The organism is Streptosporangium sp. NBC_01469, from assembly GCF_036227305.1.
Classification (GTDB): domain Bacteria; phylum Actinomycetota; class Actinomycetes; order Streptosporangiales; family Streptosporangiaceae; genus Streptosporangium.
Map to the genome: position 1 here is coordinate 2,689,335 of NZ_CP109465.1, position 922,746 is coordinate 3,612,080.

General features: G+C 70.5%; 786 protein-coding genes, 3 tRNA genes, 1 other RNA gene, 11 pseudogenes and 2 riboswitches (2 of these 803 running past the window's edge). Of the genes and pseudogenes, 481 read left to right on the plus strand and 320 right to left on the minus strand.

Translation table 11 applies throughout. From position 1 onward, the window contains the following. A protein-coding gene (locus OG587_RS12345; protein ID WP_329089836.1) for a citrate synthase 2 crosses the window boundary here: on the minus strand, positions 1-567 show its 5' portion. Its footprint begins 540 nt before the window's first position; 567 of the gene's 1,107 nt are visible here — the first part of the coding sequence; its start codon is at positions 565-567; its stop codon lies off the left edge, out of view. A gap of 169 nt (positions 568-736) precedes the next feature. On the opposite strand from OG587_RS12345, the gene pdxH reads away from it, so the two are divergent. The 5 genes from pdxH to OG587_RS12370 all read left to right on the plus strand — a co-directional run bounded on the left by pdxH (position 737) and on the right by OG587_RS12370 (position 6,724). Beyond that, entirely contained in the window at positions 737-1,390 is a 654-nt protein-coding gene (pdxH, locus tag OG587_RS12350; RefSeq protein WP_329089838.1) for a pyridoxamine 5'-phosphate oxidase, read from the plus strand. 56 nt (positions 1,391-1,446) lie between these two features. Further along, entirely contained in the window at positions 1,447-2,694 is a 1,248-nt protein-coding gene (locus OG587_RS12355) for an MFS transporter (RefSeq protein WP_329089840.1), read from the plus strand. Positions 2,695-2,853: 159 nt separating this feature from the next. Beyond that, positions 2,854-3,558: a metal-dependent transcriptional regulator gene (locus tag OG587_RS12360; RefSeq protein ID WP_329089842.1), complete on the plus strand. Its 705-nt coding sequence runs from the start codon at positions 2,854-2,856 to the stop codon at positions 3,556-3,558. A gap of 117 nt (positions 3,559-3,675) precedes the next feature. After that, positions 3,676-5,898 (plus strand): ATP-binding SpoIIE family protein phosphatase, encoded by a 2,223-nt coding sequence (locus OG587_RS12365; protein WP_329089844.1) that lies wholly within the window; start codon positions 3,676-3,678, stop codon positions 5,896-5,898. 52 nt (positions 5,899-5,950) lie between these two features. Beyond that, a complete protein-coding gene (locus OG587_RS12370) occupies positions 5,951-6,724 on the plus strand; it encodes an alpha/beta fold hydrolase (RefSeq protein ID WP_329089847.1) in 774 nt (257 codons plus the stop codon). 92 nt (positions 6,725-6,816) lie between these two features. On the opposite strand, the gene OG587_RS12375 is transcribed toward OG587_RS12370, so the two are convergent. Then, positions 6,817-6,978, minus strand: coding sequence for a hypothetical protein (locus tag OG587_RS12375; protein ID WP_329089849.1), 162 nt, complete (start codon positions 6,976-6,978; stop codon positions 6,817-6,819). Positions 6,979-7,077: 99 nt separating this feature from the next. On the opposite strand from OG587_RS12375, the gene OG587_RS12380 reads away from it, so the two are divergent. Continuing rightward, positions 7,078-7,605: a hypothetical protein gene (locus OG587_RS12380; protein WP_329089851.1), complete on the plus strand. Its 528-nt coding sequence runs from the start codon at positions 7,078-7,080 to the stop codon at positions 7,603-7,605. Between the two features lie 179 nt (positions 7,606-7,784). On the opposite strand, the gene OG587_RS12385 is transcribed toward OG587_RS12380, so the two are convergent. Beyond that, a complete protein-coding gene (locus OG587_RS12385; protein WP_329089853.1) occupies positions 7,785-8,930 on the minus strand; it encodes an acyl-CoA dehydrogenase family protein in 1,146 nt (381 codons plus the stop codon). Between the two features lie 336 nt (positions 8,931-9,266). Here OG587_RS12385 and OG587_RS12390 point away from each other — a divergent pair, with 336 nt between their 5' ends. The 4 genes from OG587_RS12390 (at position 9,267) to OG587_RS12405 (ending at position 15,201) form a co-directional block, all read left to right on the plus strand. Continuing rightward, on the plus strand, positions 9,267-10,616 hold the full coding sequence (locus tag OG587_RS12390; RefSeq protein WP_329089855.1) for a hypothetical protein: 1,350 nt from the start codon (positions 9,267-9,269) through the stop codon (positions 10,614-10,616). A gap of 11 nt (positions 10,617-10,627) precedes the next feature. After that, the gene (locus tag OG587_RS12395; protein ID WP_329089857.1) at positions 10,628-11,461 is read left to right on the plus strand and encodes a class F sortase; all 834 of its coding nucleotides are present in this window, start codon (positions 10,628-10,630) and stop codon (positions 11,459-11,461) included. 1,568 nt (positions 11,462-13,029) lie between these two features. Beyond that, complete coding sequence (locus OG587_RS12400) at positions 13,030-14,256, plus strand: glycerophosphodiester phosphodiesterase family protein (protein WP_329089859.1); 1,227 nt, start codon at positions 13,030-13,032, stop codon at positions 14,254-14,256. 159 nt (positions 14,257-14,415) lie between these two features. Next, a complete protein-coding gene (locus OG587_RS12405; protein WP_329089860.1) occupies positions 14,416-15,201 on the plus strand; it encodes a class I SAM-dependent methyltransferase in 786 nt (261 codons plus the stop codon). 151 nt (positions 15,202-15,352) lie between these two features. On the opposite strand, the gene OG587_RS12410 is transcribed toward OG587_RS12405, so the two are convergent. The 6 genes from OG587_RS12410 to OG587_RS12435 all read right to left on the minus strand — a co-directional run bounded on the left by OG587_RS12410 (position 15,353) and on the right by OG587_RS12435 (position 22,617). Next, positions 15,353-17,458: a xanthine dehydrogenase family protein molybdopterin-binding subunit gene (locus OG587_RS12410; RefSeq protein WP_329089862.1), complete on the minus strand. Its 2,106-nt coding sequence runs from the start codon at positions 17,456-17,458 to the stop codon at positions 15,353-15,355. Next, positions 17,455-18,492, minus strand: coding sequence for an FAD binding domain-containing protein (locus tag OG587_RS12415; RefSeq protein WP_329089864.1), 1,038 nt, complete (start codon positions 18,490-18,492; stop codon positions 17,455-17,457). Before OG587_RS12415 ends, OG587_RS12410 begins: the two co-directional genes overlap by 4 nt. Beyond that, a complete protein-coding gene (locus OG587_RS12420; RefSeq protein WP_329089867.1) occupies positions 18,489-19,079 on the minus strand; it encodes a 2Fe-2S iron-sulfur cluster-binding protein in 591 nt (196 codons plus the stop codon). Before OG587_RS12420 ends, OG587_RS12415 begins: the two co-directional genes overlap by 4 nt. A gap of 207 nt (positions 19,080-19,286) precedes the next feature. Further along, entirely contained in the window at positions 19,287-20,399 is a 1,113-nt protein-coding gene (locus OG587_RS12425) for an ABC transporter permease (protein ID WP_329089869.1), read from the minus strand. After that, on the minus strand, positions 20,396-21,949 hold the full coding sequence (locus OG587_RS12430; protein WP_329089871.1) for a sugar ABC transporter ATP-binding protein: 1,554 nt from the start codon (positions 21,947-21,949) through the stop codon (positions 20,396-20,398). The genes OG587_RS12425 and OG587_RS12430 overlap by 4 nt, the downstream gene beginning before the upstream one ends. Further along, positions 21,946-22,617: a DUF2291 family protein gene (locus OG587_RS12435; protein WP_329089872.1), complete on the minus strand. Its 672-nt coding sequence runs from the start codon at positions 22,615-22,617 to the stop codon at positions 21,946-21,948. The genes OG587_RS12430 and OG587_RS12435 overlap by 4 nt, the downstream gene beginning before the upstream one ends. An 838-nt stretch (positions 22,618-23,455) precedes the next feature. Between OG587_RS12435 and OG587_RS12440 the strand changes: the two genes are divergently transcribed. From OG587_RS12440 to OG587_RS12450, 3 genes are all read left to right on the plus strand, one after another. After that, entirely contained in the window at positions 23,456-24,367 is a 912-nt protein-coding gene (locus OG587_RS12440) for a hypothetical protein (RefSeq protein ID WP_329089873.1), read from the plus strand. A gap of 13 nt (positions 24,368-24,380) precedes the next feature. Continuing rightward, positions 24,381-25,238, plus strand: coding sequence for a class F sortase (locus OG587_RS12445; protein WP_329089874.1), 858 nt, complete (start codon positions 24,381-24,383; stop codon positions 25,236-25,238). Positions 25,239-25,381: 143 nt separating this feature from the next. Beyond that, a complete protein-coding gene (locus OG587_RS12450) occupies positions 25,382-26,527 on the plus strand; it encodes an acetyl-CoA C-acetyltransferase (protein WP_329089875.1) in 1,146 nt (381 codons plus the stop codon). 204 nt (positions 26,528-26,731) lie between these two features. Here OG587_RS12450 and OG587_RS12455 read toward each other — a convergent pair whose 3' ends face one another. From OG587_RS12455 to OG587_RS12475, 5 genes are all read right to left on the minus strand, one after another. Next, positions 26,732-26,923, minus strand: a complete 192-nt coding sequence (locus OG587_RS12455; protein ID WP_329089876.1) for a hypothetical protein — start codon at positions 26,921-26,923, stop codon at positions 26,732-26,734. Positions 26,924-27,280: 357 nt separating this feature from the next. Further along, positions 27,281-28,690, minus strand: coding sequence for a sensor histidine kinase (locus tag OG587_RS12460; protein WP_329089878.1), 1,410 nt, complete (start codon positions 28,688-28,690; stop codon positions 27,281-27,283). Further along, positions 28,690-29,376 carry a response regulator transcription factor gene (locus tag OG587_RS12465; RefSeq protein ID WP_329089880.1) on the minus strand — a complete coding sequence of 229 codons (687 nt, stop codon included), beginning with the start codon at positions 29,374-29,376 and terminating at the stop codon, positions 28,690-28,692. The genes OG587_RS12460 and OG587_RS12465 overlap by 1 nt, the downstream gene beginning before the upstream one ends. Before the next feature lie 154 nt (positions 29,377-29,530). Next, positions 29,531-30,052, minus strand: coding sequence for a hypothetical protein (locus OG587_RS12470; protein ID WP_329089884.1), 522 nt, complete (start codon positions 30,050-30,052; stop codon positions 29,531-29,533). Between the two features lie 254 nt (positions 30,053-30,306). Further along, positions 30,307-31,038, minus strand: a complete 732-nt coding sequence (locus OG587_RS12475) for a class I SAM-dependent methyltransferase (RefSeq protein WP_329089885.1) — start codon at positions 31,036-31,038, stop codon at positions 30,307-30,309. Positions 31,039-31,438: 400 nt separating this feature from the next. Between OG587_RS12475 and OG587_RS12480 the strand changes: the two genes are divergently transcribed. From OG587_RS12480 to OG587_RS12490, 3 genes are all read left to right on the plus strand, one after another. Further along, complete coding sequence (locus tag OG587_RS12480; protein WP_329089887.1) at positions 31,439-33,511, plus strand: ATP-binding protein; 2,073 nt, start codon at positions 31,439-31,441, stop codon at positions 33,509-33,511. Positions 33,512-33,693: 182 nt separating this feature from the next. Then, a complete protein-coding gene (locus tag OG587_RS12485; RefSeq protein ID WP_329089889.1) occupies positions 33,694-34,266 on the plus strand; it encodes an RNA polymerase sigma factor in 573 nt (190 codons plus the stop codon). After that, the gene (locus OG587_RS12490) at positions 34,253-35,089 is read left to right on the plus strand and encodes a hypothetical protein (protein ID WP_329089891.1); all 837 of its coding nucleotides are present in this window, start codon (positions 34,253-34,255) and stop codon (positions 35,087-35,089) included. The genes OG587_RS12485 and OG587_RS12490 overlap by 14 nt, the downstream gene beginning before the upstream one ends. A 141-nt stretch (positions 35,090-35,230) precedes the next feature. Here the strand turns inward: OG587_RS12490 and OG587_RS12495 are convergent, their stop codons facing one another. After that, a complete protein-coding gene (locus OG587_RS12495) occupies positions 35,231-36,250 on the minus strand; it encodes an adenosine deaminase (protein WP_329089893.1) in 1,020 nt (339 codons plus the stop codon). Positions 36,251-36,359: 109 nt separating this feature from the next. Between OG587_RS12495 and OG587_RS12500 the strand changes: the two genes are divergently transcribed. From OG587_RS12500 to OG587_RS12515, 4 genes are all read left to right on the plus strand, one after another. After that, positions 36,360-36,860: a SigE family RNA polymerase sigma factor gene (locus OG587_RS12500; protein WP_329089896.1), complete on the plus strand. Its 501-nt coding sequence runs from the start codon at positions 36,360-36,362 to the stop codon at positions 36,858-36,860. Continuing rightward, entirely contained in the window at positions 36,857-37,837 is a 981-nt protein-coding gene (locus OG587_RS12505; protein WP_329089898.1) for a PASTA domain-containing protein, read from the plus strand. Before OG587_RS12500 ends, OG587_RS12505 begins: the two co-directional genes overlap by 4 nt. Positions 37,838-38,236: 399 nt before the next feature. Continuing rightward, complete coding sequence (locus OG587_RS12510) at positions 38,237-40,354, plus strand: ATP-binding protein (protein ID WP_329089900.1); 2,118 nt, start codon at positions 38,237-38,239, stop codon at positions 40,352-40,354. A gap of 26 nt (positions 40,355-40,380) precedes the next feature. Beyond that, the gene (locus tag OG587_RS12515) at positions 40,381-42,390 is read left to right on the plus strand and encodes an ATP-binding protein (RefSeq protein WP_329089902.1); all 2,010 of its coding nucleotides are present in this window, start codon (positions 40,381-40,383) and stop codon (positions 42,388-42,390) included. 230 nt (positions 42,391-42,620) lie between these two features. On the opposite strand, the gene OG587_RS12520 is transcribed toward OG587_RS12515, so the two are convergent. Further along, positions 42,621-43,826: a pyridoxal phosphate-dependent aminotransferase gene (locus OG587_RS12520; protein ID WP_329089904.1), complete on the minus strand. Its 1,206-nt coding sequence runs from the start codon at positions 43,824-43,826 to the stop codon at positions 42,621-42,623. A gap of 245 nt (positions 43,827-44,071) precedes the next feature. Here OG587_RS12520 and OG587_RS12525 point away from each other — a divergent pair. The 50 genes from OG587_RS12525 to truA all read left to right on the plus strand — a co-directional run bounded on the left by OG587_RS12525 (position 44,072) and on the right by truA (position 83,326). Further along, positions 44,072-44,144 (plus strand) — tRNA-Trp (locus tag OG587_RS12525). Between the two features lie 75 nt (positions 44,145-44,219). Further along, on the plus strand, positions 44,220-44,468 hold the full coding sequence (gene secE, locus OG587_RS12530) for a preprotein translocase subunit SecE (protein WP_329089906.1): 249 nt from the start codon (positions 44,220-44,222) through the stop codon (positions 44,466-44,468). Between the two features lie 72 nt (positions 44,469-44,540). Next, on the plus strand, positions 44,541-45,329 hold the full coding sequence (nusG, locus tag OG587_RS12535; protein ID WP_329089908.1) for a transcription termination/antitermination protein NusG: 789 nt from the start codon (positions 44,541-44,543) through the stop codon (positions 45,327-45,329). A gap of 146 nt (positions 45,330-45,475) precedes the next feature. Next, the gene (rplK, locus tag OG587_RS12540; protein ID WP_329089910.1) at positions 45,476-45,907 is read left to right on the plus strand and encodes a 50S ribosomal protein L11; all 432 of its coding nucleotides are present in this window, start codon (positions 45,476-45,478) and stop codon (positions 45,905-45,907) included. 174 nt (positions 45,908-46,081) lie between these two features. Next, positions 46,082-46,795 (plus strand): 50S ribosomal protein L1, encoded by a 714-nt coding sequence (rplA, locus tag OG587_RS12545; RefSeq protein WP_329089912.1) that lies wholly within the window; start codon positions 46,082-46,084, stop codon positions 46,793-46,795. Between the two features lie 143 nt (positions 46,796-46,938). After that, on the plus strand, positions 46,939-47,769 hold the full coding sequence (locus OG587_RS12550) for an LppX_LprAFG lipoprotein (RefSeq protein ID WP_329089914.1): 831 nt from the start codon (positions 46,939-46,941) through the stop codon (positions 47,767-47,769). Between the two features lie 333 nt (positions 47,770-48,102). Beyond that, positions 48,103-48,627 carry a 50S ribosomal protein L10 gene (rplJ, locus tag OG587_RS12555; protein WP_329089916.1) on the plus strand — a complete coding sequence of 175 codons (525 nt, stop codon included), beginning with the start codon at positions 48,103-48,105 and terminating at the stop codon, positions 48,625-48,627. Between the two features lie 84 nt (positions 48,628-48,711). Then, positions 48,712-49,098 (plus strand): 50S ribosomal protein L7/L12, encoded by a 387-nt coding sequence (rplL, locus tag OG587_RS12560; protein ID WP_329089918.1) that lies wholly within the window; start codon positions 48,712-48,714, stop codon positions 49,096-49,098. Between the two features lie 361 nt (positions 49,099-49,459). Continuing rightward, a complete protein-coding gene (locus tag OG587_RS12565; protein WP_329089920.1) occupies positions 49,460-49,987 on the plus strand; it encodes a hypothetical protein in 528 nt (175 codons plus the stop codon). After that, positions 49,984-50,508, plus strand: coding sequence for a hypothetical protein (locus OG587_RS12570; RefSeq protein WP_329089922.1), 525 nt, complete (start codon positions 49,984-49,986; stop codon positions 50,506-50,508). The genes OG587_RS12565 and OG587_RS12570 overlap by 4 nt, the downstream gene beginning before the upstream one ends. A 443-nt stretch (positions 50,509-50,951) precedes the next feature. Next, a complete protein-coding gene (rpoB, locus tag OG587_RS12575; protein ID WP_329089924.1) occupies positions 50,952-54,419 on the plus strand; it encodes a DNA-directed RNA polymerase subunit beta in 3,468 nt (1,155 codons plus the stop codon). Between the two features lie 27 nt (positions 54,420-54,446). After that, entirely contained in the window at positions 54,447-58,334 is a 3,888-nt protein-coding gene (locus tag OG587_RS12580; protein ID WP_329089926.1) for a DNA-directed RNA polymerase subunit beta', read from the plus strand. A gap of 603 nt (positions 58,335-58,937) precedes the next feature. Beyond that, positions 58,938-59,309 carry a 30S ribosomal protein S12 gene (rpsL, locus tag OG587_RS12585; RefSeq protein WP_012887826.1) on the plus strand — a complete coding sequence of 124 codons (372 nt, stop codon included), beginning with the start codon at positions 58,938-58,940 and terminating at the stop codon, positions 59,307-59,309. Positions 59,310-59,311: 2 nt separating this feature from the next. Continuing rightward, on the plus strand, positions 59,312-59,782 hold the full coding sequence (gene rpsG, locus OG587_RS12590) for a 30S ribosomal protein S7 (RefSeq protein WP_012887827.1): 471 nt from the start codon (positions 59,312-59,314) through the stop codon (positions 59,780-59,782). Positions 59,783-59,869: 87 nt separating this feature from the next. Next, positions 59,870-61,918 (plus strand): elongation factor G, encoded by a 2,049-nt coding sequence (gene fusA, locus OG587_RS12595; protein ID WP_443075614.1) that lies wholly within the window; start codon positions 59,870-59,872, stop codon positions 61,916-61,918. A gap of 230 nt (positions 61,919-62,148) precedes the next feature. Further along, the gene (gene tuf / locus OG587_RS12600) at positions 62,149-63,342 is read left to right on the plus strand and encodes an elongation factor Tu (RefSeq protein ID WP_329089935.1); all 1,194 of its coding nucleotides are present in this window, start codon (positions 62,149-62,151) and stop codon (positions 63,340-63,342) included. 334 nt (positions 63,343-63,676) lie between these two features. Further along, positions 63,677-63,985, plus strand: a complete 309-nt coding sequence (gene rpsJ, locus OG587_RS12605; RefSeq protein ID WP_030912931.1) for a 30S ribosomal protein S10 — start codon at positions 63,677-63,679, stop codon at positions 63,983-63,985. A 14-nt stretch (positions 63,986-63,999) separates the two neighbouring features. Beyond that, complete coding sequence (gene rplC / locus OG587_RS12610; RefSeq protein WP_329089937.1) at positions 64,000-64,653, plus strand: 50S ribosomal protein L3; 654 nt, start codon at positions 64,000-64,002, stop codon at positions 64,651-64,653. Beyond that, the gene (gene rplD / locus OG587_RS12615) at positions 64,650-65,297 is read left to right on the plus strand and encodes a 50S ribosomal protein L4 (RefSeq protein WP_329089939.1); all 648 of its coding nucleotides are present in this window, start codon (positions 64,650-64,652) and stop codon (positions 65,295-65,297) included. Before rplC ends, rplD begins: the two co-directional genes overlap by 4 nt. Then, positions 65,297-65,599, plus strand: coding sequence for a 50S ribosomal protein L23 (gene rplW, locus OG587_RS12620; protein WP_030912923.1), 303 nt, complete (start codon positions 65,297-65,299; stop codon positions 65,597-65,599). The genes rplD and rplW overlap by 1 nt, the downstream gene beginning before the upstream one ends. A gap of 91 nt (positions 65,600-65,690) precedes the next feature. Then, positions 65,691-66,527 carry a 50S ribosomal protein L2 gene (rplB, locus tag OG587_RS12625; RefSeq protein ID WP_329089941.1) on the plus strand — a complete coding sequence of 279 codons (837 nt, stop codon included), beginning with the start codon at positions 65,691-65,693 and terminating at the stop codon, positions 66,525-66,527. 11 nt (positions 66,528-66,538) lie between these two features. Continuing rightward, positions 66,539-66,817: a 30S ribosomal protein S19 gene (rpsS, locus tag OG587_RS12630; RefSeq protein ID WP_012887835.1), complete on the plus strand. Its 279-nt coding sequence runs from the start codon at positions 66,539-66,541 to the stop codon at positions 66,815-66,817. A 97-nt stretch (positions 66,818-66,914) separates the two neighbouring features. Beyond that, positions 66,915-67,268 (plus strand): 50S ribosomal protein L22, encoded by a 354-nt coding sequence (rplV, locus tag OG587_RS12635; protein WP_030912916.1) that lies wholly within the window; start codon positions 66,915-66,917, stop codon positions 67,266-67,268. Continuing rightward, complete coding sequence (rpsC, locus tag OG587_RS12640) at positions 67,268-68,152, plus strand: 30S ribosomal protein S3 (RefSeq protein WP_329089943.1); 885 nt, start codon at positions 67,268-67,270, stop codon at positions 68,150-68,152. The genes rplV and rpsC overlap by 1 nt, the downstream gene beginning before the upstream one ends. Before the next feature lie 2 nt (positions 68,153-68,154). Beyond that, positions 68,155-68,574 (plus strand): 50S ribosomal protein L16, encoded by a 420-nt coding sequence (gene rplP / locus OG587_RS12645; protein WP_030912912.1) that lies wholly within the window; start codon positions 68,155-68,157, stop codon positions 68,572-68,574. Beyond that, positions 68,574-68,810 carry a 50S ribosomal protein L29 gene (gene rpmC, locus OG587_RS12650; protein ID WP_030912909.1) on the plus strand — a complete coding sequence of 79 codons (237 nt, stop codon included), beginning with the start codon at positions 68,574-68,576 and terminating at the stop codon, positions 68,808-68,810. The genes rplP and rpmC overlap by 1 nt, the downstream gene beginning before the upstream one ends. Then, positions 68,803-69,084 carry a 30S ribosomal protein S17 gene (gene rpsQ, locus OG587_RS12655; protein WP_326635528.1) on the plus strand — a complete coding sequence of 94 codons (282 nt, stop codon included), beginning with the start codon at positions 68,803-68,805 and terminating at the stop codon, positions 69,082-69,084. The genes rpmC and rpsQ overlap by 8 nt, the downstream gene beginning before the upstream one ends. Positions 69,085-69,263: 179 nt before the next feature. Continuing rightward, positions 69,264-69,632: a 50S ribosomal protein L14 gene (rplN, locus tag OG587_RS12660; protein ID WP_012887841.1), complete on the plus strand. Its 369-nt coding sequence runs from the start codon at positions 69,264-69,266 to the stop codon at positions 69,630-69,632. Then, positions 69,632-69,952 carry a 50S ribosomal protein L24 gene (rplX, locus tag OG587_RS12665; protein WP_329089945.1) on the plus strand — a complete coding sequence of 107 codons (321 nt, stop codon included), beginning with the start codon at positions 69,632-69,634 and terminating at the stop codon, positions 69,950-69,952. Before rplN ends, rplX begins: the two co-directional genes overlap by 1 nt. Continuing rightward, the gene (gene rplE / locus OG587_RS12670) at positions 69,952-70,530 is read left to right on the plus strand and encodes a 50S ribosomal protein L5 (protein WP_329089947.1); all 579 of its coding nucleotides are present in this window, start codon (positions 69,952-69,954) and stop codon (positions 70,528-70,530) included. Before rplX ends, rplE begins: the two co-directional genes overlap by 1 nt. Positions 70,531-70,532: 2 nt before the next feature. Next, complete coding sequence (locus OG587_RS12675) at positions 70,533-70,718, plus strand: type Z 30S ribosomal protein S14 (RefSeq protein ID WP_012887844.1); 186 nt, start codon at positions 70,533-70,535, stop codon at positions 70,716-70,718. A 147-nt stretch (positions 70,719-70,865) separates the two neighbouring features. Continuing rightward, on the plus strand, positions 70,866-71,264 hold the full coding sequence (rpsH, locus tag OG587_RS12680; protein ID WP_329089949.1) for a 30S ribosomal protein S8: 399 nt from the start codon (positions 70,866-70,868) through the stop codon (positions 71,262-71,264). 17 nt (positions 71,265-71,281) lie between these two features. Then, positions 71,282-71,824, plus strand: coding sequence for a 50S ribosomal protein L6 (rplF, locus tag OG587_RS12685; RefSeq protein ID WP_329089952.1), 543 nt, complete (start codon positions 71,282-71,284; stop codon positions 71,822-71,824). A 2-nt stretch (positions 71,825-71,826) separates the two neighbouring features. Next, entirely contained in the window at positions 71,827-72,210 is a 384-nt protein-coding gene (gene rplR, locus OG587_RS12690; RefSeq protein WP_329089953.1) for a 50S ribosomal protein L18, read from the plus strand. Between the two features lie 73 nt (positions 72,211-72,283). Continuing rightward, a complete protein-coding gene (gene rpsE, locus OG587_RS12695) occupies positions 72,284-72,916 on the plus strand; it encodes a 30S ribosomal protein S5 (RefSeq protein ID WP_329089955.1) in 633 nt (210 codons plus the stop codon). Positions 72,917-72,919: 3 nt separating this feature from the next. Then, the gene (rpmD, locus tag OG587_RS12700; protein WP_012887849.1) at positions 72,920-73,102 is read left to right on the plus strand and encodes a 50S ribosomal protein L30; all 183 of its coding nucleotides are present in this window, start codon (positions 72,920-72,922) and stop codon (positions 73,100-73,102) included. Positions 73,103-73,104: 2 nt separating this feature from the next. Continuing rightward, entirely contained in the window at positions 73,105-73,560 is a 456-nt protein-coding gene (gene rplO, locus OG587_RS12705) for a 50S ribosomal protein L15 (RefSeq protein WP_329089958.1), read from the plus strand. Between the two features lie 179 nt (positions 73,561-73,739). Further along, positions 73,740-75,059, plus strand: coding sequence for a preprotein translocase subunit SecY (gene secY, locus OG587_RS12710; protein WP_329089959.1), 1,320 nt, complete (start codon positions 73,740-73,742; stop codon positions 75,057-75,059). Further along, positions 75,059-75,709, plus strand: a complete 651-nt coding sequence (locus OG587_RS12715) for an adenylate kinase (RefSeq protein ID WP_329089961.1) — start codon at positions 75,059-75,061, stop codon at positions 75,707-75,709. The genes secY and OG587_RS12715 overlap by 1 nt, the downstream gene beginning before the upstream one ends. Before the next feature lie 125 nt (positions 75,710-75,834). Next, positions 75,835-76,653, plus strand: coding sequence for a type I methionyl aminopeptidase (gene map, locus OG587_RS12720; protein WP_329089963.1), 819 nt, complete (start codon positions 75,835-75,837; stop codon positions 76,651-76,653). 50 nt (positions 76,654-76,703) lie between these two features. Continuing rightward, positions 76,704-77,135: a DUF1707 SHOCT-like domain-containing protein gene (locus OG587_RS12725; RefSeq protein ID WP_329089965.1), complete on the plus strand. Its 432-nt coding sequence runs from the start codon at positions 76,704-76,706 to the stop codon at positions 77,133-77,135. A 111-nt stretch (positions 77,136-77,246) separates the two neighbouring features. Further along, positions 77,247-77,729 (plus strand): hypothetical protein, encoded by a 483-nt coding sequence (locus OG587_RS12730; RefSeq protein ID WP_329089967.1) that lies wholly within the window; start codon positions 77,247-77,249, stop codon positions 77,727-77,729. A gap of 733 nt (positions 77,730-78,462) precedes the next feature. Beyond that, complete coding sequence (gene infA / locus OG587_RS12735; protein ID WP_012887858.1) at positions 78,463-78,684, plus strand: translation initiation factor IF-1; 222 nt, start codon at positions 78,463-78,465, stop codon at positions 78,682-78,684. A 25-nt stretch (positions 78,685-78,709) separates the two neighbouring features. Further along, a complete protein-coding gene (rpmJ, locus tag OG587_RS12740) occupies positions 78,710-78,823 on the plus strand; it encodes a 50S ribosomal protein L36 (protein ID WP_003956441.1) in 114 nt (37 codons plus the stop codon). Positions 78,824-79,033: 210 nt separating this feature from the next. Next, positions 79,034-79,414: a 30S ribosomal protein S13 gene (gene rpsM / locus OG587_RS12745; protein WP_329089969.1), complete on the plus strand. Its 381-nt coding sequence runs from the start codon at positions 79,034-79,036 to the stop codon at positions 79,412-79,414. A gap of 45 nt (positions 79,415-79,459) precedes the next feature. Continuing rightward, entirely contained in the window at positions 79,460-79,864 is a 405-nt protein-coding gene (rpsK, locus tag OG587_RS12750; RefSeq protein ID WP_012887860.1) for a 30S ribosomal protein S11, read from the plus strand. 20 nt (positions 79,865-79,884) lie between these two features. After that, positions 79,885-80,511, plus strand: coding sequence for a 30S ribosomal protein S4 (gene rpsD / locus OG587_RS12755; protein ID WP_030912875.1), 627 nt, complete (start codon positions 79,885-79,887; stop codon positions 80,509-80,511). Between the two features lie 99 nt (positions 80,512-80,610). Beyond that, positions 80,611-81,627: a DNA-directed RNA polymerase subunit alpha gene (locus OG587_RS12760; RefSeq protein ID WP_089210160.1), complete on the plus strand. Its 1,017-nt coding sequence runs from the start codon at positions 80,611-80,613 to the stop codon at positions 81,625-81,627. A gap of 152 nt (positions 81,628-81,779) precedes the next feature. Then, positions 81,780-82,301 carry a 50S ribosomal protein L17 gene (gene rplQ / locus OG587_RS12765; protein WP_329089973.1) on the plus strand — a complete coding sequence of 174 codons (522 nt, stop codon included), beginning with the start codon at positions 81,780-81,782 and terminating at the stop codon, positions 82,299-82,301. Between the two features lie 137 nt (positions 82,302-82,438). Continuing rightward, the gene (truA, locus tag OG587_RS12770) at positions 82,439-83,326 is read left to right on the plus strand and encodes a tRNA pseudouridine(38-40) synthase TruA (RefSeq protein WP_329089975.1); all 888 of its coding nucleotides are present in this window, start codon (positions 82,439-82,441) and stop codon (positions 83,324-83,326) included. On the opposite strand, the gene OG587_RS12775 is transcribed toward truA, so the two are convergent. The 3 genes from OG587_RS12775 to OG587_RS12785 all read right to left on the minus strand — a co-directional run bounded on the left by OG587_RS12775 (position 83,316) and on the right by OG587_RS12785 (position 87,485). Then, positions 83,316-85,700, minus strand: a complete 2,385-nt coding sequence (locus tag OG587_RS12775; protein ID WP_329089977.1) for a hypothetical protein — start codon at positions 85,698-85,700, stop codon at positions 83,316-83,318. The genes truA and OG587_RS12775 overlap by 11 nt on opposite strands. Before the next feature lie 94 nt (positions 85,701-85,794). Further along, complete coding sequence (locus OG587_RS12780) at positions 85,795-86,541, minus strand: hypothetical protein (RefSeq protein ID WP_329089979.1); 747 nt, start codon at positions 86,539-86,541, stop codon at positions 85,795-85,797. Between the two features lie 254 nt (positions 86,542-86,795). Further along, the gene (locus OG587_RS12785; RefSeq protein WP_329089981.1) at positions 86,796-87,485 is read right to left on the minus strand and encodes a CAP domain-containing protein; all 690 of its coding nucleotides are present in this window, start codon (positions 87,483-87,485) and stop codon (positions 86,796-86,798) included. 661 nt (positions 87,486-88,146) lie between these two features. Between OG587_RS12785 and rplM the strand changes: the two genes are divergently transcribed. The 5 genes from rplM to OG587_RS12810 all read left to right on the plus strand — a co-directional run bounded on the left by rplM (position 88,147) and on the right by OG587_RS12810 (position 103,498). Further along, on the plus strand, positions 88,147-88,590 hold the full coding sequence (gene rplM / locus OG587_RS12790) for a 50S ribosomal protein L13 (protein ID WP_329089982.1): 444 nt from the start codon (positions 88,147-88,149) through the stop codon (positions 88,588-88,590). Positions 88,591-88,659: 69 nt separating this feature from the next. Further along, positions 88,660-89,181: a 30S ribosomal protein S9 gene (rpsI, locus tag OG587_RS12795; protein ID WP_329089983.1), complete on the plus strand. Its 522-nt coding sequence runs from the start codon at positions 88,660-88,662 to the stop codon at positions 89,179-89,181. Positions 89,182-89,184: 3 nt separating this feature from the next. Further along, the gene (glmM, locus tag OG587_RS12800) at positions 89,185-90,540 is read left to right on the plus strand and encodes a phosphoglucosamine mutase (RefSeq protein WP_329089985.1); all 1,356 of its coding nucleotides are present in this window, start codon (positions 89,185-89,187) and stop codon (positions 90,538-90,540) included. 445 nt (positions 90,541-90,985) lie between these two features. Further along, the gene (locus OG587_RS12805) at positions 90,986-102,715 is read left to right on the plus strand and encodes a DUF7927 domain-containing protein (protein WP_329089987.1); all 11,730 of its coding nucleotides are present in this window, start codon (positions 90,986-90,988) and stop codon (positions 102,713-102,715) included. 90 nt (positions 102,716-102,805) lie between these two features. Next, a complete protein-coding gene (locus tag OG587_RS12810; RefSeq protein WP_329089989.1) occupies positions 102,806-103,498 on the plus strand; it encodes a hypothetical protein in 693 nt (230 codons plus the stop codon). 32 nt (positions 103,499-103,530) lie between these two features. On the opposite strand, the gene OG587_RS12815 is transcribed toward OG587_RS12810, so the two are convergent. The 6 genes from OG587_RS12815 to OG587_RS12840 form a co-directional block, all read right to left on the minus strand. After that, positions 103,531-104,247 (minus strand): ABC transporter permease, encoded by a 717-nt coding sequence (locus tag OG587_RS12815; protein ID WP_329089993.1) that lies wholly within the window; start codon positions 104,245-104,247, stop codon positions 103,531-103,533. 2 nt (positions 104,248-104,249) lie between these two features. After that, positions 104,250-105,164 (minus strand): ABC transporter ATP-binding protein, encoded by a 915-nt coding sequence (locus OG587_RS12820; protein WP_329089995.1) that lies wholly within the window; start codon positions 105,162-105,164, stop codon positions 104,250-104,252. Continuing rightward, positions 105,161-106,039 (minus strand): ABC transporter permease, encoded by an 879-nt coding sequence (locus OG587_RS12825; RefSeq protein WP_329089997.1) that lies wholly within the window; start codon positions 106,037-106,039, stop codon positions 105,161-105,163. Before OG587_RS12825 ends, OG587_RS12820 begins: the two co-directional genes overlap by 4 nt. Then, positions 106,032-106,937, minus strand: coding sequence for an ABC transporter ATP-binding protein (locus tag OG587_RS12830; protein WP_329089999.1), 906 nt, complete (start codon positions 106,935-106,937; stop codon positions 106,032-106,034). The genes OG587_RS12825 and OG587_RS12830 overlap by 8 nt, the downstream gene beginning before the upstream one ends. An 85-nt stretch (positions 106,938-107,022) precedes the next feature. After that, complete coding sequence (locus OG587_RS12835; RefSeq protein ID WP_329090000.1) at positions 107,023-107,973, minus strand: DUF389 domain-containing protein; 951 nt, start codon at positions 107,971-107,973, stop codon at positions 107,023-107,025. 181 nt (positions 107,974-108,154) lie between these two features. Beyond that, complete coding sequence (locus tag OG587_RS12840; RefSeq protein ID WP_329090002.1) at positions 108,155-108,745, minus strand: hypothetical protein; 591 nt, start codon at positions 108,743-108,745, stop codon at positions 108,155-108,157. A 552-nt stretch (positions 108,746-109,297) separates the two neighbouring features. Between OG587_RS12840 and OG587_RS12845 the strand changes: the two genes are divergently transcribed. Both OG587_RS12845 and OG587_RS12850 read left to right on the plus strand, forming a co-directional pair. After that, the gene (locus OG587_RS12845) at positions 109,298-110,509 is read left to right on the plus strand and encodes a cytochrome P450 (protein WP_329090005.1); all 1,212 of its coding nucleotides are present in this window, start codon (positions 109,298-109,300) and stop codon (positions 110,507-110,509) included. Positions 110,510-110,711: 202 nt separating this feature from the next. After that, positions 110,712-111,491: a class I SAM-dependent DNA methyltransferase gene (locus OG587_RS12850; RefSeq protein WP_329090006.1), complete on the plus strand. Its 780-nt coding sequence runs from the start codon at positions 110,712-110,714 to the stop codon at positions 111,489-111,491. Between the two features lie 111 nt (positions 111,492-111,602). Here OG587_RS12850 and OG587_RS12855 read toward each other — a convergent pair whose 3' ends face one another. Beyond that, complete coding sequence (locus tag OG587_RS12855) at positions 111,603-112,175, minus strand: TetR/AcrR family transcriptional regulator (protein ID WP_329090008.1); 573 nt, start codon at positions 112,173-112,175, stop codon at positions 111,603-111,605. 90 nt (positions 112,176-112,265) lie between these two features. Here OG587_RS12855 and OG587_RS12860 point away from each other — a divergent pair, with 90 nt between their 5' ends. After that, entirely contained in the window at positions 112,266-113,099 is an 834-nt protein-coding gene (locus OG587_RS12860; RefSeq protein ID WP_329090010.1) for an NAD(P)H-binding protein, read from the plus strand. A gap of 382 nt (positions 113,100-113,481) precedes the next feature. Further along, the gene (locus OG587_RS12865; protein WP_329090012.1) at positions 113,482-115,113 is read left to right on the plus strand and encodes a hypothetical protein; all 1,632 of its coding nucleotides are present in this window, start codon (positions 113,482-113,484) and stop codon (positions 115,111-115,113) included. On the opposite strand, the gene OG587_RS12870 is transcribed toward OG587_RS12865, so the two are convergent. Both OG587_RS12870 and OG587_RS12875 read right to left on the minus strand, forming a co-directional pair. Further along, positions 115,077-115,625, minus strand: a complete 549-nt coding sequence (locus tag OG587_RS12870) for a GNAT family N-acetyltransferase (RefSeq protein ID WP_329090014.1) — start codon at positions 115,623-115,625, stop codon at positions 115,077-115,079. The two genes, OG587_RS12865 and OG587_RS12870, sit on opposite strands and share 37 nt — an antisense overlap. A 143-nt stretch (positions 115,626-115,768) precedes the next feature. After that, positions 115,769-116,524: a GntR family transcriptional regulator gene (locus OG587_RS12875; protein WP_329090016.1), complete on the minus strand. Its 756-nt coding sequence runs from the start codon at positions 116,522-116,524 to the stop codon at positions 115,769-115,771. A gap of 153 nt (positions 116,525-116,677) precedes the next feature. Here OG587_RS12875 and OG587_RS12880 point away from each other — a divergent pair, with 153 nt between their 5' ends. After that, positions 116,678-117,934, plus strand: a complete 1,257-nt coding sequence (locus OG587_RS12880) for a helix-turn-helix domain-containing protein (RefSeq protein WP_329090018.1) — start codon at positions 116,678-116,680, stop codon at positions 117,932-117,934. 93 nt (positions 117,935-118,027) lie between these two features. After that, a complete protein-coding gene (locus OG587_RS12885; protein ID WP_329090019.1) occupies positions 118,028-118,378 on the plus strand; it encodes a hypothetical protein in 351 nt (116 codons plus the stop codon). Between the two features lie 52 nt (positions 118,379-118,430). On the opposite strand, the gene OG587_RS12890 is transcribed toward OG587_RS12885, so the two are convergent. From OG587_RS12890 to OG587_RS12900, 3 genes are all read right to left on the minus strand, one after another. Beyond that, complete coding sequence (locus OG587_RS12890; RefSeq protein WP_329090021.1) at positions 118,431-118,553, minus strand: hypothetical protein; 123 nt, start codon at positions 118,551-118,553, stop codon at positions 118,431-118,433. A gap of 453 nt (positions 118,554-119,006) precedes the next feature. Then, positions 119,007-119,333: a hypothetical protein gene (locus OG587_RS12895; RefSeq protein WP_329090023.1), complete on the minus strand. Its 327-nt coding sequence runs from the start codon at positions 119,331-119,333 to the stop codon at positions 119,007-119,009. Continuing rightward, positions 119,330-119,548, minus strand: coding sequence for a hypothetical protein (locus OG587_RS12900; RefSeq protein WP_329090025.1), 219 nt, complete (start codon positions 119,546-119,548; stop codon positions 119,330-119,332). The genes OG587_RS12895 and OG587_RS12900 overlap by 4 nt, the downstream gene beginning before the upstream one ends. Positions 119,549-119,813: 265 nt before the next feature. On the opposite strand from OG587_RS12900, the gene OG587_RS12905 reads away from it, so the two are divergent. After that, on the plus strand, positions 119,814-121,127 hold the full coding sequence (locus tag OG587_RS12905) for a helix-turn-helix domain-containing protein (protein ID WP_329090026.1): 1,314 nt from the start codon (positions 119,814-119,816) through the stop codon (positions 121,125-121,127). 16 nt (positions 121,128-121,143) lie between these two features. After that, positions 121,144-121,503: a hypothetical protein gene (locus OG587_RS12910; protein ID WP_329090028.1), complete on the plus strand. Its 360-nt coding sequence runs from the start codon at positions 121,144-121,146 to the stop codon at positions 121,501-121,503. A 114-nt stretch (positions 121,504-121,617) separates the two neighbouring features. Here OG587_RS12910 and coaA read toward each other — a convergent pair whose 3' ends face one another. Further along, a complete protein-coding gene (gene coaA / locus OG587_RS12915) occupies positions 121,618-122,553 on the minus strand; it encodes a type I pantothenate kinase (protein ID WP_329090029.1) in 936 nt (311 codons plus the stop codon). Positions 122,554-122,797: 244 nt separating this feature from the next. Between coaA and glmS the strand changes: the two genes are divergently transcribed. From glmS to tsaD, 12 genes are all read left to right on the plus strand, one after another. After that, positions 122,798-124,651 carry a glutamine--fructose-6-phosphate transaminase (isomerizing) gene (gene glmS, locus OG587_RS12920; RefSeq protein WP_443075544.1) on the plus strand — a complete coding sequence of 618 codons (1,854 nt, stop codon included), beginning with the start codon at positions 122,798-122,800 and terminating at the stop codon, positions 124,649-124,651. A gap of 177 nt (positions 124,652-124,828) precedes the next feature. Next, positions 124,829-126,244, plus strand: coding sequence for a PhoX family protein (locus OG587_RS12925; protein ID WP_329090030.1), 1,416 nt, complete (start codon positions 124,829-124,831; stop codon positions 126,242-126,244). A 115-nt stretch (positions 126,245-126,359) separates the two neighbouring features. Then, positions 126,360-126,710, plus strand: a complete 351-nt coding sequence (locus OG587_RS12930) for a holo-ACP synthase (protein ID WP_329090031.1) — start codon at positions 126,360-126,362, stop codon at positions 126,708-126,710. A 10-nt stretch (positions 126,711-126,720) separates the two neighbouring features. Then, entirely contained in the window at positions 126,721-128,346 is a 1,626-nt protein-coding gene (locus tag OG587_RS12935; protein ID WP_329090033.1) for an NAD(P)H-hydrate dehydratase, read from the plus strand. Beyond that, positions 128,343-129,470: an alanine racemase gene (gene alr, locus OG587_RS12940; protein ID WP_443075545.1), complete on the plus strand. Its 1,128-nt coding sequence runs from the start codon at positions 128,343-128,345 to the stop codon at positions 129,468-129,470. The genes OG587_RS12935 and alr overlap by 4 nt, the downstream gene beginning before the upstream one ends. 20 nt (positions 129,471-129,490) lie before the next feature. Next, positions 129,491-130,555, plus strand: coding sequence for an alpha/beta fold hydrolase (locus OG587_RS12945; protein WP_329090035.1), 1,065 nt, complete (start codon positions 129,491-129,493; stop codon positions 130,553-130,555). Between the two features lie 96 nt (positions 130,556-130,651). Continuing rightward, positions 130,652-131,104, plus strand: coding sequence for a tRNA (adenosine(37)-N6)-threonylcarbamoyltransferase complex ATPase subunit type 1 TsaE (tsaE, locus tag OG587_RS12950; RefSeq protein WP_443075546.1), 453 nt, complete (start codon positions 130,652-130,654; stop codon positions 131,102-131,104). Positions 131,105-131,273: 169 nt separating this feature from the next. Then, on the plus strand, positions 131,274-131,942 hold the full coding sequence (locus OG587_RS12955; RefSeq protein ID WP_329090036.1) for a hypothetical protein: 669 nt from the start codon (positions 131,274-131,276) through the stop codon (positions 131,940-131,942). A 6-nt stretch (positions 131,943-131,948) separates the two neighbouring features. Then, positions 131,949-132,509, plus strand: coding sequence for a class F sortase (locus tag OG587_RS12960; RefSeq protein WP_329090039.1), 561 nt, complete (start codon positions 131,949-131,951; stop codon positions 132,507-132,509). A gap of 211 nt (positions 132,510-132,720) precedes the next feature. Next, positions 132,721-133,404, plus strand: a complete 684-nt coding sequence (gene tsaB / locus OG587_RS12965; protein WP_329090040.1) for a tRNA (adenosine(37)-N6)-threonylcarbamoyltransferase complex dimerization subunit type 1 TsaB — start codon at positions 132,721-132,723, stop codon at positions 133,402-133,404. Further along, on the plus strand, positions 133,401-133,853 hold the full coding sequence (gene rimI, locus OG587_RS12970) for a ribosomal protein S18-alanine N-acetyltransferase (protein WP_329090042.1): 453 nt from the start codon (positions 133,401-133,403) through the stop codon (positions 133,851-133,853). The genes tsaB and rimI overlap by 4 nt, the downstream gene beginning before the upstream one ends. Next, a complete protein-coding gene (gene tsaD / locus OG587_RS12975; protein ID WP_329090044.1) occupies positions 133,846-134,877 on the plus strand; it encodes a tRNA (adenosine(37)-N6)-threonylcarbamoyltransferase complex transferase subunit TsaD in 1,032 nt (343 codons plus the stop codon). Before rimI ends, tsaD begins: the two co-directional genes overlap by 8 nt. 105 nt (positions 134,878-134,982) lie before the next feature. Here the strand turns inward: tsaD and OG587_RS12980 are convergent, their stop codons facing one another. After that, positions 134,983-136,041, minus strand: coding sequence for an alkene reductase (locus OG587_RS12980; protein ID WP_329090046.1), 1,059 nt, complete (start codon positions 136,039-136,041; stop codon positions 134,983-134,985). 109 nt (positions 136,042-136,150) lie between these two features. Here OG587_RS12980 and OG587_RS12985 point away from each other — a divergent pair, with 109 nt between their 5' ends. Continuing rightward, the gene (locus OG587_RS12985; protein WP_329090047.1) at positions 136,151-136,780 is read left to right on the plus strand and encodes a MarR family winged helix-turn-helix transcriptional regulator; all 630 of its coding nucleotides are present in this window, start codon (positions 136,151-136,153) and stop codon (positions 136,778-136,780) included. A 120-nt stretch (positions 136,781-136,900) separates the two neighbouring features. On the opposite strand, the gene OG587_RS12990 is transcribed toward OG587_RS12985, so the two are convergent. Continuing rightward, positions 136,901-138,190 (minus strand): hypothetical protein, encoded by a 1,290-nt coding sequence (locus tag OG587_RS12990; protein WP_329090048.1) that lies wholly within the window; start codon positions 138,188-138,190, stop codon positions 136,901-136,903. A 214-nt stretch (positions 138,191-138,404) separates the two neighbouring features. Further along, positions 138,405-139,571, minus strand: coding sequence for a class I SAM-dependent methyltransferase (locus OG587_RS12995; protein ID WP_329090050.1), 1,167 nt, complete (start codon positions 139,569-139,571; stop codon positions 138,405-138,407). Between the two features lie 243 nt (positions 139,572-139,814). Here OG587_RS12995 and groES point away from each other — a divergent pair, with 243 nt between their 5' ends. The 4 genes from groES to OG587_RS13015 all read left to right on the plus strand — a co-directional run bounded on the left by groES (position 139,815) and on the right by OG587_RS13015 (position 143,030). Beyond that, complete coding sequence (gene groES, locus OG587_RS13000) at positions 139,815-140,126, plus strand: co-chaperone GroES (protein WP_329090052.1); 312 nt, start codon at positions 139,815-139,817, stop codon at positions 140,124-140,126. A 90-nt stretch (positions 140,127-140,216) separates the two neighbouring features. Beyond that, positions 140,217-141,836, plus strand: coding sequence for a chaperonin GroEL (gene groL, locus OG587_RS13005; RefSeq protein ID WP_329090053.1), 1,620 nt, complete (start codon positions 140,217-140,219; stop codon positions 141,834-141,836). 269 nt (positions 141,837-142,105) lie between these two features. Next, complete coding sequence (locus OG587_RS13010) at positions 142,106-142,744, plus strand: sigma-70 family RNA polymerase sigma factor (protein ID WP_329090055.1); 639 nt, start codon at positions 142,106-142,108, stop codon at positions 142,742-142,744. A gap of 82 nt (positions 142,745-142,826) precedes the next feature. Then, the gene (locus OG587_RS13015) at positions 142,827-143,030 is read left to right on the plus strand and encodes an anti-sigma-D factor RsdA (protein ID WP_329090056.1); all 204 of its coding nucleotides are present in this window, start codon (positions 142,827-142,829) and stop codon (positions 143,028-143,030) included. Here the strand turns inward: OG587_RS13015 and OG587_RS13020 are convergent. Beyond that, positions 142,991-143,368, minus strand: a complete 378-nt coding sequence (locus OG587_RS13020) for a DUF5319 family protein (protein ID WP_329090058.1) — start codon at positions 143,366-143,368, stop codon at positions 142,991-142,993. The two genes, OG587_RS13015 and OG587_RS13020, sit on opposite strands and share 40 nt — an antisense overlap. Positions 143,369-143,468: 100 nt before the next feature. Beyond that, positions 143,469-144,479, minus strand: coding sequence for a helix-turn-helix transcriptional regulator (locus OG587_RS13025; RefSeq protein WP_329090061.1), 1,011 nt, complete (start codon positions 144,477-144,479; stop codon positions 143,469-143,471). 484 nt (positions 144,480-144,963) lie between these two features. On the opposite strand from OG587_RS13025, the gene guaB reads away from it, so the two are divergent. The 3 genes from guaB (at position 144,964) to OG587_RS13040 (ending at position 149,060) form a co-directional block, all read left to right on the plus strand. Further along, positions 144,964-146,445 (plus strand): IMP dehydrogenase, encoded by a 1,482-nt coding sequence (gene guaB / locus OG587_RS13030; protein ID WP_329090062.1) that lies wholly within the window; start codon positions 144,964-144,966, stop codon positions 146,443-146,445. A 154-nt stretch (positions 146,446-146,599) separates the two neighbouring features. Next, entirely contained in the window at positions 146,600-147,718 is a 1,119-nt protein-coding gene (locus tag OG587_RS13035) for a GuaB3 family IMP dehydrogenase-related protein (protein WP_329090064.1), read from the plus strand. A 409-nt stretch (positions 147,719-148,127) separates the two neighbouring features. Further along, on the plus strand, positions 148,128-149,060 hold the full coding sequence (locus OG587_RS13040; protein WP_329090066.1) for a hypothetical protein: 933 nt from the start codon (positions 148,128-148,130) through the stop codon (positions 149,058-149,060). Between the two features lie 288 nt (positions 149,061-149,348). Here OG587_RS13040 and nagA read toward each other — a convergent pair whose 3' ends face one another. The 3 genes from nagA to OG587_RS13055 all read right to left on the minus strand — a co-directional run bounded on the left by nagA (position 149,349) and on the right by OG587_RS13055 (position 151,862). Continuing rightward, positions 149,349-150,485, minus strand: a complete 1,137-nt coding sequence (gene nagA / locus OG587_RS13045) for an N-acetylglucosamine-6-phosphate deacetylase (protein WP_329090068.1) — start codon at positions 150,483-150,485, stop codon at positions 149,349-149,351. Between the two features lie 103 nt (positions 150,486-150,588). Further along, positions 150,589-151,218: a hypothetical protein gene (locus OG587_RS13050; protein WP_329090070.1), complete on the minus strand. Its 630-nt coding sequence runs from the start codon at positions 151,216-151,218 to the stop codon at positions 150,589-150,591. Positions 151,219-151,439: 221 nt separating this feature from the next. Beyond that, on the minus strand, positions 151,440-151,862 hold the full coding sequence (locus tag OG587_RS13055) for a DUF397 domain-containing protein (protein WP_329090072.1): 423 nt from the start codon (positions 151,860-151,862) through the stop codon (positions 151,440-151,442). A 277-nt stretch (positions 151,863-152,139) separates the two neighbouring features. On the opposite strand from OG587_RS13055, the gene OG587_RS13060 reads away from it, so the two are divergent. Beyond that, positions 152,140-153,882, plus strand: coding sequence for a glycerol-3-phosphate dehydrogenase/oxidase (locus OG587_RS13060; protein WP_329090075.1), 1,743 nt, complete (start codon positions 152,140-152,142; stop codon positions 153,880-153,882). A gap of 314 nt (positions 153,883-154,196) precedes the next feature. On the opposite strand, the gene OG587_RS13065 is transcribed toward OG587_RS13060, so the two are convergent. After that, positions 154,197-157,109, minus strand: coding sequence for a M36 family metallopeptidase (locus tag OG587_RS13065; RefSeq protein ID WP_329090076.1), 2,913 nt, complete (start codon positions 157,107-157,109; stop codon positions 154,197-154,199). A gap of 274 nt (positions 157,110-157,383) precedes the next feature. Beyond that, entirely contained in the window at positions 157,384-159,642 is a 2,259-nt protein-coding gene (locus tag OG587_RS13070) for a beta-propeller domain-containing protein (protein ID WP_329090078.1), read from the minus strand. 122 nt (positions 159,643-159,764) lie between these two features. Between OG587_RS13070 and OG587_RS13075 the strand changes: the two genes are divergently transcribed. After that, positions 159,765-161,312 carry a succinic semialdehyde dehydrogenase gene (locus OG587_RS13075; RefSeq protein WP_329090080.1) on the plus strand — a complete coding sequence of 516 codons (1,548 nt, stop codon included), beginning with the start codon at positions 159,765-159,767 and terminating at the stop codon, positions 161,310-161,312. 106 nt (positions 161,313-161,418) lie between these two features. Beyond that, positions 161,419-163,110: a GMC family oxidoreductase gene (locus tag OG587_RS13080; RefSeq protein ID WP_329090082.1), complete on the plus strand. Its 1,692-nt coding sequence runs from the start codon at positions 161,419-161,421 to the stop codon at positions 163,108-163,110. 108 nt (positions 163,111-163,218) lie between these two features. On the opposite strand, the gene OG587_RS13085 is transcribed toward OG587_RS13080, so the two are convergent. After that, the gene (locus OG587_RS13085) at positions 163,219-164,520 is read right to left on the minus strand and encodes a helix-turn-helix domain-containing protein (protein WP_329090084.1); all 1,302 of its coding nucleotides are present in this window, start codon (positions 164,518-164,520) and stop codon (positions 163,219-163,221) included. A gap of 636 nt (positions 164,521-165,156) precedes the next feature. Here OG587_RS13085 and OG587_RS13090 point away from each other — a divergent pair. Both OG587_RS13090 and OG587_RS13095 read left to right on the plus strand, forming a co-directional pair. Continuing rightward, the gene (locus OG587_RS13090) at positions 165,157-165,990 is read left to right on the plus strand and encodes an ATP-binding protein (RefSeq protein ID WP_329090086.1); all 834 of its coding nucleotides are present in this window, start codon (positions 165,157-165,159) and stop codon (positions 165,988-165,990) included. 116 nt (positions 165,991-166,106) lie between these two features. After that, positions 166,107-167,498 carry a pyridoxal phosphate-dependent decarboxylase family protein gene (locus OG587_RS13095; RefSeq protein WP_329093833.1) on the plus strand — a complete coding sequence of 464 codons (1,392 nt, stop codon included), beginning with the start codon at positions 166,107-166,109 and terminating at the stop codon, positions 167,496-167,498. Between the two features lie 172 nt (positions 167,499-167,670). On the opposite strand, the gene OG587_RS13100 is transcribed toward OG587_RS13095, so the two are convergent. Beyond that, positions 167,671-168,078 carry a winged helix-turn-helix transcriptional regulator gene (locus tag OG587_RS13100; RefSeq protein ID WP_329090088.1) on the minus strand — a complete coding sequence of 136 codons (408 nt, stop codon included), beginning with the start codon at positions 168,076-168,078 and terminating at the stop codon, positions 167,671-167,673. An 84-nt stretch (positions 168,079-168,162) separates the two neighbouring features. On the opposite strand from OG587_RS13100, the gene OG587_RS13105 reads away from it, so the two are divergent. Together OG587_RS13105 and OG587_RS13110 are read left to right on the plus strand one after the other, a co-directional pair. After that, the gene (locus OG587_RS13105) at positions 168,163-168,996 is read left to right on the plus strand and encodes an NAD(P)H-binding protein (RefSeq protein WP_329090090.1); all 834 of its coding nucleotides are present in this window, start codon (positions 168,163-168,165) and stop codon (positions 168,994-168,996) included. 45 nt (positions 168,997-169,041) lie between these two features. Continuing rightward, entirely contained in the window at positions 169,042-170,565 is a 1,524-nt protein-coding gene (locus OG587_RS13110) for a DUF885 family protein (protein ID WP_329090092.1), read from the plus strand. Positions 170,566-170,596: 31 nt separating this feature from the next. Here the strand turns inward: OG587_RS13110 and OG587_RS13115 are convergent, their stop codons facing one another. Then, positions 170,597-171,343 carry an SDR family NAD(P)-dependent oxidoreductase gene (locus OG587_RS13115; protein WP_329090094.1) on the minus strand — a complete coding sequence of 249 codons (747 nt, stop codon included), beginning with the start codon at positions 171,341-171,343 and terminating at the stop codon, positions 170,597-170,599. A 147-nt stretch (positions 171,344-171,490) separates the two neighbouring features. On the opposite strand from OG587_RS13115, the gene OG587_RS13120 reads away from it, so the two are divergent. The 3 genes from OG587_RS13120 (at position 171,491) to OG587_RS13130 (ending at position 175,268) form a co-directional block, all read left to right on the plus strand. After that, positions 171,491-172,384, plus strand: a complete 894-nt coding sequence (locus OG587_RS13120) for an SDR family NAD(P)-dependent oxidoreductase (protein ID WP_329090095.1) — start codon at positions 171,491-171,493, stop codon at positions 172,382-172,384. Positions 172,385-172,412: 28 nt separating this feature from the next. Continuing rightward, positions 172,413-173,984, plus strand: a complete 1,572-nt coding sequence (guaA, locus tag OG587_RS13125) for a glutamine-hydrolyzing GMP synthase (RefSeq protein ID WP_443075615.1) — start codon at positions 172,413-172,415, stop codon at positions 173,982-173,984. 78 nt (positions 173,985-174,062) lie between these two features. Beyond that, positions 174,063-175,268, plus strand: coding sequence for an acyltransferase family protein (locus OG587_RS13130; RefSeq protein ID WP_329090098.1), 1,206 nt, complete (start codon positions 174,063-174,065; stop codon positions 175,266-175,268). 19 nt (positions 175,269-175,287) lie between these two features. On the opposite strand, the gene OG587_RS13135 is transcribed toward OG587_RS13130, so the two are convergent. Continuing rightward, complete coding sequence (locus OG587_RS13135) at positions 175,288-176,148, minus strand: polysaccharide deacetylase family protein (RefSeq protein ID WP_329090100.1); 861 nt, start codon at positions 176,146-176,148, stop codon at positions 175,288-175,290. A gap of 293 nt (positions 176,149-176,441) precedes the next feature. Here OG587_RS13135 and OG587_RS13140 point away from each other — a divergent pair, with 293 nt between their 5' ends. The 3 genes from OG587_RS13140 (at position 176,442) to OG587_RS13150 (ending at position 180,427) form a co-directional block, all read left to right on the plus strand. After that, positions 176,442-178,025 (plus strand): hypothetical protein, encoded by a 1,584-nt coding sequence (locus tag OG587_RS13140; RefSeq protein WP_329090102.1) that lies wholly within the window; start codon positions 176,442-176,444, stop codon positions 178,023-178,025. Positions 178,026-178,145: 120 nt separating this feature from the next. Beyond that, positions 178,146-179,513, plus strand: a complete 1,368-nt coding sequence (locus OG587_RS13145; RefSeq protein WP_329090104.1) for a hypothetical protein — start codon at positions 178,146-178,148, stop codon at positions 179,511-179,513. Further along, on the plus strand, positions 179,495-180,427 hold the full coding sequence (locus OG587_RS13150; protein ID WP_329090106.1) for a hypothetical protein: 933 nt from the start codon (positions 179,495-179,497) through the stop codon (positions 180,425-180,427). Before OG587_RS13145 ends, OG587_RS13150 begins: the two co-directional genes overlap by 19 nt. Before the next feature lie 95 nt (positions 180,428-180,522). On the opposite strand, the gene OG587_RS13155 is transcribed toward OG587_RS13150, so the two are convergent. The 3 genes from OG587_RS13155 to OG587_RS13165 all read right to left on the minus strand — a co-directional run bounded on the left by OG587_RS13155 (position 180,523) and on the right by OG587_RS13165 (position 186,360). Further along, the gene (locus tag OG587_RS13155; protein ID WP_329090107.1) at positions 180,523-181,650 is read right to left on the minus strand and encodes a glycosyltransferase; all 1,128 of its coding nucleotides are present in this window, start codon (positions 181,648-181,650) and stop codon (positions 180,523-180,525) included. Continuing rightward, positions 181,647-184,529 carry a CDP-glycerol:glycerophosphate glycerophosphotransferase gene (locus OG587_RS13160; RefSeq protein WP_329090108.1) on the minus strand — a complete coding sequence of 961 codons (2,883 nt, stop codon included), beginning with the start codon at positions 184,527-184,529 and terminating at the stop codon, positions 181,647-181,649. Before OG587_RS13160 ends, OG587_RS13155 begins: the two co-directional genes overlap by 4 nt. A gap of 154 nt (positions 184,530-184,683) precedes the next feature. Beyond that, on the minus strand, positions 184,684-186,360 hold the full coding sequence (locus tag OG587_RS13165; RefSeq protein ID WP_329090110.1) for an NAD(P)/FAD-dependent oxidoreductase: 1,677 nt from the start codon (positions 186,358-186,360) through the stop codon (positions 184,684-184,686). Between the two features lie 490 nt (positions 186,361-186,850). Here OG587_RS13165 and OG587_RS13170 point away from each other — a divergent pair, with 490 nt between their 5' ends. From OG587_RS13170 to OG587_RS13185, 4 genes are all read left to right on the plus strand, one after another. Next, positions 186,851-190,273, plus strand: a complete 3,423-nt coding sequence (locus OG587_RS13170; RefSeq protein ID WP_329090111.1) for a bifunctional glycosyltransferase/CDP-glycerol:glycerophosphate glycerophosphotransferase — start codon at positions 186,851-186,853, stop codon at positions 190,271-190,273. A 412-nt stretch (positions 190,274-190,685) separates the two neighbouring features. Then, on the plus strand, positions 190,686-191,693 hold the full coding sequence (locus OG587_RS13175; protein WP_329093834.1) for a CDP-alcohol phosphatidyltransferase family protein: 1,008 nt from the start codon (positions 190,686-190,688) through the stop codon (positions 191,691-191,693). A 25-nt stretch (positions 191,694-191,718) separates the two neighbouring features. Then, positions 191,719-192,729: a sulfotransferase family protein gene (locus OG587_RS13180; RefSeq protein WP_329090113.1), complete on the plus strand. Its 1,011-nt coding sequence runs from the start codon at positions 191,719-191,721 to the stop codon at positions 192,727-192,729. 1 nt (position 192,730) lies between these two features. After that, the gene (locus OG587_RS13185; protein ID WP_329090114.1) at positions 192,731-193,774 is read left to right on the plus strand and encodes a sulfotransferase family protein; all 1,044 of its coding nucleotides are present in this window, start codon (positions 192,731-192,733) and stop codon (positions 193,772-193,774) included. 160 nt (positions 193,775-193,934) lie between these two features. Here OG587_RS13185 and OG587_RS13190 read toward each other — a convergent pair whose 3' ends face one another. The 3 genes from OG587_RS13190 to OG587_RS47145 are packed head-to-tail and all read right to left on the minus strand — an operon-like array spanning position 193,935 to position 198,279. Beyond that, on the minus strand, positions 193,935-195,092 hold the full coding sequence (locus OG587_RS13190; protein WP_329090116.1) for a glycosyltransferase: 1,158 nt from the start codon (positions 195,090-195,092) through the stop codon (positions 193,935-193,937). Next, positions 195,089-197,890: a bifunctional glycosyltransferase/CDP-glycerol:glycerophosphate glycerophosphotransferase gene (locus OG587_RS13195; RefSeq protein WP_329090117.1), complete on the minus strand. Its 2,802-nt coding sequence runs from the start codon at positions 197,888-197,890 to the stop codon at positions 195,089-195,091. The genes OG587_RS13190 and OG587_RS13195 overlap by 4 nt, the downstream gene beginning before the upstream one ends. After that, positions 197,887-198,279, minus strand: coding sequence for a hypothetical protein (locus tag OG587_RS47145; RefSeq protein ID WP_443075549.1), 393 nt, complete (start codon positions 198,277-198,279; stop codon positions 197,887-197,889). The genes OG587_RS13195 and OG587_RS47145 overlap by 4 nt, the downstream gene beginning before the upstream one ends. A gap of 305 nt (positions 198,280-198,584) precedes the next feature. On the opposite strand from OG587_RS47145, the gene OG587_RS13205 reads away from it, so the two are divergent. Together OG587_RS13205 and OG587_RS13210 are read left to right on the plus strand one after the other, a co-directional pair. Next, positions 198,585-205,310, plus strand: a complete 6,726-nt coding sequence (locus OG587_RS13205) for a DNRLRE domain-containing protein (protein WP_329093836.1) — start codon at positions 198,585-198,587, stop codon at positions 205,308-205,310. 65 nt (positions 205,311-205,375) lie between these two features. Beyond that, positions 205,376-205,987, plus strand: a complete 612-nt coding sequence (locus OG587_RS13210; RefSeq protein ID WP_329090118.1) for a hypothetical protein — start codon at positions 205,376-205,378, stop codon at positions 205,985-205,987. Positions 205,988-206,237: 250 nt separating this feature from the next. Here the strand turns inward: OG587_RS13210 and OG587_RS13215 are convergent, their stop codons facing one another. Further along, positions 206,238-206,564 carry a hypothetical protein gene (locus tag OG587_RS13215; protein ID WP_329090120.1) on the minus strand — a complete coding sequence of 109 codons (327 nt, stop codon included), beginning with the start codon at positions 206,562-206,564 and terminating at the stop codon, positions 206,238-206,240. A gap of 43 nt (positions 206,565-206,607) precedes the next feature. Beyond that, positions 206,608-207,591 carry a helix-turn-helix domain-containing protein gene (locus tag OG587_RS13220; RefSeq protein ID WP_329090121.1) on the minus strand — a complete coding sequence of 328 codons (984 nt, stop codon included), beginning with the start codon at positions 207,589-207,591 and terminating at the stop codon, positions 206,608-206,610. 488 nt (positions 207,592-208,079) lie between these two features. On the opposite strand from OG587_RS13220, the gene OG587_RS13225 reads away from it, so the two are divergent. From OG587_RS13225 to OG587_RS13235, 3 genes are read left to right on the plus strand one after another with little or no spacing between them, the layout of a single operon-like run. Further along, the gene (locus tag OG587_RS13225) at positions 208,080-208,403 is read left to right on the plus strand and encodes a hypothetical protein (protein WP_329090123.1); all 324 of its coding nucleotides are present in this window, start codon (positions 208,080-208,082) and stop codon (positions 208,401-208,403) included. Between the two features lie 13 nt (positions 208,404-208,416). Next, the gene (locus OG587_RS13230; protein WP_329090124.1) at positions 208,417-209,730 is read left to right on the plus strand and encodes a hypothetical protein; all 1,314 of its coding nucleotides are present in this window, start codon (positions 208,417-208,419) and stop codon (positions 209,728-209,730) included. Positions 209,731-209,777: 47 nt separating this feature from the next. Further along, positions 209,778-210,179: an RNA polymerase sigma factor gene (locus OG587_RS13235; protein WP_329093838.1), complete on the plus strand. Its 402-nt coding sequence runs from the start codon at positions 209,778-209,780 to the stop codon at positions 210,177-210,179. Positions 210,180-210,338: 159 nt separating this feature from the next. Here OG587_RS13235 and OG587_RS13240 read toward each other — a convergent pair whose 3' ends face one another. Both OG587_RS13240 and OG587_RS47150 read right to left on the minus strand, forming a co-directional pair. Beyond that, positions 210,339-210,623: a YbaB/EbfC family nucleoid-associated protein gene (locus tag OG587_RS13240; RefSeq protein ID WP_329090126.1), complete on the minus strand. Its 285-nt coding sequence runs from the start codon at positions 210,621-210,623 to the stop codon at positions 210,339-210,341. 96 nt (positions 210,624-210,719) lie between these two features. After that, on the minus strand, positions 210,720-211,115 hold the full coding sequence (locus OG587_RS47150; RefSeq protein WP_329425988.1) for a YbaB/EbfC family nucleoid-associated protein: 396 nt from the start codon (positions 211,113-211,115) through the stop codon (positions 210,720-210,722). Between the two features lie 120 nt (positions 211,116-211,235). Between OG587_RS47150 and OG587_RS13250 the strand changes: the two genes are divergently transcribed. The 5 genes from OG587_RS13250 (at position 211,236) to OG587_RS13270 (ending at position 214,928) form a co-directional block, all read left to right on the plus strand. Then, entirely contained in the window at positions 211,236-211,565 is a 330-nt protein-coding gene (locus tag OG587_RS13250; protein WP_329090129.1) for a hypothetical protein, read from the plus strand. Continuing rightward, a complete protein-coding gene (locus OG587_RS13255) occupies positions 211,562-212,476 on the plus strand; it encodes a hypothetical protein (RefSeq protein WP_329090131.1) in 915 nt (304 codons plus the stop codon). Before OG587_RS13250 ends, OG587_RS13255 begins: the two co-directional genes overlap by 4 nt. Before the next feature lie 428 nt (positions 212,477-212,904). Next, positions 212,905-213,231 (plus strand): hypothetical protein, encoded by a 327-nt coding sequence (locus OG587_RS13260; protein ID WP_329090132.1) that lies wholly within the window; start codon positions 212,905-212,907, stop codon positions 213,229-213,231. Positions 213,232-213,281: 50 nt separating this feature from the next. Beyond that, positions 213,282-213,818, plus strand: coding sequence for an RNA polymerase sigma factor (locus tag OG587_RS13265; protein WP_329090134.1), 537 nt, complete (start codon positions 213,282-213,284; stop codon positions 213,816-213,818). After that, positions 213,819-214,928 carry a CU044_5270 family protein gene (locus tag OG587_RS13270; protein WP_329090136.1) on the plus strand — a complete coding sequence of 370 codons (1,110 nt, stop codon included), beginning with the start codon at positions 213,819-213,821 and terminating at the stop codon, positions 214,926-214,928. 206 nt (positions 214,929-215,134) lie between these two features. Here the strand turns inward: OG587_RS13270 and OG587_RS13275 are convergent, their stop codons facing one another. From OG587_RS13275 to OG587_RS13285, 3 genes are all read right to left on the minus strand, one after another. Continuing rightward, complete coding sequence (locus OG587_RS13275; RefSeq protein ID WP_329090138.1) at positions 215,135-215,356, minus strand: hypothetical protein; 222 nt, start codon at positions 215,354-215,356, stop codon at positions 215,135-215,137. A 216-nt stretch (positions 215,357-215,572) separates the two neighbouring features. Then, entirely contained in the window at positions 215,573-215,794 is a 222-nt protein-coding gene (locus OG587_RS13280; RefSeq protein WP_329090139.1) for a DUF397 domain-containing protein, read from the minus strand. 2 nt (positions 215,795-215,796) lie between these two features. Then, entirely contained in the window at positions 215,797-216,648 is an 852-nt protein-coding gene (locus tag OG587_RS13285; protein WP_329090141.1) for a helix-turn-helix domain-containing protein, read from the minus strand. A 210-nt stretch (positions 216,649-216,858) separates the two neighbouring features. On the opposite strand from OG587_RS13285, the gene OG587_RS13290 reads away from it, so the two are divergent. The 3 genes from OG587_RS13290 (at position 216,859) to OG587_RS13300 (ending at position 217,937) form a co-directional block, all read left to right on the plus strand. Continuing rightward, on the plus strand, positions 216,859-217,125 hold the full coding sequence (locus OG587_RS13290; protein WP_329090143.1) for a hypothetical protein: 267 nt from the start codon (positions 216,859-216,861) through the stop codon (positions 217,123-217,125). After that, positions 217,122-217,550, plus strand: coding sequence for an ATP-binding protein (locus tag OG587_RS13295; RefSeq protein WP_329090146.1), 429 nt, complete (start codon positions 217,122-217,124; stop codon positions 217,548-217,550). Before OG587_RS13290 ends, OG587_RS13295 begins: the two co-directional genes overlap by 4 nt. A 105-nt stretch (positions 217,551-217,655) precedes the next feature. Further along, positions 217,656-217,937: a hypothetical protein gene (locus tag OG587_RS13300; protein ID WP_329090148.1), complete on the plus strand. Its 282-nt coding sequence runs from the start codon at positions 217,656-217,658 to the stop codon at positions 217,935-217,937. A 136-nt stretch (positions 217,938-218,073) separates the two neighbouring features. On the opposite strand, the gene OG587_RS13305 is transcribed toward OG587_RS13300, so the two are convergent. The 4 genes and pseudogenes from OG587_RS13305 to OG587_RS47155 form a co-directional block, all read right to left on the minus strand. Next, entirely contained in the window at positions 218,074-218,220 is a 147-nt protein-coding gene (locus tag OG587_RS13305) for a hypothetical protein (protein WP_329090150.1), read from the minus strand. A gap of 34 nt (positions 218,221-218,254) precedes the next feature. Next, positions 218,255-218,947, minus strand: a complete 693-nt coding sequence (locus OG587_RS13310) for a phosphotransferase (RefSeq protein WP_329090153.1) — start codon at positions 218,945-218,947, stop codon at positions 218,255-218,257. Positions 218,948-219,092: 145 nt separating this feature from the next. Then, positions 219,093-219,284: a hypothetical protein gene (locus tag OG587_RS13315; RefSeq protein ID WP_329090154.1), complete on the minus strand. Its 192-nt coding sequence runs from the start codon at positions 219,282-219,284 to the stop codon at positions 219,093-219,095. Between the two features lie 37 nt (positions 219,285-219,321). Continuing rightward, positions 219,322-219,645, minus strand: a pseudogene (locus OG587_RS47155) (transposase); the annotation flags it as partial. A gap of 76 nt (positions 219,646-219,721) precedes the next feature. On the opposite strand from OG587_RS47155, the gene OG587_RS13320 reads away from it, so the two are divergent. Beyond that, a complete protein-coding gene (locus OG587_RS13320) occupies positions 219,722-220,906 on the plus strand; it encodes an OmpA family protein (protein ID WP_329090155.1) in 1,185 nt (394 codons plus the stop codon). Positions 220,907-221,155: 249 nt separating this feature from the next. Here OG587_RS13320 and OG587_RS13325 read toward each other — a convergent pair whose 3' ends face one another. The 6 genes from OG587_RS13325 to OG587_RS13350 form a co-directional block, all read right to left on the minus strand. Next, positions 221,156-222,268, minus strand: a complete 1,113-nt coding sequence (locus tag OG587_RS13325) for an SRPBCC family protein (protein ID WP_329090156.1) — start codon at positions 222,266-222,268, stop codon at positions 221,156-221,158. A 184-nt stretch (positions 222,269-222,452) separates the two neighbouring features. Next, positions 222,453-223,409 (minus strand): pyridoxamine 5'-phosphate oxidase family protein, encoded by a 957-nt coding sequence (locus OG587_RS13330; RefSeq protein ID WP_329090158.1) that lies wholly within the window; start codon positions 223,407-223,409, stop codon positions 222,453-222,455. A 6-nt stretch (positions 223,410-223,415) separates the two neighbouring features. Further along, complete coding sequence (locus tag OG587_RS13335) at positions 223,416-223,859, minus strand: VOC family protein (RefSeq protein WP_329090160.1); 444 nt, start codon at positions 223,857-223,859, stop codon at positions 223,416-223,418. Between the two features lie 426 nt (positions 223,860-224,285). Further along, positions 224,286-224,861: a CGNR zinc finger domain-containing protein gene (locus tag OG587_RS13340; protein ID WP_329090162.1), complete on the minus strand. Its 576-nt coding sequence runs from the start codon at positions 224,859-224,861 to the stop codon at positions 224,286-224,288. A 135-nt stretch (positions 224,862-224,996) separates the two neighbouring features. Beyond that, positions 224,997-225,203: a hypothetical protein gene (locus OG587_RS13345; RefSeq protein ID WP_329090163.1), complete on the minus strand. Its 207-nt coding sequence runs from the start codon at positions 225,201-225,203 to the stop codon at positions 224,997-224,999. Then, a complete protein-coding gene (locus OG587_RS13350) occupies positions 225,193-226,845 on the minus strand; it encodes a PspC domain-containing protein (RefSeq protein WP_329090164.1) in 1,653 nt (550 codons plus the stop codon). The genes OG587_RS13345 and OG587_RS13350 overlap by 11 nt, the downstream gene beginning before the upstream one ends. Before the next feature lie 141 nt (positions 226,846-226,986). Here OG587_RS13350 and OG587_RS13355 point away from each other — a divergent pair, with 141 nt between their 5' ends. The 7 genes from OG587_RS13355 to OG587_RS13385 all read left to right on the plus strand — a co-directional run bounded on the left by OG587_RS13355 (position 226,987) and on the right by OG587_RS13385 (position 234,637). Further along, positions 226,987-228,201, plus strand: a complete 1,215-nt coding sequence (locus tag OG587_RS13355) for an ATP-binding protein (protein ID WP_329090165.1) — start codon at positions 226,987-226,989, stop codon at positions 228,199-228,201. A gap of 214 nt (positions 228,202-228,415) precedes the next feature. Continuing rightward, positions 228,416-229,054: a response regulator transcription factor gene (locus tag OG587_RS13360; RefSeq protein ID WP_329090166.1), complete on the plus strand. Its 639-nt coding sequence runs from the start codon at positions 228,416-228,418 to the stop codon at positions 229,052-229,054. Between the two features lie 63 nt (positions 229,055-229,117). Then, positions 229,118-230,587 carry a glutamate-cysteine ligase family protein gene (locus OG587_RS13365; protein ID WP_329090167.1) on the plus strand — a complete coding sequence of 490 codons (1,470 nt, stop codon included), beginning with the start codon at positions 229,118-229,120 and terminating at the stop codon, positions 230,585-230,587. 109 nt (positions 230,588-230,696) lie between these two features. After that, the gene (locus OG587_RS13370) at positions 230,697-231,371 is read left to right on the plus strand and encodes a neutral zinc metallopeptidase (RefSeq protein ID WP_329090168.1); all 675 of its coding nucleotides are present in this window, start codon (positions 230,697-230,699) and stop codon (positions 231,369-231,371) included. A 515-nt stretch (positions 231,372-231,886) separates the two neighbouring features. Then, positions 231,887-233,254, plus strand: a complete 1,368-nt coding sequence (tnpB, locus tag OG587_RS13375; protein WP_329090170.1) for an IS607 family element RNA-guided endonuclease TnpB — start codon at positions 231,887-231,889, stop codon at positions 233,252-233,254. Positions 233,255-233,274: 20 nt separating this feature from the next. Continuing rightward, a complete protein-coding gene (locus OG587_RS13380; RefSeq protein ID WP_329090172.1) occupies positions 233,275-233,553 on the plus strand; it encodes a WhiB family transcriptional regulator in 279 nt (92 codons plus the stop codon). 103 nt (positions 233,554-233,656) lie between these two features. Continuing rightward, a complete protein-coding gene (locus tag OG587_RS13385; RefSeq protein ID WP_329093840.1) occupies positions 233,657-234,637 on the plus strand; it encodes a CPBP family intramembrane glutamic endopeptidase in 981 nt (326 codons plus the stop codon). Here OG587_RS13385 and OG587_RS13390 read toward each other — a convergent pair. Together OG587_RS13390 and OG587_RS13395 are read right to left on the minus strand one after the other, a co-directional pair. Beyond that, positions 234,571-235,356 (minus strand): ABC transporter permease, encoded by a 786-nt coding sequence (locus tag OG587_RS13390; protein ID WP_329090173.1) that lies wholly within the window; start codon positions 235,354-235,356, stop codon positions 234,571-234,573. The genes OG587_RS13385 and OG587_RS13390 overlap by 67 nt on opposite strands. Positions 235,357-235,459: 103 nt before the next feature. Then, the gene (locus OG587_RS13395) at positions 235,460-236,179 is read right to left on the minus strand and encodes a PIG-L deacetylase family protein (RefSeq protein WP_329090174.1); all 720 of its coding nucleotides are present in this window, start codon (positions 236,177-236,179) and stop codon (positions 235,460-235,462) included. 125 nt (positions 236,180-236,304) lie between these two features. On the opposite strand from OG587_RS13395, the gene pcrA reads away from it, so the two are divergent. Then, positions 236,305-238,554, plus strand: a complete 2,250-nt coding sequence (gene pcrA / locus OG587_RS13400) for a DNA helicase PcrA (RefSeq protein ID WP_329093842.1) — start codon at positions 236,305-236,307, stop codon at positions 238,552-238,554. A gap of 156 nt (positions 238,555-238,710) precedes the next feature. On the opposite strand, the gene OG587_RS13405 is transcribed toward pcrA, so the two are convergent. Both OG587_RS13405 and OG587_RS13410 read right to left on the minus strand, forming a co-directional pair. After that, entirely contained in the window at positions 238,711-239,163 is a 453-nt protein-coding gene (locus tag OG587_RS13405) for a nuclear transport factor 2 family protein (protein ID WP_329090175.1), read from the minus strand. Between the two features lie 76 nt (positions 239,164-239,239). Beyond that, positions 239,240-239,827, minus strand: a complete 588-nt coding sequence (locus OG587_RS13410) for a TetR/AcrR family transcriptional regulator (RefSeq protein ID WP_329090176.1) — start codon at positions 239,825-239,827, stop codon at positions 239,240-239,242. Between the two features lie 107 nt (positions 239,828-239,934). Here OG587_RS13410 and OG587_RS13415 point away from each other — a divergent pair, with 107 nt between their 5' ends. The 3 genes and pseudogenes from OG587_RS13415 to OG587_RS13425 all read left to right on the plus strand — a co-directional run. Then, entirely contained in the window at positions 239,935-240,417 is a 483-nt protein-coding gene (locus OG587_RS13415) for an NAD(P)H-binding protein (protein ID WP_329090177.1), read from the plus strand. A 256-nt stretch (positions 240,418-240,673) separates the two neighbouring features. After that, positions 240,674-241,123 carry an SRPBCC family protein gene (locus tag OG587_RS13420; RefSeq protein ID WP_329090178.1) on the plus strand — a complete coding sequence of 150 codons (450 nt, stop codon included), beginning with the start codon at positions 240,674-240,676 and terminating at the stop codon, positions 241,121-241,123. A gap of 19 nt (positions 241,124-241,142) precedes the next feature. Then, positions 241,143-241,388, plus strand: a pseudogene (locus tag OG587_RS13425) (hypothetical protein); the annotation flags it as partial. Between the two features lie 149 nt (positions 241,389-241,537). Here the strand turns inward: OG587_RS13425 and OG587_RS13430 are convergent. Both OG587_RS13430 and OG587_RS13435 read right to left on the minus strand, forming a co-directional pair. After that, positions 241,538-242,446 carry a hypothetical protein gene (locus OG587_RS13430; RefSeq protein ID WP_329090180.1) on the minus strand — a complete coding sequence of 303 codons (909 nt, stop codon included), beginning with the start codon at positions 242,444-242,446 and terminating at the stop codon, positions 241,538-241,540. A 340-nt stretch (positions 242,447-242,786) separates the two neighbouring features. After that, positions 242,787-243,695, minus strand: coding sequence for a hypothetical protein (locus OG587_RS13435; RefSeq protein ID WP_329090182.1), 909 nt, complete (start codon positions 243,693-243,695; stop codon positions 242,787-242,789). A gap of 429 nt (positions 243,696-244,124) precedes the next feature. Here OG587_RS13435 and OG587_RS13440 point away from each other — a divergent pair, with 429 nt between their 5' ends. The 6 genes from OG587_RS13440 (at position 244,125) to OG587_RS13465 (ending at position 251,114) form a co-directional block, all read left to right on the plus strand. Then, positions 244,125-244,532 carry a cobalamin B12-binding domain-containing protein gene (locus OG587_RS13440; protein ID WP_329090183.1) on the plus strand — a complete coding sequence of 136 codons (408 nt, stop codon included), beginning with the start codon at positions 244,125-244,127 and terminating at the stop codon, positions 244,530-244,532. A 278-nt stretch (positions 244,533-244,810) separates the two neighbouring features. Then, on the plus strand, positions 244,811-245,992 hold the full coding sequence (sucC, locus tag OG587_RS13445; RefSeq protein WP_329090184.1) for an ADP-forming succinate--CoA ligase subunit beta: 1,182 nt from the start codon (positions 244,811-244,813) through the stop codon (positions 245,990-245,992). Next, positions 245,992-246,867 carry a succinate--CoA ligase subunit alpha gene (gene sucD / locus OG587_RS13450; protein WP_329090185.1) on the plus strand — a complete coding sequence of 292 codons (876 nt, stop codon included), beginning with the start codon at positions 245,992-245,994 and terminating at the stop codon, positions 246,865-246,867. The genes sucC and sucD overlap by 1 nt, the downstream gene beginning before the upstream one ends. 304 nt (positions 246,868-247,171) lie before the next feature. After that, a complete protein-coding gene (locus OG587_RS13455; RefSeq protein WP_329090186.1) occupies positions 247,172-248,833 on the plus strand; it encodes a cell division protein PerM in 1,662 nt (553 codons plus the stop codon). Positions 248,834-249,196: 363 nt separating this feature from the next. Then, on the plus strand, positions 249,197-249,715 hold the full coding sequence (locus OG587_RS13460) for a SigE family RNA polymerase sigma factor (protein WP_329090188.1): 519 nt from the start codon (positions 249,197-249,199) through the stop codon (positions 249,713-249,715). Next, positions 249,702-251,114: a hypothetical protein gene (locus OG587_RS13465; protein ID WP_329090190.1), complete on the plus strand. Its 1,413-nt coding sequence runs from the start codon at positions 249,702-249,704 to the stop codon at positions 251,112-251,114. The genes OG587_RS13460 and OG587_RS13465 overlap by 14 nt, the downstream gene beginning before the upstream one ends. A gap of 138 nt (positions 251,115-251,252) precedes the next feature. Here the strand turns inward: OG587_RS13465 and OG587_RS13470 are convergent, their stop codons facing one another. After that, the gene (locus OG587_RS13470; RefSeq protein WP_329090192.1) at positions 251,253-251,663 is read right to left on the minus strand and encodes a hypothetical protein; all 411 of its coding nucleotides are present in this window, start codon (positions 251,661-251,663) and stop codon (positions 251,253-251,255) included. A gap of 112 nt (positions 251,664-251,775) precedes the next feature. Between OG587_RS13470 and purN the strand changes: the two genes are divergently transcribed. From purN to OG587_RS13490, 4 genes are all read left to right on the plus strand, one after another. Continuing rightward, positions 251,776-252,363 carry a phosphoribosylglycinamide formyltransferase gene (purN, locus tag OG587_RS13475; RefSeq protein WP_443075553.1) on the plus strand — a complete coding sequence of 196 codons (588 nt, stop codon included), beginning with the start codon at positions 251,776-251,778 and terminating at the stop codon, positions 252,361-252,363. A 46-nt stretch (positions 252,364-252,409) separates the two neighbouring features. Continuing rightward, the gene (gene purH, locus OG587_RS13480) at positions 252,410-253,954 is read left to right on the plus strand and encodes a bifunctional phosphoribosylaminoimidazolecarboxamide formyltransferase/IMP cyclohydrolase (protein WP_329090196.1); all 1,545 of its coding nucleotides are present in this window, start codon (positions 252,410-252,412) and stop codon (positions 253,952-253,954) included. A 150-nt stretch (positions 253,955-254,104) separates the two neighbouring features. Continuing rightward, positions 254,105-254,287 carry a hypothetical protein gene (locus tag OG587_RS13485; RefSeq protein WP_329090197.1) on the plus strand — a complete coding sequence of 61 codons (183 nt, stop codon included), beginning with the start codon at positions 254,105-254,107 and terminating at the stop codon, positions 254,285-254,287. A 41-nt stretch (positions 254,288-254,328) separates the two neighbouring features. After that, positions 254,329-255,189 carry a bifunctional methylenetetrahydrofolate dehydrogenase/methenyltetrahydrofolate cyclohydrolase gene (locus OG587_RS13490; RefSeq protein ID WP_329090198.1) on the plus strand — a complete coding sequence of 287 codons (861 nt, stop codon included), beginning with the start codon at positions 254,329-254,331 and terminating at the stop codon, positions 255,187-255,189. A 275-nt stretch (positions 255,190-255,464) separates the two neighbouring features. Here the strand turns inward: OG587_RS13490 and OG587_RS13495 are convergent, their stop codons facing one another. After that, entirely contained in the window at positions 255,465-256,121 is a 657-nt protein-coding gene (locus tag OG587_RS13495; RefSeq protein WP_329090199.1) for an FHA domain-containing protein, read from the minus strand. 182 nt (positions 256,122-256,303) lie between these two features. Between OG587_RS13495 and OG587_RS13500 the strand changes: the two genes are divergently transcribed. From OG587_RS13500 to OG587_RS13510, 3 genes are all read left to right on the plus strand, one after another. After that, on the plus strand, positions 256,304-257,425 hold the full coding sequence (locus OG587_RS13500) for a citrate/2-methylcitrate synthase (protein WP_329090201.1): 1,122 nt from the start codon (positions 256,304-256,306) through the stop codon (positions 257,423-257,425). 117 nt (positions 257,426-257,542) lie between these two features. After that, positions 257,543-257,833: a DUF3017 domain-containing protein gene (locus OG587_RS13505; RefSeq protein ID WP_329090203.1), complete on the plus strand. Its 291-nt coding sequence runs from the start codon at positions 257,543-257,545 to the stop codon at positions 257,831-257,833. Positions 257,834-257,946: 113 nt separating this feature from the next. Beyond that, a complete protein-coding gene (locus OG587_RS13510; RefSeq protein ID WP_329090205.1) occupies positions 257,947-259,161 on the plus strand; it encodes an NADP-dependent isocitrate dehydrogenase in 1,215 nt (404 codons plus the stop codon). 311 nt (positions 259,162-259,472) lie between these two features. Here the strand turns inward: OG587_RS13510 and OG587_RS13515 are convergent, their stop codons facing one another. Next, positions 259,473-261,038, minus strand: coding sequence for a hypothetical protein (locus OG587_RS13515; RefSeq protein WP_329090207.1), 1,566 nt, complete (start codon positions 261,036-261,038; stop codon positions 259,473-259,475). Positions 261,039-261,284: 246 nt separating this feature from the next. Here OG587_RS13515 and OG587_RS13520 point away from each other — a divergent pair, with 246 nt between their 5' ends. Continuing rightward, complete coding sequence (locus OG587_RS13520) at positions 261,285-263,708, plus strand: bifunctional serine/threonine-protein kinase/glutamate ABC transporter substrate-binding protein (protein WP_329090209.1); 2,424 nt, start codon at positions 261,285-261,287, stop codon at positions 263,706-263,708. Positions 263,709-264,143: 435 nt separating this feature from the next. On the opposite strand, the gene OG587_RS13525 is transcribed toward OG587_RS13520, so the two are convergent. Continuing rightward, on the minus strand, positions 264,144-264,674 hold the full coding sequence (locus OG587_RS13525; protein WP_329090210.1) for a PadR family transcriptional regulator: 531 nt from the start codon (positions 264,672-264,674) through the stop codon (positions 264,144-264,146). Positions 264,675-264,729: 55 nt separating this feature from the next. Here OG587_RS13525 and OG587_RS13530 point away from each other — a divergent pair, with 55 nt between their 5' ends. From OG587_RS13530 to OG587_RS13540, 3 genes are all read left to right on the plus strand, one after another. Beyond that, entirely contained in the window at positions 264,730-266,187 is a 1,458-nt protein-coding gene (locus tag OG587_RS13530) for an MDR family MFS transporter (RefSeq protein WP_329090211.1), read from the plus strand. A 41-nt stretch (positions 266,188-266,228) separates the two neighbouring features. Beyond that, complete coding sequence (locus OG587_RS13535; protein WP_329090213.1) at positions 266,229-267,206, plus strand: malate dehydrogenase; 978 nt, start codon at positions 266,229-266,231, stop codon at positions 267,204-267,206. A gap of 347 nt (positions 267,207-267,553) precedes the next feature. Beyond that, complete coding sequence (locus OG587_RS13540; protein ID WP_329090214.1) at positions 267,554-268,393, plus strand: hypothetical protein; 840 nt, start codon at positions 267,554-267,556, stop codon at positions 268,391-268,393. An 83-nt stretch (positions 268,394-268,476) separates the two neighbouring features. Here the strand turns inward: OG587_RS13540 and galE are convergent, their stop codons facing one another. Continuing rightward, complete coding sequence (gene galE / locus OG587_RS13545) at positions 268,477-269,436, minus strand: UDP-glucose 4-epimerase GalE (RefSeq protein ID WP_329090216.1); 960 nt, start codon at positions 269,434-269,436, stop codon at positions 268,477-268,479. Between the two features lie 122 nt (positions 269,437-269,558). Here galE and OG587_RS13550 point away from each other — a divergent pair, with 122 nt between their 5' ends. The 4 genes from OG587_RS13550 (at position 269,559) to OG587_RS13565 (ending at position 273,230) form a co-directional block, all read left to right on the plus strand. Next, positions 269,559-270,872 (plus strand): hemolysin family protein, encoded by a 1,314-nt coding sequence (locus tag OG587_RS13550; protein WP_329090218.1) that lies wholly within the window; start codon positions 269,559-269,561, stop codon positions 270,870-270,872. 5 nt (positions 270,873-270,877) lie between these two features. After that, the gene (locus OG587_RS13555; protein WP_329090220.1) at positions 270,878-271,036 is read left to right on the plus strand and encodes a hypothetical protein; all 159 of its coding nucleotides are present in this window, start codon (positions 270,878-270,880) and stop codon (positions 271,034-271,036) included. 70 nt (positions 271,037-271,106) lie between these two features. Then, complete coding sequence (gene trpS, locus OG587_RS13560) at positions 271,107-272,111, plus strand: tryptophan--tRNA ligase (protein WP_329090222.1); 1,005 nt, start codon at positions 271,107-271,109, stop codon at positions 272,109-272,111. A 171-nt stretch (positions 272,112-272,282) separates the two neighbouring features. Beyond that, positions 272,283-273,230 carry a YihY/virulence factor BrkB family protein gene (locus OG587_RS13565; protein WP_329090224.1) on the plus strand — a complete coding sequence of 316 codons (948 nt, stop codon included), beginning with the start codon at positions 272,283-272,285 and terminating at the stop codon, positions 273,228-273,230. Between the two features lie 80 nt (positions 273,231-273,310). Here OG587_RS13565 and OG587_RS13570 read toward each other — a convergent pair whose 3' ends face one another. Beyond that, a complete protein-coding gene (locus OG587_RS13570) occupies positions 273,311-274,147 on the minus strand; it encodes a helix-turn-helix transcriptional regulator (RefSeq protein ID WP_329090226.1) in 837 nt (278 codons plus the stop codon). Between the two features lie 102 nt (positions 274,148-274,249). Between OG587_RS13570 and OG587_RS13575 the strand changes: the two genes are divergently transcribed. Next, positions 274,250-274,972, plus strand: coding sequence for an SDR family oxidoreductase (locus tag OG587_RS13575; protein WP_329090227.1), 723 nt, complete (start codon positions 274,250-274,252; stop codon positions 274,970-274,972). 8 nt (positions 274,973-274,980) lie between these two features. Beyond that, the gene (locus OG587_RS13580; RefSeq protein WP_329090229.1) at positions 274,981-275,349 is read left to right on the plus strand and encodes a hypothetical protein; all 369 of its coding nucleotides are present in this window, start codon (positions 274,981-274,983) and stop codon (positions 275,347-275,349) included. 46 nt (positions 275,350-275,395) lie between these two features. Here OG587_RS13580 and OG587_RS13585 read toward each other — a convergent pair whose 3' ends face one another. Then, the gene (locus OG587_RS13585) at positions 275,396-276,640 is read right to left on the minus strand and encodes a D-alanyl-D-alanine carboxypeptidase family protein (protein ID WP_329090231.1); all 1,245 of its coding nucleotides are present in this window, start codon (positions 276,638-276,640) and stop codon (positions 275,396-275,398) included. Between the two features lie 105 nt (positions 276,641-276,745). Here OG587_RS13585 and OG587_RS13590 point away from each other — a divergent pair, with 105 nt between their 5' ends. After that, positions 276,746-276,946, plus strand: a complete 201-nt coding sequence (locus OG587_RS13590; RefSeq protein ID WP_329090233.1) for an SCO4848 family membrane protein — start codon at positions 276,746-276,748, stop codon at positions 276,944-276,946. On the opposite strand, the gene OG587_RS13595 is transcribed toward OG587_RS13590, so the two are convergent. Further along, positions 276,905-278,320, minus strand: a complete 1,416-nt coding sequence (locus OG587_RS13595; RefSeq protein ID WP_329090234.1) for a peptide ligase PGM1-related protein — start codon at positions 278,318-278,320, stop codon at positions 276,905-276,907. The genes OG587_RS13590 and OG587_RS13595 overlap by 42 nt on opposite strands. A 536-nt stretch (positions 278,321-278,856) precedes the next feature. Between OG587_RS13595 and OG587_RS13600 the strand changes: the two genes are divergently transcribed. From OG587_RS13600 to OG587_RS13630, 7 genes are all read left to right on the plus strand, one after another. Then, entirely contained in the window at positions 278,857-280,098 is a 1,242-nt protein-coding gene (locus tag OG587_RS13600; RefSeq protein WP_329090236.1) for a M20 family metallopeptidase, read from the plus strand. 300 nt (positions 280,099-280,398) lie between these two features. After that, entirely contained in the window at positions 280,399-281,478 is a 1,080-nt protein-coding gene (locus OG587_RS13605; protein WP_329090237.1) for a BMP family lipoprotein, read from the plus strand. Between the two features lie 99 nt (positions 281,479-281,577). Continuing rightward, complete coding sequence (locus OG587_RS13610; RefSeq protein ID WP_329093844.1) at positions 281,578-283,101, plus strand: ABC transporter ATP-binding protein; 1,524 nt, start codon at positions 281,578-281,580, stop codon at positions 283,099-283,101. Positions 283,102-283,138: 37 nt separating this feature from the next. Continuing rightward, a complete protein-coding gene (locus tag OG587_RS13615; protein ID WP_329090238.1) occupies positions 283,139-284,287 on the plus strand; it encodes an ABC transporter permease in 1,149 nt (382 codons plus the stop codon). Further along, complete coding sequence (locus OG587_RS13620) at positions 284,284-285,564, plus strand: ABC transporter permease (RefSeq protein WP_329090239.1); 1,281 nt, start codon at positions 284,284-284,286, stop codon at positions 285,562-285,564. The genes OG587_RS13615 and OG587_RS13620 overlap by 4 nt, the downstream gene beginning before the upstream one ends. A 46-nt stretch (positions 285,565-285,610) precedes the next feature. Then, entirely contained in the window at positions 285,611-286,054 is a 444-nt protein-coding gene (locus OG587_RS13625) for a cytidine deaminase (protein ID WP_329090241.1), read from the plus strand. A gap of 2 nt (positions 286,055-286,056) precedes the next feature. Next, positions 286,057-287,337 (plus strand): thymidine phosphorylase, encoded by a 1,281-nt coding sequence (locus OG587_RS13630; protein WP_329090243.1) that lies wholly within the window; start codon positions 286,057-286,059, stop codon positions 287,335-287,337. A 1,159-nt stretch (positions 287,338-288,496) separates the two neighbouring features. Here OG587_RS13630 and OG587_RS13635 read toward each other — a convergent pair. The 7 genes from OG587_RS13635 to OG587_RS13665 all read right to left on the minus strand — a co-directional run bounded on the left by OG587_RS13635 (position 288,497) and on the right by OG587_RS13665 (position 292,703). Next, entirely contained in the window at positions 288,497-289,117 is a 621-nt protein-coding gene (locus tag OG587_RS13635) for a hypothetical protein (RefSeq protein ID WP_329090244.1), read from the minus strand. Continuing rightward, positions 289,114-289,299 (minus strand): hypothetical protein, encoded by a 186-nt coding sequence (locus tag OG587_RS13640; RefSeq protein WP_329090246.1) that lies wholly within the window; start codon positions 289,297-289,299, stop codon positions 289,114-289,116. Before OG587_RS13640 ends, OG587_RS13635 begins: the two co-directional genes overlap by 4 nt. Continuing rightward, positions 289,296-289,532, minus strand: coding sequence for a hypothetical protein (locus OG587_RS13645; RefSeq protein ID WP_329090248.1), 237 nt, complete (start codon positions 289,530-289,532; stop codon positions 289,296-289,298). Before OG587_RS13645 ends, OG587_RS13640 begins: the two co-directional genes overlap by 4 nt. A 220-nt stretch (positions 289,533-289,752) precedes the next feature. Further along, entirely contained in the window at positions 289,753-290,604 is an 852-nt protein-coding gene (locus OG587_RS13650) for a helix-turn-helix domain-containing protein (RefSeq protein WP_329090250.1), read from the minus strand. 24 nt (positions 290,605-290,628) lie between these two features. Further along, a complete protein-coding gene (locus OG587_RS13655; protein WP_329090251.1) occupies positions 290,629-291,147 on the minus strand; it encodes a DUF6879 family protein in 519 nt (172 codons plus the stop codon). Continuing rightward, positions 291,113-291,364 carry a hypothetical protein gene (locus OG587_RS13660; protein WP_329090253.1) on the minus strand — a complete coding sequence of 84 codons (252 nt, stop codon included), beginning with the start codon at positions 291,362-291,364 and terminating at the stop codon, positions 291,113-291,115. The genes OG587_RS13655 and OG587_RS13660 overlap by 35 nt, the downstream gene beginning before the upstream one ends. 847 nt (positions 291,365-292,211) lie before the next feature. Further along, complete coding sequence (locus OG587_RS13665; RefSeq protein ID WP_329090254.1) at positions 292,212-292,703, minus strand: MarR family winged helix-turn-helix transcriptional regulator; 492 nt, start codon at positions 292,701-292,703, stop codon at positions 292,212-292,214. A 171-nt stretch (positions 292,704-292,874) separates the two neighbouring features. Here OG587_RS13665 and OG587_RS13670 point away from each other — a divergent pair, with 171 nt between their 5' ends. The 5 genes from OG587_RS13670 to OG587_RS13690 all read left to right on the plus strand — a co-directional run bounded on the left by OG587_RS13670 (position 292,875) and on the right by OG587_RS13690 (position 298,116). After that, on the plus strand, positions 292,875-294,260 hold the full coding sequence (locus tag OG587_RS13670) for an MFS transporter (protein WP_329090256.1): 1,386 nt from the start codon (positions 292,875-292,877) through the stop codon (positions 294,258-294,260). A 365-nt stretch (positions 294,261-294,625) separates the two neighbouring features. Further along, positions 294,626-295,231, plus strand: a complete 606-nt coding sequence (locus tag OG587_RS13675) for an AMIN-like domain-containing (lipo)protein (RefSeq protein ID WP_329090257.1) — start codon at positions 294,626-294,628, stop codon at positions 295,229-295,231. Between the two features lie 179 nt (positions 295,232-295,410). After that, a complete protein-coding gene (locus OG587_RS13680) occupies positions 295,411-295,767 on the plus strand; it encodes a cupin domain-containing protein (RefSeq protein WP_329090259.1) in 357 nt (118 codons plus the stop codon). Positions 295,768-296,218: 451 nt separating this feature from the next. Further along, positions 296,219-297,298 (plus strand): adenosine deaminase, encoded by a 1,080-nt coding sequence (locus tag OG587_RS13685; protein WP_329090260.1) that lies wholly within the window; start codon positions 296,219-296,221, stop codon positions 297,296-297,298. A gap of 32 nt (positions 297,299-297,330) precedes the next feature. Next, entirely contained in the window at positions 297,331-298,116 is a 786-nt protein-coding gene (locus OG587_RS13690; protein ID WP_329090261.1) for a PH domain-containing protein, read from the plus strand. Between the two features lie 279 nt (positions 298,117-298,395). Here the strand turns inward: OG587_RS13690 and OG587_RS13695 are convergent, their stop codons facing one another. The 4 genes from OG587_RS13695 to OG587_RS13710 all read right to left on the minus strand — a co-directional run bounded on the left by OG587_RS13695 (position 298,396) and on the right by OG587_RS13710 (position 301,965). Continuing rightward, complete coding sequence (locus tag OG587_RS13695) at positions 298,396-300,042, minus strand: phospho-sugar mutase (protein ID WP_329090263.1); 1,647 nt, start codon at positions 300,040-300,042, stop codon at positions 298,396-298,398. Between the two features lie 135 nt (positions 300,043-300,177). Further along, positions 300,178-300,981, minus strand: a complete 804-nt coding sequence (locus tag OG587_RS13700) for a purine-nucleoside phosphorylase (RefSeq protein ID WP_329090266.1) — start codon at positions 300,979-300,981, stop codon at positions 300,178-300,180. 94 nt (positions 300,982-301,075) lie between these two features. Continuing rightward, positions 301,076-301,231, minus strand: a complete 156-nt coding sequence (locus OG587_RS13705; RefSeq protein ID WP_329090268.1) for a chromate transporter — start codon at positions 301,229-301,231, stop codon at positions 301,076-301,078. Positions 301,232-301,503: 272 nt separating this feature from the next. Next, entirely contained in the window at positions 301,504-301,965 is a 462-nt protein-coding gene (locus OG587_RS13710; protein ID WP_443075616.1) for a gamma-glutamylcyclotransferase, read from the minus strand. Positions 301,966-302,120: 155 nt separating this feature from the next. Between OG587_RS13710 and OG587_RS13715 the strand changes: the two genes are divergently transcribed. Beyond that, positions 302,121-303,515 carry an NAD(P)H-quinone dehydrogenase gene (locus OG587_RS13715; RefSeq protein ID WP_329090270.1) on the plus strand — a complete coding sequence of 465 codons (1,395 nt, stop codon included), beginning with the start codon at positions 302,121-302,123 and terminating at the stop codon, positions 303,513-303,515. A 147-nt stretch (positions 303,516-303,662) separates the two neighbouring features. Here the strand turns inward: OG587_RS13715 and OG587_RS13720 are convergent, their stop codons facing one another. The 3 genes from OG587_RS13720 to OG587_RS13730 form a co-directional block, all read right to left on the minus strand. Next, positions 303,663-305,696 (minus strand): primary-amine oxidase, encoded by a 2,034-nt coding sequence (locus OG587_RS13720; protein ID WP_329090272.1) that lies wholly within the window; start codon positions 305,694-305,696, stop codon positions 303,663-303,665. A 372-nt stretch (positions 305,697-306,068) separates the two neighbouring features. Continuing rightward, the gene (locus tag OG587_RS13725) at positions 306,069-307,265 is read right to left on the minus strand and encodes a pentapeptide repeat-containing protein (protein ID WP_329090273.1); all 1,197 of its coding nucleotides are present in this window, start codon (positions 307,263-307,265) and stop codon (positions 306,069-306,071) included. Between the two features lie 130 nt (positions 307,266-307,395). Next, positions 307,396-307,788, minus strand: coding sequence for a VOC family protein (locus OG587_RS13730; RefSeq protein ID WP_329090275.1), 393 nt, complete (start codon positions 307,786-307,788; stop codon positions 307,396-307,398). Positions 307,789-308,123: 335 nt separating this feature from the next. Here OG587_RS13730 and OG587_RS13735 point away from each other — a divergent pair, with 335 nt between their 5' ends. Both OG587_RS13735 and OG587_RS13740 read left to right on the plus strand, forming a co-directional pair. Further along, complete coding sequence (locus OG587_RS13735) at positions 308,124-308,669, plus strand: RNA polymerase sigma factor (RefSeq protein ID WP_329090276.1); 546 nt, start codon at positions 308,124-308,126, stop codon at positions 308,667-308,669. Further along, entirely contained in the window at positions 308,666-309,625 is a 960-nt protein-coding gene (locus tag OG587_RS13740; RefSeq protein ID WP_329090278.1) for a hypothetical protein, read from the plus strand. The genes OG587_RS13735 and OG587_RS13740 overlap by 4 nt, the downstream gene beginning before the upstream one ends. 292 nt (positions 309,626-309,917) lie before the next feature. On the opposite strand, the gene OG587_RS13745 is transcribed toward OG587_RS13740, so the two are convergent. After that, entirely contained in the window at positions 309,918-311,198 is a 1,281-nt protein-coding gene (locus tag OG587_RS13745) for an ATP-binding protein (protein ID WP_329090280.1), read from the minus strand. A gap of 224 nt (positions 311,199-311,422) precedes the next feature. Continuing rightward, positions 311,423-313,528, minus strand: coding sequence for a beta-galactosidase (locus OG587_RS13750; RefSeq protein WP_329090282.1), 2,106 nt, complete (start codon positions 313,526-313,528; stop codon positions 311,423-311,425). Between the two features lie 323 nt (positions 313,529-313,851). Here OG587_RS13750 and OG587_RS13755 point away from each other — a divergent pair, with 323 nt between their 5' ends. From OG587_RS13755 to OG587_RS13780, 6 genes are all read left to right on the plus strand, one after another. Next, the gene (locus tag OG587_RS13755; RefSeq protein WP_329090284.1) at positions 313,852-314,595 is read left to right on the plus strand and encodes an RNA polymerase sigma factor; all 744 of its coding nucleotides are present in this window, start codon (positions 313,852-313,854) and stop codon (positions 314,593-314,595) included. Then, complete coding sequence (locus OG587_RS13760) at positions 314,588-315,466, plus strand: permease-like cell division protein FtsX (RefSeq protein ID WP_329090285.1); 879 nt, start codon at positions 314,588-314,590, stop codon at positions 315,464-315,466. The genes OG587_RS13755 and OG587_RS13760 overlap by 8 nt, the downstream gene beginning before the upstream one ends. Positions 315,467-315,833: 367 nt before the next feature. Continuing rightward, the gene (locus OG587_RS13765; protein WP_329090288.1) at positions 315,834-318,131 is read left to right on the plus strand and encodes a TIM-barrel domain-containing protein; all 2,298 of its coding nucleotides are present in this window, start codon (positions 315,834-315,836) and stop codon (positions 318,129-318,131) included. Between the two features lie 29 nt (positions 318,132-318,160). Then, entirely contained in the window at positions 318,161-318,406 is a 246-nt protein-coding gene (locus tag OG587_RS13770) for a hypothetical protein (protein WP_329090290.1), read from the plus strand. Positions 318,407-318,413: 7 nt separating this feature from the next. After that, on the plus strand, positions 318,414-318,752 hold the full coding sequence (locus tag OG587_RS13775) for a PadR family transcriptional regulator (RefSeq protein ID WP_329090292.1): 339 nt from the start codon (positions 318,414-318,416) through the stop codon (positions 318,750-318,752). After that, complete coding sequence (locus tag OG587_RS13780; protein WP_329090294.1) at positions 318,749-319,684, plus strand: hypothetical protein; 936 nt, start codon at positions 318,749-318,751, stop codon at positions 319,682-319,684. The genes OG587_RS13775 and OG587_RS13780 overlap by 4 nt, the downstream gene beginning before the upstream one ends. 302 nt (positions 319,685-319,986) lie before the next feature. On the opposite strand, the gene OG587_RS13785 is transcribed toward OG587_RS13780, so the two are convergent. The 3 genes from OG587_RS13785 to OG587_RS13795 form a co-directional block, all read right to left on the minus strand. After that, entirely contained in the window at positions 319,987-320,457 is a 471-nt protein-coding gene (locus OG587_RS13785; protein WP_329090295.1) for a GNAT family N-acetyltransferase, read from the minus strand. A 237-nt stretch (positions 320,458-320,694) separates the two neighbouring features. Beyond that, positions 320,695-321,222 (minus strand): phosphatase domain-containing protein, encoded by a 528-nt coding sequence (locus tag OG587_RS13790; protein ID WP_329090296.1) that lies wholly within the window; start codon positions 321,220-321,222, stop codon positions 320,695-320,697. An 18-nt stretch (positions 321,223-321,240) separates the two neighbouring features. Beyond that, positions 321,241-321,828: a CGNR zinc finger domain-containing protein gene (locus OG587_RS13795; RefSeq protein ID WP_329090297.1), complete on the minus strand. Its 588-nt coding sequence runs from the start codon at positions 321,826-321,828 to the stop codon at positions 321,241-321,243. A gap of 403 nt (positions 321,829-322,231) precedes the next feature. Between OG587_RS13795 and OG587_RS13800 the strand changes: the two genes are divergently transcribed. After that, positions 322,232-322,687: an Hsp20/alpha crystallin family protein gene (locus OG587_RS13800; protein WP_329090298.1), complete on the plus strand. Its 456-nt coding sequence runs from the start codon at positions 322,232-322,234 to the stop codon at positions 322,685-322,687. 143 nt (positions 322,688-322,830) lie between these two features. Next, entirely contained in the window at positions 322,831-323,172 is a 342-nt protein-coding gene (locus tag OG587_RS13805) for a MerR family transcriptional regulator (protein ID WP_329090300.1), read from the plus strand. On the opposite strand, the gene OG587_RS13810 is transcribed toward OG587_RS13805, so the two are convergent. Continuing rightward, positions 323,162-324,049, minus strand: coding sequence for a carbohydrate ABC transporter permease (locus OG587_RS13810; RefSeq protein ID WP_329090302.1), 888 nt, complete (start codon positions 324,047-324,049; stop codon positions 323,162-323,164). The genes OG587_RS13805 and OG587_RS13810 overlap by 11 nt on opposite strands. 135 nt (positions 324,050-324,184) lie before the next feature. Next, positions 324,185-325,498, minus strand: coding sequence for an RNA-guided endonuclease InsQ/TnpB family protein (locus OG587_RS13815; protein ID WP_329090304.1), 1,314 nt, complete (start codon positions 325,496-325,498; stop codon positions 324,185-324,187). A gap of 24 nt (positions 325,499-325,522) precedes the next feature. Here OG587_RS13815 and tnpA point away from each other — a divergent pair, with 24 nt between their 5' ends. Beyond that, the gene (tnpA, locus tag OG587_RS13820) at positions 325,523-325,942 is read left to right on the plus strand and encodes an IS200/IS605 family transposase (protein ID WP_329080420.1); all 420 of its coding nucleotides are present in this window, start codon (positions 325,523-325,525) and stop codon (positions 325,940-325,942) included. A 20-nt stretch (positions 325,943-325,962) separates the two neighbouring features. Here tnpA and OG587_RS13825 read toward each other — a convergent pair whose 3' ends face one another. Both OG587_RS13825 and OG587_RS13830 read right to left on the minus strand, forming a co-directional pair. Next, positions 325,963-326,325 carry a hypothetical protein gene (locus tag OG587_RS13825; RefSeq protein WP_443075556.1) on the minus strand — a complete coding sequence of 121 codons (363 nt, stop codon included), beginning with the start codon at positions 326,323-326,325 and terminating at the stop codon, positions 325,963-325,965. Between the two features lie 262 nt (positions 326,326-326,587). Then, positions 326,588-326,977, minus strand: a complete 390-nt coding sequence (locus tag OG587_RS13830) for a hypothetical protein (protein ID WP_329090306.1) — start codon at positions 326,975-326,977, stop codon at positions 326,588-326,590. A 622-nt stretch (positions 326,978-327,599) separates the two neighbouring features. On the opposite strand from OG587_RS13830, the gene OG587_RS13835 reads away from it, so the two are divergent. Further along, complete coding sequence (locus tag OG587_RS13835; protein ID WP_329090307.1) at positions 327,600-328,805, plus strand: ROK family transcriptional regulator; 1,206 nt, start codon at positions 327,600-327,602, stop codon at positions 328,803-328,805. A 218-nt stretch (positions 328,806-329,023) separates the two neighbouring features. On the opposite strand, the gene OG587_RS13840 is transcribed toward OG587_RS13835, so the two are convergent. The 3 genes from OG587_RS13840 to OG587_RS13850 form a co-directional block, all read right to left on the minus strand. After that, a complete protein-coding gene (locus OG587_RS13840) occupies positions 329,024-330,109 on the minus strand; it encodes a CU044_5270 family protein (protein WP_329090308.1) in 1,086 nt (361 codons plus the stop codon). Then, positions 330,106-330,675, minus strand: a complete 570-nt coding sequence (locus OG587_RS13845; protein WP_329090309.1) for an RNA polymerase sigma factor — start codon at positions 330,673-330,675, stop codon at positions 330,106-330,108. Before OG587_RS13845 ends, OG587_RS13840 begins: the two co-directional genes overlap by 4 nt. A gap of 180 nt (positions 330,676-330,855) precedes the next feature. Further along, positions 330,856-331,239 carry a tyrosine-type recombinase/integrase gene (locus tag OG587_RS13850; RefSeq protein ID WP_329090310.1) on the minus strand — a complete coding sequence of 128 codons (384 nt, stop codon included), beginning with the start codon at positions 331,237-331,239 and terminating at the stop codon, positions 330,856-330,858. Between the two features lie 647 nt (positions 331,240-331,886). On the opposite strand from OG587_RS13850, the gene OG587_RS13855 reads away from it, so the two are divergent. Both OG587_RS13855 and OG587_RS13860 read left to right on the plus strand, forming a co-directional pair. Next, positions 331,887-334,670 (plus strand): glycoside hydrolase family 3 C-terminal domain-containing protein, encoded by a 2,784-nt coding sequence (locus OG587_RS13855; RefSeq protein WP_329090311.1) that lies wholly within the window; start codon positions 331,887-331,889, stop codon positions 334,668-334,670. A gap of 11 nt (positions 334,671-334,681) precedes the next feature. After that, positions 334,682-335,671 (plus strand): LacI family DNA-binding transcriptional regulator, encoded by a 990-nt coding sequence (locus OG587_RS13860; RefSeq protein WP_329090312.1) that lies wholly within the window; start codon positions 334,682-334,684, stop codon positions 335,669-335,671. Positions 335,672-336,017: 346 nt separating this feature from the next. Here the strand turns inward: OG587_RS13860 and OG587_RS13865 are convergent, their stop codons facing one another. Then, positions 336,018-337,355: a hypothetical protein gene (locus OG587_RS13865; RefSeq protein ID WP_329090313.1), complete on the minus strand. Its 1,338-nt coding sequence runs from the start codon at positions 337,353-337,355 to the stop codon at positions 336,018-336,020. Between the two features lie 223 nt (positions 337,356-337,578). Further along, complete coding sequence (locus OG587_RS13870; RefSeq protein ID WP_329090314.1) at positions 337,579-339,336, minus strand: acetyl/propionyl/methylcrotonyl-CoA carboxylase subunit alpha; 1,758 nt, start codon at positions 339,334-339,336, stop codon at positions 337,579-337,581. Positions 339,337-339,677: 341 nt separating this feature from the next. On the opposite strand from OG587_RS13870, the gene OG587_RS13875 reads away from it, so the two are divergent. After that, positions 339,678-339,950: a WXG100 family type VII secretion target gene (locus tag OG587_RS13875; protein ID WP_329090315.1), complete on the plus strand. Its 273-nt coding sequence runs from the start codon at positions 339,678-339,680 to the stop codon at positions 339,948-339,950. Between the two features lie 237 nt (positions 339,951-340,187). Here the strand turns inward: OG587_RS13875 and OG587_RS13880 are convergent, their stop codons facing one another. Then, a complete protein-coding gene (locus tag OG587_RS13880; RefSeq protein WP_329090316.1) occupies positions 340,188-344,819 on the minus strand; it encodes an FtsK/SpoIIIE domain-containing protein in 4,632 nt (1,543 codons plus the stop codon). 562 nt (positions 344,820-345,381) lie between these two features. Between OG587_RS13880 and OG587_RS13885 the strand changes: the two genes are divergently transcribed. From OG587_RS13885 to OG587_RS13940, 12 genes are all read left to right on the plus strand, one after another. Next, a complete protein-coding gene (locus tag OG587_RS13885; protein WP_329090317.1) occupies positions 345,382-346,083 on the plus strand; it encodes a hypothetical protein in 702 nt (233 codons plus the stop codon). 1 nt (position 346,084) lies between these two features. Continuing rightward, positions 346,085-346,906 carry a hypothetical protein gene (locus tag OG587_RS13890; RefSeq protein ID WP_329090318.1) on the plus strand — a complete coding sequence of 274 codons (822 nt, stop codon included), beginning with the start codon at positions 346,085-346,087 and terminating at the stop codon, positions 346,904-346,906. Then, positions 346,903-348,204, plus strand: coding sequence for a CpaF family protein (locus tag OG587_RS13895; protein ID WP_329090320.1), 1,302 nt, complete (start codon positions 346,903-346,905; stop codon positions 348,202-348,204). The genes OG587_RS13890 and OG587_RS13895 overlap by 4 nt, the downstream gene beginning before the upstream one ends. Continuing rightward, a complete protein-coding gene (locus OG587_RS13900) occupies positions 348,201-349,088 on the plus strand; it encodes a type II secretion system F family protein (RefSeq protein ID WP_329090322.1) in 888 nt (295 codons plus the stop codon). Before OG587_RS13895 ends, OG587_RS13900 begins: the two co-directional genes overlap by 4 nt. After that, complete coding sequence (locus tag OG587_RS13905) at positions 349,081-350,016, plus strand: type II secretion system F family protein (protein WP_329090324.1); 936 nt, start codon at positions 349,081-349,083, stop codon at positions 350,014-350,016. The genes OG587_RS13900 and OG587_RS13905 overlap by 8 nt, the downstream gene beginning before the upstream one ends. 2 nt (positions 350,017-350,018) lie before the next feature. Continuing rightward, the gene (locus tag OG587_RS13910; protein WP_329090326.1) at positions 350,019-350,270 is read left to right on the plus strand and encodes a hypothetical protein; all 252 of its coding nucleotides are present in this window, start codon (positions 350,019-350,021) and stop codon (positions 350,268-350,270) included. Then, the gene (locus OG587_RS13915; protein WP_329090327.1) at positions 350,257-350,772 is read left to right on the plus strand and encodes a TadE family protein; all 516 of its coding nucleotides are present in this window, start codon (positions 350,257-350,259) and stop codon (positions 350,770-350,772) included. Before OG587_RS13910 ends, OG587_RS13915 begins: the two co-directional genes overlap by 14 nt. Next, the gene (locus tag OG587_RS13920; protein ID WP_329090329.1) at positions 350,763-351,191 is read left to right on the plus strand and encodes a TadE/TadG family type IV pilus assembly protein; all 429 of its coding nucleotides are present in this window, start codon (positions 350,763-350,765) and stop codon (positions 351,189-351,191) included. Before OG587_RS13915 ends, OG587_RS13920 begins: the two co-directional genes overlap by 10 nt. Positions 351,192-351,346: 155 nt before the next feature. Then, on the plus strand, positions 351,347-351,754 hold the full coding sequence (locus OG587_RS13925) for a pilus assembly protein TadG-related protein (RefSeq protein ID WP_329090330.1): 408 nt from the start codon (positions 351,347-351,349) through the stop codon (positions 351,752-351,754). Between the two features lie 52 nt (positions 351,755-351,806). Next, the gene (locus OG587_RS13930) at positions 351,807-354,716 is read left to right on the plus strand and encodes a hypothetical protein (protein ID WP_329090332.1); all 2,910 of its coding nucleotides are present in this window, start codon (positions 351,807-351,809) and stop codon (positions 354,714-354,716) included. A gap of 184 nt (positions 354,717-354,900) precedes the next feature. Then, positions 354,901-355,569, plus strand: coding sequence for a hypothetical protein (locus OG587_RS13935; protein WP_329090334.1), 669 nt, complete (start codon positions 354,901-354,903; stop codon positions 355,567-355,569). Then, entirely contained in the window at positions 355,566-356,471 is a 906-nt protein-coding gene (locus tag OG587_RS13940; RefSeq protein WP_329090335.1) for a hypothetical protein, read from the plus strand. The genes OG587_RS13935 and OG587_RS13940 overlap by 4 nt, the downstream gene beginning before the upstream one ends. 121 nt (positions 356,472-356,592) lie before the next feature. On the opposite strand, the gene OG587_RS13945 is transcribed toward OG587_RS13940, so the two are convergent. The 5 genes from OG587_RS13945 to OG587_RS13965 all read right to left on the minus strand — a co-directional run bounded on the left by OG587_RS13945 (position 356,593) and on the right by OG587_RS13965 (position 361,710). Further along, positions 356,593-357,144 carry a methylated-DNA--[protein]-cysteine S-methyltransferase gene (locus OG587_RS13945; protein ID WP_329090336.1) on the minus strand — a complete coding sequence of 184 codons (552 nt, stop codon included), beginning with the start codon at positions 357,142-357,144 and terminating at the stop codon, positions 356,593-356,595. Then, positions 357,141-358,550 carry an AlkA N-terminal domain-containing protein gene (locus tag OG587_RS13950; RefSeq protein WP_329090338.1) on the minus strand — a complete coding sequence of 470 codons (1,410 nt, stop codon included), beginning with the start codon at positions 358,548-358,550 and terminating at the stop codon, positions 357,141-357,143. Before OG587_RS13950 ends, OG587_RS13945 begins: the two co-directional genes overlap by 4 nt. Before the next feature lie 309 nt (positions 358,551-358,859). Beyond that, entirely contained in the window at positions 358,860-359,801 is a 942-nt protein-coding gene (locus OG587_RS13955) for an NYN domain-containing protein (protein ID WP_329090340.1), read from the minus strand. Between the two features lie 101 nt (positions 359,802-359,902). Then, on the minus strand, positions 359,903-360,109 hold the full coding sequence (locus OG587_RS13960) for an acyl-CoA carboxylase subunit epsilon (protein ID WP_329090341.1): 207 nt from the start codon (positions 360,107-360,109) through the stop codon (positions 359,903-359,905). After that, a complete protein-coding gene (locus OG587_RS13965) occupies positions 360,106-361,710 on the minus strand; it encodes an acyl-CoA carboxylase subunit beta (RefSeq protein ID WP_329090342.1) in 1,605 nt (534 codons plus the stop codon). Before OG587_RS13965 ends, OG587_RS13960 begins: the two co-directional genes overlap by 4 nt. Before the next feature lie 101 nt (positions 361,711-361,811). Between OG587_RS13965 and OG587_RS13970 the strand changes: the two genes are divergently transcribed. The 3 genes from OG587_RS13970 (at position 361,812) to OG587_RS13980 (ending at position 367,105) form a co-directional block, all read left to right on the plus strand. After that, complete coding sequence (locus OG587_RS13970; RefSeq protein WP_329090344.1) at positions 361,812-362,597, plus strand: ABC transporter ATP-binding protein; 786 nt, start codon at positions 361,812-361,814, stop codon at positions 362,595-362,597. Positions 362,598-362,623: 26 nt separating this feature from the next. Then, the gene (locus OG587_RS13975; protein ID WP_329090347.1) at positions 362,624-364,348 is read left to right on the plus strand and encodes a hypothetical protein; all 1,725 of its coding nucleotides are present in this window, start codon (positions 362,624-362,626) and stop codon (positions 364,346-364,348) included. A gap of 120 nt (positions 364,349-364,468) precedes the next feature. Beyond that, a complete protein-coding gene (locus OG587_RS13980; protein ID WP_329090349.1) occupies positions 364,469-367,105 on the plus strand; it encodes a phosphoenolpyruvate carboxylase in 2,637 nt (878 codons plus the stop codon). A gap of 241 nt (positions 367,106-367,346) precedes the next feature. On the opposite strand, the gene fdhD is transcribed toward OG587_RS13980, so the two are convergent. After that, the gene (fdhD, locus tag OG587_RS13985; protein ID WP_329090351.1) at positions 367,347-368,402 is read right to left on the minus strand and encodes a formate dehydrogenase accessory sulfurtransferase FdhD; all 1,056 of its coding nucleotides are present in this window, start codon (positions 368,400-368,402) and stop codon (positions 367,347-367,349) included. Positions 368,403-368,555: 153 nt separating this feature from the next. Between fdhD and OG587_RS13990 the strand changes: the two genes are divergently transcribed. The 9 genes from OG587_RS13990 to OG587_RS14030 all read left to right on the plus strand — a co-directional run bounded on the left by OG587_RS13990 (position 368,556) and on the right by OG587_RS14030 (position 375,970). After that, complete coding sequence (locus OG587_RS13990) at positions 368,556-369,380, plus strand: biotin--[acetyl-CoA-carboxylase] ligase (protein WP_329090353.1); 825 nt, start codon at positions 368,556-368,558, stop codon at positions 369,378-369,380. Positions 369,381-369,413: 33 nt separating this feature from the next. Next, complete coding sequence (locus tag OG587_RS13995; RefSeq protein ID WP_329090354.1) at positions 369,414-369,932, plus strand: PH domain-containing protein; 519 nt, start codon at positions 369,414-369,416, stop codon at positions 369,930-369,932. Positions 369,933-369,935: 3 nt separating this feature from the next. Next, entirely contained in the window at positions 369,936-370,973 is a 1,038-nt protein-coding gene (locus OG587_RS14000) for an adenylate/guanylate cyclase domain-containing protein (protein WP_329090355.1), read from the plus strand. A gap of 73 nt (positions 370,974-371,046) precedes the next feature. After that, the gene (locus OG587_RS14005) at positions 371,047-372,132 is read left to right on the plus strand and encodes an S-(hydroxymethyl)mycothiol dehydrogenase (RefSeq protein WP_329093847.1); all 1,086 of its coding nucleotides are present in this window, start codon (positions 371,047-371,049) and stop codon (positions 372,130-372,132) included. Next, positions 372,129-372,746 carry an MBL fold metallo-hydrolase gene (locus OG587_RS14010; RefSeq protein WP_329090357.1) on the plus strand — a complete coding sequence of 206 codons (618 nt, stop codon included), beginning with the start codon at positions 372,129-372,131 and terminating at the stop codon, positions 372,744-372,746. The genes OG587_RS14005 and OG587_RS14010 overlap by 4 nt, the downstream gene beginning before the upstream one ends. Before the next feature lie 351 nt (positions 372,747-373,097). Next, positions 373,098-373,271, plus strand: coding sequence for a (2Fe-2S)-binding protein (locus tag OG587_RS14015; RefSeq protein WP_329093849.1), 174 nt, complete (start codon positions 373,098-373,100; stop codon positions 373,269-373,271). A gap of 15 nt (positions 373,272-373,286) precedes the next feature. Beyond that, positions 373,287-373,769 carry a bacterioferritin gene (gene bfr / locus OG587_RS14020; protein ID WP_329090359.1) on the plus strand — a complete coding sequence of 161 codons (483 nt, stop codon included), beginning with the start codon at positions 373,287-373,289 and terminating at the stop codon, positions 373,767-373,769. Between the two features lie 251 nt (positions 373,770-374,020). Further along, entirely contained in the window at positions 374,021-374,689 is a 669-nt protein-coding gene (locus OG587_RS14025) for a response regulator transcription factor (protein WP_012888073.1), read from the plus strand. 3 nt (positions 374,690-374,692) lie between these two features. Next, positions 374,693-375,970, plus strand: a complete 1,278-nt coding sequence (locus tag OG587_RS14030; RefSeq protein WP_329090375.1) for an ATP-binding protein — start codon at positions 374,693-374,695, stop codon at positions 375,968-375,970. Between the two features lie 31 nt (positions 375,971-376,001). On the opposite strand, the gene OG587_RS14035 is transcribed toward OG587_RS14030, so the two are convergent. Further along, on the minus strand, positions 376,002-376,559 hold the full coding sequence (locus OG587_RS14035) for a GtrA family protein (protein WP_329090377.1): 558 nt from the start codon (positions 376,557-376,559) through the stop codon (positions 376,002-376,004). Positions 376,560-376,852: 293 nt separating this feature from the next. Between OG587_RS14035 and OG587_RS14040 the strand changes: the two genes are divergently transcribed. From OG587_RS14040 to OG587_RS14055, 4 genes are all read left to right on the plus strand, one after another. Then, positions 376,853-377,797 carry a hypothetical protein gene (locus OG587_RS14040; protein WP_329090379.1) on the plus strand — a complete coding sequence of 315 codons (945 nt, stop codon included), beginning with the start codon at positions 376,853-376,855 and terminating at the stop codon, positions 377,795-377,797. A 295-nt stretch (positions 377,798-378,092) separates the two neighbouring features. Beyond that, positions 378,093-379,178, plus strand: a complete 1,086-nt coding sequence (locus OG587_RS14045; RefSeq protein WP_443075617.1) for a 5-(carboxyamino)imidazole ribonucleotide synthase — start codon at positions 378,093-378,095, stop codon at positions 379,176-379,178. A gap of 353 nt (positions 379,179-379,531) precedes the next feature. Then, a complete protein-coding gene (gene purE / locus OG587_RS14050; protein ID WP_329090384.1) occupies positions 379,532-380,035 on the plus strand; it encodes a 5-(carboxyamino)imidazole ribonucleotide mutase in 504 nt (167 codons plus the stop codon). Positions 380,036-380,131: 96 nt separating this feature from the next. Then, the gene (locus OG587_RS14055) at positions 380,132-380,257 is read left to right on the plus strand and encodes a hypothetical protein (protein WP_329090385.1); all 126 of its coding nucleotides are present in this window, start codon (positions 380,132-380,134) and stop codon (positions 380,255-380,257) included. A gap of 36 nt (positions 380,258-380,293) precedes the next feature. Here OG587_RS14055 and OG587_RS14060 read toward each other — a convergent pair whose 3' ends face one another. Beyond that, positions 380,294-380,932 (minus strand): HD domain-containing protein, encoded by a 639-nt coding sequence (locus OG587_RS14060; protein ID WP_329090386.1) that lies wholly within the window; start codon positions 380,930-380,932, stop codon positions 380,294-380,296. Between the two features lie 407 nt (positions 380,933-381,339). On the opposite strand from OG587_RS14060, the gene OG587_RS14065 reads away from it, so the two are divergent. Next, positions 381,340-381,576: a DUF397 domain-containing protein gene (locus tag OG587_RS14065; protein WP_329090387.1), complete on the plus strand. Its 237-nt coding sequence runs from the start codon at positions 381,340-381,342 to the stop codon at positions 381,574-381,576. A gap of 699 nt (positions 381,577-382,275) precedes the next feature. Here OG587_RS14065 and OG587_RS14070 read toward each other — a convergent pair. After that, positions 382,276-383,595, minus strand: a complete 1,320-nt coding sequence (locus OG587_RS14070) for a UDP-glucose dehydrogenase family protein (RefSeq protein WP_329090389.1) — start codon at positions 383,593-383,595, stop codon at positions 382,276-382,278. Positions 383,596-383,739: 144 nt separating this feature from the next. On the opposite strand from OG587_RS14070, the gene OG587_RS14075 reads away from it, so the two are divergent. Continuing rightward, entirely contained in the window at positions 383,740-384,903 is a 1,164-nt protein-coding gene (locus OG587_RS14075; protein WP_329090390.1) for an acyl-CoA dehydrogenase family protein, read from the plus strand. 354 nt (positions 384,904-385,257) lie between these two features. Here the strand turns inward: OG587_RS14075 and OG587_RS14080 are convergent, their stop codons facing one another. The 6 genes and pseudogenes from OG587_RS14080 to OG587_RS47160 form a co-directional block, all read right to left on the minus strand. Beyond that, positions 385,258-385,890: a hypothetical protein gene (locus OG587_RS14080; protein WP_329090392.1), complete on the minus strand. Its 633-nt coding sequence runs from the start codon at positions 385,888-385,890 to the stop codon at positions 385,258-385,260. A 272-nt stretch (positions 385,891-386,162) separates the two neighbouring features. Next, positions 386,163-386,618 (minus strand): hypothetical protein, encoded by a 456-nt coding sequence (locus OG587_RS14085; protein WP_329090394.1) that lies wholly within the window; start codon positions 386,616-386,618, stop codon positions 386,163-386,165. A 305-nt stretch (positions 386,619-386,923) separates the two neighbouring features. Continuing rightward, positions 386,924-387,514, minus strand: coding sequence for a M48 family metalloprotease (locus OG587_RS14090; protein ID WP_329090396.1), 591 nt, complete (start codon positions 387,512-387,514; stop codon positions 386,924-386,926). 233 nt (positions 387,515-387,747) lie between these two features. After that, positions 387,748-388,614 carry a hypothetical protein gene (locus OG587_RS14095; RefSeq protein ID WP_329090398.1) on the minus strand — a complete coding sequence of 289 codons (867 nt, stop codon included), beginning with the start codon at positions 388,612-388,614 and terminating at the stop codon, positions 387,748-387,750. A gap of 531 nt (positions 388,615-389,145) precedes the next feature. Continuing rightward, positions 389,146-389,475 carry a helix-turn-helix domain-containing protein gene (locus tag OG587_RS14100; protein ID WP_329090400.1) on the minus strand — a complete coding sequence of 110 codons (330 nt, stop codon included), beginning with the start codon at positions 389,473-389,475 and terminating at the stop codon, positions 389,146-389,148. 37 nt (positions 389,476-389,512) lie between these two features. Next, positions 389,513-389,668, minus strand: a pseudogene (locus OG587_RS47160) (helix-turn-helix domain-containing protein); the annotation flags it as partial. Between the two features lie 262 nt (positions 389,669-389,930). On the opposite strand from OG587_RS47160, the gene OG587_RS14105 reads away from it, so the two are divergent. Continuing rightward, positions 389,931-392,588 (plus strand): TrlF family AAA-like ATPase, encoded by a 2,658-nt coding sequence (locus tag OG587_RS14105; RefSeq protein ID WP_329090402.1) that lies wholly within the window; start codon positions 389,931-389,933, stop codon positions 392,586-392,588. A 347-nt stretch (positions 392,589-392,935) separates the two neighbouring features. Here the strand turns inward: OG587_RS14105 and OG587_RS14110 are convergent, their stop codons facing one another. From OG587_RS14110 to OG587_RS14120, 3 genes are all read right to left on the minus strand, one after another. Further along, on the minus strand, positions 392,936-393,142 hold the full coding sequence (locus OG587_RS14110; RefSeq protein ID WP_329090405.1) for a hypothetical protein: 207 nt from the start codon (positions 393,140-393,142) through the stop codon (positions 392,936-392,938). A gap of 637 nt (positions 393,143-393,779) precedes the next feature. Then, positions 393,780-394,247: a hypothetical protein gene (locus OG587_RS14115; RefSeq protein WP_329090407.1), complete on the minus strand. Its 468-nt coding sequence runs from the start codon at positions 394,245-394,247 to the stop codon at positions 393,780-393,782. Between the two features lie 475 nt (positions 394,248-394,722). Beyond that, complete coding sequence (locus tag OG587_RS14120) at positions 394,723-396,306, minus strand: hypothetical protein (RefSeq protein ID WP_329090409.1); 1,584 nt, start codon at positions 396,304-396,306, stop codon at positions 394,723-394,725. A gap of 214 nt (positions 396,307-396,520) precedes the next feature. On the opposite strand from OG587_RS14120, the gene OG587_RS14125 reads away from it, so the two are divergent. Both OG587_RS14125 and OG587_RS14130 read left to right on the plus strand, forming a co-directional pair. Continuing rightward, positions 396,521-396,757 (plus strand): hypothetical protein, encoded by a 237-nt coding sequence (locus OG587_RS14125; protein WP_329090411.1) that lies wholly within the window; start codon positions 396,521-396,523, stop codon positions 396,755-396,757. Positions 396,758-397,145: 388 nt separating this feature from the next. After that, positions 397,146-397,568: a YchJ family protein gene (locus OG587_RS14130; RefSeq protein ID WP_443075618.1), complete on the plus strand. Its 423-nt coding sequence runs from the start codon at positions 397,146-397,148 to the stop codon at positions 397,566-397,568. 103 nt (positions 397,569-397,671) lie between these two features. Here OG587_RS14130 and OG587_RS14135 read toward each other — a convergent pair. Next, positions 397,672-398,217: pseudogene (locus OG587_RS14135) on the minus strand (RNA-guided endonuclease InsQ/TnpB family protein); the annotation flags it as partial. 139 nt (positions 398,218-398,356) lie between these two features. Here OG587_RS14135 and OG587_RS14140 point away from each other — a divergent pair. Next, complete coding sequence (locus OG587_RS14140; protein ID WP_329090415.1) at positions 398,357-398,692, plus strand: glycosyltransferase; 336 nt, start codon at positions 398,357-398,359, stop codon at positions 398,690-398,692. A 99-nt stretch (positions 398,693-398,791) separates the two neighbouring features. Then, positions 398,792-399,583, plus strand: coding sequence for a hypothetical protein (locus tag OG587_RS14145; RefSeq protein ID WP_329090417.1), 792 nt, complete (start codon positions 398,792-398,794; stop codon positions 399,581-399,583). A 204-nt stretch (positions 399,584-399,787) separates the two neighbouring features. On the opposite strand, the gene OG587_RS14150 is transcribed toward OG587_RS14145, so the two are convergent. Beyond that, on the minus strand, positions 399,788-402,796 hold the full coding sequence (locus tag OG587_RS14150) for a galactose-binding domain-containing protein (protein ID WP_329090419.1): 3,009 nt from the start codon (positions 402,794-402,796) through the stop codon (positions 399,788-399,790). Positions 402,797-403,162: 366 nt separating this feature from the next. Between OG587_RS14150 and OG587_RS14155 the strand changes: the two genes are divergently transcribed. The 3 genes from OG587_RS14155 to OG587_RS14165 all read left to right on the plus strand — a co-directional run bounded on the left by OG587_RS14155 (position 403,163) and on the right by OG587_RS14165 (position 408,251). After that, positions 403,163-404,512, plus strand: coding sequence for a DUF1996 domain-containing protein (locus OG587_RS14155; protein WP_329090421.1), 1,350 nt, complete (start codon positions 403,163-403,165; stop codon positions 404,510-404,512). A 198-nt stretch (positions 404,513-404,710) separates the two neighbouring features. Beyond that, positions 404,711-407,194 (plus strand): glycoside hydrolase family 3 C-terminal domain-containing protein, encoded by a 2,484-nt coding sequence (locus OG587_RS14160; RefSeq protein WP_329090424.1) that lies wholly within the window; start codon positions 404,711-404,713, stop codon positions 407,192-407,194. 7 nt (positions 407,195-407,201) lie between these two features. Then, entirely contained in the window at positions 407,202-408,251 is a 1,050-nt protein-coding gene (locus OG587_RS14165; protein WP_329090426.1) for a LacI family DNA-binding transcriptional regulator, read from the plus strand. A 110-nt stretch (positions 408,252-408,361) separates the two neighbouring features. Here the strand turns inward: OG587_RS14165 and OG587_RS14170 are convergent, their stop codons facing one another. From OG587_RS14170 to OG587_RS14180, 3 genes are all read right to left on the minus strand, one after another. Continuing rightward, entirely contained in the window at positions 408,362-408,757 is a 396-nt protein-coding gene (locus OG587_RS14170) for an STAS domain-containing protein (RefSeq protein ID WP_329090428.1), read from the minus strand. Between the two features lie 342 nt (positions 408,758-409,099). Continuing rightward, positions 409,100-409,480, minus strand: coding sequence for an STAS domain-containing protein (locus tag OG587_RS14175; protein ID WP_329090430.1), 381 nt, complete (start codon positions 409,478-409,480; stop codon positions 409,100-409,102). 57 nt (positions 409,481-409,537) lie between these two features. Further along, the gene (locus OG587_RS14180) at positions 409,538-411,043 is read right to left on the minus strand and encodes an LCP family protein (protein WP_329090432.1); all 1,506 of its coding nucleotides are present in this window, start codon (positions 411,041-411,043) and stop codon (positions 409,538-409,540) included. Positions 411,044-411,109: 66 nt separating this feature from the next. On the opposite strand from OG587_RS14180, the gene OG587_RS14185 reads away from it, so the two are divergent. Beyond that, positions 411,110-412,141 carry a glycosyltransferase family 2 protein gene (locus OG587_RS14185; RefSeq protein WP_329093852.1) on the plus strand — a complete coding sequence of 344 codons (1,032 nt, stop codon included), beginning with the start codon at positions 411,110-411,112 and terminating at the stop codon, positions 412,139-412,141. Between the two features lie 22 nt (positions 412,142-412,163). Here OG587_RS14185 and OG587_RS14190 read toward each other — a convergent pair whose 3' ends face one another. Beyond that, positions 412,164-413,717, minus strand: a complete 1,554-nt coding sequence (locus OG587_RS14190; RefSeq protein ID WP_329090433.1) for an SDR family oxidoreductase — start codon at positions 413,715-413,717, stop codon at positions 412,164-412,166. A gap of 155 nt (positions 413,718-413,872) precedes the next feature. Between OG587_RS14190 and OG587_RS14195 the strand changes: the two genes are divergently transcribed. The 8 genes from OG587_RS14195 (at position 413,873) to OG587_RS14230 (ending at position 421,665) form a co-directional block, all read left to right on the plus strand. Beyond that, a complete protein-coding gene (locus OG587_RS14195) occupies positions 413,873-415,675 on the plus strand; it encodes a CDP-alcohol phosphatidyltransferase family protein (protein WP_329090435.1) in 1,803 nt (600 codons plus the stop codon). A 71-nt stretch (positions 415,676-415,746) separates the two neighbouring features. Then, positions 415,747-416,370, plus strand: coding sequence for a DUF5941 domain-containing protein (locus OG587_RS14200; protein WP_329090436.1), 624 nt, complete (start codon positions 415,747-415,749; stop codon positions 416,368-416,370). Positions 416,371-416,476: 106 nt separating this feature from the next. Beyond that, entirely contained in the window at positions 416,477-417,211 is a 735-nt protein-coding gene (locus OG587_RS14205) for a phosphocholine cytidylyltransferase family protein (protein ID WP_329090438.1), read from the plus strand. A 5-nt stretch (positions 417,212-417,216) separates the two neighbouring features. Beyond that, on the plus strand, positions 417,217-418,257 hold the full coding sequence (locus OG587_RS14210) for an iron-containing alcohol dehydrogenase family protein (RefSeq protein WP_329093854.1): 1,041 nt from the start codon (positions 417,217-417,219) through the stop codon (positions 418,255-418,257). Beyond that, on the plus strand, positions 418,235-419,002 hold the full coding sequence (locus OG587_RS14215) for a CDP-alcohol phosphatidyltransferase family protein (protein ID WP_329090440.1): 768 nt from the start codon (positions 418,235-418,237) through the stop codon (positions 419,000-419,002). Before OG587_RS14210 ends, OG587_RS14215 begins: the two co-directional genes overlap by 23 nt. A gap of 195 nt (positions 419,003-419,197) precedes the next feature. Further along, positions 419,198-420,079 (plus strand): glycosyltransferase family 2 protein, encoded by an 882-nt coding sequence (locus tag OG587_RS14220; protein WP_329093855.1) that lies wholly within the window; start codon positions 419,198-419,200, stop codon positions 420,077-420,079. A 13-nt stretch (positions 420,080-420,092) separates the two neighbouring features. After that, on the plus strand, positions 420,093-420,968 hold the full coding sequence (locus OG587_RS14225) for a sugar kinase (RefSeq protein ID WP_329090441.1): 876 nt from the start codon (positions 420,093-420,095) through the stop codon (positions 420,966-420,968). A gap of 193 nt (positions 420,969-421,161) precedes the next feature. Next, positions 421,162-421,665 carry a GNAT family N-acetyltransferase gene (locus tag OG587_RS14230; protein WP_329090443.1) on the plus strand — a complete coding sequence of 168 codons (504 nt, stop codon included), beginning with the start codon at positions 421,162-421,164 and terminating at the stop codon, positions 421,663-421,665. 66 nt (positions 421,666-421,731) lie between these two features. Here OG587_RS14230 and OG587_RS14235 read toward each other — a convergent pair. The 3 genes and pseudogenes from OG587_RS14235 to OG587_RS14245 all read right to left on the minus strand — a co-directional run. Beyond that, a pseudogene (locus OG587_RS14235) lies at positions 421,732-421,890 on the minus strand (IS5-like element ISMt1 family transposase); the annotation flags it as partial. A 153-nt stretch (positions 421,891-422,043) separates the two neighbouring features. Next, a pseudogene (locus OG587_RS14240) lies at positions 422,044-422,305 on the minus strand (transposase family protein); the annotation flags it as partial. A 177-nt stretch (positions 422,306-422,482) separates the two neighbouring features. Next, the gene (locus OG587_RS14245; RefSeq protein ID WP_329090445.1) at positions 422,483-423,127 is read right to left on the minus strand and encodes a dihydrofolate reductase family protein; all 645 of its coding nucleotides are present in this window, start codon (positions 423,125-423,127) and stop codon (positions 422,483-422,485) included. Between the two features lie 184 nt (positions 423,128-423,311). Between OG587_RS14245 and OG587_RS14250 the strand changes: the two genes are divergently transcribed. From OG587_RS14250 to OG587_RS14260, 3 genes are read left to right on the plus strand one after another with little or no spacing between them, the layout of a single operon-like run. Further along, positions 423,312-423,680 (plus strand): YciI family protein, encoded by a 369-nt coding sequence (locus tag OG587_RS14250; protein ID WP_329090447.1) that lies wholly within the window; start codon positions 423,312-423,314, stop codon positions 423,678-423,680. 7 nt (positions 423,681-423,687) lie between these two features. Next, entirely contained in the window at positions 423,688-424,026 is a 339-nt protein-coding gene (locus OG587_RS14255; protein ID WP_329090448.1) for a YciI family protein, read from the plus strand. 2 nt (positions 424,027-424,028) lie between these two features. Beyond that, positions 424,029-425,267 (plus strand): RNA polymerase sigma factor, encoded by a 1,239-nt coding sequence (locus OG587_RS14260; RefSeq protein ID WP_443075570.1) that lies wholly within the window; start codon positions 424,029-424,031, stop codon positions 425,265-425,267. A gap of 370 nt (positions 425,268-425,637) precedes the next feature. Here the strand turns inward: OG587_RS14260 and OG587_RS14265 are convergent, their stop codons facing one another. The 5 genes from OG587_RS14265 to OG587_RS14285 all read right to left on the minus strand — a co-directional run bounded on the left by OG587_RS14265 (position 425,638) and on the right by OG587_RS14285 (position 433,344). Next, positions 425,638-426,375 (minus strand): acetoacetate decarboxylase family protein, encoded by a 738-nt coding sequence (locus OG587_RS14265; RefSeq protein WP_329090452.1) that lies wholly within the window; start codon positions 426,373-426,375, stop codon positions 425,638-425,640. Beyond that, entirely contained in the window at positions 426,360-427,436 is a 1,077-nt protein-coding gene (locus OG587_RS14270; RefSeq protein WP_329090454.1) for a glycosyltransferase, read from the minus strand. The genes OG587_RS14265 and OG587_RS14270 overlap by 16 nt, the downstream gene beginning before the upstream one ends. Before the next feature lie 100 nt (positions 427,437-427,536). Then, positions 427,537-429,579 (minus strand): acyltransferase family protein, encoded by a 2,043-nt coding sequence (locus OG587_RS14275; RefSeq protein ID WP_329090456.1) that lies wholly within the window; start codon positions 429,577-429,579, stop codon positions 427,537-427,539. Positions 429,580-430,110: 531 nt separating this feature from the next. Further along, on the minus strand, positions 430,111-431,730 hold the full coding sequence (locus OG587_RS14280) for an LCP family protein (protein WP_329090458.1): 1,620 nt from the start codon (positions 431,728-431,730) through the stop codon (positions 430,111-430,113). A 156-nt stretch (positions 431,731-431,886) separates the two neighbouring features. Next, positions 431,887-433,344, minus strand: a complete 1,458-nt coding sequence (locus tag OG587_RS14285; RefSeq protein WP_329090459.1) for a hypothetical protein — start codon at positions 433,342-433,344, stop codon at positions 431,887-431,889. A 500-nt stretch (positions 433,345-433,844) separates the two neighbouring features. On the opposite strand from OG587_RS14285, the gene tnpB (OG587_RS14290) reads away from it, so the two are divergent. The 5 genes from tnpB (OG587_RS14290) (at position 433,845) to OG587_RS14310 (ending at position 440,579) form a co-directional block, all read left to right on the plus strand. Next, a complete protein-coding gene (tnpB, locus tag OG587_RS14290; protein WP_329090461.1) occupies positions 433,845-435,221 on the plus strand; it encodes an IS607 family element RNA-guided endonuclease TnpB in 1,377 nt (458 codons plus the stop codon). Between the two features lie 38 nt (positions 435,222-435,259). Then, complete coding sequence (locus OG587_RS14295; RefSeq protein WP_329090463.1) at positions 435,260-437,419, plus strand: hypothetical protein; 2,160 nt, start codon at positions 435,260-435,262, stop codon at positions 437,417-437,419. A gap of 156 nt (positions 437,420-437,575) precedes the next feature. Then, on the plus strand, positions 437,576-438,484 hold the full coding sequence (locus OG587_RS14300; RefSeq protein ID WP_329090465.1) for a permease-like cell division protein FtsX: 909 nt from the start codon (positions 437,576-437,578) through the stop codon (positions 438,482-438,484). Between the two features lie 94 nt (positions 438,485-438,578). After that, positions 438,579-439,463 (plus strand): glycosyltransferase family 2 protein, encoded by an 885-nt coding sequence (locus tag OG587_RS14305; RefSeq protein WP_329093857.1) that lies wholly within the window; start codon positions 438,579-438,581, stop codon positions 439,461-439,463. After that, positions 439,464-440,579 (plus strand): glycosyltransferase family 4 protein, encoded by a 1,116-nt coding sequence (locus OG587_RS14310; RefSeq protein WP_329090467.1) that lies wholly within the window; start codon positions 439,464-439,466, stop codon positions 440,577-440,579. Here the strand turns inward: OG587_RS14310 and OG587_RS14315 are convergent. Further along, positions 440,534-441,487, minus strand: a complete 954-nt coding sequence (locus tag OG587_RS14315; RefSeq protein ID WP_329090469.1) for a lysylphosphatidylglycerol synthase domain-containing protein — start codon at positions 441,485-441,487, stop codon at positions 440,534-440,536. The genes OG587_RS14310 and OG587_RS14315 overlap by 46 nt on opposite strands. Before the next feature lie 191 nt (positions 441,488-441,678). Here OG587_RS14315 and OG587_RS14320 point away from each other — a divergent pair, with 191 nt between their 5' ends. From OG587_RS14320 to OG587_RS14350, 7 genes are all read left to right on the plus strand, one after another. Further along, positions 441,679-442,518, plus strand: a complete 840-nt coding sequence (locus OG587_RS14320; protein ID WP_329090471.1) for a class I SAM-dependent methyltransferase — start codon at positions 441,679-441,681, stop codon at positions 442,516-442,518. Positions 442,519-442,642: 124 nt separating this feature from the next. After that, a complete protein-coding gene (locus tag OG587_RS14325; protein ID WP_329090474.1) occupies positions 442,643-443,602 on the plus strand; it encodes a lysylphosphatidylglycerol synthase transmembrane domain-containing protein in 960 nt (319 codons plus the stop codon). A gap of 91 nt (positions 443,603-443,693) precedes the next feature. Continuing rightward, entirely contained in the window at positions 443,694-444,815 is a 1,122-nt protein-coding gene (locus tag OG587_RS14330) for a glycosyltransferase family 4 protein (RefSeq protein WP_329090476.1), read from the plus strand. A 20-nt stretch (positions 444,816-444,835) separates the two neighbouring features. Then, positions 444,836-445,927 carry a sugar phosphate nucleotidyltransferase gene (locus OG587_RS14335; RefSeq protein ID WP_443075619.1) on the plus strand — a complete coding sequence of 364 codons (1,092 nt, stop codon included), beginning with the start codon at positions 444,836-444,838 and terminating at the stop codon, positions 445,925-445,927. Positions 445,928-445,955: 28 nt separating this feature from the next. Continuing rightward, complete coding sequence (locus tag OG587_RS14340; protein WP_329090480.1) at positions 445,956-446,897, plus strand: DNA-3-methyladenine glycosylase family protein; 942 nt, start codon at positions 445,956-445,958, stop codon at positions 446,895-446,897. Between the two features lie 544 nt (positions 446,898-447,441). Next, positions 447,442-450,051 (plus strand): bifunctional FO biosynthesis protein CofGH, encoded by a 2,610-nt coding sequence (locus OG587_RS14345; protein ID WP_329090482.1) that lies wholly within the window; start codon positions 447,442-447,444, stop codon positions 450,049-450,051. Positions 450,052-450,200: 149 nt separating this feature from the next. After that, a complete protein-coding gene (locus OG587_RS14350; protein ID WP_329090484.1) occupies positions 450,201-451,892 on the plus strand; it encodes a substrate-binding and VWA domain-containing protein in 1,692 nt (563 codons plus the stop codon). 363 nt (positions 451,893-452,255) lie between these two features. On the opposite strand, the gene OG587_RS14355 is transcribed toward OG587_RS14350, so the two are convergent. Further along, a complete protein-coding gene (locus OG587_RS14355) occupies positions 452,256-453,578 on the minus strand; it encodes a coenzyme F420-0:L-glutamate ligase (RefSeq protein ID WP_329090486.1) in 1,323 nt (440 codons plus the stop codon). Continuing rightward, positions 453,575-454,636, minus strand: coding sequence for a 2-phospho-L-lactate transferase (gene cofD, locus OG587_RS14360; RefSeq protein WP_329090488.1), 1,062 nt, complete (start codon positions 454,634-454,636; stop codon positions 453,575-453,577). The genes OG587_RS14355 and cofD overlap by 4 nt, the downstream gene beginning before the upstream one ends. A gap of 251 nt (positions 454,637-454,887) precedes the next feature. Between cofD and OG587_RS14365 the strand changes: the two genes are divergently transcribed. The 4 genes from OG587_RS14365 (at position 454,888) to OG587_RS14380 (ending at position 462,577) form a co-directional block, all read left to right on the plus strand. Beyond that, positions 454,888-457,482, plus strand: coding sequence for a hypothetical protein (locus tag OG587_RS14365; protein WP_329090490.1), 2,595 nt, complete (start codon positions 454,888-454,890; stop codon positions 457,480-457,482). Positions 457,483-457,710: 228 nt separating this feature from the next. After that, complete coding sequence (locus tag OG587_RS14370; RefSeq protein ID WP_037969494.1) at positions 457,711-457,971, plus strand: WhiB family transcriptional regulator; 261 nt, start codon at positions 457,711-457,713, stop codon at positions 457,969-457,971. Between the two features lie 311 nt (positions 457,972-458,282). Then, positions 458,283-461,165, plus strand: a complete 2,883-nt coding sequence (locus tag OG587_RS14375) for a glycosyltransferase family 2 protein (RefSeq protein ID WP_329090494.1) — start codon at positions 458,283-458,285, stop codon at positions 461,163-461,165. Then, positions 461,162-462,577, plus strand: coding sequence for a DUF5719 family protein (locus OG587_RS14380; RefSeq protein ID WP_329090495.1), 1,416 nt, complete (start codon positions 461,162-461,164; stop codon positions 462,575-462,577). Before OG587_RS14375 ends, OG587_RS14380 begins: the two co-directional genes overlap by 4 nt. 173 nt (positions 462,578-462,750) lie before the next feature. Here the strand turns inward: OG587_RS14380 and OG587_RS14385 are convergent, their stop codons facing one another. Continuing rightward, positions 462,751-463,206, minus strand: coding sequence for a metallopeptidase family protein (locus OG587_RS14385; protein WP_329090497.1), 456 nt, complete (start codon positions 463,204-463,206; stop codon positions 462,751-462,753). Between the two features lie 342 nt (positions 463,207-463,548). Here OG587_RS14385 and OG587_RS14390 point away from each other — a divergent pair, with 342 nt between their 5' ends. The 5 genes from OG587_RS14390 to OG587_RS14410 are packed head-to-tail and all read left to right on the plus strand — an operon-like array spanning position 463,549 to position 467,579. Next, entirely contained in the window at positions 463,549-463,917 is a 369-nt protein-coding gene (locus tag OG587_RS14390) for a DUF3499 domain-containing protein (RefSeq protein ID WP_329090499.1), read from the plus strand. 48 nt (positions 463,918-463,965) lie between these two features. Beyond that, positions 463,966-465,321, plus strand: coding sequence for a phosphomannomutase/phosphoglucomutase (locus tag OG587_RS14395; protein WP_329090500.1), 1,356 nt, complete (start codon positions 463,966-463,968; stop codon positions 465,319-465,321). Positions 465,322-465,325: 4 nt separating this feature from the next. Then, positions 465,326-465,499, plus strand: a complete 174-nt coding sequence (locus tag OG587_RS14400) for a Trm112 family protein (protein WP_012888128.1) — start codon at positions 465,326-465,328, stop codon at positions 465,497-465,499. After that, a complete protein-coding gene (locus OG587_RS14405; RefSeq protein ID WP_329090504.1) occupies positions 465,496-466,602 on the plus strand; it encodes an SIS domain-containing protein in 1,107 nt (368 codons plus the stop codon). The genes OG587_RS14400 and OG587_RS14405 overlap by 4 nt, the downstream gene beginning before the upstream one ends. Positions 466,603-466,649: 47 nt before the next feature. Then, entirely contained in the window at positions 466,650-467,579 is a 930-nt protein-coding gene (locus OG587_RS14410; protein WP_329090506.1) for a cation diffusion facilitator family transporter, read from the plus strand. Between the two features lie 166 nt (positions 467,580-467,745). On the opposite strand, the gene OG587_RS14415 is transcribed toward OG587_RS14410, so the two are convergent. Genes OG587_RS14415 through OG587_RS14425 form a run of 3 tightly spaced genes read right to left on the minus strand, consistent with a single transcriptional unit; the run spans position 467,746 to position 470,043 of the window. Next, positions 467,746-468,384, minus strand: coding sequence for a response regulator transcription factor (locus tag OG587_RS14415; protein ID WP_329093859.1), 639 nt, complete (start codon positions 468,382-468,384; stop codon positions 467,746-467,748). 26 nt (positions 468,385-468,410) lie between these two features. After that, positions 468,411-469,667, minus strand: a complete 1,257-nt coding sequence (locus OG587_RS14420; protein WP_329090507.1) for a sensor histidine kinase — start codon at positions 469,665-469,667, stop codon at positions 468,411-468,413. 34 nt (positions 469,668-469,701) lie between these two features. Continuing rightward, a complete protein-coding gene (locus tag OG587_RS14425; protein WP_329090509.1) occupies positions 469,702-470,043 on the minus strand; it encodes a MerR family DNA-binding transcriptional regulator in 342 nt (113 codons plus the stop codon). A 222-nt stretch (positions 470,044-470,265) separates the two neighbouring features. Between OG587_RS14425 and ahcY the strand changes: the two genes are divergently transcribed. Together ahcY and OG587_RS14435 are read left to right on the plus strand one after the other, a co-directional pair. Continuing rightward, on the plus strand, positions 470,266-471,693 hold the full coding sequence (ahcY, locus tag OG587_RS14430) for an adenosylhomocysteinase (RefSeq protein WP_329090511.1): 1,428 nt from the start codon (positions 470,266-470,268) through the stop codon (positions 471,691-471,693). 101 nt (positions 471,694-471,794) lie between these two features. Continuing rightward, entirely contained in the window at positions 471,795-473,054 is a 1,260-nt protein-coding gene (locus tag OG587_RS14435) for an adenosylhomocysteinase (RefSeq protein ID WP_329090513.1), read from the plus strand. 91 nt (positions 473,055-473,145) lie between these two features. On the opposite strand, the gene OG587_RS14440 is transcribed toward OG587_RS14435, so the two are convergent. Next, a complete protein-coding gene (locus OG587_RS14440) occupies positions 473,146-473,784 on the minus strand; it encodes a DUF305 domain-containing protein (protein WP_329090514.1) in 639 nt (212 codons plus the stop codon). 181 nt (positions 473,785-473,965) lie between these two features. Here OG587_RS14440 and OG587_RS14445 point away from each other — a divergent pair, with 181 nt between their 5' ends. Continuing rightward, a complete protein-coding gene (locus OG587_RS14445; protein ID WP_329090516.1) occupies positions 473,966-475,402 on the plus strand; it encodes an LVIVD repeat-containing protein in 1,437 nt (478 codons plus the stop codon). A 284-nt stretch (positions 475,403-475,686) separates the two neighbouring features. Then, positions 475,687-477,075 carry an LVIVD repeat-containing protein gene (locus OG587_RS14450; protein WP_443075577.1) on the plus strand — a complete coding sequence of 463 codons (1,389 nt, stop codon included), beginning with the start codon at positions 475,687-475,689 and terminating at the stop codon, positions 477,073-477,075. A gap of 200 nt (positions 477,076-477,275) precedes the next feature. Here the strand turns inward: OG587_RS14450 and OG587_RS14455 are convergent, their stop codons facing one another. Continuing rightward, entirely contained in the window at positions 477,276-478,457 is a 1,182-nt protein-coding gene (locus OG587_RS14455) for an RDD family protein (protein ID WP_329090518.1), read from the minus strand. Between the two features lie 37 nt (positions 478,458-478,494). Here OG587_RS14455 and OG587_RS14460 point away from each other — a divergent pair, with 37 nt between their 5' ends. Beyond that, positions 478,495-479,490: a stage II sporulation protein M gene (locus OG587_RS14460; RefSeq protein ID WP_329090520.1), complete on the plus strand. Its 996-nt coding sequence runs from the start codon at positions 478,495-478,497 to the stop codon at positions 479,488-479,490. A 238-nt stretch (positions 479,491-479,728) separates the two neighbouring features. On the opposite strand, the gene OG587_RS14465 is transcribed toward OG587_RS14460, so the two are convergent. From OG587_RS14465 to OG587_RS14485, 5 genes are all read right to left on the minus strand, one after another. Then, positions 479,729-481,102, minus strand: coding sequence for a DUF58 domain-containing protein (locus OG587_RS14465; RefSeq protein ID WP_329090521.1), 1,374 nt, complete (start codon positions 481,100-481,102; stop codon positions 479,729-479,731). Positions 481,103-481,104: 2 nt separating this feature from the next. After that, positions 481,105-482,028, minus strand: a complete 924-nt coding sequence (locus OG587_RS14470) for an AAA family ATPase (RefSeq protein WP_329093862.1) — start codon at positions 482,026-482,028, stop codon at positions 481,105-481,107. A 110-nt stretch (positions 482,029-482,138) separates the two neighbouring features. Continuing rightward, entirely contained in the window at positions 482,139-483,413 is a 1,275-nt protein-coding gene (locus OG587_RS14475) for a DUF4350 domain-containing protein (protein WP_329090522.1), read from the minus strand. Next, a complete protein-coding gene (locus OG587_RS14480) occupies positions 483,410-484,051 on the minus strand; it encodes a DUF4129 domain-containing protein (protein ID WP_329090524.1) in 642 nt (213 codons plus the stop codon). Before OG587_RS14480 ends, OG587_RS14475 begins: the two co-directional genes overlap by 4 nt. Further along, on the minus strand, positions 484,036-485,331 hold the full coding sequence (locus OG587_RS14485) for a hypothetical protein (RefSeq protein ID WP_329090525.1): 1,296 nt from the start codon (positions 485,329-485,331) through the stop codon (positions 484,036-484,038). The genes OG587_RS14480 and OG587_RS14485 overlap by 16 nt, the downstream gene beginning before the upstream one ends. A gap of 341 nt (positions 485,332-485,672) precedes the next feature. Between OG587_RS14485 and mtrA the strand changes: the two genes are divergently transcribed. The 6 genes from mtrA to OG587_RS14515 all read left to right on the plus strand — a co-directional run bounded on the left by mtrA (position 485,673) and on the right by OG587_RS14515 (position 492,847). Then, positions 485,673-486,350, plus strand: a complete 678-nt coding sequence (mtrA, locus tag OG587_RS14490) for an MtrAB system response regulator MtrA (protein WP_030907316.1) — start codon at positions 485,673-485,675, stop codon at positions 486,348-486,350. Between the two features lie 26 nt (positions 486,351-486,376). Next, positions 486,377-488,098, plus strand: coding sequence for an MtrAB system histidine kinase MtrB (gene mtrB / locus OG587_RS14495; protein WP_329090532.1), 1,722 nt, complete (start codon positions 486,377-486,379; stop codon positions 488,096-488,098). Positions 488,099-488,162: 64 nt separating this feature from the next. Further along, a complete protein-coding gene (locus OG587_RS14500) occupies positions 488,163-489,959 on the plus strand; it encodes an LpqB family beta-propeller domain-containing protein (RefSeq protein WP_329090534.1) in 1,797 nt (598 codons plus the stop codon). A gap of 203 nt (positions 489,960-490,162) precedes the next feature. Further along, positions 490,163-490,867, plus strand: a complete 705-nt coding sequence (locus OG587_RS14505) for a ComF family protein (protein ID WP_329090535.1) — start codon at positions 490,163-490,165, stop codon at positions 490,865-490,867. Between the two features lie 521 nt (positions 490,868-491,388). After that, on the plus strand, positions 491,389-492,048 hold the full coding sequence (hpf, locus tag OG587_RS14510) for a ribosome hibernation-promoting factor, HPF/YfiA family (protein WP_329090538.1): 660 nt from the start codon (positions 491,389-491,391) through the stop codon (positions 492,046-492,048). A 94-nt stretch (positions 492,049-492,142) separates the two neighbouring features. After that, complete coding sequence (locus tag OG587_RS14515; RefSeq protein WP_329090540.1) at positions 492,143-492,847, plus strand: response regulator transcription factor; 705 nt, start codon at positions 492,143-492,145, stop codon at positions 492,845-492,847. Between the two features lie 148 nt (positions 492,848-492,995). Here the strand turns inward: OG587_RS14515 and OG587_RS14520 are convergent, their stop codons facing one another. Together OG587_RS14520 and OG587_RS14525 are read right to left on the minus strand one after the other, a co-directional pair. Beyond that, positions 492,996-494,186 (minus strand): winged helix-turn-helix domain-containing protein, encoded by a 1,191-nt coding sequence (locus OG587_RS14520; RefSeq protein ID WP_329090542.1) that lies wholly within the window; start codon positions 494,184-494,186, stop codon positions 492,996-492,998. Positions 494,187-494,470: 284 nt separating this feature from the next. Continuing rightward, entirely contained in the window at positions 494,471-494,788 is a 318-nt protein-coding gene (locus OG587_RS14525; RefSeq protein ID WP_329093864.1) for an HGxxPAAW family protein, read from the minus strand. A 255-nt stretch (positions 494,789-495,043) separates the two neighbouring features. Between OG587_RS14525 and secA the strand changes: the two genes are divergently transcribed. After that, the gene (secA, locus tag OG587_RS14530; protein ID WP_329090544.1) at positions 495,044-497,857 is read left to right on the plus strand and encodes a preprotein translocase subunit SecA; all 2,814 of its coding nucleotides are present in this window, start codon (positions 495,044-495,046) and stop codon (positions 497,855-497,857) included. Positions 497,858-498,053: 196 nt separating this feature from the next. Here the strand turns inward: secA and OG587_RS14535 are convergent, their stop codons facing one another. The 3 genes from OG587_RS14535 to OG587_RS14545 form a co-directional block, all read right to left on the minus strand. Beyond that, the gene (locus OG587_RS14535) at positions 498,054-498,557 is read right to left on the minus strand and encodes an Rv3235 family protein (RefSeq protein WP_329090546.1); all 504 of its coding nucleotides are present in this window, start codon (positions 498,555-498,557) and stop codon (positions 498,054-498,056) included. A 221-nt stretch (positions 498,558-498,778) separates the two neighbouring features. Continuing rightward, positions 498,779-500,137: a PTS transporter subunit EIIC gene (locus OG587_RS14540; protein ID WP_329090548.1), complete on the minus strand. Its 1,359-nt coding sequence runs from the start codon at positions 500,135-500,137 to the stop codon at positions 498,779-498,781. 259 nt (positions 500,138-500,396) lie between these two features. Then, the gene (locus tag OG587_RS14545; protein ID WP_329090550.1) at positions 500,397-501,137 is read right to left on the minus strand and encodes a GntR family transcriptional regulator; all 741 of its coding nucleotides are present in this window, start codon (positions 501,135-501,137) and stop codon (positions 500,397-500,399) included. A 159-nt stretch (positions 501,138-501,296) separates the two neighbouring features. On the opposite strand from OG587_RS14545, the gene OG587_RS14550 reads away from it, so the two are divergent. The 7 genes from OG587_RS14550 (at position 501,297) to OG587_RS14580 (ending at position 507,515) form a co-directional block, all read left to right on the plus strand. Further along, positions 501,297-502,331 carry an SIS domain-containing protein gene (locus OG587_RS14550; RefSeq protein ID WP_329090551.1) on the plus strand — a complete coding sequence of 345 codons (1,035 nt, stop codon included), beginning with the start codon at positions 501,297-501,299 and terminating at the stop codon, positions 502,329-502,331. Positions 502,332-502,395: 64 nt separating this feature from the next. Then, positions 502,396-502,632 carry a PTS glucose/sucrose transporter subunit IIB gene (locus tag OG587_RS14555; protein ID WP_329090552.1) on the plus strand — a complete coding sequence of 79 codons (237 nt, stop codon included), beginning with the start codon at positions 502,396-502,398 and terminating at the stop codon, positions 502,630-502,632. Positions 502,633-502,769: 137 nt separating this feature from the next. Next, positions 502,770-503,225, plus strand: a complete 456-nt coding sequence (locus OG587_RS14560; RefSeq protein WP_329090554.1) for a PTS sugar transporter subunit IIA — start codon at positions 502,770-502,772, stop codon at positions 503,223-503,225. 152 nt (positions 503,226-503,377) lie between these two features. Next, complete coding sequence (locus OG587_RS14565; protein WP_329090556.1) at positions 503,378-504,028, plus strand: HAD family hydrolase; 651 nt, start codon at positions 503,378-503,380, stop codon at positions 504,026-504,028. A 28-nt stretch (positions 504,029-504,056) separates the two neighbouring features. After that, the gene (locus OG587_RS14570; protein ID WP_329090558.1) at positions 504,057-504,314 is read left to right on the plus strand and encodes an HPr family phosphocarrier protein; all 258 of its coding nucleotides are present in this window, start codon (positions 504,057-504,059) and stop codon (positions 504,312-504,314) included. Further along, positions 504,311-506,011: a phosphoenolpyruvate--protein phosphotransferase gene (gene ptsP, locus OG587_RS14575; RefSeq protein WP_329090559.1), complete on the plus strand. Its 1,701-nt coding sequence runs from the start codon at positions 504,311-504,313 to the stop codon at positions 506,009-506,011. Before OG587_RS14570 ends, ptsP begins: the two co-directional genes overlap by 4 nt. Before the next feature lie 145 nt (positions 506,012-506,156). Then, a complete protein-coding gene (locus OG587_RS14580; RefSeq protein WP_329090561.1) occupies positions 506,157-507,515 on the plus strand; it encodes a glycoside hydrolase family 3 protein in 1,359 nt (452 codons plus the stop codon). Between the two features lie 32 nt (positions 507,516-507,547). Here OG587_RS14580 and OG587_RS14585 read toward each other — a convergent pair whose 3' ends face one another. Beyond that, a complete protein-coding gene (locus tag OG587_RS14585) occupies positions 507,548-507,673 on the minus strand; it encodes a hypothetical protein (RefSeq protein WP_329090563.1) in 126 nt (41 codons plus the stop codon). Positions 507,674-507,739: 66 nt separating this feature from the next. Then, complete coding sequence (locus tag OG587_RS14590) at positions 507,740-512,377, minus strand: HAD-IC family P-type ATPase (RefSeq protein WP_329090565.1); 4,638 nt, start codon at positions 512,375-512,377, stop codon at positions 507,740-507,742. 82 nt (positions 512,378-512,459) lie between these two features. Between OG587_RS14590 and OG587_RS14595 the strand changes: the two genes are divergently transcribed. Further along, positions 512,460-513,635, plus strand: a complete 1,176-nt coding sequence (locus tag OG587_RS14595; protein ID WP_329090567.1) for a hypothetical protein — start codon at positions 512,460-512,462, stop codon at positions 513,633-513,635. 454 nt (positions 513,636-514,089) lie between these two features. Here OG587_RS14595 and OG587_RS14600 read toward each other — a convergent pair whose 3' ends face one another. Then, a complete protein-coding gene (locus tag OG587_RS14600; protein ID WP_329090568.1) occupies positions 514,090-515,292 on the minus strand; it encodes an acyl-CoA dehydrogenase family protein in 1,203 nt (400 codons plus the stop codon). Between the two features lie 82 nt (positions 515,293-515,374). Between OG587_RS14600 and OG587_RS14605 the strand changes: the two genes are divergently transcribed. The 5 genes from OG587_RS14605 (at position 515,375) to OG587_RS14625 (ending at position 520,681) form a co-directional block, all read left to right on the plus strand. Next, positions 515,375-516,019, plus strand: coding sequence for an HAD family hydrolase (locus OG587_RS14605; protein ID WP_329090570.1), 645 nt, complete (start codon positions 515,375-515,377; stop codon positions 516,017-516,019). 131 nt (positions 516,020-516,150) lie between these two features. Then, the gene (locus tag OG587_RS14610; RefSeq protein ID WP_329090571.1) at positions 516,151-516,657 is read left to right on the plus strand and encodes a DUF6912 family protein; all 507 of its coding nucleotides are present in this window, start codon (positions 516,151-516,153) and stop codon (positions 516,655-516,657) included. A gap of 173 nt (positions 516,658-516,830) precedes the next feature. Then, positions 516,831-517,463, plus strand: coding sequence for an HAD family hydrolase (locus tag OG587_RS14615; protein ID WP_329090572.1), 633 nt, complete (start codon positions 516,831-516,833; stop codon positions 517,461-517,463). 117 nt (positions 517,464-517,580) lie between these two features. Then, positions 517,581-518,315 carry an HAD family hydrolase gene (locus OG587_RS14620; RefSeq protein ID WP_329093866.1) on the plus strand — a complete coding sequence of 245 codons (735 nt, stop codon included), beginning with the start codon at positions 517,581-517,583 and terminating at the stop codon, positions 518,313-518,315. A 296-nt stretch (positions 518,316-518,611) separates the two neighbouring features. Beyond that, positions 518,612-520,681, plus strand: a complete 2,070-nt coding sequence (locus tag OG587_RS14625) for an acetoacetate--CoA ligase (RefSeq protein ID WP_329090573.1) — start codon at positions 518,612-518,614, stop codon at positions 520,679-520,681. Between the two features lie 95 nt (positions 520,682-520,776). On the opposite strand, the gene OG587_RS14630 is transcribed toward OG587_RS14625, so the two are convergent. The 6 genes from OG587_RS14630 to OG587_RS14655 form a co-directional block, all read right to left on the minus strand. Next, positions 520,777-522,303: an FAD-binding oxidoreductase gene (locus tag OG587_RS14630; RefSeq protein WP_329090574.1), complete on the minus strand. Its 1,527-nt coding sequence runs from the start codon at positions 522,301-522,303 to the stop codon at positions 520,777-520,779. Positions 522,304-522,425: 122 nt separating this feature from the next. Beyond that, the gene (locus OG587_RS14635; RefSeq protein WP_329090575.1) at positions 522,426-523,883 is read right to left on the minus strand and encodes an NADH-ubiquinone oxidoreductase-F iron-sulfur binding region domain-containing protein; all 1,458 of its coding nucleotides are present in this window, start codon (positions 523,881-523,883) and stop codon (positions 522,426-522,428) included. Then, a complete protein-coding gene (locus tag OG587_RS14640) occupies positions 523,880-524,719 on the minus strand; it encodes a ferric reductase-like transmembrane domain-containing protein (RefSeq protein WP_329090577.1) in 840 nt (279 codons plus the stop codon). The genes OG587_RS14635 and OG587_RS14640 overlap by 4 nt, the downstream gene beginning before the upstream one ends. A gap of 144 nt (positions 524,720-524,863) precedes the next feature. Beyond that, positions 524,864-526,342: a DUF1996 domain-containing protein gene (locus OG587_RS14645; RefSeq protein WP_329093868.1), complete on the minus strand. Its 1,479-nt coding sequence runs from the start codon at positions 526,340-526,342 to the stop codon at positions 524,864-524,866. 5 nt (positions 526,343-526,347) lie between these two features. After that, positions 526,348-527,022: a DUF4142 domain-containing protein gene (locus tag OG587_RS14650; RefSeq protein WP_329090579.1), complete on the minus strand. Its 675-nt coding sequence runs from the start codon at positions 527,020-527,022 to the stop codon at positions 526,348-526,350. 16 nt (positions 527,023-527,038) lie between these two features. Continuing rightward, on the minus strand, positions 527,039-527,170 hold the full coding sequence (locus OG587_RS14655) for a hypothetical protein (RefSeq protein ID WP_329090581.1): 132 nt from the start codon (positions 527,168-527,170) through the stop codon (positions 527,039-527,041). Positions 527,171-527,330: 160 nt separating this feature from the next. On the opposite strand from OG587_RS14655, the gene OG587_RS14660 reads away from it, so the two are divergent. The 3 genes from OG587_RS14660 (at position 527,331) to OG587_RS14670 (ending at position 533,514) form a co-directional block, all read left to right on the plus strand. Next, positions 527,331-527,870, plus strand: coding sequence for a sigma-70 family RNA polymerase sigma factor (locus tag OG587_RS14660; protein ID WP_329090583.1), 540 nt, complete (start codon positions 527,331-527,333; stop codon positions 527,868-527,870). A 23-nt stretch (positions 527,871-527,893) separates the two neighbouring features. Further along, entirely contained in the window at positions 527,894-528,073 is a 180-nt protein-coding gene (locus tag OG587_RS14665) for a zf-HC2 domain-containing protein (protein WP_329090585.1), read from the plus strand. 560 nt (positions 528,074-528,633) lie between these two features. Continuing rightward, a complete protein-coding gene (locus tag OG587_RS14670) occupies positions 528,634-533,514 on the plus strand; it encodes an NAD-glutamate dehydrogenase (protein ID WP_329090586.1) in 4,881 nt (1,626 codons plus the stop codon). 79 nt (positions 533,515-533,593) lie between these two features. Here OG587_RS14670 and OG587_RS14675 read toward each other — a convergent pair whose 3' ends face one another. Then, positions 533,594-534,673, minus strand: coding sequence for a hypothetical protein (locus OG587_RS14675; RefSeq protein WP_329090587.1), 1,080 nt, complete (start codon positions 534,671-534,673; stop codon positions 533,594-533,596). Between the two features lie 65 nt (positions 534,674-534,738). On the opposite strand from OG587_RS14675, the gene prfB reads away from it, so the two are divergent. After that, positions 534,739-535,857, plus strand: coding sequence for a peptide chain release factor 2 (prfB, locus tag OG587_RS14680; protein WP_329090590.1), 1,119 nt, complete (start codon positions 534,739-534,741; stop codon positions 535,855-535,857). Positions 535,858-536,005: 148 nt separating this feature from the next. Here the strand turns inward: prfB and OG587_RS14685 are convergent, their stop codons facing one another. Continuing rightward, positions 536,006-536,197, minus strand: coding sequence for a hypothetical protein (locus OG587_RS14685; protein WP_329090592.1), 192 nt, complete (start codon positions 536,195-536,197; stop codon positions 536,006-536,008). Between the two features lie 236 nt (positions 536,198-536,433). Here OG587_RS14685 and ftsE point away from each other — a divergent pair, with 236 nt between their 5' ends. From ftsE to ssrA, 5 genes are all read left to right on the plus strand, one after another. Continuing rightward, positions 536,434-537,123 carry a cell division ATP-binding protein FtsE gene (gene ftsE / locus OG587_RS14690; RefSeq protein ID WP_012888192.1) on the plus strand — a complete coding sequence of 230 codons (690 nt, stop codon included), beginning with the start codon at positions 536,434-536,436 and terminating at the stop codon, positions 537,121-537,123. A 31-nt stretch (positions 537,124-537,154) separates the two neighbouring features. Continuing rightward, positions 537,155-538,063, plus strand: coding sequence for a permease-like cell division protein FtsX (gene ftsX / locus OG587_RS14695; protein ID WP_329090597.1), 909 nt, complete (start codon positions 537,155-537,157; stop codon positions 538,061-538,063). Positions 538,064-538,184: 121 nt separating this feature from the next. Further along, a complete protein-coding gene (gene smpB / locus OG587_RS14700) occupies positions 538,185-538,652 on the plus strand; it encodes an SsrA-binding protein SmpB (RefSeq protein WP_329090599.1) in 468 nt (155 codons plus the stop codon). Positions 538,653-538,654: 2 nt separating this feature from the next. Beyond that, positions 538,655-540,550: a penicillin-binding transpeptidase domain-containing protein gene (locus OG587_RS14705; RefSeq protein WP_329090601.1), complete on the plus strand. Its 1,896-nt coding sequence runs from the start codon at positions 538,655-538,657 to the stop codon at positions 540,548-540,550. Positions 540,551-541,062: 512 nt separating this feature from the next. Next, positions 541,063-541,447, plus strand: a transfer-messenger RNA (tmRNA) gene (ssrA, locus tag OG587_RS14710). A gap of 127 nt (positions 541,448-541,574) precedes the next feature. Here the strand turns inward: ssrA and OG587_RS14715 are convergent. From OG587_RS14715 to OG587_RS14725, 3 genes are all read right to left on the minus strand, one after another. Next, positions 541,575-541,949 (minus strand): type II toxin-antitoxin system death-on-curing family toxin, encoded by a 375-nt coding sequence (locus OG587_RS14715; RefSeq protein WP_329090603.1) that lies wholly within the window; start codon positions 541,947-541,949, stop codon positions 541,575-541,577. Further along, positions 541,946-542,146, minus strand: a complete 201-nt coding sequence (locus OG587_RS14720) for an Arc family DNA-binding protein (protein ID WP_329090606.1) — start codon at positions 542,144-542,146, stop codon at positions 541,946-541,948. Before OG587_RS14720 ends, OG587_RS14715 begins: the two co-directional genes overlap by 4 nt. Positions 542,147-542,290: 144 nt before the next feature. After that, on the minus strand, positions 542,291-542,656 hold the full coding sequence (locus OG587_RS14725; protein ID WP_329090608.1) for a hypothetical protein: 366 nt from the start codon (positions 542,654-542,656) through the stop codon (positions 542,291-542,293). 470 nt (positions 542,657-543,126) lie between these two features. Between OG587_RS14725 and OG587_RS14730 the strand changes: the two genes are divergently transcribed. The 3 genes from OG587_RS14730 to OG587_RS14740 all read left to right on the plus strand — a co-directional run bounded on the left by OG587_RS14730 (position 543,127) and on the right by OG587_RS14740 (position 545,330). Beyond that, the gene (locus tag OG587_RS14730; RefSeq protein WP_329090610.1) at positions 543,127-544,041 is read left to right on the plus strand and encodes a hypothetical protein; all 915 of its coding nucleotides are present in this window, start codon (positions 543,127-543,129) and stop codon (positions 544,039-544,041) included. Positions 544,042-544,278: 237 nt separating this feature from the next. Further along, positions 544,279-544,647: a roadblock/LC7 domain-containing protein gene (locus tag OG587_RS14735; protein ID WP_329090612.1), complete on the plus strand. Its 369-nt coding sequence runs from the start codon at positions 544,279-544,281 to the stop codon at positions 544,645-544,647. A gap of 272 nt (positions 544,648-544,919) precedes the next feature. Then, positions 544,920-545,330 (plus strand): hypothetical protein, encoded by a 411-nt coding sequence (locus OG587_RS14740; RefSeq protein WP_329090613.1) that lies wholly within the window; start codon positions 544,920-544,922, stop codon positions 545,328-545,330. Positions 545,331-545,466: 136 nt separating this feature from the next. On the opposite strand, the gene glpK is transcribed toward OG587_RS14740, so the two are convergent. Both glpK and OG587_RS14750 read right to left on the minus strand, forming a co-directional pair. After that, entirely contained in the window at positions 545,467-546,984 is a 1,518-nt protein-coding gene (gene glpK, locus OG587_RS14745) for a glycerol kinase GlpK (protein ID WP_329090615.1), read from the minus strand. 87 nt (positions 546,985-547,071) lie between these two features. Then, positions 547,072-547,905: an MIP/aquaporin family protein gene (locus OG587_RS14750; protein WP_329090617.1), complete on the minus strand. Its 834-nt coding sequence runs from the start codon at positions 547,903-547,905 to the stop codon at positions 547,072-547,074. Positions 547,906-548,239: 334 nt separating this feature from the next. Here OG587_RS14750 and OG587_RS14755 point away from each other — a divergent pair, with 334 nt between their 5' ends. Then, positions 548,240-549,310, plus strand: coding sequence for a polysaccharide deacetylase family protein (locus OG587_RS14755; RefSeq protein WP_329090619.1), 1,071 nt, complete (start codon positions 548,240-548,242; stop codon positions 549,308-549,310). Positions 549,311-549,495: 185 nt separating this feature from the next. Here the strand turns inward: OG587_RS14755 and OG587_RS14760 are convergent, their stop codons facing one another. Together OG587_RS14760 and OG587_RS14765 are read right to left on the minus strand one after the other, a co-directional pair. Then, positions 549,496-550,602, minus strand: a complete 1,107-nt coding sequence (locus OG587_RS14760; RefSeq protein ID WP_329090621.1) for a S1C family serine protease — start codon at positions 550,600-550,602, stop codon at positions 549,496-549,498. Between the two features lie 19 nt (positions 550,603-550,621). Next, positions 550,622-552,100, minus strand: a complete 1,479-nt coding sequence (locus OG587_RS14765) for an AMP-binding protein (protein WP_329090623.1) — start codon at positions 552,098-552,100, stop codon at positions 550,622-550,624. A gap of 134 nt (positions 552,101-552,234) precedes the next feature. On the opposite strand from OG587_RS14765, the gene OG587_RS14770 reads away from it, so the two are divergent. The 8 genes from OG587_RS14770 to OG587_RS14805 all read left to right on the plus strand — a co-directional run bounded on the left by OG587_RS14770 (position 552,235) and on the right by OG587_RS14805 (position 565,736). Then, on the plus strand, positions 552,235-553,509 hold the full coding sequence (locus OG587_RS14770; protein ID WP_329090625.1) for a hypothetical protein: 1,275 nt from the start codon (positions 552,235-552,237) through the stop codon (positions 553,507-553,509). A 142-nt stretch (positions 553,510-553,651) separates the two neighbouring features. After that, positions 553,652-555,880 carry an acyl-CoA dehydrogenase gene (locus tag OG587_RS14775; RefSeq protein ID WP_329090627.1) on the plus strand — a complete coding sequence of 743 codons (2,229 nt, stop codon included), beginning with the start codon at positions 553,652-553,654 and terminating at the stop codon, positions 555,878-555,880. 122 nt (positions 555,881-556,002) lie between these two features. Then, the gene (locus OG587_RS14780) at positions 556,003-556,773 is read left to right on the plus strand and encodes an FkbM family methyltransferase (protein ID WP_329090628.1); all 771 of its coding nucleotides are present in this window, start codon (positions 556,003-556,005) and stop codon (positions 556,771-556,773) included. 163 nt (positions 556,774-556,936) lie between these two features. Continuing rightward, the gene (locus OG587_RS14785; RefSeq protein WP_329090631.1) at positions 556,937-558,463 is read left to right on the plus strand and encodes a hypothetical protein; all 1,527 of its coding nucleotides are present in this window, start codon (positions 556,937-556,939) and stop codon (positions 558,461-558,463) included. A 139-nt stretch (positions 558,464-558,602) separates the two neighbouring features. Next, a complete protein-coding gene (locus OG587_RS14790) occupies positions 558,603-558,734 on the plus strand; it encodes a hypothetical protein (RefSeq protein WP_329090633.1) in 132 nt (43 codons plus the stop codon). Positions 558,735-558,957: 223 nt separating this feature from the next. Continuing rightward, positions 558,958-560,229, plus strand: coding sequence for a glycosyltransferase family 4 protein (locus OG587_RS14795; protein WP_443075581.1), 1,272 nt, complete (start codon positions 558,958-558,960; stop codon positions 560,227-560,229). Continuing rightward, positions 560,230-564,642 (plus strand): alpha-(1->3)-arabinofuranosyltransferase, encoded by a 4,413-nt coding sequence (locus OG587_RS14800; RefSeq protein ID WP_329090636.1) that lies wholly within the window; start codon positions 560,230-560,232, stop codon positions 564,640-564,642. It abuts the gene before it with no gap. Next, complete coding sequence (locus OG587_RS14805) at positions 564,639-565,736, plus strand: DUF3068 domain-containing protein (RefSeq protein WP_329090637.1); 1,098 nt, start codon at positions 564,639-564,641, stop codon at positions 565,734-565,736. Before OG587_RS14800 ends, OG587_RS14805 begins: the two co-directional genes overlap by 4 nt. 55 nt (positions 565,737-565,791) lie before the next feature. Here OG587_RS14805 and OG587_RS14810 read toward each other — a convergent pair. Beyond that, positions 565,792-566,910: pseudogene (locus OG587_RS14810) on the minus strand (acyltransferase family protein); the annotation flags it as partial. A gap of 129 nt (positions 566,911-567,039) precedes the next feature. Between OG587_RS14810 and OG587_RS14815 the strand changes: the two are divergent. From OG587_RS14815 to OG587_RS14825, 3 genes are all read left to right on the plus strand, one after another. Further along, entirely contained in the window at positions 567,040-567,936 is an 897-nt protein-coding gene (locus OG587_RS14815) for a DUF3068 domain-containing protein (RefSeq protein ID WP_329090639.1), read from the plus strand. Between the two features lie 365 nt (positions 567,937-568,301). Then, complete coding sequence (locus OG587_RS14820; RefSeq protein WP_329090641.1) at positions 568,302-569,417, plus strand: NAD(P)H-dependent flavin oxidoreductase; 1,116 nt, start codon at positions 568,302-568,304, stop codon at positions 569,415-569,417. A 69-nt stretch (positions 569,418-569,486) separates the two neighbouring features. Then, entirely contained in the window at positions 569,487-571,355 is a 1,869-nt protein-coding gene (locus tag OG587_RS14825; RefSeq protein WP_329090643.1) for a hypothetical protein, read from the plus strand. A 14-nt stretch (positions 571,356-571,369) separates the two neighbouring features. Here the strand turns inward: OG587_RS14825 and OG587_RS14830 are convergent, their stop codons facing one another. Further along, positions 571,370-572,755 carry a helix-turn-helix domain-containing protein gene (locus tag OG587_RS14830; RefSeq protein WP_329090644.1) on the minus strand — a complete coding sequence of 462 codons (1,386 nt, stop codon included), beginning with the start codon at positions 572,753-572,755 and terminating at the stop codon, positions 571,370-571,372. Between the two features lie 293 nt (positions 572,756-573,048). On the opposite strand from OG587_RS14830, the gene amcB reads away from it, so the two are divergent. The 3 genes from amcB to OG587_RS14845 all read left to right on the plus strand — a co-directional run bounded on the left by amcB (position 573,049) and on the right by OG587_RS14845 (position 575,155). After that, the gene (gene amcB / locus OG587_RS14835; protein ID WP_329090646.1) at positions 573,049-574,203 is read left to right on the plus strand and encodes a cyclophane-forming radical SAM peptide maturase AmcB; all 1,155 of its coding nucleotides are present in this window, start codon (positions 573,049-573,051) and stop codon (positions 574,201-574,203) included. Then, positions 574,200-574,391, plus strand: a complete 192-nt coding sequence (amcA, locus tag OG587_RS14840) for a multiple cyclophane-containing RiPP AmcA (RefSeq protein WP_329090648.1) — start codon at positions 574,200-574,202, stop codon at positions 574,389-574,391. The genes amcB and amcA overlap by 4 nt, the downstream gene beginning before the upstream one ends. Positions 574,392-574,465: 74 nt before the next feature. Further along, positions 574,466-575,155, plus strand: coding sequence for a pentapeptide repeat-containing protein (locus OG587_RS14845; RefSeq protein ID WP_329090651.1), 690 nt, complete (start codon positions 574,466-574,468; stop codon positions 575,153-575,155). A 105-nt stretch (positions 575,156-575,260) separates the two neighbouring features. Here OG587_RS14845 and OG587_RS14850 read toward each other — a convergent pair whose 3' ends face one another. After that, positions 575,261-576,481, minus strand: coding sequence for a cysteine desulfurase-like protein (locus tag OG587_RS14850; protein ID WP_329090653.1), 1,221 nt, complete (start codon positions 576,479-576,481; stop codon positions 575,261-575,263). 189 nt (positions 576,482-576,670) lie between these two features. Between OG587_RS14850 and OG587_RS14855 the strand changes: the two genes are divergently transcribed. Then, a complete protein-coding gene (locus OG587_RS14855; protein WP_329090655.1) occupies positions 576,671-577,279 on the plus strand; it encodes a TetR/AcrR family transcriptional regulator in 609 nt (202 codons plus the stop codon). Between the two features lie 250 nt (positions 577,280-577,529). Continuing rightward, entirely contained in the window at positions 577,530-578,534 is a 1,005-nt protein-coding gene (locus tag OG587_RS14860; RefSeq protein WP_329090656.1) for an alpha/beta hydrolase family protein, read from the plus strand. Between the two features lie 161 nt (positions 578,535-578,695). On the opposite strand, the gene OG587_RS14865 is transcribed toward OG587_RS14860, so the two are convergent. Further along, a complete protein-coding gene (locus OG587_RS14865; protein ID WP_329090658.1) occupies positions 578,696-579,511 on the minus strand; it encodes a crotonase/enoyl-CoA hydratase family protein in 816 nt (271 codons plus the stop codon). A gap of 354 nt (positions 579,512-579,865) precedes the next feature. Between OG587_RS14865 and OG587_RS14870 the strand changes: the two genes are divergently transcribed. The 6 genes from OG587_RS14870 (at position 579,866) to OG587_RS14895 (ending at position 587,328) form a co-directional block, all read left to right on the plus strand. After that, positions 579,866-581,416, plus strand: coding sequence for an acyl-CoA synthetase (locus OG587_RS14870; protein WP_329090660.1), 1,551 nt, complete (start codon positions 579,866-579,868; stop codon positions 581,414-581,416). Then, complete coding sequence (locus OG587_RS14875; RefSeq protein ID WP_329090662.1) at positions 581,406-582,317, plus strand: Zn-ribbon domain-containing OB-fold protein; 912 nt, start codon at positions 581,406-581,408, stop codon at positions 582,315-582,317. Before OG587_RS14870 ends, OG587_RS14875 begins: the two co-directional genes overlap by 11 nt. Beyond that, positions 582,318-583,337, plus strand: a complete 1,020-nt coding sequence (locus tag OG587_RS14880) for a thiolase domain-containing protein (RefSeq protein WP_329090664.1) — start codon at positions 582,318-582,320, stop codon at positions 583,335-583,337. Between the two features lie 180 nt (positions 583,338-583,517). Next, positions 583,518-584,669, plus strand: a complete 1,152-nt coding sequence (locus OG587_RS14885) for a thiolase domain-containing protein (protein ID WP_329090666.1) — start codon at positions 583,518-583,520, stop codon at positions 584,667-584,669. A 19-nt stretch (positions 584,670-584,688) separates the two neighbouring features. Next, positions 584,689-586,284, plus strand: coding sequence for an acyl-CoA synthetase (locus OG587_RS14890; RefSeq protein ID WP_329090668.1), 1,596 nt, complete (start codon positions 584,689-584,691; stop codon positions 586,282-586,284). 273 nt (positions 586,285-586,557) lie between these two features. Further along, positions 586,558-587,328 (plus strand): hypothetical protein, encoded by a 771-nt coding sequence (locus OG587_RS14895; RefSeq protein WP_329090670.1) that lies wholly within the window; start codon positions 586,558-586,560, stop codon positions 587,326-587,328. A gap of 108 nt (positions 587,329-587,436) precedes the next feature. Here OG587_RS14895 and OG587_RS14900 read toward each other — a convergent pair whose 3' ends face one another. From OG587_RS14900 to OG587_RS14910, 3 genes are all read right to left on the minus strand, one after another. Then, positions 587,437-587,760, minus strand: a complete 324-nt coding sequence (locus tag OG587_RS14900) for a hypothetical protein (RefSeq protein WP_329090672.1) — start codon at positions 587,758-587,760, stop codon at positions 587,437-587,439. A 300-nt stretch (positions 587,761-588,060) separates the two neighbouring features. Beyond that, positions 588,061-588,243 (minus strand): hypothetical protein, encoded by a 183-nt coding sequence (locus OG587_RS14905; protein ID WP_329090674.1) that lies wholly within the window; start codon positions 588,241-588,243, stop codon positions 588,061-588,063. Positions 588,244-588,259: 16 nt separating this feature from the next. After that, entirely contained in the window at positions 588,260-588,694 is a 435-nt protein-coding gene (locus OG587_RS14910; protein WP_329090675.1) for a hypothetical protein, read from the minus strand. A 171-nt stretch (positions 588,695-588,865) separates the two neighbouring features. Between OG587_RS14910 and OG587_RS14915 the strand changes: the two genes are divergently transcribed. Then, the gene (locus OG587_RS14915) at positions 588,866-590,167 is read left to right on the plus strand and encodes a helix-turn-helix transcriptional regulator (RefSeq protein ID WP_329090677.1); all 1,302 of its coding nucleotides are present in this window, start codon (positions 588,866-588,868) and stop codon (positions 590,165-590,167) included. A gap of 532 nt (positions 590,168-590,699) precedes the next feature. On the opposite strand, the gene OG587_RS14920 is transcribed toward OG587_RS14915, so the two are convergent. Further along, positions 590,700-591,044: a DUF1801 domain-containing protein gene (locus tag OG587_RS14920; RefSeq protein ID WP_329090679.1), complete on the minus strand. Its 345-nt coding sequence runs from the start codon at positions 591,042-591,044 to the stop codon at positions 590,700-590,702. A gap of 335 nt (positions 591,045-591,379) precedes the next feature. Here OG587_RS14920 and OG587_RS14925 point away from each other — a divergent pair, with 335 nt between their 5' ends. The 3 genes and pseudogenes from OG587_RS14925 to OG587_RS14935 all read left to right on the plus strand — a co-directional run bounded on the left by OG587_RS14925 (position 591,380) and on the right by OG587_RS14935 (position 594,550). Next, positions 591,380-592,618 (plus strand): glycosyltransferase 87 family protein, encoded by a 1,239-nt coding sequence (locus tag OG587_RS14925; RefSeq protein ID WP_329090681.1) that lies wholly within the window; start codon positions 591,380-591,382, stop codon positions 592,616-592,618. A 79-nt stretch (positions 592,619-592,697) separates the two neighbouring features. Further along, positions 592,698-592,874 (plus strand): annotated as a pseudogene (locus OG587_RS14930) (helix-turn-helix domain-containing protein); the annotation flags it as partial. A 209-nt stretch (positions 592,875-593,083) separates the two neighbouring features. Continuing rightward, positions 593,084-594,550 carry an aldehyde dehydrogenase (NADP(+)) gene (locus tag OG587_RS14935; protein ID WP_329090685.1) on the plus strand — a complete coding sequence of 489 codons (1,467 nt, stop codon included), beginning with the start codon at positions 593,084-593,086 and terminating at the stop codon, positions 594,548-594,550. Positions 594,551-594,834: 284 nt separating this feature from the next. On the opposite strand, the gene OG587_RS14940 is transcribed toward OG587_RS14935, so the two are convergent. The 3 genes from OG587_RS14940 to OG587_RS14950 all read right to left on the minus strand — a co-directional run bounded on the left by OG587_RS14940 (position 594,835) and on the right by OG587_RS14950 (position 597,456). Continuing rightward, positions 594,835-595,749, minus strand: coding sequence for an LLM class flavin-dependent oxidoreductase (locus OG587_RS14940; RefSeq protein WP_329090687.1), 915 nt, complete (start codon positions 595,747-595,749; stop codon positions 594,835-594,837). Between the two features lie 34 nt (positions 595,750-595,783). Then, positions 595,784-596,875 (minus strand): NAD(P)/FAD-dependent oxidoreductase, encoded by a 1,092-nt coding sequence (locus OG587_RS14945; RefSeq protein ID WP_329090689.1) that lies wholly within the window; start codon positions 596,873-596,875, stop codon positions 595,784-595,786. Positions 596,876-596,973: 98 nt separating this feature from the next. Continuing rightward, positions 596,974-597,456 (minus strand): MarR family winged helix-turn-helix transcriptional regulator, encoded by a 483-nt coding sequence (locus OG587_RS14950; protein WP_329090691.1) that lies wholly within the window; start codon positions 597,454-597,456, stop codon positions 596,974-596,976. A gap of 251 nt (positions 597,457-597,707) precedes the next feature. On the opposite strand from OG587_RS14950, the gene OG587_RS14955 reads away from it, so the two are divergent. Continuing rightward, entirely contained in the window at positions 597,708-599,345 is a 1,638-nt protein-coding gene (locus tag OG587_RS14955; protein WP_329090692.1) for a YncE family protein, read from the plus strand. A 41-nt stretch (positions 599,346-599,386) separates the two neighbouring features. Here the strand turns inward: OG587_RS14955 and OG587_RS14960 are convergent, their stop codons facing one another. Beyond that, on the minus strand, positions 599,387-600,508 hold the full coding sequence (locus OG587_RS14960; RefSeq protein ID WP_329090693.1) for a Gfo/Idh/MocA family protein: 1,122 nt from the start codon (positions 600,506-600,508) through the stop codon (positions 599,387-599,389). 419 nt (positions 600,509-600,927) lie between these two features. Here OG587_RS14960 and OG587_RS14965 point away from each other — a divergent pair, with 419 nt between their 5' ends. Both OG587_RS14965 and OG587_RS14970 read left to right on the plus strand, forming a co-directional pair. Beyond that, positions 600,928-601,899, plus strand: coding sequence for a LacI family DNA-binding transcriptional regulator (locus tag OG587_RS14965; protein ID WP_329090694.1), 972 nt, complete (start codon positions 600,928-600,930; stop codon positions 601,897-601,899). Further along, a complete protein-coding gene (locus tag OG587_RS14970) occupies positions 601,896-602,849 on the plus strand; it encodes an aldose epimerase family protein (protein WP_329090696.1) in 954 nt (317 codons plus the stop codon). Before OG587_RS14965 ends, OG587_RS14970 begins: the two co-directional genes overlap by 4 nt. A gap of 49 nt (positions 602,850-602,898) precedes the next feature. Here the strand turns inward: OG587_RS14970 and OG587_RS14975 are convergent, their stop codons facing one another. The 4 genes from OG587_RS14975 to OG587_RS14990 all read right to left on the minus strand — a co-directional run bounded on the left by OG587_RS14975 (position 602,899) and on the right by OG587_RS14990 (position 606,755). Then, on the minus strand, positions 602,899-603,543 hold the full coding sequence (locus OG587_RS14975) for a LysE family translocator (protein WP_329090699.1): 645 nt from the start codon (positions 603,541-603,543) through the stop codon (positions 602,899-602,901). 43 nt (positions 603,544-603,586) lie between these two features. Further along, positions 603,587-605,083 carry a DUF6297 family protein gene (locus tag OG587_RS14980; protein WP_329090701.1) on the minus strand — a complete coding sequence of 499 codons (1,497 nt, stop codon included), beginning with the start codon at positions 605,081-605,083 and terminating at the stop codon, positions 603,587-603,589. Between the two features lie 68 nt (positions 605,084-605,151). Then, positions 605,152-605,793 (minus strand): ABC transporter ATP-binding protein, encoded by a 642-nt coding sequence (locus OG587_RS14985; RefSeq protein ID WP_329090703.1) that lies wholly within the window; start codon positions 605,791-605,793, stop codon positions 605,152-605,154. A 95-nt stretch (positions 605,794-605,888) separates the two neighbouring features. Continuing rightward, positions 605,889-606,755, minus strand: coding sequence for a LysR family transcriptional regulator (locus OG587_RS14990; protein WP_329090704.1), 867 nt, complete (start codon positions 606,753-606,755; stop codon positions 605,889-605,891). Positions 606,756-606,830: 75 nt separating this feature from the next. Here OG587_RS14990 and OG587_RS14995 point away from each other — a divergent pair, with 75 nt between their 5' ends. Continuing rightward, complete coding sequence (locus tag OG587_RS14995) at positions 606,831-607,355, plus strand: cysteine dioxygenase family protein (RefSeq protein WP_329090706.1); 525 nt, start codon at positions 606,831-606,833, stop codon at positions 607,353-607,355. A 310-nt stretch (positions 607,356-607,665) separates the two neighbouring features. On the opposite strand, the gene OG587_RS15000 is transcribed toward OG587_RS14995, so the two are convergent. From OG587_RS15000 to OG587_RS15015, 4 genes are all read right to left on the minus strand, one after another. Continuing rightward, a complete protein-coding gene (locus OG587_RS15000) occupies positions 607,666-608,412 on the minus strand; it encodes a PspA/IM30 family protein (protein ID WP_329090708.1) in 747 nt (248 codons plus the stop codon). Between the two features lie 9 nt (positions 608,413-608,421). After that, positions 608,422-609,153 (minus strand): hypothetical protein, encoded by a 732-nt coding sequence (locus tag OG587_RS15005; RefSeq protein WP_329090710.1) that lies wholly within the window; start codon positions 609,151-609,153, stop codon positions 608,422-608,424. After that, positions 609,153-610,967, minus strand: a complete 1,815-nt coding sequence (locus tag OG587_RS15010) for a substrate-binding and VWA domain-containing protein (RefSeq protein WP_329090712.1) — start codon at positions 610,965-610,967, stop codon at positions 609,153-609,155. Before OG587_RS15010 ends, OG587_RS15005 begins: the two co-directional genes overlap by 1 nt. 434 nt (positions 610,968-611,401) lie before the next feature. Continuing rightward, positions 611,402-612,748, minus strand: a complete 1,347-nt coding sequence (locus OG587_RS15015) for a M20/M25/M40 family metallo-hydrolase (RefSeq protein ID WP_329090714.1) — start codon at positions 612,746-612,748, stop codon at positions 611,402-611,404. Between the two features lie 281 nt (positions 612,749-613,029). Between OG587_RS15015 and OG587_RS15020 the strand changes: the two genes are divergently transcribed. Further along, positions 613,030-614,424, plus strand: coding sequence for an aspartate aminotransferase family protein (locus OG587_RS15020; RefSeq protein WP_329090716.1), 1,395 nt, complete (start codon positions 613,030-613,032; stop codon positions 614,422-614,424). Positions 614,425-614,737: 313 nt separating this feature from the next. Continuing rightward, entirely contained in the window at positions 614,738-615,853 is a 1,116-nt protein-coding gene (ald, locus tag OG587_RS15025; protein WP_329090718.1) for an alanine dehydrogenase, read from the plus strand. An 88-nt stretch (positions 615,854-615,941) separates the two neighbouring features. Here ald and OG587_RS15030 read toward each other — a convergent pair whose 3' ends face one another. From OG587_RS15030 to OG587_RS15065, 8 genes are all read right to left on the minus strand, one after another. Then, the gene (locus OG587_RS15030; RefSeq protein WP_329090719.1) at positions 615,942-617,354 is read right to left on the minus strand and encodes a tetratricopeptide repeat protein; all 1,413 of its coding nucleotides are present in this window, start codon (positions 617,352-617,354) and stop codon (positions 615,942-615,944) included. A gap of 127 nt (positions 617,355-617,481) precedes the next feature. Beyond that, positions 617,482-618,807 carry a sulfite exporter TauE/SafE family protein gene (locus OG587_RS15035; RefSeq protein WP_329090721.1) on the minus strand — a complete coding sequence of 442 codons (1,326 nt, stop codon included), beginning with the start codon at positions 618,805-618,807 and terminating at the stop codon, positions 617,482-617,484. 130 nt (positions 618,808-618,937) lie between these two features. After that, a complete protein-coding gene (locus tag OG587_RS15040) occupies positions 618,938-620,131 on the minus strand; it encodes a hypothetical protein (protein ID WP_329090723.1) in 1,194 nt (397 codons plus the stop codon). After that, the gene (locus OG587_RS15045; protein ID WP_329090725.1) at positions 620,128-620,646 is read right to left on the minus strand and encodes an RNA polymerase sigma factor; all 519 of its coding nucleotides are present in this window, start codon (positions 620,644-620,646) and stop codon (positions 620,128-620,130) included. The genes OG587_RS15040 and OG587_RS15045 overlap by 4 nt, the downstream gene beginning before the upstream one ends. 117 nt (positions 620,647-620,763) lie before the next feature. Next, entirely contained in the window at positions 620,764-621,045 is a 282-nt protein-coding gene (locus tag OG587_RS15050) for an SHOCT domain-containing protein (protein ID WP_329090727.1), read from the minus strand. A gap of 106 nt (positions 621,046-621,151) precedes the next feature. Then, a complete protein-coding gene (locus OG587_RS15055; RefSeq protein WP_329090729.1) occupies positions 621,152-621,787 on the minus strand; it encodes a Uma2 family endonuclease in 636 nt (211 codons plus the stop codon). An 83-nt stretch (positions 621,788-621,870) separates the two neighbouring features. Continuing rightward, positions 621,871-622,518, minus strand: a complete 648-nt coding sequence (locus OG587_RS15060) for a response regulator transcription factor (protein ID WP_329090731.1) — start codon at positions 622,516-622,518, stop codon at positions 621,871-621,873. Beyond that, positions 622,515-623,642 (minus strand): sensor histidine kinase, encoded by a 1,128-nt coding sequence (locus tag OG587_RS15065; protein WP_329090732.1) that lies wholly within the window; start codon positions 623,640-623,642, stop codon positions 622,515-622,517. The genes OG587_RS15060 and OG587_RS15065 overlap by 4 nt, the downstream gene beginning before the upstream one ends. 130 nt (positions 623,643-623,772) lie before the next feature. Between OG587_RS15065 and OG587_RS15070 the strand changes: the two genes are divergently transcribed. Further along, positions 623,773-625,557 (plus strand): gamma-glutamyltransferase family protein, encoded by a 1,785-nt coding sequence (locus tag OG587_RS15070; protein ID WP_329090734.1) that lies wholly within the window; start codon positions 623,773-623,775, stop codon positions 625,555-625,557. A gap of 166 nt (positions 625,558-625,723) precedes the next feature. On the opposite strand, the gene OG587_RS15075 is transcribed toward OG587_RS15070, so the two are convergent. Then, positions 625,724-625,900, minus strand: a complete 177-nt coding sequence (locus OG587_RS15075; protein ID WP_329090736.1) for a hypothetical protein — start codon at positions 625,898-625,900, stop codon at positions 625,724-625,726. 206 nt (positions 625,901-626,106) lie between these two features. Here OG587_RS15075 and OG587_RS15080 point away from each other — a divergent pair, with 206 nt between their 5' ends. Both OG587_RS15080 and OG587_RS15085 read left to right on the plus strand, forming a co-directional pair. Next, on the plus strand, positions 626,107-626,919 hold the full coding sequence (locus tag OG587_RS15080) for an SURF1 family protein (RefSeq protein ID WP_329090738.1): 813 nt from the start codon (positions 626,107-626,109) through the stop codon (positions 626,917-626,919). 29 nt (positions 626,920-626,948) lie between these two features. Beyond that, positions 626,949-627,260, plus strand: a complete 312-nt coding sequence (locus OG587_RS15085) for a DUF3817 domain-containing protein (RefSeq protein WP_329090740.1) — start codon at positions 626,949-626,951, stop codon at positions 627,258-627,260. 69 nt (positions 627,261-627,329) lie between these two features. Here OG587_RS15085 and OG587_RS15090 read toward each other — a convergent pair whose 3' ends face one another. The 4 genes from OG587_RS15090 to OG587_RS15105 form a co-directional block, all read right to left on the minus strand. Then, positions 627,330-627,521, minus strand: a complete 192-nt coding sequence (locus tag OG587_RS15090) for a hypothetical protein (protein WP_329090742.1) — start codon at positions 627,519-627,521, stop codon at positions 627,330-627,332. Between the two features lie 113 nt (positions 627,522-627,634). Continuing rightward, positions 627,635-628,714: an LLM class F420-dependent oxidoreductase gene (locus tag OG587_RS15095; RefSeq protein WP_329090744.1), complete on the minus strand. Its 1,080-nt coding sequence runs from the start codon at positions 628,712-628,714 to the stop codon at positions 627,635-627,637. After that, positions 628,711-629,877, minus strand: a complete 1,167-nt coding sequence (locus OG587_RS15100) for an acetyl-CoA C-acyltransferase (RefSeq protein ID WP_329090746.1) — start codon at positions 629,875-629,877, stop codon at positions 628,711-628,713. The genes OG587_RS15095 and OG587_RS15100 overlap by 4 nt, the downstream gene beginning before the upstream one ends. A gap of 85 nt (positions 629,878-629,962) precedes the next feature. After that, on the minus strand, positions 629,963-631,414 hold the full coding sequence (locus tag OG587_RS15105) for a carotenoid oxygenase family protein (protein WP_329090748.1): 1,452 nt from the start codon (positions 631,412-631,414) through the stop codon (positions 629,963-629,965). Between the two features lie 274 nt (positions 631,415-631,688). On the opposite strand from OG587_RS15105, the gene OG587_RS15110 reads away from it, so the two are divergent. Further along, positions 631,689-632,609: a winged helix-turn-helix transcriptional regulator gene (locus tag OG587_RS15110; protein WP_329090750.1), complete on the plus strand. Its 921-nt coding sequence runs from the start codon at positions 631,689-631,691 to the stop codon at positions 632,607-632,609. Between the two features lie 14 nt (positions 632,610-632,623). Here the strand turns inward: OG587_RS15110 and OG587_RS15115 are convergent, their stop codons facing one another. The 4 genes from OG587_RS15115 to OG587_RS15130 all read right to left on the minus strand — a co-directional run bounded on the left by OG587_RS15115 (position 632,624) and on the right by OG587_RS15130 (position 639,163). Continuing rightward, positions 632,624-633,952, minus strand: a complete 1,329-nt coding sequence (locus tag OG587_RS15115; RefSeq protein WP_329090751.1) for a hypothetical protein — start codon at positions 633,950-633,952, stop codon at positions 632,624-632,626. 171 nt (positions 633,953-634,123) lie between these two features. Beyond that, the gene (locus OG587_RS15120; RefSeq protein WP_329090754.1) at positions 634,124-635,674 is read right to left on the minus strand and encodes a protein kinase domain-containing protein; all 1,551 of its coding nucleotides are present in this window, start codon (positions 635,672-635,674) and stop codon (positions 634,124-634,126) included. Next, positions 635,667-637,592, minus strand: a complete 1,926-nt coding sequence (locus OG587_RS15125) for a hypothetical protein (RefSeq protein WP_329090756.1) — start codon at positions 637,590-637,592, stop codon at positions 635,667-635,669. Before OG587_RS15125 ends, OG587_RS15120 begins: the two co-directional genes overlap by 8 nt. After that, positions 637,589-639,163 (minus strand): serine/threonine-protein kinase, encoded by a 1,575-nt coding sequence (locus tag OG587_RS15130; protein ID WP_329090758.1) that lies wholly within the window; start codon positions 639,161-639,163, stop codon positions 637,589-637,591. Before OG587_RS15130 ends, OG587_RS15125 begins: the two co-directional genes overlap by 4 nt. Positions 639,164-639,308: 145 nt before the next feature. On the opposite strand from OG587_RS15130, the gene OG587_RS15135 reads away from it, so the two are divergent. Beyond that, on the plus strand, positions 639,309-640,952 hold the full coding sequence (locus tag OG587_RS15135) for a class I adenylate-forming enzyme family protein (RefSeq protein ID WP_329090760.1): 1,644 nt from the start codon (positions 639,309-639,311) through the stop codon (positions 640,950-640,952). Between the two features lie 210 nt (positions 640,953-641,162). Here the strand turns inward: OG587_RS15135 and OG587_RS15140 are convergent, their stop codons facing one another. The 3 genes and pseudogenes from OG587_RS15140 to OG587_RS15150 all read right to left on the minus strand — a co-directional run. Beyond that, a complete protein-coding gene (locus tag OG587_RS15140) occupies positions 641,163-642,011 on the minus strand; it encodes an arylamine N-acetyltransferase family protein (RefSeq protein WP_329090762.1) in 849 nt (282 codons plus the stop codon). Positions 642,012-642,229: 218 nt separating this feature from the next. Continuing rightward, positions 642,230-642,982 carry an ABC transporter permease gene (locus tag OG587_RS15145; protein WP_329090764.1) on the minus strand — a complete coding sequence of 251 codons (753 nt, stop codon included), beginning with the start codon at positions 642,980-642,982 and terminating at the stop codon, positions 642,230-642,232. A gap of 173 nt (positions 642,983-643,155) precedes the next feature. Beyond that, a pseudogene (locus OG587_RS15150) lies at positions 643,156-644,106 on the minus strand (ATP-binding cassette domain-containing protein); the annotation flags it as partial. 74 nt (positions 644,107-644,180) lie between these two features. Between OG587_RS15150 and OG587_RS15155 the strand changes: the two are divergent. The 4 genes from OG587_RS15155 to OG587_RS15170 all read left to right on the plus strand — a co-directional run bounded on the left by OG587_RS15155 (position 644,181) and on the right by OG587_RS15170 (position 651,507). Then, positions 644,181-645,233 (plus strand): helix-turn-helix transcriptional regulator, encoded by a 1,053-nt coding sequence (locus tag OG587_RS15155; protein WP_329090765.1) that lies wholly within the window; start codon positions 644,181-644,183, stop codon positions 645,231-645,233. A gap of 258 nt (positions 645,234-645,491) precedes the next feature. After that, positions 645,492-646,448, plus strand: a complete 957-nt coding sequence (locus OG587_RS15160) for a GNAT family N-acetyltransferase (protein ID WP_329090766.1) — start codon at positions 645,492-645,494, stop codon at positions 646,446-646,448. 254 nt (positions 646,449-646,702) lie between these two features. Next, positions 646,703-647,392, plus strand: coding sequence for a response regulator transcription factor (locus OG587_RS15165; protein ID WP_329090768.1), 690 nt, complete (start codon positions 646,703-646,705; stop codon positions 647,390-647,392). 275 nt (positions 647,393-647,667) lie between these two features. Continuing rightward, on the plus strand, positions 647,668-651,507 hold the full coding sequence (locus OG587_RS15170; protein WP_329090770.1) for a DUF4153 domain-containing protein: 3,840 nt from the start codon (positions 647,668-647,670) through the stop codon (positions 651,505-651,507). Between the two features lie 154 nt (positions 651,508-651,661). On the opposite strand, the gene OG587_RS15175 is transcribed toward OG587_RS15170, so the two are convergent. Together OG587_RS15175 and OG587_RS15180 are read right to left on the minus strand one after the other, a co-directional pair. Next, the gene (locus tag OG587_RS15175; protein WP_329090772.1) at positions 651,662-651,880 is read right to left on the minus strand and encodes a hypothetical protein; all 219 of its coding nucleotides are present in this window, start codon (positions 651,878-651,880) and stop codon (positions 651,662-651,664) included. Between the two features lie 103 nt (positions 651,881-651,983). Next, on the minus strand, positions 651,984-652,349 hold the full coding sequence (locus OG587_RS15180) for a hypothetical protein (protein WP_329090774.1): 366 nt from the start codon (positions 652,347-652,349) through the stop codon (positions 651,984-651,986). Positions 652,350-652,636: 287 nt separating this feature from the next. Between OG587_RS15180 and OG587_RS15185 the strand changes: the two genes are divergently transcribed. The 4 genes from OG587_RS15185 (at position 652,637) to OG587_RS15200 (ending at position 657,123) form a co-directional block, all read left to right on the plus strand. Beyond that, positions 652,637-654,160 carry an N-acyl-D-amino-acid deacylase family protein gene (locus OG587_RS15185; RefSeq protein WP_329090776.1) on the plus strand — a complete coding sequence of 508 codons (1,524 nt, stop codon included), beginning with the start codon at positions 652,637-652,639 and terminating at the stop codon, positions 654,158-654,160. A 190-nt stretch (positions 654,161-654,350) separates the two neighbouring features. Continuing rightward, positions 654,351-655,460: an alanine racemase gene (locus OG587_RS15190; RefSeq protein ID WP_329090778.1), complete on the plus strand. Its 1,110-nt coding sequence runs from the start codon at positions 654,351-654,353 to the stop codon at positions 655,458-655,460. Positions 655,461-655,493: 33 nt separating this feature from the next. After that, on the plus strand, positions 655,494-655,880 hold the full coding sequence (locus tag OG587_RS15195; RefSeq protein WP_329090779.1) for a Rid family detoxifying hydrolase: 387 nt from the start codon (positions 655,494-655,496) through the stop codon (positions 655,878-655,880). A 31-nt stretch (positions 655,881-655,911) separates the two neighbouring features. Next, a complete protein-coding gene (locus OG587_RS15200; RefSeq protein WP_329090780.1) occupies positions 655,912-657,123 on the plus strand; it encodes a hypothetical protein in 1,212 nt (403 codons plus the stop codon). Between the two features lie 147 nt (positions 657,124-657,270). Here the strand turns inward: OG587_RS15200 and OG587_RS15205 are convergent, their stop codons facing one another. Beyond that, positions 657,271-657,825: a TetR/AcrR family transcriptional regulator gene (locus tag OG587_RS15205; RefSeq protein ID WP_329090781.1), complete on the minus strand. Its 555-nt coding sequence runs from the start codon at positions 657,823-657,825 to the stop codon at positions 657,271-657,273. Positions 657,826-657,940: 115 nt separating this feature from the next. On the opposite strand from OG587_RS15205, the gene OG587_RS15210 reads away from it, so the two are divergent. Next, positions 657,941-658,681: an alpha/beta fold hydrolase gene (locus tag OG587_RS15210; RefSeq protein ID WP_329090783.1), complete on the plus strand. Its 741-nt coding sequence runs from the start codon at positions 657,941-657,943 to the stop codon at positions 658,679-658,681. Between the two features lie 57 nt (positions 658,682-658,738). On the opposite strand, the gene OG587_RS15215 is transcribed toward OG587_RS15210, so the two are convergent. Next, the gene (locus OG587_RS15215) at positions 658,739-659,359 is read right to left on the minus strand and encodes a LysE family translocator (protein WP_329090785.1); all 621 of its coding nucleotides are present in this window, start codon (positions 659,357-659,359) and stop codon (positions 658,739-658,741) included. Between the two features lie 118 nt (positions 659,360-659,477). On the opposite strand from OG587_RS15215, the gene OG587_RS15220 reads away from it, so the two are divergent. Then, a complete protein-coding gene (locus OG587_RS15220) occupies positions 659,478-662,339 on the plus strand; it encodes a helix-turn-helix transcriptional regulator (RefSeq protein ID WP_329090786.1) in 2,862 nt (953 codons plus the stop codon). Between the two features lie 127 nt (positions 662,340-662,466). Here OG587_RS15220 and OG587_RS15225 read toward each other — a convergent pair whose 3' ends face one another. From OG587_RS15225 to OG587_RS15245, 4 genes are all read right to left on the minus strand, one after another. After that, positions 662,467-662,847, minus strand: a complete 381-nt coding sequence (locus OG587_RS15225; RefSeq protein WP_329093872.1) for a response regulator transcription factor — start codon at positions 662,845-662,847, stop codon at positions 662,467-662,469. Between the two features lie 577 nt (positions 662,848-663,424). Further along, positions 663,425-663,625: a DUF397 domain-containing protein gene (locus OG587_RS15235; protein WP_329090789.1), complete on the minus strand. Its 201-nt coding sequence runs from the start codon at positions 663,623-663,625 to the stop codon at positions 663,425-663,427. Next, entirely contained in the window at positions 663,612-664,460 is an 849-nt protein-coding gene (locus OG587_RS15240; RefSeq protein ID WP_329090790.1) for a helix-turn-helix domain-containing protein, read from the minus strand. Before OG587_RS15240 ends, OG587_RS15235 begins: the two co-directional genes overlap by 14 nt. Before the next feature lie 353 nt (positions 664,461-664,813). Beyond that, positions 664,814-665,092, minus strand: coding sequence for a winged helix-turn-helix domain-containing protein (locus OG587_RS15245; RefSeq protein WP_329090792.1), 279 nt, complete (start codon positions 665,090-665,092; stop codon positions 664,814-664,816). Between the two features lie 850 nt (positions 665,093-665,942). Here OG587_RS15245 and OG587_RS15250 point away from each other — a divergent pair. Continuing rightward, positions 665,943-666,269, plus strand: a complete 327-nt coding sequence (locus tag OG587_RS15250) for a hypothetical protein (protein ID WP_329090794.1) — start codon at positions 665,943-665,945, stop codon at positions 666,267-666,269. Then, complete coding sequence (locus OG587_RS15255; protein WP_329090796.1) at positions 666,266-666,586, plus strand: hypothetical protein; 321 nt, start codon at positions 666,266-666,268, stop codon at positions 666,584-666,586. Before OG587_RS15250 ends, OG587_RS15255 begins: the two co-directional genes overlap by 4 nt. Positions 666,587-666,723: 137 nt before the next feature. Here the strand turns inward: OG587_RS15255 and OG587_RS15260 are convergent, their stop codons facing one another. From OG587_RS15260 to OG587_RS15275, 4 genes are all read right to left on the minus strand, one after another. Beyond that, positions 666,724-667,026: a hypothetical protein gene (locus OG587_RS15260; protein ID WP_329090798.1), complete on the minus strand. Its 303-nt coding sequence runs from the start codon at positions 667,024-667,026 to the stop codon at positions 666,724-666,726. A gap of 4 nt (positions 667,027-667,030) precedes the next feature. Further along, the gene (locus tag OG587_RS15265; protein WP_329090800.1) at positions 667,031-667,477 is read right to left on the minus strand and encodes a hypothetical protein; all 447 of its coding nucleotides are present in this window, start codon (positions 667,475-667,477) and stop codon (positions 667,031-667,033) included. Between the two features lie 149 nt (positions 667,478-667,626). Next, positions 667,627-668,376 (minus strand): hypothetical protein, encoded by a 750-nt coding sequence (locus tag OG587_RS15270; RefSeq protein WP_329090803.1) that lies wholly within the window; start codon positions 668,374-668,376, stop codon positions 667,627-667,629. Further along, on the minus strand, positions 668,376-669,584 hold the full coding sequence (locus OG587_RS15275) for a hypothetical protein (RefSeq protein WP_329090804.1): 1,209 nt from the start codon (positions 669,582-669,584) through the stop codon (positions 668,376-668,378). The genes OG587_RS15270 and OG587_RS15275 overlap by 1 nt, the downstream gene beginning before the upstream one ends. Before the next feature lie 1,284 nt (positions 669,585-670,868). On the opposite strand from OG587_RS15275, the gene OG587_RS15280 reads away from it, so the two are divergent. Beyond that, on the plus strand, positions 670,869-671,288 hold the full coding sequence (locus OG587_RS15280; RefSeq protein WP_329090806.1) for a C40 family peptidase: 420 nt from the start codon (positions 670,869-670,871) through the stop codon (positions 671,286-671,288). A 375-nt stretch (positions 671,289-671,663) separates the two neighbouring features. Beyond that, positions 671,664-671,735 (plus strand) — tRNA-Arg (locus tag OG587_RS15285). 259 nt (positions 671,736-671,994) lie between these two features. Here the strand turns inward: OG587_RS15285 and OG587_RS15290 are convergent. Both OG587_RS15290 and OG587_RS15295 read right to left on the minus strand, forming a co-directional pair. Further along, positions 671,995-673,143: an NAD(P)/FAD-dependent oxidoreductase gene (locus tag OG587_RS15290; RefSeq protein ID WP_329090807.1), complete on the minus strand. Its 1,149-nt coding sequence runs from the start codon at positions 673,141-673,143 to the stop codon at positions 671,995-671,997. Positions 673,144-673,287: 144 nt separating this feature from the next. Continuing rightward, positions 673,288-674,679: an NAD(P)/FAD-dependent oxidoreductase gene (locus OG587_RS15295; RefSeq protein ID WP_329090809.1), complete on the minus strand. Its 1,392-nt coding sequence runs from the start codon at positions 674,677-674,679 to the stop codon at positions 673,288-673,290. A gap of 376 nt (positions 674,680-675,055) precedes the next feature. Here OG587_RS15295 and ctaD point away from each other — a divergent pair, with 376 nt between their 5' ends. Continuing rightward, the gene (gene ctaD / locus OG587_RS15300) at positions 675,056-676,756 is read left to right on the plus strand and encodes an aa3-type cytochrome oxidase subunit I (RefSeq protein WP_443075582.1); all 1,701 of its coding nucleotides are present in this window, start codon (positions 675,056-675,058) and stop codon (positions 676,754-676,756) included. A 76-nt stretch (positions 676,757-676,832) separates the two neighbouring features. Here ctaD and mshB read toward each other — a convergent pair whose 3' ends face one another. Both mshB and OG587_RS15310 read right to left on the minus strand, forming a co-directional pair. Beyond that, entirely contained in the window at positions 676,833-677,684 is an 852-nt protein-coding gene (gene mshB, locus OG587_RS15305; protein ID WP_329090811.1) for an N-acetyl-1-D-myo-inositol-2-amino-2-deoxy-alpha-D-glucopyranoside deacetylase, read from the minus strand. Between the two features lie 140 nt (positions 677,685-677,824). Then, entirely contained in the window at positions 677,825-678,835 is a 1,011-nt protein-coding gene (locus OG587_RS15310) for a hypothetical protein (RefSeq protein ID WP_329090813.1), read from the minus strand. Positions 678,836-679,430: 595 nt separating this feature from the next. Between OG587_RS15310 and mshA the strand changes: the two genes are divergently transcribed. Beyond that, complete coding sequence (mshA, locus tag OG587_RS15315) at positions 679,431-680,765, plus strand: D-inositol-3-phosphate glycosyltransferase (protein WP_443075583.1); 1,335 nt, start codon at positions 679,431-679,433, stop codon at positions 680,763-680,765. Between the two features lie 150 nt (positions 680,766-680,915). Here the strand turns inward: mshA and OG587_RS15320 are convergent, their stop codons facing one another. Then, positions 680,916-681,701 (minus strand): tyrosine-protein phosphatase, encoded by a 786-nt coding sequence (locus tag OG587_RS15320; RefSeq protein ID WP_329090817.1) that lies wholly within the window; start codon positions 681,699-681,701, stop codon positions 680,916-680,918. Positions 681,702-681,955: 254 nt separating this feature from the next. Continuing rightward, positions 681,956-683,392 carry a hypothetical protein gene (locus OG587_RS15325; protein ID WP_329090819.1) on the minus strand — a complete coding sequence of 479 codons (1,437 nt, stop codon included), beginning with the start codon at positions 683,390-683,392 and terminating at the stop codon, positions 681,956-681,958. Positions 683,393-683,873: 481 nt separating this feature from the next. Here OG587_RS15325 and OG587_RS15330 point away from each other — a divergent pair, with 481 nt between their 5' ends. Further along, positions 683,874-690,983, plus strand: coding sequence for a non-ribosomal peptide synthetase (locus OG587_RS15330; RefSeq protein WP_329090821.1), 7,110 nt, complete (start codon positions 683,874-683,876; stop codon positions 690,981-690,983). A gap of 108 nt (positions 690,984-691,091) precedes the next feature. Next, complete coding sequence (locus OG587_RS15335) at positions 691,092-691,511, plus strand: acyl carrier protein (protein ID WP_329090822.1); 420 nt, start codon at positions 691,092-691,094, stop codon at positions 691,509-691,511. Positions 691,512-691,563: 52 nt separating this feature from the next. On the opposite strand, the gene OG587_RS15340 is transcribed toward OG587_RS15335, so the two are convergent. The 4 genes from OG587_RS15340 to OG587_RS15355 all read right to left on the minus strand — a co-directional run bounded on the left by OG587_RS15340 (position 691,564) and on the right by OG587_RS15355 (position 695,224). Then, positions 691,564-692,622, minus strand: a complete 1,059-nt coding sequence (locus OG587_RS15340; protein WP_329090824.1) for an MBL fold metallo-hydrolase — start codon at positions 692,620-692,622, stop codon at positions 691,564-691,566. A gap of 281 nt (positions 692,623-692,903) precedes the next feature. After that, a complete protein-coding gene (locus OG587_RS15345; protein WP_329090826.1) occupies positions 692,904-693,212 on the minus strand; it encodes a hypothetical protein in 309 nt (102 codons plus the stop codon). A gap of 102 nt (positions 693,213-693,314) precedes the next feature. Beyond that, a complete protein-coding gene (locus tag OG587_RS15350) occupies positions 693,315-693,974 on the minus strand; it encodes a response regulator transcription factor (protein WP_329090829.1) in 660 nt (219 codons plus the stop codon). Continuing rightward, a complete protein-coding gene (locus OG587_RS15355; protein ID WP_329090831.1) occupies positions 693,947-695,224 on the minus strand; it encodes a sensor histidine kinase in 1,278 nt (425 codons plus the stop codon). The genes OG587_RS15350 and OG587_RS15355 overlap by 28 nt, the downstream gene beginning before the upstream one ends. Positions 695,225-695,357: 133 nt before the next feature. Here OG587_RS15355 and OG587_RS15360 point away from each other — a divergent pair, with 133 nt between their 5' ends. Further along, complete coding sequence (locus OG587_RS15360) at positions 695,358-695,966, plus strand: class I SAM-dependent methyltransferase (RefSeq protein WP_329090833.1); 609 nt, start codon at positions 695,358-695,360, stop codon at positions 695,964-695,966. A gap of 93 nt (positions 695,967-696,059) precedes the next feature. Here OG587_RS15360 and OG587_RS15365 read toward each other — a convergent pair whose 3' ends face one another. Then, the gene (locus OG587_RS15365) at positions 696,060-697,385 is read right to left on the minus strand and encodes a carotenoid oxygenase family protein (RefSeq protein WP_329090834.1); all 1,326 of its coding nucleotides are present in this window, start codon (positions 697,383-697,385) and stop codon (positions 696,060-696,062) included. A gap of 85 nt (positions 697,386-697,470) precedes the next feature. Between OG587_RS15365 and OG587_RS15370 the strand changes: the two genes are divergently transcribed. Next, positions 697,471-698,193 (plus strand): PadR family transcriptional regulator, encoded by a 723-nt coding sequence (locus OG587_RS15370; protein ID WP_329090836.1) that lies wholly within the window; start codon positions 697,471-697,473, stop codon positions 698,191-698,193. A gap of 102 nt (positions 698,194-698,295) precedes the next feature. Here OG587_RS15370 and OG587_RS15375 read toward each other — a convergent pair whose 3' ends face one another. Continuing rightward, positions 698,296-699,189, minus strand: coding sequence for a serine/threonine-protein kinase (locus OG587_RS15375; RefSeq protein ID WP_329090838.1), 894 nt, complete (start codon positions 699,187-699,189; stop codon positions 698,296-698,298). Positions 699,190-699,214: 25 nt separating this feature from the next. Beyond that, positions 699,215-701,182: an HsdM family class I SAM-dependent methyltransferase gene (locus OG587_RS15380; protein WP_329090840.1), complete on the minus strand. Its 1,968-nt coding sequence runs from the start codon at positions 701,180-701,182 to the stop codon at positions 699,215-699,217. Between the two features lie 84 nt (positions 701,183-701,266). Between OG587_RS15380 and OG587_RS15385 the strand changes: the two genes are divergently transcribed. Then, positions 701,267-702,070, plus strand: coding sequence for a PP2C family protein-serine/threonine phosphatase (locus OG587_RS15385; RefSeq protein ID WP_329090841.1), 804 nt, complete (start codon positions 701,267-701,269; stop codon positions 702,068-702,070). A gap of 262 nt (positions 702,071-702,332) precedes the next feature. Here OG587_RS15385 and OG587_RS15390 read toward each other — a convergent pair whose 3' ends face one another. The 6 genes from OG587_RS15390 to OG587_RS15415 form a co-directional block, all read right to left on the minus strand. After that, positions 702,333-703,163 carry a phosphoribosylaminoimidazolesuccinocarboxamide synthase gene (locus OG587_RS15390; protein ID WP_329090843.1) on the minus strand — a complete coding sequence of 277 codons (831 nt, stop codon included), beginning with the start codon at positions 703,161-703,163 and terminating at the stop codon, positions 702,333-702,335. 209 nt (positions 703,164-703,372) lie between these two features. Continuing rightward, on the minus strand, positions 703,373-703,735 hold the full coding sequence (locus tag OG587_RS15395; protein ID WP_329090845.1) for a DUF488 domain-containing protein: 363 nt from the start codon (positions 703,733-703,735) through the stop codon (positions 703,373-703,375). 130 nt (positions 703,736-703,865) lie between these two features. Continuing rightward, positions 703,866-709,046: a DNA repair ATPase gene (locus tag OG587_RS15400; protein ID WP_329090847.1), complete on the minus strand. Its 5,181-nt coding sequence runs from the start codon at positions 709,044-709,046 to the stop codon at positions 703,866-703,868. Then, the gene (locus OG587_RS15405; RefSeq protein ID WP_329090849.1) at positions 709,043-711,178 is read right to left on the minus strand and encodes an SPFH domain-containing protein; all 2,136 of its coding nucleotides are present in this window, start codon (positions 711,176-711,178) and stop codon (positions 709,043-709,045) included. The genes OG587_RS15400 and OG587_RS15405 overlap by 4 nt, the downstream gene beginning before the upstream one ends. A 13-nt stretch (positions 711,179-711,191) precedes the next feature. Further along, on the minus strand, positions 711,192-711,803 hold the full coding sequence (locus tag OG587_RS15410; RefSeq protein ID WP_329090851.1) for a hypothetical protein: 612 nt from the start codon (positions 711,801-711,803) through the stop codon (positions 711,192-711,194). A gap of 719 nt (positions 711,804-712,522) precedes the next feature. Next, positions 712,523-713,284: a PP2C family protein-serine/threonine phosphatase gene (locus OG587_RS15415; protein WP_329093875.1), complete on the minus strand. Its 762-nt coding sequence runs from the start codon at positions 713,282-713,284 to the stop codon at positions 712,523-712,525. A gap of 262 nt (positions 713,285-713,546) precedes the next feature. On the opposite strand from OG587_RS15415, the gene OG587_RS15420 reads away from it, so the two are divergent. From OG587_RS15420 to OG587_RS15430, 3 genes are all read left to right on the plus strand, one after another. Next, the gene (locus tag OG587_RS15420) at positions 713,547-715,130 is read left to right on the plus strand and encodes a peptide chain release factor 3 (RefSeq protein ID WP_329090854.1); all 1,584 of its coding nucleotides are present in this window, start codon (positions 713,547-713,549) and stop codon (positions 715,128-715,130) included. 148 nt (positions 715,131-715,278) lie between these two features. Then, positions 715,279-716,259 (plus strand): Gfo/Idh/MocA family protein, encoded by a 981-nt coding sequence (locus OG587_RS15425; RefSeq protein ID WP_329090856.1) that lies wholly within the window; start codon positions 715,279-715,281, stop codon positions 716,257-716,259. A 788-nt stretch (positions 716,260-717,047) separates the two neighbouring features. Continuing rightward, positions 717,048-718,229, plus strand: coding sequence for an amidohydrolase family protein (locus tag OG587_RS15430; protein WP_329090858.1), 1,182 nt, complete (start codon positions 717,048-717,050; stop codon positions 718,227-718,229). 86 nt (positions 718,230-718,315) lie between these two features. On the opposite strand, the gene OG587_RS15435 is transcribed toward OG587_RS15430, so the two are convergent. The 4 genes from OG587_RS15435 to mscL all read right to left on the minus strand — a co-directional run bounded on the left by OG587_RS15435 (position 718,316) and on the right by mscL (position 724,684). Beyond that, positions 718,316-719,536 carry a S8 family serine peptidase gene (locus OG587_RS15435; RefSeq protein WP_329090859.1) on the minus strand — a complete coding sequence of 407 codons (1,221 nt, stop codon included), beginning with the start codon at positions 719,534-719,536 and terminating at the stop codon, positions 718,316-718,318. Between the two features lie 532 nt (positions 719,537-720,068). Then, the gene (locus OG587_RS15440; protein ID WP_329090861.1) at positions 720,069-720,743 is read right to left on the minus strand and encodes a hypothetical protein; all 675 of its coding nucleotides are present in this window, start codon (positions 720,741-720,743) and stop codon (positions 720,069-720,071) included. Between the two features lie 262 nt (positions 720,744-721,005). Next, positions 721,006-724,086: an AfsR/SARP family transcriptional regulator gene (locus OG587_RS15445; RefSeq protein ID WP_329090863.1), complete on the minus strand. Its 3,081-nt coding sequence runs from the start codon at positions 724,084-724,086 to the stop codon at positions 721,006-721,008. A gap of 169 nt (positions 724,087-724,255) precedes the next feature. Continuing rightward, positions 724,256-724,684 carry a large conductance mechanosensitive channel protein MscL gene (gene mscL / locus OG587_RS15450; RefSeq protein ID WP_329090864.1) on the minus strand — a complete coding sequence of 143 codons (429 nt, stop codon included), beginning with the start codon at positions 724,682-724,684 and terminating at the stop codon, positions 724,256-724,258. Between the two features lie 183 nt (positions 724,685-724,867). On the opposite strand from mscL, the gene OG587_RS15455 reads away from it, so the two are divergent. From OG587_RS15455 to treZ, 4 genes are all read left to right on the plus strand, one after another. After that, the gene (locus OG587_RS15455) at positions 724,868-728,224 is read left to right on the plus strand and encodes a BTAD domain-containing putative transcriptional regulator (protein ID WP_329090866.1); all 3,357 of its coding nucleotides are present in this window, start codon (positions 724,868-724,870) and stop codon (positions 728,222-728,224) included. A 113-nt stretch (positions 728,225-728,337) separates the two neighbouring features. Next, positions 728,338-730,443 (plus strand): glycogen debranching protein GlgX, encoded by a 2,106-nt coding sequence (gene glgX, locus OG587_RS15460; RefSeq protein ID WP_329090867.1) that lies wholly within the window; start codon positions 728,338-728,340, stop codon positions 730,441-730,443. After that, positions 730,436-732,982 carry a malto-oligosyltrehalose synthase gene (gene treY, locus OG587_RS15465; RefSeq protein ID WP_329090868.1) on the plus strand — a complete coding sequence of 849 codons (2,547 nt, stop codon included), beginning with the start codon at positions 730,436-730,438 and terminating at the stop codon, positions 732,980-732,982. Before glgX ends, treY begins: the two co-directional genes overlap by 8 nt. 3 nt (positions 732,983-732,985) lie before the next feature. Beyond that, entirely contained in the window at positions 732,986-734,713 is a 1,728-nt protein-coding gene (treZ, locus tag OG587_RS15470) for a malto-oligosyltrehalose trehalohydrolase (RefSeq protein WP_329090871.1), read from the plus strand. A 111-nt stretch (positions 734,714-734,824) separates the two neighbouring features. Here treZ and OG587_RS47165 read toward each other — a convergent pair whose 3' ends face one another. The 3 genes and pseudogenes from OG587_RS47165 to OG587_RS15480 form a co-directional block, all read right to left on the minus strand. Next, positions 734,825-735,829: a YbgA family protein gene (locus OG587_RS47165; protein ID WP_443075620.1), complete on the minus strand. Its 1,005-nt coding sequence runs from the start codon at positions 735,827-735,829 to the stop codon at positions 734,825-734,827. A gap of 132 nt (positions 735,830-735,961) precedes the next feature. Next, positions 735,962-736,447 (minus strand): annotated as a pseudogene (locus tag OG587_RS47170) (RNA polymerase sigma factor); the annotation flags it as partial. 357 nt (positions 736,448-736,804) lie between these two features. Continuing rightward, on the minus strand, positions 736,805-737,764 hold the full coding sequence (locus OG587_RS15480; protein WP_329090875.1) for a MerR family transcriptional regulator: 960 nt from the start codon (positions 737,762-737,764) through the stop codon (positions 736,805-736,807). 134 nt (positions 737,765-737,898) lie between these two features. On the opposite strand from OG587_RS15480, the gene OG587_RS15485 reads away from it, so the two are divergent. Beyond that, on the plus strand, positions 737,899-739,197 hold the full coding sequence (locus OG587_RS15485; protein ID WP_329090877.1) for a cryptochrome/photolyase family protein: 1,299 nt from the start codon (positions 737,899-737,901) through the stop codon (positions 739,195-739,197). Positions 739,198-739,348: 151 nt separating this feature from the next. Continuing rightward, positions 739,349-740,299, plus strand: coding sequence for a hypothetical protein (locus OG587_RS15490; protein ID WP_329090880.1), 951 nt, complete (start codon positions 739,349-739,351; stop codon positions 740,297-740,299). A 221-nt stretch (positions 740,300-740,520) separates the two neighbouring features. Here OG587_RS15490 and OG587_RS15495 read toward each other — a convergent pair whose 3' ends face one another. From OG587_RS15495 to OG587_RS15520, 6 genes are all read right to left on the minus strand, one after another. After that, complete coding sequence (locus OG587_RS15495) at positions 740,521-740,883, minus strand: hypothetical protein (protein WP_329090882.1); 363 nt, start codon at positions 740,881-740,883, stop codon at positions 740,521-740,523. A gap of 37 nt (positions 740,884-740,920) precedes the next feature. Next, positions 740,921-741,598, minus strand: a complete 678-nt coding sequence (locus OG587_RS15500; protein ID WP_329090884.1) for a uracil-DNA glycosylase — start codon at positions 741,596-741,598, stop codon at positions 740,921-740,923. A gap of 83 nt (positions 741,599-741,681) precedes the next feature. After that, positions 741,682-742,557 carry a carbohydrate ABC transporter permease gene (locus tag OG587_RS15505; RefSeq protein WP_329090887.1) on the minus strand — a complete coding sequence of 292 codons (876 nt, stop codon included), beginning with the start codon at positions 742,555-742,557 and terminating at the stop codon, positions 741,682-741,684. Then, a complete protein-coding gene (locus OG587_RS15510; protein ID WP_329090889.1) occupies positions 742,554-744,176 on the minus strand; it encodes an ABC transporter permease in 1,623 nt (540 codons plus the stop codon). Before OG587_RS15510 ends, OG587_RS15505 begins: the two co-directional genes overlap by 4 nt. A gap of 11 nt (positions 744,177-744,187) precedes the next feature. Beyond that, positions 744,188-745,516 (minus strand): ABC transporter substrate-binding protein, encoded by a 1,329-nt coding sequence (locus tag OG587_RS15515; protein WP_329090891.1) that lies wholly within the window; start codon positions 745,514-745,516, stop codon positions 744,188-744,190. 106 nt (positions 745,517-745,622) lie between these two features. Beyond that, positions 745,623-746,894 carry an ABC transporter substrate-binding protein gene (locus OG587_RS15520; protein ID WP_329090893.1) on the minus strand — a complete coding sequence of 424 codons (1,272 nt, stop codon included), beginning with the start codon at positions 746,892-746,894 and terminating at the stop codon, positions 745,623-745,625. Between the two features lie 128 nt (positions 746,895-747,022). Between OG587_RS15520 and OG587_RS15525 the strand changes: the two genes are divergently transcribed. The 3 genes from OG587_RS15525 (at position 747,023) to OG587_RS15535 (ending at position 750,691) form a co-directional block, all read left to right on the plus strand. Further along, a complete protein-coding gene (locus tag OG587_RS15525) occupies positions 747,023-747,529 on the plus strand; it encodes a PadR family transcriptional regulator (protein ID WP_329090894.1) in 507 nt (168 codons plus the stop codon). A gap of 17 nt (positions 747,530-747,546) precedes the next feature. Further along, positions 747,547-748,287 (plus strand): ABC transporter ATP-binding protein, encoded by a 741-nt coding sequence (locus tag OG587_RS15530; RefSeq protein ID WP_329090896.1) that lies wholly within the window; start codon positions 747,547-747,549, stop codon positions 748,285-748,287. Between the two features lie 124 nt (positions 748,288-748,411). After that, complete coding sequence (locus OG587_RS15535; protein WP_329090899.1) at positions 748,412-750,691, plus strand: ABC transporter permease; 2,280 nt, start codon at positions 748,412-748,414, stop codon at positions 750,689-750,691. A gap of 49 nt (positions 750,692-750,740) precedes the next feature. On the opposite strand, the gene treS is transcribed toward OG587_RS15535, so the two are convergent. Both treS and OG587_RS15545 read right to left on the minus strand, forming a co-directional pair. After that, a complete protein-coding gene (treS, locus tag OG587_RS15540; protein WP_329090902.1) occupies positions 750,741-752,462 on the minus strand; it encodes a maltose alpha-D-glucosyltransferase in 1,722 nt (573 codons plus the stop codon). A gap of 500 nt (positions 752,463-752,962) precedes the next feature. Next, positions 752,963-754,621 (minus strand): asparagine synthetase B family protein, encoded by a 1,659-nt coding sequence (locus tag OG587_RS15545; RefSeq protein ID WP_329090904.1) that lies wholly within the window; start codon positions 754,619-754,621, stop codon positions 752,963-752,965. A gap of 71 nt (positions 754,622-754,692) precedes the next feature. On the opposite strand from OG587_RS15545, the gene OG587_RS15550 reads away from it, so the two are divergent. The 16 genes from OG587_RS15550 to OG587_RS15625 all read left to right on the plus strand — a co-directional run bounded on the left by OG587_RS15550 (position 754,693) and on the right by OG587_RS15625 (position 775,568). Continuing rightward, positions 754,693-756,600 carry a hypothetical protein gene (locus OG587_RS15550; protein WP_329090906.1) on the plus strand — a complete coding sequence of 636 codons (1,908 nt, stop codon included), beginning with the start codon at positions 754,693-754,695 and terminating at the stop codon, positions 756,598-756,600. Between the two features lie 34 nt (positions 756,601-756,634). Then, complete coding sequence (locus tag OG587_RS15555) at positions 756,635-757,306, plus strand: DALR anticodon-binding domain-containing protein (RefSeq protein ID WP_329090907.1); 672 nt, start codon at positions 756,635-756,637, stop codon at positions 757,304-757,306. Between the two features lie 43 nt (positions 757,307-757,349). Then, positions 757,350-758,162, plus strand: a complete 813-nt coding sequence (locus tag OG587_RS15560) for a neutral zinc metallopeptidase (RefSeq protein WP_329090909.1) — start codon at positions 757,350-757,352, stop codon at positions 758,160-758,162. A gap of 141 nt (positions 758,163-758,303) precedes the next feature. Beyond that, on the plus strand, positions 758,304-761,198 hold the full coding sequence (locus tag OG587_RS15565; RefSeq protein ID WP_329090910.1) for a type 2 lanthipeptide synthetase LanM family protein: 2,895 nt from the start codon (positions 758,304-758,306) through the stop codon (positions 761,196-761,198). Continuing rightward, positions 761,188-761,433 (plus strand): hypothetical protein, encoded by a 246-nt coding sequence (locus OG587_RS15570; protein ID WP_329090912.1) that lies wholly within the window; start codon positions 761,188-761,190, stop codon positions 761,431-761,433. Before OG587_RS15565 ends, OG587_RS15570 begins: the two co-directional genes overlap by 11 nt. A gap of 39 nt (positions 761,434-761,472) precedes the next feature. Further along, positions 761,473-764,412: a helix-turn-helix transcriptional regulator gene (locus OG587_RS15575; protein ID WP_329090914.1), complete on the plus strand. Its 2,940-nt coding sequence runs from the start codon at positions 761,473-761,475 to the stop codon at positions 764,410-764,412. Between the two features lie 218 nt (positions 764,413-764,630). Then, positions 764,631-767,858 (plus strand): type 2 lanthipeptide synthetase LanM family protein, encoded by a 3,228-nt coding sequence (locus tag OG587_RS15580; RefSeq protein WP_329090916.1) that lies wholly within the window; start codon positions 764,631-764,633, stop codon positions 767,856-767,858. After that, positions 767,858-770,023, plus strand: coding sequence for a peptidase domain-containing ABC transporter (locus OG587_RS15585; RefSeq protein ID WP_329090918.1), 2,166 nt, complete (start codon positions 767,858-767,860; stop codon positions 770,021-770,023). Before OG587_RS15580 ends, OG587_RS15585 begins: the two co-directional genes overlap by 1 nt. An 82-nt stretch (positions 770,024-770,105) precedes the next feature. Beyond that, the gene (locus OG587_RS15590) at positions 770,106-770,291 is read left to right on the plus strand and encodes a hypothetical protein (RefSeq protein ID WP_329090919.1); all 186 of its coding nucleotides are present in this window, start codon (positions 770,106-770,108) and stop codon (positions 770,289-770,291) included. A 105-nt stretch (positions 770,292-770,396) separates the two neighbouring features. Further along, a complete protein-coding gene (locus OG587_RS15595; RefSeq protein WP_329090921.1) occupies positions 770,397-770,570 on the plus strand; it encodes a hypothetical protein in 174 nt (57 codons plus the stop codon). A gap of 31 nt (positions 770,571-770,601) precedes the next feature. Continuing rightward, positions 770,602-770,769 carry a hypothetical protein gene (locus tag OG587_RS15600; protein ID WP_329090923.1) on the plus strand — a complete coding sequence of 56 codons (168 nt, stop codon included), beginning with the start codon at positions 770,602-770,604 and terminating at the stop codon, positions 770,767-770,769. A gap of 31 nt (positions 770,770-770,800) precedes the next feature. Continuing rightward, positions 770,801-770,980, plus strand: coding sequence for a hypothetical protein (locus tag OG587_RS15605; RefSeq protein ID WP_329090925.1), 180 nt, complete (start codon positions 770,801-770,803; stop codon positions 770,978-770,980). Positions 770,981-771,161: 181 nt separating this feature from the next. Continuing rightward, entirely contained in the window at positions 771,162-771,338 is a 177-nt protein-coding gene (locus OG587_RS15610; protein ID WP_329090927.1) for a hypothetical protein, read from the plus strand. 260 nt (positions 771,339-771,598) lie between these two features. Beyond that, complete coding sequence (gene lysA / locus OG587_RS15615) at positions 771,599-772,981, plus strand: diaminopimelate decarboxylase (protein ID WP_329090929.1); 1,383 nt, start codon at positions 771,599-771,601, stop codon at positions 772,979-772,981. 60 nt (positions 772,982-773,041) lie between these two features. After that, positions 773,042-774,334: a homoserine dehydrogenase gene (locus tag OG587_RS15620; protein WP_329090930.1), complete on the plus strand. Its 1,293-nt coding sequence runs from the start codon at positions 773,042-773,044 to the stop codon at positions 774,332-774,334. Positions 774,335-774,722: 388 nt separating this feature from the next. Further along, positions 774,723-775,568, plus strand: coding sequence for a polysaccharide deacetylase family protein (locus OG587_RS15625; protein ID WP_329090932.1), 846 nt, complete (start codon positions 774,723-774,725; stop codon positions 775,566-775,568). A gap of 50 nt (positions 775,569-775,618) precedes the next feature. On the opposite strand, the gene OG587_RS15630 is transcribed toward OG587_RS15625, so the two are convergent. From OG587_RS15630 to OG587_RS15645, 4 genes are all read right to left on the minus strand, one after another. Continuing rightward, positions 775,619-777,352: a glycosyltransferase gene (locus OG587_RS15630; protein WP_329090933.1), complete on the minus strand. Its 1,734-nt coding sequence runs from the start codon at positions 777,350-777,352 to the stop codon at positions 775,619-775,621. A 152-nt stretch (positions 777,353-777,504) separates the two neighbouring features. Beyond that, positions 777,505-779,466 (minus strand): glycosyltransferase, encoded by a 1,962-nt coding sequence (locus OG587_RS15635; protein ID WP_329090934.1) that lies wholly within the window; start codon positions 779,464-779,466, stop codon positions 777,505-777,507. Further along, positions 779,466-781,220 (minus strand): glycosyltransferase, encoded by a 1,755-nt coding sequence (locus tag OG587_RS15640; protein ID WP_329090936.1) that lies wholly within the window; start codon positions 781,218-781,220, stop codon positions 779,466-779,468. Before OG587_RS15640 ends, OG587_RS15635 begins: the two co-directional genes overlap by 1 nt. Beyond that, positions 781,217-781,696 (minus strand): hypothetical protein, encoded by a 480-nt coding sequence (locus OG587_RS15645; RefSeq protein WP_329090938.1) that lies wholly within the window; start codon positions 781,694-781,696, stop codon positions 781,217-781,219. The genes OG587_RS15640 and OG587_RS15645 overlap by 4 nt, the downstream gene beginning before the upstream one ends. Positions 781,697-782,117: 421 nt before the next feature. Here OG587_RS15645 and OG587_RS15650 point away from each other — a divergent pair, with 421 nt between their 5' ends. Then, positions 782,118-783,833: a glycosyltransferase family 2 protein gene (locus OG587_RS15650; RefSeq protein WP_329090940.1), complete on the plus strand. Its 1,716-nt coding sequence runs from the start codon at positions 782,118-782,120 to the stop codon at positions 783,831-783,833. Here the strand turns inward: OG587_RS15650 and OG587_RS15655 are convergent. After that, positions 783,817-784,614, minus strand: coding sequence for an SAM-dependent methyltransferase (locus OG587_RS15655; RefSeq protein WP_329090942.1), 798 nt, complete (start codon positions 784,612-784,614; stop codon positions 783,817-783,819). The two genes, OG587_RS15650 and OG587_RS15655, sit on opposite strands and share 17 nt — an antisense overlap. A gap of 94 nt (positions 784,615-784,708) precedes the next feature. Between OG587_RS15655 and OG587_RS15660 the strand changes: the two genes are divergently transcribed. Continuing rightward, positions 784,709-786,046 (plus strand): MFS transporter, encoded by a 1,338-nt coding sequence (locus OG587_RS15660; RefSeq protein WP_329090944.1) that lies wholly within the window; start codon positions 784,709-784,711, stop codon positions 786,044-786,046. A gap of 22 nt (positions 786,047-786,068) precedes the next feature. Here OG587_RS15660 and OG587_RS15665 read toward each other — a convergent pair whose 3' ends face one another. Next, positions 786,069-787,631, minus strand: coding sequence for a glycosyltransferase (locus OG587_RS15665; protein ID WP_329090946.1), 1,563 nt, complete (start codon positions 787,629-787,631; stop codon positions 786,069-786,071). Between the two features lie 212 nt (positions 787,632-787,843). Between OG587_RS15665 and thrC the strand changes: the two genes are divergently transcribed. The 24 genes from thrC to OG587_RS15785 all read left to right on the plus strand — a co-directional run bounded on the left by thrC (position 787,844) and on the right by OG587_RS15785 (position 812,495). Further along, on the plus strand, positions 787,844-788,902 hold the full coding sequence (thrC, locus tag OG587_RS15670; protein WP_329090948.1) for a threonine synthase: 1,059 nt from the start codon (positions 787,844-787,846) through the stop codon (positions 788,900-788,902). 49 nt (positions 788,903-788,951) lie between these two features. After that, complete coding sequence (gene thrB, locus OG587_RS15675; RefSeq protein ID WP_329090950.1) at positions 788,952-789,902, plus strand: homoserine kinase; 951 nt, start codon at positions 788,952-788,954, stop codon at positions 789,900-789,902. Between the two features lie 467 nt (positions 789,903-790,369). Continuing rightward, positions 790,370-792,481 carry a transcription termination factor Rho gene (gene rho, locus OG587_RS15680; protein WP_329090951.1) on the plus strand — a complete coding sequence of 704 codons (2,112 nt, stop codon included), beginning with the start codon at positions 790,370-790,372 and terminating at the stop codon, positions 792,479-792,481. 292 nt (positions 792,482-792,773) lie between these two features. Continuing rightward, positions 792,774-794,093, plus strand: coding sequence for a sensor histidine kinase (locus tag OG587_RS15685; RefSeq protein WP_329090953.1), 1,320 nt, complete (start codon positions 792,774-792,776; stop codon positions 794,091-794,093). A gap of 13 nt (positions 794,094-794,106) precedes the next feature. Beyond that, on the plus strand, positions 794,107-794,751 hold the full coding sequence (locus tag OG587_RS15690; RefSeq protein WP_329093876.1) for a response regulator transcription factor: 645 nt from the start codon (positions 794,107-794,109) through the stop codon (positions 794,749-794,751). A 298-nt stretch (positions 794,752-795,049) separates the two neighbouring features. Further along, positions 795,050-795,268, plus strand: coding sequence for a 50S ribosomal protein L31 (rpmE, locus tag OG587_RS15695; RefSeq protein ID WP_329090954.1), 219 nt, complete (start codon positions 795,050-795,052; stop codon positions 795,266-795,268). A gap of 101 nt (positions 795,269-795,369) precedes the next feature. Continuing rightward, positions 795,370-796,422: a peptide chain release factor 1 gene (gene prfA, locus OG587_RS15700; RefSeq protein WP_329090957.1), complete on the plus strand. Its 1,053-nt coding sequence runs from the start codon at positions 795,370-795,372 to the stop codon at positions 796,420-796,422. Between the two features lie 9 nt (positions 796,423-796,431). Continuing rightward, positions 796,432-797,286: a peptide chain release factor N(5)-glutamine methyltransferase gene (prmC, locus tag OG587_RS15705; RefSeq protein WP_329090959.1), complete on the plus strand. Its 855-nt coding sequence runs from the start codon at positions 796,432-796,434 to the stop codon at positions 797,284-797,286. Positions 797,287-797,296: 10 nt separating this feature from the next. After that, positions 797,297-797,962 carry an L-threonylcarbamoyladenylate synthase gene (locus tag OG587_RS15710; protein ID WP_329090961.1) on the plus strand — a complete coding sequence of 222 codons (666 nt, stop codon included), beginning with the start codon at positions 797,297-797,299 and terminating at the stop codon, positions 797,960-797,962. A gap of 108 nt (positions 797,963-798,070) precedes the next feature. Then, complete coding sequence (locus tag OG587_RS15715) at positions 798,071-800,731, plus strand: hypothetical protein (RefSeq protein ID WP_329090962.1); 2,661 nt, start codon at positions 798,071-798,073, stop codon at positions 800,729-800,731. 172 nt (positions 800,732-800,903) lie between these two features. Next, entirely contained in the window at positions 800,904-801,284 is a 381-nt protein-coding gene (locus OG587_RS15720) for a hypothetical protein (RefSeq protein WP_329090965.1), read from the plus strand. Between the two features lie 126 nt (positions 801,285-801,410). Beyond that, positions 801,411-802,676: a serine hydroxymethyltransferase gene (gene glyA, locus OG587_RS15725; protein WP_329090967.1), complete on the plus strand. Its 1,266-nt coding sequence runs from the start codon at positions 801,411-801,413 to the stop codon at positions 802,674-802,676. Positions 802,677-802,733: 57 nt separating this feature from the next. Then, positions 802,734-804,092 (plus strand): glycosyltransferase family 4 protein, encoded by a 1,359-nt coding sequence (locus tag OG587_RS15730; RefSeq protein ID WP_329090969.1) that lies wholly within the window; start codon positions 802,734-802,736, stop codon positions 804,090-804,092. Positions 804,093-804,244: 152 nt separating this feature from the next. Continuing rightward, positions 804,245-804,670 carry a hypothetical protein gene (locus OG587_RS15735; RefSeq protein ID WP_329090971.1) on the plus strand — a complete coding sequence of 142 codons (426 nt, stop codon included), beginning with the start codon at positions 804,245-804,247 and terminating at the stop codon, positions 804,668-804,670. A gap of 78 nt (positions 804,671-804,748) precedes the next feature. Then, positions 804,749-804,964 carry an AtpZ/AtpI family protein gene (locus tag OG587_RS15740; protein WP_329090972.1) on the plus strand — a complete coding sequence of 72 codons (216 nt, stop codon included), beginning with the start codon at positions 804,749-804,751 and terminating at the stop codon, positions 804,962-804,964. A 67-nt stretch (positions 804,965-805,031) separates the two neighbouring features. Next, positions 805,032-805,823, plus strand: a complete 792-nt coding sequence (gene atpB, locus OG587_RS15745; RefSeq protein WP_329090974.1) for a F0F1 ATP synthase subunit A — start codon at positions 805,032-805,034, stop codon at positions 805,821-805,823. A 65-nt stretch (positions 805,824-805,888) separates the two neighbouring features. Next, complete coding sequence (atpE, locus tag OG587_RS15750) at positions 805,889-806,122, plus strand: ATP synthase F0 subunit C (RefSeq protein WP_329090975.1); 234 nt, start codon at positions 805,889-805,891, stop codon at positions 806,120-806,122. Between the two features lie 32 nt (positions 806,123-806,154). Further along, entirely contained in the window at positions 806,155-806,703 is a 549-nt protein-coding gene (locus tag OG587_RS15755; protein ID WP_329090976.1) for a F0F1 ATP synthase subunit B, read from the plus strand. Between the two features lie 46 nt (positions 806,704-806,749). Next, positions 806,750-807,559 (plus strand): F0F1 ATP synthase subunit delta, encoded by an 810-nt coding sequence (locus OG587_RS15760; RefSeq protein ID WP_329090977.1) that lies wholly within the window; start codon positions 806,750-806,752, stop codon positions 807,557-807,559. A gap of 23 nt (positions 807,560-807,582) precedes the next feature. After that, the gene (gene atpA / locus OG587_RS15765) at positions 807,583-809,232 is read left to right on the plus strand and encodes a F0F1 ATP synthase subunit alpha (RefSeq protein WP_329090978.1); all 1,650 of its coding nucleotides are present in this window, start codon (positions 807,583-807,585) and stop codon (positions 809,230-809,232) included. Between the two features lie 3 nt (positions 809,233-809,235). Beyond that, positions 809,236-810,135, plus strand: a complete 900-nt coding sequence (locus tag OG587_RS15770) for a F0F1 ATP synthase subunit gamma (protein ID WP_329090980.1) — start codon at positions 809,236-809,238, stop codon at positions 810,133-810,135. 1 nt (position 810,136) lies between these two features. After that, positions 810,137-811,564 (plus strand): F0F1 ATP synthase subunit beta, encoded by a 1,428-nt coding sequence (gene atpD, locus OG587_RS15775; protein WP_329090982.1) that lies wholly within the window; start codon positions 810,137-810,139, stop codon positions 811,562-811,564. Between the two features lie 68 nt (positions 811,565-811,632). Continuing rightward, positions 811,633-812,040: a F0F1 ATP synthase subunit epsilon gene (locus OG587_RS15780; RefSeq protein ID WP_329090984.1), complete on the plus strand. Its 408-nt coding sequence runs from the start codon at positions 811,633-811,635 to the stop codon at positions 812,038-812,040. Between the two features lie 44 nt (positions 812,041-812,084). Beyond that, a complete protein-coding gene (locus tag OG587_RS15785; protein ID WP_329090987.1) occupies positions 812,085-812,495 on the plus strand; it encodes a DUF2550 domain-containing protein in 411 nt (136 codons plus the stop codon). A gap of 15 nt (positions 812,496-812,510) precedes the next feature. On the opposite strand, the gene OG587_RS15790 is transcribed toward OG587_RS15785, so the two are convergent. Further along, positions 812,511-813,101: a cob(I)yrinic acid a,c-diamide adenosyltransferase gene (locus OG587_RS15790; RefSeq protein WP_329090989.1), complete on the minus strand. Its 591-nt coding sequence runs from the start codon at positions 813,099-813,101 to the stop codon at positions 812,511-812,513. Positions 813,102-813,167: 66 nt separating this feature from the next. Between OG587_RS15790 and OG587_RS15795 the strand changes: the two genes are divergently transcribed. From OG587_RS15795 to OG587_RS15820, 6 genes are all read left to right on the plus strand, one after another. Next, the gene (locus OG587_RS15795; RefSeq protein ID WP_329090990.1) at positions 813,168-816,326 is read left to right on the plus strand and encodes a S41 family peptidase; all 3,159 of its coding nucleotides are present in this window, start codon (positions 813,168-813,170) and stop codon (positions 816,324-816,326) included. Positions 816,327-816,420: 94 nt separating this feature from the next. Next, positions 816,421-817,512 (plus strand): ABC transporter ATP-binding protein, encoded by a 1,092-nt coding sequence (locus OG587_RS15800; protein WP_329090992.1) that lies wholly within the window; start codon positions 816,421-816,423, stop codon positions 817,510-817,512. A 2-nt stretch (positions 817,513-817,514) separates the two neighbouring features. Then, on the plus strand, positions 817,515-818,312 hold the full coding sequence (locus tag OG587_RS15805; RefSeq protein ID WP_329093878.1) for an ABC transporter permease: 798 nt from the start codon (positions 817,515-817,517) through the stop codon (positions 818,310-818,312). Positions 818,313-818,429: 117 nt separating this feature from the next. Then, positions 818,430-819,563 (plus strand): sensor histidine kinase, encoded by a 1,134-nt coding sequence (locus OG587_RS15810; RefSeq protein WP_329090994.1) that lies wholly within the window; start codon positions 818,430-818,432, stop codon positions 819,561-819,563. Positions 819,564-819,627: 64 nt separating this feature from the next. Then, entirely contained in the window at positions 819,628-820,221 is a 594-nt protein-coding gene (locus OG587_RS15815) for a response regulator transcription factor (RefSeq protein ID WP_329090996.1), read from the plus strand. A 194-nt stretch (positions 820,222-820,415) separates the two neighbouring features. Beyond that, complete coding sequence (locus tag OG587_RS15820) at positions 820,416-820,733, plus strand: STAS domain-containing protein (RefSeq protein ID WP_329090998.1); 318 nt, start codon at positions 820,416-820,418, stop codon at positions 820,731-820,733. A gap of 90 nt (positions 820,734-820,823) precedes the next feature. Here OG587_RS15820 and OG587_RS15825 read toward each other — a convergent pair whose 3' ends face one another. Beyond that, positions 820,824-821,429 carry a TetR/AcrR family transcriptional regulator gene (locus OG587_RS15825; protein WP_329091000.1) on the minus strand — a complete coding sequence of 202 codons (606 nt, stop codon included), beginning with the start codon at positions 821,427-821,429 and terminating at the stop codon, positions 820,824-820,826. A gap of 369 nt (positions 821,430-821,798) precedes the next feature. Further along, positions 821,799-822,188, minus strand: a complete 390-nt coding sequence (locus tag OG587_RS15830; RefSeq protein ID WP_329091002.1) for a MerR family transcriptional regulator — start codon at positions 822,186-822,188, stop codon at positions 821,799-821,801. A gap of 84 nt (positions 822,189-822,272) precedes the next feature. On the opposite strand from OG587_RS15830, the gene OG587_RS15835 reads away from it, so the two are divergent. Next, positions 822,273-822,929 (plus strand): SDR family NAD(P)-dependent oxidoreductase, encoded by a 657-nt coding sequence (locus OG587_RS15835; protein ID WP_329091004.1) that lies wholly within the window; start codon positions 822,273-822,275, stop codon positions 822,927-822,929. Here OG587_RS15835 and OG587_RS15840 read toward each other — a convergent pair. From OG587_RS15840 to OG587_RS15860, 5 genes are all read right to left on the minus strand, one after another. Then, complete coding sequence (locus OG587_RS15840) at positions 822,919-823,542, minus strand: response regulator transcription factor (protein ID WP_329091006.1); 624 nt, start codon at positions 823,540-823,542, stop codon at positions 822,919-822,921. The two genes, OG587_RS15835 and OG587_RS15840, sit on opposite strands and share 11 nt — an antisense overlap. Positions 823,543-823,545: 3 nt before the next feature. Next, a complete protein-coding gene (locus tag OG587_RS15845) occupies positions 823,546-824,919 on the minus strand; it encodes a sensor histidine kinase (protein ID WP_329091007.1) in 1,374 nt (457 codons plus the stop codon). Next, a complete protein-coding gene (locus OG587_RS15850; RefSeq protein ID WP_329091009.1) occupies positions 824,877-825,659 on the minus strand; it encodes an ABC transporter permease in 783 nt (260 codons plus the stop codon). The genes OG587_RS15845 and OG587_RS15850 overlap by 43 nt, the downstream gene beginning before the upstream one ends. 106 nt (positions 825,660-825,765) lie before the next feature. Further along, positions 825,766-826,611, minus strand: coding sequence for an ABC transporter ATP-binding protein (locus tag OG587_RS15855; RefSeq protein WP_329091010.1), 846 nt, complete (start codon positions 826,609-826,611; stop codon positions 825,766-825,768). 87 nt (positions 826,612-826,698) lie between these two features. Further along, complete coding sequence (locus OG587_RS15860; RefSeq protein WP_329091012.1) at positions 826,699-827,097, minus strand: ATP-binding protein; 399 nt, start codon at positions 827,095-827,097, stop codon at positions 826,699-826,701. Between the two features lie 394 nt (positions 827,098-827,491). On the opposite strand from OG587_RS15860, the gene OG587_RS15865 reads away from it, so the two are divergent. After that, the gene (locus OG587_RS15865; protein ID WP_329091014.1) at positions 827,492-828,361 is read left to right on the plus strand and encodes a DUF5753 domain-containing protein; all 870 of its coding nucleotides are present in this window, start codon (positions 827,492-827,494) and stop codon (positions 828,359-828,361) included. A 24-nt stretch (positions 828,362-828,385) separates the two neighbouring features. Then, entirely contained in the window at positions 828,386-828,610 is a 225-nt protein-coding gene (locus OG587_RS15870) for a DUF397 domain-containing protein (RefSeq protein ID WP_329091016.1), read from the plus strand. A gap of 275 nt (positions 828,611-828,885) precedes the next feature. Here OG587_RS15870 and nucS read toward each other — a convergent pair whose 3' ends face one another. The 5 genes from nucS to OG587_RS15895 all read right to left on the minus strand — a co-directional run bounded on the left by nucS (position 828,886) and on the right by OG587_RS15895 (position 832,594). After that, the gene (gene nucS, locus OG587_RS15875) at positions 828,886-829,545 is read right to left on the minus strand and encodes an endonuclease NucS (protein ID WP_329091017.1); all 660 of its coding nucleotides are present in this window, start codon (positions 829,543-829,545) and stop codon (positions 828,886-828,888) included. Between the two features lie 172 nt (positions 829,546-829,717). Then, positions 829,718-830,872, minus strand: a complete 1,155-nt coding sequence (locus OG587_RS15880; RefSeq protein WP_329091019.1) for an ABC transporter permease — start codon at positions 830,870-830,872, stop codon at positions 829,718-829,720. Continuing rightward, a complete protein-coding gene (locus OG587_RS15885) occupies positions 830,869-831,747 on the minus strand; it encodes an ABC transporter ATP-binding protein (protein ID WP_329091021.1) in 879 nt (292 codons plus the stop codon). Before OG587_RS15885 ends, OG587_RS15880 begins: the two co-directional genes overlap by 4 nt. Continuing rightward, positions 831,747-832,157 (minus strand): winged helix-turn-helix domain-containing protein, encoded by a 411-nt coding sequence (locus tag OG587_RS15890; protein ID WP_329091022.1) that lies wholly within the window; start codon positions 832,155-832,157, stop codon positions 831,747-831,749. The genes OG587_RS15885 and OG587_RS15890 overlap by 1 nt, the downstream gene beginning before the upstream one ends. Continuing rightward, positions 832,154-832,594 (minus strand): hypothetical protein, encoded by a 441-nt coding sequence (locus tag OG587_RS15895; protein ID WP_329091024.1) that lies wholly within the window; start codon positions 832,592-832,594, stop codon positions 832,154-832,156. The genes OG587_RS15890 and OG587_RS15895 overlap by 4 nt, the downstream gene beginning before the upstream one ends. A gap of 234 nt (positions 832,595-832,828) precedes the next feature. Here OG587_RS15895 and OG587_RS15900 point away from each other — a divergent pair, with 234 nt between their 5' ends. The 3 genes from OG587_RS15900 (at position 832,829) to OG587_RS15910 (ending at position 834,902) form a co-directional block, all read left to right on the plus strand. Then, positions 832,829-833,149 carry an ATP/GTP-binding protein gene (locus OG587_RS15900; protein ID WP_329091026.1) on the plus strand — a complete coding sequence of 107 codons (321 nt, stop codon included), beginning with the start codon at positions 832,829-832,831 and terminating at the stop codon, positions 833,147-833,149. 99 nt (positions 833,150-833,248) lie between these two features. Beyond that, the gene (locus OG587_RS15905) at positions 833,249-833,962 is read left to right on the plus strand and encodes an alpha/beta hydrolase (protein ID WP_329091028.1); all 714 of its coding nucleotides are present in this window, start codon (positions 833,249-833,251) and stop codon (positions 833,960-833,962) included. Between the two features lie 148 nt (positions 833,963-834,110). Then, on the plus strand, positions 834,111-834,902 hold the full coding sequence (locus OG587_RS15910; RefSeq protein WP_329091029.1) for an alpha/beta fold hydrolase: 792 nt from the start codon (positions 834,111-834,113) through the stop codon (positions 834,900-834,902). On the opposite strand, the gene OG587_RS15915 is transcribed toward OG587_RS15910, so the two are convergent. From OG587_RS15915 to mce, 3 genes are all read right to left on the minus strand, one after another. Beyond that, entirely contained in the window at positions 834,862-836,205 is a 1,344-nt protein-coding gene (locus tag OG587_RS15915; RefSeq protein WP_329091031.1) for an AI-2E family transporter, read from the minus strand. The genes OG587_RS15910 and OG587_RS15915 overlap by 41 nt on opposite strands. Before the next feature lie 149 nt (positions 836,206-836,354). Continuing rightward, a complete protein-coding gene (locus OG587_RS15920) occupies positions 836,355-837,638 on the minus strand; it encodes a DivIVA domain-containing protein (RefSeq protein ID WP_329091033.1) in 1,284 nt (427 codons plus the stop codon). Between the two features lie 157 nt (positions 837,639-837,795). After that, positions 837,796-838,257, minus strand: a complete 462-nt coding sequence (gene mce, locus OG587_RS15925; protein ID WP_329091035.1) for a methylmalonyl-CoA epimerase — start codon at positions 838,255-838,257, stop codon at positions 837,796-837,798. An 84-nt stretch (positions 838,258-838,341) separates the two neighbouring features. Here mce and OG587_RS15930 point away from each other — a divergent pair, with 84 nt between their 5' ends. Together OG587_RS15930 and meaB are read left to right on the plus strand one after the other, a co-directional pair. Further along, the gene (locus OG587_RS15930) at positions 838,342-839,529 is read left to right on the plus strand and encodes an acetyl-CoA C-acetyltransferase (RefSeq protein ID WP_329091037.1); all 1,188 of its coding nucleotides are present in this window, start codon (positions 838,342-838,344) and stop codon (positions 839,527-839,529) included. 2 nt (positions 839,530-839,531) lie between these two features. Further along, positions 839,532-840,470: a methylmalonyl Co-A mutase-associated GTPase MeaB gene (meaB, locus tag OG587_RS15935; protein WP_443075621.1), complete on the plus strand. Its 939-nt coding sequence runs from the start codon at positions 839,532-839,534 to the stop codon at positions 840,468-840,470. A 204-nt stretch (positions 840,471-840,674) separates the two neighbouring features. Here the strand turns inward: meaB and OG587_RS15940 are convergent, their stop codons facing one another. Both OG587_RS15940 and OG587_RS15945 read right to left on the minus strand, forming a co-directional pair. Then, positions 840,675-841,352 (minus strand): DUF4230 domain-containing protein, encoded by a 678-nt coding sequence (locus OG587_RS15940; protein ID WP_329091041.1) that lies wholly within the window; start codon positions 841,350-841,352, stop codon positions 840,675-840,677. A 55-nt stretch (positions 841,353-841,407) separates the two neighbouring features. Next, positions 841,408-842,823, minus strand: coding sequence for a hypothetical protein (locus OG587_RS15945; protein WP_329091043.1), 1,416 nt, complete (start codon positions 842,821-842,823; stop codon positions 841,408-841,410). Positions 842,824-843,114: 291 nt separating this feature from the next. Here OG587_RS15945 and OG587_RS15950 point away from each other — a divergent pair, with 291 nt between their 5' ends. The 5 genes from OG587_RS15950 to OG587_RS15970 all read left to right on the plus strand — a co-directional run bounded on the left by OG587_RS15950 (position 843,115) and on the right by OG587_RS15970 (position 848,801). Beyond that, positions 843,115-843,648, plus strand: coding sequence for a MarR family winged helix-turn-helix transcriptional regulator (locus OG587_RS15950; protein ID WP_329091045.1), 534 nt, complete (start codon positions 843,115-843,117; stop codon positions 843,646-843,648). Between the two features lie 151 nt (positions 843,649-843,799). Continuing rightward, complete coding sequence (locus tag OG587_RS15955; protein ID WP_329091047.1) at positions 843,800-845,467, plus strand: acyl-CoA mutase large subunit family protein; 1,668 nt, start codon at positions 843,800-843,802, stop codon at positions 845,465-845,467. Between the two features lie 46 nt (positions 845,468-845,513). Then, on the plus strand, positions 845,514-846,455 hold the full coding sequence (locus tag OG587_RS15960; protein WP_329091049.1) for a tetratricopeptide repeat protein: 942 nt from the start codon (positions 845,514-845,516) through the stop codon (positions 846,453-846,455). Positions 846,456-846,643: 188 nt separating this feature from the next. Continuing rightward, entirely contained in the window at positions 846,644-848,056 is a 1,413-nt protein-coding gene (locus tag OG587_RS15965; RefSeq protein ID WP_329091050.1) for an NAD-dependent malic enzyme, read from the plus strand. 166 nt (positions 848,057-848,222) lie between these two features. Then, positions 848,223-848,801, plus strand: a complete 579-nt coding sequence (locus OG587_RS15970) for a YqgE/AlgH family protein (protein WP_329091052.1) — start codon at positions 848,223-848,225, stop codon at positions 848,799-848,801. 83 nt (positions 848,802-848,884) lie between these two features. Here OG587_RS15970 and OG587_RS15975 read toward each other — a convergent pair whose 3' ends face one another. Continuing rightward, positions 848,885-849,520: a TetR family transcriptional regulator gene (locus OG587_RS15975; RefSeq protein WP_329093879.1), complete on the minus strand. Its 636-nt coding sequence runs from the start codon at positions 849,518-849,520 to the stop codon at positions 848,885-848,887. 153 nt (positions 849,521-849,673) lie between these two features. Between OG587_RS15975 and OG587_RS15980 the strand changes: the two genes are divergently transcribed. From OG587_RS15980 to OG587_RS16005, 6 genes are all read left to right on the plus strand, one after another. Continuing rightward, complete coding sequence (locus OG587_RS15980) at positions 849,674-851,260, plus strand: DHA2 family efflux MFS transporter permease subunit (protein ID WP_329091053.1); 1,587 nt, start codon at positions 849,674-849,676, stop codon at positions 851,258-851,260. A 138-nt stretch (positions 851,261-851,398) separates the two neighbouring features. Next, positions 851,399-851,650, plus strand: a complete 252-nt coding sequence (locus OG587_RS15985) for a DUF3039 domain-containing protein (RefSeq protein WP_329091055.1) — start codon at positions 851,399-851,401, stop codon at positions 851,648-851,650. A 279-nt stretch (positions 851,651-851,929) separates the two neighbouring features. Then, the gene (locus OG587_RS15990; protein WP_329091057.1) at positions 851,930-852,661 is read left to right on the plus strand and encodes a zinc metalloprotease; all 732 of its coding nucleotides are present in this window, start codon (positions 851,930-851,932) and stop codon (positions 852,659-852,661) included. Then, on the plus strand, positions 852,658-854,049 hold the full coding sequence (locus tag OG587_RS15995; protein WP_329091058.1) for an MFS transporter: 1,392 nt from the start codon (positions 852,658-852,660) through the stop codon (positions 854,047-854,049). Before OG587_RS15990 ends, OG587_RS15995 begins: the two co-directional genes overlap by 4 nt. A gap of 99 nt (positions 854,050-854,148) precedes the next feature. Continuing rightward, positions 854,149-855,015 carry a hypothetical protein gene (locus OG587_RS16000; RefSeq protein WP_329091059.1) on the plus strand — a complete coding sequence of 289 codons (867 nt, stop codon included), beginning with the start codon at positions 854,149-854,151 and terminating at the stop codon, positions 855,013-855,015. Between the two features lie 315 nt (positions 855,016-855,330). Next, complete coding sequence (locus OG587_RS16005; protein ID WP_329091061.1) at positions 855,331-857,079, plus strand: DEAD/DEAH box helicase; 1,749 nt, start codon at positions 855,331-855,333, stop codon at positions 857,077-857,079. A 309-nt stretch (positions 857,080-857,388) separates the two neighbouring features. On the opposite strand, the gene OG587_RS16010 is transcribed toward OG587_RS16005, so the two are convergent. The 3 genes from OG587_RS16010 to OG587_RS16020 all read right to left on the minus strand — a co-directional run bounded on the left by OG587_RS16010 (position 857,389) and on the right by OG587_RS16020 (position 860,097). Continuing rightward, positions 857,389-858,120, minus strand: coding sequence for a hypothetical protein (locus OG587_RS16010; protein WP_329091063.1), 732 nt, complete (start codon positions 858,118-858,120; stop codon positions 857,389-857,391). A 119-nt stretch (positions 858,121-858,239) separates the two neighbouring features. Beyond that, complete coding sequence (locus OG587_RS16015) at positions 858,240-858,815, minus strand: nicotinamidase (protein ID WP_329091065.1); 576 nt, start codon at positions 858,813-858,815, stop codon at positions 858,240-858,242. A 4-nt stretch (positions 858,816-858,819) separates the two neighbouring features. Continuing rightward, positions 858,820-860,097 carry a nicotinate phosphoribosyltransferase gene (locus tag OG587_RS16020; RefSeq protein ID WP_443075622.1) on the minus strand — a complete coding sequence of 426 codons (1,278 nt, stop codon included), beginning with the start codon at positions 860,095-860,097 and terminating at the stop codon, positions 858,820-858,822. 52 nt (positions 860,098-860,149) lie between these two features. Between OG587_RS16020 and clpS the strand changes: the two genes are divergently transcribed. The 6 genes from clpS to OG587_RS16050 all read left to right on the plus strand — a co-directional run bounded on the left by clpS (position 860,150) and on the right by OG587_RS16050 (position 863,414). After that, entirely contained in the window at positions 860,150-860,437 is a 288-nt protein-coding gene (gene clpS / locus OG587_RS16025) for an ATP-dependent Clp protease adapter ClpS (RefSeq protein WP_329091067.1), read from the plus strand. A gap of 136 nt (positions 860,438-860,573) precedes the next feature. After that, positions 860,574-861,098, plus strand: coding sequence for a DUF2017 domain-containing protein (locus OG587_RS16030; RefSeq protein WP_329091068.1), 525 nt, complete (start codon positions 860,574-860,576; stop codon positions 861,096-861,098). A gap of 9 nt (positions 861,099-861,107) precedes the next feature. Next, the gene (locus tag OG587_RS16035; protein WP_329091070.1) at positions 861,108-861,524 is read left to right on the plus strand and encodes a M67 family metallopeptidase; all 417 of its coding nucleotides are present in this window, start codon (positions 861,108-861,110) and stop codon (positions 861,522-861,524) included. 300 nt (positions 861,525-861,824) lie between these two features. Further along, the gene (locus OG587_RS16040) at positions 861,825-861,962 is read left to right on the plus strand and encodes a hypothetical protein (protein WP_329091073.1); all 138 of its coding nucleotides are present in this window, start codon (positions 861,825-861,827) and stop codon (positions 861,960-861,962) included. Between the two features lie 87 nt (positions 861,963-862,049). Then, positions 862,050-862,328: a MoaD/ThiS family protein gene (locus OG587_RS16045; RefSeq protein WP_329091075.1), complete on the plus strand. Its 279-nt coding sequence runs from the start codon at positions 862,050-862,052 to the stop codon at positions 862,326-862,328. Positions 862,329-862,466: 138 nt separating this feature from the next. Then, a complete protein-coding gene (locus tag OG587_RS16050; RefSeq protein WP_329091077.1) occupies positions 862,467-863,414 on the plus strand; it encodes a PLP-dependent cysteine synthase family protein in 948 nt (315 codons plus the stop codon). 232 nt (positions 863,415-863,646) lie between these two features. Here OG587_RS16050 and OG587_RS16055 read toward each other — a convergent pair whose 3' ends face one another. Next, positions 863,647-865,518, minus strand: a complete 1,872-nt coding sequence (locus OG587_RS16055) for a DUF3352 domain-containing protein (RefSeq protein WP_329091078.1) — start codon at positions 865,516-865,518, stop codon at positions 863,647-863,649. Between the two features lie 321 nt (positions 865,519-865,839). Here OG587_RS16055 and OG587_RS16060 point away from each other — a divergent pair, with 321 nt between their 5' ends. From OG587_RS16060 to OG587_RS16125, 14 genes are all read left to right on the plus strand, one after another. After that, on the plus strand, positions 865,840-866,631 hold the full coding sequence (locus tag OG587_RS16060) for a thioesterase family protein (protein ID WP_329091080.1): 792 nt from the start codon (positions 865,840-865,842) through the stop codon (positions 866,629-866,631). Positions 866,632-866,738: 107 nt separating this feature from the next. After that, positions 866,739-867,560, plus strand: coding sequence for a glutamate racemase (gene murI / locus OG587_RS16065; protein ID WP_329091081.1), 822 nt, complete (start codon positions 866,739-866,741; stop codon positions 867,558-867,560). Between the two features lie 120 nt (positions 867,561-867,680). Beyond that, complete coding sequence (locus tag OG587_RS16070) at positions 867,681-868,433, plus strand: MBL fold metallo-hydrolase (protein ID WP_329091083.1); 753 nt, start codon at positions 867,681-867,683, stop codon at positions 868,431-868,433. A gap of 5 nt (positions 868,434-868,438) precedes the next feature. Next, a complete protein-coding gene (gene rph, locus OG587_RS16075; RefSeq protein WP_329091085.1) occupies positions 868,439-869,155 on the plus strand; it encodes a ribonuclease PH in 717 nt (238 codons plus the stop codon). Beyond that, a complete protein-coding gene (gene rdgB, locus OG587_RS16080) occupies positions 869,152-869,760 on the plus strand; it encodes an RdgB/HAM1 family non-canonical purine NTP pyrophosphatase (protein WP_329091087.1) in 609 nt (202 codons plus the stop codon). The genes rph and rdgB overlap by 4 nt, the downstream gene beginning before the upstream one ends. Before the next feature lie 254 nt (positions 869,761-870,014). Next, positions 870,015-871,703: a molybdopterin-dependent oxidoreductase gene (locus OG587_RS16085; protein WP_329091088.1), complete on the plus strand. Its 1,689-nt coding sequence runs from the start codon at positions 870,015-870,017 to the stop codon at positions 871,701-871,703. Positions 871,704-871,764: 61 nt separating this feature from the next. Next, complete coding sequence (locus tag OG587_RS16090; RefSeq protein WP_329091090.1) at positions 871,765-872,529, plus strand: HAD family hydrolase; 765 nt, start codon at positions 871,765-871,767, stop codon at positions 872,527-872,529. 137 nt (positions 872,530-872,666) lie between these two features. Continuing rightward, complete coding sequence (locus OG587_RS16095) at positions 872,667-873,887, plus strand: helix-turn-helix domain-containing protein (protein WP_329091091.1); 1,221 nt, start codon at positions 872,667-872,669, stop codon at positions 873,885-873,887. 128 nt (positions 873,888-874,015) lie between these two features. Further along, positions 874,016-874,417, plus strand: a complete 402-nt coding sequence (locus tag OG587_RS16100) for a hypothetical protein (protein ID WP_329091092.1) — start codon at positions 874,016-874,018, stop codon at positions 874,415-874,417. Beyond that, on the plus strand, positions 874,414-874,794 hold the full coding sequence (locus OG587_RS16105; RefSeq protein ID WP_329091094.1) for a hypothetical protein: 381 nt from the start codon (positions 874,414-874,416) through the stop codon (positions 874,792-874,794). The genes OG587_RS16100 and OG587_RS16105 overlap by 4 nt, the downstream gene beginning before the upstream one ends. A 484-nt stretch (positions 874,795-875,278) precedes the next feature. Beyond that, positions 875,279-875,560 (plus strand): hypothetical protein, encoded by a 282-nt coding sequence (locus tag OG587_RS16110; RefSeq protein ID WP_329091096.1) that lies wholly within the window; start codon positions 875,279-875,281, stop codon positions 875,558-875,560. 207 nt (positions 875,561-875,767) lie between these two features. After that, positions 875,768-876,772, plus strand: coding sequence for a hypothetical protein (locus OG587_RS16115; RefSeq protein WP_329091098.1), 1,005 nt, complete (start codon positions 875,768-875,770; stop codon positions 876,770-876,772). A gap of 514 nt (positions 876,773-877,286) precedes the next feature. Continuing rightward, positions 877,287-878,042: a toxin glutamine deamidase domain-containing protein gene (locus OG587_RS16120; protein ID WP_329091100.1), complete on the plus strand. Its 756-nt coding sequence runs from the start codon at positions 877,287-877,289 to the stop codon at positions 878,040-878,042. Between the two features lie 127 nt (positions 878,043-878,169). Beyond that, positions 878,170-878,439 carry a hypothetical protein gene (locus OG587_RS16125; protein ID WP_329091101.1) on the plus strand — a complete coding sequence of 90 codons (270 nt, stop codon included), beginning with the start codon at positions 878,170-878,172 and terminating at the stop codon, positions 878,437-878,439. 22 nt (positions 878,440-878,461) lie between these two features. On the opposite strand, the gene OG587_RS16130 is transcribed toward OG587_RS16125, so the two are convergent. The 5 genes from OG587_RS16130 to OG587_RS16150 form a co-directional block, all read right to left on the minus strand. Next, entirely contained in the window at positions 878,462-880,978 is a 2,517-nt protein-coding gene (locus OG587_RS16130) for an ABC transporter permease (protein ID WP_329091103.1), read from the minus strand. Position 880,979: 1 nt separating this feature from the next. Then, positions 880,980-881,750: an ABC transporter ATP-binding protein gene (locus tag OG587_RS16135; RefSeq protein WP_329091105.1), complete on the minus strand. Its 771-nt coding sequence runs from the start codon at positions 881,748-881,750 to the stop codon at positions 880,980-880,982. Positions 881,751-882,165: 415 nt separating this feature from the next. Further along, the gene (locus OG587_RS16140; RefSeq protein WP_329091107.1) at positions 882,166-882,723 is read right to left on the minus strand and encodes a DUF1707 SHOCT-like domain-containing protein; all 558 of its coding nucleotides are present in this window, start codon (positions 882,721-882,723) and stop codon (positions 882,166-882,168) included. A gap of 9 nt (positions 882,724-882,732) precedes the next feature. Further along, complete coding sequence (locus OG587_RS16145) at positions 882,733-883,410, minus strand: response regulator transcription factor (protein ID WP_329091109.1); 678 nt, start codon at positions 883,408-883,410, stop codon at positions 882,733-882,735. An 11-nt stretch (positions 883,411-883,421) separates the two neighbouring features. Further along, positions 883,422-884,621: a sensor histidine kinase gene (locus OG587_RS16150; RefSeq protein ID WP_329091111.1), complete on the minus strand. Its 1,200-nt coding sequence runs from the start codon at positions 884,619-884,621 to the stop codon at positions 883,422-883,424. An 872-nt stretch (positions 884,622-885,493) separates the two neighbouring features. Between OG587_RS16150 and OG587_RS16155 the strand changes: the two genes are divergently transcribed. After that, the gene (locus tag OG587_RS16155; protein ID WP_329091113.1) at positions 885,494-886,201 is read left to right on the plus strand and encodes a response regulator transcription factor; all 708 of its coding nucleotides are present in this window, start codon (positions 885,494-885,496) and stop codon (positions 886,199-886,201) included. Positions 886,202-886,662: 461 nt separating this feature from the next. Then, positions 886,663-888,039 carry a sensor histidine kinase gene (locus OG587_RS16160; RefSeq protein WP_329091115.1) on the plus strand — a complete coding sequence of 459 codons (1,377 nt, stop codon included), beginning with the start codon at positions 886,663-886,665 and terminating at the stop codon, positions 888,037-888,039. Between the two features lie 145 nt (positions 888,040-888,184). Here the strand turns inward: OG587_RS16160 and OG587_RS16165 are convergent. The 3 genes and pseudogenes from OG587_RS16165 to bcp form a co-directional block, all read right to left on the minus strand. Next, positions 888,185-888,257: transfer RNA gene (locus OG587_RS16165), tRNA-Leu, on the minus strand. A 28-nt stretch (positions 888,258-888,285) separates the two neighbouring features. Next, a pseudogene (locus OG587_RS47175) lies at positions 888,286-888,693 on the minus strand (HNH endonuclease signature motif containing protein); the annotation flags it as partial. A 105-nt stretch (positions 888,694-888,798) separates the two neighbouring features. Next, complete coding sequence (bcp, locus tag OG587_RS16170; protein ID WP_329091116.1) at positions 888,799-889,263, minus strand: thioredoxin-dependent thiol peroxidase; 465 nt, start codon at positions 889,261-889,263, stop codon at positions 888,799-888,801. A 111-nt stretch (positions 889,264-889,374) separates the two neighbouring features. On the opposite strand from bcp, the gene OG587_RS16175 reads away from it, so the two are divergent. Then, positions 889,375-889,707, plus strand: a complete 333-nt coding sequence (locus OG587_RS16175) for a DUF3618 domain-containing protein (protein WP_329091119.1) — start codon at positions 889,375-889,377, stop codon at positions 889,705-889,707. Positions 889,708-889,784: 77 nt separating this feature from the next. On the opposite strand, the gene OG587_RS16180 is transcribed toward OG587_RS16175, so the two are convergent. Genes OG587_RS16180 through OG587_RS16195 form a run of 4 tightly spaced genes read right to left on the minus strand, consistent with a single transcriptional unit; the run spans position 889,785 to position 893,442 of the window. Continuing rightward, positions 889,785-890,495 (minus strand): hypothetical protein, encoded by a 711-nt coding sequence (locus OG587_RS16180; RefSeq protein WP_329091120.1) that lies wholly within the window; start codon positions 890,493-890,495, stop codon positions 889,785-889,787. A gap of 10 nt (positions 890,496-890,505) precedes the next feature. Beyond that, positions 890,506-891,324, minus strand: coding sequence for a hypothetical protein (locus tag OG587_RS16185; RefSeq protein WP_329091122.1), 819 nt, complete (start codon positions 891,322-891,324; stop codon positions 890,506-890,508). Beyond that, complete coding sequence (locus OG587_RS16190) at positions 891,314-892,498, minus strand: ATP-grasp domain-containing protein (protein WP_329091125.1); 1,185 nt, start codon at positions 892,496-892,498, stop codon at positions 891,314-891,316. The genes OG587_RS16185 and OG587_RS16190 overlap by 11 nt, the downstream gene beginning before the upstream one ends. Continuing rightward, the gene (locus OG587_RS16195; protein WP_329091127.1) at positions 892,495-893,442 is read right to left on the minus strand and encodes an NAD-dependent epimerase/dehydratase family protein; all 948 of its coding nucleotides are present in this window, start codon (positions 893,440-893,442) and stop codon (positions 892,495-892,497) included. The genes OG587_RS16190 and OG587_RS16195 overlap by 4 nt, the downstream gene beginning before the upstream one ends. Before the next feature lie 205 nt (positions 893,443-893,647). Here OG587_RS16195 and OG587_RS16200 point away from each other — a divergent pair, with 205 nt between their 5' ends. The 6 genes from OG587_RS16200 to OG587_RS16225 all read left to right on the plus strand — a co-directional run bounded on the left by OG587_RS16200 (position 893,648) and on the right by OG587_RS16225 (position 899,339). Beyond that, a complete protein-coding gene (locus tag OG587_RS16200) occupies positions 893,648-894,658 on the plus strand; it encodes a GNAT family N-acetyltransferase (RefSeq protein WP_329091128.1) in 1,011 nt (336 codons plus the stop codon). Beyond that, complete coding sequence (locus tag OG587_RS16205; protein WP_329091129.1) at positions 894,655-895,671, plus strand: hypothetical protein; 1,017 nt, start codon at positions 894,655-894,657, stop codon at positions 895,669-895,671. The genes OG587_RS16200 and OG587_RS16205 overlap by 4 nt, the downstream gene beginning before the upstream one ends. Further along, positions 895,668-896,435, plus strand: coding sequence for a hypothetical protein (locus OG587_RS16210; protein ID WP_329091132.1), 768 nt, complete (start codon positions 895,668-895,670; stop codon positions 896,433-896,435). The genes OG587_RS16205 and OG587_RS16210 overlap by 4 nt, the downstream gene beginning before the upstream one ends. Continuing rightward, positions 896,432-897,643: a hypothetical protein gene (locus tag OG587_RS16215; RefSeq protein ID WP_329091134.1), complete on the plus strand. Its 1,212-nt coding sequence runs from the start codon at positions 896,432-896,434 to the stop codon at positions 897,641-897,643. The genes OG587_RS16210 and OG587_RS16215 overlap by 4 nt, the downstream gene beginning before the upstream one ends. Next, positions 897,640-898,614 carry a glycosyltransferase family 2 protein gene (locus tag OG587_RS16220; protein ID WP_329091136.1) on the plus strand — a complete coding sequence of 325 codons (975 nt, stop codon included), beginning with the start codon at positions 897,640-897,642 and terminating at the stop codon, positions 898,612-898,614. The genes OG587_RS16215 and OG587_RS16220 overlap by 4 nt, the downstream gene beginning before the upstream one ends. 209 nt (positions 898,615-898,823) lie before the next feature. After that, positions 898,824-899,339: a hypothetical protein gene (locus OG587_RS16225; protein WP_329091138.1), complete on the plus strand. Its 516-nt coding sequence runs from the start codon at positions 898,824-898,826 to the stop codon at positions 899,337-899,339. A gap of 439 nt (positions 899,340-899,778) precedes the next feature. On the opposite strand, the gene OG587_RS16230 is transcribed toward OG587_RS16225, so the two are convergent. Then, complete coding sequence (locus OG587_RS16230) at positions 899,779-900,972, minus strand: amino acid deaminase/aldolase (protein ID WP_329091140.1); 1,194 nt, start codon at positions 900,970-900,972, stop codon at positions 899,779-899,781. Positions 900,973-901,121: 149 nt separating this feature from the next. On the opposite strand from OG587_RS16230, the gene OG587_RS16235 reads away from it, so the two are divergent. Then, the gene (locus OG587_RS16235; RefSeq protein WP_329091141.1) at positions 901,122-901,784 is read left to right on the plus strand and encodes a DUF6286 domain-containing protein; all 663 of its coding nucleotides are present in this window, start codon (positions 901,122-901,124) and stop codon (positions 901,782-901,784) included. 224 nt (positions 901,785-902,008) lie between these two features. Here the strand turns inward: OG587_RS16235 and OG587_RS16240 are convergent, their stop codons facing one another. The 8 genes from OG587_RS16240 to OG587_RS16275 form a co-directional block, all read right to left on the minus strand. Further along, on the minus strand, positions 902,009-903,907 hold the full coding sequence (locus OG587_RS16240; protein WP_329091142.1) for a hypothetical protein: 1,899 nt from the start codon (positions 903,905-903,907) through the stop codon (positions 902,009-902,011). Between the two features lie 518 nt (positions 903,908-904,425). Beyond that, positions 904,426-905,802, minus strand: coding sequence for an L-serine ammonia-lyase (locus OG587_RS16245; protein ID WP_329091143.1), 1,377 nt, complete (start codon positions 905,800-905,802; stop codon positions 904,426-904,428). Positions 905,803-905,874: 72 nt separating this feature from the next. Then, positions 905,875-906,264 (minus strand): glycine cleavage system protein GcvH, encoded by a 390-nt coding sequence (gene gcvH, locus OG587_RS16250; protein ID WP_329091144.1) that lies wholly within the window; start codon positions 906,262-906,264, stop codon positions 905,875-905,877. Further along, positions 906,261-907,352: a glycine cleavage system aminomethyltransferase GcvT gene (gene gcvT / locus OG587_RS16255; RefSeq protein WP_329091146.1), complete on the minus strand. Its 1,092-nt coding sequence runs from the start codon at positions 907,350-907,352 to the stop codon at positions 906,261-906,263. The genes gcvH and gcvT overlap by 4 nt, the downstream gene beginning before the upstream one ends. A 33-nt stretch (positions 907,353-907,385) precedes the next feature. Then, positions 907,386-907,480, minus strand: a riboswitch (glycine riboswitch). Then, positions 907,481-907,579: riboswitch (glycine riboswitch) on the minus strand. Positions 907,580-907,652: 73 nt separating this feature from the next. Further along, positions 907,653-908,348 (minus strand): gamma-glutamyl-gamma-aminobutyrate hydrolase family protein, encoded by a 696-nt coding sequence (locus OG587_RS16260; RefSeq protein WP_329091148.1) that lies wholly within the window; start codon positions 908,346-908,348, stop codon positions 907,653-907,655. Between the two features lie 220 nt (positions 908,349-908,568). Beyond that, positions 908,569-909,333, minus strand: coding sequence for a 3-oxoacyl-ACP reductase (locus OG587_RS16265; RefSeq protein WP_329091150.1), 765 nt, complete (start codon positions 909,331-909,333; stop codon positions 908,569-908,571). 5 nt (positions 909,334-909,338) lie between these two features. Then, entirely contained in the window at positions 909,339-910,685 is a 1,347-nt protein-coding gene (locus tag OG587_RS16270) for an aldehyde dehydrogenase family protein (protein ID WP_329091151.1), read from the minus strand. Positions 910,686-910,687: 2 nt separating this feature from the next. Further along, positions 910,688-912,031: a glutamine synthetase family protein gene (locus OG587_RS16275; RefSeq protein WP_329091153.1), complete on the minus strand. Its 1,344-nt coding sequence runs from the start codon at positions 912,029-912,031 to the stop codon at positions 910,688-910,690. Between the two features lie 88 nt (positions 912,032-912,119). Between OG587_RS16275 and OG587_RS16280 the strand changes: the two genes are divergently transcribed. From OG587_RS16280 to OG587_RS16310, 7 genes are all read left to right on the plus strand, one after another. Next, positions 912,120-912,839, plus strand: a complete 720-nt coding sequence (locus OG587_RS16280) for a FadR/GntR family transcriptional regulator (RefSeq protein WP_329091154.1) — start codon at positions 912,120-912,122, stop codon at positions 912,837-912,839. Positions 912,840-913,080: 241 nt separating this feature from the next. After that, positions 913,081-913,833, plus strand: a complete 753-nt coding sequence (locus OG587_RS16285) for a hypothetical protein (RefSeq protein WP_329091156.1) — start codon at positions 913,081-913,083, stop codon at positions 913,831-913,833. Positions 913,834-913,882: 49 nt separating this feature from the next. Beyond that, on the plus strand, positions 913,883-914,245 hold the full coding sequence (locus tag OG587_RS16290; RefSeq protein WP_329091158.1) for a hypothetical protein: 363 nt from the start codon (positions 913,883-913,885) through the stop codon (positions 914,243-914,245). Then, entirely contained in the window at positions 914,242-914,928 is a 687-nt protein-coding gene (locus OG587_RS16295; RefSeq protein WP_329091160.1) for a nucleotidyl transferase AbiEii/AbiGii toxin family protein, read from the plus strand. The genes OG587_RS16290 and OG587_RS16295 overlap by 4 nt, the downstream gene beginning before the upstream one ends. A gap of 52 nt (positions 914,929-914,980) precedes the next feature. Further along, positions 914,981-915,223 carry a hypothetical protein gene (locus OG587_RS16300; RefSeq protein WP_329091162.1) on the plus strand — a complete coding sequence of 81 codons (243 nt, stop codon included), beginning with the start codon at positions 914,981-914,983 and terminating at the stop codon, positions 915,221-915,223. Beyond that, positions 915,208-915,669 carry a hypothetical protein gene (locus tag OG587_RS16305; RefSeq protein ID WP_329091163.1) on the plus strand — a complete coding sequence of 154 codons (462 nt, stop codon included), beginning with the start codon at positions 915,208-915,210 and terminating at the stop codon, positions 915,667-915,669. The genes OG587_RS16300 and OG587_RS16305 overlap by 16 nt, the downstream gene beginning before the upstream one ends. A gap of 136 nt (positions 915,670-915,805) precedes the next feature. Beyond that, positions 915,806-916,003 (plus strand): hypothetical protein, encoded by a 198-nt coding sequence (locus OG587_RS16310; protein ID WP_329091165.1) that lies wholly within the window; start codon positions 915,806-915,808, stop codon positions 916,001-916,003. A gap of 214 nt (positions 916,004-916,217) precedes the next feature. Here the strand turns inward: OG587_RS16310 and OG587_RS16315 are convergent, their stop codons facing one another. The 3 genes from OG587_RS16315 to OG587_RS16325 form a co-directional block, all read right to left on the minus strand. Next, positions 916,218-917,918, minus strand: coding sequence for a High-affinity nickel-transporter (locus OG587_RS16315; protein WP_329091166.1), 1,701 nt, complete (start codon positions 917,916-917,918; stop codon positions 916,218-916,220). A 140-nt stretch (positions 917,919-918,058) separates the two neighbouring features. Next, on the minus strand, positions 918,059-919,354 hold the full coding sequence (locus OG587_RS16320) for a tetratricopeptide repeat protein (protein ID WP_329091168.1): 1,296 nt from the start codon (positions 919,352-919,354) through the stop codon (positions 918,059-918,061). A gap of 77 nt (positions 919,355-919,431) precedes the next feature. Further along, complete coding sequence (locus OG587_RS16325) at positions 919,432-920,814, minus strand: DUF4331 domain-containing protein (protein WP_329091171.1); 1,383 nt, start codon at positions 920,812-920,814, stop codon at positions 919,432-919,434. A 433-nt stretch (positions 920,815-921,247) separates the two neighbouring features. Here OG587_RS16325 and OG587_RS16330 point away from each other — a divergent pair, with 433 nt between their 5' ends. Next, positions 921,248-922,746: the 5' portion of an ABC transporter ATP-binding protein gene (locus OG587_RS16330; RefSeq protein WP_329091173.1), read on the plus strand. The gene runs 229 nt beyond the window's last position; the window shows 1,499 of its 1,728 coding nt (coding positions 1-1,499); its start codon is at positions 921,248-921,250; its stop codon lies beyond the right edge, outside the window.

The window sequence follows — 922,746 nt, forward strand, 5'->3', positions numbered from 1 at the left end:
ATCGGCTCCGGTGGAGGCGATGACCCTGGCGGTGAAGGTGGAGGCGTTCATGCCGTGCTCGGCGGCGGACGTCCAGTAGGCGTCGATGGCCTTGACGTGCTTGGGGTCGGGCTCACCCTGCCAGCGGATCATGAACCGCTCGACGATGCTCTCGCCCTTGTCGACCTCGCTCTGGGGAACCATCGGCTTCCCCAGGCCGCGCGAGGACTGCGCGACGAAACTCAGGGCGGTCACACTGGCCTGGGCCAGGTCGGCGCGGGCCTGCGCGTCGTCGATGTCGTGCAGCGGCTTGAAACCGTACGCGGGGGCCAGCATGGCCAGCGCGCTCTGCACGTCGACGCGGATGTCACCGGAATGGACAGGAATGGGGTAGGGCTCGGCCGGGGTCAGGCCCGGCTGGAACTTGTTGTCGACAAGCAGGCCCCACACGTGTCCGAAAGAGACGCGGCCGACCAGCTCTTCAATGTCGACGCCCCGGTAACGAAGGGCGCCCCCTTCTTTGTCCGGTTCCGCGATCTCCGTCTCGAAAGCTACAACGCCTTCGAGCCCGGGTTTGAAGTCGGACATTCTCGGCTGCCTCCCTTTCTTGAAGTCAAAGCCTTGATGTCGAGATACCGGCGGGTCATATTCAACCCCCTGGGTCGAGGCGGTGTGCCGCCGGACCCGCCGGAACGCGATCGCCCCAGGTGGGGGGCGCCGCGCGGGCTTCCTGTTCGGCACGGGAGAATACCTTCCCGTGGATGCCACATCGCGACCGCCTTCGATGGCGGGCCTTCGCCGCACGTACCAGGGGCTGCCCCTGATCGAGGCAGATCTCGCCCCCGACCCCTTCTCGCAGTTCGCCCTCTGGTTCGGCGACGCCGTGGACGCCGGGCTTCCCGAGCCGAACGCGACCGTGCTGGCGACCGCCTCGGCGGGTGGGCGGCCGACGGCCAGGACGGTTCTGCTCAAGGGTTACGACGAGAACGGGTTCGTCTTCTACACCAACTACGAGTCGCGCAAGGGACGGGACATGGCGGAGAACCCGCGTGCCGCCCTGCTGTTCCCCTGGCACTCCATCCGCCGCCAGGTGCGGGTGGAGGGTTCGGTGGTGCGGCTGCCGCGCGAGGAGTCGGCCGCCTACTTCAGATCCCGGCCCTACGGGTCGCGGATCGGCGCGTGGGCGTCGCGGCAGTCGGCGGTCGTGCACTCCAGGGACGAGCTGGACGCCCGGTACGCGGAGCTGTCGGAGCGCTGGCCCGAGGATCCGCCGATCCCCGATTTCTGGGGCGGGCTGCGCGTGGTGCCGTCCGAGGTGGAGTTCTGGCAGGGCCGCACCGACCGCATGCATGACCGCCTCCGTTACCGGCGCTCCGGCGCCACCTGGATCATCGAACGTCTGGCCCCCTGACACCTTGCCCTCTCTTTACTGATATATCCATGTATGTCAGGTAGAGAGGTAGCAGGGTGGGTTTCGGGGATTTCGTCCGTAGGCACGCGGCTGATACGCGCCCGCTCGCCATCCCCGCCTACCGGCGGCTCTGGGCCGGTCAGGGCGTGTCGTTCATCGGCTTCCAACTCACCTCCGTGGCCGTCAGCGCGCAGATCTACGACATCACGAAGTCGTCCTTCTGGGTCGGCATGCTCGGCCCGGCCAACCTGATCCCCCTGATCGTCTTCGGGCTCTGGGGCGGCGCGATCGCCGACGCGGTCGACCGGCGCAGGCTCCTCCTGGTCGGCGCGCTGATCGCCTGGGCGGGGACGCTCGCGCTCCTGGTCCAGGCCGCCCTGGGCTCGACGAGCGTCGAACTGCTGCTGGCCACCGTGGCCGTCCACGCCACCGGGTTCGCCATCACCGGGCCGACCAGAGGCGCGATCATCCCCAGGTTGGTCCCCGCCGACCTGATCCCCGCGGCCAACACCCTCAACTTCCTGGTGGGCGGCCTCGGCACCGTCATCGGACCCCTGCTCGGCGGGATCGTGCTCGCCCAGAGCGGCTTCGCCGCCGCCTACCTGATCGACGCGCTGCTGTTCGGCGCCGGTTTCTACGCCGCGGTGAGGCTGCCGAGGCTCGAACCGGTCGGCGAGGTGACCCGCCCGGGACTGCGATCGGTCGTGGACGGCCTGCGCTACGTCTCCGGACACCCGGTCGTGCTGATGTCGTTCGTCGTCGACCTCATCGCCATGGCGTTCGCGCTGCCCAGGGCGCTGTTCCCGGAGATCGTGGACGAACGGTTCGGCGGCTCCCTGGTCGCGTTCGGCTGGCTGTCGGCCAGCATCGCGATCGGCTCGGTGCTCGGCGGCCTGATGTCGGGCTGGGTGGGCCGGGTCCGGCGCCAGGGACTGGTGCTCACGTACGTGATCGCCGCGTGGGGGCTCACCGTCGCCGCGGCCGGGCTCGCCGACCAGTTGTGGCTGATGGTCGCCCTGCTCGCGTTCGGCGGGGCCGCCGACCTGGTCTCCGCGGTGTGGCGGCAGACGATCCTGCAGACCCACGCGCCCGACGACATGCGCGGGAGGATGCAGGGGGTCTTCATGGTGGTGGTCGCGGGAGGTCCCCGGCTGGGGGATCTGCGGGCCGGGGGCACCGCCTCGTGGTTCGGCGCCACGTGGGCCTGGGTGGGCGGCGGGATCGCCTGCGCGGTGGCCGTGGTCGCGGTGGGGCTGGCCGTCCCGGCCTTCAGAAAATATCGCCCGCTCGCGCGTAGCGTTTGAGCAGCTAGGGAAGGATTTGGCGTCCTCAGGTGTTGCGGTCCTTTGTCATCGTGGGCTGTTCTCCCAATAGGGTCGTCTTCTCAAACTTCCGAGGTCCCGCGCCGCCCTCCCGGGAACACCGCGCGACGGACGTAGCATCGAGAGAGGACGGGAGGAACCTTGACCGCACACGGCCTGATCGACACAACGGAGATGTACCTTCGTACGATCTTCGAGCTGGAGGAGGAGGGCATCGTCCCCCTGCGAGCGCGCATCGCCGAGCGCCTCCAGCAGAGCGGTCCCACCGTCAGCCAGACGGTCGCCCGGATGGAGCGCGACGGCCTGGTCCGCGTCGAGGGCGACCGCCACCTGACCATGACCGACCTGGGGCGCACGCTCGCGACCCGCGTCATGCGCAAGCACCGCCTCGCCGAGTGCCTGCTAACCCAGGTGATCGGTCTGCCCTGGGAGGAGGTGCACATCGAGGCGTGCCGCTGGGAGCACGTGATGTCCGAATCCGTGGAGGCCAGGCTCGTCAGCCTGCTCAACAATCCCACGGAGGATCCGCACGGCAATCCGATCCCCGGCCTTGAGGAACTCGGCGTCGTCGGCCTTCCCGCCGGGAAACTGGAGTCGCTGCCGTCGATGGCCGCGATGGCCGGACCCAGAGATATACCCGTTGTCGTGCGGCGAATTAGCGAACAAGTGCAAAGCGATCCGGCTGTGATGCTTAAACTCAAGCAAGTTGGGATACAACCCGGACGCGAGGTGACGCTCGCGGCGAGCGACGACGGTGTGCGGGTGACAGGTGACGACGAGGCGGACAATTTTCTTGCGGATCTCCCGCGAGAGGTTGCCGCGCACGTTTTCGTCTCCACACGCTGACCGAGGCCACTTAGCTCGGTTGGATCCCGTTCGGGAGTCCCTCCGCTCCCAGGCCGAGACTGCAGGAGCAACCGTGGTTCGCTTTGCACACACCCGCCCACGAGGGGTGGTCACCGGATGAAGCGGTGGGGGGATGTTTCCCAGGACGCCGCTGATCACCTTACGGCCGGTTCCGTCCTGGATCACGCCGAGATGGCGGTGGTGGTCACCGACAGATTCAGCAACCTTCTCTACTGGAATCCTTTCGCGGAAAGGCTGTTCGGGCGCCCCGGCACCTCGGGGCCCCGTGACCAGTCCCTCTCCCTGGGCATCATGGAGAAGGATCACCCGCTCGCCGTCGAGCTCTCCAAGCACGTCCTCAAGGGCGGCGTCTGGGAGGGCACGTTCGACGTCCGGCGCGGGGACGGGACGATCATCTACGTACGGGCACAGGCCGTGCCGCTGCGGCACCCCTCGGGAGCGGTGACGGGCATCGTCATCACCGCCCGAGAGGCGATGCGCAGCAACGAGCGGGAGAAGGACCGCTTCGGCCTGCTGGAACGGATCGGCGAGCGTCTCGCCGGATCGCTCTACGTCGAGGAGACGCTCAAGCGCGTCGCCGAGATGCTCGTCCCGCAGTTCGCCGACCACTGCTTCATCGAGCTGATGGAGGAGGGGCGGCTGACCCGCAGGGTCTCCACCCACGTCCAGGGCTGGAGCCCGCCGCCCAACACCTGGGCGCCGCTCGGGGCGGAGATCCGCTACCCGGTGGGGCACTACGCCGAGATCGCGCTGCGCCGCCAGGAGACGATCCTCGTCGAGGACTTCTCCCAGACCAACTATCCCAGCCCGGGTGAGGCCAACACCCGCCTCGCCGCGGAGATCGGCATGACCTCGGCCATCGTCGCGCCGCTGTGCGTGCGAGGCGAGACCCTCGGGCTGATGTACCTGGGACTGTCCAACCTGACCGACCGGCGCAGCCCGCACTACGACGCCTTCGACCGCGACTTCGTGGGGGCCATCGCCACCAGGGTCGCCCTCGCCGTCGACAACGCCCTGCTGTTCGAGGAGGAGCGGCACACCGCGGAGTCCTTCCAGAAGCACCTGCTGCCCCGCGCGCTGCCGCAGCTCGACGGGCTGGAGATCGCGGTCCGCTACTACCCGGCCGCCCCCCTGGCCAGCCACGGGCAGGGCATCCAGACCCAGGTCGGCGGCGACTGGTACGACGTCATCCCGCTGTCGGCGGGCCGGGTCGGTATCGTCATCGGCGACGTCGAGGGCAGGGGAGCCAAGGCCGCGGCGGTGATGGGGCAGCTGCGGGCGGCCCTGCGGGCCTTCGCCCAGGACGACAAGCCGCCCGCGGAGATCCTCGCCAGGCTCGACGAGTGGACGCGCATCATCGCCACCCCCGAGCAGGACGAGAGCGGCACCGACATCAGCGTCCCGCCCATCGTCACGTGCCAGTACCTGGTGTACGACGCCTGGTCGCGGCAGCTGTCGTTCGCCAACGCCGGTCACGCCCCTCCGCTGCTGCTGATCGGCAACACCTGTACCGAGCTGGACATCCGCGAGGTCGGCCAGCCGCTGGGGGTGCGGGCCAAGGGCATGCACGCCGACCTGGTCTACAAGGAGGAGACGCGGACGCTGCCCCCCGGGGCCGCCCTGCTCCTCTACACCGACGGGCTCGTCGACCGCCGCCCCGTCCGTGACGCCGACGGCAGGCCGCCCAACGTCGAGGAGACGCTGGCGCAGCTCTGCGGCAAGCTCATCGAGATCAGTGACGCCTCCGTCGAGCGCCTCGCCGACGCCGCCACCGTCGCGGTGCCCGGTGAGATCGACGACGACATGGCCATCCTCGTGCTCAGGTCCGCCTCCGAGGACCTCGCCGTCGAGGAGCGCACCTTCCCCGCTCAGCCGATCATGGTCGGGGAGGCGCGCCGGATGGCCTCGGAGGCGTTCGTCGGCTGGAACGTCCCCGAGGAGCGCGCCGAGCTCGCCTGCCTGCTGGTCTCCGAGGTCGTCACCAACGTCGTGCTGCACGCCGCCAGCGCCAGCATCCCGCGCAGGGAGCTGACGATGGACGGCCCTCCGCTGTTCGACGAGTCCTGGGACGTCCCCGGCTTCGAGGACGAGATCGTCAACGAGAAGGAGTTCACGCTCAGGCTCCGCCGGGGCGGGGAGTCCGTCTGGGTCGAGGTCTTCGACCAGGATCTCCGGCTGCCGCGCATCCGCAGCGCGGGGGAGAACGACGAGGGCGGACGGGGTCTCTACCTCGTCGACCAGCTCGCCAAGCGCTGGGGTTCCCGCCCCACCAAGGAGGGCAAGGCCGTCTGGTTCGAGATCCCCACCAGGTCGCGCTGAGCCACCCGCGACAGAGCTGGAACACATCCCCGATCGGTGATTGACTCGGGGTATGGAGTTGGCGTTCGAACGGCGCGGGACAGGCTCTCCCCTGGTCCTGCTGCACGGTATCGGGCATCACTGGCAGGCATGGCTGCCGGTGCTCGACCGGCTCGCCGCCGAGCGAGACGTGATCGCCGTCGATTTTCCCGGTTTCGGCGTCTCGCCGCCGCTGCCGTCCGGAACGCCTTACACGGCCGAAAGCCTGGCGGACGCGATCGAGGCCTTCTTCGGGGTGCTCGGCCTGCGCGACCCTCACGTGGCGGGCAGTTCCCTGGGCGGTTACGTCGCCCTCGAACTGGCCTCGCGCGGGGTGGTCCGCTCGGCCACCGCGCTCTCTCCCGTCGGGTTCTGGAACCGCAGCGAGCTCGCGTACACGCGAGCCGTCCTCCGCGCCACCAGGACCGCCGCCCGCCACCTTCCCCCCGGACGGGCCGCCGCCCTCGCGGAGGATCCGCTGGGCCGCGTCCTGTGCGCCGGTGTCATGGTCGCCCATCCGGGAAGGCTCTCGCCCGAGGCGCTGCTCGCCGCCCTCCAGTCGCTCGGGGACGCCTCCGGTTTCGACGAGACCCTCGCCTCGTTCGCGGGGCTGATGCCCCCCGCGCCGCCGAAGGCGCCCGTCACGATCGCCTGGGGTGAGCACGACCGGTTGCTCCCGCGCCGGCAGGCCATCCGCGCGGCCAGATGGTCGGGGCAGCGGGTGAAGCTGCTCAGGGGCTGCGGGCACCTGCCGATGACCGACGATCCCGAGCTGGTGGCAGGGGTGCTGCTGGAGGCGTCCCGGTAGGCGGAGGCGCTCGTGTCACCCGAACCGGGCCACTCGCGTCACTCGGGACGTTCAGGGCGCCCGGTGTCGGAACGTCCGGGGCCGACAGGGGGTCAGCGGACGGTCTGTCCCCAGATGGCGAGCATCGCGATGACGAACACGACCATGACGCCGACGTACGCGACCGGGCCGAGCCGGAAGGCGCGCCGCACCCGGTTCAGGCCCCAGGCGAACAGGAACGCCAGGAAGATCAGCAGAATCAGCCCGCTGTCCATCGTCACCACCTCGGAGAGTCTCCGTTGACCAGTATGCGTCGCCGGGGGCGTTCCCGCGGTTGGTAAAGGCAATCCCCAACCCATGGGATCGTACCTTTCGTGAACAGGACATCGAAGGTAACGCGTGCCCTGCTGGTGGCAGCTCTGGCCGCAGGCCTCTCCGCATGTTCGGGCGGGAGCGGCACGCCCGGGGCGTCCAGCGCGTCGGCGAGCGCCACAGCCACCGTTACCGTGACCGCCTCCGCCACTCCGTCCCCGGTGGCCTCCGCCACGCCCTCCCCGTCCGCCTCCGCGTCGGTGGACGTCGACGGCCTCGTCACGGCGTCGCCGTCCGTGAGCGTTCCCGGGGGCCGGGACGTCGACGCCACGATAAGGGGGAAGATCGCCCTGCGCGGGGTGGACGGGATCACCGTGACCTCCGAGAGCGACCAGGAGGTGAAAGCCCTCCTGCTGCCGTACACGGTCGTGCGTGACGCGCGGGGGTTGGTCTGCAAGGAGGGCGAGGCCCCGTACAGCTGCTCGACGGAGCAGCTGCAGACGACGATCAAGAAGGGCGGCGCCCTGTTCGCCAAGGTGACGATCAAGGACGGGGTGGCCGTCCAGATCGAGGACATCACCGAGGAGTGACGGCCCCGGCCGACCACGGGGAACCGCCGTCCGCGGGGCGCGGGCGGCGGTTCTCCGTGGGGTGTGCCGGAAGCCGGTCGTGGAAGGCCGGGCTCGGGAGATTGGAAGGCCGGTCGTGGAAGGCCGGTCTCGGAAGGCCTGTCGTGGAAGGCCGGTTCCAGAACGTCGGAAGGCCGGTCTCAGAAGCCGAAGGAGCGGCCGATGATCTCCTTCATGATCTCGGTGGTGCCGCCGTAGATGGTCTGGACGCGGCTGTCGACCCAGGCCTTGGCCACGGGGTACTCCATCATGTAGCCGTAGCCGCCGTGCAGCTGGAGACAGCGGTCGATGACCTTGGTCTGCAGCTCCGTGGTCCACCACTTCGCCTTGGCGGCGTCCACGGCGGTGAGCTCCTTGGCGTTGAGGGCCAGGATGCACTTGTCCACGTAGAGGCGGGCGATGTCCACCTCGGTGTCCAGCTCGGCCAGGACGAACCGGGTGTTCTGGAAGCTGCCGAGGTTCCTGCCGAAGGCCGTGCGGCTCTTGCAGTACTCGATGGTCGTCCGCAGGACCGTCTCCGCCGCCGCCACCGCCATCACCGCGATCGACAGGCGTTCCTGCGGCAGGTTGGCCATGAGCTGGAAGAAGCCCTGTCCGTCCTCGGGGCCCAGCAGATTGGCCGCGGGGACCCTGACGTTGTCGAAGAACAGCTCCGCCGTGTCCTGGGCGTGCATGCCGACCTTCTCCAGGTTGCGACCCCGGCTGAAGCCCTCCATACCCCGCTCGACGACCAGCAGGGAGATCCCCCGGGCACCCGCGCCCGGGTCGGTCTTCGCGACCACGACGACCAGGTCCGAGTTGATGCCGTTGGTGATGAAGGTCTTCTGGCCGTTGACCACGTAGTGGTCGCCGTCGCGTACGGCCGTCGTCCTGATGCCCTGCAGGTCGCTGCCCGCGTCGGGCTCGCTCATCGCGACCGCCGTGATCAGCTCACCGGAGGCGAATCCGGGCAGCCAGCGGGCCTTCTGCTCGTCGTTGGTGAGGTCCACGAAGTACGGCGCCATCACGTCGTTGTGCAGCGAGTAGCCCAGGCCGGTCGCGCCGATCGCCATGACCTCCTCGACGATCACGGCGTTGTAGCGGAAGTCCGTGATCCCGGCTCCGCCGAACTCCTCGGGCACCCCGAAGCCGAACATCCCGATCTCCCCGGCCTTCTTCCACACCTCGCGGGGGACGATGCCGTCCTTCTCCCAGCGGTCGTGGTGGGGCGCCACCTCGCGGGCCAGGAACTCGCGCACGGTCTCCCGGAAGAGCTGGTGCTCCTCCTCGAAGAGGTCTCGCCGCATAGTGTGCCTCCCAGGGACTCGTGACGACTCTCGCCGACTCGTGTACACAGAATACGATTCTGTTACTACCAGGTACAGCCGGTCTCGTGCCGTTGGTGTGACTTGCCGGGGTATGCAGAGGTACATCCAGATCACAAGTGCGCCACGGTCTTCGGATCCACCCGCGATCTCGCTGCGCCAAAGATGGTGAAACCGTACGATCTACCCTCGGTGTGCTATGGGTATGCCCGTTGACGGCAGCCTTCGTGATCGGAGTGTGTGGTGGTTCGGTGGCGATCTGGGCTCCGTAGGTCTCTCGCGGTTTCGGCCCTGTGCCTTCTCGGCGGTGCGCTGGTCGTGCTGCCCACCGGTGCGTCCGGTGCCAGCAATGCCGAACTCGTGGTCGACTACAGCTGTACGGGGGGGATCGCCCTCAACGGCAGCACGGTGAACCTCCGGACTACGGTGTCGATTCCCACGACGCTCACGGTCGGGGAGCCGCTCAACATCGGCTGGGCCCTCAACTACAAGAACGGCGACCCGGCCAGGTTCGGCTCGCCGGGCTTCTTCGGCCCCGGGGGCAAGGTCCTGGTCACCGGGAACGTGCAGCTCTCCGGGAGCTGGGTCGGTGTCCTCCAGCCGAAGGGCCTCGTCGACCAGCCCGGCAAGCTGCAGCCGGGGAAGATTCTGAAGCTCCCCGACGGGATCTCCGACGCCGCCCACACCGTCCAGGCGGGCACGGTCAAGGTCACCCCCCGGAAGCTGTTCGTGGACTTCACGCCTCCGGCCGGCGAGGTCATGGTCAACAATGACGACCCCCGGGTGGGTTACCACGCGGCGGCCGACTGGTACGAGCTGAACGACCAGCCGCTGAGCATCGGCGACCACGGTCGCGACCTGCACCGTACGGACAAGGTGAACTCCTTCTCCACCTTCACGTTCACCGGCACCGGGATCGAGTACATCGCCCGGCGCAGCACGGAGGCGGGGCAGGTCGGGTTCAAGATCGACGGCCAGGACGCCACGCCGTCCTCCATCGACGCCTCGAAGAACCCCGACGGCACGCCGACGAACGCCGCGCACCAGGGCGGGCTCACGCTGTGGAGGTTCAACGGCCTCAAGTACGGCGAGCACACCATCCAGGTCACGAACCTGGAGGCCGGCAAGTTCGCCCAGGTCGACGCCTTCCGGGTGATCACGAGGGAACTGGCGAACCCGCCGGCCGACTACCGGGCCACGTGCACGCTCGTCAGCGCGCCGGTCTCGGTGAACGTCACCATCTCCGAGCCGGGTGGGTCTTCTTCGCCCAGCCCGACGATTTCCGACCCGGACCCCTCCGTCGATCCCACCCTCCCCACTCCCACTCCCACGGTCACCCCCACGCCTACGCCCACCCCGAGTGGGACCGGCGGCCAGAACGACGACCAGTCGGTCGGGACGAAGAGCACCACCACCAGCACGACCACATCGACGCCCAAGCCCACCCTGACCGTGACCGCCACCGTCACCCCCACCAGGCCCACCCCCACCACGCCGCAGGTGATCATCACGCCCAGCGGCGGGGCGCAGACGGGTGAGGCTCCGGGGGAGGGCTCCGGGCTGGGGCTTCTCGGCGCGGGCACGGCGATGGTGACGGGAAGCGCACTTGGCGGTGTGGCCTTGATGAGGCGACGAGCGGCACACGCGCGCGGTCAGAGGGATAGCTGAGGAGGCGCCGGATGTATCAAGGACCCGCGCAGGGCGGTCCCGATCCCTACCACGGTCGCGGTCCGGCTCCCAAGCCCAAGGGGAGCATGCTGATGGCCGGGCTCCTCGTGGCCGGGTCGCTCGGCGGGGTGGCCGTGATCATGGCGGGGCTGCTCGCGTACCTGGCCCCGGCGGTCGAGGACGCGCCGTACGGGCCGCCCGTGCCGCAGGCGGCGGGCAGCAACGTCCAGATCCAGGAGGTTCCGGCCGCCGGACAGCAGCTCGCGGCGGGGCAGACGCCCGAGGTGGGGTCGGGCGGGCTGGACGCCCCGCTGACGGCCGCCGCGCCCACGGCGGCGCCGCCGCTGCCGGTGATCATGCCTCCGGAGCCGTTGAAGAGCGATGGTGTGACGCCCCGGCGGCTGGCCATCCCGAAGATCGGCGTGCTGGCCCCGCTGATGGCGCTCGGTGTCGACTCCAAGCGGGAGATCCAGACGCCTCCGCTGAGCAGGCCCAACCAGGCGGGCTGGTACAAGCACGGCCCGATCCCCGGGCAGCAGGGGCCCTCGGTGGTTCTCGGGCACGTGAACACCAAGGGCGGGGCCGCCGTCTTCAGCCGGTTGAAGGAGATCAAGCGCGGGGACAAGATCAAGGTCTCCCGGTCCGACGGAAGTCTCGCGGAGTTCACGGTCGACGGCGTGGAACAGGTCAGCAAGGCGGCCTTCCCGTCCAAGCGGGTCTACGGCAACACCGGTGAGGCGACCCTGCGGCTGATCACCTGCGGTGGTGTCTACAACAGCAAGACCCGTCACTACACCGACAACATCATCGTTTACGCGACCCTGTCGAAGACCCGTCGCGCCTGAGCGCGCTGCCCGGCCCGCGGGCCGGGCACGGCGCGCCGTACTTCCCGGATCGGGCGCGGTCCCCGGCGAATCGGCAGGTCACGGCCCCTCCGTTGCCCGTTTTTGATCGTTAGCCTCCCCGGCAATCCGGGTAGGAAGTTCTTCATAAGCGACAACCCCCCGAATGATCAGAAGGCGGGGGTGTGCCCAGGTGAGCATCGTGCGGGCCGGGGTGGTGGTCGTACTCATAGGGGTGGCCGCTCTCGGCGCGGTCCAGCACCCGAAGTCGGGACACGAGCGAGGCGCGGGCTGGGGTGCCAAGCGCCACACGCACTCGACGCCGAAGCACGCCGGGGGCTGGACGACCAAGAACTGGGGCAACGGGGGGCGGACGGCCGAGCGCTCGGAGACGACCATCGAGCGCAAGGGGAACTGGGGATCCGGGCGGCCGAGACACTCGGACGGCGGACGGCACAGGGCGAGGGAGGCCGGTCGGCGTGATCCGGGGTGGGGACGCCATGGGAATCGCGGGTTCTGGCGGCGTGATCCGGGGGCCGGGCGCGGTGAGGGGTGGGCGTTCGGACGCCACAGGGACCGGGGTTTCTGGCGGCCGGACTCGGACGCCGAGAGCGGTGACGACTGGGACCATGGGCGGCCGGAGGATCCGGCGTTCAAGCGGTACGGGGAGAACGGGCCCGGAGGGCGCGGTGACGGGTGGGGGTTCGGGCGTTCGAGGGACCGGGAGTCAGGGCGGCCGGAGGAGTCCGGGTTCGGGCGGTACGGGGTCGGACGGCGTGCCCCGGCCGGCGAGCGCGGTGAGAGGTGGAGGTTCGGGCGCGGTGAAGACCGGGAGTTCGGACGGCGAGGCCCGGAGGCCGGATGGCACGGGGGCCGCGGGTTCGGACGGCACGGGCCGGGTGCCTGGCGGAACAGGGACCGGGAGGTAGGGCGGCCGGCGTGGGCCAGGCACGGCATGCGGCACCACCGGCACAAGCACGGACACCGGCACGGACAGGGCCGGGGAGGCGGGCCACGGGGCGGGCGCGGGCGGTGATCCGGTGACACCCGCGACATCCAGGAGACCGGTCCGTCGCCGGGAGCCGCTGCGGCGCCGATTCGGCGCGTGAGACCGCTGCGAGGCCGGTTCGTCGTCTGGGGCGCATGCGGTGCGGGCTCGCCGCCTGGGGCCGGTTCGCTGTCCGCGGCACGTACGGTACCGGTTCGTCGTCCGAGGTGAGGGGTGGTGCCGGTCCTTCGTCTGGGACCGGTTCGCTGTCCGAGGTCGCGTGATGCCGGATCGTCGTCCGAGACCCGCGCGGCGGCCCGAGGATGAGAACGAGGGCGGAGAGCGCCCGGCCGTCGGTTGACTCGTGTTTCCCTTTCCTTCGCAGTGGAGTGAGCGATTAATCGCTCACTCTTTTTTTGTTGCCTACGACACCGGGACACATCTGGGGAAATACCCCGCAAGGCGGTCATATGGCGTTATCTCAGCGAGAATCGCTTCTGATCGTTAATCGCATGTCCGGTCCGGGTATAGCCGTTTATGCGAATGTGTCTCCCCCGCTGAACAGGAGCGAGGGGGTACGCAGGTGAGCAAGGCGCGGGCCGGTGTGCTGGCCGTACTCATAGGAATGGCCGCGATCGGGGCCCTCCACCACGCCGATTCGACGGGTACGCGATCCGCGAGCCCCGCGGACGAACGATCCGGTGATTCGGCGGCCCGGCGGCCCGCGAGCTCCGCGGCCGGACGGTCCGTGAGCTCCGCGGCCGGGCGTCCGGCGAACCCGGAGGCCAGGCATTTCGGCCGCCACGAGATCGCGCCGATCGTCATCGCGCATCGCGGAGCCAGCGCCTTCCGGCCCGAGCACACGCTTCTCGCCTACACGGTCGCCATCTCGATGGGCGCCGACTACATCGAGCCCGACCTCGTCTCGACCAAGGACCACGTGCTGGTCGCACGGCACGAGAACGAGCTCTCGGCGACCACCGACATCGCCAGGCATCCCGAGTTCGCCGACCGCATGACCTCCAAGGTCATCAACGGCATCCGGCACACGGGCTGGTTCACCGAGGACTTCACCCTGGAGGAGCTGCGCACCCTCCGCGCCAGGGAACGCTTCGCCAGGGAACGGCGAGACAACACCGCGTACGACGGGATAGAGCGCATCCCGACGCTCGACGAGGTGGTCCAGCTCGCGCAGAGGCACGGGGTGGGCGTCTACGCCGAGACGAAGTTCCCCACCTACTTCGCCTCGATCGGGCTGCCGCTGGAGGGGCCGCTGCTGGAGACCTTCGCGCGGTACGGCTGGGACGACGAGCGGGACCCGGCGTTCATCCAGTCCTTCGAGCCGGGGAACCTCAGGCGGCTGCGTCCCCTCACCCGGCTGCGGCTCGTCCAGTTCGTCGGCGCGACCGGCGCCCCGTACGACCTCGCGAGCGCCGGTGACCCGCTCACCTACGACGACATGGTCACCCCGGAGGGGCTGCGGGAGGTCGCCACGTACGCCGACGCCGTCGGTGTGGTCACCAAGCGGATCGGTCCCGGCGATCCCGGAGGTCTCGACGGGAGACCGGTGTCACCCGTCGCGCTCGTCAGGAACGCCCAGGAGGAAGGGCTCCTGGTCCACGCCACGACGGTCCGCAAGCTCGCCGCGCGGCTCCGGGCGGACCTCAGGGGCGACGCCTCCGGCGGACGCGCCACCGAAGAGGTGAAGAAGTGGCTGAAGCGTCTGTACAGGCTCAACGTGGACGGAGTCATCGCCGACGACCCCGGTCTGGCGTGTGCCATCCGGGACCGGCTGCGCGGCGGAGGCTGACGAGCCGACCGGGTGTCGCGTGGCGCGAACGCCGTCGGGTACCGCCGTGCCGGCCGTCGCCGCGGTGCGAACGCCGCCAGGCCACCGGGAACCGCGGCCGTGCCACACGGACGGTCCCCCGGTCCCGGCGGCCCGGCGATCCCGGACTACCGTGGGCCTGTGAACAGTTCATCTCCTTTCCAGGACGTCGATCCCGAGGTTCTCGCGATGCGGGCCTCCTCGTTCGGCAGCGAGGCGGAGGCGTACGCGCGGGAGCGGCCCGACTACCCCGACGCCGCCGTGCTGTGGGCCCTGGAGCCGGTCCGCGGGCGCGAGCCGCTGCGGGTCCTCGATCTGGCGGCGGGGACCGGGAAGCTGACCACCGTGCTGCTGCGGCACGTCGCCGACGTCGTCGCGGTGGAACCCGACCCGGCCATGCTCGGCGAGCTCCGCCGCCTGCTGCCCGGCGCCCGAGCGATGGCGGGTACGGCGGAGGAGATCCCGCTGCCGGACGGGTCGGTCGACGCTGTCCTCGTCGGGCAGGCACTGCACTGGTTCGACCTCGATCGGGCCCTGCCCGAGATAGCGCGGGTCCTGGCCCCGGGCGGGGTGCTGGCGGGCGTGTGGAACCTCGACGACGACGAGGTTCCCTGGGTGAACGGCCTGAAGGAGGTCTCGAAGAGCCCGGTGTCGTTCCGCCGGTGGCGGCCCGAGTCGATTCTCAGGGAGGGGCCGCTCTTTCCGGTGATCGAGCACACCCGGTTTCCGCACGGCCAGCGCCGTACCGTGGAGTCGATGGTGGCGACGATCTGCACGCACTCGCACGTGCTGACCCTCTCCGAGGCCGAGCGGACCAGGCTGACGGACCGGGTCACGGCCTACCTGCGCTCCACCCCCGAGACCGCGAGCGGCGAGTTCGACCTTCCGATCACCACCGCCACGGTCCGCGCCATCCGCCCGGCCTGAGCGGGGATCGGCTTGAGCGGGACTGGCTTGAGTGGGGATCGGTCTGAGCGGGACTGGCCTGAGCGGGGCCGGTCTGAGCGGGGCCGGTCTGAGCGGGACCGGCTTGAGCGGGACCGGTCTGAGTGGGACTGGCCTGAGCCAAGGCGTCCCGTCAACGGGCGCGCATGGCCGCCCGTACCCGGTCAAGGGTGATCGGCAGGTCGCGCTGCCGGAAGCCGGTCGCGTGGAAGACGGCGTTGGCGATCGCCGCGGCGGTGCCGACGATCCCCACCTCGCCGATGCCCTTGGCGCCGACCGGGTTGAGCTCGTCGTCCTGCTCGTCGATCCAGTGGGCCTCGATCCCGCGGACGTCGGCGTTCGCCGCGATGTGGTAGCCGGCCAGGTCGTGGTTGACGAAGTCGCCGAACCCGGGGTCCATCTCCAGGGCCTCGTGCAGGGCCATGGAGATCCCCATCGTCATGCCGCCGAGGAACTGCGAGCGCGCCGTCCTGGCGTTGATGATCCGGCCGGCCGCGAAGACCCCGAGCAGCCGCTCGACACGGACCTGCCCGCTGTCGACGTCCACCGTGACCTCGGCGAACTGGGCCCCGAACGAGTGGCGTGAGAAGCGCTTCCAGGCGGCGAGGTCCTCGGTGGTGTCCGCCCGCGCCCCCAGCCCCTCCGGGGGGACCACGCCGGACCGCTCGTCGAGTTCCTTGACCAGCGCACGGCACACCTTGCTCACCGCCCAGCTCCACGAGGAGGTGCCCATGGACCCCCCGGCGAACGGCGCGGGACCGAAGACGCTGCGGCCCACCCTGACCGTGACCCGGTCCATCGGCACCCCGAGCTCGTCGGCGGCCACCTGGGTCAGCGCGGTGCGGGCCCCGGTGCCGATGTCGACCGCGGCGATCTCGACCACGAACCTGCCCGTGGGCTCGGCGTAGGCGGCCGCGGTGGAGGCCATGGTGAAGACGGGGTAGGTCGACGAGGCGACACCGGTCCCGACGAGCCGACGGCCCTCCTCGCGGACACCCGGCGTGGGGTCGCGCCCGGCCCAGCCGAAGCGCGCCGCCCCCTCACGCAGGCAGGCGACCAGGTTGCGGCTGCTGAACGGGAGTCCCGACTCGGGATCGGCCGAGGGCTCGTTGACGATCCGCAGCTGGACGGGATCCATCCCGAGGGTGTACGCCAGCTCGTCCATCGCCGACTCCAGGGCGAACATTCCCGGAGCCTCGCCGGGGGCGCGCATCCACGAGGGGGTCGGCACGTCCAGTCGCAGCAGCCGGTGGGCGGTGTGGCTGTTGGGCGTCGCGTACATCATGCGGCTGGCCGCGACCGTCTGCTCGGTGTACTCGACGAGCTTCGAGCTCTGCTGGAGCGAGTCGTGCCACACCGCGGTCAGCTTGCCGTCCCGTTCGGCCCCCAGGCGTACGCGCTGCACGGTGGGCGTCCGGTAGCTGACGAGCGTGAACATCTGCTGCCGGGTCATCGCCACCTTGACCGGTCGTCTGACGGCGCGGGCGGCCAGCGCGGCGAGCACGGTCGGCGGGCGCGGCACCGCCTTCGATCCGAAACCACCGCCGACGTGGTCCGCGACGACGCTCACCGCGTTCTCGGGAAGGCCGAACAACTCGGCGATCGCGGTCGCCGACATCCACGGTGCCTGGTCGGAGTTGTAGAGCGTCAGGCTCTCGCCCTCCCAGAACGCGATCGTGGCGTGCGGCTCCATCGGGCTGGCGTGCTCGGTCGAGGTCGTGTAGACGGCGTCCACGCCGACCGGCGCCGACGCGAGGGCGCCCTCGACGTCACCCCAGTCGACCGTCCCCGCGAAGCCCGCGTTGGCCTTCCGCGGTGAGAGGATGCGCGGGTCATCGGGATTCAGCACGACGTCGTACTCCTCCTCTCCCTCGTACTCCACGCGTACCGCCGACGCCGCCTCGCAGGCCTCCTCCAGGGTGTTCGCGACCACGGCGGCGACGATCTGCCCTCGGTAGGAGACGTCGGCCGACTGCAGGACGGCCAGCTCGGCGTCCTGCACGGGGCGCAGCCGGGAGACGTTGCGGCTGTCCAGCACGGCGATCACCCCCGGCATGGCCAGCGCGGCGGCGGCGCGGACGGCGCGCACCCGACCCCGGACGATCGTGGACTGCACCGGCCAGGCGTAGACGGCATTCGGTACGGGGTACTCGTACGCGTAGCGGGCCGCGCCGGTGACCTTGTCGCGTCCCTCGATCCTGGCCGGTGCCCCGCCCACCACCTTGTCGAGCGTGGTCATCCCCGCTCCTCCCGTGTGAAATTCCCCGTGGACCCCGTGGACCCCGTCGGTTTTGTGAGATCGCGCACGCTCGCCGCGATCAGGTCGCCGGCGAGTCCGATCTTGAACTCGTTCCGCGGGAGAGGGCGCGCCGCCGCGAACTCCGCCTCCCCGGCCGCCAGCAGCAGCGCCCTGGTCGGCCTGTGGCCGGTCAGCATCCCCTCGGCCTGCCGGGCCCGCCACGGCACCGGGGCCACCCCGCCCAGCGCCAGCCGGATCTCCCGCAGCGAACCGCCGGCCTCGGTCGTGACCACCGCCGCGACCGAGACCACCGCGAACGCGTAGGACCAGCGGTCGCGGACCTTGCGGTACAGCATGGCCGCGCCGTCCGGGGGCGGGGGCAGCTCGACCCCGGTGATCAGGTCACCGGGTTTCAGCACCGTCTCCCGGTCCGGGGTGTCGCCGGGCAGCAGGTAGAAGCGGGAGAGCGGCACCGCCCGCTCGTCGCCTCCCGCGAGCCTGATGTGCACCACGGCGTCGAGGGCGGCCATCGCCACCGCCATGTCGGAGGGGTGGGTGGCCACGCACGTCACGGAGGTGCCGATCACCCCCAGGTCGCGGTGGTCGCCGTCGATCGCCGAGCAGCCGGTCCCCGGGGCGCGCTTGTTGCACGGCTTGGTGACGTCCTGGAAGTACGGGCAGCGGGTGCGCTGCAGCAGGTTCCCACCGGTGGTGGCCATCGACCGCAGCTGCCCGGAGGCCCCGGCCAGCACCGCCTGGGAGAGCGCGGGGAAACGCTCCCTGATGCCCCGGTCGCCGGACAGGTCACTGTTGCGGACCGTCGCGCCGATGAGCACGCTCCCGTCGGCCCGGTGCTCGATCCGGTCGTACGGCAGCCGCGTGACGTCCACCAGCTTCGCCGGCCTGGCCACGCCGAGCTTCATCAGGTCCACGAGGTTGGTGCCGCCGGCCAGGAACATCGCGTCGGTGCCGTCGAGGAGGGCGGTGGCGGCGGCCCCGGGGTCGGTGGCGCGCTCGTAGGTGAAGGGCCTCATCGCGTGCCTCCGCGATTTCGCCCGGCGAGAACCGGCTCCGGGCTTCCCCCGCCGGCCGCGTCGAGGACGGCTTCGACGATCCCGGCGTACGCCCCGCAGCGGCAGAGGTTGCCGCTCATCCGCTCGCGGACCTCCTCGGCGTCCAGGGCGCCGCTGGAGGCGACGCCCGCGGCGACGTCCTCGGTGACGTGGCTCGGCCAGCCCCGTTCCGCCTCGTCGAGCGCGCCGATGGCCGAGCAGATCTGGCCCGGCGTGCAGTAGCCGCACTGGAAGCCGTCGTGGTCGAGGAACGCCCGCTGTACGGGGTGCAGGTCGTCCGTGCGGGCCAGGCCTGCCACCCCCTCGATGGTGAGGATCTCCTGCCCGGCGGCCGTGACGGCGAGCGTCAGGCAACTGTTCACCCGGCGGCCGTCCAGCAGGACCGTGCACGCCCCGCACTGCCCGTGGTCGCATCCCTTCTTCGTCCCGGTCAGCCCGAGATGCTCCCGTAGCGCGTCCAGGAGGGTCACCCGGTTGTCCAGGGAGACGGAGTGGTCGGCACCGTTGATGCGCAGCGTGATATCGCTGCCGAACGCTTCGACTGCCATGCGTTTATCCTGTCAATTCCCTGATGAGGGGTGGATTTCCTATTAATCTGAAAATCCAAAAGAAGCGGCAATCCTGCCGCTTCGAGAATCACGGGGGAGCTAAAGGGGCGCCAAGACCGGCGCGATCCCGGTCCGAGTGGCCCGAGGTGGCTCGGAGCAGCCGGGGCGGCCGGGAGCGGCCCGATGTCAGCCGGCCGGCAGGGCGGGTCAGCCCGGCCGCCTGTCGGCGGCCATCGCCGACGCGGTGGCCCCGCGCCGCTGGAACCGTCGCTGCCCCTGGTCCAGCATCACGGCGAGAACGAGCAAGGCCCCCTTGATGGTGAGCTGCCAGGACGTCGACACGCCCACGAGCACCAGGCCGTCGGAGAGGAAGCCGATGACGAAGGCCCCGATGAGGGTGCCTCGCACCGTGCCGCGCCCTCCGCTCAGCGCGGCGCCGCCGAGGAGCACCGCGGTGATCGCGTTGAGCTCGTACATCTCACCGGCCATCGGCGTCGCCGAGGTCAGCTCCGAGGCGATGATGAGACCCGCGAGCGCGGCACAGGCGCCGGAGATCACATACACGGACATCTTGACGCGTTCGACCGGGACCCCGGAGAGCTCCGCGGCTCGCTCGTTGCCGCCCGCGGCGTACAGCCACCGCCCGAACGGCGTCCTGGTGAGCACCGGCGTGACGACGGCGGCGAGGAAGATCATGATCCAGATCGCCATCGGGAGGCCGAGCGGGCGCCCGTTGCCGAGGACCTCGAAGCCGGTGTTGGCGAGGTCGGGGTTGCCGTCCAGGTTGGGGTAGGTCGAGCCGCCGGAGATCAGCAGCGCGATTCCCCGCGCCACGTACAGCATGCCGAACGTCGCGATGAACGGCGCCACGTTGAAGCGGGTGATGACGATGCCGTTCACCAGGCCGGCGAGCATGCCGACCGCGACGCAGAGCACGATCACGCCCCACACGGGCGGGTAGGCGACCGCGTCGGCGAACCCGAGGTTGAGCCCTTCGAGCAACTCGCCGGCGACGACCCCGGAGAGCCCGATGATCGAGCCCACCGACAGGTCGATGCCGCCCTTGAGGATGACCAGCAGCATGCCGAGCGCGATCACCGCGTTGATCGCGACGTGTTTGGTCATCGTGATGAGGTTCGGCAGGGTGAGAAAGGACTCCGACAGCAGGCCGAAGACCACGACCACGACCACGAGCGCGATGAGCGCCCGCAGCTCGAACAGGCCGTTCACCAGCGACAGACGGCGTGCCTCGGCCGCGGACCTCTTCGGCGGGGAGTGGCCGGGCGAGGCCGGTGCGGGGGACGTTTCCCGAGGTATCACCCCGCTCCCTCCTCGTCCTCGTCCGTGTTGACGGTGGTGCCGTCCGACACCCTCATCAGCTTCTCCCGGGTTATCTCGCCGCGCCGGAACTCGCCGGCGAGGGCTCCGCAGGCGAGCACCAGCAGCCGGTCGGGGACGCGCAGGGCCTCCTCGGCGTCCGAGGTGGTGAAGACGACGGCCATGCCACGTTCCGCCCGTGCGGCCATGAGTTCGAAGATGTCCGCCCTGGCGTCGGTGTCGACGCCGCGGGAGGGCTCGTCCAGCAGGAGTACCCGGGGAGTGGTCAGCAACGCCCTGCCGATGACCACTTTCTGCTGGTCGCCGCCGCTCAGCGACGCGATGGGCGCCTCCGTGCCGTCCCTCCCGACGGCGATGCCGGTGATCATCTGGTTGACGGCGTCCCGCTCGCGGTCACGGGAGACGAGCAGCCGCCGGACGAACCTGCCCAGCCCGGCCAGGGAGAGGTTCTCCCCGACCGACATCGTCTGGACGAGGCCGTCGCGCCGCCGGTCCCCGGGGACCAGGACCATGCCCAGGCCGATGCGGTCGCGAATCCCCGCGCGCTCCAGCGGGACGCCGGAGAGCAGGATCTCGCCCGACTGCGAGGGGATCCGGCCGGCGAGCGCCTCCAGCAACTCGGTGCGGCCCGAGCCCGTCATGCCGTAGATCCCCACGATCTCGCCCTCCCTGACGGTCAGGGAGAGATCGTCGATCGCGAGCCGGCCGGGATTGGCCGGGTCGGCCACCACGAGGCCGCGCAGCGCCAGCACCTCCGCCCCGGTGGCCGGGGTGTGGTGCGGGAACAGGTCGCCCTGGTCGCGGTCGGTCGTCCGCTCCACGATCCACCGGACGTCGACGTTCTCGGCGTCCGCCGTGGCGATCAGCCGCCCGTCCCGCAGGACGGCGACGTCGTCGGCGATCTCCAGCGCCTCCTCCAGGTGCGCGGAGACGTAGACGATCGCCACCCCGTTCGCGGTCAGCTCCCTGATGACCCGGAACAGGACCTCGATCTCCGGGGCGGTGAGCGCCGAGGTGGGCTCGTCCATGATCAGCACTCGGGCCTCCTGGAGGAGCGCCCGCGCGATCTCGACGATCTGCTGCTCGCCCGGCGTCAGGTCACCGACCAGCAGGCCGGGATCCAGATACTCCTCCAGGCTGTGGAGGATCGCCGCGGTGGTGGCCCGCTGGGACGAGCGGTCGATCACCCAGGGACCCCCGCAGATCTCCCGGGCCAGGAACAGGTTGTCCTGGATGCTTAGGTTTGGGCAGAGGCTGAGCCCCTGGTGGACGATCGAGACACCCCGGTCGGCGGCGTCGCGGGGCGACACGAATCTGACGGGCTCGCCGTCGAGCTCGACATGGCCGGCGGTGGGGCGCTCGATCCCGGAGAGGATCCTCATCAGGGTCGACTTGCCGGCCCCGTTCTCGCCGAACAGCGCGGTCACCCGGCCGGCGGCGACGTCGAAGTCGACTCCCCTGAGCGTGGGCGTGTCCCCGTACACCTTGGTGACGTCACGGGCGCTCAGGACGTTGACGGCCGGGGTCCTCACGAAGTCTCCTTGATCGAGACCGGGGTGATGGTCACGACGGAGGGGGTGAGGAAGCTGAAGGCCCCGACGAAGGAGATCTTCTTGCCCTTCAGCCCCGGCGCGTCCAGGTGCTTCAGCAGCTTCTCCCGCATCTGGTCGTTCAGCGCGGTGGCGGCGTCGGCGTACTCCACCTGGTTGAGGAACTGCTCGAAGGTGATGAACCCGACCACGTCCCGCAGCGCCGTGCCGTTGATGACCGGACCGACCTGTAGCGACACCCGGGTGTGGGGAGGCAGCCCCCGTACGGCCACGGGCATCAGCCCCGACTCCACCGCCCCGGCCGTTCCGGTGCCCTTGACCGCGAAGTTGTAGGGGCCGTTGCCCTGCCGGACGCCGTACTGCTTTTCGGCCCCCTTCATGTCGTCGGTCATGGCCCTCACCAGTACGGGCAGCTCGACGGCCTTTCTCTCGACCACGGGCACGACCTTGTCCTCGTACGTCCGCGCTCCGTACACGGTCGGGTCGAACCGCCTGGGACCCGCCGCGACCGATTCCGCCGGACGGTACTGGGTGCTGAACCCGATGGCCGCCAGGAGGGCCGTCGCGAGGGCGACGGCGATCCATCTCGCCGGGATCCGCCGGCGGGGCAACTGCCCGCCGCGCGCCTGCGATGCAACCGGCGTGCTCATCTCAATCCTTCCGGTGGGGAAATCTCAGGGGAGACGCTGATTCGTCCGCTGGGAGCGAGTCCCGGGGAGGGGCTCGCGGCCGAGCGGGGGAGGGGGCTGCCGGGGGAGCCCGGGGATGGTCGTCACCGTGTCGTCACCGCACGGAGGGGGCGTTCGGCGGGCGCGCCGTGCCACCGGGGAGTCCTCGGCCCTTCGGCCCTTCGGCGCGGAGAGATCCACGCGGTTCGCCGGACCGAGGGCGCGGTGGATGCTCTTCATGACCCGTATATCCGCTCGTGTGCCCTTCATCGAATCCTCTCCGAACGGGAACCGGCCGAGTCGCCACCGCGACCCGCATCGCGTGGGGTGCGGGCGACCGGGCCGATGATCACCGTGTCCGTGTCGATGAAATATTTCAGCAACCCAGAGGGGTATTCGGAGCGTCCGAATTGGGCTCATCGCAGGTTCCAGCCTGCCCGATGATGCTCCGCGGATGGTGATCTCCAGGACTGGTATCACCAGTCTTGACCTGGTCTTTTCCATATATCCAGACACTGATTGCCGATACCGGACCGCCGGTCCATCGGACGGCCGGGTGCGCGGCGAGTCCCTCGGCCGGACTTCGGGAGACGTCTTCGCCCCGTCCGGGGTCCAACAGGGGCCCTACCCGACCCACCACTGAGGGCTTTACCGATGTACGGTGTCGTTTGCTGTGGGATAGATGGGAATTTGTGTCCGTTTAGCCGACTTGCTCGCGTGTCCCGGTCTCTGTTCGTAGGATCTATGCCGAACCTTGACCACAATCTGTAGGCCTCGGCGGCCGGTGCGCCGGTCGATCAATCTGGAACGAGGAGAAACTGTGCTGAAGTCCAAGACGCGGCTGCGCGTCGCGGTCAAGACAGCCGTGATCGCTGCGGCGGGCGCAGTCATCTTCGGTGCGTTCCCCGCGCTCGCCTCCATCTACGCCGCGCCCAAACCGGTCGCGTACAGCTGCACGGTCCCCGGCGCGGCGTCACCGTCGGCGACGCAGACGTTCCAGATGGAGCTCACCGGTCCGACGTCGGCGGTGACGAACTCCCCCGTCGTGGCGACCTGGAAGATTGCCCCGACCGGCACCGTCGTCGCGCCTACGGTCATCCCCGCGTCCCTGTCTCTCATTCTCGACGCCGACGTGCAGATCGACGCGACTCCCGCGGGGGTCCTCGCGGTTCCCTCCGAGCTTCGCCCGGTCGCCGTCACCGCTCCCGCCGCGGCGATGACGTCCGGCCAGCCGCTCACCCTGCCGACGCTGGTGGTCACGGCGACTCCCAGCGCGACCGGCGTCGTGGCCTTCAAGCCCGACTCCTTCAGCCTGCTCTTCGGCCCCGCGGCGGGAGCCACGGCCGCCGACGTCGAGGTGCTGGTGTGCAACCTTCTGGCCGACACCCAGGCGTCCGCCCAGGCCTCCGCCGCCGCGCTGCGGGTGACCGTGGGAACGGGCACTCCCAGCCAGTCGGCCAGCCCGACCCCCACCCCGACGCCGACCCCCACCCCGACCACCACGACCCCCAGGGCGACGCCGACGCTCACCGTCACCCAGACCAGGACCTCCTCCTCGAACCCCAACCCCGACGAGCAGATCGACGAGACCCCCAAGGGTGCGGCCTCCACGGGTGGCGGCGGCGACTCCGGGCCCGACGCTCGGATGATCATGCTCAGCGGCGTGCTGATGGTGGGGCTCGCCGGGATCGGCGGGCTTGTGCTGCGGCGTCGCACCGCCGGTCGCGGCTGATCGGGGTGGCCGGATGACCACCCCACCTCCGGGCGGCTGGCCGCCCCCCGGGCATCCCCAGGGTCCGGCGCCCCACTACCGGCCGGTCCCGGTCCAGCCGCCGTATCCGTCGCCGGGCCACCAGGGGTACGGCCCGCCGTACGAGGAGTGGCCGCCGGGGCGGGAGCCCCTCGGCGGCGGCCGGATGATGCGGTCGGTGCTCATCCTGGCCGGGATCGCCGGGGTGGTCACGGTGCTGGTGGGCCTGCTCTACATGCTGGCCGCGCCCGAGGAGTACGGCCTGGCCGACCAGCGCACCACCCTGCCGCCCCGGGACCTGGCGGCCGCGGCACCTGCGAACCCCTACTTCCAGGCGCCCCCGACCGTGCCGCCGCCGCTGCCCAGCCTGCCCGCGGCCCCGGCCATGCAGCCCTCCTCCCCGGTGCGCCTGGTCATCCCGCGGCTCGGGGTCAACGCGCCGGTCGAGTCCGTCGGGCTCGACAAGAAGGGTGCCATCGAGGTGCCGCCGATCGCCAACCCGAACCTGGTCGGCTGGTACCGCTCGGGCCCCACCCCCGGTGAGGCGGGCCCCGCGATCATGCTCGGGCACAAGGACACGCGCTCGGGAAGCGCGGTGTTCAGCCGCCTCCACGAGATCCGCAACGGCGACGTCATCGAGGTGCACCGCAAGGACGGGATCGTCGCCGTCTACACCGTCGGCGGCCTGGAGCAGGCGGAGAAGTCGGTGTTCCCGACACAGCGGGTGTACGGCCAGTCGCCGACCCCGCAGCTGCACCTGATCACGTGCGGCGGCGTCTACAACCGCGCGACCGGTCACTACACCGACAACGTCATCGCCTACGCGACCATGACGAGCACCAGGAAGGCCTGAGCGGCGCCGCTTAAGGCGCGACCGTCCCCGCCGCCGCGCGGACGGCTCCCGTCGGGGCGCGGACAAAGGTTCTGTTGTAACCTCCTAATAACCGAACATTGCTCGGTTTCGCAGGCAGCTCGGTCCCGCAAGCAGGAGGCACTGTGGCAGAGGCGTACATCGTCGGGGCGGTCCGCAGCCCCGTCGGCAAGAAGAAGGGCGGTCTGTCCACCGTCCACCCCACCGATCTGGCCGCGCACACCCTCGGCGCGCTCGTCGAGCGCACGGGCGTCGACCCGTCCGCGGTCGAAGACGTGATCATGGGCTGTGTCATGCAGTTCGGCCCGCAGAGCATGGACATCGCGCGCAACGCGTGGCTGTCGGCGGGCCTCCCGGAGAACGTCGCCGGTGTGACCATCGACCGCCAGTGCGGCTCCTCCCAGCAGTCGATCCACTTCGCGGCCCAGGGCGTGCTCTCCGGCACCCAGGACCTCGTCGTGGCCGCCGGAGTGGAATCCATGAGCATCGTCCCCATGGGGTCGAGCATCACCACCGCCCTGGAGAAGGGGATGCCCTTCCCCTTCGGGGAGAAGTGGGTGGAGCGGTACGGCAAGCAGGAGATCTCCCAGTTCCGCGGCGCGGAACTCATGTGCCAGAAGTGGGGCCTCAAGCGCGAGGAGCTGGAGCGGTTCGCGTACGAGAGCCACCAGCGGGCCTCGAAGGCCGTCGCGAACGGCTATTTCAGGGACCAGATCGCCCCGATCAACGGTGTCGAGGACGACGAGGGCCCGCGCCCGGACACCACGCTGGAGAAGATGGCGTCGCTGAGGACGCTGAAGGAGGACGGCATGATCACGGCCGCCACCTCCTCGCAGATCTCCGACGGCTCGGGAGCGCTCCTGATCGCCTCCGAGCAGGCCGTCCGCGACCACAACCTGACCCCCAGGGCGCGCATCGTCACCCTGGCGCTCACCGGCGACGACCCGGTCTACATGCTGACCGCGCCGATCCCGGCGACGCGGAAGGCGCTGAAGAGGGCGGGCCTGTCCATCGAGGACATCGACGTCACCGAGATCAACGAGGCGTTCGCCCCCGTCCCACTGGCGTGGATCAACGACCTGGGCGCCGACCCGGCCAAGGTCAACCCGAACGGCGGCGCGATCGCCCTGGGCCACCCACTGGGCGGCACCGGCGCGATCCTGATGACCAAACTCCTGCACGAGCTGGAGCGGACCGGTGGCCGGTACGGGCTGCAGACGATGTGCGAGGGCGGCGGCCAGGCCAACGTCACGATCATCGAGCGTCTGTGACGCCGGTGCCCGCGACGGCCTGAGCCGATGGGGCGTCCGAGGTGCTCTGGGTGTCCGTGAGGTGCCGGTGAGGGGTCCGCGAGGTGCGGAAAGCCCCGGTCCGGCGACGGCCTGAGCCGACGGGGTGCCCGTGAGGGGCCGTGAGGTGGGAAAGCCCCGGTCCTGGGAATCCAGGGCCGGGACTTTCCTCGAAGGGGCCGCGGGTCAGCGGCCACCCTTGCCGGGGATCCGGCGCGGCTGCTGCGTCGGCCTCATCGGCATCGGGGGCATCGGCATCTGCCGGGGCGCCGCGGGCACGACGTGCTCGGGGAGCGGGGTGCGGGGCTTGGCGGTTTTGGCGGTCCTGGACTTCCCGCCACGCTTCTGAGCGGACTTCTGGACAGGATGAATTCGCATATGGACTCCTTGGGAAATGTGACGACGCGGCGCGATCCCGGGTCGGACAACTCAGCTGCCGCGTCAGACGAACGGGGCCAGAGGGCTGAGTGCGGGCGGATCAGCGAGGGCTGATCGACGCCGGCTCTTAGGAGTTAATCCACATGCGGACGAACATATGACGCCCCCGCCGAGGCGCGCAACCCATTTGTTCGCCGCCTTCTCCGGAGCACGCCGGACCGGTGGGACCGGCGGTGATCACCTGGCGAAACCGGCCGGTCCCGCCGGGATCCCCACGGTGAAACGGCTGACCCCGGCCGACCCCGGACCGCGAAACCGGCCGGTCCCGCCGGAACTCCCACGGTGAAACGGCTGATCTCAGGCGGCGAAACCGGCCGGTCCCGCCGGGGCGGGACGCTCGGGAAGCTCGACGTGAACGCGGGTGCCCTCGCCGGGGACCGAGGTGATCCAGCAGCCGCCCCCGTGCGCGTCGGTGATCGCCTTGACGATCGACAGCCCCAGCCCGGCGCCGTCGGGCAGCCGCTCCCCGCCCCGGTGGAAGCGGTCGAAGGCCCTGTCCACCTGCTCGGCGGACATCCCGGGGCCGTCGTCGGAGACCTCGATCAGCGCGCCGCCGTGTGACCGCCGCTCGACCCGTACGGTGGCCGTGGTCCCCGCGGGCGTGTGCGCCCGCACGTTCGCCAGGAGGTTGACCAGGATCTGCCGGATCCTGGCCTCGTCGGCGATGACGGTCAGCGACTCCGGGGCGTCGACGACGATCAGCGACTCCGGCTCGATGGCCGTGCAGTCCGCGCTCACGTCACGCGCCACCGAGGCCAGATCGGTCTCCGTGGGCTGGAGCCCGGCGTTCCTGTCCAGCCGGGCGAGGTCGAGCATCTGGCTGACGAGATCACCCATCCGGGTGGCCTCGTCCTCGATCCTGCCCATGATCCTGGGCATGTCCTCGGCGCGCAGCGCCCCGGTCCGGTAGAGCTCGGCGTACCCCCGGATGGTGGACAGCGGGGTCCGCAGCTCGTGCGAGGCGTCCGCGGCGAAGCGGCGGACGCGCTCCTCCGACGCCCACCGATCTCTGAAGGCTCCCGCGATCCGGTCGAGCAGCAGGTTCACGGCCGTGCCGATCCGCCCGACCTCCGAGGGCCCCTCGGGCATGCGGACCGACAGGTCGCCCTCCCCGGCCATGTGGTACGCCGCCCCGGCGATCCTGGCCAGCGGCGAGAGACCCCTGGTGATCAGGGCGCGGCCCGCGAGCGCCAGCACCAGGATCAGCGCGCCGCCGGTGAGCAGCTCGGCGATGACGAGCCGGCGGATCGGGGCCTCGACGGACTCCAGCGGGACGGCGACGACCACCAGCCGGTTGCCCTGCCTGGCCTCGGCCACCCGTGCGATCATGCGCTGGTCGCCCACCGTGTCGAGGGTGAACGCCTCCCCGCTCTCGGCCTGGGCCCTCAGCCGGGCGACACCGAGCGCCTCCACCAGCTGCGGTACGGTCGCGGCGGCGGGCGCGTCCCCGTTGACGAGCCTGGCCCGGCCCGAGGTGAGGTTCATCGCGGCCACGGCGTAGGTGGACCCGGTCAGGGTCTGCGCGAGCTGGCCGCCGGGGGCGGCGACGATCCGCTTGGCGGCGGTCGCGGTGGCCGCCCGCAGCTGCCCGTCGAGCCTTTCCATCAGGTGCCCGCGCAGGACGAGGACGCTCACGATGGACAGCATCACCAGCAGGACCGTGCTCACCGCGAGCAGGCCGGCGAGCAGCCGTGCCCTGAGCGACATCAGGCGCTCTGGGGCGGGCGCAGCGCGTAACCGACCCCGCGCTGGGTGTGGATCAGCGGCGGGCCGAGCGGGTCGAGCTTGCGGCGCAGGTAGGAGATGTACGTCTCGACGACCTGCGACGAACCCCCGTAGCCCCAGACGTGCTCCAGCAGCTGGCGCTTCGTCAGGACCAGGCCGGGATGTTCCATCAGGAAGGCGAGCAGCCGGAACTCGGTGGGGGAGAGGTCCAGTGTGACTCCGGCCCGCCGCGCCTCCCAGCGCGCCTCGTCGAGCTCCAGGTCCGCCACCCGGAGCGTCCCGCCCGGGTCGTCGGAGACGGTCGTCCTGCGGAGCACCGCCCGCACGCGGGCGACGAGGGCCTCGACCGAGAAGGGCTTGGTGACGTAGTCGTCGCCGCCCAGGGTGAGGCCGCGCACGGTGTCGGTGGAGGTGTCCCTGGCCGTCAGGAAGATCACCGGGGTGTGCAGGCCCGCGGTCCTGATCCTCCGGCACACCTCGAAGCCGTCGACGTCGGGGAGCATCACGTCGAGCACGATCAGCGCGGGGGGAACGCCCTCCACCGCGGCGAGGGCCTCCCCGCCGGTCGCCACGCCCTTCACCCCGAAGCCGTGGAAGCGCAGGGCGACCTCGACGATGTCACGGATGTTGGGGTCGTCCTCGACGACGAGGATGGTGCGCTCATTCATGGAGGCCCCATTCTTGCCTACTGACCCGGGTTTCGTCCCAGTTCGTAGCTGTTAGTCCTTAATCGAAGGCCGCCGCGAAGCGGTGGAATCCCGGCGCATCTCGGTGACCCCACCGCTTCACGGTCAGCTTCCGCCAGGCCTCCGGGGTCCCCGGTCAGCTTCCCGGCGTGGGAGCGGGGGTGGTGGCCGGCGGGTCCAGGAGGGCGCGGTTACGCGGCACGAACACCGCGGCGGCCGTCGGGTCGGTCGAGGTGGGGACGCCGATCACGAAGACCCCGTCACCGACGACCAGCTTGGTCAGGTCGGCGCGGACGCCGATCCTGCGGATCCTCGTGGACGTGTCGAGGTTCCAGTTCCAGACGAGGCCGTCCTTGCTCTTGACGGTCAGCTTGTTCTCGCCCTTGGCGGTGATCACGCCTCGCTGCCAGGTGTACTCGATGAACTTCGCACCCTTGTCCCTGACGGTGGCCCGTCCGTGGATGCCGACCACCCACAGGTTGTAGTGGGAGCGCAGCCTCGGTCCGCGAAGCGTGGAGTCGGCCTTGAGCAGCTGGTCGGCGATGGCGGTCACGCCGGTCGGCACCGGGGGAGCCGTGTCGGTCGCCCAGGCGGTGGAGCCCGTCAGCATGATCGACGCCGTAATGGCCGCGGCGCCGAGTGCCAGTTTCCTCTTCATGGTGGTCCTTCCGGGAACGCCTCCCGACGGGGAGACGTCGATCAGGCAATCGTCCCGGGCTGTGATCTTTGAAGGAGGATCCTGGGAATTCCATGAGAGCCTTGAAAGTGAGGGCCTCGACCATGTTCGGCCATGCTCGACCGTGGGAGCCCCGACTGTGAAGGTCCCGACTGTGAAGGTCCCGGAAAAGCCGCGCGCGGTGCCGCCCCGGAGATCCGGGAGCCGCACCGCGCGGGTTGACGCGGGTGTGCGGGTTACTTGGGCACGCGGGCGACGCAGAAGACGGTCTGCCCGAACGGCGGGCGGACGAAGCGCTCGATGAGGCGGGTCAGCGGCACCACCGTACGGTCGTAGATCTTGACCAGGCGGGGATCGGGGTAGCCGACGCCCCCGCGGCGGACAGCGGCCCACCAGGCGATGCCGCCCAGGAAGTTGATCGGCTTGAGCACGTCGATGTCCAGGCCCGCCTTGGAGACCGTGCTGCGCAGGGTGGCGGGGGTGTAGCGGGTGACGTGGCCGACCTTGCGGTCGAAGTCTCCGTACAGCTGCATGTAGCCGGGCACCCAGATGACGATCCGGCCGCCGGGGAGGGTGACCCTGGCGAGCGAGCGCAGGGCCTCGACGTCGTCCTCGATGTGCTCCAGGACGTTCATCATCACGACGGTGTCGACCTTCTCACCGATCGGGATCTCGGTCGGCAGGCCGAACTGGAGCACGTCGATGTCGTCGCGGCCCTCGAAACGCTTCTCCAGCTGCTCCACGCAGTAGGGGTCGAAATCGCTGACCACCAGCCGGTCGAGGCGGGGCAGGAAGGCCTCGGCGAAGTGGCCCAGCCCGGAGCCGATCTCCAGCATGGACCGGCCCACGTGCGGGGCGACCATGTCGAGCTCGTACTGCCGGTAGTTCTTGGCCTCGTCCCCACCCAGGTGGTTCTCCAGGGCCTCGTCACCGGCCGCGGGTTGCACTACGCGGTCATACCCAGACATGCGGTTCCGTCCAGCTCGCTTACGGAAAGGCCGGGGCGAGGCCGCGGCCAGGGACAGCCAGAGTCTAGTGGCGCTTCCCTCACGGCGACCCCTCAAACGCCTCACGGCCGGTGCCGCCCCTCCGCGACGAGCGCTCTTACGGCGAGTTCACGACGAGCGCCGGCGGGACTCGGCGGGCGATACGCCCCCCGTCCCCGCCCCGATTACCGGCTCCGCCGAATCAGCCATAAAGCACCAGCATTTCCGCGCTTCACGCCGTACGGAGGAAGTTCGACCTCGACCCGGCGGTGAGATTTGCACCGGAGGACAAGGAAACCCCCCTCGGAAATGGCGGTCCGACCGGTTCGTGATTTGGAAAGGGTGCGATTCCCGGTGAGTGGAAAAAAAGGAGCGCGAATCGATGGAACAGACCCAGTGGTGGCGCGGGAACCTGCCCGCGGAGACGAACGGCCTCATCGGCAGGGAAGGCGAGGTGCGACGGCTGCTGAAGCTCCTGGCCGACACGCCGCTGACCACGGTCACCGGTGTCGGCGGCATCGGCAAGTCACGAATCGCGGTCAGGGCCGCGCGGGAGTGCCAGGAGCACCACCCGGACGGCACCTGGCTGGTGGAGCTCTCCGGCGAGCGCAACGGCGATCTGCTCGCCCACACGGTCGCGGCCGTCCTCGGGCTCCCGGAGCGGTCCGCGCGGTCGCAGACCGGGACGCTCGTCGAGTTCCTCGCGAGCAGGAGACTCCTGCTGATCCTCGACGCCTGCGAGTACCTCCTGCCCGCCTGCCGCGACCTCGTCGCGGAGATCCTGGCGGCGGCGCCCGGCGTACGGATCATCGCGACCTCCCACCGGCCGCTCGGGTTGCCGCAGGAGGCGCTGCTCCCCGTCGAGCCCCTCGAGGCACCCGCCCCGAGGGGCCGGCGGACGAGGGACGCGGCCCCGGAGGGTACGGGGACGCGAGACGCGGAGGAGAACGACGCGCTGCGGCTCTTCCTCGACCGGGCCGGGACCGTGGTGCCCGGCCTGGAGACGACCGAGGCCGGTATGGCGGCCGCGGCCAGGATCTGCCGTCGGCTGGACGGCGTACCGCTCGCCGTCGAGCTGGCCGCCGGATGGCTGGGGTCCCTGCCGCTGGAGCGGCTCGCCGACCACCTGGAGGACCGCTTCGAGGTCCCCTCCGGCTGGACACCGACTCCCCGCCACCGGATCGTGCGCGCCGCGATCGGCCGGAGCCACGAGCTGTGCGACCCGGGGGAGCGCCTGCTCTGGGCCAGGCTCTCGGTTTTCGCGGGAGGCTTCGACACGGCCGCCGCCGAGTGGGTGTGCGGCGACGAGCAGCTGGGCGACGTACCGGGCCTGCTGGCGAGCCTGGCGAAGAGGTTTCTCCTGATCCCCGTGCCCGGCGGCTACCGGCAGCCCGCCACGGTCAGGGACTACGGCAGGGAGCGGCTCGCCCTGCTCGGCGACGGGGCCCGGCTGGCGCAGCGGCACCGCTACCACTACCTCGACCTGGCACGCAGGGCCGAGGCCGACTGGTACGGCCCGGGGCAGGAGGAGTGGGCCGCCAGGCTCGCCTTCTCCATGACCGACCTCCGCCTCGCCCTCGACCCCGCCTCCCCGACGTCCGTCGAGCTCGCGGGAACGCTCTGGATCCTCTGGTTCTGCCTGGGCCGGCTGAACGAGGGCCGCTACCACATGGCGCGGGCGATCGAGGCGGCCCCCGTCACCGATCCCGGGCTGCCCAGGCTCCTGTGGGCCGACGGCTGCGTGGCGATCGCGCAGGGAGAGCTGGAGGTGGGCCGGCGCCGGGCGGAGGCGGCACTGTCCGCGGCCCTCGACTGGGGTGACTACGCGGCGGCCGGGCACGCCCAGCTCCGGCTGGCCTGCAGTTCCCTGCGCTCCGGCGCCCTGGAGGACGTCGAACCCTGCGTGGAGCTCGTACGCGAGTACTTCCGCCGCGCCGAGGCCGCCACCGTCAGCGAACCCCTCGCCCTGGTGACCGCGGCGACGGCGGTCACCTGGCGCGGCGAGTTCCACAGGGCCGTCTCCGTGCTCAAGGAGGTGCAGCGGCTCTGCGACGCGCGCGGCGAGCGCTGGGCCCGCGCCTGCGGCGACTACGTCCTGTCCATCGCCCAGCTGGGCCTCGGCCGGGTGGCCGAGGCCGCGGAGGCCGCCCGGCAGTCGCTCGACGTCAAGTGGCGCCTGCGCGACGCCACCGGCGTGGCACTGGCGGTCGACCAGCTCGCGGTGATCGCCGCGGTCGAGGGCGACGGTCGCCGCACGGCCAGGCTCCAGGGGGTGGGGGTACGGCTGTGGGCCACCTTCGGGCTCAAGGGCTTCGGCTCGGGGGGCATGTCCGAGCCGCGGACCGTCGCCGAGCGGACGGCCAGGCAGCTGCTCGGCGACGAGACCTACGACGCGGCCTTCGCCGAGGGCTACGAGGCCGACCCGGACGCGGCGGTCGCCTACGCCCTCCACTGACGGCTCCCGCCTCCCTTCTCCCGGGCGTCCTGCCCGCCTCCCTCACGTTGGGCGTCCCGCCCGCCGCCCTCTTCCGGACACCGCGTTCCGGGCACCGCGTCCACATCCTCCGGCGGGGACACCCCGGCGGGGGGTTCCGGTCACGCCCGCAGACGAGGGCTTCCGCAAAGGGCTCATATGCGGTGGAATCTCTCACGACATCCGCGAAGGAGCCCCCGACGGACGACGACGAGGCGATCACCCGATCGCTCGCCGGTGACCTGGACGCCTATGAGGTGCTGGTCGCCCGCTACAGCGTGCTCGCGCACCGCACCGCGGCCATGCTCGGGGCCGCCGACGAGGCCGAGGACGTGGTCCAGGAGGCGTTCGTCAAGGCGTACCGCCACCTGGGCTCCTTCCGCAGGGACGCGCACTTCCGCCCCTGGCTGCTGCGGATCGTGGCCAACGAGACGCACAACCTGACCCGCTCCCGTGGGCGCCGCGACAGGCTGACCGCGCGGCTCACCGAGGCCGTTCCCACACCGGGCGAGGGACCCGAGGAGGCGTCCGTCGCGACCGACCGGCGGGCGCGGCTCCTCGACGCGGTGCGTACGCTGCCCGAACGGGAACGCGAGACCGTGGTCTGCCGGTATTTCCTGCAGCTGTCGGAGGCCGAGACCGCCCAGGTGCTCGACCTTCCCGTCGGTACCGTCAAGTCGCGGACCTCCCGCGGCCTGGCCCGTCTGCGCGAGGAGGTGGCCCGTGACCTCATCTGACGACCTCGAAGCCCGGCTCCTCGCCCTCGGTGAGTCCCTCGACGTCCCGTCCCCGCCTCCCGCCGACGTCGCGCGGTCCGTACGGGCCCGCCTCGAACCACGACTCGCCCCCGAGGCCCCGGCGCCCGTGAGCCCCGCGCCCGTGAGCCCCGCGCCCGAGACCCGCGCCCCCGAGGCGCCCGCAGTCCCGGGCGGTCCCGGCGCGCTCCGGCGCGCGTGGGAGGCGCTGCGGGACGGCGGCCGGGCGCGGCGGCGGGCGGTGGTCGCCGCCGTCGCGATCCTCGTCGCCCTGTTCCTGGGGGCGACGCCCGCGGGAAGGGCGGCGGTCGCGGAGATCCTGCGCTTCGCGGGGGTCGAGCTCAGGATCGGCGATCCCGGGCCGCTGCCGTCGGGGGTTCCCCTGCCGCTGCCCGGCGAGCGGCGGGTCACCCTGGAGCAGGCACGGGAACAGGTGGCGTTCCCGATCTCGATCCCGGCCGCGCTCGGCGATCCCGCCGAGGTCAGGGTGAGTGACGGCGGCAGGGTGGTGTCGCTGTTCTGGCCCGGTCTCAGGCTGGACGAGTACGACGGCGGCCTCCAGCTCGTCTTCCGCAAGGACCTGGGCCCGCCCTGGCCGGAGGAGACCGGCGTGGGCGCCGCGAAGGCGCAGTGGATTCCGGCCCACCACGGCCTGACCTACCTGCCCAGGGGTGGCGGCGAGGCCGCGGTCCGCCCCCGCCCGGCCGGGCCCACCCTCATCTGGCAGCGGGGGCGGGTCGGCCTGCGCCTGGAGGGCGTCGAGGAACTCGGCCGCGCCCTGGAGATCGCCCGCTCGGTTCGCTGACGCAGGCCGGAGATCGCCCGCTGGATCCGACGCGGGCCGGACGTGCTGGAATCGCAGATCGCCCGCTCGGTCCGCCGATGCGGCCGGACACCTCGTCGGCCTGCATGTCGCGTGGCGTGCCAGGAGTTGGAGGTCGTCCGCTCAGCCCGCCGACGCCAGCCAGTCGTCGATCCCCTGGAGGAGCTCCTTGCGCACATCGTCCGGAGCCGCCGACGCCCGTACCGACTGGCGGGCCAGCTCGGCCAGCTCCGGGTCGGAGAAGCCGTACACCTGCCTGGCGAGCTCGTACTGGGGCAGCAGCCTGGCGCCGAAGAGCAGCGGGTCGTCGGCGCCCAGCGCGATCGGCACCCCCGCCTCGAACAGGCGCCGCAACGGTACGTCCTCGGCGCGCTCGGCCACCCCGAGGCCGACGTTGGACGTCGGGCAGACCTCGCATGTGATTCCCCGCGCCGCGAGGCGCTCCATGAGCCTCGGCGACTCGGCCGCCCGCACCCCGTGCCCGACCCGGTCGGCGTCCAGCACGTCGACGCACTCGGCCACGCTGGCCGCGCCCAGCAGCTCCCCGCCGTGCGGCACCGCCAGCAGCCCGGCACGCTTGGCCAGCCGGAAGGCCCCGTCGAAGTCGCGGGCCCGGCCGCGCCGCTCGTCGTTGGAGAGCCCGAACCCCACCACGCCCTGGTCCATGTAGTGCGTGGCGAGGCGGGCGAGCGTTTTGGCGTCGAGGGGGTGCCGGGTGCGGTTGGCGGCCACCACGACCGCGATCCCTATCCCCGCGTGGTCCGCCGCCCTGCGCGCCGCGTCGAGCATCAGCTCCATGGCCGAGGTGAGCCCGCCGAACTTCGACGCGTACCCGGACGGGTCGATCTGGATCTCCAGCCAGCCCGACCCCTCGGCGGCCTCGTCCTCGGCGGCCTCGCGCAGCAGCCGGTAGACGTCGCTCTCCCGCTGCAGCACCGAGCGCGCGATGTCGTACAGCCGCTGGAAGCGGAACCAGCCCCGCTCGTCGGTCGCGCGCAGCCGGGGCGGCCAGTCCTCCTCGAGCGCGTCGGGAAGGTGTAACCCGTGCTCGCGGGCGAGCTCGACGAGGGTCGAGTGCCGCATGGAGCCGGTGAAGTGCAGGTGCAGGTGAGCCTTGGGCAGTTCGCTGAGGGGACGTGGCATTTCAATATGGTGCCGTACCTTCGGTGGCACCGATCGGCGGCCCCGGTGTTTTTGGTCTCAACCTGACGGTCCGTTCGCGCGTTGGGGAGGGCGAAAGGGGACCTCGCTGATGACGGAAGAAGACGAGGCGGCCTTCGACGAGTTCCTGGCCGCACGAAGTACGGCGTTGCTGCGCACCGCGATCCTGGTCTGCGGCGCGTCGTCGCACGACGCCGAGGACCTGGTCCAGAACGCGCTGGAGAAGATCTACCGGCACTGGAGCCGTGTCCGGCACGACAATCCCGAGTCCTACGCCCGCAGGATCGTGGTCAACGCCGCGATCAGCGCCTCCCGGCGTCGCAGGGTGATCCAGGAGATCACCTTCGCCCGCCCTCCCGACACCCCGGTCGACGCGCCGGACGTGGACCTGCGGGACGCGCTGCTGGCGGAACTGCGCAGGCTGCCCGCGCGGATGCGCGCGGTGCTGGTGCTGCGCTACTGGGAGGACCTGTCGGAGACCGAGACCGCCGCGCTGATGGGCTGCTCGGCGGGGACCGTGAAGAGCCAGGCCGCACGGGGGCTGGCCAGGATTCGTGAGCGAATGGGCACGCTGGAAGGAGTGATGGGATGAGGCTGGAGCAGGAGCTGTCCGAGGCCATGGGGGAGCACGTCGCGAGCGTGCGGGCGCCCGCCACGATGGGTACGGCGATTCGCCGCCGCCACCGCGCCCGGCGGATCCGGGTCCGCACCGCGGGCGCCGCCCTGGTCACCGCCGCCGTCGCCGCGGCCGTGCCCTCGTACGTGGCGCTGAACGCGGGCTCGCAGCCCGCCACGGGTGGCCCGGCGGCATCGGCGGCACAGCAGGGCTCCGACGCCAGGGCCGGGGTCGTTCCGCGGGTGAAGGTGCCGTCCGTCCTCAAGCTGACCGTGGCCGAGGCCAGGGCGATCCTGGAGGAGGCGCGGTTCGCGGTGACCGTCGAGGGCGGTACGGACGGCGCTGAGGGCACTGAGGGCGAGAGCCTGGTGGTCACGCAGACGCCCCCCCCGGGGGAGAGCGCCGCCCAGGGATCCACGGTGAGGCTGGTGACGGCCGGCGAGTTCTCCCCGTCCCCGACGTCCTCGCCCGACAGCGGCCTCCGGAAGGCCCCCATGCCGCAGGACCTCGGCGACCTGGGAGACGGGCGCGCGTTCGGCGGTGTCAGGTTCGGCTACCTGCCCGAGGAACTGGTGTGGGGGAAATGGTCGGTGAAGAATGCTTTCGGAACGACCAGCTACTCCACCTCGTGGCGGCGGTCCGACGTGGAGGATGGGGCCTACGCCATCCAGGCCATGGTCTTCAGGGGCGACGCCGCCGCGCAGATGTCCAAGCGGATGAAGAACTACGGCAGGCAGGGCGCCGAGTTACTCAAGGTCGGCGGCCGGAACGCCTATCTCGCCCCCATGGAGGCCTTCCGGATCGAGGAGGGTCGTACGCTCACGCTCGTCTGGGCGGTGCGCAAGGGGCTCGTCGTCCAGGTCATGATGAGCCCGGGCTACGAGAAGGAACTCGGTGACAGGGCCAAGCCCGAGATCAGAAAGGTCGCCGAGGGAGTCGCCCCCACCGGGTGAGACCGGAGATCCTCGACGAGCGGCGCGTGAAGAGGCGGAGAGAACCGCCCCCACCGGGTGAGGCCGGAGGCGCCGCTCGCCGGGATCCGGAGGCGCCGCTCGCGGGATCCGGAGGCGCCGCTCGCCGGGATGCGGGAGAGTGGGGGAGCGGGAGAGGCCGTCCGAGCCGCCTCCGCAGCTGGAGCCCCCGCTCACCCTTCCCGGCGTTTTCCGCGACTTTTCCCAATTAGCTGTTTATAGGTTTTCAGGTGTTATTTCGGGCAGGCGACCTCGGGTTCACCGCACACCCGCCCATATCCCATCCCCCGTTATATCGAGGAAATTTAGGAAACGGGCTTTCAGCGGACCATGTCTCCGTGCGACCGTGGAGGCACACGTTGTCAGGACGCTGGGGCTGTCATGGAAGCAGACGTCTTCGTCGGCAGGGAAACAGAACTCGCCGACGTGTCCGCGCTGCTCGAAAGGGTCCGGCACGTCACGCTGACCGGCCCCGCCGGGGTCGGGAAGACCTGCCTCGCCCTGCGGCTGGCCCGCACCCTCGAACCCGCGTTCCCCGGCGGCGTCCACGTCGTGGAGCTGTCGGAGGCGCCCGCCGACCTCGACTCCCTGGCCGAGACGCTCGCCGGCGCGATCGGCGCCCACCACAGGCCGGGCACCCCCGCGCTGCGGACCCTGGTCGACGAATTCCTCACGCGCCGGACCCTGCTCGTCCTCGACACCTGCGACCGCGTCGTCGGCGCCACGGGCATTCTGGTCGGCCTGCTGCTGCGCTCGGTCGAGGGACTGCGCGTCCTGACCACCAGCAGGCAGCGGCTGGGCCTGCCCGGAGAGCACCTCTACCCGGTCGGCGGCCTGCCCGACACCGACGCCGTCCGTCTGATCACCGCCCTCGCCGGTGACAGGTTCGGCGACATCGACCCGGTCGAGCTCTGCAGGCGCCTCGACAACCTGCCGCTGGCGATCCGGCTCGCCGTGGCCGACGACACCCCCGGAGGCCCCGGCACCCTCGACGAACTCGCCGCCGCCCTCGACGGCCGCCCGATCTCCACCGCCGGGCTCGCCGCCTTCGACGGCCACGTGACCTCCCCCGACGAGCTCGCGGCCGCCCTCGAAGGCCGTACGATCCCCGCGGCCGAGCGCGAGATCCACGCAGAGAGGGCCGGCGCCACCCCGCGCGGGCAGGCCGCCGCTCCCCGGCGGCACAGCTCCATGCGCGTCGCCCTCGGCTGGAGCCACGAACTCTGCACCCCGCAGGAGCGCCTCCTGTGGGCGCGGGCCTCGGTCTTCGCCGGCACCTTCGACATCGAGGCCGCCGAGGAGGTCTGCGCCGGCGGCGCCCTCGCCGTCAAGGACGTCCTCGACGGGCTGCTCGGCCTGCTCGACAAGTCCGTCCTTGTCCGCGAGGAGGGCGAGGGCGGGGTCCGTTACCGCCTGCTCAACACCGTCCGCGAGTTCGGCGTGGTCTGGCTCGACCGGCTCGGCGAGACCGACGAGATCCAGCGCCGCCACCGCGACCACTTCCTCGCCCTGTCCGCCCGCGCCGAGATGAGCTGGCAGGGTCGCCAACTTGAGTGGTACCGCAGGCTGGTCCTCGAATGCGGCAACATGCGCGGCGCCATCGAATACTGCTACTCCCGGCCGCCCGAATACCGCAGGGGCCTCGACCTGGTCGGCAACCTGTGGTTCCTGTGGGCGTGCTGCGGCATGCAGGCACCCGGCGACGACCTCCTCCAGCGCGGCCTCGACCTCGATCACACCCCCAGCCCCGAGCGGGTCAAGGCCCTGTGGGTGCACGCCTGGGTCTCGATCCAGCGCGGCGACCTCGAACGCGCCGAGCGCATCCTCACCGAATGCGCCGCCGAGGACGCCGACGGCTACGCCACGGCCTACGTCAGCCAGTTCCAGGCCCACCTGGCCGTCGTCAGGGGCGACGTGGTCGAGGCCCTGCGGCTCATCAAGAACGCCCGGGTACGCCACCGCTCCACCGGCAACGTCTTCCCCGGCTTCCTGCCCACCTACACCGTGGTCGCCACCGCCATGATGCTCGCCGACCACCACGACCAGGCCGTCTCCGTCCTGCGCGAGGGACACGAGCTCTGCGAGTCCTGCGGCGACTACTGGACCCTCATCCGCCTCGACCTCCTCCTGGCCCAGGCCGAGCACTCCCTCGGCAACACCGCCGCCGCCATCGAGTCCGCCTGCGGCTCCCTGCGCGGGGCCCGCCTGTTCGGCGACAGCATCTCCCTCATGGAGGCGCTGGAGGTGTTCGTCGTGATCGCCGAGGCGCGCGCCGACGACACCTTCGCCGCCACCATGTTCGGGGCGTCCCGCGCCGCGTGGAGGAGCGCCGATGTCCCGCCCAGCCGCTCACCCATGATCGCGACCCAGCTCCGCGCGGCCGAGTTGAGGCTGCGCGGGCGCATGGGCAGGGCGGAGTTCGACCGGCTGGAGGCGCGAGGAGGTTCGATCAGCCTGCGCGACGCCGTGGAACACGCACTTCAGGGGGACCTTTCTTGACGCGCTGCGGCAACCTGCCGGCCGAGATGAACAGCTTCGTCGGCCGCGCCACCGAGCTCGACGAGATCGCGAAACTCCTCACCCGGACGCGCCTGCTCACCCTGCGCGGCCCCGGGGGCGTCGGCAAGACGCGCCTGGCCCTGCGGGCCGCGCGGAACGTCCGCGACGACTACCCCGACGGCGTCTGGGTGGCCGAGCTCTCCGCGGAGACCGACGGCGGCCTGCTCATCCACGGTGTCGCCGGGGTGTTCGGCCTGCACACCCCGGCCGAACGCCCCGCCCTGGAGTCCCTCGTCGAGCATCTCGCCGACCGGCGGCTCCTCATCGTCCTCGACACCTGCGAGCACCTGGTCGACTCCTGCGCCGCCATGGTCGTGGCCGTCCTGACCGGCGCGCCCGACGTCCAGATCATCGTGACCAGCCGCCAGGAGCTCGGCCTGCCGCTGGAGGTCGTCATGGTCGTCGATCCCTTCCCCGTCCCCCCGCCCGAGGCCGCCGACCTCGCGGAGCACGACGCGCCGAACCTCTTCCTCGACCGAGCCAGGGCCGTGGCCCCCGGGCTGCGTACGGACGATCGGGCCATGATGGCCGTCGCCAGGCTCTGCCGCAGGCTCGACGGCATGCCGCTCGCCATCGAGCTGGCCGCCAGCCACATGCGCGGCCTGTCGGCGACCCAGCTCGCCGACCAGCTCGACGTCCACTTCAAGCCGCCGGCCGACGGCGAGGGACTCCTCGTCCGCCACCACACGCTCCGCACCGCCGCCGGGTGGAGCCACGAGCTGTGCACACCAGCGGAACGCCTGCTCTGGGCACGCCTGTCGATCTTCCCCGCCTCCTTCGACACCGAGGCGGCGCGCGGGGTGTGCGAGGACGAGCGCCTGCCCGACGTCCCCGGCGTCCTCGCGGCACTCGCGTCCAAATCCGTCGTCGCCCGCGTGGGTGACCGCTACCGCCTGCTCGACACCATCAGGGACTACGGGCGGGACTGGCTCAACGAGCTGGGCGAGGCCGGCCTGATGATCCGCAGGCACCGTGACCACTACCTGTCCACCGCCCGGCGGATGGGCGCCGAATGGTGTGGCCCGTGCCAGCTCGAATGGGCCTGCTGGGCGCACAGGGAACTGCCCAACATCCGCGCGGCCCTCGACCGCTGCCTCACCACGGGCGACCACCGCGGCGCCCTGGAACTGGCCGGGGCCCTGTGGGTGCTCTGGTGCCATCTGGGGCTCGTCCGCGAGGGCCGCCACTATCTCGACCGGGCCCTGGCCGCCGCCCCCGCCCCCGACCGGGCCAGGTCCCAGCCGCTCTGGGTCGCCGCCCATCTCGCGCTCATCCAGGGAGACATGTCCCTGGCGCGCAGCCGGGCCGAGGAGGCCGTCGAGAGCGCCCAGCGGCACGGTGACGGCGACGCCGAGGCGCACGCCCTCCTCGCCCTCGCCGAAGCCCGCCTGTTCAGCGGCGACCTGACCCCGGAGGGCGCGCGGGCGTACGCGCTGCGCGTGGCCGCAGGGCTGAGACCCACCTCGCCCGGGACGTTCTTCCTGCCCTCCTTCCTCGCCCTGGCCGCCACGTTCGGCGGCGACTTCGACGAGGCGGTGAGGGTCCTGCGCGAGGCACGCCCGGGTCACGAGGCGCGAGGGGAGCTGTCACAGCGCGCCATGGACGACTACGTACTCTCCCTGGCCCTTTTCGGCCGGGGTGACCTCGCGGAGGCCTCCGCGGCGGCCAGGGCGGCGCTGGAGGTCAAACGGCTGCTGCGGGACACGCTCGGCGGCGTCCTCGCCATCGACCAGCTCGCCAGGATCGCCGCCGCCGAGGGCGACGGCCACCGCGCCGCCTGGCTCCTGGGCGCCGCGCAGCGCATCTGGACCACCTTCGGGCCGCCCGCCACCGAGGCCGACACCATGACCGCGCTCCGCGAGGCCGTCGGGGCCCGCGCCGCGTGCCTGATCGGCGAGATCGCCTACGCGCGGGCCTTCAACGAGGGCTCGGCCTCCCACTTCGAGGCCGCCGTCGCCTACGCCCTGCGAGGCTGAGCCTCACCCCGGCGCGTACGGAGGCCACGAAGACCACGGAGGCCCTGGCCCTGTGAGACCCCGAGCCTCGCCCGGCCCGTACGGAGGCCTACGCCCGCGAGAGCGGGTCCCGTCCGGTTCGCACGGCTTGAACGGCTCGTGCGGGGAGGGCCACGCCCTGTGAGGCCGGATCCCCGCCCGGCGTGTGCGGAGGCCGCGCTCGGCCGGGCGGGAGGCCGTCGTGCTCAGCCTCAGCCGGCCTGGCCGAGGAACTTGGCGAGGCGGCTCACACCCTCGGCGAGGTCGTCGTCGCCGAGCGCGTAGGACAGGCGGAAGTAGCCCGGGGTGCCGAAGGCCTCACCGGGGACGACCGCCACCTCGGCCTCCTCCAGGATGATCTCGGCCAGCTCGGCGGAGGTCGCCGGGCGCCTGCCGTCGAACTCCTTGCCCAGCAGCGCCTTGACCGACGGGTAGGCGTAGAACGCGCCCAGCGGCTCGGGGCAGAGCACGCCCGGGATCTCGTTGAGCATCCGGACCATGGTCCGGCGGCGCCGGTCGAAGGCGGCGCGCATCTCCGCCACGGCCGACAGGTCGCCGGTGACGGCGGCCAGCGCGGCGGCCTGGGCGACGTTGGAGACGTTGGAGGTGGCGTGCGACTGCAGGTTGGTCGCGGCCTTGACGACGTCCTTGGGGCCGATCAGCCAGCCCACGCGCCAGCCGGTCATCGCGTAGGTCTTGGCGACGCCGTTCAGGATCACGACCTTGTCGCCCAGCTCGGGGACCACGGTGGCGATGCTCGCGAACGTCGCGTCGCCGTACGTGAGGTGCTCGTAGATCTCGTCCGTGACGACCCACAGGTCGTGCTCGACGGCCCAGCGGCCGATCTCCGCGACCTGCTCGGGGGTGTACACCGCGCCGGTCGGGTTGGACGGGGAGACGAAGAGCAGCACCTTGGTGCGGTCGGTGCGCGCCGCCTCCAGCTGCGCCACGCTCGCCAGGTAGCCGGTGGTCTCGTCGGTCACCACGTCGACCTGGACGCCGCCGGCGAGCTTGATCGCCTCGGGGTAGGTCGTCCAGTACGGGGCGACGACCAGGACCTCGTCACCCGGGTCGAGCAGCGTGGCGAACGCCTGATAGACGGCCTGCTTGCCGCCGTTGGTGATCAGGACCTGGGCCGCGTCCACCCGGTAGCCGGAGTCGCGGAGCGTCTTGTCGGCGACGGCCTGCTTCAGCTCGGGAAGGCCACCGGCCGGGGTGTACTTGTGGAACCTGGGGTTCCCGCACGCCTCGACGGCCGCCTCGACGATGTAGCCGGGGGTCGCGAAGTCCGGCTCACCGGCGCCGAAGCCGATGACCGGGCGGCCCGCCGCCTTCATCGCCTTGGCCTTGGCGTCCACGGCGAGCGTGGCGGACTCGGAGATCGCTGAGATGCGCGCTGAGATGCGAGGACGGGTCATACCTCCATGGTTACAGACCTGTGCCGATGTTTCCGCCGGGTATCCACCATGCGCCCGCCATCCCCGCAAGCCGTGCGAACACCGGGGAAAAGCCTCTGAGCTGGACGATCGTCAACCGGTTCGACGTGGTGGCCATTCACACGTAGACTCCGGCATGGTCTTTCCGCCGCATGCGTGAACCGGCGGTCAAGACCGTGAGCCGCGGACAAACTTCGGTCCAACCGATGTATGGTGGTTCATGTCTTAGGGCACTAGCGCAATTGGTAGCGCACCGGTCTCCAAAACCGGCGGTTGGGGGTTCGAGTCCCTCGTGCCCTGCTAGGAGCGGTCCGCGCATCAGGCGTCCAGCGCGCCGCTTACATGCGTTGGACTCGATGGATTCAGGTGAGGACTGTGGCGATCGACACGCGCGGCGAAACCGCAGACAAGCCGAGCGGTGAGAAGAAGACTAAGCGCACTTCTCCCGCCCTTTTCTACCGGCAAGTGGTCGCTGAGCTGCGTAAGGTCATCTGGCCTACGCGCAAAGACCTCATTTCGTACACCATCATCGTCCTGGTCTTCGTTCTGATCATGGTCGGGATCGTGTCGGCTTTGGACGCGCTGTTCACCGAGGGCGTGCTGAGAATCTTCGGCGGAGCCTGAGCCGCGGTCTCCAGCGGGCGAGTAGTCCTGCGGACGAGTCCACAAGCCATCGACGAAAAGAGAAAGAGCACCGTGTCCGAGTCTGCACAGTCGGCCGGCGAGTCCCGCGAAGAGCGCGAGGACGAGCTGGAGAAGGCCGTCGACGTCACCGAGGATTCGCTTGACGAGTCCGACGGGCAGGATGTCGACGCCGAGACCGACGCCGACGCCGAAACCGAGGCCGAGCAGGCCCCGGCCGGCGCCGTCGACGAGGACGGTGACGTCCTTCCCGACGTCGACCCGGTCGAGGAGTTCAAGCGGCACCTGCGGAGCCTGTTCGGCGAGTGGTACGTCATCCACTCCTACGCGGGCTACGAGAACCGCGTGAAGTCGAACATCGAGACCCGCACGCAGTCCCTCAACATGGAGGACTACATCTTCCAGGTCGAGGTGCCCACCCACCACGTGACCGAGATCAAGAGCGGCAAGCGCCAGCTGGTCAAGGAGCGGGTGCTGCCCGGCTACGTGCTGGTCCGGATGGAGCTCACCGACGAGTCGTGGTCCGCGGTGCGTAACACGCCCGGCGTGACCGGTTTCGTCGGCCTTTCCAACAAGCCGAGCCCGCTGAGCCTCGAAGAGGTCGCCAAGCTGCTCGCGCCGGAGCCCTCGGAAGAGGTCAAGAAGTCCACCGCGAAGGCCTCCGCCGCGACGGTCGACTTCGAGGTCGGCGAGTCCGTCACCGTCATGGACGGCCCGTTCGCCACGCTGCCCGCCACGGTCAGCGAGATCAGCGCCGAGTCGCAGAAGCTCAAGGTGCTCGTGTCGATCTTCGGTCGCGAGACCCCGGTCGAGCTCTCGTTCAACCAGGTCTCGAAAATCTAAACCGGTCGCGTAGACTTCATCAGTCTGCCCCGCGGTCGCGGGGATGGTTCCAAGTTCGCGGCGTTGGTCAATGTCCAATTGCTGTGGGCCCCGCGGTCGCGGGGATCTGGAACATCGTTCAGAGAAGCAAGGACCCGGAGAGAAGCATGCCTCCTAAGAAGAAATTCGCCGCGCTGGTCAAGGTCCAGCTCCCCGCTGGCCAGGCCACGCCCGCGCCGCCGGTCGGTACCGCCCTCGGTCCGCACGGCGTCAACATCATGGAATTCGTGAAGCAGTACAACGCTGCCACCGAGGCCCAGCGCGGCAACATCATCCCCGTTGAGATCACCATCTACGAGGACCGCACCTTCACCTTCGTCACGAAGACGCCCCCGGCGCCTGAGCTGATCAAGAAGGCCGCCGGTGTCGCCAAGGGTTCGGCCGTCCCGCAGAAGGACAAGGTGGGCAAGCTCACCAAGGAGCAGCTGCGCCAGATCGCCGAGACCAAGATGCAGGACCTCAACGCCAACGACGTCGCGGCGGCCGAGAAGATCATCGCCGGCACCGCCCGGTCGATGGGCATCACGATCGTCGACTAGCCGAAACGGCTGACCTGGCCCCAGTGGTGCGAGCGCGGGACATGATCCGCGTGACCGCCGAGGGACCGACAGCGGGCGGAGCACGAGCGACGTCCGCCAGGACAATTTCGAAGTAAGTGGAGGGGCCAGGCGCTGGCCCGCACCACGAACACTCGGATCCACAGGAGTGATCACATGAAGCGCAGCAAGGGATACCGCGCCGCGACGGCGCAGTTCGACCGCGATGCCCTGTACAGCCCGGCCCAGGCGGCCAAGCTGGCCAAGGACACCAACGTGGCCAAGTTCGACGCCACCGTCGAGGTGGCCCTGCGGCTGGGTGTCGACCCCCGCAAGGCCGACCAGATGGTCCGCGGCACCGTCAACCTCCCGCACGGCACCGGCAAGACCGCCCGGGTCCTGGTCTTCGCGACCGGTGACCGCGCCGAGGAGGCCCGCGCCGCGGGTGCCGACATCGTCGGTGCGGACGAGCTGATCGACGAGGTCGCCAAGGGCCGCCTCGACTTCGACGCCGTCGTCGCCACCCCGGACCTCATGGGCAAGGTCGGCCGTCTGGGCCGCGTGCTCGGCCCCCGTGGCCTGATGCCGAACCCCAAGACCGGCACCGTGACCCCGGCCGTCGGCAAGGCCGTCACCGACATCAAGGGCGGCAAGATCGAGTTCCGTGTCGACCGGCACGCGAACCTGCACTTCATCATCGGCAAGGTGTCCTTCGGTGAGCGCCAGCTCATCGAGAACTACGCCGCCGCCCTCGACGAGGTGCTGCGTCTCAAGCCGTCCGCTGCCAAGGGACGTTACGTCAAGAAGGTCGTCTTCTCCACGTCCATGGGCCCCGGCATCCCGGTCGACCCCAACCTGACGCGGGCGCTGACCGCCGAGCTCGACGCCTGATACCAGACGTCCTCTGAGAAAGGCCTCAACCGAATGGCCATTCGGTTGAGGCCTTTCTTCGTTCTCCCGGACGACGCGCCCGGCTTTGCCGACGCGTAGTGTCTTAGTCAGGATCATCGGGGGAACGAAAGGGTGAAGACAAAATGCGCCGATTGGCTCCCGTAGTTGCACTGGGAGCGGCCGCGCTCGTCGCGGTCGCGGGATGCGGTGCGCAGGGCACCAGCTCCCTCGGAAACGTCAAACTCGCCGCGGCGGACGCGGTGCAGCAGAGCGCTCAGAAGGCCGAGGAGGTCACCTCCTACTCCGCGGACCTGGTTGTCGACGCCAGTGGCGACTCGAAGGGCGCGGGCAAGATCCAGGGCAGCATGCTCTACCAGAGCAAGCCCGAGCTGGCGACGGACATCAGGCTCGACACGATCACCTTCGGCGGCCAGAACGTGCCCGGTGGGGCGCGGGCCATCCTGTCGGGTGACACGGTCTACGTGAAGTCCGAGCTCATCAACAGGTTCGCGGGCACCGACAAGCCGTGGACCAAGGTGTCGCTCAGCGAGCTCGACGCCAAGGGGCAGTCCGAGATCAGGAAGTTCATGGACCAGGCCCAGCAGTTCGACCTGGCGGGCACCGTCAAGCTGCTGACCGCGTCGAAGGACGTCAAGGCGGTCGGCACCGAGACGGTCGGCGGGGTCGACACGACCCACTACAGCGGCACCTTCCCGGTCGCCGAGGCCGCCCAGCTGATCGACCCGGCCAAGCGTGAGCGGCTCCAGGAGCAACTCTCGCAGGCCAAGAACGTGAAGTTCGACCTTTGGGCCGACGCCCAGAGTTTGCCCCGCAAGGTTACGCTCAGCGGCTCCGAGAAGGACGCGACGTTCAACCTGACGGCGCTCTTCAAGGGTTTCAACGAGCCCGTGGAGATCACCGCCCCGCCCGCCGACCAGGTGGGCGACCTGCCCGAGCACCGCGGCGGAAACTGACGTTTCCCCGAGATCCGCGCCCCCGGCCCACCGGCCGGGGGCGCGAGCCTTTTTCGTGGCCCTCTGTTTTCGTGGCCCTCTGTCAGGGAGGGCTCCGGGCGCCGAGTTGGCATTCGTGGCGGCAGCACGTAAGCTGTCAACGCCGAAGACCGCCGGTCGTCGTCAAGTCGCATGGCTTGACGGCTTAAGGATCCACGTCAGTGGACGGCCCGCGTAGGTTGTGATGTGAGTTTTCATCTGGACTAACCTCCTCATGTGAGCCCCGCGCGCCTGCGCCGGGGCTTGTTCGCTTTTCTGGGCTCTTGCCCCGGCGGCACATCTGGAAGGAGGCCCATGGCGAAGGCAGAAAAGGCAACGGCTGTCGCTGAGCTGAAGAGCAGCTTCGACGGATCCAATGCTGCCGTTCTGACCGAATACCGCGGTCTCACCGTCGCCCAGCTCAAGCAGCTGCGCGTTTCCCTCGGTGAGAATGCGAAGTTCGCCGTGGTGAAGAACACGCTGACCAAGATCGCGGCCATCGAGGCCGGGTTCAACCAGCTCAACGACCTGCTCGCGGGTCCGTCGGCGATCGCGTTCGTCAACGGCGACGTGGTCGAGGCTGCCAAGAGTCTGCGTGACTTCGCCAAGGCCAATCCCCTTCTGATCATCAAGGGCGGTGTCGTCGACGGCAGGTCGATGACGCCGGACGAGATCAGCAAGCTTGCCGACCTTGAGTCGCGTGAGGTTCTCCTCGCGAAGCTGGCCGGTGCCATGAAGGCGAAGCAGGGCCACGCGGCCGCCGTCTTCAACGCGCTGCCCACCAACATGGCTCAGCTGGCCGAGGCCCTGCGCGCCAAGCGCGAAGGCGCCGGCGAGTAGGTCCGCGCAGGCGGTCACAGGGGATTAACGCAAACCGCGGTCCCATCTTTCTTTAGTAGTTCAGATCCGTATGGAGGAACCATCATGGCGAAGCTCAGCACCGACGAGCTGCTCGACGCTTTCAAGGAGATGACTCTTCTTGAGCTGTCCGACTTCGTGAAGCTCTTCGAGGAGACCTTCGACGTCAAGGCCGCTGCCCCCGTCGCCGTCGCCGCCGCCGCCCCCGGTGCGGCCGCTGTCGAAGAGGTCGAGGAGCAGGACGAGTTCGACGTCATCCTCGAGGGTGCCGGCGAGAAGAAGATCCAGGTCATCAAGGAGATCCGCGCCCTGACGAGCCTGGGCCTCAAGGAGGCCAAGGACCTCGTTGACGGCGCTCCCAAGTCCGTCTTCGACGGCAAGGTCAACAAGGAGCAGGCCGAGAAGGCCAAGGCCGCCCTTGAGGGCGCCGGCGCTTCGGTGACCGTCAAGTAGTTCGTCTCACCGGAAAGAGCGGGTCCACCTGGTGCCGGTGGCCCGCTCTTTTCGTGTTTCCGCCGTCGGGCCGGCTCGTACGCGGGTGAGACCGGCTCGTACCGGCCTGGGGGGCGGAAGCGGCTGGTCGGGGGGCGCGTCGGCGGCGAGGGGTGACCGCGGTCAGGTGGCCGGACGCCTCGCCGTTCCCGGAACGGGGTGAAGAGCCGGGCGAAATGGCCCGAGGCATGTGCGCGAAGGCCGTTATGCGGATCTGCGTGGCGGGTTATGATCCGGCGGTCGGGGAGCATGCCGGCCCGCGTGGCGAGGCGTCCGCGCTCGCCGGCCCGCGTTCCGCAGACCGTGCGATGGGAGAGAACGCATGGCAGTGCACGCCACTCGCTCCCGTCGCTCGCGCCGCTCCCGTCGCCCGCTCAGGATCGCGGGGCCGTTGCTGGGGGTGCTGATCGCGGTGCTGCTGGCCGCCGCCTTCTGGGTCGGCGCCACCCTGCGCGACGCTCAGACGGCCGCTGACGACCGGCAGGCCGCGCTGCGGGCGGCGGGGGCGCACGCCGTGCATCTGCTCTCCGTCGGCTACAGGAGCGTCGACGAGGACATCGGGCGCATCCTCGGCACCTCCACGGGCGTGGCCAGGGCCGAGTACGCGAGGACCGCCGCGGAGCTCAAGAGGAGCACGGTCAAGGACAAGATCCTCCAGACGGGCGCGCTGCGGGCCTCGGGGCTGGTCTCGCTGAGGGGGGGCACGGCCCAGGTGATGGTGGTGGGCGACGCGGTGATCCGGCAGGACGGGAGCAAGGACGCCCCGCGGGAGCGGTTCTACCGGTGGAACATGGAAGTGACCAAAGTGGGGGGAGCCTGGCTCGTGTCCAAGGCGGAGCTGGTGCTGTGAGACGTGCCTCCCGGTTGGCGATCGGGCTCATGGTCGCCGTCGCGCTCGCGCTCGCGGCGGCCGTCTGGATCATGTTCACCGACCTGAGCCGGTTGCGCGCGGACGAGACGGCGGGACGGGAGGCGCTCGCCGCGGCCCGTTCGGTCGCCCCCGACATGCTGTCGTACGACTATCGTACGATCGAACAGGATTTCGCAAGAGCGGGTGGATACACCACCGGGGCGCTCAGCCTGCACTACCGGCAGCTGGCCAGGAGCATGGCTCCGCAGGCCAGGAAGCAGAAGACGGTGCAGCAGGCCGCGGTGACCGGGGCCGGGGTCGAGTCGGTGGAGTCCGGGGATTCCGGCCGGGTCGAGGTGCTGCTCTTCATGAGCATGAGCACGGTCAGGACCCCCGAGGGGGAGAAGGAGCCCCGCCGGGTCGTCAGCCAGAACCGGGCCAGGTTCATCATGATCAAGAAGGACTCCCGCTGGCTGGTCTCGGAGCTCTCCACGCTGCTCGGAGATCCCCCACCACCTTGATCGGCGCGTCGCTTTATTCAATTGTTAGCAAAGCCTCGGTTTAGGCTGGGTTCGCGGTTGGGTACATCGGCCATGGCAGCGTCGATCGTCAGTCGATCCCCTGGCTGATGTTCGATCCGCCGCGTGACTCAGCGTCAGCCACACCAGGTGGGACATCGTCTCCGGCCTTGTGGTGTACGCAGGTCACCCGGTGGGAAAACTCCCAGGGTCTCGGCTATTTCCCGGCCGAAATGTCAGCTCCCGGGCTTGACGTTTCGGCTCTGACGGGCGATGCTGCGACCAACGTGGAGCTTGCAGCGAGACTGAAGTGGACAGGTGTATGCCGTTCGGCTACACTGCCCCTTTGCGCTGCCCTTTGACGACCCGCTTCTTTTGGTGCTCTGATGCATGGTCGTCTGGCGTGCGTGTAGTCAGTCCGCCGCGAGCCCTCGGAAGGACATCTGTTGGCAGCCTCGCGCAACGCCTTCGCCGTACCCGCCGGTCCCCGTCGTGTGTCTTTCGCACGAATTCAGGAGCCGCTAGAAGTTCCTGACCTTCTCGCTCTTCAGACCGAGTCCTTCGACTGGTTGCTCGGCAACGAGAAGTGGAAGGGGCGGGTCGAGGCGGCTCGCCAGGCCGGGCGCAAGGACGTTCCGGCCCAGTCGGGCCTCGAAGAGATCTTTGAGGAGATCAGTCCCATCGAGGACTTCTCCGGGACTATGTCCCTGTCGTTCCGCGATCACCGGTTCGAGCCGCCTAAGTACTCCGTCGATGAGTGCAAAGACAAGGACATGACCTACTCCGCCCCGATGTTCGTCACGGCGGAGTTCATCAATAACACCACTGGTGAGATCAAGAGCCAGACCGTGTTCATGGGCGACTTCCCGCTCATGACCGGCAAGGGTACGTTCATCATCAACGGCACCGAGCGTGTCGTCGTCTCCCAGCTGGTCCGGTCCCCGGGCGTCTACTTCGACCGCAGCGTCGACAAGACCTCCGACAAGGACCTCTACGGATGCAAGGTGATCCCCTCCAGGGGCGCCTGGCTAGAGTTCGAGATCGACAAGCGCGACAGCGTCGGTGTCCGCATCGACCGCAAGCGCAAGCAGGCCGTCACCGTCCTGCTCAAGGCGCTCGGCTGGACCAGCGAGCAGATCCTTGAGCGTTTCGGGCAGTACGAGTCCATGCGCGCCACCCTGGAGAAGGACCACACGGCCGGCCAGGACGACGCGCTGCTCGACATCTACCGCAAGCTGCGCCCCGGCGAGCCGCCGACCAAGGAGTCGGCGCAGACGCTGCTGGAGAACCTGTACTTCAACTCCAAGCGCTATGACCTCGCCAAGGTCGGCCGGTACAAGATCAACAAGAAGCTCGGGGTCGACAGCGAGATCACCCAGGGCACGCTCACCGAGGACGACATCGTCGCCACCATCGAGTACATCGTCCGGCTCCACGCCGGCGAGGTCGAGATGCCCGGCGCCAACGGTTCGATCGTCGTCGAGACCGACGACATCGACCACTTCGGCAACCGCCGTCTCCGCACGGTGGGTGAGCTCATCCAGAACCAGGTCCGCCTGGGCCTGGCCCGCATGGAGCGCGTCGTCCGCGAGCGGATGACGACCCAGGACGTCGAGGCGATCACGCCGCAGACCCTGATCAACATCCGCCCGGTCGTGGCGTCGATCAAGGAGTTCTTCGGCACCTCCCAGTTGTCGCAGTTCATGGACCAGACCAACCCCCTGGCCGGCCTGACGCACAAGCGTCGTCTGTCCGCGCTGGGTCCCGGTGGTCTGTCCCGTGAGCGGGCCGGCTTCGAGGTCCGTGACGTCCACCCGTCGCACTACGGCCGCATGTGCCCGATCGAGACGCCGGAAGGACCGAACATCGGTCTGATCGGCTCGCTGGCCTCCTTCGGCCGGGTCAACTCCTTCGGGTTCGTCGAGACCCCCTACCGCAAGGTCGTCGAGGGCCGGGTCACCGACCAGGTCGACTATCTGACCGCGGACGAGGAGGACCGGCACGTCATCGCCCAGGCGAACACGCCGATCGGTCCCGACGGAACGTTCCTCGAGCCGCGCGTGCTCGTCCGCAGGAAGGGCGGGGAGTTCGAGTCCCTGCGCGCCAACGAGGTCGACTACATGGACGTCTCGGCACGCCAGATGGTGTCCGTGGCGACCGCGATGATCCCGTTCCTGGAGCACGACGACGCCAACCGCGCGCTCATGGGTTCCAACATGCAGCGCCAGTCGGTGCCGCTGCTCAAGAGCGAGGCGCCGCTGGTCGGCACCGGCATGGAATACCGTGCCGCGACCGACGCCGGCGACGTCATCACCGCCGACAAGGCCGGCGTGGTCGAGGAGGTCTCCGCCGACTACGTCACGGTGATGAACGACGACGGCACCCGCACGACCTACCGGGTCGCCAAGTTCAAGCGCTCCAACCAGGGCACCTGCTTCAACCAGAAGCCGATCGTCAAGGAAGGCGACCGGATCGAGGTCAACCAGGTCGTCGCCGACGGTCCCTGCACCGACGACGGTGAGATGGCCCTGGGCAAGAACCTCCTCGTGGCGTTCATGCCGTGGGAGGGTCACAACTACGAGGACGCGATCATCCTCTCCCAGCGTCTGGTGCAGGACGACGTCCTCTCCTCGATCCACATCGAGGAGCACGAGGTCGACGCCCGCGACACCAAGCTGGGCCCCGAGGAGATCACCCGGGACATCCCGAACGTCTCCGAGGAGGTCCTGGCCGACCTCGACGAGCGCGGCATCATCCGCATCGGTGCCGAGGTCGTCCCCGGCGACATCCTCGTCGGCAAGGTCACGCCCAAGGGCGAGACCGAGCTGACCCCCGAGGAGCGCCTGCTCCGCGCGATCTTCGGTGAGAAGGCCCGCGAGGTCCGTGACACCTCCCTGAAGGTGCCGCACGGCGAGCAGGGCAAGGTCATCGGCGTCCGCGTGTTCAGCCGCGAGGAGGGCGACGAGCTCCCCCCCGGCGTCAACGAGCTGGTCCGCGTCTACGTGGCCCAGAAGCGTAAGATCACCGACGGCGACAAGCTGGCCGGCCGTCACGGCAACAAGGGCGTCATCTCCAAGATCCTCCCGGTCGAGGACATGCCGTTCCTCGAGGACGGCACCGCCGTCGACATCATCCTCAACCCCCTGGGCGTGCCCGGCCGAATGAACGTCGGCCAGGTCCTGGAGACCCACCTCGGGTGGATCGCCGCCAGAGGGTGGGACATCACCGGCATCCAGGAGGCGTGGGCCGAGCGGCTGCGCGACAAGGGCTTCACCGAGGTCGAGCCGCGCACCAACATGGCCACGCCGGTGTTCGACGGTGCCAACGAGGAAGAGATCATCGGTCTGCTCGACAACACCCTGCTCAACAGGGACGGCGGGCGCATGGTCGGCGCGAACGGAAAGGCCCAGCTGTTCGACGGCCGCTCCGGGGAGCCGTTCCCGCACCCGATCTCCGTCGGCTACATCTACATCCTGAAGCTGCTCCACCTGGTCGACGACAAGATCCACGCTCGGTCGACCGGCCCCTACTCCATGATCACCCAGCAGCCGCTCGGCGGTAAGGCCCAGTTCGGTGGCCAGCGCTTCGGTGAGATGGAGGTCTGGGCACTGGAGGCGTACGGCGCCGCCTACGCCCTGCAGGAGCTGCTCACCATCAAGTCCGACGACGTCCTCGGCCGCGTGAAGGTCTACGAGGCGATCGTCAAGGGCGAGAACATTCCCGAGCCGGGCATCCCGGAGTCGTTCAAGGTCCTCATCAAGGAAATGCAGTCGCTGTGCCTGAACGTCGAGGTGCTCTCCAGCGACGGCATGTCCATCGAGATGCGCGACACCGACGAAGACGTCTTCCGCGCCGCGGAAGAACTCGGCATCGACCTGTCCCGGCGCGAGCCGAGCAGTGTCGAAGAGGTCTGATCTAGAAGCTGAGGAGGGGATTACATAGTGCTCGACGTCAACTTCTTCGACGAGCTTCGGATCGGCCTCGCGACCGCCGACGACATCCGCCAGTGGTCGCACGGCGAGGTGAAGAAGCCCGAAACCATCAACTACCGGACGCTCAAGCCCGAGAAGGACGGACTCTTCTGCGAGAAGATCTTCGGTCCGACCCGCGACTGGGAGTGCTACTGCGGTAAGTACAAGCGCGTCCGCTTCAAGGGCATCATCTGTGAGCGCTGTGGCGTCGAGGTGACCCGCGCCAAGGTGCGTCGTGAGCGGATGGGCCACATCGAGCTGGCCGCGCCCGTCACGCACATCTGGTACTTCAAGGGTGTCCCGTCCCGTCTGGGATACCTGCTCGACCTGGCCCCGAAGGACCTTGAGAAGGTCATCTACTTCGCGGCCTACATGATCACGCACGTCGACAAGGAAATGCGTGAGCGTGACCTGCCGTCGCTCGAGGCGAAGATCTCCGTCGAGCGGCAGCACATCGAGCAGCGCCGTGACGCCGACATCGAGGCTCGCCAGCGCAAGCTGGAGACCGACCTGGCCGAGCTTGAGGCCGCGGGCGCCAAGGGCGACCAGCGCCGCAAGGTCCGCGAGGGCGCCGAGCGCGAGATGCGGCAGCTGCGCGACCGGGCCCAGCGCGAGCTGGACCGGCTGGACGAGGTCTGGAGCCGCTTCAAGAACCTCAAGGTCCAGGACCTTGAGGGCGACGAGCTGCTCTACCGCGAGATGCGCGACCGCTTCGGCCGCTACTTCCGCGGCGGCATGGGCGCCCAGGCGATCCAGGAGCGTCTGACCAACTTCGACCTCGCTCTCGAGGCCGAGAACCTGCGCGAGACGATCCGCAGCGGCAAGGGCCAGAAGAAGGCCCGCGCGCTCAAGCGTCTCAAGGTCGTGTCGGCGTTCCTGAACACCCGCAACTCGCCCAACGGGATGGTCCTCGACTGCATCCCGGTCATCCCGCCGGACCTGCGCCCGATGGTGCAGCTCGACGGTGGCCGGTTCGCGACCTCGGACCTGAACGACCTGTACCGCCGGGTGATCAACCGGAACAACCGCCTCAAGCGGCTTCTCGACCTCGGCGCCCCCGAGATCATCGTGAACAACGAGAAGCGGATGCTCCAGGAGGCCGTCGACGCGCTGTTCGACAACGGCCGCCGCGGCCGCCCGGTCACCGGTCCCGGCAACCGCCCCCTGAAGTCCCTCAGCGACATGCTGAAGGGCAAGCAGGGCCGGTTCCGCCAGAACCTGCTGGGCAAGCGAGTCGACTACTCCGGCCGTTCGGTCATCGTCGTCGGCCCGCAGCTGAAGCTGCACCAGTGTGGTCTGCCCAAGCAGATGGCGCTTGAGCTCTTCAAGCCGTTCGTGATGAAGCGCCTGGTCGACCTGAACCACGCGCAGAACATCAAGTCGGCCAAGCGGATGGTCGAGCGTGCCCGGCCGGTCGTGTGGGACGTCCTCGAAGAGGTCATCACCGAGCACCCCGTGCTGCTCAACCGTGCGCCGACCCTGCACCGCCTGGGCATCCAGGCCTTCGAGCCGCAGCTGGTCGAGGGCAAGGCCATCCAGATCCACCCGCTCGTCTGCACCGCGTTCAACGCGGACTTCGACGGTGACCAGATGGCCGTGCACCTGCCGCTGTCGGCCGAGGCGCAGGCCGAGGCCCGCATCCTGATGCTGTCGACGAACAACATCCTCAAGCCGGCCGACGGCAAGCCCGTGACCATGCCCACCCAGGACATGATCATCGGCCTCTACTCGCTGACCACGCTCAAGGACGAGGACGAGAACGGTGTCGGCAGGGGCCGGGTCTTCGGCTCGGTGTCGGAGGCGCTCATGGCCTTCGACCGCCGCGAGCTCGACATCCAGTCGCTGATCCAGATCCGGATGAAGGGCGACGTCCCGCCGCCCCGCGGCTGGGCCGGTCCCGAGGGCTGGGAGGCGGGTGACAGCTACCGCCTGGAGACCACCCTGGGCCGGTGCCTGTTCAACCAGACCCTGCCGGCGAACTACCCGTACGTGAACGCGCAGATCGGCAAGAAGCAACTGTCGGTCATCGTCAACGAGCTCGCCGAGAAGTACCCCAAGGTCGAGGTCGCCGCGGCGCTCGACGCCCTCAAGGACGCCGGGTTCTACTGGGCGACCAGGGCCGGTGTGACGATCTCCATCGAGGACGTCATCGCGCCGCCGAACAAGGCCGAGATCATGGAGACGTACGAGCGCAGGGCCGACAAGGTCCAGCGCGAGTACGAGCGCGGTCTGATCACGGACGAGGAGCGCCGCCAGGAGCTCATCGAGATCTGGACGCACGCGACCAGTGACGTGACCGACGACATGCAGAAGGCGTTCCCGAAGACCAACCCGGTCTGGATGATGGTCCAGTCGGGCGCCCGAGGAAACCTGATGCAGGTCCGGCAGATCTCCGGCATCCGCGGTCTGGTGTCCAACACCAAGGGTGAGACGATCCCGCGCCCGATCAAGGCCTCGTTCCGCGAGGGCCTGTCGGTGCTCGAGTACTTCATCTCCACCCACGGCCAGCGGAAGGGTCTGGCGGACACCGCGCTGCGGACCGCCGACTCGGGTTACCTGACCCGTCGTCTGGTGGACGTCGCGCAGGACGTCATCGTCCGCGAGATCGACTGCGGCACCGACCGTGGCGTCCCGCTGCACGTGGCCGACCGCGACGCCCAGGGCAACCTGGTCAAGGCGGAGAACGCCGAGAGCAACGTGCACGGCCGCATCCTCGCCGAGGACGTGGAGGTGGACGGCAAGATCATCGTGCCGGTGGGCGTCGACATCAACGACATCCACGTCACCGCGCTGGTCGAGGCCGGTGTGGAGACCGTCAGGACCCGCAGCGCCCTCGTCTGCGAGGCCAAGATCGGTGTCTGCGCCACCTGCTACGGCCGCTCACTCGCGACCGGCAAGCTCGTGGACGTCGGCGAGGCGGTCGGCATCATCGCCGCCCAGTCGATCGGCGAGCCCGGCACCCAGCTGACGATGCGTACCTTCCACACCGGTGGTGTGGCGGGCGCCGACATCACCCACGGTCTGCCCCGTGTCCAGGAGCTCTTCGAGGCGCGCGTCCCCAAGGGCGTCGCCCCGATCAGCGAGGCCGAGGGCCGGGTCCGCGTCGACGAGACCGACAAGACGCGGAAGATCGTGATCGTCCCGGACGACGGTTCCGAGGAGGTCGCGTACCCGGTGTCGATGCGGTCGCGCATGCTGGTCTCGGACGGGCAGCGGGTCACGGTCGGCCACCAGCTGATCGCCGGTGCGGTCAACCCCAACGAGGTGCTGCGCATCCTCGGCCCCCGGGCCGTGCAGCTGCACCTCGTGGCGGAGGTCCAGCAGGTCTACCGCTCGCAGGGTGTGTCGATCCACGACAAGCACATCGAGATCATCGTGCGGCAGATGCTCAAGCGCGTGAACGTGCTTGAGTCCGGCGACGCCGACATGCTGCCCGGCGAGCTCGTCGAGCGGCCGCGCTTCGAGCGGATCAACCGCGAGTGCGTGGCGGAGGGCGGCACGCCGGCTTCCGGACGCCCGGTGCTGATGGGCATCACCAAGGCCTCGCTCGCCACCGAGTCCTGGCTGTCCGCGGCGTCCTTCCAGGAGACGACCCGAGTGCTCACCGACGCGGCGATCCACGCCAAGTCGGACTCGCTGCTCGGCCTCAAGGAGAACGTCATCATCGGAAAGCTCATCCCGGCCGGTACGGGCATGCCCCAGTACCGCAACATCCGGGTCGAGCCGACCGAGGAGGCCAAGGCCGCCATGTACACCGTCGGCGGCTACGACGGCTCCGCGGCCGACTACACCTTCGGCTCGGGCTCCGGTGAGGCCGTGCCGCTGGAGGAGTACGACTTCGGTCAGTACAACCGCTGAGTGGTCACGAACGACTGAACGGTCACGAACGGCGCCCGGTCCCCGGAAGGGGACCGGGCGCCGTCGCCTTTTTCCGCCGTAGTCCCTCCCTCTCCCCGCGGTCGTCTCCCCGGTGCCGTCGCTTTTTCCCTCCTGCGCGGGCCCGGTAGCGGGGGATGTGGACCTTTCTTGACCGGAATGTTGCGGCGAAAGCCGTACGTTAATGCGGAGAACGGCCGGAGAAGTGCTCTGCGGCGGGTAAACTCGACACGGACCCAGAAGCGGTCGGTCGGAAACCGATCGCGGGAGTCATGACACGAACGCCGGCGCCTGGCGGGTGCAACCGTTTTGACGTGTTGCGTTGGGCTGGGTAGTCTTTTCCTTCGTGCCCATGTCTTCATGGGCCTTCATGCGTGCGCGTCGACAGGTTCCCGCTGTGGAGTCGACAGAGGCGCCGCGTGGCCTCCTCCACCGGACCGGCCTTAACCGGGATGTGGCGCGGAACGTGCGCGACACGCCCGACCGCGTGGGTCGGAGGGGCTGAAAGAACCGCAGGTCATGACACCGGCAGTACCTGCAAAATGCACCACATTCGAATTACCGGCTAGCACGAACGGAGACGCGGTGCCCACGATTCAGCAGCTGGTCCGCAAGGGCCGCCAGGACAAGGTCACCAAGACCAAGACCCCGGCGCTCAAGGCCAGCCCTCAGCGACGCGGCACCTGCATGCGCGTATACACCACGACCCCGAAGAAGCCGAACTCCGCCCTCCGCAAGGTCGCGCGTGTCCGGCTCACCAACGGCATCGAGGTCACGGCCTACATCCCCGGTGTCGGCCACAACCTCCAGGAGCACTCCATCGTGCTCGTCCGTGGTGGTCGTGTGAAGGACCTGCCGGGTGTTCGCTACAAGATCATCCGCGGCTCGCTCGACACCCAGGGTGTCCGTAACCGCAAGCAGGCCCGTAGCCGTTACGGCGCGAAGAAGGAGAAGTAGGAATGCCTCGCAAGGGTTCTCCTGGCCGTCGTCAGCTCATGGCTGACCCGGTTCACAACTCGCCCCTGGTCACCGCGCTTATCAACAAGGTGCTCCTGGACGGCAAGCGATCCATCGCCCAGTCCATCGTGTACGGCGCCCTCGAAGGCGCCAAGGAGAAGACCGGCAACGACCCGGTCGTCACCCTGAAGCGCGCGCTGGACAACGTCAAGCCCACCCTCGAGGTCCGCAGCCGCCGTGTCGGTGGCGCGACCTACCAGGTCCCGGTCGAGGTGCGCGCGGCGCGCAGCACCACCCTGGCCCTGCGCTGGCTGGTGCAGTACTCCCGCGCCCGCCGCGAGAAGACCATGACCGAGCGCCTCATGAACGAACTGCTCGACGCCAGCAACGGCCTCGGCGCAAGCGTCAAGAAGCGCGAGGACACCCACAAGATGGCCGAGTCCAACAAGGCCTTCGCCCACTACCGCTGGTAACAGCGGGTTCGACGAGACGACGAGGACGCGAGAGAAGTGGCCACCACGACCGCTCTTGACCTGGCCAAGGTCCGTAACATCGGGATCATGGCCCACATCGACGCGGGCAAGACCACGACGACCGAGCGCATCCTGTTCTACACCGGTATCAACTACAAGATCGGTGAGGTCCACGAGGGCGCAGCCACGATGGACTGGATGGAGCAGGAGCAGGAGCGTGGTATCACCATCACCTCCGCTGCCACGACCTGCGAATGGCTCGGCCACACGATCAACATCATCGACACGCCGGGCCACGTGGACTTCACGATCGAGGTGGAGCGCTCGCTCCGCGTCCTCGACGGTGCCGTCGCCGTGTTCGACGCCGTCGCCGGTGTCGAGCCGCAGTCCGAGACGGTCTGGCGTCAGGCCGACCGCTACGAAGTGCCCAGGATCTGCTTCGTCAACAAGATGGACCGGGTCGGCGCGGAGTTCCACCGCTGCGTCGAGATGATGGTCAGCCGCCTGAACGCGACCCCCGCCGTCATCCAGCTTCCCTGGGGCGTCGAGGCCGACTTCAAGGGCGTCATCGACCTGGTCACGATGAAGGGTCTGCTCTGGAGCGCCGAGGCGGCCAAGGGCGAGATGTACGAGGTCGTCGACATCCCGGCCGAGCACGTCGAGGTCGCCCGCGAGTGGCGTGACAAGCTGGTCGAGACGGTCTCCGAGAACGACGACGAGCTGATGGAGCTCTTCCTCGAGGGCGTCGAGCCTACCGAGGAGCAGCTGGTCGCGGCCATCCGCCGCGCCACGCTGGCCAGCGCCATCAACCCGGTCCTGACCGGCACCGCGTTCAAGAACAAGGGCGTGCAGCCCCTGCTCGACGCGATCGTCGCCTATCTCCCCGCACCGATCGACATCCCGGCCTTCAAGGGACACGCGGTCGGCAAGGAGGAGGAGGTCATCGAGCGTCACGCGGACGTGACCGAGCCCTTCTCCGCACTCGCGTTCAAGATCATGAGCGACCAGCACCTGGGCCGTCTCACCTACATCCGCATCTACTCGGGCACGCTCGAGACCGGCACCGCCGTGGTCAACTCGGTGAAGGGCCGCAAGGAGCGGATCGGCAAGATCTACCAGATGCACGCCAACAAGCGCGAAGAGCGCCCGTCGGCTGTCGCCGGTCAGATCGTCGCCGTCATGGGTCTGAAGGACACCACCACCGGTGACACCCTGTCGGACCCGGCTCACCCCGTGGTCCTGGAGTCGATGAACTTCCCGGCGCCGGTCATCAGCGTCGCCATCGAGCCCAAGACCAAGGGCGACCAGGAGAAGCTGGGCACCGCGATTCAGCGTCTGGCCGAGGAGGACCCGTCCTTCCAGGTCCGTCGTGACGACGAGACCGGGCAGACGGTCATCTGGGGTATGGGCGAGCTCCACCTGGAGATCCTCGTCGACCGGATGCGCCGCGAGTTCAAGGTCGAGGCCAACATCGGCCGGCCTCAGGTGGCCTACCGGGAGACCATCCGCCGCAAGGTGGAGAAGGTCGACTACGTCCACAAGAAGCAGACCGGTGGTTCCGGCCAGTTCGCCAAGGTCATCATTGACATTGAGCCGCTGGGCGAGGGCAACGACGGTTACGAGTTCTCGAACAAGGTCTCCGGCGGCCGCATCCCGAGGGAGTACATCCCCTCGGTCGACGCGGGCGCCCAGGAGGCGGCCGAGTTCGGTGTTCTCGCCGGATACCCCATGGTCGGGGTCAAGGTCACCCTGCGGGACGGTGCCTACCACGAGGTGGACTCGTCCGAAATGGCCTTCAAGATCGCTGGTTCGATGGCCTTCAAGGAGGCCGCGCGCCGGGCAGACGCCGTAATCCTGGAGCCGATGATGGCCGTCGAGGTCACCACGCCCGAGGACTACATGGGTGATGTCATCGGTGACCTCAACGGTCGCCGCGGGCAGATCCAGGCGATGGACGAGCGCTCCGGCGCCCGGATCATCAAGGCGCTCGTGCCGCTCTCTGAGATGTTCGGCTACGTGGGAGACCTCCGTAGCAAGACGCAGGGACGCGCGAGCTACAGCATGCAGTTCGACTCCTACGCGGAAGTGCCTGCGCACATCGCCAAGGAGATCGTCGCGAAGGTGCGGGGCGAGTAAGTCCGGCACTGTTCCGGGCGCGGGTGGACGAGGAGATCGTCACCCCGCCACCGGAGGGGTGCGGGGCGAGCAGCCCAGCACCGTTCCGGGCACGGGAGGCGAGAGATCGTCTTCCCGCACCGGAGGGGTGCGGGGCGAGAGCTTTCTCGTCGGCCGGTTCCGAGAGGGATCGGCCCCCCAAGCCCGAATATGAAGACGCAAGTCACGTCAGAATCTCTAAGGAGAGAGCAGTGGCCAAGGCCAAGTTCGAGCGGACCAAGCCGCACGTAAACATCGGCACCATTGGGCACATCGACCACGGCAAGACCACTCTGACCGCGGCGATCACCAAGGTGCTCCACGAGCGTTTCCCGACTCTCAACGAGGCGACCCCGTTCGACAAGATCGACAAGGCGCCCGAGGAGAAGGCTCGTGGTATCACGATCTCCATCGCGCACGTCGAGTACCAGACCGAGAAGCGCCACTACGCCCACGTGGACTGCCCCGGTCACGCCGACTACGTGAAGAACATGATCACCGGCGCGGCTCAGATGGACGGTGCGATCCTCGTGGTCGCCGCCACCGACGGCCCGATGCCGCAGACGAAGGAGCACGTCCTCCTGGCCCGCCAGGTCGGCGTCCCCTACATCGTCGTGGCCCTCAACAAGTCCGACATGGTGGACGACGAGGAGATCCTGGAGCTCGTCGAGCTCGAGGTCCGCGAGCTTCTCTCGGCCCAGGAGTTCCCCGGCGACGACCTGCCGGTCGTCCGCGTCTCGGCGCTGAAGGCGCTTGAGGGCGACGCCAAGTGGGGCGACTCGATCATCGAGCTCATGACCGCCGTGGACGAGAACGTCCCCGAGCCGGTTCGTGAGACCGAGAAGCCGTTCCTGATGCCGATCGAGGACGTCTTCTCGATCACCGGTCGCGGCACGGTCGTCACCGGCCGTATCGAGCGCGGTATCGTCAAGGTCAACGAGACCGTCGACATCATCGGCATCAAGGAGACCAAGACCACCACCACGGTCACCGGTGTCGAGATGTTCCGCAAGCTCCTCGACGAGGGCCAGGCGGGCGACAACGTCGGTCTGCTCCTGCGCGGCATCAAGCGCGAGGACGTCGAGCGCGGCCAGTGCATCATCAAGCCGGGCACGACCACCCCGCACACCGAGTTCGAGGCCCAGGTCTACATCCTGAGCAAGGACGAGGGCGGCCGCCACACCCCGTTCTTCAACAACTACCGCCCGCAGTTCTACTTCCGTACGACCGACGTGACCGGCGTGGTGAACCTCCCCGAGGGCACCGAGATGGTCATGCCCGGCGACAACACGGAGATGAACGTCGCGCTGATCCAGCCCATCGCGATGGAGGACGGTCTCAAGTTCGCCATCCGTGAGGGTGGCCGCACCGTCGGTGCGGGTCGAGTGACCAAGATCATCAAGTAGTACGATCGCGGAGTGGCGGCCGGCCCCCGAAAACAGGGTCGGCCGCCTCCCCACGAGGGGGCCGCGCCGCAGGGCGTGGACCTCGGCAGGACCCCACGAACCGTGATCTCGCAGTTGGTTCGGCCGAACGCCGGCCGAACTAATTGCCAGATCACGGAAGAAAGCGCGGACTCACAGCGTCTGCTACGTGGGGCATGTGCGGAGAACGCCGCCCCAGGGCGAGACGTGCTCCGGCACGACGTGGCGGGACCGTCCAGACGGGCCCGGCCATGACACAGCGGCAACAGGCCGCACGTAACTTTTTCAGACGACAGTGAAGGACACCGAGGCCATTATGGCGGGACAGAAGATCCGCATTCGGCTCAAGGCCTATGACCACGAGGTCATCGACGTCTCGGCCAAGAAGATCGTCGAGACGGTGACAAGGACTGGCGCCAAGGTCGCGGGCCCGGTGCCGCTGCCGACCGAGAAGAACGTGTACTGCGTCATCCGCTCGCCGCACAAGTACAAGGACAGCCGCGAGCACTTTGAGATGCGCACGCACAAGCGGCTGATTGACATCATCGATCCGACGCCGAAGACGGTCGACTCGCTCATGCGACTCGACCTTCCCGCCGGTGTTGACATCTCGATCAAGCTCTGAGGGAACGCACTGACATGGCTAACAAGATCAAGGGCGTCCTGGGCAAGAAGCTCGGCATGACCCAGGTCTTCGACGCGGACAACCGGATGGTCCCGGTGACCGTCGTCGAGGCTGGCCCGTGCGTCGTGACCCGCGTCCGCACCGCCGAGAAGGACGGCTACACCGCCGTCCAGCTGGGCTTCGGCCAGGTCGACCCGCGGAAGGTCAACAAGCCGCTCGGCGACTACCTGCGCAAGCACGACATCACCCCGCGCCGTTACTTCGCGGAGATCCGCACCGACGACGCGAGCGACTACACCCTGGGCCAGGAGCTCCTCGCCGACACCTTCGAGGCCGGCCAGTTCGTCGACGTGACGGGCAAGAGCAAGGGCAAGGGTTTCGCGGGTGTCATGAAGCGCCACGGCTTCAAGGGCCTCGGCGCCTCGCACGGTACGCAGCGCAAGCACCGCTCGCCCGGTTCCATCGGTGGCTGCGCCACCCCCGGCCGCGTCTTCAAGGGCGTGCGCATGGCGGGCCGGATGGGCAACGTCCGCACGACCGTCCAGAGCCTCAAGGTTCACGCCGTGGACGCCGAGAAGGGCCTCATCCTGATCAAGGGTGCGATCCCCGGCGCCAACGGCAGCCTGGTCCTGGTCCGCACCGCCGCCAAGAAGGGGGCTGCCAAGTGAGCACCATTGACGTCCTCGACGTGAGCGGCGAGAAGGCCGGCACCGTCGACCTGCCGGAGGACATCTTCGGTACGAAGGTCAACATCCCGCTGATCCACCAGGTCGTCGTGGCCCAGCTCGCCGCTCGCCGGCAGGGCACCCACAAGGCGAAGACCCGCGGTGAGGTCCGAGGCGGCGGCAAGAAGCCGTACCGCCAGAAGGGCACCGGCCGCGCCCGTCAGGGTTCGACCCGCGCCCCGCAGTTCACCGGCGGTGGCATCGTCCACGGCCCGGTTCCGCGGGACTACTCGCAGAAGACTCCCAAGAAGATGAAGGCCGCCGCCCTGCGCGCGGCCCTGTCCGACCGGGCGACCGGCGGCCGCGTTCACGTGGTCAGCGGTCTGGTCGCGGGGGAGACCCCGAAGACCAAGGCGGCTCTCGAGTCGCTTCGCAGGATCACCAAGGCGCGCAGCGTCCTGGTCGTCGTTGACGAGGGTGACGAGCTCAGCTGGCTGAGCCTGCGCAACGCCCCCGAGGTCCACCTTCTGGACGCCGGGCAGCTCAACACCTACGACGTGCTCTGCTACGACGACGTCATCTTCACTCAGGACGCGTACGACCAGATCGTGGCGCGTCTGAGCAAGAGCGGGAAGGAAGACGCCTGATGGAGAAGATCGCCGACCCGCGCGACATCATCATCAAGCCGGTTGTCTCCGAGAAGAGCTACGGCTTGATCGACGAGCACAACAAGTACACGTTCCTGGTGCGGAAGACGGCCAACAAGACGCAGGTCAAGATCGCCGTTGAGAAGATCTTCGGTGTCAAGGTCGCCAGCGTCAACACCATCAACCGCCAGGGCAAGCGGAAGCGGACCAGGTTCGGCTACGGCCAGCGCCCGGCCACCAAGCGAGCCATCGTCAGCCTGGTCGAGGGCGACCGGATTGACATCTTCGGCCAGATCGGCTGACGCGCTCGCTCAGTAAGTACAGGGAGAACGCCCCTCGCCACCTGGTGAGGGGCATTCGACCGGATTAACCGACGAAGGATGAACGAAAAAGATGGGCATCCGTAAACTCAAGCCGACGACCCCCGGTCGCCGCGGCGCCAGCGTCTCGGACTTTGCCGAGATCACGCGCAGCACGCCCGAGAAGTCGCTGCTTGCACCCCTGCACAGCAAGGGTGGCCGTAACGTCCACGGCCGAGTCACCACCCGTCACCAGGGCGGTGGCCACAAGCGCGCCTACCGGATCATCGATTTCCGGCGTCACGACAAGGACGGGATCCCGGCCAAGGTCGCTCACATCGAGTACGACCCGAACCGCACGTCCCGCATCGCGCTGCTGCACTACGCCGACGGGGAGAAGCGCTACATCCTCTGCCCGACCGGCCTGAAGCAGGGCGACAACATCGAGAACGGCCCCACGGCCGACATCAAGCCGGGTAACTGCCTCCCGCTGCGCAACATCCCGACCGGTACCTTCATCCACGCGGTGGAGCTCCGTCCGGGTGGTGGCGCCAAGCTGGGCCGGTCCGCCGGCGCGCAGATTCAGCTCCTCGCCAAGGAGGGCCAGTACGCCACGCTGCGTATGCCCTCCGGTGAGATGCGCCAGGTCGATGTTCGCTGCCGGGCCTCGATCGGCCAGGTCGGCAACGCCGAGCAGGCCAACATCAACTGGGGTAAGGCCGGCCGCATGCGGTGGAAGGGCAAGCGCCCCACCGTCCGCGGTGTCGCGATGAACCCGGTCGACCACCCGCACGGTGGTGGTGAGGGTAAGACCTCCGGCGGCCGTCACCCCGTCAACCCCAAGGGCAAGCCCGAGGGACGTACGCGTGCGGCGAACAAGGCCAGCGACCGGCTGATCATCCGCCGTCGTACCAAGCGGAAGAAGCGGTAGGAGCAGCCAAAATGCCACGTAGCCTTAAGAAGGGTCCCTTCGTGGACGACCACCTTCAGAAGAAGGTGGATGTCCAGAACGAGAAGGGCACCAAAAACGTCATCAAGACGTGGTCGCGGCGCTCCATGATCGTGCCCGACATGCTTGGTCACACGATCGCCGTTCACGACGGCCGTAAGCACGTCCCGGTGTTCGTCACCGAGTCGATGATCGGCCACAAGCTGGGTGAGTTCGCTCCGACGCGAACCTTCCGCAGCCACGTCAAGGAAGACCGCCGCAGCCGGCGATAAGCGCCTCAGGAAGAGGACGTCGAGCCGGGAACGATCGGAAGCGATCGTCTCAGGGTGAGACGGACTCGACCAAAACGAAGGGTAAGAGGAGTAAGCGATGGAAGCCAGGGCTCAGGCGCGGTTCGCGCGCCACACGCCCATGAAGGCCCGCCGTGTGGTGGACCTCATTCGCGGGCTGCCCGCTTCGGAGGCGCAGGCCGTGCTGCAGTTCGCTCCCCAGTCGGCGAGCGAGACCGTGTACAAGGTGCTCTCGAGCGCCATTGCCAACGCGGAGCACAACTTCAAGCTCGACCGTGACACGCTCTTCGTGAGCCGTGCCTGGGTCGACGAGGGCCCGACGCTGAAGCGGTTTCGTCCCCGTGCTCAGGGTCGTGCCTATCGGATCAACAAGCGGACCAGCCACATCACCGTGATCGTGGAGTCCCGCGAGCCGAAGGGGAGGACCCGCTAGTGGGTCAGAAGGTTAACCCGCACGGGTTCCGCCTCGGCATCACGACCGACTTCAAGAGCCGGTGGTATGCCGACAAGCTCTACAAGTCGTACGTTGCCGAGGATGTGGCGATCCGCCGCATGCTCAAAAAGGGCATGGAGCGGGCCGGCATCTCCAAGGTGGAGATCGAGCGGACCACCGACCGGGTTCAGGTCGACATTCACACCGCCCGTCCGGGCATCGTCATCGGCCGCCGCGGCGCCGAGGCGGACCGGATCCGCGGTGACCTCGAGAAGCTGACCAAGAAGCAGGTCCAGCTGAACATCCTCGAGGTCAAGAACCCTGAGATCGACGCTCAGCTCGTCGCCCAGGGTGTGGCCGAGCAGCTGTCCAGCCGTGTCTCGTTCCGCCGTGCCATGCGCAAGGCGATGCAGTCGGCGATGAAGAGCGGTGCCAAGGGCATCCGGGTGCAGTGCTCCGGTCGTCTCGGCGGCGCCGAGATGTCCCGTTCGGAGTTCTACCGCGAGGGCCGCGTGCCCCTGCACACCCTCCGCGCGGACATCGACTACGGCCTGTACGAGGCCCGCACCACCTTCGGCCGTATCGGCGTGAAGGTGTGGATCTACAAGGGTGAGGCTCCGAGCAGCCGCGCCGAGCGCGAGGCGGCTGCCGCCGGTGCTCGCGCCGGCCAGCGTCGTGACCGCGACGACCGTCGTGGCCCCGGTGCCGGTGGTGGCGGCGGCGACCGTCCCCGTCGTGGCGGCGGCGCCGGTGGCGCCCGTCGTGGCGCCGGTGCCGGCCGTGGCGACCGTGCCGGTGGCTCCGCCGCCCCCAGGAACGAGGCGGCCTCGCAGGCTGCCCCCGAGACCGGCCCGGCTGCGCAGCCGGGTGCTGAAGGGAGCTGACCATGCTGATCCCGCGCAGGGTCAAGCACCGCAAGCAGCACCGGCCCGACCGTCACGGCGCCGCCAAGGGTGGCACCAGGGTCGTGTTCGGCGAGTTCGGCATTCAGGCGATTGAGCACTCCTACGTGACCAACCGCCAGATCGAGTCGGCTCGTATCGCGATGACCCGTCACATCAAGCGTGGTGGAAAGGTCTGGATCAACATCTATCCGGACCGCCCCCTCACGAAGAAGCCGGCCGAGACCCGCATGGGTTCCGGTAAGGGTTCGCCGGAGTGGTGGATCGCCAACGTCAAGCCCGGCCGCATCATGTTCGAGCTGTCGGGTGTCGCCGAGCCGGTGGCTCGCGAAGCCCTGCGTCGTGCGATGCACAAGTTGCCGATGAAGTGCCGGTTCGTCAAGCGTGAAGTGGGTGAGGCGTGATGGCTAAGGGCCTGACCGCCGGTGAGCTGCGGGTGGAAGACCAGGACACCCTGGTCACGAAGCTGAAGGAAGCCAAGGAGGAGCTGTTCAACCTCCGCTTCCAGGCAGCGACCGGCCAGTTGGAGAGCCACGGGCGGTTGCGTGCCGTCCGCCGCGAGATCGCCCGTATCTACACCGTGATGCGCGAGCGGGAGCTCGGAATTGTCACGGTAGAGAAGGAGTCGATCGATGGCTGAGGCCACGGAAACCACGACCGAGACGCGGAACTACCGCAAGACCCGTGAGGGTCTGGTCGTCAGTGACAAGATGGACAAGACCGTCGTGGTCGCTGTCGAGGACCGCGTGAAGCACCCCCTGTACGGCAAGGTCATCCGCAGGACGACCAAGTACAAGGCGCACGACGAGGCCAACACCTGCGGTGTCGGCGACCGTGTCCTCCTGATGGAGACCCGGCCGCTGTCCGCCAGCAAGCGCTGGCGGGTCATCGAGATCCTCGAGAAGGCCAAGTAGGCAACGCGCCTCGTGGGGGGTGACACCGTCACCCCCCACGACGGCGTCCAAGGGGGCGAAGCGATCTTCGCCCCGCCTGCGGTGGCGGTCCTGAGGGGCTGTCGCCGGGGGAAAAAGACCCAGCAGGTTCCGCAAGGCTCACCCACGGGTGAGAACCAGCGAGACAAACAGGAGTTCAAGTGATCCAGCAGGAGTCGCGGCTCAAGGTCGCCGACAACACCGGTGCGAAGGAAGTCCTTTGCATCCGTGTGCTCGGTGGCTCGGGCCGGCGCTACGCGGGAATCGGTGACATCATCGTCGCCACGGTCAAGGACGCCATTCCCGGCGGCACCGTGAAGAAGGGCGATGTGGTCAAGGCCGTCATCGTCCGCACTGTCAAGGAGCGCCGTCGGCCCGACGGTTCCTACATCCGCTTCGACGAGAACGCCGCCGTCATCATCAAGGACAGCGGTGACCCCCGGGGCACCCGCATCTTCGGTCCCGTCGGACGTGAGCTGCGTGACAAGAAGTTCATGCGGATCATCTCGCTCGCGCCGGAGGTGTTGTAATGCCGAAGCTTCACGTGAAGAAGGGTGACCTCGTCCTGGTCATCGCCGGCAAGGACAAGGGTGCCAAGGGTCGTGTGATCGCCGCCCACCCGCGCGAGGAGCGCGTGGTGGTCGAGGGCGTCAACATGGTCAAGAAGCACTCCAAGGAGACCAACCAGGGTCCGCGCGGCGCCAAGGCCGGTGGCGTGCAGACCATGGAGGCTTCCATCCACGTGAGCAACGTCAAGAAGCTCAAGGATGAGAAGCCTGCCAAGGACGACAAGCCCGCCAAGAAGGAGTCGGCCGAGGCCGCTTCCGAGGAGACGGGTAAGGACAACTGATGACCGCGAACACCACCGAGACCGGACAGCGGGCCCTCCCGCGCCTCAAGCAGCGCTACCGCGAAGAGATCATCGCGAAGCTGAACGAGCAGTTCGAGTTCGAGAACATCATGCTGGTGCCCACCATCACCAAGATCAAGGTGAACATGGGCGTCGGCGAGGCCGCGCGCGACTCGAAGCTCATCGAAGGCGCCGTCCGCGACCTCACCGTGATCACCGGCCAGAAGCCGGCGGTCGTCCGCGCCCGCAAGTCCATCGCCCAGTTCAAGCTGCGCGAGGGCATGCCGATCGGCGCACACGTCACGCTGCGCGGTGACCGCATGTGGGAGTTCCTCGACCGGCTGCTCTCGCTGGCGCTGCCCCGCATCCGTGACTTCCGCGGTCTGTCGCCCAAGCAGTTCGACGGCAACGGGAACTACACCTTCGGTCTCACCGAGCAGGTCATGTTCCACGAGATCGACCAGGACAAGGTCGACCGCCAGCGTGGTATGGACATCACGGTCGTGACCACAGCTAAGACCGACGACCAGGGCCGGGCGCTGCTGAAGCAGCTCGGATTCCCCTTCAAGGAGGCCTGATCATGGCGAAGACGTCGCTCAAGGTCAAGGCTGCTCGTAAGGCCAAGTTCGAGGTCCGGGCGTACACTCGGTGCTCGCGCTGTGGTCGTCCCCGCGCCGTCTACAGGAAGTTCGGCCTGTGCCGCATCTGCTTCCGCGAGATGGCGCACCGGGGCGAGCTGCCCGGCATCACCAAGTCGAGCTGGTAGCCCTCCGCGCGGCCCCGTGAGCGATCACGGGCCCGCGCGCGGCACCGGCCGCACATAGAAAGTCGTATTCACCGGGCGCCGACTACAGGCGCCCATGACCGCACCGTAGGTCCCCTGTGGAAACCGCGGTGAGGAAGGCCACCGGCCATGACGATGACTGACCCGATCGCAGACATGCTGACGCGTCTGCGAAACGCGAACTCGGCGTACCACGACAGTGTGGCGATGCCGTACTCGAAGATCAAGGCGCACATCGCCGAGATCCTCCAGCAGGAGGGTTACATCCAGTCCTGGAGCGTCGAAGACGCCAAGGTCGGAAAGAACCTCGTGGTGGAGCTGAAGTTCGGGCCGACCCGTGAGCGGTCCCTCGCGGGCCTGCGCCGGGTCTCCAAGCCCGGCCTGCGGGTCTATGCAAAGAAGGACAACCTGCCCCGAGTCCTGGGTGGACTGGGCGTCGCGATCATCTCGACGTCCGGCGGTCTCATGACGGACAAGCAGGCCGGCAAGCGTGGAGTGGGCGGGGAAGTCCTCGCCTTCGTTTGGTAGAGGGGAGAACGAACAGCATGTCAAGAATCGGACGGCTGCCCATCCCCGTACCGAACGGAGTGGACGTCGCCATCGACGGCCGGGACGTCACGGTCAAGGGCCCCAAGGGCACGCTTTCACACACGGTCGCGGAACCCATCGCGATCGCCAAGGGTGACGACGGCAATCTGTCCGTCACCCGTCCCAACGACGAGAACAAGGTCCGTGCGCTGCACGGCCTGTCTCGCACCCTGGTCGCCAACATGGTGACCGGTGTGACCCAGGGTTACTCGAAGACCCTGGAGATCGTGGGCGTCGGTTACCGCGTGCAGGCCAAGAGCCCGACTCAGCTCGAGTTCGCTCTCGGCTTCAGCCACCCGGTGATCGTCGACGCCCCCGAGGGTGTCACCTTCCGCGTCGAGAGGCCGACGCTGTTCCACGTGGACGGCATCGACAAGCAGAAGGTCGGCGAGATCGCCGCGAACATCCGCAAGTTGCGCAAGCCCGACCCGTACAAGGGCAAGGGCGTGCGCTACCAGGGTGAAGTTATCCGCCGCAAGGTCGGAAAGGCTGGTAAGTAGGCATGGCTGGCAAGACTGCGTTCGGCAAGCACACGGCCGCCCGCGCCGTCTCGCGGGCCCGCCGCCACGGCCGAGTCCGCAAGAAGGTGGCCGGTACGGCCACGCGTCCGCGCCTGGTCGTCAACCGCTCCACGAGGCACCTCTTCGTGCAGATCGTCGACGACACCCAGGGCCACACGCTGGTGAGCGCGTCCACCATGGACGCCTCCCTGCGCACGGCGGAGGGCGCCAAGACCGACAAGGCCAAGCAGGTCGGCGAGCTTCTCGCTCAGCGGGCCAAGGCAGCCGGGATCACCGCGGTCGTGTTCGACCGGGGTGGCAACCGCTACGCGGGCCGCATCGCGGCGCTGGCAGACAGCGCACGCGAAGGCGGACTGGAGTTCTGATGACTCCGTCCCAGGATCGCAATCCAGGATCGCAACCGATGGCCCGTCTTACGAATGAGAAGAGGAACCACTAATGGCTGGAGCTCCGCGTCGCGGTGGCGCCGCCGGTGGCGAGCGGCGTGACGGTCGTCGTGACGATCGCCGCGGTGGAAACGCTGACAAGGGCGTCTCGTACATCGAGCGCGTTGTGAAGATCAACCGAGTGGCCAAGGTCGTGAAGGGTGGTCGTCGCTTCAGCTTCACCGCCCTCGTCATCGTCGGTGACGGCAACGGCATGGTCGGCGTCGGCTACGGCAAGGCCAAGGAAGTGCCCGCGGCGATCGCCAAGGGTGTCGAAGAGGCCAAGAAGCACTTCTTCAAGGTGCCCCGCATCCAGGGCACCATCCCGCACATCGTGCAGGGTGAAGAGGCCGCGGGCGTCGTCTTCCTGCGTCCGGCCTCGCCCGGTACCGGCGTCATCGCCGGTGGCCCGGTGCGCGCCGTGCTGGAGTGCGCCGGTATCCACGACGTGCTGTCCAAGTCGCTCGGCTCGGACAACCCGATCAACATCGTGCACGCCACCGTGGCGGCCCTGAAGGGCCTCAGCCGCCCCGAGGAGATCGCGGCCCGCCGTGGCCTCCCGATCGAGGACGTCGCCCCCAAGAGGATGCTCAAGGCTCGCGCCGAGGGCCTCGCGGAGGCCGCGGCCGCGAAGGCGGTGAGCTAGCTCATGGCGCGCCTGAAGATTACCCAGGTCCGTTCCAAGATCGGTGGCAAGCAGAACCAGCGTGACTCGCTGCGCTCGCTCGGTCTGAAGCGAATCGGCGACGTCGTCGTCAAGGAGGACCGCCCGGAGATCCGCGGCATGGTCACCGTGGTGACGCACCTCGTCACCGTGGAAGAGGTCGACTAGACATGGCAGAGAACACTCCGCTCCGCATCCACCACCTGCGTCCGGCCCCCGGCGCCAACAAGTCGAAGGTCCGCAAGGGCCGCGGCGAGGCGTCCAAGGGCAAGACCTCGGGTCGTGGCACCAAGGGCACGAGGGCCAGGAACAAGGTCCCGCTCGGCTTCGAGGGTGGTCAGGTTCCGCTGCAGCGGCGCCTGCCCAAGTTCAAGGGCTTCTCCAACGCCCTGTTCAAGACGACCTACCAGGTCGTCAACCTTGACAGGCTCGGCGAGCTGTTCCCCGACGGTGGCGACGTCACCGTCGACACGCTCGTCGCCAAGGGCGCGGTTCGCAAGAACCAACTCGTCAAGGTTCTGGGAACCGGTGACATCTCCGTGGCGTTGAACGTGGAGGCGCATGCCTTCTCGGCGAGCGCCAAGGATAAGATCGCCGCTGCCGGAGGCTCCGTCTCCGAGCTGTAGGCGCTATCATCACGCGGCGCGGGGGCTCGTAATGGGCTCCCGCGCCCGTAGTGCGTTAGAGTTCGCTGGACAGTGGGCCTCGACTCATTTCCATGGGCTCATTGACTGGATATGGCAAAGATGGAACACCCCCGCACCATCGCTGACCGACCTCGCCTTTCAGGCGCGCAGGAGGGACCGTGCTGACCGCATTTACCCGAGCGTTCCGTACGCCGGACCTGCGTAAGAAGCTGCTCTTCACTTTGAGCATCATCGCGCTGTTCCGACTTGGGTCGGTTATGCCGACCCCGGGTGTGCATACCGAGAACATCAGCCGTTGTCTCACCCAGGCGCAGGCGGGGGACGCGGGCAACATCTACGGAATGGTGCAGCTGTTCAGCGGCGGCGCCCTGCTGAAACTCTCAGTCTTCGCCCTCGGCATCATGCCGTACATCACCGCGAGCATCATTCTTCAGCTGCTCGTCGTGGTCATTCCGCGCCTGGAAGCCCTCAAGAAGGAGGGACAGGCCGGACAGACCAAGATCACACAGTACACCCGTTACCTGACGGTCGGCCTGGCGGTCCTGCAGTCGACCGCCTTCGTGGCCCTGGCTCGCAGTGGCCAGCTGTTCCCGCAGTGCCGCGAGGAGATCCTCCTCGACAAGGACAACGTCTTCGCCATCGTCACGATGGTGCTGACCATGACCGCCGGCACCGCCGTCGTCATGTGGCTGGGCGAGCTCGTCACCGATCGCGGCATCGGCAACGGCATGTCCATCCTGATCTTCACGCAGGTCATCGCGGTCTTCCCGTCCGAGCTGCTGAACATCGCCCGCCAGAAGGGTGGCTTCGTCTTCGCCGTGGTCATCGTCGTCGGTATCGCGATGATCGCCCTGGTCGTGATGGTGGAGCAGGCACAGCGCCGGATCCCGGTGCAGTACGCCAAGCGCATGGTCGGCCGCAGAATGTACGGCGGGACGTCGACCTACATCCCGCTGAAGGTCAACCAGGCCGGCATCATCCCGGTCATCTTCGCCTCCTCGCTGCTCTACCTTCCGCAGCTGATCACGACGCTCTTCACGAACACCCAGGAAGAGCCGCACCCGATCATCCAGTGGATCTCGCAGGAGTTCGGCGGCGGCGGGACCACCCCGACGTACATGATCACTTTCTTCCTGCTTATCGTCTTCTTCACGTACTTCTACGTGTCGATTACCTTCAACCCCGTTGAAGTCGCCGACAACATGAAGAAGTACGGTGGGTTCATCCCGGGCATCCGCCCGGGTCGCCCGACGGCTGAGTACTTGAACTACGTGCTCACGCGACTCACCGCTCCTGGCGCGCTGTATCTGGGCCTGATCTCCATGGTGCCGATCGTCGCGCTGGCGCTCGTCGGCGCGAGTCAGAACTTCCCGTTCGGAGGGACGAGCATTCTGATCATGGTTGGTGTCGGCCTTGACACCGTGAAGCAGATCGAGAGCCAGCTGCAGCAGCGCAACTATGAAGGCTTCCTGAAGTAGTGCGCCTCGTCCTGGTCGGGCCCCCCGGAGCGGGTAAGGGGACACAGGCCCAGTTCGTCGCATCGAACCTGTCGATCCCGAAGATTTCGACAGGGGACATCTTCCGCGCCAACGTCTCGGGCGGCACGGAGCTCGGCAAGCTTGCCAAGGAATACATGGACCGTGGCGACCTCGTGCCCGACGAGGTCACCATCGCGATGGTCCGCGACCGCCTCGCCGAGAACGACGCGCAGGACGGTTTCCTGCTCGACGGCTTCCCCAGGAACGTGCCCCAGGCCGAGATCCTGAAGAAGATCCTCGCCGAGTTCCAGGTCGGTCTGGACATTGTCCTGGAGCTCGTGGTCGACGACGAGGAGGTCGTCCGCAGGCTCGCGGGACGCCGGACCTGCAGCCAGTGCGGCCGCATCTGGCATGTCGACTTCGATGACAAGAAGGACGACGTCTGCGACGCCTGCAACGGCCGGCTGTACCAGCGGGACGACGACAAGGAGGCGACCGTCAGGCACCGCCTGGAGGTCTACCAGGAGCAGACGGCTCCCCTGGTCTCCTTCTACGCCGACGAGGGCATCCTGGTCGGCGTCGACGCCACGGGTCCGGTGGAAGAGGTCACCCAGCGCTCGATGGAGGCTCTGAACCCCTTCATCGGCTAGCGAGGCGACAGCACGCGATGCACGCCATCCATGGGTTTCCCATGGGTGGCGTGCTGTCATTTAGGGCAGAATCGGGGGAATTGGGGTCCCGGACCGCCCGTTGAACCACCCCAGGGGGTGTGCACGTGTTCAAGAAGAACAAGCACGGAATTCAGATGAAGACGCCCGAGCAGGTGGACAAGATGCGGGCGGCCGGCCTCGTGGTCGGCCGTACCCTGCAGCTCCTGCGGGAGAGCGTCCAGCCGGGCATGACGCCCCTGGACCTCGACGCGATCGCGGAGAAGGCGATCAGGGACGAGGGGGCGATCCCCTCCTTCAAGGGCTACCAGGGTTTCCCCGCGACGATCTGCGCCTCGGTCAACCACGAGGTCGTCCACGGCATCCCGAGTGACCGCCGTCCGCTGGAGGAGGGCGACATCATCTCGATCGACTGCGGCGCCATCCTGGACGGCTGGCACGGCGACTCGGCCGTCACGGTCCCGGTCGGCGAGGTGGATCCCAAGCTGACCGAGCTGATGAGGGTCACCGAGGAGGCCATGTGGCGGGGCATCGCCGCGCTCACCGTGGGCCGCCACCTGTCCGACATCGGGCACGAGGTGGAGAAGTACGTCCGCTCCCAGGGGCGCTACGGCATCCCGCAGGAGTACGGCGGCCACGGCATCGGCACCGAGATGCACATGGACCCGTGGGTGGCCAACCACGGCAAGCCGGGCCGGGGCCCGAAGTTCGAGCCGGGCATGTGCTTCGCCGTCGAGCCGATGGTCAACCTCGGGACGGACCGGACCAAGGTGCTGGCCGACGACTGGACCGTGGTGACGATCGACGGGAAGGTCTCCGCACACTTCGAACACAGCGTCGCCGTGACACATAATGGTCCTTGGGTATTGACCGCCCTTGACGGGGGGAAAGAGCGGCTTGCCGACCTGTTGGGAGACGCGGGCTAGTTCGGGCCCGCCGGCGAGCGGATGTGGTTGACATGGCGGCTGGTCCGGAGATGCGAGCCTCCGACGGAGATCGCGACAAGGTCGCCTCGGTCCTGAGGGAGCACTACGCGCAGGGCCGCCTGACCACGGAGGAGTTCGACGAGCGCCTCGAACAGCTCTACACCAGCAAGACGTACGGCGAGCTCGCCGTCCTGACCTCAGATCTTCCCGACGTCGACCTGGGCCGGCTCCCAGAGGTCCCTTCCCGCGCCCCTGAGCGTGCCAGGGCGGGCGCGGGGAAGGAGACGGGGAACAAGAAGCTGGCGGAGGCCTGGGGCGTCTGGGCGACGGCCAGCGGCATCAACTGGATGATCTGGCTCATCATCGGGTTGACCGGCGACCACTTCCCCTACCCGTGGCCGCTGTGGGTGATGGGCCCGTGGGGTGTGGTGTTGCTGGTGTCGACGATCGCCGGCGGCCAGAAGCGGGAGAAGAACCGGTAATAGTGCACTCTGGGCGTTGAGTGTGCATTCCTCCACAGAAGGGCGCGTTGAATCTTCCTAACGTGAGCGGTGTCCGAACAGCAGGACCCCGTTTCACAGGAGGAAGATTCCATGAGCAAGATCCGTACAGCCCTGGTCGGAGCGGCCCTGGCGGGTTCGCTGGCCGCGGGCGTGGTCGCCGCCCCGTCGGCGATGGCCTCGGCCTCGCAGGCCTCGGCCGGGTCCGCCGTCGCGGTCCAGGAGACCCAGGCGTCGAACAAGCACTTCTTCGGTCCGTACTACTCGGGCTTCGGCGGTGGCGAGAGCTTCGGCAACCGCTCCTACTTCAAGGGTTACTGGACCAGCAGCGGTGGCCGCTACTGGTTCTACGGCGACCTGTTCGACCGTGACCGTGACCGCCAGCGCAGCTACGTGTGGTTCAAGTGGCACGACAGGTTCGGCTCGCACACCAAGGTGTTCAACACCTTCGGCAACTCCGGTTTCAACAAGTTCGGCGGGTTCAAGAAGAGCGGCGGCTTCGACGACTTCAAGATCCGGGTCTGCGAGGGCCGCGACAAGTTCGACGACTGCGGCCGCTGGGGCGACGCCTTCTGAGGTCTTCCGACGCCTTCCGCGGAGACGGTCCGAGGAGTCAGGGTCACCCGGTGAGGGCGGGGGGGCCTTTCAGCGGGACGTGACCGAGGAGCGTCGATCGAGGAACGTCGACCGAGAAGTCTCGCTCGGGGAAAACCGATCGAGGAACGTTGATCGGTAAGGTTGGCCGAGCAAGCCCCCCGGCGCCGGGTCGCCGGGGGGTTTTTCCGTGTCGCGGGTGCGACGGAGGCGGAGGGCGTCGCGGGCCCGGTCCGGGCGCGGTCCGGGTGCTGCGGCACGCGAGGCCCGGCCGGGCCTGGAACGACGGCCCGGTCCAGGCAGGGAAAGAGGACCTGGTCCAGATCGGGAACGACGGCCCGGTCCGGCCGGCCGGGGGCCCGCCCGGGGCGGCGGGGACGGCGCCGGCCGCCCGGATACCGGCCTGATCTGCCGGGCCCGCCGCCGGGATGGTGGCCTGACCTGGCCGGACATGCCACAATGGGGGCACGAGTATTCGCGCGTCGAGCCGTGCCGTCCGTCCCGCTCGGGATCTGCGGTATCCTTTGTAGCGGTTGTGTCAAGGTACCGGCCGTGTGTTTAGCATTTCCTCGCCCGGTGCCGTACACTCCTTCTTCGGTTCACTATGACCATTGCGCATCGGCGGTGTCGCAACCGCCGCTCTCATCGAAGCGCTGGGTCGCGGCTGCTTAGTGTTCCGAAGCCTCAGACGACCGATCAGTGAAACGCGAGGGACATGGCCAAGAAAGACGGCGCCATCGAGATCGAGGGCACTGTGGTTGAGTCGCTCCCGAACGCGATGTTCCGGGTGCAACTCGACAACGGCCATAAGGTCCTGGCCCACATCAGCGGGCGGATGCGGATGCACTACATCCGGATCCTTCCTGACGACAGGGTTGTCGTCGAACTGAGCCCCTACGACCTCAGTCGTGGGCGGATCGTCTACCGATACAAGTAAGCGCGTCTGAGGGACGAATAGGACTATGAAGGTCAAGCCGAGCGTCAAGAAGATCTGTGACAAGTGCAAGGTGATTCGCCGGCACGGTCGCGTCATGGTGATCTGCGACAACCTGCGCCACAAGCAGCGTCAGGGCTAGTCGCTCCAAAAAAGGCCCCGTAAGAGTCCGCTCGAAGAGGCGGACTCGATCCATGTGGGGCTTTCACGTAATCGTGTCTCACACCTGCGCCGGCGGCTCGCGCCGTACCCCGCAGGAGACCCCCGGTCGGAGGCCGGGGCCCTCACCCCGGGCATGGGGAGGGGAAGTGAGGCGCAGGACCTCCGCCATAACGAAGGAGAATGCCCGACCATGGCTCGCCTGGTTGGTGTAGACCTCCCCCGCGACAAGCGGCTGGAGATCGCTCTCACCTACATTTTCGGAATCGGCCGCACTCGTGCGCTCGAAACCCTTCAGGCCACCGGCGTCAGCGGCGACCTGCGGGTTCACCAGCTGACCGACGAAGAGCTGGTGCCGCTGCGCGACTACATCGAGGCGAACTACAAGATCGAGGGTGACCTCCGTCGCGAAGTTCAGGCCGACATCCGTCGCAAGATCGAGATTCAGTGCTACCAGGGCATTCGGCACCGCCGTGGCCTTCCCGTGCACGGTCAGCGCACGCAGACCAACGCACGCACCCGTAAGGGCAAGAAGAAGACCGTGGCCGGCAAGAAGAAGCCCGGTAAGAAGTAGTCCGCGTAGCCGCAGGACCGAAGACCTCAGGAGTGAAGGCAAAGAATGCCTCCTAAGAGCCGCCAGGGTGCACCCAAGAAGGTGCGCCGCAAGGAAAAGAAGAACGTCGCTCATGGGCACGCCCACATCAAGAGCACGTTCAACAACACGATCGTTTCGATCACCGACCCGAGTGGGAACGTGATCTCCTGGGCCAGTGCCGGCCACGTCGGGTTCAAGGGCTCTCGTAAGTCCACCCCGTTCGCGGCGCAGATGGCCGCGGAGAACGCCGCCCGCCGCGCCATGGAGCACGGCATGCGCAAGGTCGACGTATTCGTCAAGGGCCCCGGCTCCGGCCGTGAGACCGCGATCCGGTCGCTTCAGGCGACCGGCCTCGAGGTCGGGTCCATCCAGGACGTCACCCCCGTGCCGCACAACGGCTGCCGTCCGCCCAAGCGCCGTCGCGTCTGACGCCCAGGAGAAGATAGAAAATGGCTCGTTATACGGGTGCGGACTGCAAGCTCTGCCGCAGGGAGAAGACCAAGCTCTTCCTCAAGGGCAAGAAGTGTGAGTCCGCGAAGTGCCCCATCGAGATCCGTCCTTACCCGCCGGGTGAGCACGGTCGCGGCCGTCCCAAGGAGTCTGAGTACCAGCTCCAGCTTCGTGAGAAGCAGAAGACCCGCCGCATCTACGGCGTCCTCGAGAAGCAGTTCCACAACTACTACGAGGAAGCCAACCGCAAGACCGGCAAGACCGGCGAGAACCTCCTCCAGATCCTGGAGAGCCGTCTCGACAACGTGGTCTACCGCGCCGGTTTCGCGGAGTCGCGCGACGCCGCCCGCCAGCAGGTCCGTCACGGACACATCCTGGTGAACGGCAAGAAGGTCGACATCCCGTCGTACCGCGTGCGCGAGCACGACATCGTCGAGGTCCGCGAGAAGTCGCGCAACCTCCTGCCCTACGAGGTGGCCCGCGCCACCGCCGGTGACAAGACGTACCCGGCGTGGCTGGGCGTCGTCCCGGACGCGCTGCGCGTCCTGGTCCACCAGCTCCCGGTCCGTCAGCAGATCGACACCCAGGTCCAGGAGCAGCTGATCGTCGAGCTCTACTCCAAGTAGCGGCTCCTCAGGTGCCGTGCGGCGATTCGCCGTACGGCACCTATGCTGTTGTTCGAGCGGCGTCAAATAGCGGGCGCCGCCATGCAAGGGAGATTTCACATGCTGATCGCTCAGCGTCCCTCCCTCCTTGAGGAATCCCTTGAGGAGACCCGGTCCAAGTTCATCATCGAGCCGCTGGAGCCGGGGTTCGGCTACACCATCGGCAACTCGCTGCGCCGCACGCTGCTGTCGTCCATCCCGGGCGCGGCCGTGACCAGCATCCGCATCGAGGGTGTGCTGCACGAGTTCACCACCGTGCCGGGCGTCAAGGAGGATGTCACCGACATCATCCTGAACCTCAAGGACCTGGTCGTCTCCTCCGAGCACGACGAGCCCGTGGTGATGTACCTGCGCAAGCAGGGCCCCGGTGACGTCACCGCCGCCGACATCGCGCCCCCGGCCGGTGTCGAGGTGCACAACCCCGAGCTGCGCATCGCCACCCTGAACGGCAAGGCGAAGCTGGAGATGGAGCTGACCGTCGAGCGCGGTCGCGGCTACGTCTCCGCCGCGCAGAACAAGCAGCCGGGCCAGGAGATCGGTCGCATCCCGATCGACTCCATCTACTCCCCGGTGCTCAAGGTCACCTACAAGGTCGAGGCGACCCGAGTCGAGCAGCGCACCGACTTCGACCGTCTGATCCTGGACGTCGAGACCAAGCCGTGCATGAAGCCCCGCGACGCGGTGGCCTCCGCCGGTAAGACCCTCGTCGAGCTGTTCGGTCTCGCCCGCGAGCTGAACGTCGAGGCCGAGGGCATCGACATCGGCCCGTCGCCGACGGACGCGGCCCTCGCCGCCGACCTGGCGCTGCCGATCGAGGAGCTGAACCTCACGGTCCGCTCCTACAACTGCCTCAAGCGCGAGGGCATCCACACCGTGGGTGAGCTCGTGGCCCGCAGTGAGCAGGACCTTCTCGACATAAGAAACTTCGGTGCCAAGTCCATCGAAGAGGTCAAGCAGAAGCTGCACGAGATGACGCTCGCGCTCAAGGACTCCCCGCCCGGGTTCGACCCGAGCGCGGTGGCCGGCGGCGGCTACGACGACGACGACAGCGCCTACGTCGAGACCGAGCAGTACTGAGTCTCGGGACGCCTCACGGCGTTCCGTGACACCGTGTGACTCTCCGTCACGTCAGGTGTCACCGAGTTTCACGATGACGGGGGCCCTCCGGCCCCCGGCCCGACCCCGGTACCTCGTACGGCCGGGGCGGGTTTACTCCCAAGGAGAACGTTATGCCTAGGCCCACCAAGGGTGCCCGTCTCGGCGGCAGCCCGGCCCACGAGCGGCTGATCCTGGCGAACCTCGCCACCCAGCTGTTCCAGCACGGCCGGATCAAGACCACCGAGGCCAAGGCGAAGCGTCTGCGTCCGGTGGCGGAGAAGCTGATCACCAAGGCGAAGAAGGGCGACATGCACAACCGTCGCCAGGTGCTGACGATCGTCAAGGACAAGAGCGTCGTCCACCACCTCTTCACCGAGATCGCCCCGACCTTCGCCGAGCGTCCCGGTGGCTACACCCGGATCACCAAGATCGGCCTCCGTAAGGGCGACGCCGCCCCCATGGCCGTGATCGAGCTGGTGTCCGAGCCGCTGAACACGGTCAAGGTCGGCCAGACCCCGGCCGCCGCCCAGGCCACCGCGCCCAAGGCGGAAGAGGTCAAGGAGGCCGAGGTCGAGGAGACCAAGGCCGAGACCACCGAGGAGACAACCGAGGCTCCCGCCGAGGAGACCGAGGCCAAGAAGGACAACGCCTGATCTCTCAGGCCCCGTGAACGGGCCCGGCACTCCCTCCACGGGGGCGCCGGGCCCGTTCCGTTCTCCGGAAGGTCTCCCGGAAGATCCCCGGGAGCCCCGGAGGCCACGAGAGCCCGTGATCTCCGAAAGGAACCATCGTGGTACGGCTGAGGCTGGATCTCGCCTATGACGGCACCGACTTCTCCGGCTGGGCCAAGCAGCCCGGACGGCGTACGGTCCAGGGGGAGATCGAGGAGGCGCTCGGCAGGATTCTGCGGCTTCCCGAATCTCCGGCGCTGACCGTGGCCGGGCGGACCGACGCGGGCGTGCACGCCCGCGGCCAGGTGGCCCACGTCGACCTGGATCCCGGGGCGCTCGGCGCGCTGGACGGTCGCGACCGCCGGGGAGGGGCCACGGGCGGGGGTCCGGAGCCCGGATCAGCGGGGGAGCTCGACGAGAGGCTCTCTGCCATGCGCAGGAGGCTCGCCGGAGTCCTGTCCCCAGATGTCCGTGTTCATCGCGTCACGGTGGCTCCTGAGGGCTTCGACGCGCGGTTCTCGGCGCTGTCGAGGCGGTACGCCTACCGGATCTCCGACGCCCCGGGCGGTGTCGATCCGCTCCGCCGCCGCGAGGTCGTCTGGTACAACAGGCCCCTCGACGTGGACAGGCTGAACGCGGCCGCCGCCGCCCTCCTCGGCGAGCACGACTTCGCCGCGTTCTGCAAGAGGCGGGAGGGCGCGACCACGATCCGCGAGCTCAAGCGGCTCGACTGGGCCCGCGAGGACGGGCTCGTCGTCGCGACGGTGATGGCCGACGCGTTCTGCCACTCCATGGTCCGGGCGCTCGTCGGATCGCTGCTGCCCGTCGGCGAGGGCCGGCTCCCGGTCGACTGGCCGGGAGGGGTGCTGGCACGGGCCGTACGGGACTCGGGGGTGCACGTCGCGCCCGCGCACGGGCTCTGCCTGGAGGAGGTGCGCTACCCCGGCGCCGAGGAGCTCGCCCGGCGGGCCGCGGAGACCCGCCGGGTGCGGACGCTCAGTTCGTGACGCGGCGCTCCACGACCTTCGCGGTCTGGTCGCGGAAGGCGCCGCTGACCTTGCCCAGGGACTTCTCCTTGGCGGTCGGCGTGTGGCCGTCGCTGAAGGTGGCGTAGCTGAACACGATGTAGCGGCCCCACACCATCCCGGCCGCGTAGCCGCCCGCGATGTGCACCCGCTCGCCTCCGGTGCCGGCGGCGGAGGGCAGGCCGCGGAACCAGAGGTTGCTGTCCAGATTCTTGGCCTTGTCGGCCGCCACCGCGGACTCGCGGGTGGGCAGCACGGCGATCCCGGTGGTCACGGCGTACTTCCGCTTGCTGTCCACGTACGTCGCCCGCAGCACGCGGCGGCACTCCTGGCTGCGCAGGGTGCCGGCGAACCTGCCGGACGCGGCCTTCTGGCACTGCTCGGTGACGTTGGTCTTGACCCGCCTGAACGTCGTCCCGGCCACGGACACCTTCTTGCCGAAGGCGTCGGCCACGGTCATCGTGCCCGGGTCGGTCTTCTCGGAGTTGAGCATCGTGGTGTTGATCGGCTCGGGCTCGCCGGTGATGTCCAGGTCGTCGGTGGGGTCGAGGGTTCCCGAGCTGGGGATCGGATCCGTCGCGTTCGCCGACTGCTTGGCGCTGAACGACTGGTAGGCGAAGAAGGCGCCGGTGCCGATGCCGACCACCACGACCGCGACCACGGCGGCGAGCAGTGTCGTACTGGCCTTGCTGCGGGCCGGCGCGGGGGGCGGGGGCGGGGGCTCGGGGACGAACTCCGAGAGCGGGGTGAACGCTCCACGGGTCGTCGCCGGTCCGCCTCCGGGGGGTGCCGGCGGCTCACCCGCCGGTGAGGAGGTCACCGGCGGGGGCGGGAGAACCGGGAACGACGGCGCGACGCCGGTGACGACGGGGATACCGCCGGGCGGGGTCGCCTGGTCCGAGGGGGGGAAGGGCTGCGCCGCCGGGCCTGGACCGGCCGTCTGGGGCGGTGTCCGGTCGCGGGTGTCCTGTTCGAAGGGAGGCGCGGGCACCTGCGAGATCAGCTCCGGTTCTGGTCGTGTGACGGGCTGGGTCACGGGCGCGGGCATGGGGGCCATCGGAGCGGGGCCGGAGAGGGCGGGAGGGCTCTCGTCCCGCGGACCGGCGGGCGGGGGCGGCGGGGCCTGCTGGGGGGCCTGCCCCGAAGAGGGCTGCGCGGGGGGCTGATGGGTGGGCGGGCCCTGCTGGGGCGGGGGGACGTGGTCGGGCTCCAGGAGGTCTCCCGGCCCAGGTCGCCCCGGTGCGCCGGGAACGGCGGCGCGGACGTCGACCGTGGTATCGCTGTTCTCGTCCGGCTCCTGTTGGGGGGCGGCGTCCGGCGGCCAGACGGCGACGTCGCCGGGCTCTCCCGGGCGGGCGGCGCTCTCCTCGGGGTCGGTCCACACCGGCTCACCGGTCGCGGCGGGCCAGGGGGCCTCCTGGCCGGACGAGGGCCAGACCTGCATGCCCGCGGCCGCGGCGGTGAAGGCGGGAGGCGGCTGCCAGGGCGGCGCCCCCGGCACGATGGGCGCGGTGGACAGCGACTGCTCGTCCCGCGGAGCGGAACCCCCGGGCTCGTGGCGCCCGCTCTCGCGGGTTCCGCCGGGCCGCGGGGGGACGGCCGGTTCCGCCGGCCAGGCAGGGGAGGTCGCGTCCGAGGTGGTGGGGGCACCGGGCCAGGGCGGGCCGGCCGGGTTCTGCGCGGCGGGCCAGGCGGGAGGGGCGGGCTCCGAGGGCGTGGGGGAGTTGATCCACGCCGGAGGGGCCGGCTCCGGCCGGGAGAACTCGGACCAGGTGGGGCCCGAGGGGCCGGGGGAGAACTCGGGCCGCGGAGCCGAGGGCTCGCGGGAGAGATCAGGTCGCGGGCCCGAGGGATCGCGCGAGAGATCCGGAGGGGCGGCCCCCAGGGGGCCGGGCGGGAACTCGGGCCGCGGGCCCGAAGGCTCGCGGGGAAGGTCCGGCCGGGCGGTCTGCGAGGGGCCGGGCGGGAACCCGGGTCTGGCGGGATCCGGGGGCCCGGGGGAGAACGCGGGCCGCGGGGGGCCGGAGGGCTCCGGGTACGGGAGCGGGCCCGGCTGGGGTGCGGAGTACGCGGGGCCGGGCCAGGGGACGGGCGGGTCGCCCTCCGGCTGGGCGTACCAGTCGTCCGGCTGGGCGTACCAGTCGTAGGGGGCCCCGTCGCCGGGGACCGTCCATGGCTGAGCCGCCCCCGGGGTCACCTCCGGCCACGCGGAGGGGCTGTGGGGCTGCTCGTCACCTGTGAGATCGGTCCGCAGCACGTGGGGCGAGGGCTGGCCGAAACTCGGCGGCGGCGTCGCCGGTGCTGCCGAACCCTCGGCTTCACGTTGGTGCTCGGACCCGGATTCCTGGCCACGCATACGACGCAGCCTAGCGACCGTCGGAGATCGTCATGCGGGTATGGCCGTATCGTCTGCCGGATTCGTGCCTCAAAGCGGCATTATGACCCCATGGTCAGGGGCGTTTTCCGGTCAGTGACCGTGACTCCAGGGCGGGGGTGATGGTCGCGTCCGCCGTGCCGAAGGCCGCCTGGTTCAGCTTCTTGACCTCGTTTTTTTTCGGTAGATGGCCGTCTTTGTATTGGAACCAGACCATTACCGCGTAGTGCCCGTGGCGCCATTCGCCGACGAAGGCCTCGCCGGTGCCGAGAAGTTTGGTGACCTTATCCTTACCGGGCAGCGGTTTGATGTATTCCTCCCGCTCCTTGCCGGAGCCGACCGCGACGACCTTGGACGCTCCCGCCGACGTCTTGAGATTGGCGACTCCCACGGTGCCGATGACCTTCCCCGAGGCGTCGCGGAAGCTGGCGCGCAGGAGCTGGTTGCACTTGGCCGCGGTGAGGGCCTTCTGGAGCTTGGCCCCGACCACCGCCTTGTCGCACTTCTTGTCGGTCCTGCGCGTGGTCATCAGGTAGGTCTGCCCGCCGATCTTCACCTTCTTGCGCTTGAACACCTCGTTCAGGGTGAGAAGGTGCGGATCGCCGGCGCGGGAGGAGGCGAAGCCGAACTTGCCCTCCGCGGTGTTGGCGGGCGGCAGGAGGGGGGCCTGGGCGGTGGGGCCCGTCGCGCCGGGCACCGGGGCGGGATCGGAGTTGGCCAGCACGGCCAGGCCGACGCCTGCGGCGACCAGTGCGGCGAACGCCCCGGCCGCGATGAAGATCGGGCGGCGTGAGCGGGGCCCCTCGTCGTACGGGCTCCACATCTCCTTGCGAGGCCGTTCCCCGGGCGGTTCCGAGGGCCGTCCCCGCGGCGGGGCGGGCTGGGAGGCCGGCTGCGATACCGGAGGGGGCTCGGGGGCCCCGGGGCCCCCGGGGGCACGGTTGTTCGGTGAGGCGTCGAACCAGTGCTGGCCCTGTGCGGGCGGCGACGCGTCAGGCCGGTTGTAAGGCTGGCGGCGCGGCGGCTCCACGGGAAAACCCATGCGCCGAGCGTAGCCCGGTATCGGGGCCGGTTGGCTCAGGAGTATCCGAAGTCCTGGGTCCACCAGGGCCCGTCGGCCCCCTGTACGGCTCCGACCCCGGTGGCCCTGAGCTCGCAGTTGAGGATGTTGCGCCGGTGGCCGCTGGTCCCCATCCAGCTGCGCACCGCGTCGTCGGGGGAGGTGTAGCCGCGCCCGATGTTCTCCGCGCCGCCGTCGCGGTAGCCGGTGGCCTCCATCCGCTCCCAGGGGGATGTGCCGTTGGCGGAGGTGTGGGAGAGGCGTCCGGCGGACGCCATCCCGGCCGAGTGCCTCCTGGCCGACACGGTCAGCCTCCTGTCGATCCGGAGCGGCGCGCACCCGGCCCGCCTGCGCTCGACGTTGACGAGCCGGACGACCTCGCGCTCCATCGCGCCGAGGGCGGAGGTGGCGCCGTCGCCGTCGCCGTTGAGGAGGTAGCGGGAGGGGCCGTCGTCGCCGGAGTCGCCGAGCGACGTGCTGGGGCTCGAAGTGGAGCGCGGGAGCTGGTCCTGGGGGGCGGGGGTGGAGCGGGCGACCCGGGCGAGCGGGGCGCGCTCGACCTGCCCGGCCAGGGCGCCGCTGGGTGTGGGCCTCGCCGGACCGGTGTCGTTCAGGTAGATCTGGTCGGCGGCCTCCTCGTCGCGGCTGCCCCGGCCGATGATGAAGCCGACCAGCAGAACCGCGAGCAGACACGCGAACACCCCCATGCGACGCAGGCGCGCTCGCTGGGTATGCCCGGGGTGAGGAAGCTGCCACATACCGCTATCAAAGATAGAGATGTTTGCGGTGAGGAAGAAGGGAATGTTGAGAACATGTTGGAACCGTTCTGTGAAGGTTCCGGGGTGGCCGTTCCGAGATCGTCGTCCGGCGCCTCCCGCCGGGAGCGCCGTGCCACCGGGCCCCGGCCCCGCGCCTGAGGGCTCCCCGCCCTGGTGAGGTCCTCTTCGGGTGGCCGTCGGATCCCGTGTCCCGCGCGTGGAGGGTGGAGGGCCGGCAAGGCTGAAGATCCCGGGGGCGATCCGGTCGCCCGCGCGTGACGGTTCCACGCCCCCGGCAGATTCTTGTTACGGATGATCGGATCCGGCCCCCCGCGCGTGGCGGTTCCCGGGCACTGCCCGGCGGCGGGTAGACTGCCAGGGGAACCGGCGGAGAGTCATGTCGTTTTGCAAGCACTCTCCCGCGCCGGTATCCTGCTAGTTCGTTGTGTGCGAATTGGTCTCCTCTCGCAGACCGATACGCGGCGCGTCCGGCGTCATCTCCTCTTTTTCTGGAGACGGAAGGTCCGGGCTGTCGTGTGCCCGCACCTACCGACCATGTTGCTGTCCTCTCCGACAGCGCCGAAGACGCGACCAAAGAAGGCATACGACCGTGCGCACGTACACACCCAAGCCTGCCGAAGTCGAGCGTCAGTGGCACATCATCGACGCCACCGACATCGTGCTTGGCCGGCTGGCCAGCCACGTCGCGATCCTGCTTCGCGGTAAGCACAAGCCGACCTTCGCCAACCACGTCGACACCGGTGACTTCGTCATCGTCATCAACGCGGGCAAGGTCGCGCTGACCGGTAACAAGCTTGAGCAGAAGAAGGCTTACCGCCACTCGGGCTACCCGGGCGGTCTGCGCTCCATGACCTACGGCGAGCTCATGGACAAGCGTCCCGACCGCGCCATTGAGAAGGCCGTGAAGGGCATGCTGCCCAAGAACGCCCTCGGCCGGAAGATGATCAAGAAGCTCAAGGTCTACGCCGGTTCCGAGCACCCGCACCAGGCGCAGCAGCCGGTGTCTTTCGAGCTCACCCAGATCGCCCAGTAGTCACTAGCTGCTTGTCGCCAGCAGCGTTGGCCGATGGCCGACGCCGAGTAGGAAAGTTAGAGGAGAACCGTGGCTGAGCCCACCGGTGTCGAGACGCCCGTCGAGGGCGAGCAGGAAGCGTACTCCGCGGAGGAGTTCCCCTCCGAGTACACCTCCGAGTCCACTGCCAGCGGCGACGTCGCCGTCCGCAAGCCCATCACCACCGGCAACTCGTACGGCACGGGCCGCCGCAAGGAATCCGTCGCCCGCGTGCGCATCGTTCCGGGCACCGGCAAGTGGACGATCAACGGTCGTACGCTTGACAACTACTTCCCGAACAAGGTCCACCAGCAGATCGTCAACGAGCCCTTCGTGGTGCTCGGTGCCGAGGAGCAGTTCGACGTCATCGCCCGCATCAACGGTGGCGGCGTCACCGGCCAGGCCGGTGCCCTGCGCATGGGTCTCTCCCGCGCGCTGACCGTCCTGGACGTCGAGGTCAACCGCCCGCCGCTCAAGAAGGCCGGCTTCCTGACCCGTGACGCCCGTGCCACCGAGCGCAAGAAGTACGGCCTCAAGAAGGCCCGCAAGGCTCCGCAGTACAGCAAGCGTTAAGCGTTGGGGCGCCTCTTCGGCACCGACGGGGTACGTGGGGTCGCTGGGCGCGACCTCACGGCCGAGCTCGCCATGGACCTGTCCGTGGCCGCGGCTCATGTCCTCGGCGATGCCGGGGCGTTCAACGCCAGCGTCGGGCGGCGAGGCCGTCCCGTCGCCGTCGTGGGCCGGGACCCTCGGGCTTCAGGAGAATTCCTGGAGGCTGCGGTGGTCGCCGGCCTCGCGTCGTCTGGCGTGGACGTCCTCCGGCTCGGCGTGCTGCCCACCCCGGCGGTCGCTTACCTGACGACGGCTCTCAGAGCCGACATGGGCGTGATGATCTCCGCCTCCCACAACCCCGCCCCCGACAACGGGATCAAGTTCCTCACCCGAGGCGGCTACAAGCTGCCCGACGCGGTGGAGATCGAGATCGAGCAGCGGCTCGGCGAGAAGTGGGAGCGTCCTGTCGGTGCCTCGGTCGGCCGCGTACGCGAGGCGTACGGTGAGGCCGACCGCTATGTGTCCCACGTGCTGTCCACCGTCAACGGCCGTCTCGACGGCCTGAACGTGGTCCTCGACTGCGCCCACGGCGCCGCCCACATGGTGGCTCCCGAGGCGTTGCTGCGGGCCGGAGCCACCGTGGAGACGATCGGGGCGCGCCCCGACGGTCTCAACATCAACGCGGGGGTCGGCTCCACCCACCTGGACAAGCTCCAGCAGATCGTGGTCTCCCGCAACGCGGACGTGGGCATCGCCTACGACGGCGACGCGGACCGCTGCCTGGCCGTCTCGCACACCGGCGAGATCGTCGACGGCGACCAGATCATGGCCGTGCTGGCCATGGCGATGCACGCCGAGGGCAAGCTGATCGGTGACACCGTGGTGGCCACGGTCATGTCCAACCTGGGCTTCAAGATCGCGCTCAAGAACGCCGGTGTCGACGTCGTCGAGACCGCCGTGGGCGACCGCTACGTCCTGGAGGCGATGAGGGCCGGAGGCTACAACCTCGGTGGCGAGCAGTCCGGCCACGTCCTGATGCTCGACCACGCCACCACCGGGGACGGCCTGCTGACCTCGCTGCACCTGCTGGCGGTCGTGGCGCGGGAGAAGAAGTCACTGGCCGAGCTGGCCTCGGTGATGACCCGGCTGCCGCAGGTCCTGGTCAACGTGAAGGACGTCGACCGGTCCAAGGCCTCGGCTCCCGAGCTGGCCGCCGCGGTCAGCGCCGCGGAGTCGGAGCTGGGGGAGACCGGGCGCGTGCTGATCCGGCCCAGCGGCACCGAGCCGATGATCCGCGTCATGGTCGAGGCCGCTTCGGCGGAGCAGGCCGAGCAACTGGCCGGCCAGCTGGCCGACGTCGTTCGTACGGCCTGCGTCTGAACCAACGGAGCACGGCCCGCACCTTGGTGCGGGCCGTGCTCTGTCATGTGCCCGGCCTTTGGTGATCGGTTTTTGCTGACCGGTCTTGAGCGGTTGGTGCCGCTCCGCAGGGTATTTCGCGCTATTCGATGCGCTTTTTTCTAGCTGTCACTTTGTGTCCATCTTGCCCGGCGCCGCGCCATCCTTCGCGTTGATTGACACTCTGAGTTACCGATCAGACACTTTTGGTGGTTGCGGAGGGGTTTTCCCGTCAAAGCGCCACTCATCGTGCTGGACGACTCCGAGCCCGGTGGCCGTTGGGCCGCCCTAGTCGTCACGATGCCCAACACGGCGGAAGGCCGCCGACATCGCGATCGACCGAAGGGGTGCCGCACCGTGCTTCTGTTCCTCGTTGTTCTCGGTGGTATCTCCCGGTCAACCGGCCTGTGGGCGTCCGGTGGCCGTGATGAGTGACATTCCGGGCCGGGCGGGGGCGTTCGGCGGTGCCGGCCGATCCACGGATGTGATCGGAGGCTCGCCGCGGCACAGGCGAACACTCGCCCAGCTGCTCGTTCTGGCCCTGGCGGCCGGCACGCTGGACGCGCCGGCTCCCATGGCCGCGTCGGCGGCCGGCACGATCGTGTTCGACCAGCCCTTCCACAACAACACGGCCAACGGGGACGGCGCCGTGGTGCTGCCCGCGCTGCCGACCGGCCAGTCGGGCACGAACATGGCGTGCCTGACCGCCTCCGGCAATCCCAGCACGGGTGCCCTGCACTCCTGCGCCGGCAGCCTGGACAGTCCGGGGTCGGGCAAACTGCGCCTGACGGACGCGGTCACCACCAAGGTCGGCGGGGTTCTCGGCGCGGTCAGCGTGCCGACCTCGTCGGGGCTGGACGTGACGTTCAACACCTACCAGTACGGCGGGACGGCGGCCGACGGGATGACGTTCGTCCTGGCCGCGGTGAACCCCGCCACGTCCGTGTCTCCGGCCAACATCGGCGAGTCGGGCGGTGCGCTGGGTTACTCCGCGTTCTCCAGTAACGCCGGCCTGGCGTACGGCTATCTCGGCATCGGCTTCGACGTGTACGGAAACTTCAGCAACAGCGCCTACCAGGGAAGCGGTTGCACGAACCCGGCCTACATCGGGTCGGGCAGCACCCGGGTGCCCGGACAGATCGTCGTCCGGGGGCCGGGCAACGGCACCGTCGGCTACTGCGCGATCAACAGTACGGCCACCACGACGGCCGCCCTTCCTCTCGCGCTGAGATCGATCACTCGCACGGCCGTCCCGGTCCAGGTGGGCATCAACCCCACCAACACGGTCCTCACCACCGCCGCCGGCCTGGCGATCCCGGCCAACAGCTACACAGTGGTGACCACCCTGGTGGGCGGCACGGTCAGGACGCTGACCGGCGCCCTCCCCACGGTCTCCACGGGTCTTGTCCCGGCGGGCTGGCTGAACGCCAACGGAATCCCCCGGCAGCTGGCGTTCGGCTGGGTGGCCTCCACCGGCTCCATCACCGACTTCCACGAGGTCGACAACGCCAGGGTGGCCACGATCAGCGCGGTTCCCGAGCTGACCGTCGCGCAGACCAGTTACAACGCCGCGACGCTGTCGCCGGGCGACCCCGTGACCTACAGCGTCGTCGCGGGCGTCGACGCCGGCATCGCGGAGACCTCCCCGATCTCGGTGACCCAGACCCTGCCGGCCGGGACGGTGCCCGTGGGCGCGTACGGCACGGGATGGGTCTGTGCGGCGCCGTCCGGGCGGTCCATCACGTGTACCAACAGCAACGGCCCGTTCCCGGTGGCGGCGACGCTACCGCCGATCACCGTGGTGGGCATCGTCACCGGGAGCGGTGTCACACCGACGCTGGTCCAGAGCACGACCGTGGCCACCGCGTCGTCGGTCGACTCCAACCCCGCCTACTCGTCGACGACGACCGTGGGCACGCTCCCGGCGACGCCCAGCGGCATAACCCTGAGCTCGACCTCGGGCACGATCGCCGGTGGCGGAGCGGTGACCGTGAGCGGGACGAACATCGCCAACGCCACCGCGATCGAGATCGGCACCACCGCCCAGCAGCAGGCGGGAACCCCGGTCGTCCTGCTGCCGTGCCCCTCGGGGGTCACCACCGGCTGCTTCGTCAACAACGGCAACGGCACCCTGACCATCCCCTCGATGCCCGCCAGGGCCTCGGCCGACACGGTGAGAGTCACCGTCGTCACGCAGGGGCTCGCCGCGTCCGCGGCCTACGTCTACACCTCCGCCCCCGCGACGCCCACGGCGCCCACGGCGGTGGCCGGGACGACCAGCGCGACGGTGAGCTGGACGGCGCCGGCGAGCAACGGCAGCGCCATCACCGGCTACGTCGTCACGCCCTATCTCGGCGGCGTGGCCCAGAGCCCGGTGTCCTTCGACGCCTCGGCCACCAGCAGGACGCTGACCGGGCTGACCGCCGGCGCCACCTACACCTTCACCGTCGCCGCGGTGAACGCGGTCGGCACCGGCTCGGCCAGCCCCGCCTCCAACGCGGTCGTCCCCTACAACGTCCCCGGCCGGCCCACCATCACCGCGGCCACCGCCGGGACCTCCTCCGCGAACCTCACCTGGACCGCGCCGGCGAGCAACGGCAGCGCCATCACCGGCTACGTCGTCACGCCCTACATCGCCGGTGTCGCGCAGCCGACCCAGACGTTCTCCGGCACCGCGACCACCCAGAGCGTCACCGGCCTGACGCCCGGGGTCTCGTACACGTTCACCGTCACCGCGGTGAACGCGGCGGGTCCCGGCCCGGCGTCCCTGCCCTCCTCGGCCGTCGTTCCCAACGCCGCGCCCGCCTTCACCTTCGCCGCGCCGCCCGCGGGAGAGGTGAACGTCGCCTACAGCGTCCCGCTGACGGTGGCCGGTGGTACGGCGCCGTACGTGTGGTCGGTGAGCGCGGGCAGCCTGCCGCCCGGCCTGGCCCTGAACGCCTCCACCGGCGTGCTGTCGGGCACCCCGACCACGGGGGGCACCTACTCCTTCACCGCGCGGGTGACCGACGCGAGCAACGTGAGCACCACCCGGGCGGTCACCCTGGTCATCGCACCGTTGCCGGTACTGACGTTCCCGGCGCCGCCGAGCGGTGAGGTGAACGTCGCCTACAGCGTCCCGCTGACGGTGACCGGTGGTACGGCGCCGTACGTGTGGTCGGTGAGCGCGGGCAGTCTGCCGCCGGGGTTGACGCTGAACGCCTCCACCGGCGTGCTGTCGGGCACCCCGACGGCGGGGGGCACCTTCTCCTTCTCCGTCAGGGTGGTCGACGCCATGAACCAGAGCGACACCAGGACGGTGAGCCTGGTCATCGCGCCGTTGCCGACGTTCACTTTCAGCGCGCCACCACCCGGTCAGGTCGGGGTCGCCTACAGCGTCCCGCTGACCGTCAGCGGAGGGGTCACACCCTATACGTGGTCGGTGAGCGCGGGCAGTCTGCCGCCGGGGTTGACGCTGAACGCCTCCACCGGCGTGCTGTCGGGCACCCCGACCACGCCGGGCAGCTACCCGGTCACCTTCCGGGTGGTCGACGGAGGAGGCCAGGCCGACACCAGGTCGGCGACGCTGGTCATCACGACCGGCCCCCTGGTCATCACGAAGACGGCGAGTTCCTCCTCGGCGGCACCCGGCGACACGGTCGGCTACACGATCACCGTGAACAACACCGGGGCGAGTGCCTTCATCGGAGTGACGGTCACCGATCCGCTGGCGGGCGTGCTGGACGACGCGACCTACAACGGCGACGCCACCAGCACCGGGGGGTTGGTCCTCTTCGCCGCCCAGACCCTGACCTGGGCCGGCAACGTGCCGGCCGGCGCGACCGTGACCATCACCTACTCGGTCACGGTGAACAACCCCGACACCGGAAACAAGGTGCTGGCCAACGCGGTGATCTCGCCGACGATCGGCAGCACCTGTCCGCTGGGTGGCGCCGACCCCCGGTGCGCCGCCACGGTGACCGTCTCGGGGCTGTCCATCGTCAAGACCGCCGACGCCGCGACGACGACGCCCGGCGGGACGGTTCGCTTCACCGTCACGGCCACCAACAACGGCCAGACACCCTATGCCGGGGCGTCGTTCGCCGACTCGCTCGCCGGGACGTTGGACGACGCGATCTACAACGGCGACGCGTCCGCGACCACCGGCGTCCTGTCGTTCAGCGCCTCCACCCTGACCTGGACCGGGAACCTCGCGCCCGGCGCGAGCGCGACGGTCACCTACACGGTCACGGTGCGAACCCCCGACACCGGCGACCGCAGCCTCGTCGACACGATCTCCTCCGGCGCCCCGGGAAGCACCTGCCCGCAGGGGAACCCCGGCCCGCAGTGCACCGTCACGGTCACCGTCCTGGTTCCCGCCCTGGCCATCATCAGCGGCGCGAACGTGAGCAGCGCGACCCCCGGATCGGTCGTGAACTACACGTTCACGGCTTCCAACACGGGTCAGACGCCCTACACGGGGACGAGCTTCGTCGCCTCCCTGGCGGGGGTGCTGGACGACGCCACGTTCAACGGCGACCTCGCCGCCACGTCGGGCAGCGCCGTCCTCAACCCCAACGGCACCATCACGTGGACCGGCGACCTGCCTCTCGGCGCCTCGGTCACCGTCACCGGTTCGGTCACGGTGAACAACCCCGACACCGGAAACCGGCTGCTGCGGACCTCCATCACGTCCGCCGCGGCGGGAAACAACTGCCCGGTGGGCAACCAGGCCCCCGCGTGCATCACCAACGTCCCGGTCCTCATCCCCGGTCTGACGATCACCGAGACGGCCGACACGTCGACCACGACACCCGGGGCGACCGTGAACTACCGGGTCGTGGTCACCAACACCGGCCAGACCCCGTACACCGGGGCGACGTTCGCCGCCTCGCTGGCCGGGGTGCTGGACGACGCGACGTACAACGCGGACGCCGCCGCGACGAGCGGCACGGTCGGCTTCGCCGGGTCCACGCTGACCTGGGCCGGCGATCTCGCCGTCGGCGCCACCGCCACCATCACCTACTCGGTCACCGTCAACGATCCCGACACCGGGAACAAGACGCTCACCAGCACGGTCTCCTCGCCGACGGTCGGCAGCAACTGTGCCGCCGGCAGCGGCGACCCCCGGTGCTCCAGCAGCGTGACGGTCCTCGTCCCGCAGCTGACGATCACCAACCTGGCGAACGTGGCCACGACGACCCCGGGAGGCGTCGTCCAGTACACCACCACGCTGGCCAACACCGGGCAGACTCCGTACGCGGGTATCGGCGCCACGATCGACGTCTCGGCCGTGTTCGACGACGCGACCTACAACGGCGATTTCGCGGCCAGCTCGGGCAGTATCGTCCTGACCCCGGCCGGCCAGGTCATCTGGACCGGGAACATCGCGGTCGGCGCGACGGTCACCATCACCGGCTCGGCCACCGTCAACAACCCCGACACCGGTGACAGGGCGCTGAGAAGCTCTGTCACGTCCGCCGCGCCCGGCAGCACCTGCCCGGTCGTCGGTGCGACGGCGCCCGGCTGTTTCAGCGTCGTCACCGTCCTGGTCCCGGCGCTGGCCCTGCAGATAGCGGCCGACGCCCAGACCACCACGCCGGGTGACACCGTCACCTACACGGTCACGGCCACCAACACCGGGGAGACCGCCTACACCGGCGCCACCGTCACCGACCTGCTGGCAGGGGTCCTCAACGACGCGGTCTACAACGGGGACGCGACGGCGACGAGCGGCACGGTCGGCTTCGCGAATTCCATCCTGACCTGGACCGGTGACCTCGCGATCGGGGCGAGCGCCACGATCACCTACTCCGTCACCGTCCTCGATCCCGACCCCGGGGACAGGACGATGGTCAACACGCTGGTGTCGAGCACGCCCGGCAGCACCTGCCCGCCCGGCGGTACCGCCACCGGGTGCAGCGTGACGGTAACCGTCCTCGTGCCGCGGCTGACCACCGTCAAGACGGCGAACGTCACCACGACGACGCCCGGATCCACGGTCGGCTACACGGTCACCGTCACCAACGCCGGGCAGACGCCCTACACGGGGGCGACGTTCGCCGACGCGCTGGCCGGGGTACTGGACGACGCGGTCTACAACGCGGACGCGAGCGCCACGACGGGCACGGTCGGTTTCGCCGGGTCCACGCTGACCTGGACCGGCAACCTCGCCGTCGGGGCGAGCGCGACGATCACCTACACGGTCACCGTGCGCGACCCCGACCCGGGGGACGCCCTGCTCTCCAACACCGTCGTCTCGTCCACGAGGGGGAGCAACTGCCCGGCGGGCAACACCGACCCCCGGTGCGCGGTCTCGGTGCCGGTGGCCCGCCTCCTGCTGGAGCAGAGCTACACCCAGGCCGGTGCGACTCCCGGCTCGACGATCACCCTCAACGCCACGTTCACCAACACCGGACGGGTTCCCTACGCCGGGATCAGCGTCTTCAGCGCCAGCGGCGGCACCGTCGACGACGCCATCCCCAACGGTGACCAGGTCGCCAGTTCGGGCACGCTCGCCCTCGGCGCCACGGGAATCACCTGGACCGGCAGCATCCCCGTCGGGGGCGTCGTCACCGTCACCGGCACCCTGACGCTGAGAAACCCGCCCACCGGAGACCACATCGTCACCGGCACCCTGGTCTCGGCGGCTCCCGGCAACAACTGCCCGTCCGGAGGCTCCGACCCCCGCTGCACGGCCCGGCTCGACGTGCTGATCCCCGGCCTGACGATCACCAAGGCCGCCGACACCGGCGCCACGGTCCAGGGAGGCACCGTCGCGTACACGGTCACCGTCGCCAACTCGGGGCAGACGCCCTACACGGGGGCGACGTTCGCCGACGCGCTGGCCGGGGTGCTGGACAACGCGGTCTACAACGCGGACGCGACGGCGACGAGCGGCACGGTCGGCTACGCGGGCTCCACCCTGACCTGGACCGGTGACCTCGCGATCGGGGCGAGTGCCACGATCACCTACTCCGTCACCGTGCGCAATCCCGACCCGGGGGACAAGACGATGGTGAACACGATCTCCTCATCCACCGTCGGCAGTAACTGCGCTCCGGCCGGCGGTGACCCGCGATGCACCAGCACCGTGGCCGTGCTCGTCCCCGCGCTGACGATCACCAGTGCCGCGAGCCCGACCACGGCGGTGCCGGGAAACACGATCACCTACACGATCACCGCGACCAACACCGGACAGCTCCCCTACACGGGGGCGACGTTCGCCGACGCGCTGGCCGGGGTGCTGGACAACGCGGTCTACAACGCGGACGCGACCGCCACGACGGGCACGGTCTCCTTCGCCGGGACCGACCTGACCTGGACAGGGAACCTCGCACCCGGCGCGAGCACGACCGTCACCTTCACGGTCACCGTCAACAACCCGGTGACCGGCGACACGACCCTGGTGAGCACGATCACCTCGGCCACCCCCGGCAACAACTGCCCGTCCGGCGGGACCGACTCCCGGTGCAACACCACCGTCACGCTCACCGACGCCACCGACCTGACGTTCGACAAGGCCGCGAGCACCGCCTCGGTCGCGCAGGGCGAGGTGGTCACCTACACCGTCACCATCAGCAACAGCGGGCTGACGCCGTACGTCGGCGCGACGTTCACCGACTCGCTGGCCGACGTGCTGGACGACGCCACCTACAACGGCGACGCCGCGGCGGGGACCGGCACCGTCACCTACACCGCGCCCGACTTGACCTGGACCGGGACCGTCCCGGCCGAGGGGTCGACCACGGTCACCTACTCGGTGACGGCGAACGCGCCGGACGCCGGGAACGGGATCCTCTCCAACACGCTGGTGTCGAGCTCGGAGGGCGGCAACTGCGCCGCGGCGAGCACCGACCCCCGCTGCGGGGAGACGGTGACCCTGGCCGCCCTGAGCATCGTGCTCACGTCTGGCGCGCCAACCGCGCTGCCGGGAGGCGTGGTGCGCTACACCACAGTCATCACCAACACGGGACAGACGGCCTACAACGGGGCCAGCGTCCTGTTCCAGGGGCCCGACATCGCCGACGACGCCGTCCCCAACGGTGACCAGACCGCGACCTCGGGGACGCTGTCGCTGGGGCTCGACGGGCTGACCTGGACTGGGAACATCCCGGTGGGGGGCAGCGTCACGGTGACCGGCAGCGTCACGGTGAACAACCCCGACCTGGGTGACAAGATCCTCACCCTCACCGCGATCTCCACCGCGCAGGGCGGCAGCTGTCCCGTGACGACCGCGCCCGGCTGCTCCGCCGTCGTCACCGTGCTCACCCCCGGGCTGACGATCACCAAGGTCACCGACAGGACCGCGGTGGTTCCGGGCGGCACGGTGGCCTACACGCTGACGATCGCCAACAGCGGGGACTCCGCGTACACCGGCGCCATCGTCACCGACTCGCTGGCCGGAGTGCTGAACGAGGCGACCTACAACGCGGACGCGAGCGCCACGACGGGCACGGTCGGCTTCGCCGGGTCCACGCTGACCTGGACCGGCGACCTGGCGGTCGGCGCGAGCGCGACCGTCACCTACTCGGTCACCGCCGGAGACGCCAGCGCGGCGGGCAAGCTGCTGACCAACGCGGTCTCCTCCACGGAGATGGGCAGCACCTGCCTGCCCGCCGGCGGCGACCCGGCGTGCAGTACGAGGGTCGTCATCCTCACCCCGGTCCTGACGATCGTGAAGACCGCCGACAGGGCCACGACCACTCCCGGCGGGACGGTCGCCTACACGATCACGGCCACCAACGCCGGCCAGGTCCCCTTCGGGGCGGCGAACCTCACCGACGCGCTGGCCGGGGTGCTGGACGACGCCACCTACAACGCCGACGTGAGCGCCACGCGGGGAACGGCCGCCTTCGGCGGCCAGGCCATCACCTGGAGCGGGGCTCTCAACCCCGGCCAGGCGGCCGTCATCACCTACAGCGTCACGACCGACACCCCGGGGACCGGTGACCAGAGGCTGGCCAACGCCGTCACCTCCACCACCCCGGGCACCATCTGCCCGGCCGGCGGCACCGACCCCCGCTGCTCCAGTGAGGTCCTGGTCTCCAGGATCACGATCACCAACTCGGCGGACGTCACCACCGTCGTACCGACCGGGACGGTGAACTACACGATCACGATCGCGAACACCGGGCGGACGCCGTACAACGGCGTCGTCGTGGACGACCTGCTCGCCGGCGTCCTGGACGACGCGACCTACAACAACGACGGGACGGCGACAATCGGCGGCTTCACCATCAATCTCGGAAACAACCAGGGAGAATGGCGGGGCGCCCTCCCGGTCGGTGCCACCGCCGTCGTCACCTTCTCGGTCACGGTGCTGAATCCGGATCCCGGCGACAAGATCCTGAGCGCCGTCGTGACCTCGGCCGCGCCGGGCACCAACTGCCCCACCGGGAGCACCGACCCGGCCTGCGCCTCGACCGTGACCGTGCTGACCCCCGCCCTGGACGTCTCCAAGAGCGTCGACAGGATCACGGTCACCCCCGGCGGCACCATCACCTACACGATCACCGCGACCAACACCGGCGAGACCCCGTACACCGGGGCGACGGTGACCGACCAGCTCGACGCGGTGCTCACCGACAGCGTCTACAACGGGGACGCGGCCGCCACGAGCGGTGCGGTCGTCTTCACCAGCCCCGACGTGATCTGGACCGGGGACCTCGCGGTCGGCGCGAGCGTGACGATCACCTACTCGGTCACCGTGCTCGATCCCGACCCGGGCGACAAGCTGATCACCAACAGGGTCTTCTCCGACTCGCTGGGCAGCACCTGCCCCTCAACCGGGTCCACCCCGGCGTGCACGACGCTCGTCACCGTGCTCGTCCCGGCGCTGAGCATCGTCAACGTGGCCGACACCGCCACCACCACGCCGGGCGCGACGGTCGGCTACACGATCACGATCACCAACACCGGGCAGACGCCCTACACCGGGGCGACCGTCACCGAGGCGCTGGCCGGGGTGCTGGACGACGCCACCTACAACGGAGACGCGACCGCCACCGCGGGCACGGTCGGTTTCGCGGGCTCCACCCTGACCTGGACCGGCGATCTCGCGGTCGGCGATTCGGAGGTCGTCGTCTACTCGGTGACCGTCGACAGCCCGGACAACGGTGACAGGCTCCTCACCGCGGTCGCCGCGTCGAGCGAGCCGGGCAGCACCTGCCCGGTGGGCGGCACCGATCCGCTCTGCACATCGACGGTGACGGTCCTGATACCGGGCCTGGCCGTCTCGACCGTCGCGAACCAGGTGACCACGACCCCGGGCGGCACCGTACGGTTCACGACCACGATCGCCAACACCGGCCAGACCGCCTATGACAGCGTCAGCGTCACCGACGCGCTGGCCGGGGTGCTGGACGACGCCACCTACAACAACAACGCGACCGCCAGCACGGGCACCCTCGTGTTCAGCAGCCCCACCTTGACCTGGACCGGCGCCCTCGCGGTCGGCGCGACCGCCACCTTCACCTTCACCGTGACCGCCCACAACCCCACCACCGGGGACAAGGTCATGACCAACGTCGTCGCGTCGGCGGCGCCGGGCAGCACCTGCCCGGTGGGCGGCACCGATCCGTCCTGCGCCGCGAGCGTCACCGTGCTCATCCCGGAACTGGACATCGTGAAGACCGCCGACGCGCCGACCGCCACCCCCGGTGACACGGTCGGTTACACGATCATCGTCACCAACGCCGGTGAGACCTCCTACACCGCGGCGAGCGTCGCGGACTCGCTGGCGACGTTGCTGGACGAGGCCGACTACAACGCGGACGCCACGGCCACCACCGGTGTCCTGGGCTACACCGGCGGGGTGCTGAGCTGGACCGGTGCCCTCGCGGTCGGCGCGAGCGCCACGATCACCTACTCGGTCACGGTGCACGAGGTCGGCGATCTCGGCGACAAGCTTCTCAGCAACACCGCGGTCTCCAGCTCCCCGGGGAGCCGCTGCCCCGTCGTGGGCGCCGCGACGGAGTGCACCGCGTTCGTGCGCATCCTCGTACCGCAGCTGACGATCACCAAGAGCGCGGGTGCCGGTGCCGTCGTCGCCGGTGGTACCACCGGCTACACGATCACCGCTGTCAACACCGGGGAGACCGACTACCTCGGTGCCACGATCGTCGACCAGCTGGCGGGGGTGCTGGACGACGCCGCGTACAACGGGGACGCGACCGCCACCGTCGGCACCGTCACCTACGCCGAGCCGAACCTGACCTGGAGCGGCGACCTGGCGGTCGGCGCCACGGTGACGATCACCTACTCGGTGGACGTCGCCTACCCCGGGTCGGGGAACAGGGTCCTGGCCAACACCGCCGTCTCCTCCGTGCCCGGATCGACCTGTCCCACGGGCGGGACCGACCCGCGCTGCGCGACGACGGTGACCGTCCTCGTCCCCGAGCTCACCATCACCAAGGTCGCGGACACCAGCGGCAGCGTCGTCGCGGAGGAGACCGTCCGCTACACGATCACGGCCACGAACACCGGCGAGACGCCCTACACCGGCGCCACGTTCGCCGACGCGCTGGCGGGGGTGCTGGACGACGCCGCGTACAACGGGGACGCCGCCGCCACCGTCGGCACCGTCACCTACACGGAACCGACGCTGACCTGGACCGGTGACCTGCCCATGGACGCCAGCGCCGTCGTGACCTTCAGCGTCACCGCCGACGAGCCGGACACCGGGGACACCGAGCTCGACAACCGGGTCACCTCGACGACGACGGGCAGCACCTGCCCCGTCGGCGGCACCGACCCCGCCTGCTCCGTCCTGATCGCCGTGACCCCCACCAGCATCACCCTCGAAAACCTGACCAGCGCCTTCACCATGGCCGGCCGTCCGAACTCGACCGTCAGGAACAACGGGGCCGTGAGCATGACGGTCATCACGAACAGTTTCGACGGCTACATCGTCACCGTGCGGGCGGATTCCACCGAGCTCACCTCGAACGAGCCCGGCAACACCGCCACCATCCCGGTCGGGAACCTGCGCGTGCGCGAGAGCGGCACGTCGGTCTTCCATGACATCTCGCCCGTCACCCCGGTGCTCGTCCACGAACAGGACGTCGCGTCCGCACCCAACGGAGACGCCATCGTCAACGACTTCGAGGCCGACATCCCCTTCATCCCGATCGGCAGCTACTCGGCGACGCTCACCTATGTCGCGACGGCCAAATGACGCGCCGCCCCCGGTGGGGGCGGGGGGCGCGAACGGCTTCTCACCGCACACACCACTCACCCGGTACATGGGCAACGTGAAGGAGAAATCATGGCGGTAACCCGTCCCACCGGCTGCGTGCTCGGCGCGGTCCTGGCCCTCTTCCTCGCCGCCCCGCCGGCGTTCTCGTACTCGCCGGTGGGGTTCCCGAGCGCGCCGCACCCCGGCGACGAGGGCGGCGGGAAACCCAAGGGCGGGGTGAGCGCGGGTGAGGTGGGACCTCCCACGCTCAGCATCGGAGTCGACAACGGCCGCACCAGCGCGGAGAAGGGGGACAGGCTCACCTACACCGTCACCCTCCGCAACATCGGCACGACCGACGCCCGCGGGCTGCACCTCAGCCAGAGCCTGCCGGACGGTCTGCGGTTCGTCTCGGCGGACCACGGGGGGAAGGCGCGGCCGGGGCGGGTCACCTGGGCCGTCGACCTGAAGGCGGGGAGGAACGCCACCGTCCACACCACGGCCGAGGTGCAGGACACCCCGGCCCACCTGCTGCGCCTGGCCACCGTCGCCTGCGCGAGCGCGATGAGGGACGGCAGGCCCATCGTCTGCGCCACCCATTCCGACCGGTTGCCCGCCGGCGCGGCGGCCGAGGCCGAGGCCGCCCGTGCGGCCACGCCCCCCGTCAACCGCCTGTGGTACGTGGGTGGCGGGCTGCTGGTCCTGGTGCTGACAGGGGTGCTGGCCGCTCGCCGCGCCAGACGCCGCGCCGGCCACCACGCCCGCCTGACCCGCTCGCCCTGACCCGCCTTCGCGGGTTCGCCGGGGCGGCGGGGCTACTCGTCGCCGGTGAGGGAGAAGCTCCGCAGGCGCCTGCCCGCCCAGAGGACCGCGCCGACGGTGACGACGGCCAGGGCGGGGACGGCGAAGCCGAGGGTGATCTCGGTGGAGAAGAACGCCGAGGACGACAGCTGGTCGGCGATCGTCTGGGCCCACTGCTGGATGGAGAACCTGCGGGCGCCGGGGACGAAGTTGCCGACCACGCCCTCCCAGACGAGCGCGTAGACGATGCCGATCGTGACCGCGTGCCGGGTCAGCACGCCCAGCAGCATGAACACCGCCGCGTACGCGATCCCGCCGATGAGGGAGCCGAGCGCGAAGCCGTACGCGATGCCGGATTCGAGGTTGACCAGGATGTAGGCCGCGACGAAGGTCGGCACGGCGGCGAACAGCGCGAGCATCGAGGCGGCGACCACGAACTTGGTCTGGGCGATCACCGGGCGGGAGATCGGCTTGGACAGCAGGTGGATGATCGTGCCGTCGTCGATCTCGGGGGCGATCACCCCGGTCCCCGCGATCAGGCCGAGCAGCGGCAGCATGGTGCCGATGGCGAAGGTCTGCATGAGCGCGACGGCGCTCCGCTCGTCGGCGGCGCCGATGAACCTCAGCAGCACGGCCATGGCGACCAGCACCAGGGGCAGCATGACCAGCAGCCAGATCCGGCGGCGGCCGAGGAGCGCCCGGTAGGAGATTCCGGCGATGACACCGTTCATGGTCAGCTGCTCCTGTTGATCAGGTAGGAGAAGACGCTCTCCAGGTCTTCGTCGGCGGGGGAGACCTGCAGGATCCGGATGTCCGCGTCCTTGGCGACCCTGGGCAGCAGCCGGGTGAAGCGCCGGAAGTCGACGGCGTGCACCTCCAGGCCCGCCTCGGTCAGCGAGACCGAGCCCGAGGAGGCGTCGGCGATCAGCGCGGACGCCAGGCGGCGGTCGTCGCTGGAGCGGACCTTGAACAGGTGCGGGCGGTCGGTCATCCGGCGGCGGATCTCGCGGAAGTCCCCGGAGGCGGCGTGGCGCCCGGCGACCAGCACCTCGATGTGCTGGGCGACCCGCTCCACCTCCTCCAGGATGTGCGAGCTGAACAGGATGGTCTTGCCCGCGGTGCCCATGGTGCGGACCAGGTCCATCAGGTGCAGGCGCTGGCGCGGGTCCATGCCGTTGAACGGCTCGTCGAGCAGCAGGACCTGCGGGTCGTGGACGAGGGCCGCGGCCACCTTGACCCGCTGTCGCATGCCCTTGGAGTACGTCTCGATCCTGCGGTCCTTGGCGCTCTCCATCTCCACCAGGGCGAGTGCCTTGCGCGCGGCGTCGTCCGGGTTGGGGAGGCGGTGCAGCCTGGCGCTGGACAGCACGAACTGCCAGCCGGTGAGGAAGCCGTAGACGGCCTCGCGCTCGGGGACCAGGCCGATGGAGCGGTAGATCTGGTGGTTGCGCCAGATACGGTCGCCGTCGAGGGTGACGGTGCCGCCCGAGGGGGCCAGGAACCCGGCCATCATGTGCAGCAGCGTGGACTTGCCCGCGCCGTTCGGGCCGAGCAGCCCGGTGACGCCGGGGCCGACGGTCATGGTGATGTCGTTGACGGCGACCACGTTGCCGTACCAGCGGGACACCTGGGCCAGTTCGATCTTCATCGGGAGGCCGCCTTACGGTAGCGCGCGATCAGGGCCGTGAGGGACAGGGCGATCAGCACGATCATGATCGCTCCCGCGACCAGGGTTCCGCCGTCCGGGGGGTAGACGACGCCCGCGGTGGGTGTCGCCCCGAAGAGCCCGACGTGTACGGCGGCGTCCACCAGGAAGAAGGGGTTGATCAGCCACGCCCAGGAGGCGGCGGTGTCGTCGCCCATCGACTCCAGCGTCGCGAACAGCACGGTCGACACGGCGGAGGCGAGCAGGTAGAAGGCGATGACGGAGGCCACGCCCAGGCCGCGCCTGGGGGTGAACGAGGCGATGGCCACGCCCAGGCAGGCCAGCAGCAGCGCGTATCCGGCCGCTCCGGCCATGGCGGTGAGGTATTCGGCGGTGTGCGTGTCGCCCGGCAGGTCGATGACCACCTCACCGATGTAGAGCACGGTGAGCGGGGCCGCCAGCAGCAGGAACATGGCGGTCGTCATCGCCGCGAGCTTCGCCCCGATGTAGTCCCAGATCGTCACCGGGCGCGACAGGTAGAGCGGCAGCACCCGGAAGCGCAGGTCGGGCGCGACGGCGTACGGCGACTGCGAGGCCAGGAAGATCGCGAGCACGGCCTGCATGATGACGGCGTACTCGGTGTAGCGCATCCCCTCCTGCTTGGCCAGCGCCATGATCGCGATGGAGACGACCGCGGGCAGGAGCATGACGGCCAGGAGCGCGAATGGGATGATCTTCGAGCGGGCGGTGCGGCCGAGTCCGAAGATCCCGCGCAGGCTGTGCAGGGTGAGCGCGGCGGTGGCGTGGCCGCGGCCGAGCCGCGCCCCCTCGTAGTGGCGGTATCCGATGTCGTGGATGACACCCGTGGGCTCAGACATTGACGGGCTCCCTGAAGACGTCCTCGATGCGCTGGCGGCCCTGCTCCACGCGGACGAGGCAGAGGTCGAGCTCGCAGACGGCGTCGCGGAGCGCGTCGAAGGTCTCCGGCGCGCGGACGTGGACGAGCAGCATCCTGCCGTGCGGGGTGACGGTCTCGCCCAGCTCGGTCAGGCGGGCGGCCAGCGCGTCCTGGCCCTCCTCGACCTCGACGGTCACGGTCTGGGTGATCTGGGTGAACTCCCCGATGGACGAGGAGCGCAGCAGCTTGCCGCCGTCGATCACGATGACGTGGTCGCAGACCCGCTCCAGCTCGCCCAGCAGGTGGGAGGTGACCAGCACGCTGATGCCGAACTCGGAGCCGATCCTGCGGATCAGCGCGAGCATCTCGTCGCGGCCCCGCGGGTCGAGGCCGTTGGTGGGCTCGTCCAGCAGGACCAGGCGCGGGTCGTGCACCAGGGCCTGGGCCAGCTTGACGCGCTGCTTCATGCCGGTGGAGTAGCCGCCCATCGCCCGGTAGCGCTCCTCGTACAGCCCGACGTGGCGCAGGACGTCGGCGGCGCGCTCGCGGGCCGCGGTGCGCGGCAGGCCCGACATCTGGGCCATGTGCACGGTGAACTCGGTGGCGGACAGGTCGGGTGGCAGGCAGTCGTGCTCGGGCATGTAGCCCACGGTCCGGCGGATCTCCGCGCCCTGGGTCGTCACGTCCATTCCCAGCACCCGGGCACTGCCCGCGCTGGGTTCGAGCAGACCGAGGAGGATCTTGATCAGCGTGGACTTGCCCGCGCCGTTGGCGCCGACCAGGCCGGTCACGCCGGGGCCGACGGTGACGGTGAGCTGGTCGAGCGCCGTCACCCGGGGGAAACGTCTGGTTAGTCCCTCGGTGGCGAGGATAGTCATGCTCGGACACTATCCGTCGCCACAGGGGCGCACCTCCGTCATGCGAAGGAGTCGCCCCTCGTCCGAAAGGGCAATTTTTCAGCCGCTATCCTCCACCCGGGCGTGCCGGCAGCCGCATGCCGAATCGGGACCAGTAGGCCTTTTGCACGAGAAGCGTCACCACGCCGGAGATGATCATGCCCGCGACGTTCACCCCGAGCTGGACGGCCGAGGCGGCCATGTCGTCCCAGCGGGACAGCGCGGCGGCGACCGCGAAGTATCCGGCGGCGGGGACCGTGGTGACCGAGATGAAGACGCCGACCAGGGCCGAGGACTTGCCCGCGGTGACCGAGAGCACCCCGGCGGCCCCGGCGAGCAGCGCGACGATGAACGACCACCTGTCGGGCTTGACGATGAACTCGATCTCCTCGTGCCCCGTCCCGAGCGAGCTCACCCCGATCCAGCCGAGCCCCCGCGAGGCCAGCGCGCAGGCGAAGGTGATCGCGATGGCGGCGGCGAAGCCCAGGACCAGGGTCCTGGCCGCGCGGCCGATGAGGTCCCGGTCGGTACGGAGCAGGCCGAAGCAGATGGCCGCGATCGCGCCGAACTCCGGCCCCATCACCATCGCGCCGACGATGAGGATCGGCGAGTTGACGATCACACCGATCGCCGCGAGCTGGGTGGCGATCGCGAGGAACGTCAGGAAGGCCCAGGTGAGCCGGGTGTCGTCGCCGACCCGCTGGGCGAACTCCGCCCAGACCACGGCGTCGTCGCTGTCGCCGGGCGCCTCCTCCTGGGCGCGCTCGGCCACCTCCGAGATCGACAGGTCGATCTGCTCGGCCGCGATCGAGCCCTCCGTGTGCAGGCCGAGCTCCTGCAGCCGCTCGATCACCTCGTTGGCGGCCTCGCGGGCGATGTCGAACTGGACGAGGTCACCGGCGGGAGAGCGCGCGGCGCCGGGGAACACGACGATGTTGGCGACGCCGACGCATCCGTCGAGCACCTCCAGCACCCTGTCCGACAGCTCCGGCGGACTGATCACACGTAGATGCAGCACGGGCCAACCCTAGGACCTGTCCCCGGCCCGCCGAAGCCCGGAACCGGATGGCCGTCTCCCGGCTGTCGCCCTGCCCGGTCCGTGTCCGGATCGGTCCGTGTCCGGATCGGTCCGTGTCCGGATCGGTGTGGGGACGGTCGGCGTGGGGACGGATCACTCGGGAGACTTTTCTGCGGGCTCCTCAGGGGACCCTGATGGCGGGGTCGGCGCTCAGGCGCCGGAGCAGGCCGACCGTCCGGGAGGCCTGCTCGGCGTCCTGGCCGATCCGGTGGTCCGACTCGATGGCGCTCGCCAGAACCGCCAGCTCGTGCGGCGGCAGGAAGGCGCGCGCCGCGCGCAGCCGCAGCAGGACCTTGCGACCGCCCCGCTCCTGGGCGTACAGGTACAGATACGGGAGCCGGCGGCCGGTCAGGTCGCGGGCCCTTGAGCACTCGGGGAAGGAGTCCAGCCAGACGCGGGCCCGCGCGAGATCCACCCTGCGCGTCGTGAACGCGCCGTGGACCTCCACGACGCTTCCCTCCATCTCCGCCCGGAAGCGGAAGATGCCGAGGAGGACGACGAGGAAGACCACCAGGACCACGACGAAGGGCACCATCAGGATCTGGGAGTCGAGAGAGGAGCCTCCGGCGGACAGCTCGACGGCCCGTTCGAGCTTCGAGATCGCGAACAGCGGGATGCCGACGAAGGGAATGGCCAGGAGTGTGGCGCCGATCTTCATGCCGGTGCTCGCGCCAACGCTCAGCTTCAGCGAACCATGGGATGAGATGCTCACATATCAGACACTAATCCACTCCACTGGCCGGGACTTGGCGCTGTTACGGCATGCATAACCGCAGGCGGGAAAGTTTTTTACCTCTGATGGGTGGCCGACCGGCTACGAGGCGGGAAAAGTAACGGGGTGTCACAGCCGGAGTTCGCTGCGTCGCGATCATGGTGCCGGCGTGCCGATCGGTGGTCGAACGATTACATGCCATGCTCCTCCCGCGTCTTCGGGAGGGTGGCTGACCTGTGCTCTCACCTCGCCGGGGTGAAAGTGGACGACCCATTCCGGGGATATTTCCACAACGGCATTTCGCAAATTCTGTAAATAAAAGGCTGATATTTCCCACCATTCACTTAATAACCAGTGGAATGGCGTGAAGGTATAGGCTTCCGCTGTTCCTGGTTCGGTGTCGTCCTTTCCGTCCTCGCCGCGTACCGGCGGGCACTGAGGCCCGGTCGCCCGCCCGGTGAGGTGGCGGACGGCGCCGCTTTCCCGGCGGGGCGCGCGGACGGCGTCACCGGCGCGTACACCCGAGATCACGGACGGCGTGGGGCAGGTGGGATGGCGACGGTTGGCGAATCGGATCGGACCGCTCCCGACGGGAGGCGGCCGTGGGCGGTCCTGACCGGGGGCCTGCCCGGCGGGGCGGCGCGGTGGTACCGCCGGGACCCGCTGGGGTTCGTCGAGCGGGCGGCCCGCGAGCGGGGCCCGGTGTTCCGGCTGCCCGACGACGGGTCGCTGTGCGTGGCCGACCCGGTGGAGGCCCGGCGGGTGCTGCACGACGAGGAGGGCCACTACGACGAGGTGTCCGACTTCTTCCACGTCCGCGGCGGCCGGCTGGGACCGCGGGAGACACAGATCGCCATCGGGCGGGCGGCGCGCGCGACGGTGCGCGCCCACCTGGCCGCCCACCGCGAGCGGCTGCCCGCCGTCGTGGCGGAGCTGGGGGAGGTCAGCGAGTGGCCGTCGGCCGGGCGCGCCGCCACGCACCGGTTCCTGGCCGAGGCGTTGCTGCGACCGGACAGCCCGCCGGCGCTGCGGGACCTGATGGCGCGGGTGGTGGAGCGCGACGTCCTGATCCGTTCCGGCGGCCGGACGGCACGCGCGGCGCGGATGGCGCTGTGGGCGCGCGTGGTGCGGGCGGTCGCCGGCGAGGTGCGCGCCCGGCGGACCGGCCCACGGCCCGGCCGGCCCGGTGACCTGCTGGACGCCGTGCTCGGATCCACCCCGCCCGACACACCCGCGACGCAGGTCGCCCAGGTGTACCTCCTGCTGTTTCGGACCTCGGTGGCTCCGGTGGGCCACGTGGTCGCCTGGGCGCTGCTGGAGGCCGCGACCCACGGTGTCGACCTGGCGGCCGTGCCCGCGGAGTCGGCCGTACGGGAGTCGTTGCGGTTGTGGCCGGTGGCGTGGCTGCTGGGCCGCCCGGTACGCCACGCCCACCAGGTCGGCGGCGTGCGGCTGGAGCCGGGGGAGAGCGTGTCGGTCTGCGTCTATCTGCTGCACCGCGACGACCGGCACTGGCCGCAGGCCACCCGGTTCCGGCCCGACCGGTGGGACGATTCCGGCCCTCGCGGGGCCTATCTGCCTTTCGGCGGTGGCCCGTTCACCTGCGCCGGCGCCGCCGTCGCCCAGGCCCTGGCCACCGCCCTGCTCGCCGCCGTGACCGACAACGCCCGCCTGGAGGTGCGCGGTGGCCACGGACGTCCCCACGTCGCGGGCATCATCACCCCTCCCTCGTTCCAGCTGCGCCGGACCCCCACCGGACCCTGACCACCAGCGGTCACCAGGAAAGCCAGGAAAGGAGGTGAATTCCGTGAGGAAGTTGTTGCGCCGGGTTACCGGCCGCCGGGTCAACCGGCAGGCGTGGTTCATCTGGTAGTTCTCTCCCCCCTGGCCGCGCCGGGCCCGACGGCCCGGCGCGGCCCCCGACCCGGTGCGCGGCCGACGGGACGCCCGCGCGCAGGAGGCGCTCATGACGCATGTGGATGAGACGCTGGCGGCGTACGAGAGCGTCGCGGCCCGGTACGACGAGCTGAACGCTCGGATGGACACCGCCACCCTGGTGGACCGCTACGTGGAGGTGGCGGATCGGTACGGGACGGGCGGGCGGCGGCTGCTGGACGCCGGGTGCGGGACCGGCCGCAGCGGCGTGGCCTTCCGCGAGCGGGGATTCGAGGTGACCGGCTACGACCTGTCCCCGGCGATGGTGGCGATGGCCCGGAGCCGGCCGGGCGCCGAGGGCATCCGGTTCCTGGTGGGACGGCTGCAGGAGCCCCCGCCGGGGCTGACCGGCTTCGACGTGGTCGCCTGCGTGGATCTGCCGATGGCGTACCTGACCGCCACGGACCAGCTGCGGCGGGCGCTGGAGGCCGCGCGCGACCAGCTCGCCGAGGGCGGGGTGCTGGTCTTCGACCTGAGCACCATCGGCTACTACCGGCGCGCGTTCGGCGTCCCCACGGTCGCCGACCGCGGGGACCGGTACGTGGCGTGGTTCGCGGTGTCGCCGCGGATCGAGGCCGACGCGGTCGTGGTCACCCAGTTCGACCTGTTCGAGCGGGCCGGCGCGGGCTGGGAGCGGGTGTCGATGCGGCACGTGCAGCGGCACCACTCCGACCGGACGGTGCGCCGGGTGGCCGAGCGGGCCGGGCTGCGCGTCGTGGCCACCCGCGGGCTGGTGGGGACGTCGGCGCGGGAGCCGGCCGACGAGGACGGCCACGACCGGATCCTGTACGTCGCCCGCCGGGCCGGCTGAGCGGGGGGTTTCCTCCCGGACGCGACCCTGGCCGGATGTGACCCCGTCCGGACGGTGACCCCGGCCGCCGACCGGTACCGCGTCAGGGACGTTCGCCTTCGACGGCACCCCTCAGGCGAGTGAGTCGATCCAGCGCTCCAGGCGACGGCACTCCCCGGCCATGAGCTCGGGGTCCCTGAAGGTGTTGGTGAGGAGCGAGATGCCCTGGTAGGCGGCGACCAGGGCGATCGCGAGCTCATGGGAGTCGGATCGGCCCATCGACCTGAACTGCCGCTCGGCGTAGTCGATCAGCAACCGCATGACCTCGGCGGCAGCCCGGTCCAGGCCGTCGGTGCGCTTGTCGAGCTCCGAGCAGAGGGTGCCGGTGGGACAGCCGTACCGCGCGGTGAGCTCGCGCTGCTCGACCCAGCCGCGCAGGAGCGCCTTCAGGCGGTCCCGGGGGGCGGTGTGCAGGTCGAGCGAGGCGGTCATCGCCCGGAAGTTGAGCGCGTGCGCGTCGATCGCCGCCTCGACGAGCCGGTCCTTGGTCTTGAAGTAGTAGTAGACGTTGCCCAGGGGGACCTCGGCCACGCGGGCGATGTCGGCCAGCGTCGTCTTCTCGACGCCCTGCTCGTGCAGGACCCGGGACGCGGCGGCCACGAGCCGCTCCCTCTTGCTCTGCTTCGTCTTAACTAAGTCAGTCATCTCACTGACAAGTGTAGACAGCCGGTGCGAGGGCTGGCTATGGTCGACTTAGTCAGTTAACTAACTCACTCGCGACGGGCGGGACTTTTCATGATCGTGGTTACGGGATCGACCGGGAACGTAGGACGGGTGCTCGTGCGGGCGCTCGCCGAGGCCGGAGAGCGGGTGGCGGCGGTTTCGCGGCGGCCTTCGGACATGCCGGAAGGCGTGACGCACCACACGGCCGACCTGGCCGACCCGGAGAGCCTCAAGCCGGCCCTCGACGGAGCCGACGCGCTGTTCCTCCTCGTCGCCGGTGCCGGTGAGCACCTGGACTCGCGGCACATCCTCGACGTCGCGAAGGCGGCCGGGGTCCGGCGGATCGTCCTGCAGTCCTCCCAGGCCGCCGGGACGCGACCGGAGTCCGGCTCCCATGCACCCCTCCGGGCGTTGGAGGACACCGTCAAGCGGTCGGGCCTGGAGTGGACCGTCCTGCGGCCGGGAGGCTTCGACTCCAACGCGTTCGCGTGGGCGGAGACGATCCGCTCGCGGCGGACGGCCGCCGCGCCGTTCGGCGACGTCGGGCTGCCGACCGTCGACCCGGCCGACATCGCCGAGGTCGCGGCCGTGGTCCTGCGCGGAGGGGAGCACGCCGGTCACACGTACGAGCTCACCGGACCGGCGCCGACCACCCCGCGTCAGCGGGCCCAGGCGATCGGGGACGCGCTGGGCGCGCCGGTGCGATTCGTCGAGCAGAGCCGCGAGGAGGCCCGGGAGCAGATGCTGCGCTTCATGCCCGAGCCGGTCGCGGACGGCACCCTCGCCATCCTGGGCGAGCCGTCGGCCGCCGAACAGACGGTGAGCCCCGACGTGGAACGGATCCTCGGCCGCGCCCCCCGCGCCTTCGCCGAATGGGCGCGACGCAACGTCGATGCCTTCAGGTGACCCGCCCCCGGCGGACCGCACCGGGCGGTGGTGAGGCCGGGGCCGCGCGGGGCGGGCCGCACGGGGTGATCGGCCCTGGTCATCCGGCCTGCCGGGAGTGCTCCAGGTAGAGGCCGCAACGTTATGACCTGCCGTCGCGGCGTTCAAGTCCCTGGAGCCGTGGTGACACGCGAAACGAGGTCTCCCGGCCACCTGATGAGCGCGTCGAGCCGCGCGGCCGTCGTTTCCGGCGGGTGCCATCACCTGTTCGACACCTCGGTGACCAAAATCGGCGATCTGGTCGCCGGTTTTTGAATCGGCCGTCACTTGGCGTAAGCGATGCCGTAGCGTTTGGAAAACAAAACACCGCCTCGGGGGAGTTGACGCCCGGGAGGGGCGAGCGATGCCACCCAGACCCCGCAGCCTCAAGCGGCAGATGGACGTTCTCACGGCCCAGATGCGCGAGCACGGGGCGACGTGGAGCCAGATCGCCGCGGACTATCAGCTCCGGTTCAAGCTCAATCCGCTGCGCGGCTTCCGCGAGGCACACCGATACACGCAGTCCAAGGTGGTCCAACTATGGAATCTGCGCTGGCCCGACGACGCGCTCAGCGAACGCCGGCTCGGGGCGTGGGAGGCCTGGCCCTCGGTGACCGGCAACGAGCCTCCCATCTCCGGCCTGGAACGCCTGGCCCGCATCTACCAGTGCCGGGCCGGGGACCTGGTCCATGGGGAGGACCACAGCCGTGACGACGACCGCGCCGGCAGGCACCCGGTTGCCAAGGACGGGCCCGCCCCCCGGCCCATACTCACCGTCACCGATATCGCCTCATTCCTGGGCGGGTTACCGACACGGCCGCCCGGCCACGAGGCCGGTCGGGTTCTCGCGGTCGCGGATCTGCGGGAGCAGGAGTTCGGCTATCTGGTCGCCGCTCTCACCCAGTGGGCGGACGGGATGAAACGCCGCGACCTACTGGCCGTGATCGCCTCCGCGGCGGCCGCGGCGCATGCCTCCCCCCTCCTCGCCCACCTGGACCGCGACGCCCTCGAACGCCTGACGCTGGCCTCCCGGGCGCCCTCGCGGGTCGACGGCGAGGTGGTCGGGCATGTGGAGACGATCCTTCGTCACGCCATCAGGCAGGAGGACATCCTGGGTCCCCAGGCCGTGCTGGAGACCGCTCTGGCGCAGCACGGGCTGGTCCGCCGGCTCTTGACCGGCACCGCGGACGAGGACCTGCGCCACCGACTGATGTCGCTGCTGGCCGACATATCCCGCTTCATCGGGTGGCTGCTGTTCAACTCCGGCGACTTCGCCGGAGCCGAGCACTACTACGGCCAGGCCCGGCGTGCCGCTCACGAAGCCGATGACGACCTCATGTCCAGTTACGTGCTCGCCCAGTGGAGTCACCTGGCCACCTGGTCGGGTGACCCGCGTCTCGGGGTCGAGCACGCTCTCGGGGCACTCGCCTGGGCGCAGCGAGGCGGCAGTCCCATACTGATCGCCTACGCCAACGACGTCGGCGCCCGCGCCTACGCGGGAGTCCTGCGTCGCGAGAGCGGCAAGAACCGGGCCAAGGACCGCGCGCGGTGCCGTACCGCGTTGTCGGCCGCCCGCGCGGGGCTGGACGACTCCACGGAGGACGACCCCGGCCGGAGCCTGACGTACTTCTTCGGTCCGGCCATGCTCACGCTGACCCGAGCCCTGTGCCACCTCGACATGCGCGAACCCGACAGCGCGATCGCCTGCGCGCGGGAGGCGATGACCTCGATAGGGACGGCCTTCCCCCGCAACCTGGCGTTCGGTCACCTGTATCTCAGCCGCGCGTTCGCCCAGAAACGTGAGATCGGCCAGGCCTGTACGGAGCTGGCCCGAGCCGCCGAGCTCACCAGCCGCAACCGGTCCCCGCGACTGGTCGCGGCCACCGCCGACGCCCGCCGGGCCCTGTCACCCTGGAACCGCGCCGACCTCGTGGTGCGCCTGGACGAGCGGCTGCGCTCCTACGGTCTGCCCGCGGACAGGTCTTCCAGTACGTAGATGTCGTAGACGTCGTTGACGGACGACGCCGGGGCGTCCACGCTCCCGACCTGCCGCCAGCCCCACGACCGGTAGAGCCGCTGGTTGCCCTCCAGCCGAGGCTCCACGGCCAGCACCGCCCGCCGCGCCCCGCACCCGGCCAGCACCGCCTCGGTCAGCCGTCTGGCGACGCCGCGCCCGCGGTGGCCCGGCAGTACGCCCAGATCCACCAGGTGCCAGGTGCGGGAACCGGACTCGTCGGTGAACCCGGCCGGGAGCGGATCACGTATGCCGTTCCACCAGCGGCCACCCTCCCGCAGGAACGCCCCGTAGGCGAAGCCGACCAGCAGCCCGTCCCGCCGGGCGACCGACAGCCGGAACCCCCGTCGCCTGAGGAGGTCGGCGTAGGAGGCGCGCTGGTGCTCGAACTCGGCGGCTCCCTCGTTGTTGGGCGGGGCGCCGAACGACTCCCGGTACGCCGTGCCGACCTCCTCGGCGATCGTCTCGGCCTCCTCCGGGCTCAGGACCTTCACGATCACACGATCTCTCGCTGTCGTGCCCACGGCACCCGCCTTCCTCGCCCGCCACCGTTCCGAAACTATCCATGGGGCCTCGTCCGAAACAGCCGGGAAGTCCAGCGGGTGGCCCGTGGGGACGTGGCTGTCCTTTCTCAGGCTTACAGGTCCATGTGGTCCACCCGGACCGCACGGTCTCCGGGGATGACGATCGGGTCCGCGACCTCGACCACGCGCCCCCTGGAGCGCATCAGCCGGGTGATCGAGAACACGGGAACCCCGGAGCCGATCCCGAGGCGTTCGGACTCGTCCGGGGTCGGCATGCGGACCGCCGTCTCCTCCGTGACCTCGTCGACCTCGATGCCGAGCGTGCGCAACTGGCCGATGGTGCCACCGGGCCACGGCTCGTTCCCCGGGTCCGCGACCGGCGTGCCCTCCACGTCGGAGGCGAGCAGGCACGGCCGGGACATCTGCGAGGGGACGCCCTTGGCGTAGAAGACGAACCGGCGTTCCAGCACCCGGGCGCCGGGTTCGACGCCGAACAGACCGGCCAAGTGCTCGTCGGCCTCGATCCACCGGAACGCCTTGTCCAGCCGGTACTCCGCCCAGGTGATCCCGGCATCCGTGGTGAACGAGGTCTGCGGTGTCTCCTGAGGGCCGGTGTCGGCCCGGTAGCGGTCCATGGAAACGCGCCTGGTGACCGGCCGCTCGCGGACCCAGGTCCCGCCGCGCCCCTTGGTGTCGACCAGGCCCGAGGTCTTGAGGCCGTCGATCGCCTGCCTGATCACGATGTCGGAGACGCCGTACCGGGCGGCGAGGTCGGCATGCCGGGGGAGCTTGGTACCGGGCGGGTGGTCGCCACGGAGGATCGCGTCCCGCAGCTCGGCAGTGACGTGCTCGTAGGCGTGGCCGGTCATGCGCCTCCTCCCCGCATCATGCTGGCCAGTGTCGTATACGACAAGTAACCGGCGTACTCGCCTTGAGGGAACAATGGCGCTTCCGCCAAAAGGGGGTCAACGGCCGGGATTACCCTGGAGGCAGGCCGACTCCGGATTGAGGTGTTCTGGATCATGGCGGTGGAACCAGCCCTCGGTGACAACCTGGCGCGCATCCGGGTGAGCAAGGGGCTCACGCAAGAAGACCTGGAAGAACGCTCGGGCGTCAGCGTGTCCACCATCCGCAAACTTGAACAGAGCGACCGCAAGAGTGCCCGCGTCTCGACGCTGCGCAAGCTGGCCCAGGCGCTGAACGTGCGGACCTCCGACCTGTTCCAGCCCTCTCCCGAACCGGTGTCGCCACTGGACGAGACCGTGCACGCGGATCTCTTCGCGCTGCGCCGGACACTCAAACCGGTACGCGGGCTGACCGGAGTCCAGATACCCGACCTCGACGGCCCGGTCACGTACGAGTCGGTGCGTGCCTCGTTCCTGGCGGCGAATCGGCTCTACCGGGAGGACGACTACCGCGCGGTCGTGCGGACGATTCCCTCGCTGCTTCTGGAGGCCCGCTCGCTGCTGGCCGACGCCCACGGTGGAGACGAGGAGCGCGCCGCGCTGACGCTTCTCTCACAGACCTTCCAGTTCTCCGCGCAGGCACTGATCCAGCTTCAGCAGTACGACCTCGCCTACCAGGCGATCTCCGAGGGGATCGCGGCGGCCGAGCGAGCCGATGATCCGCTGCTGGGCGCGTGGAACGTCTTCAACGAGTGCTGGCTGTTCCTTCGTGAGGGACGCCTGGACGACTCCCGCCGTGCCGCGATGACGACCGCCGAGGCCATCGAGCCGCGATTCTCGACCGGTACTCCGGCGCAGTTCGCCACCTGGGGGTGGCTGCTGTTGTGGGGGTCGGCGGCGGCCGTACGGAACAACGAGGGTGACGACGCCGACGAGATGCTGGCCCTCGCCAGGGCCGGGGCTCATCGCATCGAGGGGCGGGAGTTGGAGGCTCCCGCACTGTGGGCGGCTCGGGGTTCGGCGACCTTCGCGGGTTTCTCCCCAGAGCTGATCCAGATAAAGGCCGTCGAGTACGCCGTGGTCCAGGGGAGGAACGCCAGGGCCCTGGAGATTCGCGAGGGAGTGCGGCCGTCGGGCAGGCTGGCGAGCAGCACCCGGCATCGCCACATGCTCGACGTGGCGAGCGCTCACGCCTCCGAGGGCAACGCGGCCGAATCGTGGGCGATTCTCCACGACCTCCGGACACGGGTGCCGCACTGGCTCAGGTACCAGTCGTTCGCCCGGCGCGTGGTCGATCAGCTCATCGAGGACCGGTCGCGGGCGCTCCGGGCCGAGCACGCGGAGATCGCGAGCTTCCTGGGGATCGAGTCCTGACCGAACTGCCACCTCGCGTGACAGGTTTCATGATCGTGATCTTCAACTGTCACATCACGTATCTGGAGTTGGCCGTAACGCTCCGTGATGCTTGTGGACATGGTCGCCATCCCTTCGGAAACGGTGAGATCCGATACTCCCCGCGACGCCTGTGCCGCCGGGGAGAGACTGCGCATCGAACTCGCGGCTCTGGGCGTTCACGCCGACGTCCACCACGGGTTCGGCGTCGTCGTGGTGTCGGTCTGGCGTGAGCTCCTCGTCTGGACGGACGGCACGGTCTACCGGTGGTGGACCGGCCACATGTCCCGGAAGACAGGGCGGCGGCTCTACACGGCGTACGGCGTGGAGGATCCGATTACGGCGGCACGCCGCGTCGCCCGTCGCCGCGAAGAACTCCAGCGGACGTATCCGCCGTCCGAGGTGATCCTGGAGCGAGTGCCGTGATCGGGCTGGATGAAACGTGCCTGAGTCCTCACCTGGGTCTCGCGCAGCGTGATCACACGCGGCTCGACTGGCGCACGTCGTACGGGATGCCGGAGCGGGTGCGGCCGGTGGCGTGGACGTGCGCGTGCCGGGCCACGGTGTACGAGTTGTGCGAGGGCGGAGGGCGAGGCTTCATCCGGCGTACCACGCAACTCGACGGCGACCATCGGGTGGATGAGAGCCATCGTTGGTCGATCACCGAAACTCGGGCGATCTGGACGGCCCTGCTGTCCGGGAGGGCCCGATAGACCGGCGTGGCGGCGTGGGATCTGGAGGGACCCGCGCCGCCACGCCTCGAAGCCTGGGAACGGGCCGTCGCCCGGGGAGCGCGAGGGGCCGGGAGGCGCCTCGACCGGGGGGTGGGGCGGAGCCCCACAGGACGCTGCCCGAGCGTGGATCGCGCGGAGTGCGACGGCTGCGAGGCCCGATACCGCCGGGCGTGAGTCCTGGACGTGAGAGGACGACGCGGGCGGGTCGGGTGACGACTCCGCCCGCCCGCGTCACGCAAAGGCCGGTGCACCCCTCCGTGCCGGGCCTGTGCGGGTATGGGGGCGCGGCGGCGCTGGGGAAGTGATGCCACCGCGCCTGTTCATGGGAGGCGAGGACCGTTCGGCGTGGACACAGGCGTCTCGTGCTCGTGCCGGATGATCGCGGCCATCTCCGCTTCGCACATCTGGGCCTCCAGCCCTTCCGGTGTGTGATCGGAGAGGATCAGCGGTTCCAGTAGAGGCCGGGCCGCGATGGCGTGGAAGCGGCGACTGCCCGTGCCGTACAGGACGGCCCACCCTGCCCAGGCGCGGTTCAGCCGGTCGGCGTCGGCGCGGGCGTGGCTGTCCCAGGAGCGGCGGGGCGAGGTGGTACTGGCTTGGCCGTTGCGGTGCCGTCCGGCAGGACGGGCGGGCCGTCGCCGGATCACGATGCCACCTGTCCGGCCGCTTCCTCCTGCCGGGTGACCTCGGCCTGGAGTTCGTCGAAGGTGTCGGCGTCCACGGTACGGAAGGCTGGAGAGTTCTCCTCCGAATCCTTGGGGAAGGGCTGCTCACGGCTGGCCCAGTAGCGTCCGGCGTCGCTGTGGATCACTCGCCAGCCGGGGATGGCGGGTTTGGGGAATGTGGATCTAGCATCTTCCATGGGTCGGACCTCCTACGTCCGGTCAAGGGCTCGTCCGGTCGTCGCAAGCGCCGGGCGGGCCTGTCTTATGAAGCGTGGAAATAAACGTTGGAGTGTGTCGTGTTTTGTCTGGTCGGCCTTACCGGTCACTGGGCGCACTCCGATGGAACAGGTCAGAAGAAAGCCGGACCAGAGCAGGACCGGCGCATTCTTGATGCATGCTCTGATGCATCCAAGTGGCATCCCATAGGCTGACCTCGGTGAACGGCTTTGTAGGGAGGCGCGCATGGCGCATAGGCGACACCGCTTCGCAGAGCGTCGCAAAGCGGTCGGCTATAGTCAGGAATCACTCGCCGCTCGTCTTGGTGTTGACCGTTCGACGATCGTCCGCTGGGAGAGTGGTTGCACGGAGCCGCAGCCTTACATCCGGCCGAAACTCGCAAAGCTGCTAGAAGTCACCCCGTCCGAGCTTGACGCGCTGCTTGTGCCCTCACTGCCAACGGAACAGATTCCGACTGTTGTTACTGCACCGTTGCGGCCTACTGTCGCATTGGTCCATGTAGCGCAAGGGGATGGTCTCGATGCAGGCGAGCTGGACGACATGAACCGTCGACAGTTGCTCCGCGCTCTGTCCGTGGCGGGCACCTTAGTTGCGCTGCCGTCCACAGACACCGGTATGGATATCAACCATCCGCGTCTGAGCGATGCTGTGGATCTTGAAGAGTACGAGACCCTCAATGCTCATCTTTGGAAGGTCTTTTTGCTGTCCAAGTCCAAGCGGGTGGTTTACCCCTTGGTACGTCAACAGCTGGGACTGCTTACCGCCAGCTTGGAGCGGTCACACTCGGCTACAACACGTCAGCGACTGTGCGGTTTGGTCGGTGAGCTCTTTCAACTCGCTGGAGAAATCTTCTTCGACAGTAACCGCTATACCGATGCGGCCTGTTGCTATACCCTCGCGCTCAGTGCTTGCAGGGAAGCCAAAGCCTATGATCTTTGGGCTTGTGCACTGACACGGCACGCCTTTATCGGCATGTATGAGCGACGCCCCGCTGAGACATCGCCCATGCTCGCCGTTGCCTCGCAGGTGGCGCAGCGCGGAGACAGCCATCTTTCGACACGATATTGGGTCGCTGCCGTCCAGGCCGAAACACATGCCGAACTCGGCGATATGGATGGCTGTAAGCGGGCGCTGGACTCAGCAGAGGAAGTACATACCCTGGGCGGGCAAGTGCACAACGGCGGCTGGCTGCGCTTCGACGGCTCGCGGCTCGCAGAGGAGCAGGGCACCTGCTATGTGAAACTCGGGCGTCCGGATCTTGCCGAAGTGGCGCTCACGGACGCGTTGGGACAGGGGCTCTCCCTCCGGCGTCAGGGAAGCGTGCTGACAGACCTTGCTTTGCTTGGCCTCCAAAATCGGGATGTTGACCAGGTGCTTGAGTGTGGCGGCAAGGCGCTGGAGCTGGGTCGGCAAACCGGTTCCGGCTACATTGGCCGCAAGCTTCAAGGGTTGCAGGTCAAGCTGGCGCCGCTTCTCGCCGACGGTCGTGTTTCCGAACTGAACGACCGCATCGCGGCGCTTGTCCGTGCTGACGTATGACGAGAGGACGTGGACGGTGTCGAACGAGCCGGGACGTAGTTTCCGTGAGGCGTGGATCGCCGGGGTCAAGCAGTACTACCCGGGTGAGCCGAAGCCGGGATACATCACTCCGTGGGATGACACGCCGGAGTGGGAGCGGCAGGCCGCAGCGGCCGTGTACGGCCAGGTGCGTGACTTCATCGCGGTGAGCGACGGTGCTACGGCCAGGCTTGGCCGCGAGCAGAAGGGCCGGTTCGTCGCGCTGTGCTGGATCGCGCAGATCTACAAGCACATCTCCGACCCGAAGCCGGGCTACGTCGCCGACTGGGACGAATTGCCGGAATGGCAGCGGCAGACGGACGCCGACATCTTCGAGCACATCGAGCGGCACATGTGATCGCTCGGCTCGGACCGCCCTCCGGTGGAAACGTCCCGTAGGCGAGGCCGGGAGGCGCCTCGTCCGGGGTGTGGGGCGGAGCCCCACGGGACACAGTGCGGAGCGCCGAGAGGGTCAGATGCGGCGGAGGCGGACGCGCTGGATGGAGTGGTTGGCGCCCTTGTGCAGCACCAGGTCGGCCCGGCCCCTGGTGGGGGCGATGTTCTCGACGAGGTTGCGCTCGTTGATGTCGCGCCAGACGTTCCTGGCGAAGTCGGTCGCCTCCTCCTCCGACAGGTCGGCCAGATACCTGAAGTAGGACTTCGGGTCCTCGAAGGCCGTGCGCCGGAGCTTGTGGAAGCGGTCCACGTACCAGTCGCGGATGTGTTCGACCTTGGCGTCCACGTAGATGGAGAAGTCGAAGTAGTCGTTGATCGCGAGGGCGGCGGGCGGGGCGGGCTGGAGGACGTTGAGGCCCTCGACGATGAGGATGTCGGGGCGGCGCACGGTCTGGGTCGCGCCGGGCACGATGTCGTACTCCAGGTGGCTGTAGACCGGGGCCGTCACCTCCGGCAGGCCCGCCTTGACGTCGGCGACGAACCTGACCAGGGCCCGCCGGTCGTAGCTCTCGGGGAAGCCCTTCCTGTGCATGATGTCCCTGGCGGTGAGGGTCTCGTTCGGGAACAGGAAGCTGTCGGTGGTGATCAGGTCCACCCGGGGGTGCTCGGGCCAGCGGGCCAGCAGGGTGTGCAGCAGCCTGGCCGTGGTCGACTTGCCGACCGCGACGCTCCCGGCGATGCCCAGGACGTACGGGGCCGCCCGCCGCCCGCCGCCGAGGAAGGTGTTGAGCGCCGCGCTGCGCTGCCTGGCCCCGGTGAAGTGCAGGTTGAGCAGCCGGGTGAGCGGCAGGTAGATGTCGGTGACCTCGGCCAGGTCGATCGGATCGTCGACGCCGCGCAGGTCCTCCAGTTCGTCCACGGTGAGCGTGAGAGGCGTGTTCTTGCGGAGTTCGCTCCACTGAGCCCGGCTGAGCTGCACGTACGGTGTCGCGGTGTCCAAACCGTTGGCCATGTTCAGAGAGCCTACTGATCCGCCGGGAACAGGCTCCTGGCGGGTGCTGATCCACCGGGAGCGGGTTCCCGTCGGGTGCTGATCCGTCGGGAGTGGGTTCCTGGCGGGTGTTGATCCGTCGGGAGTGGGTTTCCGTCGGGTGCTGGTCCGTCGGGAACAGGTTCCCGACGGGTACCGGGCGGGATTCTTGGTCTGTCCAGGGGGTTCTCCATAGACGCTGCGGACGATCTCTCAGGGAGGGGGTATGACAATGTGCGGAATAGTGGGATATACGGGACAGCGTCAGGCGATCGAGGTAGCGGTCGAGGGGCTCGGCCGGCTGGAGTACCGGGGGTACGACTCGGCGGGGATCGCCCTGGTCGGCGCGGACGGCCTGGCCGTGGAGAAGCGGGCGGGGAAGCTGGCCAACCTACGCTCGGCGCTGGTCTCGCGACCCACGCCGCCGGCCATGGCGACCACCGGGATCGGGCACACCCGGTGGGCCACCCACGGGGCCCCCACCGACCGCAACGCCCATCCGCACACCGACTGCGACGGGCGGATCGCGGTCATCCACAACGGGATCATCGAGAACTTCGCCGCCCTCAGGACCGAGCTGGAGGACGCCGGGCACCGGATCGTCTCCGAGACCGACACGGAGGTGGTGGCGCACCTGCTGGAGCAGTTCGCCGCCGGGGGTCTCATGGAGGCGATGCGCCGGGTCTGCCTCCGGCTGGAGGGGGCGTTCACCCTGCTCGCGGTCTCGGCCGACGAACCCGACGTGGTGGTGGGGGCGCGGCGCAACTCGCCGCTGGTCGTCGGCAGGGGCGACGGGGAGAACTTCCTCGGCTCGGACGTGGCGGCGTTCATCGCGTACACGCGCGAGGCGGTGGAGCTCGGCCAGGACCAGGTGGTCGAGCTGCGCCCCTCGAAGATCACGGTTGTCGACTTCCAGGGGCTCCCGGCCGAGACGCGTGACTACCACGTCGACTGGGACGCCTCCGCCGCCGAGAAGGACGGCTACGACCACTTCATGCTCAAGGAGATCGCCGAGCAGCCCCGGGTCCTCTCCGACACACTGCTCGGCAGGGTCGGCTCCGACGGCCGGCTGGTGCTGGACGAGATGCGGCTCTCCGACCAGGAGCTGCGCGACATCAACAAGATCATTCTGGTTGCCTGCGGGACCTCGTACCACGCCGGGCTCATCGCGAAGTACGCCATCGAGCACTGGGCCCAGCTGCCCTGCGAGGTCGAGGTGGCCAGCGAGTTCCGCTACCGCGACCCGATCCTCACCCGCGACACGCTGGTGATCGTGATCAGCCAGTCGGGCGAGACGATGGACACCCTCATGGCGGTACGGCACGCGCGCGGGCAGCGGTCGCGGGTGCTGGCGGTCTGCAACGTGAACGGCTCCACGATCTCCCGCGAGTCCGACGCCGTCCTCTACACGCACGCCGGCCCCGAGGTCGCGGTGGCCTCCACCAAGGCGTTCCTCACCCAGCTGGTGGCGTGCTACCTGGTGGCGCTCTATCTCGCCCAGGTCAGGGGGACGAAGTTCGGCGACGAGATCACCCAGATCGTCGAGCGGCTGGCGGAGATGCCGTCCAAGGTGAGCGAGGTCCTCGCGACCGTCGAGCCGGTCCGCGCGCTGGCCAGGTCGCTGGCCGACGAGCGGTGCGTGCTCTTCCTGGGGCGGCACGTGGGCTTTCCCGTCGCGCTGGAGGGGGCGCTGAAGCTCAAGGAGCTGGCGTACATGCACGCCGAGGGCTTCGCGGCGGGGGAGCTGAAGCACGGCCCGATCGCGCTGATCGAGAGGGGACTCCCCGTCGTGGTCGTCGTCCCCTCGCCGTCCGGCCAGCGGGTGATCCATGACAAGATCGTGTCCAACATCCAGGAGATCCGGGCCCGGGGTGCCAGAACCCTCGTCATCGCCGAGGAGGGGGACCTCGCGGTCGCGCGGTACGCCGACACGCTGATCCACATCCCGGCCGTGCCGACCCTGCTCCAGCCGCTGGTCGCCACGGTGCCGCTCCAGGTCTTCGCCTGTGAGCTGGCCACGGCGAAGGGGCACGATGTCGACCAGCCCCGCAACCTCGCCAAGTCGGTCACGGTGGAGTAAGCCCTCCCCGGGAGTTCTCCACAGCCTGTGGATAAAGTCTATGGATTACTCACAACCGTAAGTGGGTATGGGGGCTGCCCGCCTTCTTGTCAGATTAATTGTTGATATATGCCATATGGCGGTTTACTGAGGCGGATTAACGTGACGTGAATCCACCGGACCCAAGGGAGCCGCAAGATGGATCGTCGTCGTTTCCTCGCCCGAGGCGGTGCGCTGGCCGCTCTGGGGGTGGCCGGGCCGTTCGCCGGTGTCGCACGGGCGGGACTGAACGGGGAGATCCTCCCGGGATCCGGATACGGGCCGCTGAAGCCGGTCAAGGACGAGCGGGACGGCGTGGTGCGGCTCCACCTGCCCGACGGCTTCCACTACAGGTCCTTCAGCTCGGCCGGTGACAAGTACAGCGACGGATCCGCCGTCCCCTCCCGGCACGACGGCATGGCCGCGTTCCGCGGGCCCTCCGGCAGCGCGATCCTCGTCCGCAACCACGAGGTCAACGGCCCGGTCGGCGCGTTCGGCGACCCGGCCAGGGCCTACGACCCGGCGGCGGGCGGTGGCACCTCGACCCTGCGGGTCACCCGCTACGGCAAGGTGCTCAAGTCCGCCCCCAGCCTGACCGGCACCCAGATGAACTGCTCCGGCGGCCCGATGCCCTGGGGCGCCTGGGTGAGCTGCGAGGAGACCGTCAACGGGCCGGACGTGGGCAACGACTTCACCGGCCAGGACAACGGCAGGCTCACGCAGAAGCACGGCTACGTCTTCGAGGTCCCGCTCGACGGCAAGGCGGGCGGGCCGATCAGGAGCGCCGGGCGGTTCGCCCACGAGTCGGTCGCGTTCGACGGGTTCACCGGCGCGCTCTACCTCACCGAGGACAACTTCGGCTTCGCCTCCGGCTTCTACCGCTACCTGCCCCCGAAGAACCCGCTGACGGCCCGCCGCATCCTCGACGGCGGCAGGCTCCAGATGTTGGCGGTGCGGGGCGCCCCGGGCAAGGACCTCTCGCTCGGCCAGCCCAAGGGGGCCTCGTACGCGACCACCTGGGTGGACATCGACGACCCCGATCCCGCCTTCATCGGCACCCCCGCCAACGACGTCGCCGTCCAGGCCGTCGGCAACCAGGGCAGGGCGAAGGGGGCGGCGCTCTTCTCCCGGCTGGAGGGGGCGATCAACCACCACGGCACGATCTACTTCGTCTCCACCCAGGGCGGCGCGACCGCGTCCGGCGACACCCCGCCCAGCGGCTTCGGCAAGGGACGCGGCCAGGTGTGGGCGTACGAGACGTGGAGCGGGCGGCTCAGGCTCGTCTACGAGTCGCCGGGCTCGGTCACCCTCGACCTGCCCGACAACGTCACCGCCAGCCCCCGGGGCACCCTGGTCCTCTGCGAGGACGGCTCGGGCGACAACTACCTGCGCGGCCTCACCCGCCGGGGTGAGATCTTCGACTTCTCCCGCCTGGTCCCCGTCGACGGCGACTCCGGCGCCGAGTTCGCCGGCTCGACCTTCGGCCCCGGCGGCCACACCCTCTACGTCAACGTCCAGTCGTCCAAGGGGACGAGCTTCGCCATCTGGGGCCCCTGGCAGCGCGGCGGCTTCTGACCGCCGGGCCGGGGAAGGCCCGGCGGAGTCCGGTCACCGGGGGAAGAGGGCCGTCCTCCGAGCCGAACGTGCCGGTCGGTGCCACGGCACCGGTCCCCTCTTCTAGCCTGGGAGGGTGATCGTTGGTATCGGCGTCGACGTCGTGGACGTGGCCAGGTTCGAGGCGACGCTGGCGCGGACGCCCGCGTTGCGGGGGCGCCTGTTCACCGAGGGGGAGAGCACGCTGGCCACGAGATCCCTGGCCGCCAGGTTCGCGGCCAAGGAGGCCGTCGCCAAGGCCCTGGGCGCCCCTCCGGGGTTGCGGCACCTGGACGCCGAGGTGATCAGCGGGGAGTACGGGCGCCCCGAGCTGCGGGTGACCGGCCGGGTGGCGGACGTGGCCAGGGCTTTGGGCGTGGCCCGGTGGCACGTCTCCCTGACCCATGACGGGGGCGTCGCCATCGCCTACGTGATCGCCGAGGGATAGATTCGGTGGAATGCGGACCGCGTACACCTCCGACCAGATCAGGGCGGCCGAGGCGGCACTGATGGCGACGCTGCCCGAGGGCGCCCTGATGCAGAGGGCGGCCACCGGGCTCGCGGTGGTCTGCGCCAGGATGCTCGGCGGCGTGTACGGCTCCCGCGTCGTGCTGCTCGTCGGCAGCGGTGACAACGGTGGCGACGCCCTCTACGCCGGGGCCCGCCTGGCGGCCAGGGGGGCCAGGGTCGACGCGCTCCTCGCCGGGACGCGCGTCCACGCGGCGGGCCTGGAGGCCCTGCGCCGCGCGGGCGGCCGTGCGACCGCCCTGCGCGGCGACTCCGGCCGCCCCCTCACGACGACTGCGGCAGACCCGGCAAAACCAGCAGGAACAACAGGAGCAACAGGAACAACAGGAGCAACAGGAACAACAGGAGCAACAGGAGCACCAGAAGCGGCGGAACCGGCGGGAGCGCGCGTCCGCGGCCTGCTCGACGCGGCGGACCTGATCGTGGACGGGATGCTCGGGATCGGCGGGGCCGGGGCGCTCAGGGAGCCGTACGCGACCCTCGCGAGGCTCGCGAGCGACGCGCCCGGCGAGGTCCTCGCGGTGGACGTGCCGAGCGGGGTGGACGCGAGCAGCGGCCGGGTGGAGGGCCCGGCGGTCGTCGCGGACGCCACCGTCACGTTCGGGGCGTGGAAGACCGGTCTGCTCGTCGACCCCGGCTCCGGGCACGCGGGCCGGACGGAACTCGTCGACATCGGCCTCGGCCCCCACCTGCCCGACCCCGACGTGGCCGCGCCGACGGGCGCCGACGTGGCCGCGATGCTGCCCAGGCCCGACGCCTCGTCCGACAAGTACCGCCGGGGCGTCGTCGGGATCGCGGCCGGCAGCGAGCGCTACACCGGTGCCGCGGTGCTGGCCGTGGGCGGGGCGCTGCGGGCCGGGGTGGGCATGGTCCGCTACGCGGGGGTCGCGGAGCCGGTGGCCCAGGTGCGGGCCCGCTGGCCCGAGGCCGTGATCACCACGCTCGCCCCCGGCGAGGGGATCGAGGAGGTGGGCCGCGTGCAGGCGTGGGTGCTCGGCCCCGGCCTCGGCACCGGCGACGAGGCGCGCGCCATCGCCCGCTCGGTGCTTTCGAGCGCGGTCCCCGTGCTCGTCGACGCCGACGCGCTGACCCTGGTGGCCCAGGACAGGTCACTGCTCCGCCGCGCCGCGCCGGTCCTGATCACCCCGCACGCGGGCGAGCTCTCCCGCCTGATCGACGTGCCGAGGGGGCGGATCGAGGCGCGGCGCCTGGAGAACGTGCGGCGGGCGGCGGCGGAGCTGGGCGTGACCGTGCTGCTCAAGGGCTCGACCACGCTGGTCGCCGAGGACGAGCGGCCGGTCAGGATCAACCCCACCGGCAGCCCCTGGCTCGCGACCGGCGGCACCGGCGACGTGCTGGCCGGCCTGGCTGGCGCGCTGCTGGCCGCCGGGCTGAGCGGGTACGACGCGGCCTCCTGCGCCGCCTACCTGCACGGGATCGCCGGTCAGGACGGCCCTCTCACCGCCTGGGACGTCGCCGAGGCCCTGCCGGAGGCGGTGCGCTCCCTGGTCAACGGACCTCGGCACAGCCTCTCACCTGCCAAACTGGAGGCATGAGTTTCCCGATGACTCCCGCCGAGGCACGGGTGGACCTCTCGGCGATTCGCGAGAACCTGGCGCTGCTCGCGAGCCACGCTCCCGGCGCCGAGATGATGGTCGCGGTCAAGGCCGACGCCTACGGGCACGGGCTGGTTCCCGTCGCCCGCGCCTGCCTGGAGGCCGGGGCGGGACGGCTGGGCACCGCCTACGTCCGCGAGGCCCTGGAGCTGCGGGCCGCCGGGATCACCGCGCCGATCCTGGCGTGGATCATCCCGCCGGGCGAGCCGCTGGAGCGGGCCGTCGGGTACGACGTCGAGCTGTCGGCGGCCTCCGTCGCCAGGATCGACGCGATCGCCGACGCCGCCGCCAGGATCGGCGGGACGGCCAGGGTGCACCTGAAGGCCGACACCGGCATGTCGCGCGGCGGCGCCCCGGCGGCGGACTGGTCCGCCCTGGTCGACCGGGCGCTGCGGCACCGGGCCGAGGGCACTATCGAGATCGTCGGGCTCTGGTCCCACTTCGCCTGCGCCGACATCCCGGGAGACCCGTCCATCGCGGCCCAGCTGGCCGCCTTCGACGAGGCGCTGCTCATCGCGGAGAAGGCGGGCGCGGGGGGCTCCCACGTCATCAGGCACATCGCCAACTCGGCGGCCATCCTGACGCTGCCGCGAGCGCGCTACGACCTGGTCCGCCCGGGCATCGCGACCTTCGGGCTGAGCCCCGTGCCCCGGCTCGGAGGCTTCGGGCTGCGCCCCGCGATGACGCTCGCCGCGCGGATCGCGCTGGTCAAACGGGTGCCCGCCGGGTCGGGAGTTTCCTACGGGCACCTGTACGTCACGGATCGGGAGACGACGCTTGGCCTCGTCCCCCTCGGGTACGCGGACGGGGTCCTGCGGCACGCCACCAACCTGGCGGAGGTCCTGGCCGGTGGCCGCAGGCGGCGGATCGCGGGCAGGGTCTGCATGGACCAGTTCATGATCGACGTAGGGGACGACCCGCTCGCGGAGGGTGACGAGGTGATCCTGTTCGGTGACGGCTCGCGGGGCGAGCCCACCGCTCAGGAGTGGGCGGATTCCCTCGGCACGATCACGCATGAGATCGTGACCAGGATCGGTTCGCGGGTCCCGCGCGTTTACCGATGAGAGGCAGTTCAGGGGGTCGAATGAGTAGCACCAGACGGCGCAAGGTCGGCATCGCGGGCACGATCGTCGGTGTGGCGTCGGCGGGAGTGGCCGCCGGGGCCCTCGCCAAGCGGTACGCCGTCGGACGCATCAGGCTCCGCCCGGACCTGGAGGCGAGCGAGCCGCTCGGAGAGCTGCGCGGCCGCCCCACCACGGTCACCACCTCCGACGGAGTTCCCCTGTACGCCGAGGTCGACGGCCAGGAGGAGGCCCCGCTGACCGTGGTGTTCTGCCACGGCTACACGCTCAACCTCGACTCCTGGCACTACCAGCGGCGCGACCTGGGCGGCGCGCACCGCCTGGTCCTGTGGGACCAGCGCTCCCACGGGCGCTCGCCGCGCATCCCGATGAAGGACTGCTCGATCGACCGGCTCGGCGACGACCTGGCCGAGGTCATCGAGGCGCTGGTGCCCGGCCCGTGCGTGCTCGTCGGCCACTCCATGGGCGGTATGACGATCATGGCGCTGGCCGACCGGCACCCGGAGCTGTTCGGTGACAAGATCAGGGGTGTCGCGCTGATCTCCACCTCCACCGGCAAGCTCGGCGAGATCTCCCTGGGGCTGCCCGCGCTGCTGTCGAAGGCGGTGCACAAGGTCACGCCGGGCACGGTGTCGATCCTGAGGCGCGGTGGCTCGCTGGTCGACAAGAGCCGCCAGGTCGGCAACGACGTGGCCTTCCTGGCCCTGCGCCACCTGGGTTTCGGTGATTCCAGGAACGTGAGCCCCACGGTCGTCGACTTCGCCGAGTCGATGATCCGCTCCACCCCCTTCGAGGTGATCGCCGAGTTCTACCCGGCGCTGATGTCGCACGACAAGCTGAGCGCGCTGGGCGTGCTGGACAGCGTCCCGACCGCCATCATGGTCGGCGACAAGGACTGGCTGACGCCCGTCGAGCACAGCAGGGCGATGGCGGCGGCGCTGCCCACCGCCCGGTTCACCGAGGTTCCGGAAAGTTCGCACCTGGTCCAGCTGGAGCGGCCTACCGTGGTCAACGAGGCCCTGCACGACCTGCTCAAGCGGGTGGACGCGGGCGACGCCGACCAGTGAGCCGGGGCACGCGTGCGGTGAGTTCGAGGCCCGAGGGGCCCGGGGTCCGCGAGGTATCGAAACAGCCGAGAGGTATCGAACAGGAGTGACGAAGCGGTGAGAATCGTGGCGACCGCCGAGGAGATGCGGGAGCTGGGCGAGGAGCTGGCGGCGCTGTTGCGCCCGGGAGACCTGGCGGTGCTGTCGGGTCCGCTGGGCGCGGGCAAGACGACCCTGGTGCAGGGGATCGCCGAGGGGCTCAAGGTGCGCGGCCCGATCACCTCGCCGACCTTCGTCATCGCCCGGGTGCACCCCTCGCTCTCGGGAGGCCCGGCGCTGGTCCACGCCGACGCCTACCGCCTGGGGGGCGATCTGGAGGTCGACGACCTGGACCTGGACGCCTCGCTGGAGGAGTCGGTGACGGTCGTGGAGTGGGGCGAGGGCCTGGTGGAGGGGCTCGCCGACGACCGGCTGGAGATCCTCATCGGCAGGGGCGCGTCCGGTGAGCCCGGCGAGGAGCGGACCGTGACCCTCAGGGGAGTCGGGCCGCGTTGGGACGGTGTCATCTGATGTGCCTACGAAGACGGGGAAATCCTGGCACGCTGGCACTACGCCCCATTGGTCTAGATCGTCAGGCGTGATGATCGACTCTGGCGGGTTTGCCCATGTTTAATGGGGAACAGGTGGGAAATCGTGCCGGGCGAGGGTCGTCGGCCGGAGGGCGAAGTGGAGTTCGACGGTGCCAAGCGTCAAGCGTGTCGCGGTTCTGGGAGCCATCGTCCTTTTCGGGTTGGTCGGGTGCTCGGCTGACGCCGACGCCGGCAATCCGACGGGCACTCCCACCCCAACTCCGCCCGAGTCCGGCATCAGCCGGCAGGACATCGAGGTCCAGCTCCAGCCGGCCCGCGCCAAGGCCGGGCAGAAGGTGTGGATCCTGGCCAACTGCCCGATCCCGCAGGGCGGTCCCGAGCATCGCGGCACCGCGTCCTCCCGGATCTTCCGCACCCCGGTGACCCTCGACCCGATCCTCGCGACGCCCACGCCCGACCCCGCCTCGACCGCGACCCCGGCGCCGCGCCCGTGGGTCCGCGGTCAGGCCACCGTCGCAGAGGGCACCGCCGCCGGGGTCCACGAGGTCAACGCCAGGTGCGAGGGGACCAACGACACCGGCAAGGCCAACCTCAGGATCGTGGCCGACACCGAGCCGAGCTCCACTCCCACCCCCGGCCGCACCTCCAAGCCGACCAGGACGATCATCAGCACCGAGGCGCCGGGTACGGGCGGCGGCGGCACCGCCGCCGGAGGCCCCAACGACTCGGGCGCCCCGATCGGCACGACCGGTGTCCTGCTCGCCGTCGCCCTGGCCGGTGGCATCGGCATCGCGGTCGTGCGTCGCCGCCGTTCGTAGTCCCCGATGGCCGATTCCATCCGCTGGTCCAGGATCGTCCTGGCCGGAGTCATCACCGGTGCCGTCATGGTCGCGTTCGGCAACAGGGGCGGCGACGTCGAGGAGGAGAAGGCGCCCGCCCGCGCCTCGATCGTGCCCAGCCGCATCGACATCCCGTCCCTGGGGATCAAGGCGCCCCTGATGAGGCTCGGCGTGACGGACGGCCGGGTCGATCTGCCGCCGTACGAGAAGCCGAACGTCGCGGGCTGGGTCAAGGACAGCGCGGTCCCCGGCGACGAGGGGTCCGCGGTGATCCTCGGCCACGTGGACACCAAGACCGCGCCCGCGGTCTTCTACAAGCTCAAGGACATGCGGGAGGGGCAGGTCATCAAGGTCGTGCGCAGCGACGGCAAGGTCGCCCAGTACCGGGTGGACACGATCGAGCAGATCAGCAAGAACCGGTTCCCGGCCGACAAGGTCTATCTTGAGGACGGCCTCCGGCTGATCACCTGCGGCGGGGTCTTCGACTGGGACAGCAACGAGTACCGCGACAACCTCATCGTCTACGCCACCCTGGTCAAGACCTGAGCCCCGCCCGTCCGGCGAGCGACCCCCGCCCCCCGCTCGTGGGCCCGCCCTGAGCCGCGCCCAGTCCCGCACCGTGCCCTCCTCGAGCCGCCCGGCCCTGGGCCGTGCTCGCCCCGAACCGCGCTCCGCCCCGGGGTACGGCGCCCGTCCGGGGGGTCCGCGCGGGGGGACCGCCCCTGAGCCCTCGCGGGACGGGATAGGCTAACTGTTCGTGCTGGTCCTGGCCTTTGACACCGCCACCCCCGCCGTCACCGCAGCTCTGCACGACGGTGAGAGGGTCCTCGCCGAGTCGACGACGATCGACGCGCGCCGCCACGGTGAGCTGCTCGTGCCCACGATCGAGACGGTCCTGCGGGAGGCCGGAGCCTCGCTCCGCGACGTCACCGCCGTCGTCGCGGGGTCGGGGCCCGGCCCCTACACCGGGCTCCGGGTCGGCCTGGTGACCGCCCAGGCCCTCGCGACGACGCTGGGCGTCCCGGCGTACGGCGTGTGCACCCTCGACGCGCTCGCGTACGGCAGCGGGCTGACCGGGCCGTTCCTGGTGGCCACCGACGCCCGGCGCAAGGAGGTGTTCTGGGGTCACTACCGGGACACGCGCACCCGGCTGTCGGGTCCCGCGGTGGACCGGCCCCAGGATCTGCCCGGCGAGCTCCCGCTGGTCGGCGCGGGCGCGCGGATGTACGCCGAGGTCGTCGGCGTCTCCCGGCTGCCGGACGCGCCGGAGTATCCCCACGCGGGCGCGATGGCGGCGCTCGCCGCCTCCCTGCTCGGCGAGCCGGGCGTCCGCGAGGCCGTGGAGAGCGACACCCACCCCGTGCTCGGCCCGCCTCGCCCGATCTACCTGCGCCGCCCCGACGCCAAGGTGCCCTCGGCGCCCAAGAGGGTCTCCACATGACCGCCGTGCTGCGCCAGATGACCGCCGACGACCTGCCCGCGGTCATGGAGGTCGAGCGGAAGACCTTCCCCGCCGACGCCTGGAGCGAGGGCATGCTCCGCGGCGAGCTCAACGACCAGCCGAGGACCAGGCACTACGTGGTGGCCCTGGTCGACGGCGCGATCGTCGGCTACGCGGGCCTCGCCGCGGCGGGGGACCAGGCCGACGTGCAGACCATCGCCGTCCTGTCCGAGTGGCGCAGGAGCGGTGTCGGCGGCGCCATGCTGACCGAGCTGCTGGCCGAGGCCGCCCGCAGGGGCGCCGTGTCGGTCTTCCTGGAGGTGCGCGCCGACAACCCGGGCGCGCAGGCCGTCTACGACAGGTTCGGGTTCGAGCGGATCGGCCTGCGCCGCCGCTACTACGAGGATGGCACTGACGCGATCATGATGAGGAAGGATCTCCATGCGTGACGAACCGGTGGTCCTGGGCATCGAGACCTCCTGCGACGAGACGGGGATCGGCATCGTCAGGGGGCACACGATGCTGGCCAACGCCATCGCCTCCAGCGTCGAGCAGCACGCCCGCTTCGGCGGGGTGGTGCCCGAGGTCGCCTCCAGGGCGCACCTGGAGGCGATGACCCCGACCGTGGAGCGGGCACTGGAGCGGGCGGGCCTGCGTTTCGCCGACGTCGACGCGATCGCGGTCACCGCCGGGCCCGGCCTGTCCGGCGCGCTGCTCGTCGGCGTCGCCGCCGCCAAGGCGTACTCGCTGGGCCTGGGCGTGCCGCTGTACGGCGTCAACCACCTGGCCGCCCACGTCGCGGTGGACCAGCTGGAGCACGGGGCCCTGCCCAAGCCCTGCATCGCCATGCTGGTCTCCGGCGGGCACTCGTCGCTGCTGCTGGTGCCCGACGTCGCCAGGGACGTCATCTCGCTGGGGTCCACGGTGGACGACGCCGCGGGCGAGGCGTTCGACAAGGTGGCCAGGGTGCTCGGCCTGCCGTTCCCCGGCGGGCCGCACATCGACAGGGTGGCCCGTGACGGCTCCGGCGCGGCCATCGCGTTCCCGCGCGGCAAGTACGACGACGGGACGCTCGACTTCTCCTTCTCCGGCCTGAAGACCGCCGTGGCCCGGTGGGTGGAGGCCAGGGAGAAGGTGGGTGAGTCGATCCACGTGCCCGACGTGGCGGCGTCGTTCCAGGAGGCCGTCGTCGACGTGCTGACCCGCAAGGCGCTGCGCGCGTGCGCCAAGTACGACGTCCAGGACCTGCTGATCGGCGGTGGGGTGGCGGCCAACTCCAGGCTGCGGGCGATGGCTCAGGAGCGCTGTGACGCGGCCGGGGTCCGGTTGCGGGTTCCCAGCCCCGTGCTGTGCACGGACAACGGCGCCATGGTGGCGGCCCTGGGCTCGGATCTGGTGGCGGCCGGCATCGCGCCCTCGCGGCTGGACATCCCCGCCGACTCCTCGATGCCCGTCACCACCGTCCACGTCTGACGGGCCCGACCCTCGTCCGGGCCGGGGTGTGCCGTCCGCGGGTGCCCGCCGGCCGTCGCGCCCCCGTCGGGCGGCGGCTGTGCGGGCTCCTCCCGGCCGGCTCCGCTAGGCGGAGTGCAGGGCCAGCACCGGGTAGTCGGTGTAGCCGCGGTGGTCGCCGCCGAAGGCCGAGCCGAAGTCGGCCTGGTTGAGCTCGGCGCCGAGGCGCAGGCGGACCGGCAGGTCGGGGTTGGCCAGGAACGACTGGCCCAGCGCGACCAGGTCGGCGCCGCGCTCCAGCGATTGCGCGACCCTCGTCGCCGGGTCCCCGACGGAGGGGTCGTTGACGATGAGGGTGTTCGGCCAGGACTTGCGGATCTCCTGGTTGAGGTCGTCGGAGGGGCCCGTCACCAGGTGCAGGTAGGCCAGGTCGAGTCCGGCGAGCTCGGAGACCAGCGCCGGGTAGACCTCGTGCCGGTCCTCCTCGACCAGGTCCCCCGCGCCGACACCGGGCGAGAGCCGGATGCCGACCCTGGAGGCGCCGATCCGGTCCGCGACCGCCCGCGCGGTCTCCACGGCGAAGCGGATCCTGTTCTCCACCGAACCGCCGAAGTAGTCCTCGCGCAGGTTGGCGTTCTGCGACAGGAACTGCTGGATGAGGTAGCCGTTGGCGCCGTGCAGCTCGATTCCCTCGAAGCCCGCGTCCACGGCGCGCGCGGCGGCGTCGGCGAAGTCCTGGATGGCCGACTCCACCTGGGCGGTCGTCAGCTCGCGCGGGGTCTGGTAGTCCTGCAGGCCGGAGGGCGTGAAGATCTGGCCCGCCGGTCGTACGGCGGACGGCCCGATGGGCAGCGCGCCGGTGTTGTCGGGGTGACCGATCCGGCCGGAGTGCATGATCTGGGCGAAGATCCTGCCGCCCGCCGCGTGGACGGCGTCGGTGACCTCACGCCACCCGGCCACCTGCTCGTCGGTGTACAGCCCGGGAGTGTTCATGTAGCCCTTCCCGTCCTGGCTGGGTTGCACCCCCTCGGTGATGATCAGGCCCGCCGAGGCCCGCTGGGCGTAGTAGAGGGCGGTCAGCGACGAGGGGATCCCGTCGACGTAGGACCGCGAGCGTGTCATGGGCGCCATCACCAGGCGGTTGGGCAACTGGAGACCGGCTAGCGAGAACGGTGAGAACGGCATGGTGACTCCCTTTATTGGCTGACCAACTTGGCTAGCCAATAAATAGTTCTACAACTTGGTCGGCCAACATGCAAGCGGTAGTCTCGGGGGAGAACGGAAGGACCTGAACATGGCGGAGCCGCTGATCGACGACGAGCGCGACGCGACCGAAGAGTGCGCCGTGACCCACGAAGGCGTGACCCACGAAGGCGCCGCTGAGGGGGAGACGGCCGGGGCGTGCGACGCGGCCAAGGACTGGGGCGACGCGGCCAAGGACTGCGGCGAATACGACAACGACCTCAACTGCCTGATGGCCTACGCGGCCCGCGGCCACCGCGTGCTGCTCGCCAGCCTCCTCGGGGAGATCGACCTCTATCCAGGCCAGGAGCGCGTGATGGGCGCCCTGTGGGACAACGGCCCCCAGTCGCAGAACGCCCTGGCGAAGATCGTCGGTGTCGACGTCTCCACCATGACCAAGACCCTGCAGCGCCTGGAGCGTAGCGGGTTCGTCAGCCGCAGGCCCGACCCCGCCAACCGGCGGATCAGCATCGTCGACATCACGCCCAGGGGACACGCGCTCCGCCCCGAGGTCGACCGGGTCCTCGCCGAGATGCACCGCCGGATGACCCAGGGGCTGACGGACGAGCAGACCGACGAGCTGTCGTCCCTGCTCTACGTGGTCCGGGGCAACCTGTGCCGCGAGGCGAGGGTCGTCGAAGACCCGGGGAGCCACCCGGCCGGCGCCGCGCGCATCGGCTGACGGCGTCCGTACTCCGTCCGAGGCCCGAGCGCGGGCCCCCGGGGGGCGGGCGTGGCCCGGGGTGGCAGTCCTCGTCGCCCCTGGCGGGGTGGAGCGGCGCCTCGGCGAAACCCTCGGGGGTCAGTCCTTGTCGGCCCTGGTGGGGCGGAGCAGCGCCTCGGCCAGGGCCAGCATGGTCTCCTCCAGGGCGCCCAGGCGGCGGGTGAGGTCGGTGTGCGCGGGCTCCACGGTCTCGCTCAGGGCCTCGGAGAGCTGGTCGCGGTCGGGCAGGGCGCGGAGCGTCTCGGCGAGGGGGGCCAGCGCGGCCTCGGCCCTGATGACGCGCTCGTCCAGGGAGTCGAAGCGCTCGCGCTGCTCGTCGGTCTGAACGCCGATGAGCGCGCCGACGCCGAGGATGGCGGGCAGGTCCTCCAGGCGCTCGTCCAGGCTCTCCAGGCGCTCGGCGGACTTCTCCGCGTGCCCGTCCAGCGTGGACAGCCTGGAGTCGATGACGTCCATCCGGCCGGTGAGGCGGCCCTCGATGTCGTCGAGGCGCTCGTCGAGGGTGTCGAAGCGGCCGCCGGACGCCATGCGATGGCCGTCCAGCCGGTCGATGCGGCTGTCGATGCGGCTCTCGACGGCGGCGGCGCGCTCGTCGATCCTCGGCACGACCAGGTCGACCCTGGCGCCCACCTGCTCGATCCTGCCGCTCACCAGATCCACCTTGCCGTTGACCTGCTCGACGGCGGCGAGCATCCGGTCGGTGGCCGTGCCGACGGTCTGCTGGACGCTCGCCGCCAGGTCGAGCATCCCCGCCTCAACGCGCCCGGTGCGCTGGGAGAGGTCGGCCACGGCCCTGTCCAGGCGGCTGAACCGGTGCGCCGCGATGCCCATGTCGGCCTGGAGCCTGCCGAGGTGCTCGGCCAGCTGCCGCACCTGCTCGTCGAGGCCCTGGGTGCCGTCCGAGATCGCCCGCAGGCGGGTGAGCGCCTCGTCCACGCTCTCGCCCACGGCGCCGAGGTCGGTCCAGAGGCTCGGCAGCTCGCCGAGGGGGGTGACCCGGTCACGGACGGTGTCGACGCGGCGGCCGAGGGAGTCGACCCGCTCGCCGACGGTGTCGACGTGGTCGCGTACCGCCTCGACGTGCTGAGCCAGGCCCTCGGCCCAGGAGGGCGGGCGGGCGGCGATGTCGTCCAGCCGCCCGTGGACGGACTCCAGCGTGCCGTTCAGCCCGCCGATCTCGCGCTCCCTGACCTCGCGCAGCAGCCACTCCATGCCCTCCAGGCGCTGCCGGATCTCGTCGAGCACGGCGCCCTGGGTCCGCTGCTCGTAGACGTGGTCCTGTGCCGCGCGGGCGAGGAGCTCGCGCATCCGGTCGGAGATGGCGGTCTGGCTGCCTGCCTGGAGCAGGGTGTGGTCGGAGTGATCCACCGAGAGCTCCTTCACTCGCCGACGCTCAGCCGCGCGGTTGGATTTGATGGTATTTGCCGATGAACGAGATGAAACCGCAGGCGAGAGAGAACTCCCGCCCGGCAACCTTAGCCCCTGGATCAAGGTTTTCCGGCAGCGAGATTAAAAGAGAGGAATTGCCGGTTGGTTGGAAGAATTGACTATTTTGGCTGGTCAGACAGGGCCGATCCGCCGGTCAGCTGGGGCTGCACACGAAGGCGAATGGCCGGTCGCCGATTCGGGTGAGAATGACCACCGCGGATTCGCCGCCGGAAAGCCGGAGGTCTTTCCTGAGGCGGTCGACGTCCACCGCGGAACCGCGCTTCTTGATCGTTACATTGCCCGCGCCGCGCTCGCGGAGCGCCGCCCGTAGCCGCTTGAGCGAGAACGGCAGCGTCTCGTGGACCTCGTACCGCGACGCCCACGGCGTCGGCGTCGCGGCGTCGCTGGTGATGTAGGCGATCTGCGGGTCGAGCAGGCGCCCGCCGACCGCCGCGGCGATCTCCGCGACCAGGTGGGCGCGGATCGCCGCGCCGTCCGGCTCGTAGATGTAGCGGCCCGCGGGGCCGGTGTCGGGATCGCCGAGGGCGGGGTCGGGCGTCATCGTGGCCCCGGACGGCAGGATCGTGGCCCTGCGCGCCGTCTCGCCCGCCAGCGTGCCGCACCAGATCACGGCCTCCTTGACGTCGCCCTTGTACGAGACCCACTCGGCCTCCGCGCCCTCGGGGACGAACTCGTACGGGATCCCGGGGGCGACCTTCAGACAGGCGGCCCCGGCTCGGGCCACCATCTCCAGCACGGCGGGCCAGGGCGGTGAGTACCCCATCGGGTCGAAGGTCCTGCCCCGCGCCGTACGGCGCGCGGGGTCGGCGAACAGGACGTCGAAGGCGGCCGGGTCCAGGGTGGAGGCGTCGGCGGCACGGACCGAGACCCGGTCGCCGAAGCCCAGGGCGTCCGCGTTGGCCCGGGCGACCGCGGCGGTGAGCGGGTCGGTGTCGACGGCCTCGACGGAGCACCCGGCCCTGGCCAGGGCGAGGAGGTCGCCGCCGATGCCGCAGCAGACGTCGGCGACCCGCGAGCCCGCGGGGACGCGCCGCGCCCTGTGGTCGGCGACCTCGCGGCGGGTGGCCTGCTCCAGGCCGGTCCGGGTGAAGTACATGAGATCGGCGTCGGCCCCGAACTTCTCCCTCGCGCGCAGCCGGAGCGTGGCCTGCGTGAGCGCCGCGGAGGTCAGGTCCGCATCGTAGATCTTCCTTAACCTCGTGACCGCCGCCACCGGGTCGTCGGCGGCGGTCTCGGCCGCCGCGCCCAGGGCCTCCTGGCCGCGCGGGGTCAGGAGTTCCAGGAATGCGTCGAGATTCACACCAGCCGACGCTACCGCCTCAGCCGTAGGGCTTCATGAGGGGCTTCCACCTGGTTTGACGTTCGCGTGAAGCGGAGAAGGGGTGCTTCGTGTTGACTGTCAAGGCCACCTTGCATACTGTTCCGTATTGGCACTCTCCCGGTGAGAGTGCCAAATACATGCGACGAGGCAGGTCTGACACCCGCGACGGCAGACCGCTGGTCGCCTCTTCTAGATCGTTCAAATCTGAAGGGGAGGTCCGACGTGACGACCGCCACCAAGGTTCCCGTTAAGCCGCTCGGCGACCGCATTGTGGTCCAGCCGCTTGAGGCCGAGCAGACCACCGCTTCCGGTCTGGTCATCCCGGACACCGCCAAGGAGAAGCCGCAAGAGGGCAAGGTCCTCGCGGTGGGTCCCGGCAACTGGGATGAGGAAGGCGAGAAGCGGATTCCGCTCGACGTCAGCGAGGGCGACGTGGTCCTCTACAGCAAGTACGGCGGCACCGAGGTGAAGTACAACGGCGAGGAGTATCTCGTGCTCTCCGCTCGTGACGTGCTCGCCATCATCGAGAAGTAATTCTCGCTTCACAAAGATGACGTATCGAGCCCCGGGTCGCGACAGCGCCCGGGGCTTCGATGCGCCGACGTACTTATAGAGAGGATTGTCATGCCGAAGATCCTGTCGTTCGAGGAGGACGCGCGCCGAGCTCTCGAGCGCGGCGTGAACGCTCTCGCGGACGCGGTCAAGGTGACGCTGGGCCCGCGCGGCCGCAACGTCGTCATCGACAAGAAGTTCGGTGCGCCGACGATCACCAACGACGGCGTCACCATCGCCCGCGAGGTCGAGCTGGACACGCCGTACGAGAACCTGGGCGCCCAGCTGGCCAAGGAAGTGGCGACCAAGACCAACGACGTCGCCGGTGACGGCACCACCACCGCGACGGTCCTGGCCCAGGCCATGGTCCGCGAGGGTCTGCGCAACGTGGCCGCCGGAGCGCAGCCGCTCTCCCTCAAGCGCGGCATCGACATCGCGGCCAAGGCCGTCAGCGACCGGCTGATCGAGTCGGCCCGCCCGGTCGAGGACAAGAAGGAGATCGCGAATGTGGCGACGATCTCCGCGCAGGACGCCAAGATCGGCGAGCTGATCGCCGAGGCGTTCGACAAGGTGGGCAAGGACGGTGTCATCACCGTCGAAGAGTCCAACAGCATGGGCCTGGAGCTCGAGTTCACCGAGGGTCTCCAGTTCGACAAGGGTTACCTGTCCCCCTACATGGTGACCGACCAGGAGCGCATGGAAGCGATCCTGGAGGACCCCTACATCCTGATCACCCAGGGCAAGGTCGCCTCGGTCGCGGACTTCCTGCCGCTGCTCGAGAAGATCGCGCAGACGAAGAAGGCCCTGCTGGTCATCGCCGAGGACGTCGAGGGCGAGGCCCTCGCGGTCCTCGTCACGAACAAGATCCGTGGCACCTTCACCTCCGTCGCCGTCAAGGCGCCGGGCTTCGGCGACCGCCGCAAGGCCATGCTGCAGGACATCGCCATCCTCACCGGTGGCCAGGTCGTCAGCGAGGAGATCGGCCTCAAGCTGGAGCACGTCGGCCTGGAGGTGCTGGGCACCGCCCGGCGCGTCGTCATCACCAAGGACTCCACCACCGTCGTCGACGGTGCGGGTGAGGCCGCGGCGATCGCCGACCGCGTCAAGGAGATCAAGCTCGCCATCGAGCAGTCCGACTCCGACTGGGACCGTGAGAAGCTCCAGGAGCGTCTCGCCAAGCTCTCCGGCGGCGTCTGCGTGCTCAAGGTCGGCGCGGCCACCGAGGTGGAGCTGAAGGAGAAGAAGCACCGCCTGGAGGACGCCATCTCGGCGACGCGTGCGGCGATCGAGGAGGGCATCGTCTCCGGCGGTGGCTCCGCGCTCATCCACGTCGCCAAGGTCCTCGACGACCTGGGCCTGACCGGCGACGAGGCGACCGGTGTCTCCATCGTCCGCAAGTCTCTCGTCGAGCCGGCCCGCTGGATCGCGGAGAACGCCGGCCTCGAGGGCTACGTCGTGACGGCGAAGGTCACCGAGCTGCCCGTCGGCCAGGGCTTCAACGCCGCCACCGGCGAGTACGGCGACCTGATCGCCCAGGGCGTCATCGACCCGGTCAAGGTCACCCGCTCGGCCGTCCAGAACGCCGCCTCCATCGCCGGCATGCTGCTGACGACCGAGGCCCTCGTGGTGGACAAGCCCGAGGACGAGGCTCCGGCCGCCGCAGGTGGTCACGGCCACGGTCACGGTCACTGATCCCCGCACGGTTCCGCACGGCTCGCGTCTCCCCGGAGGCGCGAGCCGTTCGCGTTTTGCGGTAAACCGAAAACGATCTCAGGCGTCACGCCGGGCGGAAGACCAAACGCGGTTCTAACGAATAGCCGACGTATTTGGCAATCGAATGAAATATTTGCACATTCTGTAGTCGTTGTCGTCGCTGTTTGATTACGCGCCGTTATCTCCGCCTCAATGTGACCAATCCGTAGCCGTTTGCGATGACGACAGTCACTATCAGGGCGGGCATCATGCCTAACGTGACCGAGGGATGCGTCGCCGACGCCAAAAATGGGGTGAGGCTTGCGACGAGGTCTGATGGGGTCGCCCATAGGGATGATCTCAAGGATCTGACGAGCCTCGCCGTTCAGGGGGATCGCACCGCGATCGAATCTCTGATCGCGCAACTGCGGCCGATGGTCGTCCGATATTGCCGTGGTCGTCTGGGCCGGGTTTCCGGTCAGTATCACATCGCGGACGACGTGGCCCAGGAAGTATGCATAGCGGTGCTGTCCGCACTGCCCCGCTACCGTGACATGGGACGCCCGTTCGCGTCCTTCGTCTTCGGCATCGCGTCTCACAAGGTGGCCGACGCGCTGCGCAGCTCCGTACGATCCGCCGTGCCCACTCAGGACCTTCCTGACGGGCCCGACGAGGGTCCGGGGCCGGAGGAGACCGTGGTGCGTTACATCGAGGCCGAACACGCCCGCCGGCTGCTGTCGAGGCTGCCGGACAACCAGCGCGAGCTACTCATGCTTCGAGTGGTGTCGGGCCTTTCCGCCGAGGAGACCGGTAATGTACTTGGCATGTCACCAGGTGCGGTTCGTGTGGCCCAGCACAGGGCGCTGGCCCGGCTACGAGCGATGGCGGAGCTGGAGTCGATAGCTTGACCGCGGAGCTGTCGAGCAGGGGGCGCGAGCGGAAGCCCGAACCGCGGGGCGGGGCTCGCGACGACCCGGAGCGAGAACGATCATGACAACGGTTCACCCGCGACGTCCGGCTCGGAGATACGGGCCGGACGAGGACCCGGCGGTAGCCGAGACCGACGAACTCGTGGAGGCGCTCTCGGGCAGGACGCCCGTCTCCACCTCAGACGCCGCGGTCGCCCTGCTGGCGGCCCTGATCGACGACGTGGATCAGCGGTGTTCCTCGGTGTCGATCACGCCGTCCACGTAACCACGGGCGTATTCCCAGCTCACGTAGTCGGTGGGGTTGGGCTGGTAGGCGGGCTCGTGCACCTGGGGCTTACCGTTCTCGATCATCTGGCGCAGGTTGCCGCGCAGCAGCTCCCAGTCGAAGTAGTGCTGCTCCCCGCATTCGGGGCAGTCGAGCACCAGGCCGAGCACACCCTGGGGCTCCAGCAATGAGCGGAAGACCTCCACGTCGGCGAGGTCGGTCATGGCCTCGTCACGCTCGTCCGTCGTCAGCGGCTCGGGATCGTCAGGATCGCCCAGCGCCGCCGCCGGGTCGTCGGGGTCATCCGCGAACGGGTCGCGAGGGACATCGTCGAGCACGATCCCACCTTATGGCTTGGATGTGACAGACAGGTTCCGAACTACACGAGTAGGACGCTACGGGGCGGGCCGGGCAGCCCGAGGCCCCGCGCGGGAGACCCTAGACGAGCCAGCCGCGCCGGGAGGCCTCCACCCCCGCCTGGAACCGCGACTGCGCCCCCAGCTCGGCCATGGCGTCGGCGAACCTGGCGCGCACCGTGCGGACCGAGACGCCCAGCTGCCGGGCGATCATCTCGTCGGGGACGCCCTGGCCGGCCAGCCGCAGCACCCGGACCACCCCGTCGTCGCGGTAGGTCCAGGGCAGGCGGGCCGCGCGGGCCCACAGCTCCTCGAAGAGCGAGCGCAGCGCGGCCACCACGACGGGAGCCCTGACCAGGTGGAAGTTGTAGGCGTTCTCGGCCAGCGCGCCGCCCCACTGGGCGGGCATGCCCGCGGCGTCGTCCCCCGCGACGAGGAACCAGCTCGGCACCGTGTCGAGGGTGCGCACCTCGGCCCCGGCCTGCTCGAACTGGTCCAGCTTGTCGCGCAGACCGGGGATCTCCAGGGTGTGGACCGGGATGGCGACCCGGCAGGAGAGCAGGCCGGCGCGCTGGGCCCCGATCCACTGGTCGGCGTAGCGGTGCGCGAAGTCGCTCATCGTCCGCCTGTCGGGGATGCTCGACAGCAGCTTCAGCGGCGGGGCCTGGACCGCCATGCCGATCACGCTCTCGTAGAGCTCGTCGGCCCCTCCGACCAGGTCCACGGGGAACTGGCCGGTCTGGTAGTCGCGCCCGGCGTCGTACTGGTGGATGAAACCGCGGATCGAGCCGAGCACGGTGTCGATCCTGCGGCTCTCGGCGGCCAGCCGGTCCAGCCTTTCCGCGATCAGATGGCCGAGGGCCGCGGCCGGGTGGCGGGCGAGGTATTCACCCCCCTGCTCGTCGACCACTCCCAGGCGTACCAGGGTGGCCAGCTCGCGGCCGAGCAGATCGGGCGAGCCGTTGGTGGCCTGGGCGAGTTCGGAGCAGGTGGCGCGGTGCAGGCGCAGGACCGCGTTGTAGAGGGCCGTCTGGGCCGGGGTGAGCCCCAGGGTCTCCAGCGGATCGGGCAGTGCGGGGGTGTCGGTGCGCATCGGTGAGGGACTCCTGCAAGTGACACGAGGTCTGGCGAGGATAACCCGGCGAATCATCCCTGTCCGGGCGTTGCTCCTACTTGGCTCCCGCTCGCCTGCCGTCGTGTGCAGCTTCGTGCAATTGCACGTTTGGACATTGCGAGGCGAACGCATCGTGACGCACCCTTGACGCAGCGTCGGCAGAAGGCGCGGATCACGCCACCATCCGGATGCGGAGGGGGGTTCGGTTGGTGTCAAGGCGTCCCCGCGCCGACGCCGGTGATCCGAGGGGCCGAGCGGGTCACCGACCGCTCGGTCCCTCGTTATTCCCCCGGGTCCTCGGGGGCCCGTCTTTCCCCCGGGCCCCCCGGGACCCGCCTCTCCCCGCGACCTCCGTGCCCGGCCTTTCCCCCGGGTCCACCAGGTTTGGCGCCAGACTCTAAACTGTGATCCGGGGGTCGGCGCCTTTCCCCGTCATGAGAGCGCCGCGGCAGGAGGGTTGCAGATGGCCAAGTTCACCGAGCCGGGGCTCACGTTCGACGACGTGCTTCTTGTTCCCGCGTATTCGGACCTGCAGCCGGGGCAGGCCGACACCACCACGCGGCTGTCTCGGGGCATCACCCTGCGGATCCCGCTGGTCTCGGCGGCGATGGACACGGTGACCGAGGCCCGCATGGCGGTGGCGATGGCACGCCAGGGCGGCATCGGCGTCCTGCACCGCAACCTGTCGATCGAGGACCAGGCCCAGCAGGCCGACCTCGTCAAGCGTTCCGAGGCCGGGATGGTCACCAACCCGGTCACCTGCTCCCCGGACGAGACGCTTGCCGACGTCGAGCGCCTCTGCGCGACGTACCGGATCTCCGGCGTCCCGGTGACCGACGAGACCGGGGTGCTCGTCGGCATCGTCACCAACCGCGACATGCGCTTCGAGACCGACGAGAACCGCACGGTACGCGAGGTCATGACCCCGATGCCGCTGGTCACCGCGCCGGTCGGGGTCTCCACCGACGACGCGTTCGCGCTGCTCAAGCAGAACAAGATCGAGAAGCTCCCGCTGGTCGACGCCGGGGGCCGGCTGCGCGGGCTCATCACCGTCAAGGACTTCACCAAGAGCGAGCAATATCCCCTCGCCACCAAGGACGCCGACGGCCGGCTCGTCGTGGGGGCGGCCGTCGGCGTCGGGGGCGACGCGGAGAAGCGGGCGATCGCGCTGATCGAGGCCGGCGTCGACGTGATCGTGGTGGACGTCGCGCACGGCCACTCCAAGGGCCTCGCCGACATGATCGCCAAGATCAAGTCCAACAGCCGGGTCGACGTGATCGGCGGTAACATCGCCACCCGCGCGGGCGCCCAGATGCTGGTCGACGCCGGGGTCGACGCGGTCAAGGTCGGTGTCGGGCCCGGCTCCATCTGCACCACCCGCGTGGTCGCCGGTGTCGGCGCCCCGCAGGTGACGGCCATCCACGAGGCCTCCCTGGCCGCCGGTCCCGCCGGGGTCCCGGTGATCGGCGACGGTGGCCTGCAGTATTCGGGCGACATCGTCAAGGCCATCGCGGCCGGGGCCGACACGGTCATGCTCGGCTCTCTCCTGGCGGGCTGCGAGGAGTCCCCGGGTGAGCTGATCTTCATCAACGGCAAGCAGTTCAAGTCGTACCGGGGCATGGGCTCGCTCGGCGCGGTCCGCAACCGCGAGCGCGGCGGCGCCTCCTTCAGCAAGGACCGCTACGCCCAGGGCGACGTCGGGAACGAGGACAAGTTCATCCCCGAGGGCATCGAGGGACAGGTCCCCTACCGCGGCCCGGTCGCCGCGGTGGCCCACCAGCTCATCGGCGGCCTGCGTCAGGGCATGTGGTACGCCGGGTGCCGTACGGTCACCGACATGCACGTGCGGTGCGAGCTGATGCCGATCACGGCGGCGGGCCTCAAGGAGAGCCACCCGCACGACATCCAGATGACGGTCGAGGCTCCCAACTACCACGGTCGCTAGAGCGGCGCGCGCCGCGCACGCGGAAGAACGTGGTGTGCGCCCCGCACGCACGAGACGCCGCGCGCACGGCCGTACCGCATGGAACGCGGCGTGCATGGCGCACGCATGGAACGCGGCGTGCGCTGTGCACGCACGGAACGGGAAAGACAGACATATGACTCAGGTGGAGATCGGCCGCGGCAAGAACGGCCGTCGTGCCTACGCGCTCGACGAGATCGGCATCGTTCCGTCCCGGCGCACCCGCGACCCGGAGGAGGTCTCGATCGCCTGGCAGATCGACGCCTACCGCTTCGAGCTGCCCGTCGTGGTGAGCCCGATGGACAGCGTGGTCTCGCCGAAGACGGCCATCGAGGTCGGCAGGCTCGGCGGTCTCGCCGTGCTCGACCTCGAAGGGCTGTGGACCCGGTACGACGACCCGATGCCGCTGCTGGAAGAGGTGGCCGAGCTCAAGGGCGAGCCCGCCACGAAGCGGCTGCAGGAGATCTACAACGCGCCGATCAAGGAGGAGCTGATCGGCCGCCGGATCGAGGAGATCCGCGCCGCCGGGGTGGCGACGGCCGTCCGGCTGTCCCCGCAGCGTACGGTCCAGTACCACAAGGCCGTCATCGACGCGGGCGTGGACATCTTCGTGATCCGCGGCACCACGGTCTCCGCCGAGCACGTCTCCGGCAGGGCCGAGCCGCTCAACCTCAAGCAGTTCATCTACGAGCTCGACGTCCCGGTGGTCGTCGGGGGGTGCGCCACCTACACCGCGGCGCTGCACCTGATGCGGACCGGCGCGGCCGGGGTGCTCGTCGGCTTCGGCGGCGGCGCCTCGCACACCACCCGCACGGTGCTGGGCGTGGTGGTGCCGATGGCCACCGCGATCTCCGACGTGGCCGCCGCCCGCCGCGACTACATGGACGAGTCCGGCGGCCGTTACGTCCACGTCATCGCGGACGGCGGCATGGGCACCTCCGGCGACATCGCCAAGGCGATCGCCGTGGGCGCGGACGCGGTCATGGTCGGCTCGCCGCTGGCGAGGGCCGTCGAGGCTCCCGGCCAGGGCTTCCACTGGGGGTCCGAGGCACAGCACCCCGAGCTGCCCAGGGGCAAGCGGGTCGAGTTCGGCACGGTCGGCACGCTGGAGCAGATCCTGCACGGCCCCTCCTCGGTGGCCGACGGCTCGATGAACCTGATGGGCGCGCTCCGGCGCACGATGGCCACCGCCGGATACTCCGACCTCAAGGAGTTCCAGCGGGTCGAGGTCGTCGTCGCCCCGCAGATCAGCTGACATCCCGGGGGACAGGGCCGGATCTCACGCGACCCGGCCTCCCCGCGGGGGCGGCCCCCCGCGAGGGCGGGTTGTTGTGAGGCGGGGCTGTTGCGGGGTCGCTCTCCTGCGGGGTCGCTCTCCTGCGGGGTCGCTCTCCTGCGAGGGCGGGCCGCTGCGAGATGAGGCTCCTGTGAGGTGGGGGCTCCGGTGGGGCGGGCTCTCGCGGGCGGCTCTCCCGTGAGGCCGGGTTTTCACGAGGCCGGGTTTTCACGAGGCCGGGCGGATCTCGCGGCCCGTCGGCCGGCCCCCGCCCGGCCGGTTGAGGTCTCGTGCGCGAACACCCGGCCGGGTGGGCCGGGTGTTCGCCGTCTCCCGCGCCGGTGAAATCCCAAATGACGTGCGGGACGAAATCTGTGAGCATTCATACGTGCCAAATGATCAAGAACTCCGGGTCGCCCTCAAGGAAGGGCCTTTCCACGCCGCGCTGCGCGCCGCGGTGGAGGCTCGTGGGATGACCCTGGGCGGGCTCCGCCGGCATCTCGGGGAGCGCGGTCTCCGGGTCGGGATGACGAGCCTGAGCTACTGGCAGCAGGGCCTGCGCCGTCCTGAGCGCCCCGAGTCGCTGCGCGCGGTGCGTGCCCTGGAGGAGATCCTCGTCCTGCCGCCGCGCTCTCTCATGGCCCTTCTCGGCCCGCCACGGCCGCGCGGGCGGGACGCGAGGGAACTGCCGGTGGGCGCCCTGTCCTATTCCGCGATCATGGAGTCCTCCCACACTCTGTCGGCGATGATCCACGACCTGGACGGGGTGGCCGACGACCGGCGCCTGCACATCGCCGGGATGTACGAGACGCTGCGGATCGGTCCGGACCGCAGCACCGTGCGGCGCGAGACGCTCCAGGTGGTGCAGGCGCACGAGGAGGCCACCGACCGCTACATCATGGTCTACCGGGGCGACCTGGGATGCGACGTGGAACGCGTGCGCGTACGGGCCCTGGAGGACTGCCGGGTCGGCCGGATCCGCCGCGACGGGCCGACCGCCCTGGTCGTGGCGGAACTGCTGTTCGACCGGGTGCTGCGGACCGGCGAGACGCAGATCATCCGCTACGAGCTGGCCGACCCGAGCGGGGTGGAGACGGTCGAGTACGAGCGGGGCTTCCGATATCGGGCCGGGCAGTACGTGCTCCGGGTGAACTTCGCCCCGGAAGCCCTCCCGGTGCGCGTCCGGCGGTTCACCCGCCACGGCCCCGGCGCCGGGGAGCAGGACCTCGGCGAGCTCTCCCTCAACGCCCACAACGCCGTGCACCTGGTGGCCAGGTCGCTGGAACCCGGCCTGGTCGGCATCCGCTGGGACTGGCCCTGACCCGCCCGCGTCCGGCTCACGGGGCGGGGCCCCGGCCCCGGCCCCCCGGCCGGGCGCCGGGGGCGCGGGTCCGGGGCGCGGGTCCGGGGCGCGGGTCCGGGGCGCGGGTCCGGGGCGCGGGTCCGGGGCGCGGGTCCGGGGCGCGGGTCCGGGGCGCGGGTCCGGGGCGCGGGTCCGGGGCGCGGGTCCGGGGCGCGGGTCCGGGGCGCGGGTCCGGGGCGCGGGTCCGGGGCGCGGGTCCGGGGCGCGGGTCCGGCTCGGGGACGGTGATCCAGGGGGTCGGCGGGGTCAGCGGGGCTCGGTGATCCAGGTGCCCCCGCGCATGACGCCGGAGACCTCCAGGTCGTCGGTGAGCACCACCAGGTCGGCCCGCTTGCCGACCGAGACGGACCCCAGGCGGTCGGCGAGACCGAGAACCCTCGCGGGGGTCAGGGAGGCGATCTCGGACGCCTCGGCCAGCGACAGGCCCACCTCGCGCACGGCGCGGCGGAACGCGACGTCCATGGTCAGGGTGCTGCCCGCGATGGTGCCGCTCTCGGCCAGCCGGGCCACCCCGTCCGCGACGTTCACCGTCATCGGGCCGAGCCCGTAGACGCCGTCGCCCATGCCCGCAGCCGCCATGGCGTCGGTGATCAGCGCGGTCCTGCCGGGACCCGCGACCTCGAAGGCCAGGCGCGTCATGGCCGGGTGCAGGTGCACGCCGTCGTTGATCAGCTCGACCGTGACGCGCTCGTCCTGGAGCAGCGCGGCGATCGGCCCGGGGTCGCGGTGGTGCAGCGGCGGCATCGCGTTGTAGAGGTGGGTCGCGACGCTGCCGCCCGCCTCGATGCCGGAGATCGTCTGCTCGTAGGTGGCGTCGCTGTGGCCGAGGGCGGCGATCACGCCGTTGGCCACCGCCTCCCGCACGGTGTCCAGCGCGCCGGGCAGCTCGGCGGCGATGGTGATCATTCGTACGTGGCCGCGCCCGGCCTTGAGCAGCCCGGTGAGTTCCACCGGCGAGGGCTCGCGCAGCAGCGCCGGGTTGTGCGCGCCGCACCGGGCGGCGGAGATGTAGGGGCCCTCGAAGTGGATCCCGGCGAGCAGGCCGTCCTCGCACAGGTCGGCGAGGGACGCGGCGGCCCTGGCCAGATCGTCCGTGGACGCGGTGACCAGGCTGGCCATGAGCGTGGTGGTGCCGTGGCGGGCGTGCAGGTCGACGGCCCGGCTCGCCTGGTCCGGGTCACCGGTGGGGAAGGAACCGCCCGCCCCGCCGTGGTTGTGGATGTCGACGAAGCCGGGCACGACGTACCGGCCGCCGAGACCGAGCCCGGCGCCGGGGGCCGAGCCCTGGCCCACGTGGGTGATGCGGCCGTCTTCGATGGTGAGCCAGCCTTCGTGGACACCTTCGGGGGTCACGACGCGGGCGTCGGCGAGTGTGATGCTCATGCTCCCCATCCTCGCGGGTCCCCGGGAAAACCGGCTCCCGGCACTCCCGGTGCCGGGGGCGCGGGTTCGCCCAGGCGGGACCGATCGTTCCGACGCGCGCGGCTTACCGGCACACCCCGGGCAGGTCACACACCTTCTTCGCCATCTTCTGCGCCTGGTCGGCGAGCACCTTCAACCGTCCTCGCTCGTTCATGCCGTACGTCACACCGTCCACGCCATCGTTGACGTAGAGGAACAAGGCGCTGCCCCGCCGCGCCACCCCCCACATCACAGGGGACATGGACCTGTCGATCTTCCCCTTCTCGTGGTAGTAGCCCGTGACGGACATGGCCTCGTCCTTCACCCGCAACGGTTTGCCGGAATACCGGTACGTCGAAAGCGGGCACCGCTTCAGGTCCGCCCGCAGCTTGGCGAAGGCGGCCTTGGCCGACCTGGCGTTCCCGTACAGCACGAGCTGTTCGCTGCTGAAGGAGGGGGCACTGGTCGAGTGTGTGATGGTGCGCATCGCGACCCGGCCGTCGCGGGGCTTCCCCTTGGTACGGCAGGGGTTGAGTTCGAGCCGGCGGGACGGATTGTTGCTGATCGTCCACGACTCCTCGTCCTTGAACGCCGGATCGACGCCTTTCCTCGCCTTCGCCTCGGTCAGCAGGAACCCCTTGGGGATCTCGGCGGTGCTCGCGTGGGCCGCACCGGTTCCCGCCAGAACCGACCCGACCACCAACGTCATTGCCATCGCTTGTTTGATCACAACCCATGATTTGACCACAAATCACGACATGCGCGATCTTCTCGACCACCACGGCGAGTGTTCGGGGAACCGGTGGTGATCGCCGAAGATCCAGCGGACACCGCTGACCCACTCCCGGCGCCGGGGCGCGGGTTCGCTCAAGGGGCGGGACATGCGCGGGCTCCCTCGGTTTCGGGGGAGCCCGCGTTCGTCGATCCTTGTGGGTGTCAGCCGAACTGACCGTTCTTCACGCCGTTTGTGAAGGTGGTCCACTGGGTGGGGGTGAAGACCAGCGCGGGGCCGGTCGGGTTCTTGCTGTCGCGGACGCCTCGGCGTCCGCCGGACAGCTCGGCGACCTCCACGCAGTCGCCGCCGTTGTCGCCGGAGAGTGAGGACTTGTGCCACACGGCGGCGCCGACGGGGCGGGTGAGGACGCCTTCGTCCAGGATCACCCACAGCATAGGCGGGTCCTCGCGGTCGAGGATGTGCTGCCTGTCTATCCGCGCGGCCAGACTTGCTTCCACCCTGCCGGGGCTGACGCCCGGCTTGCCGCCGAGAAGCGCCCGCGCGTAGTCGACCGTCTGGAGCAGACCGGGGATGATGAGCGGTTGCCAGGTCCGCAGCGCGTCGGCACTCTGCTCGATCTCCACCCGGCGCCGGAACCACAGCGGCAGGCGGGCGGCCTGCCTGGGCTCACTTTCCTTGCTCTGGGTGATCGATTGGCGGGTGCCCGGCCCGGGGTTCGCCCGTCCCGCCGGGGTGTTCCCGTGGTGTTGTCCTCCCTTTGGTTTTTCTTTGTCTTCTTGCTGTTCACGGGGGTAGGGCGTGAATCACTGCCGCCGTTCCCTACTGGTCGGTAATGGTGCCTAGGGTAGATGGGTAGATACCTCACGTAAGGCGACAAGCCGCACCCCAGGGGGTTGCACAATGACGGCGCGAATGGGCACCGGACGGCTCGGTCCTGCCGAGCGATCCGCCGCACTGGCGCAGATGAGCGCCGAGGAACTCGACGTGGTGGTGATCGGAGGCGGGGTCGTCGGAGCGGGTGTCGCGCTGGACGCCGCGACCCGAGGGTTGTCCGTCGGGCTGCTGGAGGCGCGCGACTTCGCCTCGGGCACCTCGTCCAGGTCGTCCAAGCTCATCCACGGCGGTCTGCGCTACCTGGAACAGCTCAACTTCGAGCTGGTCAGGGAGGCGCTCCAGGAACGGGCCCTGCTGCTGCAGCGGATCGCCCCGCACCTGGTGCGGCCGGTGCCGTTCCTGTTTCCGCTGACGCACTTCGGCTGGGAGCGGCCCTACGTCGGCGCGGGCCTGGTGATGTACGACACGATGGGCTTCTCCACCGGGCTCGCCCGGGGCGTGCCCGGCCACAGGCACCTGTCGCGCAAGAGGGCGCTGCGGCTCGCGCCCGCGCTGCGCAGGGCGTCGTTCTCCGGCGCGGTGCAGTACTGGGACGCCCAGGTCGACGACGCCCGCTACGTCATGACCATGCTGCGGACGGCGGCCACGTACGGGGCCAACGTCGCCTCGCGGGCGCAGGTGGTGGGCTTCCTCCGCGAGGGGGAGCGGGTGACCGGGGTCCGGGTGTGCGACCTGGAGACCGGCAGGGAGGTGGACGTACGGGCCCGCCAGGTGGTCAACGCCACCGGCGTGTGGACCGACGACATCCAGGAACTGGTCGGCGGGCGCGGGCAGATCCACGTACGCGCCTCCAAGGGCATCCACCTGGTGGTGCCGCGCGACCGGATCCACTCTCTCACCGGGATCATCCTGCGCACCGAGAAGTCGGTGCTGTTCGTCATCCCCTGGGGCCGTCACTGGATCATCGGCACCACCGACACCCGGTGGGAGCTGGACCGGGCCCACCCGGCGGCGTCGCGGCTGGACATCGACTACGTCCTCGACCACGTGAACGAGGTGCTCTCGGTCCCGCTCACCCGCGAGGACGTCGAGGGCGTCTACGCCGGGTTGCGCCCGCTGCTGTCGGGGGAGTCCGAGGAGACGTCCAAGCTCTCCCGCGAGCACGTGGTGGCCCATCCCGTCCCGGGGCTGGTCATGGTGGCCGGGGGGAAATACACGACATATCGTGTTATGGCGAAGGATGCGGTCGACGCCGTGGCGCACGGCCTGGACCAGCGGGTCCCGCCCTCCTGTACCGACCGCGTCCCGCTGGCCGGGGCCGAGGGCTACCAGGCGCTGTGGAACTCCCGGCAGCGGCTGGCCCAGTCCTCCGGGCTGCACGTGGCCAGGATCGAGCACCTGCTCCAGCGGTACGGGTCGATGATCGACGAGGTCCTGGCGCTGATCGAGCGGGACCCGTCGCTGGCCAAGCCGCTGACGGGGGCCGACGACTACCTCCGGGCGGAGGTGGTCTACGCGGCGACCCACGAGGGTGCCCGGCACGTGAACGACGTGCTGACCCGCCGTACGCACATCTCGATCGAGACCTTCCACCGGGGGCTGGGCGTGGTCGAGGAGGCGGCCCAGCTGCTCGCCGAGCCGCTGGGCTGGGACGCCGAGCAGATCAAGCGCGAGGTGGAGTACTACACCAAGCGCGTCGAGTCCGAGCGCCTCTCCCAGGAGCAGGACACCGACCAGGAGGCCGACGCCATCCGCCTCGGCGCCCCGGAGATCGTGCCGGTGGCCAGCCCCGAGACGAACCCGGTCTGACCTTCCCGGAACCAGGAACCCCCGGAACCGGAGGGTCCCCGAGGAACCGGAACCCCCCGGAACCAGAACCCCTCCCGGGGGAACCAGAACCCACGGAACCGGAACTCCCCCGGAACCGGAAGGTCCCCGGGCCCCGGGAAACTCGGGACCCGGGGACTCCTCCGGAGGGACTGACGGGACCCCGGAGGGTCTGGCGGGTGTCCGGAGGGCTTACCGGCCCTCAGGAGGACCGGCAGGAGACCCCGGAGGGACCAACGGGTGTCCGGAGGGCCTGCCGGCCCCTCGGGAGGGACCGGCAGGAGACTCCGGGAGGACTAGCGGGTGAAGGCCTGGAACTCGGCCGCGCGCAGGTGGTCCCTGGCGGGGCTGGCCGTGGCGCAGTCGGTGGCGGAGTTGGGGTCGGCGTCCTGCTCACCGGCGTAGACCGGGTTGCCGGTGCACTGGGTGGAGACGGCCCGCAGGGTCAGGTGGGTCGCGGTGGTCGTGGGGATCTTGAAGGACTCGATGACCAGGTCGGCGCCGCGGGGACGCGGCCTGCGCGTCTCGAAGGCGTTGGACGGGCTGGTGTAGACGACCGAGAAGGACGCGGGCGAGGAGCAGTCCTTCTTCGTGGCGTCGCAGGCCAGGACCTCGAAGGCGCGCAGGGCGCTGAAGCGGTTCTGGGTGCCGGGGTCGGCCGGGTCGGTGGCGGCGGGGGGCCTGAGCATCGCGCTGACCTGCACGCGGCGGATCTTCTCCGGCTTGGTCCCGGCCAGGTCCACGGTGACGGCCTTGCCCTTGACCGGTCCGGTGAGCGAGGCCCAGTTCGTCGCCTCCGTCTCGTCGATCAGCTTGGCCTGGTTGACGCCGTCACCGGTCGCGGTGGCGCCCAGTGCCGCGGAGGCGAGGTTCTTAGGCACCGCGAGCGGCAGCGGCAGCTTCAGGCCCGGCAGCACCGCGAACTTCACCCGGGTGTGCCCGAACCCGTTGCCCGCGACCACGAAGTCGTAGATCCCCGGGGTCATCTCGACGGTGTCGCCGAGCTCGGTCGCCGGGTCGGTGTCGGCCACCGGCACGACGCGGCCCTCGTAGTCGCCGACGTAGAGCCGGAGCGCCGCGTCCTTGGCGTCGAGCAGCGGCTTGAGCTGGATCCTGCCGTTCTTGCCGGCCGGGTCGACGAAGCTCGGCGTCGGGTCGGGGTCGTTGCTCCCGACGCTCGCCGCGCCCTGGCCGAGGCCGTGCTCGGCGAACGCGCGCCACATGATGGCCTGGTTCGCGCCGCCGAAGCGGATGGCGTCGGCCGCGAGCAGCGCGTCGCGGTGGTCGACGTAGCTGACCGCGCCGGTGGCCATCAGCAGCAGCGCGTCGAAGGAGACCTGCGCCCAGCGGCGGTTGCCGGGGCATTCCCCGACCGGGGTCTTGCCGTCGGCGCACGCCTTCTGCTTGGCCGGGGTGCCCTGGCCGTACTTCTGCACGAAGGCCTTGCGCACGTCGTACTGGGTCGCCGACCAGATCTCACCGTCGGCGTGCACCTGCTGGCCGACGATGTCGTACGCGATGTCGCTGTAGTTCAGCGGGGAGTCGGACATGTCGTAGTTACGGATGCCCGCCTTCTTGTCGCCGGTGACGTAGCCGCCGGTGACGTACGGGGTGTCGCCCGCGGGGCGGAAGCCGTACTCGGAGAGGTACTCCATCGCGAACAGGTCGGAGGTGCTCTCGTTCATGGCCCCGGCCTGGGCGCCGCTCCACCCGGCGTTCGGGCCGCCGATCATACGGCCGGAGATCGCGTGGGTGTACTCGTGCCCGATCACCGACATGTCGTAGTCGCCATCCACGCAGGGCGAGTAGAACGAGCCCGCGATCGGCTGCCACATGTACATGTTGGTGATGGGGGCGACGCCGTCGGGACCGGTGATCTGGTTGGCGTTGTCGCGCACGCTGAGCACCCGGGCGCCCGCCTGGGCGTTGCCCTGCTCGGGGTCGCCGCCGAGGCCGCCGCGCTCGCCGTTGTCGTTCTGCATGTTCCAGGCGGTCTCGGTGAAGCCGAGCCGGTAGGACCAGTCGTGCATGCGGTTGTGCATGACGTGCAGGTTGGAGATGGCGGCTTCGAGGTCGGCCTCGCCGGGCTGGTCCAGGGAGGCCGGGTCGCACTTGGCCGTGTACCACTTGTTGGTCCACGGGTAGACGTACTCGCGGTTCGGCGTGGCCACGTTGCTGCGGGTGCCGACGGAGAACGCGTCGCCGCTGGCGCGGTTCTCCACGGTCTTGGCGGCGTTGCCGACGCTCGTGTTCGTCGGGGTGTCCGTGGCGTGGCCGACGTCCCACGCCTTGCCGGTGGCCGGGTCGGCCCCGACCACGTCACAGCCGGGACCGGCCTTGGCGCACCACGTCGCGCGGGTGTCGGTGGAGGAGTAGTCGGCCGGCGGATTGGCCGGGAACGCCTCCCATCTGGGGTCGTCCGGCGCGCTGTGGTGGTCGACCAGGTTCTCGCGGGTCAGGATCTCGCCGCTGACCGCGTCCACGTGCGTCGTGTACGCGGCGGGCTCGCCCTCGCCGCCGCCGATCAGGGTGATCTGGAACGCGTTGTGCGTCCCGTCGGGCGCGGGCACCGCCGTGGCGGTGGCCTTCTTGACGCTGGCCGTGGCCAGGTCGATCCCGCCGTCCCTGGCCGCGATCTCCAGCGCCTGCTGCTCGGTGAGCCTGGCGGCGGGAGGCGCCTCGGGGGAGCGCGAGAGGGTCGAGGTGACGTGGAGGACCTTGCCGCCCTTCACGCCGACCACGACCTGTCCGTCCACGCCCGCGGGCAGGTCGCCGAACTTCTGCCTGAGCAGTACGGCGTACCCGTCACCGATGGGGTTGGCTGCGATCTTCTCCAGCGCGTCCACGGCCTCGCCGGAGAGTCCGAAGAGGTTCTCGTTCGCCTTGAGGTAGGCCCGCGCGGCCCGCTCGGGGTCGGCGTCCAGGCCCTCGGCGAGGGGGGCGGAATCGGAGATGACGGCCGGGGTGCCGAGAGTGTTCCACCGGATCGTCGCGGTGCTCGCCGCCGCCGACCTGGAGAGCGAGGTCGGGGGTGCGACGCTGCCGCGCCGGTTGTCCAGGTCGGGCTTGCCGCCGTGTTCGGCCTGGAAGTCGTGGACCTTGGGGGGCTGGCCGCCGGGTTCGCCCTGGGCGACCCCCGGCAGGGGAATGACGAGCGCCGCGGTGGCGGCTGCGATGACGGTAATGCGTGACCAGGGTTTGGTCGACACCGATCCTCCAGCGAAAGATGGCCGTCGCCGGCCATGCCACACGCAGATCACGTGTGTTGCGCAAGAGGTAACACCGATTCAAGTGTCATGACAAGATCTTGTAAAGGTGTATATGTCAGTGTTATAGGGCCTTCTGGAGCGTGCAAACGGGTGCGCCCCCGGCGGTCGGGCCGGGGGCGCGGGTTCGGGAGTTCGCCAGGTCACGAGGGGGATCAGGAGAAGGTCGCCACGATCACCTGACCGCGCGGGGTACGGCAGGAGGTCGCGAGGGGGGTCAGGAGAAGGGGATCCAGGCCCGGTCGGCCAGGTCCTTCATGTCGCTCACCTTGAGGCCGAGGTCGGAGACCGTCCACAGGCTGTCGCCGATGACGACCGAGCGGCGGATGCCCGGGTCGTACGGGGAGACGCGGTCGTTCTCCGCCGGCTTGGGCCTGGGGTGGACGACCGTGCCGGTCCTGGTGACCGCGGAGTCATCGATCTTGAGGACCAGGGCGGTCCCGTTGGTCTGCTCGGTACCCGTCCACGAGCTCAGCGGGAGGACGGCCATGCCCGTCTTCGCCCAGTACAGGAAGGCGTGCGGGTCCCACTCGGCCTCCGAGCCGGAGTCCTTCTGGAACATCTGCGACAGGCGGCGCGGGTTGGCCGGGTCGCTGACGTCGAACAGCGACACCTGGGTGCCGAGCGTGCGGCCCTCCTCGCTCGCCTCCTGGCCCACGCCGATCAGCCGCCCGTCGCCCGCCGGATGCAGGTACGCCGAGTAGCCGGTGATCTTCAGCTCGCCCGTCCTCCTCGGTGCCGCCGGGTCGCGCAGGTCGAGCGTGTAGAGCGGGTCCACCTGCTTGAACGTCACCACGTAGCCGACGGGGCCGATGAAGCGGACCGAGTAGATCCGCTCACCCCGGCCGAGCCCGCCGACCTCGCCGGTCCTGGCCAGGGTGTCGGCGTCGAGCACGTAGACGGCGCTGGAGGTGTCCGGCGCGGCGGTCGGGGGGGCGGTCGAGGTGTCCTGCGCGGCGGTCGAGGTGGTGGCGACCCGCAGGTGTCCCTCGTACTCCGACAGCGAGTACTGGTTGAGCAGCCTGCCGGGAACCTTGCCCGAGGCGACGTAGCGGGGCGCCCCGGCCGCGGTGATGTCGAACCGGTGGACCTCGGTCTCCTCCGGCGGCTGCTCCGGGGTCGCCGTCGGCGGGACGGTGCCGGACGAGGGAGGGTCGGACGGCGGGATCGAGGGCGGACTCTGGGTCGACGAGGCCGTGACGCCCGGTGTGATGGTCTGGGTGGGGGAGTCGGGGAAGGTCACGTCAGGGGCCGGAGTCAGCGAGACGGTCGAGGGCGCCGAGGGCTCGGGGAGCAGGCTCGGAGCGGGGTCGAGACCCGACGCGGCGGCGGGCGTGGCGATCGGGCTCGCGGACCCGGACGTGGCGGGGGTGGCGAACGGGCTCATGGAGCCGGACGGCGAGGGCGTCGCCGGGGTGGAAGCCGGTGTCGCCGGGACATCGACGATCATCGAGTCGATCGGCCGGGGCCACCACCAGCGCGGGTTGCTGGCCACGTACAGGCTGGAGGCCGTTCCGTAGACGGTGTCGCCGTCGGCCGCGACGCTGATCGGGGCCGTCTCGGCGAGCGCCTGGGACAGGTCGAGGCTGTGCATGGTCAGCATCGACGTCCCGGTGTACTCCGCGGGGTGGCTGACCTGCCCGCAGTCGACCGTGCGGTCCGAGGTCACGCCGTCCGCGGTCGTCAGCTCGTACTTCGGCAGCCACGCCTCGATCGGCGCCTTGGCCACGATCTCCGCGTTGCGCCGGGTGCGCTCGTTGTCCGACAGGTCGGGCCCGGCGTCGGGGAACTCGATCCGCGGCTGGCTGCGGACCACGATCCGCACGGTCGAGCCGACCATCCTGGCGTCCACGTGGGAGCCGTCGGGGGTGAGCGAGCCGATCACCTTCGGCTTCCCCGACAGGTCGACGAGGACGTAGCGCGGCCCCGGGCTCGCCGCGCGCTTGGCCGTCGCGCCGTACGGGATGATCCCGCCGCCGGAGAACAGCACCAGCGCCCTGTCGCCGCTGACCAGCAGGTCGGCCGGGGCCCACACCTGCTCGGCGTCCACGAGCTTGAGCGTGCCGGTGACCTTCCTGGTCGCGGCGTCCACCACCCGCAGCACGCCGCGGTTCACGGTGACGACCCGGTCGCCGTCGGTCTTCACCAGGTCGGGCTCGTCGACCCCGGCCTCGTGCGTGTTCGTGGTCGAGTGCTCGGGCGCCCCGGCCGTGCTCTTGGCGGCGGTGTCCGACCGCGCCTCCGCGTACATGACCACGGGGCCGCCGATGCCCCAGGGGCCGACGTTCTTCACCGTCGCCGCGCGCAGCCCGGTCAGCATGTCGTCACAGCCGCTGTAGGAGACCAGCTTGACGTTGCCCAGATCGACCGGTGCCGTACGGCCCGCCGCGGTCTTCGTCTCCGTCGAGGTGCACGCCGTGGCGAGCAGCGCGGCGGCGAGGGTGACCGCGCCGGCCGTACGAATCGATGTCCTCATGCCCCTACGACGGATCGGGAGGCCGCGCGGTTCAACCCCCTGCTACTCACCGGTAGTCATGGCACGCCTCCCACGATTACGCTGCGAACATGGCCGTTCCCCCTGAAATGACACGGGCCGAGATGACACGGGTTCTCGACCCCCGCATGATCGAGCGCGTCGTACGGCACGTGACCTCCGGCGGAAAGACGCGGGAGATCACGGCGCCGTTCACCGGCGAGGTCCTCGCCGAGCTGCCCGTCTCCACCGCCGACGACGTCCGCGCCGCTCACGCCGCGGCGCGGGAGGCACAGCGGGCGTGGGCGGCCAGGCCCGCGCGGGAGCGTGCCGAGCCCTTCCTGCGCCTGCACGACGCCATCCTCGACCGCCGCGAGGAGATCCTCGACGTGGTCCAGTGGGAGACCGGCAAGGCCCGCAGGCACGCCTTCGAGGAGGTCCTCGACGTCGCGGGCTGCACCCTGTACTACGCGCGCAGGGCTCCCGGCCTGCTGGAGCCGAGGAGGCGGGCCGGGATCCTGCCCGTCGCCACCAGGACGGTCGAGACGCGCCAGCCCCGGGGAACGGTGGCCCTCGTCTCGCCGTGGAACTACCCGCTCTCGCTCGGCGTCACCGACGCCGTCCCCGCGCTGCTCGCGGGGAACGCCGTCGTCCACAAGCCCGACACCCAGACCGCGCTGTCCACGCTGTGGACGATCGACCTGCTGGTCTCCCTCGGAATGCCCCGCGAGATCTGGCAGGTCGTCCTCGGCGACCCCGCGGAGGTGGGCGAGGCGCTGCTCGACGACGCCGACTACCTGGCGTTCACCGGCTCCACCCGGGCCGGCCGGAAGATCGCCGAGGAGGCGGCCAAACGGCTGATCGGCTGCTCGCTGGAGCTCGGGGGCAAGAACCCGATGCTCGTGCTCGACGACGCCGACCTGGACGCCGCGACCCAGGGCGCGCTGCGCGCCTGCTTCACCAACGCCGGGCAGCTGTGCCTGTCCGTCGAGCGGCTCTACGTCCACGACTCCGTGTACGACGCGTTCGTGGAGCGGTTCGTCCGGCAGGTCGGGAACATGCGGCTCGGCGCCGGGCTCGACTGGAACGTGCAGATGGGCTCGCTCTCCTCCCCGAGGCAGCTGGAGGCGGTCGGCGCCCACGTGGACGACGCGGTCGCGAAGGGCGCCCGGGTCCTCGCCGGGGGTAGGGCCCGCCCCGACCTCGGCCCGCTGTTCTACGAGCCCACCGTCCTGTCCGGTGTCGACGAGAGCATGGAGCTGTGCCGCGCCGAGACCTTCGGCCCCGTCGTCGCGATCTACCGCTTCGGCGACGACGACGAGGCGGTCGGGCGGGCCAACGACACCGCGTACGGGCTCAATGCCTCCGTCTGGACCCGCGACGTGCCGCGCGGGCGGGCGCTCGCCTCCCGGATCAGGGCGGGCACGGTCAACATCAACGAGGGCTACGGGTCGGCCTACGCCTCCTACGACGCGCCCATGGGCGGGATGAAGTCCTCGGGCCTCGGCCGCCGCCACGGGACCGAGGGGCTGCTGAGGTACACCGAGGGGCAGACCGTCTCCAGCCAGGCGCCCTGGCTGGGCTTCGAGCCGATCCTCGGCATGGCGTACGAGAAGTACGCCGACACCCTCGCGACCGCCTTCAAGATCATGAAGACGCTCCACCTGAAGTGAGGGCCCCGGGGCCGCCGGTTGTCGGGGCCGTGGGGGCTGCGAGGGCCGTCGGGGGCCGTCGGGGGCGCGGGAGGTCGTCGGGGGCCGTCGTTCGAAGGGAGCCGCCGTGTTCGACCACGACGTGCTGGTGATCGGCTCTGGGTTCGGCGGGAGCGTCTCGGCGTTGCGGCTGACGGAGAAGGGCTACCGGGTCGCCGTGCTGGAGGCGGGGCGCCGCTTCGACGAGACCACGCTCCCCAGGACCTCCTGGCGGGTCCGCGACTTCCTGTGGGCCCCGGCGCTGGGCCTCAAGGGCATCCAGCGCATCCACGTGCTCCGGGGACAGAAGGGCGCCGGCGTCATGGTCCTGGCGGGCGCCGGGGTCGGCGGGGGCTCCCTGGTTTACGCCAACACCCTCTACGAGCCGCCGGACGCGTTCTTCCGGGACGCCCAGTGGGCGTCCATCACCGACTGGAAGGCGGAGCTGGCCCCGTACTACGACCAGGCCTCGCGCATGCTGGGCGTGACGCTCAACCCGACCGTCACCCCGGCCGACAGGGTGGTGCGCGCGGTCGCCGAGCGGATGGGCGTGGGCGACACCTTCCACCTGGCGCCGGTCGGCGTCTTCTTCGGCACCCCGGGCGTCGAGGTGGACGACCCCTACTTCGGCGGCGCGGGGCCGCGCCGCAGGGGCTGCACCGAGTGCGGCGAGTGCATGACGGGCTGCCGCCACGGGGCGAAGAACATGCTGGTCAAGAACTACCTCTACCTGGCGGAGAGGGCCGGGGCCAGGGTCTTCCCCGAGACCACGGTCACCTCGGTCGTCCCGGTGGACGGCGGCTACCGGGTCGAGACGCGTGGGACGGGCGCGCCCTGGCGCCGCCGCGCGTTCACCGCCGAGCACGTGGTCTTCGCGGCGGGGACGTACGGCACCCAGCGCCTGCTGCACCGGCTCAAGGCCGCAGGGACGCTGCCCGGACTCTCCGACCGCCTTGGCACCCTCACCAGGACCAACTCGGAGGCGCTGCTCGGGTTCGAGCGCCTGTCGGCCGAGGGGGAGAAGCTCAACCGGGGGGTGGCGATCACCTCCTCGATCCACCCCGACGCGTACACGCACATCGAGCCGGTCCGTTACGGAGACGGGTCCAACGCGATGGGCGTGCTTCGCACCCTGCTCGTCGACGGCGGCGGCGCCCCGCGCGGGCTGAAGTTCCTCGGCGAGGCCCTGCGCGCGCCCCATCGGGTGGCGAGGCTGTTCAACCACCGCCGGTGGTCGGAGCGCGGCATCATCGCGCTGGTCATGCAGGCCAAGGACAACTCGATCACCCTGTCCACGCGCAGGGGGCTCTTCGGCCGGCGGCTGCGCTCGGAGCGGGGCCACGGCGAGCCCAACCCCACCTGGCTGCCCGCCGGTCACGAGTTCGTCCGGCACGCGGCCGAGGAGGTCGGCGGCGTCCCGGCCGGCTCCTGGCTCGACCTGTTCGACATCCCGGCCACCGCCCACTTCCTGGGCGGCTGCGCCATCGGCGCCGGGCCCGAAACCGGGGTGATCGACCCGTACCACCGCGTCCACGGTTACCAGGGCCTGCACGTCGTCGACGGCTCCGCGGTCTCCGCCAACCCGGGCGTGAACCCCTCCCTCACCATCACCGCCCAGGCCGAGCGCGCGATGGCGCTGTGGCCCAACAGGGGAGAACCGGACACCCGCCCCGCCCAGGGCTCCCCGTACGCCCGCCTGACGCCCGTCGCCCCCCGAACCCCCGCCGTCCCGTCCGCCGCTCCCGGAGCCCTGCGCCTTCCCATCGTGGGAATCACCTGAGGGTGTGGCGGGTCACGGGCTGCGCGGCATGACCGGACTCTGACCATACGGCTGGCAACTGGAGCCGTACCCTCGCCCCCACTCAACGGGACACGAGGGCCGCACAGGTCAGCGCCGATGGCCGATAGCGACGGCCAGCGTCTGTACACCGGCCACCCGAGGATGTTGGTTGATCAAGGTGACCGCCATCGCGCGGATGGTAGGCCGAGCGCGGACTTCGTCGGCCGATTGTCGGAAGGCATTCAACAGGGCCACCGTGGTCTGTTCGGGTTTGCCCCATTGCCACCATGCTCGTGCCAGGTCGGTGTACAGGCGTCCGCGTCGTTCAGGGGTGGCTAGTTGGTTGGGATGCACGTCGCGCCCGGCGTGCAGGGCCGCTCCAGCGTCGCCGAGGGACCAGTGCACGCCGATCTCGTACAGGCTGACATACGCGGGGCCGATGCTGAAGGGCTGGTCCGCAATCGCCCGCATGGGAAGCCGGGTGGTGACGTGCGCGGCTTGTTTGATCATTTCTAGGGCGCGATCTCGGTCTCCTGCTTGTGCGGCGTTGTAGGCGCAGGTGCACAGCATTTGGGCGTAGGCGGCGGCGTGGGCGGGCGTGCCAAGTCCTGTGGCCTCCAAGCGGTGGGTGGCCTGCAGAGTGAGCTGGTCGGCGATTTTCTGGCGGCCTTCATGGCGTAGCACGATGCCCAGGGAGCGCGCCGAGGCGGCCATGCTGATCGGGGAGCCGGACAGGCCCGCGAACACGCTGGCACGGTCTGCGGTGATCCTGCTCGCCTCATATCTCCCGATCTTGTCCAGCGTCTCGGTCGCCAGGTCGTAGCAGGCGGCCGCTTGCGCGCAAGCATCCACTCTCCGGCTATCGGCCGCTTCGTGGGCCAGGGCCAGAAGGTCAGGCAGATCAGCGACGAGCCGGGCCAGATCGCCGCTGTCGAAGCGGCTTCGCGCCCAGGCCAGACGGGAGGCAATCTGCTCGGGCAGAGGAGGACCGGAGGATGCGGGCGGGATGGCCAGCGCGTCATCGAGCCTGGACAGCAGATGAGCAGGGATGGCGAGTCCGGCGGCGGACAGCAGAGTGCGGCGGCGCATCAAGTCTTCTTTCGCGGGCTGACCCATCGTTTCAGCCACCGTAACCGGATTGATCAGCGCGCTAAGGATATGACCAGGTACCCCGGCTGCGTGGGCGACGCGGCGCAGCACTTGCAGGTCGATCCCCGCACGCCGACCTGTCTCCAGCCGGGAGATCGTCGATGCCGAGTAGCCCGAGGCTTTCCCCAGGTCGGCTTGTTTCCAGCTCCGTAGCTGCCGCGCGAACCTGATGACACCGCCGACGTCATGGGCGGTGATCAGTACCCGCAGCTGTGGCGACTGCCATTGATCATCATCGTGTGTGCTTCGTTGCCCACCCATCGCGACTCCCGGTCACGACACCGTTTCCCTCGGTCACCATACTCCTGCCGTCCATCTCCAAGAAGCGGGATATGCAGATCCTGCACATGGCGTGCGCACCTGGCACATGCGCTGGTGAGGAGACAGGTGCCGACGCTTCTCTGATGGCAGGCCGACCCGGATGAAAGCGGGGCCCGTCACGGCATCGCACGCCAGGACGAGCTCCTTGAACAGACTCAGGAGGTCCGATCCGATGCACAACCCTAGAGAAAACCTCAGGCCGATCCGGGTCCGTTGGCACGCCGACCAGCCGCCGATGCCGCTCGGTTGCCGCTGGTGCGGGCATCCCCCGTACGCTCACGAGGCCACGAGCCTTCCGCACCGGATCCGCCACGACTGGCAGCAGCCCACCGCCGCGCAGGTCCGCGCCCGGATGGCCGCACGTAGGCGTCTGGGGCTGTGCGATCGGTCCCAGGCGGCGCCCGTATCGATGCGACCGATCCTCAGGCCCGAACCTCCGGCCTCCCGTCCGCCGCTGCACGCTGAACCCCATACGGCTCGTCCTCCGCTGCGGCCCGACTTCCCGGCTTGCTCGCCCGGGCGGCATCGGCGACAGGAGCAGCCTGTGACACCGGATGCTGTTCCCTACCGGCGTGGATGGCCGCCGAACCCCTCAGGTTCGCGTCCGGTGGGTACGAGCCGCATCACCCCGACGGCGACGGCATGAGCGGGAGGGAAGGCCGGAAGCGACCGAACGGGCGGCACCGGCGGGGCGCACCCGTCTCTCCGGCCGCTCCCCGGCACTGGGACGCGGCCAGCGCGGCCTGCGCTCGGCAGCTCGACCTGCTCGAACCCGCCTGGGCCGTCTGGTACGGCCCGGCCACCCGGTGCTTCCACGCTGTCGCCCTCTGGCTCGCCCCCGAACCTCTGATCGTGTACGCGAGCACCGCCAACGACCTCCGCGATGTGATGCGCGCGGCCGAGCAGCCCTCGCCGCCACGGCTGACACACGAGACCCGACCCACCGCGTCAGCACCCCCGCGAACGCGGGAGAGCGAACACACCCCACCGGCACTCCGAGGAGTCACGATGCCCGACGTCCCGGACTACCCCCGCACCGCCTGCTGGGACGTGCCCCACGACCCCTCGGCGATCGCCAAGATCCGCGCCCTGGTGGACGACACGCTCAACGCCTGGGAACTTCGGCACCTTGCCGACGACGTGGTCCTCGTGGTCGGAGAGCTTCTCGCCAACGCCGTCGTCCACGGCGTCGCCCCGGCCACCCTCTCCCTGCGGGCCGGAGCCGGCGAACTCCACCTCCAGGTCACCGACCACGGGCCGGGACAGCCCCGGCACCTCCGTTTGGACACCGACGCCCTGCACGGGCGCGGCCTCACGATCGTCGAGGCCCTCGCCCACGACTCCGGCATCACCCCGCTCCGCGACCATCCCGGCAAAACCGTCTGGGCCCGCTGGTGGCTTCCCTCTTGAACGACTCACCCGGCCACCCGGACATCGTCCTGAGCCCGGGATCCGGGCGGTGAACGGTCACGGCGGTCACGTCCCGGCTGGCAGGATGCCGGGAATTCGACCAGGATCCCGGTGTGATGTGGAATGTCGAGGAGTTCGTACGCGCGGCGGGTGTGACCGTCGACGAGCTGGCCGCCTACGTGGACGAGAGCCAGCGGGGCGCGGCGCCCGTCATCCGCCGCACACCTCCGCGAGAGCTGGCCGGGCGGCTCGGGCTCGCCCGGTGGATCCGCGAGGGTGGGATGACGCCGGAGGGGTACGCGGAGTTCCTCCGCGCCTACCTCGCCGAGGGCACCCGGCTGCACCACCCCGCCCAGCTGGGGCATCAGGTCGCCGCCCCCGACTTCCCCGCGGCGCTCGCCGACTTCGTGCACGGCGCGCACAACAACCCGATGGCGATCTACGAGATGGGCGCCTCGGCGGCGACCGTGGAGTTCGAGGTCCTGCGCTGGATGCTCGGCATGGTCGGTTTCGGTGATTCCGGCGGCGGGGTCCTCACCCACGGCGGCTCGCTGGCCAACCTCACCGCGCTGCTCGCCGCGCGGGCCGCGGCGGCCCCCGACGCGTGGACCGAGGGCGTCCCCGGCGACCTCGCCCTGCTGGCCCCGGTGTCGGCTCACTACTCGCTCACCCGCGCCGCCGCGATCCTCGGGCTGGGGGAGCGCGCGGTCATGCCGCTGGACGTGGACGGGCTCGGCAGGATCGACGTCGCCCGCCTGCCCGAGGCCCTGGAGCGGGTGCGCCGGGCGGGACGGCGGCCGATGGCCCTGGTGGCGAACGCCTGCGCGACCGGGACCGGCCTCTACGACGACCTGCGCGGGATCGGGGAGTTCTGCGCCGCCAACGGTGTCTGGTTCCACGTGGACGGCGCCCACGGCGTCTCCGCGCTGCTCTCCGAGGGGCACCGCCACCTGCTCGACGGGATCGACCTCGCCGACTCGCTGATCTGGGACGCGCACAAGATGCTGCGTACCTCCAGCCTGGTCGCGGCGGTCCTGACCCGGCGCGAGGGCGACCTTGACGCGGCCTTCCGGCAGCGGGCCAGCTACCTGTTCTACGGGGAGCAGGGCTTCGACCTCATCGGCAGGACCGTGGAGTGCAGCAAGGCCGAGCTGGGCCTGAAGGTCTTCCTCAACCTGGCCTGGCGGGGCGAGCGGGGCCTGGGCGAGTACGTCGCGAGCCGGTACGCCACCGCGCACCGCTTCTGGGAACTGGCCCGCGAGCGGCCGGGCTTCGAGTGCCCGTACGAGCCGGAGAGCAACATCGTCTGCTTCCGGTACGGCGGCGGCGACCAGGTGGACATCCGTGAGCGCCTGATGGACGACGGCGCCTTCCAGCTGACCTCGGCGGAGGTCGGCGGGGTCCGCCACCTGCGGATCACCGTCATGGCCCCCGCCACGGACGACAAGACGCTGGAGGCGCTGCTCGACCGGATCACCGAACCGGAGGCCACAGCCGATCCCCGATGAGCCGGGCCTCACCCGTGACGGGTGGACATGGCCCGGCGGGCCGTTGGCGGGGTGAACCCGCGCCCGGGGAGCCGGTCCTCGCCGGACCCACCGTGGCCCGTTTCTCGCCGGACGGTGTGGCCGGTACGCGCAGGCCGGTCTCCGGGGAGTCCGGGACGGTTCACGGCGGGCCTCAGCGGATGCCGGAGCCGGGGTGGGCGGCGTCCCAGTGGCGGCGCGACTCGGCGATGCCGTCGCGGTGCTCGGCCGACCAGTCGGCGAGGGCCCGCACCAGGTGGGTGAGGCTGTGCCCGGTCGGGGTCAGCTCGTAGTCGACCTGCGGCGGGACGACGGCGTGGACGGTCCTGGAGATCAGGCCGTCGCGCTCCAGACGGCGCACGGTCAGGGTGAGCATCCGCTGCGAGATGCCGGGCACGGCCCGCTGGAGCTCGCGGAACCGGCGTACCCCCTGGGCCAGTTCCACGACCACCAGCACCGACCACTTGTCGCCGATCCGGTCGAGGACCTCACGGATGCCGCAGTCCTCGTCCCCGCAGGAGACGACCGGCTCCGTGGTTACCGCGGTGTGCCCCACTGACATCGAAGTGCCTCCTTATGTCACGCGCCCTGGTTGTCGATGATGGACCCGGTTACCGAAGAGAACCACTCACTCTGGGGAGATTTCATGATTTTCATGACGGGGGCGACGGGCGCGCTGGGGCGGCTCGTCGTCGCGCGGCTGGCCGGGCGGGACGACGTGGTGGTCGGCAGCCGCGCTCCGGAGACGGTCCCCGCCGGGACACCGGCCCGCCTGATCGACTTCGAGGACCCCGCCTCGCTGGAGGAGGGCTTCGCCGGGGCGGACACGCTGCTGCTGATCTCCGCGGGCTACGGCGAGGACGACGTGGTGATCGCCAGGCACGGCGCGGCGATCGAGGCGGCGGAGAAGGCCGGGGTCTCGCACATCGTCTACACCAGCCTCAGCGCCGCCGGGGACCACCTGGCCTACGCGCTCGCCCACCGCTGGACCGAACGCAGGCTCCGCGAGGGGGCCGCGAGCTGGACGATCCTGCGCAACGGCCTCTATGCCGAACTGCTGGCGACGCTCGCGCCCGTCGTGGACGGCAGGATCACCGCGCCGCTGGGCTCGGGACGGCTGGCCGCGGTGGCCCGCGAGGACCTGGCCGACGTGGCCGCCCTGGTCGCGACCGGTGCCTCCGCGCACGCGGGCCGGACCTACGAGCTGGTCGGGGAGGAGGCGGTCGGTGGCGCGGAGCTGGCCGCGGCTCTCACCGGGGCCACCGGAGACGCCGTCTCGTACGAGCCCGGCACCCTCGCCGGGGCCCGCGAGGCGTTCACCGCCCTCGGCCTGCCGTCCTTCCAGGTCCCGATGCTGGTGAGCACCTACTCCTCGATCGCGAACGGGTTCATGGACGCGACGGGCGGCGACCTGCGGGAACTGCTCGGCAGGGCTCCCCGGCCGGCCCTGGAGACCATCATCGGGAACCTGTCCGGATAGTGCCGCCCGGGTTCGCGGCGGTTTCGCTGATATAGCGTCGCGTTCATGACCGAACTCGACGGCCGCCTTCGCGCGGTGTGCGACCTCACCGTCTCCGGCGTCCGGGAAATGGCCGGGCGGCACGAGTACGACGGCCTGATCCAGGACCTGTCACCGGAGGGGGTGCGCGCCGGGCTGGCCGCGCTGGGCCGGGGACCGCTGCCCGGCGACCCGTACGACGCGGCGCACCTGCAGATCTTCGAGGAGGCCACGCGGGTGCAGCTCGGCGAGCTGGAGCTGCACCGCCGCAACCCCCTGGAGCACCTGGGCAACCTCGACCTGGCCACCTACGACCGCGAGTACGCCCCCGAGGCCGAGCGGAACGCCGCCAAGCTCGCGCACCTGGCCCGCTGGCCCGAGGCGGTGGACAACGCGATCGCCGCGCTCGACCTGCTCAGTGCCCCCGTCGCGACCGCCCTGCTCGGGCCGGTGCGCGGCCTGGCCTCCGGGGTGCCCCGGGACGCCGAGGAGAGCGTGCGGGAGGCGGCGTTCAGGGCCCACGCCCGGCTGGTGGAGCACGTGGAGAAGGCCGCGCACGGCGGCGACCCGGACGCCTCCCTCGGCGCCGAGGGTCTCGCCAGGCTCATGGGCGCCGGTGACGGCCTCCCGGTCGACCTGGGACGGCTCGCCGAACGCGCCGACGCCGAGCGCGACCGCCTGATGGCCCGGCTGGCGGAGTCGTGCGCCGCGCTGGGATTCGCCGGACGGCCGCCGCTGGAGGTCGCGCGCGAGCTCGTCAGGCAGCACCCCGGCCCCGACGGCGTGATCGAGGCGGCCAGGATCGGCACCGAGAGGGCGATCGCCTTCACCAGGGAGAAGGACCTGGTGCCCTACCACGACGGGGTGTGCCTGGTCGGCATCGCGCCCGAGTCGCGCCGGTGGGGCATGGCCATGATGAGCTGGTCGGCGCCAGGCGAGCCCGACAGCCCCTCCTGGTACCACGTCACCCCGCCCGACCCCTCGTGGCCCGAGCGCGACGTCGAGGAGTGGCTGGAGGTCTTCAGCGAGACCACGCTCCCCGCGATCAACGTGCACGAGGTCGCCCCCGGTCACTTCTCCCACGGCCGCGCCCTGCGCCACGCCCGCTCCGACGTGCGGCGGACGCTGATGTCACTCGCCTTCGCGGAGGGCTGGGCCCACTACGCGGAGGAACTCTGCGTAGAGGAGGGGTTCGCCCCCGACGACCCGCGCTTCGAGATCGGCGTGTGGCTGGAGGCGCTCATCAGGGTGACCCGGCTGGCCTGCGCGATCGGTGTGCACTCCGGCGCGATGACCGTCGAGGAGGGCGCCCGCCGCTTCGCCGCCGACACCCACATCGCCGGTCCCGCGGCCCTGTCGGAGGCGGCGCGGGCCACCTTCGACCCCACCTACGGCCGCTACACCTGGGGCAAGCTGGAGATCCTCGCCCTCCGCGACCGCGCCAGAGCCGAATGGGGCGCGGGCTTCGGCCTCAACCGCTTCCACACCGCCATGCTCGACCTCGGCTCCCCGCCCCTCGGCCTGCTCGGCCACGCCCTCGCCGGTACGTGACCGGCGGCCCCGTAGGGCGGCGGAGGCGAGGTCAGCGGTCGACGGCCGTGGCGCCGCCGTCGACGACCAGGTGGGTGCCGGTGATGAAGGACGCCTCGTCGCTCAGCAGGAACCGTACGGCCGCCGCGACCTCGGCGGGGCGGCCGAGGCGGTGAAAGAGCGACCTCTGGGTGAAGGACTCCAGATAGCGCGGGTCGCCGCCCGTGGCGGCGGTGAGCATCGGGGTGTCGACGTAGCCGGGGCAGACGGCGTTGACCCGGATCGGCGCCAGCTCGTGGGCCATGGAGCGGGTCAGGCCGAGCATGCCCGCCTTGGACGAGCAGTAGGCGGGGATGAAGGCCTGCCCGACCAGGCCCTCGATCGAGGAGATGCCGACGATCGCGGAGCCCTCCTGGCGGCGCAGGTCCTCCAGCAGGGCCTTGACCAGCATGGCGTGGGCGCGCAGGTTGACGTTGAGCACCGCGTCCCACGACGCCTCGGTCAGGTCGCCGATGGCCATGGGGGCCGCGATCCCGGCCGCGTGCACGAGGCCGCCGATCGAGGTGAGGACGTCACGGCTGGCGGCGATCGCGGCGGGAAAGGCCGGGGAGTCGGTGACGTCGACGGGGACGGCGATCGCGGCGACGCCGTTCATGGCGGCGAACGACGCGGTCTCCTTGGCGCCCGCCTCGTCCAGGTCCCAGATCGCGACCGGGCGCCCCGCCTCGGCGAGCGCCAGCGCGCAGGCCCGCCCGATCCCCGACGCCCCGCCGGTGACGACGACTCCGGTGCCGGCCATCGGTTACCTCCTCGACTCGTGATGGGCTTACGTTAGCTTTGTCCCCAATCGGTCGCTAGGTACGGCACAAACCGGAGGCGGCCCGAGGTGTGAACCACCGGTCCGGAGGTAACACGATGCGTGAACCATCAGGCTGGAGGAAGCACTGTGCGTGAACTGTCAGGCAGGGTCGCGGTCGTCACGGGGGCGGGCGGCGGGATCGGGAGGGCGCTCGCGCTGGGCCTGGCCGCGGAGGGGATGTCCCTCATGCTCGCCGACGTCGACCCGGGAGGTCTCGCGGAGACCGCCTCGATGGTGGAGACGAGCGTGGCGGGGAGAGGCGCGGCGGAGGGCGGGGGCCTCGGGGGCCTCGGGGGCAAGGTCCTCACCGAGATCACCGATGTCTCCGACCCGGTGGCCGTGGAGCACCTGGCCGACCGCACGTTCGGCGAGCTGGGCGCGGTCCACGTGCTGTGCAACAACGCGGGGGTCTTCCAGGGCGGCCGGATGTGGACGCGGGAGCCGGAGGACTTCGCCTGGTCGCTCGGGGCGAACCTGTGGGGCATGCTCCACGGTGTCCGGGCCTTCGTGCCCCGCATGATCGACCAGGACACCGAGGGCCACATCCTCAACACCGTCTCCGCCGCGGGGCTGTTCGCCATCCCCTACTTCGGCCCCTACTCGGTCTCGAAGTACGCCGCGTTCGCCGCCTCGCAGTCCCTCGCCCAGGACCTCGCGACGGCCGGTTCCAGGCTTCGCGTGACCGCGCTGTGCCCCGGCGGGGTGCGTACCGGCCTCAGCCACTCCGGCCGCCACCGGCCGGAGAACCTCGTGGGCGCCGAGCGCACCGAGGACGAGGAGGTCTCCGCCGCGATCATCGACGGCCTGGTGGAGGGGGGCGTCGACCCGGCGGCGGTGGCGCTCGCGGCGGTGGCCGCCATCCGCGAGGAGCGTTTCCTGGTCCTCACCCACCCCGGCCACGCGGAGGCCCTGCGCGAGCAGACCGAGGCCCTGATCTCGGGGGCGCTGCCCTCGTTTCCGGGCTACGAGCAGGCGCGCTGACGGGCGCCGATAGACTGGGCCCACCGCTCTGTTCCTTTTGGGGGTCTTGGTGTCTGAGTTCGACACGGTCCTGGTCGTCGACTTCGGCGCGCAGTACGCGCAGCTGATCGCGCGAAGGGTGCGTGAATGCCACGTCTACTCCGAGATCGTCCCCTCGACGATGCCGGTCGAGGAGATGATGGCCAAGAAGCCCAAGGCGATCATCCTGTCCGGCGGTCCCTCGTCGGTGTACGCCGAGGGCGCCCCCGCGGCCCCCGCGGGCCTGTTCCAGACCGGCGTGCCGACCTTCGGCATCTGCTACGGCTTCCAGGTCATGGCCCAGGAGCTCGGCGGGGAGGTGGCCAGGACCGGCACCGCCGAGTACGGCGGCACCCACCTCGACGTCGGGCGGCAGGGCGTGCTCTTCGCGGGGCTGCCCGCCACCCAGTCGGTCTGGATGTCCCACGGTGACAGCGTCTCCGCCGCCCCCGAGGGCTTCACCGTCACCGCCGCGACCGCTCAGACGCCCGTCGCCGCCTTCGAACACCCCGAGCTGGGCCTGTACGGCGTCCAGTTCCACCCCGAGGTCCTGCACTCCGAGCACGGCCAGGCCGTGCTGAGGCACTTCCTCGACGCCGCGGGCTGCCGTCCCTCCTGGACGATGCTCAACATCGTCGAGGACGCGGTCGAGGTGATCCGCGCCCAGATCGGCCCCGAGGGCCGCGCCATCTGCGGCCTCTCCGGCGGTGTCGACTCCGCGGTGGCCGCCGCCATGGTCCAGCGGGCCATCGGTGACCGGCTGACCTGCGTCTTCGTTGATCACGGGCTGCTGCGCAAGGGCGAGGCCGAGCAGGTCGAGCGCGACTTCGTGGCCGTCACCGGCGTCAAACTCCGCGTGGTCGACGCCCAGGAGCGCTTCCTGAAGGCGCTCGACGGGGTCACTGACCCCGAGGAGAAGCGCAAGATCATCGGCCGCGAGTTCATCAGGGTCTTCGAGGACGAGCAGCGCGCCATCATCGCCGACGGCCCCGTCGACTTCCTCGTCCAGGGCACCCTCTACCCGGACGTGGTCGAGTCCGGCGGCGGCACCGGCACCGCCAACATCAAGTCCCACCACAACGTCGGCGGACTCCCCGACGATCTCCAGTTCTCGCTGGTGGAGCCGCTCCGCGCGTTGTTCAAGGACGAGGTGCGCCGGGCCGGGGAGGAGCTGGGCCTGCCCGCAGCCATGGTCTGGCGCCAGCCGTTCCCCGGACCCGGCCTGGGCATCCGCATCGTCGGAGCGGTCAGCCGCGAGCGCCTGGAGATCCTCCGCGAGGCCGACGCCATCGCCCGCGAGGAGCTCTCCCGCGCCGGTCTCGACCGGGAGATCTGGCAGTGCCCGGTCGTCCTGCTCGCCGACGTCCGCTCGGTGGGCGTCCAGGGCGACGGCCGCACCTACGGTCACCCGGTCGTCCTGCGCCCGGTCTCCAGCGAGGACGCCATGACCGCCGACTGGTCGCGCGTCCCGTACGACGTGCTCGCCCGCATCTCCACCCGCATCACCAACGAGGTCCGCGAGGTCAACAGGGTGGTGCTCGACGTGACCAGCAAGCCCCCGGGCACCATCGAGTGGGAGTAGGCGCCCTGGAGGCCGGGGAGCGGACCTCCCCGGCGGTTGGCGGCGTTTCGCGAGGTGCCGGGAGGTAAGTTGGGGCGGGTGTCCTCCACCACCCCCATCGGCGCAGACTCCCCCAAGACCCCCGTCGCCCGCCTGGCGTGGCTCGACGCGTTGCGCGGCATCGGCGCGGTCGCCGTGTTGCTGGAGCACCTGCTGCCCTGGTTCATGCCCGCGCTGAGACCGTACTGGTTCAACCTCGGGATGTACGGCGTCCTGGTGTTCTTCCTGGTCAGCGGCTATATCATCCCGGCCTCGCTGGAGAGGCGCGGCGACGTCAGGGCGTTCTGGATCAGCAGGGTGTTCCGGCTCTACCCGATCTACCTGCTGGTCGCGGCGGCCGTCCTGGTCATGGCGATCTGGATGCCCGTCCGCGAGCAGGTGCCCAGGGACCTGTCGTCGGTGTCCGCGCACGCCACGATGCTGCTGGACGTGGTGCACCTGGGCGGCCTGGCCGACACCATGTGGACGCTCTCCTACGAGATGGTCTTCTACCTCGTCGTCACCGCGCTGTTCGTCGGCGGTGTGCACCGCGCGAGCGGGACCTTCGCGGTGGGCTTCGGCGCCGTCGCGGTCGTGGCGGGGCTGCTGCTGACGGGGCCGCCGCTGAAGGGGCCCTGGCCCGCGTACGTGTCCGGCGTGCTGTTCTTCGCGGGCCTGGCGTGCCTGATCAGCGGCCGGTTCCAGAAGGCCGCCGCGTACGTCCTCGGCACGATGGCGCTGGTGCTCCTGATCTTCTCGGGGTTCGTGCCGTGGCTGGGGGCGGCGATCCTCGCGGTGATGTTCGCCGGGACCGCGATCCGCCGCTGGGAGCAGGGCACGGGCGGGCTCTGGCCCGTGGCGGCGGCGACCGTGCTCGTGGCGCTGGCCCCGGTCTGGTCCGGGCAGGCGGGCTGGTGGTGGGTGCGGCCGGGGCCGTGGTTCGCGACCATGGCGCTGGCCGGGGTGACGTTCGCGGGCGCGATGGCCTTGCGCGAGCGCCGGCTGCCCCGGTTCCTCGTCTGGCTGGGCCTGGTCAGTTACTCGATCTACCTGCTGCACCACCCGCTGCTGCGGCTCATGCACGCCGTTGTCGGTGACGTAAGGGACGCGGGGCAGGTGGTGCAGCTGTCGCTGTCGGCAGCGTTCGTGCTGGTGGTGCTCGGCCTGAGCCTGCTCACCCACCGCTACGTGGAGCTTCCCATGCAGCGGCTGGGCAGGCGGCTGGCCCGGAGGCCGTCTTCCAGCGAGGTCGCCTCCTCACGGTGAGGCGGCGGTCCAGAGACCGTCAGAGACCGTCGGGGGGCGACTGGGCGAAGTCGTCCGGGTCGCCGGTGGGCGACTCGGAGGACAGGTCCTCGTCCTTCTCGGAGCCGACGGGGTAGACGTCCCCGGCCTTGGTGTCCTTGGCGCCGCGCAGCGACGAGACCGCCACCACGTGGTAGCCCTGCTTCTGCAGCGCGGTCAGCAGCTTCGGCATCACCGTGACGGTCTGTTCCACCCAGTCGTGCATGAGGATGACCCCGTCACGCTTGGCGTTCTTGAGCACCTCGTCGTAGATGGCCTTCTCGTTCTTGGTCGCCCAGTCCCGTGAACCGCCGTTCCACAGGACGATCGGCATGCCCATCTGGGTGGCGATCGCCGCGACCCGCTCGTCGAACTCGCCGTAGGGCGGGCGAATCGTCGTCGGGTACTTCCCGGTGGACTTCTTGACGATGTCCTGGGTCTTGGTCAGCTCCTCGCGGATCTTGTCTTCCGACAGCTCCCGCAGGTGCGGGTGGCTGTAGCTGTGGTTACCGATCTCATGGCCTTCGGTGACCATCCGCTTGGCGAACGCGGGGCGGGACTTCACGTACTGGCCCTCAAGGAAGAACGTCGCCTTGGACTTGTACTTCTTGAAGGTGTCGAGCAGCTTGTCCGCGTACTTACCGGGGCCGTCGTCGAAGGTCAGCGCGATGCACTTCACCTTCGCGCAGTCCACGGGTACGGGCTTCGGGGTGGGGGTGGGCGTGGCCTTGGGGGTGGGCTTGGCCTTGCCCGCCGTCGTGGCCGTCGTTTTGGGCTGGTCCGCGCTCCACGCGGTGGTCGGGATGGAAATCATGGCCAGCGCACAGGATGTGGCCAGCAGCATTCGGACAGGAGACTTCATGAGGGGAGCTCCGGGTCAAATCGACGTCGGTCGAATGGGCATCCTATCGAGGTGTCTGATGCCTCCTGGGGCTGAAGCGTCACAATGCCCTGTGAAAGGCAGGCTCTCCCGTGACCGGGCCGCGGTGCCTCGCCCAGCGCAAACTTGACGTTTTCCCAGGTCATGGGTGTGTATAACGGGCCGGGAGCGCCCCGGGCATGTCGGATGATGGCATCGGCCCCCTGTCGGAGCACGCTGGGAAAACCATGACGATCAGTACGGTGAGCCCGAAACCGGTTGAGAAGGGGCGGAGGGTGATCCGTAGGGCGGCGGCCCGCGACCGGCGGTTCACGCTCGCCTGCTACGCGACCGCCCAGCTCGCGCTGCTCGGCTGGTGGCTCGCCTTCCATCCCGGACTGATGAGTCCCGACTCCGTCACCTACGTCGCGCACGTCACGACGGGCCCGTGGGTGGCCGGGCAGTCGGTCGCCTACGACGCCCTGCTCGGGCTCTCCCTGAGGGTGACCGGTGACCTGTCCCCGGTCACCTTCCTGCAGACGGCGGCGATGGCCGCCGCGCTGACCCACCTCGCGGGCGCGATCCGGCGGCTGGGGGTACGCGGACGCCCGCTGCTCGTGGCGGTGGGGCTCGCGGCGCTGTCGCCACCACTTGGCGCCTTCACGGTGTCGATGTGGAAGGACGTGCCGTTCACCGTGTGCGCGGTACTGGCCGCGGGCACCGCCGTGCGGCTCGCGACCCGGCCCGGTGCGAGGTCCGGTGCCCGCTCCCGGGGGCGTGGCGTGGCCGGGTCGGCCGCGTGGGACGGGGATCGAGTGGAAGGCGTGACCGGGTCCGTTGTGCGGGACGCGTCCCGAAAGCGTGGCGGGGCCGGGCGTGCTGCCGGGCGTGGGGGTGGCGGGTGGGGCTGGGATCCGCGAGGTGGCGGGTGGGGGTGGGACCCGCGCTTCGCCGCCCTCGGGGCCGAACTGCTCGGGCTGGGGCTCTTCCGCAACAACGGCTTCCTCGTGGCGTCGATCGCCGCCGCACTGCTGGTCGTCCTCCTGTCCGGCCACCCGGGGGCCCGTCGATGGGTCGCGGCGCTGGCGGCCGGAGCGGTGGCGGCGCCCCTGCTCCTGCTGGGCGCCGGCTACCCGGCGATGGGCATCGCGTCGCCGTCCCGCTCGTTCGCCTACCAGACGGTGTTCGGCGATCTCGCCGTGGCGTACGGGGAGAGGCCCCGGCTCTTCGACCGCGAGCAGCGGGCGCTCCTGGCGGGGATCGCCCCGCTCGACGCCTGGCGGCGGGGGGCGACCTGCCAGACCATGGCGCGCGTCTTCTTCGATCCCGGGTTCGGCCACGCGCGGGCCGAGCAGCGGATCTCTGACGTCCTGGAGCTCTGGCGGGGGCTGCTGGCCCGCGCGCCCGGCATGATCCTGAGCACCCGGATCTGCCGCGCCGCGCTCGCCTGGCAGGTCGGTTCGACCTCGGGCGAACCCGGCGGTGAGCTCTACCGCTTCTCCCTGGGGGATCCCCGGCTCCCCGACGGCTGGGAGGGCACCCCGGCGGCCTCGGCGATGCGGCAGCGGCCGATCTTCGCCGGGCTGCTGGCCGCCGGGCTGTTCGCGCTGGACGCGAGCACGGTCAGGCAGCTCGAATGGCTGCTCTGGCGGGCGCCCTTCTGGTGTTACCTCACCTACGCCACGGCCGCGCTCGTGTGGTGGCGGACGGGGAGCCGGGCGGCGCTCGCGGGGGCGGCCGTGGTCGCGGGGCAGCAGATCGGGGTGATCCTCACCAACACCGCGCCGGACTTCCGGTTCATGGTGTCGCCGATCTTCGTCGGTGTCCTGTTCGTTCCGCTGCTCCTGCGGGAGGCGGGAGCCCTGCCGCCCCGTCGATGAGCGGGGTCCCGGAGCCGCTCGGCAGGGAACGGGCCTCGGTCACTTGATCGTTTCAGGGTGGCTCGCTAGGGTTGGGCGCCTTTGTTCGGATCCTGCCCGCCAGTGCCCGAGGGTGTGCCCGTGCGCCGTTACCGTTTCGGCAGAATCGCCACGCTGTTCGCCGCCGTTTATGTGGCCGTGGTCATCGTGTCCGGCGTCCGCGCGCTGGCCACCGGTGACCCCACCCTGCTGCGCACGATCGTCACCGGGGGGTGGGATTCGGACTTCGTGCCCTACACCTGGTGGGTGGAGCTCCTCCTGGTCGCGGGCGGGGTCCTGCAGGGGTGGGCCTACTGGCAGATGCTGCGCGGGCGACCGGCCGGCGCGGCGGCGGTCAACGAGAGGCCGGTCCGGCTGCTGCGGGTAGCCCTGTACCTCAGCGTCGCCTGCCCGCTGCTGTACCGGCTTCCGATCCCCTACCAGTGGTGGTTCGGCCTGCTCCTGGGGCTGGTCCAGGTCGCCGTCGTCGTGCTGTTCTTCGTGGTCCTCGCCGGGACCCTGCCCCGATGGCTGCGACTGCTCGGGCTCGTGGCCGGGCTGGCGAACGCCGCGATGAGCATGGCCTCCACCGTCGCCTACGGCCTCGGCCAGTACTCCATCCTGCAGTTCGTCTCTCCGTACCAGCTCGGCAACGCCGTCTACCTGCTGTGGCTGGTGCCGGTCCTGGCCGGACAGGCCAGGGACGCGCGCTGGAGCCGGGGCACCGTGCGGATGGGCTGGGCCTCGGCGGCGCTGTCACTGCTGTCGTCGGGAGGTGGTTCGATCATCTCGTTCGGCGGTTGGGGCGTCGACTACGACATGGTGTTCCTCATGGTCATGGGCATCCTGAGCGTCTTCGGGATGGTGTGGCAGGCCCGCTCCGCCCATGAGCTGGGCGTCCCGGCATCCGTACCGTCTCCGGCGCCTCCGGTCTCGCTCGCGCCCGCGCGGGCGCGGGCGTGGCCCCTCGCCGCCGTGGCCGTGGTGCTCCCGCTGATCCCCGCGGCCGTCAACCTCGCGGACGGCATGCCCGCGTGGATCGGCCCCCGGGGCGCGGTCGACGACCTCTTCCACGGGCACGTGAGCTACCCGGCGACGGTGCTCTGGGTCGCCCTGGACCTGCTCGTCGGGGTCGGCGCCCCGGCCGTACTGATCCTGGTCGCGGTCATCCGTAGAAGCAGGCGGCTGCTGCGTGTCACGATGCTGGCCCTGACCCTCGCCGCGGCGGCGGGCGTGATCACCGCCCTCACTGCGACGTCCGAGACGGACTGGCGATCCATCCCCGAGATGGCCGAGCAGCGGCTGGCCCTGTACCCGGCCGGGCTGTTCGCCCCGGACGAGAAGGGCGAGATCCTCTTCGGGCTCACCCCGCTGTGGTACAGCGCCGCGCTCGTCACCTCCGCCCTCGTCCTGTTCCTCCTGTACCGCACCCCGCCCGCCCGCGCCACCACGTGCTCGCGGCGACGCTGACCGCCTCCGTGGCCCTGTGCTTCCTGCCGGCGGCCGACCACGCGCGCGGTCCGTTCACCACGGCCGAGGACTGCTCACCTCCCGAGCCTTGGGAGACGGACGGCGAGCCCGTGGAACCCACGCCACCGACCGGCCCGCGCGCCTTCATCTGCTCCGTACGCGGGCAGCAGACGCTCGCGTTCGCCGCCACCGCGCCCGACCAGGTGCTGCTCGACCGCGGCCGTCAGCTGTGCGCCGCCTACACCCGCGACGATCCGCGCGAGCTGGCCCGCCTGCGGGAGGTGAACGGGGTGGACGTCCGTGATTTGAGCGGGGTGCTCGCCGAGATCTGCCCGGCCGCGAAGGCGGAGGTCGCGGCGGTGGTGGCCGCCGACAACCGCGAGTTTGAGGAGTCCATGGCCGAGGAGCGGCGCAAATGTGACGCCACCCCGCGTCATCGCCCTCTCATCACGCCCGCCAGGGCGATCCGCCTCAAGGAGCCGGAGTGGCCCGAGGCGGGACTGGAGCTGTACGACGAGCTCTCTGGTGAGAGCGAGGGCGAGAGCACGACCGCCGGCCCGGTCGGTGCCGGGCCCGGCAACGTGACGGTGAGCACGAGTTCCGACTCTCACGTCTGCGTCACGCTGGAGACCTACACGCGCCGCCCGCCGGTCGAGACCAAGGGCTGGGACAACGTCGTCGAGGTCGGCTACGCCAACCAGAGCGGCGAGATGATCTTCAGGGACGGCCTGAGTGGCACCGAACTGCCGGACCTGTCGCTCGACGGCCGCAAGGGGCACTACCGCATCCGCGTGCACTTCGCCTGGTTTCCCTGGAAGGGTGAGGAGTACGGCACCCAGCGGCTGCTGATCATGGCGTACCCCGGACCGGGCGACAAGGTCGCCACCTACCGCAGACCGCCGAAGCGACGTTGACGAAGCCCCCGTCGCCTCCCGTCGCCCTCGTGACTCGTGCTGGTGTCGGTCGCGGTCACGTCGAGAAGATCAGGCCCGTCGTTCTCGCCGGTCCGTCAGCGGTCGAGCTCGTCGAACAGCGCCTCCCACCGTTCCAGGACGCGGGGCAGTCGGTACTTCCTCATCCGTTCCCTGCCCCTGGCCCCCATCCTCCGGCGCAGCTCGGCGTCGGACATGAGGCGCTCCAGGGCGGCGGCGAAGCTCCCGGTGTTGCCCGGCTCGGCCAGCATGCCGTTGTCCCCGTCCTCGACCAGGGTCCGCACCCCCGCCGAGGCGTCGCAGGCCACGGCGGGCAGCCCGCAGGCCGCGCCCTCGGCGAGGACCAGCCCCCACCCCTCGAAGTCGCTGCTCAGGGTGACGATGGAGGCGTCCAGGTACTCGGCCTCGACGTTCCCGACCTGCCCGCGGAAGACGATCCGGTCGCCGAGCCCGGTCTTCGCGGCCTGCGCCTCCAGAACCGCCCGGAGCGGCCCGTCGCCGATGATGTGCAGCTCCCACGGCTCGGCGACGGCCGGGGCCGCGGCGGCGAAGGCGTCGATCAGCAGGTCGATCCGCTTCACCCTGACCAGCCGTCCCGCCGAGACGATCCGCGGGTTGCGCAGCGGGGCCGCCTCCTCGGGGAAGACACTGACCGGGTTCAGCATGGTCCCGCAGTTGGCGAGCCGATGCGCGGTGAAGGAAGCGGCGTAGTCGTCGCAGAGGAACAGCGCCTTGTCGAGGTGCGCGTAGTGCTTCTTGATCAGCCTGAGGTTCGGGGAGTCCACCGCCTCGGCGTACGACTGGTGGTACTGGCCGACCTTGGCGATGTGCGGCATGGGCAGGTCAGCGATCCAGTGGGCGGCCCAGGGCGAGGCGATGACCATGTAGCCGTCGTCGATCCGGTCCGTCAGCCGCAGCAGTTTCCGCCTGGCGGCGGTGACCTCCTCCGGGGTCCTTCTCTGCCTGGCCCTGCGCCACGGGAGTGAACGGGCGGTGGGTTCGGGGGCGGGCGTGTCGTACAGCGTGGTGTGCCGGTAGACGGGGTCGGCGATGTAGGTCTGCGGCTGCCGGGAGGGGTTGATGCTGATCAGGGTCACCCGGTGCCCGCGCGAGCCGAGGCCCTGGGCCAGGGTGTGGATGACCCGCTGGGACCCGCCCATCGAGTCGCCGTCGGTGCTGAGGAAGAGGACGTCGCGCGATCTCATCTCATGACCTCCGGGAAGAACGCGTCCACGACCCTGCCGCTCGCCTGCCCGTCGTCGAGACCGCACCAGCGGTCGCGGAACTCCGCGTAGCGCCGCCCGTAGCTCTCGGTGATCTCGGCGAGATGGTCCAGCGCCGCGGCCAGTTCGCCGGGGTCGCGCAGCAGCGGCCCGGGGGCGACCTCGGCCAGGTCGAAGCAGACCCCTCGCTGGGCGGAGGCGTAGTGGTCGTAGTCGTCGACGTAGTAGAGGATCGGCCTGCCGAGGCAGGCGTAGTCGAACATGATCGAGGAGTAGTCCGTCACCAGGACGTCCGAGGCCAGCATCAGGTCGTTGACCTCGGGGAACGCCGAGGCGTCCCGGACGAGGTAGCCGAGCGGGTCGGGCACGGTGAAGCGGTCGTACTGGTGGGCGCGGACGAGGATCACCCAGTTCGGGTGCAGCGCGCCGGCCAGGGCGGGCAGGTCGAGCCGGATCGATTCGCCGCTGAAGCGCCTGCTGTCGCGGTAGGTGGGCGCGTAGAGGATCACGCGCTTTCCCACGGGGATCTCGAAGAACTCCCTGACCTGCCGCGCCCGCTCGCGCTGCGCCGGCTCCATGTGCCGTACCAGCACGTCGGTACGCGGGTATCCGGCGTGGAGCAGCTCGCCCCCGAACCCGCTGGCCTCCGCGAAGTCGCGGCGGAAGTCGGGGCCAGGCGTGAGCAGCGTGTCCCAGCGCGCCACCGCCTCGGCGTACTTCTTGGCCAGGGACGGCTGCGCCCGGTGCCGGGGCTCGTCCAGTCCCATCTTCTTGAGCACCTGACCGTGCCAGGTCTGCAGGTAGCGGGTGCTCCCGCGCTTGCGGTAGCAGTACGGGAGGTTGTGGCTGTCCACCCAGTGCCCGGCGCGCGCCAGGGTCCAGGCGTAGCGGAAGGTGTCGCGCCGGACGAGGTCGACGTCCTCGGGGAATCGTTCGGGGACGTCCGCGTGGGACCAGACCGCCCGCAGGCCGGTCGCGCGCCGCTGCAGTTCCTCGTGGACGTAGCGCGGGTTGCCGGTGTAGCCGGTGCCCTCGGCCGACTCGAACAGCACCAGGCGGCGGTTCACCGGCACCGTCGTGCTGACCAGCCGGTAGAAGCGGCCCAGGTTGCGGGGGGTGGCGAGGTCGGACAGCAGGTCCCGCCAGAGTTCCGGCACGTTCGGGAAACGCCGTTTGGACGTGGGGCCGAGCCTGCGCGCCATGAGACGGAACGGGATGTCGGCGGACGCTTCGAGGACCAGACGGCCCGAGCCCACCGTGCCCACCGAGGTGAACGACAGCCCCGGGATCGCGAGGAGGGGCCTGAGGTTGCGGCGCTCGCCCTCGTGGAGCGAGATCATGACCGCCTGCGGCCTGACGGCGTTGTCCGGCCACTCCAGGTCGGGCAGGGAGATCGTCACCGTCCCCTCCAGGATTCCCGTCCCGTCGGGGGGAGCTCCCGTCATCCGCGGGATTCTCCTCATCTCCGGTTCCTCCGGGTCCCACTGTCCTTCGAGCCCCCTCGGGACCTGTTCCTCCCGTTCCCCCGACGGTTCGATCACGACGGGTGCCATCTGGACGGGGATCGAGGTGATCATCCTCTTCCTGCCGCCGATACGGAGCCACGCGGTCAGCGTGCGGCCGTCGAGCACCCGGCCCGGGTCGTAGGTCCGCAGGCGCAACCGGACCTGGTCCCTCGACGCCTGCAGGTCGACGAGCTCGTGCCGGAGCAGCGCGCCGGACAGCGGCTGCTCCGCCAGGTGCAGCTCGGTGACGTCCAGCTCGCTCCGGGCCTGCTCGTCCCGTGGGAGCGTCGTCCCCCAGAACACCCGCTCGCCGTCCGCCGTGACCGCCCGGGGCGGGACGGAGTGCCTGCCTCCCAGCTCGACGGCCGCGAGCGCCGCCTCCGCGCCGCGCCGCTCGCGGACGAGCTGGAGGCACACCCGCTCCGCCCGGGTCAGCCGCTCGATCGCGGCGGGTTCGAGCGTGTCCACGTACGGGATGACGATGTCGGCGAACTCGGAGATCCACGCCGGGTCGCGCTGGGGCAGGTCGCCCAGGTAGAGCCGGAGGTCGTGGGAGAGGAAGCGGAAGTCCTTGTCGTCCTTGAGGTCGAGGGAGTGGGTGCCCGCCAGCACGCGGTCGCTCAGGACGGCGGCGGTGACGCGCTGGCGCACGTTCTCCAGCTCGTGCCGCCGGGACGAGATCGACCTGGTGACGGGCATGGCGGCGAGCAGCCAGCGGTAGACCGGCCACGGCACGACGGCGAACAGTTTGCTGCGGCAGAACAGCTCCGTCGACCAGACGATGTCCTCGTGGTGGATGTTCTCGGGGAAGCGGATGCCGGTGACGTCGAGGAAGGTCCGCCGGTACAGCTTGTTGGTGGCCAGGCAGTTGAAGAGGAGCTCGGGCTCGGCGCGGATGCCGTTCACGACCCGCCGTTCCGCGAACAGCTGGGGGTACCAGAGGGTGACGGCGCCGGTCGCCTCGTCGACGCGCTCCACGGTGCCCATGACGAAGTCGGCGCCGGTCGCCTCCGCCTCCAGCAGCAGGCTCTTGCAGGCGTGCCTGGGCAGCTCGTCGTCGCTGTCGAGGAACATCAGGAAGGGCGAGTGGGAGGCGTCCATGCCCGCGTTGCGCGGCGCGCCGCAGCCGCCGCTGTTGGCGGGCAGCCGTATGTGGCGGACCCGGCCGTCCTCCTCGGTGAGCGCCTTGGCCACCGCGGGGGTGTCGTCGTCGGAACAGTCGTCCACGATGATCACTTCGAGGTTCTTGAGCGTCTGGCCGAGAACGGAGCGCACGGCCCGGGGTAACCGGGCGGCGTCGTTGTAGGTGATGACGATCACGCTGACGTCCGGGACCGTGTATCGCTGTGCTGTCATGATGCGCAACTCCAGGGCGGCGGGGAGGAGAGCCTTGACCCGCGGTGGCCCGCGCCCCGATGGGCGGAGGCCAGGCAAGGCGTCATGGGATCGCTGGTGTCGGTCGGGGGGTCCTCGGGCCGGGGTGGGCGTGTCCGTGAGGAGGTCGGGGCCCTCAGGCCGAGGCGGGCGTGTCGGCGAGCAGGACGGGAGCGTCACGGCCGGTGCCCTTCGCGGCCCTCTTCCGGTCCGCGCGCTCCTCGTGGTACTCCGCGTCGACGTTGACCTCCCAGACGTCGTGCCGGGCTCCGTCGACGATGTTCTCCACGGTCAGCATCGCGGTGAGCATGGAGTGGTCCTGGTTGTTGTACCGGTGCATGCCGTTGCGGCCGACCGGGTGGATCTCCGGCCACTCCACGTCGAGATACTTCCTGAGCACCTCGACGTTGCCGACGTAACCGGCGTCGTAGACGGGGTAGGCCTTCGGCATCCGCACCACGTAGCCCCGCTGGACCGAGCCGGGGGTCACCAGGCCCAGGTGTTCCAGCTCCCGGGTGCCGAACGCGACGAGGTCGTCGTCCGGGGCGCGCCACAGGTCGTCGCCCTCGTTGACGAAGTACTCCAGGCCGAGACAGGTCCGTCCGGCCTGCACCAGGTACGGCGACCAGGAACCGTAGTTCTGCACCCGGCCGAGCCGGACCTCGGGGGAGTGGATGTAGATCCAGTTGTCGGGGAAGGAGAACCGCTCGGGGACGACCAGCGCGACGGTGAGGAAGTCGCGGTACCTCAGCCCCGCGGCGGCCTCCGCGACGGCGTCGGGCACGTCCGGCCCGAACGCGCGGATCAGGGCGTTGAGCGGCATCGAGGAGATGAGGTTGTCACAGTGCACCTCGCGGGTGGCGCTCCCGCCGGAGTCCGGGCGAACGGCGCCGGTGTCACCGTCCGGGTGAACGGTGCCGCTCTCCGGGCGAACGGCGCCCGTGTCACCGTCCGGGCGAACGACACCGCCGTCCGGGTGAACGGTGCCGCCGCGGTCCGGGCGAACGGCGCCCGTGTCACTGTTCGGGCGAAAGCCGCCATCCGGGTGAACGACACCCTCGCCGTCCGGGCGGACGGTGACGGCCAGGCCGCCGTGGTGGCGGCGGATGCGCTCGACCCGGGTGCCGAGGTGCACGGTGGAACCCCGCTCACGGACCCGGTCGGCGCAGGCCTCCCACATCATGCCCGGCCCCAGCCTGGGGTAGCGGAACTCCTCGATGAGACTCGTGATCTCCTTCTGGTTCCTCCCGGGCCTCAGCGCGTCGGCGATGGCCTTTCCCAGGGAGAGGTTCCTGATCCGCTGCGCGGCCCAGTCGGCCTGGATGCTCGCGGCGGGAACGCCCCACACCTTCTCGGTGTAGGTCTTGAAGAAGATCCCGTAGAGCCGCCGGCCGAACCTGGCCGCGACCCAGCCCTCGAAGGTGGACTGGTCGGCGGGCGGCCTGATCCGGGCCCAGGCGTACGAGCCGACGCACCGCAGGGACTCGAGGACACCGAGGTTGAGCAGGGCGTTGGACGCCCTGAGCGGGTAGTCGTAGAAACGGCCCTTGTAGTGGATGCGGCTCATTCTCGGGCGGAGCAGGAAGTCCTCCTCGCCGAGGATCTCGTTCCAGAAGTTCTCCACCCGCGGCACCTTCGTGAAGAAGCGGTGCCCGCCGATGTCGAAGCGCCAGCCGTCGCGCTCCTCCGTCCGGCTGATCCCGCCGACCACGCGGTCGGCTTCGAAGATCTCGCACGGGTGTCCTCGCCGGGCCAGCTCGTAGGCCGCGGTGAGCCCGGCGGGTCCCGCTCCCACGACCACTGTTGAGTCCATGCGCTTCCCCCCGCGAATGCCGTTTGCTGCGATCTCGCCCGTCTCGGTCACACGATCGTGTCGGACGGCGAGGGGGGACCGAAGGGTCATTACGTCTTACTAGGACGTGTGCATTCCCAGCCTTGACCTGGACTTGGGGAAGGCGTTGCCGCGTCACGGCCCCGAGGCCGGACCGGCCGCCCGCGGGAGATGTGCGGGAGATGGTCAAGTCTCGGTCAGCTCACTCCATCGCGGTCATATTTTGGGCTCGCCCGACCCGGCGCGAAGCCATGCTGCTGGCGTGACGTCTACGTCGCGCTCATGGCCGCCGGGTTGTGTCGACGGGCACACGGGCTCCTTCCGCCGCTTTTCGGCGACCGCCGGGCCTCCCGCCGCGCGCCCGTGACGTCGTCCACGATGAGTGGATCTTCACCTGCGTGCCGTGTCCGGCGTCGACGCCGACGGACCGGACTGTGAGCTTTCGACTACCGGAGGACCGATCGTGGCCCCAGTGAGCATCATCGTGCCCATATACGACGTGGAACCGTACCTTGAGGCGTGTCTGGAGTCGTTGGTCGCGCAGACCTGGAGCGACATCGAGGTCGTCATGGTCGACGACGGTTCTCCCGACTCCAGCGCGGAGATCGCCGGGGCCTTCGCCGAGCGTGACGCCCGGTTCCGGCTGATCCGGCAGGAGAACGGGGGCCTTGGCACCGCGCGCAACACCGGCATAAGGCACGCCACCGGTGATTTTCTCGCTTTCTTGGACAGCGACGACATGCTCCCGTTGACGGCCGTCGAGACGATGGTGTGCAGCCTGGAGGAGAGCGGTTCCGATCTCGTCACGGGCAACGTCCTCCGTTTCAGCGGCCAGGGGGTGCGCCAGTCGGCGATGCACAAGGTGATCTTCGCCACCTCCGCCCGGCGGACCCACGTGACCGGCGACGAGATCCTGCTCAAGGACCGGCTGGTCACGAACAAGCTCTGGCGGCGCTCCTTCTGGGACGAGCAGGGGCTGAGCTTCCCCGAGGGGGTCCTGTGGGAGGACATCGCCGTCTCCCTGCCCGCCCACTTCCTGGCCGGGGCGGTGGACGTGCTGTCCACCCCGGTCTACCTGTGGCGGGAGCGGGAGGGGGAGAGCATCTCGATCACGCAGAACCGGGGGCACGTCAAGGGGATCGAGGACCGGTTCGCCGCCGTCAACTCCGTGCGGAGCTTCCTCGCCGACACCGGCAGGGCCGAGCACCTCAGGGCGTGGGACCGGATGGTCCTCGACAGCGACCTGCCGAACTTCCTGCAGGTGCTGGACCAGGCGGGGGAGGAGTTCCGTAGCCGCTTCCTCGACCTGGCATGCGCCTACCTCGACCAGGCGGGGCCCAAGGTCCTCTCGCTCATCCCCGCGCAGCGCCGGGCGAAGTGGGCTCTCGTACGGGAACGCCGGCTGGACGACCTCGTCCAGCTGCTGGAGTGGGACAGGACGGTCAAGCCCACCGCCCGCGTCGTCGGAGGCGGTCTGCGCGGGTACCACCTCAACGTCCCCGTGCAGGTCGAGCGGTCGACCACCCGGATGCGCGAGGAACTTGACCTGCGGCAGCGGGTGGACAGCCTGGACTGGAAGGACGACAGGCTGGTCGTCGAGGGACGGGTCTCGCTGCGCTACCTGCGTCCCCGCAGGCGGATGCAGCAGCACGTCCTCGCCTGGCTGGTTCCCGAGGGCCCCGGCCGCAGGATCCGGCTCCCGGTCACGATCCGGCGGGGCCTGTCGCTGGTCGACACCGGCCCGCGCAGGCGTAAGGACTGGTGCGGGTTCCGGCTCGCCGTCGACCCGGCCGCGCTTCCGGCCGGCTCGTCCTGGCGGATCGACCTGTGCGTGCTGTCCCGGGGCCTCGTACGGAGGGGCGGTCTGGCCCAGCCGAGCCCGGCCGCGCGGCGGCTGGAGTTCACCGAGCGCGAGTCGGGGACCGTGGCGTGGACCGAGTGGACGCCCGCCGAGGAGTTCAGGCTCCGGGTGGAGCGGCCGGGCGGATGGGTCACCGGTCACCGGGTGGCCGAGGGCAGGCTGAGGATCAGCGGCCGGTGTGACGGCGACCTCGGCGCCGCGCCGGCGCTGCGGCTGACCCGGCCGCAGGGGGGCCGCGACCGGCGCTACCCGATGACCGTCTCGGACGGTGCCTTCGAGGCGGTGGTCGACCTCGACGAGGTGCTGTCCGAGCGCTGGCCGGGTCTCGACCCGGCCAGCCTGGAGATGAGCGCGCTCAACCCCGGGGCCGAGTGGCACTTCGAGGTCGTCCCCGGGGAGGGGCGGGCCCGGCCGCTGCTCGTCGGCCGAGACGTGGAGCGCGGCCTCTACCGGCTCCGCGGGCGCGACGTGGTGCTGGACCGGTCGCAGGCGGGCGAGCTCGTGCTGCGCGAGCAGCGTCCGACGTTCTACGTGGAGCGGGTGGAGTGGACCGACCTGGGGCACCTCAGGGTGACCGGGGCCCCGATGCGCCCGATCGACGGCCCGGCGTGGCTGGTCGTCACCTCGCGCAACCGGCTCAGCGAGCGGCTCTTCCCGCTCGTCGGCGGCAGCGCCACGGTGACGCCCGAGGGGAGCGACACGCTCGGTGGGTGGCTGCCGCTGTCGGCGGGCACGCACGGCTTCGCGATCCGTACCGACACCGGCGACATGCGCGTGGAGTTCCGGCTGTCCGCGCCGTTGGAGCACGTCTCCGCCACCCGCACGTTCACCTTCGACACCGACCTGATGGACGAGGCCGTCTTCACCGTGAGCGACGACCTGCGCGCCTCGGGCAGGCCGAAGCAGCAGCGGCTGCTGCGTGAGGACTTCTACCCCGCGAGGTGCCAGGAGCCGCTGCGCCCCGCCGTCCTCTTCGACAGCTACGGGGGCAGGCAGTTCTCCGACAGCCCGAAGGCGATCTACGAGGAGCTCGTGCGGCGGGGCGCCGACCTGGAGTTCATGTGGATCGTCAGGGACGGGCAGGTGGAACTGCCCGAGGGGGTGACGCCGATCCGGCGGTACGGGCGGGAGTTCTTCGACGCCCTGGCCCGCTGCCAGTACATCGTCACCAACAGCCACCTGCCCTCCTGGTTCGAGCGCAGGGAGGGCCAGACGGTGCTGCAGACCTGGCGCGGCACCCCGCTGAAGCGCATCGGCTTCGACGTCGAGAAGGTGCCGTTCGCCAGGTCCGACCACCACGAGCGGCTGGCCAGGGCCGTCGCCCGGTGGAGTCACCTGATCTCGCCGAGTCCCTGGTGCACCTCGGTGCTGGACGACGCCCTGCGGTTCGAGGGGGAGATCCTGGAGATCGGCTCCCCCCGCGACGACCTGCTGCGCCGCGCCGGAGTCGCCGCGCGGACCCGGGAGATCCGGGAGCGGCTCGGCCTGCCCGAGGGCAGGAAGGTCGTCCTGTACGCCCCGACGTGGCGCGACGACAAGTTCTACAGCAAGGGGCGCTACCGGCTCGACCTGCGCCTGGACCTCCAGTGCATGGCCGAGGAGCTCGGCGAGGACCACGTGCTCATGATCCGCAAGCACCCGAGCGTCACGGACAGGCTGCCCAGGGCCGGTACGGACTTCCTCCTCGACGTCTCGGCGTATCCCGACATCCAGGAGCTTTACCTGGTCGCGGACATGCTGATCACGGACTACTCGTCGGCGATGTTCGACTTCGCGGTGACCGGCAAGCCGATGTTCTTCTTCACCTACGACCTGGAGCGCTACCGCGACGAGGTGCGCGGCTTCTACTTCGACTTCGAGGCCGAGGCCCCCGGGCCGCTGCTGCGGACGACCGAGGAGGTCGTGGCGGCGGTGCGGGACGCCGACGAGGTGCGCGCCAAGTACCGGAGGCTGTACGACGCCTTCACCGCCAGGTTCTGCCCGCTGGAGGACGGCGGCGCGGCGGCCAGGGCCGTGGACCGGATCTTCCGGTAGCCGCCTGACCCGCGAAGGCCGGGCTGTTCCGCGGACGCCGGGCCGACGAGGAAACGCCGGGCCGCTCCACGAAAGCCGGGCCATCGCGGGAACGCCGGCCCGATGCGGAACGCCGATCCGTTCCGCGAAAGCCGGGCCGGCGAGGGGAAAGCGATGGGCCGACCCAGGGAAAGCGATCGGCCGACACGGAGAAAACGGCGGTTCCACGTGGGAAAGCGGCGGGCAGAGGTGGAAAAAGCCGCAGGTCGGCACGGGTAAGGCGGCCGGTGGCCCCAGCGAAAGGCCGAGGAAGCCCTCCTCGGCCTTTCGCGTCCCCAAAGCGCCCGATCCCTGTGGCGCGGGTCGGTCAAGAAGTGGCATGGAGATCTTCTAGTACTTACAGAGCGTAGATGAGAGGAGACTCCGCGTGGCCATGCTGGAACGCATGAGGGCCTATTCGTTGGACGACGTTCACGCGACCCGGAAACGAAAAGACTCCTGGTGGACCGTTTTCCTGGTCGACCCGGTGGCGTGCAGGCTCACCCTGCTCGTCGCCAACCACACGTCCGTCACCCCCAACGGGCTCACCCGTTTCTCCCTGATCCTCGGAATGTGCTCGGCGATCTGCTTCGCGTCCGGACGGCTGGCCGCAGGGGCCCTGCTGTTCTACGTGAGCTTCATGGTCGACTGCATGGACGGGAAGATCGCCCGGCTCAAGGGGACGGGGACCGCGTTCGGGCTCTGGCTCGACTACGTGGGCGACCGGATCAGGGTGGTCTGCTGCGCCGCGGGGTTGGCGTCCGGGCAGTACGTGGCGACGGGGGACGTCTCCTACATCCTGCTCGGTGCCGGGGTGGCCGTGCTCGACCTGTTCCGCTACGTGAACGCGCCGCAGATGAAGCGCGTGCGCGAGGTGGTCAAGGAGAACCGGCTCGGCCGCCTGGCGCCCGTCGAGTCCGTGGTGACCGTGGGACCTCCCAGGCCCGGTGAGACGCCGGTGGCCGCCGGGCACACCGTCCACGCGGGACACGCGGGACACGCGGGACACGCCGTCCACGCGGGACACGCGGGACACGTCAGGCCCGTCGAGGTCATCACGCTCCGCGAGCCGCTGCGAGCCGCCGGGTTCGAGAACCGGGGCGAGGGCCGGGCCGGACGGCAGGGCCCCCGGAAGGGCAGGCGCCCGAAGCTGCCCCGCAGGTTCGGCCGCCTCCTGGCCCGTCATCGGGTGCGGACCCACCTGATCAGCGGTATCGAGTTCCACGCCGCGGTGTTCGTGGTCGCCCCGCTGATCGGGACGGTCGCCCTGGTACCCCTCGCGGTCGCGGCGGGGGTGCTGCTTCTGCTGAACGAGGTCGTTTTGATCTACCGAATGTGGCTCTTCGCCCGGGTGGTGCCCGTCGTGCCGCTCGTGGAGAAGGCGCCACGCGTATCTGTTTGACCAAGTTTTACGGGGGTTCGTTGTCATGCAGTCCGACCGCCCGATCTTCGTGATCGGTTGTCCGCGTTCCGGCACCACGATGTTGCAGCTGATGCTGCACTCGCACCCGCGCATCGCGGTGCCTCCGGAGACACGGTTCGTGGTGCCCGGCTACTACCGCAGGTTCTCCTTCGGGGATCTGCGCGAGGAGCGCAACCGGCGGAGGGTCGGCCGGTGGATCGTGAGCGACAAGGACACCAAGTTCAAGGAGCTCAAACTCGACGGGGACAAGCTGATCGACGACATCGTCGCGGGCCCGCCCACACTGGGGTCGGCGATGGGCATCACCTTCCGCTCGTACGCCGAGCAGTACGGCAAGAGCCGCTGGGGCGACAAGCGGCCCAGCTACTACCACCACGTGGACCTCCTGATGAGGCTGTTCCCCGACGCCCAGTTCGTGCACCTGATCAGGGACGGCCGCGACTGCGTGGCGTCGCTGAAGGAGATGCCCTGGTACACCAAGGACGTCTTCCACGCGGCGGTCAACTGGAGCGAGGCGATCGACTACGGCCGCCGCCACGCGAAGAGGCTCCCCGCCGACAGCTACTACGAGCTGCGCTACGAGGACCTGACGGCCTACCCGGAGACCGAGCTGAGCAAGCTCTGCGACTTCCTCGGCGAGAACTACGACCCGGCGATGACCGAGCCGTACCACGTCGCCAGGGTGGCGATCCCGCAGCACAAGGTCTGGCACAGCAACACCCACGGCGACGTCACGACCGCCAGGGCGGGGTCCTGGAAGGCCAGGCTGGAGCCCTGGGAGATCTCGGTGTGCGAGACCGTGCTCGCCGACCGGCTCACCGCCAACGGCTACGAGCTGAGCGGCGCCCCCAAGGCGAGCAAGGCCCACGTCGAGGCGTGTGAGAAGGCGGCGTCCAAGCGGCGCTGGGCGCGCAGGCGCAAGGAGTTCCGCGACCGCGTCAACCGGTTCCGCGAGCCGAGCCCGGTGGCCGCGAGGCTCACCAGCCGGCAACTCGGCGAGCTTGCGAAGGTCTGACATGAAGCCCGATCGCCCGATCTTCATCCTGGGCTGTCCCCGCTCGGGGACGACGATGCTGCAGCTGATGCTGCACGCCCACCCGCGCGTCGCGATCCCGCCGGAGACCCGGTTCATGGTCTCCACCTACCAGCGGCGGCTCCAGTTCGGCGACCTCAACGACGCCGAACACCGGCGTGAGCTGGGCGAATGGGTGGTCGACCGGCGTCAGTCGCGCTTTCACGAGCTGGAGCTGAACCGCGACGAGGTGCTGGAGCAGATCGTCGGCGGTCCGCCGACGCTCGGCTCCGCGCTGGGCATCGTGCTGCGCGCGTACGCGGCCAGGCACGGCAAGCCGCGCTGGGGCGACAAGCGGCCCTCGTACTTCCAGTACACCGACGTGCTGCTGCGCCTGTTCCCCGACGCCCAGTTCGTGCACCTGATCAGGGACGGCCGCGACTGCGTGGCGTCGCTGAAGGAGATGCCCTGGTACAACGGGAGCGTCTACAGCGCGGTCTCCGCCTGGGCCGAGGCGATCGACTTCGCCCGGCACGGCGCGCCGAGGCTTCCCGACGGCAGCTACCACGAGCTGCGCTACGAGGACCTGACCACGGAGCCCGAGGCCCACCTGCGCAGGCTGTGCGAGTTCCTCGGCGAGGACTTCGACCCCGCCATGTGCGACCCGGGCGCGGTGGCCGACATCGCCGTACCCGCCCGCAAGACCTGGCACGCGCGCACCTTCGGCGAGGTGACCACCGCGCGGGCCGGTTCGTGGCGCGACCGGCTCGACCCCGGCGAGATCTCGCTGTGCGAGAGCGTGCTCGGGGACCGGCTGGAGACGTACGGGTACGAGCTCACCGGGGCGCCGAAGGTCGAGACCTCGCGGATGGTCTCCTACGAGCGGACCGCGGCCAAGCGGAAGCTGGCCCGCGTCAAGCGGGTCGCGTTCGACCGGCTGATCCGGCTCCGCGAGCCGAACCCGCTGGGGGCACGGCTCACCTCCGCCCAGATCGTGCTGGCGGGAGTGCCGATGCCGCGCAACGAGCCGGTCGGGGTGAGCGGGTGACCGGTCCGCAACGAGCCCGTCGGGGTCAGTGGATGACCGGTCCGCGGCGAGCCGGTGGGGATCGACGGGTGACCCGCTGAGAACGAGCCCGTGACGCTCAGCGGGTGACCTGGCCGAACAGGACGCCAAGGCCCCCGCGAGTCGGCGTGTCGCGTGACGCTCAGCGGGTGACCTGGTCGAACAGTGCCTCCCACCGGTCCAGGACGTGGTCCGGACGGAACGCCTCGACGTGCGCGCGGGCGGCGGCTCCCAACCGCCGCCGCTCCCCGGCCGAGGCCATCAGCCCGGCCAGTGCGGTGGCGAGCGCGGTCACGTCGGCCGGGGGCACGAGCACCCCGGTCCGCCCGTCCAGTACGAGTGACCTGAGCCCGCTCGACACGTCGAACGCCACCGAGGGCACCCCGTAGGACGCCGCCTCGCCGACCACCAGCGGCAGCCCCTCGTGCTCGCTGGACAGCGCCAGCACCGACCCGCCCACGTACTCGTCCGCCATCAGGGCCGCGGGCACCGCGCCGCGGAACACCACCCGGTCGCTCACCTCGCACTCCGCGGCGTGCGACAGGAGCCGCCCCCGCTCGGCCCCCTCGCCGATCAGGTGCAGTTCCCAGCCCTCACCCGCCTCGCGACGGGCCGCCACGAGATCCGGGTGAGCACCGGCACCTCCGGAAGCCGGGCGTCCGCACGCCTCCGCGAAGGCCGAGATCAGCCGGTCGAACCGCTTCACGCCCTCCAGCCTGCCGACCCCCAGCACCCGGCGGGCGGTCAGCTCCGCGGTCCGCGACGGCCAGGCGGGCAGCGGGTTCGGGATGGAACAGGTGTTGGGCAGCAGCGCGTGTTCGGAGAACAGCCACGCGTCCTCCTCGCTGAGGAACACCGCCTTCTCCAGGGCGCCGTAGTGGCCGGTGACCGAGCCGAGGTGCCAGGATCCCCGCGCGTGCTCGTACGACCCGTGGTACTGCCCGATCGGCAGCAGCCGCTCGGGCAGCAGGCCCCCGATCCGGGTGACCACGCTGGGCGAGGAGAGCACCGCGAACCCCGGCCCCACCTCCCGCAGCAGCCCGCCGAGCGCCCGCCGCTCGCGGCGCCTGCCCAGCCGGGAGAGCCTTCCCACCGGAGCCCGGTGGATCACGTGGCTGGTGTAGCGCGGCCGTTCCACGTAGCGGAACGGTCTCACGGCCCGGTGCAGCCCGATCACATGCACCTCGCGGCCCCGCTCGGCCAGGCCCTGCGCCATGGTGTGGGTGACGCGCTGGATGCCGCCCAGGGTGTCGGCGTCCATGCACGCGAACACCACCGCCCCCGTACGCCCGCCGCTCACCGTAGCCGCCCCGGCAGCGGCAGGCGGCTCGGGTGCCGCGCCGCGGACAGGGCGCGTTCCCACACCTCGGCGGGGTCGGGGGCCTGGGCGTGGAAGGGCCCGAAGAAGGCGTCCACCACCTTCGCCGAGGCGTGGCCCTTCTCGTTGGCGCACCACGTCTTGCGGAACGCGATGTACTTGGTGGCGAACGACGCCGTCGTCCCGTCGAGATCGCGCAGCACCTCGATCAGCTCCTCGGTCGTGGTCAGGCAGGGGCCGGGGGCGATCGTGGGCAGGTCGTGGTAGACCCCGCGTTCCACCCTGCGGTACTCGTCCCAGTCGTCGATCAGGAACAGCATCGGCCGCCCGGTGACCGCGTAGTCGCACATCAGCGACGAGTAGTCGGTCAGCAGCGCGTCCGAGAGCAGTATCAGGTCGTTGACCTCGGGATACGATCCCGCCTGCCGGACGAAGTGGCGCAGGTGCTCCGGCACCTCGAACCGCTCGACCGGGTGGGTCCGCAGGATCACCGTCCAGTCGCCCGACAGGGACTCGGCCATCGCGGCCAGGTCGGCCCTGACCGACTGCCCGGACCCCTTGGCCCGGTCGCGGTAGGTGGGGGCGTACAGCAGCACCCTGGACCAGTGCGGGATCTCCAGTCGCTCCCTCGCCCGCCTGGCCGCCTCCCGGTCGCCGTGCACGAGCACGTCGCAGCGGGGCGAGCCGTGCCGCAGCAGCCGTCCCCGGTAGCCGTTGGAGGGCACGAAGACCCGCTCGAACTCGGCGCTGGGCGAGACCAGCGCGTCCCAGCGGTCCACCGCGGCCCGCCAGGTCGCCCTCGGCCCGTCGAAGTCGGCGCGCAGGTCGGGCGCGTCGAAGCCGACCGACTTGATGCCCTGGCCGTGCCAGGTCTGCAGGTAGCGGGTGCCGGGCGGTTTCGGATAGGCCAGCGGCATGCCGTGGCTGTCGACCCAGTAACCCGCCCTGGCCATGGTCCAGATGTGGCGCCAGCTCATCCGCCGCACCAGCCTGACGCCGGGGGGAAAGTCTCCCCGGGCCTCGACGGCCGACCACACCACCTTCAGCGGCGCGTTCCGCCGCCTGAGCTCCTCGTAGATGTAGCGCGGGTTCCCGGTGTACCCGGTGCCGACGTCGGATTCGAACAGGGCTAAGTCCCCGCGCGGCGGCAGCACGGAGATCAACCCCTTGTAGACGCGGAGCTTCACCTCGGGCCCGTCCACCTTCCGCAGCAGACGGGTGCCGGCCCGTTTGAGCCGGGGCAGCTGCCGCAGCAGCCCCTGCCGGCGCCAGAGCACCCGCAGGAACGCGGCGGTCCCCTCCGCCTTGACGATGACCTCGTGCCACAGGATGGTCGTACCGAACGGCGCGGTGGACGGGTCGACGAGCAACCGGTCGGAGGTGACCCGCCCGTCGGGGTTGACGATCTCGATCACCGGGTCGTACCGGCTCTCGAAGCCCAGGCGGCCGTGGCGGATCGCGGCGAGGTCGATCGCCGCCTCGCTCAGGTAACCGCCGTTCCCGCCGTCCGGCTCGTGCGGTTCCAGCCGTACCCGATGGTTCCTGAACCGCAGGAACGCGGTCCAGCCCGGCGTGGCGGCGAGCACCCCGAACGGGTCGTACGTCGTGATCGCCAGCCTGACCAGCGTGCCCTCGCCGGTGACGACCGCCTCGTGGCGCAGCCGGGAGGCGCTGTAGGGCAGCTCGGCCATCCGGAGCGAGGTGATCTCCCGCCTCTCGTCGGCGACCGTGCCCCAGTAGGTGCGCCCCCCTTCCCGTACGGCGGCGCGCGGCGGGGCCTTGGGCCCGTTCAGCGACCGGGCGGCCACCAGGAGCTCGTCGGGCCTGCCGTCGAGGATGAAGCTGCAGCAGACCCGCAGGAGCGGGTCGACCGTCTCGAACACCACCGGGTCGAGGTCGGCCAGGTAGGGGTGGATCACCGAGACGAACTCCTCGATCCACGCCGGGTCGCGCGAGGGCAGCGGGTTGAGGTAGACCCGCAGGTCCTGGCGGATGAAGCGGCGCTGCCGCTCGTGCACCAGGTCACCGAGGCCGTTCTCACGCAGGATGTCGTCACTCAGCCTCGCGGCCCTGATCCTGGAGCGGACGTTGGACATGTCCGTCAGGCTCAGCGAGATCGACAGCCGCGTCTCGCTCTCCGCCGAGGCCCGGTGCCAGAGGTAGACCCCCCAGGGGACCACGGCGAACCGCCGCGCCGCGCAGTACAGGGCGGTGCTGAAGACGTGGTCCTCGTAGTGCATGTCCTCGCGGAACGGCACCCGCCGCAGCAACTCGGCCCGGTAGAGCTTGTTGGTGCTGAAGGAGTCGAGGAACATCTCCGGCTCCCGGGCGATCCCCTCGACCGTCCTGCGTCTGGCGAACAGGGCGGGGTAGTAGCGCGCGGTCTTCCCGGTCTGCTCGTACAGCCGGGAGATCTGCCCGGTGACGAAGTCGGCGCCGGTCCGTTCGATCTCCAGCAGCATGCTCTTGCAGGCGTGTCGTGTCAGCTCGTCGTCGCTGTCCAGGAACATCACGTACGGCGCCCGTGCCGCCGCGACCCCCTGGTTGCGCGGGACCCCGCAGCCCCCGCTGTTGACCTCCCCGCGCAGGTAGCGGACCCTGGGGTCCCTGCGCTGCAACTCCCGGGCCACCTTCCCGGTGTCGTCGGTGCTCGCGTCGTCCGCGATGATCACCTCGACGTTGCGCAGGGACTGCCGGAGCACGGACCGCACGGCCCTGCCCAGCCGCGCGGCATCGTTGTAGGTGATGACCACAACGCTGCATTCCGGGATATTGATCACGATCCGTGGTATTCCCGAGAAAAAGTAGGCAGTTGTCCTGCTTGTGCACTGATGACACTGTTTTTGGGGTTGTGTGAAGCTGGTGAACCGCGACGGCCGCCGACACGTTTCCCCAGGCCGCGGGCTTCCGGGGTCTTGTCGTAGCGGGTGGCCAACCCGCACCAGGCCTTGATCTTCTGGAAGCGGCGTTCGACGGTGTTGCGCCGCCGGTAGCGCTCCGTGTCGAAGCCGACGGGCCACCCGCTTGCTGAACCTTTCCTCTTCCGGCCGGCCCGCTTTCCGGTGCCGGGACCTTTGCCGTCGCCCTGCTTTACCGTGCCGGACGATTCAAGGACGTCAAAGTCTCCACCGAGCCTGGAGTCGAAATAGGTGGTCGAAATCCCTGACATGTCTATCGGCCCGAGGTCTTAAATTTATCTAGATCGTTACATTTTTTGATGTTTAATATCGGTTTTACGCTTTGATTATATCTCTTGATCGTTTCCATTGCTTTGAGTAAGTTTCATCTGATAACTTCTCGCGAGTCGAACATTTGTTCGTATGGTCCGCGCCGAGGTGCGGGCCATACGCATGCCTGTAGGAGTAATTAGTGACATCAACCGCAGGGGCAAGAGAAACCTCGCCTCTCTTACCTCGTCGTAAACGAGGTAGACGCCGATTGGCGAACGCCGCCGCGGTAGGACTAGCGGTGGTCATGGTCGTCGGCTTGGCCGCGGTCCCATCATGGGCGCAGCAGGAACCGACGCCGACACCAGCGCAGACGCAGCCGGCACCCGCGCCAAAGGGTGGCACACCGGTTGTGGACAAGGCGGTAAAAGCCGCCAAGGAAAAGGCCGGCAAGACCGGAAAGCGGGTGGAGATCCCCTCTCGGCAGACCGAGACCACGACGGTCTTCGCCAATCCTGACGGCAAAACTCTGCGCATGGAACTGCACGCGCAGCCCATCCGGGTCAAAAAAGCCAAGGGAAACGGCTTCACGCCGATCGACACCACCCTCGTTGAGGAAGACGGGGTCATCAAACCCAAAGCGGTCAAGGGCGAGCTGACCCTGTCGGTGGGCGATGACACCGCCTTGTTGAAGAGCAAGAGCGCGCAAGGCACCGCGGAGATCGCCGCTTCGAGCAAGCTGCCCAAGCCGAAGCTCGCCGGGAACGCCGCCATCTACGAGTCCGCTTACGGCGAAGACGTAGACCTGGTGGTCACCGCGACCGCGACCGGTTTTCGGCAGCAGATCATCATCCGTGAGCGGCCCACCGGCCCGCTGACCTTCCGCCTGCCGGTGGACCTGCCCAAGGGGATGTCCTTCGGCGAGAACGGCTCCGGGCAGCCCACCCTGCTGGCTGAGGACGGCAAGAAGAAAATCGTCGATCTTCCGCCGATGCCGCTGGTGGACGCCGTGGCGAACGACCCGGCCAAGCCGGTCGACGCCGGCAAGGTCGGCAACGCCGCCGTCAAGGTGGAGCAGGACGGCTCCACGCTGGTGTTCACTCCGGAGACGGCCTTCCTGGCCGACACCGCGGTGACCTACCCGGTGACCCTGATGGCCGTTGACTCCGACTGGTGGCAGCCCGCCGTGGGTAACGACACCTTTCTCAACAGCAACGACCGTCAGAACGGCTTTGTCAACAGCAGCCTGGCAAACCTCCTGGTGGGCAAGTCCAACAGTGGATCGGTGCGCTGGCGCAGCTACATCCGCTTTGATGAGATCCCCGAAGACTCTCTGCTTCTCGGCGGGACGGTCGACAACGCCGACCTCGTCTTGTGGAACTACCTGTCCAGTGACTGCGGCGAGTTCGTCGGATCCGGCATCACCGCTCGGCAGATCACCCAGCGGTGGGATGTCTCCACCCTGACGTGGAGCAACCAGCCGCTGGCCACCAGCGCGGGCGCGGATACCGAGCACGCCGCCTACAGCCCTGACTGCGGCCGCGGCTACATGGACTACGAGCACGACCTGATCCACTCGGTCGACGACATCGTCCAGGCTTGGGCCGACGGCGAGCCGAACTACGGCTTCCAGCTCTCCGCCGGTAACGAGTCCGACATCACCAACTGGCGCCGGTATTCGGCGAAGGAGTGGGACCCGTCCGCCGGGGAAGGTGAGGCCAACCACGGTCCCGTGCTCACCGTCGACTTCACGCCTGTCGAGATAGTGATGACCTACTTCTCCGAAGGCGGTCCCAAGCGCACGGTGAGTCCGAGCTACGCCGAGGCCATTGCCGAGAGCGGGGTCCAGCAGGAGGGCGAAGCTCCGGAGACCGGTGAGATGAGCCTTGAGGAAGTCGCCGCCCTCATGGAGAAGCAGAACGTTCCCTATGAGATCGGAGATGAGCAACTCGTACAGCAACCCGGTGATGAGGAGTGGCTCGAAGAGGAAGGGGCCGACAAGACACCACCGGCCGTGACCTCCACGGTGCCCTCGCCCGGCACGACGGGAGTCGCGACCGACACGCAGATCAAGGCTCTCTTCAGCGAACCGGTATGGGAACCGGTGGTGTCCGTCAAGGACGGCGACGGGAATCCGGTCGAAGGAGCCACCTCCATCGCCGATGGAAGCACGGAACTGGTGTTCGTTCCGAACGCGGCCCTCGCCGAAGGTGTCACGTACTCGGTCGAGATCAGTGACGCCTACGACAATGAAGGCAACACCATGACGACCCACACGTGGTCGTTCACCATCGGCCTGCCTGCAGCGGCCCACTGGCAGTTCGACGAGGGGAACGGCCGTACGGCCGCTGACTCGTCGGGCCAGGGGCATGAAGCGGCGCTGAACGATACGGCCGCATGGATTCCCGGTAAGAACGGCAGCGCGATCTCGAACGCGCCGGCTCAGGCGCGGCTCGTCGCCACGGAGAAGGCGGCGAGCCAGGGCAAGGCCGTCGAGGTCGTCGATGAGACCTCCGAAACGAGCATCACCTACGCGTTGCCGGACGGGGCCTACCAGACCGAGATCGCCGCGGGGCCGGTGCGGACTCGGCGGGACGGTGCGTGGGTGCCGATCGACACCTCGCTGGCGGAACAGAACGGAGTGCTGAAGCCCAAGGCCCTCGCCTCGGGCAGTGCGGTCGAGATCTCCGCCGGCGGCATGGGCGCGTTCGTGACGATGACGGCCGCGGATGGGCAGTCCTATGCGCTGCAGTGGCCGACCTCCCTGCCCAAGCCGCAGGTGAGTAAGAACACGGCGACATACGAAAACGCGGCGGGGACCGGAGCGGATTTGGTGGTGACGGTACTGCCGACAGGGTTCCGGCATGACGTGGTGCTGCGCGAGCGGCCTGCCGACCCGCTGGAGTTCCGGATCGGGGTGCTGACCGGTGGGCTGACCCTGGCCGAGGGCAAGAGCGGGCAATTGCTGCTCACCAGTGGCAAGGGTAAGAAGCTGGTGGCGTCGGCGCCGCGACCGGTGATGTGGGACACCGCCCCCGAGGGCCACCCGCACCAGGCCAAGCGGGCCGACATCGTCACCGACGTGGTCACCAAGAACGGCCGCACCGAGCTGGTGCTCAAGCCCGACCACGCGTTCCTGTCCGACCCGGCCACGAAGTATCCGGTGCGGGTGGATCCGACGACCACCTTGCCGTTCAACCACGACGTGGAGGTCTCGTCCACCAACGACGCCGACGAGCCTGCCGACCCGACCGGCGATTATCTGCTGGCCGGCACCCAGTCCGGTAACCAGAAGTTCCGGGTGAACCTGCGCTTCGACACCGCCGCGCTGACCGGTACCACGGTGACCGACGCCAGACTGTCGCTGCTGAACATCAGCGCCCAAGCCTGCGGAACCACGGCCGGAGCGGGCATTCAGGTGCGGCGCCTGACCTCGGCGTGGGATGAGAACAACCTGTACTGGGCCAACCAGCCCACCTCCACCACCGAGGACGCCCAGACCAACCGGGCGGGCCACGACACGGCTTGCGCCGGTGGCGCGGCGCCGCTGCAGTGGCCGGTCACCGCCATCGCCCAGGACTGGGCGGGCGGCGCGGCCAACCACGGACTGGTGCTGCAGTCGCCGACCGAGACCAACGTCAACAACTACCGGATCTTCCCCTCCTCCGAGGAGGCCTTCGAGTTCAACAGCCCGCCGACGCTGACCGTCACCACCACTGGCCCGGCCTCGGCTCCCTCCGTCAGCGGCCTGACCGTCACCCCGGCCCAGAACGCCGGCGGCACCACGACGGTCACCTCGCTCACCCCGCAACTGGCCGTCACCGTCTCCGACACCATCGTCGGCAGTCTGACCGGCGAGTTCGAGGTCGAGCATGACCCGTCCGCCACCGGGCAGGGCACTGGCCAGATCTGGGCCGGCGCCTCGACCGCGGTGGCCTCCGGCGCCCAGGCCACCATCGCCGTACCGGCCGGGAAGCTGTCCGACGGTTGGAAGGTGCGCTGGCGTGCCCGCGCGACCTCGGCCACCGCCTCCTCCGCCTGGTCGAACTGGCAGCAGGTCACCGTCGACGTGCCCAACCCCACGGTCGGCCAGCTCCAGGTCACCCCCTCCACCCTGGTAGACGGCAAGACCGTCACCACCAGCCTCACCCCGAACCTGCTCACCACGGTCACCGACCCCGCCGGCCAGCCGGTCCGGGCCGAGTTCGAGGTCGAGCATGACCCGTCCGCCACCGGGCAGGGCACCGGCCAGATCTGGGCCGGCGCCTCGACCGCGGTGGCCTCCGGCGCCCAGGCCACCGCCGCCGTACCGGCCGGCAGACTGACCGACGGGTGGAAGACCCGCTGGCGGACGCGAGCGGTCAACCCCGCCACCTCCGTCGGCTCTCCCTGGTCGGCCTGGCAGGATCTGTCCGTGGACCTGCCCGACCCGGTTTCCAACCCGGCCGTGAGCACGCTGCAGATCAGTCCCTCGACACCGGTGGACGGCAAAATCGTCACCTCCACCCTCACTCCCAGCCTGCTCGCGCAGGTGAGCGACCCCGCCGGCGGCACCCTGACCGGCGAGTTCGAGGTCGAGCACGACCCGTCCGCCACCGGGCAGGGCACTGGCCAGATCTGGGCCGGCGCCTCGACCGCGGTGGCCTCCGGCGCCCAGGCCACCATCGCCGTACCGGCCGGGAAGCTGTCCGACGGTTGGAAGGTGCGCTGGCGTGCCCGCGCGACCTCGGCCACCGCCTCCTCCGCCTGGTCGGACTGGCAGCAGGTCACCGTCGACGTGCCCAAACCCACGGTGGAGAACCTCACGGTCACCCCATCGGCGGTAGTGGACGGCACGACCACGACTCGCACGATCATTCCAACCCTTAACGCCACCGTCACCCACCCGAGTGGGCAGGCGCTGCGAGCCGAGTTCGAGCTCGAACACGACCCGGCCGCGCCTGATGGCCAGGGCGCCGGGCAGATCTGGGCCGGTGCCGTGGACAGCGCCGCCTCCGGCAGCCAGGCGAGTATCGCTGTTCCCGACGGGAAACTGACCGACGGCTGGAAGGTGCGCTGGCGCGCCCGTGCGGTCGCCGGAGAGTCGTCCTCGGCCTGGTCGGAATGGCAAGAGGTCAAGGTCGACGTCATCCAGCCGGGTGAAGAACCGCTGGCGCAGACCGCCGGACCGGTGATCCGCACCAATGAGAGTTTCACTGTGGCGGCCTGGCTGCGGTGGAGCGACAAGGACGGCGACTACACCGTCATCGAGCAGAAGGGAACCCACACCACGCCCTTCCGCCTCGGCAACGACCCCGACCAGGGCCTGGTGCTCACCCTCACCAACGCCGACGCTGCCAACGCCACCAGCCAGGGCGTGCTCTCCGGCGTCGAACCCCCCGTCGACGAATGGTTCCACCTGGCGGGGACGTACGACGCCACGGCGAGCACCGCGACGCTCTACCTGAACGGTGATTCCATCGGAAGCCGGGTGATCGAGTCTCCCGCCTGGAACGCCGGCGGCGCCATGACACTCGGCACCGCCATGCGAGGGGGCCTTGACGACGTTCAGGTCTACCAGCACGGTCTCACCGCCGCGGACATCGACGGTCTGTACGGCGACGGGAATGGGCAACTTCTTTCCCCGAACCTAGAGGTCGGGAAGCCGCAGGAGACCGCCCGAAATCCGGGTTCCAAGGATTCCGGGAAGGCGGCATCGGCCGCTGCGGATCCGACGTCGTTCCCATACAATCACCTCAAGGTGAAAGAATGTGAGGACGAACGCGATAAAGGCGCCCGCACGTACGACGACGTCTGGGGCCCGTATGTGTTCTGCGCCAGTCGTAATCACTACTTCCAGTGGTGGGCTATCAGCTACGACGACAGCCCTTTGGCAAAAGAACTCAAGAGCAATGTTCCTCTGGAAAAAGAACTCAAAGCCGTATCCTTCTCGGCCACGATTGTGGCTCATTCTTACCTTGGGAAGCGGAAGCCTGATAATTCCGACACGCCGGATGGCGTGACACCGGACAGCACAGGAGTGAAACGCCACCCGAACGACCTGGCGGTCTGGACCCGCGTCAACAATGTGGACTGCGGTAGCCTGCTCGACCCCTGCAGCGATACAAGCATAACTCTCAAAGTTCCTCATTCGGGTGACTGTGATGTCATCTACGGTAACGTGGACGCTGAGGACCAGCACGGAGAGCGAGTATTCAGAATTAAAAGGCCGATCCCCTATTGGGAGGAGCTCGGTGACGACAACCACGAGGACCATTTCGTCTACAGATCGACTGCGAGCAGGACGAGTGGCAACCCTCACAAGCTCAGCACCTGCAACATTCGACCCTGGCTCGAACTGAACATACCGTTCGGCGCGTCACCCTCACGCCCCGAGCTCTCCTATGTTCCGCTATGGGACAGGCCCAAGGACGCGACGAGTGTCAAAAACGACCGTGGGCCGTCCGTCCGCTGCGACCTGTCGATCAGCTACTCGTTCTACTACGGGGCCTGTATCCTCAACCGGGTCAGCCGCATCTATAAAATGAAGAAGGTCGACGGCGCGGATCCCAAGCCGAAGAGCGGGGTCGCCAACCATATCGCGAACGCATGGAGATACCCACAGAACACCTTCCCGAAAAATGATTTCAGCAATCCCCGCAAGCCGATCACCGGGAAGGTGATTCCCGGCTCATGGACGGCAGGGACGGGCGGATCGGTGCAGGCACTCCACTTCGTGGACAAGGATGTCCGGACCATGGATGGAAAATCCAGTATCCGAAGAAGAACCAAGAACATGAAGGACAAGGTCTGCGGCAAGGACTTCACGGCGGCGGAGAAGGTGGGTAAAGAGTGCGACGAATTCCCCTTCAACAGCACCAGGGAGGCGGCGGCGCAGGGCTATAAGGGCACTTTCGCAAACTCTCCGACCTGGCATTTCTCCATCCTTCCGGTGAATGAGCAGCAAAACACCAATGCGGGCAACCATCTCCAGTTGTTCTATGCGCATTATCGGTTCTTCAACAATGACCCATTCTGGATAATCGTCAACTGAAAGTCCCGGTCCGCCCCGTCGCAACTTTCCGGGGCGGACCGCTCTTTTTTACCCAAAGGAAAACAATGAACAGCTCGACCTCTCTCTATGATCTTCTAGAGGGCTACTGGCCCACGCTTTACGATGGGTTCTCAGCCGTATGGACGGAAGGTCTCGATGTGGCAGAGGTCGCCGAACGCCTAGGTGCCGACCCGGCCACCGCGACCGTCTGCACCCTCAAAGGAATCGGACGCGGATTCGGCGACGCCCCTCCGGGCGATCAGGCGGAGGTCATCCTCATCGGCCGACACGGAGATTGGGTGCTGACCATGCAGATCCAGCATATGGGAGTCGTTTCCGGCAGAGCCCTCTCGGCGCTTTCCGAAAACAACGGCCGGGCGATCAGCGTGGGCTGGCACATCAATGGAGCCCACCGCATCGCATATGCGGCCCAGGGAGCCGTGATCGCCTCCCAGAACATGCGCTACATCCCTGAAATTCTGCAGCGCTATGCCGATGGACTGTACATTCCCGACGTGGACGACGTCGAGGACGGGGACTTCCCCATCGAGGAAATGATCAATACCAATCTGATCCTGGTCGGCCGCGTCATCGGCCATGAACTGAACGCGGAATGGCTGGAGAGGGAGCACGTGCGCTACATCATTCCTGCCGAAGAAGCGGAATTCAGCTCGTGACGGCAGGGCTTTGGCGAAGGCAGGGAATCCGGCCGTCGCCCGCTCGTGTCGCGGACGGCACGTGTCCAAAGTGCCGCGGGCGGCTGAACCCGAACCGACACCTCAGGCGTTCTATCGGACGATCAGTGCGCATGGGTCAGCCTCGGACCACATGAGGGGGTGACGGTCAGGGTGCCGGCAGGCGCACGGCCTCCTCCAGGTGACGGCGGACAACACGCAGGTAGATTGGGTCGGTGGTGGCGTCGGTGATTCAGTGCGCAGCCTGGTCCAGGAACCACTCCACGATCCATACACGGTGCCGGCCCAGTGCCCATGCCTCAGCGGTCAGACCACCACGACGGGCCAACGCGTCGGAGCGACCGCCGATGGCGACGTGGGACTCGATCAGATCGCGCACTCGTGAGGGATCCGCTGGGTCTGTGGTGCCGGGCCGGGACGTGAGATCGAGCAGGCCGGGACCGTTGAACGCGCGGGCGAGATCGAGCACGCGTCCCCCGTTCTCGCCGATGTGCAGCGAGGACGGGGGGAACTCCGAGTGGCACAGCCTGATCGGCGCGTGGCCAGGGCCCGTGGCCATTTCCCGAACAAGTAGGTCGTGCGGCCCTTCCGGCTTTAGCCGATCAACCGCCGATCTCCGGGGCGGTGCGCAGCGCCTCGCGCCGGAACTCCCGGGGCGGAAAGCCGAACGCGTTGCGGAACGCACGGCTGAAGTCGGCGGCCTGGGAGAAACCCCACTTGGCGGCGATGCTGTGAATGGAAACATCGCGCAGCGCGGGATCGGCCAGGTCGCGGCGGGCGCGGTTGAGACGCTCGGCCCGGACGTAACTCGAGACCGTCGTGTCCTGCTCCTGGAAGAGCCGGTGCAGGTAGCTCGTGGAGATGTGGTGCTCGACGGCGAGCGCGCGGGGAGTGAGGCCCGGCTCGTTCAGGTGCTGCTGGATGAACGCCTTGATGCGCAGCGTCAGTGCCTCCCGATGGGACGGCACCTTGAAGGAGTCATCGATCGTCCGGGCGAACAACGCGGAGATCAGGTCTAGGAGCACCATGCCCAGGCGTGGACCATCGGAGGGCCGATACGCCTCCGGCGTGCCGGCAAGGTTGGTGACGAAGCCCGCGAGCAGGGCGCCCACTCCCTCGCAGGCCGCAATACGGTTGCCGAGTATCCGATCGATGTGTCGGCAGGGCAGGGGGAGCAGGGATCTCGGGACCGTGACGAGCGCCGTCCGGAAGTCGGTGCCGCGATCTCGCGTCCGGAACTCGCACGTCATCAGCCGCGACATATCGTGCACGACCAGACTGCCGACGCTCGAGGTCGCCTGCCTGTCGTCCCACACGGCGTTCATCGTCCCCGCCAGGGGCACCAGGAGCTGGTAGGTCTCACGGTCCTCGGGCACCACCGGGTTCTCCGAAGCTCGCCAAAGCCGCAGCGGCTGGAAACTCCTTGTCGCCACGCGCAGGGCGCCGAACTGCGTCTCACGATCGCCGGAGGCGAGCCCGGGGCCGATGTCCATCTCCAAGCCCACATCACCGTGGATGTACCGGCCGCCTGCGGCGGGATCCGCGCGGGGGGTGATCAGGTGGCGCTGTGGGCGAGCCTCGTTCAACCTACCCTCGCTTCCGGTTCCTGAACCGATCGGCCACGGGTGGACGGGTGAAACGCAACCTACACGCGAACAATTGTAGCGGTCGATCCGATCGCGCCAGCAGCGCGACCGGGCCAAAGGCGATCGGTTAATTCCGGCCGGACAGATGCCATGACCACAGGGATGCCAACTCGAAGCACGCCCGTCACCGGCCGGCCGTTCCGAAGAACGGGAACCACGCGACAGTTCGTCATCCGCCGGTCGCCGGCCGCTTCTTCCCCACGTTGCCATCGTCGTGCCGGACGTCGTCATTCCTGGCCCCGTGCGGTGGGTCGACGCACCGGACGGTAACGCAGGTGGCCGCCCCGCGTGCCGGTCTCGGGCGGGGACCGCGTGAGCGATGCGGTGGACGCACCGCCAAGAAGTGACACCGGCAGATCTTCAGGATGTCGGCCAATGTTCAACTTCGGTGATCTTGTGGGCGGGTTCGGGTTGATACCGTGCCGAAAATGGAACGGGTGCTTGGTGTCGACGAGGGCTCATACATCACGGCCGCGAAGGCTCTGAAGGAGGCGGCTGATTCGTTTGGTCAGCACACCGACGCCCTGCTGGCCGCGATCGCCGGTGGCGGGCGCTCACCGTGGGGAATCGGTGTCATCGGCCTGGCCATGGACGAGGTGAACGAGCGGCTCGGTCAGGCGTGTCACCACGTTCGCCACAACCTCGACACGACCTGTGAGGCGCTCCTGACGACGGCGGATCACCACGCCGACACGCGGCTCGTGATCACAGACGCCATGCGAGCTCTCGGCCGGGAACCGGAGAACGGCTAGCCCAGTGCCGATCATGCTCCCGCCCGAGCCGGAGACCCCGTTGGCCATGCTGGGGGTGCCGTGGCCGACCGAGGACGAGGACGGACTGCACGAGTGTGCCGTCGCCTACCGTGCCTGCGCGGCAGAGATCACCGGCGGTGTCACGCCGCTGGCACATCAGGGCGCCCAGTGGGTGAAGGCGAACAACCTCGGCGCGGACGTCGACGCGTTCGCTGACTTCTGGGCGGATTATCACGACCCCGGCGACGGCTCGGGACACCTTTCCGAACTCAGCGGGAACCTCAACATCCTCGCCGACGCACACGACGGGGCCGCTGACCTCTTCCGCGCTCTGAAGCTGTTCCTTCTCACGGTGGCGGCCATCGTGCTCGGCATCCTGGTCAAGCTCGTGGTGGTGGCCGCGCTGAACGCGGGAGTCGCGGCGCTCCAGGCACGAAGCCTGATAGCGGCGCTGAGGGTGGCGACTCAGCGCTTCGTGGGGGTCTTCTACCGCGATTTCGTGAAGATCTTCGGGGAAGGCATAATCCGCGCCGTCGGCCACGCCCTGAGTCGTCTCCTCGGCGCCCGGTCGGCGGAAAGGGCCGCGGCCAGGGTGTACACCAACGCCGGACACGTCAGCCGCTCGGAGAGGGCGGTGCTGACCAGACTCCGGGCAGCGCGCGAGGAGCACCTTTCCCCGCTGAGCGGAGGGCACTCCGAGGTCTTCCTGATCAGATCGTCCGATGGCGCGGGCTCGGTCTACAAGCCGCTCCAGAGATTCAGTCATCGGGTCAGCGTCCCCGCGTCGGGGATGCCGTTCAGAGAACTTGAGGCGTACCGGTTCAGTGAGCGGCTCGGATGGGACCTCGTGCCGCCGACGGCGGTGGGGGAGGGCCCCAGGGGCGTCGGCTCGGTGCAGGCGTACCTGGAGAACGCCCGGGGCGGCTGGAAGTGGACGTGGACCGAGACCGAACGGCAGCGGGCCGCGGCCTTCGACTACGCCTTGGGCAACCTTGACCGGTCGAGCGGTAACTTCCTGACCGACGCCGACGGGGCGCTCAAACTCATCGACCACGCGCTCAGCAGCCCTACCTCCTACGAGAGCGCCATCAGATCTCCATTCGTGACGAGTCGGATGGAGAGGCCATTCGACCCCGGAGTGCTCGCCGATCTGCGCAAGCTCGACCTTGAGGACGAGGCTCGCCACATGCGAGCATCGGGCCTCGGCGTCGTGGAAATCAGTGGCAGGATCGAGCGCCTCAAGGAGATGCAGGATTCCGGCATGATCACCGGCATGATCACCGGCAAGGCCTGGCGCGGCCGGATCCAGCACGGAACAGGCTCCTAGCGGTACTCCGTGACATCGCCGAGGACCTCGCCGCCGAGACCTTCCTGATCGCCTTCCGGCAGCGCGGCAGGTTCGACGCCGCTCGGGGCGGTGTCCGTCCCTGGCTGTACGGCATAGCCACCAACCTGATCGGCCGCCACCGCCGGAGCGAGTTGCGCCGTTACCGGGCACTGGCCAGGACGGGTCCGCCGCCCGACGACGAAGGCCATGACGAGCGGGTCGTCGACCGGGTCGCGGCGGGGGTGACGGTCGCCCGGCTTTCCGAGGCGCTGGCGGGGTTGTCGAAAGGCGAGCGGGACGTGGTGCTGCTCGTCGCCTACGGCGGGCTGACCCATCTGCGATCCGCCGCTGTGAAATCGTCGTCGATCCAGGCCGCCGGTGCGCTACCCAGCCAGTCGGCGACCGGGTCACGTTTCCACAGATATCCATTAACGACCAGGAGCCGATGAGCTACCTGCGGGCGTAGCCCGATCGGGACGCTGTACACGGATCCTGTTTCGGCCGGCCAGGTGATCGCCGGGCCGGTTTCGGGTGAGAGACAGGGCGGACGGAATGGTGTTCCGGCTCGCGTCGCGGGGCTTCCGTACTCGGGCAGGACGCGGTCGTCATCACCACTGGAGACGCAGCAGACGGTCGAGTCGTGTCTTGGCCGTGGCGGGATCGAAGCCGTCCAGCGCCTCCCGCATCAGATCCTGGGTTTTGCGCTCGGCGTCATGCTGGGCGTCATGGGCCGCCAGCAGTACGTGCTCGGCCAGTGTCCAGCTGCTCAAACGCGAAATCCTGGGGCCGAAGACGACCTCCAGCACCTTCCCGTCCGCGGCGACCGTGACCTTGACCTGTCCGGAAGCCGCCTCGCCGAGGCCGGTGATCTTCTCCAGGTCAGCTTGCATCATCTCGATCGACTCCAGCATTCGCCCGGCTCGCCGACCGGCCTGATCGAAGTCTTCCTCCCAGATGCCATCGGCATCCATGCGTGCATCGCGCAACGGTCACGCCCCCAAAATCTCGCGAGCCACCTGTTCGATCTGCTCCCGGACGACATGCTCATCTGGCGGTTCCGGCAAGGCCTCCACACCGTCAAGGGCTTCGCCTGTTATCGCCAGGGTCTGACGCTCCGCATCCTGCTGGGCGGCCTGCAACACCGCCGTTACAGTCTTGCCAAGGGCTACATGGTCTTGTCGCATCGCCCGAGGATCGAACCAGACCTCCGAAATGCCGCCGCGCCCCTCGCAGGTGGCCCTGACCAAGCCGTCGGCACCGACGCCCTGCCCGGTGACCGCATCGATCCTCGCTTGGATCTCCTGGAGCCCACGCACCGCTTTCTGAGCCCGCTCCAAGTAGGCACGCAGATGCTCACCACCGTCGGATCCTGATGTCATCGCCATCTTTCAACTCCAGCAACGCAGCCAGACACTGGGCACCATGGTAAAACCGCTGTCGGGACAGATGTCACCAACTGCCCAAAGATCGCCATGGCGACAGCAATCCGGCTAAAGTCTGCTCGCATGAGCGGCGGACTCGAGATCGACCAGACCTGGGTAGGCACCCATGCCCCCCACCGGATGAGCGTCCACAGCGAAGACTACGTCACAGCGATGCAACGACTCAGACAGCGCGAGATCGGCGGCGTCTCCTGGGGAGATGTCGGACTCATCGCCGAATGCGCCGCCGCCCTCGGCCTGAGCGGCCACTATCTGCAAGAAGTGCTCGACGGCCTCGGCCAGACGGTCAACCGGACCGGCGACGACATGCATACGGTCGCCACAGGCCTAGACGAGGTGGAGGCCGTCCTCCGGGACGACTTCCAGAACATGCTCGGCCAGGCATCGATATGACGCTGTCACCGCAAGCCGTTCAGGCGATGCAGGCGATCGGCATCCCCGCGAGCATCTTCCCTGACACCGCTGGGATGGATGAGCAGGCCGACCTGCTACGGACCGTGGCCGCCGACACCGGTAAAGCCGCCGAGGACGCCGAAACCACCATGCGACAGACCCAGCAGGTATATCGGGGCGAGTCTGGCACCGCCCTGGCCGGCCACTGGCAGCAGACCGGAAACAGCGGAGGACACCTTGCCCAGGCCAACGCCGTGGCCGGTGCTATGCCCACCGCACTCAATGGCCTGTCCGGGATAGTCAAAAGCGCCGAGGCACTCGCGGGTGCCACCGCCGTGTACTTCACCTATCGGGCGCTCATGGAATTCACGAGACCCGACCCCAGCGCACCTGTCAGAGCGACTGCCCAGCTCCTTTACGGTCGCCAGAGAACAGGAAAGATCCTCGATGAGGTGCGCGAGGGCACGGGCAGCGTGCTTACCCGCGCCATTAAGCAGAAGATCATCGCCCCACTTGAGAACATGCTCCGCAATATGAGGCGTCCCGGCGGCCCGACGCCGAGTTACGCCGGGGCGGGGGGCCGCGTCCCGGTCAGGCGTGGCCCATCCATGGAAGGGCCCGCACCCCGCGGTGGCATAAAAGCGGAGATGAGCTGGCTAGGTCGGCGTGGGTCCAGTCCTGCCAATCCACCTTCCCCAAAAGTGCAGAAAGCGGCAGAAGGAAATGTGGAGCATCAAGTTGATGTGAATACAGCCCGGACGCAGGAGCTTAAAATCCAAGATGGATTTTTGGACGACGCGATCCGAGCCGCGGAAAAGAGGGGGGACACTCGTAATGCAGACGCTTTGAAAGAAGCTCGTAAGGACGTCGCCGGGGAACTGTCGATCAGAAAACATGGACGACACAATTGAATTAGCACTGGGAAAGAGCGACCGTACAACCCGCGCGGACCGTGGAAGCCGGTGCCACCCGAGTGACCCGGGTGGCACGCCATACCGGATGTCAATCTCAAGCCGGATGACCAGACGGCAATCTCCGCCAGACGGAGCAGTTCAGCGGCAGGGCTGAGCGAATTCTCACATCGTGAGATCGAGGGCGATCGGCGGGGCACGGACAACGAGGCTCCGCTGAACGATTTGAGCTGGACAGTCACCCGTTCTACGGGACCTCGTTGCATGTCAGCCCGCCGACACATCCTCCGCGATCACTCCGCGACCTCCCCGGACCATTTCTCGATTCGAGAATGCGGAGGGCCCTGGGTGCTGTCGGTCACGCTCACCTGTCCTTCGTCAGGGAAAGTCATCACGCCGCGAAGCAGGGCCAACCCTGCTGAGGATCTATGCGCCGGTTTCCAGAGCCGCGACGAAGTTCGACCAAGCGGCTGCGGGCAAAGACGAGCGTGGGGCCGTCAGGGGTCATCCTGGACGACACCGCCCCCAAGAGAGTCAACGGCCAGGACGTCATCATCACGGTCGGCGGCTCCGGCGACATCAGAGTGGCGATCAGGGATTGGGAGAAGTCCGAGCGTCATCGGCTGCTCCGCGACCTGGCGAACCTCGCCCGCCTGGTCGATGGTGCGCTGACCCGCCTGCAGCTCCAACACACCCCGAACGATCGCCGAAACCCCACACCGGAAACCGGTACGAAAACACGGAAGGGTGGGTGACCGGCGGGCAAGAAAGGGTGTCTTGTCCCTCCGGCAAGGGAGCTCCTTGCATGACCACTGTTTCCGACGCGGCCTCGGTGGCCGATCCAGAGCGGTTCGGCACCGTTTTCGACGCCTACTACGAGGAGATACGCCGCTACATCGGGCGGCGGCTCGACCTCGACATCGCCGAGGACCTCGCCGCCGAGACCTTCCTGATCGCCTTCCGGCAGCGCGGCAGGTTCGACGCCGCCCGGGGCGGTGTCCGCCCCTGGCTGTACGGCATAGCCACCAACCTGATCGGCCGCCACCGCCGGAGCGAGTTGCGCCGTTACCGGGCACTGGCCAGGACGGGTCCGCCGCCCGACGACGAAGGCCATGACGAGCGGGTCGTCGACCGGGTCGCGGCGGGGGTGACGGTCGCCCGGCTTTCCGAGGCGCTGGCGGGGTTGTCGAAAGGCGAGCGGGACGTGGTGCTGCTCGTCGCCTACGGCGGGCTGACCTATGACGAGGTCGCCGAGGCGCTCAAGGTCGCCAACGGCACCGTCGCCTCCCGGCTCAGCCGGGCCAGGACCAAGTTGCACAAGTCGCTGGGAGTGGAGGTCTGAATGAACGAGTTCCAGTTCGTCGACGACGTGATGCCGGACGTTCCGGCCTCCGGTCCGGCGAAGACGGCCCAGGTCAGGGCCAGGGTCCTGAACGGCGGGCGACGCCGCCGGATCTCCGCGTGGACCGGGATCCTGATCACGTCGGCCGCGACCGTGGCCGTGATCGGCACCGTCGTGGTCGTTCCCCGGCTGGGAGGCGGCCCGGCCGCCACGGTGACCCAGACGAGTGCGAGGGAGGTGCTCGACGCCGCCGCCGGACGACTGGCCCAGCGGCAGGAGGTGGTCGACGGCCGATACTGGCGCGGGGAGATGGAACGGATCGTCTGGGAGCGGATCAGTGTCGGGGGGCACGAGTTCGTCGTCGAGGACCGTACCGGGGACGTCCGGTGGAACGGGCTCGGCCGGGACAAGGTCATGGAGCTCACCGGGCTCGATACCCGCCCCTTCACAGCCGCCGACAGGGCGGAGTGGGAGAAGGCGGGCTCGCCCCGGCTCTGCGGATCGGACACCGACTGCGAGAACGACATGGTTCCCAAGGGGAGGACCCGATATACGGGCGGGTACGAAGAGGGTTTCGAGCAGGGGACCATGACGTTGAGTGTGAGGGAGCTCCAGGACCTGCCGCGTGATCCGGGGAGGCTGAAGGAGAAGCTGCTGTCGTACTGGCCGGCCGAACGGGAGGCCATGAAGGACGTCCCGGCGGGATCGCCGGGCCAGGCGAAGGCCCCCGACCAGGACGACTGGCTGTGGGAGTTGAGTGAACGCCTGCTGTTGGAGGCTCCGATCACCTCGGGAACCCGGGCGGCCGCCTATCACATGCTCGCCGGGCTTTCCGGCGCCCGGATCGCGGACGAGTTCCGGGACGGCGAGGGGCGGACGGGGGTGGCCATCCTGCGCGGAGGGGCGAACGGTGAGCCGGAGCAGCAGATCGTCATCGACAGGGAGACGGGTGACCTGCTGGCGGTCCAGTACATGACGCCCGTCTCGACGCCAGGTCAGGGGAACACCCCGGACATGTCCACGGTGATCAGGCGGCTCGGCTGGACCGATGACGAGCCTGTCATCCCCGAGGGGTGCGTACTGGGTGGTAGGGAGGACTGCCTACGCTGAACCGGCCGCGCGCACGACACCGCGCCTCGTCGTGACCTCGGCCGTGGCGACGCCACAGGCGAGGCGGGTACGGAGCCGCCAGGGTGAGGGTCGGGTCGGCGGTGGCACAGTGCCTGGATGATCGGCCGGATGGCCGGAACGGAGATCAGTTCCGCGGTACGGCTCATACGAGGCGAGCCGTACCGCGGACTCTGTGTCAGGCGGTCTCACGACAGGCGCGAACCCGGGAGATCCAGTCGCTTCGGAACCGTGACAGCTCCGCGCGGAAGGTTCCCACGGAGGCCCCGTACGGCATGCAGGCCCGCCGGACTGGTTGGGCACGGATTGGCAGCCGTGGACCAGCCGACCCCCAGGGCCGCATGTGCCTTGATCGACTCCAGGCGCCGATACTCGTTGAACCAGGTGCCGTGGTAGACCTCGTCCAGCATGCCCTCTCCTCGTCGCCGAGATCGAAGACGACCGAAGTGGCGGCGGGGAAGAACCAGCGCGGGCCGACGTTGGAGATGTGGCCGTTGGTGACGTGGGTGACCCCGCCACGCAGCACCACGCCCTGGCAGGAGTACGTCGACGACTACGACCGCATCCGCGACGGGTTCAAGGACTTCAATCGTCCAGGGGTGGAGCGCCCTCGCCGAAGGCGTTGTTCAGAGCTGTTCGGCTTTCACGGCTTCCAGAAAAGTGGCGAACGCGGTGGCCTCGAACACGAGGGCCGGACCATTGGGGTTCTTGCTGTCGCGCACGCCAACTCGGTTGTTGTTCAGGCGGGCGATCTCCACGCAGTCGCCACTGGCGTTGCTACGGCTGGACTTGCGCCAGACAGTCGCCGATAGTTTGGCCTCGACGCTCACGGGGGTGCTGTCGATCACGCTCACACTTCCTTCGCTAGCTTGGCCAGCAGGTTACGAGACATGCGGGCGTCCAGCGTTTTTGCTCGCAAATCTTCGTACACCAGGTTATATCGGCGAACTGCGGCGGGTTGTTCCAGGTACAGGCCGGATAGTTGAGTCTCTATGTACACAACATCGGGATCTGGCGCGCCGAATCCAAGGATCACAAAGCTTCCGTCCATGGCCGCATGTATCCCGGTGCCGAACGGGAGGACGTGAAGGTTCACGTTAGGGCGCTCGGATGTCTCGATAAGGTGCGGTAGCTGGCCGGTTTTGATGTTTTCCGGAAGCCGGTGAAGGCTTGCCTCGTCCACGATGAAGCACAGCTCAAGGTCGTTGTTGCCGAGCGTCTGCCGCTGGCGGGCCAGCCTGAATTCGATCTTGCGATCGACTTCCTCGGATGTGCGGTTGATGAGTTCGGCGTCCACCAGTGCGCGGTGGTAGTCCGGTGTCTGGAGCAGACCGGGTATCAGCGACATGTCGTAGGAGCGGCGTTGCCGCGCCTCGGTTTCGAGGCCGACGAACGCCTGGAAGGACTCGGGAACAACGTCACCGAAGACCTGCCACCAACCTTGCTGCCGAGCCTGCCGGGCAAGGGTGAGAAGGTCCGTAGCCTTGTCCTCCGGCACCTGGTAGAGGGTGAGCAAGGCGCGCAGATCGTTGATTTTGATGCCTTGCCGGGCGGTCTCAATGCGGCTGATGGACGACTGGGAGACCTCCAGGGCCTTGGCCACCTGATCCGTGGTCAGATTGGACTCCTTGCGGAGTCGGCGCAGCTCCGCCGCGAGACGCCTGCGCCTGACGGTCGGACTCTCTTCTCGCTCACTCGCCATGAGAACCCCAGCTCTCCACGATAACGCGACCCCCTGAAGCCTTGCGCAAGCCGTCTCGTCCAGCAAACTGCATATGCATATTGCTGTATGCGAAACACACTTGCAAGACGGGCTTGCGGGACTCATTATGGGCACCGTGCGGAGTTGTCAGGGCACGTTCCGTGACGGATCGCCGGGTCCATCTTCCGATCGGGCTGAAGGGCAGGATCGATGACGATCTCGTCTGCGCAAGAGCAGTACCTCCATCTCGTGCGACTGGCGTGGGATCTGCGTCGGCTCGGGATGGGGGTGAGGATTGAGCTTCCGGCGTCCGAAGAGCCGTACGTGGCGGTGCTGCGCGAGTCGGGAGCGTTGCGAGTGCTCGCCCTGGCCCGTGGCAAGAAGTGGGTCTTCATGTGGGGGCGGGGCCGTAGCCAGTGGATCGCGGCGCTTGACGAGGACGCGGTGCGGCATATCCACGAGGCGGCGACGCGATGACGGCCGAGACACTGGGGACGATCACGCTGCCGGGAATGGAGCGCTCTGTACCGGTGGCCCGTCACTGCGTCGGCGCGGTGCTGGCGGCTGCGGGATGCGCGTCCGTGGACGACGTGCTGCTGGTGGTGACCGAGCTGGTCGGAAACGCGATCAAGCACACCGCCTCGGGTGTCCCCGGCGGCACTCTGACGCTGCGCGTGAGCGACGCCGGACAGAAACTGATCCACATCGAGGTGATCGACTCCGGTTCCGAGACGATCCCCGAACCGCGTGAACCGGACCCGGAGAGCTTCGGCGGGCGGGGCCTGTGGCTGGTGGGCCGGTGCTCGAAGCAGTGGGGAGTCCGCGAGCTTGGCGGGGGACACCGGGCGGTGTGGGCGCTGATGCCCGCGACGGATGGCCAGCCGGGTGCTCTGGACGTGTGATGGCTGTCGGGAGGGACGCCACCCGCTACCTTTCCGTAACGGCGCTGACCTTCGCACCGGCAGGTCGGAGAAGGCCGTTGCCCCGGTCACGACCGTTCGGAGGTCGTGACCGTGTACGGCTGGGTCATCCTGGACGACACCGCTGCCACCAAGCGAGTCAACGGCCAAGATGTCATCGTCACGACCGGCGGCTCCGGCGACATCAGAGTGGCCGTCAGGGCTTGGGAGGACTCTGAGCATCACCGGCTGCTCCGCGACCTGGCGAACCTCGCCCGCCTGGTCGATGGTGCGCTGACCCGCCCGCAGCTCCACCACACCCCGAACGATCGCCGAAACCCCACACAGGAAATCGGTATGGATATGCAGGGAAGAGCGGCGGGTGGGTGAGAAAACAGGGAAGGGCTCTCCACGGACGTTGATCAACCGGTCTTCTGGGCCGTGGCGAGTCGGCCGTACGTCCCTCATGGACGCCCACAGGTGACGTTCACCTGCTTCGCGAGGTTCAATGTAGGGGTCGCTCCGGTCAGCCGGTGCGGTACTCCACCCACGCCAGGCACGCCGCAGCGGTCCGCAACCGTTTCGCCTGCAGATGCGCTGGTCCGACCTCAGCCATGCGGGCGGCGAACAGGGCGCGGATGGCGGCCAGCGCGGTCACCGCGTCTGCGGGCACCTCCCTCCACGTGGGTACTCCGGCAGCGACGCCCTCAGCTTCGGCGGGCGTGTGCCCGGCGTCGATCAGCCGAGGGATCAACAGGGCGACGTCGACCCAGGCCGCGCCCCCGGCAGGCCATCGACCAGTCGACGACCCGGCAACGGTCGTTGTCGACCAGCAGGTTGCCCGCGTGCAGGTCCGCGTGCAGCAGTGTCGTCCCGTCCAGCTCGTTCAGGTCGAGGGCTTTGACGAGCGGCTCGTAGTCGCCGAGACCGGGGGAGTCCGCGAGGAACGCCTCAGCCCCCAACAGCAGGGCGGTGGCCTTGGCCGTCACCGACGGCGCCCCCGGCCACGGGCATGGCACGGCGAGGGCGGCGACCGCGTCCATCGCGGCGGGTATGTCTGGCGACTTCGGGGCCAGGTTCGCCTCGTGGCCGGGGGCATGCTCGAAGAGGAGCAGGTGCCAGTCGGCGACGTCGGCCGTCCACAAGAACTGGGGGGCGGGGACGGTAGACGGCAGCGCCTGGTTGGCGGTGCGTTCGCGTAGCAGGTGTCCGGCGATGGGTGAGGCGGCGGGGGCCGCCTTCACGAAGAAGGCGGCCCCCTCGGTGGTGATGCGTGCGGCGAGCCCGGAGGTCAGACCAACTTCCGCCGACCGGATGTCGACGACCGGGCCGGTCTGCTCCTGGACCGCCGTACGGGCGGGTTCGGGCAGGTCAGCCCACCGCCTTCTTCGGACTGTCATAGCACCCCGCGTGACACTGGTTGCATTTCTGCTGGCAATCGGCGGCGCTCGGCCACACAACCGGGTCGACCCGGTACCCGGCCGCCTCCATCGCTTCGATTCCACCAGGCCCGGGAATTCTCCTGTTCACGAGGGCCGGGTACCACTAGGGCCGCAGGGCGCGGCGGATCAGCCAGGCGATCAGGATGAGGCTCGCCAGGGCGGCGACCAGGGGGGCGACGCGCTTGAGCAGTGGCAGGCCCGCCACCTCCAGGAGGTTCAGGGCCTCCTCGTCGGGGCTGAGCGAGGTGCGCGAGGTGCCCGCCGGGTGGCTCTGGCGGATAGTAGATCCGCTCATCGGCCCAGAGCGTGGTGACGGTGACGATGCCGTTGTCGGTTTTGCCGTACCGGCCCAGCCACTGATGCCCGGCGTAGGCGGTCGCGGTGCCGTCCTCGCGGTCCCCGGAATCGTCGATCGCCAGTACCGCCGTGCGGCGCGGTCGCCGGATCGGCCAGCAGCCCCCCAACCGCCGCGCGTTGACCTGCTCGGGATTCCACACCGACTCGGTCAGGAAGAACTGCAGCCGCTGTACCGCCGCCTGCTGCGCCCCGGCCACCGGCTCGGCCCCGGCCCCGGCCAAGCAGGTGAGCGTCTTGTTGCGCTCGCGCGGGGCCAGCGCGGCAGTACCGCCATCGGTATCGGTGAGGTCTTCTGGCACCCAGGGTGACTATGCGGATCCTGAAGGTCGGTCCACTAGCCTGAGTGCCCCCGCACTCAAGGATGAGGAGACCACGATGACGAGGAAGCCGGCATCCGCTGTGATCATGGCGGTGGTGACGGTGATGCTGACGTCATGCGGGTCGACGAGCGTCCAAACGGGCGGAGGGGGCGAGGAGCGCCAGTCCGAGACCGTGACAGCGGCCTCGGAGAGTCCGGCCGGGTCCTCGGAGGTCACGCCCGCCGAGGCCACCGATCCCGCGGGTCAGGAGCCGACGAGCTGCCCGAACGGGGCTGAGCTCATCCCCGCCGTCGAGATCCCGGGCGTGCACGCCGATCCGACGATCATCCCGGAGGCGAAGGTCGGCGGGGAGACCATCCCGGCCGTCACGATCCCGGGTGTCGACATCCCGGCGCAGCGGATCCCCGCCCAGTGCGTCGAGAGGAAGCCCGCCCCCGGCGGATGCCTGAGCGCGGTCACGATCCCGGCGACCATGATCCCGGGAACGGCGGTCCCCGAAGTCGTGATCCCGGGTGTGGACGCGGGTGGAATCACGATCGACCCCGTGCGGGCCGACGCGGTGAAGGCCGACGAGGTCTGGGCCGACGAGGTGAAGGCCGACGAGGTCTGCCAGGTCAAGCCTGGGGGCGCCGGCCTGGTGCCGTCGGTGCTCCGTCCGTCGATACTCCGTCCGTCGATCCTGCGCCCCTCGATCCTGCGCCCGTCCATCCTCCGTCCCCGCTCCTGCAACGACCAGGGTGAATGCATCGACTCGGTCAGGGTCGGCGCGGTCAGGGTCGGCGCGGTACGGGTGGACGCGATCAGGATCGACGCGGAGCGGCTCGACGCGCGCAGGGTCGGCCAGAGCGAGGTCCTCGAAGGCAAGAAATCGGTCGCGTTCAACCTCAAGGCCGACGTCCTCTTCGATTTCGACAGGGCGGACATCAAGCCGGGTGCCGCCGCCGAACTCAGGAGGATCACCGAGGCCATCGAGAGCGGGGCTCCCGCGGACGCGCCCGTCCAGGTGGACGGGCACACCGACGGCAAGGGTGACGACGCCCACAACCGGCCTCTGTCGGAGAAGCGGGCACAGGCCGTCGTGGACTGGCTGACGTCCAAGGGAGGCGTCGATGCGAGCCGTCTCAGGGCGACGGGGTACGGCGAGACCAAGCCGATCGCCGCGAACACCAGGCCGGACGGATCCGACGACCCGGCGGGCAGAGCCAAGAACCGACGCGTAGTGATCTCCGTACAGAAGTAGGGCCCCGATTGACCGGTATCCGTCGCCCGCAGGACCGACCGGCCCCGGGACCTGCCGCCCGAGAATCCCGGACTGATCCCGCTCACCGCCGCCGAGGTGAAACGCCTGGTCAACGTGTTCACCCACACCTGGCAGAGCATCGGCCACCACCTGCACCGGTCCTGGTGGCGACGACGCCACCAAGCCCGAGCCCGCTGGTTCCACCAACGCACCCGCCTCCAACGAGCCCAAACATGATCAAGTCACGATCTACGGCTGCCGGAGCCGCAGGGCGCGGCGGATCAGCCAGGCGATCAGGATGAGGCCCGCCAGGGCGGCGACCAGGGGGGCGACGCGCTTGAGCAGTGGCAGGCCCGCCACCTCCAGGAGGTTCAGGGCCTCCTCGTCGGGGCTGAGCGAGGTGCGCGAGGTGCCCGCCGGGTGGCTCTCGCGGGACTCCGCCTCCTCGCTGACGGCGAGGCCGGGTGGCGTCGGCACCGCGCTGAGGTGACGTCCCGGCCCACCCGGAATCTCGGGGCCGTTCAGCCCTTCCGGGCCGCCGGGACCGCCCAGTCCGGACGCCGCCGCGCCCGAGTCCCTGCCGCCGAAGGCCGTCGTGCCCGATCCCGTGCCGCCGGGGCCTTCCGCGCCGTGCCCCGTCGAGCCCGCGGGGCCGGGGAACGCGGAGCTGGGGGTGCCAAGACTCTCGGCGTCGGAGACCGTCGAGCCCGCCGGGCCGGAGGAGGAAGCGGGCGCGGTCGTGGAGTCGATGAGCTCGTCCGAGCTGTCGAAACCGGCCGGGCGTGCCGGGCCGGGGCCCCAGGTCTCCGAGATCGCCGGAACGTCATCGACCGGTTCCGGCTTCGGGGGCGCGCTCCAGCCGCCCACGCCGGTCGTCCCCGTGGCCGTCTCGGCGGCCGTTTCCACGCCGGGGCCCTCGCCCAGCAGGTGGGAGAGGTTGGCCGCGAACCTGTCGACCAGCTTCCCGCCGACCTCGGTCATCACGCCCCGGCCAGCCTGAGCCGGGCGGCCGGTCACGTTGAAGGAGGTGTCGACGGTGACCCGGGTGCTCCGGTCCTGGGGGTGCAGGCGCACGACGACCGTGGCACCGGCCGTGCCCGGACCCCTGGCCTCCTTGCCGGAGGCCCTGATGGTCATGGAACGGGCGTCCTCGTCCACCTTCTCGAAGGCGACCCTGCCCTGGTACGTCACCGTGACCGGCCCGATCTTCATCTTCATCCGGCCGGCGAAGGAGTCACCCTCGACCCTGTCCACGGCGGCACCGGGCAGGCAGGGCGCGATCCGCTCGACGTCGAGCAGCACCGGCCACGCCTGCTCGACAGGCACGGGAACCGTGAACTCGTGCTCGAACCGCATCGCCATCGCTCCGCTCCTTGCAGGTCGGCCGCTGTTGCGACATTACGACTACACGGGGGCGTATTGCCAGTATGACGCCATGGAGCCCATTCGGACCCCCGACGGCGGTCTGTGTCCGCGCTCCAGCTTCGTCCCGTTCCTTGGTACTGCCCTCGTTGGCGGGGACGATGCGCCCACCCGCGCCGCGTCCTCAGACCGGCGGGTTGTGACGGGAGTACTCCGCGAGCCTCCAGCGGAGCGGGCTGGCTCCCCGGATGCGGACGATCTTGTCCACCTCGAACCGGACCAGTCGTTGCGCGCCCGGGATGTTTCCCGGATCCCAGTCGACGTGGGCACGCCCGGTCAGGTGCAGGGCGTCGCCGCCCTCCCAGTCGAGGAAGAGCAGGCCGCAGCCGTCGTCCAGCTCCAGGTTGCCCAGCGTCATGTACATGGAGTTGCCGATGTAGTCCGGCCAGACCAGCCGCCGGTCATCCACCACCCGGACGAACCCGGGGTTGCCGCCCCGGTGTGACAGGTCGGCGCCGAGGCCGGGCGCGGAGGTGGCGACGAAGAACGTGTCGGCGCCCTCGATCCAGGCCCGGTCGCCGTCGTCGAACGTCGTCGCCGAGGAGAAGTCGGCGGAGCCGAGGAAGCCGGGGGCTCCAGTGGCTCCGGAGGATCGAGGGGGTCCGGGGGAGTCAGCGGGGCCGGAAGGGGCGGGGGTGGCGGGCTCCGTCGGTTCCGCGACGACCTCCCGCGCCTGGATGTACTTGGGACAGTTGGCGTACGCCTGCTCGGTACGGACGACCATCCGTCCGCCCTCCCGCCGGACCGTGCCGTTGACCCGCATCCTGCGCCTGCTCATCGGCTCGATCGCGAGCATCCCGACCTGGCCGTCGTTCAGCCCCGCCAGCGGGTCGTGCTCGCCCGGCACCGCGTCGATCACGACCGTCCGCTCGTCCACCGCCTCGGCGAACCCCTCGGGTCCGGTCAGGGCGGACGCCCACAGGAGCCCGTCCCGCCCCGTCGCCCCGATCAGCAGCATCCGCTGTCGCCCCAGGAACTCGGCCGCCACCGCCGGGATCTCCGGCCGGGTCCTGGCCGAACCCAGCGCCACCGCGCGCACCCCGGCCCTCCGCTGAACCGCGAACTCTCCCGCGTGCTCCACGATCGTTTAGAAGAAGCCGCAGGTGGGGGCGGCGGCCACCGGCGCGGGAGAACCTTCGGCGCCGGTGGGCGCGTAGATCTCCAACCGGATCCCGTCCGGGTCCTCGAAGAACACGCCGCCCGAGGACGCGCCCTCGCGGTGCGCCACCACGCCGTCGTGGTGGAGCGTGGCACCGGCCTCCCTGATCGCGTCCTCGGCCCGGCGGACCGTCTCGATGTCCGGCACCTGGAAGGAGAGGTGGTGCAGGCCGGGCAGGCCGGTGGCGAAGCGGCCCTCGCTCTGCTGCCAGAGGGTGAGCACCAGCGTGCCGTCGAGGCCGAGGAAGGCGTACCGGCGGTCCGCCTCGCCGGACTCGGCGAGGACCTCGAAGCCGAAGATCTTGAGGTAGAAGTCCCTGGACCTGTCGAGGTCGGAGACGTTGAGGCCGACGTGGCCGGTCTGGAAGGTCATCTGATCTCTCCCGTCAGGCTTTCTAACGGCTTGTTCCGTTAGTTTGGCTGCAGAGTAAATCTAACGCATAATCACCATTTTTCCCATTATAATAATGTGACGTAAATCATAGCTCTGGAAATCCTGGGGTGAAACGTCCGACGTGAGATCCACCTGGGCGGGTGAGAGGCCGGCGCGGGCGTCGTCGTGGATCACCCGGGCGGGTGCGGGTCGGCCGTTGCGGTGCCGGTGGTGGTGACAGGCCCACGTCATATCCGCGTCCGGGGTTCCGGGGCTTCGGGGAGAGGTCGGTCGTCGCGGCGCCGGTGGTGGTGAAGGCTCACGTCATATCCGCGTCCGGCCCCGGCCCCGACTCTGTGTTCGGCTCCGGCTCCGACTCCGGCTCCGGCCTCGTGTCCGTGTTCGGTTCCGGGGCTCCGGGAGGGGTCAGTCGTCGCGGTGCTGGTGGTAGTGGCGGGCCGCGCGGGCCCGGTTGCCGCAGCCGACCGAGCACCACTCCTGCCGGGCGTGGTCCTTGAGGAAGTAGAGCACGCAGCGTGGCGCGGGGCAGGTGCGGAGCCGCTCGCGCTGAGGCCCGGTCAGCAGCTCGATCGCCGACGTCGCGAGGGCCGCCCGGATCCGCTCCGACTCCGTGGCCCCGTCGCCGGGGACGGTCCGTGCCAGGGGAACGCCCTCGGCGGGCCACTCCAGCCGGGCGGCCAGCGGCACGGCCAGCGCCGCGGCGTTGACCAGGTCGAGTGACTCGGCGAACCCCGGGAGCCGGTGCGCGTCCGCGCCGCTCGCGGCGCCCGGCCGCACGGCCCTGGCGAAGAGCGCCCGTACGGCCTGCCGCAGCTCCACCACCTCGCGCCGCAGCTCCTCCGAGGCGACAAAGCCCGGGTCGATCCCCAACGCGGCGGCGTGCGCCCGGCCCCACGCGGTCATGCCCTCGACGTCGGCGAGTGTGTCCGTCAGACCGGCCCGCGTCGCGCGGACGGTGCTGACGAACTCCAGGGCCGACATACTCCGACCCTAATGGCTGATCCGGCCTTTTGCCGTGAGGTCTCGTCGGTTCCGTTCCGGTAAGTCCCACATCGCCACAGGTCGGAGCGGTGCGTGGGCCGATCCGCTCGGGTGTGCGATGCGAGGACCGCGGCTCTAGCGCCGGACGGTCTTGACCAGGATGGCGACCAGGCCCGCGAAGCCCAGGCCGCCCACCAGGATTATGATCATGACCAGCGGCGGGATGGACGGATCGCTGATGAAAACGATCCCGGCCGCGATGAACACCACGCCACTGAGCAGGGCCATCCAGTCGGTGCGGTGCACGCGACGGCGCTCGGTCCTGTCGATGTCAGGCCGCACGGCGCACCTCCACGTCCCCGATGCCGGCCTTGATGTTCAGCACGATGGTCGCCACGTCGCCCTTTGGGGGCACCTCGGGCTCCAGGATCTTGCTGTGCTCGATGTCGGCCCCTCCCTCCACCACATGGTCGATCTTGATGTCGCCGAACCTGGTGGAGCCGTTCACCTCGATTCTGGCCGTCGCGGGCAGGATCACGCTTACCTCTCCGACGGAGACCGAGACGTCCACGATGGTCCGCGAGCCCGGCGGCAGGACCAGGTCGCCCAGGTCGAGCCTGCCCTCTCCCACGCCCACCGAGTAGCTGCGAGCCACCTCGGACAGGGTGGCGGGCCGCCAGTTGAAGTCACCGAACTTCTTCGGCATGCCGCCCAGCGTGGATCCCGCGACCAGGGCGATCGACAGGACGGTGCCGGTCGCGACCAGCCCCGCTCCCCGGCCGAACCAGGTGGCGACCAGCAGGCCGGCGCCGATGACGACGAGTACCGCGCCGCCGACGACCGTCATGTTGACCGATCCCGAGGCGGACTGGATCGCCACGATGATCCCTCCAACGATCATGGCCAGACAGATGGTGATGCTCCCGACGAGCGATCTGCGCCGCCGCGGCCTGGGCGGCGCCACCACCGTCCCGCCGTACGCGGACGGGTCGTAGGGGGGGTACGGCCCCTGCCGCCTCTGGGGATCCAGAGGCTGGTAGGGGCCGTACGGCGAGAAAGGCTCGCCGGAGGAGTTGAACAGCGGCCTCGCGGCGGTGCGGTACGAGCCCGGGGCGTCCCGCGGGGCGCCTTCCGGTGGTGCGGCGGGGCCCGGTGGCATGCCCGGCGCGTGTCCGGCCTGGGGCCCGGGAGCGGGGGACGGCTGGATCGTCGTGGATCCCGGTCCGGCCTCGGCCGCGGGCGCGTACGGCTCCGTGACCGTCTCGGCCCCCGGCCGGGCGGCGGCGTGAGCGGCGCCTTCCGAGGTGGGTCCGGCCATGGGGGATCCGGCGTACGCGGCGGGGCCGGCGGCCGAGGGCGCGGTGGTGTGGGCGAACGGATCCCGTTCATCGACGGGGCGCCGTCCGGCGGCGTCGGACGGGTGGGCGGCCGAGCCGGGCCACTGGCCGGCGGCCGGGGACGGGGCGCGGCGCCTGCGCAGCCGGTCGGGCAGCGACCTGGCCACGGCCAGCAGGTCGACCCCGCGGGAGTGGGCGGCGAGCAGGGCGATGGCGAACACCGTGCCGACCACGACCGTGCCGGTGCCGATGCCGTCCGAGGAGACGTTGACGATCAGTCCGAGGGCGAACAGGCCGGTCAGCAGGGTCAGGACCGTCTCGCTGTCGAAGTCGCGCCGGATCCACTGCTCCAGGTAGCCGGGACTGCCGTCGGTCTCGCGCATCAGCAGGAACGCCGCGATGTAGAGCATGATGCCGATGCCAGAGCCGAGCACCAGCACCGCGAAACCGACCCGCAGCACCACGGGGTCGATCCGGGCGTACCTTCCCAGACCCGCACAGACGCCCGTGAGCATGCGCCCCTCGTTGCTGCGCCTCAGGCCGCGCTCCTCAAAGCGCTCCGAAAAACGCTCCTCAAAGCGCTCCTCGAAGGGGGAGGAGGCGGACGGCGAGCTCGCCGGATCCTGGGCCCGCCCGGTGTCGTTCATGTCCTCATCGTGGCCTTTCCCGGTCCGTAACGCATCCGGGAGACCCCTGAGTCGTCCCGGAGGGGGGAGGCCTTCCTCAGGGTCGCTTCAGGGGAACGCCTGATGCACTGGCAGGCTGGTTCGTGTGACGATGCTGACGATATGGCTGACCGACAGACAGTTCGCGACGCGGCGCCCGTGATGCCCGAGGACGCCCCTTTCCCCCGTCTGGTACGACCGGTGGAGGGGCGGCTGGTCGCCGGGGTGGCCCAGGGGGCCGCCGCCCAGCTCCGGCTCGACCCGGTCGTGCTGCGGCTGGCCTTCGTGCTGCTCACCGTCCTGAACGGGTTCGGCGCCCTGGCGTACGCCGCCCTGTGGATGTTCACCCCGCGCGAGCCGTACGAGGGCAGGGAGCCCGGGAGGGATTGGAGCCAGCTCGCCGCGTACGGCGCGATCGGGCTGGCGCTGATGGCCCTGGGCTGGCTCACCGGCACCTCGGGGGCCGGGTTCGGGGCCTGGCCGATCGCCGTGGGCGGCATCGGCTCGCTGATCCTCTGGCAGCAGGCCGACCCCGACCGGCGGCAGCGCTGGATGAGCAACACGGTCGGGCAGGTCCGCCGGAACCGGGTCCGCACCTTCCTCGGGCTCGTGCTCGTCGTGGTCGGCGCGATCGGCTTCCTGGTGGCCAACGACGAGCTGGGCAAGGCCCGTCCGGGCATCGTGTTCACCCTGGTGGTCGTGGGCGGCGTGGCGCTGATCGCGGCGCCCTGGCTCGCCGCCCTGTGGAAGGAACTGCAGCGCGAGCGCCGCGAGCGCATCCGGCAGGAGGAACGCGCCGAGGTGGCCGCGCACGTGCACGACTCGGTGCTGCACACGCTGACGCTCATCCAGCGCAACGCCCAGGACTCGCGCGAGGTGATGCGGCTCGCCCGTTCCCAGGAGCGGGAGCTGCGCAACTGGCTCTACCAGCCCCAGCAGGACGCCGACGCGTCGGTGGCCGCGGCCGTGCGGCGGGTCGCGGCCGAGGAGGAGGACGCGCACGGGGTGCCGATCGAGGTCGTCTGCGTCGGCGACGGCCCGCTCACCCCCGAACTGTCCGCGATGATGCAGGCCGCGAGGCAGGCGATGGTCAACGCCGCGAAATACTCCGGCTCCGAGGTCGTCTCCGTGTACGCCGAGACGGAACCGGATGAGGTCACCGTCTTCATCCGGGATCGGGGAGTCGGGTTCGACATGAGCGATGTGCCCGAGGATCGTATGGGTATCCGCCAGTCGATCATCGGCAGGATGGAGCGCCACGGGGGCAGCGCCCGTGTGCGGACCGAGCCCGGCGAGGGCACGGAAGTGATGCTGACCATGAAGCTGGAGAAGGCGTGAGTAGCGAGCGAGCCACGACACGGCGAACCGGGGCCCCGCCCCCGAGGTCGCGGCGGGCCGGAGAGCGGTCCCCGGGATCGCGGTGTGCTGGAGTCCCGCCCCTGGGATCGCGGCGGGCCGACGTCCTGCGCATAGGATCGCAACGAGCCGGAACCCCGTCCCTGGGATCGCGGCGAGCCGGAGAGCGGCCCTCGGGACCGCGAGGGGAAGTCCGATGAGCGTGGTGAAGGTCCTGATCGTCGACGACCACCGCCTGTTCCGCTCCGGCGTGCGGGCCGAGCTGGGCGACTCCATCGAGGTGATCGGGGAGGCCGAGGACGTGGACTCCGCGGTCAAGGCGATCGCCGCACTGGGGCCCGACGTGGTCCTCCTCGACGTGCACATGCCCGGCGGCGGCGGCCAGGAGGTGCTGCGCCGGGTCCTCGGTTCCGGTTCCACGGTCCGCTTCCTGGCCCTGTCGGTCTCCGACGCGGCGGAGGACGTCATCGGCGTGATCCGGGGCGGTGCCAGGGGATACGTGACCAAGAACATCAGCGGGCGCGAGCTCACCGACGCCATCCGCCGGGTGGCCGAGGGCGACGCGGTCTTCTCCCCGAGGCTGGCGGGGTTCGTGCTGGACGCGTTCGCCTCCAGCGAGGCCCCGCCGATCGACCCCGAGCTCGACTCGCTCACCCAGCGTGAGCGCGAGGTCCTGCGGCTGATCGCCCGCGGTTACGCGTACAAGGAGATCGCCAAGGAGCTGTTCATCTCGGTGAAGACCGTGGAGACCCACGTCTCGTCCGTGCTGCGCAAGCTGCAGCTCTCCAACCGCCACGAGCTGTCCCGCTGGGCCACGGCGCGCCGCCTGGTCTGAACCTCCACATCCACACCTCGCGGCTTCTGTACGAGCAGTTACTTCTGTGCGACTCTGCGAAATATGGGACGCGACGTACCGGCGATGGTGTTCAGCCGTGAGGACCGGCGGCGCTATCGGGACAAGGTTCGCCGGTGCCTTGACGTCTTCGCGCAGATGCTGCGCGAGTCCAGGTTCGAGTTCGACGAGCCCAGGGCCGGGCTGGAGATCGAGCTCAACCTCGTGGACGAGCGCGGCGAGGCCGCCATGAAGAACATCGAGGTGCTGGAGGCCATCGCCGAGCCCGACTGGGCGACCGAGCTGGGCCAGTTCAACGTGGAGATCAACGTCCTGCCCGAATCCCTGGAGGGGGACGGCGCGGCCCGGCTGGAGAAGGTGATCAGGGACCGCCTCAACCACGCCGAGGAACGGGCCCGCACCGTCGGCGGGCACATGGTGATGGTCGGCATCCTGCCCACGCTGCGAGAGAGCGACGTGCACGAGGGCACGCTGTCGGCCAACCCCCGCTACAGGCTGCTCAACGAGCAGATCTTCGCGGCCAGGGGCGAGGACCTGCACCTGTCGATCGAGGGCGACGAGTTCCTGGAGACCTACGCCGACAGCATCACCCCCGAGGCCGCCTGCACGAGCCTCCAGCTCCACCTCCAGGTCAGCCCGGAGGCGTTCGCCGCCAACTGGAACGCCGCCCAGGCCATCGCGGGCCCCCAGGTGGCGCTGGCCGCCAACTCGCCGTTCCTGTTCGGCCGCAGGCTCTGGCAGGAGACCAGGATCCCGCTGTTCGAGCAGGCCACCGACACCCGCCCGGTGGAGCTGAAGACCCAGGGCGTACGGCCCAGGGTGTGGTTCGGCGAGCGGTGGATCACCTCGGTCTTCGACCTCTTCGAGGAGAACGCCCGCTACTTCCCCGCGCTGCTGCCCCTGTGCGACGAGGAGGACCCGCGTGAGGAACTGGCGCGCGGGATCACTCCCCAGCTCGGCGAGCTGACCCTGCACAACGGCACCGTCTACCGATGGAACCGGCCGGTCTACGCGGTCGTGGACGGCATCCCGCACCTGCGGGTGGAGAACCGGGTGCTGCCCGCGGGGCCCTCGGTGGCGGACGTCGCCGCCAACGCCGCCTTCTACTACGGGCTCATGCGCGTCCTCCCGTACGCCGAGCGCCCGGTGTGGACGCGCATGTCGTTCGCCGCGGCCGAGGACAACCTGCACGCCGCCGCCCGGTACGGCCTGGACGCCCGGCTCTTCTGGCCGGGACTCGGCGAGGTGGTCGCGTCCGAGCTGGTCCTGCGCCGCCTGCTGCCGCTCGCCCACGAGGGACTCGACCTGTGGGGTGTGGCCCCCGATTCCAGGGACCGGCTGCTGGGGATCGTCGAGCGGCGCTGCCTGACGGGCACGACCGGGGCGAGCTGGCAGATCGACGCGGTGGACGCGCTCGGCGACCTCGACAGGCACGAGGCGCTGCGCCGGATGACCCTGCGCTACATCGAGAACATGCACACCAACGAGCCTGTACACACCTGGCCGTCCCTGTAGGATCCGCCCGTCTCTCCGGAACCCGCCGTGCCGCCCACGTCCCCGCCCCGGTCGGCCCCGATAGCACCGATCCCTCGCGCGGGGGGCGGGACTCCGTCACGATAGGGCCATGAAGGCGTTCTCGTTTCTCCTGGCGCTCGTCCTGGTAGCCGTCACCGCCTGCGGGAGCGTAGGAGAGGGCACGGAACCTGAGGCCGCTCCCACCGACGAGCAGGCCACGCCCAGTGCGCGTGGGCAGACGTTCGAGTCGGACGTCGAGCTGGCCAGGGAGCTCACCGAGGCCTACTGGAAGCAGACCTTCTCCGCGGCCGGGCTGACCTACCGCCCGGTCACCGCGTTCACCCCCTACCGGGGAGCGAACGGGCCCGACTGCGGCGGGCAGCCGTCGGTGCCGAACAACGCCTTCTACTGCCCGGTGGGGCACTTCATCGCCTACGACGAGCAGTGGATGAACGGCCTCTACGAGCGGATGGGCGACGGCTCGGTCTACGTGATCATCCCGCACGAGTTCGGGCACGCGGTGCAGGCACAGCTGAACACCGCCTTCCGGCTGAACATCGAGCAGGAACTCCAGGCCGACTGCTACGCCGGGGGAACCCTGGGAGCGCTCGTCAAGGGCGGCTCGCTGCGGACCGAGCCCGGCGACGAGGACGAACTCCTGATCAACCTCGCCGCGGCGGGCGACCCCACCGACGACTGGCTGCGCCCGGACGCCCACGGCACGGCGGGGCAGCGCCAGGAGCTGTTCGCCAAGGGCTACAACCAGGGGACGACCGCCTGCTGAGGCACACCGTCTCGGGGATCCTGCCGCGCTCCGGCCACGGCCACGGGTGCCACGACCGGGAGCCGGTCGCCCGCTGGGGCCTCGTCGCGCGGCGCGGGCGCCGAAGGAGGTCACGGGGTCGCGCGGCGACCGGAGTACGCCGCGATGAGTACGGGCGAATCCGTCGGGAGGCTGATGCCGCGCCGTCCCCGTCCACGTACTCTGAGAACGGAGAGTCACACAGAGTAACGAACCGCTCGGGTTTTATCAGCGTCCGTCGGTCCTTGTCGTACTTCTTCCGTCTGGCGGGGTAGTTGACCGGCCAGGCGTCGAGGTGATCGGCGGGCCACAGCAACCTTGATGAGCCACCGGGGACCTCCTCAGAGCGTTTGGACGGGTCGTAGTGGGATGGGTTGCAGAGGGTGCGCCAGGTGATGCCGAGTCGAGCGCATGCCTTTTCGTCGGTCAGGAAGTCGTCGATCATGGTGTCCACGGTAAGTTCATGGTCGGCGACTTACCGTGGCGGGGGAGGGTTGATGCGGGTCCACCAGGCCTACCGCTACGCCCTTGACCCCACCCCGGAACAGGAGCGTCTGCTGGCCTCGCACTGCGGGGCGGCGCGGTTCGCGTTCAACTGGGGCCTCGCCCGCGTCAAGGCCGCGATGGATCAGCGTGCGGCCGAGCGGTCCTACGGTGTGGCGGACGGGGTGCTGACCGAGGTGCCGTGGTCGCTGTACTCCCTGCGACGCGCCTGGAACACCGCCAAGGGCACCATCGCCCCGTGGTGGGCGGAGAACTCCAAGGAGGCCTACAACACCGGCCTGGACGGCCTCGCGCGGGCGTTGAAGAACTGGGCCGCCTCACGTCAGGGCGCGCGGGCCGGCAAGAAGATTGGGTTCCCCCGGTTCAAGTCCAAGCACCGCGCCATCCCCTCGTGCCGGTTCACCACCGGCACCATCCGGGTGGAGGCCGACCGCCGTCACGTGACGCTGCCCCGGCTGGGAACGATCCGCACCCACGAGTCCACCCGCAAGCTGGCCCGCCATCTGGAACGCCGGACGGGACGTGTGCTGTCGGCCACCGTTGGCCGTACGGGGGGCCGCTGGTTCGTGGCGTTCACCTGCGAGATCGACCGCGCCGAACGGGTCGTGGCCAAGCCGGACGCCGTCGTCGGGGTCGACCTCGGGATCAAGGACCTCGCCGTGCTGTCCACCGGCGAGGTCATCGTCAACCCCAAGCACCACCGCTCGGCGTTGAGGCGGCTGCGCAGGCTGAACAAGCAACTCGCCCGCCGGGTCGGCCCACGCACCCCGGACGGCGCCAGACGGCAGGCTTCGGCCCGCTGGGCCACAACCAAGGCCGCGCTGGGCAGGGCACACGCGCGGGTCGCCAACCAGCGGCGTGACGGCCTGCACAAGCTCACCACCACCTTGGCGGCCACCTACGGCACCGTGGTGGTCGAGGACCTGAACGTCTCCGGCATGCTCGCCAACCGCACTCTGGCTCGCGCGGTCGCGGATGTCGGGATGGCCGAGGTGCGGCGGCAACTCACGTACAAAACCGGGTGGAAAGGCGGCGAGCTGGTGGTCGCCGACCGCTGGTTTCCCTCCAGTAAGACGTGTTCGGGATGCGGCGCGGTGAAAGCCAAACTCGCCCTGTCCGAACGCAGCTACACCTGTAGCGGGTGCGGCCTGGTCCTGGATCGGGATCTCAATGCCGCGCTGAATCTGGCCGCGCTCGCGTCCGACGTCGCCCAGAGTCGCGGGGAGACGGTAAACGCCCGTGGAGGAGCGGTAAGCCCTGTCGTTCGCGGCAGGATCGCCCCGGCGAAACGGGAACTCCCGGAAGGGAGAACGCCGCCCCGGCAACACGGCGGCTCGCTGATCTTCACAAAGAAACACTGAAAACCAGCGAACGGTGACGCATGCGGATGACGGTGCGGGAGATCGGCTGGGCCGCGCGGGGTGCCTGCGGTACGAGCGATCCCGAGTTGTTCTTCCCGCTGACGCAGTCGGCCGAGCACGAGGCGCGGGCGAAGGCGGTCTGCGAGCGGTGCCCGGTGCTGGAGGAGTGCCGAGCCTACGCGCTTCGCGCGGCCGAGCCCGAGGGGATCTGGGGCGGCCTCACGGTGAGGGAGCGTCGCGGCCTGCGCTTCCCCGCCGGCTGGCGCCAGGCTGCCACGGGCCGAGCCCCCGTCGCGTAGCCTCGAACCGGATTCGCGGGGACCCTGAGGATCGCGGTCCCCGGCGCGGCCCGGCACGCGGGGCGCGAGACGACGTCCGGGGGAGTCGTGGGCAGCCGTGGACATGGAGCGCGAGCCGGGGCGAGCCGCCGGTGCCGGATCCGGGGCGGTGCCCGGTGCGGTGGCGGGCGCGGTGACGGGCGCGGTGACGGGCGCGGTGCCCGGTGCGGTGGCGGGCGCGGTGGCGGTGCTGGTGGCGGCCAACGTGCTCAACAACCGTCTGGCGCCGAGGCTGGCACCGCTGACCTCGGCCGCGGCCACCGGCGCGCTGGTCGTCATGGCCCGCCGTTCCGGGCTCTCCTGGGCCGAGCTGGGGTTCCACCGGCGCTCGCGGGGCCTGCGGATCGGCGGTGCGCTCGCCTCCGCCGTGGCCGGGGCCTACGCCGCGGGCATCGCCGTCCCGGCCACCCGCCGGTTCTTCCGCGACGAGCGCGCCCTGTCCCTGTCCCGTGCCCGCGCGCTGGAGGAGGCCCTGCTCCAGGTGCCGGTCGGCACGGTCCTGCTTGAGGAGGTCGGCTTCCGCGGGGTGCTGCACGCCCTCGTCGCCCGCTCCCACGGCCACGGTACGGCGACCGCCGTCTCCTCGGTCCTCTTCGGCCTCTGGCACATCCTGCCCGCCGTCGACATGATGGCCGCCAACCCCGCCCTGAGCCGCCTGGCCGCGGGTGAGGCCCCCGACGCTCCCGCCGCCCGTGACCCTCGTGACTCCCGTGACCCTCGTACGGAGGGCACGGGGACCGCCGGTGTGTCGGATACGCCCACCGGGCCGGGTGCGCCGGACGTACCCAGTGCCCCGGAGAAGGCCCCGGAGAAGGTCCCCGAGAGGGCCCCCGGGAGGGTGCCCGCGTGGCAGGTGGCACGCGTCGTGGCCGGGTCGGTGGTCACGACGGGCCTCGCCGGGGTGCTCTTCACCGAGCTGCGCAGGAGGGGTGGCCTGACCGCTCCCGCGATGTTCCACGTGGCGACCAACTCCCTGGGCTACCTGTTCGCCCGCCTGGCCCCGCCGGAGGAGCCCTCCCCGGGCCGCGGACCGCTGCCGAAGTAGCCGCGGGCGGCGAGTTCGATCGTGACGACCACGGCCACCGCCTCCGCCGCCAGCAGCGCGACCAGCACGACGAGCTGCACCACCCCGGCCTGGAGCGGGTCGGCCCCGCCCAGGAGCATCCCCACGAAGGCGCCGGGCAGCGTGACCAGGCCCACGGTTCCCGTCTGGTCCAGCGCGGGCACCAGTGCCCGCGCCGCGGGCGGACGGCAGATCTCCAGCGCCGCGTCCCGCTCGGAGAAGCCCAGCGAGAGCGCCGCCTCCACCTCGCCGCGCCGGTGGACCAGCTCGTCCAGGGCCCGCCGCCCCGCGAGGGCCGTGACCGTCAGGCACCCGCCCAGCAGGATGCCCGCGATCGGGATCAGCGTGATGCCCCGGAGCGGGACGACGCCGCTGCCGAACAGCAGCGCCAGGATCGGTACGGCCCCGGCCGCGACGGGCACCGCGGCCCACCGGACGGCGGAACCCGAGGTGATCCTGCGCCCCGCGGTCACGCTCGCCACCCCGTACATGACCAGCATGAAGACCGCCACCGCGAGCGCGCGCTCGACGGCCCACACGATGATCAGGGATACCGCGCCGAGCTGGACGACGGCCCGCAGGCACGCCACGAGCACCGCGGACGCGTGCCCGAGGCGGCCCAGCCAGGCGACGGCGGCGGCTCCGGCGGCCAGCAGGAGAACGACGACGGCGGTGGCGAGCGACAGATGGATGCTGTTCAACGGCGCTGACTTCCCGTCGGGTGCCTTCCAGGCTTCCAGGCCTCCGACGGCGACCGGAACGGGGGCCTGGCTCTTCCCGTCGGGCTCGGGGCTTCGGGGGAGATCAGGCGGTGGGGACCCGCTGGAAGGCCTCGACGTAGCGGCCCTCGCCGAAGCCCGCCTCGGTGGCGATCTGCGAGAAGCGGCCCCGCAGGAAGTCCTCGAAGTCCTCCAGGTGGCCGATCTGGCTGGCGTGGGCGCGCAGGGCGGCGAGCTTGCGGTCGAAGGTGTCGGTGACGTCCACGTAGTGGTCGGGCGTCGGGCCGCCGTTGAGCCAGACCTCGCGGACGGTCCACGCCTCCAGCCCCTCGTCGAGCAGCAGCGACGGGAAGGTGTACGGGTTGCGCGCGTCGGGATAGACGGCGTCGAGGGCGCAGCCGCCGACCGCGCGGTGGTCGGGGTGGCTGGGGGCGATGAACCGGTAGTTGCGCTCGGGGCTGTGGGTGATCACCAGGTCGGGCCTGACCTGGCGGATGACCCGGGTGATGTCGCGCCGCAGGTCCAGGCTCTGCACCACGGTCCCGTCGTGGTGGCCGAGATAGCGCACGTCGGTCACGCCGACGGCCTTGGCGGCGTTGGACTGCTCGGCCCGGCGCAGCTCGGCCATGCCGCTGTTGTCCAGCTCGCGGTCGAAGCCGCCCGCGTCGCCGTCGGTGACCACGCAGTACGTCACCTCGACGCCTCGCTCGGTGAACAGCGCCATCGTGCCCGCGGCGGCGAAGTCCACGTCGTCGGGGTGTGCGGTGACCGCCAGTACGCGGTTGATCTCGTTTTCCGAAAGCATGGGAGGGCCTTTCCGTTTTTCCGCGTACCGCTCGGTCATCACAACCGCGGGCAAGTCCACTCGCATTCCTTTGCGATGGCTGGACCCGGTTGTCGGTCGGTCGCTCTAACCTAGGGGACGTGTCGATCCCAGCCTCTTCCCTGACCCATCCGTTGCTCGACGGGCTCAATCCCCAGCAGCGCGAGGCCGTCGTGCACCACGGCAGCCCCCTGCTCATCGTCGCGGGCGCGGGTTCCGGCAAGACCCGGGTGCTGACCCACCGCATCGCCTACCTGCTGGGCGAGCGGGGCGTGCAGCCGCAGGAGATCCTGGCGATCACCTTCACCAACAAGGCCGCGAGGGAGATGAAGGACCGGGTCGACCGGCTCGTCGGCCCGCGCTCGGCGGCGATGTGGGTGATGACCTTCCACAGCGCGTGCGTGCGGATCCTGCGGCGCGAGGCCAAGCGCCTGGGCTTCCCCACGAGCTTCTCCATCTACGACCAGGCCGACTCCCAGCGCCTGATGGCGATGGTCTGCCGCGAGATGGACCTCGACCCCAAGCGTTACCCGCCGAGATCGTTCTCCGTCTCGGTCAGCAACTTCAAGAACGAGCTGATCGACTACGAGACGGCGGCGGCCCAGGCGTCCACCCACCTGGAGCGCAAGCTCGCCGAGGCGTACCGCAACTACCAGCAGAAGCTCACCGAGGCCGGAGCGATGGACTTCGACGACCTCATCATGCTGACGGTGACGCTGTTCCAGATCTTCCCCGACGTGGCCGAGCACTATCGGCTCCGCTGGCGTCACATCATGGTCGACGAGTACCAGGACACCAACCATGCCCAGTACACCCTGATCCGCGAGATCGCGGGCCGTCCCGAGCTGCGCACCGCCGACGGGGACGTGGTCAGGGAGGGTGGGGTCGTCCCGGCCGAGCTGTGCGTGGTGGGTGACGCCGACCAGTCGATCTACGCCTTCCGCGGCGCGACGATCCGCAACATCCTGGAGTTCGAGCGCGACTACCCGGAGGCCAGGACGATCCTGCTGGAGCAGAACTACCGCTCCACCCAGACGATCCTGTCCGCCGCCAACGCGGTGATCTCGCGCAACGCGAGCCGCAAGCCCAAGAACCTCTGGTCCGACCAGGGCGCCGGGGCGAAGATCATCGGCTATGTCGCCGACAACGAGCACGACGAGGCCATGTTCGTCGCCCAGGAGGTCGACAGGCTCACCGACCACGAGGACGTCGTGCCCGGCCAGGTCGCGGTGTTCTACCGGACCAACGCCGCCTCCCGGGTGTTCGAGGAGATCTTCATCCGGACCGGCCTGCCGTACAAGGTGGTGGGCGGGGTGCGCTTCTACGAGCGCAAGGAGGTCCGCGACCTGCTCGCCTACCTGCGCTTCCTGTCCAACCCGAACGACGTGGTCTCGCTGCGCCGTATCCTGAACGTGCCCAAGCGCGGCATCGGAGAGCGGGCCGAGGCGATGGTCGAGGCGTTCGCGACCAGGGAGCGGATCCCCTACTGGGAGGGGCTCCGCCGGGCGGACGAGGCACCGGGCATGGCCACCCGCTCGCTCAAGGCCATCAAGGAGTTCGTCGCGCTGATGGACGAGCTCATGGTGAAGGCCGACGACATGACGCCCTCGCAGCTGGCCCAGGAGGTGCTGGCGAGCACCGGCTACCGCCTGGAGCTCACGGCCTCCAACGACCCGCAGGACGAGAGCCGCCTGGAGAACCTGGACGAGATGGTCTCGGTCGCCTCCGAGTTCGAGGAGGCCAACCCTGAGGGCACGCTGGTGGAGTTCCTGGAGCAGGTCTCCCTGGTCGCCGACGCCGACCAGATCCCGGCGGCCGACGGCGGCCAGGGCGTGGTGACGCTGATGACGCTGCACACCGCCAAGGGGCTGGAGTTCCCGGTGGTGTTCCTCACCGGCATGGAAGACGGGGTCTTCCCGCACATGCGCTCCCTCGGCGAGCCCAAGGAGCTGGAGGAGGAGCGCCGCCTGGCCTATGTCGGCATCACCCGGGCCGAGCAGCGCCTCTACGTCTCCAGAGCGGCCGTCCGCAGCTCCTGGGGCTCACCCGCCTTCAACCCGGCCTCCCGGTTCGTCGCCGAGATCCCGGCCGAGCTGGTCGACTGGCGCAGCGACCCGGAGAAGAGCGCCTGGAGCGCCGCCACCCGCCGCGACTCCCGCCCCACCCCGGCGAGGAAGCCCGGCGGCAGGCAGATCCCCAACCTGACCCCCGGCGACCGGATCACCCACGACCAGTTCGGTCTGGGCACGGTCGTGTCCGTGGACGGCGTCGCGGAGAAGACCAAGGTCAAGATCGACTTCGGTGGTGGGGGAGAGAAGACCCTGCTGCTGGCGTACGCGCCGCTGGAGAAGCTCTGACCTTCGGATGAGGGTCCGGTGGCGCGGGCCGGAGACCTCACCCGGGGGCCACATGGCCCGTGGTCTCCGAGGCCCGGATCCGCGACACCGCCGGCAAGGCTGGAACGGCCGGTAAGGCCGACATCGTCTCCGGCTTCATCGGCGTCGGTCTTCCGCTCAGCTCACGATGGGGTCGGCCAGGGCTTCGGTCACACCGTGGGCGGCGAAGACCCGCAGGCCCGCAACGACGACTTGAGAATCCTCGTTGGCGTCGATCGACACGATCTTGCCCCATTTCATCTGCACGATGTGTACGCCATGGTTGTCGTACGGCGAGCCGTCCGGCATGTCCTGGGTCGCCGACCAGCGGATGATGATCGTCGTGTTGCGGGGGGTGCCCTTCGCCCAGATGTCGTGCACCGTCAGTAACAGGTTCGGGCTGACACGTCCGAGGCGGTCGAACCACCGCCTCAGAGCCTCCCGGTCGTGGCGCTCGCCGCCGAGGGCGTGACTGCCGCCGAAGCGGTGGTAGACATCCGGCGCGCAGTCCTTGAGCAGGGCGTCGTAGTTCTTCTCATTGACGCGGGTGAAGTTCCTGGCGGCGATGCGCTTGACGATGGCGTGGTACATGACTGCTCCTTCGGCGTAACGGGGAAGCTCCTGGCTTGGCACCGTCAAGCGGTGACTGGGCTGATCTCCTGGTGAGTCAGCGTCGCACCGCTCCGATCGTCAGCTCGGTGAGCCGGTCGAGGTACCGGTCGTCCACCGGCCGGTCGTGGGTCAGGCGCCAGAACACCGGTGCGATGGTGAGGTCCAGCACCAGGTCGACGTCGTCAGCGGCCAGCTCGCCCCGGTCGCACGCCCGGCTCAGCGCGGCGCGGGCCCATGTGACGCGCGGACGCGTGACATGTTCCGTCACCGCCTCGGCGAGCACGGGGTTGCGGTCGGACTCGGCGATCAGGTCGGGCAGCACCGCCCGGATGCGCGGGTCGCTCAGCCAGTCGAAGGCGGCCTGCATCACCGCCCGCACGTCACCGCGCAGGGACCCGGTGTCCGGGGCGGGGCCGGCCGGGATGCTGAGCCGGGCGAGCCCGTGGACGACCATGTCCAGCTTGGACGGCCAGCGCCGGTAGATCGCGCTCTTGCCGACGTTGGCACGCTGAGCCACGCCGTCCATCGTCAGGCGTGCGTAGCCCGCCTCCATCAGCAGGTCGATGGCGGCCGCGGCAATGGCGTCGGTGACCGCCGGGTTCAACACGGCAGCACCCGTCGGGGTCCGTCGGGACGTGGTCATGCATTCATCCTAACTCAGGACGGAACGGTATCGTCCCGGCCATGTTACGATCCATCGGACAGGTCGAGACGGTATCGTCTCGACCGGACGATGTGAAGGATCGGCTCATGAGAACTGTCCTCGTAACAGGCGGAACCGGGACCACCGGCCGCCGGGTCGCCAACTTCCTTTGCGCCCGTGGCGTCGCGGTGCGAACGGCCAGCCGACACCCCGTGGCTGGCGACGACCAGCATATGATCTTCGACTGGGCTGACCCCGAGACCTTCGCCGCGGCCGTGGAAGGCGTCGACCGCGTGTTCCTGGTCGCCCCGCTCAGCGACTCCGACCCCGCCGCCGCTGTCGGCGGCTTTCTTGACGTGGCTGTCGCGGCCGGCACCCGGCGTGTCCTCGACGGCGATCACGCCACGGCGAGCGTCAACATGCTCACGTGGCTACGCCGCGAAGCCGCCCACGACGGCCCGATGTGGTCCAACGGCGCCGCCGGCGAGATCCGGCTGACGCGCATCGCGGGCCACTGGCGCATCGCCCGGATCACCGTGCGACCCGCCTGGGCCGAGGGCAACAGAGGCATCCTCGACCCCGCCCAATAAAACCGGCACCCACCGGCCCCACCGGCCCCACCGACGCCGGAGCGCAACGCGCCAGGCACGCGCGTTCAACACACCACCCCCGGTACCAAAGACGAGCTGACATGACCATCGCACCCGCCGTCGCCCCTGCCATCGTCCGGGCAGGGGCTTCCAACCCCCCGCTCCCCGGACAGGTCCGGACGCTCAAAGAGGGGTCGGCCCAAGTTCCCCGAAGTTCGCAGCGTCGCCGCCGTGAACGCCGCACAAGGAGACCTGCATGATCATCGGAATCGACACCGGCGCCCCCGTCGTCGTCCGCCTCGACATCACCGTCGACGCCCCCATCGACCGTGTCTGGGCCCTGCACACCGACATCGCCGCCTGGCCCACCTGGCAACACGAGATCACCGCCGCGAACATCGACGAACCCCTCACCGCCGGTGCCACCTTCCACTGGAGCACCTTCGGCCTCGACATCGCCTCCACCGTCCGGCTCATCGACCCGCCGCACCGCATCCTGTGGGGCGGCCCCGCCCACGGCATCACCGGAATCCACCAATGGACCTTCGAAACCGTCGGCAGCGGCGGCACCCGGGTCCTCACCGAGGAGTCCTGGGACGGCGACCCCATCCGCGCCGACGTCCCCGCCATGCAAGCCGCCCTCCATCAATCCCTCACTACCTGGCTGACCCTCCTCAAGAACACCTCCGAGAACAAAAGCGTCTGACGACGACACCCGGCCGACCAGGCCGCACGGCCATCACGAGCGGAGCGTGGCCGATGTTCCGCTCGCCGCACGCGGCGTTCTCGTGGTGGTGCGGATCCGCCGCCTGCTCTGCCCGGCGCGCGGCTGCCGCCAGGCCTTCCGCGAGCGACTCCCCGGCATGCTGGAGCGCCACCAACGCCGCACACCCCGCCTGGCCTGCCAGATGGGCGCGGTGGTCCGCGAGCGCCGATTTCGCCCTGCTTGCCACCGCGCCCTCTTGGGCTGACGCTTTGTCACCGCCGAAAGCGAGACGGGGTCGAAAACCGTACAGTCCCACGACCTCGACGAACGCGCCTCGTCGATCGTCTCGGGTCGGTTCGGTCCCTGAGTCCCCGATCACCTCGGGCCGCGTGCGGTTCGGCCGGTTCGGCCGGTTCAGCCCTTGAAGATCTCCCCGATGGGGTCCTCCGGCTGGGTGGTGTCGCCGAGGAGCTCGTCGAACTCGACCACCTGGTCGGCGGGCGGCGCCTTGACCGTGACCTTGGTGCCCCAGCCGGTGTAGCGGGTGTCGTTGACGTAGGTCAGCTCGGTGCTGTTGAGGCCCTGGGTGGATTCCGTGTACGACGACACGACCCGGCGGACCAGCTGGTCGGAGCCGATGTAGATCTTCCAGGTCACCGGGAGCGTCGCGGACCTGCCGGTGGGCTTCTTGGTCAGCATCGTGCGTACCGCAGGAGAGACCTTGAAGAGCTCGGCCAGCGTGATCGTGCCCGAGTGGACCGTGGTCCGGGTGCCGTCCCACGTCCCGCCGGGCCGCTTGGCGCCGGTGTGGGCCAGGGTCGCCTTCAACGTGCCGGGCTCGACGGTGCTGATGATCTGCTGGACGGCGCTGACCAGGGAGACCGTGTCGCCACGAGTGCGCAGCCACTTCTTGCCCTCGGGCATGGACTCGGCGAAGATGCCGCCCGAGGTGTAGGAGACGCCCTTCAGCGAGATCGTCCGTGACGGGGTGAACAGCCCCTTGAGCTCGTCGCTCGGGGCGGGCAGGTCGAACCTGGTGGTCAGGTCCGAGGCGACCAGGCCGGTCTTGCCGAACTCCAGCACACCGCTGCGCCGGGTGAAGATCGTCTTGTTCTTCTTGCCCTCACCGACGATCTTCGTGTTCTCGGTGAGCTTCACGCCCCTGTGGGTCCTGAAGTGGCGCTTCAGCGCCGAGACCGGGTCGGCCGCCGCGGCCTGGGCGGCCGGGGCGGTCCTGGCGCTCGCCGGGGCGACGGTCACCAGTGTGGGAACGATCAGGGCGGCCGCGGTGGCGCCGGTCAGGGCGGCGATCATTCGCCTCATCGAGGGGGTCCTCCCGTATGTGTCCTCGCGTCGTCGCGGAGGGCGGAAGAAGATTCTTACCTATATCCCGAAATATCGGATCAAGAATCGCTGAAGGCGGCGGGTCCCGTGCGACCGGAGAACGCCGCGAGCGCCGACCTTCCGGGGCAGAGAGAATCCCCTGACGCGCCGGGTCCTGTGCATATGGAGAACACTGCGGGCGCAGGTCATCCCGAACCAGCGGGAGGGCCCCGCGACGTGCCGGGTCCCGTGCACGTGGAGAACGCCGCGAGCCGCGCCCGGCAGGTGAGGCCCGCCGGGCGCGGCTCGGGTGGTTCGGGGGGTGATCAGTGCGGAAGGATCACTTGACGGTGAGCAGCGGGATGGGTGTGTCGGCCGCGAAGCCCGCTTCCAGTTCCTTCACCGTGGCGACCTGGTCGGCCGGCGGAGCGGCGATCGCGACCTCCGACCCCCAGCCGCTGTAGCTGGTGTCGACCGTGGAGGTCGGGCCCCCCTTGAAGGTCGCGAGCGAGGTTGCCAGCCGCACGGGGAGCCGGTCGGCGTTGAGGAACAGCTTCCAGCTGACCGTGATCTTGGTCTGCTGGCCGGACAGCTTCCTTCCCTGCGTGACGCGGAACCACGGCGAGACCTTCTGGAGCTCGCCGAAAGTGATCTTCCCGGCATAGGCGGTTGGGCGCTTGACCGTGGCGCGCGCGAGGAGGGCCTTGAGGGTCGCGGGTTCGGCGGCGTTGATGAACTGGCCCAGCGAGCCGGTCAGGCCGAACGTGTCCTCGGGGGATCCGAGCCACGGCTTGTCCCTCGGAAGGAACTGGCCGTAGGCCCCGCCCCAGATGTAGGCCTTCTTGTTGACTCGTACGACTCGTTCGGGCTCTGCCAGTCCGGCGAACAGCTTCTCGAGCTGCTTCTCTTCCTTGGTCTTTTCGCTGCTGCTCTCTTCACCGCTGGAGTCGCTGTCTCCCGTGTCGAAGGCGAGGGCATCCTCCGTGAAGCGCAACTCGGTGGTGTGGTCCGACGCGCTGATCCCGGAGGCGTCGAACTGCAATTCTCCCTTGCGCTTGCCGAGAACCGTGCCCTTGCCGGCGTTTTGCGTCTTGATGGTGTCGACGTACGTGACGCCGCGACCACTTTTGAACTGGCTCTTCAACGCGCTGACCGGATCGGCGGCCTGCGCGTGCGCGGTCGATGCCAGCGCCGGAACGCCCAGCGCGGCCGTTGCTGCGCACGCCAGCCCGGCGATGTATCGCTTCAAAGGAAAGTCCTCCTGATTGAGCCCTCCGCCCTGCTGGGGGAGGGGCAACACATTCTTGTGGAGCAAGATCACGGAATGGTAGCGCATTTGGAGGATTGCCTTGAATTAACCGTGCATATTTTGTGCAGATGCGCCTTCCCGGCCTTTGGGGAGTCATCATCTGCTATGTAGGGAACGCGGGTTTGTTTTCGGTCAATCACGGACGGTTAGTTTCCTTTCTCGGTGAACTCTCGGTTTCCCCGCGCATTCCGGCCGGGCTTCGACCGGGGCGCGGTCGTTCGGGAGGCGGCCCGGACGCCGGACGAAAGGCGATGAAATCCGCGCCGCTGTACCGTGGTTCGCGGTGACCCGCCGAACCCGGTGAGACGTGGCCGGTTACGCTGCGGACAGCTCCCACGTCGCGAGGGGAGCGCAGACAAGGAGGTCTGGATGGATGCCGTGTCAAGGATCCGCGTCGTCATCGCCAAGCCGGGGCTGGACGGCCACGACAGGGGCGTGAAGATCGTGGCGCGGGCGCTGCGGGACGCCGGGATGGAGGTCGTCTACACCGGCCTGCACCAGACACCCGAGCAGATCGTGCGCACCGCGATCCAGGAGGACGCCGCGGCGATCGGGCTGTCCATCCTGTCCGGCGCGCACATGACGCTCTTCGCCAAGGTGCTGGAGCTGCTGAAGGAGAGTGACGCGAGCGACATCGTGGTGTTCGGCGGCGGGATCATCCCCGAGGCCGACATGCCCGCGCTCCAGGAGATGGGCGTCGCGCGCGTCTTCACCCCGGGCGCCACCACCCAGGAGATCGTCGACTGGGTGCGCAGCGCGATCCCCTCACCCGTCTGACGAACCTCTCACCGGCCCTCCGGTCGATCCTCCAGCCGTTCTGACGAACCCCTGACAGATCTCCCGCCGGTCCGGTGAGCCGCCTCGCGGGACCGGCGGGAGGGCCTGCCGGTTCGGTGCGAACAGCATTCGGGGCGTACGATCTGGAACCCGGTTACCTGGTCATGCCATCAGGCGGGCTAGGCTTCATTGGCGCAAAACCGCCGGGCTCCCCCTTGGATCATGGAGTCGGCCCGCTCACATCTATACACCAGCCGGACAAGCAAGGACGGACCCTCGTGGACCTGTTCGAACATCAGGCGAAGGAGCTCTTCGCGGAGTACGGCATCCCGGTGCCGCGCGGCGTGGTCGCGCACACCGTGGAGGAGGCACGGGCGGCAGCCGAGCAGCTGACCGGCCGTGTCGTTGTCAAGGCCCAGGTCAAGACCGGTGGTCGAGGCAAGGCCGGTGGCGTGAAGGTCGCCGACGACGCCGCCGACGCCGAGCGGAAGGCCACCGACATCCTCGGCATGGACATCAAGGGCCACACGGTCCACAAGGTCCTGATCGAGGAGGCCAGCGCGATCGCGGAGGAGTACTACTTCTCCTTCCTGCTCGACCGCGCCAACCGTACGTTCCTCGCCATCTGCTCCGCCGCGGGCGGCATGGACATCGAAGAGGTCGCGCACAGCGCCCCGGAGAAGGTCGCGAAGGTTCCGATCTCCCCCCTGGACGGCGTCGACCGGGCCAAGGCCCGCGAGATCGCCCAGGCCGGAGGGCTGCCCGAGGTGGCGCTCGACGGCGCCGCCGAGCTCATCGAGAAGCTCTGGTGCGCCTTCGTCGACGAGGACGCCTCCCTCGTCGAGGTCAACCCGATGATCCTGTCCGCCGACGGCCAGGTGAAGGCCCTCGACGGCAAGGTCACCCTCGACGACAACGCGTCCTTCCGCCAGGTGGACCACGCGGCCTTCGAGGACAAGGCCGCCGAGGACCCGCTGGAGGCCGCGGCCAAGGCCAAGGACCTCAACTACGTCAAGCTCGACGGTTCCGTCGGCATCATCGGCAACGGCGCCGGCCTGGTCATGTCGACCCTGGACGTCGTCGCCTACGCCGGCGAGGCGTTCCCCGGCCGGCCCAAGCCCGCCAACTTCCTCGACATCGGCGGCGGCGCCTCGGCCGAGGTGATGGCGGCCGGCCTGGAGATCATCATCTCCGACCCCGCGGTGAAGTCGATCTTCGTCAACGTCTTCGGCGGCATCACCGCCTGCGACGCGGTCGCCAACGGCATCGTCTCCGCCTTCCAGTTGCTGGACGCCCGCGGCGAGGCCGTGAGCCGCCCGCTGGTCGTTCGTCTGGACGGCAACAACGCCGAACTCGGGCGTCAGATTCTCTCCGACGCCAAGCTCTCCGGCGTCGAACTCGTGGACACCATGGACGATGCGGCCAAGCGCGCCGCCGAGCTCGCCGCGGTAGGTGCGTAATGGCCATTTGGCTGAACGAGAACAGCAAGATCATCGTCCAGGGCATGACCGGCGGTGAGGGCACCAAGCACACCCGCCGGATGCTCGCCTCCGGCGCCCGCGTCGTCGGCGGCGTCAACGCCCGCAAGGCGGGCACCGTCCACGAGGGCCTGCCCGTCTTCGGCACCGTCGCCGAGGCCATCAAGGAGACCGGCGCCGACGTGTCGGTCGTCTTCGTGCCCCCGGCGTTCACCAAGGACGCCGTCAAGGAGGCCGTCGACGCCGAGATCCCGCTCTGCGTGGTCATCACCGAGGGCGTGCCGATCCACGACACCACCGAGTTCTGGGCGTACGCGGTCGCCAAGGGCGGCAGGACCCGGATCATCGGGCCCAACTGCCCCGGCATCGCCTCGCCCGGCGCCTCCAACGCGGGGATCATCCCGGCCGACATCACCAGCGCGGGCCGCATCGGCCTGGTCTCGAAGTCGGGCACGCTGACGTACCAGCTCATGTACGAGCTGCGCGACATCGGGTTCTCCACCGCGGTCGGCATCGGCGGCGACCCGGTCATCGGCACCACCCACATCGACGCGCTGCAGGCCTTCCAGGACGACCCAGGCACCGACGCGATCGTGATGATCGGTGAGATCGGCGGCGACGCCGAGGAGCGCGCGGCCGCCTACATCGAGCAGCACGTCACCAAGCCGGTCGTCGCCTACGTGGCGGGCTTCACCGCCCCGGAGGGCAAGACCATGGGCCACGCGGGCGCGATCGTGTCCGGCTCGGCCGGCACCGCCCAGGCCAAGAAGGACGCCCTGGAGAAGGTCGGCGTCCGCGTCGGCAAGACCCCGAGCGAGACCGCCCGCCTGATGCGCGAGGTCGTCGAGTCGCTTTAACGCACGACCCCGGGGCCGCGGCCCCGGGGGTGGGTGAGCGCGGCGGCGCACGGTCCCGGGGCGTGGCTCCGGGCGAGGGAACGCGGTACGGCGCCGCGCGATCCGGTGGTGGGCTCGTCACCAGATCGCGCGGCGGTCCCGTTCTTCGCCGGTGATCGCCGTACGTTCCTCTCCGGAAGAGGGATCACACGCGGTTCTCGTACCGGCCTCGTCCGGATACCACAGGCGGCTCCCGTCACGCGGTGCGCGACACGCGGGCGCGGGAGTCCCTTCCGCACCGAAGATCCTGAGACCATCGACTACTGTGACGGCCCTTTTCGATCAGCTACGGACGGCTCCCCGCAACGTCCTCAGCCGTATCCCCCTGCCCGGCCTCACGGGTGACGACGATGACGTCCGCCGGCCGCTTCCCGTCTCCGGGATGCTCGCCGCCGCGTGGACCCTCGGCGTGGGGCTGGCGGTGCTCACCACGCTCACCCTGGTCGGCTGGATCGCCGCTCCCCGCGGCGCGCTCGGCGCGGGCCTGCCCGCGGTGTTCCGCACCGCGTCGCAGCTCTGGCTGGCCGCGCACCACGCGGGCTTCGCGATACCCGGCGGCTCGGTGGGCCTGCTCCCGCTCGGGCTGACGGTCCTGCCCGCCTTCCTGCTGTACCGCGCCGGGATGTGGATGGCCCGCGACGCGGACCTGCGGCTCCGGCTGCCCGCCAGGCTGCCCAAGAACACCCCGAAGGAGGTGTCCAACGCCCGCCGCAAGGCGCAGCTGGTCCTGATCGCGCAGGCGGGCATCTCGCTGGCGGCGCCGTACGCGCTGCTGGCCGGGCTGATCGCGCTGGTCACCAGGAACGAGATCACCCAGCCCTTCCTCGGCGACGTGCTGGTCAGCCATCTGGCGCTGGCCTTCATCGCGGGCTCCGTGGCCGTCGCCAGGACGATCGGGCCATGGCGGTCGATGCTGCGCCTGCTGCCCGAGCGGCTGCGCTCGGTCGTGGCCGGTACGTCCGCCGCGTTGGCGATCATGCTCATGGCGGGTGCCGTCATGGTGCTCGGGGCCGTCGTGGTCAACTTCGGGCAGGTCCAGGAGTTGTCGGGGATCCTGGCGCCGGGGTTCGTCGGCGGGCTGCTGCTCCTGCTGGTGCAGGGGCTCTACCTGCTGAACGCCGTCATCTGGGGCCTGGCCTACATCGCGGGCCCGGGTTTCGCGGTCGGCACCGGCACGCTGGTCGCGCCGACGGGCGTGCAACTGGGCACGGTGCCGAGCCTGCCGATCCTGGGCGCGCTGCCCGAGGCGGGCCCGACCCCGGCCTGGGTGATGATCGTGATCGCGATGCCGTTCGTGGCCGGGGCCGTGGCGGGCATCCTGGTCGTCCGGATCTCGCCCTCCCCCTCGTACGAGGGGGCGCCGCTGTGGGGGTTCGTCTGCGGGCTGGCGACCGGGGCGGTGGCGGGCCTGCTCTCGGCGCTCTCCGGCGGCTCGCTCGGCGGCGCGCGGCTGTCCGCGCTGGGCCCGTCGGGGTGGGAGGTGATGCTCTCGGTGACCCTGGAGGTGGGCGTCGCGGCGGGAATCGCCGCGGGGCTGGCCAACTGGTGGCTGATCTTCCGTGGGCACAACACCGCCGTCACCAAGGCGGCGGCCAAGGTCGGCACGGCCACCGCGCCGGTGCGCAAGGCGGGCGTCAAGATCGCCAAGGCCGCGGCCTCCGCGGCCGGCAAGGTCGGCTTCGCCGAGTCGGAGGAGCTCCAGAAGCTCCCCGGTTACTGGCTGGACGCCACGGAGTGCGACACCCAGCCGATCCCGGTCATCAGGGACGACTGGGAGGACGAGCACGCCTCGGCCGCGGCGGAGAGCTCGCAGAAGGCCCGCCGCCCCGACCCGCCGCGCCCACCCCGGCGCGACATCGTCGACGAGACCGACGACAAGGGCGGCCACGTCATCTACGTCGACCCCTACGCCTGGGACCGCGACTGAGAACCCGGTACCCCCGTTAGGGACCGTGATCGAGAACCCGATGTTCACATCGGTCCCGAGCGCCTGAAATCGTGACCGCCGGGGCCGCGACCGCCTGCAATCGTGACTGCCTGCAATCGTGACTGCCTGCAATCGTGAGCGCCGGGGCCGCGACTGCCTGAGAGCGTGCCCCCCGGGAGTGCTGGGACCCTGAGCCCTGGGGGCGTGACCCCTGGATCCTCTGACCTCTGACCTCTGGGACCGTGATCGCCCGGGGCGCTGACCGCCGCGACCGAGAAGCCGGCGGCCGGAAATCCGGCCGGGGCTGGAAACCCTTTGCACGGGGCCGGGCGTATGGACGGGTATGAGACCTAAGACGGCTGCGTGAGCGGCCACGAGGGGTTCACCGAATTCGTCGCGGCGCGCGGAGCGAGCTTGTTCAGGATCGCCCACCTCACCTGCGGGTCCCGCGACGAGGCCGAGGACGTCCTGCAGAGCGCGCTGGAGAAGGCCTACCGGAGCTGGGGCCGCCTGCACGCGGGCAGTGACCCGGAACCCTACGTGCGCCGCATCATCGTCAACACCGCCATCAGCCGCGCCCGCCGTCGCGCGATCCTGCGGATCTTCCTGACCCACTCGCCCCCGGACACCCCGGCGCCCGACTCCCTGAGCGGTGTCGAGCTTCGCCAGGTGCTGATCGCCGGCCTGCGGAGCCTGCCGCCACACCAGCGCGCCGTACTGGTCCTGCGCTTCTTCGAGGACCTGACCGAGGCCCAGACCGCGGAGATCCTCCGTTGCTCGATCGGAGCGGTCAAGAGCCAGGCGTCCAAGGGACTGGCCCGTTTGCGCGCCCTGATCGGCGCCGACCTTCACGAGGAGGCGTTGCCCCATGTCGAACACTGAGATCGAGAACGAACTTCGTCTGGCCATGGTCGAGGAGACCTCCGCGCTCGGCGTCCCTCCCGGTCTCGCCCACAGGGTCGTACGGGGCGTGGACCGGGGGAGGCGGGCTCGTACGACGACCGTGGCCCTGGTCGCCGCGGCCGTGCTGGCGGCGGCCGTACCCGGCTACCTGAGCGTGGCGGACCGGAACGGCGTCGCCTCCCCCACCCAGGCGGTGGGCGTGGGCGACGTCAAGGTCGGTTATCTGCCCCCGGGTCTCGGCGCCCCGGTACTGGCGAGAGCCGACGCCGGAGGTCTCCGTGGCACCGGCGCGACCTGGGGCTGGGGGGACGATCTCGTGCGCGTCACGGTCTACCGCGACCCGGCCTTCCACGTCGGGGGAGCCGAGCGCGTGCTCGGCGGGATCAAGGGCACGCCAGAGACGCTGCCGGGAGTCCTCATGGTGACGGTGCGCGGACGCGACGGGTTCACCCGGCCCGAGGGGGACGACCTGGTCTGGGAGGAGCGGCCAGGACTGGTCCTGCGCGTCACGGTGGGTGCCCGCTACCGGGACGACCTGCGGAGGATCGCCGATGGTCTCACCCCCAAGGATCCGACCGGCGGGATCTTCCAGGGACTGCGCGTCACCTATGTTCCCCCCGGCCTGCACCTGAATAGCCCTTTCTCCATGCCCGGCTCGGCCGGGTGGACCGAGATCTGGTGGAGCGGGGACGACGGCGCCTCGGTCCGGCTCCTGGCGGTGCGCGGGGTGGGCGCCGCGGACGCGGAGACGCTCCTCACCTGGGCCAGAACCCACCAGGGCCTGTCCACCGCCACTCCGGAGAAGGTCCGCGGCAAACCCGGATACCGGACCGGTGGGGGCGCCGGGGGCGGACCGTACACGCGGATGCGCCTGTGGCTGGAGAAGCCCGGTCTCGGATACGTCGTGGCCGTGAACCAGGGGCTCGCGACCACACTGGACAGGATCGTGAAGGGCCTCGTCCCCGCCGGGCCGCCGTCCACCTCGGATAAGGCGATCGACCACGTCGCCGTCACCTATCCGCCTCCCGGCCTGCGGCGGATCCCCGGGGAGACGACGCGGCTCGGCAGGGGCTGGAGCGCGACGGCCGGACGGTGGTCGGACGGCTCACGCGACGTCGAGGTCACCGTGGTCCGCGGCGGGGTCCTGCACAGCAGCCAGTGGGTGGACGAGTTCCTGCGCGGGGAGAAGCGGGAGCGCGCACGCGTGGGAAGGTCGCTCCCGATCGTGATACGGACCACCGATCGGGACGGGCGCCGGGGAATCTTCTTCGAGACCACGGAGGTCGCCGTCCACGTCAAGGCCGATCCCGCTCTGGCCGGAGAACTGGACAGGATCGCCCTGGGGATCCGTGTCCCGCCCCCGACCTACAAGCCGTAGGTCCCACAGGCGCCGATCAAGGAGCAGGACCTGCCCGCACTCTCTCGGGAGTGCGGGCGGCTCTCCCGCCGGTGGTCGCCCCGGGGCTCCGCTCGGAAGCCGGCCAGGTGACGGGCAGGGGTTCTGCTCAGGGGCCGGTCAGGGCGGGAAGGGGAACTGCACCTGGCCGGGCTGGAGGAAGGTCATCTTCTTCTCCATGGCCCGTTCGAGCTGCTCCACGCACTCGTTCTGCGACGCCACGGTGCCCGCGCCCTTGCGGCACTCGGTGTAGGCGGCCAGTTCGTCACCGAAGTAGAACTGCAGCGCCGTCACCGCGAGCGAGATCAGCAACGCCCCGGTCGACAGCACGACGCCCACCACGGCGGTGCCGGCGGGCTTGGGGATGGAACGCAACGTCCTGATCGCGCGGATCGAGGTGACGAGGGCGAAGATCGCCATGACGATCCCCGCGAGGGGGAGCACCAACGTCATCGCCACCGCGGCGACCGCGAGCCACAGCGCCCTCCGACCGGCGCTCTCGGTAGGCCGCGCCTGGACCGGTAGTGTCACCTGACCTCCTTGCGTTGTTCGTGTGGACAGGCCGATACCCTTGCAGCGGCGTGAGTCCCCGTCCGAATGGAGTGCGTCGGTGTCATCCCAGGCCGTTCGGCTTGTGGTTCTCGTGTCCGGTTCTGGAACCAACCTACAGGCCCTGCTGGACGCTGTGGCAGACGAGACCTACGGTGCCCGGATCGTGGCCGTGGGTGCCGATCGCGACGGTGTCGAGGGGCTGGCCCGCGCGGAGCGCGCGGGGGTGCCGACCTTCGTGGAGAGGCTGGCCGATCACCCCACCCGTGAGAAGTGGGACGGCGGGCTCGCCGCCCGCATCGCCGAGTACCGGCCGGACCTCGTGGTCTGCGCGGGATTCATGAAGATTCTCGGCGCGCCGACGCTGGAGGCGTTCCCGGTCCTCAACACCCATCCCGCGCTGCTGCCCTCCTTCCCCGGCGCGCACGGCGTCCGCGACGCGCTCTCGTACGGCGTGCGCGTCACCGGCTGCACCGTGATGCTCGCCGACGCGGGTGTCGACACCGGGCCGATCATCGCCCAGGAGGCCGTGCCCGTGCTGGACGGCGACGACGAGGCGGCCCTGCACGAGCGCATCAAGACCGTCGAGCGCCACCTGCTCGTCGACACCGTCGGCCGGATGGCCCGTGAGGGCTGGACCGTCACCGGCAGGACTGTTCGATTCGGACGACCCGGCGGATGAGCCGGGCGCCCCGGAGAAAACCGGAACCAACCAGGAGGAGCACGAAGTGACCCGCATCGCCATCCGGCGCGCGTTGATCGCGGTGTATGACAAGAGCGGGCTGGAGGAACTGGCCCGCGGGCTCGACGCCGCGGGAGTGGAGATCGTCTCCACCGGGGGCACCGCCGCGAGGATCGCCTCCTTCGGCGTCCCCGTCACTCCTGTCGAGTCGCTGACCGGCTTCCCCGAGTGCCTCGACGGCCGGGTCAAGACGCTGCACCCGCGCGTGCACGCCGGGCTGCTGGCCGACAGCGGCAACCCGTCCCACGTCAAGCAGCTCGAAGAGCTGGAGATCGAGCCGTTCGAGCTGGTGGTGGTCAACCTCTACCCGTTCCAGGAGACCGTGGCCTCGGGCGCCTCAGACGCCGAGTGCGTGGAGCAGATCGACATCGGCGGCCCCGCCATGATCCGGGCCGGGGCCAAGAACCACGGCACCGCCGCGGTCGTGGTCGACCCCGCCGCGTACGGCGACGTGCTCGCCGCGGTCGCCGCGGGCGGCTTCACCCTCGTCGAGCGCCGCCGCCTGGCCGCCGCCGCGTACGCCCACACCGCCTCGTACGACACCGCGGTGGCCTCCTGGTTCGCGAGCGTCTACGCCGCCGAGGACGGCGCGTGGCCGCGCTACATGGGCGCGGCCTGGGAGCTCCGGTCGCCGCTGCGCTACGGCGAGAACCCGCACCAGGGCGCCGCCCTGTACTCGGGGCAGAAGGACGGCCTGGCCAACGCCGAGCAGCTGCACGGCAAGGAGATGTCCTACAACAACTACCTCGACGCCGACGCCGCCTGGCGGGCCGCCTGGGACTTCGACGCGCCCGCCGTGGCGATCATCAAGCACCAGAACCCGTGCGGCATCGCGGTCGGCGCCGACGTCGCCGAGGCGCACCGCAGGGCCCACGCCTGCGACCCCGTCTCGGCGTACGGCGGGGTGATCGCGGTCAACGCCGAGGTGACCGGGGAGCTGGCCCGGCAGATCTCCGAGGTGTTCACCGAGGTCGTGGTGGCGCCCTCCTTCACGGAGGAGGCGCTGGAGGTGCTCACCGCCAAGAAGAACATCCGGCTGCTGTCCTGCCTCGGGGGGCCGTCCAACCCGGCGGAGTTCCGCCGGATCGACGGCGGCCTGCTGGTGCAGACCGCCGACCGGGTCGACGCCCCGGGCGACGACCCGTCCGCCTGGGAGCTGAAGGCCGGGCCCGCCGCCTCCGCCGACGTCCTCGCCGACCTCGCCTTCGCCTGGAAGGCGTGCCGCTCGGTGAAGTCCAACGCGATCCTGCTGGCCTCGGACGGCGCGAGCGTGGGTGTCGGCATGGGCCAGGTCAACCGGGTCGACTCGGCGCGGCTCGCGGTCTCCAGGGCGGGTGAGCGCGCGGAGGGATCCGTCGCCGCCTCCGACGCGTTCTTCCCCTTCGCCGACGGCCCGCGGATCCTCATCGACGCGGGAGTGAGGGCGATCGTGGAGCCGGGCGGTTCGATCAGGGACGAGGAGGTCGTCGCGGCGGCCGAGGCGGCCGGGGTGACCCTCTACTTCACCGGCACCCGTCACTTCTTCCACTGATCCGTTCCCGGCGCGCGGCCGCCGCACGGATGTGGCGGCCGCACACGGGAGATAAAAAAGTGGCGGATTGGACAGGACTACCTGGATGAAAAAGGTTTGACCTGCGGTTAGTCTGAAGCATCCCTTTCATCCCGGCCGTGGAGATCCCTCATGCCCTTGCTCGACCACGCCCTGTACGCCTTCGTGATCATGCACGGTTTCTGGGTCAGTCCCTGGATGATGATCATTCTCGCGCTCGGCGCGGCCTACCTCGGCGGGCGGGCCATGGAGTGGATTCCCTTCACCCGCAGGATCATCGAGCGAAAGGAAGCGAGGGAGGCGGAGCGAGGCTGATCCCGGCGACGCCGTAAGAGGGCCGTGAGAGGGTTGTCCGCATGAGCGCGCGGATTCTCGACGGCAAGGCCACGGCGGCGAAGATCAAAGCAGACCTCACGGCGCGGGTGGCCGCGCTGAGGGAGCGGGGCGTCGTCCCCGGGCTCGGCACCGTCCTGGTGGGCGGTGATCCCGGCAGCCAGATCTACGTGGCGGGCAAGCACCGCGACTGCGCGGAGGTGGGCATCTCCTCCATCCGCAGGGACCTGCCGGAAAGTGCCACCCAGGCCGAGGTCGAGGCGGTCGTCGACGAGCTCGACGCCTCCGCCGAGTGCACCGGCTACATCGTCCAGCTCCCGCTGCCCCGTCACCTCGACACGCAGGCGCTGATCGAGCGGATGGACCCGGCGAAGGACGCCGACGGTCTCCACCCGGTCAACCTGGGCCGCCTGGTCCACATGGTCGACGCGCCGCTGCCCTGCACGCCGTACGGCATCGTCGTGCTCCTGCAGGCGTACGGGGTGCCGATCAAGGGGGCCGAGGTCGTGGTGGTCGGCCGTGGCATCACCGTGGGCCGCTCGCTCGGCCTGCTGCTGACCCGCCGCTCCGAGAACGCCACCGTCACCCTCTGCCACACCGGTACCCAGGACCTCGCGGCCCACACCAGGCGCGCCGACATCGTCGTCGCCGCGGCGGGGGTGCCGCACCTGATCACCGCGGACATGGTGAAGCCGGGCGCCGCCGTGCTCGACGTCGGCGTCTCCCGGGTCGACGGGAAGATCGCCGGTGATGTCGCCCCCGGCGTCGAGGACGTCGCGGGCTTCCTCACTCCCAACCCCGGCGGCGTGGGCCCGATGACCCGGGCCATGCTGCTCACCAACGTGGTCGAGGCCGCCGAGAGGCGCGTCCGAGAGCGGGGCTGACCCGCGCCCGCGGGTGTCCCCGGATGCCGGGCGTGCCGCTTTCCATGGAAATCCGCCGGTCCCGCGCCCGCCGGGCGTCCCCTCGGGGACGCAGGACGAGCTCAGGCGACGCTCAACAGCTCGGGCGACGCCAAACGTCCCGTTCGTCGCGAATGTCCCGAGCGGCGCGAGCAGCGCGGATGGCGTCGGACAGCTCGGGCGAAGCCGAACGTCTCGGGCGGGATCGGTTGTCCGGGCCCGCCCGGCCCGTTCGGCTCGCTCGTGAACGAGCCCCTTTACGAGGCCCTGCGGTTCGCGGTGGTGGACGACGCCGTCTGAGGCTCCGGGGCACCGGCCGCGCGCTGCGGTGGCACCACGGGGGTGGGCCTGACCAGCCCCAGGGCGACGACCTCGTTCGCCAGCCTGGTGCGCCGGTTGGTCCCCTCGGGGATCCGGAACTTCTGGTAGAGACGCAGGAGATGCTGCTTGACGGCCGCCTCCGTCACCACCAGATCGTCGGCGATCTCCCTGGCCGTGGCCGGTGCGACGAACGCCTCGTCCGACAGCGCCGGACGGCACAGCGACGTCAGGACATCAACCTCCCGCCTGGTCAGCTCGGGCGCCGCGGCGCGGCGGAGCTCGACCTCCGGGGCGAAGTCCTCGCGTGGAACCCCGCCGATCCTGCCTCGTGCCGCGCCGAAGGACACCACGTCACCGTCGTCAAGCACCCTCCGGGCGATCGGCCGGCCGTTGACCCGTGTGCCGTTGCGGGACAGGCCCAGGTCAACGACGTACAGGTAGGGCCCGCGCCGGACGAATTCCGCGTGCAGCCGGGAAACACTCGGATCGGTGAGCCGGATGTCCACTCCCCGGCCACGTCCGATCGTCGTGATCTCGGGGCGCAACGGGACCACCTCGCCTGTGTCCTCGATGCGTATGAACGGCCCCTCCACGGCAGTTCCTCCCCAGGTAGCCCGCCGTAACTATTCCTACAGCTCCGGCTTACCCAAACGAGGTGATGGGGAATCGCCTTTGCCAGAAAGAGAATCCTGCGTGAAATTGGTCTGTACCTCTCGGGAGGGTTTCCGCTGCTCACAGGTAGACTTCGGACACAGATAAGCGGAGGAAACAACTCATGGCGGACAAGCCCACCAAAGGTCTCGCCGATGTCGTAGCCGCGTCCACAGCGCTCAGCGACATCGACGGTCAGGCCGGTCGCCTCTTCTATCGTGGCTACGACATCCACGATCTGGCAGGCCGCACCACCTTCGAAGAGACCGCACATCTGCTCCAGTACGGCACCCTCCCCACGCGGGAGCAACTGTCGACGTACGGTGAGGAACTGGTCCGAGGGCGCGCGCTCGGCACGCTCGCCGAGGCCAACATCGCGGAGATCGCGGAGAAGCAGGCCCCCATGGAGGCGCTGCGCACGCTGGTCTCGCTCGCCGGCGGCGACGATCCGGACAAGGACACCAACGCCCCCGAGGCGAACCTGCGCAAGGCCGCCAGGCTGACCGCGCAGCAGCCGATCCTCGTCGCCCACTACCACGCGGCCAGGACCGGGACCACCGTCCCCGATCCGGACCCCGAGCTGAGCGTGGCGGCGAACTTCCTCCTCCAGATCACCGGCCGCGCCCCCGGTGAGCGCGAGGTCGAGATCTTCGACGCCTGCCTGGTCCTGCACGCCGACCACACGATGAACGCCTCCACGTTCGCCGCCCGCGTCTGCGCCGCGACCCTGTCCGACATGCACTCGGCCGTCGTGGCGGCCATCGGCACCCTCAAGGGCCCCCTGCACGGCGGTGCCAACGAGCAGGTCATGCGCACCCTGGAGTCGCTCGACGCGGGTTCCGTCGCCCAGGCCGTACGGGACAGGCTCTCCGCCGGAGAGAAGATCATGGGCTTCGGGCACCGCGTCTACAAGACCGAGGACCCGCGTGCCACGCACCTGCGCAGGATGTCGCAGGAACTCGGCGAGGCGTCCGGAGACGACACGTACTACCGGATGTCCAAGGAGATGGAGGAGGTCGTCTTCGAGACGAAGGGCCTCTACCCGAACGTCGACTTCTACGCGGCGACCGTCTACCACTATCTCGGCATCCCGACGGACCTGTTCACTCCCGTCTTCTCGGTCAGCCGCATGTCAGGATGGACCGCACACGTCATCGAGCAGCACGCCGACAACCGGCTGATCCGCCCGGACAGCGAGTACATCGGCGAGCGCGACCAGAAGTGGAAGCCGATCGCCGAGCGATGATCCGGAATCAGATGACCTGGAATCAGATAAACCGGGATCATGTACACCGAGATCATATGAACCGGGACCGGACAGGTCGGAATCGATGAGTCGGAGGCGAGAGCGAGTGGTGGGCCGGTGAACGCGCGAGCGGTGAACGCGAACGGGGAGCGCTGGGGCGCGTACCCGCTGGTGGCGGTCGGCGCGGTCGGCGCCATGGTCTTCGCGGTGCTGCTTGACATGCCCGAGTGGGGTGGTTTCGCCCTCGGTGCAGTCATGACGCTGGGGGCGCTGGCCCGGCTGGTCGGAGGCGGGCGGCTCGCCGTGCGCAGAAAGGCGACCGACGCCCTCACTCTCGCGGGCCTCGGAATCGCGCTCATGGTGGGCGGGCTGATCCTCGAATTCCCGGCGCTTATGCCGATGCGATAGGTCGGAGGAACGGGTGCGTCGCAAGGCGATTGACCCGGTCCGATAGCCTCAACGGCCAGTGAGCCTCAAAAAGGACTGTTTGGCCAATTTAGTTCAGAAGGGGAACCACACGCATGCCCAAGATCAAGGTAGAGGGCCCCGTCGTCGAGCTCGACGGCGACGAGATGACCCGGATCATCTGGCAGTTCATCAAGGACCAGCTGATCCTTCCCTACCTCGACGTCGACCTGAAGTACTACGACCTCGGGATCGAGCACCGCGACGCCACCGACGACCAGGTGACGATCGACGCCGCGAACGCGATCAAGCAGTACGGAGTCGGCGTCAAGTGCGCCACGATCACCCCTGACGAGGATCGGGTCGAGGAGTTCGGCCTCAAGAAGATGTGGAAGTCCCCGAACGGGACCATCCGTAACATCCTCGGCGGCGTCATCTTCCGCGAGCCGATCATCATGTCCAACGTGCCGAGGCTCGTCCCCGGCTGGACCAAGCCGATCATCATCGGCCGTCACGCGTTCGGCGACCAGTACCGCGCCACCGACCTGAAGATCCCCGGCGAGGGCAGCCTGACCCTCACCTACACCCCCAAGGACGGCTCGGAGCCGATCGAGCTCGACGTCTACGACTTCCCCGGCCCCGGCATCGCGATGGCGATGTACAACCTGGACGACTCGATCCGCGACTTCGCCCGCGCCTCCATGCGGTATGGCCTGTCGCGCGGCTACCCGGTCTACCTCTCCACGAAGAACACGATCCTGAAGGCCTACGACGGCCGCTTCAAGGACATCTTCGCCGAGGTCTTCGAGACCGAGTTCAAGGCCGACTTCGACGCCGCCGGGATCACCTACGAGCACCGCCTCATCGACGACATGGTCGCCGCGGCGCTCAAGTGGGAGGGCGGATACGTCTGGGCCGCCAAGAACTACGACGGCGACGTCCAGTCCGACACCGTCGCGCAGGGCTTCGGCTCGCTCGGCCTGATGACCTCGGTCCTGCTCACCCCCGACGGCCGCACCGTCGAGGCCGAGGCCGCCCACGGCACGGTGACCCGTCACTACCGTGAGCACCAGAAGGGCAACCCCACCTCCACGAACCCGATCGCCTCGATCTTCGCGTGGACCCGGGGCCTGCAGCACCGCGGCAAGCTCGACAACAACCCCGCGCTGATCGACTTCGCGGACAAGCTCGAGCAGGTCTGCGTCGAGACCGTCGAGGGCGGCCAGATGACCAAGGACCTCGCCCTGCTGGTCGGCGGCGACGCCAAGTGGCTGACCACCCAGGACTTCCTGGCGGCCCTGGACGAGAACCTGAAGAAGAAGGTGGGCTGACCGGCGCCCGACCGGTATCCGACGGCACCCGGCCGTCACCCGACCGGCGCCGCCGCCCACTGGGAACACCAGGAACACTAGGAACACGAGGAAAAGGGCCGCCCCACGGCGGCCCTTTTCCCGTTCCCCGCCTTCATGCGGGGCTTCTTCCCGCCCTCGGCCGCGCCTCCCCGTTCCCCGCTCTCCCGCACGGCCGCGTGTCTTTCCGTACGGGTTCCGTGCCTGATGTCTCCCGTATGCGCGGCTTCACGCCCTCCCGTCTTCCGGGACGGGACCTCCCGGTGCCCTCCCGTACGGCACCGGGCGGCCGGTCACGGTGCCGCCGCGGCCCCCAGCACGAGCGGGGCGTCGGCCGGGAGGCCGGGCACGCGGTGCGCCCGGCCGCCGACGGCGTTCACCCGGAAGAAGCCGAGGAGGTCGCCCCCGGCCTTGGCGCTCATCTTCACGACCACCTCGCGGTTGTTCAGCCAGCCCACGACCTCGGCCTCGGCGGGCCGCCTCACCTCGGGGAGCGGGAGCCGCTTGAAGACCCGTCGCGACGCGGCGTCGACGATGTGGAGGCTGTGGAGGTCCTCCCCCTTCCCGACGGCGATCGCGGCGGAGTGTCTCCCGCTGGGGGAGTCGGACCAGGTCCCGTACCGCTCCCGGAGCCAGGTGGCGATCTTCTCCGCCGGAGGCATCTGTCCTGCGGGCACAGATGCCAGGGCGCCGGTCGTGAAGTCGGTGCGCAGCCGCCGTTCGCCGAGGACGACGGTGAAGTGGCGGCCGTCGAGGGAGACGCTCACCAGCGTGCCGTTCTCGGTGTCGGCGGGGGCGAGGACCGGTGACAGGTAGCGCTTCACGCCGCTGCCGAGATCATGGGCCACGTAGCGTCGCTCCGCCGCGCTGAGGTAGGCGATGCGACGCCCGTCGCGGCTGATGGCCGGGGTGAGCCGTGGGGGCTCCCCCTCGTCCCCGTGTGCGAGGCGCTGGGCGGCGTCGGGGACGCTCAGCGTCGACTCGCAGGGTTTCCGGCCCTCGCAGGCGGTGAGGCCGGGAGCGGGGCTCTCGGGGCCGCCGGAGGTCAGTGTCAGCGTCCAGCCCGCGCAGGTGACGTCTCCGGCCCGCGCGGGAGGTGTCCCGACGGGGGCGTCGGGACACGGCCCGGGAACCGCGTAGCGGATCACCGAGGAGGTCCGCGGGGCCTGCCACGGCACCGGGACGGCGCCCGGTTCCCGGCCGGCGGGCTCGGGGCTGGAGACCGCTCGTACGGGCTCCTGCGCCTGTGCCGCGTGGGGCTGGCTGCGCTTGCCCAGCGCCGAGTTCCACACCTCGCCCTGCTGGAACACGATGAAGGCGGCGACCAGGCCGACCGGGACGAGTGCCGCCGCCACGGCGAGGAGGGCTCCCCGGGCGCGACGCCGCCTGAGCGTACGCATGGACCGGACGGTGAGGTCGGGGACGGAGGCCTCACCCGCGGCGTTGGCCATCCTGGTGATCAGACGGCTCTCGCTGCCCTTGGTGAGGGTGTCGACCGCCGTGGTGATCTCCGCGTCCACGGTTTTCTCGGGCAGCCCGAGAAGGGAGGCCATCTCCGCGCGGGACCTGCCGTCGTGCAGGCAGGCGACCACGAGGAGCCGCTGCCGGGGTGGGATCCGTACCAGGGCCGTCGGCCCGGCGGCGCTCGGCCGCTGGAGGAAGCGGCGGTAGAGCGCGATCTGGGCGTGCGTGGTGGGGTTCTCCCACAGCGGCGGCGGCCAGGAGAGGGCGACGGTGTGGAAGGAACGCAGGGTGAGGCGGATGGCCTGCTCGTGGCTGCCGGTGAGGAGAAGGGCGGTGCCGACGAGGGAACGCTGATCGCGCTGCACGAACTCGCGATAACCGATGTATCGGCGCATGGAAGTTTTTGCTCCGGCTTGCCTGAGGGACGTACAACGGTAGCGATCTAAGCGGCTGGAGCGCCAGATTGGGGTGAATGTCGGAGATTGGGTGGGTGGAAGCGCCTGCCGTTTTTCATCGTGACATGGGTGGCAGGCGGGTCGTTGTCGGAAGAAATGTGAGGTCACGTCGGGATAACAGGGGGAGAGGGCGGGTCATGGCGCCGTAAAGTTTGCCACGTCGAAGATTACGAGACCGTGGGGACGATGATGCCGGAGATCGCGCCACTGGAAGCGGGAGAGCCGCGCCAGCTCGGGCCGTTCCGCGTTGTCGGGCGGGTCGGCGAGGGCGGTCAGGGCATCGTCTACCTGGGGGTCAACGCCGCGGGGGAGCGGGCGGCGATCAAGTTGCTGCACGTGAAGTTCTCCGGTGACGCCATCGCCAGATCCCGGTTCGCCAGGGAGGCGAGGGCGGCCCAGCGGGTCGCCTCGTTCTGCACCGCGGGCGTGATGGACGCCGATCTCGAAGGCGACACCCCCTACATCGCGAGCGAGTACATCGAGGGCAGGTCGCTGCGCGAGGTCGTGGAGGCCGACGGCCCCCTCAGGGGCTCCCCGTTGCAGCGGCTGGCGATCGGCACGGCCACCGCGCTCACCGCGATCCACCACGCCTCGATCGTGCACCGCGACTTCAAACCGGACAACGTACTCATCGCCGCCGACGGCCCGAGGGTCGTCGACTTCGGCATCGCCCGCATCCTCGACTCCACCGGCACGATCACCAGCCGGGCCATCGGCACCCCCGCCTACATGGCGCCCGAGCAGATCTCCGGCGCCGACGTCGGGCCGCACACCGACGTCTTCGCGTGGGGGGCGACCATCGCGTTCGCCGCGACCGGCGAGACGATCTTCGCCGGAGGCTCGATCGCCGTGATGCTCAACCGCATCCTCAACCACGAGGTCGACCTCGGCATGCTGCCGGAGCCGCTGCGCGGCGTGGTCGGTTCGGCACTGGCCAAGTCACCGGCCATGCGGCCCTCGGCCGACCAGCTCCTGCTCCGGCTGCTCGGCCACCCCGAGACGGTGAACGCCTCGCCCGCGATCCTCACCCAGGGCGCCGAGGTCGCCGTCCCCAAGTCGCCCCGTGACGAACCCGGGCCTCGTGTCCAGGGCCGTGAGCAGGGGCACGTTCACGGTGGCGATCAGGGCCGTGACGACGACGCCACCAGTCCCATGCGCACTCCGAACCCCAGGACGGGTGTCTCGGGCGACCCGGCCCTCCCGTCCACGGGGTTCCAGGCCCGGCATCCCGTCCACGACCAGCGCCCTCACCCCGGCCAAGGCGACCAGGGCGGCCAGAACATTCAGGGCGGCCAGAACATTCAGGGCGGTCAGGGCGGTCGCGGGGTTCACCCGGGTCCGGGAGGCCGGACCGGGCCCGGCCAGGGCGAGCGCCGCGCACCCGCCGCCCACGGCGGGCCCTCCCACACCCCCGCTCCAGGGGAGCACCCGTCCTTCCCCGACCACCGCTCCCCGGACCACCGCTCTTCGAAGCCGCACCCCTCGGAGCCGCGTTCCTTGGACCACCGCTCTCCCGAGCAGCGTTCTTCGGAGCAGCGTTCTTCGGAGCCGCGCCCATCGGACCAGCGCTCTCCCGGCCGTCGCGACCACCCGCCGTCTCCCGATTACCGGGAACACCCCTCGTCTCCCGGGTACGGCGACGGCAGGGGGTACGCGGAGCACGCCGGGGAGGTGCCGCCGCCCAGCTGGCAGGCGTCCACGACCCGCGTCGGGACTCCGGAGACGCCGCGACGCCCGCGCGGGAAGCGCTGGATCGCCGCCGTCGTGGTCGTGCTCCTGCTGGCCGCCGGGACGGCCGCCGCCTTCCGCTGGTGGCCGCGGGCAGCCCCGGAGGGCGGGTCCGAGGAGCCCGTCCCCACGGCGTTCACCTCCGTGGCGGACAAGGCGGCCAGGACGGGCAAGCTCGTCATCGGCCTGCGCGACTCCCTGCCCGGTATCGCGCTGAACAGCGAGGGCAGGTGGAGCGGCTTCGAGGTCGACCTGGCCCTTGAGATCGCCAAGGCGCTGGGGGTGCCGGAGAGCGGCGTCACCTTCCGGGCCACCGTCCGCCCCGAGCGGCCGAAACTGCTGGCGGACGGAGACGTCGACCTGATCCTGGCGACGTACTCGATCAACGACACCGATGGCGTCACCTTCGCCGGGCCGTACTACCTCGCCCACGTCGACGCCCTCGTCAAGGACGGCTCGCCGATCGTGACCGTGAGGGGCCTGGAGGGCAGCCGGATGTGCCAGCCGGCCTCCAGCGCGGCCGTGGCCGTCCTGCAGGGCGCGGTGGAGCGGCTCACGCTGGTTCCCGCCCAGACTTACTCCGAATGCGTCAACAAGCTGCAGGCCGGTGAGGTCGACGCGATCCCCGGCGACGACCTGCTGCTGGCCGGTTTCGGCAACCGGGAGAGCATCCGCTACAAGCTGCTCGGCCTGAAGCTCACCGACGAGCGCTACGCGGTGGCCCTCAAGAGGGGCGACGTACGCACCTGCGAGGCCGTCAAGGGGGCGATCGCCGACCTCTACCGGAGCGGCGCCATCCGCAGGCTGCTCGACAAGCACTTCTCCAGGGTCGAGTTCCCCGGCCGGGAGAACGACCTCCCCGCCATGGCCGCCTGCGCCTAGCCACACCCGGCCCGGACCCGGCCGCACCCGGCCCGGACCCGGCCGCACCCGGCCCGGACCCGGCCGCACCCGGCCCGGACCCGGCCTGAGCCGAAGATCTGTGCGGACCCCGATAGAGACCTAGACCTGCGCGGGGCCGCGCCGGAGACCTCGGCCCCCCTCGGGAAGACCAGCGCGGACCCCGCTGGAGAACCGCACAGAGCCGCGCCGGAAATCTCGCGGACCCTGCTGGAGAGCCGCGGAAATCTCGCGGACCCTGCTGGAGAGCCGCGGAAATCTCGCGGACCCTGCTGGAGAGCCGCGGAAATCTCGCGGACCCTGCTGGAGAGCCGCGGAAATCTCGCGGACCTCCGCTGGAGATCTCTGCTGGAGACCTGCGTGGACCCGCGTCGGGGATCCGCGCGGACCTGCGTGGGCCCACGTCGGGGATCCGCACTAGGGTCGCGTCTCGCTCGCGGAACCCTCGATCGCCGCCGCCGTGTCCGCGGCCCAGTCGGACACCGTCCGCGTCTTCCGGATGCCCAGGTCAAGGGCGTAATTCCCGAAGCCGCCCCCTTTACGGTTCCCGCTCTCCCGGAGCGTCTCCAGATGCGCCAGCATGGCGTTGTAGGCCTCAGCCTCCGTGCGGAGCAGTGCCACGGCCTCGTGCGGCTCCAGGGTGGGCAGCAGGAAGGCGCGGAGTAACCCCTCGTCACGGTGCGACCGGGACGGCTCCTTCTCCAGCAGCCACCGCCGGAGCTCCAGCGCGCCCTCGTCGGTGATCGTGTAGGTCTTCCTGCCCCGGGGGCCCTCCTGCTCGACCGCCACCCAGCCGTCCGCGGCCATCTTGTTGAGCTCCGGATAGATCTGGCTGTGCCCGGCCTGCCAGGCGTAGTTGATCGACCGCTCGAAGAGTTTCGTGAGGTCGTAACCGCTGGCTGGGCCCGTGATGGTCAGCAGGCCGAGGAGCGCGATCCGGAGTGACATGCCCTCATCATACTTATGGATTGACATGTCGAAGCTTACAGGTCAATATCCGCAGGTGTCCTCTGACGTATTAACTCCCCCTTCAAAGGCCCGCCCCGGCAACGGCCTGCTCCTGCTCGCCGTGCTCGGCGGGATGTTCCTGGCCATGCTCGACCAGACGATCGTGGGGACCGCGTTGCCCCGGATCACCCGGGAGCTCGGTGGCGCGGACCTCTATGTCTGGGTCGTGACGGCCTACCTGCTGACCTCCACCATCACCGTTCCCCTGTACGGCCGGCTGTCCGACACCTACGGCCGCAAGCCGCTGCTGCTCACCGGCATAGTGGTGTTCCTGCTCGGCTCGCTCCTGTGCGGCGTCGCCCAGGACATGAACCAGCTGATCGCCTTCCGCGCGCTGCAGGGGCTGGGCGCCGGAGCGCTGCTGCCGCTCTCCCTCGCCCTGGTGGCCGACCGGTTCCCGCCGAACGAGAGCGGCCGGGTCCAGGGCGCGCTCGGCGGGGTGATGGCGCTGAGCTACATCGCCGGGCCGTTCCTCGGCGGCGTCTTCACCGACCAGGCCAGCTGGCGCTGGGCCTTCCTGATCAACCTCCCCATCGGCCTGGTCCTCATCGCGATCATCGTCGCGCGGCTGCCGCACGTGGCCGGGCAGGGACGCGGCGCCCGGCCCGACTACCTGGGCATGGCCGTGTTCAGCGCGGCGATCGGCGTGCTGCTCGTCGGCCTGACCGAGAAGGGCCTGGACGACCACACCTGGACCAGCGGGCCGGTGCTCTGGCCCATCCTGGCCGCCGCCGTGCTCCTGGTGGCGTTCGTCCTGGTCGAGCGGAGGGCCGAGCAGCCGATCGTCCCGCTGGAGCTGTTCCGCGACCGCACCTACACGCTGGTCAACGTGGCGTCGTTCTTCACCGCGTTCTGCCTGTACGCCGGGGTGGTGTTCCTGCCGCGTTACTTCCAGGAGGCCATGGGGCTGACCGCCACCGAGTCGGGCCTGCGCATCTACCCGCTCATGCTCGGGATGGTGGCCGGAAGCGTGATCACCGGTGCCCTCATCTCCAGGACCCGGCGCTACAAGCCGTGGCTCGTCGCGGGGCCGTTCCTCATCTCGGCCGGGGCGCTGCTGTGCACCGGGCTCGCGGCCGACACCCCGGCCCTGGCCCTGGCGGGGTGGATGGCGCTGCTCGGCCTGGGCATGGGGCCGATGCTGTCCGGGCTGACCGTGGCCGTCCAGTTCTCGGTCCCGCCCCGGTTCATCGGCACCGCCAGCGCGAACCTGACCTTCTTCCGGCAGATCGGCGGCTCGGTCGCCCTGGCGCTCGCCGGGACCTTCTACGCGACCGTGGTCAGGGACGAGGCACCCGCCCGCGGGCTGGAGGCCGCCCACGCGGCCGCCACCGCGACGGTCGTCCCGTGGCTCGCCGTCGGCGGGGCGCTCGTCGCGCTCGTCGCGCTGGTCATGCTGCCCGGAGGGCGGATCGGGGCACTCGCCGGACGGCCGTCCACCGTGGACGGGTAGCATCCGAGCGTCACAATTCATCCTTCGAGTGGGGGAAGGTCATGGCCCAGACTCCCGTAAAGGTCACCGTCACCGGCGCCGCCGGTCAGATCGGCTACGCGCTGCTTTTCCGCATCGCCTCGGGCCAGTTGCTGGGCGCCGACGTCCCGGTCACGCTGAGCCTCCTGGAGATCCCGCAGGCCGTGAAGGCCGCCGAGGGCACCGCGATGGAGCTCGACGACTGCGCGTTCCCGCTGCTGAGCGGCATCGAGGTCACCGACGACCCGAACGTGGCGTTCAACGGCGCCAACGTCGCGCTGCTGGTCGGCGCCCGTCCCCGCAGCAAGGGCATGGAGCGCGGTGACCTCCTCCAGGCCAACGGCGGCATCTTCGGCCCGCAGGGCAAGGCGATCAACGACAACGCGGCCGGCGACATCCGCGTGCTGGTGGTCGGCAACCCGGCCAACACCAACGCGCTCATCGCCCAGCAGCACGCTCCGGACGTCCCGGCCGAGCGCTTCACCGCGATGACCCGTCTCGACCACAACCGCGCGCTGTCCCAGCTCGCCGCCAAGCTCCAGGTCCCGGTCGCCGAGATCAAGAAGATGACGATCTGGGGCAACCACTCCGCCACCCAGTACCCCGACCTCTTCCACGCGGAGGTCGGTGGCAAGATCGCCGCCGAGCTGGTCGACGAGGCCTGGCTGCGCGACACCTTCATCCCCACCGTCGCCAAGCGCGGCGCCGCGATCATCGAGGCCCGGGGCGCGTCCTCGGCCGCCTCGGCCGCCAACGCGGCGATCGACCACGTCTTCGACTGGGTCAACGGCACCGCCTGGACCTCGGCCGCGATTCCCTCCGACGGCTCGTACGGCGTGCCCGAGGGGCTCATCTCGTCCTTCCCCGTCGCCTCGCGCGACGGCAAGTGGGAGATCATCCAGGGTCTGGAGATCGACGCCTTCTCCCGCGAGCGCATCGACGCCACGGTGCGCGAGCTGGAGGAGGAGCGTTCCGCGGTGCGCGAGCTCGGTCTGATCTGAGCCGTCACGCGAGCGGGGCCCCGGCACGCCGGGGCCCTTTCGCGTTCCCGGCCCTTTCGGGGCCCTGGTCTTTCGCGGTCCCCGGCTTTCTCACGTCCTTCGGCTCTCTCGCGGTCCCCGGCTTTCTCACGTCCTTCGGCTCTCTCGCGGTCCCCGGCTTTCTCACGTCCTTCGGCTCTCTCGCGGTCCCCGGCTTTCTCACGTCCTTCGGCTCTCTCGCGGTCCCCGGCCTTCTCACGTCCTTCGGCTCTCGCGGTCCCCGGCTCCTTTCCCGGGCGGGCGGTGAAGGGAAAAGGCGGCGTGTCGATCGTCGCGGAGCGGCGTGACCCGGCGTTCAATGATCACTTGTGGTCGGGGGATCGGTGTTCGGGGAGTACGCCGCGGCGCGGATCGTCGCCGGGGTGATCTGTCTCGTGCTCGCCGCGGCACCGCGTGGGGCGCTCGCCTCGCCCGAGGACGACGCCTGGGGCGGCGCCGATCTGTCGGTCCGGCTGACGGTCTCCCCGAAGCGCGCGCAGCCGGGGCAGCCGCTGACCTACCGGGCCGAGGTGCGCAACGACGGTCCCGGAGACGCGGTGCTTCCGCTGCTCACCGTACGGCTGCCCGAGGAGGTGGTGGTGATCGGCGTCGACGTCGCGGAGTGCCTCCCCGGCACCGTGGCCGGAGCGGTGGTCTGCCCCTCGGCGAAGGACGTCCTGGCCGGGCAGACCGGCGGGGTGACGATCACCGGGCTGGTGAGGTCCGGCGCGCGGGGCCCGCTGGAGGCGATCGCGACGCTCTCCTCCGAGGTCGTGGACGACGACGAGACGGACAACTCCTCCCGGACGCTGACCGAGGTGGACGAGGGTACGGACCTGGCGGTCAGGCTGTCGCGCGCGACGCGTGCGGGCCGCCTGGTCACCGTGGCCGCGGTGGTGCGCAACCGCGGGCCGCGGCGCGTCCACGACGCCGGGGTCCTCTTCGACACCGGCGGGGCGCGCCTCATGTCGGCGAGGGGCGCGCGGTGCGACTCCCACCCCGCCTACGTCGGGTGCAGGCTTCGTACGGTCGGCGCGGGCAGGCGGGTGAGCTTCCTGCTCGCCTTCGTGGCCCGCGCGCACGCGCCACGGGCCGAGGCGACCGTCTACTCCCTACGGCTGGGCGACCGCCGGCCGGCCAACAACACGGCCCGCTTCAGCCTGAGGTAGCCGTGGCCGCCCGGCCCGCGCCCGGTCCCGGTCGTACGTTCGCGGAACCGGTGGCGCGGACCGAGGGGCGGGGCGGCGTGGTGTCAGGCGCGCAGCGCGGCCCAGGCGTCGGCGACGACGTCGCGGATCGACGGGTGCTCTGGCTTCCAGCCGAGTTCGCGCTGGATCTTGTCGGACGAGGCCACCAGCACGGCCGGGTCACCGGCGCGGCGCTCGCGCACGACTGCGGGGATCTCGTGACCGGTGACCTCGCGGCAGACCGACAGCACCTCCTGGACCGAGAAGCCCGTCCCGCTGCCCAGGTTGTAGATCCTGTGCTCGCCCGGCGAGCAGGCGGCCAGTGCCAGCAGGTGGGCCCCGGCGAGGTCGGACACATGGATGTAGTCGCGCACGCATGTGCCGTCGGGAGTGGGGTAGTCCGTGCCGAACACGCTGACCGACTCGCGCCCGCCGAGTGCGACGGCGAGGATGTTAGGGATCAGGTGGGTCTCCACGGTGTGACGCTCGCGGTAGACCCTGCCGTCTCCCGCGGTGTAGGCGCCGCCCACGTTGAAGTAGCGCAGGCTCACCGCGGCCAGGCCGTACATCCCGGCGAACGCGCTCAGCGCGGTGTCGACCGCGAGCTTGGACGCGCCGTAGGGGTTGGTCGGCCGCGTCGGGTCGGTCTCCCTGATCGGGGAGCGCTCCGGCTCGCCGTACGTCGCGGCGGTGGAGGAGAAGACGATCCGCCCCACCCCCATGCCCCGCATGGCGTCGAGCAGGGCCAGGGTGCCGCCGAGGTTGTGCGCCCAGTAGAGGCCCGGCCGTTCCACGGACTCGCCGACCAGGGACTTCGCCGCGAAGTGGAGCACGCCGTCCATGCCCTCCAGCAGGCCGGCGGCCTCGGTGATCGACCCCTCGACGAAGCGGGCACCCGGCGGCACCGCGTCGGCGTGGCCAGTGGAGAGGTCGTCCAGCACGGTGACCTCGTGGCCCGCCTCGACGAGTTGCGCCGCCACGACCCCGCCGATGTATCCGGCGCCTCCGGTGACGAGCAGCTTCACGGAGCCTCCTGTTTGATGATGTTTGTACTTGTTTACTTTTGTAAGTCTATCGCCAGCATATGCTGGCACATCAAATATCGGCCACCGCCGGAACGGGCGGCCGCCATGACGGAGACGATCTCGTGAACAGCGTCCTGGCGAACATCGCCTTGGTCTTGCTCTTCGTACTGATCGGGGGATTCTTCGCCGGAGCAGAGATGGCCATGGTCTCCCTCAGGGAGAGTCAGGTCAGGCGGCTCGACACCCAGGGCCGCAGGGGGGCGAGGGCGGCCAAGCTCGCCCGCGACCCCAACCGCTTCCTGTCCGCGGTGCAGATCGGCGTCACCGTGGCGACCATGCTCTCGGCCGCCTTCGGCGCCGACACCCTCGCCAAGGAACTCATCCCGGTGGTGACCGGCTGGGGGGTACCGGAGGCCGTGACTGCCCCGCTCTCCCTGGTGCTGGTGACGCTGGCGATCTCGTACGCCTCGCTGGTCCTCGGCGAGCTGGCCCCCAAGCGGATCGCCCGGCAGCGCGCCGAGGGGATCTCCCTGCTGGTCGCGCCGTTCCTCGACCGGATGGCCGCGCTGTCGCGGCCGATCATCTGGGCGCTGTCGAAGTCCACCGACGGGGTCGTCAAGCTGCTCGGCGGCGACCCCGACGCCGACCGCGAGGAGATCTCCACCGAGGAACTGCGCGACATGGTGGTGGGCCACCAGGAGCTCACCGCCGACGAGCGCCACCTGATCGGGGAGGTCTTCGCGGCGGGCAAGCGGCAGCTCCGCGAGGTGATGCTGCCGCGCACCGAGGTGGAGTTCATGTCCGCCGACACGCGGCTGGCCGAGGCGGCGATCCTGGCCGCGGCCATGCCGCACTCCCGCTTCCCCGTCTACCGCGACTCCTACGATGACATCGTGGGTTTCGTCCACATCCGCGACCTGCTCGACCCGGTGCTGACCGGGTCCATCGAGCCGATCAGCGAGCTGGTGCCCATCCGCCCGGTCAAGCTGGTCCCCACCAGCAAGCGGCTGATGGCCACGCTGTCGGAGATGCGCAGGGAGGGACACCACCTGGCGATCGTGGTCGACGAGTACGGCGGCACGGCGGGCATCGTCACCCTTGAGGATCTCGTCGAGGAGCTCATCGGCGACATCCGCGACGAGCACGACGTGGCGGACGAGCACGTCGCGCTGCCCGCGGGGGAGGTCGAGCTCGACGGGCTGGCCAACCTCGACGAGGTGGCGACCGAGAGCGGGATCCGCCTGGCCGACGGCCCGTACGAGACCCTCGGGGGGTTCGTCATGTGGGCGCTCGGCCACCTTCCCGCGCTGGGGGAGCGGGTGGAGATCCCCGGGTTCGACATGACGGTCACCGACATGGACGGCCGCAGGGTCTCCCGGGTCAGGATCAAGCGGAGCGTGCCGCGCCCGGAGACGCCGCCCGCTCCCGACAGCTGACGGGGGTGGCGCCCCGCGTGGCCGGGGCGCTGGTGATCGAGGTGCCGTCGCCGGACGTGGTGGTCCAGGGTCGCGATCCCGCGGCGCCGCGTGGCCGGGACGCCGTGACCGGGGTGCCGTCGCCGGACGTGGTGGTCCAGGGTCGCGATCCCGCGGCGCCGTGACCGGGGTGCCGTCGCCGGGTGACGCGATCGGCGCGCCAACCACTCCCGACAGCTGACAGAATTGGCTGCTATGGCCAGTCCTCGTGTCCTGTCGGGAATCCAGCCCACCGCAGACTCCTTCCACCTGGGAAACTACCTCGGTGCCATCAGGCAGTACGTCGCCCTGCAGGAGGGTTACGACGCGTTCTACTGCGTCGTCGACCTGCACGCGATCACCGTGGACTACCAGCCCGAGGTGCTGCGCAGGCGCTCCAGGGTCGCCGCGGCCCAGCTCTTCGCCGCCGGTCTCGATCCCGAGCGCTCCACAATCTTCATGCAGAGCCACGTCCGTGAGCACACCGAGCTGGCCTGGGTGCTGATCTGCCTCACCGGCATGGGCGAGGCCGGGCGGATGACCCAGTTCAAGGACAAGGCGGCCAAGGCCGGTGAGAGCTCGGCCAGCGTCGGGCTGTTCACCTACCCGATCCTGCAGGCGGCCGACATCCTGCTCTACCAGGCGAACCAGGTGCCGGTCGGCGCCGACCAGAAGCAGCACCTGGAGCTGACCCGCGACCTCGCGCAGCGCTTCAACCACCGCTTCGGCGAGACCTTCACGCTGCCCGAGCCGCACATCGTCAAGGGGGTCGAGAAGATCACCGATCTCCAGGAGCCCACGGCGAAGATGTCGAAGTCCTCCTCCTCGCCCACCGGGATCCTGAACCTGCTGGAGCAGCCGGGGCCGCTCCGCAAGAAGATCATGCGCGCGGTCACCGACACCGGCTCCGAGGTCCTCGCCGACGACGAGAACAAGCCCGGCGTCACCAACCTGCTGCGCATCCAGTCCGCGCTGAGCGGCGTCCCGATCCCCGAGCTGGAGGCCCGCTACGCCGGGCAGGGGTACGGCACGTTCAAGAAGGACGTGGCCGAGCTCGTGGTCGACACCCTCACCCCGATCCGCGAGCGCACCGAGAAGCTGCTCGCCAACGAGGCCGAGCTCGACCGGATGCTCGCCGTCGGGGCCACGCGGGCCCGCGCGGTGGCCGCGGAGACCATGGCCAGGGTGCGCGACCGGGTGGGGTTCCTGCCCACTTCGTGATCTCCCGTCGCCCGCCCCGGGCGGGGTTCCCGCCCCGGGCCGCGACGCCTCCCGTACGGCGGTAAGGGCTCCGGCGGCCCTCCCGTCCGCTCCGTGATCCCCCGTGTACGCACGGCTGCCTTTCCGTCGCCGTCCACGATCGGGACGGCGGTGATTGGGTAGGGGGCGCACGTGACAAGCGTGCTGGAACGTATCCAATCGGCCCGGGAACGACTCGGAAGGACGCTCGGCGCGGCCCGGATCAGGTGGCACTGGCTCGATCACCTGGTCAGGACCTTCCAGCGCTACCAGATCCAGTCCGGTGACCGGCTCGCGGGGGCGGTCAGCTACTTCGCCTTCCTGTCCTTCTTCCCGATCGTCGCGCTGGCCTTCGCGGTCTTCGGCTACTTCCTGTCCGTCAGGCCCGACGCCATCGTGACCCTGCAGACGGCGATCAACGGTTACCTGCCCGGCCTCGCCGACAGGCTGCCGATCCAGCAGATAGCCGGGTCCCGGACCAGTGCCGGGGTCATCGGCCTGCTCGGGCTCCTCTACGCCGGGCTCGGCGCGATCGACGCCCTGCGCGGCGCGCTGCGCGAGATCTCCATGACGACCGAGGCGCCGCTCAACTTCGTCCTGGCCAAGCTGAGGGACCTGCTCGCGCTCGTGCTCGTCGGCACCACCATGGTCGCCTCGGTGCTGGTCGCCGGCTTCGCCACCCAGGCCAGCGGGGTCGTGGCCGAGTGGTTCGGCCTGTCGGGGTCGCCGGTGGCCACCGGCGCGATCTGGCTGGCCGGGCTGGCGGTCAGCGTGCTCACCGACGTCGTCGTCTTCCTGATCATCCTGCGCTGGCTGGGCCGGTCCAGGCAGCCGTTGCGGGTGTTGCTGCTCGGCGCCCTGCTCGGCGCGGCCGGTTTCGCGCTGCTCAAGCAGCTCGCCGTGCTGATCCTCTCGGGCACCCTGAACAACCCCGTCTACGGGGTGTTCGCCGTGGTGGTCGGCCTGCTGGTCTGGATCAACCTCTCGGCCCGGGTGATCATGTACGCCGCCGCCTGGACCGCGACCGCCTCCCTCGGCCCCCCGCCCGACCCCACCCCGGTCCCGGCGACCGCCATCCGCGGGGGACCGGTCGGGGGATGAGCGCCTCCGCTCAGGGCCTCGCCGTCTCCAGGCTGTCCGGGGCGCCGACCCCGGTCTTCCACGGACGCGTCCGCGGCGCCTCAGAGATGCCGCGACCCGGTCACCCGCAGCGTGTCGAGCGCGACGGCTTCGGGTGTTCCGGGCTCGGCCGAGTACACGAGCACGGTCTGGTCGCCGTCCGGGAGCAGGAGGGTGTCGCAGTCGAGCGTGATCGTCCCCAGACCGGGATGGCCGATGCTCTTGGTCGCGGTACGCCAGGAGGAGGATCGCCCCTCCCGCCACAGTTCGTCGAATCGCGGGCTGCCACGACGTAGTTCCTTGATCATCTGTATCAGGTCGGGGTCGGCGGGGTAACGGGCCTGGGCGGCACGCAGCGTGCCGACCGAGGCGCGAGCGGCCGCGTCGTCCTCGTCCGGGCCCGCGGCGACCTGGCAGCGGCTACTACCGAGAAAACGTTGCCAGATGAGGTTCCTTCGCCCCCGAGGCCACGCGGACATATCGCCTTGAAGCGCCGCCCCGAGGGGATTCCAGGCCAGCACGTCGCCCTTGGCCGACAGCACCAGCACGGGCAGATCCGCCATGCGGTCCAGCAGCCGAAGCACGCTCGGCCGGATGACTCCCGCGATGCGTCCGGCCTGGGGCGGCTCGTGGCCGGCGAGGCGGAACACCAGGTCGCGGTCATCGTCGTCGAGCCGCAGGGTCCGGGTCAACGCGGCGATGACCTGGCTTGAGGGCCGTGGCCCGCGCCCCTGCTCAAGCCGGACCACGTAATCGACGCTCAGCCCCGCGAGCATGGCCACTTCCTCCCGGCGCAGACCCGGCACCTGGCGGCGCGTTCCCGACGGCAGCCCGACGTCCCGCGGTCGCACACGAGCGCGGGCCGTGCGGAGTACTTCGGCGAGTTCGGCGCGGTTCACTCCTCGATGATGCCGCACGGACCGTGCCGTCCGGGTGGTACCGCCGGTCCCATGCCTCGGCGGTCCTGGTGTGCCCGGACGCGCGCACCCACGATCGATCCCATGACAGACGTGAAGACGGTGGCGCTGGTCACCGGAGCGAACAAGGGGCTGGGCCAGGAGACCGTACGCCGCCTGGCCGGTGAAGGGTGGCTGGTCCTCCTGGCCGCTCGGGACCGGGGACGCGGCGAGCACGCCGCGGACACGCTGGCGGCCGAGGGGCTCGATGTCGAGTTCGTCGAGCTCGACGTGACCTCGGACGAGTCCGTGGCGGCGGCCGTGAAGGCCGTCGCCGGGCGCGTGGATCACCTGGACGTGCTGGTCAACAACGCCGGAGTCGGAGGTCCGTTGCTGGATCCGGCCGACATGGAGGCCGACGCGCTACGGGAGTTGTACGAGGTCAACGTGTTCGGTCAGGTGCGGGTCACCCACGCGTTCCTGCCGATGCTCCGGAAATCGGAACAGCCCCGCATCGTCATGGTGTCCAGTGGCCTCGCCTCGCTGACACACGCCGGCGACCCCACCCGCCCCGAGTCGGGCTTCCTGGCCCTGGACTACGCCTCGTCGAAGGCGGCGCTCAACATGATCGTGTCCCAGTACGCCCGAGCGCTGCCCGGGTTCAAGGTCAATGCCGCGGACCCGGGCAACCCCGCCACCGACATGAACCATCACACGGGTATCCACACCGTCGCCGAGGGGGCCGGTGCGATCATCAGGCTGGCTACCTTGGATCCTGACGGGCCGACCGGAGGCTTCTTCGACCGCAACGGGCCCGTCCCCTGGTAGGAGCGAAGATGACGATGATTCTGACGATCGGGCTCCATCCGAGCGCGATCGACTACACCAGGTATCCGGGCCTCGACGAGGCGACGCTCACCGCACGGGTCGAGCAGGGCAACGCGGCCCTGCGGGCGGCGGGTTTCGACGCGGTGTCGTGCATGATCGGTGCGGACCCGGACACGGCGGAGAAGACCATCCGCGAACGGTTGTCCGAGGGCCCCTTCGACGTGGCCATGATCGGAGGTGGTGTGCGGATGGCACCCGAGCACACCCTCTTGTTCGAGCGGTTGGTCAACGTGCTGGTGGAGACGACGCCCGGAATCCGGCTCTGCTTCAACACCTCACCGGAGACGACGGTCGACGCCCTTCGCCGTTGGGTGTAGCCCTCCCGGTGCGCGGGGCGGGCCGGAGCGGCCGCCCCGCCCCGGATCACCGCGCCCGGCGGGAGCGCCTCCGCAGGCCGTACGCCAGCCAGGTCAGGCCGCCGAGCAGGGCGGCGCCGAAGGCGGCGTAGTAGCCGATCGGGACGCCCTCGTCGGCGGGCCTTGACGCCGCGGCCGGGTCCTGCGCGGAGACGGGCGCCGGGGTGGCGGGTGCCGCCGAGGCGGTGGGGGTGGGCAGCGGGGCGGCCTCGGGGACCGGGTCGACCAGCTGTCCGACCGGGACGACCTTGCCGCGGTTGGCGAAGCCCCAGTCGAGCAGGTCGGCGACCTCCTCCCAGAAGTAGCCGTCGTGCCGCATGATCGACACGATGACGGTGTGGCCGTTGCGCTTGGCCGCGCCGACGAAGCTGCCCAGGGCCTTGGAGGTCCAGCCGTTCTTGACGCCGATCATGCCCTTGTAGCGCCAGAGCAGCTTGTTGTGGTTGCCGATCTCGTAGTAGCCCTTGGGCGCCGGGAACTTATCGGTCTTTGTGCTGATATATCGCCGAAAATCGGCGTTGGCCAGACCGGCGCGGGCGATCAGTGCCAGGTCGTAGGCCGAGCTGCTCTGGCCGGGCTTGTCCAGCCCGCTCGGGGTCTTGGCCACCGTGTCGAACGCCTGCAGGCGCTTGGCCTCGGCGTTCATGTCCGCCAGGGTGGTGGCCAGCCCGCCGTTGGCCTCGGCCAGCGCCATCGCGGAGTCGTTGCCCGAGACCAGCATCAGCGCCTTGAACAGGTCCTCGACGGTGTAGAGGGGCTTGGGGACCAGGCCGACCGCGCTGCCCTCCTCGTTCACCGCGCGCCTGCTCGGCTTGATCTTCCGGTCCTTGTCCAGCTTCGGGATCAGGGTGAGGGCGGTCAGCGCCTTCAGCGTGCTCGCGGGAAGGTAGCGCCCGTGGGCGTCCTTGGCGGCCAGCACCTCACCGGTCTCGGCGTCGGCGATCACGTACGCCTTCGCGGCCGTCTTGGGAGGGGCTTTCGCGCCCGCGGGGACGATGAGGCCCCGCCCCCCGAGCCGGGCGCCGCCGACCGGCTCCTTCTCGCGGCGCGTGTGCGGGCTCGCCGGCGAACCGGCGCCCGTCCACGCGGTCGGCGAACCGGCGCCCGTCCGTACGTCCGCGGAGGCGGCACCCGCGCGCAGGTCCAGCGGACCGGTGGCGGGCACGTCCGTGACCTGGGCCTGTGCGGGCGTGCCGAGGAGGGCGGTCGCCGCGAGCAGCACCCCGACGGGCGCGACATGTTTGATCCCCATGATGATCTCAGGGTAGCTTCGTACCGGTTCGCATGGAGTTACAGGTGCCCTGACCAGCTACGAGCCACTCAGCGGAATACTGACATCATGCAAATAACGCGAAAGATGGCCGCTTTTCTGATCGGCCTTGCCGCTTTCATGATCTTCGAATGGATCACCCTTGGCTTCAACCTCACGGACGGTCATCCGACGGCCTTCTACGTGGTCCACGGAATCCTGATCGCCGTCAACATCGTGCTGGCGGCCGTGCTCGGGGTGATCGGCCTACGCGGTCTGGCGCAGCGTGACCAGCGTCCTCCGGTGTAGCTCGGCGGCCTCCTCCGCGGAGTCGCCGATGCTGGTGAACCCGAGCTTGCCGTACTTCGTGATCCCGCCCAGCATGTGCAGCACGTTCCCGGTGCGGCTCTCGCGGTCGAAGCCGAGGCCCTCGTCGTGGACCAGCTTGACCACCTCCCCGGGCGTACGGCCCCGCAGGGCGGGCGCGGCGCAGTTGTCCGTCGCCACGTAGTGCTTCGGCCGGCCCGCGTGCACGAGCGTGTGGCTCTCCGGGTCGTACGACGCGCCGGTGGTCAGGAGGGCGGCGCCGAACGGGTGGGTGGTGCCGCCGATGCGCAGGTTGATCTCGCACAGCAGCGTCCGGTAGCCGCCGTCGGTCTTGACGGCGAAGAAGTCGATGCCGAACAGCCCCACCACCCCGCGGCCCGCGAGGATCCTGGCGATCCGTTCGGCGTGCGCGCCCAGCTCGGCCCGGTACTCCTGCCGGGCGGGGAAGCTGCAGCCCTGGTAGACGTCGCCGTTGGGGCCGCCGAGGACCTGTTCGTGGGTGGCGACCACGTCGTACGTGCCACCGGGGGTGATCCGCGCCAGCGCGCTGGGGGAGTGCAGGGGCCGATCCTCGATGAACTCCTCGATCACCGCTCCCCGCTCGGCGACCTTCTCGGCGAACGTCGTCCAGCTCTCGTCCGACGCGGAGAAGCTCGTGGGGCAGGAGGGGAGCGGCCGGTCGTCCTTGGTCACGATGGCGTTGCCGAGACCCGAGTAGCTGTTGTTGAGCTTGACCATCAGCCTGCTCGTGGGGCTCATCGCGCGGGCGGCGTGCTCCACCTCGATCAGCGAGCGCAGGTCGCCGAAGCCCCTGACCAGCGGTACCCCGGCCTCGTCGCCGATCACGCGCCCCCCGCTCTTGGAACCCAGGTGGGCCAGGGAGGTGGCGGGGCCGTACACCGGCAGGGAGAGGATCCCGGCGAGGCGCTCCTCGTACTCGCTCACCACGAACGGCACCATCCAGGCGGACCTGCCGTTCCTGCCGGCCGCCGAGGGGGCGTCGCCCTCCCGGTGGTCGCCGAGGGCGGCGCGGATGCGCGCGATCACGTCCGGGCGGCGCAGCAGCGCCTCGGTGAGCGGATGCGTGTCGGGATCATCCAAACTGATCATTTGCAGACGCGTGCGGGCCTCGTCGGGGTCGTCGAGGAAGCCCAGGTAGTAGTCCACGACCGCGCCGTCCACCGGCGTCGAGGTCAGGTAGACGACCTCGACTCCCGGCTTCCTCAGGGTGAGGAGGAGAAACAGCAGCCGCTCCTCGTAGCAGAGGGCTCCGGTGATCCTGCGCAGCTCATCCTGGGGAAGTGACAACGAGGGAAGGACCACCAGGGTGCCCTCGTCCGGTTCGAATATGCTCAAACGCGACTGCCTCTCCCCGAATGGGATGTTAGTGATCATGTGAGGAGTGAAACACGCATTCCTCCTGTTTACATCACTCCGCCGGGTTCGATGACCGGCACCTGAGGTCACGTAAATTGCCAGGTCGGCGACGTTTGGAAATGGCTCGGGGGTGACCGCCCCCTGGACCTGCCCTCCCCCGATGCGACCATCGTCTCATAGTCAATTTGGGCTATCTTTCCTGGTCCTCCCGGGTCAGAAGGTGTACGAGTGGGGCATGGGGTGACAAAACATTTGGCCTAGATGTCGGCGAGCTGCACGGGGGGAGGGATAAAGTCGTTGTCATCGCCAACGCGACGGCTTCCCCGGACCACCGGCCTGCCGTTTTCGCGTCGGTGACCACCAGTCCGTGCTGATGCGGCCCGTGAGAACCCACTCCGGCCCGTCGGTGCGGCGATCGCTTTTTTTCGAGACTGCCTCATGGGTTTCGAGATCCTGGGCAGTTGGCACGGTGCGTCGAGGATCCAGGCCCGCCGGCGCGGATGGGACGGTGAGCAATGCGGGGGCGTAATTTGCGGGGAGAACTCGACACGTTCCTCGCCGGTCGCGAGCAGGAACTGATCAATTTCCGTCGAGACCTGCACATGCATCCCGAGCTCGCGTTCGCCGAATACCGCACGACGCAGCGCGTCGCCGAGCGCCTCACCGCCGCGGGGCTGGTCCCCTCGGTGCTGCCGCGCGGCACCGGCCTGCTCTGCGACGTCGGCAGCGGCGACGGCCCGACCGTGGCGCTGCGGGCCGACATCGACGCGCTGCCCGTGCCGGACGAGAAGGACGTCTCCTACAGCTCGACGGTCCCCGGCGTGTGTCACGCCTGCGGTCACGACGTGCACACCACGATCCTGCTCGGCACCGGGCTCTTCCTCGCCCAGCAGGCCGAGGCCGGTCTGCTGCCCGGCCGGGTCCGGCTGATCTTCCAGCCCGCCGAGGAGCTTCCCGGCGGCGCGCTGGAGGTCATGGCCTCGGGCGGCATCAGCGGCGTCGACCGCATCTTCGGCCTGCACTGCGACCCCCGGCTGGACGTCGGCAAGGTCGGCCTCAAGGCCGGTCCCATCACCTCGGCCTGCGACAGGGTCACGATCCGGGTGAGCGGTCCCGGCGGGCACACCGCCCGGCCGCACCTCACCGCGGACCTCGTCTTCGCGCTCGCCAAGATCCTCACCGAGCTGCCCGCCGCGCTCTCGCGCCGGATCGACCCCCGCTCCTCGCTCAGCCTGGTCTGGGGCCGGGTCGAGGCGGGCTCGGTGGCCAACGCCATCCCGGACGACGGCGTCGCCGAGGGCACCGTGCGCTGCCTGGACGAGGCGGCCTGGCACGCGGCCCCCGACATGATCAAGTCGCTGCTGGAGTCGGTCGCCGGCGCGTACGGCGTCGAGGCCGAGATGGACTACGTGCGCGGCGTGCCGCCGGTGGTCAACGACAAGGTCAGCGTGCAGATGCTGGCCGAGGCCGCGGAGGGCGTGCTCGGCGAGGGCGCTCCCGTGCCGACGGAGCAGAGCCTGGGCGGCGAGGACTTCGGCTGGTACCTGGAGTCCATCCCCGGCGCGTTCGCCAGGCTCGGCACCCGCGAGCCGGGGTCGACGCACCTGGCCGACATCCACCAGGGCACCTTCGACGTGGACGAGAGCGCCATCGGCACCGGGGTGCGTTTTCTGGCGGCGACCGCGCTGACGGCCCTGTGGGAGGGGCAGCGTCCCGTCGCGGGCGAGGCCCTCATGGCCCTGAACGCCGACAACTAGCGAGTTCCTGACATCTAGTCAGCCGAAAAGTCCGGACATATCCTGAGGAGCCAGTCGACGGTCCCCGAAGAAGATCGTCGACTGCCGGACGGGTGTGCCAACGCCAGGCCGCGGCGGACGTCCGGAGCTACCGACAGGTAACCCTGTCCGGTTTTTGGGTCACAAGGTGGCCTGAGCTGGATAACGGACCTGTTGCGGACTCATGCGTTGGTTTGGTCAACCCTGATGGACCAACTATCTTCCGTGCAGGGTTGCCGTGCGTCTCTTCGCGCGTGCACTGAAACGCGAAGGGAGTCCATCTTGCTTCAGAACCGATTCGGCAAGCTGGCCGCGACCGCACTGGCGGGCAGCATGCTCATGGGAGCTGCCGCGTGTGGTGGAAGCGAGGAACCGACCACGTCGGCCGCACCGAGCGGGGCCGCCAGCAGCGAGGCGCCGGCGGCGACGGGACCGAAGGTCGGTCTCGCGTACGACATCGGCGGGCGTGGTGACCAGTCGTTCAACGACTCCGCGGCGGCGGGCATCGACAAGGCCAAGGCCGAGCTGGGCCTGGTCGAGGTCAGCGAGCTGGAGGCCGGTAACGGCGAGACCGAGGCGGCCAAGGAGGAGCGGCTCCGCCTGCTCGCCGACGGCGGCTTCAACCCGATCATCGCCGTGGGCTTCGCGTACTCCAACCCGGTGAAGAAGGTCGCGACCGAGTTCCCCGACGTCAAGTTCGCGATCGTCGACGACGCCGCGGCGGCCGCCCCCAACATCTCCAACCTCCTCTTCGCCGAGCACGAGGGTTCCTTCCTGGTCGGCGCCGCGGCGGCGCTGAAGAGCAAGAAGAACCACGTGGGCTTCGTCGGCGGCGTGCAGGTGCCGCTGATCAACAAGTTCGAGGCCGGGTTCGCCGCGGGCGCCAAGGCGGTCAAGTCGGACGTGAAGATCGAGGTCAAGTACCTCACCCAGCCGCCGGACTTCACCGGCTTCAGCGACCCGGCCAAGGGCAAGACCGCGGCCGAGGGCATGTTCGACGCGGGCGCCGATGTGGTCTACCAGGCCGCGGGTGGCTCCGGTGGCGGCGTGTTCGAGGCGGCCAAGGCCGCCAAGGGCCTGGCCATCGGCGTCGACTCCGACCAGGCGAAGACCGCCGCCCCCGATCTGCAGGGCGTCATCATGACCTCCATGCTCAAGAAGGTCGACGTCGCCGTCTTCGACTTCCTGAAGAGCTTCACCACCAACGCCGTGAAGTCGGGCAGCACGATCTACGACCTCAAGGCCAACGGCGTCGACTACTCCGTCACCGGTGGCCAGGTCGACGACATCAAGAGCAAGCTCGACGAGTACAAGCAGAAGATCATCTCCGGCGAGCTCACCGTTCCGGACAAGACCTCCTGACCTGGTACTAATGAGGGCCCGGCGGACATTTCCCCCGGGCCCTTTGTCCTCTCTGACCACCACGTTCCGTATCGGGGCATCCGTACGGAGGAGGCCGTCATCAGCACCTCGGCACCGGCCGTCGAACTCTCGGGCATCACGAAACGATTCCCCGGCGTCGTCGCCAACCGCGACATCTCCCTTTCCGTGCGGCAGGGGCACGTGCACGCCGTCGTCGGCGAGAACGGCGCGGGCAAGTCCACCCTCATGAAGATCCTGTACGGCATGCAGCGCCCGGACGAGGGGAAGATCCGCGTCAACGGCGAGGACGTGAGCTTCCGTTCCCCCGGGGACGCGATCGCCGTGGGCATCGGCATGGTCCACCAGCACTTCATGCTGGCCGACAACCTGACCGTCCTGGAGAACGTGATCCTCGGCAGCGAGCCCCGCAAGGGCGGGATCGCCCTCGACTTCGGCACCGCGCGAAGAAGGATCCGGGAGATCTCCGACTCGTACGGTCTCGGCATCGACCCCGACGCCACCGTCGAGGACCTGGGCGTCGGGGCCCGCCAGCGGGTGGAGATCCTGAAGGTCCTCTACCGGGGCGCCCGCATTCTCATCCTGGACGAGCCGACCGCCGTGCTCGTGCCACAGGAGGTCGAGGAGCTCTTCGCCAACCTGCGCGAGCTGGTCCGCGAGGGGCTGACGATCATCTTCATCTCGCACAAGCTGGACGAGGTGCTCTCGGTCGCCGACGCCATCACCGTCATCCGGCGCGGCACGACCGTGGCCAGCGTGGACCCCAAGAACGTGACCGCCAGGCAGCTGGCCGAGCTCATGGTCGGCAGCGAGCTGCCCAGCCCGGAGACCCGCGAGTCCACGGTCACCGACGTGGTGGCGCTGTCGGTGCGCGGCCTGAGCGTCCTGTCGGCGGACGGCCGCCGCGTCGTGGACGACGTCGGCTTCGAGATCCGCAGGGGCGAGGTGCTCGGCATCGCCGGCGTCGAGGGCAACGGCCAGGCCGAGCTGGTCGAGGCCGTCATGGGCATGCGCGCGGCCGAGGGCGAGATCCGCCTCGGCGAGCACGACATCTCCGGCTGGACGACGCTGCGCCGCCGCGAGGCCGGCATCGGCTACATCCCCGAGGACCGCCACCGGCACGGCCTGCTGCTGGAGGCCCCGCTCTGGGAGAACCGGATCCTCGGCCACCAGACCCGGCGGCCCAACGTCAAGGGGCCCTGGATCGACCGTGCGGGAGCGCGCGAGGACACCCGGCGCATCGTCGAGGCGTACGACGTCCGCACCCCGGGCATCGACGTGGACGCCTCGGCCCTGTCCGGCGGCAACCAGCAGAAACTGATCGTCGGCCGGGAGATGAGCGGGGATCCCGTCTTCCTGATCGCGTCCCACCCGACGCGCGGCGTCGACGTGGGCGCCCAGGCCGCGATCTGGGACCACCTGCGCGCGGCGCGCGCCGCGGGCCTGGCGGTCCTGCTGATCTCGGCCGACCTCGACGAGCTCATCGGCCTGTCGGACACCCTGAAGGTGATCCTGCGCGGCCGGATCGTCGCCGAGGTGGATCCCAAGGACGTGACACCCGAGCAGCTCGGTTCGGCCATGACGGGTGCTGGAGAGGCGGCATGAACACCCACGTAGCGCACACGCCCCCCGGGACGCGCGGATGAGCCAGGAAAAGTCCACCTTCACCGACCGGCTGCTCGGCCGGGTCTCGCCGGCGGGGCTGCTCTCGCTCGCCGCCCCGCTCGTCGCCATCGTGTTCGCCGCGCTGATCACCATGGTCATCCTGGCGATCACCGGTGCCCCGCCGCTCGACACGCTGGTCATCATGGGCGAGTACGGCATCCGGCCGCGCTCGATCGTGCTCACCCTGAACGCCGCGACGTACTACTACCTGTCCGCGCTCGCGGTGGCGATCGGGTTCAGGATGAACCTCTTCAACATCGGCGTCGACGGCCAGTACCGTCTGGCGGCGCTCACCGCCGCGGCCGTCGGCGGCGCGGTCACCCTCCCCGCCCCGCTGCACATCGCGCTGATCATCTTCGTCGCCATGCTGGTCGGCGCCGGATGGGCCGCGATCGCCGGGCTGCTCAAGGTGCGGCGCGGGGTGAGCGAGGTCATCTCCACGATCATGCTGAACGCCATCGCCACCGCGCTCGGCGCCTGGCTGCTCAACAAGGAGCGCCTCGCGGTCGAGGTCGCGGGCAGCAACAACATCGGGACCAACCCGATCGGACCTTCCGGCCAGGTGCCCGGTCTGGAGATCATCTCCGGCACCCAGACGAAGGTGTTCGGCCTGATCTTCCTGTCGGTCGTGATGGGCGTCCTCTACCACGTGGTGATCAACCGGACCCGCTTCGGCTTCGACCTGCGCGCCACCGGCCGCTCGGAGTCGGCGGCGGTGGCCAGCGGCGTCAACGTCAAGCGGATGATCCTCATCTCGATGATCCTGTCCGGCGGGGTGGCGGGCCTGGTCGGCATGCCGCAGCTGCTGGGGGCCTCCTACAGCTACAGCCTGGACTTCCCCACCGGGCTCGGCTTCACCGGCATCGCGATCGCGCTGCTCGGCCGCAACCACCCGGTCGGCATCGCGTTCGGCGCCCTGCTGTGGGCCTTCCTGGACACCTCCGCGGGCATCCTGCAGATCCAGAAGATCTCCCCGGACATCGTCACCATCATGCAGGGCACGATCGTGCTCTCGGTGATCATCGCCTACGAGCTGGTCCACCGTTACCAGATCTCCGCCGAGCAGCGCCGGGTGAGCCGCCAGCTGGCGAGCACCACCCCGACCAGGGAAGGAACGCCGGCATGAGCCAGGGCGCCCTCACCACGCCGGAGGCTCCCTTCCTGGAGCCGAAGACCCCCGCCCGCAGGTTCAGAGTCACCTGGCGGGTCCTGCTGCTCGCCCTCGGCGCGCTCGTCCTGCTGCTCTCGTTCGCGCGGACCGTCACCGGCGCCGTCGACCTCACCTCCTCGGGCGCGATCAACGCCTCCGTCGCGCTCGCCATCCCCATCGGCCTGGCCGGCCTCGGCGGCCTGTGGGCCGAGCGGGCCGGGGTGGTCAACATCGGCCTCGAAGGCATGATGATCCTGGGCACCTGGTGCGGCGCCTGGGGCGCGCTCCAGTTCGGCAACCCGTGGGCGGGCGTCGTCGCGGGCGCGATCGGCGGGGCCCTGGGCGGCCTGCTGCACGCGATCGCCACCGTGACGTTCGGCGTCGACCACATCATCTCGGGTGTCGCGATCAACATCCTGGGCCTGGGCGTCACCCAGTTCCTGTCCAAGGTCACCTTCGCCGAGATGCCGGGCGGCGGCGACTCCCAGTCGCCTCCCGTGCCCAAACCCGGTGTGGTGAGCGTGCCGTGGATCGGAGACCCGCTCAGGACGCTGGAGGCCAAACAGTGGTTCCTGCTGTCGGACGTGGCGGGCATCCTGCGCGGCCTGACCACGAACGTCTCGCTGCTCACGATCCTGGCGATCCTGCTCGTCCCGCTCTCGTACTACCTGCTCTGGCGTACGGCGTTCGGCCTGCGCCTGCGCTCCTGCGGGGAGAGCCCGGTGGCCGCGGAGTCGCTGGGCGTCAACGTCTACACCTACAAGTACATCGCGGTGCTCATCTCCGGCGCCCTGGCGGGCCTGGGCGGCGCGTTCCTGGCGCAGGTGGCCGCCAGCGCCTACCGCGAGGGGCAGACCGGCGGGCGCGGCTTCATCGGCCTCGCCGCCATGATCTTCGGTAACTGGCGGCCGGGAGGGCTGGCCGGGGGCGCCGTGCTGTTCGGCTACACCGACGCGCTTCAGCTGCGCAGGGGCGGCGAGTCGGTGCACGCGCTGCTGCTCGTGGTGACGATCCTGCTCGCCGCGGTCGCCGTCTACCAGCTCGTACGGCAGAACCGGACGCGGGCCGCGCTGATCACCGGGGTCGCGGCGGTCGCCGTGTTCGTGGTGTTCGCGCTGACCGACACCGTCCCGTCGGAGTTCACCTCCGTCACCCCGCACATCACCACGCTGCTGGTGCTGTCTCTGGCGGCGCAGCGGCTCCGCGCGCCCGCCGCCATCGGCGCGCCGTACCGCAGGGGACAGGGTAAGTGACCATCACGCGCACCTCACGAGCGGATCTGATTCGATGGGCACCGAGATGAGCACCGAACCGAGCACCCAACCGAACACCGAAGCGAACGCCGAACCGAGCATCGACTGGGCGGCGCTGAAGGCCGAGGCCGTACGGGCCATGGGGCACGCCTACGCCCCCTACTCCAAGTTCCCGGTCGGCGCCGCCGCGCTGGTGGACGACGGGCGGATCGTGTCCGGCTGCAACGTCGAGAACGCCTCCTACGGTCTCGGGCTGTGCGCCGAGTGCGGGCTGGTGTCCTCGCTCCGGGCCACCGGCGGCGGCCGTCTCGTCGCGTTCACCTGCGTCGACGGGCACGAGGAGCTCCTCATGCCGTGCGGCAGGTGCCGCCAGCTCCTGTACGAGTTCGGCGGCCCCGAGCTGCTGCTGGAGACCATTGACGGCCCGAAGCCGATGGCGGAGATCCTTCCCTACGCATTCGGGCCCGACGACCTGAGCCGGGGGGCCTGAGCATGGACGCGATCAACGTCATCGTCACCAAGAGGGACGGCAGGGAGCTGTCGGCGGAGCAGATCGACTGGGTGATCGACGCTTACACCAAGGGTGTCGTCGCCGACGAGCAGATGTCCGCGCTCGCGATGGCGATTCTGCTCAACGGCATGAACCGGCGGGAGATCGCCGGCTGGACCCAGGCCATGATCCGCTCCGGGGCCAGGATGGACTGGTCGTCGCTGCCGGGACCCACCACCGACAAGCACTCCACCGGCGGCGTCGGTGACAAGATCACGCTGCCGCTGGCGCCGCTGGTCGCCGCGTGCGGGGGGTACGTGCCCCAGCTGTCCGGCAGGGGACTCGGCCACACCGGCGGCACCCTGGACAAGCTGGAGTCCATCCCCGGCTGGCGGGCGTCCCTGTCCAACGACGGGATGCTCGAGGTGCTCGGCAAGGCCGGGGCGGTCGTCTGCGCGGCGGGCGACGGCCTCGCCCCCGCCGACAAGAAGTTGTACGCGCTCCGCGACGTCACCGGCACCGTCGAGGCGATCCCGCTGATCGCCTCCTCGATCATGTCGAAGAAGATCGCGGAGGGCACCGGAGCGCTCGTCCTGGACGTCAAGGTCGGCTCCGGGGCCTTCATGAAGAACGTGGAGCAGGCCCGCGAGCTGGCCACGACCATGGTCGAGCTCGGCACCGACGCCGGGGTCAACACGGTCGCGCTGCTGACCGCGATGGACCGGCCGCTGGGCCGGGCCGTGGGCAACGCCCTGGAGGTCACCGAGTCGGTCGAGGTGCTCGCCGGAGGTGGTCCCGCCGACGTGGTCGAGCTGACCGTGCGGCTGGCGCGGGAGATGCTCCAGGCGGCGGGCCTGTCCGGGGGCAAGGACCCCGAGCGCGCCCTCGCGGACGGCTCGGCGATGGACGCCTGGCGCCGGATGATCGCCGCCCAGGGCGGCGACCCCGACGCCCTGCTGCCCAGGGCCGCCGAGACCATGGAGATCACCGTGCCCTCGTCGGGCGTGCTGTCCAGGCTCGACGCGTACGGCGTGGGCCTGGCGGCCTGGCGGCTCGGCGCGGGCCGGGAGCGCAAGGAGGACCCGGTGTCGTTCGGCGCGGGCATCGTGCTGCACGCCAAGCCGGGGGACCTGGTCCGCGAGGGGCAGCCGCTGATGACGCTGCACGCCGACGAGACCTCGCGCTTCGAGCGGGCGCTCGCCGCCCTGGAAGGTGCCTACACCGTCGGCGAGACCACCGACCCGGACCTGCTGCCCCTGGTGATCGACCGCATCACCGCCTGAGGCCGGAACGCTACGGAAAAGAACGCGCCCGGATTCGGTGTGATCGCGGAACTTGAAGATTACTTCAGGGATAACCCGCTAACAATTGAGGAGGTAGCCTCCTTCGGCTCTCGTGAAGAGGCGCAAGCGGGAGATGTGTTAGTGATCGTTATTGGGCCATCTGTGAGTCGTTACGAGGTGCGTAGACGGATTCGACTCTCTCGCGAAATATGAGAGTTAAGCAAAGATGGACGTCGGGCGGAATGAGAATAGCTTATCAACCTCGTGTTCGCCACGCTGTCGGGAAACTATGGCGGAGGGCTGATAAACAGTGCGCTGGGCGGTAGGCCGTCCAGTGTTCGATTTGGCAGTTCTGGCGATCTGGTCGGAAGAGGGCGTTAAGCCGAATCGGGGTGAAGCCTCTCGCGGAGAGTGCTGTTCTCCCGTTCAAGCTCAGCAACACGTGCTTCGAGTTGCGCCCGTGTTGGTTTCCGAGAAGCCTTGGCCTGCGATTGGGAAGCCGGAGAGTGTGATCCATCCGCCAAACCCAGCGGCTTCGCCGCGACGATGGTCGCGGGACTGAGACCGCACTTAGGGCAAGTGTAGACCGATCCATTGAAAGCGGCACGAACAGTCTTGTTCTCTCGGTGGGAGGTCTGCTCTACTATGTGTCCGCAGTAGAGCCGCAGCTTCCACCTCATCAGAGAAGATGGGTTTGGCTCGACAAAGAGAAGACTCTGTAGTCGATCTTTCTGCTTGTCCGTGAGTGGTGGCCACGTGGAAACCAGCTCTTGCGCATACTGCCTAAGTCGCTCATCCTCCTTTTGGTGCTCCTCTTGTTTTTGATCAATGACGTGTTCGGCGTCTGGATCACCGAAATTCTCGTACGCTTCGTGATTATCTTTGCGCATGATTTTTAGCGTACAAGCATCTGGGTCAACGTGCCCGGAATCTCTTAATTGATCTCACCTGGCGAGTGACGTTATTGCGCTTCGTCGTCCGCTCTCAGTTAGATCAACCACGTAGCCGTTCTGGAAGCTCGCACCTCGCGGAACGCACCGCTGGCGATGTGCCGGGACGCCTTCGACCTACTCTGCAGCCTCTGAAGGGATGTCCTCAGGGCGCGCGACATAGGTTTTCTTCGCCGACAGAGTGACTGGGAGGTCAAGCAGGGAGGGGTTCAGCCCTGCGCGGGCTGGAGGTCTTCAATCCGGACGATGAGCTGGGTGGCCAACGCCCGGTGCAGGAGGTGGGACTCTTCCAGGCCGACGGGGATCTGGTGGCGGGTCTCCACGACCCGGCCGCCGTCGTCCTCGCCGTACAGGTTGGCCAGTACCCCGACCGGGGAGTAGTCGCCGACCGTGCAGACGATCGGCGCTTCTCTGCGCAGGTATGGGCAGGCGGTCAGTGCCTCGGCCATGTGCGCCTTGCACGTGGGCGGGTGAGCTGTGGGCCAGGGCGATCGGAAGTCGCCGGCCAACGAGGCGGGCACGATCCACCAGACGCGCCCGGTGTCGGGGTCAGTGGCAGGTCCGCCGCACACGCGGCACAGCCGTTTCAGCATGCACCGCCGTTGGCGCTGCGTATGAACCAAGTGCCACTGAATCTTTCCCTCCCGCGCGGTGCCGCAGCGAGCCCACAGTGTTCCGAACATTCGCTCCTGCGGGAGTGCGTCACGGTAGGTCAGCCGGGGTGTTCCGTCCGCCCACTCGAAGGCCAACGGCAGATCCAGGCTCTCCTCGGCGTACGGCGTGACGTAGGGCTTGCGGGGGGCGGTCCCTGCCGCCGCAGGGCCGGTCATCCCGCTTTCCCGTCCGGCCAGAGCGACCACGCCACCCGCGCAGCCAGGCACCCCAGCTCAAGGTCTCGGAACGTCGTCGCGGTCACGTCGGCCGGGGCGTTCGCGGGGCTGTTCGTGTGGTGTGCTTCGAGAGAGCTGTCCGGGTTCTTGGTGACGTCGCACTCCGGTATCTCCAGCGTCACGCCGTCTCCTTCGGGAGTGCGGCGAGAATCAGGTCCACGACCGCGTGAGGCTGGTCGACGTTGACCGGCTGGCAGCCAACAGCGACCGTGGGAAGCGAGACCATGAAGTAACCGGAGTGGTTTCCCACGGTCACCGTCGCGACCTCCCAGCCACCACGGCTGTGGGCGACCAGCTCGAAGCGGTCGCTTCGCGGGAACGGGCCGGGACGGTCACCGTAGAGGCGAAGCCCCACACGGTGAATGATCGACGTTCGGACACCTTGCGCTCTGACCAGCCGTGCGAGGTCACTCAATCCCTCGGGGGGCTCTTGCCCGGCAGGGCTCGCTGTCTCGTCGTCCCCTTGCCCCCCGGCGCGGGCCTCTGTCACTGTCTGTCCGGATGCCATAACCCAGACAGTAGGAGCGGGAGTTTCCACGGCTCAACGAGTGTGGCGAAGTGTGGCACACCAGTTACTAGCGCTGGTGCGTGGCCTGCGCTCTTCGGATCAGTTCGCGAGCTTTCGCGCCGTAGACAGCCATGTCGGCAAGCCGGGCGAACTCCCGCTCATAGCGGGCGATCTCACCCGGTGCTGTGACCGTGACGGCTGCACTGACGAGTTCCAAGTTGACCTGAACACTGTCGAAGATCGAGAAGTTGTGGGTCACATGCATGCTTCGCGTGATGTCGAGAGGGATCACACCGAAGGACACGGACGGCAGGGTCATGACCGACAGTAGGTGTTCCATCTGGCCCGTCATCACCTCCGGGCCTCCCAGCCGGTAGTAGAACACTGTTTCCTCGGCGATGAAGGCGAAGCGGTGGCCGGGCTTGCGGAGAATCTGTGCCCGAGCTGTGCGGGCTGTTGCAGCTTCCTCGGCGTCGTCGGTGAACTGATGACCTACGTTGAGGCCACGAAACAAGGCGACGGCGTACTCGTGCGTTTGGAAATGGCCGGGGATCACCTGCGAGCAGTAAGCGCGCATGAGCCGTGTCCGTTCGTACAGCGGCACACGGGACTCTTGGATCTGGCGGAGGCCAGTGCGTTGGTGGCGCTTCCATTCGACGTACATGCCCGCCACGGCGCGCAGGGTGGCCAACAGGTCTTCGGTCTGGTCCTCGGCGTCACAGGCTCGGCACCACGTGCGGATATCGGCCACGGACGGTGAACGTGCCGCATGCTCAATCTTGGATACCTTGGTGCGCTCCCAGCCCACTGCTTTCGCCAGCGCGACAGCCGTCAGCTCGGCATCTTCGCGCATGTCGCGTAACCGCTTGGCTAGTGCCTTGCGAGCTTCCTGAACCGAGGATGAGGGCGACGTGTGCACGGTGGCGGGTGTTACTTGCTACGTCTAGACCGGCTTGTACTCCGAATGATCAATCGCGCGTTCCCAAACCGCCTCAAAAGCTGAGACGCAAAGCTGGACAACAGCGGGGTCGTCACACAGTTCGTCCTCGACAATCGAGCCATCTCCGGCAAAGTGATGGAACCTGATCAGGCGATCGTCGAACACCCAGAAGTCATTCCCGGGCAACGCCAGATCGGATGCTTGACGCCGAGGGAGCCACCGCACCTGCTCACCGGCTGCGATGTTGTACAGCTCAGTCAGGGCGTGTTCATACCTGATGTAGTCGCCGATCGGCTCCGAGACGATGCGAGCCCTGCGGAACACCACCCCGCGCGCTACCGCATCACTGATGGTGCGACGCCACGCGGTGAAGTCGATGTGGTCGAGACTTCCCGTTTCCAGCCACTTTAGGAAATTAGGGTTGTCAGGCAAGTACGCGTCGCGCATCTCCAGATGGATGGCGCTACGGCTGGTGCCTGCGATCAGTTCAGGGAACGGTGGGATCTTCTTCTTCGAGTTCACGCAGCTTCTCCAAGATGAGCTTCCTCATACGACGTGGGATGCGAACCCCTGACTCCGACGGTGAAATTCCGCTGCTTGCCTGCAATTGGGCTAGGTCGTCGGCGTCGTTGATCGTCTCCCCCACGAAAGCCAGATCGCCGGTTTCCTCGTCCACCTGCATGGCCGGGCAGTGGTCGCCTTCGGTGTTCGGGTCGATCACGAGGAAGCGTAGTCGCATGATGTCCTCCGAGGGTTGCGGTGTGCCGGACTGTGGCGCACACGTGAGCCTGAACGGCGGTCGTGAGGCAGTCAAGGGAAATCATCAGATCGGGGCGTGACCAGGTCGCAGGCAACCACCAGCTAGGGTTTCGAGATCTCGTCTTTGGCACTCTTACCGAGGTGAATCGAGATCACTCGGTTAGTGCGAGGAGGGGCAACGAGCGACGGCAGGGTCTTCAGAAGGTCGGGTCGGTCTTTGAGGACCTTTTCAAGGAACCTGAGACGTGCTCGGTATGCCAACAGACCGCACAGGGCGGAGACGGAACCGGTGATAGCAACAGCCAAAGCCACCCATAGCATTGACAAAACCCACCTCGACATGAACGTATCGAGCCTGCTTGAGGAGGGCTCTTGATCATTTGGTGTGTTCTTGTTTTTGCTAATAACCCGACGATGGTGTGTTCTCAAGCGGTGGCTGAGACCACTTTGGGCGATCAGCCCAACTCAAGCGGTGGTCTCCGGTGTTCTTTTCCGGTGGGTTGGTCTGTGGTGCTGAAGGTACTGGGTGGTAGCCGCTCTACCGAGCCGCTGTTACCTTCGCAAAAATCGTAGCTGATCCGGCCAGGCCGAGGGGTGGGTTAGGACTTCTCGGACATGACTGGTGCGATGGGGACGGATGTCTGAGGTCAGCACAACGTCAGCACCGAGACGGGAAACAACCCGGAACAACGGACATCATCCAGAGAAAGCAGAAGGCCGCCAAGGCCCCTGAGCTGGGACTTTAGCGGCCATTCGACCTGGTCAGCCCATAGATGCTATGAGCGGTGGTGGACGATACAGGGATTGAACCTGTGACCTCTTCCAGGTCAGGAGGACGCCCGGAGGGCGGTGGGGGCCGGCAGGCGCGAACAGGCGTCGGTGTCGTGCCCGTCGTACTCTCGGGCCTTCCCGCTTCCGCTGGGGCCTTCCCGATCTCCCTCGCCGTCCGGGGAGCCGAAGATCTCTCCGATCACGGCTCGGTGGGTGGGCAGGGCGGTCGCGTGGCGCTCGCGGCCGTCCTCGGTGACGCCGACGAAGATGCCGCGCCGGTCGTCCTCACAGATGCGGCGGGTCACCAGGCCCGCCTTCTCCAGGCGGGCGATCAGCCGGGAGCAGGCGCTCTGGCTCAGGTGGACCGCGTCGGCGATCTCCTGAACCCGGTATTTGCCCCGGCCGCCCTCGACCATCCGCTCCAGGACCTCGAACTCGCTCATGCCGAGCCGGTGCCGATCGGAGAGCTCGCGCTCCAGCGCGCAGGCGGTCGTGGCGTGCTTGGCGAGCACCTCACGCCACGCGCGGACCGAGTACTCCTCGTTCATGCCGCGGATCGTACCATGCGTGAACATTAAATGCACAGGAATTAAATGCCTTTGCATTAGATGCGTCTGCATGTATGGTCGGACGACATGACCCCTTCACCGACTTCAACGGCTCCACCCTCTTCACCGGCTTCACCTGTTTCCCCGGGTGACGAGCGCTGGGGCGCGGGAATGTGGGCCGCGCTCACCGTGCTCTGCGCCGTGATCTTCCTTGACGCCCTCGACGTCTCGATGGTGGGAGTCGCCCTGCCGTCCATCCAGGCGGATCTGGGGCTGTCCACGTCCTCCCTGCAGTGGGTGGTCAGCGGATACGTGCTCGGCTACGGCGGACTGCTCCTCCTCGGCGGCAGGACCGCCGACCTGCTCGGGCGTCGCAGGGTCTTCCTGGTCGCCCTCGCGGTCTTCGCCGTGGCCTCGCTCCTCGGCGGCCTCGTCAACGACGGCACGTTGCTGATCGCGGCCCGCTTCGTCAAGGGCGTCAGCGCCGCCTTCACCGCGCCCGCCGCGCTCTCCATCATCACCACCACCTTCGCCGAGGGACCTGCCCGCAACAGGGCTCTCAGCGTCTTCACCGCCTCCGGCGCCAGCGGCTTCTCCCTGGGGCTGGTCATCTCGGGATTCCTGACCGAGCTCGGCTGGCGCTGGACGTTCCTCATGCCCGTTCCCGTCGCGATCATCGCGCTGGTCGCGGCCCTGAAGTTCCTTCCCAAGCAGCGGGAGGAGCGCGCCGAGGGCGGTCACGACCTCATCGGCGCCGTCACCATCACCGGTTCCATGCTGCTGCTTGTCTACGCGGTGGTGGAGGCGCCCGACGCGGGCTGGGGCTCGCCGCGCACGATCGCCTCGCTGCTGGGAGCCGCCCTGCTGCTGGCCGTCTTCGTCTACACCGAGCAGCGCGTCAAGCACCCGCTGGTACGCCTCGGCATCCTGCGCTCCGGCCCGATCGTCCGCGCCAACCTGGGACTCGTGATCCTCTTCGGCTCCTACGTCGGCTTCCAGTTCGTCGCGATGCAGTACTTCCAGAACTTCCTGCACTGGTCGGCTCTGGAGACCGCGCTGGCCTTCCTGCCCGCCGGACTCCTGGTGGCGGTGACCTCCACCAAGATGGGCAACCTGGCCGACCGGTTCGGCACCGCCCGGCTGATCGTGATCGGCTCGGCCGCCCTGGCCGCCGGGTACGCGTTCTTCCTCCGGGTGAACGGCGACCCCAGTCTGGCCACCCTGATCATCCCGGGCATGGTCCTGCTGGGCATCGCGTTCGCGCTGTCCTTCCCCTCGCTGAACATCCAGGCCACGAACGGGGTGGCCGACGACGAGCAGGGGCTGGCCTCCGGCCTGCTCAACACCTCGGGGCAGGTCGGCGGGGCGGTCGTCCTGGCCGTCGTGACGGCCGTCCTCACCTCCGGCACGGGCGCCGACCCGATCGGCACCTTCCGCGCCGCCATCACGGTCTCGGGGATCCTCGCCCTGGTCGGCCTGGTGATCGCCCTGACGGGCCTCCGCGCCCGCCGCGCGCCCGTCGCGGTCGAGGGGGAGAAGGCGCTGGAGACCGTCTAGCCGTCCCGTCCGCCGGGGCCGCTCGCGTTTCCGTCCCATACGGGAACGGGGACGGGGACGCGAGCCCCCGGGAGGGCCGAGGGGTGCCGCCGCCGGACACCGGGGCCCGGCGGCGGCCCCCCGGCCGTCTCGGGGCCTCTGTCCTGGGGCCTCTGTGCTGGAGCCTTTCCCTTGGAACGCCTTTCTCCGGGACGTCTTCCTTCGTGACGCCGATGTGCTCGCCGTGACCCGCCACCCTTCCCGCCGTGATCCGGGTGCTTGACTCTCCCCTCGACAAGGTGTCACGATCCGGCCAGGGCGCATGTGGACGGCCGGGGGTGAACCTCTCCGGAGACCTGAGCATCTAACGGGGCAGGAGGCTCACCATGAACCGCACGCTCGTTCCCCTCGCACTCGTCCCCCTGTTCCTGCTGGTGGCCGGCTGCGGCTCGGCCACGCAGACCGCGACCCCGTCCCCGGCGGGCACGGTGACCACGGCCCCGGCGGATCCGGTGGCCACGCCGACCCCCGCGCCCTCCGCCGTTCCGGCCGGGCTGCTCCCCCCGACGAGCACCAAGGAGATCGAGGTCGACCGCCCCATCGACATCCAGCCGACCGTCACCGGAGCCCGGTTCGCCGAGCACCAGGGGTTCGACCGGGTGGTGATCGATCTCAGGGGCGATCTGCCCGGTTACACGGCGCGGTGGGTTCCCGAGCTCCTCCAGGACGGTTCGGGAGATCGGGTCAAGGTCAAGGGCGGGGCCTACCTGCGGCTGACGATGACCCCGGCCGTCGCGCACACCGAGGCGGGCACGTCCACCTGGAAGGGCGGCCCGATCTTCCAGGCCCAGCTGGGCAACGTCCAGAACGTGGTCAAGATAGGCGACTTCGAGGGCGTGGTGAGCGTGGGCGTCGTCCTCGACCGCAAGGCGCCGTTCCGGGTTCTGGAGCAGAAGAGCCCGAACCGGCTGGTCGTCGACATCGCACACTGAGAGCGCTGAGGGCCCTGAGCAGCACCAGGGCCCAGCCCCGGGGTTGAGGGTCCTGAGAAGCGCAGCAGCCCAAGCGCCAGGACGCTGAGGGTGCCGAGAGCGCCGAGGGCGGCGGGGTACCGAGCGCGCCGGGGGTGCTGGGCGGCGCCGCACCCCGAGACCGGTGACAGACTGGTCCGATGGTACGCAAAATCGATAGCGCGACACGGATTCCCGTTCCGGGTGGCAAGACGATCGACGAATACGTCGGTCTGGCCAACAGCGGTGACGCCGGGATCTCGATCGCGCATATGAAGGCCCCGCCCGGGTGGGACGAGCCCGCCCAGACCCCGGAGTTCGCCGAGTACACGCTGGTGCTCAAGGGCACCGTCATCGTGGAGCACGACGAAGGCACGACCGAGGTCGGTGTGGGGCAGGTGTTCGTGTGCGAGCCGGGGGAGCGGATCCGCTACAGCTCCGGCCCCGACGGCGCCGAGTACGTCGCCGTCTGCCTGCCCGCCTTCTCCCCGGAGACCGTCAACCGCGACGGCGAGTGAAGGGGCGACACCCGGTGACGGTTCGTCACGCGTCGATCCCGGTGTCTTCGTATCGGGATCGACGCCATGTCCCGTCGCGCGGGACACCTGTGTGAACATTCCCAGGCCAGGCCGTGACGGCGTTCTCGCGCAGGCCGACTGGTCAGGCCCCTGACGGTAAGGTTGCCGATTGACTTCCTCCCCACGGCTGAAGCCAGGGGACTCCAACCCTCACGGGTTGGGTTTCCTGCTTCACTGCCGGTTGCCCGCCAGGAGGAAAACTCTCCTCTTGAGGTCTTACAACAGCTCCACAGGCGTTTTTTCTCTCCGCCGGCCCGGCGGCGAGGGTGGTGCAGGTCATGCGTGCGGCGGCTTGGTTATCGCCACCGCACGAGCATGCTAGCCCGTGCAGAGCCTTGCCGCGTTTCCTTCCCACACTAAAGGCGGGGGTCTCCACACTGAAAGGAACACGATGAGTCAGTTACCCACTTTCGAGCAGATCCGCTTGGCTCCGAAGGTGTTGCTCCACGACCACCTCGACGGTGGTCTCCGGCCGGAGACCATCATCGACCTGGCCCGCGAGTCGGGCTACGACAGGCTGCCCGCGACCGAGACGGAGAGCCTGCGCGCCTGGTTCAGGGAGGCCGCCGACTCCGGCTCGCTGGAGCGCTACCTGGAGACCTTCGACCACACGGTCGGTGTCATGCAGACGCGCGAGGCACTGGTCAGGGTCGCGGCCGAATGCGCCGAGGACCTGGCGAACGACGGCGTGGTCTACGCCGAGGTGCGTTACGCGCCCGAGCAGCACACCTCCACGGGTCTGAGTCTCGAAGAGGTCATCGAGGCCGTGCAGGAGGGCTTCGGCGCCGGTTCCGAGGGGCGTGGCATCCGGGTGGGCACGTTGCTCACCGCCATGCGCCACCAGGCCAGGTCCATGGAGATCGCCGAACTCGCGGTCCGCTACCGCGACGCCGGGGTGGTCGGGTTCGACATCGCCGGTGCGGAGGCGGGCTACCCTCCCACCCGTCACCTCGACGCCTTCGAATACCTCCAGCGGGAGAACGCCCACTTCACCATCCACGCCGGTGAGGCGTTCGGCCTGCCGTCGATCTGGCAGGCGATCCAGTGGTGTGGCGCCGACCGGCTCGGCCACGGCGTCCGGATCATCGACGACATCTCCGTTCAGGGCGAAGGGGAGCCCAAGCTGGGCCGCCTGGCGGCCTATGTCCGCGACAAGCGCATCCCGCTGGAGATGTGCCCGACGTCCAACCTGCAGACCGGTGCGGCGACCTCCATCGCCGAGCACCCGATTGGCCTGCTGCGCCGCCTGAACTTCCGGGTCACGGTCAACACCGACAACCGGCTGATGAGCGACACGTCCGTCTCCGAGGAGTTCGCCAAGCTGTCGGAGGCGTTCGGCTACGGCTGGGACGACATGCTGTGGTTCACCGTCAACGCCATGAAGTCGGCGTTCCTGCCGTTCGACGAGCGTCTGGCGCTCATCAACGGCGTCATCAAGCCCGGTTTCGCGCGCCTCAAGTGGCAGGCGTGAACGGGTTCGTACGAGTGAAGTGAGCTTTGCCGATGAAGCAGGTGTTCCGCTCCAACTTCGCGATGATCGTCGGCTGGGTCTGGATGGCCTTCGCCGCGTTCAGCGCGGTCGATCTGATCGTCCGCTACAGCGGGCGGACGTCGATGATCGCCGCGGCGGTGCTGGGGGTGCTGACCGCCCTGGTCTTCGTCACCTGCCTGCGCCCGGCGGTCATCCTGTCCGAGGAGGGCGTCCGGGTCCGCAACCCGCTGAGGAACGCCTTCGTGCCCTGGCGGGACGTGGACGAGGTCACGGTGTCCCACTCGATCACGATCACCTCCGGCGGTGAGAGCGTCCGCTGCTGGGTGCCGCAGGCCTCGGCCCGCGAGCGGGCCGCCGCCGCACGCAGGGGAAAGCCCGCCTCCGTGCCCGCGCGGGGCCGTTTCAGGACCGAGCCGGTCCGCTCGAAGGGCGAGCAGGCCGCCGCCGAGGCACTGGCGGGCAGGACCCACGCCGACTGGGTGGCCGAGCAGATCACCGAACGCACGGAGGCCGCCAGGCGCGCGGCCTCCGTGACCGGGGCTCCGAAGGCGACCGGGACCTCGGGGGCGACCGGAACTCCCGCGACGACCAGGGTTTCCGCGACGACCGGAACTTCGGCGGTGGCCGGGGCTTCCACGACGACCGGAGGGGAACCCGAGGCCGGGACCGCAGCCGGCATCGGGTCGGCGGCCGGCACCGCGGCCGGGGCCGGTGCGCTCAAGGTGACGTGGGCGCCGGACGCCCTGGCGGCCTTCGCGGTCGCGGTCCTGCCGGTGGTCGCCGCCTTCCTCGCCTGACCACGTCGGTCGCGTCACCCGCACGGGCTCGGCCCGGCCAGGTCCGGAGCTCGGGGGGCCGAAGTCCGGCCGTGGACGGTGGTGGCGGGAGCAGGGGCCCGATCCGTCGGGTGCGGACGCGCCGGGAACCGTGGAAGCAGCGCGGGTCAACGGGGCGAAGCCCCGGACCATGAGCCCCGGACCATGAGCCCCGGACCATGAGCCCCGGACCATGAGCCCCGGACCATGAGCCCCGGACCATGAGCCCCGGACCATGAGCCCCGGACCATGAGCCCCGGGTCAGAGGCCGAGGGCTTCGGTGAGGTCGGTCTTCAGGGCGTCGAGATCCCGTACGGCCCGCGCGCGGGCGGCCGAGACTTCGCCGGTCACCGGGACCACGACCTCCAGGTAGCACTTGAGCTTGGGCTCGGTACCCGAGGGGCGGACGACGACCCGGGCGCCCCCGGCCAGGTGGTAGCGGACGCCGTCGGTGGGCGGCAGCCCGCCCGTGCCGAGACTCAGGTCGTCGGCCGCCTCGACCTCGCGACCGCCGAGCCGCGCGGGCGGAGCGCTCCGCAGGCGGGCCATGGCCCCGGTGATCAGCGAGAGGTCGGCCACCCGGAAGGACAGCTGGGACGTGGCGTGCAGGCCGTGACGGCGTGCCAGGTCGTCCAGGAGGTCGAGCAGGCCGCGACCCTCCAGCTTGGCCCGCGCGGCGATCCCGGCCACGGTCAGCGCCGCGCCGATGCCGTCCTTGTCGTGCACGGGCAGCCCGAGGCCGGAGCCGACGCTGTATCCCAGCGCCTCCTCGTACCCGAACAACAGACCCGCACCGGCCTTCATGATCCACTTGAAGCCGGTCAGGGTCTCGGCGTAGCGCACCCCGTACCCGGCGGCGATCTTGCCGAGCAGGGACGACGACACGATGGTGGTCGCCACCAGGCGGCCGTCGCCCGAGGTCTGCCGGATCACGTGCTCGCCCAGCAGGGCGCCCACCTCGTCGCCGGTCAGCATCCGGTAGCCGCCGCCGGGCAGCGGCACACCCACCGCGCAGCGGTCCGCGTCGGGGTCGTTGGCCAGCACCAGATCAGCGCCGACCCGTTCCGCGAGCTCCAGTGCGAGGTCCATCGCGCCGGGCTCCTCCGGGTTGGGGAAGGCGACGGTGGGGAAGTCGGGGTCGGGCTCGGCCTGTGCCTCGACGGTCGCGGGCGCGTCGAACCCGGCGGTGACGAAGGCCCTGGCCAGGGTGTCGCCGCCCACACCGTGCAGCGGGGTGTACGCCACCCGCAGTTCACGGGCGTCGCCGATCGGGAGCGCGACCACCGCCTCCAGGTAGGCGGCCACGATGCCGTCGTCCAGTTCGCTCCAGGCGGGGTCGCCCGGGGAGCCGAGGGGCAGCTCGGAGACCGGCCCCGTCGCGTCGATGGCGGCGGAGATCTCCGCGTCGACCGGCGGCACGATCTGGGAGCCGTCGCCCCAGTAGACCTTGTAGCCGTTGTCGCGGGGCGGGTTGTGGCTGGCGGTGACGGTCACGCCCGCGTCGGCGCCGAGGTGGCGGACGGCGAAGGCCAGCACGGGGGTGGGCAGCGGCCGGGGGAGGACCGAGGCGCGCAGCCCGGCCCCGGTGAGCACGGCCGCGGTGTCGTGGGCGAAGGTGTCCGACTTGTGCCGGGCGTCGTAGCCGATCACCACGTGTTTGCCGGGACCGAGAACGCGGGCCAGCCCGGCCGCGGCGCGCATGACCGTCACCCGGTTCATCCGGTTGGGGCCGGCGCCCAGCTCGCCCCGGAGCCCGGCGGTGCCGAACTCCAGCCGGGAGCCGAACCGCTCGCGCAGCGCGTCGCCGTCATCGCTCTCCAGCAGCTTCTCCAGCTCGGCGCGCGTGTCGGGGTCGGGGTCCTGGGCCAGCCAGGAACGGGCGAGCCCTGCGAGATCGCTGCTCATCATCACCTCTCGGGGCCGGGGCCCGTCCGCTCGCCGGGCCCGCCTCCTGTTGATCCCTGATACCAGGGTGATTCTCGAAAGCCGGACGTTTTCTCGAATCGGCCCGACGGGGAGGGGGCCGACTCGCGGCTCGCGGGCCTACAGCTTGCCGACGACCCTGGCCAGCAGGCCGCCCATGCGTGTGGCGGTGGCACGGCCGACCTCCAGCACCTCCTCGTGGTTGAGCGGCTCGCCCACCAGTCCGGCGCCCGGGTTCGTGACCAGGGAGATGCCCAGCACATCGGCGCCGCCCTCGCGGGCCGCGATGGCCTCCAGCACCGTGGACATGCCCACCATGTCGCCGCCGAGGACGCGGCACATGCGGACCTCGGCCGGAGTCTCGTACGTCGGGCCGCGGAAGGCCACGTAGACGCCCTCGGCCAGCGACGGGTCGGCCTCGCGGGCCAGCTCGCGCAGGCGCGGGGTGTAGACGTCGGTGAGGTCGACGAAGGTGGCGCCGGTGATCGGGCTGGCACCGGTCAGGTTGATGTGGTCACTGATCAGCACCGCCTCGCCGACCTCCTGGGTCTCGGGGCGCAGGCCCCCGGCGGCGTTGGTCAGCACGATCGTGCCCACCCCGGCTCTGATCGCGGTCCGCACGCCGTGCACGACCGGCTCCACGCCGCGGCCTTCGTAGAGGTGGGTGCGGCCAAGGAAGATCAGTACGTTCTTGCCCGACTCGGTTCGTACGGCGCGGATCCGGCCCGCGTGGCCCTCCACGGCGGGCGGCGCGAAGCCGGGAAGGTCGGTCACCGGGATCTCGGCGACCGCCTCGCCGATCGCGTCGGCGGCCGGGACCCAGCCGGAGCCCATCACCAGCGCGACGTCGAAGGAGTCCACGCCGACGGCGCTTCTCAGCGCGTCCGCGGCGTCGGTGGCGAGTGCATATGGGTCATTGGTCACGTCACTGAGCGTACCGGTCATCCGCTTTCGTGCCGCGTGTCGTGTCCCTTGCACAGCGGAGGACGTCGTGTCCCCTGCTCAGCGGAGGGGACGGTCAGCCGCGCCGCCGTACCACCTCGTCGTGCATCATCGCGATGTGCGCCGCGGGACCGCCGAAGGCGATGGCACCCAGCCGCAGGAACAGCCAGGTCACCTCGCGCAGGGATGACCCGCGCCCGGTTCTTCCGTCTTCGGGAGGTACGTCCTTCACCAGGGAATCATGACATTTTCCCAGGTGAAGGCGAGATGGCCTCTTGGTTAACTCCACCTCCCGCGCGTGCCCGCGTGTGGCGGACCTCCGCGCATGCTCGCGTGCGGCCGACTCCCGCGTATACCTGCGTGTGGCCGGCTCCCGCGCGTGCCCGCGTGTGGCCGGTGACGAGCGGCGCGCTCAGGCTCTCCGGGAGTTCCCGAGGAGGTCGCCCTCAGGCTCTCCGGAGTTTTCCGAGAAGGGCTCTCCGGGGTTCTCCCGGAAGGTCGCCCTCAGCCTCCCAGGGAGGTGCAGGGACGGCCGCGCAGCTCTCTGACGTAGTCGTCGGGGGCGCCCGCGCGCTCGGCGGCCTCGGCCAGGATGCCGAGGTAGCGGGCCGAGGGCAGCCCGCCCTCGTACCCGTCGAGCACGTAGAACCACGCCACGACCTCGCCCTCCATGGTCTGCACCCGGAGTTTGACCTTGTGGTAGAGGCCGCGCGCCGCGCCCTCCCACTGGTCGAGGGAGCTCTCGTCCCACTCGGGCACGTCGTAGAGGACGACGAAAACCTGGTCGTCGGAGTCCTCGACGATGGAGGCGAGCGCGCCCTCCCAGCCGAGATCGTTCCCGCCGAAGGTCAGGCGCCAGCCCTGGAGCCAGCCCGTCCCCCTGATCGGGGAGTGAGGGGCCCGCTGGGCCATCTGCTTCGGGTCCATGTTGCTGCCGTAAGCGGCGTAGACAGGCACGGTGACCAACACTAATCCAAGATCCGCGAGACGCTCACCCGGCTTCGAAGCCGTGTCGATGTCTGGCCGATGTCTGGTGGAATCGCGATGGTTTTGTGGGGGTTCCGTGGCTTAGCAGGGATGCCGAGCGATGTCCGGTCCCGCCATGCGGGAGAATGGGCTATGTGACGAGGATAGTGATCATCGGTGGCGGTCCCGGCGGATACGAGGCGGCGCTGGTCGCCGCCCAACTGGGAGCGCAGGTCACCGTGGTCGAACAGGACGGCCCCGGCGGGGCCTGCGTCCTCACCGACTGCGTACCGTCCAAGACACTGATCGCCACCTCGGTGCGGAAGCAGGCGCTCCTCGACGCCAGCATGCTGGGAGTGCACTACACCGGCGGCCCCGACGGCGACGTCGGCGGTGTCATCGCCGACATGCCGCTGGTGAACAGGCGCGTCAAGGAGCTCGCCCGCGCGCAGTCCGCCGACATCGCCGCCCGGCTGGCGGCGGAGGGCGTCGAGGTGATCAGGGCCCCGGGACGGCTGGTCGACCCGCAGGTGGTCAGGGCCGGAGAGCGGACGATCCGCGCGGACGTCATCATCGTCGCGACCGGCGCGACCCCGCGCATCCTGCCCGGCGCCGAGCCCGACGGCGAGCGCATCCTCACCTGGCGCCAGCTCTACGACCTGGAGGAGCTGCCCGAGCACCTCATCGTGGTCGGCTCAGGTGTCACCGGCGCGGAGTTCGCGGGCGCCTACCGCTCGCTGGGCTCCGAGGTCACGCTGGTCTCCTCCCGCGACCGCATGATGCCCAACGAGGACGCCGACGCCGCCGAGGTCCTCGAAGAGGTCTACCGGCGCCGCGGCATGAACGTCATGGGCCGCTCCCGCGCCGAGTCCGTCAAGCGCACCGCGGACGGCGTGGTCGTCACCCTGGAGGACGGCCGGACCGCCGAGGGCAGCCACTGCCTCATGACGGTCGGCATGGTCCCCAACACCGCGGGGCTCGGCCTCGAGGAGGCCGGGGTCACCCTCGACAAGGGCGGTTTCATCCAGGTCGACAAGGTCTCCCGCACCTCCGCGCCCGGCGTCTACGCGGCCGGAGACTGCACCGGGGTCCTGATGCTCGCCTCGGTCGCCGCCATGCAAGGCCGGATCGCCGTCTGGCACGCCCTCGGCGAGGCCGTGCACCCGCTCCGTCTGGCCACCGTGGCCTCCGCCATCTTCACCGACCCCGAGATCGCCGCCGTGGGCATCGCCGAGCGGGCGATCCAGAGCGGGGAGATCGAGGCCAGCATCGTCAAGCTGCCGCTGGCCACCAACGCCCGCGCCAAGATGCAGGGTTTCAACGACGGCTTCGTGAAGCTGTTCTGCCGCCCGAACACCGGCATCATCCTCGGCGGCGTCGTGGTCGCCCCCCGCGCCTCGGAGCTGATCCTGGCGGTCTCGGTCGCCGTACAGCAGCGGCTCACCGTCGACCAGATCGCCCACACCTTCGCGGTCTACCCCTCCCTGTCCGGCTCCGTCACCGAGGCCGCCCGCCGCCTCATGCAGCCGATGACCCCGAGCGGCATCTGACCCGTCTGTTCGATCTCGCGCCGGCCCCGGGCCCCGGGCCTCTGAGGTGGTGGCGGCCGAGGTCAGGGGCGGATGCGCAGGACGCGGACGCGCCCGTCGTCGCCGTACTCGAAATGGAACCGCAGGGTCACCGGGCCGCCGGAGAAGTCACCGGAGATGTCCGCGGTGGCAGTGTTCACCGCCGTGTCCGGCCTCGTTGGCGGGCACGTTCAGTGTGGGGTTGCGGTCGAAGAACCCGTACGGCGTCAACGAGAATCCGGCATAGTCGACCGGCATCACCGGCCAGTCCTCGGGCCGCGGGAAGTGGGTCACGCCGAAGGTGTGCCACAGCACGACGTCCTCACCCTCCAGGGGCCGGTCGCCCGCGACGTACGCCGGCAGACCGTCGCCGCCCGGGTTCTGGTTGACGAACTCGCCGGACGGGTACCGCTCCTCGGGTGCGTACCGGGTGATCCACAGATCCCGGGTGGCGAACGCCGCCCGCGCGGCGATCGACGAGGACGGGTCGGCCAGCAGGGTCGGGGTCTGCTCGGCGCGCAGTACGTAGCCGGTCGGCTGGCCGAGCCGGTTGGTACGCTCGGTGCTCACCACGTGCCAGGTCCGCCCGACCGAGGCATCCGCGCTGCGCACCCCCTCGGCCTCGCTCGCGATCCGGGTCCGGGCGTAGCTGAAGGCGTTGCCGTACGGGTTCTCCGGCGAGACCGGCACTCGGACCGCGTCGACCTCGTCGACCGCGTTCCGGACGCCGTCGACCATCATGTCGAGGCGGGCGCTGAACAGGTGCTGGTGGAACGGGGCGCCCAGGCCCGGGGCCACCTCGCTGGCGTAGGGCCATTCCCGCAGCCCGCGGTAGGCCGAGGTGAAGACGATGCCGGTGAGCTTGGCCTCGCACTCGATCCTGCCGTCGAGGTAGAGGTACCAGTAGAAGCCGTAGTCGTAGTTGCCGATCGTGGTGAAGAACGAGATCACCAGGCGGCGCTGGCGGCGGACCTCGGCCGAGTTCGGGGTGAAGATGTCGGTGTGCTTCCAGAGCGTGCCGTAGTCCTCCTCGTGCAGGCAGATCGCGTTGGGGATCCGCCGCACGTTGCCGAGCTCGTCGGCCAGGTCGACGTCGAGGTAGTGGATCTCGCCGAGGCAGTCGCAGCCCAGGGTGAGCGAGTTCGCGAACCGGCCGAAGAGGTACTCGCCGGTGTCGAAGTAGTTCTGCCAGAACCGGACCGGCGCCGGGTCGCCGTACGGCACCACCATCTCGGCGATGGAGGCGCGGTAGACGACCGGCCGGAACTCGCCGTCGTGATCGGGGTCGGCGTAGGCCAACTGGTGCAGCACCAAGCCCTCGCGGGCATCGAAGCCGAAGTGCAAGGACCAGTTCGCCCAGGTGATCCGGTCGCCCTCGACCTGGAACGACGGCCCGTCGGGCTGGGTGATCTCGATGGGTCTCAAGGTCTCCAGCGGCGCGGGGCGCCCCTGCGGGAGGTGGAACTTGCTGAGCTCCTCCGGCAGCGGGAAGACACCGATATCGACGATCTCGGTCGCCTTCCTGGCGATCAGGTCGACGTAGGCGCTCAGCCCGTCCACCGGGTGCGCCCAGACGTGAGCGTCGGGGGCGGGCGCGGCGAAGCAGAGCACCCGGATGATCCGCCTGCCCTTCTCACCGGGTAGGTCGAAGACACCGGCGGACAGCGGCGCGCATACCACCTGCTCCGTGGTCAGGCCGCGCCTGGCCAGCGCGTCGCCCCAGGCCGGCTCCTGGGCGAGGATCCCGTCGACCGACATGAACTCCTCGACCAGGATCGGCATCCCGCCGCGGGAGCCGTCGACGTCAACGACCGCGGCCACCGCGTCGGCGGTGAGGTCGACGGTCACATCCCGGGCGTCGCCGCTCGCGGTGTCGAGCAGCAGCACCCGCACCCGGCGATCAGGCCTCGGCCCGGTGCCGGCCTGGAACGCGAGCACCTCCTGCTTGTGGGGCTCGAGCAGACCGACGTAGACGAAGCGGATGCTCTCGCCGGCCAGGCCGGCCTCGCGTACCAGGGCGGCGGTTCGCTCGATCTCGGTCGGGGTGAGGCTGGAAACCGGGGTGGGCAGGGTGGTCATGGGATCCCCTCTCAGATCGGCGAGCGCCTCGTCCTGGAATCCGGGGGTGGTGCCGTCGCGCGGAGCGGGACGGGTTCCGGCCATGAGAGGTCCTCCAGTCGGGGCGGGTGCCTGCCGGACGCCGTTCGCTGCGGTTTCGTCCCCAGCAGGCAAGCGGCTGGTGCTGTACACCGCTCATCCTCCGCCGTCTGCGAAGATGCGCCAGGCTCACTCACTGTCCTAGAGCGGACACTTTGCGGCACGAGCCGGCGAGCGTGCAGGAGGCCGCAGCCGAGGGGCCCATGGTCGGCGGTGTCGCCGGCGCCTTCCTCGACTCGTTGCCGAGGCGCCCGCTCCCGGCGTCGGCTTCCCCGCGATCATGGCTGGTCGTCGAAGCGTGTTCGGACGGCGGTTCAGGGCGTTCCGGCCGCCAGGCGACCGCAGGGCGGTCTCTTGCGATCGTTCACCGGGAACGCTCTAGTGCACGCGGGAGCGGAGGCGGCCCAGGGCGGTTCTGCCGTCCTGGACGGCGCGGGCCACGAAGTGCAGTTCCTGGTCGCGGCGGGCGACCAGGAGAGCCTGCTTGGCCGCCTCGTAGGCGTCGAGGGCGAGGCGCCAGTCGCGGTCGGAGGTCATGCCGCCGCGCCCGCTGACCTGGAACTCGTAGTCGAGCTGGTCGATCTCCTCGCCCAGCCGGGTGATGTCCTCCTCGGCACCGCGCCGCATCGCGGCGAACCGGGCGTCGCGCCGGGTTCGCCGCTGGGCGCTGACGCCCCAGGCCACCACGGTCAGCGCCAGGCCCACCGCGCTGAGCACGACCATGACCAGGCCCACGGACGGGCCGTCGCTCCGGGCGGGCTCGTCCTGCGGGGGGTCCGTCTCCTTGGTCCCGAAGATGTCGAGGTCGGGTAGTGAGGTCGGCACCGCGAGGGTGATGCCCGTGGGGTCGCCCTTGGAACCGGTGAGGTCGGCGTCGTCGGCCTGGGTGAAGGACGCGCCCTCGACCAGCGCGCCGGTGAAGTCGGCGCCGTCCAGCTCGGCCTGGGTGAACTCGACCTCGCTCACGTCGGCGTCCTTGAACGTCGCGTTGCGCAGGTTCGCCTGGCTCATCTTGGCCTCGCGGAGCTTGGCCCTGGTGAAGTCGGCCTTGCGCGCCTTGAGCTGGCCGGGGGTGCTCTCCTCCAGGTCGGCGTCGATCAGCTTGGCGTTGGTGAAGTCGGCCTGGGTCAGCTCGGCCCTGGTCAGGGTCGCCCCGGTCAGGTTCGCGTGCGGGAACTCCGCCTGCCCCGCCTCGGCGTCGATCAGGATCGCGCCCCGCAGGTCGGCGTGGTCGGCGTGCATCTGTCCCAGGTCGGCCTCGGAGAAGTCTGCACCCCGCAGGTCGGCGTACTTCAGTGTGGCCTGCGTGAGGTTGGCCTTCTTGAGCGAGGCGTCGCGCAGGATCGCTCCGGTGAGGTCCTTCTGGAGCAGCTCCACGCTGTCCAGCTTGGCCCTGGTCAGGTCGGCGCAGCGCAGGTTGACGGGGAGCTGTGCCCCCCGGGTGAAGTCCTTGCCGCGCAGGTTGACGCCCTGACCGGGCTTGCACGGCCCGGCCGCGGCCTGGGCGGGAGAGATCACTGTCCCCGACAGCGCGAAGATCGCGACGATGAGAGCCAGGGGGATGGGACGACGCACGGGAGCCTCCTTCAAAGCAGCCCCGATCGTGTCAGCGGACCATTGCATCACGCTAGATAGTCGCTTGCACCTTTTCTGCCGGGTGTGGGTGTGGACAGACCTCCCGGGCAGCAGCAGCCGCCGGCCGCGTTCAGGCCGGGCCGAGCAGGTCCCACCGATTGCCGGCGATGTCCAGGAAGACGGCGACCCGCCCGTAAGGCTCGGTGCGCGGCGCGGTCACGAACTCGACACCGGCCGCCACCATCCGCGCGTGCGCGGCGTCGAAGTCGTCCGCCCGCAGGAAGAGCCCCACCCGCCCGGCGAACTGCTCCCCGACGACGGCGGCCTGGCGCTCGCCGTCCGCACGGGCGAGGAGGATGCCGGTCTCGCCTCCCGGGGGCCGGACGACGACCCACCGTTTCGGGCGGCCGTCGTTCGTCAACGAGGGCGAGTCCTCGACCAGCTCGAAGCCCAGGGCATCGGTGAAGAACTCGATGGCCCGGTCGTAGTCCTCCACGACGATCGCCACCAGATCGATCCGCATCTTCATGATCGTAAGTCTCGCTGATGATCCGTACGGGCGAATGCCCTTTGAGTCCTTGCCACGTCGGGGCAGGCGACGACGGCCTGCGGGGCGCGGGAACTCGCCCAGCGGATGAAGATCCTGTGAACCGCCGAGGCCGGGTTCGACCTCCGACGCGGCTGAGTGAGGCTTCGTGCTCGCCCAGAACGCCCGGATCGGCGTTTAACATGCTCGAATTTCTATGCTTTGACGAGAAATGATGGCCTGACTCCTTACATAGGCACAGATGTCCGTAGATCGCACTATCAAGGAGACGGGCATGGGGATGCCGAGGAGACCGGGCGCGGGAACGGCCAGTGGATGACGCGCGGGCCAGGTTCGAGGCCGTCTACCGGGAAACATATGGCCGGATCACGGCGTACACGGCACGCCGCTGCGCGTCGCCGCAGGACGCGGCGGACGTGGTGGCGGAGACCTTCGCCATCGCCTGGCGGCGGATAGGAGAGCTGCCGGACGGGGAGGAGGCCACTCTGTGGCTGTACGGCGTGGCGCGCAAGGTGCTGGCCAACCACTATCGAGGTGAGGTTCGCCGCCAAGCCCGCAGTGTGCAGCTGGACGCCGAGATGGCCGACCTGTACGAAGCCTCGCCCGACAGCGGGGTCGAGCTGAAGGCGATCGCGCAGGTCTTTCGGACTCTGCCGGACGACGATCGCGAGCTGTTGTCGCTGGTCGGCTGGGAGGGCCTGGACCGGCAGGAGGTCGCCACCGTGCTCGGCCTGTCGCGCAACGCCGTACGTATCAGACTCCACCGCGCTCGCAGGCGCTTTGCCCGTGCGCTCGCCGAGGCGGATGTCCGCTTCGAGGCAGAAAGCCGGTTGATGCCGGCGGAGAGGCAGCTGTGAAGAACATCGAAGACATCGATGCGATTACCGGCGCGCTGGCGCGGGTGGAACCGGGTCGGCAGGGAGGCCGTTCGTCCGACGCGGGGGCGCGGATGCTGCTGGCCTCGATCGTCGCCGAGGAGCCCGGCCCGTCCATGGCTCGCCCCCGCGGGCACCGTCCCCGGCGGCTGGTCCTGGGACTGGTGGGAGCGGGGCTGCTCGCCGCGGGCATCGTGGTGGGGCCGAGCCTGCTGCAGAACGGCGTGTCCCCTTCGTACGCGGTCACCAGGGACTCCGACGGCGTCGTGTACGTCAAGGTCAGGGATTTCAATGACGCCGCAGGACTGTCGAAACAGCTGAAGGAGCTCAACGTCCCCGCCATCGTCGATCACGCGCCCATGGGCAAGTGGTGCCGGGAACCGCGCGGGACCCCTGTCCGGGACATCCCCGCCGGCCTGTACTCCGTGCCAGAGAACATTCCCGGCGAAGCCTCCACCGATGGCTGGCAGATGCGGATCGACACCAGGCTCTTCAAGCCCGGCCAGACCTTCGTCTGGACGATCGGGGAGAGGCACACCAGCACCATCCTCATGGACGGCCCGGTCGCGCCGTGCGTCCTGGTGTCCGACGACAACCGCGAGGGGAAGATGATCAAGTCCGACTATCGGCTGGCGACCACGAAGGGTCGCTCGCTCGCCGGGTTCCGGGTGGACGAGAAGTCCGTCGGCGAGGTCCTGCCCGAGCTCAGGAAACGCGGACTGAAGATCACCTATCTCATCATGGCGCTCCCGCCGGGAAACCCGGGCGGCTACGGCGAGCTTCGCACGCAGATCACTCCCGTCGGCGACGACTGGATCGTCTGGGAGGCGGAGGAATCCATCCGCGAACCAGGGGCGATCCGCCTGCTCGTCACCGACAGGCGCTACGACAGCAATCCCGTCTACGGCGGTCCACGCGACAACGTCATCAAGGAGTAGCGATCACCGGCCTGCCCGCGGTCGCCCGGCTCCGCGGTCCTCCCGCCCAGCGGGGAGGGCTATGGGCCGCTGCAGCGACCAGCGGGCAGGCCACGTGAGACGCTCGGCAGCCGCCGAACCGGTAGCACACAGAATCAGAGTCGATGAGTGAGTACCTCTGAACCCGGCCACTCCCACCAGACCTCCCAGCGTGAACCGGCTCCCTCTTCACACCTGCGACTCGAAGGACTTCAAAGGCTTGGGCCACCTGCTCACCGTGGTCCCGGCCACCCGGCTGCGGTGAGAAAAATGATCATGAGTTGACTTCCGACGGCGACTCCGCGAGCCAGAGGGCGGCGAGCGGAAGGGCTCGCATCCGATCCCCGAAGGGGAGTGTTTCCCGGCCTGCGTACAGGACGAAGCCCGCCATCATCCGGTCACCCAGCTTGCGGGACAGGTGCTGGAGTCCTTTGAAATCGTCAGCCCGTACCGTTTCGGAGGCTTTGACTTCGATGCCGATCACCTCCCCTGACGCACGTTCCAAGATGCCGTCCACCTCGACGCCGTCGCGATCTCTGTAGTGGTAGAGCCGTATCGGTTCTTCGGACCAGGTGAGCTGGCGAGCCAACTCGCTCAGTGCGAAGTTCTCCATCAGCGGGCCGACAGGAGCGGTCACATCACTGACCCGGCCTGAAGTAAGGCCGGCGAGATGTGCTCCGAGTCCTGAATCGACCACCAGGAGTTTGGGCGTCGCGACGGCACGGGTGGTGGCGTTGGAGGACCACGCCGGAATCCGTTTGATCAAATATACGAGGTCGAGGAGATCGAGATATCGCTTCACCGTGGTTCGTGGCAGGCCGAGGTCGCGGCTGATGTTGTCCGTCACGGCCGGACCTCCCATCCGCCCGGCGAGGATGTTGAGCAAGCGCCGCATGTCGGCCGGGTGCTCGATGTCGGCAACCTGCTTCACATCCCGGTTGATCAGGTCGGTGATGTAGGAGTCGAAGAAACGTGCCCTCCGTCGATGAGACGGGCGCTGAACGGCTTCCGGATAGCCTCCGCGCATCGCGCGGTCCAAATAGTCGGCTCGACGAAAAAGAGGTCGCGGGATCTCGATGTCAGCGCCGTTTTGGAACACCGAGTCGACGAAGCCGTCTGGCTTCTGTTCGATCTCCCCTTGCGACAACGGCCACAACTCAATGGTCTCGGATCTGCCGGGAAGGGCATCGGGAAGGTCCTTCAACCCCAGCAGGCGAGCGGAACCCGTGAGCAGGAAGCGTCCGGGGCGGGGGTTGGAATCGACTTCATGCTTGATGGAGAGAAGCAAGTCGGGCACGCGCTGGATCTCGTCGATCAGTACGAGTCCGTCGTGGTGGACGACCCCGTCGGGATCCTGTCTGGCCGCGGCGCGAACGGCCGCCTGGTCGAGGAAGAGTTCGCGCGCCCCCGGGGTCTCGCGCGCGATCGCCTGGGCCAGGGTGCTCTTTCCCGTCTGCCGCGCTCCGTTGATCATCACAACTCGGGTATCGGTGAGCGCTTCGCGCACCATCCCATGTGCGCGCCGGGAGAAGAGAGTGAGGTCGTCGATGTCCACACGGTGCAGTGTAGGCGGCCACAGGTTCTTGAGTGGTGGATCTGCCGCTACGTTCGTGGTGGATCTGCCGCTGCATTCGTGGTGGATCTGCCGATCTCTCCCTTTCTCTCTTTGCATGCCCGTGAGGGTAGGAAAATCCCGTCTCGGCCGGAGACGTCGCACTGCATCACACCATCGCCGCGTGCCGGCACCGTCCTCTCCGGGGACGACGAGGATCGCGACAATCAAGCCTTCGAGTCGCCATGTACTCGTACGGAGAAACCGCCCGGAGGCAGGCGCAGGCCTTCCACCTCGTGTTCCTTGTCGTCGTGGTTGATGGCGAAGAGCCAATCGCCGCGCCGTACGAGTTCCACGGGGGCCGGTTCCAGGCCCAGCAGGCGGGCGTACGCGGGGTCGGACAGGCGGGTGGAGACGTAGAGGGCCGTGCCGGAGCCGTACGGGTGGCGGGTGATGGCTGGTTGCCCGGCGAGCGGGGTTTGGAAGGTGTGCGAGGTGCCGGAGGTGTGCGGGCCGGTGTAGACGGCCATGGCTTCGGCGCCTTCGAGGTGGACGTGCTCGCTCCAGAACGTTCCGGTCTCCGGCTGCCGGTCACACCCGAGGGCGGACAGGGTGAGGGCGACGCCGGGAGGGAGGGGGTGGAATTCCTCGACGCGGATGCCGAGGAGGTCGCGCAGGGCGCCGGGGTGACCGCCGAGGCGGACGCGGGCGTGTTCGTCGGCGACGCCGCTGAGGAAGGAGACCACGAGGGTGCCGCCGCCCGAGACGTAGTGGCGCAGGTTGGCGGCGTCGGCATCCGAGATGAGATACAGGGCGGGGACGAGCACGAGCGGGTACGCCGACAGGTCGGCCGAGGGGTGGACGAGGTCGGCGGTGACGCCGTGCCGGTAGAGCACCCGGTGGGCCTGGCGTACGGTCTCGGCGTAGTTCAGCTCGGTGGAGGGCAGGCCGGGGGACTGGAGTGCCCAGCCAGCCTCGGCGTCCCAGAGGATCGCGGCCCCGGCCTCGACGGGGGCCGCGCAGGCGTCCGTCAGGGACGGCAGGAGCGCGCCCAGCTCGCAGATCTCGCGGAAGATCCGCGAGTCGGGTCCGGCGTGCGGGACCATGCCGCCGTACCAGAGTTCGGCGCCGCCCCGGGAGGCTCGCCACTGGAAGAACATGGCCCCTCGTGAGCCGCGTGCGATGTGCGACAGGGTCAGCCTGGTGATCTCGCCGGGGCGCTTGGCGAGCATCCGTGGCCCGGTGTAGGTGACCACCGCCTGCTCCATCAGCAACCAGGGTTTTCCGCGAGCCGCATCGCGCCCGGCCGCATCGCGCTCAGTCGCACTGCGCCCGGCCGCACCGTGCTCGAGGGCATGCTCCGAGGTCGGGGCCAGGGCGCGTGTCGGGTCAACGGTCGGGCTGTGCGCAGAGGGTGGGGCGGGGGCGACGGCCGAGCTGTGCGCCGGGTTCGAGGCCCAGCCGCGGGCGAGGTCGGCGGCGAAGGCGGTCTCGGCGGGTGGGTCGGCCGACGGGTAGTGGTCGATCGCCACCAGGTCGACCTCGGTCGCCCAGTGCCGGTGGTTCACCGGCACCCAGTCGCCGAGGACGAAGTTCGTGGTGACCGGGACGTCCGGGGTGAGCTCGCGCAGCACCGCCCTCTGCTCGCGGAAGTGGCCGAGCATCGCGTCGGAGACGAACCGGCGGAAGTCGAGGACCTGGGAGGGATTGGGCAGGTACTGGGTGGCGCGGGGCGGGGTGATCTGCTCCCACGCCGAGTAGTGCTGGCTCCAGAACGAGGTGGTCCAGGCGTCGTTCAGCGTGTCCAGGGTGCCGTGCCGCGCGCGCAGCCAGGTCCTGAAGGCCGAGGCGGCGTGGTCGCAGTGGCAGGTGGTGCCGTACTCGTTGTGGACGTGCCACATGGCCAGGGCGGGGTGGTCACGGTAGCGCTCGGCGAGGGTACCGGCGATCCGGGCGGAGGCGGCGCGGTAGGCGGGGGCGTGCACGCAGTAGGTGTCGCGGCTGCCGTGGGTGAGCCGGATGCCGTCGGCGGTGACGGTGAGCGCGTCGGGGTGGGCGAGGCCGAACCAGGGGGGTGGAGAGGCGGTCGGGGTGGCGAGGTTCACCGCGATCCCGCCGTCGTGCAGCAGGTCGAGGACGCGGTCGAGCCATCCGAGGTCGTGGACGCCCGGTGACGGCTCCAGCCTGGCCCAGGAGAACACCCCGACGCTGACCAGGTTGACCCCGGCCCGCCGCATCAGCGCGACGTCCTCCTTCCAGACCTCCTCGGGCCACTGCTCGGGGTTGTAGTCCCCGCCGTAACACAGCCCGCCGAACCGCCCAGGCCAGTCCACGGCCACTCCTTTATTTGGATGGTAGCTAAACTAATTATCCACGCGTGGCGGACCCTGCTCAAGGGGGCGGCTCTGGCCTGTGCTCCCGAATCCCGCGCTCCCGGCTCCCGGATCGCCTCGCTCGCGAACGGCTCGCGCGAGGGGCCGGATTCGCCTGGGGCCACCGGGGTGCCGGGTAAGGATCGGCGGCGTCGTGCGAGCCTTCTCGTGAGAACGGTCGTGTGAGCTTTCCCGTGAGGACGGTCGTGCGAGCCTTTTCGTGAAGACGACGGCGGGGTGCGGGCAATAACAGCGTCCGTTGCCCCACGAAAGGCATCCTCCGCATGAGAGTCAACAGCGATCGTCCACCCGATCGCACCCTTCCCGACCTGGTCTTTCCACCCTCGTTCTTCGCGGACGACGTGGCCGGGGACGCCGTGTCCGTGGAATCCGCCGTGGAGTCCGCCGTCGCGAGTGACGCCGGGGTGATCCGGCTGTCGCTGCGCGACCCGGAACGGTTCGCCGAGATCTTTCACAGGTACTTCGCCGCGATCCATCGGTACGCCTCCGCCAGGCTGGGCGCCGACGCCGCGGACGACGTCGCGGCGGAGACGTTTCTCGCGGCCTTCCGGCAGCGGGAGCGCTACGACCTGTCCCGTCATGACGCGCGCGCGTGGCTGTTCGGCATCGCCACCAACCTGATCAGACGGCACCGCAGGGACGAGGTGCGTCTGTACCGCGCCCTGGAGCGGGCCCGGGACGCCTCCGTCACCGGCTCGGGCGGTGTCTCCGTCGTCGGCGCGGGCGCGTCGGCGGCGGACTCCGCCGACGCCGGCCTCGGCGTTGACGCGCAGCGCCGCCTGGCGGGCGCCCTCGCCGTGCTGAAAGCCGGTGATCGGGAGGTACTCCTGCTGGTCGCCTACGGCGAGCTCAGCTACGCGGAGGTGTCCGACGCCCTGGGTATCCCTTCGGGCACCGTCGGATCCCGTCTGAACCGGGCCCGCAAGCGGGTCAGGGAAGTTCTGAACGCGAACGTCGCCACCAAGAACACGGACACCGCCAGTAAGGGGGATCGACACGATGGATGAGATGAACCTGCTCCGCGACCGGGCCGAGGCTCAGCCCGCTCCCCGGCCCGAGGCCGTCGCGTCGGCACTCGACCGCCTGTACGGCGCCGCCGGGGAGGCCGAACACGGCGCAGCCAGAGAGGTCGAACACGGCGCCGCCCGGGAGCCCAGGCCGACGGCCCGGCGTTTGATCCGGCTGCCCGGCTCGCGCCGGAGGCTCGCCGCGACGGGCCCGCCGTCCGCGCCACGGCGAGGGTCCCGCCCCCTCCCGCGCATCATGGCCGCGATCGTCGTCGCGGCCACCGTCGTCGCGGTGGTGGTGACGACGACGGTGATCGCACGGGGGCCCGGCGAGGAGAGGCCGTCCACGCTCGCGGCCATGGGCGACCGGCCGGCGTGGCGCGAAGGGGACCCCGAGCTCGTGGTGTTCCTCTGCGAGGACGACTCGCCCTTCGTCGGGTGTGGCGGCGGCGGCTTCGCCGTGGAGGACGGTGGCCTGGGTGCTCCGCCGGATCCCATCCTGGGTGGCAAGGCCACCACACCGCAGGACAAGGCGGTGATCGAGCAGACGCTCGGGGCCATGCCGCAGGTGGAGGCGATCTCCTTCGTGAGCAAGCAGGAGGCGTACGCCGACCTGCTCCGCAAGGAGGAGGAGCAGTCCATCCTGGGTCCCCAGCAACGGAAGCTGTCCGACATCCTCGACGTGGAGAAGATGAAGGAGTCGTACACCCTGAAGATGAGACCCGGCACCGACTGGGACGCCGTGATCGAGACGGCCGAGGCACTGCAGGGAGTGGCCAACGCGCTCAACCGCAAGTGCCTCACCGAGAACGCCCAGGAGATCGTCGAGAGGGACAGGACCCTGTGCGCTCCCGGTGGTAACGAGGACTGACCGAATCCGTGTCGGCGGGTGGACGCGGCGAACACGAGGCCCGATGACATCGCGGTACCGATGGACGTCGCGGCCGGGCCGGGGGCCACCCGGCTCGACCTGTCTCGTCTGGAGCCACCCCACACCCCCGCGTCATCGGGGGACGGGGGTGCGGGGTGCGACTTCGGGGACAACGGGCCGCGTGAGGGGCGACGGGCGAGTCGGCTCGGAGGGCGGGGGCGGACGAGCGGCATCCGAGGCGGCGCGCGCATCGGCTCGGAAGGCGGGGGCGGGGGCGAGAGGGCCGTGACAGGCCGAGGGCATTGACCTTTGTTGGTTGGGACGTAAAACTAATTCAGCAAAAGGAAGCCCGAGCGCTGGAGTCCTCATGCCCTACCGCCCCCCGTTGGTCGCGCACGAGTACTTCGTCGCCGATCCGCCTGAGCTGCCCGTACGCGCGCACGGCGAGGAGGGCCTGTCGGCGCTGATCTCGGCGGAGCCGGTCGCCTCCAACGCGGCCGGGGTGATCCTGAAGGCCGTGACGTCGGCGGAGGAGACGCTCCTGGTCCAGGTGGGCGTGGCGGGTGAGGGCGTGATCCGGGTGAGGCTCGGGCAGGACGCCGACGCGCGGACCAGGTCGGCCGCCGCGATCTCCTTGGTCACGCCGGGCGAGTTCGCCGGGGCGCGGGTGGAGAGCCGCGACGGGACGATCCTGCTCGACGCCGGTTCGCTCCGCGCGGAGATCACCCTGGCGCCGTGGCATCTGCGGTTCACCGACGCGAGCGGGGCGCCGTTGCTGGAGCAGGACCGGGGGCACACCGACATCAGCGGCCGGTTGCGCACGCTGCCGTTCGGCCGCTCCAGCTCGGGCGGCGCGGTGGCCGGCTATCACGAGAGCTTCGCGGCCCCCGCCGACGAGGCGTTCGCCGGGTTCGGCGAGTCGTTCACCCGGCTCGACAAGCGTGGCCAGCGGCCGGTCATGTGGAACTACGACGCGTTCGGCGCCGAGTCGCAGCGGGCGTACAAGAACGTCCCGTTCTACCTGTCCAGCAGGGGTTACGGCGTGCTGGTGGACAGCGGGACGCCGGTGGAGTTCGACGTGTGCCAGTCCACGCACAGCTGCGTGCAGATCGTGGTCCCCGACGATCTGATCGACTACTACGTGATCGCCGGGCCGAGCCCGTCCGAGGTGCTCGACCGGTACGACCTGCTGACCTGCCGCCCGCTGCTCCCGCCGAAGTGGGCGTTCGGCACCTGGATCTCCTCGGGGTTCTTCGTCGACAGCCAGGAGCGGGTGACGGCCAGGGCGCGGCGGATCCGCGAGCGCGGGATCCCGTGCGACGTGCTCCACCTGGACACGTACTGGCAGACGGACGGGCACTGGTCCGACCTGCGATGGGACGCGGAGCGCTTCCCCGACCCCGGGGGCATGCTGGCCGAGCTGGACGCGATGGGCTTCAAGGTCTGCCTGTGGATGAACCCGTACGTCTCCCACCTCAGCCCGGCGTTCCCGGACGCCGCCGAAAGCGGATATTTCCTTAAAAAGCCTGATGGCGAGGTGTACGTGGCCGACTGCTGGCACGGCTCCTACCCCGCCTGCGGCATCGTCGACTTCACCGACCCCGCCGCCGTGGAGTGGTTCAAGGGACTGCTCCGCCCGCTGCTCGAACAGGGCGTACAGGTCTTCAAGACCGACTTCGCCGAGGGCGTGCCGCACGACGCGGTCGCGGCCAACGGCATGTCCGGCACCGACCTGCACAACGTCTACACGCTGCTGTTCAACGACGCCGTCTCCGAGGTGACGCGGGAGGTCGCCGGGCACGGCATGGTCTGGGCGCGCTCGTCGTTCCTCGGCGGGCAGCGGCACTCGGCGCAGTGGAGCGGCGACACCTACACCAGTTACGCCGCGATGAGCAGCACGCTGCGCGGTGGGCTGGCGCACGGCCTGTCCGGCGTCCCGTTCTGGAGCCACGACGCGGGCGGGTTCACCGGCCGCCCCGCCGACGACCTGTACGTCCGGTGGACCCAGTTCGGCGCGCTCTCCCCGCTGCTGCGCCTGCACGGCACCACCAGCCGGGAGCCTTGGGAGTTTCCCGGGGTCGAGGCGGAGGCGGTCGAGGCGCTGCGGCTGCGCTACCGGCTCATGCCGTACGTCTACACGGCGGCCGTCGAGGCCGCCAGGACCGGGGCGCCGATGATGCGGGCGCTGTGCGTGGACTACCCGGACGACCCGGTGGCCTGGCAGGCGGACCTGGAGTATCTCCTCGGCCGCGACCTGCTGGTGGCGCCGATGACCTCACCGGAGCAGGTCAGGAGGGTCTACCTGCCCGCGGGGGAGTGGGTGGACCACTGGACGGGCGAGATCCTGCCCGGCGGCCGGTACGTCACGGTCGCCCCGCTGCTGGACCGCGTCCCGCTGTTCGTCCGGCGCGGCGCGATCGTTCCCGTCCTCACGGAGCCGGGCGGGACCATCGGTGACGGGCCGTTCGGGGAGATCACCCTGGTCGCGTACGGCGCCGGTAGCGGTACCGGCGAGAGGCGCGCGGTCATCTCGGACCTCGACGGGGACACCGTGATCACCGCGGTCCCCGAGGGGGAGGGCCTGCGGGTGACCGTCTCGGGGGGCGCGCGGATCGCGGGCGTCGAGCAGGTGGGGTCCGGCGTCCCGATCGTCATCACCACCTAGGAGAAGAAGCGTGGTCAACCTCAAAGCCGGTGGCCGTGCCCGCGGCGCTCGTCGCCTGCGGCGGCACCGGGAAGGCCGCCGCGGACGGTTCCCGCGTCCTGAAACTCTGGCACTACGAGGGTGCCGACAGCGCGATGGGCAGGGCCGAGGTCGTCAAGCAGTTCCAGGCGACACATCCCGGCGTGACGGTGGAGTTCGAGGAGAAGGCGTTCGAGATTTTCGCGCTTCGGTTGCTCCATACTAAGATCGTCGGTATATATAGACCGCATGAATAGTAGGTCGATGCAGGAACCGACATTCCTGATCCTCACGGCTTTGGCGGCCGGGTCGCAGCACGGCTACGGCATCATCACCGATGTCCTGGAGATCTCCGGTGAACGCGTGCGGTTGCGCGCCGGCACGCTCTACTCCGCGCTCGACCGGCTCCAGGGCGAGCAGCTGATCGAGACGGACCGCGAGGAGGTCGTGGACGGACGGGCCCGGCGCTACTACCGTCTCACCGCCGAGGGCACAGCCCGGCTGTCGGCCGAGGCCGAACGGCTGCGCCGGAACGCCGACACCGCCGCCGCGCGGCTGCGCCGCGGCCAGGCCGCGCGGCCGTCCCTCGGCGGGGCGTTGTGACCGCGCTGGAACGGCGCTACCGCCGGTTGCTGGCCTGGTACCCGAAGGACCACCGGGCGCGGCACGAGGAGGAGATGCTCGCCGTGCTGCTGGCGTCCTCGACTCCGGACCAGAATCGCCCGGCCGGACGGGACGCGCTTGACGTGGTGCGCGGCGGCCTGGCGATCCGGCTGCACCGGGTCGCGCCGCCCGGATCACGGCGGCGTTGGCGGGCCGCCGTCGACCTGGCCGCCCTCCTCGCCCCGCTCACGCTGTTCGGCGCCGGCCTGTTTCGCGCCGCGGGGTACGCCGGACGGTTCGCCTTCGACCTGGCCCTCCCGAATCTCGTCCATGCCTTGCCGTACGGGCTGGTCGTGCTGCTGGTGTGGCTGGGGCGGCGATGGGCGACGATCGCCTGCGCGTGGGCCACGGCGGCGCTGCACGCGGCCGAGAGCATGGTTTGGCTACTGTCCCTGCCCGAGGGAACCATGGTGGTGGGCGATGTGCTTCTCGTCTCGGGGCGGCCGTTGATCGCTGCCGGCGTGCTGCTGTCCGCCTTCCCGGCGTGCGTCTGCGCGGCGATGCTGACCCTCGCGCCGTCGCCCGGTCCCGGCCCTGTAGGGTCCCGGCGGCTGCTGGTCTGGGCGGGCGGGGTGCTGGCCGTGTGCGTCGTGGGCGTCCTGCTGCCCAAGGTCTTCGGGGCCGTCCTGATGCCGGCCGCCCTCGGCACGGTGGCCGTGATGGCACTGCGCTCCCCTGTGGGCCGCCGGACGGCTGCCATCCTGACGCCGTTTCTCGTTGTCGCCGTCATGCGGTCGTGGTTCACCGATCTGGCGAGTCTGACGGCGGTCACCGTCGCGACGGCGGCGCTGCTGGGCGTCACGGCGTGGCTGGCCCGCACCGGAAAGGCCTCCCACGCCCCCGACCGCGTTCCCGGTCCTTCCGGATCTTGAAGTCCATCGCATCCCCTCACCTGGGGTGTCGCGACAACAGGTGTGACGTTCGAGGGGCGTCTACCGCGTCAGCCCCTCACGACAGTTCACGATCACACCCGCGTCAGCCCCTCACGACAGTTCACGATCACACCCGCGTCAGCCCCTCACGACAGTTCACGATCACACCCGCGTCAGCCCCTCACGACAGTTCACGATCACACCCGCGTCAGCCCCTCACGACAGTTCACGATCACACCCGCGTCAGCCCCTCACGACAGTTCACGATCACACCCGCGTCAGCCCCTCACGACAGTTCACGATCACACCCGCGTCAGATCCAGCACCCCGACCGTCTCGCCGTCACTCTTCTCGCCTGTGAGCCGGAACCCGAGCTTCCGGTAGAAGTCCTCGGGGCCGCCCTCTCCCCGCTCCCACGTGACGTACATCCGAGTGCCGCCGCGCCGCCCGATTTCGGCGGCCACCGATTCGACGGCGAAGCGGCCGACACCCTGCCCCTGTGCGTCGGATGTCACGTTGAGGCGCCACAGGCCGGACCGGAAGTCGGCCCCCTCGCCGTTCCAGTCGATGTCGAGGAAGGCCATGAGGAAGCCCACGGGACGGTCGCCGTCGAGGATGAGGCGCGGCCAGGCCACCTCCTGGTGGACGTAGGCCTCGGCCAGCGACTTCACCACCGGCGAGACGAAGCGCTCCTGGTCGGGGCGGACTTTCACGGAGATGGCCACCTCGATGTTGGCGGGGGTGATGGGCGCCAGCCGGAGGCTTTGAGTCATGTGGGAACCATATTGGGTTGGTTACGCACGGCCCCGTGCGGTCACGGAGCAACGGCCGCTCAAGATCCCCATCACATCGGCGGACGCGACCTTCAGCCAGATCTTGTAGATCTCGAAGCCCACCGGTCGCGACAGGAATCCGATCCTCGCGAGTGAGTCATGTGGTTCCACACGGCCCACCCATCTCCCCGGGCTGCTTTGCCGGTACGTGTCACAAGGTTTACGAGTGCGTACGGCTCAGCGTGATGTCTCAGGATCGGCGCCCTGGTCGTGCGGATCCGAGCGAAGGGACGGCGGGAAGCGCAGTACCCAGCGGCGCTGCCACGGGGTCTCGACGGCCCGGTGGTGGTGGTGCTCGCGCGTCCAGGCGACGGCGTCGGCCGGGGCGAGGCCGGCCAGGACGGCGAGGCAGGCGACGACCGTACCGGTGCGTCCGACGCCGCCCCCGCAGGCGACCTCCACCGCGGCGCCCGCCCGTGCCCGCTCGTGCAGCGCGCGGATTCGCCGCACGGCCAGATCGTGGTCGCGGGGCAGCAGGAAGTCGGGCCACTGGATCCACGCGTGCGGCCACCGCAGCTCGCTCTCGTGGCGACGGCGGAGCCGGTCGGAGCCGAGGTACAGCCCGAAGTCGGGCGTCGGCCCCTCCGGCGGCGGACGGCGCAGGCCGCGACCGCGGATCCAGGAGCCGTCCGGCAGTTGGAAGGCGCCTACAAGCGGCGGTTCGCCGACCGGGCCAATTGTCGCACTGTCCTCAGGGTTCTGCATCGATTCTCCTTGTGTCTCTCACTGGGCGCTGCCCAGCCGGTGCCGTGCGCGGTGATTGGCGACATTGAGCCGGTTGCCACACCGGTCGGGCATGCAGTAGACGCGGCGCCCCCCGCGGCTGGTGTCGACGAACACACCGCGGCAGCCAGGGGCGACGCAGGCGCGGAACCGGCCGTGGCCGAGGGCGCGGACGGCGCCGAGCAGCCCGACACCGATGATCGCGGCCAACTCCTCGGCCGGCGACGCGCCCGGCGCGGTCGGGACGTACCACTGCCATCGCCCGCCGGGGTCGCGGTCCAGCACCGGGCTGAGACCGGCCCGCCTGGCCAGCACGGCGGCGCCCGCGACGGCCTGGTCCTCCGTCTCGGTCTCCACGACGCCACGCGCCTCCCGGCGCAGCAGGTGAATCTCGCGGACGTCGTCGCCGGTCGGCGACCGCCCGTCCGCCAGGGCGTCGAGTCGCAGCCCGTGCTCGGCGAGGAAGCGCGTCAACGCCTCCGGGGTCGGCAGGGTGTCCCCGGCCGTGGTCCGCACGGTGGGCGAGGTGTTGGCCAGGTCGCCGGCCAAAGCCGCTCCCACCGCATAGTCGGTGATGGAGATCCGCATGCCTCACCGTCTTCCGTGTAACCGATAAAACGATAATATAGCCCTTACATCGTGGCGAAGTGAAGGGCTGCGCCAGAGGTGGCGCGCCACGGCCGGGTATCAGCTGGACACGCCGGCGGCGGATGGCGAGCAGGATCAAGGCGTGACTGGCCCGGCGGTCAAGACGGGGGCGCCGCCGTGCCCGCCTTGTCACCACTGACCGTTCGGTCACCGCTCGGCTCCCGGCGCCTCGCGAGTGCGGGCCGCCACGGGAAGACGCGGGTCGACGGCCTATCGGAGGGAGTCTGAAAATTTTCGTGAGGCTACTTGCAAGCTGGCATGCCGCTAACCTATAACTGAAATAATAGGTTTTCGAGAAGGCGGGCTTGAGGATACCTGCCAGTTCACACGGAGGTGGTTACCGATGCTGCTGACGTCGATCGACCCGTTCATCCAGGAGTTCGACCGCCAGTTCGACCGGCTCGCGCGTCAGGCCCTGGGGTCGGGTGAGGGTGCCGCCCGCGGGGCCATGCCGCTGGACGGGGTCCGGCGCAAGGACGATGTCCTCCTGAAGTTCGACCTCCCGGGCATCGACCCCGACACCATCGAGGTGACCGTCGACCGCGGGGTGCTCTCGGTGAGCGCCGGTCGCGAGGAGGAGTACGGGGAGGACGACCGCCTGTTCGTCCGCGAGCGTCCGATGGGCACCTTCACCCGTCGCGTCTACCTGTCCGAGCACCTCGACAGCGACAAGATCGACGCCGCCTACTCCAACGGCGTCCTGGCGGTGCGCATCCCGGTCATCGAGCGGGCCAAGCCCCGCAAGGTCGCGATCCAGAAGACCGAGAACACGTCCGACCGGAAGTCGATCAAGGCGTGAGGCCCAGGGGCTGACCGCAGGACCTCCTCGGGGTGGGTGCCGGGTTCCGGCGCCCACCCCCGCGCCGTTTCCCCCCGCCGCCGTCACGGACCTCCCACGAACTCCAGCGAACCCCCACGAACCCATACGGGAAAGGAGCGGTGATGGCCCGGTTGCCCTTCGACGACGAGCACGCCCCGCTGTACTCCGTCGGCCAGGTCGCCGACATGCTCGACGTCGAGCAGGCGTTCCTGCGCCGGCTCGACGAACACGACGTGGTCAGCCCGGCCCGCTCCACCGGCGGCCAGCGGCGCTACACCCGCCACGAGATCGGCGACCTCCAGGACGCCATCCAGCTCGTGGGCGAGGGCATGACCCTCGCCGCCGTACGCCGGATCTTCACCCTGCAGCAGCAGGTCCGCGACTTGCGGGAGGAGCTGGCCAGGGAGCGCGCCGCCCGGGAGGAGGACCGGTCCTCCGGACGGCCGGAGCCGCTCAGCCCTTGATGACCCCCTTGGTGAAGTGCCGCTGGACGAACGGGTAGACGAACAGCACCGGGAGCAGCGCGATGACGACGACGGCCACCTGGATGGCCAGGCTCGGCGGCGGGGACTGCCCGGCGACGGTGCCGACGCCGGTCTGGCCAGCGATCAGCGACTGGCCCTGGAGCACGTACTGCCGCAGCACCACCTGCAACGGCCACTTGGCGTTGTCGTTCAGATAGAGGACGGCGTTGAAGAACGAGTTCCAGTAGCCGACCGCGTAGAACAGGCCGATGACGGCCGTGACGCCCTTCGACATGGGCAGCACGACCGTCCGCAGGATGCGGAACTCGCTCGCGCCGTCGATGCGGGCGCTGTCGGTCACCTCCTCGGGGATGTTCATGAAGAACGCCCGCATCACCACCAGGTTGAACGCGGTGACCGCGCCGGGCAGGATCAGCGACCAGTAGGTGTCGATCAGTCCCAGCGAGCTGACCAGCAGGTAGTTGGGGATCAGTCCCGGGCCGAACAGGAAGGTCAGCAGGATCAGGAACAGCATCGGCCGGTGCAGTAGCGAGCCCGGCCGCGACAGGCCGTAGACGGCCGGCACGGTGACGGTCAGGCTGATCGCCGTGCCGACGAGGGTCACGCCGAGGCTGACCACGACCGACCGGGTCACCACGCCGCCGGAGAACAGCTCCTCGTACGCGGCCAGGGACAGCTCGCCCGGCACGGTGACCAGGCCACCGGCCGCCGTCACCGCCTCCTGGGTGGACAGGCTGGTCAGCACGACCATGTAGATCGGGAAGAGCACGCACGCGACGATGAGCGTCAGGACGAGCCCCTTGAGGAGCCCGCCGGCGCGGCTGGGCCGCTCGGCCCAGGGGGGAAGAGCCGTCATGATCGTTTGTAGATCCCCTGCTCGCCGAATCGGTGGGCGACCTTGTTGGCCACCAGGATCAGCACGAGCACCCACGAGAAGAAGTGCGGCATTTGACGTGCTCCTCCGCATGAATGTGGAGGATTCCCGTGCCGCTTACGCGGCAGCTCGCGGCGCGGGTGCGCCGGAGACTGCGGAACGGGATGCTTGACGCTTCGCCGACCCCGGTACCCCGGAGTCTCCACGTCCTGTGACCGCCCATCCGGCGGCAGAGTTGTACCGATGAAGCTGGTTTCTGGCGGCGTTGGTGTCGGCGTTGCCGATCCATCCGCACGCCGGGTTCTTGCACACGAACCGGGACCGGGACTCACGTGAGCCCGCCGTGGTCGTGTGGCAGCGGTGACATTCCCGCGAGGTGCCGTGGGGTCGGACCTTCGCCACGAGCCCGCCCCGGTCGGCGGCCTTGTAGGTCAGCAACTCGACCGTCCGGCCCCATGCCTCGCCCGCGATAGCGCGGTTCAGGCCGCGCTTCTGGGCGACCTTGACGCCCGGTTCCTCCACGGTCCCGGACGCGGACGCCGTCATGTTGCCGATTTTCAGGTCTTCGACCACGATCGCGGAGTAGGTGTCCGCGAGGGCGGTGGTGCTCTGGTGCTGCCAGTCGAGGGCTCGGCGTTTGGCTGTCGCGCGGAGCTTCGCGATCTGGTCGTAGGTGCGGGTCAGCCGTGCAGAGAGCGGCTGCCCCTTCGTGGTGGTCTTCCTCTGGCGGGCGGATTTGCGTTCCAACCGCAGCAACCGCTCCGCCTGCCCGGTGGTGAGCCACGAACCGTGGCCGAGGTGTTCTCCGGTGGACAATGCCAAGGGGATGACGATGCCCCGGTCCATGCCGGCCTTCGGCCCTCGGTGCGGGGCAGGGGCGGCGACGACGGTCTCGGTGCGGAACACGATGTTCCACCCGTGGGCTTTCTTGACGAGGCGGGCCCCGGTGATCCGTCCGGCGGGGCCGCCCTTGGTCACGCCGGGCAGGTCCTTGGTCCATCGGAACCGTACCCGGCCGACCTTGGGCAGGTTGACCGCGCCCCAGCGCCGGTTGATCCGCGTGATCTGCAGGTCGCGGGCCTGGGGGACGTCGATGGCGGCCTGGGATCGGAATCGGCCCTTGAATGTCGGGCGCTTGGCGGGGTGGTTGGGGTTGAAGAAGTTCGCCCACGCCTGCCGGTAGGTCTTCAAGACCGCTTGCGCGGCCTGCGCGGGAAGCTGTCCCATCCAGTCGATCTCATGACGGGCAACGCGGATCGCCGCGTCGCACTCCTTGAGTGAGGCCAGGCGATCGGGACGGAACGTGCAGAACTCGTGGAGCAGGTTCCACAGTGCGCGAGCGGTGTGCGCCTGACCGTCCAAGACGGCCGACTGCCGCTTGCCCAGATCCAGGCACGCCACCTGCGCACGAGTCCGTTTCACCGTTTCCACCAGCCGATCATATCGTTTGGTGTCATGGAAGATGATCGGGATGTTCGTAAAGGCAGGCACTGTGTTCACGAACTGTCCGCACACTTGGTGTTCGTGACGAAGTACCGCAGGAATGTCTTCACCGCGCCGATGCTGACCCGATGCGAAGAGATCATGAGGGATGTCTGCGCCGGCTTCGAATGCGAACTCCTTGAGTTCAACGGCGAAGACGACCATGTCCACCTGCTCGTCGGCTTTCCCCCCAAGGTCGCGCTCTCGACCCTGGTCAACTCGCTTAAGGGCGTCTCCGCCCGTTACCTGCGCAAGGAATACGACTCCCACGTCCGCGAGTACCTGTGGGGCGGCCACTTTTGGTCCCGCTCCTACTACGCGGGCTCGACCGGCGGCGCGAACCTGGCCACCGTCAGGAAGTACATTCAGGGCCAAGACCGGCCCACCCGCTAAGATCCAAGCACGCTCGCGCCCTAGAGGACACTCCCGCGCGAGCCTTCACCTCCCCCGTAAACGGGGGAGCACCGGCCCGCATCCCGGTAGACGATGCCCTGGATGAACAGGCGAAGCCGGGGCCGCACCACGCTGTCCAGGAGCACGGCCAGCAGGATCGGCACGGGGAAGTAGAAGACCAGCTGGAACGTGGTGATCGTCAGGGTGTTGAGCGTCGCGTCCCAGAAACTCGCGTCGAACATCAGCCAGTGGAAGTTGGAGAGCCCCACCCACGGGCTGTCCCCGATGCCCACGTACGGCGAGTAGTCCTGGAACGCGATCACGTTGCCGAGCAGCGGGACGTAGTGGAACAGGACCAGCAGCCCGACCGCGGGAAGGGCCATGAGCAGCAGCTGCCAGTCACGTTTCAGGCGCGCGCGGAAGGGTTGCGGGCGCGCCCGGCTTGTCCTCGGACCCCTTTTACGGACATCCTTGGAGGTGCCGGCGCCGGCGGGTGAGGTCAGGTCACCCGCCGGCCCGGTCCTTCCACGGTCCCCGGGCGAGACCCGGCCGCCTCTCGCGCCGGTTCCGGGCGGGACCGGGTCGCTTTCCGTACGGTCCCCGGGCGGCGCCGGAGCGCCGTCGGGCTCGGTTCCGGCGGGCTTCCTAAGCACGGCCGTTGTCCCGCAGGACCTTCATGTAGAAGTCGCGGGCCTCGTCCCCGCCGTCCCGCCGCCACTCCGTGACGATCTGCCTGGCGTCGCTCACCGGCCGCCGGCCGCGCATGATGTCGGTGAACTTGTCCTCGGTGGGGACCTGCAGCCCGGAGTACTTCGACGGCCGCTGGATCCTGATCCCGTCGAACGGGCCCTTCTTCAGGTACGGGAAGCTCGCGTTCTGCCACTCGACGTTGGCCCTGACCGCGTCGGGCCAGGGCCAGTCCACGTACAGCGGGCGCCCGCCCAGGAAGCCGTAGGTGCAGGCGACCTCCTTGCGGCCGAGGTCGTTCGCCCGCGGGACGTTGTCCTTCCCCCGGGTGAAGTGCTTTTCCTCCACGCCGAAAGCATCGGCTCGAACTCGGGGGTCTCGTACTTGTGGAGGAGCCTGCCGCCCTCGTACCGCCAGTCCTGCGGGATGCGGAAGGTCGGCCACATCATCTCGTGGATGCTGCCGAACGCCCAGCGCCCGGCCTTGGCGTCGATGATCTCCCTGCCGAGCTCGAACAGCTCGTCGGCGGACCTGGGGTTGGCGTTCCAGCCGTTCTTCTCGAACAGGTCCTTGCGGTACAGCAGCGCGAGGGGGTAAGGCTCGGTCGGGAACGGCACCGCCATGAGCCTGCCGTTCCAGACCGACCACTGCCACGCGGCCGTCGGCAGGCCGCCCCCGCGGTCATCGCGGCGCTCAGTCCCACCAGCCCGAGGAATCCACGGCGGCTGGTCATCGCGCCCGGGGGAAGATCCTTCACGGGGCGCTCCCTTCGTTGTCTCGAGACGGGTCCGGGGTGTCGTGGCGGATGTCTCCGGGGGTAGAATTAGTTAGTCTTACGACCAAACAAATTAGTCGAGGGTGGCCGTCGCCACAAGGGACCGACGATCGCGGGGCGCCGGTGAGCGGTCACGGATTGGTGAACGATGGGGCATGATGGGGCCAGCCTGGCCGAGCGGGAGCGGGACTCACCTTGATCACACCTACGACTGACCCGCGGCCGGCCGACTTCGCCGACGTGCGGGCCACCAACCTCGCCGTCGTGCTGAGATTCGTGCGCGAGCACGCGCCGTGCTCGCGGGCCGACATCGCGGCGTCCACCGGCCTCAACAAGGCGACCGTGTCGAGCCTGGTCGCCGATCTGATCGACCGCCGCCTGGTCAGGGAGACCGGCCTGACGGAGAACCGCGTCGGCCGCCCCGCCACGATGCTCGTGCTCGACGGCTCGCCGTACGCGGCGATCGGCATCGAGGTCAACGTCGACTACGTCACCGCGGTCGCGGTGGACCTGTCGGGGGAGAGGCTGCTGTCCTGGCGCAGGTCCTTCCCCGGCGCGGCCGGTACGGCGGGCCAGGCCATGGCCACCGTCGCGGGAATCGTCCGCCGGGTGGTGACCCGGATGGCCAAGGAGGAGCGCCAAATCCTGGGGCTGACCGTGGGCGTGCCGGGGCTGATCGGCACCGACGGCACCGTGCGCATCGCGCCCAACCTCGGCTGGCGCGACGCCGACCTCTGTGGCGACCTCACCAAGGCCCTGCGCGACCCGGGCTTCCCCGTCCAGGTCGACAACGACGCCAACCTGGCGGCCCTGGCCGAGTACCGCTTCGGCCCGCACGCCGGGACGGCCAACCTGGTCTACCTCACCGGTGAGATCGGCGTCGGGGCCGGGATCATCCTCGACGGGCGGCTGCGCCGCGGGGGCCAGGGGTACGGCGGCGAGATCGGCCACATCCAGCTCGACCCCTTCGGCGCCGAGTGCCGCTGCGGGCGCCTGGGCTGCCTGGAGGCCGTCGCCGGGATCGGCGCCGTGCTGGAGCACGCCGCGATCTCGCCCGCCGAGGTCGAGGTCGAGCTTGACGAGGTGGTGAGGCTGGCCCGCGCGGGCGACGCGCGCACGCTCGCCCTCCTGAGCTCCGTGGGTCACAACCTCGGCAAGGGCGTGGCCCTGATGACCAACCTGCTCAACCCCGAGGTGGTCATCCTGGGCGGCTACTACGTGCCGCTCGCGCCGTGGCTGCTGCCCTCGGTGGAGGCCGAGACCCGGGGACGCACGATCGCGCCGGACGCGGGGGGCTGCCGGGTCGTGGCCTCCACACTCGGGTACGGGGCGGCCGCGCTGGGAGGCGCAGCCCGGGTGCTCGACTCCGTGGACTCCGGCCGCCTGCCACGGATCTCGTGATCCGCGTCGCGCCAAACGCGGTTCGCGTGGTCTCGTGCTCCGTGTCGCGCTGAGCGTGGTCCGCGTCGGGGGTTTCGTGATCCGCGTCTCGGCGGCGGCGCCACTCCTCCCGATCATGGACGTTGGCGGGGCCCGGACCGGCGCCTTTCCGCCAGCGGCTGCGGGAGCGGCCCCGGCTCTCGTTCAGACGAGGAGGCCGGGGCCGGGGTGGCGATTGGTCAGGAGTGGTCCGCCGGCACCTTCGGCGATTCGTCGGTCCAGCCCGACTCCAGAACGGCGCTCCAACCGGCCGGTCGAAGATCTGCGCAACCCTGCTCGCCTACCGACCTACCGACCGACAGCAGGCGCCCGGTGTCCTTGTCGAACAGGACCTGCGACTCAGTGCCGTAGCTGGGCTCGCAGCTTCGCAACGCGACCCCTACCGCGTCACGGCCCAGCGGGTCCCGTACGCCGCCGAGGGAACGGACCTCGGGCAGATCGGCCATCAGCCGAAACAGCGCCGCCCTGACTCCGGAAGGGGCAGGCAGTTCGAGCAGCAGTTCGGCCGCCTGCTCAAACAGGATCTCATCTCGTCTCTTGTCGCTCATCCCAGGACCCTGCCACCGGATCAGGACCTCTTTCAGCGCCTCCGGTTCGGTGGGCAGGCGCTGGATATCGGCGACGGAGACCGCTTTGCCGTTGACGTTGGGCCAGCTTGACCCCGGTTCGGCAAAATTGTTCAGCCGACTGGCGTAAGGCGTCTTGCCTGTTTCATCGTCCACCGCCCGGTTGCCGCGAGCGCAGGTGAAATGAGCTTGATCCGAGCTGAACTCGCCCTCCTTGGGTGGTTTCGCGCCCTTGGCGGCGTCCACTTGGGTCCAGGAGTGGACTATCCACCAACTCGGATCCTTGGGCGACTTCGCCACCCACGTCTCGTCTCGGCAAACGCCGTGGGATGACCTTCCGCTGAACGAACCGCCCGAGTTCGCACCCCGGGTATGCCAGTACCGGCCGGCGACGGTCGGCACTTTCACGGTCTGCTCCGCTGCGGCGAGCAGCAGACCGCGCGCGGCGGGCTCGGCGGACCGATCGCCGGCACCGCCAGGTATCAGAGTCACGGCCACCGCGAGCCCCGCCGCCACCACTCCCGCCGTTCCCAATCCCCAGCCCAGCTTGACGCGGCCACGAGGGGGGACGACCGAGACCGTGGACGGCCGTGTGGTCGCGGCGGCGATGATTCGGTCGAGCCGTTCAGGATCGTCCACCGGCTTGAGCGAAGCGGGACGAGTGCCAGAGAGCGACTTCATCACATCGGTCTTCTTCACCGGGTTGACTCCTTTATGAATGCCAGCGATTCGGAGGGGAACACGGCGGCGCCGGTGATCGCGTCGGGCTCAGCGGCCATCGCACGCTCCAGCCTGCGCCGGGCACGGTGCAACCGGACAAAGAATGTGGCGGTGGAGCAGCCAACGACCTTCGCCGCATCCACGGCCCGCAGCCCATGCCAGGCGACCAGCGTGAGCACTTCACGATCACCATCGGAGAGCGCAGCGAGCCCCCGCAAAACGGCTGCCCTCTCGGTCACCGACTCGGCGACGTCGCGCGCTGTCAGCTCCGTGACCGAGCCCCACGTCGACAGCTCGTTCTCCAGCGACTGACGCCGAGCCTCCGCACGGTAGGACTCGCGCAGCACGTTGCGGGCAACGCCGAGCAGCCATGGGAGCGCCTCATCCGGCACGTCGTCGATCCGCCGCCACGCGACGCAGAATGTCTCACTCGCCACCTCCTCCGCGAGTTGCCGCCCCGCACGGCTGACCGCGTACGCGTACACGCTCGAATAGCAGGAGCCGTACAAGACGGTGAACCGGTCCCGAGGACCAGGTTCGATCATGTGTCCTCCCTTCCCTTAAGTGCGCCAGTACCAGGGAAGTGAGCGAACCGCGCCATTTCTTACAGCCTGAGGGGAATATGTGCGCCGCACGGCCGGTGATCTTCCACCCCTTCACTCGATCCGAGGAGGATACGAGGGGGATGAACGCTCTTTGGCCTCCATCGTTTTCTGCGCCGTTCCTCAGCGCCTGCGGGCGGCGGGATCGCGTCCGGCTTGCCGGCGTGCGAGTGCTTCGCCGGAGACTCGGGCGTAGCGGGCCAGTGAGGCGACCGAGGTGTGCCCGGAGTAGGCCGGCAGGGTGGAGGTGTTGGCGCCGTCCTCGGCCGCGTGGGTCAGTGCCGAGTGCCGGAGTTGGTGCAGTGTCCAGCCGCCGGTGGCGGTCTCGAACAGCTCGGCCGCCCGCCGGTAGGACAGCCGCGCCTTCCCGCTGCCGGCGTCGACGTCGGCCGGCGGCAGTTCCACCCGGGCCCGCCGGTCGGTGGTGAACACCGGCCCGCTCCGGCGCCCGTCCAGCAGACGGGGTAGCAGCCGGGCGGTGCCGGTGCGGCCGAGGCCGATCCCCACCGCTCGATGAACCAGGCGGCGACTCGATCAGCCGCGGCTTCCCCCTCGAACACGGTCACCGGGGTGTAGGAACCGAACTTCTCGGTCAGAGCACGCAACGCCGTGGCGTAGGCCCGCGCGGTGTTGGGGTTGGACACCCCGGCGAGAAACCCCTCGATCGCGTCCTTGAGCACCGGGACCGACCGCTCGACACCGATCTTGCGGACCACTCCCGCGACGCCTCCGCGCTCTATCGCAGATAACCATGAGGTCTGGCCTCCGCCCAGCGGGGGCATTTCCCCAGGACGGAACTGACATTACCGCAGATAATCATGGAGTATCTGCGGCTAGCCGCTCTCCAAGGGGTCCGGCGAGGAACTGTACAGCGCTGACCTGTTCTGAGAGGGCTTAGCGCACGATCCGGTGCCGATGTTCCTCAGACCCCGGGTTCGGGGGGATTCGGGGCGTTTGTCGACTACCTCTTGACCTTGGCCGCACAGGAGTGCACCCTTCAGGGAAGCTCCGCTCGAAACACGCGTGTAACGACCACCGGGGCGCGCGGGTGGCGACCGGAGTTTTCCCGGACCGATTATCGAAGCGCTTCGACTGAGGCGTTTTCCACGTCGAGGAATCGAAGCGCTTCGACGCGCTCAAAGGGATGGTCCCCGATGAACGAACCGTTCCGTGACCCGGAACTTCCCCTCGCGCAGCGGATCACGGACCTGCGGGGCAGGCTGACCCTGGAGGAGAAGATCGGGCTGCTGCACCAGTACCAGTCGCCGGTGGAACGCCTCGGGCTCGGCCCGTTCCGCACCGGCACCGAGGCGCTGCACGGTCTGGCCTGGCTCGGTCCGGCGACGGTGTTCCCGCAGGCGATCGGGCTGGCCAGCACCTGGGACCCCGACCTCGTCCGGCGGGTCGGCGAGGCCACGAGCGACGAGGTCCTGGCCTTCCACCACAAGGATCCGGCGGGGGCGGGGCTCAACGTCTGGGCCCCGGTGGTCAACCCGCTGCGCGACCCCCGCTGGGGCCGCAACGAGGAGGGCTATTCCGAGGACCCGTGGCTGACCGGCGTCATGGCGACGGCGTACGCCTCCGGCCTTCGTGGGAGCGATCCCACAGTGCTGAAGACCGCCCCCACCCTCAAGCACTTCCTCGGCTACAACAACGAGACCGACCGCTGCGTCACCTCCAGCGACCTGCCGCCCCGGGTGCTGCGCGAGTACGAGCTCCCGGCCTACAGGCCCGCCCTGGAGAGCGGCGCCGCGGTCGCCGTGATGCCCTCCTACAACCTGGTCAACGGCCGTCCCGCCCACCTCAGCCCGCTGATCGGCGAGGTGCTGCGGGCCTGGGCGCCCGACGACCTCCTCGTGGTCAGCGACGCGTACGCGCCCGCCAATCTCACCGGCCCGCAGGGCTACCACGACGACCTGCCCGAGGCGTACGCCCACGCGATCAGAGCGGGGCTCGACAGCTTCACCCAGGACGACGACCGTCCCGAGGCCACCCTCGGCCACATCCGCGCCGCGCTGGAGCGCGGCCTGCTCACCGAGGCGGACGTCGACGCCGCCGTACGGCACACGCTGTCCATCCGCTTCCGGCTGGGCGAGTTCGACCCCGCCACCCCGTACGACGACATCACCGAGGCGGTCGTCAACTGCCCGGAGCACCAGGGCCTGGCCCGCGAGGCCGCCCGGCGCTCGATCGTGCTGCTGCGCAACGACGGCGTCCTGCCGCTGGACGCCTCGGTACTCAGGATCGCGGTCATCGGCCAGCTCGGCGACACGCTCATGGAGGACTGGTACTCCGGGACCCTCCCGTACGCCGTCACTGCCCGTGCCGGGCTCGCCGAGCGGTGCGAGACCGTCTTCTGTGAGGCCGTGGACCGGATCACCCTCTCGGTGGAGGGAATGGAAGGCCGTCACGTCGTCGCCGACCCCGACGGCGGTCCGCTCGGGATCGGCGACGAGCCCGGCCTGTTCGACCTGTTCGACTGGGGCGGCGGCTGCTACGCCCTGCGGGCCGTGGCGAGCGGGCGCCACCTGTCCGTCGACGACGAAGGGGTGCTGGTCAACGACCAGCCGGGCCCCAACGGCTGGGAGGTGCGCCAGACCTTCCGTACCGAGGACCGTCCCCGCGGCGCGCTCGCGCTCCGGCACATCTCCACCGGCCGCTACCTCGCCCTGGACGGCGGGGTCTTCCGCCTGGCCGACGACGCCGACGCCGCCGCCTGGCTCACCGTGGAGCGGGTGGTGAGCGGCGCCGAGGCCGCCGCCGCGCTCGCCGCGACCGCGGACGTGGCCGTGGTGGTCGTCGGCGACCACCCGCTGGTCAACGGCAGGGAGACCGAGGACCGCCTGGACCTCGCGCTGCCCGCCGCGCAGCAGGCCGTGGTCAGGGCGGTGTGCGAGGCCAACCCGAGAACCGTCATGGTGATCAGCAGCGGCTACCCGGTGACCTGGGACGGCGACGACCCGCCCGCGGTGCTGTGGTCCTCGCACGGGGGCCAGGAGTACGGCCACGCGCTGGCCGAGGTGCTGTTCGGCGACGCCGACCCCGAGGGGCGGCTCACCCAGACCTGGTACCGCTCGGCGTGCGAGCTGCCCGACCTGTTCGACTACGACATCATCGCCACGGACGCGACCTACCAGTACTTCAGGGGAACCCCGCTCTACCCGTTCGGCCACGGCCTCGGCTACACCACCTTCGACTACGCCGACCTGGCGGTCTCGGTGGAGGGCGGCAGGCTCATCGCCTCGGCCACCGTCACCAACACCGGCTCCCGCGCGGGGGTGGAGGTCGTCCAGATCTACACCCGCCAGCGGCGCTCCCGGGTCAAGCAGGCGCTGCGCCGCCTGCGCGGTTTCGTCAAGGTGCGCCTCGCCCCCGGCGAGAGCACCCGGGTCGACTGGGAGCTCGACGTCGCGGAACTGGCCTTCTGGGACGTGACCGGGGGCCGGTTCGTCGTCGAGGACGCCCCCCACAAGATCATGATCGGCGGTTCCTCGCGGGACATCCGGCTGTGCGCCTCCTTCCACGTCGACGGCGAGCGGATCCCGCCGCGCGATGCCTTCGCGGGCCCGATCGCCACCGTGGACCACGACGAGTACGACTCGGTGGCGTTCGTGGACGCGGCCAGGGTCTCCGGTGACGCGGTGCGATCCACCGCCGAGGGCGCGTGGATCGTGTTCCGTTTGGTCGACCTGGGGGACGGGGCCGCCTCCTGCTCCGCCCTCGCCGCCGGCGCCGAGGGCGGCGTGATCACCCTGCGCCTGGACGACCCCCTCTGCGGGCCCGTCGTCGGCGACCTCCCCGTTCCCCGCGCGGGCCGCCACGACCTCACCGAGGTGCGCACCGGGCTCGCGCAGGCGGGGGGAGTCCATGATCTTTATGTGGTGTTCGAGAACACGGGGATCACCGTGGCCTCCCTGAGTTTCGGCGCGGTCGCGTGAGCGGGCGGGCGGTGACCATCAGCGAGGTCGCCAGGCACGCCGGGGTGGCCGTGAGCACGGTGTCGTACGTGCTCAGCGGGAAGCGCGCGATCTCGGCCGACACCCGGCGCCGGGTGCTCGACAGCGTGCGGGTCCTGGGATACCACCCCAACGCAGGGGCGAGGGCCCTGGCCAGCAAGCGCGCCAACGTCATCGCGCTGGTGCTGCCCCTGCGGGCCGGGATGCACGTCCCGGTGCTGATGCAGTTCGCCACCTCGGTGGTCACCGCCGCGCGGCGGTACGACCACGACGTGCTGCTGCTCACCGCCGACGAGGGCTCCGACGGGCTCCGCAGGGCGGCGGCGAGCGCGCTGGTCGACGGGCTGGTCGTGATGGACGTGGAGCTTCACGACAGCCGGGTGCCGCTGCTCAAGGATCTCGCCGAGCCCAGCGTGCTGATCGGCTTCCCCGCGGACTCGGCCGGTCTGACCTGCGTCGACCTCGACTTCGCGCGGGCGGGCGGGCTCTGCGTGGAGCACCTGGCCGAGCACGGGCACCGGGAGGTCGCGCTGCTCGGCGCCCCCTCGGTCGTCTACGACCGGGGCACCGGCTTCGCCCGCCGCACCCGGGAGGGTTTCGCCGCGGCCGTGGCCGAGACCGGCCTGACCGGGGTGGCCCTGCCGTGCGAGGAGAACTTCGACAAGGTGTCCACCGCGATCGCCGAGCTCCTCGACACCAGGCCGGATCTGTCCGGCCTGGTCGTGCACAACGAGGCCGCGGTCGGCCACGTGCTGGGGGCGCTGCGTCAGTACGGCAGGCGGGTGCCCGACGACGTCGCCGTGGTGGCGATCTGCCCCGACGACATCGCGGAACGCTCCAGCCCGCCGCTCACCTCGGTGCTGATCCCGGCCGAGGAGGTGGGCCGCCAGGCGGTCCGGCTGCTCATGGAGAAACTCGAAGGCCGCGCCGTCCCGGACGGCACCCTGCTCCAGCCGAGGCTCACCGTCCGCGACAGCACCTGAGGCACCTGGCCCGACGTCCTCCCGCCACTACCCGCAGTTCGCCCTGCCTGGCCTGCTCGTGTGACAGCACCTGAGGCGCCTGGCCGGACGTCCTCCCGCCGGGTCTCCTCAAGGGGGTTCCCGCCGCGGGCTTTCGCGGTGGGCTTCCGTGACTCCTGACGGGCTCTCGTCCGCGCTTCCGTGACCGCGCTTCCATGAGCGCGCTTCCGTAAGCGGGTTTCCGTAAGCGGGTTTCCGTAACGGCGACGGGCGCGCCCCCCGGAAGGGAAGCGCGCCCGTCGCCGTTCTGCTCGTTCTGCTCGTTCTGTTCGTCTGTCTGTCCCGCTGATCGTTCCGCCGGGGACGACTACCAGTCGCCGCCGCCGAAGTCACCGCCGCCGAAGTCGCCTCCGCCACCGAAGTCACCCCAGCCTCCGCCGCCGAAGTCGCCCCCGCCGCCGAAGTCGGTGCCGCTCTCGGCGCCGCCGCCGTAGCCGCCGTACCCGAAGCCGCCGCTCATCATGCTGCCCATCATCGTGCCGACCAGCATGCCGGTCATGACGTCGCCGAAGCCGCCGTAGTAGCCGTAGGCGTAGGGCTGGTAGGCCGGTCCCGCGTCGTAGTACGGGCGGCGCTGGCCGTTGACCATGACCTCGCGCGTCTGCGGCTCGAAGCCGCGCTCGACGGCCTCGGCGTCGGCCGCGCAGGCGGGCACGTCGCGCAGCGCGCCGCCGGGCGGGGCCCAGCGCACGTCGCGGGCGGAGGGACCGTGCTGCGGGTTGAAGAAGCACGGGGAGCGCCGCTCGGGCACCGGCTGGTTGTTGACGCGCGCCTTCACGCAGGCGAGGGCGTAGCGGCCCTCCTCCAGCGCGGTGGTCACGCCGCGGAGCTCGTCGGGGCGCTTGACCGCCACGAGTTCCACCTTGGCCCGCTCGTAGGAGTCGAGGGCGCGCTGCCAGTCCTGCTGGTGGTCGGCGCCGTCGTTGAGCAGCTTGACGTCGGTGTCGAGGTCGGTGATCTCCTCACCGAACTTGGTGACGTCCTCGTCCACGGTCTGCTTGACCGCGGCCAGCTCGGCGGCCTCGCGCGCCAGGCGGTCCTTCTTCTTCTTGCGGGAGTAGAGGAAGATGCCCCCGCCGCCGGCCAGGGCCAGCACCAGGATGCCGACCAGCACGCCCCCGCTGGAGCCGCTGGAGGAGCTGGAGGAGCCGGACGAGACACCGGCGCCGGTGGCCGCGTCATCGGCCAGCTTGACGAAGTTGATCACGTTGTCGGTCGGGCTGCTGGCGGTCTTGGCCCGCCCGAGCAGCTCGTCGACGTCGACGCCCCTGATGTTGGTGACGCCGAACGGCGTGGTGCCGCTCATCACCAGGACGGTGGACTTGGAACCGACGCCCTTGAGCATCGAGCTCAGCAGGGTCCTCGCCTGGGACTGGCTGCTGATCGAGCCCTGGGGCAGCAGCGCCACGTAGACGGAGGGAGTCTGTTCGACCGCGCCGCGCATGGCGTTGACGGCGTCGGCGGGCAGGTTCGCCGCGGGATCGGCGTAGAAGTGGTCCCCGTCCTTCAGATCCGAGACGATCGCACTGGGGTCTGGCGCCGCGGCGTTGGCCGCCGGGGCGATCATGAACATGGCCAGTAGTCCGGCGAACAATGCCATGATCGTGGCACCGAAACGACCTGGCGCGGCTTTTGTGGTGGTCACGGCAGAAAGCCTCCTTCGTCCTGAAGACGAATGAGTGGACGGCAGAGTTCCCTACCCCTCGACCGTATCCCCTCGCGGCCCGCGTCAGGCGCCTCCCGGGCACCCGGTATCCGATCGTCGTGCCGGCCCGGCCGGCGTGGAGACCGCGAACGTCCCCAAATCGGGGCTCCCGGTATCCGATCGTCGTACCGGCTCCCGGCCCGCCATATCCCCGCGAGCGCGCTCAGGTGTCCTTGATCTCGCAGATCGTGGCGCCCGAGGTGATGGTCTGGCCGACCGACGCCGCGAGCCCCGTGACGGTGCCCGCCTTGTGGGCGGCGAGCGGCTGCTCCATCTTCATCGCCTCCAGCACGACGATCGTGTCACCGGCCGCGACGGTGTCGCCGTCGGTCGCGACGATCTTGACGATCGTGCCCTGCATCGGGCTGACCAGCGAGTCGCCGTCCGCGACTTTCCTGGCCACCCCGCCGGAGCCCCGGCGCGGCGCCTTCGAGGCCGTGCGGGCCGCGCCCCCGGCGCCCCCGGCGGCGAACCCCGAGGGGAGCACCACCTCCAGCCGCTTGCCGCCCACCTCGACGGTGATCCGCTCCCGCTCGCCCGGCTCCCCGGCCACGCCCCGCTCTCCCTCGTACGGCGGGATCGTGTTGTCGAACTCGGTCTCGATCCACCGGGTGTGCACCGAGAACGGCTCGCCGGTGAACGCGGGATCGGCCACCACGGCCCGGTGGAAGGGCAGCACGGTCGGCATGCCGCCGATCTCGAACTCGGCCAGGGCCCTGCGCGAGCGCTCCAGGGCCTGTGCCCGGGTGGCCCCGGTCACGACCAGCTTGGCGACCAGCGAGTCGAAGGACTGCGGGACGGTCATGCCCGCCTCGTAACCGGCGTCCAGGCGCACCCCCGGCCCCGAGGGGGCGCTCATGCGCGTGATCGTGCCGGGGGAGGGCAGGAAACCGCGCCCGGCGTCCTCGGCGTTGATCCGGAACTCGATCGAGTGGCCGCGCAGCACGGGGTCGCCGTAGCCGAGCTCCTCACCGTCGGCGACGCGGAACATCTCCCGTACGAGATCGATGCCCGCGACCTCCTCGCTCACCGGGTGCTCGACCTGCAGGCGGGTGTTGACCTCCAGGAAGGAGATCGTGCCGTCCTGGCCCACCAGGAACTCGCACGTGCCGGCGCCGACGTAGCCCGCCTCGCGCAGGATCGCCTTGGAGCTGGTGTAGAGCAGGTCGAGCTGCTCGGGCGACAGGAACGGGGCCGGAGCCTCCTCGACCAGCTTCTGGTGGCGGCGCTGCAGCGAGCAGTCGCGGGTGGACACCACGACCACGGTGCCGTGGGCGTCGGCCAGGCACTGGGTCTCCACGTGCCGGGGCCGGTCCAGGTAGCGCTCGACGAAGCACTCGCCCCGGCCGAACGCGGTGACGGCCTCGCGGACCGCGCTGTCGTACAGCTCGGGGATCTCCTCCAGGGTGCGGGCGACCTTCAGCCCGCGCCCGCCGCCGCCGTACGCGGCCTTGATCGCGATCGGCAGGCCGTGTTCGGCGGCGAAGGCGACGACCTCCTCGCTCCCCGAGACCGGGTCCTTGGTGCCGGCCACGAGCGGCGCACCGACCTTCTGGGCGATGTGGCGGGCCTGCACCTTGTCGCCGAGCGCGGTGATCGCGGCCGGCGGCGGGCCGATCCAGGTCAGCCCCGCGTCGATCACGGCCTGGGCGAAGCCCGCGTTCTCGGCCAGGAAGCCGTAGCCGGGGTGCACGGCGTCGGCCCCGGCCTCGGCGGCGATGCCCAGCAGCTTGTCGACGTCGAGGTAGGTCTCCGCGGGAGTCTCGCCGCCGAGCGCGCGGGCCTCGTCCGCGACCCGGACGTGGAGCGCGTCCAGATCCTGGTCGGCGTAGACGGCGACGCTGGCCAGCCCGGCGTCCTTGCAGGCGCGGGCGATCCGCACCGCGATCTCACCGCGGTTGGCGATCAGGACCTTGTGCACCGACGTCGTTCCCTTCAGTACGTGCGGACGGAGGACTGGGGTGGCCTTCAACGGAGTGTAAGCGTCTCCTGATCGTGGAGGAGGGGTGGGCCCTGGTCCCGGCGACACCCCGCGGAGCTTCGCCCGGCCGCTCCCGGCGGTCCCGCCCTTCGCCGCGATCTCACCTCCTGCCTATAGCTTCCTGAATTACCAAAAATCAAGACAATGGAGAACGTTTAGCATCTTGGCGGCTGAGGGAACGTCCATAGCCGCTCGGCATAACCCGGATACCTCTGTGATCCTTACGCCTATCGTGATTTCGTTTGGCGACTCCCCCTGACACCGATCCGAAGGAGACTGGCATGAGCCAGAACTTGCTCGGCGGCAATCCCGCGGAAATGCAGCAGATGGCCACCCAGTTCACCCAGCAGGCCGACCAGGTCAGGGCCACCGTGGCCGCCCTCGACCGGGAGGCCGCGAAGGTCGGCACCGCCTGGACGGGGCCCGGTGCCCAGCGTTTCAGCGAGGCCTGGCAGAACTACCGCGCCGCCTTCCAGCGCATGTCCGAGGAGCTCGCCGAGGCTTCCCGGGTCATCAACACCTACCGTGGCAATATCGAGTCCGCCACGCGATAGGAAACGGTCCGCCGAAATGCCCCGGTCCTTAAGGACCGGGGCATTTTCTCATTGACGGCACAGAACGGTGGGGAGCGGCGGAGGACGACACCGGACGGCGCGGGACGGCGGAGGGGGGCGCCAGGAAGGCACGGGGGCCGCGCGGGACGGCGGAGGGGGCGCCAGGAAGGCACGGGGCGGCGCGGGACGGCGCGGGACGGCGGAGGGCCGCGCGGGGCGGCGTGTGTCGGCGGCCTCTCAGGTGACGGCGGCCTGGACGGGGACCACCGAGCCCAGGGTCACCAGCAGGCCGCGGCCGGGAGGGCCGCCGACCGCGCCGCGGGGCAGGCGGACGGTGAACAGGTCGCCGTCGGCGGGGCTCTGGACCGACAGCAGCAGGCCCGTGCGGCCCTTGCGGGCCTCGGCCGCGAAACCCCGGTAGGCGGTGGTCAGGTCGCCGGTGGTGCCGCCGATGATCATGCCGTGCTCGCCGTCCCTGCCGCTCCGCAGCACCTGCTCCAGCGCGGTGCCCAGGGGGGAGTCGGGGGAGATCAGCTCGGCGTCGTCGACGATCACGACGTAGCGGTCCTGCCCCGCGACGGCCTCGTGCAGGTCGCCGCCCGCGTCCAGCACGGCCAGCACGCCCGGGGTGTCCACCAGGGTGCACAGCGGGCTGCGCCGGGGGGTCACGAGGACCGTGGGGGTGCCGTGGGAGAGCAGCGAGTGGGTGGCGGTCAGCAGCGCCGTGGACCTGCCCGACCTGGGCGGGCCCGCGACGACCGCGGCGGGGCCGTGGGCGAGCAGGTCGACGCCGAGCGGTGTCAGCGAGTCGCCTCCGGCGCCGAGCAGCGCCCACAGCGGGGACGGGGGCCGGAAGGAGGGCACCAGGTCCAGGACCTGCGCCGCGGTGACGCGCATCGGCAGCGCGTCCACCCGCATCGGCGGGTCGGCGGTGATCTCCGGCGCCGAGCGGGCCAGCGCCTGAAGCGCGGCGACCTGCGCGGGTCCCGAGGGGTCGTCGCAGAGCAGCGCGATCTGGCTCTCGGTCGTGCCGTGCTCGCCGGTCGACAGCGCGCGGCCCGGCGCGAGGGTCGCGGGCAGGTCCTTGACGGGCATCCCGGCGAGGCCGTAGTCGGAGGGGTCGGCGAGCCGCAGGATCAGCCGGTCGTCGAAGACCGTGGAGATCTGTCCGATCAGCGCCGACCTGTCGCCGGTCACCACGGCCCTCAGCCCCACCGCGGGGCCCTCGCGCAACAGCTGCATCAGCGACTCGATCAGCCGCCCGTAGTCGTACGCCTCGAACGCGGCGACGAACCCCTCCCACCGGTCGAGCATCAGGACCAGCCACGGCAGCCGCGGCCCGTCCGCGGCGGCGCGCAACTCGGCCAGCGAGGCGTACCCGGCCTCGGCGAGGAGTTGCTGGCGCCGCCCCACCTCCGCGCGGAGCCGGGTCAGCAGCCGCTCGACCCGGTCGAGCTGGTCGCGGGTCACCACCGCCCCGCAGTGCGGCATCGCCATCAGGGGCAGCAGCGACCCCGAGCCGCAGTCGATCGCGTGCACGTGCACGTCGTCGGGGGAGGCTCCGGCGGCGATCGCCCCCGCCAGCGTGCGCAGCGCGGTGGACCGCCCGCTGCGCGAGGCGCCCGCGACGAGCAGGTGCCCCCCGTGGGCGAGGTCGAGCGCCAGCGCCCGCCGGTCCTGCGCCCAGGGCAGGTCGGTGATCCCGAAGGCCAGCGGCGGCACCTCCTCGACCCCCGCCCGGTACGGCAGCCCGCCGGGCGCGTCACCGGGCAGCACGGGCGTGACCGGGAGGACGGGGACGGTCACGAGGTCGGGAAGCGGTTCGAGCCAGGGACTCGGCTGCTCCGCGACCCCGGTGAGGCGGGCCGCCTCGACCAGGGCGTCGACGAGCAGGGACAGGTCGGTGACGTGGCCGCTCTCGGCCCCGGCGTGGACCGGCCTGGGGTGCCCCAGGGTCTGCCACCCGACCTCCGTCACCCGTACCCTCACCTCGCCGCCCGAGGCGCCGGGGCTCCGGCCGCCGATCCGCGCGGTCTGCACGGCCGTCGCCGCCCCCGCGCCCGACTTCACGTAGCACCGGCCGGGAGCGGACTTGGGGATGTACGAGGCGTCGGGGCGGCCGATGACGTCGGCCGACTCCGACGCCTCGGTGACCCTCAGGGCGATCCGCAGGGAGGTGTTGGCCTGGATGTCGGCGGTCACCACGCCGCCGGGCCGCTGGGTGGCGAGGATGAGGTGGATGCCCAGCGAGCGTCCCCGCCTGGCGATGTCGACCAGTCCGGTCATGAAGTCGGGCAGCTCGCTGACCATGGCCGCGAACTCGTCGATGACCAGCGCCAGCCGGGGCAGCGGGGGCGGGGGCTCCAGGGACGCCGGGGACACAGAGGACACAGAGGACACAGAGGACGCAGAGGACGCGGCGCGTCCGCGCGGCGGCCTGGCCTGCGTGCCGCCTCCGGCGACGAGCAGGTCGCGTGAGGCGCGGGCCGTGCGGGCGTCGCGCAGCTCGTGGTAGTCCTCGATGTCCTTCGCCCCCGCGGCCAGCAGCAGGCGCTCGCGGCGGCGGATCTCCGCGGCTAGCGAGGCCAGGGCCCGCTGGGTCAGGTGGCCGTCGAGGTCGCTGACCATGCCCACCGTGTGCGGCAGCCGCACGCACTCCTTGAACGCGGCGCCGCCCTTGTAGTCGATGAGCACGAACGTCATCTCGTCCGGCCGGTTGGCCACCGCGAGCGAGCAGATCAGGGTCTGCAGCAGTTCGGACTTGCCCGCGCCCGTGGTGCCCGCGATGAGCGCGTGCGGCCCGTCCCTGCGCAGGTCGATGGAGAACGGCCCCTCGGGGCCCGCTCCCACCACGGCCTCGGTGGCCCGGCCCCAGCGTTTGGTCAGGGCCGCGCCGGAGACCGACGGCAGCTCCAGCAGGTCCAGCAGCCGCGCGGAGTCCGGCAGGGCGAGTCCGGCGTCGTCGCGGCTGACGTCGCGGATCGGCGCCAGCGAGCGGGCGAGCCGGTCGCACCAGGCGGCCGTCACCTGGTCGGCCAGGATCTCCCCGAGGTCGTCCAGGCCGCCGCCGCGCAGCCGTACCGTGCCGTCGGCCTCTACAGCGGCGACGGTGGCGCACTCCTCGGGCAGCAGCCGCTGGTCGCCGTCGACGGCCAGGGTGTAGACGCCCGCCCTGGGGCCCTGGCGCAGCACCTGGGGCATGCCAGGCAGGGCGCGCAGCACCTGCGCGCCGTCGAGCACGACCAGCACGTCGTAGGGGCGCTCGTCGTAGACGGGGGCGGCGTACGGCTGCTCGGCACCCGTACCCGAGGCTCCGCCCAGGTCGCCCCAGCCGGCCGGGACGCGGCCCAGCTTGGCCGCGGGGCCCGCGGCGGCGTCGTCGCCGAGGCGCTCGTCGATCAGCGCGGCCAGTTCGCTCACCCGGCGGGCCGCGGCCTCGGGGTCGGCGCCGACCAGGGCCACGCAGTCCTCGCCGCCGCGCGGGGCGCAGTGCGGCAGCCAGCGGACCCAGTTCCAGCGCTCCTCGCCGTCGCCGTGCGCGGACAGGACGACGATCGCCAGGTCGCGCGGGCTGTGCAGGGCGGCGGCCTGGCCGACCATCCAGCGCGCCACCCCGGCCGTCGTGTTCCTGGGCCCGGTCAGGCCGGCGACGCCCAGGCGGCGCATGGCCAGCGCCACCGGTACCGCCTGGCAGGTGGGCGGGACGGGCAGCGGGGCGTCGATCGCCGCGGAGCGCTCTGCGGCGAACTCCAGGTCGGCGGGGAGGTCGGCGAGGCCGATCCGCAGCCGCAGCGCGTCGGGGTCGTGGTCGCGCCGCTCCCAGAGCCGCCGCCGGGGGCCGGTCACGGTGAGCAGCACCGCGGCGGGGTCGGGCGCGGCGGCGCGGCGGGCGGTCTCGTCGTCGGCGCGGGCGCGCTCCACGGCCGCCTCGAAGACCTTCAGCCGCTGCCTGTACTCCTTGACCTGCTGGCGGTACTGCTTGCGGCCGTGCCGCCTGTCGCTCCACCACTGGCCGATCATGATCAGTGGCGTCATGAACGCGAACAGCAGGAAGTACCACGAACCGAGGGCGATGCACATGCCCACCCCCAGCGCGGCGGGCAGGAACGCGGTGAGCAGCTGCAGCCGCATCGTCTCGGCCCGCCTGGGCTCGGCCGGGACCTCGAAGCGCCGAGCGCCGCCCGGCGGCCGGAACCTGGGCGGCCGGTTGTAGGCCAGCCCGCCGTCGGGCTGCGCGTCCAGGTGGGCGTCGGGCGGCTCCACCGCCTTGAGGGTGAGCACGGTTCCGCCGCAGCTCAGCAGGGCGTGTTCGGGCCAGGGCAGCGGACCCTCCAGGGGGTCGCGGTCCAGCAGGGGCGCCGTGCCCTCCCCGGGTTCCACGGTGATGGCGTCCGGGGTGAGCCGCACCACCGCGGCCCGCGCGGGCAGCCGGGGGTCGGCCACGGCCACCGCGCAGGCGGGGTCGGAGCCGATGGTGTGCACGCCCAGGCTGAGACGGTGCACCGATCCGGCGGCGGGCCCGCCGACCACCCGGATCTCCACGATCCCGCCGGGTTCCTCGGCCAGCGTGGCCACCGCGAGGGAGCGGTCGAGGGTGACGAGGTCGCCGTCGCGGAGCAGGCCGAGCGCGGGGGCGGCGGGGTCGAGGGGGCGGCCGTCCATCCAGAGCGTCGGGGGCTCGGCCCCGGCGGAGTCGCGGCCCAGCCCGTACGGGGCCTTGCTGCGCGTCAGCCGCACCACGTTGCTCGGCCGCTCGCCTCCCTGGCCCGCCAGGGACTCCGCGAGCCGTGCCACCGTGGTCGTCTCGTCGCCCTCGACCACGACATCGCGGTCGGCGTGCTCGCTGAGCACGGTGAGCATGATCCGCATCGCCGCTCTCCTCGGGTCAGGCCCCGGACCCACCGTACAGAGTGAAAACCATCCCGGAGGGAGTGTTCGCGGCAATGTCATGACTCGCGACCGGTATGTGGAAAACGGGAAAACCTGTGGATAACCATCCGGGGGTGTTGACCGGTTATGCCGCTCTAGGTGGGCATTTGGCGATGTGGAGGCCTCCCGGCGGTGACCTGCCCGTGATGCGAGGCTGTGGAAAACCTGTTCGGAGAACCGGGGGGAGTGGCGGATTCCGCTCCGGATCCGGAACCCGGCGGCCCGGTCCCCCGGAGGGGAGCGCGTCGCACACGGGAATGAGGGGTGAAAAAGCTGGGGTGATTGGTACGAGAGTTAATTACCGTCCTTATCACCCGGTTAAGTCTCCCGTCATCTAGCCAAACGGCCATTTTCTTCTGAAGCGGCGTTGACAGACGTGTTCCTATCAAACGAGCATGGGTCCTGGCTTTTGTCCTACGGCCCGTCGGCATGGTGCGCATAATGGCGTAAATTCGACCAGTAGTTCCCCATATTTATGATCACTCTGGGAGTCCCCCTACCCATGAGGACCAGTGAGAAGCCAACGGGCCGCGTCCCGGTCAACGCCGAGCGTCAGACCTCGGCGGGCACCCTGTCGGGTCCGGCGTCGCGCAAGCTTCCCGTGCCCCCACGCGAGCGCAAACCAGCCCTCGCCGCCCTCGCCGTCCTCCTCATCCTGGGCGGCGCCCTCGCCACCACCCTGCTCGTCCTGCGCAGCGGCGACCGCGTCTCGGCGATCGCCGTCGCCCAGCAGATCGGCGCCGGACAGCCCTTCACCGAGGCGATGCTGAAGGAGGTCCAGATCGCCGACACCGGCATCGGCTACGTGGCCTGGTCCCAGCGCGCCCGCGTCACCGAGAACTTCGCTCGCGTCACCCTCATCCCCGGCACACTCCTCACCCGCGACATGGTGGTCTCCGCCAGCAGGGAGCTCGGCCCCGGCAAGGCGCAGGTCGGCCTCTCGCTCAAACCCGGCCAGACACCGGGCACCCTGGAGCGCGGAGACCGGGTCCAGGTCGTCCACGTGCCGAGCAGGGGCGCCGGCACCGACCGGGAGAACCGGGTGCTCGCGCAGAGCGCCCTGGTCCACCAGATCGGCACACCGGGCAGGACCGGGGCGAACGGCCTGGTCACCATCATCGTCGACAGCACCATCTCGCCGGAGATCGTCGCGTACGCCTCCACCGGCGAGATCGCCCTCGCCGAGCTGCCGGGAGCGCGCTGACGTGGCGCTCATCGTGCTGGCCGCCGACAAGGGCGCGCCCGGCGTGACCACGGCGGCCACCGCGCTCGGCGCGATCTGGCCGCGCCCGGTGCTGCTCGCCGAGTGCGACCCGGCGGGCGGCGACCTCGCCTACCGCCTGCCCGCCGCCGACGGCGGCGTGCTCAACCCCGCCAGGGGCCTGCTCACCCTGGGGGCCACGGCCCGCCGGGGCCTGCACCCCGACCAGATCCACGAGCACACCCAGAAGATCATCGGTGGCCTGGACGTGCTGGCCGGGCTGACCCACGGCGAGCAGGCGTCCGGGCTGACCTGGCTCTGGGGGCCGCTCGGCCGGGCGCTGGCCACGCTGCCCGACGCCGACGTGCTCGCCGACTGCGGGCGCCTGGGCGGGCACCCGCAGCTCGCCGAGCTGACCAGCGAGGCCTCGCTGGTCGTGCTGTTCACCAGGGCCAGCCTCGATCACGTCGCCCACCTGCGCGAACGCCTGCAGATCATGCCGCGCGAGCCCCAGGTGGGCGTGGTCGTGATCGCCGACCCCCGCCAGTACCGCACGACCATCGAGGAGGTGCGCCGGATCGTCACGGGCACCGGCAGGCACGTCGCCTTCGTGAGCGGGCTCGCGCACGACCCCAAGGGCGCGGAGCTGCTGCGCGGCCAGTGGGGCGGGCGTCTGGACCGCTCCCTGCTGATCCGCACCGCCAGGGAGCTGGGCGGCCGTCTCGACGCCCAGCTCCGCGCCCAGGAGTCGGCGGAGTCGGCCTTCCGCGCCCGGGAGCAGGCCGCCCGGCTGCCCGCCGAGCCGCCGAGCGGAGCGAGGCCGTGACCATCGACCACACGCTGGTGAAGCGCTTCCGGCAGGACGTCGGCGACAGGCTGGCCCACCAGCGCCGCCTCGACCAGGCCAGTGGCCTGCCGCCGATGACCGGCGAGGACGAGCGCCAGTTCGCCCGCGCCCTGATCGCCCAGATCCTGGAGGAGTTCGCCCGCGGCGAGATCGGCGTCGGCAGGACGCCGCCCACCGCCGAGGAGGAGGAGGCGCTGGCCGCGGGGATCCACGCGGCCCTGTTCGGCGTCGGGCGCCTCCAGCCGCTGCTCGACGACCCCGAGGTCGAGAACATCGACATCAACGGCTGCGACCGGGTGTTCGTCGGCTACGCCGACGGCCAGGAGCTCATGCGAGACCCGGTGGCCGAGTCCGACGAGGAGCTGGTCGAGCTGATCCAGATCCTCGCCGCCTACAGCGGCCTGTCCAGCAGGCCGTTCGACACCGCCAACCCCCAGCTCGATCTGCGCCTTCCCGACGGCTCCCGTCTCTCGGCCGTGATGGACGTGACGGTGCGCCCGTCGATCTCCATCCGCCGTTCCCGGCTGGGCAAGGTGTTTCTCAGCGACCTCGTGGGAAACGGCAGCCTGACCCCGGAATTGGGGCGTTTTCTCTCGGCCGCGGTGGCGGCCAGGAAGAACATCATGATTTCCGGCTCGACCAACGCCGGGAAAACGACCCTGTTGCGCGCGCTCGCCAATGAGATTCCGCCGTCCGAGCGGCTCATCACCGTCGAACGCGCCCTCGAACTCGGCCTCGACCAGTTTTCCGAGCTCCATCCCAACGTGGTCGCCTTCGAGCAGCGGCTCCCCAACTCCGAGGGCCAGGGCGAGATCACCATGGCGGAGCTGGTCCGCCGCTCCCTGCGGATGAACCCGTCCCGGGTGATCGTCGGCGAGGTCCTCGGCGACGAGATCGTCACCATGCTCAACGCGATGACCCAGGGCAACGACGGCTCGCTGTCGACCATCCACGCCAACTCCTCGATGGAGGTCTTCAACCGCATCGCCACCTACGCGCTCCAGGCCTCCGAGCGCCTGCCGATCGAGGCCACCCACATGCTCATCGCGGGCGCGATCGACTTCGTGGTGTTCATCGAGAAGCGCAACGACTACGCGGTGGGCGGCAGGCTGCGCCGCTTCGTGTCGAGCGTGCGCGAGGTGGCCGGGGTGGACGGCCGGGTGCTCTCCTCCGAGGTGTTCGCCACGGCGCCCGACGGCCGGGTCCTGCCGCACGCGCCGCTGTCGTGCCGGGAGGAACTGGCCCACTTCGGCTACGACCCGGGAGGCTGGGCATGACCTCCCTCCCGCAGGGCCTGTTCGACCCGCTGGTGCTGCTCTCCGGCCTCGCGCTCGGCGCCGGGCTGTTCCTGCTCTTCCTCTCCCTGTACGGGGTGAGTCCCAGGCCGTCCACCCCCGGCAGGACGGCGGGCAGGCGCGAGTTCCTGCGCGCCCTGTCCACCCGGTCCGCGGTGGGGGTGATCGCCGGGGTGCTCGTGCTCGTGGTGACCGGCTGGCCGGTCATGGCGGCGGGAGCGGTGCTCCTCGCGGTGGCCTGGCGGGGTCTGTCCGGCGGCGCCGCGGAGGAGCGGACCGCGATGCGGCGGCTGGAGGCCCTGGCCGCCTGGACCGAGTCGCTCCGCGACACCATCGCCGGGGCGGCCGGGCTCGAGCAGGCGATCCCGTCCTCGATCCGGGCGGCCGCCCCCACGCTCCGCCCGCACCTGCGGTCCATGGTCGACCGCCTGCACACCAGGATGGCGCTGCCCGACGCGCTCAGGCTCTTCGCCGACGAGCTCGACGACCCCTCCGCCGACCTGGTCGTGGCCGCCCTCATCCTCAACTCCAAGCTGCGCGGCCCCGGCCTGCGCGACGTCCTCGGCGCGCTGGCGGTGTCGGCCCGCGAGGAGCTCGACATGCGCCGCCGGGTCGAGGCGGAGCGCCGTTCCACCCGCCGCAGCGTGCAGATCGTGGTCGGTACGGCCGTCGCCTTCGCCGTCATGCTCGTGGTGTTCAACCCCTCCTACGTCGAGGAGTACGACAACACGCTCGGCCAGGCCGTGCTCGTGGTGGTCGCCGGGCTCTTCGGCGCCGGGTTCGCCTGGATGCGCCGCCTGGCCCGCTTCGACAAGCCCGCCCGCCTGCTCGGCCTGCCCTCCGGAGGTGAGGTACGCGATGACTGAGGCGCTGCTCGCGGGCTCGGTGCTCGGGATAGGCCTGTTCCTGCTGCTGCGGGCGCTGTTCCCGGCCCGCCCCGGCCTGGTGACGCGCCTGCTGGCACTCGACGCCGCCAGGGAGGGCACCGACGCGCCCCGGGCTCGGCTCATCCTGCCCGACGAGGAGGTCAGCGCGTTCCGGCGCGGCCTGGGCGAGCGGATGGCCCGCTTCTACGCCGCCAGGGGCTGGGAGGCCCGCTCGGCCAGGGCCGACCTCGCACTGCTCGGCAGGTCGTTCGAGGGCTTCCTCGCCACCAAGGTGCTGCTGGCGGTCTCCGGGCTGCTGGCGTTCCCCCTGCTGGTCGGCTGGCTGGTGCTGATGGAGTGGGGCATCTCCCTCACCGTCCCGCTGTGGGCGGCGCTCGCGGTCGCCGGGGTCTTCTTCGTCCTGCCCGACCTGCAGGTCAAGCGGGACGCCTCACGGATGCGCCGCGACTTCCGGCACGTCGTCGGCTCCTTCCTCGACCTCGTCGCGATGAACCTCGCGGGCGGGCGGGGGGTGCCGGAGGCGTTGATGATGGCGGTCTCCGTGGGCAGCCCGGGACCCGACGACGAGGGGGCCAACTGGGCGATGTCCCGCATCCGTGAGGCGCTCGGCAACGCCAGGATCGTCGGCATCACCCCCTGGCAGGCCCTCGGCCAGCTCGGTGACGAGATCAACGTCGACGAGCTGCGCGACCTGTCCGCCGCGCTCGGGCTGGTCGCCGACGACGGCGCCAAGGTCCGCTCCTCCCTCACCGCCCGCGCCGCGACCATGCGGCGCCGCGAGCTCGCCGAGATCGAGGGGCAGGCGGGCGAGCGTTCCCAGTCGATGCTCGTCGCCCAGCTCCTGCTCTGCGCGGGCTTCGTGATCTTTCTGAGTTTCCCGGCCGCTATGAAGATGTTGGGGTCCTGACCATGCTGAGCCATCCGTGGATCGTCTACGCGGCCGCCGTTCTGAGCGTCCGGATCGAGAAGGCGCGCAGCGCCCCCACCCGGGGCGCCTCCGCCGTCGAATGGGTCATCATCACGGCCATCATCGCCGGGGTGGCGCTCGGACTCGCCACCCTCATCAAGACCCTCGTCGAGGGGAAGCAGGCCGAGATCTCCACCCAGTTCGGCGGAGGCGGGGGCGGCGGGGGCGGGGGCGGCGAACTTGGAGACCCGTGAGCGCGCCCGGCGCCACGACCGGCCGAACCGGGACCGTGACGGTGAGCGCGACCGGAAGGGGAGACCGCGGCGCGGCGGGCGCTCCGGCGCCGGTGAGCGCGGCGGTGAGCGCGGTGCCACGGTCGTCGAGCTGGCGATCATCATGCCGGTGGTGCTCGTCGTCATCCTGCTCATCGTGCAGTCCGCCCTCTGGTTCCACGGACGCCAGATCGCCGACGCCGCGGCCAGGGAGGGTGCGCGGCTCGCGCGGGCCGACACCGAGTCCTGGCAGCAGGACGCCGAGTCCCGCGCCCAGGAGCTGATCCGGACCGTCGGCCCGAAACTCCTCGAAGGCGCCACGGTCACGGCCTGGGAGGAGGGCGACCAGCGGGGGGTCGAGGTGACCGCCTCGGCGGTCCAGGTCGTCCCGCTGCTGCCGTCCACCACGTTCACCGTCACCGCGCGCTTCGGCGGTCCCATCGAGTGCTTCCGTCCCGACGACGGGAGCGAAGGGTGCGAGTGATCCCCTTGACGTCCAGGTCGACGCGCGGGGCCCGGGACGACCGCGGGTCGCTCAGCGCCGAGACGGTGCTGCTGGCCCCGGTCTTCCTGCTGTTCCTGCTGTTCCTGGTGGGCGCGGGGAGGGTGGTGGAGGCCCAGGGCGAGGTCAACGGCGCCGCCAGGGACGCCGCCAGGGCCGCCTCCGTCGAGCGCACCCTGTCCGACGCCGAGAGCGCGGCGGACGAGGCGGCCCGCGGAGCCCTGTCGGGCGAGTGCGAGCCCGAGGTCAGCCTGTCCGGTACGACCTGGCAGGAGGGGGGCCGGGTCCACGCCGAGGTGACCTGCTCCCTGGACCTGGAGTTCCTGGGCTTCGGCGCGGCCAAGGACATCAAGGGCGACTCGGTGGTCCCGCTGGAGCAGTTCCGGAGGGTCGAGGAGTGAGCACCGCCGAAGCACTTCCCAAGGGGCGAGGAGTGAGCACCGCCGAAGCAGGCCCGGAGGGTCGGGCGGTGAACCCCGCCGGAGCACTTCCCGAGGGGCGAGGAGTGAACCCCGCGGACCCGTCCCCTCCCGCGACCCGGGCGCAGCGGGGGTCGATGTCGATCTTCACGGTGATCTTCTCGGTGGTGGTGTTCCTGCTGGCCGGGCTGCTCGTCGACGGCGGGGCCGCCATCAACGCCCGGCTGCGCGCGGCCGACGTCGCCGAGCAGGCCGCGAGGGCCGCCGCCGACGAGATCGACGTCGAGCACCTGCGCGCCACCGGCCAGGCCCGGCTGCTGGGGGAGGGGGAGACCTGCGCGCAGGCCGAGGAGATCGTCTCCGCCCACGGCGGCGGCGACGTACGGCTCACGGAGTGCGCGCTCGGCGGCGGCGAGGCCGAGGTCACCGTGAACGTCTCCGTCACCTGGAAGGCGTTCTTCCTGTCCGCCTTCGGCTTCCCCGGCTCGGACATGGAGGCCCAGGCCACGGCCGGGCCGGACATCGGGGAAGACCAATTGCCGTGAATCGCCGGCCCACCGGTTGACCGAGGACGAATCTGGACGGGGAGGGAGACGAATGCCCACGCGACAGCCCGCGCGCATCAAGGCCAGGCGCACACCGGGAGACCTGCTGGCGGGTCTCGGCGCGCTGGCCGTCCTGGTCGCGCTCATCGCGGGGGTCCCCTACGCCCTGTTCCGGCTGGCCGGGCCGCCGCTCCCGCCCGAGCTGCTCAACCTCGACCTGCTGACCAGCCAGGTGGGTACGAGCACGATCGTCGCGATCCTCGTGCTGCTGGTCTGGCTCGCGTGGCTGCAGCTGGTGGTCTGCGTGCTGGTCGAGATCTACGCCGGGCTGCGCCGGGTCGGCATGCCGGCCCGGGTGCCGCTCTCCGGCGGCACGCAGATGTTCGCCAACCGGCTGGTCTCGGCGGCGATGCTGCTGTTCACCGTCTCGGCGGTGGCCCTGCCGATCGCGAAGCTGACCAGCCTGCCGCCCGCCGGTCCCAGCGTCGTCGCCACCGGACTGTCGTCGACGTCCGGCCCGGCCGCCGACGAGCGGGCCGAGCTGGAGCCGGTGCGCAAGGCCAAGAAGGTCTACGTGGTGCAGCCGCCGCACGGGCGCCACCACGAGAGCCTGTGGGAGATCGCGGAGAAGTGCCTGGGCGACGGGCGCCGGTATCCGGAGATCTACCGGCTCAACCAGCACAAGGAGCAGCCCGACGGCAGCCGCCTCCACATGGCCGACCTGATCAGGCCCGGCTGGGTCCTGGACATGCCGGACGACGCGCGCAACATCCACATCGTCCCGGCCTCCCAGCCGCGCGACGACACCCTCAAGGACCACCGGGACAAGCCGGTGGAGCTGGACGGCCGTACCCAGACCTTCACCCCCGGCCGCGCGGACCTTCCGGCGGAGCCCGCGCCCGAGGTCGCCGACCCCCGAGAAAGAGCCGGTGAGAGGATCGGCGCCGACGGGACGCGGGAGACCGGCCCGGCACCGGAGCGCAGGGACACCTCCCGCGACCCGGTGCCCGCTGAGCGCCCCCCGCACACCGTGCCCGACACGGCGCCCGTCACAGTACCCGACAGCGGGCGGCAGGACCCCGGGCAGGTGGAGCCGCGAGACCCGCCGGCGGTGGCGGAACCCGCCGAGAGCGGGCAGGACACCGGGCTGGGGATGCTCGACTACCTGGCGGGGGCCTCGCTGGCGGCGGCGGGACTGCTGGCCGCCCTCGGACGCAGGCGCAGGCAGCAGCTCTGGCACCGGGCGTTCGGGCACCGGATCACCCGGCCCAGGGACGACGCCGCCCAGGCCGAGCTCGCGCTCAGGCTCGGCGCCGACGCCCCCGGCAGCCGGATGCTCGACGTCGGCCTCCGGCTCCTCGGCAGGTCCCTCGCCGCCCAGAACCGCGTCCCGCCCACGGTTTACGCCGCCCACCTGTCGCCGCAGACCCTCGACCTGTGGATCCACCCGCCCGACCCCGACGCGCCCGCGCCCTGGACCGCCCACGACGGCGGCCAGGTCTGGCGGCTTCCCGCGCACGAGGGCCGGATGCTCGACGAGCGGGCGCTCGCCGACGCGCCCGCTCCGTACCCGGGGCTGGTCTCGCTCGGTTCCAACGGTGAGGGCCGGGTGCTCGTCGACCTGGAGGCCGCCCACGGGCCGATCAGCATCAGCGGCCCGCACACCACCGCGGCCCTGGCCGCGCTCGCCGTGGAGCTCGCCACCAACCGCTGGTCGGACCGGATGCGCGTCACGCTGGTCGGCTTCGGCGAGGAGCTGACCGTGATCGCCTCCGATCGGATCAGGTACGTGGGCGGTCTGGCGGAGATCCTGCCCGAGCTGGAGGCCGGAGGGCGCGATCACGGCGGTGAGGTGCTCACCGGCCGGATCCACGGGCGCGCCGCCGACCCGGTCGCCGCGCCGCACTACCTGCTGTCCGCGATCGCCCCCACCCCCGAGGAGGGCCGCCGCCTGGCGCTGCTCGCCAGGAAGGGCGTCAGGACCGCCGCCGGGTACGTCATCGCGGGCGACGTGCCGCACGCCACCTGGAACTGGACGATCACCGAGGAGGGCCGTGCCGAGGTGGACGCGCTCGGCTTCGACGTGGCCGCGCAGCTGCTGCCCCGCCGCCAGTACCGGGCGCTGATCGACCTGTTCCTGGCGGCCGAGCGGCTGGAGGGCGAGCCGCTTTCCGACGAGCCTGAGCCCGTCACGCAAACGCCCTCGGTCGAGGTGCGCGTCCTCGGCCCCGCCGAGGTCGTCGGCCCCCCGCCCATGGAGGAGGGACGGGCCGTGATCGCCGTCGAGATGGCCGTGTACCTGGCGACGCACCCCGGCGGCGTCCACCCGGTGGTGCTCGGCGGCATCCTCTGGCCCAGGGGCGTGCAGTCGGTGGTCAGGGACGCCACGATCGCCAGGGTCGTCGCCTGGCTGGGCACCGACAGTCAGGGGCGGCCCAACCTCTACGCCGACGAGTCCGGGCGGCTCCGGTTCGGCCCCGAGGTGCGCACCGACTGGATGCTCTTCCGCGACCTCGTCCGCCAGTCGCACGCCAACCCCGCCGGGCGTCCCGCGCTCCTCGAGCGGGCACTGGGCCTGGTACGGGGCCCGCTGCTGAACGGCCGCCCGCGTGGCCGCTACGCCTGGCTCGCCGCCGACGACCTGGAGTACAACGTGACCGCGGGCGTCGCGGACGCCGCGCACCGGCTCTGCGAGGTGTGGCTGGCCCGCGGCGAGACCGACCAGGCCGTGGCGGCGGTGCGTGCCGGGCTGCTGCTCGCCGCGGACGACGAGGGGCTCTGGCGCGACCTGCTGCGGGCCACCCACCTCACCGCCGACCCCGTCCGCCTGCGCGCCGTGGTCGACGCGCTGCACCGGCGGGCCGCCTCCCACCCCTACGGCGGCGGGATGGCGCCCGAGACCGAGGCCCTCATCGACGAGCTGCTGCCCTCGTGGCGGATGCGCTCGGCCCCGACGGCATGACGGGCCCGGCGGGCCCTGCGGGGCGGACCGGCGTGGACGGGCGGCCATGAGACGACGAGCGGGTGCGGAGCGGGCCGGAACGGGGCGAGCGGGTGCCGGCGGACGAGGCGGGACGGAGGAGGTGGCCATGCCGAATCGTGCATATCGGTGGTTTCGGCAGGCAGGCACTCCTAGCGTGATCCGTATGCGTGCTGTGATCGCGCTGGCCCTGCTTCCGGCCCTCGTCCTTCCGGCCTGTGCCCCGCCGGAGACCAAGCCGTTCGTCCCCATGGATCTTTCCGCCGACGCCGACGCCGACGCCGACGCCCCCGCGACCGCCTCCCCGCGACGTTCCGCGACCGGGGAGGCGCCGGGGCCGAGGACGGAGACGGTCAGGGTCGCGCCGGGCACGAAGGTGGTGGTCGAGTGGCCGGCCGCGCCGGACGCGAACACGAAAGCGATGATCGAGGTCTTCCGCGACTTCTACGCCGGGTCCTTCAAGGCCGTCGTGAGCGGGGGCGGTGACACCACCTACCTCTCCAACCTGGAGATGGTGGTGGTCAACGACGTGTTGTCCTGGAGGCAGCGGTTCCTCGACGAGCACCGTTCGGTACGCGGGACCGCTCGGCTCTACGCGCTGAACGTCAGCGCGCTCGTCGGACGCGGGGCCCAGCTGGACGTGTGCGTCGACCAGAGCGGGATGCAGATGATCGACACGACGACCGGCACGAAGGCCCGCCGCCAGTCCAAATGGACGCGCGAGCCCTTCCTCCAGAGCGCGGGCATGCGGCGGGGCGACGACGGGGTATGGCGGATCGCGATGTTCCGCCACGCGGTACTTCCCAGTGAACGCGCGAAGGGATGTCTTCGATGATCGCGAACGTCATCATTGCGGGGTTGCTGCTGCTCGATCCCGGCCCCTATGGCGAGGGCTTTCAGGACGGGTCGACCGCCGGGGTCCACCTGGAGAACTCCAAGATCGTCCTCACCGGGACCGGGCTCAGCGGCAAGAGCGACGGTTACCAGCTCAAGCGCCCCTGCTGGTACGAGCCCGATGACAGCGCCGTCGGCATGCTGCAGCGATTCAACAATCCGGAGGCGTGGCAGGGGGACGAGGTCAGCAGGGAGAGATACCGGCAGTTCCTCGAGCAGTTCAAGGACAAGATCGGCCAGGAGGGATCCTGGTGGACCCCGGCCTACAACGGGAGCGACCCGAAGGGCTCGGCCTGCAGCCTCGACCTGGCGCCGTTCGTATGGGTGGAGCCCGGCACCACCCCGCCCAACGGGCTCACCATAGAGGATCTCGTGGACATCGCCCGTGCCGCGCTCACCGTGCCCGAGCCGAAGATCGAGCTCAATCCGGACGTCAAGAGCTACGTCAACCTGCCGACCTGGGTCTGGCTGGGCGACGTCGGCGAGACCACCAGGTCCGTGACCGCGACGCTGCCCGGGGTCATGAGTGCCACCGTGACCGCCAACCTCACGGACATCGAGATCAAGTCGGGCACCACCGACGACCGGGCGACGGTCGAGACCGGGGGGTGCGGCCAGAGCGGCACGCCGTACAAGAAGGGCGCCAAGTTCACCTGTGGTGTGAACTATCTACGGGCCTCGGTCGACCAGCCGCGTGGCGTCTACGTGCTGGAGGTCACCTCGGCCTGGGAGATCGACGTCGAGGACGACGTGGTGCCCTTCGTCTACGAGCCGGTCCAGGTCGGGGCCACCCGTGACGTCCCCGTGGGCGAGGTGCAGAGCACGGTCGAGAAGACCGGTTAGCGGTTCCCCGCCTACGACCCGGTCGACGTCGGGGCCACCCGTGACGTCCCCGTGGGCGAGGTGCGGGGCACGGCCGGGAGGGCCGGTCAGCGGTCCGGGCCGGCCGCGTACCTCTGACCGGTCACGGCGAGACCGGCCGGCCGGCCTCCTCCCGGCCCCGGAGCCGTTCGGCGGCCGGTGCCCCCTCGTGGGTGAGCAGCCACTGCTTGACCGGGGTGCCGTAGTAGTAGCCGCCGAACCCGCCGGTGGACGGCAGGACGCGGTGGCAGGGGACGAAGGGCGCGATCAGGTTCCGCGCGCACGCGGAACCCGCGGCCCTGGCCGCGGTCCTGGGCAGCCCCGCCCGCTCGGCGAGCTCGGCGTAGCTGATCGTGACGCCCGCGGGCACCTGGCGCAGGGCGGTGAGCAGCCGCTGCCGGGTGGGCGTGCCCGGCTGTTCCACCGGCACCGCGTCGAGGGCGGTCAGGTCGCCGTCCAGGTAGTCGCGTACCGCCCGTGCCGGTCCGCCCAGGTCGCCGGTGAGGGTGAGCCCTTCGGCGCGCAGCTCCGGGGAGAGCCGCGCGAACATCTCCTCCGGCCCCGTGGTGGTGAAGCCCGCGGCCAGCAGCACGCCCTCGCGGGCGAGCATGGCCAGCGGGCCGGCCGGGGTGTCGAGAACCTGTGCCTCTATCATTCCGAGCTCCAAAGGTGCAGCGCGGCGTACGCCCGCCAGGGACGCCACCGCTCGATGTGATTTTCGGGGATGCCCAGGCAGGCCATGGCCCGCCGCAGGCCGAGGTCTCCGCCCGGCCAGGCGTCCGGGTCGCGCAGCGCCCGCAGCGCGATGTAGCCGGAGGTCCACGGCCCGATCCCGGGAACCTCCAGCAGCCCGGCCGCCGCCCGCGCGGGCTCCTGCGCGCCGTCCAGGTCGATCTCGCCGCCCGCCACCCTCGCGGCGAGCGCCTTCAGCGTCGCGACCCGCCGCCCGGTCAGGCCCAGCCCGCCGAGGTCGGCCTCGGCGAGCTCCTCCGGGGTAGGGAACAGGTGGGTGAGCCCCTCCCGGCCGGTGGGGCGCCCGGCCCTGGCCGTGACGCGGCCGAGGATGGTACGGGCGCCCGCGACGGAGATCTGCTGGCCGATCACGGCGCGGACGGCCACCTCGAAGCCGTCCCAGGCACCGGGCACGCGCAGTCCCGGGCGGGCGGCGACGAGCGGTCCCAGCGAGGTCTCGCCGAGGGCCGAGGAGATGGCCTCAGGGTCCGCGTCGAGGTCGAGGAGGCGGCGGCAGCGGGCGACGATCCTGGCCAGGTGGCGGGTGTCGTCGACGCTCACGTCCAGCCGTACGTGGCCGGGGCCGGGGGTGAGGGTGATCGTGCCGCCGGGGACGGCGCGGCGGTAGGACGTGTCGTCCACGTGTTCCAGCCCCGGGATCGCCCGCGCCCCCAGGAACCGCATCAGGGTCGCGGCGTCGTACGGCTCCCTGCGGTGCAGCCGCAGGGTCAGGGCGTCGCCGCACACGCCGGGCCTGCTCCCCGTCGTCGCCCGCAGCTCGCCGGGGGTGAAGCCGTAGGTGTCCTTCATGGTCGCGTTGAACTGGCGGACACTGCCGAAGCCCGACGCGAACGCCACGTCGACGATCGGCAGCCCGGTCTCGGTGAGCAGCTGCTTGGCCAGCAGCAGGCGCTTGGTCCTCGCCACGGCGAGCGGGCCCACGCCGATCTCCGTGGTGAACAGCCGGTGCAGGTGCCGTCCGGTGATGTGCAGCCGCCCGGCCAGCCGGGTCATCCCGCCGTCGTCCGCCACGCCCTCGTCGATCAGCCGGAGCGCCCGGCCGATCAGGTCGCCCCGGTGGTCCCAGCCGGGATCGCCGGGACTCAGCTCGGGCCGGCACCGCTTGCACGGCCGGAACCCGGCCGCCTCGGCGGAGGCCGCGTGGCGGTAGAACCGCACGTTGCGGGTGGACGGAGTGCGGGCCGGGCAGATCGGCCGGCAGTAGATGTTGGTGGAGGTGACCGCCGTGTAGAACCGCCCGTCGAACCGGGCGTCCCTCGCGGCCACCGCGCGGTAACAGGAGTCGAAGTCGAGCTCTCTCACGGACACGTTGACGACGCTACCCGCGGCGCACGGGGTACGACTGGCGGGAATCGGACGTGGTCGTGGCGGCCGTCACGGGAGGGGGGACGGCCCGCCGGAAGGCCGGGAGGCCGGGGATCGGCCCTGGTCGTGGCGACCGCCACAAAGACCGTCACAAAGACCGCCACAAGGAACCGCCACAAGGAGAGGACGGCCCGCCGGAAGGCCGGGAGCGGGACGTGGCCGTGGCGGCCGTCACGGGAGGGGCGGGGGTCGGGCACGCGAGAAGCGCCCCGCGCGGGGGAGGCGTCACCTCACGGAGAGCCTCAGGGGGCGTCACTTGGAGGAGACGCCGACGCCGATCTCGAACTCCCGGTAGACGCGGGCCCAGAATCCGTCGCGGAGCCAGACGCGTGCCTCGGGGTACGGGCGCAGGGAGTGGCCCAGCTCCTTCTCCGCCTCGATGAGCAGCTCGGTGTCGATCACCGTGGGCAGGATCGGCCCCGGCAGCAGGTCGCGGATGTTGTCGCGGCCCCGGGTGAGGATCCACTTCTGGGCCACGTGCTCGCCGACCTCCTCGACGCGCGGGCGGCTCGGACCCAGCTTGGTGACCTGGCCCACCGGGGCCTTGGGCTTGGCGGCGGTGCGCCCGGCGAAGACCTGGGCGGGGGAGGGGGCGATCGGGGGCACCGGCACCGGGACGGGCGCGGGGGCGCGGCTGAAGAAGGACCGCAGGAAGTCGGCGCTGATGATCTCGACGGTGTCGGACTCCCAGACCAGGCGCTCGGCCTGGTTGGTGCCGTAGGGGGGCTCCACGCCCCACAGGTGGATCCGCACCCCGTAGGCCTGGGCGGCCTCGACGGCGGGGACCATGTCCTCGTCCCCGGCCAGCAGTATCGTGTCGCTCACCGCGTGGTGCCTGGCCAGCGCCTCCAGGTCGCTCCTGATCTGCGCGTCCACGCCCTTCTGCTGGCCCCGCGCGTTCAGGTTGCCCAGGCGCACCTTGACCCACGGGAGCTGGGCGATGACCCGCTGGTCGACGGTCGGCACCCGGTCGCGGGCGGCGTCGTACCAGTAGATCCGGAGCAGCTCGCCGTGGATGCGCTCCTCCGCGTGCTTCTGCAACGCCTGGATCAGCTCGTCCGCCGCCACCCGGTATTCCTTGCGCTCCTTCGCACTCAGGAGCACCTCCCCGGCTGCCGCGTACAGATAGCCGACGTCGACCAGGACGGCGTACTTCGCGGGGATGGGATGTGACGTGAGGTCCAGGATGGTCATGTCGTCCTCCAGGCCTCGGAACTAGCTGATCGGCTGACTATATGCGCCCATTTCTTAGATGGTCCCAACTCTTGCGCAACTTGACACCCCGTTCTCGGGATCTATCTCGGCAGTGCGCTCGATCGCCACGCGCCTTGTCCGACAGGAAGTACTTTTCGCATGCGATGTGAGTGATTGCTCCAGGATTTCGACGTCTGCGGGGCTTTCGACGCCGGACTCGCCGGTGCGGCACGCGTCGAGAGGGCGATCACCACGGCGGCGATCTCCTCGGGGGTCGCGTCCCCTTTAATGATCTTCAGATGTCTCACAGCGGGATGTTCCCGTGTTTCTTCGGGGGCAGGGTCGCGCGCTTGTTGCGCAGGGCCCGCAGCGCCTTGACGATCTGGACCCGGGTGTCGGAAGGGCGGATCACGGCGTCCACATACCCCCGTTCGGCCGCGAGATACGGGTTGGCGAGCGTGTCCTCGTACTCGGTGACGAACCTGGCCCGCTGGGTGTCCGGATCCTTGGCCGCGGCGAGCTCGCGCCGGTAGAGGATGTTGACCGCGCCCTGCGCGCCCATCACCGCGATCTGCGCGGTCGGCCAGGCCAGGTTGACGTCGGCGCCCAGGTGTTTGGACCCCATGACGTCGTACGCCCCACCGTACGCCTTTCTGGTGATGACCGTGACCAGCGGCACGGTCGCCTCCGCGTAGGCGTAGAGCAGCTTGGCGCCGCGCCGGATGATCCCGTTCCATTCCTGGTCGGTGCCCGGCAGGAATCCGGGGACGTCGACGAATGTCAGGACCGGAATGTTAAAGGCATCGCATGTACGGACGAATCTCGCGGCTTTCTCGGAGGCCGAGATGTCCAGCGTGCCGGCGAAACTCAGCGGCTGGTTGGCGACGATCCCCACGGAGCGCCCCTCGACCCGGCCGAAACCCACCAGGATGTTGGGCGCGAATTGCGCGTGCACCTCCAGGAATTCGCCGTCGTCCAGGACGTGTTCGAGGACCGTGTGCATGTCGTAGGGCTGGTTCGCCGAGTCGGGGATCAGCGTGTCGAGCTCGCGGTCCTCGTCGGTGGTCTCCAGCGGCGGATCGGCGTCGAACGCCGGGGCCTCGTCCATGTTGTTGGACGGCAGGTAGGACAGCAGCGCCCTGGCGAACTCCAGGCAGTCGGCCTCGTCGGACGCCTCGTAGTGGGCCACGCCCGAGCGGGAGTTGTGCGTGTGCGCCCCGCCGAGCTCCTCGAACGTCACCTCCTCGCCGGTGACCGTTTTGATCACGTCGGGGCCGGTGATGAACATGTGCGACTTCTCCGACACCATCAGCACGAAGTCGGTGAGCGCGGGCGAGTAGACGGCGCCGCCCGCGCAGGGGCCCATGACCAGCGAGATCTGCGGGATCACCCCGGAGGCGTGGACGTTCCGCTTGAAGATCTCGGCGTACAGGCCCAGCGAGACGACGCCCTCCTGGATGCGCGCCCCTCCGGAGTCGTTGATGCCGACCACCGGGCAGCCGGTCTTCAGCGCGTGGTCCATGACCTTGACGATCTTCTCCCCGAAGACCTCGCCCAGGGACCCGCCGAAGACCGTGAAGTCCTGGGCGAACACCGCCACCGGGCGGTCGTCGACCGTGCCGTACCCGGTCACCACCCCGTCGCCGTACGGCCGCTGCCGCTCCAGGCCGAAGCTCGTGGACCGGTGCCTGGCGAGCTTGTCGAACTCCACGAAGCTGCCCTCGTCGAGGAGGGCGAGCACCCGCTCCCTGGCGGTCATCTTCCCGCTCGCGTGCTGCTTCTCGACGGCGCGCGCCGAACCCGCGTGGGCCGCCTCGCCCAGGCGGCGCTCCAGGTCGGCCAGCTTCCCGGCCGTGGTGTGGATGTCGGGTCCGGAATCCAACGGCTCGGCGCTCAGGGACTCGCTCATCCCAGCAGGGTAACCGTGCCCTCACATCGCGAACTATCGGGGGCGATCGTTCGTTTCCCGTGCGGGTCGGCCGATCGGAGGACCCTGGAAGGGGAGGCGCCATGCCGGACGTCACGGAGGCGGTAAGGACGCGAGGGCTGTTCAAGAGGTTCGGGCAGCAGGTGGCCGTGGGGGGTGTCGACCTGGTGGTGCCGCGGGGCGGTTTCGCCGGGCTGGTCGGCCCGAACGGCGCCGGGAAGACCACCACGCTCAGCATGGTCACCGGCCTCCTGCGTCCCGACGGCGGCTCGGTCCACATCGGCGGCGCCGACGTCTGGCACGACCAGGTCGCGGTCAAGGGCCGCATCGGGGTGCTCCCCGAGGGGCTGCGCCTGTTCGAGCGGCTGTCGGGCAGGGAACTGCTCTCCTACAACGGCCAGCTCCGCGGCATCCCCAGGGCCGAGGTGGGACGGCGGGCGGAGGAGCTGCTGAGGGTCATGGACCTGGCCGAGTCGGCCGACAAGCTCGTCGTCGACTACTCCACCGGCATGCGCAAGAAGATCGGCCTGGCCGCCGCGCTGCTGCACAATCCCAGCGTGCTCTTCCTCGACGAGCCGTTCGAGGGCGTCGACCCGGTCAGCGCCAACACGCTCGTCGAGGTGCTCAGGCGCTACACCGCCTCCGGTTCGACGGTGATCTTCTCCAGTCACGTCATGGAGCTCGTCGAGCGCCTGTGCGACTGGGTCTCGGTGATGGACCGCGGGCTGATCGTCGCCCAGGGGCCGCTGGACGAGGTCAGGGCGGGCCGCGGTCTCAACGAGGCCTTCCTCGGCCTGGTCGGCGCCCGGGACGGCGACGGCGCGGGCGGACAGGAGGGCCTGTCGTGGCTGGGCTCGACCCCGGCGTGAGCGCGCGGGACCAAAGGGGTGACGGGGTGAACACGGGCGACGGTGACGACGGTGACAGGGCAGGCGGCGCGGGTGGCAGGGCGAGCGGGGCCGGTGGCGACGCGGTGAGCGCGGACGTGCGGGGAGGTGTCGGCGCGGGGACGGACGTGAGCATGGGCGCGGGGGGAGGCGCGGGGACCGTGCGGGTGGGGCCCATGGTCTTCGTACGGCTCAAGCTGCGGCTCGTCGCCGGAAACCTGAGCGGCAGCACCCAGCGCCTGCTGGGGTTCGTCTTCACGGCGCTCGCCGCGTTCCTCTTCGGCACCCTCGGTTTCCTGGCGACGGCCGTGCTGCGCCTCGCGCCCGCCGACATCGCCCTGGAGGCCGTGACCGTGCTGTTCACCGTCTTCCTGGTGAGCTGGGCGGTCGTGCCGCTGCTGGCGTTCGGGCTGGACGACACGCTCGACCCGTCGCGCCTGGCCCTGTTCCCGCTGCGGACCGGCCAGCTCGTCACCGGCATGTTCGCCGCCTCGGTCACCGGCGTGTGGCCGCTCGCCTCGCTGGCCGTCATGGCCGGGGCCGTGGTCGGCCTGGCCACCGGGATCGGCGGGGTGATCCTGGGCGCGGTCGCCGTGCTGCTCCACTTCGCGCTCTGCGTCATGATCTCCCGGCTGGTCACCACGTCCCTGTCGGGCCTGCTGCGCACCCGCAGGGGCCGCGACGTGCTGGCCGTCTCGGTGGTCTTCTTCGTCCTGGCGGCTCAGCTGCCCAACCTGCTGCTCAACGGCGGCCTGTCGGCCGACCCCCGGGCCGTGCTGCACGGTCTCGCCTCGGTGCTGCGCTGGACCCCCTCCGGCGTCGCGGCCGGTTCCATCGCTGACGGCGGCCTGACCGCGGTCGCGGGGGTGGTCCTGCTCGCCGTCCTGATCGCCGGGGCCGGGTGGCTGTGGATCGCGGCGCTGCGCCGCGCCCTGGTCTCCCCCGACGCCTCCACCCAGGGCGCGGCGGTGCGCAACTCCCGGGGTCTGCTCGCCAGGGTCCTGCCCGACGGCCCGCTCGCCGCGGTCGCGGGCAAGGAGCTCAAGTACGCCCGGCGCGACCCGCGAGGCAGGGTCGGCTGGTTCGCCGCCATCGCGGTCACCGGCGTCATGGCCTTCTCCCTGTACGGGGACGGCGACGGCGCGGCCGGGGGCGTCCTGGCGATCGCCCCCGCCTGCATCGGCGCGGTGATGATCAGCATTCAGTGGTGCAACGCCTTCGGCATCGACGGCCGCTCCCTGTGGATGAACGCCGTCGCCTACGGCACCGACCGCGACTGGCGTACCGACATCGCCGGGCGGCACCTGGCCGTGGCGACGATCGCGGTCCCGCTGCTGCTCGTGCTTGCCACGGTCGCGGCACTGCTGGCCGGGGACGTCCGCTGGGCGGTCCCGGCCGCGCTCACCGCCTGGGGCGTCCTCGGGGCCGGACTCGGCGTGGGGGCGCTGACCAGCGTGCTGATGCCGTACACCGTGCCCGAGCGCCTGAACGCCTTCACCGGCGCGGCCCCCGGGCAGGGCGGCGTCGCCTTCGTGGCGTCGTTCGGCGCGCTGATCGGCACCGGCCTGCTCGCGCTGCCGATCGCCCTGCCGGTCGTGCTGGGGCTCACGTGGGTCAGCGCGCTGGCGGTGCCGTACGGGCTGCTGCTCTCCTGGGGTGGCCGCAGGGTCGCGGGAAAGATCGCCTTCGCCAGGTATCCGGCGCTCCTGGAGGCGAGTTCCATGGCCACCTGATGGCCACCTGACGGCTCCCCGATGGCCGTCGAGCGGCCTGGGAAGGGCCCTCCGAATGGTCTAGTCCAATGGGTGAGACCGGTCTCCGTTCACGAAAACGGACTAGGTACGCTGGCGGGCATGCCCGCCACCGTGTCCCACCAGGCAGAGCGTTCCTCCGCTGTCACCGAGATGCCCGACGAGCTGCGCGCGGACGTGCGACTGCTCGGTGGGCTCCTGGGGCAGGTCATCGCCGAGCATGGCGGCGATGACCTGCTCGCCGATGTCGAACGGCTGCGCAAGGCCGTCATCGGCGCCCGCAGAAAGCAGGTGTCGGTCGACGAGATCACCGCGATGGTGGCCGAGTGGCCGATCGACCGCGCGGTGCAGATCGCCCGCGCGTTCACGTGCTACTTCCACCTGGCGAACCTGGCCGAGGAGCACTTCAGGATCCGCACGCTCAGGGTCCGCGACACCGGCGAGGAGCCGCTGCCCGAGTCCCTGGCGCAGGCCGTCCAGGAGCTCGGCGACGACAAGGTCGCCGACCTGGTCGAGGGGCTGCGCCTGCACCCCGTGCTGACCGCGCACCCCACCGAGGCCCGCAGGCGCGCCGTGGTCACCGCGATCCAGCGCATCAGCGGCCAGCTCGCCGCGTACAACAGCTCCGACAGGGGCGCGGCCGAGCGGGCGGAGACCCGGCGGCGGCTGCTGGAGGAGATCGACCTGCTGTGGCGGACCGCCCAGCTCAGGTCCACCAAGCTCGACCCGCTGGACGAGGTGCGCACCGCGATGGCGGCCTTCGACGAGACCCTCTTCCGGGTGGTCCCGCAGGTCTACCGCGCCCTGGACGCGGCGCTCGGCGGGAGAGGCGGCACCGGCAAGCCGCGGGCCCGCGCCTTCATCAGGTACGGCAGCTGGATCGGCGGCGACCGCGACGGCAACCCGAACGTCACCTCCAAGGTGACCAGGGACGCCGTCCTCATCCAGGCCGAGCACGTGCTGATCGCCCTGGAGAACGCCACGCTCAGGATCGGCCGCTCGCTCACCCTCACCGCCGACTACACCCCCGCCTCGGCCGGGCTGCGGGCCGCGCTGTCGGGCGCCGTGAACGACCACCCCGACGTGGTCTCTGAGATGGCCACCCGCTCCCCGAGGGAGCCGCACCGGCAGTGGCTGATGTTCGTCGCCGCCCGCATCGCGGCCACCCGCCAGCGCGGCCTCGACCTGGCCTACCGCTCGCCCGAGCAGCTCCTGACCGACCTGCGCACGGCCCAGGACTCGCTGGTCGAGGCCGGGGCGAACCGGCAGGCGTACGGGGAGCTGCAGCACCTCATCTGGCAGGTGGAGACGTTCGGCTTCCACCTGGCCGAGCTGGAGGTCCGCCAGCACTCGCAGGTCCACGCCGCCGCGCTGGAGGAGATCGCCGCCGGGCGCACCTCCGAGCGGACCGAGGAGGTCCTGGCCACGATCCGCACGATCGCCTGGATCCAGGAGCGGTTCGGGGTGACCGCCTGTTCCCGCTACGTCGTCTCCTTCACCCGCTCGGCCGACGACATCGCCGCGGTCCACGCGCTGGCCGCGCACGCGATGGGCGGCCGGGCGCCCCGGCTCGACGTGGTCCCGCTGTTCGAGTCCGGTGCCGACCTGGCCGCCGCTCCCACCGTCCTGTCGGGGATGCTGGAGATCCCGGCCGTACAGGCCAGGCTGGCCGACGACCGGCGCCTGGAGGTCATGCTCGGCTACTCCGACTCCGCCAAGGAGCTCGGCCCGGCCGCCGCGACCCTGAAGCTCTACGAGGCCCAGGAGGCGCTGGCCGCCTGGTCGGCCGAGCACGACGTGCCGCTGACGCTGTTCCACGGCCGGGGCGGCGCCCTGGGCCGGGGCGGCGGCCCGGCGAACCGGGCCGTGCTCGCGCAGGCCCCCGGCTCGGTCGGCGGCAGGTTCAAGGTCACCGAGCAGGGCGAGGTCATCTTCGCCCGCTACGGCCACGACGCCATCGCCCGCCGCCACATGGAGCAGGTCACCTCGGCGGTGCTGCTCGCCTCCACCCCGTCCATCGAGGCCCGTACGGCCGAGGCGGCGGGACGCTTCCGCGGCGTGGCCGAGCGGGTCGCCTCCGCCTCGGAGAAGGCCTACCGGCGGCTCACCGAGGCGCCCGGGTTCCCCGAGTGGTTCTCCCTGGTCAGCCCGCTGGAGGAGATCGGCTCGCTCCGCCTGGGCTCCCGCCCCGCCCGGCGCGGCCTCGGCGCGCCCCGGTCCCTGGACGACCTGCGGGCCATCCCGTGGGTGTTCGCCTGGGCCCAGACCCGGGTCAACCTGCCGGGCTGGTACGGCCTGGGCAGCGGCCTGGAGGCGGTGATCTCCGAGGCGGGCCTGGACGAGCTGCGCGCCGCCTACCGCGAGTGGCCGCTGTTCGCCTCGCTGCTGGACAACGTGGAGATGTCGCTGGCCAAGACCGACCGCGACATCGCCGCCCGCTACCTCGCGCTCGGCGCCAGGGACGACTTCGTCGAGCAGGTCCTGGGCGAGTACGACCTGACGCGCCGCCTGGTCCTGGAGATCACCGGCCACACCCGCCTGCTGGAGGACCGCAAGGTCCTGTCCCGCGCGGTGCAGCTCCGTGACCCGTACGTGGACGCGCTCTCCCACCTGCAGTTGCGTGCCCTGTCCACCCTCCGCGCGGACGAGGGCTTGTCGGAGGACGAGCGCGAGCGCCTGTCCACGCTGCTGCTCCTGTCGGTCAACGGCGTCGCCGCGGGCCTGCAGAACACCGGATGATCCGCGAGCCTCTTCACGGCCGGGGCCTCCCGGCCGTGAAGAGGCTCGTACCGGCCGTGGGCGGACCGCATCGGGACCCGCCTCGGCTGACGGGGGTTCCCGGTGTGAGCGGACGGCTCAGAAGTCCAATACGGGCGATTCAGGACGAGAGTGGACCTTCCTTGCCGGGGTGGACGTCCGGCGGCCGGAGCGGGCGGCTCAGGGGCCGGCAGGGGGTCGCCCGGGGAGTGCGGCGGACGGCTCAGCGGCCGACGCGGTGCGCCCCCGCGTAGAGGTTGAAACGCTCCTCGCGCAGGAAGCCGACCAGTGTCATCCCGAACTCCCTGGCCAGGTCGACGGCGAGGGAGGACGGCGCGGAGACCGCGCAGACGACCGGCAGGCCCGCGGTGAGGGCCTTCTGCATGATCTCGTAGCTGGTCCGCCCGCTGACCATGAGCACGTGCCCGCCCAGCGGCAGCCTCCCGGTCATCATGGCCCAGCCGACCAGCTTGTCCAGCGCGTTGTGCCGTCCCACGTCCTCGCGGACCGCGAGCGGCTCACCCCCGGCGGTGAACAGGCCGGCCGCGTGCAGCCCTCCGGTCTTGCCGAAGACCCCCTGGGCGCTTCTCAGCCTGTCGGGAAGGCCGTACAGGACCTCGGGGGAGATCAGCAGGTCCTCCTGGTCGGGCAGCGGCGAGCAGCGGCCACGCAGGGCGTCGAGGCTGGCGGTACCGCAGACGCCGCACGCGCTGGACGTCATGAAGTGCCGGTCGAGCGAGGGCAGGTCGGGCAGCCCGCCACCGCGCAGCCGCACGGTCACCGTGTTGTAGCGCGCCTCCGGCGGCACGTCCTCGTCGGTGCAGTAGGCGATGGACGCGACGTCCGCCGGTGCCGCGACGCCCTCGCCGTACAGGAACCCGGCGGCCAGCTCGAAGTCGTGCCCGGGGGTGCGCATGGTGATCGCGACCGTGCGGCGCTCCTCGCCCGCCTGGATGCGGATCTCCAGCGGCTCCTCGGTGGCCAGGTCGTCCCGGCGCTCGTGGACGGTCCCCGCCCGCATCTGCCCGACCCGCGCCCGGGTGGTGGGTCCCGGCCTCCGCACGGCCTCCACCACTTCGAGGCCCGGATCGGCTTCGGAGCCCGGATTCCCCCTTGAGCCCGGATTCACCTCGAAGCTCCGATCCACTTCGGGGACCGGATCCACTTCCGAGCCCGGATTCACCTCGAAGCTCTGACTCGCCGCTGAGCCCGTACCCATCTCGGAGCCCGGATCGTCCTTCAGGCCGGTGTCGTTCCGCGCGTTGAGATGTCTGCTCATGCGTTCATCATCTCTTTTCGCAATCGTCTGCACGATTTCCAGGCCCAGCCGAAAGCCTGCCCTTGCCCGCCGACCCAGACTTCGGTAACAGTATTCCCTGGTCATTGGATTAATTCGGTAACAGGGGGTCGTTAGTGGAGGCAAGATGGCTAAGTGCTCGACTCGCCCTTCACTGATCTCGACCGCCCGCCGCTTTCCGAGGCGGCCCTCACCCGCGCGCTGGTCCGTCCCGGTGGCCTCTGGTCCGGGATCTCCGTGGTCGACAGGACCGGATCGACCAACGCCGACCTCGCGCAGGCCGTCCGCGACGGCGCGCGGCAGGGAGCCGTCGTCGTCGCCGAGTCCCAGTTCGCCGGGCGTGGCAGGCTCGGCCGCGTCTGGAGCGCTCCACCGCGTTCCGGCCTGACGTTCTCGGTGCTCCTGCGTCCCGACCCGCCCCTGTCCGCGCAGGGGTGGCTGCCCCTGCTCGTCGGCCTGGCGGTCGCGTCGGCCGTGCGGAAGGTCGCCGAGGTCGACGTACGGCTCAAGTGGCCCAACGACCTGCTGATCGGCGAGCGCAAGCTCGCCGGGGTGCTCGCCGAGCGGATCGACAGCGCGGTGATCGTGGGGGTCGGGCTCAACGTGAGCGTGCGTCCCGAGGAGCTGCCGGTGGAGACCGCCACCTCCCTGGCCATCGAGAAGGCCGCCTGCGCCGACCGCGATCCGATCCTGCGCGCGGTGCTGCGGGAGATCGAGACCCACTACCGCGAGTGGTCGGAGGCGGAGGGCGACGCCGAGGCGTGTGGCCTGCGGGCCGCCTATCTCGCGATCAGCGCCACGGCCGGGCGGGAGGTCAGGGTGGAGCTGCCGGGCGAGCGGGTGCTGACCGGCACCGCCACCGGCGTCGACCGCGCCGGTCACCTGCTCGTCAGCTCCAAGGGGGAGGAGCACACGCTCAGCGCGGGTGACGTCGTGCATGTTCGACCTCACACCTCATGACGTGGGACATGAAGGCGTGCCACGATTTGCCCCATGGGTCTACCCGATCACCACATGACGGAGGGGGAGCGACGGATCAGGTCGTTCCACCCTCACTGGAAGCGACTCGTCGGTCCGTTCCTCGCGTTGATCCTGATCATCGCGGGGTCCGGTGCCGCCCTTTTCCTCATGCCCGACTTCGAGTACCGGTCCTACGCGCTCATCGCGGTGGCTGTGGTCGCCGTCGGACTGCTGACCGTGTGGTCGTTCATTCCATACCTGCGCTGGAAGAACACCTCGTACGTCCTCACCTCGCACCGCTTCACCATCGGCACGGGGGTGCTGAACAAGTCCATCGACGACATCCCGATGACCAAGGTGAACACGGTGAGCGCCGACCAGACCCTGATGGAGAGGCTCTTCGGCTGCGGCACGCTGGTCGTCGAGTCGGCGGGCGACCACGGCCGGATCACGCTGCGGGACATCCCCCGGATCCAGGAGGTGCGGGCCGAGCTGTTCCGCGCGCTCGACGACGCGGCCGACGGGGAGCCCTCGGAACCCGGCGGGCGGTGACCCGTGGGGCGTGACCTCCTGGGCCTGGGGGAGGGCGGGGACGAGGCGGAGGTCCCCGCCGGACGCCCGACGGCCGAGCAGATCGAGCGCCTCTTCGTCGGAGCGTCTCCTCGCTACACCCGGATCCAGGTGGCGAGCCTCGCCCGGGTGCCGCAGGAGCTCACCGAGCGGATCTGGCGCGCGCTGGGGTTCGCCACGCTCCCCGACGACACCGTGGCCTTCACCGACGCGGACGTGGCCGTGCTGGAGCGGGTCCGGGCGATGATGGAGGGCGGCCTGCTGGACGACCGGACCGTCATCCGGATGGCGAGGGCGCTCGGCCAGACGACGGCGAGGCTCGCGCAGTGGCAGGCCGAGATCATGATCGGCGCCATGCTCGACCCCGGCCACCGGCCCACCGACGCGGACCTGGCGGCGGTCATGGAGACCTCGCGGCGGCTGCTCCCCGACTTCGAGCAGGTGCTGGTCCACGTCTGGCGCGCCCAGCTCGCCGCCGCCGGGACCCGCCTGCTGACGCTCGCCGACATCACCGACGAGCTCGTGCCGGCCAGGCTCACCCTCGCGGTGGGCTTCGCCGACCTGGTCTCCTTCACCCGGGTCTCCCGCGAGCTGGACGAGCGGGGCCTGGCCGAGCTGGTCGAGGGCTTCGAGTCACGGGCCTCGGACGTGGTCGCCGAGCACGGGGGGCGGATGGTCAAGACGCTCGGGGACGAGGTGTTCTTCACGGCGGCCGACCCGCGGGCGGCCGCCGTGATCGCCCTGGACCTGGTCGGCGCGATCCGCCAGTACGGGCCCGACGTGCGGATCGGGCTGGCGTACGGCCCGGTGCTGCCGATCATGGGGGACGTCTTCGGCACGACGGTCAACCTGGCGGCCAGGCTCACGGCCATCGCCCGCCCCGGCACCGTCGTCGTCGACGACAGGCTGGCCGAGGCGCTGAAGGACGCGCCCGGCGTCGAGGTCGGCCGCATCCGCCAGCGGCCGGCCCGCGGCCTGGGGGTGGTGCAGCCGTACGTGTTGCGCCGGGCTGGTAATCATTGAGGCTGGGCGCAAGGCCGTTCAACCGGTAAGCGGGCCCGTGAGGGTCGAAACCATGACAGATGAGGTGCAGGACATGCCGTACACCGTGCAAGGCGTGGTCGCGCGTGGCAAGGGCGAGCCCGTCTCGCTGGAGACCGTTATCGTGCCCGATCCAGGCCCCGGCGAGGCCGTGGTGACGGTCCAGGCCTGTGGCGTCTGCCACACGGACCTGCACTACCGCGAGGGCGGCATCAACGACGAGTTCCCGTTCCTGCTCGGCCACGAGGCCGCCGGGGTGGTCGAGGCCGTCGGCGAGGGCGTCACCGAGGTGGCCCCCGGTGACTTCGTGATCCTGAACTGGCGGGCCGTCTGCGGCGACTGCCGGGCGTGCCTGCGGGGCCGTCCCTGGTACTGCTTCAACACCCACAACGCCACCCAGAGGATGACCCTGGAGGACGGCACGCCGCTCAGCCCCGCCCTGGGCATCGGCGCCTTCATCGAGAAGACCCTGGTCGCGGCCGGGCAGTGCACCAAGGTCGACCCGGCGGCGCCGCCGCAGGTGGCCGGGCTGCTGGGCTGCGGCGTGATGGCGGGCATCGGTGCCGCCATCAACACCGGCGGCGTGACCCGCGGTGACAGCGTGGCGGTCATCGGGTGCGGCGGCGTCGGCGACGCGGCCATCCTGGGGGCGAGGCTGGCGGGCGCCTCGAAGATCATCGCGGTGGACGTGGACGACCGCAAGCTCGACTGGGCCAAGGACTTCGGCGCCACCCACACGGTCAACTCCCGCACCTCCGACGTGGTCGAGACGGTCAAGGAGCTCACCGGCGGCAACGGCGCCGACGTGGTCATCGAGGCGGTCGGCCGCCCGGAGACGTACCGGCAGGCCTTCTACGCCCGTGACCTGGCCGGGACCGTGGTCCTGGTCGGGGTGCCCACCCCCGACATGAAGCTGGAGCTGCCGCTGCTCGACGTCTTCGGCAGGGGCGGCGCGCTGAAGTCCTCCTGGTACGGCGACTGCCTGCCCAGCCGTGACTTCCCCATGCTCATCGACCTCTACCTCCAGGGGCGGCTCGACCTCGACCGTTTCGTCTCCGAGACGATCGGCATCGGCGACGTCGAGGAGGCCTTCGCGAAGATGCACCGCGGCGAGGTCCTGCGCTCGGTGGTGATCCTGTGATCGACAGGATCGTCACCTCCGGCACGTTCTCGCTGGACGGCGGGACGTGGGACGTCGACAACAACGTCTGGATCGTCGGCTCGGCCAGCGAGGTCCTCGTCGTCGACGCCGCGCACGACGCCGCGGCGATCGCCGAGCGGGTCGGTGACCGCGAGGTCAAGGCCATCGTCTGCACCCACGCGCACAACGACCACATCGACGCGGCGGCCGACCTCGCCGCGCGGACGGGCGCGCCGATCCTGCTCCACCCGGCCGACCAGGTGCTGTGGGAGATGGTCTACACCGATCTGCCGTACACCCCGATCGAGGACGGGCAGGTGCTCTCCGCCGGGGGGATCGAGCTGACCGTGCTGCACACACCGGGCCACGCTCCGGGCGCGGTCTGTCTGTACGGGGCGGACATCGGCGCGGTCTTCACCGGTGACACCCTGTTCAACGGCGGTCCCGGCGCGACGGGGAGGTCCTTCTCCTCCTTCGGCACGATCATCGAGTCGATCAGGGAGAAGCTGCTGGACCTGCCGCCGGGGACGGCCGTGCACACCGGTCACGGCGTGTCCACCTCCATCGGCGCGGAGGCGGGGCACCTGGAGGAATGGCTGGCCAGAGGCCACTGACCGGCGTCTCCCCGCGCTCGGCCCGCTCACGCGCCCCGGCCTTTGCCGGGGCGCGTTCGCGTGTCCCGGCGCTCCGTACGCGGCGCTCCGTACGCGGTGGTGTGCCCGTGGTTCTCGTGAGACGTTTTCCGGGGTTTCGGCGGGGCGTTTTCGCGAACCCGCGCGGGAGGCGGCTCGTATCCCGGAGGCGTTTTCGCACGTCGGCCGATGGGCCTCCGAATGGGAACGCCGGATTGATGACAGCGATATTAAGGTCGTGTGTTCTAACTCACGTAGGCAAGCCTAACCGAATGAGCTAGCTTAGGTGTGCCTAACCTATGGTAGTCTCCAGAGAGGTTGCACCCCGTGTACGTGTGCGTCTGCCGTGCGGTCACCGAAAATGAGGTGCACGACTGCATCTCGGCAGGGGCCAAGAGCGCGCGCCAGATCCGCGACGCCACGGGGGCCGGCGGCGACTGTGCTTCTTGCGTGCGAAAAATCTGTGCGATCCTAAAGCGGTCTGAAGATTTGATGCCGACCGCATAGCACGAGGAGCCCGCCATGCAGGGCGACAAGAAAATCATCGAACTGCTCAACGAGCAGCTGACCGCGGAGCTGACCGCGATCAACCAGTACTTCCTGCACGCCAAGATGCAGGAAAACTGGGGATATACCAGGCTGGCCAAATACACCCGCGAAGAGTCCATCGACGAGATGCGCCACGCGGAGAAGCTCACCGACCGCATCCTCTTCCTCGAAGGCCTGCCCAACTACCAGAAGCTGGGCACCCTGCACATCGGCCAGACCGTCGCCGAGCAGCTCCGCGCCGACCTGGACGTCGAGCTGGAGGTGGTCACCCGCCTCCGGCCCGCCATCATCCTGATGCGCGAGAAGGGCGACGCCACCTCGGCCCGGATCTTCGAGGAGATCCTGGAGGACGAGGAGCGCCACGTCGACTACCTGGAGACCGAGCTGGGTCTCATCGGGAGCCTCGGGGAGCAGCTCTACCTCGCCCGCTACGCCGAGCCGCCGTCGGCGTCTTGAGGTGAATAAAGCAGAACACGCCCACCAGATCCCCTCTGGTAGGGCGTGTTCTGCTTTGTCGGTCGATCCTTTGGGGAGCCTGTGCTTTCGAGGGACTTCCAATGCGGGAGACCTACTCCCTGGCCCTCGGCCGTTGCGGGATGACTATCCGGGATTTATCAGTGTTTGCCCAGGTCAATGGATAGGTCAACGACGAGTCAAACCGCGCGCTGTACCCGGGAAACGATCCCCTAAGGTCCTACGATCGCAACATGACCTGTGTACTACTCGCCGAGGATGACACCTCGATTTCCGAGCCACTGGCGCGAGCCCTGCGCCGCGAGGGTTATCAAGTAGAGGTGAGCCCTGACGGCCCGCAGGCTCTGGAGCGGGCTCTATCGGGTGGCATCGACCTGATCGTTCTCGACCTGGGCCTGCCCGAGATGGACGGCTTGGAGGTGGCCCGGCGCATCCGCGCCGAGGGCCATGGGACTCCTGTGCTGATCCTCACCGCCCGCGTCGACGAGGTCGACACGGTGGTGGGCCTCGACGCCGGGGCCGACGACTACGTGACCAAGCCGTTCCGCCTGGCCGAGCTGCTGGCGCGCGTCCGCGCGCTCCTGCGGCGCGGCACGTCCGAGACGCCCGTGGTCCAGGGCGTGCGCATCGACGCCGACTCCCGTCGCGCGTGGATGGGAGACAAGGAGCTGCATCTGACCACCAAGGAATTCGATCTGCTGAGGGTCCTGGTCCGCGACGCCGGAAAGGTGGTCACCCGAGAGCAGATCATGCGCGAGGTGTGGGACACCAACTGGTGGGGTTCGACCAAGACCCTGGACATGCACATCTCGTGGCTACGCCGGAAACTCGGTGACGACGCCGCCAAGCCCCGATACATCACGACCGTTCGAGGAGTCGGCTTCAGGTTCGAGCGCGAGTAGGAGATGCGCCGCCGCCTTCTCTCCTCAACCCTCCTCGTCGCGGTCATCGGGGTGTTGCTGCTCGGCATCCCCCTCGGTGTGGCGGTCAACCGGCTCATCGAGGAGGAGGCGACCCAGGAACTCTCCTCACACGCCAAAAGCCTGCTGGGGGAGGTCGAGTACGCCCGGATCCAGGATCAGCCCGTCGACGAGCAGCAGCTGGAACGCAAGTATTCCGATCTCTACATTCAGATTTACGCAAAAGGGACGCCTCCCCAGGTGATAACGGTGGGCACCGAGCCCCCCGAGAGCCAGAAGATGACCGAGGACGCGCAGTCGGAGAACGGCGTGTACGTCGCGGTCAGCCGGGACAAGACGGGAGTGGAGCGTGAGGTCCGCGCGTGGTTGTTCCTCATCCTGGGACTCGCCGCGGCTGCCCTCGCGGTCGCGGTCGGGCTCGCCATCGTGCAGTCGCGCCGCCTGACCCTACCGCTCAGCGACCTTGCGATGATCGCTGAGCGGCTCGGCTCCGGTGACGCCAGACCGAGCAAGCACCGCTACGGCATCCAGGAGCTCGATCGGGTGGCCGAGGTGCTCGACCGCAGCGCGACCCGCATCTCCGACCTCCTGGCCAGGGAGCGGGAGTTCGCGACCGACGCCTCCCACCAGCTCCGCACCCCGCTCACCGGCCTGACCATGAGACTTGAGGAGATCGTCGCCGCCGCCGACGAGCCGGGGATCGTCAAGGAGGAGGGCGAGGCCGCCATCGTGCAGGCCGAGCGGCTCACCGCCGTGATCGACGAGCTGCTGGCCACCGCCAGACGGCAGCGTCAGGCGCAGTCCGAGGTCGTCGAGCTCGACGTGCTGCTCGACCAGCAGCTCATCGAGTGGGGCCCGGCGTTCCGCAGGGCCGGGCGGCGGCTGAGCCTGGTCGGCTCGCGCGGGCTTCAGGCGCTGGGCACCGGTGGCGGCATCGGCCAGGTGATCTCCACCCTGCTGGAGAACTCGCTGAAGCACGGCGACGGCACGGTGACCGTGACCACCTGCGCCAGGGACAGGTCCATCGTCATCGAGGTGGCGGACGAGGGCAAGGGCATCACCGACGACCTGGCCCCGCGGGTCTTCGAGCGGAACGTGAGCGGGGGAGGCAGCACGGGGCTCGGCCTGCCCCTCGCGAGGGCACTCGCCGCGGCGGACGGGGGCCGCCTGGAGCTCGTACGGGCGCGTCCCGCGGCGTTCGCGTTCTTCCTGCGCCAGGTGGGCGACACGGGCAGGAACCGCGTCGTCCGCGGGCCCGCCTGAGCGCCGTGCCCCGGTCGGGGCAGGGCGCGTACTAGCGCGGGCCGGTGGGGGGCGAGCTCTCTTCCGACGTCTTGCCCAGGAGATATACGTGGCCGTTGATCTGGCTGTTCGGTGCCGTCGGCGTACCGGGGACGGTCTCCGCCGGCCCGTCCGGCGGCGTGCCGGGCAGGAAGACCCACTTCTTGTACGACCAGAACCTGAACAGGGTCCCGAGGCCGGTGCTCACGATCAGGGCGATGTTGTAACTCAGCGCGTCCTGCAGACCCAGGGTGTAGGTCACGAAGCCGAGCATCAGCAGCGAGATCAGCAGGCCGATGCCGTTGAGGACGAAGAACAGGAAGTATTCGCGGGCGAGGCCGCTCTGCTCGCGGTGCCTGAACGTCCAGTAGCGGTTGCCGATGTAGGCCAGGGTGGCCGCGACGATCGTGGCGATGACCTTGGAGGAGAGCGGTCCCTGGTCGAGGCCGAACCGGAGCAGGTTGGTGCCGCCGTAGTCGATCACGAAGGCGACCGCGCCGACCGTCCCGAACTTCGCCAGCTCTCGCGCCAGCTCGGCGAGCCGCCGGTAGGCGTGTCGGAGAAACTCCACGTTTCCTGCACGGTCCTTTCGGGGGTCGGCTGCTGATCCGCCGCATCGGAGGACCTCGAACACTCTTCGGGCCAGGCTACCGGTGAGGAGGAGTGATCCGCGCGAGGTTGACCCGTTGATGTCCATAGCCGTCAGCAGGCGCTTTTTCAACAAATGTCGCATAACACCGGATAAAAGAGGGTGCTGACGTTACGCTGGTCCCGTAGATCACGGGAAGCCTCCGGAACCTCCGCCTTCCGTGGTCGGTCCAGACGGACTGCCGCACGCGACGGCCACTACCCTGGGATCAACCCTTGCGCCGCCGACTCCTCGCCTTGATCCTGGGTCTGTCGATGATGACCGGCTGCGGCGCGCGGAGCGAGACGCGGGTCACCGCCCCCGGGACCGGCCCGTCACGCGAGGCGTCCGCCGGGGTGGAGCTCGCCGAGGCGAGCGAGGCCTTCACACTGCTGAGAAGGCTCGACGACGCCTGGCGCGACCGGGACTGCGCGACCGTCGGGAAGCTCACCACCTGGGCGGAGAAAGCGCTGGGCGGTCGTGCCTGCGAGGCAACCCGGAACGGCCGCCCAGCCCCCGTCAGGAAGTCCTACAACGAGGCGGAGTTCTACCTGCCCGGCATCGCCGACCAGGACCGCTGGTTCGTCGCCCTGGCCCGCGAGCCTGACCCGGCCTACTTCCTGTTCGTCCAGGAGGCCGGCGAGTGGCGGCTCGGCGCCGGGCCCATCCCGATCCGGGGCGAGGTCCGCGAGCCGACCGAGGGCGCGGTGCCCACCGACGATCCCGGTGCGGGGGTCAAGGCCCGTCTCGTGCCGCAGCGCTACCTGGCCTACCTGACCGACCCGGCGGGGGTGAGCGGGGTGACCTTCCCCAAGGGCGACCCGGCCCGGGATCTCTTCGGCGAGCTGGTCAGGCGCCCGCCGAACGTGAGGCCCGACCGCCTCACCACCGACGTCCGCCTGCTCGTCGGCCCGCAGCGCGCGCTGCTGCTGCCCGACGGCGGCGCCCTGGTCATCCACGCCCTGGAGATCGAATACCGGCAGAAAGCCCGTCAGGGCCGCTCCTCCCTGGCCCGTCCCATCTACGGCAGGGCCGACCTGCGAGGTTTCACCGGCAGGAGCAGAACCGCCGGGCTCACCGGGATCGAGGTCGTGCTCGTCGCCACCGAGATCGTCGGCAGCGGTTCCAAGCTCACCACGGTCGGCCTGCGCCGCGGCCTCGCCACCCTCACGGCGGACTGATCCCGCGGCGGCGAGCGGCCCTCACGGTGGACCGAGCTTGTGGTCGGCGATGACTTATGGCCGGTGACCTCTACGGAGGGTGAGTGCCGTGGGCGATGAGCGGCCCTCACGGCGGGCCGAGCGCCTTGAAGGGCCGTTCCCGGTTCCTGTCACGGTGTCCGCCAACCGGCCGGCATCTGCCCGCTGCCTGGTCGTGTACCGCGCGACAGTAAACTTAACCGCTGTGAGCAGCCCTTCTTTGGCCAGTCCCATCGGACCCGTCGTCGGCGTGATCGGAGCGGGCCAGCTGGCCCGGATGACACAGCAGGCGGCCATCGCCCTCGGCATCGAACTGCGGGTCCTGGCCAACTCGCCAGACGAGAGCGCCGCCCGCGTGATCGCCGACGTGCGCCTGGGCGACTACCGGTCCCTGGCGGACCTGCGCGACTTCGCCAAGGGATGTGACGCGGTCACGTTCGACCACGAGCACGTGCCCACCGAGCACGTCCGCGCCCTGGCCGAGGACGGTTTCGCCGTGCACCCCGGTGCCGACGCGCTCGTCCACGCCCAGGACAAGGCCGTGATGCGCGAGCGGCTCACCGCGATCGGCGTTCCCTGCCCGCCCTGGCGGCGGGTCGAGACGGCCGCCGACGTCGAGGGGTTCGCCGCGGAGAACGGCTGGCCGGTCGTGCTCAAGGCGGTCCGGGGCGGCTACGACGGGCGCGGCGTCTGGGTCTGCCGCTCCGCGGACGACGCGACCGAGGTCCTGGCCTCCGGCGTACCGCTGATGGCCGAGGGGTTCGTGCCGTTCGAGCGGGAGCTCGCCGTGCTGGTCGCCAGGTCACCGCACGGGCAGGGCGTCAGCTACCCGGTGGTGGAGACCGTCCAGCGCGACGGCATCTGCGTCGAGGTGCTCGCTCCCGCCCCCGGTCTCGACCCCGCGTGGGCCGCGGTGGCCCAGCGGATCGCCCTGACCATCGCCAAGGAGCTGGGCGTGACCGGGCTGCTGGCCGTGGAGATGTTCGCCACCTCCTCGGGGCTGGTGGTGAACGAGCTGGCCATGCGCCCGCACAACAGCGGCCACTGGACGATCGACGGGGCCCGCACCTCCCAGTACGAGCAGCACCTGCGCGCGGTCCTCGACCTCCCGCTCGGGTCGCCCGCGCCGACCGCCCCCGTGGTGGTGATGGCCAACCTCCTGGGCGGCGACGACCCCGACATCTTCTCCCGGTACGAGCACGTGATGGCCCACGACCCGGGAATCAAGGTCCACTTCTACGGCAAGGAGGTGCGGCCGGGGCGCAAGATCGGCCACGTCACCGCGATGGGCACCGACCTCGACGAGGTCCGCGCGCGTGCCCGGCACGCGGCCGTCTACCTCACCGAGGGAAGATACACCTGAGCCGGTGAGAGCCGGTCGGCCCGCTCTTCAGGGGCGCCGGGCCGCCGGAGGTCCTCGTGGCACCAGAAGGCGCCCGGACCGTCCGGAATCCTCGCACCGTCGAAGGGCGCCGGGACGGTCTGGAGATCCGTGTCGGCGAAGGACGGACGCCTGCAGTACCACCGAAGCGAAGGGCGCCGGGATCGTCCAGGGGCTCGTACCGCCGAGGGACGCCGGGATCGTCCGGAGTCCCGTACCGCCGAGGGACGTCGGGATCACCCGGAGTCCCGTACCGCCGAAAGCGCCGCACCGGCGCGGACCACGGCACCACCGCGAGCGCACGCGGCCTCCGGGCCGCGAGGCAAGGAGAAGTGATGACCACCGTCGGCATCGTCATGGGCAGCGACTCCGACTGGCCGGTGATGAAACTCGCCGCGGAGGCGCTGGCCGAGTTCGAAGTGGCGTTCGAGGCCGACGTGGTCTCCGCGCACCGCATGCCCGAGGAGATGATCGCGTACGGCGCGGGGGCGGCCGGGCGCGGCCTGAAGGTGATCATCGCGGGTGCCGGGGGAGCCGCCCACCTGCCGGGCATGCTCGCGTCGGTGACCCCGCTGCCGGTGATCGGTGTCCCCGTCCCGCTGAAGTATCTCGACGGCCTCGACTCCCTCCTCTCGATCGTGCAGATGCCCGCGGGGGTTCCCGTCGCGACCGTCGCCGTCGGGGGCGCCCGCAACGCGGGCCTGCTGGCCGTACGGATCCTCGCCGCCGCGGACGAGGGCCTGCGGGCGAGGATGGAGGCGTTCCAGCTCGCTCTCAAGGATCAAGCCCACGCCAAGGGCGCGAAACTTCGGGCTGAAGCCGCCCAGCTCGGCGCCTGATATCGCCGCCTTTGACCGATAACTTGACAACATGATGGATAGATGAGGAAGCGGGGGGAAGGAGCAGATCTTCAAATATTTTGGAGGTTGAGCATCATGAGGAACGCCATCCGCGCCCTCCTCGGACTCACGATGGCGGTGCTGGCGCTGTTCGGAAGTCTGAGCACCGGTGAGAGCCGGAAGCCCGTCGACTCCGCCGTGAGTTCCGTGTCGACGCGCTAGCCCCTGCCGGCCTCGCCTGGAATCTCAGGGAACGCGTCATTCGGGCCAGGCGGAGTTCTCGATGACGTCGACGAAGTTGGTACGGACGTACCCCGGAACGAAGCGCTCCAGGACGTCGGCCTTCACGTTGCCGAAGGTCGTCTGCGGGCGGTGGGCGATGCCGTCGGTGAACGCGGCCAGGATGCGGCGCTTGAAGTCGGGACGGGGATAGGCGGCCACGATCTCCGCGCGGGCCTCGTCGGGGATGGCGTCCAGGCCGATCCCCAGCACGTCGGCCTCCACGCCCGTGGTGACCAGGGCGATCTCCGGGGCCATGTGGTGCGGTATCTCCGGTGTGGTGTGCAGCGCGATCGCCTCCCACACGACACGTGAGCTCTCCTCGGACACGCCGTGCTCCCTCAGGAACCGGCGGGCCTCGTCCGCGCCGTCGATCTCGAAGCGCTGGTCGGAGGTCCGGTAGGTCCGGGTCAGGCCGAGATCGTGGAACATCGCGCCGACGTACAGCAACTCGGGGTCGTAGGCGAGCCCCTCGCGGTCGCCCACGAACGCGCCGAACAGGAAGACCCGCCGGGAGTGGTCGTACACCAGCGGCTCGGCCGCCGCCCGGACGAGCTCGGTGGCCGCCCGCGCCAGGGCGCTGTCGGGAATCTCCACGTCCGCGATACGAACGGTCATCTTGGTCTCCTTCGGGCTGAAAGTGGCGCTGACCTGCGCCGACTCTTCGACGGTCTCCTGGCGAGGGTCTACCCGGCCGGCTCGCGCGATACGGCCATCGGCATGCGCCGCGCCGGGTGTCACGTCGTCCCCTCGACGACGCACGGCCGGGCGAGACGTCGCTCCCCGTGACGCGGCGGGGCCGGCCCGAGGAAGCGCGCCCGCTCGGTGTCCGTGTTCGTTGCGAGTGCCGGGGGCGGCCCGGATACTGTGTGCGTGGAGCCCGCCGCCGTTCGCGGAGCCGTCGCCGGAGGGCACGTCACGGATCATCCCCGGGGCGTGACGGAGGCATGCCGGCGTTACGGGGCGATCCGCTCGAATGACTCCGCCCGCTGGGCGACCGCCGACATAGCGAAGGTGATGACGACGTGGAAGCAGACCTCAGCAAGGCCGTCTGGCGCAAGGCGGTCCCGGAGGGGGACGACGGCGGTAACTGCGTCGAGGTGGCCGTTGTCGACGCCCCCGAAGAGGGCCACAAGGCCGGGTCAGGTTCTCTTTACGTATTGCGCGATTCCAAGAATCCCGACGGGCCGAAGCTGTTCTTCACCCGCTCGGAGTGGGACGCCTTCGTCGGGGGTGTGAAGCTCGGCGAGTTCGACAACTGACCGGGCAGGACCGGGACGGACAGAAGGCCCTCGTCGGTGACGGGGGCCTTCTCGCTGCGTGCTCCCGGTGGCCTTTCCCGGTCGTCGCGATCGGGCCGCCTGCCGGGGTGACCTGGCGAAAGGCGCGGCACCCACGGGGCTCGCGCCCTCGGCGGCCGTTTTCCCGCCAGGGTAAAGGTCCTTTTGTCGAACGCGCAGGAAGAAGTGGTTTTATGAGGCGATTCGTTTTGTTGTGACGCGAGTGGTTTTACTGTAATGCCGATCAAAAGCGTTCCAGAGTTAACTTGGGGGCGATTTGGTGTATTTTGTGATGAAATGCCGCATATCGTAGTAATTGTCATGTCCGAGGGATTACTACGAAAAGAGGTGTCCCGATGGGTATCACGATGTTCCCGGGAGGCGCCTGGCCTGCCCACGATCCGTACTGGCGTCGTCGTCGCCGCCGTCGCTGGCGCCGCTGGCGTCGCTGGCGCCGCTGGGATTATTGGGGCTGGTGATGCGAGAAGGTCATGGCGACCGATGCGATGTCTGAGAGGTCGACGCTTACCCGGCGGGTTCCCGGCACAGGCCGGGAACCCGCTGTCATGCCCGGGATGATCCGCTCCGCGTACCGGAGAAACGGGCCGTGGCGGAAGAAAGGGGCCGGTGCGGGGTGGGCGCGCCGAACCCAGCGCCGGACTTAGCCGGACTCAGCTGGACTCAGGGGCGGCCCAGGGCGCGGTAGTGCCAGCCGGAGGCCCGCCAGGTCTCGGCGTCGAGGGCGTTGCGGCCGTCGACGATCTTGCGGGAGGCGACGACGGAACCCAGCTCCTCGGGATCCATGGCGATGAACTCCTGCCACTCGGTCAGCAGCAGCACGACGTGGGCGCCCTTGGCCGCGTCGAGGGCGGAGGCGCCGTAGGAGAGCCCGGGGTGGGCCTTGCGGGCGTTCTCCTGGGCGACGGGATCGTAGACGGTGACCCGGCCACCCTGCTCGCTGATCTTGACGGCGACGTCCAGGGCGGGCGAGTCGCGGATGTCGTCGGAGTTGGGCTTGAACGCGGCGCCGAGCACCGCGACTGTGCAGCCTCGGAAGGAACCCCCGGCCAGCTCGCGGGCCAGGTCGACCATACGGGCGCGACGGCGCATGTTGATCGCGTCGACCTCCCGCAGGAAGGTCAGCGCCTGGTCGGCGCCGAGCTCACCGGCCCTGGCCATGAAGGCGCGGATGTCCTTGGGCAGGCAGCCGCCGCCGAAGCCGAGCCCGGGGTTGAGGAACTTGCCGCCGATGCGGTCGTCGAAGGAGAGCGCCAGGGACAGCTGCTTGACGTCGGCGTGGGCGGCCTCGCAGACCTCGGCCATCGCGTTGATGAAGGAGATCTTCGTGGCGAGGAAGGCGTTCGCGGCCACCTTGACCAGCTCGGCCGTGGGGTAGTCGGTGATCACGATCGGGGTGCCCATCTCCAGCATGGGGGCGTACACCTCCCGCATGATCTTCTCGGCCCTGTCGGAGGCGACACCGAGCACGATCCGGTCGGGGTGCAGGGTGTCCTTCACCGCGAAGCCCTCGCGGAGGAACTCGGGGTTCCACGCCAGCTCGGCGCCCGCGCCGATGGGGGCCAGCCGGGCCAGCTTGTCGGCGAGACGCTGTGCGGTGCCGACCGGGACGGTGGACTTGCCGACGATCAGGCACTCGCGGTCGAGGTGGGGGGCGAGCGACTCGATCGCGGCGTCCAGATAGGACACGTCCGCGGCGTACTCTCCCGGCTTCTGGGGGGTGCCCAGGCACAGGAAGTGCACGTCTCCGAAGGCCGCGGCCTCCTCGTACGAGGTGGTGAAGCGCAACCGGCCGTTGGCCAGGTTGCGGCGCAGGACCTCTTGCAGGCCCGGCTCGTAGATGGGCAGATCGCCGGCCTGCAGGCGGGCGATCTTCTCCGCGTCCACGTCCAGGCTGAGGACCTCGAAGCCCAGCTCGGCCATGCATGCGGACGTCGTCGCACCGAGGTATCCGGTTCCCACCATCGTCAGGCGGTAGGCCACTGGTGCTCCTTTCGGTTCTGCCCAATCTTTGCCGACAGGGTACCGGCATCTGGCGCTTCTACTTTGCCACCTGCGCAAACGCCGGGGTACATATCACCTGGGGTGGAGCGCTCCATGTTTTGTTGGACGTCCTACTATTTGCCCATGAGCTACCCTCTCTACGCACTGCCCGAGGAGCACGAGATGCTCCGCGAGACGGTCCGCGCTCTCGCCGATGAGAAGATCGCCCCTCGCGCCGCCGAGGCCGACGAGACCGGGGAGTTTCCCTGGGACGTCTACAAGGCGCTCGTCGCGGCGGACCTGCATGCCGTGCATCTTCCCGAGGAGTACGGGGGCGCCGGTGCCGACGCCCTCGCGACGGTGATCGTCATCGAGGAGGTGGCGCGGGCCTGCGCCTCGTCCTCGCTGATCCCGGCCGTCAACAAGCTCGGCACCGTTCCGCTGCTGCTCACGGCCTCCGAGGAGCTCAAGCGGAACTATCTCACGCCGGTCGCGCGGGGTGACGCGATGTTCTCGTACGCCCTCTCCGAGGCCGAGGCGGGCAGCGACGCCGCCGCCATGAAGACCCGCGCGGTCCTCGACGGCGATCACTACGTGCTCAACGGCGCCAAGATGTGGATCACCAACGCCGGGGTGTCGGAGTACTACACGGTGATGGCCGTCACCGAGCCGGGCGTCGGGGCCAGGGGCATCTCCGCGTTCGTCGTGGAGAAGGGTGACGAGGGCGTCAGTTTCGGGGCCAAGGAGCGCAAGCTCGGCATCAAGGGCTCCCCGACCCGCCAGGTCATCCTGGAGAACGTCCGGATCCCCGCGTCCCGGATGATCGGCGAGCCGGGCACCGGTTTCAAGACCGCCCTGGCCACCCTGGACCACACCCGCATCACCATCGCCGCCCAGGCGCTCGGCATCGCCCAGGGCGCGCTGGACTACGCGATCGGCTACGTCAAGGAGCGCAGGCAGTTCGGCAAGGCCGTCGCCGACTTCCAGGGTGTCCAGTTCATGGTCGCCGACATGGCCATGAAGCTGGAGGCCGCCCGCCAGCTCACCTACGCCGCCGCGGCCAGGTCCGAGCTGGCCATGCACGGCGAGCCGCAGAAGGACCTCACCTTCCTCTCCAGCGCCGCCAAGTGCGCCGCCTCCGACGCCGCCATGGAGATCACCACCGACGCCGTCCAGCTCCTGGGCGGGTACGGCTACACCAGCGACTACCCGGTCGAGCGCATGATGCGCGACGCGAAGATCACCCAGATCTACGAGGGGACGAACCAGATCCAGCGCGTGGTGATGGCTCGCCAGCTCCTGAAGTAACCCTTGAAGTGCACGAACCCCGCCTCTATCTATCCAGGGGCGGGGTTCGGAGTTCCAAACTCACGCGGAGCGCATCGGCGGGCGGACCTTCGTCCGCATACCAATAGCGGGCTATGCAGGAAAATGTGTGAGGAGCCCTTTCAAGATCAAGGATCGATCCCACTCAGGAGGCTCATCGAGGCAAGGACGTCCGCGTCCACGAGGACGGTCAGTTTCCGCAGCGGTGACCGCTCCTCGAATAGCGCCCTAGCAGCCGAATGGCGGTCCACGGGTTCAGGCCACTTCGGTCTGCGCCTCGAAGAGGAGCGCGGCATCTCCATCCTGGGGACCATGCTTGGGACGGTAGCCGACTGTTTACACCTGCATGGAGGCTTTGGCTGCGCTCACGTAGGCAATCGGGCCGCCAGACGTGGATGTGAGGCGCTTGCCGAGAAGGAGTTCGGCAATCCGCAGGTCGTCGACTGTGCCAATCTCGATCATGTTGATGGCCGCGTCGAGGTCGCCGATGTAGCCAGCGAGTCTCGCGTCGAAACGATGACGGATCAGGCCGTTGTTGGTCAGTTTGGTGTCCCAGCCGCTTAACCCCGTTAGTACGGCGACGACGAATCCGCCGAGTGTTACCGGGAGAATGCCGGTCTGGGCGATCTTCTCCGGTCTGCCCACCCACCATCCGCGCAGCGCCTCTAACAGGTCTGAAGGTGTCAGATCAGCACGAAAGCCGATGTAGGGGCGATCTTCATCTGAGACATGCTTCGCCACGTCGACGCGCAACACTGCCATCGTGGCGCTGCCCGTTGTCGTTGGCAGAAGGTGATGCAGCGCTACAGCGGAGCGAGCTTGGATTCGTTGCGCCACGTCTGTAGGGATGACCAGCTTGTCACCGTGTCGACCTGCCGCGGGAAGCAGATCCGCAGCCGCGATCTTCTGTAGGGCAGCGAAGGGGAGGTTGAAGCGGACGGCGGCTTGCCGCAGGGTGATGAGGGTCATGGGCTCGTAAGATCCTCTTTCGGCTTGCTGCATTTGGACTTTCGAAGTCGAGCAGGTGGACGTGCGCTTGCCCAGAAGGGGTCTGCAGGCTGGGGCGGCGAGCATTCCACGCAGTGAGAGGGTGCAATGAGGGTTGCATCCACAGAGGTGGTGACAGCAGTCGATACAGCGGCGCCGCCTTACAGGATCGCTCTCCGCTGATCCGCTACCACCATCTGAGCAGGGCGAGCTCCCGTTGACGAAGTGTCTGCCCTTGCCTATGGATTTGATGGTCAGGTGTCGTATGAGCCGTCCCAGGGTTCGTAGAAGCCGATGGTGTTCGGGTAGAGCTCGGCGTGTTCGGTGCCTTCGAAGGTCTCGATGATGAGGCCGAACAGTACTCCGTCGATGTCGTGGCGGAAGGGGCAGATGGCGATGTCGCCGAAGCGAAGGCCGGGGAGCGCGCCGAGCCACCCGTTCAACCGGTCGCGTGCGGTGGTGACGGCGGTCCAGTGATTGTCGTCGGTCCCAGTGCACTCGATGCGGGAGTCGAGATGGTGACCGGCGGCGTCGAAGATGTGCAGGACGGCGTGCCAGCGCTTGTGCGCCTGCCAGCCATCGGTGATCACGTAGTCCGGGGGGAAGGCGGCGACGACGGAGCCGAGAAACTGGCCGCCATCCCAGTGGCCGATGTCGCCGGTGTGGTACTCGGGTTCGTAACCTATGGGGATGATCTCGGGGACTGTCATGGGCGGGAGAGTAGCGACCCGGTCCGACAGGGGCTTTGCACTGAGCGTGACCTTGCTAACGGAAGTGCTGATAACCATCCTTGGACGCGAATGGACACCTACAGAAGATGATCAAGCGTGAGATGGCGCTGGGTAGGACTTTCTGACACCTGTGGACATCGGTGGACGATCTCGGACTGGCTACGGATCAGAAGATTGGGGTTTCGAGTACCTCCGGCCGCACAGCAGGTCAAAGGCTCTTCGGGATCATCCCGGAGGGCCTTCGCCGGTTAAATCGTGCGGATCATCTGCTTCGCGATGCGTCGTCATGAGCGGACCGGTCGGGCGCGCAGACGCTGCTCAATCGTGGGATGAGTCTGCGGTGCCCAATGCTCACGGACGGCATTTCGCGCTCCCCCGCCCCCGTGTTGCAGACGCAGCATGGCCCGCACCGGGGTGGCGCCCACCAGATCGACCGCGAACCGATCGGACGCGTACACCCGGCGACGAAAGATCCACAGTATGGCCTGGTAGGCCAACAGCAGGCCGGCGCCGACGGGGAGCAGCACCGGCAGCATCGTGAACTCGATCAGTCCCCATACGACTACCACCGTGGCCGCTACCGGTAGGACGTGCTGAGCGGCCCCCAAGACGTACACCTCGAAACTGATGTGTCCCAGCGCGATGTAGCCGAGTTGGTGGGCGACCAGGCCGGCCAGCGCATCCTGTGGCCACTGTTCGGCTGTGGTCCGGTCGACGATGAGTGTCGCGGTTGGACGAGGCCAAGCCCACCTGACGTCGATCGTCGCCGCCACATGCAGGTCACCGACGGCGACGGGCAGGCTGGGATCAAGATCTGCGCGTGCTGTGAGAGCGTGCATCAGCATGTGCAGCCGATCAACGGTATCTGTGTCCATTGCCTCCGCCTACGACAAAAGATCAGCATACGAGCCTCCGTCGATCGGTCACGCTGAACGATATACAGCAGTTTGTACAGCAACGCCGCCTTACACGATCACACGCCACCAGTCTGCATCTACTGTCCGATCAGACCGCGAACTCGCCGACCTGGGTAGCGCCGTTCAGTCGCGATGAAGTGCTTTGGCGTAGGTGTTGCTCCGTGCCGTGTGAAATCTGTGTCGTTGTGCTCCTACCGTGTTGGCGTGAAGGACGAGACGACCAGCCAGACGGCGGTGGCCGCGATCACGACCGCGACGGCGACATTCTTCGCCTGTCCGGGAATCATGTCCTTTGATTGTCTGCGGATCATGTGCCGCGCCAGGCGGACGGTTTCGGCCCAGGAGATCCGCTGCCGGGGGCTCCAGACGGCCGACGCGACGAGGACGGCCGCGAGAAGCAGGTGCCACCGCACCGAATCGACGAGAGGTGTCTGGAAGTCCTCGCCGTACCAGCGGACGTACTCCACGACGTCGAGGAGCGGGAAGAGGAGGAGAGCCGCCGCGGCCGCGGTGCCGGCCGGTCGTTCCCATCGGGCGGAGGCCGCCGCCCTCGAGGCTGCCGCCAACGCGACGAGAACGACCGGCAGGCCGATCATGTCGGCACAACCGGACCACCATGCGAGGTCGTTCCAGAACGACTCCGGAGCTTCGACGTCGGTGTAGAGGACCGTGACGAACCTGCCGAACGTGACCGGGAAGCGGTGGAACGCCGCAGCCCACGCCGCGGCGCCGACGGCACCCGACCACAGGATGGTCTCGTGCCATCTTGCGGGCAGCGGTCCCCGATGCAGCGGTGACCGGGCCGCCAGGAGTAGCGCCCCCGCGGCCACCGAATAGCAGACGATCAAGGGCCAGGGCGGTACGGCCACACGCTCCTGCCCGGTGCACGGGTCGAGGCCCGGCAGGAGAAACGCGATGAAGAGCCCGAACGCGAGCACGGCGCCGACCGCGGCGACCGCCGTGAGCGTGGCCCGACGTGACCCGCGCAGGAGAAGACCCGCAACGACGGCCGGCAGCAGGAGAACACTCCAGAACAGCAACTCTCCCGGCACGCTCACCAGCGCGTAAGGACCCCCCGGGGGTAGGAGGCGGAACCCGTCGCGGAACAGAACCAGCCGACGCTCTGCCTGCCGGCGCCGAACGTCATCAGGATCACCGGCCCTGACACCGCCAGAACCGCACCAAAGCGCAGCACCGCCGCCATCGGGGGTCGCGCTTCTGATCCGGGCTCCTGTGTCACGGCACCCTCTCCCGGAAACGATCAACTTGAGCGAGGGTAGTGGATGCCCGTCGACTGAGCGGGAGGTTGCTTTCTGTGGCAGTGCCGGCTGATCGCCGGCGTCGGCAGGAGTAGGGCGACCAGCCTGCGCACGGTCTGAACGCCGGAGCGGACAGCCCGGTCCTGGGTGCGGCGCGGAACATTTGCCACAGAGGTGCTCAGACGATGGAGCTCCCGCGTGATGAGCGCTGAGCGAAAGATCACGTCACAGAGCTCATAGCCGCGATCGAGATCCTCCGTCAGAAGCGGCCTCGCACGGTGATGACCGTGGTGCGGCCGCGCCGTGCCCAGGTGCGCATGATGGACGGCGTCATCGACAGGCCGGTCTCGTCTTCGAAGACGATCCAGGCGCCGAGCGCCGCCGCGTATCTTCCACGCTCGGCCAGGTCTCCTTCACCCAGCCGGTCACTGCCGCCGCATCGCGCTCGATCGCACGCCGGGCCGGTACCTGGCAGGAGTAGCCGTTACGGATCAGCAGTTTGCGCACGTCTTGGAGGGTGTAGGTCAGGTGGAAACGTCGGTCGATCACGAGGGTGACCCGCGACAGGGTCCAGCGTTGATCCGACCAGCCGTGCGCGGTCGGCCCCTTGGCCAGTTCCTGCTCCAGTGCGGCGAGTTGCCGCTCGCCGAGCCGGGACAAAGAGGAAAGAGACAGGCCCGTGCGAGCGCAACGCCCTGGCCCCGCCGACGTGCCACTGTCTGCGCCATCGCTGAACGGACCGGACAGTGATCCGCAGATCCCGGGCGATGGCCGTGTTGGATTCGTCTCGAGCGAACCTCTCGGCTGCCTGCAGCCGCAGCCTTTCGTGGAACGCTCTTCGCTCGGAGGACACAGTCCTCCGCCTTGTGCGTACCTCATGATGCCGATGTACCCAGGAATCAAGGCATGTCAGAAGCTACGACATCACGAGTTCAACCTCAGTAGATCGCTCGCTTTGTGGCCTTGAATCTCTAGTTCCCCCCAACGCAGATTGTGACTAAAGGGACAACGGTGCCTTGAGATGCATCTGAGGAACTTGTGCGTTTTGCCTCGGAGGGTGCTCCTGCTAACTAAGATGCAGAAGTTCTATACGACAGCCCTCAGGAGGATGCTCCATGATCGAACCTTGGACCGTTCTACGAGAGGGAGCCCGTTGGTACCGCTGCGCCCTGCAAGTCAACCCCTTCACCTATCTCACCATTCATAACAAGCTTAATCCGAAATTTCCGAATGAAGAAAGCTACAACGCTGCTCTGATTGCTTCATTTAAAGATAGCAAGGTTGACGTAATAGCTATTACCGACCACTGGCGCGTTGATAGTGGCGAAGAGCTTCGACGGCAAGCAACGTTAGCGGGAATCGTTGTTTTCCCCGGATTTGAGGCCACCAGTAAAGAAGGTGTGCACTTTCTGGTCTTGTTCAGCCCGGACACGACGGCGGAACAAATTAACAGATGTATCGGCGAGTGCGGTATTAAAGCAAATTGCCAGGACTCTGCGCCAGGCCTGCTCAATGTTGATGATCTTCTTATTCGCGCTGAGCGATGGAACGCTGTAATTATTGCACCTCATGTGACAACAGACGCGGGGCTGCTTGGCCAACTGAAAGGGCAAGCCCGTCTCGTAGCTTGGACCAACCCTCGCCTCCATGCTGTGGGGCTTTCGGGGGGAGCTCCCTCTCAGGCTCATGGAGATATTCTTAAGGGGAAGAACTCCGAGTATAAGAGAACCGCTCCGATGGCTCTCATAAACGCAGCGGACATCAATGGCCCGGGTGATGTAGAGAAATCAGGTTCGACAACTTGGATTAAAATGTCGAGTATAACAGCAAGAGGACTCGATCTAGCATTCCGTACCCCCGCGACCCGTATCGAGCGGGGACCTCTTATAGCTGCAGATCACCCTGTAATCGTTGGAATTGAGTGGACTGGTGGCTTCCTCGACGGAGTGCGACTTCGCCTCAACGAATCACTAAATACTTTGATCGGCGGTCGCGGGTCCGGGAAGTCCACAGTAATCGAAAGTATTCGATACGCTCTTAATATCGAGCCGCTTACCTCCAAGGCCGTGGAGGAGCATCGATCTATGGTGAATGACGTCAACGTCTTGGGAAGCGGCACCCAAGTCAAACTGCTCATTAGGTGCCCGAATCCTACATCAACGTACTATGTCATAGAGAGAAGCGTTCCTGGGAATACCGTCGTACGCACTATCGATGGCGAGGAACTGCAATCTACTCCGTTAGATCTAGTTGGTAATATTGAGGCTTACGGTCAGCGTGAGCTTGCCGATCTCGCGTACGATAAGAAGCAGTTAACGAGCATGATCGCTCGTTACATGCCTCAATCCAGTGCATACTTAGAACAGTTCGGCGAGCTTAATTTGAAGCTCAAAAAATCGCGCAATAATATATTGGACCTTCAGCGTGAGCTCAAGTCCGTTGATGAAAAGCTTGGGCGGCTGCCTGTACTGCAAGAGCGCCTTCTGAACTTTGATAAAGCTGGAATCGCGGAGCGACTCTTAAGCCAGAAAAAAATCCAGCAAGAAGAATCCCTACTCGACCGAACCCTCAGTTCAATAGATGAAATAGCCCGTAGTTTGAATGACTGGCCTGAAACGCTGGTTATCGACATCGCCTATCTTGAGATCGAAAGAAACGTTGAGCTGCCAAACGCTGCTCTCCTCCAGAAGGCTAAGTCGATCCTTGCTGGCCTTAATGCTTCAACGAGTAAATCGATCGCTGATATGATCTTCTCTCTGGGAAAGGCGAGAGAAGAACTCGGAGGCATTAAGGACGAGTGGAGCGAGGCAAGTTCTAGTGTTCGCTCGGCACTCAATGAAGCATTACGTGCCCTTCAGCCTGACGGGATAGATGGGAACGAGTATCTTCGGCTTACTCGTGAAGTAAACTCCCTTGAAGCTCTCCGCCCACACTATCAGGAACTAACAACGAGTCTGGAGAGTTTGAGGGACGAGCGTCTTCAACTGCTTGTGAAGGTTGAAGAGTTGCGAATAGATCGCCTGCGCGATCTCAAATCGGCGGCGAAGAAAATTGGTCGGAGACTAGTCGGTACAGTACGTGTTGAAGTTGTCGAAGGTAAGGACCGAAGTCCCTTAATAAAGCTGGTGGATAATCACTTGAGTGGCAGGAAGGAAAAGATCCGCTCTGCTATCGAGTCTGCCGCCATTTTGTCAGTTCGAGATCTTGCCGATACGTGTCGCAAGGGAGCCGAGGCGATAATGACCGCATACGCGGTTACTCCGATGCAAGCGGAGCTTCTCGCTAACGCTGGCGAAGAGTTTTTTATGCTCATTGAGGAGACGGACCTCCCCTTAACTACTGAGCTTGAGTTAAATTTAGGAACGAAGCATGTGGAAAACTGGCGAGCACTTGAGCGCCTTTCCACCGGGCAGAAAGCAACTGCTCTCTTGCTTATTCTTTTACAAGAGAGCAGCGCTCCGCTCATCATCGACCAGCCAGAAGATGACCTCGACAACAGGTTCATCTACGATGAGATCGTTCCGAAGATACGATCATGTAAGATTAAGCGCCAACTTATATTCGCTACACATAATGCCAACATTCCAGTGTTGGGCGACGCCGACCAGATTGTCACGCTCATGGCGTGGGATGTTCGAGGACGGATTACTGGCAGCATAGATCCCGAAGGATGTGGATCAATTGATGACCAAGGAGTTCGGGAAATAGTAGAGGAGCTACTAGAAGGAGGCAGGGAGGCATTTGACAATCGCCGCTACCTTTATGGCTTCTAATGAGGTGATCTCAGCGATTTTCATTTCAGTTAACCGTGTTCGAAGTGGGTGAGAATGAGTGCGGCTTTGATGATGTCGCCGATTTTGCTGGGGCTGGCGGTGATGTGCCGGAGGGTGCGCTAGCGTTGGATGAGCAGGGCGAAGCCGCGTTTGCCCAGGCAGCGCAAGGCGCACAGGAGCGCGTTGCGGGTGCGGGTGTCGAGGTCGAGGGGCGGCCGCGTCGGAGGGCTATCTGACCGGAGTGAGAATGCCGATGCCGGCGCCGTCGTAGCCGGAATCGACCAAGGTGGGAAGCCCGTCGGCGGCGGCTTTGTACAGCGCCCCCAAGACGTGTGCGCGGGCGGCGGTCAGGTCGTGCACCGATCCGGGTTCGACGTCGGATGCCCACAGTGGCAGGGCGCGGACAGGGCTTGGATGTTGCCGCCGTGGTGGTGGGCCTTTCCGGAGTACCGCAGGTCGATGGGTTCGCCTTTGACGCTGATGGTCTTCTCGGCGCAGCGGTCGGTGGCGATGACGGTAAGCTCCACGCCTATTTCAGGGGCATCGCGATCCATCCCGATTCATGTCCGCAGACGTCGTTTTGAAGGCATCGAATCACAGCTACCCTTATTGATCTTGCTGAGATCACCTCAATGAATCAGCCTTCGGTCTCCCTGTCTTTTTGAGGTCTTGCTCGTGTGAAGGAACTAATCCGACGCATTGAGATCTCGTCCTGGCCCACGAGACACTTGGCATAGTGGAGTGTCTCCGCGTAGGCGTGTGGGCGCTCCTCGATCCTGAAGGCCGTGTTCAGCCCCGGCTCGATCTCGCAGTAGCCCAGCCAATCTGCCCGCAGGTCGCACTCCCAACAACTCTCCTTGCCGATTGAGCCCAGTCGAAGGGTAATGTATACCGATGATCATTGGACGTGACCACCCTTGCACTCGGGTTACTGCGAGGATGCCTCGGCGACCAGGAACACTATGGACATAGTGAGTGTGATCACTCGAAGTGGAGGGGGAGCCGGAACGGTCAAACACCAGCACCTCGTGACCGTCACGGGACGGTCGAGGTTCCAACGGATCTTGCTAACGCCGCTGCTAACAACGTCCCTGGACACCGGTGTACGCCGCTGGAAGTCGATCAATCCGAAAAAGCCCCTGAACAGGCACTTATGACAACGGTAGACGTCAGTGGACGATCTCGAACTGGCTACGGATCAGAAGGCGTTCGGCTGGTGTTTTGTCTGTCCCGGCTCCAGATTTCGGTGCATCGGGGGAGGTCCTCGATGCCTCCGCCTTCAGGGATCATGCCCCAGAGGAAGGGGATCAGGTACTGAGGCGGTTCGCCCAAGAGCACGGTCAGTTCGTCCTCGGTGACGGTGAGGGTGAACGCCGGGCCCGGTTGCCCGGGATTCCATCCCTGTTCGATGGCTCGCCGGATGCATCCGGCGACGAGGGCGGGGCGGACCACGATCGTCCGTTCTCCGAGCCAGTTGTCCGGCCGGGCGCAGGGAAGTGACACCACGAGAACACGCCTCGGCTCCTCGGCCCGCTCAACGGTGACGGTGAGGGGGGTCCAGCTGTTTCCCCGGTGGTGGGTGGGCTTGTGCCCGATCCGCCAGCGGAAGGCGGTGCCGTCGACGCTGATGAGCCGTGAGCCCTTCCTGGGCATCGCCATGGGCACCTCCAAGCTTCTGCTCTGTTCCGTCGCCGTTCCGTGGGAGCACCAAAAGCAGCGAGAAGTGACACGAGACGTCCACAAGAATAACCGCTGCGCATCCCATGATCGAGATGTTTTCCCAGGTGCCCCGTTGCGGCATCGGAGATCACCCGGATCTACGAGCGCACCGACCAGATCCAGCGCGTGGTGATGGCTCGGTGGCTCCTGAAGTAGGCCGTCGACCAGCGGAAACCCGGTCCGGATCATGCCCGCGGACCGGGTTTCGGCATGTGGTGGGTGGATCTTGGAAAAGGCTCCGGTTCCGTCAGCGGTCTCGGTCACGTGAGACCCGATGGCCACGAGGCCATCCAGACCACCCTGACCACCCCGGCCGCCTGGGCGCCGCGCCAACGGTGTCCGCCGACGCGGAACAAGCTCCCGGCGATCCCACGCCCGTCCACGGGCGGAACCTCCCGATAGGCGCTTAGGCCGCTCAGGTCAGGGACTTCAGAGCGGTGTCCACGATCCCGTAGATCCTGGTCGACGACAGGTTCTGGTTGGCGATCGCGTGGGACAGCATCTTGTCCAGGAGCTCCAGCTTGCTGTCCCCTGGACTCTGTACCAGGGCCTCCCGCACCTGGCCGAGTACGCTCTGCGCCTCCTTCTTCGCGTCGGCCCGGAACGCGACCTTGGCCTCGCCTCCGGCCAGGAAGGCGTGTCTCTCTTTAGGCTGGCTCTTGTAGATCTGGTTGGCCAGGTCCTTGTCGAGGTGGGCCTCATCGAGGATCAGGTATCCGTGCCCCTGGTTCAGCGCGAACAGGGTGGCCTGAAGGTGGCGCGGGTCGCTCTCGTCCATCGGCTGGTCGGCGTACAGCTGGGAGACCAGCCATTTCTGGTAGTTGTGCGTGTTCTCGTGTACGAGAGTGTCGATCACCTCGTCGAAGTCGTCCCAGCCGGGGTAGCTCGTGTTCATCCTGATGACGTTCTCCCTGGGGATGAAGAGTCCGCTGCAGGGGACCCATCCGTTCGGCGTGGACCACCCCAGGTCCTTCACCGGGAGGATTTCCGGACTCTGGTGGCCGATGCCCATTTCGGCGCACTGGATGTCGCGGACCCTCTTCAGGGCTTCGAGCCTCTGGTCCAGGCTCAGCGTGGGCCACCTCCGGCACTCGTCCATGAGCTCCGTCTTCAGCCTTGTCAGGACCCGGGTCCGGATCTCGTGGTCGTGCCGGGTGAAGTCCGGAGCGAGGCCGGCCGACAGGTACAGCGTGCCCAGGGCGGCGCCGGCGTCGGGGTCCAGTGTGGTGGAGCCGGCGATGATACGAGCGATCAGTCGCTGCTTCTCCGAAAGGCTCAGGCCGTCGGTACCGTAGAAGATGATCATCTCCACGGCGGACCAGGAGTCGTCCATGTCCTCGATGGCGTATTCCAGCATCACTTCCTGGGCGTCGGTGATGAAATCCTCGCTCCTGCTGGTGCTCAGCAGCAGGTCGAGGATGCGGCGCTTCTCCAGCGGACGCAGCCGGAGCGCCGTGCGACTGTAGCTCGCCAGTTTCCCGACGGTCAGCAACTCCTGCTTGAGCCTCCTCTTCGCGTCCTGGTAGGCGACGTCGCCCATGTCGTCTTTCCGGCTCTGGAGAGCGATGTTCTCGTCGCCGAACAGGCGCTTGATCGCGAATGAGGTGGGGGTCTTCTCGAACTCTTTGATGATCCCTTTCAGCACTCTGATCGAGGCGGGCTCGCTCGCCGTGGACTGGCCGAGGGATGTCGCGCCGTCGTTCCGCTTGGTCTTGGCCAGGCGGGACGGTGGTGCCGTGTCGGAGGGCCGCTTGGCCTTCTCCTCCACCGTGCCGCCCAGGCTCTCCGGCCGGGCTGGGCTCTCCGGCGTCGAGGGGTCGGGATGGAGCGTCCCGCCGGAGGACGGGGACCGTACGGGGGAGTCGTCGGTCGGTGTCGCGAGCGTGGGGTCGGCCGATCCGGGCCGGGGCTGGGAGGGGTTCGAGGGGACGGAGCCGGGGCCGGGGCCGGTGCCGCCGGTCGGCTTGAGGCGGTCACTCTTCCGCCGCGGATTCAACATGTCGGTTCCTTCCGTGCGACAGCGTTGGCATGCCGCCCCGCGATGGTCACGATCCTGTGGGTCCTGCCGGGCCGGTGCTCACAACATCCCTGGACGCCTGGTGTACGCCCTGAAAACCGATCACGCCGGGAGGCCGTTGAGCAAGCACGTGACAATGGTGGACGCCCGTGAACGCGGTGTACACGAATGCCGGTGAATGCCACGATCACGTCTCATGGATACGGACGCCTTCTGGAAGCTGATCGAGCGGTCCGGCCGGGAAACCGACACCGGACAGGAGCATCCCGGTGCGCGGAACATCTCCGCCGCGCTGATCCAGCAGGCGGTGATCTTCCGCGACAGACACGCGGTACGCGAGATGCCGGCTCACGATGGCTGTGCCGCGCTTTCCGTGGTCACCCTGGAGACCCCTGATCGGTGGTCGTCGCTCGTGGGCAGGATCTCACCGTGATGATTCAGGTGTCGGTGTGCGGGCCGCGCGACTGCACGGGCGAGGACGAGTCCAACGCTCGCGATGCGCCGCGGCCGTGTCCCCGTGATCCAGCTCGGTGGCTGGCGGCTCCTCGACCACGAGGGGCACCCGGTTCCCGGTGTCAGGCATGTCTCGTCCCCGGAGGAGGCGCTGGCGGCCACGGGGCTCTGGCCTGGCCATCGGCCGGGGGGCTGAGAAACGGAGGTGCCGACGGTGGCGGTCGCGGCATGGTCCGGCGATGCCTCGTTCCGCCGCCATGCGACGATCTGCGCTCCCATGCCCGCTCGGCGAGTCCCGGGAACGAACCTCATAGGTCACCGGGCCGAGGCAGGCGCCGGGAACGGGCCCGGTGGAGCGCGCGGGCATACTGGGGGACGTGCCACGACGTGATCCACGGTCCCGAGTTCGTTCCGCGCCCACCGCCTCGTGTCCGTGCGGGCTCCCCGCGCCGTACGGGGACTGCTGCGGGCGGCTGCACCGGGGGGAGGCGTCCGCGACGACGGCCGAGGCGCTGATGCGGTCGCGGTTCAGCGCCTTCAGCGTCGGCGACGCCGGGTATCTCCTGCGCACCTGGCACCCGTCGACGCGCCCGCCCGGCGTCGACCTCGGCGGCGGGCTCCGGTGGACGCGGCTGGAGGTGCTGGAGACGACCGGCGGCAGCGCCTTCCACACCGAGGGCACCGTCCGCTTCCGCGCCCACTACGTCGAGCGCGGCGAGGAGGGGCACATGGAGGAGCACAGCCGTTTCGCCCGGCACGGGGGCGACTGGGTGTACGTCGGGACGCTCTGACAACCGCTCTGAGAATGTTGTTTCACCACGTCATGGCTGCGGCGGTCACGCCGGATTCTCTTGACATCCTCCCCCGTCTGAAGGCAGGGGATTCCAACGGCACCTACCCCACGAAGAGGAGGTCGCGTTGAGGTTCACGGTTCACCGGCCCGCCCAACGGCGAGCCTCCCCGCGCAGCCACCGCGTGCCCCGCGGCGGTATCTCGAATGTTCCTGGCCGCGTTCACGTCGGCGTTGACCCGATGCCCGCAGGCCACACACAAGAAAAGTGCTTGGCTCTCGCGACTCTCCCCGGCGCGGTGTCCGCAGGCGTTGCAGGTCTGCGACGTGAAACGCGGATCGATCCTCCGGACCCGGCCCGGAGCCTTCTGCTCCAGCCGGGTCACGAGGCGGCCCCACCCGGCGGCGAGGATGCCCCGGTTCAGGCCCGCCTTCTGCCGGACGTTACGGCCCGGCGCCTCGACCGTGCCGCGAGCAGAGCGGGTCATCGCGGAGACCTTCAACTCCTCAACCGCGATCACCTCAAAGCGGCGCGCCAGATCGGTCGAGGTCTTCTCCACCCAGTCCTTGCGCCGATCGGCCTCACGAGCCTTCAACCGGGCGATCGCGAGCTTCACCTTCGTGCGCCGGTTCGACCCCCGCTTGGCTCGCGCGAGGGTTGAAGCCGAAAACGCGACACGCCGACCAACCTACCGACGCCCCCCGACAAAACCCGGAGACCGTCATGCTCGACCGCTCCGCGACTCCTCCCCACCCTGAAGGACGGGGCATCCACGCTGCAAGGACTCGGTGAACCAGCAGGCGCTCTTCCGGCGGGTCGCCGCCGTCGTGCACCACGGTGGCGCGGGCACCACCACCGCGGCCGCGCGAGCCGGGGTACCCCAGGTCGTCATCCCCCAGCACTTCGACCAGCACTACTGGGCACGACGGGTCGGCGACCTCGGAGCCGGAGCCGCGCACCCGCCCGGCGCGCCGACCACCGGCTCGCTGACCGAGGCGCTCGGCCGCGCTCTCCAGCCGGACGTGGCGGCCCGTGCCGGAACCCTCGCCGGCGCGGTGCGCACCGACGGCGCGGAAACCGCCGCGCGGCTGCTGGTGGCCGCGGGCTCTCGAAGCTCATCCTGAGACGGATGGATCGTTTCCCGATCTCTCCGGCCTCGGAACGATCTCCATGACGGCTCTGGACCTCATTGTCGACGGTGTTCTGCCCTAACGTGTTCTCTCATGTTCAGACCCCCCGCACTGCTGGCCTCGGCCCTTCTCTGCGTCCTCCTCGTCTCCATCTCCGGCAGTGCCGAGGCTCTCGCCTCTCCTGTCAGGGGCGTGCCGGTCCTGACCGACAACAGCCTCTACCGCAGCGGCAAGATCAAATCATCGGAATGTCCTGACGGTGCGCTCAGCACCCAGAACGCGGCGGACGCCAAGCGCACCCTCGTCGGGTTGTGGAGCTGCCTGAACGCCTCCTGGTCGGCCCACTTCAAGCGTGCCAAGCTGCCGTTCGCGTCCGCCAAGCTCGTCGTCCTCACCAAGCCGGCGCGGTTCTGCGGGCAGAAGTGGAAGAAGGGCGTCAACGCCCGTCACTGCTACGCGACGAGGACATCGGCGATACTGGTGGGTGAGGATTACTACCTGCGGACCCGCGTGATCTACCACTTCCAGTACGTCGCCGGGATGTACGGCCGTCATCTGCAGTCCCTCACCGGCATCACCAACGGTCACGTCGCGTTGTCGTACAAAAGCCAGGCCGAGCGTCTCGAACAGGCCCGGCGCGGGATCCTGCAGGCGGACTGCCTGGGAGGAGTCTTCCTGGGAAGCGTCTGGAAGAGCGCGGGGCAGGACAGCGAGGGCTGGCCCGCGCTGCTGGAGCTCGTGAAGAAGAACGGCGACTACAACTCCAGGAAGGACCGCCGGTCCGCCAGGGGCAAGAACATCGTCTACTGGCTCGACCGCGGTTTCAGGAGCGGCGACCCCGGCTCCTGCAAGACCTGGGCGGTGCCCTCCTCCCGCGTTGCCTGACGGTCGGGGATTCAGGGCTTGACAGCCTCCGAAGGGCTTTCGGGAGGAGCTCCGAAGGGCTTCCGGGAGGAGGTCGGTGACACGCCGCCCGGGTCAATTGACCCGGGCGGCGTGTTCCCAGAACGGGCTGTCACTCGCACCTGCGGCTCCGTTGCGGGCCGGACGCCGTGAGAGCAGTACCGTCGATCGGGTTCACACGAGGAACTAGCTGTAGACGCCGAACTCCCAGAGGGAGTAGCCGTACGCCGTGCCGCGCTGGGTGAGGTTCACCCGGACGTACCTGGCCGACGCGTTGAGGTCGACGGAGTCGAACCCGCCGTCGCCGGTCGTGGTCGTGTGGACGTTGGTCCAGGTCGTGCCGTTGGTCGAGGTCTGGATCTGGTACGCCCTGCCGTACGCGGCCTCCCAGCCGAGCTGGACGTGCCTGATCGCGGTGGTCGCGCCGAGGTCCACCTGGATCCACTGCGGGTCGGCCCACTCGCTGGCCCAGCGGGAGGTGAAGCTGCCGTCGGTGGCCCGGCCGGGGGTGAACGGGCCGCCGTCGCCGGTCGCCTGGTAGGAGGAGGCGGTGGTCGGCTTGCCGAGCGCCACGTTGGTCCCGGCGACCGTCGGCGGGACGACGCGGAACGACCGCTGCTCGATGCCCGCGTTGCCGTGCCCGTCGAAGGCGTACACGTACACCTTCCACACGCCCATCTGCTCCGGTGCGGTCACCGTGAACCTGCCGGGGCCGGTCTGGGTGAACCTGACGTTGTCGAAGCCGCGGTTGCCGTTGATGTGCTTGTTGCTGAACATCAGGTTGTAGCGGATCAGGTCGCTGTTCGGGTCGGTCGCGGCGACCTCGACGGTGAAGGTCTTCCCGGCCTGGACGGCGGTCTGCGAGCCGACCGTCATCGAGGTGATCTCCGGGGGGGTGTTCGCGGAGGGCTGTCCGGTGTAGGCCGCCTTGAGCGAGTGGTAGCCGTGCCTGCGCCAGCCGCCGGTGGTGGTGTTGAGCCACACCCCGCCGAAGTCGTTCTCCAGGCCGTAGTGGAACTCGGTCGCGCCGAGCGCGACACCGGTGTGACCCTTGATCGCGTTCCAGCTGGCGGTGTACTGGTCCCGCTTCTGCAGGTCGGTCGGCTCGGTGGGGACGCCGTTGACGTCGTTGGGCACCTCCCACTCGCCGTCGGGCCCGGCCTCGGTGACGATGTACGGCTTGGTGTACCCGCCGTTGATCCAGTCCTGCTTGACCGTGTGGATGGCGCCGTAGGAGTTGACCGCGAGCAGGTCGAGGGCGGGGGAGTGGGCCTTGTAGTAGGTCCATGCTTGGGTGTAGGCGTCGGTGGAGGTGACCGGGTGGTTGGGGTCGGCGGCGTGGATCGCCTGCGCGACCTCGTTGACGAACTTCGCGTACGCCACCCGCCGCTGCTCGACCACGTCGGCCGGCAGGCCGTGGTCCTGCATGGTGAGGATGACCTCGTTGCCGACGTCCCACATGAGCACGCCCTGGCGGTTCTTGAGGGCGTTGACGCGGGCGACGATCTCGTTCTTCACGCTGGTCTTGTACGCGGTGTCGTTGACGTAGTCGGCGCCCTGGTTGAGCCAGTGCCCGACGACGACCTTGATGCCCTGCTGGGCGGCCCTGTCGAGCAGCACCGGGGTGTTGACGTCGTCGACACCCCAGGTGCGGATCGTGTTGACGCCCATGTTCTTGAGGTCGCGCATGTAGCCGTCGGCCGCGGCCTGCGGCGGGCCGTAGGTCAGGCCCTTGAGCTGGTACGGGGCGCCGTTGACCTGGAGCTGCCAGTTGCCCTGTGAACCGGTCACCCTGACGATGCTCGGCCCGGCCGGGGTCGCCGGGTCGGTCATCGCGGCGGGGACGGTACCGGCCTGCCTGGCGACCGAGATCCGGTCCACGCTCAGCACGCCGCCGGAGGTGGTGGCGGCGGTCGGCGTCGTGGTTCCCGCGAGCGCGTTGGGCAGCGAGCCGCCGATGGCCAGGTCGAGGCGGAGGTAGAAGCCGTGGTGCAGGGCAGCCCTCCACGCCGTGACGCCGACCTGGCTCTGGCGGACGACCCAGGTCTGCCTGCCGTCGAGGTAGAAGCGGATCTCCTCGTCGGTCTTGGTGCGGTCGATGACCTGGGCGTACTCGTGGTAGCCGGTCTGGCAGCCGTCACAGGTGGCGAAACCGCTGGTGCGGCCGTTGTACTCGTTGCACACACCCTCGGGCGCGGTGCCGCAGTGCAGGGTGTTGGCCAGCTGGTTGCGGCCGTTGACGCCGGTCATGATGTCGGTCTCGCCGACCGACGGCCAGTTGTTGTAGTTGCCCCGGTAGGCGGCGCCGGTCGCGCGGAAGCCGGGCCAGTAGCCCAGGGCGTTCGCGACGTCGGGCTGCTTGAGCCGGGCGCTGAACCTGAGCAGCTCGCCCGGCTGCGGCGCGAAGTCGGTGCGCTGGGTCTCGATCCGGCCGGAGGTCCAGTTGCCCGCGCCGTCCTTGATCGCCTTGATGTTCAGGTTGCCGGTGCCGTCGAGGTAGACGTTCGCCGTCGAGGCGCTCATGGTCTCGACCTCGCCGGTGCCCCAGTTCGCGGCACCGCCGGGGTAGGAGGTGCCGGTGCGCAGGATCCAGTCGGCGGCCGAGGGGGAGGTGCCGGCCGAACCGTTGAAGTCGTCCTTCCACACCTCGGTCCAGGTGCCGGGCTCCTCGGGCTCCTCCGGTTCCTGGGGGCCGCCCGTGCTGCCGTAGACCTGGAACTCCCACAGCGAGTAGCCGTAGCCGGTGCCCCGGGTGGTGCCGTGCATCCGCACGTACCGGCCGGAGCCGGTCACGTCCAGGGTCTGGGTGCCGCCGGTGCCGGTGGTGGTGGAGTAGACGTCGGTCCAGGAGGAGGCGTCGGCCGAGGTCTGGATCTTGAAGGCCCTGCCGTACGCGGCCTCCCAGGTCAGCACCACCCGGCTGATCGTGGCCGTCTCGCCGAGGTCCACCTGGAGCCACTGCGGGTCGCTGAACGCGCTGGCCCACCGGGTTCCCGTCAGGTTTCCGTCGACCGCCAACGACGCGACGTAGCCGGCGCCCTCGGATGACGAGGTCGTCGCCGTCTTGCCCTGGGACAGCAGGCCGTCGGCCGCGGACGCGGGGCTGGTGAGTGCCAGCCCGGAAAGGACCAGTGCCGCCAGAGCGGCGATGACCAGGCCTAACCGGAAGCGGCCCGAACTACGAGCTGGATACACGATCTCTCCTCGAAAGGGGGATGCCCGCCAGGGGACGGCGAGGGGGGAGAGCGCTCTCCGTAACCGAGGGTGCTCCCGGAGATCGAGCGGTGTCAAGGCCCTTCTTTGCCCGAGGTTGAAACGCGCTGCTCACGCACCGGAAACTTCTTCCCAGCGGACATATCCCTTCAAAGCCCATCTTCTCGCACGTCCGCTGACGCGTGGGCGGTAGGGGAGGGGGCGCGTCTCTGTATCGGTGACGTGAACGGCGGGTTTCAGATTGGGTTGGCTGCCGTCTTGACAATTCGCAACAGGGAGGATCAACCTCATAGGAGAGCGCTCTCCCTATGCCGTTCCCAACGGCCACCCCCCACTGAAGGAGAGGCAATGCGCCCATCCCGAAGTCCCGTCAGATTCCGCCTGGGACTGGTCGCCGCCACACTCACCGCGCTGGTCGCGGCCGGCCTGGCGATCATCTCCCCGGCCAGCGCGGCGGACGGCCTGATCTCCCAGAGCCGGCCCGCGACCGCCTCCTCCTCGGAGGGAGGCGGGTACGGCGCCGGAGCCGCCTTCGACGGCAGCACCGGGACCCGGTGGTCCAGTGCCGCCGCCGATCCCCAGTGGATCCAGGTCGACCTGGGCGCCACCGCGACGGTCTCCCAGGTCGTCCTCAACTGGGAAGGCGCGTACGGCAAGGCGTTCAAGATCCAGACCTCGGCCAACGGCTCGTCGTGGACGGACGTCTACTCCACCACCACCGGCGCCGGCGGCACCCAGACCCTCAACGTCTCGGGCTCCGGCCGGTACGTGCGGATGTACGGCACCGCCAGGGGCACCGGCTACGGCTACTCGCTGTGGGAGTTCAAGGTGTACGGCACCGGCGGCGCCGGGAACACCCCGAGGCCGAGGCCGACGTTCACCGACGAGGTCACGCACCACGAGTTCCAGGCCAACTGCTCCCCGACGGCGAACCGGCCCGACGACCCGATCATCTACCCGGGACTGCCCGGCGCCTCGCACATGCACACCTTCGTCGGCAACAGGACGACCAACGCGAGCAGCACGGCGTCCTCGCTTCTCGGCGGCGGCACCTCGTGCACCAACCCGCACGACAGGTCGGCCTACTGGTTCCCGAGCTTCTACAAGGGCAACCAGCTGATCGAGCCGACCGGCAACCAGGTCATCTACTACAAGTCCGGCATCCTCAACTACTGGGAGGTGCAGCCCTTCCCGCAGAGCCTGCGCTTCGTCGTCGGCAGCCCGACCGCGACGCTGGCCGAGTTCCGCGACTCCCCCGGCGCCGTCGAGGGCTTCGAGTGCGGCGACATCTCCAAGAGCTGGGACATCCCGACGTCCTGCGTGGCGGGCAGCCAGGTGAACGTCCGCTACCAGGCGCCGAGCTGCTGGGACGGCGTCAACCTCGACAGCGCCAACCACAAGAGCCACATGGCCTACCCCGTCGGCGGCTACTGCCCGGCCAGTCACCCGGTGGCGGTGCCGATGCTGGAGTTCAAGATCGCCTTCCCCGCCAGCGGTGACCTGTCACAGGCGCGGCTGGCCAGCGGGCGCGGTTACACCTGGCACTACGACTTCTTCAACGCCTGGGACAACCCCGCCATCCTCGACGCCCTGGTGACCCACTGCATCAACGGTGGACTCCAGTGCAACCCGCGCGGCTACGACCTGTACAAGCCGCACCGCGGCGCCGCCCTCACCGAGAACTTCGAGCTTCCCTGACCGCATGTGCCCGGCTCCGGCCTCGGGTGCCCCGGACTCCGGCACCCGCGGGCCGGGGCCGGGCACGTGCTTTTCCCGGGCACGTGCTTTCATCGGCACGGCCCCGGTGTGTCCGCACCCGGCCATTTCCCGGACATTGACAGCGCGGGGCCGCCGTGACGTACTGGAGAGCGCTCTCCGACAGCGAAGGGAAACCACGTGAGCATCGACGAGCTCGACCGATTGGTGGAGAAGCTGGACCTGGAGCGTAAGGTGCGGCTGCTCACCGGGGCGACCGTGTGGTCCACCTACGCCGAGCCGGGCATCGGGCTGCGGGCCATGGTCACCTCCGACGGCCCGGTCGGCGTGCGCGGGGAGGGCTGGGACGAGCGGAGCACCTCCCTGACCCTGCCCTCCGCGACCGCACTCGCCGCGACCTGGGACGACGACCTGGTGGAGCTGCTGGGCGGGCTGCTCGCCGCCGAGGCGCGGCGCAAGGGCGTGGACGTCCTGCTCGCCCCGACGCTCAACCTGCACCGCTCGCCGCTCGGCGGGCGCCACTTCGAGTGCTACTCCGAGGACCCCCTGCTGACCGGCAGGATCGGCGTCGCCTGCGTCCGCGGCATCCAGGCGGGCGGGGTGGCGGCCACCGCCAAGCACTACGTCGCCAACGACTCCGAGACCGAGCGGCTCACCCTCGACGCCCGCGTCGACGAGCGGACCCTGCGCGAGCTGTACCTGGCGCCGTTCGAGGCCGTGGTGGAGGCGGGCGTCTGGGTCGTCATGTCCGCCTACAACGGGGTGAACGGGGCCACGATGTCGGAGAGCCCTCTCCTGGCCGACCCGCTCAAGGAGGCGTGGGGGTTCGACGGGGTGGTCGTGTCGGACTGGGGAGGCGTCCGCTCCACCGCTCCCGCCGCCCGCGCCGCGCAGGACCTCGCGATGCCGGGACCGGAGGGCGCCTGGGGAGAGGCGCTGGTCGCCGCGGTGCGCGCGGGCGAGGTGCCGGAGGCCGCGATCGACGACAAGGTCCGGCGCCTGCTCAGGCTGGCCTCCCGGGTCGGCGCGCTGGACCTCGCGGGCTCCGCCGAACGGGAAGGCGACGCCGGGCCGCAGGAGCACGGCTCCGCCCGCGCGCTGTTGCGCCGGGCCGTCGCCGCGAGCACCGTGCTCCTGCGCAACGAGGACTCGTTGCTTCCCCTCGATCCCTCGCGCCTGCGCAGGGTCGCCGTGCTCGGGCCGAACGCCGCCGCCGCCCGGATCCAGGGGGGCGGCAGCGCGGGCGTGTACCCCATGTCTGTCGTGTCCCCTCTCGACGGCATCCGAGAGGCGCTGTCCGGTACGGCGGAGGTGTTCCACAGCCCCGGCCCGCACCTCGACGACCGGCCGACCCCGCTGGGCACGGACAACGCCCGCAACCCCCTGACCGGCGAACCCGGAGTCCTGGTCCGGCTGCTGGACGCCACCGGGGCGGAGATCCACGCAGAGCATCGGCTGACCGGCCGCATCCTGGAACCCGCGCGGATCGACGTCGCCGCCGTCGTCGAGATCCGGGCCCTGCTGAGCCCGGAGGTGGACGGCCTCTGGGAGCTGGCCGTCGCCGGATGGGGGCACGTCCTCCTGGAGGCGGACGGCCGTGTCCTGGTCGACGAGGAGGTGGAGCGTGACACCGACGACCCCGCCACCGTGCACCTGTCCCCGCCCTACCGGCGCGCCCGGTTCCCCGTGACGGCGGGCCGGGACGTGGAGCTCGTCTCCCGGCGGCGGCTCGATCCCGACAGCGGGATCGCCTCGGTCCTGGCCGCGGACCCGCCCCGGCGCGCCGACGAGGCGGAGCTGGCCGCCGCGGTCGAGCTCGCCCGTACCTGCGACGCCGTCATCGTCGTGGTCGGCTCCACGGAGGAGATCGAGAACGAGGGTGCCGACCGTACGCACCTGGACCTGCCGGGACGCCAGGACGAGCTGGTCCGCGCGGTGGCCGCGGCCAACCCGGCGACCGTCGTGGTCGTCAACTCCGGGGGCCCCATGGTCCTGCCGTGGCGCGAGGAGGTGCCGGCCGTGCTCCTGAGCTGGTTCCCCGGGCAGGAGGCGGGGCACGGCCTCGCCGACGTCCTGTTCGGCCGTGCCGAGCCCGGTGGCCGGCTGCCCACGACCTGGGCCGACAGGGCGCTCGTCTCCACCGTCCCCGAGGACGGGACGCTCGCCTACTCCGAGGGTCTCGACATCGGCTACCGCGCCTGGCTGCGGCGGCCCGCGCCGCCCGCGTACTGGTTCGGGCACGGGCTCGGATACACGTCCTGGTCCTACGAGGACATCTCGGTGCCCTGGGAGGTCTCTCCGGAGAGCTCGCCGTCCGTCCGGGTACGGCTGCGCAACACCGGTGAGCGCGCCGGGCGCGAGGTCGTCCAGGTCTACCTGTCCCGGCCGGAGACGGGCGTGGCCCGTCCCGCGCGCTGGCTGGCCGGCTACGCCCTCGCCGACGCGGGGCCTGGCGAGGTCGTCGAGGTCACAGTGGACGTCCCGGCACGGGCCTTCCAGCACTGGTCGGCCGAGGATCACGCCTGGCGGGCCGAGGAGGGCGCCTTCACGGTGCTGGCCGGACGTTCGGCCGCCGACCTGCCGCTGAGCGCCGCGGTGCTTCTCGGTACGGAGCCGCCGACCCCGCGAGAAGCCTCGGGAGAGCGCTCTCTCGCTGTGCTATAAAAGCCCTATGAGCGAAGGCCTACCGCGAGTGTCGGCACCCCCCACCTTGGAGGATGTGGCGCGGGCGGCGGGAGTCTCCCGCGCCACGGTCTCGCGTGTGATCAACGGGATTCGCAATGTCGATCTCGCGATCCAGGAGAAGGTCAAGCAGGCGATCGCCCTCACCGGCTACGTTCCCAACCAGGCCGCGCGGTCACTGGTCACCCGTCGCACGGGGACGATCGCCCTGATCGTCTCCGGGGCGGGCAGCAGCGAGGAGAGCCCGTTTCCCGGCCACGTCTTCGCCGATCCGTTCTTCGGGCGCGTGGCCGGGGGCGTCGTCGGTTTCCTGCGCCCGCTGGGCATCTATCCGATCCTGATGTTCGCCGACACCCCGGAGACCCGCGACCAGGTCATCACCTACCTGCGCCGGGGCAACGTCGACGGGGCCATCCTGGTCTCCATCAGCACCGAGGACACGCTGCCCAAGCTGCTCGCCGACGCCTCGCTGCCCGCCGTGCTCTTCGCCAGACCGGCCAGGCCGATCCCGATCAGCTACGTCGACGTCGGGCACCGGGCCGGGGGCAAGCTGGCCGCCGACCATCTCGTCGCCCGGGGCTGCCGCAGGCTGGCGACCATCTCCGGCCCGCTCGACGTCCCGGCCAGCCAGGACCGCCTGGCGGGCTTCCAGGAGGCGATGGCCGTCCACGGCCATCCCTACATCCCCTGCGCCGAGGGCAACTTCACCCTCCCCAGTGGCGAGGTGGCGATGGAACGGCTGCTCGCCGAGCACCCCGACATCGACGGCGTCTTCGCGGCCAACGACCTGATGGCCCAGGGGGCCCTGCTGGTGCTGCGCCAGCACGGGCGCAGCGTGCCCGGCGACGTGGCCATGGTGGGCTTCGACGACAGCAGTGCGGCGCTGGCCTGCCGCCCGCCGCTCACCACCGTCCGCCATCCCGTCGAGGACATGGCCGCGGAGATGGGACGGCTGCTGCTGACCCACATCGAGCACCCGGACCATCCGGTGACCTCACGGATCTTCGAGCCGACCCTGATGATCAGGGAGTCGGCCTGATCCGGGCGGCCCCCGGACGTGGTCTCCGTGGGGCCGGGCGGCGGGGTGTGGGGGCGGACTTCTAACGGTCGGCGAGGGGGGGAGGCCGCCTGGACGTGTGAGGCGGACTTCTAACGGTCGGCGAGAGGGGAGGCCGCCTGGACGTGTGAGGCGGCCTCGGAACAGCCCGGCGGAGGGCTCATCGCTCCCGAGCGGGAGATCACGGTGAAGGACGCGTCGAGGTTGGTGAGTCTCAGCAGCTTGAGCACCACGGGTGGGGCTCCGGCGAGGAGCAGGGGCGTGCCCTGTTCGCGCGCGTGCCGTTTGACGGCGATCAGCGCGCTCAGGCCGCATGCGTCGATGAAGGTGACACCGGCGAGGTCGATGATGACCGTGCCGGGGCGGGCGTCGATGACGTCCCGGGTGAAGGCCGACAGGTCCGGCCTGGTGGCGAGGTCGAGCTCACCGGCCACCGTGATGACCGCGAAGTCGTTCGCGTGCTCGCTCGTGAGTTGAAGTGCGTTCATCGCCCACTTCCCTGCAGGCTCACGTGAATGTACGTATCCGGCCAGGGGGTGTCGCTCGGACGCCTGGCCTCAGCTCGTCGCCTCCCTGGTCGCGCCGTACGGGCACGAAGGGGGTGGACGACCTGAAGCCACGATACTCCCTAACGGTGCGAACCATCGCTTTCCGTGATCGTGTAGCTTCGAAGCGAAGTGTAGATGCCAACTTGGATATGTGCCAGCTATTCCAGGAAACAGCTTTGTAGCCGTGTCCCCGGCGGGCCGCGAGGGTGTGGTGAGGGTGGTTCCCCGGTGAGGGAAGAGGGTGCTGAGCCGGGTGGGAAAGCGGGTCTGAACTGGGCGGGGTCAGCCCGGGGAGTGGCTCGGGGCCATGGCGTCGAGCGCTTCGCGCAGGCTGTCCCGCGTCTCGAAGTGCCGGTCGAGATTCGTGATCGTCAACAGGTGGGTGATCATGCCGGGACTCACCACCAGCATGAGGCGGCCGTGGGCCTCCTTGAGCCGGGTGAGCGTGCCCACGAGGACTCCCAGCCCCACCGAGTCGCAGAACGGCACGCCCGTCAGATCCATCACCAGGTTCGGGTTTCCGGCGCCGTCGAGGGCGCTGTCGAGGGCGCGGTCGATTTCCGCGCGCAACCGGGGAGCCACGGCCATGTCGAGATCGCCCGTCGCCCGTACGACCACACAGGGGCCACTGCGCCATGTCCGAACATCGAATGTTGAGATCACGATCATCACCTCCGTGCCTTTTCAGTTGCCCTGACAGAAGGTTGTTATGCACGTAGCTCACTTTTTGCAGATATTGTCCGTTGCTGTTCTTGCTGTCGGAGTTGTGGCGGGGGTAGCGGTCGGGGTGGGAGAGGCGGCCGTCTCCTTCACGGTGACCTTCTTCGCCGGCGCGTGTTTCCGGCCGACGACCACCTCGATCTTGTCGCCGAGGCTCTCCAGCGGGCGCAGGTCCGCCCCGGGCAGCGCGGCGGCGACGGTGCGTGCCGAGTCCTCGCGGCCGGGGCCGTACCGGATGACGGTCTTGTCGAAGTTCTTCTGCGGGGTGTTGCCGGCGACCTCGGGCACCAGGAAGCCGACTCTCTGCAGCTCCGCCCTGGTCTGCGCGCCCAGCCCCGTGATCATGGTGCCGTTGAGCACCGTGAGGGCGATCCGCGAGGGCGCGACGGTGAGCGCGGGAGCCGAGGGGGAGGCCGTCGGGGTGGGCGTGGCCTTGGCGGGTTTGGCGGGCTTGACGAGCGTCTCGTCGGCGGCGATCCTGCGGAACAGCTCCTTGGCCGCCTCCTTGTCCCAGAGCACGGCGGACTCGCCGGTCGGCGTCTTGTAGTCGACGTCCGCGAGCGGGACCGTGGCGAAGGTCACGTCGTCGGTGGAGACGTCCTTGAGCTGGTCGGCCAGGCCGAGCAGGTCCCCGCGGAGCGCGTCGTCCACCCGGATCGTGTCGAGGGTCGTGTCGACGAACGAGGCGAGCCTGACCGGGTTGGTCAGCGTCTCGCCGCTGAGCGCCTGGTTCAGCAGCGCGGAGATCACCTGCTGCTGGCGGTCGATGCGGTCGAGGTCGGAGCGGGCGGTGGCGCGGGTGCGGGCGTAGGCAAGGGCCTTGACGCCGTCGAAGGAGTAGGTGCCCGGCGCCAGGTCGAGCGCGGTCTTCGGGTCGTTGATCGGGACCGGTGTGCAGACCGAGATCCCGCCGAGCGCGTCGACCACCTCGATGAACCCCAGCACGTTGACCTCGACGTAGTGGTGGAGGGTGAGGCCCGTGGCGGTCTGCACCGTGCGCGTCGCGAGTTTCGGGCCGCCGAGCTGGTAGGCGGCGTTGATCTTGTGCAGGCCCTTGCCGGGGACCGTCGTCCAGGTGTCGCGGGGGAGGCTGACCACGGTGACCCTGCGGTGGTCCTCCGACACGTGGATCACCATCATGGTGTCGGTGCGCTCGCCGCTCTCGCGGCCCAGCTTGAGCTGGTTCTGCTGCTTGCGGGTGAGGTCGTCGCGCTTGTCGACGCCGACCACCAGGATGTTCATGGCGCCGGTGCTCGACCGCGACCCCGGGACCCCGGCGTCGACCGCCTTGATCTTCGTCGTGGCGTAGTTGGTCAGCGCCCACGTCACCCCGGAGCTGCCCAGGACCAGGCAGGAGAGCGCGCCGGCGATCACGAGGCCACGCCGCCTGGTGCGGGCGCCCCTCGCCGACCTGCGATCGCGCCTCGGGTTCATCGGTTCCACCCGGACGCTTCCGTAGGCGTCACCGCCCACGTGCACACCCGAATCCTCCTCCGGGTCGCGCATGCATGGCCCCCTAGGCTCCAGCTGGGTCGATGAGGTACCCGTTCGTACAGTAGCGTGAGCGACGCCATGAAGCAGTTCCCCGACTCGCCCGCGCCGGCGTCGTCTTCCGAGACGCGTGTCTGGCCCCCCATCTCCATCGTCATCCCGGTGCTGAACGAGGAGCGCCATCTGCGGGAGGCGGTGCGTCAGGTGCTGTCGCAGCGGTACGCGGGACCGATCGAGGTCGTGCTCGCGATCGGCCCCTCCCGCGACCGTACCCAGGAGGTCGCCGACGAGATCGCGGCCGACGACCCCCGCGTGGTCGTCGTCCCCAACCCGACCGGCCGCACTCCCAACGCGCTCAACGCGGCCATCGCCGCGTCCGGCAACGCGATCATCGCCAGGGTGGACGGCCACGCGATGCTCCCCGACGACTACCTCCAGGTCGCGGTGGAGACCCTTGAGGAGACCGGCGCCGACAACGTGGGCGGCGTCATGGCGGCCGAGGGCGTCACGCCGTTCGAGCAGGCCGTGGCCCGCGCGATGACGTCCAAGATCGGCGTCGGCGGCGCCCGGTTCCACACCGGCGGCACCGCGGGCCCGGCCGACACGGTCTACCTCGGCGTGTTCCGCCGCGCCGCGCTGGAGCGGGTCGGCGGCTACGACGAGCACTTCCAGCGGGCCCAGGACTGGGAGATGAACCACCGCATCCGCGAGACGGGCGGCCTGGTCTGGTTCCAGCCCCGGATGCGCGTCTCCTACCGGCCGAGGCCCGACCTCAGGGCCCTCGCCAAGCAGTACTTCCACTACGGCCGCTGGCGCAGGGTGGTCGCCCGCACCCACGAGGGCACGATCAACCTGCGCTACCTGGCGCCTCCCCTGGCCGTGCTGGCCATCCTGGCGGGCCTGCTGGTCTCCCCGTTCCTCTGGCCGGGACTGCTGATCCCCGGCGGCTACCTGGTGGCGATCCTGGCCGGTTCCGCGATCACCGGCAGCGGCCTGCCCGCCCCGGCGCTCGTCCGGCTGCCGCTCGTCTACGTCACCATGCACATGTCGTGGGGCTGGGGCTTCCTGACCAGCCCGAGAAGACTCGGCAAGCCCGGCCGCGCGGGCGGCTGACCCCGCCGGGGGCGCTCACCCGTCAGGGACGGGCGTCGACCACCTGACCGGTGACGCCGGAGGCGAGCACGTCCAGCGAGGTGCGGGCGACGGTGTACGGGGAGGACGGGCCCGGCGGCGTCGTGGCTCCGGCCCGCCCGGGATCCACGCAGTTGACCCGCACCCCGTACTCCGCCCACTCCTCCGCGAGGGCCCGGGTCAGGCCGGCCACGGCGGCTCCCGCGAAGGAGCGCAGGCCCTCGCCCGCCCCGTCCCGGGCGGGTGGGGGGGAGTGGAACAGCAGCTGTCCCCGCGTCTCGCGAAGGTGGGGGAGGGCCGCCCTGGCGACGGTGACGGGGCCCAGGTGGTCCGCGTTCACGGTGCCGGCTATCGCGGCGTCGTCCACCGCGTCGAGCCTGCCCGGGGGCGGCGCGCCCGCCGCGCCGACCACGTAGTCGATCCCGCCCGTCTCCTTCACGACCCGGGCGAGCGCGTCGGCCACCGCCCGGGGGTCGTCGACGCGCACCCCGTCCGGGATGCCGGGAAGGCGCGGCGCCTCGGGGGAGCCCGGCCTTCCGAAGGAGTCCGCCGCCCCTGGGAGACCCGGCGTTTTCGAGGAATCGGACGTTTTCGCGGAGCCCGGTGTTCCGGGGGAGTCCGCCGGCCGCGGGAGGCCCGGTGGTCCGGAGGGTCCGGAGGGTCCGGAGGGTCCGGAAAGTCCGGAGAAGGGGAACACGCGGGCGCCGTGGTGCCCGGCCAGTCGCGCCACCTCGGCGCCGGCGCCGTCGTCCGCGCGGAAGACCACCACGGTCCTGCCCTCCAGCGCCTCGCGCAGGGCGGCGTCGGAGCGGGCGGGGACGTCGCTCGCGGCGAGCCTGAGGAGCCCGTCGGCGACGAAGAGGTCCACCGGGTGCGTGACCTTCATGTTCCGCTCGCTGCCCGGCACCACGTGGATCGGCACGTCGGGCAGGTAGCGCAGCACCACGCCGCAGTCGTCGGTGGGCGGCCGATCGCCGAAGCCGGGATCGGCGAAGGCGCGCTCGTACGCCTCGCGGATCACCGAGAGCCGGAAGCACTGCGGGGTCTGGACGCGGCGCAGGCCGGCGCGGTCGGGGACGTCGCTGACGACCTCCCCGTGCGGCCCCTGTGAGGTCACCACGATCGTGTCGGAACTCGGGATCGCCACCTCGACCGCGGAGAAGGTCCGCAGCGCCTCGACGCAGTCGGCGATGATCCTGGGCTCCGTCAGCGGCCGTACGGCGTCGTGCAGCAGCACGTGGCACTCCCGCGTGCCCAGGGCCCGCAGCGCCCGCCAGGTGGTCTCCGGGCGGCTTGCGCCACCCTCCAGGATCCTGCCGACCTTCGTGAAGCCGTTGCGCTCGACGATCCGCTCCACCTCCCCGGTGAAGCCGGGCGCCATCAGTACCATGATCTCGTCGATCTCCGGCGCCCCCTGGAAGAGGGCGAGGGTGTGTTCGAGGATCGTCCTGCCCGCTATCTCCAGCAGCTGTTTGGGCGTGTCGTGGCCGACGCGCCGGCCGACGCCGCCTGCCAGGACCACACCGACGGTTCGGGGACGCGGTTCACGTTCGGCCACGATCAGATTCCTTTGACAGTTCGGATATGGCGAGCGTAATGGGTACGTACTTGATCGTCCGGCGTGCTCCCGTGCTATCCCGTCAAGATCTAGCTACGCTGAGTGCGCACTCCCCGATTCGTACGGTAATCCCGTCGGATACGAAGGAGCCCGGATTGCCTGACTCTCACGCCATCGCCTCGTCCGGCGCCTCACAGGCGGTCGCGGTCGTGCTCGCCACCACCGAGGCGTCCGGCCTCCGGTGTTCCGGCGGGACCCTCCTCGACAGGCTGACCGGCCAGCTCGCCACGCTTCCCGTACGGGACGTGCACGTGGTGGCCCGTTCCAGCGACATCATCCACGCGTCCGGCGGCACCCACATGATCGGGACCGAGGGGTCGAGGGGGCTCGCCGACGATCTGCGCAGGATCGCGAAGGTGGCCCGCTCGTCCGTCGGCCCGGTGCTGGTGGTCGCCGGTGACCTGGTGGCGCACACCGAGGCGCTGGCCATGCTCGTGGAGCACCCGGCCCGCGACACCGTCGCGCTGGTGAGCGAGGGGGGCGACGACCCGGGGCCGACGCGCCCGCCGGTCAGGACCGACAGCAGGTCCGTGGTGGCCGCGGGTACCTCCTTCCACGAGGCCGGCGAGACCAACGGCACCTTCAGGGGCGTGCTCCAGGTCGGCGTGTCCGATCTCGCGGGCTTCGCCGAGACGGCCGAGAGGCTCGCCGAGCTCGCCGAGGCGGGCGGCTTCGGCCCGATGGACGGCGGCGAGGTCCCCGGCCTGCTCCTGGTCGGCCTGGTCCGCTCCGGCGCCCAGGTGCGCGCGGCCAGGCTCGGCCGCCTCCACGCCGACCGGATGACCGAGCAGGAGGACGCCGACGTGGCCGTGCCCCGGCTGGCCGAGGTCGACGAGAATGAGGCCCGGCTGGACGCCGCGGTCAAGTCCAACGACGGCTTCTTCGCCACGTACGCGGTGAGCTCCTGGTCCAGGCACCTCGTGAAGCCGGTCGCCCGGCTCGGCCTGACGCCGAACGCGGTCACCGGCATATCCGTCGGCCTCGCCGCGCTCGCCGCGATCTGGTTCTCCGTGGGCACCAGGTCCGGCCTGATCGCCGGGGCGGTCCTGCTCTACCTGTCGTTCGTGCTCGACTGCGTCGACGGCCAGCTCGCCCGCTACACCCGCGCCTTCTCGCCGCTCGGGGCGTGGCTGGACGCCACCTTCGACCGTGTCAAGGAGTACGCCGTCTACCTGGGGCTCGCCATCGGGTACGCGGCCGGGCTGGACGTCGCGGGCGGCGGCCCGGACGGCATCTGGGCGCTGGCGGTGTCCGCGATGATCCTGCAGATGCTCCGCCACATGATCGACTTCTCGTACGCGGGGGCGCGTGCCGACGCGAGCCGGGTGGGTGCGGCCTGGGCCAGGGCGGCGGGTTCGCTGATCGACCCGGCCGGCGACGCGGGGCGGCCGGTGCCGCCGCGACGGCCGGAGCGGCGGGCCGCTTTCGCGGGGGCCGACGCGGGATGGACACCGGTCGCGAGCGAGGGCGAAGGCGACATCGGCATCGGCATCGGCATCGGCATCGGAGGTGGTGGCACCGATGGCCGGGCCGCCGTACCGGTCATCGGCGCGGAAGGCGAGCGTGAGGGCGCGGGAGGCGAGTGGGCGGATCCCGGGGACGGGCGGACGGCGGGTGCCGGGCGGGCGGACCCCCTGGGAAGGGCGGCCGCCGCGGACGGTGCCGGGCCCGGCGCGGGCAACCTGGTCCTGCGGCTCTCGCGGGCCATGGAGAAGGCGTCGCCCACCCGCTGGTTCAAGAAGATCATCGTGTTGCCCATCGGGGAGCGGATGGCCCTGATCGCGGGGACCGCCGCCTTCTTCAACGCCCGGGTGACCTTCGTCGCGCTGCTGGTCTGGGGCGGGATCGCCGCCCTCTACATCCTCTCGGGCCGGACGGGCAGGTCGCTCAGCCGATGACCGGAGGCGGCGGGGTCCATGACCGGCGGGACGGATCTCCCGCCAGGCGAGGGGGAAAAGCAGGTGCGATCATGATTTCTGTGCACATGGCGCCGGTGCCGCGGAGCGCCGTGGTCGCCTACCGGGACGACGGGGTGCTGTCGAGGGGCATGGGCGCCCTGGTGGCCGGGCAACTCCCGCCGCTACCGCCCGCGATCGTCGGGATGTTCGTGACCGGGGTGCTGCTGCTGGTCGGCGTGGCCGGCAGCGACGGGCTGGCGGTGTTCGCCCCCGCGGTGGCGCTGCTGCTGGCCGGGCCGGGCAGCTCCCATCCGCACGACGGCCGGCTCGACTGGCTGGTGCCGCCGATCCTGCGCCTCACCGAGTACGGCTTCGTGGCCTCGGTGGGCTTCGCGCACGACGTGCCGCCGTGGCTGATCTTCATGTTGCTCGGCGCGATGGCCTTCCACCACTACGACGTCGTCTACCGGCTGAGGCAGCGGGTCTACCCGCCGTCCTGGCTGGCCACATCCGGCCTCGGCTGGGACGGCCGGATGCTGCTGATCGCCCTGGGCGGGCTCGCCGGGCAGGTCACGCTGGTGTTCGCCCTGCTCTCGCTCTACCTGTGGTGCCTCTTCTCCTGGGAGAGCGTCACCTGCTGGCTGGCCGCCCCGAGGTTCGGGGTGGACGCGGCCGACCTCGGCGCACACGATTGAGAACGCCCGGCAAACCCTCGATTACACGATCAGGGTCTGAAGGCAACTAATCTTTGGGGCCTAGGAGTGCCCGCCGGGAGGCTCTCACCCGAATGAGGAGTGCACGTTGCTGGGAATGGTGCTGGCCGCCGGGGCCGGACGACGCCTGCGGCCGTACACGGACACGCTGCCCAAGGCGCTCGTGCCGGTCGACGGCGACACCACGATCATGGACATCTCGCTGCGCAACCTCGCGGCGGCCGATCTCCGTGACGTCGTGGTCATCGTCGGCTACCAGGCGCAGGCGGTACACGAGCGCAAGGCCGAGCTGGAACGGCGGCACGGTGTGAAGCTCACCCTCGTGCACAACGACAAGGCCGAGGAGTGGAACAACGCCTACTCCCTGTGGTGCGCGCGCGACTACTTCGACCAGGGCGTGCTCCTGGTCAACGGCGACACGGTGCACCCCGTCTCGGTGGAGGAGACGCTGCTCTCCGCGCCGGCGACCACCGACATCCTGCTCGCGGTCGACGACGTCAAGAAGCTCGCCGACGAGGAGATGAAGGTCACCCTCGACGACGACCGCCACCTGCGGCTGATCACCAAGTTGATGGACCCGGCCGCCGCCGCCGGCGAGTACATCGGCGCCACGCTCATCCGTCCCGGCATCGGCGACCGTCTCGCCGACGCCCTCCAGGCCACCTTCGAGCGTGACCCGCAGCTCTACTACGAGGACGGCTACCAGGAGCTCGTCGCCCGCGGCGAGAAGATCGCCGTCGCCCCGATCGGCGACGTCCCGTGGGTCGAGGTAGACAACCACGACGACCTCGCCAAGGCGCGGGAGATCGCGTGCCGATACTAGCCAGGATGCTCCCGGCCCCCCTGTCCATGGAGGTGCGCCGGGGCGCGGTCGCCCAGCTGGGCTCGTTGCTGGCCGACAGCAGGGTGGCGACCTCCGGACGGGTGGCGGTGGCCGTGGGCGCGGGCCAGGGAGACAGGATCGCCTCGGTGATCACTCCCTCGCTCGGCGAGGCCCAGGTCTTCCGGGTGCCCGACGGCTCGGTCGACGCGGCGATCTCGCTCGGCGCCGACCTGCGCAAGGGGGCGTACGAGGCGGTCGTGGGCATCGGCGGCGGCAAGACCATCGACGTGACCAAGTACGCCGCGTCGCTGGCCGGGATCCCGATGGTGGCGGTGGCCACCAACCTGTCGCACGACGGGATCTGCTCGCCGGTGGCCTCGCTGTCGCACGACGGCGGCAAGGGTTCCTTCGGTGTGCCCATGCCGCTGGCCATCATGGTCGATCTCGATTTCGTGCACGACGCGCCCGCCTCGCTGGTCCGATCCGGGGTCGGCGACGTGGTCAGCAACCTCTCGGCGATCGAGGACTGGCAGCTCGGCGCGAGCGAGCGCGGGGAGCCGATCGACGGCCTGGCCTGCGCGATGGCCCGCACCGCGGCGGAGGCGGTGATCGGCAGATCGGACTCGATCGAGTCCGACGCGTTCCTGACCGTGCTGGCCGAGGCGCTCATCCTGTCGGGCATGTCGATGGTGGTCGCCGGCTCCTCCCGTCCTTCGAGTGGCGGAGACCATGAGATCCTGCATGCCGTGGATCAGCTCTTTCCCGGCACCTCCAACCACGGCGAGCTCGCCGGGATAGGTGCCGCATTCTGTTTTTTCCTCCGCGAGGACTCGCGGAGGCTCAATCAGGTCGTCGACTGCCTGCGCGGGCACGAGCTGCCGGTCACCCCCACCGACGTGGGGCTGTCATCGGCTCAGTTCACCGAGGCGGTCATGCTGGCCCCGGCCACGCGCCCCGGCCGCTACACGATTCTTGAGCACCTGCGCCTGTCGGAACCGGAGATTCGCGATCGGGTGGAGGATTATGTCCGGGCCGTCGGTCGCTGAGCTCCGTGCGGTGGCCCAGCCGCACACGACCATGGACCGCAACAGCGGCGAGCACTGGGCCGGTGCTCTCTACATGCGCAAGCTGTCGATCTACGTCACCTGGTTCCTCGCCAAGACGCCGATCACGCCCAACCAGACCACCTGGCTGATGATCCTCACCGGCCTGCTGGCCGGAGCCGTGCTCGCGCTGCCCACGCTCTGGGCGGCCGTCCTCGCGGCCCTGCTGGTCCAGCTCTACCTGCTGCTCGACTGCTCCGACGGAGAGCTGGCCCGCTGGACCGGCCGCACCTCCATCACCGGCGTCTACCTCGACCGGGTCGGCCACTACTTCGCCGAGGCCGCCATCCTCATCGGGCTGGGCTTCCGGGCGTCGGAGATCCTGCCCGACTGGTACACCGTGATCGGGTTCGCCGCCGCGCTCGGCGCCATCCTGATCAAGGCGGAGACCGACCTGGTCGACGTGGCCCGCGCCCGCTCCGGGCTGGTCGCGGCGACCGAGGCCTCGGCCGAGCACTTCCAGTCACGTGGCCTGGGCATGGCGCGCAAGGTGGCCGCGGCGCTGAAGTTCCACCGGATCGTGCAGGCGGTCGAGCTGTCCCTCCTCGTGGTGGTCGCCGCGATCTGGGACGCGATCAACGGCGGGCTGGCGGCGACGAGGATCCTCGTGGTGGCCTGCGTGATCGTCGCCGTGCTGCAGATGATCCTGCATCTGATCAGCATTCTGGCGTCCAGGCGGCTTTCATGAGGAACCGGATGGCGTCCGGGCGCGTCGTAGGTGCGAACACCCCGTTGTTTGGTGGGTGTTCGCCGACGGTTCCGATACGCTTGTTCCCCGGTATACCAGGAAACCCCTGCCCCGCCAGAATTCCCGACCCAGCAGACTCGGTGATCATGAAAGTATGCTCCGTACGTGCTCTCGACGCGTCAGGACGATGACCCGTTGAAGATCTCGTGCGTCATCCTCACCATGGGTAACCGCGTCCCCGAGCTGGACCGGGCGGTCGAGTCCGCGCTGAACCAGGTCGACGGTGACGTCGAGGTGGTCATCGTCGGCAACGGCGCGGACGTCCCCGAGCTGTCGGCCACCGTGCCCTCGGGGTCCTCGGCCTCGATCAGAAGTGTGCGGCTGAACCACAACGCGGGCATTCCCGCAGGCCGCAACCGCGGCGTCGAGGAGTGCTCGGGCGACGTCGTCCTCTTCCTCGACGACGACGGCTGGTACGCCGACACCGGGCTCGTCTCCCACCTGCGGGAGCGCTTCTCCACCGAGCACGACCTCGCGGTCGTCTCCTTCCGGGTGAAGGATCCCGAGGGCGGCATCGGCCAGCGCCGCCACGTCCCCCGCCTGCGCGCGGGCGATCCCGAGCGCTCCTCCCCGGTCACCACCTTCCTGGGCGGCGCGTGCGCCATCCGCCGCTCGGCCTTCCTCCAGGTCGGCGGGCTCCCCGAGCGTTTCTTCTACGCCCACGAGGAGACCGACCTGGCCTGGCGGCTCCTCGGCGAGGGCTACCGCATCGAGTACGACGCCAAGACGGTCATGTACCACCCGCAGGTCCCCCCGACCCGGCACACCGACTTCTACCGCCTCAACGCCCGCAACCGGGTCTGGCTGGCCCGCCGCAACCTTCCCTGGGCGCTGGCGGTGCTCTACCTCCTCAACTGGATCGTGCTGACCCTGGCCCGCGAGCGCTCCAGGCCGGCCCTGCGCGCCTGGTTCAAGGGCTTCACCGAGGGGCTCCGCGAGCCCGCGGGCGAGCGTCGTCCCATGGGATGGAACACCGCCTGGCGCATGCTCCGCCTCGGCCGCCCGCCGATCGTCTGATCCCCGACCGGCCGTGGACGTTTACACCCTCGGTGAGGCGTTCGGCGTCGTCACCAGCGGCCGGATCCGCCACGAGCACGAGGCCAGGCTGGACGTCGCCGGAGCCGAGTTCACCGTCGCGGTCGGGCTGTCCCGGCTCGGCCACCGGGTGGGCTGGCTGGGCAAGGTCGGCGGCGACGAGCTGGGGGCCAGGATCCTCACCGCGCTGCGCGGCGAGGGCGTGGACGTCTCCGACGCCCGGGTGGACGAGGGGTCCCCGACCGGAATCCTCCTGAAGGAGTCGAGACTCGGCCAGGCGGCCAGGATCACGTACTACCGCACCGGCGTCAGGCTGGCCCAGGGGAACGTCCCGGTGGACCGGATCGCGGCCTCCCGCGTCCTGCACGTCAGCGGGATCACCGCCGCGCTGAGCGCGCGCGACGCCATGCACGCCGCCGTACGCGCCGCGCGGACCGCCGGGGTCGCGGTCTCGGTGGCGATCGACTACCACGACCAGCTCTGGCCCGACCTGCGCGAGGCCGAGGAGATCCTCAGCGTGCTGGCCTGCTCCGCCGACGTGCTGTTCGTCCGGCAGACCGAGCTCGACCTGGTCAAGCCCGCGCTCACCGGGGACCGCGAGGTCATCGTGACGCGCGGCGCCCGGGGGGCGAGCGTACGGGTCGACGGAGTCCGCCACGACGCCGCCAGCCTCTCCGCGCCCGTGGTCGACCCGAACGGTTCCGGGGACGCCTTCGTCGCGGGCTATCTCAGCGCGCTGCTGGAAGGTCTCCACCCGGCCGACCGGCTGCGCCGGGGCGGCCTGCTCGCGGCCTTCGCCTCGTCGGGGCCCAGCGACTGGCAGGGCCTGCCGACGAGGGCCGAGCTGCCCTTCCTGGAGCTCGACAGCTGACCTCGGCCGCCCGGCCGGTGTGCCGCGCCTGAGGTCCACCCACGTGCCCGGTACGGTCCGCGGGTGCCTCTAGGGCCTGTCTGAGGTTTAGATCATGAGGTTGTTCAGCGCGGACTACTCAGCTTGGTAGGTCATCGCTGGACGTCAGGGCGTCCCGCGTCCCAGCCCGTTCCCGTATGGGATGCTCTGCGCCATGCAGACAAGAAACGGCGAAATCGATGATGTTGTCTCTATCGTTGCTCTGCACGTGGACAGTTGGCGTTCGGCGTATGCGGGGATCATGCCCGACAGCTTCCTGAACGGACCCCTGACCGACGATCAGCTGGCGCTGTGGCAGGAACGGCTGTCTTCGCCAGTGCGGGGATCGGGGCTGATCGTCTCGCATGACGACGACGGAGAGCTGTTTGGCTTTGTCTACCTGCTTCCGGCTCCCGATGGGCGAATCCTGCTCGACAACCTCCACGTGCAGCCGGGGAGCACTGGCTCAGGCATCGGAACGCAATTGCTGCGGCGAGGGCTGACGTGGGCGGCGAACGAGCACCCCGGCAGGGAGATCTATCTGGAGGTGCTCAGTGCGAACACGCGCGCCATCGCCTTTTACGAACGACACGGCGCACGCCGCACGGACGAGCGGATGTGCCGTTTCCCCCAGGGTTTTGAACTGCCCGAGTTCGAGTACGCCTGGCCGACGAAATGATCGGTTGGATGCGCACCTCGGGCCTGCACGGACATCAGATCTTCAGACGGGTTGAAGGCTTCGGATTCACAAAATAGCTCCGCGTAAATGGAGTCCGGCAAGGTAGCTGGCGGGAGTCTTGTCGAAGCGGAAGGCCAGCCCACGCCACTCTTTGATCCGGTTAATGCAACGCTCTGCCGTGTTGCGCTCCTTGTACAGATCCGGATCATGGCTGACCGGGCGTCCACGGCACTCATGTGGGGGTCAGGTGGCGTGGTGTCGGGTGGGGTCGGTGTCCCACACATCGATGATCAGGGCATCGGCACGGCGGTGGACCCGGATGGTCACGGCGGCGAGGGTGGCGGGGTCGATGTCGGAATATCGGGGGTTGGGGTCGGGACGGCAGCCTCGCGTCGGGCATATCAGGCGGCGGATCCGCACCGCCACGAACACGCGGCGTGCGTCGATCGGGACATCGGCCACGTTCCGCTCGTGATAACCGTGCACGCGTGCGGTCTCGGCACCGCAGCCAGGGCAGGCGACGGAGCCGTCCGGGGTTCGCGCCTGTACCCGAATCCGTTCGCTCGTCCACCACATTCTCCACGACCAGCGGCGATAACCCCGCGAACACCACACTCACCAGCTCGTCGACATCATGCATGACTCACCGTGACGCATCGGGGCGTTCCGTCACCACCGAAAGAGAGACAGAGCCGAAAACCGTACAGTCCCGCACGGGCAGGGTGGCCCAGCGGGACTGATGACCTGCCCGTGCTGGGGTCGACGGGCAGGTACGCGCTCATCGCGGCATGTGCGTACGATCGTGCGGGGTCAGTGGTCATCGTCTCCAGAACAGGAGGTGAGTGACTCCGCTGGGGCTCGGTACTGTCTCAAGGTGGAAGCGGTCGAGCAGGTCGGTGTGGCTCTCCCACAGCCGTTCGCCTCGACCGAGGTCGACGGGCGCGACGGCGATGTGCATCGTGTCGACCAGGTCGGCCTCGATGAACTCGCGGACGGTGGCGACTCCCCCGCCGAGGCGCACATCCCGGCCGTCGGCGGCCCGCCTCGCGCGTGCCAGCGCCTCGGCCGGTGTCGCGTCGAGGAAATGGAAGGTGGTGTCGGCCAGGGTGAACGACGGGCGTTCGTGGTGGGTGAGCACGAAGACCGGTGTGTGGAACGGCGGGGTGTCTCCCCACCATCCCCGCCACTCGTGGTTCTCCCAGGGGCCACGCTGGGGGCCGAATTTGTTACGCCCCATGATCTCCGCTCCTATGTTGCGGGTGTGATCGCGGGTCAGGTAGTCGTCCAGGCCGCGGGTGCCGCCGGGGTCGGTGCGGTTCACCCAGCTGGCGGTGGCGCCCGCCCAGGACCAAAGGGGGGCGGGGTCCGCGTGGCCGAAGGGCCGATCCAGGCTCTGCCCCTCACCGCTACCGAACCCGTCCCGCGACACGTTGAAACACTGCACCCTCAACTGCTGCGACATGCATCCTCCTCGGGAAGCCGACAAGTAACTTCTGACGGAACGCCCAGGCTGGGCGCCCTTTCGGGGAGGTAGTCGGAACAGCGGGGAGATCCTTGCGGTCCGGTACCGCAAAGATGCGGCACCGGCGTCGACTCCATGGTGAACGGCGCCTGGAGGGTGCCGCCCGACCATCGAAGGAGACGACATGAAATTTCTGTTGATCATGCGCAGCAACCCGCAGATCTGGGATGCGCTGACCGAGGAGGAGCGCAGCGAGGTGATGAGCGGCCACGGCGCGTTCATGGACATCATCAGGAAGTCCGGGGAGATGATCAGCACCGCCGCGCTGGCCGACCCCTCGCAGAGCACCGTGGTCAGGGTCCGGGGCGGCGTCCCGGCGGTGACGGACGGGCCCTACCTCGAGGCCAAGGAGTACCTCGGCGGCTACTACCTGGTGGAGTGCGACAGCAGGGAGCGTGCCCTGGAGCTGGCCGCGCTCATTCCGGACGCCGGCGTCGAGGGGCTGAGCATCGAGGTGTGGCCGGTGGTCTACGCGGGCACGGCGGACGACTGAGCACACGGTGAAGTTCCTGCTGAATCTCTACCTGAACGCGGCGGACCCGCCGGGGGAAGGGTTCGACCATGAGGACTTCCTGGCCGCGGCCGGGCAAACAGGGGAACTGATCAGTGCCCACGCGTTCGCCGATCCTTCCATCAGCGCCGTCATCAGAGACAGGGGCGGCGTGGTGACGGTGACCGAGGGCCCCTACCTGCAGACCCCGGATCATGTCGCCGGCCAGTACGTGGTGGACTGCGAGAGCCGGGAGCGTGCCGTGGAACTGGCCACCCTGATACCGGGCGGTCAGGTCGGCGGCGTGGAGGTACGGCCGCTGATGGACTCGGCCGGGATGGAGATGTGAGCGTGTCCGAACGCCTCGGGGACCTGCTGCGCGAACTGGCGCCGCAGGTCCTCGGCGTGCTCCTGCACCGGTACGGCGGGTTCGAGGAGTGCGAGGACGCGGTGCAGGAGGCGTTGCTCGCCGCCGCGATGCAGTGGCCTGCCCAGGGCGTACCGGAAAGCCCGCGGTCCTGGCTGGTGACCGTCGCCTCCCGCCGCCTGATCGACCAGATACGCAGCGAGCACGCCCGCCGCCGCCGGGAGAGCACCGCGGCGGTACGGGAGGCGCCGGACGCCGGCCTCGCGCCAGCCCCTGGCGACGAAGGCCCGGGCGACCACGACGACACCCTCACCCTGCTGTTCCTGTGCTGCCACCCGGCGCTGACGCCCGCCTCCCAGGTGGCGCTCACGCTGCGCGCCGTCGGCGGCCTCACCACCGCCGAGGTGGCGCGGGCCTTCCTCATGCCGGAGGCCACCATGGCGCCGCGGATCAGCCGCGCCAAGCAACGGATCAAAGCCGTCGGCGCCTCGTTCGAGATGCCGAGCGCCCAGGAGTGGGCCGGACGGCTGGACGCCGTCCTGCACGTGCTCTACCTGATCTTCAACGAGGGCTACACCGCCAGCTCCGGCCCCGACCTGCATCGCGGCGAGCTCACCACGGAGGCGATCCGGCTCGCCCGGATGGTGCACCGGTCCTTGCCGGATGACGGGGAGGTCGCCGGGCTTGTGGCGCTGATGCTGCTGACCGACGCCCGCCGCGCGGCCCGCATCGGCGCGGACGGCGCCCTCGTGCCACTGGCCGAGCAGGACCGGAACCGGTGGGACGCCGTCATGATCGAAGAGGGCGCCGCGCTGGTCACCGCCGCCATGTCCGCCTCACCCCTCGGCCCCTACCAGCTTCAGGCGGCGATCGCCGCGCTGCACGTCCAGGCGCCGCGAGCCGAGGACACCGACTGGGAACAGATCCGCATCCTGTACGGAATCCTCACTCGGATCGCGCCGAACCCGATGGTCACGCTCAACCACGCCGTCGCGGTCGCGATGACCCGCGGGCCCCAGGCCGGGCTCGAACTGCTGGAAAGCCTGGACGGCGAGCCCCGGATCACTCGTCACCACCGCCTCTACGCCGTGCGCGCCCACCTGCAGGAGCTGGCCGGCGAGCACACTGCCGCGCAAGAGAACTACCGGCTGGCGGCCCGGCGTACCACGAGCCTTCCCGAACAGCGCTACCTGCGAGACAGGGCAGGCAGGCTAGACCGATAACAGCCGGCGAGGGCGCACCCGGCGGACTGCCGGGCAGGACCACGTATCGGATCGAGAGCTGGTCGGCCGGCTGGTCGACCAGGCCCGTGCCGAGGGCTTGGAGTTGGTGGGCGAGGCGTCGCGTTCCTGCGATCTTGTCGTCGATCTTCACGTAGAGTGCGGTCAAGAGGGTGTCCAGGTTGTCACAAACTGATCTTCGACACCCTCGTCTTGTTAGGTGGCCGGTTTTGCGATGTCCGGGGGACGTGGCCGGTCGGGCCGGGGTGGGCTTCAGGCGCACCGGCGAAGCATCCGCTCCACGGGCGGGCCGCAAGCGGCCAACCCGGCGCAGCCGACCATCAGCCACGTCGGCTACTTCGGAACTTCTCGTTTAGGGTTCCTTGGCCTCGCCGAGGGTCATGGCCAGGTGGGAGATCGTGCTCGTCATCAGGGCGCGCTTGGGCAGGCCGAGCTCGCTCAGCTCCTTGGCGATCGGGTGGTTGCCCAGGCGGATGAGGGCGCCCCCGGGACGCGTGCGGATCCCCCGGGGGGACATCGACCACGGGATGCGGCGGGTGACGCCGTCCAGGTGGCTGTAGGCGTCGAGGGCGGTCATCATGCCGGTGCCCGGCACCGGGACGCCGGGTTTGATCAGCAGGTCCAGCACCAGGCGGCCGTCCTTGCGCAGGACGCACCGTTTGTAGGGGGAGGACATCCGCAGGTCGATGTCGGCGAGCTCCTTGGGGAAACCCCAGATGGCGCGGCCCGCCTCCATGGTGAAGCCCCGGTCGACCGGGAGCCAGTGGACGAACGCCCCGGCGCCGGTGCGGTGCAGCTCGGACAGGTTCGCGCGCAGCCCCCCGCCGGGAACGTGGCCCGCGCCGGGCGGCCTGGCCAGGAAGGCGACGCCGAACTCGTGGTAGCGGTCCAGGTCACCGTCGCGGTAGTCGGCGAACACCAGCGTGCACAGGGCCTTGCGGGGTAACACCTCGGCGACGTCCAGGTGCGAGTAGGCGATCACGGCCCGCGCGGCGTCCGCCCGGACCAGGTAGGACGCGCTGCAGACCATGACGTCGCGGACGCGGACCGGCATGGTGATCTCGCGCCCCTGGATCAGATGGCGTGCCATGCCTCCAGTACACCAATCTCCCGGCCCGACGTCACTGGTTTGCCCGCCCATTCCTCCAGCCACCCGACGAAAGCGGCCGCGTGGTCCGGCCAGTTGTGGTGGGCCAGGGCCTCGGCGTGGCCGCGCACCCCCATCGAGGCCGCCCCTTCCCGGTCGTCCCGCAGCGCCAGCACCGCGCGTACCGCCGCCCCGGCGTCCCGGAAGGGGACGACGACACCGCACCCGGTCCTCTCGACCATGGACGCGGCGGCGGGCAGGGGGGTGGTGACCACGGGGACTCCCCGGGACATGTAGTCGATGATCTTGGCGGGTACGGGCCGGGGGCCGGGCGCGTCGTGCGGAAGCGACAGGCCGGCGATCGCCCCCTCGGCCATCCGCAGCGCGTGCCGGTTGGGTACGTAGCCGTACCAGTCGAGCAGGCCCTCCCGCTGCGCGTCCCGCAGCAGCGGCCTGATCCGGATGTCGGTGGAGCCGATCAGGTCGAGCCTGATCCCGTGCGGGAGCAGCAGCCGGGCCGATTCGACCAGTTCGGCCACGCCCCCGGCCTCGGAGAGGTGGCCCACGTGGACCACCCGGTTCCGGCCGGGCGGCGCGGGCGGGCGCGGGGGGACGTAGGCGGCGTTGGGCACGACCGGGTGGGGTCCGGAGAACCGCTCCCGGTAGGAGTCATCGGCCAGGATGAGGTGCAGGCGGTGCTCCGCGCGGGCCTCGGCCCGGCGTACCAGCGCGGGCAGGGCGCGGCGCAGGTGGCCGGTGCCCAGCGTGGCCGCGCCCCAGCCGGTCCCGATGTCCCCGCGCACATCCCACACGGTGACGGGACGCTGCCTGGGCAGGCGGAACAGGAGTTCCATGTCGTGCACGACCAGCAGGTCCGCGCCCTCCACCCCGCGCCTGAGAGCCCCCCGCGCGGCCTTCAGGGCGCGTCCGCGACGGTTGGCGGTCGCCCGGGGCACGTCGATCGCGCGGATCCCGGGATCCGGGGTGACGTTGCAGTCGGTGAAGGGGGCGACGTAGGTGATCTCATGCCCGGCGTCGAGGAGCGACCGGATCTGCCGATGCATGATCCGGGCGTCCTCTGGGTGATGAGCGATTGTCGCGACGCATACCCTCATATCCCGATGCTGAGTGTTCGTTCCGTCATCACCGGATGTGTTGCGTTAATTACCGGGTAACTGAGGCTGAACTCTCCTTGGCGGCGGGTGCGGCGTCGGCCGGTGCGGTGGTAGCGGCAGCGGTGTCGGCGGGCGGGGACGGTCGGCGGTAGAGCCAGACCAGGCGGGGTTCGAGCATCCACTTGAAGAGCCTGCGGGTCTCCGGCAGGCACAGCACGATGGCCAGGGCCAGCGAGCTGGACGCGATCGCCGCCACGCCCAGCGGGCCGTACAGCCAGGGGAAGCTCAGCCAGCCCTGGTCCTTGGCGATGACCACCACGACGCCGTGGAGCAGGTAGGCGTACAGGGTGCGGGTGCCGAGGTCGGAGAACCAGGTCTCGCCCCGGGGCACCAGCGCGAGCACCGCGACCGTCATGACCAGCGCCGCGACCAGCACGGCGCCGCGCACGCCGAAGCCCAGCCACCAGGACATGTCCATGGCCTTGAAGCTGTAGCGGAAGTAGATCGGGTCGAGCGGGACGCGGGGTGCGACGACGACCGCCACCACGGCGGCGCCGACGAGGACGACCGCTGAAGTGATCTTGACCCAGAGGGGCTTGAGCAGGTCGAAGTGCTCCGGCTTGAGCAGCAGGCCGAGCACGTAGAACGGCAGCAGGCCGAAGAAGCGGTCGATGCTGAAGTCGCCGGAGATCTCCGAGAAGCCCGCGGCCATGTAGATGACCACCGCGACCAGCAGGGGCTGCCGCATTCGCGTCCAGATGGGCGTGGAGATCCGCCAGAGGACCAGGGCCAGCAGATACCAGTTCAGCCAGGCCGGATCAATTATCGTCAGCGTCCACTTCTGGCCAAGCCCGTAGCGGAGCAGCGCGTAACCGATCTCCACGACCACGTACGGGATCAGCAGGGTGTCGACCAGCTTGTTGATCTTCGCGTTGGAGTTCCAGAAGTTGCGGCCCAGGTAGCCGCTGATCAGCACGAACGCCGGCATGTGGAACATGTAGATGTACAGGTACGCGGACTCCGCCGAGTGCGCCTTCAGGGTGGGGACCAGCGAGTGGCCCGTCACCACCAGGGCGATCAGGACGAATTTCACGTTGTCGAGGTACGGCTCGCGCTTCTTCTTGGCCGGAGGGGCCGGGGACTCCTCCTCGGCGACCGGCTCGCGCTCGCGCTCCGCCCGCAGCTCCTGCTCGGCCTGCGGGCCCTGGTTCCAGAACGAGGGCTCGCTCTCCCGGCTGGTGTTCTCCCTCTCCCAGTACGAGAAGGGGCGCTCACCGGAGGGCCGCGGCTCCTGCCGGGGCCGCGGGGCGGACGGCGGCCGGCCCGTGTCCGGGAACCGCACGGGAGCCTGGGGCTCTCCGGGGAGCCGGGGCCGTCCGGGAAGCTCGGACTCCTCGGGGGGCCGGGGTTGTCCAGGGGCGGGTGTCCGGCCGGGGGCCTGAGGGGGTGCGGCTCCTCCCGGCGGGGGGACGCGCGGCGGCGTCGGCGGCGGGGCCCAGTCGGGCCGGGGGGACGGCGCCTGGGGGGCGCCCTGCGGAGGGGTGGGGGCCTCCGCCGCCCACGACGGCACCTGAGGGGTGGACCCCTCCTGTGCCCAGGGCGACTCCCGTGCCCACGACTCCTGCGCCCACGACGGCCCGTCCTGCGCCCAGGCGGGCTCCTCGCGGCTCCACGAGGGCTCCTGGGGGACCGGCTCGGGGGTGAGGGGCTTGGACAGGTCGAGCGGGTCGTGAGAGCTGTGGGACCCGCTGGAGTGGGGTCCACCGAGGTGGGAGCCGCTGAGGTGGGGCTCGCCGGAGTGGGGCCCACTCGGGTGGGGTTCGCGATACGCCGGGTAGGCCCCCCACTCGGTGACCTCGCCGGGGCTCTCCTCGCGGGCGTCCCCGGCGTCGCGCCGGGACGTCCCGCCGGAGGTGGCCGGACCCGGCGGCTCCGGCCACGAGGGCTGGGATCCGCCGGGCGCCGACGCGCGGCCGGGCGCGGGCCACGGGGCGGACCTCCGGCCCTGCCCGCCGGTGGACCCGCCGGAGCCGGGGTCGGAACCGCCGTCGTCCTGGGGGGCCGGCACCTGGAAGGATCGGATGTCGCTCACGAGGGGGAGGCTCAGCTATCTGTCGGAGACCGGGGAGTAGTCGGGCAGACGTGCGGGGTGCCCGGGGACGGGCCGGGGACGCGGGCGGGCGTTCGCCTCGCCGCCTTGACCAACCCTAAACCGACTGTGCGCCCTCTGTCGCACACGCGCACTCTGATTCGGGCGGTTCTCGGGTAATCGTGACTGTCCACGTGTCCGTGAACGGCCGGTTCCCGTCGCCTCCCCGGGCGAGGGCTCCCCGTCACCCGGGCGCGTTGTCCGATTCGACGGGTTCCGCCGTTTCCTCTGCCGTCTTCTCCGTCCGTGCGGCCAGGTTCTGTCGGGTCGCACGGCCATGTCCGGCCACGGCGGCCGGTCGCACGGTGGTCCGGTGCCCGTCGTACGGAGATCCGGTTCCGCCCGGTGGCACAGTGGTCCGGTTCCGCTCCGTCGCACGGTCACGGCGGCCGCTCCGATGCACGGCGGACCGGTTCGGTCCGGTGGCCGGACCGGTCGTCTCACCGGGCCGGCCGGGCCGCCGTGCGGGGAGTGTCAGGTGCAGGGGTTGGTCTTGCTGTCGACGACCTTGTCCGTCAGGGCGTTGGAGATTACGGAGAGGGCTCGGACGCCCGGCCAGTCGGCGCCGATGACCAGCTGGATGACCGGACCGGCCGGTGCTTTGACCCCCGGGGTGGGCGTGGGCGCCACGGCCGGGACGTACTTCTCGACGGTGACCGGTTTGACCTTGCCCGCGACCGGGGTGCGCTTGGCGCCGGAGAGCCTGGCGGCCACCGCGTCGCCGTACGGGACGCCGTCGACGGTGTCCTTCTTGGCGTAGCGGATCGTGGTGGTGGGCACGTTGCCGGTCGCCGGGCGGGCGTTGCCGACGTGGGTGATCACGAAGCCCTGCTCCGCTAGCTCGGCGGCGACATCCTTGGCCCTGTTCGGCGTGTCCGTGCCGTTGAACACCTGGAGCCTGACCTGCTCGCGCTTGACGGCCGGCTTGGCCTTGGGGTCCGGGGGCAGGGTGACCTCGGTGTCGTTCTTGATCGCGGCGAACAACTGGTTCGCGTACGGCTGATTCCAGACGACCCGGTTCTTGTCGTTGGGGTCGGGGATCCACGGGACGGTGATCAGCTTGACGCCGCCCGCGGTCAGCTTCTGGGCGCTCTGCCCGATCTGGAACAGGGTGCCGGTGTCCTTGGCCAGTTCGTCGTCCATCCGGACGGACTTGGCGGTGGTGTTGATGAAGTTCAGCATCTTGGCGGGGTCGGTCAGCAGCTCGCTGCTGGTGGCCTTCTTCACCACCTGGCTGAGGAAGCGCTGCTGGCGTTCGATGCGGCCGATGTCGCTGCCGTCGCCGTAGTTGCGCAGCCGGACGTAGCCCAGGGCCTGCTCGCCCTTCAGGACGTGTCGGCCGGCCTCAAGCTTGAGCTTGGCCTTCTTGTCGTCGACAGGCTTGGTCAGGCAGACGCTGACGCCGTCGAGGGCGTCCACGATGCTCTTGAAACCGGTGAAGTCGACCTCGACGAAGTGGTTGATGCGGATGTCGGTGAGCGCCTCGATCGTGGTGATCGTGCAGGTGATGCCGCCCTCGTTGTAGGCGGCGTTGATCATCTCGGTGCGGGGCGCCACCGATACGCCCGTCTCGGACTCGCAGGCGGGCATGTTGACCACCGAGTCGCGGGGGAAGCTGACGAAGGTCGCCTTGTCGCGGTCGGGGGCGATGTGCATGAGGATGATCGTGTCGGTGCGCTTGCCCGCGTTGGCCATCTTCTGGCCGTACTTGAGGTTGTCGCCCTCGCGGGTGTCGGAGCCCACGATCAGCACGTTGAGGGCGCCCTTGATGGCCGCCGGCCGGTCGTTGCCGAGCTTGTCGTCGATCTTGAGGCCGCTGATGTTGCTGAAGGTGTTGCGGTAGACGCCGTAGCCGCCGAGGGTGCCGAGCACCAGCAGGCCGGTCGCCGCGATACCGGCCCAGGCGCCGACGGTGAGCTTTCGCTGCTTGCGGTTCTTACCCCTCGGCGTCGCCTCCCCCGGCTGCGTCGGGAGGTCTCCGGGCGGGCTCTCCGGAGGAGGGCCGTCCCCTCCCGCGCGCCGCGCGCCCCGGCGGCCGTGGGAGGTGGGTTCACTCCGGCGGTCTCTGAGAGCCGCCTGCCGGTGGTCGCTCATGCGATTCTCCCGCTCGGGGGCGGCGTCGTCCGGTGCTCGTGCTCGATCATCGAGCCCAAAGGGTAGATCACGAGGTGCGCGCCGGGAGTCGTAATGATGTGAACTTGGCCAAGACCGCCCCCTGACACCGCCATGATGATCCGGCGGCCAGCATACTCAAATACGGACATTCGTTGGAATGTTACTGAAATTAGGTTTACGTACGGCAAGTGCCGCTGCCAGGCAGGCGGCCGGCACGGCCGGCAGGACGTACCGGTAGTCGAACTCCGCCACCGCCGGCGGCATCACCAGCAGCACCACCGCCACCGACCAGGGCAGCGCCCACGCCGTGGAGTCCGGGCGAAAGCGCCGGACGCACGCCGCCGCGGGCGGTAGCAGCAGGATCACCAGGACCGCCGCGCCAGGCAGTCCGGCGATTCCCTGATAGGTACGGATCCAGCCCGCGTACGGTTCGACGATCCGGGTGGAGATCGGGCCCCGCTCGTAGCGCTTCGCGGCCTCGGCGCCCACCGTCGCCGGATAGCGCCCCGGTGGCGCGGGCGGTGTCGCGGGGAATTGGTAGTAGTCGAAGACCTCCTGATCCGGATAGACCGGGCGGCCCACGGTGAACGATCGGGCCAGTTCCGAGGCGACCGAGCCGAGATAGTCCAGCGGCTGGCTCAGGATCGCGAGCGACGCGAACCGCCCGGCCAGCGCGTCGTTCGTCCGGGTGAAGGTGATGCCGGGCAGCTTGACCAGCGGGGAGTCCTGCGCCCAGACGTACTCCTGCGCGGGAGGCCGCTGAGCGGGCGGGCGGGGGTCGCAGAGCACCGCCAGGTCCGGCGGCGGGCGCATCACGCCGCAGTCGGCGAAGGTCATCGTCTTGCCGTACAGGAAGACGCCGTTCGCGCCCACGATGCCGATCCGCTGGTACGTGGCGTGGAACCAGGCCCCGTACCCCAGGATGGGCACCGTCGCGGCGGCGAGCATCACCCCCGCCGCGAACACCCGGCCCCGCTCCCTGAAGATCAGCCAGGCCGCGAAGAGCGCCACCAGCGGCAGCCCGACGGTCCTGGTCAGCGTCGCCGCCGCGAGCAGCAGCCCGATCCCGCACGCCGTACGCCATCCGACGGAGACGCGCACGGCCAGGCAGGCAGCCGACATGACCAGGACCGCGAACAGGGTGTCGGAGACCAGCAGGTGCTCCAGCTCGATCTGGTAGGCGTCCAGGAGGGAGGGGACGGACGCGAGCGTCGCGGCCCAGCCGGGCGCCCGCAGCCGCCGCGCGGTGAGATAGACCAGTACGCCGACCAGCAGCCCGAGCAGGTGCTGGGCCAGCGCGACGACGGCGAACTCGTGGAACGGTTCGAGCAGTCGCATGAACATCGAGTAGCCGGCGGGACGGACCAGGTCGGGCCGGGGTTTCAGCGCGGTGACGACGTACGTGTAGGAGTCGGGGAACCAGAGCGCGGGCCGGTAGCCGAGCATGGTGATCACCCGCAGCGCGATCCCCGCGCCCAGCACGGCCAGGAACCAGCGGTGGTTCAGGAGCCGGCGGTGTCTCGGGAACCCGCGGCGGTCGGGAAACTCGCGGTCGCCCGGAGAACCGCGATACCGCCGCACCCACCCGATCACTCGTCCCCCTCCTCGCACGCTGCGCGTACGCTACCGGCTCCCACCCGGCCCCGCGTTCGCGCCGGTTCCCGTGTCCGCGCCCCGGGCCCGCGGCTTCCATGCCCGCCCGGCTCCGCGCCCCCGCCTGTCTTCATGCTCTTCCTGCCCCCGTCCGTCCGCGTGCCCGCCTGGCCTGCCCGTACCCCTCCGGGCCAGGCGTGCCCGGTGCGGGCCGGGGGAACGAACTGCTCGGATTTTCATCAGCGTTCGTCGGTCCTTGATGTCCTTCTTCTACCCGGCGGGGTGAACGGCGTGCCAGGCGTCGAGGTGATCGGCGGACCGGAGTAAGGCGGGGCCGATCTTGATGGGCTGCGGGAACCTTTCGGGGCGTTCGGGCGGGTTGTCCAGGGTGTGCCAGGAGATGCCGGGGCGGCGCATGCCTTTTCGTCGGCCAGGTGGTCATTGATCATGATTGTCGCGGTACGTTGACGGTCGGCGACTTACCGTGATGGGGAGGGTTGATGCGGGTTCACCAGGCCTACCGTTATGCCCTGGACCCCACCCCCGAGCAGGCGCGTCTGCCGGCCTCGCACTGTGGTGCGGCGCGGTTCGCGTTCAACTGGGGCCTGGCCCGTATCAAAGCCGCGATGAACCAGCGTGCGGCCGAACAGTCCTACGGCATCGCCGATGAGGTGCTGACCGAGGTGCCGTGGTCGCTGTACTCCCTGCGACGCGCCTGGAACGCCGCCAAGGACACCGCTGCCCCGTGGTGGGCGGAGAATTCCAAAGAGGCCTACAACACCGGCCTGGACGGCGTCACCCGGGCGGTGAAGAACTGGGCCGCCTCACGCAAGGGCGCGCGGGCGGGCAAGAAGATCGGTTTCCCCCGGTTCAAATCCAAGCACCGCGCCCTCCTCTCGTGCCGGTTCACCACCGGCACCATCCGCGTGGAGGCCGGCCGCCGTCAGGTGACGCTGCCCCGGCTCGGCACCATCCGCACCCATGAGTCGACCCGCAAGCTGGCCCGCCACCTGGAGCGCCGGACCGGGCGCATCCTGTCGGCCACCGTCCGCCGTGAGGGGGGCCGCTGGTTCGTGGCGTTCACCTGTGAGATCGACCGCACCGACCGCACCGACCGCACCCCGGCCAAGCCGGACGCCGTCGTCGGCGTCGATCTGGGGGTGAAGGACCTCGCGGTGCTGTCCACCGGCGAGGTCATCGCCAACCCCCGGCATCACCGCTCGGCGCTGAAGCGGTTGCGCCGGCTGAACAAGCAGCTCGCCCGCCGCGTCGGCCCGCGCACCCCGGACGGCGGCAGGCGACAGGCCTCGGCCCGCTGGGCCAAGACCAAGGGGGCGCTGGGCAAGGCGCATGCCCGCGTCGCCAACCAGCGGCGTGATGGCCTGCACAAGCTCACCACCCGGTTGGCGGCCACCTACGGCACCGTGGTGATCGAGGACCTGAACGTCTCCGGGATGCTCGCCAACCGCTCCCTGGCCCGCGCGGTCGCGGATGTCGGGATGGCCGAGGTGCGGCGGCAGTTGTCGTACAAGACCGGGTGGAGCGGTGGCGGGCTCGTGGTCGCCGACCGCTGGTTTCCCTCCAGTAAGACGTGTTCGGGATGTGGCGCGGTGAAAGCCAAACTCGCCCTGTCCGAGCGTGACCACAGCTGCACCGAGTGCGGTCTGGTCCTGGACCGGGACCTGAATGCCGCACGTAATCTGGCCGCTCTTGCGGCCGGCGTCGCCCAGAGTTGCGGGGAGACGGTAAACGCCCGTGGAGGAGCGATAAGCCCTGCCGTTCGCGCCAGGCCCGCCCCGGCGAAACGGGAACTCCCGCCAGGGAGAACGCTGCCCCGGCAACGCGGCGGCTCGCTGGCCCTCACAGAAAACCACTGAGAACCAGCGAACGGTTGGTACTACGCTCGGTTCGCATCATGACCACCGGCTGGCTGGACCGTACGCGCAGGCCCTCGGCGGGCAGGGTGCTCGCCGTGGTCTCCGTCGTGCCCGTGCTCGTCCTGGCGGGCTGGCTGCTGGCCGGGCTGCCGCTGCTGCTGCTCGGCTGGTTCCGGCCGCTCGTCGCGGTCCCGCTGGGGCTGGCGGTCGTCGCGCTGCTGTGCCGGTACGGCCTGCGCCGCCTGCCGGAGACCGTCGAGGCGACCGCCTGGCAGGTCACCGGGGTGGTCGCCGTAGCCCTGGCCTCCGGGATCTTCAACGGCCTGCTCCACGGCGAGCAGCTGATCGTCCGCCGTGACCCCGCCACCTACGCGCAGTACGGCGTCTGGCTGGCCCGGCACGGCGCGCTGCCGATCCCCTTCCAGGAGTGGGCCTTCGGCGGCACCGACCCGGCGCTCCACTTCGACAGCGTGGGCTTCTACGCCTCCGGCGGCGCGGTCGTGCCGCAGTTCATGCCGGGGGTGCCGATGCTGCACGTGGTGGGCGCCTGGTTGGGTGACGTCGCGGGGCTGCTGCTGGTGCCGCCGGTGCTGGGGGCGGCGGCCGTGCTCGTCCTCGCGGGGGTCGTCGCCCGGCTCGCCGGGGCTCGTTGGGCACCTCTCGCCGCGCTGGTCTTCGCCGTCTGCCTGCCGATCCTCTACACCTCGCGGACGACCTTCAGCGAGATCCCGTCCCTGGTCCTGCTCTTCGGCGGTCTCGCCCTGCTGCACGACGCCGAGGCCAGGCTTCGCCTCCGTGTCATCGGCGTCGGCCATCCGCCGCCCACGCCCTCCGGTTCCGGTTCCGGTTCCGGTTCCGGTTCCGGTTCCGGTGAGAGCCTCGCGCGGGCGGGGGCCGCCCTGGCGGGGCTGGTGTTCGGGCTGGCCGTCCTGGTCAGGATCGACGGGCTGCGCGACGTGCTCCCGGTGCTCGTCTACGCCGGGCTGCTCATCGCCCTGAGCCGGGCGGGGGACCGGGACGGGGGACGACTGGGCGTGCCGCTGCTCGGCGGGCTGGCGGCGGGGACCGGGCTGGGCCTGGCCGCCGCCTACCTGCTGTCCAGGCCGTACCTGAAGTACCTGTCGGACTCGGTGATCCCGCTGCTGGCCATCTGTGGCGCGGTCGTGGTCCTCACCGTGGTGGCGGCGGCGCTCGCCCCGCGGCTCGCGGTCCCGCTGCGGCGGGTGGCCGGGATCCCCAGGCTGCCCGAGATCGCCGCCGGCCTGGTCGTGCTGGTCGCGGCGGCCTTCGCCGCCCGGCCGTGGCTGGAGACCGTGGTCCGGCCGCCCGTCACGCGGGACGACCGGGTGACCGCGCAGTTCATCGAGGGGGTCCAGCGGATCAACCGCCTGCCGATCGACGGCTCACGGCTCTACTACGAGAACTCGGCGTACTGGGTGGTCTGGTACGTCGGGCTTCCCGTGGCGATCATGGCCACGATCGCCGCGGCCGTGCTCGCGCGCAGGCTCGTCAAGGGGACGGCCCCCGGCTGGCTGCTGCCGCTGGCCGTCATCGGCTGGACCACGGTCACCACGCTGTACCGGCCCGGCATCACCCCCGACCAGCCGTGGGCCGCCCGGCGGCTGGTTCCCGTCGTCATCCCCGGCCTGATCCTGCTCGCCGTCTGGGGCCTGCGCTGGGCGCGCGACAGGGCGCGGAGGTCGGGGTACGGCCCGGCCGTGCGGCGGGGCCTCGTCGCGGCCGGCGCGGTCCTCTTCCTCGTCCCCCCGGTGATCACCTCGGGGGGGACGGCGTTCAGCCCGGTCGACCGCGACGAGCTCGCCGCGGTCGAGACCATGTGCGCGGCCCTGCCGCCCCGCGCCTCGGTGCTCGTCGTCGAGCGCGTCACCGCCGCCCGCTTCACCCAGGTCGTCCGGGGCGTCTGCGGCCTCCCCGCCGCCCGGCTCGCCGTCTACCGCGGCGACGTCCCCAGGGCCGCCGACGTCAGGCGCCTGTCCGCCCGAGTCCGCGCCGCGGGCCGCACCCCGGTCCTGCTCGCCGCCGAGTCCCGCCAGCTCTCCGGATACGGCACCCCCGTCCACATCATGAACCTCCGCACCCGCCAGGACGACCGCTCCCTCGTCGACCCGCCCAACAACACCTGGTCCCTCGCCGCCGACGTCTGGATGACCGTCCCGCGAGGGCACACGGATACCTGAGGGGCGGGGCCGAGGAGTCACCCTCCGGCGACCGGAGCGTGGATCGCGCGACCGGGCGTCCATCGTGACCTGCCATATTCAGCATCAATGATCAAAAAGCGGTCGTCTCTGTCAGAATATCGATCTAACCATTGAATTATTACAGTGGGTGACAGAATGAACGCACCGGGCGACAGGGGTGTCATGGCCCGTCGTGGCCTGCTGGCCGGGGTGGTGGCCACCGCCGTGATGCTCGGGGCGGGGGGAAGCCTCGGCTCACCTCTCGCGGAGGGCATCGCCTGGGGGGCCGCGTCTCCCGGCGGGCCGTGGCCCGGCAACAAGAAGGTGTCCCCGCCGCCGGACGACTGGCCCCAGGGCGCCACGTTCACCGTTTTCATCTGCGGTGACCAGGACGCCTTCAAGCGGTGCCGCGAGCGGGCGATCACGGCGAAGCAGAAACGCGCGCTTGAGGCGAAGCTGCGGGCGATGCCCGGGGTGACGGAGGTGGAGTTCGAATCTCAGGAGGAGGCGTACGCGAACTTCACGGAGGAGAACGCCGACAACGAGGTCCTGCTCTCCGCCATACAGCAGGAGGACATGCCGGAGTCGTTCAGGGGCAGGCTCCATCGGTGGCGCGACATCGCGCCGTTCCGATCCGCCATGGACAGGACGCGTGGCGTCTCCAACGTCATGACCTTCGGAGAGTTCTTCTGGAAGGACAAGGCCGACGTCTTCGTCCCGCTGTGCGGACGCAAGGGGACGATCTTCGCCTGCAAGGGGCGGGGGCCCGCCACGGTCAAGGAGCGGAAGGCCGTCGGAGACAGGCTCCTCGCCCTCAGGGAGAGCGAGAGCGTCTACTTCGAGGACGTCGCCCACGCCCGCCGGGTGTTCGCGTACGCGTGGGGAATGAAGTCCGACAGGTCCCCCCTCCCCGAGAGCTACTACGTCAAGCTCGCGGATCCGGGGGCCGTTCCGGAGGTTCTCGACGCCGTCAAGGGAATGGCGGGCGTCGGATCGGCCGGGCGCCTGGACGAAGGGTGTTTCTGGCCGGGGGTCGCCAGTGAATGCTCGGGGAAGCTGTCCTGAGAACGTGATGTGCGCTCGGTGGCCTGCGGGGCAGAGTATCCTCGCCCGTCGAGAGCATGCCCGAGAGCCCGAGAGTGGATCAGCTGTGGACGCAATGCCGTACGTGACCATCGTCCTGCCGTGTTACAACGAGCAGGACCACGTCATCGCCGAGGTCGAGCGCATCTGCGAGGCCATGGACCGCAGCGGATACACCTACGAGCTCGTGGCCGTCGATGACTTCTCCACCGACGAGACCCTGGCCAGGCTGCAGGAGGCCGCGCCCAGGTTCCCGAACATGCGGATCAGGGCCTTCCACCGCAACGGCGGCTCCGGCACGGTGCGCAGGATCGGCACGCAGGAGGCCCGCGGCGAGATCGTCGTGTGGACCGACGCCGACATGACGTACCCGAACGAGCGCATCCCCGAGCTCATCCAGATCCTGGAGAAGGACCCGGCGATCGACCAGGTCGTGGGCGCGCGGACCAGCGAGGAGGGCTCGCACAAGTTTCTGCGGGTCCCGGCCAAGTGGTTCATCCGCAAGGTGGCCGAGCGGCTGGCCGGGCAGAAGATCCCCGACCTCAACAGCGGGCTGCGGGCGTTTCGCAAGTCGGTCGCGAAGCCCTATCTGAGGCTGCTGCCGCCCGGCTTCTCCTGCGTCACGACGATCACGCTGTCGTTCCTGTCGAACCAGCACGACGTCTACTACCTGCCGATCGGCTACAGCAAGCGGGCGGGCAAGTCCAAGTTCAGTTTCGTCTCCGACGCCTACCGCTACATTCTCCAGGTGCTGCGGATGATCATGTACTTCAACCCGCTCAAGGTCCTCATGCCCCCCGCCATCTGGCTGATCTGCATCGGTGTGGGCAAGGGCGTCTACGACAACGTCAAGACGCCGTTCTACCTGGCTAGCAACACCATCGTGATCTTCCTGTCCGGCCTGCTCATCGGCTCGCTCGCGTTGTTGGCCGACCTCATCGTGCGCTCCAGGAGCGAGTAGATGCGGATCGCCCTCGTCGGGCCGACGTATCCCTACAAGGGCGGCGGGGCCGCGCACACCACCGAGCTCGCCCACCGGCTGCGGGCCGCCGGGCACGACGTGGTGATCGAGTCGTGGCGGGCGCAGTACCCCTCCTTCCTGTATCCGGGGAAGCAGACCGCCGACACGCCCGACGGCGAGCCGTTCCCGCACGTCCTGCGCGACCTCGACTGGCGCCGCCCGGATGGCTGGGTCCGCGCCGGGCGGCGGCTCAGGAGCGCCGACCTGGTCGTCCTCACCGTCCTCAGTCCGGTGCAGGTTCCGCCCTACCTGGGCGTCCTGTACGGCCTGCGCCGCCGGACCCGGGTCGTGGCGCTCTGCCACAACGTCCTGCCGCACGAGCGCAAGCCGTACGACATGCCGCTGATGAAGGCGCTGCTGCGCCGGGTGGACGCGGTGCTCGTCCACTCCGAGGGCCAGGCGGAGAAGGCCCGCGGCCTGGCCGCCGCGCCCGTGCGGGTGGCCGAGATGGCGCCGCACCTCCCGTCGGGGACCGCCGGGCGCGGGGGGCGCGACGGGCACAGCGGGCACGGTCCGGCGGAGGGTGTGCACGACAGGCTGCTGTTCTTCGGCCTCGTCAGGCCGTACAAGGGGCTGGACCTGCTGATCCGCGCGCTGCCCGAAGGCGTGTCGCTGCGGGTCGCCGGGGAGTTCTGGGGCGGCCTGGAGGAGACGACCAGGGCGCTCGTCGCCGAGCTGGGCCTGGACGGGCGGGTGGAGCTGCGGCCGGGGTACGTGGCCTCGGCCGACGTGCCGGGGCTGTTCGCGGACGTGGACGCGCTGGTCCTGCCCTACCGGAGCGGGACGGCCAGCCAGCAGGTGTGGCTCGGCCACGAGCACGGGGTGCCGGTCGTCGCCAGCCGGGCGGGCACGCTCGGCGACCACGTCACCGACGGGGTGGACGGCCTGCTGGTCGAGCCCGGTTCGGTGGAGGGGCTGCGCGACGCGCTGGCCGCGTTCTACCGGCCGGGCGAGCCCGAGCGGCTGCGCGCCGGGGTCAAGGCCGTCGACCCCGAGCCGTACTGGACCTCCTACGTCGAGACGCTGGTCTCCGGCTCCCCGGACTCCTCGCGCTGACCCGCGGGGCCGGAGAGGCGTCCCCAGAGGAAGCCGATCCCGGCCCAGCTCAGGTCGGCCAGGGTGAACATCACCCTGGACACCACCGCGGCCACCAGCGCCCGGGGGGAGTCGAGCACCGGTGCCAGCGCGAGCACCAGCGCCCCCTCGCGGACGCCGATCCCGGCGGGGACGATCACCGTGATGATGCCCGTCGCCCAGGCCAGCGCGTAGGCGCCGACCGCCACCGGATAGAGGGAGGCGCCCGAGGCGCCCAGGTCGGCCATGGGGAGCAGCAGGTGGGGGCCGTACAGCAGCCAGCCGGTGACCGTCAGGGCGACCGCGAGGAGCACGGCCCTGCCGCCGAGCAGCCGGCCCTGGCCGAGGGGCTCCTGGCGGGCGATCCGCAGGGCCAGGTTGAGCCCGAAGGTGAGCACCGCCGGATGCAGGCAGACGGCGATGACGGGGATCAGCGCCAGCAGGTACCAGGCCTGGGTCATGGTCTCGCGCAGGGTGACCGCCGCGACGAGGAGGGCGCAGCCCAGGGAGATCAGCAGGGCGAGGGAGACGGAGCCGAACATGCGCCGGGGCGGGACGTCGTGGTCGCGGCCGAGCTCGATCATCGCGGCGTACGCCCAGACGCTGCCCGGCACGTACTTGCCGAGCTGGCCGACGAAGAACACCCTCGCGGTGCTCCCGAGGGGGAGCGGCGAGCCCATCCCGGCCAGCACCGCCCGCCAGGCCAGCACCATGACGCCGATCCCGGCCATTACCGAGAGGTAGGACCCGCCGAGCGACCACCACGACAGCTGGGAGATCGCGGCCGCCGTCTCCTCATGGTTCCTGACCAGGCCGTACCCGAGGAAACCCACCGCGACCAGCGCGAGCAGCACCCGGAGGAGGCGGCTTGACCGCAGTCGGCTGAGCATCCGCCAAGGGTACGACGGCCCATTACCCGACGGTAGGGCCGCGGGTCACCGGTACTCTTGGGCGGCGTGGTGGAGCGCCTCGGGCGCCATCCGGAGAGCATCCCGCGGAAGGCGCCGTACGAAGGACGCGCCTCCGGAGAAGCAGGTCCCGGCGCCGCGCGAAGGGGAAGAAGAGGAGCGGTGAGCGAGTGATGAGCGCCGAGCGGGTCGCGCAGCTTGAGTACTCCGAGTTCCAGGCGGCGATGCTGGACGAGGAGAAGCGCCGCAGGAAGGCCGCGAAGATCGTCGCGGTGCTCGGGCACTTCCTCGGCAGGGACAAGGACGTCCTCGCCGGTCTGACGGTCGCCGACATCGGCTGCTCGGCGGGCTTCATCGCCGACGAGCTGGCCGCGGCGGGCGCGAGCCGCACGTTCGGCGTCGACATCGACGTGCCGGGCCTGCGCAAGGCGTCCCAGAGGTTCGGCGAGCGGGTCGAGTTCGTGTGCGCCGACGGCACCGCGCTGCCCTTTTCCGACGGCTCGGTCGACGTGCTGGTCTTCAACCACATCTACGAGCACGTGGTCGACCCGGACGCGATCATGGCCGAGATGCGCCGGGTGCTGTCCGACGACGGCGTCCTCTATCTGGGGCTGGGCAACCGGCTCGGGGTGATGGAGCCGCACTACAAGCTGCCGTTCCTGTCCTACCTGCCGCCCGCGCTGGCCGACCGCTACGTGCGGCTCTCCGGCCGGGCCGACAGCTACTACGAGCGCTACCGCACCCGCCGCGGCCTGCGGAGGATGGTGCGCGGCCTGCGGGTTTGGGACTACACCTTCCCCGTGCTCGCCACCCCGGCCGCGTTCGCCGGGAACGAGCTCTTCCCCGGCGTGGTGGGACGGGTGGCGGGCGGGGTGCTGTCGAGGCTGCCCCGCCCGGTGCTGCGGGCCCTGCTGCCGGTGGTGCCCACCTACCTGTGGGTGGCGACCAGGGGCGACCGTCGCCCGGCCGGGCCCTCCCTGCCCCGGCCGCCAGAGCCGGTACGTCCCCTGTGAGCCTTCCCGCAGCCGTGATCACCGGAGCCGGTACGCCCTCTGTGAGCTCTCCACGAGCCTCCTGTGAGGCTTCACCCGGTCGCGCCCTGACCGCCGGAGCCGGTACGACCCCGGCGGGTCTCCCGTGAGCGCGCGTGCCGGATCCGGGGCGTTCACCCTGAGGCGGCTGGCCCGCGTCGGCTTCCTGCTCGTCGCGCTCGGGTTCGGCGCGTGGGTGGTGGTGGGCCAGTGGGCCGAGATCCGCGCGGGGTTCGCCCGGCTGTCGTGGACGTCGCTCGCGCTGTCGCTGGTCGCGGTGCTCGCCGCGCTGTGCGGCGGGATGATGACGTGGCGGGCGCTGCTGGCCGACCTGGGCTCGCCGCTGCCCCTGCGCGCGGGGGCGAGGGTCTTCTTCGTGGGCCAGCTGGGCAAGTACATCCCGGGCTCGCTGTGGCCGGTGATCGCCCAGATGGAGATGGGCCGGGAGCTGGGGGTGCCCCGGTCGCGGAGCGCGGCGGCGTTCTTCCTGACGCTGCCGGTGCAGCTCGGCAGCGGGCTGGTGGTCTCGGGGGTGACCCTGCTGGCGGCGCTGCCGGGGTCGGTGGCGCCGTACGCGTGGGTGTTCCTGCTGATCCCGGTGCTCGCGGTGGCCTTCGAGCCGAGGGTGGTCAACGCGGTCCTCGGGTTCGGGCTGCGGAAGCTGAGGCGCGAGCCGCTGGAGCGCCCGCTCACCCGCCGGGGCATGCTCACCGCGCTGGGCTGGGCGCTGCTCGGCTGGATCGCGTACGGGCTGCACCTGGCGATGATCGTCCACGACCTCGGGTCCTCCGGCTTCTCGGCGGTCCTGTTCTCGATCGGTGCGTTCGCGCTGTCGTGGTGCCTGGGGATCATGACGTTCGTCGTCCCGGCGGGAGCGGGGGTGCGTGAGGTGGCGATGGTGGCCGTCCTGGCGCCGGTCCTGGACCAGGGATCGGCCATCGCGGCGGCGCTCTGCTCCCGGATCGTGATCATTCTCGGCGATCTCCTCTGCGCGGGTCTCGCCGGTCTGGCCGCGCGCCGCGCCGAGGGTTCCCGGAAGGACCACGCTTCGGGAAAAGCAGTGTGATTTCCCCCACGATTCCGGAGAGTCTGGCAATAGAGTAAACAGAGGAAGGGGACGGTCGTCCCGATGTGGATCATGAGGGGAGCGATCCTTCTTGACGCCGAGAGTGCTCGTCGACGCGGCCGCGGTTCCGGCCGATCGCGGTGCGCTGATCAGGTACGTCGATGGACTCGTCGCCGCACTGGACAGGGCGGGCGCTGACCTCGCGGTCGTCTGCCAGCGCGCCGATGCCGCCCGATACGCCGGACTAGCGCCCTCCGCACGGATCGTGCCGGGGCCTCACGGGATCACCAACCGGGCCGCACGCCTGACGTGGGAACAGACAGGTCTCCCGTTCCTGGCCCGGCAGGTCGGCGCCCAGGTCATCCACGCCCCCTACTACTCGATACCGCTGAGCCCGGGTCTGCCCACCGTGGCGACCGTGCACGACCTCACCTGCTTCACCGAGCCCCTGCAGCACGACGCGGTCAAGGCGGCGTTCTTCCGCGCCGCGACCCGTACGGCGGTCCGGCACGCCGCCCGGGTGATCGTGCCCTCCAAGGCGACCAGGGACGAGCTGATCAGGATCCTCTCGGCGGACCCGACCCGCATCGACGTCGCCTACCACGGTGTCGACCCGGCGCTGTTCCACCCGCCGTCCGAGCGTGAGATCACGCACGCCTCCAACCGGCTCGGCCTGCACGGCACCCCGTACGTGGCCTTCCTGGGCCCGCTGGAGCCGCGTAAGAACGTGCCAAACCTGATCCGCGGCTTCGTGCGGGCCGTCGAGAACATCCCGGACCCGCCCGCCCTGGTGCTCGCCGGGGGCATCCGCGACGTCGAGGTGGACGCCGCGGTGGAGGAGGTCCCCTCGACCGTGCGGGTGCTGCGTCCCGGCTTCCTGTCGTTCGCCGACCTGTGCGGTTTCCTCGGCGGGGCGGTGGTCGCGGCCTTCCCGTCGCGGGGCGAGGGCTTCGGGCTGCCGGTGCTGGAGGCGATGGCCTGCGGCGCGCCGGTGCTCACCACCCACCGCACCTCGCTGCCCGAGGTGGGCGGCGACGCGGTCGCCTACACCGAACCGGACGCCGAGAGCATCGCCGAGGCGCTGCGCACGCTGCTCTCGTCGCCCGAGCGCAGGGGGGTGCTGTCCGTGGCCGGGATCGCCCGCGCCAAGGAGTTCACCTGGGACGCCTCGGCCGAGGCGCACCTGCTCTCCTACCAGCGTGCGGCCGAGTAGTGAGCTAACCTCGCGGAATGATGGAGACCCCCTTGCCCGATCTAGAGGCGATTCTCCTTGTCGGTGGACGAGGGACGCGCCTGCGTCCGATGACACTCGGCACCCCGAAACCCCTGCTGCCCACGGCCGGGGTTCCCTTCCTCGCCCACCAGCTCGCCAGGGCCAGGGCCTTCGGCGTGCGGCGCATCGTGTTCGCCACCTCCTACCGGGCGGAGATGTTCTCCGAGGCGTTCGGGGACGGTGAGGCGTTCGGTCTCGCGCTCGAATACATGACGGAGGAGATCCCGCTCGGCACCGGCGGGGCCATCCGCAACGCCGCCGAGGCGCTGACCTGCGGCCCCGATGATCCGGTGCTGGTGCTCAACGGCGACATCCTCTCCGGTCACGACATCGGCGAGCAGGTCGCGACGCACGTCGCCAGGGGCGCCGCCGTCACCCTGCACCTGACCGAGGTGGAGGACCCCTCGCGCTTCGGCTGCGTGCCGACCGACGAGGAGGGGCGGGTGACCGCCTTCCTGGAGAAGACCCCCAACCCGGTCACCAACCGGATCAACGCCGGATGTTACGTCTTCACCCGCTCGGTGATCGACACGATCCCCGCGGGCGAGGTCGTCTCGGTCGAGCGCGAGACCTTCCCCGGCCTGATCGAGGACGGCGCCCTGGTGCTCGGCTACGCCGACGCGTCCTACTGGCTCGACGTGGGCACGCCCGCGGCCTTCGTGAAGGGCTCCCGCGACCTGGTCCTCGGCCGTCTCGCCTCGCCCGCCCTGCCGGGTCCCACCGGCGACTTCCTCGCCCTGCCCGGCGCCATGATCTCGCCGGAGGCCAAGGTCTCCGGCGGTTCCGTGATCGGCGCCCGCGCGATCGTGGAGTCGGGAGCGCAGATCAGCGGCAGCGTCCTCGGAGACGACTGCGTCGTGCACTCGGGCGCGGTCGTGGTCGACTCGGTGGTCGGCATCGGCGCGCGTGTCAACTCCGGGGCGATCCTGAGGGACGTGGTCCTCGGCGACGGCGCCGTGGTCGGTTCGGGGAACGAGCTGCTCGCGGGCAGCCGGGTCTGGCCGGGCGTGGTGCTTCCCGAGTTCGCGATCCGCTTCTCCAGCGACATCTGACCGCCCGGGGCGCGTGGCGGGGACCTTCGTGAGGGAACGTGAGTGGTGCCCGCCGTGGCAGGTCGACCTGGCGCTGGCGCTCGACCCGCACCGGCGCGGGACCGGCGACCCCACCCTGAGGACGGCGCCAGGCGGGGCCGTCTGGCGGACCTCGCGCACGCCCGACGGGCCGGGGACGCTACGCGTGGCCCTGGTGGGTGGCGGGGCGGGCGGCGGGGCGGGCGGCCTGGTGGGGAGCAGGGTGACGGCCGCCGCGTGGGGGCCGGGGGCGGAGTGGATGCTGGAGACGCTTCCCGCGCTGCTGGGCGACGGTGACGACGTGTCGGGGTTCGTTCCCGGACACGATTGGCCGACGGTGCTGCGGAACGCGGCGAGACGCTATCCGGGGCTCAGGATCGGCAGGACGTCGAGGGTGCTGGAGGCCCTGGTCCCGGCCGTGCTGGAGCAGAAGGTGGTGTCCACCGAGGCGTGGCGGGCGTGGCGGTGGCTGCTGGGCCGCTACGGCGAGCCCGCGCCGGGGCCCGCGCCCGAGGGGATGCGGGTCTTTCCCGAGCCCGAGGTGTGGCGGTCGATCCCGTCGTGGGACTGGCACCGCGCGGGGGCGGAGGCGGTGCGGGCCCGTACGATCGCGAACGCCGCCCGGCACGCGGGGAAGCTGGAGGCGGCCGGGGGCAGCGCCGACGCGGATCGGCTGCTGAGGGCGCTGCCCGGGATCGGGGTGTGGACGTCCGCCGAGGTGCGCCAGCGCTCGCACGGCGACGCGGACGCCGTCTCGGTGGGCGACTTCCACCTGCCGTCGCTGGTCGGCTGGTCGCTCAGCGGTGAGCGGGCGGACGACGCGCGGATGTTGCGGCTGCTCGCTCCCTACCGGGGGCACCGGCACCGGGTCAGCCGGCTGCTGGGGTTGGGCGGTGTGCGGCCACCCGCTCGCGGGCCGAGAATGCCCGTGCGCGACTACCGGTCGTTCTGAGCACGCCCTCGTCGGGGGAGGGGTCGTCGCCATGCCAGTCGAGGCTGTCGCGCGTGTCGGCTCCGATCAGCGGGGCGAGGACGGCGACGGCGGCGAGGACGAGGAGAAACCAGATCATTTTCGGCTCCTGCCGGGTGAGGTCCGAGGGAGGTCCTCGGGGGTTCCGGGTGGGTTTCCCGCGGATGCGGGGGTTCCGGGTGACTTCTCTAATTTATGCATCTGCAAGCATTTACGTCTATCGAGACTTGCTTGACCGTATGCTTTAGAAGATCTGAAGTGTCGGGCCCCGGTCCGGCAACCGCCGCCCGGTGCGGGAGGTCTCCGCGGGAGGACCGGGACCGGGCGTTCGGCACCGGGAGGGGCGGGGACGCCGGCGGGCGTCAGGCGTGTGGGAGGGGCGGGGCCGTGACCGGGTGTTCGGTATCCGGAAGGGCATGAGAGGGGCGAGGGCGCGACCGGGCACGGCATGTCCGGTGCGAGTTACGGGCTTCGTGAGCGGGCACCCGCCGCCCCACACGTTCGTGTCGCGCCGTACTGTGCGGTCATGAGCGCTAATCCCACCGACAACGCGATGCGCCGGGCTTTGGCCAGGGCCCGCGACGGCAAAGCTCTCGATCTCGCCGAAACCACAATTCTGCTGCACGCACGAGACGAACATCTGGAGACCCTCCTCGACCATGCCGGGAGGGTCAGGGACGCGGGCCTGGAGGCGGTCGGGCGGCAGGGGATCATCACCTACAGCCGCAAGGTCTTCATCCCTCTGACGCGGCTCTGCCGCGACCGCTGCGGATACTGCACGTTCGCCACCGCCCCGCACAAGCTGGAAAGCATGTTCCTGAGCCCCGACGAGGTGCTGGAGATCGCCAGGCAGGGCGCGGCGATGGGGTGCAAGGAGGCGTTGTTCACCCTGGGCGACCGGCCGGAGGACCGCTGGCACCAGGCCCGCGAGTGGCTGGACGCGCACGGCTACGACGACACGCTGTCCTACGTCCGCGCGATGGCCGTGCGGGTGCTCGAGGAGACCGGGTTGCTGCCGCACCTGAACCCGGGTGTCATGACCTGGCAGGACCTGCAGCGGCTCAAACCGGTCGCGCCCTCCATGGGCATGATGCTGGAGACGACCTCGCGGCGGCTCTTCGAGGAGAAGGGGCAGGCGCACCACGGCTCGCCCGACAAGGACCCCGCGGTGCGGCTGCGCGTGCTGGAGGACGCCGGGCGGACGAACGTGCCGTTCACCAGCGGCATCCTCATCGGCATCGGGGAGACGGTCGAGGACCGCGCCGAGTCGCTGTTCGCGCTGCGCAGGGTGGCGCGCGAGTACGGCGGCATCCAGGAGATCATCGTCCAGAACTTCCGCGCCAAGCCGGACACCGCGATGCGCGGCATGCCGGACGCCGACCTACAGGAGCTGGCCGCCGCCATCGCGGTGACCCGGCTGGTGCTGGGGCCGAAGATGAGGGTGCAGGCCCCGCCGAACCTGGTCGACTCCGAGTACGAGCTGATGATCAGGGCGGGCATCGACGACTGGGGCGGCGTTTCGCCGCTCACACCCGACCACGTCAACCCCGAGCGCCCCTGGCCGCAGATCGACGACCTCGCCGCCCGTACGGCCGCCGCCGGGTTCGCGCTGCGCGAGCGGCTGACCATCTACCCCGAGTTCGTGCTGGCGGGGGAGCCCTGGCTCGACCCGAGGCTCAACGCGCACGTGGCCGCCCTGGCGGACCCGGAGACCGGGCTCGCCCGCGAGGACGCGGTCCTGACCGGCCGCCCCTGGCAGGAGCCGGACGGCGGTTTCGTCTCCGTGGGCCGCGTCGATCTGCACACGGCCGTCGACACCGAGGGACGCAGCGCCGACCGCCGCGACGACTTCGACAACGTGTACGGCGACTGGGAGGCGCTCAGGGAGCGCCTGCCCGCCGCCTCCTCGATCGTGCGGGGCGACGTGCGGGAGGCCCTGAGGCAGGCCGAGAGCGACCCGGCGGGGCTGAGCGACGCCCAGGCGCTCGTCCTCCTGGACCTCGCCGGAGACCAGAACGGGGTGGGCGCCGACGACGCCGCGCTGGACGAGCTCTGCCGGATCGCCGACGGCCTGCGCCGGGAGGCGGCCGGCGACGAGGTCACCTACGTGGTGAACCGGAACATCAACTTCACCAACGTCTGCTACACCGGCTGCCGCTTCTGCGCCTTCGCGCAGCGCCGTACCGACGCCGACGCCTACACCCTCTCGCTGGAGCAGGTCGCCGACCGCGCCTGGGAGGGGTGGCAGGCCGGGGCGACCGAGGTGTGCATGCAGGGCGGCATCCACCCCGACATGCCCGGTACCGCGTACTTCGACATCGCCAGGGCGGTCAAGGCCAGGGTGCCGGAGATGCACGTCCACGCGTTCTCGCCGATGGAGGTCATCAACGGCGCCAGCCGCACCAACCTGTCCATCGAGGACTGGCTGGTCGCCGCGAGGGAGGCGGGCGTCGACTCGCTCCCGGGCACCGCGGCGGAGATCCTCGACGACGACGTCCGCTGGGTGCTGACCAAGGGCAAGCTTCCCACCAGGGAATGGGTCGAGGTCATCTCCACCGCGCACCGGGTCGGCCTGCCGACGACCTCCACGATGATGTACGGCCACGTCGACAACCACGCGCACTGGGTGGCGCACATCCGGCTGATCCGCCGCATCCAGGAGGAGACCGGCGGGTTCTCCGAGTTCGTGCTGCTGCCGTTCGTGCACCACAGCGCGCCCATCTACCTGGCGGGGATCGCCCGTCCCGGGCCGACGGCGCGGGAGAACCGGGCCGTGCACGCGCTGGCGCGCGTCCTGCTGCACGGCGCGATCGCCAACATCCAGTGCTCGTGGGTGAAGCTCCAGGACGGGCTCTGCCGCGAGGTGCTGCTGGGCGGGGTCAACGACCTCGGCGGCACGCTGATGGAGGAGACGATCAGCAGGATGGCCGGTTCCGAGAACGGCTCCTTCAAGACGATCAGCGAGATCGAGGCGATGGTCGCGCCCACCGGGCGGCCGGTCCGGCAGCGCCTGACCGGTTACGGCGTGCCGGACGCCGAGCGGGTGGCCGCGGCCAGGGCGAGCGACGGCGTCTGCCGCAGCGTCCGTCCCAACGCCCTTCCGCTGCTCTCCCTGGAGCCGTCGGCGAAGTTATAACGAGTTCTACATTTGTCGCCCTCCGGGAGAGGTTCGTGGGCACAATCGTCATTCCCCTGTAGCCGTATGTAGGGAGAGGTCCCGGTTTGTCCTCCTCCGGTCGACACCGTGTGGCAGCCGGCATCGAGCGGCGCCGGCGTCAGGCGCGCGTGCGCCTGACGCTGGCGGCGGTCGCGATCGCGGTCGCCCTGGCGGGGAGCGCCGCCCTGGTGTCCGGCCGGGTGGGGAGCTCGTGCTCGGCCCGCGACCCGGTGCTGGTCGACGTCGCCGCCGCCGTCGACATCGCCCCGGTCGTCATGGCGGCGGCGGGGCGGTTCAACCGGAGCGGTGCCGGTGCCGACGGCCGGTGCGTGCTGGTGCAGGTGACCGAGCAGCCGCCCGCCACCGTGCTCAGGACCCTGCTCGGCGGTACCGCGGGGGTGCTCGGCCGGCGCCCCGACGGCTGGGTCTCCGACTCCTCGGCCTGGATCCGCCTCGCCCGCAAGCAGGGAGCCGCGAACCTGGCCGGGACCGAGACCGTCATGGCGACCTCGCCCCTGGTCTTCGCCACCCGCAAGTCCCTCGCCCGGCGTTTCGCCATGGGCAGCACCGACATGAACTGGCGGATGGTCTTCCCCGCGACCACCCGCGGCCGGATCCGGCCGACCGAGAACGAGCCCGACGTGGTCCGCGTCCCCGACCCGTCGCTCGCGGGGGCCGGGATCGCCACCGTGGCCGCGGCCAGGGACGTGGTCGGCAGCGGTCCCGAGGCGGACCGGGCGCTCACCGCGTTCGTCCGCTGGGCGCAGGCGGGGTCGGCGCCCGACTACCGGAGCATGCTCGCCACCGTCGACGACCGCTCCTTCTGGCAGCGGCCGGTGGTGATCGTCCCGGAATCGGCGGTGTGGGCGCACAACCGCCTGCCGTCCGACGACCCGGTGGTCGCCCTCCACCCCCGCGAGGGGACGATCAACCTCGACTACCCGTACGTGGTCACCGCGTCCGACGAGGCGAAGGCGAGCGGGTCGCGGGCCTTCGCCGCCTGGCTGCGCTCCCCGGAGACCCGGGAGGAGGCCCGCGGGGCGGGCTTCCGCTCGGCCGACGGCTCCCTGGGCCCGTACTCGCCGGGCCCCGAGATCCCCACCGAGGCGCCGCGCACCCGTCCGGCCATCCTGCCCGGCAAGATCGACGAGGCGCTGGAGGCGTGGAGCAGGCTCGCGCCGCCGACCAACATCCTGGTCATGACCGACACCGGCAGGCACATGGCCGGGCCGATCAGGGGGCAGAAGGGGAAGACCAGGCTGACCGTCGCCCTGGAGGCCGCCAGGCTCGGCCTGCAGCTCTTCCCCGACTCCACCCACATGGGCCTCTGGGACTTCTCCTCGGCCAGGGGCAGGGACCAGCGCGAGCGGGTGCGCGTCGGCCCGGTCGTCGAGCCCGACGGCGGGCAGGTCGTCCGGCGTGGCCGCCTGGAGGAGCTGACCCGGACCCTGCGCGCCGCTCCCAAGGAGCCCAGCGCCCTGTACGACTCGATCCTCGCCGGGTTCCGGGAGATGACCAAGGTCTACGACGAGGGCATGAACAACACCCTGGTCGTCATCACGGCGGGCAAGGACGACGGCAGGGGCGTCTCGGGCGCCGAGCTGGTGCGGGCGCTGCGCGACGAGTGGGACCCCGAGACGCCGATCCAGGTCGTCGTCCTCGCCTTCGGCACCGACCTCGACCGCGCGGCCCTCACCCAGGTCACCGCCGTCACCAACGGCTCCCTGCACGTCGCCCAGCGCCCGGAAGAGATCATCGACGTCTTCCTGTCGGCCCTCGCCAGGAGGCTGTGCCATCCCACCTGCTCCAAGGCCCCGTAACCATCTGCCGGCGGGTGGCGGACGACCGCTCCGGCAGGAGCTCTGGATCGTTCCGGCGGGAAGATCGGAGAGTGTCTGGAATTTCGGTAGTCATTGACTTACTCTGGGTGACGAAATCCTGCTTCTCTCCAGGTAGGGGTACATCGATGGAAAGTGCCGACGGCCGGATCATGGCGCTCATCGTGATCGCGCTCATCGTGTTCGCCGTCTCACAGTTGTGACGGTCCGGCCCCACGGGGCCGGACCGGAGCCCGCCGGCACGGGGCTTCACGCGAACGGCGATCCGGGAAACCGGCGGCGGCCGTGGCACCCGCCGAGGTGGTCGGGCCTCCGAGGTGGTCGTAGGCCCGGAGCCGGTGGGCGTCAGCGGACGACGATGAAGTCCGCCGCCCGCCGGGGAGCACGATCCCTGGGCGGGGCGGCGGGGTGGCCGATGGCGACGGCGCCCATCGGGTCCCAGTCCGCCGGCAGGTCGAGGACCTCGCGGACCACGTCGCGGCAGAACATGGTGGACGACACCCAGGCGGAGCCCAGGCCCTCCACCGCGAGCTGGACCAGGAAGTTCTGCACCCCCGCGCCGGTCGCGACCACGAACATCTCCCGCTCGGCCGCGTCGCGCCGGTCGTCGCGGTAGGTGTGCGAGCCGTCCATCACCAGGCAGGGCACCGCCAGGTACGGGGCCGCGCGCAGCACGTCGCCCCGCCTGACCCGTTTGGCGATCGACTCCTCGGAAAAGCCGTCCCCGCGCAGGTCGGCGATCCAGGCGTCCCGCATGGCGTCGAGCAGCTTCTCGCGGGTCCCGGCGGACTCCAGCAGGACGAACCGCCACGGGGTCGTGTGGTGCGGGGCGGGCGCGGCGATCGCGGCGTCGACCGCCCTGCGGACCCTGGCGCCGTCCACCGGGTCCGCGGAGAACTCGCGGACGGTCCTGCGGGCGAAGACCACGTCGCGCGAACCGTACCGGAACATGTCGTCGGCGGACGGGCGGAGCAGCTCGCCGACTCCTGGCCCGTCCTCCTCGGTGGTGTACTCCGCCAGGCCCCTGATCACCGCCACCGGGGTCTGCGCGACCTTCCCCTTGACCAGGTCCCCGGCCGCCGCGAACTCGTCGGCGACGGCGGTCAGGGTGACCTCCAGCGCGTTGCCGTGGTCGTCGGACATGCCCCGGTAGTCGAGCGCGGGGGTCACCCCCGCGAGGCCGACGGCGAGGTCGGTCTGGCCGTTGCGCCACGGGCGGCCGAAGGTGTCGGAGACGACCACGCCGACCGAGACGCCGAGCAGTTCCCTGATCCTGGCCCTGACGGCCGAGGCGGAGGCGTCCGGGTCGGCGGGCAGCAGGACGACCGTGCCGGGGCGGGTGTTGGAGGCGTCGACCCCGGCGGCGGCCATGACGAACCCGTGCGCCGTCTCGGCGATCACGGTCTCACCCCTGCGGGCGACCACCCGCCTCGTCTCCGCGTCGACGGCCTCGGCGCGGGTCACGCCGTGCAGCACCCGGCCCTCGGCCTTGCTGGAGATCTTCGAGGTGACCACGAGGATGTCGCCGTCGCGCAGGTCGGGCAGGGCCGTGGCGATCAGCTCCCCGACGTCGTCGCCCTCGCGCACCTCGGGCATGCCGGGGACGGCGAAGATCTCCAGCCTCACGTCGGCGGGCTCCTCCCGCCCGCGCCTGAGCCTGCTGCTCATCGCGCGCCCTCCTCACGGGCTTCACGGGCTTCACGGGCTTCACGGGCCTCGCGGGTTTCACGGGCCTCGCGGGCCGACGGGGTGGGGGACTCCTCGTACGGCGGCGGGGGTTCGGTGTTCCGGCTCGCGAGCCGCGCGGCCAGGTCCAGGGCGGCGCGGGCGATGGCGGCGGCGGACTCGACGTCGTGCATGATCAGCGGGCGGGCCTCGACGTCGACGCCGTCGAGGGCGACCCCGGCGTCCTCCTCCGCGACCAGCCAGCCGTCCACCAGCGGCGATCCGTACAGTTCGAGGACCGCCTGCGCGGTGGTCTCCACGCCGATCGCGGCCAGGCAGGCGTCGGCCATGCCCCGGACGGGGGCGCCGCCGACGATGGGGGAGACGCCGACGACGGTCTTGCCCTCCAGGGCCTCGCGGATGCCCTTGATCTGCAGGATCGTGCCGATGCTGACGACCGGGTTGGACGGCGGGAGGATGACCGCGTCGGCGGCGGCGATGGCCTCCAGCACGCCGGGGGCGGGGGAGGCCTCGTCCGCGCCGACCAGGATGATCTGCTCGGCCGGGACCGAGGCGCGCAGCCGCACCCACCACTCCTGGAAGTGGATGGCGCGGCGGCCCCGCTCGTCGGAGACGACCACGTGGGTCTCGGTCCTGTCGTCGCTCATCGGGATGAGGCGTACGCCCGGCTGCCAGCGCGCGCACAGCGCCTCGGTGACCGCGGACAGGGGGTATCCGGCGTCGAGCATCTGGGTGCGCACGATGTGGGTGGCGAAGTCGCGGTCGCCGAGGCCGAACCACTGCGGCTCGACGCCGTAGGCGGCCAGTTCCTCCTTGACGACGTGCGACTCCTGCCGCCGCCCCCAGCCCTGCTCCTCGTCGATGCCGCCGCCCAGCGTGTACATCACGGTGTCGAGGTCGGGGCAGACCCGCAGGCCGTAGAGGCTGATGTCGTCACCGGTGTTGCCGATGACGGTGATCTCGGAATCGGGGGCGGTGGTGAGGAGGCCCCGCAGGAAACGGGCACCGCCGATTCCGCCGGCGAGGGACACGATGCGCATGCCGTCCAGTGTTCCACTAGGTCGCCGAGCCTGTTGGCGGGGTGCCCGCGGGCGGTTCACAGTAGTCTTTTCATGATCGTTATGAGGGGTGCCCGCCCTGGCCGGATCGCCTGATTGGCCGCCCGAAATGTGGGCTTATAGGGTGTAATGGAGTACTTATGGGGTTGGTGGGCTTCCTGGGACCACCGACAGCAAAGTCAGCCATGTGCAAAACTGACCCGGGTTTACCTAAAGACCCTATGGGGGTAGTTGTGATCAATGTCGAGGCAGGCCGGCTCCGGGGACCGGCGGCGTGGCTCATGGTCGCCTTCGCGTCCGCGAGCGTTCTCGTCGGCATCGAACGCCTGCTGTTCGGGGGTGGATCGTCCTCCTTCGCCGAGCGCGCGGCGGACTCCCTGGGGCGGCTCACCTCGCCGGTCGTCCTGGCGCTGCTCGTGGGGGCCGTGCTGCTGGCGACCAACCTCGGCCCGGCGATCGAGCGGCTGAAGGTGATGGCACTCGTGGTGGCCGGCACGCTCGGGCTCTCCGTGCTGTTCGGCCTGATCGGCGTGGTCGCCGGGCTGTTCGGCGGCGTGGAGGGCTTCATGGGGAAGGTCGAGTTCCTCCTTGTCGGCCTGCCCGCCCTCGGGCTGACCACGGTCGCGCTGCTGTACGTGCTGCCGAAGGCGATCCCGGCGGGCTCGCGCGCCGGCGCCTTCCGCGCCGACGGCGGCTTCGGCCGCTCCCCGGAGCATCCGCAGGAGCAGAGGTACGACGCCTACGGCCGGCCGCCCGTCCCCCCGCAGGGACAGGCCCCCTTCCAGGGCCACCCTCAGGGGCTTCAGGGTCCCCAGGGTCCCCATGGGCAGGGCGTTCCGCAGGGCGCGTACCCCCAGGCCCAGAGCGGCGTCCACCCCCGGGGGCCGCAGGGTGGTCAGGGATACCCGCAGGATCAGGGGCCGCAGGGTGGTCAGGGATACCCGCAGGATCAGGGGCCGCAGGGTGGTCAGGGATACCCGCAGGATCAGGGGCCGCAAGGTGGTCAGGGATACCCGCAGGATCAGGGGCCGCAAGGTGGCCAGGGATACCCGCAGGATCAGGGGCCGCAAGGTGGCCAGGGGTATCAGCAGGAGGCCCCGCCCGTCCCGGCTCCGCAGCCCCCGTACAACCGTCCCGCGCTCCCGCCGGCGCCCGCGCACAGCTCCGCCGGAGCCTCGGAGGGGTACGGCTCGCAGGCGGCCTCCCACCCGCCGCCGGCGTCCCCCGCGCCGCAGACCGGTGACGGATACTCCCAGGCTCCCTACGCGCCGCCCGCCGAGAACCCGTCGTACGCGCCCCAGCCCGGTTCCTACCCGCAACCGTCCCAGCAGCAGGAGTCGCAGGGGCAGGGGTACGCGCAGCCCGAGCCGCAGAACCACCCGCAGCCCGCCTCCCCGGCCGGAAACCACACCCCGAACCCGTACGTCGCGGCGGACGTCCAGCCCCCGGCCCCCGCCAAGCCGTACGACCCCCCGGCCGCGGCCTACGACCCGCCGGTCTACGCCGCCCCGGTGGAGCCGCACGCCCAGACGGAACCCCGGCTGCCGAGCTATCCCCAGTTCCCGGACTCCTCGTCGTACGGTCAGGAGTCTCAGGGCTTCGGCCAGCAGACTGAATCCTCGGCGTCCCCGGCGTCCCCGGCGTCCCCGGCTCCTCCTGTCTCGCCGGTGTACGGCCAGGAGTCGCAGTCGTCGGGGTCCGGGCGGCACTCCAGCCCCCAGTTGCCGAGCTACTCCCAGTACTCGGACCCCTCGTCGTACGGGCAGCCCGAGTCGCAGGGCTTCGGCCGGCAGCCCGACCCCTCCCCCTCCTCCGCGTACGGCCATCACTCGGACCGGCCGCAGTCCGACTACGGGCAGACCGCCTCCTCCGGGCAGTCCGACCCGCTCTTCGGCCAGCAGGTCGAGTCCCCGGCTCCTCCGGTCTCGCCGATCTCACCGGTGTACGGCCAGGAGCCGCAGCCGTCGGGTTCCCGTCGGCAGGCCGAGCAGCCGGGTTACCCGCAGCCGGAGCAGTCGAGCTACTCGCAGGCCGACCCGCTGGGCTACCAGCAGGCCGACCCGCAGGGCTACCAGCGGTCCGAGGCCCAGGGCTTCGGCAGGCAGCCGGAGCCGCAGGGCTTCGGGCAGCAGGAGCCGCAGTCGCCCGGCTACGGTCACCAGCCCGAGCAGCAGGCCACGTCCTACCCGCCGGCCGACGGACGCCAGGGCCAGCCGCTGGACGCCCAGCAGCGCCCGCCGTTCGACGGTCAGTCGCCGCAGTCCTTCCCGCAGCCTCCGGAGAACTACGGCCAGCCGTTCGGCGGTTACCCCGGCGCCGAGCAGAGCCCGGCCTACCCGGCGCCCGACCCGGTGGATCTCAGGTCCCAGCAGATGGCCCAGGCCTACCAGCAGGCGGAGAGCTACCAGCAGCAGACCCAGCAGAGCGGCACCGAGCCTCAGTTGCGCGTTCCCGAGTACGGCTCCCCGGGCTACGAGGGTCCGTTCGGGCACCCGCAGACCCCGCAGAATCCCCCGCCCGCACAGAACCCTCAGGCTCCGCAGGCCTCCCAGGCCCCCCAGACGCCGGCGTACCAGTCCCACCAGTGGGACCCCCAGTCGGAGGCGACGCTCCGGTTCGACCCGAGCGCCTACCAGGGAGACCCGCTGAGCGCTCCCGCGCCCGCCTCCAGGACGTGGGACTCGCAGCCGATAGACCCGACGGCGATCTACAAGCCCGAACAACGCCCAGGTCAGGTCACGGATGAGGAAACCCCGGATAGAGAGAGGGTGGGCCCCGGTCAGGATCAGAACATGTCCTGGTACGGTTCCGACCGCCGAGAGCACTGAGCCCCTGGCGGTCACAGCGATCACCTGGTGCAATTGCCGTCGTGGCAGGCACACGACCCACAACCGGGGAGAGCAGGTCTTTCCCCGGATACCAGCATGCCGCTTGACGCCACACCGGGCACGCGCGTGTAATTACACACGTGTTGTTACGCCTTCCTCTGGGTGGGTAAGGGGGAGGCGTTCATAGGGGGGCTCCAATTTTGCGGGCGTGCGGCAGGGAGGTGTGCAGTGGCCGACCTGGTCATCGCACAGGAGAGCATCGCTGAAGAGCAGCTTGGCTGGCAGGAGCGCGCCTTGTGCGCGCAGACCGACCCGGAGGCGTTCTTCCCGGAGAAGGGAGGGTCCACCCGCGAGGCCAAGAAGGTTTGCCGCTCCTGCGAGGTGCGTGCCGAGTGTCTCGAGTACGCGCTCGAGCATGACGAGCGGTTTGGAATCTGGGGTGGGTTGTCGGAGCGTGAACGCCGCCGGATCAAGCGTGAGGCGGTCTGAGCCGTCCGGGAACCGGGTGGCCGGAAGGCTTGAGCGCTCTGAGATCCGGACGGTCTGGACGTCCGCGCGCCGACGAACACTATGAACACATGAACACCGGTCGACACCGAGGAAGTACCGAAGCGGTTCGAGCGGTCTGGCAGAGGTATGTGACGCCTCCCGGAGGCGTTTGACGAATATGTCCATGGGGTCACGTGACCGTCGGTCGCGTGACCCTTTTTTCATGCCCGCGACCAGGTGTAAGACATAGTCAGACAGAGGGTGCCGTATCGTTATCGCGCCGATCACCACCACTCCTGAACACGGGACGTATGTCCATCACCGACCCCCCGCACCCCCAGCGCCCCCACCACACCGTCACCGCGATCGTCGTCTCCCACGACGGCTCCCGCTGGCTGAGGGAGACCCTGGAAGCCCTGCTCAGGCAGACCCGCCCGGTGGACCGGGTCGTCGGGGTCGACAACGGCAGCAGGGACGGCAGCGCCGCGCTGCTGACCGAGGCCCTCGGCTCCAGGGCGGTGCTCACCCTGCCGCGCTCGACCGGTTTCGGCGAGGCCGTCACCGAGGTCCTCGACCGGCTCGGCCCCGGCGGTGGCCGGGAGTGGATCTGGCTGCTGCACGACGACTGCGCCCCGGACGTCCACGCCCTGCGGATCCTGCTCGAGGCCGCCGACGAGGATCCCAGGACGGCGGTGCTCGGCCCCAAGCTCCGCGACTGGCTCGACCGGAGGCTCCTGCTGGAGGTCGGCGTCACCGTCGACCGCACCGGCCGTAGGGACACCGGCCTGGAGGCCCGCGAGTTCGACCAGGGGCAGTACGACGGGACCAGGGACGTGCTCTCCGTCTCCACCGCGGGCATGCTGATCCGCAGGGACGTCTGGGACGAGATCGGCGGGCTCGATCCCGCCCTGCCGCTGTTCCGTGACGACCTCGACCTGTGCTGGCGCGTCAGGACCGCCGGGTACCGCGTGCAGAACGTCACCCGGGCGATCGCCTGGCACGCCGAGGCCGCCACCCGGCGGCGGCGCCGCATCACCGCCAGCGGGGACCACCCCCGCCGCCTGGACCGCCGCAACGCCCTCTTCGTCGTCATGGCGAACCTGCCCCTGCGCCCGCTGCTGTGGGCGCTGGTGCGCAACGCGGTCGGGTCGCTCTTCCGCACGGTGCTGTTCCTCGTGGCCAAACAGCCCGCCAACGCGCTGGACGAGTTCCTCGCGTTCGGCTCGGTGTTCGGCCATCCCATCCGGATGATCAAGGCCCGGCGGGCGCGGGCCAAGGGCCGCAGGCAGGGGTACGCGGCGGTCAGCCGGCTCCTCACCCCGCCGGGCGCCGGTTACCGGCGGCTCGTCGACAGGGCCCAGAACTACCTGGCAGGGGGCGGGTTCGTGGAGTCCGCCGGACGCCACCACGCGCTGGCCGCCGAGCCGCACGCGCAGGAGGACGGCGAGGAGCTGCTCACCGACGCCGGGGTGATGCAGCAGGTCTTCGGCAACCCCGGCGTCCTGCTCTTCCTGGCGCTCGCCCTGGTCACGCTGGTCGCCGAGCGCGCGGTGACCGGTGGCGCCAGGCTGGGCGGCGGCGCGCTCGTCCCGGTGATCGGCGGAGCCTCCGACCTGTGGGACCTCTATCGCGCGAGCTACCACCAGGTGGGCCTGGGCACCGACGCGTGGGCTCCGCCCTACGTGGCGGTGCTGGCCGTGCTCTCCACGGTGCTCTTCGGCAAGACGTGGCTCGCGGTGTCGCTGCTGCTGCTCGGCTGCGTGCCGCTGGCGGGGGTCTCCGCGTACGTGGCCACCCGGTCGATGGTCCCCGGCCGCTGGACCAGGGTCTGGCTGGCCTCCTCGTACGCCCTCCTGCCGGTCGCCACCGGCGCGGTCGCCGCGGGGCGGCTCGGTACCGCGGTGGTCTTCGTGCTGCTGCCCGTCTACGCGGCGCTCGCCACCACCGTGCTCGCCGGGGAGCGCCGCCGCGCCCGCCGCGCGGCCTGGGGTCTGGGACTCCTCCTCGCCGTCGGCACGGCCTTCGCCCCGCTGGTCTACCCGCTGACCGCGATCCTCGGCGCGCTGGCCGCGCTGGCCTTCCCGCGCCGGGGCGTCGCGGTCTCGATGCTCGTGGCGTTCGCCGTCCCCGTGGCCCTGCTGTTCCCCTGGCTGGCCCAGGTGGTCGCCGACCCTGGGCAGCTCCTGCTGGAGGCCGGGCTGCACCAGCCCGCACTGGTCGACCCCGCGCTGCCCGCCGGGTCGCTGCTGCTGCTCAGCCCCGGCGGTCCCGGCATGCCGCCGCTCTGGGTGACCGGCGGCCTCCTCGCCGCCTGCCTGCTCGCGCTGCTGATGCGCCGTAACCGGATGGTCATCGCGGTCGGCTGGGGCGTCGCGCTCTTCGGCGTGCTGGTGGCGATCCTGGTCAGCAGGACCACCGTCACCTCGATCAACGGCGACGTCGAGGCCCCCGCCTGGCCGGGGGTGCCGCTGGCCTTCGCAGCCACCGGCATGCTCGTGGTGGCCGCGCTCACCGCCGACAGGGTCGTGGAGTTCCGGGCGGCGGGGGGACTGCGCAGGCTCGCCGCGTTCGGCGTCGTGCTGGTCGCGTTCTCCACGCCGTTGCTCGCGGCGGGCATGTGGATCGTCAAGGGTGTGGACGGCCCGCTCCGCGGGACCGTACGCGATGTCGTGCCCGCCCTCGCCGCGGACAACTCCGCGGGCGGCGAGCGGACCCTGCTGCTGCGCGCCTCGCCGGGCGGCCTGCTCTTCACCGTGCTGCGCGGGCGCACCCCGGTGGTCGGCGAGGCCGACATCCCCGTCCCCGACGGTCCCAGGGAGCTGGTCCGCGTCGCCGCGGCCGGGCTGGTGTCCGGCAGGGGCGGTGACGACGCCCGGGTCCTCGCCGCCCACGGCGTTCGGTTCGTCGTGGTCACCGCGCCCGTCGATCCGGAGATCAGCCACGCGCTCGACTCGCAGCCCTCGCTGGCGAGGATGAGCCTGTCGCGCGCGGTCGGCGTCTGGCGGCTGACCCAGCCGATCGCCCTTCCCGCCACCCCGCCCGGTGACCCCTGGCACGGCCGCTGGCTCTGGGCCCAGGCCGTGCTGGTGCTGATCGTCTCGGTCCTGGCCGCGCCGGGCTCGCGCACCGAGTCCGACGAGTCCGCCGTCCCCCAGGACCTGCCCGAAACCCGCAGAGAGCTGGCCGCCCGGTGAAATCCCTGATCGAGAACCGGTTCAGCCTGCTGGTGCTGGTCCTGGTGGCCCTGCTCGCCCTGTACGGGGTGGCCTACGCCACTCAGCCGCAGGCCGTCGCCACCCCCGCGCCGGGGTTCGAGAAGGTGCCCGTCGCCTCGGTGACGGCCGTCTGCCCGGCGCCCGGCGACACCTCCGTCGGCGTGGTCGCCCCGCCCGGCAGCCGGGAGCCGGGCTCCGCGACGCTCGTCACCGGAGACAAGACCCTCGCCACCGTCGACGTCCCCGGCCGTCTCTGGCACGACGGGGTACCGGCCTCGTCGCCGCCCCTCGTCGTCGCGGCCACCGGGAGCATGGCCGCCGGTCTGGAGGTGGCGCAGACCCGCAGGGAGAAGTCGGGCGAGCAGTGGGGGTTGGCCGGGACGCGCTGCACCGAGCCGGTGGCGAGCACCTGGCTGATCGGGCCGGGACCGGCCGCGGCGGACGTCACGCTGTACCTGACCAACGCCGATCCCGCCCCGGCCATCGCGGAGATCATGGTCTACACGGGCGAGGGCCCGGTGTTCGACGACACCGGCGGCGTGTTCACCCTCAAGCCGGGCCAGAGCCGCTCGATCAAGGTCCTGGATCTCGCGCCCTCGGCGCTCGCCTTGGCGATCCAGGTCCGTACCAGCTCGGGGCGGGTCACCGCCGCGGCACGGGCGATCATGAACGACGGGCGCGGCGTGGACTGGCTGCCGGTCTCCGCCGCCCCCGCCACCCGCGTCGTCGTACCGGGCATCCCCGGCGGCGGCGGGAAGCGCGAGCTGCTCGTCGCCTCCGCCGAGGAGTTCGACACGCTGGTGGAGATCAAGGCGCTCACCCCCGACGGGACGTACGCGCTCCAGGGCCGCGAGCTCGTCGAGGTGCCCGGGGGGTCCGTCGCCACCCTCGACCTGTCCACCGGGATCGGCGGCGAGCCGTCCGCGCTGGTGCTCACCTCGGACACCCCGATCGTCGCCGGGCTCGTCGCCACCGGCACCGGTTCGAAGACCGACGTGGCCTTCACCGCGGGGGCGGCCCCCATCGACCTGGGCAGCGTCGTCGCCGACAACCGTGCGGGCGGCAAGGTGAGTTCCCGGCTGCTGCTGACCGCGCCGGACGCGGCGGGCACGGTGAGCGTGCAGGTGGTTTCGCGCGATGGCGAGCCGCGCGAGCCGTTCCAGGTGGAGATCTCCGCCGCCCGGACCAAGCAGATCACGCTCAAGAAGGTGGACGGGCCCTTCGCGGTGGTCGTACAGCCGCTGCCCGGCTCGGGGCCGGTCTACGGCGGACGCGTCATGGACGAGCGGCTCAAGGGCGGGCTGGCGCTGACCGTGCAGCCGCTGGCCCCCGCTCGAATGTGGGCCCTGGTCCCGCCGATCGCCGAGTCCGCCGCGACCGTTCTGCCCTGAACCGTTCTGCCCTGAACCGTTCTGCCCTGAACGTTCTGCACTGAACGTTCTGCACTGAACCGTTCCGCACTGAGAACTGAGAGATGGCGGGACCGTCGCGGTCGCCTCGGGGCGCGGCGGACCGGCCGCGGCCTCTGGAGGCGGCGGGGGCGTGGTCCTGCCGGGGCGGCGGGTCAGTCGTGGTCGTCGAAGCCGGGGTCGACCGACTCGGGGGAGAGCCCGAACAGGCCCGCGACCTGCTCGACCACCGCCTCGTGCACCATCGCGCCCAGGTGGTCGCGGTCGCGGGCCCTGCTCTCCAGGGGACGACGGTAGATGATCACGACGGCCGGGCGGGTCCCCGCGGCGGGCTCCGCCCGTCCGAACGGGATGGGCTCGCCGGTGAGCAGCCCGGGGCCGTCGCCCAGCTCGCTGATCGGCGGGACCTCCTCGACCGCGAACTCCACGGCGGACAGTTGCTTGGCCCACCGGGGCTTGAGCCGGTCGACGGCGTCCAGGACGAGATCGTCGAACCGCTCGCTGCGGGCCTTGGCGATCGGCACGTGTGAGGGCGCCAGCGGGCCGCGCAGGCCGCGACCATGTCTGTCGCGCCTGCGGGGAGGACGGGGTCTGCCGGGTGCCGGGCTCACGGCCCCAGCTTAGACGTGACCCGGACGAGGGCGGGAGGGCCGGTGACCGTAGCGCGGGCGGGCGGGAGGTGTGACGGCAGGTGCGTGGGTGAGGGGAGATGCCACGGGGAGGCGTGCGAGCGCGAGGGGCCGCAGGGGAGGGGGCGTGCGGAGGGGCCGCCCGGGGGCGTGCGGCAGGGGGCGGCGCCGTGGCGGGTGCGTGGATGCGGGGAGGCGTGCGGACAGGGGGTGTAAGCCGTACAGGCGGGTGGAAGCCGGGACACGTGTCCGAATTGTGGCGACACGCTCGTTAAGAGCGCTCAGATAGTGGCGCCCCGGACGCTTACCGGATACGGTCCCACCGTGAGCCCCGTCCGCCGCTGTTCCCGCACCGCGTGCAGTCAGCCTGCCGTTTTCACGCTCACGTACGTCTACGCCGATTCGACCGCTGTTCTCGGGCCCTTGGCGACGTACGCCGAGCCGCACTGTTACGACCTGTGTGCCGAGCACGCCGAGCGGCTCACCGCCCCCCGAGGCTGGGAGGTGGTCCGCCTGCCGACCGACGGCGCACCGCCGAGCACGGACGACCTGGAGGCCCTCGCCAACGCGGTCCGCGAGGCGGCCAGGCCCGCGCCGAGCGGCGGCACCGAGCCGGTCGGCCAGGGGGTCGAGGTCGGCCGCCGGGGTCATCTGCGAGTGCTCCGCTCCGCTCAGCCCCAGCGCGACCGCTGACCCTACTAGGCTGGGGGTCACGAACACGACGCAAAGGGTGGAGCTGGAGTGGGCGACCTCGCCAAGATCTTCAAGGCGTACGACGTTCGTGGCGTCGTGCCGGACGAGCTCGACGAGGAGACCGCCGAGGCGGTCGGCGTGGCCTTCGCGGAGATGACCGGGGCCGAGACCGCCGTCGTGGCACACGACATGCGTGAGTCGTCGGTGCCCCTGGCCGCGGCCTTCACCCGGGGGGCGACCTCGCGGGGGGCCGACGTGATCAACGCGGGCCTGGGCTCCACCGACCTGCTCTACTACGCGAGCGGCAGCCTCGGCCTGCCCGGGGTGATGTTCACCGCCAGCCACAATCCGGCCCGCTACAACGGCATGAAGATGTGCAGGGCGGGCGCCGTGCCGATCGGCGACGCCACCGGGCTCGTCGAGATCCGCGACCGGGCCGCCGCGATCCTGGCCTCGGGCACCCTCGGCGGCGCGGGGGGCGGGACGGTCTCCGAGCGTGACCTGCTGCGCGGCTACGCCGACCACCTGCGCACCCTGGTCGACCTGTCCGGCATCCGGCCGCTGCGGGTCGTGGTCGACGCGGGCAACGGGATGGGCGGGCACACGGTCCCGACGGTGTTCGAGGGCCTGCCCGTCGAGCTGACCGCCCTCTACTTCGAGCTCGACGGCACCTTCCCCAACCACGAGGCCAACCCCATCGAGCCCGACAACCTGCGCGACCTGCAGAAGACCGTGCTCAACGTGGGCGCCGACATCGGGCTGGCCTTCGACGGGGACGCCGACCGCTGCTGGGTCGTCGACGAGCGCGGCGAGTCCGTCTCGCCGTCCACGATCACCGCGCTGGTCGCGGTCCGCGAGCTGGGCAGGCACCCCGGAGCCTCGATCATCCACAACCTGATCACCTCCAGGGGCGTCCCGGAGATCGTCGCCGAACACGGCGGACGCCCGATCCGCACCCGCGTGGGGCACTCGTTCATCAAGGCCGAGATGGCCGGGACCGGCGCCGTCTTCGGCGGCGAGCACTCCGCCCACTACTACTTCAAGGACTTCTGGTTCGCCGACTCCGGCATGCTGGCCGCGCTGCACGTGCTGGCCGCGCTGGGCGAGCAGGAGAAGCCGCTCTCGGACATCCTCGCCGAATACACTCGCTACGCGGCCTCGGGGGAGATCAACAGCACGGTCGCCGACCAGGGCGCGGCGACGGAGCGGGTCCGGGAGATCTTCGCCGCCCGTGACGGCGTCACCTTCGACGAGCTGGACGGCCTGACCGTCTCCGGCCCCGGATGGTGGTTCAACCTCCGTCCGTCCAACACAGAGCCGCTGCTCAGGCTGAACGCCGAGGCGGCCGACGAGATTCAGATGGCAGCGATCAGGGACGAGGTCCTTGCTGTCGTGAGGAGCTGAACGAGTGAAGATCGACGACTGGCTGCTGGAGATCCTGGCCTGTCCCAACTGCAAGTCCCCCCTACGAGCCGAGCCCGAGGTGGACGAGCTGTCCTGCACCTCCGCCTCGTGCGGTCTGGTCTACCCGGTCCGGGACGACATCCCGGTCCTGCTGGTCGACGAGGCCCGGAAGTCGTGAACTGGGAGCCCGATCGGCTCGATGACCAGAAACGGCCGACCGAGGGCGACCCGGCGGGCATGCTGCGGGCGGTGGCCGACTCGGCCGCGCAGGTCCGCACCTCCCGCAGGGCCGCCCTGGAGTCGGGCCTGTCCTCGCTCGCCGGATACGGCCGGCCCCGGGCGGTCGTGGTCGCCGGCATGGGCGGTTCGGGCATCGCCGGTGACATCCTCAACGTGGTGTGCGGCCACGGTGCCCCGCTGCCGATCGTGACCGTCAGGTCGCACCGGCTGCCCGGCTGGATCGGCGCGACCGACCTGGTGATCGCGGTGTCGCACTCGGGCAGGACCGAGGAGACGCTCGCGGTGGCCGCCGAGGCCGTACGCCGGGGCTGCCGCCTGCTCGCCGTCGGCGGGCCCGACTCGCCGCTCCACGCGATCGCCAGGCAGGCGGGAGCGCTGTTCGTGCCCGTCGCGGGTGGCGGGCAGGCGCGCGACGCGGTGTGGGCGCTGTCGGTCCCGCTGGTCGTCGCCGCCGCCGAGCTCGGCCTGGTCGAGATCGGCGAGGAGGTGTTCGAGGAGGTGGCCAAGCGCCTGGAGGACCTCGCCCACCGCTGCCGCCCGGCGAGCGAGTCATTCATCAACCCGGGCAAGTCACTCGCCATGGAGCTCGCCGAGACCGTGCCGATGATCTGGGGGTCCTCCCCGCTGGCGGCCGTCGCGGCCCGCCGGTGGGCCGGTCGGCTCAATACGAGCGGCAGGTATCCGGCGATGTGGGGAGAGCTTCCCGAGGCCGGTCACGACCAGGTGGGCGCCCTCGACGGCCCGCTCGCCCAGCGCGACATCTTCGCCGACGAGAGCGGCAGGTCGCTCCGGCTGTTCGTACTGCGTGACGTGGAGGAGCACCCCCGGGTCGCCCGGCAGCGGGAGGTGTCGGTGCGGCTGGCGGAGGATCGCGGCGTTCCGGTCACGCAGATCACCGCGGAGGGGACGCACCCGCTGGAGCGGCTCGCCACGTTGATCGCGCTCGGGGATTTCGCGAGTACGTACCTCGCTCTCGGGTACGGGATCGACCCGGCCACCGTGTCGGCGATCACAGAACTCAGGGCAAGGGTTTCGCAATAGGATCCTTGTCTCGTCTTTCCCGATTAACGAGCTGAGCGGAGGCTGCCGTGAGCGCGGGCGGCGGTACTAAGGCAATCATCGCGGCGTTGGCGGCCAACCTGGCGATCGCCGTGGCCAAATTCGTGGCGTTTCTCTTCACGGGTTCGTCATCGATGATCGCCGAGTCGGTCCACTCGGTGGCCGACTCGGGCAACCAGGCGCTGCTGCTCCTGGGAGGCAAGCGCGCGCAGCGGGCACGCACGCCACAGCACCCCTTCGGGTACGGCCGGGAGCGCTACTTCTACGCGTTCGTGGTGGCGGTGGTGCTGTTCACCATCGGCGCGGTGTTCTCGCTTTACGAGGGCATTCACAAGCTCTCCGCCAAAGAGGAGCTGTCGAACCCCGCGTGGGCCTTCGGTGTGCTGATCTTCGCGATCATCGCCGAGTCGTTCTCGTTCAGGACGGCGATCATCGAGTCCAACCGCGTCCGGGGCAACCAGTCGTGGGTGCAGTTCATCCGCCGCTCCAAGTCGCCCGAGCTGCCGGTCATCGTGCTCGAGGACCTGGGCGCGCTGCTCGGCCTGATCTTCGCGCTCTTCGGCGTGACCATGGCCGTGGTGACCGAGAACCCCGTCTGGGACGGGATCGGCACCATCATGATCGGTGTCCTGCTCGCGGTGATCGCGGTCGTCCTGGCGATCGAGACCAAGTCGCTGCTGATCGGCGAGGGCGCGGGGCCCGAGGTCGAGACCCGCATCGCGGACGCCCTGGAGAGCGCGCCCGAGGTGACCCGGGTCATCCACATGCGCACGCTCCACCTGGGCCCCGAGGAGATCCTGGTCGCCGCCAAGATCGCGGTGGACCACGACGACACGGCCGCCGACGTGGCCCGCGGCATCGACGAGGCCGAGCAGCGCATCCGCGCGGCCGTCCCCGAGGCCCGCGTCATCTACCTGGAGCCCGACCTCGACAGGAGCAGCGTCAACGGCGCCGTCTGACCCCCGGGCGGATCGCCCGGACTTCACGGGAGGGCCCCGGCGGCACGCGCCGCCGGGGCCCTCCCGCGTCCGGCCGGAGGGTCGTACGAGGTCGCGCGACACCGTACGGGACCTGTGTGCAGCCGGACGGGGGCCGGGCGCGTGGTCCCGCGGGACGTGGGACGGCTCAGGCGTGTGGGACGACCAGGCCCGACTCGTAGGCGTGGATCACCGCCTGGGTGCGGTCGCGCAGGCCCAGCTTGGCCAGCAGCCGGGCCACGTGGGTCTTCACCGTGTGCTCGGTGACCACGAGGTGTGCCGCGATCTCGGCGTTGGACAGCCCTCTGGCGACCAGGCGCAGCACCTCGGCCTCGCGCGGGGTCAGCGGGCTGCCGGTCGGCACCGGCCGCCGCTGCCGGGAGAACTCCGAGATCAGCCGTCTGGTGATCCTGGGGGCGAGCAGCGCGTCGCCGCGCGCCACGATCCTGACCGCCTCGGCCAGGTCGTTCGCCCGGACGTCCTTGAGCAGGAACCCGCTCGCTCCCGCGGTGAGCGCGTCGTACACGTAGTCGTCCAGGTCGAACGTGGTGATGATGATCACCCTGGTCGCCTCGGTCTCCAGGATTCGGCGGGTCGCCTCGATCCCGTCCATCTCCGGCATCCGGATGTCGAGGAGGGCGACGTGCGGGTGGGTCTCGCGCGCCAGCCGTACGGCCCGTTCCCCGTCGGGGGCGGTGCCCGCGACGGTGAGGTCGGGCTGCGCGTCGATCACCGCCGCGAATCCGCGCAGCACGATCGGCTGGTCGTCGGCGATCAGCACCCGGATCGGGGGCTCTCCCCTCGCCGAGGGCGTCACCGCAGCGGAAGCCCGGCACGGACCAGGAAGCCGCCGTTCGGCCCCGGGCCGGCCCCGAACCAGCCGCCGACGGACAGGGCGCGCTCGCGCATGCCGACCAGGCCGTGCCCGCCCGGAGTGTCCCCCGAGGGGCCGGGACCGTCGTCGGCGATCCGCAACACCAGCAGGGCAGGACGGTAGGTCAGCTCGATCGACACCCGGGCACCGGGCGCGTGCACCCGGGCGTTGGTCAGCGCCTCCTGGACGATCCGGTAGGCCGAGACCTCCACGGCCTGGGGCACCGGCACCTTCTCGCCGATCACGTCGAGGTCCACCTCGCCGTCGTGCCACTCGACCAGTTCCGGGAGTCGCGCCAGCCCCGGCTGCGGCGCGGTCTCCGGGGCGGCCGTGACGTCCGCGCGCAGCACGCCGAGCAGGCGGCGCATCTCGGTGAGCGTGCCGCGCGCCGAGGCGGCGATGTCGGCGAACTCCTGCCTGGCCTGGTCGTCCAGGTTCTTGAGGGTGTAGGGCGCGGTCTCCGCCTGGACGGCGATCATCGAGACCGAGTGGGCCACGATGTCGTGCATCTCCCGCGCGATCCTGGCCCGCTCGGCCGTCGTCGCCTGTTCCCCGACCCTTTCCAGGTTGTCCGCCCGTATCTCCACGAGCTCCGTACGGCTCAGGTGCAGGTTGGACAGGAGAGTCAGGGAGCCGACCAGGGCCGCTCCCAGCAGGACGAAGGGGCTCACCGTGCCCGCGCCGGCGTACCAGCCGGCGGCCAGGAGCAGGAGCGTGGTCGATCCGCCGACGATCCACGCCGTGCCGTGGCCCAGCTGCCTGACGATCGTGTAGAAGCACAGCAGGCCGGCCGCGTACGCCGCGACCGGCATGTCGCCAGGCCCGATCCCGCCGACGAGCAGGCCCGCGGCGCCGACGAGCACGAGGGCGGACGACAGCCTCGGCGTGATCCGGCGGGCCATGAGCGGCACCGTCGCCAGGATGCCCATGACGACCCGGACCGCCGGGTCGTGCACCCACGACGTCAACGTCGCGGCCCCCGCGCCGATCTCGGCCCCCGGTGTCTCTTCGAGAGAGAAGAACCGTTCGAGAAGCTCAACCCCCAATGTCTCCTCGAGGGAGAAGAGCTGCACGAGAAGCAGGACGCTGAGAACGCCGGCCGCCGCGATGTCCATGAGCAGGAGCCCGGTGGCGACCGGCGGCTTCAGGTTCCGCGCGAACCGTTCTTCCGGAGGCGGCGAGGTGGTCAGATCCATGAGGGAATTGTCGTGATCCGCGAAGCCGTTGTCGTCACTCCTGGGAGCGACGTCGGAGCAGGCGCAGCGCCTTCTCCTTCTCGAAGTCCAGCGCCCTGCGGGGTGCCTGCAGGCGGCCGATCCGCAGCCCCAGGTCCCGTACGGCCTGCGCGACCGCGGGCTCGCTCAGCGTCCGCAGCGCGAAGGCCAGCTCGGCGGGGGAGATGTCGAACCGCTTCTCCAGCTCGACGCCCTGGGCGACGGCCGAGAGCTCGTCGGGGCCGAACCGCCGGTGCGCGCCCTGGTTCCTGATCGGAGGGAGCAGCCCGAGCGCCTCGCGGTAGCGGAGCATCCGGGGGGACATGCCCAGCTTCCTGGCGGCCTCGGTGATCCGCATCGGTGACCTCTTTCCAGCGGTTTTCCAGGAAGCCTTACATTCTTGTGTCAGGTTACCCGTTCAGAAGGTGCGCGGAGTCGTTCCGGCCGCCTAAACTCGCAGGCGTCGACTGTTCCGGTGGAGCGGCGGGCCCGGCCCCAGAGCGAAGCACGATCGCGAGACGAGCGCGACGGGCGAGGGTGTGAGGCGAACGCCGCCCATCAACCAGAGGGGTAACCACACATGGACTTCAAGGTCGCCGACCTTTCTCTTGCGGCCTTCGGCCGCAGGGAGATCCAGCTCGCCGAGCACGAGATGCCGGGCCTGATGGCCATCCGCAGGGAGTACGCCGCGGCTCAGCCGCTGGCCGGCGCGAAGATCATGGGCTCGCTGCACATGACCATCCAGACCGCCGTGCTCATCGAGACCCTGGTCGCGCTCGGCGCCGAGGTCCGCTGGGTGAGCTGCAACATCTTCTCCACCCAGGACCACGCCGCCGCCGCCGTGGTCGTCGGCCCCGAGGGCACCGAGGAGAACCCCCAGGGCGTCCCGGTCTTCGCCTGGAAGGGCGAGACCCTGGAGGAGTACTGGTGGTGCACCGAGCAGGCTCTGACGTGGCCCGGTGACGACGGCCCCAACATGATCCTCGACGACGGCGGCGACGCCACCATGCTCGTCCACAAGGGCAGCGAGTACGAGAAGGCCGGCGCCGTGCCCAGCACCGGCGAGAACGACCCGGAGGAGTGGGGCGTCGTCCTCGACCTGCTCCGCCGTACGGTCACCGACGAGGGCCGCTGGACCCGGGTCGCCTCGCGCATCAAGGGCGTCACCGAGGAGACCACCACCGGCGTGCACCGCCTGTACGAGATGTTCAAGACCGGCACGCTGCTCTTCCCGGCGATCAACGTCAACGACTCGGTGACCAAGTCCAAGTTCGACAACAAGTACGGCTGCCGCCACTCGGTGATCGACGGCCTCAACCGCGCCACCGACGTGCTGATCGGCGGCAAGGTCGCGGTCATCGCCGGATACGGCGACGTCGGCAAGGGCTGCGCCGAGGCGCTCAAGGGCCAGGGCGCCCGCGTCATCGTCACCGAGATCGACCCGATCTGCGCGCTCCAGGCCGCCATGGACGGCTTCCAGGTCACCACCCTGGAGGAGGTCGTCGGCATCGCCGACATCTTCGTCACGACGACCGGCAACTTCGACATCATCACGGCCGACCACATGGCCCAGATGAAGCACAACGCGATCGTGTCCAACATCGGTCACTTCGACAACGAGATCGACATGACCGGCCTGGCGCGGATTCCGGGCATCGAGAAGACCGAGGTCAAGCCGCAGGTCCACACCTGGCGCTTTCCCGACGGCAAGCAGATCATCGTGCTCGCCGAGGGCCGCCTGATGAACCTGGGCTGCGCCACCGGTCACCCCTCGTTCGTCATGTCCAACTCCTTCACCAACCAGGTGATCGCGCAGATCGAGCTGTTCACCAAGACCGACGACTACCCGGTCGGCGTCTACGTGCTGCCCAAGCACCTGGACGAGAAGGTCGCGCGCCTCCACCTCGACGCCCTGGGCGTGAAGCTCACCACGCTCACCAAGGCCCAGGCCGAATACATCGGCGTGGACGTCGAGGGCCCCTACAAGTCCGACCACTACCGTTACTGATACCGGCGGTCGAGTTCCACCGGCCCCCGCGGCTTCGCGGGGGCCTTCGGGCGATTCCGGGGTTCGGGCAGACAGAGGTTCGGGCAGAACTGGGGAGATACGTGAACAGCGCCGACAGCGCCGCCGACCCGTTGGTGGCCTCGGGGGAGCTGAGGATCGGGTGGGCGGCGCGGGCGATGCCGGTGCTCACCGCCCTCGGTGAGCGGTTCGCCGCCGAGCGGCCCTTCGAAGGGCTGCGGATCGCCGCGTGCCTGCACGTCACCGCCGAGACCGCCGTGCTCATGGGCACCCTCAAGGCGGGCGGGGCCGAGATCGCCCTGGCCGCGTCGAACCCCCTGTCCACCCAGGACGACGTCGCCGAGGCGCTCCGTGACTACGGCGTCGTCGTGCACGCGCGGGCCGGGGTGACCATGGACGCCTACTACCGCCACATCCACCAGGCGCTCGACATCGTCCCGGACATCGTCCTGGACGACGGCTGCGACCTCGTCAACATCCTGCACACCGAGCGGACCGAGCTGCTGGAGACGGTCTCCGGGGGGTGCGAGGAGACCACCACCGGGATCATCAGGCTCCGGCAGATGGCCGCGGAGAAGGCCCTCAGGTTCCCCGTGGTGGCGGTCAACGACACGCGGACCAAGCGGATGTTCGACAACCGCTACGGCACCGGCCAGTCGACCATGGACGGGATCATGCGCGCCACGAACACCCTGCTCGCGGGCAAGACCGTGGTGGTCGCCGGATTCGGCTACTGCGGCCGGGGCGTCGCCGAGCGGGCCAGGGGCCTGGGGGCGCGGGTCGTGGTGACCGAGATCGACCCGGTCAAGGCGCTGGACGCCTCGCTGCAGGGCTACGACGTACGGTCGATGGCGGCCGCGGCCCGCGCCGGGGACGTGTTCGTCACGGTCACCGGCAACCGCGACGTGATCAGGGGCGAGCACCTGGCGGAGATGAAGGACGGCGCGATCCTGGCCAACGCCGGGCACTTCGACGTCGAGATCGACGTCCGCGCCCTGGACGACCTGGCGCACGCCGTCCACCGGGGGGTGCGCCCCAACACCGACGAGTACGTCCTCGCCGACGGCCGCAGGCTCCTGCTGCTCGCCGAGGGCCGCCTGGTGAACCTGACCGCCGCCGAGGGGCATCCCGCCGCCGTCATGGACATGTCCTTCTCCGCGCAGGTGCTCTCGGTGGCGTGGCTGGTCCGCGAGCGGGCACGGCTGGAGCCGGGGGTCTACGACGTGCCGGGGGAGGTCGACGTGGAGGTGGCGCGGCTCAAGCTGGCCGCGGCCGGGATCGAGATGGACGAGCTCACCTCCGAGCAGGAGGAATATCTCCACTCGTGGCGGCTCGGCTCGTAGTCGGGCTCCACGCCGCGGGCGCCCGTACGGGGAACGCCCGTCGTTCACGGCCCTGAAGCGTCGTTCATGGTCCTGGGGCCGGAGAGGGCCGTCAGAGCTCGGCCTGCATCTCCTGCATCCTGCGGATCTCGGCGCTCTGGGTGGCCGAGACGTCGTTGGCCAGCTCCTCGATCCGCTGGTGCGAGCCGGAGACGAGGACCTGCTCGGACATCGTGAGCGCGCCCCTGTGGTGCGCGGTCATGAGCTGGAGGAAGAGCCGGTCGAAGTCCTTGCCGGAGGCGGCCTTGAGCGCCTCCATCTGCTCGGGCGAGGCCATGCCGGGCATGCCGTCGTGCTCGGCGTGGTGTTCGGGAGCCTGCATGCCCTGCTGCTGGAGCCAGGAGACCATGAACTGGATCTCCGGCGCCTGCGAGTCCTTGATGCGCGAGGCCAGGCTCTTCAGCCTGACGTGCTCGGCCCTGGTCGGGGCGAGGGAGGCCATGTCGAGGGCCTGCCGGTGGTGGACGACCATGTTCTGGACGTACGTCACGTCGGCCGCGTTGGCGGTGGGCGAGGGCACGAGTGTGGCGGCCTCGCTCGGGCCGACGGTCCTGGCGACCTCACCCGGCCTGCCCGGCACGATCACCGGTGCCGACGCCTGGGGTGACGGAGCCGGCTTGGGCTCCGAGCTGCACGCGCTGCACGCGCTGAGAGCCAGGGCGGCGATCACGGCGATGAGCGCGACGCGCACCCGGCCTCCTTGATGAATGTCCAGTAGCGAAAGACCGTAACCCCTGGTGGGCCGGTCCGTAAAGACCGCACACCGGTAACAGTTGCTGACACTGTGACGGCTTGCCTGACGACCGTACAGCATGAACCATTTAACCGTTTATGCACCTTTTATTGGGTGCATGTGTCAAGGAGGTTCACGAGTGTCCACCCCCCTCAGGAAGGGCCTGACCGGCCGCTTCCTGTTCGTGGCCGGGGTCGCCGTCGCGACGGCGCTTGCCGCGTTCCCCGCGCAGGCAGCCGACATCCCGGCACCCGGTGAGATCGCCAAGAGCGCGAACATCGAACATGTTCTCAACGTGGTCAAGCCGGCCGCACTGACGGACATCAACACCGACATGGCGTTCCAGGACGACTACGCCTACGTCGGCAACTACAGCGGCTTCTCGATCTACGACATCAAGAAGCCCAGCAGGACCTCTCTGGTCAGCTCGGTCGTCTGCCCCGGTGGGCAGATGGACCTGGCGGTCTACGGCGACCTTCTCTTCGCCGCCGTCGACTCGTCGCGCAACAACGACTCCTGCAGCAGCGTCGGCCAGAGCGCGGCGAACAAGGATTCGTGGGAAGGCGTCCGGATCTTCGACGTCAAGGACAAGAAGAACCCCAAGTACGTCAAGTCCGTCGAGACCAACTGCGGCTCGCACACGCTGACCCTGGTCCCGGGCAAGGGCAGGGACCGCAGGAACGTCTACGTGTACGTCTCCTCCTACAGCCCGAGCGCGTCGTTCCCCGACTGCCAGCCGCCGCACGACAAGATCTCGATCATCAAGGTTCCGCTGCGCGACCCGGCGTCCGCCGCGGTCGCCGCCACGCCGGTCCTGTTCCCCGGCGGCGGCAACCCGGGTGAGACCCTGCCCTACCCCTACCGCACCTCGGCGACGAGCGGTTGCCACGACATCACCGCGTACCCGGAGAAGGACATCGCCGCCGGAGCCTGCATGGGCGAGGGCATCCTGATGGACATCTCCAACCCGGTCGAGCCGAAGGTCACCGCCACGGTCCGTGACGACGAGAACTTCGCGTTCTGGCACTCGGCGACGTTCAACAACGAGGGCACCAAGGTGATCTTCACCGACGAGCTCGGCGGCGGCACCTCGGCCACCTGCAACGAGGCGATCGGCCCGAACCGCGGCGCCAACGCCTACTACGACATCGAGGGCGGCCAGTTCGCCTTCAAGAGCTACTTCAAGATCGCTCGCCACCAGGCCGACACCGAGAACTGCGTCGCGCACAACGGCTCGCTGATCCCGGTCAAGGGCAAGGACATCATGGTCCAGGCCTGGTACCAGGGCGGCATCTCGGTCGTCGACTTCACCGACTCCACCAAGCCGCAGGAGATCGCGTTCTTCGAGCGCGGCCCCGACAACACCGCCCCCGCGCTCAGCGGCGGCTTCTGGTCCGCGTACTACTACGACGGCCACATCTACGGCAGCGACTTCAACCTCGGCCTCGACGTCCTGAAGATCAACGATCGGCGTACGGACAAGGCCGAGAAGGTCAAGTTCGGCACCCTGAACGCGCAGACCCAGGCGTCCTACCGTGAGAACGGCCACGGTCACGACCACGGCCACGATCACTGATCTCTGACGGCGGTCATGGCCGTTGACCTCTGACAACGACCACGGCCACCAGTGAGGGAAGGCCACCGGGCGCTCGCCGAGCGCCCGGTGGCCTTCGTGCGTGAGGGCCGGGAACGCCCGGAAGGATCACGTAAGGGACATCGACCGTAAACTTTTCCGGGGCCTTAGTAAAGAGATCGCCTCATATTTTATTGTGACAAAGTCATGCTCCGTCGGTCCGGCTGTCAGGAGGGACGATTTGCTAATTTATGCATGCCTTATGTCCGCTCCAAGGAGGCACCCGAGTGTTCGCTCCCCGAAGGACCGTCCGGGCGTTGGTAGTGGCGGCCACGGCCGCCGCGATGCTGATGTCCACGGTCTCGGCCCAGGCCGCCGACATTCCCCCGCCCGGCGAGGTCGTCACCAGCCCCAACGTGACGCACGTGGGCACCCTGCCCAAGCTCCCCGGCCTTGAGGCCACCACCAACAGCGACATCGCCTTCCAAGGTGACTACGCTTACGTTGGCAACTACGGCGGCTTCTCGATCTACGACATCAGGAACCCGAGGCGCGCCAAGCTCGTCAGCGGAGTCCTGTGCCCCGGCTCCCAGATGGACGTGTCGGTCTACGGCGACCTGCTGTTCGCCGCGGTCGACAACTCCCGCAGCGACGACTCCTGCAACAGCGTCGCCCAGCCGGCCGACGTCAAGGAGTCGTGGGAAGGCGTCCGGATCTTCGACATCAGCGACAAGAAGAACCCCAAGTACATCAAGTCGGTCGAGACCAACTGCGGCTCCCACACGCTGACACTCGTCCCCGGCAAGTCGAGGGACCGGCGCAACGTCTACCTCTACGTCTCCTCCTACAACCCGAGCGCGGTGTTCCCCGACTGCCAGCCGCCGCACGACAAGATCTCGGTCATCAAGGTGCCGCTGCGCACCCCGACCGACGCGGCCGTGGTCAAGACGCCGGTCGTCTTCCCCGACGGCGGCAACGAGACGCAGCCGGGCCTGCTGCTGCCGACCAGCGGCTGCCACGACATCACCGTCTACGCGGAGAAGGACATCGCGGCCGGAGCCTGCATGGGTGACGGCGTCCTGTTCGACATCTCCGACCGGGAGAACCCGGTGATCACCGCGCGGACCACCGACCCGAACTTCGCGTTCTGGCACTCGGCGACGTTCAACAACAAGGGCAACAAGGTCGTCTTCACCGACGAGCTCGGCGGTGGCGGCGCGGCCACCTGCAACGAGGCCACCGGCCCGAACCGCGGCGCCAACGCCTACTACGACATCGTCCGCGGCAAGCTGGTCTTCAAGGGCTACTTCAAGATCGGTCGTCACCAGGCCGACACCGAGAACTGCGTCGCGCACAACGGCTCGCTGATCCCGGTCAAGGGCAAGGACATCATGGTCCAGGCCTGGTACCAGGGCGGCGTCTCCTTCGTGGACTTCACCGACTCGTCCCGTCCGAAGGAGATCGGCTTCTTCGAGCGCGGTCCCGAGCCCACCGGCGGAGGCGGCGGCATCTGGTCCGCGTACTACTACAACGGCTACATCTACGCCAGCGACTTCCGCAGGGGGCTGGACGTTCTCAAGATCGACGACCGCCGCACCGACCCGGCCAAGGGCGTCCGCCTGGACCGGCTGAACGTGCAGACCCAGGCCTCCTACGGGGAGCACGGCCACCACTGACCGTCCGGCGCGGCCATTCCCCCAGGGGGACGAGGTCACCCATGAGGAACTGAGGAAAGGGGCGGCGGGCCTTCCCACCGCCCCTTTTCGCGTTCCCCGCCCGATGGTTCACGTTCCCGCGCGACGCGCCACCGACGCCGGACCCGTACGGCGTGCCCGTCCGCGTACGGCGTGCGGCGGGAGGCGTGCGGGGCGGGAGGTCAGGCGGGAGGGACGAACCCGCCGGGCGTGGGGTCGGGCTCCCGCGCGGGGGGCCGGACCGCGGGCGGCGGGGGCGGAGGTGCCGGATGCGGCGGTCCAGCCGGGGGAGGGAGGGGGATCCGCGGCTGCGCCGGTTGGTAGGCGGGCCGCGGGTGGGGCTGAGACACCGATCCGGGAGGCGCGTACGGGGCGGGAGGGTACGGCTGACCTCCGGGGGCCGGAGGCGCGTACGGCCCGCCTGTGGCCCCAGGGTGCGCGTACGGTGGCGGCGCGGCCGGGTGGGGCTGAAACGACGGCGCGTGAGCCGGGTGGGGCTGGAACGACGGGGACGGCTGGGGCGGCGGGGGTGGGGCGTGGCCGGGCCACTGCTGACCGGATCGCCACTGATCGGCCCCCTGCGGGCCTGTCCACTGCCGGGCCGGCCGGTGCGCGCCGGTTTGCTGGGCCAGGCGCGCCTGCTCGCGGCGGCGGCGCTCGGCCAGGACGGCGGTCAGGTAGGCGAACGGCGGCACACCGGGCGGTGCGGGCGGGGACACGAAGGCCGACATCTCGGTGGCGATGCGCACGCCCATCTCGTGCTGGACGGCGGGGGTCAGGTCGTGCCAGCGCATGAGGTACTGCCTCGCGGTGGCCGCGACCTGCTCGGGCAGCCGCGACAGCTCCAGCGTCGCCGCCCACGGGGCGAGCATCGGCGGCATGTCCAGCGGCGGCCCGTACTGTCGCGGGGCGCGTTCGGAGATCACGATGGTGCCGGAGAAGATGTCGCCGAGCCGCTTGCCCTTCTCCGAGATGAGCGAGCTGATCAGCGCGGGGGCGCCGCTGAGCATCCAGAACTCCAGGACCCCCGCCAGCCCGCGGAACAGGGCCTGCCGGAACCGCTCGGGGCCGCCGTCGTCGCTGACGACCCGGAGCCCCAGCGCGAGCTTGCCCAGGCTGCGCCCGCGCGTGAGCGTCTCGAAGGCCACCGGGTAGCCGACGACCACGAGCACGGTGAGCACGATGTAGACCATCGTGGTCAGCGCCGGATCGTTCAGGAATCCCAGGCTGCCGACCAGCAGGGAGGCGCCCAGCAGCGTCACGACCTGGAGCGTCATGTCGATCAGCAGCGCCGCGGCCCTGCTCGGGAGCTGGGCGACGCGGACCTCGACGACCACGGCCTCGCCGGTTACGACATCGGACACAATCAGCACCCTACCTTCGACTGGATAGGCTGCCCGCGTGGACATCGACGCCTTCGTCACCGCGCACCGGCCCGCCTGGGACCGCCTCGAGGACCTGGTCCGGCGGCGCGGCTCGCTGGACGGCGCCGAGGTCGACGAACTGGTCGACCTCTACCAGCGGGTGGCCACGCACCTGTCCCTCGTCCGCTCGGCCTCCGCCGACCCGATCCTGGTGGGCCGCCTGTCGGCGCTCGTCGCCCGCGCCCGCTCCGCCGTGACCGGGGCGCACACCCCGGCCTGGCGGGAGTTCGTCCGCTTCTTCACGGTCTCCTTCCCGGTGGTCGCCTACCGGGCCCGCCGGTGGTGGCTGGCCACGAGCGTCGCGTTCCTGCTGGTCTCCACGGTCGTCGCGGTCTGGGTGGGGGAGAATCCCGACGTCCAGGCGGCGATAGCCACCCCCGAGCAGATCACCCAGCTCGTCGACCACGACTTCGCCGACTACTACTCGGAGAACCCGGCGACCTCCTTCGCCGGGCAGGTCTGGGTCAACAACGCCTGGGTCTCGATGCAGGTCATCATGATGTCCATCCTGCTCGGCCTGCCGATCCCTTACGTCCTGTGGGAGAACGCGTTCAACGTGGCCGTCTCCGCCGGGCTGATGGCCTCGCGCGGCAAGCTCGACATCTTCTTCGGGCTGATCACCCCGCACGGCCTGCTGGAGCTGACCGCGGTGTTCCTCGCCGCGGCCGTCGGCATGCGCCTCGGCTGGACGGTCGTCGACCCCGGCCCGCGCAGGCGTGTCGAGGCCCTGGCCGAGCAGGGCAGGGCCGTGATGAGCGTGGCCCTCGGCCTGGTCGTGGTGCTGCTCGTATCCGGGCTGATCGAGGGCCTGGTCACCCCCTCGGGGTTGCCCACCTGGGCGCGGATCGGGATCGGGGTGGTCGCGGAGGTCGCCTTCCTCGCCTACGTGATCTTCTTCGGCCGCCGGGCCGTGGCCGCGGGAGAGAGCGGCGACGTGGAGCGCGCCCCCGACCAGGCCCCCAGCGCGGGCTGAGCCCCCACCTGGCGCCCCACCAGGGACCTCGCCCCCGTCACCGGCTGAGCGTCTCCCGGATCCCGTTCCCGTCACCGGCTGGGCGCCCTCCGGATTCCGTATTCCATTCCCGTCATGGGCTGAGCGCCCCCTGGATGCCGTTCCCGTCATCGGCTGGGCGCCCCTGATCTCGGTCCCGTCACCGGCTGGGCGCCCCGTGCCCTTTTGTGGGTGTCCGGACGCCCGCCGGGAGGCCGCCTCAGAGCCGGCCGGCCGCCTTCAGCGCCAGGTAGGCGTCGGCCAGGGCCGGGGCGATCTGCTCGGGGGCGGTGTCCACGACCTCCACGCCCTGGCGGCGCAGCAGTGCGGTGATCCTGCGCCGTCCCGCGCTGAGGTGCTCGGCCGCCGCCGCGCCGTAGACCAGCTCGGAGGTGCCGCGCCCGGCGGCCATCTCGGCCACCTGCGGGTCGGAGACGGCGGCCAGGAGCACCAGGTGCCGCGAGGAGAGGCGGGGAAGGACCGGCAGAAGACCCTCCTCCAGCGCCGCCGGGTTGAGGTCGGTCAGCACGACGACCAGGCAGCGCCGCCTGGCCCGCGACATGACGGCCGCGACCATCCCCGCCGAGTCGGCCTCGACCAGCTCGGCCTCGATCGGGGCCATGGTGTTGACCAGCGACGACAGCAGCTCCGTACGGCCGGTGCCGGACACCCAGGCGCGCACTCCCCGGTCGTGGGCCATGAAGTCGACCCGGTCGCCCGCGCGGGAGGCCAGGGCGGCCAGCAGCAGCGCCGCGTCCATCGACCAGTCGAGGCGGGGCCAGCCGGGCACGATCCGCGACCCCGCGACCCCGCCGGTCCCGCCGGTCATGGGCACCTCTCCCGCCAGCGGGATCGGCGCGGTGCCCACCCGTCCGGCCGAGGTACGGCCGGTGTCGAGCACGATCAGCACCCGCCGGTCGCGCTCGGGCCGCCAGGTGCGGACCACGACGTCGTCGCGGCGCGCGGTGGCCCGCCAGTCGATCGAACGGACGTCGTCGCCGACCACGTACTCCCGCAGCGAGTCGAACTCGGTGCCCTGCCCCCGGATCATCGACGGGTGCCGGCCCTCCAGCTCCCTGAGCCTGGACAGCTTGGCGGGCAGGTGCTTGCGGCTGAGGAAGGGCGGCAGCACCCTGACCGACCAGGGCACCCGGTGCGAGCCCTGGCGGGCCGCCATGCCCAGCGGGCCCAGCGTCCGCACCGTCACCGTGACCGCCTCGCGGTCGCCCCTGCGGGTGGGGGTGAGCGTCGTGACCAGCCGGCGGCGCTCCCCGGGGGGTACGTCCAGCGGCAGGTGCCGGGGCGTGGCACCCGCGGAGGGCGGCCAGGCGTCCCTGAGCACGCCGCGCGCCCGGCGGGGGCCGGGGTTCTCCACGATCAGCTCGACCGCGACCGACTCGCCGAGCCGTACCAGCCGCTCGCCCGAGCGGGTGAAGCGCAGCGGGCGCACGCTCCCGGCCAGCAGCAGGTCGACCGCGACCAGCGCCACGATGAGCAGCGCGACCCCGGCCACGGCCGGCCCCGGCCGGGGGGCGAACAGCACGACCAGGGTGCCCAGCAGCGCCAGCAGCGCGGCCCGTCCTGTCAGCGCCATCGTCAGCGGGGGACGGGGACGGAGGCGAGGATGGCGTCGATGAGGCCGTCGGCGGTCGCGCCCTCCAGCTCGGCCTCGGGACGTATCTGGATCCGGTGCCGCATCGCGGGCCTGGCCAGCGCCTTGACGTCGTCGGGCGTCACGTAGGCGCGGCCGGACAGCCACGCCCAGGCCCGCGCCCCGGCCAGCAGCGCGGTGGCGCCGCGCGGGGAGACGCCGAGCTGGAGCGAGGGCGACTGGCGGGTGGCCCTGGCGATGTCCACGATGTAGCCGAGCACCTCGGGGCCCACGTGCACCTGGCTGACCGCCGCGCGTCCCGCGGCGAGGTCGGCGGCGGTGGCCACGGCCCTGATGTGCGACAGGTCGCGCGGGTCGAAGCCGAGCGCGTGCCGCTCCAGCACCGCGATCTCCTGGTCGCGGGGCGGCAGCGGGACGGTCAGCTTGAGCAGGAACCGGTCGAGCTGCGCCTCGGGCAACTGGTAGGTGCCCTCGTACTCGACGGGGTTCTGGGTGGCGGCCACGATGAACGGGTCGGGCAGCGCGCGCGCCGACCCCTCCACGCTCACCTGGCGCTCCTCCATCGCCTCCAGCAGCGCGGCCTGCGTCTTCGGGGGCGTGCGGTTGACCTCGTCGGCGAGCAGGAGGTTGGTGAAGACCGGCCCCTCGCGGAACTCGAACTCCGACGTCTTCGCGTCGTAGATCAGTGAGCCGGTGATGTCGCCCGGCATGAGGTCGGGGGTGAACTGCACCCGCTTGAAGTCGAGCGAGAGCGCCGCCGACAGTGTCCTGACGAGCAGGGTCTTGGCGACGCCGGGCACGCCTTCGAGCAGCACGTGGCCCCGGCAGAGCAGCGCGATCACCAGCCCGGTGACCACGGCGTCCTGGCCGACGACCGCCTTGGAGACCTCGGCGCGCAGGGCTCCCAGCGCCTCCCTGGCGCGGTCCGCGCTCTGCGCGGCGGGTACGGCGGATGCGCCGGGCGCGGTCCTGACGACGGAGGTCGCCTCGGTGAGACCGCCGTTCCCCGGTGGTGTGGTCACGACTTTCCGACCTGCCTTTCCACGATGTCCATGTATTCGGCCAGGGCTACCAGCCCCGCCTCGTCGACCGGCGGCGGTCCGTACAGGGCGGCGCCCACGTGCGACGCCGCCTGGCCGGTCCGCTCGGCGATCGCGTTCACCAGCGCTTCGGGGCCCGTCCCCGCGGGCAGCCCGAGGCGGGGGGTGACCCGGTCGGTGAAGCCCGCGCGCAGGGCCGCGGCGGCCCGGTCGCGGGCTCGCCGCGCGCGGTAGAGCCTGGCACGTCCCTCGACGGTCTCGGCCGCCCGCACGACGACGGGCAGCCGCTCGGCCACCACGGGGCCGAGCCTGCGGCCCCGCCAGAGCGCCAGCAGCAGCACCGCGACGAGCACCTGCACCACGGCCCATTTGATCCCCTCGGGGACCAGGTCGTAGAAACCCGCCTTGCCGCCGCCCGCCTGGGAGACGGTCTCCGGGGCCGTCAGCCAGATCAGGGTGGGCCGCGCGCCGGCGAGGTTCGTCGCCAGCGCGGCGTTGCCGTCCTCGGCGAGCCGCAGGTTGGTCATGAACTGCGCGTCGCCCGCGACGGTGACCGTCCGGTCCCCGACGGTGTGGGAGACCAGGGTGGGCGCCCCGTCGGCGGGATAGCAGCCGATCGCCCCGGGGGGCAGGGTGAGGGCCACCCCGCCGCTGTAGGCGCTGCCCGCCCTCGTCGCGGCCGACAGCGCGCAGCGAGGCTCTCGGGAGCGCGCCCGCGCCTCACGCAGCGGGGCCACCCCCGGCGCGAGCAGGTCCAGGTGCTTTCGTACGCCCACCACCAGCAGGTCCGAGGGGGTGGCGGCGAGCCGCTCCGCCTCGTCCTCGTCGAGCGGGAAGGACTCGCTCACCAGCAGGGTGCTGCCCGCGGAACCCGCCTGCCCGGCCAGCGACCCGGCCTCGGCGACCGAGGTGACCCGCGCGACCCGCACGCCCCGCGCCTGCAGCAGCCGGGCCAGGCCCTTGCCGCCCGACAGCGAGGTGTCGGCGGGGTCGAGGGTCCTTCCCGGCCCGCCGGAACCGCCGAGCAGCACGCCGGCGACGGCGACGGCGACCACGAGGAGCGCCACCAGGAGGGCGCCCCTGCCGCTACGCCAGAGGCCGCCCGCGGTCGGCGAGGTGGAGGTCGTCGCGGCGTCGCGTGAGGTGGCCCGCGGGCCGGTCCGCGCGGTGTCCGCCGCGTTCTCGGGGTTCTCGGGGTTCTCGGCGTTCTCCGTGAAGCTCGGTCCCGGCTGTCCGGGCGCGGCCAGGCTCATGGCGCGTCCGCCCCCGCGACGGGCGCCGGGCGGGCCGCGCGCAGCCGCTCGTCGAGATCGCGCATGATCCCGTACGCCTCGGGTGTGCCGGGCACCTCGCCGTAGGTCACGTCGTCGAACACCCGGGCCGCCGTGGCCAGCTCGGCGGCGAGTGCGGGCAGCGCGCGGCCCGCCTCCGTGGCCAGCTCATCGGCGGTGCGGCCGGGCGTGTAGTCGATGATCACGCGGTCCTCCAGGTCGCGGGCGACGGCCCGGAGCCGCTCGCGGACCGCCTCGGCCCACCGGGCCTCCGCGGCGAGCCGCTCGGCGGCCTCGCGGTGCTCGGCGGCGGTGCGGCGCTGGTCGCCGAAGATCCCCCCCGTGCGGGCGGTGCCGCCCCTGGCGGTCCTGCGGGCCACCAGGAGCAGCGCGACGATGATCGCGATCACGATCACGAGAAGGGCCGCCCGCGCGGCCAGGCTGCCGACGGCGCCCACGGACTCCTGGTCCAGCAGGTCGCCGAGGAACTGGTTGACGTTCCGCCAGAGGCGGTCGACCAGGGACTCCTTGGCGTACTCGGGCCCGAGCAGCTCCTGGATCGCCTGGCGCCGCGCCTCTTCGCGCTCGATGTCGATCGGGGACGTCAGGAGTGGGACCACGGGGCTCCCTGATCGGGGGGTCCGTACCGCGCGGGGCCCGGGGGCGTGACGGAGGGGTCCCACAGGTCGTCGGCCGACGCGTGGACCCATCCCTGCCGCTGCTGCTCGATCGCCGCGGTCTGGAGCACCAGGTCGAACGCCTCGGAGCGCATCCGCCGGTCGGCGTAGAGCAGGCCGTTGACCCCCGCCTGGAGGGGATAGGTGATCATCGAGCCGAGGGTGACGCCCACGGCGATGAGGACCGCCGCGGCGACCTGCGCGCCGATGGAGCCCGCGCCGAGGAAGGCGAAGAAACTCCCGCCCAGGACGAAGGGGAAGGCGAGCACCTGGCCGATCAGGAACGCGATGATCTGGGTGAGGATCACGATGCCGAGCGTCCGCCAGAAGCCGCCGGAGACAAGGTGCCAGGACCTGCGCAGGGAGTCGGCGACGCCGCGCCGCTCCAGCACCGCGGCCGACGGGGCGAGCACCAGCCGGGTGGTGACGAAGAAGGCGTAGATCACGTAGGCCAGCACCGCCACCACGCCCACGATCGCCACCACGGCGACCCCGGCCCCCGCCGCGCCGAGCGCGAGGAACAGGCCGACGATCAGGGCCATCGGGACGAGCAGGAGCACGAGGTTGACGACGACCAGCCCGAACAGCGTGGGCACCCGGCTCCGGGTCAGCGTCCAGGCCTCGCCGGCCGTCAGCTTGCCGCCGAAGACCGCGCGGCCCAGGATGCGGGTCAGCACGCCGGTCAGCAGCGTCACCGCGACGAACTGGACCGCGTAGGAGAGCAGGGTGCCGCCGTACTGGGTGAGGAAGCTCCCCTCGGGAGGAGTCGCGTCCAGGTCCCCCGTGGCCGAGGTGAGGGAGTTGAGCACGATCACCTGTCCGACCGCCAGGGGGATCGCGCCCAGCGCGGCGGCGATCGCCGACAGGCCCAGCACGCTCTTGGGGTTGGAGCGCATCAGCTTGATCGCGCCGTCGAGGATGTCGCCCAGGCCGAGCGGGCGCAGCGGGATGATGCCGGGGCGCATCGCGGGGGGCGGCACGCGCGCGCCGAGCGGCGGGCCGTAGCGGCCCTGCTGGTACGGCCGCCACTGGTCCGGGGCCTGGCCGTGGGGCTGCCCGGGACCCGGAGGGGGCCCCTGCGGCGGGGCTTCGGGGGTGCCGGACGCCGGGCCGGGCGCGGTCCACGGCGATCCCGGCGCGTTGCCGTACGGCGGAGGTTGGTTGGACGCCCAGCCCGGGGGTGTGCCGGAAGCGCCGGGAGTGGAGCCGTGACCGTCTGACATATCCCAATCCTGACATGTGGCCACACCATTCGTGGTGATCGGGCGATCACACGAACGTTTCATCCTTCCGGAGAGCGGTGGAGATGCCGGAGGGATGGCCGAGACGCCTTGGTTTACCGCAGACTGTGACCGTGGTCATCACCGCCCGGCGTCCGCAGTCGTGGGGCCGGTGGCGACCGTGGGGGGTACCAGTACGCGTTTTACGTCGCGTGCGCCTAAAATTCGTCATTTGGACGCCCAGTCGTCGGCCGGTGTCATCCAGTAGGCGGACAAGGGTAATCTTCGACGATCGAGCGGTTTATCCCAATAACTCCCGAACTGCGTAAACCGAATGAGGGGCCATGAAAGGACGCGTGCTGGTCGTCGACGACGACGCCGCTCTCGCCGAGATGCTCGGTATCGTGCTGCGCGGGGAGGGCTTCGAGCCCTCCTTCGTCTCCGACGGTGACAAGGCGCTCGACGCGTTCCGCGACACCCGGCCGGACCTGGTCCTGCTCGACCTGATGCTGCCCGGCGCCGACGGGATCGACGTCTGCCGCCGGATCAGGGCCGAGTCCGGGGTGCCGATCGTCATGCTGACGGCCAAGAGCGACACCATCGACGTGGTGCTCGGGCTGGAGTCGGGGGCCGACGACTACATCGTCAAGCCCTTCAAGCCCAAGGAGCTCGTCGCCAGGGTCCGCGCCCGGCTGCGCCGCACCGACGAGCCGACGCCGGAGATCCTGCAGATCGGCGACATCACGATCGACGTCGCCGGGCACTCGGTCAAGCGGGAGGAGGAGACCATCAACCTCACCCCGCTGGAGTTCGACCTGCTGGTCGCCCTCGCCAGGAAGCCGCGCCAGGTCTTCACCCGCGAGGTCCTGCTCGAACAGGTCTGGGGCTACCGCCACGCGGCCGACACCCGGCTGGTCAACGTGCACGTCCAGCGGCTCAGGGCGAAGATCGAGAAGGATCCCGAGCACCCCGAGATCGTCGTGACGGTCCGCGGGGTCGGGTACAAGGCCGGACCGGCCTAGCCGCCCGCCTCCCCCCGGACCCCGAGATGCCTCCCGCACCGAAGAAACGCCGTCGCACCCCGCGCCAGCTGCTGCGGGGTGTGCGGCGCCGCGCCCGGCGGGTGGCCGGCCGGTCGCGCCGCGTCTTCTGGCGTTCGCTCCAGCTGCGCGTGGTCACCAGCACGATGGTCATCTCCATCGTGGTCGTCGCCGTGCTCGGCGTCTTCCTGATGCAGCAGATCATCAGGACCACCCTGGAGACCAGGGAGAGCGCGGCCAAGAGCGAGGCGCAGGCCGACAGGAACGCGGTGCTCGGCTATCTCAACCAGCCCGCGGCCGAGGCCGCCAAGCAGCCCGTCGAGCCGGGCCAGGCGTCGCAGCCGACGGGGGGCAGCCCGCTCAGCCAGGCCACGGAGGCGCTCGCGAGGCGCGCGGGCTCGGCCAGCCGCTACTCGGTGATCATCCGTAACGAGACGCTGCCGGGGGCGTTCTACGGAACCACGAACATCGACCCCGTCAGCATCCTGCCCAGGCAGCGCGACGAGCTGTTCAAGAAGGAGGCGGGCGAGGACAGCATCTGGTACACCCCGCTGTACTACAAGGGCCAGCCCGAGCAGCCGGTGCCCGGAATGATCATCGGCACCCGCCTCGACTCGTCGTACGAGATCTACCACCTGGTCCCGCTGGACAAGGAGGAGCGGACCCTCGCCTCGGTGCAGCAAATGATCATCCTCGTCGGCGCCGGTCTCGTGCTGCTGCTGGCCGCGATCTCCTCCCTGGTCACCCGCCAGGTCGTCACGCCGGTGCGGCTGGCCAGGCAGGCCGCCGAGCGGCTGGCCGCCGGGCGCCTGGACGAGCGGCTGAAGGTACGCGGCGAGGACGACCTGGCCCGCCTGGCCACCTCCTTCAACGAGATGGCCGCCAACCTGGCGCTGAAGATCCACCAGCTGGAGGAGCTCTCCCAGGTCCAGCGCCAGTTCGTCTCGGACGTCTCACACGAGCTGCGCACCCCGCTGACCACCGTGCGGATGGCCGCCGACCTGCTCTTCGACGCCCGCGAGGACTTCGACCCGATGGCCGCCAGGTCGGCCGAGCTGATGCAGAACCAGCTCAACCGGTTCGAGGCGATGCTCGCCGATCTGCTGGAGATCAGCCGCTACGACGCGGGCGCGGCCGACCTCGACGTCGACCCGGTGGACGTCAGGGACGTGGTGCTGCGCGCCGTCGCCGACTCCGAGGCGCTGGCCGAGCGCCACTCCACCCGCTTCGACCTGCGCCTTCCCGGCGAGCCGTGCATGGCGGAGATGGACAGCCGCAGGGTCGAGCGCATCCTGCGCAACCTGCTGTTCAACGCGATCGAGCACGGCGAGGGCCGCGAGGTCGTCGTCTCGGTGGCCGCCGACAGGGACGCGGTGGCGGTGGCCGTACGGGACCACGGGGTGGGGTTGAAACCCGGCGAGGAGAACCTGGTCTTCGACCGGTTCTGGCGGGCCGACCCGTCCCGGGCGCGCACGATCGGCGGTACCGGCCTGGGGCTGGCCATCTCCCGCGAGGACGCCATCCTGCACGGCGGCTGGCTGCAGGCATGGGGCTCGCACGGGGAGGGGTCGCAGTTCCGGCTCTCGCTGCCCAGGGTGGCCGGGGCGGTGCTCAGGGGCTCGCCCCTGCCGCTCGTCCCCCCGGAGGTGGAGATGCGACGCACGTGGCGAGGACACGTCACGCCGGTGCTGTCGCCGGCGGCGGCCGACGGGGGACGCGATGCGGACTAGGGCCGAAAGGGCGCGACGCCGGCCGGAGCCGGCGGGGGGCGCCGCGCGGGCCGGAGCCCACGAGGTGCGGTACGGACCCGCGCTGAGGACAGGCGCGCGGAACGCCGGGACGGTGATCCTGGCGATCGTCCTGCTCCATGGGGTGAGCGCCTGCTCGGTCATCCCCACCGGCGGCAAGTCCGTCGTCGCCGTCGACAACGAGCGCAAGGGCAGCCCGCTGGGCGACCCGTACGCGCGGGTCATCGCCATGTCGCCGAAGGCCGACTGGTCGCCAGAGGAGGTCGTCACCGGCTTCCGCGCGGCCATGGCGAGCCTCGACGACTCCGGCTTCCAGGTCGCCCGCAAGTACCTCACCGGCGACTTCGCCGCCAAGTGGAACCCGCACAGCGGCGTCACGGTCTACCGGCAGGGCGAGTACGAGAAGTTCGCGCCCCTGCGAGAAGAGGACAGACAGGCTCAGGTCACGCTTAAGGGCACCAAAACCGCCATCATTGACCAGGACGGCCGATACCGTCCGAGTGGCGGCCCGCTGAACCAGCCCTTCACGCTCGCCAAGGGGCCGGGCGGCGAGTGGCGCATCAGCGCGGCCCCCGACGGCCTCCTGCTGTCCGAGGCCGACGTCGCCCGCGGCTACCTGCCCGTGGACCTGTACTTCCTCGACTCCCAGTGGAAGGGGCTGGTGGTCGACCAGGTACGGGTGCCGATCGACCCGGGCGCCAACTTCGCCAAGACGACGGTCGAGCGGCTGCTGCGGGGGCCGAGCAGCTCCCTCAAGGACGCGGTGCGCACCGCCTTCACCGGCACCGAGCTCATCGACGTCACCATCGAGAACAACAGGGTCGTCGTCGACCTCACCGGGCGGGTGGACCCCGACCTGATCGACCCGATGTCGGCCCAGCTCGCCGCGACGCTCGCCGCGCTCACCAAGGGCGGCTGGGGCTTCGAGGTCAAGGTGAACGGCGAGCCGTACTATCCCGACTCGCCCCTCCGGATCGACGCCCAGGAGCAGTCGAGCTTCGATCCCTGGACGACCCCCGACGCCGTCTACCCGTTCTATCTCACCGACGGCGCGCTGCGGCTGCTGGACAAGGAGAACGTCGGGCGTCCCGTGCCGGGCAGGGCCGGCCAGAAGGGGGGCGGGCTCACCCGCCCCGCGATCAGCGGCCAGCCCGTGCAGCAGGTGGCGGCGCTCTCCGGGAACGGCAGGAGCGTCTCCGTCGCGCCGCTCGCCGCGGGCGGCGAGTGGCGGGTGTGGGCCACGGGGGTCTCCCTCGCCCCGCCGGCCTGGGACCGCTACCACACGCTCTGGACGGTCGACCGGCCCAACGACCACACCTCGGTCATCACCCGGCACGACGGCGACAACAAGCACCAGTACCGGGTGGCCGCCCCCGACCTGGAGACGCTCCACATCGAGTCGCTCAAGGTCGCGCGGGACGGCGTGCACGTCGCGGTGGTCGTCAAGGACGGGCTGGGCGAGCAGGTCCAGGTCGGCACCGTCATCGGAGAGCGGGAGGGCACCCGCATCACCAACCTCCAGACCGTGGTCAACGCCGACGGCAATCGGACGATCAAGGACATCGCCTGGAAGGACGGCAAGACCCTGTACGCGCTCACCGAAAAGTCGGAGCTGCTCGAGGCCTCGGTCACCGCCGAGCCCAAGTCGCTGCCCTTCGACTCGCGGATCGAGAGCATCACCGCCCTGGACGGCACCCTGCTCGCCGGGGCGAGGGACGAGCAGGGCGGCAGGCAGGTCCTGTTCTGGAACTCCGCCAAGTGGGAGGCGCTGATCAAGAACGAGATCGGGACCACGGACTTCACCGAGAACGGCCCCTCCTCCCCGGCCTTCCCCCTCGGCTGAGCGGTCTTTCCCGGAAGACGCACTCCCATGGCGCGAGGCCCGGGGTGCGTGATATATGGCCCCAGCCCTGGGACGAGGCGCTTTCCGGAGCGGCCCGCCCCGGCTCCGGGCGGGGCCGGCCGTCGCCTCCCGTCGAGGGTCCGAACCCCCCTCCGGTACTCTGGGCTGGGCTTTTTGTCGGTGCCATATGAAACCTTGGATCCGTGACGACCGCCATGCTCGACCTGATCCTGCCGCCCCGTTGCGCCGGATGCGACGCGCCGGGCGCCCTCGTCTGTCCCCGGTGCGCGGCGGAGCTGCACGGAGCGCCCGCCCTCCGGATGCCGGACCCCATTCCGCCCGGCCTGCCCGAGTGCTGGTCGGCGGCCGAATACACCCCCGCCGTGCGGCGGGCGATCATCGCCTACAAGGAGCGCGGTCGCACGGCCCTCGCCCCTCCCCTGGCCGGGGCCCTGGCCCTGGCGGTCGCCACGGCGGCCGGCGAGCGGCCGGTGCTGCTGGTGCCGGTGCCCAGTGCCCGCCCGGCCCTGAGGCGTCGCGGGCACGACCCGGTGGTCCGGCTCGCGGGGCTGGCGGCCGGCTATCTCCGCGAGGCCGGCTGGCCCGCGAGCGTGGCGAGGGTGCTCGCCCAGCGCCGCCGTGTCGCCGACCAGGCGGGGCTGAGCTCTCCCCAGCGGGCCGCGAATCTGTCCGGCGCCTTCACTGTCACGATCGGCCGCAACGCGCCTGTGCCACGCTCCTGGGGCGGTACGGAGGTGATTGTGCTGGTCGACGATGTCGTCACCACCGGTGCGACGCTCGCGGAGGCGGCCAGGGCGATGCGTGAGGCGGGGGTCACGCCGTCCCTCGCCGCCACGGTCGCCGCGACACGCCGGAGATCCAGAACCGGTGATCGTGACGGAGGGTGAGACGGCGACCCGTGTCCGGCCTCACTCCGACGCCACACCTCACTGTCCCGGCGGCGGTTTCCGGGCTGCTCAACGGACGCGAGAAGCCTTCGTTTATCATGCCGCCGACCCGCGAGGGCAGGGTTCCCCAAGAGCCGGTCGCCTACCCCTGAATTACGCAAAGTGATCCTTTGGCCGATCGTCAGGCTGACATTCGGCCGGGATGCGGATAGCGTCTGAGCCATGGCACCCGCTCGGGTCCGTGGTTGCACCGGACCGACCTCCGTCAGGAGGCCGGCCCGGCTAGCCGATGCCAGCCGCAGGCCAAACGGTCCACGTAAGACGACTTTTCGTCGATCGATCACGGTGCGGCTTAGAGGTAAGTCCTGCCTTCCCAGGGAGCCAGATGTTCCTTGCCAGAAGAGAAGGGCATGTAGTGGCAAAGAGCTGCGAAACCCTCAGCAGGCGGATGTGGGGACGAAGACCAGGTCGGCCGAGCGGGTGTCGCAATACCACCGTCGAGATTCGAAGGGGGGCTGTGCATGGAGATCATCGTCAAGGGTCGGCACACCGGAGTGAGTGACCGATTCCGTGACCACGTGAACACCAAGCTGGCCAGGATCGAGCGTTTGGACCACAAGCTCATTCGCGTTGACGTGGAGGTGTCCAAGGAAAGTAATCCCCGCATCGTCGACCAGCGAGAGCGCGTCGAGCTCACCATCCACTCACGTGGTCCCGCGGTCCGGGCGGAGGCCTCGGCCGACGACCGTTTCGCCGCCCTTGACATCGCACTTGGCAAACTCGAGGGACGGCTGCGGCGTCTCGCCGATCGCAGGAAGATCCATCACGGCAACCACTGCCCGCCGTCGGTCGCAGAACTGACGGCGACCGCGCTCGCCGAATCGTTCGAGAGCGCTCCGGCCCGCCTGCTCACCGAGCAGTCACCGGCCGAACTCCAGGCCGAGGCCGAGGTCGTGGAGGACAAGACCATCATCCCGATCCAGATGGACGGGGACGGACCGCTGATGGTCAGGGAGAAGTTCCACGAGGCCGATCCGATCACCGTCGATCAGGCCCTTCTCGAGATGGAACTGGTGGGACACGATTTCTATCTCTTCCGTGACAAGGAGAGCGGCCAGCCGAGCGTCGTATACCTCCGACAGGGGTACAACTACGGCGTGCTGCGGCTCATCGAGCCCTGACGAACGCGTTCGAAGATCCTCTCCGACCAACCGAGGACCATGAAACCCGTGTAATCATGGCGGTCCACCGGCTCTGGCCCCCCGAGGAGGAGGCGTGACGGAACCCGACGACGCAACCGGCCCGACCGGACGCGGCGAACCGATCCGCGTGCTGATCGTTGACGATCACGCGCTGATCCGCCGCAGCTTGGAGATGGCGCTGGCCGCGGAGACGGACATCGAGGTTGTCGGCGAGGCGAGCGACGGACAGGAAGCGGTCGAACTCGCCGACCGCCTCACTCCGGATGTCATGCTCATGGACGTCCGGATGCCACGGAGGAGCGGTATCGAGGCCACTCGTGAGATCAAGGCCTCGGTGCCGAGCACGCGGATCATCATGTTGACGGTGAGTGACGAGGAGGAGGATCTCTTCGAGGCGATCAAGGCGGGTGCCACCGGCTACCTGCTGAAGAACGTCCAGCTCGACGAGGTCCCGGAGGCCGTCCGCGGTGTCCACGAGGGACAGTCGCTGATCAATCCGGCGATGGCCGCCAAACTCATCAGTGAATTCGCCAACATGAGCCGCAAGGAGGCCGAGCGGCCCCCGCAACTCCCCGTTCCACGCCTGACCGAACGGGAGATGGAGGTGCTCCGCCTCGTCGCGAAGGGTATGAACAACCGCGAGATCGCCAAGCAGTTGTTCATCTCCGAGAACACCGTGAAGAACCACGTCAGAAACATCCTGGACAAGCTTCAGCTCCACTCCAGGATGGAGGCGGTGGTCTACGCGGTCCGCGAGCGGATGCTTGAGATCACCTGACACGCGCCAGGTGCGGTGACCGCCCGGCGGTCGCCGCACCCCGGCTCGGGCACACCGTGCCCGGTAAGACGTTCCGGCCCAGGGGACAACCCGGCTCTGAAGGTCGTCCCGGCTCAGGAGGACGGCCCGGTCCGGCGGGGGCTCCCGCTCAGGGGGTGTCCCGGTTCAGGGCGTCCCGAAGGGGCCCCGCCAGCAGAGGATCGACGCGCTCGACCCGGACGGCCTCGCAGCCGACCCAGCTCGCCGCCTCCCAAAGCGCGCCGGCCAGCGAGGCGGCACCCCTGCCCGGCGTGACACCGGGTTCGAGACTCACCTGGCGGGCGACCAGCGTGGCCCCCTCGCGGGCCGGGTCGATCCGCCCGATCAGCCGGCCCCCGGCCAGGACCGGCATCGTGAAGTAACCGTGGACGCGCTTCTCCTTGGGCACGTACGCCTCAAGACGATGGTTGAAACCGAACACGCGGGCGGTGCGGGCGCGATCCCAGACGAGGGAGTCGAACGGGGAGAGCAGGGTCGTGCGGTGACGGCCCCTGGGCTCGGTCTCCAGCGCGGCCGGGTCGGCCCAGGCGTCGGCGGCCCGCTCCGGCCACCCGGCGACCCGGACGGGCACCAGCCCGGCGGACCCGTCGAGCAGGCACCTGTCGAGCAGCAGAGCCTCGGGTGCCTTCAGCCGCAGGAAGTCGACGAGGTCGGCGCGGGTGGCCACGCCGAGCGCGACCCCGGCGACCCCGGCGAGGCGGGTGACGCACTCGGCGTCGGACAGCTCCTCGCCCAGCAGGTCCGCGGGGATCGCGCGCTCGGCCAGGTCGTAGACGCGGCGCCAGCCCACCCTGCGCGTGCAGACGACCTCGCCGGTGTCGAGCAGCCACTCAATGGCGATCTTGGAGTCGGACCAGTCCCACCACGGGCCGCCATTCTTGGCCCCGCCGATGTCGGCGGTGGTGACCGGGCCGCTCTCGCGGACCAGGTTCAGCACCTTGTCGACGCTGTCGGGCACCTCGTGCCAGCGGAACTTCCTGTCGCGGAAGTATCTCCGCCTGAAGGCGTACAGCGCCCAGTCGCCGATCGGCAGGACACACGCGGCGTGACACCAGTATTCGAAGGCCCGCGCGGGCTCGTCCCAGTAGGCCCGCTCGACCTCCTGCCTGCCGACGGCGCCGAGGCGGGCGTACGCGACCAGCTCGTGGGAGCGGGCCAGCACGGAGATCGTGTCGAGCTGGACGGCCCCGAGGCGGCGCAGGGTCGCGGGGGCGCCGCCTCGCCGGGCCTGCGCGCCCAGGAACCCCTGGGCGCGCAGGATGACGCGGCGGGCCTCGTCGGAGGAAAGGGAGAATTGCATGACCGCCCCAGGGGGAGACAACACGTCGTGGGCCGAGGCTAGCGCCTGACACCGACGAAAAGGCTACGCCGGTGTCAGGGCATCCGTGGCCGGGATGAACGGGGGTGAACCCCGTCGCGCCGGGTGTTCAGTTCAGGACCGGGGCGAACCCCGTCGCACCCTGCCGCACCGGGCGGTCAGCTCAAGGCTGGGGCGAACCCCGTCGCCCCGCGTGCCGGGCGGTCAACCCCCCGGACGGAGCGTCGCGAGTCGAGGTGGCCGCCGCATCCCGTCGCGCCGGGCGGTCAGTTCAGGACGCCCCGGGCGGTCTCGCCGCCCATCGCGCGGGGGGCCTCGACGACGATGTCCTGGAAGACGCGGAAGACCAGCGTGAGGATGGCGCCCATGACGCAGACCGCCGTGCCCATCCAGAAGACGAACCAGTTCGGGCCCAGGCAGAGGGCGACCCCCGCGATGGTGAAGCCCAGCAGGATCACGGTCACCGCCAGCCAGGACGACGCCCTGCCCCCGTGGCCCCCCGGGCCCCTGTGGACCGCGGGCCCCCCGTCGCCTCCCTGGCCCTCGTGGCTTCCGCCACCTGCCCGACCGGCGTCCTCCGCCATCACGGCTTCTCCTCCCAGACACAGCGACGCGCCCGTGCGATTGATCCATCACGGACGTGACAAAGGGCGACATACCCTTTGAAGCTGGTCGTACTCTCTCAAAGAAGCGGGCAAGGAACTCCATGGGCCACAAGAGCGTCTTTCAGGGTGGCTGTGTCTGGTGGCGGAACCGCCTACGATGGCAGCGGAGAACCATGTCTCGTCCTCAGCCGGGCCGGTCCGGCCGTGGAAGACCTGCGAGGAGCTTTACCTAAAGTGCCAGCCTTTCTCGATAGAATTCTTCGCGCCGGCGAAGGCAAGCTTCTGCGCAAGCTCAAGCGGATCGCCGACCAGGTCAACTCCATTGAAGACGACTTCACGAGCTTGACCGACGCCGAGCTTCGCGCGCTCACCGCCGACTACAAGCAGCGCTACGCCGAGGGCGAGTCCCTCGACGACCTGCTTCCCGAGGCCTTCGCCACCGTTCGCGAGGCATCCCGGCGCGTGCTGGGCAAGCGTCACTTCGACGTGCAGATCATGGGCGGGGCCAACCTGCACATGGGCAACATCTCGGAGATGCGCACCGGTGAGGGCAAGACCCTCACCTGTACGCTGCCCACCTACCTCAACGCCATCTCGGGCAAGGGCGTCCACGTCATCACGGTCAACGACTACCTGGCCAAGCGTGACGGCGACGAGATGGGCCGGATCCACCGCTTCCTCGGTCTCGAGGTCGGCGTGATCCTGGCCAACATGCCGGCCGACGAGCGTCGCAAGCAGTACAACGCCGACATCACGTACGGCACGAACAACGAGTTCGGCTTCGACTACCTGCGTGACAACATGGCGTGGTCGCTCGAGGAGTGCGTCCAGCGCGGCCACCACTTCGCCGTCGTCGACGAGGTCGACTCGATCCTCATCGACGAGGCCAGGACGCCGCTGATCATCTCCGGTCCCGGCGAGCAGTCCGGCAAGTGGTACGCCGAGTTCGCCAAGATCGTCCCCCGGCTCCGCAGGGGCGTCGAGGGCAAGGACGGCGAGGAGAACACCGGCGACTACGCCGTCGACGAGAAGAAGCGCACGGTCGGCATCTTCGAGTCCGGCGTGGAGAAGGTCGAGGACTGGCTGGGCATCGAGAACCTCTACAAGCCCGAGCACACCCACCTGGTCGGCTTCCTCAACAACGCGTTGAAGGCCAAGGAGCTCTACAAGAAGGACAAGGACTACATCGTCGTCGACGGCGAGGTCCTGATCGTCGACGAGTTCACCGGTCGAGTCCTGCACGGCCGCCGCTACAACGAGGGCATGCACCAGGCCATCGAGGCGAAGGAAGCCGTCAAGATCAAGGACGAGAACCAGACCCTCGCCACGATCACGCTGCAGAACTACTTCCGCCTCTACGAGACGCTCTCCGGCATGACCGGAACCGCGGCGACCGAGGCCAACGAGTTCCACCAGACCTACAAGCTCGGCGTCGTCCCGATCCCGACGAACCGGCCGATGATCCGCAAGGACCAGGCCGACGTGGTCTACAAGACCGAGGACGCCAAGTTCATGGCGAGCGTCGAGGACATCAAGGAGCGCTACGAGCAGGGCCAGCCGGTGCTGGTCGGCACCACGAGCGTCGCCAAGTCCGAGCGCCTCGCCAAGGAGCTCAAGCGCAAGGGCGTCAAGCACGAGGTCCTCAACGCCAAGAACCACGCCCGTGAGGCGGCGATCATCGCCGAGGCGGGCCGCAAGCACGCCGTCACTGTGGCCACCAACATGGCCGGTCGAGGCACCGACATCATGCTCGGCGGCAACCCCGACTTCCGCGCCGACCTGGAGCTGCGCAGCCGCGGCCTCGACCCGGTCGAGACCCCGGAGGAGTACGACAAGGCCTGGGGCGAGGCGCTGGAGAAGGCCAGGGCGGCCGTGCAGGCCGAGCACGATGAGGTCACCGAGCTCGGCGGCCTCTACGTTCTGGGCACCGAGCGGCACGAGTCGCGGCGCATCGACAACCAGCTCCGCGGCCGTTCCGGCCGTCAGGGCGACCCGGGCGAGTCGCGCTTCTACCTCTCGCTCGAAGACGACCTCATGCGCCTGTTCAACTCGGCCAGGGTCGAGATGATCATGACGCGCCTCAACATCCCCGACGACGTCCCGATCGAGTCGGGCATCGTCTCCAAGGCGATCGCCTCCGCCCAGCACCAGGTCGAGCAGCAGAACTTCGAGATCCGCAAGAACGTTCTGAAGTACGACGAGGTCATGAACCGGCAGCGCAAGGTGATCTACGCCGAGCGCCACCGGGTGCTGGAGGGCGCGGACCTGCACGAGCAGATCCGCGGCTTCGTCAACGACGTGATCGACGAGTACATCGCGGGCGCCACCGCCGAGGGCTTCGCCGAGGAGTGGGACCTCGACAAGCTGTGGAAGGCCCTCGGCCAGCTGTACCCCATCAGCATCACCGCCGACCAGCTCATCGAGGAGGCCGGGAGCCGCGAGGACCTGACCGCCAAGTTCCTCGACGAGCGGATCAAGGCCGACGCGGCGGCCGCCTACGACCGTCGCGAAGAGGAGATCAACGCCCAGGCCATGGACCCGGAGGGCATGCGGGTGCTGGAGCGCCGCGTCATCCTGTCGGTCCTCGACCGCAAGTGGCGCGAGCACCTCTACGAGATGGACTATCTCCAGGAGGGCATCGGCCTGCGGGCGATGGCCCAGCGCGACCCGCTGATCGAGTACCAGCGCGAGGGCTTCGAGATGTTCTCCCAGATGCTCGAGGGCATCAAGGAGGAGTCGGTCGGCTACCTGTTCAACCTTGAGGTCGAGGTCCAGAGCAACCCGATCGTCGAGGAGCACGACCACTCCGAGGACGCCGCGATCGCGGAGACCCGCTCGATCATCGCCCGCGGCCTGCGCGGCCCGCAGCGTCCCACCGAGCTGGAGTACACGGCTCCGGGCGAGAGCGGCGAGGTGGAGCACACCCGGATCAGCACCAAGGCCGAGCGTGACGCGTACGGCAACGTCGAGCGCAACGCCCCGTGCCCCTGCGGTTCCGGCAAGAAGTACAAGCGCTGCCACGGCGACCCCAGGCACGTCGAGGCCTGACCGTCACCGGAGGGCCCGTACCGTGCACGGTGCGGGCCCTCCGGCGTGTCCGGGTCTCGCCGCCTCCCGTGAGGAGCGCGGCCGGCCGGCGTGTCACGGCTTCACGGGGGCGGAGGGTGCCCCGGGCTCCCGGGACGAGGGTGCGGGCTCGGGGAGCGTCGGTGTGCGACGAGCCCTTCCCACTACGGGACGCGGGTCAGGGGGTCGTCTCGAACTCGGTGCACAGCCAGCGCACGCCCCTGCGTTCCAGCCTCAGCGCCAGGACGCGTGAGCGGTCGCCGCAGTCGACCACGGCGCACATCTCCACCACCCCGTCCTCCGGCTGGGAGATGTGGGCCCTGCCCGCCCGGGGCGGGCGCGCGCTGTTGATGATCTTCCCGCTCCTCATCAGCTCGGCCTGGGCCCGGCCGGTCAGGTGGCAGGAGACGCTCGCCGGCGGGCGCCTGCCGGACAGGATCTCGGCGACGGCCTGCGCGAGGGCCCGCAGCCGCCGCTCGTCGGGGACCGCGCCGGGCGGGCCCCAGACCAGTGGTCTCCCGGCCGAGGGGCCGGGCCGCCCGGGATCGAGGGCGAGGGTGCCCTGCACGTACGGCGGGATGGCCGGGGTGTCCCCGGCGGGACGGTCGTCGTCGTAGGGCGGCTCGGCGGCGGGGGAGGGGGCGATCCTGGGGAGCGATGCCGGACGTCGTGGGGGCGACATGGGGACTCCGATTGTGCTCGGCTGGGGCGGAGAAACTGACACATCAGGGAGTTTCCGGCCCGCTGCCCAGATACGCCGCCCGCCAACTTCCCGGAAATCCCGGTCGCTTCGCCCCGTTGGGCGGAGAAGGTCACCTCAGGTTGGAGCGGCCGGAACGGGTTGTGGCCAGAGCCGTGATCTCCGATGGACGGCCGAAACCGCTCGGTGCCCCTCAGCGCCCCTCAGGGGTCGGGCGGGCCGGTGTCCGCCCTGTCCCGCGCCGGGGTGGAGGACTCCCCGGAGTCGACGTCGGGCTCGGGCTCGCGGCCGGGGGTCATGATGTTCAGCTTCCTGATCAGGAAACTGAACACGGTGTAGTAGATCACCGCATAGAGCAGCCCCATCACGATGATGATCGGTATTCCCCGGGCGTTGGGCGCGGTCCCGTACAGGCCGAGGTCGATCAGCCCGGAGGAGAAGCTGAAGGCGAGCTTGACGCCCAGGGCGGAGGCGAGGGCCATGGAGACGCCGGTCAGCACGATGTGGATCACGAACAGGACCGGCGCCACGAAGATGAAGGCGAACTCGATCGGCTCGGTGATCCCGGTGAGGAACGCGGTGAGCGCCGCGGAGATCATGATCGAGCCGACCGCGGTGCGGCGGTGTGGCGGCGCGGCCCGCCAGATGGCGATCGCGGCGGCGGGCAGGCCGAACATGAGGACCGGGTAGAAACCGGCCTCGAAGCCGCCGTAGCCGACGGCGCCGTTGTTGAAGCAGATCAGGTCCCCGGCGAGCTTCTTGCCGTCGACCACGCACTCGGGGACCTGGGTCCAGATCACGTTGTTGACGATGTGGTGCATCCCGAGCGGGAGCAGGGCACGGTTGATCATGCCGTAGATCCCGGCGCCGAGCTCGCTGTTGGAGGCGAGCCAGGTCCCCGAGGCGCGGACCCAGCCGCCCAGCACCGGCCAGACGAAGCCGAAGAGCACGCCGATCACGAGCCCGGCGAAGGCTGTGAGGATCGGCACCAGGCGGCGCCCGCCGAAGAAGGCCAGCCAGGTCGGCAGCTTGGTGCGGTAGTAGCGCTGCCAGAGCAACGCCGAGACCAGGCCCATGACGATGCCGCCGAGCACCCGGGTCGGGTTCTGCGCGCCGAGGTTCAGGACCGCGTCGGGGACGCCGGGGTTGGCCCTGTCGAACACCTCCGTGGTGATGGACTCCCTCAGGTCGGCGTCGAAGAGGATGAAGAACATGTTCATGCTGACGGCGTGGAAGACCAGGTAGCCGACGAGTGCCGCCAGGGCGGTGGAGCCGTCGGCCCTGCGGGCGAACCCGATGGCGACGCCGATCGCGAACAGGATGGGCAGGTTGTCGAACAGGGCACCGCCCGCGGTGCCGACGACGCGGGCCACGTCGTCGAGCAGGGCGCTGTCGGTCCGGCCGAGGAGGTCGTCCTGCCCGAGCCTGAACAGCAGGCCCGCGGCCGGCAGGACCGCGATCGGCAGCATCAGGGAACGTCCCAGGCGCTGGAGCACGCTCATCGCGGCGGACCCGGACGGGTGGGCGGCGGGCAGGCCCGCGTCCGCCGAGGAAGGGCTCATCGGGCTTTCCTCCAGAGGCTGGAAGGGAGGAGGGCGGCGAAGGGGCGCTCGCGCGAGACTGGGCGGGCTGTGACGGCGGCGGTGCGGGGCCGGGGTGTGGCCGGGGTCTGGCGGGGTGTGGCTGGGGTGTGGATGGAACGGGCGCGGTGTCGGCGGGGCCGGGGTGTGGCTGGGGTGTGGATGGAACGGGCGCGGTGTCGGCGGGGCCGGGTCGTGGTCGGAACGGGTACGGCGGGTGGGACGTGGTCGGGGAGCCGGGTCAGGCGCGGCGGGTCGGTATCTCCAGGATCGTACGGAGCTGGTAGCGGTCGGCGCGATAGGTGGACACCCCGAGTTCGGCGCAGACGCCTCCCGCGAAGGAGCGCCGCTGGAGCAGCAGCACGGCCCCGCCGCGCGGTAGCTTCAGCAGGTCGGCGTCACCGGGGTCGGCGATGCCGCCGTCGATGGTGAGCTCCCCGGCGTCGAGCACCAGGCCGTAGCGGGTCTCCAGGAGGGCGTAGAGGGAGCGGCCCGTCAGGTCGTGGGTGTCGAGGTCGGGCGCGAGGGAGACGGGGATGTGGGCCCGCTCGATGCACATGGGCTCGTCGGCCGCGGTCCGCAGCCGCTCGATGAAGTGAACCTCGTCACCCGGCTGGATGCCGAGCTCCCTGGCCAGGTGCGCGCTGGCCCTGACCACCCGCCGGTCCAGGTCGCGGGAGCCGGGCTCCATGCCCCTGGCGCGCATCTCGTCGCTGAAGGAGGTCAGCCGCAGGGACATCTCGATCTTGGGGCGGGCCACGAAGGTGCCCTTGCCCGCCACCCGCTGGAGCCGGCCCTCGGAGACCAGGTGGTCCACGGCCTGCCGTACGGTCATGCGGGAGAGCCCGAAGCGCTGGCAGAGCTCGCGTTCGGACGGGATCGCCGTGCCGATCGCGAGCTCGTTGTTCTCGATGAGATCGAGCAGGATTTCCCGGAGCTGGAAGTACTTGGGCACCGGGCTGTCCGGATCGATCTGGGCCACAGGATCCTCCCCCCTCGATCTGAGATGTCTCATGAGTTATGGTTCGTACTGGTCTAGTCCGGACTAGACCACAGGCCGGAAAAGGGTGTCAACGTACGGACCGGAGACGGATCGATAACGGCCCGATCTCGTCCGTCCGAACCGAAGGATGAGCGCGAGATGACGACCAAGATGCGCAGCGAGATCGCCGAGCAGCCCGCCGCGCTGCGAGCCACGCTCGACGCCCTCCTCCCCAGGGTCGGGGAGGTGGAGCGGCTCGCGGGGCAGACCCGCCAGCTGCTGTTCATCGCCCGCGGCACCTCCGACAACGCCGCAGTCTACGGCCGCTATCTCGCCGAGGCGCACACGGGCAGGCTCTCCACCCTCGCCGCTCCCTCGATCGCCACGACCTACCGGCGCAGGCTGGACCTCGACGGCGTGCTGGCCGTCGCCCTCTCCCAGTCGGGCAGGACCGAGGAGATCGTCGAGACCCTCGCCTGGGCGAAGGACTGTGGCGCCAGGACCGTGGCCATCACCAACGGTGGCGAGCAGAGTCCCCTGGCCCAGGTCGCGGACCTCGCCCTGTGCACGGTCGCGGGCGAGGAGAAGGCGGTCCCGGCCACCAAGACCTACACCACCCAGCTCGCCGCGCTCGCCGTGCTCGCCCTCGGTCTCGGCGCGGACGTCGACGCCGCCGACCTGCAGCGGGTACCGGACGCGGTTGAGAAGCTGGTCGGCGACCCGGGTGACCTGGAGGCGATCGTCGAGGGCCTGGCCGACAAGCCGGGCGTCGTGGTCTCCGGCCGGGGACTGGCCTTCTCCACCGCGCTGGAGCTGGCGCTCAAGCTCAAGGAGGCGTGCTACCTGCACGCCATGGGCCTGTCGTACGCCGACCTGCTGCACGGCCCGATCGCCGTGGTCGACGAGGACACCCCGGCCATCCTGGTCGCGGCGGGCGAGGGCCCGACCCTGGCCGGCACCGTGGCGCTCGCCGAGAGGGTGACCGGCGCGGGCGCCTCGGCCTACACGGTCGGCGGCGGTACCGCGCTCTCCTCGGTCTCCACCGCGGCGCTGAACGGTCCCGACCTTCCCGAGTGGGTCGCCCCGCTGGGCCTCATCGTCCCCGGTCAGCTGCTCACCGAGGCACTCGCGCGCAGGCTGGGGATCGACCCCGACGCCCCCCGCGGTCTCAACAAGGTGACTCAGACCGACTGATCGCCGTATGTCCTTTAGCCTGGTCATAGCCTTGGGGACAGGGTGATCACATCTGGAGGGCGACATGGCGGCCGATGCCGACGCGATCATCGCTGGACTCGGTGGTGCGGACAACATCATCGAGATCGAACCGTGCATCACCCGGCTGCGTACCGAGGTGCGCGACGCCTCCAAGGTCGACCAGGCGGCCCTCCGGGCGGCCGGCGCGCACGGTGTGATGGCGGCGGGCAACGTCGTCCAGGTGGTGGTGGGTCCCGAGGCCGACACGATCGCCAGCGACATCGAGGACATCATGGGCTGAACAACGGCGGACATGGGTTGATCAGGGCTGACAGGAGCCGGCGGGGGCCGACGAGGGCGCTCTCACGGGCGGGGCCGCCCGGACGGCACGGGCGGGCGGGCCGTCCTCGCGGGCGGCGGCATGCCGAGGGGGGGACGGTGACCACAGTTCTGGCACCGGTCGCGGGGGTGGCCGTGCGGCTCGGCTCGGTGCCCGACCCGGTTTTTTCCGAGGGGCTGGTCGGGCCCGGCATGGCGATCGAGCCGGACAGGACGCCCGGCCGGGTGCTCTCCCCCATCGCGGGCACCATCGTCAAGCTGCACCCGCACGCGTTCGTGGTCGTCGGCGACGACGGCCGGGGGGTCCTCGTCCACCTGGGCATCGACACGGTCGAGCTCAGGGGCGAGGGGTTCGAGCCGCTGGCCGCCGAGGGCGACCGGGTGAGCGCGGGGCAGCCGGTGGTGGCGTGGGACCCGGCCGGGATCGAGGCGGGCGGACGCTGCCCGATCTGCCCGGTCGTGGCGCTGGACGCCGCCGCGGACGCCGTCACCGGCCTCGCCACCGGGGCCGTCGACGCCGGTGACGAGCTTTTCGAGTGGAGCGATCCGGCCTGAGGATTCGCGGGACCGGCGGTGAAGCACCGACCATGAACTACCGGCCGTGAAGCATCGGCCGTGAACTACCGACCGTGAAGTACCGACCGTGAGGCATCGGCCACGGAGCCGAGAGATGGGGACGACAGGTGGGGACGACGGCGAGACCGCCCGTGAAGGCGGCGCTCTTCGATCTCGACGGGACGCTGATCAACACCGAGCGGCGGAGCATGGCCATGTGGTCGATGCTGCTCGACAGCCACGGGGTGGTCCACGACGAGGTCGTGCTGCGCGGGTTCATGGGACGGCGCGGGCGCGACGTCCTGACGGAAAGGGCCCACCTCTTCCCCGGCAAGCGGATCGACGACCTGATCGAGGAGGTCTTCTCCTTCCACGATCGTCCCGGACTGCCCGACATCGTGCCGGTGCCCGGCGCCGCCGAGCTGGTCCGCAGGGTCGCGGCGTACGGGTCGCCGGTCGCGGTCGTCACCTCCGCCGGCCGTGACTGGGCGGAGGAGCGGCTGACGCAGGTCGGCGTTCGCGACCTGCTGGAGACGATCGTGTCCGCCCACGACGTGACCGTGGGCAAGCCCGACCCCGAGGGGTTCCTGCTCGCGGCCGCACGCCTGTCGGTCGATCCGGCACACTGTGTGGCGTTCGAGGACTCGATCGCCGGAATCACCGCGGCCAAGGCCGCGGGCATGGCGTGCGTGGGCGTAGCGACCACGCACGTGGGCACTGAGCTGGCCGCGGCCGATCTCGTGGTCGCGGACCTGACGGGGGTCACCTGGCCCCTGTCGATCACCGATGATCCCGCGGTCTAGACCGCGGGCGGACCCCCGGGAGGAACACGTGGCCGAGCGCCAAGTCACCGTCAAGTCGGAGGTCGGCCTGCACGCCCGGCCCGCCGCGACGTTCGTCCAGACGGCGGCCAAGGCGTCTTTGGACGTCACCGTCGCCAAGGGAGGCGGCGAGCCGGTGAACGCCAAGAGCATCCTGTCGGTCCTCTCGCTCGACGTCAGGGAGGGCGACACGGTGGTGATCAGAGCGGAGGGCGAGGGGGCCGAAGAGCTTCTCGACCGGCTGGCCGGCATCGCGTCGGCGCCGTGAGCACGCTCACCGGGGTGGGGGTGAGCCCCGGGGTCGGTGTCGGTCCCGCCTACGTGCTCGCGTACGAGGCGACCGTCCCGGCCCCGGGCTCCCGGCACGGCGGGGACGCCGAGGACGCAGCCGCGGAGCTGGCCGGGGCCGGGCGGGCGCTGGAGCGGGTCGCCGCCGACCTGGAGGAGCGGGGGGTCCGCGCCGGTGGCGAGGCCGGGGAGATCCTGGAGGCGCAGGCCATGATGGCCCGCGACCCCGGCCTGGCGGACGGGGTGGCCGAGCTGGTCGAGGCGGGCACCGCCGCGGCCCGCGCGGTCTACGAGGCGTTCGGTCACTACCGCGACCTGCTCGCCGCCGCCGGGGGATACCTCGGCGAGCGCGTCGCCGACCTGGACGACGTCAGGGACCGTGTCGTCGCGGTGATCGAGGGCCGGTCCATGCCCGGTGTGCCCGGCGTGCCCACCGGCACCGGGCAGCCGTACGTCCTCGTCGCCCGCGACCTGGCACCCGCCGACACGGCGCTGCTGTCTCCGGACGTGGTGGCGGCCTTCGTCACCGAGCAGGGCGGCCCGACCAGCCACACCGCGATCCTCGCCCGCGCCATGGGGGTGCCGGCCGTGGTGGCCTGCCCGGGGGCGACCTCGATCACGCCGGGGACGCCGGTGCTGGTCGACGGCGCCTCGGGTCTCGTACGGCCCGCGCCCTCCGACGACGAGGTTCGCGGGGCGCGCGACGCCGCCGCCGCGCGGGAGGCCGTGTCGGCCTCCGCCACGGGGCCGGGGACGACCGCCGACGGGCACGCCGTGCCGCTGCTCGCCAACATCGGCGGGCCGCGCGACGTGGCCGCCGCGCTGGAGCACGGGGCCGAGGGGATCGGGCTCTACCGGACCGAGTTCCTCTTCCTCGACCGGGCCGAGGCGCCCTCCGCGGAGGAGCAGGAGGCCGCCTACCTGGAGGTGCTGGACGCCTTCCCCGGTGGCAGGGTGATCGTGCGGACCCTCGACGCGGGGGCCGACAAGCCCCTCGCCTTCCTGCCGCCGGGGGCGTACGAGCCCAATCCGGCGCTGGGGGAGCGCGGGGCGCGGCTGTTCAGGACGCACCCGGAGATCATGGACATCCAGCTCGCCGCCCTCGCCGCGGCGGCCTCGCGCTCGTCGGCGAGGCTCCAGGTGATGGCGCCGATGGTGGCCACCGCCGAGGAGGCCGCCTGGTTCGCCGACGCCTGCGACGCGGCGGGACTGCCGTCGGCGGGAGTGATGATCGAGATCCCGTCCGCGGCCCTGCGCGCCTCCGACCTGGCCGTCCGGGCGAGTTTCTTCTCCATCGGGACCAACGACCTGGCCCAGTACGCCCTCGCCGCCGACCGGCAGCTGGGCGCGCTGACCGGTCTCCAGGACGCCTGGCAGCCCGCCCTGCTCGACCTGGTCGCCCTGGCCGCGGCGGGCGCCGCCGAGCGCGGGAGGCCGTGCGGGGCCTGCGGCGAGGCCGCGGCCGATCCGGCCCTCGCCTGCGTGTTCGTCGGGCTCGGGGTCACCTCGCTGTCCATGTCCGCCCCGGCGCTGCCCGCCGTACGGGCCGCGCTGTCGCGCCACACGCGGCGGCAGTGCCACCTGGCCGCCGCCGCCGCGCGGGCCGCCGCCTCACCGGAGGACGCGCGCGCCGAGGCGCGCTCGCACCTGCCCGGCCTCGCCGGCCTGGCCCTCTGACGTGGGCGGACTTTCCCAACGAGGTGGCGTACCGGCTGGAACGCGCCGGTCGGTGGGAGGCGTGTGGCCGGTGGTGACCGGGAGGATGCGCGGGCGTCGGGGCGCGGGCCCGGATAGCGTAAGCGGCATGGCTCGGTGGATACGTGTGACGGGTATTGCAGTGATCGCGACGATGGCGGCCGGATGCGCCGAGGCGGGGAGGGCCGCTCCGCCCGCGTCCGGTGCCACGCGGGCGGGTGAGACCTCCGCGAGCGCCGACGCGGCGACACCCGCCGGCACGACGGCGGCGACCCCGGCGACCTCGGGAACCGACGCGGCGTCCGCTCCCGCCGCGGCCTCCGCGACGGCGGAGGCGCCGGGGGTGGCGGGCGTGCTCGCCTCGATGAGCGTGGAGGAGAAGGTCGGCCAGCTCTTCATGCCCGTGCTGTACGGCCCGTCGGCCGACACGTCGTCGGGGGAGAACCAAGCGCGGTTCGGGGTGGACACCCCGGCGAAGATGGTCGCCCGCTACCGCCCCGGCGGGGTGATCCTCTTTCCCTGGGCGGGCAACGTCAAGAGCGTCCGCCAGGTCGTGGCGCTGACCAACGGGCTGCAGAAGGCGTCCCCCGAGATCCCGTTGCTGATCGGCACGGACCAGGAGAACGGCAAGGTCTCCCGCCTCGCCCCCCTGGTCACCCCCCTTCCCGGGGCGTCGGTCATCGGCTCGACCCGCGACATCTCGCTGGCCCGCCGGGCCGCAGAGGTGACGGGCACCGAACTGCGCGCCCTGGGGGTCAACCTCGACTTCGCGCCCGTCGCCGACGTCAACCTCAACCCGCGCAACCCGGTGATCGGCCCGCGCGCGTACGGCTCGGACCCGAAGAAGGTCGCGCCGATGGTCGCCGCCGCCGTCCAGGGCTTCCACGACGCGGGGATCGGGGCCACGGCCAAGCACTTTCCCGGCCACGGCGACACCGGCGTCGACAGCCACACCGGCCTGCCGGTGATCAAGCACTCCCGGTCCCAGTGGAACAGGCTGGACGCCCCGCCGTTCGCCGCGGCCATCGGCGAGGACGTCGACGCGATCATGAGCGCGCACGTCGTCATGCCGAAGCTCGATCCCTCGGGTGACCCCGCCACCCTCTCCAAGCCGATCCTGACCGGGCTGCTCCGCGAGAAGCTCGGCTTCGACGGGGTCGTCTCGACCGACGCGCTGGACATGGCGGGGGTGCGCAAGAAGTACGGGGACGGGGAGGTCGCGGTACGGGCGATCCAGGCCGGGGTGGACCTGCTGCTCATGCCGCCGGACTACCGCGAGGCCCACCGGGCGCTGCTGGCCGCCGTGGCCTCCGGGAAGATCTCCGAGGCGCGGCTCGACCAGTCCGTCCGGCGGCTGCTGAAGCTGAAGGCCGCCCGCGGCCTGCTGGGCAGGGCGCCGGTCGCCGACCCGGCCAGGGCCGAGCGGGTGCTCCGCTCGGCCGAGCACCTCAGGGTCGCCCGGCTCATCACCTCACGGGCCCGCTGAAAGGGCGCGGGGGGCTCCGCCGCGAGGCCGGATCAGGCGGCCTGGAGGTTGCCGGTCCTGGCCAGCGAGACGACGAGCGACTGGACGAGACGCGTGAGCAGGGCCTCGATCAGCATGACGGCCGCCTTGGCGAGCACGGTGGAGATGAATCCGGACATAACAACCTCACAGGGAGAGAGAGCACTTAAGGTGATAATTCATACCAAAAGTGTATAAGTCACCAGTCATGAGGTTGCTGTTCGGTGAACATTCGGTGACGTCCTCCGCGTTGACGCCTGGAACGCCGCCCCCGCGGCCGTCGTGGCGGTGGCGCTTCCCAGGGCGATGGTCCACCCCACTGGCCCCAGGAAGCGGCAGCCGAAGAACCGGCAGAGCCCCGGAACCGTGACGGTCATGCCCAGGACGGCCAGGGACAGGAGCGAGGCCAGCACCACCAGGCGATCCCGGCTGCCCAGGGCCAGGGTCTGCAGCAGCTGCGACGCCACGAGCGCGACCAGCCCCATCGTGTCCGCCCGCCCGCGCGTACCGGTCATCCGGCCGATCGCCCAGGCCAGGCCCGCCGCGCTCGCCGTGGTGGCGGCACGCAGGTAGATGTCGCGGGTCAGGGAGGCTCCCAGCGAGGCCTCCGGACCCTCGTCCAGCAGCTTCTCCGGGCTGGTGGCCGTCGGGGGCCGGGAGGCCACCGCCATGGCGGGCAGCATGTCGGTGAGCAGGTTGACCAGCAGCAACTGCCGGGCGTTCAGCACGTTCCCGCCGCTGAGCAGGCTGGACCCGACCGCGAAGACGATCTCGCCGATGTTGCCGCCGAGCAGGATGCTGAGGGCGTCGCGGACCGAGCTCCACATGGCCCGGCCCTCGATGATCGCGTCGACGATCGTCTCGATGCGGTCGTCGGTCACGACGATGTCGGCCGCCGCCCGCGCCGCCGGGGTGGCGCGGGACCCGAGGGCGATCCCCACGTCCGCGACCCGGATCGCCGGGGCGTCGTTGGCGCCGTCGCCGGTGACCGCGACGACTTTGCCGGTCCGGCGCAGGCAGCCGACGATCCGCGCCTTGTGCGCAGGGGTGGTCCTGGCGAAGACCGTCACGTCCGGCAGCGCCTCCACCAGGGCGTCGTCGTCCATCTCGTCCAGCTCGGGCCCCGTCATGATCCGCCCGCCGTTCAGCACGTTCAGCTCGGCGCCGATCGCCTCCGCCGTGCTCGGATGGTCACCCGTGATCATGACAATGCGTACGCCCGCCCGCGTGAGGCGGCCGACGCTCTCCGCGGCCGTGGGCCGCACGGGGTCGGCCAGACCGAGGAATCCGAGGAAGCACAGGTCCTGGATGCGGGACTCGTCGAGATCGCGACGGTCGGAGGCGGGGCGCTCCGCGACCGCGAGCACCCGGTAACCCTGCCGGGCGAGCTGGTCGAGCTCCTTTTCGACCTCCGCCACGAGGGAGTCCACGAGCGGGACCACCCGGCCGTCACGGAGTATGGACGTGCAACGGGTGACCACGACCTCGGGGGCGCCCTTGACGCTCAGCAGCGGGCCCGAGTCGCCCTTGCCGAGTACGGCGTGGTAGCCGCGTCCCGGTTCGAAGGGCAGCTCGTCGACCCGCTCCCAGCTTCCGGTCCCCTTCTCGGTCACGCCCAGCCGCTCGGCCCCCTTCAGTACGGCGCGGTCGGTGGGGTGCGGGACGGGGCGCCCCTCGTCGTGCCGAGGACAGGCGCGCATCCCCGCGGTCACGATGTGCCGCAGCTCGGGCGTCAGGTCCTCCAGGGGGCGCTCGTCCTGCACGTCCGAGACGCACCGCAGGCTGATACGCCCCTCGGTGAGGGTTCCCGTCTTGTCGAAGCAGAGGACGTTCACCCGGCCGAGGGCCTCGATCGTGGAGGGGTTGGGCACCAGGGTGTTTCGGGTCGACAGCCGCCGCGCGGAGGCGAGCTCCGCGACCGAGGCGACGAACGGCAGCCCCTCGGGTACGGCGGCGACGGCGAGGCTCACCGCCGGTGCGAGCGCCTGCGGCGCGGAGCTGCCGCGCAACAGGTCGGCGACGAGCAGGACGACGCCGGATCCGACCGCGACCGGCAGGACCCGGCGGCTCAGCTCCCGCAACCGCAGCCGCACGCCCGTGGCCGGGGGCTCCTCCGCGGCGAGCCTGGCGGTCCTGGCCGTCTCGGTCGCCTCGCCCGCCGCGACCACCACGGCCAGCCCGCTGCCGGCCGCCACCGTCGTCCCCTCGTAGACCATCGAGGTCCGGTCGGCGATGGCAGCCGCGTTGACGGGCTCCGGTGACTTGGTGACGAGCTGCGACTCGCCGGTCAGGGCGGCCTCGTCGATCTCCAGGCCCACCGCCTTGAGCACGCGGCAGTCGGCCGGTACGGTGTCGCCCGCGCGCAGCTCGACCACATCGCCGGGTACGAGGTCCTCGATGGTCGCGTTCGCCTGCTCGTGAGAGCGGGTGGTGCCCGCCTTCTCGTGAGGGGCGGTGCCGCTCGCCCGCCTGGGAGAGCGAGCCGTGCTCGCCTTCTCCTTGGGGCGGCGCAACCGCACCGGAACCGCCACCGCCTCGGTCAGGCGGTGCAGCGCCCGGTCGGCGGTGTAGCGCTGGCTCCCTCCGATGAGCGCGTTGGCGGCCACGACCGTGCCTATCATCACCGAGTCGGAGACCGAGCCGACCAGGGCCGACAGGCCCGCCCCGGCGGCCAGGACGGGGGTCAGCGGGTTGGCCAGTTCCTCGGCGGACACGCGGAGCAGCGAATCGGGGCCCTGCGGCTCTCCCGATCCCGTGGAGGCCCTGCGCCGCAGGGCCTCGGCCTCGCTGATCCCGTTGGCCGACGAGCCCAGCAGGGCCAGGACCTCCTTGGTCGGCATCGCGTGCCAGGGGGTTCTGTCGATCCGGATCGGCGGTGTCTCCCGCCCGGCGTGCCAGCCCGCCCACTCGCCCGTGACGAGGGTGGCCAACGACGTGCAGCTGCTCGCGAGCTGCGCCTTGTGCGGTGAATCCCCCGTCGGCCCGAGGGCCGCCAGCACGCCTCCGGCGGCGGTCCCCGCGGCGGTGAGCCACACGCACCGCTCACTCGTCTTCCTCGCCGGTGCCAGGCAGCTCAGGAGCAGGTGAACCTCCTCAAGCTCGGCGATCACGTCCGCGTCCCAGGGCACCCGGCCCGAGGTGCGCAGCACGCCGATGCCCAGGTCGGCCTGGGCCAGCGCGGCCATGCGGCGTTCCGACACCACGGCGACCCCGTGGCCGTCCGCCTGGAGAGCGCGGATCGACCGGGTCAGCCGGGAACCGCCCGGCACGATCTCGTCGATGCCGAGCCGCAGGCCGAGTGCCGAGTCGCCTCCCGCGAGCGCCACGGCGCACGCGCCCTTGGCCGCGGCGACGATCGCGTCGGCCAGCGGGTCGACCTGCGGCGCCATGCCGACCAGGGCGGCCGGAACGCCCTTCCTCGTCACGCGGACGGCCCGGAGCCCCCGGGCCTCCCAGTCCTCGGCCTCCGCGGTGACGAGCCCGGCCGGGCCCGCGAGGGGCTCGGCCTTCCACGTGTCGCGTTCCCGCCGCGCGCCGGGGTCGTCGACGTCGATCAGGGTACGGAGCCGCGCGCGCAACCCGTCGAGACCCTCGCCGTTCACGGCGTCCAGGTCACCGAGGGGAATGATGCGGTCGATCTCCCACGAACCCGTGCCGAGCGTGTCGGCGTCGAGGATGACGGTGTCGATCCCCTCCATGTGGCGCAGGGCCCGATCGTTGAGAACGATCGCCCCGCGCCTCGCCACGGCACGCCCTATCGCGGAGGCGAAAGACTCGCGGCCCAGCTTCGCGGCCTTGGGCGTCGTCGCGGTGAGCATGGCGACGGCACGCATCCGGCTGTCGCCGAAAAGGTACGTCAGCCCGGTGGCGCCCACCGCCACCGGGCCCCCGACGCGCTCGAACCGGTCCACGGGGCTGTGGGCCATGGGCGCGGGACGCGGCTTCCTGGTCGTGCGGATGTGGCGGTAGGAGCCCTTTCCCGAGGCCAGTTCGTGCTGGCGCGCCTCCCAGGCCCGCCGGGTGTCGCGCGCCTCGATGTAGCGGCCGACGGCGGTGAGCGACTGGACGAGCATCCCCACCCGGCGCAGCGCCAGCGTGTGGGTGACGATGTTCGCCGTCGTGAACAGGGCGACGGTGGCCGGAGCGCCGATACGGTGTTCCAGCTCGTCGCGGACCCTCGGGGTGGACTCGACCAGGCCCAGCAGCGCCGGAACGATCGGGGGGAGCGGCGGCGCGTGCACCGCTCGCCCGGCGAACGTCATGCCCGCCCCGACCAGGCTCGCGCCGAGCCGGATGCCGGCACGGGTGTGCCGTTCGACCAGTCTGGCGGTGTGGTGTTCCACCAGCTTGGAGGCGAGGAACCCGGGCCTCGGTGACGAGGCCTCGTCGGATTCGGCGTCCTCGTCTTCAGCGTCCTCGTCTTCGGCGTCCTCGTCTTCGGCGTCCTCGACCAGGTCGTCGTCGCTGTCGTAGCCGTCGGTCAGGTCGTCGTCATCGTCGTCGTCCGCCCCCTCGCCGTCGAGCGCTTCGATGACCGCCAGCAGCTTCTTCAGGTTGATCGATCCTGGGTCGCATCCCACGAAGACGGAGCTGAGGATGCCGTTGACCTCCGCCCGCTCGACCCCCTCCAGCTTCAGCAGCGCGTTCTCCAGCCGCCGGGCCTTCGACTCGCTGCCCGGAGCGCCGATCACCCGCAGATCGACATGGAGCCCTCCGGGACAGACCCGTTTCCCGCGTGAACGCGGCAGGGCGTTCCTGACCGCGCCGGGTACGACCTTGATCGCGCCAGGCACGACGCTCCAGAGGGTTTCCGCGGGAACAGACAGCAGGCGGGGCACGAACATTCAGATCTCCAGCAGGCAAAATGACGGGGCCGATCAGGCCGTTGGTTACGCGTGGCCTGATCGGCCCCATCGCTGCGATTACTTGGACGATCTCCCGCGGACCGAACCCCTCGAACGGGAGGCGGACGTCGTCGCCCGGGAGGCGGAGCTCGCGGTGCGAGAAGCGGGCGTCGCGGCCCGTCGCGACGTGGACGTCGTGGCCCGGGACGCCGGTTTGGTGGTCCGTGACGCGGGCTTCGTCGCCCGTGCCGCAGGCTTCGTCGCCCGTGCCGCAGGCTTCGTCGCCCTTGCCGTGGGCTTCGCGGTCCGCGGCGCGGGTCTCGTGGTCCGTGCCGCTGTCGTGGCCCGGGAACCGGTGCTCGCGGTTCGTGAGGTGGACGAAGCCGTCCGTGACGTGGTGCTTCTGGTCCGTGCGGTGGGGCTGGTCGCCCGGGATGCCGTTCCGGCTGCCCGGGAGGCGGTGCCCGCCGCTCGTGAGACGGCGCCGGTGGCCCGGGACGCGGCGGTGCCGGCCGCGCGGGTCGCGGTACCCGCCGCTCGTGACGCGGTGCTGCGGGTCCGTGTGGCGGCGCTTCCCGTGCGGGTCGCGGTGCTTCTGGCCCGTGCGGTGGGGCTGGTGGCCCGGGACGCCGTTTTAGTCGTGCCCGTCGCGCGGGTCCGCGTGGTGGGGCTGGTGGCCCGGGATGCCGTTCCGGCTGTCCGGGAGGTCGTGCCCGTCGCGCGGGTCCGCGTGGTGGGGCTCTTCTTGCGGGTCGCGGTGCTGCGGGTCGTGGTGCTTCTGGTCCGCGTGGTGGGGCTGGTGGCCCGGGATACCGTTCCGGCTGCCCGGGAGGCGGTGCCCGCCGCGCGTGAGACGGCGCCGGTGGCCCGGGACGCGGCGGTGCCGGCCGTGCGGGTCGCGGCACCGGCTGCCCGGGTCGCGGCACTCGCGGTGCGTGACGCTGCGGTACCCGCCGCCCGGGACACGGTGCCCGCGGCCTTGGACGCGGTGCGTGACGCGGACGCGGCCGTGCGGGACGCGGGTTTGGTCCGGGACGTGGCGCTTCCCGCGCGGGACCTGGATGTCGAACCGGTCGTTCGAGACGCGGTGCCTTCGGACGCCGAGGGCCTGGCCGCGGAGCTCGCGGGCCTGGAGACCGGACTCGACGACCGGTTCTTCCCGCGCGCACGCTGCGCGATCAGCGTCCCGACCCCGATGGCCGCCGCTACCGGCCATTCGAGCAATCCAGCCACCGCGAGCGCGCCGAGTCCTCCGTAGTAGACGATGCGCTCCGTCGGCGGGAGGAACGACCTGGCCGTGTCGACGGCCTGGCCCGCCTCCTGCCTGCTGACGTGCGGCAAGTGAACATGCGGAGGCCGCAGCTGCACTGTCAGCATCGGAAGATTGAGCGTTAGCGAGGCGCCGTCCTGTTTCCTGCTTGCCTGGGCATGCGTGGTGGACGTTGCGGGTGTGGTCGGTCTCTGCGCCGTACGGGCGCGTGACCGGCTCGTCTGAGCTACTGCCATGATCCCTCCTCATGGGAACCGAGGGAAGGTGCAAATGGAGCCCGCAGGAGGTCGATCATGCCTTCTACGTGCGGTTATATGGCCCGAGTGCCATTCTCGTAATCTTCCTCGTATTGGGGCCGCGAAACGCGTAACGGCCGTTGAATCGGATGTTAGGGGATGAATCTCCGGCCGCTCGGACCGCTCGCTGTCCGTTTGGTGATGGTTTAGGAGAGATACGGCTTGAGCTCGCGGCGGGCCACGGTGCGGATGTGAACCTCGTCCGGACCGTCGAAGATGCGCATCGCGCGGGCCTGCGCGTACATCGCCGCGAGCGGGACGTCGTCGGACAGCCCCATGCCACCGTGGACCTGGATGGCGCGGTCGATGACCTCGCACGCCATCCTCGGAGCGACGACCTTGATTGCGGAGATCTCCGAGGCGGCCGCCTTCACGCCGACCGTGTCAATCATCCAGGCGGCCTTCAGGGTGAGCAGCCTGGCCTGTTCGATGGCGAGCCGCGACTCGGCGATCTGCTGCTGCACCACACCCTGCTGCGCCAGCGTCTGGCCGAAGGCCACCCGGTTGGCGGCGCGGGCGCACATCAGCTCCAGGGCGCGTTCGGCCATGCCGACGGCGCGCATGCAGTGGTGGATGCGGCCGGGGCCGAGACGGGCCTGGGCGATGCGGAAGCCGTCCCCCTCCGCCGCGATGAGGTTCGAGGCGGGCACCCGGACGTCGGTGAAGACGATCTCGGAGTGGCCGTGCTGCTCCTGGTAACCGAAGAGCGGCAGGTGACGTATGACCTCGATGCCCGGTGTGTCCATCGGGACCAGGATCATCGACTGCTGGCGGTGCGGCGGCCCGTCGGGATCGGTCTTGCCCATCACGATCAGGATCTCGCAGCGCGGGTCGGCCACCCCGGTGATGAACCACTTGCGGCCGTTGACGACGTACTCGGAGCCGTCGAGCCTGATGGAGGTGGCGATGTTGGTGGCGTCGCTGGAGGCCACCGCGGGCTCGGTCATCGCGAACGCCGAACGGATCTCGCCGGAGAGCAGGGGCTTGAGCCACCGGTCCCGCTGCTCGGGCGAGCCGAACATGTGCAGGACCTCCATGTTCCCGGTGTCGGGGGCCGCGCAGTTCAGCGCCTCGGGGGCGAGGTCGATGGAGCGGCCGGTGACCTCGGCCAGGCCGGCGTAGTCGAGCACCGACATGCCCGACTCCGCGGGAAGGAACAGGTTCCAGAGACCGCGCGAGCGCGCCTCGGCCTTGAGCTCCTCCACCACCGGGGGCAGCTCGTGACTGTCGTGCCCTCTGGTCTGCCGCCAAGCGTGGTAGACCGGCTCCGCCGGATAGACATGGGTAGTCATGAAATCGGTCAGATTGGCGAGGTATTCCTGCGCCGTGTCGCTGAGCGCGAAGTCCATGGCGGCCAGTTTGGCACCACCCCTTCTGCCGCCGTCCACCGGTCCACGCCTAACCTGGAACCCGTTCCATCAAGGAGGAGAGATGCTGAAGGGCGTGCTGATCGACTGGGGTGGCGTGCTCACCGTCGGTCTCGCCGAGGCGATCGCCGAGTGGATCGTCGCCGAGAGGCTCGACGAGGCCCACTACCGGCAGGTGATGCGTGAGCTCATCGTTCACGCGTACGAGAACACGGAGAACGGCGAGAACACCATCCACGCCCTGGAGCGCGGAGAGATCTCCGGCCTGGACTTCGAACGCGACCTGGCGGCCAGGCTGATCACGACGGACGGCGTACCGCCGGTCGCCGAGGGGCTGCTGACCAGGATGTTCTCCCGCTTCCACCGGGTCGAGCCGATGTACGAGATGCTCCGCGAGGCCCGCGCCGCGGGTCTGCGCACCTGCCTGCTCTCCAACTCCTGGGCGAACGAGTATCCCCGCGAGGGCTGGGAGGACTTCTTCGACGAGGTCGTCATCTCGGGGGAGATCGGCATGCGCAAGCCCGAGCCGAGGATCTTCGAGCACGCGCTCGGCAGGATCGGCCTGGCCGGGGAGGAGTGCGTGTTCGTCGACGACATCGAGGCCAACATCGAGGCCGCCCGGCGGCTCGGCATCGTCGGCGTGCACCACCGCGCCCCCGAGCCGACCATCGCCGAACTGGAGACCCTGTTCCAGATCTCGCTCCGCTGACCTGTCCCGTTCAACTCTCACCGTGCCGCTCCGCGCGGGCGGTATCACCGGGGGTCGCCGGTACTGGCACACTCGATGCGTGAATCGGCGCCGAACCGGCGCCGATGTCGGAGAGATAGATCGAGGCATGGATGCGCGTCTACCTGCCGTGTACGCTCCCGGCGCTGGCCCGCGTGGCCACCGTGGGGGAGCTCGGCCCGGCCCCGTTGACCGGCTACGCGGTGACCCCCGCGTTGGTCGAGTGGTACGCCTCGGGTGACACCGAGGAGTTGGAGTACGTCGCCCTGACCGAGGCGGCCAGGAGTTCCCTGCGGATGCTGGCCGCCGACCGCGCCGACGGGGTGGAGGTCGCCGCGCGGCGGGTGGTCGTCGCCGTCGACGTACCGGAGGGCGGCGTGAGCGCGAGCGCCGACCTGAGTGAGCGCGCCCGGGTGCGGCTCGCCGCGGCGGTCCCGCTGGGGTTGGTCGCCGCGGTCCACGTGGACGACGTATCGGCGGTGAAGGACGTCGAGGCCGCCCTCGCCGCGCTGCCCGCGGCCGACCGCGGTGACGACGACGCCCGCTTCACCGTGGACGGCGCCGAGGCCAACGAGCTCCTGTGGTACGCCACCCAGGAGATCCCCGACCTGGTCGGCTGACCTCCTTCCCTCCGCGCCAGGAGCCAGGAGCCAGGAGCCAGGAGCCCGGCGCCCGTGCCCCCGGAGACCCGAGGTCCGGGGGTGGGATCCCCGTGCCGTGGGCGTCTCCGAGCGGGCCGCCTTCCCGTTCGCGGCGCCGATCCGGCGGGGATTTTCGCTATTCTGGAGGGCATATGAGACACATTGTTTGGGATTGGAACGGCACGCTGTTCCACGACATCGACGCCGTCGTCGGTGCGACGAACGCGGTGTTCGAGCCGTACGGGCTGGGTTCCTACGATGCCGACCGCTTCCGCGCGGTCTACACGCGCCCGATCTGGGCCGCCTACGAGCGCATGCTCGGCCGTGCCCTTGAGGACGGCGAGTGGGAGCGGCTCGACCTCGGTTTCCACGAGAGCTATCACCGGCTGATGCTGGAGTGCGGGCTGGCCGCCGACGCCCTCTCCACCCTGCGGAGCTGGGAGCGCGCGGGCGGCAAGCAGTCGCTGCTGTCCATGTGGGCGCACGAACGACTGGTTCCCAAGATCGCGGAATTCGGCATCGACCACCACTTCACCCGGATCGACGGCCTGCGCAGCGCCTCCGGCGGGCACAAGGCCGAATCGATGGTGGCCCACCTCGCCGCCCTCGGCGTCGACCCGGCCGACGTCCTCGTCATCGGCGACAGCCTGGACGACGCGCACGCGGCCCAGCACGTCGGGGCACGCGCGGTCCTCTACACCGGCGGCATGACCAGCCGGGCCGACCTGATGGCCTTCGGCGTCCCGGTCGTCGACACCCTGGAGAACGCGCTCGACCACGCCTGACGGCCCGTGACGCGATCTCGCGAGAACCGGCGAACGGCTCCTTTTCGGTATCGAAGGCGGTCATCATGCGCCCAGGGCCTTACCCTGGGCATCCACCCCCATTCCGGGAGGTCCCCGATCAATCGCCTCGTCCTCTGGAACATCGACCTCACGCTGGTCGACGTGTCGATCGTCACCCGCGAGGCATACGCGGAGGCCTTTCGCAGTGTCACCGGAAGGCCCCTGGTCAAACTGACCCAGGCCAACGGGCGCCCCGACTCGGAGATCGTCTTCGAGATGCTCGCCATCAACGGGATCGTCGCCGGTGACGACCACCTCCCCAGGTTCCTCGACGCGCTGGCCGGGGCCTTCGGAGCCCGGCGCAGGAGCCTGGCCAAGGACGGCCGGATGATGCCCGGCGCCCGCGACGCGCTGAAGGCCGTGGCGAGGCTCGACGGCGTGGTCCAGTCGGTGCTCACCGGCACGATCAAGAGCAACGCGGTGCACAAGCTGACCGCGTTCAGTCTCGACAAGCACATCGACTTCGAGATCGGCGGCTACGGCGAGGAGGTCTATCCCAAGGCCACCCTCCTGCAGGTCGCGCAGGGCCGCGCCAAGCAGAGGTACGGGGCGACCTTCGACGGGCGCAACACCGTGCTGATCGGCGACTCGGCCAGGGACGTCCAGGCCGCGAGGATCGCCGGGGCCGCGATGATCGGGGTCGCCTCGGGGCGTTCCCTCCCGGCCGAACTGCACGAGGCGGGGGCCGACGTGGTCCTGCCCGACCTCTCCAACCCCTCCGAGGTCGTCGCCGCCGTCGCCGGCCTCACCTCCCCGGCCCGGCGCGCCGGCCACTCCCCGGCGGGCCGCTGACTCCCGCCCCTCGCCGCTGACTCCCTGATCCGCACCGCCGGCTCCTGACTCCAGACCCGCACCGCCGGCTCCCCGGCCCGCATCGGTGACGAGCGACGGTCGTACGTGATGGGGCGGACCGCGTCGAGCCGGGCCCGCCGCGAGCCGGCTCCACATGTCCGGCCGGGATTCATGTCCGTGCCCGGCCGCCGCCCGTTCCCGCCGGGGGGTCGTACGTGGTCGTCCCACACGGGGCGCCCCGAGGGTGTGTGGTCCCGGGGGATGACATTCGGGTGGGGCGCCGAGAGGATGGGGCCATGGTTGAGGAAGGTGCGCCGCTCTGGGAGCCGTCCCCGGAGATCGTGAGAAACGCCAAGGTCACCCGCTACGCGGAGTGGCTGGGCAGGGCCGGTGACTACGAGTCCCTGTGGCGGTGGTCGGTCGACGCCCCCGAGGAGTTCTGGACGTCGATCTGGGACTACTTCGGGGTCGTGGGGGAGCGCGGGGACGGGCCCGTCATGTCGGGGGAGATGCCGGGCACCGAGTGGTTCGCCGGTTCGACGCTGAACTACGCGGCCAACGCGCTGCGCGGGGCCGCGTCCGACCCCGGGCGGCTCGCGGTGGTCTCCCGCGACGAGGCGGGCGGGCGCCGGGCGCTCACCCTGGGGGAACTGGCCGAGGAGGTGGCGCGGGTCCGCACGGGGCTGGCCGCGCTGGGCGTCGGGAGGGGCGACCGGGTCGCGGCCTACATGCCGAACGTCCCCGAGGCGCTGATCGCCTTCCTGGCGACAGCCTCCCTGGGCGCCATCTGGTCCTCCTGCTCGCCCGACTTCGGCGCGCCCAGTGTGATCGACCGTTTCACCCAGATCGAGCCGAAGGTGCTCGTCGCGGTCGACGGCTACGACTACAACGGCAAACGCTTCGACCGGAGCGCGGTCGTCCAGGACATCGCCGCCAAGCTGCCGACCCTGGTGGCGCGGGTGCGCGTCCCGGCCCAGGACGCGCTCGGCGCGGACACCCCCGGCGCGCCGCGGGCCCGGGACACGGCCGTGACCGGGGACGGAGTCCGTACGGTGAGCTGGGCGGAGGTGCGCGCCGTCGCGGGGCCGCTCGACTTCGAGCCGGTGCCGTTCGGGCACCCGCTCTGGATCGTCTACTCCTCGGGCACCACCGGGCTGCCCAAGCCGATCGTGCACGGTCACGGCGGCGTGGTGCTGGAGCACCTCAAGGCGCTCTCCTTCCACCAGGACCTGGGCGAGGGCGACGTCTTCTTCTGGTACACCACCACCGGCTGGATGATGTGGAACTACCTCGTCGGCGGCCTGCTGGTCGGCTCGGCGGTGGTGCTCTACGACGGGGCGGCGACCTACCCGGAGACCGGCGCGCTCTGGCGGCTCGCCGCCGAGGAGGGGGTCACCTACTTCGGTACGGGGGCTCCGTACGTGATCGCGTCCATGAAGGCCGGCCTCGGGCCGTCCGGTCTCGACCGGCTGCGGGGGCTCGGCTCCACCGGCTCGCCACTGCCGCCCGAGGGGTTCGCCTGGGTGCACGACGCGCTGCCGGAGGTCCAGCTCGGCTCCTTCTCCGGCGGCACCGACGTGTGCACCGGTTTCGTGGGTGCCGTGCCGCTGCTCCCGGTCCGGGCGGGGGTGATCCCGTGCCGCTGCCTGGGTGCGAGGGTCGAGTCCTTCGACCCGTCGGGCACGCCGGTGATCGGAGAGGTGGGCGAGCTGGTGCTGACCCTGCCGATGCCGTCGATGCCGGTGATGTTCTGGAACGACCCCGACGGGTCCCGCTACCGCGACAGCTACTTCTCCGAGTATCCCGGAGTCTGGCGGCACGGCGACTGGATCAAGATCCTTCCCGACGGCGGCTGCGTCATCTACGGCCGCTCCGACTCGACCCTGAACCGGGGCGGCGTCCGGATGGGCACCAGCGAGTTCTACCGCGTGGTGGAGCGCTTCGAGGAGATCACCGACAGCCTGGTGATCGACACCGGTCAGCTCGGGCAGGAGGGCCGCCTTCTGCTGTACGTCACCATGGCCGAGGCGACGCCCCTGGACGACGACCTGGTCGCGCGCCTGCGCCGGGAGCTGCGGGAAGGTCTCTCCCCGCGCCACGTGCCGAACGAGATCATCGAGGTCCCCGGCATCCCCCGCACCCTCAGCGGCAAGAAGCTGGAGGTCCCCATCCGCAAGATCCTCCTCGGTGTCGCCCCAGAGAAGGCCGCCAACCTCGACGCCATGGCCAACCCCGAGATCCTCTCCCACTTCGTACCGGGAGCCCATCTCGACGCGGCGGCCCACCCCGACGCGGTCGACCTCACCCCGGAGGCCCACTCCGACGCGGTCGAGCCCGCCCCGGAGGCCGACACCACCCGGCACTGACCGTCGCGTCACCGGAGGCGCTCACGCCTCCACCACCGACGGCCGCTGCCGGCCGGGCACGCGGGAGAGAACCGGAGACCCGGGACCTCCCGCGGTCAGATCCCCTGGGGAAGGCGGAACAGGCGGCCCGGGTCGCGGGCGGACTTGATCTGGGCGAGCCTGGCGGCGTTGTCCCCGTAGTAGGCCGCGCGCCAGCCGTCGAGCTCCGGGTCGACGTAGTTGACGTACGCGTGGTCGCCGAAGTGGGGCCGCATCGCCGCGTGCGCGGTCCTGGCCCAGCCCGCCGCCCCGGGGCGGTGGGCGTAGTACTGCACGCTGTAGAGGGCGGCCCGGTGCGGGAAGGCCGTGGCGTCGGGGCCGACCCTGGCGACGGCGCCGCCGAGGGCGTCCAGCAGCACGGTGTGCTCGCCGGGGCGGGCGACCTGGGCGACCAGGGTCTTGGCCCCGGCCTCGGAGAGCGGGCGGTAGGCCATGTGCGACTTGGCCCTGAAGGTGTCCCTGGACAGCCGCCCGCCCCGGGTCTGCCCCGGCAGGGAGCCGCCCAGGTGGCACTGGGAGACCGAGAGCGAGCCGCAGCCCGCCATGATCAGCATGGCCTGGCGGTAGGAGGTCTGCCTGACGGAGCTCGACGACGGCGACCCGGCCGCGTCGGCCAGCCTGTCGAGCAGCCGCTCGCAACCGGCCCTGCCGCCGAGGTAGAGCCCGACGACCTCGACGTCCGTCGCGCCGTTGCGGCTCAGATGCATCCCCGACCACATGGCGTCCGGGGCCGAGGGGCCCCACGCCTGCCAGGCGCGCAGTGCCCTGACCGCCCTCGACCACGGCCAGTGCAGGAAGAACACCGTGACCTCGCGGGTGGGGTGGGTCCGGAACTCGAAGGAGACCGCCACGCCGAGGTTGCCCCCGCCGCCGCCCCGCGAGGCCCAGTACAGGTCGGCGTTGTGGTTCGCGTCGCAGGTCAGCAGCCGTCCGTCGGCCGTGACGATCCGGACCGACTCCATCACGTCGCAGGTCAGGCCGTACTTCCTGGAGACCACGCCGATCCCGCCGCCCAACGCGAGCCCGCTCACCCCGACCGTGGCGCAGGTCCCGGCGGGGATGCTCACCCCGCTCGCGGCCAGCCGGTCGTAGACGTCGATCAGCTTGGCGCCCGCCCCGACGGTCGCCCGCCCTGAGGCGTGGCTCACCTTGCTCATCCGGGACACGTCGAGGACGAGGCCGGTCCCGGTGGACCAGCCCGCGTAGGAGTGCCCGCCGGAGCGCACGGCCAGCGGCAGGTTCAGCCGGCGCGCGAAGCCGACGCACTCGGCGACGTCGGAGGGGTTGGCGCAGTAGGCGACCCCCGACGGCCGGACCGTGTCGAAGGCGGGGTTGAACAGCTTCCTGGCGCCGTCGTACGCGGCGTCGCCCGGCCGGACGAGCCTGCCCTCCAGCCCGCCGGCCAGGGCCCGCCAGTCGGCGGGGCGCGGCGCGCTCGCGGCGCCCCGGCCGGTCGTGCCGGTGGCGTCGGTGGTGCCGGTCATGCCGACGGCGCCCAGGGCGGGTGTGCCCTGAGCGCCCAGTGTGAGGGCGGCCAGGCCGCCGGTCCGAAGGAATGCCCGCCTGTCCGGAGGGGTTCGCATGTCGTTACTCCCCGAGGTTCGGTGTCACCTGCCCGATAGGACGACCGCACTGCCCTTCTGGTTGGTCACATTCACATCACCCTGGCGTGACGAGGGTCAGAGGGAGCAACGGGGAAAGGGGCTCACACTCCCTCCGCCACGCGCAGCGCGAGGGCCGGGCACATCTCGACGGCCCTGCGGGCCATCCGCCGGAACTGGGCGGGTACGGTGTCGCGGCTGAACACCGGGTAGCCGTGCTCGTCGAGGTGGACGAGGTCGGGGGCGAGCTGCGCGCACAGGCCGTGGCCCTGGCAGCGGGTCCAGTCCACGGTGAGCCTCACCTCGGGCTCGTTCTCCTGCGGGGGCAGGGGGAGCACGCCGAGCACCGGGCGCCCGCAGCCGCCGCGCAGGAGGTGTTCCTCGATGTCCTCGGGGAAGGCGTCCAGCGCCGACAGCACGAACCTGGACGTTCCGTCGGGGTGGAAGCACGCGCCCCTGCCCTTGACGCTCGCGGCCCTGCTCCGAAGCTCGTCCAGGGCGGAGGCCGAACCGTTCACGAGCTCGGCCATCGACTGCGCGACGTCCGGGAGGCCGAGCCGGCAGGGGCCGCACTGCCCCGACGACTGGGCGGCCAGGTACTTCGCGACCCTGACCGTCTCGCCCAGCGGGCAGGTCTCCCCGCCGAGCGGCACGATGATCCCGGCGCCGAGCTGGCCGCCCGCCTCCGAGATGCCCTGGCGGGAGACGGTCGCCACGGCCGCGGCGTCCGCGTGGAGCCACGCGCCGTGGTAGCCGCCGACCAGCACCCCGTCGCCGGTGGAGGCCTGGCAGGCGTCCAGGACGGCGTACAGCGGGGTGCCGGTCGCGACCTCGACCACGGCCGGGGCCTTGGCGGAGCCTCCCACGGTGAGCAGGACCGTCCCCGGCTCGCGTGCCGTGCCGACGTCGGCGTACCGCTCCGCGCCCAGGGTCGCGAGGACCGCGAGCTGCGCGTACGTCTCGGCGTTGGACAGCAGGGTGGGCAGCCCGTTCACGCCGCTCTCCACGGCCCTGACCTTGCGGCCCGGCGGCTCCCCGACCAGGCCGTTCACCGAACGGACCAGGGCGCCGCCCTCGCCGGAGATGAACCTCTCGACGATGCCGACCACCCGGACCTGGTCGCTGATGCCCCGCTCCTCGACCGCGGCGGCCACGGACGCCTGGCCCATGCCGCCCTCGACGGTCGCGATCACGACCTGCTTGGCGCCGATCGCGCCCGCCGCGAGCAGCGCGCCCTCGATGACCAGGTGGGGGGTCCTGGTGAGCAGCATGGTGTCCTTGCTGCTCGCGGGCTCGCCCTCGGCCGCGTTGACCAGGACGATCTTCTCCGCCTTCTTGTCCATCACCGCGCGGACCTTGCGGGCGAAGGGGAACGCGGCCCCGCCCCGCCCGCGCATGTCCACCTCGTCGGCCAGCGTGGCCAGCTCCTCGCCGGACATGCCCGGCGCCGTGCCGTGCATGTCGCGGTGTTCCGCGAGGTCCATCCTGCGGCAGTCTTCGAGCCCGGCGGTCAGCCGGGCGGGTCCCAGCTGGCGGACGGGGGGAACGCGGTAGGGAATCATCCGACATCTCCGATACGACGAAGCTCCGGCGGGTCCTCACGGACGAGGCGCGGGACGCGGCCGACGATGCTCGTGGGCGGTGTGATGCTCGTGGGCGCCGGCAGGTCCGCGGCGACGGGCACCGCCACCGGCATCTCCTCGCGCACGACGATCGGCTTGGGCTGCAGCTCGGAGATCACCCTGATCAGCAGGGCGGCTCCCACCGCGACCAGGCAGACCACGTAGCTCCAGGTCACCCACTCGGCGGGGGCGCGGCCCGCGGTCAGCCCGTGCAGGACCGCCATCGGCCACGCCAGGTAGGCGGAGCCGTGCAGCATGCGCCAGAGCCACGGCCTGCGGTTCTCCGCGAACCTGGCTCGGGCGACCCCGGTGAGGAAGACGACGATCATCAGGTCGGAGGCGATGGCGCCGAAACCGACGTACAGGCCCTGGCCGCTCACGGACAGCGGGACCACGACGGAGGGGAGGGAGGTCCTGCTTTCGATGATCTTCATGGTGACGTGGATGGCGAGGAAGCCCATGCCGAGCATGGCGGCGGCCCGGTGGACGAGCTGCGAACGGATCCTGCCCAGGACGGGCAGCACGATCCGGTCGGCGGAGAGCAGGCCGAGCGCCACGGTCGCGGTGAGCGACACGAGGGCGATCACGCCGGAGAAGAACGAGAAGATGCCACGGACGGTAGCGGCCACCTCCATGCCGGGCGCTGTCCGCCCGAGTGCGAGAAGGCCGACCACGGAGACCGTGATCGTGACACCGAGGCCGATCCTGGCGGGCCTCTGGTCGAGACTGATCCCGGCCTCCGACCGGGTGTGTCTCGGAGTCCGTCTGTTACCCACCTATGGCTCCTGTCTGCGAAGCGGCTCGAACGACGTCTGCGTACGAGGGTGATGGACTCTGATATCGCGAGATGCCGCCCCCCGTCTCCGCGGGAGTGTGGAAGAGGCGCGGAGACTGGGGACGGCGGTCCCGGCGGGATTCCGTCAGCAGCGACGGTTCCTGTTGATGCAGTCGACGGCGAGCTTCATGAGCCGGTCGGGCATGAGGTTCGCGAAGTCGGCGTGGTCGGTGACGGGGTTGTGCCGTTGCTCGGGGAAGGCGTCCAGCGCGAAGGACGCCGTGCGCGGCGTGGCGTAGGTCAAGGTCATCCGCAGCTGCGGGATGGCCTTGGTGCCGGACGGGCAGGCGCCGTTCGCGTCGGGGAACAGCACGTGCGTGCGGTGGTTGGCGCTGTCGTTGTTCTGGCCGTCCCAGCAGCTGGGGAAGTCCAGGATCCGGACGAGCTGGCTGCCGCGCGGGCAGAGCGGGTACTTGGTGGTGATCCGGTTGGTGAAGCCGGTGCAGCTCCACTTGGCGAGGGCGTTCGCGCCGCCGTTGGTGGCGGCCTTGGCGTCACCGGTGATCATCCTGATGAAGCGCGGCATCGGGCTCACCCTGGAGACCGCGTTCCCGCGGAACTGCAGGCTCACCTGGCGGGCCCGCATGATGGTGCCGACGTTGCCGTCCGGGTCATCGGCGTTGACGTCGCTCGTACGGTCGCGAAGGACCGGCCAGAAGTAGGTCGAGCGGTCGTTGAGCGCGCAGGTGGTGCCCGCGGCGGCCAGGGACTGGTCCGTGGAGAACCCGTCGGTCGACAGGTTGCCGACGTAGTCGTGGACGTGGTGGGCGCCGTTGGTCACGCCGGGGGCCACGATGAAGTTGTCGGAGTTGCGGTGGCCGTTTCCGTTCGTGCCACAGCGGGAGGTGAAGATGCCCGCGGAACCGCTGCGCCGCGGCCGGATCTCCTGGACGTTCCGCTGGACCTGCCGGATGTCGATGAAGTCCTCGGGGAACGGCCCGAGGTCGGCGCACTCGGCCTCCTCGTCGTCCTGCGGGGGAGCGGGAGTCTCGCTGGGAGCAGGCGTCTCCGCGGGCGGGTCGGCCGGCGGGGCGTCGGTCGGCGGGTTGTCGGCGGGCGGAGCGTCGGTGGGTGCCTGGGTGGGGCTCTGCGAGGGGGCCTGGGTGGGCCCGCGGCGGGCGTTGTTGTCGGCGGCGTCGCCGTCGCCGGCGTTCTCCTGGTCCTGGGCCTGCTGGTCGGCGGGCTCTTCGGGGGCGGCCGGCTCCGTGGGAGACGCCTGGATGAGGCTGCCGCCCGCGGGAGGCGCGTCGGCGGGCTGGTCCTGGGCCGGCTGGTCCTGAGCGGGCTGGTCCTGAGCGGGCTGGTCCTGCGCGGGAGCGTCCTGAGCGGGCTGGTCCTGAGCCGGTTGGTCCTGAGCGGGAGCGTCCTGGTTCTGGTTCTGGTTCTGCTGGTTCTGGTCCTGCGCGGGCTGGTCCTGCTGGCTTCGCTGGTTCTGGGCCTGCTGCTCGGCGGGATCGCAGTGATCACCGTAGGCGGGGGTCGTGACCGCCACCGTGAACGTGACGGTGGTGAGCGTGCTGGCGGCCAGGGCCAGCGCAGACAGGGAGACGAGCGAGCGTTTCATGATTTTCAAGCGATTTCTCTCCTCACAGGTGTGTCGAGAGCGGAGACGGGCGGCGGCGGGGAGGGCATCGGAGGCTCGGGCAGTTCCGAGTAGTCGACCAGCCCCGTGCTCTCCAGCAGGGTCATGTGCTTCATGACCACCTCGACCGCCCGCTGGGCGAATGTCCTGACCAGGTCGTTACGGGTGCCGGCTCGTACGCCGGCGACCACCCCGAAGACCTTTCCGTGGGCCGCCCGCAGCAGCTTGGCGAACAGGAGGTCGTACTCGGCGCCCGGCTTCACCGCCGCCAGCTGCGCCATCCAGCCCTGCTGGTCGGCGTTGGGCTGGTCGGGCAGCGGCACGTTCAGCTTGGGCGCGAGGGCGCGAACCTCCTCGTCGAGCTTGAGGTGGTCGGTCATCAGGTGCATGCCGACCTCCTTCACTCGCTTGTTCGCGGACTTCTGCTGGGCCTGCTGACCGCTGGGAATCTCCCAGAGACCGGCCAGTCGGACCTTGACCAGAAGGTCGCGGTCGGCCGGGCCCAGGGGGCCCTGCGGGGTCTGGACCCAGCCCTGGGCGGCCAGGGAGGCCCCGCCGCCGGGCGGGGTGATCAGGACGACCGCCACGGCGGCGATCGCGATGAAGACCCCGAACAGCAGGGGTTCGCCGTTCTTGAAGCGGCGGAACAGTGATCTGAACATTGGCCCGGTTCCGCTCTCAGAGACTGGCCGCTGCCAGGGCCTTCTCGGCGCCCGGCGCGGTGGCGAACGTGCCGCCCGGCCCGTACGGGGCCGGGTGCGTGAGGAGGAGGACAGCTCCGACCGGCCACGGAATGTGCCGCTCTGCCATGTCGTTTCCTTTCCTCGAGGCCCGCCGGTGCGGGCGCACTTGGTGGGAGGTACGCGGTGCCGCCCCGGGTGGTTCAGAAGAAGTGATGAGATAGTTAGAAATGACTGGAGTTGCCAGAGTTGCAGACGGGACACATAACGAAGGTGTAAAGATGTGACCCGTGCGTCAACTCGACAGTCGGTTCGAGAGCGCGGACACCGATGTCCTCTTGGTAGAAGACCTGTACCGGGAGTTCGGTGTACCCCTGCTCCGCCATGTGCGTAAGGCCACCGGTAACGATCTGCAATGGGCGGAGGACGTCGTCCAGGAGACGCTCGTCCGAGCCTGGCGTAACGCAGGGAGGTTGCAACGAGAGCCCGGCCTGTTGTGGGCCTGGCTCCTCACCGTCGCCCGACGTATCGTCATCGACGGTCGTCGCAGGCGAGGGACTAGACCACAGGAGGTCGAACCCGCCGACGCGAACGCTGTGCCCGTTCCCGACGGGGCCGATCGCGCGCTGGAGGCGATGATCGTCGCCGAGGCGTTGCGAGAACTGTCCCCAGAACACCGCGAAGTCATCGAGCAGACTTACCTACGGGACCGTACGATTAACGAAGCGGCGGAGATCCTCGGGATCCCGCCGGGTACGGTCAAGTCCCGGCTCTACTACGGGATTCGGGCTCTCCGAAAGGTCCTCAAGGAGAGAGGTGTCGCGAGCTGATGTTGCCCTCCCCGCATCATGACGTGGCGGCGTACGCGCTCGGGGTGCTCGACGAAGAGGACCTTGAGGCGTTTCAAAACCATCTCATGACCTGCGAGGAGTGCCAGGTCGAGCTCCGGGAACTCAGTGAGGTTCCCGGACTCCTCGATGTGGTGAAGCGGGACCGCTCCAATGCCCTGGACGATGACCGGATGCCACATTGACGTTTAGCTGCTTTTGGGGTGATATCAGGAACGGTGGTGTGTCCCGGTCAACGAGGACCGGGACAGACGGCCACTGGAGGTGTCGTGCCACGGGCCATGCCCGATGGGCGGAGTGCGGGCCGACCGGCCCCGCCCGCCGGGCGAGGCGCCCGGAGCGAGGCCAGACTCGCCCGGCTGCGCCGTAGCCGTTCCGAGGCGACCCTGTGGAATGATTGCCCTACCGCCACCTCGCAGGGAGAACCCGCCGTCTCCGACCAGGAGCCCTTCCGTTCCCCGTCGGCAGCGGCGAGAGACCGCGGTTCCCATGACGAGCCGCGGCGCCTGGCCGAAATCCCGATCACCCATAACGAGACGATCACCCCCCGGTGGGCGTTTCGCGCCCCAAGCCCCGGGGATCGGAGTGCGGCCGGGAGCGGGTGGCCGGGCGAGAGCGCCGCATCCCGGAGGGGGCGGGCGACATCACCTCCTTCCTGCCGGGCACTATTTCCGTAGGAATCATGAGATCCACCATGGATCCTCACCTAACTCTGCAAAACCCCTCACAAAGGAGTGAGAGCGACATGCCGCTCGACGAGGCCAAGGACGAGCTGCTGAGGAGTGCCGCGGAGACGTGCGCGCACACACCGGGCAGTGATCACGTGAGCGTGGAGGAGGCGCTCGCCTTCCTGCGGCTCTATTACCGGCATGTCGCCCCGGAGGACCTGCTCGGCCGCGACCCGGTCGACGTGTACGGGCCGGCGATGACCCAGCGGCAGCTCGCCGAGCGACGCCCCCAGGGCCGCGCCCTGGTGCGGGCCTACACGCCCACCCTGGAGGAGTACGGCTGGGACCCCGGGGTCTCCGTCGTGGAGATCGTCACCGACGACATGCCCTTCCTCGTCGACTCGGTGACCATGGAGTTCGACCGGCACGACATCGGCACCCACCTGGTCGTCCACCCGCAGATGCGCGTGCGCAGGGACATGACGGGCAAGCTGCTCGGGCGCGGCGAGGAGGACGTCACCGGGCAGGTGCTCGCCGAGTCCTGGATGCACTTCGAGATCGACAGGCAGGGCGACCAGGCCGCGCTCAAGGGGATCGAGACCGACCTGCAGCGCGTCCTGGAGGACGTGCGCGGCGCCGTCGAGGACTTCGTCAAGATGCGGACCCTCGCCCTGCGGACCGCCGAGGACGTCTCGGTCAACCCGCCGCCCCTCGACCCCGCCGGGGTGGAGGACAGCCTGGAGCTGCTGCGCTGGCTGGCCGACGGGCACTTCACCTTCCTCGGCTACCGCGAATACCGCCTGGAGGAGGGCGAGGAGGGCGACAGGCTGCACCCGATACCCGGGACCGGACTGGGCATCCTCCGCAGCGACAGCGCCGACTCCGGCAGCTTCGCCGCGCTCCCGCCCGAGCTGCGCGCCAAGGCCCGCGAGAAACAGCAGATGCTGATCGTCACCAAGGCCAACACCCGCGCCACCGTGCACCGCTCCGCCTACCTCGACTACGTGGGCGTCAAGCTCTTCGACGCCTCGGGCGAGGTCGTCGGCGAGCGGCGCTTCCTCGGCCTCTTCACCCACGTGGCCTACAGCGAGTCGATCTCGCGCGTCCCGGTGCTCCGGCGCAAGCTGGCCGAGGTGCTCGTGCTCGCCGGGCTCACCGCCGACAGCCACGACGGCAAGGACCTCATCGAGATCCTGGAGACCTTCCCCAGGGACGAGCTCTTCCAGACCTCCGTGGAGCAGCTGCTGCCGATCGCCCTCGGCGTGCTCAGGCTCCGCGAGCGCAAGCAGGTCAAGGTCTTCCTGCGCCCGGACGACTACGGCCGCTACGTCTCGTGCCTGGTCTACCTCCCGCGCGACCGCTACACCACCAAGATCCGCATCAAGATGCAGGACATCCTGCTCAAGGCGCTCGGCGCCACCAACTTCGACTACAGCGCGATGATCGGCGAGTCGGCCCTCGCCAGGCTGCACGTGGTCGTGCGCGGCGAGCGCGGCAGGCCGCTGCGCGCCGACACGGTGAACGTCGAGGAGCTGGAGGCGAGGCTGGCCGCCGCCACCAGGTCCTGGGAGGACGACCTGGTCGCCGCGATCACCGAGCTGAGCCCCGAGGACGAGGCGCCCAAGCTCGTCCGCCGCTACGCCCCGGCGTTCCCCGAGGGGTACAAGGCCGACTTCCCGGCCCGGATGGCGGTCGCCGACCTGCGCCGCCTGGAGGCGCTGGCCGCCTCCTCCGACGAGATCGGGATGAACCTCTACGAGCCGTACGACGCCCCGGAGAACGAGCGCCGCTTCAAGCTCTACCGCCTCGGCGCGCCCGTCTCCCTGTCGCGGGTGCTGCCGCTGCTTCAGCGGATGGGCGTGGAGGTGGTCGACGAGCGGCCGTACGAGATCGACCGCGACGGGGACCCGGCCACCAAGGACGCCTGGATCTACGACTTCGGCCTGCGCTACACGCCCTCGCCCGAGGTCGACAGGGACGAGTTCAAGCGGCTCTTCCAGGACGCGTTCGGCGCCCTGTGGGCCGGGCGGGTGGAGAGCGACGGGTTCAACGGGCTCGTCCTGGCCGCCGGGCTGACCTGGGAGCAGGCCGAGATCCTGCGCGTGTACGCCAAGTATCTGCGCCAGGCGGGCACCACGTTCAGCCAGGAGTACATCGAGCGGGTGCTGATGGGCAACGTGCGGCTCGCCCGGCTGCTGGTGCGCCTGTTCGAGGCCAGGCTCAACCCCCGGCGCTCGGCCGAGGTCCGCGCCGACCTGTCCGACGCGCTGCACGAGGAGATCCTCGGCGCCCTGGACGACGTGGCCTCGCTGGACGAGGACCGGATCCTGCGGGCCTACCTGGAGATGATCGGCGCCACCCTGCGGACCAACTACTTCCAGCGGGTCGACGGCGAGCGCAAGCCGTACGTCAGCCTGAAGCTCGACTCGCCGTCGATCGGCGTGCTGCCGCTGCCCCGGCCCAAGTTCGAGGTGTTCGTCTACTCGCCCAGGGTCGAGGGCGTGCACCTGCGCTTCGGCAAGGTCGCGCGGGGCGGGCTGCGCTGGTCGGACCGGATGGAGGACTTCCGGACGGAGGTGCTCGGGCTGGTGAAGGCGCAGATGGTGAAAAACACCGTCATCGTCCCCACCGGCTCCAAGGGCGGCTTTGTGGTGAAAAATCCGCCGAAGTCGGGGTCGCGGGAGGACACCCTGGTCGAGGGCATCGCCTGCTACCGGATGTTTATCTCCGGCCTGCTCGACCTCACCGACAACCTCGTCGACGGCGAGGTGGTCCCGCCCGCCGACGTCGTCAGGCACGACGGCGACGACACCTACCTGGTGGTCGCCGCCGACAAGGGCACCGCGACGTTCTCCGACATCGCCAACGCGGTGGCCAAGGAGTACGGCTTCTGGCTGGGCGACGCCTTCGCCTCCGGCGGCTCGATCGGCTACGACCACAAGGCCATGGGCATCACCGCCAGGGGCGCCTGGGAGTCGGTCAAGTACCACTTCCGCACGACCGGCGTCGACATCCAGAGCACCGACTTCACCGTGGCCGGAATCGGCGACATGTCCGGTGACGTGTTCGGCAACGGCATGCTGCTCTCCCAGCACATCCGGCTGGTCGCGGCGTTCGACCACCGGCACGTCTTCATCGACCCCCAGCCGGACGTCGCCGGGAGCTACGCCGAGCGCGCCCGGCTGTTCGCGCTGCCCCGCAGCTCCTGGGACGACTACGACGCCTCGCTCATCTCGAAGGGAGGCGGCGTCTGGCCCCGTACGGCCAAGTCGATCCCCCTCTCCGCGCAGGCGCGCGCCGCGCTCGGCATCGACGCCGGCGTGACGTCGATGGCCCCCAACGACCTGATCAGCGCCATCCTGCGGGCCCCGGTCGACCTGCTGTGGAACGGCGGCATCGGCACCTACGTCAGGGCGTCGGGCGAGTCCAACGCCGACGTCGGCGACAAGGCCAACGACGGCCTGCGGGTCACCGCCGCCGAGCTGCGCTGCAAGGTGATCGGCGAGGGCGGCAACCTGGGCTTCACCCAGCTCGCCCGGATAGAGTTCGCGCTCAACGGCGGCCTGGTCAACACCGACTTCATCGACAACTCCGCCGGGGTGGACACCTCCGACCACGAGGTCAACATCAAGATCCTGCTCGACAGGGCCGTCCGCGACGGGGAGCTCACCGACAAGCAGCGCAACCAGCTCTTCCTCGACATGACCGACGAGGTGGCCGACCTGGTCCTGCGCGACAACTACGACCAGAACGTGGTGCTGGCCGCCGCCCGCGCGCAGGCCCCCGACATGCTGCACGTCCACGCGCGCCAGCTGCGCAGGCTGGAGCGGGCCGGGCTGCTCAACCGGGAGCTGGAGTTCCTGCCGTCGGACAAGATGCTCGCCGAGCGGCGCCAGGCCCGGCTCGGGCTGACCGCGCCGGAGTTCTCGGTGCTGCTCGCCTACACCAAGCTGGTGACCGACGCCGAGATCCTCGCCTCCGACCTGCCCGACGACCCCTACCTGGCCTCCTGGCTGGTGTCCTACTTCCCGTCGGCGCTGCGCGGCGCCGGGATCCGCGCCTACATGGACGCCCACCCGCTCCGCAGGGAGATCATCACCACCGGGGTGGTGAACGACCTGGTCAACTCCAGCGGGACCACCTTCATGTTCCGCCTCGGCGAGGAGAGCGGCGCGTCCAGTCCCGACATCGCCCGCGCCTACCTGGTCACGCGGGAGGTCTTCGACATGCCCAGCCTCTGGCGCCAGATCGAGGAGCTGGACAACAAGGTCGACACCTCCACCCAGATCGCGATGGAGCTGGAGGCCCGCAAGCTCGTCGAGCGGGGCACCCGCTGGCTGCTGGGCAACCGGCGCCCGCCGCTGGACCTGGCCTCCACTGTCGGCTTCTTCGCCAAGGGCATGAACGGCCTGCTGCCGCACCTGCCCAAGCTGCTGACCGGGTCCGACCTGTCCGCGTTCGAGGAGCGGCGCGACGGCTTCGTCTCCCGGGGCGCCCCGGCCGAGCTGGCCGAGCGCGTCGCCGCGATGGTGCCCGCCTACTCCACGTTCGACCTGGTCGAGGTGGCCTCACGCACCGGCAGGCCGGTGCACGACGTCGCCGAGGTCTACTTCGACCTCGCCGACCGGCTCCAGCTCTCCAGGCTGCGCGAGCGCGTCGTCGCGCTGCCCAGGGACAGCCGCTGGAACTCCATGGCGCGGGCCGCGCTGCGCGACGACCTCTACGCCGCGCACGCCGCGCTCACCCACGACGTCCTGACGCACAGCACGCCGGGACTGTCGCCCGAGGAGCGCCTGGCGCGCTGGACCGAGGCCAACTCGGCGGCGGTCTCGCGGGCGCGGCAGACCCTGTCGGAGATCTGGGAGAGCGACAACTTCGACCTCGCGACCCTGTCGGTGGCCCTGCGCGCGATTCGCACGCTGGTGGCCACCATCAACCTCCCGCACGCCGACGCCTGACCCGCCCGCCGGCCGGCCGGGCCCCTCACCGGGGCCCGGCCGCGTACCTAACCTTTCGGGACCTTTTGGGTCGGTACGGCTAGCTCACGGTGACCTTGGTGAGCCCGCCGAGATAGCCGATGACCTTGGCCGGCCGGCCGCTGTTCCTGGCCGGGACCGTGCTCACGTACAGCTGCGTCTCCACCATGCGCAGCTCCTTGAGGATGAGCCGCTCCTTCGTCAGCTTCCAGGCCTCCGGCGGGACCTGGGCGTCCGACCCGCACGGCGTGATCTTGATCGTCCGTGTCGTCGTCCTGATCAGGGAGTAGAGGACCAGCGCGCCGCCGTCGGCGGTGCGCAGCGCGTGCACCGGATAGTCGCTCGCGGCGAAGATCGAGTCGTAGCCCAGGCAGTCGTTCTTCTCGGCCTTGCGCCTCTCCGTGATCTCGTTGGCGAAGCCGGTGGTGTGCGGGCCCTCCTCGATCAACTTCGCCGCGATCCCCCCCTCCTCCTCGGCGGAGGTCGCGTGCAGCGGGGCCATCAGCCGCGGGCTGATCGCCACCGTCGTGTCCTCCTCGCCCAGCGCCGTCGCGTACCCCTCCGCGTCCATGGCGACCTCGGGGGGCCGTACGCCCTCGTCGAGCAGCGAGGTCGAGCTGACCCGCCAGTCCTCCCCGCCCTGCCGCACCAGGGTCAGCACGGCGGTGCGCACCCGGCCCGAGGACTCCTCGCGGTCCACGACCGCGGCGAACCAGAGCGGGCCCCGCTGGTTGCGCGGGACCAGCAGCCGGGGGGTGCCCCACGTGTAGTGGGGGAGGGCCTCGGCGGAGCCGTTGAAGGCCGCCATGCTGAGGGCCTCCTGCCCGTCGCGGGTCTGCTCCAGCATGAGCTTGCGGTCGGCGTCCAGGTGCGGCGTCGCCGCTCCCAGCACCCCGTCGGCGCCCACGACGCCCGCCAGCGCCTTCGCCGCCTCGGTGAGCGTGACCGGGGGAGGTGAGGGAGCGATCGCGGGACGGGCGGCCGGCGTGACACCGCCGGCCGAGGGGCTCCGCTCCGGCCGGGCGCCGCCGGAACCGGAGCACGCCGCGGTCGCGGTGATCAACGCCAGCGCGAGTGCGAGCACACCCGGTCGCCCGTGTTCGCGCACGTCCACCTCCCGATGCTCCCCGATGCGGGCCATGCTAGCCATGGTGGGGGAGCACGCTGTACACGATGGGGTTCGGAGGTCGCGTACCCTTTACAGACGTGGCACTCATCGATCCGGCAGAACAGATCAACGAGCTTACCGGGACGCTGAACAGCATCCAGGACGTGCTCGACCTTGGCGCGATGCGCAAGCAGATCGAGGAGCTGGAGGATCAGGCCGCCGCGCCCGACCTGTGGAACGACCAGGATCGCGCGCAGAAGGTCACCAGCAGGCTCTCCTACCTCCAGGGCGAGGTCAACAGGATCGAGTCGCTGGGGCGGCGGCTGGACGACATCTCCGTCCTGTACGAGCTGGCCGCCGACGAGGAGGACGACGACACGCGGGAGGAGGCCGACCGCGAGCTGGAGTCCCTGAAGAGCGACATCGGCGCCCTGGAGGTCCGCACCCTCCTGTCCGGCGAGTACGACGCCCGCGAGGCGGTCGTCACGATCCAGTCACAGGCGGGCGGCGTGGACGCCGCCGACTGGGCCCAGATGCTCCAGCGGATGTACCTGCGGTGGGCCGAGCGCAAGGGCTACCCGACCGACGTCTACGAGACCTCCTACGCGGAGGAGGCCGGGATCAAGTCGACGACCTTCACGGTCAAGGCCCCCTACGCGTACGGCACGCTCCGCGGCGAGCACGGCACCCACCGGCTGGTCCGCATCAGCCCGTTCGACAACCAGGGCCGCCGCCAGACCTCCTTCGCGGGCGTCGACGTGGTGCCGGTCGTCGAGACGACCGACCACATCGACATCAACGAGGACGACCTGCGCGTCGACGTCTACCGCTCCTCGGGCCCCGGCGGCCAGGGCGTCAACACGACCGACTCCGCGGTCCGCCTGACCCACCTGCCCACGGGCATCGTGGTCTCCTGCCAGAACGAGCGCTCGCAGCTGCAGAACAAGGCGACCGCGATGGCGGTCCTGCAGGCCAAGCTGCTGGAGCGCAAGCGCCAGGAGGAGAAGGCGGCGCTGAACGAGATCCGGGGCGAGTCGACCACGTCGTGGGGCACCCAGATCCGTAACTACGTGCTCCACCCGTACCAGATCGTCAAGGACCTGCGGACGGGCGCCGAGGAGGGCAACCCGAGCGGGGTGCTCGACGGCGACCTGGACGGCTTCATCGAGGCCGAGATCCGCTGGACCCGCCGCCAGGAGTCGGGCGTCGACGAGTAGGCCCGCCCTCCTCCGCCGTCCCTCACCCCGTCTCCCGCGCCTTCGCGGGCCTCGCTCACGGGCGCCTGCGAGCGCCCGTGAGGCGGTTTCCCTACGCTTCCCTCCCCGCGACCGCCGCCGGAGCCCCGGAAGAGGCCCCGGAGGGCGGTCAGGCGCCGCTGAGATGCTTCAGGGCGAGGGTGAGGAAGAAGAGCGCGATCAGTGCCAGCGAGACGAGCGCGGGGGTCATGTTCCCGAAGGCGTTCTGGTGCATCCGCTCGCGGTACGCGCGACAACGGGGGCAGCGGCCTTCGGCCACGGGGTGAGCGCACCCCGCGCAGACCAGGTCTTCACAGCTCATGACGTCCTCCCTCTTCGAGGTCAGAACCACTTTATGCGGTCGTTACCGGGCGCCGAATCGTTTTGTTTCCGTTATGGGCTTTCCATGCCAGTCTTCCCCCTAGACTGGGCTCCGGCCAACCGGAACGTCGATCGAGAGCAAAAGACCGGCGCCCCCCGGCCGGCGAGAGGCGGAAGTGGCCCTCTGCCACTCCTGTGACCGTCCTAACCCCTAGACTGGCATGCCGTGATGCGCCCGTGATCCATTTTGATAATGTCACCAAGGTCTACGCGAACCAGAACCGGCCCGCGCTGGACCACGTCAGCGTCGATGTCGACAAGGGCGAGTTCGTGTTCCTCGTCGGCCCCTCGGGGTCCGGGAAGTCGACCTTTCTCCGGCTGGTCCTGAAGGAGGAGCGCCCCAACTCGGGCGCGATCCACGTGGCCGGCAAGGACCTCGCCCGACTGTCCAACTTCAAGATCCCGCACCTGCGCCGCCGGATCGGATGTGTCTTCCAGGACTTCCGGCTGCTCCCGAACAAGAACGTGTACGAAAATGTCGCGTTCGCTCTGGAGGTCATCGGCAAGCCCCGACGTTTCATCCGTAAGGTGGTCCCGGAGGTCGTCGAGCTGGTCGGCCTTGAGGGCAAGGCACACCGGATGCCCGACGAGTTGTCCGGTGGCGAGCAGCAGCGGGTCGCGATGGCCCGGGCGTTCGTCAACCGGCCGATGATCCTGCTGGCCGACGAGCCGACCGGAAACATCGACCCCGCGACGAGCATCGGCATCATGAAGGTGCTCGACCGGATCAACCGGACCGGCACCACGGTCGTCATGGCCACGCACGACGCGGCCATCGTCGACTCCATGCGCAAGCGGGTGGTGGAACTGGAGGACGGCAAGATCGTCCGTGACCAGTCGCGAGGCGTGTACGGCCAGGCGTACTGACACCAGGACCGGATAGAGCGACAGGAAGAGCATGCGGGCAAACTTCATCTTCTCCGAGGTCTGGATCGGCCTCCGCCGCAACCTCACGATGACCATCGCGGTCATCGTGACAGTGGCGATCGGCATGGCGTTGCTGGGCGTCGGTCTGATGATCAACTCCCAGATCTCCAGCATGAAGGACTTCTGGGCGGACAAGGTCGAGGTCTCGGTCTTCCTGTGCAAGAAGAACGATCCCTTCCCGCAGTGCAAGGGCAGCGGTGGCGTCAACGCCCAGGAGCAGGCCGAGCTGAAGTCGACCATCGAGGCCATGCCTCAGGTCGAGTCGGTCGCCGTGGAGAACGCGGCCGAGGCCTACCAGAACTTCCGGGACCAGAACGCCAACAACACCGTGCTGCTCTCCGCCATCCAGGTCGAGGACATGCCCGAGTCGCTGCGGGTCAAGCTCAAGGACCCCGAGGCCTACGGGCCGGTGATCGAGGCGGTCAAGGGCGCCCCCGGGGTCTCCAACGTGGTCAACCAGAAGGAGCTCCTGGAGACGTTCTTCGGGCTGCTGGAGAAGCTCCGCTGGGCGGCCCTGGTGGTGGCGATCATCCTGGTCTTCGCGGCCACGCTCCTGATCGGCAACACCGTCAGGCTCTCGGCGTACAACCGCAGGCGTGAGACCGGCATCATGCGGCTGGTGGGGGCCTCCAACCTCTACATCCAGCTCCCGTTCGTGATGGAGGGCGTCATCGCCGGCCTGATCGGCGGTGTGGTGGCCGCGATGCTGCTGATCGTCAGCAAGGTCTTCCTCTTCGACGGGGTGCAGATCTACCTGTCTCCCAACAGCCAGCTGTCCTGGGAGACGGTCGCCTCGGTGATCAGTATCACCATGGTCTTCGGCGTGCTCATCTGTGTGCTGGCGTCCTTCGTCACGCTCCGCCGCTACCTGCGTGTGTGACGATCCCGTGACCCCGTCCGCCGTGACCGTCCCGCGAGCGCGGTGCGCCCGCGCGCCGATCGAGGCCCCGCCCGCGCTCGCGGGCGCGGCCCGTGGCCCCGGTCACCGGTAGGCTCCAGACATGCCACGTGAGACCGGGCGGAAGGTAATCGCCCAGAACAAGCGTGCCTGGCACGACTACCACATCGAGGACACCTACGAGGCTGGTCTCGTGCTCCAGGGCACGGAGGTCAAGTCGCTGCGGCTCGGCCGTGCCTCTCTCCTCGACGGGTACGCCGTCATCAAGGACGGCGAGGCCTGGCTGATCAACGTCCACATTCCCGAATACACCATGGGGACCTGGACCAACCACGCCGCGCGCCGATCCCGCAAGCTCCTGCTCCACCGCAAGGAGATCGACAAGCTGGTCTCCAAGACCAAGGAGGGCGGCCTGACCCTGGTGCCGCTCGCCATCTACTTCAAGGACGGCAAGGCCAAGATAGAGATCGGCCTCGCCAAGGGAAAGAAAGACTGGGACAAGCGGCAGACGCTGGCCGAGAACCAGGCCAAGCGGGAGATGGCGCGCGCGCTCAGGCACAGGAACAGGTGATCGTGAGGGGCAGGGCCCGGCGAACCGCCGCCGCCGCGCTCGCGCTGGTGGCGACGGCTCCCATGCTGTCCGCCTGCTTCGAGGAGCCCTCGGCCCACGAGGCGGTGCGTGACTTCCTGATCGGCTGGCAGACGGGCGACTACGCCGCCGCGGCCAGGCGCACGGACGGCGACCAGAAGGTGGTCAGCCGGGCGCTGGAGGACGCCAAACTCCAGCTCGACGCGGCCTCGTTCCGCTTCAACGTCACGAGCATGCGGCGCGCGGCGGACGAGGTCGAGGCCGACTTCGACGCCGAGGTCGACCTGGGGGAGAACAACCCCCTGTGGGAGTACGAGGGCAAGCTGCCGCTCCACCTGGTCGACGGTCAGTGGAAGGTGCGCTGGTCGCCCAGGGTCCTGCACCCCCAACTGCGCGAGGGTGAGCGGTTCGCCGTGAAGGTCATCCCCGAGGGCCGCCAGCCGATCCTCGACCGCAACCGCGACCCGCTGCAGGACAAGGCCGTCCTGTACGTGGCGAGCGTGGTCCCGGCCAACCTGAAGAGCGGCGCGGCGGAAGATCTCTGCGAGAAGCTCTCCAAGATCACCGGTTTCCCGCAGGACCGCCTGCTGAGCCGGATCCGCTCCGCGCCGCCCAACCTTCAGGTGCCGCTGGTCACCTTCGGCCGTACGAAGTTCGGGCAGCTGCGAGGCCAGTTGGAGGCCATCCCCGGCATCGAGCTCTCTCCGCAGGAGCAGGCGCTGGCCCCCGCCTCGCCCACCCAGATCGTCGGCACCGTCACCGCCGTCACCCCGGAGAGCGAGCAGCAGCTCGGCGGCCCGCAGCGGGCCGGGGACACGGTCGGCAGGGCCGGTCTGCAGAAGGCGTACCAGGAGCATCTGACCGGCTCGACCGACACGAGTGTGATCACCGTCGACCTCAAGACGCTCAAGGTGACCGAGCTCAAGAAGTGGCGGCCCGACCGCTCCACCTCGCCGGTCGAGACCACGCTCGACCGCTCCCACCAGAAGGCGGCCGACAGAGCGCTGCTGGGCGGGACTCCCGGCATGCTGGTCGCGGTCCAGGCTTCGACCGGCGACATCCTGGCGGTGTCCAGCACCCCGGAGTACAACCAGGAGAGGCACGCCCTCGCCGGGAGGTTCCCGGCCGGGACCGCGTTCTCGATCATGTCCGTCGAGGGCATGCTGAGGGCGAAGATCGATCCCAAGCAGAAGCTGGCCTGTCCGGCCGACAGGTCCGTCGGGGGTGCCGCGTTCCACCAGGAGGGCGTGCCCGCCGGGAGTTCGCCGACCCTCCAGGCCAACTTCGCCACCGGCTGCGTGACCGCGCTCGCCGCGCTGGCCCGCAGGATCAACGGCTCGGAGCTGGCGGCCGACGCCGCGAAGTTCGGCATCGGAGTGTCCTGGACCCTCCCGCTGAAGTCGTTCAGCGGCTCCGTGAACTCCAAGAAGCCGCTGAAGAACGACGCGGCCACGGCCAGGGCCATCACCGGGCAGAACGTCGTGGTCAGCCCGCTGTCCATGGCGCTGGTCGCGGGGGCCGTCGCCTCGGGCACCTGGCGCCCGCCGGTCCTGGTCACCGAACCCCGGACGGCCGACCCCACGACCGACGCCAAGCCGTCCAAGGCGCCGGACCCGATCAAGCTGGACGACAAGACGGTCGAGACCCTCCGCGTCTTCATGCGCAGCGGGGTGACCGCGGGCTCGGCGCGTGCCGCCGCGGCCCTCGGCGACCCCGTCCACGGCATCACCGCCGTCGCCTCGCAGAACCGCAAGCCGCTCGCCTGGTTCGTGGGGTGGCAGGGGGACGTGGCCGTCGCCGTGCTGGCGCAGAGCTCGGACGCCGCGGCGGGAGCGGCCGTCGCCGGGCGGTTCTTCCAGGGGCTCCACGCCGGACTGTGACTATCTGTAATATTTTTTCACTCTGAGCAACTGTGGGGTGTCTCGTTTGCGTCCTTCTAAGTGACCGGGCTCCGCTTGGGGGGTTGCGGACTCGGTCGCTGTGATGAGATCAGGGCTTCATCTCGGGGGAAGCCCTGCCGTCAGGACCGGCTCGACCCTGCCGGTCGACCCCGGGGGCGCTCGCGATTCGCGGGTGTCCCCGGGGTTTCGGCGTTCGGGCGTTCGGCGTTCGGGCGTTCGGCGTCCCGGTGGTTCCGGTCGCCTTGTGCTTCCGGCCTCCGCCGGGGGCCGGCCTGCCCGGCCGGGGGGTGCCCTCCGCAGTTGGGCGAGGCCTTGGCAGGTCGCCGGGCTCCCGCCGCGCCTCCGTTGCCGGCACCGGCCCGCACGCCATCCGGCGCGGTCAGGCGGGGTCCGCCGTGGCGCGCCGGGCGGGAATTCGATTCGCGTTAGCCGTGTTGTAAGGGGTATCTTCGGATAGCTCGGCCCCTCGGGGTCGCGTTGAAAACTCAACAGGGGGTGACTGGTTTCGACTTTGGCTTTTCAAGTCAGGTGAAGCGGGTCGAGGACTGCGGACATAACCTCGTTAACACTGTGACCGCGACCAACAAGTGCCAATAAGACGCACTCCGAAGTCAGCCAGGGCAACCTGGCACTCGCCGCCTAAGCAGCGAGTGACTTCTGCCGGCCCGGGAGCGCCTCCGGCCCGGATCCGGCATCGCTAGGAGGCTCAACCGATCGACCCGGCCACGGGGAAGATCGGGAAATTTTACTGTGGCTGAGCCCGTCGGCGACTTGCCTGCGTGATTGCCGGGGCTGAGAAAAGCACAGCAGGCTCCACCCGGAGAAGCCCTGTCTTGGAGTTGAAGGACGCGGGTTCGATTCCCGCCACCTCCACCCCCGTTCCGCACCGAACCGTGCGGAACAGATCGCCGAAGGGCGGTCGGGTCGGCGCCACCGCCGCCCCGGCCGCCCTTGGTCTTTCCACGTTCCCCGGTGGATGGGTCGCCTTCGAACCTGCCGTGGTCTACGGCTCCAGTTCGCGGAGCCGCTTGGCGATCTCGGTCACGTCGTCCAGCTCTCCCGTGGTGACGGCGATCACGAGGGCTTCGGCGGCGTCCGCGTCGGTGCCGCTCAGCGTCTCGCCGTTCAGCTCCAGGAAGACGACGGCCGAGGTCCAGCCGAGCCGCTTGTTCCCGTCGACCAGAGGATGACCGATGATCAGGCTCTGCATCAGCGCGGCCGCCTTGGTCCACAGGTCGGGGTAGGCGTCGTCCCCGAACACGCTGGTCTGCGGCCTGAGCACCGCCGCGTGCAACTGGCCGCCGTCTCGCAGGCCGACCGAAGGCAGGATCTCCTCGGCGATGGCCAGAACGTCGGCCTTCGTGAGGTAGACGGTCATTTGGAGAGCCTGTCCAGGAGTTCGGCGTCACGCTTGGCGACCTTGCGGGCGATGGCCCGCACCGCGCTGGTCTGCCTGCGTTCCAGATGCTCCTCGATGGCGAGCAGGATTTCGGCGTTGAGGCTGTTGTCGCTCTCGTCGGCGACGGCGCGCAGCCGCCGGTGGGTCTCGTCGGGAAGGCGAAGGCGAAGGTCCATGACGAGATGGTACCCAATGGCGGTACCGGAAAGTGGTGTCATCCCTTCGCGCCGCAGATGCCGGAGGACTCGTCCGCGCGTCGACCAGGGCCGCGCCGCCCCTGCGGCACCTGGTCGTGATGTCGCCCCGTGGTTCCCGTACGCCTAGATGGTGAGTGCGGCCTCGATGCGCCTGAGGTGGTGCCTGGCCAGGGCCAGGTTGGCGCGGTCGCGGTCGAGCACCAGGTAGAGGAAGGTGTGGCCGGCGCTGTCGGACAGGAGCCTGATGATGTGATACTGCTTGGCCAGCGTGATGAGGATGTCCTCGACGGCGTCGTTGATGTTCAGCGCGGCCAGGGTCCGGACCTTCGCCCGGACGACGTCGGTGTTGCCCGCGGCCGCCACCTCCAGGTCGAGCTCGCGTCCTCCCCCGATCGTGCCGAGGCACATGCCGCTTTCGTAGTCGACCAGCGCCGCGCCGACCGCGCCGTCGATCGTCATGCTTTCCTTGAGGGCGGTTTCGATGTTCATGAGCTTCTTTCCCAGGTGAACGGGTGCGTCCCGGTGCCTCGCCGGGGGAGGGGACTATCGGACACGCAGATGAGGCAGTTTGTGACTGTCGATACGTAAAGTACACTTAACTACTACCGTTAGTGAAGTGCAATATGGTGTAGTAGCGGATGATCGGCTCATTCAGGGAGATATCCCGAGCCTGACCTCGTGGCCGGGGACATGCCCGTCCCCTTCACAGGGTCAGGGGCGTCGTGCCGCGTCCGGGCGTCTCCCGGCTCGTCCGGCGGCGGTCTCGTCTCCCCGTCCGGGCGCCCGCGGGAGAGTCGGTGAGGTATCCGATGGTGAGGGCCGACCCGCATTCCGCACCTGAACGACTCGCCCTCCGCGAGCAGAACCAGAGGTGACCTTGTGCCGTCGTCGGCCGTGACCCAGCCGATGCCGTCTCGTGGAGCGATGGACCGCTCCCTCTCCCAGAACGGGATGACGGTGTGACCGCCGCGGAGCCGGAGGTCCTGGGCGAGATCGGAAAGCTCCTGCGCAGACTCTCGCCCGAGGGATTCTCCGGTGTGCTGCGCGTCGAGGGCGGTCCGGGAGGGGCACTGTGGGTCAGGGACGGCCTCGTGGTGGCCGCCACGACGCCGGTCGCCCCCGGCCCGGAGTCGCTGCTGCTGCGGTCGGGCAGGGTGTCGGAGAAGGACTGGACCGACGCGTACACGACCGGTGCCCCCTCCGACCGGCTGGCCGCCGAACTCGCCGGGCGCGGCGTCATCGGCGAGGCGAGCCTGGAGGCGGTGTGCCTGGCCGCGCTCTTCGACGCGGTGTTCGCCATGGTCCTCTACGGTGTCGAGTCGTGTGCCGCGGAGACGGTGGGGCCAGGCGACCGCCTGCCGCTGCTGCCCGTCCTGCCCGGGGTCGGGCGCGAGCGGCTGGCGCGGGAGACCGCGCGCCGCATGGGGCACGTGGAGACCTGGCGTCGGCTGGGCCTGTCCATGCGGGTCAGGCCCGTGCCCCCGGCCGTCCCCGTTCCCACGCTGCTCGGCTCCGACCGCATCCGCCGTGCCGTCCTGGAGCGGGCGAACGGACGCCGGACGCCGCGCGACATCGCCTTCGTCCTGGGCAAGGGCCTGTTCTCGGTGATGAGCGAGATCGCCAGGATGGTCGAGGAGGGGGTGCTCGACCTCGACGGTCCGTCGGTGGAGAAGGAGACCCCCGCCCCCGAGCCCGCGGCGGAGGATCCGGACGAGAGCTCGGGCTCCCGGCTGCCGCGCCGCCACCCGGGCACCAGCAAGATCAATGAGATGCTGGCCGCCATCGGGGGAGGACTGATCCGATCCCGGCCCCTCCTCGCCCCCCGGTCCCTGCCCCCACCGGAGCCGGAAGAGATCGGCCCCGCCGGTGACTGACGGCTTCGACACCCCCGCCGCGGCCCGGACCGGCACCTTTCCGCGCCGGGGCGGCCGAGACGGCGCCCCGTCCACCGGGCTCGCTCGGGCTTCCGGGAAAGTCCCTTCGCGCGGCATCGTGCCGCGTTCCCTCCCTGGGCCCGCTCGGACTTTCGAGAGAGCCCTTTCGCGCGGCATCGTGCCGCGTTCCCTCCCCGGGCCTCGAGCCCGGGGTCGTCTCCACGCTGGAGGTATGTGATGAGCAGGCAAGCGGTGCTCGCCGAGCTGAAGATCCTGCGCGATCAGGTGGTCGGCGTGCTGGAGACGGCCGTCGCGTCCGTGGACGGGTTGCTCGTCGCGGCCGACAGCGAGGGGGCGAGGCCCGAGGTGCTGGCGGCGCTGGCCGCCGCCACGCTGGGCCTGGGCAAGCGGACGGGCTACGAGGTGGGCATGGGGGAGCTTCGCGAGGTGGTGACCCGCTGCCGCAGCGGATACATCGTCGTCTACGCCGTCCGCCAGGAGGCGCTGCTCGTCGTGCTCGCCGACGAGGGGCTGGACGTCTCCCGGTTGCACGTGGAGTCCCGGCCCACGGTCGAGAGGCTGGGCGTGCTGCTCGCCGGAGCCTGACCGGGACTCCACCCACCACCTTTACCCGCGCGGGGGTGGTAGGTCGTCGGTACCTGCCGCTTGGCGCAGGACGTCGCGGTGAGCAGGTTCACGGCGGGCGGGCCGTCCGGCCCCTCTCCGTGACCGCCCTGTGTAGTTGGCACGCATTGTCAAGCACGTGGCACCAACGACCAAAGACATTTCCCCGATGGTTCCCGATCCTGGAATCAGCGCTCGCGAACGACGAACCGCAAACGCGCGGCGCGAAATCCCATCTGAGAAAGGATCAATGAATGATCACACGTCGTCGAATCAGCACCATTGCGCTCGCAGTGGTGTGCGCCGCTGTGCCGCTGACCACTTTCTCCGTGTCCGCGGCTCAGGCAGGCACGAGCGGCACAGCCGGTTTCGGCCCGACACGGTGTATCAACATCGGGAACGGCGACCTGTGTGCCACCGGCATTCCCGGCTCTCCCGCCGGTTACGACGCGGCCTACGCCAAGAGAGCGGGTTCCGCGCTGACCGCGCGGTTCCACCTGCAGTGCCAGAACGGTTTCCGGCGGTCCGACAACGGCGCCTTCTCCATCTCGGCGGGTCAGAGAAGAAGTTTCGTCTTCTCGGTCGGTAACCAAGGGTCTTGCCAGGTGGTAATGCAGGACATCACCAACAACCAGAACTTCCACAGCGCCTGGGTGCAGCCCTGAAACACCGGTCAACGATGACGGGGTCGAGACGGCGATCGGTTCGTGCCCTCGCCGGGGCTGTCTCGACACCCCCGCACCGTGGTGGTGCGGGGGCCGCGGGCGTCGTCGCCCCCATCCAGCCGCTGCGGCAGGTCGTTCAGGACACGTCGACCCAGTCGAGGGTGCGCTCGACCGCCTTCTTCCAGCCCGCGTAGCCGGTGGCCCGCTGCTCGTCCGACCATTGGGGCTCCCAGCGGCGGCCCTCCTGCCAGTTCTGCCTGAGCTCGTCGGTCGACTTCCAGAAGCCGACGGCCAGCCCCGCCGCGTACGCGGCCCCCAGGGCGGTCGTCTCGGCCACGACGGGCCGGGAGACGGGCACGCCGAGCAGGTCGGCCTGGATCTGCATGCACAGGTCGTTGGCGGTGACGCCGCCGTCGACGCGCAGGACGTCGAGGGTGACGCCGGAGTCCTGCCGCATCGCCTCGACCACGTCGCGGGTCTGGTAGCAGATGGACTCCAGGGTGGCCCGCGCGAGGTGGGCGTTGTTGTTGAAGCGCGACAGGCCGACGATGGCGCCCCGGGCGTCGGACCGCCAGTACGGGGCGAAGAGGCCGGAGAAGGCGGGTACGAAGTAGACGCCGCCGTTGTCCTCGACCTGCCGGGCGAGCGCCTCGCTCTGCGCCGCCCCGGAGATGATGCCGAGCTGGTCGCGCAGCCACTGCACGGCGGAGCCCGTCACGGCGATGGAGCCCTCCAGCGCGTACACCGGCGGCTCCTCGCCGAAGCGGTAGCAGACGGTGGTGAGCAGGCCGTTCTGGGAACGTACGAGCTCGGTGCCGGTGTTGAGCAGCAGGAAGTTGCCGGTGCCGTAGGTGTTCTTGGCCTCGCCGACGCCGAAGCAGACCTGTCCGACGGTGGCGGCCTGCTGGTCGCCGAGGTCGCCGGAGAGCGGGACCTCTCCCTTCAGCGGGCCGGTCGCCCGGGTGGTGCCGTACAGACCGGGGTGGGAGGAGGGGGCGATGGACGGCAGCATCCGGCGGGGGATGCCGAAGAACGACAGCAGCTCGTCGTCCCAGTCGAGGGTCTCCAGGTCCATCAGCATCGTGCGGCTGGCGTTGGTCGGGTCGGTGACGTGCACGCCGCCGTCGGTGCCGCCGGTCAGGTTCCACAGCAGCCACGTGTCGGTGTTGCCGAAGATCGCCTCCCCCGCCTCGGCCGCCTCGCGCACCCCCTCGACGTTCTCCAGGATCCACTGGATCTTGCCACCGGAGAAGTACGTCGCCGGGGGCAGGCCCGCCTTGCGGCGGATGACGTCGCCCCTGCCGTCGCGGTCCAGGGCGGAGGCGATCCGGTCGGTGCGGGTGTCCTGCCAGACGATCGCGTTGTGGTACGGGCGTCCGGTCCTGCGGTTCCAGACCACCGCGGTCTCGCGCTGGTTGGTGACGCCGAGCGCGGCCAGGTCGGAGGCGGCGAGGCCGGCCCTGTTCATCGCGGTCTCGATCACCGCCCTCGTGCGCTCCCAGATCTCCGTGGGGTTGTGCTCGACCCACCCGGCCCGCGGCAGGATCTGCTCGTGTTCGAGCTGGTGGCGGCCTATCTCGTTACCACCATGATCGAAGATCATGAAACGGGTGCTCGTCGTTCCCTGGTCGATCGCTCCGACGAAGTCAGGCATGGATGGTGCCTCCTTTGTGAGACTCTCCGGGAGATCTGCCGCTCTCCCCGTGACGGTTCCCGGCCGCGGTCGTCGTCCCGCTCCCGTTCAGGCGGTGCCGGCCCTCTCGTCGGACGGCGGCACCCGCCCCACCTCGGGCGCGGCGTCCTCGGGGGGAAGGAATCTGGCGATCAGGATCTGGTACAGGAACGCCCCGATCAGACCCCCGATCACCGGTGCCACGATCGGCACCCAGAAGTAGAGCTGGCCGTACTGATCCTGCCAGGCGGTCTCGTACCCGGTGAGGTACGAGGCAAGCCGCGGCCCGAAGTCGCGTGCGGGGTTGATGGCGTACCCGGCGTTGGTGCCCCAGGCCATGCCGATGGCCACGACGATCAGGCCGACCACGAAGGGGGCCAGGTTGGCCATCGGTGCCGAGTTGCGCACGTCGGAGACGGCGAGGATGAGCAGGAGCAGGATCGCGGTGCCGATCACCTGGTCGCGGAAGGCGCCCCAGGTGCCGATGGGCAGGCTCCCGTTGCCGGGCAGGGTGGAGAAGACGCCCTGGGTCTTGATCGTGAGCCCGGGATCGGCCTTCTGCAGCACCTCGCTGTAGTTGAGGCGGACGATGAGCGCCGCCACGAACGCGCCCGCGGTCTGTGCCAGGGAGTACGGCAGGACCTTGCGCCAGGGGAAGCCCTTGAAGGCGGCGAGCGCGACGCTGACGGCGGGGTTGAGGTGGGCCCCGCTGGTGCGTGCCGCGACGTAGACGCCCAGGGTCACCCCGAGCCCCCACGCCCACGCGATGCTGTCGTGGTCGCCGATCTCGGCCGCCACGACCTGGGCCACCACAGCCACCCCGAACAGGATAAGGATCATGGTGCCTGCGAACTCGGCCGCCAGCTCGCCGACAAGCCCCCGGTTCTTCAGGCGCTCCGCCATCTTTCCCCCTCACGACGCCGTTCGGATGCCCGGACGGTAGGCGCGAATTTCAGGGCAGTCAACGGTAACGTGACGAAATTATTGAATTGTGGTCAACAATCTAAGTCATTGGTAACGTCACCGAAATATGATCCGACGTCCTTACTTGCGACGTCTCCGCCGGGTGAGAATCCCGTCACCGCCCGGCGTTCCCATGCGAGGAAGCCCTTTTCTCATCGGGGTCACAAGGTGCCGCCAAGAACCGCTCCGGCGGGAACCTTTGCCGGGTGTGGAGGTCAACCCGCAGGTCAGAGGGGGATGAGAAGCGTATCGTCAGTGCGCTTGGAGGAATTCGATGGGCCGTCTCAGAATGGGCAGGGCCGGTGTGGCCGTCGTCGCGACGGGGGTCGTGCTGGCCGGATGCGGATCGACGGGGTCGGACGAGGGCGACGCGCAGAAGGCCAAGGTGGCGGCCGCGGCGAAGGCGTCGGCCGCCGCCGCCTCGCAGGCCAACCTCCTCAAGGCCAAGACGCAGGCCGCGGCCAAGGTCAAGGCCAACGAGCTCGGACAGGTGCCCGTCCTCATGTACCACCGGGTGGTCGACAAGCCCTCCACCCAGGATGACCGTACCCCCAAGCAGTTCCGCACCGAGCTGGAGAGGCTGGCCAAGGAGAACTACGTCGCGGTCACCGCGGCCGAGTTCGTCACCGGGCGCATGGACATCCCGGCGGGCAAGCATCCCGTCGTCCTCACCTTCGACGACTCCTCGCCCTCGCAGTTCGAGCTGGACGGGATGGGGCTGCCCAAGCCGAACACCGCCGTCGCGATCCTCCAGGACGTCGCCAAGACCTACCCGGGCTTCCGCGGTGTTGGAACGTTCTACGTCACGCGCGACATGTTCGGTAAGGCGACGCCCGAGGAGGGCGCGCAGATGCTCCTCTGGCTCACCGGCAAGGGCTACGACATCGGCAACCACACCCGCGACCACCTCAGCCTGGGCGGCAAGCCGAAGAAGGCGGTCAACGCCGAGGTGGCGGCGGGCCACCGGCTCATCACCGGCCTGATCAAGTTGCCTCCGGTCACGCTGGCGCTGCCGTACGGCAACCAGCCGGACGGCAAGGAGTGGGGTCTCAAGGGCTCCTCAGGCGACGTCTCCTACGACTACGGCGGCGTGTTCCTCGCCGGTTACACCCCGGCCATGTCGCCGTTCAACAAGAAGTTCGACCCGCTCGGCATCCCGCGCATCCGCTCGATGGACAAGAAGGGCGACTGCGTCAAGTTCTGCTCGGTGGCCTGGCTCGACTGGCTGAAGGCGAACCCCGACGAGCGTTACACCTCCGACGGAGACGTGAAGACGGTCGCCTTCCCCAAGTTCAAGGCGCCCTTCGTGGCCAAGTCCTTCACCGACCGCGTCCTGCCCTACTGACCGGCCCGGCCGCCCTCGCCGGGCGGCCACGGTGACCCCGCGGTTCCCCGCGGGGTCGACCGGGAGCCGGGTCGCCGGGATGGCCGGTTCACCGAGCCGGTTCATCAAGCCGGTTCATCAAGCCGAGCCGGTTCACCGAGCCGGTTCATCAAGCCGAGCCGGTTCATCGAGCCGGTTCGCCGGGATCAGCCGCCGGGGAGCTCTTCGAGCGGAACGACCACGGTGGTCGTCGAGCCGTCGGGGCGCAGGATCTCCACCTTCGCGTCCTCGCCGGGCTTGAGCTGCGCGAGGACCGCGGACAGCTCCTGGGTCGACGGGGTGGGGATGCCGTTGACCGAGACGATCAGGTCTCCGGCCTCGAGTCCCGCCCTCTCCGCGCCGCTGTTCCGCTGCACCCGTACGACGCTGATGCCCGCGGGCTGCCCGTTCATGTCGATCACGGTCCGTACGACGACACCGAGCGCGGCCCTGCGGGTGTTGGTGACCCTGCCGTCCCGGATGATCTGCGTGGCGACGTCCTTGACGATGTTGGCCGGGATCGCGAAGCCGATGCCCGGGGCCTGGGCGTTGCCGAGTTCGGGGTTGACCGCGGTCAGGGTCGGCACGCCGACGACCTCGCCCCTGAGGTTGACCAGGGCGCCGCCGCTGTTGCCCGGGTTGATGGGCGCGGAGGTCTGGATGGCTCCGCTGATCGTCGCGCCCGGCGAGTTCTCGCCCATGGGCTCGGTGACCGTGCGGCCCAGCGCCGAGATGATCCCCTCGGTGACGCTGCCCGACAGGCCCAGCGGGTTTCCCATGGCCATCACGATCTCGCCGACCCGCAGCCTGGTGGAGTCGCCGAAGACGGCCGGTTTCAGCCCGGTCGGGTCGTCCACCTTGATCACGGCCAGGTCGCCCAGCTTGAACGAGTTGACCAGCGTCGCCGTACGCGGGGTGCCGCCGTTGGCGAGCGTGACCTCGAAATGATTGGAGCCCCCGACCACGTGGGCGTTGGTGATGATGTGCCCGGAGGTGTCGTACACGATTCCCGAGCCGAGGCCGTTCCCCGTGGTGATCTGCACGATGGACGGCAGCACCTTGATGATGGTCCGCTCGTACGCGGCCTCCAGGGTGTCCGGGGTGAAAGAGCTCCCTGGAGAGGTCCCGGCGGAGGTGCTCGCCGACGCGCCGGGTGTGGGGGCGCGGGGTGAGCCGGTCATCCCGGACGTTTGCAGTTCCAGGCCCTGACCGCAGCCCGCGAGCGCCATGACGGCGGCCGCCAGTAGCGCGGCGCCTGTCTTTGATACCCCCATACAAGGGTATTTGCCCAGCTCAGAGAGGAAGATACGTCTTGCGAAGATTGCTGCGGCTGAGCTTGCCCGTGGGGGTGCGCGGCAGCCGGTCGCGGTACTCGATCACCCGGGGGTGCTTGAGGCGTGCCAGCCGGGACGCGCAGTGGGCCAGCAGCTCGCCGGTGAGGTCCGCGCCCGGGATGGCGCCCGCGGCGGGCTGGACCAGCGCGACGACGCGCTGGCCCCACTCCGGGTCGGGTACGCCGATCACGGCCACGTCCGCCACCGAGGGGTGCTCCTGGAGCACGGCCTCGATCTCGGCCGGGTAGACGTTGACCCCGCCGGAGATGATCAGGTCGGTGCGCCGGTCGCAGAGGAACAGGTAGCCGTCCTCGTCCAGATAGCCGATGTCACCGGGGGTGTAGAGGGGGCCGCGCATCGCGGCGGCGGTCTTGGACGGGTCGCGGTGGTACTCGAAGCGGTTGATGCCGCCGATGTAGACCATGCCGGGCTCGCCGGGCGGGAGCGCCGCGCCGTCATCGCCGACGATCGTGAACTCCAGGCCGTCGATCGCCCGGCCGACCGTGCCCGGCCGCTCCAGCCACTCCGCCGAGGAGACCATCGTGGCCACGGCGGCCTCGGTCGAGCCGTAGTACTCCCACAGCACGGGGCCGAGCCACTCGATCATCGCCTGCTTGGTGGCGGGCGGGCAGGGCGCGGCACCGTGGTAGAGATGCGTCAATGACGATAAATCGTGCTTTGTCCTGATCGAGGTGGGCAGGGCCAGCAGCCGGTGGAACATGGTCGGCACCATGAACGCGTTGGTCACCCCGTACCGCTCGACCAGCTCCAGCGTCTCCCCGGCGTCGAACCGCTCGGTCACCACGACGGCGTGCCCGAACTGCAGGGCCATCATCGCCTGCCCGTACGGCGCCGAGTGGTAGAGCTGCGACAGCAGCAGGTGCACCCCGTCGGGCGGCAGCCCGAAGTGCCGCCAGCTCTTGCGCGTCAGGATCGGGTAGAGGTCCTCGGGGCTCAGCTCGATCAGCCGCCGCCGCACGCCCTTGGGCCTGCCGGTGGTCCCCGAGGTGTAGAGCATCATCGACCCGGCCCTGCGCCCCTCGGGCGGTGTGGCCGGCCGCCCCTCGGCGAGGGCGCCGGTCTCCACGAACCCGCCCGGCAGCGCGTGCCCGTACCGCTCGGCGCCCACCACCGTCCGCGCCGCGCAGTCGGCGACGATGTAACCGACCTCCTCGGCCGTGTAGTGCCAGTTGACCGGGACGTGATAGGCGCCGATCTGGTACGTCGCCAGCATCATCGTGATCGCGTCGACCCCGTTGGGCAGGACCGTCACGACGGCGTCGCCGGGCCGGGTGCCGCGTGCCAGAAGGCCGTGCGAGACCTGGTTGGCCCGCTCGTGCAGCTCGCCGTAGGTCACCGCCGCGGCCGTGTCCGTGACGACGGCGACGCGTCCGGGATCGGCCGCCGCGATCTCGTAGAAGCCCCTCGTAGCCCTCATGGCGCGACCATACAGAGCGACATTCTGTTCATGGAAGGGGAGAGACGGTTACCTGGGCTGATGCACACCTCGTGGCCGAAGCGTAATAAACGACGATGCGTCGAATCTTTCCGGGGTGACATAACCTGACGCTTATGGCGGACGTCGGCGGCAACTCCTCCGGGCGCTCTAACGAGAGATACATCCCCTCATATGACGCGCCCACGGCTCCCATACCCGCCATACCCGCCGAGGACGGTTCGATCATCAGCCCCCGGGTGCCCCGGAGGTTCCCCATCGGTGACGGCGAGGAGACCGTGCTGGTCTCCAGGCCCCCTGGATCGTTCCCCCGCCCGCAGTCCTCGCCCGGCACGACGTCCGGCGACCGGCGGGGCGAGCCGGGGGCGGACGCCGAGCAGGTGCGCGAGTCGGGCGGGCTAGGGACGATCCCGGTCAGGCAGGTAGGCGGTTCCGCGGGCCCCTGGCGCCCAGACCGGACCGGAATGCCCGGCCGGCCGGGTGCGCGGCCTCCGGCGGGCGCGGATGGCGGACAGAGTGACGGGCAGAGTGGCGGGCAGGGCGTGGCGGCCGGGTGGCCCGGCGCGGCGCAGCGGCCCGGCGTGTTCGCGGAGCCCGGCGTCCAGGACCGGCCGGGCGCGCAGGACGGCCCGGAGGCGAAGGGCGGGGCGAAGAAGTCCGGCGGCCTGCTGATGCGGATCGGCGACATCCCGATCCGGGTCGCCTACAGCCTGGGGGCCGCCGTCCTCACCGGTGTCGTCGTGGCTCTGATCTTCGTGCTGTTCTCCGGTGACGAGCCCGGGGATCCGGCCGGGGTCGGCCGGGCCGTGCTGCCCACCGCGAAGCCCTCGCCGACCGTCCCGCCGATCACGCTGCCCGCCCTGCCGGGCGCGACCGCCCTGCAGGTCCTGCCGGGCAGGCCGAGCACGGTGCTGGGCGCGGTGACCGACACGAGGTCCGCGCTGACCTACGTCAGCCTGGGCGCGCCGTGGGTGACCAAGGCCGTGCCGTCGTTCTCCGTCGGCCAGCAGGTCGGCGCGGCTCGGTTGCCGCGCACGGTCATCGCCTCGGGGCCGCTTCCCGGCGCCACCCCGGCCAAGGCCCTCAAGAGCGACGCCGACTACCGCAGGGCGGCGCTGAACGCGGTGAGGTGGACGATCCGCAACCACCACCCCGCGGGTGGCAAGGTCGCCTGGACCGCCTCGCAGCGGCTCGCCGGAGGCAGGGGGTGGACGCTCGCCTACCGGGTCACCTACGAGATCAAGGGTGAGAGGCACACCTCGCAGGCGGCGCTCGCCGTGGTCGACGTCGGCCGCCGCAAGCCCTCCGTGCTCTTCGTGACCGTGCCCGACACGCGCAAGCGGCTCTGGGCCGACATCGCCCCCCTGATGGCGAGCGTCCGCGCCCTCTGACCGTCCTTCCTGTCTCCCGGAAGCGGGATCTCCCGTGGTCGTCCACGGCGCGAGGCGGCGTACCCGGGGATGGGTTCGCGCGTTGTGATGGAAGTACCTTCTAGAATATGGTTCTGTCATTGAATCCTGTCTGGAGGCTGGCATGGCGATCGGGTTGAGCGAGGAGCACGAGGCGCTCCGGGAGTCGGTGACCGGGTGGGCGGAGCGCAACATTCCGTCCGAGGTCGTGCGCGCCGCCATCGCGGCGGAGGGTGAGGAGCGCCCCGGCTTCTGGGCAGGGCTGGCCGACCAGGGTCTGCTCGGCCTGCACATCCCCGAGGAGTACGGCGGCAGCGGCTACGGCCTGCTGGAGACCACCGTCGCCGTCGAGGCCCTCGGCGAGCGCGTCGCCCCCGGCCCGTACGTTCCCACGGTGCTCGCCGGCGCCGCGATCCTCGCCTCCGACGGCAAGGCCCACGCCGAGCTCCTGCCCGGTCTCGCCGACGGCACGCTGACCGGCGCGGTCGCGCTGGGCGCCTCGATCACCGGCACCCGGGGCGAGGACGGCACCCTGACGATCGGCGGCGCCGCCGAGCTGGTCCTGGGCGGGACGCTGGCCGACGTCCTGGTGCTCCCGGTGAGCACCGACCGCGGTGAGGAGTGGGTCGCGGTGGACGCCGCCGCGGCGACCGTGACCCCGGTCAGGGCGCTCGACCTCACCCGGGGGGTGGCCAGGGTCGAGCTGGACGCGGTCACCGTACCGGCGGGGCGGGTCCTCGACGGGCTGCAGGGGCCCGGGGTCCTCAACCTGGCCGCGATCCTGCTCGGCGCGGAGGCCGCGGGCCTCGCGTCGTGGTGCGTGACCGCCGCCGCCGGGTACGCCAAGGTCCGCGTGCAGTTCGGCCGCCCGATCGGGCAGTTCCAGGGCGTGAAGCACAAGGCCTCCCGGATGCTCGTCGCCCTGGAGCAGGCCCGCGCGACCGTGTGGGACGCCGCCCGCGCCACCGAGGGGACGGGCGGCGCCGCCGAGGTGTCGGCCGACGAGCCGGCCTACGCCGCCGCGATCGCGGGTGTGGTCGCCCCCGACGCGGCCGTGCTCTGCGCCAAGGACGCCATCCAGATCTTCGGCGGCATCGGCTACACCTACGAGCACGACGTCCACCTGTACTACCGCCGCGCGCTCACCCTGCGCGCCCTGCTCGGCTCCTCGGGCGAGTGGGCCGAGTCGGTCGCGGAGCTGGCCCTGAACGGCGTGAGCCGGGAGCTGGAGATCGAGCTGCCCGAGGAGGCCGCCGAGCTGCGCGAGGGCATCCGGGCCGAGATCGCCGGGTTCGCCGCGCTGGAGGGCCAGGAGCAGAAGCGGGCGCTGGCGAGCGCCGGATACGTCATGCCGCACCTGGCCAGGCCCTGGGGCCGCGACGCCAAGCCGCTGGAGCAGGTCCTCATCCTCCAGGAACTCAAGGCCGCCAAGGTCAGACTGCCCCAGATGATCATCGGCGCCTGGGTGGTGCCCTCGCTCGTCTCGTACGGCACCCCCGAGCAGCAGGAGCGCTTCCTGCCGCCCACGCTGAGCGGCGAGATGATCTGGTGCCAGCTCTTCTCCGAGCCCGGTGCGGGCTCCGACCTGGCGAACGTGCAGATGAAGGCCGAGAAGGTCGAGGGCGGCTGGCGGCTCAACGGCCAGAAGGTCTGGACCTCCGTGGCGCACTTCGCCGAGTGGGGCATCTGCATCGCCCGCAACTCCTCCGAGGGCTCCAAGCACGAGGGCATCACCTACTTCCTGGTCGACATGAAGGGGCCCGGCGTCACGGTCAGGCCGCTCACCGAGATGACCGGGGAGAACCTGTTCAACGAGGTCTTCCTCGACGACGTGTTCATCCCGGACGACCTCGTCGTCGGCGAGGTGGGCCAGGGCTGGAAGGTCGCCAGGAACACGCTGTCCAACGAGCGGGTCTCGCTCTCGTCGGGTTCCGGCGGCACCGGCTCGTCCGTCCCCGACCTGCTCGGCCTGGCCGGGCGCCTCGGCAGGGAGCTGACCCCCGCCGAGCGCCAGGAGCTGGCACGCGTCGTCTGCGAGGGCCACTCGATCGCCGCGCTCGGACTGCGGGTGACCCTGAAGCAGCTGACCGGCCTGGAGCCCGGCGCCGACGCCTCGGTCCGCAAGCTCCTGTCCACCTCGCACGCCCAGCACGTCTCGGAGTGCGCGGTCTCGCTGCTCGGCTCCTCGGCCGTCATCGCCGCCGACATGAAGCTCGGCGACGCCGGTTACTGGAACCGCGCCGTCCTCTCCACCCGGGCCATGACGATCTACGGCGGCACCACGGAGGTGCAGCTCAACATCATCGCCGAGCGGATGCTCGGCCTGCCGCGCGACCCCGAGCCGGGTAAGTGACCGGCCTCCCGCCGTGAGGGGGCGCGTTCTCGCCCGTCCGTGATCTCGCGGGCGGGCGCCGTCCGTCGAGACCCGTTACGTCGTGACGGGCTGGGTTTTGACCCTTCGGTTAGGCTTCGCGCATGTCGATGCGGTTCCGGCCAGGTGTGGTCGTCCGGAGCGCCGTCGCCGGTGCGATCCCGCTGCGCTGGTTCGGCGCCGTGATCCGCCGGGTCTACCCCCGGCTGGACGCCGAGCTGGCCCGTGCCGGGGAGTTCGTGCCGCGCGGCGGCACCGCCGTCGACGTGGGCGTCTGGTACGGGCCGTGGACCGCGAAGCTGCGGCGGCTCGGCTGCGACGTCGTCTCGATCGAGGCCAACCCCCGCCTGGCCGCCATGCTCGGGCGGACCTTCCCCGACGTCCGGGTGGTCGCGGCGGGTGCCTCGGACAGCTCGGGCACCGCGCGGCTGTGGATACCGGGCGGCGGGCGGGGAGCGGAGGCCACGGCCTCGCTCGTCCACGGGGCGGGGGAGGGCGTGCCGGTGGACGTCCCGACCGTCACCATCGACGAGCTGGACCTGAAGGACGTCCGGTTCATCAAGGTCGACGTGGAGGGCCACGAGCTCGCCGCCCTGCGCGGTGCCGCGCGGACCGTCCACCGGGACCGGCCCGTCCTGCTGGTCGAGCTGGAGACCCGGCACCAGGACATCGGCCTGGTCGTCGGCCAGCTCGCGGAGTGGGGCTACACCGGCTCGGTACTCACCGGCGGTGCCTGGGTCCCGCTGGACGGCTTCGACCTGGCCGCCCACCAGGAGGCGGCGGTCGGCGAGGTGGAGCGGAGCTTCATCTCCCGTCTCCTCAGGCCCGGCGGCGAGTACGTGAACATGGTGCTGTTCCGCCCCGCCGCCTCGTAGTGCGCACCCTTCGCGCCCCCGCCCTCCGCTCGGCCGCTCCCGTCTCGCGTCCGGCCGCTCCCGTCTCCTGCTCGGCCGCTCCTGTCCCGCGTCCGGCCGTTTCCGGCTCGTGCTCGGCCGCGCAGCCCGCCCCCGTCCCGCGTCCGGCCGCGGGGTGGCCGGTGTGAGCCGTCTCGACCGCGCCCGGCCGTGGGCCGCGCGCCTGGCTCCGGCCCTGGTGGGACTGGTCCTCGGGGTGCTCGCGCTCTGGCCCGCGCTCGGTCCCGGTTTCGTGCTCCGCTACGACATGGTGTTCGTGCCGGACCCGCCGATCCCGCCGGAGAGCGGCGGTTTCCCCCGCGCCGTGCCGAGCGACCTCGTGGTGGCCCTGCTCTCGTCGGTCCTTCCCGGGCAGATCGTGCAGAAGGCGATCCTGCTGGGGATCTTCGTGCTCGCCGCGACGGGCGCCGCCGCTCTGGTGCCGGGGGAGCGCCGGGCCGCCCGGCTGGCCGCCGCGGCGTTCTACGCCTGGAACGTCTACCTCGCCCAGCGGCTGCTGCTCGGCCAGTGGGCGCTGCTGCTCGGGTACGCGGGCCTGCCGTGGGCGGTGCGCGCGGTCACCCGCGCGGGGATCTGGAGAACGGTCCTGGCACTGCTCCCCGCGGCGGTCGGGGGTTTCCAGGCGATGCTCGTCTCGGCGATGGCGGTCGTGCCCGTGGCGGGCCGCCGGGCCCCGCGAGCCCTGTCGGCCGTCGCCGTACTGAGCCTGCCGTGGCTGGTCCCGGCGCTGGGCAGCGCCGCCGTCACCGACCCCGCCGGGGTCCGGGCGTTCGCGCCACGGGCGGACGGGCCGCTGGGCACCCTCGGCAGCCTGCTCACCCTCGGCGGCGTGTGGAACTCCGGAGCCGCCGTGCCCGGACAGGAGACCTGGTGGTCGGCCCTGGTCCGGCTGGCGGTGACCGTGGCGGCGGTGACCGGGTACGCCCTGCTCGCGAGGGGGTGGAATGACGGCGGGCGGCCCGCGTACTGGGGTGGGCTGGCGGTCGCCTCGGCGGCGGGGCTGGCGGTGGCGTGCGCCGGGGCCTTTCTGCCGGGGGCGGTGGAGGCGCTGGTCGGGCTGTGGCCCGGCTTCGGGCCGCTCCGCGACGGGCAGCTCTACCTCGCCCCCTTCGCCCTGCTGCAGGCGGTCGGCCTGGCCGCGGTGACCGCGCGCCTGTCCCCGGCGATCCGCCCCGGCATGCTCGTGCTGCCCCTGCTGGTGCTGCCCACCTTCGCGATGGGGGCGTTCGGCAGGCTGGTCGCGGTCGAGTACCCCCCCGACTGGTCCAGGGTGCAGAGGATCGTGGACGCGGACCCCGCGCCGGGGGCGCTGCTGACACTGCCGTGGGGGGCGTACCGGGCGTTCGGCTGGAACGGGGGCCGGGTGGTGCTCGACCCGGCGGTCAAACTCTTCCAGCGCGGGGTCGTCTGGAACGACGGCCTGCCGGTCGGGCTGGGGGACGGCCGCACGCTCACCCTCGCCACCGAGGATCCGCTGGCGCGCAGGGTCGGCGCGGTCCTCGCGGGGGCAGGCCCGCTGACCGGCCCGCTGGCCGCGGAGGGGATCAGTCACGTGCTCATCCAGAGATCGAACGAGAACTTGTTCCGTTCCAGACTCCCCGGCGCACGGCTGATCTTCGCTGGTCAGGACCTGCTTCTCTTTCATCTCTGATCCCACGAGATGCAACTATTTCGTGATTTACCAGCTGGTAACATTATTTATCACATTTTTACCGATTGACTGGCGAGGACCTGTATCAGGTTCTACTGTCGGGCACACTGCATGACCACGCGTTGGAGGGAGAGCTCGGGTGTTGCGAGTGATTGCCGCTCTGGTGGTAGGGGCAGTACTGGCGGTCGGTGCCTCGGTGGCCGTCGTGAACGTCGCGGCGCCGACCCCCGAGCCGCCCAACAGGCCGCTCTACAACTACGGCACCAGGTGACGCGCCGGGGCCGCAGGCCGGCCCCGGCGCCCACCTGAGCATCCGGGCCCCCGGCGCGGGGAGACCCGCTCCGGATCACATCGGCGGGACAGGGCCCGGCAGCCGCGTGCGCGAAAACCCCCGGCGCGGCCGTTCTCGCATGTCGGACAGTGGCGTTCACCCGAAGACGCGTCGCGCGGGGACGCGTCGCACAGCGAGATGTCGTACGGAGATAGGAGTGGTCGTGGCCGGACAGGGCGCCAGGGCGACCCGCCGGGCGTCGGGCCCGCCCCCCGCCGGGCTGGTGGCCGCGACGGCGCGGCAGCGGCCGTCCATGCGCGGGGTACGCGTCGCCGTCCTGAACTTCCGCGAGCCGCTGCAGTCGGTGGCGGGAGGCGCCGAGGAGTACGCCTGGCAGGTCAGCCGCCACCTGGTGGGGCAGGGGGCGTCGGTCACCTTCGTCACGTCGAGGGAGGCCGGGCAGCCCCCGGCCGAGGTGCGCGACGGCATCGCGCTGCGGCGGATGGGCAACCCGTTCCTGGTCTATCTGCTGGTCCCGCTCTGGATGCTGCTGCGGCGCCGGCGCTTCGACGTCGTCATCGACTGCATGAACGGCATCCCCTTCTTCGCCCCCCTGGTCGTGAGACGGCGCACGGTCGTCATCTCCCTGGTGCACCACGTGCACGACCGCCAGTTCTACGCCTTCTTCCCGCGCTGGCTGGCCCGGATCGGCTGCTTCGTGGAGGGGCCGGTCGCCCGGCTGGTCTACCGGCGCCGCCCGACCGTCACGGTCTCGGAGTCCTCCAGGAACGAGCTGCGCGAGCGGCTCGGCTGGCTCGCGCCGATCCAGGTCGTCCCGAACGGCAGCCCGGTGGCGCGCCTGGTCGCGAGCGGCGGGGACGTGGCGGGGGACCCCGCCGTGGTCTACCTCGGCAGGCTGGTGGGCCACAAACGCGTCGAGCGGGTGGTGGACCTCGCCGGAGACCTCGAAGGGGCCTGGCCCGGCGTCCACGTGCACGTCATCGGGCGCGGCGGCGAGCAGGAGCGGCTCGCGGACCACGCCGCCCGCCGCGGGCTGCGGGACCGGGTTCACCTGCACGGCTTCCTGCCCGAGGCCGCCAAGAACGCGATCCTGGGGGCGGCGCGGGTCAACGTCACCGCCTCGGAGTTCGAGGGCTGGGGGCTGACGGTGATCGAGGCCGCCGCCCTCGGCGTCCCGACCGTCGCCTTCGACGTCGCGGGACTGCGCGACTCGGTGCGCGACGGCGTCACGGGCTGGCTGGTCGGGGAGGGTGAGGCGCTGGCCGACGTGGTGGACCGCGCGTTGCGGGAACTGTCGGACCCGGCCAGGCGCGAGGAGATCCAGCAGGCGTGCAGGCTCTGGGCCGCCGAGTTCACCTGGGGGAGAACGGGCGCTACGATGACCGGACTAATCACCACAGAGCTCTATAAAAACGGTCGTCACCTCCATGTATCCGATCTCTGTCTCGCCGCGGGTGAGACCGATCCGCCATAAGTGACCGCGATCTCCGAGGCGTGGATCAACCGCCTGTCCGCACCTTCCTCCGAGTTCGGGGCCTCCGACACCGGGCTCCGCCGCAGGCTCAGGTTGCTCGCCGGATGCCTCTTCCTCGCGGCCGTCGCCTTCAACATGGCGCCGGGCATGCTCATCGCCGAGACGAAGCTGGACATGCCGATCAACCCGATCGGCTTCCTCTCCCAGGCGCTGAACATGTGGGACCAGGACTACCTGGGACACCTGCAGAACCAGGCGTACGGCTACGTCTTCCCGATGGGCCCCTTCTACACCCTGCTGACCGGTGCGGGCATGCCCCCGTGGGTGGTGCAGCGGCTCTGGGTGACGCTGATCCTGTGCGTGGCCTTCGTCGGCGTCGCCCAGGTGGCCAGGGCGCTGCGGATCGGCGGGCAGCTCGCCGGGGTGCTGGCCGGTCTCGCCTACGCGCTCGCCCCGCACGCGCAGGCGCTCATGGGGTTCAACTCCGTGGAGTTCGCCCCCAGCGCCGTCCTGCCCTGGGTGCTGCTCTTCCTCGTCAGGGGCGCGCGGGGGGAGACGAGCCCGCGCCGGGCCGCCTGCCTGTCGGCGCTGGCGTTCCTGTTCGCCGGCGGCATCAACGCCGCCGCCGAGCTGGCCGTGCTCGTCGTACCGATGATCTATCTGCTGACCCGGGCGCGCGGCCCGCGCAAGCGGCGGCTGATCGCCTGGTGGCTCGCCGCGGTCGCCGCGGTGTCGTTCTGGTGGCTTGCCCCGCTGGTGCTGCTGGGCAGGTACGTCTTCTCGTTCCTGCCCTTCACCGAGAACGCGCGGACGACCACGCTGGTCGGTTCCCTGACCAACGCGCTGCGCGGCGTGAACAACTGGGTGGCCTTCCTCCCCGTGGACGGACGGCCGTACCTTCCCGCGGCCTACGAGCACGCGACCGTGCCCTGGCTGGTCCTGGTGACCGCGCTGGTCGCGGGACTCGGGCTGGCCGGGCTCACGCTCCCCTCCACCCCCGAACGCCTCTTCCTCGTCGCCACGGCACTCGTCGGCGTGGCCGTCCTCGTCATGGGGTACGCCGGGCCGCTGGCCGAGCCGATGCGGGCGCTGCTCGACGGGCCGCTCTCGCCGTTCCGCAACCTCCACAAGTTCAACGCCCTCGTCAGGCTGCCGCTCGTCCTCGGGCTCGCGGCGCTCGTGTCCTACGTGGGGGCCCGCCGCGCGGCGGTCAGGATCCCCGTCGCCGCGACGTGCGCCGGGCTGATCGGGCTCACCCTCGTCCCGGTCGCGAGCGCGGGCATCGCCCCGAGCGGGGCCTTTTCCGACGTCCCCGGCTACTGGCGGGAGGCGGCGGCCTGGCTGGACCAGCGGGCCGACCAGGGGACGGTGCTGATCCTGCCGGGGTCCCGCAGGGGTGAGTACACCTGGGGGCGGCCCATCGACGAGCCGTTCCAGCCGCTGCTGAGGAAGGCCCGGTGGGTGAGCAACACCATCGTGCCCTGGGGGACGGCGGGCTCCTCGCGTCTCGTCGACGCGATCGACGACCGCTTCGCCAACGGCCAGGGCTCCGCCGGGCTCGCCCGGACACTGCGCCGCGTCGGCATCCGCTACCTCGTGATCCGCAACGACCTGGACCGCGTCTCCTTCGGCGGCGCCTGGCCCGCCCGGGTGCACCAGGCGCTGGAAGGCTCACCCGGCATCGTCCGGGTGAGCGGGTACGGCCCGCCGGTCGGCTTCTCGGAGTCGGGAACCGGGTCCGGCTGGCTGGACCAGCCGTACACCGCCCTGGAGATCTACGAGGTGACGGACGCGAGGCCGCCGGTCGGCACGGTGAGCGCGCGGCGCCCGCTGCGGGTGTCCGGCGGCCCCGAGGCACTGCTCACGATGGCGGAGGAGGGCGTGCTCGACGACGACAGGCCCGTCGTCCTGGGGGACGACCCCGGAGCGGAGAACGTGCCCGCCGCCGACACCGTGCTCACCGACACCATGCGCAGGCGGGAGCTGGGCGTCAGTGACCTGCGCAGGTCACTGACCGAGACGCTTCCCGCCGACGAGCCCTTCGAGACGGAGAGGCCGGTCAGCGACCTCACCGACCCCGCGTGGGAGGAACCGAAGACCGTCGCCGTCCTGAGCGGTGCCGACCGCGTGACCGCCTCCTCCTCGGACTCCCGGCTGGGCGCCCCGTGGAACGTCCGGGATCCCGGACGGCAGCCGTACGCCGCCCTGGACGGTGACGTGCGCACCGGGTGGCGGTCCACGGGGTGGCGGCCCCCGGCCGAGGAGTGGCTGGAGGTGCGGTTCACCGAGCCCACGGCCGTCCCCTCGCTGCGGGCGGCCTTCGACCGCTCCGACGAGACCGCGCTGGTCTCCGAGGTGTCGGTGGAGACGGACGCGGGCGCGGTACGCACCCGGGTGGACCCGGCGGCCTTCTGGCAGAGGCTCAACGTCAGGCCGGGCAAGACCTCCAGGCTGCGAGTGCGGATCTCCCGGGTGGCGACGGAACGGAGCAACAAGGTCGGGATCCTGGACCTGTCGATCCCCGGCCTCCAGCCCGGCCGCTCGCTGCTCGTGCCCACGGTGCCCACAGCGCCGGACACCGCGCTGGACACCGCGTCGAGCACAGCGCCGAAAGCGATGCCGGACGGGACGCCGGACACGGTGCTGAGCGCGGCGCCGAGGGCGGCGGGGCCGGTTGTGCCGGACACGGGAGGACCCACGGTCGTGACGAGTCGTACCGACCGGGCCTCCGGCTGCATGCGCGGCTCCTACGCGTGGACCTGCGCAGACGAGCTGGGCATCGTGGGTGAGGACGGCTACGGCTTCGACCGCACGGTCCTGCTGGAGAATCCCGGCAGGCGCGTGATCAGTGGCCGCACGGCACTGACCGACGGGAACCTGGCGGTCGGCCTGCTGACGCCCCCGGACCTCTACCCGAAGGTCACCGCGTCCTCCACGAAGAGCGACATCCCCGCGACCGGCCCCTGGGCGGCGTTCGACGGTGACCGGAGCACGATCTGGTACGCCCACGGCGACGACCTCGCCCCGTCCCTCAGCGCCGACCTGGGCAGGACCGTCCAGCTCTCGCGCCTGCGCGTCGACTTCCCCGACGTTCGCACGGGCGCGCCGCCCGTGCGGGTGACGATCACCACCGACGGCGGGACCCGGTACGCGTGGGCCTCCGCCGACGGCTGGATCGATTTCAAGCCGCTCAGGGCGAGCCGGATCACGCTGGCCTTCGGCGTGCTCGGCGCGTGGAGGACCGAGGTGGTCGGCGTGTCCATCCCCGGTGTGAAGCCGCTGCCCTCCTACCCCGACCGTCCTGACCGGCCGCTGCGCCTCCCCTGCGGCTACGGCCCGACCCTCACGGTGAACGGCACCGCCGTGACCACCGAGATCGTTTCGGGGACCTACGCCGACCTGCTGAACGGCCGCCCGCTCGGCTACCGGGGCTGCGCGTCGCTCCCCCTGAAAGAGGGAGTCGCGCGGTTCACCGCCGCCTCCTCGCAGGGCTACCGGGTGGACTCGCTGGTCGTCGCGGACGCCGGGCGCACCCGGGGGACCGGTACCCGTACCGGGCAGGGCGGTGAGGCCGCGCGGGCCGGGGGGATCGGGCAGGCCGGTGAGGTCGTCATGCGGCCTGCCGAGGTCGAGAGCTGGGACGCCTCGCAGCGGCGGGTCAGGGTCAGCACGGCCGAGCCCTCATACCTGGTGGTCAACGAGAACCACAACCGGGGGTGGCAGGCCTCGATCGACGGTCGCCGCCTCCAGCCCGCCCGGCTGGACGGGTGGCGTCAGGCGTGGTTGCTCCCGCCGTCCACCGGAGTCGTGGTGATCACCTACGAGCCCGACGGTCTGTACCGGTCCTCGCTCGTCGCCGGGGGGATCCTCGTCGCACTGGTCGCCGCACTCGCGCTGTTCCGTCCCCGTTCCCGCCCCCGCCTCCGAGTCCGTTCCCGTCCTGAGAAGTCTCATCCGGAGAAGCCTCGTCCCGAGAAGTCCCCTCCGGAGAAGTTCGGTTACGGAAAGACTCTTCCCGAGGCGCCACCCGCGAGGGTGCGCGCCGCCTGGCTCTGGCCCCTCGCGCCGCTGCTCGGCTTCTGGATCCAGGGCCGGCCCGGCGCGCTGCTCGTCGGGCTGGTCGCCGCCCTGGCCCTCTGGCTGCGGGAGGTCGCGACCGCGGAGCACAGTGCGGGCGGCCTGCCGTACCGGGCGGGCAGGGTGTTGACGTCGCCGTCGCCGGTGGTGGTCGTCCTGGGGGCGGCCGGGGCCGCGCTGGGGTACGGCGGCGACACCGGGCAGACCGTGGCGCAGTATCTCTGCCTGGCCGGGCTCGGCCTGCTGTTCGCCGCGATCGGCACCCGCCCCCTTCCCCGGTCGTGGCTGCCCGCGCCGGCGGTTTCCCGGCCCCTCCGGCCCGAGGGGAAGCCATGATCGACCGTCGGCTGCACGGTGTCGTCGCGATCGCGGTGGGAGCGTTTCTCGTCACGCTCGCGGCGCTGGTCCGTCTCCACGTCTATCCCGGCGCCATGCTCCTGCCCGCCGAGCAGGACCGGGTCACCAGGATGAGCTCCGAGTCCGGCACCTACTTCGACACCGCGGCACTGCGTACGAGGCGGGGGGTGCCGATCGACGTGGCCGTCGCCCGGTACGGCGATCTGGTCAGGTCGACGCCGGACGTCGCCGTCTGGACCGAGTTCGTGTCGGTCCAGACGCGCACGGGCAGCCGGGTCGACTACCACGAGCGGCGGGCCGCCTTCGACCGCCGAACCGGGCAGGCGGTCGACTGCTGCGACGGCTACAACGACACCGATCCCCGGCCCCGGCCCCGAGGGCTGGTCTTCCGCTGGCCGCTGGGCGCGCGGCCGATCTCCTACCCGGTCTACGACCCGCTGGCCCGGCGCGCGGTGACCGCCAGGTTCGAGGCCATCGAGACCCTGCACGGCGTGCGGGTCCACCGCTACGCGCAACGCCTGGTCAACGAGCGGCTCCAGCAGCCCGCGATGAACCTGCCGGGCACCGTGCTCGGCCTGGACCGGCCGGGGGAGGTGCCGGCCACCGCCTACCTGGACGGCACCCGTACCTTCTGGGTGGAACCCGCGAGCGGCATGGTGATCGGGGTCAGGGAGAACCTCACCAAGACCCTGCGCACGGCCGACGGCCGGGGCAGGCTGGTGCTCTTCTCCGCCGACCTGCGTACGTCCTCGGGCGACGAGCGGTGGAACGCCGGAGAGGCCGGGCACTTCCGCTCGTGGTCGCTCGTCGTCGGGGTGGTGGTGCCGCTCAGTCTGGCCCTGCCGGGTCTGGCCGCCCTGCTGCTGGGCCTGCGCCGGCAGCTCAGGCCTGACGGGCCCGATCCTGCTTCTGCTCTCGGTCCTGATCCTGATCCTGCTTCCGGTCCTGGTCCCGCTCCTGCTCCCGGTTCCGGCCCTGGTCCCGCTCCCGCTCCTGCTCCTGCTCCCGGTCCCGGCCCTGGGGAAGCAGCCGGTACAGCCGCTGGGCGGGACCCTCGACCAGCCGATGCGTGAGGTCGGCGATCGCGACGGTCAGCACGGTGCACACCACCAGCGTGGTCACCAGGTCGCCGGTGAAGGCGGCCTGCCCGGTCAGCTCGTACCAGGCCACGATCACCACGAACTGCCACAGGAAGACGCCGTAGGAGATCCGGCCGAGATAGCGCATCACACGGTTGCCGAGCAACGAGCGCAGCGGTGAGGGGCCGGCGGTGAGCAGGGCGACCGGGGACAGGAAGGCGAGGACGAAGGCGGTGTAGAGGACGATCTCGAAGACGTCCGTCCACAGGTCCTGCAGTTCGAAGAGGCGGCCCCCGGCGATCGGGGTGGCGGCGATGGCGAGGACGAAGGCGGCGATGACCCAGCAGGTGAACCACGACTCGCGGATCCCGCGCGTCAGGCGCCGCACCGGCGCCTCGGGGTCGGGTTCGGCGCGGGCCCAGAGTGAGACGACCGCGAGGGCCATGCCCGCGCAGAAGTAGACGAGCAGCCGGGGCAGCCACAGTCCCAGCTCGGGCCGGTGGTGCGGCACGTGCGTGAGGATCGTCCAGACGAACGAGGTCGAGGCCAGCGCTCCGACGCAGAACAGGAGCCGCACGGCGCGCGCGGACGGCGACGCGCCCCGTCCCGCGACGGCTCGCAGCAGCACGGCGATCACCGGCAGGGCGATGTAGAAGGACATCTCCACCGACAGGCTCCACATCTGCCCGAGCCCCACCGGGCTCGCCCCCTCCCACCAGGGGGTGGTGACGTAGTTCTGCCCGAGCAGCAGCAGCGGGAGCCATTTCAGCGGGTCGCCCGCCGCGCCCGGTGCCCACAGCACCATGGCCACGACCACGACGAGCCAGTACGCGGGCAGGATGCGCAGGGCGCGCCTCCACAGATAACCCGTCGTGCCGGGAGCCGGTGTGCCCTCGATGACCTGCCGGGCCCAGGGGCGGTAGAGCAGCAGCCCCGACAGGAGGAAGAAGATCGGCACCCCGATGTCGCCGCGGGCGATCAGGCCGCTGACGAACCCCTCCCGCAGGGACACGCCCGTCTGGGCCGCGACATGATAGAAGAGCACGCAGAAGGAGGCGACCGCCCGGACCCCGTCCAGCGCGTCCAGGCGACCGTCGACCGCCGGAAGGTCTCGCACGTCCGAGGGGGTTACCGGCCGGTAGACCGGTGGAGAACCTGCTTCGGTCACTTTTTGGCATCCCTCGTGACGTAGGTCATCGCCACCACTAACATATCGCGAAATGGAACTTGTTATAGCGCGATCGGGACCCCTGCACAGCGGACAGCCCCTGGAGGAGCGATGCGTCGCGTCATCGGTTTGACACTGATCGGAATCGGGGCGTTCCTCATTGTCCTCGCGCCGCTCGTGCGGTTCCAGGTCGCGGCCGGCCTCATCGCCGCCCCCGCCGACCAGTACGGCATCAGCAAGCTGGAGGCCGTCGACGCCCAGTACTTCAGTCCCGGCGACCTGAAGGTGATGACGGGCGACCTCGACATCACCGTCACCACCAGGGGTGACGTCGCCGCGGCCGAGGGCGACCGGGTCGTCTGGGAGGAGGCCATGGTGGTCAACGACGTCACCAACCAGACCCCCCTCGTCTCGTTCACCGAGCGCCGCAGCGCGTTCAACAAGTACACCGGCGAGGGCGTCAACTGCTGTGACGTCAACGTCGACAAGGATCCCGTGCGGCTGCAGGGGCAGATCTACAAGTGGCCCTTCGACGTCGAGAAGAAGACGTACAGCGTGTTCAACTCGACCACCGGCAAGGCGTTCGACGCCAGGTTCGCCGGCGAGGAGCAGGTCGGGGGGCTGTCGGTCTACCGGTTCGAGCAGACCATCCCGCCGACCAAGACCGACACCATCACCGCCCCGGCCTCCGTCCTCGGCATGAAGGATCCCGGCGACGTGCAGGTGGACCGCGTCTACGACGCCGTCAACACCTTCTGGATCGAGCCGGCCACCGGCTCGCCGGTGCGGCAGGAGCAGCAGCGCCACGAGGTGCTCAAGACCGAGGACGGGGTCGAGCGCTCGCTGGCCTTCGTCGCCACCGCGAAGATGACCCAGGAGACCGAGGACGAGCTGGTCAAGAACGCGATCGACGGCAGGAGCACCATCACGATGCTCAGGACCACGATCCCGCTGGTGCTCCTGCTGCTCGGGCTCGCCCTGGTCATCACCGGCTTCGTGCTCATGAGGCGCCGCGCGTACAGCTGACGCCCTCGACGGGACATCGTGGCGGGGAGGCCGCGGGCGAGAGCGCCCGCGGCCTCCCCGCTTCTTCTCGCCCCCTCGCCGCGCGTTTCTCACCGGAACACTCGCCGGAACATCATCGAAACGTTCACCGAAACGCTCGCGGAAACACTCACCGGAACATCACCGGAACATCACCGGAACGCCACTGGGAAGCTCGCGGAAACGCTCATCGGAACGTCACCGAAACGCTCATCGGAACGCCACTGGAACGCGTTTCACCCATTTTGCCGGTTGATTACTCGCGAGTAGCTTTGAGTTCCGACCGGAGGAAAGGTTCTAGACTAGAACGCGTTGCAGTTAGTTTCCGGCGGTCGTACAGTCAACGCATGCGGACACGTGTCACCGACATGCTCGGGATAGAGTTGCCGATCTTCGCGTTCAGCCACTGCCGTGACGTCGTCGCCGAGGTGAGCCGCGCCGGGGGGATGGGTGTGCTCGGCGCCCTCTACTTCACTCCGGAAGAGCTCGAAATGGAGCTCAAGTGGATCGACGAGCACGTCGACGGCAGGCCGTACGGCGTCGACGTGGTCATGCCCGCCTCGTACGCCGGCTCGGACCTCGGCGTCGACTCCCCGGAGGACCTCGTGGGACGGCTCCAGGGGATGATCCCCCAGGGGCACCGGGAGTTCGTCGACGGCCTGCTCGCCGCCCACGGCGTACCGCCGCTGTCGGCCGACGCGGACGCGGGGAGGGTGCTGCTCGGCTGGACCGACGCCACCGCCCGCCCGCAGGTCGAGGTGGCGCTGAGGCACCCGATCGCGCTGCTCGCCAACGCGCTGGGCCCGCCCCCCGCCGACGTGGTCGACCAGGCCCACGCCAGAGGGGTGAAGGTCGCCGCGCTCGCCTCCACCCCCCGGCACGCGATCAAGCAGGTCGAGGTCGGGGTGGACATCGTCGTGGCCCAGGGCACCGAGGCGGGCGGGCACACCGGGGAGATCTCCACGATGGTCCTCATCCCGCAGGTCGTGGACGCCGTCGACGTCCCCGTACTGGCCGCGGGCGGCATCGGAGACGGGCGCCAGATGGCGGCCGGGCTCGCTCTCGGCGCCGAGGGCGTGTGGACGGGGTCGATCTGGCTCGCCGTGGAGGAGGCCGACACCTCCGAGGTGGTCAAGCGCCGCATCCTGGAGGCCACCTCGCGCGACACCGTGCGCTCGCGGTCCTGGACCGGCAAGCCCGCCCGGCTGCTCAGGAACGAGTGGACCGACGCCTGGGAGTCTCAGGAGTCGCCCGGCACGCTCCCGATGCCGCTGCAGTTCATGCTGATCTCCGAGGCGCTCCGCCGGATCGGCCGCTCCGACGCGACCGAGCTCGCGACCTTCCCCGCCGGGCAGATCATCGGCGCGATGAACCAGGTCAGATCCACCCGTGATGTCGTGTTCAGCCTGGTGGAGGAGTATGTGGCGGCCAAGGAACGGTTGGATCGCATAACGGGCGACTGAGTGGCACCGGCGTTCGGATGTGCGCTACAAACTCATCGACGACGATGTGGTTGACGAGGTTGGAGATGGATGGCGCCCCCCGAGCTCGACGAGGCCCCCGGCGAGGAGGCGGCGGACCGGCCGCGTTCCCGTAGGCGGTGGGTGCCCGCCGCCCTGGCGCCCGTCCCGGGTGAGGGGGCGCGACGTCGCGGCGAGCGGTGGGTTCCGGCCGTTGCCCTGGCGCTCATCGCCGCCCAGCTGGTCTGGCACGGCGTCCTCCTCGGCCGCGGCTACTTCTTCCTCGACGACCTCACGCTCACCGGCAGGGCGGCCTGGCAGGGGTTCGGCTGGGAGTTCCTCACCCAGATCTACGGCGCCCACCTGATGCCGGTCCCGATGGCGATCGTCGGAGTCGTCACGGCCGTCCACCCCTACGGCTGGGGCCTGGCCGCCGCCTCGCTGCTCATCCTGCAGCTCGGCGCGTCGCTGGCCGTGCTCCGCATGCTCAGGGTGCTCTTCGGCGGGCGCGCGGCCATCCTGCTTCCCCTGTCGTTCTACCTGATCACGCCCATGGCCTTCACCGCCTCGTGGTGGTGGGCGGCGGGTCTGCAGGCGCTCCCGCTGCAGATCGCCGTCGCGATGGCGTTGAGCAGCCACGTCCTCTACCTGCGTGACGGCAGGTTCTCGCACGTCCTCGCGGCGGCCGGATGGACGCTCCTCGGGCTCCTGTCGTTCCAGCTGAAGGCCACCGTCGCGATCCCGCTCCTGCTGCTGCTCGTCACGGTCCTCTACTTCCCCGAGCGGCCCCGGTCGCGGGTCCTCACCCGGCACGCGCGGGCCTGGGGGGTGTACGCCGGGCTGATCGCCGTCTACTCGGTCTACGTGCTCACCAAGCTCGACGAGCTGCAGCAGTCGGCCGGGCTGCCGACGCCCGCCCAGGGGATGGCGTTCGTCGCGCGGTTCTTCGGCGTCACCATGCCGACCTCCGTCATCGGCGGTCCCGGCCGCTGGACGGATGAGCTGTCCGATCCGCCGGTCGCGGTGATCGCGCTCGCCTGGGCCGTCATCGTCGCCGTCGTGGTGCTCACCCTGCTCTGGCGGCGGGGGGCGTGGCGGGCCTGGACGATTCTGTTCCTCACCCCCGCGGTGCTGGTGGTCCCGGTCTTCCTGGGGCGTGGCCAGTTCTTCTTCTCGGCGCAGGACACCCGCTACCTGGCCGACAGCGCCCTGGTCGCGACGCTCGCGCTCGCCCTCGCGACGCTTCCGCTGCTCGGCGAGAAGCGGCCCTACCGCCGCCGTGTCCCCCGGGGCCGGCCCGTCCGGGTGGCGGGGGGTGTGGTGGTCTGTGCCTTCCTCGCCTTCTCCGTCGTGTCGGTCGAGGGCTATGTCGCGGGGCAGGAGGACCACCGTGCCAGGACCGAGCGGTATCTGGAGTCCGTACGGGCGACCCTCGCCTCGGCCCCCGAGACGACCGACCTCTACCCGCACCCTCTCCCCGACGACCTGCTCTGGCTCTCCTTCGGGGAGGAGAACCTCAGCTCGCACCTGCTGAGCCCGCTCGCGCCCCCCGGCCTGGCCGCCCTCATGCGTCATCCGAGGCCGACCACGAACCCGCGGGTCCTCGACGACCGGGGCAGGCTGGTCCCCGCCGAGGTCCACGGCGGGTACGCCGTGCCGGCATCCGGCGAGTGCTTCCCCCGCGCCGGCGGCGTCGTCACCATCCCGCTGCGGCACGAGGGCGAGACGGCGACGCTCGCCCTCTCCTACGTTCGCGCGGAGGAGACCGCGGCCTACGTGCGGCTCGGCCAGGAGGAGATCGAGGTCGACTTCGCCAGGGGAGCGGGGAGGATCTTCCTGCCGGTGAGCGCCGCCACGCCCTCGATCCAGATCGAGATCCTGTCCCCCGACGCGGACCTGTGCGTCACCCTCGCCGCCCTCGGCGGCGTCGTCCCCGCGTGACGGCCATATGAAGATCAGGTGATGCGGCATCGCGCCGCCAGGCCTTTCAGCTCCGGGGTGGTCCGTCCCGACACCAGGAGCCCCGAGATCAGGTCGCGTACGGCAGGCCGCGCATGGATCTCCTCCGGGGCGTGGCGTTCGGCCGCCAGTAATGCGTTCAGACAGTCGTCGCGGCGGCCCATCTGTCCGTACGCCCGAGCGATGTCGGTGTAGTAGCGGACGCGGCGCTCCACGGTGGGCAAACTCGCCGGGGGGAGCTTTCTCGCGGTGGCGATGGCCGCGCCGGCTTCGCCGATGGAGTATTCGGCGGAGATCCGATGTAGCTGGACGGTGGCCGGTCCGAATCCACCGCCGTGGTCGCGGAGCAGAGGCGCGCCAAGCCGGGTCGCGATCGCCGCCGCCTCATTTGTGAGCTCACGCATCCCGGCCCGGTCTCCACATCGCGCCGCGGTGTAGGCCGCTGACTGGATCAGCAGCCCGCGTTCGGCCGTACGCCGTGGATCTCCGTCACGGAGGTCGAGATGGTCGGCCGCCGAAAGCGCGATGGTCATGGCTTGCGCGTGCCATCCGGCCTTGCGGGCGAGGACGGCCAGGTTTCTGGCAGCCTCGGCGGCCATCAGCGGGTCGCCGGCGGCTCCGGCGATAACCCGGGCACGATCGGCGGCCATCCACCCGAGTTGCTGGTCGTCGAGCTTGATGAGCATCCGAGTCGTCAGGGTGTAGATCTCGGCCAGCACGGCGTTGACCCCGGTGTCATCAGGGCTCGCCGCCGCTAGGGCATGGCCACTGGAGATCAGGCGTGGCAGGACGTGAGCCAGCCGGTTGTAGCTGCAGCGGTGAAAATCCAGCAGAGCCGCCGCCAGTTCGGCACGCAGTCGCGGGCCGGGAATGGGAGCCGGAGAGGAGGTCAGGCCAAGCATCGCGTCGCGCGCTCGATTGATGAGCAGATCACGTGAGGCGGTCTGGCTCGCCTGCGCGCTGCCTTCGTCCGGCAGGATGGGGCCCACAGCGGCGGCGGCCGTTACCGCGAGATTGGCCAAGAGCTGTCGCCTGCGCACCCGGTCCTCACCGTCCTCCCATCCAGCCTCTGAGGCCACGATAGGTGAGGGGCCGCCGTTTGATCGGACCGAGCTCCGGTGTTGCCGCCTGTTTCCGTCAACCTGCGGCGTGAGACCGAAGACATGCGATGGGATCGCCAACGCGTCAGAGAACAACCTCAGTACGGTGACGTCGTTGAGTGGAGCGATCCCGCGCTCGAACCGGGAAATCTGTGCGGCCGAATAGCCGGTGCGTCGGCCGAGCTCGGCCAGAGTAAGCCCTTCGGCCTGGCGCGCTCGGCGCACGATCGCTCCGGACTCCGGAGCGGCGACGGTGAGCCACGCCGGATGGCGAGCATTCATACGCGGCCCCCTGAGATCCTCGGGCTGATCCGTGTAGCTGCCAGGGTGAGGTTCGTACTCACCGTAGTCGTACTGTCACGAGCCGACCAGGTTTTTGCGTGATGCGCAAACGGCTTGCACCGCACGACAAGTCCACTGCGGCGGGGAGGTCCGAGCGGGCTTGATGGAGTTCCACCGGTCGTATGGCCGGTAGAACGTGCGACCCAAGAGCCGCTGATCACAAGTCTCCCGCACCCCCGGTTTCTTTCAGGCATGCCGTGATCGCGGCTGGGGCCTGACGAGGAAGGAAGGCGATGGCACATCGCTCCGCCCCCTGGCACTCCCGCTATGCGCGCTGGTTCTCGGCCCGCCCGCAGACCGTGGTGGTTCAGCCCACCACCTTTTGTAATCTTGACTGCACCTATTGCTATCTGCCCCATCGTCGACTTGTACGCGAAATGTCCCCGGAGATCGCCGGCGCCGTGGCGAGGTCGGTCACCGCCCTGACGAACGGGGCTTCCCCCCTGGGAATCGTTTGGCACGGCGGAGAGCCGCTGGCTCTCGGATTGCGTAAGTTCACCGCCCTGCTCGCACTGTTCGAAGACCTGCGCCAAGCAGGAGCCATCCACCACTACGTGCAGACGAACGCCACTCTGATCACCGACAACTGGTGTGATCTGCTGACCGCCTACGAGTTCCGCGTGGGCGTGAGCATCGACGGTCCGGCCACCCACAACGCCGAACGTGTCGACCTCCGAGGACGATCCACCTTCGAGCGCGTCACTCGCGGAATCCGCCGCCTGCGTGAGCACGCCATCCCGTTCTCAGTGATTTCGGTGGTGGGAACCGACGCCATCGGCCGGCCCGAGGAACTTCTGAATTTCCTGGCCACCCTGGGCGGCCATTCGGTGGGCTTCAATATCGAGGAGACGGAGGGAGTCAACACTGATCGGCAGCCCCCCACCCAAGAGCAGGCGGAGGAATTCTGGCGCCGGACGCTGGCCTGGTCACGGCACCACCGCGATTCCGTGAAGATCCGAGAGGTGGAACGACTGGGTGAGTACCTGCGGTTGATCCGCACCGGACAGCGAACCACCTGGGAAGAGTGCCGTCTGGATCCCATCCCCACCGTGTCCTGGGACGGGCAGGTGGTGCTGCTTTCCCCGGAACTCGCGGGTACCACCGACGCGACTTACAACAACTTTGCGGTCGGCAACGTCCAACAACAGCCCATCGCCCAGATGCTGCGCGACGCCCATCGGCTGCGCTACGTCCGCGAGTTCTTGACCGGTCTGGACCGCTGCCAGGCCGAATGTGAGTTCTTCGACTTCTGCCGAGGGGCGCAAGCGGGCAACCGCTACTTCGAGAACGGCAGCCTGGAGACCACCGAGACCAACTACTGCCGCGCCTCGCGGCAGGCCCTCGTCACAGCCCTGTCCACCATCGCCATCAGAGAGGAAACCCCGTGACGATTCTGGAAAGACTTACCGCATCCGACGCGCCGGTTGTGCTGGAGTTGGTCTTCACAAACGAGGGCCCACCACCCGCGATCGATGCCGCCAAGTGGGATAACAGGCCCTCCTGGGATAACTGGGCCAAGAACCCGGCACCGTTCGATAACCGTCCGAGCTGGGATAACTGGAACAAAAAGAAATAGTCCCCGGCCGCCGACGCACCCGTACAGTCCGGTGCGTCGGCGGCCGGAAGGCCGGACCGCTAGGAGGCCGCCCTATGGAAACCCGCACGATCCGTCGTACGAGCGTCACGCTTCCCGCGCTGGACGAGGCCGACCTCATCGGTGTGCCCGATGTCACCTCACCGGACGGCAGGGGAGGTTCGGTGGCGGAGTTCGTCTACGTCGATGCCGATCTGCGAGATCTCCACCTGGCTGACACCCACCTCATGGACGGTCGCATCACCGGCCTGCGAACGCAGCGCACCCGATTTCGTAACCTGCGGCTTAGCTCCGTCGAGCTGTCAGGTTGCGACCTGTCCTCACTGCACTGGGCGGACAGCAAGCTGTCTCGTGTCACCTTCACCGACTGCAGGTTCATGGGTGCCGTGGTAGAGGACCTCACCCTTGAGAACGTGCTCTTCGAGAACTGCAGGCTCGACTACGCCACCTTCGTTCGCCTCCGCGCCGCAGGCCCCGTGATCTTCTCCGAATGCTCCCTGCGAGAGGCAACGTTCACCGTGGCCGACTTCGGCGCCGCTCTCTTCGACGCGTGTGACCTGCGTTTGACCTCCTTCGACGGCGGTAAGTACCGCGACTGCGACCTTCGTGGCAATGACCTGTCCGGCATACGGGGGGTCGGCGCGCTCAAGCAGATTGTCATCGACCGACCGCAGCTCTTGCAACTGGCGCAGGCGCTCGCGGCCGAGCTGGACGTCACCTATGGCGAAGACATCGATGACAGGTAATTCCGAGAATCGGCCGACAGCTGTCGGCCGTGGAGAACGAAGGATCAGAGCCGGTCATTCGCCCCGGTAGACAGTGGATCGCTTTTCGCGGAGGGCTCAGATCGCCTACGCCTGCCGGTTGGGTGTCCCGATCAGTTCGCGGATGCCTTTCAGCAGCCTGTCCACGTCGGACTCGTCGGTGTAGGGCGCGATTCCGGCTCGGAGGGCGCCGGTGTCACCGAGGCCCAGGCGGCGGGAGCACTCCAGCGCGTAGAAGTTGCCGGCGGGCGCGTTGACGCCGCGTTCGGCCAGGAAGAGGTAGGCGTCGGCCGACCTGACGTGGTCGACGGAGAACAGCGTCGTGGGGGTGCGCCTGCGCGACGCCGCGCCGTAGGAGGTCACCCCGGCGGTCTCGGCCAGACCGGCGTCGAGCCGGTCGAGCAGGGCGTTCTCGTGCTCCTCCAGCGCGGCCATCGAACCGGCCAGGCGTTCGCGCCGGTTTCCCTCGCCCGGCACGAGACCGGCCAGGAAGTCGACCGCGGCCGTCGTACCGGCGAGCAGCTCGTACGGCAGCGTGCCCAGCTCGAAGCGTTCTGGCACCGCGTCGCTGGCGGGGAGCAGCTTGTCGGGGTGGACGGTCTCCAGCAGGCCGGGATCGGCGGCGAGCACGCCCAGGTGCGGGCCGAGGAACTTGTACGGCGAGCAGGCGTAGAAGTCGGCGCCCAGCCGTCCGATGTCGACCGGGCTGTGTGGCGTCAGGTGCACGCCGTCGACGTAGAGCAGCGCTCCCGCCTCGTGCACCCGCTCGGCGATCGCGGGGATGTCGGGGCGGGTGCCCAGCAGGTTCGACGCGGCCGTGACGGCCACCAGCCTGGTGCGCCCGGTGAGCAGGCCGGCGATCGCGGCGACGTCCAGTTCGCCGCTCTCCGGGTCGAAGTCGGCCCGGCGCACCGTGACCCCGTGCGCCTCGGCGGTCTGCACCCAGGGCCGGATGTTCGCGTCGTGGTCCAGCGTGGTGACCACGACCTCGTCACCGGGACGCCACTCCTTGGCGAGCGCGCGGGCCATGTCGTAGGTGAGCTGCGTCATGCTCCGGCCGAACACGATGCCGCCCGGCGTACCGCCGAGCAGGTCGGCCATCGCCCGGCGCGCCTCGGTCACGATCCCGTCGGCGCGCCGCTCGGCGGCGGTCCCGGCCCCCCGGTTGGAGACGGCGGCCCGCAGCGCACCGGCCACCGCCTCCGCGACCAGGTCGGGAACCTGTGAGCCCCCCGGCCCGTCGAAGTGCGCCGCGCCCTCGTCCAGCGCGGGAAAGCGCGCCCGTACGGCTGCCACGTCGTATGCCATGAGACCTCCCGGGTCGCTGTCGACCATCGGTGTTCCGTCGGGTTTCCCCTTCGGGGCGGACCTTCACGGTACGAGGCTAAGCGCAGCTGGCGCGGCCGTGGTCACCGGTGATCTCACACGTGGCCGGGGAGTCGCTGCCACGGACCCTCAAATCGGTATGGCCATACCGTATTGTGCTACCGTATCTTCATGGCAGAAAGTGAACGGCGTACCAGGCGAGCCGGTGGGCGGCAGCGTCGGCAGGACGTGCTGGGCCATGTGATCGAGGTGCTGGTCGAGCGCGGCTTCCACCAGACGCGCTTCATGGACGTGGCCGCGGCGAGTGGCGTCGCGATCAGTACGTTGCAGGTGTACTTCGGTTCCCGGGAGGACATGCTGGTCGAGGCGCTACGCGCGTCCACCGAGGCCGAGGTGGCCGCGATGGAGGCGCAGAGCGGCGGCTTGGAAGACCCGTGGGATCGGCTGGTCGGCCTCATCGACCGCGGCATCGCGACACCCGTGCCGGTGTGGCGGATGCTGATGGAGTTCTGGACCGCGGCGGCGTACGACGAGGAGTTGCGCGAGCACAGCCATCGGCTGCAGGCGAGCTACCGCGCGCCGTTCGAGTCCGTGCTACGCGACGGGATTCGCGGCGGCGCGTTCCGCACCTGTCACGACGCCGACTCGATCGTCGACCTGATCGTCACCACTTTGGACGGGCTGCTGTACCCGAAGGTCCTCGGCCAGCCGCGACCTGCCGGTAACGGCCTGCGGAACCTGCTGGTGGACCAACTCCGAACGACGCTGGAGGTTACATGAGAACCACGTTCGCGGCCGACGCGACGAAAAGGCGGGCCCTCGACCGGCGAGCCCGCCGGGATATGGGCCACGGCAGGAAGGTGTCGCGGTGACCCGCTGTTCGATGTCGCAGCGCCTCGGAAACATCCGGATGAGGCGCCCGTTCCTCCGGGTGATCGTGTCGTCCGTTCTTCTTGTCGCCTCTCTCGTCTCGATACCGTCGCGGCCCGCCGCCGCCGCGGTCACCGGAGACCTGCTGCGAAGCAGTCCTTTGGAACTGCCCGACGAGCTGGTCTCCGCCGGTGCGACCGGTTATCGGATTCGCTACCTTTCCACCTCGGCGAAAGGCGGACCGACCGAGGTGACCGGAGTGGTTCTGCTTCCTCCCGGGACGGCTCCGCCCGGCGGCTGGCCGGTCGTTTCCTGGGCGCACGGCACCACGGGGATCAGCGATCGGTGCACGCCTTCACGCGATACCGAGCTGGGGGGATACGGCTACGCCGGTTACCTCGCCGGACTGGTGCGCAGGGGATTCGTGGTCGCCGCGACCGACTACGAAGGGCTGGGCACCCCCGGTGCGCACCCCTATCTGATCGCGGAAAGCCAGGGTCGCTCGGTCGTCGACGCGGTACGGGCCGCCGGAGATCTCGATCGACGCGTCTCCGGGGTGTGGCTCGCCGTCGGGCACTCCCAGGGCGGGCACGCGGCCATGGCGGCCGGTGAGATCGCGTCCCACTACGGCCGAGGGCTGGATTTCCGGGGAACGGTCGCACTCGCCCCGATCACCGACAACCGGCCGTACGTGGACCGGCTCGCGCGCCTGAAGCCCATCGACCATGGCTATTTCATGGCGATACTCGCCGGACTGGCCACTTGGCAACCAAAACTGCGCTACGCGGACTATCTCGGATCGCGAGCGCTCAAGGAATTCCCGCGCGTTCACACGACCTGCATAGAAGAGCTGACGAACCGTTTGGTCAAACTGAACCTGCCCGGGGCCGAGTTCGCTCCGAACAGCACCGGGGCAGCCGAGCGGTTGCGGAAATGGCTCGGTGCCAACGCGGTCCCGCGGATGCGTTCGAGGGCGCCGTTGTTCGTCGCACAGGGCCTCGCCGATTACCTGGTCCCCGCCGAGCAGACCAAGCTGGCGGTGAGAAAGGCGAAGGCCCTCGGCACCGATGCCAAGATGGTCGGTTACCCCAACGTCGGACATTATGAGATCACCGAGGCGTCGGCGCCCGACGTGCTGCGCTGGATCGAGGCGCGCGTCCGCTGAGCAGGCCGGGTTCGGCCCGCAGGTGGGAACTCCCGCCAAGGTGACAGGAGCCCCCATGAGCTGAGCTACGCGTCACAAACGCGCGTGGTCGGTTCCCGCGGTCGGCGGAGATGAGCTGTTTTCCGAACACCCGCCTGTCGAACCGGGAAACGTGCGCCGGATCATTCGCCCCGGTAGGCGGCCGGGCGTTTCTCGCGGAAGGCGCGGGAGCCCTCCTTGGCGTCCTCCGAGCCGATGACCGGCCAGCCGATGGCGTCGGAGACCTTCAGGGCCTCGGCCTCGGGCAGGCCCAGGGTCTCGCGGTAGGCGCGGAGGATGGCCTGGATGGCGAGGGGGCCGCACTCGGCGATCTGGGCGGCGATCTCCAGGGCGGTGGCCAGCGCCTCGCCGTCGGGGACGACCCGGTTGACCAGGCCCATGGCCAGCGCCTCCCGCGCGGTGACGGCGCGGCCGGTCAGCAGGATGTCCATGGCGAAGGCGTACGGGATCTGGCGGGGGAGGCGGATCGCGGAGCCGCCCATGGGGAAGAGGGCGCGGCGGGCCTCGAACAGGCCGAGGGTGGCTGACTCGGCGACCACCCGCAGGTCGGTGCCGACGAGCAGTTCGGTGCCCCCGGCCACGGCGTACCCCTCGACCGCGCAGACGATCGGCTTCGTCGGCAGGGCGCCGGAGTCGCGGAGCAGGCCCTTCCAGTGGAAGTCGGGGATGGCCGCGGCCCGCTCCCTGACCCGGGGGTCCTGCGACGGGGTGCCCATGGCCTTCAGGTCGGCGCCCGCGCAGAACGTCCCGTGCGCGCCGGTCAGGACGGCGACGCGGACCCCGGGCTCCGCCGAGACGTAGGCCCAGGCGTCGGCCAGGCCGACCAGCATGTCGGTGGAGAGCGCGTTCCTCGCCTCGGGCCGGTCCATGGTGACGACCACGACGTGACCGTCGCGTTCGACCCGGCAGTGCGGCGTGCTGATCGGCAGGAGTTCCACGGGACGACCTCCGTTGATTCACCAGGTGCCTGATGGGAAATTCTGGGTCTGTATCGCGCCCGCGCGGTCTGGCCGCCCGGGGTGAGAGGGGGTTCCGGTCGCGCCCGCGCGGTCTGGCCGCCCGGGGCCTCCGGCGGCGTCGGGCAAGACGCCTTCCGAAGGCCGATTCCTGACGGACGGGACGGGTCCGGTGCTGGGTCAAGCGCTTGCTAGGTGTGCCTCCCGGGGTTACTCTGCCCATGCGTACAAGAACAGATTCTTGTTCTATATACCCCGTTCCGCCAGGGCTTGTCGCGATAAAGAGAACGTGATGCACTCCGGTGTGCCGGGGCCTTTCCACCGAGAGGATGTCCGATGGGTACGCTCGGTTTCTGGAGGCTGGCGCAGGCGGACCCCGAGTGGGTGGCCGCCGTCGACCCGGACGGCACCGAACACCGCGCCGGTGACCTGCTCGCCCGTGCCAACCGCCTCGTCCACGGCCTGAGAGAGCTCGGCCTCAAGGCGGGCGACGGCATCTGCGGGCTCATGCCCAACGGCTCCGACGGGCTCGTCCTCTACCTCGCCGCCCTACAGGCCGGCTGGTACTACACGCCGATCAACTGGCACCTCACCGGCCCTGAGATCGGCTACATCGTCGCCGACAGCGAGGCGCGCGCCTTCTTCGTCGACGAGCGCTACGCCGAGGAGGGCCTGCGCGGCGCCGCAGAGTCGGGCATCGCCCCCGGCCGCGTCTTCACGTTCGGGCTGGTCGAAGGGGCGCGGTCCGTCTCGGAGCTGGCCGAGGGGCAGCCGGACACCATCCCGGCCGGCCGTACGGCGGGCGCCACCATGCACTACACCTCCGGCACCACCGGCAGGCCCAAGGGGGTGCGCCGCCCGCTCAGCGGCCTGGACCCGGACGACGGGGCCGAGCTTATGACGTTCCTGCTCACCCTGTTCGGCATCACGCCGGGCAAGGAGAACGTCCACCTGGTCACCTCGCCGAACTACCACACCGCCGTCACCCAGTTCGGGGGGACGGCCCTGCAGATGGGGCACACGCTCGTCTACATGGACAGATGGGACGCCGAGGAGACGCTCCGGCTCTGCGAGAGGTACCGCGTCACCAACTCGCACATGGTCCCCACCCACTTCAAGCGCCTGCTCGCGCTCCCCGGCGACGTGCGGTCGAGGTACGACCTCTCCTCCCTCAGGTGGATGATCCACGCCGCGGCCCCCTGCCCGGTCCCCGTCAAGTGGGCCATGTTGGAGTGGTGGGGCGACTGCATCTACGAGTACTACGCGGCCACCGAGGGCGGCGGCACCATCGCCACCCCGGAGGGCTGGAGGAAGCACCCCGGCACCGTCGGCACCGCCTGGCCGATCAGCGAGCTGCTCATCGTGGACGAGAACATGGAGCCCGTGCCGACGGGGACCCCCGGCACCATCTACATGAAGATGATGGGCGTGCGGTTCGAGTACAAGGGCGACCCGGCGAAGACCGAGGCCAACCGCCTGCGTGACCACTTCACCGTCGGCGACATCGGCTACCTGGACGGGGAGGGCTTCCTCTTCCTCTGCGACCGCAAGGCCGACATGATCATCTCCGGTGGGACCAACATCTACCCGGCCGAGATCGAGAACGAGCTGATGGTCCACCCCAAGATCGCCGACGTGGCGGTGTTCGGCATCCCCGACGAGGAGTGGGGCGAGCAGATCAAGGCCGTGGTCGAGCCCGCGGACGGCGTCGTCCCCTCGCCCGAGCTGGCGGCCGAGCTCATCGAGTCGCTGAGAGGCCGCCTGTCGAGGATGAAGTGGCCGAAGTCCGTCGACTTCATCGCGGAGATGCCCCGCGAGCCCAACGGCAAGCTCCTCAAACGCAAGCTGCGTGACCCGTACTGGAAGGGACACGAACGTGCCATCTAGCGAGGACACTCAGGCGCCCCTGCGGGCGCGGCACGTGCTGGAGTTCCCCGGCGGATACACGCGCACGACGGGACCGGTGATCGGGCGCTTCCTCACCGAGCTGCGGGACGGGCGGCTCGTCGGGGTCCGCACGGCGGCGGGGCGCACGCTGGTGCCGCCGCTGGAGTACGACCCCGAGACCGGCGACGCCGTGACCGGCGAGTTCGTCGAGGTCGGCCCCGCCGGAACCGTCGAGAGCTGGGCGTGGGTGACCAGCCCCAGGAAGGGCCACCCGCTGGACCGGCCGTTCGCCTGGGCCCTGATCCGGCTGGACGGCGCCGACACCTCGCTGGTGCACGCGGTGGACGCCGGGGACGTCAGGGCGATGCGCCCGGGGCTGCGGGTGCGCCCCCGCTGGCGGGCCGGGCGCACCGGGCACATCACCGACATCGAGAGCTTCGTCCCCGAGGTCACCAGGATCGTCTCCGAGGTCAGCGTCGAGTACACGGTGACGCCCGGCCTGGCGCTGGGCCGCTTCCTGGAGGGCGTCGCCGAGGGCGTCCTCATCGGCTGCCGGTGCGGCACCTGCCACAAGGTCTACGTGCCCTACCGGCTGTCGTGCCCCGAGTGCGGGGTCACGATCACCGAGGAGATGGTCGTCCCGGACACCGGCACGATCACCACCTTCGCCATCAACAACCTGCCCGACCCGCGCGCCCCCGAGGTGCCGTTCGTCTCGGCGTACATCCAGCTCGACGGCACCGACGTCCCGATGATCGCCCTGGTCGGCGGGATCGCGGCCCACGAGGTGCGCCAGGGCATGCGGGTGCGGGCCGTGTGGGTGCCCGAGGAGGAGCGGACGATGTCCATGTCGAACATCAAGTGGTTCGCCCCCACCGGCGAGCCGGACGCGGAGCTCTAGATGCGGGAGATAGCGGTCGTCGCGTTCGCGCAGACCCGGCACAGCGCCGTCGACGAGGGACAGAACGACTCCGAGCTCATCCTGCCCCCGCTGGAGGAGGTGAGGGCCGCCACCGGGCTGCGGAGGTTCGGCTTCACCTGCTCGGGGTCGTGCGACTACCTGGCGGGCGCGCCGTTCTCCTTCGTCTCCGCGCTCGACGCGCTCGGCGCCTGGCCGCCGATCTCGGAGAGCCACGTCGAGATGGACGCGGCCTGGGCGCTGTACGAGGCCTGGGTCAGGCTCCAGCACGGCGACGTCGACTCGGCCCTGGTCTACGGCTTCGGCAAGTCCTCCCAGGGGGATCTGCGGGAGATCATGACGCTCCAGCTGGACCCGTACTACCTGGCTCCCCTCGGGCTGGACCAGGTCTCCTTCGCCGCGCTGCAGGCGTCGGCCACCGGGGCGGACCGGGCCGAACTGGACGAGATCGTGCGGCGCAGCCGGGCCGACGGCAGGGCCAACCCGAACGCCCTCGACCTGCCGGATCCCACCGGGGAGGAGACGGAGGTCGCGCCGCTGCGGCCGTACGACATCGCCCCGATCACCGACGGCGCCGCCGCGCTGGTTTTGGCGGCCGGTGACCTGGCCAGGGAGCTGTGCGAGCGCCCCGCGTGGATAACGGGGATCGCCCACCGCATAGAGCCGCATTACCTGGGCATGAGGGATCTCGCCCGGTCGACCTCCGCCGCCGACGCCGCACGAGCGGCGGGGGTCGGCAAGGGTGATGTCGACGTGGCGGAGCTGCACGTCCAGTTCAGCCACGAGGAGCTCATCCTGCGCGAGGCGCTGGAGCTCCCGGAGGGCACGCGCGTCAATCCCAGCGGCGGACCCCTCGCCGCCAACCCGGTCATGGCCACCGGCCTCATCAGGATCGGCGAGGCGGCCGGGCGCGTCATGGACGGCACCGCGAGCCGCGTCCTCGGGCACGCCACGAGCGGACCCTGCCTCCAGCACAACCTCGTCACCGTGATGGAGGCATGAGAAATGGAGCGAACCCGACGCAGTGAGCGGAGTGGATCGCGCGGCGGAGCAAGCGGTCCGCGCAGTGAGCGAGGAGCGGTGAGCGACCATGAGCAACGGAGCGAACCCGACGCAGTGAGCGGAGTGGACCGCGCGGCGGAGCAAGCGGTCCGCGCAGTGAGCGAGGAGCGGTGAGCGACCATGGGTAACCCCTGCGCTGTCATCGGTGTCGGCCAGACCCGCTACACGACCAAGCGGCACGACGTCTCCCTCGCCGGGCTGGTGCGCGAGGCGGCCCTGCGCGCGCTGGAGGACGCGGGCCTGACCTGGAAGGACATCGACGCGGTCGTCATCGGCAAGGCGCCCGACCTGTTCGAGGGCGTGATGATGCCCGAGGCCTACCTCGCCGACGCGCTGGGCGCCGCGGGCAAGCCGATGATGCGGGTCCACACCGCGGGTTCGGTCGGCGGGTCCACCGCGCTCGTCGGCGCCTCGCTGATCCAGGGCGGCGTGCACGACCGGGTGCTGGTGGTGGCGTTCGAGAAGCAGTCGGAGTCCAACGCGACCTGGGCGCTCTCCACCCACCTGCCGTTCAGCGCCTCGCTGGTCGTCGGCGCGGGCGGCTACTTCGCCCCGCACATCCGCGAGTACATCCGCCGCTCCGGCGCCCCCGGGCACATCGGCCACCTCGTGGCCGTCAAGGACCGGCGCAACGCCCTGAGGAACCCGTACGCCCACCTGAGGATCCCCGGCATCGACCAGAGAATGGTCGAGTCGACCCCGATGCTCTGGGAGCCGATCCGCTACCTCGACACCTGCCCGTCCTCCGACGGCGCCTGCGCGATGGTCCTGGCCGCGGAGGACAGGCTCACCGGCAGTACCCCCGCCTGGGTCCTCGGCGCGGCGACGCGCTCCGAGCCGATCTTCCGCGCGGGCCGCGACACCGTGAACCCGCAGGGCGGCAAGGACTGCGCGGCCGACGTCTACCGGCAGGCCGGGATCACCGACCCGCGCCGGGAGATCGACGTGGCGGAGGTGTACGTGCCGTTCTCCTGGTACGAGCCGATGTGGCTGGAGAACCTCGGCTTCGCCGCCGAGGGGGAGGGCTGGAAGCTCACCGAGTCCGGGGCCACCGCCCTGGACGGCGACATCCCGTGGAACGCCTCGGGCGGCGTGCTGTCGAGCAACCCGATCGGAGCCTCGGGGCTGATCCGGTTCGCCGAGGCGGCGCTCCAGGTGAGGGGGATGGCGGGGGAGCACCAGGTGGACGGCGCCAGGCGGGCCCTCGGGCACGCGTACGGGGGAGGCGCGCAGTTCTTCGCGATGTGGATGGTCGGCAGCGACAAACCCTGATCCCCCAGGAGGGGTGCGAATGGAGTTCAACCACGCGGATCTGTTCGAAGGACTCGCCGACGCGATCGGGGACCGCACGGCCGTCGTCTGCGGCGACCGTCACGTGACCTACGCCGAGCTGGACGCGCACGCCAACCGGCTCGCCCACTTCCTGGAGAGCAGGGGCGTGCGCCCCGGGCAGCACGTCGGGATCCACCTGTACAACGGCGTCGAGTACGTGGCCGGGCTGCTCGCCACCCTCAAGATCCGGGCGGTGCCGGTCAACGTGAACTACCGCTACGTCGAGGCGGAGCTGCTCTACCTCTACAACGACTCCGACATCGTGGCCCTGCTGTTCGACGTGGAGTTCGACGCCCGGGTGGCGGCCACGGCCCCGCACGCCCCCGCCCTGGAACACCTGGTCGCGGTGGGGGGACCGTCCGAGGTCGAGGGCGCGGTGCCGTACGAGGAGGCGCTGGCCGGGCAGCCGGAGACGCGCGGGTTCCCCGAGCGGTCGGGCGACGACCTCTACATCATCTACACCGGCGGTACGACCGGCATGCCCAAGGGCGTGATGTGGCGCACCGAGGACCTGTTCTTCGCCTTCGGCGGCGGCAACCCCTACGGCGAGCCGCGCGCCACCCCGGGCGAGGTGATCGAGGCGGCCGTCGCGGCGGGTGAGATGACCATGATGGCCGCGGCTCCCCTGATGCACGGCGCCGCCCAGATGGGCACCTTCATCGCCTGGTGCATGGGCGGCACGATCGCGTACGTCCGCAAGTTCGACGCGGCCGAGGTGCTGCGGACGATCGAGCGGGAGCGGGTCCTGACGCTCAACATCACCGGGGACGCGATGGCCCGCCCGCTGGCCGACGAGATCGCCACCGGCGCCTACGACCTGTCCTCGCTGTTCGTGCTGAGCTCCACCGGCGCGATCCTCAGCGGTTCCGTGCGCGAGCGCCTGGAGGAACTGCTGCCCGGCAAGATGATCGTCGACAGCTTCGGCTCCACCGAGTCCGGCTACACCGCCTCGGCGGTTCCCGGCTCCTCCCCCGAGTCCGGGCTGCGCTACCAGGCGAACCCCCACGCCGGCCTGGCCGTGCTCAACGCGGCCCTGGAACCGGTCAAGCCCGGCTCGGACGAGCTGGGCACCGTGGCCAGGAGCGGCCGCATCGCCTCCGGCTACTACAAGGACGAGGCCAAGACGACCCGCACCTTCGTGACGGACCGGGACGGCGTCCGCTGGCTGCTCACCGGTGACATGGCCAAGGTCGAGGAGGACGGCACCATCGCGATCTTCGGCCGGGGCTCCGCCTGCATCAACACCGGCGGGGAGAAGGTCTTCCCCGAGGAGGTCGAGGCGGTGCTCAAGGGCCACCCGGCGGTCTTCGACGCGGTCGTGACCGGTATCCCGGACGAGCGGTGGGGTAACCGGGTGGCGGCGGTGATCGAGCCGCGCCCCGGCACGGCGCCGACGGCCGGGGAACTCGCCGCCCACTGCCGGGGGAGGATCTCCGGCTACAAGGTGCCCAGGACCTTCGCCTTCGTCGACGAGATGGTCCGCTCCCCGGCGGGCAAGGCCGACTACCGCTGGGCCAGGAGAATCGCCGAGGCCGCCCGGACGACCGGGGTCTGACCCTTCACCGGTCGTCGTGACGTACGGCGGGTCCCGTCGTGGCGGGGTTTCCCGGAGAGATGCCGGTGTCCGCTTGACGGCCTGCCCGTCTGTCTCTCCGTTTGCTCGCCTGCCCGGCCGTCGTCCGTCTGTCCCTTCGCCTATCTGTCCGTCCGTCTGTTCAGCTGTCCGGCCGTTCAACCGTCCGGTTTCGAGGTGTCCGGTCTCCGCGAGGTCGCCTCGCCGGGGGTGGGGCGTGAACCGCGAGAGTGTCCGATCCGTTCCAAGGGTGTGATGCGCTTCCTGCTCGCCGCCGTGCTTCTCCTCCTGACCGGCTGCTCCGCGACCACCGGGACCAGCGCCGCCGTCGAGACCACCGCACCGACCGCACCGACCGCACCGACCGCGCCGAGCGAGACCATCGCGCTGACCGGGGCTCGGCCGGGTGACGTCGTGGTCCGGTTCGTCAGCTGCGGCGGGATGACGTGCGAGGGCGGCGACAGCATGGGCGTCACCGCCAACGGGCGGGCCGTCTCGCTGCGGGACGGCGAACTGGTCGTCGTCCCGCTTTCCGCGACCGAACTGCGCGACCTGCGGGCCGGGCTCATCGCGTCCCTGGCCGGGCGGGAGGGCACGATCGACCGTACGGGAGGGGCCACCGACCAGCCCTTCGCCGTCGTCACCGTGGTGGATCCCGGCGGGAAGAAGCACGAGACCCGGCTGGAGGGGACGCCGCTGGCGGAAGACGCGCCGATCGTCGCCGCGACCGAGCGCCTCTCGAAGCTGACCGCCAGGATCCGATCCACCGGCACCCCCGACCCCGCCGCGCCGATCACGGTGACGATGTACGAGGACCCGAGCGCCCGGCCCATCCGGCGGGCGACCTGGCCCGAGGGGATCACCACGCCGATCGAGGCCGCGTCCGGCGGCAATTTCGGCACCCGGACCTACCGGGGGGACGAGGCGAAGGCGCTGCGTACCGCCCTGGGCAAGGCCGGGGACAACGTGACGGTGACCACCAGAGGCAAGACCCTGATCGCCCGCTGGGAGGCGGTGCTTCCTTGATTTCGAGTGGAACCCGCGTACCGTCCCCGTAACGCGAGGGGTTGTATGGGTTGTATCCAGGGGTGAGCCGGTGCCGAATACCGGGGCAGGCGGCCCTTGCGCGTTCGGCTATCGCGCCTGCCCAGTCAGCACCTGCTGCCATATCTCCCGCGCCTCGCGAACCGTCCACCGCCCGGTGAAGGCATGTTCTGGCGGCCTGCGCTGGATCACCCTATGGATCATGTAGGTGCCGCCGCAGGAGATCAGCTCGTAGAAGACCGTCCGGCAGGAGCACGTGTGCTCTACGACGCGGTAACGCCCCTGCGGTACCGAATCCCAGTCGAGCGCCCGGCGCCACGCGACAACGCGTGCGGGGTGCGCGCTGACGCCGGGGCAGGGCCAGGCGCTGCGGGCGTCCAGCTCGCCGCTCGGAAGGTCGGGGGTGACTGGCATCGCGTGCTCCTCTCTGAGGTGCGGGGGGCCGGGCGACGACTCCCGGCCCCCCGCGCCTCGCCCCGCTGCGGCCCCTGGTCGCGCACCACCGCTTGCGGGGAGTGTGAGCGCGACGGCACGGGAGTCATGGTCGCCGTGCCGCCGCGCCGCTCATGGAGCCGTGGTCGGCTCGGTGTAGTGCTCGCCAAGCTGTTCGGCGATTCGGCGGGCGACCTGCGGCAGGTCGTCGGCCGGGGCGGACTCGGCGGGCTCCTCCATATGGACAGCGCCCCACGAGAAGAACTCGCCCTTGCGGTCGACTCATACGGTCAGCGTGTCGGCGCCGATCACGAGGCGGGGCTGCCCCTCGTCGTAGGCGATGGCGGGATAGATCCGGTAGTCGTGCAACTCGGTTCGTAGGTGCTGGAGGGCGGCGATGGCGCCGGGCAGCCAGGTAGCCGCGCTGAGCCGGTCGCTTGTCGGTGTGCCGTAGGGCGGGATCACGTCTGCTTCCTTCCGGTCAGCGCGGGACAACATCGCTGGCATCGTCGGGCAGGAGCGCGTCGGCCAGTAGCGGCAGCTCGCTTTCCAGCACGCTGGCGGCGGGGCGGGCGCGCAGGATCCGGTAGTGCTCGGCGAGTTGCTCGGCGGCGACGGGCAGCGTCAGTTCGGAGCTGAGCAGCGGGCTGCCCGCCCTGTTGAGCTCGGGGCTGGTCCACCAGAACGTCTCGCCATCGGTGTAGGCCAGGAGCCCACGGAAGACGGACACGATGGCGTTGCCGGAGGCGAGCTCGTGGACGTCGGCCTCGATGCCGTAGACGTCGCCCAGGATGGTGGCCAGGTCCCCGGCACGCTGTAGGGCGGGCGACGGTTCGGTGACGGGTGGCGCGGCGGCGAAGCGGCCGCAGCCGCTCACCGTAGTCCGGTCGAGAAGCGGAGCATTAGGGTTGTTCACGGGTCAGGAGGACCTTCCTGATCAAGGGGCCCGTCCTGGCGCGCAATGCCATGGGCGGGCTTCGTCTTTCATGGTGACTCCATGAGAACGCTGCGTGATCGCCTTACAACAGGGGATACTTTGGACGGGGCGGATATCCCCCTGTATCCCCTGTGCCCTTGAGGTGCGCGCATGAATGATCTTCCTGTGTGGGCCGTGCGGTTGCGCGAAGAGCGACGGTCGCAGAAATGGTCACAGAAAGACGTGGCCCGGCAGCTGATCGATGCGGCAAGCGGTCGCACCCGGGCACACATGCCGACTCACGAATCGTTGGCCCGCATGGTCCGCACATGGGAGGCCGCTCAGCATCGGCCGAGCGAGCCTTATCCGCAGCTGCTCGCGCAGATCTTCGAGGTCACCGAGGAAGAGTTGTTCGCCGATTCGCCGGATGTCGCCGACTCGGGGGAAGTGTCCGAGGGTAGTCTCGTCTGGAAGGCGTCAGATGGAGACGACGACATGGAACGCCGACGACTTTTGCAGCTTGCCGCCGCCAGTGCCGGGATCGGGATACTCGGCGCTTCCGGTGAGCCGGTTCGCCAGCTTCTCGACCTGTCCCTCGACCATGGTTTCCGAAGCGGCGAGGAGTGGGAGATGTCCGCCGCCGACCACTTGCACGCGCTTCGCACCCGGCCTCCCGCGCAGGTGGCGGCCGATCTCATCATCGACCTGCTCACGGTACGGCGGCAGATGGAGGCGTCGTCTCCCGCCGAGGTGACCGAGCTGCAGCGGACCCTGGCCATGCTGGCCAGCATTCACGCCAACGCGTTGACCCGCCTGGGGGATCACGGGGCCGCCGTCCGCTGGTGGCGTACCGGTCGGAGCGCGGCCGACGCCTCCGGGGATCGGGAGCTGCGTCTGCTGGTTCGTGCCGAGGAGGCAGGCCACGGGCTCTACGGGCAGCGCGCCCCGGAGACGGTCATGCGCCTCGTCAACATCGCGGAGCAGGTCGCCGGCGGCCCCTCCGTCGACTTGCTGACCACCCGGGCGAAGGCCCTCTCCCTGCTCGGCAAACACGCCGAGGCGTGTGAGACGTTGGACGTCCTTGTCGGGCTGACGGAGAAGGGGGGCCGCGGGGATTCTCTCGGATTCTGGAAAGAGAACCAGATCTACTTCGCGCAGAGCTGGGTCTATGCCGGTGCCGGCGACGAGGCCAAGGCCGGCGCGGCCCGGGAGAACGTGCTCAGGCTGACCAGCGACTACCAGTACCAGGCCAATGTCGCTCTGCATGAGGCGCTCTGCACGGTCGTCCAGGGCGCCGTTGACGAGGGAGTCCGTCGGGCAGCGGCGGTGATAGATCCTCTCCCCGTCGCCTACCGCAGCAACCACATCATCGAGACCGGGCGGATGCTGCTGCGTGCCGTACCTCTCGACCAGCAGGACCGCCCGGCTATCGGCGAGTTTCGTGAAGTGCTGGCCATCGAGGCCGCGACGTAGTTTCCGGTCGCGGGAGTGCGACGCTTCGTCCACCGACCGCTGGACGAAGCGTTACTTCTTCCAGCCGATACGAGGCTGGGCGACATCGCAGTGGTCAGCGCGGCCGTCGCTGTGACCCACATCGGCCGAGCGCTGGAACCACGCCGACGGACCAGCACGCGCAGCCTCGCCCTGGACCGAGTCGGGCTTGCCCAGGCGCACCCGCCGTCATTTATGAGCTGACCAACCCGTGGAATTCCGGCCCTGTCGAAGGCCGTGTCAACCACATCAAAATACAGATGTTCGGACGGGGCGGCCTGCCGATTTCGCGGAAACGAGTCCTGCTCACCGTCCGGGGACAAGGCGCGGAACTTTTCGGTGTGCGCCATGTCGGGCAATGCGGTGGGTGTGGCGGCGGGCTGCTCTGCTTCGACGGTCTTGGTGACGGCGACCTGGGGAGCCGGTGTGATGGTGACCTGAAGGGCGGGAAAGCGGGTGATGGCATTCGGCGCATCACCCGCTCAGACCGTGCCCGTGCTTCACCCAGCCGCGATCACAGAGCGGCCGAGGTCTTTTCCAGGATGACTGCGAGCTCCTTGTAGTCGACTTCCTGCTCTTCCTTGATGTCGACGGTCTTGCGATCGCCGTCGCCCATCGCCCGGATGAATCCGGCCACCGCGGGAATGTCCGTCGCGTTGAACATCATGAACGAGACCTTGTCCTTGGAGACCGCGACGACCGCCGCGTAATGCCCGTTCTTGAGATAGTGCGGCTTGCCGTACTGCAACCGTTCCTCGACGGCGGGAACGGTTTCCATGATCATCGCGCGCAGCTTCTCGAAAACGGCGATCTGCCAGGGCTTCTTGCCGTTTATGTATTGCGTTACTTCGTCGTTCATGTCATCCCCATGCGTCCGTGGACTCCCAATATAAGGCCCCGCGGACCGGGGCCGCCCAGCCGGCAGATCTAGACTCTGTGCTCCTCGGAACCGGACAGCGCCGCCACCGTGCGCCGCTGGGTGCTGGAGTCCGTCGACCTTCTGGCCGCCCGCGCACCACGGCTGGACCGCGTCCTGAACAAGACCGCCAAGCAGGGCGGTGAGGTCGTCTTACTCGATGGCGCCCTGGTACGCACCAGAGCCCTGACCGGCAAACGGTCGGCACAGGCGAGGCGCGACAAGCTTTGGACAAGCCGGCGTGGCTAACGTGCACCGTAGCTAAGTCGGGAGTTGCCATGTCTTCTTCGGTGTCAGCCGGTCCGCGAATTCGTTTGGGCAAGAGAGATGGCGGCTCTTTCCAAATGGCATGCGGAGTGTTGATCGCGTTGAGCGGCGCGCTGACAGCCTTCGCCTTCAACACGATCTATGCGAAGGGCTGGATCGATCTGGAGGTTTACCGGGAAGGCGGAGCGGCGGTACTGGGGCGTACCTCTGTCTATGACTTGACTGTAGGTGGAAATTCACTGAAGTTCACCTATTCGCCGTTCGCGGCAATGCTGTTCACGCCTCTCGCCCTGGTCGGAATGGAGGTTTCCGCCGCCCTCTGGGTGCTGATCTGCATACTCGCCCTTGAGGTGTTGATATGGATTCTCGTCGGCCGTACTGCGGTGAGGAACCGTAGCCGCCGGGCAACTCACACGTTGTTGGTTGTTGTCGCGATACTTCCCTTGTACCCGGTAACGCTAACGCTGTGGAATGGGCAAATAGGTATTATTCTGCTACTAGCGGTAGTTGTAGATCTGACGCACGGCAAAGGAAAGTGGCGCGGCGTGATAACTGGCATTGTCGCCGGTATCAAGCTCACCCCACTGATATTCATTCCCTATCTTCTCGTCACGCGTCGCTTCCGGGCCGCCCTGATGGCCGGCCTCGGTTTTCTCGGCACGGTGATCCTCGGATTTCTGCTGCTGCCGGCCGATTCACGTGATTACTGGGGCGGTGCATTTTTCGACACGCAACGGGTGATCGCCGGGCAGGAGGTGAATTTTTTCAATCAATCGATTCGCGGCGTGCTCATGCTCCTGCCCGACTCTTGGCCCATCGTGCCTCTCTGGCTCGCCCTGTGCGCGGTAGTCGGCACGGGTGGGCTTCTGGTCGCCGCATGGACCGCGAAGAAGGCGGGCGAGCTCGCCGGAATCACCGCCTGCGCCATCGTGGGGCTGCTTGTCTCACCCGTTTCCTGGCCGCACCATTGGGTCTGGTGCATACCGCTCCTGGTGCTGTGGGCACAGCGCGCCCAGCGCGTGGACGCCACGCTTGAGAAGGTGGGCGTGGGGTTCTTGTGGTTCATCTTTCTACTGCCTGGATATGTCGCCCTGGCGATACTTTTTATATATCCATCCCACGTCGGAACGTGGCTGATGTTGCTGACGGGTAGTTATGTGCTCAGCGGATTGTCGACGTTGCTGGCGCTTGCGGTTTATTTCGGCCGGAGCGATTGGCGGCAAAGAAGGCGCGGGTCGGCCGACGGCTAGAGACCTTCAACGGTCAGGGTTACATGACCTGACCTCGGCGTGAGTTGGCAGCCGGTCGTCGCGAAATCACCTGAAGTGCATGGGGTGTCCCGATGGCGGTGGCTTGACCGCCGAACAGCGATCACGTCGCGAGCAGGTACGGATGCAAGCGGCCGACCGCTTCGCCGAAGGCGCGACCGATGCCCAGGTCGCGCGGGAGTCTCGCGCTTCGCGGATGTCGGCCAACCGGTGGCGACGGGCGCTGTGCAGCGGTGGTCGCCAGGGGTGTGGTGGGAGACGCCTCGAATGCCTGGCCGGATGACACGGTCTGCGGCCTGGATGACACGATCTGTTGCTTGATGGGTTGCTTCAGGGCATGGTCGACGAGGGCGAGCGGATCCGTGCTGGGTGGCCACTGTGATGGAAAGCGCTTACCGTAGGAGAGTGGCCTGGCGTGGCAGGCTCCGTTGAGGAAAGGCTTTCGTTGTGATCCACTCAGTTGACCCCAGGACCGGCGAGTTCGTCGGGGATCCCTTCCCCCTGACCTCGGACGACGAGGTGGACGCGATCGTCGGGGCGGCTCTCGCGGCCGGGACCGCCTGGCGGTCCGCGGACCGGGCGGCGGCGCTCGACGCGGTCGCGGCGGCGCTGGAGGCGAACGTCGAGGAGCTCTGGCGGGCGGCCGACGCGGAGACCGCGCTCGGGGAGACCCGGCTGCGCGGAGAGGTGGCACGGGCCGCCGGTCAGTTCCGGCTCTTCGCCCAGGTGCTGCGGGACGGCGGGCACGTGGAGGCGGTGATCGACCACGCGACGGCCCAGCCGCCGGTCCCCGACCTGCGGCGGATGAACCACCCCCTGCCCGGCGTGGCCGGGGTCTTCGCGGCGAGCAACTTCCCGTTCGCCTTCTCGGTCGCGGGCGGTGACACGGCCTCGGCGCTGGCCGCCGGATGCCCGGTGGTGGTCAAGGCCCACGACGGGCATCCGGCCACGTCGGAGCTGTCGTGGCAGATCATCCAGCGCGCCCTGCCCGACCCGGCCCTCCTCGGCCTGGTCCGCGGGCTCGACGCGGGAAAGCGGCTGGCCGGGCACCCGTCCGTGGTGGCCGTCGGGTTCACCGGCTCCATCCCCGGGGGCAAGGCCATCCAGGCGCTCATCGCCGAGCGTCCCGACCCCATCCCGTTCTACGGCGAGCTGGGCAGCGTCAACCCCGTCGTCGTGCTGCCCTCGGCCGCCCGCGACGGCCTCGCCCAGGGGTTCGCCGCCTCGCTCACCCTCGGCACCGGCCAGTTCTGCACCAACCCCGGGCTGGTGTTCGTCCCCGACGACGCGGACCTCCTGGTGTCCATCTCCGAGGCGGTCTCCGAGACCGTGGGCGGCCCGATGCTCACCGAGCGGATGCAGGGCGGCTTCCTGCGCGGGCTGGCCAGACTCGGCAAACTCACCCCGCTCGCCGAGGGGCGGCCGGGCGAGGGGGCGTTCGCGGTGACCCCGCAGGTCTTCGTCACCGATCTGGCCTCGTTCGCCGCGGACCTGCCCGATCTCGTGGAGGAGTGCTTCGGCCCGGCCGCCGTCGTGGTGGTCTACACCGACCCCGCGGACCTGCCTCCCGTGCTGGAGAGGCTGGACGGCTCGCTGACCGCCACGATCCACGCGACCGACCCCGCCGAGGCGCGCGAGAGTGCCGAGGTGCTGCTCAGGAAGGCGGGACGGCTGATCTGGAACGGCTGGCCGACCGGTGTGGCGGTCCGCTGGGCCATGCACCACGGCGGTCCCTGGCCCGCCAGCACGGCCGCCGCCCACACTTCGGTCGGCGCCGCCGCGATCCGCAGGTGGCTGGTGCCCACCGCCTACCAGGACTGGCCGGCCGAGCTCCTGCCGCCGGAGTTGCGCGACGACAACCCCCTGGGCATCCCGCGCCGGGTCGACGGGGTCCTCGTCGAGGGACGCGCCTGACATCGCCTGACATCGCCTGACATTCCGGCAGACCCGGGTGGCTCGTCGTTCACGAGCCACCCATTCAGGCGAGGACCTGCGGAGGGACTTGAGCGACAACGGAACGGCCGATGACCCGTCAGGCGCTTCCCGGCCCCGCCGACATCGACGGGAGGGGTGAGGGGGTCACGAGTGGCGCTGAGCAGCTGCTGGCACGCAGCGTGTGGTTGGCTGCTCAGCTGGTGGGATGCCATCCGCGTACGGTGCGGCGGTGTGGCTTGGTCCGGTGTGAGCCGGAGTACGGTTTAGCCGTTTTCCTTCGCGATCGCTGCGCGTACGGCCGGGACGATCTCCCTGGCCCAGCGGCCGAGGGAGACGTCCTCGTGTGCGGCGTGGCCGGGCGGGAAGAGGATGAAGCCCGACGCGCCGTGCGTCAGCACGGCTGCGGTCAGTTCCTCGACCCACTGGCCGACGGAGCCGCCGATCCAGCGGCCGTCGCGGTCACGCGTGGCGGGCAGCGGCCGGTCGGTGATGCGTCCGGGGAAATTGAAGACCGTGCGGATCTCGCGCGGATCGCGGCCCACGGCCGTCGCCGCCTCGTCGATGACCGGCCGCGACACCCGGTATCGCTCGCTGAGCCAATCCGCCGCGTGGCCAGGGACCCAGCCGTCGGCCACCCGGCCGGTGGCGGCCAGGGATTTCGGGCCGACCGATCCGGTCCACACGGAAGGCGCGGCCACAGGAGCAGGCTCGATCTGGTCCACCTGGTAGTGGCGGCCCCGGTAGGTGACCGGCGGACCGCCACCCGACAGCATTTTGACCAGGACGATCGCCTCCTCGAAGGCGTTCACGGCATCGCCCGGCGACAGCCGCGGCACCCCCATGTCGGAGATTCGATCCCACAGCCCGCCTGCGCCCATGCCGAGCACGATGCGACCGCCCGACAGCGCCGACAGCGACGTCACCATTCGCGCCAGCATGGGAGCAGGCCGGGTTGGCAGGTTGGTGACGTTGGCGAAGCCGGAGATGTGCTGCGTACGTCCGAGGATGAATCCGAGGGAGGCGTAGGCGTCCAGGCGCCCGCCGATGTAGGGATGATCCGACAGCGAGAAGATGTCAAGTCCGTCACGGTCGGCCTGCTGAGCCATGCGCAGCAGCTCCGACACCTCGTCGATGCCGGTATGCGCGCCGAAGCCGAAGACGACTTCTTGTACAGACAATGCTTTTCCTTTGTAGTCCACGTGTTCCAGCCCTTCAGGCGGTGCCGAACTGTTCGGCCATGCGGTCGGTGAACAGGTCGGCGCTCTTGTACTCGATGACCGTCGTAGCCGGGACGACGGCCGGGCCGTCGGGTGTGGGCAGTTGGCCGACACCGCCACGCGGTCCGAGCGGGAGCAGGATCATGGGATGAGGTGAGGGCTGGTAGGTGCCCGTGGGCTCCTCGCCGCGCAGTTGGGCGATGATGTTCCGCACCACCACCTCGGCGTGTTGCATCGCGTACCCGGCCATCTTGGCCTCGGCGACATCGGTGATGTCGCCGATCGCGTAGACGTGGTCGTACCCGTGGACGTTGAGGGTCTCGGTGACGGGGACCTGTTCCTGTGGGGTGCGGGTCGTGAGCCGGCCGTCGGCGAGGTAGTCGCTGTTGACGTGCACGCCGTAGGCGCGGAACCAGATGTCGGCTGTGATCTCCTGCCCGCCGGTGGTGGTGACGGTGAAGGTCCCGGCCTGACCCGGCTCGGTCGGCGGTGGCGCGGTCAGGCCGGTGCCCAGCCGCACCTGGATGCCCAATTCATCAAGTCGGCGGTGCAGCTCCTGGCGCAGCTCCAGCTGGAACGCGGGCAGAAGCCGCTCGGCCGGGTCGACGATGGTCACGCGCTTGTGCGGCCAGACCTCCTTGATTTCCCCGGCCAGTTCCAAACCGACCGGCCCGGCGCCGAGGATCAGCACCCGCTCGGCATCAACCAGTTCCTTGTGGGTCCGGCGGAGGTCGTCCAGGACTTCGCCAGTGGAGTCGGCGTTGGGTTTGGCCGGGTAGGCGTAGCTGGAGCCGGTGGCCAGGATGAGATAGTCGGCCTCAACACGCTGACCTGAGGCCAGGGTGACGCCGCCGGGGTCCACGGAGACCGCACGGTCGCGAATCACCGTGCCCCGCGTCAGCCACTCGTTGTAGGGGAAGAACATGTTGCCCGCCCAGTCGGGCTGGGTCAGCGCCCGCAGCGACCCCGCCGAGTTGACGAACGCGTCCCGGGGATCGATGAGGATGACGTCGGCCTCGGAGTCCAGCGCCTTGGCAGCCGCCGAACCTCCGTAACCTCCGCCGATGACCACAACTGTACGATTCATGATTTACGCTCCCCGCAGACAAAGAGTTGAGTTCGCTCCACGAACTATATTAGTTCGTGGCACGAACTGCAATCTTGGCTGCGGGCGACGGGGCGGTCTTAGCGCTTGCGATCGGCGGCGGCTGCTTCGTCGGGTTCCAGGAAGACCGCGGGAACCTCGTTGTCCAGCACGACGCGGCCGAGCAGGCCGGCGAGCGTGTCGCGTTCGGCGGTGGCGAGTCCCGCGGTCAGCTTCTCGATCCGCCGGCAAGTCTCGGCATAGAACTCTCCTGCGAGCCTGCCGCCCTGCCGGGTGAGCGCGACCCGCACCGCGCGCATGTCCTGTGGGTCCGGTTCGCGCTGGACCATGCCGTTGCGCTCGGTGCGGTCCACCAGGCCGGTAAGGCTCGACTTGGCCAGCCCCAACATCGCACCCAATTCACTCATGCCGTACGGCTGGACCATCAGCACGCACAGCAACTGTCCCTGCTGCGAGGTGAGGCCATACTCCCGGGCGGACTCGGCGTACACGGCATTCACCAAGAACGTGGACCGTACCAGCGCGGCCACAACCCCGATCTGGCCATCATCATGTTTACCCACTCGGCCAGGGTAACATTCAAGCGCCTTGCAATTCGTGGGACGAACTATCTGGCGTTCTACACACGAGGGCGCATGGGGATGGCCGAGCGAAGGACGATGTTCGGGATCGGCGCCGCATCTCGACCGCGGTCGGCGACGCCTCGCGGACGTGCTTGATCACGGTTCGGTGTCGTGCGATCGGCCGATCTTGACGTGGGAGCACCCATAAGACGTTATTAGAACCTATGTTCCCATCTGTGTAGGAGGTCCTCGTGCGCCACACACTGGTTCGCCGATTAGCCGCTCACTGCGGCGCCGTCGGCCTGCTCACCGGCCTGCTCACTGTCGCGGCCCCCGCCGCCTCGGCGGCCGACACCACGACCGACCTCGGGGTGACCTTCGACTCCTACACCGCCGACCTGGCCGTCGGCGGCGGCCGGGTGTTCGTCCCCGCCGACGACCGGATCATCGTGGCCGACACCGGCGGAAACCTCACCGGCGGCGTCGTCACCGGCCTGTCCGGCGTCCGCGAGCTGGCCATGAACGCGGACGACACCCGCCTGTACGCGGCGCTCACCGGCTCGAACGAGGTGGCCGAGATCGACACCGCGAGCCTCGCCGTCACCCGGCGGATCGATCTGTCGGCCCACCCGTGCCCGTCCACCCTGGCATTGCTGGGCGAGCGGCTGTGGGTGGGGCACGGGTGCGACAACGGCTCTGGCGGCGTCGTCGGCCTGGATCTGAGCGCGGCCACACCGGCGCCGGTGGCGGTCGGGGGCGAGCACCTGCGCGCTCCCGTGCTCGCGGCCGCCGGCGACACGCTCGTGGTCGGCCGGACCAGCCTGCACCACGCCGACATGCTGGTCTACGACGTCGGCGGCGGCACCCCGGAGCTGCGCGGCACGATCGACGGCGAGGAGTGGCGCATGGACTACCTGCGCGACCTCGCCCTGACCTCCGACGGCACCACCCTGTTCTCCGCAGCCGACACCCCCGGTCACTTCACCAGGTACGACACCAGGACCCTGGCGGTGACCGGCACCTACGGCGACGGCTGGGACGGGTACCCGTCGGCCGTGGCGCTCGGCTCGGGCGGCGCCTACGTCGCCGCGGGACGCCAGTGGGGCAGCACCGACCTCACGCTCTACGACGCCGCGACCGGCGCGGCGATGTTCGCGGCCGACCAGCCGGACGCCGAACTGCTTCCGGACGGCGTCGCGTTCTCCGGCCCGGACGTCTTCGTGCTGCTGCGGAGCTCCGCGAACCGGCTGCTGCTGTGGCGGGTGACGGGCGTCGCGCTGCCGGCGTCCAATCTGACGGTGACGGCCCCGGCGCGCGCGTATGTCGGCTCGCCGGTCACCGTCGAGGGGCGGCTCACCCGCACCGACGGCAAGGCGCTCGGGCTCAAGCCGCTCGCGGTGACCCGGCGCCTGCTCGACGGGACGAAAGAGCCGATCACCGGCGTGACGACGCAGAAGAACGGCACGTTCACTTTCGAGGACACGCCGCCGGACATCGGTGAGGTGACCTACTCGGTGTTCTGGGACGGCGACGACCACTACCGCCGAAGCAGCGCCTCCGTCACCGTGACGGTCAGGCACAGATCCACCCTCACCATGGACGGGCCGCAGTCAGGCGTCGTCGGCACGGCCATGGAGCTGACCGGCGTGCTGACGGCGGGTGGCAAGCCGCCCTCGCCGGGGGCCACGCTCACCGTGCAGCGCAGCGTGTACGTCGACAACGTCAGCGATGGAAGCGTCAAGCTGCCGCCGGTGAGCGTGAACGCCGACGGCACGTACACGTTCACCGACACGCCCGCCATCGCCGGCAGGTACAGCTACCTCGCGTTGTGGTCAGGGGAGGCCACGGCCGGGCCGGCCAAGGCCACCCATCAGATCATGGTCGAGTGACCTGACGGCCGCGCGCGGCGTCCGGCCGCGCCGTGCCGCGTTCACCGCTTCGCGCCGGAGGACGGCCGCCCCACGCCGGGACGGCGCCCGCTCCAGGGCACCCGCAGCTCCGAGTAGAGCGCCAGCCGTTCCGCGCTCGCCGCCGTCAGCTCGGCGATCCTGGGCAGCACCCGGCGCTCGTCGCCGATCTCCTGGTACACGTCCGGTATGGCCAGCGGCTCGGGCGCCAGCCGCACCGCCTCCATGACGCGCATGAACCCCGCGGCCCTCTCCAGCGGTACGAGCAGGCCGGCGCCGTCGCGGATGTGCGCGACGAGGTTCTCCAGCAGGTCGGTCCTGGGGTGGACGACCGAGGTCCCGTCGAACTCGACCCGGTCCTCGGTGTAGGTCAGCCGGATCCGCCCGTTCTCGCCGTGCACGATCAGGTACGGCTCGTGCCGCCGGTCCGCGCACAGCGAGACCGCGACCGTCACCACGGTCCCGTCGTCCATCCGTACCCGTACGCACGAGGTGTCGTCCGCCTCGATCGCGTTGGCCCGGTAGAGCTCGACCTCGACGTTCTCCACCACCGCGCCGGAGACGGCCAGCGCGGTCGCGGTCGCGTGCGCGAGCGGGTTGGTGAGGACGCCGTCCCCCACGGGAACGCCGTCGACCTCGCGTCTTCCGGCCCACGGCACCCGCCCGTAGTAGGAGTAGGGGCGCTCCCACGCGCCCGCCGCGCCGATCCCGGTGACCCGGCCGATCGTCCCCTCGGCGACCATCCGCCGGGTCGCGGGGATCGCCTCCGAGCCCAGGCTCTGGAATCCCACCTGGCAGGCGAGCCCCGTCTCCCGGGCCACCGCGGCGATCCGCAGGTAGTCCGCGTACGTGGCGGCGGGCGGCTTCTCCAGCAGCACGTGCGACCCGGCGCGCAGCGCCTTCTCCGCCAGCTCGGCGTGGGTGTGGACGGGCGTGCACAGGATCGTCACCTCGGCGCCGGTACGCCCGATCAGGCCGACCAGGTCGCCGGAGAACTCCGCCCCCTCGGGCAGGTCGTCGACCGGCCGCACGTCGCACACCCCGGCCGGCTCCACCAGTCCGGCCTCGGCCAGCCGCCGCACGTTCGACAGGTGCCACCGGCCGTGCCCGTGCGCCCCGGCGAGCACCACGCGAACCGGTTCCATCACGCCACCTCCCATCGCAGTCCCGGGCGCCGGTGGTCTCCGGCGCGCGTCTCGCCCTTCTTCACCGGCGCCGTCCGCCCACCCGGTGGCCGGGCTCGCCGCGCGCTCGCGGGGCGGCCCGGACGGCGGCGTATCCGGGGATCCGCCGTGGTGATCGCCATCGCCGGCAACTCCCTCCGAATCGGCGTCAGGGCTGCAACCGGTTGCAAGAAACATTGATGACATCTGCCAGTAACGTCAAGGGCCCAATTTGGTAAAGCGCTTCCCATCTGCATATTTTTCGGTATTTGCGATCGCCAGAGCGGCGGGATTGCTCCGGTACCGTTTCGCAGACCACCCGATTCCGGCGTTGACAGTCGCGCAACCGCTTGCACTAATGTGCTTCAAGGCCCGGTGGAGGGCCAGGGCGAAGGAGCGCGGTGGCAGCGACGATCAGGGACGTGGCGCGGGCGTCGGGAGTGCACGTCTCGACGGTGTCCCGCACCTTCTCGGCGCCACACCTGGTGAACACCGAGACCCGCAACCGCGTGCTCGCCGTCGCCGAGGATCTCGGCTACCGGCCCAACCGCGCCGCGCGGGCCCTCACCACCGGCAGGACCCACAACATCGGCCTCATCGTCGCCGACATCTCCAACCCGTTCTTCCCGCCGCTGATCAAGGCCGCCCAGGCGCAGGCCAGGGCCCGCGACTACCACGTGTTCGTGGCCGACACCGACGAGGACCCGCAGGTCGAGGAGGAGCTGATCCAGACGCTCGCCAAGCAGGTCGACGGGGTCCTGCTCTGCAGCCCCCGGCTGTCCAACCGGGTCATAGAGCGGCTCCGCGCCGACGTGCCGTTCGTGGTGGTCAACCGGCGGGTGAAGGGCATGCCGACGATACTGATGGACGTCGGCCAGGGCGCCCGCCTCGCGATCGAGCACCTGATCCGGCTCGGCCACCGCAGGATCGCCCTGCTCTCCGGGCCGGTCGGCTCGTGGACCAGCGGCGAGATGCGCGCCGCCGCGACCGCGACGGACGGCGTCGAGCTGGTGATCCTCGGCCCGAACGCGCCCACCGAGCAGGGCGGCCTCGCCGTCGCCGCCGAGGTGGTCGCCGCCGGGGTGACGGGCGTGCTCGCCTACAACGACCTGGTGGCCATCGGGCTCATCGAGGGCCTGTACGAGCGCGGCGTGCGCGTCCCCGACGAGGTCAGCGTGGTCGGCGTCGACGACATCGTGCCCGGACGGCTGAACCGGCCCAAGTTGACCACCGTGGCCATGCCCACGGCCGCCGCCGGGCGGATGGCCGTGGACCTGCTGCTGCAGTCGTTCGACGACGGTGCCACCCCTACCCTGGCCACCCTGGACACCAGCCTGGTCGTCCGTGAATCCACCGGAGAGGCACGACAATGACCTTCGGAACCACCCCGTCGGGCGAGCGGGTCGAGCGGCACGTGCTGTCGAACGGGCCGATGCGCGCCGCGATCCTCAGCTACGGGGCGATCCTGCAGTCGCTGGAGGTCTCCGGCGTCGACGTGGTCCTCGGCTACGACAACCTCGGCGACTACCTGACGCGCAGCCGCTACTTCGGCGCCGTGGTCGGCCGGTACGGCAACCGCATCGCGGGCGGGCGCTTCACCCTCGACGGCCGCGACCACGAGCTGCCGGTCAACAACGGCCCCAACAGCCTGCACGGCGGGACGCACGGCTTCGACACCCGGGTCTGGCGGATCACCGCCGCCTCGGACACCGCCGTGACCCTGGAGCACGTCAGCCCGGACGGCGAGCAGGGCTACCCCGGCACGCTCACCGTCTCGGTCACCTACACGCTGACCGGCGACGCGATCCGGATCGACTACCACGCGGTCACCGACGCGCCGACCGTGCTGAACCTCACCAACCACTCCTACTTCAACCTCGCCGGGGGCGGCGACGTCCTCAAGCACGTGGTCCGCATCGACGCCGACCACTACCTGCCGGTCGACGCCACGCAGATCCCGACCGGGGAGCTCGCCCCGGTCGCCGGAACCCCGTTCGACTTCACCTCGCCGTACGAGATCGGCGAGCGGATCGCCGACCCCCTGCTGGGCGGCGGCTACGACCACTGCTACGTCCTGCGCGGCGGCATGGAGGTCCGCGAACCGGCCGGGGGGCTCACCATGGAGGTCACCACCACCGAGCCGGGCGTGCAGTTCTACACGGGCAACTTCCTGGACGGCGTCGCCACCGCGTACGGAAAGCACGCGGGCCTGTGCCTGGAGACCCAGCACTTCCCCGACTCGCCCAACCGGCCCCACTTCCCCTCGGTGGTCCTGCGCCCCGGCGAGCGGTTCGACTCCACCACCACCTACCGCTTCACCTGACGGGCACCGGGTCTGAGAGGCCTGAAGGGCCTGAGGGGAGGGCCCGTCCTCAGGCCTTGGCCATGGAGTTCTCGCCGCTGAAGGCCGCGACGGCTCCCAGGCCGAGATAGACGACGCCGCTGGTGACGTCCAGACGGCGGCGGGCGCGGGCCGAGCGGCGCAGGCGGCCCGCCATGGCCGAGGCGAGCAGGGCGAAGGCGCCGTCACTGGCCATGCCGAGCACCGTCCAGATCAGGCCGAGCAGCACGATCTGCGGGGCGATCGGCCCGGCCTCCGGGTCGGCGAACTGCGGCAGGAAGGCGAGGAAGAAGATCGCGGTCTTCGGGTTGAGCACGTTGACCACGAAGCCCTCCCAGAACATCCGCGATCTGGTCGCCATCCGCGGCTCGAAGGACTCCTCCCCGTTCGAGCGGGTCATGAGCTTGCGCACGCCCAGCCAGATCAGGTAGGCGGCGCCGAGATACTTCACGATCGTGAACCCGGTCGACGAGGCCGCGAGCAGGGCGCTGATGCCCAGGGCGGCGGCGGCCACGTGGACCAGCGAGCCGAGGTGGATGCCGAGCACCGATATCAGCCCGGCGGACCGGCCCTGGGCGACGCTGCGGGTCACGATGTAGAGCACCGCGGGCCCCGGTACGAGCAGCAGGGCGAGGGTCGCGGCGGCGAAGAGCGCGAGAGTTGGCAAATCCGGCATATCTGGATCGTAGGGTCACCGGTTCCCCGGGCGCCTCACATTTTCACCTCCGGGCGGCTCCCGCCCGGAGCAGATAGCCCAGCAGGACGGCCGTACCGGTCAGAGCCTGGACGACCAGCAAGGCGGTGGGAAAGGACGGCTGGGGACCCAGCGCGAGCACCAGCGGGAGGCATCCGAGCAGCGCGAGGTCCACGCCGGTCATACCCCAGATGAGCGGGCCGATCGGTATCGTCCCCGCCGGCGTCTCGATGATCGGCATGGTGTGGTCGATCGGGCTCCGGCGTGCCATCCGCAGGCCTCCGGCGGCCAGGGCGGGGGCGGCGAGCGGTCCGAACAGCCACCACGGGCCCGTCCCGAGCGCGCCCGCCAGGGACATGCAGGCCAGGGCGAGGGTCAGCCAGGCACCGCCCAGCAGCGCCGGCAGCAGCGACCTGGCGGCCAGAGCCGAGCGGGCGCCGACCCCGAGCAGCCGGGCCAGGCCCGGGTTGTCGCCGTCGCGTCGCGCGCCCGAGATGCCCGCCACCGTGGCGGTCAGCGCCCCGGCGAACACGACGCCCGTCACGACCGCGCCGACCTCACCGGCCGCCGACGCCGCCAGCACGGGCAGCGCCACACCTCCGAGCAGGGCGGCCAGCCGGCCCGGACGCCGCCCCAGCCGACGCCAGTCCTGCCAGGCCAGGGCCAGTGGGGCGGGCAGCGGTGGCCAGGGGCGCGAGCGCAGGGTACGCCCCCGCCAGTGGTTGTCCTCGGCGATCCAGGTCAGGGCTCCCGGATCCATGCCGACGGCGGCGGTGCTCACGTGACCCGCCCGGGTGGAGGCGGAGAGCACGGCCCGCGCCGGAATCCCGGCCAGCGCCGACCACGCCCTCCACGCGAGCAGGGCGGCTGCCGCGACGGCGAGACCGGCCATCGGCACGCCCTGCGGCGCGGGCGCGTTCGCGACCTCGGCCACGAAGCGCCGCGCCGGGCCGCTCAGCGCCGACAGCGCCGCCACTGCGGCCAGCAGGGCGGTCACGACGACGGCCGCGTTCAGCCACGGCTGCCAGCTCTGCGACGACTGGGAGAGCATGGCCAGCGCCATGCCGCCCACGCTCGCCGAGACACCCAGGAGCACGGCGGTGACCAGCCGCAGCGCCAGCTGGTCCGGCGCGCCCAGGACGGTGAGCGCGCCCACCCCGAGCGCGGCTCCGGCCAGGACGGCCAGCACCAGGAGAAGCGTCGCCGTCCGGCCCAGCACACCGCGGCGGCGCAGCGGGGACAGCAGCAGCCAGGCGGCGTCGGCGGCCGGCAGCGCGACGGGGCCGAGCGCGCGGGCGGCGATGAGAAGACCGGCGTAGGCGAGCATGACCAGGGCGAGTCCGGCTCCCGTCCGCGACGGGTCCGCCTGCCGGGCGAGCGAGGCGAGCGCGGACGAGGCCGGTTGGGCCAGTACGGCGAGCAGTATCGCCAGTCCGAACAGCGTCGTGTAGCGGTCCAGCCAGCTCGCGGGGGCGCTGCCGCGAGCTCTGACGAAGGCGCGGGCACTCCGGGCCGTGCTCACGCCCGGCTCCGCGTTCGTGTTCGGCGCCGTGTTCGTGTTCGGCGCCGTGTTCAAACCCTGCTCCGCGTTCATGATCGGCCCGTCACCTGGCCGGCCGCCAGCATGACCTGGCGAGCCCGGGTGCCCTCGGCGAGCCGGTGGTCGTGGGTCGCCATGATCACCGTGCCGCCGGCGCTCGCGTAGCCCGTCAGGATCGTGGCCAGACGCCCGCGGAACATCTCGTCGAGCCCGCGCTCCGGCTCGTCCAGGAGCAGCAGCCTGCTCGGCCTGAGCAGGGCGGCCGCCAGCGAGAGCCGCTGCCGCTGGCCGGTGGAGAGGGTCAACGGCGACGCGTCGGCGCGCTCCCCGAGGTCGAACAGCTCCAGCGCCGCCTCGACCTCCAGCCGGGCCGGAGCGTGGACGGCGTGCATCAGCTCCAGGTGCTCGCGCGCCGTCAGACCCGGATACCACGCCGGTTCGTCCTCGACCAGGGCGACGTCGCGCCAGAAGCCGGCGTCGTCCCTCGGGGGGCCGCCCAGGACGCGCAGCGCGTCGGGGGGCGTGGGGTGCAGCCCGGCCAGGCAGCGCAGCAACGTCGACTTTCCCGTGCCGTTCGCGCCGATCACGGCGACGACCTCCCCGGGGGCCGCCGTCAGGCTGATGTCGCGGAGCACGGGGTTGCCGCCGAGTTCCACGCTGAGACCGTGGACCGTGACGATCGCTGTGAGCACCGTTCGAGAGTAGCCACCGCGGGCCCCGACCGCGCGGGCGGGCGTCCGGCCCCCGGCGGTACGCCCGCGCGTTCGGCGGGGGCGGCATGGGCGTCCTACGGGGACGTCACCGAGGTCAGGGCGGCCAGCAGGGCGGTGGTGGCCGGGGGGTCGGGGGGCTCGCCGTAGGTTGCGGCGTAGACGTGGCGGGTCGAGCCGGGAAGCTCGGTCGCGTTGATCTTCGGATGCCGGTGGGCGTGCAGGGCGAGCCCCGGCAGGACGCTCACCCCGATCCCGGCGGCGACCAGGGCCTGGACGGCGACGATGTCATCGGTGGTGAAGGCGATCTCCGGCTCGAAGCCCGCCCTGGCGCACAGCTCCAGCAGGTGGCTGCGGCACCGGTCACAGCCCCCGATCCACTGGGAGTCGCGGTGGGAGGTCAGGTCGCCGACCGGACCGGAGGTGACCAGGTGGCTGGGGTCGTCCAGCAGGTGGAGCAGCCGGATCCCGTCGGCCTCGGGGGCGGTGTCGTCGTAGCGGAAGATGACCGCCACGTCCACGTAGCCGGCCTTGAGCATGCGCAGCGCGTCGGGGGGCTCGGTCTCGGTCAGCCGCAGCTCCAGGCCGGGGTGCCCCTCGGCGAGGACGGCGGCGGCCTCGGGCACGAACGTCCCGAGGGCGGAGGGGAAGGCGGCCAGTCTGACCCGCCCGGCGCGCAGGCCCACGTGCGCCGACAGCTCGGCGGACGCGGAGTCGAGGCGGCCGATGATCTCGGTGGCCCGCTCGGCGAGCAGGCGGCCCGCCTCGGTCAGCCGGATGCCCCGGCCGACCCGCTGGATCAGCTTGGCCCCGGTCTCGGCCTCGAGCTTCGCGAGGTGGTGGCTCACCGAGGGCTGGGAGTAGTGCAGCTCCCTGGCCGCCGCGGTCACCGAGCCGTGCCGGGACACCGAGGCGAGGACGCGAAGTCGCACGATATCAAGCATGTATCAACTTTATCTATGAATAAGCGGGAAGATAGGCATTAGACGTTATGGATCTCCCCGGCGCATCCTTGAAGCATGACAACCTTGACGCTCACCCGTCCGGGCCTGGCCGAGCTGGTCGCGGGGGTCCGGGAGCTCGTCGACCCGTCCGCCGACGCTCGGGCGACGGCCTTCGCCGTGGCCGGGCTGCTGCGTGAACGGCTGCCGTCCCCCGAGATCCTCACCGAGGAGGAGCGCCTCGGAGACCCCGACCGCTATGTCGGCCACACCCTCCACACCGAGGAGGCCTTCTCGATCCTGGCCGTGGTCTGGCGGCCCGGACAGAAGACCGTGATCCACGACCACATCGCGTGGTGCGTGTTCGGCGTGCTGCAGGGCGTGGAGTACGAGACCCTCTACCGCGACCACGGCGACCACCTGACCGAGATCGGCAGGACCGCCAACCAGGCCGGCGAGGTGAGCGGCTTCGCCCCGCCCGGTGACATCCACCGCGTCCACAACACGGGCGACGAGACGGCCATCTCGCTCCACGTCTACGGGGCCGACCTCAGCGCCGCCCCCACCAGCGTGCGCCGCGTCTACGACCTGCCCGTCCGCTGAACGACCCCTGCGTCCCGCCCGTCCGGTGAGCGGGGCCCACGGGCCTGGCCTCCCCATCGGGCCGGGCCCGCCCCCGGCGGCCCGCCGCCGCGTGAGGGGCGACCCCGCCTGATCGGCGGGGAAACCGGAGGCGGGGGCCGGGGAACGCGAGGGAACACGGGAAAGCCGGAATCCGGAGGCAGGAGCCGCGGGGACTGCGATGGCCGCAAGGGCCGTGGGAGCCGCAGAGGCCGCGATGGCCGTAGGAGTCGCGGGAGCCGCGCTGGCATGTAAGGGCCGCGGAGACTGCGGGGGAAGGTCCTTTTTTCGCTTATTTCTCTACTTCGGGCTTCCCTTCCGGGTTCAGGCTCTTCCTGATGGCCTCCAGGCGGGCGGCGCCCTCGGCGTCGAGGGCGGCGCGCTCGACCTCGATCATGCGGGCCTCGACGGAGCCGGAGGTGAGCTCGGCCTCGCCCAGGGCGCGGGCGTAGCGCTTCTCGATCTTCTCGCGTACCTCGTCCATGGTGGGCGTCTCGTCGGCGGGGGTGAGGCCGGACAGGTCGCCCATCGCCCTGTTGAGCTCCTCCTGCACCTTGGCCTGGTCGAGCTGGGAGAGCAGGCGCATCCGCTCGGCGATCTTCTTCTGCAGGGCCATCGCGTTGGTCTCGACCGCGGCCCGCGCCTGGGCCGAGGCCTGGGCGGCCCGCTCGTGCGCCAGCCGCGACTCCCGCTGCGCGCTCTCGGCCGCCACCAGGCGCGAGGCGAAGGCGCGGGCCGAGTCCTCGTACGACAGGGCCTTGCGCTCGTCGCCGGCGACCCGGGTCTGCTCGGCCAGCAGGAGGGCCTGGCGGGCGTTGGCCTGGAGCCTCTCGGTCTCCTCCATGGAACGGGCGAGCCTCATCTCCAGCTCGCGCTCGTTGCCGATCACCGTCGCGGCCTGCTGGCTCAGCCGCCGGTGCCGCTCCTTGGCCTCCTGGACGGCCTGCTCGATCTGGACCCGTGGGTCGGACAGCTCGTCCAGCCGGCCGGAGACGGCGAAGATCAGGTAGCGCCAGGCCCGACGGATGACCTTGAACATGAGGGCTCCTTATCGATCCAGCGCGTCGCGCGTGATCTGCTCGGTTTCGTGGAGGCCCCGGCGGACTCCCTCAAGGGTGTCGGCGAGCTCGTCCAGCACCCGGAGCGGCTCCAGCGGGCCGTTCGCCGACACCGCCGACAGCTCCACCAGCCGGGCGAGGAGCCCCTCGATGCCGATGGCGCTCGACTCCATCCGGGCGAGCACTCGCTGCCGGGTCGCGGAGAGCCGCTCGACCACGGCCCGCTGGGAGGCGAGTGAGGCGAGGGCGCGGTCGATGTCCTGGGCCGGGCCCTGCCCCGCCTCCTCGCGGGCCCGCGCCAGCCTGGCCTGCTCGTGCCCGAGCCTGTCGAGGTCGAACCTGGCCAGCGCGGTGCCGGTGAGCGAGGCCTGCTCGGCCAGCCGTTCCAGCGTGGCCGTCGAGTCGTCGATCCGGGGCCGCATCAGCGCGATCCGCTCGGCCAGCGGGCCGTGCTCCATCGAGGCGCTCAGCTCGCCGAAGCCGTACGCGGCGGACCCGGCCCGCGCGAGCCAGTACTCCTCCTGGCTTCCGGGAGCGACGGCGGGCCCGGTGCGGTGCCCGCGGTCCTGCAGGGCCGCGATGCCCGCCTTGGACAGCCAGACGACCGCGCCCACGAACACGGCGGCGGCCGGGTGCACGCTGACGGCCCACGCGGCGCCGGCCGCGGTCGCGCCCAGCAGCAGGCCCCACGGGTCCCTGAGTTCGTCGGCGAGGCGTGCCATCAGAAGTTGGATACCACCGCGGTGAACACCTGGTCGATACTTCCGGATTCGCGAGAGTCGTACGCGGCGGCGGCGGTCGCCTCGGAGATCTGCCTCAGCACGCCGAGATCGGCGTCCTGGCCGTAGGCGATCGTGAACATCCGCACCGTCTCCTGGCCCGCCTCGGTACGCAGGTCGGGTAGCAGGTTCTCCAGGGAGAGGCTGTCGGGGTCCTCGTTCTTGCCGTCGGTCAGGAAGACCACCGCGTTGATCGCGTCACCGCTGCGCAGCTCGCGCACCTGCTCGTGGGCCGCGAGCGCGGTGTCGTACAGGCCGGTGCCCCCGTCGGGGGTGAGCCCGGCGAGCCGGTCGCGCAGCTTCTCGCGCTGGGCGTTGTCGACAGTGGCCAGCGGGGCCAGCTCCAAATGGTCCTTCTCGCCGTCGCGCTTGGTGGAGAACATCCACAGCCCCACCCTGTCGTGCGGGCCGAACTGGGGCAGCGCGTTGATCGCGGCCTGCTTGGCCAGGTCGAGCTTGCTCTTGCCCGTGCCGGGCACGGAGGCGCCCATCGAGCCGGAGACGTCGATGACCATGAGGACGTTCGCGGGTTTGCGCAGGTCGGCCCAGCCGGTGAGCATCTTGTCGAGCACGTTCGGCGCGGGCGGGCTCAGCGTCGTCCTCGGCTCGGCGGGCAGCAGCCCGTTCGCCTGGGTGATCAGCTTGCCCGGCTTGCCGTCATGCGAGCGGAAGGCGAACTCGGCGAACCTGGCCTGCTGCTCCGGGGCCTGGAGGTGGACGAGGAAGTCGGCCGCCACCGCCCGCTTGGCGTCGTCGACCCACGGGGCCGTCAGCACCGCGTACGGGTTGTCGGAGAGGAGCGTGCCCTCTTTGGGATAGATCGCCGCCAGCGGAACCTTGGGCTTGGCGTGCTTGCCCAGCGTCGCGGGGTCACCGGTCGGGTTGCCCTGGTTGTAGTCCCAGACCGACTTCTCCTCCACGGCCACCGCGGAGATGTAGCTCAGGCCCGCGCCCGCGTCGTCGGCCCGCTGGAGGTTCGACAGGAACGTCAGCGTCGTGTCGCCGTAGTGCACGATCGACCGTTCCACACCCCGTACGAAGTCCCTGGCCTTCGCGTCGGCCACGTTCTTCTCCGACAGGTCACCGGACAGGCCGGTCGCCGCGAAGTAGGCGCCGACGGTGGCGTTCAGGCCGCTGGTGGAGAAGTTGGGGTTGGTCTTGCCCAGCTTGAACCGTCCCCACTCGGGGTGGCCGTACTTCGCCCACGACCCGGCCGACACGGCGAGCAGGTCGGACCAGCCGAGCTTCCTGCTCGGCCAGCCCAGCGCCTCGGCCATCGGCAGGGGCATCGCGACGACCAGCGGCGTCTTGGCGATGGACGGGTTGTCGGCGGTGACCAGGGAGGAGGAGTCGTTTCCCGCGGCGCGCTGCTGGAGCAGGCTGATCCAGCCGCTGCTCGCGGGCGACCACACGTCGGGGCGGGGGCCGTCCTGGCGCTCGTCCCAGCCCCTGGCCAGCGCCTGCATGGCGCCGCCGCTCGCCTTGGTCTCGATGACGACGTCGGCGCAGCGCCCGCCCACCTGCCTGCCGCTGTAGCCGGCGGCGATCGTCCGCAGCAGCTCGGCCTTCTCCGACGAGGCGGCGACGGTCAGGGTGACGCCGTCGTCGCAGGCCTTGGGCCGCTCGGCGGCCTCACCCGCTCCGGGTTCGTTTGCGCCGACGAGGATCCGCAGGGCGACGATCAGGGCTCCGGCAAGAATGATCGCGATGATGAACGGGGCGAAGTTCCTCCGCCGTCGCTGTGGTTGCTGGTACAACCCTGCCTCCCGGGGGGATGTCTGTACCTACTCCGACGAACGAAACGCCCCGAGAGTTCGCCATGGCCGGAGTTGTTCGCGGACGCCGGAAACCGGCGAATTCGCGCTGGATCCCGGGCCGTCGGCGCTGACTTCGCGGTTTCTCCGTGCCCCCGTGGTTCCTTCTTCGGGGGAGGGAGGAACAGGGGACCGCCGGGTGACGCGTCCTCGGAGGCGGGGAGGGGCCGTGGGGTGACGCTTCCGCGGAGGTGCCCGGCGGTGACACGTCCGCGGAGAAAGCCGACGAGGGAGGCGTGGACCTGCTCGGCGATCGCCTCCACCGCCATGGTGAAGGCGTCGGGGAGGCGTCCGGCGCGTCCCGTGGCTCCCGTGCCCGGTCACCCGCTGGTTAAGGGCTTTCCGCGGGAGTCGCCGGGAAAGCCCGATGCCGGAGGTCAGAACGCCGTGGAGCCGTACTCCTGGAGGAAGAGCGCCTCGGCGGTGGCTGTGCGGCGGAGCTCCTCGATGTTCACGCGCTCGTTGGGGGCGTGGATCGCCGCGTCGTCGTCCTCGGCGCCGAAGAGCAGGATCGTGGCGGCGGGGAACTGCCTGACGAAGGTGGAGACGAGCGGGATCGAGCCACCGGCGCCGACGTCGCGCGGGGGACGGCCGAAGGCACGTTCCATGGCCCGGTTCAGCGCGGAGCGGGCCGCGCCGCCGGTGTCGGCCAGGTAGCCGGAGCCCATGGTGTAGTCGCCGACGTCCACCTGGACGCCCCAGGGGGCGACCTGCCGCAGGAAGTCGACGACGGCCTCGAGGGTCGTCTTCGGGTCGCCCGCCGGGGGCACCCGTACGGTCACCCGGGCCCTGGCGACGGCCTGGACCGCGTTGATCGCGCCGGAGACCGTCGGCACGTCCAGGCCGGTGACCGTGATCGCGTACGAGGCCCACAGACGGTCGGCCAGCGAGCCGGAGCCGATCGTGGAGACGCCGTCGAGCACGCCCGCGGTGGAGCGGAAGTCCTCCTCCGACGGACCGGTGCCGAGGAAACTGCCGCGCGGCAGGCCTGGGACGCGGATGTCGCCGTGGTCGTCGTGCAGGGCGGCGAGCATCCGGATCAGCGCCGCGAGGGCGTCGGGGGCGGCGCCGCCGAACGAGCCGCTGTGCAGCGACTCCTTGAGGGTGCGCACCTCGACGGTGAAGGCGCCCATGCCGCGCAGCGAGGTCGTCACCGAGGGGTCGCCCACCCGGGGGTTGCCGGTGTCGGCGACCACGATCGCGTCGGCGCGGAACAGCTCGGGGTTGTGCTCGACGAAGGACTCCAGGCGCTCGCCCGCGTACTCCTCCTGGCCCTCGATGATGACCTTGACGCCGACCGGGAACCGCCCCTGGAAGGCGCGGAGCGCCGCGACGTGGGAGATGACGCCCGACTTGTCGTCGGCCGCGCCACGGCCGTGGATCGCGCCGTCGATCTCCGTCGGCTCGAAGGGCGGGGTGCGCCAGAGCGCGAGGTCGCCCGTGGGCTGCACGTCGTAGTGGGCGTACAGGAGCACGGTCGGCGCGCCGGGCGGGGCGGGGGCCTCGGCGTAGACGGCGGGGAAGCTGCCCTCGACGGGGATCTGCCGCACGTGCGGCAGGCCGGTGCTGCGCAGCAGCTCCTCGGTCACCGCGGCGGCCGCGTGCACGGGCTCCTCGGGGTGGCCGGGGAAGGCCACCGAGGGGATGGCGACGAGCCGTTTGAGGTCCGCGACCGCCTGGGGCATGCCGGCGGTGACGGCGTTCTCGATCTCGTCAGGAGTCACGACTTTCCCCCGCATCTCAATATCTGGTGCGTCCTATTGGATCACAGGCGCGGCTGCCGCCGCCCTCGCGCACGATTCCAGCACACCAGGGTTCCGCCAAGTGGAACCGGGGTTTGGGCAATGATCGGATGTCCTTCTCATCTGATCGCGGATTTCGTCGTTGTTACATAGTGGTTTTGCGGATTCCGAGGTTCTCGCACTTTAATGCCACGTTTTCACTTGGCAAGAGCTGTTCTGGCATGCAGACTGTTGGGAGCTCAGCTCAACGAGGGAAGATCGTGATGACGCACCCTGAAAACACCGACGTGACCTCGCTCATGAAGGCCGCGCAGGACAACCTGTGGATGCACTTCACCCGGCACAGCTCGTACGAGGGCGCCGAGGTGCCGATGATCGTGCGGGGTGAGGGCTCCTACATCTACGACGTGCACGGCAAGCGCTACCTCGACGGCCTCGCCGGGCTCTTCGTGGTCCAGGCGGGTCACGGCCGCAGCGAGCTGGCCGAGGCCGCCGCCAAGCAGGCCCAGGAGCTGGCGTTCTTCCCGCTGTGGTCGTACGCGCACCCCAAGGCCGTCGAGCTGGCCCAGCGTCTCGCCGCGGAGACCCCCGGCGATCTCAACCGCGTCTTCTTCACCACCGGCGGCGGCGAGGCCGTCGAGAGCGCGTGGAAACTCGCCAAGCAGTACTTCAAGATCACCGGAAAGCCGCTCAAGCACAAGGTCATCAGCCGCCAGATCGCCTACCACGGCACCCCGCAGGGCGCCCTGTCGATCACCGGCATCCCGGCCTTCAAGCAGATGTTCGAGCCGCTGGTGCCGGGCTCCGTCAGGGTGCCCAACACCAACCACTACCGCGCCGACGAGATCACCGGCGTGCCCGGCATGACGCCCGAGCAGTACGGCTACTGGGCCGCCGAGCGCGTCGCCCGCGCCATCGAGATGGAGGGCCCCGACACCGTGGCCGCCGTCTTCGTCGAGCCGGTGCAGAACGCGGGCGGCTGCTTCCCGCCGCCCCCCGGATACTTCAAGCGCCTGCGCGAGATCTGCGACGAGTACGACGTCCTGCTCGTCTCGGACGAGGTCATCTGCGCCTTCGGCCGCCTCGGCACCATGTTCGGCGGGCAGAAGTTCGACTACGTCCCCGACATCATCACCTGCGCCAAGGGCATGACCAGCGGTTACTCGCCGATCGGCGCCATGATCGCCTCCGAGCGCCTCTTCGAGCCGTTCAAGAACGGCACCGAGATGTTCGCCCACGGCTACACCTTCGGCGGCCACCCGGTGTCCTCGGCCGTCGCGCTGGCCAACCTCGACCTGTTCGAGCGGGAGGACCTGCTCGGCCACGTCACCCGCAACGAGCCCGTCTTCCGCTCCACCCTGGAGCGTCTCCGCGACCTGCCGATCGTCGGCGACGTGCGCGGCTCCGGCTACTTCTGGGGCATCGAGCTCGTCAAGGACAAGGTCACCAAGGAGACCTTCAACACCGAGGAGTCCGAGCGCCTCATCAGGGGCTTCCTCTCCGGCGCCCTCTACGAGGCGGGCCTGTACTGCCGCGCCGACGACCGGGGCGACCCGGTCATCCAGCTCGCCCCGCCGCTCATCTGCGGCCCCAAGGAGTTCGACGAGATCGAGTCCATCCTCCACTCGGTGCTGACGGAGGCATGGAGCCGCCTCTGAGCGCGCATGGCCGCGCCCCCTCCGGACCGCCACGCGCGGCCCGGAGGGACGCGCCGCACCCACCGGCGCCCCTCGCGCCCACCTGCCCTCCCGCCGCCGTACGTTGTTCCTCCCGGCGGTCGAGCGGTACGCCGACCCGCCGCCCGTCCGGCCGCCGTGCCGAACGCCTGCCCGGAGACGAGCCCGGCGGGACGCCGTGTCCTCCTGGCTGTCCTCCCGGCTGTTCTCCCGGCGTCATGTCCGCCGGAGTGACCGCACCGCACCCGCGGAAGCCCCGCCGTGCCACTCCGTCGAAACAACGAAAGGAAATCCCATGAAGATCGGCGTGCCTGCCGAGGTCAAGAACCACGAGTACCGCGTCGCCGCGACCCCGGCCGGCGTGCACGAGCTTGTCCGTCACGGCCACGACGTCTACATCCAGCGCGACGCGGGCCTCGGCTCGCACCTCACCGACGAGGAGTACCTCTTCGCCGGGGCCAAGATCCTCGACACCGCCGACGAGGTGTGGGACCAGGCCGAGATGATCCTCAAGGTGAAGGAGCCCATCGCGGAGGAGTACCACCGCATGCGTCCCGGCCAGGTGCTCTTCACCTACCTGCACCTCGCGGCGGGCCGCGAGTGCACCGACGCCCTCCTCGACCGGCAGGTCACCGGCATCGCGTACGAGACCGTCCAGGTCGGCAACACCCTGCCGCTGCTCGCCCCGATGTCCGAGGTCGCGGGCCGCCTGGCCCCGCAGGTCGGCGCCTACAACCTCATGCGCTTCAACGGCGGGCGCGGCGTGCTGCCCGGCGGCGTGCCCGGCGTGGCCCCCGCCAAGGTCGTCGTCATCGGCGCGGGCGTCTCCGGGCTCAACGCCGCGCAGATCGCGGTCGGCATGGGCGCGGACGTCACCGTCCTGGACCTCAACGTCGACCGCCTGCGCTTCATCGACGCCATCTACCAGGGCCGTCTCAAGACCCTCGTCTCGACCTCGTACGCGATCGAGAAGGAGGTCCTGGAGGCCGACCTGGTCATCGGCGCCGTGCTGATCCCCGGCGCCAAGGCGCCGACCCTCGTCTCCAACGAGCTGGTCTCCCGCATGAAGCCGGGCTCCGTGCTCGTCGACATCGCCATCGACCAGGGCGGCTGCTTCGAGGACTCCCGCCCGACCACGCACGCCGAGCCGACCTACCGGGTCCACAACTCGATCTTCTACTGCGTGGCCAACATGCCGGGGTCCGTCGCCAACACCTCCACCTACGCGCTGACCAACGCCACGCTGCCCTACGCGGTCAAGCTGGCCGGCCTCGGCTGGAAGACCGCGCTCCAGCGGGACGCCTCCCTCGCGCTGGGCCTCAACACCCACGCGGGACGGCTCACCAACGAGCAGGTCGCCATCGCCCTCGACCTGCCGTACGTGCCGGTCTCCGAGGTCATCGCCGCCTGAGCCGGGTTTCGTACGTCCCGCGCGGGCAGGGCGCGGGACGGGCCCCACGGGCCGGCGGGGTCGGCCCGTGGGGGACGTACGGTGCCGGTCACGGCGACCAGCCGGAACGCAGGGCGCGGGCGGTGACCAGGACGTGCTCGATCTCCGCCGGGGTCGGCCAGGGGGCGCCTCCGGGGCGCAACAGCGTGGCCCGTACGGACGCCAGGTGCTCGATCGCGCCCGACGGCAGCCCGCTCCGCTCGGTCAGCCACGCCGTGACGTCGGTGTGGTCGCGCAGCGGCCGGGTGACGAGATCCCAGGTGCCGAGGATCTCGGTCAGGTCGGCGACCCTCAGGGGGGCGCCGCCCCGTCGGGCGACGGCGGCCGAGGCCAGCTCGGCGCGGGCGACGAGCTCGGGCTCGGTGGTCCGGCTCCACGGGGGAGAGGGGGGATCGGACAGCCACCGCTCCGCCTCGCGGGAGAAGCCCGCGGCCGACAGCAGCGCGGCCAGCTCGACCGCGGCCCGGTGGTGCCCGGCCTGTGCCGCCTGGCGGAACCAGTGCTGCCCGCCCTGCATATCGCTGTGCTCGGCGATAAGCAGCAGGCCGAAATTGAAGGCGGCCTCCGGGTCGCCACCCGCCGCGGCCCGGCTGAACCAGTGGCCGGCCCCCTGCGAGTCGCTCATCTCCACGCACACGAATCCGGCCGTCCGCTGGTCGTCGATCCTGCCGGTGCAGGCCGCCCGCTCGAACCAGGCGCGCGCGGTGCGCAGGTCGCCGAGGGAGAGCGCGATCCCGCCGAGCTGGGACGCGGCGCCGGGGTGCTCGTTCCTGGCGGCCAGCCGGAAGAACGCCTCCGCCCCCTCGGGGTCGCGGTTGGCCTGCAGGAACAGCCCGAGGTGGTAGGCCGCGTCGGCATGGCCGCTCCGCGCGGCCAGCTCCCACCAGCGCAGCGTCTCGTCCTCCTCGCCGGAGGCGTAGGCGAGGAACCCGAGGTCGTGGGCCGAGGCCAGGTCGCCGTCCATCGCGGCCCTGTGATGCCACTCCCCGGCGGCCTTCACCTCGCCGCCGTCCTCGCAGAGCAGCGCGAGCCGCCTGGCCGCCGCACGGGAGCCCGCCCTGGCCGCCGTCTCGAACCACCGCCGGGCGGCCGGGACGTCGCCGTGCTGATCCAGCAGGAGGGTCGCCAGGTTCACCGCGGCCTCGACGTCTCCGGCGTTCGCCGCCAGCTCGTACCACCTCGCGGCCTCCGCGGGGGTGCCGTGCTTCTCGTGCCAGATCCCCAGGTTGTAGGCGCTGTCGAGGTTTCCCGCGGCGGCCGCGCGCTCCCACCAGTGCCGCGCCGCCGAGCGGTCGCCCCGCTGCGCGAAGTGGCGGCCGAGCAGGTGGGCGGCCTGCACGTCACCGCCGTGCGCGGCGAGCAGCAGCTCCGTCTCGCCGTCCGTGTCGTTCTCGTGCTCGGTGCTCCGGGGGGTGGGTATCAGCCCCGCGGCCGCCTCCTGGTCGTCAGGCCACCACCCCATGTCACCCTCCTCGCCGACGGCGCGCAGCCGACAGATCACAGGGTGGCACGTAACCACTCGATGGCGGAGGGTAATCGCGGACTTCCGCCCGCCGGTCCGCCCATCGGTCCCCCGGGTGCGCTGACGCTCAGACGAAGCGCACGAACCCCACGTACATGCCCATCGAGCAGACGTAGCGCAGGGAGCCCGCCTTCCGCGCGCCCAGCCGTACGGTGGCGGGCAGTGCCACGTCGCGGCCGTCGATCGTGAGCGTCCGGGTGCAGCCGGGGACGCCCTCGAGGTGGAAGACGAGGTCGGCGGGAACTCCCGCGCGGACGGTCACCGTGCCTGGCCGGTATCCCCGGTCGGTGGCCCAGATCTCGACCCGCTGGACGCCGTCGGCGGCGCGTACGGCGGCTCTCGTCCGATCGTCCGCCGGGTCGGCCGTGGTGTCGCCCGCTTGATCGTCCGCTGTTTCTCTCGGGGCGATCGTGGTGTCGCCTGCTTGATCGTCCGCTGTCCCTTTCAGATCGGCTGTCCCTTTCAGGTCGATCGTGGTGTCGCTCGCCTGGTCGTTCGCCGTCCCCGCCGGGGCGCCCACGGTGTCCGCCGGGCTTCCCGCAGCCCCTGCCGTTCCCGCCGGGGCGCTCATCACCCGTGCCGAGCCGTCCGACGCCGTCGCCGGGCCGCCGGATCCGGGGAGCCATCCCCCGAGGCTCAGCCCCGAGGAGATCGTCCACAGGCCCGCCGCCAGTGCGACGACCCCCGCCAGCGCCGCCATCCTGGTGGCCGCGGCCTGCCGCAGGACCAGCCCGAGCAGCGCGAACGCGGGCGCCGTCCCGGCCACGAACCCCGCCATCACCGCGCTCCCGCCCAGCGCCGACCCGCTGGAGACCGCGACCATCTCGGTGCTGAGCGTCACCCCGCACGGCAGCAGGATCGTCGCGGCCCCGAGCGCCAGCGCCCTGGGCGTGGGGGCGGCGATCCCGGACACGCCGCCACGCCGCCACGTACGCCCGCTCGGCGTGGTGCCCGGGTGGCATCCGCCCTCCGGCTCGCGGCCGAACAGGCGGATTCCGAAGAACACGACCGCGATCCCGGCCGTGACGAGCAGCGCGGCCCTGACCTGGGGGCCCAGCCGCACGGCGGACCCGGCCAGCCCGAGCAGGGCTCCGGCCACCACGTGGGAGCCGAGGCGCCCGGCGAGGAACAGCGCGACGACCGCGGGACCCGAAGGGCCCGCCCCGCTCCCGTCACTCCCGCCGTGTCCGCCGTGTCCGCCGTGTCTGTCGGCGCGGGCCGGACGGCCGCGGGAGGTGAGGCCGGTGAGCAGGCCGCCCTGCACGGCCGCGCACGAGGCCGTACCCGCGACCAGTCCGGCGGCGAGCCCTCCGGCGAACAGCGCGGCCGGTCCCGCGCTCAGCGGACATCCCCGGTAACCATCCCGATCCCCACGGACCAAACGTAATCTCACCAGAGGATTACTGATGGTGACATTTCCTTACCGAACGCTCACGCTGTCCTTACCGGACGTCCAGGTCCCCAGCGTTCTTCGACGTTTCTTGGCGGCCGGGTGCGCGGGTAAATCCCGCCGACGGCGAAACTCATCGTCCGGCGGCGTTCAGGTTTAGGAGAACCTGGGTGCCCCGCTCCGTCCGGAACCAGAACATGCCCTCCTGCGCGTACAGGGTGGGGGAGGGCTTCTCGCCCTGGCCTGTCGAAATCGGGAACAGCAGGCCGGTGCGTCCCGTGGCGACGTCGTGCACGGCGCTCGCCCGCCTGCCGTCGCGGTCCTTCTGGTGGAGCAGGACGAAGCGGCCCGAGTAGAGATCCCCGTAGGATGTCCCCGGCAGCCCGCGCGGGCCCGTCCCGTCGCGTCGCCATGCCTCGACGCCGTTGAAGCACCACGTCACCCCGCAGTCGTCCCACGACGTTCGCCCGGCGGGAGGGGCCGCGTCCCTGGCCTCGCCGGTGAGGACGTTCTTCAGGAACTCCATGGGGCGAGTGATGGGGTGGTCCACCGTCATGTCCCGCTCGGGCCACCCGGCCCACGGCCAGTCGACCAGGTAATAGCCCCTCGTGCCATTGATCAGGGACGCCTTCCCGCCCTTCAGCGGGGCCCGGTAGACGCCGCCGTCGAGCGGCGACCACACGGCCATGCCGCCGGCGATGGCCAGATCGATCCCCATGTAGCTGTTTTCACTGGTCAGCGCGGCCGTGATCGAGGCGATCCGTCGCGGAACGCCGCCGGTGACCGGCACCGCCCATATCTCCGTCATGCGGTCGCGGAGCGCCGACCATGCCACATACCCGTCACCGAAGACCAGCGGCGCGTTCATCACGCTCCCGTTCTTGAGCGGTGCGATCTGGGTGAACCTCCGCCGGTCGACGTCGTACGACCAGATCCCGTCGAGCCGGTTCCCGGTGAGTCCCCGCCCCACCACGACCCGGTCGGTGACGAACACGTCCGGCTTGAACACCCGGCCGCCCGGTCCCTTCGTCGGGATCTCGTGCACCGCGCCCGGCCACACCTGCTTGACCGGTGGTGAAAGGGGGCCGACGTGGGGCGTCGGCCGTACCGCCGGAATGGGTGGAGCGGGTGGCGTGACCGTCCGCGTCCCCACGACGGTGGCCACCGCCACGATCGCGATGGCGGCCGCCACCGTCATCGGCGCCCACCACCTGGCGCCGGACGACAGCCCGCGTGGCGGGGGCAGGGCCCGGGTCCGCCCGTCGTCCAGCACGGTCTCGGCCTTGGCGGCCATCGCGTCCCTGAGCCGGTCCTCGATGTCGGTCATGCCTTGCCTCCCAGTTCGCGCTCAAGCCGCTCCAGGGCCCTGAAAGCGGTGGACCGCACGGTGCTCTCCCTGACGCGTGTCGCCTGGGCGATGTCGGCGTAGGACAGGTCGAGGTAGTAACGAAGGACGAGGACCTCGCGCTGCCGCCTGGGCAGCCGGCCGAGCGCGGCCAGCATCTCCTGCCGCGACTCGCCCAGCAGCGCGGCCGTCTCCGCGGAGTCCACCGGCTCGTCCGGCCGCCCCGGCACCGCCCTGGCGGCGACGCCGCGCCTGCGCAGGACCGAACGCGAGGCGTTGAGCACGCAGACGCGGATGTACGTCAGGGTGAGGACCTCGGGACGCTTGCCGTGCAGTCTGGAGAAGACGTCCTGTACGACGTCCTCCGCCCCTTCCCGGTCGCCGACGAGCAGCACGGCCAGGCGCACCAGGGCGAGCCGGTGTTCGCGATACAGGTCGACCAGTATCGCCTCGGCGCCGGGCGGCGCGGGCGCGCGAGCGACTATCTCACCGTTCATGCTTCTAAGAACGCGTACCGGTCCCGATCCGCTGCCTCGGCGGGCACGGCCATGCGCGCACCCGCCCGACCGGTCGGGGCCGCCGTGAGAAGGCGTCGCGGCCCGCCGGGTGCGCGCTCAGGCGGCGCCGCTCTTCAGCACCGACACGCGCTCGAAATACTCGTCGCCGCTCATCTCGCCGCGTGCGTACCGCTCGGCGAGGATCTGCTCCGCCGTCGCGGTCGTGCTGGGCGGCGGGGTCGCCGGGGACGCGCGGCGGGCCCCCCACGGCCCCCACCCGTTGCGTCGGGCCCGGAACGCGAGCGTCCCCAGCACGATCCAGAACACGATCCAGAAAGCCGGGAACACTGGCCACCACGGTCCGGGGCCCCAGTGGGGGGCCATCGAGAGGACATCCATGTCCTCACCTCCTTTTAGACACCCCCACCCTCCCCTCGCGACGCCCACCGCGAATCGGCCCGTCGTCCGATCCCGCCCTACCTCCCGTGGCGTACGCCCCCGCTCGTCACGGCGTGGCCGGGGCGTCCACGAAGATCGAGGTGTCGAGGGTGAAGCCGACCGGCTCGGGGAGGTGGAGGCGTGAACCCGTCTCGACCCGGGTGGAGGTCCGGTACTCGCCCTCCTTGGGGTCGCTGAGGACCGTCACGGTGGCGGGGGTGGCCACAGGGTCGATGAGGAGCATCACGGGGACACCGCCGGAGGCGTAGATGGCGGGCTTGCGGTCGCGGTCGTCGACGGCGCTTCCCGGAGACACGATCTCGGCGACCATGAGGAGGCCGGAGGAGAGCAGCTCGCGGGCGCCCCAGCGCGGGCAGTCGACGGGCGCCAGGACGAAGTCGGGAACGACCGAGTCGTGGGACCCGTCGACGCGGACCGCGACGTTACCCGTGTACGCGTTCAGGTCGCCCTCCGCGATCAGGTGACGGAGCTCGGAGAAGAGGCGCATCGCCATTCGGGCGTGTTCCGGGGTGCCCAATGGGCTCACCACCAGCCTTCCGTCGATCACCTCGGCTCGCAGTCCAGGAAGGGACGGGAGGGCGTCGAAGAGTTCGCGTGGCGTGTGTGGCAGACGTCGGGACGCGGTTCCGGGAGAGGGCCTCAGATCCGCGTGACGTCGGCGTGGCGCTGTTTCCATGATCATGTGCCCCTCCGTCTCGCCGTGAACACGCTGAGTATTCCAGGGGAGGGGGTGAGGCGCGGGGTTCTCGCGGAAGAGCGTCGGGGTCAGACCCAGCCGGGGCGGACGAGGCCGGATTCGTAGGCGATGACGACCAGCTGGGCGCGGTCGCGGGCGTGGAGCTTCATCATGCTCCGGCTGACGTGGGTCTTGGCGGTGGCGGGGCTCATGAAGAGCTCGCCGGCGATCTCGTCGTTGGTCATGCCGGTGCCGACCAGGGCGAGGACCTCGCGCTCCCGGTCGGTGAGCAGGCCGAGGTCACGGGTGTGGTGCGGCTCCTTGGCGCGGCTCGCGTACTCGGCGATCAGGCGGCGGGTCACGCCGGGGGAGAGCAGGGCGTCGCCTCCGGCCACCACCCGGACGGCCTGGATGAGCTCGGCCGGTTCGGTGTCCTTGACCAGGAAGCCGCTGGCGCCGCTGCGGAGGGCCTCGAAGACGTACTCGTCCAGCTCGAAGGTCGTCAGGATGATGATCTTCGGCCCGGCGGGCATCTCGCGGGTGGCGGTCAGCCCGTCCATGCCGGGCATGCGGATGTCCATCAGGACCACGTCCGGCTCGTGCTCGGCGGCGAGCCGCAGGGCCTGCGCCCCGTCGGAGGCCTCGGCCACCACGGTCATCCCCGGCTGCGCGTCCAGCAGGGCACGGAAGCCGGCCCTGACGAGGGCCTGGTCGTCTGCGAGAACAATCTTGATCATTGGGGTTCCTCCGGGATCGGCAGCCGGGCCTCGACGCGGAAGCCCCGGCCGTGGTGCGTGGCGGTCAGCGTTCCCCCGAGTGCCGAGGCACGCTCCCGCATGCCGGGGACGCCGTTCCCGCTGCCCAGGCTCTCCCCGGGGGCGTCGCCGCCCGAGTCGGTGACCTGGACGGTCAGCGCGCGGGGGCCGTAGCCGAGCACGACCGTGACCGACGCGCCGGGGGCGTGCCGGGTGACGTTGGTGAGGGCCTCCTGCACGATGCGGTACCCGGCCCGGTCGACGCCGGGAGGCAGCGGCCCGGCCTCGCCGACGATCTCCTTGGTGACCGGCAGCCCGCTGCGCTCGATGAGCTCGTCGAGCCGGCCCAGCCCGGCGGTGGGGGAGCGGGGGGCGCCGTCGCGGAGGACGTTGAGCACCGACCGCATCTCGGTCAGCACGTCCTTGGACGCCTGCTTGATCGTGGTGAGCGCGGTCCGCGCCTGCTCGGGGTGGTCGTCGATGAGGTGCAGCGCGGTGGACGCCTGCACGTGGATGAGGGAGATGTTGTGCGCGAGCACGTCGTGCAGCTCCTGTGCCATGGTCAGCCGCTCCTCGCTGGCCTGCCGCCGCAGCTCCTCCTCCTCCACCCGCTCGCGCTCGGCCTGCCGCTCCCTCCTGGCCCGCGAGAACTCCGCCACCACCAGGACCAGGCCCATCAGCGCGCCCACCGTGAGGTCGTGGAGCCAGCCGGCCGTACGGACGGGGGCGAGCCAGGACGTGTAGACCACGAGGAAGACGTAGGCCAGGCCCCAGATCGACCAGGCCGCCCGCCGGTGGCCGCTCACCACGGCGGTGTGGAACGCGACGATCGGGCTGAGGAAGACCGGGCCGTACGAGTAGCCGAGGCCGATGAAGATCACGGTCGAGCCCGCCGCGACGGCCAGGCAGAGCACCGGGTGGCGGCGGCGTACGATCAGGGCCAGAGGCCCGGCCAGCAGGAGCGCGCAGCCCAGCGGGTCGAGCGGGACCCTGAGCATGCCGGGGTCGTTGACCTGCCACCACTGCACGCCGCGGGTGCCCATGACCTGGAAGACCCCCGCGAACAGCGGGAGCAGGAACTCGGCCCAGCGGGGTTTGGCGCGCACGCTCAGCACTGTACGTGCGCCCGCCCGGAGGGCGCGTCCGTCTCGTGAGGCATGAGGTACTACATCCCCCGCGGTAGGGAAGGGGCTGACAAGGCTCGCGGGCTGAGTCAAGCTGTCTGCGGGAGGTCTCATGATCAATCGTCGAATCGCCACCCCCCTGGCGGGGATCCTGGTGGGAAGTTCCGTATTGCTCGTTCAACCCGCCGCCGCCTCTCCACAGGCGTCACAGGCGTCACAGGTGTCACAGGTGTGGCCACGGGAGGAGAAGAAACCCGTCGCCGAGGGGTACGGGGGCGCGGTCTCGACCGTCGACCTCGACGCCAGCAAGGTCGCGCTGGGCGTGCTGCGCGAGGGCGGCAACGCCATGGACGCGGCGGTCGCCGCGGCGGCCACCCTGGGCGTGACCGAGCCCTACTCGGCCGGGCTGGCCGGGGGCGGGTTCATCGTCTACTACGACGCGCGCCGCAAGAAGGTCCACACGATCGACGGCAGGGAGACCGCGCCGAGGGCGATGGGGCCGACGTCTCTGGAGGGCATCCCGTTCGACGAGGCCGTGACCAGCGGGCTGTCCGCGGGGGTGCCCGGCAGCGTGGCCCAGTGGGAGCTGGCGCTGCGCAGGTTCGGCACGCTCTCGCTGCGCCAGGCGCTGAAGCCCGCGGTCGAGGTCGCGTCCGAGGGGTTCAAGGTCGACCAGACCTTCTACGACCAGACGGCCGCCAACGCCGCCCGTTTCAAGGACTTCACCTCCACCGCCAAGCTCTACCTGCCGGGCGGGGCCCCGCCGCCGGTCGGCTCCACCTTCCGCAACCCCGAGCTGGCCGCCACCTACCGCGGGCTCGGCAGGCAGGGCGGCGAGTGGCTGTACGGCGGCGCCCTGGGCGCCGAGATCGTGGCCACCGTGAAGAAGCCGCCGGTCACTCCGGGCTCCACCCGCAACGTGCGGCCGGGGCTGATGGAACTGGCCGACCTGAAGGCCTACCGGGCGCTCGAACGGCCGCCCACGAAGGTGACGTACAAGGGCATGGACGTGTACGGCATGGCGCCGCCGTCCTCGGGAGGCTCGACGGTCGGCGAGGCGCTCAACATCCTTGAGGCCCTGCCGAAGGTCGGTGAGCACGAGTACCTGGAGGCGTCCAGGCTCTCCTTCGCCGACCGGGGCAGGTACGTCGGCGACATTCCGGGCGTCCCGCTCAAGGAGTTGCTGTCCGACGGGTTCGCCAAGGAGCGCGCCTGCCTGATCGGCGAGCGGGCACTGGCGAGCCCGGCCGCGCCGGGCAACCCCGACGGGACGTACGGGCCGTGCCAGGCCCCGCCGCCGGCCGAGGCCACCCCCTCGGCCCCCGAGGGACCGGAGACCACGCACCTGGTGGTCACGGACCGGTGGGGCAACGTGGTCGCCTACAACATCACCATCGAGTCGACCGGCGGCAACGGCATCGTCGTCCCCGGCCGGGGCTTCCTGCTCAACAACGAGCTGACCGACTTCACCTTCGGCCCGGCTCCGGGCGACCCGAACCTGCCCGCGCCGGGCAAGCGGCCCCGTTCCTCGATGGCGCCGACGATCGTCCTGGACGACGGCAGGCCGCTGCTCGCGCTGGGTTCCCCCGGCGGCTCGACGATCATCACCACCGTGCTGCAGATCCTGGTGAACCGCTGGGACCTCGGCATGTCGCTCCCCGAGGCGCTCGCCGCGCCCAGGGCCACCCAGCGCAACACCGCCCAGACCCAGGCGGAGCAGGCCTTCATCGACCGCTACGGCGCCGAGCTCACCGCCCGGGGCCACAGCCTCGTACTGAATCCCGAGATCGGCGCGGCCACGGCGGTCGAGTTCCTGCGGCACGGGAAACTCCAGGCGGTGGCGGAGCCGACCCGTCGCGGTGGCGGCAGCGCGCTGGTGGTGAGCGAGCGCAGATAGGGTTCACGCCCTCGCGCCGACACCTACGGTGACGGTACGAACGGATGCCGACCCCGGGCGGCGCGGTCCAGACCGCGCCGCCCGGGGTGCCGGACGCCGTCAAGAGCGTTGGGGAACGCGAAAAGCGCCGAGGGCGATGCCGTCGGCGCTGCGGACTTCCCGGTCGTTAGAGCAGCAGGTACGCGACCACGGCGACGACGACCAGCACCGCGACCACCACCGCCGCGGTGATCGGCAGGGCGAGCGACCGCTTCTCGGGAGCGGCCTCCGGGTCCTTGCGCTGGGCGAACGCGCGGAACGCCTGGGTGTTGCCCGCAGGGTCAATCTGCTGAGGATCAGACATGGAGATGACTTTAGCGATACGGGATACCTCCCAACACTGATTTGTCCACTTTCACGGGAAGGATGTCCCGGTTCCTGGCCGAAGATCGGGTGTCGGCCGTGTCGCCAGGGCGCTGGGAGGTCATGGGGGCGGTGATGTGCCCCGGTGCCTGGCCGAGGACGGGTACTGGGGACCGGACCGCCGACCCGGCCGGATAGCGTGGTGTCATGCTCCGCATCCTGTTCTCCGCCCGCGTGGTGGTGCTCCACCTGCTCGCGGTCGGAGCCCTTGTCGTGTGCGGGCTGCTGGGCAGGTGGCAACTCGGCGTCTTCGAGGACTCCGGCAGGCCCCACTCGCTGCTTGACCCCGCCCCCGTGGCGGTCACCACCCTCACCACGCCCGGAAAGCACCTGACGGCCGACGCCGTCAGCCGCCGGGTGACCGCCGAGGGCACCTTCGACGCCTCGAAGCAGCTCCTGGTGGCCGAGCGCGACGGGGGCCTGTGGCTGCTCTCGCCGCTCGACCTCGGAGACGGCACCTCCATCCCGGTCGTACGCGGCTGGGTGGCCACGGCGGGCGACCCCGCCGTCACGGCCCCGGCCGGGGGCAGGGTGGCCCTCAGCGGGCGCCTGCAGGCCTCTGAGGCCACCGACAGCGTCCAGCGCCGGACCCGGCAGCTGCCGCCGGGGCAGGTGCTGACCGTGTCGTCGGCCGAACTGATCAACCTCTGGCGGGGTACGAAGCTGCGCGACGGGTTCGTGGTCGCCTCCACCCAGTCACCGGCTCCCGAGGTCGCGGCCAGGCCGGTGAGCGTTCCCCCGCCGACCGAGCCGGGCGGGCTCACCTGGCGCAACCTCGCCTACGCCGCCCAGTGGTGGATCTTCGGGCTTTTCGCGGTCTTCATGTGGTGGCACTTCGTTCGTGACGCGCTGCGCGACCGCGCGCGGGAGCGCGACGCCGCCGACGCCGCCGACGCCGCTGATCCCGTCCCCGGTCCCGAGCCGGAGACCCCCGCCCTGCCAGCCCGCACCGCCCCGTGAACCGAACCCCAAGACCGAGGTAACCGACCGTGGAATCCGCTCTCAAGCCCTTTCGCATCCTGGCCTACATCGTCGGCGTGATGCTGCTCGTCCTGGTCACCTGCATCGTGCTCAGGTACGGCTTCGGCATCGAGCAGCCCTCGAAGATCGTCTCTCCGATCCACGGCTTCCTCTACATGCTCTATCTCGTGGCCACGATGAACCTGGGCATGAAGGCGCGCTGGACGTGGCCGTACATCCTCGGGGTGATGCTCGCGGGCACGGTGCCGCTGCTCTCGTTCGTGTTCGAGCGCAGGGTCACCCACCGGGTGGAGTCGGAGCTCGCGACCGCCACCGCCTGACCGGCCCGGCCCGGCCCGGAGACGCGGGTTCGCGAGGCCGGGCCGTGCCGTGCCGGGTCACCTGCCGCGTCAGCGGCCGAGACCCCGGCGACGCGAGCGCTTGAGGCGCTCGCGCTGTGACGGGTCGAGCATCAGGTAGCCGACGACCGGGGCGGCGACGACGCCCAGGAGGACCAGCAGCGTCACGAAACCTGGCAGGAAAAGCCACGACAGGAACACCACTGCTCCGGCGCCGATCGCGTACTTCTGGACGGGCGACATCCTCAACATCCTCCGAACGCGGGGCGGACGCCCCGTCTTTAGTTCATTGTGCGTCGCCAGTCCAACGTGTGGACCTATCACCGTGGTTCCAACCGAGATATATCGTGATTTGACTATCTCGCCAGCGCCTTGAGCGTCGCCACGCCGCCGGGGTCGGCGTCCGTGCTGACCGGGACCAGGGCCACCTCGTCCACCCCCGCGTCGGCGTACGCGCGCAGGCGCTCGCGGGCCGCGTCCACGTCGCCGAGCAGGGCGACCGACTCCAGCAGGCCGTCGGGGATGGCGGCCAGCAGCTCGCGGGGGTGCGGGCGGGTCCTGGCGAACGCGACCACGTCCCCGTATCCGGCCTCGATGAACATCTCGCCGTATCCGGGCGCGGCGAGATAGCCCACGACGGCGCGTCGGATCCGGTCGACCGCCTCGCGCCCCGGGTCGACCGCGGCCGTCACCCAGGCCGCCACCCTCGGCGCCCGTGCCGGCGCGGGGGTCGCATCCCGGCGCTTTCCCCGGTCCTGTTCCTGTGCCTGTTCCCGCGCTTGGCCCTGCGCCTGGGCCTGCCCCTGGTCCTGGGCCTGGTCCTGGGCCGGTGTCCGCGCCGGTCCCGCCTGGGCCGCCGCGCGGAGGTCGGCGGTCAGACGGGCCGCCGAGGCGGGGGTGATCAGGTTGAGTACCATCCGGTCGGCCGTCGCGGCGGTCCGCACGGCGGAGGCGCCGAAGGCGGCCACGGTCAGCTCGGCGCGGGGCGCCGGGAGCCGGAGCCGATAGCCACGGCTTTTCACGCATTCACCTGAAAAATCGGACTTGTCGCCATCAAGGAGCGGTCTGAGCGCCCGCACCGCCTCCCGCAGTACGGCCGCCGACCGCGCCCGTGACCTGCCGTGCCACTCCTCGACGACCGTCGGGCTCGACGTGCCGACCGCCACGTTCACCGGCCTCCCGACGAGGGCGGCCACCGACGCCACCCCCATCGCGATCATCATGGGGTCCCGTACGGCCACCGCCAGCGGCCCGACGGTGAGCCCGATCCGGCCGGTGGACAGCCCGATCGCGGTGGCCAGCGCGAAGGCGTCGTAGGTGGCCATCTCGCCCACCCACAGCTCGTCGTAGCCCAGCTCGTCGGCGGCCCTCGCGGTCAGCAGGGCCTCCTCGGCGGGCCGGTCCTGCCAGAGCCCGAGGGAGACGCCCAGCCTCACGCGACCCGCTCCAGCAGCACGGCGGAACCGCTGCCCGCGGCCCCGCTGACCGCGGCGACGCCGTACCGGGCCCCGCGGCGTTCGAGCTCGTCCGCGCAGGCGGCGACGAGGATGGCGCCGGTGGCGCCGAAGGCATGGCCCATCGCGATGGTGCCTCCGTTGACGTTGAAACGGTCGTCGCCGACCTTCAGGTCCCGCTGGAACTTCAGGCACAGGGCGGCGAACGCCTCGGCGAACTCGTAGACCTCGACGTCGTCGGGGGTGAGACCGGCTCCGGCGACGACCCGCTCGACCGCGAGCTGGCCCGCGGTGAGCATGGTGACCGGATCGACGGAGGCGGTCGCGGTGGCCACGATCCTGGCCCTGGGGCGCAGGCCCAGCTCCGAGCCGGTCGCCTCGGAGCCGATCAGGAGCAGGCCCGCCGCGTCGCACAGGCTGGGGGAGGTGCCCCGGGTGTGCAGGTGGCGCAGCTCGCCGACCTCGGGACGGTGCCTGCGGACGATGGCGTCCTGGTCGTCCTGGCCTGCGAAGGCGGGGTCCATCGCGGCGAGCGCCTCCAGGGTCGTGCCCGGCCGCACGTGCTCGTCGCGCCGCAGGTCGTTGACCGGCACCAGCGAGCGGTCGTGGCGCCCGGCGGCCCATGCCTCGGCGGCCAGGGTCTGGGTGCGCAGGCCGTACGCGTCGAGCTCCTCGCGTTCGAAGCCCTCGACCGTCGCGACCAGGTCCGCCGCGGTGCCCATGTGGATCGACCCGACCCTGTCCACCACCGCGGGGTCGGCCCACAGCGGCCCGCCGTCGGAGAACATCGGCACCCGGGAGACCGACTCGACCCCTCCGGCGACCACGGTGCGGCTCTGCCCGGACTCCACGAGCGCGAAGGCCGTACGGACCGCGTCGATGCCCGAGGTGCAGTAGCGGTTGACGGTCATGCCGGGCGCGTCGAAGCCCGAGGTCAGCGCGGCGGTCCTGGCCAGGTTGCCGCCCTGGTCGGCGTTCTGCGAGGCACAGCCGACGATCATGTCGTCGGCCCGCTCGACACCCGTCCGCTCGCGCAGGGCGTCCAGGAGCCTCTCCAGCATGGTCAGCGGCGTCACGTCCGCGAGCCCTCCGCCGGGCCTGGCCTTGCCGCGTGGGGTTCTGACCGTTTCGTAGATGTATGTCATTACCTGTTCCGCTCCTGCCGGATGTCGTGCGCGGTTCTCGCGCGGGCTCGCCGCCCGGCCGCTCCCGCCGTCGGTCGTGGGAGCCTCACGCGGTCGAGCTCCTCAGCTGGTCCGCGCGCACCCAGGTGGCGTGGAAGCCGAGCGGCACCCGCTGGGGCAGGATGATCCGGGCGACCGGCCCCGCGCCCAGGTTCGCCGCGTGCAGGACCTGCACCTCGGAGGTGCCCTCGCGCTCGTCGGTGACGAAGCTGACGAGGTAGCCGTCCTCCTCGCCGGTCGCGCCGTCGCGCGGCGCGAACGGGGCCTCGCTGCCGTAGCGGTGCTCGCCGTAGTAGTACGTCTCCTTGCCGCCCGTCACGTTGTCGTAGCGGACCAGGCCGTCGAAGAGGTTGGTCGCGGCGTCCTTGACCGAGACGTTGTAGGCGTAGCGCGACCGCAGGCCCGTCAGCCGGGCGTCGATCGAGGGGAACTCGGTGTTGTGGTCCGAGTCCACGAATCCCTCGGAGGTGCGGCCGGTGCGCAGGTCGAAGCGGTAGCGGTACATCCGCGCGTCGAGCTTGAGGTAGGAGATCATGCGGGCCAGCGGGCTGCCGCTCCCGGCGGGCGCGGGACGGCTCACCCGGCAGACGTCCAGCACGATCTCCCCGTCCTCCTCCCAGGAGTTGACGACGTGGTAGATGTAGCAGGGTTTCGCGTCGAACCAGCGGATCTCGTGCGCCTGCCCGCGCCGGGGGATGACGCCGAAGCGCGAGGGCAGCTCCCGGTTGAACGTCAGCTTGTAGCGGCCCTGGCGGGCGGCGTCCATGTCCTGGTAGAGCGGCAGGTCCATGAGGATCGCGTGGTTCTCGGTGATCGCCATGTCGTGCGGCAGCCGGGCCCCCGGCAGCTCCAGCTCCACGCAGTGCTCGACCTGCCCGCCCGCGCCGACCACCCCGTAGCGCAGATACGGCCTGCGGGGCCCGTAGTCGAACCAGAACAGCTCCCCGGTCCGCTCGTCGACCTTGGGGTGGGCCATGAAGTCACCGGTCAGCGTGTCGAGGAAGGTCTCGGCGCCGAGCGTCTCCAGGCTGAGGGGATCCATCCCGTACGGGGAGCCGCACAGGTACCACGTGGTGAGGAGCCGGCCGCGGTGGAAGATCACATCGGTGTTGGCGGAGTCCTTGAGGCCGAGCCCGCGGGTGTTGCCGAACGGGTTGCCCTTGGGGTTCTCCATCACGCCGGTCCACAGGGACCGCCCGGCGGCCGACTCCGCCTCGAACGCCCTGGTCCTGACGTAGCGGTTCCGGTAGCGGGCCCGGCCGTTCTCGAAGTGCATCGCGTGCACCATGCCGTCGCCGTCGAACCAGTGGTAGCGCCCCTTCACGGGGAACCGCGCGTTGGGCCCGTTGCGCAGGTAGACGCCGTTGAGGTCCTTGGGGATCTCGCCGACGACCTTGAGGTTCTCGGCCGTGATCTCGTCCTGGACCGGCGCGTAGACGCCCAGCAGGTACGGATTCGGCTCGCCCGACTCGTCCATGACCATCACAGGTTCCGCCATGCCCTGGACGCTATGATAAAAGAAGTCAGCCCGTCAATGGCCGTTCCCGCCAGGGATGTGGCCGAAGGGGGCACCGGGCGGTTCGGGCGGTGCGGGGTTGGTAGTTTGGCGGTTTCGCCGGGAAACAGGAATGACCGTGTCCGCTGGAGACGGGCACGATCATGTTCGTCGGTACCGGGCACGACGACACTCGCCGGCGACGGGCGCGACCGAAAGGGCGCGGCCACGCTCGCCGGTGACGAGGACGACCACGCGACCATCTGGAGGACAGGCTGTGGACGGCACTGAGCGGGAGCCGGCACGAGCCGAGCTCAGTGCGATCGGGCAGGCGCTGGCGATCCTGGGAGATCGATGGGTGCTGCTGATCCTGCAGCGGGCGTTCCTGCTGCGGATCCGGACCTTCGCCGGCTGGCACGACGCGCTGGGCATATCCGAGTCGGTCCTCGCCGCCAGGCTCAGGGAGCTGGTCGACCACGGCATCTTCGAGCTGTCGGCGTACCGCAACGGCCGCACCCGCTACGAGTACCGGCTGACGGAGCGCGGGCTCCAGCTGTGGGCCCTGCTGGTGGCCATCCAGGCGTGGGAGCGCGACTGGGTCGACCCGGGACGGCTCCCGCCGCTGCTGCACGAGCAGTGCGGCCAGGACGCCAAGCCCTACCTCGGGTGTGGTTCCTGCCTGGAGCCGATGAGTGCCCGCGACACCAGGACCGAGCCCGGCCCGCTGGCCACGTTCTCCCGGATCGGCCCGCCGCGGCGGCACCGTCGCACGGTCCGCTCCGACGCCCCGCCCGACCTGATCGGCTACTGCCCGGCGTCGATGGAGATCCTCGGCGACCGGTGGAGCACCAGCGTCCTGGCCGGGGCGTTCCTGGGCACCCGCCGCTTCGTCGACTTCCAGTCCGGTCTCGGCATCGCGCCCTCGGTGCTCACCGACCGGCTGCGCCGCTTCGTCGAGCTGCGCGTCTTCGACGCCCGCCCCGACGGCTCGTACCGGCTCACCGACAAGGGGCTGGCCTTCTTCGAGGTCTTCGCCTTCCTGGTCGACTGGGCCCAGCGCGAGCTCCCCGCCCCCGAGGGCTCGGCCCTGTCGATCACCCACGCGCTCTGCGGCGCGGCCTTCCAGCCGGTCCTGCTGTGCAGGGCGTGCGGCCGGCCGCTCCAGCGGCGCGAGGTCCGTTTCGTCCTACCCGAGTGACGGCGGTCCGGGGCTCACCTCCGGCCGCGGAGTGAGTCGACCGCCCAGCGGGCCGCCTGGAGCGCTCCGGCGCGGCCCCTGCCGCCGGTGTCCGGAACGGTGAACCGGTGATACTGCAGCGCCGTCACGACGTTCCCCGTACGGAGCACGACCACCGAGTTGACACTCGAAAGGCCGTTGTCGAGCTGGTAGGCGTAGGCCTCGTCACCGAGCCCCGGCACGTCGGCCGGAGCGCTCACGGTCCGCGAGTCCTTCACGTCCCTCGAGCGGAGGCGAAGGTAGGTCGCGTGCGCGAGCGCCGCCTTCGGTTCGCGGACGACGGTGATCTCCAGCGCGTTCCTGAGGCTGCCGGGCGCGGTGTTGTCCGCCGGCGGCCACTCGCACGCTGTCTTGTCTCTCGACGGGGAGGGCGCGAGGTAGAGGCGGCCGGCCTGTTCCCCGGAAATCAGGGAGCACGGATCCGGGGCCTTCGCGAAGAAGGTGGGCAGCGGTACCGGAGCCGTGTCCTGTGGCTGGGCCGAGGGACGGGGCCAGAGCAGCCAGAACGCCGTACCGCCACCGACCAGGAGGGTGAGCGTGGCGGCCACGAGGAGCGGGCGGGTACGGCGTGACCCGGCGGGGCGTGGGGTGAGCCCCCGCAGGATCGTTCGAGCCGTGGTGGCGTCCGGGCGGCGGGCGGGGTCGGCCGCCAGCAGGCCCTCCAGCAGCGGAGCCAGCGGGCCGGAACCCGCCGCACCGGTGCCTCCCGAGGCGGGGCCGGACCCGCCGGCGTTCCCCGGGGCGGTGCCGTCCGCCGGGCGCGGCCCGGTGTGCGGCCCGGTGCCCGGCGCCTGCCCCTCGACGGCGGTGAACAGGACGGCGCCCAGGTCGCGCAGCTCGTCGGTGGCGTCGAAGATGGCGAAGCCGGTGACCACGACCCTGCCGTCCGGGGTGAGAAGTACGCTCTCCGGGCCGGCCAGGAGACGAACGCCTCGTTCGTGGGCGGAGGTCTGCGCGTCCAGTACGCGCAGCCCGACCTCGGCCGCCCGCTCGGAGGTGAGCGGCCCTTCGGCCCGGACGGTCTGCAGCACCGAGCGGCCCTCGACCGACTCCAGGATCAGCCACACCCGGTCGGGGAGGGAGACGACGTCGTGCAGGGCGATGACGTTCGGGTGCCTGAAGTCCGCCGCGGCGCGGATCCGGCCGAGAAGCCCGTCGCGGTGCGGGCCGGGCGGCGGGAGCGGTATCCCGGTGATCGTGACGTCACGCTGGAGCAGCTCGTCGCGGGAACGCCAGGTGGTCCCGGCCCGGTCGCGGCGCTCCAGCAGCCGGTAGCGACCGGCCAGCAGGTTCGGGTCGGTCATGCCGGTCGCCCGGGGGTGGTGGTGCTGGGGTGCACCGGTCGCCCGGGGGTGGCGGAGCCGAAGTGCGTCGGTCGCCGGTGTGTGGTGCCGGAGTGTGCCGGTCGCCTATATGCGGTGCTGAGGCGTGCCGGTCGCCCGGGGGTGGCCGGGCGGGGCGCGGGGCGGGGGCGCTCAGTCACTGTTGTTCAGCTTCTCGGCGACCTGGCGGGCGGCGCGAAGGACCCGCCCGCGCAGCTCGGCGTCCGGACGCTCGCCCTTCTGTGACACGTCGACCTCGACCAGCAGGTTGCTGATCCGGAAACGAACCATGGAGTGGACTCGGTCCAGCGCGATCACGTCGTAGGCGAAGGCCTCCGCGCCCACCCGGTCGGCGTTCCTGACGGCGCCGGTCGTGCCGAGGAGGCCGTCCCCCCTGTCAGCGATGATCTTGGTACGTTCGGAGACGAAGAACGCGTGGGCCACCTCAGGGGCGGCCTTCGCCTGCACGGGTGCCTTGCGGGTCAGCGAGAGCTGTAACCAGCGCACCTCTGACGGGCCGCCCCAGTCGCAGAAGGACTTCTCTTCCGGCGCCGAGGTCGCCGCGGGCTCGGGGGTCGAGCCGGGCACCACGGCCCGGCTCTGGGCGCCGGCCAGCAGCGAGCAGGCGTCGGGTAAGGTGGCGAACCGCCCGGCGCCGGCCGTGGGCGACGGGGTCGCGGGTGCCTCGGGGTCGCCCGCCGCCGTCATCAGCACCACCGCCCCGGCCGTCCCCAGCGCCACCGTGGCCAGTGCGGCCCCGGCGATCAGGCCGGTACGGCGGCGCGGGGCCGCCGGCCTTCCGGGCGCGGTCTCCTGCGCGGAGAAAGGCGAGGCGGGCAGGGCGGGTGAGAACGGGGAGAGCGGTTCCACCGGCAGTCCCTGGGAGACCTGCCGCAGGGCCGCGCGCAGCCCCGACTCTCCCGGCCGCAGCCGGGGATCCTTGACCAGCGCCGCCATGAGCACCGGAGCCAGACCCCCCGCCCGGCGGGGCTGGGGCGCCTCCTGGGTGAGGATCGCGCCGATGGTCGCGGCCGAGCTCTCGCGGCGGAAGGGGCTCCGGCCCTCGACGGCCGTGTACAGGGTCGCCGCCAGGGACCACAGGTCGGTGGCCGGGCCGTCGTCGGTGCCGCGCAGCCGCTCGGGGGCCATGTACCCGGGGGAGCCGATCAGCGCGTCCGGCGAGGTGAGCTGGACGTCCCCCTCCAGGGTGGCGATGCCGAAGTCGGTCAGCAGCACCCCGCCGTCCCCGGCGAGCATGATGTTGGCCGGTTTCACGTCGCGGTGCACGATGCCCCGGCTGTGCGCGAGGGCCAGCGCGTCCAGCACGGCCAGGCCGATCATGGCCACCCGCCGTGGCGGGAGCGGCCCCTCGGCCTGGACCGCCTGTTCCAGCGAACGGCCCTTGACCAGGTCCATCACGATCCACGGACGGCCGTCCTGCGCGACGACGTCGTGTACGGCCACGATGGACGGGTGTCCCAGCCGGGCGGCGGCGCGCGCCTCGCGCAGGGTGCGCTCCCGAGCCTCGGCGCGCTGCGCCTCGGGCAGGTTCGGGTCGAGCCTGACCTCCTTGATCGCCACCTCGCGGTGGAGCAGCTCGTCGCGGGCCCGCCACACGACGCCCATCCCGCCCGCGCCGAGCTTCTCGACGGCCCGGTAGCGGCCCGCCAGCACGGGCAGCGGGCCCGCCGTCCGATCAGTCATCGGTCTTCAGGGACTCGGTGAGCCAGCGGGACACCTTCAGCGCGCCTTCGGAGATTTTGCCGTCGGGGTCCTCCTTGACACCGCCCCGCTCGTAGTCGACCTCGGCGATCAGGTTGCTGATCCGGAAGACCACGGTCACCTTGTAGGAGCCGCCGTACAGGTTGATGGAGTTGTACGCGCCGGAGGTGAACGCCTCCTCGCCGATGCCCCGCAGGTCCTTGGGCGGGAGGGGCCTGGGAGTGGTGAACTGGCCCTTGTCGACGAGGTCCTTCTTCTTGCCCGCCAGATACTCCCTGGCCCTCATGACCTCGGAGCCGTCCTGCCTCTGGGCGATCAGCCGGACCCGCAGGTCGTACTTCTCGACGTTGGGCTTGCGCCAGTCGTGCTGGTTGAGCCAGTTGCAGACGGAGCGCTCGACCTCCGAGCTCTTGAAGCCCGGCACGACCTCGTTCACCTGCTTCTCGTCGAGCAGGCTGCAGGCCCTGGGGGCCGTGGCGAAGCGGCCCTTGGCGCCGGAGGGTTCGGTGGCGGTGAGGCCGTCGTCCGAGTTCGTGACCAGCGAGGTGAGAAGGACGCCGATGGTGACCGCCATGCCGAAGAGCAGCACACCGGTCAGTGCCACGACGGGCCGGGGTACGAGCACCCCGGTCGTCCGCGTCGGAGGCTCGGCGGGCGGGCCCTCCGGTGCCGGGAGGAGGAGGGGGGCCGGCTCGCGCGCGGTGGGGGCGTCCTGCGGGTTCGGGTGGGGCGGCGTGGGGCCGGGCGGGAGGGGCGCGCCGGGGTTGGGCTGCCCCTGCTGCGGCGGTCCCTGCTGCGGCGGTCCCTGCTGGGACGGGCCCTGGTGGGGGGTGCCCTGCTGCGGCGGGGCCGAGGGCGGGGCCTGCCAGATGATCGGCGTGCCGGGGGAGGAGGAGAGCGCGACCTGCGGGGGGACGGGGACGTCCTGAAGGGGGAGCCTCGCGGTGATCGCGGACATCTGCTCGGTCAGGTTCTTCCTGAAGGGCGCGGTCGACTCCCCCGCGGCGACCGGAGCGATCCCGTCGTCCTCCTGCTTTCCGGCGGCTCCGGGTGCTCTGGGACCCCCGGTCGGCGCGGTCGCGTCGTACCTCTGGGGTCCTGTCGTCGACGCGGGTCCGGTCGAGGTGGGGCCTGTCGTACCCGGTCCGGGCGTGGTGGCCGCTCCCGGTGCCCCGGATGCTCCGGCGCCCGGGAGGGGCGCCTGCCCGAAGGCCGCCGGCGTCCCGGCGGGGAAGGGGGGGAAGGACCCGGAAGGGGTGAGGGGGCCGGAGGCTCCCGGATCGAAGGCTCCCGCGACCTGCGGGAACGGGCTGCCCGAGGCCGGGGGGAGCGTACCCGCGGGGGGCGGCGCGACCGGAGGTTCGGGACGGTACTGGGAGACGTCGATCAGGGCGCCGCGCAGGGCGACCGGATCGGGCCGCTGGGCGGGATCGCCCGCGAGCAGGTGGAACAGGAGGGGCGCGATCGGGCCCGCGTTGTCCAGGGAACCGCCGGGCGACGGCGGACGGCCCTCGACGGCGGTGTAGAGGGTCGCGCCGAGCGACCACAGGTCGGCGGCCGGGCTGGTCACCCCCTCGGGAGAGGTGAAGAGCGAGGACGGCAGGGACGGCCCGGCGAGGACGATCTGCTCGTACGGGCCGAGCAGCACCGAACTCGGCCGCACGTCGCCGTGGAGCATGCCCTGCCTGTGCATCGCCACGAGCTGGTCCAGCACGGCCACCCCGACCACCGCGGCCTGCTGGGGGGACATCGGCCCGAACCGGGCGACCACCTGTTCCAGCGAGCTCTGTTCAAGCATCGGCGCGCCCTCGGCTCCGGCGATCCCAGGTCCCGGCGCGAGGGGAGCGGCCTGCCCGCCCGCGTGCCTGCCCTGCGATCGAGGGACGTCTGGATGGTTCATCCGCTCGCTTTCTGCTTGTTCAAGGCGTTCGCGATCCACGTCGCGGTGGTGTGGGCGCCCGCCTGGATCGCCGGGCCGTCCTTGCTGCCGTCCACCACGGTGTAACCGACGTCGAGGACGAGGTTGTCCACGCGTACGACCACGTAGCTCTGCTCCAGCCTGCCTGTCTTGCGATTCTCGTAGACGTCGTAGCCGAACGCCTCGTCCCCGACGGGTTTCACCGCCGTCGGCGCCGTGGAGCGGGAGGAGCGGATGCCGGCCTGGATCTCCGGCCAGCTCCAGGCGTTCTCCCCGCTCGGTATGACGCTCTGGCGCCGGTTCACGAACAGCTCGTGGGCCTGCCGCGGGCTCTTGCCCCACTGGTCGCCGCCGGAGAGGCGCACCTCCAGCCCCATGCCCCTGGCCGCCCACTGGCAGCCGCCGTCGTTGGTCGGCTTGCCCTCGCCCGCCAGCGCGGGCAGCAGCTGCCTGGCCATGGCGCCGGGGATGAGCTTGCACACGTCCACCGGTGTGGCGAAGGCGCCGGGACCCTCGCTGAGCCTGACCCGCTTCTCGGCGGCCGTGGGGTCCGAGGTCAGCAGGAACGTCACCCCGAAGGTGACCGCGACGACCACCGCGATCCCGGCCGTCTCCACGGCGGCCCACAGCGCCGTGCGGCCCGGGCGCGGCTCGGACGGCCGTACGGAGACGGGGGCGGGGCCGGGGGACGGCGGGGGGACGGCCGGCGCGGCCGGTGTCCCGGCGAGCGTACGACCGGCGGCCAGCTCTCCCAGCGAGCGGGCGACGGCCTCGAAGGACGGCCGGCCCTCGGGAATCGGGTCGAGCATGCGCGTCAGCAGCGGGCCCAGCTCGCCCGCGCGCTCCGGCGGCCTCGGCGGCTCGGTGAGCACCCGGCTGATCGCCGCGATGGGGCTCTCCGCGGGGTGCGGCGGCACCCCCTCGACGGCGAAGTAGAGCGTGGCGCCGAGGGACCACAGGTCGGAGGCGGGGCCGCCGCGCTCGCCGCGCAGCCGTTCCGGCGCGATGTAGTTGGGCGAGCCGACCAGGTGGCCGGTCCGGCCCGAGGTGGCCTCGCCCTCGGCGACCGCGAAGCCGAAGTCGGTGAGGACGGCCTTGCCGGTCCTGGTGAGGAAGACGTTGCCCGGCTTGACGTCGTGGTGGACCACCCCGGCGGCGTGGGCGGCGCCGAGCGCGCTGAGGATGCCCACGCCGATCCTGGCCGCCTGGTGCGCGGGCAGCGGCCTCCGGTCGCGGACGGTCCGCTCCAGGGACGCGCCCGACAGCAGCTCCATGACGAGCCAGGGCCGTTCCTGATCGATGACCACGTCGTGGACGGTCACGATCGAGGGGTGCTTGAGCCGGGCGGCGAGGTTGGCCTCCCGGAGCGCCGAGGTGAAGAGCTCCTGCCGCCTGACGGGATCGAGGTCAGGCGGGAGCCGTACCTCTTTCACCGCCACGTCGCGGCCAAGCGTCTCGTCGGTGGCGAGCCAGACCGTGCCCGCCCCACCCTCGGCGAGAGGGTTCAGCAGCCGGTAACGGCTCGCCAGCACTCGAGTGTCGATCCCGCTCACCCCGTTCGCTTATCCCATCGCGGACAGCAACATAGTCACTTAGTGGCACATGAACCAATGAACAGTGATTCCGCCCCATCCATTGACCCCTAGCTTCTGTTTTCGTAGTGTCACGAGCATCCTCACAAGGCCCCCTGGAGTCGCGATGAAGCGCCTGCACACGCAAGAGCGGATCGACCGTTACACCGCCGGAGGCTGGTGGACCGGAGACACGATCGACCAGCTGTTACGTGCCCAGGTGAGCGCCCGTCCCGGCGCCCTCGCGATCGCCGACCCGCCCAACAAGGCCGACCTGCTGCCCGGTGAGATCAAGCGGCTCACCTGGTCCGAGCTGGACACCGAGGTCGACTGGGTGGCGGGGGTCCTGCGCGGCCGGGGCATCGGTCCCGGGGACGTGGTCGCCGTCCAGCTGCCCAACAGCGTGGAGCTCGCGGTCACCTTCCTCGCCGTGGTCAGGGTGGGTGCGGTGGTCACCCCGTTCCCCGTGCAGTACCGCGAGTACGAGCTGAACCAGCTCTGCGCCCTCGCCGGAGCCGTGATCTTCGTCACCTCGACGACCGCCGCCGCCCGGGTGCCGGAGAACATCCCGGCCCTCACCTGGGGCGCCGACCTCGACACCGCTTCTTCCCCGCCCGGGGCGTCGGGCGTCCCGTACGAGGCGTCGGGCGTCCCGTACGAGGCCCACCCCGCCGACCCCGTCACGATCTGCTGGACCTCGGGCACCGAGGCCACTCCCAAGGGGGTGCCGAGGTGCCACTACGACTGGCTCGCGGTGGCCTCCACCTGCGCCGCGGCTCCCGGCCTCACCGAGGACGACGTCATCCTCAACCCCTTCCCCATGGTCAACATGGCGGGGATCGGCGGGGTCTTCCTGCCCTGGCTGAAGACCGGTTCCGTGCTTGTCCAGCACCACCCGTTCGACCTGCCGACCTACCTCGGGCAGATCGCGGCCGAGGGCGTCACCTACACCCTGGCCCCGCCCGCGCTGCTGACGATGCTGCTCCAGCAGGAGGCGATCCTCGCCAGGACCGACCTCACCACGCTGACCCGGATCGGCTCGGGCTCGGCGCCGCTGCCGCCGCCGATGGTCAAGGGCTGGCAGGAGCGGTACGGCATCGCGATCATCAATTTCTTCGGTTCCAACGAGGGCGTCGCGCTCCTCTCCGACCCGGTGCACATGCCCGACCCCGAGGACAGGGCCCGCTTCTTCCCCCGGCCCGACGCCCCGGGCACCACCTGGCCCGGCACCCTGGGCGCGACCAGGACCAAGCTGGTCGACCCTCTCGGCACGGAGATCGTCGAGGCGGGGATCCCCGGCGAGCTGTGCCTGTCGGGGCCGACCGTCTTCTCCGGCTACCTGCCGGGCACGGCCGCCGCCGACCCGTTCGACGGGGACGGCTACCTGATGACCGGCGACGTGTTCGAGATCGCCGGAGACCAGGGGCAGTACCTGCGCTACGTCGACCGGGCCAAGGACCTGGTCATCCGGGGCGGTATGAACATCGCCCCCGCCGAACTGGAGGCGCTGGTCTCCGGGCACCCGGCGGTGGCCGAGGTGGCGGTGGTCGGCTACGCCGACGAGGTCCTCGGCGAACGGGTCTGCGTCGTCCTCGTCCCCAAGCCCGGCCAGACCGTGGACCTCGCCTCGGTCGTGGACCACCTGCGGGGCAGGGGCATCGCCTCGTACAAGCTCCCCGAACGCCTGGAGCTCGTCGAGGCCCTGCCCCGCAACCCGCTGGGCAAGATCCTCAAGCGGGAGCTGAAGGAGTCGCTGGCGACGGGCGGCTGAGGCCCGCGACCCCACCCCGGCGGCCCCGGTCCCCGCGACCGGAGCCGCATGGACCTCCCGGAACGACTCGGAGGCGGGACCCTCCACGACGGGGGGAACCTGGGGGCTTCGGGAGCCCGGGGTCAGCGGGGGCGGGACCCTCACACGACAGGGGAGCCCGGGGTCAGCGGGGGCGGGACCCTCCGCGACGGGGGAACCGGGAGCCCAGGGTCAGCGGGAGCCGGCCCACTTCTCGTGGGCGGTCCACAGGCGCTGCCAGAGTTCGGCGCGTTCCGCGAGGGTGACGTCGGGCAGGGACAGGCCGAAGACGTCGGCCAGTATCTCGAAGTAGTCGCGTTCCGTCCGCGCGGTCAGGGTGTGCTCGCGGTCGCCGAGACGGGTCAGGACCAGGCCCCGCATGACGTCGACACCGCTCGCGTCGCGCCGCTGGACCGTGGCCACGCGGACGAAGCCCGACTCGGGCGAGGTGGAGAAGAACTCGTGCCTCGCGGTGAACTCCCGCATCTCGGCGGGTGCGGCGCGGAAGTCCATGCCCAGGAAGTCGCCGCGCGGGTCGTGGTCGAACCGCCACCCGCCGGGCTCCACCTCGGAGGGGCGCAGGCCGTACGTGAAGGGTCCCTGCCGGTACGTGCCCTCGACGAGCGGGAGCGGGTCGTGGATCGCGTCGCCCAGGCCCTGGTCGACCAGCCACTCTCCGCCGGGATTGCCCGGACCGGGCAGTCCCGAGACCGTGAGCACCAGGTGGCCGCCGTCCACGTTCGCCGGGACCCCGGCGTGGCCCTGCACCCCGCCGCGATGCCGGGTCACGCGGTAGCCGAGCGCCTTCAGCAGCACGGAGAAGGCGCCGTTCAGGTGGTAGCAGTAGCCGCCCCGGCCCCGGACGATCCGCGCCGCCGACTCCGCGGGGTCGACGGTCGTCGGGCGGCCCAGCCAGATCTCCATGCACTCGTACGGCACGCGCTCCGCGTGTGCCCGGTGCAGCAGGTGCAGTGACTCCACGTTCGGAGGCCCGTCGACCTTGACGCCGATCCTGCGGAGGTACGCGGTGACATCGATCACCCTGTCACGGTAACTCCGAGGTGGGCGCCCACCTAGCTCCGGACATGGGCTTTCTCGGACACACGCCTTCTCGGACATCGGACACACGCTTTCCCGGACACACGCGTTCCCGGACACGGGCTTTCCCGGACACGGGCTTTCCCGGGAACGCGGGAAAGGCGGTGAACGTCCGCCGCGCCCCGGCGGGTACCGGGGCGCGGCGGGTCCGTCGGGCGGGGTCAGGCGCGGCGCATGGACCGGGTGCCGACGAGCAGGCCCAGCACGGCCACGACCACGGCCGCGATCACTCCGCCGCCGGTGGCCGCCGACATGATCTCGCCGTCGAACAGGGCGCGCTCGGCCTCCACGACGTACGTCAGCGGGTTGAGCCGGGAGAGCGCCCGCAGCCAGTCCGGGCCGCCGTCGACGGGCAGCAGCATCCCGGCGAGCAGCATCAGCGGGAAGAGCAGGGTCTGCTGGACCCCCCAGAACATCCACTCGCTGTCCTTGGACGCCAGCGCCAGGGTGTAGGACAGCGCGCCGAGACCCACGCAGAAGACGGCGAGGACCAGCAGGCCGAGGAGGGCACCCGCCAGGTGGAGGCGGAACCCGAACGGGATGGTGACGGCGACGACGACCACCGTCTGGGCGAGCATCGGCACGATCTCCTTCAGGGCCCGCCCGACGATCAGGGCGGGCCTGCGCAGCGGGGAGACGAGCATCCGCTCGTGCGATCCCGTCTGGATCTCGAACAGCAGGTTCGCACCCGTGGAGGAGGTGCCGAACAGGCAGGACATCACCACGATGCCGGGGACGAACCACTGCAGCGCGGAGCCGCCGTCCCCCGTGTCCGGGAGCAGGGGCGCGAACAGCGCCAGGAAGAACAGCGGCTGCACCATCGTGAAGATCACGGAGAACGGGTTGCGCAGCACGGGGCGCAGCTCGCGGTTGAAGACGGTGATGGTGTCGGTGACCAGGGTGGTGCCGCTCATGCCGCGTTCTCCTTGGTGGTCGTGACACCGGACTCGGTGGCGGCCTTCGTGGTCCCGGCTTCTGCGGTGACGGGGTTCTTGGTTCCGGGGTTTTCGGTTCCGGGTTGCGTGGTGACGGAGTCCTTGGTTCCGGGTCGCGCGGTGACGGATTCCGCGGTCTCGGGTCCGGCGGTGCCGTCCTCGCGGAGGCTGCGGCCGGTCAGGTTGAGGAAGACATCGTCGAGGGTGGGGCGGGTGACCTCGACGCCGGTCACCTCGATGCCCGCGTCGTCCAGGCCGCGCAGCAGCTTCGGCGCGAGGCGGACGCCTCCGGCCACCTCGATCACGACCCGCGCGCCCACCCGCTCGACCCGGGCGCCCGCCACGACGCCCAGCGACTCGGTCACGGCCCGGTGGGCGTCCCGCTCGCCGCCGAACGTCAGGGTGACGCGGTCGCCGGCGTGGTCGGCCTTGAGCCCCGCGGGGGTGTCGTCGGCGATGACCCGGCCGTGGTCGATCACGATGACCCGCTCGGCCAGCTGGTTGGCCTCCTCGAGGTAGTGGGTGGTCAGGACGATCGTGGTGCCGTGCCCGGCCCGGAGCGCGCGGATGTGCTCCTGGAGGTTGGCCCGGTTCTGCGGATCCAGCCCGGTGGAGGGTTCGTCCAGGAACAGCAGGTCGGGGGCGTGGATCAGGCCCATCGCGATGTCCAGCCGCCGCCGCTGGCCGCCGGACAGTGACGACACGATCCGGTCGGCGACGCCCTCCAGGTCCAGGGAGGCGATCAGCTCGGCCGCCCGGTCGCGTGACGCGCGGGCGCCGAGCCCGTACGCGCGGCCCTGGCTGATCAACTCGTCGCGGCCCCGCTGGCTGTGCGCGGCGCCGTTGCCCTGGCCGATGTAGCCGATCCGGCCGCGTACGCCGCGCCGGCCGGTCTTCACGTCGTACCCGGCGACCTCCGCGCTGCCCGAGGTCGGGGGAAGCAGCGTGGTGAGCATCCGCAGGGTGGTCGACTTCCCGGCCCCGTTCGGTCCCAGCAGTGCCACCATCTCGCCGGAGGCGACGTGCAGGTCGAGGCCGCGTACCGCCTCGACCGTCTCTTTCCCGACGGTGAAATGCCTGGTCAGCCCGCTCGTGCGGATCATCGTGCTGTTCATGGTGGCCACGCTAGGGTTCATTCAGGCCACTTTCTGACCGGAATCAACGGGAATCTGGATCCATGGCGAACACGAGTGCGCGGATGCTCCGGTTGCTGTCCCTGCTGCAGACCCATCGATACTGGCCGGGCGGTGAACTCGCCGACCGGCTGAGCGTGAGCGAGCGGACGTTGCGGCGCGACGTCGACAGGCTGCGCGAGCTGGGTTACCCGGTCGACGCCAACCGGGGGGTCGCGGGCGGCTACCAGCTCCAGACCGGCGCCACCATGCCGCCCCTGCTGCTCGACGACGAGGAGGCGGTGGCCATCGCCGTCGGGCTACGGACGGCGGCCGGAGGCGCCGTGGCCGGCATCGAGGAGACGTCGGTGCGGGCGCTGACCAAGGTCATGCAGGTGATGCCGCCCCGGCTGCGGCGGAGGGTCGACGCGCTGCGGTCCCACACCGTGCCCGCCGTCATCGGCGGAGGGCCCACGGTCGACCCGCTCGCCCTGACGGTGATCGCCCAGGCGTGCCGGGACGACGAGCGGCTGCGGTTCGAGTACACGGCGCGCGACGGCGAGGGGACGGTCCGGCTGGTGGAGCCGCATCGGCTCGTGTCGCTGGGGCGCCGCTGGTATCTCGTCGCCTGGGACGTCGAGCGCCACGGCTGGCGCACCTTCCGCGTCGACAGGCTGGCCGGCCCCGAGTCGACCGGCGCCCGGTTCCGCCAGCGCGAGCTGCCCGGGGGCGACGCCGGAGCGTTCGTCCGCGACAGCATCACGTCGATGCCGACGCAGCACCGGATCGAGGTGATCGTGCGGGCCGCGGTCGCCGACGTCGAGCGGGTCACGTCCCAGCTGGGCGGGACGGTCGAGGCCGTCGACGACCGGTCGTGCCGGTTGCTGATGAACGCCGACGGGCTGGAGTGGCCGATGCTGATCCTCGCCGCGCTGGGCGCCGGTTTCGAGGTGGTCGGGCCGGAGGAGTTCCGCGACCGCCTGCGCGCGACGGGCGAGCTGTTCGTCCGAGCCGGGGGCGGGCGCGCGAGTGGCGACGGTGAGGGGGGTGGCCGCCTGGGAGGTGGCGACGGTGAGGGAGGTGTCGGGGGCGGTGGTGACGAGGGCGCGGTGTCCTGAACGGGGTGCGGGAGTCACCGAGTGGTCCGTCGGGCGGCAGCGTTCACCGGACTGCAGCGTTCACCGGACGGAGAAGCGTACCCGTTTATCCGGTTGAGGGTGCGTCGGGTATGGCGGTAGCCTGACCGTCCCTTTGAGTGTGAGGAGGTGAGGAGCACATGTTCGCCATTCTGGTCACGCGCTCCCGCCTCGGGCGACAGGCCGCCTGAGACCGGGAAGCGCACCCGCTTTCTGGAGCTTCGCTTGTCTGGTTCTTTCTTGTCCGATCTCTCCGCCCCCGACCTGTGTTTCCGCCCGCTCGAACCGGGTGAGTTCGACCTGTTCCACCGTTACGGTGCGCTGCCCGCCTCCGGCGTGGGCGCCCGCAACCTGCCCTTCGACGAGCTCGGCTACCGGCCCGAATGGGTCTGGGTCGCGCTGCGCGGCGACGAGGTCGTCGCCAGGGCCGGGTTCTGGGGCCCGCCGGGTTCCGAGCATCCCTTCAGCCTCGACTGGTTCGACCCCGGGTCCGGTCCCGACCGGATCGAGGTGGGGGCGGCCCTGCTGCGAGCCGCGTACGCGGCCCTGGTCAGGCCCGGATACGCCACACCATCCGGGAGCAGGCCCGACTACCACCTGTTCCTGCCCGCCGACTGGCGCGAGCGATCCGACGCGTTCGCCGACGCCTCCGACCGGATCGCCGCCGCGGAGAAGGCCGGGCTGCGGCGGTCCGTCGAGCGGCTCAACCTGCGCTGGCTCCCCGAGTACGGCCTGCCGCCCAGGCCGGCCAGGCTCGCCTTCGCCCCGGTCGACGACGACGAGGTGCTGGTGAACCTGCTGGCCCGGATCGCCGAGGGCAGCCTCGACGACTGGGACCGGCGCAACCTCGCGGAGGAGGGCGCGAGGGCGACGGCCGAGAAGACCGTGGCCGAGGTCGCGGACATGCCCGGCGGGCGCGACCGGTGGCGGCTCGCCCGCGACGCCTCGGGAGAGCTCGTCGGCGTCGTGATGGCCACGCGCAACTCCAGGAGCGCCACGATCGGCTACGTCGGGGTGGACCCGGCCCGGCGCGGTCATGGCTATGCCTACGACCTGGTCACCGAGGCGCTGCACGACTTCGTCGCCGAGGGCGCGCCCGAGGTGAACGACAACACCGACGTGGGCAACGCGCCCATGGCGGCGGCGTTCGCCCGGATCGGCTACCGGATCACCGGTCGCCGGTTGATCATGGCCTGATCCCGGCCTGACGGGGTCTTCGCTCGGCGGAGGACCTCACCGGCAACCGCGTGAGACCTGGAACGCCTCGCGGGTGGGGCTCCCGCTCGGGGGAGCCCCACCCCTTGGTGAAGTGCCTGGAGCGCCTGGTGAGCGCCGTTGCGGCCGGTGAACGGCGACGTGCCCGGCGGGTGCCGAGGCGGCCGGTGTGGATGCGCAGAACCTTCACAATTCACCATGGGTCTTCTGCACGGCTCGGGTCTACGCTGCCGGTCATGGCAACTCCCCAGCAACGACGTGTCCTCGTGGTCGAGGACGACGAGACGATCGCGCGGGCCGTACGGCACAGGCTGGTCGCCGAGGGCTTTGACGTGCAGGTCGTCGGGGACGGGAACGCGGCGCTGACCGCCTACGCGAAGACGGGGCCCGACGTGGTGGTCCTCGACCGGCTGCTGCCCGGCCTCGACGGCCTGGAGGTGTGCCGGCGGATGCAGGCGGCCAGGCCGGTGCCGGTGCTCATGCTCACCGCGCTGGGAGAGGAGACCGATTTGCTCGTGGGGCTGGGCGTCGGGGCCGACGACTACATGGCCAAGCCGTTCAGCATGCGCGAGCTGGTCGCGCGGGTACACGCCCTGCTGCGCAGGGTCGAGCGGGCCTCCCAGCTGGCCGGGGCCGACACGGTCATCCGCCTCGCCGATGTCGAGATCGACACCGCGGAACGCAGGGTCTACGTGCGGGGCACCGAGGCCCAGCTGACCAGGACCGAGTTCGACCTGCTCTGCCGCCTCGCCGAGCGCCCCGGCCAGGTCTTCGAGCGGGAGCGGCTGCTGGCCGACATATGGGGCTTCTCCGAGGCCGCCGCCACCCGCACGGTCGACAGCCACGTGCGGGCCCTGCGCCGCAAGCTCGGCCCCGGCGTCGTCCGTACCGTCCACGGCGTCGGCTACGCCCTCGTCAAACCCTGAACGGACGCACTGGCCATGAGACCGGATATTCGACGGGTAGGCGTCCGGGTACGGCCACGTACCCCGGCGGCGTCGCGAACGCGTGCCGTGACGGTGCTGCGGACGCCCACCCCCGCGGCGTCGCGAACGCGTGCCGTGGCGGTGCCGGGGGCGCGGGCCCGCGGTTTCACCCGTGGCCATGGGACGGCGTTCGCGTCCGGGCCAGAACCAATCGCCCCCCGCACCACTCAGACACTCATATGTCCTTCCACTCCAACACCGGAATGCGCCGACCATTGAGACCTCTCGACTTCCTGGGCCGGATCAAGGTCAAACTCGGGATGGTGATCCTGCTGGCCGTGGTGACGGCGTTCGTCGTCAACGAGGTCGGCATCAACATCGGTTACTCGCGCAACGTGCGCGTCGCGGTGGCCGTGGTGTTCGCGCTGATCATGGTGCAGTTACTCGCGCGGGGGATGACCAAGCCGCTGCGCGAGATGGCCGCCGCCGCGCAGACCATCGCCAAGGGCCGGTACGGCCTGCGGGTGACCGCGTCCTCCCGTGACGAGGTCGGCGAGCTCGCCCGCGCCTTCAACGCGATGGCCGCCGACCTGGGCGAGGTGGACCGGCAACGGCGCGAGCTGGTGGCCAACGTCAGCCACGAGCTCCGCACGCCGATCACCGCGCTCCGTGCGGTGCTGGAGAACGTGGTCGACGGGGTCTCGGATCCCGACCCCGCCACCCTCGGCACCGCGCTCGCCCAGACCGAGCGGCTGGGCCGCCTGGTCGCGCAGCTGCTCGACCTGTCCCGCCTGGAGTCCGGGGCCCGGCTGATCGAGCATGAGGACGTCGAGCTGCGCCAGCTGTGCGAGCAGGCCCTGCGGGAGGCCGTACTGGCCAGGGAGGGTGTGGTGGCGCGCTGCGAGGTCCCGGAGGGGCTGAGCCTGCGCGCCGATCCCGACCTGCTCGCGCAGGTCCTCGCCAACCTGCTGGACAACGCGGTGCGGCACAGCCCCCCCGGCGGGGTGGTGGTGCTGGCCGCGACGGCCAGGGGAGAGGGGGTCCGGTTGCGGGTGAGCGACCAGGGGCCGGGCATCGCGGCCGAGGACCGGGCGCGGGCGTTCGAGCGCTTCTCGCGCCTGGACGCGGGCCGGGCCGCCGACGACGGCGGCGCCGGGCTGGGCCTGGCCATCACCAAGGAGATCGTCGAACTCCACGGCGGCTCCATCCACGTCGACGACGGCGTCGGCTGCCACGTCGTGGCCGATCTTCCGGAAAGGATTGAGATGAACCCCCCGTCTCTCCCCGCCAAGGGCGCCCTTCCCCCGGAGGCGGACGTCCTCGCTCCGGGGAGGACCCCTCCGAGCGAGGTTCCCGCGGCTTCTCCGGCTTCTCCGGCTTCTCCGGCCTCCACGCCTTCCGTCCCGCCCACGGCCGGTACGTCGTCCGGAGGTCGCGAGGCCGCCGGGGTCGCGGGGGGTTCCGGATCCGGCGAACCGGTGGAGGGCGGTCGGGTATCCGGGACTGTTCAGGGGTCCGGAGCCGTCGAACCTGTTGAACAGGATGAACCGGCGGAGACCGGCCGGGCGCCCGAGGTCCGTGAGATGGTCGGGGCCGGACAGGTGTCCCGGTCGCGAGAGGTCGCGGCGACCGTTTCCGCTTCCGCGTCCGGCTCTGCCTCCGGCTCTGCCTCCGGCTCCGTGACCGGCTCCGTGACCGGCTCCGTGAGTGAATCGGCAATCGGTTCGGTGGGCGGCCCGGCGACCGGTTCGGTGAGTGGCCCGGTGACCGGCTCAGCGGGCGGCCCGGCGGCCGGTTCCGTGACCGGCCCGGTGACCGGCCCGGTGGGCGGCTCGGAGGGCGGTCGGGTGACCGGTTCGGGTTCCGGTCCCGGCGAACCGGTCGGGGCCGTTCAGGCCGCCGGACCCGTTCAGGTGTCCGAACCTCGCGAGACCGGCGAGGCGCCCGGTACCTCCGACCCGGTCACGGACCCGGGCGGACCCGGGCGCGGGGTGGCGTCCGGGCCGGTGCCCGCCTCTCCCGATCCCGGAGCCGCCGTCCTCGACGGCGCCGCCACCCCCTCTCCTCCCGTACCGCCTTCCCCGCAGCCGTACCCTCCGCAGCCCGTTCTCGCCAGGGACGGGAGCGCGCGTCAGAGGCCGGTCGTGATGCGAAACTGGCTGGGAGCGCTCACCGGGGTCTTCCTCGGCGGCGTCGGGGGGCTGGTGTGCGCCGCGATCGTGGGCATCGGCCTCGCGAGCATCGCCCCCCTGCTGGGCATGTTCGCCGTAGCCGTCATCATCACCGCCGGCGCGTTCGTCGGCACGGTCATCGGCGCCACCACGCCCACCGACGATTTCCTGGCCTCCGTCGAACCGCTCCCGCACCGGCCTCCGGCGCGGGGGCCCGTCGCGCAGCGCGTCACCGTACCGGGGCCGGGAGCTCCGCAGCGGGAAGGCGAGGCACGGCCGGCAGGCGTCCGGGAAGGGGCGACGGGTTCATCGACGGGTTCATCGACGGGTTCATCGACGGGTTCGTTGGCGGGTTCATCGACAGGCTCATCGACAGGCTCATCGACAGGCTCGTCGGCGAGCCCGCCGACGGTCTCCCGGCCGGGCGGGGGGAGAGGTCCCGGGGCGCCCGGCGGATACGAGGCGCCGCCGATCTTCCCCCGGCCCGAGCTGCCGGACACGCCCCGGTGGGTGCTGCCGGCGTCGGCCGCCGTCGGGTTGCTCGCCGCGGTCGCGGTGCCGTACAGCAGGGCCGGGCTGGGGCTCGTGCTGGTGTCCGCGGCGATGGGGATCGCGGCGATCCCCGCGGCGCGCAGGAGGATCAACCCGTGGTCGGCGGGGATGGGGGCGATCGCCTACGGGCTGGTCGCGACGGTGATGTTCAGGGACGCGGACTGGCTGGTCGCGATACTTCTGCTGGCCGGGTTCCTCACGGCCGCGCTCGCCCTGTCGGGGGCCGGGCGCGGCTGGCTCGGGGTGCTCAGGGGCGGTGCGTCGGTGATCCTGGGCCTGCTGCCGGTGCCGTGGTTCCTCGGGGCGAGGCTGAAGGGTCTCGCGTCCCGTCGCCGCGTGATGCCCCTGCTGCTCGGGGGCGGGCTGACCGTCGTGCTGCTGGCGGTGTTCGGGGCGCTGTTCGCCTCGGCGGACGCGATCTTCGCCGAGGCCGTCGAGCGGGTGTTCAGCGCGCAGGAGTGGGCGGAGTCGCTGCCGCTGCGGATCCTCCTCTTCGTCGTCTTCGCGGTCGTGGTCGCCTCCGCCGTGCTGGTCGGGCTGCGACCCGTGGCCGAGCCGAAGTCCCCCGACCTGAAGGTCACGGTCGGCCGAAGTCTCTGGGTGACCCCGCTGACGGCGCTCAATCTGCTGTTCGCCACGTTCGTGGGAATGCAGCTGACCGTGCTGTTCGGCGACACCCAGTGGGTGGTGTCCGCCACCGGGCTGACCTACGCCGAGTACGCGCGCACCGGGTTCTTCCAGCTCGTCGTCGTCAGCGTGTTCGTACTGGCCATCGTGGCGGTCGCCTCGGGGGCGGTGGAGCTCAAGGGTTTCGACCGCTGGCTGATGGCCGGCCTGCTCGGCCTGCTCTGCGTGCTGACCCTGGTGATCCTGTTCTCCGCGCTGCACCGCCTGGACCTGTACGCCAACGCCTACGGGCTCTCCCGGCTGCGGGCCTCGGTGTCGGCGACGGTGCTGTGGCTGGGCGGGATCTTCGCCCTGGTCCTCGCCGCGGGCGCGGCCCGGCTCACTGGACGCGGGCACACGCGCTGGCTGCCCAGGACCCTCGTCATCATGACGAGCGCCTCCCTGCTGGCGTTCGCGGTCTGGAACCCCGACCTGCGGGTCGCGGAGACCCAGATCGCCATACGGGGCGTGGAGCGGGTCGACCTCGAATACCTCGGCGACCTCGGCGCGGAGGCCGTGCCCGCCCTGGACAGGCTGCCCGAACCGGCCCGCAGCTGCGTCCTGCGAGACGTGGTCGCGGCCAACGATCTCGCCTGGCCCGACCCGTGGAACGGCTGGAACCTGGCCCGTCGCGAGGCGAGGGACCTGCTGGCACAGCGTCCGGTCCTCAAGGGCGCCTCATGCCCGCAGACGCCCTCCCGGCTGGAGACTCCGTACCAGGACTGAGTGACCCCGAAGAACCGATCTCACGGTGCTTCCTCGCTGACCACGCGAAACGGCGTCTGACCAGGTGTCCAGCCCGGTGAGGCGTCGTTGGGCGCCGCCGGGACGTGTAACCGCATGTCACCCTGGGTCGGTGTTCGCGGTTCGGCTTCTTGGACTACTTTCCGGCTTTGATCTTCTTCTTTCGCGGACGACGCAGTGATTTCAGAACCAGCGATTGATCGCGTTCGTCTGCTGCCGCGTCAAGCCTGATACCACTGCGCTCCAGCAGTTCCACGATGTTCAGAACAGAATCCTGGAGCCGCCGTGTCTCCTCGCCGGACAGCACTGCCGCAGGCGGGGCGGCGGGTGCCATCGCCGCGGCTTCCAACGCCACCTTGCGCTCAGTTTCATTCCCGCTGCCGCCGCCGCCTCGGTCAGCAGGCCGAGGTCTTCGGGGCTGACCCGCACTGATACGACTCGGTCGAGAACGGAACGGCTCACTGGTGCGCGTCGTCCCGGAACTTATACCAAGGCCCCTTCACGTGCCGGACATCGCCCGGCCGGCTCGCGGGGCTCCAGACAAAGCCGTAGCCGTCCCCTCCCCAGTCCTTGCCTCGGTAGAAGTAGACCTGGTCGTTCTCCCGACGGACGAACTCGAAAGAGAGGCTTCCGATGCTTTGATCCCTGAGTTCGGCGCCCTCCCCCAGTGTGCGGGCGACCGCCTCCATATTCCCTGACGAGTGGGTGAAGCGCAGGTCCTCACCCCAGATCAGGGCCACGACAAGAACGGCAGCCAAGAGCGCCGCAGCCAAGTACACGGCTCTGCGTAACGCAGGCCTTTCCACGCGGCTCGTCTCGATCATGTGATCATCTTCACATGTGCCCGGGCAGAACTACGAGGTCGCACGAGGATGAAAAGGTTCAGCGCATGCAGACAGCATGGCCGTCCGCGCTGCTCCAGTCGCCGAGCTTCATGAGCTTGGTGGTCGGGCTAGGGAAAGATGGCACCATTCCCGACTTGGCACGGTCAAGAGGGTGGGGGGCCTAAATTCCCCCGGCACGCGCTACATGGGAAATCCGGGACATGGGCAGGGGGAACGAAGGTGAGCGCTGGATGCGGCGAAGACCTTCCGGGTGATTGAATCCCGGCATGTCGTTCGATGTGTTGATCAGGGGTGGCTGGGTGCTGGACGGCACCGGAGCCCCGGCCTGCCGGGCCGACGTCGGCGTCGACGGGGACCGGATCACCGCCGTGGGTCGCCTGGACGGCGCGGACGCCACAACCGTCGTCGAGGCCGCCGGACGCCACGTCATGCCCGGCCTCGTCGACTGCCACGCCCACGGCGACGCCCTCGTCTTCGACAAGGACGTGCAGCTCGCCGCGCTCCGCCAGGGCGTGACCACTTTCGTCCTCGGCCAGGACGGGCTCTCCTTCGCCCCCTCCACCACCCTGGAGACCTTCGCCTACGCCACCCGCTACTTCGCGGCCGTCAACGGTGTCCACCCCTCGGCCGACGGGCCGATCGGCGTCGGGGAACTGCTCGCGGGCTACGACCGGGCCACCGCGCTGAACACCGCGTACCTGCTGCCGCACGGCACGATCCGCCACGACGTGATGGGCGCCGCCGAGCGGGCCGCCACCGCCGACGAGCTGGCCGCGATGCTGGCCCGCGTCGAGCGCGGCCTGTCGGAGGGTGCCGCCGGTCTCTCCACCGGCCTCGAGTACGCCCCGGGCCGCTACGCCGACGCCGCCGAGATCGCCGCGCTCTGCGCGCCGCTGGGCCACCTGCCGTACGTGACGCACATGCGCGGGTACGGCGCGGCGGCCCCCGAGGGGATGGCCGAGGTGACGGACATCGCCCGGCGCTCGGGCGTCGCCGTGCACGTCTCGCACTACCACGGTCCGGCCGCCACGCTCCTGCCGCTGGTCGACGAGGCCCGGCTCACGGGGCTGGACGTCACCTTCGACACCTATCCCTACCTGCGGGGCAGCACGATCCTGGCGATGGTCGCGCTGCCCCGGTGGGTCCCGGCCGCCGACATCGACCGCACGCTGGAGCTCCTGGAGTCCGAGCCGATCGAGTGGGACGAGACGCTCTGGCCGAGGATCACCTTCTCCCACGTGCCCGGGGCCGAGTGGGCCGAGGGGATGACGCTGCCCGAGGCAGCCGCCGAGGCCGGGCTGGAGCCCGGAGAGTTCTGCCGCAGGATCCTGATCGACACCCGGCTGGAGGCCGGATGCGTGTCGGCCCGCCCCGACGAGGGCCCCGAGGGCGAGGCGTCGGTCCGCGCGATCCTGCGCCACCCGGCCCACACCGGCGGCTCCGACGGCATCTACGTGGGCGGCCACCCCCACCCCCGGGGCTACGGGGCGTTCGCCCGGATGCTCGGCCACCACGTCCGCGAGACCGGCGACTGGACGCTGGAGCAGGCCGTCGTCCACCTCGCCTCGCACCCGGCCCGCCGCTTCGGTCTCGAAGGGCGCGGTCTCGTCCGCTCCGGGCAGGTCGCCGACCTGGTCGTTCTCGACGTCACCGCGGTCGCCGACCTGGCCACGTACGCCGCCCCGCGCACCCCGGCCACCGGGATCGGCGACGTCCTCGTCTCCGGGGTCCCGGTCCTCGCCGGAGGGGCGCTCACCGGCGCCACCCCCGGCAGGGCGCTACGCCCCTGAGGACGCGGTGATCCGGCCGTCCCGGGTCCGGCGCACGCGCGGGGCGCTACGCCCCTGAGGGCGCCGCCCTGGAGAGGGCGCCGTGAGGATAGGGTCCTCAGGGCGGCCAAGGGGGACGCGATCTCCCACGCCCGGATCCGGCGGCCGACGAGCCGTCACATCCGCCGAGGCGACCAGAGGGAGACGGGACGTGAAGGGCATCGTGGATCCCGAGGCGGCGCTGGGGGCCTCGCTGTTCGGCGGGGCGTTCACCTTCCCCGTGATGGTGGCCCACCGGAGCGCGCTGGAGCACAACATCGCGACCCTCGCGACCTTCACCCGGGAGCACGGGCTGACCTTCGCCCCGCACGCCAAGACCACCATGTCGCCCGAGCTCGTCGGGGCGCAGCTCGACGCGGGCGCGTGGGGACTGACGGTCGCCACCCCCAGCCAGGCGCTCACCCTGCGCGGGTTCGGCGTCTCCCGGATCGTCCTCGCCAACCAGGTCTTCGACCCGGCGGGACTGACCGCCCTCGCCGCCCAGCTGGCCGGGGATCCCGCGTTCGAGTTCCTCTGCTTCGTCGACTCGGTGGCCGGGGTCGAGGCGCTCTCCCGGCACGCCGGAGCCAGGCCGTTCCGCGTGCTGGCCGAACTCGGCCACGAGGGCGGGCGCGGCGGCAGCCGTACGCTCGCCCAGCTGCTGGAGGTCGCCTCGGCGGCGCGGGCGGCCGAGGGCGTGGAGCTGGCGGGCGTCGCCGGGTACGAGGGGTCGCTGGGTTCCGCGCAGGAGGTGCGGGCCTACCTGCACCGGCTGCTGGAGGCGCTGGAGCACCTGCGGGTGCGCGACCCGATCCTGTCGGTGGGCGGCAGCCAGTGGTTCGACGTGATCGGCCGCGAGCTCGCCACCTGCCAGGCCAGGGTCATGCTGCGCAGCGGCGCCTACGTCTCCCACGACGACGGCTACTACCGCGAGCGCACCCCGTACACCCGGATGGACGGGGAGCTGCGCGCCGCACTGGAGATCTGGGCGCACGTGCTGAGCGTCCCCGAGCCCGGTCTGGCCGTGGTCGGGTTCGGCAAGCGCGACGCCCCCTTCGACGAGGGGCTGCCGATCCCGCGCGGAGCCGTCGCGGACGCGACGGTGCTCAAGGTCCAGGACCAGCACGCGGTCCTGAGACTGGCGCCGGGCTCGCCGGTGAAGCCGGGGGACCTGGTGTCGTTCGGCATCTCCCACCCGTGCACCGCCTTCGACAAGTGGCGGGCCATCCCGGTGGTCGACGAGGAGTATGTCGTCGTCGATCTGATAAATACCTTTTTCTAATTTCTTGTTTCTTTTGTTGTGAGGAATGGTGAGATGAGCAACAAGCAGGAGCTGAGGACCGACGAGGGCGCGGCACCCGTCGGGGCGTACTCGCAGGGGCTCGTGGTCGGCGACTTCGTCTACACCTCGGGCATGGGGCCGCTGAGCCCCGAGACCGGCGAGGTCGTCGGGACCGACGTGGCCGAGCAGACCCACCAGGTGATGCGCAACCTCGGCGCGGTTCTCGCGGCGCACGGGCTCGGCTTCGACGACGTGGTGAAGTCGACCGTGCACCTGGAGCACCTCAAGCGTGACTTCGCCGCCTACAACGAGGTGTACAAGTCGTATTTCACCCGCCCGTACCCGGTCCGCACGACCGTCGGCTCGGACCTGATGGACATCCTCGTCGAGATCGACTTCGTGGCCTACAAGCCGCGTTAGAGTCTGACCGACTTCGTGGGAGGGCGGCGGCTTGGACAGCTCGCTATACGTCTACGTCGAGGACGTACGCGGGGAGGGCCTCGAGGCGGTTCTCGACCGGATCACCGGATACGGCGTGACGGGCGTGACCGTGGCCGCGGCCTACCACCGTGCCCGCGACGTCACCCCGCACGGCCGCTCCCGGGTGACGCTCCGCAGCGACGGCGCGCACTTCACGCCGCCCGCCGACCTGTTCGGCGGGCTGCGGCTGGTCCCGCCCGTCCAGGAGGGTGCCGAGGAGGAGCCGCTCGCCGCCCTTCGCCGGGCCACCGCCGAGCGCGGGCTCGCGCTGCACGGCTGGACCGTCTTCCTGCAGAACACCACGCTCGGCCTGGCCAACCCGGACGTGACCGTACGCAGCTGCTTCGGCGACCGAGGCTCGCCCGCCGACCTGTGCCCCTCCCACCCCGACGTGCGCCTGTACGCGGTCGCGCTGGGCCGGGCGGTGGCCAGGCAGGGCGTCGACAGCGTGGTGGCCGAGGCACTGCATTATGGGACCTTCGGCCATGGCTACCACCACGAGCGCAGCTTCGTCCCGCTCGGGCCGATGGACGCCTTCCTGCTCGGCCTGTGCTTCTGCGGCTTCTGCATGCGCCGCGCCGCCGACCTGGGCGTCAACGCCGAGGTGGCGCGCGAGGAGTGCTCCAGGATCGTGGGCGCCGTGTTCGACGGCGACCCTCCCGCCCAGGGCGAGGTGACCCGCGCCGCCCTGACCGCGTACGCGGGGCCCGAGGTGGTCGCCTACGCGCGGGCCCGCTCCGAGGTGGTGACCTCGCTGGTCTCCGAGGTCTCCACCGCCGTCACCGCCGAGGGCTCGCGTCTCGTCTTCCTCGACGCCACCGGCGCCGTCAAGGGCTACACCGACGGCCTGCCCTCACCGGGGCTCGCCGCGCACGACTCCTGGCAGCTCGGCGTCGACCTGGTCGCCCTCGGTGACCTGGTGCCCTCGCTCGGAGTGCTCGCCTACGCCCGCGACGCGGCGAGGGTGGCCGACGACGTGGTCGCCTACCGCCGCTCGACGGGCAAGGACAAGGAGCTGCGGGTCGTCCTGCGGCCGGGTCTCCCCGACACCGACTCGGCCGACCGCCTCGCCGCCAAGGTCCGCGCCGTGCGGGCCTCGGGCGCCGACGCGGTCGACTTCTACGCGTACGGGCTCATGCCCTACCCGATCCTGGACCGCATCCCGGGCGCGCTCTCAGCCTGATTCCGGTGTGGCCCGGTGGATCCGGTGGGTTCGGTGGGTTCGGTGGGTTCGATGGGTTCGATGGGGGCGATCGTACGGGGGGAATTCAGCCAGGTCCGGCTTCGCGGGTTTCGTGGATCCGGCCTCGCGGGCCTCGCGGGTCCGGGTTCACGGGGCGATCACCCCGTCCAGGACGGTGCTCACGGCGCGGGCGGCGAAGTCGTCGCCGAGGGGCAGGCCGCGGAAGACCGTGCGCAGCCAGACCGCTCCGGCGAGCAGGTCCACGATGAGCATGGGGTCGGCCTCGGCGGACAGCTCGCCGCGCCGTCGCGCGCGTTCGAAGACGGCCTCCTCCCGGGCGAACCGGTCGGCGAAGAAGCGCTGGGCCGCCTCGCCCAACTCGGCGTGGTGGACGGCCGCACCGAGGGCGGCCACCGCGACTCCGGCGGAGGGAGGGCGGGTGAGCAGCGCGGCCATCCCGCCGACGAGGGCCTCCAGATCCCCCCGGAGGGTGCCGGTGTCCGGGGGCTCCATCGCGAGCAGGTCGGCCTCGATCAGGGCGGCCGCCAGCAGCGCCGCCTTCGACGGCCACCACCGGTAGATCGTGGTCTTGTTGACCCCCGACCGCTCGGCCACCCCCTCCATGGTCAGGCCCTCGTACCCCTTGGTGGCGAGGAGTTCGAGCGTCGCCTGGAAGATCTGCTGTTCCTTGCGCGGTGCCATGCGCCCGACTATAGCAACGCAACGGTGCGTTGTGTTTTAATCAGGGCAATTCCCTGACCGGGACAAGTTCCCTGATCGGGCATCTCCGATCGGGACGACTCTCTGGAGGCGCGCCATGCTCCCCGTCGTTCTCATTCACGGCATCAGGCTCAGCGCGACCATGTGGGGTCCCGTCGTCTCCCACCTCTCCCGGCTCGGCCGGCCCGCGACGGCCGTGGACCTGCCCGGCCACGGCACCCGCGCGGGCGAGCCGTTCACGATGGACGCGGCGACGTCGGCGGTCGCGGACGCCGTCGACGCCCTGGGCGGCCGGGCTCTCGTGGCGGGTCTCTCCCTCGGCGGATACGTCGGCATCGCCACCGCCGAGCGCTTCCCGGAGCGGGTGGCCGGGCTGATGGCCATCGGATGCACCGCCCTCGGCTCGGCGGCCGGACCCCACCGGTTCGCCGCCTCGCTCGCCGCCCGGAACCCGTCGCTCGCGAACCGGATCAGCTCCTACGGCCTGCGCCGCCTCCTGCCGGGTCCCGCCGGGGAGGCGATGGTGGCGGGAGGGCTCTTCTGCGAGGTGATGCCCCAGGTCGTCGACGCCGTCGCCGACCACGACCAGCTCGCGGCACTGGCCGCGTACCCGGGACGCGTATGGCTGGTCAACGGCACCTGGGACCCGTTCCGGGTGAACGAACGCGATTTCCTCCGCGTCTGCCGGAACGGGCGGCTGATCCTCATTCCCCGCCGGGGTCACCTGGGCGTGATGGCGGCCCCGGGACCGCTGGCCAGGCTGGCGGGCGACCTGTGCGACCAGGTGGACCACTACCCGTACGCCCAGGCGGACCCGCGCGTTCAGGTGACCTCGTAACGTTCAGGCGGCCTCGTACGTCCAAGACGGCCTTGTCCGTTCAGACAGCCTCATATGTCAGGCTGAACGGCCGGAGAGCGCGGTCGCGATGCCGAGGCCCAGGTAGACGATCCCGCTGAAGTGGCCGATCAGGGGCGCCCTGCTCCTCAGCCGCCCGCCGACGGCGCCCGCAGCCATGGCGTAGATCAGGTCGGAGAGCAGGCCCAGAAGCAGCAGGGTTCCGCCCAGGACGGCGATCTGCAGCGGCACCGCGCCCGCCTCGGGCTCCACGAACTGGGGCAGGAACGCCAGGAAGAAGAGAATCACCTTGGGGTTGAGCACGTTGACGACCACGCCCTCAAGGAAGATCGCCCGAAGCGGCTGCGGCGCGGCCTCCCCGCTGGCGAACTCCTGCCTGCTCGTCAGCGCCCGGATGCCCAGATAGACCAGGTAGGCCACCCCGGCCCACTTGATCACGTTGAACAGGGTCGCCGACCGCGCGATCACGTACGAGAGACCGGCCGCCGCCGCGGCGATGTGCACCAGCGTGCCCACCTCGATGCCGATCGCGCTCGCCACACCGGCGGCGCGGCCCTGGGAGACGGCGCGGGTGATGATGTAGATGTGGTTCGGGCCCGGTACCAGGACCAGTGCCAGCGAAGCGACCGAGAAGATCAGCAATGTGGACGGCGAGATCATGCCCCGACCCTAGGGTCCTCCCGGTCCTCGCCGTCAGGGCCAATGTACGGGTCCTTTGGTGTACCAATCAGCCCCCGTTCGTTCCCTGCCGGGGGACCAATCGGCCCTCGCCGGTGGGATGTCGATTCCGTCGGCGCCCCATGCGATACTCGCCGACGTGGGGTGGCAAAGCACGCAAAGCGTTCTGATCGGGCGATCGGCAGAGCTCGATCGCCTGACCGCCGTGCTCGACACCGCAGCCGGGGGACAGGCCGGGGTGGCCCTCGTGGGAGGCGACGCGGGCATCGGCAAGACCCGTTTGATCACCGAGCTGGCCGGGCGGGCCGAGGCCGCGGGGTTCGCCGTGCTCATCGGCCAGTGCGCCGAGCTCGGCGACGCCCTTCCCTATCTCCCGCTCGCCGACGCCCTGCGTTCGGCGCGCGGGGAGCTGCGCGCGGCGCTCGACGCGCGGCCGGTCCTCGGCCGGCTGCTGCCCGGCGGCACCGACCCGGGCGGGGAGAGCACATCGGGCCTGACGCAGCAGCAGCTCTTCGGCTCGATGCTCGGCTTCCTGTCCGCGCAGCCCGTGCTGCTGGTCCTCGAGGACCTGCACTGGGCCGACCAGTCCACCCGCGACCTGCTGGTCTTCCTCAGCCGGATGCTGCAGACCGAGCGCGTCTGCCTCGTCGGCACCTACCGCACCGACGACCTCCACCGCCGCCACCCGTTGCGCCGGGTCCTCGCCGAGCTCAAGCGACTCCCCTCGGTGACCGCGGTGGAGCTGAATCCTCTCGACCGCCACGAGATGACCGACTACCTGGCCGCGCTCGGCGGCACCGACGCCGGTGTGATGCGGAAGGTCGTCGACCGGGCCGAGGGCAACCCGTTCTACGCCCAGGAGCTGCTGGACGCCGCCTCCGAGGGCTCCTCGATGCCCGACGGCCTGGCCGGCCTGCTGCTCTCCCGGGCGGAGCTGCTCTCCGACCCCGCGCAGCGGGTGCTCGGCGGCGCTGCCGTCGCGGGCCGCCGGGCCGACCACGACCTGCTCCAGCAGGCCTCCGGTCTCGACGACCTCGCCTTCGAGGAGGGCATGCGGGAGATCGTCTCGCGCGGCCTGCTCCGACCCGACGGGGAGTACGGCTACGCGTTCCGGCACGCGCTCCTCCAGGAGGTCGTCTACAACGACCTGCTGCCCGGCGAGCGGACCAGGATGCACGCCGAGTTCGCCCGCCTGCTGACCGCGCGAGGGGGGTCGGCGGCCGAGCTCGCCCACCACTACCTGGCGGGTCACGACCTGCCCGGGGCGCTGGCCGCGTCCGTGGAGGCCGGGCGCAGGGCCGACCGCCTCGGCGCTCCCGCCGAGGCGCACCGCCACTTCGACCGGGCGCTCGGGCTCTGGGACCGGGTTCCCGACGCCGAGCGGCTGGCCGGGATCGACCACGTCGCCCTCGCCGGGCGCAGCGCCGCGGCGGCGGCCGACAGCGGTGACAACCACCGGGCGATCTCCCAGCTCCGCAGCCTCCCGCCCTCCGCCGAGATCAACGAGCGGCTGTCTTACCACCTCATCGACACCGAGGACGTCGAGGGCGCGATCGCCGCCGCGTACGCGGCCGTCGAGGCGGCGCCGGAGGGGCCCGTGCTCGCCCGCGCGCTCGCCACCTACGCCCGCTCGCTCTACTGGACCGAACGGCACGACGAGGTCGAGGCCCTGGCCAGGCGTGCCCTGGAGACGGCCCGCGCGAGCGGCGCCGCCGACGCGGAGACCAGTGCGCTGATCACCCTCGCAGCCCTCGCCGCGCTCGCCGACGACATCTCCTACGCCAAGGAGCTGCTCGCCTGCGCGAGCGCCGAGAGCTCGGGCAACCTCGCCATCGACCTGCGGGCCATATTCACCTACGCCCGGGTCCAGTACGAGAACGGCGACCTCGCCGAGGCGGCGACCACCACCGACCGGGGGTTGCGGCTGGCGCACGAGAGCGGCCTCAACTGGAGCACCTACGGCACCGACCTGCGCTTCCTGCGCCTCCTGATCCACTACGTCGCGGGGGAGTGGGACCTGGCGGAGAAGGTCGCCTCCGGGTTCGCCGTCCGCGTCGGCACCCCGCCGGAGGCGCTCCTGTCGGCCTTCGCGCTCTTCGTCGAGGTGGCCAGGGGCCTGCCCGTCGTCGAGGACCGCCTGTTCTGGCTGAAGTCCTTCTGGCCCGGCGACATCACGGTCATCGCCATGAGCCGCGGCCTGGCCGCCGAGCACGCCCTGTGGCGCGGCGACCCCGAGACCGCGCTCGAACACGCCCTCGCGGGGCTCGACGCCATGCTTCCCAACGACCCCGGCGCGATCCGGCTCAGCAGCACCGCCCTGTGGGCGCTGGCGGACCTGGGACGCGCCGACGAGGCCGACGCCCTACTGGAACGGGCCAGGGTGCCCGCCGCCGTCGGCCCGGGTTCCGTCCGGCGCGGCCCGCTGGGTCCTGAGGGGCTGGCCTGGCTCGCCAGGGCCGAGGCCGAATGGCACCGCGCGCACGGACGCCTCGACGTCGCGGCGTGGCGGGCGGTGGTCGAGGCCTTCGACTTCGGATTCGTCTACGAGGTCGCGCGCTCGCGGTGGCGGCTGGCCGAGGCGCTGCTCGTCGAGGGCGACCGTGCCGGCGCCCTGAAGGAATGGAGACGCGCCGTCGAGGCCGCCGAGTCACTGGGCGCCCGGCCGCTCGCCGCGGCCCTGGCGGAGCTGGGCCGCAGGGCGCGCTTCACCTCCGAGCCGTCGGCCGTGCTCGTCCCCGAGCTGCCGGCCGCCCTCACCTCCGCTCTCACTTTTGCGCTCACCGCCCGCGAGCGGGAGGTGCTCGCCCTGGTCGCCGAGGGGCTGCCCAACCGCGAGATCGGTGAGCGGTTGTTCATCGCGCGGAAGACGGTGAGCGTGCACGTCTCCAACATCCTGGGCAAGCTGGGCGTCTCCTCCCGCACCCAGGCCGCCGCCGTGGCCCACCGGGACGGCCTGCTCTGAGCTGTGGGGCTCGCGCGGACCACGCGGCCTCGTGAGGGGCAGTCAACGTGGCCTTGTGAGGACCGGCCCACGTGGCTTCGTGAGGGTCGGCCGATGACGCGGCCCGCGACGACATCACTCCGTGAGGTCAGGCCTTGCCCTGGCCGCTGCGCGCGGTCAGGGCCAGCTCGCGGACGACCTGGATCAGTTCCGCCGGGTCGAAGGGTTTCGTGAGGTAGGCGTCGACCCCGATCCCGAGGCCCCGCCGCTTGTCGTCCTCCTGCGCCCGCGCGGTGATCAGGACCACCTTGATATGGCTGGTCCCCTCGTCGTTGCGCAGCCTGGTGGCCGTCATCCAGCCGTCCATCCTGGGCATCATGACGTCCAGCGTGATGACGTCGGGCATCACGTCCAGCACCCGATCCAGGCAGTCCTGCCCGTCGGAGGCCGTATCCACCTGGAACCCCTCCAGGGTCAGGTTGACCGCGATGAGCTGCCGGATGACGTCGTCATCATCCACTACCAACACCTTGCCCAGAACCTCTCCCACGGGCGTGAGGCTAACTCCTCTCCCTCACCCACGCGCGGTTTTCCGAGGATGTGTACGCACAGCTATCCAGAGGCTACAGACGTTTCCCGCTTTTTCCCGAGAGCTCCGGGCTCGGCGGACCCGCCGCCGGTGTCCCGTCGAGCCGCAAGAACTCGCCGAGGGTCGACGTCGTATGGATCTCTCCGCGTGCGAGCGCGTCGGCGTAGAGGAGGCCCGTGACCCCCTTCGAGCGGATTGGTCTCCGGTTCCCGGAAAAGCTTGATCAGCTGGGCCGACAGATATGGATGCAGGCTTGAGTCGAGTTCGTCCACGATGAGAAGACTCCCTCGGTCGAGCGACCTGAAGACCGGTATTCCCATCTCCAGGAAGACGTCATATCGCCCATAAAGTGCACATCCACTTCGAGCCGTTCGAGGGCATCGTGGAGAAGGTCTCCCGCCCTGGAGATCCTGGAATAGGGACCCACTCCGAGTGGGCACCCGCCGCCTCGACTCGCATTGCCGCGCGGCCAGACTGCTTCGCAGCGGTTCTGGCCGCGCGGCACCCGTGGTCGGGGTCAGATTTCTCCGTTGCGGATGCCGGTCAGGAAGTTGTTCCAGGCTGTGGGGGAGAAGGCCAGCACGGGGCCGGATGGGTCCTTGCTGTCGCGTATGGCGATGAGGTCCGGAAGATTCGTGGCTACCTCGACGCAGTCGTTGCCAGTGCCTGAATAGCTGCTCTTGCGGAACTCGGCGTCGGACAGGTTAGGGGAGATCATGCTCACTCCTCACCGCGGCGAGGAAGGCCGCGGATTCCTTGGGGGATAGGGATGTGCCAGCAAGGCGCTCGAACGTCAGAATAAGCCGCCGTACCTGATCGGCCGCCTCTACATACACATCACCCGCCGGCCCTTCCACGTACCCAACATCAGGATCCGTTGGCTCAGTGAATTCCAGGATGGAGAAAGCTCCCTCCAAACCCCGGTGGAGTCCTGTGAGGTACGGAAGGACCTGGATCACGACGTTGTCCCGGTCGATGAAACCCAAGATCGCGTCTATCTGCTGAACCATGACACCAGGGGCGGCGGACCTTCGTAGTGCGGCCTCGTCGATCACTGCATGGAGCGTCGGGGCCGAGTCGTCCATCAGTACGAGCTTCCGGGCCATCCTCGCGGCTACGCGACGGTCCAGCTCTGATTCACTCAGATCTGGAAGCCCGTGCCGGAACAACTCGCGTGTGTACGCCTCGGTCTGGAGTAGGCCGGGCACCAACAGCGGCTGCCACGTACGGATGCATGATGACTCCGTCTCCATACCGATGTAGCTGCCGGTGAAAACATCGCTGTACGCGGTCCACCAGCCGCGTTGGCTGGCGTTCTTGCAGAGTTGGATCAGGCTCGCTTTCGTCGCGGAGTCTGTTCCGTAAAGATCACAAGCATCTGCGACATCTGTCGCGCTTGGTGCGATGCGCGCATTTTCGATTCGGTTGACCTTTGGTCTGCTCCAGCCGAGTTGTGTCGCAGCCGCTTCCGGTATGAGACCCGCTGCTTCACGGAGTCGTCGCAGCTCACGGCCTAGGCGGCGGTGACGGACCGTGGGACTTTTCATGGTCATGCGTCCAGTGGGGTGGGAGGGACGAAAAAATATCTGGGAACCCTTGCCGGAGTGCACAGTACAAGCGCATGATGGCTCAACAGATCCACTACCGTGAGTGAGAACATGATGACACTGGATCACCGCTCCGCCTTGCGGATTGACTCGATTGTGATCGCAGAGGCTCTATCGCCGCTTTGTGGTCTGCGTGTCTCCGGGGTCACTTTGCCGGTTGGGTTCAGGTGGCAATGCGAAGGTTCCAGGACCGACAGCGAGTTTGACGAGTCCAAGACTGCGCAAGGCTCGCAAAACGCATGCTTTGGCAGACTTCCAGCAGGGCTACCCGCCCCAAGTGCTCTGCTCCGGGAGAGGATTCAGTCCCCGGTCGGTTCCCACTCGTCTGACGGTCGGACGAACGTTCCGACGCCGACCTCGGCTCGCACGAACCCCTCTCGCTCCAGCCGGTCCACCGCCTTGCGGATCGTGTTCCGAGCAAGGTCGGGGAACTGCTGCTCCAACTGGTTCAGGCTGGGGATGGGGAACCCGGTCTTGTACTCACCGCGCTCAAGCTGGCCGCGCAGGATGTCGTACGCCTGCTTCCAGCGTGCTCTGTCCTGGCGCCACTGTGGCGCTGACTCTTGCGATCCAACCATGCGACAGACCGTAGGAGGGCATGCTCTTGCCCGGCCTTTCAGGGCCGGGCAAGGCAGAGTTTGGTAGAGCATGGCACTCTAGCTCTCTCAGCTGCGGATACGTGAAATAAGAGCGGGCCCGATCTGTCGTTGCACCGCCAGACGGGCCCTTGATCAGGAAGGTGGTCCTGACCCGATGCCTAACCCTAGTGCCCCGGTTCTTGACCGGGCCACGACGAGTGGCTGCGGCTGTTTCGCCGAGGTGCCGCCGATGCCGATGGGGTGTGCCACCTGCGGGCATGCCCCCTACGCGCACGGCTGTCCCGATCGGCCCGCCGATCACGAGTACGTCCAGCCCTCCGGCGACCTGTTGGACATCCGGCTGCGAGTCCGTCGTACCGGAGACCGTTCCCTGTCGTGCTTCGAGCCTGCCCCCGTGGCCCCGGACGGTGCGATCCCCGCTCAGCGGTCCGCCGAGGTGGTCGCGCCGGTATCCGTTCAGCGGTGTGCCGGGTCGGCCCCGGCTGAAGGGATTCCGGCGACAACCGAGCAGCGTCGTCCCGAGCGGAGCGTGGCCGTCGAGCCGCCCGTATCGGTGCCGGTTCGGCGGATGCCCTGTCGCCCGCACCCGGCGTCGCCGCGAGGGGCAGCTCTCACCAGGCCGCCCCGACTCGGAGGTGGACGCCACCTCGCACCCCGCTCCGGGCGAAGAACCACCTGCGCACCGAACCGCTCGGCGGTCACCCCGTCTTCGTGCCGGTCGCACGGCCGGTACGGCGTACCCCTCCAGATTTTTCCCTGCTCAACAGAGCGGGCCCGTCCCACGCTGGAAACGACCGGACGGGCCCTTGATCGGATGGAGGTCCAATCAGTGAGAGATGGTAGTTCCACCCACCCAGAGCCCACCAGCCCCAACACGACGATTCCCGGCTGGCGGTTGATCCTCAGCGACGCCGGACGGCTGTGGGCCAGCCGGGAGAAGCCCTTCTCCCCGGCGGCCACTCAGGCCGGGGCAGAGCGGACCGTCGACGCCGACAACCTGGAGGCGTTGCGGGCCGAGACCGACCGGCAGGAGGACTTCGCCCGCGAGGCGGAGGAGCGGGCGGCACGCGAACAGGAGACGCGGGAGGCTCCTGCCCCGGAAGGGCGGGAAGAGGAGACGCCGGAGCGGGAGCAGGCCGGGCAGGTGACCTCATGATTCGCCGCTGTCTGGCCGCCGCCCGAGGCCGTCACCGCGACGGCCAGGCCGCCGCTTCGGTCCCGCGCTACACCTGGGACCACGAGGCCCGCGCCGAGGCCGCGATGCTGGAGATCACCTGGCCGGGTTGGTCGGTGCTGTACGGCACCGGCAGCCGTCTCTTCCACGCCATCGCCACCTGGCCCACCTCCGAACCGCTGATCATCTGTGACCGGACCCCCGACGGGTTGAAGACCCAGATGCGCGAGGCCGAGATGACCGCGCTCCTGCACCGCTGGGCGCTCACCTCCGGCTCGGCCAGTATCGGCCACTTCTGATGAGCGGGCACGGCGGCCCCATCCCTTCCCCGGTCCAGGGCCGCCGTGCCGTCCAGGACGTACCGCGTGAGGGCGAAACGCGGTACGTGACGCGGGCGGGCCGTCCACCTGGCCCGCCCGCGTTCTCCAGACACTCGTCAGGGGAGGCCGTACCGCTGCTTGACTGTTTTGGCCTCCTCCTCGCTCACTTGGCGGGGGGTGACGGCCAAGGTCCTTCGCAGGTCGGAGATGATCTTCTCTCCCGCGCCCCGGACCCGAGTGCGGTGCTGGACGAGCTGGGCGTCGAACTTCTTGGCGGCCGGTCCCGTCCACACCGTGCCCTCGTGGAAGTCCCGGTACGGGGGCTCGATACCGCTCTCGATCTCCTGGACCAGCGGCTCGACCGTCCGCAGCGCATCCTCCAACGCCGCGTGGAGCGGATTGGGCACCAGCTGGGCCATTGGATCAGTCTTTCTTCGGGGTGGGGGAAGGAGGCTTCGGTGTCGCGGACGGCGCGCTGGCGTCGGTGAGCAGCTTCGGCGCGACCAGCTTCATCAACGCCAGCACATCAGCGGCGTTGTCCCGCCCCTTGGCCCCGATCTCCAGCTGAATGTTGATCTCCGCCTTGCCCCGCACCAGCGTGGAAAACGCGGCATTGTCCTCGCCGCTGGCCCGCTTGAAGTAGTAGCCGATGACCCCGGGGAGAATCTCCGGAAGCGGTGAGGCGCCATCTCCGAGTACCTCCTTAACATCTTCCGGGTCACTTGCCGGAGTGAGATCAATCTGCAGCACTTTCAGTCGATCACCCTCGCGTTGGTAAATTGCACAACCTCCAATACCGAGGCCTCCGGAAAGCGTGAAGTCGAATGAACCGCGAACCAGGGGGTTGCGTACCCCGGTCATCAACTCCACCGCCCTCGACGGGATGTGCTCACAGAGGTACGGGGGGGTGGCAACGGTCGGCAACGGAGTACGATCGACCGTCACTTCCTCCCCCTGGCAGGCCGTCGACATAGCCAGGACGCAGGCCAGCGCGCTGGTTACGGCGAATGCTTTTCGCATCACGAGCCGTACTGAGCGAAGCCGATGGAGAAGCCCTGATCTAGGCGGTTCTCAGTCTCCAGCCATGGTTTTCCTGACAGCCCTTCATAGAGCCAGCGGTCATAGGCCTCGACCCGCCGATACTTGTCGGTGCTGTTGGTAGCCGTTTTGTCGATCATCTCGTCCTTGGTCATGAGGGTCCGACCGTCGTCCTTGAGGAAGTTGTTGGGGTTGTCGCGGGGGTCGTCCCCCTTCTCCAGACCCTCAAGGGTGGCCCAGGGATGGCTTCGGTCGGCGGGCTCAGCGGAGCCGAAGAGGCCGTTTTTGAGCATGGCCTGAGCTGCGAGATCGTGCACAAGCCCTCGGGTCTTGTCGACGACGGCATTGGCGTCAACGCGGGCGTTGTCCTCCGCCTTGCCCTTGGCTATTTCTTCCGCCACTCCGCTCCAGGCTCCGATGACATCGGCGGTGATTGGCCAGGCCCCACGTTGCGGGATGACGAGACCGGTATTGACCGCAGCCAGGAGCATCTTCATATTGCGCTGCTGCGCTTCGTCCAGATCCTTGCCTTCCTCGATCTTTGCCAGGCCCGCCGCATCAGTGATCATTCCGAATCCCGATCCGGCCCGTTTGGCGCCGGTCATGAATTTTTCGTTGCCCCGCCCAGCGGCCATCTCAGCGGCACCGTAATCAAGAAGCAAGCCTGTGAATGCCGTCTGAGCAGCCAGAACAGGGGCAAATGCCTTCGGGTCTGCGAGTGCCTCCTTCATCACCTGACGGAGCGCCCCTTTATCGAACTCGGCCCCCCAGGGTCCAGTCCAGCGGTGAAGGGATTGTCGGACCCCCGCACTCCAGGCCCGAGGGTGCTGCTGTTATCTCCCTTCTGGGCGGTGCGGTTGATGTCGCTGATGTAGCCGGCCAGGATGCGCCCCGTCGAGGCCGCGTTCACCAAGGAATCGGAGAGCTTGCCGTCCTTGATCCGTACGGCTTCCAGGTGGACGGTCTCCGAGGCGAGCTTGGCCGAGAGGAAGCCGCGCGAGGGGTTCTGCGCTGAGCCGTCATGGTCGCGGAAGGTGAGCGTTGCCGCCTCCAGTGCCTTGCCCAGGGCCACGCCGTCGTCACCCAGGCGCCGTTGGGTCAGGAAGCGTTTCAGCATGGTCGGGTCGCCCGCGAAGAAGTCCTGGGCGGCCACCGGATCACGGCTGAGCCCTTCCAGCAGGGCCACCATGACACGCGGATCCAGCATCACCCTTCCGCGATCGGCGGACTCGATCTTCCTGGCGGTGGTGAGGAGGAAGGCGGTGCTGAATGTGCCGTGCTTGAGGGCCGCCGCCGTGGCATAGCCCTTCTCCCAGCCGATGTAGCCGGTCGTCCGGCCGACTTCGAGGTCGGACAGGAGTTCCTTGTGCCAGGCGTCGCCCAGCCGGGGGGTCGCCGTACCGAGGGTTTTTCCGAGGGCGGCCTGCAGGCGCTGCGCCTTCTTGTCGTCCTCGCGGTTCGCGGTCTTGACCATCAGTTCGCGAAATCTCGCCGTGCCCAGCGTGTTCATCAACGTGGCGGCGAACGTCGCGTCCCCCGTCCGCTTCTCCAGCCCCCTCAGAAGCTTCTCGTCGATCTCGCCGTCTTCGGCGGTCTTGCCGAGGCCGAGGGTCGCCGCGTAGGCGTCCGGGTCGTGACCGGCCTTGCCGTACAGCGTCTCGTCGAAGGTGGCCAGCCCACTGGGCGTCTTGGTGGCGGCGCCCCACTCGGTGAGCTTGGTGCTGATCGTCTCATTGCGACGTCGCAGGTCGGGGCGACTGGTCTCGATCCAGCTCCGCATCTCGCGCAGCGCGCCCAGCCCCGAGGCGTCCAGATCGAACCGTTGCAGGGTACGGCGGATCTGCGGTTCGTTGCGTCCGAGTGCGTCCTGCGCCCGGCCGAGCCCTCGCTCGAAGTCGTTCATCCGCTCGGGGTCGATCCCCGAGTACTCGCCGTTCACGCTCCGCGCCGGAGTCGCCGGGGAGCTCTGCGGCGCGGGGGAAGGTACGGCGGGGATCGGCTGAGCGGTGCCGGTCGGCGGGGAAGGGGGCCGCGGGTCAGGGGCAGGCTGGGGGGAGGGCGAGGGTGCGGGATACGGATGGGTCATGAGGACGCTGGACTCCAGCTTGGTCCGTGAAGGTGACAGCTCCAGCGAATATATTAAATTCAATCTGTCTATCCCGTAAAGATATTCGTTGAAATAGGCGTAATCGATAATTATGTCGCTTTGAAATAGGCGCTCACCTGGGCGTGAGTATCCCCAGCTCATCGGTCTGTGTCGCCACGCGAGGGACTGCTTCAGGTCATGTCTGGATAGGTGGCGTTTGAGAAGGCCACCCGTAATCCAGTGGTGACGGTCCAGCGACGGATCTCCTTGTTCAACCGCTCCTGGGAGACGGCCGCCGGGCTCCTGGATACGACCCTACGGTTGTGGACACCCGCAAACTGCCGTTCCCGTCTCCCGCGTCCTCTCCGCCACGGGCGGAGCCGATCACCTTCCTGGCTGGATGGTCCACGCGTTATCCACAGAATCACGTTCGGCTCGTTGGTGATCACCTCATCCCGCCGATCCTGGGGCCTCGATCCTTCATCGAGCCCAAGGAGGGCTTGCGTGATCACGACACTCGTCACCGTCACCATCCTCTCGGCGGCACTCGCGGGAAGCTCCCAGTTCCCCGCGCCCCGCCTCTCCCCGGAAGCCTGCGACGCCTGGGGTCGCCTCCTCTCCCTCTCTTCGGCCGTCCCGCCGGACAGGATCCCTCACTGGCTGCCGGAGGAGATCCGCGCTGCCCTCGCCGCAGCGTGCGAGCCATGGTCCTCGCTCTCTCCGAACGCGGACGGCGGCCGATCGACGTCCTCGCGGGGCTCCTTCCCAGCCCCGGCCCCAGCCCTGGTCCTGGCTCCGGTCGGCGAATGGCTGCCCAAGCCCTCGAAAGCGGACGATGAGTGGGCGTTCGACTCTTTCGGTCCGGAGACGGGAGGGCCGGTGGAGCCCTCAGGCACCTCGGAGGTGTGGGGCGACTCGTCCTCTTCGGCGGAGCGGAGGGGTCCCCGGGCCATCTCCGGGCCGGAATCCTCGCGGGCGGGTGCCAAGCGGTCGCAGCGCCCCTCTGAGGGGAGGAAAGCGCCCTCCGGTCGAGGGGCGGTCTCCTCCCAGGGGAAAGCCTCCCCCGGCGGGCGGGCGGTCTCTTCCCCGGGGAAGGCCTTCTCCGGGAGGCGGGCGGCACCCTCGCGAGGGAGGGCGGTGGCCTCGCGGGGACGCGCCCTGCCTGTGCGAGGGCAGATCGCGGCCACCACGGCACTCCGCCAGGTTGGCAGGCCGTACGTGTGGGGCGGCGGTTCGAGCGCGGGCCCGACCGGCGGGGGCTTCGACTGCTCGGGGCTCGCTCTGCACGCCTGGGCCAAGGCCGGGGCCAGGCTCACCCACTACACCGGCACCCAGTTCAGGCAGGGCCGCCGGGTGCCCTTCTCCCAGCTTCGCCCGGGAGACCTGGTCTTCTTCGGCGGAGGCACCGGAGACCCGACCCACGTGGGCGTCTACGTCAAAGACGGCGTCATGGTCCACGCTCCCAAGACCGGCGACGTCGTCAGGACGATCGACTTCGCCGCCTCGCCCTACTACCTCTCCCGCTACCGAGGCGCCGTCCGCCCCACCCCGCGCTGACTCACCCCGTCCGGCCTCGTTCGGCCCTGCCTGACCTACCCTTGCCTGACCTACCCCTGCTTGACTTGCCCCTGCTTGACTTGCCCCTGCCTTACCCGACTCGTCCCGATCTGGCCCGGTTCCCTGTCCGGCTCTGTCCGGCCCAGTCCGCGCTGACTTGCCCCATCTCGGAGCGGCTCCGGCCTGGCGCCGCTCCGTTCCGGGCGGTGCCCCGTTTCACCCGGCCTCTACTTGCGCCGTCCCGCCGGCGCCTGGCCGTCCCGATGGCCCCTTACTCCCGGCTTTCCCGTCGCCCTCGCCCTGTCTCGTAGATCACTCGCTTCCCTAACCGAGTGTCGGTTCCCCTCAGGATGCTGGTAATGTAATCACGCGTTGGCCCCCTTAGCTCAGGGGATAGAGCACCGGCCTCCGGAGCCGGGAGCGCAAGTTCGAATCTTGCAGGGGGCACACCAGCCAGGCCAGCCCGAGTACGGGTCTGATCTGGAGCTAGAACGCCGAAACGGGCGGGATTCCAGTCTCATGGAGTCCCGCCCGTTCTCGTTGACGCTCGTCGGCTGTGGGCCAACCATGGGTCTGCGCACACCCTTGTCTCGAAGCCTCCGGTGAAGTCGTGGCCGCCTGGGACGAGCGCCGGGGGACTGGGAGACCGGCCGGATCCTGGAGAGGTCCTGGTGAGCGTGGCCGGTTCGCCGGCCGGTGCCCGTGTTCAGCGTCGGCGGACGGCGTTCAGCAGCCAGCGGCGGACCACGGCCAGCGCCAGCGGCACCGGCACGGTGCCCGCCCCGAGCCCCACGTCGACCAGCAGGTCGAACACCTCCTTGCGGCGGGCGGCGGTGTCGATCGCGGCATCGATGAAGCCGGGTGACTGGGAGGCGAGGGCGAGCACGTCGGTGGTGCGCAGGTGCCGCCCGAGGGCCTTTCCCAGCCCGCGCCGGTAGGCGGGCAGCGGGTCGCCCGCCGCCTGGACGGCGGCCTCCCCGGCGAGCCGGCCGGAGACCAGCGCGTAGAAGATGCCCTCGCCCGTGAGCGGGTTGATGAGACCGGCGGCGTCACCGGCGAGCATCACCCGCCCGGAACCCGGCGTCGGGCGGCCGGGGGACAGGGGCAGGTGGTGGGCGCGCAGGTCGCGGGCCCTCACGTGGGGAAGCAGCTCGGCGAGCCGTCCGTGCAGCACCTCCCTCCCCGGCAGGCCGGTGGCGTGCAGCCGGGGCAGGAGCATGCCGTAGCCGACGTTGGCGGTGCCGTCGCCGATCGGGAACGACCACGCGTACGCGGGCCACCCGTCCCGCTGCATGAAGATGGACTGGACGTCGTCGTCGGCGGGCACGTCGGCGTAGCCGCGCACGGCGATCGCGGTGTGCCTCTCGGGGGAGGGGGAGATGCCGATGAGGCGCCGTACGGTCGAGTTGGCCCCGTCCGCGGCGACCACGGCGCGGGCGGTGACGGTGCCGTCGAGAACCACGTGGTCGTCGAGGACGGTGAGCGCGCGGACCTGGTGGCGGCGGACCTCGACGCCGCGGGCGCGGGCGGCGTCGACGAGGCGGGCGTCGAAGACCTTGCGGGGGACGACGTGGTTGGGCCTGGCGGAGGTGGCGGAGACGCGCGCGCCACCGGGGGAGACCACCGCCAGGCGCCGCGTCGGCCGGTAGTCGGCGATGAGGTCGGGAACGCCCAGCAGGGTGAGCTCGTCGCGCCCGTGGGCGGCGATGCCGTCGCCGCAGGCCTTGTCGCGGGGGAAGTCGGCCCTGTCGAGCAGGAGGACCCGTGCCTCGGGCCTGAGCTGTCTCGCGCGCAGTGCCGCGGCCGCTCCCGCGGGCCCGCCGCCGACGACCACCAGATCCCACACGTCATCCACCCCGGTGAGCCTTCCCCGTACGCCCGGGGGGAACCGCTGCCGCGGTGGATCTTCACGGGTGGCGCGTACCGATCCTCGCCACACTCCGCCCCTTGCCCGGCTCTCGGCGAGCATCGCCGGGAGAGCCGAAAATCTCGCCGTCCTTTACGAATCGCCCGGCTGCGACGAGGCGCCCGTCTTTCGCGAAGCATCCGTTTTCCGCGAGGTGTTCGTTTTCGGCGGGTCCTCCCCGCCCGAGCCGTGGGGGTGCTCGGGGGTGGCGGAACTGAGCGGGACCGCCGGGCCGCGGACCACGTCCAGCTGGACGGTCTGGCGGGGCACCAGGAGGTCCAGCAACCAGCTTCCCGCGATGCGCACCCGGTTGCGCGGGATGGCGAACAGGTGGTAGCCCCGGGTGATCGCCTTGGCCACCATGCCCGACAGCGGCACGCCCAGCGGGTCCGCGGCGGCGCCGGTCCCGCCCAGGTCGACGACGAATCCCAGGTCGTGGTGCTTGTACGGCCGGAGCTCCCCGTGACCGTAGGAGGCGGCGATGTTGCGTGCGGCCCGCTTGCCCTGGCGGCCGGCGTGCTGGGCGGTCATCGCCGTATACTCGCCCGGCCGGGTGAGGTCGGGAACCGCGGCCGCGTCGCCGCAGGAGAAGATCTCCGGGTGGCCGGGCACCCTCAGGTACTCGTCGACGAGCAGGCGTCCCTTCACGGTCGGCAGGCCCAGGGACTCCACCATCGGGTCGGGGCGCACGCCGACGCACCAGATCAGGGTTTTGGTCGCCACGAACTCCCCGTCGGAGAGCTTGACCCCCTCCGCCGTCGCCTCGGCCACGCTCGTGCCGGTGCGGATCTCCATGCCCCGCTCGGACAGCGTCCGGTGCGCGATCCGGGACAGGCGTTCGTCCAGCTCGGGGAGGATGCGCGGGGCGATGTCGGCGAGGATCCAGCGCACCGGCTGGTCGCGCAGCCCCGGCCGGCGCGCGCGGATGGCGAGCGTGAGCAGCTGACCCTGCGCCGCCACCTCGGTCCCGGTGTACCCGGCGCCCACGACCACGAACGTGCACCTGGCCCGGCGCTCCTCGGGGTCGTCGGACGCGTCGGCGAGCTCGACCTGGCGGATCAGGTGGTCGCGCAGGTAGAGGGCCTCGGCGATGCTGCGGAAGCCGTGGGCGTACTCGGCGACCCCGGGGACGGGAAGCAGCTTGTTGACGCTGCCGACCGCGATGACCAGGCGGTCGTAGCCCAGCTCGCGGTGGTTGCCCTCGGCGTCGGTGCACTTCACGCGGCGCGCCTCGATGTCGACGGTGTCCGCCGTGGCGAGCAGGTGCCGCACCCCGGGGTGGTCGCCCGCCAGCGGGACCGCCACCTTGCGGGGGTCGAGGATGCCCGCCGCGACCTCCGGCAGCAGCGGGAGGTAGAGGAAGTAGTCGGTCGGATTGATCAGGACGATCTCGATCGCGCCCTTCGCGATCCGGGAGAGGGTGCGGACCGCGGTGAAACCCGCGAACCCTCCTCCGATCACGACGACCCGTTGTCGCTGGACCATGACGTCGCTCCTTTCGGCACTCCGTTTCCAGCGGCGTGCCCTGTCCGCCCCCGGGTCAAGCGCGACGGGCCGTCCTATGTTGCCCGTGCGGCGGGGACGGCCCGTGATCCCGAACGGTGTGCCAAGGGGGGCAGGAAGGCAGACAAGCGGGATTAATCGCCAGGTCATCGCGCGGACAAGATGGCCGGGCGGGCGAGTGGGAGCCGCTTTCCCAGGGGATGGCCGGGGGAAGGCGGTGGAATCCGGATGCCGCGCCGGTTCGAGGACGGTCCGGTCTGTTCGAGGATCGGCTGGTTCCCGGGACAGGCCGGTTCGAGGACGGGCCGGTTCCGGGAACGGGCCGGTCCGGGGCGAACCGGTTCTGAGGGGGTGGGTCGTGACGACCTTCGAACAGTCACGCGAGGAGCCGCTGACCTCACCGCCGGCACCTCGCGTGAAGGAGCCGGGCTCGATCGTCGTGCGCTGGCTCACGAGCACCGACCACAAGGTCATCGGCTACCTGTACCTGATAACGTCGTTCGTCTTCTTCCTGCTCGCCGGGATCATGGCCATGATCATCCGGGCGGAGCTCGCCCACCCGGGGCTGCAGGTGGTGACCCAGGAGCAGTACAACCAGCTGTTCACCATGCACGGCACCCTCATGCTGCTGCTGTTCGCGACCCCGCTGTTCGCCGGGTTCGCCAACGTGGTCATGCCGCTGCAGATCGGGGCGCCCGACGTGGCGTTCCCCCGGCTCAACATGGTCAGCTACTGGCTCTTCCTGTTCGGCGGGATCATCGTGTTCTTCGGCTTCATCACCGAGGGGGGCGCCGCCGACTTCGGCTGGACGGGATACTCGCCGCTCTCCAGCGCGACCCACTCCCCGCAGGTGGGCGGAGACCTGTGGATCGTGGGCCTGACGATGTCCGGGCTCGGTACGATCCTCGGCTCGGTCAACTTCATCACCACGATCATCTGCATGCGGGCCCCCGGGATGACGATGTTCCGCATGCCGATCTTCACCTGGAACACGCTGCTGACCGGCGTCCTGGTGCTGATGGCCTTCCCGGTGCTGGCCGCCGCGTTGCTCGTCCTGCTGGCCGATCGCAGGTTCGGGGCCCATGTCTACGACCCGCTGACCGGGGGGCCGATCTTGTGGCAGCACCTGTTCTGGTTCTTCGGCCATCCGGAGGTCTACATCATCGCGCTGCCGTTCTTCGGCATCATCACCGAGGTGATCCCCGTCTTCAGCCGCAAGCCGATCTTCGGCTACATCGGCCTGGTCGGCGCGACCATCGCCATCGCGGGCCTGTCGATGACGGTGTGGGCGCACCACATGTTCGCCACGGGCCGGGTGCTGCTGCCGTTCTTCTCGTTCATGTCGTTCCTGATCGCGATCCCGACCGGGGTGAAGTTCTTCAACTGGGTCGGGACCATGTGGCGGGGTCACATATCGCTCGACACGCCGATGCTGTTCGCCGTGGGGTTCCTGGTGACGTTCCTGCTAGGCGGGCTGACCGGGGTCATCATGGCCTCCCCGCCGCTCGACTTCCACGTGACCGACTCGTACTTCGTGGTCGCGCACTTCCACTACGTGGTCTTCGGCACCGTGGTGTTCGCGATGTTCGCGGGCTTCTACTTCTGGTGGCCGAAGATGACGGGCAAGATGCTGAACGAGAAGCTGGGCAAGTGGCACTTCTGGACGTTGTTCATCGGCTTCCACACCACCTTCTTCGTCCAGCACCTGCTGGGCGCGGAGGGCATGCCGCGCCGCTACGCCGACTACAGCAGGCTCGACGGGTTCACCGACCTCAACCTGATCTCCTCGATCGGGGGCTTCCTGCTCGGCGTCTCCACGCTGCCGTTCCTGTACAACCTCTGGTACACCGCGCGCCACGCTCCACGCGTGACGGTGGACGACCCGTGGGGCTTCGGCAACTCGCTGGAGTGGGCCACCTCCTGCCCGCCGCCCCGGCACAACTTCACCTCGATCCCGGCCATCCGCTCGGAGCGGCCGGCCTTCGACCTGCACCACCCGAGGGTGACGATGCAGGAGCGCCAGCTCGACCCGGCGGCCGGGCTCAACGAGGAGATCTGACCCCGGGGCCGTACGTGAACGGGGGCGTACGTGAACGGGGCCGTACGTGAACGAGGGCGGTGCGGGACGGGTGGGGTCAGCCGAAGAGGCCGGTCTCGCGGCCGTCCTCGCCGGGCGGCCCCGGCTCTCCCGCCAGCAGCGTGTAGTACTCCACGCCCAGCGCGGGCTGTCCCACGTTGTCGGAGAGCGCGAAGAACGAGCCGTCCACGCTCAGCTGCGTGCGGTGCGTGCGCAGCGCGGTGATCTTGGCGCCCAGATGCGCCCTCGCGTCGACCCGCGTCGTCACCTGCTCGCCGGGGACGCCGAAGCCGAACTCCTCGACGGAGCCGACCCGCTTGAACGGCCCGGTGCCCACCGCGCGCTCCAGCTCGTCCAGCGGCATGGCTGTGACGTAGAACCGGGAGGGCCGCCACGGCTCGCCCTCGCCGAAGGACGGGTCGGAGGCCCTCTCGAACGCCCGCCACGCCACCCGGTGGGCCTGGATGTGGTCGGGGTGGCCGTAGTAGCCGTTGTCGTCGTAGGTGACGACGACCTGGGGTCTTACCTCCCTGATGACGCGGACCAGCTCCGCGGCGGCCTCGTCGGGGTCGGCGCGGAAGAAGCAGCCGGGGTGGTCGTTGGACGGCGAGCCCATCATGCCGGAGTCGCGCCAGCGTCCGGGCCCGCCGAGGAAGCGGTGATCGTCCACGCCGAGGGCCGCGCACGCCACCGCCAGCTCGCCCTCGCGGTACGGGCCCAGCCGGTTCTCCCGGCCGGCGGCGAGGTGGCCCAGCTCGGGAGGGACCACGTCGCCCTCCTCGCCCAGCGTGCACGTCACCAGGCAGACGTACGCGCCCTCGGCGACGTACTTCGCCATAGTGGCCCCCGTCCCGATGGACTCGTCGTCGGGATGGGCGTGGACGAGGAGAATGCGACGGTCGTACGGCATGGCTCCGCTCCGCCCTCTCTGTTTCCGTGGTGGTCTCCGCGTTTCCGCGGTGGTCTTCGCGCGGGGCTCCCGCGTTTTCGTGGTGGTCTTCGCACGGGACTCCCGCCGCCGGGTCTCGGCGGCGGGAACCCCGCGGGGGTTCACCTCGCGTCGACGTATCCGCTCGCGGCGGCCCGGATCCCGGCCTGGAACCGGCTCACCGCGCTCAGGTTCTGCAGCAGCGCGCCGATGTGGCGGCGGCAGGTGCGCACGGACATCCCCAGCCTGCGGGCGACGGCCTCATCGGTGAAGCCCTCGGCCAGCAGGGTGACGATGGCGTGCTGTATCTCGTCCGTCGCGCCCTGGTAGCCCAGGTCGGAGGCGGAGTAGGGGATCGCGGAGTTCCACAGGTGCTCGAAGACCTCCGACAGGAACCCGACGACGGACAGGTCGCGTGCGGCGACCGCCCCCGGCGCCGCACCCGCCTCGCCCGGCCGGGACATGAAGGCGATCTCCCCATCGAAGATCACGAGATGGTTCGGGAGCTGGGGCGTGGTGCGCACGCTGGCACCGGCCGCGATGAGCTTCTTGATGTGCCCCCTGGTGGGCAGGTCGGCACGGGCGCTGTGCTGGTAGAGCATCCGCAGCCGCACCCCCCGCTCCAGCATGGCGAGGTTGCGCGTCAGCGTGTCGTCGAGGTCGGCCCAGGAGGGCGCGTTCGGCTCGACGCTCAGCATCTCGCGCTCGCACGCCGCCGCCGCCATGTGCAGCGATCCGCGCACGGCCGCGCCGCCGGGCAGCGCCTCCACCGGGTTCGCCGGTTTCCTGGTGCGCTGCACCTCGTCGTATCCGTGCATCAGGGAGTGCATCTGCGTACGGATTCCGGTGATCAGGTCGCGCCGGTGGTGGATCTCCGTCTCCATCGGCGATATCAGCGAGGCGGCGGCGATCTCCGGGTTCACCGGTACGAGGTTGGTCAGATGGCCCGGCTCCGGGCGGAGCAGGTGCAGGCGGGTCAGCCGTTCTATCGCGTCCTCGACGGTGCGGGGGTCGAGATCGAGCTCTTCGGCGACGTCGCGGGCCGTACCGATGTGGCCCCTGTGAAGTGCCCTGAAGTAGACGGAGGCGGTGTCCTCGTCCAGGGCACGTAGTTGGTCAGATAGTCCACCCACAAGCCTTTTCCCCCTTGCGGCTATTCTTGCCAGAGTGTGCCAGAAAATTGCACAACATTGCTAGATAGTTGTGAAGAACTGTCTGGATCGCTTTCCTCATCGCTACCAAGGGGCCTGCGGGCTGTGGAGAGCCGCCGTCGGACCTCTCCCGAGGGCCGCGAGCGTAACCGCACACCAGGGCGCTGGCACCATCGGGGTGGCCAATTGTTGTCAATGTCCTGCGCCGTGACGCCCGCGTCAACAGGTTGACGACGCCGCGGGCGAGAGTGTCTGATCATTCACAGTTCGCGACCGGCGTGTCCCGCAGGATCGCGACGACCACACCCGGCCCCACGTGATCCCACGATGGCCGGGCACGACTTCCGGATTCCGTCCCGGGAGAACGGCGGGGGCGCCGCGTGCGGCGGCCGTACCTCGCCGGGCTTCTCCACGCCCCCGCCGAGATCCTGTGACGGCGCGGTTGCCCGGGAGGCGGGACGGCTCGCGCCGCGCCGCCCGCGAACCCGGCACCGGTGCCGGAGTCCCGGTCACCGGAGATTCCCAGCCGCGGGGGCGGAGGACGACGCGTCCCGGGCGAATGCTCAAGCGGAGGTGAATGCCTGTGCCGCGACGCCTTCCCCTTCTCCGGAGGATCGCGACCGTCAGCGTCCTTACTTCCCCGTTCGCCCAGCCGGGCGGGGGCGACGCGGGGGGACTCAACGTCTACATCGTCGAGGTCGCCCGGCGGATGGCGGCGCTGGGCGTCGAGGTGGACATCTTCACGCGCGCAGCCGCCCCCGGCGTGCCGCCGCTGGCCGAGCTCGCCCCCGGCGTGCTGGTCAGGCACCTGGCCGCGGGCCCGCCCAGGGAACTCGACAAGAACGACCTGCCGGGCACGCTCGGCCCGTTCACCGCCGAGATGCTGCGCGCGGGGGCCGCCCGAGGCCCGGCCGGCGGGTACGACCTCGTGCACGCCCACCACTGGCTGGCCGGGCGGGTGGGGGCGGTCGTCAAGGAGCGCTGGGGCGTTCCCCTGGTGCAGTCCATGCACTCGCTCGGCGCGGTCAAGAACGCCTCGCTCGCGGCGGGCGACGAGCCCGAGCCGGCCGGGCGCATCGCGGGGGAGACGGAGGTGGTGGCCGCCGCCGACCGGCTCGTCGCCAACACCGTGCAGGAGGCCGGCCAGCTGGTCACGCTGTACGGGGCCGACCCGGCCAGGGTGCGGACCGTCAATCCCGGCGTCGACCTGTCCCTGTTCCGCCCCGGCTCGCGGGCCGAGGCCCGGCGCGCGCTCGGCCTTCCCCCGGACGCCGTCGTGCTGCTGTTCGCCGGGAGGGTGCAGCCGCTCAAGGCGCCGGACGTCCTGCTGCACGCCGCCGCCAGGATGATCCGCCACGACCCGGGCCTCGCCGGGCGCCTCGTCGTGGCGGTCGTGGGCGGGCCCAGCGGAGCCGGTTGGGGGCGCCCCGACCACCTGGGCAAGCTCGCCGCCACGCTCGGCATCACCGGCCAGGTACGGCTGGAGCCGCCCTGTCCGCAGCCCAGGCTCGCCGACTGGTACCGGGCGGCGACCGCCGTCGTGGTGCCCTCCCACGCCGAGACGTTCGGCCTGGTGGCCGTTGAGGCCCAGGCGTGCGGCACCCCCGTGGTCGCCGCGGCCGTCGGCGGCCTCCGCACCGCGGTGCGGGACGGGATCTCCGGCGTGCTCGTGGACGGGCACGACCCGGCCGCGTACGCCCGCGTGCTCGGCGACCTCGTGGCCGCGCCCAGGCTGCTGCGGGCCCTCGGCGAGGGCGCGCTCGCCCACGCGTCTCGGTTCGGCTGGGACCAGGCCGTCGACAGGCTGACGGAGGTGTACGCCGACGCCGTTCGGCTGGCGGAACCGAGGGGAGGCGGCTCCCGGGCGGGCGGGCCCGCGGGCGGCCCCCGGGTGGTGGCGCCGCTCGGATAGCGGGGGCGCCGGGGCGTCGCTCAGGCGGTGGAGGTGGTTGGTGCGGGGCGGTGGGGGCGTCGCTCCGGGGCTTTCAGGTGGTGGCGCCGCTCAGATAGCGGGAGCGCTGGGGCGTCGCTCAGGCGGTGGGGGCGTCGCTCGATGGGGCTTTCAGGTGACGGAGCCGACGAGCCGGGCGCGGGCCGCTGTCAGGTCGCCGTCGCCGAGCCCGGCCCCGCGAAGGTAGGACTCGACGTCGAGCGACTCCACCGTGGCCACGATGACCTCGCGGGCCGTGGTGTTCGCGCGGGCGAGCATCGCCTGGATCCTGGGACCTTCGTCGGGCTCGCCGAGCTTGACGAAGAGAGGCCGCAGCCGCTCGGCGCTCAGCTCGTAGTCGGCGGCGATGTCGGCCGCCGGCACGCCCGCGAGGGCGAGCATCAGCAGGGTGACGAGCCCGGTGCGGTCGCGGCCCGCCATGCAGTGCACGACGACACCGCCCGGCTCGGCGCGGGCGATCGCCGATATGGCGGCGGCGCACCGCTCCGCCTTCCGCTCCAGGAAAGGCCGGTAGTACAGGGGCGTGCCGTACAGACCCTCGGCCAGTCCGGTCCAGAACGCGGTGTCCCCCCGGTCGTCCAGGGGCACGCGCACGGTGGTCAGACCGGCGGGACGGCTCACCGTCCCGCCCCGCCAGTCGCCGTCGTTGCGCAGGTCGACGACCGTGCGGACGCCGTGGTCCGTGAGCGCCCGCCATCCGGCCGGGCTGAGGCGCTCGGGGGCGTCGGAGCGGACGAGGGCGCCCCAGAGCGTCTCGCGGCCGTCGGCGGTGCGCAGGCCGCCCAGGTCGCGGACGTTGTGGCAGCCGTCCCAGTCGAGGTTCCGGTCCCGCGGGACGACGGCGTTTCCGGAGACCGCCGGTCCCTCGCGGCCTCGATCATCACGTTGAGCGTCCATGTGAGGCCCTCCCGGTGTCCCATCGTGCCATCGCCGCACTCGCCGCGACCGTCCCGCGTCGGACCGCCGCGCGTCGTCGTCGTCTTGTTCCGAGGCGCCGCCCGTGCCGCCGTCTTGTTTCGAGGCGCCGCCCGCGTCGCCGTCTCGTGGCCGTTGTCCCGCGTCGGGTCGCCCGGATCGTGCCGCTGTCTCGTGGTTGTCGTCCCCGTCGGGTCGCGGGGGTCGTGTCGCCGTTTCGTGGCCGTTGTCCCCCGTCAGGGCGCGGGGATCGTGTCGCCGGGCGCCGGAGGGACTCCCGCGCACTCCGACGCGGCCCAGACCATCAGGTCCTCGACGTACAGGAGCATGTCCTCCGCGGTCTCCCCCCAGCCGGTCGCGTCACTCCACTGGAGGCTGAACACGGCGCCCGCGGGGCGGTGCAGGACGGTCATCATGTAGCGGGCGCCCAGCGGGCGGGGCGGTGAGAAGGTGACGATCCGGTCGTCCTCGTCGCCGGGGAATCCGTCGTCGCCCGCCGGCCACAGCGTGTTGAGGTCATCCGCGACCCCCTCGTCCATATAGCTGAACCGGGGATAGGCCACCCCGGTCCTGTACAGGTCGCCGAGGATCTCCTCGCACATCCGCTCCGTGGCGTACGGATCGGCGTTGGCGAAGCGGTGGCCGGACAGCTGCTGGGCGGCGCAGTCCGCCAGCGCCCTCCGGTACGCGGTCCCCGGCGAGCCGGTGGACACGGCGGGCAGGAGCACGGGCATCGTCATGGTGGCCTTGCGCACCGACCGTCCCGCCCCGGCGGAGAAGCGGTTCGCCGAGATCGCGAAGATACCGGCCCGCGACGATCGCTCCACCGCGCAGACGGCGGTGCCGAAGGCGAGGAGGAAGGCGGCGGAGGGGGAGACGCCCGTCGCCCGCGCTATGGCGCCGGCCGCGTGCCCCGCGCGGCGGGACGCCAGCCAGCAGGAGCGGAACTCCCCCCGGCCGGGCTCGCCGGGCCGCCCGAGGGGGGCGCGCGAGGGCGCGAAGGGCACGTGGCCGTCGAGCGCCTTGCCGATCTCACCCAGCCGCCGCTCCCAGTAGCCCAGGGCCCGCCGCTGGTAGGCCCGCCCGGCGGGGGAGGTCTCGGAGAGGGCGACGTCGATCGGCTGCTCGACGGCGAGGCCGGAGCCGAACGGCTCGCGGCCCGCGGCACGCGCGCGAAGGGCGTGGTTCAGGTCGTCGCAGAGGACCCGCATCCCCCACGGGTCGATCGCGACGTGGTCGACGACGAGGTCGATCCGGCGCACGTGCCCGCCCGCCGCGTCCAGGACGGCCTTGACGGGCCACTGCTCGCCGATCCTGAAGCAGGTGCGCCGCCACGGGGTGTCGAACCGCCGCCTGAAGGACACCTCGTCCTCCATCACCTGGATCACGTCGTCCAGCCGGTCGTCGACCGGGCAGACGTACTGGAGGCTGTCCTCGCGCCCGCCGCGGCGGACCAGTGACCGCAGCCCCTCGTGCCGGGCGAGGACGTCGCGTATCGCCGCGGCGACCTGGCCGACGGGCAGGTCCCGCCCCGGTACGGCGGCGCAGATGTTGTCCTCGTAGGAGGTGTCCGTGTCGGTGGGGATCCACTGGACCCACTCGTGCTGGGCCCAGGTGAGCGGCCCGTCGCGTACCACCCGCGCGTCCGGAGACCAGCCGGGTCCGGTCAACAAAGTCCCCGCCTTCGAATATCGGGAATCTCTCCCGGGGCCGGAAGCCGAAAATGGTTCGGACGGAACGGCGAGCGGCGGGAGAGAACGTCGTGGGCGACCGTCCGGACCGGGTCCGGCGTGATTCCGCGAGCCGCGAACCCGCCCGCGAAGCCGCTCGCCGACAATGATCAGACACTCCCGGCGGCGGCGCGGTCAACCTCCCGCACCCCGCCTTCGCGCTGTGAGCACCGGCAACTAGTGCCGGGCAACATGATGTCAGCGGTACGTCCGGTGGCGGAGTGGGCGATCCGGAGCGAAGTCAGCGCCCCCTTCTGAGGCGGCTTCGGTATCCGAGGCTAAATGTCTAGTCCTTGCGGATTTATGTTTTTATCTGACAGTCTTTTGTCGTGATTATGAGGGATCTCCTTTCGGGCTCGCGATCTGCCAGTGGGGAGGCCGTCATGAGAACGGCTCCCGCGCCTTTCCGGCGGGAGGCCTAGGAATGGACACGCTCGCGCGGGGGGACACGCGGGACGGGATCGCTCCCCGGCCCGACGGCGTCCGCGAGCTGCCGCTCTCGTTCGGCCAGGAGCGCATGTGGTTCCTCGACCGGCTGGAACGGACCGGCGCCGCCCACAACGTCTTCATCGCCGAACGGCTCAGGGGACCGCTCGACCCGGACGCCCTGGAGCGGGCGCTCGCCGAGATCGTGGCCAGACACGAGATCCTGCGGACCCGCTTCCCCGGCAGGGACGGCGCTCCCGTCCAGATCGTCGACGAGCCGCGCCCGACCGGCGACCGGCCGTACGCCGACGCTGCCGGGACGCCGGGCGAGGCGGGAGCGCGGAGCGAGACCGGAGCACAGGGCGAGACCGGGACGCGGGGCGAGACCGGGGTACGGGGGAAGATCGGGGCACGGGGTGGGTCCGGAGCGCGGGACGAGGCCGGTTCGGAGAACGAGGGGAACGAGGGGCACGACCGGCCGTACCTGGAGCTGCTGGACCTGTCGGATCTTCCCGAGGCGGACCGCGAGGCGCGGACCGCGCGGCTCGTCCGGGAGCAGATCGAGCGGCGGTTCGACCTGGCGGGCGAGCCGCCGCTCCGGGCGGGCCTGGTGCGCCTGTCCGAGCGGGAACACGCGATCTACGTCGTGTTCCACCACATCGCCGTGGACGGCTGGTCGGTCGGCGTGTTCGCGCGCGAACTGGCCACGCTCTACGGCGCGTTCCTGGCCGGCGAGCCGCCGTCGCTGCCGCCGCCGCCGATCCAGTACGCGGACTTCGCGCTGTGGCAGCGCGAGCGTTCGGACGACCTGACGGACGAGCGGCTCGGCTACTGGCGGCGAAGGCTGGCCGACCCGCCGACGCTGGAACTCCCGACGGACCGGCCGCGTCCCCCGGTCAGGACCTCCGAGGGCGGCTGCGCCCTGCTCCGGCTCCCCGCCGAGCTGGCCGACGGCGTCGACGAGCTCGCCCGGCGCACCCGCACCACGCCGTTCATGGTGCTGCTCGCCGTGTACCTGGTCCTGCTGTCGCGCCGCTCCGGCCAGGAGGACGTCTGCGTCGGTACGCCGATCGCCGGACGGGACAGGGACGAACTGGAGCCGCTCATCGGGCTCTTCCTCAACACGCTGGTGATCCGCGGGGACCTGTCGGGCGACCCGACCTTCGGGGAACTGCTCGTCCGGGTCCGCCGAGCCGCCCTGGAGGCGTACACCAACGCGGACCTGCCCTTCGACCGCCTGGTGAGCGAGCTGAACATTCCCAGGGACCTCAGCCGCACCCCCCTGTTCCAGGCCCAGCTCGTCCCGCACGACTATCGGGGCACCGCCCTGACCCTGCCCGGCGTCACCGCCGAACCGATCGACCCGGGCGACGCGCGGCCGGCGATGTTCGACCTGTCGCTGGAGTTCGGGCGGCGGGACGGCGGCCTCGAACTCTCGCTCGTCTACAGCACGGCCCTGTTCGACCACGGCACGGCCGAGCGCATGGCGGAGCACGTCGCGGCCATGCTGCGCAGGGCCGTCGAGGACCCCGGCACGAGACTGTCAAAGCTGGGCCTCCCGCCGGAGGCGGAACGCGAGCTGACCCTCACCGCGTGGAACGACACCGCCGCCCCGCGCCCGGAGACCACCCTCCACGACCTGGTCGCGGGCGAGCCCGGGACGGTCGCGGCCACGTGCGGGGGGCGGAGCCTGACGTACGCGGAACTGGAGACGGGCGTCAACCGGCTGGCCAACCGGCTGCGGCGCGAGGGCGTGCGGCCCGGGGCCGTCGTGGCCGTGTGCGCCACCCGCTCGCTGGAGACGCTGGTCGCGCTGCTGGCCGTGATGAGGGCGGGCGGCGCCTACCTGCCACTCGACCCGGACTACCCCGCCGAGCGCCTCGCCTTCGTCCTGCGCGACTCGGGCGCGGAGCTGCTCCTCACCGAGGAGTGCGTGCGCGGACGGCTTCCCGAGGGCGCCGCGCGGGTCCTGCTCATCGAGGACCCCCGGGCGTTCGCCGGTGAACCCGGTACGCCCCCGGCGCCGCTCGCCACACCGGACGACCTCGCGTACGTGATCTACACGTCGGGCTCGACGGGCCGCCCCAAGGGGGTCGCGATCGAGCACCGCGCCGTGGTCAACCTGCTGCTGGCCATGAAGGACCTGCTGGGCGCCGGACCCGGCCACGTCTGGCTGGCGCTCACCTCCCTGTCGTTCGACATCTCCGTGCTGGAGTTCTTCCTCCCGCTGGTCACCGGCGGCCGGGTGGTCGTCGCGGGCGGCGCGGAGGCGCCGGACGCGCTCGCGCTGGTGAGGCTCGCCGCCGCGCACGGCGTGACGCACGTCCAGGCGACGCCGTCGGGCTGGCGGGCGCTCCTCGACGCGGGATTCGACGGGCCGAGGGTGACCGCCCTCGCCGGAGGCGAGGCGCTGCCGCCCGCCCTCGCCCGCGCGCTACGGGGACGCGTACGGGCGATGTGGAACGTGTACGGGCCCACCGAGACGACGATCTGGTCCACCCGCGAGCCGGTGCCCGCCGAGCCGGGGGCGGTGGCGATCGGCAGACCGCTGGCCAACACCCGCGTCCACGTGCTCGACGAGAGGCTCGACCCGGTGCCCGTCGGGGTGGTCGGCGAGTTGTTCATCGCGGGGACGGGGCTGGCGCGGGGCTACCTGAACCGGCCGGGCCTGACCGCGGAGCGCTTCCTGCCCGACCCGTTCGGCCCCCAGGGCTCACGCCTGTACCGGACCGGCGACCGGGTGAGGTGGCTGGCGGACGGGCGGCTGGAGTTCCTCGGCCGGGCCGACGGCCAGGTGAAGCTGCGAGGCCACCGTATCGAGCTGGGCGAGGTCGAGGCCGCCCTGGAGACCCACCCCCGGGTCGCCCGTGCGGTCGCCGCGATCGTCGACGACACCCTGGTGGCGTACGTGGTCCGGGCCTCGCCCGTCGCTGCCGAGGCCGTGGAGGGAACCGGAACCGAGGCCGGGGGCGTCGCGGACGCCGATACCCCCGCGACCATCGGGGAACCGGACCTCGCGGGACTCCGGGAGCACGTCGCGCGGTCACTGCCCGCGATCATGGTGCCCGCGGTCGTGGTGCCGCTGTCCACGCTGCCCCTCACCCCGAACGGCAAGCTCGACCGCAAGGCGCTTCCCGCGCCGGGCAGGCCGTCCGCCGGGCACGGCCGCTCGCCGGAGAGCCACCTGGAACGGCAGGTGGCCGGGATCTTCGCCGAGGTGCTGGGCGTGGCCGCCGACCGGCTCGGCGCCGACGACGACTTCTTCGGCCTGGGCGGGCACTCGCTGCTCGCGGTCAAGGTCACCGCGCGGATCGCGGCGCTGCTCGACGTGGAAGTTCCCCTCAGGGAGCTGTTCGGCCGGCCGACGATCGCCGGGTTCGCCGAGGCCGTCGGCGCCGCCGCATCCGGTCTCGCGGACGACCGCGACGGTCGTGCCGCCCCGTTGCGTCCGCGTCCCGACGGTACGCCGCTCACGCTCTCGCCCGCGCAGGAGCGGCTCTGGCTCCTGCACCGGCTCGATCCGGACGACGCGGCGTACAACATGTTCACCGTCTGGCGCCTGCGCGGCGATCTCGACACCGCCGCGCTGGAACACGCTCTCCGGGATCTGGCGGCGCGGCACGAGACCCTGCGCACCCGCTACCCGGAGGTGGACGGCGGGCCGGTCGCGATCACCGACCGCGCGACCGGTCCGCTGATCGAGCACATCGACCTCACCGGTGAGGAACCGGCGGGCGGCGTGCCGGAAGAACGGCTCGCGGGCACGGGAGCCGCCGAGGAAAAGCCCGGGGGAGGACTCGCGGGGAGGATCGGTTCTGGGAGCGCCGAAGGGTTCGCGGGGAGGATCGGTTCTGGGAGCGCCGAAGGGTTCGCGGGGAGGAACGGTTCTGGGAGCGCCGAAGGGTTCGCGGGGAGGAACGGCTCCGGAAGCGCCGAAGGACTCGCGGGGAGGATCGGCTCGGGAGCAGTCGAAGGAGAGAGCGCCGAGGGGCTCGCGGGGAGGGAGCGGGAGGCGCGGAGACTGGTCGCGGAGCGGACCAACGCCCCCTTCGACCTCACGGGCCCGCCCCCGTTCCGGGTCAGCCTGCTGCGCCTGGCCGAGCAGGACCACGTGCTCTGCGTCGTCCTCCACCACATCGCGGGCGACGGCTGGTCGCTCAACGTCCTCGCCGACGACCTGGCCGTCCTGTACGCCGCGCACAGGAACGGGACCGAGCCCGGTCTCACCGAGCCGCCGGTGACGTACGGGGACATCGCGTTCTGGCAGCGAGGCCACGACGACGGGGCGGCGCTCGGCTACTGGCGCGAGCGGCTCGCCGACCCTCCCGTGCTGGAGCTGCCGCTCGACCGTCCCCGCCGGCCGATCTCCTCCCATACCGGGGGGTTCCACTCCTTCCGCCTGCCTGCCGACCTCGCCGTACGGCTGGAGGAGGTGGCCCAGGAGTGCGGGGCGACCCTCTTCATGGTGCTGCTCGCCGCGTACCAGGTGCTGCTGGCCCGCCACACCGGCCAGGACGACATCATGGTCGGCTCCTCCTACGCGGGGCGGGACCGCGTCGAGCTGGAGCCGGTCGTCGGCTATCTCGCCGGCACCTTGGTCCTCCGGGGCGACCTGTCGGGAGACCCCTCCTTCACCGACCTCGTGGGCCGTACGCGGACGACCCTGCTGGAGGCGATGGCGTACCCGGAGGTGCCGTTCGAGAAGCTCGTGACGGAGCTGGAGGTGGAGCGCGGCCTGAGCCGCACGCCGCTTTTTCGGACCATGGCCATCCTGCACAGCCAGGACGACGGCGTCAGAAACTCCCTCGCCGACCTGGACCTGGAGTTCTTCGACGCCGGATACCGGCAGGCCAAGTTCGACCTCATGCTGGAGATGTGGCGGCGCGACGACGGGCTCTTCCTGGTGCTCGGCTACGACGCCGAGCTGTTCGAGGCCGAGACCGTCGCCCGTCTCGCGGCCCGGTTCACCGTCCTGTGCCGCGCGGTCGCCGCCGACCCCCGCCGGGCCCTCTCCGAGCTGCCGCTGCGCACCGACGAGGACGACGCCCGGCTGCGCGTTCACGAGGCGGCGACGGCCAACGTCCCGGGCCCCCTCGTGCCGGACCTCATCGCGGAGGCGACCGCCGCGCACGCGGGCGCGACCGCGGTGGGTTGCGGTGATGAGACGCTGACCTACGCGAGCCTGGAGCTTCGCGTCGCCTCGCTGGCCGCCCTGCTCCGGCGCCGCGGTGTCGTACGGGAGACGGTCGTCGCGGTCCTCGCGGACCGGTCGATCGACGTCGTCGCGGCGCTGCTCGCCGTGTGGCGTGCCGGTGGCGCCTACCTGCCCGTCGATCCAGAACTTCCCGAGGAACGGGTCGGGACGATCCTGTCCGACAGTGGAGCCGCCCTCCTGGTGACGGCCCGCCCCCTCGACGGCCCGCCGCCGGGGGACGTCCCGGTGCTGGTCCTGGACGACCTGGAGGCCGAGGAGCCCGAGGAGCCCGCGCGTCTCGTCGGCGGGGACGACGCCGCATACGTGATCTACACCTCGGGGTCCACCGGGCAGCCCAAGGGCGTGGTGGTGGAGCACCGGGCCCTGGCCGAGCGGGTGGCCTGGATGAGGGAGGCGTACGGGCTGGGACCGGGAGACCGGGTGGTCCAGTTCGCCGCGCTCGGCTTCGACGCGCACGCCGAGGAGATCTACCCCGCCCTGGCCTCGGGAGCGGCCCTCGAACTCCTGCCGGGCGGCGCGGTCACCCTTCCCGAGGTGCTCGCCGAACCCCGGGGGCGCGAAGTGACCGTGCTGGACCTGCCGACCGCCTACTGGCACCGGCTGGTCGACCAGATCGACGACGTGGCCTGGCCGGAACGGCTGCGGCTGGTCATCCTCGGCGGCGAGCAGGTGCACGCGGAGGCCGTGGCCCGCTGGCGGGAGAGGTTCGGCGACCGGGTCCGGCTGGTCAACACGTACGGGCCCACCGAGGCCACGGTCATCGCCACCGCGGCCGATCTCGGTTCCGCCGAAACCGAGGGACGCCCGCCGATCGGACGGCCGATCGGCGGCACCCGGGCGGTCGTCGTCGCCCCTCGGCCCGGTGTTTCCGGAGGGCTTACGCACCGCACGCCGCCCGGTGTTTCCGGAGGGCTTACGCACCGCACGCCGCCCGGTGTTTCCGGAGGGCTTACGCACCGCACGCCGCCCGGTGTTTCCGGAGGGCTTACGCACCGCACGCCGCCCGGTGTTTCGGGAGAGTCCCTCCGCCACACGCCGTCCGAGCTTCCGCGCCGTACGCCCGAGCTTTCGCGCCGCACGCAGCAGGGCGGCTCAGAAGGGTCCCTCCACCGTGTGCCGCCCGGTGTCCCCGGGGAGTTGCTCCTCGGCGGCGCGGGGCTCGCCCGGGGGTACCTCGGCCGTCCGGACCTCACCGCCGAGCGTTTCCTGGACGACCCTGAGGCGGGACGGCTCTACCGCACCGGGGACCTGGTCCGGTGGCGAGCGGACGGCCTGCTGGAGTTCCTGGGCCGCGTCGACGACCAGATGAAGGTCCGCGGGTTCAGGATCGAGCCCGCCGAGATCGAGGGACGCCTCCTCGCCCACCCCGGCGTGCGGCAGGCGGCGGTGACCGCCCGCGAGGACAGGCTGGTCGCCTACGTCGCGGGCCCGGCCGACCCGGTGGAGCTCCGGCGCGATCTCGCCGCGGTGCTCCCGCCGTACATGGTCCCCGACGTCTGGGTGACTCTGGACGAGCTGCCGCTGACCACCGGAGGGAAGATCGACCGCCGCGCGCTGCCCGCGCCCGGCTTCGACCTCGACGAGGACCGGCCCTTCGTGGAGCCCAGGAACGACGCGGAGATCCTCGTGGCGGGCGTCTGGCAGGAGGTGCTGGGTGTCGGCAAGGTCGGCGCGTTCGACGACTTCTTCGCGCTGGGTGGCCACTCGCTGCTCGTCGTGCGCGTCGGATCCCGCCTGCGTACCGCCGCCGGGATCGACGTTCCCATCCGAGAGCTCTTCAGGAACCGTACGGTGGCCGATCTCGCGGTCGCGGTGGAGCGGATCCTGACGGAGGAACTGTCCGCGATGACGGACGAGGAGGTCGCCCGGATGCTCGGCACGGACGGCCCCTGACCGCGGTTCCCCCTTCCCCATGACTTTCCCCACGACGACCGACGGGCCGGGGGAGAACCCGGCCCCCTTCCCGGGCTGGAACCCGGGGTCTCCCACAGGAGGTATTCGATGAGTCACCAAGACGTCGCCGGTCAGGTCGGTCCGGCCGGTCCGGTGGGTCTGGTTGGTCTGGCCGAACCGGCGGAGCCCGCCGGTACTGTCGGTTCTGTCGGTCCTGTCGGGCAGACCGCGGTGGTCGAGCGGGTCGGAGGAACGGCGGGGGAGGGCGCCCCTCTTTCCGGGGACGCTCTCCGGCTGTGGCTGGCCGGGGCCCTGTCCACGGCGTGTGACGGGGAACTCTCCGCCCAGGAAATCCTCGATTCCGACAACTCGTTCGTCGCCATGGGGGTCACGTCGATCGCCACGATCCGCCTGGTCGACCTCATCGAGGCGGAGCTGGACGTCATGATCGACTTCGGCGGTGACACCTGGTTCCTCCAGGACCTGGACGCCCTGACCACCTACCTGACCGACCTCACCCACTCCTGAGGAGACCGTCGGCCTGATCGACCTCCCCGCCCGCGTCGGCGCGACCGCCCTGTCAGCGGTGACCCGTCGCGCGGCCGAGGGCGATCCCGGTGGTCTCCTCGGGGTACGGCGACAGGCGTACGGCGTCGGCGGGAGACAGGAGACCCGCGGTCACCCGCTCGCACAGACGGGCCAGTGCGGAGATCTCCGCGTGCTGTGAGACGACGAACGCGCGGTCGACCGGGTCGCCGTGACCGGGAACGACCGTGCCGCCGTGACCGTGACCGTGACCGGGGCCGGTCACGCGGCCGGGGTCGGAGGTGGGGTCGGAAACGATCGTGTCGCCGGAGCCGGAGCCGGAGCCGGAGCCGGAGCCGGAGATGGAGCTGGGGCTGGAGATGGAGCCGGGGCTGGAGCTGGGGCTGGAGATGGAGCCGGGGCTGGAGCCGGAGCCGGGGCTGGAGACGGAGCCGGAGATGGGCGTGTCGCCGTTCCCGGGGCCGGTCGCGCCGCCGGGACCGTCGTCGAGCAGGTCGAGCAGCCCGGCGACCGTGGCGGGCCATTCGAGGGGGTAGGCGTCCTCGTAGGCGGGCGGCGCGCCGTTCTCCACGAGGTCCCCGGCGAAGATCACCCCGGCGTCCGGCACATGGACGACCAGATCGTTGCCGGAGTGGCCGCGACCGAGGTGGGCCAGGACGACCGGGCGGCCTCCGACGACCAGCCGCGCCCGGTCGGTCACGAGATGGTCCGGCGGCACGATCTCGGTCCTCGCGATGTCGTCGGCGATGTCCGGGCGTCCCAGATCCCGGTAGTACCGTGCCCACTCCTCCCTGGCCCGGTCGCCGTTCTCGACCAGGTCGGCGCGGCAGCCCTCGTGTGCCCAGACGGGGCGACCGAGGAACGGCCGGGTGCCGAAGCTGTGGTCGAAGTGCGAGTGGGTGATCGCCACCGTCCACGGGTCGCGGGTGATTTTCCTGATCTCCGAGAGCAGCTCGGCCCCCTGTCGCTCGTCCCCCCGCGTGTCGACCACCAGGCAGCCGCCGTCGCCCATGACCAGCCCCACCGACAGGTCCAGCTCGGCGTAACGCCGCACCAGCACCCGGTCCGCCACCTCGACCCACCGTGCTTCCACGGGTCACATTCTCCCTCCGGCCACAGGGGCCGGTCGAGACGGCCGGGGACACACCGTGGCGGGACTGTTTCCGGGCGACGACCGGCCTCGGCGCGGGCTTCGCCGTCGCGAAGACGCGGATCCCGAGGCCGATCGCACCTCCGGAGCTTGGTGTCGCGATCATCGCCGGAAGGGAAGTGCCGGGCGATCGAACCTTGTCCGTCAGCTGCGGGTCAGTCAACGGTCAAGGCGCGTGTCGCCGCTGATGGCCACGTGTGACTTTCACAGGGCCACGGGCGGGGTTACTGCCTGATGCCGAAGTTGTGGTCCACGGCCTTGCGGTAGTCGACCGGACAATGGGCACTCGACTGCTTGCCGATTCCCACCCACGGGCCGTAGACGGTCTTCGTGGAAAGTCCGCTGGAGCACTTGGCGATGGCCCGTACTTGGCCGCCACCCGAGTTGCACTGCGCCCATGTGTAGTCGGTCTGCCATCCGAACCCGCTGCTGCACGAGCCCGGCCAGGGCTCGGCGAGTGCGGCGGCGGGGGTGAGTGAGACGAAGGCGGCGGCGGCTACGGATGCCGCGGCCGCGAAGATCATTTTCTTCATGATCGAGAGCATACATAACCGTTATGGGGATATACGGCTTTTTGATATGCTTATATGCATGTCACGATTCGTGGCCATGCATAGCTGATCGGTGAAGATCGTTCAGCCCCGCAGGTATGTCACCACCGCCAGCACCCGGCGATGGTCGTTCTCGGCCGGTGGCAGGTCGAGTTTGGTGAGGATGTTGCCGATGTGCTTGCCGACCGCGGCCTCCGACACCACCAGGGCCCTGGCGATCGCCGCGTTGGATCGGCCCTCGGCCATCAGGGCCAGCACCTCCCGCTCGCGGGGGGACAGCCGCTCCAGCGGATCGCGGCGGCGGCGCAGCAGTTGCCTGACCACCTCGGGGTCCACGATCGTCCCGCCGTCGGCCACGTCGCACAGCGCGTCGACGAACTCCTCCACGTCGCCGACCCGGTCCTTGAGCAGGTAGCCGACCCCGGTGCCGTCACCGGAGTCCAGCAGCTCGGCCGCGTAGGTCTGCTCGACGTACTGGCTCAGCACCAGCACGGGCAGGCGCGGGTCCGCCGCGCGGAGCGCGACCGCGGCCCTGAGGCCCTCGTCGGTGAAGCCGGGCGGCATCCGCACGTCGGTCACGACGATGTCGGGGGCGTGCTCGCGCACCGCCTCCACGAGCCCCACGGCGTCACCGGCCGTGGCCGCCACCCGGTGCCCGAACCGGGCGAGCAGCTCGGCCAGCCCCGCGCGGAGCAGCACGCCGTCCTCGGCGAGGACTACCTTGAGGGAACGATCGGAGTGCACGGGATCTCCACGCGTAGCAGGGTCGGCCCACCGGCCGGGCTGGAAAGTACGAGTCTGCCGTCGACGACCGAGACGCGGTCCGCCAGCCCGGCGAGCCCGCTCCCCTCCGCCGCGGCGGCGCCGCCCACGCCGTCGTCGCCGATCTCCACGACGAGGCGGGCGCCGTCCATCCGTCCGGTGACCGTGGCCCGCCGGGCCCCGCTGTGCCGGGCCACGTTCGCCAGCGCCTCGCACACCACGAAGTACGCGGTGGCCTCCACCACCTCGGGCAGCCGCGCGGGCAGCGTCACGGTGACCTCCACGGGCACGGGGGAGCGATCGGCGACGTCGGCGACGGCGGCGGGCAGTCCCCGGTCGGTGAGGATCTGCGGGTGGATTCCCCTGATCAGGTCGCGGATCTCGGCCAGCGCGAGCTTCGCCTGCTCGTGCGCCCTGCCGACGAGCTCGGCCGTCTCGTCCCCCCGGGTGAGCTTGGCGAGGCCGAGCGTCATGGTCAGCGAGACCAGCCGCTGCTGGGCGCCGTCGTGCAGGTCCCGCTCGATCCTGCGGCGTTCGGCCTCGAAGGCCGAGACCAGCCGGGACCTGGACCGGGTGAGCTCGACGACCCGCCTGGCCTCGTCGCTCTGCCGGGGGCCGAGCAGCGCGCGGGCCACCAGCCCGTGCAGCACCGCGAGCGCCGTCAGCGGGTACGTGAACAGCACGAGCAGGACGGCCCCGAGCAGCGTCACGAGGAACGCCTCGGGGTAGCTGTCGATCAGCCAGAACTTGAGCAGCCTCGCCTCACCGGCCTCCCGCAGGACGAGGGGCGCGCACATGGCCAGCACCGGTCCGGCGATCCCGTACACCAGGGCGATCAGCTCCATCGGCCAGAGCACGGTGACCAGCAGGCCGGTGTAGGCCAGCTCCCGCCAGGTGGCCTGCTCGCCGAAACGCAACCGCACCCACGCGCGCAGACCCGGCCGGTCGGGCTCGTGGTGGGGCGACTCCACCGGCTCCGAGTCGATGATCCGCAGGCGGCGGCGCTCCAGCGCGGCGACCGGTATCCCGCTGAACCCCAGCGCCACCATGAACGGGATGCCCACCACCACCAGCGTCAGCACCGCGCCGACGGCCAGGCAGACCAGGACCACCACGAGCGTGACCGCGCCGACGAGGACGCTCGTCAGCAGGTACGCCACCGAGCGCCACGGCCACCACGTGGCGAGCAGGTTCCGTCGGGTGAGTGCCTGCCAGGCCGCCCGCGATCGCATCAACCGACAGTACGGCCCGTGCGGGTGTGCCTCCACCGGGCCTGACCTACTTCGGAGGTATGGCCAGGTATACCCGGAAGACTAGGCTCCGGCGCCCTGCGGGCCGTGCCCCCTTGGCGGTCTGATGGGAGCCATGAACAAGACGGCGGCACCCGCGGACCTGCGGACATTCCTGACGGCCGCGGTGCGCAGGCAGCGCGTGGTGGGCGCGATCGCCCCGAGTTCCCCGGCGCTGGGCAGGGCGCTCAGCGCGGTGGTCCCCGCGCTTGGCCCGTCGGTGGTCGTGGAACTGGGGGCCGGCACCGGCCCGATCAGCGAGGCCATCCGGGCGCGGCTGGCCCCGGGATCCCGCCAGCTGGCGGTGGAGATCGACCCCGGCATGGCCGCGCACCTGCGCCGGACGAAACCCTGGATGGAGACGATCGAGGGCGACGCCGCCGACCTCGGCGCGCTCCTGGCCGGCGCCGGGGTCGACCGGGTGGACGCGGTCGTCAGCACGCTGCCCTGGTCGCTGTTCCCCGGCGAGCAGCAGGAACGGATCCTGGCGGGCGTCGGCCGGGCGCTCGCGCCGTCCGGGGCGTTCACGACCGTCACCTACCTGTCCGCCCTGCCGCTCGCCGGGGCCAGGGCCCTGCGCCTGCGGCTGCGGGCGGCCTTCGACGAGGTGCTGACCACCGGGCCCGTCTGGCGGAACCTGCCTCCCGGGGTGGCGTACGTGTGCCGCAGGCCGATAGTCCGCTAGTCCCGGCCTGCCTGGTTCCGCGAACCGCGCGAACCCGTCGGACTCGTCCGGTGGAGCCGGTCCCACCCGGCCGGGGTCCCTGTCCCCGCGGGGTCAAGTGTCGGCGAACCAGGAGCCGTGGAAGCCCGCGGGCACCCGGCGCGGCAGCCGTACCGTCGCCACGGACTCCAGCGTGCCGGCGTCCAGCACCCACAGCGACGAGTCGCCCCCCGCCGTGACGATTGACATCAGCCAGCCGTCGTCCTCGGCACGCGCGTTTCCCGCGGGGACGAACACGGCCTCGCCCGTCGCGCCGCCGGTCTCCCTGACGTCGCTCGCGCCGGTGTCCGTGTCGTACTTGACGATCGTGTTGTGGGCCACGGTGTACAGGTAGCGGCTGGGGAGCCCGGTTCGTGTCGGGTTGACCGTGGGGAACTCGGTCGCGCGGTCGTCGAGGCGCTCGTCCTTCGCGAGGCCGCTCTCCGGATCGAGCGTCCACCGGTGCAGGCTCGCCCCCAGCCGGAGGTTTCCCGAGGCGGAGGGGCCGGGAGCCCCGCCCGTGCCGCCGCTGATCCTTTCCCACACGTTCCGGAAGCTCTGCGGCGTGTAGCGGATCGCGTCGAGGACCACCCGGCCCGAGGCGTCCTCGTGGGCGTTGCCGACGTGGAAGACGTAACAGGGGTCCACATCGAACCAGCGCACCCGCCCGTCGGCCCGGCCCATGACGCCGAGCCGGGCGCCGTAGGCGTCGTCCCAGCGGTAGGGGAGGCCGCGACGCTCCATGGCCACCTCCATGTCGAAGAGCACCGGCAGGTCCAGCCAGACCACGTGGTTCTCGGTGATCGCGAAGTCGTGCATCATGGTCGGCCCGGGGACCTCGACCTGCCGGCTCTCGACCAGCTCGCCGCCGGCCGACAGGCGGTGGTAGGTGAGGTACGGAGGGGCGAAGCCGTAGCCGAAGAACAGCAGCTCCCCGGTGCGCGGGTCCTCCTTGGGGTGGGCGGTCATGGCCGTGGTGAGCCTGCCGCCGAAGTCGCAGGAGCCGATCGTGTCCAGCTCGGGGCCGATCTCGTACGGCAGGCCGCTCTCGACCAGCGCGAGGATCCGTTCGGAGTGCCGGATCACGCTGGTGTTGGCGGTGACGGCGGCCAGGTCGCGCTCGCCGGAGTCGGTGAGGAACGGGGCGTCGTCGGTGAACGAGGTGGTCCGCGTCCACCGGTTGCGGTACCACTCGGCGCGGCCGTCGCGCAGGCGGACGCCGTGGAGCATGCCGTGACCGGCGAACCAGTGCCCCGGGTTCTGACCCGGCAGCGGGTTGGGACCGTTGCGGAAGTAACGCCCGGTCAGCTCGGTGGGGAGAACCCCGTCGACCGAGAGGTCGTGGGCGTCGGTCTCGTCGGGAACGGGCGCGAGGTCGCCCTGAAGGTAGGACGGGGTCATGGCTCCTCCTGATATTCCACTAGTGACATGTCAAAGGTAGAACTTCCATAAGTGACATGTCAATAGCGGAATGTAGGATGCCGTCATGAGCCTCCGACACGCGCTCCTGGGTCTGCTCTACGAAGGTCCGGCGAGTGGCTACGACCTGATGAAGCTGTTCGAGATCTCCCTCGACAACGTCTGGGCCGCCACCCAGAGCCAGCTCTACGGTGAGCTCGGCCGCCTCGCCGCCGCCGGGCTGATCGAGGTCGTCGCCGAGGGGCCGCGAGGTCGCAAGGAGTACGCGCTGACGGAGCCGGGCCTGGCCGAGCTGCGCCACTGGCTGACCGAGGTCGAGCCCGAGCAGGTCCGCCGCAGCGACATGCTGCTCCGGGTCTTCTTCCTGGGTACGGTCGATCCCGCCCAGGCCGGTGCCTACCTGGCCCGGCAGGGCGCCATCGCGGCCGAGCAGCACGAGCGGCTCAGCGAGATCCGCCCGCTGACCGAGGGCCCCGAACAGATCTCCATCTACGGGCGGCTCGCCCTGGAGTGGGGTCTGCGCGCCAGCGTCATGCAGCAGGAGTGGGCCGAGTGGGCCGCCCGCGAGATCGAGACCTTCGCCGCCGCCGCGGCCACCCGGGACACGCGGACAACCCAGGACGCCCAGGACGCCCAGGACGCCCAGGACGCCCAGGACGGACAGGACGGACAGGACGGACAGAGCGCACAAGACGAGCAGGACGAGCAGGGCGGGCACACCGCGGACGCCGAGCATCCGGACCTCGGCCGTGAGACGCCGGAGGCCGGCAGGGCGACCGCCGACCGCTAGGAACCCGCGACGGGGGTCCGGCCGAGGGGCCGCGCGGCAATACCCAACCCCATCCGGAGATGCCCGGTGACGCCCGACGGCGCCACAGGCGCCGCGAATCCGTCAGCCCAGAACCCGGCCGACCATCCGCGCGTACATCCGCCCCGGGCTCGGCACCGACGACGGGTGCAGGAAGCCGGGAAGCATCGGCAGGTCCACCGCGAAGGGCTGCAGCCGCTCGTAGAGGACGTCGGCGCCCGAGGGACGGTTGTCGGGGTCCTTCTCGAGCAGTTCGGCGACCAGACGGTTCAGCTCGTCCGGCACCCCGGGCACCTCCGCCGGGCGTTCCTTCACCTGGCGCTCGAACACGGCGTACTCGGTGGGGCCGGTGAACAGCTGGCGGCCCGTCAGCATCTCGTGGATCACGCACCCGAGGGCGTAGAGGTCGCTGCGGGGGCCGGACAGGCCGCGCTGGATCTGCTCGGGGGCCATGTACGACGGGGTGCCGAGGATCTGGCCCACCCGGGTGAACTGGGTCGAGCCGGACTCGCGCAGCACGGCCAGGCCGAAGTCGAGGACCTTCACGCTCCCGTCGGGGCAGAGCATCAGGTTGGTCGGCTTCAGGTCGCGATGGTAGATGGACAGCGCGTGGGCGGCCGTCAGCACCGCGCAGGCCTGGGCGGCGATCGCCGCGGCCCAGGGCACCGGGAGCGGGCCGTGTTCGCTGACCACGTCGGCCACGGTGACGCCCTCGATGAACTGCATCACCTGGAACAGCCGCTGGTCGAAGGTGCCGAAGTCGTACAGGACCGGAGCGCCGGGGTGCTCCAGCCTGGCCAGGATGCGGGCCTCGCGCAGGAAACGCCGCTTCAGCTCCTCGTCGGGGCCGGTGAGGAACTTCAGGAACTTGACGGCCACCCTGCGGTCGAGATGCTTGTCGTGGCCGCCGTAGACGGCCCCCATGCCCCCCTGGCCGAGAGGGAGGTCGTCGAGCACGTATCGGTCGCCGATGACCATCGACCCTCCCATGGACCTGCGGGCATCAAGCCCCTTGGTCGCACGGCCGGAGATGACCGTCGACCAGTCCGTCAAAGCCTAGCCGGATCAGCGTTTCCCCCAGAGTCCGCGTTTCGCGCAGTCTGTCCTCCAGCTCGAACAGCTCACGGAAGGCCGTACCGTACAGCCGCTGGTCGGACAGCGGCAGCATGGGCACCCGCGCCCGTCGCACGTCGAGGCGGCTGGAGCTGGGATGGATCCTGGCCGCGTCGGCCGAGCGCAGGAAACCGGCGAGGAACCCGGAGTCGAGCCGCTGCGGGTCGACCCGGTAGAGCGTGAGCTGCGGGCCGAGCGCCGCGCCACTCTGGGTGATCACCCTGACCGCGCCCAGCACGGTGGTCACCACGTCGCCCGGCCTGATCATGACCAGGGCCGGGTCGAGGGTGGTGCGGCCCGAGGGCGGCGTGCCCGCCGCGGTGTCGTCGGCGGTCAGCACCGGGAGCGGGCCCTCGTCGGCGGACATCCTCGACGGCGCCTGCAGGATCGTGATCAGTCCGGCCTTGGCCAGTTCGCCGACCGTGGTGGTCGGCAGGTCCTGCCGCTCGGCGAGCAACTGGAGGGCGGGGGTGGCGTCCGACAGCAGGGCCGAGGTCTCCTTGAACCTGGCCAGGGCGTCGGTGAAGTCGCGCAGGAAGTCGAGGCCGCCGTGCTGCGGGCGGTGCCTGGACGGGGCGAGGTCGACCTCGTCGTCGAGCAGGTCGATGATCCGCACCGTCCGGCTCTCGCCGGACAGCTCGGCCTCGGGGTTCTCCGCGTACGCGCGCCAGGCGGGCTCCACGATCGACAGGTCCTCGCCGGCGTCCACCACCAGCAGCTGGGACGGGGGACGCCCGCCGTCGGGCCTGCGGAGCATCCACAGGTCGGGGCCACCGGGCGCCAGCGTCACCACGGCCCGCAGCGCCCCCGCCCGGAGCAGGTTGCCGCGGATCCGCTTGCCGGGACGGCGGCTGGCGGCGGCGGTGGGCATCAGGATCGCCACCAGGCCGCCCGGCCGCACGCGGGCCAGGCAGTGCTGCACCCAGGCCAGCTCCGACTCCCCGCGCGGCGGCAGCCCGTACTCCCAGCGCGGGTCACCGGCGAGCTCCTCGTGTCCCCAGACCCGCTCGTTGAACGGCGGATCGCAGACCACGGCGTCGGCGGGCTCACCGGCCAGGTGGTCCTCGCGCAGGGAGTCGCCGGCGACGATCCGCGCCTCGGCTCCGCGCAGCAGCACCCGTACGGCGGTGAGCAGCGCGTTCGTCTCGTTGATCTCCTGCCCCATCAGGACGGTTCTCCGGCCCGCCTGGGGACCCGCCTCCGGGCCCGTCGCCGCGCCTCCCCGCTGCCCGGCCCAGGAGTCCGCGCCCAGCAGCAGCGTCCCGACGCCGCACGCGGGGTCGAGGACGACGCCCCCGTCCTCGGCCGCCAGCCGGACCATGAGGGCGGCCACGTCGTCCCTGGTGACCGGGAGCTGGCGGGAGTGGGCCTCGACGTAGCGCTCGAACAGGAACTCGAAGACCTCCAGCGGGCCGCGTTCGGCGGCCAGTTCCGCGACCAGCCGGACGAGGGCCAGGTCGTCCAGGCGGAGATCGGCGGAGCCGGGGAGATCCGTCGTCACCTCGGCCACGCGGGTGAGAGACTTCGTACCATGATCACGCCAGGCGGTGGGCTCGCGGCGCAGGAACAGCAGGAACGCGCCGACCTTGGCCACCAGTCCGCCCAGCCTGAGGTCGTCGACCGAGGTGCGCATCCGCTGCCAGACCAGGTCGCCGAGCGAGACCTCGAACGACTTGCCGTTCGCGCGCAGCCACACGGCGATCTCGGGCAGGGAGAACAGCGGGCTGGAGGTGGTGCCGCCCACCGGCTGGGGAAAGTCCTCGTGGCGGCGGCGCCAGTTGCTCACCGCAGCCCTGCCGACCCCGGCGAGCCTGGCGATGTCGCCCGCGTTCACGGTGATCTCCTGGCTCTCCTCCATGGTGGGCCACAGTAGTTGACTGTGCCGCAACGGTCTACAACGACTTTGCTTGTGAAGTGCTTCAACCAATGATTTACTGCCCTCATGGCACTGAACCAACCACTTGCACTGCGCTACGCGGCCCGCTCCGACGTGGGTGTCCGCCGTGAGGCGAACGAGGATTCGGGTTACGCGAGCGCGCGCCTGCTTGCCATAGCCGACGGCATGGGTGGTCATGCGGGTGGAGAGGTCGCCAGCTCACTTGCCGTCACAGCCATGGCGAAGCTGGACGACACCCTGCCCGCCGACGGTGTCGACCTGCTCGCCGCGCTCAAGGGTGCCGCCAGGGACGTGAACCACACGTTGCGCGACATGAGCGAGCAGGATCCCACGCTCCGCGGCATGGGCACCACGTTGACCGCCATGCTCTGGGACGGCGCCACCTTCGCCCTGGCCCACGTGGGAGACTCCCGGGCCTACATGCTGCGCGACGGCGCCCTCTACCAGATCACCCACGACCACACCCTGGTCCAGTCGCTGGTGGACGAGGGGCGGATCACCCCGGAACAGGCCGCCGAGCACCCGCGCCGGTCGATGGTGCTGCGGGTCCTCGAGGGCACCGGCGACGGCGAGCTGGACCTGTCGCTGCGCGAGGCCTACCCCGAGGACCGCTACCTGCTCTGCTCCGACGGCCTGACCGCCGTGGTCGGTCCCGAGACCCTGTTCAACACGCTGACGGAGATCTCCGACCCCGACGAGGCCGCCCGCTGGCTCATCGACCTGGCCAACCGGGGTGGTGGCCCCGACAACATCACCTGCATCGTGGCCGACTTCGGGGCGCCCACCGACGCGGCCCAGCCGGGCCCGACCATCGTGGGCGCCGCGGTCGAGCGGAAACTCTCCCTCTGACCCGCGGGCCCCGGCCCCCCGGGGACTCCTCGGCCCCGCGGGCGCCGATCCTTCGGCCTCACGGGCGCGGCGAGAGCCGGCGCCCGCACGATCCCGTGCCGGTCCACAGCCGGCCCGGAGCCGAAACGCCGAACGCCGAACGCCGAACGCCGAAACGCCGAAACGCCGAAACGCCGACACAACCAGACACAGCCGATACGGGGCCGCCGCGATACCAGCCCGCCTCAGCCGGTATCGGCGGGAGGCCGTACCTCTCCGGAACTCACCAGGTCTTGCCGGTGATGCGCTCGTACGCCTCGATGTAGCGCTCCCGGGTGACCTTCACGACCTCGGCGGGCACCTCCGGGGAGGGCTCCCTCCGGTCCCAGCCCGTGCCGGTCGCCCAGTCGCGCACGTACTGCTTGTCGAAGGAGAACTGCGCGTGGCCGGGCTCCCACCGGTCGGCGGGCCAGAAGCGGGAGGAGTCGGAGGTCAGCACCTCGTCGCCGAGCACGAGCGTGCCGTCGGCGGCCCGGCCCAGCTCGATCTTGGTGTCGGCGATGATGACGCCCCGCTCCGCGGCGAGCTCGGAGCCGCGCCGGTAGACCTCCAACGTGATCCGCCTGAACTCCTCGGCGGCCTCCGCACCCTCCGAGGCGACGACGTCCTCGAAGGAGATGGGCTCGTCGTGCTGCCCGAGCGACGCCTTGGTGCTCGGGGTGAAGACGGGCTCGGGAAGCCTGGAACCGTCGACCAGTCCGGGCGGCATCGGCACACCCGACACCGACCCGTGCGCCTGATACTCCTTCAGTCCGCCGCCGGTCAGGTAGCCGCGCGCGATGCACTCGACCTGCACCATGTCCAGCCTCCGGCACCGCACCGCCCGCCCCTCGAACTCGGCGGGCACGTCGGTCGCCGAGATCACGTGGTTGGGCACGATGTCGGTGAGCTGCTCGAACCACCACAGCGACAGCCGCGTGAGGATCTTCCCCTTGTCGGGGATCGGGGTGGGCAGGATCACGTCGTACACCGAGACCCGGTCGGACGCCACGAGGATTATGTCCCCGCGATCCTCGTAGACGTCGCGGACTTTCCCGGAATGAAGAAGCTTCACTGCGTTCCTTGCTCTCGCTCGACCTGGGCCCTTCGCGGGCCACCGGTCGCTGACCAACACCTGCTCACCGTATTCGACACCTCGCGATGACCCGCGCCCGCCCTACCGGACGATCGGCCTCGCCTTCATCACCGGGTGATCCGTGCCCGTGCCGCAGGACGACCGGCCCCGCCTCCGGTTTCGTGCCGGGCCCGGCCGGGACACCGCTCTCAACTCCGCAGCAGGTCGGCGAGGATCACGGCCTCGCTGATGTCGGCCTGCCTGGTCGCGGTCAGGAGCGTCACCGTCCGACTCCTCGCCATCTCCCGCAGGTGCTCCAGCGCGGCGGCCCGCTCGGGATCCTTGAGTTCGGCCCGGTACCGACGGCCGAACTCCTCGAACCGGGCCGGATCGTGGCCGTACCACGTGCGCAGCTCGGTCGAGGGTGCCACCGCCTTGCACCACTCCTCCAGGTCCGCCTTTTCCTTGGACAGCCCGCGCGGCCAGATCCGGTCGACCAGCACCCGGGCACCGTCCTGGGGCGTCGGCTCCTCGTAGACCCGGCGCACCCGCACTTCTGGTTTGGTAGCCATGCTGTGACCATTCCCGGATAACCGGCGATGACAGTCCCGGGTGGTGGTGAAAGCCGCCGGCCGGCGGGCCGAGGTCGGCGGACGGGGCCGGGCCGCCGATCTCCCGGATCTCGGCGGCCCGGCCCGGGTCTCATGATCCGGGGGACAGCCGGTCGGCGGCGTGTTCGATGGCGGTGCTCACCCGGTCGGCCAGCAGGCCGACCGCGCCGACCGCGCGGGTCATCGGGTCGTCCTCGGCGCCGCCGAGGGCCTGGGAGCGCAGGTAGGCGGTCTTCACCTCGGCCCACCGCGCGGCCTGTACGGGGGTCAGGGTGCCGCGCAGCTCGGCCAGTTTGAGCAGGTTGGCCTCCGCCCCCGAGGTGAGGGTCTGGGCCTCGCCGAGGTAGTGGTCGTCGATCACGGCCTCCAGCTCGGCGTCGTTCATCACCGGGACGACCCGGGCCGCGAGCTTGTTCATGTTCCGGTACGAGCCCTGGAGCTGGAACGGCGGCTCGGTCCGCGACGCGTCCGACCGGGCGGCCGAGGCGATGTACGCCCGGTTGTTGGCCAGCACCACCCGCTGGACCCGCAGCAGCTTGCGCAGCACCGCGAGGACCTGCTCCAGCTCCACCGAGGAGTACGGGTGGGAGAGCTGGTCGGCCCGGACCCCCGAGTCGCCGCGCGCCAGCCGTACCAGGAGGCGGATGTCGCCCCGGTCGCGGGTGGAGAGCGGCGACAGGACCGGGTTGGAGGTCAGCGCGTTGTCGATGTAGCTCAGCGCGAACAGCTCGTCCCGCCCCGACAGCACGTCGCCGAGGTTCCACACGTCGGCGCGGTTGGCGAGCATGTCGGGGATGCGGAAGCGCCCGCCCGACTCGGTGTACGGGTTGCCCGCCATGCAGACCGCGAAGCGCTTGCCCCGCAGGTCGTAGGTGCGGGTCCTCCCCTCCCAGACGCCCTCCATCCGGCGCTGGCCGTCGCACAGGGAGATGAACTTCTGCAGCAGCTCGGGGGAGGTGTGCTGGATGTCGTCCAGGTACAGCAGGACGTTGTTGCCCATCTCCAGCGCGAAGGAGATCTTCTCGATCTCCTGCCGTGCCGTCGCGTCGGGCGCCTGCGCCGGGTCCACCGAGGTCACCAGGTGGCCCAGGGCCGGACCGTTGACCTTGACGAAGATCAGCCCGAGCCGGTTGGCCACGTACTCCATGAGGGTGGTCTTGCCGTAGCCCGGCGGGGAGATGAGCAGCAGCATGCCCATCTGGTCGGTCCGCTTGGCGTCCCCGGCCGCGCCGAGCTGCTTGGCCAGGTTGTCGCCGATCAGCGGCAGGTAGACCTCGTCGAGCAGCTGGTTGCGGACGAAGGCGGTCATCACCTTCGGCTGGAACTCCTCCAGCCTCAGCCGCTCGCGCTCGGCCGCGACCAGCTCGTTGCGCCGCCTCTGGTAGGCGCGGTACGCGGGGACGCGGTGGTCGCGGAAGTGCCGGGTCCTGGCGAGGAACTCGTCCAGGCGCAGTTCCATCGCGCGCCCGGAGATCCGGGGGTGCGCGCCGAGCAGCCCCTCGACCACGGTGGTCAGCGCCGCCGAGGAGTCGTGCCGCGGCACCTCGCACAGCAGTACGGCCACCGCCTCCACCAGCTCCGCCGATCCGGCCCCCGAAGCCCGTCCCACGCCCGCGGCCCCCGGTTCCGAGCCGGACCCCGACCCCAGGCCGGACCTCGCACCCGGACTCGACCCCAGGCCGGAAGCCGGACCGGAGCCCGAGCCCGGGACAGCGCCCGAGCCCGAACCCAGGCCGGAACCCGGACCCGAGCCCGACCCCGAGCCCGGGCTGGAGCGCGGAGCCGAGGCGTCGAAGGCGGAGAGCCACGCCTCGGCCAGGCGGTGGCGTGCGGCGAGGTCGTCGCCGAGCGCCCGCAGATCGTTCTCGAACTCCCCGCGCGCGGGTCCCAGCGCCCGGTCGAACCGGTCGAGCAGCGACCGCGCCCCCGCGCTCGTCACGAACCCGAACGGCCTGCCCGGCAGCTCCTCGAAGAGATACTCCCCGGCCAGCTCGAAGACGTCTGTGTCTCTCGTGTCTCCCGTACCGCCGTGGAGATCCCGGCTGAAGGACGCGATCGCGGAGCCGAGGGCGGCGCGGGTCTCCTTCACCGCCTCCACCCCGCCGAACAGGGTCCGTGCCCGCGCGAGCGACGTCGCCCGGGTGGTCCACGCCGCACGGGTGGCCTCGTCGGTGCCGAAGGCCCAGAAGAGCTGGGCGGCGGCCCTCGCGGCGGGCGGGTAGCGGAGCAGGCCCGCGCCCGCGCGCAGGCGGAGCGCGGCCTGGAGGATCGCGGTGGCGTCGTGGTCGTGCACGCCCCGCTCGTAGCCTTCGTCGTACCGGGTCTCCGCCACCCGGCGGACGATCTCCAGCAGCTCCCCGCCGCTCCCCGCCGCCTCGTGCAGCGCCTCCAGCGAGCCTGTGCCCGGGGCTCCCGCCTCGGCGGCGGCCAGGATCGAGGCGGCCAGGTGCTCGCCCCGGTAGACCTCCGGCGACTCCGAGACCGTCAGCTGGTTCCAGAACGGCCGGGTGTCCTCGAAGGCCGCGTCGCGCACCGGGGAACGGTAGTCGGTCCCGGTGACGGCGAACGCCATCCGGTCCCCGTGGGGCACCAGGGTGAGGTCGGCCGCCTGGGTGTTGACCGCGAACAGGTGGCGGCCGAGCCGGATGGTCTCCCCGCCGTCGGTGTAGAGGTCGAGCCGGTCGCGCAGGGCGCGGCCCGCCTCCTGGCGGGCGGACTTGATCCGGCCTTCGAGCTCCTCCGCGCGCACCTGGTCGCCCAGCGCGCGCAGCTCCCCGGCCACGCCCTTCAGCTTGAGCACCATCGGGTCGGACCCGAAGTAGGTGTTGACCTCGTCCAGCGACGTCAGCCCGGCCACCCGGCGCCGTACGCTCGACAGGACGCGCGTGGCGGAGTCGGCCAGCCGGTCGGCGCGGCGGGCCCGCTCGTCGAGCAGTGCCTGGCGGCGCGAGGAGAACGCCTCGTAGACGTCCTCCCGCTTGGAGGTCAGCTGCCCCAGGAAGTCGTCGAACTCGGCGAAGCGCGACTCCAGGTTCTCCAGCTGGAGCATCAGGCGGCCCAGCTGCTCGTCGCAGCGCTCGGGGGTGTCGGACATCGCCAGCGCCCCGGTGATCGCCTGCCCCAGCAGGGCGTACTCGGCGGCGAAGGCCGCCCGCCCCTCACCGGCCAGCAACTCCCCGCGCCGGGCGTCCAGCGTGGCGCGGGCGCGGTTGACCCCGCCGAGCACCTCGCCGATCCGTTCCAGGATGGCGGTCCGCACGGTGGCGTCGGCGATGTCGAGTGTGCCGACCACCTCGACCACGATCTCCAGGCCTCGTGCCTGCCGCTCCAGCCGCTCGCCGATCGGCCCGGCCCCGGCCACGGTCGCGATGGCGCCCGCGTCGGAGACCAGCCGCTCGACCTCCGCGTGGTACCCGGCGAAGGCGTCGTCGCCCCGCAGGAATTCCGCCGCCCGCCGCGCGGTGCCGCCCAGCTCGGCCGTGAGCTCCGCGTCGAGCGCGTCGATCCTGGCGGTGTCGACGTGGCGCAGCTCACGCAGGGTCACCAGGTGCCCCTGCGACCGCCGCAGCTCCGACAGCCGGTCTATCCAGCCCTGCGCGGACCCGGGCGTCTCGCCGCGCGTGTGCCGTACGAGCGCGGTGACCTCGGCGGCGGCGGCCTCCAGCGCCTCGGCGGCCTGCCGGGTGAGCGACTGGACCTTCTCGAACTCGTCCAGCACCTGCTCGGCGGTGGCCCGCACGTCGGCGAGCGGGCCGCGCAGCCGGTGCTCGCCCAGCCAGTGGTAGTGGTCGAAGATCCGGGCGCACGAGGCGATCAGCGCCTCGAAGACCGGGATCGACGGCGCCATCTCCTCGACCATCCGTGCCACCGACAGGCAGTCGGAGATGCCCCGCACGAGCTCCGCGTTGCCGATCCGCTCCAGCGGCCCGGTGCCGACCGGGCGCCCGGCGGCGTAGACGTCCGACTGGTACGCGGTCTGCCAGACCTGCATGGGGTGGACGCGGGTGGGCTCGTCGGAGGTGGCCCTGAAGACGACCAGCGTGCCGTCGTCGAACAGCGAGTACCCGTGGCAGGACAGCGGTGTCTCCACCCGCTTGCGGATCACGTTGTACGGCAGCAGCAGCGACCGCCCCTCGGCGCGGGCGTGGAAGACGTACAGCACGTCCTCGCCGTTGGGGGAGCGGATGACCCGCTCGAACTCCAGCTCGGACACGTCGGTGTCGAACGTCTTGCCGACCCCGGTGGACAGGTGGTAGCCGCCGGGGAAGATGATCCCCTGGTCCTCGGGCAGGCGCCGGCAGGCCTGCCCGATGCCGTCGAGGCGGACCACGCCCTTGGTCCGGGTGTTGAACACCAGGTGCCGCCACTCGGGCTCCTTGTACGGCCGCACCCGCAGCAGGATCAGCGGGCCGATCCTGGCGTGGTGCACCTCCGCGTCGGCGAGGCTCTGCAGCGGCTCCGCGACGGGCTCGCGGTAGACACCCTCCCCGGTCTCGGTGTTGTTCTCGATCTTGATGGTGAGGTCGCCGCCGACGGTCTCGACGAACACCTCGCCCTCGATCGAGATGTGCGGGTGGCGGCCGGGCACGTGGTCGTCGCGGGTGGCCGGGATCCACTCGAAGTCGTGCGAGGGCGGGAACGTGTGGTCGCGCTCCCCCCGGTCGTCGAGGTACGAGAGCGCGCCGTCCGCCCCGACCTGCCAGCGCAGCACGCGCGTGTCCTGCGGGCCGGTCTGGAAGACGGCCAGCATCCTGTCCTCGACGCGGCGGAGCTGGAGCAGCCGGGTCTCCCGGTAGTACCGGTAGAGCTCGGCGAAGTCCCGCTCGAAGCGCGGGTCACGGAGCATCGGCGCGGGGTCGAACCGGAACGCGTTCGTGTTCCCCTTCCCGTCTCCCGCAGTGTCCCCGCCGTCCCCGCCGTCCCCGCCGTCCCCGCCGTCCCGTACGAACGTGTGCACGGAGAAGACGTCCTCGACGGTCGTCTCCGGCTTCATCCCGATGAACACGTTGTAGCCGAAGAGCATGAGCCCGCCGACCGACACGATGTCGCGCGGCACGCAGTTGTTCTCGGTGCGTATCCGCTCGGTGCCGAGCAGGCGCAGCTCGGCCCCGCCGAACACCGCCAGGCGCTCGGCGTTGAGCGCGTCGGACTGCCGGGCCAGCTCGGCGGACTGCTCGGCCAGCCGGGCGCGGAGCACCTCGTAGGTGCCCGCGTCCAGTTCCGCCCCCTCGCCGGGGGCGCCGGTGACGGCCTCCGCCGTGGAGGACGTCACTGCTTGACGGAACCGGCGGCGTTGCCGGCGCCGGCGGTGCCGAGCGCGGCGACGGGGACCTCGGTCGTACTGGCCGCCTGGGCCTCGCCCAGCAGGCCGCGCAGCCTGTCCGCGTCGGGGCCGCCTTCCTTGATCATTTTCACCAGCAGTGCGGACAACGAGAGGTTCCGCACGTCGGCGGTGTCGATCGAGCCGATGGCCCTGCCCAGGTCGGCGGGGAGGCTCGCCGAGCCGTCCAGGTAGGGGCCGGCCAGCGTACGGGCGACGTCGGAGTGCTCCACGAAGCCGTCCACGGCCTTGCCCATGGTGATCGAGCTCATCAGCCGGTCGAAGAACACCGTGTCGCCGCCGACGATGTCGATCTTGGCCTTGGACAGTCCGGCCGACACCACGGAGGCCTGCGCCTCGGCGATCTTGAGCTGGGCGTTCACCCCGGCGAGGCGGATCTCCTTCTCGGCCTCCAGCCGCAGGCGGTACTCCTCGTGGGAGCGGGTCGCGTCGGTGAGCGCGGCCATCGCCGCGGCCTTCTCGGTGAGGCCCTCGGCCTCGGCCTTGAGCTTCTCGCCGACCGTCGCGGCGGCGGCCAGCGCCATGGCCTGCTCGCCCTCCGCCTCGGCCTTGAGCTTCTCGCGGACCGCGGTGGCCACGGCGTGGGCCCTGGCCTGCTCGCCCTCGGCGACCGCCAGTGCCTTCTCCCGCTCGACGGTGGCCTCGGCGCGACCGACCTTCTCGATCGCCGCGGCGTCCCGCTCGCGTACCTGCACCTCGGCCAGGCCGACGGCGGCCATCTCGGCCTGGACGCCCTCGGCGAGACGGATCTGGGCGCGGGCGTCGAGCTCGGCCGCCTGCTGCCGGGACTCGGCCAGCACCAGCGCCTCGCGCGCCCGGTGCTTGGCCGCGGCCTCGGAGGCCTCGGCCGCCTTGATGTCCTTGACCAGGCTCTCCTGGGCCTCGGCCTCGGCATGGATGATCACGGCCTGGCGGTTCCGCTCGGCCTCCTCGACCACGCGCAGGCGCTTGATGCTCTCCTCCTGCTCGGCGACCGTCTTCTCCACCACGATCCGCTCGCGGATCACCTCGGCGATGGAGCGCTTCTCGCCCTCCAGTTCCTTGTCCTTGGAGATGCGCGACAGCTCGGTCTCGCGCTCGCGGGCGATCACCTCGAGCAGGCGGTCCTTCTCGATGCGCTCGGTCTCGATGGCGAGGACCCGCTCGCGGTTCTTCGCCGCCACCGCGATCTCGCGAGCCTGGTTCTCCTGCTGGACGCCGAGCTGCTCGTCGGTACGCAGGTGCGCGGCGTGCGCCTTGAGCCGCTCCTCGGCCTGGACCTTGGCGGTCTCCGCCTCCTCGCGGGCACGCATGGTCTCGACCTCGCGCTTCTGCTTGGTCTCCGCGTCGGCCTGGCGGCGCTCCAGTTCCAGGATGGCCTCCCGCGCGTCCACGTCCTGGCGGGTGATCTCCTTCTCCTCGCGCCGCCGGAACTCGTTGGTCCGTACGTGCTCGATGGCGGTCAGCTCGGTGATCTTCCTGATGCCCTGCGCGTCGAGGATGTTGTTCTTGTCCAGGGAGTGCAGTGCGGTCTGCTCCAGGTAGTCGATGGCCGCGTCCTCAAGGCTGTAGCCGTTGAGGTCGGTGCCGATGACCTGGATGATCTGGTCGCGGAACTGGTCGCGCTGGGTGTAGAGGTCCACGAAGTCGAGCTGCTTGCCGACCGTCTTGAGCGCCTCGGAGAACTTGGCGTTGAACAGCTCCTGCAGCGTCTCCTGGTCGCTCGCGCGCGCGGTGCCGATGGCCTGGGCGACCTTCACCACGTCCTCGACGGTCTTGTTGACGCGGACGAAGAAGGTGATGCGGATGTCGGCGCGGATGTTGTCGCGGCAGATCAGGCCCTCGCGGCCGGTACGCGCGATCTCGATGGTCTTCACCGAGATGTCCATCAGCTCGGCCTTGTTGAAGACGGGCAGCACGACGGCCCCGGTGAAGGTGACGTCGACCTTGTTGATCTTCGAGATGATCAGGGCCTTGCCCTGTTCCACCTTGTGGAAGAGCCTGCTGATCATGAAGAGCAGGGCGATGACGACGAGGAGGACGACGGCGAGGAGGATGCCGAGCCCGGTGGAGATGACGTCCAATGTGGCCCCTCGGTTAAATAGGACGATCAGGGTCGAGTTCCGCGTCGTACGGCATCACCCAGAAGAATTCGCCGGGGGAGTCATAGGCGAATATCAGGGCGACGCTGCCGGCGGCGAAAACCTCGTCACCGGTCTGTCGTACTTGAACGAGAGCGGAGGAGCCGTCGGCGGACGTGACCTCGGCCTGGCCGAAGTCGCGGCCGACGCGGCGCGTGCGGATGACGCACACGCGGCCCACGAAGTCGGCGCGGGAGGGGACGCGCTCCTTCGGGACGAGGCGCCGCAGTGACAGGACGAGGAGGCGCGTGCACGCCCAGGCGCAGACCAGTGCCGCGACCAGTACGGCGACCAGGGCGGGGGTGCTCGTGAACAGCGTGCCGCCCACGAGGCTCGCGAACCACGCGACGACGACCAGCAGCGAGACGGCCACCGCGGCCGGGACCCCGCCGAGTCCCAGACCGCTCAGGAGGCCGGCGCCCCCTGTCGCCTCGGACCCGTCACCGTCGCCACTGTCGAACCCGAACACCCCGATCACGACGAGCACCCAGTACGCGATGATCACTAGGAGCAGGAATGTGAACAGGACGGTCGGAAAAGACAGTGCGGCATCGACAAACTGGCCCATTGGCGTGCGAAATCCCCCTGCTGGCGTACTGGAACGCGCTCCCCCGAGCACGTATAGGTGACTATATACAGATAAAGATCTGTTAAAGGGAATAGTTCCCGAAGCGGAAAAATATCCGCATAGGTTCCTCGGCCGCGGGGACTACCGCCGCGCGGGGCTCACACGAGGGCGAGGGACGAGGGGCGGGGAAACCCGTACGAGGGCCTGCCGGTGAGCCGGGACCGGGGGCGACGGGGGCATGGAAGAGCGGGGGCTTGGAAGAGCGGGGCATGGAGAACGGGGGCACGGAAGAGCGGAGGAGCGGGAGCGGGGCTCCACCTCCTCGGCTCCGTCCCGGGAAGCCGCCGCGGGGGTCAGGCGGGGCGAGTGATCATGTAGGCGAGACCGACAAGGATCACGACGGGAATGAGCCACACGATGGCCTCGATGGCGAACTCCTTGTACATGAGGAACATCCCTCCGGAGCGGTGATCGGCGAGGAGCCCGGATCTCCGACGATAGCCGCTGTCCCCGGCCGCGACCAGGACTCACCGCGTACCGGGCCGGCCTTCATGAGAGCCGGTCCGCACGAGAGGGGTGGCTCTCGCGAGGGGCGTGTGGGGGGCCGGCTCTACGAGGGGTCGTCTCCACGTGAGGTTGTGTGGGGGGCCGGCTCTACGAGGGGTCGTCTCCACGTGAGGTTGTGTGAGGGACCGGCTCTACGAGGGGTTGGCCGAGCTCTACGAGGGGTTGGCCGAGCCGACCACCACCGAGGTGTCCGAGGGTTCCCCCTCGACCACGTCGGCGACCACGCAGGTGATGTTGTCGGGCCCTCCCGCGTCGCAGGCGAGCACGATCAGCTGCCGCGCCACCTCGTCGAGGTCGTCGACCTCGGCGAGCACCTGGCGGAGCCGCTCGGCGTCGACCACCCCGGACAGCCCGTCGGAACAGAGCAGGTAGCGGTCGCCGATCTCGGCGTCCCGCAGGGAGAGGTCGAGCTCAAGGTTGTCGCCGCCGTCGAGGACCTGCAGCAGGATCGACCGGTGCGGGTGGCGGGCGGCCTCCTCGGCGGTGATCCGGCCGTCGTCCATCAGCGTCTGGACCAGGGTGTGGTCGTAGGTGATCTGGTACAGGTCACCGTTGCGCAGGAGGTAGGCGCGGGAGTCGCCGATGTGGGCGAGGGCGACGCGCGAGCCGTTCCAGAGCATCAGGGTCAGGGTGGTGCCCATGCCGGTGAGCGACGGGTCCTCCTCGACCAGCTCGCGCAGGCGCTGGTTGGCCTTGCGGACCCCGGCCTCGGCGGCGGCGGCGAGGTCGCCGGGGCACTCCTGGTCCAGGGACGCGACGGTGGCGATCGCCGCAGAGCTGGCGACCTCCCCGCCCACATGGCCGCCCATCCCGTCGGCGACGGCGAGAAGCCGGGCGCCCGCGTAGGCGGCGTCCTCGTTGCCTTGCCGGATCCGGCCGACGTCGGAACCTGCCGTATAGCGCAGCGTGATCATCTGCACATCACTAGATCGTCGAGTTGCACGAGCTGAGCCGCTTTCGGACAGTTGGGATGGGCATAGGGCGAACCGAGATGTTCCACAATCCACTTAACACCATGGTGGCGCAAGCGGCCTGGGGAAGTGTTGCCACATCTGTTGACACCTGTGGTGGCGCGTAAGCTGTTTTCAGCGCACCCAGGGGCACCCCAAGAGCCCCTTCAGTGCCCCCGCACTGTGCCCGGAGTACCCCACTTTACGCATCGCTAGGAGATCAGTAATGGCCGCGATCCTTCAGGAGGCGGCTCGTCGCCGCACGTTCGCGGTGATCAGCCACCCCGACGCGGGCAAGTCGACCATGACCGAGGCGCTGGCGCTGCACGCCTCCGCCATCAGCCAGGCGGGTGCGGTGCACGGCAAGTCCGGGCGGCGCGGGGTCACCTCCGACTGGATGGAGATGGAGAAGGCCAGGGGCATCTCCATCACCTCCGCCGCGCTCCGGTTCGAGTACCGCGGGCACATGTTCAATCTGGTCGACACCCCCGGCCACGCCGACTTCTCCGAGGACACCTACCGGGTGCTGGCCGCCGTCGACTGCGCGGTCATGCTGCTCGACGCGGCCAAGGGCATGGAGCCGCAGACCCTGAAGCTGTTCGAGGTCTGCCGGCACCGCCGCATCCCCGTGATCACATTCGTCAACAAGTGGGACCGGCCGGGGCGCGAGGCGCTGGAGCTGCTGGACGAGATCGAGGAGCGCACCGGCCTGAAGCCCACGCCGATCACCTGGCCGATCGGCAACGGCGGCTTCTTCCACGGCGTGGCCGACCGCGCCGCCGACCGGATCGTCCGCTACACCCGTACGCCCGGCGGTGCCACCAAGGCCATCGAGACCGACCTGAGCGCCGAGCAGGCCCTGGCGGAGCTGGGCGGCGACTGGGAGCGGGCCAAGGACGAGATCGACCTGCTCTCCGCGATCGGCGCCGACCACGACCAGAAGACCTTCGAGGCGCACGAGTCGACCCCGGTGCTGTTCGGGGCCGCGCTGTCCAACTTCGGCGTCGGCCGCCTGCTGGACGCCATGGTCGACATCGCCCCCGCCCCCACGCCCCGCCCGGACGTCGCCGAAGACCCGCGCCCGCTGGAGGAGCCGTTCTCCGGCCTGGTCTTCAAGGTGCAGGCCAACATGGACCCCTCGCACCGCGACCGCATCGCCTTCGTCCGGGTCTGCTCGGGCAGGTTCGAGCGCGGCATGGTGCTCATCCACGCGGCCACCGCCCGCCCGTTCGCGACCAAGTACGCCCAGTCGGTCTTCGGCCAGGAGCGCGCCACGATCGACGAGGCGTACCCCGGCGACGTGGTCGGCCTGGTCAACGCCAGCGCCCTGCGGCCCGGCGACACGCTCTACGACGGCTCGCCCGTCGAGTTCCCGAGGATCCCGAGCTTCGCGCCCGAGCACTTCTCCACCGCCAGGGTCCGCGACTCCAGCCGGTCCAAGCAGTTCCGCAAGGGGATCGAGCAGCTCGACGCCGAGGGCGTGGTCCAGGTGCTCCGCTCCGATGTCCGAGGCGACCAGTCGCCGGTGCTCGCGGCGGTGGGCCCGATGCAGTTCGACGTGGTCAAGCACCGGATGGCCGCCGAGTTCAACACCGAGATCCTGATGGACCGGCTCGACTTCGGCATCGCCAGGCTCACCGACGCCGAGTCGGCGCCGATCCTGGCCCGCCAGCGCGGGGTGGAGGTCTTCACCCGATCGCTCGACGGGGCCCTGCTGGCGCTGTTCACCGACGAGTGGCGCATGCGCGGCGTGATGCGCGATCACCCCGACCTGGTGCTCAACGCCCTGCTCGCCGACACGCGAGGCTGACGTCCTCAGGGGGCGGGCCACATGGGGTGCGGGCCACGGGGTGCGGGCCATGGGATGAGGCCCGCACCGCCGGTCCTTTCACGGGCGCCCGGGACAAGGCCGGTACCGGGAGCTTCCTCGCCGGGCGCCCATGGTGAGATATGTCGTCATGAGCACGATTAAGTGGGGAATTCTGGCGACCGGCGGCATCGCCGCCACCTTCACCGAGGACCTGAAGCTCCTGCCGGACGCCGAGGTGGTCGCGGTCGGATCGCGGTCGGAGAAGTCCGCGCGGGACTTCGCCGACCGGCACGGCATCCCGCGGGCCCACGGGAGCTGGGCGGAGCTGGCCGCCGACCCCGACGTGGACATCGTCTACGTCGCCAACACCCAGAATGCCCACTACGACGCCGTACGGACCTGCCTCGAAGGGGGCAAGGCCGTACTGTGCGAGAAGGCGTTCACCCTCAACCGGGCCGAGGCCGCCAAGCTGGTCGATCTCGCTCGGGAGCGGGGCCTGTTCCTGATGGAGGCCATGTGGACGCGCTGCATCCCGGCCATCCGCAAGATCATGGAGCTGGTCGAGGGAGGCGCCGTCGGCCCGGTCAGCACCGTCCACGCCGACTTCGGGTTCTCCGCCTCCGTCCCGGCCGACCACCGGCTCCGCAACCCGGCACTCGGCGGTGGCGCCCTGCTCGACGTGGGCGTCTACCCGATCTCCTTCGCCCACATGGTGCTCGGCGCCCCCGCCGGGGTGCGGTCCTGGGCACGGCTGACCCCCGAGGGGGTGGACGAGAACACCGGCGTGCTGCTCGGCTACGACAGCGGCGCGGTCGCCCTGCTGTCCTGCGGCATCACCACGGACAGCCCGGTCACCGCGTCCATCTCCGGCCCGCTCGGCCGGATCGAGCTGCCGCACCTGTTCTTCCGCCCCGACACCTTCACCCTGTACCGCACGGACGGCGAGCCGGAGACCTTCCACGTCCCCTTCGAGGGGAAGGGCATGCTGCACGAGGCGACCGAGGCGATGCGCTGCCTGCGCGAGGGCCTGCTGGAGAGCCCGCTGATGCCCTGGCAGGCGACCCTCGACGTGATGGGCGTCATGGACGAGGTCCGCTCGCAGGTGGGTGTCCGTTTTCCCGGTGAATGACTGACCCGGGGTTCCCCTTTCTGGGTATCTGAGGTGTTTCCCTTCCCGTCTGCTTGGGGTGGTTCCCGGGTGGGCGGGGTGATTGTTCTTTGTGCTCGTGGTGGGTTGTCGGTACGGGCCGTGGTGGGTTGTCGGTACGGGCGAACCTTCTCGGTGCGGTTGTTCTTCGTGCTCGCGGAGGGTTGTCGGTACGGGTGTTCCGGTTGTGCTTGGTGTGGTTGGTCTTTGTGCTCGCTGCGGTGGGCGGGTGTTCCGGCCGGCCGTCTCAGTCGCGCTCTGGTGGTTCAGGCCTCCGGCCTGCTCGGGCGTGGTGGTTGCGGGCTTTTTTTACGCCGGCCGGAACACCCGCCCACCTCCGCTGCACGTGTTCTGGCCGTACGGGGTGCGGGCCGTAGTCGCTTTCTTTCCGGCCGCCCTGGCGACGCGCCGCCGCTGAAGCGTCGTTCGGGGGCTGGTTCGGGGTGTGGCGCCGTAGCTGAAGCACCCCTGCACGACCCAGTCCAGGGCTGATGCGCCACAGGCCGCCCTGGCTCATCGATGTCGGATGTCCGGAATTCGTGGAGCGATCGATGATGTCTTCCCCTGGATGTCGGGGAGCTGGGCTGTGTCTCCTCTCAGTGGGTCTCAGGGCCCTCTCAGGTCGTTCGTGATGTTGTTGCGCCACCGCCACCGCCACCGCCATCGCCATCGCCACCGCCACCGCCACCGCCACCGCCACCGGATCTGTGACGTCCCGGGGACGGGACGGGGTGACCGCGCACGCCATCTCCCCCAGGAGCTTCCCGACCATGACGCTTCTCGCGATTCACGCCGGACTGATGTTCGACGGTACGAACCTGTTCGGCCCCACGACGGTTTTCGTGGAGGACGGGCGGATCACCGGCGTGGACACCACGGGTGCTCTCCCGTTGGACGGGGTGGACCTGATCGACCTCGGGGTGAACGCGTTCCTGATGCCGGGACTCGTCGACCCTCATGTGCATCTCGGCTTCGACGCCGGTCCCGACCCGGTGACCGCGTTCACCACCGCCGACGACGCGGAGCTCCTGGCCAGGATGCGGGCCGCGGCCGACAGGGCGCTCCAGGCCGGTATCACGACCGTGCGTGACCTCGGTGACCGCAACTATCTGGCGCTGGCGCTGAGGGCGGAGCTGGACCGGCGCCCCGGAGAGGGGCCGGAGATCCTCGCCGCCGGGCCCCCGATCACGACGCCCGGCGGTCACTGCCATTTCATGGGTGGCGCGGCCGAAGGAGCCGCCGCCCTGCGTGCCGCGGTACGGGACCGGCACGAGCGAGGCTGCGCGGTGGTCAAGATCATGTTGAGCGGTGGCAACATGACGCCGGGCTCCCCGCCGCACGAGTCGCAGTACTCGTCGGCCGACCTGCGGGCCGTCGTCGACGAAGCGCATCGGCTCGGCCTGCCCGTCGCCGCCCACGCGCACGGTACGCCGGCGATCAGGGACGCGCTGGCGGCGGGAGTGGACAGCATCGAGCACGCGACGTTCGTGACCGCGGACGGGGTCGACGCGGACCCCGCCCTGCTCGCCGCCCTCGCCGGGAGCGACGTCTTCGTGAGCGTGACGATCGGAGTCGTTCCCGGCGATTCACCGCTCGTCCTGCCCCCCGAGGTCGCCAGGCGCGTGCAAGCCGTACACGAGGCGCTCAGAAGCCTGTACAGGCTCGGTGCCAGGATCGTGCTCGGTACGGACGCCGGCATCATGCCGGTCAAGCCGCACGACGTGCTGCCGTATGCCATCTCCCAGTTCACCGCGGAGGGCCCGTCTCCCCTGGAGGCACTCACGGCGGCGACCGGCCTCGCCGCTCAGGCATGCGGGGTTTCCGACCGGAAGGGGCGGATCGCGGTGGGCGCGGACGCCGACCTGCTGGCCGTGACCGGGAACCCCCTCGACGACCTCGACCGGCTCCGAGACGTCCGAGCGGTCTTCCGCGCGGGCTTCCGGGTCCGTTGAACACGTGAGCCTGTCGCCGGTCGGGCCCCACGAAGAACGGACCCGCGGACGCCTCGCACGGTGTCCGCGGGTCCGTTCGCCCGATGTCAGAAGGTGGCGACGTTGAGCAGCTTCTCCTTGATGCCGTCATAGTCGTCGACGTTGTTCCAGTTGGTGGTGCCCGCCGTCTGGAGCGCGGACTTCACCGCCGCGGGCGTCGCCGCCGGATTGACGGCCTTGTAGAGGGCCGCTCCGCCGGCGACGTGCGGGCTGGCCATCGAGGTGCCCGAGATGGTGCCGGTGCCGCTGCCCGTCCAGGTGGACAGGATGCACACGCCCGGGGCGATGAGGTCCACGTCGGCGCCGTCGTTGGAGAAGTTGGCGAACGTGTCGTCGACGTCGCTGTAGCAGGTGGGCGCCGCCCCGCCACCGGGAAGCCCGTTGAAGTCGGCGAGGGCGCTGACCGTGATGACCTCGTCGTACGCCGCGGGCACGGAGCCGGAGGAGTTGGCGTTGTTGTTGCCGGCCGCGACCACGAAGGTCACGCCCGCCGCGACGGCGGCGCAGATCGCCCGGTGCATGGCGTCGTTGTTGGTGTTGCCGCAGTTGCCGTCGTCGGCGCCGAGGCCGCCGAGGCTCATGTTCGCGACCTCGATCTCGGAGGCGTGAGCGGTGACGTAGTCGATGCCGCAGATCACCTGCGACCAGCTGCCGCTGCCGCTGTTGTTCAGCACGCGCACCGGCCACAGGCGGGCGCCGGGTGCCACCCCGACGACGGCGCTGGTGTTGTCCAGCGCCCCGACCGTGCCCGCCACGTGCGTTCCGTGGCCGTTGCCGTCGTTGGCGCTCGTACCGGTGTTGCAGTTCTTGGCGCCCGCGGTGTAGACGTTCAGGTCGGGGTGGGTGAGCTGGATGCCGGTGTCGATGATCGCCACATCGACGTTGACCCGCGTGTCCACGCCGTTGATGGCGGCGGTGGGGCTGAGCTCGGCGTCGACCCGGTTGACTCCTGTGGGCAGTGTCTGGGCGCTGATCGACACCACGCCGTCGGGCTGGACGAACTGCACCTGCGGGTCGCGGGCGATGGCGGCGGCCGCGGTGGCGCTCATCTTCGCCGAGTAGCCGCGAAGGGCGTGGTTGAAGACCTTGTCCACCGAGGCGCGGCGGGAACGCACCTGGGTGTTGGCGAAGGTCGTGGCGTCCGCGCCGTCCTTCAGCACGACGATGTAGTCGCCGACGGGGTTCGATGCGGCGGTCGCGGCGGTGGCCGGAATTATCGCCATGACGAGGGAACTTGCGAAGAGGACTGTGAGGAGCGTTTTGCGCACGGGGGGATCCTCCACTCTTTTGGTCCGGTTTGGACCAGCGAAGCCGAGATTGACATGTTAAGTCAGTCGATTCCACAAGATGAGTCAGTTTTTTACACAATGTTTATATAAAGCGATTGAGGTAGTCATATATCACCGTAAATAGCTCAGTCCAGAAACGAATGCGCGCGTAGGAGGTCTGCCTTTCGGGCCGCGCCCGGAAGCCCTTACGGTGGCTCTGGCCTGCATGTGCGGTGGAATTTTTCCTCAGTGCCACCGGCCTTCGGCGGCCGGGTGTAGTCCACGATCAGGGGCTGGACGCACGGTCAGTCCGCGTGATATGGCGCATAAAGCCGCTTATCAGGATTTTCGTGGTCCGTCCATATGAATTTCCGCTATCCGTCCATATGGATTACCGTGACCGCCTGCCGGAAATCGCGTGTCCACTGAGAGGGTTCGCTTGGGTGCCACGAGTATGGCACCGGCTGATATATCGCCCTCGGTCGCCCGTAATGCCGATCTATCCGTACCGCGAACAACCACACCACGAAAATCAGACGAGGCGCCAGTCGTGGCGTTCCAGGAAGGCGCGCTCGCCGGTGGCGTACTCGGTGAAGGCGTCCTGGACCGCCCCCAGGTCCGGGACGTGCGTGCGGAACATCCGGTCCCTGACGCTGTCCTTGTACTCCAGCTCGTAACCCGAGATCTCCGGGGAGCTCTGCACGAAGTGCTCGCCGAAGACGACCAGGGCGGTGAACGGGTTCTGCGGGGACATGGTGGCGAGCGCGTCGGAGATGAGCTGGAGGTCGGGGCCGACCACGATCATCCCGTCGCCCGTGCGCATCTCCATGGTCGGGTAGACGCCTCGCGGAGACAGGTTGTGCACCAGGCCGCGCTGCGGGTCGTAGCAGACCAGCCCGCACTCGGCGGCCAGGGCGAAGACCTCGGCGGACACCTCGTCGGCCCGCTCCGGTTCCACGCCGACCAGGACGTGGGCCGGGGAGAGCCACTCGGCCCCGGGCAGCCGGTCGGCGAACGCCGCCACCCCGGGGTACGCCTCCGCGTCCTCCCGCTCATCGGGGCCGGGACCCGTACCGTGCCGGAGTTCCCCAGGGGAAGGCGTTCCCGCGTTCTCCCGGTCCCCGTGGCGGAGGGACCGGAAGATGTTCTCCGCGTGTTCCCTGGTGATCGGTTTGGGCTCGTACCAGACGGCCAGTTCGAAACTCACGGTTCCATTGTCCTCCGGGTGCCTTTCCCGGTGGAAAGGGCCGGACCGATCGGGTGATCGGCCCGGAGGACGCGCCGGTGGCCGGGGCGTTCACGACACGCGGGGAGGGCCAGCCCCTGTGTGACCCTGTCGGGGATGAGCCCGCCGTACCCGCTCATCCTCGTACGGATCGTGAAGCTTCAGACGACCACGTGATCTCCTGCCATCCGGACGCTACGGAGTCACTGCATATTTTCCGCATATGCCGAAAAGCCGATCACGGTCAGCCGGTGATCGAGGAGTGACGTCCGAGGAGCCCGGCCAGGTCGTCCGCCTTCGCCCTGTCCCCGATGAGGGTGAAGAGCTCGTGGGCCTCGCGCCAGCACCTTACGGCCCTCTCCCCGTCGCCGGCCGCCACGTGGGCGAGGCCGAGGCTGCGGAGCGCGCCTCCCAGGTACGTCGTCCAGCTGCGGGTCCGCCACAGCGCCACGGACTCCGTCAGGCGTTCGACCGCTCGGGCGTGGTCGCCGTCGGCGCGGTCGAGGTCGCCGAGGATCCAGAGGGCGTCGGCCAGGTGGTGGGTGAGGTTGTAGCGGCGGCTGAGCTCCTCCACGGCGTCGGCCGTGGGCCTCGCCCGCTCGTCGCCGTCGCCGCTGTAGAGCTTCGCCAGCGTGACCAGGGTCATCGTCTCGGACGACGGGTCTCTCGCCACCCGGGACATGACGAGCGAGCGGTTGAGACACCGCTCGGCCGGCTCGGACTGGCCGGTCTCGACGTACGCGAGGCCGAGGAACTGCAGGGACGTCGCCTCGAAGCGCGGGTTTCCCAGCGTCTCCGCCACCTTCAGCGCGCTCACCAGGTGCGGGATCGCCGAGAGGACGTCCCGCTGGCCATGTGTGACACCGAGGGCCAGGTGGGCGCGCGCCCGGCCGCCGAGGTGGCCGGTCTCCTCCGCGAGGCGCAGCGCCGTCTCCGCCGACTCCACGGCCGGTTCGACGAATCCCTGCGCGGCCAGGCCCCAGGCGCACATCACGTGGGCGTCCGACAGCCCGCGCAGCTCGCCGACCTCGGTGAACATCTCCGCGAGCCGGACGGCGTTGGTGTGCAGCGCCACCATGGCGCCGCCCTCGTGCTCGACGCCGGTCCAGGTGGTCACGTCGAGCAGCCCGCGCAGCATGACGGCCTCGCCGAGCAGGTTTCCCGCCGTACGGCAGGCCAGCATGGCCCGCTCGTTGAGGCGCCGGCACTCGGAGAAGAACCCGTGCGAGTCGAAGTAGCGTTCGAGGCACCCCGCGAGGTCCCAGGCGAAGTCGTCGAGCGCGAGGGCGCAGGCCTGCTCGACGAGACCGGCCAGCGCGGTCCGTTCGGCGTTGAACCAGGCGAGGGGATCGCGCAGGAGGGACTCGGCGATGTCCCCGGGCAGCGCCCGGCGCGGCGCCGGGCCGTGGAGCACGGCGTAGCAGGCGCCGTGGACGTGCTCCATCGCCTGTTCCGCCAGCCAGAGCCACGCGCCGAACGCCCGGCTCGTCGCGAGCAGCAGTTCGGCGGGCTCCTCCTCGGCCTCCGCGCGCTCGCGGGCGTACAGCCGGACGAGGTCGTGGAAGCGGTAGCGGGCCTGCCCGGTGGCGTCGATCCCGGAGATGGTGGCGAGCTGCGCGTCCACCAGGAACTCCAGGTACGTCTGTCCCTCCTGGTCCGGGCAGTCGAGCAGCGTGGCGGGGACCCAGCTCGCGAAGCCGGGGACGTCGAGAAGGCCGAGCAGCCGGAAGGCACGCCGCGCGTTCTCGGGGAGACCGACGTAGCTCAGGGCCAGGCTCGCCCTGACCGCGTGGTCGCCGACGATCAGCTGGTCGAGGCGCCCGCGCTCGTCGCCGAGCCGCCCGACGAGCCAGGCGATGCTCTGCCGGGGACGGGCGGCCAGCCGCGCGCCCGCGACGCGTACGGCGAGCGGGATGCGGTCACACAGCCAGACGAGCTCGGTGGCGGCGGAGAGCTGCGCGGCGACGCGGTCGTGCCCGATCAGCCGCGAGAGCAGCTCCACGGCCTCCTGGGTGCTCAGGACGTCCAGTTCGACCGGTCGCATGCCCTCCAGGCCGGAGAGCCTCACGCGGCTCGTGACGATCACGGCGCAGCCGGAGACACCGGGGAGCAGGGGTCTCACCTGCTGCTCCGACGCCGCGTTGTCGAGGACGATCAGGACGTTCGCGCGGGCCAGGCGGCTGCGGTACAGCGCGGCGCGGGCCTCGACCGACTCCGGGATGCTCGACCCGGGTACGCCCAGCGCGACCAGGAACCGCCCGAGCACGTGGCCGGGATGCGCCTGCTCCTCCTCGTGCGCGCCGTGCAGGTCGACGTAGAGCTGCCCTCCGGGAAACCTCCCGGCCAGCTGGTGCGCCACGTGCACCGCCAGCGCCGTCTTGCCGATGCCGCCCATTCCCGTGATGACCGAGACGGTCGTCGCGGAGCGCTCATCCAGCCGCGCGACGAGCTCCCTGACATGCTCCTCGCGGCCGGCGAAGTCGGCGATGTTCATCGGTAGCTCCGCGGGGGGTTCTCGCGGCTCGGTCAGGCCCTGTCCGGTTCTCGGCTGCTCGTTCCGCTCCTCCTGCCCGCTCGCGACGTGCTCGGGGTTCGCCCACTCCCCGGCCAGGATCAGCCGGTGGAGGTCGCGCAGCCGGGCCCCGGGCTCGACGCCCAGTTCCTCGTTCAGGAGGCGCCGGGTGTCGGCGTACACCGTCAGCGCCTCGGAAACGCGGCCGGCGCGGGTGAGCGCCACCATGAGGTGCGCCCGCATGCGCTCGCGGAGCGGGTGCGCGTTCACGTGGCCGGTGAGCTCGGCGACGAGTTCCGGCTGGAACCTCACCGCGAGGTCGGCCTCGACGCGGTTCTCCAGGGTGGCGAGCCGCAGCTCCTCCAGGCGCGCCGCCTCGCCCGACAGGTCCTCGACGAACCGCAGATCGGCGTACGCGGGGCCGCGCCACAGCCGCAGGGCCCGGTGCAGGAAGTCCGCGGCCTCGTGGTGGTCGCCGTGCAGGAACGCGTCGTGGCCCTCCTTCGCCAGTGACTGGAACCGATGGACGTCCAGCTCGTCGGCGTGCACGACCAGCAGGTAGCCGCCGTGCCTGCGCAGGACCCGGTCGTGGCCCAGGGACCGGCGAATCTTGGAGGCGTACAGGCGCAGGTTGTTGTGGGCCGTCTTCGGCGGGTGCTCGCTCCAGAGCGCGTCCACGAGCAGGTCGTCGGGCACGGACCTGTTGGCGTGGTGCAGCAGCATCGCGAGCAGGGCCCTCTGTTTGCGCCCGCCCAGCGGAAGCGGCTGCTGGTCGGCCCTCACCTCGACCGGCCCCAGGACGGAGAAGTCCATACCACTCCCCTGGAAGGCTTCGCAGGGGCCAAGTGTGCCCGACCTCCCCCCGACCGTCAATGATCACCAAGGACTCCCGGGCCGTGGGGCGACCGGTTCCCGGGGCGGGGACGGACCGCGAGGGCGGGGGGGCCGGGGGAGGGGCGCGAGCCTCCGGATCGGGCCGGAGCTACGCCGGCGGCCTGTCGCCGACGGCGACCCGCGACAGCTCCACGGTGCAGAACGCGCAGCGCCTGGCCTCGATCGGGATGTCGCTCAGGCACTCCGGGCATTCCTTCTCGGTGGCCTTCCTGTCCCGGTCGAAGAAGCCGATCAGCCGGGTCATGGGCATCACGACCAGCCAGTAGATGACCGCCGCGATGATCATGAAGCTCAGCAGGTGGTTGATGAAGTCGCCGTACATGAACTTGGAGCCGTTGATCGTGAACACGTACTGCGAGAAGTCCGGTTCCCTGCCGCCCGTGATCGCCCCGATCAACGGCGTGATGAGGTCCTTGACCAGTGCCTGCACCAGCCCGCTGAAGGTCGCCCCGACCACGACCGCCACGGCGAGCTCGACGAGGTTGCCCCTCAGCAGGAACTTCTTGAATTCGCCCATCACTCATGTCCTCCACTCGTGAGGACGGACGCCCTACCCACCTGTCGGCGGCCAAACTTCCCTGTTTATCGGGCTTTCCGGAGAAAAAGGACAATGCCGGACCCCGTGCGGAGGCGTACGGGCTGGACGGGGTGGTGGACGCGGAAGGCTAATATCGGCGCAGTTCGCGAGCGAGGTGGCCGGATGGACTTTCGTGTGCTGGGCCCGGTCGGGGCGTTCGCCGACGGAGGGGCGGCGCTGGACATCGGCCCCTACCAGCAGCGGCTGGTGCTCGCCATGTGCGTCCTCGCCGCCCCGAGGCCGGTCGGCCCGAACCGGATGATCGACGTGCTCTGGGAGGGCGACCCTCCTCCGGGGGCGCTCAACACCGTGCAGGCGTACGTCTCCAAGCTCCGCCGCGTCTTCGAGCCGGGCAGGGCGAGGAACGTGCCCCCGGCGGTCCTGGTCAGCAGGCCGGGGGGCTACGCGCTGGACGTTCCCGGCGGTGCGATCGACCTGGGCAGGGCGCGGGGGCGGGCGGCCGAGGGCAGGAGCCTGGGGGCCGGGGGCGACCACCGGGGGGCGGTCAGGGAGCTGCGGCTGGCGCTGGGGGAGTGGAGCGGGGAGCCGCTCGCGGACCTCTCCGGCAGCTCCTGGGCGGTGGAGGAGAGCGCGCACCTGGCCGAGCTGCGGCTGACGACCGAGGAGGACCTGGCCGAGGCGGAGCTCGCGCTCGGCCGGGGGGCGGCGCTGACGAGCGGGCTCGCCCACCTGGTCGGCGCCCACCCGTTCAGGGAGCGGCTGCGGGTGCTCGCCGCCCACGCGCTCTACCAGGCGGGCCGGCAGGCGGACGCGCTCGGCGTGCTCGCCGAGGGACGCCGGTTGCTGATGGAGGACATGGGGCTGGACCCCGACCCCCGGTCGAGAGAGATGGAACGGCGCATCCTCGGCCAGGATCCCGCGCTGACGCCCCGCCTCGTGGCGGGAACGGGAGCGGGAACGGGACGGGTGGCGGCGAAGGAGAAGCAGGAGGAGAAGGGCACCGGGCTGGTGGGCAGGGACGCCGAGGCGGAGGTGCTGGAGCGGGCGGTCGCCGGTGACGGGCACCGGGTGGTGCTGCTCGCCGGGGAGCCCGGCATCGGCAAGACCAGCCTGGCCGAGCACGCCGCCGGGGCCGCGCGGGCGCGGGACCACCGGGTGGTGTGGGGCCGCTGCTGGAGCGGTACCGGCGCGCCGCCCTTCTGGCCCTGGACGCAGGCCGTGCAGGACCTGGTCGGCAGGGACGGCGAGCTGGCGCAGCTGGCCGGAGCCGGGCCCGCGGGGCAGGCCGGGCAGTTCGCGTTGTACGAGGCGTTCGCCCGGCTGCTGAACGAGCACGGCCGGGTCCTGGTGGTCCTCGACGACCTCCAGTGGGCGGACACCTCGTCGCTGCGGCTGCTGGAGTTCCTGGCCTCCACCCGGCTCTGCCCCGAGCTCACCGTCGTGGCCACGTACCGCGACACCGACGTGCGTCCCGGCGAACCGCTGGAGCACGCCCTCGGCGCGCTGCTGCGGCTGCCGCACGTGCGGCGGCTCCTGCTGCGCGGCCTGGCCGAGGGGGAGATCCGCGAGTATCTGGGACGGGCGGGCGCCGACCAGGGCCTGGCCGCGGAGATGGGCAGGCTGACCGCGGGCAACCCGTTCTTCCTGGGGGAGGTGCTGCAGCTGGGGGAGACCCCCGAGGCGCTGTCGGACGTCGTACGCGGCCGGATGGCCGGTCTGCCGCCCGGCACCGAGGAGGTGCTGACCGTCGCGGCGCTGCTCGGCAGGGAGGCGGCGACCGACATCCTGACGCGCGTGGCGGGGCTGCCCGAGGAGCGGGTCCTCGACATCGTCGACGCCGCCGTGGGGGCCCGGCTGCTGGTCGAGGGGGACGGGCCGAGCTGCCGGTTCGTCCACGACATCGTCCGCGACGTGCTGCGCGAGGCACTGCCGCCACTGCGCCGCAGGAGGCTGCACGCGCGGATCGCGGAGGTGCTGGAGGAGCGGAGCGGGACGCGGCTGACCGAGATCGCCCACCACTACCGCGAGGGCCTGCTGAACCCCCGGATGGCGGGCAAGGCCATCGGTTACACCCGGCGCGCGGCGGCCCAGGCGACCGCGCAGTTCGCCCACGAGGACGCGGTGGAGAACCTGGAGAGGGCGATCGCGATGATCGACCGGCTGCCGGGGCCCGACGACGCGCTCCGCTGCGACCTCCTGCTCGACCTGGCCGAGGCGCAGACGGCGGCGGGGATGAGCACCGCGGCCCACGCCTCCCTGGAGGCCGCCGCGGAGATCGCCGAACGGCTCGGCGACGACAACCGGCTGGCCAGGGCGGCGCTGGGGTTCTCCGACCCGATCTATCTGGCCATGTACGAGGAGATGACCGGCATCGACCGGCTGGCCGAGCGCATCGACCGGGTCCTCGCCTCCGACCTGGCCGGGGACTCGCCGTGGCGGGCTCAGCTGCTCGCCGCCGCCGCGCTGACCGGCTCCACCGTACGGCCCGTCGAGCGGAGCGTGGAGATGGCGGGGGAGGCGGTGCGGCTGGCCCGCCTCGCCGGTGACGACCGGACCCTGTCCAGGACGCTGATCGTCCTGGAGATCCTGCTGCGCTCCGGCCACGACCACGGGCGGCGCGAGGCGGTCGCCGCCGAGATCGTGGAGATCGGCCGCCGCACCGGCGACCTGGTCGTCGAGTGGATCGGCAGGGAGAACGAGTACGTCGAGCTGAACGCCAGGGGAGCCTCGGGGCGGGCCGCGGAGCTGCTGGCCTGGCTGCGGGAGACCGCGGAGCGGCTGAGGCTGCCCTCGATGGTGAGCCTGGCCGCCTGGCAGACCGCGGTCCACGCCTACCTGTCCGGGCGCTTCGCCGACGCGCTCGCCGCGGCCGACGCGTCCGGCGCGGCCCACCCCGAGGGGGCGCTGGGCCGGGACGACGCGCGGCTGCGGCGGGAGATGTTCCGCTTCCTGTCCCTGCGGGCGGCGGGCCGGGCTCACCTGGCGAGCGAACCGGGCAAGGCGGGTGAACCGGGCGAGGCTCATGGATCGGGTGAGGCTCATGGACCGGGCAGGGAAGGTGAGGCGGGCCAGGCGCTCGCGCTCGCCGACGAGATGCTCGCCCGCCGCCCCGGCCAGAAGCCCTGGCGGATCCTGCGCTGCCTCGCCCTGGTCGACCTGGGCAGGACGGCCGAGGCGCGCGACGTCTTCGCCGAGCTCTCCCGCGACGGCTTCGCGGAGATAGGTCCCGAGCTGGCCTACCGGTTCGTCCCGGACGTTGTCAGCGAGATCTGCGCGGCGCTGGGCGACGAGGCGGCGGGGGAGATCCTGTACGCCAGGCTCGCCCCGCACGCGGGCCGGTTGCTGGGCTGGTCCCTGACCGACCTGTGCCTGGCCAGGCTCGCCCTGCTCGGCGGTGACGAGGACCGGGCGGAGGCCCACCTGCGGGCGGCCGGGGCGTTCGCCGCGAAGGCGGGGCTGCGCGTCCACGAGCCCGCGATCCGCGCGCTGGCCGGTGAGTTCCGCCACGGCCTGTTCTAGGCTCGTCACGCACACGTCGTCACCGAGGTCTGAGATCACCGTCACAGGAGTGGGAATGTGCGCATGGCCGGGCCGACTTAGGGCATGTTTGTCCACCGCTGAAGGGCGGTGCAATGATCGAGATCTGGCCGGGTGACCCCTATCCCCTTGGGGCCACCTACGACGGCGCGGGAACCAACTTCGCGCTTTTCACCGAGGCCGCCGAACGCGTCGAGCTGTGCCTGTTCGACGAGGAGAACAAGGAGACCAGAGTCACCTTCACCGAGTGTGAGGGATTCGTCTGGCACGGATATCTGCCGGGCGTCGGCCCGGGGCAGCGGTACGGCTACCGCGTGCACGGGCCGTACGACCCGCCGAGAGGGCAGCGGTGCAACCCCGCGAAGCTCCTGCTCGACCCGTACGCCAAGGCGGTCGAGGGGGAGGTGAACTGGGACGAGGCGGTGTACGGTTATCGTTTCGGCCATCCCGACAGCCGCAACGACGCCGACTCGGCCGAGTTCGTGCCGCGCTCCATCGTGATCAACCCGTTCTTCGGGTGGGGGCACGACCGGCCGCCGAGCACGCCGTACCACAACACGGTGATCTACGAGGCGCACGTCAAGGGCCTCACGATCAACCACCCGAAGATCCCAGAGCGGATCCGGGGCACGTACGCCGCGATCGGCCACCCGGAGATCATCGATCACCTGACCGCGCTCGGGGTGACGGCGATCGAGCTCATGCCGGTGCACCAGTTCGTCACCGACCACGTCCTCGCCGAGCGGGGGCTGACGAACTACTGGGGCTACAACAGCATCGGGTTCTTCGCGCCGCACAACGCCTATTCGAGCACCGGGCAGCGCGGCGGGCAGGTGCTCGAGTTCAAGGCCATGGTCAAGGCCCTGCACGAGGCGAACATCGAGGTCATCCTCGACGTGGTCTACAACCACACGGCCGAGGGCAACCACCTGGGCCCGACGCTGAGCATGCGCGGCATCGACAACGCCGACTACTACCGCCTGGTCGACAACGACAAGCGGTACTACATGGACACCACGGGCACCGGCAACAGCCTGTTCATGCGCTCCCCGCACGTGCTCCAGATGATCATGGACTCGCTTCGCTACTGGGTCATCGAGATGCACGTGGACGGCTTCAGGTTCGACCTGGCCTCCACGCTCGCGCGTGAGCTGCACGAGGTCGACCGGCTGAGCGCCTTCTTCGACCTGGTCCAGCAGGACCCGGTGCTGTCGCAGGTCAAACTGATCGCCGAGCCGTGGGACGTCGGCCCCGGCGGCTACCAGGTGGGCAACTTCCCCGCCAGGTGGACCGAGTGGAACGGCATGTACCGCGACACGATCCGCGACCTGTGGCGGGGCGAGCCCGCCTCGCTGCCCGAGTTCGCCTCCCGGCTGACCGGCTCCAGCGACCTCTACCAGGACGACAGCCGCCGCCCCGCGGCCTCCATCAACTTCGTCACCTGCCACGACGGGTTCAGCCTTCAGGACCTCGTCTCCTACAACAACAAGCACAACGAGGCCAACGGCGAGGACAACCGGGACGGCGCCGACGACAACCGCTCCTGGAACTGCGGTGAGGAGGGGCCCGCCTCGCTGGCGATCGAGTCCCTGCGCGAGCAGCAGAAACGCAACTTCCTGACCACGCTGTTCCTGTCCCAGGGCGTTCCGATGATCTCCCACGGCGACGAGTTGGGCCGCACCCAGCGGGGCAACAACAACGTGTACTGCCAGGACAACGAGCTGAGCTGGGTCGACTGGTCCGACATCAGGGAGAACTGGCTGCTGCTGGAGTTCACCCGGCGGCTGGCCAAGCTCCGCGCCGACCACGCGGTCTTCCGGCGGCGCCGGTTCTTCTACGGGCGGCCCGTACGCGGTTCGGAGGAGAACCTCAGCGACATCGCCTGGCTCACTCCAAGAGGGGAGAAGATGACCGACGCCGACTGGAACGTGGGGTACGCCAGGTCGCTCGCCGTCTTCCTGAACGGCGACGCCATCACCGAGCCCGACCGCCGGGGCCGGCAGATCGTCGACGACTCGTTCCTGCTGCTGTTCAACGCCCACCACGACGTCATCAAGTTCACGCTGCCGAAGGACTACGGCGAGATGTGGCTGACGGAGATCGACACGGCCATGCCGATCACGGTCGACACCCGGGTCTGCCGGGCCGGAGAGAGCGTGCCGGTGGTCGGCCGCTCGGTGAGGGTGCTGCGCCGTGTCTGAGCCCATGACCCAGCCCGTCCCCGAGCCCGCCCCCCTGGAGCCCGCGCCCGGAATCGTCCCCCCGGAGTCGGTGCCCGAGCCGGGGTCGGTGCCCGAGCCGGGCATGCCGCCGGACCCCCTGCCCGAGCCCCCGCCCGGTGCCATCCCCCCGCAGGTCGGCCACGACGAGATCCTGCCCGAGTCCGTCCCCGGGACCAGGGCCAGCGGCGACGTCCCCGACCTCCTGGCGCTCCCCGAGGAGGCGCCCGCGCCCCCGCCGCCGCCGGGCTCGTACGAGGTGCCGGTCTCGACCTACCGGTTCCAGCTCACCCCCGACTTCGGGTTCGACAAGGTGGCCGAGCTCGCCCCGTACCTGCGGGACCTGGGGGTCAGCCACGTCTACCTGTCGCCGATCCTGCAGGCCGTGCCGGAGTCGCGGCACGGCTACGACGTGACCGACCACTCGCGCGTCCGCGAGGAGTTCGGCGGCGTCGAGGGACTGCGGGAGCTGTCGGCGACGCTGGCCCAGCACGGGATCGGTGTCGTCGTCGACATCGTGCCCAACCACATGACGATCCCGGTGCCCGAGTCGGGCAACGCGCAGCTGTGGTCGGTGCTCAAGGACGGGCCGGAGTCGCCGTACGCGTCGTGGTTCGACATCGACTGGTCCGTCGAGGACGGCGACGGCGGGGACAGCGGTGGCAGCGGTGACGGCGGCAGGGTGAACATGCCGGTGCTCGGCGACGCGGGCGAGGCGGTGGCCGACGGCGACGTGCTGCGCTACCACGACCACGAGTTCCCGCTGCCCGACACGCACTACCGGCTGGTCGACTGGCGGCGCGGGCCCGGCTACCGCCGGTTCTTCGACGTGTCCTCGCTGATCGGGGTGCGGGTGGAGGACCCGGAGGTGTTCGACGCCACGCACGCCGTCATCCTCTCGCTCGTCGAGGAGGGGGCCGTCCAGGGGCTGCGGGTGGACCACCCCGACGGGCTCGCCGAGCCGCGCGGCTACCTGTCGCGGCTGCGCGAGCGCTCGGGCGTGTGGACCGTGGCGGAGAAGATCCTGGTCGGCTCCGAGCGGCTGCCCGCCGACTGGGAGTGCGACGGCACCACCGGCTACGACACGCTCAACCGGATCACCGGGCTGTTCGTCGACCCGGCGGGCAAAGAGCCGCTGGTCGAGCTGTTCACCCTGCACACCGGGGTGCCCGACGACTACGCCGCCGTGGTCCGCGAGTCCAAGGCGGAAGTCCTGGACCTGTTCTTCGGCGCGGAGATCGACCGGCTGCACGCCGTCGTCGGCTCCGACCGCCGGACGCTGGTGGAACTGCTCGCCGCGATGCCGGTCTACCGGGCCTACGCGGTCCCCGGCGAGCCGGTGCCCGAGCTCTCGGTGCGGATCGTCGAGGAGGCCGGGCGGGTCGCCGCCGGGCGGCTGCCCGAGGGCGCCCCGGTGGCGGAGGTGGTCAAGCGGGTCCTGACCGGGCCCGCCGAGGCGGTCACCCGCTTCCAGCAGACCTGCGGCCCGGTGATGGCCAAGGGGGTCGAGGACACCGCCCTCTACCGCTGGTACCCCCTGTCCTGCCTGAACGAGGTGGGCGGCGAGCCCGACCGGTTCGGCGGGCCCGTCGAGGAGTTCCACGCGTTCTGCCGGGAGCTGGCGCCGGGCACGATGACGACGCTCTCCACGCACGACACCAAGCGCTCCGAGGACGTACGGGCCAGGCTGGCCGTGCTGTCCGAGCTGCCGGTGGAGTGGGCGGCGGCGGTCGGCGAGTGGTCCTCGAAGGTCTCCTTCGACCCGGCCCTCGACTATCTGGCCTGGCAGAACCTGATGGCCTCCTGGCCGATCGGGCCCGACAGGTTCTTCGACTACCTGTTCAAGGCGGCCCGCGAGGCCAAGACCTCGATCTCCTGGGCCACCCCCGACCCCGCCTACGAGCGCGGCATCCGCGACTTCGCCGTCCGGGCCGTCGAGGAGTGCGGGGCCTCGGTCGCGGAGTTCGCCGCGAGGATCGAGCCGTACGCCAGGTCCAACTCGCTGGGCCAGAAGCTCGTCCAGCTCATGCTGCCCGGCGTGCCCGACCTGTACTGGGGCAACGAGATCACCGACTTCTCCCTGGTCGACCCGGACAACCGGCGCCCGGTCGACTTCCCGCTGCGCCGCCGGATGCTCTCGGCGGCCCAGGCCCACGCGAGCCAGGCCCACCCGGGCGAGGCCCACCCGAGCCCAGCCACGTCCAGCCTCACCTGGGACGAGGCCAAGCTGGCGATCACCGCCCGTGCCCTGGACCTGCGCCGGAGGATGGACCCCGAGGCGCCGTACGTCCCGATCGAGGCCGGGGAGCACGCGATCGCCTTCGCCAGGGGGGAGCGGGCCGTGACGGTGGCCACCCGGCTGCCCGTCGGCCTGGAGCGGCGTGGTGGCTGGGGGAGCACCACGCTCACCCTGCCGCGCGGCACATGGCGGGACCTGCTGTCGGGTGCCGAGTACACCGGCCGGATCCCGCTCGGCCACCTGCTGTCCGTCCACCCTGTCGCGCTTCTGGAAAGGGGCTGACCGATGTTCGAGGTATGGGCGCCGCAGGCGACGGCGGTGGACGTGGAGATCGGCGAGGTCCGCTACCCGATGTCGTCCGCCGGAGGCGGCTGGTGGACGGCGGAGGTTCCCGGCGCCGGGCACGGCACCGACTACCGGTTCCGGCTGGACGGGGGCGAGGCGCTGCCCGACCCCAGGACCCGCCGGCAGCCGGGGGGGATCTTCGGCCCGAGCCGGGTCTACGACCACGGCCGCTTCGAGTGGGGCGACGCCCTGTGGCGGGGCCGCGACCTGCCGGGCGCGATCATCTACGAGTTGCACATCGGCGCCTTCACCCCCGAGGGCACCTTCGACGCGGCGATCGGCAGGCTGGAGCACCTCGCGGAGCTCGGCGTCGACTTCGTGGAGATCATGCCGGTGCCGCCGGTGCCCGGCGGGCGTAACTGGGGCTACGACGGCGTGGACCTGTGGGCCGTCACCGAGACCTACGGTGGCCCCGACGGGCTCAAGCGCTTCGTGGACGCCTGTCACCGGCGCGGGCTCGGCGTGATCCTCGACGTCGTCTACAACCACCTCGGCCCCTCGGGCAACTTCCTCGCCCCCTTCGGCCCGTACTTCCACTCCAGCGCCTCCTCCTTCTGGGGGCAGGCCGTCAACCTGGACGGTCCCGGCTCCGACGAGGTGCGCGCCTACTTCGTCGGCAACGCGCTGCAGTGGCTGCGCGACTACCACATCGACGGCCTGCGGCTGGACGCCGTGCACGCGCTGCACGACGACCGGGCCGTGCACCTGCTGGAGGAGATCGCCGCCGAGACGGAGGCGCTGTCGGCGGCCGTGGGCAGGCCGCTCACGCTCATCGCCGAGTCCGACCTCAACGACCCCCGGCTGATGACCCCCCGCGAGGCCGGCGGGTTCGGTCTCGCGGCGGCCTGGAACGACGACGTCCACCACGCCCTGCACGTGGCGGTGACCGGTGAGCGGCACGGCTACTACGACGACTTCCACGGCGCCCTGCCCAAGGTGCTGACCCGCGCCTACTACCACGACGGGACCTACTCGTCCTTCCGGGGGCGCTCCCACGGCCGCCCGGCGTCCCACGTGCCCGGCTACCGCTTCGTCTGCTGCGCGCAGAACCACGACCAGATCGGCAACCGGGCCGAGGGCGACCGGATGGCGCCCGAGGCGCTGCGGCTGGCCGCGGGGCTCCTGCTGACCTCGCCGTTCACCCCCATGCTGTTCATGGGGGAGGAGTGGGGGACGCGGGCGCCGTTCCTGTTCTTCACCGACCACGTCGAGCCGCAGCTGCGCGAGGGCGAGGGCGACCGGCGGCGGCGGGAGTTCGTCGGCTTCGGCTACGACGACTGGGCGGACAAGGCCCCCGATCCCGGGGAGGAGATGACGTTCCTGCGCTCCAAGCTCGACTGGAGCGAGCTGGACGACGACGCCCACCGGGCCCACCTCGACTGGTACCGCGCCCTCATCGCGCTGCGCCGCGCCCACCCCGAGCTGACGGACCCGAGGCTGGAGCGGGTACGCGTCGACCACGGCGAGTCCTGGCTGGTCGTGCACCGGGGAGGGCTCAGGGTGGCGGCCAACCTCGGCCCGGTCGCGCTCACGGTCAAGCTCGGGACGGGCCGGTTCGCGCCCGGCCACATCCTGCTCGCCTCCGACCCGTCGGCGACCGTGCAGGGGGAGGAGCTGTCCCTGCCTCCCCGTTCCCTCGCGGTCGTGCGGCTGGATCCGGCCGTCTGACCGGTCGTTCCCGGGCCGCCGCGACGCCCGGACCTGACCGGTCCTGGCGTCGCGCTGTCCGGCGGCGGCGTCCGGTGGCGGCGTCCGGCGGGTGTCGCGACGGCCGCGGGTTCAGGCGGGCACGTGGTTGCGCAGCCGGAGATCCTCCGGGTACGGGGAGAAGTACGTCTGATCCCGTACGTACTCCCCGGCCTCGCCCTGGGCGTGGTGGCGGATCAGGGTCGCCGGGACGCTCAGCGCCACCTGCCCGGCCCGGTAGGAGGCGATGACCTCCGCCAGGTCGGCCCGGCGGGCCGGGTCGAGCGCGTCGCCCACCATCCCCACGCAGTGCTGCAGGACGTTGACGTGTCGGCCGATGCTCGCCTTGGCGGCGAACGCCGTGCCGAAGACGCGGGCGTAGTCGGCGGCCAGCTCGTCGCGGGGCCGCGTGCCCGCCCCGGCCACCACCCGGCCCGCCTCCCGGGAGGCCTCGGGGTCGTGGGCCAGCAGCTGCATCTTGTGCCGGGCGTGGAAGGAGACCAGGTCACGAGGGCGCCAGTCGCTCTCCAGCAGCGCGCGGAGCCGGGCGCGGGCGAAGATCCGTTCCACGAAGCTCTCGCGGAGCAAGGCATCGTTGAGCCGCCCCTCGTCCTCGACCGGCAGCAGCGGATGGGTGTCGAGGACCGAGGCCGCGAACACCCCCCTGCCCCCGCGGTCCACGGTCGTGCCGCCCGAGTGGACGGGGATGCCGTGCACCCCGCAGCTGGGGCTTTTCGACTTGAGGACGTAACCGTCCACCTCCCGCAGGGCCGGGACCCGTTCGGCGGCGAGGGCGGTCATCTTCTCGGTGAGGTCCACCCGGCTCTTCCTGGAGACCAGCCGCGTGCCGTCCGGTGAGCGCTCCAGGCGGAGGGTCTCGCGCGGGCTGCCGAGGCCGATCTCCATCTCCGGGCAGATGTGCACCCACTCGACGTGTTTGTCCAGCTCGCCGCTGAGGAACCGGTTGCGGCTGTGCCCGCCGTCGAACCTGACCGGCTCGCCCAGCAGGCAGCTGGACACCGCGACCCTCGGCCTGACGACCTGCCGGGCCGCCTCGTCCGTCCTGCCGGTCCTGCCGGTTCCGTCGGTGCCGTTCATCGTGCCCACCTCGTCTGTCGCGCCCATCGCGCTCGAACCGCTCGCGCCACGCGCGGCGGGCACCTTCTCCCGGTGCGGTCCGGCGTCCCAGCCGCCCGTCGTGGCCGTGCCGAGGATGCCGGACAGGCGGCGCAGGCCGCGTGCCGTACGGGCCTTGATCGTGCCGAGCGGGACGCTCAGCCTCTCGGCGATCTCCCGCTGGGTCAGGTCGCCGTAGTAGGCCAGCTCGATCGCCTGGCGCTGCGGCTCGGGCAGCTCGGCCAGCGCCCGCTGCACCTGGTCGCGCTCCGCCAGGCCGTCACCGTCGATCCGGCCGTCGTCCCCGGCGGGATCGGCGATCACGTCCAGCGGCACCGTGCGCAGGGTGCGTATCCGCAGCTGGTCGACCGCGCGCTTGTGGGCGATGCCGAGCATCCAGGCGGGGAGGCTGCGCGCCGGGTCGAAGCGGTGCCGGGAACGCCAGACCTCCGCGAACACGATCTGCTGAAGGTCCTCGACATCCTGCGGCCGGACGAATCGCCGCAGGTAGGAGCGGATGAGAGGCCCGTGGGCGCGGAGGCACTCGACCAGCGCCGCCTCGTCGCCCTCGGCGAACCGGGTGTTCAGGGGGTCTGTCATGATGCCCTCCTCTTACCAGGAAAACCTACTCAAAACTTATTCATACTCGCTCGACGGCCGTGATCGCAAGCAAGCGGCACGGCGGTGCCCGCGGGTTCGGCGGCTGCGGCGGATATGGCGGGGAAGGCGGGCGCCGCGATCGGGAGGGCGGCGCGGGACGGCCCGAGGAGATCGGGCGGCGCGGCCGGAGAGGGCGACGCGGGACGGCCGGAGAGGGCGGGGCCGCGGCCGGTGGGGGATTGGGCGGCGTGGCCGGAGGCAGCGGCGTGGCCGGAAGGGGCGGGGTGAGCGGGCCTGAGGGCCGGTGACGTGCCCGACCGGCAGGGTGGGGCGGAGCGGGGGCGTACCGGGGAAGGGTCAGGCCAGGGCGGCGGCGGTGACGCGGGTGAGCGCGTCCTGGAACGACGTGACGCGGGTGATGGACGCGGGCAGGCCGTCCCACCAGCCCACACCACCGGCGACGATCAGGCTCGGCGGGCGGAGCGTGGGCAGCGACGCGAGCGGGGCGGGGTCGCCGGTCTCGGCCAGCTGGGACCAGACGAAGACCACCGAGGGGCCCAGCCGCCGCATCGCGTCCGCCAGCGCCGGATACGGGGTCCTGGCACCCAGCACCCGGGTCTCCACGTGGTGGTCGGTGGTCAGCGCGGCGGCCAGCGCGTAGATCGGCAGGCTGTGGAGATCGTCCTCGGCGCAGGCGAGTAGGACGGGGCGATCACCGGCCGGCCGGGCGGGGCGCTCGGTGAGCCCGATCAGCGCGGCCAGCAGCCGGTCGGAGAACAGGTGCTCGACCTCGATGCTCGCCCCGCTCTCCGACTGGCGCCTGCAGATCGTCTCGAAGACCGGCATCGCCAGCTGCTCCCAGGTCCACCGCACGCCGTGCCTGGCCAGCGCCGCGTTGATCCAGCCGTGGACGGCCCCGCCGTCCAGCGTCATCGCCGCCCGCGCCAGCATCGCCACCGTGGGCACGCCGGGCAACCGCCCGGCCGCGAGGGACGGGATCCCCGCGGAGACCGGCCATCCGGGCTCCCGCCGCCGCTCCGCCGGAGGCGCCGGGGGGACGGTCTCGATCCTCAGGACCTCTCGTGCCGCGTCGGAGGCGGGAACCCCGCTCCTGATGAGCCGGTTCATCTCCTCCAGACGCCACAGGTCGCGGGCGTCGTAGCGGCGGTGCCCCCCCGGGCTCCGGCGGCTCGGGCCCACGCCGTAGCGTAGGTTCCAGGTCCGCAGCGTGGGGGCGGGCACTCCGAGGCGCCGCGCGACGGCTCCGATGCCGTAACCCGGTTCCTCGCCGGACGCCACCTGACGCTGCTCGTCCATCTCATCCCATTTCACGCCTGATCTGTCCCGTACCAGCCTGACAGGCGACGCGAGCGGTTGCTCCATGAACATTCTTTCGAGTTCCGGACCCCGGCGGACGCAACCGGCGGAGCGTGACCGGCCGAAGGGGAAACGTGACCGATACTGTGATCGTTTTGTTCAGCCGCGACCTCCGGGTGCACGACCACCCGGCGCTCGCCGCGGCGTGCGAGCGCGCACGTCATGTCATACCGCTCTTCGTCGCGGACCCCGCCGTGCCCGGGGCCGCCCGCCGGGGATTCCTCTCCGAGTGCCTCGCCGACCTGCGCGGATCGCTCCGCGAACGAGGTGGCGAGCTGGCCGTGCGCCACGGCGACCAGGTCGCCGAGACGATGCGCCTGGCGGCTGAGTCGAAGGCCCAGGCCGTCTACACCAGCATGGACGTCAGCACCTTCGCGAACCGCAGGCAGCGGCGCCTGGCCGAGGAGTGCGAGCGCGCCAGGACGGCGTTCCAGATGTTCCCCGGCCTGACGATCGTGCCCCCCGACGCCCTCAGGCCGTCGGGCGGAGGCGACCACTACCGGGTCTTCACGCCCTACTGGCGGGCCTGGACCCGGCAGCCCCGCAGGGACGTGCTCAAGGCCCCCGGCACGGTGAACGTCCCCGAAGGCCTGACGCCGGGAAAACTGCCCGAGCCGGGACGCGAGCCGTGCGAGCTGTTCAGGGGCGGCGAGACGGCCGGGCGCCGGAGGATGACGCAGTGGCTGAGGCACTGCGTGGCCGACTACGCCGACGGCCACGACGACATGGCGGGCAACCGCACCTCCAGGCTCAGCCCATACCTGCGCTTCGGCTGCGTCTCACCGCTGGAGCTGGAGGCGCTCGCCGGGGAGGCGGGAAAGGGCGGGGACGGCGAGGAGTTCGTCAGGCAGCTGTGCTGGCGTGACTTCTTCTACCAGGTGACGCGGGCCTTCCCGCGCATCAACCGGGACGACTACCGGCCGCGCGGGCACGAGTGGCGCGACGACGACCACGCGGCGCAGGCGTGGAAGGAGGGCATGACCGGGATCCCGATCGTGGACGCCGGGATGCGGCAGCTGCTCACCGAGGGCTGGATGCACAACCGGGCCCGCATGATCGTGGGTTCGTTCCTCGTCCGGCGGCTGCGCGTCGACTGGCGCGTCGGCGCCGACCACTTCTTCGATCTGCTGCTCGACGGCGACGTCGCCAACAACTACGGCAACTGGCAGTGGGTCGCCGGGACCGGCAACGACACCCGGCCCAACCGGCCCGTCAACCACATCCGGCAGGCCAGGCGGTACGACCCGGACGGCGAGTACGTCCGCCGCCACGTCCCCGAGCTCGACGCCGTGCCCACGCGGGCGGTCCACGAGCCCTGGAGGCTCCCCCTGGGCGTCCCCGGCTATCCGGCACCCCTGGTGCCCATGGACTGAACCCGCCCGGCGGTGAGGTGATACGGGTGGTGGCGATCGGCTCTGGAGGCTTCCGGGCGTCCCCGGTTGGGTGTCGAGCCCGCCCGGACAGGGGCTGAGTGGTGATACGGGTGGTGCGGAACGAATCGTCCCTCTCACGCGTCGCACAGGTGTGACCCCCTATGCCGCCGATGCCGCCGACGCCCTGCTCACCGCCCGCGAACGAGTACGGCGGCTCGAACAACTGACCAGCCGGCGTGGCGCGGTGGCCGTGCAGCTCGACGAGGTCGCGGCGCTCCTGGGTGACCTCGAGGACCAGCTCGCCAAGGAGGAGGAGGACGTCTCCAAGCTGGAGGGCGGCGGTTTCTCCGCCCTCCTGGCCGGGCTCACCGGGTCCAGGGACGAACGGCTCGCCAGGGAGCGCGCCGAGGTGCTGGCCGTGCGGCAACGCCTGGACGGCCAGCGCAACCGCCTCGAATGGCTGAACGCCGACCGGGCCGCCGTCGACGAGGGGCTCGCCGGGCTCGGGCCGGCGCGGGAGGAGTACGACGCGCTGCTGGAGCGCGAGGAGCGCCGGCTGGTCGCGTCCGGTGACTCCAGGGGCCGCGAGCTGGTCGAGCTCGACCAGCGCCTCGCCGACACCCGCGCCGACCTGGCGGAGTACCAGGAGGCCCACCGGGCCGGGGTCGACGCGTTCCACGGGGTCGGCGAGGTCCTGCGCTGCCTGGGTGGCGCCCGGGGCGCCTCCACGTGGGACATGCTGGCCGGGGGCGGCGGTTTCGCGGACATGATGGAGCACGGTCACCTGCGTAACGCGGACGAGGCCGCCTGGCACGCCCAGCAGCTGCTGGACACCTTCGCCAGGGAGCTCGTCGACATCGGCGTGAACGTCGCCCCGAAGCTTCCCGAGGTGGACACCCGCTGGTTCGCCGACATGTTCTTCGACAACATCATCACCGACGCGATCAAGCACCACCGGATCGAGAGCACCGGCGCGGCCGTGGCGGACGTCGCCGAGTGGGTGAGGCGTACGGTCGAGGGCCTGGACGTCCGCCGCGAAGAGCTGACCCGGCTTCGGGACGCCCTGGCGGCCCGCCGCGAGGAGGTCATCGTCACCGGCTGAGACGCGGGCCCTTCCGCCGGGTGCCCCGCTCCGCAGGGTGCCCCGCGATGAGGGCCCCGGCGGGCGTTCCCCCGGCGGGCGTTCCACGGCGAAGGGCCCGGTCGTGGGGAGCCCTCGCGGTGGGTGGTGCCCGGACGACGAGAAGCCCCGGCGGTGGTGGGTCTCCCGGCGGGGCGCCTGGCCGGGAAGGCCCACCACCGCCGGGGCGGTGGGAATCGTGCTCAGTGCTTGTGGTCGTGACCGGCGTGGTCGTGACCCGCGTGGTCGTCGTCGTCCTCATCCTCGTCCGAGGGGCCGTCAGAGGGCTCGACGCCCAGCACGGCCTCACGGGGCTCGATCTGGTCGACATGCTCGATCAGCCCCAGGACGTGGTCCGGCTCGATCAGCCACTGCAGCGCGGTGGCGCCGGTGTCGTCGGCCGAGACCAGCTCCGCCTGCTCCTTGCGCTCGTCGTCGTCAAGATCGGCGTCAGGGTGGCTGATCTCTTTCAGCGCGGCGGCCTGCAGGGCGGCGATGTCCTGCACCTCCACGGTCAGCTCAACGGTCAGACGTAGATAGCGTTCGGTGCCCGATACATCACTCATGGTGGAAATCCTAGTGCCTGGGTATGGTCGGAACAGCCTAGGGGAGCTTCCACTCCACGGGGGCGGCGCCCTGCTGCTCGAGAAGCTCGTTCGTCTTGCTGAACGGGCGGGAGCCGAAGAAGCCGCTGCGGGCCGACAGGGGGCTGGGGTGTGCCGACTCGATGGCCGGGACGGAACCGAGCATCGGGCGGAGGTTGCGGGCGTCGCGTCCCCACAGGATCGCCACCATCGGCTTGTCGCGGGCGACGAGGGCCTTGATGGCCTGCTCGGTGACTTCTTCCCAGCCCTTGCCGCGGTGCGAGGCGGGCTTGCCCGGCATGACGGTGAGCACCCTGTTGAGCAGGAGCACGCCCTGCTCGGTCCAGGGGGTCAGGTCGCCGTTGCCCGGCATCGGCAGCCCGAGGTCCTCGGTGAGCTCCTTGTAGATGTTGCGCAGGCTGCCCGGGATCGGGCGCACATCCGCGGCGACGGAGAAGCTCAGGCCGATCGGGTGACCCGGCGTGGGATACGGGTCCTGGCCCACGATCAGCACCTTGACCTGGTCAAAAGGCTGCTGGAAGGCGCGGAGCACATTGGCGCCCGAGGGGAGGTACTGCCTGCCTTCCGCCACCTCCTTCCGGAGGAACTCGCCCATCTCGGCGATCTTCTCGGCGACGGGTTCGAGGGCCTCGGCCCACCCGGCTTCCACGACTTCGTTCAAGGGACGTGCGGCCATGTGCAGGACCCTATCGAGGTTTTAGGCCCGGTACGCCGCGTGCTGGAAATCAGCGCGTGCCGTACCGGGCCTGCCCCTGTTATCTACTTCACCGAACCAGCCATCATCCCTTGGACGAAATATCGCTGGAAGGCGAAAAAGAGGATCAACGGGATAATCAGCGACAGGAAAGCTCCTGGCGCAAGAATGTCCACGTTAGTCCCGAATTGCCGCATTTGGGACTGCAGGGCCTTGGTCATGGGCTGGTTCTCGGCGTTGGCGAAGACCAGCGAGACGAGCAGGTCGTTCCAGACCCAGAGGAACTGGAAGATCCCGAGCGAGGCGACCGCCGGTTTGGCCAGCGGGAACACCACGGTCGAGAAGATCTTCCATTCCCCCGCGCCGTCCATCCGCGCCGCCTCCAGCAGCGAGCGCGGGATGCCCGCGAAGAAGTTGCGGAGCAGGAAGATGGCGAAGGGGAGGCCGAAGGCGACGTGGAAGAGCACCACACTCGCGATGGAGCCGAAGATCCCGGCCGAGCCGTACAGTTTCGCGATCGGGATCAGCGCGATCTGGGTCGGCACCACCAGCAGGCCGACCACCACCAGGAACAGCGCGTCCCTGCCGGGAAACTCCATCCAGGCGAACGCGTACGCCGCCATGGCGGCGATGCCGATCACCAGGACGGTCGAGGGCACCGTGATGAACACGGTGTTCCAGAACGACGCGGTGAACCCGGTGGCCAGCAGGTCGGAGTAGTTCTTGAGCGTCAGCTCGGCCGGCTTGGTGAGGATCGTCCACCAGCCGGTGGAGTTGTTGGCCGTCTCGTCGCGGATCGAGACCACGAACAGGCCCAGGGTGGGAACCAGCCAGAACAGGCCGATCACTATCAGTACCGCCTGGACCAGGCCGCCGCCCAGCCGGTCCACGATCCTGCCGAGGGCGCCGCGGGGCGGGGCGCCGAGGGTGGAGGTCGTCACTGGTTGTCCCTCCTGAACCGGCGGATGTTGAGAATCATGAAGGGCAGGACGAGGATCAGCAGGAAGATGGCGAGCGCGCTGCCCAGCCCCTGGTTGCTGCCTCCGCCGAACGAGACCCGCCACATCTCCAGCGCGATCACGTTGGCCTGCGGCTGCACCGATCCCGGCGCGATGACGAAGACCAGGTCGAAGACCTTCAGGGTATTGATGATCATCGTGACGAACACGACGAGCAGCACCGGGGAGAGCAGCGGGACGGTGATCTTGCGGAACACCTGCCACTCGGTGGCGCCGTCGATGCGGGCCGCCTCCAGCGCGTCGCGCGGGATGGCCGCGAGCCCGGCCGCGATCAGCACCATGGCGAACCCGGCCCACACCCAGATGAACGCGCCGATGATCGCCGGGGTGATCAGTGTCGGGCCCAGCCAGGAGATCCCGCCGAAGGCCGCGTCGAAGTTCGACTGCGGCAGCCGCACCTGGTAGTCACCCGGCGCGAGCCCGGTGAAGCGGAAGGTGCCGTCGGCCTCGCTGGTGGCGGTGGCCTTGACGGCGCCGTTCTGCACCGCCTCGACCGTCATCCCGGCCAGGGCCTTCTCGGTGCCGTCCACCTGGTTGGGCGCGCCGCCGCCGCCCTGGGTGAAGTCGAACCAGACGGTTCCGGCCAGTTCGCCGGGGCCCGGCTGGGCCGCCTTCGCCGCCGAGGCCGAGGCGAGGGTGGCGGGCTTCACGCCCACGAGCGGCAGGAGCACCGCCTGCCCCGGCTGCGCGGGCTGCTTGGCCACCACCCCACCGCCCTGACCGGGGGCGACCGGGGACTGGTCGTTCTCCCTGGGACGGGCGTCCGGGTAGCCCTGGTCCGAGCCGAAGAGGCCGGTCACCGAGGTGATCACGGCGTTGGCCACACCCCGGTCGGGGGCCTGCTCGTAGACCAGGCGGAAGATGACGCCGGAGGCCATCAGGGAGACGGCCATCGGCATGAACACGACCAGCTTGAACGCGGTCGCCCAGCGGATCCGCTCGGTCAGCACCGCGAAGATGAGGCCGACCACGGTGACCAGGGCGGGGGCCACCGCGACCCAGATCAGGTTGTTTCTGATCGTGGTCAGGGTGGAGGAGTCGCTGAAGATCGTCGCGTAGTTGTCGACCCCGACGAAGGTGCTGCCGCCGGCGTCGTAGAGGCTACGGAAGATCGAGTAGATGATCGGGTAGATCACCATCACGCCGAGCAGGAGCGCGCCCGGCAGCAGGAACCAGAGCGCCAGCGTCGGCCGCGGTCCCAGCCGGGAGGCCCCGGCGGGCACCGTCGCCGGAGCCGCCGGAGCCGCCGGAGTCGCGGCCCCGGCCGTCGCGAGTGCCGGTCCGGTGACCGGCGCGGCCGGGTGGCCGTTCCCGCCGCCGGAGGCCGTCGTCCCGGAGGGCTCAGGGGTCTCCGGGGTCTCGCCGCCGGCCGGGGCTGCGGGGGCTCCGGCGCCGGTCGTACGGGCGCCGGGGGTGGTGTCGGGGGTGTGGGCGGGGCCGGCGTCCTGCGCCGGCCCCCGGGTGTCGTCAGGTCCGGAGGAGGGGCCGCGGGCGACGTCGCCGCCACGCGGACCCTGCGGGCCGTCTAACCGATCGGTCACGGCCGCTCTCCTTACTTCCAGGCCTTCTTGGCCTCGGCCTCAAGCTTGGTCTGGATGCCCTTGATGTCCGAGGGGTCGCGGACGAAGTCCTGCAGGAACTTCCACTCGGCCTTGCCGTCGGTGCCGCCGAAGGCGCTGGGCGCGAGGTCGGACATGTCGTAGCGGACGGCGTCGCCGGCGGCGATGATCGTCTCGGCGAGCTTCTTGGTCAGCTCGTCCGGGTAGTTGTCGGGCGAGACGTTGCGGTTGGGAGAGAGGTAGCCGGGGAGCTTCGCCCAGACCTCGCCGCCCTCCTTGGAGGCGAGGAACTCCAGCAGCGCCATCGCGCCCTTGGAGTCCTTCAGCGCCACCGCGATGTCGCCGCCCAGCACGACCGGCTCGGTCTCACCGGCCTTCGGGAACGGGAAGTACTTGGCCTCCTCGCCGAGCTTCGCGCCCGACTGCTCGGCCGTGACGCCCACGAAGTCCGCCTCGATGACCATCGCCGACTTGTCCTGGCCGTAGACCTGGGTCACGCAGGTCGGGAAGTCGGTCTGCAGGGCGCCGGCGGAGCCGCCGAGCAGGAACTCCTTCTTGCCGACGAGCTGCCCGATCTTCTCCAGCGCGGTCGTCACGCTGGGGTCGGTCCACGGGATCTCGTGCTTGGAGAGCTTGGTGTAGTTCTCCGGGCCCGCGGTGGACAGGTAGACGTTCTCGAACAGGTCGGTCAGGGTCCAGCCGGAGGCGCCGCACAGGGAAAACGGCGGGGTGCCGGAGTCGGCGATCGTCTGGGCGGTCTTGATCAGGTCGTCCCAGGTGGCCGGGGGCGTCGCCCCGGCGTCCTGGAAGGCCTGGTCGCGGTACCAGACGAGCGACTTGTGGGCCGCCTTCACCAGCACGCCGTAGGACTGGCCGTCGGCGGAGCCGAGTTCCTTCCAGTACGGGGTGTAGTTGTCGTCGATCTGCTTCAGGACCTCGGCGGTGAGCGGCTTGAGCGCCTTCTGGTCCGCGTACTGCTGGACCAGGCCGGGCTGGGGCAGGATCGCGACGTCCGGCGGGTTGCCGCCCTCGATGCGCGGGCCGAGGTAGGCGCCGGTGTCCTCGCCGGTGGAGGCGTAGGTGACCTTGGCGCCGGTCTTCGCCTGGAACGCCTTGAGCACCGCCTCGAAGTTGGCCTGCTCGGCGCCGGTCCACTTGGCGGCGACCTCGACGGTCACCCCTTCGAGGGTCTTGGCGGCCGGGGCCGGCGCGGACTCGCTGCCGCTCGCGGCCGGTGCCGGGGCGGCCGACTCGCCGCCGCCGCACGCGGCGAGTGCCAGGGCGAGTCCCGCCGTTGTCACTGCGGCAATGGTTCTGCGCATGCTGAACAGACCTCCTGGAACGTTAAAACTTGAAATGGAGGGATATATGGGACGAACAAGCAGCCGAAATGGGGATGACGGCTTCTGCCGGGGGATCACCCCGGCGTCATTGAGCCCGGATGATCTCTTCTAGTTGGCCCTTCATGGAGGAGGCGACGTCGTCACTGTCGTCCTTCGTGAAGGGCGGTGTGAGGGCGTTGGAGACCGCGCTGGCGATCACCAGGCTCACCTGGTTGTAGTTGGCGCTGGCGGGCCTGGGCCGGGCGGAGAGGATGCTCTGCTTCAGGACCGGCAGGTAGGGAAAACGCTTGATCAGACCGGGGTCGTCGTACAACTCGGCCCACACGGGCGGGAACGAGCCGTCGGCGAGCACCCGCCGCTGGTTCTCCAGGCTGGTGAAGTAGCGGATGAACTCGGTGGCCGACTTCTGCCGCTTGGAGAAGGCGCTCACCGCGAGGTTGTAGCCGCCGAGCGAGCCCGTTCCCGGCCCGTTCGGCCCGGGAAGCCGGGTGACCCCGAACCTGTCCGCGACGGACGAGTCGGTGGCCGGCCCGTACGCGTGCGGCCAGTTGCGGGCGAAGGCCAGCCTGCCCTCCTGGAAGGCCAGCCGCGACTCCTCCTCCTTGAAGGAGAGGGACTCGGGCGGGATCCAACCCTCCCGGAACCCGTCCACCAGGAAGTCCAGACCGGCCTTCGCCTTGGTCACGTCCATGGTGACCTTGGTGCCGTCCGGGCTGAGGATCTGCCCGCCCGCCGACTGCACGGCCTCGGCGAAGTTGACGGTCAGGCCCTCGTAGGCCAGGAACTGCCCCGCGTAGCCGCCGATGCCGTACTTCCCGTGCAGGGCGCGTGCCTGGGTGCGCAGCTCCCCCCAGGTCTTCGGCGGCTTGAAGCCCTCCTTGGCCAGCAGGTCCTTGCGGTAGTAGAGGAGGCCGGCGTTGCTGGTGTACGGAACCGCCCAGAGCTTGCCCCGGTAGACCGCCGTGTCGACGACCGGCGGCAGGAACCGGTTGAGCGGGAACATCGCGCGCTCCAGCGGCAGGATCCAGCCGGCCTCGGCGAACTCCGCCGTCCAGACCACGTCGAGCCCGAGCACGTCGTAGCGGTCGCTCCTGGCCTGTAGGTTGGCGACCATCTGGGCGCGCTGCTCGTCGGCCGCCTCGGGGAGCTCGAGCAGGGTCGCCCGCTCCCCGGGGTGGGTCTGGTTCCACCGGTCGAGCAGCGGCTGCAGGTAGGCGGTCGTGTCGCGACCGATCACGAGGGTGAAGGGACCCGTCCCGCCGAACCGTTCGGTCTCCCGCGCGCCGGCCGCCGAGCACCCCGCACCGAGAAGCCCGAGAAGCCCGGCGAGCGCGACGGGGATGAGTCGGCGCACCATGACCTCCCGGTTTCCAGTTGGTTACATACGTGTTAGGTAGATGCATGCATGTTATGCATAGCGATAACATCACCGTCAACGGATAACCCCATAACGCTCACGTAACGAGCTCCCCGAGGAGGTGGGGCGTGCGGCTGACGCTGCTGGCGCTCCTCGCGAAGGAACCTGCCCACGGCTACGAGCTCAAACAGGCACTTGAACAGATCTTCGGCAGCGCCTACCCTTCACCGAACATCGGGCAGGTCTACGTCACGCTCGGCCGTCTGGAGAAGGACGGCCTGGTGCGCGCCGTGGACGTCGAGCAGTCCAACCGGCCGAACAAGAAGGTCTACTACCTGACGGCCGACGGCCGCGAGATCCTCGAAACGTGGGTGGACGAGCCCACCGAGGGCCCCAGGGTCCGGGACGAGTTCTTCATGAAGCTCGTACTGGCCCCGATGACCGGCATCGCTGACAGGATGGCGATGATCAACCGCCAGCGCCGTCACTACCTTGGACTCATGCGTGACCTCAACGAACTCGCCGAGCGCACCGACCCGGAGAATCGCGTCGCGCTCCTGCTGGTCGAGGGGGCCATGCTGCACCTCCAGGCCGACCTCGACTGGCTCGAACGCTGCCAGGAGGACCTGAGTTGACGTCTCCCGTGATTCCTGTGGTTCCCGTGGTCGAAACCGTCAATCTCGTCAAGATCTACCAGGACGGCGGGGTGCCGGTGCCCGCGGTGCGGGGGGTCGACCTGCGGGTGAGCCCGGGGGAGTTCGTGGCGGTCACGGGCCCGTCCGGCTCCGGCAAGTCCACCCTGATCCACATGATCGGCGGCCTCGATGCCCGGACCAGCGGCGAGATCTGGCTCGACGGGCAGCGGGCCGACACGCTCAACGAGAGCGCCTGGGCGCTGCTCCGCCGCCGGAAGATCGGCTTCGTCTTCCAGTTCTTCAACCTCGTCGCCAACATGACCGTGGCCGACAACGTCGAGCTGCCCGCGCTGCTGGCGGGCGCCTCCACACGCGAGGCCCGCCGCCGCCGCGAATACCTCCTCGGCGAGCTCGGCCTGACCGCCCGCGCCGACGCCGCCCCCTCCCAGCTCGCCGGGGGCGAGCAGCAACGGGTCGCGCTGGCCCGCGCGCTCGCCAACAAGCCGAGCCTGCTGCTCGCGGACGAGCCCACGGGCAACCTCGACAGCCGCAACACCCGCGACGTCCTGCGCCTGCTCGGCGAGGTCCACCGCGAGGGCCAGACCGTCATCCTGGTCACCCACGACGCCAGGGTGGCGAGCCTGGCCGACCGGGTGGTCTGCCTCCTGGACGGCCAGATCGTCGACGACGGCGGCACCGGGCTGGTCCGCCGCCGTCCCAAGAGCAGCGCGGGCGACGTCGTCGAGCTGAGAGGCTGACGGTGCGCCCTCAGGCTTTCCCGCCCGCGTCCCCGGGGTCCCCGGGGTCCCCGGGGACGCGGCGGCGCGTGCCCCCGAGGCCCGCCGCACCCGCGGTTCCGCGAGCCGTACGGGGGGCGTCGCGGTGAGCACCGTACGCGCCTCCGTCAGGTGGATCCGGGCCGACCTCAGGGCCCGCAGGGTCCAGGCGCTGCTGACGGTGCTGGCCGTGGCCGGGATCGTCACGGCGCTGATCACCTCCGCGACCCTGTTGGAGGACGGCACCAACCCGTGGCGCGGGCTGTTCGCCGAGTCCAGGGGCGCGCACGTGTGGATCCACACCAAGGACGCCCCCGACCCGGCCGCGCTGTCGAGGCTCCCCGGCGTGGTCCAGGTCGCCGGGCCTTACCGGTCGGCTCCGGTCACCCTCACACTGGACGGGAAGAAGTCGCCGGTGGCGCTGCGGGAGATGTCCGCGACGCCGCCGAGGATCGCCGCCCCGCTGATCCGCGAGGGACGCCCGCTCCGCCCCGGCGACACCGACGGCGTGGTCGTCGAGCGCTCCTTCGCCAGGGCGCTCGGGCTGAAGGTGGGCGGCACCTTCCCGGTGACCGCGCTCAACGGCGCCACCCACCCGCTCATCGTGGTCGGCCTGGCCGACACCGCCGACCAGGGCTTCTACCCCGAGTGGACGCCCGGCCTGGCCTGGACGCTCGCGCCCGTCCTGGCCAGGGTCGAGCCCGCCCTGGGCCGCAGCGAGTCGGTCACCGGCCTGCGCCTGGCCGACGGGGAGGCCACGCTGCCCGCCGTCCACGGGGCCGTCACCCTCCTGGACGAGCAGATCCAGCGGATGTCCACCTGGCGCGAGGTCCGCGCCTCGATGGAGCTGGACAACCGGCTGCTCGGCCTGCTGCTCGCGCTGTTCGGGATCACCGGGCTGGTCGCGGCGGCGCTCGCCATCGCCAACGCGGTGGGCGGCCGGGTGCTGAGCCAGACGCGCGACATCGCCACCCTCAAGTCCCTCGGCTACACCCGGGGCCAGGTCTTCGGCGTGCTCATGGCCGAGCACGGCGCGCTCGGGCTGGTCGGCATCGCCATCGGGCTGCTCTGCGGGCAGATCGCCGCCTCGTTCGTCCTGGACGGGGCGCCGATCCTGCCGCTCTCCACGGTCCCGCTGCTCGCCATCGCCGGCGGCACCGCCGCCGTGGTCCTGGTCGCGGTCGCCCTGCCCGCCTGGCGGGGCGGACGCACCCCGCCCGTCCCCGCGGCCCCCGCGGCGCCGCCCAGGGGGCACCTGTCGCGGCTGGCGCGCCTGGCACTCCTCGTACGGCTGCCCCCGGCCCTGGTCCTGGGCACCCGCGACGCCTTCACCCGGCGCGTCCCGGCGTTCCTGAGCATCTTCGGTGTCGCGATCCCGATGATGATGATCACCATCGGGCTCGGCTGCTGGGCCACCCTGGACGACTTCCTGCGCCACCCGGAGCAGGTCGGCCAGGCGGCGGCGCTCACCGTGCGCCCGGACAAGCTCCCCGCCGACGACGCCCTGCGGATCGCCAGGGCCGACCCGGAGGTGCTGGCCGCCTACCCCGGCACCGTGGTGCCCGCCCTGGAGCCCGAGCAGACCAGGAGCGTGCTGGCCCGCGCCGCGGGCACCTCCGCCGAGCCGTACCCCTTCTCGGTCGTCGAGGGGCGGATGTACGCCGCCAGGGGAGAGGCCGTCGCAGGGCAGGGGCTGCTCGACCTGCTGGACGTGAAGATCGGCGACCGGGTCCGGCTGACCGTCGGCGGCACCCCGCTGATCGTGCACCTCGTGGGCCGGGTGGTGGAGCCCGACCAGGACGGCGAGGTGCTCTCCTTCGGGATCGACAGCCTCGCGGCCAAGGACGCGGTGCCGCCGCAGTTCTACAGCCTGGTGCTCAGGCCGGGCGCCGACCCGGCGGAGGTCAGGGCGCGGCTGCTGATCGCCTCGGGAGAGGCGCTGGAGGTGCACCGGGTGGTCAACCCGGCGGAACGGCTCGCGATCATCCGCGTGGTGATCGTGGCGCTGATCGTCGTGCTCGCCCTGCTCGGCCTGGCCAACCTCCTGACGGCGAGCGCGCTGGGCCTGCGCGACCACGCCCTCGACCTCGCGGTGCTCAAGGCCATGGGCCTCACGCCCCGGCAGGTGGCGGCCACCCTGGTCACCGGGACCGGCCTGCTGATCGTGCTGGGCGTGGTCGCGGGCACCGCGGCCGGGGCCTCGCTGGTCGGCGGGCTGATCGACCTTCAGGGCCACACCAGCGGTGTCGGCGCGGGCATCGGCCGTACGCCCTCGGTCCTGACGCTCGCCGTCGCGGTGCTCGTCGCGGTCGGGACCGCCCTGCTGGTGACGCTGATCCCGGCCGGGCGCGCGGCCCGCGCCCAGGTCCCGGTCACCGCGCGATAGCCCACAGCCCCGGGACGGTGACCGTCCCGGGGCTGTCTCACAAGGGGGTTCAGCCGTCGATGCCGGGGGTGTCGGAGTTCTTGAGCGAGAACCAGTAGAAGCCGTGACCGGGCAGGGTCAGCAGGTACGGCAGGGTGCCCACGGCGGGGAACCGCACCCCGCCCCTGGCCTCGACCGGGATCATACCCGCGAAGCGGCGCAGGTCGAGCTCGACCGGCTGCGGATACTTCGACAGGTTGTTGACGCACAGCATCAGGTCGTCGCCGTCCTCGCGGACGAAGCTGAGCACCGCCGGGTTGCTGGACCACAGCTCGTTGTAGACGCCGGTGCCGAAGACCTGGTGGCTGCGGCGGATCGCCAGCATGTTCCTGGTGAAGTGGAGCAGCGAGGCGGGGTTCTTCTGCTGCGCCTCCACGTTGACCGCCTGGTAGCCGTGGATCGGGTCCATGACGACGGGCAGGTACAGGCGTCCCGGGTCGGCCTTGGAGAAGCCCGCGTTGCGGTCGGGGCTCCACTGCATCGGGGTGCGGACCGCGTCGCGGTCCTCCAGCCAGATGTTGTCGCCCATGCCGATCTCGTCGCCGTAGTACATGACCGGGGAGCCGGGCAGCGACAGCAGCAGCGCGGTGAACAGCTCGATCTGGTCGCGGTCGTTCTCCAGCAGCGGGGCGAGGCGGCGCCGGATGCCGAGGTAGGCCCGCATGCGCGGGTCCTTGGCGTACTCGGCGTGCATGTAGTCGCGCTCCTCCTCGGTGACCGTCTCGAGCGTCAGCTCGTCGTGGTTACGAAGGAAGATGCCCCACTGGCCGCTCTCCGGGAGCTTCGGGGTCCGCGACATGATCTCGGAGATCGGCTCGCGGCTGCCCCGCCGCACCCCCATGAAGATGCGGGGCATGAGCGGGAAGTGGAAGGCCATGTGGCACTCGTCGCCGCCGACGGCGGGGTCGCCGAAGTACTCGACCACGTCCTCGGGCCAGCCGTTGGCCTCGGCGAGCAGCACCCGGTCGGGGTAGAGGCGGTCGATCTCGGCGCGGACCTTCTTCAGGTACGCGTGGGTCTCCGGCAGGCCGGAGCAGTCGGTGCCCTCGCGCTCGAAGAGGTACGGCACCGCGTCGAGCCTGAAGCCGTCGATGCCCAGGTCCAGCCAGAACCGCAGGACCTCCAGCATGGCCTCCTGGACCGCCGGGTTCTCGTAGTTCAGGTCCGGCTGGTGGTGGAAGAAGCGGTGCCAGTAGTACTGCTTGCGGATCGGGTCGTAGGTCCAGTTGGACTCCTCGGCGCCGACGAAGATGATCGGCGCGTCGGGATACCCGGTCGGGTCGTCGGACCAGACGTAGAAGTCGCCGTACGGGCCCTCGGGGTCGTGCCGGGAGGCCTGGAACCAGGGGTGTTTGTCGCTGGTGTGGTTCATCACCAGGTCGGTGATGATGCGCAGGCCCCGCCTGTGCGCCGACTCGATCAGCTCCACGAAGTCCCCGAGGTCGCCGAAGTCCGGCAGGATCTTCATGTAGTCGGAGATGTCGTATCCGCCGTCACGCAGGGGAGACTCGTACAGCGGGAGCAGCCACAGGCAGTCGACGCCGAGCCACTCGACGTAGTCCAGCTTCTCGATGAGGCCGCGCAGGTCGCCGGTGCCGTCGCCGTTGGAGTCCTTGAACCCACGGACCAGGACCTCGTAGAAGACCGCGCGCTTGTACCACTGAGGGTCCGCCGAGACGAAGTTCTCGGGCACGGACTCGTGGGAGGGGGAGGGCAGGGGGGATGGGTTCATCGTGTTCTCGCTCACGGTGATGAAGGGCAGGACGAAGTCACCGGATGCTCCGGCTGATGATGTTTGGTGACCGCGCCGGCGGGAGCCGTCATCCCCACGAGCTCCGTGGCCGCGGACAGACCGAATTTGTGATTCGGGACCGTCCGTTGTGGCGCTTTCTGGGCCGAACACTACCAGCCACCTGACGCCCTCGAGGCCCCCTTGGTGTGGTACATCGCTCCCGCCCCACGGAATTTCCCCGCGCATCGCGCCATGGCTGCGTAATCGCCGTGTCACTCATCGTTTTCCTGTGCGAAACACGACACGCCTCATGGGGGTGACCTCGTCCTATGCCCGAAGATGCGGCCGGGAAACGGATCACCCGGCGCGGCCGGGAAACGGTCCTTTGCGAAGGGGTTCCGACCGGGTCTCCGGGGGCGCGTGAAAGGCCCGCCGGACCGCGTGCTACGGACCGGCGGGCGCGGGGAGATCCGGGCTCGGGGTGGGAGAGGCCGGGGAGGTCAGTCCCAGGGCGGGGTGAGGTCGGGGAGACGGTCCTGGTGGTCGCCGAGCCAGGCGCCGAACAGCACCAGGCCGCGCACCCAGAAGCGGTCGTTCCAGCCGTTGAACCGCGCCAGCCCGTCGGGGCCCTCGGCGACCACGGCGTGCAGCTGCTCCGACAGCAGCGAGGGCACGGCGCCGGCGACCCGGGTGAGCATCCGGTGGCCGTACTCCCTGGCGGGCGCGGCGGCCGAGCGGAGCGGGATCCGCTGGAGCGGCTGCTTGACCACGTTGGTGGAGGGCAGCGCGGCCACGCGCGGGTTGGCCGCGTACAGGATCTCGCGGTAGAAGCGCCCCTGGTCCTTGCGGTGCACGCCGACCGAGAGCGCCGCGTCGAAGAAGGCGGGGTGGATGAACGGCGCCGCGAACGAGACCTCGGGGCCGACCAGGTTGACCGGGGAGCGGGCGATGCCCCGCGCCGTCCTGGTGTGCAGGACCGACAGCGGCAGCTCCGCCCGGTGGCCGTTGAGCATGGCGGTCGACTGGGTGAAGGCGTGTCCGACGCTGTCGGTGATCCAGGCCTCGGCCCCCTCCGACAGGAACGGCACGGACGGGGAGCCCAGCGCCAGCGAGCCGAGCAGCGCGGCCTTGCGCTCGGCCTGGGTGGAGGCGTCCAGCGCGGCCCCGCTGACCATGAAGTTCTTCAGCAGCGGCCCCCCGGCCAGCCCGTCGACCAGCGTCCGCCCCACCTTGTGCACCTCGCGGGCGAACGGGGTGTACCAGGCGTGGTGCGGGGTGAGGAACTCCAGCCGCCGCGCCGCGGCCAGCGCGTCGTCGGGGTAGGCGGCGGCGTCCTGGGCGATCACCCGGTGGCGCACGCCCAGCTCGCGGGTGATCGCTTTGGCGAAGACGATGTCGGTGTCGGTGCCGTCGTCGGGGCTGGTCGTCCACGACTCCACGTCGGCCCCGCGCGCCACCGCCACCGAGCACAGCAGCCGCGAGTCGTAGCCGCCGCTGACCGGCACCAGCAGCGGGCGCCCGTCGAACTCCTTGTAGACCTCGTGCAGGATCTCCAGGATCTCCCCGGCGGTCCGTCCCGCCTCGTAGGGCTCCTCGCGCAGCCACCGGGGCAGCATCCGCTCGACGCCGATCCGCTCCGACGCCCGGTCGAAGACCAGCGCGCTCGCCCCCGCCAGCCGTTTCACCTGCGTGTACGGGGTGTCGTCGCGCAGTGGGAAGGTCAGCTGGAGGATCGAGGCCCAGGCGTCCCAGTTGATCTCGTACGGCGTGCGGGCGAGGGAGAGCAGCGGTTCCAGCAGCGAGGAGAAGTAGACCGCCCCGCCGAGGGACAGGTAGTAGACGTCGACGAGGCCGAGACCTCCGGCGTGCAGCGTGATCCGCTCGCCGTCGTCGATGAGGCCGGGTGTCTCGTAGGTCTCCGCCACGGTGATCCACGGCGCCGTTCCGCCGGGCGTGCGCTCCCCCCAGGCGAAGGCCCAGGTGCGCTCGTCCCGCCGGTAGGGAGGCAGCGGGGAGGAGCTGAACAGGGCCGCGTTCCCGGCCTGGACGGCGGGTCTGACCCGCGGCCCGGCCCCGCGCAGCGTCTCCAGGACGGCCTCGTCGAGGTGCCCGATGCCGCCGCAGACGTACGGCCTCACATTGAACGTCGGCCACTGCACCGTGCTGACTCCTCTGTGTCGCGATTGACCAAAGGGTATCCTTTCGCCCGGCTCACGAAACGGAGGACGGCGTGGCGGGCGAGCAACTCGAAAGCACACGACAGGCGTTGCGGGAGGCGGTGGCGCACGCGGAGAGGGCTGCCGAACTGGCCCGCCTGCTCGACGCGGCACAGGCCAAGATCGCCGATGCGGAGCGTGCGGCCGAGGAGCTGCGCGGGGTGAAGGAGCTTCTGAGCGAGACCGAGGAACGGCTCGAGGCCGCGAACGCGGCGGAGGAGAAGCTCCGCAAGGACCTGGCCGAGCAGCGCTACCAGGCCGAGGTGGCCAGGTGGAAGCTCTCGTCGGTGCAGGTGGCCCGCTGGTCACGGCTGGGCGACGCGATCAAGACGGGCAAGAGCAACCCGGTGCGGCTGGCGCGCGGCCTGCGCGGGGCGGCCAAGCCGGCCAAGCGCCCGACCGCTCCCAAGCGCCAGCCGGTGCCGCGCAAGGCGGGCGACAAGACGCCCGTCCCCGGGGCGTCCTTCCAGGCCACCAGCTCCGTCAGGACCGTCGGCGGCAGGTCGGTGAGACTCAAGCCGTACCGCGTCCCGACCGGCCCGAACACCCGCCCGCACCTGACCGCGGCCGTGATCGCCGCGCCGCACGGCGAGGCGCTGCTGCGCTACGAGTGGCGCCAGAGCACCGGTTTCACGCCGAGGGACTTCGCCCGGGTGCTGGCCGCCGAGGTCCCGCACCTGCTGCTGGTCGAGTCGGTGACCGAGGGGCCGTGGGCGGAGGAGGTGCGCAGGCCGGACCAGGGACTGCGCGCCCTGCTGGCCTGGTGCGCCGAGCGGGGCATCCGCACGGTCTTCTGGCACACCGAGGGTGCCCCCGCCGAGTTCGTCGCCGCGGCCAGGCTGTTCGAGCACGTCGTGACCGCGCTGCCCAAGTCCGTGGGGCCGTGGGGCACCGCGCTGGCTGCCCAGGAGCCCGAGCCGGGACGCAGGACGCCCTCGCTGGGCATCCTGCCCTTCGCCGTCCAGCCGCGCGTGCACAACCCGCTCCCACTGGCCGGGGACCGGTTCGGGCGGGTGCTCTCGCTGGAGGAGCTGCTTCCCGGGCACCTGTCGTACCCGGACGTGCTCACCTCCTACCGCTGGCCCGTCGCGGTCGACTGCCCGCCGGGCACCGAGCCCTGGCGGATGGCCGAGCTGGCCGCCTGCGGCACCCCCATCGGCACCGAGCCCGACCCGCGCCGCGCCCACCTGGCGCTCCGCCAGGCGTACGCCGCGGGCACGATGACGAACAAGGTCGACGACCTGCTGGACGCGATCGGCCTGCCCAGCGGCAGGGCCACCCTGAACGTCTCGGTGATCATGATCGACCGGGGCGACCTCGGCCACACCCTGGCCCAGGTCGCGCCGCAGAAGGGAGTCGTCCAGCTGGTGCTGCTGTCGGACGCCGCCGACGCCGCCGGGCGGGCCCGCGAGGCGATGCCCGACGGCGTGGACGTCACGGTACGCCGCTCCGACCCCGGCCTGACCACGGGCGGCCTGCTCAACCGCGCCCTCGACCTGTGCCAGGGCGACCTGGTGGCGGTCATGGACGCCCGCGACCAGTACGGCGAGCACTACCTGACCGATCTCAGCCGGGCCTTCCTGTTCGCAGGAGCCGACATCGTCGGCAAGGCGGCCTACTACGCCCACCTGCGTGACGTCGCGGCGACCGTGCTGCGCCAGCCCTCGGCGGAGTACTCCTACCTGCCGGACGTCGCGGGGGCGACCCTGCTGGCCCGCCGCGCGGTCCTGCGGGGCATCGGCTTCGCCGACGTCTCGGACAACTGGGCGGACGTGCTGATGCGCCAGTGCCGCGCGGACGGGATCAAGGTCTTCTCCGCCGACCGCTTCGGCTACGTCTGCCTCCGCGACCGAGACCGCTGGCTGCTCGGCTCGGCCCAGCTCGTCGACTACGGCCCGGCCGACCCGCACGCCCTGATCTGACCGCCGGCCGTACCGGGATCGTTAGGCTGCCGGGATGACGCCCGGCGAGCTCGGCGAGGTCCTCGGCCTGCCCCCGATCCCCAGGGGAACGTGGGCCGAGGAGGCGCTCTACGTCTCCCCGGCCGCGCTGCGCCGGGGAGAGGATCCCGCCGAGATGGCCGGCCGGCTCCGCGCGCTGCCGGGGATCACGGCCGTCCGGGTGCGGCCCGGCGGTTTCCTGGAGATCGCGGTGGCCGTCCCCGGCGAGCTGGTCACGGAGATCGGCCCGGCCGTTCCCGCGGGCACGGGCGGGTCCCCCGTTCCCGGGTCCCCGTGGAAGGACCTGCCCAGGACGTGGGCCAACCCCGGGTTCGTCGTCAGGTACGCGCACGCGCGGGCGGTCGCCGTACAGCGCTGGGCCGCGGAACTCGGCGTCGGCGGGGACTTCAGACCCGAGCTGCTGGAGGACCGGAGGGACCGGGCGGTGCTCAGGCTGCTGGCCGAGGTGCACGGCAGGCGGGTGAGCCGGGACCCCGGGTGGGCCGCCTACGCCGAGGGGCTGGCGCTGGCCTACCACGACGCGTTCGAGGGGGCCGCCGCGCTTCCCTCGGGGGACGAGGAGCCGTCGGAACTCCACGCCGCCCGGGTGCGCCTGGCGCGGGCCGTGCGGGACGTGCTGGCCGAGGCGTTGGCGGCGCTTGGCGAGACGGCACCCGAGAGATTGTGATAGACCCTCCCAAAGGCATTCAAAAGGATCAGGGGAGAGGCGAATGGTCGGGCCCCGGGACTGGGAGGCGCGCGAGCCGCGCCGGCCCGGGATGGTCCGGCGAGTGCTGCCGACCCTGCTCGCCTTCGCCGTCATCGTCGGCGGGCTCGCCTATCTCGGCGGGGACCTCAGGGAACTCCTCGGAACCGCCCCGGGCTCGCCCCTCTCGGCCGCGGCGAAGCATCGTCTCTACGAGGAGACCGGGCCGGTCGGCGGCCGCTGCGGCACCCTTCCCAAGGACCTCGACGCCGACGTAACGGCGTCGTTGAGGGCCCTCACCGGGTGCCTGGAACGGATGTGGGCGGCCACCCTGGCGCGGGCGGACATCGACTACGAGCCGCCGGGGGAGGTGCGGCTGGTCGCCGCCCCCGAGGAGGCCGCGTGCGGGATCGACGACTACGACTGGGCCGGGATCTACTGCCCCGAGCCCCGCGTCGTCAACGTGCTGGTCGAGGGTGAGCGGGCCTTCCCGATGATGTTCACGCTCGCGCACGAGTACGCCCACCACGTCCAGGAGGTCAGCGGGATCGCCGACCAGAGAGGTTCCGAGGCCTTCGACGAGGCGTGGTCGCGGCGGCTCGAACTGCAGGCGGACTGCCTGGCCGCGGTGACGCTGCGGAACGCCGCGCCGCGACGGCTGGAGAACCTGCGCCGTCTCGCCGGGCGCGGTTCCGGCGCCGAGGACGGCGCGGAGGCGGGCTACCGGCAGTCGCACGGCTCGGGGGCCAGCAGCGCCGAGTGGATGCGGCGCGGCCAGGAGGGCGGCACCGTGGGGTCCTGCAACACCTGGGGCGCCCCTGCCGAACAGGTCTCCTAGGGGCCGTCGCCGAACCTCGGATGGATTCGGATGGATGTCGCCTGGAAGTGGGCCGGGGTGTCGCCGCGGCTGGGGGCTCGCCGAAATATGGGGGCATTGCACCCATGTCATGGTTTGTAGTGGTCGCCATACTTGCTGGCTGTGAACCCCGCAAGCCCGCCCGCCGTCGTGCCGCCCCGAGTCCGGGCCGCGGCGCGTCCCTCTGACCGGGCCACCGCTCCCGAGGCGGCTCGTCCCGTTGCCGGAGCCGGCGCGTCGGAGGCCGTCGTGGACACGTCCGGCGTCCCGGCGGGGCGGGACGCGACCCTGTCGGACGCGGTGCGTCCGCTCGTCCGCCAGGCGGTGGGGCGGCTGGTCGCCGGTGCCGCACGGCTGGAGGGTGGGCCTGGGCTCGCCTCGGTCCGGGAGCGGTTCGCGATTGACCTGACGGCCAGGCTCACCCGGATCGCCTCCCGGGTCCTGGTGTTCGAGCTGAACGCGCGGCGGGTGAGGGGGGAGCTGTCCGGAGCCACGCCGGCCGAGCGGTTCGCCGATTTCGTGGGCCGGGTGGGCGGCGAGAAGGGGCTCGCCGGGCTGCTGGAGGACTACCCCGTCCTCGCCCGCCTGCTGCGTCAGGCCGCCGACCAGGCGGTGGAGGCGGGGCTGGAACTCCTGACGCGCTTCGCGGCGGATCGCGAGCACCTGCGGGAACTGCTGGGGGGCGATCCCGGGAGCCCGGTGGAGTTCTCCGCCGCCGGTGACAGCCATCTCGGGGGGCGCGCCGTCACCGTGGTGACCCTGGCCGGCGGCGCGAAGGTCGTCTACCGGCCGAGGCCGGTCCAGGCGTACCTGCACTTCGCAGAGGTGCTCGACTGGCTTAACGAACGACTCCCCGGCCTCGGCCTGCGCGTCCCGCGCGCGGTGCGGCGGGAGGGCTACGGCTGGACGGAGTTCGTGCTGGCCGAGCCGTGCGCGGACGCGGCCGAGGTGGAGCGGTTCTACACGCGCGCCGGTGCGCTGCTCGCCCTGCTGTACGCGTTGAACGCCATCGACGTGCACTACGAGAACCTCATCGCCTGCGCGGATCAGCCGGTGCTGGTCGACGTCGAGACGCTGTTCCACGCGGCGTTGCCCGCGGAGGCGTCCGCAGACCCGGCGCTGCACGCCCTGCGGGACTCCGTCCAGCGCACCGCGCTGCTGCCGAAGATGATGGTCGGCGAGCAGGGCGCGCTGGACGTCTCCGGCCTGGGCGGGGACAAGGACGGGGTGTACCCGTTCCTGTCCGCCCAGTGGGAGGAGGCCGGGACGGACACGATGCGGCTGGTGCGCGGCGTCACCCGTTTCACCGGAGCGGCCAACCGCCCCACGCTGAACGGGGTGGACGCCGACCCGGCCGACCACGTGCCGAGCCTGCTGGCCGGTTTCCGGCGTGCCTACGACGCCATCGCGGCGGGACACGACGAACTGCTGCGCGGGCCGCTGGCGCGGTTCGGCCAGGCCGAGGTCCGCGTACTGCTCCGGCCAACCCGCTTCTACGGCGAGCTGCTGATCGAGTCGACGCATCCGGACGTGATGCGGTCCACCGCCGACCGGGACGAGGTGTTCGACCTGCTGGACGCCGTGTCGGCCGGCGACCCCGCGCGGTCGGCCGCGGTGCCGTCCGAGCGGGCCGACCTGTGGGCGGGGGACATCCCGTACTTCGGCGCGTCCCCCGGTGAGCGGGAGATCCGCGACGGTGGGGGCAGGGCACTGCCGTGGCGTCCGGAGGAAAGCGGGCTGGACCTCGTGGCCGCCAAGCTGGCCCGGCTGGGCGACGCCGACCGGGAGAACCAGGAATGGATCATCCAGGCGTCGATGGCGGCCCGGGTGGCGGGTGGGCGGCACGCGCCCGGCGAGCCGTCCGAGGCGCCGTTGCCGGCCACGGTGCCCCACCCGGCGGCGCTCGTGGCCGCCGCGCGGGGCATCGCGGACCGCCTGTGCGCGACCGCGCACCGCGACGGCCGTACCGTCAACTGGCTGGGCCTGGAGCCGGTGGAGGACGGCCGGTGGACGATCATGCCGTTGGGCGCGGGGTTGTCCAGCGGGTACCTCGGCGTCGCGCTGTTCCTGGCGCAGGCGAGTCGCGCCACCGGGATCTCCCGCTACATGGACTTCGCCCGGATGGCGGTGCGGCCGCTGCCTCGGCTGCTGGAGCGGATCGGCGCGCACGAGGCCCTGCTGCGAGCCGTGGGCTGCGGGGGATTCAGCGGCCTCGGCGGCATCGCGTACGGCCTGTCGCAGCTCGGCGTCCTGCTCGGCGACGCCGAGGTGGCGAGCTGGGTGGAGCCCGCGGTGGAGGCGGCCGGCGCGGCGGTCACCGACGAGGCGCCGCTGGACGTCCACGACGGCCTGGCCGGGTGCCTGGCCGCGATGCTCGCCGTCCGGCACAGCACGGGGGCGGCCGTGGCCGGCCGCGTGGCGGCGGCGTGCGCGGAACGCCTGGCGGCCTCGGTGCCCTCGGCGGCGGATCTGCCGCCGGGTTTCGCCTTCGGCGCCGCGGGCGTGGGGTGGGCGCTCGTCAGGCAGGGACCGAGCCCGGACGGCGCCCGTCTGCTCACCCGCGCCGCCGCGCGGGCGGCGGAGGGGGACACCTGGTGCCACGGCCGGGCCGGAGTGCGCCTGGCCCTGTCCGACGCACTGTCCGGCGCTGCCCTCCCGGGCGATCCGACAGCGTCCCCGACGGTGTCCCCGACGGTGTCCCCGATCTCCGGCGTCCCGCTGGGGGGACACGGCCTGTGCCACGGCGAGGCGGGGCGTCTGGAGACGCTGAGCGCCCTCGCCCGGCGAGGCGACGACCCCGATGCGCGGCGGTCACTGCACCGCCACACCGGCAGGCTGCTGGCCTCGCTGGACACGTACGGGGCGCGGTGCGGTACTCCCCGCCACGCGTCGACCCCGGGCCTGCTGGACGGCCTGGCCGGCATCGGCCACGGTCTGCTCAGGCTGGCCCTTCCCGAGATGACACCGTCGGTGCTGCTGCTGCGGCCGACTGATGAAGGAGAGATCCGTGGACTCTGAGAACCGTTCGACCGCAGGGGAGCCGGCCGCGCCGCGGCAGGACCGGCTGGACAATCCGGCCGGATCGATCATGATCAGACTGGCCGGGGTGTCCCCGGTGACCCGCGCGCTGGTGCTGGCCGGCCTGACGGTGGGGACGACGATCGCGTTCGGCTCGCCGGACACCGCGGCGCACGCGGTGATGGCCGCGGGCGGGGACGACACCGTCATACCCGTCTCTATGAGTGCGCCTTAATACCATTTTTCCTGACATGACGGCAGTTAGCCTGTCGTCATGTCATTTACCTCCCCCATTTTGGTCGGACGCGAAAGGGAAATCGAGCAACTCGACCGGCGTCTGGCCGCCGCGCGAGACGGCCGGGGTGGCGCGGTCTTCCTGCTCGGCGATCCCGGGATAGGCAAGTCCCGCCTTTCCGCGGAGTGCGCGTACCAGGCGTTCGACACAGGGATGGTCGCGTTACGGGGACGGGGCGGAGGCGTCAGCGCGGACATTCCGTTCAAACCGCTGTGCGAGGCGCTGCTCTCCTACACCAGGACGAAGGAGCCGCCGGACGATCCGGCCCTGATGCCCTATCTGCCGGCGCTCACCAAGCTGGTCCCGGAGTGGCGCCGGGCGGGGGTCGCCGACCATCTGGAGTCGGTGATGGTACTGGCCGAGGCGGTCCTGCGGCTGCTGGCCGTCATCGGGCGGGACGGCGGCTGCCTGCTCGTCCTGGAGGACCTGCACGACGCGGACGCCGACACGCTCGCCGTCGTCGAGTACCTCGCCGACAACCTCGCCGATGTGCCCGCCTTCCTGCTGGCCAACGCCCGCAGCCACGCCGGGCCGGCGCGGTCCGTCGCCGAGACCTGCGCCCAGCGGCGGACCGCGGCCCTCGTCGAGCTCGCGCCCCTGCCGCCGGAGCAGCTCGCCCGGCTGACCGCCGCCTGCCTGGAGGTCTCGCCCGACGACCTGCCCCAGCAGCTTCTCACCCGTCTGGAACGTGACACGGCGGGCGTCCCGTTCGTCGTCGAGGAGCTGCTCGCCGCCATGGCGGACGTCGGCGCCCTGGAACACGACGGGCGGCGGTGGCGGCTGAACGGCGACCCCGCGATCGACGTGCCGACCACGCTGGTGCGCAGCATCACGCTGCGCGCCGCCCAGCTGAGCCCCTCCGCCCAGGAGTTGCTGCACATGGCGGCGGTCTTCGGCTCCCGCTTCCCGGTTCCGATGATCCAGGAGGCCACCGGCCTGGCCGACCGCGAGGTGATGGACTTCCTGCGCGCGGGGACGGGGGCGCGGCTCATCATGCCGGACGACTCCGCCGGCGACTGGTACGCCTTCCGTCACGCGCTGATGGCCGAAGCCCTGCGTTCCTCGCTGATCCCTCTTGAGCGGGCGTCGATCGCGCGCCGCGCCGCCGGCGCGCTGGAGCGCCTGCACCCCGGGCTGCCCGGCGAGTGGTGCCAGATCGCGGCCACCCTGCGCCTGACCGCCGGGGACACCCTCGGCGCGGCCGGCCTGCTCGCCGACGCCGGCCGCCGCCTGCTGGACGACGGTGCCGCCGACCTGGCCGTGACGCTGCTCGAACGCGCCTACACCATGCTCGGGTCCGCCCCCGCCGACCTGCGGGCGAGCGTCCTCCAGGGGCTCCTGCACGCGCTGACCGAGAGCGGGCAGGCCGACCGCGCCTTCGCCCTCGCCAAGGACCTCCCGATCAGCGGCGACCTGGCGATGACCATCCCGCACGAGATGGACCTGCGCACCAAGCTGGCCTGGGTCGCCGCCGAGATCGGCGGGACCGCCGACGGCCTGGCGCATGTCGCGGCGCTCCGCAGGCTCCTCCAGATCAACCCGGACGAGGCCCGTACGGCGGCCATCGACGTGATCGAGGCCCAGCTCATCGTCCCCGACCACGGGGTCCTCCAGCAGAGCCCCCAGCGGATGGCCGCCGCCGAGGCCCTCGTGCGGCGGGCCGTGGAGGTCGCCGAACGCGTCCCACTCCCCGAGGTGGCCTGCCAGGCGTGGGAGCGGATGGCGATGTTCTCCCGGACCCGCGGGTTCGACGAGCCCGACCGGTGCCTGACGCGGGTGGTGTCCATCGCCGACGCCCACGGCCTGAAGCTGTGGAAGCTGCGGGCGATGCTGCGCCTGGCCGTCAACCACGCCCTGCGCACCGGCGAGCGGGAGCCGCTGGAGGAGGTCGGCAGGGCGGCGGCCCGGACGGGCGCGATCAGCCTGGTCCACTCCACCCAGGCGTCCCTGGTCATGACGGGGGTGCTCCGCGGCGAGTACGGTGACGCCCACGAGCTCGCCGTCCCGTGCGTCGAGTCCACCATCCGGCTCGGCCACACCGCCTACACCCAGTATCTCCTCCTCGCCCAGGCCACGCTCGCGGCCCACCAGGCCAAGCGCGCCGACATGGAGGGCGCGCTGGAGCGGTTCCGCAGGTGGGGCGGCGAGAGCAGCCTGCACATGCCGGTGGTCTACGGCCTGTGCCAGGCGATGTGCGCACTGCTGGAGGAGGACCGCGACCTCTGCGGCGAGATGCTGACCAGGGCGCGGGAGTGGGAGGACGACAACCCCACCATCTACTACCTCACCGGCAGGTACGGCCTCGGCGTGCTCATGGACGTGCTCGCCGGCCGGGCGGGCGCCACCGAGTGCGACGCCGCGGAGACCACCTCGGCCGCCGAACTGGCCTGGAACCGGACCTTCCTCCACCTGGCCAGGGCCGTGCTGCTGGGCCGCCGGGGCGACCCCGAGCGCGCGCTCGCCGCGTTCGGAAGGGCCGCCGAGGCCGCCCGGCCCTTCCCCCTCGCCCACCATCTGGGGCTCCGGCTGGTCGCCGAGGCGGCCCTGGCGGACGGCTGGGGCGAGCCGCTGGTCTGGCTGCGCACCGCCGAGGAGTACTTCCACCAGGCGGGCATCCCCGCGGTCACCGGGGCCTGCCGGGCGATGCTGCGCGGAGCCGGCGCGGCCGTGGCGCAGCGCCGTACCGGACGGGAACAGGTGCCGAGCGGGCTGCGTGCCCAGGGCGTCAGCGTGCGGGAGTACCAGGTGCTCGCCCTGCTCGCCGAGCGGCGTGGCAACGTCGACATCGGCAAGCGGCTGTTCATCTCGCCCCGCACAGTGGAGAAGCACGTCGCGAGCCTGCTGCAGAAAACGGGCCTGCCCGACCGGGCCGCCATGTACGAGCACGCGGCCGAGTTGATGCGCCACGGTTCCGCCTGACGCGGCCGATGCCCCTATGGCGCCCCGTTGTACGGGCACGCGGCCGAGCTGGTGTGCACGGTTCCACCTGACGCCCCGCTGTACGGGCACGCGGCCGAGTTGATGTGCCACGGTCCCACCTGACGCGGCCGATGCCCCCATGACGCCCGGTGGGCCCGCGCGAATATGGGGGCGGCGCCCGCATGTGGCCGGCGCCGCGCGTCGGCAGAGTGCCAGCTATGAGCGGAGACGGAATCACCCCAGGGGCGGCGCCCGGACTCGGCGCGGAGTGGTGGGCGGGCGGGCTGACGCTGGCCGAGCGGCTGGACCGGACCGGCGGGGACATCCCCGCCGGCCGCGCGCCGGAGTCGGCCGGCGAGACCGCGCGCTGGCGGCTGCGGGAGTGGCGGAACGCTCACGGGCTGCTGGAGAGCGGGCAGTTCGACCGGCGGCTGGCCGCGGCCGGGCTGACCGTCGACGGGCTGGCCTCGCTGCTGGACGAGGAACCCGCCGCCCTGGCCGGCCGCGTCGCCCGGCCGGACTGGGCCGTACGGGCCGCCGAGTCGATCGCCACGGCGCACGCGACGTCCGCCGAGGTCGTCGCCCGCGCGGACGCGGTGCCCGCCGACGAGGGGTTCGCGGCGATCATGGCGCCGTTCGCCGAGGGCGCGCTGCGACACCTGGGCGACGCGCTGGACGCGTGCGGCCCGGCCGTCCGGGCGGACGCCCTGCTCGCGGCCTGGAACGTCGAGCTCCGGCAGCGGCTCGCGGCGCCGGCGTCGCGGACGCTGGTGCTGGAGCTCAACGTCATGCGCGTTTCGCGGCGGCTTGAGGGGGCGACGCCCGAGGAGCGGTTCGCGGACTTCGTCCGGTGGTTCGGGCGCCCCGAGGCGCTCGCCGCGCTGTGCGAGGAGTACCCGGTGCTGGCCCGGATGCTGACCCAGACGGCCGACCGGTTCGCGGCCGGCCGGAGCGAGATGCTCGCCCGCTACACCGAGGATCGGCCCGACATCGTGCGGACGCTGCTGGGCGGTGCCGACCCCGGCCCGCTGACGGCGGTCGAGGGCGGCGGCGACACCCACCAGGGCGGTCGCGCGGTCAGCGTCCTCACCTTCGAAAGCGGCGCGCAGGTGGTGTACAAGCCGCGCCCGCAGGCCGTCCACCGGCACTTCAACGACGCCCTGGCCTGGCTCAACGAGCGCGTCGCGGGCCTGGACCTCATCCGCCTGGCCGTGCTGGACCGAGGTTCGTACGGCTGGGTGGAGTTCGCGCCCCACCTGCCGTGCCAGGACCGGGAGGAGGTCGCCCGCTACTACCACAGGCTCGGCGCGCTGCTCGCGATGCTGCACGCCCTCGACGGCGCCGACTTCCACTGCGAGAACCTGATCGCCTGCGGCGACCAGCCCGTGCTGGTCGACCTGGAGGCCCTGCTGCACCCGCTGGTGCCCGGGGCGGGGATCGAGCGCCTCATGGAGGACCCGGCCGCGCTGGCCCTGGAGTCGTCGGTGAGCCGCAGCGGCCTGCTGCCCGAGCTGATGGTGGGCGAGAGCGGCGTGATCGACCTGTCCGGCATGGGCGGTGACAAGGACGCCGTGCTGCCGATGAAGACGCCGACCTGGACCGGACGGGGCACCGACGAGATGCGGCTGGTCCGCGAACACCTGGTCTTTCCCGGCGTGCGCAACCGCCCGCGCCTGGGCGAGGACGAGGCCGACCCCGCCGACCACCTCGACGACCTGCTGGCCGGGTTCGGCGTCGGCTACGAGGCGATCGCGGCCGACGCCCCCGCCCTGGTCCGGCTGATGACCACGTTCTCCGGCGACGAGGTCCGCGTCGTCCCGCGGGCGACCCGTACGTACGGCAAGCTGATGATGGAGTCCACCCACCCGGACGTGCTCCGCCACGGCCTCGACCGCGACCGCGTGCTGGACTACCTGTGGGCGATCACCCACGGCGATCGCACCCGTGAGCGGCTGATCGCCTACGAGGTGGAGGACCTCTGGGCGGGCGACATCCCGATCTTCACGACCCGGCCAGGCAGCCGCGACCTGTGGACCTCCGGCGGCGTCCGCGTCCCGGACGTCCTGCCCGAGTCCAGCCTGAGCCGCGCCGTCCGCAAGGTCCTCGGCATGGGCCGGGCCGACCGCGCCCGCCAGGAATGGGTCATCCGGGCGGCCATGGTCACCCGGGACCGCTCCGGGCTCACCGCGCTCACCACCGTCGCCGTCGGCACGGCCCCCGCCGCCCCCGCCCCCGCCACCCTCGCCGCCGTCAGACCGGACGAGGCCAGGCTGGTCGCCGCCGCCCGGGACGTCGCCGACCTCATCGACCGCCACACCTGTGCCTCCGGACCCGGCGGGCGCGTCAACTGGCTCGGGCTGGAGCTGGTCGAGGAGAAGTACTGGATACCGCAGCCGCTGAGCTGGAACCTGTACGACGGCTACACCGGCGTGGCGCTGTTCCTGGCCCAGTGCGCCGCCGTCACCGGTGAGGAGCGGTACGCCGACCTGGCACGGCGCGCGGCGGTCCCGCTCGCGCGACTGGCCGAGGACCCGCCGGAGGAAGGCGTCATGGGCGCCTTCACCGGCCTCGGCGGAGTCGCGTACGCCCTCACCCACCTGGCCGTCCTGCTGGACGACGCGGGGCTGGCGCGGCCGGTCGAGGGCCTGGTGGAGCTGTGCGCGAAGGCGGCCGGCCAGGACGAGGCGCTGGACGTCATCTGCGGCAGCGCCGGAACCCTGGCCACGATGCTCGCGATCCACCGGGTCACCGGGTCACCCGCGGCCTGGCGCACCGCGGAGGCGTGTGCCGAACGCCTGCTGGCCACCGCGGTCCCCGCCGGGGCCGGAGTGGCCTGGCACACGCCGATGAGCGACGACCTGCCGCTGACCGGTTTCTCCCACGGCGCCGGCGGCATCGGCTGGGCGCTGCGCCGCTACGCCGAGGCGGGCGGCGACCCGCGCGCCCGTGACACCGCCCTGGCCGCCTTCGCCTACGAGAGCGAGCACTACCGGCCGGACCTGCGGGGCTGGCCCGACTACCGGCAGGGACAGGGCGGCGACGACATGCTCCACGCCTGGTGCCACGGGGCACCCGGCATCGGCCTGTCGCGCGTCGGCGGCCCGGAGCCGGACCTCGACCGGGACCTCGACCGCGCGCTCGCCGCCGAGCTGGAACGCGGGCCGATGGCCAACCACAGCCTCTGCCACGGCGAGCTGGGCAACCTCGAACTGCTCATCCAGCTGCGCCACCGGCCGGAGGCGGCGGAGCTGCTGGCGGCCCGCACGGCCCACCTCCTCGACGACCTGGCCCGCCGCGGCCCCCGCTGGGGCGCGCCCGGTGCCGCCCCCACCCCCGGCCTGATGAACGGGCTGGCCGGCATCGGGCACGGCCTGCTCCGGCTCGCCCGGCCAGAGAGCGTCCCGTCCGTGCTGCTGCTCGACGCGCCCGTCGGGAGTGAGGGCTGATGGGCAGGGTCCCGCTGCGACACCAGCTCACCTCCACCGAATGCGCCGCGGCCTGCCTGGCCATGATCGCCAGCTTCCACGGCAGGGACACCCGGGTCGCCGAATGCCGGGAGATGCTCGGCATCGGACGCGACGGCGTCTCCGCCGCCCACCTGATCGCCGCCGCCCCCCGGATGGGCCTGCACGCGCGGACCGAGCGGACGGAGCGCCTCGGCCCCATCGACCAGCCGGCCATCGCCTACCTGGCCGACCACCACTTCGTCGTCGTGGAACGGGTCGGCGCGCGGCGCGTCCGCCTGGCCGACCCGGGCGGCGGCCGCCAGTGGCAGAGCGTGCGGGACTTCGACCGGCGCTTCGGCGGCGTGCTGATCCACGTGTCTCCCGGCCCCGAGTTCGTCCGGCGGCGCACTCCCATGCGGGAGTGGCTGATGCTCCGCTACCTGCGGGACTTCGTGGCGATGCCCGGCAGCCGGAGTCTGCTCGCCGCCGTGCTGGCCTGCGCGACCGTGCTGAAGCTGCTGGCCCTGGTGCTGCCGCTCGCCACCCAGCAGGTCGTCGACACCTTCGCCCCCGACCGGCGGACGGACATCCTGCCGATCTTCGCCGTGGTGGTGCTCGGCACCACCGTCCTGGCCGGGCTCACGACCCTGCTGAGAGAGATGGCGGTGCTCACCCTGCGCGTCCGCGCCGAGGCGACGCTGGGACGGCAGCTCATCCGCCACATGCTGCGGCTGCCGCTGTCGTTCTTCATCCAGCGCCGCAGGGGAGACCTGCTCGCCCGGCTCGGCAGCGTCTCCACCACGCGCGAGACCGTCACGCAACGGCTGCTGATACTCGTACTGGACGCCGCGCTCCTGGTGGGCTACCTGATCGGCCTGGCCGTGCTCGCCCCCGGCTACGTGCCCGTCGTCCTCGCCCTGGGCGCCGCCCACGTGCTGCTGGTGGTACGGGTCTCCCCGCGGGTCGCGGCCGTCTACCAGCGGGAGCTGTCGGCCAAGGCCGAGGAGCAGAGCTACCTCACCGAGACCCTGGAGGCCGTGGTCCCGGTCAAGGCCAACGGTGTCGAGGGACGGGCCGAGCAGCACTGGGTGCGGCTGTTCGACACGTATCGCGGCGCTCTGGTCGTCCGCGGCCGGATCACCGCCGGCCTGGAGGCCTTCCACCAGGCCCTCACCATCGCCGCCCCGCTGCTCCTGCTGCTGACCGGACTCGGGCTCGTCCTGAACGGCGGCATGACGATCGGCACCGCGCTCGCCGCCAGCACCGTCGCCCTCGCCGTGCTCGCCCCCCTGCAGGGGCTGGCCAGCGCGGGCCAGAGCTACCCGATGCTGCGAAGCCAGATCGAGCGGGTCTACGACATCGTCGACGCGGACGAGGAACCCACCGGCCCCGTGCGCCTCCCCGCGCACACCGCCAGCGGCATCGAGGTCGAGGAACTGGTCTTCCACTACCAGGCCGACGCCCCGCCGGTGCTCAGGGACCTCACCTTCACCGTCCCGCCCGGCAGCAAGCTCGGCATCGTCGGCCGCACCGGCTCCGGCAAGAGCACCATCGCCCTGCTGGTCCTCGGCCTGCTGCGCCCCACCGCCGGTACGGTGCGCCACGACGGGTACGAGCTGGCCGACCTCGACGTCCACGACCTGCGCTCCCGCTGCGGGGCCGTTCTGCAGGACCTCAACCTGTTCAACGGCACGATCATGGACAACCTCACACTCGGCCGGGAGGACGCCACCGAGGAGGAGGTGGTGCGCGCCGCCCGCATCGCCGGACTGCACGACGACGTGGGCGCCATGCCCATGGCGTACGGCACCCTCGTCGGCGAGGCCGGCGCCGCGCTGTCGGCCGGGCAGCGCCAGCGGGTCGCCCTGGCCCGCGCCCTCGTCCACAAGCCTCGCCTGCTCATCCTGGACGAGGCCACCAGCCACCTCGACCCCGAGACCGAACGCCGCGTCGACGCGGCGCTGTCCGGGCTCGAGGTCACGCGGATCGTGATCTCGCATCGGCTGAGCGCGATCCGCGACGCCCACAAGATCCTCGTGCTCGACCGCGGCCGCATCGTCGAGCGGGGCACGCACGAGGACCTCATCGCACGAGAGGGGACCTACCGAGAGCTGTTCGCGCACGACGCGGCGCCCCGGCGGCGAGCCGGGGCACTGAACGCGTGAGGCGCGCCGGATCCCGCCGGCGCGCCCCATGACCGATTCCGATCGTGATCCACGAGATCCCAATCCAGAAGGAGAGTACGTCATGTCCGACAACGAGCTGGTCCGTCAGTGGAAGAACCCGCAGGCCCGCAGCGCCGACCTGGCCCACCCGGCCGGGGAGATCAGCCTGGACGACGCCCGCGTGGTCGGCGGCCGCCCGCCGGTGAGCGAGTACATCCTCTCCTACGGCTGCTGCCCCACCGGCCTGTGGTGCGGCGGCGACTTCTGATCCGCTCCACCGCGAAGGGCCCTCGGCCCACCTTCGCGCCGGTCCGGCCGGCGCCTCCCGAAGCATCGAATCCCACCACATCGAATCTCACCAAGGAGTGATGTCATGTCCGACAACGAGCTGGTCCGTCAGTGGAAGAACCCGCAGGCCCGCAGCGCCGACCTGGCCCACCCGGCCGGGGAGATCAGCCTGGACGACGCCCGCGTGGTCGGCGGCCGCCCGCCGGTGAGCGAGTACTTCTTCTCCCTGGGCTGCTGCCCCACCAACGCCTTCTGCTGATCCCCGGCGGCCCACACCAAGGAGTCATGTGATGTCCGACAACGAGCTGATCCGTCAGTGGAAGAACCCGCAGGCCCGCACCGCCGACCTGATCCACCCGGCCGGGGAGATCAGCCTGGACGAGCTGGTCGGCGGCCGCGAGCCCGCCACCGAGGGGCTCGCCTCCTGGGGCTGCTGCCCCACCGGCACCTACTGCTGACCCGCGGCCGCGTGCGCCAAGGAGGCGTGTGATGTCCGACGACGAGCTGATCCGTCAGTGGAAGAACCCGCAAGCCCGTACGGCCGACCTGGTTCACCCCGCCGGCGAGATCGACCTCGACGAGCACCTCGCGCGCGTCGTCGGCGGCATGCCGCAGGAGACCTGGCCTCCGGTGATCTCGCACAAGTGCTGCACCGTGGACCTCTGCTAGGAGGCCCGGAGCGTTCGGCCCGGGACCGTGACCGGGCGCCGCGCCGCGGACCTCCGCCACGAGGTCCGCGGCGGGCCACCGGACACGGCCACCAACGGTTACCAAGGGGGCCGGCCCGGTCCTCGTGCCGGACCGGCCCCCGCGTCCCACGCACAACGAATCTCGACCAAGGAGACATGTGATGTCCGACAACGAACTGATCCGTCAGTGGAAGAACCCGCAGGCCCGTACGGCCGACCTGGTCCACCCCGCCGGTGAGATCAGCCTGGACGAGCTGGTCGGCGGCCGCGAGCCGCGGACGGAGCACTTCATCAGCATCGGCTGCTGCGCCACCAGCACGCTCGCCTGCCCGGTGTAGTCCCGCCCGGCGGCCGGGTGCCGGTGCGGGCCCTGGCGCCGGCCCGCACCGGCACGCGTACTCTGGCCCGCCTGACCGGGCCGGGCCGGGATGCGCGGGCCCGCTCCGGGCCTCTCCCCAAGATCATGTAGCGGCACGACGTTAAAATATGTCGCAAAAGCGGCCAATAACGTAAAAAGTTCGCGTGTTCGGGGAGGATCGCGTCTCGATGGGTGGGCAATCGTCTCAGGGGGATCACCGGGTCCGATAGCCTCGATCGGGTGAGTCGATTCGCCCACCCCGCCGGTGACCGGCATGCAGAAGTGCTGCCCGAGGAGCGCCCTCCGCACGCACCCGCCGACCTGAACACGCTCGACCCGACCATCTGGCCCCGAACGTCGAGCCGCGCCGACGGCTCGATCACGATCGGCGGCGCGGATGTCAGGGACCTGGTCGCGGAGCACGGCAGCCCGCTCTACGTGGTGGACGAGGAAGACTTCCGCTCCCGCTGCCGCGACTACGCGAGCGCGTTCTCCGGCGGCGAGGTCCACTACGCGGGCAAGGCCTTCCTGTGCCGCGAGGTCGCCCGCTGGATCATGCAGGAGGGCCTCGGCCTCGACGTCTGCAGCGCCGGGGAGCTCGCCGTCGCGCTCAGCGTCGGATTCCCGCCCGAGCGGATCACCTTGCACGGCAACAACAAGTCGCTCGCCGAGCTTGAGAAGGCCGTCGAGGTCGGGGTCGGGCACATCGTGGCCGACTCCTTCGAGGAGATCGCCCGCCTGGGCTTCCTCGCCGACAGGCACGGCAGGCGTCCCAAGGTGATGATCCGCGTCACCGTGGGCGTCGAGGCCCACACCCACGAGTTCATCGCGACCGCCCACGACGACCAGAAGTTCGGCTTCTCGCTGAGCAGCGGCGCGGCGGCCGAGGCGGCCAGGCGGATCCTCGCCCTGCCCCAGCTGGAGCTCGTCGGCCTGCACTCCCACATCGGCTCCCAGATCACCGACACCGCCGGGTTCGAGGTGGCCGCGGCCCGCCTGGCCACCCTCATGGTCAAGATCAAGGATGAGCACGGCGTCGTGCTGCCCGAGCTCGACCTCGGCGGCGGCTACGGCATCCCGTACGTCGAGGGCGACACCGCGCCCGACGTCAAGGAGATCGCCGACAACCTGCGGGAGATCGTCAGCAAGGTGGCCAGGTCCGCCGACCTGCCGGTGCCCAAGCTCACCGTCGAGCCGGGCAGGGCCATCGCCGGGCTGGCCGGGGTGACGCTCTACGAGGTCGGCACGATCAAGGACGTAGAGGGCCTGCGCACCTACGTCAGCGTCGACGGCGGCATGAGCGACAACATCCGCACCGCCCTCTACGGGGCCGACTACACCGCGCGCCTGGCCTCCCGCGAGAGCACCTCGGCGCCGATGCTCTCGCGCCTGGTCGGCAAGCACTGCGAGAGCGGCGACATGGTCGTGCGCGATCTGTGGCTTCCCGCGGACCTGGCCACCGGCGACCTGATCGCCGTCGCGGGCACTGGCGCCTACTGCCGCTCGCTCGCCAACAACTACAACTACCTCCCCAAGCCCGCCGTGGTCGCGGTCAGGGACGGGGTGTCCCGTGTGATCGTCCGCCGGGAGACCGAGGACGACCTCCTGAGAGGACAGCTGTGAAACGACCCGGAGCGGCCGAGAGAGCCGTCCATGGTGTGAGCGACAAGGGGGCGTGACCGCATGGCACTGAAAGTCGCACTTCTGGGATGCGGCGTCGTCGGCTCCCAGGTGGTCAGGCTCATGCACGAGCAGGCCGACGACCTCGCCGCCCGAATCGGGGCGCCGCTGGAGCTCGCCGGGGTCGCCGTGCGGCGCCTGGGCCGCAGGCGGGACGCCGACGTGGATCCCGCCCTGCTCACCACGGACGCCGAGGCCCTGGTCTCCCGGGACGACATCGATGTCGTCGTCGAGGTGATCGGCGGCATCGAGCCCGCCAGGTCGCTCATCCTGACCGCGCTGAACAGCGGCAAGTCGGTCGTCACGGCCAACAAGGCGCTGCTCGCCGAGGACGGCGCGACCGTCCACGCCGCGGCCAGGGCCGGCAACGCCGACCTCTACTTCGAGGCGGCCGTCGCGGGCGCCATCCCGCTGATCCGGCCGCTGCGCGAGTCGCTCGCCGGGGATCACGTGCACCGCGTGCTCGGCATCGTGAACGGCACCACCAACTACATCCTCGACCAGATGGACTCCAGCGGGGCCTCGTTCTCCGACGCGCTGGGGGAGGCGCAGGAGCTGGGCTACGCCGAGGCCGACCCCACCGCCGACGTGGAGGGCTTCGACGCCGCGGCGAAGGCCGCGATCCTCGCCGGGATCGCCTTCCACAGCCGGGTGACGGCCGCCGACGTGCACCGCGAGGGCATCACCGAGATCACCGCGACGGACGTGGCCAGCGCCAAGGCCATGGGATACGTCATCAAGCTGCTGGCGATCTGCGCCCGCTCCGACGACGGCAGGTCGTTCGGGGTGCGGGTGCATCCGGCCATGATCCCCAGGACGCACCCGCTGGCCGGGGTCCGCGAGGCCTACAACGCGGTGTTCGTCGAGGCGCGCTCCGCCGGGCAGCTCATGTTCTACGGCGCGGGCGCGGGCGGCGCCCCGACCGCGAGCGCCGTGCTGGGCGACATCGTGGCCGTGGGGCGCAACGTGCTGGCGGGCACCCGGGGCCCGGAGGAGTCCACGTACGCGGACCTGGTCGTGCACCCGATGGGCGAGACCGTCACGCGCTACCACGTCTCCCTGGACGTCGCCGACAAGCCCGGCGTGCTCGCCAGGGTCGCCGACATGTTCGCCAAGCAGGACGTCTCCATCCAGACCGTCCGACAGGAGGGGCACGGCGCGGACGCCCAGCTGGTGCTGGTCACCCACAGGGCCAGCGACGCCGCGCTGTCGGCCACGATCGAGGGCCTGCGCGAGCTGGACATCGTCCGCGACGTGGTGAGCGTCATGCGCGTCGAGGGCGAGGACACCCCCTAGCGGCGCCTCGCCGGGCCGGTCCGCCGTGACCGGCCGGAGGGCCTCGCCGCGGGACGTTCGTCCCCCTGGCCCGCGCCGATCAGCGAGCCAGGGGGACGCCCCGTCCGCGGGGGTCGCTTCGGGCTGTTCACGCCGGTCGGGTCAGGAACTCAGGACGACCCGTTCGCGGGGATCGCGTCCGGACGCCCGGCGCGGTTCACGGCTTTCCCGCTTTCCCGGGCCGGTTCAGGGGGAACGCGCGGCGCACGGTCACGGAGAGTGCGCGCCGGTGCCGTTCGTGCTCGGTGCGGACCCCTGAAACCACCGTGCCATGCCGACTCGGCATCGGCTTCCTGGGCATTTGATAACAGATCATTTGATGACCCCTACCGGCTTATAAGGTGCTTTCATGCCCTATTTGCCGTTCCGCGAAAGGGAGTTCACCGTGAAGGTCTTCCACCGGGTGGTGGCGCTCTCCGTGGCGCTGGCCGTCGTGGCGACGCTGGGCCCGGCCGCCCACGCGGCGACCGCGCGCCCCTCGAAGAAGATCAAGACGGTCGTCGCGCTCACCTTCGACGACGGCGACTCCTCCCACCCGGCCGTGGCCCGCATGCTGGAGAAACGCGGTATGCGTGGAACGTTCTACGTCAACACCGACACCGTCGGCGGCGAGGAGAAACTGACCAGGCGCGGGCTCGCCGAGATCGCCAGGAAGGGCCACGAGATCGGCGGTCACACGCTGACCCACGTCCGCCTCACCGAGCTGACCCAGAGTGAGCAGGAGGGGCAGATCTGCGACGACCGCAGGGCACTGGTGGCGTGGGGATACCGGCCCACGACCCTCGCCTACCCGTTCGGCGCGGTCGACTCCGACGCCATGGCGGTGGCGCGGCGGTGCGGCTACGACGCGGCCCGCGGGGTCGGCGGGCTCAAGGAGTGGGGGTGCCCCGACTGCCCGGCCGGTGAGGCCCTGCGTCCGAAGAACCGCTACGACATCCGCACCCCGGGCTCCGTCCGGGAGGACACCCTGCTGCGGCACATGAAGCAGCAGGTCCTCAACGCTGAGAAGGGCGGCGGGCTGGTCCCGCTGGTGTTCCACCGCGTCTGCGACGACTGCGGCCTCTACTCGACGACTCCCAGGCTCCTGGGCCAGTTCCTCGACTGGCTGGTGACCCGCAAGCCGCACGGCACGGTCGTGCGAACCCTGCAGAGCGCCGTCGGCGCCCGCTACCGCCCTCTGCCAGGGCAGGAGTGACCGGGCCGCCGAGGACGCCCGGATATCCGGGCATCCTCGGCGGCAGGGCGTCAGGAACCCTCGGTGAGCCTGCGGAGGCGGCGGGCGGCGCGGCCGAGCAGGGAGCGCTGCTGGGCCTGGCGCAGGGCCACGGCCTCCAGGCGGCGCTGCTCGGCCTTCTCCTTCCACCTGACGGTGTCGCGGCTGCCCTTGGCGGCCCTGGCGCGCAGTTCCTTCAGCTCGGCCTTGAGGGTGGCGACCTGCCGCTGGGCCCGCTCGGCCTCCCTCGCGCGCGACTCGGCCGCGGCCTTCCAGCGCGCGGCCTCCCTGTTGCGGTTCGTGGCCCAGTAGGGGTAGGCGCGGGCCGCGGGCCGCAGCTTCCAGGACTCCGCGTCCAGCCAGGTCGCCCCGTGCAGGTCGGCGATCACGTCGTCGAGCCGCTCGTCCTCGCGGGCCACGCGCATCGCCCTCGCGACGGCGGAGGTCCGCTCCAGGCGGGCGGCCAGGACTCCGGACTCGTTCTCGTCCAGCGCCACGAGCAGCAGGCCCTCGTCGTCCTTCTCGGCCTGCTCGATCAGCTTGGCCAGCGAGTTCGCCCCCGGTACCCATCCGGCCGGGCAGACGAGGCGGAACGGCGCGGGCGCCGAGGTCGCGGGGACCCGTTCGGCGAAGGAGACGCGGCCGTCGTGGGCGTACTGGCCGCGCAGCAGCCGCAGGTCGAGCAGCGGGTCGTCCAGCGGGGCCGGGCGCTCGCCGGTCAGCGACGCCCACGGCCCGGTCAGGGTGACGTGCACGTCGGGCAGGGTGCTGGCCAGCGACCCGTCGACACTCGCCCTGACGTCCTCGAAGGAGGCGTCCCCGGCGTCCACCACGACGTCGACGTAGGGGACCAGCCACTGCCGGCCCGCGTCGGTGCGCAGGTGGCGCCGGTACGGGATCCGGTCGGCGATGAACGGGTCGTTGTGCCGCCTGACCTCCGTGGGCCTGCGCATCGCCGTCGTGGTGCCCAGGTGCCAGCTCAGGGCCTCGGCGTCGGGGACGAACACCGCGCCCGTCTGGGTGAGCCGGTAGCCCAGCTCGGTGTCCTCGCCGAGGGTCAGGGAGGTGTCCAGCCCTCCCACCTCCCTCAGCAGGGCCGAGGGCAGCGAGACCGTCGCGCCCACGTGGACGCGGTGCAGCAGCGAGCTGGGCGCGTCCCGGAAGTCGCGGTGGGTGGCGACGAGCTCGCCGATCCAGTCGTGCGCGTGCTCGGGGTCCTCCTCGAAGAGGGAGCCCGCCCTGTCCTTGGCGACGGCGATCTGGACCTCGGCGGGGGTGGGCGGGGTGCCCGCCATGGCGGTGAAGCGCAGCGTCCCCGTCACCACCATGTAGTCGGCCAGATGGTGCCAGCGCATGTGCGCCTCGACGTGTTCCCGGTAGGAGACGATGTCGGCGTCCATCCGGTGGATCACCTGGCCGTCCGCGACGGCCATGCCGGTCTCCAGGGCCCAGGCGATGCCCCGGCGGCCGGAGGCGTTGCCGACGATCCGGGTGTGTTCCGGGGCGATCCGGGGGAGCCGGAGCGGGGGCGCGCTGCCGTCGTCCACGACGATCACCTCAAGGAGGTGGGCGGGGTAGGTCTGGGCGGCGAGCGCGGCCAGCGTGAGGTCGAGCCTGTCCTGCCGCCCCCTGGCGGGGATCACCACGCTCACCGACAGGCGCGGCTCCCAGGTGCCGGGGGCGGGCGCGGACAGCACCCCGTAGTCGTTGCCCGGAATCCGCGGCGTGGCGACGGCGTCGCGGACGAGGGCCCGCGATGTGCTCACGGGGTCTTTCCCGGCTGGGATCCGCGGGACGTTCACGCCGCCTCCGGCCGGGGCCGGAGCCGGGGCCGGGGCCGAAGCCGGGGCCGGTGTCGCGTACGGCGCGTCAGAGGTACGCGGCGCGTACGGCGCGTCGGGGGGGAGTCGCGGCGTGCTCACGGCGCCTCCGGGGGGAGTTCCATGAGCGCGCTGGGCCGGAAGCCACGCCACTGGCGCTTGTTGCGCCGCAGGAACGTGCCGATCGGCTCGCGCCAGGTGTGGTTGGCGACGTTGCCGCGCCGCAGGATGTAGCCCAGTCCCTGGGTGCGGTAGATCTGCCCGCCCGCGGCCTGCACGGCGTGCTGGAACTGGGCGTCGATCGTGCCGGGCATGGGACGGAAGCCGCCCACGGCCTCGAAGGCGGAGCGTTCGGAGAAGATGGTTCCTCCGGCGATGAAGTTGGTGATCTGCTCGGTGATCTGCTCGCGGTGGACGGTCACCCCGATCGAGGCGAGATAGACGAACTCGGGGACCATGCCCACGACCTGGGCCCCCGAGTAGGAGTGGGCCAGCAGCAGGTCGGAGATGAAGTCGGGCCCGTACCAGTCGTCGTCGTCCATCTTCAGCAGGAACGACCCCGAGGCCCTGGCCGCGGCCTGGTTCAGCACGGTCCCGAACACGGTCCGCCTGTCGGCCTCGACCACGGTGACCGGCCGCTCGAAGGAGGCGAAGGACGCGAGGGCCCCGGCCACGCCGGGATGAGCCGCGGGGACGCCGTGCAGGGCGAGGATCACCTCGAACTCGGCGCCGCGCTGCCTGGACAGCTGTTCCAGCGCGAAGCCCACCATCTCCGGGCGGCGGGTGACGAGCAGTACCGAGACCGTCGGCACGGGCGCCGCGGGGGCGCCCAGCTGCTCCCAGCGGGCGCGGACCCCGTGGACGCGCAGCGCCTCGCGGCGCAGCCGGATGCTGTGCTCCTCGCGCTCCAGGTCGTCCTTGAGCGCGGGCTCGTCGACCGAGGTGATCAGCCTGGCCAGCTCGGGGCCGAGGGCGCCCGCCCAGCGCGGCACGGCCTCGGAGATCAGGGGCACCCCGGCCGCCGCCAGCCCCGTGACGACCCGCAGCGCGGCCGCCGGGCCGGTGTGGCTGCGCCGCCAGTCCACCCGTACGGCCCTGACCTGCCTGATCCGGTTGACGTCCACGTCCGTGACGCGGCCGGAGGCGTCGAAGGAGGTGAGCGTCCCGCCCTCGCAGGTGATCGCCCAGCGGCCGGACTCGGAGGACAGGTCGGCCGTGCCGAGGGACGGCACGGTGATGAAGTTCATCGGGTTGACCGAGCGGCTGTCGACCGGGGGGATGGTCCAGGGTTCCGACAGGTCGCCGATGTCGTTCTCCAGGATCTTGCCGCCACCGGGGCGGCCGAGCCTCTCCCAGACCATCAGCTCGGCGACCGGGCGGTCCACCGTGGTCTCGCCGGTCTCGCCGGTCTCGCCGGTGGGCTCGGCGCCGGACCAGGGCGGCGGCTCCTCGCCGACCGCGCGCACGACCAGGTCGGCGCCGCGGGCGCCGAACCTGTCGGGGACGGGCCCCGTCAGGGGGGCCGGGGCCGCGTTCGGGTCGCCGGGACGCCAGTGGGCCGCTCCCGGCCCCGCCAGACCGGCGACGGGCCCGGAGACGGCGTCCATCCGGTGCCCGCCGAAGGCCCTGGCGGTCGCGGCGAGGGTCCGCCCCGCGGGTACCGGTTTGGAGAAGCTCGCCTCGACCACCCAGGCGGGCTGTTTCGGCTGGTGGACGCGGAGTTCCACCAGAGCGCGCCAGCGGTGGGCGGGGGTGGGGGACAGCACCGGCGCGGTGTACCAGTGCGGTGTCTCCCGTACGGCGACGACGACCCGTGGGGCCATGGCCAGCAGCGACTGCAGGCTCGCGGCCCGGCGGACGTCGGTCGGGGTGCGGGCGAGCACCAGGATCTCCGCGGCGCCCTCCTCGGCGCGCGGGATGCCGTCGAGGTCGCCGTCGAGGTCCATCGCCTCGTACGCCGCCAGCTCGCCGAGCGTCTCGAAGCCCACGCAGTAGACGAGGACGCGTCGCTTGCCGTTCCGCTCCCTGGCGGCGCGGACCAGATCGATCAGAAGGGACATCAGCCGGTCTTCCCCCGCAGCCTGGCCGTCGAGATGATCTTTCCGAGCGGGCCGCGCCGCGGCTCGTCCTCCAGGCGCGCGGCCTCCGCCCGCAGGCGTCCGGTCTCGGCGCGGAGGCTCTTCACCTCGTCCTTCAGGCGTTCCGCCTCGCGCTTCCAGCGCGCGGAGTCGGCCCGCCACTTCGCGGTGTCCCCGGCGACGGGCTCCGCCTCGTCGGCGGTCGTCACGCCGATCTCGGCGGCGCTCACCCAGAGCGAGCCGAACAGCTCGTGGACGACACCGTCGAGATCACCGTCGAGGCCACTGTCGAGGTCATCGCCGTGGCCCTGGAGCCCGTCGTCGTTCACCAGCGCGGCCCTGGCGAAGGCGGCGGTGCGCTCGAACCTGGCCGCCCTGACCCCGGAGGGCCCCTCGTCGAGAGCCGCGCTCAGCAACCCGTACTCCTCGCGTTCGGAGAGTTTGACCAGCTCGGCCAGGCTTTCGGCGCCGAGTGCCCACCCCGCGGGGAAGGTGAGCCTGAACGGCGCGGGCGCGGAGCCCGCGGGCGTCTCCTCGGTGAAGGAGACGCGCGGCTCGTGGACGTACAGGTTGCGCACCAGGCGCAGGTCGAGCAGCGGTTCGTCGAGGGAGGGGCGGCGCCCGGCGGGAAGGTCCGTCCAGGGCCCGACCACGGTGACGGCGACGTCGACGAGGGTGCCCGCGAGCGCGGAGTCCACGCTCGCCCGCACGTCCTCGTAGGAGGCGCCCCGGGCGTCGACGACGACGTGCACGTACGGCACCAGCCAGGTCCTGCGCGGGTGGGTGCGCAGCCAGCGCAGGTCGGGGATGAGGTCGGGCAGCACCGACCAGTTGTGCCGGTGCACCTCCTTCTCCCGGATCATGACCGTGGACGGCCCGAGGTGCCAGCCGCGGGCCTGCGGGTCGGGGATGAAGACCGCGCCCGCCTGCGCGAGGCGGAAGCCGAGATCGGTGTCCTCGGCCATGTTCAGGGTGGTGTTCACGCCGCCGACCGAGCGCAGCAGCGCCACGGGGACCGAGGTGGTGGCCCCCGAGTGGAGCCGGTAGGCCCCGGCGCCAGCGTCCCGCAGCCACCGGGTCTCCTCCAGCACCCCGGCCCGCCACTCGTGTGGCGCGGACTCGTCGAACAGCTTCTCCGCGTCCCTGGCCTCCACGGCCGAGAAGACCTCCCTGGCGGAGGGTCCGGCCCCGTCGGGGGTGAATCGGACGTCGCCCATCACGACGGCGTAGGGGACGAGATGGTGCCAGCGCATGTGCGCCTCGACGTGCTCCCGGTCGAGGATCATGTCGGAGTCGACCCAGTGCAGGATGTCGCCCGCCGCCGCGGCGGCGCCGGTCTGGCGGGCCCAGCCCCGTCCCCAGCGGCCGTCGGGCACCCGGACGAGCCTGGTGTTGGCCGGGGCGATCTCGGGGACGCGCAATGGCGGGGCACTACCGTCGTCGGCGATGACCACCTCCATGAGGTGCGCGGGGTAGGTCTGCGCTGCCAGCCCGGCGAGCGTGCGGTCCAGGGCCTCCTGGCAGTCGTGCGCCGGGATCACCACGCTCACCCTGAGCCGGGGCTCCCAGGTGCCCAGGTCGGGCGGGAGCAGCGATCCGTAGTCGTTGTGCCTGATCCTGGCGCGCGGGACGACGGCCCGGCCGGTCTCGGCGGCCCGGTCGACGTGGTCCGCCCGGTCGTCGCGCGGGCTGGTGGGAGAGGTGGCACCGGGGGTGGCGAAACCGGTCCCGGTCACGCTGTTCCCTCCGTTTCTCCGTCGGCCCGTTCGGTCCTGGCCTCCACCGCGGCCAGGCGCGGCAGCAGGTCGTGGACCATCTCCTCGATGTCCTGGCGCCGGGGTACGGAGGCCAGCCGGTCCTCTCCCAGGGAGACCAGGATCGCCTGCAGGTCCTCGTCCCGCTTGCGCTCGTGCTCCTTGAGCAGCTCGACGATCTCGTCCAGCCGCCGGTCCAGCCGCTGGGTGGCCGTCTTGACCGTGGCCAGCTCCGCCTCGTAGCGCTTGACCCGGGTGTCGATCCGCTGGGCCTTGCCGTCGATCCTGCGTACGGTCGCGACCGCCAGCACCTGGACGGCGAGCACCGCCGCGATCGCGCCGAGCACGATGGCCGCCGTGACCGAGATGATCTCGAAGCTCGCGAGCAGCGTCAGCGCGATCAGGAACACCGGGCCGAGTGTCGCCGCCAGAAGCGTCAGTTTTCGGGGCGTGGGCATCCGCGCTTACCTTCCGTGCCGCTCTGTGTCTTTACCTGTCCTTGTTGGTGGTAAATGAGGCTATCGGCTTCTCAAGTGCGAATACGCCGATAAATAGGAAATTCGAAGGTTCCTGTGACCTGTGTGACAGCTGTGAGCCTTTAGCAGTGACCCTCTAAGTCAAGTGGGAAGTGTGGTGAGAAGGGATCTTCCTGCCTCGCTATCCTTCGCTCGTGCCCGCGCAGCCGACCCCCCTCCCCCCGCCCCCTCCAGTCACCCCGGTGGACTTCCCACGGCCGGTGACGGGAGCGCGCGCCCACCGCGTCCACTATCAGGGGTGCCCGCCGTGGCGCTCGATCCCGAGGCTCTCCCCGGGCCGTTTCCCGCGCGTCGCGCCGAACCGGTGGCGCGGTCCCCGCCCGAGCCCGATCCTGGAAACGCCATGACAGCACGGATCACCGGTAACGACTACCGGAGCCTCACGCCGCCCGCCCTGGGCTCCTGGGTGCCCTCGCTCCGGGTCAGCGTCGTCGTTCCCGCATACGGTGACCAGGAGAAACTCGATCTGGCGCTCGCCGGGCTGGCCGCGCAGACCTACCCCGCCCCCCTGACCGAGGTCGTCGTGGTCGACAACGGCAGCAGCCCGCCGCTGCGGCTGCCCGCGCTGCGTCCCGCGAACACCCGCCTGATCGTCTGCTCCGTCCCCGGCCGCGCCCACGCCCGCAACGCCGGGCTGTCGGCCGCCACCGGCGACGTGATCCACTGGCTCGACTCCGACGTGGTCCTGGACCGCAGGTCGGTCGAGGCGCACATGCGCTGGCACCACGCCGCCCCGTACCTCGTGGTGACCGGCTACCTGCGCTTCACCCCGGCCGGGCTGCCGGCCCCCGAGGTGGTCGCCGCCGCCGACGACCTGGCCAAGCTCTTCGAGCCCGCCGAGCCGCACGCCTGGCTGGTCGACCTCGTCGAGCGCACCGACGGCCTCACCGCCAACCCGCACCGCGCGTTCAGCCTGCACGTCGGCGGCGCGACCTCGGTCAACGCCGCGCTGCTCGCCGTCGCGGGGCCGATGGACACCGACCTGATCCTCGGCCAGGACACCGAGATGGGCTACCGGCTCGCCCAGGCGGGCGCGGTCTTCGTCCCCGAGCCGCTGTCGCGCGCCTTCCACCTGGGCCCGACCATGCGCATGCGCGACAAGGCCCCGATCGACCGGGTGAGCCACGCCTTCGTGGCCGACCGGATCCCGTCCTACCGCTGGCTCCGCTCCCACCCGGCCAGGCAGTGGAAGGTGCCGTACGTGGAGGTGGTCGTCGAGCCCGGGGGATGCACCTACGACGAGGTGCGCGCCACCGTCGACGCCGTGCTCGCGGGCACCCTGCCCGACGTCGCGGTCACCCTCGCGGGGCCGTGGGACCGCGTCGGCGCCGAGGGGCGCGCCCCCCTGAAGAACCCCGACCTGGACCTGGTGCTGATCCGCGGACACTACGCCCACGAGCCCAGGGTCCGCTTCACCGACGAGATCTCCGCCGCCCCGCCCGGTTCCCGCACGCCGTCGGGTCCCGCCTGGGCGGTTCCCTACCGTCTCAGGCTGCCCGCCGGGTGGGTGCCGGGCGAGGACACCCTGGCCCGGCTGCTCGACCTGGCCAGGGACGAGGGGTACGGCCTGGTCTCGGTGCTGCTGGCCGAGGGGGACGGCGCCGCCGCCGAGCCCGGTGGGACCGGTGGGGACGGCGCGGGCTCGGGGCGGGCGGTCGTCGCGGCGCGGCTGGAACGTGCCGCCGCGTTCGCGCGCGCCGCGATCGTCCTGGGGGAGGGGGAGGACCTCGACGACGCCGTGGACGACACCTTCGGCGTGATCTGGGTGGACGGCGAGACCTACGGGTTCGCGCCGGAGGCCCGAGCCCTCACCGGGCGCCGCGGCGCCTACCGGGCCAGGATCGAGGCGGAGGCCGAGGTGGCCCGTCTCACCAGGGAGGCGGAACGGCTCCGCGACCAGGTGGTCAAGTGGCGCGACGAGGCGGGCCGCTGGCGCAAAAGCACGGTCGAGCTGCGGCGCGAGGTCGGCACCCTGCGCAAGGAGCTCGCCGCGGCCAGGAAGGTCGTCCAGTACGGGCTGCTGTCCTCCGTGAAACGGGCCATCATCCGCCGTCGCTGACGACGCCGACGCCCCCCAGGAAGTAGGAGCCGATGCCCTTGTACGGCACGGCGGTGCCGGGCACCGGCCGCCATTCGGGCAGGTTGACGATGCCGGGCTCGACCACGTCGAAGCCGTCGAACAGGCGGACGATCTCCTTGCCCGTACGGGTGACGAAGGGGGAGGAGGCCCGGTCGTAGACCTGGACCACCCCGTCCGCGGCCTCCGGGCGGGCGTCGATCGCGACGTGGGACAGGACGAGGTGGCTGCCGGGGGCCATGGCCCGGCGCAGGGTGGCGACGATGCCCCGGGGGTCGTCCGCGTCGGGGACGAAATGCATGATCGCCAGCAGGAGGATCCCCACCGGCCGGTCGAAGTCGATCGCCGCGCGCACGTCCGGGTGCCCCAGGATCTCCGCGGGCCTGCGTACGTCCCCCTCGACGATGGTCACGTTCTCGTTCTTGCCGAGGATCGCCCTGCCGTGGACCAGGACGGTCGGGTCGTTGTCGACGTAGACGACCCGCGCTTCGGGGGCGACCTGGTGCACGTTGTTCCGGGTGGGCAGCCCGGCGCCGATGTCGAGGAACTGGTCGATCCCCGACTCCGCGAGGAGGCCGACCGTACGGCCCAGGAACGCGCGGTTGGCGCGGGCACTGTGCCGGATCTCCGGAATGATCTCCAGGACCTTCTCCGCCGCCTGCCGGTCGGCGGGGAAGTTGTCCTTGCCGCCCAAGTAGTAGTCGTACATGCGCGCGACGTTAGGAATATGAGTTTGGACACCCTGGGGTATCTGGTCGGTCACGTGCCGCTCCCGGGTAATGACATTTCCAGAATTGTGTAGATCATAGCCACTCAAAACATTGGAGAAGCCCTTACCAGACTGGCAGGATCGCGGCATGGCCGCCTCCCCCTCGCGCCGTGTGTTGGGCCTTCAGCTCGCCGACGGCATCGGCCGCGGCAACATGTGGGCCTGCCTGTCCATGGCGTTCGCCTCGACCATGATCATCTCTTTCCTGCCCGCCGCGCAGCCGTACATCCTGGGCGGCGTCCTCGGCGTGGACAGCGCCGACCAGGGCAAGGCGGTCGGCCTCCTGGGGGTGGCCGCGGAGATCGCGATGATCGCCAGCCTGGCCTGGTACGGAGCGCTGGCCGACCGGCACGGCCGCAGGCCCGTCGTGGTGGCCGGGTTCGCGCTGTGCGCGCTGGGCGTCGCCCTCTTCCCGTTCGCCGCGAACACCATCGTGCTCGTCGCGCTGCGTGTGATCTTCGCCCTCGGCGTGGCCGCGCTCAGCGCGATGCTGTCCACGGTGGCGATCGACTACGTCCGCGACGGCTTCCGCGGCAGGTCGTACGGGCTGATCGGCCTGTTCAGCGGGCTGGGCGCGATGCTCGCCGTGCTCGGCCTGGTCCGCCTGCCCAAGGTCTTCGAGGACTCGGGGATGGCCCCGGTCACCGCCGCCCGCGTCTCGTTCCTGATCATCGCGGCGGCCGTCCTCGCGGTCGCCGCGCTGATGTGGTTCACCCTGTCGAAGGCCCCGGTCTCCGGGCCCCCGGAGGGGAGCACCGGGCGCGTCCCGCTGCCCCGCCTGGTCAGGGAGGGCGTCACGCTCGCCCGCGACCCCGGCGTGGCACTGTCGTACGCGGCGGCGTTCGTCGCCCGCGCGGACCTCGCGGTGGTCGTGGGCTTCCTGTCCCTGTGGGTCGTCGACCACGCCACGAGCGAGCGCGGCATGTCCGGCGCGGAGGCCCTGGCCCGCGCGGGGGCCGTGGTCGGCGTCGCGCAGACCGTGGCCGTGCTCGCGGCCCCGCTGTTCGGCTGGCTGGGCGACCGCATGCGGCGTCAGGACGTGGTCATCCTCGCCCAGGCCGTCGCGGCGCTGTCCTACCTGTCGACGCTGCTGGTCAGCGACCCCCTCGGCTCCGGCATGATGCTGGTGGCCGTGTTCATCGGGCTGGGGGAGATCGCCGGGATCACCACCGCCGGACCTCTCCTGGCCCAGCAGGCGCCCGCCCGGTTCCGCGGCTCCGCCTACGGGGTGCAGACCCTCTGCGGCGCCGTCGGCATCCTCACCGTCTCCGCCCTGGGCGGCTTCCTCTACGACGCCTGGCGCCCGGCCGCGCCGTTCGTGGTGTCGGGCACGCTCGGCCTGCTCGTCGTCGCCTTCGGGCTGGTCGTACGGCGGCGGGTCACGCCCCTGCCGGAGAGCCGCGAGAACGCGGGCGCCCCCGCCTGACCCGGCCGCCCTCGGCCGTCGCTCAGCTTCTGAGCGCGGTGCGGAGCCTGCCCAGGAGGGAGTCGCGCCCCTCCTGGCGTCCCTCCTGCCCGGGAGCCCGGTCCGCCGTGGGACTCGCGGGTTCCCGCCCCTGGGCCGGAGCCGGAGCCGGGGTCTTGGGCGCGGCCGGAACGCGGGCGGGGGGAGGGGCGGCCTTGGGAGCGGCCGGCCAGAACTCCGACCGGTCGCCGCGCCGTACGCCGTGGGTGGCCTCGATCGACGCGGCCACGTCGTCCGCGCCGAGCAGCCTCGCCCGGCCCAGCGCCTCGGTCCGCTCCAGCGTCGCCTCGCCGTCGCCGCCGAGATCGGCGACGAGCATGCCCGAGCGGTCGTCCTGCATCACGCGGATCATCCGCTCCAGCGTGTCGCGTCCCAGCGGCACCGAGACCGGGCCCGTGTAGCGGAACGCGATCGGGGCGGGGGTGGCGGAGACCTCGTCGGCGAACCGCACCCGCTCGTCGTGGGCGAAGTGCTCGCGCAGCAGCCGCAGGTCGAACAGGGGGTCGTCCAGCACCGGCCGGCGCTCCCCGGACAGTTTCGACCACGGGGCGACCAGGGTGACGATCACGTCGCCGAGCGACCCGTCGAGCGCCGCGCCCACCGCCGCGCGCACCCCCTCCTCGGGCCCGTCGACGCGCAGCACCACCTCCACGTACGGAACCAGCCAGTGGCGGCCCCGGTCCTTGCGCAGGTCGCGGCGGAGCGGCACCCGGTGGGCCAGGTAGGGGGCGACGACCCGCACCGCCCGCTGCGGGTCGCGGCGCTGGGCGGGAAGTCCCAGATGGACGGCCTGGGCGGCCATGTCGGGCACGAAGACCACGCCGTGCGCGGCCAGCCGGTAGGCGAACTCGGTGTCCTCGCCCCGCAGCACCCCGGGGTCCACCCCGCCCACGGCCCGGAAGATCTCGCGCCGCATCGACACCGTCGGCCCCGTGCACACGTGGTAGGGGTTGCGGCTGGCCCGCAGGCCGTCGGTGCGGGAGATCGTCTGCTCGGTGGAGCTGGGCAGGGCTCCCGACAGGTCGAAGAGGGACTCCAGCGAGCCCGCGCGCACGCCCTCGTGGACCCGGGCGGCCGTCAGCGCCGGCTCCTCGACGAACTTCTTCGCGCCGATCGTGACCAGGTATCCGGCCAGGTGGTGCCACCGGGCCAAGGCCTCGATGTGCTCGCGGCAGACGACCATGTCGGCGTCGAGGCGCTGGATGATCCGCCCCTCCGCGAGGGCGGCGCCGGTGTTCACCGCGTGGGCGATGCCCCAGCCCGAGGAGACGGTGGTCACGATCCTGGCGCCACCCGGGGTGATCTCCGGCAGCCGCAGCGGCGGCTCGCTGCCGTCGTCGACCACGATCACCTCCATGAGGTGATCCGGGTAGGTCTGCGCGGCCAGGGCGGCGAGGGTCAGGTCGAGCCTGTGCTGGCCGCCGTGGGCCGGAATGATCACGCTCACCGGGAGCTCCGGAACCCACGCGCCGAGCGCGGGCGGGTCCAGCGGCGAGTAGTCGTTGTGCCGGATCGGCGGCAGGTCCGCCGCCGTGCCGCCCGTCATGATGTGGCACCCCTTGTCGTGTTCCCCGCGTGTCAAGTCCTGTCAAGCCTCGCAGACCATACCGGCTGATCCTTAGAGTTCCCTGGGGAGACGCCCGGCTTGTCCATCTGGTGGACAGCGCATCCCGGAGCCGAGCGTGTTGCCCGTAGACTCGTTTCTCAATACCGCAGGTAGCACGCGCACGGACCGGCCGCGCGCGGTGAGGAGCAATCATGACCAGGGCGTGGCGCGGCCTCATCGAGGAGTACCGTGACCGACTTCCGGTGACCACGGCGACGCCCGTCGTCACGCTCCTGGAGGGCGGCACCCCGCTCGTCCCGGCGAACCGGGTGTCGGCGCTGACCGGCTGCGAGGTCTACCTGAAGGTCGAGGGCCTCAACCCGACCGGAAGCTTCAAGGACCGTGGCATGACCATGGCCATCAGCAAGGCCGTCGAGGACGGGGCGAAGGCCGTCATCTGCGCCTCGACCGGCAACACCAGCGCCTCCGCCGCCGCCTACGCGGTCCGCGCGGGCCTGACCTGCGCCGTGCTGGTGCCCCGAGGCAAGATCGCGATGGGCAAGCTGGCCCAGGCGCTGGTCCACGGGGCCAGGCTGCTCCAGGTCGAGGGGTCCTTCGACGACTGCCTGGAGATGACCAGGAAGCTGTCGGAGAACTACCCGATCGCGCTGGTCAACTCGGTGAACCCGTTCCGGCTCCAGGGCCAGAAGACCGCCGCCTTCGAGATCGTCGACGCGCTCGGGGACGCCCCCGACATCCACTGCATCCCGGTCGGCAACGCGGGCAACATCTCGGCGTACTGGATGGGCTACACCGAGTACGCCGGGGACGGCATCGCGACGAGGACGCCGCGGATGTTCGGCTTCCAGGCCAGCGGTGCCGCGCCGATCGTCAACGGCGCGCCGGTGACCCACCCGCACACGATCGCCACCGCGATCCGCATCGGCAACCCCGCCTCGTGGCGGCTCGCCGAGGCCGCCCGCGACGAGTCGGGCGGTGTCATCCAGGCCGTCACCGACCGTCAGATCGCCGCCGCGTACAAGCTGCTCGCCCAGGAGGAGGGCGTGTTCGTCGAGCTCGCCTCCGCCGCCAGCGTGGCCGGCCTCCTCCAGGCGCACAGCCAGGGGCTGGTCGAGCCCGGGCAGCGCATCGTGTGCACGGTGACCGGAAACGGCCTCAAGGACCCCGACTGGGCCATCTCGGGCGCCCCCACGCCGGTGACGGTCCCGATCGACGCGCACGCCGCGGCCACCGCCCTCGAACTCGCCTAGTGGACCTCAGGAGAAGCGACGTGCCCCTCACGGCCCCCCAGGGACCCCGATGACCGGCGGCACGGCGAGGGCGACCGTCCGCGTCCCCGCGACCTCGGCCAACCTGGGCCCCGGATTCGACACGCTGGGACTCGCCCTCGGCCTCCACGACGAGATCGAGGCCGAGATCTTCGACTCCCCGGGCGTCGAGATCGCGGTCGAGGGCGAGGGGGCCGGCGAGCTCGACCTGGGCGAGGGACACCTCGTCGTCACCACGATGCGCGCGACCTTCGACAGGATGGGGCTCCCGCAGCCGCGCGGCATCCGGCTGCGCTGTCTCAACCGGATCCCGCACGCCCGCGGCCTCGGCTCCTCCTCCGCGGCGATCTGTGCCGGAATCCTCGCCGCCCGCGCGCTGGCCGCGACCTCGTACGCGCAGCCCGAACCGGCCGAGCCCGCCGAGCTGACCGACGACGCCGTCCTCGCGCTGGCCACCGAGATCGAGGGCCATCCCGACAACGTGGCGCCGTGCCTGGCCGGCGGGCTCACCGTCGCGTGGACGGACGCCGGGGGCGTGCCGCACCTGGTGCGGCTGCTCCCGCACGAGGCCGTCAGGCCGGTGGTCCTCGTCCCCGCGCACCGGCTGTCCACCGAGATCGCCCGCGGGCTGCTGCCCAAGGACGTCCCGCACGCCGACGCCGCCGCGAACGCCGGGAGGGCCGCGCTGCTGGTCGCGGCGCTGACCGCCAGGCCCGAGCCCGAGCTGCTGCTGGCCGCCACGGAGGACCGCCTCCACCAGGACTACCGCGCACCCGCCATGCCGCACACCGCCGATCTCGTACGACGGCTGCGGAAGGCGGGGGTCGCCGCGGTCGTCTCGGGAGCGGGGCCCACGGTTCTTGCGTTTTCAACGGTGAATACGCAGGATTTGATCGCACCGGAAGTGGGTAATGACTGGCACATCCAGCCACTGGATGTCGAAACCAGGGGCGCCCGCGTTGTTTCTCTTGAGACACGCTGACGACTCTTCGACCTTCAGGGAATAGCTGTGTGCGCTGGTGATGTTAGGCTGATAGCCGCACCAGGTGCCCCGCGTTGGGTGCGTGCTTGTCAGCCACACATCGCTGCATCATGTCTCACCTGGTGAGACATGAGCGCCGCAGTGGCCTCCCCGAATCCGTCGCCTCCGAATGCTCCATATTTCGGTTGGGGCAACGAGAAGCGGCGTTTTAGGGGACATGCGCGTTCGATCTACCTCGACATCTGGTTGCCGGTAGCAATCCGGGGGGGTGTCCTCCAAGTCCCACCGTCGGCGATTCTCGATGGTGACGGCCTGGATCCGCCCTTCTCCGACAGTGGCGGCGGCTCTCCATGGGCCGCCGAGGATCGCGACGTGCAACCCGACCCGGTCTGTCCCACCGGGTCGATCGCACCACCGGGACGATTGGCTGATCATGGCCACGCCCGACCCCTGGGAAGGACCCATTAGTGAGCGACACCACCGAACTCCTCTCCGACGTCACCGGCACGGCGCCGACGTCCGGCGACACCCCCACCCGCCCCGCGGCCAAGCCGCGCCGTCGCTCCGGCACCGGCCTTTCCGCCATGGTGCTGCCTGAGCTGCAGGCCATGGCCTCCGGTCTCGGCATCAGCGGGACCGGGCGGATGCGCAAGAGCCAGCTGATCGCGGCCATTCAGGAGAAGCAGGGCGTCTCCACCGAGAGCGCCCAGGCTCCCGCCGCCGTCAAGGAGACTCCTGCCGTGGCCGCCCCCGCCGTCGTGGCCGAGCCGGTCGCCGAGCGTCCGGCGCGCACCCGCAGGGAACGTTCCCGCCCCGTCGTGGCCGCCGAGCCCGTCGTGGAGCAGGCGCCCCCGGCCCCCGAGCCCGTGGCCGCCGTCGTCGTGCCCGAGCCCGTCGTGGAGCAGCAGACCATCGACACCGCCCCGGCCGAGGGCCGTGGCGAGCGCGGCGAGAGCCGCCGCGAGCGCGGTGAGCGCCGCGGCCGCAACAGCGAGCGCGGCGAGCGCGGCAACGACCGCCGCGAGCGTGGCGACAACCGCCCCGAGAACCGGACCGACAGCCGCGCCGACCAGCGCGCCGCCGACCCCGGCCAGAACCGCGGCGAGCGGCTCAACGACCGTAACGACCGCGGCGACCGCCTCAACGATCGAGGTGACCGTCTCAACGACCGTGGCGAGCGGACCAACGACCGCGGCGAGCGTGGCGAGCGCGGTGACCGTCTCAACGATCGCGGCGACCGCCTCAACGATCGCGGCGACCGCCTCAACGACCGTGGCGACAGGGGCGACCGCGGCCCGCAGAACCGGGGCCCGCAGGACCGTAACGACCAGCACGGCGTGGGCGACGACGACGACCGCCGTGGCCGCCGGGGCCGGTTCCGCGAGCGCAACCGCCGTGGCCGCGAGCGCTTCGACAGCAACGAGCCCGTGGTGGGCGACGACGACGTCCTGATCCCGATCGCCGGAATCCTGGACATCCTCGACAACTACGCGTTCGTCAGGACCAGCGGTTACCTGCCGGGTTCCAACGACGTCTACGTCTCGCTGGCCCAGATCCGCCGCAACGGCCTGCGCAAGGGTGACGTCGTCACCGGCGCCGTCCGCCAGCCCCGCGACGGCGAGCGCCGCGAGAAGTTCAACGCGCTCGTCCGCCTCGACACGGTCAACGGCATGGACCCGGAGCAGGCGCGGCAGCGGCCCGACTTCAACAAGCTCGTCCCCCTCTATCCGCAGGAGCGCCTGCGCCTGGAGACCGAGCCGAACATCCTGACCACCAGGATCATCGACATGGTGGCGCCGATCGGCAAGGGCCAGCGCGGTCTCATCGTCTCCCCGCCCAAGGCGGGCAAGACGATGGTGCTCCAGTCGATCGCCAACGCGATCACCCGCAACAACCCCGAGTGCCACCTGATGGTCGTCCTGGTGGACGAGCGTCCGGAAGAGGTCACCGACATGCAGCGGTCGGTGAAGGGCGAGGTCATCCACTCGACCTTCGACCGCCCGGCCGAGGACCACACCACGGTCGCCGAGCTCGCCATCGAGCGCGCCAAGCGCCTGGTGGAGCTCGGTCACGACGTGGTCGTGCTGCTCGACTCGATCACCCGTCTGGGTCGCGCCTACAACCTGGCGGCCCCGGCCTCCGGCCGCATCCTGTCCGGTGGTGTCGACTCCACCGCGCTCTACCCGCCGAAGCGTTTCTTCGGTGCCGCCCGCAACATCGAGAACGGCGGCTCGCTGACGATCCTCGCCACCGCGCTGGTCGAGACCGGCTCCAAGATGGACGAGGTCATCTTCGAGGAGTTCAAGGGCACGGGCAACCTGGAGCTCAAGCTCAACCGGCAGCTCGCCGACAAGCGGATCTTCCCCGCGGTGGACGTCGACGCGTCCGGCACCCGTAAGGAAGAGATCCTGATGGGCAAGGACGAGCTCCAGATCACCTGGAAGCTCCGCCGCGTGCTGCACGCCCTGGACATGCAGCAGGCCCTCGAGCTTCTCCTGGAGAAGATGAGGGAGACCAAGTCCAACGCGGAGTTCCTGCTCCAGGTGCAGAAGACGACGGTCAGCTCCGAGCGCGACTGATCATCCGCCGTACGTCGAACGCCCCGGCCCCTCCGGCCGGGGCGTTCGTGTTTCCGAAGTCCCTTGTGTGACCCCGTACTTCGGGATATCCCTACTTCAGGACGCCTTCTCCTCCGCGGCTCCCGCGCCCGCGACGCCCGCGGGCGCGCGGGCGGTACGCGAGGACGGACGGCGCGCCGGGACAGGCGGCGGGAGAGACGGCGAGGACGGCGGCGATGCCGGATGCGCGGGAGACGCCGGATGCGCCGTGGACACGGACGGCGAGGACGGGCACCGGGGACAGAGGAGGCGCATGACGGCCGAGACGCTGGGAGGTGCGCCCGTGGCCAGGGCGCCGCTCAGGCGGCGCGTTCCGCTCGGGCCGAACGGCCCCCTGGGCATGATCGTCGACCCGATGACCTGGCGGGCCGTTCCCTATCTGCTGATGAGCATGTTCTACGGCCTCGCCTGCTTCGCGTTCCTCGCGTCCGTGATCCCGGCGTCCCTGGTGATGGTGGTCATGTGGATCGGGCTGCCGCTGCTCGCCCTGACCATGCTGGCCTGGCGGGGCGCCGCGATGCTGGAGCGCAGGTTCCTGCGGCTGGCCTTCGGCGTCGACATCCCCAGCCCCTACCGGCCCTCCGAGGGCGACAACCTGTTCCTGCGCTGGAAGGACATGTTCGTCGACCCCGCCACCTGGAAGGACCTGCTCTATCTCCTGCTGCTGCTGCCGATCGGGGTCGCGGAGTTCACCGTCTCGGCGGTCCTGTGGACGCTCGGGCTGGGCCTGACGGCCCTGCCGCTGCCCCTGCTGCTGGCGGGGCAGCCGATGACGCCCATCGCGGAGCTGCCGGTCGACAGCGGGCCGAGGGTGCTGCTGTGCGCGCTGGTCGGGGCCGGCTTCCTCCTCGCCGCCCTCTACGCCACCCGGGGGATGGCCTGGCTGCACGGCCTGCTGGGCGTCGCCCTGCTGGGGACGAGCGAGAAGAACCGGCTGGCCGCCCGCGCCGCCCACCTGCGGGCCAGCCGGGCCCGGGGGGTGGACGCGGCCGAGGCCGAGCGGCGCCGGATCGAGCGGGACCTGCACGACGGCGCCCAGCAGCGGCTGCTGTCCGTGGCCATGGACCTGGGCCGGGCCCAGGCCAAGCTGGACTCCGACCCCGACGCGGCCAGGGAGCTCCTGGCCCAGGCGCACCGGGGTACCAAGGCCGCCATCGCCGAGCTGCGCGACCTCGCCAGGGGCATCTACCCGGCGATCCTCACCGACAGGGGGCTGGGCGCGGCCCTGTCGTCGCTCGCCGCACGCGCCCCCGTGCGGGTGGACCTGTCGGTGGAGGTCTCCCACCGGCCCCCGCCCGCGGTGGAGAGCATCGCGTACTTCGTCGTGGCCGAGTGCCTGAGCAACCTGGCCAAGCACTCCGAGGCCACCGAGGCGTTCATCCGGGTCAGCCGCCAGGGGCAGCGGGTGATCGTCGAGGTCTACGACAACGGGGTCGGCGCCGCCGTGCCACGGCCGGGCAGCGGTCTCGCCGGGCTGGCCGACCGGGCGGCGACCATCGACGGCACCCTGACCGTCGACAGCCCGCTGGGCGGCCCCACGATGATCAGGGCGGAGTTACCCTGCGAATGGTGAAGACGTGAGACCCATGCGGGTGGTGATCGCCGAGGACTCGGTGCTGTTGCGCGAGGGGCTGGCCCGGCTGCTGGCCGACGGGGGCATCGAGACCGTCGGGGTGGCGGGCGACGGCCCCGGGCTGGTGGCGGTGGTCGACGAGCACGATCCGGACCTGGCCGTCGTCGACGTACGGATGCCGCCGACCCACACCGACGAGGGGCTGCGCGCCGCCCTGGAGGCCAGGTCCAGGCGGCCGGGGCTGCCGATCCTCGTCCTGTCGCAGTACGTCGAGGAGCAGTACGCCACGGAGCTCATCGGCGGCGGCGCCGCGGCGGTCGGCTACCTGCTCAAGGAGCGGATAGCCGACGTGGCCGAGTTTCTCGACGCCGTACGCCGGGTGGCGGCCGGGGGGACGGTCATCGACCCCGAGGTGATCGGACAGCTCCTGAGCCACCGGCACAGGGGTCATCCCCTGGAGTCCCTGACCGCCAGGGAGAGCGAGGTCCTGGCCCTGATGGCGGAGGGGCGCTCCAACACCGCGGTCGCCGGGCGGATGCTCGTCACCGAGGGCGCCGTGGAGAAGCACATCTCCAGCATCTTCGGCAAACTCGGGCTGGAGCCCGCCCCCGACGATCACCGCCGGGTCCTCGCGGTGCTGGCGTACCTGGGAAGGTGACAGCCTGGAGCCCCTGGTTTCCTCGCGGGGATCGGGGGTCCCGGCTCCCGTACGGATATGGCGCCCGGCAGGGGGCGGCGAGCATGGCGAACATACTGTGTCCGGTCCGGAGACGCAGGTCACCGGGGTGGGGGAATGTCTTGTGGCCTGGGATGGTTGGAGGATCTGGCACACTGGTAGCCGAACCGTAGCGGTTCCGGTTCCCGCCCGCGCGCACCCCGGTGTGCTCAGCGCGCAAGCCCCACAGGCGAGAGACAGTGGCGACCCGGCGACCGCGTTTTGGAGAGGAAAAGACAACATGAAGCCCGATATTCACCCGGAGTACAACGCCACTCAGGTGACCTGCACCTGTGGTAACTCCTTCACCACCCGCAGCACCGCCAAGAACGGCGTGATCCACGCCGACGTGTGCTCCGCCTGCCACCCCTTCTACACGGGCAAGCAGAAGATCATGGACACCGGCGGCCGGGTGGCGCGCTTCGAGAAGCGCTTCGGCAAGAAGCCCGCGGGCCAGTAGCTCTCATCCCGGCGCCGGCTCGGAGAACCCCTCGTGGGTGCCCGGGTCGGCGTTCGTGGTGATGAGGCAGGCTTACAAGGGCTTTCAAGGAAGGACGCACGGTGAACCTCGACGAGCTGCTCAGTGAGTACGCCGAGCTGGAACTCAAGCTCGCCGACCCCTCCGTGCACGCCGACCAGAAGCAGGCGCGCACCTTCGGCAGGCGCTACGCCGAGCTGACCCCGATCGTCGTCACCTACCGGGAGCTCGAGGGCGTCCAGTCCGACCTCGGCACGGCGAGGGAGCTGGCGTCGGAGGACGAGGGGTTCGCCGAGGAGGCCAAGGAGCTGGAGGCCCGGGTTCCCGAGCTGGAGGAGAAGCTCAGGCACCTGCTCGTCCCGCGCGATCCCAACGATGACAAGGACATCATCATGGAGATCAAGGCGGGCGAGGGCGGCGAGGAGTCCGCCCTGTTCGCCGGAGACCTCCTGCGGATGTATCTGCGGTACGCCGAGCGGATCGGCTGGAAGACCGAGCTGATCGACGCCACCCACTCCGACCTCGGCGGTTACAAGGACGTCACGATCGCCCTGAAGGCCAGGGGCGACGAGGGCGTCTGGTCGAGGCTCAAGTTCGAGGGCGGCGTGCACCGCGTCCAGCGGGTCCCGGTCACCGAGTCGCAGGGGCGCATCCACACCAGCGCCGCCGGGGTGCTCGTCTACCCGGAGGCCGAGGATGTCGATGTCCAGATCGACCAGAACGACCTCCGTATCGACGTCTACCGCTCCAGCGGCCCCGGCGGCCAGAGCGTCAACACCACCGACTCGGCCGTGCGGATCACCCACGTCCCGACGGGCGTCGTCGCCTCCTGCCAGAACGAGAAGAGCCAGCTCCAGAACAAGGAGTCGGCCATGCGCATCCTGCGGGCCCGCCTGCAGGCGATCGCCGAGGAGGAGGCCAACGCCGCCGCCATGGCCGAGCGCAAGTCCCAGATCCGCACGGTCGACCGCTCCGAGCGCATCCGCACCTACAACTTCCCCGAGAACCGCATCTCCGACCACCGCGTCGGTTTCAAGGCCTACAACCTCGACCAGGTGCTCGACGGAGATCTCACGGCCGTCATCCAGTCCCTGCTCGACGCCGAGATGGCGGAGAAGCTCGCCGCCCATTCATAGAACGCGCCCATGACCTTTCTGCTGGACGAGATCGCCCTCGCCACCGCCCGTCTCGCCGAGGCAGGTGTGCCGTCGCCGCGCACCGACGCCGAGGAGATCGCCGCGTGTGTGCACGGTGTGCGCCGCGGCGAGCTGCACATGGTGAAGGACTCCGACTTCGACGCCCTGTTCTGGGAGGGTGTCGCCCGCAGGGAGTCCCGCGAGCCGCTCCAGCACATCACCGGGCGGGCCTACTTCCGCTACCTGTCCCTGGAGGTCGGGCCCGGCGTGTTCGTACCGCGCCCGGAGACCGAGATCGTGGCGGGCTGGGCGATCGACCGGCTGCGGGAGATGGACGTCGCCTCGCCCGTGGTCGTGGATCTCGGCACCGGCTCGGCCGCCATCGCGCTGTCCATCGCCCAGGAGGTCGCCCTCGCCACCGTGCACGCGGTCGAGGTCGATCCGGGCGCATACACCTGGGCCAAGCGCAACATCATCGAGCACGGCCAGGGCCGCGTCCACCTGCACCCGGAGGATCTGGCCGACGCCCTCTCCGAGCTGGACGCCCAGGTCGACCTGGTGATCTCCAACCCGCCCTACATCCCGCCGGGCGCCGTCCCCCGCGACCCCGAGGTCCGCGACTACGACCCGCACCGCGCGCTGTACGGGTCGGGCAGCGACGGCCTCGACGAGGTCAGGGCGGTGGAGCGGACCGCCAGGCGGCTGCTCCGCCCCGGGGGGTTCGTCGCCGTGGAGCACGCCGACCAGCAGGGCACCCCGGTCTATCTGATCTTCTCCGAGGAGAACGGCTGGCGCGACGTCCGCAGCCGCCAGGATCTGACCCGCAGGGACCGCTTCGTCACCGCTCGATTCGGCCAGGAATAGGATGCACGCCGTGAGCCGACGTTATGACTGTATGGATGCCGAGCAGCGAGCCACCGGCCTGATCGAGGCCGCGTCCACCCTGCAACGGGGGGAGCTCGTGGTGCTCCCGACCGACACCGTCTACGGTGTCGGCGCCGACGCCTTCACACCAGCCGCGGTCACCGCCCTGCTGGATGCCAAGGGGCGCGGCCGTGACATGCCGGTCCCCGTGCTGGTCGGGACGGTCCGGGCCGCCAACGCCCTGGTGGAGAACCTCGGCCCGTACGGCCAGGATCTCGTCGACGCCTTCTGGCCGGGCCCGCTCACGCTGATCTGCCGCGCGAACCGGTCGCTGTCGTGGGATCTCGGCGACGCCAAGGGCACCGTCGCGATCCGGATGCCGCTGCACGCGGTCGCCCTCGACCTGCTCAAGGAGACCGGCCCGCTGGCCGTCTCCAGCGCCAACCGCTCCGGCGCCCCCGCCGCCACCACCGCCGCCGACGCGGAGAGGCAGCTCGGCGACTCGGTGCCGGTCTATCTCGACGCGGGGCCGTGCGAGAGCGACGTCCCCTCGACGATCCTCGACCTGACCACCGCGGTGCCCAGGCTGCTGCGGCGCGGGGCGATCAGCGTGGAGAAGCTGCGCGGTGTGATCGGCTACGTCGCGACGGACACCGGCCCGGAGTCCGACAACTGATCAGTCATCCACGGCATATGCCGTGATCCATGCCATCTGATTATCACCGTGACGCCGGGCTGTCTCCCCGGTACCTTGAAGTGGGCCGACACTTCCTGGGAGACGTCCATGGGCAAGTTCGAAGGAATGGACCCCAAGCTGGTCCGCGACCTGTTGTCCGAGGTGCAGCGGGCCGCCGAGCAGATGCGGAACGTCGAGGGCAAGGTCTCGCAGATGATGAGCGGGGCGGGCCTGTCCTCCCAGTCGACGCACAGACCCGTCCAGATCGCCGACGCGTGCGACGTGATGGTCCGCGACGTCTCCGCCCGCGTGGCGTTGCTGGAGAAGAAGGTCAACCAGAACGCGACGGCACCCCCCGCCGAGCCGAAGGCCGGGGACACGAAACCCGAGACGGGTTCCCAGGGCGAGGGGGCGAAGCCGGAGACAGACCCCCAGAACGGGGCGAAGCCCGAGGCGGGCTCCCAGAACGGTGCTAAGCCGGAGACCGGTTCTCAGAACGGTGCGAAGCCGGAGACCCCGAAGGCGGAAGACCTCAAGCCGGCCGTCGGGGCGGACGACAAGCCCCGCGTCGGCGACCAGTCGGCCGAGACCACCCGGCGCGACGATCCCGAGGACTCTTCCAAGCCCGACACCAAGCCCGACGCCCCGAAGGCCGACACTCCGAAGGCCGACGAGGCCAAGCCGGAGGCGGGTTCGAAGGGCGACGAGACCTCCCCGCGGGACGATCGGGGCGACGAGACCTCCTCGCGAGACGATCGGAAGGAGACTCCGAAGCCCGAGGCGTCCGGAGCCGACGATCGGAAGCCGGAAACGGGGTCGAAAGCCGACGAGACCTCCCCACGTGAGGGGGAGAAGTCCAACGAGACCGCCAAGCCGACCGAGACCGTACCGCGCGAGGCTCCCAAGCCCGATCCCACGCCTGAGCCCCCCAGGGCCGAGGAGCCGCGTCCCGAGCCTCCCAAGCCCGATCCCGCACCTGAGCCCCCCAGGGCCGAGGAGCCGCGTCCCGAGCCTCCCAAGCCCGATCCCGCACCGGAACCCCCGAGGGCCGAGGAGCCGCGTCCCGAGCCCCCAAAGCCCGATCCCACGCCTGAGCCCCCCAGGGCCGAGGAGCCGCGACCCGAGCCTCCCGCCCCCGACCCCGTGCCGGAGTCTCCGGGGGGCGATTCCGTGCCCCCGCCGGAGGCGTATGACCCGGACTCCCAGTCCGTGCCGGACGCCCCGAGGGCCGAGGACCCGCGGACCGAGGCGCCCGCGCCGGATCGCGTCCCGGAGGTGCCGAACGCCGAGGGCGCACCCATACCGGGGACACCGAACGCCGAGGGCGCGCCCGTGCCGGAGGCGCCGCGGCAGGATTCCGCGCCGGCGCCGGACGTCCCGAGGGCCGACGACGCGCGGCCGGAGACGCCGAGGGCCGAGGATCTGAAGCCCGCGGTTCCCGGACCGGGGGAGAACCCGCAGGGCCAGGGGGGAGGGCCGCCGGCCGACACCGCGCCGCCCGCCGACACCGCGCCGCGTGAGACGCCCGACGTCCCGCGTACGCCCGAGGCTCCCAACCCGGACACCCCCGCGCCTGGAACGCCGCAGGGGGACTCCACGCCCGCGCCGGAGCCGCCCAGGGCCGATGACACGCGGCCGGAGATCATCAACGCGGACGACACGACGCCGCGCGGGCAGGATTCCACCGGTAATGCGCCTGTGAACGATTCCGACGCCAAGGGCGATGCCGGTTCCAAGGGTGACGAGATGACGCCGCGCGGGGATTCCACCGGCAACGCGCCCGATGCCAAGGGCGATGCCGGTTCCAAGGGTGACGAGCGCTCGCCCAGGGACGGGGGAGGCTCGTCCGGCGAGACCATCCTCGACACCCCCAGGAAGGATCACCCCGACGACATCGACCAGAGCGGCGACTCCAGGGCGAAGGTCGTGGAGGTCGACGGGGTGAAGGTGCTCCAGATCCCGCTCGACGCGCCCACGGCGGCCGAGGTCGACGAGCTGCTGAAGAACATCGAGGACATCCCGCCGCTGGAGATGCCCACCGTCGACGGTGCCTCCGTCACCGCGGGGCAGCCCGGCTGGGTCGAGCCGCACGACCCGCTCGACTCCGCCAAGCCCGCGTACCCGCTCCTCGACACCGCCGGTCCGACCACGGACCAGACCGTCCAGCCGCCGGGCACCGGCGGCGACACCACCCCCCAGCCCACCGGTACGACCTCCGGCGAGCCCGCCGCGCCCCGGCCCGCCGAGGTGACGCCGGCGGATCCCCTTCCCCAGTCCAGCGGTGACGCTGCGCCCCGGCCCGTGGGGACGGTCTCCGGAGAGCCCGCGATCCAGACGGCGGGTACGACCTCGGGTGAGGCGGCCACGCGGCCCGCCGGGGCGTCGACGCCGTCGGTCGGCGACGCGGTTTCCGGTGCGGCACAGGGGGCCGAGGGGGCTTCCGGGCAGGCGGCGGGAGCGGCTCCCGGAGGGGTGGCCGCGCAGCCGGACGCTCAGCAGGACGGAGGTTCGGCCGCCCGGTGGGCGAACGACGGCAGTGACGTCGTCACCGCGGAGGCGAGCCCGCTCGACCTCGACGCGCTCAGGACGCTCGCCGACAACGCCCGCGAGATCGAACCGCTGGAGATGCCGGGCGTGAGCGTGCCCGACGGGGAGACCTGGGGTGAGGGGGCCTGGGTGCCCATGGACATCCGGCCCGACGGCCCGGCGGGCGACGTGGAACCGGGAGACCCGCTGCGGCCGATCCCGCCTCCGGGTGGCGGCCGGTGATCGCCGCGACGTGAGCGCGAGGCGGTAGGCGCCGGGCGGTGAGCGAGTGAGCACGAAGCGGTCAGGCCGTGGATAGCAGTGGGTAAGTGAGCACGAAGCGGTCAGGCCGTGGGTAACAGTGGGTAAGTGAGCAGGAGGCAGGGAGCGTGTCAGCGAGGGTGAGGAGCCTGTGATGTTCGTGGATCCACCCGCACCGCAGCCGCTGCAGCCGGGGGAGACCCCGCCGGCCTCGGCCAACACCGGTCTGCCGTCCCCGGACGCCGTCACGTCGTGGGAGTTCAACCCCGACTACCAGCGGCTGGTCATGATGTGGAGGCAGGTGCTCCCCGTGCTCGACACGCTGACCGCCAGCCTGGACAAGGCCTACCAGCTCGCCAGGAGCAGGGATGTCTGGGACGCCCCCGTCTCGGGCCGCTACGTCGAGGACATGACGGAGTGGCGCACCCGCCTGGGTCTCTACCGGCAGGCGGTCCTGACGTCGATCAGCGACCAGGCGGCCGACACGCCGAGATGGGTGCCGGTCAGAGCCGGAGCCCCGCACGCGTTCTCGTGAGGCGGGCCTCCGGGCGGGGGCGGTTCTCCGCGACACGCTCTCCAGGGGCGGCGCGTCCCTGACGTGGGATAACCGGGGAGGGCAGGCTTACAGTGGGGGTGAGTCGTCGTCTTCGGGGTGTGAGCCATGGGCGCAGAACCGTACTACGGGCCGGATTTCGGTCTCCTGCAGCGCGAGGACCCGGAGATCGCGAGCGTGCTCCTCGACGAGCTCGACCGGCTCCGCGGAGGCATCCAGCTGATCGCGAGTGAGAACTTCACCTCGCCCGCCGTGCTCGCCGCACTCGGCTCGACGCTCACCAACAAGTACGCCGAGGGCTACCCCGGCAGGCGTTACTACGCCGGGTGCGAGGTCGTCGACCGGGCCGAGCGGCTCGCGATCGACCGGGCCAAGCGGCTGTTCGGCGCCGAGCACGTCAACGTGCAGCCCCACTCCGGCGCCTCGGCGAACCTGGCGGCCTACGCGGCCCTGCTCCAGCCGGGCGACACCATGCTGGCGATGGAGCTGTCGCACGGCGGCCACCTCACGCACGGCTCCAAGGTCAACTTCTCGGGACGCTGGTTCGACGTCGTGGCGTACGGGGTGCGCAGGGACACCGAGCTGATTGACTACGACGAGGTCAGGGACCTGGCGCTGCGGCACCAGCCCAAAATGATCATCTGTGGTGCCACCGCCTACCCCCGTGAGATCGACTTCGCCGCCTTCCGGGGTATCGCGGACGAGGTGGGCGCCTGGCTGCTCGCCGACGTCGCGCACACCGTCGGCCTGATGGCCGGGCGGGCCCTGCCGTCCGCCGTGCCGTACGCGGACGTGGTGACCTTCACCACGCACAAGGCGCTGCGCGGCCCGAGGGGCGGCGGGATCATGTGCACGGGGGAGCTGGGGCCCAGGATCGACCGCGCGGTCTTCCCGTTCGTGCAGGGCGGCCCGCTCATGCACGCGGTGGCGGCCAAGGCGGTCGCGTTCGGCGAGGCGCTGCGGCCGGAGTTCGCGGAGTACGCGCGCCGGGTGGTGGCCAACGCCCAGGTGCTGGCCGACGCGCTGGCCGCCGAGGGCATGCGGCCCGTCTCCGGGGGCACCGACAGCCATCTGGCGCTGATCGACCTGCGCGACGTCGGGATCTCCGGCGCGGTGGCCGAGCAGCGGTGCCACGCGGCCGGGATCACGCTGAACCGCAACGCGATCCCGTACGACCCGGAGCCACCCACGGTGACCTCGGGGATCCGGGTCGGCACCCCCTGTGTCACGACCCAGGGGATGGGGCCCGAGGAGATGAAGGAGGTGGCCTCGATGGTGGCGCAGGTCATCCACAACCCCGACGCGACGGGGGAGATACGGGAGCGCGCCGCGGTGCTGGCGAGAGCCCATCAGATATATCCCAGCGAACTATGAGCTGTTCTGTGTCGTTTTCCGGTCACAGGTGGCCGGACTATCCGCGAAACTGGTTCCGTGCGCGAATACCTACTCATGGCGCTCGTCGCGGCCGCGGTGACGTACCTGCTGGTTCCGCTGGTCCGCGTTTTCGCCGTCCGCATCGGTGCCATGCCCGAGGTCCGCGATCGTGACGTGCACACCACGCCGACGCCCAGGCTCGGCGGTCTGGCGATGTACGGCGGTCTCGTCGCCGGTCTGCTGATCGCCGGGGAGCTGCCCTACGCCGGGGGCAAGCTGGCGGCCGAGGGCCAGGGCAAGACCGTGATCGCGCTGATCGCCGCGGGTGGCCTGATCACGCTGACCGGCTTCCTGGACGACTGGCTGGGGATGGACGCCCTCGTCAAGCTCGCCGGGCAGATCGGCGCCGCGGGGGTGCTCGTCACCTTCGGGGTCAGCCTGCCGTGGCTTCCGCTGCCCACCGCGCTGGGCGGGCAGACCATCCTCGACTCGACGCTGAGCCCGCTGATCACGATCCTGATCGTGGTCGTCATGATCAACGCCGTCAACTTCGTCGACGGGCTCGACGGGCTGGCCGCGGGGATCGTGGGCATCGCCGCCATGGCCACCTGGACGTACTCGGTGGCCCTGTCGAAGGACTACGGCGACACCAGCATCAACGCGACGGCGGTCATCGCCTCGGTGCTCATCGGGATCTGCCTGGGCTTCCTGCCGCACAACTTCCACCCGGCGAAGATCTTCATGGGCGACACGGGGGCGATGCTGATCGGCCTGGTCCTCGCCTCCACGATGATTCTGGTCACACCACTCGACTCCAGCAGCATCAACCGTTTCCCCGTCATCCTCCCCCTCCTCGTGCCGGTCGCGATCCTGGTGCTCCCGCTGCTGGACCTGATCATGGCGGTGATCCGGCGCACGTCCAACGGCCTGTCGCCGTTCTCGCCCGACCGGGGGCATCTGCACCATCGCCTGCTGGACATCGGCCACTCGCACCGCCGCAGCGTCATGATCATGTACGCGTGGACCTTCCTGTTCGCCTTCGCGGTCGTGGCGCTGTCCATCGAGGGTGTCCCGCTCGTCCTGTTCCCGCTGACCGTGCTGCTCGCCATCGGCGTGCTGGTGATGATGGCGCTGCCCCGCTGGCGAGCCCGCCGCGACCTCGGCGGGGCCGAGGGGCGCGGCGGGCTCGCTCCCGCCGCTCCCACCGGTCCCGAGGGCCCCGCGGCGGGGCCGGGCCGGCACGCGGGGCCTGGTGGGCAGCCGCCGGGCCGGGTCAGGCCCCATCCGTATCCCTCGGAGGCGCCGGGGCCCCGTTCGGTCGCCGCCGGCGACGACACGGCCACGTTGTCGGTGCTGCCCGACCTGTCACTCAGCGCTCCCCGGCAGGGTTTCTCAAACCCTGAGACGCCGCTTTGAGCCGCTTTCGCCAGCTCCTTGATCGTTTACTTGAAACGGCAGGTAAAGGCGCTCTTCCTTGAGCTTGTGATAGCTTTCACTAGCAGATGGTGAACCTGCCCAGACCTGCAAGGTAGCAATCGCTCGCTTGATAACAGTCACTTGGAGTGCCGATGCTGGCCAACGACGTGCGCCTTCTGAAGGGGGCTGCGATACCCACGGTGCTGGTGGGCCTGGTCGTGATCCTCGTCGCGGCGCTGCTGGCCGGAGCCAAGGGCGCGCTCGGCGCCGCGATCGGGACGCTGGTCGTCTGTGCCTTCTTCGCCCTCGGTATCGTCGCGATCTCCTACGCCAGCCGTGTCTCGCCCATGATGATGATGACCGCCGCGGTGCTGAGCTACGTGGTGAAGATCATTCTGATCATGGTGCTTCTCAAACTGTTCGAGGATGCCACCGCCTTCGAGCCCAGAGCCTTCGGCTGGGGCGCCATCGCCGCCACGGTCGCGTGGACGGTCGGCGAGATGCGCGGCTTCATGAAACTCAAGATGCTCTACGTCGACCCCGCGTCCCGGGTTCCCGGTCAGGGCGATTCCCCGTGAGGCGTATGATCTCGCTGGCGGCTTCGACCCTGCCCGATATGACTAGTCCTCACCGCGACTGCTATCGTCATGCCCGCGATGAGCGAAAAGAAAATCCGGCCCGAAGACGACGGCCGCGACTTCGCCAGCGCCGCCTGGTCGATCCCCAGCTATCTCCTCTCAGGGATGATTCTGTACGGCGGTGCGGGCTGGTTGCTGTCCGAGTGGACTGGCGTGGTCGCCTTCACCCCGATCGGATTAATTCTCGGGGTCGCTCTATCCGTCTACCTGGTCTACCGGAAGTACGGTCGCTAGCCTTCGGCGGCGGTCGCTTCGCTGACGAAGTCATTTCGATCAACTACCACGCTGAAGGGAACGCCGCGTGAGCACGCTGACGCTCCTCGCTCCCGGGGACGAGTTCACGCCTCCGGGACTCGAACTCTTCGACGCCGCCCCGATCATCTCGGGCGTCGCCTGGTTCACGAAGCCGGTGCTGCTGGCCCTGTTGAGCACGGTCGTCGTCATCGCCTTCTGCTGGTCGGCCTTCGGCAACCCGAAGCTGGTGCCGCGGGGCGTGCAGAACATCGGTGAGATGGGCTACGTCTTCGTCCGCGACCAGGTCGCCCGGCCGTTCCTCGGCAAGGACGCGGACCGGTGGATGGGACTGCTGCTCAGCATGTTCTTCATGGTCTGGGTCTGGAACCTGATGGGTGTCATCCCCGGCCTGCAGTTCCCGGTCGCCTCGCACATCGCCTTCCCGATCGTGCTGGCGCTGAGCGTCTACGTCCTCAAGATCTACCTGGGCTTCAAGCATCAGGGTGTGGGCGGCTACTTCAAGAACATGATGTTCCCGCCGGGGTTGCCCAAGCCGATCTACGTGCTGCTGGCCCCGATCGAGCTGCTCTCCAACATGATCATCGCGCCCTTCACCCACGCGGTGCGACTGTTCGCCAACATGTTCGCCGGCCACATCATCCTGGCCTTCTTCAGCCTCGTCGGCTTTTGGTTCCTCTTCGAGAAGCTCACCCCGCTGGGCGCCCCGCTCGGCGTGATCGGCGTGATCATGACGATCGCGATGACGGGCTTCGAGATGTTCATCCAGTTCCTGCAGGCGTTCCTCTTCTCGATGCTCGCCGCGATGTACATCGGCAACTCGCTGCACGCCGAGCACTAAGACCAACCTCGAATCGTCCAGACCGGCGGGCAGATCCCACCGGCCAACCGTAAAGGAATACAAGAATGTCGATCCTCGCTGAGGTCAACGGCTCCCTCAACGCTCTCGGCTCGATCGGTTATGGCCTCGCCGCGATCGGCCCCGGCATCGGCGTCGGCATCATCTTCGGCCAGGGTGTGCAGGCCATCGCCCGCCAGCCCGAGGCCTACGGCCTGATCCGCCAGAACATGCTGCTCGGCTTCGTTCTGACCGAGGCGCTGGCCCTCATCGGCCTCGTCGCGCCCTTCATGTTCCGCTAAGACGCAGACAACCCTGACGGAAGGCTGCACAAATGATTCAGGCAGCTTCGCTCCTGGCGGCGGAGGAGGGGGGCAACCCCCTCATCCCGCACACCTACGAGCTTGTCGTCGGCGGCTTCGCCTTCTTCGTCGTCCTCTTCGTCGTCGGTAAGATCCTCACCCCGCGCATCCAGAAGACCCTGGTCGAGCGGACCGATGCGATCGAAGGCGGCATCAAGCGAGCCGAGGACGCGCAGGCCGAGGCCCAGGCGCTGCTCAAGCAGTACAAGGACCAGCTCTCCGAGGCCCGTCACGAAGCCTCACGGCTGCGTGAGGAGGCTCGCGAGCAGGGCGCGCAGATCAAGGCCGAGCTCCGCGAGGAGGCTCAGGCCGAGGCCCGCCGCTTGGTCGAGGCCGCGCACCTGCAGATCGAGGCCGACCGTCAGCAGGCGTTCGCCCAGCTCCGTACGGAGCTCGGCCGCCTGTCGATCGAGCTGGCCGGCCGTATCGTCGGAGAGTCCCTGGAGGACGAGGCGCGCCAGCGCCGTACCGTCGACAGGTTCCTCGAGGAACTCGAGTCGACCAGCGCGGCGGTCCGCTGATGACGCGGCGAACCGGGCGTGACGCGCGAGTGTCGGTGAGCGGCTGATGAGAGGTCTGAGCAGGGCCTCGCTGGCCGAGGTCGAAGAGCGCTTCAACGCCGTCGCGGGAAGCGCCGACCTCGGCACGCTGGCCGACGAGCTCTTCTCGGTCGCCGACCTGTTGGACCGCGAGCACGGGCTCCGCCGCAACCTCTCCGACCCCGCACGTCCCGCGGCCCAGAAGGCGCAGATCGTACGGGTGCTGCTGGAGGGCAAGATCAGCGACGCCGCGGTGGAGACGGTCGTCGCGGCCGTGTCCGCGAAGTGGGCGCGCTCGCGTGACCTGGCCGACGCCCTGGAGCGCCTCGGCGTCATCGCCGCCGCCGCCGAGGCGGAGGCACAGAGCAGGCTCGACGACGTCGAGGACGAACTGTTCAGGTTCGGGCGCATCGTCGCCTCGAACCTGGAGCTTTACCGGACCTTGACGGCGCCGGCGGTTCTGGAGCGGGCCAAGCGGGAGCTCCTGAGCTCCCTCCTGGCGGAGAAGGTCGCCCCCACCACCCTGCGCCTGGTCACGCAGCTCGTGCTGCATCCGCGAGGACGTAGCCTGGAGAGCGGGCTTGAGGAGTTCGGCAGGCTGGTCGCCGCCCAGCGGCAGCGCCTCGTCGCGGTGGTGCGCAGCGCCGTCGTGCTCTCAGAGGGGCAGAAGCAGCGTCTCGCCACGTGGCTGCGCACCTCGTACGGCCGCGACGTTCATCTGAACGTCGAGGTGGATCCGCGGGTGCTGGGAGGGTTCTCGGTTCGCATCGGGGACGACCTCATCGACACCACCATCGCGGGACGAATCGAAGAAGTCCGCCGCCGGTTGGCCGGCTAGGCGAATAGGGAGACTGAAGAGAGATGGCGGAGCTTACGATCCGGCCGGACGAGATCCGGGACGCACTTGAGCGCTTCGTCCAGGCGTACGAGCCGGAAGGTGCCGCGCGCGAGGAGATCGGGACCGTCGTCGACTGCGGCGACGGTATCGCCCATGTCTCCGGCCTTCCCTCGGCGATGGCGAACGAGCTGCTTGAGTTCGAGGACGGCACGCGTGGCCTGGCACTGAACCTGGACGTCCGAGAGATCGGCGTCGTCGTTCTGGGCGACTTCAGCAAGATCGAGGAGGGCCAGTCGGTCCGCCGGACGGGCGAGGTCCTGTCCGTGCCGGTCGGCGACGGCTTCCTCGGCCGGGTGGTCGACCCGCTGGGCGTCCCCATGGACGGCAAGGGTCCGATCGAGTCCGAGAGCCTCCGCGCCCTCGAACTCCAGGCCCCCTCGGTGGTCCAGCGCCAGCCGGTGAAGGAGCCGCTGCAGACCGGTCTCAAGGCGGTCGACGCCATGACGCCGATCGGCCGCGGCCAGCGCCAGCTGATCATCGGTGACCGTGGCACGGGCAAGACCGCCGTCGCCGTGGACACCATCCTCAACCAGCGGGAGAACTGGCTCTCCGGCGACCCCGACAAGCAGGTTCTCTGCGTCTACGTCGCGGTCGGCCAGAAGGGCTCCACGATCGCCCAGGTCAAGGGCCGCCTCGAGGAGGCGGGCGCGATGGAGTACACCACCATCGTCGCCGCTCCGGCGTCCGACCCGGCCGGTTACAAGTACCTCGCGCCCTACACCGGCTCGGCCATCGGCCAGCACTGGATGTACCAGGGCAAGCACGTCCTCATCGTCTTCGACGACCTGACCAAGCAGGCCGACGCCTACCGCGCCGTCTCCCTGCTGCTCCGCCGCCCGCCGGGCCGCGAGGCGTTCCCCGGCGACGTCTTCTACTTGCACTCCCGCCTCCTCGAGCGCTGCGCGAAGCTCTCCAAGGAGATGGGTTCCGGCTCGATGACCGGTCTGCCGATCATCGAGACGAAGGGCAACGACGTCTCGGCCTTCATCCCCACCAACGTCATCTCCATCACCGACGGCCAGTGCTTCCTCGAGACCGACCTGTTCAACGCGGGTGTGCGCCCGGCCATCAACGTCGGTGTCTCCGTCTCCCGAGTCGGCGGCTCCGCGCAGGTCAAGGCGATGAGGAAGGTCGCCGGCACGCTGCGCCTGTCGCTGTCGCAGTTCCGTGACCTGGAGGCGTTCGCCTCCTTCGCCTCCGACCTGGACGCGGCCTCCCGCGCCCAGCTGGAGCGTGGCCAGCGCCTGGTCGAGCTGCTCAAGCAGGCCCAGTACAACCCGTTCCCGGTCGAGAAGCAGGTCGTCTCGGTGTGGGCCGGCACCACCGGCCAGCTCGACGACGTCCCGGTCGAGGACATCCGCCGCTTCGAGGCGGAGTTCCTCGACTACCTGGGTCGCGAGAACAAGGGCATCCTCGACGGTATCCGCGAGACCCGCGACCTGCCCGACGACACGGTGACCGCCCTCAAGGACGCCATCACCGAGTTCAAGAAGAGCTTCGAGACCTCCTCCGGTGAATACCTGGTCAACGACGAGCCGGTCGCCGCGCTCGGCGAGGGCGAGGTCGGCCAAGAGAAGATCACGAAGCGAGTCCGCACGGCAGAGAAGAAGTAGCCGATGGGAGCCCAGCTAAGACTGCTGCGGCGGCGGATCAAGTCGGTCAAGTCCACGGCGAAGATCACCCGCGCCCAGGAGCTCATCGCCTCGTCCCGTATCGTCAAGGCGCAGCAGCGGATGCAGGCCGCCGTGCCGTACGAGCGCGAGATCACCCGCGCCGTCACGGGAGTGGTCAGCAACACCTCCACCACCGACCATCCGCTGACGGTGGCCAAGGAGCAGCCCGCCAGGGCCGCCGTCCTGATCGTCACCAGCGACAGCGGTTTCTGCGGCGGCTTCAACGCCAACATCCTTCGCGAGGCGGAGGCGCTCGGCAACCTGCTCAGGGACAGGGGCGTCGAGCCCGTGCCCTTCGTGACGGGTCGCAAGGGCGTCGCCTGGCACACCTTCCGCAACCGTGAGATGGGCGGGCAGTGGACGGGTTTCTCCCGTAAGCCCGCCTACTCCGACGCGAAAGAGGTCGCCGGCACCCTGATCGAGGCCTTCTCGGCCGAGGACGGGCTGGACGAGATCCACATCGTCTCCACCGAGTTCGTCTCGATGCTCACGCAGGAGGTCGTGGTCAAGCGGATCCTTCCGCTGGTGGTCGAGGAGACCGCGGAGACGCCCGACACGCCGCTGCCGTACTTCGAGTTCGAGCCCACCGCGGGCGAGGTCCTCGACACGCTGCTGCCGCGCTACGTGGAGTCGCGCATCTTCACCGCGCTGCTCCAGTCGGCCGCCTCGGAGGAGGCCTCGCGCCGCCGGGCCATGAAGTCGGCCACCGACAACGCCAACGAGCTCATCCGCGTGTTCACCCAGAAGATGAACCAGGTCCGCCAGGCCGAGATCACCCAGGAAATCAGCGAGATCGTCGGCGGCGCGAACGCGCTGGCTGACTCCGCAGCGGGGAAAGAGTGAAATGACTGCACAGACTGTTGAGACCGGCGTGGGCCGCGTCGCGCGGGTCACCGGTCCCGTCGTCGACGTGGAGTTCCCCGTCGAGGCGATGCCCGAGATCTACAACGCCCTCAAGGTCGACGTCGAGCTCCAGGGGGAGACCAAGGTCCTCACCCTGGAGGTCGCCCAGCACCTGGGTGACAACCTCGTCCGCGCGATCTCCATGCAGCCCACCGACGGCCTCACCCGTGGCGCCCCGGTGGCCGACACCGGCGCGGCCATCTCGGTCCCCGTCGGCGACGTCGTCAAGGGCCACGTGTGGAACACCCTCGGCGAGTCGCTGGACGTCGAGACCGCGTCGCTCCAGATCAACGAGCGCTGGGGCATCCACCGCCCGTCGCCCGCCTTCGACACCCTCGAGTCGCGCACCGAGATGCTGACCACCGGCATCAAGGTCATCGACCTGCTCACCCCGTACGTGCAGGGCGGCAAGATCGGCCTGTTCGGCGGCGCGGGCGTGGGCAAGACCGTTCTGATCCAGGAGATGATCCGCCGGGTCGCCCGCAACTTCGGTGGCACCTCGGTGTTCGCCGGGGTCGGCGAGCGCACCCGTGAGGGCAACGACCTCTGGCTGGAGATGGAGGAGGCGAACGTCCTCAAGGACACCGCCCTCGTCTTCGGCCAGATGGACGAGCCCCCGGGCACCCGTCTGCGCGTCGCGCTCTCCGCCCTGACCATGGCGGAGTACTTCCGTGACGTCCAGAAGCAGGACGTGCTGCTGTTCATCGACAACATCTTCCGGTTCACCCAGGCCGGTTCCGAGGTGTCCACCCTGCTCGGCCGTATGCCGTCCGCGGTGGGTTACCAGCCGACCCTCGCCGACGAGATGGGTGTTCTCCAGGAGCGCATCACCTCGACCCGCGGTCACTCGATCACCTCCATGCAGGCGATCTACGTCCCCGCGGACGACATCACCGACCCGGCCCCGCACAACGCGTTCGCGCACCTCGACGCGCAGACCGTTCTCTCGCGGCCGATCTCGGAGAAGGGCATCTACCCCGCGGTGGACCCGCTCGACTCCACCTCGCGGATCCTCGACCCGCTGATCGTCGGCGAGGAGCACTACCGCGTGGCCCAGGAGACCAAGCGGATCCTGCAGAAGTACAAGGAGCTGCAGGACATCATCGCGATCCTCGGTATCGACGAGCTCTCGGAAGAGGACAAGGTCACCGTCAACCGGGCCCGTCGCATCGAGCGCTTCCTGTCCCACCCGATGTACGCCGCCGAGGCGTTCACCGGTCAGCCCGGTGAGAACGTCCCGCTGGACGAGACCATCGCCTCGTTCAAGGGCCTGTGCGCCGGCGACTACGACCACCTGCCCGAGCAGGCGTTCTTCATGGTCGGCGGCATCGACCAGGCCGTGGCCAAGGCCAAGGAACTCGCCCGCTAGTCGCCTTCGGCGCCGGTACGGTCACGCGGCCGTACCGGCGCCTGGTTCGATAAGGAACTGGAGAGAAAGTGGCGAAGCTGCGAGTAGGCGTCGTCTCCCCGGAGCGTGAGATCTGGTCCGGTGAGGCCGACATGGTGATTGCCAAGACCGTCGACGGCGAGATCGGTATCATGCCTAAGCACGCACCCGTGCTCGGCGTTCTCGTCGAGGGCGGGCTGCTGACGATCAAGCGAGGCGACGGCGAAGCCGACCTCGTCGCCGCCGTCCACGGAGGATTCCTCTCGGTGGCCGATGACGAGGTGTCGATCCTGGCCGAGCTGGCCGAGCTGGGTTCCGAGGTCGACGTCGCCCGAGCGAAGAGCGCCCTGGATCGGGCTCAGGCCTCGGTCGAGGCCGACCAGGAAGACGCGGACGCGGCCGCCGAGGCCAAGCGTGCCAGGGCCCGGTTGCGCGCGGCCGGGGAAGAAGTCGGATAAATTCTGCTTCTTAGGCTGTACGCGCTTTTGGGGGGCGAGCAGACATGGTGGTGGATGTTCTCATCGTGCTGGGGCTGCTCGTCGCCCTCCTGGGACTCCGGGTTCTCATACTGACCCGCTCCCGGGGATCGGTGCTCTGTTGCCTGCGCTCCCTGTCGAAGGAGCGAGGTTGGCGGGTCGGGGTGGCCCGCTACGCCGACGGCCACCTCAACTGGATCCCGCTCATAGGTCTGCTTCCAAGGCCGCGCCACGTCATCGTGAGGCGCGGCCTTGTCGTTTCCGGGCGTCGCAAGGTGGGGTCCGGTGAGTTCTTCGGGTTCATCGAGGGCGTGACGGCGATCGAGTGCCGCAACGGGCAGGACGCCTTCGAGCTCGCCATGGGATACCGGGCCCTGACCGGTTTCGTCGCCTGGCTGGAGTCGGCCCCGCCCAGCGCCTACCTCGACGTCGCCTGATCTCCTCTCGGCTTCTCAGCGGGTGCCGCCGGGCTTCCAGAGGATCTCGTCGCCGCCCGCGGCCACCCGGCAGAGGATGAACATCAGGTCGCTCAGCCGGTTGAGATACCTCGCGGTCAGCGGGTTGACGTCGTCGTGGGCCTCCAGCGCCGACCAGACGGTCCGCTCGGCCCGCCGGACCACGGTCCTGGCGACGTGCAGCCAGGCCACGGCCGGGGTGCCGCCGGGCAGGATGAAGCTGCGCAGCGGCGTGAGGCGCTCGTTGAACTCGTCGCACCGCGCCTCCAGCCAGTCGACGTAGGAGGGCTCGACCCGCAGCGGCGGGAACTCGGGGTCCTCCACGACAGGGGTGCACAGGTCGGCCCCGACATCGAACAGCTCGTTCTGGATCCGGGTGAGGACGGCGGTGACGTCCGCCTCCAGGGTCCCCGCGGCCAGGGCGACGCCGATCGCGGCGTTGGCCTCCTCGACGTCCGCGTAGGCGGCGAGGCGCGGATCGGTCTTGCGGGTGCGGCTCATGTCGCCGAGCGCGGTCGTGCCGTCGTCCCCGGTGCGGGTGTAGATCTTCGAGAGCACCACCGGCTTGTCTCTGTCAGCTCGCGTCATGTGGCTCAGCGTATCGGCAGGAAAAACTCTCCTGATTAACCCGATAGTGGACAATATGATTTGTCGATGGTTTCTGGTTTCTACCTGCGATTCCCTCACATCTCCCACGAGACGCTGACCTTCGTCGCCGACGACGATGTCTGGGCGGCCCCGGTAGACGGCGGCCGGGCGTGGCGCCTCTCCTCGGACCGGGCCCCCGCGGGCCATCCCCGTCTCTCGCCCGACGGCACCAAGGTCGCCTGGACCAGCGTTCGCGACGGTGCTCCCGAGGTCCACCTGGCGGATCTGGAATCCGGTTCGGCGGAACGGCTGACCTACTGGGGAGACGCGCGGACGCGCACACGCGGCTGGACGCCGGACGGCGAGGTTCTCGCGATCAGCGCGGCCGGTCGGCCGTTCGTCTCGCAGACCTGGGCCTACGTGCTCGGGGAAGGACGCGTCGAGCGGCTGCCGTACGGCCCGGTCAACGACCTGTCGGTCACGGGGGACGCGGTGGCGCTGCTCACCGGGGGGCTTGTTCGCGACCCGGGGGCCTGGAAGCGCTACCGGGGCGGCACGGCGGGCCGGCTGTGGGTGCGACGCGGCGACGGCGACTTCACCCGGATCCTGGCCGACCTGAACGGCCACCTCGCCAACCCGATGCTCGTCGGGGGGCGGCTCGTCTTCGTCTCCGACCACGAGGGCGTCGGCAACCTCTACTCCTGCGAGCCGGACGGCGGTGGCCTGCGCCGGCACACCGACCACGAGGTCTTCTACGCCCGGCATGCCACCACCGACGGGACCCGGATCGTCTACCAGAACGCCGGGGACCTCTATCTCCTGGACACTCTCGACGCCGAGGCCCGCAAGCTCGACGTCACCCTCGGCTCCCCGCTGCGTGGGCGGCAGCCGTATCAGGTCAACGCGGGCAGGCGGCTGCACGACCTGGCCGTGGACGCGACCGGGCGGGCCAGCGCGGTGGAGGTCCAGGGATCGGTGCACTGGGTGACCCACAGGGACGGTCCGGCGCGGCAGCTCAGCGACGGTCTGTCGGCGGGGCGGCCCCGCGTCCTCGGCGACGACCGCGTGGTGTGGGTCTTCGACGACGGCGAGGCGCAGGGACTGGAGATCGCCCCGGCGGGGGGCGGGGAGAGCCGCAGGATCGCCGTGGGCACGCTGGGCGAGGTCGGGGACCTCGCCGTCGCGCCCGACGGGAACACGATCGCGGTGACCAGCAGGAACGGGCGGCTACTCCTGGTCGACGTGGCCTCGGGCGAGGCCGTGGAGCTGTCCAGGGCCGACGGGGAGATCCACGGCCTCACCTGGTCGCCCGACTCGGCCTGGCTGGCCTGGTCGCATCCGGACGGCTCCCAGCTGCGCAGGATCCGGCTGGCCAGGGTGGCGGACCGGGTTGTCACCGACGTCACCGACGGCCGGTTCGTGGACGTCTCGCCCGCGTTCGCGGGGGACTATCTGGCGTTCCTGTCGCGGCGCGGCTTCGACCCGGTCTACGACGCGCACTCCTTCGACATGTCCTTCCCCTTCGGCTACCGGCCCTACCTGGTGCCGCTGTCCGCGTCCACGCCGTCCCCGTTCGCGCCCAGTTCGGCGGGCCGGGCCGCGGACTCCGGCTCCGGCGACGACGACAAGAAGGACGACGGCGCGATCACGGTGGACCTGGAGGGCATCGCCACCAGGGTCGTGCAGGTGCCGGTGCCCGAGGGCCGCTACTCGGACCTGCGGGCGGTCAAGGGCGGGTTCGTCTGGCTGCGGGAGCCGCTGGCGGGGGAGCTCGGCGAGGACAGGGACGAGGTGGGGGGCGAGGCGCCCCGCCCGGCGCTGGACCGCTACGACCTGGTCAAGCGCAAGTGGGAGGAAGTGGTCGACAAGCTCGACTGGTACCGGGTGAGCGGTGACGGCACGCAGCTCGTCGTCAGCGACAAGGGCACGCTCACGGTCCGCCCGGCCGGGGGCAAGCAGGGAGGCAAGAACGGCGACGACACGACCGTCGACCTGTCCAGGATCCGGATCACCGCCGACCCCCGGGCGCTGCGGCGGCACGCCTATGCCCAGCTGGGCCGCCGGATACGCGCCGACTTCTGGGTCGAGGACATGGCCGGCGTCGAGTGGGAGGCGGTGCTGGAGGAGTACCGGCCGCTGGTGGACCGGGTCTCCACCGCCGACGACTTCGCCGACCTGCTCTGGGAGGTCCTGGGCGAGCTGGGCAGCTCGCACGCCTACGTCGACGCCGCACCCTGGGGCTACCCGGCCTCCGAGCCGATCGGGCTGCTCGGCGCCGACCTCTCCAGGGGAGACGACGGCCGCTGGCGGGTGGACCGGGTGCTGCCCGCCGAGTCCTCCGACGTGCACGCCCGCTCGCCGCTGGCCGGGCCGGGGGCGAGCGTGCAGCCGGGAGAGGCGCTGCTCGCGGTCGACGGCCGCCCGGTGCCGCCAGAGGGGCCCTCGCGGCTGCTGGTCGGCGCCGCCGACAAGCCGGTCGAGCTCACCCTGGACGGTGGCCGGCGGGTGGTCGTCACGCCGCTCCGCGACGACCGGCGCCTGCGCTACCAGCACTGGGTGGCCGAATGCCGGGCCCGGGTCAGGGAGCTCGGCGGCGGACGCCTCGGCTACCTGCACATCCCGGACATGGTGGCCGAGGGCTGGGCGCAGTTCCACCGCGACCTGCGCAGGGAGATGACCTTCGAGGGGCTCGTGGTGGACGTACGGGGGAACCGTGGCGGTCACACCTCCGAGCTGGTCATCGAGAAGCTGATCCGCCGGGTCATCGCCTGGGACCTGCCCCGGGGGATGACGCCGATCACCTACCCCGAGGACGCGCCGCGCGGCCCGCTGGTCGCGATCGCCGACCAGAACGCCGGATCCGACGGGGACATCGTCACCGCCGCCTTCAAGATCCACAATCTCGGGCCCGTGGTGGGCACCCGCACCTGGGGAGGCGTCATCGGCATCGAGGACGCCCACCGCCTGGTCGACGGTTCGCGCATCACCGTGCCCAAGTACTCCTTCTGGTTCGAGGAGCTGGGCTGGGGCGTGGAGAACTACGGCGTCGACCCCGACGTCGAGGTCGACATCACCCCCGGCGACTGGGCGGAGGGGAGGGATCCGCAGATCGAGGAGGCGGTACGGCTCGTGCTGGCCGCGCTGGACGAGCGCCCGGCGGCGACCCCGCCCGACCCCGCCACCCGGCCGTCCCGCCGGCGTCCCGCGCTGCCGCCCCGCCCGTAGTTGACATTTGTCATCCGAAACACATTAAAGATCACGCTTTTCCGGTGATATCAGCGACTGTCTGGTCAAACGCGGGGCGACGACGATTGTCCCCATGAGAACACCACAGGTGATGGACCCGCCCGGCGCCGCCCCCGCCGGCCTCGACAACGTGATCGAGGTCGGCGGGCTCCGGCAGGCGTACGGGGACTTCGAGGCGGTGCGCGGCGTCTCCTTCGCCGTCCCGAGGGGCGAGCTGTTCGCCCTGCTCGGCACGAACGGCGCCGGCAAGACCACCACCGTGGAGGTCCTGGAGGGTTTCCGGGCCCCCACCGGCGGCAGTGTCCGCGTGCTCGGGCTCGACCCGGTCGGGCAGCGCCGGAAGCTGCGGCCCCGCGTGGGGATCATGCTGCAGGAGGGCGGCTTCCTCGGTGACCTCACGGTCGCCGAGACCCTCGGCCTGTGGGAGGGGCTGAGCCGGGACGCGGGCCGCGCGGGAGGCCGGCGCGGGGGTACGGATCCGCGGGCCACGGACGCGCTGGAGGCGGCGGGACTGGGCAAGAAGGCCAGGACCAAGGTGCGGCAGCTCTCCGGCGGCCAGCGGCGCAGGCTCGACCTCGCGCTGGCGGTGACCTCCCGGCCGGAGGTGCTCTTCCTGGACGAGCCGACCACCGGCATGGACCCCGAGGCGCGTCGCGCCACCTGGAAGATGATCGAGGACCTGCGGGCGGGGGGCACCACGGTGCTGCTCACCACCCACTACCTGGAGGAGGCCGAGCGCCTCGCCAACCGGCTGGCCATCATGCACGAGGGCCGGATCCACCTCCAGGGCACCGTGGAGGAGGTGGTGGCCGGGTCGGGCGACCGGATCTCCTTCCGCCTTCCCGGTATCTCCTGGGCCTTCGGTGAGCTTCCCTCGCTGGACGGCGTGGCCCCCGTGCTGACCTACGGCGGCGACACCGGTGACACGGAGGTCGCGTACACCCTGAACGGCGCGCGAGCCGAGGCCCGCGCGCACGTGGCGGTGCGGCAACTCCTGGACTGGGCCGACGCGCGGGGGGAGACCCTGGAACGGCTGGCCGTGCGCCGGGGAACCCTGGAGGACGCCTTCATGCGCGTGGCCGGGGAGGGAACCGGAGCGGGCGGGGCGCTCCCGGGGGCCGGCGACGGGCCGGTGGCGGCGGGATCGGCGAGAAGGGGCGAGTGACCATGAGAACCGACGTGCTGCACGCGATCAGGCTCGCGAGGATCGACCTGACCCTGGTGGGCAGGAACACCACGGTCCTGTTCAACGTGCTCCTGCTGCCGCTCCTGATGGCCTGGGTGTTCACCCAGGCGGTCGGCACCGAGAAGATCGACGGCGTGGCCGGGAGCCTTTTCGTGCTGGCCGGGCTGCCGGGGCTGATGCTGGTGTTCGCGGTCTTCATCAACCTGGTGAACTCCTTCACCGCCCGGCGCGAGGAACTGGTGCTCAAGCGGCTGCGCGCGGGCCAGCCGTCGGGCCCGGCGATCCTCGGCGGCACCGCCCTCGGGGCCCTCGTGCTCTATCTCGCCCAGGTGGCGCTCCTGGCCGTCTGGATCCAGCGGTCCGAGGGGGTCGCGGTGGCCAACGTGCCGATGCTCGTGACCGTCGCCGTGCTGGGGGTCGCGCTGTTCTGCCTGCTCGCCGCCGCGTTCTCGGGTCTCACGCCGAACGCCGAGCTCGCCCAGGTCACGGTGCTGCCGGTGCTCCTGGTCGTGCTGGTCGGCGCTCCGATCGCGTTCCCGGTCGACACACTGCCGGGCGCGCTGGGCCACGTCGCCGCCCTGCTCCCCGCGACCCCGATCGTGGAGATCGCGCGCACCGCCTTCCTGGGCGGGGACCACGTCGCCGGGGGCGGGGCGGCGCTGAGCATGGGCGGGCAGTGGGCGGCCGCGCTGCCCGCCTTCGCGATCCTGCTCGCCTGGATCGCGGTGGCCGGGCTGCTGGCCCGGTGGTTGTTCCGCTGGGAACCCCGGCACGGCTAACGTTCATACGAAATGTCAGTTGATATCGGCGAAAAAGGGATGAGGCGCCTCGCGCGCCTCGTCCCCTCCGCGCTTCCCCGGAGAAAGCAGCGGTCCCCCCTCCAGCGGTTCCGCCGGATGACCGTCCTCACCCTGACCATGGGCATCGTGATGGCCTGGATCGGCCCTCTCGGTGAGCTGGGGGAGAAGAACGAGCCCCCCGGGCTCCTCCTGCTGGCCGTCGGGGTGCCGGGCCTGGTGGTCTTCACCGTCCTCTACCTGAGGATCCTCGAAGCGGCCGTGGCCGGGACCGCCGCGAGAGGCGAGGTCGTCGCCTCGGCCGCGGTCGCGGTGATTCTCCTGCTGACCCAGGACGGAGACCCCTGGTCCTGGGGGCTGCTCGGCCCGGCGTGGGCGTCGGGTGCCGCGCTGCTGCTGAGCAGGTCCGCCACGGTCGTCGCCACCGTAGCGTCGACCGCCATCGGCCTGCTTCTCGCGCCGCCGGGCGCCGACCCCAGTCCTGGGCTCAGCGAGGTGTTCGTGCCGCCGTACGCGGAGGGCTCCGCTCCCGTCGTCGGCGCCTACCTCGGGGTGGCCGCGGCGGCGCCGTGGGCGAACCGGCTCCAGCTCTGGTTCTGGCGGGTGGTCAGGGCCGCGGAGGAGGGCAAGGAGGCGCAGGCCAGGCTGGCCGTCACCGAGGAGCGGCTCCGCTTCTCCCGCGACCTGCACGACCTGGTCGGCCACAGCCTCTCCGCGATCGCCGTCAAGAGCGAGGTGGCCGTCAAGCTGTCGGGGGTGGACGCCGCGCGGGCGGCCGGGGAGATGGACGAGGTACGGACCCTGGCGCGGCAGACGCTCAAGGAGATCCGCGCGGCGGTGCGCGGCTACCGGACGCTCGACCTGGTCGCCGAGCTGCGCGCGATGACCGCGGTGCTGGAGGCGGGCGGTATCCGCTGCACGCTGGAGACGCCACGCGACCGGGTGCCCGAGGAGACGGCGACCCTGCTGGCCTGGGTGGTCAGGGAGGGGACCACCAACGTGCTGCGGCACAGCTCCGCCACCACGTGCCGCATCACGATCACCCTCCGCGAGGGGAGCGCCGTGCTGGAGATGACCAACGACGGGGTGGACGGGGTGAGCGGCCGAGGGGGTACCGGTCTCATCGGGCTGTCGGAACGGGTCGCCGCCATCGGCGGTACCGTCACGGCGGGCCCCGGCGGCCCCGGGGAGTTCAGGCTGCGGGCGACGGTTCCGCTGGAGGGAGAACGATGATCCAGACAATGACCGCGGCACCGGGCCGTCCCGTCGGGGCGAGCGGTCCGGCCGGGGCGGCGCGGTGATCCGGGTCCTGCTGGCCGACGACGAGCACCTGGTCAGGAGGGCGATCGCCACCCTGCTCGGCCTGGAGCCGGACGTCGAGGTGGTGGCCGAGGTGGCCAGGGGAGACCTGGTGGCGGCGGCCGTGCTGGAGCACCGGCCCGACGTGGTCGTGCTGGACATCGAGATGCCGGGGATGGACGGGCTGAGCGTCGCCGAGACGCTGCCGGGCCACGCGGTGCTGATGCTGACCAGTTTCGGGCGGCCCGGATACCTGCGGCGGGCACTCGCGGCCGGGGTGCGCGGCTTCGTCCCCAAGGACGCCTCCGCCGACGAGCTGGCGACGGCGATCCGCAAGGTCCACGCGGGCGGGCGCTATCTCGACCCGGAGATGGCCGCCTCGGCGATGATGGCGGGGGAGAGCCCTCTCACCGAGCGCGAGCGCGGCTCCCTGGAGCTGGCCGCGCGGGGCGCCTCGGTCGCCGAGATCGCCGCCGCGCTCAACCTCACCCAGGGCACCGTGCGCAACTACCTGTCCAGCGCCATCACCAAACTGGGCGCGACCAACCGGATCACCGCGATCCGGTCGGCCCAACAAAAAGGTTGGCTTTAAACCGCGTTTTCTCATTTGATTCGGGCAAGGGACTTTCATGTCCGTGGGAAGGGTGCCGCCGGGAGTGAGGGAGGTTCGCACCTTCTTGTACGCTGTGACATTGTGTGAATGCGGTGCGTGACCTGTTGGTCGTGGTGACGCGTCGTCGTTGTGCCGGGCTGCTTCTCGTCGGCGGCCGGGCGTGAGGAGGAGGCATGCGCGTCCCTGGTAACCCCCGGGCCCAAGTGGTCGGCGTCGGGAGTCGTCTCGACGTGGGAACCGTCGCCCGAGTGCGCCCGCGGCTGCACGAGGCAGTCGACTCCGGGCGCGGCGACCTGATCGTAGATCTTTCCAGGCTGGAAATGATCGATGCCACCGGTCTCGGGGTGCTGGTGGGCACGCATCGCCGCGCTGTGGGCGCGGAACGCCGCCTCATTCTGAGGGGGGTGCCGCCGAGGGTGATGCGGGTGCTGGCGGTGACCCGGCTCAACCGGGTCCTCACCGTCGAGCTTCCCGTGGCCGCGGTGGCCTGATCCGGGCGGCCGCCGGAGTTCGGGGCGACGGCGGCGCCGGAACATATCGGAGGACGGGCCCGGCGGGCCCGTCCTCGTCTCCCGCCGCCGTCAGGTCACGAAGGACCTGCGGAAGATGTGCGTGGCGGTGTCGATCAGTCCGGCGACCGGAGGCGGGTCGTCGGCCAGGACCCACTCGATGAGCAGTTCCTGGATCGCTCCGATCATGCCCAGCGCGAGGAGATGCTGGTTGGCCTTCGTCGCCTCCGGCAGGTCGGCGACGTTCGACTCGATCGTTCTGGTGAAGGCCTCGACGGCCGACTGCCTGGAGGTGACGAGACAGTCGCCTGCCCGGCGTACCTCCAGATGCATGATCCGCGCGCGGCGCCTGTCGTCGGTGACGAAGCTGATGTAGCTGGTGACCCCCGTTTCGACCCGGTCGGCCAGGGTGTCGGGGGCCTGCTCGATGGCTTTCGACATCGCCTCCAGCGTTTCGCGCACACATCGGTCGTACAGGGTCTGCATCAGCTCGTCGCGTCCCGAGAAACACTCGTAGAAGGCGCGGTTGGAGATGCGTGCCTCGGCGCACAACCTCTCGATCGTCGTTTCGGGGAATCCGGGGTCGGAGTAAAGGGCGTACGCCGCGGAGATCAGACGCTCCCGGCGCTCCGTGAGCCTCTCCTCCGCTGACATTCCCCGGTAGGACCGTCCGTTCATGTCAAGCTCCCGCAGATCAGCGCGAGGTTGACAGGTACTCGCTTTATCACTTCCACCTCATGGTTCTGGCCCCCGGAATCAACCATTATGGGTGCAAGATCCTTTTTGTGGAAGAGTCACTGTGCTATTGCTTACATCCTCGGTGCAAGAAGGTGACAAGTCTGAGTAGTCGGTCAAGTTCCCTCTCGCCCGCGAGGGGAGCGCGGTGAGGTTTGTCGCGGCCGGACGGGATTTCGCGTTTTCCGGGGTCGGAGGGCCGTTGGAGGGCCGGTTCCGGCTCGTGTGGTGGCAATGACGCAGGGCGCCGGTGGTGTCGGGGCGGGTGAGAGTGCGATCACGGAGTTCGGTCGCGCCGGAGTCGGTGCTCGGTCACGGGACGGGCTCGCGTGGCACATCTGCCGCCTGTTGTAGCGCCGCGTCGAGGATCGCATCCAGCATCCCCTGGGAGCTCTGGAGTTGAGCGATCGTCTCGACGATGCGAACGCGTTCGCGCCGCAGGTCCTCGATGAAGGTCGGGCAGCCGGACGACACCATCAGTTCGTCATCATCGTGGACGCAGTGCAGGACCCGGGCGATGACCACGGTGGGGAGCCCGGCGGCGAGCATGGCGCGGATGTGGCGCACCGTCGCGATGTCCGTCTCGGTGTACTCACGGTAGCCGTTGACCAGCCGGACCGGCCTGAGCAGGCCCTGCTCTTCGTAGTAGCGCAACAGTCGCCTGTGCACCCCGGTCTCGTGAGCCAGGTCGCCGATCCGCATTCGACTCCTTTCGCTTGACCTTCACATGGATGTGACGCTTTACCGTCCCAAGTATCGCTGATCACAAAAAATGAGGAGATGTCGATGCCGAGTGCAGTGATCATTGGTGCGGGTCCGGGGATCGGACAGGCCGTGGCTCGCCGACTCGCCAGGGAAGGACTGCCGATCACGCTGATCGCCCGGAGCGGGCGGACGCTGCGTGCCGTGGCCGAGGCGGTTGCTTCCCACGGTGTTCCGGTTGTCATGGTGGAGGCCGACAGCACCGACCAGGCCGCGTTGAACGCCGCGCTCGACAAAGCTGTCAGCGAGCACGGCGTGCCGGACGTCGTCGTGTACAACGCCGCGATCATCCAGGCCGACGCGCCAGGCGAGTTGTCGGTACGCGCTCACATGGAGGCGTGGGCGGTGAACGTGGTCGGCGCGCTCAACGCCGCCGCCCACGTCGCGCCCGCGATGGCGGCACGCGGCAGCGGAACGTTCCTCATCACGGGCGGCATGCCCGAGCCCAAGCCGCAATACGTGAGCCTCTCGCTGGGCAAGGCAGGCGTCCGAACCCTGGTCACGCTGCTCGACCAGGAGTACGGGCCCTCCGGGGTGCACGTGGCGAGCGTCACCGTGGCCGGCCCGGTTGCCCCCGGCACCGACTTCGACCCGGATGACATCGCTGAGCACTACTGGCGGCTGCACACACAACCACGACGCCAGTGGGAGCGGGAAGCTCTGCACGCGCCTAGCGGGTGAGCAGGCCCCGGTCCAGGGCCGTGGTCACGGCGGCGGTGCGGTCGGAGACGCCGAGTTTGCCGAAGACGCGCAGCAGGTGGGTCTTGACCGTGGTCTCGCTGATGAACAGGGCCCTGCCGATCTCCGCGTTGGTCAGTCCCCGGGCCACCAGGGAGAGCACCTCGGTCTCGCGCGGCGACAGCGACTCGGCCACCGGAGCCCGCATCCGGGTGACCAGCCTGGTCGCCACCGACGGCGACAGCACGGTCTCCCCGCGCGCCGCCGAGCGGATCGCGGCGAGCAGGTCGGCCCTGGAGGTGTCCTTGAGCAGATACCCCGCCGCACCGGCCTCGACCGCCCGTACGATGTCGGCGTCGGTCTCGTAGGTGGTCAGCACGACCACCCGGCTCTCCGGCCGCCCGGCGAGGATGCGCGAGGTGGCACTCACCCCGTCCCCGTCGGGCATGCGCAGGTCCATCAGGATCACGTCCGGCGTGAGCTCCCCGGCCCGCACGACGGCCTCGTCCCCCGACGACGCCTCGCCCACCACCGTGATCCCGGGGTCGGCCTCCAGCATGCCCCGGAGGCCCTCGCGGACCACCGGGTGATCGTCGACGATCATCACGCGAAGCATGTGTCACACTCTCTGGCTGGGGCGGCCGAGCCGGTCGGTGCCGTCGCCCCGGCCGGTTCGGCCGGCGGGGATGTCGGAGGGGCCGGCCCGGTCGCGGGGGTCGCCGGGGACATCGGGCGGGTCCGTGAGGCCCGGGAGGTCGTCGGAGGTGAGGACGGGCCGGTCGGTGGGGACGACCACCTCAAGGATCGTCCCCTCACCGGGGAGTCCCGTCACGGAGAGGGTCCCGCCGACCTGCTCCACGCGGGCGCGCATGCCCCGCAGGCCGTACCCCTGGCCGCCGGACGGCTCGAAACCGCGTCCGTCGTCGCGCACCTCCAGCCGTACGGAGCCGTCCCGGTAGGCGATCGAGACCGCGACGGACTCCGCGTCCGCGTGCTTGCGCACGTTGGCCAGGCCCTCCTGGGTGGCGCGGACGAGCACCACCTCGGCCGGGGCGCTCAGCGGCCGGGACTCCCCGTACACCTCGAACCCGGTGGACAGGCCCGTCTCCTCGCCGAGCCGGTTCGTCAGCCGCCGCAGCGCCTCGTCCAGGGTCGAGTCGTCCAGGGGGGCCGGGCTCAGCGTGGTGACCAGCAGGCGGGCCTCGGTCAGGTTCTCCCGCGCCGTCTGGACGGCCAGCGCCAGGTGACGGGACGGGTCCGGCTGCGCCTCGGCCGCCTGGATCAGCATGATGATGCTGGTGAAGCCCTGCGCCAGGGTGTCGTGGATCTCCCCGGCGAGCCGCTCGCGCTCAGCCTGTGCCCCGCGCTCGGCCGAGAGCTTCGACACCGTGGCCCGGCTGCTCTCCAGCTCCTTGATGAGCGCGGCCCGCTCCTCACTCTGCCGGGTGATCCGCTCCATCCAGACCCCGAACGTGGCGGAGAAGACGACGACGATCGTGGTGACCACCAGGAAGTTGAACGGCTCCGCGCCCTCGACCAGGAACAGGTAGCGAATCATCGCGGAGAGGTTCAGCGCGATCACGGCGATCATCGCCCGCCTGGCGGGGAAGACCATGAAGCACTGCGGGCAGAGCCCGAACAGGGCGAACGTCGCGTACGACGCGGTGAGCCCCGGGGGAGTGAACAGCGCGATCAGCAGGACGATGTAGATCGTCCCCCGCAACCGGTCCTCGCCGACGATCGCCGGGCGGCCCAGCAGGACGTAGAGCGGCAGGATCGCGACCAGGCAGCCCGCCACGATCACCTTCTCGCTCACGGGCGCGTCGCCGCTGAGCGCGGTCCAGGTGGGCAGGAGGAGCCCGAGGGCGAGAAGCGACTCCCAGCCGCGCAGCGACTGCCACGCGTGGGGGCCGGCCGACCGGGCGGGGGGCTTGGGCCGGCGGGCGGAGCTCACCCGTCGCGGCGGCTCTTCCAGCGGAACGTCATCAGGCACAGCACCAGTCCTCCGATCGCCCAGGCTCCCAGAACCAGGGCGACCCGGTCGAGTTCGTACGAGTTCGCGACCTCAAGTGTGACTCCGGCGTCCCCCAGGAAGACCGACCGGAACCCCTGGCACATCCACTTGAGCGGGAAGACCGAGGCGATGTTCACCAGCCAGGGCGGCAGCTGCCCGATGGGGATGAACACCCCGGAGATGAACTGCAGCACCACGAACGGCATCGCGATCACCGCGCTGGCGCTCTTGGCCGACCGGGGCAGGCTGCTGATCGCGACCCCGAGCAGGGACGAGCCGATCACGCCGAGCACGAACACCCAGGTGAAGGTCACCCACCTGGACGCCTCCGACGGCAGTTCCAGGCCGAACAGCGCGACGCCGATGGCCAGCAGGATGACAATCTGCAGGAAGGAGACGAACAGGGTGTTGAGGGCCTTGCCCATGAAATAGGAGGTGCGGGGCAGCGGGGTGCCCGCCAGCCGTTTGAGCGTGCCGTCGTCGCGGTCCATCGCGACGTTGATCCCGAGGTTCTGGAACCCCGTCATCGTGGCGGTGCCGATGAGCCCGGCCACGTAGAGCTGTGAGACGGTCAGGCCGGTTCCCTCCAGGTCGTTCGAGAAGATCGAACCGAAGAGCACCAGCATGATGATCGGGAAGGCGAAGGTGAAGATCACCGCGTCCCGCTCGCGGAAGAACATCCTGTTCTCGATGACCGTCCGTGACAGCCCCAGTCGCATCACGGAAGGTAGTCCGGCACTGAGGGCCGGGGCGGAAGGTCGGGCAAGGGTCTGGCTCATCTGGCTGATCACCTCGGGGGATCGGTCGACGCTCGTACGGGGATGATCAGGCAGGGGTCTCGATGAGGCGGAGGTAGACGTCCTCCAGGGTGGGACGGGTCACGGCCAGCTCGGGGACCTCGCCGTCGAAGCGGCGGGTCAGCTCCAGGACGGTCCTGGTCGGCGTGTCCGTCTCCAGGGAGTGGCGCTCACCCGCGTCGGACCAGCTCACCACGGCCTTGGCGGTGGCCCTGCCGCCCAGGGTCTTGGGCTCGCCCTCGGCCACGATCCGCCCCCCGGCGACCACGGCCACCCGGTTGGCCAGCGCCTCGGCCTCGTCCAGGTAGTGGGTGGTCAGCACGATCGTGGTGCCGTCGCGGGTCAGGCCCTCGATCAGCTCCCAGAACTGCCTGCGGGCCTCCGGGTCGAAGCCGGTGGTCGGCTCGTCCAGGAAGAGCAGCTCCGGGTTGCCGATCACCCCCAGCGCGACGTCCACCCGGCGCCGCTGGCCGCCGGAGAGCTTCCGGATGCGCTGGTCGGCCTTCTCCGTCAGTCCGACCAGCTCGATCACCTCGTCCGGGTCCTTGGCGCCGGGGTAGTAGCCCGCGAAGTGCCGCACTGTCTCCCGTACGGTCGCCTCGGCCACGTCGTTGGCCGTCTGCAGCACGATGCCGATCCGCGAACGCCACGCGCGGGTGGGCCTGCCGGGGTCGACACCCAGGACGCTGACCTCCCCGGCGTCCCGGGTGCGGTGCCCCTCCATGATCTCCACCGTGGTGGACTTCCCGGCCCCGTTCGGGCCCAGGATCGCGAACACCTCGCCCGCGCGGATGTCGAGATCGATCCCCCCGACGGCCTGAACGTCGCCGTAGCGCTTCGTCAGGCCTCGCACTCTTACCGCTATGTCCTCCATGCCCCCAATTGTCACGTCCGTACGGTTCGCGCGGCACCAACGTTCGATGGAGCCCCGTGTCCACCGAACGGAGGACGCGGGGCCTTGTCATCCCTCGGTACGCGATCTCTTGCCGCCGGGTGTGTGGCCGGGATCGGCGGCGATCACGCACCAGACGACCTTGCCGCCCGTGACCGGCCACCGGTAACCCCAGCCGCGGCACATCAGCTCGACGAGCAGCAGGCCGCGCCCACCCTCCTCGTCGTCGGAGGGGTTCTTCGGGGCGGGGGGTGTGCGGTCGCCGTCCCACACCTCGATCACGACGTACGGGCCGGTTCGATACATGCCGATCGTCACCAGGTCGGGCGAGAGCATGGCCTCCTCGTGGGAGACGGTGATGTCGCCCGTCGCCTTGATGGCGTTCGTGACCAGCTCGGAGGCGATCAGCCCGGCGGTGTCCAGCAAATCCCGCCGTTCCCAGCCGATCAGTGTCCGGCGCACATGCATGCGCGCGAGAAAGGCGGCGCCGGGGTGTACACAGAGCTCTAGGCGGTTCTGTCGTCGCATCGTGAGGTCGACCATCCGGATTCCTCTGGTGGTGGCGCGTCCGGCGGCGCTTCTCGTTCCGACTGAAGTCGTCGTACTGACGGACGCGTGGTTCACGGGGCGCGACCGGCGAGGAAGGCCCTCCTGCTTCGCTCACCGGCCGCGCGCTCTTGAACACGGAACTTCCCCCACGCGTGACCGAATCGTTGCTGAGAGTAGTTCGGTATCGGCGTGTGCCGCGTTACCTGGTGCGAGCATGGCTAGTGTTGCTGCTGTGGCTGCTTTCTGGCAACTGCCAAATGGCAACTCTCTTAAAATTATTTCCAGCTCATGATCGCCTGCCACACTGTGGCCCATGGAAGAGGTGCCGATGGCCACCCGTCGCTACAGCCCCACCGTCCGCCGTCGGCGGCTCGCCTCCGAGCTGCGCCGTCTTCGCGAGGAACGCGAGCTGACGATCGACCAGGTCGCGGCCGAGATCGACTGGCACGCCACGAAACTCAGCCGCTTCGAGACGGGCCGCCGCGCGATCCAGCCGAGCGACGTCCGCGCGCTGATCGCCGTCTACGACGTGCGGGCACCGGAATCCGACCGGCTTCTGACACTCGCCCGCGAGGCGCGGCAGCGCGGGTGGTGGCACACGTACGGCGAGGCGGTGCCCGACTGGTTCGAGGCGTACGTGGGCCTGGAGTCCGAGGCGACGTCACTGCGGGTGTACGAGGCCGAGTTCGTGCCCGGCCTGCTCCAGACGGAGAGCTACATCCGCGCGGTATATCGGGCCGGGCTGATCGGCGACGAGGACATCGAGCAGCGGATAGCCGTCCGTCTGGCACGGCAGCAGCTCCTCACGGGTCCCGAGGCGCCGCATCTGTGGGCGGTCGTCAACGAGGCGGCCATCCGCCGCATGGTGGGCGGGCCGGAGACCATGCGGGAGCAGCTATCGCGGCTGGTCGAGACCAGCGAGCTGCGCAACGTGACGCTGCAGGTCCTGCCGTTCTCGGTTGGCGCGCACGCCGCGATGGACGGCCCGTTCCACGTGCTGAGTTTCGGGTCGGACGACCCCGATGTGGTGTACATCGAGTACACCACTGGCACCCTGTATTTGGAGAAGACTCCAGAAGTCGAGCGATATACGCTGATGTTTGACCATTTGCGCGCAGCCGCACTGCCTGTAGAGGCTTCAAGAACGCTCATCGCGAAAATCGCGGCCGAGCTTGAGCGGTGAACGCTGGGGAGAAGGGACACGGGAATGTCGGTCGATGATCAGCCTGTAGACCTGTCGGGCGCCGAGTGGCGCAAGAGCGCGCGCAGCAACAGTCAAGGTGGTGCCTGCGTCGAGGTGGCGCGGAACCTGCCCGGTGTCATCGCCGTGCGCGACAGCAAGAACCCGAACGGCCCCGCCCTGGTCTTCACTCCTGCGGAGTGGTCGGCGTTCCTGGGCGGAGTGCTGGACGGCGAGTTCGGCACGCCGTAACGGCCGTCGGATTCCGTTTCGTGGATCTTCTTTGAGCCCTGGCGGCATCCAGGGGTCGGCACCGGGTCACGGCCTTCATCCAGCCGTACGATCGGCTGTTCCCCCGTCGTCAGGGCAACTGTCGTCGGGGAACCGTCGTCGGGGGAATCGCGGAACGGCCGGGGAGCGCGATGGGCCGGAAGGCCCTTCGCCCGGGGGCCGGGGCGGCGCCCCGGGAGACACAGTCTGAGCCTGGTTCGCGCGGAGCGTGTGGAACCGGCGAGGGCCGGGGGCGGTCAGAACAGGGTGTCGTTGCGTTCGATGCCGCGCAGCTCGTCGTAGTCGAGGGTGACGCAGCGGATGCCGCGGTCCTCGGCCAGGGTCTTGGCCTGGGGGGCGATGCTCTGGGCGGCCAGGATGCCGGCGACCGGGGCGAGCAGGGGGTCGCGGTTCATCAGCTCCAGATAGCGGGTGAGCTGCTCCACCGCGTCGATGTTCCCGCGGCGCTTGAGCTCCACGGCGACGGACGCGCCCGTGTGGTCGCGGCAGAGGATGTCGACGGGGCCGATGGCCGTCATGTACTCGCGGCGGACGAGCGTCCAGCCCGCGCCCAGGGTGGTGATGTGCTCGGCGAGCAGCTCCTGTAGGTGGGCCTCGACCCCGTCCTTGATCAGGCCCGGGTCCACGCCCAGCTCGTGGCTGGTGTCGTGGATGATCTCCTCCATGGTGAGGACGAGCTTCTCGCCGGTCTTGCCGTGGGTCACCGTCCAGGTGCCCTCCTCCTCGCGGAGCTTGCACGGCGGGTTCATCCAGTTGAGCGGCTTGAAGGCCCGATCGTCGGCGTGGATGGAGACGCTGCTGTCGGCCTTGATGAGGATGAGCCGGGGCGCCATCGGAAGATGGGCGGTGAGCTTCCCGACGTAATCCACGCTGCACCGCGCTATGACCAGACGCATGACCGAACCCTATCGGCCGGACAGAGCCCGGATCCCCGTGATCCGTCCGGACGGCCCGATGACTCGACGGCCGTCCGGACGGTCCGATGACCAGATGGCCCTGGACGGCCTGGCGAGCGGGGACGTGACTTCCCGAGCCGTACGGTTCGGGAAGTCACGTCGAGGGGCCGGGTCAGCGCATCGCGTCGGAGAGTTTGACGCGGGCACCGGTACGCAGGACCGCGCGGCTGTAGATGCGCGCGCCGAGCACGAGGGTGCCCACCGTCGCCAGGAGCATCAGGGCCGCCGCCACGGCGATCTCCCAGGCGAGCACCTCACCCCCGGCCATCCTGACCGGCATCACCATCGAGGAGAACGGCGGCACCAGCGACAGGATCCTGGACACCGGGCTGTTCGGCTGGACCGCCGCGAAGTAGGCGACCAGGTAGGCGACCATCATGAGCATCGTCATCGGGGTCAGCACACTGTTCGCGTCCTCCTGCCTGGACACCAGCGACCCGAGCGCCGCCGCCATCGCGGCGAAGAACGCGTATCCGAGAACGAACCAGAACAGGGCGCTGACCACGATGCCCGTCATGCCCGGGGGCAGGTCGGCCGCGAGGCCGGTCGCCGCCGCCGCGCCGAGACCGGCCACGATGATCACGACCATGTTGGCCAGCGCGAGCGCGCCCAGTCCCACGATCTTGCCGCCGAGCAGCTGCCAGGGGCGGACCGAGGTCAGCAGGATCTCCACGATCCGGCTGCCCTTCTCCTCGACCACGCCCATGGCGACGTACATGGAGGAGTAGATGAGCAGGAAGAACAGCACCATGACCAGCAGGGACGCGATGCCTATCCGCACGCCCGCGTAGCGGGCGTCGGCACCGACGGAGACCTGTTCCAGCGGGGCGACCCGCATGGCGGCGGCCACCTTGGCCGGGTCGAGGCCCGCCTCGGACAGCTGCCTCTGGGTCTGGGCGGCCTGGTTCGCGGTCTCCAGCAGCAGGCCGAGCTCGCGGTCCACCTCGCCGTCGGCGAGCACCCTGCGGCCGTCCACCACGGCGGCGTCCACGTCGCCCGCGGTGACCGCGCCGCTCGCGGCGGTCTCGTCGGGGAACTCCCGGATGGTGAGTTTCACGTCCTTGGCGGCGCCGGTCAGGGCCGGTCCCAGCGACTGCGACTGCGGTCCGGCGAGCCCCACGGTGTAGGAGTCGGGCCCGGAGAAGAGCTTGGGCAGGAACGCCAGTGCCGCGACCAGGACGGCGCTGATCACGAGCCCGATGACGAACGCCTTCGTACGGCCGCGCGTGACGATCTCCCGCCGCGCGACCAGCCACAGCCCGTTCACGCGACGGCCTCCCTGAAGATCTCGGTGAGTGTGGGGCGCTGCCAGCCGAAGTGCTCGACGCTTCCGGCCTTGACCGCGAGGCTCAGGATCTCCTGGCCGTCGCCGTCGACGCCCGCGACGAGGACCTCGTCGCCCTTCTCAGTGACCTCTCCCGGCAGGGACGCGGCCCAGCCGGGGGAGGCGTTTCTGACGACCACCCTGAGCCGGCCGCGTCCCTCCCGGTCGCGCAGCTCCTCGACCGTGCCGCTGGCCACCATACGACCCGCGGAGATGATGCCGACCGAGTCGCAGAGCCGCTCGACGAGATCAAGCTGGTGGCTGGAGAAGAGCACCGGCACGCCCGCGGCACGCCGCTCGGCGAGCACCTCGGCCAGCGCGTCGACGGCCAGCGGGTCCAGCCCGGAGAAGGGCTCGTCCAGGATGAGCGCCTCCGGATCGTGCACCAGCGCCACCGCGAGCTGCACGCGCTGCTGGTTGCCCAGCGAGAGCGCGTCCACCGTGTCGCCGGCGCGCTCGGTGAGCGAGAGCCGTTCGAGCAGGTCGCCGGTGGCCTTTCTCGCCCCGCCCGCGGTCAGGCCGCTGAGCCTGCCGAAGTACTCGACCTGCTCGGCGACCCTCATCTTCTGGTAGAGGCCGCGCTCCTCCGGCATGTAGCCGAACCGGCGCCGGTCGTCGAACGTCAGGGCCCTGCCGTCGCGGCGCACGGAGCCCGAGTCGCTGGTGAGCACGCCCATCAGGATGCGCATCGTGGTGGTCTTGCCCGCCCCGTTCGCTCCGACGAAGCCGAACATCTCGCCCGGTTTCACGGAGAACGTCACGCCGTCCAGGGCGATCTTGTCGCCGTACCGTTTGTGCAGGTCGTCTATCTCGATCATCAGGGGGATCCCTCGGTGAGGCGTTTTAACACAGAGACGTAGTCATGGAACGCACGGCGGCCCTCGTCGGTGATGGCCAGCCAGGTGCGGGGACGCTTACCCACGAAGGCCTTCTCCACGTGCACGTAGCCGGCCTCCTCCAGGGTGATGACGTGCTTGGAGAGCAGTGAGTCGCTGATCTCGATCGTGTCGCGCAGGAAGCGGAACTCGGCCTTGTCGGTGACCGACAGGGCGGCCATGATCGACAGCCGGACGGGCGCGTGGATGACGTCGTCGAGGTCGTGCCGGGGGTGTGAGCCCGTGCCGCCCGCCGCGCTCCCGGCGCCGCGCGCCGCCCTGCCCGCACCGCCGCCCGCAGGGCTCGCGGGGCCCGTCTCCTCCGCGCCGTTCGCGCCGTTCGTTCCGCTCACCGCTCCGCCCGCAGCACACGCCACGCCGCGTAGAAGGGCGGGACGCTCGCGCAGACCGCCAGCGCGATCAGAGCCGCGCTCCAGCCGGTGCCCGGCTCGCCGGGAAGGAGGAACGTGCCGAACACGAACACGACCAGGACCAGGACGACGTACGAGATCGTCACGGGGCCCTTCGTCTTGTTGGCCCAGGTGACCTCCGGGTCCTGGACCCTCATGCCGCCGAGGTAGCCGACGAACAGGACGGTCAGCACGACCCACGCCACCCCGGCGACGAGCCGGGACCAGGCGGGGCCGAGGAACATGACGGGCCAGTAGACGACCGTGCTCAGGCCGACGACCGCGTAGAGCAGGCCGACGACGCGTGCGGGCCTCCGGGTGCGCCGGCCGACCTCGCCGATCCGCCGCAGGGCCTCCTCCGGTGTCAGCTCCTCCTTCATGTCTCCTCCTCTGCTCATGTATTCAAACAGTACTTACTACTCAACTACCATTCAAGTACTTTCTTTTCGTTCTTTGGCTACCTGCCCGGCTTTTGGGTAGCCGTTACCTCTCTGGGAGACTGTTGCGATGCCGGAACGGGCGGTTCGCCATGTGGGGCGGACTGGCGGGCAGGGTGGGAGAGCGATGACGAGCATTTGTGAGGCGGCGGGGGCCCGGGGTCTCCGAGACCTGCCGTGAGCCCCCGCAGGGCCCGCCGCGCCGACCCCTTCGACCGTGGCGGCAACCGGGGCCTCGCCCGTCCGGTCGGCGGCTCCGTGCCCGGCGTCGACCGTACCGAGGAGTGGCCCGACGGCGACTGGCAGGTGCGCCGGGTCACCGGCGGCGCGGCGGACAAGGTCTACCGCTGCCCCGGCTGCGACCAGGAGATCAGGTCCGGCCTGCCGCACCTGGTCAGCTGGCCCGCCTGGCAGGGCGGGGAGGACGAGCGCAGGCACTGGCACACCGCGTGCTGGAGCAACCGGGTGAGGCGCGGTCCCGGCCGAAGCAGATACTGACCGGCGACGACCGACACGACCGACACGACCGGCATGACCGGCACGACTGGCCACGACCGGCGCTGACGCCGACCGGCCGAAGCGGATTCGAGGAGAGACATGGAGATTCGGGCCTCTACGGTGCTGCCCGCGCGCAGGGAGCCGATCGAGCTGCACACCGGCGACGGTCTGACACTCGTCGGCGAGCTGGCCCTTCCCGCCGACCGGCCCCCGGTGGCCACGCTGGTCTGCCTGCACCCGCTGCCCACCCACGGCGGCATGATGGACAGCCACGTCTACAAGAAGGCCGCCAACCGGCTGCCCGCCCTCGCGGACCTGGCCGTGCTGCGGTTCAACACGCGCGGCACCACCTCGGAGCGGGGCACCTCCCAGGGCGCCTTCGGCGGGGGCGAGGACGAGCGCCTGGACGTCGCCGCCGCCCTGGAGTACGCCGAATTCCACGACCTGCCCCGGGTCTGGCTGCTCGGCTGGTCCTTCGGCACCGAGCTGGCGCTCAAGTGGGGCCGCGATCCGCTGGTGGAGGGCGCGATCCTGCTCTCCCCACCCCTGCACCGGGCCACCGACGCCGACCTCGACGCGTGGGCGGGGTTCGGGCGTCCGCTGACCGCGATGATCCCTGAGTTCGACGACTACCTGCGCCCCGAGCAGGCCCGCGAGCGCTTCGCCAGGGTGCCCCAGGCCGAGGTGGTCGGGGTGGACGACGCCAAGCACCTGTGGGTCGGCGAGCCGTACGTGCGCATCGTCCTCGACCAGATCGTCCTGCGGGTGAATCCGGCCGCCCACCCCCTGCCCACCGAGGTCCCCGGCTCGTAGGACCCTGCCCGGTTCTGGCCTCTCACGGGACCTTCGTCGCCGTATCGCCAGATGGGTCCCGTTCGTTGGTGACGGAGTTACCGCAACGTCATCAACGGTTGCGGAACCGGGGGTGTCAGGTGGGGGTCCCGGGAATACGGTGGACGGCGTGCAGCTGTACACGCGGTCGGCGGGAGAGGGGCTTCCCGTCGTCCTCCTTCACGCGTTCCCCATGTCGTCGACCATGTGGCTGGCCCAGCGGGAGGGCCTGTCCTCGGTCTGCAAGGTCATCACCCCCGACCTGCGCGGCTTCGGCGGCTCGGTGCTGGGCGAGGACGAACCATCCCTCGACGTGATGGCCGACGACGTCGCACGCCTGCTGGACCGTGAGGGAGTGGACCGCGCGGTCGTCGGCGGGCTGTCCATGGGCGGCTACGTGACGATGGCCATGTGCCGCCGCCACCCCGACCGGCTGCGGGGGGTGATCCTCGCCGACACCAGGGCGGGAGCCGACCCGGAGGCCGCCAGGTCCAACCGCGAGCGGATCGCCGCCGCGGTGCTGGAGGAGGGCACGTCCGTCCTGCTGGAGGAGGTGCTCCCCGGGCTGGTCGGGCAGACCACCGCGCGGCGCAGGGCGATGGTGTTCGGCCGGGTGCGCGGGCTGGTCCAGGCGGCCCCGCCGACGGCCGTCGCCTGGGCGCAGCGGGCCATGGCGGGCCGCCCCGACTCCTTCGACACGCTGCGGGCGCTCAAGACGCCCGTCCTGGTGATCGTGGGTGAGGAGGACGAGATCACCTCGCCCGCCGACGCGGGCGCGATGGTCGAGGCCGTACCCGACGGGCGGCTGGTCGTGATCGAGAAGGCCGGTCACCTCAGCGCGATCGAGCAGCCCGAGGCGTTCAACCGGGCGGTGTCCGGCTTCATTGCCGAGCTTGCCGGGGGATCACCACCTCGCGGATGAGCAGCGCGATCGCCGCGGCCACCGGAATGGCCAGCAGCGCGCCGACGATGCCCATCAGCGCCCCGCCGAACAGCGCGGCGATGACGGTGACCGCCGGGGCCACGTCCACCGAGCGCTTCATCACGCGGGGATAGATCAGGTAGTTCTCGATCTGCTGGTAGACCAGGAAGAAGATCCCGCAGACGATGCCGAGCGTTCCCGACTGCAGCAGCGCCACCAGGGTCACCAGCGCCGCGCCGATCGTCGCGCCGACCAGCGGGACGAGGTCCGTGACGGCCACCACCAGGGCGAGGGCCAGCGCGTACTCCACGCCCAGGATCGCGAGGAACACCCAGGTGACCACGCCCGCGATCACCGAGATCAGCAGGTTGCCCGCGACGTAGCCGCCGATGCCGTCGAGGATCTCGTCGCCGAGCGCGCGGGTCCGCTCCCTGCGGCTGTTCGGCACCAGCTGGAAGAGATAGTCCTTGATCGAGGGGAGCGAGCCGAGGAAGTACAGCGTCAGGACCAGCAGCGTGACCCCGGAGAAGAACGCGTTGAACACCACGGCCCCGGCGCCCACCAGGCCGCCCGCCACGGTCTGGGCGAGGCCGCCGCTGGTGATGTAGGCGCCGATCCTGGTCAGGATCTCGTAGTCGGTGTCCAGCTCCCTGAGGGTCGGGTTGGCCAGCAACTCCTCGACGTAGCCGGGCACCGCCTTCACGAACGAGGAGGCCTCCTGGCTCACCGGCGGGACGATCGCCAGGCCGAAGAGGACGAAGAAGAGGATCACCCCGCCGAAGACGATCGAGATCGACCAGCGCCTGGCCATCCGGCGCCGCTGCAGCGCCTCGACGGCCGGGTTGAGCCCCACGGCGAGGAACATCGCCACCACGACCAGGACGATCACGCTTCGCGAGGTGACCAGCGCCTGGGAGAGCGTCCACGCGGTCAGCAGGCCCATCCCGGCGGTCAGGCCGAGGATGAAGGGGCTCTTGGCCAGGGGCTTGCCCGGATGCCCGTAGGGAGACTCACCACCCCTGACCTCCTGGGAGGGACCGGTCGGGACCTCGTACGGGGACACCTCGGACGCCGGGCGCGGGCCGGGCACTCCGTCGGGCGCGTCGGGCCGCTGGGGAGAGCCGGGGGGCGCCGGCGACGGGTCCGGGCCCGAGTCCGGAGGCTCGGCCGTGAGACGCGTGGTCTGCGCGGGCGCGGTTCCGGTTTCCCGGGAGCGGTGGGGGGCCGCCGGGGCGGGATCCGGGGTCTCCTGAGCGTGCCGGGAGGTCCTGGGATCGTCGGACACCGGTGACGCTTCGGGCACTGCTGCTCCTGATGACGCGTGGGACGGGGACAACACGGGACCCGGTGCGGGCGGCGGGGAAGGGGACGGGACAGGAAGAGAGCCCGGCGACCGTGAAGGTCGCCGGGCTCTCCCGTAGCCGTCGCCAACGCCCCGGAGTCAGCGGCCGCCTATTCCTGCCACCACTCCGCGTCGTCGTCCTTCGTCTCGGCCCTGGCGGGCGCGGGGACCGGCTTCTCGGCGCCGTTGGTGGCGGCGGGGATGGCCGGCTTCGGCGGTGCCGCGGCGATCGCGGGCTCCGGCTCGGCGGCCGGGAGCGGCGCGCCACCGAGCAGCTGGCGCAGCTGCGCGAGGTGGCTGGTGATGCTGTCGCGCTGGCGGGTCAGCTCGTCGACCTGGCGCTGGGCGACCGAGCGGCTGCGCTCGGACTCCGCCTTGGCCTCGGAGACGATGGACTCGGCGCTCGCCTTGGCCTCGGACACGACCTGGTCGGCGTTCTTGCGCGCGTTGGCCAGCAGCTGCTTGGCGTGCGTGTCGGCCTCGCGGCGGGTCTGCTCGGCCTGCTGGGTGGCCTTGGTGGCACGCTGCTCGGCGGTGGCCGCCCGCTGCTCGGCGGTGGCCGTCAACTGCTGGGCCGCGGCCTGCGCGTTGGCGTGGCGCTCGGCCTCCTGGCGCTCGGCCTCCTCGCGACGGGCGGCGAGCTGGATCTCGAACTCCGCCTCGTCCTGGGCCCGCTTGGCCTCGGACTCCTCGAGCACCCGCTGGGCCTGGGCGCGCATCTCGTCGGCCTGGCGCTTGGCGGTGGTGAGGACCTCGTCGCGCTCGCGCTTGGTCGAGGCGCGCAGCTGGGCCACCTCGCGCTCGGTGGTGGTGCGCAGCTTGGCGATCTCGCGCTCGGAGTCGGCGCGCTTCTCGGCCACCTCGTGGTCGGCGGTGGCGCGCAGCTTGGAGACCTCGCGCTCGGTGGTGGCGGTCAGCTCGTCGGCCTCGCGGCGGGCGGTCGAGCGGATCTCCTCGGCCTCGCGCTCCGCGCTGGTGCGCATCTCGTCGACCTCGCGGGTGGCGAGGGCGCGCTTCTCGGCCGCCTCGTTCTCGGCGGCGGCGCGCAGGTCGGCGGCCTCGACCTTGGACGCCGCCTTGATCTCGTTCGCCTCGGACCTGGCGGCCTGGACCAGCTCGGTCGCCTGCTCCTCCGCGAGGCGGAGGAGTTGCTCGATCCGGGCGCCGAGGCCGGAGTAGGTCGGCCGCTCCTGCTCCTGGAGCTGGCGCTGGGAGTCGGACAGATCCCGCTGCAGGCCCTGAACCTGCTCCCGGGACTGCCGAAGCTCGCCGTCGATCTGCTTCAGGTGGTCGTGGACCTGGTGCCGGTCATAGCCACGGAGCACCACGTCGAATTCCCGAGCGGGGGCGTCTTCAAAGAAGTTGTTGAGCTGGGCGTCGATGTCGGACTGCATGGAGGCTCGATCCTGGGTTGTCGAGACGGCTACACGGGCCGGACGGGGGTTTCAGGCATCCGAAGCGGGAGCCGGGGCGGGATCCACGTCCGGTGGTACGCCAGCGTACTCCGCCGTTGCCGAGTTGGCGGTCTCGTCCGGCTTTATGCGCGACTTGTTACGTATCAGCGTTTCTTGCATTCGGTGTGGTCCCGGCTTGCCTTTCCGAGGCCTGTACGAGTTCGGTGAGCATTCCTCCGACGTCTTTGGGATGAAGAAAGGCGATCGAGGAGCCCAGGGAGCCGTGGCGCGGCTGCTCGTCGAGCAGTCGGACGCCCCGGCCGCCGATCTTGTCCAGGGCCTGCACGACATCCGGGACGCCGAAGGCGACATGGTGCACACCTTCACCGCGCTTTGCGAGAAACTTACCGACCGGCGTGTCGGGGCCGAGCGGTTCGAGGAGCTGGATATAAGATCCACCGCCTTCGCCGTCGGCGATGTGCAGCATGGCCTCCTTCACTCCCTGCTCGGTGTTCACCTCACGGGCCACCACCGTGAGCTCGAAGATCCGCTCGAAAAGAGCGATCTTCTCCTCGAGGTCGTGGCAGGCGATTCCCACATGATCGATGCGCATGAACATAGGGACATCCTCCATGGCGATCGCTGATGTACTCATGGGTATGGTGGCAAAGTCGCCCCAAGTCCCGCCAGGGAGGCTCCTCTTATGTCTGGTTCCGTCATCGTCGCCGGAGCTCGTACGCCCATCGGACGGCTGCTCGGCTCGCTGTCCGGCCTGTCGGCCGCCGAGCTCGGCGGCATCGCCATCAAGGCCGCGCTGGAGCGTTCCGGCGTCGCCCCCGACGCCGTGCAGTACGTGATCATGGGGCAGGTGCTCCAGGCGGGCGCCGGTCAGATCCCTTCCCGCCAGGCCGCCGTCAAGGCGGGCATCCCGATGACCGTGCCGTCCCTGACGATCAACAAGGTCTGCCTCTCGGGCCTGGACGCCATCGCCCTGGCCGACCAGCTCATCCGCGCCGGTGAGTTCGACATCGTGGTCGCGGGCGGCATGGAGTCCATGTCGAACGCCCCGCACCTGCTGCCCGGCCTGCGCAGGGGCGTCAAGTACGGCTCCGCCGGCATCGTCGACTCGATGGCCTTCGACGGCCTCACCGACGCGTACGACCAGGTGGCGATGGGCGAGTCCACCGAGCGGCACAACGCGCGCCTCGGCCTGACCCGCGAGGAGCAGGACGAGTACTCCGCCCGCTCCCACGCGCTCGCCGCCGCCGCGATCAAGAACGGGACGCTCGACGACGAGATCGTGCCGGTGGCCATCCCGCAGCGTAAGGGCGAGCCGGTGGTCTTCTCCGCCGACGAGGGCGTGCGCGGGGACACCACCGCCGAGGTCCTGTCGCGGCTGCGGCCCGCGTTCACCAAGGACGGCACGATCACCGCCGGGTCGGCCTCGCAGATCTCCGACGGCGCCTGCGCGGTGGTTGTGATGTCCAGGGCGAAGGCCGAGGAGCTCGGTCTCGACTGGCTGGCCGAGATCGGCGCCCACGGCAACGTCGCCGGACCCGACAACTCGCTCCAGTCCCAGCCCGCCAACGCGATCAGGCACGCCCTCGGCAAGCAGGGCCTCTCGGCCGGTGACCTCGACCTGCTGGAGATCAACGAGGCCTTCGCGCAGGTCGTCCTCCAGTCGGCGAAGGAGCTCGGCGTCCCCCTCGACAGGATCAACGTCAACGGCGGCGGCATCGCCGTCGGCCACCCGATCGGCGCCTCCGGCGCCCGCATCGTCCTCACCCTCGCCCACGAGCTCAGGCGCCGGGGCGGCGGCCTCGGCGCGGCCGGCCTCTGCGGCGGCGGCGGGCAGGGCGACGCCCTGATCATCCGCGTGCCCTCGGCATGACCGTGGAGGTCTCCGACCTGGTCGCGATGGCCAGGGAGGGAAGGCCCCGGGCGGTGGCCCGGCTGATCTCCATGGTCGAGAACGGCTCCCCGAGGCTGCGGGAGATTACCGGGCTGCTCTGCGCCGACCGGCCGCACCGGGCCCGGGTCATCGGGCTCACCGGCTCTCCGGGCGTCGGCAAGTCCACCTCGACCGGGATGCTGGTCCACGCGTTCCGCAAGCGGGACATGAGGGTCGGCGTGCTCGCCGTCGACCCGTCCTCGCCGTTCACCGGCGGGGCGCTGCTGGGCGACCGGGTCCGGATGCAGGACCACGCCACCGACCCGGACGTGTTCATCAGATCGATGGCCAGCCGGGGTCACCTGGGCGGGCTGTCGTGGGCCACGCCCCAGGCGCTGCGCGTCCTGGAGGCGGCCGGCTGCGAGGTCATCCTCGTCGAGACCGTCGGGGTCGGCCAGGCGGAGGTCGACATCGCCTCGCTGGCCGACACCACCGTCGTGCTGCTCGCCCCCGGGATGGGCGACGGCGTCCAGGCGGCCAAGGCCGGCATCCTGGAGATCGCCGACGTGTTCGTGGTGAACAAGGCCGATCGCGAGGGCACCCAGGCCACCGTCCGCGAGCTCCGCAACATGATCGCCCTGGTCGAGCGGCCCTGGAGGCCGCCGATCGTGCAGACCGTGGCCTACCGGGGCGAGGGAGGCGAGGAGGTGGTCGACGCCCTTGGCGACCACCTGGCCTATCTGGAGGCCTCGGGAGAGCTCGTCCGGCGCCGCCACGCCAGGGCGAGGGACGAGATCGAGGCGATCGCCGTCACCACCCTGCGCTCCCGCTTCGCCGACCTGCACGGCGACCGGCGCCTCGACGCCCTCGCCACCCGCGTGCTGGACGCGGAACTCGACCCCTACACCGCGGCGGACGAGCTCCTGGCCGCCTCGGGCTGAGCGGGGGCCTGGCACCTCGGGCTGGGCGGGAGGCCTGCGCGCCCCGGGCTGAGCGGGGCCTGACGCCCCGGGCGCCGGGGCTCGCGTTCCGGGGCGGGTACGCCGTGGTACGCGCCGGACTCGGGCGTCCGAACTCCCGGTGCCGGGATTCCGGTGCCGAGGTTTTGGCGCCCGGGGCCCCGCGCCGGGCTCGGGAGCCGGGGCTCAGGTCTCGTCGGCGAACTTGACGGTGACCTTCTCGAAGCCGAGGCCCTTCAGCAGGCCCTCAAGCATGATCTTGGTGTTCTGGTCGGCCCGGTTGCGCAGGTCGCTGGCCTGGGCGGCCTCGGCGATCTTCTTCTCGGCGAGGACGTAGAGCTCCCGCTGGTCGGCGGGGGAGGAGGACAGCAGGTCCTCGACCCGGTCGAAGAGGCCGCGCTGCTGGGCGTAGACGTACGAGCGCTTGTTGTCGATGTTCGGCTTCTCCAGCTGGGCGCGGGGCAGCCTCATCGTGACCTCGGTGCGGTCGGGGGAGACCGTCAGGGCGTTGCCGGCGATGCCGCCGAAGTCGACGTAGGCGTCGACGCCGCCGGCCCCGACGAAGAGCGTCCTGCTGCCCTTGACCGCGTCGGGCAGGAAGGCCGCGTCCTTCTCCAGGTCCACCACGACCTGGAAGTTGCCGGTGGCGGCCTCGAAACGGCTGAGGTTGTGGATGGACTCCAGCAGCACGGGCTGGCTGCGGTCGACCGTCTCCTCGCCGAACGGGTTCAGCCACGACCAGGTGAGGCGGGCTCCCACGACGAGAAGGATCACGACGACGAACAGCCCGGCGAGGAAACGCCGACCGCGCCCGCGCCGCGCCACCGGGGGCGCCGTGGGCGGAGCTTCTTGGGAGGCTTTCACAGCGCTCTCCTTCCCCGGACGGTGACCTTCTCACGCGGAGCCTATGCCGATCTCCTCACCCTCGTGGCGACGGGAGCGCGCCGCCCTCGGCGAAGGGGACGCGCCAGGGGCCGGACGGCATGCTCGCCCCGGGGGACGGGGACCCGCCGGGTGCCTGGTGGACGGTACCGGGCCGGGGTTCGGGGCCGGTTGAGGTGCCCCCCGCGCCCTGCCCGGTCTGTCCTGTCTGAGAGGCCTGCACGGCCTGGCCCCCGAAGTGAGTGCTTTGTAGCCGGCAGCCGGTGAAGTCGGCGTAGTAGAGCCGGAGCCAGTCGCGCCGCTGGACGTCCGTGAGGCCGGAGAACCACGCCGCGGCGTACCGGTGCTCCGGGAGCGGCCCGCCGGGAAGCGGCTCGCCGCGCAGCCACGCGGCCACGATGTCGCGGTACCCCGACGCGGGGGTGGCGTCGCACCGGGCGGCCAGGCCCTCGACGAACTCGTCGGCCGCCTTCTCGGCGAACCCGGCCGCCAGGTCGTCGACGTGGATCGCGATCACGCCCGCCGCGACGGGGGCGTTGTCGTGCCGGGGGTGCTGCTCCACCCGGGAGAACTCCCCTGGCGTCCCCGCCAGCCGGGACGCGATCTTGATGAACTCCGAGCTCAGCTCGGGCAGACCGGCGCGCATCCCGGGGTGCACGCAGACCATGATCGGCCACTCCTGGCAGCTGTAGACGACCTGCTGGGCCGAGACCGGCTGCTGCTCGGTGAACAGCCTGGCCATGCCGGTCCCCGCAGCCAGCACCGCGATCAGCGCCGCGGCCAGCACCAGGGCCTGGCGCGTCACGACCGCCGCCCAGCCGAGCAGCAGCGCCGAGCTGATCCCCACCAGCCAGAGCGTCTGATCGGTGAACGCCGCCGCGTTCAACCCCCGGAACGGGTCGTACGGCTCCCGCGTGGCGGGGGCGAGCCGGTCACCCCAGGCCGGCCCCTGGCACAGCCAGGTGAACAGGCTGTAGCAGCCGAGCCCGGCCAGGACCGGTGTGATCGTCCAGGGCAGCAGCCAGCCGACCACCCAGCCGATGACGACGTACAGCGCCAGCCCGGCCGCGCCCATCACCAGGCCGCTGGGCAGCAGCCGCCCGGCCTGCTCCGTGATCATGATTCTGACCGCCAGGACCATGACGGTGGCGGTGAACGCGCCTCCCGTCACCACCAGGATCGCCAGTGGCGCCCGTACCGCCTGCCACGGGGTCATCGACCGCCCGCGCGTCCCGCGCCGCCTGCGCACCGCCACCCAGGCGGCGAACGCGGCCGCCACCGGGCCGGTGAGCCGGAGCGAGCCGATCACCGCGACGATGATGTTCTCCCACGCGCTGACACCGGGAACCAGGACGCTCCACGCCGCGACCACCCCGAGCACGAGCAGGATGGCGACGGCCATCAACCCGCTCTGCTGGAGTTCCTCGCGTGAAACGCCCCTGTGCTCACGCACCGGTGGGCGTGGTGGGAATCCACGCCGCGTCGGTGTGGCCGAAGCCCGTCCGGCGTTCGAACGCCGTCAAGTTGTCGTTCATCAAGCACCCCCCGTGCCGTGAATGTGCGGATGCCGGTCCCCTCGGCACCGGTCCGGCTCGCGTCCCCCGCAGTCCGGACTGAGTCATCGTGGCCACTTGGCCACGGCCTCACCATTCGATGTGGGAACCATAACGGAGCGTGACGTTTGGCGTCCGGGTTCTTGGTGAAGCCATCAGCCCGGTGACTCTGCGTATATGGGCGAATCGGGATGAGGCCGCGCTACCGTAGCCCTGTGGTTACAGGTCAGCTGAATCTCCCGTTTGACCCCATCGAACGTGCCGCAGAGACGTGGCGCGTTCACTTCGGGCCCTCCTCGGCCATGGCCGCCGTCACATCGATCATGAGAGCGCACCAGATCCTGCTGTCGCAACTGGACACGCTGCTCAAACCGCATGACTTGACCTTCGCCCGGTACGAGGCACTGGTGCTGCTGACCTTCAGCAAGACCGGGGCGCTGCCGCTCTCCAAGATCGGTGAGCGGCTGATGGTCCACCCCACGAGCGTGACCAACACCGTGAGCCGCCTGGAACGCGCCGGTCTGGTCCGGCGGATGCCCAACCCACGCGACGGCCGGGGCGTGCTCGCCGAGATCACCGAGCGTGGCCGCGAGACCGTCCAGCGGGCGACCGCCGACCTGATGGCGGCCGACTTCGCCATGCCCATGTACGACGAGGCGAAGCTGGAGCAGATGTTCGACCTGTTCAGGACCCTCCGCGTGGCCGCCGGCGACTTTCAGTACTGAAGGCGACGCTGCGCGCCGCGGTGAGGCCGCTCTTACCCGGCCCCCTCCCTGTCCCGACCACGCGCCTGGCCAAGAATTAGTAGGACGTCCTAGTATCTGCATGAGGCCACAAGCCGAATAAGAAGCCACATGCCGTACAAGGGAGTTGGCCATGGACGCTGAGCGGGTCGAGGCGGGGCGGGCGCGCTGGCAGGCGCGGTTCGACGGGGCGCGCAAGCGCGAGGCGGAGTTCCGCACCCTTTCCGGGATCGACGTGGAGCCGGTCTACGGGCCCGAGGGCGGCGATCCGCGCCTGGAGCGCATCGGCTGGCCTGGCGAGTACCCGTTCACCCGCGGCCTGCACCCCACCGGCTACCGGGGCAAGGCGTGGACCATCCGGCAGTTCGCCGGGTTCGGCAACGCCAGGCAGACCAACGAGCGCTACAAGATGATCCTCGGCGCCGGTGGCGGCGGGCTGAGCGTCGCCTTCGACATGCCGACGCTGATGGGCCGCGACTCCGACGACCCGCGCTCGCTCGGCGAGGTGGGTCACTGCGGCGTGGCGATCGACTCCGCGCTGGACATGGACCTGCTCTTCGACGGCATCCCGCTCGGCGACACCACCACCTCGATGACGATCAGCGGCCCGGCCGTCCCGATCTTCTGCATGTACGTCGTCGCCGCCGAGCGGCAGGGGGTGCCCGTCGGGAAGCTCAACGGCACCCTCCAGACCGACATCTTCAAGGAGTACATCGCGCAGAAGGAGTGGCTGTTCGCCCCCGAGCCGCACCTGCGGCTGATCGGCGACCTGATGGAGTTCTGCGCCACCGACGTCCCCGCGTACAAGCCGCTCAGCGTGTCCGGCTACCACATCCGCGAGGCCGGGTCCACGGCCGCCCAGGAGCTGGCCTTCACGCTGGCCGACGGGTTCGGCTACGTGGAACTGGGCCTGTCGCGCGGCCTGGACGTCGACGTCTTCGCCCCGGGCCTGTCCTTCTTCTTCGACGCGCACATCGACTTCTTCGAGGAGATCGCCAAGTTCAGGGCCGCCCGGCGGATCTGGGCGCGGTGGCTGCGCGACGTCTACGGCGCGAAGACCGACAAGGCCCAGTGGCTGCGCTTCCACACCCAGACGGCCGGTGTGTCGCTGACCGCGCAGCAGCCGTACAACAACGTGGTGCGCACCGCGGTCGAGGCGCTCGCGGCGGTGCTCGGCGGCACCAACTCGCTGCACACCAACGCGCTCGACGAGGTCCTCGCGCTGCCCTCGGAGCGGGCGGCGGAGATCGCGCTGCGCACCCAGCAGGTGCTCATGGAGGAGACCGAGATCGTCAACGTCGCCGACCCGCTCGGCGGGTCCTGGTACGTGGAGGCGCTGACCGACCGGCTGGAGGCCGAGGCCGAGGCGATCTTCACGAGGATCAGGGAGATGGGCTCGGACGGCACGATGACCTCGGGCATCCTGCGCGGCATCGAGGACGGCTGGTTCATGTCCGAGATCGCCGAGGCGGCCTTCGACTACCAGCGCAAGCTGGAGAAGGGCGAGAAGAGGATCGTCGGGGTGAACTGCCACACGGCCTCCCTCGACGAGCCGCTGGAAATCCTCCGGGTCAGCCACGAGGTCGAGCGCGAGCAGAACCGCGTCCTGGCTGAGCGCCGCGCCACCCGCGACCAGGCGGCCGTGGACGCCGCCCTGGCCGCGATGGTGCAGGTCGCCAGGGGTGAGGGCAACATGATCCCCGCCATGCTCGACGCGGCCAGGGCCGAGGCCACGCTGGGCGAGATCTGCGACGCGCTGCGCGACGAATGGGGCGTCTACACCGAACCGGCCCGCTTCTAGCGGTGGCGCGTCGGGGCATCGACCGGGATACGGCAGGATTGGAGTCATGAGCCCAGCGGACTTCACTCGACCCGGATCGCTCCACGGCGCCGTCGATCTCGGCGCCCGCAAGCAGGCACTCGAGGCACAGGCGCGGCGGGAGACCACCGCGCAGGAAACCGGCGGTGTTCCGGCGCCGGTCATCGACGTCGACGACGCCAACTTCGCGACCGAGGTCGTCGAACGCTCCATGAACGGCCTCGTGCTGCTCGAGCTCACCGTCACCCGTGCCGAGCAGGCCAAGCAGTACAGCCTGCTGCTGGAGAAACTGGCCGCGGAGAACACCGGCCGGTGGGTCCTGGCCAGGGTCGACGTCGAGCTCAACCCCCAGATCGCGCAGGCGCTCCGGGTGCAGAACGTGCCCGCCCTGTACGCCATCTTCCAGGGGCAGCCGGTGGCCGTCGTCCCGGGCATCGCCACCGAGCCGCAGCTGCGCGACTGGCTGTCGCAGCTGATGGAGGCGCTCGCCCAGTACCTCCCGCCCCCCGGCGAGGAGGCCGCGGAGGGGGAGGGGGAGCAGCAGCCGCAGGAGCCCCCGGTCGACCCGGACGTGCTCGCCGCCGAGCAGGCCATCGACGCCGGTGATCTCGACGGCGCGGTGGCCGCGTACGAGCGGCTGCTGGCCCGCTCGCCGAACGACCAGGACGCCAAGCTGGGCCTGGCCGGGCTCGGTCTGATCCGCCGGACGCAGGACGTCGACCCGGCCGGCCTGCAGAGCCGCCTGGCCGACCCCGCCGACATCGAGGCCCAGCTGCTGGCCGCCGACTTCGAGATGCTCTCCGGCGAGGTGGACAAGGCCTTCGACCGGCTCGTCAACGTGGTGCGCCGCACCTCGGGCGCCGACCGCGACACGGCCAGGGTGCACCTGCTCGGCCTGTTCGACACGCTTCCCGGTGACGACCCGTCCATCGGCAGGGCCCGGAGAAACCTGGCCAGCGCCCTGTTCTGAGCGGCGTTCCGGGCGATCGTCGCTCCGGGCACCCGGCTCGCGGCCCGTACCGTGGGCCGGGTGGTATGGCGTATGTCGTGACCGCATCTATATGCGCAGGTCCGCCGACCACGGCGCGCCCACCCGTCACGAGATGGCACGATGGAAGCCATCCCAACCAAAGTCAGTCGCAAAGGAGCGGATTGGCTGTGGCCACCGTGCCGAGTGTGTCGTACTCCATCACCGTGCGCCTGGAGGTGCCCGCCGGCGGCAATGCCGTCAGCCAGCTCACCCACGCCGTAGAGTCCGCCGGAGGTGTGGTCACCGCGCTCGACGTGACCACGGCCGGGCATGAGACGCTGCGCATCGACGTCACCTGCGCCGCGCGTGACACCGATCACGCGCAGGCGATCGTCGACAAGCTGGAGGGCGTCGAGGGCGTCGTCATCCACAAGGTCTCCGACCGTACCTTCCTCATGCATCTCGGCGGCAAGATCGAGATGCGGTCGAAGGTGCCGCTGCGCAACCGTGACGAGCTCTCCATGGCCTACACCCCCGGCGTCGCCCGGGTCTCCATGGCCATCGCGCGCAACCCCGAGGACGCCCGCCGCCTGACCATCAAGCGCAACACCGTCGCCGTCGTCACCGACGGCTCGGCGGTGCTCGGCCTGGGCAACATCGGCCCGGCCGCCGCGCTCCCCGTCATGGAGGGCAAGGCCGCGCTGTTCAAGCGGTTCGCCGACATCGACGCCTGGCCGATCTGCCTGGACACCCAGGACGTCGACGAGATCGTGCGTACGGTGCAGATCATCGCCCCCGGCTTCGGCGGCATCAACCTCGAGGACATCTCGGCGCCGCGCTGCTTCGAGGTGGAGCGGCGGCTGCGCGACCTGCTGGACATCCCGGTCTTCCACGACGACCAGCACGGCACCGCGATCTGCGTGCTGGCCGCGCTCACCAACGCGTTGCGCGTGGTCGGCAAGGACCTGGGCGAGGTCCGCATCGCCCTGGCGGGCGCGGGCGCGGCCGGTACGGCGGTGCTGCGCCTGCTGCTCGCGGCGGGCGCCCGCAACATGATCGTCTGCGACTACCTGGGCGCCGTGCACCGCGGCCGCCAGGACCTGGACGACTCGCTCCAGTGGATCGCCGACCACACCAACGCCGAGGGCTACTCCGGTGACCTGCGCGGCGCGGTCAAGGGCGCCGACGTGTTCATCGGCGTGTCCGCGCCCGGCATCCTCAACGGCGACGACATCGCCTCGATGGCCAAGGACGCCGTGGTCTTCGCGCTCGCCAACCCCGAGCCCGAGATCTCGCCCGACGACGCCCGCGAGTACGCCGCCGTGGTCGCCACCGGCCGCTCCGACTACCCGAACCAGATCAACAACGTGCTGGCCTTCCCCGGCGTCTTCCGTGGCCTGCTCGACGCCCAGGCCACCGTGGTCAGCCAGGAGATGCTGCTGGCCGCGGCCAAGGCGCTGGCCGCCGTGGTGACCGCCGAGGAGCTCGGCCCCAACTACATCGTCCCCAGCGTGTTCCACCCGGACGTGTCGGGCGCCGTCGCGGCGGCCGTGCGCGAGTCGGCCGGCGGCCGGGCCCGTACGGGTATGACGGAGGCGTGACGGGGAGGGGCGTGACGGTGGCCCGAGGCCCTCGTCTCCCCCTGGCCGCCCGCTCCGTCTCGGGGAGTGCCCTTCCATGCGCGTCACGTGACACCGGGCGGGGTCCGAACCATTGGAAGCGCGGGTGGAGCAGCGCGAAAGGGGGTTCAACCCTCATGATGGAGGTATGGCGGAGGCGATCTACGTCGGTGGGCTTCTGGTGGCGACCCCGCAACTGGAAGATCCCAACTTCCGGCGCAGCGTGGTCCTGGTGCTGGAACACGACCTCGACGGCGGCACCCTGGGCGTGGTGCTCAACAGACCAAGTGACATCTCGGTGACCCAGGTGCTCCCCACCTGGGACACCATGGTCACCGGACCGTCCGTGCTGTTCCAGGGCGGCCCCGTCCAGACGGACAGCGCCCTGGCGCTGGCCGCCGTCCCGAGCGGGCAGGAACCGCTCGGCTGGCGGCGGCTGCACGCGGGCACCGCGGCCGTCTCCAGGCTCGGCACCGTCGACCTCGACGCGCCGCCGGAGATCCTCGCCGGGGAGATCGCCCAGATGCGCATCTTCGCCGGGTACGCGGGATGGTCGGCGGGGCAGCTGGAGAGCGAGATCGGCGAGGGCGCCTGGTACGTCGTGGACTCCGAGCCCGGCGACACCTTCCACCACGAGCCCGAGTCGCTGTGGCGGGCGGTGCTTCGCCGCCAGAGGGGCGAGCTCGCCTACGTGGCCACCTGCCCCGACGACCCGTCGATGAACTAGCCGGACCTCCCGGACGGACCGCCTCCGAACGACGGCCTCCGAACGACGGCCTCCGGACGACCGCCTCCGAGCTGGCGGAGGTGTCAGGCGGGCCGCTCCGGACGGTCCCAGCCGGGACGCAGGGAGTTTTCGGCCAGGGCGAGGGTCGACTCCAGCCGGGCGACCAGGGCGGTGACGCCGCCGCTGTCCGTGGCCCCGCAGAACTCGAAGCCGACCCGGGTGACGGTGGTGAAGAGCGCCACCACGAAGTGGGGCAGGAGGTCGTCGGGGCCGGCGCCCTCGCGCCGGGCCAGCTCGGTGATCAGTTGCCGCTCGTTCTCCATCAGCCGGCGCACGCTTCCCGCGAAGAGCGCCGGGGTGGCGTCGATCACCTCGTGGACCCGCAGGAACCTGGCGGTGTCGTCGTGGTCCCCCTCCACCAGCACGGTGACCATCGCGCGCAGGGCGTGTGAGAGCGCGGTGAAGGGCGGCTCGCCGGCGGGCCGGGCGGCCAGCTCGGTGAGCATGACCTCCGGCCCGTCGTCGAGCAGGGAGAGGGCGATGTCCTCCTTGGTGGCGAAGTAGCGGAAGAACGTGCGGGGTGAGACGTCGACGGTCGCGGCGATCTGGTCGACGGTCGTCGCCTCGTACCCCTGCTCCTGGAACAGGGTGAGGGCGGCGTCGATGAGCGCCAGCCGTGTCCTCTGCTTCTTGCGCTCCCGTAGGCCGGGCCGACCCATGCTCGTCACCCCTTCGAAACGTATAGTTCACAGTCTGCCATAAGTCACCGGCTGAATTCTAAAAGGATTTGTCACTTGTCAGTGACTGTCATAAATTACCTGGGGTTGACGCCTCAAGCGGGGGCGGACGAAAAGCGCAAGGGGGACCCTTCCATGGCACAGGCCAAGACGGTGGCGACGGCGCCGCCACCGGATCCGGGCAGATCGTCCAGGCAGGGGCACCCGTGGCTCACGCTCCTGGCGGTGTCGCTCGGCGTGATGATGGTGATGCTCGACGGCACCGTCGTCTCCATCGCCAACCCGGTGATCGGCAGGGAGCTCAACGCCTCCCTCTCCGACCTGCAGTGGGTGACCAGCGGCTACCTGCTCGCGCTCGCCGTGTTCCTGATCACGGCCGGCAAGCTCGGCGACCTTTTCGGGCACAAGCGGATCTTCGTGATCGGCATCGCGGGCTTCGCGCTCACCTCCCTGGCCATCGGACTGTCCGACTCCATCACCTGGCTGATCGCCTTCCGCGTCCTGCAGGGGCTCTTCGGCGCCCTGCTGCAGCCCGCGGCCCTGGCCCTGCTCCGCGCCGCCTTCCCGGCCGAGAAGCTGAACATGGCGATCGGTGTCTGGGGCGCGACGATCGGCCTGTCCAGCGCCGCCGGCCCCATCGTCGGCGGCCTCCTGGTGGAGCACGTCAGCTGGCAGTCGGTCTTCTTCATCAACGTGCCGGTCGGCATCGTCGCCCTGATCGTCGGGTTCCTGGTGATCAAGGAGAGCAAGGCCGCCGCCCTGTCCAGGATCGACTGGCTCGGCGTGGTCCTGCTCTCCGGCGCGATGTTCTGCATGGTCTGGGCGATCATCAAGGCCCCCGAGTACGGCTGGGGTGACACCAGGACGCTCGGCTTCCTGGCGGGCGCCGTGGTGCTCGGCGCCGCGTTCGTCTACTGGCAGACCAAGGCCACCGAGCCGTTGATCCCGCTCAGCCTGTTCAGCAACGTCTCGGTCGCGATCGGCACCGTGCTGATGGTGCTGATGGCGTTCTCGATGTTCGGCGCGATGTTCTTCCTCACCTTCTACTTCCAGGGCGTGCACGGCCTGTCGCCGCTCGACTCGGGCCTGCGGATGCTCCCGATGAGCGCGGGAATGATCATCGCCTCGCCGCTGGCGGGTCTGGCGATCGGGAGGTTCGGCCCGAAGATCACGATCTCGGTGGGCATGCTGATCACGGCCGTGTCCATGTTCCTGCTCTCGCGCCTGGGCCTGGAGTCGGAGTACATCGACAGCGCGATCCCGTTCGCGCTGCTCGCCTTCGGCCTGTCCCCGGTGATGGTCGGCGCCACCGAGATCATCGTGGGCAACGCCCCCGAGGAGCTCAGCGGCGTCGCGGGCGGCGTACAGCAGTCGGCGATGCAGGTCGGCGGCTCGATGGGCACCGCCGTGCTCGGCGCGATCGTCGCGGCCAGGGTGGCCGACGTGCTCCCCGGCCAGTGGACGGCGGCCAAGCTCCCACCGCTCCCGCCGGAGCAGATGGCGGGGGTCAACCAGGCCGCCTCGTACGCCCAGGCCATCCCCCTCCCCGGCGCGCCCGAGCCGGTCGTGCAGGCCATCGCCGGCGTCGTGCACACGTCCTTCCTGGAGGGCATGCAACTCGGCTTCGCGGTCAGCACCGGGGTGGCCGTCCTCGCGGCGCTGCTCGCCCTGTTCGTCCGGGCGGGCCGCAAGACCGAGGGTGCCCCGGTCCACATGGGCTGACGCCCTTCACGGCCACCGCCTCGGCACCCGATCCCGGGGCCGATCCCGGGAGGTCGTGCCCGCGCCGGTGGGTCGTGTTTCGCGACCCACCGGCCGCCGGTGCCCCGGGCGCGGTGGCACGGGCATAAAATCGCCAGGGTGAGTACGAAGATTCTCCCTGAGAGCGACGTCCGCCCGGACCTGTCGCACGGCGACGGCGACCACGAGCGCTTCGCCCACTACGTCGAGAAGAACAAGATCATGGAGAGCGCGCTGAGCGGGACCCCGGTCCGCGCGCTCTGCGGGAAGGTCTGGGTGCCGAACCGCGACCCCCAGAAGTTCCCGGTCTGCCCGGAGTGTAAGGAGATCTACTCGGGTCTGCCGAAGGGCGAAGACAGCAACAACGAGTGAGTGTTGCTCATGGGTGATCGCCACAGATGAGGTTACGGTCGGGATGCCGCCGGGGGGCGGCGAACGACCAGTGCCTGGGATCTGTCGGGGGAGTCCATGTTTCGGCGTGCGATCGCTGTTGTTTCCGCATGCCTGTTCACGGTGGGCGCCTCTCCTTCCGTTCCTCCCGTTCCCGCCGTTCCCGGCGGGGGAGCCGCCGCGTCCGGGCCGCCGGGCTGCCTCCCCCCCTCCCAGGCCGCCCGTTCCGTGGTGCCGGGGCACGCGCCCACGCCGTCCCCCGTGCCCGCAGACGGGCCGCGGGGGCCGAGCCCGCTCCAGCCCGCGCTTCCCATCACCGTGCCCACCTGGGTGCACGTCATCACCGACGGTCGTCTCGGCGCGCCCGCCACCGCCGTACGCGCCCAGATCACCACGCTCAACGCCGCCTACTCCGGGGGGCTCGGCGGCGCGGACACCGGGATCCGGTTCAGGCTGGACGGCGTCACCCGTACCGTCAACGCGGCCTGGTTCCGCGAGCCCGTCACCCACGAGCGGATGATCAAGCGGATGCGCAGGGGCGGTCCCGAGACCCTCAACCTCTACCTCGCCCAGCTCGCCCAGCTGGTGCTCGGCTACTCCACCTACCCCCAGGGGTACGTCAAGGAGCCCACCCTCGACGGCGTGGTCGTCGACTGGCGGAGCCTGCCCGGCGGGGCGATGCGCAGTTTCGACCGGGGATACACCGCGATCCACGAGATCGGGCACTGGCTCGGGCTGCTGCACACCTTCGAGAAGGGCTGCGAGCCGCTGGGCGACGGCGTGGCCGACACCGAGCCCGAGGGACAGCCCACCGAGGGCTGCCCGCTGGTCAAGGACACCTGCAAGGGCGGCGGACCCGACCCGATCCACAACTTCATGGACTACTCCGACGACCGCTGCATGTCCGGGTTCACCCCCGGGCAGGCCGTCAGGATGCAGGAGATGTGGGCCGTCTACCGAGGTCGGGGAGCGAACACTACCCTTAACGGGTGACAGCACCGAAGACAGTAGACGCTCCATACGAATCCCCCCGGATCTTCGGTCCCGAGTACCGGACCGCCTCCCTGGGCATCCTGCTCGTCGTCACGCTGATCGCCTTCGAGGGCATGTCGGTGAGCACGGTCATGCCCGCCGTCTCCAAGGACCTCGACGCCCTCGACCTGTACGGGGTGAGCTTCTCCGCCTTCCTCATCGCCGGCCTGCTCGCCAACGTCGTCGCCGGGCTCTGGTCCGACCGGCGGGGGCACGCCTGGCCGTTCCTGCTGGGCGTGGGGCTGTTCACCGCCGGTATGGCCATGGCCGGAGCCGCCGGATCCAAGGAGCTGTTCATCGTCGCCCGGGTCGTGCAGGGCCTCGGCGGCGGCGCCGTCATCGTGGCGATCTACGTGATGATCGCGCGGGTCTACGCCCCGGCGGCCAGGCCCCGGGTGTTCGCCGCGCTGTCGGCGGCCTGGGTGCTCCCCGCCCTGATCGGTCCCGGCCTCACCGGGCTCATCGCCGAGGCCGCGGGATGGAGGTGGGTCTTCTACGGAATCGTGCCGCTGGTCATCCCGGCCCTCGTGATGCTCCTGCCCGCGTTGCGCGCCGGCGGGGACACCCCGGCGCCCACGCCCTCCGCGGGACCCCGCTCCAGGCCGCTGGCGATGACCCTGGCCGCCACCGCCACGGCGTGCGGCGGCGGGGTCCTGCTGTACGGGGCGAGCCACCTCCACGACACCCCGGTGCCGGGCGGGATCGCCATCGTCGCGGGGCTGGCCGCCCTCGCCGCGGGCCTGCCCAGGCTGCTGCCTCCCCGGGCCCTCAGGTTCGGCCGCGGCCTGCCCACCACGATCATGATGCGCGGGGTGCTCGCCTCGGCGTTCTTCGGGGTCAACGCCTTCATCCCGCTGCTCCTCACCAAGGTGCACGGCTTCTCCCTCGCCGAGGCGGGGGTCGCGCTCACCCTCGGCGCCCTGGGCTGGACCACCGGCTCCTACCTGCAGACCCGCCGCTCGTACGACAGGCCGCTGCTGGTGCGGATCGGCGCCGCGGCGATCACCACGGGCATCCTGATGACCCTGCTCGCCCTCGTGCCCGGGGTCAGCGGCTGGGTCACCGTACCCGCCTGGGTCGTCGCGGGGTTCGGCATGGGCATCGGCATGACCAGCGTCAACGTCACCGCGATGCGCCAGTCGCCCGACGCCGAGCAGGGCGCCAACTCCGCCGCGCTCCAGGTTGTCGACACCCTGGGCAGCGCGATCACCATCGGCTTCGGCGGGGTCCTGGTCAACCTGATCGGCCACGACGACATCGCCACCGGCTACACCACGATCGTCGCCCTGATGGCCTTCATCGGGCTCTTCGGGATCGTCGTGGCCCGGCGTATGAGGGACATCTCCTGACTCATTGGTCACTCCTGTAACAGCGATCACCCATAGCCGGATAACGCTGCGGGATGCGTGGTAGGACGGTAGGACCGTCGCCGCCGGGAGGAGGTCCCCGTGCACGAACGACCTCGCCGGTCGGACCCGCCCGACGAGCCCGGCCGTGGCGGGGGGCGCCGATCCCGGCGGGCCCGCAGGGCCGCGCGGGCGGCCGAGGACGCGGTGTGGCCGCCCGCGGACCCGGACCTCGACGACGAGCGCCGTCCTTGGCCGGCGCCCGAGGACGACGAGTACCGTTCCTGGCCGCCGCCCGAGGACGAGCCGTCCGACGCCCGCTCCAACCTGACCTGGCCTCCCCGCATCCCCGAGCCCGGCGACGACCTCCCGCCCTCCGCCCGCTGGTACGGCACGCCCATCGCCCCTCCCGAGCGCCGTCCGGGGCGCCTGCGCCGCGTGCTGCTCGTGCTGCTCGCCCTGGCCGCGGGGGGCGGCGTCATCGCCGGGGTGGCCGTGCTGGCGCTGCGGACGCTGCCCTCCCCGCCGCCGGGGCGGGTGACCGACCCGGTCGCGGGGGTCAGCTACCCGCTGCCCGACCGCTGGCTCGCCGGTACGGTGCCGCCGGTCACGGACTTCACCTCGGCCGCGGGCGACGGCGTCAACACGACCGTGATGGTCATGCCCGCCGAGCCCGCGACCGACGTGCGCGCCACCACCGCCGAGCTCAGCGACCTGTACGCGCGGCTCCTGCTGCACGGCGACGAGGTGGAGGTCGTGGACGACACGGAGATCGCCGTGGGCGCGCGTACCGGGCACGCCCGTTCCCTGCGCGCGGAGTACCTGGACGTGGTGAACCGGCCGGCGTACCTGCGCGTGGTCTTCCTCGCGGGGGGCGGGGGACGCCCGGTGGTCGTGGTCGCGATGACCCAGCCGGACGATCCCGTGTCGAGGGCCGAGATCGACATGGTGATCGCGGGCCTGCGCTGAGCGGGCGTCGCGCGGGTCCGGTCGCGCGCCGAGGGCCCCGGTTCCGCGCGCCGAGGGGCCGGTCCTCGCGGGCGGGGGCGGTTACGCGAGCCGGCGGGTTCCATCCCGATGAGTCGCCGGTCCCGGTCCTGGTCCCGGTCCTGGTCTCGGTCCCGGCTCCGGCTCCGCGAGCGAGCGGGCGGTTCGGCTCCGGGCTCCGGGATCCCGGAGCCGGGATCTCAGCTCCGTGGACCACTAGCACGAGGAGACGACCTTGGCGAGGATCTCGGCGGATCGGCACGTCTTGTCGGCGGCGCAGATTACCCTGGGGACACTGTGAGCACTTTCGCCGCATCCCACCTCTCGCCCTCATATCCGGACCGTGCCGCCTGGGGCACCGCGCCGAAGCTTCGCGCGTGGCAGCAGGAGGCCTATGACCTGTACTCCAGCCGTGAGCCGCGTGACTTCCTCGCGGTCGCCACGCCGGGTGCGGGCAAGACGACCTTCGCGCTCCGCATCGCCAGCGACCTCCTGTCACGAGGGATCATCCGGGCTGTGACGATCGTCACACCGACGGAGCACCTCAAGCAGCAGTGGGCGGACGCCGCGAGCAAGGTCGGCATCGCGATCGACCCCGAGTTCAAGAACAGCCAGGGGGCGACCTCCCGCGACTACGTCGGGGTGGCCATCACCTACGCCCAGGTGTCCATGCACCCGGCGCTGCACCGCGCCCGCACCGAGGCCCGCAAGACGCTCGTGATCTTCGATGAGATCCACCACGCGGGCGACGCGAAATCCTGGGGCGACGGCGTGCGGGAGGCGTTCGAACCGGCCGCCAGGCGCCTCGCCCTGACCGGCACCCCCTTCAGGTCCGACGTCAACCCGATCCCCTTCGTCACCTACGCAGAGGACGGCGACGGGATCCGGCGCAGCCTCTCCGACTACTCCTACGGGTACGGCCCGGCGCTCGCCGACGGCGTCGTCCGGCCGGTCATCTTCCTCGCCTACGCCGGCGAGATGCGCTGGCGGACCCGCGCGGGCGACGAGATCGCCGCGACCCTCGGCACGCCGCTCACCAAGGACCAGCTCGGCCAGGCGTGGCGGGCCGCGCTCGACCCGAAGGGCGAGTGGATCCGCCAGGTCCTCCGGGCGGCCGACCGGCGCCTGACCGAGGTGCGCAGGGGCATGCCCGACGCCGGCGCCCTGGTCATCGCGACCGACCACGAGACCGCCCGCGCCTACGCCCGCCACATCAGGACCATCACCGGGGAGGGCGCCACGGTCGTGCTCTCCGACGACCCCACGGCGTCCAAGAAGATCAAGGAGTTCTCCGCCTCCGAGCAGCGCTGGCTGGTCGCGGTCCGGATGGTCTCCGAAGGGGTCGACATCCCGCGCCTGGCCGTCGGCGTCTACGCGACGAGCATCTCGACCCCGCTGTTCTTCGCCCAGGCCGTCGGCCGTTTCGTCCGCGCCCGCAAGCGGGGCGAGACCGCGTCCGTCTTCGTGCCCTCGGTGCCGACCCTGATGGGCCTGGCCGGGGAGATGGAGGCCGAGCGCGACCACGTGCTCGACCGCAAGCCCCCCGAGGAGGGGCTGGACGACTTCCTCCTGGAGGACGCCCAGCGCAAGAAGGACAACCCCGACGTCGTGGGCGACGAGCTGCCGTTCGAGACCCTGGAAGCGGTCGCCACCTTCGACCGGGTCCTCTTCGACGGCGGCGAGTTCGGCAGCGCCGCGGAGACCGGTTCCCCCGAGGAGGAGGACTTCCTCGGCCTGCCGGGCCTGCTGGAGCCCGACCAGGTTCGCACCCTGCTGAGCAAGCGCCAGTCCGACCAGCTGAAGGCCAAAAGGAACAGGCCCGAGCCCAAGGAGCCACAGCTCGCCCCGCACGAGCTGATCGCCAACCTCCGCAAGGAGCTCAACGGCCTCGTCGGCGCCTGGAACCACCGCACCGGCCAGCCCCACGGCGTCATCCACGCCGAGCTCCGCAGGGCCTGCGGCGGGCCCGCCATCGCGCAGGCCTCCGCCGAGCAGATCCAGGAGCGGATAGGCAAGATCCGCCACTGGGCCACCCAGCGCTCCTGACCCGGTCACCGGGTCGGGCGGGTCCCCGCCTGATCCGGTCGCCCGGCCGGGTGATCATCGGCTGATCCGATCACGCCGGTTCGATCACCGGATCGGGTGGTTCTCACCTGGTCCGGTCACCGGGCCGGGTGATCCGCGCCCGGTCCGGTGATCCCCGTTGGTTCCGGTCACCCGGCCGGTGGTTCGAGCGGCTCGGGACCTCTGATCGGCGGTCTGAGCGGTTCGGGTCGTCCGACCGATGGTTCGAGCGTTTGGTTCGAGCGTTTCCGGTCGCCTGATCGGTGGCCCGGATGGTTCCGTCCGGCCGGGTCACCGGACCGCGGACGGTTCCTCCGGTACGCGACCCGGCCGGATGAGGGCGATCGGCCTGCCGGTCCGCCCGTCGATCGCCCTGAACGCCCCCGTGTCGCGCACCGGCACCGTGAGCGGCACCTCCAGGGAGGCCACGCCGCCGGCGACGCTCACGGGCCACGTGGTGGCACCGGGGGAACGGCGCTCCGCCTTGTCCTCGCGCATCCAGACCTTGATCGTGCGATTCCTGTGGTGCAGGACCACGGTCGCGGTGTCGCACTCGTCCGCCCTGGCCTTCCAGAAGAGCGTCACGCCCCGCGGCGCGCCCTGGCGGCGAGCCAGCCGCACCCGCTCGGGGGCCGGCATCCGCCCCCGGCAGGAGGTGTCACGCGCGCCGGACGCGGCACGCTCGCCAGGCCCGTTCCCGGGAATCCGCTCTCCCGGTCCCGCCTGTGCTCCCCGGGTGTCTCGCGCGCCCTGCTGGGCCGCCTCGGGGAGCGGCGTCGGCGCCTGGGGCGCCGTGGGCGGAGACTGGGGCCGGAGCCGGGGCTCGGTCTGGGCCGCCGGGGACAGGGGCGCGGCGATCGGAGTCCGCGCGGGAACCTGGACGACGGTGGTGGCCCAGATCGTGGCCGCCTCCAGCACGACCAGCGACAGCACGCTCGTCAGCCGTACCAGCGTCCCTCCGCGAAACAGGTTCCACAGGCACAGCGGGGTCAGGATCAGCCAGGAGACGCCGAGCACGAACATGTGAGGTCACCACCGGTAGTAAGAGGTCTCAGCTCTCCGTGATACTCCTGTCGCAACCGGTGATGGTTCTGTTTGCCGATCCATGCCGATCCGGTAATCGTTCGAATGCTCAGAGATCGTCAGGCCGGGCGGACCACGGGGGTTCCCGTGAGGCGGGCTCCGGCGGAGCCGAGTTCGGCGAGGGCGGTCTCGGTGGTCGGGGCGGACACCCCGGCGGTGAGGTCCAGCAGCACCTGAACGGACAGGCCGTGCGCGACCGCGTCCAGGGCGGTGGCCCGCACGCAGTGGTCGGTGGCGATGCCGACGACGTCCACCGCGTCCACGCGGCGCTCGCCGAGCCAGTCGGCCAGGCTCGTACCGTCGGAGGCGACGCCCTCGAAGCCGCTGTAGGCGCCGCTGTGGGCACCCTTGCTGAACACCTCCTCGACACGTGCGGTGTCGAAGGCGGGGTGGAAGTCGGAGCCCGGTGTCCCGGCGACGCAGTGGGCGGGCCAGGTCGTCACGTAGTCGGGTTCGGTGGCGAAGTGGGAGCCAGGGTTGACGTGATAGTCACGGGTGGCCACGACGTGGTCGTAGCCGTGCGAGGCGGCGTGCCGGGAGATGGCCGCGGCCACCTCGGCGCCGCCGCCGACCGGAAGGCTCCCGCCCTCGCAGAAGTCGTTCTGGACGTCGACGACGATCAGTGCTGTTGGCATGCGGTCAGTCAAACACGGTCGGGATTGCGGCATAGCCCCGGGACAGCTGGTGGGCGTTCGAGGGCAGCTCGGCGACGGCCTCGCGGTGCCGCGCGCGGCCCGCGTCCAGCTTCTCGCGGCCGACGATCTCACCCTCCCTGACCAGCGGGCCCTGCAGCGGGCGGGCGTTCGAGGGGGACTCGCCCGAGACGGTGACCAGCTCGGCGACCGCCGTGCCCTCGGCGTCGAGCTCGCGGAAGGCCTCCTTGCGCCCGCCCCGGCTGGGCTTGCCCACCGACTTCTTGGCCACCGGCCGCATGACCCCTTCGGCGTCCTCACGGGCGACGAGCTTGTAGACGAGGGCGGCGGTGGGCGAACCGGAGCCGGTGACCAGCGACGTGCCGACGCCGTAGCCGTCCACGGGCGCGGAGGCCAGCGCGGCGATGGCGTACTCGTCGAGGTCGCTGGTGACGATGATCCGGGTCTTGTGGGCGCCGAGCGCGTCGAGCTGCTCGCGGACCTCGTGGGCGACCTGGCCGAGGTCGCCGGAGTCGAGGCGGACCGCTCCGAGGGAGGGCCCGGCGAGCTCCACCGCGGTCCGTACGGCCTGGGCCACGTCGTAGGTGTCCACGAGCAGCGTGGTACCGGCGCCGAGGGAGGCGATCTGGGCCCGGAAGGCCTGTTCCTCCGAGTCGTGGAGCAGGGTGAACGCGTGGGCCGCGGTCCCGGCGGTCGGTATGCCGTACTCGTGGCCCGCCATGAGGTTGGAGGTGGAGGAGAACCCGCAGAGATAGGCGGCCCGCGCCGCGGCCACGGCCGCCGCCTCGTGGGTGCGCCGCGAGCCCATCTCGATGAGGGGCCTGGTCCCGGCGGCGCGGATCATGCGCGTGGCGGCGGTGGCGATCGCGCAGTCGTGGTTGAGGATCGACAGGATCACGGTCTCCAGCAGCACGGCCTCGGCGAACGTGCCCTCCACCGTCATGATCGGGGAACCGGGGAAGTAGCACTCGCCCTCGGCGTAGCCGTCAACGTTTCCGGAGAACCGGTATCCGGCGAGGAAGTCCAGGGTGGGCTCGTCGACCACCTCGTTGTCCCGCAGGAACGCCAGCGTCCTCTCCTCGAAGCGGAAGGACTCCAGCGCGTCCAGCACCCGGCCGGTTCCCGCCACGATCCCGTAGCGCCGCCCGCCGGGCAGCTGGCGCGCGAACACCTCGAAAACCGCCCGTTTGGCGGCGGCGCCGCTTCTCAGCGCCGCCTCCAGCATCGTCAGCTCATAGTGATCGGTAAGCAACGCGGTGCTCATGCTCTTTGTCACGAGTCGAAGACTAAGCCCGGGGTAGGGCAGACTGGTGAATGTGGGTAGCACCGCTCCAACGGAGGTCGAGCGTCCGTCAATCGACGTACGGCCTGATCTGCCATGGTTGACGATCGTCTGGAATGATCCGGTCAACCTGATGTCCTATGTGACGTACGTCTTCCAGTCCGTTTTCGGATACTCCAAGGAGAAGGCGGAGAAGCTGATGCTCGACGTGCACCACAAGGGTAAGGCCGTGGTCTCCAGCGGCACCCGCGAGGAGATGGAGCGCGACGCGCAGATCATGCACTCGTACGGGCTGTGGGCCACCGTCCAGCGGGATTCGTGAGCGTGCGGGCGACCCGGCACCACACGTCGCCGCGCGGCGAACGGCCGGGCTCGAAGCGGTCGGGCCCGGAGCGACGGACGGGTCCAGGGTGGCGGGCGGGTCCCGGGTGGAGCCCGCGAGGAATGGTGGGCGAGAGATGAGTTCGGGGTTCAAGCCGGGGGCCGAGGGCGGTGTGATCACGGTTTTCGACGCCGCCGAGGTGTCGATCCTGCGCTCGCTGGTCACGCAGATCCTGGGCCTGATCGAGCCGGGGGAGACCGGTGACGACCCCCTGGAGAAGGCGCTCGGCATCGGCGCCTCCGAGCAGTCCAACGACCCGGTGCTGGCCCGGCTGTTCCCCTCGGCGTACGAGGACGGTGAGGCGGCCGCCGAGTTCCGCAGATACACCGAGGCGACGCTGCGCGAGGGCAAGCGGGCCGACGCCAAGACGATGCTCGACAGCGCCGAGCCCGGCCGGGTCGAGCTGACCAGGGAGCAGGCGCAGGCGTGGATGCGCGCGCTGAACGACGTGCGGCTCGCGCTCGGCACCCGGCTGGAGGTGACCGAGGAGGTGCACGACGAGATCGCCGACATGGCCGAGAGCGACCCCCGCTATCCGGCGTACGTCATCTACGACTGGCTGACCTACCTCCAGGACACCCTGGTCCGCGCCCTTTGGTAACTTCCAGTCATGCTCACGATCTCTCGGGAACTGGTTGACAGGATCATCGCGCACGCTCGGGCGGATCACCCCGACGAGGCCTGCGGCGTGGTCGCGGGGCCGGTCGGTTCCGACTCCCCCGAACGGTTCGTCGCGATGGAGAACGCCGAGCGGTCACCGACGTTCTACCGGTTCGACTCGCTGGAGCAGTTGCGCGTCTGGCGGGAGATGGACGACCGCGACGAGGAGCCGGTGGTCATCTACCACTCCCACACCGCCACCGAGGCCTACCCCTCCCGCACCGACATCTCCTACGCCTCCGAGCCGAACGCCCACTACGTGCTGGTCTCCACCCGCGAGGAGCTGGGGGAGAAGGCCGAGTTCCGCTCGTACCGGATCGTCGACGGCGTCGTGAGCGAGGAGGAGGTGGCGATCACCTCCGGGTGACCGTCATCGTCCGGGTTTCCACGTCCGGGGTCCGGGCGTCCCGACCTCCGCGTCCGGGGCCGGGTGTCTCGGTGTCCGGGTCCGGGTGTCCGGGCGCCTCGGCGTCCGTGTCCAGGGTCCGAGGGGCCGGGCGGCTCCGCGTCCGGCTCCGTCTCCGTCTCTGCGTCCGCGTCCGCGTTCGCGTCCGTCCGAGCGTCAAGGGGTCCGGATGCCCGCGTCCGGGCGGTGCCCGGGAGTCGTACGGCGCCGGTGTCCGGTACGGCCGTGAGGTGAATCGACCCTTTGGGTAAACTGGTGAGCATGCTGACCGCCGCCCCGAGCCAGGAGGACGTCGTGCTCTCGCGTCCCGGTCCTCGGGCACGGCACGCGGGTGTCGCGCCCGTGCAGAACTTCCTGTTCGCGCACACGCCCTCCGTCGTCGTCTACGACTGTCGCTGACCGGCTTTTCTGGAATCCTCCGGTGCTCACCGGTGTTCTGATCCGGTGGGCTTTACTCCCATGACGACGCAAGGAGATTGACCCGCGATGGCCATCGAGGTTCGCATTCCGACCATCCTGCGCACCTACACCGACGGCGCCAAGGCCGTCGACGCCAAGGGCGCCACGCTTGAGGAGCTCATCGGCGACCTGGAGGCCCGGCACCCCGGGCTGAAGGAGCGCCTGATCGACAAGGGCGCGCTGCGCCGCTTCGTGAACGTCTACCTGAACGACGAGGACGTCCGCTTTCTGGGCGGGCTGGAGACCCCGGTCGCCGACGGCGACACGGTCACCGTCCTGCCCGCCGTGGCCGGCGGCTCCCGCTAGCCGCGCGGCGCCGCTCGCCCCCGCGGGAGCTCCACGATCTCCCGCGGGGCGGGTGGCGCACGCCGCGGTTCCAGGGCTGTCACCGCGAGGCACCAGGTCTGTCACCACAAGGTCAACCCGAGGCGGAAGCCGTACACCATGCGTTTTGACTCACTGATCGAATCGGTCGGCCGGACCCCGTTGGTCGGCCTGCCCAGGCTCTCGCCCTCGGAGGACGTGCGGATCTGGGCCAAGCTCGAAGACCGCAACCCGACAGGTTCGATCAAGGACCGGCCGGCGCTGTGGATGATCGAGCAGGCGGAGAAGGACGGGCTCCTCCAGCCGGGCTGCACGATCCTCGAACCCACGAGCGGCAACACCGGCATCTCGCTGGCGATGTCCGCCAGGCTCAAGGGCTACAAGCTGATCTGCGTGATGCCGGAGAACACCTCCGAGGAGCGCCGTCAGCTGCTGCGCATGTGGGGCGCGCGGATCATCTCCTCGCCCGCGGCGGGCGGCTCCAACGAGGCGGTCAGGGTCGCCAAGGGCCTGGCGGCGGAGAACCCCGACTGGGTGATGCTCTACCAGTACGGCAACCCGGCCAACTGGCGCTCGCACTACGAGTCGACGGGGCCGGAGATCCTGGAGGATCTGCCGTCCGTCACCCACTTCGTGGCCGGGCTGGGCACCACCGGCACCCTGATGGGCGTCGGCAGGTTCCTGCGTGAGCACGTCCCCGACGTGAGGATCGTCGCCGCCGAGCCGCGTTACGGCGAACTGGTGTACGGGCTGCGCAACGTGGACGAGGGCTTCATCCCCGAGCTGTACGACGCCGACGTCCTGACCACGCGTTTCTCGGTCTCCTCCGCCGACGCGCTCAGGCGCACCCGGGAGCTGCTGGCCGGGGAGGGCATCTTCGCGGGGGTCTCCACCGGTGCCGCCCTGCACGCCGCGCTCGGCATGGCGGCCAAGGCCGTCAAGGCGGGTGAGCGGGCCGACATCGTGTTCGTGGTCGCGGACGGCGGCTGGAAATACCTGTCCACCGGCGCCTACGAGGGGACGCTGGACGAGGCCGAGGAGCGGCTCGAAGGCCAGCTCTGGGCCTGAGTCCGGGGAGCCCCCGGGCCTTCTCGCCGAGGCGGCGGGATCGGCGGGCGCGGGGAAACCGCGACGGCGAACGACATGTCTATGACAGCCGATGACTGTCGATGACAAAGGGCGGGCGTCCCGGTGGGACGCCCGCCCTCGCCGTCCCCGGGTGGGGACGATCCCCGGCGGGCCGGAGCCCGGCCGGGGACCTGGGGAGGCCTGATCGAACAGGATCAGGGAGCCGGGTGGATCAGTTGAACAGGAGCCTCAGCGAGAAGGACGCCTCGCTGCCCGACTGGGTGCCGCTGATGCCCACGGCGCGGAGCACCTGGAGGTTGGCCTTCGCCTCGCCCTGGAGGCCGTTGAGATAGAGGCTCTCCACCTTGTCCAGGTCGGCGTAGACGGCGAAGGTCGCCTCGCCGGCGTTGGGGATCGCGAGCTGGAAGGTCTCGCTGTCGCCCAGGGCGCCGTCCTTGTTGAGCTCGGCGGCGTAGTCCTGCGCGCTGGCCAGCACGAAGACGCCGTCGCCGGGAACCTTGGCGAGCTGCGGGACGGCCGTCCCGGAGTCCACCAGGAACTTCTCGATCTTGCCGACGACCTCCTGCGCCTTGGCCGGGTCGGTGACGATCTTCGCGCCGAACTTCGGCTGGTTGCCGCTGAGGCCGTTGGAGTCCAGGGCGAGGGTGATGTTCTTGCCGAGCAGCGTCACCAGGTCGTCGGGGAGCGCCAGGCCGTACTTCTGCTTGGCCTGGTCGGCGAATTGCTGGACGCCGCCGCCCGCGGCCTGGTCGGCCGACTTCATGACCTGGGCCCACTGCTTGCCGACCACCTCGCCGAGGCCGGAGATCGAGATCGCACCGGCGGTGGAGGCCGGAAGCGTGCTGATCCTGGAGGCCTCGGGAGTGCCCATGTCCAGGCTCTCGGCGCCGCGGCTGATGCCCGCGAGCTCGACGTACTCGCCGTCGAAGCGAAGGGCGCCCGCCACGCGGACGTTCTTGATCTGGGCGAGGGCGGCGGGGTCCTGGGCGGTCAGCACGGGAGCCATTCCCGCCAGCTTTTCCGCGTCCGCCCAGAAGGAGAGCACGCCGGTCTCGCCGAGGGCGCCCAGGTCGTCGGAGAAGTTGGCGTTCCCCGACAGCGGCTCGGCGGTGACGGCCCTGTCGGCCTCGGCCTGGGTCGGGGTGAGCAGCGCGTAGTCCTCGCGGAACGCGATGCCGTACTTCTCCTCGCCCATCAGCTTGGCGATGCCCGCCGTGGCCTTGGCCTGGTCGGTGACCTGGACGGCCACCACGACACCGGGCTCGGCGCCGGCCTTGGCCGGGGGCAGCGCGGCCACGCCGACGCGGACGCCGAGCCACGGCTCGATGTCGGTGGCGTAGTCGACCTTGCCGAGGCTGTCGGTGTCCTTCTTGATCAGATCGAAGATCGCCTGGCGCGGGTCCTCGCCGGTGAAGGAGTCCTTGGTCGCCGTGAACTTCCTGGCGATGGTGAACAGCGCCACCTTCTGGTTCGCGGCCGGGTCGAGGTCGAGGCGCACGTAGCCGATGGCGTTGCCGGGCAGTACGTCGTGCGGCTGCGCGCCGCCGCCGCTGAGCAGGCTGACCGCGAAGAAGCCGCCACCGCCCACGAGGGCCACGACCAGCGCGGCGATCACCGCGAGCAGCCAGCCCTTACCGCCCTTGCGAGCGGGAGGCCCGGGGGGCGGTCCGGCGCTCAGGAAGTCGGGGCCCTGCTGCCAGTTTCCGGGCTGCTGCGCGTACGCCTGCTGACCGTAGTTCTGCTGCTGCTGGTAGCCGGGCTGCTGCTGGCCGTACGGCTGGCCGGCCTGCTGCTGTCCGTACGGCTGCTGACCGGCCTGCTGGCCGTAGTTCTGCTGCCCGTACGGCTGCTGCTGGTATCCCTGCTGGGGCTGCTGCTGGTAGGGCTGGCCCTGCTGCGGGTAGGGCTGCCCCTGCTGGTAGCCGCCGGAAGGCTGTGGGTATCCGGGCTGGCCGTTCTGTGGATAGGCCTGTGTGTGCGGCTGGTCGTTTCGCTGCGCGCCCTCGTTCCAACGGTAGGCGATCGTCCTGTCGGGTTGCTGACCCGGGGTGGGCGACTGGTCGGGGGGATTGTTGGCAGGCATGATCACTCACAATGTGGACTTCGCGGATAGGGAGAAGTTAGTGCACATTGCTAGCAACCCGCTTGCATTGAACTAACTATGTGATTGGTCCGTCTAAGCGGGACCAACCCCTGATCAGCATGGGTTTATAGCCAACTGCCGCCTTTGTCATCCCGTTCCCGCAGGTCACTGCCGCCCCTTCCTCACCGCGGAGCCCTGTTTCTCCCGGAGACCCCGGTGCCCCGGACGGTTCCGGTGCCGGAGCCCGGGACCGGCCCGGGGAGGCGAAGGCCGCGCGGTATGGGTAAAGTGGCCCCTCTAGAACAAGGTTCGGGAGCGTGGATGACGAAGTTCGACGAGGCGACAGCGGCCATCAGGGTGGACGAGACCACCTACGACGTGTGCCTCGACACCGGATACTCGATCGGCGGTCCCCTCAACGGCGGCTACCTGATGGCCGTGCTGCTGCGCGCGGTCGTGGACGCCTCCCCCCACGAGCACCCGGTGACCACGGGTGTCCAGTTCCTGCGCGCGGCCATGCCCGGCCCCGCGCAGGTGCGCCTGGAGCAGATCAAGACCGGCCGCACCGTCACGATGACCCGGGCGACCCTGGTCCAGGACGGCGTCTCCTTCATCGAGGGACTCGTCACGACCGCGACCCTCGGCGACGCCACCCCCGACTGGATGGACGAGCCGTCGGTGGTGATGCCGCCGATCGAGCGGTGCGTCTCGCTGCCCACCCCCAAGGCCGAGTCGAACATGACGCTCAGCGCCCAGATGGAGCTGGTCTTCGACCCTCCCACGATCGGCTGGCTCGACGGCAGGCCCACCGGCAGGCCCGAGGCCCGCGCCTACTTCCGGATGGCCGAGCCGCAGGACCCCGACCCGTACGTGCTGGCGCTGGCCGTGGACGCCCTCCCGCCGGTGGTCTTCTCCGCCGGAGGGCGCGGCTGGGCTCCCACGGTCGACCTCACCTGGCACCTGCGCGCCCTGCCCGCCCCCGGCTGGCTCACCCTCCTGGCCGGAGGCCGCCTGATCAGCGACGGCTGGTTCGACGAGGAGGTCGAGGTCTGGGACTCCGCCGGCCGCCTGGTCGCCCAGTCCCGCCAGCTGGCCCGCGTCGGGCGGGGTTGACCTTCGTACGGCTGAATGTCATCGAAAATACACGGCTGAGCTGGTAATCAGCGTTGTGAGGATTCTTACCGTGATCGGTCGTCCCAGGTCGCCTAGCCTTGGGAACTGTGTCGCAAGCGAGTATTGGAATCTTTGACAGCGGTGTCGGCGGTCTCACGGTGGCCCGGGCGATCATCGACCAGCTGCCCAACGAGTCGATCCTCTATGTGGCCGACACGGCGAGACAGCCGTACGGCCCCAAGAGCATCGCGCAGGTTCGCGCCTACGCGCTGGAGGTGATGGACCACCTCGTCGAGCACGACGTCAAGATGCTGGTGATCGCGTGCAACAGTGCCAGCGCGGCGGTGCTCCGCGACGCGCGGGAACGCTACGCCGTCCCGGTCATCGAGGTGATCCAGCCGGCCACGCGCCGTGCCGTGCGGGCCACCCGAAACGGCAGGGTCGGGGTGGTCGGGACCAGGGCCACGATCGAGTCGATGGCGTACCACGACGCGTTCGCCGCGGCTCCCGACGTCCGGCTGACCGGGGTGGCGGCGCCGCGCCTGGTGGAGTTCGTCGAGCGGGGGGAGACGATGAGCGACGAGCTCATCGACGTCATCCGCGAGTACCTGGAGCCGGTGCTCGCCGACGGATGCGACACGCTGATCCTGGGATGTACGCACTACCCGCTCCTCACCGGGCCGATCTCCTACGTGGTGGGAGACGGCGTCACGCTGGTGTCCAGCGCCGACGAGACGGCCAAGGACGTCTACCGCGTCCTGCACGACCGGAGCCTGGCCGCCGTGGGGGGCGCGCCAGGACACCGTTTCCGCGCCACCGGCGACGCGGGCCTCTTCGCCGACCTCGGACGACGGTTCCTCGGACCGGAGATCCAGGCGGTCGAAGTGGCGTTAGTAGGGGATGTTCCGAACAACGGGCATCGCGTGTGACGGTGCTCAGGCGCTCCGTAGGGGGAGCGCCGGAGATCGGCGGACGAAGGGGGACGGATACCGGCCACCGGCGCCCGCGCCGTGACACGCGGCGCCGCACAGTAATCGTAGGAGGCCGCCGTGAAATTGACGATCATCGGATGCTCGGGGAGTTTCCCCGGCCCTGACAGCCCTTCCTCCTGCTATCTGCTGGAGGCGGAGGGGTTTCGCATGCTGCTCGACTTCGGGAACGGCGCGCTCGGCGCGCTCCAGAAGTACATAGGCCTGTACGACGTGGACGCGATATGCCTGTCGCACCTGCACGCCGACCACTGCCTCGACATGTGCCCGTACCACGTGGTGCGCACCTACTCGCCCCAGGGCCCACTGCCCCGGGTGCCGGTGTACGCGCCCTCAGGCGCGCGTGAGCGCCTGGACTCCGCCTACGCGATGCCGGACGAGCCGTCGCTCGACACGGCCTTCGACTTCGTGGGCCTGATGCCCGGGATGTTCGAGGTCGGCCCGTTCGAGGTGACGGCCGCGCCGGTGAACCACCCCGTGGAGACGTACGGGTTCAGGGTCTCCTACGGCGGTCGCTCGGTGGCCTACTCCGGCGACACCGGCGAGAGCGCCGAACTGGTCAAGCTCGCCTCGGGGGTCGACGTGCTCCTGTGTGAGGCGTCACATCTCGACAAGCCCGGCCTCCCCACCGGCCTGCACCTGAACGGCCGCCAGGCGGCCGAGCACGCGGCCAAGGCGGACGTGGACACCCTGGTCCTCACCCACCTGGTGCCCTGGAACGACCGTGACCGCGTCATGGAGGACGCCTCCCGCGGGGGGTTCGGCGGGCGGATGGAACTCGCACGGAGCGGGGCCCGGTATGACCTAGGGTGAACGTCATGGCTCGCGCAGATGGACGTTCTCCCGATCAACTCCGCCCCGTCACCATCACCCGAGGCTGGCTCGCGCACGCCGAGGGCTCGGTGCTCGTCGAGTTCGGCGGCACCAAGGTGCTCTGCGCCGCCTCCGTGCAGGACAGCGTGCCGCGCTGGCGCCGGGGCAGCGGTCAGGGCTGGATCACGGCCGAGTACGCCATGCTGCCGCGCGCCACGAACACCCGCAACGACCGAGAGTCGGTACGCGGCAAGATCGGCGGCCGTACGCACGAGATCTCCCGCCTGATCGGCCGCTCCCTGCGCGCCTGCGTCGACTACAAGACGCTGGGCGAGAACTCGATCGTCATCGACTGCGACGTGCTCCAGGCCGACGGTGGCACCCGCACCGCCGCCATCACCGGGGCGTACGTGGCACTGGTCGACGCGGTCGCGTGGATGCGCAAGCGCAAGATGTGCGGCGGAGACCCGCTGGTCGACTCGGTCGCGGCCGTCTCCGTCGGCGTCGTCGGCTCCGCGGCGCTGCTCGACCTCTGCTACACCGAGGACGTCGCCGCCGAGACGGACATGAACGTGGTGATGACCGGCTCCGGCGAGTTCGTCGAGGTCCAGGGCACCGCCGAGGGCAAGCCGTTCGACCGCGCCGCCCTCGACGAGCTGCTCGAACTCGGCGCGGCCGGGTGCGCCGAGCTCACCCGCCTCCAGCGGGAGTCCCTGGCGTGAGCGGGTCGCGCGTCGTCCTCGCCACCCGGAACGCCGGGAAGATCGCCGAGTTGCGCCGGATCCTGGCCGACGCCTCGATCCCGGTGGAGATCGTCGGGCTTGAGGAGTTCCCCGAGATCGGCGACGTCGCCGAGACCGGCCTGACCTTCGCGGAGAACGCCCTGCTCAAGGCGCACGCGGTCGCCCAGCAGTCCGGCCTGCCCGCGATCGCCGACGACTCCGGCCTCTGCGTCGACGCCCTGAACGGCATGCCCGGCATCTTCTCCGCCCGCTGGTCGGGAAAGCACGGCGACGACCTGGCCAACCTCGACCTGCTGCTCGCGCAGGTCTCCGACGTGCCCGAGGGGCACCGGGGCGCGCACTTCGCGTGCGCGGCGGCGCTCGCCCTCCCGTCGGGGGAGGAGCGGGTGACCGAGGGTGCCCTGCACGGCGTGATCATCGACGCCCCGCGCGGCACCGGCGGCTTCGGCTACGACCCGATCCTCGTCCCCGAGGGCGGGACCCGGACCACGGCCGAGCTGTCCGCCCAGGAGAAGGACGCCATCAGCCACCGTGGCCGCGCCTTCCGCGCGCTGGCTCCGATCATCGCCGAAGTGGTCGCCTGACCTCACCGCCCTGTTCCCCGGCCGGAGTGGTCGTCTGACCTCTTCGGCTCGGGTCCGGCCCGCAGGGTGCCGGCTCGCCCTGAGGCCCGTTCGTAAGACATCTCCTGGCCCGGCCCGGTGGAAGTGATCATCTGGCTTTCTCCCGACGGTGGCGGATGGTCGCGGGGACCCGTACGGAAAGCGAGCGGGTGTCCGGCCGGGGCTGTAATCGGGGCGTAAGAACCCGGGGCCCCGGATGGGCGTAGCGTCGGGGTATGCAGAGCAACAGGCGCATGCCCTCGTGGGCCTCGGCGCTGATCGGCCTGGTGTCCGGCGCGGTGGCGGTGGGGGTGTCCCTGCTCATCGCGGGCCTGGTGAAACCCGCCGCCTTCCCGGTCGTCGCGGTCGGCAACTCCGTTGTCGACCTCACCCCCGCCCCGCTCAAGGAGTGGGCGATCCGCACCTTCGGCGAGAGCGACAAGACCGTGCTGCTCGCCGGGATCTTTCTGGTCCTGGCCGCGATCGCCGCCGCCCTGGGCAGGGCCGCCGTCCGCGATCTCCGGTACGGGCTGGCGGGTCTGGCCGCGTTCGGCCTCATCGGCGTCGCCGCCGTGCTGACCCGCCCCGGCTCCGGGCTGATGGACGTCCTCCCGACGCTGGCCGGGGTCGGCGCCGCCATGTACGCCCTCCACCGGCTCGTTCGACAGGCTCTCGTACCCGCCGACGCCCCGGCCGGGCCGTACGGAGGCGTGTCCGATGGCGCCGGTGCCGTGGGCGCGGCGGAGGCCGCGCACGACCCCGGGACGACCCCCCTGCCGGAGCCTCTGCCGGGGGCCGGTGAGCACCGCGATCCGCCGGCGCCGCCCGTCATGCGGGCGGGGAGCGACCTGTACGCCTTCGACCGCCGGGGCCTGCTGACCGGGGCGCTCGGCGGCGTGGCCCTCGCCGGGGTGGCGGGAGTGGCCGGGCGCGCGCTCTCGGGGCGGGCCGAGGTGAGCGCGGCGCGTGGCGGCGTCACACTGCCCCGGCCGGTGAAACCCCTCGCCCCACTGCCCGCCGGGGTCGACTTCAGGATCAAGGGCCTGTCGCCGTTCGTCACCCCCAACAACGACTTCTACCGGGTCGACACCGCCCTGGTGGTCCCCCAGGTCGACCCGCGCGACTGGACCCTCACGATCCACGGCATGGTCGACAGGCCCGTGGAGCTCACCTTCGCCGACCTGATGAAACGCGCTGTGGTCGAGGCCGACGTCACGCTGTGCTGCGTCTCCAACGAGGTCGGCGGACCCTACATCGGCAACGCCCGCTGGCTGGGTGTGAGCCTGGCCGGGGTGCTGCGCGACGCGGGGGTCCAGAAGGACGCGGACATGCTGCTCAGCACCTCCGCCGACGGCTGGACCGCCGGAACCCCGGTCGACGTCGTCATGGACGGCCGCGACGCCCTGCTGGCCTTCGGCATGAACGGCCAGCCGCTCCCCGTGGACCACGGCTTCCCGGTCCGCCAGGTCGTCCCCGGGCTCTACGGCTACGTCTCGGCCACCAAGTGGGTCACCGACATCAAGGTCACCCGCTTCGACCGGGACGAGGGCTACTGGACTCCCAGGGGCTGGTCCGCGAAGGGGCCGATCAAGACCGAGTCGCGCATCGACCTGCCCAGGGACGGCGCGACCGTCCCGGCGGGGAAGAACGTCGTCGCGGGCGTCGCCTGGGCCCAGCACAAGGGCATAGACGCGGTCGAGGTCCGCGTCGACCGGGGCCAGTGGCGCCAGACCCGCCTCGCCGAGGCCCCCACCGCCGACACCTGGCGCCAGTGGGTCCTCGACGACTGGGAGGCCACCCCCGGCAGCCACACCATCGAGGTCCGCGCCACCGACGCCACCGGCTACACCCAGACCGGCGACCGCGTCCCCATCGCCCCCGACGGCGCCACTGGCTGGCACACCATCACCGTCGAGGTCGCTTGACCTGTTCTTCCCTCCAGCGGCGCCTTTCGGTGGATAACCTTCTGCGCCGTGCAGGCTGCTGGTGTCTGACGAGCAGGAAGGGGACGCGGTGAACACGGAGGCTTCCAGGATCCTGGTGTTGTGGGACGTCGACCACACGCTGATCGAGAACGGTGGAGTCAGCAAGGAGACCTACGCCGGAGCCTACGAGCTACTCACTGGCCACCCCCCGATCCACAGAGCGCGGACCGATGGCCGTACCGATCCGGCGGTCATGCGCGACCTGCTGGACCAGCACGGAATCGAGATGACCGACGCCCATGCGTCCATGCTGAACGCCGCGTTGGAAAGATCACTGCAGTCCAGGCAGGAAGAACTACGAAGGCGCGGATACGAACTTCCGGGGGCGCGAGAAGCGATTGCCGCTCTTGGAAATCTGGACGGGATAGTTCAGACGGTTCTAACGGGCAACATCAAGCCAAATGCCTTCATCAAGGTCGCCACATTCGGCCTGGACTCCGGCCTTGACCTTGAAGTGGGCGGCTACGGATCCGACGACAGCGTCCGGGCGAACCTGGTCGGAGTTGCCCGCAGGAGAGCAGGGGCCAAGTACGAGACGTTCTTCGACGAGTCGACGACGGTACTCATCGGTGACACCGTTCGAGATGTCCGTGCGGGCAAGGAGAGCGGGACCTACGTGATCGCGGTTGCCTCGGGCCTCGACACGGTCCAGGAGTTGGAAAACGAGGGGGCGGACGTTACGTTGCCGGATCTTGTGGATACCTCTGCGCTGATTGATGCTGTTATGTCGGTGAAGAAGCGGGATCTCCGGACCGCCAGAGAGTAAGTAAGTGCCATGCGTGTCCGTGCGGGGATGGTGCTCTGAGTTCGTTGAAGGGCCTCTCGAAGAGGGAATGTTTCTCTTGGCGGCGGGGGCGGCTCGTTATGGTGGAGATGCCGCGCGGTCGCGAGGAGGGCACGGAGATGACCGGGAACGACTGGAACCCCGACCTGACGTATGACGAGCGCAGTGAGCACGCCGGACAGCGGATAGCTAAGGCGCGCAAGCTCCGAAACCTTACGCAGGAGGGCTTGGCCGGGCTCGCGAACGTCTCTCGGAGCCTGATCGCCAAGGTCGAGTCGGGCTCCAGGCCCGTGACTCCTTCTCTCGTCGCCGCTGTCGCGCGGGCCTGTGCGGTGGATCCGGCAGAGATCAACGGGCAGCCGTATCGAGGAACCGACGAGCGCGGTGACGCCGTTCACGCGGCGATTCCCGCTATCCGCGTGGCCTTGGCCTATGTGGGTATCGCACCCGAGTTGGACATGCCACCCCGGACGCTCGATGAGTTGGCGGCTGAGCTGGTCGTGCTTCAGAAATTTCAGAAGTCCGCGTCGCACGCTCAGCTCGGGGCTTTGTTGCCTGCGGTTCTGGAAGAGCTGACCGTGCAGGTCATGGAGTCGGATGCGGCTCGTGCCTGGCGTCTGCTCAATCGCGCTCAAGCTCTCGCCGGATCTCTGGCGCGTCGTCTTGGTTACAACGACTTGGCGCAGGTCGTAGTGGAACGGACGTCGGTTTCCGCCCAGCGTGCTGAGGATCCGTATCTGCCCCCTTTGGTTACCTTGGGTCGGGCGCGGCTGCTGATGACGCTTGGTTCGTGGGATGTTGCACTCAAGATGATCAAACAGGCGGCGAGCGAGGTTGACCAGGACAATCCCGTGTCGACGGAAGTTTTCGGTTCGCTGCATCTGAGTGCGGCCATCACCGCCGCGCGAGCGGGGAAGGCATTCGATGCCTGGGAGCATCACGGGACCGCGACAGAGGCGGCGGCGCGGATTAACCCGAGAGATCGCCGCGACCCGTACGGCCTGCAGATGAACCCGGGCAATGCCTCCATTCACGGATGCGCGGTGGCCGTCGAACTGGGCGACTGCGATCGGGCCATCCAACTGGACCGGGGAGTCGATCTGTCCGGGCGCGATCTCAACGACGAGCGTCGGTCGCACCACGAAATCGATATGGCGCGGGCGCACCTGTGGGCCAACGACAACGACAAGGCGCTCAAGCGCATGATCAACGCCGAACGGATGGCGCCGCAGATGGTGCGCTTTCATCCCTCGGCGAGAGAGACGGTTCGCCAGCTCGGGCGCGTCCATCGCAGGATTCCCGAACCGCTGCGGGCGTTGCAAGGTCGCATGGCCGTTTAAAACGGGCGACGCGTCAAGGGGTCTGCTGTGCACAAGCTGTGCACAGCAGGCCCCTTGACCGTTTCTAAGGTCGCCGTAACAGCGAGTATCCAACTCCTCGCTTTACGGATTCGACCTTTGGAGGACGGGTGACACAGCACGCGGCACCAGCTGAATCCCAAGCGGTGATCGACGAGGCCACGGCGGAACGCCATGACAAGGCGCTGGCCGTCGTGCAGAGGCTCCTCATCGAGCAGGGGATCCGCGCTCGGCGACATCAGACGATCAGCCTCTGGCTCTACGCCAGCCTCCCGGACGCCCCGACCTGCCCTGAAAGGCCCACTCCCCGCTCCTGGATGAACCGGTATCCGCCCGAGCTGGCTGTGATCGGTCCCGGAGGCCGACGCGAGGCCACGGTGACCATGGGGCCGCGTTCTGGCTGCTACCTGGTGTCTCTGCGCAACGGGTCCGATCCGCAGACCGTGAGGAGCGAGCACCCCGAACAGGTCGTGAAACTGATCCTCGCGGCCAGGTCGGGAGAGCGGCCATGATCGTTCACGCCGGGAACGTCGCCGGTCATGCGGATGCCCGTGCCCAGGGGGTCATCGTGCGGCCCGCGACCGACCTGCGCAACGGCTACGCCCTGCTGTTCGAACGCGATCCGGATAATCCCTTCGTGACCACTCCGGCGCGGGGTGAGGAGTGGCAACGGCGAGGCCAGCGGTTCGCGGGCTTGCTGTGGGCGCACATCGCCGACCTCGCGCCGCTGGCCGGGGACCAACGCTGGTGGGAGCCGCCCGTCTACCCCATCGCGATCTACTGTGAGTTCTCCACAGGCGACTCCATCGTCACCACCGCAGTGAGTGACGCCCTCCTGGTGATCCGGCCGCAGCGACCTCACCGCCGAGCGGCTCACCGTACCCCCTGAAGCCGGTGCGGCGGCGCGGCCTTCCCCTGTGCCCGCGCCGCCGCACCTTCGGGACACTTGTGAACACAGCTGATCCTCACGGATACCGCCTGTCCCGCTCCTGATTCCTGTCGGTCTCATGGTCCGATTGAGAAGAAACCCTCACGGGCGCGGGGCCGACCCTTTGAAGTCGTCGTACCAGGACACGATGCCGAGACCACCCCCGCGTGTGCGGGGACGACGGCGCCTACTGGCAGGGCGAAAGCCTACAGCTGCGGCCTTCTCACCCTGGCCAGGCCGTGAGGAAGCTCTTCGATCCGAGGATGCCGGCTTCCCGCTTGGAGGAGGCGGGGTGACGAACGCCGCGTCGTTGGCAGGAGGTCAGGGCCAGGGCGCATCGGCTATATCCCGGGGTGGCTACCCCGGGATTAGGCATGATCATGCTCCTATCGGTCACACTGGGGTTATGCATGCCAGGGGATATGGAGCGCTCCGTCCATATGTCGTGCCCGAGATTCTGGAGGAGCTCACCGGGCCGGTCGACGGTGTGATCATGCTGCCCAGGCATCTCGACTGGGGACCGAAGCGCAGTTACCGCCTGGATCAGATCGCCGATGCGCGGCTGCTGTACATGCGGGTGATCCGGGAAAGCGCGACTCCTGCGGATCTGCGACAGTTCCTCAACGCCGCGATGCTGCGCAGGCTCTGGCCGGAGTTGGTGCTGCCGCCGCCCGTCCGCGCGCTGTGGATCGCTCGCTTTCCCGAGCTTCAGCGCCAAGCCGCCTAATGGATGACTATCATCGCCGTCTCGCACGGATCGCTCTGGGAGCAGCGGGTGAGCATGGGTTCGCTCTGGCGGGCGGCTATGTCGTGCAGGCCCATGGCGTGCTTCAACGCCCCAGCGAGGATCCCCGACGACCAAACCGCCCTTGGTGCCGCCTGGACTCTGGAAGGTACCGTGGCTTCATTGGCGGCTTCTAGGCGGGGAGGACCCATGGACCGTCGAGGATTCCTGATAGCCGGCGGGGCGACGCTGGGCGGCATCGCCACGCGCTGGAGCGAGGCGTTCGACCAGCTACCCATGACCTCGACAGGCCGCCGTACACTCACCGTCAGAATGGTCTCCCACCTTGAGCAACGCCTGGATGACCTGCGTCATCTGGACGATGTCCTGGGTGGCGGAGAGCTACGGCAGATCGCCATCGCGGAACTCCAGCTGATCAGCTCGTTGGCCGACAAGGCTGTTTACAACTCCGACGCCGGACGGCGTCTGTTCGTGACCGTCTGTGAAGCCGCGCGCATCTGCGGTTGGCAGCACTTCGACGCGGGCCGCCAGGCCGCCGCACAGAAATACTTCATCACCGCCCTGCGGGCTTCGGCTACCGCCGGTGATCCCGAAGCCGGAGCGAACGTCCTGGCCTTCATGGCCATCCAGACCTACTCCGTCGGTAACCCTCAGGACGCCGTCAACCTGGTCCAGACGGCTCAGAGCCAGACCAAGCAGCGCACGACTCCACGCGTACGGTCAATGCTTCACGCTCGCGCCGCCCGCGCACTGTCCAAGACATCGCACAGCCTGTACGCCTGCACTCGGGAGCTCTCCCATGCCCGCGTCGCCATGGCGCAGGGGCCTCACGATGACGATCCACCCTGGATTTACTGGATGACCGAAGGCGAGATCGAGATGCTCGCCGGATCGTGCGCGCTCGACCTGGGACATCCCCGGCAGGCACTTCATTTCTTTGAGGCCGCCCGTGCCGCCGAATATTCGGCCGATGGTTACGTCCGAGACAACGCCCTTTATCTCACCAGGGCGGCCGAGGCGCATCTCGCGCTTGGTGAGATCGATGAAGCCTGCGCGGCTGGAAGGCAGGCATTCAAACAAAGCGGAGGTGTCGACTCCACCCGCCCATCCAAGGCGATCACCGACCTCCGCAAACGGCTGAGGCCACACCGCCACACTCCGAGCGTCCGGGATTTCCTCGAACTCACCGCTTGAAAGCACCAAGACCAACCATTTCCCTGTCCCGGCCGACTTCCCATTTATGCGGGCAGGAAGTGTCTCCGAGTGGATATCCCCGCGGACGCGGGGCCGACCCATGGCCACGCTCACCGCCCCGCCAGAACGCAGGAGCACCCCCGCGTGTGTGAGTCCGACATTTTGTGAGCTGTGGGTTTACCGACGTAGGGCCCGTGTTTTTATTAGGTGCATCCGGGATAGATCGCCAATCTTGGCCAGTGTCAACGAAGCAGTACGAAGTTAGGGAAAACCGAGATGGCTCGCAAGGCTATCGGAAGGGGGAAGGTTTGAGCCGCGTTCCTGCACGTCTTTGATCTTCCGTCTCGTACGAGGCCCATACCGTTGAACGGCACCAAACCACGTCCCTCGCCATGTGGTGGCCCCTCCGCTGCCCATCTCAGGGCGGTCGCCGGGCTTTAAATGGTCAACTCCTTCGTGTCGCGGAGAGTGCCGCCCTACTATCGGGCTCCCAGGGGATGGTGACGGGGGAGCCGTGAACGAGTGGAGTCTGGCCTCGGGGGTCTACAACCCCGTGGTGACGGTGGACGGGCAGCGGTGGCGGGACTTCGAGCTGGAGGTCCAGCTGCCGGTCGTGGCGCCGGCGCCGCGCGAGCGGGAGCGGGAGCGGATGCGCTGGGGTCCGGCGCGGCTGGACCAGTGCAGGCCGTACGGGCTGGCGGGCGGGTTGGCCAGGCCCGATCCGCAGACCGAGGAGGACATGCTGGGGGCCGTCCCCGTCACCGAGCAGGGCACCCCGCGCCGCTTCCCCGACCCGCGCGGCATGTGGATCAGGCTGATCAACGGGACCGGCTCGGCGGACGACCCGTTCCGGGCGACCAACGCGATCGACTGCGCCCTGTCGGTGCTCTCCACCTGGTACGGCACCCCCGCGGTGGCCGCGCCACGCAGGCCCGAGTACGACCGGGTGGGCAGGCCGCTGCTCAGCGGGGAGGCCGGGGGAGTGGCCAGGGCGGAGCGGTGGCTGGGGCAGCGCTTCCAGTACGTGGGGCAGGGGCGCCACTCCTACCTCCCGATCGCGCAGGCGCTGCTGGCCGGGGGACACGGCTCCTCCGCGGTCATCATCAACCGCTGGCCGGCCGGGGGCAGCCACGCCTGGAACGCGGTGAACTTCGACGGCGAGGTGATCTGGATCGACGCGCAGCGGGGTCACATGGCGGTGGAGCCGCCGTACGAGTCGGTGACCGGCGTGTTCTGCGTCGTGATCGACAGGGAGGGACGGCGGCTGTGACGCCTTTCCCGACGCCTTCCCAGTCACCTTTTTCGACGCCTTCCCAGACGCCCTCCCCGACGCCTTTCCCAACGGCTTCCCCCGCCGAGGCGGGTTCCCGCGAGATGAGCGAGACGAGGAGGACAGGGTGAACCCGGACCAGGCGAGGGCGGTGGCGGAGGAGTACTTCAACGGGGTCCGAGGCCCTGGCTCCGCCGTCGAGATAAGGATTTATGCCTTCAACGACGGCTATGTCGCCTGGTCGAACGAGCCCGAGTCCGACGATCCCAGCGTGCTGCCCGACACTGTCGGCTCCGGATGCGTGGTCATCGACAGGACCACCGGCGAGATCGTCATCCGGCCGCTGCTCAACCCCGAGAGCGTGGCCGAGCAATGGCCGGGACGCCGCCCCCGATAGCGAGACGTCCCGGCCGCGACACTCAGCCGCTCGCGAGTGAGCCCACGACCGAGGCGCGGGCCGCGCGCCGGGCGGGCAGGACGGCGGCGAGCACCCCGGCCAGGCCGGACAGGGCCACGAACGACAGGATCTGCGGCACCGGCAGCTGGAAGATGACGTTGTCGGTCATCGTCTGCGCGGCGGCCCAGCCGAATGCGATGCCCAGCGTCACGCCGACCAGCGCGCCGATGAGCCCCAGGACCAGCGCCTCGACCGAGAGCATCCGCCGCAGCTGGGGCCGGGTCAGGCCGAGTGCCCGCAGCAGCGCGGACTCGCGGGTGCGCTCGTGGACCGACAGGGAGAGCGTGTTGGCGATGCCCAGCAGGGAGATGAGCACCGCCAGGCCGAGCAGCCCCGTGATGATCATCAGCACCATGTCGAGCGCCTCGTCGAACTGGCCCCGCATCTCCGTCGAGCTGGCGACCTTCGCCGTCGGGTACGGCTCCGTCGCCGCCTCGACCGCCGCGAGCGCCCGGTCCGGGGCGACGCCGTCCCGGTGCTTGATCATCACCCGGCTGTCGCCGATCTCGCCGAAGTAGCGGTCGAAGTCCCGCTCGGGCACCGTCACGGCGGCGAGGCTCGCGTCGATGTCGGAGAGGCCCACGATCGTCAGGTCGACCGCGCCCGCCTTCGCCGTCCGTACGGTGATCCGGTCACCGACCCCGAGCTTGAGCCGTTCGGCGACGCGCTCGGTGACGAGCGCGGTCCCCGGCACGAGCCGGTCGAGCGAGCCCGCGTCGAGCGGCGGGTTGAAGCCGGGGACCGGGGTGAAGGTTCCCACGTCGTACCGCGCGGTCCCGGTCGCGAGCCTGGCGGTGGTCTCGCGGAAGGCGATGACCGAGTCCAGCTCGGGCCTGGTCCGGAGGTTCTCGGCGATCACGCGGGGCAGGCCCGAGTCGCGCTCCTGGGTCTGCACCAGGTAGTCGAAGGGGAACTGCTCGTCGAGCTGCTGGGTGTACGTCACCCGCACGGTGCCGGTGACGACGGAGATGACCGTCATCAGCGTCACGCCCACGGTGAGTGCCACGGTGGTGGTCGCCGACCGCTTCGGGTTGCGCCGGGAGTTGTCCACGGCCAGCCTGCCGGGTACGCCGAAAAGCCTGGCGGGCACCCACCCCGCGAAGGCGGACAGCGGCTTGACGATCACCGGCCCGAGGGTCAGCACCGCCAGGAAGACGAACGAGCAACCGGCCATGACCACCACCAGGGCGGTCTCTCCGGGCTTCATGGAGATCCCCGCCACCGAGGCGCCCACGCCCGCGACCAGGAACAGCCCCGCGAAGATCATCCGTACCAGGCCGGTCCTGAAGGTCTGCTCCTCGGTCTGCGAGCGCAGCGCCGCGATCGGCGCCACCCGCGTCGCGGCCCGCGCGGGCAGCAGGGCCGCGCCGACCGTGACCGTCAGGCCGATGACCAGGCCCAGGACGATGGTGCGCGGCGTCAGGGTGGTGGCGGCGGCCGAGGGCAGCGGCGCGTCGAACGCGGTGAGCACGGCGAGCGCCCCCGCGCCCAGGCCGTAGCCGAACAGCAGGCCGAGCACCGACGACAGCAGGCCGACCACGGCCGACTCCAGCACGATCGACCCGAAGACCTGCCCGCGCGTCGCCCCAATGCACCTCAGCAGCGCCATCTCGCGGGTCCGCTGGGCCACCAGGATGTTGAAGGTGTTGTAGATGACCAGCGCGGCCACGAACATCGCCACCACGCCGAACAGCAGCAGGCCCAGCATCAGGAAGTCGCTGTTGGCGCCGTTGGAGGCGGCCAGCTCCGCCGCGTACCGCTCACCGGTCCTGACCTTGTGCCCCGCGCCCACGGCCGCGGCGACCGAGCCGCGCAGCGCCTCCTGGGTGACACCCTCGGCGGCGGCGACGTCGATCTCCCGGTACCCCTCCTGCCCGGTCATCCTTTTGGCCGTGTCCGTGGTGTAGCCGACCGCGCCGAAGTATCCGAGCTCCTGGTCCAGGCCGATGTCGAACAGGCCCACCAGGGTGAACTCGTGCCGGGCGTTCTTCACGTCGAGCACCGCGATGGTGTCGCCGACCTTGAAACCCCTGGTCCTCGCGGTGCCCTCGTCGAGCACGGCCTGCGTCGCGGTCCTCGGGGCCGTACCGCTCACGATCGATGTACGGTTCAAATCGCCCCCGGGCAGGGAGATCCCCGCGGTGGGGAAGTCGCCGGCGGTCTTGCCGTCCTTGCCGAGCAGGGCGGACGTGCCTCGCACCAGCCCCTGGGCGTCGGCGACGCCGTCCACGGCGCGCACCTTCTCCAGGGTCGCCTCGGGGGCTGTCGGAGGCTCGTCGCCGTTCCCCTCAGGCAGGGGGGTCACGGCGACGTCGATCCTGTCGGCCGCCGCCGAGAACTTCTCGGTGAAACCCGCGTCGACGGTGTCGGTCAGGACGAACGTCCCCGCGATGAAGCCCACCCCCAGCGCGATCGCCAGCGACGTCAGTACCAGGCGCAGCCGGTGCGCGAGCAACCCGGCCAGCGTCGTTTTCAGCACCTCACGCCTCCAGCTTCATCAGCGTGTCCAGCACCGACTGCGGCGTCGGCCCGGTCAGCTCGCTGACCGGCAGGCCGTCGCGGAGGAAGACCACCCGGTCGGCGTACGAGGCCGCCACCGGGTCGTGGGTGACCATCACGATCGTCTGGTCGAGCTCGCGCACCGACGTCCGCAGGAAGGACAGCACCTCGGCGCCGCTGCGCGAGTCCAGGTTGCCGGTGGGCTCGTCGGCGAAGATCACCTGTGGCCTGCTGATCAGGGCGCGGGCGACCGCGACGCGTTGCTGCTGGCCGCCCGACAGCTCCGAGGGCCTGTGGCCCAGCCGGTCACGCAGCCCCACGGTCTCCACGACCAGGTCGAACAGCGCGGGGTCGGCCAGCCGCCCGGCGATCTCCAGCGGGAGCCGGATGTTCTGCTCGGCCGTCAGCGTCGGCAGCAGGTTGAACGCCTGGAAGACGAAGCCGATCCGCTCGCGGCGGAGCATGGTGAGCTGCCTGTCGTTGAGCCCGGTCAGCTCCACGTCCCCGATGCGCACCTGCCCGCCGCTCACCGTGTCCAGCCCGGCCAGGCAGTGCATCAGCGTGGACTTCCCCGACCCCGAGGGGCCCATGATCGCGGTGAAGGCGCCCGTCGAGAAGGAGACGTCCACCCCCCGCAACGCGTGCACGGCGGTGTCCCCCCGGCCGTACACCTTGGTGAGTCCCCTGGCCGTCACGGCCGGCACCGCGCTTCCCCGCGCGTCCCACGCGCCGACCTCTCCGGTGATGGTCACGGCAGCTCTCCTCAACAACGTATGGCGTTATGACGGACCAAACGGTATTGACGGGGAGAGGGGGATCCATCAGGCATTAGGCCTGACTTGCGAGGTGGCGGAGGGGTCCGGAGAAGGACGGGCGCGACCTCCGTCGTAGCACCGCCTCGGCCATTCGGCTGAGGCGGCCGGGACGATCGGGACGCTCGGGGTGACTGGGGTGACTGGGGCGCGGCCAGGATGGCCGAGGTGACCGGGGCGACGGGACAACCGGGGCGACCGGGATGGCTGAGGCGGCAGGATGGCAGGGAAGGCCGGGAAGGCCGGGAAGACGACATAACGGGGCGGCGGGATGGTCGAGGCGACCGGGATGGCCGGGGCGACCGGGATTCCGCTCCCGGGGAGGTTCTTCCTCTGCCCTCGCTCCCGCCCGGGTCTACTTTCGCGGGTATTTGATCTTCAGGGTGCCCAGGCCGACCTTGCCGGTGACGCGTAGCACCGGCGCGTCCGGATGGCCCGGATCGGTGGCCTTGTTGCTGATCGTGCCCATGTTCGTGGTCAGCGAGTCGACCCACACGGTCCACCCTCGCGGCACGATCACCAGGATGTTGCCCATCCCGCAGGTCGCCTCCAGCAGCACCTCGCGGTGCGAGCAGACCGCCTCGGTGAAGTCGATCTTCACGTTGCCCGAGGTGCAACTCGCCACGATGCGCGCGGGCACCACCCAGTAGTCCTTCTGCTGCACATGCCCGTGCTTCGTCCGCAACTCCAGGACCCCGCCCCCGACGCCCGGCACGGCGAGCGACGAGTTCAGCGGCAGGTCGGCGGTGAGAGCCCTCAGATCGGCGTACGTCCTGGCGGACTGCGTCCGCTCGATCCGCTCCTCCAGCTCCTCCAGGGTGATCCGCCCTTCTCCCGCGGCCACGCGCAACTGCTCGATGACCGCGTCACGGTCGGCGTGCGACGCGCGAAGCCGGCCGTCAGAGTCCGTCATACGATCATGCTAGTCGGCCGAATGCGGAGTTACGATCCCTGATTCATAGGCATATACGACGACCTGCGCTCGATCTCTCAGGCTCAGCTTGGCCAGTATCCGGCCCAGGTGCGTCTTGACCGTCGCCTCCGCCAGCTCCAGCCGACCGGCGATCTCCATGTTCGACAAGCCCCTGGCCACCAGCACCAACACCTCCCGCTCCCGCGCCGTCAACCCGGACAGCACCGCGGGCTCGGCCGCCCCCGCCGAGGGAAGGTGCACCGCGAAACGCTCCAGCAACCGCCGCGTCGTGCTCGGCGCCACCACCGCGTCCCCGCTGTGCACCGACTGGATCGCGCTCACCAGATCGGCGGGCGGCACATCCTTCAGCAGGAACCCCGACGCACCCGCCTTCAACGCCGCGAACGCGTACTCGTCCAGATCGAACGTGGTCAGGATCAGCACCCGAGGACCTTCCGCCACCGAACGGATCAGCCGCGTCGCCTCCACCCCGTCCATGACCGGCATCCGCACGTCCATCAGCACCACGTCCACGGCGACCGTCCGCACCGCCTCCACCGCCGCCGCCCCGTTGCCCGCCTCCGCGACGATCTCGATACCGGGCTGGGCGCTGAGAACCATGCGGAAACCGGTGCGCAGCAACTCCTGGTCGTCGACCAGCATCACGCGAATCACCTGGTCGTCCATCGCGTAATCCGTCAAGCCGCCCGACCTGCCCCGGTATCGCCGACCGGCAGCCGCGCCACCACCTGGAACCCGCCGCCGGGAACGGGCCTCGCCTCCACGCTCCCGCCGAACAGCGCGACCCGCTCCCGCATGCCGACCAGGCCGTGCCCGCCCTCGCGCTCCGGCGTCGCGGCACCGCGGCCGTCGTCGGTCACCCGCACGAGCAGCTCCCGCACGTCGTACTCCATCTCGACCGTGGCCCTGCTGTCCGGACCGCCATGCTTGAGGGTATTGGTGAGCGCCTCCTGAACGATCCGGTAAACCGTCAGCTGCTCCCCCTCGGGAAGCTCCCGGGGAACGCCGGACACCCGCAACTCCACCGGTAACCCCGACTCCCGCACCTGCGCCACCAGGCCGTCCAGCTGCGACAGGCTCGGCTGCGGAGCGTACTCCTCCTGGACACCGTCGGCCCGCAACACGCCCACCATCCGCCGCATCTCCGCCAGCGCCCTGCGGCCCGTGGCCGAGACCGCCTCCATCGCCCTGCGCGCCTGCTCCGGATCGCGGTCGATCGCGTACCCCGCCCCATCGGCCTGAACGATGATCACACTCACGTTGTGCGCGACCACGTCGTGCAGCTCACGGGCGATCCTGGCCCGCTCCGCCGCCGCCGCCAGCCTGGCCTGCTGATCGCGCTCCCGCTCGGCCCGCTCGGCCCGCTCCTCCAGACTCTCCAGGTAACGACGGCGGGTGTTCGCGTAGATCCCCGCCATCCAGATCGCCGCCGCGAACGCCGAGGCCGTGGCGAAGGCACTTGGGTCAAGCCCCTGAGGAACCCGTCCGAACACCAGGAACAACCCCAGCTCCACCACCAGACCCGCCCCGACCGCCCAGCGCAGCGGGCGCCGCGACGCCACGCCGTACATGGCGACGAGCACGGAGACGTTGAAGAACAGGGGCGACACCCCGACGAGCCACTGCAGGAAAGAGGTGAGCGAGATGATCGTGAAGACCGCGACGGGACGCTCGCGCAACCAGAACAGCGGCACGAACAGCAGCAGCGTCAGCCCCGCGAACCCCCACAGCCCGATCCTCTCCGCCCCCCAGGCCACCACGTCGATCACCCCGACGGTCCAGACGTTGAGCAGCGAGACCAGCAGGAACGGAGTCAGCCACAGGGCATCCGTGATCCTGGGATGGCGCCCGCTCCAGGCGCGTAGTCTGCCGAACACATCACTACGATATGTATGCGCAGATCAGACCCCTTCCCCCTCAAGGTGGAACCCGGTGTACGACTCAGGTCGCACATCGGGTCGCACATTCGGCACGGCTTACACAGCCTTTACCGTCTCTGGGGCACCATGGTTTTCGGGAGCGCCCTACGGGGTGAGTAAAGGGAGATAGTTTGTGGTGATCAATCACAAAGACGCCGGGTCGCGCGGCCACGAGGACAGGCCGCGCGACCTGACGTTTTCTCCCCGCCGCGCCGGATAGCAGGCGCTCCGCCCGCTCGGCTGCCTCGGTGACCTCACCCGATCACCCGAGTGGAATCGCGGAGTTCTCCTCTTCGGCGGCGGACGGCGTGCCGTCTCGGGCGACGCCGGTTCCATGAACGGCCGGCCGGGGCTCACCCGGGCGACTCGCCGGAGCCGTCCCCGTCCGAACGATCGCGTGACGCCGCCCCCGCGCCCGGCGACCTCGTGGCAGCTCCGGCGATGCCATCTCGATCCGAGATGACAGTCTTCACCAATTATCGCGTTCACTGCGGAACGGGGAGTTTCCCTCAAGCGTTAAAAGGGTCAAGGGAGCCGAAAGCGGGCAAAAAGGGGCTGTGTGATCGGACGCTCTCCGGAAGCGGCGCTCCGGCCCGACGGTCCGCTCAAGAGATGATGACCATGGCCATGTTCACACCTGAGAAAATCGACAATCGTGACATACAGCTCCCTCCTCCGGGCTGTCGAAGACGTTCGGCGGCAAGAAGAGGGCGAGGAAGCCGCGGGCGATCGCCGAACGGGCCGCCGATCTGTCCCAAGGCCGGCCGCGTCGGCCGGGGGCGGGGCGGCAGCAGGGAAACGCCCGCGGTCGCGGTGAGCGGGGACATCCGATGATCCGAGTTCTCGTGGTGGAGGATCAGCAGGCGCTCGCCGGCGCTCTCAAGATCGCGATCGACGCCCAGCCGGACCTCGAATGCGTGGGGACCTTCGGGACGGTCGAGGATGCCATGCCACTCGCGACGGCGTCCGGCGCCGACGTCGTGCTCATGGACATTCATCTGCCCGACGCCGACGGGGTCGAGGGCGGGATCGAAGGCACGAGGCGGATCAAGGTGTCTCACCCGGAGGCCCGCGTCCTCATCCTGGCGGAGGACGCCACCCCCGACCTCTTCGTAGCCTCCGTGGCGGCGGGTGCCGCGGGCTTCCTCGCGAAGGACCACGCGTTCGCGGACATTCTCCGGGCGATCCGGGCCTCGATCAACCAGAAGATCATCATGGTCGAGTGCGACACACTCGGCGCGCTCCTCAACGGCATACGGCCCGGCGCGTCATCGGCGAACGGCCGCGAGAACTGGGCGAGGCTCACCGCCCGCGAACTGGAGGTGCTGGCGTTGATGGGGGAGGGGCTCTGCCCTCGCGCGATCGCCGAAAGGCTCATCGTGAGCCTGTACACCGCACGCGGCCACATCAAGAACGTCATGGTGAAGCTGGGCGCGCACAGTCAACTGGAGGCGGTGGTCGTGGCCGCCAGGACGAAGCTCCTGCCCGGCCTGCAAGCCCGGTCAACATCCCCGATTCGGTCCATTTGGGGGGAATAGTCGGACCACCTGAGGGTGGTGGATCCCCGGGAGATCCCTTTAAGGTTTTGAACCAGGCCGCGCTCCACATTGTCGCGGCTTTTCCACTTCTTCAAACAATCGGCTTGAAACGCCACGTGTTGGCGCTCACCAAGGGTGCCCCGTTTTCGCCGATCTACCCGGGCAACATGCCGGGCTTGCCGTGGACAGAGGTGATGACGCTGTGCCCCCGACACCGGCCTCTCACGACCATCCAGCCGTTCCGACATCGTCGGTCATCTGCCGGCAGGAGCCCCGACCGGCCTCGCCGGATGGCATGGTCCGTGCTCATCGGCCTGGGACGAGGCACGCACGACGCTGAGAACTCATCCATCAGGTGCCCTCGTTTAGGCGATTGAAAAATGAGCGTTAAACACTGCGTTTCACTTATAACACGTGTCACCCTGTTCGCCTCTGTAACGGCGGCCCTGCTGTGCACACTGGTGGCCACAGTGCTCATGGTCGCCATCCACCGTTTCGGCACGGAGTCGCTCACCACGGAGATCGTCGCGGACGGCGGCCGGGTGGCCATGCAGGTGGAGCGGGGCAGGGCGGCCTACCCCCTCGCACAGAACCCGTTCCGCCATATCCAGGTCGTCGACGCACGGGGCCGGGTCGTCGCCTCGACCCCCAAACTGCGAGGCAAGCCGCGCATGGCGACGTTCACCCCCGCCAACAAGGCCACCGCACAATCCGTCGTGTGCGGCGAGGTCTTTCCTCCTGGCGAATGCGACATCGTGATCGCGCAGTGGGCCTACCGGGAGGGCGGGAACTGGATCGTCTACTCCGCCTCCCCCACGGTCCCTCCGTGGGTCGATCCGAGGCTGGCCGCACTGGTCGGCGGGGCCGCGGTGGTGCTCGCCGCGGCCGTCACCTATCTCGGCCGCCGGATCGCCGTCGCGTCCCTCAAGCCGGTGACCGCCATCCGAGTGGAACTCGACGAGATCAACGAGACCTCCCTCAGCCGCCGGGCGCCCGTACCGCCCTGCGATGACGAGATCCACGATCTGGCCATCAGCATCAACCACACGCTGAGCCGCCTACAGGCCGCGGTGGAGCAGCAGCGCCAGTTCGCCTCGGACGCCTCCCACGACCTGCGCAGTCCCATCGCCGCCATCCGTGCCGAGGTGGAGGACGCCCTGCTCGCGCCTCAGGAGACCAGTGTGCCCAAGCTGGGGGGCACCGTTCTGGGCGGTCTGGAGCGGCTTCAGGCGATCGTGCACGACCTGCTGACCATCGCGCGGCTGGACGCGGGGAGTTCGGGTGCGCACGACGCGATCGACCTGGCCGAACTCGTCGCCACGGAGTGCCGGATGCGCCACCACATGAGAAACGGGTGTGAGTTCTCGCTTGAGCCCGGTGTGGTGGTGATCGGCGACCGGTTGCGGATGGGCCGCCTTCTCACCAACCTCATCGACAACGCCGAACGGCACGCCGACAGCAAGATCATCATCGATGTCCGGCGCGCGCCGGGCGACGAGGGCGACGGCCGGCGATTCCCGCACGGCATCGCGGTGCTGGAGGTGCTCGACGACGGGCCGGGCATCGATCCGGACAAGCGCGAGCAGGTGTTCCAGCGGTTCGCCCGGCTGGACACCGCCCGCAGCAAGGACGCCGGAGGCACCGGGCTGGGCCTGCCGATCGCCCGGCAGATCGCCGAGACGAGCGGGGGCACCCTCCGGATCGAGGACAGCCCCCGCGGCGCGCGTTTCGTGCTCCGCCTCCCGCTTCACGAGGGCGCCGCGCTTCCCTCACTCCAAGACCCCGGCCTCGCCGAACGTGGCGGCGCGGTCTTCCTTGAGGACGGATTCGCGCAGTAATTGAATGGCTCTGCGTATGACCGCGGCTCTCGACGCGAAGCGTCTTTCGCTCCGGCAGTATTCTATAAAGAATGAATCCTGGGGCGATATTGTTACGCTGGTGTCTATCGACTTCATGTCGATCGGAATATCTTGAATTGTTTTGTGGGGTCGACGGGATTCGAACCCGCTCTGGACGACACCTAAAATCGTTGCCTCTACCGTTGGGCTACGACCCCTATTCTTTCCTGCGAAATTCTCTGTCTGTGAATGGCAATTGGGGCAGAGAAAGCGCAGGTTTTCTTTTCTGTTGTCCAGCCAGTCGCCATTGATATGGTCAACGTGCAGTGTCAATGTCTGACCCTGCCAGACGCCCTTGATCCTACATCCCGCGCAGCCGTACGGCATCCCGATCGCGATCAAGCTGCGTCTGAGCTGCCCTGGGTCCGGGCGCGGGCTGCCCTCCGGCCGTACGACCAGAACCTGTTCCGGGAGGCGGCGTCGCGGTGAGGGCTGCCCCTTGTTGGGGGAGACCCTGCGAAAGTGCGACGTGTCGATTCCGAAGCGCTTCAGCTGGCGGCTGATGTGGGCGTGGTTGCCGCCCGCGATGGTGATGCCGAGACGGCGCAGGACGTCGGCGATGCTGAGGGAGTCGGCTGCGGCCTCCGCCAGCATTTCGGGGGTGTATTTGTATTTGGTGGGCACGCCCCAAGTTTAGGTAATGGGACTGACAATTCTCGGGGCGTGCTCATGTCATATTAAATGGTGAAAAACGGGTAATTAGTCGAGGCCGAGTTCGCGGCGGAGGCGGGCCACGTGGCCGGTCGCCTTCACGTTGTAGAGAGCCTTCTCGATCTTGCCGTCGGCGTCGATGACGAAGGTGGAGCGGATGACCCCGACGGTCGTCTTGCCGTACATCGTCTTCTCCCCGTACACGTCGTAGGCCTTGTGGACCTCAAGGGAGGGGTCGGACAGGAGCGGGAAGGTCAGGGCGTCGTGCTCGACGAACTTGGCGAGCTTGGCCGGGCTGTCCTTCGAGACGCCGAGCACGGCGAATCCGGCCGAGGTCAGCGAGGCGAGGCTGTCGCGGAAGTCGCAGGCCTGCTTGGTGCAGCCCGGGGTCATCGCGGCGGGATAGAAGTAGAGGATGACGCGCTTGCCGCGATGTGTCTCCAGCGACACGGTGGTGCCGTCGGCGGCGGGAAGCGTGAAGTCCGGGGCGGCGTCGCCCGGCTCAAGTTTCATGGTGTTCCTCCGAGGAATGGTTCCCAGGTCAACTTACCGGCCTGTCCGAAGTGCCGCGGGTGGGCGGGACCTGACAGACTGATCAATGTCAAGGAGTAGGGGAGGAGAGCCATGGCGGACACCGATCCCGCGGAGTTGGAGCGGCAGATCGAGCGCACGCGCGCGGAGTTGGCCCAGACGGTGGACGCCATCGCGGACCGGGTGAGCCCCAAGCGGGTCGCGGCGCGCGGTGTGGCGAAGGTCCGGGCGAACGCGGAGCATCTCGTCGGCCAGGTCGGTGACCTGGTGGGCGGCGCGGCGGGGCCGAAGCCGGTCAGGCTCGCCGGCGAGCCCGAGGATCTGTGGGCGGACGACCGGCCGGACCTGGCGCCGATCCTGATCGGGGTGGGGGCGGTGCTGGCGCTCGGCGCGGTGGTCATGCTGTGGCGGCGCCGTCGGCCGTGACCGGCGGACGGCGCCGTCGCGCGGTGGTGGGTGTGCGGGGTGTCGGCACCGCTCCCGGGGATGAGCGGTGCCGGGTGTCAGCCGGCGCGGCGCAGTCGGCGGCCGATCGCGGTGAAGAGCCGCCGGGGAAGTGCCAGCGCCAGTACGGCGAGGACGACGTGCACCGTGATGAAGGCGTAGGCCTCGCTCCGTGTCGCCGGGTGGCCGAGCCGGACCGTCATGTGATGGGCCCAGTCCCAGAGTTCTGGGATCCCGTCCAGCCTGCGGTTCATGGAGACCGCCACCAGGTCTTCGAGGCCGGACATCTGCAGGATCGTCATGGCCGTGCCGGTCCGCAGTACGCCTTCGCGTGAACCCCCACCGATCCGGTAGGCGAGGGTGAGCGCTATGAGGAGGAACGGTACGAACACCACCACGTGCAGGTAGAGATCTTCGAAGACGGCGGATCCGTCCGCCATGTCCATCGCGATCATGAAGGTCTTGGGCACGAAGTAGCAGAGGAAAGCCAGGAAGATCGCGGGCAGTGCGACCAGGTGCAGCCGCAGCCGCCGCGCCCACGCGATGTTCAGCCAGGCGATGGCGACGCAGGCGGCGATCTGGGGTGTCAGCTTGACGAACAGCATCCACGCCGAGGTGATCTCCCGCTCGTAGGGGATGACGAAGCGCACTATGGCGGCCAGCAGTATCGCCAGGGCCCCCACCAGCAGCGTTACCCGATTGTCCAGCCAGAACGAACCGGTCGTGACGGAAGGTGGTGCGTCCGTCCGGGTGGACGATGAAGACGGCATTGAATCCCTGTCAGTGCGTTGAGACGATCGGTGTGCCGTGCTCGGGGCAGACCGCCGTGGTGAGTGATCCCGAATCGTCTGGGATCACGTTGACCAGCGTGGGCCGTGTCCGGCGCAGCGCCGTCACGGTCAGTGCCCGTCCGGCGGGGTGGGCGTGGAAGTGTCGCCACAGCAGGTGGACCCGACCGCAGGTGGTGGCCGCCGCGAAGTAGCCGAGATGTGGGTCGTGTACGACTCCCGCTCTTTTGGAGCGTACGGCGTGTGCGGCGGTCATACGTTCGACGATGTTCACCTCGACGCCGTCGAGTTCCGGTAGCAGCGCGTCGAGGGAGGCCCGTTCACCTATCAGGGTCGCCCGTCCGGCCTCGGTCGCGATGTGGAGCGCGTCGGCGTTCAGCGCCCGGCGACGGCTTTCTTCGAGGACCTTCGCGGCGGGGGAGAGCAGCACCCCGTAGCGGGGGCCGATCCAGGAGGGTACAGCCCAGCCGGGGAGAGCACCCCGGCGAAGGGTGCGGCGGTCGAGCGTCGCGGCGCGTACTTCCAGTACGGGTGTCCGGCTCGGCACGCCCACCAGGCTGAGCGAGTCCCGTAGTTCCCGCCCCTCGTCGATCCACAGGGACGGCTCCCGGGAGGCGTCGAAGGGCTGAGCGAACGGGCACAGGCGGTGGAGCTGACCGGTCAGGGCTACCGAGGGTGTGGGTTCGGGTTCGTCGAGGGCCATGCCCGCGGACACCCACTGGTCGCGGTAGAAGGGCACCCGCAGGAAGGCCGTCTTGACGATCCTGCGGTAGGCCCGTTCCCAGCGCGCCGCCGAGAAGTCAGCCGGCATCGACGCTGACCTGGACCAGGTCGTCGACGGTGGCCAGCACCTCTGTGAGTTCGTCCGCCGAGGCCGCCGAGGCCAGCACGTAACCCAGTTTCGCCCGGCATTCGGTGTAGGGCATGACGGGTTCGCCCGGCAGAGCGGTGACCAGTACGTCGTCCACTCCGGGTAGTGCGAGTGCGTCCCGCAGACCGTTCAGGGCCACCAGCGTGCCCTTGGTGTCCGAGCGGAGCATGCGTACGGCGGCGTGCCTGGTCCAGCGGGGAGAGAGTTCGGGGCGCTCGCCGATGGCGAGCAGGACGGCGGCGGCCACGGTGTCGACCCCGTACATGAGGCCGAGCGCCTCGCCCATGCCGTTGCCGCCGATTCTCGCGCCCATCTCGATCAGTACGACACCGTCGTCGGTGACGAACAGGTCGATGTTGAGCGGCCCGTCGGTGTAGCCCACGTCGGCGCAGACGAGTTCGATCTGCCGGGTGACCTCCCGGGTCAGTGGCTCGTCGCGAGGGGCCATGTGGTGCCCGATCGCGACGACCTGGGGTGCCGCCACCACGCGGTCGCTCAGTCCCAGCAGGGCCACTTGGCCGTCCTGGAGGAATGCCTCACCACAGAGGTCTCGGCCGGTGACCAGTTCCTCGACGATCACGGTCGCCGAGGGGGAGACGTCGCTCGCCGCCCTCACGGCGTCGCCCAGTTCCTGTGGGCCGGTGCAGATCGTGATGCCGCGGGAACTGCCCGAGTCGACGGGTTTGACGATGACGGGAAAGGCCGGTCGTACGGTGTCGCGGAGGATCTCGTTGGTGGTGCCGCTGACGTAGGCGGGCCCGTCCATGCCGAGCCGTTGGCACACCTCGCGGAAGTAGGCCTTGTCCACCGAGGCTCGCAGGGCGGGGGCGGACAGTCCGCGGGGTAGTCCGAGCCGCTCCGTCACCTCGACGAGGGACGGCAGGTTGATGTCGCTTCCCGGGGCGAGTACTCCGGCCACGTCGTCCCGGCCGCGCAGTGCCGCCGTCACCGCCTCCACGTCACGGGTGCTGAGGTGGAGGAACTCGTCGGCCTCCCGGACTCCGGGGGCGTCGGCGCGCATGTCGATGCAGATCGTGCCCAGCCCGAGCCGCCGGGCGGCCCGGAACGAGCTGATCGTGCCGTCCGAGCCGCCCAGGATGACCAGTTGCTTCACGCGTGGGCCGCCTCTGGGGCGTTCCAGTTGACGCCGCGGGTTTCGATGAACCAGTCCACGGTCCGGGCCATTCCCTCCTTGAGGGAGATGAGTGAGTTCGGATCGATCCCGACCGACTGGAGGGTCTTGTTCTGTGCCGTGACCGCGGTGTCGGGCGTCTCGCCTGGCCGCATGGGCAGGTCGACGATGGGCACCCGTTCGTAACCGCGGGCCACGCAGAGGTCGATGACGAGCTCCGCGACCTCGCGGATGGTGGACGAGGTGGTCGGGCCGACTTCCACGACGTGGTTGAGGACCGTGCCCGCGGCGGCGGTCTCCAGGGAGGAGACGAGTGCCCGTGCCACGTCTCCGACCCAGACCATGTCGGAGATCTGGGTGCCTCCGCCGTACAACTCGACAGGCATACCGGCCAGTGCGCGGCAGACGACGGCAGGGGTGATCTTCCGGACCTTGCCGGGGGCGAACGGTGGAGCGGCCTGCTGGCGGGGGCCGTAGGCGTTGACGACTCGCACGCTGTTGACCCTGGTGCCGCGGTGGGCGTTGAACATGCGGACGAAGCGTTCCACGGCTGTCTTGGAGATGGAGTAGCTGTTGTCCATCCAGTGGTTGCCGACGCAGATGTAGACGCCGGGCAGGTCGTACTGGGCCACGGCCTCGAGGAAGTTGAGACCGCCCATGAGGTTGGTCTCGGCCGCTGGTCGCGGATTGGTGATGGTCTCCTGGGTGCCGAGAACGGCCGCCAGGTGCACTATGGCGTCACAGTGCGCCGCGAGTTCCGTCATGGCGGTGGCGTCCCGGATATCGCCTCGCATGACTTCCCAGGGCATGTGCTGTTCGGTGCGTCCTCTGTGATCGAACACGAGCGGAACGTGGCCGCGAGACGCGAGTTCTTCGCAAACATAGCGGCCGATGAATCCGTTTCCCCCGGTTACCCCGACTTTCATGTCTTCCCCTGTGTTGAGTTGAACACCCCGCGTGTAGCACGCGTCGATAGGTGTGCGCGTGCGTCCTAAATATGTGTGCATGTCGCTTTTATGAGCAAACGTGCACATGGTAAAAGGCAACATATACTGCAACGGCTTGGCACAATAGTGACCTGTTTTCATGTTGTGATGATCGTCGCCGCCGGGGGGCCGAGTGGGGTTAGAGGTGTTGGATCCATGCCGTGATCCAGAACCCGACGGCTGGGAGGACTTCCGGCAGGCCGAAGGGCTGACCCCCCTCTGGGCGTACGACGTCATCGGCGCGTCGTGCGAGGGATCGTGGGCCCGTCCCCTGCTGGCCGTGTTCCGCGAAGGCCGGCGCATCACCGCGGTGATCGGCGCGGTGTACATCGGCCTGCGATCACCGGGTTCCAGCCGGGCGCCCCGGCCCCGCCGAGAGCCGATCATCCTGGATGTCCGCCTGCCCGGCTACTCCAACGGGCCGACATGGCACTTCTCGGGCGAGGTGTCGTTCGAGGCGCGGTGCGCCATGCTGCGGCTGTTCGAGCGGGCCGCCGCGCGCCGGCTCGGCTGGGGGCTCGCGGGGACGGTCTACCGCATGATGACCGAGCCCGAGTCGCCGATGGTCGTCCGCCGGGGGGCGATCGTGCGGGATTCCCCGGGTAGTACGGTCATGCCCCTGAGCTGGACCTCCGCCGAGGAGTGGATCGGCTCGCTGAGCAGGAACCGCAGGAGCGTCCTGCGCCGTCAGCTCCGCCGGATGGAGAAGGCCGACGACCTGATCGTGACCACCGGGACGGTACGGTCCGACCTCGATCCGGTCGAGCTGGCCGAGATGAACCGCAGGCACACGGCCCGGCTGGCGGCCCGCCTCGACCCCCGCGCACCACTGCCCGCGGCGTACTTCGACAGGTTGCTCCGGCGCGAGGATGTGTCCGTGACCACCTATCACGCCGGGGAGCGGCTGCTGGCCTTCGCGATCCTGTTCGATCACGGGACCACTCCCGTCTTCGCCACCTGGGCGGCGCTGCGGCCCGAGGACGGCGGACGCAAGGACCTCTACTTCGACGCCCACGCGCGTCTGGTCCGGAAGGTGATCGAGGACGGGAAGAAGGAACTGCTGGGTGGCCGGGGCCTGGTGGAGGTCAAGAAGTCGCTGGGCTACGAGTACGTCCCGATGAAGCTTGTCGCCGTCCCCCGATGGGTGATGGGATGAGCCTTACCCTGCAGACGCTGGACCCCCGGCACGATCCCGAACCCTCGGACTGGGAGGAGCTCCGCGCCACCGCCGGCCAGACCGTGACCTGGCGCTACGACCTCCTGCGGGCCTACGCCTGGGCCGCTCAGGCGCCGGTCCTGCTCACCGTGCTCAGGGCGGGAGGTGCCGCGGTGGGCGCCGTGTCGGCGTCGTTGCGCGGAATACGGCCGCGCAGAGCCGTCTACGTCACCGATCGGGACCCCGCTGGTCTCCTGGACGTCCACGCGCCGGGCAACCGTTCGCAGAAAGGCTGGTGGTTCACCGGCGAGCCGGGACCTGAGCAGCGGCGGGAACTGTTGCGCGGCTACGTGCGCGGCATCCGTGCGGAGTTGGGTGCCGGCTGGCGGAGCATGGTGTGGAGAGAGGTGTCACCCGGCGAGCCCGCGCTGCTGCCCGGTGCGGTCAAGGTCCGCTGTCCCACCGAGCCGCTGGCCAGGCTGGCCACCCCCTGGCGTGACCTCGACCAGTGGTACTCCCTGCTCGACCGCGCCCGTAGGGACTCGCTCAGGCGGCGAGCCAGGAGTTTCTCCGCCGATCGCGGGCTGTCGATCGAGATCGGCCCGGCCCGCGAACTGGTGACCGGAACGGAGGCCGCCGCGCTGCGTGCCGAGAACGACCTCAAGCACCGCGGCGGGCTCTTCCCTGTCGCCCCACTGCCGTTCTCCTACCTCGAAGCGCTGGTCGGCGGTGACGAGGTCATGGCGCTCGCCTACCGTGACACCGCCGGGCGGCTGCTCGGGCTCTCCCTGATCCTGGATCACCCCGCGTGGCCGATCTGTTTCAGCTGGGGAGCCGTCCTGCCGGAGGACGGTGGCCGCAAGCACCTGTACTTCGACGGCTACGTCCGCATGGTGGAGTGGTCCATCGGCTCGGGCAAGGCCGGGCTGGTCCTGGGAAAGGGCCAGGCCGAGGCCAAGAGGGACCTCGGCGCGGAACTCGTCCCCTCCTCCGTTCTCGCGGTGCCCCTATGACCTGCGTGCAGTGCGGGCACCCGCACCCCACTCTGATCAGAAGGCGCCTGCGCCCGGCCCGCTACTCCTGCCGGTCGTGCGGCGCGGTGTTCAGGACCCACCCGTTCCACGGGCAGGAGCCGGCACGGTACGCGTCGACGGATGGCGATCCGCTCATGGCGTTCATGCCCGCCCGCATGGTCCGCTGGGTGCGTGAAGGGCAGGAGCCGGTCACCGACCTGCCGGACCGGACGGCGCTCACGCGGTGGTACAAGGATTTCGACGCCCTTGTCGCCGGGGCACGGTCCTCGGCTGAGATGCGCGCCGTCGTCGAGCGGGTGAGCGAGGTTCCGCTCGACCTGCTGCCCGCCAGGCCCCCCGCGTTCTCCAAGGTGTGCGCCGCGCTGCACGCCAACTGCTACGACAGCGGGCTCGCCGTGTCGAGACTGGCCGGGCAGGATCCGGACTTCGTGGCCGAGAGGGTCGGCAACCTGCGGCGCTGGCTCGTCACGGCGGGAAGGTCCACGACCTGGCTGGAGGCGGCGGCCGCCGACGATCCCGCTCCTGAGGCGGTCGAGGAACTGCTGCCGTTGCCCGGCTCGTTCACCGCGGAACAGGCCAGGACCTTCTTCTCCGCGCTGTTCGGCGTGGACAAGGGGCCGTCCATCCCGGGGGTGCGTGACCGCTTCGGCGAGGAGCGGATCCGGCGAGCCCTGCTCGCCTACCTGGAGACCGGTGCCCGTCCGCTGCGCGAGGCCGTGCTGGATGAACTGGATGCCGGATGACCGTCACCGCCGAGGTCGCGGCCTCACACCGCGTCGGCCCCCGCCGCCTGATGACACTGCTGGGCGGTCGCGCCACGTTCCGCCTCCTGCTGTACGGCTCCGCGGGTGTCCTGGTCGCCGCGTGGAGCCGGGATGACTTCAACCGGTACGCGGCCGCGATGGGGGCGACGGGCTGGCTGTGCATGGTGGTGCAGTCGGGTCCGGAGAAGGCTGCGCTCAGGCTCATCCCCCGCGCCCGCCGTACCCGCGAGCCGCTCGCGGGCGTGCTCCGCGCGATCCTCGCCTATGTCCCGATCCCCTTCACCGTGGCCGCCGCGGCCGGTTTCGTCCTCGCGCCCGACGCCATAATCACGGTCTACCTGCTCGGCGCCGCCTACTACGTCTCACTCGGCTGTGGCATGCTCGGTGTGGCCGTGCACCGGGCCCTTGGCCGTTACACCCCCGACACCGTCCACTTCGCGCTGCTCGGCCTGGGGATGCTGGCCATGGCCGGGCTGGCCTTCGCCGTACCCGTCCGGCCTGCCGGTTACCTGGCCGGACTGCTCGTCCTGAGTACGGTGCTCAACTTCGTCCTGCTGCGCGGTCTACCCCGCACCGTCCGGCCACCGCACCGCGCGTTGCGCCGTGTCCTGGCCGGCACCGTGGTGCTGATGGGTACGGCCGACGTGATGAGCAACGCCATGGTGGGCGCGCTCTTCGTGGAACTGGCGCTCACCTCCCACGCGAGCCAGAGCGGCGACCTCTACGTGATGATCCTCGGATGGGGGTTCACCGTGTCCGTGACCTACACGCTGCAGCGGATCTACCAGCCCCGGCTGTCGCTGCGAATGGCCTCGGGCGGCGCCGCCGAGGCCCGAGCACTCGGTCGACGTGTTGCCCGGCTCTCCGTCTGGATGAGCGCCACCTGGCTGGTCCTGGCGGGAACGGCGCTCATCGGCGGCCTGGCGGGAACCCGTTCCCTGGTCGCACTCGGCGGCCTTCTGCTGTCCATGCTCCCGGTCTACGCGCTGACGAGCTTCGGGATCTTCATGCTGGAGAACACCGATGAGGCCGGCCTGCGAAGCAGCGCGAAGGCGGCTGTCATGGCACTGGTCGCGGTCATCGCGCTGGGCGCGCTGGTGATACCGCTCGCGGGGGCCGCCGGGGCGGTGTACGCGCTGGGAGCGAACGGGTTCGTGCTCGGCCTGGTGTTGAGGAGGGGCAGGTGACGACCGGGCTGACCGTGCTGGTGCCGTGTTTCAACGAGGGAGCGCAGGTCGAGGTCGCCCACCGCGAGCTGACCGAGGCCCTGAAGGGGATCGACGAGTTGGAGATCCTCTTCGTCGACGACGGCAGTACCGACGACTCCCTCGACCGGGTCCGCCGCCTGGCGGAGTCGGATCCACGAGTGCGTTACCTGTCCTTCACCCGTAACTTCGGTATCGATGCCGTCATGGCGGCCGGGTTCCGCTATGCCGGCCAGCCATGGACGGTCCAGTGCGACGCGGACCTCCAGGTGCCGCCCGAGGAGATCTGGGCACTACTCGCCAAAGCCGGCGAGGGTTACGACGTCGTGTTCGGCGAGCGGCTGGGGCGACGTGACCCTCTGGTTCGCAGGCTCGGGTCGGCAGGTCTGCACTGGACGGCCCGGCGGGTCTTCGGGATCGACATGCCAAGGGGCGCGTCCACCTTCAGGGTGGTACGCACCGGCGTGGCCCGCACGATCACCGATCTGAGGCTGCCCTGGTTCATCCCGGCGGTGCCCCTCGTCGGTGCCCGCCACGCCGTCACCCCGGTCACGCACAGACCGCGCACGGCGGGCCGCTCCAAGCTCCGCCTGGCGAGGCTGGTCGCACACGGCTTCGAGCTGTTCTTCGGCTTCTCCTGGCGTCCGCTCAACGCGGTGTACGCGGTGGCCGTGCTGGGCGGGGGTCTCTCGCTGGTGATGGCGATACTCGGATATCTGGGGGTGGTGGGCGGGTCGGTCATGGGCGCGGCCCAGCTCCTGCTCATCGGGCTGGTGCTCGCTACGGTGGCTCTGGTAGGGCGCTATCTCCAGAGGCTCGCGCACGACTCGCGAGGTCTGCGGGTCTACTACGTCAGGGAGTCCAACCTGGCGCTGCTTCCCGAGGACAGCCTGACCGGCGGCCTGCGCTGCCCACCTCCTCCCGATCATCCCGATCGTCGGGCGAGCGGATGAGCGGGCTCGGCGTCCCATCTCGCCGAGCCGGTGGCGGTTCTGTCCCGGAGGGTCCTTTCGATGCTTCCGGCCGCACGGATCCGGCGCCGATCCTGACCGCTGTGAAGGGCGCCGGTGGTCGGCGGTCCCGAGTTGAGTAGGGGTTTACTCATGTGCCCTTTTCCTTGCTCGCGGAACATCGCGAGTAGGTGAAAGGGAGGGGTAAATCCATGAAAAGCATCATTCGCTCCGCGATCGCGGTGGTGGCGACCACGGGCCTCATGCTGACGGTGGCTCCGGCCGCCTTCGCCGCGACGTCGGCGTCCGCGTCGGCGGCTTCCTCTGCGTCCTCGGCTTCCTCTGCGTCGTCGGCGCGGGACTTCGACGACAGCTTCGAGCAGGAGTCCAGGAACGGCCTGGCCACGCTGGAGGCGGAGTACTCGGTCGAGGGTGACGAAGAGGAAGACAACACGTTCAGGTTGCTGGGCGAGTTGTACGACGGTGACCGGCGCACCCTCCGTCAGGGCGGTCGCTGCGCCTACGTCGAGGTCCAGGTCATCTCGTCCGGTGACGAGGACTGGGACATCGCCAAGCGCGACAGGCTGTGCAGCTACGACGACACCAAGCGCTTCCGCGTCACGGCGCACGACGTGAGCGAGGTGCGGGTCAAGACCTGCCAGGTCAAGTACCGCAGCTCGTCGACCTACAAGTGCAGCAGGTGGGAAGAGCTCGACCTGGGCTTCTGAGATCTCTCGGAGGCTCGGCCCCTCCGGGTGCGAGAGCACCGCAGGCCATCGTGCCCGGAGGGTGGGGTTGGAACGTGACAGGAACGGGCACCCGCCGTAGAGCGGCGGGTGCCCGTTTCGCGTGCCGGGACCCGCTCCCGTTTCCCGGGCGGTGACGCGTTCAAGATGACGCGTTCAAAGGGACGCGGGTTCGGGCGGGTTCAAAGGGGCACTGCTCCGCTCGGGTTCCCGCTACTCCCGGATGGCTCTCTCGAAGGGGCAGGAGACGAGCGGGCGGGTCAGAGGTCAGAGGAATCAGAGATCAACCCTCCCGGTCGCCGGCCAGGGGCACGGTCTGACCTTAGGGCTCAACGGCCCGGAGGCAGTCAGTGCTCACCTGGCGGCGGCTTACCGAATCGAGTCTGCCTGACCAGGCAAAACACTCTCGATTCACCCCCCATTAGAGGAAGGTGCGGCCCTCGCCCCGGTAGGTGGGGACCTCGTCCACGACCTCGTCCCCGTCGATCAGGTGCAGGCTCGCGAAGCGCTCGCAGAGCTCGCCCGCCTTGGCGTGCCGGAACCAGACCCGGTCGCCGGCGCGCAGGTCCTCGGCGGCCTGCCCGATCAGGGGGGTCTGGACCTCTCCGGCCCCCTCGTTGGAGTCGTAGCGCAGCCCGCACGGCAGGTAGGGCTGGGGCAGGCGGTCGTCGCCGGGGGCTCCGGAGGCGGGGTAGCCGCCGCCGAGGACGGTGACGACGCCGGGGGCGGGGCGGCGGACGACGGGCAGGGCGAACAGGGCGGCGGGCCGGCCGGTGAATCCCCGGTAGAAGTCGAACAGGCGGGGGTGGAAGAAGCCGGATCCGGCTGCGATCTCGGTGACGGCCCTCTCCTTGGCGGTCTTCTCGATGCTGCCGGTGCCGCCGCCGTTGACGAACTCCAGGTCGGTGACCTGGCGGACGGCCTGGACGATCCGGCCCCTGCGCGTGACCAGCTCGCGCCGGGACCTGGCCTGCATCAGGCGGACGGCCCGGGTGAGGGCGGGGTTGCCCGGAGGGTTGTCGCCGACCCCGGCGATCTGCGCCTCGTACGCCATCAGGCCCACGAGCCGGAACCCGGGCCGTTTCGCGATCTCGGTGGCGAGGTCGGCGGCCTGGTCGATCTCGCGGACGGGGGAGCGGCGGACGCCCGCCCTGAATCGGCCGCCGAAGGCGAGGTAGCCCGCGTCGACGTCCAGGCAGAGCCGGATCTCGTGGCGGTCGCGGACCCCGGCGACGGCGGACTCGACCAGGTCCAGGTGCTCGGTCCGGTCCACCATGATCGTGATCTCCCGGGCCGCGACCGGCCCGGCGGCCAGCTCGGCGAGCGCGGCGCGGTCGACGGTGGGGTACGCGACCAGCACGTCCCGCATCCCGATGGAGACGAGCCAGAGGGCCTCGGGGAGGGTGAAGGCCATGATCCCGGTGAAGCCGTCCATGGCGAGGATGCGTTCGAGCACGGCCCGGGACCTGACGGACTTGCTGGCGACCCTGATCGGCTTGCCTCCGGCGCGGCGGACCATGCCCTCGGCGTTGGCGCGCAGGGCGGGCAGGTCGAGGACGGCGAAGGGAGGGTCCAGGTGCGCTGTGGCCCGGTCGTAGCGCTGGCGGTCGTCCATGCCCGCAGGATAAACCCACTCCAGCATATATGAGGAATATTCATGTTGTCGGACGGGTGATCAATGCTCCCGCCAGGGGGATCCCAAGATCGTGCAAGTGGGCGGTTGATCCCCGGCCCGCCCCTGCCTGAACGCGTACACATGACCGAATGACGACTACTCTCCAGGACATCCTGGCGGGCTCGGGAGGCACCGGCGGCGCGGGGACCACCACCGGAGGCTCGGGAGGCAAGGCGGCGGCCGAGCAGTTCCAGGACGTCCGGCGCAGGTCGGTGCGGATGCTCAGGCCGAGCAGGACCCCCGCGGGCGTCCCCGCCGCCCTGATGGTGTCCGCCGTGCTGGCGGTCGCGGCCTCGGTGACGGTGGGCCTGCTCATGGAGTCGCCGCTCGCGCGGGTGCCCTACCGGCGGCTCGTCAACGGTGCCGGCGCGTGGAACTGGTCGGACCCCGCCACCTTCGCCGCGTCGGTGCTCGCCATGGCGGCGGGCCTGGTGATGCTCGCGCTCGCCGCGCTGCCGGGGCGGACCCGGCTGATACCGCTGGAGTCGGGAGACCCGCACATGGTGATCGGCATCACCAGGTCCGGGCTCCGCCGCACGCTGAGGGAGGCGGCCGAGTCGGTGGACGAGGTGAAGGGGGCGCGGGTCCGGCTCACGTCGCGGATCGTCGAGGTCACCGTGTTCACCGACGCCGAGCGGACCGGGCCCGTGCTGCGCCGGGTGGGCGCGGCGGTGGGCGACCGGCTGGCGGGCCTGGGCGCGATGTGCGCGGGTGACGTCGTCGTACGGCTGCGCAGGAAGGGGGGCAGATGAGGCCGTACCTGGGCAACCGGATCGGCCTGGCCGTCACCGGGACGGTGCTGGTGTGCGCCGGGCTCTACGCCTTCCTGCGGGGACGCGGCGACATTCCCGGCCACTCGCCAGGGGCCAGGCTCGTGCACCGGGGGTTCCCCGGGTGGCTGGCCGCGCATCCGTGGCTGGGCTGGCTGGTCGCGCTGCTGCTGGCGGCGCTGGTGCTCCTGGCGGTGCGGTGGCTGCTACACACTCTGGGATGGGGGCGGTGGGGCAGGCGGACCGGGACGGGGACCGCCATGCTCGGGGTTGCTCTTAAAGAAGTCGAAGGGCTCACCCGAGTCCGCGTCAGGTACGTACGGCACGAGCGGCTGCGAATCGGGGTGGGCTGCGCGCCCGCCACCGATGTCGGCAAGCTTGTGGCCCGGCTGAACAGGGACGCGGTGGGGAAGGTCCGACGGGCGCTCGGGGAGGTAGAACTCGGCGTGTTGGTTCGCCTGCACGTCCGCCGCCGCTGACCCGCCGTACGCCGGACGCTCGCCTGTCCCGCCGTACCCCGGCCGTTCAGCCGTCCCGCCGTACGCCGGACGCTCGCCCGTCGCGCCGTACGCGGTGCTCCCGTAGGCCTGCCCGTCGTGCGACCCGTGCGCCGTTTCCCGGACGGGGCTCGCGTACACCGGCCGCTCGGCCGTCGCGCCGTGGAACGGGTCGAGGAAAGGGTCCTTGTCGCCTGCTCCCTCGTACGGCGGCTCCTCGTCCGGTTCCTCGGCCGCGGGTGTGTTCTTCTCCTCGTTCCTGGTCCCGAAGGCCAGCCCGGCGGCGAGGCAGGCCAGCGGGAGGGCGGGCACGACGTAGCGGTGGTCGAAGGCCGCGATGAAGGGCGGCAGGATCAGCAGCATGGTCCCCGCCGCCCAGGGCAGCAGCACCACGCCACCGAGCCGCCGCAGCCGGGTCAGCACGCCGACCAGGCCGACCAGCAGGATCACCGCGAGGTACGGGCCCCGCACGAAGCCGTATTCCTGGTAGCCGCGCAACCAGCCCGCGTACGGCTCGGCCATCACCGGCGCCCCCGACGAGCCCTGGTAGGCCACGGTCAGCTCCTCGGCGGTCTTGCCCTGCGAGGCGGCCCCCGAGGAGAAGGGGCGCACGGTGTCGGGGAAGACGTAGGCGCTCTGCGGCCCGGGAGCCGGGTAGACGCGCCGGGTCCAGTCGAAGATGTGGGCCGCGTCCTCCAGGCCCGCCCGGAGGAAGTCGAACGGCTGGGCCATGATCGCCTGGGTGGCGAAGGTGCCCGCGAGCGCGTCGCGCTCGGCCCAGCTGCCCTTGACCTTGTTCAGCGGTGACTTACCGTCCCAGATGTAGACGGGTGGCGCCGCGCGCTGTCCCAGCGGTTCGACGGGGCACAGGGCCGCCTCGGGCCCGGTCGGCTGGATCTTGGCGCAGTCGGCGAAGGTCATCGTCCGCGCCCAGAGGAAGGTGTTGCCCCTGGTCAGCCCGAAACTGCCGTGTTCGGCCCTGAACCAGGCCGCGTACGAGCCCAGGCCGAGCGCGGCGGCCAGGGTCGCGGCGACGACCGCCCGCCACCCGGCCCTGCGGATCACCATGCAGACCAGTGCCACGGCGATCAGCGGCAGCCCGATCGTGCGGGTGACGGTCGCCGCGGCCAGCAGCGCTCCGGCCAGCGCCGCGACCCACACCGCGGGGCGCCGCCGCCACAGCAGCAGCGTGACCGCCAGCACCGCCAGGAACTGGAAGAGCAGGTCCGCCATGACGAGGTGTTCGAGCTGGATCTGGTAGGCGTCCAGCAGCACCGGCAGCGCGGCGAGCGTCGCGCCCCACCCGGGCAGCCCGCCCAGCCTGCGCAGCAGCAGGTAGACGCAGACGGCCACGACCAGTCCGAGCAGGTGCTGCACCACGACCACCGCGGGGACGCTGGACAGCGGCTTGAGGATCCACAGGAACAGCGCGTAGCCCGCCGGGCGGGACTCCAGGGGGCGGGGGGCGAGCCCCGCGTTCAGGTAGACGAAGGAGTCGGCCCAGAACCACAGGGCGGGCCGGTAGCCGAGCATGGCGAGGACCCGCAGGCCGCCACCCGCCAGCAGGGCGGTGACGAAGAGCCAGTGCGACCCGAGGAAGCGGAGCATCCGCAGGGGGCGGGAGGGACTCGCGGGGCGCTGGGAGCGATGGGAACGGCTTACCGGGTGCGTTCCCGTTACCACCGCGACCTCCCGAATCCCGCGCACATGGCCACCCAGCATAGGTGCGGGATCGGAGGAGCCTGCACGTGATGCGAAATTTGGTAGCGATCGGGTTGTATGTCCCCGAAGTCCCTCGGCCCTCCTCCCTCGTGCCCTCCAGGACCCTCGGGAGCCGGGAGCCGTCTCCGTGCGAGGAGCCTGGGAGTCAGGAAGCGTTCCTCAAGGGTCCTCCGGGAGCCGGGAGCCGTTCCCGTTCAAGGGTCCTCCGGGAGCCGGGAGCCGTTCCCGTTCAAGGGACCTCCGGGAGCCGGGAGCCGTTCCCGTTCAAGGGACCTCCGGGAGCCGGGAACCGCTCCCGTTCAACGGACCCCCGGGAGCCGGGAACCGCTCCCGTTCAACGGACCCCCGGAAGCCGGGAACCGCTCCCGTTCAACGGACCCCCGGAAGCCGGGAGCCGTCCCCGTTCAGCATTCGATGACGTTCACCGCGAGCCCTCCCCTGCTGGTCTCCTTGTACTTGTCGAGCATGTCGCGGCCGGTGTCGCGCATGGTCTTGATGGCTTTGTCCAGCGAGACGAAATGGCGGCCGTCGCCGCGCATCGCGATCCTGGCGGCGGCGATCGCCTTGATCGAGGCGACCGCGTTGCGCTCGATGCACGGGATCTGCACCAGGCCGCCGATCGGGTCGCAGGTCAGCCCCAGGTTGTGCTCGATGCCGATCTCGGCGGCGTTCTCGACCTGCTCGGGGGTTCCGCCCATCACCTCGGTGAGCCCGGCGGCGGCCATCGAGCAGGCCGAGCCGACCTCGCCCTGGCAGCCGACCTCGGCGCCGGAGATGGAGGCGTTCTCCTTGAACAGCACGCCGATCGCCCCCGCCGTCAGCAGGAAGCGGATCACGCCCTCGTCGTCGGAGTCCTTCGTGAAGCGGTCGTAGTAGGTGAGCACGGCCGGGATGATGCCCGCGGCGCCGTTGGTGGGCGCGGTGACGATGCGGCCTCCGGCGGCGTTCTCCTCGTTGACCGCGAGGGCGAACAGCGAGACCCAGTCCATCGTCTGCAGCGAGTCCTTCTCCGGCGACTCGCTCCGCAGCTGCCGGTGGAGCTGGTGGGCGCGGCGGCGGACCTTCAGGCCGCCGGGCAGCACACCCTCCTTGCCGATGCCGCGCCGCACGCACTCGCTCATGACCTGCCACAGGACGAGCAGCTGGGCGCGGATCTCGGCCTCGGTGCGGCCGAACGCCCGCTCGTTCTCCAGCATCAGCCCGGAGATCGACAGCCCGGTCTCCGCGCACTGGGCGAGCAGCTCCACAGCCGTGGTGAAGGGGTACGGCAGGACGGTGTCGTCGGCTTTGATCCGGTCGGCGCCGGTGGCGTTCTCGTCGACGACGAAGCCGCCGCCCACCGAGTAGTAGACCTTCTCGCGGATCGTCTCGCCGGACTCGGACAGGGCGGTGAAGCGCATGCCGTTGGGGTGGCCGGGGAGCGAGATCTTGCGTTCGAAGACGAGGTCCTCGCCGATGACGAAGGGGATCTCGCGGGAGCCGTACAGGGAGATGGTGCCGGACTCGCGCATGGCGGCGAGCCGCTCGTCGACCGTGTCGACGTCGACCAGCTCGGGCTTCTCGCCGGACAGGCCGAGCAGCACGGCCTTGTCGCTGCCGTGGCCCTTGCCGGTCAGGCCCAGCGAGCCGTACAGAATGGCGCTCACCCGGGCGGTCTTCTCCAGCAGCCCGTCCTGGTGGAGGCCGCGGGCGAACTTGTGGGCGGCGGCCATCGGACCGCCGGTGTGCGAGCTGGACGGGCCGATTCCGATCTTGAAGAGATCGAAAACACTGATCGTCATCTGAATCCTTCCAGCGTGGACGGCCACGCGCGCCCGGGGACGCGCGTGGCCGTGACGCGAGGGGGGAGAGGCTTAGGACTCACCCGAGGTGAGCGCGGCGTATTCCTCCGGCGACAGCAGGTCGTCGGCGGAGCCCTCAAGACGTACGCGGAACAGCCAGCCGTCACCGTAGGAGTCGCTGTTGACCAGCGAGGGGTCGTCCACGACGGCCTGGTTGACCTCGACGATCTCGCCGCCGACCGGGGCGAAGATGTCGCTCACCGACTTGGTCGACTCGACCTCGCCGACGGCGTCACCGGAGGCGACCGTCGAGCCGACCTCGGGAACCTGCACAAAGACCACGTCGCCCAGCGCCTCGGCGGCGTAGGCGGTGATGCCGACGGTGAGGGTCAGGCCGTCATCGATGCCGGAGATCCACTCGTGTTCCTTGGTGTAGTGCAGGTCCTCGGGAATGCTGCTCATTTTTTCCTCCTGTAGAAGGGCAGTGCGACGACCTCGACCGGCTCGTGGCTGCCCCGGATGTCGACGGCCAGTCCTGACGACAGGCCGTTGTCCACATAGGCCATGGCGATGGGTCTGCCCAGTGACTGGGAGGGCGCCCCGCTGGTGACCTCACCGACGACCGCGCCGTCACCGGCGACCACCACCGGATACCCGTGCCGGGGCACCCTGCGGCCGGTCGCGATCAGGCCGACCAGGCGGCGGGACGGCGGGACCTCCCTGAGCGATTCGAGGGCGGCCCGGCCGACGAAGTCGCCCGGCTTGTCAAACCTCACCACACGGCCCAGCCCGGCGTCGAACGGGGTGAGGCCGACGGACAGCTCGTTGCCGTACAGCGGCATCCCGGCCTCCAGCCTGAGGGTGTCGCGGGCGGACAGGCCCGCGGGGATCAGGCCGTGCGGCGCGCCCGCCTCGGTGAGGGCGGCCCAGACCGGCTCCGCGTCCCCGGCCGCGACGAACAGCTCGAAGCCGTCCTCGCCGGTGTACCCGGTACGGGCGACGAGGGCCTCGCGTCCTGCGACGACGGCGGGCAGGCCGGCGTAGTACCTGAGCCCGTCGAGGTCGGCGTCGGTGAGCGAGCCCAGGATCTCCGCGGAGCGCGGGCCCTGGACCGCGACCAGCGCGTACCGCTCGGAGCGGTCGTCCACCGCGGCGTCGAAGCCCTTGGCGCGGCCGGTCAGCTCGGCGGCGACCCGGGGGTAGTTGGAGGCGTTGGCGACGACCATGAACTCGGCGGGGGCGAGCCGGTAGACGATCAGGTCGTCCAGCACGCCGCCCTCGGCGTCGACGATCATGGTGTAGCGGGCGCGGCCGGGCTCCAGCGCGGAGAGGTGGCCGACCAGCGCGTAGTCGAGGGCTTCGGCGGCCTGCGGCCCCGTCACGAAGATCTCCCCCATGTGGGAGAGGTCGAACAGGCCGGCCGCCTGGCGGACCGCGTTGTGCTCGGCCGACTCGCTGCCGTAGCGGAGCGGCATCAGCCAGCCCGCGAAGTCGGTCAGCGTCGCGCCGAGGGACTCGTGCACGCCGCGCAGCGGCGTAGGTCGGGACATGTGCGCACCTCAGACAAGGGACAGATGAGAGCATCCTCCCCCTCTGTCGTGGGTGCCTGAGAGTTTCATCCGGGTTTTACCGGACTTTCACCTTCGGCGAGGCCGTGGGACCTGCTTTCCAGAGGGCACCTACCCGCACGGTCCTTTGCCTTGAGAGGTTCGCGGGGAGGGCTTGCTCCTTCAGGGGTCCTGGCCTGGGTGTCAGGACGCTCTCCCGCACGGGATTCATCGGTGTCACCGGTCAGCCTAACCGCCCGCACCGGTCGAGCGAAATCCCCCCGCGGCCCCGATCCGTGCCGGTCAGGGGGCGGCGTGCCGGACCAGCGCCTCGAACAGAGCGGACTCGCCGTCGGTCTCGGGGTGCCACTGGACGGCGAGGGCGAACGGGTGGTCGTCCAGCTCCACGGCCTCGACCGTGCCGTCCTCGGCGTGGGCGGTCACGGTCAGGCCCTCGGCCAGCCGGTCGAGGGCCTGGTGGTGGTAGTGGGCCACGTCCAGGGTCTCGGTTCCGAAGATCTTCGAGGTCTGGCTGCCGGGGGCGAGCCGCACCGGCATCCTGCCGTAGTGGCCGGGGGCCGGGGCGTGGCCGGAGTGGCCGACCACGTCGGGCAGGTGCTGGTGGAGGCTGCCGCCCAGCGAGACGTTCAGGACCTGCATGCCCCGGCAGATCCCCAGGAAGGGCAGGCCCCGCTCCAGCGCCGCCCTGACCAGCCCCAGCTCGGCGTCGTCGCGGAACGGCCGGACGTAGCCGGTCCGCTCGTGCGGCTCCTGCCCGTATCGCTCCGGGCCGACGTCCCCGCCACCGGCCAGGATCAGCCCGTCCAGGCGCCCCGCCAGCGCCGAGGGGTCGCCCGCCGGGGGCAGGATCACCGGCTGCCCGCCCGCGCGGGCCACGTGGTCGACGTAGTCGTACGGCAGGAGCGCGGTGGTCGTCTCCCAGACGGTGAACCGCGCGGGCTCGACATAGCAGGTGATGCCGATGACGGGACGGGACATGATCTCCTGTCTTGCTCTTGCTCTTGCTCTTGCTCTTGCTCTTGCTCTTGCTCTTGCTCTTGCTCTTGCTCCTGCGCCGGAGCCGGGCGCCACGGACCGGACCGGGCCAGACCGGGGGAGCCCGCGCCCCCTCCTCGCACGGTACCGACCGGGGTGGGGCGACCCGCGGCGGGGTGAGGGACACGCCGGGGTGACACGTGCGAGGGGGCCGCGGCGGGGTCTACAGCGGGGTGACGTACGCGCCGGAGATACCGCCGTCCACCAGGAACTCGGAGCCGGTGATGAAGCTGGCGTCGTCCGAGGCGAGGAACGCCACCGCGGCGGCGATCTCGGACGCCTCGGCGAAGCGGCCCACCGGGATGTGGACCAGGCGGCGCTGCGCCCGCTCGGGGTCCTTGGCGAACAGCTCCTGAAGCAGCGGCGTGTTCACCGGCCCCGGGCACAGGGCGTTCACCCGGATGCCCTCGCGGGCGAACTGCACGCCCAGCTCGCGGGACATGGCCAGCACCCCGCCCTTGGAGGCGGTGTAGGAGATCTGGCTGGTCGCCGAGCCCATCACGGCCACGAACGACGCGGTGTTGATGATCGACCCCTTGCCCTGCCGCCGCATGTACGGGATGGCGTGCTTGCAGCACAGGTAGACCGAGGTGAGGTTCACCTCCTGGACCCGACGCCAGGCGTCGATGCCGGTCTCCAGGATCGAGTCGTCGTCCGGCGGCGAGATGCCCGCGTTGTTGAACGCGATGTCCACGCTGCCATAGGTGTCGAACGCGGTCTGGAACACCCGCGCGACGTCGTCCTCACTGGTCACGTCGGCCCGTACGAACAGCCCGCCGACCTCGTCGGCGGCCTTGGAGCCGGTCGCCTCGTCCAGGTCCACGCACACGACGTGGGCGCCCTCCTCGGCGAACCGGCGCGCGGTGGCCAGGCCGATCCCGCTTCCGGCGCCGGTGATGACCGCGACCCGGTCCTGCAAACGAAGCATCGCTTCTACTCCTCGGAAATGAAGACGTTCTTGATCTCGGTGAAGGCGGACAGGGCGTCGGGGCCCAGCTCGCGGCCGAGGCCCGACTGCTTGAAACCGCCGAACGGGGTCCAGTAGCGGACGCTCGAATGCGAGTTGACGCTGAGGTTGCCCGCCTCGACCGCCCTGGCCACCCGGAGCGCCCGGCCGACGTCGCGGGTCCAGATGGACCCGCTCAGGCCGTACGGGGTGTCGTTGGCGATCCGTACGGCGTCCGCCTCGTCGTCGAACGGCACCACCGACACCACGGGCCCGAAGATCTCCTCGGTGAACGCCCGGTCGTCCGCCGAACCGGGCGTCAGGACCGTCGGCGGGAACCAGAACCCCGGCCCCGACGGGCAGGTGCCCCGCAGGTGGGGCGGCTCGGTGACGAAGGAGGCCACCCGCTCCCGGTGCTCGGCGCTGATCAGCGGGCCCATCTCGGTGGCCTCGTCGCGGGGGTCGCCGACCTTGACGTTCAGCACCGCCTCCCCGAACCGGGCCAGGAACTCGTCGTGGACCGAGCGCTCGACCAGGATCCGGGACCGCGCGCAGCAGTCCTGGCCCGCGTTGTCGAACACCGCGTACGGCGCGGTCGCCGCGGCCTTCTCCAGGTCGGCGTCGGCGAAGACCACGTTGGCGCTCTTGCCGCCCAGCTCCAGGGTGAGCCGCTTGACCTGCCCGGCGCACGTGGCGGCGATCTCCTTGCCCACCTCGGTCGAGCCGGTGAACACGATCTTCGCCACGCCGGGGTGCCCGACCAGCCGGGCGCCCGCCACCTCTCCGGCCCCGGGCAGGACCTGGAACACCCCCTCGGGCAGACCGGCGGCCAGGGCGAGCTCGGCCACCCGCAGGGCGGTGAGCGGCGTCCACTCGGCGGGCTTGACGATCACGGTGTTGCCCGCGGCCAGCGCCGGGGCCGTCCCCCAGGTCATGATGACCATCGGGAAGTTCCACGGCACGATCACGCCGACGACGCCCAGCGGCTCCCTGAAGGTGACGTCCAGCCCGCCGGGCACCGGGATCTGCAGGCCGTGGTTGCGCTCGGGCGCCCCCGCGTAGAAGTCGAGCACGTCGGCGACGTTGCCCGCCTCCCAGCGGGCGTTGCCGATCGTGTGCCCGGAGTTGGCGACCTCCAGCAGGGCGAGCTCCTCGGCGTGCTCGCGCACCAGCGAGGCGAAACGGCGCAGCAGCCGGGCCCGGTCTCCCGGGCCGACGTTCCGCCAGGTCGCGAAGGCGCGCCTGGCACGCTCCACCGCCCTGTCGGTCTCGGCGGCGTCCGCCATCCCGATCTCGGCGACCACCTCTTCTGTCGCCGGATTAATGATCTTCACATTCACATCCGTTCGAATCCCCGGAAAAGCTCCCAGTCGGTCACCGCCGCGTCGAAGGCGGCCAGCTCGACCCGGGCGTTGTTCGCGTAGTGCGCCACGACGTCCTCCCCGAAGGCGGCCGTCGCGAACTCGGAGCCCTCCCAGAGCTCCAGCGCGCCCCGCAGCGTACTCGGCACGGTCTCCGCGCCCGACGAGTAGGCGTTCCCCGCGAAGGCGTCCTCAAGCGGCAGTTCGTTCTCGACGCCGTGCAGGCCGGCCGCGATCAGCGCCGAGACGGCCAGGTAGGGGTTGACGTCGCCGCCGGGCACCCGGTTCTCGATCCGCAGCGAGGGGCCGTGGCCGACCAGGCGCAGCGCGCACGTCCTGTTGTCCACGCCCCACTTGACCGCGGTGGGGGCGAAGCTGCCCGGCACGAACCGCTTGTAGGAGTTGACGTTCGGCGCGTACAGCAGGGTCAGCTCGCGCATCAGCGCGATCTGCCCGGCGATGAAGTGCTGTCCCGTCGCCGAGAGGCCGTGCGGCCCGGAACCGGCCATGACCGGCTTCCCGTCCGCGTCCCTGAGCGAGATGTGGATGTGGCAGGAGTTGCCCTCGCGCTGGTTCGGCTTGGCCATGAAGGTGATCGCCATGCCCTCCTGGGAGGCGATCTCCTTGGCGCCGTTCTTGTAGATCGAGTGGTTGTCGCAACTGGACAGGGCCTCGCCGAAGCGGAAGGCGATCTCGTGCTGGCCGAGGTTGCACTCGCCCTTGGCCGACTCGACGTACATGCCCGCGCCCTCCATGCCGAGCCTGATCCTGCGCAGCAGCGGCTCGACCCTGGCGGTGCCGAGGAGGGAGTAGTCGACGTTGTAGAGGTTGGAAGGCGTCAGGTCGCGGTAGCCGCGGCGCCAGGCGTCCTCGTAGGTGTCGTTGAAGACGACGAACTCCAGTTCGGTCCCGACGAAGGCGCCCCAGCCCCGCTCGTCCAGCCGGGCGAGCTGCCGGCGCAGGATCTGGCGCGGCGAGGCGGTCACGTCGGAGCCGTCCTCCCACACCAGGTCGGCCATCACCAGGGCCGTGCCCTCCTGCCATGGCACGCGGCGCAGAGTGGACATATCGGGTTTCATGACAAAGTCGCCGTATCCGCGCTCCCAGGACGACATGGCGTAGCCGTCGACCGTGTTCATGTCGACGTCGACCGCGAGCAGGTAGTTGCAGCCCTCGGAAGCGTGCCGCACCACCTCCTCCAGGAAGTAGCGCGCCGACAGGCGCTTCCCCTGGAGGCGGCCCTGCATGTCGACGACCGCCAGCAGCACGGTGTCGATCCGCCCTGCCCGCACCTCGTCATGAAGCTCGGGGACGTCCACATGCCCTCCTCGTCGGGGGTCTTATTGGGCTAGTGTCAGACCATTGACGTGTAGCGGGGGGAGCCTTGTCAAGGGCCGGAGGAGATAATTGGACGAGGTGTCGCGGTTGACGGCCGTGCTGCGGCCGGTGCGCGCGGGCAACGCGTTCGAGGAGACGGTGGAGCGCCTGCTCCAGGTCATCAAGCTGGGGCTGGTGTCCGAGAAGCTGCCGCCCGAGCGGGAGCTCGCCGCCCAGCTCGGCATCAGCAGGGTCACCCTGCGCGAGGCCATCCGCGAGCTGCAGGACGCGGGCTACCTGGAGGTGCGCCGCGGCCGGTACGGCGGCGCCTTCCTCACCTACGCCCCGCCGCACCCGCACCGGGACGACCTGCGCCGGGCCGTGGTCGACATGGGCACCGACGACCTTTCCGACGCTCTCACCTTCAGGATGGCGGTCGAGTGCGGCGCGGCCCAGGTCCTCGCCACCACCCCGCTGACCCCGGAACGGCGCGAGATCCTGCGGGAGAGGCTGCGCGAGGTCAACTCGGCCGGGCCCGGCGACTACCGCCGCCTCGACACGGCCTTCCACCTGGCCATCGCCGAGCTGACCGGCTCCGCCCTGCTCGCCGGGGCCTGCGCCGACGCCAGGCTCCGGGTCACCGACCTGCTCAACGCCATCCCGGTGCTCCAGCGCAACATCGAGCACGCCGCGGTCCAGCACCAGGCGATCGTGACGGCCATCCTGGCCGGTGACCCGGAGGCCGCGCGCCGCGCCGTGGCCGAGCACCTGGAGGGGACCGCGGCGCTGCTGAGAGGGTTCCTCGCCTGACACGCGGCGCGCCCAGGAGGGGGCCCGCCGGGGAAAACCGGCGCGAGGCGTGCCCTGGACGGGTACCGGGGAAGCCGAGCGCCCGGGAACACGGGTGTCCTGGGGCCGATCCGCCGGGGAACCGGGCACCTGGGGGCCGGGCGCCTGGAAAACCGCCGTGCCGCCGTGGTTCCCGCGCCTGCCGGAGGGCTTCCCTCGCATAGCCTGAGGGACGGTGGGGGATTTGTTCCGAGCGAGGATCATGGACACAGGACGGCTGCCGCTGTTCTGTTTCTTCGTCGCGCTCATCGTCGTCTTCCTGCTCACCAGGATCAACGTCCGGCTCATCCGCGCCAAGATCGGCTGGTTCGGCGACGTCAACGTCGGTGAGATGCACATCCACCACGTGGTGTTCGGCGTGGTGCTGACCCTGCTCGGCGGGGTGTCCGGCCTGATCGTCTCGGGGGTCTCCGAGGGCTGGTACGCGGTGACGGCAGCCGTCTTCGGCGCCGGAGCCGCCCTGATCCTGGACGAGTTCGCGCTGATCCTGCACCTGCACGACGTCTACTGGGAGGAGGAGGGCCGCGCTTCGGTCGACGCCGTGTTCATCGCCGTCGCGATCACCGCCCTGCTCCTGATCGGCCTGCGCCCCCTCGGCTGGGAGGACTACGACAGCGAACCCCGGGCCACGTGGCTGACGGTCGGCTTCATCGTGGCCAACCTCGTGCTCGCCGTGATCACGCTGCTCAAAGGCAAGATCTGGACGGGGCTCGCCGGACTGTTCGTCCCGATCCTCCTGGTACCCGGCGCGGTACGGCTGGCCCGCCCCGGATCGCCCTGGGCCCACTGGTTCTTCGCGCCGGACTCCCGGCACCCGCAGCCTCGCAAGATGGCCACGGCCGAGGGCCGCGAGGAGCGCTGGCGCCGCCCGGTGATCCGCGGCAAGATCGCCTTCCAGGAGTTCCTCTCCGGCCGCCACGACCTCCCCTCCACCCGCCGCCGTTCCCGCCGCTGAGCCCGCGCGCCCCGTGGACCTCGGGCGAACGACGGGCATACTGGGGGACGTGAGTACGCTTCCGTCCCGATGGGACGGCGTGGAGCAGCGCGTCCCCGAATCGCTGGCCGACCTGCGCGGCCCGGCCACGGGGAAGGTCGCCCTGCCCGTGCACCTCGGCTGGTCCGGGCTCACCGAGTTCGACCTGGTGGACCCGCTGCTGCGGATGAGCCTCTATCGTACGGTCATCACCGGCGGCGGCCGGTCCGACGCCGAGTCGTATCTGAACGCCGAGCTCCTCGTGGCCGACTGGCCGACCCTGCGCCGGGGCATCGGGCCGAGCTACCGGAGGGCCTGGGAAACCAAGATCGCCGCCCTGGGGTGGAGACCCGACGCCGGAATGGACGCCGTGACACCCGGGTGGGAGCGGTGATCCTGCCGCCCTTCCAGCAGCGGATGCTGGAGGCCGCGCTGCCCGCCTGTTCCCGGTTCGGGCTGGTCCTGGCGGGCGGGTACGCGATGAACGCCCACGGCTTCACCGAACGCCCGAGCAACGACCTCGACTTCGCCACCGCCGCGGAGACACCGCTGCCCGAGGTCGCGGAGGGAATGGCCGAGGCGTTCAGGGAGGCCGGGCTGGAGGTCACCCTGACGGAGGTGACGCCCCGGATGGGCCGCCTCGTGGTCAGCGACCCGGTGACCGAGCAGAGCTGCGAGTTCGACCTGCTCAGGGAGGCGTTCCAGCAGCAGCCCGTGATCGTCGGCGACGTCTCCGTCGTCTCCCTGAACGACGCGGTCGGCCTGAAGATGCGGGCCCTGCACGAGCGCAGCCTCGCCCGCGACGTCATCGACATCGCCTCGGTCTCCCACCTGTACGGCTTCCGGGAGCTCGAACACCTCGCCCGCCTGCACAACGAGGAGTTCGAGCTCGCCGAGCTGGTGATGCGGCTGGAGTTCGTCGACCTGATCGCCGACGAGGACTTCGAGGCCTACGGCGTGGACGGCGAGCAGATCATGGAAATCCGCCGGTTCGCCTGTGCCTGGGTGGGGGACATCGGTCTCCGCCGCGCCGAGGAGGGCGACGTCGACTACGACGACGTTCCCGACCCCGACTGAGGAAGCCGGAAAAGGGCGCCAACTATGCCACTACTAGTGGCATAGTTGGCGTATGGCCATGCCTCAGCCCGTGGATCCAACGATCAAAAAGTCGGTCACCCTACGTCGATCCGTCGCCGAGGAGGTGGAGTCCAGAACGGGCCCCCGGGGCTTCTCGCACTTTGTCGATCAGTCGGTTGAGTACGGGCTCGCGCTGTTGAAGGCCCAGGAGATCGTGGAGGATCACGAGACCAGAGTCGCTCCTCTGTCCGAGGCGGATCTGGAAGAGGCCAGGCGCGCATGGCACGGAGAGTAAGAGGGCGGAACGCGCCGTCGGAGGTCGCGTTCCCCACGCCGCTGTTCGTTCTCGACGCTCAGCCGTTCTCGCTTCTCGCCGAGGACGATTCCAGGATCGTGGCACGTATCGCGGTCGCCCGGCAGGAGGGATTCGTTCCCGCGATCAGCACCGTGACCCTGGCGGAAGTGCGCCGCACCGGCCAGGTGGGCAGACGCCTGGCCTGGCAGCGGTCGCGCCTGACGGTGATTCCCGCCTCCGAGACGGTCGCCGACCTCGCTGCCCTGCTGCTTGAGGACACGGGCCTGGACGGACACGAATGTGTGGTCGACGCCCTCGTGGTCGCGACCGCCGCCACCGGAAGCGGACCGGCGAAGGTGACGTCCGGCGACGCCTCACACGTGCCCAAGTTGATCGCGGCCGCCAAGCTCAGACGGGCTTCTCCGCTGGGGTGGGTTCCTCTCTAGTTTCCGGATCCGGAAGGCCGCAGGGATCGGGCCGGTGGTGAGGCCGGGGACCCGAGAGGGACGGGAAAGCTCGTGGGACGCATATTCGGCCGTGCGCCGGGCAGTCGAGGGTCCTCTCTGCTGAAGGGTGCTGATCATGGGTCTCATGGAGAAGCTCAACCTGCGCGAAATGAAGGCCAAGGCCAAGCTGAGGCTGGCCGGCCGGACGGGCAACCGCCGGAAGGTGGCCGAGGCCAGGACCGAACAGGCCGAGGCGAAGCTTCTGAAGACCCAGGACGAGATCCTGGACACCGTCGCGGAGATGCGCAAGGAGTACGGCGCCCGCCGCCGCTGACTCCCACCCCGCCGCACCGAATGCCGGTGTCCCGCCGATGGGCTCCCCTCGGAGTCGACTCCGGATCGGCGGGACACCGGCACGCGGCGGCCCGCCCGAGGTGGCTCTGCGAGCCTTCCGGGACCGACGGGACACCGCCACGCGGCGAACGCCTGGCCGGATGTCCTGGAGCGACATCGGGGGTTCACCGACCCCGGGCACTCACCTCGGGCACTCAGAGGGATCCCGTGAGACTCCGCAGGGCCAGTCCCAGGCCGAGCAGGACGACGACGGCGGCGGTGCCGACCGGGGCGAGGGCCGAGACGCGGGCCGCGAGGCCGCCGCCCGCCGTGGCCAGACGGTCGAGCCGTCCGGTGAGCCTGACCAGGAGCAGCCCGGTGGCGGTGAGCGTACCCGCCATCCCCACGCCGTAGGCCAGGACCAGCGCGATCCCGAACCAGGTGCGGCCGAGCGCGATCGCCCCGAGCAGGACGACGAGCGCCGACGGGCTGGGCACGAGCCCCCCGGCCACCCCCATGCCCACGAGCCCGCCCTTCGAGGGCGCCTTCTCGCTCCCCGTACGGGCCGCTTCTTCGTCTCGCGCCTCCGTCCCGCCGGCAGGCGACCGCACGGCCTCCTCGCCGGGATCGGCCCCCTCCCGCTCCAGCAGCGCCACGGTACGACCCTCCTCGGCGAGCGGACCGGGCCCGTGTCCGAGATGCCCGTGCCCGTGCCCGTGCCCGTGCCCGTGCTCGTGCCCATGGCCGAAGTGGCCGTGGCCGTGACCGTGGCCGAGGGCCGGGGCTTCGCCGGTGCGGTAGGCGCGCCAGGCGGACAGCAGGAGGCGGACGCCCACGGCGGAGATCAGCAGGCCGCTGGCCAGGCCGAGCCAGGCGAGGACCCCCTCTCCCGTGAGCGCGGAGAAGGCGCTCAGCAGGAGGCCGACCACGAGAACGCCCAGGGTGTGGGTGGCGGTCACGGTCGCGCCGACGATCAGCGCGTCACGGGGGCGGCCCCTCCTGCCCGCGAGGTAGGCGGCCATGACGGTCTTGCCGTGACCGGGGATGAGGGCGTGCCCGGCGCCCAGGACCGTGGCCAGTAGGACGGCGAGCAGCCCCAGCGGCAGGGTCAGCGAGTCGGTGCCGATCAGGCCGGTGAACGTACGGTCCAGCGCGGCCAGCGCGTCGGCGATCGGCCCGTCGGGTACGAGCGGGAGCGTGACCGCCACCGATCCGGTCCCCGGGGCCACGCCCAGTTCGGCGGTGCGCTGGTCGAGAGGGCTGGACAGCAGGCCGTCCGGGTAGGCCCGCAGTTCCCGGCTGACGCTGGTGCCCGGCACGGACGACCGCGCCAGCCGTACCCCTCCCGACGCCACGGCTGTGATCTCCCGCCAGCCGATCCGGTCGGCGAGGTACCCGTCGCCGAACGAGATCGTCCCGGTCGCTTCGAGGGGGGTGGCGACGGCGGAGAGACGGCAGGTCAGGCGGGTGGTCTCCAGGCCGCCCTGGCCGGGCTCGTAGGTGAGGGCGCTCTCGGCGACGCGCCAGGGCGTCGCGGTCCCGTTCACCGTCAGGCGTTGGGCGGAGGCGAGCTCGGCGCAGCGGGCGGTGCCGTACGCCGACCGTTCGGAGTCCGAGACCGTGCCCGAGCGGTCGGCGTCCACCGAGGGGCGGGCCTGGAGGGTGGGCAGCTCGGCGCTGTCCACCACCGCCAGGTTCTCCACCAGGTCCGGGCCGATCCGCAGGCCGTTGTAGTGGTTGACGGTGAAGTTGCCCAGCGGGTGCGCGGCCCGCGCGCCGGTCACGGTCGTGCCGGTCGCGGTCGTGGCGGTGGCGGGGGTCGCGAGGACGACGAGCGCGCCCACCGCGACCGCGAGGACCGCGAGGACCGCGACGACAGGGAGGACCGTGCTGAGCACCGCACGCGACGCCTTCACGAGCCGCGACGATCTGGACGTCTCCGCGGGGCCCGGCGCCTTCACGAGCGGTGCTTTCACGAGCGGTGCTTTCACGAGCGGTGCTTTCACGAGCCGCGACGACCTCGGCGCCGTCATCGGTTTCTGGACCTCTGTGCACTTCATGACAACCTCGCGAGGGCGGGAAGGCCGGGGGAGAAGGAGGGGTTGGCCGCGCGGGCGCGGGCGGCGGAGCGTCCCGCCGCCCCGGCCATGCCCAGGGCGCGTTCGATCTCCGCGCGGTGGTGCAGCAGGAGGGCGTTGCGCCAGCCGGTGGCGGTGGCCCTCCTCGCGTACGGCAGGGCCTCGCGGCTGCGGCCGTCGCGGTGCAGGGCCCAGGCCAGGGCGTCGGCGGCGACCACGTTCGGGTTGCGGGCGTACTCGGCCCGCGCGTGCGTGACGGCCAGCGCCGGGGAGCCGTGGTCCGCCTCGTACTCGGCCCAGGTCAGGTCGTCCCTCACCCCGGCCTCCCGGGTCAGGCTCCGCTGTGCCCGCAGCAGGGCCCACTGCTCGGAGGGGTCCCTGCCCGCGGCGGCCAGCACCTCGGCGTACTCGACCACGTACTGGGCCAGGGGCAGCCGCGCGACCACGGTGGCGTAGCGGCCGATCGCCTCGGCCGTGCGCCCGTCGAGCGCGGCGGACCTGGCGCTCCCGGCGAGGGCGGGGACGAAGCCGGGGTCGGCCTCCAGCGCGAGCCGGTACTGTTCGGCGGCGCCGCGCAGGTCACCGGAGTGCAGGGCCAGCTCGCCCAGGTAGTGGCGGCAGTAGGCGACGTCGGCGGGGGAGAAGGCGTCGGAGAGCGCGTGTTCCAGCATCCGGCGAGCCGTCGCCCGGTCGCCCCTGAGCTCGGCGTCGTAGGAGGCCCGGGTGAAGGCCGCGACGCCGGGACGGAGCTCCATCATCCTGTCGACGGCCCGCCTGGCCTCCCCGTACCGGCCGAGCTGGGTGTAGGCGTCGGCCAGCACCGCGTGGGCGCCCTGGCCGTAGGGGTTGGCGGCGACCGAGGAGCGGGCCAGCCGTACGGCCTCGGCGAACTCGTGGCGCCCGGCGGCGAGCGCGGCCAGGCCCGTGAGCACCTCAGGGTCGCCGGGGCTCAGCGCGGCGGCCTTGGCCAGCGCCTTCTCGGCGCGCGGGTAGTGGGACGGGTCGGCGGTGACGCGCGCCTGCTGGATGTGGGCCGCGCCGAGCCGCGCCCAGGCGAGGTGGTCGGCGGGCAGCCGCCGGAGCCGGTCGGTCAGCGCCCTGATCGCGCCGTCGAGGGAGACGGCGGAGCCGGGCGTCTCGGCGAGCTCCACCCGGGCCGTGGCGGCGGGCGCGGGTGCGGGCCGGTTGCCGGGGATCAGCGCGGCCCCGAGGGTCAGCGCCGCGGCCAGGCCCAGCACGGCCGCGGCCGTACGGGCTTTCGCGGAAGTCTTCATGGTCGGCATCCCTCCGGTCGGCACGGGAGCGCGCGCTCGCGCGGGGCCGGGAGGAACCCCGGCCCCGCGCGCCCGCGTCAGCTCGCGTTCACCGACGTGTCGCCCGGCAGCGGGATGTACGGGAACACGGTGCCGAACGGCTTGTCGTTGGCGTCCACCTTGTCGCCCGTGGCCAGCGCGTCGACGAGCTCGCCGGTCTGCGCGGCGCCCGCCATCGCCTGGAGGGCGATGTCGATCACGTCGTCGCCGAGGCGGCGGCCGTTCGGGAAGCCCTGTAGGTCGCCGGCGAGCACGCCGAGCCTGTTCGGGGTCGCCGCGGGCGGGATCGCCATGTTCAGCCGCAGCATCTCCGACGGGCGCAGTTTCCCGGCGTCCTTGTTGAGGCTCTGCGAGTTGAGGTCGGCCTTGATCGGGCCGTTCGCCTTGGCGACGCCGGTGAGGAAGATCTCGACCAGGTCGTTGCGGGGCGTCTTCGGCGCCTTGAGGCCGTAGATGGCCTCCAGGAGCCTGGGCACCTCCGGTTCGGTGACGCGCTTGACGACGGCGGGGATCCCGGCGTCCTGGTCCGGCCGTAGCGCGTTGAAGGCGTCCTTCAGCCCGGCCGGGACCACGACCTCGTTGACCAGCGGCTGACCGAGGCGGGAGACCTGGACGAAGCCCTTCGGGCTCCACTTGTCGACGGTGGACCAGACGCCGACGACGGGGTTGCGCTTCGGGTCGCCGCGCAGCGCGATCTCGTCCTTGGGCAGCTGCAGGGCGAGGCTGTGCACGTTGTAGCCCTTGAGCGTGTCCTGGCCGACCTCGGACAGGTCGCCGCCGTACAGCAGGTCGAAGACCCGCAGGTCGGCGAAGAACGCCTCGTCCGACTGCCCGGCGAACACCTTGCCCCCGCCGGGCAGGTTCCTGACGGCCTGGGCGCGCAGTTTGCCGTAGTCGGGGACGGAGGCGGGACCGGTGTCGCTCGGCGCCACCACTCCGCCTGCGACCAGGGTCCGGGTGCCGTGGGCGGTGCTCCTGGTGAGCTTGTAGCGCTGCCTGAACAGCAGGTTCTTGTCGTTCAGCGAGGTGATCGGGCCGTTGTTGTACAGGAAGGTGTCGTTGCCGCGCCGGTCCTCGTTGCGGAACGTCCACTGGTAGACGACATCGGGCCTGGCGTCGCCGTTGCTGTCGATCTTGATGTTGTAGCGGGAGTTGGTGTCGAACTGGTAGAAGTTCGGCCCGCCGTTCGGCTCCTCGAACGGGATGAAGTTGGCCAGCAGCGTGACGGTGTCGGGCTTGTCGGGGCTGACGAACGCGTACACGTCGGTGTTGTCGTTGCGGGGGTCACCCGCGATCATCGGTGCCTCGCGGTGCGAGGAGGCGGTGCCGGTCTCGGCTCTCAGCAGGGCGAACGAGGAAGCGGTCAACGCCCCTATGACGCCCATGCCGATCAGGGCGCGCCGGTTGATCCGGAGCTCCATGTCAGTTGGTCCTTTCGGCCGCCGGTCACGGTGTGACCGGCCGTGGGTACGGGGGTGGGGAAGGATCCGGCCGGGTTCCTCGCTCCCCATTCGCCGCCGCGCCCTCCCCGGATTGGCGCCGGACGGGACGATTTCCCGGCGCCTTCCACCCGGGTTGTCCTTGTGGCCCCGCCCCCCGTACGACCGGCACCGCGATCCCCCTTCAAGTCAACCTGTATTGACAGCATCGATCGTGTCAACCTACATTGACGTCATCGACTTTCATCTCAGAACAGGGCGAGACGCCCGAGACGGACTCACGCGCGGTAGATAGGAAAAGCGGCCCGAGGCCGATCGCGTCATTTCGAAGGGGGACACATTGGCGGGGGTCACACTGCGGGGCGACGCGGGGGACACAGCGGACCCGGGGAATCCGGGGAATCCGGGGAACACGGTGCCCGAGACCGCGTCCTGGCGGTTGCTGGTCGCGTACATACGGCCCCACCGAAGGGCACTGCTGTTGGGCGGGGTGCTCAGCCTCGTCGGCTCGCTGGCCGGGCTGGCGATGCCGCTCCTGGCCAAGACGGTCATCGACGCCTTCGGCGAGCAGCGCTCCCTGCTCGGCCCGGTGCTCGGCCTGACCGCCGCCGTGCTCCTGGGCGCGGCCATCGGCGCACTGGGCAGTTACGTGCTGGAGCGGATGGGCGAGGGCATCGTCTTCTCCGCCCGCCGCAGCCTGGTCGACCGGATGCTGCGGCTGCGGGTGTCCGAGGTCGACCGGCTCAAGCCGGGCGACCTGATGTCCCGGGTGACCTCCGACACCACGCTGCTGCGGGCGGTGTTCACCAACGGCGTGGTCGAGACGGTCAGCTCGCTGTTCATGCTCGTGGGCGCCGTGGTGATGATGGCGCTCATCGACGGGTTGCTGCTGCTCATCACGCTGGGAGTGCTGGTCGTGGTCGGCGGGCTCGTCAGCCTGATCATGCCCCGCATCCAGCGCGCCTCGATGCAGGCGCAGGTCGCGGTCGGCGAGATGGGCGCGGTCCTCGACCGGGTGCTCCAGGCGTTCCGCACGGTCAAGGCCAGCGGTGCCGAGGAGCGGGAGATCGCCGCGGTGGGCGAGGCGGCCCGCGAGGCGCGCGACCGGGGGATCGCCGTCGCCTGGCTGACCTCGATCGCCGGTGTCTCGGCGTGGGTCTCCGCGCAGCTGGCCTTCGTGGCCGTGCTCGGCGTGGGCGGCGCGCGGGTCTCCTCGGGCGCGCTGGAGGTCTCCTCGCTGATCGCCTTCCTGCTGTACCTGTTCTACCTGGTCGCCCCCATCGGCCAGCTGGTCCAGGGCTTCACGCAGGTGCAGAACGGCCTGGCCGCGGTGAAGCGGATCCGCGAGATCGAGGAGCTGCCCGCCGAGGAGGCGGACGGCGCGGTGTACGAGGTCGGCAGGGCCCCGGCCGGGGTGGTTTTCGAGGGCATCGCCTTCCGCTACGGCGACGACAGGCCGGTCGTCCACGACGACGTCTCCTTCGAGGTGCCCGCGGGCGGGCTGACCGCCCTGGTGGGGCCCTCGGGGGCGGGCAAGTCCACGATCTTCGCCCTGCTGGAGCGGTTCTACGAGCAGCAGGCGGGGACGATCACGATCGACGGCCGCGACATCGCGGACTGGCCGCTCGCCGAGCTGCGCGCCTGCCTCGGCTACGTCGAGCAGGACGCGCCGGTGCTGGACGGCACGCTCAGGGAGAACCTCGTCTTCGCCGCGCCGGGTGTGGACGAGGCCGACATCTGGCGGGTGCTCGCCCGCACCCGCCTGGAGGACCTGGTCTCCCGGCTCCCCGAGGGGCTGGAGACCCGGGTCGGCCATCGGGGGATCATGCTCTCCGGCGGCGAGCGCCAGCGGGTCGCCATCGCCCGCGCCCTGCTGCGCAGTCCCAGGCTCCTGCTGCTCGACGAGGCCACCTC

Excerpts from the sequence above, each read along its gene's own strand:
- OG587_RS12365 (WP_329089844.1), top strand. The coding sequence starts at position 3,676 with ATGAAGCGGTGGGGGGATGTTTCCCAGGACGCCGCTGATCACCTTACG.
- OG587_RS12370 (WP_329089847.1), top strand. The coding sequence starts at position 5,951 with ATGGAGTTGGCGTTCGAACGGCGCGGGACAGGCTCTCCCCTGGTCCTG.
- OG587_RS12375 (WP_329089849.1), bottom strand. The coding sequence starts at position 6,978 with ATGGACAGCGGGCTGATTCTGCTGATCTTCCTGGCGTTCCTGTTCGCC.
- OG587_RS12385 (WP_329089853.1), bottom strand. The coding sequence starts at position 8,930 with ATGCGGCGAGACCTCTTCGAGGAGGAGCACCAGCTCTTCCGGGAGACC.
- OG587_RS12395 (WP_329089857.1), top strand. The coding sequence starts at position 10,628 with ATGTATCAAGGACCCGCGCAGGGCGGTCCCGATCCCTACCACGGTCGC.
- OG587_RS12410 (WP_329089862.1), bottom strand. The coding sequence starts at position 17,458 with ATGACCACGCTCGACAAGGTGGTGGGCGGGGCACCGGCCAGGATCGAG.
- OG587_RS12415 (WP_329089864.1), bottom strand. The coding sequence starts at position 18,492 with ATGAGGCCCTTCACCTACGAGCGCGCCACCGACCCCGGGGCCGCCGCC.
- OG587_RS12420 (WP_329089867.1), bottom strand. The coding sequence starts at position 19,079 with ATGGCAGTCGAAGCGTTCGGCAGCGATATCACGCTGCGCATCAACGGT.
- OG587_RS12435 (WP_329089872.1), bottom strand. The coding sequence starts at position 22,617 with ATGAGCACGCCGGTTGCATCGCAGGCGCGCGGCGGGCAGTTGCCCCGC.
- OG587_RS12445 (WP_329089874.1), top strand. The coding sequence starts at position 24,381 with ATGACCACCCCACCTCCGGGCGGCTGGCCGCCCCCCGGGCATCCCCAG.
- OG587_RS12455 (WP_329089876.1), bottom strand. The coding sequence starts at position 26,923 with ATGCGAATTCATCCTGTCCAGAAGTCCGCTCAGAAGCGTGGCGGGAAG.
- OG587_RS12460 (WP_329089878.1), bottom strand. The coding sequence starts at position 28,690 with ATGTCGCTCAGGGCACGGCTGCTCGCCGGCCTGCTCGCGGTGAGCACG.
- OG587_RS12465 (WP_329089880.1), bottom strand. The coding sequence starts at position 29,376 with ATGAATGAGCGCACCATCCTCGTCGTCGAGGACGACCCCAACATCCGT.
- OG587_RS12470 (WP_329089884.1), bottom strand. The coding sequence starts at position 30,052 with ATGAAGAGGAAACTGGCACTCGGCGCCGCGGCCATTACGGCGTCGATC.
- OG587_RS12475 (WP_329089885.1), bottom strand. The coding sequence starts at position 31,038 with ATGTCTGGGTATGACCGCGTAGTGCAACCCGCGGCCGGTGACGAGGCC.
- OG587_RS12480 (WP_329089887.1), top strand. The coding sequence starts at position 31,439 with ATGGAACAGACCCAGTGGTGGCGCGGGAACCTGCCCGCGGAGACGAAC.
- OG587_RS12495 (WP_329089893.1), bottom strand. The coding sequence starts at position 36,250 with ATGCCACGTCCCCTCAGCGAACTGCCCAAGGCTCACCTGCACCTGCAC.
- OG587_RS12500 (WP_329089896.1), top strand. The coding sequence starts at position 36,360 with ATGACGGAAGAAGACGAGGCGGCCTTCGACGAGTTCCTGGCCGCACGA.
- OG587_RS12505 (WP_329089898.1), top strand. The coding sequence starts at position 36,857 with ATGAGGCTGGAGCAGGAGCTGTCCGAGGCCATGGGGGAGCACGTCGCG.
- OG587_RS12510 (WP_329089900.1), top strand. The coding sequence starts at position 38,237 with ATGGAAGCAGACGTCTTCGTCGGCAGGGAAACAGAACTCGCCGACGTG.
- OG587_RS12515 (WP_329089902.1), top strand. The coding sequence starts at position 40,381 with ATGAACAGCTTCGTCGGCCGCGCCACCGAGCTCGACGAGATCGCGAAA.
- OG587_RS12520 (WP_329089904.1), bottom strand. The coding sequence starts at position 43,826 with ATGACCCGTCCTCGCATCTCAGCGCGCATCTCAGCGATCTCCGAGTCC.
- rplK (WP_329089910.1), top strand. The coding sequence starts at position 45,476 with ATGCCTCCTAAGAAGAAATTCGCCGCGCTGGTCAAGGTCCAGCTCCCC.
- rplA (WP_329089912.1), top strand. The coding sequence starts at position 46,082 with ATGAAGCGCAGCAAGGGATACCGCGCCGCGACGGCGCAGTTCGACCGC.
- OG587_RS12550 (WP_329089914.1), top strand. The coding sequence starts at position 46,939 with ATGCGCCGATTGGCTCCCGTAGTTGCACTGGGAGCGGCCGCGCTCGTC.
- rplJ (WP_329089916.1), top strand. The coding sequence starts at position 48,103 with ATGGCGAAGGCAGAAAAGGCAACGGCTGTCGCTGAGCTGAAGAGCAGC.
- rplL (WP_329089918.1), top strand. The coding sequence starts at position 48,712 with ATGGCGAAGCTCAGCACCGACGAGCTGCTCGACGCTTTCAAGGAGATG.
- OG587_RS12565 (WP_329089920.1), top strand. The coding sequence starts at position 49,460 with ATGGCAGTGCACGCCACTCGCTCCCGTCGCTCGCGCCGCTCCCGTCGC.
- rpsG (WP_012887827.1), top strand. The coding sequence starts at position 59,312 with ATGCCTCGCAAGGGTTCTCCTGGCCGTCGTCAGCTCATGGCTGACCCG.
- fusA (WP_443075614.1), top strand. The coding sequence starts at position 59,870 with ATGGCCCACATCGACGCGGGCAAGACCACGACGACCGAGCGCATCCTG.
- rpsJ (WP_030912931.1), top strand. The coding sequence starts at position 63,677 with ATGGCGGGACAGAAGATCCGCATTCGGCTCAAGGCCTATGACCACGAG.
- rplC (WP_329089937.1), top strand. The coding sequence starts at position 64,000 with ATGGCTAACAAGATCAAGGGCGTCCTGGGCAAGAAGCTCGGCATGACC.
- rplW (WP_030912923.1), top strand. The coding sequence starts at position 65,297 with ATGGAGAAGATCGCCGACCCGCGCGACATCATCATCAAGCCGGTTGTC.
- rplB (WP_329089941.1), top strand. The coding sequence starts at position 65,691 with ATGGGCATCCGTAAACTCAAGCCGACGACCCCCGGTCGCCGCGGCGCC.
- rpsS (WP_012887835.1), top strand. The coding sequence starts at position 66,539 with ATGCCACGTAGCCTTAAGAAGGGTCCCTTCGTGGACGACCACCTTCAG.
- rplV (WP_030912916.1), top strand. The coding sequence starts at position 66,915 with ATGGAAGCCAGGGCTCAGGCGCGGTTCGCGCGCCACACGCCCATGAAG.
- rplP (WP_030912912.1), top strand. The coding sequence starts at position 68,155 with ATGCTGATCCCGCGCAGGGTCAAGCACCGCAAGCAGCACCGGCCCGAC.
- rpmC (WP_030912909.1), top strand. The coding sequence starts at position 68,574 with ATGGCTAAGGGCCTGACCGCCGGTGAGCTGCGGGTGGAAGACCAGGAC.
- rpsQ (WP_326635528.1), top strand. The coding sequence starts at position 68,803 with ATGGCTGAGGCCACGGAAACCACGACCGAGACGCGGAACTACCGCAAG.
- rplX (WP_329089945.1), top strand. The coding sequence starts at position 69,632 with ATGCCGAAGCTTCACGTGAAGAAGGGTGACCTCGTCCTGGTCATCGCC.
- rplE (WP_329089947.1), top strand. The coding sequence starts at position 69,952 with ATGACCGCGAACACCACCGAGACCGGACAGCGGGCCCTCCCGCGCCTC.
- OG587_RS12675 (WP_012887844.1), top strand. The coding sequence starts at position 70,533 with ATGGCGAAGACGTCGCTCAAGGTCAAGGCTGCTCGTAAGGCCAAGTTC.
- rpsH (WP_329089949.1), top strand. The coding sequence starts at position 70,866 with ATGACGATGACTGACCCGATCGCAGACATGCTGACGCGTCTGCGAAAC.
- rplF (WP_329089952.1), top strand. The coding sequence starts at position 71,282 with ATGTCAAGAATCGGACGGCTGCCCATCCCCGTACCGAACGGAGTGGAC.
- rplR (WP_329089953.1), top strand. The coding sequence starts at position 71,827 with ATGGCTGGCAAGACTGCGTTCGGCAAGCACACGGCCGCCCGCGCCGTC.
- rpsE (WP_329089955.1), top strand. The coding sequence starts at position 72,284 with ATGGCTGGAGCTCCGCGTCGCGGTGGCGCCGCCGGTGGCGAGCGGCGT.
- rpmD (WP_012887849.1), top strand. The coding sequence starts at position 72,920 with ATGGCGCGCCTGAAGATTACCCAGGTCCGTTCCAAGATCGGTGGCAAG.
- rplO (WP_329089958.1), top strand. The coding sequence starts at position 73,105 with ATGGCAGAGAACACTCCGCTCCGCATCCACCACCTGCGTCCGGCCCCC.
- OG587_RS12725 (WP_329089965.1), top strand. The coding sequence starts at position 76,704 with ATGCGAGCCTCCGACGGAGATCGCGACAAGGTCGCCTCGGTCCTGAGG.
- OG587_RS12730 (WP_329089967.1), top strand. The coding sequence starts at position 77,247 with ATGAGCAAGATCCGTACAGCCCTGGTCGGAGCGGCCCTGGCGGGTTCG.
- infA (WP_012887858.1), top strand. The coding sequence starts at position 78,463 with ATGGCCAAGAAAGACGGCGCCATCGAGATCGAGGGCACTGTGGTTGAG.
- rpmJ (WP_003956441.1), top strand. The coding sequence starts at position 78,710 with ATGAAGGTCAAGCCGAGCGTCAAGAAGATCTGTGACAAGTGCAAGGTG.
- rpsM (WP_329089969.1), top strand. The coding sequence starts at position 79,034 with ATGGCTCGCCTGGTTGGTGTAGACCTCCCCCGCGACAAGCGGCTGGAG.
- rpsK (WP_012887860.1), top strand. The coding sequence starts at position 79,460 with ATGCCTCCTAAGAGCCGCCAGGGTGCACCCAAGAAGGTGCGCCGCAAG.
- rpsD (WP_030912875.1), top strand. The coding sequence starts at position 79,885 with ATGGCTCGTTATACGGGTGCGGACTGCAAGCTCTGCCGCAGGGAGAAG.
- OG587_RS12760 (WP_089210160.1), top strand. The coding sequence starts at position 80,611 with ATGCTGATCGCTCAGCGTCCCTCCCTCCTTGAGGAATCCCTTGAGGAG.
- rplQ (WP_329089973.1), top strand. The coding sequence starts at position 81,780 with ATGCCTAGGCCCACCAAGGGTGCCCGTCTCGGCGGCAGCCCGGCCCAC.
- OG587_RS12775 (WP_329089977.1), bottom strand. The coding sequence starts at position 85,700 with ATGCGTGGCCAGGAATCCGGGTCCGAGCACCAACGTGAAGCCGAGGGT.
- OG587_RS12780 (WP_329089979.1), bottom strand. The coding sequence starts at position 86,541 with ATGTGGAGCCCGTACGACGAGGGGCCCCGCTCACGCCGCCCGATCTTC.
- OG587_RS12785 (WP_329089981.1), bottom strand. The coding sequence starts at position 87,485 with ATGGGGGTGTTCGCGTGTCTGCTCGCGGTTCTGCTGGTCGGCTTCATC.
- OG587_RS12805 (WP_329089987.1), top strand. The coding sequence starts at position 90,986 with ATGAGTGACATTCCGGGCCGGGCGGGGGCGTTCGGCGGTGCCGGCCGA.
- OG587_RS12810 (WP_329089989.1), top strand. The coding sequence starts at position 102,806 with ATGGCGGTAACCCGTCCCACCGGCTGCGTGCTCGGCGCGGTCCTGGCC.
- OG587_RS12815 (WP_329089993.1), bottom strand. The coding sequence starts at position 104,247 with ATGAACGGTGTCATCGCCGGAATCTCCTACCGGGCGCTCCTCGGCCGC.
- OG587_RS12820 (WP_329089995.1), bottom strand. The coding sequence starts at position 105,164 with ATGAAGATCGAACTGGCCCAGGTGTCCCGCTGGTACGGCAACGTGGTC.
- OG587_RS12825 (WP_329089997.1), bottom strand. The coding sequence starts at position 106,039 with ATGTCTGAGCCCACGGGTGTCATCCACGACATCGGATACCGCCACTAC.
- OG587_RS12830 (WP_329089999.1), bottom strand. The coding sequence starts at position 106,937 with ATGACTATCCTCGCCACCGAGGGACTAACCAGACGTTTCCCCCGGGTG.
- OG587_RS12845 (WP_329090005.1), top strand. The coding sequence starts at position 109,298 with ATGGCGACGGTTGGCGAATCGGATCGGACCGCTCCCGACGGGAGGCGG.
- OG587_RS12850 (WP_329090006.1), top strand. The coding sequence starts at position 110,712 with ATGACGCATGTGGATGAGACGCTGGCGGCGTACGAGAGCGTCGCGGCC.
- OG587_RS12855 (WP_329090008.1), bottom strand. The coding sequence starts at position 112,175 with ATGACTGACTTAGTTAAGACGAAGCAGAGCAAGAGGGAGCGGCTCGTG.
- OG587_RS12860 (WP_329090010.1), top strand. The coding sequence starts at position 112,266 with ATGATCGTGGTTACGGGATCGACCGGGAACGTAGGACGGGTGCTCGTG.
- OG587_RS12865 (WP_329090012.1), top strand. The coding sequence starts at position 113,482 with ATGCCACCCAGACCCCGCAGCCTCAAGCGGCAGATGGACGTTCTCACG.
- OG587_RS12875 (WP_329090016.1), bottom strand. The coding sequence starts at position 116,524 with ATGACCGGCCACGCCTACGAGCACGTCACTGCCGAGCTGCGGGACGCG.
- OG587_RS12880 (WP_329090018.1), top strand. The coding sequence starts at position 116,678 with ATGGCGGTGGAACCAGCCCTCGGTGACAACCTGGCGCGCATCCGGGTG.
- OG587_RS12890 (WP_329090021.1), bottom strand. The coding sequence starts at position 118,553 with ATGAAGCCTCGCCCTCCGCCCTCGCACAACTCGTACACCGTGGCCCGG.
- OG587_RS12900 (WP_329090025.1), bottom strand. The coding sequence starts at position 119,548 with ATGGAAGATGCTAGATCCACATTCCCCAAACCCGCCATCCCCGGCTGG.
- OG587_RS12905 (WP_329090026.1), top strand. The coding sequence starts at position 119,814 with ATGGCGCATAGGCGACACCGCTTCGCAGAGCGTCGCAAAGCGGTCGGC.
- coaA (WP_329090029.1), bottom strand. The coding sequence starts at position 122,553 with ATGGCCAACGGTTTGGACACCGCGACACCGTACGTGCAGCTCAGCCGG.
- glmS (WP_443075544.1), top strand. The coding sequence starts at position 122,798 with ATGACAATGTGCGGAATAGTGGGATATACGGGACAGCGTCAGGCGATC.
- OG587_RS12925 (WP_329090030.1), top strand. The coding sequence starts at position 124,829 with ATGGATCGTCGTCGTTTCCTCGCCCGAGGCGGTGCGCTGGCCGCTCTG.
- OG587_RS12935 (WP_329090033.1), top strand. The coding sequence starts at position 126,721 with ATGCGGACCGCGTACACCTCCGACCAGATCAGGGCGGCCGAGGCGGCA.
- alr (WP_443075545.1), top strand. The coding sequence starts at position 128,343 with ATGAGTTTCCCGATGACTCCCGCCGAGGCACGGGTGGACCTCTCGGCG.
- OG587_RS12945 (WP_329090035.1), top strand. The coding sequence starts at position 129,491 with ATGAGTAGCACCAGACGGCGCAAGGTCGGCATCGCGGGCACGATCGTC.
- OG587_RS12960 (WP_329090039.1), top strand. The coding sequence starts at position 131,949 with ATGGCCGATTCCATCCGCTGGTCCAGGATCGTCCTGGCCGGAGTCATC.
- rimI (WP_329090042.1), top strand. The coding sequence starts at position 133,401 with ATGACCGCCGTGCTGCGCCAGATGACCGCCGACGACCTGCCCGCGGTC.
- tsaD (WP_329090044.1), top strand. The coding sequence starts at position 133,846 with ATGCGTGACGAACCGGTGGTCCTGGGCATCGAGACCTCCTGCGACGAG.
- OG587_RS12980 (WP_329090046.1), bottom strand. The coding sequence starts at position 136,041 with ATGCCGTTCTCACCGTTCTCGCTAGCCGGTCTCCAGTTGCCCAACCGC.
- OG587_RS12985 (WP_329090047.1), top strand. The coding sequence starts at position 136,151 with ATGGCGGAGCCGCTGATCGACGACGAGCGCGACGCGACCGAAGAGTGC.
- groL (WP_329090053.1), top strand. The coding sequence starts at position 140,217 with ATGCCGAAGATCCTGTCGTTCGAGGAGGACGCGCGCCGAGCTCTCGAG.
- OG587_RS13010 (WP_329090055.1), top strand. The coding sequence starts at position 142,106 with ATGCCTAACGTGACCGAGGGATGCGTCGCCGACGCCAAAAATGGGGTG.
- OG587_RS13015 (WP_329090056.1), top strand. The coding sequence starts at position 142,827 with ATGACAACGGTTCACCCGCGACGTCCGGCTCGGAGATACGGGCCGGAC.
- OG587_RS13025 (WP_329090061.1), bottom strand. The coding sequence starts at position 144,479 with ATGCGCACCGACACCCCCGCACTGCCCGATCCGCTGGAGACCCTGGGG.
- guaB (WP_329090062.1), top strand. The coding sequence starts at position 144,964 with ATGGCCAAGTTCACCGAGCCGGGGCTCACGTTCGACGACGTGCTTCTT.
- OG587_RS13035 (WP_329090064.1), top strand. The coding sequence starts at position 146,600 with ATGACTCAGGTGGAGATCGGCCGCGGCAAGAACGGCCGTCGTGCCTAC.
- nagA (WP_329090068.1), bottom strand. The coding sequence starts at position 150,485 with ATGAGCATCACACTCGCCGACGCCCGCGTCGTGACCCCCGAAGGTGTC.
- OG587_RS13050 (WP_329090070.1), bottom strand. The coding sequence starts at position 151,218 with ATGGCAATGACGTTGGTGGTCGGGTCGGTTCTGGCGGGAACCGGTGCG.
- OG587_RS13060 (WP_329090075.1), top strand. The coding sequence starts at position 152,140 with ATGACGGCGCGAATGGGCACCGGACGGCTCGGTCCTGCCGAGCGATCC.
- OG587_RS13070 (WP_329090078.1), bottom strand. The coding sequence starts at position 159,642 with ATGAGGACATCGATTCGTACGGCCGGCGCGGTCACCCTCGCCGCCGCG.
- OG587_RS13075 (WP_329090080.1), top strand. The coding sequence starts at position 159,765 with ATGACACGGGTTCTCGACCCCCGCATGATCGAGCGCGTCGTACGGCAC.
- OG587_RS13085 (WP_329090084.1), bottom strand. The coding sequence starts at position 164,520 with ATGGGTGGGCAACGAAGCACACACGATGATGATCAATGGCAGTCGCCA.
- OG587_RS13090 (WP_329090086.1), top strand. The coding sequence starts at position 165,157 with ATGGCCGCCGAACCCCTCAGGTTCGCGTCCGGTGGGTACGAGCCGCAT.
- OG587_RS13095 (WP_329093833.1), top strand. The coding sequence starts at position 166,107 with ATGTGGAATGTCGAGGAGTTCGTACGCGCGGCGGGTGTGACCGTCGAC.
- OG587_RS13100 (WP_329090088.1), bottom strand. The coding sequence starts at position 168,078 with ATGTCAGTGGGGCACACCGCGGTAACCACGGAGCCGGTCGTCTCCTGC.
- OG587_RS13105 (WP_329090090.1), top strand. The coding sequence starts at position 168,163 with ATGATTTTCATGACGGGGGCGACGGGCGCGCTGGGGCGGCTCGTCGTC.
- OG587_RS13110 (WP_329090092.1), top strand. The coding sequence starts at position 169,042 with ATGACCGAACTCGACGGCCGCCTTCGCGCGGTGTGCGACCTCACCGTC.
- OG587_RS13115 (WP_329090094.1), bottom strand. The coding sequence starts at position 171,343 with ATGGCCGGCACCGGAGTCGTCGTCACCGGCGGGGCGTCGGGGATCGGG.
- OG587_RS13135 (WP_329090100.1), bottom strand. The coding sequence starts at position 176,148 with ATGAAGTCTCCTGTCCGAATGCTGCTGGCCACATCCTGTGCGCTGGCC.
- OG587_RS13155 (WP_329090107.1), bottom strand. The coding sequence starts at position 181,650 with ATGAGATCGCGCGACGTCCTCTTCCTCAGCACCGACGGCGACTCGATG.
- OG587_RS13160 (WP_329090108.1), bottom strand. The coding sequence starts at position 184,529 with ATGACAGCACAGCGATACACGGTCCCGGACGTCAGCGTGATCGTCATC.
- OG587_RS13165 (WP_329090110.1), bottom strand. The coding sequence starts at position 186,360 with ATGGACTCAACAGTGGTCGTGGGAGCGGGACCCGCCGGGCTCACCGCG.
- OG587_RS13175 (WP_329093834.1), top strand. The coding sequence starts at position 190,686 with ATGCTGGAACGCATGAGGGCCTATTCGTTGGACGACGTTCACGCGACC.
- OG587_RS13180 (WP_329090113.1), top strand. The coding sequence starts at position 191,719 with ATGCAGTCCGACCGCCCGATCTTCGTGATCGGTTGTCCGCGTTCCGGC.
- OG587_RS13185 (WP_329090114.1), top strand. The coding sequence starts at position 192,731 with ATGAAGCCCGATCGCCCGATCTTCATCCTGGGCTGTCCCCGCTCGGGG.
- OG587_RS47145 (WP_443075549.1), bottom strand. The coding sequence starts at position 198,279 with ATGTCAGGGATTTCGACCACCTATTTCGACTCCAGGCTCGGTGGAGAC.
- OG587_RS13205 (WP_329093836.1), top strand. The coding sequence starts at position 198,585 with ATGGTCGTCGGCTTGGCCGCGGTCCCATCATGGGCGCAGCAGGAACCG.
- OG587_RS13210 (WP_329090118.1), top strand. The coding sequence starts at position 205,376 with ATGAACAGCTCGACCTCTCTCTATGATCTTCTAGAGGGCTACTGGCCC.
- OG587_RS13215 (WP_329090120.1), bottom strand. The coding sequence starts at position 206,564 with ATGGCCACGGGCCCTGGCCACGCGCCGATCAGGCTGTGCCACTCGGAG.
- OG587_RS13225 (WP_329090123.1), top strand. The coding sequence starts at position 208,080 with ATGGAACGGGTGCTTGGTGTCGACGAGGGCTCATACATCACGGCCGCG.
- OG587_RS13230 (WP_329090124.1), top strand. The coding sequence starts at position 208,417 with ATGCTCCCGCCCGAGCCGGAGACCCCGTTGGCCATGCTGGGGGTGCCG.
- OG587_RS13240 (WP_329090126.1), bottom strand. The coding sequence starts at position 210,623 with ATGATGCAAGCTGACCTGGAGAAGATCACCGGCCTCGGCGAGGCGGCT.
- OG587_RS47150 (WP_329425988.1), bottom strand. The coding sequence starts at position 211,115 with ATGGCGATGACATCAGGATCCGACGGTGGTGAGCATCTGCGTGCCTAC.
- OG587_RS13250 (WP_329090129.1), top strand. The coding sequence starts at position 211,236 with ATGAGCGGCGGACTCGAGATCGACCAGACCTGGGTAGGCACCCATGCC.
- OG587_RS13255 (WP_329090131.1), top strand. The coding sequence starts at position 211,562 with ATGACGCTGTCACCGCAAGCCGTTCAGGCGATGCAGGCGATCGGCATC.
- OG587_RS13260 (WP_329090132.1), top strand. The coding sequence starts at position 212,905 with ATGCGCCGGTTTCCAGAGCCGCGACGAAGTTCGACCAAGCGGCTGCGG.
- OG587_RS13265 (WP_329090134.1), top strand. The coding sequence starts at position 213,282 with ATGACCACTGTTTCCGACGCGGCCTCGGTGGCCGATCCAGAGCGGTTC.
- OG587_RS13270 (WP_329090136.1), top strand. The coding sequence starts at position 213,819 with ATGAACGAGTTCCAGTTCGTCGACGACGTGATGCCGGACGTTCCGGCC.
- OG587_RS13275 (WP_329090138.1), bottom strand. The coding sequence starts at position 215,356 with ATGCTGGACGAGGTCTACCACGGCACCTGGTTCAACGAGTATCGGCGC.
- OG587_RS13285 (WP_329090141.1), bottom strand. The coding sequence starts at position 216,648 with ATGGCGAGTGAGCGAGAAGAGAGTCCGACCGTCAGGCGCAGGCGTCTC.
- OG587_RS13290 (WP_329090143.1), top strand. The coding sequence starts at position 216,859 with ATGACGATCTCGTCTGCGCAAGAGCAGTACCTCCATCTCGTGCGACTG.
- OG587_RS13295 (WP_329090146.1), top strand. The coding sequence starts at position 217,122 with ATGACGGCCGAGACACTGGGGACGATCACGCTGCCGGGAATGGAGCGC.
- OG587_RS13310 (WP_329090153.1), bottom strand. The coding sequence starts at position 218,947 with ATGACAGTCCGAAGAAGGCGGTGGGCTGACCTGCCCGAACCCGCCCGT.
- OG587_RS13315 (WP_329090154.1), bottom strand. The coding sequence starts at position 219,284 with ATGAGCGGATCTACTATCCGCCAGAGCCACCCGGCGGGCACCTCGCGC.
- OG587_RS13320 (WP_329090155.1), top strand. The coding sequence starts at position 219,722 with ATGACGAGGAAGCCGGCATCCGCTGTGATCATGGCGGTGGTGACGGTG.
- OG587_RS13325 (WP_329090156.1), bottom strand. The coding sequence starts at position 222,268 with ATGGCGATGCGGTTCGAGCACGAGTTCACGGTTCCCGTGCCTGTCGAG.
- OG587_RS13335 (WP_329090160.1), bottom strand. The coding sequence starts at position 223,859 with ATGACCTTCCAGACCGGCCACGTCGGCCTCAACGTCTCCGACCTCGAC.
- OG587_RS13340 (WP_329090162.1), bottom strand. The coding sequence starts at position 224,861 with ATGTCGGCCCTGGAGTTCGTCAGCACCGTCCGCGCGACGCGGGCCGGT.
- OG587_RS13350 (WP_329090164.1), bottom strand. The coding sequence starts at position 226,845 with ATGAACGACACCGGGCGGGCCCAGGATCCGGCGAGCTCGCCGTCCGCC.
- OG587_RS13355 (WP_329090165.1), top strand. The coding sequence starts at position 226,987 with ATGGCTGACCGACAGACAGTTCGCGACGCGGCGCCCGTGATGCCCGAG.
- OG587_RS13360 (WP_329090166.1), top strand. The coding sequence starts at position 228,416 with ATGAGCGTGGTGAAGGTCCTGATCGTCGACGACCACCGCCTGTTCCGC.
- OG587_RS13365 (WP_329090167.1), top strand. The coding sequence starts at position 229,118 with ATGGGACGCGACGTACCGGCGATGGTGTTCAGCCGTGAGGACCGGCGG.
- OG587_RS13370 (WP_329090168.1), top strand. The coding sequence starts at position 230,697 with ATGAAGGCGTTCTCGTTTCTCCTGGCGCTCGTCCTGGTAGCCGTCACC.
- tnpB (WP_329090170.1), top strand. The coding sequence starts at position 231,887 with ATGCGGGTCCACCAGGCCTACCGCTACGCCCTTGACCCCACCCCGGAA.
- OG587_RS13380 (WP_329090172.1), top strand. The coding sequence starts at position 233,275 with ATGCGGATGACGGTGCGGGAGATCGGCTGGGCCGCGCGGGGTGCCTGC.
- OG587_RS13385 (WP_329093840.1), top strand. The coding sequence starts at position 233,657 with ATGGAGCGCGAGCCGGGGCGAGCCGCCGGTGCCGGATCCGGGGCGGTG.
- OG587_RS13395 (WP_329090174.1), bottom strand. The coding sequence starts at position 236,179 with ATGCTTTCGGAAAACGAGATCAACCGCGTACTGGCGGTCACCGCACAC.
- OG587_RS13405 (WP_329090175.1), bottom strand. The coding sequence starts at position 239,163 with ATGTACCACGCCATCGTCAAGCGCATCGCCGCCAGGAACTTCACCCGC.
- OG587_RS13410 (WP_329090176.1), bottom strand. The coding sequence starts at position 239,827 with ATGACCACGTCCCGACGGACCCCGACGGGTGCTGCCGTGTTGAACCCG.
- OG587_RS13415 (WP_329090177.1), top strand. The coding sequence starts at position 239,935 with ATGAGAACTGTCCTCGTAACAGGCGGAACCGGGACCACCGGCCGCCGG.
- OG587_RS13420 (WP_329090178.1), top strand. The coding sequence starts at position 240,674 with ATGATCATCGGAATCGACACCGGCGCCCCCGTCGTCGTCCGCCTCGAC.
- OG587_RS13430 (WP_329090180.1), bottom strand. The coding sequence starts at position 242,446 with ATGAGGCGAATGATCGCCGCCCTGACCGGCGCCACCGCGGCCGCCCTG.
- OG587_RS13440 (WP_329090183.1), top strand. The coding sequence starts at position 244,125 with ATGGATGCCGTGTCAAGGATCCGCGTCGTCATCGCCAAGCCGGGGCTG.
- sucD (WP_329090185.1), top strand. The coding sequence starts at position 245,992 with ATGGCCATTTGGCTGAACGAGAACAGCAAGATCATCGTCCAGGGCATG.
- OG587_RS13465 (WP_329090190.1), top strand. The coding sequence starts at position 249,702 with ATGTCGAACACTGAGATCGAGAACGAACTTCGTCTGGCCATGGTCGAG.
- OG587_RS13485 (WP_329090197.1), top strand. The coding sequence starts at position 254,105 with ATGCCCTTGCTCGACCACGCCCTGTACGCCTTCGTGATCATGCACGGT.
- OG587_RS13490 (WP_329090198.1), top strand. The coding sequence starts at position 254,329 with ATGAGCGCGCGGATTCTCGACGGCAAGGCCACGGCGGCGAAGATCAAA.
- OG587_RS13500 (WP_329090201.1), top strand. The coding sequence starts at position 256,304 with ATGGCGGACAAGCCCACCAAAGGTCTCGCCGATGTCGTAGCCGCGTCC.
- OG587_RS13510 (WP_329090205.1), top strand. The coding sequence starts at position 257,947 with ATGCCCAAGATCAAGGTAGAGGGCCCCGTCGTCGAGCTCGACGGCGAC.
- OG587_RS13515 (WP_329090207.1), bottom strand. The coding sequence starts at position 261,038 with ATGCGCCGATACATCGGTTATCGCGAGTTCGTGCAGCGCGATCAGCGT.
- OG587_RS13520 (WP_329090209.1), top strand. The coding sequence starts at position 261,285 with ATGATGCCGGAGATCGCGCCACTGGAAGCGGGAGAGCCGCGCCAGCTC.
- OG587_RS13525 (WP_329090210.1), bottom strand. The coding sequence starts at position 264,674 with ATGTCACTCCGGATCGCGCTCCTCGGCCTGCTGACCATCACGGGCCCA.
- OG587_RS13535 (WP_329090213.1), top strand. The coding sequence starts at position 266,229 with ATGGCCCAGACTCCCGTAAAGGTCACCGTCACCGGCGCCGCCGGTCAG.
- trpS (WP_329090222.1), top strand. The coding sequence starts at position 271,107 with ATGGCCAGTCCTCGTGTCCTGTCGGGAATCCAGCCCACCGCAGACTCC.
- OG587_RS13575 (WP_329090227.1), top strand. The coding sequence starts at position 274,250 with ATGACAGACGTGAAGACGGTGGCGCTGGTCACCGGAGCGAACAAGGGG.
- OG587_RS13580 (WP_329090229.1), top strand. The coding sequence starts at position 274,981 with ATGACGATGATTCTGACGATCGGGCTCCATCCGAGCGCGATCGACTAC.
- OG587_RS13585 (WP_329090231.1), bottom strand. The coding sequence starts at position 276,640 with ATGGGGATCAAACATGTCGCGCCCGTCGGGGTGCTGCTCGCGGCGACC.
- OG587_RS13590 (WP_329090233.1), top strand. The coding sequence starts at position 276,746 with ATGGCCGCTTTTCTGATCGGCCTTGCCGCTTTCATGATCTTCGAATGG.
- OG587_RS13600 (WP_329090236.1), top strand. The coding sequence starts at position 278,857 with ATGCGGGGGCGTAATTTGCGGGGAGAACTCGACACGTTCCTCGCCGGT.
- OG587_RS13615 (WP_329090238.1), top strand. The coding sequence starts at position 283,139 with ATGAGCCAGGAAAAGTCCACCTTCACCGACCGGCTGCTCGGCCGGGTC.
- OG587_RS13620 (WP_329090239.1), top strand. The coding sequence starts at position 284,284 with ATGAGCCAGGGCGCCCTCACCACGCCGGAGGCTCCCTTCCTGGAGCCG.
- OG587_RS13625 (WP_329090241.1), top strand. The coding sequence starts at position 285,611 with ATGAGCACCGAACCGAGCACCCAACCGAACACCGAAGCGAACGCCGAA.
- OG587_RS13630 (WP_329090243.1), top strand. The coding sequence starts at position 286,057 with ATGGACGCGATCAACGTCATCGTCACCAAGAGGGACGGCAGGGAGCTG.
- OG587_RS13635 (WP_329090244.1), bottom strand. The coding sequence starts at position 289,117 with ATGACCGGCCCTGCGGCGGCAGGGACCGCCCCCCGCAAGCCCTACGTC.
- OG587_RS13660 (WP_329090253.1), bottom strand. The coding sequence starts at position 291,364 with ATGCGACTACGCTTCCTCGTGATCGACCCGAACACCGAAGGCGACCAC.
- OG587_RS13665 (WP_329090254.1), bottom strand. The coding sequence starts at position 292,703 with ATGAACGAGGAGTACTCGGTCCGCGCGTGGCGTGAGGTGCTCGCCAAG.
- OG587_RS13670 (WP_329090256.1), top strand. The coding sequence starts at position 292,875 with ATGTGGGCCGCGCTCACCGTGCTCTGCGCCGTGATCTTCCTTGACGCC.
- OG587_RS13675 (WP_329090257.1), top strand. The coding sequence starts at position 294,626 with ATGAACCGCACGCTCGTTCCCCTCGCACTCGTCCCCCTGTTCCTGCTG.
- OG587_RS13680 (WP_329090259.1), top strand. The coding sequence starts at position 295,411 with ATGGTACGCAAAATCGATAGCGCGACACGGATTCCCGTTCCGGGTGGC.
- OG587_RS13685 (WP_329090260.1), top strand. The coding sequence starts at position 296,219 with ATGAGTCAGTTACCCACTTTCGAGCAGATCCGCTTGGCTCCGAAGGTG.
- OG587_RS13690 (WP_329090261.1), top strand. The coding sequence starts at position 297,331 with ATGAAGCAGGTGTTCCGCTCCAACTTCGCGATGATCGTCGGCTGGGTC.
- OG587_RS13695 (WP_329090263.1), bottom strand. The coding sequence starts at position 300,042 with ATGATGAGCAGCGATCTCGCAGGGCTCGCCCGTTCCTGGCTGGCCCAG.
- OG587_RS13720 (WP_329090272.1), bottom strand. The coding sequence starts at position 305,696 with ATGGCCGGAACCCGTCCCGCTCCGCGCGACGGCACCACCCCCGGATTC.
- OG587_RS13730 (WP_329090275.1), bottom strand. The coding sequence starts at position 307,788 with ATGCGGATCGATCTGGTGGCGATCGTCGTGGAGGACTACGACCGGGCC.
- OG587_RS13755 (WP_329090284.1), top strand. The coding sequence starts at position 313,852 with ATGAGAGTCAACAGCGATCGTCCACCCGATCGCACCCTTCCCGACCTG.
- OG587_RS13760 (WP_329090285.1), top strand. The coding sequence starts at position 314,588 with ATGGATGAGATGAACCTGCTCCGCGACCGGGCCGAGGCTCAGCCCGCT.
- OG587_RS13765 (WP_329090288.1), top strand. The coding sequence starts at position 315,834 with ATGCCCTACCGCCCCCCGTTGGTCGCGCACGAGTACTTCGTCGCCGAT.
- OG587_RS13775 (WP_329090292.1), top strand. The coding sequence starts at position 318,414 with ATGCAGGAACCGACATTCCTGATCCTCACGGCTTTGGCGGCCGGGTCG.
- OG587_RS13785 (WP_329090295.1), bottom strand. The coding sequence starts at position 320,457 with ATGACTCAAAGCCTCCGGCTGGCGCCCATCACCCCCGCCAACATCGAG.
- OG587_RS13790 (WP_329090296.1), bottom strand. The coding sequence starts at position 321,222 with ATGCAGAACCCTGAGGACAGTGCGACAATTGGCCCGGTCGGCGAACCG.
- OG587_RS13795 (WP_329090297.1), bottom strand. The coding sequence starts at position 321,828 with ATGCGGATCTCCATCACCGACTATGCGGTGGGAGCGGCTTTGGCCGGC.
- OG587_RS13800 (WP_329090298.1), top strand. The coding sequence starts at position 322,232 with ATGCTGCTGACGTCGATCGACCCGTTCATCCAGGAGTTCGACCGCCAG.
- OG587_RS13805 (WP_329090300.1), top strand. The coding sequence starts at position 322,831 with ATGGCCCGGTTGCCCTTCGACGACGAGCACGCCCCGCTGTACTCCGTC.
- OG587_RS13810 (WP_329090302.1), bottom strand. The coding sequence starts at position 324,049 with ATGACGGCTCTTCCCCCCTGGGCCGAGCGGCCCAGCCGCGCCGGCGGG.
- tnpA (WP_329080420.1), top strand. The coding sequence starts at position 325,523 with ATGGAAGATGATCGGGATGTTCGTAAAGGCAGGCACTGTGTTCACGAA.
- OG587_RS13825 (WP_443075556.1), bottom strand. The coding sequence starts at position 326,325 with ATGGCCCTTCCCGCGGTCGGGCTGCTGGTCCTGTTCCACTACGTCCCG.
- OG587_RS13845 (WP_329090309.1), bottom strand. The coding sequence starts at position 330,675 with ATGATCGAACCTGGTCCTCGGGACCGGTTCACCGTCTTGTACGGCTCC.
- OG587_RS13855 (WP_329090311.1), top strand. The coding sequence starts at position 331,887 with ATGAACGAACCGTTCCGTGACCCGGAACTTCCCCTCGCGCAGCGGATC.
- OG587_RS13875 (WP_329090315.1), top strand. The coding sequence starts at position 339,678 with ATGAGCCAGAACTTGCTCGGCGGCAATCCCGCGGAAATGCAGCAGATG.
- OG587_RS13880 (WP_329090316.1), bottom strand. The coding sequence starts at position 344,819 with ATGCGGATCATGCTCACCGTGCTCAGCGAGCACGCCGACCGCGATGTC.
- OG587_RS13885 (WP_329090317.1), top strand. The coding sequence starts at position 345,382 with ATGAGGACCAGTGAGAAGCCAACGGGCCGCGTCCCGGTCAACGCCGAG.
- OG587_RS13900 (WP_329090322.1), top strand. The coding sequence starts at position 348,201 with ATGACCTCCCTCCCGCAGGGCCTGTTCGACCCGCTGGTGCTGCTCTCC.
- OG587_RS13905 (WP_329090324.1), top strand. The coding sequence starts at position 349,081 with ATGACTGAGGCGCTGCTCGCGGGCTCGGTGCTCGGGATAGGCCTGTTC.
- OG587_RS13910 (WP_329090326.1), top strand. The coding sequence starts at position 350,019 with ATGCTGAGCCATCCGTGGATCGTCTACGCGGCCGCCGTTCTGAGCGTC.
- OG587_RS13925 (WP_329090330.1), top strand. The coding sequence starts at position 351,347 with ATGTCGATCTTCACGGTGATCTTCTCGGTGGTGGTGTTCCTGCTGGCC.
- OG587_RS13930 (WP_329090332.1), top strand. The coding sequence starts at position 351,807 with ATGCCCACGCGACAGCCCGCGCGCATCAAGGCCAGGCGCACACCGGGA.
- OG587_RS13935 (WP_329090334.1), top strand. The coding sequence starts at position 354,901 with ATGCGTGCTGTGATCGCGCTGGCCCTGCTTCCGGCCCTCGTCCTTCCG.
- OG587_RS13940 (WP_329090335.1), top strand. The coding sequence starts at position 355,566 with ATGATCGCGAACGTCATCATTGCGGGGTTGCTGCTGCTCGATCCCGGC.
- OG587_RS13945 (WP_329090336.1), bottom strand. The coding sequence starts at position 357,144 with ATGATAGAGGCACAGGTTCTCGACACCCCGGCCGGCCCGCTGGCCATG.
- OG587_RS13955 (WP_329090340.1), bottom strand. The coding sequence starts at position 359,801 with ATGACCATCCTGGACCTCACGTCACATCCCATCCCCGCGAAGTACGCC.
- OG587_RS13965 (WP_329090342.1), bottom strand. The coding sequence starts at position 361,710 with ATGAGCGAGTCCCTGAGCGCCGAGCCGTTGGATTCCGGACCCGACATC.
- OG587_RS13970 (WP_329090344.1), top strand. The coding sequence starts at position 361,812 with ATGCCGGACGTCACGGAGGCGGTAAGGACGCGAGGGCTGTTCAAGAGG.
- OG587_RS13980 (WP_329090349.1), top strand. The coding sequence starts at position 364,469 with ATGCCCGCCACCGTGTCCCACCAGGCAGAGCGTTCCTCCGCTGTCACC.
- fdhD (WP_329090351.1), bottom strand. The coding sequence starts at position 368,402 with ATGAGCAGACATCTCAACGCGCGGAACGACACCGGCCTGAAGGACGAT.
- OG587_RS13995 (WP_329090354.1), top strand. The coding sequence starts at position 369,414 with ATGGGTCTACCCGATCACCACATGACGGAGGGGGAGCGACGGATCAGG.
- OG587_RS14005 (WP_329093847.1), top strand. The coding sequence starts at position 371,047 with ATGCCGTACACCGTGCAAGGCGTGGTCGCGCGTGGCAAGGGCGAGCCC.
- bfr (WP_329090359.1), top strand. The coding sequence starts at position 373,287 with ATGCAGGGCGACAAGAAAATCATCGAACTGCTCAACGAGCAGCTGACC.
- OG587_RS14025 (WP_012888073.1), top strand. The coding sequence starts at position 374,021 with ATGACCTGTGTACTACTCGCCGAGGATGACACCTCGATTTCCGAGCCA.
- OG587_RS14030 (WP_329090375.1), top strand. The coding sequence starts at position 374,693 with ATGCGCCGCCGCCTTCTCTCCTCAACCCTCCTCGTCGCGGTCATCGGG.
- OG587_RS14045 (WP_443075617.1), top strand. The coding sequence starts at position 378,093 with ATGACACAGCAGGCGGCCATCGCCCTCGGCATCGAACTGCGGGTCCTG.
- purE (WP_329090384.1), top strand. The coding sequence starts at position 379,532 with ATGACCACCGTCGGCATCGTCATGGGCAGCGACTCCGACTGGCCGGTG.
- OG587_RS14055 (WP_329090385.1), top strand. The coding sequence starts at position 380,132 with ATGAGGAACGCCATCCGCGCCCTCCTCGGACTCACGATGGCGGTGCTG.
- OG587_RS14060 (WP_329090386.1), bottom strand. The coding sequence starts at position 380,932 with ATGACCGTTCGTATCGCGGACGTGGAGATTCCCGACAGCGCCCTGGCG.
- OG587_RS14075 (WP_329090390.1), top strand. The coding sequence starts at position 383,740 with ATGAGCTACCCTCTCTACGCACTGCCCGAGGAGCACGAGATGCTCCGC.
- OG587_RS14080 (WP_329090392.1), bottom strand. The coding sequence starts at position 385,890 with ATGACCCTCATCACCCTGCGGCAAGCCGCCGTCCGCTTCAACCTCCCC.
- OG587_RS14085 (WP_329090394.1), bottom strand. The coding sequence starts at position 386,618 with ATGACAGTCCCCGAGATCATCCCCATAGGTTACGAACCCGAGTACCAC.
- OG587_RS14090 (WP_329090396.1), bottom strand. The coding sequence starts at position 387,514 with ATGGACACAGATACCGTTGATCGGCTGCACATGCTGATGCACGCTCTC.
- OG587_RS14105 (WP_329090402.1), top strand. The coding sequence starts at position 389,931 with ATGATCGAACCTTGGACCGTTCTACGAGAGGGAGCCCGTTGGTACCGC.
- OG587_RS14110 (WP_329090405.1), bottom strand. The coding sequence starts at position 393,142 with ATGGATCGCGATGCCCCTGAAATAGGCGTGGAGCTTACCGTCATCGCC.
- OG587_RS14115 (WP_329090407.1), bottom strand. The coding sequence starts at position 394,247 with ATGGCGATGCCCAGGAAGGGCTCACGGCTCATCAGCGTCGACGGCACC.
- OG587_RS14120 (WP_329090409.1), bottom strand. The coding sequence starts at position 396,306 with ATGTTGAATCCGCGGCGGAAGAGTGACCGCCTCAAGCCGACCGGCGGC.
- OG587_RS14125 (WP_329090411.1), top strand. The coding sequence starts at position 396,521 with ATGGATACGGACGCCTTCTGGAAGCTGATCGAGCGGTCCGGCCGGGAA.
- OG587_RS14145 (WP_329090417.1), top strand. The coding sequence starts at position 398,792 with ATGTTCAGACCCCCCGCACTGCTGGCCTCGGCCCTTCTCTGCGTCCTC.
- OG587_RS14155 (WP_329090421.1), top strand. The coding sequence starts at position 403,163 with ATGCGCCCATCCCGAAGTCCCGTCAGATTCCGCCTGGGACTGGTCGCC.
- OG587_RS14165 (WP_329090426.1), top strand. The coding sequence starts at position 407,202 with ATGAGCGAAGGCCTACCGCGAGTGTCGGCACCCCCCACCTTGGAGGAT.
- OG587_RS14170 (WP_329090428.1), bottom strand. The coding sequence starts at position 408,757 with ATGAACGCACTTCAACTCACGAGCGAGCACGCGAACGACTTCGCGGTC.
- OG587_RS14180 (WP_329090432.1), bottom strand. The coding sequence starts at position 411,043 with ATGCGCGACCCGGAGGAGGATTCGGGTGTGCACGTGGGCGGTGACGCC.
- OG587_RS14185 (WP_329093852.1), top strand. The coding sequence starts at position 411,110 with ATGAAGCAGTTCCCCGACTCGCCCGCGCCGGCGTCGTCTTCCGAGACG.
- OG587_RS14200 (WP_329090436.1), top strand. The coding sequence starts at position 415,747 with ATGATTTCTGTGCACATGGCGCCGGTGCCGCGGAGCGCCGTGGTCGCC.
- OG587_RS14210 (WP_329093854.1), top strand. The coding sequence starts at position 417,217 with ATGCTCCCGGCCCCCCTGTCCATGGAGGTGCGCCGGGGCGCGGTCGCC.
- OG587_RS14215 (WP_329090440.1), top strand. The coding sequence starts at position 418,235 with ATGTCCGGGCCGTCGGTCGCTGAGCTCCGTGCGGTGGCCCAGCCGCAC.
- OG587_RS14230 (WP_329090443.1), top strand. The coding sequence starts at position 421,162 with ATGCAGACAAGAAACGGCGAAATCGATGATGTTGTCTCTATCGTTGCT.
- OG587_RS14245 (WP_329090445.1), bottom strand. The coding sequence starts at position 423,127 with ATGTCGCAGCAGTTGAGGGTGCAGTGTTTCAACGTGTCGCGGGACGGG.
- OG587_RS14250 (WP_329090447.1), top strand. The coding sequence starts at position 423,312 with ATGAAATTTCTGTTGATCATGCGCAGCAACCCGCAGATCTGGGATGCG.
- OG587_RS14265 (WP_329090452.1), bottom strand. The coding sequence starts at position 426,375 with ATGGCACGCCATCTGATCCAGGGGCGCGAGATCACCATGCCGGTCCGC.
- OG587_RS14270 (WP_329090454.1), bottom strand. The coding sequence starts at position 427,436 with ATGCATCGGCAGATCCGGTCGCTCCTCGACGCCGGGCATGAGATCACC.
- OG587_RS14280 (WP_329090458.1), bottom strand. The coding sequence starts at position 431,730 with ATGAGCGACCACCGGCAGGCGGCTCTCAGAGACCGCCGGAGTGAACCC.
- tnpB (WP_329090461.1), top strand. The coding sequence starts at position 433,845 with ATGCGGGTTCACCAGGCCTACCGTTATGCCCTGGACCCCACCCCCGAG.
- OG587_RS14295 (WP_329090463.1), top strand. The coding sequence starts at position 435,260 with ATGACCACCGGCTGGCTGGACCGTACGCGCAGGCCCTCGGCGGGCAGG.
- OG587_RS14300 (WP_329090465.1), top strand. The coding sequence starts at position 437,576 with ATGAACGCACCGGGCGACAGGGGTGTCATGGCCCGTCGTGGCCTGCTG.
- OG587_RS14305 (WP_329093857.1), top strand. The coding sequence starts at position 438,579 with ATGCCGTACGTGACCATCGTCCTGCCGTGTTACAACGAGCAGGACCAC.
- OG587_RS14310 (WP_329090467.1), top strand. The coding sequence starts at position 439,464 with ATGCGGATCGCCCTCGTCGGGCCGACGTATCCCTACAAGGGCGGCGGG.
- OG587_RS14315 (WP_329090469.1), bottom strand. The coding sequence starts at position 441,487 with ATGCTCAGCCGACTGCGGTCAAGCCGCCTCCTCCGGGTGCTGCTCGCG.
- OG587_RS14320 (WP_329090471.1), top strand. The coding sequence starts at position 441,679 with ATGAGCGCCGAGCGGGTCGCGCAGCTTGAGTACTCCGAGTTCCAGGCG.
- OG587_RS14335 (WP_443075619.1), top strand. The coding sequence starts at position 444,836 with ATGGAGACCCCCTTGCCCGATCTAGAGGCGATTCTCCTTGTCGGTGGA.
- OG587_RS14345 (WP_329090482.1), top strand. The coding sequence starts at position 447,442 with ATGAGCGCTAATCCCACCGACAACGCGATGCGCCGGGCTTTGGCCAGG.
- OG587_RS14355 (WP_329090486.1), bottom strand. The coding sequence starts at position 453,578 with ATGAGCAGCAGGCTCAGGCGCGGGCGGGAGGAGCCCGCCGACGTGAGG.
- cofD (WP_329090488.1), bottom strand. The coding sequence starts at position 454,636 with ATGCGCATCGTGTCCCTCGCCGGCGGAATCGGCGGTGCCCGTTTCCTG.
- OG587_RS14375 (WP_329090494.1), top strand. The coding sequence starts at position 458,283 with ATGTCCATCACCGACCCCCCGCACCCCCAGCGCCCCCACCACACCGTC.
- OG587_RS14420 (WP_329090507.1), bottom strand. The coding sequence starts at position 469,667 with ATGGATCTGACCACCTCGCCGCCTCCGGAAGAACGGTTCGCGCGGAAC.
- OG587_RS14425 (WP_329090509.1), bottom strand. The coding sequence starts at position 470,043 with ATGCGGATCACCGAGGCCGCCAGGAAGCTGGGCATGTCCCCCCGGATG.
- ahcY (WP_329090511.1), top strand. The coding sequence starts at position 470,266 with ATGGACTTCAAGGTCGCCGACCTTTCTCTTGCGGCCTTCGGCCGCAGG.
- OG587_RS14465 (WP_329090521.1), bottom strand. The coding sequence starts at position 481,102 with ATGGCGCTGACAGGACGGGCCGCGCTGCTGGCGCTGCTGGGCACCCTG.
- OG587_RS14475 (WP_329090522.1), bottom strand. The coding sequence starts at position 483,413 with ATGAGCCTGGCCGCGCCCGGACAGCCGGGACCGAGCTTCACGGAGAAC.
- OG587_RS14485 (WP_329090525.1), bottom strand. The coding sequence starts at position 485,331 with ATGTCAGACGGTCACGGCTCCACTCCCGGCGCTTCCGGCACACCCCCG.
- mtrA (WP_030907316.1), top strand. The coding sequence starts at position 485,673 with ATGAAAGGACGCGTGCTGGTCGTCGACGACGACGCCGCTCTCGCCGAG.
- mtrB (WP_329090532.1), top strand. The coding sequence starts at position 486,377 with ATGCCTCCCGCACCGAAGAAACGCCGTCGCACCCCGCGCCAGCTGCTG.
- hpf (WP_329090538.1), top strand. The coding sequence starts at position 491,389 with ATGGAGATCATCGTCAAGGGTCGGCACACCGGAGTGAGTGACCGATTC.
- OG587_RS14520 (WP_329090542.1), bottom strand. The coding sequence starts at position 494,186 with ATGCAATTCTCCCTTTCCTCCGACGAGGCCCGCCGCGTCATCCTGCGC.
- OG587_RS14525 (WP_329093864.1), bottom strand. The coding sequence starts at position 494,788 with ATGGCGGAGGACGCCGGTCGGGCAGGTGGCGGAAGCCACGAGGGCCAG.
- OG587_RS14535 (WP_329090546.1), bottom strand. The coding sequence starts at position 498,557 with ATGTCGCCCCCACGACGTCCGGCATCGCTCCCCAGGATCGCCCCCTCC.
- OG587_RS14540 (WP_329090548.1), bottom strand. The coding sequence starts at position 500,137 with ATGAGCCCTTCCTCGGCGGACGCGGGCCTGCCCGCCGCCCACCCGTCC.
- OG587_RS14550 (WP_329090551.1), top strand. The coding sequence starts at position 501,297 with ATGACGACCAAGATGCGCAGCGAGATCGCCGAGCAGCCCGCCGCGCTG.
- OG587_RS14555 (WP_329090552.1), top strand. The coding sequence starts at position 502,396 with ATGGCGGCCGATGCCGACGCGATCATCGCTGGACTCGGTGGTGCGGAC.
- OG587_RS14585 (WP_329090563.1), bottom strand. The coding sequence starts at position 507,673 with ATGTCCGGATTCATCTCCACCGTGCTCGCCAAGGCGGCCGTCATGCTG.
- OG587_RS14590 (WP_329090565.1), bottom strand. The coding sequence starts at position 512,377 with ATGTTCGTGCCCCGCCTGCTGTCTGTTCCCGCGGAAACCCTCTGGAGC.
- OG587_RS14600 (WP_329090568.1), bottom strand. The coding sequence starts at position 515,292 with ATGGACTTCGCGCTCAGCGACACGGCGCAGGAATACCTCGCCAATCTG.
- OG587_RS14605 (WP_329090570.1), top strand. The coding sequence starts at position 515,375 with ATGCTGAAGGGCGTGCTGATCGACTGGGGTGGCGTGCTCACCGTCGGT.
- OG587_RS14610 (WP_329090571.1), top strand. The coding sequence starts at position 516,151 with ATGCGCGTCTACCTGCCGTGTACGCTCCCGGCGCTGGCCCGCGTGGCC.
- OG587_RS14615 (WP_329090572.1), top strand. The coding sequence starts at position 516,831 with ATGAGACACATTGTTTGGGATTGGAACGGCACGCTGTTCCACGACATC.
- OG587_RS14625 (WP_329090573.1), top strand. The coding sequence starts at position 518,612 with ATGGTTGAGGAAGGTGCGCCGCTCTGGGAGCCGTCCCCGGAGATCGTG.
- OG587_RS14630 (WP_329090574.1), bottom strand. The coding sequence starts at position 522,303 with ATGCGAACCCCTCCGGACAGGCGGGCATTCCTTCGGACCGGCGGCCTG.
- OG587_RS14635 (WP_329090575.1), bottom strand. The coding sequence starts at position 523,883 with ATGATTCCCTACCGCGTTCCCCCCGTCCGCCAGCTGGGACCCGCCCGG.
- OG587_RS14645 (WP_329093868.1), bottom strand. The coding sequence starts at position 526,342 with ATGAAACGCTCGCTCGTCTCCCTGTCTGCGCTGGCCCTGGCCGCCAGC.
- OG587_RS14650 (WP_329090579.1), bottom strand. The coding sequence starts at position 527,022 with ATGTTCAGATCACTGTTCCGCCGCTTCAAGAACGGCGAACCCCTGCTG.
- OG587_RS14655 (WP_329090581.1), bottom strand. The coding sequence starts at position 527,170 with ATGGCAGAGCGGCACATTCCGTGGCCGGTCGGAGCTGTCCTCCTCCTC.
- OG587_RS14670 (WP_329090586.1), top strand. The coding sequence starts at position 528,634 with ATGCCGCTCGACGAGGCCAAGGACGAGCTGCTGAGGAGTGCCGCGGAG.
- OG587_RS14675 (WP_329090587.1), bottom strand. The coding sequence starts at position 534,673 with ATGGCCCGCATCGGGGAGCATCGGGAGGTGGACGTGCGCGAACACGGG.
- OG587_RS14685 (WP_329090592.1), bottom strand. The coding sequence starts at position 536,197 with ATGAGCTGTGAAGACCTGGTCTGCGCGGGGTGCGCTCACCCCGTGGCC.
- ftsX (WP_329090597.1), top strand. The coding sequence starts at position 537,155 with ATGCGGGCAAACTTCATCTTCTCCGAGGTCTGGATCGGCCTCCGCCGC.
- smpB (WP_329090599.1), top strand. The coding sequence starts at position 538,185 with ATGCCACGTGAGACCGGGCGGAAGGTAATCGCCCAGAACAAGCGTGCC.
- OG587_RS14715 (WP_329090603.1), bottom strand. The coding sequence starts at position 541,949 with ATGACCGTCTACCTCACGAAGGCCGACGTTCTGGCCATCGCCGAGGAG.
- OG587_RS14720 (WP_329090606.1), bottom strand. The coding sequence starts at position 542,146 with ATGGACCTTCGCCTTCGCCTTCCCGACGAGACCCACCGGCGGCTGCGC.
- OG587_RS14725 (WP_329090608.1), bottom strand. The coding sequence starts at position 542,656 with ATGAACATCGAAACCGCCCTCAAGGAAAGCATGACGATCGACGGCGCG.
- OG587_RS14735 (WP_329090612.1), top strand. The coding sequence starts at position 544,279 with ATGAGCAGGCAAGCGGTGCTCGCCGAGCTGAAGATCCTGCGCGATCAG.
- OG587_RS14740 (WP_329090613.1), top strand. The coding sequence starts at position 544,920 with ATGATCACACGTCGTCGAATCAGCACCATTGCGCTCGCAGTGGTGTGC.
- glpK (WP_329090615.1), bottom strand. The coding sequence starts at position 546,984 with ATGCCTGACTTCGTCGGAGCGATCGACCAGGGAACGACGAGCACCCGT.
- OG587_RS14750 (WP_329090617.1), bottom strand. The coding sequence starts at position 547,905 with ATGGCGGAGCGCCTGAAGAACCGGGGGCTTGTCGGCGAGCTGGCGGCC.
- OG587_RS14755 (WP_329090619.1), top strand. The coding sequence starts at position 548,240 with ATGGGCCGTCTCAGAATGGGCAGGGCCGGTGTGGCCGTCGTCGCGACG.
- OG587_RS14760 (WP_329090621.1), bottom strand. The coding sequence starts at position 550,602 with ATGGGGGTATCAAAGACAGGCGCCGCGCTACTGGCGGCCGCCGTCATG.
- OG587_RS14765 (WP_329090623.1), bottom strand. The coding sequence starts at position 552,100 with ATGAGGGCTACGAGGGGCTTCTACGAGATCGCGGCGGCCGATCCCGGA.
- OG587_RS14770 (WP_329090625.1), top strand. The coding sequence starts at position 552,235 with ATGGCGGACGTCGGCGGCAACTCCTCCGGGCGCTCTAACGAGAGATAC.
- OG587_RS14775 (WP_329090627.1), top strand. The coding sequence starts at position 553,652 with ATGGCGATCGGGTTGAGCGAGGAGCACGAGGCGCTCCGGGAGTCGGTG.
- OG587_RS14780 (WP_329090628.1), top strand. The coding sequence starts at position 556,003 with ATGTCGATGCGGTTCCGGCCAGGTGTGGTCGTCCGGAGCGCCGTCGCC.
- OG587_RS14805 (WP_329090637.1), top strand. The coding sequence starts at position 564,639 with ATGATCGACCGTCGGCTGCACGGTGTCGTCGCGATCGCGGTGGGAGCG.
- OG587_RS14820 (WP_329090641.1), top strand. The coding sequence starts at position 568,302 with ATGCGGACACGTGTCACCGACATGCTCGGGATAGAGTTGCCGATCTTC.
- OG587_RS14825 (WP_329090643.1), top strand. The coding sequence starts at position 569,487 with ATGGCGCCCCCCGAGCTCGACGAGGCCCCCGGCGAGGAGGCGGCGGAC.
- OG587_RS14830 (WP_329090644.1), bottom strand. The coding sequence starts at position 572,755 with ATGAATGCTCGCCATCCGGCGTGGCTCACCGTCGCCGCTCCGGAGTCC.
- amcB (WP_329090646.1), top strand. The coding sequence starts at position 573,049 with ATGGCACATCGCTCCGCCCCCTGGCACTCCCGCTATGCGCGCTGGTTC.
- OG587_RS14845 (WP_329090651.1), top strand. The coding sequence starts at position 574,466 with ATGGAAACCCGCACGATCCGTCGTACGAGCGTCACGCTTCCCGCGCTG.
- OG587_RS14850 (WP_329090653.1), bottom strand. The coding sequence starts at position 576,481 with ATGGCATACGACGTGGCAGCCGTACGGGCGCGCTTTCCCGCGCTGGAC.
- OG587_RS14855 (WP_329090655.1), top strand. The coding sequence starts at position 576,671 with ATGGCAGAAAGTGAACGGCGTACCAGGCGAGCCGGTGGGCGGCAGCGT.
- OG587_RS14870 (WP_329090660.1), top strand. The coding sequence starts at position 579,866 with ATGGGTACGCTCGGTTTCTGGAGGCTGGCGCAGGCGGACCCCGAGTGG.
- OG587_RS14880 (WP_329090664.1), top strand. The coding sequence starts at position 582,318 with ATGCGGGAGATAGCGGTCGTCGCGTTCGCGCAGACCCGGCACAGCGCC.
- OG587_RS14885 (WP_329090666.1), top strand. The coding sequence starts at position 583,518 with ATGGGTAACCCCTGCGCTGTCATCGGTGTCGGCCAGACCCGCTACACG.
- OG587_RS14890 (WP_329090668.1), top strand. The coding sequence starts at position 584,689 with ATGGAGTTCAACCACGCGGATCTGTTCGAAGGACTCGCCGACGCGATC.
- OG587_RS14895 (WP_329090670.1), top strand. The coding sequence starts at position 586,558 with ATGCGCTTCCTGCTCGCCGCCGTGCTTCTCCTCCTGACCGGCTGCTCC.
- OG587_RS14900 (WP_329090672.1), bottom strand. The coding sequence starts at position 587,760 with ATGCCAGTCACCCCCGACCTTCCGAGCGGCGAGCTGGACGCCCGCAGC.
- OG587_RS14915 (WP_329090677.1), top strand. The coding sequence starts at position 588,866 with ATGAATGATCTTCCTGTGTGGGCCGTGCGGTTGCGCGAAGAGCGACGG.
- OG587_RS14920 (WP_329090679.1), bottom strand. The coding sequence starts at position 591,044 with ATGAACGACGAAGTAACGCAATACATAAACGGCAAGAAGCCCTGGCAG.
- OG587_RS14925 (WP_329090681.1), top strand. The coding sequence starts at position 591,380 with ATGTCTTCTTCGGTGTCAGCCGGTCCGCGAATTCGTTTGGGCAAGAGA.
- OG587_RS14945 (WP_329090689.1), bottom strand. The coding sequence starts at position 596,875 with ATGAATCGTACAGTTGTGGTCATCGGCGGAGGTTACGGAGGTTCGGCG.
- OG587_RS14960 (WP_329090693.1), bottom strand. The coding sequence starts at position 600,508 with ATGGAACCGGTTCGCGTGGTGCTCGCCGGGGCGCACGGGCACGGCCGG.
- OG587_RS14970 (WP_329090696.1), top strand. The coding sequence starts at position 601,896 with ATGACCTTCGGAACCACCCCGTCGGGCGAGCGGGTCGAGCGGCACGTG.
- OG587_RS14975 (WP_329090699.1), bottom strand. The coding sequence starts at position 603,543 with ATGCCGGATTTGCCAACTCTCGCGCTCTTCGCCGCCGCGACCCTCGCC.
- OG587_RS14990 (WP_329090704.1), bottom strand. The coding sequence starts at position 606,755 with ATGCTTGATATCGTGCGACTTCGCGTCCTCGCCTCGGTGTCCCGGCAC.
- OG587_RS14995 (WP_329090706.1), top strand. The coding sequence starts at position 606,831 with ATGACAACCTTGACGCTCACCCGTCCGGGCCTGGCCGAGCTGGTCGCG.
- OG587_RS15000 (WP_329090708.1), bottom strand. The coding sequence starts at position 608,412 with ATGTTCAAGGTCATCCGTCGGGCCTGGCGCTACCTGATCTTCGCCGTC.
- OG587_RS15005 (WP_329090710.1), bottom strand. The coding sequence starts at position 609,153 with ATGGCACGCCTCGCCGACGAACTCAGGGACCCGTGGGGCCTGCTGCTG.
- OG587_RS15020 (WP_329090716.1), top strand. The coding sequence starts at position 613,030 with ATGACGCACCCTGAAAACACCGACGTGACCTCGCTCATGAAGGCCGCG.
- ald (WP_329090718.1), top strand. The coding sequence starts at position 614,738 with ATGAAGATCGGCGTGCCTGCCGAGGTCAAGAACCACGAGTACCGCGTC.
- OG587_RS15030 (WP_329090719.1), bottom strand. The coding sequence starts at position 617,354 with ATGGGGTGGTGGCCTGACGACCAGGAGGCGGCCGCGGGGCTGATACCC.
- OG587_RS15040 (WP_329090723.1), bottom strand. The coding sequence starts at position 620,131 with ATGACCGACATCGAGGACCGGCTCAGGGACGCGATGGCCGCCAAGGCC.
- OG587_RS15045 (WP_329090725.1), bottom strand. The coding sequence starts at position 620,646 with ATGAACGGTGAGATAGTCGCTCGCGCGCCCGCGCCGCCCGGCGCCGAG.
- OG587_RS15050 (WP_329090727.1), bottom strand. The coding sequence starts at position 621,045 with ATGGATGTCCTCTCGATGGCCCCCCACTGGGGCCCCGGACCGTGGTGG.
- OG587_RS15055 (WP_329090729.1), bottom strand. The coding sequence starts at position 621,787 with ATGATCATGGAAACAGCGCCACGCCGACGTCACGCGGATCTGAGGCCC.
- OG587_RS15060 (WP_329090731.1), bottom strand. The coding sequence starts at position 622,518 with ATGATCAAGATTGTTCTCGCAGACGACCAGGCCCTCGTCAGGGCCGGC.
- OG587_RS15070 (WP_329090734.1), top strand. The coding sequence starts at position 623,773 with ATGATCAATCGTCGAATCGCCACCCCCCTGGCGGGGATCCTGGTGGGA.
- OG587_RS15075 (WP_329090736.1), bottom strand. The coding sequence starts at position 625,900 with ATGTCTGATCCTCAGCAGATTGACCCTGCGGGCAACACCCAGGCGTTC.
- OG587_RS15080 (WP_329090738.1), top strand. The coding sequence starts at position 626,107 with ATGCTCCGCATCCTGTTCTCCGCCCGCGTGGTGGTGCTCCACCTGCTC.
- OG587_RS15090 (WP_329090742.1), bottom strand. The coding sequence starts at position 627,521 with ATGTCGCCCGTCCAGAAGTACGCGATCGGCGCCGGAGCAGTGGTGTTC.
- OG587_RS15100 (WP_329090746.1), bottom strand. The coding sequence starts at position 629,877 with ATGACATACATCTACGAAACGGTCAGAACCCCACGCGGCAAGGCCAGG.
- OG587_RS15105 (WP_329090748.1), bottom strand. The coding sequence starts at position 631,414 with ATGGCGGAACCTGTGATGGTCATGGACGAGTCGGGCGAGCCGAATCCG.
- OG587_RS15115 (WP_329090751.1), bottom strand. The coding sequence starts at position 633,952 with ATGACCGACCCGAACCTGCTGGCCGGTCGCTACCGGCTGCTGGAGCGC.
- OG587_RS15120 (WP_329090754.1), bottom strand. The coding sequence starts at position 635,674 with ATGACTGATCGGACGGCGGGCCCGCTGCCCGTGCTGGCGGGCCGCTAC.
- OG587_RS15125 (WP_329090756.1), bottom strand. The coding sequence starts at position 637,592 with ATGAACCATCCAGACGTCCCTCGATCGCAGGGCAGGCACGCGGGCGGG.
- OG587_RS15135 (WP_329090760.1), top strand. The coding sequence starts at position 639,309 with ATGAAGCGCCTGCACACGCAAGAGCGGATCGACCGTTACACCGCCGGA.
- OG587_RS15145 (WP_329090764.1), bottom strand. The coding sequence starts at position 642,982 with ATGAGCGGCACCACCCTGGTCACCGACACCATCACCGTCTTCAACCGC.
- OG587_RS15155 (WP_329090765.1), top strand. The coding sequence starts at position 644,181 with ATGGCGAACACGAGTGCGCGGATGCTCCGGTTGCTGTCCCTGCTGCAG.
- OG587_RS15165 (WP_329090768.1), top strand. The coding sequence starts at position 646,703 with ATGGCAACTCCCCAGCAACGACGTGTCCTCGTGGTCGAGGACGACGAG.
- OG587_RS15180 (WP_329090774.1), bottom strand. The coding sequence starts at position 652,349 with ATGATCGAGACGAGCCGCGTGGAAAGGCCTGCGTTACGCAGAGCCGTG.
- OG587_RS15185 (WP_329090776.1), top strand. The coding sequence starts at position 652,637 with ATGTCGTTCGATGTGTTGATCAGGGGTGGCTGGGTGCTGGACGGCACC.
- OG587_RS15195 (WP_329090779.1), top strand. The coding sequence starts at position 655,494 with ATGAGCAACAAGCAGGAGCTGAGGACCGACGAGGGCGCGGCACCCGTC.
- OG587_RS15205 (WP_329090781.1), bottom strand. The coding sequence starts at position 657,825 with ATGGCACCGCGCAAGGAACAGCAGATCTTCCAGGCGACGCTCGAACTC.
- OG587_RS15210 (WP_329090783.1), top strand. The coding sequence starts at position 657,941 with ATGCTCCCCGTCGTTCTCATTCACGGCATCAGGCTCAGCGCGACCATG.
- OG587_RS15215 (WP_329090785.1), bottom strand. The coding sequence starts at position 659,359 with ATGATCTCGCCGTCCACATTGCTGATCTTCTCGGTCGCTTCGCTGGCA.
- OG587_RS15220 (WP_329090786.1), top strand. The coding sequence starts at position 659,478 with ATGTCGATTCCGTCGGCGCCCCATGCGATACTCGCCGACGTGGGGTGG.
- OG587_RS15235 (WP_329090789.1), bottom strand. The coding sequence starts at position 663,625 with ATGATCTCCCCTAACCTGTCCGACGCCGAGTTCCGCAAGAGCAGCTAT.
- OG587_RS15240 (WP_329090790.1), bottom strand. The coding sequence starts at position 664,460 with ATGACCATGAAAAGTCCCACGGTCCGTCACCGCCGCCTAGGCCGTGAG.
- OG587_RS15245 (WP_329090792.1), bottom strand. The coding sequence starts at position 665,092 with ATGGTTGGATCGCAAGAGTCAGCGCCACAGTGGCGCCAGGACAGAGCA.
- OG587_RS15255 (WP_329090796.1), top strand. The coding sequence starts at position 666,266 with ATGATTCGCCGCTGTCTGGCCGCCGCCCGAGGCCGTCACCGCGACGGC.
- OG587_RS15260 (WP_329090798.1), bottom strand. The coding sequence starts at position 667,026 with ATGGCCCAGCTGGTGCCCAATCCGCTCCACGCGGCGTTGGAGGATGCG.
- OG587_RS15270 (WP_329090803.1), bottom strand. The coding sequence starts at position 668,376 with ATGAAGGAGGCACTCGCAGACCCGAAGGCATTTGCCCCTGTTCTGGCT.
- OG587_RS15295 (WP_329090809.1), bottom strand. The coding sequence starts at position 674,679 with ATGGTCCAGCGACAACGGGTCGTCGTGATCGGAGGAGGGTTCGCGGGT.
- mshB (WP_329090811.1), bottom strand. The coding sequence starts at position 677,684 with ATGCCGTACGACCGTCGCATTCTCCTCGTCCACGCCCATCCCGACGAC.
- mshA (WP_443075583.1), top strand. The coding sequence starts at position 679,431 with ATGCCTGTGCCGCGACGCCTTCCCCTTCTCCGGAGGATCGCGACCGTC.
- OG587_RS15320 (WP_329090817.1), bottom strand. The coding sequence starts at position 681,701 with ATGGACGCTCAACGTGATGATCGAGGCCGCGAGGGACCGGCGGTCTCC.
- OG587_RS15330 (WP_329090821.1), top strand. The coding sequence starts at position 683,874 with ATGGACACGCTCGCGCGGGGGGACACGCGGGACGGGATCGCTCCCCGG.
- OG587_RS15335 (WP_329090822.1), top strand. The coding sequence starts at position 691,092 with ATGAGTCACCAAGACGTCGCCGGTCAGGTCGGTCCGGCCGGTCCGGTG.
- OG587_RS15345 (WP_329090826.1), bottom strand. The coding sequence starts at position 693,212 with ATGAAGAAAATGATCTTCGCGGCCGCGGCATCCGTAGCCGCCGCCGCC.
- OG587_RS15355 (WP_329090831.1), bottom strand. The coding sequence starts at position 695,224 with ATGCGATCGCGGGCGGCCTGGCAGGCACTCACCCGACGGAACCTGCTC.
- OG587_RS15360 (WP_329090833.1), top strand. The coding sequence starts at position 695,358 with ATGAACAAGACGGCGGCACCCGCGGACCTGCGGACATTCCTGACGGCC.
- OG587_RS15365 (WP_329090834.1), bottom strand. The coding sequence starts at position 697,385 with ATGACCCCGTCCTACCTTCAGGGCGACCTCGCGCCCGTTCCCGACGAG.
- OG587_RS15370 (WP_329090836.1), top strand. The coding sequence starts at position 697,471 with ATGAGCCTCCGACACGCGCTCCTGGGTCTGCTCTACGAAGGTCCGGCG.
- OG587_RS15375 (WP_329090838.1), bottom strand. The coding sequence starts at position 699,189 with ATGGTCATCGGCGACCGATACGTGCTCGACGACCTCCCTCTCGGCCAG.
- OG587_RS15380 (WP_329090840.1), bottom strand. The coding sequence starts at position 701,182 with ATGGAGGAGAGCCAGGAGATCACCGTGAACGCGGGCGACATCGCCAGG.
- OG587_RS15385 (WP_329090841.1), top strand. The coding sequence starts at position 701,267 with ATGGCACTGAACCAACCACTTGCACTGCGCTACGCGGCCCGCTCCGAC.
- OG587_RS15395 (WP_329090845.1), bottom strand. The coding sequence starts at position 703,735 with ATGGCTACCAAACCAGAAGTGCGGGTGCGCCGGGTCTACGAGGAGCCG.
- OG587_RS15410 (WP_329090851.1), bottom strand. The coding sequence starts at position 711,803 with ATGGGCCAGTTTGTCGATGCCGCACTGTCTTTTCCGACCGTCCTGTTC.
- OG587_RS15415 (WP_329093875.1), bottom strand. The coding sequence starts at position 713,284 with ATGATCACGCTGCGCTATACGGCAGGTTCCGACGTCGGCCGGATCCGG.
- OG587_RS15420 (WP_329090854.1), top strand. The coding sequence starts at position 713,547 with ATGGCCGCGATCCTTCAGGAGGCGGCTCGTCGCCGCACGTTCGCGGTG.
- OG587_RS15425 (WP_329090856.1), top strand. The coding sequence starts at position 715,279 with ATGAGCACGATTAAGTGGGGAATTCTGGCGACCGGCGGCATCGCCGCC.
- OG587_RS15430 (WP_329090858.1), top strand. The coding sequence starts at position 717,048 with ATGACGCTTCTCGCGATTCACGCCGGACTGATGTTCGACGGTACGAAC.
- OG587_RS15445 (WP_329090863.1), bottom strand. The coding sequence starts at position 724,086 with ATGGACTTCTCCGTCCTGGGGCCGGTCGAGGTGAGGGCCGACCAGCAG.
- mscL (WP_329090864.1), bottom strand. The coding sequence starts at position 724,684 with ATGGGCGAATTCAAGAAGTTCCTGCTGAGGGGCAACCTCGTCGAGCTC.
- OG587_RS15455 (WP_329090866.1), top strand. The coding sequence starts at position 724,868 with ATGGACTTTCGTGTGCTGGGCCCGGTCGGGGCGTTCGCCGACGGAGGG.
- glgX (WP_329090867.1), top strand. The coding sequence starts at position 728,338 with ATGATCGAGATCTGGCCGGGTGACCCCTATCCCCTTGGGGCCACCTAC.
- treZ (WP_329090871.1), top strand. The coding sequence starts at position 732,986 with ATGTTCGAGGTATGGGCGCCGCAGGCGACGGCGGTGGACGTGGAGATC.
- OG587_RS47165 (WP_443075620.1), bottom strand. The coding sequence starts at position 735,829 with ATGAACGGCACCGACGGAACCGGCAGGACCGGCAGGACGGACGAGGCG.
- OG587_RS15480 (WP_329090875.1), bottom strand. The coding sequence starts at position 737,764 with ATGGACGAGCAGCGTCAGGTGGCGTCCGGCGAGGAACCGGGTTACGGC.
- OG587_RS15495 (WP_329090882.1), bottom strand. The coding sequence starts at position 740,883 with ATGAGTGATGTATCGGGCACCGAACGCTATCTACGTCTGACCGTTGAG.
- OG587_RS15500 (WP_329090884.1), bottom strand. The coding sequence starts at position 741,598 with ATGGCCGCACGTCCCTTGAACGAAGTCGTGGAAGCCGGGTGGGCCGAG.
- OG587_RS15515 (WP_329090891.1), bottom strand. The coding sequence starts at position 745,516 with ATGCGCAGAACCATTGCCGCAGTGACAACGGCGGGACTCGCCCTGGCA.
- OG587_RS15520 (WP_329090893.1), bottom strand. The coding sequence starts at position 746,894 with ATGGTGCGCCGACTCATCCCCGTCGCGCTCGCCGGGCTTCTCGGGCTT.
- treS (WP_329090902.1), bottom strand. The coding sequence starts at position 752,462 with ATGAACCCATCCCCCCTGCCCTCCCCCTCCCACGAGTCCGTGCCCGAG.
- OG587_RS15555 (WP_329090907.1), top strand. The coding sequence starts at position 756,635 with ATGACGCCCGGCGAGCTCGGCGAGGTCCTCGGCCTGCCCCCGATCCCC.
- OG587_RS15560 (WP_329090909.1), top strand. The coding sequence starts at position 757,350 with ATGGTCGGGCCCCGGGACTGGGAGGCGCGCGAGCCGCGCCGGCCCGGG.
- OG587_RS15575 (WP_329090914.1), top strand. The coding sequence starts at position 761,473 with ATGTCATTTACCTCCCCCATTTTGGTCGGACGCGAAAGGGAAATCGAG.
- OG587_RS15580 (WP_329090916.1), top strand. The coding sequence starts at position 764,631 with ATGAGCGGAGACGGAATCACCCCAGGGGCGGCGCCCGGACTCGGCGCG.
- OG587_RS15585 (WP_329090918.1), top strand. The coding sequence starts at position 767,858 with ATGGGCAGGGTCCCGCTGCGACACCAGCTCACCTCCACCGAATGCGCC.
- OG587_RS15590 (WP_329090919.1), top strand. The coding sequence starts at position 770,106 with ATGTCCGACAACGAGCTGGTCCGTCAGTGGAAGAACCCGCAGGCCCGC.
- OG587_RS15595 (WP_329090921.1), top strand. The coding sequence starts at position 770,397 with ATGTCCGACAACGAGCTGGTCCGTCAGTGGAAGAACCCGCAGGCCCGC.
- OG587_RS15600 (WP_329090923.1), top strand. The coding sequence starts at position 770,602 with ATGTCCGACAACGAGCTGATCCGTCAGTGGAAGAACCCGCAGGCCCGC.
- OG587_RS15605 (WP_329090925.1), top strand. The coding sequence starts at position 770,801 with ATGTCCGACGACGAGCTGATCCGTCAGTGGAAGAACCCGCAAGCCCGT.
- OG587_RS15610 (WP_329090927.1), top strand. The coding sequence starts at position 771,162 with ATGTCCGACAACGAACTGATCCGTCAGTGGAAGAACCCGCAGGCCCGT.
- OG587_RS15620 (WP_329090930.1), top strand. The coding sequence starts at position 773,042 with ATGGCACTGAAAGTCGCACTTCTGGGATGCGGCGTCGTCGGCTCCCAG.
- OG587_RS15625 (WP_329090932.1), top strand. The coding sequence starts at position 774,723 with ATGCCCTATTTGCCGTTCCGCGAAAGGGAGTTCACCGTGAAGGTCTTC.
- OG587_RS15635 (WP_329090934.1), bottom strand. The coding sequence starts at position 779,466 with ATGTCCCTTCTGATCGATCTGGTCCGCGCCGCCAGGGAGCGGAACGGC.
- OG587_RS15645 (WP_329090938.1), bottom strand. The coding sequence starts at position 781,696 with ATGCCCACGCCCCGAAAACTGACGCTTCTGGCGGCGACACTCGGCCCG.
- OG587_RS15650 (WP_329090940.1), top strand. The coding sequence starts at position 782,118 with ATGACAGCACGGATCACCGGTAACGACTACCGGAGCCTCACGCCGCCC.
- OG587_RS15660 (WP_329090944.1), top strand. The coding sequence starts at position 784,709 with ATGGCCGCCTCCCCCTCGCGCCGTGTGTTGGGCCTTCAGCTCGCCGAC.
- OG587_RS15665 (WP_329090946.1), bottom strand. The coding sequence starts at position 787,631 with ATGACGGGCGGCACGGCGGCGGACCTGCCGCCGATCCGGCACAACGAC.
- thrC (WP_329090948.1), top strand. The coding sequence starts at position 787,844 with ATGACCAGGGCGTGGCGCGGCCTCATCGAGGAGTACCGTGACCGACTT.
- thrB (WP_329090950.1), top strand. The coding sequence starts at position 788,952 with ATGACCGGCGGCACGGCGAGGGCGACCGTCCGCGTCCCCGCGACCTCG.
- OG587_RS15685 (WP_329090953.1), top strand. The coding sequence starts at position 792,774 with ATGACGGCCGAGACGCTGGGAGGTGCGCCCGTGGCCAGGGCGCCGCTC.
- OG587_RS15690 (WP_329093876.1), top strand. The coding sequence starts at position 794,107 with ATGCGGGTGGTGATCGCCGAGGACTCGGTGCTGTTGCGCGAGGGGCTG.
- rpmE (WP_329090954.1), top strand. The coding sequence starts at position 795,050 with ATGAAGCCCGATATTCACCCGGAGTACAACGCCACTCAGGTGACCTGC.
- prmC (WP_329090959.1), top strand. The coding sequence starts at position 796,432 with ATGACCTTTCTGCTGGACGAGATCGCCCTCGCCACCGCCCGTCTCGCC.
- OG587_RS15715 (WP_329090962.1), top strand. The coding sequence starts at position 798,071 with ATGGGCAAGTTCGAAGGAATGGACCCCAAGCTGGTCCGCGACCTGTTG.
- OG587_RS15720 (WP_329090965.1), top strand. The coding sequence starts at position 800,904 with ATGTTCGTGGATCCACCCGCACCGCAGCCGCTGCAGCCGGGGGAGACC.
- glyA (WP_329090967.1), top strand. The coding sequence starts at position 801,411 with ATGGGCGCAGAACCGTACTACGGGCCGGATTTCGGTCTCCTGCAGCGC.
- OG587_RS15735 (WP_329090971.1), top strand. The coding sequence starts at position 804,245 with ATGCTGGCCAACGACGTGCGCCTTCTGAAGGGGGCTGCGATACCCACG.
- OG587_RS15740 (WP_329090972.1), top strand. The coding sequence starts at position 804,749 with ATGAGCGAAAAGAAAATCCGGCCCGAAGACGACGGCCGCGACTTCGCC.
- atpE (WP_329090975.1), top strand. The coding sequence starts at position 805,889 with ATGTCGATCCTCGCTGAGGTCAACGGCTCCCTCAACGCTCTCGGCTCG.
- OG587_RS15755 (WP_329090976.1), top strand. The coding sequence starts at position 806,155 with ATGATTCAGGCAGCTTCGCTCCTGGCGGCGGAGGAGGGGGGCAACCCC.
- OG587_RS15760 (WP_329090977.1), top strand. The coding sequence starts at position 806,750 with ATGAGAGGTCTGAGCAGGGCCTCGCTGGCCGAGGTCGAAGAGCGCTTC.
- atpA (WP_329090978.1), top strand. The coding sequence starts at position 807,583 with ATGGCGGAGCTTACGATCCGGCCGGACGAGATCCGGGACGCACTTGAG.
- OG587_RS15770 (WP_329090980.1), top strand. The coding sequence starts at position 809,236 with ATGGGAGCCCAGCTAAGACTGCTGCGGCGGCGGATCAAGTCGGTCAAG.
- atpD (WP_329090982.1), top strand. The coding sequence starts at position 810,137 with ATGACTGCACAGACTGTTGAGACCGGCGTGGGCCGCGTCGCGCGGGTC.
- OG587_RS15785 (WP_329090987.1), top strand. The coding sequence starts at position 812,085 with ATGGTGGTGGATGTTCTCATCGTGCTGGGGCTGCTCGTCGCCCTCCTG.
- OG587_RS15790 (WP_329090989.1), bottom strand. The coding sequence starts at position 813,101 with ATGACGCGAGCTGACAGAGACAAGCCGGTGGTGCTCTCGAAGATCTAC.
- OG587_RS15795 (WP_329090990.1), top strand. The coding sequence starts at position 813,168 with ATGGTTTCTGGTTTCTACCTGCGATTCCCTCACATCTCCCACGAGACG.
- OG587_RS15800 (WP_329090992.1), top strand. The coding sequence starts at position 816,421 with ATGAGAACACCACAGGTGATGGACCCGCCCGGCGCCGCCCCCGCCGGC.
- OG587_RS15805 (WP_329093878.1), top strand. The coding sequence starts at position 817,515 with ATGAGAACCGACGTGCTGCACGCGATCAGGCTCGCGAGGATCGACCTG.
- OG587_RS15810 (WP_329090994.1), top strand. The coding sequence starts at position 818,430 with ATGACCGTCCTCACCCTGACCATGGGCATCGTGATGGCCTGGATCGGC.
- OG587_RS15820 (WP_329090998.1), top strand. The coding sequence starts at position 820,416 with ATGCGCGTCCCTGGTAACCCCCGGGCCCAAGTGGTCGGCGTCGGGAGT.
- OG587_RS15825 (WP_329091000.1), bottom strand. The coding sequence starts at position 821,429 with ATGAACGGACGGTCCTACCGGGGAATGTCAGCGGAGGAGAGGCTCACG.
- OG587_RS15830 (WP_329091002.1), bottom strand. The coding sequence starts at position 822,188 with ATGCGGATCGGCGACCTGGCTCACGAGACCGGGGTGCACAGGCGACTG.
- OG587_RS15835 (WP_329091004.1), top strand. The coding sequence starts at position 822,273 with ATGCCGAGTGCAGTGATCATTGGTGCGGGTCCGGGGATCGGACAGGCC.
- OG587_RS15840 (WP_329091006.1), bottom strand. The coding sequence starts at position 823,542 with ATGCTTCGCGTGATGATCGTCGACGATCACCCGGTGGTCCGCGAGGGC.
- OG587_RS15850 (WP_329091009.1), bottom strand. The coding sequence starts at position 825,659 with ATGCGACTGGGGCTGTCACGGACGGTCATCGAGAACAGGATGTTCTTC.
- OG587_RS15855 (WP_329091010.1), bottom strand. The coding sequence starts at position 826,611 with ATGGAGGACATAGCGGTAAGAGTGCGAGGCCTGACGAAGCGCTACGGC.
- OG587_RS15860 (WP_329091012.1), bottom strand. The coding sequence starts at position 827,097 with ATGCATGTGCGCCGGACACTGATCGGCTGGGAACGGCGGGATTTGCTG.
- OG587_RS15865 (WP_329091014.1), top strand. The coding sequence starts at position 827,492 with ATGGAAGAGGTGCCGATGGCCACCCGTCGCTACAGCCCCACCGTCCGC.
- OG587_RS15870 (WP_329091016.1), top strand. The coding sequence starts at position 828,386 with ATGTCGGTCGATGATCAGCCTGTAGACCTGTCGGGCGCCGAGTGGCGC.
- nucS (WP_329091017.1), bottom strand. The coding sequence starts at position 829,545 with ATGCGTCTGGTCATAGCGCGGTGCAGCGTGGATTACGTCGGGAAGCTC.
- OG587_RS15885 (WP_329091021.1), bottom strand. The coding sequence starts at position 831,747 with ATGATCGAGATAGACGACCTGCACAAACGGTACGGCGACAAGATCGCC.
- OG587_RS15895 (WP_329091024.1), bottom strand. The coding sequence starts at position 832,594 with ATGAAGGAGGAGCTGACACCGGAGGAGGCCCTGCGGCGGATCGGCGAG.
- OG587_RS15905 (WP_329091028.1), top strand. The coding sequence starts at position 833,249 with ATGGAGATTCGGGCCTCTACGGTGCTGCCCGCGCGCAGGGAGCCGATC.
- OG587_RS15920 (WP_329091033.1), bottom strand. The coding sequence starts at position 837,638 with ATGCAGTCCGACATCGACGCCCAGCTCAACAACTTCTTTGAAGACGCC.
- mce (WP_329091035.1), bottom strand. The coding sequence starts at position 838,257 with ATGTTCATGCGCATCGATCATGTGGGAATCGCCTGCCACGACCTCGAG.
- OG587_RS15930 (WP_329091037.1), top strand. The coding sequence starts at position 838,342 with ATGTCTGGTTCCGTCATCGTCGCCGGAGCTCGTACGCCCATCGGACGG.
- OG587_RS15950 (WP_329091045.1), top strand. The coding sequence starts at position 843,115 with ATGAGGCCGCGCTACCGTAGCCCTGTGGTTACAGGTCAGCTGAATCTC.
- OG587_RS15955 (WP_329091047.1), top strand. The coding sequence starts at position 843,800 with ATGGACGCTGAGCGGGTCGAGGCGGGGCGGGCGCGCTGGCAGGCGCGG.
- OG587_RS15960 (WP_329091049.1), top strand. The coding sequence starts at position 845,514 with ATGAGCCCAGCGGACTTCACTCGACCCGGATCGCTCCACGGCGCCGTC.
- OG587_RS15970 (WP_329091052.1), top strand. The coding sequence starts at position 848,223 with ATGGCGGAGGCGATCTACGTCGGTGGGCTTCTGGTGGCGACCCCGCAA.
- OG587_RS15975 (WP_329093879.1), bottom strand. The coding sequence starts at position 849,520 with ATGGGTCGGCCCGGCCTACGGGAGCGCAAGAAGCAGAGGACACGGCTG.
- OG587_RS15980 (WP_329091053.1), top strand. The coding sequence starts at position 849,674 with ATGGCACAGGCCAAGACGGTGGCGACGGCGCCGCCACCGGATCCGGGC.
- OG587_RS16010 (WP_329091063.1), bottom strand. The coding sequence starts at position 858,120 with ATGTTCGTGCTCGGCGTCTCCTGGCTGATCCTGACCCCGCTGTGCCTG.
- OG587_RS16015 (WP_329091065.1), bottom strand. The coding sequence starts at position 858,815 with ATGCCAACAGCACTGATCGTCGTCGACGTCCAGAACGACTTCTGCGAG.
- OG587_RS16020 (WP_443075622.1), bottom strand. The coding sequence starts at position 860,097 with ATGAGCACCGCGTTGCTTACCGATCACTATGAGCTGACGATGCTGGAG.
- OG587_RS16030 (WP_329091068.1), top strand. The coding sequence starts at position 860,574 with ATGAGTTCGGGGTTCAAGCCGGGGGCCGAGGGCGGTGTGATCACGGTT.
- OG587_RS16035 (WP_329091070.1), top strand. The coding sequence starts at position 861,108 with ATGCTCACGATCTCTCGGGAACTGGTTGACAGGATCATCGCGCACGCT.
- OG587_RS16040 (WP_329091073.1), top strand. The coding sequence starts at position 861,825 with ATGCTGACCGCCGCCCCGAGCCAGGAGGACGTCGTGCTCTCGCGTCCC.
- OG587_RS16045 (WP_329091075.1), top strand. The coding sequence starts at position 862,050 with ATGGCCATCGAGGTTCGCATTCCGACCATCCTGCGCACCTACACCGAC.
- OG587_RS16050 (WP_329091077.1), top strand. The coding sequence starts at position 862,467 with ATGCGTTTTGACTCACTGATCGAATCGGTCGGCCGGACCCCGTTGGTC.
- OG587_RS16055 (WP_329091078.1), bottom strand. The coding sequence starts at position 865,518 with ATGCCTGCCAACAATCCCCCCGACCAGTCGCCCACCCCGGGTCAGCAA.
- OG587_RS16060 (WP_329091080.1), top strand. The coding sequence starts at position 865,840 with ATGACGAAGTTCGACGAGGCGACAGCGGCCATCAGGGTGGACGAGACC.
- rph (WP_329091085.1), top strand. The coding sequence starts at position 868,439 with ATGGCTCGCGCAGATGGACGTTCTCCCGATCAACTCCGCCCCGTCACC.
- OG587_RS16085 (WP_329091088.1), top strand. The coding sequence starts at position 870,015 with ATGCAGAGCAACAGGCGCATGCCCTCGTGGGCCTCGGCGCTGATCGGC.
- OG587_RS16095 (WP_329091091.1), top strand. The coding sequence starts at position 872,667 with ATGACCGGGAACGACTGGAACCCCGACCTGACGTATGACGAGCGCAGT.
- OG587_RS16105 (WP_329091094.1), top strand. The coding sequence starts at position 874,414 with ATGATCGTTCACGCCGGGAACGTCGCCGGTCATGCGGATGCCCGTGCC.
- OG587_RS16115 (WP_329091098.1), top strand. The coding sequence starts at position 875,768 with ATGGACCGTCGAGGATTCCTGATAGCCGGCGGGGCGACGCTGGGCGGC.
- OG587_RS16140 (WP_329091107.1), bottom strand. The coding sequence starts at position 882,723 with ATGACGGACTCTGACGGCCGGCTTCGCGCGTCGCACGCCGACCGTGAC.
- OG587_RS16145 (WP_329091109.1), bottom strand. The coding sequence starts at position 883,410 with ATGGACGACCAGGTGATTCGCGTGATGCTGGTCGACGACCAGGAGTTG.
- OG587_RS16155 (WP_329091113.1), top strand. The coding sequence starts at position 885,494 with ATGATCCGAGTTCTCGTGGTGGAGGATCAGCAGGCGCTCGCCGGCGCT.
- bcp (WP_329091116.1), bottom strand. The coding sequence starts at position 889,263 with ATGAAACTTGAGCCGGGCGACGCCGCCCCGGACTTCACGCTTCCCGCC.
- OG587_RS16175 (WP_329091119.1), top strand. The coding sequence starts at position 889,375 with ATGGCGGACACCGATCCCGCGGAGTTGGAGCGGCAGATCGAGCGCACG.
- OG587_RS16180 (WP_329091120.1), bottom strand. The coding sequence starts at position 890,495 with ATGCCGTCTTCATCGTCCACCCGGACGGACGCACCACCTTCCGTCACG.
- OG587_RS16185 (WP_329091122.1), bottom strand. The coding sequence starts at position 891,324 with ATGCCGGCTGACTTCTCGGCGGCGCGCTGGGAACGGGCCTACCGCAGG.
- OG587_RS16195 (WP_329091127.1), bottom strand. The coding sequence starts at position 893,442 with ATGAAAGTCGGGGTAACCGGGGGAAACGGATTCATCGGCCGCTATGTT.
- OG587_RS16205 (WP_329091129.1), top strand. The coding sequence starts at position 894,655 with ATGAGCCTTACCCTGCAGACGCTGGACCCCCGGCACGATCCCGAACCC.
- OG587_RS16210 (WP_329091132.1), top strand. The coding sequence starts at position 895,668 with ATGACCTGCGTGCAGTGCGGGCACCCGCACCCCACTCTGATCAGAAGG.
- OG587_RS16215 (WP_329091134.1), top strand. The coding sequence starts at position 896,432 with ATGACCGTCACCGCCGAGGTCGCGGCCTCACACCGCGTCGGCCCCCGC.
- OG587_RS16225 (WP_329091138.1), top strand. The coding sequence starts at position 898,824 with ATGAAAAGCATCATTCGCTCCGCGATCGCGGTGGTGGCGACCACGGGC.
- OG587_RS16230 (WP_329091140.1), bottom strand. The coding sequence starts at position 900,972 with ATGGACGACCGCCAGCGCTACGACCGGGCCACAGCGCACCTGGACCCT.
- OG587_RS16235 (WP_329091141.1), top strand. The coding sequence starts at position 901,122 with ATGACGACTACTCTCCAGGACATCCTGGCGGGCTCGGGAGGCACCGGC.
- OG587_RS16240 (WP_329091142.1), bottom strand. The coding sequence starts at position 903,907 with ATGCTCCGCTTCCTCGGGTCGCACTGGCTCTTCGTCACCGCCCTGCTG.
- OG587_RS16245 (WP_329091143.1), bottom strand. The coding sequence starts at position 905,802 with ATGACGATCAGTGTTTTCGATCTCTTCAAGATCGGAATCGGCCCGTCC.
- gcvH (WP_329091144.1), bottom strand. The coding sequence starts at position 906,264 with ATGAGCAGCATTCCCGAGGACCTGCACTACACCAAGGAACACGAGTGG.
- gcvT (WP_329091146.1), bottom strand. The coding sequence starts at position 907,352 with ATGTCCCGACCTACGCCGCTGCGCGGCGTGCACGAGTCCCTCGGCGCG.
- OG587_RS16260 (WP_329091148.1), bottom strand. The coding sequence starts at position 908,348 with ATGTCCCGTCCCGTCATCGGCATCACCTGCTATGTCGAGCCCGCGCGG.
- OG587_RS16265 (WP_329091150.1), bottom strand. The coding sequence starts at position 909,333 with ATGCTTCGTTTGCAGGACCGGGTCGCGGTCATCACCGGCGCCGGAAGC.
- OG587_RS16285 (WP_329091156.1), top strand. The coding sequence starts at position 913,081 with ATGGACACAGGACGGCTGCCGCTGTTCTGTTTCTTCGTCGCGCTCATC.
- OG587_RS16300 (WP_329091162.1), top strand. The coding sequence starts at position 914,981 with ATGGCCATGCCTCAGCCCGTGGATCCAACGATCAAAAAGTCGGTCACC.
- OG587_RS16305 (WP_329091163.1), top strand. The coding sequence starts at position 915,208 with ATGGCACGGAGAGTAAGAGGGCGGAACGCGCCGTCGGAGGTCGCGTTC.
- OG587_RS16310 (WP_329091165.1), top strand. The coding sequence starts at position 915,806 with ATGGGTCTCATGGAGAAGCTCAACCTGCGCGAAATGAAGGCCAAGGCC.
- OG587_RS16320 (WP_329091168.1), bottom strand. The coding sequence starts at position 919,354 with ATGAAGACTTCCGCGAAAGCCCGTACGGCCGCGGCCGTGCTGGGCCTG.
- OG587_RS16325 (WP_329091171.1), bottom strand. The coding sequence starts at position 920,814 with ATGGAGCTCCGGATCAACCGGCGCGCCCTGATCGGCATGGGCGTCATA.